Genomic DNA, 922,746 nt, shown 5'->3' on the forward strand with positions numbered 1-922,746 from the left:
CTGAGCTGGTCGGTCAACGTGCCGTCCACGGTCTTAACCGCCATCGGTAACGGCGATCTGACGGTGTCCGCCAGCGTCACCAACGGCCATGGCAATACCGGCACCGGCGAGCGCGACATCACCATCGATGCCAGCCTGCCCGGTCTGCGCGTCGATACCGTCGCGGGCGACGATGTGATTAACAGCATCGAACATGCGCAAAACCTGATTATCACCGGGTCAAGCGATGGCCTGGCAGCCGGTTCGGCACTCACGGTAACCGTCAACGGAAAAACCTACGCGGCAACCGTGCTGGCAGACGGCACCTGGGCGGCGGCGATCCCGGCGGCAGACGTTAGCGCGCTGGGCGCAGGCACGGTCACCGTAACGGTTGACGGCCAGAGCACGGCGGGCACGCCGGTCACCATCAGCCACGACGTGAAGGTAGATTTGGCCGCAGTTGCCATCAGCATTAACCCGATTGCCACCGACGACGTGATTAACGCGACGGAAAAAGGCGCGGACCTGGTCCTGTCCGGCTCCACCACCAATGTGGAAGCTAACCAGACCGTCACCATTACCTTCGGCGGCAAGTCGTACACCGCGACGGTCGATGCCAGCGGCAACTGGACGACCACCGTACCGTCTGCCGATTTGGGCAGCCTGAAAGACGGCGACGCCAGCGTACAGGTGAGCGTGACCAACGTGAACGGCAACAGCGCGTCAGCTGGCCGTGAGTACAGCGTGGACGCGACGGCGCCGGCGGTCTCGATTGACATCATCAGCGACAACAACATCATCAATGCGGCCGAAGCGCAGCAGGATCTGGTCATTAATGGCGTGACCAACGCCGAAGCGGGCCAGACGGTGACGGTCACGCTGAACGGTAAAGACTACACCACCACCGTAGCGGCAAACGGCAGCTGGAGCGTAACCATGCCGTCTGCGGATCTGGGCGCGATTGCTGACGGTAACTACACCGTCAGCGCCGCCGTCGCGGATAAAGCGGGCAACCCGGCCTCTGCCGATCGCGACGTGCTGGTTGATACCACCGTTCCACAGCTGACCATCCACACCGTATCCGACGACGATGTGATCAACAGCGCCGAACATGCGCAGGCGCTGATTGTCACCGGTTCTGTGTCCGGCGCGGCGGCGGGTGATGTGGTCACCGTGACGATCAACAACAAATCATACACAGCCACTCTGGATGCCTCCGGGAACTGGAGCGTGGGCGTACCGGCGGCGGATGTGACCGCGTTGACCGCGGGAGATTACACCATCACCGCGGCGCTGACCGATAAAGCGGGCAACAGTAACAGCACCACACACAGCGTGGAGGTAAACCTGAGCGCGCCGGTGCTGACCATTGACACCGTTTCCGGTGACGATGTGATCAACAGTTCAGAGAAAACCCAGGATCTGACGATCTCCGGTACGGCTTCCGGCCTGGCGGCAGGCGCGGCGGTGACCGTGATGCTCAACGGCAAAGCGTACGGCGCAACGGTGGACGCTAACGGTAAATGGACGACCACGGTTCCGGCGGATCAGGTTGGTCAACTGGGTGAAGCGCTTTACACCGTTACCGCGTCAGCAACGGACGGCGTTGGCAACAGCACCAGTACCTCTCATACCGTGAATGTCGAGTCCGTTCTGCCGGGTGTCATTATCAACACCGTGGCGGGCGATGACGTCATTAACGCGGCTGAACTGGCGGCAGGCCAGAGCATCAGCGGCTCGGTAGTCAATGCCGAAGCAGGCAACACGGTTACCGTGACACTCGGAGGCAAAACGTATACCGCGACGGTCCAGAGCGATCTCACCTGGTCCGTTAACGTGACGCAAGCCGAACTGACAGCGCTGGGCAACGGCGAGTTGACCGTATCTGCCAGCGTAACCAACGGCGTGGGTAACAGCGGCTCCGCTGAGCGCGATATCACTATCGACGCTAACCTGCCTGGGCTGCGCGTCGATACCGTCGCGGGCGACGATGTGATCAACAGCATCGAACATAATCAAAACCTGATTATTACGGGTACAAGCGACGGGCTGACGGCGGGCACGGCGCTGACCGTCACCGTGAACAATAAAACCTACCCGGCGACCGTCCTGGCTGACGGCACCTGGAGTGCGGCGATCCCGGCGGCGGACGTGGGTGCCCTGGCGGCAGGCACGGTGACCGTTACCGTGGCAGGCCAGAACGGTGCGGGTAATCCGGTTTCCATTAATCACGATGTGACGGTGGACCTGGCGACCGTTGCCATCAGCATTGACGCCATCGCTTCAGACGATGTGATTAACGCGGCCGAGAAGGGCGCGGATCTGGTGCTCTCCGGCACCACCTCGAACGTGGAAGCAAACCAGACCGTCACCATTACCTTTGGCGGCAAGAATTATACCGCCACGGTGGATGCTGAGGGTAAATGGACCGCCACGGTGCCAGCGGGCGATCTGGCAGGTCTGAAAGACGGCGACGCCAGCGTACAGGTGAGCGTCACTAACGTGAACGGCAACAGCGCCTCGGCGGGCCGAGAGTACAGCGTGGACGCCACCGCACCGTCCGTGACCATCAACACGATCGCGGGTGACGACATTCTGAATGCGGCCGAAGCGAAGAGTGACCTGACCGTGTCCGGCACCAGCACCGCCGAGGCGGGCCAGACGGTCACCGTGTCGCTGAACGGTAAAGACTACACCGCAACCGTCAGCGCGGACGGCAGCTGGACGCTGAACGTTCCGGCGGCGGATGTTGCGGCGCTCGGCGACGGCAGCGTGACCGTGACCGCGTCCGTGAGCGACAAAGCGGGTAACCCTGCTTCCGTTGATCATAACCTGACGGTAGATATCACCGTGCCAGCGGTCACCATCAACACCGTGGCGGGCGACGACGTGATTAACATCGCGGAGCACGCTCAGGCGCAGATTATCAGCGGTTCCGCCACCGGGGCGGCAGCGGGCGATAAGGTCACCGTCACCCTCGGCGGCCAGACGTACACCACCGTGCTGGACGCGGCGGGCAACTGGAGCGTGGGCGTACCGGCGAGCGTGATTTCCGGCCTCAGCGACGGCACCGTAACCGTCACGGCGTCAGTCACCGATGCCGCAGGCAATACTGGCACCGGCAGCCATAACGTGACCGTCGATACCGGCCTGCCGTCGGTCGGCTTCAACACCCTCAGCGGCGACAACGTGCTGAACGCGGTGGAGAAAGGCCAGGACCTGAGCGTCAGCGGCACCAGCGCCAACCTGGCAGAAGGCACCGTGGTCACCGTGACCCTGAACGGCAAGCAGTACACCGCCACCACGGCGGCGGACGGCAGCTGGAGCCTGACCGTTCCGGCGGCAGATCTGGCGGGTCTCGGTCAGGCCAACTACACCCTGAACGCGACGGCGACCAACGGCGTGGGCAACAGCGTCAGCAACACCGCGAACCTGCTGGTGGATACTGCGCTGCCGACCGTCACCATCAACACCGTGGCGGGCGATAACGTCATTAACGCGGCGGAAGTGGCGGCCGGGCAAACCCTGAGCGGTACCGTGGCGAATGCCGAAGCGGGTAACACCGTGACCATCACCCTTGGCGGCAATACCTACACCGCGACGGTACAGAACGATCTGAGCTGGTCCGTAAACGTACCGTCTGACGTGCTGACCGGGCTGGGCAACGGCAGCCTGAGCGTGACGGCGACTGTGACCAACGGCCACGGCAACACCGGTTCCGGCGAACGCGAAATCGTTATAGACGCTAACCTGCCGGGCCTGCGCGTCGATACCGTCGCGGGCGACGACGTTGTCAACAGCATCGAACATGCGCAAAACCTGATCGTCACTGGATCCAGCGACGGACTGGCGGCGGGCACGGCGCTGACCGTCACCGTTAACGGCAAAGATTATGCGGCTACGGTGCTGGCGGACGGCACCTGGAGCGCGGCGATCCCGGCGGCAGACGTGAGCGCGTGGCCGGAAGGCAGCGTGAAAATCAGCGTCACCGGCGACAGCGCGGCGGGTAACACGATTAGCATCAGCCACGACGTGACGGTGGATCTGGCGACCGTTGCCATCAGCATCAACGCCATCGCCACCGACGACGTGATCAATGCGGCGGAGAAAGGGGCAGATCTGGTGCTGTCCGGTGCGACCACCAACGTGGAAGCCGGGCAGACCGTGACCCTGAGCCTGAACGGCAAGATCTACACCACTACCGTTGATGACAGCGGCAACTGGACGTATACCGTACCGTCCGCGGATCTGGCACACCTTAAGGACGGCGACGCCAGCGTGCAGGTGAGCGTCACAAACGTTAACGGCAACAGCGCCTCGGCGGGCCGCGAGTACAGCGTGGACGCCACCGCGCCGTCCGTGACCATCAACACGATCGCGGGTGACGACATTCTCAATGCGGCCGAAGCGAAGAGCGATCTGACCGTGTCCGGCACCAGCACCGCCGAGGCGGGCCAGACGGTGACCGTAAGCCTGAACGGTAAAGACTACACCGCAACCGTCAGCGCGGACGGCAGCTGGACGCTGAACGTTCCGGCGGCGGATGTTGCGGCGCTTGGCGACGGCAGCGTGACCGTGACCGCGAGCGTGAGCGACAAAGCGGGTAACCCTGCTTCCGTTGACCATAACCTGACGGTAGATATCACCGTGCCAGCGGTCACCATCAACACCGTGGCGGGCGACGACGTGATTAACATCGCGGAGCACGCTCAGGCGCAGATTATCAGCGGTTCCGCCACCGGGGCGGCAGCGGGCGATAAGGTCACCGTCACCCTCGGCGGCCAGACGTACACCACGGTGCTGGACGCGGCGGGCAACTGGAGCGTGGGCGTACCGGCGAGCGTGATTTCCGCGCTGCAGGACGGCACCGTGACCGTCACGGCGTCAGTCACCGATGCCGCAGGCAATACCGGCACCGGCAGCCATAACGTGACCGTCGATACCGGCCTGCCGTCGGTCGGCTTCAACACCCTCAGCGGCGACAACGTGCTGAACGCGGTGGAGAAAGGCCAGGACCTGAGCGTCAGCGGCACCAGCGCCAACCTGGCAGAAGGCACCGTGGTCACCGTGACCCTGAACGGCAAGCAGTACACCGCCACCACGGCGGCGGACGGCAGCTGGAGCCTGACCGTTCCGGCGGCAGATCTGGCGGGTCTCGGTCAGGCCAACTACACCCTGAGCGCGACGGCGACCAACGGCGTGGGCAACAGCGTCAGCAACACCGCGAACCTGCTGGTGGATACCGCGCTGCCAACGGTCACTATCAACACCGTGGCGGGCGATAACGTCATTAACGCGGCGGAAGTGGCTTCAGGCCAGACCATCAGCGGCAGCGTAACGAACGCGGAGGCGGGTAATATCGTCACCGTGACCCTTGGCGGTAACAGCTACACCGCGACGGTGCAGAACGATCTGACCTGGTCCGTGAGCGTGCCGGAGTCTGTTCTGACGGCGCTGGGCAACGGCGATTTGACGGTGTCAGCGACCGTGACCAACGGCCACGGCAATACCGGGGCGGGCGAGCGCGAAATCGCTATAGACGCCAGTCTGCCGGGCCTGCGCGTTGATACCGTCGCGGGTGACGACGTGATCAACAGCATCGAACACGGTCAGAACCTGATCGTTACCGGCTCCAGCGACGGGCTGGCGGTGGGAACCACGCTCACCGTGACCGTCAACGGCAAAACGTATGCCGCCTCCGTGCTGGCAGACGGTACCTGGAGCGCGGCAATCCCGGCGGCAGACGTGGGTGCGCTGGCAGCAGGCACGGTCACCGTTAACGTGGCAGGCCAAAGCACCGCGGGTAACCCGGTCTCCATCAGCCACGATGTGAACGTGGATCTGGCCGCGGTCGCCATCAGCATTGATGCGATTGCTACCGATGACGTGATTAACGCGGCGGAGAAAGGCGCGGATCTGGTGCTTTCAGGCAGCACGTCGAACGTTGAGGAAAACCAGACCGTTACCATCACGTTCGCCGGGAAGACGTACACCACAAAAGTGGATGCCGACGGCAACTGGACGGCTACCGTGCCTTCCGCAGATCTGGCGGGCCTCAAAGACGGCGATGCCAGCGTGCAGGTGAGCGTGACTAACGTGAACGGCAACAGCGCCTCTGCGGGCCGCGAGTACAGCGTGGATGCCACCGCGCCAGCCGTCACCATTGATACGGTCGCGGGCGATAACGTGATCAACGCCAGCGAAGCGTCCGCAGGCGTGGCCATCTCCGGTACCACCACCGCGGAAGCCGGGCAGACGGTTACCGTGACGTTGGGCGGTAAGAGCTACACCGCGCAGGTGCAGCAGGGCGGTATCTGGAGCGTCAACGTGCCGGGCACCGATCTCTCCGCACTGGCGGATAACGGCTATACCGTGCAGGTCAGCGTGAGCGACGCGGCGGGTAACCCGGGCAGCGCGGGTAAAGCGATTACGCTTGATACCACGCCACCGACCGTCAGCGTTAACGTTGTGGCGGGCGATGACGTGATCAACAGCGTGGAACACGGACAGGCGCAGATCGTCAGCGGCACGGCAACCGGCGCGAACGTCGGGGATAAAGTGGTCATTACGCTGGGTTCGAACCAGTACACCACCACCGTTGACGCCAGCGGCAACTGGAGCGTGGGCGTGCCGGCCAGCGTGATTTCCGCGCTGAGCGACGGCACAGTGACGCTGAGCGCAACCATTACCGACAGCGCGGGCAACAGCAGCACCCAGACGCACGACGTGGTGGTCAACACCGCCTCCGTGGCGTTGACGGTAAATACCCTCAGCGGCGATGACGTTATCAACGCGGCAGAAGCGGGTAACGCGCTGGTGATTAATGGCTCCAGCGCCCAGTTTGCCAGCGGTACGCAGGTGACCGTGACCCTGAACGGCAAGACCTACACCGCCACGATTCAGAGTGACGGCACCTGGACGACTACCGTCCCGGCCGCCGACGTAGGCGCACTGGCCGATGGCGCGCGCTATCAGGTGTCTGTTTCGGCGCAGGACAGCGCGGGTAACAGCGCCTCGGCAACGCACGACATCAGCGTAGATACCACCGCGCCGGTGGTAAGCATTGCGACGCTGTCGGGTGACGATGTGCTGAACGCGGCAGAAGCGCAGCAGCCGCTGACGGTTCACGGTGCCTCCAGCGCCGAGGCCGGCCAGACCGTTACCGTGACGCTGGGCGGCAAAACCTATACCGCTACCGTGGCCAACGATGGCACCTGGACGCTGGACGTACCCGCGGCGGATCTGGCCGCGCTGAGCCAGGGGGCGCTGACGGTGACCGCCTCGGTCAACGACAAAGCCGGGAACAGCGGTCAGACGACGCACACCTTAACGGTGGATACCGTCGCGCCGACCGTGACCATCAGCACCGTGGCCGATGACGACATCGTTAACAATGCCGAGCAGCTGGCGGGCCAGACCATCAGCGGTACCAGCACGGCGGAACAGGGCCAGACGGTGACCGTCTCCTTCAACGGGCACAGCTACCAGGCCACCGTCGGGGCAGACGGATCGTGGTCGGTCTTCGTGCCGGGCCGTGACTTCCTCGGCCTGAGCGACGGGCAGTACGCGATTACCGCCACGGTGAGTGATAAAGCGGGTAACCCGGGCAGCGCAACGCACGACGTAACGCTGAACGGTGACGTCCCAACTATCACCATCAACACCTTTGCGGAAGATGACATTGTCAGCGCCGCCGAACACGGCACGCCGCTGGTCATCAGCGGCACCACTGACGCGCCTGCGGGCCAGACGGTGACCATCACGCTGAACGGTAAAACCTACACGGCGACCGTTCAGAATGACGGTACCTGGCGCTATACGGTCGGAAGCGCAGACGTGACCGCGCTGGCGGACGGCGGTTCGTACGTCATTAACGCGCAGGTCAGCAACACCATCGGCAACAGCGGCAGCGATAACCACAGCGTCACCGTGGATCTCACCGCGCCGTCGATGGGCATCAGCATTGATTCTCTGCAAAACGACACCGGCCTGAGCGCGAGTGATTTCATCACCAACGACGCTCAGGTCGTGGTCAACGGCTCGCTGACCGCGCAGCTCGGCAATAACGAGAAGGCGCAGATCAGCCTCGACGGTGGCACCACCTGGATTGACCTGACCGTGACCGGCACCACATGGCGTTATACGGACGGCCGCACCCTGACCGACGGGACCTATCAGTATCAGGTGCGGGTGATTGATAATGCGGGCAACGTGGGGTCAACGGACAGCCAGGACGTGGTCATTGATCTGACGAAACCGGCGGCAACGACCATTACCGTGGATTCCGTTTCCCAGGATACCGGCCTGTCCGACAGTGACTTCATCACCAGCGACAACCAGATCAGCCTGAAAGGGACGCTCGGCGCGGCGCTGGGCAGCGGTGACCACGCGCAGATCAGCCTCGACGGCGGTCTGACCTGGACCGACGTCAGCGTCAGCGGGCTGAGCTGGACGTATGTCGATGGCCGTACGCTGGCCGACGGAGATTACAACTACCAGCTGCGCGTGATTGACGACGCGGGGAATATCAGCGCCACCACCAGCCAGGTAGTGACCATTGATACCGTCGCGCCGGACGCCAGCAAAACCATCGCCATCGACCGCATCAGCGACGATACCGGCCTGAGCAGCAGCGACTTTATCACCAACGATACGTCCCTGACGCTGCACGGCTCGCTCGGCGCGACGCTGGCTGACGGCGAGTACGCCCAGATCAGCATCGACGGCGGCGTCACCTGGCAAAACGTGATTGTGACCGGCAACAGCTGGTACTACGTCGACAGCCGCACGCTCGGGAACCAGACCTATGACTACTACGTTCGCGTGGTGGATGCGGCGGGCAACGTGGGGGCCAGCGCTCATCAGCAGGTGACCGTTGATACGGTCGCCCCGGATGCGGCGATTACGGTGACCGTGGATAACATTACCGTCGACACCGGGTTTGACAACAATGACTTCCTGACCAGTTCGACCTCGTACACGCTGCACGGCACGCTTGGCGCAGAGCTGGGGGCGGGTGAGTTCGTTCAGGTGAGCATGGATGGCGGCACCACCTGGGTGTATGCCACCGTGAGCGGGACCCAGTGGAGCTACAGCGATACGCGTACCCTGACCGACGGTAGCCATAACTACCAGGTGCGGGTGATTGACCAGGCGGGTAACGTCGGGGCAACCACCTCGCAGGCGGTGACGGTGGATACTCAGGCGCCGCAGTATGGCATCACCATCGACAGCATCAGCGAAGATACCGGTCAGTCCGGGAGTGATTTCATCACTATGGACACCACGCTGACCATTAACGGCTCGCTGGGCAACGCGCTGGCAAACGACGAGCGCGTGCAGATAAGCCTCGACGGCGGGAATACCTGGTCTGACGCCACGGTCACCAACCAGCGCTGGAGCTACACCGATACCCGCGATCTGGCGGACGGCGATTACACCTACCAGGTGCGGATTATCGACCAGGCGGGCAACGTGGGCTCTACCGCGTCGCAGGTGGTGACGGTGGATACCACGCCGCCAGACACGGTGGGAACGGTCGTGAGCTATACCGACGTTGAAGGGGAACGTACGGGCACCTTTGGCAGCTCGGTCGCCACTGACGATAACTCACCGGTGATCAACGGGACGCTCAACCGCGCCCCGGACGACGGCGAGATCGTCCAGCTTTACCGCGATGGTGTCTTGCTCGGCCAGGTGACCATGAACGGCAGCGCGAGCTGGTCCTTCCAGGATAACGGCCTGAGCGATGGCAATCACACCTACATTGTGCGTGTCACCGACAAGGCCGGTAACTATACGGAATCGGACGGCTTTGTGCTGAGCGTGGATACCAGCATACCGACCACCACGGCGGCGATTACCGCGCAGACCACGTCGGATACCACGCCGATCGTCAGCGGGACCGTCTCCGCCGATCTGGTGAACGGTGAGTATCTGGTGGTGACGGTGAACGGGAAAATCTACACATCCCAGACGGGCGGTGCGGTGGTGGTCGATCCGGATCACAACACCTGGTATCTGCAGATCCCGGACAGCGATGCACTGAACGTCGCGAGCTACAGCGTGACGGCGCAGGTGAAGAGCAGCGCGGGTAACGGCAATACCACCGGGACGACCACCGGCAGCCTGGTGATTGACACCACCACGGTGAATACCGACTGGGCAACCACGGCGGGGAACAGCAACAACTCCACCATGACCCTTGGCATGAACAGCAGCGGTCTGTGGAATATCATTGCGAACGGCCAGTCTTACTCCAGCAGCGATAGCTCGACCTATGCCGGAAATACGCTGACCAACACCCGTAATTACTACGTGGTGAGCCAGACCGCCGCTGACTTTGACCGTAACGGCACGCAGGACATTTTCGCCACGGAGAACACCTACGCGGGATCCACGCAGGTGATGTGGACCTACGATGGTAGCACCTATAACGCCAGCCAGCTGGGAATGGGCACTACCATCTGGTACGGCGGCGTGATTGCGTACGACAAAACCGGTGATGGTTATCTGGATTTGGCCTACGGCGATGCGGGTGCAGACTCCATTACGTACCTGATCAACAACAACGGGGTACTGTCGCCCGACGGCACCAACGGCGGCGCAGGTTTCTGGGGACAATTCACCACCATGCGTGAAATCTCCGGCGTTGACCTGAACAACGACGGCACGGTGGATATTGTTCAGCACACCAACCGCAGCGGCGCGTACTCGTTAACCGTAATCAACAACAACGGCAACGGCACGCTGTCTATCGGCCAGAACCTGACCAACGTGTTTGTGGTCAACGCCGCGAACACCACCACGGCGGCGTCCATGACGTGGGCAGACTTCAACGGCGATGGCTACATGGATCTGTACCTGGGCAGCAGCTACAACAACAACGGCGGGGTGATCTACTACAACGACGGTACCGGGAAGCTCTCAACCACCAAGAGCGCGGTGGAAGCCTCTAACGCGTCGGCGGGGTATCTGTCGGTGGCGGTGGACTGGAACGGCGACGGGCAGATGGACATCATCAAGCTCAGCACCTACGGCGCGTCACAAACGGCGACCCTGTTCACCAACAACGGGTACGGTTCCACCTGGACCTCCAGCCAGCTGGCGTCCGGTATCGCCTACGCTACCGGCGTGGCCGCGGTGGACTACAACTGGGACGGCGCGAAGGATCTGCTGGTGTCTCAGCAGAACGGCAAGGTGGTGCTGGTTCAGAACAGCAAAACCATTGCGGACGGCACCGCGATGCATCTGCACATTGTCGATAGCGAGGGTATCAACGCTTACTACGGCAACACGGTCAACCTGTATAACGCCGCAGGCGTGCTGGTGGCCTCGCAGATCATCAACGCCCAGTCCGGTATCGGGTCGAACGATACCTCTGCGCTGGTGAGCTTCTACGGTCTGGATCCGAATGAAACCTACTCGGCAGAGATTGTGAAGATCACCAATGGTGTGTCGGATAACGTCACCTGGAGCGGTCTGGACGCGGGCAACGGCAAAGAGGGCTACGTCCTGACGGCCGAAGCGGCGACCGGCGGCCACAGCGGGACAATCACCGGGACCGGGTATAACGACACCTTCATTGCAGAAGATGGCACCTATACCTACAACGGCTCCGGCGGCTGGAATACCCATTCCGACTACGACACCTGGAGCAACACCGGTGGGATGGACGTGGTGGATTACCGCAATGCGACCTCCGGCGTGACCGTTGACCTGCGCCTTTCAACCGCACAGGACACTGGCTTTGGTACCACACGGCTGTTGAATATTGAAGGCATTAACGGTTCGGACTTCGACGATGTTATCACCGGCAACAGCGCTGATAACCGGTTCGAAGGCCGCGGCGGGAATGACACCTTCAACATCGGCAGCGGCGGTCACGATACGTTGCTCTACAAGCTGATCAACGCGTCGGATGCCACGGGCGGTAACGGTCACGATGTGGTGAACGGCTTTACCGTCGGCACCTGGGAAGGGACGGCGGACACGGACCGTATTGACCTGCGCGATCTGCTCTCAGACAGTGGCTATACCGGCACGGGCTCAGCGAGCTATGTGAACGGCGTGGCGACGCTGGACAGTAGCGCGGGCAATATCACCGATTACATCCGCGTGGTGCAAAACGGCAGCAATACCGAGATCCAGGTGGACCTGGACGGTACCGGCGGCCAGTTCTCGCCAACCACTCTGGTGACGCTGAACGGCGTGCAGACGGATCTGGCGACGCTGCTGGCAAATCATCAACTGTTAATTGCGTAAAACCCTGCCGCGGGGAGCGATCCCCGCGGCCTTTTGGCATTTCTATACACGAATAGCGTTAACCCGGAGATTATGAAGACACATCCACAGTACGAACCCTGGCTGCAGGGCATGCTGATCATCGCGAAGCACTATCGGCTGGACTTTTCCGCGGAACATGTTCGGGTCACGATTAACCATGAAAGTCAGTCTCCGCGCCAGCTGGTGCTGGAGGAGATGGCGCGCCAGCTAGGGCTGGGGATGCGTGTAGTGGCGGCGGAAGCGGTCTCTCTCGATCCGTGGCGTTTACCGCTGCTGGCGGAATTCACCGGCGGACAAATCGCAGTGATTACCCGCATGGACAACGAAGGCAACGTCAGCCTGCAGTTTAGCGGAGACGGTGGCCTGGAGACGACGCTGACGCTGGAAGCGCTCGGGACACGGTTAAAAACCCTGCTGGTGCTGCGCCCGCTGGAGTCCACACCGGATGCCCGCGTGGACGATTACATTAAACCGTATGAGAAAAACTGGTTCTGGCAGCTGGCGCTGAAAGACTGGCGACGCTACAGCGACATTATGCTGGTGGCGCTGGTGGCTAACGTACTGGCTCTCTCTGGCATGGTCTTTTCCATGCAGGTGTACGACAGGGTCGTATCGTCGCAATCAGAAGCCACGCTGTGGGTGCTGTTTGGCGGCGTCATGATTGCCATTGTCTTCGAATTCGTCATGCGCATGCTGCGCGTGCATATATCTGACGTGGTGGGGAAACGCGCCGACCTGCGCATTTCAGAGCGTGTGTTTGCCCACGCGCTGCGGATTAAAAATGGCGCACGCTCCAAATCAACCGGTTCGTTTATTGCGCAGATCCGCGAGCTGGAGTCGGTGCGTGAACTCATCACCTCCACCACCATTGCGGCGATCTCCGATCTGCCGTTCTTCCTGCTGTTCGTCTTTATTCTGTGGATGATCGGCGGCCCGCTGGTGCTGGTGGTGCTGCTCGCCGTGCCGCTGTTGCTGATTCCGGGCCTGCTGGTGCAGCGTCCGCTGGGCAAACTCTCCAGCGAGGGGATGCGCGAATCCGCGATCCGTAACGCCACGCTGGTGGAGGCGGTGCAGGGCATTGAGGACATCAAGCTGATGCGCGCCGAACAGCGTTTCCAGAACCAGTGGAATAACACCAACGATGTCGCCGCCAGCGTCGGCATGAAGCAGCGCTGGCTGACGGGCCTGCTGCTGACCTGGACCCAGGAAGTGCAGTCTATCGTCTATGCGGTAGTCCTGCTGGTGGGCTGTTATCTGGTGATCAGCGGGGATATGACCACCGGTGCGCTGGTAGGAACCTCGATTCTGGCGTCGCGCACCATCGCGCCGCTGTCGCAGATCTCAGGCGTGCTCTCCCGCTGGCAGTCGGCAAAAGTGGCTCGTAAGGGGCTGGACGACCTGATGCAGCGACCGATTGATGATCCGCAGCACGGGAAGAAGGTGCATAAAGCCCATCTGCGCGGCGACTACGTGCTGGAGGACGTCGGGTTTTACTACGATGAAGAAGAGAAACTCAGCGTGCTTAACATCAGCAAGCTACAGATCCGTGCCGGGGAGCGCGTGGCGGTGCTTGGCCGAAATGGCTCCGGCAAAAGCACGCTGCTGCAACTTCTGGCGGGCATGCAGGAGCCGCAGCAGGGCAGCATCCTGCTGGACGATATCGCGCTTAACCATCTGGACCCGGCCGATCTGCGTCGCGACATGCAGTTGCTCAGCCAGCAGGCGCGGCTGTTCTTTGGCTCCGTGCGGGACAATATCCTGATGGGTAACCCACTGGCGACTGACGAAGAAATTCATCAGGCGCTGGTGAACAGCGGCGCGCTTGAGTTTGTGCGCAAGCAGAAAATGGGGCTGAACACCCTTATCAATGAAGGCGGCACGGGGCTGTCCGGCGGGCAGCGTCAGGCGCTGCTGCTGGCGCGCGCGCTGATCACTTCTCCGACGATTCTGCTGCTGGATGAGCCTACCGCCTGGCTGGATGAAGTGAGCGAGAAGCAGTTTATTCAGCATCTTCACCAGTGGCTGGGCAAGCGCCGGACGCTGGTGGTGGCCACCCACCGCCTGCCAATTCTGGACCTGGTTGACCGCATCATTGTGCTGGAAAACGGCAAGGTGGTGATGGACGGCCCGCGCGACGCGATCCTGCATCAGCACGGTATGGCGACGCCAAAAGCCGCGCAGCGCACCGTGACCATGAAAGCGGCGGCGGTTGCTGAGGAGGGTGTGGCATGAATGATTTAACCCGTTTTAATAGCCGTCTGAAAGAGCCACGCCTGCCGAGGTCGTCGCTGGTGGCATGGGCGCTGTTCGCCCTGCTGGCGGTATTTATCGCCTGGGCGAGCCTGTTCGAGCTTGATGAAGTCACCACCGGCAGCGGCAAGGTGATTCCGTCTTCGCATGAGCAGGTGATTCAGTCCCTGGAAGGGGGCATTATTCACAGCCTGATGGTGCGCGAAGGCGACATTGTCGAACGCGGTCAGCAGCTTGCGCAGTTAGACCGGACAAAAACCGAGTCCAGCGTGCTGGAGAGTGAGTCCCGTCTGAATGCCGCGCTGGCAACGGCGGCGCGCCTGAAGGCCGAGGTCAACGACACGGCGCTGATTTTTCCCGAAGAACTGGATGACGACGTTGAACTGGTCAAACAAGAGACGGCGCTCTATCAGTCCCGTCGCGAAAGCCTGGAAAAAGGGCTGGCCGGCCTGCGTCAGGGGGCTGAACTGGTGCAGCGTGAACTGTCGTTAACCCGTCCGCTGGTGACCCAGGGGGCGGCCAGCAAGGTGGAGGTGTTACGTCTTGAGCGTCAAAAAAATGAGCTTGAGAATAAAATCACCGAGATGAAAAACCAGTATTACGTTCGCGCCCGTGAAGAACTGGCAAAAGCCAACGCGGAAATTGAAGCTCAGCGTTCGGTGATGAAAGGACGTGAGGATTCCCTGACCCGGCTGACCTTCAATGCGCCGGTGCGTGGCATCGTGAAGGATATTGACGTGACGACCGTGGGAGGCGTTATTCCGCCGAATGGCAAACTGATGAGCCTGGTGCCGCTGGACGATCAGATGGTGGTTGAGGCAAAAATCTCCCCGCGCGACGTGGCATTTATCCATCCCGGCCAGAAAGCGCTGGTAAAAGTGACGGCCTATGACTATTCCATTTACGGTGGGCTGGAAGGGGAAGTGACCATGATTTCACCGGATACTTTGCAGGATGAGGTGAAAAGGGATGTCTACTACTACCGTGTTTATATCCGCACCGACAGTAACCATTTGACTAATAAGCAAGGTAAGGAATTTCCGGTCTTTCCGGGGATGATTGCGACGGTGGATATCAAAACCGGCAGTAAAACCATTCTTGATTATCTGTTGAAGCCGCTCAACAAAGCGAAAGAAGCGCTGCGGGAGAGATAAGGGCAGGGCGTTCGGGGAACCGAACGCCATTTTTATTATACCGTTAATGTGACGTTGTTGGGGTGGCGTCGTTCTTTCGGTACCACGTTAATGTAATGGGTGACATACGCGAAATAGAGTCCGGCATAGTTTTCGACCAGTTCGAGAAAAGCCGGATACACCGACAGGCGACCGTCACCGCGATCTTTCAGATATCCTGCCTCTTGCGCTGTTTTGATAATCCGGTTGACGTGGATCCGCGAAACAAAGAATTCTTTCGCGAGCGTGCTGGCAGAATAATCAATCACTGCACCATGAGCAGATTTGTTTTTTATGGCCTGCAGATAAAGATAAAGCATAATCATGCGTCCGCCATCTTTATCGATAAATAATCCTACCTCGGGTAACACTTTCCTGAAGGTTAATCCCCGGAAGAGATATTCCGCTGCGCGGCGGAAAAAATTATTTCTCAATGTGTCATTATCCAGCAGGTTTACATCAATATTAAACGTCGGATAAAGAATGCTGACGGGCAAAAATGCACCGGACATATAGCGTTTAAGTTCACTCAATCCTTTTTCGGTCGGGGCTATTCGTGTTTTTCGACGGTCATCCGTACAGCGCCAGGTCCTGATGCGCCCCGTGGTTCTGAGAAGAGTAATGATCGCAATCACACTATTAGGGCTGGCTATTTTATAGCGGGAGCATAGCTCTTTAATCTCAGATACTGACTCGGCCTGATTGCCAAATATAAAACAACACATGGCGAGAATAATGTTGAACCGCGCTTCCTGAAGCATTGTCTTGTAGAACAAAGGTTGTTTTTTATAGATGGTGTCATTAATTGTGTAGTGCTCTAATATTGCCTCACCAAATCGTGGGTTGCTCTTTATAACATCCCGTCGATGTAGCAAGGCCCTGGATGAGATGTGATTATCCATAGCATTTTTCTCGTGTTTGATGAACCGATAGATGAAGTATCCAGTCTTCTTTTTCGGAATTTTCATTATACCTGAGAAACAGTGTTTTGCCGTCGTTATTTGAAAAGAAAGATATATTTACATTTGTCGACAGAAGAGAGGGTGATTAACGCAAAGATGTTCCGGTGCGGAACGTTGATAACAGTATCTTAACCTGATGGCGTACTGTAAAATTATTCTATACACCAGCTGTATTACATATTCCGTATTCATAATAAGAATGGCGATTTTGTGCCCAGGAGCAGGTTATGACCCACAAAATTTCTCACAGAAATGTTGCTCGCGACGATCGGCGGTTTGTCATCTCAACCTGCGGTTTTACCTTCCAGGGGTATGCTTTGCTCCTGAAAAAGTACGGCATAGACGCTTCGCATATCCACTTTGAGGGAGATGATGTCTGCCAACGGGATAGGGAAAATATCCTTAATAATCAACATGCTCATATTGTTGTGTTTCCGGGTAAAGGGATTGTCACTCTGCTGGAAAGTCTGACGCGGCTGGCATCCGTACTGAATGCATTGCCTGTTATCCGATGCGTGACCCTTTATAGTGATATACCTGACAGCTGGTTATATCGCACTCTGGGTAGCCTTTTACATAACAGCCATCAATTATCACTGATTCGGATCGCCAGCGTTTCTGATGTCATCAACTGCTTCCACACCCATAATAAGGGGTTTAAAGACCACTCGCGATTATTACGCGATCACTGTCTGGGGTATTCTCCGCAGGAAAATCTGAAATGGCTAACAAGAAGAGAGATTGACGTTTTATTAAATTTCTACCGCGGTATGTCCGTAAAAGATCTGTGCGAAAAGCTAGGGCTTTCTAATAAAACGGTTTATACCCATCGTAAGGAAGGTGTGCAGAAGTTACATTATATTAAACGATGGTTAAACGATCCGCATAACTTCAAAGCGGAAAGAAGTCACAAAAACCAACGTCTTAAAGCAGAATTCACGGATAAAGAAGCAGATATTTTTAATGCTCTGGTGAAAAGGGAGATCTTCCCGGCCTACCAGATCATTACCGATCGCGACAAAAAAGGGGTGGGCTTTGAGATACTGATCCGCTGGAATAAAAACGGCAAAATAGTCAAGCCAGCCTGTTTTCTTAATGACATTTCAAATCACGAGATATGGTTAAAAATAACGGCCCTGGTGATCCACGCTGCCGTGTCCGGGATTAATAAATATAATGGGAAATTCTATTTTTCAGTCAATATTCCGCCTCGTCTCGCTTCCGGGAAAGCGTTGCCGGAGATGGCCCGGAAAGCCATCGGCATGTTGCTCAAACCCCAGTGGGCGGAAAAGCTTGTCTTTGAATTTGCAGAAGATATCGATGTGACCAAAGACAAGAAGATCCCTGAAACCATGCGGCATCTGCGTAATACCGGGTGCAGACTGTTTCTGGATGACTGCTTCTCTAACCATCACACCATGTTTCCTGTCAGGCAGGTGCATTTTGACGGGTTGAAACTGGACCGCGACATCGTCGAGCATTTTGTGGCGAACGATAACGATTATAATCTGATTAAAGCGATTCAGATATACAGCGACATGACCGGAACGGACTGCATTGCTGAGGGGGTGGACAGTGAAGAGAAATTTGAAAAATTAGTCGAACTGGGCGTGAAAAACTTTCAGGGATATTATCTCTCACGGGCTGTGAAGGAGGAGGAATTAGATCGCATGGTAAGACAGTTTAGCTAAAAATAAAGCCCCGAAGGGCCTTGATTATTTACGACCCAGTAGCAGGCCGAGAACAATACCGACGGCACCGGCGGCGATAAGGCCGGTTAGCGGGTTATTTCTGACCGCTTCTGTTACATCAGAAACCGCATCGCTGGCCTGCGCGGCATATTTTTTAGCCGCGCCTTTTACCTGGTGCTTTGGTGAATCGACGAATTCACCAAACTGCTGCTGTGCAGAACCTGCAATTTCATCGAGCTTATTTTTTGCTTTATCTTCAGCAAACTGGGTGTTTTTATCAGTACCGAAATCAGACATCTTTGCCTCCTTGTGTTGATAATTAAAGGATAGCCGCTCTTTGCAGATATGAGAGACGAAAGGTTAATTTCGGCACCTGGCAGGGCTGTTTTCGGATATATCTCTGTGCGAAAGGACTCGCTCAGAGAGACGCTGTTATTCGGCAAAACTCAGCAGCGCGTCGCCATCAAGGCGATAGCGCACCCATTCAGACTGCGGCAGCGCGCCAATGCTCAGGTAAAAATCAATGGCGGGCTGGTTCCAGTCCAGAACGCTCCATTCCAGGCGACCACACTGCCGCTTTACCGCGAGTTGCGCGATATGTTTCAGTAACGCTCTTCCCGCGCCTTTACCGCGATACTCCGGGGAAACGTACAGGTCTTCCATATAGATCCCGTTGCGTCCGAGCCAGGTTGAATAGCTGGTGAAGAACACGGCATAGCCGATGATGTCGCCTTCATACTCAGCGATCAACGCTTCGGTGTTACTTCCCGCGCCAAAGAGCGTTTCACGGATCTCCTCTGGCGTGGTAACCACTTCTTCCGGCGCTTTTTCATAGACTGCCAGCTCGTAGATCATGGCGTAAATGGCCGCGGCATCTTCGGGACGGGCCTGACGAAGGATAATGCTCATTGTTATTCCTGCTTTTTGTCTGTTTCGCGATTGATGGCGTTAAGCATACGGAGTATTGTCCGAAGAATTAAGTGCAATGAAATCAACAAATGATGAATATTATGCATCCGGCTTTACGACGTCTTGATTTAAACCTGTTGCCCGTTTTCGACGCGATTTACCGCCATCGTTCTGTTCGTCTGGCAGCCGATGAGCTGGCGATGAGCACATCGGCACTGAGCCATGCGCTTTCGCGTCTGCGCGCGACGCTGAACGATCCGCTCTTTTTTCGGGAAGGGCATCGTATGTCCCCCAGCGTGTATGCTTCTCAGCTCGCACCTTCCATCGCTTCCGCACTGTCATTCCTGAATCATGAGCTGACCCCGCAGCCGGAGTTTGACGCCCCCAGCAGTACCGAGAGCTTACACATTGCGATTACGGATTTTACCGCGCTTTGCGTTTTTCCGACCCTGATGCACACCTTGCAGCATGCTGCCCCTGGTTTGCGTTTTGAATTGCGTTATTTGCCCCACAGCCCGGCGCTGACGGAGCTATTAGCCGGGGAAGTGGATCTGGCGCTCGGGTTCAGTACCTCGGAGGATATTCGTCATCCGGAACTGGAGGAGATAGGCTGGTTCGAAGATGAGTATGTGGTCATCAGTAACGCCAGCCGGACACGGCTAACGCTGGAGGATTATCTCGCGGCCCGACATCTGGTGGTCACGCCCTGGAATGAGAAACAAGGGGTTCTGGATTTGCGGCTTGAGCAGTTGGGCTATACCCGGCACATAGCGATCAAAACGCCGTCTATGCTCAGCGCCCCGTTTATCGTTGCACAAAGCGATCTGCTGATGGCGATCCCGCGGTTTGCGGCTGAGAAGCTGGTCGCGGCTGCGGATCTCAGGATATTTGCTTTACCGTTTTCAATCCGCGCGTTTGAAGTGAAAATTTACTCGCATAAACGCAGCGGCCAGCGGGGGGCGACCCGCTGGCTTAAGGAGGAGCTGCATAAACTGGCGCAGGCGGTAAGACGTTCAGCTGATGGCGGGGGAAGTCATCCGTCTTAATTTAACGGCAGATAGATATCCGTTTGCAGCGCGTGTTCCGGCACCTCGTGGACAAAATTGATGTTGGAGATCGTATCCAGCGAGCCAGTGTGACGCTCGACAGCGTATCGTCCTTGCCTGCGCGGTCGGGCAGGATCCTGACCGATCTTGCGATTTTTATTTGTAACAGGGTTTCGCAGGATTTGATTAGGAATGAGAGAGGCGTTCTTGATATTGACATGACCCTGTTTCGGAAAGAATGTTAGTCGCTGGTATGCCGTTCTGACGTCAATTATCGAACGGCATCCAGTAATTTTCTGCGAAAGTGTTTTATGGAATGCTTTGCAAATCCCTTTCAATATCACGACGGCGTCCGTTGTCAGCGATTTCGCGCCCTGGGCGAGCCGGTGCTTTCAGTGCTTTGGTTAGAAAACGCCTGGCTTCATCCGTTCTTTTCTCTTTTAGAAGGTAATCGCCGTAGAAATAGTTAGGGTCTATACCGTCAGGGTTGATGGCCAGCGCTTTTTTCAACATTTCATCAGCTTTGTCTTTATCACCAAAACCGATTGGCCAGCCGGGAACCTGATAATAAAGAGCCCCCAGGCTTGTCCAGGCTGATCCCTGAAGCGCGTTAGGTTCAATTTCAATCGCTTTCTCCAGGTTAGTGCGGGCTTGTTTAACAAGGCTCAATGCTCCCAGACCACCTTTTGCGCCAGCCCAGCTGCTATCAATGATTGCAGACCAAATTAACAGTGGTGCGCTTGAGTTGTTTTTCATCTGACTTGCCTGATGCGCTTTCTGACTAAGTGAACTAAAGCAGTTCTCTTTTTTGGCTTCCAGAGTTTGATACTGGCACACAGACCAATCGTGTTGTAATTCCTCGAGGGGGGTGTCCGCCAGTGCTACAGTCGGAACTGCTGCAACAAGAAATAGAGCATACAGTTTTCTCATTTGTGTTCTCCTTTTAACGATTTTCTGGCGAATTCCTGAATGACAGGTAATTTTTTTGCTAATGCTCCGTCGACGACGTGAGGAAACCAGGCATTAATTTTGACGAACAGACGCTCCATAATTCCAAAGCGATACCGTTTCTGCTCCGTTTCAAGAAGCCGTGCAAGCTGGGATGCGACATAAATCGGCGAATCGTTGTTATTACCGAGTTTCTGGTTAAGGGCGTAAACCTGTTCGCTGTTGAGCGTGGTTTTTGTTGCGCGTGGAGCGGCATACAAAACGGTAATACCGCTTCCCTGCAATTCCCGACCAAGTGCTTCGGAAAAACGGTGTGTCGCAGCCTTGGTTGCGCTGTATACACTCCACGCCGGATGCCCTATTTCCCCAAAAATTGAACCAATATTAAGCACGATGCCAGGTCTGTTCATTTTATCCAGCAAGGCCCGGGTCAGAAGGGCAGGAATCTCGATATTGGTTCGGATCTGTTCACGAATATCGTCGAATGATTGCTGTTCAAGCAATGCAAAGCGACTGCTTCCTGCGTTATTGATGAGAATGTCCAACCCACCATTCTGAGACAGACTGTTCGCCAGCCCTAATATCTCTTCGTCGGAATAGCTGCGCATTAGGGCGATATTGTGTCGCTCCGGGTGAGGAATGGCATTCTTTAAAAGCGACATTGCCTTTTCATTACGCCCTACGAGATAGAGTCTCGCGCCTTTATGCGCCAGCTCTCGCGCCAGCGCCTGACCGATTCCTCCGCTGGCACCGGTTAGCAGAACGGTTTTATTAAGCAGATTCATGGACGTTATCTCCCAGTTGGTCAAGCATCTGTCCGTAGAGATGATAAATACGACGAGCCGTGTGGATAATGGCCTCCTGATCGCACTTGTCAGTGATTGAATCCATGAGGGACGCAAAGAATTGCAGATGGCCCTGATCGAGTTCTCCGTGAGAACGCAGGTAGGTGGTTGCCTGCTCAGGCAGCGCCAGAGTATTTTCCAGCTGAGCCGCAACAGCTGTTGCAATTGACACACTAGTGCCTTCCAGCACGAGCACCATGCCAAATATGCTCATCGGGTTTACCCGCTCAATTCGGTAGTAGAGGTAAGCGATCATCATTTCGATGGGCAGGCCCGGCATACCATTTCTTACTGCCTCAGGATTCCCCCCACATGCACGAATATCATTGAGGATCCACTCCTGATGCCCATATTCCTCATCAATATATTCAGCGATTGCGCCACGTACGGCTTCGTGAGAGGCAGGAAGGCAGCTGCCAGCACACATTAGTAGCGGAACGGTATGACTGACGTGATAATAAGCCTGTGTCAAAAACGCGATATACATCTCCGCCGAGATATCGCCTGTCTGGCAACGCGCAATAACAGGTGAATTAAGTAAACGTTGACGTTCTACAGCGGTCTGATTCTGTAATTCCTGATAAAAGCTCATGCGTCTTCCTCCTGGCTGCAGGTGAGAATAATATGTTTCAGGGACTGCCAGATGGCGCTTCGTTTAGGGCGACCATTTGCGGTAATCATTTCGGGAGAAGATATTTCGGACGTAAACAGCAATCGGTGAAATTGCGCGTAGTCTGGAAGATGCGCGGAGATACGCATTAACTGTTGACGCGCCAGCTCCTTTTGTCCTTCAAAAGCATCAACAAGCGCAACGTTACGTGTTAAACCGTCACCAAAAATGACTACACGGCGCACAGCAGGGCATGCCATCGCTTCTGCTTCAGGCCATTCTGGAGAAAAATTGCGACCGTATGCGTTTATCTGAACGTTTTTTAAACGGCCAATAATATGAATAAATCCATCATCATCAACGCTTGCAAGGTCGCCAGTAGGAACCGTTGTATTTTGTGATTCCTCCCCGAGATACCCCAGGGCATTGGCTGGACTCGTTACGTGTAGTTGCTGTAAGGGATCAACGGTAACGTTTATACCTGGCAGAGGTTTGCCAACGCTGCTCTTTTTGGAAGAACCAGGCAAATTAAGAGCGACAACAGAACCGCACTCTGATAACCCATAGCCTTCAAAAACGGGTAAGCCTGCATTTGCTGCCAGTTCCATTAACGGCGTCGGAATTTTCCCGCCACCCACGGCAACAAACCGCAGAGAACGTGTACTTTCAGGTGCCACCTGATGCAGATGGACTAACACCCGTAATATTTCAGGTACAAGAACCAGGCTTTCAGGTTGCCATGTCACTAAGGCCTGTAAAAAACGTTTGGGGTTAAATTGACTTGAACCCTCAAAGCCTGTCTGGGCCGTGGGTAATATCACTGTTTCTGCACCCATTAATAATGGGATATAGATTCCGCACAAATTCTCGAGCAGAATGCTGAGCGGCAGGCTGACAAGATGTTTCTCCGGTGCGATCGGACGCAGAGCGGTAGCGAGTGTTTGCGCGGTCCATAACATTCCCTTCTGACTCAGGCACACGCCTTTAGGTTCACCGGTGGTTCCCGAGGTAAAGGTAATCTTGGATGTCCCCACAGGCAACGACGTTGGGGCAGTTAACTGTCTAACCTGCAGCTTACCGAATGGGAAATCATGTCTGTGCCATCCAGACATACTCTCACCACCAATTTGCGCATCAATCGACGCTGAAGCACGCACCCATTCTTTTTGCGTTTCCGAGAAAAAGGGAGGAATGGGTACAATGACGATCCCGACAGATATACAGGCAAGATCGATAATGGCCCACTCCGGACTATTATCAAGCTCAAGCGCCAGCCTTCTAATCCCCAGAGCGTGGAGCAACGATGCGGCGTTTACGACTGCCTCTAAATATTGCTTCCAGCTCCATAACGTTGTTTCACCCCTAAGAGCAGTTTGATCAGGGTATTGAAGAGCTTGCTGTTTCAGTGCGTTAAGAAACATGATGTTCTCCCGACATATTAGTCCATGGAGCCTCGGGTAAAGTGTTTATTAACTTCATCAATAGACTGCCCTGAGTTAGCGCAGAATGACCGCCAGCCAGTTCACCGGCCATAATTTGTGGGTCATATTGATAGTATTTTCCCCATTCATGTGCATCATTCCCAAGGCGAGCGGGATTGGCCGGCATGATGAGGATGGGATTCAAATTAAGTCGATGAAAGGTATTGCGAATTTTTTTCGTACCGGTAAACACGATCCATGAAAATTGATACTCAGTAAGGACCTGGCAGAGCGCTGCAAACATGATTCGTGCACTTGCACCATCCCTCGCTGCAAAATTTCCAATTTCGACAATTGCGGCGCGAGAAACAGATTGCGACAGCCGTGACGAAAGCGTTACCTCAATGGGGCTATCGAGATATTTTTCCAGATAAAGAGATCCCTGAGAGGCGATATGTACGCCACTGGCAGCCTTAAGTTCACCATTTGCATCGTAAAGGCCAATAAGCCATGGCATGCAACGGGAAATCGAAGCCTGATAAACCTGCTGATAGTTTTCACGGATTAACGCTGAAATATCATTCTGTTCGTGTTCACCGTGAAGCCATTTAAGAGTGTAGGGGGGCATTATTCGCATCATGAGACCTCTCATATGAGTATCTTCAATATGAGCGATTAATATTATGACAACCTTAAGAAAATTTTTTTCTTATGTTGTAAGTCGTGAATGAAATTAAGGTATTCTTAAGAATAAACAACACATACTGGCGTATACTCGAAAAAAAGGATTGAGCAATGAACAGAAATTACGCCAGCAGTCAGATCGCATTGCACTGGCTTGTATTTGTAGCCATTATTATCGCCTATGCAGCTATGGAGTTAAAAGGGCTGGCGGTTAAGGGTAGCCCGATCCGTGTAACTATGGCGATAGTGCACTATACTGCGGGCTTTAGCGTTATGTTGCTAATGATTATCCGGGTTGTCCTGAAAATGACACATCGCGACCCTGAAATTATACCACCACCACCACGCTGGCAAATTGTGGCGTCAAAAATAATACACGGATTGTTGTATTTAATGTTTCTCCTGTTACCGTTGCTGGGGATTGCATCGCTTTACTTTGGACAGATTGAATGGTCATTTTTTGGAATAAAAATGCCTGTAGCCACCTATCTTAATACAGATGCACAGCATACCCTCAAAGAAGTGCATGAGTTTATTGCAAATGCCGGGTATTTTCTTGTCGGTTTCCATGCTCTGGCCGCATTATTTCATCATTACTTCGTTCGTGATAACACGCTGGTGAGAATGTTGCCGATAATACATCGGCATAAATAAGTTTTAAGAACGCCTTGTTGTGGTGGTTATTTCGCATACCGAGGAGCACTCATCCTGATTCGTCATTTGTCATACTATTGTCTTTTACCCATATCGCATAAACCCATGCAATAACCCTATTAAACTTCATGTTTACAGAAAGTTGATTTCATTGATACCATACCCCCTATAGTATCAGGAGGGCGTATGCCGCATTCACCCGAAGATAAAAAACGTATTCTTACTCGCGTCCGTCGCATTCGGGGCCAGGTCGATGCCCTTGAACGCGCACTGGAGTCGGGCGATCCCTGTCTGGCTATCCTGCAGCAAATTGCCGCCGTGCGCGGTGCTGCCAATGGCCTGATGGGCGAAATGGTAGAAATTCATCTCAAAGATGAGCTGGTGACGGGAGAGACAACGCCGGATCAGCGAGCCGTGCGCATGGCAGAAGTCGGCCATTTGCTGCGCTCTTATCTAAAATAAACCCACACACCTGACAAAAAGGGAAGACCTATGAAATCTCGCGCTGCTGTTGCATTTGGCCCCGGCCAGCCGCTGAAAATCGTTGAAATCGACGTCGCACCACCGAAAAAAGGCGAAGTGCTGATCAAAATTACCCATACCGGCGTTTGCCATACCGATGCGTTCACGCTGTCCGGCGACGATCCGGAAGGTGTTTTCCCGGCGGTACTGGGACACGAAGGCGGCGGGATCGTTGTGGAGGTGGGCGAGGGCGTGACCAGCCTGAAGCCTGGCGATCACGTTATCCCGCTGTACACGGCGGAATGCGGCGAGTGTAAGTTCTGTAAATCCGGCAAGACCAACCTCTGCCAGGCTGTTCGCGCCACGCAGGGCAAAGGGCTGATGCCGGACGGGACGACCCGTTTCTCTTATAACGGCGAGCCGATTTACCACTACATGGGCACCAGCACCTTCAGCGAGTATACCGTTTGCGCGGAGATCTCTCTGGCGAAGGTGAACCCGCAGGCGCCGCTGGATAAAGTCTGCCTGCTGGGCTGCGGCGTGACGACCGGCATTGGCGCGGTCCATAACACGGCAAAAGTCAAAGAGGGCGATACCGTGGCGGTGTTCGGTCTCGGCGGCATTGGTCTGGCGGTGATTCAGGGCGCGGTGCAGGCGAAGGCCGGGCGTATTATTGCGGTCGACACTAACCCGGAGAAATTCAAACTGGCGGGTGAAATGGGCGCGACCGATTTCGTTAACCCGAAAGATCACGAAAAACCGATTCAGGATGTCATTGTTGAGATGACCGACGGCGGAGTGGACTTCAGCTTTGAGTGTATCGGCAACGTTAACGTCATGCGTTCCGCGCTGGAATGCTGCCACAAAGGCTGGGGCGAGAGCATCATTATTGGTGTGGCCGGCGCGGGTCAGGAGATTAAAACCCGTCCATTCCAGCTGGTCACCGGACGCGTGTGGCGCGGCTCCGCGTTTGGCGGCGTGAAGGGCCGTACCCAGCTTCCGGGGATGGTTGAAGATGCTATGGTCGGTAAGATTCAGCTCGATCCGTTCATTACTCACCGTTTGCCGCTGGAGCAGATCAACGAAGCGTTTGATCTGATGCACGACGGAAAATCTATCCGTACCGTTATTCATTTCGGCGACAAGTAACTCTTCTGCCAGCGGTTTTTAGCCGCTGGCATTTCTTTAATAATCTTCTCTAAAGTGTGACCAGTGCGGCGTTTTTAGCCGTAATCTAAATCTCTGCCGTGCCGATGACTATCTAACAGGCGTGTTTTTACGCATCTTACCTATAAGAGAGTCGACGGTCATGGACAACACTACTTCGATGCAGGCGCAGCGTAAGCTGGGCTTCTTGCATCACATCAGGCTGGTTCCGCTGTTTTCCTCCATTCTCGGTGGCATTATTTTGCTGTTTGCCTTGAGCTCGGGTCTGGCGGGATATTTCCTGCTGCAGGCCGATAAGGATCTGCAGGATGTCACATCTGAGATTCAGGTGCGTATGGGGCTGTCGAACAGCTCAAACCATCTGCGCACCGCGCGTATTAATCTGATCCACGCCGGCGCGGCAAGCCGTATCGCAGAGATGGATGCGATGAAGCAGAACATCAGCGAGGCGGAAACGCGTATCAAGCAGTCTCAGGATAGCTTTAACGCGTATATGAATCGCTCCGTGCGTACCGCTGAAGACGAAGCGCTGGATGCTGACCTGAAAGCGCGCTACGACGCCTATATCGCGGGCATGCAGCCGATGGTCAAATTTGCCAAAAACGGCATGTTCGAAGCGATCATCAACCACGAAAATGAAACCGCGCGCCCGCTGGATGACGCTTACAATGCCGTGCTGCTGAAGGCGATTAAGATCCGCACCGACCGTGCCAATGCGCTAACGGCGCAGGCGCACAGCCGCACGCAGCTGGGGCTGATGTTTATGGTGGGCGCGTTTGTGCTGGCGCTGGTATTGACCGCGATGACCTTCGTTGTGCTGCGCCGCACGGTCATTCATCCGCTACAGCGTGCTGCGAAACGTATCGAGAATATTGCAAAAGGTGACCTGACGATGCCGGACGATGTGGCCGGACGCAGCGAAATTGGCCGTCTGACGCGCGATCTGCAAACCATGCAGCACTCCCTCGAAACAACGGTTGGCACCGTGCGTCAGGGCGCGGAGGAGATCTATCGCGGAACCAGCGAGATTTCTGCCGGTAATACTGACCTCTCTTCGCGCACCGAGCAGCAGGCCGCGGCCATTGAGCAGACCGCCGCGAGCATGGAACAGTTAACCGCCACGGTGAAACAGAACGCTGATAACGCGCATCATGCCAGCAAGCTGGCGGAAGATGCCTCCGGAAAAGCCAGCCGTGGCGGCCAGATGGTCTCCGGCGTGGTCAAAACGATGGGCAACATCTCCAGCAGTTCGAAGAAGATCTCTGAGATTACCGCCGTGATTAACAGCATTGCTTTCCAGACCAATATTCTGGCACTGAACGCGGCGGTAGAAGCGGCGCGCGCGGGTGAACAGGGGCGTGGATTTGCGGTGGTAGCCAGTGAAGTGCGTACGCTGGCAAGCCGTAGCGCCAACGCGGCAAAAGAGATCGAAAGCCTGATCAATGAGTCGGTTTCCCTTATCGATCAGGGGTCGGGTGAGGTGGTGGCTGCGGGTAACACCATGAATGAAATCGTCGACGCGGTTAAGCGCGTGACCGACATCATGCTGGAAATTGCCGCCGCATCGGATGAGCAGAGCCGCGGTATTGTGCAGGTCAGCCAGGCGATTTCGGAGATGGATAAAGTGACCCAGCAGAACGCCTCGCTGGTGGAAGAAGCATCCGCAGCCGCGGCATCCCTGGAAGAACAGGGCGCACGTCTGACCGAGGCTGTGGGGGCGTTTCGTTTAAGCGGCGCGAAGCCTGGCCGCGCGGTGACGTCTGTGCCAGTGGCGAAGAACGCGCCGTTGCGCCCGGCGGCGACGGTTTCCGGAGATAACTGGGAGACGTTCTGAGCCGTGGGGTGTGTCGGGTGGCGGCTACGCCTTACCCGACCTACAAAAACCAGGTCAGTAGGCCCGCGTAAGCGAAGCGCCACCGGGCAGAAAAAAGGGACCCTTCGGTCCCTTTTTCACAGCTTATTTCTTATCAGGTAACGCGTATGCGATAACGTAATCACCGCGATCCGGTGACTGGCGAGCGCCCCCAGCGTTAATGATGATGTACTGTTTACCGGTTTTCGGTGAGACGTAAGTCATCGGCCCGGACTGGCTGCCAACCGGCAGTCGGTCTTTCCAGATCTCTTTTCCGGTGGCGGTATCAAACGCACGCAGGTAGAAATCCTGAGTACCGGCGAAGAACAGCAGGCCGGACTGGGTTGAGAGCGACGCGCCCAGCGTTGGCATCCCGATTGGGATAGGCATGTGCATGCGAATGCCCAGAGGGCCGGTGTCTTCCACCGTACCGACAGGCACCTGCCACACCAGTTTGCCGGATTTCAGATCGACCGCGGACATGGTGCCGAACGGCGGTTTCTGGCACGGAATGCCGAGCGGTGACAGGAAACGTTCACGCATTGCGCCGAACGGCGTGCCGTCCATCGGGACGATGCCCATCTCAATGCCGCTGGCGTCTTTCGCCACGTTAGCGCGCGGCACCATGTAGTTTGCCAGTCCGAGGCGCATATCGTTGACGAACATCAGGCTGTTGTTCGGGTCAACCGAGACGCTGCCCCAGTTCATTCCGCCCAGCGAGCCAGGGAACTGCAGGGAACGGTCAAGACCCGGCGGGGTGAAGACACCCTGATGACGCATCTCTTTAAACTGAATACGGCACAGCAGCAGGTCGACAGGCGTCGCGCCCCACATGTCGGATTCAGTCAGCGTCTGGTTGCCAATCATCGGCATGCCGACGGAATACGGCTGGGTGGGTGAGTAGCGTTCACCTTCAACGTTACCAGCCGGTACCGGACGCTCTTCTACCTTCGCGACCGGCTTACCGGTTTCGCGGTTGAGCATAAAGATCATGCCCTGCTTGCTGGTCTGCACCAGTACAGGCGTGGTGCCGCCTTTGCCGTCAGGCAGGTCATACAGCAGCGGCTGGGAAGGCAGGTCGAAGTCCCACAGATCGTGGTGGGTGGTCTGGAAATGCCAGCGCACCTGGCCGGTGGTGGCATCAACGGCGACGATAGAAGAGCTGTATTTATCGTCCAGCGCGGTACGCTCACCCGCCCAGAAATCCGGGGTGGCGTTGCCGGTTGGCAGATAAATCAGGTTCAGTTTGGCGTCGTAAGACATGGCCGACCAGACATTTGGCGTACCGCGGGTGTAGGTCTGTCCTTCCGGCGGCAGGCCGGTCAGGTTCGGATTACCCGGATCCCACGCCCAGGCCAGCTTACCGGTGTGAACGTCATACGCACGTACCACGCCCGGGGGTTCGCCGGTGGAGAAGTTATCCGCGACGCGACCGCCGACGACGACCACGTTCCCGGCGACCAGCGGCGTGGAGGTCTGCTGATAATATCCCGGCTTGATCTCACCCATACCGATGCTCAGATCCACGGTGCCGTGTTCGCCAAAATCTTCGCAGACCTTGCCGTTATCCGCATTGATGGCAATCAGGCGGGCATCGGTGGTCGGCAGGAACAGACGGCGAGGGCATGCGGCAGGCTGCGCGGTTTCCTGTGACGTTGTCACGTTATGGTGGTCTTCAAAATAGCCCAGACCGCGGCAGCGCTGCCAGTTAGGCGCGGTGGCTTTAGAATCGTAGCGCCATTTTTCTTTCCCGGAGTCCACGTCCAGCGCCAGCACTTTACTGTACGGGGTACAAACGTACAGCGTATCGCCAATCTGTAAAGGCGTGTTCTGGTCTTCCGCGCCAGAGCCGTTGCTCTGTGGAATATCGCCGGTATGGGCAATCCAGGCGACTTTCAGTTCGCTGACGTTTTGCTTGTTAATTTGATCCAGTGCGGCGAAGCGGTCACCGTGTGTGGTGTTGCCCCAGTGCGCCCAGTTCTTTTGCTGCTCACCGGGTGTGACGGGTTTAACCGGAACGGGTTCATTCGCCGCCACGAGAGTCTGGGGCTTAAACATCCAGCCAAGGCTAACCAGCATCGCCACGGCCAGGACCGCCGCAACGCTAAAAGCAGGCGCCTTGTTGGGGTAATTGTGGTTTGCTCCACGCAGGTAAGGCCAGACGATGGCACAAAGGAAAGCCAGTACGGCGAAGGTAAACAGGCGGGAGAAGAGCGGCCAGAAATCCCAGCCCGCATCGCTTACCGCCCAGACCAGCGAGGCAATAAACGCGATGCTGTAAAGGACAATCCCGCTGGTGCGATTGAGGAAAATCAGGATCGCGGCAATCACCATTACCACGCCCATTATCAGGAAGTAACAACTTCCGCCCACGGTGGCGAGCTTAAACCCCAGCCCGCCGACGGCCAGACCGATGAGCAACATCAGTCCGGCAAGAAGCCACTGCAGGATACGCGGTATCCCACGTGGCGCGCTGCCAAATGCCATTTCTGTCTCCTTAGATCCCACCGCTATGCCGGGTGTACCAGTTGGGTAATAAAATCGGCGGGAATAATGATTAACACGGGTGAATTCATCTTTATCAAAAGATTTACGAACCATTTGGTGAATTCGTGGCTATGATAAAACTGTTAAATTGTTTTACGCAATTGTTAATGAATCATTCCGCATTATTTGATTAGCGCACAGGACAGATCCCTCGCCCCGTTGGGGAGAGGGTTAGGGTGAAGGGAAGAATTCAAACCGGCATGGATTTACGGATGGCGCTCAGCAGCGTCTGCGCACCCGTTGAGAGCGGCGTGTCTACGCGGGTTAAAATGCCGATAGGTTCACCGGCACCCGGGGCGGTCACCGGCAGAGCGGTCAGGGTTCCCTGACGCAAATCATCTTTTACCGCACCGGAGGGAACGAACCAGACGTAGTCATAATCGAGGGTGAGCTGGCGTGACAGCGAGGCCGACAGCGTTTCGATACACCCTGAGGGTAGTGTACATCCCTGCATTTGCAGCAAGTTTTCGGCGGCCTGGCGCGGGACGGTGCCTTTCGGGCAGACCACCACGGGCCATTCCATGACGCGGCTTAACGTCACGGTATCCTGCAGTAAAGGATGGTCGGGACGCACCACCAGCTTCAGGGATTCCAGAAACAGCAGTTCGTAATTGAGACCGCCCATCAGTTCAGGGTCAGACATACGACCGATACCCAGATCCAGTTCCCCCGATTTGAGCCCCGCGAGCAGCATGGTGTTATTCATGGTGGCAACCTGAATCGTGGTATGCCGTTGCTGCTTGTGGAATTGACCAATCACGGGCGGCAAAATGCCCAGCGCTGCGGTAGGCAAGGCACCCACACGTACCACGTCACTGGTGTGCTCTTCTTTTCTGTGCAGGGACTGGCCTGCGGTGTTGAGCGCATCCAGCACCTTAACGGCGTGCGTCAGGAACTGTTCGCCCACGAGGGTAAGCTGTGCGCCCAACCGACCGCGATCGAAAAGACGGGCGCCGGTGAGCTGTTCCAGCTCGTTAAGGGTTTTTGAGAGCGCAGGCTGGCTCAGATTAAGGGTTTCAGCCGCTCGCCCCAGCGTTCCCTGTTGAGCGACGGCCACAAATGTATGCAAATGGCGCAAGCGTATGCGCTGACTGAACAGACCATTTTTTTCCATAGGCGATGTTAAAAACAGAGCGATGCGGGTGACAAGTTAAGTTGTTTAATTTTGATAACCTGATAGCAAAATATTTTTAACATTTGATCTGTTTGAGTTACAACATGTTTTTCGGGAGGGGCTGCAGGCGAACGTCCTTGTTCATTTATTGCTCATTGCCGAGGGGTTACATCAGTACCCCATTAGATCACGCCATCCCCGCCGTCAGAACACCACACCTGACCGGACGTATAGGAACACGCATCCGAGGCCAGCGTGACATACAGCGGAGCAATTTCTACCGGCTGACCCGGACGCCCCAGTGGCGTATCGCCGCCAAACTCCTTCACTTTTTCCATTGGCTGACCGCCGCTTGACTGCAGCACCGTCCAGTACGGTCCAGGCGCCACCGCGTTGACGCGAATGCCTTTTGGACCCAGCTGTTTGGCTAAGGATTTCGTAAATACGGCCAGACAGGCTTTCGTCTGGGCGTAGTCCAGCAGCACGGGGCTGGGCTTCACTGCCTGAACCGAGGAGGTGTTAATGATAACGGACGACGCCTTCAGATGGCGCAGCGCCGCCTTGGTGATCCAGAAGGGGGCATAAACGTTGGTTTTAAACGTCGCGTCAAAGTCTTCTGTGGTGAGCTCTTCCAGGGATTCCCGGTACTGCTGACGACCCGCGTTATTGATCAGAATATCCAGGCCACCCAGCTTCGAGACGGCTTCCTCGACCAGATTCTGACAGAAGGTTTCATCCCGGATATCCCCCGGCAGCGCGATGGCTTTGCGTCCTTCCGCTTTGATCAGCGCGATCACCTCTGCGGCGTCTTTTTCCTCTTCAGGTAAATAGTTGATGGCAACGTCAGCCCCTTCACGGGCATAGGCGATAGCCACCGCGCGACCTATCCCGGAGTCACCCCCGGTGATCAGCGCTTTTTTGCCGGTAAGGCGGCCATGCCCTTTGTAGCTTTTTTCCCCATGATCGGGTACAGGTTGCATCTCTGATGCCAGTCCCGGCGGCGTTTGCGGCTGTTCCGGGAACGGGGGTTGCGGGTAAGCGTTCGTACGTTGTGTAGTATCACTCATAGCTGACTCCTTAAGCCAAGGGGTGAGATTTGATGGATAGTTGCAGCGTTAACGCTTCGCTGAATTATTTCTGCAAACGATCAACACGGACGACGGCAGGAGATGATTTTTTATCAAGCGAACCGTTGATACTGATCATCTGGTCGGGTTTTACCGTTCTGCCGTCGAAGACTGCCTGGGGAATAATAACGTCGATTTTTCCGGTTTTATCCTGGAATACAAACTTATCGCCGCTACCATCAATAAGATTACCGCGTAATGAAATTGTCGCACCGTCATGCATTTGTTTTGCCTGATCGATGGTCATAATACGCGCATCATCCGTTCCACGATATCCGCTATCCAGCGCGTGAGGCGGGGGCGGCGCGTCACCTTTTTGTAACCCGCCGTTATTATCTGCCCATGCTGATGGAACCAAAAATATCAAAAAAGCGGAAATAAGTGATAATTTCATCTGATATCCTTCATTTTTGGGTGTCTTGACTTATTAAGTATTGTTGCTATTCCTTTATGTGGCAAATGTGATAAGTCTTAAAAACAATCTCTTTTGAAATCAAAACACTCATAAAATAAGCGAAACGGTGACGACAACCATGAAGCGTGAAAATGAAAAGTTACCCGGGATAGATGAGAGTTATCGCTTGCTCAGGTTTGAATATGCATTTCGCCAGGTGGGTTTTGTGCTGCTTTTAGGTATTATCATCGCAGCGATGGCCGGTCTGTTTTCCAGCGGCATGGTGAGCGACACGTCCAGGACCAATTCTGCTAAATCTCTGACCATTCACTATGAACGTTTTGGCCGTCGGGAGACCGAGTCAAGGATGCAATTTACGTTTCCGGTGAAAACGGCGGGTCACTTCACGCTCAGCATCACCAGCGAGCGCAGCGACGTTTACGAACCCGGCAGCGTCTGGCCGCAGCCGGACAGAATGTATAGCCGTGGGAAAACCCTTTATTTCGTCTATGACACGCTCCAGAAGTCAGACAGGTTCTCCGTGTTGTACTTCACGACCCCGACCCGGGCCGGTAAGTGGAATACTGTCATCCGCGCAAACAACGAGCCGGAGATCACCGTCTGGCAATTTATTTACCCGTAGGAGGCTGATATGGATATGGTCTTTCGTGCGCTGGCGATTTATCTGTTTCTCGTGGTGGTATTTAAAGTGGCGGGGCGACGCGCGCTGCTACAGATGACCAGCTTTGACCTTATTCTACTGTTAATTATTAGTGAAGCCACGCAGCAGGCGCTTCTGGGGCAGGACTTTTCTGTCACCGGGGCGATGATAACGATTACCACGCTGGTGGTAGTGGATATTCTCTTTGGGTTGATGAAGAAATATTTTTCCCCGGTGGAAAATATTCTGGATGGTAATCCCGTCATTCTGGTAGAGAATGGCGTGCCGTTAGCGGATAAACTCAAAAAAGTCGACGTATCCTGTGATGATATTCTGGTGTCAGCGCGTCAGAATAATGGCATTACAAAAATGAGTGAAATCAAATATGCCATATTCGAACGTAATGGGCATATTTCAATCATTCCTTTTGAGAAATAAGAGGCGGCAAAATGAGCAATCTTTTTCACGACGATCATTATACCGTAAGTGAATTAACGAAAAAGCTGGCGAGTAAATTAACCGATGCCGGGCTGCGCTTAACCACGGCGGAATCCTGTACGGGGGGAAAGCTCTCGGTCGCGTTGTGCGCAGAAGAGAACACCGCCGATTTTTATGATGTCGGGCTGGTGGTGTTCAGCGATGAAGCAAAAGCGCGGATCCTCGGCGTGCGTTCTGAAACGCTGGCGCGCTATACCGCCGTCAGCGAACCGACGGTGGGCGAGATGGCCGCCAGTATCCGCGATATGGCCCAGGCGGATATCAGCATTGCCATCAGCGGATACGCAGGCCCTGAAGGGGGCGACGATGGGACGGCGGCAGGGACGGTCTGCTTTGGCTGGAATATTTGCGGCGAGACGAAAACCCGCACCGTTCTTTTCTCCGGTGACTGTCAGGACGTGGTGGAAAAAGCGGTGCATTTTGCGCTGGCTGAACTGGTAACAACCTTGTCGGACGACAATATCGGGTAAATTCACGTGGAGGTTGTATGGCTGTCATAGTGATTACTGGCGGGACGGCGGGCGTGGGAAAAGCCACGGCACTGCACTTTGCAAAGGCGGGCTACGATGTGGGACTTATCGCCCGCGATGAAGCCAGCCTGCACTCCACTCAGGAGGAATTAAAGCGCTTTGGGGTCAATGCCCACGCGGTGCAGGCGGACGTCGCCGACAGTCAGGCGGTGGTGGATGCGGCTAACGAGATTGAGTATCGCCTTGGGGCGATTGACGTGTGGGTTAACAATGCCATGGGCGCCGTGCTGGCACCGTTTCGCACCCTTACGCCGGATGAGTTTCGTCGTGTGACTGACGTGACCTACCTCGGCTTTGTCAACGGCACTCGCGCCGCGCTGGAGCTGATGGTGCCCCGCGACAGAGGCGTGATTATCCAGGTGGGATCCGCGCTGGCCTACCGTTCCATTCCTTTGCAGTCCGCTTACTGTGGCGCCAAAGCGGCGATCCGCGGCTTCACCGATGCGGTGCGTACCGAACTGATGCATGAAAACAGCCGGGTTCAGCTTTCGATGGTTCAGATGCCGGGGCTTAACACGCCGCAGTTCGAATGGGCGAGGAATAAGTTCGCCTGGGCGATGCGCCCGGTGCCACCGGTTTTTGAGCCCGAAGTCGCCGCCCGCGCCATCTTTAAGGTTGCACAAAAACCGGTACGGGAACTGTGGGTGGGAGGCAGCACGATTCAGTCGATCGTCGGGCAATTTCTTTTCCCGGGTTTACTTGACCGGCTGATGGTTAAAAAAGCCTGGGAAGGTCAGATGACCGACGATCTGAACGCACCGGATCGCCGGGACTATCTTGACCAGCCGGTTAATGATCTGCACAAAATCCATGGCCGTTTTACAGACGAGGCGAAGAACCGAGCCCCGTCCGTCACCTCCGGTATGCCTGGCAAGGTGGCACTGGGCGCCCTCGCGGTGGCGGGGATTATGCTGACCCGCCTGATAATTCGAGGGAGAAGATAATCAGCGCAGCGCGCTACGGTGGGTCCAGAACCAGCGGTAACCGTAGCCGCCAAGAGTGAGCTCGACGGTTTTGCTGCACACCAGCGCGTCGTCGTAGCGTTTGTCCGCGAGACAGGCGGTCCAGGTGGCATTGCGGATCCCTTTTGCGGCGAACTTCACCGGCTGGTCGCTGAAGTTGACGAAGGTCAGGATGCTGCGTTCATCGGTCTCGTAATACAGCCCCAGCACCGCGTCGTGATCGAGGGTAATGAGACGAAAGGGCGCAACGGCAATTTCGGGGAACTCTGAGCGGGTATTGGCAATATCCATGATGCGGTGCAGAAGCGAGTTGCGGTGAAGCAGCGAATCAGCGACGTTGATTTTCTGATAGCGATACGGGCCGCGATCGATGATGGGGGCAATAAATTTTTCCGGGTTGGCCGCGGAAAAACCGCCCCCCGCCGATCCGGCCCACTGCATCGGCGTACGAACGGCGTAACGCTCTTCCAGTTCCAGGTCGTCGCCCATGCCGATCTCATCCCCGTAGCGCATCACCGGGACACCCGGCAGGGAAAAGAGCACGGCGTGACAGAACGCCAGCCGCTTGTGATCGCCATTCAGCATCGGCGCCAGGCGGCGGCGGATCCCGCGCTGATAGACGTTCATCTCTTCGTCAGGGGCGAAGGTATCAAGGACAAACTGCTTATCTTTCTGACTAATGCCCTCCAGATCCAGCTCGTCATGATTGCGCAGCCAGTTGGCAAAACAGCATGAGTTGGGCGGGACGATCATCTTTTTCACCGCATTACGCAGCGGACGGGCGCTTTTCCTCGCCAGGCTGACGTAAAAATACTTATTGAGCCAGAAATTGAGCACCAGATTCAGGCGTTCGTTATTGCCGAAGTAGTCTTTATACGTCTTGACGTCGACGTCGACTTCACCCAGCAGGATCGCGTCTGGATTACGTTGCTCAATAAGACGGCGCATATGCTCCAGGATCCACAGCCCCTTTTTTTCGTCACCGTTTCCTGCCTGTCTGGTGAGGTGGGTGGCGGCGTCCAGGCGAAAGCCCGACACACCCAGCTTAAGCCAGAACAGAATGATGTTCTCAATCTCTTTAAGTACCGCAGGCGAGGTCAGGTTCAGATCCGGCTCATGGCGGTAAAACATATGCCGGTAGTACTGTCCCGCCTCGTCGTCCCAGCTCCAGACGCTCTTTTCCACGCCGGGAAACATTGGGGGCGTGTCGTCATCGTCGTTGTCCGACCAGAGGTAGTAATCACGATAGGGGGATGCCGGGTTTCGGCGGGCCTGCTGGAACCACGGATGCGCGTCTGAGGTATGCTGGATCAGCAGCTCAATTATGACCTGCATGCCCAGCTCCCGGGCCTGTTCGATAAAGGCGATGATATCGGCCAGTTTACCGAAGCGCGGATCCACCTGCAGATGGTCGCTAACGTCGTAGCCTTCGTCCAGAAAGGGGGTGAGGTAAAATGGGGTGATCCAGATAACCGTCGCGCCCATGCGGCGGATATAACGCAGCTTGGCCGCAATTCCGGCGATGTCTCCACAACCATCGCCGTTCATATCATAAAACAGTGCGGTATCAATTTGATAAATAATGGCCCGTGTATGCCAGTCTGTCATAGCGTTCCTCAGTGATAGCCTTCAGTATCCGACACTTTGCCCCGGAAGACGTAGTAGCTCCAGGCGGTGTACACCAGAATCACCGGAATGATCAGCAGGGTGCCGACCAGCATAAATAGCTGGCTGGCGGGCGGTGCCGCGGCTTCCCACAGGGTGATATGGGGCGGAATAATGTTTGGCCACAGGCTGATACCCAGGCCGCTAAAACCGAGGAAGATCAGCCCCAGCGTGAGCAGGAACGGACGCGAGTGGCTGGCCGGGTTGCGGGTCAGCCGCCAGATCAGCACCGTAAACAGCCCTACCAGCAGGGGAACCGGCAGGAACCAGAAGAAGTTGGGCAAGGTAAACCAGCGGTCGGCCACGTACTGCCAGCCAAGCGGCGTCCAGACGCTGACCACCGCAATAACCACCACCAGTGCCAGCAGCACGTGGCGCGTCAGCTCGCGCATGCGGTTTTGCAGTGCGCCTTCACTTTTCATTATGAGCCAGGTGGTCCCCAGCAGCGTATAGGCAACGACCAGCCCGATGCCACAGAAAAGATTGAAGGGCGTCAGCCAGTCAAGCGCAGAGCCGACAAAGCGCCGGCCTTCCACGTCAAAGCCATTGATCACTGCCCCTACGACGATCCCCTGGCTGAAGGTGGCGAGCAAGGACCCGCCTGCGAAGGAGTAGTCCCAGAATTTGCGGTGTGAGGGCGTCGCTTTAAAACGGAACTCAAAGGCGACGCCGCGAAAGATGAGGCCGATGAGCATGGCGGTGAGGGGGATGGTCAACGCATCAATAATCACCGCGTAGGCCAGCGGAAACGCGCCGAACAATCCCGCGCCGCCGAGTACCAGCCAGGTTTCGTTACCGTCCCACACCGGGGCCACGCTATTAACCATCACATCGCGTTCCCTGGCATCGCCCACGAAGTTGAACAGCAGACCGATGCCCAAATCAAAGCCATCCATAATGATGTACATCAGCGTGGCAAAGACGATGATGGCAAACCAGATAACAGCGATATCAACGCCCATCAGATTCTCTCCTGTTCTGAAACGGACTCCGCGGCAGACAGCGGACGGGCGGGAGTGCCCGACGTGTTTGACGTCAGCGTATCGACGGGCTGCGGACCTTTCTTAATCAACCTGATGAGGTAAACATACCCCACGCCGAACACCGACGAGTAAACAACGAAGAAGGCCAGCAAGCTGATGCTCATTTGCAGAGTACTGTGCAGGGAGACCGCATCAATCGTGCGCAGATAACCATAGACCACCCACGGTTGACGGCCCACTTCGGTGGTTACCCAGCCGGCGAGCAGCGCCAGCAGCCCCGCTGGCCCCATGCAGAGCGCAAACCAGTGGAACGGGCGCGAGTGGAAAAGCCGGTGACGGTAGCGTAGCCAGAGGCTGAGCAGACCGAGGGTAATCATCAGCAGCCCCATCCCGACCATGATGCGGAACGACCAGAAAACGATGGTCGAGTTTGGGCGATCTTCTTTCGGGAAATCTTTCAGGGCCGGAACCTGTTTATCCAGGCTATGCGTCAGGATCAGGCTGCCGAGCGCGGGGATCTCGAGGCCGTATTTGGTGCGTTCCTCCTCCATATCCGGCAGGCCAAACAGCAGCAGTGGGGTGGCCTCGCCGGGCGGATTTTCCCAGTGTCCCTCAATGGCGGCGATTTTGGCGGGCTGATGCTCAAGCGTGTTCAGGCCGTGCATATCGCCCACCACCGCCTGGATGGGGGCGACCAGCAGTGCCATCCACATGGCCATCGAGAACATGGTCCGGATGGCGGGCGTATCGTTACCGCGCAGCAGGTGCCAGGCACCCGACGCGCCGACAAACAGCGCGCTGCTCAGAAACGCGGCAATAGCCATATGAATCAGGCGATAAGGGAAGGAGGGGTTAAAGACGATTGCCAGCCAGTCTTGCGGAATGACCTGTCCGTTTTCGATGGTGAACCCCTGCGGCGTATGCATCCAGCTGTTGGAGGCGAGGATCCAGAAGGTCGACATTAAGGTGCCGAGCGCGACCATGCAGGTGGAAAAGAAGTGCAGGCCCGGGCCAACCTTATTCCAGCCGAACATCATTACACCCAGGAAACCGGCTTCCAGGAAGAAAGCGGTTAAGACTTCATAGGTGAGGAGTGGACCGGTGATACTGCCCGCGAACTGTGAGAATCCGCTCCAGTTGGTGCCAAACTGGTACGCCATGACCAATCCGGAAACGACCCCATACCGAAGTTAACGGCAAATATCTTGAGCCAGAAATGGTACAACGATCGCCAGACGTCGTTTTTGGTGCGCAGCCACATGCCCTCCAGCACAACCAGATAGCTGGCGAGGCCGATGGTGATCGCAGGAAAAAGGATATGAAACGAGACGGTAAAAGCGAACTGAATTCTGGCCAGATGGAACGCGTCGAGTTCGAACATGGTCCGTACCTCTGAAACGATGGGGCACGAGAATTGCCGGGCAGTTTATGGCTGCCCGGCAAAACCGATTACGGTTTAGTCTTACCGGCACCCAGCTCGGCACCGGTCAGCGGGTCGGAATGTGGATCGGACTTCGTACGGGCAGACATCGCCTTGACCAGGGTTGCCTGTTCGGTTGTGAGCGTGACGCTTGCGCTGCCATCGCCGCCGTCAACCGCAGGCTGGGGGACTCAACGTAATCGAAATGTTTATCGCTGTTCCAGCTTCCGCGAACCTCTCCACCTTCAGACATATTGTAGTACTTGTTGGTGAATTCCTCGATTGGCGGCAATTTTCCCGGCGGGAAATTATTACGGATAGACTGCAGCGCCTTCTCAAAGGAGAGCTGATGCGCCGCCTCGCGCGTCATCAGAAACGCCAGGGCATCCTTTACGCCGGGATCGTCGGTCACGTTGATCAGACGTTCATAGATGATTTTCGCTCTTGCCTCTGCTGCCACGTTTGAGCGCAGGTCCGCCGTTGGCTCGCCGATGGTGTCCACGTAGGCCGCCGTCCAGGGCACGCCCGCAGAGTTAGTGAGCGGGGTGCCACCACCGTAGAGCAGGGAGGTAATATGGCTGTCATTGCCGTTTTCGGTCATGGACCGATACAGCTCGGCCTCGTTTTCCACCCCTTCCGCCAGCGCGCCTTTCGCGCCTTTATTCAGCATGCCCACCAGGGTACCGATGATTTCGAGGTGGCTTAACTCCTCGGTCGCGATATCCATCAGCATATCTTTACGGCCCGGATCGTCATCGCTCAATCCTTGCGTAAAGTACCGGCAGGCGGCAGCCAGTTCGCCCTGCGGCCCACCGAACTGTTCCAGTAAAAGATTGGCGAGGCCTGGGTTCGGTTCAGCAACGCGAACCGTGTATTGCAGCTGTTTAACGTGTCGGAACATGGCGATTCTCCCTGATTATTTTTTTGCTTCGACGCCCGATGCGTCTGAACGCAGCAGGAACTGTTCCGTGGTCTGCGGAATATGACGAATCAACCAGTCGGCCATTTCGCGCTCTTCGGCGAGGATCGTTTCAATAGCGGGTATCGAGGCGGTATCGCCCGCTTTTTTCGCCGCCGCGAGCAGGGAGGTATAGCAGGCGATTTCAAACTGTTCGAAAACATAGCCGCTGATCGACCCCTTAACGATCTCATCAGACGGGAACATGCCGCCGATGGACTGCCCCAGCGCCGCCATTTTGCTCATCGAGTCTTTTAAAACTGAACGAGAAATATCATTCCGGTCGAGGATTTCTTCCAGCAAGGTAATTTGCCGTTTTGTCTCATTAATATGCTGCTCAATTCTGGCGCGAACATCAGGATAATTATCAATACGGCTGGCCATGGATTCCAGCATAGATTCGGCTTGCTTTTCCATCGCATGGGCATCGCGTAGCCAGTCATGGTAGTGTTCTACGTGATTCATCATTGTATCCTCATTAGGGTTCGCTTATTTGGTCTCACTTTCAGCAGCCTGATCGGCACGCGCGGCACTGTAACCAGACAAATGGCCGACAATATTAGCGTAGATGCTGATGATAATGACCCATAGTACGCTGCTCTTCCACCATATTACGGAAGGGATAGCGAGAATGAACCATATTATAGCTGCCGTTAAATGGCACCGTTTAATTGTCCTGGGACTGATGCTCATTTTATTTAACCTGTGTTATAGCGTCATTTTTGCGCTTTTTGGTTAATATTTCCTACGGCCAGATCGGTGAGTTTAAGGTCGGTCTCTTTTTCTTCTTCCAGTGTTTCTGCAAGAAGCTTAACGGCTTTTTTATAGCCAAGCTGCTCTGCCAGGGTGGCAAGGGTACCGTAGCTGGCTATTTCGTAATGCTCCACTTTTTGCGCAGCGGCAATTAATGCGGCATCACGGACTTCATTTTTTTCCGTGCTTTCGATGACTTCATTAGCTTCTTCAATTAAGCCTTCCATTGCGACGCATTTCATGCGCTTGAGCTTGATGCCGTCTTCCTGTTCCACGATCTGGTCGATACGTTCGATCTGACCTTGCGTCTCTTCAAGGTGTGCGGTAAAGGCGGCGCTCAGCTTCTCGCTGGAGGCGGCGCGGGCAAGTTTGCTTAACGCTCGGGTAAGCTGCTTTTCTGCGCTGTAGGTATCCGACAGAAGATGAATAAATACATCCTCTACACTTTTCATATTCATAATTATTACGCTCCGGTAAAATAAAGAAAGGGTACTGCGAGCTTTTCAGCCCGCAGCATGCTCTCTGGTTTTATTAAAAGAGTACTAAATAAGATCAGGAGTTATCAGATTTACGGCCTCCGCCGTGACTGTTCTGTCCCCCTTTCTTACCCGCTTCAGATGCGCGTTGCGGATCGTTTTTAAAATTACCACCGCTGTGCTGGCCACCTTTACGACCAGCTTCTGATGCTTTTTCACGGTCTTGCGCGAAATTACCGGAACCACCACGATGCTCTGCCATATTAAACCTCATATTCATATATTGGTTATGTCAGTACGATACGAATATATTCCGTATCACTCGTCGTTCGAGTAATAACTCTAGTCGCTGTGCGCTATTCGTCAAATGCGCTTTGCTATTTGCGGTATCGTTATTTTGAAATAATGACGGCTTTACGCTTCGCTTACCTGAAAAAATATGAAGGAGTGGGAAGGACTTGTAAACGAAGGGTGGGATTAGTCCTAAGTTTCCACTAAAAATTTGAAAGCTGAGGGTAAATAATAATGGCGCACCGAATGCGATTAATTTGTCGTCAGGAAGGGCTGTGCAGGCGACGGTAGCACACGGTTTGACCACTGTCGTCTTAAGATCACAAATCAGAAATTCTTCCCCCCGGAAGGAACGGGTTTCTCTACACTCCAGGTAATATTCACTGGAGGCATGACATCATGGCGAACACCATCACGGCTGATGATATTCGGGAACATTTTTCGCAGGCTATGTCGGCGATGTACCAGCAGGAAGTTCCGCAGTACGGCACGTTGCTCGAACTGGTCGCGGACGTAAACCTGGCGGTTCTGGAAAATAACCCACTATTACATGAACAACTGGCGAACGCCGATGAGCTTGCCCGTCTGAACGTGGAGCGCCACGGCGCGATCCGCGTCGGCACGGCGCAAGAGCTTTCCACCCTGCGTCGTATGTTTGCCATCATGGGCATGTATCCGGTCAGCTATTACGATCTCTCTCAGGCGGGGGTGCCGGTTCACTCAACGGCGTTTCGCCCGGTAGATGATGCGGCGCTGTGCCGGAATCCGTTTCGTATCTTTACCTCACTGCTGCGCCTTGAGCTGATTGAAAACGTCCCGCTACGCGAGCGCGCGGCGGAGATCCTTGCTCAGCGGAACATTTTTACCCCGCGCTGTCTGGCACTTCTCGATCTCTGGGAATCAGAAGGGCAGTTTACTGACGCCCAGGCGCGTGAGTTTGTTCAGGAAGCGCTGGAAACCTTCCGCTGGCACCGTCATGCGACGGTCGATCAGGAAACTTATCTGGCACTGCATAACGAACATCGCCTGATTGCGGATGTGGTCTGCTTCCCGGGGTGCCATATTAACCACCTCACGCCGCGCACGCTGGATATTGACCGGGTGCAGGAGCTGATGCCGAAGTATGGTATTGAGCCCAAAATTCTGATCGAAGGGCCGCCGCGTCGTGACGTGCCCGTTTTATTGCGTCAAACCAGCTTCAAGGCGCTTGAAGAGCCGGTGCTGTTTGCCGGTGAACATAAGGGCACCCACACCGCCCGCTTCGGTGAAATAGAACAGCGCGGCGTGGCGCTGACGCCGAAAGGCCGTGAACTGTACGATAGCCTGCTGGCTAAGGCCGGTACCGGCAAAGATAACCTGACGCATCAGCTTCATTTGCGTGAGATTTTCAGTGCCTTCCCGGACAGCGAGCTGTTAATGCGCCGCCAGGAACTGGCTTATTTCCGCTACCGTCTGACGCCCGCCGGGGAAGCCCATCGTCATGCGTTCCGTCCCGGCGACGATCCGCAGCCGCTGATTGAGCGCGGGTGGGTCGTTGCCCAGCCGATTACCTACGAAGATTTTCTTCCGGTCAGCGCCGCCGGGATTTTCCAGTCCAATCTCGGGAATGAAACTCAGGCGCGCAGTCACGGTAATGCCAGCCGCGACGCGTTTGAAGCCGCGCTCGGCTGCCCGGTGTATGACGAATTCTCCCTCTATGAGGAGGCTGAAACGCGCAGCAAACAGCGTTGCGGTTTGCTCTGAAACCGTTACTCTGCAGGGGTGTGATGGAAAAAATAAGGTCGTTATGCAAAATCCTTCCGCCCCTGTGGTTGAAACGCGCCAGGGCGCACTGACTGGTTTAACCGATGAAAATGTCCACCGCTGGTGCGGTATTCCCTATGCTGCACCGCCAGTGGGTGACTGGCGCTGGCGCTCACCGCGTCCACCAGAACGCTGGGATGGCGTTCGCGATGCCACTGCATTTTCGGCCTCAAGCTGGCAAAGCAGCGAATATTGTCAGGAGCTGGGCGGGGGCGATCCCGGCCAGTTCTCTGAAGACTGTCTCTATCTGAATGTCTGGTCCCCCGTCGACCGCCCGGGATCGCTTCCGGTGATGGTCTGGCTGCACGGGGGCGGGTTTACGATTGGTGCCGGTGGCTTGCCACCGTATCACGGCAAATCGCTGGCCGCGCGCGGCGTGGTTGTGGTCACGATTAACTACCGTCTCGGCCATCTCGGCTTTTTCGCCCATCCCGCGCTGGAGGGGGAAGAAGAGCGGGTAGTGCATAATTTTGCTCTGCTTGATCAGATTGCCGCGCTTGAATGGGTGCGGGAGAATATCACCGCGTTTGGGGGCGATCCGCATAACGTGACCCTGTTTGGTGAGTCCGCTGGCGCCCGCAGCGTGCTGTCGTTGCTGGCCTCGCCGCTGGCGGAAGGGCTGTTCCATAAGGCGATAGTCCAGAGTGGATATACCTTGCCCGACACGCCGCGCCAGCTGGCACTGCAAAAAGGGGAAGCACTGGCCGCCCATTTTGGACTGGAAAACGCGACGGCAGAGCAGCTGCGCGCGATCCCGCCTGAGTCATTCTGGCCGCTGACCGCGCCACTCAACATCGCCCCGGCGCCGATCGTCGGGGATTGCGTCCTGCCGGAGGCCATGCTGGATGTTTTTTTCGCTGCCCGCCAGCACCCTGTGCCGGTGATGATAGGTTCTAACAGCGATGAAGCCAGCGTCATGGCGGTGTTTGGCATCGATCTCGCCGGGCAAATCCAGAAACTTCGCCGGGAGCGCCGTTTTGGGCTGGGGCTCATCAAGCTGCTTTATCCGGGTGTGAAAGGCGACGAAGAGCTGGGCAGACAGGTGTGTCGCGATATGGCGTTTACCACCATGGGCTATGTCGTGATGCAGGCGCAGCAGCGTGTCGGCGGGCTTTGCTGGCGTTACTGGTTTGACTATGTCGCTGAAGCGGAGCATGCCACCTATATCAACGGCGCGTGGCATGGCAATGAAGTGCCCTACGTGTTCGATACCCTCGGCCAGGTGGAGCCTTCACGTCAGTATGTCAACGAACGGGATTTACAGTTTGCTGCCAGGGTAGCCGATTACTGGGTAAGCTTTGCGCGCGATGCCGGAACGCATGATAGCCTGTCGGGGCCGACGCACTGGCCCGCGTGCCGCAAAGGACGGGACGTGCTGCTACGTATCGGTGTGAATAAACATGCAGGTTTCAGGCTTGAAAACCGCTTTATGCGCGCGCGCATGAGCCTCTTTAAACGGGTGATGAAGCACCACGTCAGCCTCGATTAAGTAAACAGGCGCGAAACGCCGCCAGACCATTTTCTTCGTCAGGCGTTTCGCGCAGCACCAGCCGGTAGCTCGCGCCGGTTTTTACGCTTGTCTCATAGGGCCGCATCAGCCTTCCGGCACCCACATCTTCTGCCACCAGCGTTTCGTCGGCAATGGCGACGCCCAGCCCCTGAATGGCGGCGGTAATGGCGAGATCCATCGTATCGAAGTGTTGATTTTTGTGCATAACAAACCCGGGGCCTTCCTGCTTCGCCAGCCACAGTGACCAGTCGGTCTTATCCCGCGTTGGGTGAAGGAACGTCAGTGAACCCAGCGTTGTACCTGCCCGCACCGGGCTGATGACCGGCGTGAGCGCCTCTTCGAACAGCAGATCGCCTGCGCTCATATGCGTGCCAAACACAATGGCCGCGTCGTAAGATTCGGTTTTGAAATTGACGTTATGATCGGTGGTGGTCGTCAGCGCGATCTGCAGATCCGGATGCGCGTGCTCCACCTCCAGCAGGCGCGGTACCAGCCAGCGCATGGCGCAGGTGGGGGCCTTAAGCCGGATCACGGTATGCTGGCTACGGGCCTGGTCGGCCACGGTCAGCAGCTGTTCGAAAGTGGATTGCAGCTCCGGAAGCAGGGCGCTGCCCTGCGGTGAGAGGCGCAGCCCGCGGGCGTGGCGCTCAAACAGCGGAAAGCCAAACCACGCCTCAAGGGAGGCGATCTTACGGCTCACGGCCCCCTGGGTCAGACACAGCTCTGCGGCGGCATGGGTAAGATTCAGATGACGCGCGGTGACTAAAAATGCGTCGATGGCGTTAAGGGGGAGCGAACGGCGAGACATTGAAACACCTCAGCTATGCATTTTTCTCATGGCTATTATGACAACAATTCGATTGTCCCGGCAACGCACTTGTTGTTTGAATAGTTATGCAATGTCCATGAGAAGGTAAAGAGGATGACTTTACGAACGCCGGTACAAACGCGCTCCAAACTGCCAGATGTGGGGACCACCATTTTTACCGTTATCGGCCAGCTTTCGGCACAGCATAACGCCATTAACCTTTCTCAGGGCGCACCGAATTTTTCCTGTGACCCGAAACTGATTGCAGGCGTCACCCGAGCGATGGCGTCAGGGCATAACCAGTACGCGGCGATGACCGGCCTGCAGCCGCTGAAAGAACGCATTGCCGATAAAATTGCCACGCTCTACGGCACGCAGTATGACCCTGCCAGCGAGGTGCTGGTGACCGCCAGCGCCAGCGAAGGGCTCTATTCAGCGATAAGCGGTCTCGTGCACCCCGGTGATGAGGTGATCTACTTTGAACCGTCCTTTGACAGCTACGCGCCGATTGTCCGTCTGCAGGGGGCTACCCCGATTGCTATCAAACTCACGGTGCCGGATTTTGCCGTCAACTGGGATGAGGTGCGTGCCGCGATCACCCCGCGCACGCGCATGATCATCATTAACACGCCGCACAACCCGAGCGGTCAGGTCTTCTGTGCCAATGACCTGCAACAGCTGGCGGCGCTGACGCGCCAGACCGACATCATTATTTTGTCTGACGAAGTGTACGAACACGTGGTTTTTGACGGTGAACCGCATCATGGAATGGCCACGCACCCGCAGCTGGCGGAGCGCAGCGTGATTATTTCATCTTTCGGAAAAACCTATCACGTCACCGGCTGGCGCGTAGGGTATTGTGTCGCCCCGGCGGTACTGATGGATGAGATTTGTAAAGTCCATCAATTTTTAATGTTCTCTGCCGATACGCCAATGCAGTACGCCTTTGCGGAGCATATGGTCGATCCGCAAACCTGGCTCTCGCTGTCGGCGTTTTACCAGCGTAAGCGCGATCTGCTGCACGGTCTGCTGGCCGATTCGCCGTTTACCCTGCTACCGAGCGCCGGGTCGTTCTTCATGCTGGCGGATTACAGCGCGTTCAGCGATGAGCGCGACAGCGAGCTGGTGAAACGGCTGATCGTGGAGTACGGCGTTGCCACCATTCCGCTGTCGGCGTTTTATGCGGACGGTACGGATAATAAATTGATTCGTCTCTCTTTTGCGAAAGATGAGGCGACGTTACGGGCAGGTGCCCAGGCCCTGTGTCGGGTTAAATCACGCTGAGGAGTATAAGATGAAATTACGCGCGTTAGTCGTCGGCATGGGATTGCTGTGTACCTTTTCGTCCTTCGCGGCGACCGAGCTGCGTTATGGTCTGGAAGCGGAATATCCGCCGTTTGAAAGCCGTAATGCCTCAGGCGAACTGGAAGGGTTTGACGTTGAGCTGGGGAATGCCATTTGCAAAGCGGCAGCGCTGAAGTGCAGCTGGGTGGAAACCTCGTTTGACGCGCTGATCCCGGGCCTGGTGGCGAAGAAATTCGACGCCATTAATTCGGCGATGAATATCACCGAGCAGCGCCGCAAGAGCATTGATTTTACCCAGCCGATTTACCGCATTCCGTCGCAGCTGGTCGGCAAGGCCGGTACGGCGGTAGAAGCGACCCCAGAAGGGCTCAAGGGGAAAACCATTGGCGTGCTGCAGGGCTCAATTCAGGAAACCTATGCGAAAGAGCACTGGGAAAAGCAGGGTGTCACCGTGGTGTCTTATAAAGATCAGAATATGGCCTGGGGCGACCTGCTTAATGGCCGTATCGACGCCTCGCTGGTGATGTCCGCGGCCGGGCAGGCAGGTTTCCTCAGCAAGCCGCAGGGGAAAGGGTTTGGCTTCATCGGCAAACCGGTGTCTGACGACACTATCCTCGGGAGTGGGATCGGTTTTGGGTTGCGTAAAGGTGACGAGGCCACCAAAAAGCAGCTTGATGCCGCGATTGATAAAGTGCGTGCCGACGGCACGATCGCTAAACTCGCTGATAAGTACTTTCCGGGTATCGATGTCAGCGTAAAATAACCGCCTCATTAGCCCCGGTGACTGATGTCGCACCGGGGCATTTTTCTACACATTTTCCAGGCTTTCTTTACACCACTTTCGGGCCGTTCTGGTCGACAGAAAATATTTCTCACTTTGTTCATATAATCACCGGGCAACAATTGGATTCTTAACCATTTTTGTTTAGGCTGTGCGTTCTTTCTTGCCGTCATTTCGCCGAGCGCGAAACACATTCACACGACCATAAGGACGTTTTTCCAGGCATGAATCGCAGACGTTTTCTAAAAGGCTCGCTGGCAGTGGCAGCCCTGAGCGGCACCTCTGGCCTTGCTTCCCTGTTTTCCAAAGCGGCATACGCTGCTGACTCTGACATCGCTGACGGTCAGAGCCGTCGTTTTGACTTCTCCGTACTGCAATCCATGGCGCATGACCTGGCGAAAACCCCGTGGGGTGGTGCGCCACGTCCGCTGCCGGACACGCTGGCGACCATGACGCCGCAGGCGTACAACGCCATCCGTTACGATGAGAAGCAGTCTCTGTGGAACAACATTGAAGGGCGTCAGCTGGACGTGCAGTTCTTCCATATGGGAATGGGGTTCCGCCGCCGCGTGCGGATGTTCTCGCTGGACCAGTCGACCTCTATGGCGCGTGAGATCCACTTCCGACCAGAGTTGTTCAGCTACGGTGAAACCGGTGTGGATACCAAACAGCTGGAAGGGCAAAGCGATCTTGGCTTTGCAGGCTTCCGCGCCTTTAAGGCGCCGGAACTGGCGCGTCGCGATATCGTCTCTTTCCTCGGCGCAAGCTATTTCCGTGCGGTTGACGATACCTACCAGTACGGCCTTTCCGCGCGCGGTCTGGCGGTAGACACCTTTACTGACACGCCGGAAGAGTTCCCGGACTTCACCTCCTTCTGGTTTGAAACCGTTAAGCCAGGTGACACCACGTTTACCGTCTATACGCTGCTGGACAGCCCGAGCATTACCGGTGCCTATAAGTTCGTGATCCACTGCGAGAAGAGCCAGGTGATCATGGAGGTGGAAAACCACCTCTATGCGCGTAAAGACATTAAACAGCTCGGCATCGCGCCGATGACCAGTATGTTCAGCTGCGGCAATAACGAACGACGCATGTGCGACACCATCCACCCGCAAATCCATGACTCAGACCGTCTGGCGATGTGGCGCGGCAACGGAGAGTGGATCTGCCGTCCGCTGAACAACCCGCAGAAGCTGCAGTTCAACGCCTATATGGACAAAAACCCGAAAGGGTTCGGCCTGCTGCAGCTGGATCGTGATTTCTCGCACTATCAGGACGTGATGGGCTGGTATAACAAGCGTCCAAGCCTGTGGGTTGAACCGCGCAACGACTGGGGTAAAGGCTCGGTTGGCCTGATGGAGATCCCGACCACCGGTGAAACGCTGGATAACGTGGTCTGCTTCTGGCAGCCGGAGAAAACGGTTAAAGCGGGCGACGAGCTGGACTTTAAATATCGCCTGTACTGGAGCGCAATGCCGCCGGTGCGTTCCCCGCTGGCTAATGTTTTCGCCACCCGCACCGGCATGGGCGGTTTCCCGGAAGGCTGGGCGCCAGGTGAAAATTACCCGAAAGTGTGGGCGCGCCGCTTTGCTATCGACTTTGTCGGTGGCGACCTGAAGGCCGCTGCGCCAAAAGGCATCGAGCCGGTGATTACTCTCTCCAGCGGTGAGGCGAAGCAGGTTGAGATCCTGTACGTAGAACCGTTTGACGGTTATCGCATTCTGTTTGACTGGTACCCAACCTCGGATTCGACCGAGCCGGTAGATATGCGCCTGTTCCTGCGCTGTCAGGGGGATGCCATCAGTGAAACCTGGCTGTATCAGTATTTCCCGCCAGCGCCGGATAAACGTCACTACGTTGATGACCGGATAATGCGTTAATCCTTGTGGGATTGTGCCGGGTGGCGCTAACGCTTACCCGGCCTACAAATGCGTCCAGAGTAGGCCGGGTAAGGCGCAGCCGCCACCCGGCAATTGAGGGGCACCATGTCTGCAGAAATTATCCCAGTTACCCAGAATATCGAGCTTCGCGCCGTCGAAGAGCGCTATACCGCCGATCTCCATCACCTCGTCGTCAAAAACAAAACCTGGCTGCAAACCGCCTTTGACTGGGCGCAGCACGTGGGCGCGGAAGAGGATACCCGCCGTAATGTGCTAAGTAACCAGATGCTGCACCAGCGCGGCTACGCCAAAATGTTTTTGATCTTCCGGGATGATGCGCTGGTCGGCGTGCTGTCGTTTAATTCGATAGAGCCTGCCAACAAAGCGGGTTATATCGGTTACTGGCTGGACGAGGCGCATCAGGGGAAGGGGATCCTCTCTCAGTCATTGCAGGCGTTTATGCGCTATTACGCTGAGCGCGGCGAGATCCGCCGTTTTGTGATTAAGTGCCGGGTGGCGAATCAGAGCAGCAACAACGTTGCCCGGCGCAACGGTTTTACGCTGGAAGGGTGCCTGCGGGAAGCGGAATACCTGAATGGCCGCTTTGAAGATGTGAACATCTACGGGAAGATTTTTACCCTATAGCGCCCCCAGCAGCGGTGTGCGGGTGATGCGCTGGTCGCCGTTAATCACCTTTTCGCCACGCAGGTGAATGCTCTCACCCGAAAAGGCTTCAATGACTGCATCGTCGGTGATTTCAACCCGATGCTCGATCAACACATCGCCGCTGATCCGGGCGCGTCCCTGAATCACCACTTTATCGTCAAGCATGATCGGCCCCCGCGCAGCCATGCCTGACCGCCGATCAGAACGTGGTGCTTAATGACGCAGTTGCCTTCCACGACGGCATTTTCCGCCACCTGCGAACTGTAGCGCACGGTGGGGATGGCGTCGTCGTCGAAACCGGCTATCAGACGGGCGTTACCGTATACCTTTGCGCAGTCGCACACCCAGACGTTATTGAGATCGTTCCCTTCGAGGATCGCACTGTCGAATACCTCAGCGCGGTGTTCAATAAACGCATTGTTCACCATCGCTTCGCCGTAGATCTGTGCCTGATGCACAACGCGCGACCGGCTTACCGTCGCTTTGTCATAGATTTGCAGGATCTGGTCGTGGTCCGGCGTCAGTCCTTTGGCGGCGATGATGACGCTGTTATGCAGGATGCGCGCGTCGCCGAAGATGTGGCACTCGCCCCGCACGCAGGAGTGCTGAATGGTGACGTTGTCACTTATCCGCGCGCCGTGACTGACTTCGGCGCTGTCCAGCCAGCAGTGACCGCTGATGCGGGCGTCATGGCTGACGGTACAGGGCAGGGTCAGGCGCGCGTGATCCGACACGGTAGCACCGGCGAACACCACGCTGTTCTCGTCATAGATCCAGCAATCCCCATTCTGTGACAGGGCGCGCGCGTCATCAATCCAGCCACCTTTCGTACCGGCCGTGACATCGTTAAAATCTGCCGTGGCGATGATCTGCCGTAAGGTTGTCGTGTGGGTTGTTTCGCCGTTTTTCCATTGCCAGAGGCGGGTTTCATCGCTGAGCCGATACTTTTTCATCGTGTGATCCCTGATAAGCGTCTTCACTAAACGTAGCAAACTTTTGGTTTTTCGTTGTGCTGGCATCCGTTGCGGAAACCCCTTAAAATGGCATTTAAAATACATTTTAAAAATTAAAATTAATGGATAAACTCAATCCCCCACAGAAAGTGCTTAACTTGCCCGCTGGGTATTTTGGCATGGTGCTTGGCATCATTGGCATGGGTTTCGCCTGGCGATACGCCAGCACGCTCTGGCCGGTGACACGGTGGCCGGGTGATGCGCTGGTGGCCCTTGCCGTTACGTGCTGGTTTTTGCTGACGGTGGCCTTTATCATCCGCGCGATCCGTTTCCCGCGCAGCGTGCTGGCAGAGATGAGGCATCCGGTGATGAGTAGCTTTGTCAGTCTTTTTCCGGCGACGACGATGCTGGTCGCCATCGGTTTTGTGCCCTGGTGCCGCCCGATTTCAGTCGTGCTTTTTGGCGTGGGGGTGGTGACACAGCTGTCTTATTCCGCCTGGCAAAGCGCGGGACTCTGGCGCGGCAACCATCCGCAAGAAGCCACGACGCCGGGTTTATATCTGCCAACCGTGGCGAATAATTTTATTAGCGCCATGGCGTGCGGCGCCCTGGGGTTTAACGACGCTGGTTTAGTGTTCCTGGGGGCGGGTGTCTTCTCCTGGCTCAGCCTGGAGCCGGTTATTCTTCAGCGCCTTCGCAGTGCCGGAGAACTTCCGACCGCGCAGCGCACCTCTTTGGGGATTCAGCTTGCGCCCGCGCTGGTGGCCTGTAGCGCCTGGTTTAGCGTTAACGGCGGTGAAGCCGACACCTTTGCCAAAATGTTGTTCGGTTATGGCCTGTTGCAACTGCTGTTTATGCTGCGTCTGTTGCCCTGGTACGTATCCCAGCCGTTTAATGCTTCTTTCTGGAGTTTCTCCTTTGGTATATCCGCACTGGCAACCACCGGGCTACATCTGGGGCACAGCAGCCCGTCGGGCTTTTTCCACGTGATTGCCGTACCGCTTTTTATCTTCACCAACGTCATCATTGGGATCCTGTTGGTCCGTACTTTTATTCTGCTGCTTCAGGGCAAACTTCTGCTGCGCACTGAAAAAGCACTGCTTATGCAATCTGAGGAAAAATAATGTCCGTCGATGAAAATTACTTCACAGAGAAATATGGTTTAACCCGTACACACTCAGAGGTGGTGTACAGCGCGGGGATCGTGAAACCGGGTAAAACCCTGGATCTGGGCTGTGGCAATGGCCGTAACAGCCTTTATCTGGCGGCCAACGGGTACGAGGTCACTGCCTGGGATAAAAATCCGATGAGCATCGATAATATCGAGCGCATCAAAGCGGCAGAAGGCATTGAGAATCTTCACTCGGCCATCAAGGATCTCAACAACCTGAGCATTGACGGCGAGTATGACTTTATTCTGTCTACCGTGGTGCTGATGTTCCTGGAGGCAAAAACCATTCCGGGTCTTATCGCCAATATGCAGCGTTGCACCAAACCTGGCGGTTATAACCTGATCGTTGCTGCGATGGACACGGCGGATTATCCGTGCACCGTCGGCTTCCCGTTTGCGTTTAAAAGCGGTGAACTGAGCAACTACTATGAAGGCTGGGAGTTGCTCAAATACAACGAAGAGGTTGGCGAACTGCACCGCACCGATGAACACGGCAACCGCATCAAGCTGCGCTTTGCTACGATGCTGGCGCGCAAGCCTGCTTAACGCGCGGCCAGCAGGCAGAGTTGCAGGGCAGTGTGGTAAGACGCCTCGAACGACGACAGCGGCAAGAATTCAAACTTCGAATGGAAGTTATGCGCGCCGGTGAAGAAGTTCGGGGTGAGCAACCCTTTTGCCGAGAGCGCTGCGCCGTCTGTACCGCCGCGCATCGGCGTCGGTTTTGGGGTGATACCCAGTGATTCCATCGCCGCAAACATCAGATCGATGGCACGCCTGTCTTCGCCAATCGCATTGCTGATATTGCTGTAAGTATCTTCAATGCGATAGTCCACTTTTGCCGTCGGATACCGGGCGGCGATCCGTGCGGCGACATCAGCAATCTGCTGCTTGCGGGAAGCAAAGTTGTCCTTGTCAAAGTCCCGGATATTGGCCTTCAGAACGGCCTCGTTCTGCCCGGCCTGAATGCCGTTAAACCAGATGTAGCCTTCACGGCCCTCCGTGCACTCTGGCGTTTGCTGGCGGTCAAACTGGTTGATAAAGTCGGTCGCCATTAATAACGGGTTTACCAGCACCCCTTTAGCAGACATCGGGTGCGCCGTTACGCCGGTAAAGCGGATCTCAGCGGCTGCCGCATTAAAATTCTCATAGACAATCTCCCCCAGCTCGCAGCAGTCAATGGTCCAGGCAAAGTCGACGTCGAAGCGTTTCAGATCCAGCGCTTTTGCCCCCTTAAGGCCAGTCTCTTCGTCGGGTACAAACGCGACCACAATGTCGCCATGTTTATGCTCAGAGGTCAGGTTTTCCAGCACGGTCATGACCACGGTCACCGCTGCTTTATTATCTGCGCCTAATACGCTGGTACCGTCGCTGAAAATAATCTCTTCATTCGGGTAAGACAGAATTTCCGGATGCTCACTTACCCGTAGCCAGATCCTTTTCTCTTTATTCAGACAGAGATCTTCACCGGTAAACGTTAATATTTGTGGATGAATATCCGGTGATAATCCCACGTCCACGGTATCAATGTGAGTAATAAATCCAATGCGCGGTGCGCCGGGTACATTACCTTTTTTAACCGCCGTTACCGTGGCGAATTCGTCGATCACAATGTCATCTAAACCCAGCTGTGCCAGCTCCTGCGCCAGCTCTCGTGCCATCTCGTGCTGCCCCGGTGTTGAGGGTAAGGTTTTGACGCTGGGATCGCTCTGACTGGTGATGGCGAGATAACGGAAAAAGCGATGTGTTAATTGTCTGGAAAGCGGCGTGCCCATAGTGTTTTCTCCCTTATTTATTTTTTCGGGTGTTTGCCACATCACTTTAATGTTATTTATGAAATGGCAAAAGAATTAATTAGCCGTCGAATTAAAAAGACAGGAATAAATGATGACAAGCAAACGCACAACATTAACGCTGGCACTTGCTGCGCTTACGGTCAGTTCCTCCGTTGCCGCGAAAACGCTGGTGTATTGCTCCGAAGGGTCACCGGAAAACTTTAATCCTCAGTTATATACATCAGGCACCAGCGTGGATGCCAGCGCCGTACCGGTCTATAACCGGCTGGTCGATTTCAAACCCGGCACCACTGAACTGGTGCCGAGCCTGGCAGAGCGCTGGGAGGTGAGCGATGACGGTAAGGTTTACACCTTCCATCTGCGCCAGGGCGTGAAATTTCAGAGCAACAAATCCTTCACGCCGACCCGGGATTTTAACGCCGATGACGTGATCTTCTCGTTTATGCGCCAGAAAGACGTCAATCATCCTTATCACAACGTCTCTAACGGCAGCTACTCCAACTTTGAAAGCCTGGAGTTTGGCAGCCTGATAACCGCCATTGATAAAGTCGATGACCACACCGTGCGCTTTACCCTGGCACACCCGGAAGCGCCGTTTGTCGCCGATCTGGCCTGGTATTTTGCCTCGATTCTCTCTGCCGAGTATGCCGATGCGATGCTGAAAGCAGGCACGCCGGAGAAGGTGGATATGGAGCCGATCGGCACCGGGCCGTTTAAGCTGGCGCAGTATCAAAAAGATTCCCGCATCCTGTTCACGGCGTTTGCCGACTACTGGCAGGGCAAATCAAAGCTGGACCGGCTGGTGTTTACCATCACGCCGGATGCCTCCGTACGTTCTGCCAAAATTGAAAAGAACGAGTGTCAGGTAATGCCGTTCCCGAACCCGGCGGACCTGCCGCGCATGAAAGCCAATAAAAATATTAACCTGATGAGCAAAGCCGGGTTGAATACCGGTTTCCTGGCGTTTAATACGCAAAAACCGCCGCTGGATAATGTGAACGTCCGCCGGGCGCTGGCGATGGCCATCAATAAGCCCGCCATTATCGACGCGGTGTTCCACGGCACCGGAACCGTCGCGAAAAATCTGTTGCCGCCCGGCGTCTGGAGCGCCAACAGCGAGCTAAAGGATTACGCGTACGATCCTGAAAAAGCAAAAGCGTTGCTGAAAGAGGCGGGTCTTGCTAACGGCGTGAGCATTGACCTGTGGGCGATGCCGGTGCAGCGGCCCTATAACCCGAATGCGAAACGTATGGCCGAGATGATTCAGGCTGACTGGGCGAAAATCGGCGTACAAACCCACATTGTCACTTACGAATGGGGAGAATACCTCAAGCGGGTGAAGGGCGGGGAGCATCAGGCTGCGCTGATGGGCTGGACGACCGCAACGGGCGATCCTGACAACTTCTTTGGTCCGCTGTTTACCTGTACGTCGGCAAATGGCGGCTCCAATTCGGCGAAATGGTGCTATAAACCGTTTGATAACCTCATCGCCGAAGCAAAATCGATAACCGATCACGATAAACGTGTGGCGCTGTATCAAGAGGCCCAGCAGATGATGCATGACCAGATGCCGGCGGTCATGATTGCCCACTCAACGATTTTCGAGCCGGTGCGCAAGGAGGTGAAAGGCTACGAAATCGATCCGTTTGGCAAACATATCTTCTGGCAGGTGGATATCAATCCGTAATTTTTCGCTGCCCGGTATGAAGCCGGGCCTTCTTTTTGCAATTTGTGCTACTTACATCATTTTTTGTCACAACAAACCCGCCTGACTTTTGCTATAACTTCAAATGCATACTTGCAGATAACATGGAAAACTATCATGCGTACTCAAACTTTTTTTAAAGTTGCAGTGCTTACTGGTTTATTGGCCCTGGCAGGCTGTTCTTCAAAAGTCGCCGCCCCCGAACAATATTCAGGCTTTTTAAAAGATTACTCCGGCTTGCAACAGACGACATCTGCGACGGGCAAACCGACGCTGCGCTGGGTCGATCCTAATTATAACGAAGCGAATTACGACAGTATTATCTGGACGCCGATTACCTATTACCCTACGCCTAAACCGACCACTCAGATTGGGCAGAAAACCCTTGATGAGCTGTTGAACTACACCAATACCAAAATGAAAACGGCTATTGGTACTCGTAAGCCTATAGTGGCGACACCAGGTAAACATAGCCTGATTTTCCGGGGTGCCATTACAGGGGTGAGTTCGCAGAAAGAAGGCCTGCAGTTCTACGAAGTGGTGCCTGTCGCGCTGGTGGTGGCGGGGACGCAGATGGCAACCGGCCATCGCACCATGGATACCCATCTCTACTTTGAAGGTGAGCTGATCGACGCAGCCACCAACAAACCGGTGATGAAGGTGGTTCGTAAGGGCGAAGGTAAAGAGCTGAGCAACGAAAGTACGCCAATGACCTTTGCGACGCTGAAGCAGGTTGTGGATGATATGGCGACAGATGCCACCATGTTTGATGTGCATAAAACAGCAAAATAAATCATGCACGGCCTGCAGATTGCAGGCCGTTTTTTTACGCCGTCCGTAAACGCCTGAACCAGTTTTCGGGTTTAGTGAACATCACCATATTCCCGCCCAGAATCAGCAGTAAACCGACGATACCGTTGAGATGCCAGACGTAGCCCTCATACACCGTTGAGATGGAGAGCGCTACCAGCGGGAAGAGTAGCGTGCTGTACGCCGCTTTCCCGGGGCCAATACGCCCGACCAGCGTGAAGTAAGCGCCGAAAGCAATCACCGAACCAAACAGAGCCAGATAGAGCAGTGCGCCGATGTAGCTCACCGTCCATTCCGGGGTAAAGCTGTCCCCTCTGAAGAGGGCAATGCAGCCCATCACCAGCGTACCGTAAAGCATCGCCCAGGCGTTGGTGGTCATGGTTTCCAGGCCTCTGCGCTGATGGCGCATGCTGATCATGTTGCCCAGCGAGAAACCATAGGTTCCGAGCGCAGAAAGCCCAATGCCCGTCAGAAGCGATACGCTCCAGCCGCTGGCAAGCAGATCGTCCCAGAAAAGGGTAATAATCCCGACCAGACCCAATGCCGCCGCCGTCCAGAAACGCGCGGGCGGGCGCTGCCCAAAGAAAATAAAGCTATTAATGGCGTTATAGAGCACCGCCATGGAGAAGATGACGGATTCCAGCCCGGTATTGATATGCGCGGCCGCTGTATAAAAGCACCAGAAGTTAAAGCAGAAAACGCAGCATCCCTGAAGCATGCAAAAAAGGTGATCCCGTAGCGCCAGCTTACGCAGTCGACGCAGGGCAAGTAACACCACCATCATCGTGGCGCTGGCCACGGCGAAACGCCAGAAAATCGACACCGGGGCCGCCACGGGACCTTGCTGCAGGAAAATGGCAATCCAGGTGGTTCCCCAGATGACCACGACCAGTCCGTATAATAATGCGTTCATATCATTTCTCTTCTCAAACCACGAAAGCCCGCAGTATGGCGCTGAAATGCGCCGTGGGCTTTCACCGGCTTGCGGCAGACTTGCAAAATCTTGCGCTTTTTTCTCTCCGGGGGACTGGCAACGGGGAACAACAATTCTTAGACTGACAGTTCGATCACTCACGCGCTAACGGTTATGTCTCACGCTTACGATACCTTTGAAACGCTTAGTCAGCAGAATGCCGTCCTGCGGGAGACGGTCTCGCTGAACTCGGGTATTCAACTGGCGGCGTGGTACAACAAGCACGATACGATAACGGTTAAAAGCAATCATCACACCCTGAGCCTGTACGTGGCCGACGGTTATGAGAGCTATCAAAAAACGCCGGGCGGCTGGAAGAACGGCGGGGGACCGGACCGTTTCTGCCTGATGCCGAAAGAGAGTGAATCGACGTGGGATATCCGTGATGACCTGTCGTTTGTCCATCTCTACTGCACCGATGAACACCTGCGCGACGTGGGGGAAAAAATCTGGGACAAGCGGCCGCTGTCGCTGACGCTGGACGAACGCATTTTTGGCAGTGACCCGAAGATCACCGCGCTGTATCGCCAGTTTTTACTTGGCTGCGACTGGCAGCAGCAGGCCAATCAGCTCACCCTGAGTACAGCTTCCACGTTGCTGATGACCCATCTGCTGCAAAACTACTCCAACGTTCAGTGGAAGCTGCCGGTCGTCACCGGCGGGTTATCGCCTTTCGTTCTTCGCAACGTGCTGGCCTTCATAGAAGAGCATCTTGGCCAGCCGTTAACCCTGGCCGAGCTGGCGGCGCAGGCAGCCCTCAGCGAATACCATTTTGCCCGCATGTTCCGCCAGTCGACGGGGCTGGCACCGCATCAGTACGTGATGCAGCGACGCATGGAAAAAGCAAAAAACCTGGTGCAGCATAGCGCAATGCCACTAACGGACATCGCGCTGGCCTGCGGATTTAACTCCGCCAGCCACTTCAGTAACCGTTTCCGCAGCGTGATGGGTATGACGCCGTCCCAGCTGCGCGCGGCGAGCGCGTGAAAACAGGGCATAGCATATCCCGCCCAGCACCAGCCCCCAGAATGCCGAACCGATGCCCAGAAGGGTGACGCCGCTCGCGGTCATCAGAAACGTGACGATGGCTGCGTCACGTTCGGCTTCATGATTCAGGGCCTGAAATAAACTCCCGCTGAGGGTTCCAAGCAACGCCAGCCCCGCCAGGGTCTGGATCCAGCTCAGCGGCAGTGCAGCTATGATCCCGGTAATAGACCCGCCGAAAACTCCAGCCAGCAGATAAAACCCACCGGCTGCAATGGCCGCCAGCCAGCGTTTAGTCGTATCCGGGTGGGCATCAGCGCTTTGACAGATGGCGGCGGTAATGGCCGCGATGCATATGGAGAAGACGCCAAAGGGGGAAAGCAGCAGCGCCAGGCCACCGGTAACGATGATGAGCGGTGAGACCGCCAGCGAGTAGCCGGAAGCTTTCATCGTGGCGAAGCCCGGCGCATTCTGCGAGGCCATGGTCACCAGGAAGAAGGGCAAACCGATACTCACCAGGCTGGTAAAAGTAAAGTCGGGGGCAATAAACTCAGGCATCACAACGGAGAGGCTGACTTTATCGGTGGCAACGTCACCACTTATCCATGCCACGAGACCACCTGCCAGCAGCGTAACCACGATGGCATAGCGCGGCGCCAGCGCTTTTGCCAGCAGCCACGCGGCAATCATGCTGCCGCACAGCAGAAAGTGGCCGTCAAGATGTGCAAACGCGTGCAAGCCAAACTGCAGAAGCACGCCTGCCAGCATGGCGGCCGCGAGCGAATGGGGGATCAGCGTCATCAGACGAGCGAAAAGCCCCGTAATACCGCAGAGTAAAATAAGCGCGTTAGCGAAGATAAACACACCGATAGTTTCAGACAGCGTCACCCCTTGCAGGCTGGTGGCGAGCAAGGCGGCCCCGGGGGTTGACCAGGCCGTCAGTACCGGCGCTTTAAACCACCAGGAGAGCGCCAGCGTGCTGACCCCCATCCCAATCCCCAGCGCGGTCATCCAGCCCGCGATTTGCTGCGCGCTGGCACCTGCCGCGGCGGCGGCTTGCCAGATAATGGCGGCCGAACTGGCATAACCCACCAGGACGGCGACAAATCCAGCCAGTGTGACTGGAATAAGATGAGAGGAAGGGCGCATGGCAACTCCGTTGTGCGTTATAACGTCCGTATTACGGTAGCACTGTGCGTTATAGCGTACAAGTGGTATGATCATCGGCACCAGGAGGGAACATGGACATCACACAACATCTTGCAGCAACACTGAAAACACTGCGTCAGGCACGTGGCTGGAGCCTGTCAAAGCTGGCGGACGAGGCCGGCGTGTCGAAAGCGATGCTCGGCCAAATTGAGCGCAATGAATCCAGCCCGACGGTATCGACCCTGTGGAAAATCGCCACCGGGCTGAACGTTCCGTTTTCCGCGTTCATCACGCCAGAGGCAGACAGGCAGGCTGTGTTTGATCCCCAGCAGCAGGCGATGGTCGTCAAACCGCTCTTTCCGTGGGATGAGACCCTGAGGTTCGATCATTTCTCTATTACGCTGGCGGCGGGTGCCCTGAGCGAATCCACGCCCCATGAGGCGGGCGTGATTGAACATGTGGTGGTCATTAGCGGAGAGCTGGAGATGAAAATCGACGGCGAATGGCAGACGGTTTATGCCGACTCGGGCGTCCGTTTTGCCGGTGATAAACCGCATGCCTACCGCAACAGCAGCGACCGGCCGGTGCATTTTCACTCTCTGATCCATTATCCCCGCTGAGGCTACGCAAAACTGTTTCGCTGTCGTAGACTTCTGACTACAATAGCCGCCATTTTGACCATAACGGATAACGACGAAGTATGCGCCTGCAATCCCATCATCTTGAACTTTTAAGCCCGGCCCGTGACGCCGCCATTGCCCGCGAAGCGATACTTCACGGCGCGGACGCCGTCTACATTGGCGGCCCTGGCTTTGGTGCCCGCCATAACGCCAGCAACAGCCTGCGCGATATTGCCGACCTGGTGCCGTTCGCCCACCGTTTCGGGGCGAAAGTGTTCGTGACCCTGAACACCATTCTTCATGATGATGAGCTGGAGCCTGCGCAACGACTGATCGCCGATCTCTATCAGACCGGCGTCGATGCCCTGATTGTTCAGGACATGGGGGTTCTGGAGCTGGATATTCCGCCGATTGAACTGCACGCCAGTACCCAGTGTGATATCCGCACGGTGGAGAAGGCGAAGTTCCTCTCCGACGTCGGCTTTTCGCAGATCGTTCTGGCCCGTGAGCTGAACCTGAATCAGATCCGTGATATCCACCAGGCGACAGACGCGACGATCGAGTTCTTTATCCACGGCGCGCTGTGCGTGGCCTATTCCGGTCAGTGCAACATTTCCCACGCCCAGACGGGCCGTAGCGCCAACCGTGGCGACTGTTCGCAGGCCTGCCGTCTGCCGTATACCCTGAAAGACGATCAGGGCCGCGTAGTGGCGTTCGAAAAACACCTCCTCTCCATGAAGGATAACGATCAGACCGCCAACCTGGGCGCGTTGATTGATGCGGGCGTCCGTTCCTTCAAGATTGAAGGGCGTTATAAAGACATGAGCTACGTGAAGAACATCACCGCGCACTACCGTCAGATGCTGGACGCCATCATCGCAGACCGCGGCGATCTGGCGCGCGCGTCGGCAGGTCGTACCGAGCATTTCTTTATTCCGTCGACGGACAAAACCTTCCACCGCGGCAGCACGGACTATTTCGTGAACGCCCGTAAAGGCGATATCGGCGCGTTCGACTCACCGAAGTTCATCGGTTTACCGGTCGGTGAAGTGCTGAAGGTGGCGAAAGATCATCTTGATGTTGAAGTGACGGAGCCGCTGGCGAATGGCGATGGCCTGAACGTGATGATTAAGCGTGAAGTGGTGGGCTTCAGGGCTAATACGGTCGAAAAAACCGGTGAAAATCGCTATCGCGTATGGCCGAATGAAATTCCTGCCGATCTCTACAAGGCGCGTCCGAACGCGCCACTTAACCGTAACCTCGATCATAACTGGCAGCAGGCGCTGCTGAAAACCTCCAGCGAGCGTCGTATCGCGGTGGATATCGAGCTTGGCGGCTGGGAAGAACAGCTGATTCTGACCATGACCTGTGACGACGGTATCAGCGTGACGCATACGCTGGATGGCCTGTTCGAGGTGGCAAACAACGCGGAAAAAGCGCTTAACAGCCTGAAGGATGGCGTGGCGAAGCTGGGGCAGACGATTTACTACGCGCGCGCTATCGAGGTTAACCTGCCGGACGCGCTGTTTGTGCCGAACAGCCTGCTTAACCAGTTCCGCCGTGAAACGGCAGAGCTGCTGGATGAAGCGCGTCTGGCCCAGTATCCACGCGGTAGCCGTAAAGCGGAAGTTGTTCCGGCCCCGGTATACCCGGATACGCATTTATCTTTCCTGGCGAACGTCTACAACCATAAGGCGCGTGAATTCTATCATCGCCACGGTGTGCAGCTGATCGACGCGGCCTATGAAGCGCATGAAGAGAAGGGCGACGTGCCGGTGATGATCACCAAGCACTGTCTCCGCTTCGCCTTCAATCTGTGCCCGAAACAGGCAAAAGGCAATATTAAGAGCTGGAAAGCGACGCCCATGCAGCTGGTCAACGGTGATGAAGTCCTTACCCTGAAGTTTGACTGCCGTCCCTGCGAAATGCATGTTATTGGCAAGATGAAAAACCATATTTTCAAAATGCCGCAGCCGGGCAGCATTGTCGCTTCCGTCAGTCCTGACGATCTGATGAAAACCCTGCCAAAACGTAAGGGGAGCTAACTACCTTACGTGCGTCTCCGGTTTGCGCGATTTCTGCCACAGGTGGTGTTCGCGCAAACCCTCCGCTGACTCTTCCGCTGCGCTGCGTAATTCATCGCTGTCGGCCTCGTGCCGCAGCTGATGCCCCACATTCTTTACCCATACATATTCATGCCCTTTGTGCCCGGCCATAAGCTGCCCTGAAAACAGCGCACAAATAAGCATGACGAGAGATAACCCTTTTTTAATCATGGTTTCACCGCTGAGTGACGTTGCGGGGATAATCATGGCGATTATTTCTTAGTGTTATTATTCAATAATTCAAAGTACGGCAAAGAAAATGTCAAATAGTGTTGGCTCAGAATTGTTTTTAAGAAATATCCTAAATGCGCCTAAAGCACTGTCAACTACCACTTCTGGACCATAAACAGGCGTTTGAATTAGGGATAATCCTATATAATAGGGATTCTCTGGCTAAGGAATGAGTCTTAATAAATGAAAAAAATAATCGCGTTTGCGCTCCTCGTGGCTGCCGTGGGTGCTACGGCAGGGGTTCGCTATATCGGGAATGACGAACCAGAATATATTCAGTCCGCAGAAACTCGTGTTGGTTCATATTTAACCAGCGATTACGGGCGTGTAGCCTGCAATAGCAAAAAAGTAGACGATCAACGCTGGGAATTAGATTGCCTGCATCAGGCAAGAGGAAAAGTATTCCAGTTTGCGGTGTATCCTTCTGAAAAAGCCCCCTATGGTGTTTCGCGTTCGTTTTATCTCGAAGCGATTAATGATGAAGCAAAACAGAGCGCCGAACAGGGTCTGATGCGTTATTTGCAAATCAACACGAAGGCGAGTTAATAGAGCTGTTTAGCTTTCGTTAAGTTAATCAGTGTTAGTTTGTAAGGGATCCGCAGCCCGACCATGGAGCGTCGGGGACGTAGAGACCAAAATACAAATCTATCCATGCAAGCATTTACCGCCAGATAATGGCGGTTTTTTTTTGCCATTTCGCGTATGTGCCCCTCATCCCAGCACTCTCCCTCAGGGAGAGGGGCGTCTGTGTCGGTATTATGTTGTGGGGATCCCTCAGCGGGCAGGACCTGGACGCGAAAATTGCTTGCGGTACTGGGCCGGCGAAAGGGCAAATTGCTGACGAAAGTGGTGGCGCAACGTCGCCGCCTGTCCAAAACCGGTCTGTTCAGCGATGCTGTCGATGCTCAACCGACTGCTTTCCAGGTAATCTTTTGCTCTCAACAGACGCTCATTGATCAGCCAGCGCGACGGTGTCGTTCCCGTTGCCGCCTCGAAGCGACGAAGGAAGGTACGCTGGCTCATGCCCACCCGACGCGCCAGCGAGTCGACGCTGTGCGGTTCAACGAGATGGTTGTGCAGGAAATCAAACAGCTGTCCCAGACGCTGGCTCTCCCGTAGCTGTGCCACCGGGCGGCTCAGCTGTTGCGGCTGCGAACCATCCCGGTGGGGAGGAATAACCAGCCGACGCGCCACGCTGTTGGCGGTTTCCATGCCATAATCCCGGCGGACGACGTGCAGACAGAGATCGATGCCCGCCGCGCTACCAGCAGAAGTCAGAATATCCCCCTCGTCCTGATAGAGTACGTCTTCAACCACGTCGATGTCAGGGTAGCGGGCTTTAAGCGCCTCAATGTAGCGCCAGTGGGTTGTGGCTTTGCGCCCGTTCAACAGTCCCGTTGCGGCCAGCACAAACACACCCGAACAGATGGACAGCAGCTGGCATCCACGAGCGCTGGCCTGGCGCAATGCGTCGCACAGGGCCCTGGGAACCGGCGCGTCCAGCCCCCGCCAGCCGGGAACCACGATCAGATCCGCAGACTCAAGCAGGCTCAAATCACCATCAGTCACCATGCGGATCCCGCCCGTCGCCCGCATTTCTCCGCTATCCACACCTGCCACAGCAAAGCGATACCAGGCGTCGCCCAGCTCAGGACGTGGTAGGCCGAATATTTCTACCGCCACGCCAAACTCAAAGGTACAGAGGCCGTCATACGCCAGCACCACCACCTGAGGGCGGGAAACTTGTCTTAAGTTTGTCATCTTTTTGCTGTTTTCTGGCATAAGCAAGCGCATTCATGGGCTGAATTTGTGGATAGAGTAGTGTTAACACAAACGCCAAAGATGAGGAAGGATCATGAGCTATGTTACTGAATTTCCGGCTGCCGAGCCGCAGGAAGCCGTTACCCATTTTCTGCGTCGCCTGAGTGTCGAAACCGACTGTGCCGATGTGCATCATGCCATCGCCAGTCATGAGCAGGACTTTGTGCTGCTGCATGTGGTAGGGAGTGCGGAACAATTTGCCCGACGTCATGTCCCCGGCGCACTGCACATGCCGTGGAGCCAGATTACTGCTGAACGCATGGCCCGGTGGCCGGACGGCACGCTGTTTGTCGTTTACTGCGCGGGGCCGCACTGTAACGGCGCGGACAGGGCTGCGCTGAAGCTGGCGCGACTCGGGTTGCCGGTCAAAATCATGCTGGGCGGGATCACCGGCTGGGAAGATGAACGCTACGCGTTTGCCAGTCAGGGATCCGTTTCCGCCCTGTGAAGATGAATTTTTTTCAACACCCGTGAAATTTTCTCGTTTGCCGGAGCCGGTGAGGTATGACATCTTTTTTGGACATTTAGACATCCAGAAGTCTAAAGATTCAAATAATGAATTATCACTGCCGGCAATTATTACCGTCAGACAGAGGAGATTTCCATGCAACGACAGCACGCCCCATACCGCGCCGATGTAGTAGGCAGTTTTTTACGTCCGGATGCCATTAAACAGGCCCGCCTGAAGTTCGCCAGCGGTGAGATAGATGCCGCACAGCTTCGCGCGGTGGAGGACGATGCCATTCGCCACGTCGTCGAGCAGCAGTGTGCGTGCGGTCTGCATGTGGTGACCGACGGTGAATTTCGCCGTGCCTGGTGGCACTTCGATTTCTTCGATGGCCTGCAGGGGGTTGAGCGTTACGATTCGCAGCAGGGTATTCAGTTCAACGGTGTACAGACCAAAGCCCACGGCGTGCGCGTCACCGGCAAGCTGGGCTTTGGCGATCATCCGATGCTGGACGATTTCCGCTATCTGAAAAGCATCAGCGGTAATGCGCAGCCGAAGATGACCATTCCCAGCCCAAGCGTCCTTCATTTCCGCGGCGGCCGCAAAGATATCGACGCGACGGTTTACCCGGACCTGAACGTCTATTTTGACGATCTGGCGACCACCTGGCGCGACGCTATCCGGGCCTTCTATGATGCAGGCTGCCGTTACCTGCAACTTGACGACACCGTCTGGGCCTACCTCTGTTCGGACGATCAGCGTCGTCAGATCCGCGAGCGCGGCGATGATGCCGATGAGCTTGCGCAGATCTACGCCCGCGTGCTGAACAAGGCGCTGGAAGGTAAACCGGACGATCTGACCATCGGGCTGCATGTCTGCCGCGGCAACTTCCGTTCAACCTGGATTTCGGAAGGGGGATACGAGCCGGTGGCGGAAGTGCTGTTCGGTACGGTGAACGTAGATGCCTTCTTCCTGGAATATGATAACGACCGCAGCGGTGATTTTGCGCCACTGCGCTTTATTCGCCCGGGCAAGCAGCAGGTGGTGCTGGGGCTGATAACCACCAAAAACGGAGAGCTGGAGAACCCGGAAGGGGTTAAAGCCCGTCTGGAAGAGGCGGCAAAATACGTGGCCAAAGAGCAGATCTGCCTCAGCCCGCAGTGCGGCTTTGCCTCGACCGAAGAGGGCAACAGCCTGAGTGAAACTCAGCAGTGGGACAAAGTCCGTCTGGTGACACAGATCGCCAGTGAAGTCTGGTAAAAACACCGCCCTAGCGCTGCATTATAAAAGTGCAGCGCTGTGCCATTCTGAGTCGTTCTCTTTACATCCCGCGTTCAATCTCCCGCCATAGCGCAATGTTCATTCTGGCATCCTTTTTGCTCCTGCTTCGCTGACACATTTTTTTCCGCGTCCATGCCGTAACGGACGTTTTTGCACAGCGTTCTTTTTCAGGAGTGAAAATATGCAGCGTCGTACCTTATTAAAAGCCTTTGCGTTATCCGCGTCCGTCGCGGCGATGGGAATAAGTTTTGGTGTGCAGGCGGCCGATACCATCAAAGTGGGGATCATGCATTCTTTGTCCGGCACGATGGCCATCTCCGAAACCCCGCTGAAAGATGTCGCGCTGATGACCATTGACGAGATCAACGCCAAAGGGGGCGTACTGGGGAAAAAACTGGAGCCGGTGGTGGTGGATCCCGCTTCAAACTGGCCGCTGTTTGCCGAGAAAGCGCGTCAGCTGCTGAGCCAGGATAAAGTCGCGGTGGTGTTTGGCTGCTGGACCTCCGTTTCGCGTAAATCGGTGCTGCCTGTCTTTGAGGAACTGAACGGCCTGCTGTTCTATCCGGTGCAGTATGAGGGTGAAGAAATGTCACCCAACGTCTTTTATACCGGTGCCGCACCGAACCAACAGGCCATCCCGGCGGTGGAATACCTGATGAGCGAAGACGGCGGCGCGGCGAAACGCTTCTTCCTCTTGGGCACCGACTACGTCTACCCGCGCACCACCAACAAGATCCTGCGTGCGTTCCTGCATTCGAAAGGCGTTGAGGATAAGGACATCGAAGAGGTTTACACCCCATTTGGTCATAGCGACTACCAGACGATTGTCGCCAACATCAAGAAATTCTCCGCAGGCGGCAAAACTGCCGTGGTCTCGACCATCAATGGCGATTCCAACGTGCCGTTCTATAAAGAGCTGGCAAACCAGGGGCTGAAAGCAACCGACGTGCCGGTAGTGGCGTTCTCCGTCGGTGAAGAAGAGCTGCGCGGTATCGACACCAAACCGCTGGTGGGTAACCTGGCTGCGTGGAACTATTTTGAGTCCGTGGACAACCCCACTAACCAGGCCTTCGTGGCGGATTACAAAGCCTATGCGAAAGTGCACAAACTGCCGAATGCCGACACTGTCGTCACCAACGACCCAATGGAAGCCACTTACGTAGGGATCCATATGTGGGCGCAGGCGGTGGAAAAAGCGGGGACGACCGACGTAGATAAAGTGCGTGCCGCAATGGCCGGCCAATCGTTTAAAGCGCCTTCCGGCTTTACGCTCACCATGGATGCCACCAACCATCATCTTCATAAGCCAGTCATGATCGGTGAAATTGAAGGCAACGGCCAGTTCAACGTGGTGTGGCAGACGGAACAGCCGGTCCGCGCACAACCGTGGAGTCCGTTCATCGCCGGGAATGACAAAAAGCCCGACCAGCCGATGAAAACCGCCAGCAACTAAGCCATCACCTCAGGGAGACAAGCCATGAACGTCATGCGCACGATCGTCGCTCTTATATGGCTTACCGGACTGCTGCCAGGGATGGCGCAGGCATCGGATGCCGATCGTTTCGTTGCTGCCAGCCGCACCCAGCAGGCGGAATTACTGACGCAGTGGGCCGCCGCGCCGGATGCCGCCAGGCTGCCGCTGCTTCAGGCGTTGCAAAAGGAAAACCTGTATACCGACAGCCAAAAGCACGCTTTTGCGCAGCGTAATGGCGGAATGGTTCCCCTCGGTGAAGCAAAGGCGACTGAAGGGCAGACCAAAGCGGTACGGCTGACGAACCGACTGCGCGTACTTGCTGCCACGGCTATCGCTACGCATCAGCTGGTAAGTGACAGTGTCACGGAAAGGCGGGCGGCGGCCCGTCAACTGCAGCGAGATGCGCAACCTGCGATGCTCCCTTTTCTGGAAAATCGGGTAAACCGTGAAACGGATGCGGTAGCGCGTCAGACGCTGCTGCTGGCGGTGGCGAATCTCCAGCTGGCAAGCCCGCAGGCGGAGGTGCGTCGCCACGCTGCTGAACTGTTAGGCCAGTCCGACGATCCGGACGTAGTGTCCCGACTCACCCCGTATACCCAGGCGCAGACCGAGCCGGACGCCGGCGTTCGCGCCGCTGCCGAAGAGAGCCTTAACCAGATAACGCACCGCCTGATGTGGGGCGATCTGCTGGGTCAGGCGTTTATGGGGCTTTCCCTCGGTTCGGTGCTGCTGCTGGCTGCGCTGGGGCTGGCTATCACCTACGGCCTGCTGGGCGTCATCAATATGGCGCACGGTGAAATGCTGATGCTGGGCGCGTATGCCACCTGGATGGTGCAGCAGGCCATGACCAGCCTCGCGCCACAGTGGCTGGCGCTCTATCCGGTTATCGCCTTACCGGTCGCGTTCTGCCTGACGGCGGCAATCGGAATGGTGCTGGAGCGCACAGTGATCCGTCATCTGTACGGTCGTCCGCTGGAAACGCTGCTGGCAACGTGGGGCATCAGCCTGATGCTTATCCAGCTGGTGCGCATGACGTTCGGCGCCCAGAACCTGGAGGTGGCGAACCCGGCATGGCTTTCCGGCGGGGTACAGGTTTTCGCCAACCTGACGCTGCCGTGGAACCGTATTGTGGTGCTGGGTTTTGTGCTGCTGGTACTGTTCTTTACCTGGCTGATTCTGAATAAAACCCGTCTGGGGCTAAACGTGCGCGCGGTGACGCAAAACCGCAGCATGGCTGCCTGCTGTGGGGTGCCGACAGGGCGTGTCGATATGCTCGCATTCGGGCTGGGCTCCGGCATTGCCGGGTTAGGCGGCGTGGCATTATCCCAGCTGGGTAACGTCGGACCGGAGCTGGGCCAGGGATACATCATCGACTCGTTCCTGGTGGTGGTGCTCGGTGGCGTGGGCCAGCTGGCAGGGAGCGTGGCCGCGGCCTTTGGTCTGGGCATTTTCAATAAAATCCTTGAACCACAGATGGGCGCGGTGCTGGGCAAGATCGTGATTCTGGTGGCGATCGTGCTGTTTATTCAGAAGCGTCCTCAGGGGTTATTTGCGCTGAAAGGGAGGGTTATTGACTGATGAGCCAGCCGCTTACCTTAACGCTGGCGCGCAAAGCGCCACGCACAACGCAGATCGCAGGCAGCCTGCTGGTGGCGTGTCTGCTGATATTACCGTTTTTCGCCTTACTGCCTGCAACGCATCCGCTGGCGTTATCGACCTGGATGCTGACGCTGACGGGTAAGATCCTCTGCTATGCCATCGTTGCGGTGGCGCTCGATCTGGTGTGGGGCTATGCCGGTATGCTGTCTCTTGGGCACGGTATCTTTTTCGCACTCGGCGGTTATGCGATGGGCATGTATCTGATGCGCCAGGCGGCGGGTGACGGTCTGCCCGCGTTTATGTCATTTCTCTCCTGGAGTGAGCTGCCGTGGTTCTGGTGGGGCACCCAACACTTCGCCTGGGCGCTGGTGCTGATTGTCATGGTGCCGGGGCTGCTGGCGCTGGTGTTTGGCTGGTTTGCCTTCCGCTCGAAGATCAAAGGGGTCTATTTCTCGATTATGACCCAGGCGCTGACCTATGCAGGGATGTTGCTGTTCTTTCGCAACGAGACCGGTTTTGGCGGCAATAACGGCTTCACCGGCTTTACCACGCTGCTCGGATTTTCGGTGACGGAAACCTCCACGCGTATTGCACTGTTTCTGGCGACCGTACTGTTGCTGCTCCTGGCGTTGGGGACGGGATTTGCGCTGGCAAAAAGCAAATTTGGCCGAATCCTGACCGCCGTTCGTGACGCAGAAAACCGTCTGACGTTCTGTGGTTACGACCCGCGCGGGTTCAAACTGCTGGTCTGGACGCTGTCCGCGGTGCTGTGTGGCCTGGCGGGGGCGCTCTATGTCCCGCAGGTGGGCATTATCAACCCCGGTGAAATGTCACCGACGAACTCGATAGAAGCCGCCATTTGGGTGGCGCTGGGCGGGCGCGGCACGCTGGTGGGGCCGGTGATTGGCGCGGCGCTGGTGAACGGGGCGAAGAGCTTTTTCACCGTCGCCATGCCGGAGTACTGGCAGCTGTTCCTGGGGCTGATTTTTATCGCCGTCACGCTGTTCTTACCACGCGGTGTCTACGGTCTGTTTCGTAAGGGAGAGAAATAATGCAGCCAACGGAAGGATTATTTACCCGCCAGTTGCCCGGCGACCGCTACCGTGACCAGACGGATCCGGTGCTTCAGCTTGAGGCCATTAACGTCAATTTCGACGGTTTCCAGGCGCTGACCGATCTCTCGCTGAATATCGGCGTGGGCGAGTTGCGCTGCGTGATTGGCCCCAACGGAGCCGGTAAAACCACGTTGATGGATGTGATCACCGGCAAAACGAGACCAAAAAGCGGGAGGGCTATTTACGATCAATCGATCGACCTGACCGCGCTGGAGCCTGCGGCCATAGCCCGTCAGGGGATTGGGCGAAAGTTCCAGAAACCCACGGTCTTTGAGGCGCTGACGGTGTGGGAAAACCTTGAGATCGCCATGAAAACCGATAAATCCGTCTGGGCGAGCCTGCGGGCAAAACTCAATGGTGAACAACGCGATCGCATTGATGAGATGCTGGTTTTACTGCGTCTTGGCAACGAACGCGATCGCCGCGCCGGGCTGCTGTCGCACGGGCAAAAGCAGTTTCTGGAGATAGGTATGCTGCTGGTCCAGGATCCGCATCTGTTGCTGCTGGACGAACCCGCCGCCGGGATGACCGACGCAGAGACGGAATACACCGCCGAGTTGTTCAAAACCCTGGCGGGTAAGCACTCCCTGATGGTGGTGGAGCATGACATGGGCTTTGTCGAAACCATTGCCGACCACGTGACGGTATTACATCAGGGGCGCGTGCTGGCCGAAGGCTCGCTTCGCGAGGTGCAGGCCAACGAGCAGGTGATTGAGGTCTATCTGGGGCGCTAAGGAGACAAGATGTTACAGGTTAACGAATTGAATCAGTATTACGGTGGCAGCCATATCCTGCGCGGCGTCAGTTTTGAGGCCGCCACCGGAGAAGTCACCTGCCTGCTGGGGCGCAACGGCGTCGGGAAAACGACGTTGCTGAAGTGTCTGATGGGGCTGATCCCGGCGAAAACCGGGGAGGTCATCTGGCAGGGTAAGACGATCACCCACAGCAAACCGCACCAGCGGGTACAGTCTGGCGTGGCGTATGTCCCGCAGGGACGCGAGATTTTTCCGCGCCTGACCGTGGAAGAAAATCTTCTGCTGGGGCTGTCGCGCTTTTCCGCCCGCGAGGCGAAGCAGGTACCGGAGGAGATCTGGCAGCTTTTCCCGGTGCTCAAAGAGATGAAGCACCGCCGCGGAGGCGATCTCTCCGGCGGACAACAGCAGCAACTGGCGATTGGCCGTGCGCTGGCAAGCCGCCCGCAGCTGCTGATTCTGGATGAACCGACGGAAGGCATTCAGCCTTCGGTGATAAAAGAGATTGGCCAGGTGATCCGCACGCTGGCGAACAGAGGCGATATGGCGATCCTGCTGGTCGAGCAGTTTTACGACTTTGCCGCCGAGCTGGCCGACAGCTATCTCCTGATGTCACGCGGCACCATTATCCAGCGTGGACGGGGGGAAAACATGGCGCAGGAGGGCGTTCGCGGGTTGGTTGCGATTTGAAATGTTATAATATAACATTCTCATTCTTATAAAACGGAATGAGGGGGTTATTTTGGCTGCACATGCTGGTAAATGGATCATGACTCTGGGGGCGCTGCTGGTCAGCGGCCAGCTGTTAGCGCACTCGCACGGTCATCAGATGACCGAAGCGGAGCAGAAAGCGGCGAACGGCGTGTTTGAGGATAAAGACGTTAAGGACAGAGCGCTGTCTGACTGGGACGGTACCTGGCAGTCCGTTTATCCTTTCCTGCTGGATGGATCGCTGGATCCGGTCTTCAAACAGAAAGCGCAGAAGGATAAAAGCAAAACCTTCGACGAGGTGAAAGCCTACTATCGTAAAGGCTATGCGACGGACGTGGATGCCATTGGCATTGAAAATAACGTGATGGAGTTCCACAAGGGCAAAGCGGTTAGCCGTTGTCATTATAATTACAGCGGCTACAAAATTCTGACCTATGCGTCAGGCAAAAAAGGCGTTCGCTATCTGTTTGAGTGTCAGGATGCCAGCAGCACGGCGCCGAAGTTTGTGCAGTTCAGCGACCATACCATCGGGCCGAAAGCGTCCTCGCACTTCCATATTTTTATGGGCAACACTTCCCACGAGGCGTTGCTGAAAGATATGGATAACTGGCCGACCTATTATCCGAATGAGATGTACAAAGAGCAGGTGGTAGAAGAAATGTTGCACCACTGATGCTTTATTGCCGGGTGGCGGCTACGCCTTACCCGGCCTACAAGTTGCTACGCTACCTTGGGTGACTCGCACCACGCCTTCACGCTCATCCCACGCAAAATCATCAGCCACGCAATCACGATGGCGACCATCATAATCACAAACAGCGACCAGTGCGGCAGGTTGGTCAGGATAATCCCGGTGATCATCGGGTTTGCGGCCGCGCCCAGCCAGCCCAGCGCCTGTGCGGAGAAATAGCTTGCCTTCATCCCCGGCGGGGCGATGTTGTCGATCAGCATGTATTCACCCGGCGCATAAATAATCTCACCCAGCGTAAAGATCGCGGCAGCGATACCCCAGTAAATCAGATTCTCCCCGGAGAGCATAAAGCCCCCCAGCCCCAGGATAAAAAACAGCGTCGCGGCGGTCATCAGGGGGCGAATATTGCTGGCGGAAATCTTGCGCCCAAGCGCGTATTGCAGCGTCACCACCACGGCGGCGTTAACGGGCAGCACCACGGCGACGACCTTCTGCGCGAAATCGCTGTCGGCGTGGGCGGCCAGAACATACTGCGAAATGCAGCTGGCGAACGATCCGCCCACGTACGACGCGAGCAGGCCGGAGAGGGTGAACCAGAACAGGGCGCGGTCTTTCAGCAACACCGACGGCTGCCAGGGCATTTTTTCCTCGGCGGTATCCAGCGCGACGCTTTTTTGCACAAAGAAATGGATAAACGCGAGCGGCAGCGCGGCGCAAAAAGCGGCCAGCCAGAAGGGCAGCTGTAAGCTGTACATCACCAGCAGGGTGCCGATGGGCGGGCCGACCGTCCAGCCAATGTTCAGGAAGCTATAGTTGAGCGAGAAAACACGCGCTTTTTGGCTTGAGGTGAGCACGTCGGAGAACCAGGCTTTCAGCACCGTCGAAAATACGGAGTAGGCGCAGTTGATCAGGGAAAAGAACAGCACCACCAGCGTGACGTTATCCACTAGCGGGATCGCGACAAATCCGGCAATAAACGCCACGATCGCAATCAGCATGTAGCGTTTTTTATCAAACTTATCCGCCAGAATGCCAAATCCCAGGCTGAACACCACGCCGATGGTCAGCGCAATCGTCAGGGCATAACCAATATTCTCGACGCTCATGTTGTAGACGCGCGTGAGATAAATGGTCATGAACGGCAGCGTCGCTCCCCGACCGATGGTTAACAACAATGACGATGCCAGCAGCGCTGCGGTTGAGCGCCTGAGAGATGGTTTCATATTTCTGCCCGACAGTTGCTTATGCTTTTATTAGAGGTGTGTTAACAGGATTACCATGACATAAGGGGCTTGTATAGCACCTGGTTTATCCGTAAGTGCTTCAGCTGCCTGCCAGAATTAATGATCTTCTCGCAGCGTCCTTTTTTCTGGTACCTTGAAGTGTTAACAAATTATTAATAATTCAGGGGCAGGGTATGACGCGTAAAGACGGACTGCTGGCGTTGCTGGTGGTCGTAGTATGGGGGCTCAATTTTGTCGTCATTAAGCTGGGATTGCACAATATGCCCCCGCTTATGCTGGCCGGTTTGCGTTTCATGTTAGTGGCGTTCCCGGCGATCTTTTTTGTTGCGCGTCCAAAAATCCCGTTCAAATTACTGCTGGGCTATGGCCTGACCATCAGCTTTGGCCAGTTCGCGTTTCTCTTCTGCGCCATCAAGTTTGGTATGCCTGCCGGTCTTGCCTCACTGGTTTTGCAGGCGCAGGCGTTCTTTACCATCATTCTCGGTGCGTTCGTATTTGGCGAACGTTTGCAGGGCAAACAGCTGGCGGGGATTACGCTGGCGGTGTTTGGCGTACTGGTGCTGATTGAAGCCAGCCTGAATGGTCAGGATGTGGCGCTGCTGGGCTTTATGCTTACGCTGGCGGCGGGGCTGAGCTGGGCGTGCGGGAATATCTTCAACAAACTGATTATGCAGCACGCGGCGCGGCCGCAGGTGATGTCGCTGGTGGTCTGGAGCGCGTTAATTCCGGTCATCCCGTTTCTGGCGGCGTCGTTTATTCTGGATGGTCCGGATGTGATGCTGAGAAGCCTGGTCGATATCGATTTGACCACGATCCTTTCTCTGATTTATCTGGCCTTTGTCGCCACGATTGTGGGCTATGGGATCTGGGGTTCGCTGCTGGGGCGTTATGAAACCTGGCGCGTGGCGCCCCTGTCTCTGCTGGTGCCGGTGGTTGGGCTCGCCAGTGCGGCGCTATTGCTGGATGAAACGCTGAGCGCGCTGCAGTTGCTGGGGGCAGTGCTGATTATGGCGGGGCTGTATATCAACGTGTTTGGCTTGCGGGTACGGCGGGCGGCGCGCGTCAGAGGCTAGAGCATAAAAAAGCCCCGCAGTGGCGGGGCAAAAACGAATCAGAAGCCGTGCTGATTATAATAAGGCACGCCTAATTCGTCGGATTTGTCGCTACCAGTCCCCATGTGGTTGAAATCATAGGGTGACTGGTCATGTGCTGACGGCAAAATCATCGTGCCACGATTATTTTGCTGCGTTGCACCTGGGGTTTGCTCCGCGAAGGTCTGGCTGGAAAACAGCACCAGCAAGGCGAGGGCGGCGGAGGCGATAACTTTCATGATTTCCTCGGTTACGTCTTTTACAGGCGATGATTAACTACAATGTTTTAACGGATACAGGTATCGGGATTCTCCGGGTACGCTGGTGATTCGGTACTTATGAGGCGGCACGTCAAAATAGTTCTTAAACGTACGCGTCAGGGTTTGCTGTGATTCAAATCCGTAACGCTCTGCCAGATAAAGGATCGGCTCATTGCTTTCTTTCAGTTTCTGGGCAATTTCCGTCAGCTTGCGACTGCGAATATATTGACCTAGTGAATGGCCGGTCTCTTTTTTGAACATCCGTTGCAGGTGCCATTTGGAGTAACCTGAACGCTCTGACACTTTTTCAAGGGAGAGCGGCGATTCCAGGTTATCTTCGATCCAGTCCAAAATGCTATGAATGGTGATAGCGTCAGTATTGCGTCTGGACATCGTCATACCTCTTTTCTGTTTACGGCAGTATTTTCTTCAGCAAAAGCTCAAGGGTTGCCACTTCATCTGCCGTTAAGTTTTTTGTTAGTTCCTGATGCAGTGTTTGTCCTACTAATTGATGACATTGCTCGCACATGGCCGCGCCATCGCAGGTGAGCTTGACCAGCACGCCGCGTTTGTCATTCGGGTTAGGGCTTCGTTCTACCCATCCTTTGCAGACGAGACGATCCAGCATGCGGGTTAACGCACCCAGATCGACAGAGAGCACCTTTTTCAGCTCAACCGGCGTGATACACACTTCGCAGCGAATGGAACACAGCACTTTGAACTGTGTTGCGGTGATATCCAGCGGTGACAGATAGTCATTGAGCAGGCGATCTTTTTTCTGGTTAACCATATGAATAAGACGACCCAGCGGAACAACGTCGTTAAAGATATCACTGGTGCTTTTCACAATGGTTGCCCTGGCAAGTAGTTTAGTCACGGCAGATATTATTGCTCAGGCAAGTATAAGTCAACTGAATGAATCAGCCGATGCCACGAATTGCTAAAACGTTTCATGAACTTTTTTTGAACGCTTTCAAATCATATAGATAACTCAGGGTTATCCTTACTTACGGAAAATAATCGTTACGTTGCGCAGATGGCTTAACGTCACACTTTCCCCCTATACTTGCGGGGATGAATATGGATAAGGACGACGATGCATTATGTTGGATTTAATTAAAGCAGTGAGTTTTGGGCTGGTGGTGCTGCTGCCGTTGGCAAACCCGTTAACGACGGTTGCGCTTTTCCTCGGGCTGGCAGGGAATATGAACAGCGCCGAGCGTAACCATCAGTCAATGATGGCTTCCGTCTATGTGTTTGCCATCATGATGGTGGCTTACTATGCGGGACAGGTGGTGATGAACACCTTCGGGATTTCCATCCCTGGCCTGCGCATCGCCGGGGGACTCATTGTCGCCTTTATCGGTTTCCGCATGCTGTTCCCGGCGCAGAAAGCGCATGAGTCGCCGGAAGCCAAAAGCAAATCCGAAGAGCTGGAAAGCGAACCGAGTGCAAATATTGCCTTTGTGCCGCTGGCTATGCCGAGCACGGCGGGGCCGGGTACCATCGCGATGATCATCAGTTCCGCCTCTACGGTACGTGATAGCGCCACCTTCCCGGACTGGGTCCTGACGGTTGCGCCACCGCTGATATTTGCGATTATCGGGATCATTGTGTGGGGGTCACTGCGCAGTTCCGGTGCGATTATGCGCTGGGTAGGTAAGGGCGGTATCGAAGCTATTTCCCGTCTGATGGGCTTCTTACTGGTCTGTATGGGCGTGCAGTTTATTATTAACGGCGTGCTGGAGATTATTAAAACTTACCACTGAGGTGATTGCCGGGTGGCGGCTTCGCCTTACCCGCCTGGGTTATTACAGGCTTGTAGGCCGGGTAAGCGCAGCGCCACCCGGCACAAACAAACGTCACCCGTGCTGACTCTGTTCCTCCAGCGCCACCGGCCATTTGCGGAAGATGAGCACTGACCAGATAAGCGCGACCAGGGCCGGAATAGCGCCCAGATACCCAATCGCCGACATCGAGACATGAAGGCTAATCTGATTTCCCACCAGCGCGCCCGCGCCGATGCCCAGATTAAATATCCCCGAGAACAGTGACATGGCAACGTCCGTCGCGTCCGGTGCCAGCGCCAGCACTTTTACCTGCATGCCAAGGCCGATGATCATGATCGCCACGCCCCAGAACAGGCTCAGGATCGCCAGATGGTTTTCGCTGCCCGCGGCGGGCATCAGCAACAGCAGGCAGGCGAGCAGCAGGCCAATGGCGCCGCTCACAAGCAAGGAAGCATGCTGATTACCCAGCTTGCCAAACAGCACGCTGCCGATAATGCCCGCACCGCCGAGGATGAGCAGTAACAGGGTGGCAAAATTGGCGCTAAAGCCTGCCACCACCTGAACAAACGGTTCAATGTAGCTGTATGCCGTGTAATGGGCGGTCACCACGATTACGGTAAGCAGATAGATACTCAGCAGCGCAGGGCGACGCATCAACAGCGGCAGGCTTTTCAGCGAGCCAGAGTGTTCGCTCGGCAGCGCGGGCAGCAGCTTAATCAGACACACCAGCGTAACCAGTGCCCCCATGCCGATGGCGAAGAAGGTCGTGCGCCAGCCGAAGTATTGCCCCACGATGCGGCCAATCGGCAGACCCAGCACCATCGCCAGCGCGGTGCCGGTGGCAATCAGGCTCAGCGCCTGGGCGCGTTTACCCGCCGGGGCCAGGCGTATAGCCAGCGACGCGGTGATCGACCAGAACACCGCATGGGCGAATGCAATGCCAATCCTGCTCATGACCAGCACCGTAAAATTCCACGCCATAAACGACAGAACATGGCTGGCGATGAACAACACGAAGAGACCGATCAGCAGTTTGCGCCGCTCCATCTGGCTGGTCAGCAGCATAAACGGCAATGACATCAGCGCCACCACCCAGGCGTAGATGGTCAACATAATGCCCACCTGAGCCGTTTCCATCTGGAAACTGTCGGCAATGTCAGACAACAGCCCAACCGGAACAAACTCTGTGGTGTTGAAAATAAACGCGGCAATGGCCAGCGTGACCACGCGTAGCCACGCAACCCTGCGGGAAACTGTGTTCGTTGTCATAGGGATGTCGGAGATTCGTTGCTGGAAAGAAGAGGAGACGATCTTAAAACGTCAAACGGCGAAAACTCAACCATTATGTGACGCAGATCTCAATATTTACCTTGTGAAAGCGGTAGCCGGGGAGGGTGTTTTCATTGAATATAAAAGAACAACACAACAAAAACAGGCGGTAAGACAATGCAGGAGATTGATTTTTATCTGGTGGATGCGTTCAGCGATACATCGTTTGGTGGCAATCCGGCGGCGGTTTGTCCGCTGAAAGAATGGTTACCCGATGAAATGCTACTGAAAATGGCGCAACAGCATAATCAATCGGAAACGGCCTTTTTCGTCTGCAGCAAAGGGGGCATTGAGCTACGCTGGTTTACAACGCTCACCGAAGTCAATCTCTGCGGGCATGCCACTTTGGCCGCCGCGTACGTCCTGTTTCATGAACTGGATTACCCCGACTCGCGGATCCACTTCGACACCGCATCTGGCCGCCTGACGGTCAGCCGGGAGGGAGAGTGGATGACGCTGGATTTCCCGGCGTGTCCGACACATAAAGAGACGCCACCGCCAGAGATGATCGCGGCGCTGGGTATCCGCCACTACGTTGACGCCCGTAAAGGACGCGCGTGGGTGATCGTCCTGGAAAACCGCCAGCAGGTTGAAGCCCTTATGCCGAACCTGTCTGCGATGACACCGGGTGAGCACAAAGTTAGCGTGACGGCACCGGGCGAGGGGGAATATGACTTTGTCAGCCGCTTCTTCTCGCCGGGCGTTTCCGTCCCGGAAGATCCGGTCACCGGGTCCGCGCACACGATGCTGATCCCCTACTGGAGTGAAACACTGGGCAAAACGACCCTGTTTGCCCGTCAGGTGTCGGCGCGGGGCGGTGACGTGCGTTGTGAACTGAGAGGGGAACGGGTGCTGATGAGCGGTCAGGCGTCGTGCTACCTGAAAGGCACGGTGTATCTGCGCTAAAAACTGATAACAAGAGAGGGAGAGACAATGCAGGAAATTGATTTTTATCTGGTGGATGCCTTCAGCGACAGGGCGTTTGGCGGTAATGCGGCGGCGGTTTGCCCGCTGGAGGAGTGGCTGCCCGATGAGACGCTGCTTAAAATGGCGCAGCAGCATAATCAGTCTGAGACCGCCTTTTTTGTGCGAACCGACGACGGGTTTGAACTGCGCTGGTTTACCACGCTGCACGAAATTAACCTGTGCGGACACGCGACCCTCGCGGCGTCACACGTGATTTTTGAATATCTGGATTATCCGCATACCGAAATTCACTTTACCACGCGCTTCGTGGGCGAGCTGACGGTCAAGCGCAGCGGCGACTGGCTGACGCTGAATTTCCCTGCGTGGCCGACGGAGGCCGTCGATAATCCCCCGGCAGCGTTGTTCACCGCGCTGGGCATCACAAAGGCGAAAGAGGTACGCGCCGGACGAGACTATATCGTGGTGCTGGAGAGCCAGCAGCAGGTTGAGGCGCTCACGCCGGATATCGCGGCAATGGTTCCGCTGGGGAAAATGGTCTGCGTAACGGCGCCTGGAGAAGACTATGACTTCGTCAGCCGCTTTTTCTGCCCGGGCGAAGGGGTGCCGGAAGATCCGGTTACCGGATCCACGCACAGCATGTTGATCCCCTACTGGAGCGAAAAGCTGGGAAAAACGTCACTGAACGCACGTCAGGTGTCGTATCGTGGCGGCGATCTGCGCTGTGAACTGAAGGGCGATCGCGTGTTGATCGCCGGTCAGGCCACGTTGTATCTGAAAGGCCGTATCTTTTTGCGCTAGCCGGGCAGCGCGATAAGTTAATACTATGAAGCACCATGGCAGAGCTGCGCTATTTTAAAATAAAAACAGCAAGGAGCCTGCCATGTATTCCATTACCTCTGAATCCGCTCGTCATCCGGACATCCTCACACTGATTGCAGCCCTTGACCGCTATCAGAGCGAACTCTATCCCGCAGAGAGCAATCATCTGCTCGATCTTTCAGCGCTGCCCGACGCATCGCTTATCCTGATGATCATTCGCGACCAGCAGCTTCAGGCCGTTGGCTGTGGAGCCATCGTGCTTAACGGGGATGGAACCGGTGAGATGAAACGGGTCTATATTGACCCGACCCACCGGGGACAGCATCTGGGAGAGAGGCTGCTGGCTGCTCTTGAAGATGAGGCCCTGAGCCGTCATTGCCACACGGTACGGCTGGAGACAGGGATAAAACAACACGCCGCGGTTCGTCTGTATGAACAGTGCGGGTACGAACTGCGCCCGGCATTTGCCCCCTATGTTGACGACCCGCTTAGCCTGTTTATGGAGAAGGCGCTGGTTGAAGACGTTCGTTTAGCAGCGCTATAAACGCTTCCAGCTGGCGGGTCATCGCCCCCCGTCGCCACACCAGCCAGGTGGTGAGCCAGCGCCAGTTTTCAGCCAGCGGCCAGGCCTCAATCTGATGATGTCCTGGCATACTTTCCAGCATGGAGCGCGGCATCAGCGCGATGCCCGCGCCCGCAATGACGCAGGCGAGCATGCCGTGATAGGACTCCATCTCGTGAATGCGGCCAGGCGTCGCGCCGTCTGCATGAAACCAGCTCTCCAGATGTCGGCGATATGAGCAGTTGGCGCGAAAGGCATAAACGTCGCTGCCGCTCACCTGCGTGGCGCGTGTGACCTCCGTATGCCCGGCAGGCGTGACCAGCATCATCTCTTCCCTGTAGACCGGCATCCCCTCCAGTTCCGGGTGTGACAGCGGCCCGTCAACAAAGGCGGCGCTCAGCGTTCCCTCCAGTACACCCTCTATCATCGTTCCGGAAGGGCCGGTAGAGAGGGCAAACTGGATGCGCGGATAACGCTGGTTAAACTGCGCCAGCGATTCAGGGATGCGCACGGCGGCGGTGCTTTCCAGCGCGCCAAGAGCAAATAACCCCTGTGGTTCATCCCCCGCGACGACCATACGCGCTTCATCCACCAGCGCCAGAATCTGTCTGCTGTAGCGCAGGAAGTTATGCCCGGCGGGAGATAACCGCAAACGCTGGTTCTCACGAATAAACAGCTCAACGCCGAGATCGGCTTCCAGCTGGCGGATTCGTGTTGTCAGGTTCGAGGGAACGCGATGCACCTTCTGCGCCGCCTGGGTGATGCTCCCCGTCAGCGCGACGGCGTTAAACATTTCAAGCTGGGTTAAATCCATAGCATTCTCATTTCGTGAATAAGGTGGTTAGTATTATTCATTTCTAAGAAATAGCAGAGTGAGCCACAATTAATCAACCGAAATGCGTGGAGAACATCATGACTTATTCATCTGCTACACATGCCCTGTCTGTTAACCCGGCTACGGGTGAAACGATCGCCGCGTACCCGTGGGCGACACAGGAAGAGGTTGAACAGGCTATCGCCCGGGCTGATGCCGGTTTTCGTCAGTGGCGGAGCGAAAGCGTCGCCCGGCGGGCGCAGAAGCTGCGCGATCTCGGTGCTGCGCTGCGTCATCGTGCGGAAGAGATGGCCTGGATGATGTCCCGGGAGATGGGCAAACCGGTTCTGCAGGCGCGGGCGGAAGTGGCAAAATCTGCGGGTCTGTGTGACTGGTATGCGGAACACGGCCCGGCCATGCTGAATGCAGAGCCAACCCAGGTGGAAAACCACAACGCGGTTATTGAATACCGCCCGCTGGGGCCGATTCTGGCGGTGATGCCGTGGAACTTCCCGCTCTGGCAGGTACTGCGCGGGGCGGTGCCGATCCTGCTGGCAGGTAACAGCTATCTGCTTAAGCACGCGCCAAACGTGCTTGGCTCGGCGGATCTTATCGCACAGATTTTTGCGGATGCCGGTTTCCCGGAAGGCGTTTTTGGCTGGGTTAATGCCACCAATGACGGCGTAAGCCAGGCGATTAACGACCGTCGCATTGCGGCGGTGACCGTTACCGGCAGCGTGCGTGCCGGGGCCGCAATTGGTGCCCAGGCAGGTGCTGCGCTGAAAAAATGCGTGCTTGAGCTGGGCGGCTCTGACCCGTTCATCGTGCTCAACGACGCTGACCTGGATCTCGCCGTGAAAGCGGCGGTGGCGGGTCGCTATCAGAATACCGGGCAGGTGTGCGCGGCCGCCAAACGCTTTATTGTTGAAGAGGGTATTGCGGATATCTTTACCCAACGCTTCGTCGCGGGCGTAGCCGCCCTGAAGATGGGCACACCCGATGAAGAAGAGAACTACATTGGCCCGATGGCGCGTTTTGACCTGCGCGATGAACTGCATCAGCAGGTTCAGGCCACCCTGGCTGAGGGGGCCACGCTGCTGCTGGGCGGAGAGAAAATCAGCGGCGAGGGGAATTATTACGCGCCTACCGTGCTGGCGAACGTCACGCCGTCGATGACGGCCTTCCGCCAGGAGCTGTTTGGTCCGGTAGCGGCTATTACCGTCGCGAAAGATGCTGAGCACGCCCTGACGCTGGCAAACGACAGCGACTTTGGCCTCTCTGCTACGGTCTTCACCGCTGACGCCGCGCTTGCGGATAAATTCTCTCGCGAGCTGGAGTGCGGTGGGGTGTTTATCAATGGTTACAGCGCCAGCGATGCGCGCGTGGCCTTTGGCGGTGTGAAGAAGAGTGGTTTTGGCCGCGAGCTTTCACATTTCGGCCTGCATGAATTCTGTAACGTGCAGACGGTGTGGAAGAACAGAGTGTAATTCGTTTGTAATGGCCCTCAATTTGAGGGCCACTGTCATTTCTCTGCAATGGTTCTGTCATTTTCGTTTCGTAGACTCGCACGCGTCTAACGTCTTGTTACTGAAGAAAATCATGAACCTAACGCAAATTTTTCGTCGTATTGCGCAGCGCTGTATCCCACGTCAATTTGGCCTGCTGACGGGTATCTTTTGTATTATTGGCCTTTTCTCCGCACTGCAACTCTCCTCATCTTTTCTGCTTAACGCCTCCCTGAAGGACGCTCAGCGCAACGAGCAGCAAAATCTGCTGGCGTATCAGCAACAGAGCAAGCTTGATCTGGCGCGTGTCTCCCTGCTGGCGGCAAGCGATCTGCTTAACCGCTCCGGCGTCTGGTTTATGCAGGATAAAGAGACCGGTTCAGAAGGAAGCTGGCACAGTCTGATGGATGAGGCGCAAGCGTCGCTGGCGGTTTCTCATCAGGCGTGGCAAGCCTGGCGGGCACTCAATCCGCCGGAAGATGAGGCCCTGGTGAACAGCTATCAGCTTTTCTACGGTGCCATTAAAGAGCAATCGGAAGCGCTTGTCAGAACCCACACCATTGATGCCTTTTTTACTGTCCCGGCCCAGGCGTTTCAGAGCGACTTCAACGATAACTACGCCCGTTATCAGCAGGCCAGCGAGAAGCAGGCCATGCAGGGGCGTCAGGGACTTATGACGCAGCTTTCAAGGCTGCAGACGTTGTTCCTGTTTGCGCCGGTTTTACTGCTCGCCATCGCCGTTGCCGTCTGGTTCGGCATGTCCAGGTGGGTGATCACGCCGTTACGTCGACTGATTGCGCATATTAACCAACTGGCAGCCGGAGATCTTTCCGGTACGCCGCCTGCCGTCAGGCGTTTTAATCGTGAGACGGGGCAGCTTAGCGACAGTATCGCCACCATGCAGCACGGTCTGCAGCAGCTGGTGACCCAGGTCAGCCATGCCACGACCGCAATGGTTGAAAATATCGGCTCCCTGGCGCAGGGGAATCAGAAGCTGTATCAGCAATCGGCGCGTCAGGCAAAAGAGCTGGAAGAGGTCACGACCCATATCGCGACGCTGGAAACGCATGTGGAAGGGAATACCGGCTACGCCAGACTCGCCAGCTCGCGCGCGGACGAAGCGCGTCAGGCCGCGGTAGGCGGTGACCAGATGATGTCGACCGTGAATGCGTCCATGCAGGCGATCGTCGAGCGATCTTCTGAAATGCGCGGGATCGTGGCGATGATCGACAGCGTGGCGTTTCAGACCAATATTCTGGCGTTAAACGCCGCCATTGAAGCCGCCCATGCCGGTAACCATGGACGCGGGTTTGCCGTTGTCGCCCGGGAAGTCGGCCTGCTTGCCAGAAAGAGTAGCCACTCAACGCAGACCATCCAGGAACTTATCAATCGCTCTTTGCAGGGCATTGAAGATGGATCCCGGGCGGTGAATTTAATGGAAGACAATTTGCAGCAGGTCACCGGTCTGGTCGGCAACTTAAGCAGTTTGCTGAATGAAATCTCAACCGCTACGCTCAGCCAGGGAGAGAGTATTCACCAGATGACGCGTCAGCTTCAGGCGCTGAATCAGGTTTCACGCCAGACGGATCTGCTGGTTTCTGATGCCTCAGAGGCCTCTGAGCGACTGCAAAAGCAATCCGATCTTTTATTGCAGGCCGTTTCGCGTTTTCGTCTTAGCGCCTGACGCAATACATAAGCCTCTGTTATACTCGCAGCCCGTTTTAGCCTGAGGGCAAGGAGCAAAGAGTGGCTGCGGTCATCCATAATGAGATGCTGGACGAGATTCTGGCGCAGGTTCGTCCGTTATTGGGAAAGGCTAAGGTTGCCGACTATATTCCGGCTCTTGCCTCGGTCAGCGGGAATAAGCTGGGGATTGCGATCTGTACCATCGACGGACAGCGATACCAGGCAGGGGATGCCACTGAACGTTTTTCGATTCAGTCAATTTCGAAAGTGCTGAGCCTGGTTGCGGCGATGCGCCAGTACGAGGAAGACGAGATCTGGCAGCGTGTCGGTAAAGATCCGTCCGGCCAGCCTTTCAACTCACTGCTTCAGCTTGAAATCGAGCAGGGTAAACCGCGTAATCCTTTTATCAATGCCGGGGCGCTGGTGGTCTGCGATATGCTGCAAAGCCGTCTCAGCGCACCGCGTCAGCGAATGCTGGAGATTGTTCGTCAGCTCTCGGGCGTTGACGATCTTGCCTATGATTCGGTAGTGGCCCGCTCGGAGTTTGAGCACTCCGCCCGTAACGCGGCCATCGCCTGGCTGATGAAATCCTTCGGCAACTTTCATAACGACGTGGCAACCGTACTGCAAAACTACTTCCACTACTGCGCGTTGAAAATGAGCTGCGTTGAGCTGGCCCAGACGTTCCTGTTTCTGGCGCACCAGGGGCACGCGCCGCATCTCGATCAGGACGTCGTTTCCCCACTGCAGGCGCGGCAGGTCAACGCCCTGATGGCGACCAGCGGCATGTATCAAAACGCGGGCGAGTTTGCCTGGCGGGTTGGGCTTCCGGCCAAATCCGGCGTTGGCGGCGGGGTCGTGGCGATTGTGCCGCATGAAATGGCGATTGCCGTCTGGAGCCCGGAGCTGGATGAAACGGGAAATTCACTTGCCGGTGTGGCGGTGCTGGAGAAACTGACCCAACGTCTGGGACGTTCCGTATACTGATGTCCGATCTGGATCCGCTTTTTTCCCGCCTGGCGCGATCGACGTTTCGCTCGCGCTTTCGTTTAGGCAATAAAGAACGGCAGTACTGCTGGGACAAAGGACCCGACACCATTGACCAGCATGCTGCGGATTTCGTTAAAAAACGCCTTGCACCGGCGCAACCTGCCAACGACGGTAAACAGACGCCCATGCGCGGTCACCCGGTATTTATCGCCCAGCATGCCACGGCGACCTGCTGTCGGGGCTGTCTGGCAAAATGGCATAATATTCCCCAGGGCGTGCAACTGACTGCGCAGCAACAACATTATATCGTCAGCGTGATCCACTACTGGCTGGTGATACAGATGAACAGCCAAATTTGACGAGTTATGATCCTGTTGTAATTGTGTTATAGATGCAGGTTAAGTTAGTCCCGATCATGCTGACGACCGCAATATTTGCCATAAGCATTCATATGGAATGATATTTAATGCGTTCTGCTCTCACCGCCTTCAGGTTGTTCCAACCCGACACGCCGCTGCGTAATGCCTCGGCGATATTTATTCTCACCACTCTCTTTTATTTTGTGGGCGCGGAATTGCGGCTGGTCGAGGCCTTATCCCTGTTCTGGCCGCTGAATGGCGTTATGGCAGGGATCTTTGCCCGTTATGTGTTTCTGCATCGCCTGCATTACTACGCGGTATGTTATGTCGCGATGCTGATGTACGACGCGGTGACGACTAACTGGGGAATGGCCTCGGTGGTCATAAACCTGTCTAACATGATCTTTATCGTCGTTGTCGCCGTGCTGGTTCAGCGTGACAGACGGTTGATGAAGAAAACCCCCGATCCGCTCAACGCATTACGGCTGTTTAACTACTGCCTGATTGCTGCGCTGCTGTGTGCCTTGCTCGGTGCGTTCGGGTCCGTGGGGATAGACAGTCATACCTTCTGGCCGCTGTTTGCCGACTGGTTTAGCGAACAATTCTCCACTGGCGTACTCGTTGTGCCGTGCATACTTACCCTCGGTTTGCCGGTGCGGGAACTCAGGGTAAATCTGGAGAAACTGTTACCGATCATTGCGCTGGTTGTTTCGGTGGCTGCCTCGGTGGTGATTGGCGGAGCGGGAAGCCTCGCATTTCCGCTGCCTGCGCTTATCTGGTGTGCGGTACGCTACTCGCTGCCTGCGACCTGCCTGCTGACGTTTATTACAGGGGCGATTGAAATCATTCTGGTCGCCAACTCCATCATAAATATCGCCGTGGCGACACCGCTCTCGACCCCGATGATGTTTTCTGCGCGGCTGGGTATTGCCACGATGGCGATCTGCCCGGTGATGGTCTCCGTCAGCATGGCGGCGATTAATTCCCTGATCCGTCAGGTATCCCTGCGGGCGGATTATGACTTTCTGACCCACGTCTACTCGCGTTCCGGGCTTTACGAGGCGCTAAAACGCGAAGAAACGCACCGTCATCCACGTTTTCTGACCGTCATGCTGCTCGATATTGATTACTTCAAAAGCATCAATGACAACTACGGTCATGAGTGCGGCGACCGCGTGCTGGCATCCTTTGCCCGCCAGGTTCAGCAGGTCGTTGGTGAAGACGGGATGGTGGCCCGCATGGGGGGAGAGGAGTTTGCTGTGGTCGTTAATTCGGGCGATGAACAACACGGCTATGCACTGGCTGAACGTATCAGGAGTACCGTGGCCAGCCATCCTTTCACCTGGCGTCAGCAGACGCTTTACCTGACGGTCAGTATTGGCCTCGGAAGCGGAAAGGCGGAGTCATGGCAGTTGACGGAGGTCTTCAACAAGCTGATGGCCGAGGCGGACGATCATCTTTATCGTTCAAAAAAGGCGGGTCGAAATCGTACCAGCGCCCGGCTGGCGGATGAGCAACTTGCCGCCAGTGCCGGGAATGAAACTGAGCTGCGTTAATCGTTATAAGGCATTGACGTGAATTAGATAGCGGCTTAACAGGATATTCGCACACTGACAATGTCTCTGTTTAAGCTACGCTTTGAGTAACGCTTTACGTCAGGAGACATTATGAAAGCACCTGCAACACCTGAAAATGAATCAGACCGACTTCACTCGCTGCGCGAATCGGGTCTGCTTGAGATCGACAGTTCCCCGGCGTTTGACCGCTTAACGCGCCTGGCGAAACGCTTTTTCCAGGTGCCACTGGCGATGGTCAACCTTATTGATGAGCACTCGCTGATCGTGAAATCGGCGGATGGTCAGGCACCCGGTTCCGTTCCGCGTAACATCTCTTTCTGTGGCCATACGATCCTCACTGAAGCTCCGCTGGTGGTAGGGGATATGCGTCAGGATGACCGGTTCGCGGATAACCCGCTGGTGGCCGGTGAACCCGGCGTGCGTTTTTACGCGGGCTTCCCGCTGCGCTTACGAGACGGCGCAAGCGTTGGCTCGCTCTGCCTGATTGATTACGCTCCTCGCGAGTTTTCAGCGGCCGATCTCGCCGTACTGGGTGACCTGGGCGCGCTGGCTGAGGATGAGTTTGCCGCCATCAGCGCGGCGACCACGGATGAGTTGACCGGGTTATTCAACCGACGCGGCTTTAATCAGCTTGTGCGGTTCACACTTTCCATTGCCCGACGCCGTGCTGAGCCGTTGACGCTGGGCTGGCTGGATCTGGATCGGTTCAAGGAGATTAACGATCGTTACGGGCATGAGGAGGGGGATAAGGCGCTTAAAGTCATGGCGCAACTGATGCGTACCTCTTTCCGTGAAGCGGATCTGCTGGTTCGTTTCGGTGGCGATGAGTTTGCGGTGCTGTTTGCCGACACGGATGAGCAGGGGGCGTGGATTGCCATGCAGTATCTCGCCGAGCAGGTCGAAAACTACAATGCGCGCAAGTTACACCCATGGTCGCTGAAGTTCTCCTGGGGGCTGAGTGAATTTGATCACAACAGTAACGACCTGCAAAAGTGGCTCAACGATGCCGATGCAAAAATGTATGCCATGAAGCAGCAGCGGCAGCGCGGCCGGTGATATAACAAAAGCGTATGACTGACCCGATTGCGTTAAGAAAATGTTAAATGCAAAGTGTGGGTATTCAACGTAAGGACAAACAATGAATACCTCGCTGCATATCCAAAACTTCACCCGTGACGACATTCTCACTCATCTTGATGCGCTGGCCGGGATCCTCGAAAACTGCGTGACCGGCGGCGCATCCGTCAGCTTCATGTTGCCGTTTAGCCTCGAGAAGGCCCGTTCATTCTGGCTCGGTATTGCTGAAAGCGTAGGGCGCCATGAGCGCGTTGTGCTTGCCAGCGTTGATCCCCAGCTGGGCGTTATCGGAACGGTGCAACTGATTACCGACCAGCCTGAGAATCAACCTCATCGTGCCGATGTGGCAAAACTTCTGGTACATGAAAAAGCGCGTCGCAAAGGGGCCGCGATGGCGCTGATGGAAGCGCTTGAGGCTGAAGCCCGCGCCAGAAATATTTCGGTTCTGGTACTCGATACCTCCACCGGCAGCGGCGCTGAGACGTTTTATCAGCGTGCCGGCTGGCAAAAGGTCGGTGAGATCCCGCGCTACGCCCTGATGCCGGACGGTGCCATGACGGCGACGTCCGTGTTCTACAAATTCTTATAATTTTCGTCACAACCACGCCGTGAATTGATCGAAACAGGGTTCCTGGTCGGAAAGTTTTGATAAGTTATCGTACCAATCTTATCAGGCTGTATGACTAATCATAAAAGGAACCCATTGTGAACACGCTTAACCGTCGTGATTTTCCCGGTGCTCAATACCCTGAACGCATCATCCAGTTTGGTGAAGGCAACTTCCTGCGTGCGTTTGTCGACTGGCAAATTGACCTGCTAAATGAACATACCGATCTCAATGCCGGTGTGGTTATCGTTCGCCCCATTCAGAGTGCTTTCCCGCCCTCGCTGAGCACCCAGGATGGCCTCTATACCACCATCATTCGCGGCCTGAATGAGCAGGGCGAAACGGTAAGTGAGAGCCGTCTTATCCGCTCGGTTAACCGGGAGATCGACGTCTACAGCCAGTATGATGCGTTCCTGAAACTGGCCCACAACCCCGATATGCGTTTTGTCTTCTCGAACACCACCGAGGCCGGGATCGGCTATCACGCGGGTGACAAATTCGACGATGCGCCTGCCGTGAGCTATCCGGCGAAACTGACGCGCCTGCTGTTTGAGCGCTTCAGCCACTTCAATGGTGCGACCGATAAGGGCTGGATCATCATTCCGTGTGAGCTGATAGACTACAACGGAGACGCCTTGCGTGAACTGGTCTTGCGTTATGCGCAGGAGTGGGCGCTGCCTGCCGCTTTCATCCAGTGGCTAAATGAAGCAAACCATTTCTGCTCAACGCTGGTTGACCGTATTGTGACCGGTTACCCGCGCGATGAAGCGGCCGCGCTGGAAGCTGAGCTGGGATATCACGATGCGTTCCTGGATACGGCAGAACACTTCTACCTGTTTGTTATTCAGGGGCCAGCATTCCTTGCCCGAGAACTGCGTCTGGATAAGTATCCGCTTAATGTGCTGATTGTGGATGACATCAAACCCTACAAAGAGCGTAAAGTCGCCATCCTGAATGGTGCGCATACGGCACTGGTGCCGGTAGCGTTCCTGGCGGGGCTGGATACGGTCGGTGAGGCGATGAATGATGCCGATATCTGTGCCTTCGTCGAAAAAGCGATTTATCAGGAAATTATTCCGGTCCTCGATCTGCCACGTGATGAACTGGAATCGTTCGCCAGCGCGGTAACAGGGCGTTTTCGGAACCCTTACATCAGACACCAGTTGCTCTCGATTGCGCTCAACGGCATGACTAAATACCGCACCCGCATTCTGCCGCAATTGCTGGCCGGGCAGAAGGTCAGGGGGCAGTTACCATCCCGTCTGACGTTTGCGTTAGCGGCCCTGATTGCGTTTTATCGCGCGGAGCGTAACGGGGAGGGCTATCCGGTACAGGATGATGCGAACTGGCTGGAATGTTATCAGCAGTTATGGGCGCGGCACCGCGATAATCAGATAAGTACCCGTGAACTGGTGCAGGCTGTGTTGAGCGAGAGAGAGCACTGGGAGCTGGACCTGACGCAGGTGAACGGCCTGGTGGACCAGGTGACGCTGGATCTTGATGCCATTCTGCTGAAGGGAATGCGCGCAGCGGTGAAACCACTTTGCTAATCACGTCACCCGGCTGCGGCCGGGTTTAAATAGGATCTATTTTAGTTACAACATACTGTTTACTCCGTATTTAAAAAAGAGAATCAGCACCGTGCATATTTCGCTTTGCAGATGGGAAAATGCAATGTCCCGTTAACATGCTTGCAACCGTGAGGGGGATCACGTTTAATAGCCACGCTCTTTTCTTGCCTGAAACTCACTATGATTGTTCTTCCTAAACAGCACTGGCTACAACTGATTTTTGTCTGGCACGGTTCGGTACTTCCCAAAATCTATACCCGACTGCTGCTCAACTTCCTGCTTTCTATCGCCGTGATCCTGATGCTGCCGTGGTACACCTCGCTGGGCATCAAATTTACCGTCGCGCCCTTCAGCATTCTCGGCGTGGCGATCGCTATCTTTCTGGGTTTCAGAAACAACGCCTGTTATTCACGTTACGTCGAGGCTCGACTGCTCTGGGGGCAGTTGATGATAGCGGCACGCTCGCTGTTTCGCGAGGTAAAAAACACCTTGCCTGACGATAAACATCTGGGTGAGTTTGTTCGCCTGCAGATTGCCTTTGCCAACTGCCTGCGTATGACCTTGCGCCGGGAACTGAACGCTGAAGAACTCGCTCGTTATCTGGCTGCGGATGATTTACGGCACGTGATGGCTGCCAACTCGCCGGCCAACCGTATTCTACTGATCATGGGGGAGTGGCTTGCCGTGCGGCGGCGTAACGGACAGCTTTCGGACATTCTTTTCCATAGCCTGAACAACCGCTTGAACGACATGTCCATCGTCCTTTCCGGCTGCGAGCGTATCGCGACGACGCCAGTGCCGTTTGCCTATACGCTGATTTTGCACCGCACGGTATATCTGTTCTGCATCATGCTGCCGTTCGCGCTGGTTGTGGACCTGCATTACATGACACCGTTTGTCTCCGCGCTGATCTCTTACACCTTTATCTCGCTGGATACCCTGGCAGAAGAGCTGGAAGATCCGTTTGGTACGGAAGATAACGACCTGCCGCTGGACGCCATCTGCAACAATATGGAACGCGATCTGCTGCAGATGAACGATGAAGAGAACATTCCGGAAAGGCTGATGCCAGATAAGCATTATCAGCTGACCTGACGGGCGTTCCACTCGTCGCGGGTGATCTCCCACAGTTCGGAGTCAAGCATACCGCTGACGTAGGCTTTCTTTTCCGTTCTGACAAGCCGCATGCCGCTGCTGTCTGAAATACGACGTGAGCGGCTGTTGGCGGCGGCCTTCGGCGCACGCAACACCGCTTTGTTCAGCGTATTGAACCAGTAATCCGTCGCCGCAATGCTCGCCTCCCGCATATAGCCTTTACCCTGAAACTCCGGTGCCAGCCAGAATCCGCGGTTGTTATCTTCAATATCGTACAGGCAGATAATACCCATGAGTTCATCCGGTACCTCGCGACGCCGGATGCTCCAGAACCAGGCAATCCCTTTTGCCATATCGGGCAGCGCCACGTTGTTAACATAATTTTCCGCACCGTTATCCGGGTAAGGCCAGGGCACCGAAGAGACCATATAACGCACGATCTCCCACCGCGGATATAGCTTCTGTATCTGGACAGCATCTTCGGCAACCAGCGGTTTTAACAGTAAGCGTTCAGTCGTGAGCGTAGGTATTGTCATCCGCGGATCTCCGTATTTAAGCGTTATGTTTTTGTTTGGGTTCTGTTATCTTGCCGGGTGGCGCTGCGCTTACCCGGCCTACATTTTCCTAAATATCAATAAATTGCACATTTCATTGTAGGCCCTGCAAGCGTAGCGCCGCTGGGCGAAACACACAAAACGCACAGGCGTATTTTTCTGGGCTTATCCAATATTACACTGCTTAGAAATGATGATTAATTTATATTGCGAGGAACACATGTCAGTTACGGTAAGACCGCTACGCGAAGATGATTATTCTCAATGGCGACCGCTGTGGGATGGCTATACCCATTTCTATGAGTGCTATCTAGAGGAATCCGTTACCGCATCAACCTGGGAGAGGGCGCTCTCAGCGCAATCGTCGATGTTCTGCCGCGTGGTAGAGAAGGACGAAAAAGTGATCGGTTTCGCAATGTGTATTCTGCACGAAGGAACCTGGTCAACAGCGCCCATTTGCTACCTGGAAGATCTGTTTGTTGATGCTGCTGAACGCGGCGCGGGGGCGGGCAAAGCGCTTATAGATGCCCTGATTGCAGAAGGTAAGCGTGAAGGGTGGTCAAAACTGTACTGGGCCACCCGGGAGAATAACCCGGCGCGTAAACTCTACGATCAATACGGTGAGGCCGACGATTACGTTCGCTATCGCCTCTCCCTGTAAAGCTAAAACGCCTGTGTTTGTATCACACTGTATCTGTTTTCCTGATACATACACAGGCTTGCAATAAACCCGCTTTCGCACATATCCGCTATACATAGAGGTGTTGTTATATCCCCGTGAATTGTACTCAATCGGAGATACCAATATGTTCAGCAAACTCGCTTACTCAACCCTTGCTCTGACCGTTTCTCTTGGCACCGTGATGTCCTGTCAGGCCGAAGTCACCGGCACCAGCTTCACGGCAGCCTTTGACCACCCGCAGCAAATTAACGCCGGCGACCTTAACGTCGGGTATGTCGACATCGGCCCGAAAGACGGTCAACCGGTCATTTTATTACACGGCTGGCCCTACGATATTCACAGCTATGCTGAAGTCGCTCCCGCACTCGCGGCAAAAGGTTACCGTGTCATTGTGCCTTCTCTGCGCGGCTACGGCACCACTCGCTTCCTGTCAGCTAAAACCCCGCGCAACGGCCAGCCGTCTGCGATGGCGAAAGATATTGTTAATCTGATGGACGCCCTGAATATTAAACAGGCCGTATTTGCAGGCTACGACTGGGGTGCCCGCACCGCGGATATCGTTGCGGCGCTGTGGCCAGAACGCGTTAAGTCGCTCGTTTCGGTGAGCGGGTATCTCATCAGCAGCCAGCAGATTGGCAAACAACCGTTGCCGCCAAAAGCAGAGCAGCAGTGGTGGTATCAGTTTTACTTCGCCACCGAGCGCGGTGCGGAAGGCTACGCTAAAAACACGCATGACTTCGCCCGTTTGATCTGGTCGCAGGCCTCACCGGACTGGAAATTTAGCGATGCAACCTTCAACGCCAGCGCCAAATCGCTCGATAATCCGGATCACGTCGCGGTGACGCTCAGCAATTACCGCTGGCGCTTAGGGCTAGAAAAAGGTGAGCGCAAATACGACAGCTACGAGCAAAAACTGGCCACGTTGCCGAATATCACCGTACCAACGATCACCATCGAAGGCGGAAACAACGGGGCACCGCATCCGGCACCACAGGCCTACGCGGGTAAATTTACCGGTAAGTATGAACACCGCACCTTTGGGGCGACTGTGGGTCACAATCCACCTCAGGAAGATCCGCAAGATTTCGTTAACGCTGTGGTCGACGCAGATAAACTCTGAAATGTGCTATTTTCAATACGTTACCCTTCAGTCTGGAGATTTCGGTGGAGCATATTGACCATATCCTTGTCGTCGATGACGACAGGGATATTCGTGAACTGATTGTCGACTATCTCGTTAAGTCCGGTTATCGCGCCTCCGGCGCGGCCAACGGCAAGGAGATGCGCGCCGTGCTGGATAAACAGCATATCGACCTGGTGGTGCTGGACGTCATGATGCCCGGCGATGACGGTCTTACGCTGTGTCGGCAACTGCGTGTCGGCAAAAATAAAGATCTGCCTATCCTGATGCTGACGGCGCGTAATGAGGAGACGGACAGGATCCTGGGGCTGGAGATGGGGGCGGATGATTACGTTGTGAAGCCTTTTGTTGCGCGCGAATTGCTGGCGCGAATCAAAGCGATTTTACGCCGTTTTCGTACAATGCCGCCCAATTTACAGGTAACAGAAGCAGGGCGACTGGTGACGTTTGGTGAATGGGAGCTCGATACCGTTGCCCGCCACCTGATAGACCCGGAAGGTGTGATTGTGGCGCTCAGCGGGGCGGAGTATCGCCTGCTGCGCGTTTTCCTCGATCATCCTCAGCGCGTGTTGACTCGCGATCAGCTGCTCAACCTGACGCAGGGGCGCGACGCCGAACTGTTTGAACGTTCTATCGATCTGCTGGTCAGCCGGGTACGTCAACGCCTGAATGAAGATGCGCGTACACCCGCCTATATTAAAACCGTGCGCAGCGAGGGCTATGTGTTTACCATGCCGGTCACGATCAAAGAGGCGAACGAATGAGGTTCTGGCCACGCTCACTGTTGGCCCGTTTGCTGATCATTGTGCTTCCCGGCCTGTTGCTGGCCAACGCCCTGAGCCTGACGCTGGTCATGATAGAACGAATGCACAGCGCCCGCACGGTGATGCTCGGTAACCTGGAATACGATGTCGCGACCAGCGTGGCCATTTTAGACCGCTTGCCGGCCACTGAACGGGCGGCCTGGCTGCCGCGCCTTGAGCGGGGTAACTATCGTTATATCCTCGGTCCGGGTGAGCCGGGCAACGCACCGACGGATAAGCGTTCCCAGGATGCCATCCGTACCTTAAAAGCGACACTGGCAGCACAATACCCGCTCAGCTTTACGTCTGTTCCTGGCGCCATTTCACATATCCAGGCGCATCTTACGTTACACGACGGTGCGCCGTTGACCATTGATCTGATCCCGCGCATGCCACCGGTCGCCAGCTGGCTGCCCGTTGTTCTTATCCTGCAACTGTTGCTGCTCGCGGCCTGCTCCTGGTTTGCCGTGCGGCAGGTTGTGCGGCCTTTTTCACAGTTTATCCACGCGGTTGACGCCCTGGATCCGGCGGCCAATACGCCAATGACCGAGAAAGGGCCGCTTGAGGTACAACGGGCTGCCCATGCCTTCAACGCCATGCAGGCACGTATTCAGTCTTATCTCCGGGAACGTGCGCAGATTCTGGCCTCCATTTCGCACGATCTCCAGACGCCGATTACCCGCATGAAGCTGCGGGTCGAAATGGCGGAACAGCCTGAACTGCGCGACAAGCTAATGGATGACCTTGATAATATGTCGCGTCTGGTGCGCGAGGGGATTGCCTATGCCCGGTCATCAGAATCACTGGAAGAGACATCGCTGAAGCTGGAACTTAATGCCTGGATAAACAGCATCGCCTGTGATTATCAGGACATCGGTAAAAACGTGCAATTTCAGGCGGGCGAATCCCGTTTGCCGATTGTGACGCGTCCGCAGGCGCTTCGCCGGGTGATGACCAACCTGCTGGATAACGCCCTGAAATTTGGCGAGCGCGCCAACATTGTCATTGATGATTCATCCGCCAGTGAGGTGGTGATCCACATTATTGATGTCGGCCCGGGAATACCCGATGCCGAACTGGAGGCCGTATTGCAGCCGTTTTATCGGGTTGAAACATCGCGCAACCGTGATACCGGTGGAACCGGACTGGGTCTGGCAATTGCTGCGCAACTGACCGCACAGCTGGACGGCAAGCTGAAGCTGGTGAACCGCGCCGAGGGCGGGCTGGATGTCTCCGTTACGCTCCCACGACGTTAATTGTATGACTTTGTATCTGCCTTCCGGGAAGATACAGAGCCAGACAAAACCCGCGCTTTTACACATATTCTGAACACATCAGCACGATGAAATAGCCTCACTGCAGCGTCGCAGGACTTGTATCGTGAGGTCTCTATGTTTTTGATAATTGCTTTTCTGGGCGGGATGATAAGCCTGCTCAGTCCATGTACGCTCCCGGTTATTCCCCTCCTGTTTGCCGGTTTTCAGGGGCAAAGACGACATATTATGGCACTGCTCGCGGGGATGATCGTGATGTTCACCCTGGTTGCGATGGTTGTCACCGTCGCCAGCGAGTGGATAGCTGAAGCCACCGTCGTTGGACGCTGGATCGCGCTTATCATTCTGGCTACGGCCGCGCTGGCGTTAATTTTTCCCTCCTTTGCCCAGCGAATTGCCGGGCCAGCAGTCAGCGCGGGAAACGTCCTGAACACCCGAAGCGGACAAACACGCGGTATGGCATCTGCTTTTCTGGCCGGGCTGGCGGTCGGGTTGCTCTGGTCCCCCTGCGCAGGTCCCATTCTGGGGGCGATATTCAGCCTTAATATTGCGGGACATTCAGCCATCGCGACAGGGGCGTTACTTGCCGCCTACGGCAGTGGATGCGCGTTAATGCTGGGTTTACTCGTTCTCGGAGGCCGCACGCTGATGGCACCACTGAGAGCAAAATCGGCGCTGATGGCGAAGCTTCGCCAGGGGGCTGGCGTGGTGATGTTAGCGGCTGTCGTCTTTAACGCGACCGGAATGACGTCTGTTCTGAAAGGCGCAAATGGGGTGGCGGACCGTCTTGAAACCACGCTGCTGAATCTGGCAAAACCCGCTACACAAGCGGTGAAGCTCCAGCCGGTGGTGATGACCGAGCCGAGTAGCCAGCTGCCGTCGTTGAGCGGTGGAACAGGGTGGATAAACGGTGACCCTGTCACGTCTGAATCACTGCGCGGGAAGGTGGTCCTGATTGATTTCTGGACCTGGGACTGCATTAATTGCCAGCATACGCTTCCGCATGTGCGCGACTGGGCCACAAAGTATCAGTCGCAAGGTCTGGTCGTGATTGGGGTTCATACCCCGGAATATCCGTGGGAGAAACCGATTTCGTCGGTAAAAAATGCGGTGAATAAATGGCAGCTGCCGTATCGGGTTGTGACGGATAATAATTACCAAATCTGGAATGCTTTCGGCAACCAGTACTGGCCAGCGCATTATTACTTTGATGCTAAAGGGCAGCTGCGCTACACCTCCTTTGGGGAGGGAAATTACGATGAACAGGAACAGGTGATCCAACAACTGCTGAAAGAAGCCCGTTCCTGACTACCACCTCAGGGTTGACGCTGAGCAACCATAAACAACCGAGGAAAAGCCAGCAGTATCTGCCCGTTTTCCTGGAGCGGATACTGCTCTTCCAGTAGTTCATGGTAGCGTTTCAGGAAACGTTTCTGTTCGTGCTCGTTCAGTTCCTGGAGCCATGGGCGTAACCCGGTGGCGCTGACCCAGTCAATGATGGCCTGATGCGAGCGCATTTTATGGAAATAGGTCGTCCGCCAGATATCCACCTCACACCCGGCTTCGGACAAAATGTCATAGTAGGCATGGACCCCAGGCAGCGGTTCTCTACCGCGGTCAGGATAGTCTTGCTCCAGGGCCACTTCGCGCATGGCTACGTGAGTAGGCTCAAGCCAGTTGTCCGGCATCTGGATCGCCAGGACGCCATTAAGCGCGAGGAGAGAAACAAGGTGAGGCAGAAGATCGTAATGGTCTGGAACCCATTGCAATGAGGCATTGGCATAAATCAAATTCAGCGCCTGGTCCGGCTTATACTGGCGGATATCGGACTCAACAAAGCGGCAGCCCGGCAGCGCACTGCGCGCCTCTTCCAGCATGGCAGGCGAGTTATCGACCCCGGTAATCTGTGCGTTCGGCCAGCGATGGCGCAACAGCGCCGTGCTGTTTCCCGGACCACAGCCCAAATCGGCGAGGGTGGCGACGTCATCCAGTGGGATTCTGGCGAGTAGCTCAGCGGCAGGACGCGTGCGTTCAGCACCGTATTGCAGATAAAGAGAAGGGTTCCAGTCGGCCATCTTTAGATCTCCTTTTTGCGTGTACCAGCAAGGATAGCACAGGCCGGCACCTGCACCGGGACAGGTGCCGCAACAAGGTCAGATTACAGAATGCCTTTCAGTGCAACATGATAGAGCAGCATGATGGTTTTCCCGTCAACAATCATGCCCGTTTCAATGCCCCGCAAAGCGTCCTCAAAGGGGAGCTCCAGCACGTCGATATCCTCACCCTCCGCTTTGATACCGCCGCCTGCGCTGGTTTTATCCTTTGGCTGATATTCGGCAAGGTAGAAGTAGAGTTTCTCCGTAACGGAACCCGGGCTCATATAGGCTTCAAAGATTTTCTGCACGCTCGACACCTTAAACCCGGTCTCTTCTTCCGCTTCTGCCTTTATTCGGCTCTCTGGATCCATATTGTCGAGCAGGCCCGCAGCAGCCTCGATCAGATCACCCTGATGACCATTGATAAAGACAGGGAAACGGAACTGGCGAGTCAGAATCACCGTTTTTTTATCACGGTTGTAGAGCAGAATAGTCGCGCCATTCCCCCGGTCATAAACTTCACGGGTTTGTCGCTGCCATTCGCCATCGCGTCGTTGATGGTCAAAGGTATATTTTTTGAGTAAGTACCAGTTATCTGACAATATTTCATCGTTAATGATGCGCACATCTGCACGTTTCGATTGCACGTTTTGTCCTCCTTACGTAGAGTAACGATCAATAACAGCATTAACGTGCAGTTTCAAGATTTATCATGCAATATCAGGAATCCAGAATGCTCACCAGTCAGCGAAAACAATTGATACTTGAGAAGCTCGGCGCCGAAGGCCAGGTCCAGTCTAAAGCGCTCAGCATTCTCTTTGATGTCTCTGAGGACACCATCCGGCGTGATTTACGCGAGCTGGCGGCAGAAGGGCGTTTACAGCGTGTTCACGGCGGTGCGCTGCCGTCGTCTTCCGCTATTGTGCCTTTTGCAGAGCGTCAGTCCGTTAAAATGGATGCCAAAAGAAAGGTGGCGCAGAAGGGCGCGCAGCTGATTTCTTCGGGCCAGGTGGTGATCATTGACGGTGGAACGACCACCTCTCAACTGATTACTTTCTTACCGCCTGATTTGCGTATTACCGTGGTGACGCACAGTCCGAGCATTGCTCTGGGGCTGATTAATCATCCCGCTATTGAAGTGATTCTGATTGGCGGCCGTTTGTATAAACACTCAATTGTTGCAGTCGGCGCGGCGGCCATCGAAGGTATCGAAAACATTCATGCCGATCTGTTCTTTATGGGCGTGACCGGGATCCATCCGGAAGCAGGGCTGACCACGGGTGATTTCGAAGAGGCGTGCATCAAACGTGCATTTTCCGGCAGAGCGGCCGAGACGGTTGTTCTGGCTTCACCGGAAAAAATCAATACGGCGTCATCGTTTGTGATTGGCGACGTATCCTTAGCGAATACGCTTGTCGTCGAAGACGATACCGATCGTGGCTGGGTGCATACGCTATCCGAAAAAGGGGTATCGGTCGTACTGGCTTCCTCATGAGCCAGTCAGATGACTGACTGGCACGGTCATCGTTAAGCCTGAGGAATGCTCTCCAGCGTAGTATAAATCGTGAGACCAAGTTCCCTGGCCACTTCAATGTCCATATCCGCCCCCTTAGACGCACCGGCAATCCGATAAATCGCATCGCATTTTGCGATGAGCCGGTGAGCTACGGGGTAAAGCATTGATTCTGCGATGTCATCTCCCAACGATGTCGAGCCCGCGGCCTTCGCCAGCGGCAGAGCCAGCCATTCGCCAATGACCGGAACGTGACCACGCTGGTATACGGCTAATGCGGCGTTTTCGAGACGCGCAAGATTCTCATCAATGCGCACCTGAAGGCCATCGGTGCCGCTTCGATAGGGGCCGGCAATTAAAATGAGCTGTTGTGTCATAGATACCTCTGTCAGTGTGATTGCATGAAGTTGCACGTTTGCAGACAATATCTTACGAAATTACCGCCGCGTTATGAAATGTTTTTCGTGCATTTTCGTGCAAAAACATGCATGAGAAAGCATGTAATCACTTAGGCAGAAGGGCTATTGCTACGAAGCCGAACGCCTCCGTCCAACGAACATCCAACGCAGGTAATCGTATAGCCAGTTAAACAGCATTGTGTATGGCAGGAAAAACAGCACCAGTCCAATCTCAACGAAAAATGCCTCAGTGAGGGGTAAATCCAGCATAACCATCGCAACGGGGATTAAGGTGATGATCAGTCCTGTTTCAAAACCCACCGCATGGATAGCACGAACAAGGAAGGTTCGTTGAAAGCGGTATTTTTTCTGCAGCGAGTCAAAGAGTTTATTAAAAACAAAATTCCATGCCGTCGCGGTCAGTGCAGATATCACGGACAGCGAGCCAGACTGGAGTATCGAAACGTTCATCAACCAGGCAAGCGACAGCGCGATGATAACGTTAGCTATGACTTCAAAAATGACAGCATGGAAGATTCGTTCTTTAACGCTTTTATTTAATTCAATTTCCATTTGCTCAGGGCTGCGTTTTCCAAAAGCTGAAGTATATCAGGCATCGTTTAACTTTTTCTAAACATGCAGGATTGAAACTCTGAGCAAAAGCGGAAGGCACTGTGAGATGGTCAACGGAGACGCTTTCAGAGGGTATCAGCATTCAGGGGTCAATGTAGCCATCAACGTAGCCATGAAACGCCAGATTTCGCCTTACTTAATGCAAGTGCGCATAATGTATATTATGTTAAATATGGTGGGTTTGTTCTTAAGTTCATGAGTTCCTCTCTTTCAGGAACTTACAGATGAATCAGTCAGTTGCCAAAGTTTAGTTGTGGACTTACGATGGCTTCATAACGCAAAAATTACGGGGCATCCGCTAAGTTCATGGCATATTCCATCTTACATTTATCGAGGAACAACCAGAGAACTCATCTCATAGTTGATGATGTGACTACCCTACCGGTCATGTTCGCCACAATTTATGGAATGAATGAACTGAGCAAGAAACATCTGGGGACTCAAGAAAACATTCTGTGATGGCAAACGAGAGTTGACTACAGATGAAAAGGCTAAATTGGCTATGGGGCGAACCGGCGCTGCTTATATAAGTAAGGCAAATCGTCTTGATGCTGAAATTATAGCATTGAAAGCTAAATATGAACGAAATGTACTGGCGCTCGCCGACATCATTGAGTATATCGACAACGCAACTCCTATCAAAGTAGAGGACATGCTTGCAGACGATCTTATTCGAGAACTTGCTGAGCGCAAAAGAAATTCAAGAATGAGCTAATGAGTAAACGCCCTACTCTATTCGTAAAATTAGCGCACTAATTATCAATACTCCCTCTTCTATGTCCTTTATGTCGAAGGGAGTCTTCCATTCTAATGCCGATTTGGTTCATTACACCAGTTTAATGCTGCACTTTCGTTACCTTCTAAAAGATCAATAGCCTTTTGTAGAACATCATTTGTTACCACCATGTTTTACACCTGAAGACGTTTTGAGTGCTTCGATAAGATTACTTCGCTCTTCCTCTGTCATCCGGGATATGAGTAATGCAAGTTCTGCTGTGGTCTGATCATCACAAAAAAAGTAGTTTAACGGCACGTTTAACTCTGACGCCATCCGTCGAAGCGTATCAATATCCGGGACATGCCGCCCTTTCTCATAATGATTCATACGACTGCTAGCCGAAGCGGGATCAAACCCAACAAGGAGGCCCAGTGAGCGCTGTGATAAACCCGCCCTGCATCTCGCTTCCTTAAGTCGTTCTGGTATCGGATTTTTTTCAGACACTGATTCATCTTCATTAGCCTCGAATGCTTAGATTGTCTAAGTATCTGCCATTGTTGTATACTTAGCAATCCTAAGTTAACTGCATTGTTTTAGTCATATGAATAGTCGAGTATCCAACCCTGAGTCGTACATATTTTCTGCAATAATCCACATTGGCAAGGATAACTTCACCAGTAACGATGTAGCAATAATTCTTGTCGAGCGATTCTCACTCCCGAAAACCTACCTAAAGGCAAAAGCTTTTGCTTATAACCAAATTCAATGCCTAGTTAAAAAAGGATTATTAAATAAAGTAAGAAAATCAGGCGTGTATCAATATTTATACTCAGCCACATCAGAATTCAATATCGCAATGGAAAATGTGCAATTAATTGAGGCAACCCAAAAAACTTCTCGCCAGTTTTCAAGTGCTAATTCAAGTGCTAATAGCTATGAACACAATAATGTAAATATTCAAATAAGAACTCTTATTGAAAAATACAGCAGTGAATTGGAAAAAATATCAGGAGCAAAAGAAATTTATGAAGAACTGATAATTGCCGTACCGAGCAGGGGAAATGAATTCCGGAAACTTTCTCTAGAGCAAGACAAGAAACATATTAAGATAAATGAAAAAATAAATACATTGATTGAGATTGTTAATCATACATTTCAATAAGGCAATGAATTCTAGAAAGGATTTAACGTTTAATAGAGTCGTGAAAAAGAGAGGGCAAAGCCGAGACCGCCCTCTCCCTTCATGCACTGATAAACTTCACTAATATGAGATTAACAGCGCGTACCACTATATGCTAGACCTGAAAAATATAATCTTAGTCAGTCCCAGATGCAACCTTTAACACCTCAATGCAACAAATTAAACAACGAACTCATCCTTACACCTTAAAAGCTGTAAAGTAAAAAAACACCCTGAAGGCTGTTTTTTTACGCTAAGTGAACTTATTTTAAAATAATCGACATGGTCACCTACTTATGGATAATGTTTTCCCGGTCAGACTTCTTAGCCAGTTGCGGCCACTTTTAATTGGTTTTCGTAAATCAAAAGGATTAACTCAAAGAGAATTATCCGCTAGGTTGGGTGTCACTCAGCAGACTTATGCTCGCCTTGAGGCAAACCCTTCAAAAGCAAGTTTTCAGCGCCTATACAACGTGTTAAATATTTTGGGAGTGGAGATTTCGCTTAGTTCTGAACCTATTTCAACTTATACAAAGGCTTCAAATTTGGTTGAAAAGGAGTTTGATTCACCTGCAAGGCGTGAAGACTGGTGATAGAAGCCAGGTTATTTGATAGGGCTGTACGACAGTCACTGCCCCTAAGGAAGGTGCAATTTGCGAGCAATGGCGCTTTGCATCGGAGTTAGTGGGCCGTCAATATGGGAGTTAGCGAGCACACAACCAGCCGCGAAGATCCCCACGTCATAGCGACATATAGGTGTCGTGCATCCATCTCTTCCGGGGATGTGATGACTGCCACCTCCCCTTGAGGGCCTTCATCATGTCTGCACTCGTATACTTGATATTTCCCTTCAGGCTATCCCTGATAGCCTTTTGACGTGACCACTACCAGTTATTCCGGATTGCAGAGAGCTTTCATGCCGGCGCTCAGGTCTGACTCAACGACACGCAGATAAAGCGGGGAGGCCGCCACCACAAACCGATCGGCAGACCTTGACTGCATCAGCGTCTCCAGGGCGGTTCACTGTCGTTCCGAAGGTGGACGCGTTGTCAGCCGCTCCCAGTGAGTGCGATGGCAGAACGACATCGAGGAGAACGTCGCTTCATACGGGACCACGAGATCAGAGACATGCAGTAGCTCCAGGCCTGCGGATATAATCCACATCTCAGCACCACTACGCGCCGCAGCTGCAGCTGCCCTGCTCCAGTGGTGGCCTGTATACAGCTCGCCGGCAGTCATGGGGGGGCGATCCGCGACGGTCCTGCGCCAGTCTCTCCATCCAGAGCCCGTAGTTACGTTCATCCGGAAACACAGCATCACCTGCAGCCACAGTTTTGCGGCGCGTGCAGGTGACGATGAGATGGACGTCAGGTCGCGAAATATAACAGACAGGCATTATTTTTGAGCCGGTTTACGAAGCTTCTGAAGGAGCAAAATTTCCTTGTCATTCAGCTCCTCCCCATTCTTCAGCTTTTTAAATATTATCTTGTATCTCTTCGCTCTTCTCCATGTATGAATACTGACCAGCACTGCGGTTGATGCAATTATCATGGCAATAGTTGATATGTAAGTCGATGTATTTTCTTGTAATTTTCTATTCCTCATGCGGACGAGGGAATGAAGACACACCGGCCACTGCTCCGGCGTCGTTCCACAAAATGCCCCTGGCCAGATGCTCCGCCACCTCCCGCCCAGTGTAACCGGCCAGGAGTGCCATTCAGGTTCTTGTGCCAGGGCTCCATAAGTTAATAAGAAGACCCGGCAAACCGTACAAAAACGTACGGTAAGAGGTAAAAAGCCGGTTGGAAATCGACTTTTACTTACTGGCCTTCGCCTCATGAAGACGTAACACACCATCCGCAACCCTGTTGATAATGTCCCGTAATATGCCAATGGAGGTTTTTGAGATGTCTGAACCGTTGAATATCGATGACTTGACTCTTACTCTCAAAAGGCTGTCACCGTCCTTTTCCGGGGTGTCTCTGACCTGGATATAGGTGCATTCTTCCCGACGAAAATGGAGCTCCTCTTCCCCTGTGGTGAGGAAAACATATAAGCCGGCGAGAGTTGTTTTCTGATGGTCACTGTTCTTTTCCATTATTGCGACCTTCAATTTGTGACGTTCCAGCTTTTCAGGCAATTCAGTGACATACAGATCGCCGTCTGAGCGGGTCGAGGTGAGTATCACGACATCGGGCTGGTCTTTAACTTCCATTCCTATCTCGGCAGGCTGCAGCGATCTGTTGTCAAACAACAGATCAATGAGGGTATGCATATCATCATTCATAAGATAAAAAGGAGCACGCCGGAGTTCGCCGCTACGATCTTCCCTGATCAGACCCCAGCTGATTAAAGTATTGATGGCACGCTGTGTCATCCCCTCCGGTCTATCTGTCAGCGCCAGCTCTGCGTCTCCTTTGGTGTTATATCCCTTGAGTTCCAGGGATTTGCGAAGATATAGCTCCCGGGCAAATTTAAGCTGTCCGAAGGTCAGGTTGTGCGTCATATGAATAAAGTGGAAACGAATTTCTTTATCCAGTGTCCCCCTGCCCAACTGAACGAGCAGGCGTACATAAAGCCAGGTTTTCTCGTCCTCATCGTCCTGCAGAACCTTGCGGAGTACGGCAAGAAAGTCTTCAGATGAAATATCAGCCAGTTCCGGCAGCGTCTGGTATATACCGATAACGAACTTTTCGACGCGGGCTCGTCGTTGCTTTTCCTCCATTGCAGTTACTTCCGCATAACCTTCCTCCAGCAGCGTCAGTGCGGTACCGATGCCTGGTATTTTTTTTGCTCCCGATTTAACGATCTTGGCAAGAATTTTTCGAATGCCTCTATCGTTGACGACCTCCGTATATTCGGTTCGGATACGGTTGGTCAGCGTTGACCGGGTGGTTACGTCAGTTGATTCACCGCGTGGGGTATCGTTTGTAGTACTGTTATGAACCGTCATTTTTTATTCATATCTCTTTTTACGCTTTTGCTGGCCAGTCCATTAGGCGGATTTCACGGATACTGCTCAAATCAAGACGGTTTGCACTCCATACGCCGCTTCCGACCGCAGCGCCGATGGACTTTCTGAACCGCAGGCCGCATTTACTAACACACTGACTGCGGGGCCGGTAGCGTTACGTTGAGTTTTTTTGTTGTACTTATTGCATAACATATATGTATATAAGTATGCCGAACTAATATCGTCCTGAGGACTATCTTGCAGATAAGTATGTTGTCCGGTTAAACAACATTCCTTCAGGTTTCATTAGTCAGAATAGTTCTACAGCTTCTGAACTATCCTGACTTCCAGAGTACTGCTACCGCAACCCAGTGGCAGGTCAGTAATGTCGGCTTCCTTACTGGTTTCCGAACTTGCGATGTAGTCGTCTGGTGAGAACGTCAATCGACTCCTTACGCCCGGAAAAGAGGTCATTCACGACATACTCCATTATCTCGAATGCCGCTTCGATATCGCCGGTGGTCACTTCATCATAGGTATGACTGCCGGCGTTACCCAGGAATTTAATGGCCATCAGCGTGTTCTTATAGGGGGTATATTGCCCGTCGAGAAGTTCAATACGTTGATGAAGATTAATGCGTTTCTGTCTATCGTTATGTTCAGGAATATCAATCGCCGTCAGCATTCGCTCAACAGCTATTCTGATCAAATTGGCCGCAGATCCTGGCTGGCTGAGATAGACGGAAAAAGAGGCCGTTAGAGGAGCGGTAATCTCATCGGGACATTTTTCGGGAAGTGCAAATGGATGTAAGGTGGGAGTAAAGCTCATTGGTTTATACCAGGCAACATAGTCTCGATTACTCATTTCATCGTCCCATTCCTCCTCCCAGCCTCCCTTACCAATGCAGACAACCACTTCATTACAGTTTGCCCGTGAACAGTGTGCCATACAGCTGAAAACCTTCTCATCCATTTCAGGTTCAAACCAATCCTCATTCTGAATTTGTCGACTTTCCAGCAGTGACTTAGCGTGGAAAGTCTCTTTATCAATAACCAGTGTTTTCTGGGCACATGACGGGCATGGCCATTCCACATTCAGGCTCGCGAAAAATCTAGCCGAAATTTTATGAACAGACATTTACTTGGACTCCGAAGGTAATAGTGATGAGATCTGAATCAGATCTTCAAATTCAGTGAAAACCTGCTTTCACCATAATCCATTAGCCGTTTTTGAAAAAGAGCCGCGACACTCAATGACCGACATGTCGGATAAACGGGGTTCTTACTCTTCCCTGTTTCTCGCACTTTCCGTTTTCCGCTAAAGTCGGCACTTGCAAATAGCACTAACTTATCGGACTGCTGTGGGATTTTGACTGTGTCAAAAACGCAGGAAGATTATGACACTTGGTGCCATTTTTTGTATGATAGCCACGTCATCACCTCGGGCGTTCCCCTCTGGATCATTACCAGCCTGTAATGGGTACAGGGACTTCCGGCAGTAGCCGGTTTGTAGAAGGAAAGCCTCATGAAACCGAAAATTGTTCCGGTTATCCGGTATACACGTTTTCGTTTCGGGCGCGTAGAACATGTGCGTAAGCACATGCGCTCGCTCCCGAATCGTTAAGTGATTGGTGCCCGCAGGTGATGATGCTCCGAACCAAAGTCAATATTAAATCACTTCATCCTGTTTTTCGTCCATCATTGAGCAGTAATGAGTCAGTTCGTCCATTTCTTCAAATATCTTTCTGAAAAGCCTGAAATATTCGCTTTTATCCATAATACCTGTAGATAGTATGTTCCGGCCATCTGAATGAGAATGTCTGTTTATTGCCCGATAGAACGAATCATAACGGCCTTCGGCGTGCTCTGAAGCCAGAGCGGCAAGCGTTTTTTCCAGCTTCTCTTCTTTGCAGGCAAAGCTGAAGTAGTATTCGAGAATATTCCTCATCGTATTAGGCAGCACAATAACCTGACTCTTGTTGTCCCGCACGTCTTTGAGCGTCTGCCAGAGAGCCTGATACTCATTAAGCATTTCGTGCATGGATAAAGGGATACAGTCGCTGTGCTCATTCTTGATAATACGCAGCAGTGACCATCCTTTAGGTGCATCAAGTTTACTCTCCAGCCTTCTCACGGCCGTCAGCAAAATTTCCTGGAAGAAAAAGAGGTTATGCGTGAGGATTACCAGATGGCGGGCTGTCTCAGGTTTAATAATTTTCCGTTTGATCAGCGAGGCTACTTCATAAATGTAATTATGTGAGAGGCTGGATATCGGATCATCAATAACTATTATCTTCCGGCCATCGTGGACGGCATCAGGCGTGACACTGCCGGTGCAGGATTCGATAAAATAGAGTAACGCAATAATAGTTTTTTCACCTTCACTCAGCGTTCTGAATACATCCTGTTCCCCTGGATCGCTTACCCGTCTAAGCCGGTAAAGTTTCATCTCCTCGTTATGGCAGCAGATGTGGAAGTCAGTTACGCCCAACGCTTTCAGATTAATATTGATGGAATCGATGGTAGGTTGAATGACTGAAAGTTGTCCTACAAGCCGGGACGTTTGATCCCCGAGCTGCCTTCTTTCAGTCAAAAGAGCTGAGGCCTGTTGCTCGGCTTTTGTTTTCTGAGCCCTGACTTCCTGAAGTTCAGCTGTCAGTGCCACAAGATACTCGTCGCAAATCTGGCGCAGATACATATCAACATCGGCCTTTAATCTCGCCATTTCGGCATCGTAGTTATCAGCCAGTTGGTTGTTCGCAGAAACGGTATTATTTATCTTTTCTATACTACTGATGAGGCTGTTGCTCGCTTCAGAAATATCAGCTACATCGTATATCTCAGAAGGTCTTTCGAGTTTGTTGACGATTGTCTGGAGGTGTGACTGACTGATCTGAATAAGTAACTTGAGGGAGACAAAAACCTCTGCACCTTCGTTTACCGCAGGATGTCTGAAAACTCTCTCCTACAGGTCATTGAGATAGTCAACATTTTCCGCTACATCTCCTGCCGCCTTTTTTATTACGTCAATCGCGTCGGTGTAGCTTTTGTCATACATCCTCGCCATTTCTTCGGCAAAATGGGCTGTATCAAACGTGTTCTGACAAAAAGGGCAGACATCGTCACGAATATATCGAGTCCCCTCTCTGACCCAGTCGGCATTTCCCATATTTGCAATAAATCCAGCAAATTGTGTACCTGACGCGGGCTGAAGTGGTGAATGGATGAGCTGAAGCACAGCAGGATTTAGCGGTGGTGGAAGGGTAAAGCTGATATAAGGTAAACTTGTTCCTTTACTTTTCTCCAGGTTTTCTAGACGAGCAGAAAGTTCCTCCATGTTAAGTTCTGTGACTGCAAGGGGAATATCTTTTATTCGTTCATAAAAATTTCTCTGCTGCTTCGCTCCCGTAAGAAAAGACGAGAATCGGGCCCGTTCAGTAGATGTTCTTTTGAACATTCTGGCGGCGCAGTTATTTATTAGGGTCAACTCCATTTTCGCCCGCCCTGCGATTTCAGTGTTAAGTTCACTTATCTTTGTATCTACCCGGGTGATCTTTTTCCTATTATCATCAACTTGTTCCTGAATATCTTTATTGTGCTCACTAAGTGTGAATATACCTGGCTGAACATTCTCAAGACTAAATTTTCTTTCGATATAATCCTGATTAAAGACAAGCGGAAATAATTCCACCTGACTTTCAAAACGGCACTGGTGGTACTTTTCCGGATAATAGCCAGAAAAGTAGTTTGATATTGTTGATTTTCCAGAACCATTCTGGCCATAAATGAGCGTAACCTTATTGCTCAGGTCGATACGCACATCTTTGTCAGCACCGTAACTTCTGACGCCCCTGATCGTTAGAACAGCCACGCTTTTTCTCCTTTTTTATACAGTAGTAGGTACTCTGCCCTTGCGCACTTTTCGTCCCGCGCGCACTTGAGTGCTCAGAATAATCTTACCTCCTTTCCCGGGAATTTCCTTTTCCGTTTTCTGTAATTTCAGGAAAATGACAAGGGAAGCTCCCAAAAGAGAGCTTCCCAGTGAACTGTTATGATTCTTGGTTCAATCTTTTCTTTATGTATGGCGACGAGTTAGATAATCCTGGAAACAACTCATGATTCTCGCAAACTACGTGACTAACACTTTCTGCATCTTCTGGACTCCAGCTACTTAATTTCAGAGTCTGAGCATCAAGCCACTCACGAAGCACTTTATCTTCGAGAGAGCGAGGGAAAAGCGCAGCTATGGCTCTACGTGAAGTTTTCTTTTCTGGTTCATTGAAGACTAAGACATCATGAAAATCTTGTATAACTGCAATTCTTCTTTCGATACTTCTGTCACCTTCCAACAAAATATCATGAAGCTCTCGTAGTATCTCAGTACGTTGATCACCATCCAAAACTGTCCATAAAAAATTTACATTTTCGCTCTGTTTTAGCTGTTTCACGTCGGTTGAACGATACCATTCAGCAAACATATGCGCGACAGAATTAGATGACACGGATTTGTCTGATTCTTTCATTTTGGTAAGAATAAGTTTCCTGTTAGCTTCCAAGTTATTGAAAGCAGCATACAGCGAATCTGAATCAGCGAAACAAGACTGGCTTAGGGTGATGATTTTTCCCATTACCGGAGGCAAAGAATCGGTGCTAAATACATCATCAATAAATTTGGAATCCAGAGACTCTAAGTTTTTGTCATTAATTCGCTCAGCCAATGCATTATCTCTGTCAGCCAGAGGCCTAAACACGTCAACATCATTAGGTAACGATTTAATGGCCTGATAATATTTACTAACATAAGATAACGTATCTATATACTGAAGTTTCTCATCATTAAATATAAGCGAGATAGAGTTACGCACATATGGTGCAGCGGTCAAATCATTTAATGATTTAATCACTGTCTGGAATGAATTCATATAGATAAAATAATATGAGAGATATCTAATGAAATCTTCATTCTCAGACAATCCATCTGCATAGGTTTCGATAGAAGTATAATCATTAATGGCCACCATGTGAGCGACAGCATGGGCAGCAAACTCTTCAGGATTTCCAGACTGGATCTCTTTCTGAAAAGATAAGCGTTGTAAATACCCGCTCGAGTACCACTCTTTATTAAAAATTAACTTTCTAAACCTACTAATCTCAATAATAGGTGTATTGTAAGTAAAATCGGAATACACTTTTGTTACGATATCTGGCAAATTACCTTTTTCATTTTCTATAATGTTTCTTACTACTTTACTATGTAATCCAAAGAATCTAATGACTCCTTTATTGAAAATGTCTCCACCTTCGTCACCAAGTTCGAATCGAAGCATTTTTTCTTGTTCATCTTCATTTAAAGACAAGTTATTTATATCAAGCTTTGGATACTTATTTTCTCGATCCAAAAGATATAGTGAGTAAACTACCCCTGATAAATCGGTTGAAATTTCATTCAACAAATTACGCTCAGTTAGATCTGAATATATATTGGCCTCAGTTAATAATTCTTTGACATAACCTTCATCATTATGAGGTGCATTCTGTAATAAGCTGAGTTCCTTTACAATGTAATCACTTTGACGGATTATAAATTTCTCCTGCCCGATATAACCCTGCTTTACCAGATTGAAGATACTTTGGCTAAAGTCGCTCCTGAAAAGTGCCCGCTCTCTGAGTGCATAGGTTGCATCCAATGCTCTTACAGCATTGCAAATTTCCTGAGAGATAGTGTCGATAACTTCTGAAGGTAATTTAGCAACCGTCTCCATCCAGTCCTGCATTGATATTTGGTGAGCACAACGCATCCAGGCATGACTGAAACCATACATACCTGACAGTTTCTCCAGTGCACCAGAATCACGTTTTTTGATCGCTTCCGTCAATGGAGTATCAAATAATTCTGACCGAGCGAGTACAACTGATGACTGGAAGTGAATACTCATTAGATATTCACTCCAGCGTTGTGTATCATTAAAAAATAGGCGGTTGAGTTGATCTTGTGTTGCCTGTACCTTATCCTCAAATTCGTTAGGAGCAAGATTAGCATCTCTGCCTGCAGAAAAGCGAAGGAGTAGGGTCACGTCATTTTCATTATATCTGACAAATATTATATATAGTGCAAGAAGAATTAATTCTTCCGAGTCGGTTGCTGATACAGTCATCTGTAATATATGAATGTCATTTACTAGCTTTTTCAACAATCGTGGTGTAATTCTAGGGTATTCGCCAGGACGCCAGCGCTCCAGTATTAAAATTGTTTCTGAGCAGGATAATTCATTATGTTCATGTACTGTCTCCTTCCACATTCCCCTGAACGCATCCTGCCATCCAGCTGTGATTAAAGGCGGAACCGTAAAAGTTACGGGGATACGTTTTGCTATAAATTCGCGACCAGAATGTCCCTCAACAAGAAGTGATTTTGCTACATGTCGTGCTGAGTACGGCACGATGATCCGGAATTGTTTATGCGTGGTACCTGAAATAAGCTCCATATCACTCCAGAGTTCTTTCACTTTCTCAGAGCTTATTCTGTCTAAATTATCAATTATAAGTATAAATTTTGCATTATCAGGCACTGTAGATCTTTCTGTAAAACCGGCAAGTGCATTCGTTAGTTCTATAGTTCCTATCTCTCTACTTATAAGCCATGTTTCTGAAATCTTATCTACGCTATTTTGTTTAAAGAGATCGCCGACTGTTATGATATCTTCTACCTTGCCGATGTTTTTTTGTCTTCTACTATGTTTGCCTTTAAGCCATAAAAGAAGGAGGCCCGGAGAAAGTGCTGAGAGGAGTTCCAGTAAGAGAATATAAAAAGAAACTGTACCTGTGCCTTTAATTAGAGAATTTAAATCCAAAAGTAAATACCGGACCATTTGCACCGACAGAAGACACAACAGGATAAAACTTACTGTCCACCAACTTAGTCGGCTACTGACTTTCTTATCGTATTCCACTACATTACCCAACGCTTTATTTCTGAGCGTTTCTAGTTTAGATATATTCACACCGTGGATTTTTCTTATTCCATCATATATTACCTCTATGAGCGCTTTTTTGGTGTTGCCATAATGATAAAGCTCGGCATCAAAATTTATAAACGTATATTCCGGGGATAGTTCTTTTTTCAGGAAATGAATGATCGTTGATTTTCCTGAGCCCAATTCACCCTCTAGTCCAAGTATATTAACATCTGTTTTTTTTATCACTTCTGCCATTTGTTCAGAGACCTTTCTGTGGCTTTCGCCTCGGAAAAGGTCGCTACCGGCAGGAGTTTCTTGCTGAAGTTTAAGCGCCACAGATTCTCCTTGTTGTCCTTGATTTGAAAATCTTACTATTGAACGAGTAAGTGAACGAAAGCAAAATCCGCAGATGTGTTCACCTTTTCATCATAAAACCGTTGGGGTACGTTTTTCTAGCACCTTTAGCGATTTTGCTTGTTTCCGTAGACCTATGAACTTCCGCAAACACGCAGTATCCCTAAAAGTCGACTCTAGCAGGGACAGTCATAACGCTATTTACGCTTTCTGTATTTCTAGGAACCTGGCGCATTCTTGAGGGCAGATTGTCACAGAACACAACATAAGGGGCCAGCTTCCTTTTCCTGCCCCATCATCCAGGGAAAAAAGATCCGTTTTTGATCCTTTTACGATCCTTTTCTGACAACCCCTACAGATTAATTGTTTCCGTTTTATGGTATATATCCAGAAAGCGGAATTTCAGCGTGCACCGCTCTGCGGTTTTTTTCCGTGGCAGCCGGCGGCGGCCGTCCGTGCAAGGGGAAAAGTGCGAACCGTGTAGTCCCGTTACCCGACCCGGCCTACGTTGATGAGATGCACAGGCTGCTTGCCAACACCAGGGAGCAGTTTGAGGACGACCCCGTCACCGGTGAACGTCGTGCCCTGCCGATGTGGAATGTTTCTGACCGGACGGTCAGGAACTGGCTGGTCAGGGCAACCGATGCTGCGGAACGCGACAGAGTTAAACTCAGTATCAGCATCAGCCCTCACACGTTCCGCCACAGTTTTGCGATGCACCTGCTGCGCGGTAATAACAACTAAAGCAAGGAAGTCACATGTTTGATGATGATGACGCAGACCTGGAACCTGGGTCCCCTGAACTCAGTCCGGAGGTTCAGGCCCTGATTAACAATGGACTGGAATTTCTGGACAAGGCGCGGGAGGAGTTGGAAGCAGCAAAGCCAAAGTTTTCCATCGTTAGCTTCTGGACTGCAGTTGAAATTCTGCTGAAGGTTCCTCTTGCCCATGAGCACTGGAGTCTTGTCTGCAGCCGAAAGACTCCTCCCAAAAAACAGAGTTACCTGGACGGGGATTTTCAGTCCATTACTTATGACGAAATTCGTACCCTCCTCCGCGATGTTCTTCAAAAACCACTAAGTGATACAACCCATAACGTTTTTGACAAAGTCCGGAAACACCGAAATCGTGTGGTTCACTTCTATCATCCCTCCTTTACAGATGCGGAACAGCATCAAATTCAGAAAGAGCAGGCAGATGCCTGGTTTGCCCTTAACCGTCTCATGCGGGATGAATGGCAGTCAATTTTCGGCGCTAAAGACAGCTACAGCTGGAAGCTGGCGCACGGTGAAACCCGCCTACTCAGGGGAAGTGAGTTCTATGCTGCCGTTCGGCTCCGGCAGGTTAAAGAGGACTTGGATGCGCTGGCCAAATCAGGTAACCAGATAGGGGTCTGTGAGTCCTGCAAACAAAAGGCGTCGGTTACTCAATCTCACATCACCGGAAGCGAGGAACGAACGCTGCTCATTACGCGGTGTCGTGTCTGTACCAGTCAGTCCCGCCATATTTTACTCAGTTGTTCAAATTGCGACGAAAGACAGTCCCTACCTGAAGGTGATGAACCTTTTACCTGCGACAACTGCAGCGAGACCGTAGATCGAATGGAACTTCTGGATGAGGAAACATTTCGGAGCGTCGATGAGCAGATGTTCTCCGTACTACCCGGAGGTTGCACTAATTGCATGGTACCTGACAGTGTCTGTAAACACGGTGATGGTTATCTTTGCACCCAGTGTCTCAATTACTACACGGAGCTGCATGCGTGTGGATACTGCGACCACTTTAGCGATAGTGTTCCGCAGTTTAGTCATCACATCGGATGTGACTTTTGCGATGGTGACAGCCGCTATCATGGCGATTAAATCACGTTAAATGTCATTCATTTGAAATACAATTGAATTTCTAATGTATGTCAAATGAAATCATTTTAAGGTAGTCAAAACACACATTTGAAATCTAAATGAATTTCAAATGTATTACATTATGGGCGCTCTATGTCAACGTGGACAAATATCTCTATCGGTAACTTCACTCTGTACGATACGCAGAATGACTATTATCAGTGGTATTTTCAGGAGGGCGATCGTGTCAGGGAGATTGCCGAAGAGGAGGACGGATTCTGGTCAGAAGAAACGTTCATTGGCTATCGAACGACCGTGGCACAGATGCGCCGACGGTTACAGCTGAACGGATATGACCGGGCCGCTCTCGAACGGGATTTTTCGACTGCCATTGACTCCTGGAAAGCGGATTCTATTGCGGAGCTGGCCGAACTTGAAAGCGAAGAACATCCCCACGGAGAACATTATCTTCAATACAGAATCACCTGGCTGAAGCATGTCATCCCGGTTCTTGAAAATGCGACGCTGGATGATTGGCTTGAGCGGTTAAACAAGGCAGCACATTGGCCGAGTAACGAGAGTGATTTCTCCCAACTTTTGACGTGGATTGAAACCGGTGATCCTGTGCTTTCCCTGATGGTCAGCTCGGTTGACTCTGATTGCTTATGGGTTCGTGATTCGAACTTTAATTTCCCGTGTACACAACAAGACTTTTACTCTTTAGCGATTCTGCTAATCACTGAGGATGAAGCTGTATGCGAACTGGACCTGAAATGGCTCATTTCTGCCGGATGGACTGATGATTTTGACGATCTGGAAGAAAAACATGCAGGAGCCACTCAACCGCTTAGACATGCCAGACAAAGCCTCTCTGAGTTAAGTGCACTGGTATCCTCTGCACCCGAAAATCCTGTACTGGTGAGAATGTGTTACTCCGGCATAATTACCGTTATGGAAGCTTACCTTGCAGATATTTTCATACGGGCAGTAAAGCATCCTTCTGTTAAGCGACGTTTCGTTGAGAGCTACGAGACATTCCAGAATAGCCCTAAAAAGCCACTTTCAGAGGTCTTCAATCTGCTCGATTCGCTGGACAAGACTATCGAGACGGCATTGCTCAGCCTGTCGTTTCATCATATTGCCACAGTGAAAAAACTCTATCAGGAATGTCTCCTTGTCAGTTTCCCGCCCGATATATTGAATGATATAGCGCGTTCAGTGATCATTAGACATGACATTGTTCATCGAAATGGCCGGGATAAGAAAGGGAAGCACCACTTAATTGAGTGCCATCATGTAAATCAGCTCGAGGAGCTCATGCACGTATTTTTGGCTGGTATAGACAAACAGATTCTGGATGGACTTCAGCTGCAATTCCATAATAAAAATGACGTGCAAATGTAATTCTTTTGTATTTAATTTGTATTACTCTATAGCTGAAAAACCGGCACGTTGCATACGCAGACGCAGTGTTACCACACCCGCGTTGGTGTGCGTCAGGATAAGTACCGGCCTGGCTCCCGTATGCAGAGCTAGGGTATCCGCGATGATTTATGTTTTACCGCACCCGGCCAGGGCTGTGATCGTCCCCCGATGATATTCCAGCAGCTTGTAATCAGGCGGCATGTGCCCACCAGTAAAGCCGGTTAATCAGCGCCTGGAACTCGGCATCAGACGCGGGGAGATGAGGACCAAGGATACCCAGGCCGCCTTCTATGCTGGCTGGCCAAACGCATTTACCGCTGTTCCGGTTGCCGGAGAGGTGCTAAACAATCGATCATCGAGTAAAAGGTAATATTACTGAACACTAAAACCTGACGCACATCACAAAATTAGAACGAACAGTTCATGAACCAACAGGCGTGACATCGAGTGATTTATGGACAGCGTTTAACACAGTTATGTACTAAAACTGAGTTCATAACTGTGAGCTTGAATCGCCATTTGATTAATATCCATTTAAAACAATTTGTTATACTATTTCTGGTGCTGAAGTAAATTATGTATATTCCTCAAACCCAGAATAGTTAAATACAATATTGAGACACTCCAGGTCTCCATACCTTCTGTGATATCTTCCTTAGTCCATAAAAATGCATCTCTCCATGCGCATCATCCCAGGCGCGCTATCCTCGCCCCCGCGTCGTCAATATGTGCGCGTAACGCCACCATGCATGGCGTAAAACTGGCAGAGAAACGGTCGCAATTGCTGGCCAAAGCATAAAAACGCTCAGCCAGTTCCAGCGCCTCGTGCCAGGTATCTCCCTCTATCACCTCAGGAAGCGATGCCGGACGAAGCGTATTCACCATTCCGCCTCCTGACTTAGGTGCAAATCCCATGGGCAGCATGTCATAGGCTGGCGCAAGATGGTAAGGTCGGCCATGCGCGCTGATGAACGACAGATTACCGTGGTGCATGTCGGTATTGCCAATCAGCATGCCAAACGCCCAAAGCCGTGCCGTAGCGGCCACCGCATCAGGGTGAACACAGCCCTGCTTTACCAGCTCATTAACCAGCACGGGCCATGTCTCTCTCGCCCGGCCGACAAATTCCGCTTCCAGCGCTCGTAAAGAAAAGAGACCATTGCGACCAAGCGCGCCTGTGCGATCGAAGCGCGGGATTTCGAGGAAGCGCTGTCCGCCAAAATCAAACAACTCTGTTTCGACGCCGAGCACCTTTAATGCAACGTGTTCCGCCAGCAACAGATCCCGCCAGCGTTCGCTAATAGGGTTATCGTCCGGCGCCGTGAATTTCACGATGACGTGACCTCGTTCTGTATAGGTGCAAAATTTGGGTTGTTCACCACCAGCGGAGGAACCCGGCACCTCTCCGGAGCTAACGGCCAGCGCCAGCGCCGGGTATGCCGTGGGCCGATCCACGGCTACAGGCGACGGCATCTCCACAAAATGGTTCCGCGCCTGTTCACCTATTAACAGATTCCCCACCGCATCGTGTCCGTGTGCCAGCAATGCCCTGATAACATCCGAATCACTCCAGCTCTCTGGATTTGCCGGCAGGCCCAGTTCGAATGAAAATCGGGAGGCATACGCGCGGCCAAGATATCCCTGGGGCCGCATGTCAAACAGCCACCACGGCAACCCGTCGCTATGGAGGCAAATACCGTCCGTTTGCTCCATTACAAATCCGTCTGGATAAACCGGAACGAGTCTGCCCAGCGGTTTAACCTGGCCCTCTTCCGTTATGCGGTAAATGGGGGCCGAACTGAACCCCCGACGCGTATCGCGTAGCACATAGTGAATAGATGGACCGGAGCCGATCCGAACAACCTCATCGCCAAGTGCTTTAATCGCCCTGGAGATGGTTGGCTGGCTAATACCCATAATATCAATTAGTTGTCTTACCGATATTGGGCCTTGCCTCAGCAGTTGTCGTAACGTTTCGGATCGGTTTATCATCGTAGTGAATCGCTTTATGAATAGCATATTGAATAGCTAACTTATCAGGTATTGGGCCCCCTGTCATCTTCGCGAACGATTGTCGCTGAGTTATGCCTGCGCAACCAAATCAACTTGTAAGCCGCAGGAATGATAAACAGCGATAACAGCGGCGCTGTGATCATCCCGCCGATCATGGGCGCCGCTATCCGGCTCATAACTTCCGAACCGGCACCAGTCCCCCAAAGTATTGGCAGCAGGCCCGCAATGATCACCGCGACGGTCATGGCCTTTGGCCGCACACGGAGCACGGCACCATGATATAGTGCTTCATCAAGCCCTTGTTCTGTGAACGTTTCCCGACGGGACAGTTCCGGTTGCGCTTCAATGGCATGACGTAAATACATCAGCATAACGACCCCAAATTCCGCTGCGACCCCGGCCAGGGCGATAAATCCGGTTCCGGTTGCGACTGACATATGGAAACCCTGCCAGTAGAGAAACCATATTCCACCGACCAGGGCGAACGGCAGACTCATCAGGATCAGCATTGCTTCATCCACGCGACGAAACGCCAGGTAAAGTAAAATGAAGATGATCATCACCGTCATCGGTACCATCAGTTTCAGCTTCTTATTGGCATGTTCGAGAAGCTCAAATTGTCCGGAGAAAGACACGCTGGTACCTGGCATCAGCTTCACGTTCTGACTGATGGCCGTCTTAATGTCGTTCACCACCGATACCATATCCCTGCCCCGTGCATCGATGTAAATCCAGCTGGCTGGCCGGGCATTCTCCGTTTTCAACATCGTGGGGCCGGAAACAACCTTAATATCAGCCACATCGCCCAGCGTGATCTGCTGTTTCATCGGCGTCAGGATAGGCATCTGTTTTAACGCATTCGGGCTGTTCCGGTAGTCCTTAGGATAACGAATATTGATCGGGTAGCGGGCGACGCCTTCCACCGTTTCACCTACCGTTGCGCCGCCAATGGCCGAAGAGACAAACAGCTGCACATCGCCCACCGTCATTCCGTAGCGGGCGGCTTTTTCCCGGTTAATATCCACATCAATGTAACGCCCGCCCTCCAGGCGTTCCGCCAGAGCAGACACCACGCCGGGCACCGTTTTGGCGACCGCCTCGATGCGCTGCGCCGTGGCGTCGATATCAGACAGAACGGTACCGGACACTTTGATACCTATCGGGCTTTTGATCCCGGTGGAGAGCATATCAATGCGGTTACGAATAGGCGGAACCCACAGGTTAGCCAGGCCTGGCAAACGAACGGTGTTATCCAGTTCGTCAATAATCTTGTCAATCGTCATGCCGGGCCGCCACTGATCCTCTGGTTTGAGCTGAATCGTGGTTTCCACCATTTCAAGCGGTGCGGCATCCGTTGCCGTTTCTGCCTTACCTGTCTTGCCGAAAACAGACGCCACTTCAGGCACCGTTTTGATGAGTTTGTCCGTGGTTTGCAGGAGCGCCGCCGCTTCTGCCGGAGACACACCGGGCAAGGTCGAGGGCATATACAGCAGGTCGCCTTCGTTGATCTTCGGTAAAAACTCACCGCCAACCTGGCTCAGCGGCCAGATAACCGTGAAGATAGATAAGGCTGCAACCAACAGGGTGGCTTTTGGCCAGTGGAGAACCCTGATCAGCAGCGGATGATAGGCGTTAATCAGCAGCCGGTTCAGCGGGTTACTGTTCTCTGCGGGGATTTTTCCGCGGATCCAGAAGCCCATCAGGATGGGGATAACGATGATGGCGAGCATGGCCGCCCCCGCCATGGAGTACGTTTTCGTGAAGGCCAGTGGACCAAACAGTCGCCCTTCCTGTCCCTCAAGGGTAAAGATGGGAATAAACGATAAGGTGATGATCAGCAGGCTGATAAACAGTGCGGGCCCCACTTCCACAGAGGCATTGGTGATCACCTTCCAGCGGGTGGCGTTGTCGATCTGCTCTTCCGGATGCAGATGATCCCACTCTTCCAGCCGTTTGTGCGCGTTTTCAATCATCACAATGGCCGCATCCACCATCGCACCGACGGCAATGGCAATGCCCCCCAGCGACATGATGTTGGCGTTCAGTCCCTGAAAATGCATCACAATAAAGGCAATACACAGGCCGAGCGGCAGAGAGACAATCGCCACCAGTGCAGAGCGGACATGCCAGAGGAACAGCGCACAGACGATGGCCACCACGATAAATTCTTCAATCAGCTTGCCGCTCAGGTTATCGATAGCTCTGTCGATTAACTGGCTACGATCGTAGGTCGTCACAATCTCGACGCCTTCCGGCAGGCTGGCCTTCAACGTTTCCAGCTTATCCTTCACCGCCGTAATGACTTCACGCGCATTTTTGCCCGAGCGCAGGATCACCACGCCACCCGCCACTTCCCCCTGCCCGTTCAGCTCAGCAATACCGCGGCGCATTTCCGGCCCCGTTTGTACGCGAGCAACATCGCGCAGGTAAATCGGGACACCGTTCTCACTGTTTTTCAGCACGATATTATTGAAATCGTCTATCGTCTGTAGGTAGCCGCTGGCCCGGACCATATACTCTGCTTCCGCCATTTCAACCGACGATCCCCCTGCTTCCTGGTTCGACGACGCAAGGGCCTGCTTAACCTCCGACAGGCTTATGCCGTACTGGGCCAGTTTTAACGGATTGACCTGGATCTGATACTGCTTAACCACGCCGCCAACCGATGCCACTTCAGCCACGTTGGGGATGGTTTTTAACTCAAATTTCAGGAACCAGTCCTGCAATGAGCGCAATTCTGCGAGATCGTGCTTACCGGAACGATCGACCAGCGCATATTCAAATATCCAGCCCACCCCCGTGGCATCCGGGCCAATTTCTGAACTCACGCCAGCAGGCAGTTTGCCCTGAACCTGGTTCAGGTACTCCAGTACGCGCGACCGGGCCCAATACAAATCAGTACCGTCTTCAAAAATGACATACACATACGAATCACCAAACTGAGAAAAACCGCGCACGGTTTTGGCACCGGGTACCGACAGCATGGTGGTAGTGAGCGGATAGGTCACCTGATTTTCAACTATCTGCGGGGCCTGGCCAGGATAGCTGGTTTTGATAATCACCTGAACGTCAGACAGGTCGGGCAAGGCATCGACCGGTGTGTTGATGATGGTCCATGCGCCCCAGATGCTAAGAAACAGCGCCCCCATCATCACCAGGAAACGGTTGGCGACGGACCGCCGGATAATCCATTCAATCATCATCGTCCCCTTAATGACCTGAATGCGTGTTGTCTGCTGTTTCAGCGTGACGCATGCGCTCCAGCGCGCCGGTAATATTGGCCTCGGAGTCAATCAGGAACAGACCGCTAACTACCACCGTCTCCCCTTCGTTGAGGCCTGAACCAATACCGGACTGCTGCTGAGATTCATGCAGAACGTGGATCGGTTTCGGCACAAAATGCCCCTCTGCATCGACGGTAATCACGCGCTGTTCCTTTCCGGTATCAATAACGGCCTGGGACCGGATCAACAGCATCTCCGGACTTTGCGTATTCAGTTTGAGATACGCATTCATGCCCGGTTTCAGACGCTCGTCTTTGTTGGAGACCTGCAGGCGCACCTGCAGCGTACGGGTGCTGGGATCCACGCTCGGCAGAAGGTTCCATTTTTCAACCGGGAAGGATTTATCAGGGTAAGCGGGTACTGAAATCTCAAACTGCGACGTGTCTTTCAGCAGATAAGCAATAGACTCAGGAACCGCCGCGCCGATCCAGACCGGATCCATCCCCTGAATTTGAGCGACCACCTTATCTTTTGAAATATTCATGCCGGTGCGCAGGTCAAACGCCGTGATCACCCCGTCAATGGGAGCCTTGATGGTAAATCGGGTCTGGATAGTTCGGGTCGCCCGTAGCTTCTGAATATCTTCATCCGGCATCCCGGCCAGCCGAAGACGTTCAAGTACGCCTTTGATTTGCACAGGCGTTCCACCGGTACCGGATAACAGCAAAAACTCACTCTGCGCCTCTACCCAGTCCGGAATGGTGATATCAATCAGCGGCGTGCCTTTCCTGACATGGTCGCCGATCGTCAACGGGTATACTTTCTCAACGAAACCTTCCGCGCGCGCCTGCACAATAACAAACTGATAGTCGTTATAACTGACATTGGCTGGGATCGTCTGGCTATAATTCAGCGTTCCGCGGGTGACTTTTTGCGTTTTTAACCCCAGGTTCTGGACCTGCGTGGGGTCAATGCGTATTCCGGCACCGCTTTTATCATCATTTTCATCCGCATATTTTGGCACCAGATCCATATCCATAAACGGCGATTTTCCAGGTTTATCGAATTTAACGTCTGGCTTCATCGGGTCATACCAGAAAAGTACCTTTCTTTCAGAAACCTGATTTTCTGGTTTTGCAGAGGCGTGAATATGCTGCCATGCCGTGACGGATATCATCCCTCCTGCAATAAGGCTGCTGACTATCATGGCAGCGTATTTTATTTTTAAAGATGCCATGCTACTTCTCGCTATTTAATGCTCTTCAGTAAAGAGATATTGCCCTGCTGGACAAACGAAAAATCAACGTGGCTACCGACTTTCAGGGCCGAAATACTCTCGTCAGCCTGAAGAAAGGTGAAACGCATCGTCATCGCGGGCCAGCCCACCGCCGGGATAGCATCATGGGCAATAGTGACTTTTTTACTCGTGAGATCAATATCCTTGATAATGCCGGTCCCCTTAATAATCTGCTCTGAGGTTCCTTCACTGGCAACATTCATTCCTGCGTGCTGATGAACCTCGGCCTGAAGGCTGGCAGAAAACATTACGGCGATCGCACCGAGGACAACGGTTTTAAGTGAATTACGCATTTTTACTTTCCTGTTTAATTAAATGAATTTATTCGACCCAACCGCCACCCAGTGCGGTGAAGAGCGTAATTTCATTCACCTGACGGGCATAAATAAGGTCGAGAAGAGTTTGCTGCGTGGAGAGCAGAGAACGTTCTGCATCAAGCACTTCGATATAGCTCACCGCACCGCTGGAATATAACCCTCTGGCACGTTGCAGGGTGATATTTAGCGAATCAAGATACCGCTGCTGGGCATTAATTTGCTGGTTAATGCTTTCCCGCAGCGCGAGCGCGTCAGCAACCTGTTTAAAGGCGGACTGAATTTTTTGTTCGTAATTCACAACCGACTGCTGCTGGCGAATTTCAGCCAGCTTCAGGTTGGCTTTATTTCTGCCTGCATTAAACAGGGGGATATCAATTTTAGGGATAAAATTCCACATCCCACTGCCCGTTGTGAAAAGGCTGGAGAGTTCCGTGCTGCCCGTTGAAAGTCCGCTGGTCAGTGAAATGGACGGGAAAAAGGCAGCACGTGCCGCACCGATATTCGCATCGGCCGCTTTAAGCTGATACTCCGCCTCCATAATATCCGGGCGCTGCAGCAGTATCGCTGATGAAAGATGAGGCGGCAGCCTGACCGGCGCAATATCGCTGGCGTTCATGCCGCTGTTGCCCGGCAGTGCGCGATACGTTCCGAGGACCAGCTGCAGGGCATTATTGGCCTGCGCCAGCTCACCCTCTCTTTTGGCTATCTCTGCCTGAGTGCTTTCAATCTGCCCCCGGGCCTGCTCCAGCGCCAGGACGTTTGTGCTGCCGGTTACCAGCTGTTGCTCAACGAACGCGTAAGACTGCTGGTAATTCTTCAGCGTCTCCTGCGCAATACGGCGTTGTTTATAGGCCAGCTGCTGGCTGAAATAGCTCTGCGACACGTTAGAGATGAGCAGAATATGCACCGCTCGACGAGCTTCTTCGCTGGCAAAAAAGTTTTGTCTGTCAGCCTCGCTCATGTTCCTGAGCTTGCCGAAGAAATCGAGTTCATAGCCTACTGCAAGACCTGCGTCGTACTGCTGCGAGGCAGGTTTGTCACTTTTCAGACCGCCGCTATAGGTGATAGCCGAGGAGGCATTCAGCTGAGGATAACGATCCGCATCCGTCACCGTGAACTGCGCCCGGGCTTCCTCAACCTTCAGGGTGGCCATTTTTAAATCGCGGTTATTTTCCAGGGCGTCGCTGATCAACCCAACGACCTGGGGGTCGACAAAAAAGTGACGCCAGCCGGTATCCTGATACCCCGCCACCGCAGGTGTCAGGCCATTTCGGGATAACGAAAACTGCTGGGGCACCGGTGACGCGGGTCGCTGGTACTCAGGCGCCAGCGAGACGCAGCCTGTCAGGAAAAATACCGTACTGATGCTAAGTCGTTTTAACAGGAACATAATGGTTCAAATGAAGTCCAGAGTATTTTTAGGGTCACTCTACTGAACGCATCCTGTTTGACGGGTGACAGGATAATGACAATGTTGTCATTTTTAACGTAAGTCATTGTTAACGGCCGCGAGCACAATAGAATGTCGTCAGCAGCCAGTCAGGGGAGCAAGATGAAAATACTGATCGTCGAAGACGAAATGAAAACCGGTGAATACCTCAGCAAGGGGCTGACTGAAGCGGGGTTTATCGTCGACCACGCTGACAATGGCCTCAACGGTTACCATCTCGCCATGACTGCGGAATACGATCTGCTGATTCTGGATATTATGCTTCCCGACGTGAACGGCTGGGATATTGTCCGCATGCTGCGTTCGGCCGGGAAAGGAATGCCCATACTGCTCCTCACGGCGCTCGGCACCATTGAACACCGGGTCAAAGGGCTTGAGCTGGGTGCGGATGATTATCTGATTAAGCCTTTTGCCTTTGCTGAACTTCTCGCCCGGGTAAGAACGCTGCTGAGGCGCGGAAATACGGTGATTGCGGAAAGCCAGCTTCAGGTGGCTGACCTGACGGTTGACCTCGTGTCGAGAAAAGTGAGCCGGGCGGGGAATCGCATCCTGTTAACCAGTAAGGAGTTCAGCCTGCTGGAGTTTTTCCTTCGTCATCAGGGAGAAGTGCTGCCCCGCTCCCTGATTGCCTCTCAGGTGTGGGACATGAACTTTGACAGCGATACGAACGCCATTGATGTGGCGGTAAAACGGCTTCGGGCAAAAATCGATAACGATTATGAACACAAGCTGATCCAGACGGTGCGCGGTGTGGGCTATATGCTGGAGGCGCCGGATGCGCATTAAGCCTTTCAGGCGCCCTTTTTCGCTGGCTCTTCGGCTGACCTTTTTTATCAGTCTCTCCACGATCCTGGCGTTTTTCGCCTTCACGTGGTTTATGGTGCATTCCGTTGAAAAGCATTTTGCTGAGCAGGACATCAGCGATCTGCAGCAAATCAGCACCGCGATGCACCGTATCCTCCAATCTCCTGCCGAACCCGAGCGGAAGAAAATCAGTAAACTCAACGAGTCGATCGCCAGTTACCGCAACGTTGCCGTTCTGCTTGTGGATCCGCAGGGAAATACCCTGTTCAGCTCGGCACACGGGGCAGCATTACGCCCTGCGATGAATACACCGGATTTTAACGTGCACCGTCGCACCCAGGATGTCTTTCTGTGGACGGTGGAGGACTCTTCTGCTTCCATGCACGCGGAGCCCGACATGAAAATGGACACGTACCGGATTATCGCCTCGTCAGGCACGGCGACATTGCAGGGCAAATCGCAGGACTACGTGATGCTGATTGGCCTCTCCATTAATTTTCATCTGCACTACCTGGATGCCCTGAAGAAGAATCTCTTCGCGATTGCCGCGGCAATCAGTCTGCTGATTATTGTTGTCATTCGTATTGCGGTACGCCAGGGCCATCTGCCTCTGCGTAACGTCAGCACCGCCATTAAAAATATCACCTCAGAGAATCTCGACGCGCGACTTGAACCGTCCCGCGTGCCCGTTGAGCTGGAACAGCTGGTGATCTCTTTCAACCATATGATTGAAAAAATAGAAGATGTCTTTACCCGCCAGGCCAATTTTTCCGCCGATATCGCGCATGAGATCAGAACGCCTGTTACCAATCTGGTGACGCAAACGGAAATTGCGCTGAGCCAGAACCGTTCTCAGAAGGAGTTGGAAGATGTGCTGTATTCCAGCCTTGAAGAGTACAACCGAATGACCCGGATGGTCAGCGACATGCTGTTCCTGGCGCAGGCGGATAATAATCAGCTCATCCCGGACCGGGCGATCTTTGATTTGCGCGCTGAAGTCATGAAAGTGTTCGATTTCTTCGAAGCCTGGGCGGAAGAACGTAACGTCACGCTGAAATTTAACGGAATGCCCTGCCTGACAGAAGGCGATCCGCAGATGTTCAGAAGGGCGATTAACAATCTGTTATCCAATGCCCTGCGCTATACGCCGGAAGGAAAAGCGGTGACCGTCTCACTCCGAGAGCAGGAAAACAATATTGAACTGGTGGTTGCCAACCCCGGCGCGCCGATCCCGGAAGAACATCTGCCAAGGCTGTTTGACCGCTTTTACCGGGTGGATCCATCAAGACAGCGTAAAGGCGAAGGCAGCGGCATCGGCCTTGCCATCGTGAAATCCATCGTCAGCGCCCATCACGGAAAAATCCGTGTGGAATCCGATGCGGTATCGACGCGCTTTATACTTTCCGTGCCGAAGAAAACCGTTTAAGCGGTCAGCGAACCGGCCGACACACTTCCAGCACCTTCTCCCTGAGCCACCGGTGCGCGGGATCCTTTTCCATGCGCGGATGCCACATCTGTGAGACGGTAATGCTCCGGGTTTTAAACGGCAGTTCAAAGACGTGTACGCGTTCTGACATGGGCTGATTGAGCAAATACAGCGCCGGGACCATGGCAATCAGATCGGAGGCCAACGCCACGGATAACGCCGTCGGGAAACCGGGCACAACGCTGGCGACGTTACGTTTCATCCCGCGTTCCGCCAGCGCGTCATCGACAAACCCGTGTAACGATCCGTCGGGCGAGGCCACCACATGCCCCCAGGAGATATAATCCTGCAGGCTAACTGACGGGCGCGAAGCCAGTGGATGCCCCTGGCGCACTGCGCCAACAAACCTGTCCTGAAACAGCCGTTGCAGACGTATTTCAGGCCCCATATTGCTCTGCACGCCGATTTCCAGATCGACAAGCCCCTCTCGCAGATAGCGCGATGTTTTTTCAGGTTTCGGGGAGAAACGGATACAAACGTCGGGGGCAACACTCGCGACTGCGGCAATAAGCAGTGGCCCAAACGCCACCACAAAACCGTCGTTGGCTCTGATGGTGAACAGGCGCGCCAGATTCTCGACCTTCAGCGTATCGCTGGAGGGCTGGAGCACCGCCCTCGCCTCGTGTACGGCGTTGCGGGCGCGATCCCGTGTGGCTTCCGCCCAGGGGGTCAGCACCATCTGACGACCCGCCCGAACCAGAATAGGATCGCCGGTGACCTCCCGCAGCCTGCTCAGGGTTCGGCTCATGGCGGAGGTGCTCAGGTTTAAGCGTCGCGCCGCGCCCGCCACGCTGGCTTCGGCCAGCAGGACATCGAGCGCGACAAGCAGATTAAAGTCAGGATCGGTCACGAGGAATCCTCAGATAAGGCGTTATATGCAACGATTAAGTGCAAATGCTGCGTCTTCCGCCCTGTATACCTGATGATTATAGTTTCGTCATTACTATTCTTTTTCTGGAGTAACGACGATGACGCTATTTTCAAACCTGCCCGGCGATGAAGGTTTATCCGGGCATGAGCGCGCCCGGGTCCTAGCCGCCGTGATGACCACCACGCTGATGGGGGTCTTTGACGGAACGATGATCAACATCGCGCTCCCCTCCATGGCAAGCGCAATGCAGGTTCCTGCCAATGTTGCTGTCTGGTTCGCCAACGGTTATCTGCTGTCAGCGGCCATGACCCTCGCCATCTTTGCCGCGCTGGCGGCGCGCGTGGGCTATCGCCCGGTGTTTCTGGCCGGGCTTGCTACCTTTACGCTTACCTCTCTCGGCTGCGCGCTTGCGAAGACCCCGGATGTGCTGATCGGAATGCGTATTCTGCAGGGCATCGGCGGTGCGGCTACCCTGAGCATCGCCCCGGCAATCCTGCGATCCGTTTTCCCCGGCAGACTGCTTGGCCGCATTCTGGGGCTGCACGCCCTGCTTATAGCCTCCAGCACGGCGATAGCCCCGGTGCTGGGTGGAACGATACTGAACGCGCTGAGCTGGCAATGGCTGTTCGCCATTAACCTTATTCCAGGCTGCATCGCCCTGCTGCTGGCATGGCGCGCTTTACCGAAGGAATCAGCGGGTGATAAATCCTCCTTTGATGCGCCAGGCGCGGTGCTCTCCGCAACATTTCTGGGAGCCACGATCATGACGGCCAACAGTCTTCAGCGCGTCACGCAGCACATTCATCACGAAGCCATCGGCTGGGGACTTATCGCGCTGATGAGCGCCCTCGCCTTTATCTGGCGGATTCGGCGGGCAAGTCACCCTTTATTGCCGCCCGTCATATTCAAAAACGGACGCTTTACCCTCGCTGCGCTAACCTCGCTGGCCTCGTTTGTGAGCCAGGGCATCACCTTTGTCGCGCTGCCGTTCCTGTTTCAGAGCGTGTATGGCTACAGTCCCGTGGTTTCTGCGCTGCTCTTTACCCCGTGGCCGATAGGTATTGTGCTGATTGCGCCGCACGCGGGGCGTTGGGCTGATACGATTTCCGCGCCGCTGATTTCGACCCTCGGGCTGATGATATTTGTCGGTGGGTTGGTTCTGCTGGCGACCCTGCCTGAAAGCCCATCCGTATGGAATATCTGCCTACGCAGCCTGGTTTGCGGGATAGGGTTTGGCTGCTTCCAGAGCCCCAATAACCGGGAAATGCTCGCTAACGTGGCGCGGGACTATGCCAGCTATGCCTCCGGCGTGTTGTCTATCGTCAGGACATTCGGCCAGTGTCTCGGCGCCGCTACGGTGGGCGTGCTGCTGGCGGCAACACCCGGCCAAACCCTTGATGACCGGATCGTGCATGTTGCGCTGTGGATCGCCGTCATAGCCTCGACGGGCGCCGTGTTGTTTAGCGCGAGCAGGCTGCGCCCGGCGGCGCTACGCTTGCACGGGCCTACAAGATAATATGCAATATATTGATTTTAATGAACAATGTAGGCCGGGTAAGCGCAGCGCCACCCGGCAAGAAAGGCGTATCGTTTATTTACTCCAGCGCCAGCAGCGCAAAGCTCGCCAGCCAGTGCCCGCCGCTGTAGTGGCTGCCGACAACATGCTCTACGCTTGCCATCAGGTGTTTCGCCACCGAATCACGCAGCGCCTGCTGCGCCGGATGGTTTGCGGGAAGCGCTTTTGCGATATGCTTCATACACCAGGCGCGGCTTAGGTTTAACCCGTCCAGATGGGCAATTTTCGGGTCGGTACGGTCACTCACTTGCGCCGGGCTCATCAGGGCTGCAACGGCGCCCACCTCCGGCAGAAACGCGTCGAACCAGGCCGGGAAGTCCTCTGCCACCTTGCTCATCAGCAACGCTTCTGTCAGCGCACCGGAAATATACTCATCACCGCCGGGCTCGTAGTGCGCCGGGTAGCGCGTGTCGGCGAGATAAAACCGTTCCGCTGATGCCAGAATAGCCTGCTCAAGCCCGCTGTCACTCACTGTACGCGCATAGTCGAGCGCCAGCGCCAGAGCAAACGCCGTGTTGTAATGCGTCCCGACGCGGATCGGATAGGTGAGCTTGCCGAGGTAATCCACCAGACGATTGCGAATATCCTGCGTTAACGGTTCAAGCGTCTGATACCAGCCTGCGGCCTGCGGCAGCGACGACTGTTTCAGTTCCTGGGCCAGCGCCAGCAGCCAGCCGTAGCCATACGGGCGCTCAAACGAGGCGCGGAACGGCGCAGTAAAATAGGCCAGTTCCTTAGCCACGTTCTCTTCGGTTAGGTGCTCGTCGAATAGCGCGACGATTTCTTCCCGGCACGGCAATTCTGGATAGAGACGCACGCAGCGCAGCAGCAGCCAGTAGCCGTGCACGGCCGAGTGCCAGTCAAAACAGCCGTAGAAAATCGGGTGCAGTTCGCGAGGCGGCAGAACATCCCCATCATCATTCAGCAGGTGCATGATGTGGTTCGGGTATTCCTGGCGCAAATAGGTTAAAGGCATTCGGGCAAACGCGTCAGCCTGTTGTTGCGTTAATTCCATAACCGCTCCTTAGCGAAAAACGAGGAAATACATTAAGAACACGTTCACCACCAGCAAGGTTAACGCGGTCGGGATCTGGATCTTGATTACCTGATATTTGTCCTTCAGCTCCAGCAGCGCGGCGGGCACGATATTGAAGTTCGCGGCCATCGGCGTCATCAGCGTGCCGCAATACCCTGCGTACATGCCAATCGCCAGCAGCGGTGCCGGGTTACCGTGATGCACGTTAATCAGGAACGGCAAGGCGATACCGGCACTCAATACCGGGAAAGCGGCAAAGGCGTTACCCATGATCATGGTAAACAGCGCCATCCCCACGCAGTAAATCACCACCAGCATAAAGCGGTTATCCGGGTTCACAAACAGGCTCACCACCTTTTGCACGGAGTCACCGGTATTGGCCGCCACGAATACCCCACCCAGCATGGCCAGCATCTGCGGCAGGATCACCGCCCAGCCGATGGTATCGACAAGACGGCGAGACTGGCGAATCGCGTGCAGCGGCGTGCCCTTCGTCAGCCACCAGCCGGTGAGGATCGCCGCGACGCAGGCCACGCACAGCGCCGCAAGGGTGAGCTGTTTCTGGTCGAGAAGATAAACGCCGCCAATCGACACGCCCTTCAGGAACAGCGTCCCGATCACCGTCACCACGGGGATCATCAGCGCAGGCAGGAACAGCCAGTTTTTGAGGCGGTTTGACGAGGCAACCCGTTCCTCATCGGAGGCCATTTTGTAGTGCCCCTTTCCGACAAGACCAAAGCCCGCCAGCAGCGCGATAACGATAACGCTGCCGCCGATGATCCGGTACGCCAGCGATTTGCCGAGCTCCTGAACCATCAGATCACCGAACAGGAAAATCCCGCCGAATAAAAACCAGAAAAGCGCCGTGGTGAAACGCTTCGGATTCGCACGATCGCGCAGGGTCATGACCACCAGCAACATCACGACGAAGCCAATCAGGTAGTACACGCGGTTAATGGTGATAAGCGTCATCATTGCGCGGCCCCCTGCGTTGCCTGCTCTGCACGCCAGGCCATCACGTCACGACGGATACTGGCATCCAGGCGCAGCAGGCGTGTCATATGAATAATCAATGCCGCAATGGCCGTCGGAATGGCCCACAGGCCGATATGGAGCGGTTCAATCCCCTGAATGCCGTTCTCTTTCAGGAACGCGTCAATCAGCAGCACTGCACCAAAGGCGATAAAAATGTCTTCCCCAAAGAAGACCGCGATATTGTCACACGCGGCGGCATGGGCTTTGATTTTGTCGCGGATATGCTGCGGCAGTTCACCATACTCGTTCAGAGCGGCCCCTTCAGCCATCGGCGCCAGCAGCGGGCGTACCGTCTGGGCATGCCCGCCCAGCGACATCAACCCCAGCGCGGCCGTGCCTTCACGGGCGACAAAGTAGAGCATCAAAATACGCGCCGAGGTGGCGCTGGCGATCTTCGCGACCCAGGCCTGGGCGCGCTCTTTTAGCCCGTAATATTCCAGCAGACCAATGACCGGCAGGATCAGAATGAAGGTCGCGAGCGATCGGCTATTGACGAACTTCTCGCCAAAGGTCTCAAGCAGCATGCCGAAATCCATACCGACCAGCAGACCCGTCGCCAGCCCCGCGACCACGACCACCAGTAGCGGGTTGAAGCGCAAAGCAAAACCAATAACCACGATCGGTATCCCGATCAGCGGCAACAGCGTAGAACCGTCCATAACGTTTACCCTATCGAAAGTGAGCGTTGCGCGCCGACGGCTATTTTTTTAATTTGCGGCGAGCGATGTTGTGTTTTCGTCAGGCTTTGCAAAACCTGCGCTAAAAAGCTATATCTGAACCTCAAAAACATGTAAACAATTTATCAATAAAATGTTCTTATTTTATCGATGAGTTTACATTTCTGACTAAGGAACGTTATGACCTCAGAAAAGCGTGCTTCACCCCATCACGACGACATCAACGATGGCCGGATCGTCTCGTCCCGCCATCTGGTGTCCGAGCGCTGCGCGGAACTGTCAGAGCTGGAATACGCGCTGATCATGACCAGCAACGCGTTCAACAAATGGATGGTGCGCTGCATGACGGCTGCCGGCGAGCCCGATATGGGCGCCTTTGATGTCTCACTTCTGCACCATGTGAACCACCGCGACCGCAAGAAAAAGCTGGCTGATATCTGTTTTGTTCTCAACGTGGAAGATACGCATGTGGTGACTTATGCCCTGAAAAAGCTGGTTAAAGCAGGCTACGTGACAAGTGAGAAAGCGGGTAAAGAGCTCTTTTTCTCCACCACGGAGGAAGGTAAAGCGTTATGTATGAAATACCGCGACGTGCGGGAGGCGTGTCTGATCGCGATACATGCGGAGAGCGGCATTGCCGGAAAATCCATTGGCGAAACCGCGCAGCTGTTACGCACGATTTCCTCCCTGTACGACACCGCCGCCAGGGCGGCGGCATCACTGTAAACTCAGGGCCGTCGGAAAAGAGTAATGCTGCGTCCGGCCAGCTCGAATTCTACCGCTTCGGTGATCGCCTTCCCGGTCACGGCGTCATCGGCTGTAGACAGCTCCAGCACCCATCCCCCTTCACCAAACTGTGGGATCTGGAATGCCACGCTGCCTTCAAACGGGTTGAACAGCATGAGCACATCGTGCCAGATCCCCTCTTCCTGTTTGAGATCGGGCCTGCTGATGGACACCCCGAGCGTCGAGCCCTCATCCCACTGCTCTGCCTGCTGCGGACCGCCGCCGGCGTTAAACCAGCGGATCTCCAGCCCGTCGCGCCAGCTTTCACGACGCAATAACGGTTGCGCGGCACGAAGCGCAATCAAACGTCGGGTAAACTCGCGCAGCGCAGCGTCGTTCTCGGAGAGTCCTTTCCAGTCGATCCACGAGATCTCACTGTCCTGGCAGTAGCCGTTGTTGTTGCCCTTCTGCGTGCGGCCAAACTCATCGCCGGCCAGCAGCATTGGCGTACCATGGGAAAACAGCAGCGTGGTCAGGAAATTACGCTTCTGCCTTTCGCGGGTAGCAATAATATCCGGGTTCTCCGTCGGCCCTTCTTCGCCATAGTTGTATGAACGGTTATCGTTATGGCCATCATTATTGTCTTCCCCGTTGTCGGCGTTATGCTTCTCGTTGTACGACACCAGGTCATTCAGCGTAAAGCCGTCATGGGCGGTGATGAAATTAACGCTGGCCCAGGGGCGACGCCCGCGCAGATCGTACAAGTCACCGGATCCCAGCAGACGGGCGGCAAAGTCGTTAGAGACGTTATCCCCCTTCCAGTACTCGCGTACGGTGTCGCGGTATTTGTCGTTCCATTCACCCCAGCCTGGCGGAAAACCGCCCACCTGATAGCCGCCGGGGCCGATATCCCAGGGTTCACCAATTAGCTTCAGTCGGGATAAAACCGGATCCTGGGTCATGGCGTCGAAAAAGCCGCCGCGCGGATCAAACCCTTCCGGCTCGCGGCCCAGTATCGTTCCCAGGTCGAAACGGAAACCGTCAATATGCATCGACTCCGCCCAGTAGCGCAGCGAATCCATCACCATCTGCAGCACACGCGGGTGAGAGGTATTGACCGTGTTCCCCGTTCCGGTGTCGTTGATGTAATACCGGTGCTGGTCAGGCAGTGTGCGATAATAGCTGTAGTTATCAATGCCTTTAAACGAGAGCGTGGGGCCAAGCTCATTGCCTTCCGCCGTGTGGTTATACACCACGTCGAGAATCACTTCGATGCCAGCATCATGATAAGCGCGCACCATATCGCGAAAGCCCTGGATCCCCGCCGGGCCGAAGTAGCGCGACGCCGGCGCAAAAAAGCCCAGCGTGTTATAGCCCCAGAAGTTTTTCAGACCGCGGTCGAGAAGATGTTGATCGTCCGGGAACCAGTGAACAGGGAGCAGCTCCACCGAGGTGATGCCGAGGCTTTTGATGTAGTCCACGGAGGCTTTATGCCCCATCCCCTCAAAGGTGCCCCGCAGTTCGGGAGGAATTGCCGGGTTCATCTGGGTAAACCCTTTTACGTGGCTTTCATACACCACGGTGTTCGGCCAGGGGATAGTGGGTCGGTTAGTGTCCTGCCAGTCACAGGCGTTCGGGTCGATAACCTTACATTTTGGCGTGAACGGCGCGCTGTCACGGGTATCAAAACTCAAGTCTAATTCGTCATGCCCCAGCGCATAGCCGAAATGGGCCTCGTTCCAGTCGATATCACCCACCAGTTCGCGGGCATAGGGGTCGATAAGCAGTTTATGCGGGTTGAAGCGATGACCGTTTTCCGGGTCATAGGGGCCGTAGACGCGATAGCCGTAAAGCGTACCGGGCTTCAGATCCGGCACATAGCCGTGCCAGACTTCGTGGGTATATTCAGGAAGCTCGAGCCGGGCGATTTCCGTTTTCCCGGAGGGGTCAAACAGACAGAGCTCCACCCGCTCAGCGTGAGCGGAGAACAGCGCGAAGTTGACCCCCTTCCCGTCATAATTTGCACCCAACTGCTGGCCATGACCGGCCCGAATTTCAAACGTTGTATCCTTTGCCATTTTCGTTCTCCACGATTATTCGCAGGTAAGCAGAACCAGTACACATCCCTTTTCCGACGTTAAATCCAGCGTCTCTTGCAGCATGCGGCTTTCACCGCTGAACAGATCCCGATAGCGTTTTCCTGCCAGCGCCTCGGGTATCGCCACCGTGGTATTGCCCCACAGCGTGCGGTTATCGGTGACGCCAAAAACCAGTCGCGGCACGGCAACAATCAGCACCTCGCCGTCTTTCACCCGCGCATAGACAATCAGATGCTCCTCCCGATCGCCGGACACTTTAAGCGGCAGCCAGTCGCCATAGCGAAACAGCCCGGGATAGTGTGGACGCAGACGCAGGAGCGTAGCGGTGACAAACTGCTTCACCCTTCCGTCCTGCCAGCACGCCGGGTTTTCAAACATACCGGCATTCGCCACGCTGAGGTTTTGCACCAGCGTCGGAAAGTCCGGCTCGCGGCGGTTATCCGGATCGACAAGGCTAACGTTAAGCGCCTCGCTGCCCTGATAGATATCCGGCACGCCGGGCGCCGTCAGCTTAATCACCGTCTGGCTGAGGCTGTTCATCAGTCCGGCGCGGATAAAGGGCCGCATGGACTCGCTGAAATCATGCAGAAACAGCGTGTTGTCAGGTGAAAGCAGGTGCCGGGCATAGCGCAGCACCACGCTCTCATAGCTCTCGTTGCTGTCGATCCAGTCTGTGCGCTGTTTCGCCTCGCGCAGCGCTTTTTCGAGGAAAGCGATAAAACGCGCCTCCAGCGAGGCAAGCCCGTCGGCGTCGTCCGGCGACAGCGTGGCCGGCCAGACGCCTGCCAGCGCCTGATAGATCATCCAGGTGTCGGCGGCGTTTGGCGCGGTACCGTCATTGAGAAACCGCACCTGGGTCTGGTTCATCTGGCGCCAGCGGGCCAGATTTTCGCCCCACTGTTCCGGGGCCTCCGTCAGGGTGTAAAGCCGGGCCCGGGCATCTTCCCCGCGCTTGGTATCGTGCGTGGAGGTGCCCAGCAGCGCATCGGGCTGACGGGCCAGACGAATGCGCATCTCCTGATGAAAGCGGGATAGCGAGAACGCGCGCGGCGTCGGGTCGGCGCCCACTTCATTAAGCGCCAGCTCCAGGTTATGACGAAAGAACAGCGTGTCTTCAACGGACTTCGCCATCAGCGGCCCAGTCAACTGCTGAAAGCGGGTTCTGAAAAGCGCGGCGGACTCGCGGCACTCTTCCGGCAAATCGCCGGTAAGAATGCGGACTATCAGGCTCAGGGCGGCTTCGGATGTCTCTACGCTGGCGACCACGCGGTTAAGCAGCGCGACATCTGGCGGGGTTAACCCCTCCCGGGTGCCGTAGGTGCGGTACACCGGAAAGGCGATAAGCAGCTCGCGTAACGCGTGGTGAATATCATCGCGCTGCAGCGCAACGTCATTGCGGCGGGCCAGATCGTCTGCAAGATTAAGCAGCGTGGTGAACTCGCCCTCAAAGTTACGATCGGTCATCAGGCCTTTCGCATCGCGCAGTTCCGCGTGGCGATCGACCGTTACCCCCAGCGTCTCGTCGTGAATTTTTTCCAGACGCGACAGGATATCGTCGTCGACCAGCACTTCCGCCAGCGAAGCGATAAATTCGTACCCGGTAGTACCGGAGACGGGCCACTCGGCGGGAAGCTGTTCTCCTTTAGCGAGAATTTTCTCGACCGTGATATAACAGTCCGGTCCGGTTGCCTGCCGCAGGCGCTGCAGATAGCCCAGCGGATCGGCCAGACCGTCGATATGGTCGATCCGCAGACCGTCCACCACACCCGCGTGAACCAGTTCAAGGATGAGGCGATGCGTATCGTCGAATACCGCGTCATCTTCAACCCGCACGCCCACCAGACCGGTAATCTCAAAGAAACGTCGCCACGAAAGCTGTTTCGGCGCTTCCCGCCAGGACATCAATCGCCAGCTTTGTGCTTCATGCAGTTCCGCAAGGCTCTTATCCTCGCTGAACGTGCCCGGGTTGAGCGGATATGCGGTGTCGTAATAGATCAGAGCGGCTTTGTTTGTGACAGGGTCACGTTTTAAAGTAATGGCTCCCTTCTCCAGCTCCGCCTCAAAGGTGTCCCCGAGAAACGGCAGCGTCAGCGGGCGAGACCCGTCGATATCGAAATAGCGGAAATAGCGGCTCTGCTGTCCGTACTCAATCACGTCCCGCCACCAGGTGTTTTCCAGAGAAGTCGACATATGGTTAGGGACAATATCCAGTATCAGCCCCATGCCGGCCTGCTTAAGCGCCGCGGACATTCGGTCGAAACCTTCGCGTCCGCCGATCGCAGGGTCTATTTCATTCGGGTTGGTGACGTCATAGCCGTGCGTGGAATCCGTTGTGGCAGTAAACACCGGGGAGGCATAAAGGTGGCTGATGCCGAGGTCTTTCAGATAGGGTACCAGCGCGACAACGCGATCGAAGGTCATGCCATTACGGAACTGTATACGGTACGTGGCGGAAGGGATCATAACGATGCTTCTCCATCAGCAAAGCGAACGACAATACTGTTCGGCGGCAAAATGTCGGTTACCTCCGGCCAGGCGAAGCGCGTCTCCCCCGGGAGAGCGGGCGGTTTGACAGATTTATTGCCGATATTGAGCGCCAGCGAAAGCGTTCCGGACGGGAAGCGCCAGCTTACGGCCACCATACCGGGTGCCGTCCCGATCACCTTGCCCTCGACGCGACTTCCCTCATGCAGAAGCGGAACGATATAACGATGACGCAGCGTAAGCAGATGGCGCGTGAAGCGGAGCCACGTTTTGCCGTCGTCGGTGGCAATTTTATTCCAGTCAAGCTTTGAGCGGACAAAGGTGTTCACGTCATTCGGGTCCGGGACAGCGTCATCGTGCCCGGCATGGCCAGTAAACTCTTTTGCGCGCCCTTCCCGCACCGCGTCGGCCAGATCGCCGTGAAAATCGGTGAAGAACAGGAACGGATGTGATTCACCAAACTCCTCGCCCATAAACAGCAGCGGGATATGGGGGGAAAGCAGTATTGCAGCAAGCAGCACACGGGTTTTATTGGCACCTGCGAGGGTGATAAGCCGCTCACCATGGGCGCGATTCCCGGTCTGATCGTGGTTCTGAATAAAATCAACGAAGAACTGCGGTGGCTGCGTGTGACACTCCACCCCGCGGGACTGGCCGGTTTGCAGCGAAACCTCGCCCTGGTAGACAAACCCTTCTGCCAGCGCCCGGGCGAATTTTTTCTCTGGTTCAAACGCAAAATCCTGGTAGTACGCGTGCGTCTCACCGGTGGCAAACACGTGAGCCGCGTTGTGGAAATCATCATTCCACTCAGCGGTAAACAGCGGCGTATTGCCGTGCTCATCACGCGGATGCAGGAAAATGACGTTGCGGCTGTCTTCCGTGGTCAGGTGAACATGACGGTTCGGGATCGCCTCACGGATCTTCTCTGCAATTTCCTGGAGAATATGCGTCTTCGAGCTGTCTTTAATCTGGTCGATGGCATCAAAACGCAGGCCGTCCAGGCGGTACTCGGTCAGCCAGTAGAGCGGCGCATCGGTAATGTAATGTCTTACCGGCTCGCGCTCGTAGGCGATTCCGTTGCCCCAGGGCGTCATCCGCTCTGCATCGAAAAAGGCAGGCGACAGCAACGGGAGATAGTTGCCTTCCGGGCCGAAGTGGTTGAGTACGATATCCAGCACCACGGAAAGCCCAAGACCGTGCGCGGCATCGATTAACGCGTGGAAATCCTCTGGCGTACCGTATGCGGCGTGCGGAGCATAAAGCAACACACCGTCGTATCCCCAGCCGCGGGATCCGCCAAACTGAGACACGGGCATAACTTCAAGCTGGGTAATACCCAGTTCTGCCAGGTAAGGGAGTTTTTCAATCGCGGCCCGGAAGGTCCCCTCCGGGGTAAACGTGCCAATGTGCAGTTCATAGATAACCGTCTCTTCCCACGGCCGCCCTGACCAGTCCCGGTTAACCGGCTGATAACGTCGGGGATCGATAACGATGGAGGGGCCGTTAACGTCTCTCGCCTGTGCGCGAGACGCGGGATCGGGCACCGTCATGCCGTCCTGCAGGACAAACTGATACTCTGTGCCGTGCGTAACGCCCGGAACGTCTGCCTGAAACCAACCGTTACCCACTGCCGTCATCGGCACGTCGGTGACGGCCAGACGTAGCGTCAGCGCTTTCTGTCCTTCTGCCCAGACGCGAAAACGTACAACGTCATCGGAAATAAACTCAGCACCCCACTGCTTTTGAAATGTCCTGAATTCCATTCATTGTCCTCGAATGACCCACATTTTACGCGGAACGAAGTACAAGCTTAGTTCAGGATTAAAAGTATGTTGGCTCAGCGGATTTAACCGCTTCGTCTATTCTTTATGAACTCACTCACTACCGGGAATACTATGCAGATTCGAAAAGGATTAAATACCGACCTCGTACGCCTCGAATGTTGTGACTTCTCTTTCACCGTTAACCACATTGCACGAGAGCCTTTTCTCCATTGTGATTTGCATATTGAAGCTATCGCCGAGCCCTGGATAAAAACCTACGAGCTCGATATCCAGACACTTGAAAATCATTGTGTTAACCCGGACGCCATATTTCTTGTTGCAGAAACGGACGAGGGTGAAATAGCCGGCTTTATTACTGCATCAATTGGCTGGAATAAGTTTATCTCGGTGGATTACATAGCCGTAGATCGTACAAAACGCAGAACCGGCGCAGCACAAAAACTGATGGCCGCCGCGCACGTGTGGGCGCGAAGCGTAAACGCGCCCGGACTGCGGCTGGAAACCCAAAATGTGAACGTCTCGGCCTGTCTGTTTTACCGAAACTACGGTTTCACCCTGGGCGGATACGACCGTTATCTGTACAACGCTTTACCGGAAAAAGACGAAGTTGCCCTGTTCTGGTATTACATGCTGGTGTAGAGGAAACTCGCTGCTCTACGGCCGCTATGAGTAAGATGAGCACTTTCAAAGGAGACGCGTATGCTTACCATGAAAAAACTTGCTCTTTCCACGCTGATGTCCAGTTCACTGCTTTTCTACCCTGTGCTGCAGGCTTCGGCAGAAACGCCCCAGCACGTCGTTAAACAACCGGCGGGCGGTTACCGCGTGCAGGTCGGCGATGTCATTGTCACGTCTTTTACCGACGGAACCGTCGCGCAGGATCTGCATAAGCTGCTGCGCCGGACAACGCCGCAAAAGATTGATGCGCTGCTCGCGAAAAATTTCCAGACCAACCCGGCCGAGGTCTCCATTAACGCGTTCCTGATTGCGATCCCCGGACATAAAATTCTGGTGGATACCGGCTCGGGCCAGCTCTTTGGTCCTGATGCGGGTGGACGCCTGGTTGAAAGCCTCGCCACGCAAGGGGTTAAACCCGAGGACATTACTGAAGTCCTGCTGACCCACGCCCACTCCGATCACGCGGGCGGTCTGGTCAAAGACGGCAAGGTGGTATTCAGCAACGCACGCGTTTTCGTTGGCAAACCCGACGTCGACTTTTTCTTTAACGACGATAATCAAAAGAAAACCGGCTACGGCAAGAACTACTTTGACGTCGCGCAGAAGACCTTAAAGCCCTATCTTGACGCCGGTAAAGTGGTGCCTTTTAGCGGCACGGCTGAGATTCTTCCGGGGCTGACCGGCACGGTTCATCCCGGCCATACGCCGGGTTCAGCCTTCTACACGCTGACAAGCAAAGGCGAGAAGATCACCTTTGTCGGCGACATCATTCATGCCGGGGCGGTCCAGTTCCCGCAGCCTGGTGTGACCATCACCTACGATGAAGATCAGAACAAAGCGGCAAGCGTGCGCGAACAGGCGTTTGCGGACTTTGTGAAAAACAGAGACCTGATTGCCGCGCCCCATCTGCCGTTCCCGGGTATCGGCTATGTCACCAAAGGTGAAAACGGTGGCTATGCCTGGGTTCCCGTTACCTATACCAACCGGGACGCCAGCAGCGTGAAATAAGCGGATGACGCCGTCAGGTGTGCTCGAGGGTCACCAGAAATTTTTTAAGCACTTCTGAGCGAATAATTCGGTGGCACACCAGCGTCAGTTCGCTTTCCCTGAGACGGTCGAGAATGTCCACGTAAACGACATTCTCGACACTCACTGCCTTTGCGGACGCAGGCAGCAACGCCAGACCAAATCCCGCGGAGACCAGGCTTATCACCGTGGGAACATCCGTCGCATTCTGCACTACGTCCGGCTGGAAACCCGCCCCGCTACAGACGTCATAAAAGTACTGCTCCAGCCCCATGCCCTCCGGATCGCGAAGCGAGATCCATTTTTCATCCTTCACTGACGCGAGCGTCAGAGCGGAAGAGTCGGCCAGAGGATGCTGGCGATACAGCGCCAGCACCGTTTTTTCTGAGGTGAACGGCCGGCTTTGCAGATCGTCAGGCAGCGATGGCAGCGGTGCCCGAATAATCGCCACATCCAGCTGGTTACTTTGCACGGCGGCATAGAGCGTCTGCACATTGCCCGTCATCAAAGACATGGTTATCGCCGGCCAGCGGCTGTGCATCTGGCGCAGTGCAGCGGGCAGCTTACCGTCGAACATCGCACTCGACACGCATCCCAGGTTTAACACCCCCTGCTCGCCTCTCGCCGTTTGCCTGGCGTCCAGTACCGCCTGCTCAGTCAGGGAGATGGCGAGCCTGGCCTTCACCAGAAACGCGTCGCCCGCGGGCGTCAGGGTTAAGCGACGGTTCGCCCGGCTAAAGAGCGTGACGCCTAAACGTTCTTCCAGCGCCTTTATCTGCTGGCTCAGCGCCGGTTGCGCCATGTTTAAACGCTCGGCGGCCCGGTGCATGTGGAGTTCTTCGGCAACGACAATGAAATGGCGCATCTGACGAAACTGCACGGGAGACTTCCTTTTTTGATAATAAATTTATTATCAATTTAGCAGTAATGATGCAATTGATGCTATGGGTCATTGTCGTAAAAATGGAGGTATTCAACCGAGGGAGGAAAATATGGAAAACTCAGTCAACGATCTCAGAAGTGCCATCGCCTTACTGCAGCGCCACGAAGGCCAGTATATTGAAACCGATCATCCCGTCGATCCTAATGCAGAGCTGGCAGGTGTGTATCGTCATATTGGCGCGGGCGGTACGGTAAAACGCCCGACCCGCACGGGGCCGGCCATGATGTTCAACAGCGTGAAGGGCTATCCGGGCTCGCGCATTCTGGTGGGCATGCACGCCAGCCGTGAACGCGCGGCACTTTTGTTAGGCTGTGCGCCTTCTGAACTGGCAAAACATGTCGGTCAGGCGGTGAAAAAACCGGTCGCACCCGTTGTCGTCCCGGCCTCGCAGGCCCCTTGTCAGGAGCAGGTCTTCTACGCTGACGATCCGGACTTCGATCTGCGCAAACTGCTGCCAGCACCAACCAATACGCCGATTGATGCAGGCCCGTTCTTCTGCCTGGGACTGGTGCTGGCAAGCGATCCGGAGGACAGCTCGCTGACGGATGTCACCATCCACCGCCTTTGCGTGCAGGAGCGCGATGAGCTATCCATGTTCCTGGCCGCCGGTCGCCATATTGAAGTCTTTCGCAAAAAAGCGGAAGCGGCCGGAAAACCGCTGCCGGTGACGATCAACATGGGGCTCGATCCCGCTATCTATATCGGCGCGTGTTTTGAGGCCCCCACCACACCGTTTGGTTACAATGAGCTGGGCGTCGCCGGGGCGTTGCGCCAGCAGCCGGTCGAGCTGGTACAGGGCGTGGCGGTAAAAGAGAAAGCCATCGCGCGGGCGGAAATTATCATTGAAGGCGAACTGCTTCCCGGCGTGCGCGTAAGAGAAGATCAGCATACCAACACCGGCCACGCGATGCCGGAATTCCCGGGCTACTGCGGTGAGGCGAACCCGTCTCTGCCCGTGATCAAAGTAAAAGCGGTGACCATGCGCCATCAGGCTATCCTGCAAACGCTGGTGGGCCCCGGAGAAGAACATACCACCCTGGCCGGTTTGCCGACGGAGGCCAGCATCCGCAATGCGGTTGAGGAGGCGATTCCGGGCTTCCTGCAAAACGTCTATGCGCATACCGCGGGTGGCGGTAAATTCCTGGGTATTTTGCAGGTGAAAAAACGCCAGCCGTCAGATGAAGGACGCCAGGGCCAGGCAGCACTTATCGCGTTAGCCACCTATTCGGAGCTGAAAAACATTATCCTTGTCGATGAAGACGTGGATATTTTCGACAGCGACGACATCCTGTGGGCGATGACCACCCGTATGCAGGGCGATGTCAGCATCACGAATATTCCGGGGATCCGCGGTCACCAGCTGGATCCGTCTCAGTCGCCGGATTACAGCAACTCAATTCGCGGAAACGGCATCTCCTGCAAGACCATCTTTGATTGCACGGTGCCGTGGGCGCTGAAGGATCGCTTCGAGCGCGCGCCGTTTATGGAGGTTGATCCGACACCGTGGGCACCTGAACTGTTTAAAGACAAAAAGTAAACGAACGTTCCTCTTTCTTCACCCCTCGGGGGTGAAGAATTTCACGCTTAAATTGCCGCTTCCCCTGCTTTCTTGTACCCTTTCACCGGTAACTCCACCCCCACAAAAATTGAGACATCCGGACACCTATGACTGCACACATTTCTAACGATCCTTTGCATGGCGTCACGCTGGAGATGATGGTCAACGCCCTGGTGGCGAAATATGGCTGGAGCGAGTTGGGTGACCGCATCAAAATTAACTGTTTCAGAAAAGACCCCAGCGTTAAATCGAGCCTGAAATTTCTGCGCCGTACCCCGTGGGCACGCGCGGAGGTCGAAGCCCTGTATCTGGATTCCCTCCACGACGAGGGACATAAAGAACAGGAGGCACCCGCCTTTAATCCCTGGGCTAACAGTCGGATTATCAAGAGCTAATACGCAAATGACGCGACACGTAAAACGGATCGGTGCGCTGGCTGGCTGCGCACTTTTACTTGTAAGCTGCTCCTCAAAACCACCAAAATCATTAGTTACCCCGCTCCCCACCGTCAGCAAACCGACCCAACAGGCAAACGAGCCGATGCGCGGGATCTGGCTTGCGACCGTCTCTCGCCTCGACTGGCCACCGGTGGCCTCGGTGAATGGCACCAGCGCTGACCAGCGCATCGCAATGCAAAAGCAGGCGCTTATCGCCAAGCTCGATAACCTTAAACACCTTGGGATTAACACGGTGTTTTTCCAGGTAAAGCCGGACAGCACGGCACTCTGGTCATCAAAAATATTACCGTGGTCAGATATGCTGACGGGCAACATCGGCGAATATCCGGGATACGATCCGCTTCAGTTTATGCTGGATGAAGCGCACAAGCGCGGTATGAAAGTCCATGCCTGGTTCAACCCGTACCGCGTGTCGACCAACACGAAGCCGTCAACCATCGCTGCCCTGAACCGGACGGCGTATCAGACCCCGTCCAGCGTCTATGTCCAGCACCCGGAGTGGGTACGCGTCTCGGGCGATCGCTTCGTGCTCGATCCCGGCATTCCGGAAGTGCGCGACTGGATAACCCGTGTCGTCACGGAAGTCGTGGCGAACTACCCGATAGACGGCGTGCAGTTTGATGATTACTTTTATTCCGAATCGCCGGGATCCGCGCTGAATGATTCTCAGACTTACCGGCAGTACGGACAGGGATTTGCCTCTAAGGCCGACTGGCGAAGACACAACACGCATCAGCTGATCGTTCAGGTTTCCCGCGCGATAAAACAAACCAAACCCGACGTTGAGTTTGGCGTCAGCCCGGCTGGCGTGTGGCGTAACCGCTCCTTTGACCCGGCAGGCTCCGACACCCGGGGTGCCGCCGCCTACGATGAATCCTACGCCGATACGCGTCAGTGGGTGCAGCAGGGCCTGCTGGACTACATCGCCCCGCAGATTTACTGGCCCTTCTCCCGGGATGCCGCGCGCTATGACGTACTGACCAAATGGTGGGCCGACGTCGTGAAGCCGACCCACACGCGTCTGTACATCGGCATCGCGTTCTACAAAGTGGGCGAACCGTCGAAAAATGAGCCGGACTGGACGGTTCAGGGCGGCGTGCCGGAACTGAAAAAACAGCTCGATCTCAATGATTCGCTGCCCAACGTCAACGGCACCATCCTGTTCCGGGAAGACTACCTGAACAAGCCGCAGACGCAGCAGGCGGTCAACTATCTCAAAGGACGCTGGGGTAGCTAACCGGAAGACCGGGCAGAAACGTCCTGTTTCTGCCTGCGTTCTTTACGGCTTCGGCCCGAACATCGCTTCAAGCTGCTGCGCGTCCGGCATCCCGACAACCTGCTGCAGCTCATTTTCCGCGTTCATATAGTATATGGCCGGGGTGGCGTTGGCCCCCAGACTGTCCATCAGCGCCTGGTGTTTCTGCAGGATCGCTACCGTTTCGCGAGACCCTTCCCCCTCAGGTTTCGGTAACTTTTTGCCACCGGAGAGCTCGTACTCGCGCCAGGCCGAGACCGGATCTTTCGCATTCAGGATCGCGGCAGCGTTACGTCCGCTGTTAGGGTTAAGAAACGCCACCAGCAGCGTATTCAGCTGGACCTTGCCCGCCTTGACCCACGGCTGCGCCTCTGACCAGAACTGCTTGCAGTACGGACAGAACGGATCGGCGAAGACGAAGACTTTGCGCGGCGCGTTATCCGCCCCTTCCTTCAGGGGATGCGCCGCGTTGAGCGTCTTCCACATTTCGCGTCCCATCGGGGCATAGATCTCTTTCTGGAAATACCCCTCGCTGAGGTTTTTCCCTTTGTCATCGTACAGATAGCCCGAAATCACGTGCTTGCCGTCCGGGGTTAAAAAGAGCGTCACCCCCATGTCCTGATATTGCCCCAGCCAGGCCGGCGCGCCGCCGGGAGCATCCAGCTTCTTGATGATTGTAATGTTCTGCTGCTCGCTGAAGTGCTTAACCACATCCGGTATAGCGTCAGCCGCCTGAACCAGCCCTGAGGTCGCCAGTGCCGAAAGTAACAGTAATTTTTTCATATCCCTCTCCGGTTTATCGGGGGCATCACGCCCCCTTCAGGTTAGCGGTTTTTCAGCGCGTCGCTGACGATTTCATCGAACTGTTCAAAAGGCACCCAGCCGGGCAGCAATCCCTCACCAATCAGCGTGGCGGGCGTACCCTGAATGCCCATTTTTTCCGCGACAAGCAGGCTGCGCTTGATCGTCATCAGACTCTCCTCATCAGGCGTGGTAACGCTGACCCCTGCCCGTTTCTGCGCTTCCTGAATGCTGGCGTCATCGTGGTACCCCTTTTTAGCCATCAGGGTATTGTTCAGTTTCATAAACTCCCCGGGATCCTGACGCCAGAGCGTGAGCGCATCGCGCGCCGCGGTCAGCGAACTTTCCGAGCGGTAAGGTAAAAACTTAAACACCACGGCGACATCGGGATGTTTTTCTACGATCTTCTCCAGATAGGGGTCGAATTTCTTGCAGTACGGGCAGTTGTAGTCGGTAAACACCACCAGGGTGAGCTTCGGATTTTTCGCGCCGATACGCGGGGAATTCGGATCGTTAAACAGAAAATCTGCGATCATCTTCTGCGCACGTTGCTCCTGATCTGGCGTCAGCGGCTGAGCGGCCATCGCCTGAGCCGAGGCCAGCAGGAGCATCAGCGTGATAAGGAATTTTTTCATAATACGTTTAGCCTTTCGCGTTGTTCAGGGTGGTGACCAGGGTGCGTTTATCCAGCAGCGGCGAGAGGATTTCGCCCTCCGGCAGACCAGGGCCATATACCGCATTAAACGGAATAGCGTAGCGGTTTCGCTTCGCCAGAAAATCCGCGATAAAGACGGACGGCTGGCTCCAGTCACTGCGCAGCGCCACTACGTCCGGCTGACTCAGCGCGGCAATGATGTCTGGCTGATTCAGGACCCGATGCTCGTTAACTTTGCAGGTCACACACCAGTCCGCCGAAATATCCACAAATACCCGTTTCCCCTGAGAAAGCGCCTGCTGGATGGCGTCTTCACTCAGTGGCTGCCACGGGATGGTCTCAGCGATATGTTGCGCCGGAGCGTCCGGCGGCGAGGTAAACACCCCGCGCAGCTGATACCCGCCAAACGCCGACAGCGCGATGACCACGATCCAGAACAACGGCGAGGAGGTTTGCCCCTTCAACGTGAACAGCACCAGCGCGACAACAATCAGCACCAGCACCACGATCTGACTCACCATTGCCCCCAGATGCAGGCTCAGCAGCGTCGCCAGCCAGAGGCTGGAGGCCAGCATCATCAGGCCCAGGATCGCTTTAAGCGTGTTCATCCAGCGGCCAGGCTTCGGCAGCAGCATGGCCGTTTTGGGCACCAGGGCGACAAACAGCCACGGCAGGCTCATGCCCACGCCGAGCATCAGGAAGATGAGCCACAGGGCGTGCAGCGGCGCGCCAAGGGCAAAGGCAACTGCGGTACCGAGGAACGGTGCGGAGCACGGCGTGGCCAGCAGCGTAGCAAACATCCCTTCGCAGAAACTGCCGCCAAGCCCCGCCCCGCCTGCCGTAGCCAGTCGCCCGGTAGCGGCAGAAGGCAGCAGCATCTCAAACGTTCCAAACAGGTTCAGCGCAAAGAGGAAGGTCACGGTAACCATCAGCCCGATAAACCACGGGTTCTGGAACTGAATGCCCCAGCCCAGGGACGCCCCGGCCAGCTTCAGCCCGGTCACCATGGCGGCCAGCAGCATAAAGGAGGTGAGGATCCCGGCGCTGGTTGCCAGGAAGCGCAGCCTGATGACGCGTCTGTCCGAACCCGCCTGCAGAATACTGTTAAGCTTCATTCCCATCACCGGCAGCACGCACGGCATCAGGTTGAGGATCAGCCCGCCCAGCAGGGCAAAGAGCACCATTTTGCCCGTCCCGCCTGGGGCGGAAGGCTCGGCGGGCGTAGCGCCAACGGTCATCGTGGTTTGCTGTGCGTCACTGCCATTGGTCAGTACAAATGACAGCCTCTTTCCTTCCAGCGACGTGGGCTTATCGCCCCATTCGTCGGTGACGGGCACCGTGACCCGAAGCGTATTGCCATCGTGCTTAATGGCCGGCTCGCCGGGCAGAATATCCCCCTCCAGCGGGTCAAAGTAGATCCCCGGATTATCCCATTTCCCGTCGGTCGTTCCCGTCACCACCAGGTTGCCGTCAGAGAGCCAGGCGGACAGATCGGCGGAAACGCCAGACGTGCCCGGCACGGCCTGCATCGCGCGGTCAAAGGCGTGACGGAAACCGTCATCCACCGGCTGTGTAAAATCGAGGTGCAGCGGGTAGTCCGTCAGCAGACAAACGTTACTGCACGTGGAGAGCGTGAGCGTGCCGTCGAGCGTGTCGCCCTTCACGCCGTCGAGCACGATGGGGATCGTGACCTTATCGTGATAGCCCTGCGTGGTCATACCGGAGATATCGAATCGCGACGGTACCGGCCAGGACCAGCTATCCGTAACGCCCTGCGGCCAGGTGATTTTTGGCGCGACGCCACCCTCGCCCGGCGACCGCCAGTAGGTTTTCCAGCCGGGCTTTAGCTCAACGGTGAGCAGGCCTTTAATGTGCGTTTGTTCCCTTTCCGCCTGAAAGCGGATGCGGGCGTGATCGTTTTGTGGGGAGACCAGCCAGCCTGTGTCCGCCGCATGGACAATTCCGATGCAGGACAGCCACAGGAAGACGAATCCCCTGAAGAGGTTAACCATGTTTTACTCCGTGCACAGTGAAAAATTATCGTGTGATGACGATGATTTTCATTCACGGAAAACGCAGTTTTTAAGGTGTATTCGGGGAGGCGGTGCCTGAACGGGCTGTTCCACGGGCGCAAATGCCCGCCCTTGCGTAAACAGATGCAGCAGCGCGAAGAAGATAATAATGGCCGGAAGCGCGCCGTCGAAGAACAGTGGCTGCGCGCAAAGCAGGGAGTGCGCGCCTAGCTGACAGGGTGAAGGCCCAGACTCCCCGGCGTTGCTTTGCGACGGGGCGTCTGCACTCAGGGCGATCTGCGGCTCCAGTCCCTGTAAAAAATGGTTGAGCATGACCGCACGCTGCACGAGGCAAAGCGCCATCGCGAGACAGGTAACGATCAAAAGCCATTTTCCGAGGAGCTGACGGTTGCGCATAACATTCCAGAGTGACAAGACGCCCCGATCATAAACGATAGTGATGAATCTACAAGTACCGGAAGTGTAAGGTTTTGTCTGAGGCCGCTATTCGCCCGTCAGGGCATCATAGATATCCCGCAACCGCGTGCGCAGAAACAGCACCGCCTTGTGCTTGCGGGATAACAGCGCCTGTTCGCTGGCCCCCGTCTCCTCTGCCAGCATTTTAATGCTGTAGCCGTGAAGCTCGGTCTTTTCAAACACCTCGCGCTGCGGCGGCGGCAGTTCAGACAGGGCCTGCCCCAGCTCTTCCCACAGCAGCGTTTTGAGATACTCCTCTTCCGGCGTCTGCGGGACACCGAACAGGGTTTCGGCCAGCTCGTCCTCCGGGAAGCCCTCCTCCTCTTCATCCGTAAAATAGCCGGAGAGAGACACCTCGCGTTTCTTACGCGCCCGGTCGGTCATCTCGTTACGCGCCGCGCGGAACAGCCAGGCGGCGACGTTTTCGACCGGCTGCTCCACCTTCATCAGCTGATAGGTCACTTCCTGCAAAATGTCGTCGGCGTCGTCGCGCACGGATGTTCGCCCGCGAATAAAGGCCTTCAGCCGGGCGCGGCAGGCGTTGAGCGCCGACATCAACAGGGATCCGCCCACCTCTCCGGCTTTCATCTCGCTCACTCTGCGTCCGGCGCTTTTGGCGTAGCGTCATCGCGCTTATCGTCACGATGACCGTGCCAGCCGCAGTGGCCGCGCCCGTGGCGACCAAAGCCTTCGCGGCGCTGCTGAATAAACGCCTCGCGCTGTTCGGGCGTCATGTTCATCCAGCGCTCGTGCATCCGGCGGTGTGCGCCAAACATGCCGGGACGGAAGCCCAGTCCGCCAAACAGAATGCGGCTCAGCACCAGAATGCCCAGCGCCTGCCAGAAACCAATGGCTTTCACGCCAAGGATTGCCGGGAGCAAGGCGTTCCACAGGGACATCACCAGCAGGCCGAGCACGATGAAAATCACCGCGCCGATGACTAAGCCCTTGCCCATACGGTGACGACCGAATCCGCGCCCGTGACCTCTGCCGTGCAGTTCAAAATCTCTCATGGTGTTACCTCGTTTATCGTAACTGATTATGGCTTGTGATGAGGTAGACGGATGAGGGAGGGAAATATTTCTGGGGGAATGAAATAATTTTTACGGATGCGCAATCGCAACGAGTGCCCGGCGGCGCTAACGCTTGCACGGGCCTACAGATTTCGTAGGCCGGGTAAGCGTCAGCGCCACCCGGCAGATTCAAAGAATTACGCCTGCACCGGCAACCTAAAACTCGAAATACTCCGTGAAAGCTGCTGCGCCTGCTCTTCCAGCGAGGCAGCCGCCGCAGCGGACTGCTGCACCAGCGCGGCGTTCTGCTGGGTCACGCCGTCCATTTCGGTCACCGCCTGCCCGACCTGGCTGATCCCACGGCTCTGCTCTTCCGAAGCCACGGAGATCTGCTCCATCAGCGTATTCACTTTGTTCACCGATGAAATAATCGAGTCAATCACCTCGCCCGAGCGGTTGACCAGCTCCGCACCGTTTTTCACGCTGGAAACCGACTGCGCAATAAGGCTTTCAATGTCTTTGGCCGCCACCGCGCTTTTCTGCGCGAGGGTGCGCACTTCACTGGCCACTACCGCAAAACCGCGGCCCTGCGTACCGGCGCGCGCCGCTTCCACCGCTGCGTTCAGCGCCAGAATGTTGGTCTGGAAGGCAATGCTGTTAATCACGCTGGTAATGTCTTCGATGCGCTTCGAATTCGCCGCGATGGTATTCATCGTGTCGATCACCTCGCGGGTCACCGCTTCGCCGGTATGGGCATTGTGCACCGCGTCCTGCACCAGTTTTCCGGCCTGATACACGTTATCGGTATTGTTCGCCACCGTCGCGCTCAGCTCTTCCATGCTTGCCGCCGTCTGGGTCAACGCGGAAGCCTGCTGCTCGGTACGTGATGCGAGGTCGATATTGCCGGAGGCAATCTCCTGCGCCGCGTGCGTCACGGTGTGGCTCGCATCGCGCACCTGAGCAATAGTGGCTAGCAGTGCCTGACGCATCTGCTCCATCGAGCCCATCAGGTGGTCGATTTCATTATGCGAACTCCCCTTCACCGGCACCGGAATGTCGAGCTTGCCCGCGGCGATCTGGCTGCAGTGCTCGCGCGCCAGGTTGACCGGCGCAAAGACGAAGCGCTTCATGAAGAGGCTGACGGCAACAATCACCAGCACAAACAGGCAGGCGATAACGGCAATCATCACCAGGCCGGAGACGAAATTACTGCTCGCGTCTTCGTTCAGGCTTTTGGCGTATTTCTGGTGGACGGAAAGGACCTGGTCGAGAACGATTTCGTACTGGCGGTCGAGGCGGGAAACTTCCGGGATCAGCGCGTTAAATTTAGCAACATCGTGTGCCTCAGCGGCATCGATCAGCGGCGCCAGCCCCTGGTTACGGTAGTTTTGCCAGGCATCCTGATAGGCACTCACCAGCGGCGCTTCATCCGTGAGTCGCGGCGAAGCCATAAAGGCCGCAAAGGCGTGGTCCGCTTTGGTCAGCGCCTCTTTCACGGCGGCAAGCTTCGCCGCCCCGTCTGCCGAGTTGCCCGCTTCCACCATCTTCACATACTCCATCACGCGAACGCGCAGCGTACGGCTATGGTTGATGGGGTCAATAATCGACAGCACAACCTGGATCTCTTTGTTGACGTTATCCAGGGAATTATTACTTTTAATGATGAGGCCAACGCTGGTGACGGTGCTGACCACAAAGAACAAAAGCAGTGAGAACAGGACAATCAGGGATGACTTTTTCAACGACATAAACCAATACCTCAAGGAGAATTATTCCTTATGGTTATCGGCGCATCCAAAACTTAAATTAATTAAAGTTATTGATGTATCGAACGAGGCTATACCGCTGACTTATAGCGCCGCTGCAGGGTGGCATTGAGCTTGCGCTGCAACGGCTGCGGCGTCTCCCCTTCGATCAATTTGCCAATCAGATCAAAGCAATGCCACGCCAGCTGGCGATTGTCCTGGCGAATGGTATCCACCGGGATCGTCAGCGAATCGTAGAGATAGTGATCGTCAAAGCTGGCTAATCTGATATCACTTTGCATCAGGTTATGTTGACCCATATAGCGCAGTACCCCTTCCAGCAACCCGCAGGCGGCGGTGAACAGGGCTTTCGGTGGGCGTCCCAGACGGGCGCAGAGTTCGGCGAACATTTCGTAGCCGGAGCTCGGGTGGTAGTTGCCGTGAATGATCCACTCGGGGCGCAGTTCCACACCGGCCGCTCGCAGACCTTGCTTAAACCCTTCCAGACGGTCGCGAGTCGGAGAAAGGCGCGGCTGTCCGCCCAGAAAATAGAATTCATCCGGATGCTGGCGGGCAATATCCGCCACCAGTTCCGTCGTTGGGGTGATGGAATCGGTGATCACCAGCGGCAACGTGCTGTCGTTCATATGGCGATCAAAAAGCACCACGGGCAGCTGCTCGCTGAGTTTCAGGTAGTCCGCATCATTAAGCATGCTGGAGGCGACAATCAGTCCGTCGACCTGACGCGCCACCATGTTATTGACGACCACCGTCTCCTGCCCCGGATTTTCATCGCTACAGGAGATCAGCAGCTGGACGCCCGCCTCGCGGCACAGCGTTTCCAGCTCGTGAGAAAAGACGGCAAAGCCGTAGTTGGTGATCTCCGGCACCACCAGACCAATGGTGTGGCTACGGTTATCGCGCAGTGACCGGGCGTGAATGCTGGGCTGATAGTGGTGCTCTTTCGCAATCGCCAGCACGCGTTCACGCGTCTCTTCCGCCACGCGAAGCTCTTTGCTGCGCCCGTTCAGGACCAGGCTGGCGGTGGCTTTTGACACACCCGCCAGCTCCGCGATGTCTTTAATGGTGACGCGTTTTGTTTTTCTCACAACGACTTAGATCCGGCTGCCAAAACCCTCATTCTATCATGCAGGCGCGCAGCGACCAGTAGCGTAATGTGATATCGGACGCACCTTCGAAGCGCACCCAGGCCGGATGGTCAGGAAAATAGCGGCTGCTCATCACCCCTTCGCCATGATTGATGAAAATTTCAACGCTGGAGCGGTCGCACAGGACGCGTAAATGGTGGACGTCCCCCTGCCAGTAGCGGGTCAACGTCTCACCGGTTTTCAGGCTCGCGCGTTCCAGCCGCACGCCCTGCTCATCAACCGTGAGGCGCAGCGCGCCCGCAAAATCGACGTTCACCTGCGAGGCGCTTAACTCAAACTCCAGTCGCGCGGCATCCAGAACGGGCGCATCGCTGGCACGTCCCTGCCAGTGCTGCTCCTCTTCACGCAGCGCCGCCAGCTCACGCACCGGAGTCTGCCAGAGCTTGCCGTCGCGATACTGCAATTCGCGCGGGCAGGTCATCTGGTGCATCCAGCCGTGCGACCGCGTCGGCTGAAGCATCTCTTCCCCGTCCGGTACGCCCATCCAGCCAATCAGAATGCGTCGTCCATCTTCCGCCAGCGTCGTTTGCGGGGCGTAAAACTCAAAGCCCGCGTCAAGCTCGTGCAGCTCGCCGTGCGCAAACGTGCCGCGTTCATAGCTAAACGCCCCACTCATCCAGGCGGCCGGATAGGTGTTGAGATAGCGATACGGCTCGCGCGCCAGCCCCTGCGGACAGCAAATCAACACGTGCGTACCGTCGAGCGCGAACAGATCCGGGCACTCCCACATATAACCTGCGTCCTTCAGGCCGTTGACCCCGTGACCAGCGATTTCACCGCAGGAAGCCCAGGCATGTAAATCAGCGGATTTAAACAGCAGCACTTTGCCGCGCTTTTGCAGATCCTGCGCGCCCAGCACCATGTACCACAGCCCGTCGTGTTGCCACACTTTCGGGTCACGCACGTGACCGGTGTAGCCCTCCGGCAGCGCCAGCACCGGCCCCTGCTTTTTAAAGGTGCCGTCCGGCTGTTCCTCGGCCAGGCACTGCCGGGCGGTACGGCTGCCGTCATCGAACTTCACGTTGCCGGTATAGCACAGCGTCAGCACGCCCTGGTTATCCACGGCGCTACCGGAGTAGCAGCCGTTGCGGTCATACTCTTCGTCGGGCATCAGCGCCAGCGGCTCATGCTGCCAGTGGACCAGGTCCGCAGAACTCCAGTGCCCCCAGCATTTATAACGATGCTCACAGTCCAGCGGATTCCACTGATAGAACAGATGGTAGCGACCGGCAAACCAGATAAACCCGTTGGGATCGTTCATCAGCCCCGTCACCGGCGCGGCGTGCCATTGCGGATAATGGCTGTCAGCCTGCGCGCGCGGCTGCCCTTTCATAACGGCCTGCAGAATCGCAGGCCAGCGGGAAGGTAACGTCATTATTCAGAGTCCGTTTTATATTTCAGCAGCAGCGAGACGGTAAACGCCACGCCGAAGGCAATCACCATGCCGATAATATAGTTGAGCAGCGAGCTGGCCTGCACGATGGCCATACCCGGAATGGCGGTCAACCCGACGGCAGTCATGTAGACATGCACAGAGACCACCCAGGCGCCCCCCACCGCGCCACCAATCAACGCGGCAATAAACGGCTTAACGAAACGCAGGTTGATACCAAAAATGGCCGCCTCGGTGATGCCCAGCATCGCAGAGAACGCCGACGGTAACGTAATGGCTTTGATTTTGGCATCGTTGGTTTTGAACCACACCGCCAGACAGGCTCCGCCCTGCGCCACGTTCGCCATGGCCCAGATCGGCAGCAGGAAGTTCACGCCAATCGACGGGTTGCCCAGCAGCCCCGCTTCAATCGCGTGGAAGCTGTGGTGAATACCGGTGATCACAATCACCGAATACAGTCCGCCAAACAGCAGCCCGGCAAGCCAGCCCGCGTGGGCGATAAGCGTGCTCAGGATAAAGGAGATACCATCCCCTAAGGCGCGTCCCGCCGGACCAATAATCAGCAAGGCGATAAAGCCAGAGATCACAACGGTGAGGAACGGCGTCAGGATCAGGTCCAGCGCATCCGGAATCACGCGGCGCAGGTTTTTCTCCACGATGCTCATAAACCAGACGGCCAGCAGCACCGGAAATACCGTGCCCTGATAGCCAATCATCGCGATTTCCAGGCCGAAGAAGTTCATGGTGTGGAAACCGGACGCCACGCCCCAGGCGTTAGTGAGCGCCGGGTGGGTCAGGATGCCGCCCAGCGTCGCGCCCAGGTACGGGTTACCGCCAAACTCCCGCGCGGCGGTAAAGCCGATCAGGATCGGCAGAATGATAAACGCCGCCGAACTGCACATGTCCAGCATGATATAGATAGCGTTGTCCGCATTGACCCAGCCGTAGGTTTTCACCATGCCGAGCAGGCCCATCAGCAGGCCGGACGCCACAATCGCAGGAATGATCGGCACAAAGATATTGGAGAGCAGACGCGCTATGCGCTGGAACGGGTTCAGCTTGCGCGCCGCCAGGTCCGCCGCCTCAGACTTGCTGGACTCGCTAATCCCCGCCGCCTGAATAAACGCGGCGTAGACTTTATTCACCACGCCCGTACCAAAAATCACCTGCATCTGCCCGGCGTTACGGAAACAGCCTTTAACGCCGTCGACCTTGCCGATCGCCTGCTGATCGGCCAGCGCGTCATCAACCAGCACCAGACGAAGACGCGTTGCGCAGTGCGCCGCGCTGGCGATATTTTCCTTGCCACCCAGCAGCGGAATAAGCTCGCGGGCGATTTGATTAAAATCCATAGATACCTCTGCCTGACTTCTTTTTTATGATGTGCGAAACGCCCCCGCCAGGCGGGAGCGTGATGGGTTAAAACCAGGTTTCCATCTGGACCCCAAAGTTCCATTCCCCGCCGGCGTTGAAACCGCTGCTGCCAAAGGCATCATCGCTGGCGTAATTATCCAGTTTGCTGCTCCAGTCCATCCAGGTGGCGAACAGGCGAAGCTCCGGGCGGCTGAAGAAATCGCCGATTTTGCTCGCTTTTAACGTCGGAGCAAAGGTCAGCTTGTAGAAACTGCCGTTGACGGCGTTTCGGTCTTTATAACCTTCCGGGTTTAAGTCCATGTACTGATAGCTTCCCTCAAACGCCAGCGCGAAATTCTGGGTCACCTCTTTAATCAGGCGGGTGTTGAGCGTGACCCACTCATAGCTGTCGCCTTTGACGTAGCGATCTTTACTGCTCTGCGCCAGGACGGCAGGCGCAATGCTCCAGCCACCGCCAATTGGCGTGACACCGTAACTTGCAAAGCGCCAGGTATCTGCCTCGGACAGCAGTGCGCCATCGGAGCCGATGCTTTTCACTTCCGCCCCCAGCCCGTGACCATACAGCAGCGCGGTTTTGGCCGTCCCCTCCCGCAGGCCGTAGAAGCTCTCGTTGTGCAAGCCCACCAGGGCATGAACGCCCGTGTTGGCGGCATCCGTTTTGATGAGATCGCCGTTCGCGTCTTTACGATCGTCATTATCTTTTGCCCGCAGGCCGCTCACCATCAGCTGGAGCGGCCCGGCGAAGTGGTTCATGCTGAGGATATAGTTCTGAACGTTATTGTCGGTCTGCTCCACGCTGCCGAAGTTGCGGCCATAGAGGGAGAAGTTACTGCGCAGCGAATCGTTCCATTTCACGTCGTAGACGCCACCACCGGTACCGGCCAGGAACACCACGTCGGAATCCAGCCAGTGAATATCAAAGTTATCGCGGTCGAAGCGTTTACCTGCCCAGAAGGTACTGCCCTTCAGCGCGCCGGTGAAATCAGGGAGATTGCCCAGCTCCGCAAAGGCCTGACGAATATTGAGATCGCTGGTATCAGCTGACCAGTCGTTATAGGTTCTCTGGCCGTCGGCCAGCATCGCTTTAAAGCGCGTCGTCGCCCCGTTATCCAGGGTCTGTTTGTGCTCCAGGTTCAGCTCAACGTAGGTGTCGGCTTCATTACCCAGACGCCCTACCGCACCACCGGTTTCGCCAGCTGGGGTCAGATAAGGACCGCTTTTGCTGCTGGAGGCCGCGTCATTCATCAGCAGGCCGGAACGAGCGTAGCCGTGGAACTCAAACCCGCTGCTTTGATCCGCTTTCTTCTCCAGCGCAGTGGTGCGCTGCGCCACCGCCTGTGTTGTCGACTGCGTCTGCTGCTGCGCGGCAACGAGCTGCTGCGTTTTTTGTTCTGCTTCCGTGGCGCGTTTCTCCGCCCTCTGCGCGCGCGTCTCTGCGTCCTGAAGGCGTTGTTCCATTGCGGCAAGCCGCGCTTCGATACTTGTCATATCCGTTTGGGCAAAAACAGAGGTACTTCCGGCCAGCATGCCTATCATCACGGCAAGTCTGCGTTTTTTATACATTTTGTCGCATCCCTCAAAGAAGTCATTAAACGTGCTAAATTGCTAAACCGGTTTAGGTTGCTGATACTAAACTGGTGAATTTTGGATCGGCAATCTTTTTTGCTAAACCGTTTTAGTAAGTGTGATCGGGGCGACAATTCAGGCCGTCGACCGACGGCCTGTGAAGGAACAAATTAAAGCTCGTGCTGCCAGGGTAAGGCGGTCATCGCCCCTTTCGCGGTGGTGGCTAGCGCGCCGCAGCGCTGGGCTAAGGCGATGGCGGGAACCAGTTCAAGACCGGCGGCCAGCCCGTAGAGCAGTCCGGCGACGAAGGCATCCCCCGCGCCGGTGGTATCGACACACTTAACCGGGGTTGCCGGATAGTGGTTCACGGTGCCTTCATGCCAGGCAATAACGCCCTCTTTACCTTGCGTGACGAGCACCCGCCGCGCCGGACAGCGGCGCATGAGTGCAGCCAGACCGGCGTGCACCTGCTCCTCGCCGGTTAAAAATGCCAATTCCTCGACGGAGAGTTTCACCACATCAGCACGCTGCAGCGCCTGTTCAAGGCTGCGTCGAAGTGCGGTTTCATCCGGCCAGAGATCCGGGCGTATATTGGGGTCAAAACTGACGTAACCGCCCGCCTTCCTGATGGCATCCATCGCCTGAAAGGCCGCACTGCGGCTGGGTTCAGCGCTTAGCGCGATGGAGCAGACGTGCAGCCATTCACCCTGGCTGAAGGTAGGCAGATCGGCAGGTTCCAGAAACAGATCGGCGCTCGGGCGCACCATAAAGGTAAACGAACGTTCGCCCTGTTCGTCGAGATCGACCACCACCGTTGAGGTGCGGTGTGCCGGGTCAAGGCGCATCCACTGCACATCGACCCGCTCGTCAGCCAGTGTGTGAGCCATAAAGCGCCCGAAAGGATCATCTCCAACTCTGCCAATAAACGCGCTACGCCCCCCCAGGCGGGCAATACCGACCGCAACGTTTGCCGGGGCGCCACCCGGACATTGCAGCAATCTTCCTTCTCCATCAGGCAGCAGATCCACCACCGCATCACCCAGTACCCAGATTTTTTCCATGTGAACCTCGAAGCTAAACCATGTTAAACCGTTTTAGCTATTTAAGCACAGGCAGGACGACGGGGAAATAACGCGAGTGGAAAATTGCCTTAACGCACCAGGTGCGGCCAGTGAATATCACCGACGCCGTTAAGCAGCGGGCGGGCAAACAGGAAGCCCTGGAAGCGGCGGATCCCGGCAGATTCGAGCCAGCACCACTCCTCTATTTTCTCGATACCTTCCGCCACCAGGGTGATTTCGAGATCGGAGCAGCAGCTAATAATCGACCGTACAATCGCCTGTTTCGGACCGCTCAGGTGAATATCGCTGATAATCTCCCGGTCAATCTTAATTTTATCCGGCTGGAAGCGCGTCAGCAGAGAGAGACCGGCATAGCCGGAACCAAAATCATCAATCGCCATGCCAACCCCCTCACCGCGAAGTTGTTTAATGGCGCTGTTGAACTGATTCAGTCCGGATATCATCTCGTTTTCAGTGATTTCCAGCACCACCTGCTCTGGCTGAAGCCCGTGTTTTTTAATCTCACCGACCAGAAATTCCACTGCGCCAGGGACATTCACCAGCGACATCGGCAACAGGTTGACCGCAATTTTGTGGCTGCCAATCCCCAGCTTTTCCGCCAGCGCAAAGGCATAGGCTTTCGTCTGGAGATCGACCTGATAGAGGGTGTCCGGGTCAAGGGCGCGGAAGAACAGCTCCGGACTGCCGCCGTCATTGCTGCGGATAAGAGCTTCAAGGGAGCTGATCTTGCCTTCCGAAGGCTCAACAATCGGTTGAAGCGCAAATTGACAGGTTTGCGCGGCAATCAGGCCCAGAGACTCGCCAAAGGGTAAGGTTTCGGGTTCGAGCGCCCACTTTGCCGGATCGTAACGTCCACCCGACGGGTTCGGACGCTTATCTGTAATAAACGTCTGAATAAATTTGAATACGCGGTCATCGGAGGCCAGGTAACTGTCGAGTTTGCTGTAACGCAGCACCGATTGCAGCACCTCTTTCGGCGACTGCGTCTGCAGATCGAACAGCAGCATCCCGACGTTTTCAAATCGTCTGCGCGGGCCATAATCCCGCATCAGTTCAACCACTCCGCTGTGCCGCTTGTCATCACGGATTTTATTGAACAGCCTGACCACTCCCTCTTCGGAACCTTCAAGAATTTGCAGAACGTCATCCCCTTTAGAGAGGAGCACACCGGTTATATTCAGCTTCGCGTTACGGCGTCTGGCGCGCTCCACCACCTCCCGGAGTTCGGTTGACGGGTGGGATAAATTCAACTGGCTTCGGTAAATGAGAGTCGTCAGCACAAAACGGGTTCCGATGAGAGAGGTGCCTTGAAGGTATTATTTAACATACTTAATCATTGCGACCTAACATATTCACACAACAGAAGAACGTTACTTTTTCTCATCCCCGATTCGGCTGTTGATCCTCTCCTCCATGTAGCCGTAGAACGGGTTTGAGGTGACCCGCATAAGCGCCTCTTTCCCGACACTCAACACAGAGGTTTCCCCCCAGAGCGCTATCGTCCCCAGGCTAATGCCATAGCGGTTTTTCACGTCAGGCTCCCGGCCATAGAGATCGTCATTCGGCGGGAACGGCACCGCAACGTGCGACAGGGAATAGACATCCTGCGGCCAGGACTGCCCAAGCGGTACGACCGTCTCGTGAGTGCTCCCTGCCGGGGTGATTTTCGCTACCGTTGAGAAACTGTGTTCATTCGCATTGGTAATAACCGTGACAGTGTAACGTCGATCGGCAGTAGGCAGCAGCGCTGAGGTGGCCGTCCAGGACGAGGGCTTGAACAGCGGACGGAAGCTCGCCGCCTGGTTGATATCAAATACCACCAGCTCGCTGCCATTTGCCGGAAGCTGATCAAACAAGCCGCTCACCACCGCGCGGGTGCTGACGGTGGAATCCATCACCGACTGGAATGCCAGAACCGGCGGCAGCGTTGCCAACCTGTTTTCCCGCGCCTCCCGGCCAATCTGCTCCTGCAGCGCCTTCGTCAACAGCCACGACTGGCGGGCGGCGTTCACCGGGAACGAGTTGTATTTATACGGGTTATATTCCGGGGAAATATTCAGCCACGCCGCTTTGGCAAACGCCGGGAGCAGCGCCGGTAACCCGGCGAAACCGGCGAATCGCGCGAATGCCGTCACGCCGATCATCGGCGACAGCAGCACCAGCTGCTGCGGCTTACGCAGCGATGGCGCGTCAAGTGCATCGAGGGCATATTTCATCGCCAGCGCCCCGCCGTTGGAATAGCCCACCAGATGCAGGGGCACATTTTCTCCCGCCAGACGCGTCGCTTCCCGAACGGCAAGGCGCGTCGCCGCCAGCCACATCTCCCAGTCAACGTCCGTCAGCGCGCCAGGCGCGGTGCCGTGTCCGGGCAGGCGCGGAACCACGGCCACAAAGCCGTGGGCCTGATAATTCTGAGCAAGATGTCTGACGCTATAGGGTGAATCCGTCAGTCCATGAAGCAACACCACCGCGCCGCGCGGCTTTCCGGCTGGCATGAGTACAAAAGAGCGGTTGGCATCCGGTGAAAACTGACCCGGCCAGACCAGGCTCTGGCGGTAATAGCGGTTTAGCGGCGTTTGTTCCTCATGCTCTGTTTTTGCCGTCACCGCGGTATTAAGATCGGCGAAAATGGCATTTTCGCGGGCAACATACCCGGCAAAGTCGGCGCCATCGAGCTCGCGTACGGACATCTCATCTGCCCGCCAGGTATGCCAGAGATGCAGTTCAGGCCCCTGCTGCGAGAGATAGACCCGCACTGCCAGCAGGACGACCAGTACGATCCCCACCACCATCGCTATTTTCTTAACAAGCACCATCAGATGCTCGCTGACTCGCCAGGGCCAATTCGCCATGCCGGGATCCCTTTCATGTCTACTGTGTTTCTATCTTATCAAAAATGTGAACGGGCTGACGTATTCACCAAATTCATACGTGCAGATTCTGTCACTGCACCAAAAGTGAACTACGCTGCACAAATGTTGATCATCCGTTAACTAAATATTGCATGAAGTTTGCGGCAGAGCAGGCATTTCCTCGCCTGTGATCATGGCACGCGTCATGCATTGTTAACGAGGTAACACTAGATCGGCTTTTGACAGCGTGTTAACAGCGAGGCGGTATGACGACGAAACCTGAGATGTTGAGCCGTATCGAAACGATGTTTAGCCAGTTCACGCCCAGCGAAAAACGGGTCGGAAGCTGGTTGCTTGCCCACGCCGCGCAGATACCGTTTGAAACGGCTGAAAGCGTCGGTCAGGCGAGCGGGACGAGCGGGATCACCGTGGGACGCTTTCTGCGCAAGCTGGGCTACCGCAACCTGGAGGATGTCAAAAAGAGCCTGCGCGATCCGTATCAGCCCTGGGGTATGAACGAACGTCTGGACTCCTGGCAACAGCAGCGCCCCCTGCCCAACCGCCTTCAGCACGCCCTTTCGCTGGAAGTGGACGCCATCACGCAGGTGTATCAGCTCGCGCAAACGGACGTCTTCCGCCAGGTCGTACACAACCTGGCCCATGCGGATGCGGTGTTTGTGCTGGGGATCCAGTCCACCCGCGGGATTGCCAACGCCTTCTTCAGCCACCTTGAGTACCTGCGCCCGCGCGTGAGCTATTCGGAGGGGGCATCCGGAAGCTGGGTGGAATCCCTCAACTCGGGGTTTTCGCACCCTTATGTCGTGCTGACCGATACGCGCGCCTACTCCGCGATGGCCCGCCAGTACTGCCGCGTCGCGAGCGAAAAAGGCATTCCGCTGGCCTTAATCACCGACATCTGGTGCCCGTGGGCGCGGGATTATCCGATGGACTTACTGCAGGTGAAAACCGATACCGGTCATTTCTGGGATTCACTTGCCCCCGTGAGCTGTTTGTTCAACCTGCTGCTGTCGGGCGTGGTGGAAGCGTTGGGTGATGCGCTCCCGGCACGTCTGGCGGTAAACCGGCAATTACAACAAGAGTTTGGTCAATTCGAACGCTAAAGGAGCGGAGCTATGCCCGAAGAGAGTGAACTGATTGATGTGGCGAAGACATTTCCCACGCTGCATATCGATCTGAAGTACGCCACTGCCGACAACATCACCGGTCGCCCGATCTACCAAGAGGCGCTGTGCCTGCTGCATACCGACGCCGCCACCGCGCTGGCAAAAGCCATCAGCATTGCCACGCTGGCCGGGCTGAAGCTGGTGGTGTACGACGCCTACCGACCGCAGCAGGCGCAGGCCCAGCTGTGGGATGCCTGCCCGAACCCGGAATATGTGGTCGACGTGGCGATTGGCTCCAATCATAGTCGCGGCACGGCCATCGACGTCACGCTGATGGACGAACACAATACCGTGCTGGATATGGGCGCCGGTTTTGACGAAATGCACGACCGCTCGCATCCGTATCACCCTTCCGTACCGCCGCACGCCCAGCGCAACCGTCTGCTGCTGAATGCCATCATGTTCGGTGGCGGTTTTGTCGGTATCAGCAGCGAATGGTGGCACTTTGAACTGCCGGACGCCGCCAGCTACCCGCTGCTTGATGACCGTTTTGCCTGTTTTCCCCTGACGCACACCCCTCTTTAAACCTGGAGCACTGCCATGAAAACATCGCTTCTCACGACCCTGATCGCCGCCACGCTGGTAATGAACGCTCCGCTGGCGCTGGCTGCCGTACCGAAAGACATGCTGGTGATTGGTAAAGCCGCCGACCCGCAAACGCTCGACCCTGCCATCACCATTGATAACAACGACTGGACCGTCACCTATCCGTCCTATCAGCGTCTGGTCAAGTACAAGCCAGGCTCTACCGAGGTGGAAGGCGATCTCTCGACAGGCTGGAAAGCGTCCGACGACCAGAAAGAGTGGACCTTTACCCTGGCGGATAACGCGAAATTCTCCGACGGCACGCCGGTCACCGCCGACGCGGTAAAACGCTCTTTTGAACGCCTGCTGAAGCTCGGCCAGGGGCCGTCTGAAGCTTTCCCGAAAGATCTGAAAATTGATGCGGTAGATGACCATACGGTGAAATTCACCCTCAGCCAGCCGTTTGCCCCCTTCCTTTACACGCTGGCAAATGACGGGGCATCCATCATTAACCCGGCAGTGCTGAAGGAAAATGCCGCGGACGATGCGCGCGGTTTCCTGGCGCAAAACACCGCCGGTTCCGGGCCGTTTATGCTCAAAAGCTGGCAGAAAGGCCAGCAGCTGGTGCTGGTGCCTAACCCACACTGGCAGGGTGAAAAACCGCACTTTAAGCGTGTATCGGTAAAAATTATCGGAGAGAGCGCCTCCCGCCGATTGCAGCTTTCCCGCGGCGATCTGGACATTGCCGACTCCCTGCCGGTCGATCAGCTCTCGGCCCTGAAGCAGGAAGGAAAAGTCGCCGTCGCGGAATACCCGTCCCTGCGCGTGACCTATCTCTACCTCAACAACAGCAAAGCGCCGCTCAATCAGGTGGATTTACGTCGAGCCATTTCATGGGCGACGGACTACCAGGGCATGGTGAAGGGCATTCTGAGCGGCAACGGCAAGCAGATGCGCGGCCCGATCCCGGAAGGCATGTGGGGCTTTGACGCCACGGCAATGCAGTACAGCTTCGATGAGGCCAAAGCGAAAGCGGCCCTGGAGAAGGTCAAAGACAAGCCCGCCAGCCTGACCTTCCTTTACTCGGATAACGATCCGAACTGGGAGCCTATCGCCCTCTCAACCCAGGCCAGCCTCGGCAAGATCGGCATTAACGTCAAGCTGGAGAAACTGGCGAACGCCACCATGCGCGACCGCGTCGGTAAAGGCGATTACGACATTGCGATCGGTAACTGGAGCCCGGACTTTGCCGACCCCTATATGTTCATGAACTACTGGTTCGAATCAGACAAAAAAGGGCTGCCGGGCAACCGTTCGTTCTATGAAAACAAAGAGGTCGACTCGCTGCTGCAGGCCGCGCTGAAAACCACCGATCAGGCAGAACGCACCAAAGATTACCAGCAGGCGCAAAAAGTGGTGATTGACGAGGCGGCCTACGTTTATCTGTTCCAGAAGAACTATCAGCTGGCGATGAACAAAGAGGTTAAAGGCTTCACCTTTAATCCGATGCTTGAGCAGGTGTTCAACATCGCCACCATGAGTAAATAACGAATTCGCCGGGGGAAAGTGTATGACGTTCTGGAGCATCGTGCGCCAGCGCTGCTGGGGATTACTCCTGGTGGTGGCCGGTGTCTGTATCATTACCTTTATTATTTCACACATGATCCCCGGCGATCCGGCCCGTCTGCTGGCCGGAGACCGTGCCAGCGACGACATCGTGCAAAACATCCGCCAGCAACTGGGGCTGGATCAGCCGCTGTATATCCAGTTTGGTCGCTACGTCGATGCTCTCGCCCATGGCGATCTCGGCACGTCCATTCGTACCGGACGTCCGGTTGCACAAGACCTGAAGGCCTTTTTCCCTGCCACGCTGGAGCTGGCCTTTTGCTCCCTGCTACTGGCGCTGGTCATCGGCGTGCCGTTGGGGATTTTGTCGGCGGTCTATCGCAACCGCTGGCTGGATCATCTGGTGCGATTAATGGCGATGACCGGCATTTCCACACCAGCCTTCTGGCTCGGTCTGGGCGTTATTGTGCTTTTCTACGGGCACCTGCAGATCCTGCCGGGCGGCGGCAGACTGGACGACTGGCTCGATCCGCCGACGCACGTCACCGGGTTTTACCTGCTGGATGCCCTGCTGGAGGGCAACGTCGAGGTCTTTCTCAATGCGCTTCAGCATCTGATTTTACCCTCGCTGACGCTGGCGTTTGTTCACCTGGGCATCGTGGCGCGTCAGGTGCGTTCCGCGATGCTGGAGCAGCTTAGCGAGGACTACATCCGCACGGCGCGCGCCAGCGGCCTGCCTGGCTGGTACATCGTCCTGCGTTACGCTCTGCCCAATGCGATGATCCCGTCGATTACCGTGCTCGGGCTGGCGCTGGGCGATTTGCTGTACGGTGCAGTACTGACCGAAACCGTCTTTGCCTGGCCGGGGATGGGTGCCTGGGTGGTGACGTCCATTCAGGCGCTCGATTTCCCTGCCGTGATGGGCTTCGCTGTCGTCGTCTCTCTGGCCTACGTATTGGTGAATCTGGTGGTCGATCTGCTTTATCTGTGGATTGACCCGCGAATTGGGCGCGGAGGTGCCGAATGATGTTAACGCAGGAAACGCCCGTCCCGGTTAAAACTGCAAGACAACGTATCAACTGGGCAAAACTGTTCTGGATGCTGCGACAAAGCCCACTCACGATAGTTGGCGGCGTGATTATGATTGCGATGCTCCTGGTGATGGTGACCTCACCGTGGATTGTGCCGCATGACCCGAACGCGCTGGATCTGACCGCCCGTCTGCAGGCACCGTCCGCACAACACTGGTTTGGTACCGATGAAGTGGGACGCGATCTGTTCAGCCGCGTCCTGGCAGGCAGCCAGCAGTCGATCGCCGCCGGGCTGGCGGTGGTGGTGATTGCAGGCGGCATTGGCTCGCTGCTGGGCTGTTTGTCCGGCGTACTGGGTGGGCGCGGCGACGCCATCATCATGCGGGTGATGGACATCATGCTCTCTATACCCTCTCTGGTGCTGACCATGGCGCTGGCTGCCGCGCTCGGCCCGAGCCTGTTTAACGCCATGCTGGCGATCGCCATTGTCCGCATTCCGTTTTACGTCCGTCTGGCGCGCGGCCAGACGCTGGTGGTCCGCCAGTTTACCTACGTGCAGGCCGCCCGCACGTTTGGCGCATCGCGCTGGCATTTGATCCGCTGGCATATTCTGCGCAATGCCCTGCCGCCGCTGATTGTGCAGGCTTCGCTGGACATTGGTAGCGCTATTCTGATGGCCGCGACGCTGGGGTTTATTGGCCTGGGTGCACAGCAGCCGACCGCCGAATGGGGGGCGATGGTGGCCGTTGGCCGTAACTACGTTCTCGACCAGTGGTGGTATTGCGCCTTTCCCGGTGCGGCCATTTTGATTACCGCCGTGGGTTTTAACCTGTTCGGTGACGGTATCCGCGACCTGCTGGATCCGAAGTCAGGAGGGAAACAGTCATGACCGAATCGGTATTACGCATTGAAGACCTGCACCTGAGCTTCCCGATTTTTCGCGGTGAGGTCCACGCGCTGAATAACGTCTCGCTGGAGATCAAAAGGGGTGAGATCGTCGGCGTGGTGGGCGAATCGGGATCGGGGAAATCCGTGACCGCAATGCTCGCCATGCGGCTGCTGCCGGAAGGCAGCTACCGGATCCATCAGGGCCAGGTGATGCTACTGGGTGAAAATGTCCTCGCGGCATCTGAGAAACAGCTCCGCCAGTGGCGCGGCGCCAGAGTGGCGATGATTTTTCAGGAGCCGATGACCGCCCTCAATCCGACGCGACAGATTGGCAAACAGATGGTGGAGGTGATCCGCCAGCATCGGCCACTTTCCCGGCGGGAGGCGCAACAAAAGGCGATTACCCTGCTGGAAGAGATGCAAATCCCGGACGCGCACCAGGTGATGGCGCGTTATCCGTTCGAACTCTCCGGCGGCATGCGCCAGCGGGTGATGATCGCCCTTGCCTTCTCCTGCGAGCCGGAGCTGATCATTGCCGACGAACCGACCACCGCACTGGACGTTACCGTCCAGCTGCAGGTGCTGCGCTTGCTGAAGCATAAGGCGCGGGCCAGCGGCACCTCTGTACTGTTTATCAGCCATGATATGGCCGTGGTATCCCAGCTCTGCGACAGAATGTATGTGATGTATGCCGGTAGCGTGATAGAGAGCGGCGCCACGCAAACGCTGATCCATGCCCCTGTTCATCCCTACTCCATTGGCCTGCTGAAGTGTGCGCCGGAGAACGGTCAGCCGCGCGATCTGCTTCCGGCCATCCCCGGCACCGTCCCCAACCTCAGCCAGCTTCCGCAGGGATGCGCATTCCGCGATCGCTGCTTTGCCGCCGGGGCGAAATGCAGCGAAACCCCGCGCTTACACCCCCATGGCGCAGAAGGCCAACAGGCCGCCTGCTGGTATCCGCAACAGGAGAAACCCCATGTCTGATGTGCTGCTGGAACTGGATAGCGTGCACGTAAACTTTGCGGCACGTAAAAACTGGCTGGGCCGCGTCACCGAGCAGGTGCATGCGCTCAACGGACTCGATCTGCAGATCCGCCGGGGAGAAACGCTGGGCATTGTCGGGGAATCCGGCTGCGGTAAAAGCACGCTGGCCCAGCTACTGATGGGCATGCTTAAGCCCAGCACCGGGGCATACCAGCGGGTAAACCACGCGGGCGGCATGCAGATGGTGTTTCAGGACCCGCTCTCGTCGCTCGATCCGCGCTTGCCGGTCTGGCGCATCATCACCGAGCCGGTGTGGGTGCAAAAACGCAGCCCCGAACGGGAACGCCGACAGATGGCGGAAAACCTGGCGTTGCAGGTTGGCATTCGTCCGGAATATCTCGACCGGCTACCGCACGCCTTTTCCGGCGGCCAGCGCCAGCGCATCGCCATCGCCCGGGCTCTCTCGTCCGATCCGGACATCATCGTGCTCGACGAACCGACCAGTGCGCTGGATATCTCCGTGCAGGCGCAAATCCTCAATCTGCTGGTGACCCTGCAACAGCAGCGTAATCTGACTTATGTGTTAATTTCGCATAACGTCTCGGTGGTCCGACACATGAGTGACCGCGTGGCGGTAATGTACCTCGGGCAGATTGTGGAGCTGGGCAGCGCCGCGCAGGTGCTGGGGGAACCGCGCCATCCTTATACCCGTCTGTTGCTCGATTCGGTTCCCCGCACCGGTGAACCGCTGGATGAAACGCTGGCGTTACGCAAAACGGAGCTTCCCGGAAACCGTCACCTGCCCAAAGGCTGCTTTTTCCGCGACCGTTGCCCGCTGGCCACGCAGGGGTGTGAAGATCCCCAGGCTTTACAGCCCTCTCACGAGGGCCGTCACGTTCGCTGCTGGCGCAGCCTGGGTTAGATTTGCGCCATCCCGCCGTCCACAAACAGCTCGGTGGCGTTAATAAAGCTGGCCGCATCGGAGGCCAGGAACGCCACCGCTTTCCCTACTTCACCCGGCGCGCCTAAACGTCCGAGCGGGACCTGCGCGGCCAGCGCATCGTACAGCCCCTGACGGTGTTCTTCCGGCACCAAATCACCGAGCCCCGGGGTTTTGATTGGGCCCGGACTCACCACGTTGACGCGGATCCCGCGGCCCTGCAAATCCAGCGCCCAGGAGCGGGCAAAGTTGCGAACGGCGGCCTTACTGGCACTGTATACGCTAAAGTTTGCCGTCCCCTTAATGGAGACCGTCGAGCCGGTCAGAATAATCGACGATCCGGCGGATAACAGCGGCAGCGCCTTCTGCACCGTAAAGAGCACGCCGCGGACATTAGTACCGAAAATACGGTCAAACTGCTCTTCGGTGATCGCGCCCAGCGGCAGCATATCGCCGCCCCCCGCATTGGCAAACAGGATATCCAGACGGCCTTCCTCTTTTGCAATCCGGGCATAAACCTCATCCAGATCGCCTAGTTTAGAGACATCCGCACGAATGCCCACTGCCGTTGAAGCAATTTCAGCCACCGCCGCGTCCAGCTCGGCCTGACGACGTCCGGTGATGTACACCTTCGCCCCCTGAGCCGCCAGCTCCTGCGCCGTGGCAAGACCAATACCGGTGCTGCCGCCGGTTACCAGCGCAATTTTTCCTGAAAGAGTCGTGTTCATGTCATTTACCTTTTGTTGGGTTTGATTTGCGCGCTTTCGCTCGCGTTGAACAAACTTTAGCCCTTGCAGCATTAATGAAAAATGGGCAAAAATGAAAATGACTATTCACATACAGAAATAATCAGAGGGCCTGATGGACCAGTTAATGGCAATGCGTGCCTTTACGCGGGTGGTGGAATCCGGCAGTTTTACGCGCGCGGCGGATTCGCTGAATATGCCGATAGCCACCCTGAGCAAGCTGGTGAAATCTCTCGAAACGCATCTTGAGATCCGCCTCCTGCACCGCACCACCCGCCGGGTCGTCACCACGCCTGAGGGGGCGGAATACTATGAAAAAGCACTCAGGGTGTTGATTGATATCGAAGATATTGACACCTCTTTTCGCGTTTCTCGCGCGACGCCAAAGGGGCATCTGCGCGTCGACATCGGCGGCTCCACCGCCCGCGACGTGCTCATCCCCCTGCTACCAGATTTCATGCAGCGCTACCCGGATATCCGGATCGATCTTGGGGTGGCCGACCGGCCCGTAGACTTAATCAGCGGTAACGTAGACTGTGTTATTCGCGGCGGCCCGCTGAACGACTCAACACTTATTGCCCGACATCTCGGCAATGCTGAAATGGTTACCTGCGCGACGCCGGGTTATCTGAAGAATCATGGCGTCCCGGCCTATCCGCAGGAGCTGCGCAACGGCCACAAATTGATAAGCTATCTCTCTCCGGTCACCGGGCGGGCCTTTCCGTTTCGCTTCAGACAGGATGGCGAGGCGCTGGAAATCAGCATTCCACACTATCTCGGCGTCAATGAAAGCAATGCCCATCTCGCGGCTGCCGCGGCGGGACTTGGGATTGTTCAGACTTTTGAGTATTCGGCAAACCACTATTTGCAGACGGGAACATTGACGGCAATCCTGAGCGACTGGCGCCCTGCGGCCTATCCGTTTCATGTGGTTTACCCCCAAAACCGGCATTTAACGCACCGCCTGAAGGTATTTATTGCCTGGCTGGCGGAGGTATTCCCCGCCGCGCTGAAGGGATAGCCGGGCGCGAACCCGGCTGGGGCTTAGTTGAGTTGGTAATCGAGCGTGATATCGGCTTTCAGCAGCTGCGACACCGGGCAGCCTGCTTTCGCTTTCTGAATGATGCCGTCAAACTGCTGAGGCGCGATGCCGGGAACAGTCACCTTGCTTTTCAGCGCAACCTTTGTGATGGCAAAACCGCCGTCGGTTTTATCCAGCGAGACGTCTGCAGTGGTATCAATGGAATCGGCGGTATAGCCCGCCTCACCCAGCATCAGCGAAAGCGCCATCGAGAAACAGGCGGCGTGTGCCGCGCCAATCAGCTCCTCAGGGTTGGTCCCCTTTTCACCCTCAAAGCGGGTGTTAAAGCCATAAGGCTGCTGATTGAGAACGCCGCTCTCGGTAGAAACCGTTCCTTTCCCGCGTTTAATGTCGCCAGACCAGTGTGCTGAACCGTGCTTATGAATAGTCATTCTTGCTCTCCTTTTGGCTTACAAAGGGTTAAGTATAGAAGGCTACTCAGATTCTGCGGCGAAGACAGAAGAGTCTTAGCCACTGAACACATGTTGCGCCAGTGCATCAAGGAATGCGCGCAGTGCGGCAGGTTGATATTCCCGGGACTGGTAAATGCCATGGATGGCAAGCGGTTTCGGCTCCAGCACGCTCAGAACCGGCACCAGTAATCCCTGCGCCAGCGCGTCAGATGCCTCACGCTCCGGCAACATGGCGATACCGCAGTGGTTAATCGCGGCGTCCATCAACAGCGATGAGATGCTGGCGCTCAGGTTGCCGCTGACGGCCACGCTCAGGCTTTCACCTTCCGGCGTAAGAAAATGCCAGGACTGCCCGGCGAAAAAACTGTAGTGCAGGCAATTATGCTGCGCTAAATCTTCGGGACTGACGGGCGTTCCGTGCTGAGCAAGATAGTCCGGCGAGGCGCAAAGGACTGAACGACACTCCCCGAGTCGGCGGGCGATCATGCCCGGTTCGGGGGTGTCGGTAATGCGTACGGCGACATCAATACGCTCCCCTACCAGGCTCACCGGGTGGTTGTTCACATCCAGCTCGATGCGCAGCTGCGGGTAGCGCGCGAGCAGCCCGGGGAGCACCGGCGCAATCAGGTGCATGGCGGTAAAGTGTGCACAGGCGACCCGCAGCGTGCCTGACGGCAAATCTTTCTCCGACTGGCCCTCAATCTCCTGCGAGAGCTGCGAAAGCGTCCGCGTTTTCTGCAACACTTTTTCGCCGGCTGCCGTCAGCGTCAGCTTGCGCGTGGAGCGGTTAACCAGCCGTGTTCCCGCCCACTTTTCCATTTGTTCCAGGTAGCGGCTCACCATCGGTCGCGAGATCCCCAATGCGCGGGCCGCCGCGCTCAAACTTCCCAGCTCGCATATCCGGTTGTAGACCTGAGCGGCAATAACGCGATCCATATACGCTCCATTTGCTCGATTTATGAAACTAAGCATGTCTTGTTTCAGGAATTCTGGCAAATACAAATATCCGTACAATAGAGACTTTCCTGAACCACAGAGACATGATGATGAAGCTTACTCGCCTTGCATTGCTTTGCGCCCTTTTCACACCGGCTGTTTTTGCCGCGCCGTTGACGATTGACACGTATAACCCGCAGGAAAAAGGCATTTTCGCGGTCTCTTCCACGCTGGTCTCTGGCCCGAAAGAAGCCGTTCTGTTTGACGCTCAGTTCAGCGTGAAAGATGGCGAAGCGCTGGTGGAGAAAATTCGCCGCAGCGGTAAAACGCTGAACAAGATTGTGATCACTTCCGGCGATCCGGATTTCTATTTTGGTCTGCAACCGCTGGTAAAAGCCTTCCCGAATGCCAAAGTGGTGGCCACGCAGCAGGTGGTTGACCATATTAAGGCCACCAAAGACGCCAAACTCGCCTTCTGGGGCCCGCAGATGAAAGACGGCGCGCCAACGACGCTGGTCGTTCCGCAGGTGCTCGCCTCAACCACGTTTATGGTTGACGGGGAAAAGATCGACATTGAACAACCAGACAGTTACGCGGCTTACGTGTGGATCCCGTCTGCGAAAACGATCCTCGGTGGCACCGGTGTCTCCTGGGGTATTCACGTCTGGACGGCAGATACCCAGACGCCTGCTCGCCGCCAGCAGTGGCAGCAAACCCTGGACAATATGGCTGCGCACAAACCTGAACGCGTGATCCCGGGTCACTATCTTGGGACTCCGCCTGCCGGAACGGGCGCGATTGATTTTACGCGTGGCTACCTGCAGCATTTTGAACAGGCTTTATCCGCACACAAAGACTCCGCGGGCGTTATCGGCGCGATGAAAAAACAGTACCCGGATCTTGCCGAAGAGAGCTCCCTGGAATTAAGTGCCAAAGTAAATACCGGCGAAATGAAGTGGTAAGTTAAAAACGGCTCCTGCTATATTTCCCCCATAGCAGGAGCACCGCCCAAATATCCTCGTTGCCCAACGTCCATTTATCCCCACGATTTAAAAGTGCATAAAAGCATGCACTTATGACATTTTCGTTTCTAAGATGAATCTTAGCCACAACGGGTAAAATATTTGCCATTCTGTTTATGAATTACATTTTTTGCGAGCCGTACCATTAAACAGACAACGACACGGAGGCAGCATGTTTACTTATTACCCGGCTAATACTACAGCAGCACAACCTGAGCTCGTTAACGCGATTGCGCAGGGTCTTCACGCCGAACACGGTGCTGTGACTGAAGATGACATTTTGATGGAACTGACCAGGTGGGTGGAATCCACGGATAATGACATCCTCAGTGACATCTACCAGCAGACCATTAACTACGTCGTCAGCGGGCGAAACGCACCTTTGTAAAAACCTGCTAAGCTGGATCTGCAACCTAAGGGGTTACATTTCGTTTGCGTAAGCAAACTGGTCCTTAAAACTATCAACAGGATTGAGGAGTTAACATGAAATCGAACCGTCAGGCACGCCACATTCTGGGACTGAACTACAAGCTTTCTAATCAGCGTAAAGTGGTGATTGAAGGCGACCACGAAACGCAAGTCACTCACGCCACCGGCAGAAAACGCCACGCGGGCAAGTAAGTTCCAGACTGAGACAGAGAACACCATCGGCAAAACCGATGGTGTTTTTGTTTATGTGTTGCGGTAATTAATATTCAGCTCCTTTATAATACCGCCCGACCGCACCCCATCGCACAGGCCAGAAAGATGACAAACAGCAGTGTCAGGGACGGATCTTCAAAAAAAGAGTGAGTGACATGGACAACAAACTGAAAAAACATCGTTCCTTATATATCCCTTATGCCGGACCGGTTTTACTCGAATTCCCCCTGCTCAACAAAGGTAGCGCCTTCAGCATGGAAGAGCGCAGCAGCTTCAACCTGCTGGGTTTACTGCCCGAAGTGGTTGAAACCATCGAAGAACAGGCAGAGCGCGCGTGGATCCAGTATCAGGGCTTCAAAACCGAAATCGACAAGCACATCTACCTGCGCAACATTCAGGACACCAATGAAACCCTCTTCTACCGCCTGGTGCAGAACCATCTGGAAGAGATGATGCCGGTGATCTATACCCCGACCGTGGGTGCTGCCTGCGAGCGTTTCTCTGAGATCTACCGTCGCTCCCGCGGGGTATTCATTTCTTACCAGAACCGTCACAACATGGACGATATTCTGCAGAACGTGCCTAACCACAACATCAAAGTCATTGTGGTGACTGACGGCGAGCGCATTTTGGGTCTGGGTGACCAGGGCATCGGCGGGATGGGTATTCCGATCGGTAAGCTGTCACTGTACACCGCCTGTGGCGGCATCAGCCCGGCGTATACCCTGCCGGTGGTGCTGGATGTGGGTACCAATAACCAGCAGCTGTTGAACGATCCCCTGTATATGGGCTGGCGTCATCCGCGTATTACCGACGAAGAGTACTACCAGTTTGTCGACGATTTCATCCAGGCCGTGAAACACCGCTGGCCGGACGTGCTGCTGCAGTTCGAAGACTTTGCGCAGAAGAACGCGATGCCGCTGCTGAACCGCTATCGCGATGAGATCTGCTCCTTTAACGACGATATCCAGGGCACCGCAGCCGTGACCGTGGGTACGCTTATCGCCGCCAGCCGCGCAGCCGGCAGCCAGCTGAGCTACCAGAAAATCGTCTTCCTCGGGGCAGGCTCCGCAGGCTGCGGTATCGCCGAACAGATTATTGCCCAGACGCAGCGTGAAGGTCTGAGTGAAGAACTGGCCCGCTCCCGCGTGTTTATGGTTGACCGTTTCGGCCTGCTGACCGACGGTATGCCGAACCTGCTGCCGTTCCAGACCAAACTGGTGCAGAAACGCGAGAACCTGAAAAACTGGGATACTGACAACGAAGTCCTCTCCCTGCTGGACGTGGTGCGCAACGTGAAGCCGGATATTCTGATCGGCGTTTCCGGACAAACCGGCCTCTTCACGGAAGAGATTATTCGTGAGATGCACAAGCACTGCGAGCGCCCTATCGTGATGCCGCTTTCCAACCCGACCTCCCGCGTAGAAGCGACGCCGCAGGACATCATCGCCTGGACCGAAGGTAACGCGCTGGTTGCGACCGGCAGCCCGTTCGATCCGGTGGTATGGAAGGATAAAACCTATCCGATTGCCCAGTGCAACAACTCCTATATCTTCCCGGGTATTGGTCTGGGCGTGATCGCCTCCGGCGCGTCTCGCATTACCGATGAGATGCTGATGTCCGCGAGCGAAACCCTCGCGGGCCACTCGCCGCTGGTCAATGATGGTGAAGGGCTGGTACTGCCTGAGCTGAAGGACATCCACAAGGTGTCGCGCGCTATCGCGTTTGCGGTAGGTAAAATGGCGCAGCAGCAGGGCGTGGCAGTGAAAACCTCTGCCGACGCGCTGCAGCAGGCTATTGACGATAACTTCTGGATGCCTGAATACCGCAGCTATCGCCGTACCTCGATTTAATTCGCTCCGACCGTTCCCTCTCCCCGTGGGAGAGGGTTAGGGTGAGGGCATCAGACCGCATCATCGAATCCCACTAGCCAAACCCCCTTTCCCCCGCTACACTCCTTTCATCCATTAACCTACTGAATATATAAGGAGGCCAATTATGCTGTACTGTGAAATTTTCAATGTTTCACATACATTTGGTGATCGCACCCGCTCAAGCGTTATCGGTATCGTGCTGCGATAACTTCTGCTTGAGCGAAGACACCAACCCCTGAAATCCCTTCTCTCGGGCTTACTGAGTTATCGTCAGCGATGTTTGACGAGGCATAAACATGCCTGTAACTCTTGGGTAAGCAACAATGAGCACTTTACTCACTGCACAATCTTTACGTGTTGATACGGCGTTTGGCACGCTCTTCGACTCCCTTTCTTTTACGCTGAAAAAAGGCGACCGCATTGGCCTGCTGGGCGATAACGGCTGCGGAAAAAGTACGCTTTTAAAGGTGCTGGACGGCACAGACTCCCCCGCCGCCGGTACGGTAGCGCTGGCCGGGCACTGCCTGATGGCGCGCGTTGAGCAACATCTTCCGGACGCTATTTTCCCGCTGACCATGCTGGATGCCGTACTCGCACAGCTGCCTTTAGCTGAGCGCGATAGCCTGCGCTGGAAAGCCGAAACGCTGCTGGCCGGCATGGGCTTTACCCCGCAGGATATGACGCTGCGCTCCGCCACGCTGAGCGGTGGGCAACACACCCGGCTGCTGCTGGCGCGGGCGTTGATTCACGAGCCGGATCTGCTCCTGCTGGATGAACCCAGTAACCACCTCGATTTGCCGACCATGCTCTGGCTGGAACATTTTTTACAGAACTGGTCAGGCAGCTTCGTGCTGGTCTCGCACGACCGACAGTTGCTGGATGCCGTCACGAACGGCAGCTGGATCCTGCGCGATAAAACGCTGCACTACTTTGCCCTTCCCTGCACGGCCGCACGCAAGGCGCTTGAAGCAAAAGATGAAAGCGACGCGCAGCGCCACAAGGCGGAGCAAAAGGAGATCGACCGCGTGACCGCCAGCGCGAAGCGGCTGGCGACCTGGGGCAAGGTTTACGATAACGAAGACCTGGCCCGGAAAGCCAAACAGATGGAAAAACAGGTCGAACGGCTGAAGGAGAGCCAGACGGCACTTACGGCTGGCAGCCAGTGGACGTTAACCCTGCGCGGCGATGCGCTTCGCGCCGACCGACTGCTGGAGATAGAAAACCTTGGCGTGCCGCCTGCGCCGGGGCTTTCTGAGCTGTTTAACATCGACATCGCGCGTCTGAAAAGCGGCGATCGCGTGGCGATTGTGGGTCGTAACGGCTGCGGAAAATCGTCCCTGATGAAGCTTATCTGGCGCTGTTTTAGTGATGAGCAGAGCGAAACGGGGCTGAAACTTCATCCACGCGTGTCAGCTGGCTATTACGATCAGACGCTGAACCAGCTGCCGGATGACGCCACACTGTTTGACGCGCTGGAGCCGTTCGCGCCCGACCCGCAACACAGAAAAATGGCGCTCATCAGCGCCGGATTTCCGTGGGCGCGTCACGGACAAAACGTCAGTACGCTCAGCGGTGGCGAACGCTCTCGACTGCTGTTTGTCGGCCTGACGCTTGCCCGCTATAGCCTGCTGATGCTCGATGAGCCGACCAACCATCTCGACATGGAGGGCAAAGAGGCGCTGGCGCAAACCCTGCAGCAGTTTGAGGGCGGCGTCCTGCTGGTCAGCCACGACCGTCAGTTAATTAGCCAAAGCTGCAACCGTTTCTGGTTAATTGAAGAGGGAAAGCTGAGCGAATGGCATGATGCAGAAGCGGTATTCGAGCGGCTGCGTGAAAGCGCGGGACTGGTAACATCCCCAGCTCCCGTCGACGCCACGACCATGCCTGTATCCCCCTCTGACGATCTGCTTGAACGGCTTGTCGCGCTGGAAACATTGCTGGAAGACGATCTCGCGCGGAAGCCAAAGCATCAAAAACCGCAGCTACAGGCACAATGGCGTAAAGAAATTAAGGAGATAGAAGCACAGCTGTAACGCTGCGCCCGGCGAGCCTCTCGTCGGGCCAGTATTTTCCCCCTTAATTATTAGAGGAACATCCTTTTCTTATTCTGAAATCACCTTAAATGATGACATTATGTTGCGGGCACCTTGCATTACAGCGCTTAAGCATTAATCCTTGAGGAGTATTACACCTGCTATGCAGATACTCATCATGAACAAGGAGATACACATGAAGGCTGCTGTTGTTACTCAGGATCATCAGGTTAACGTTACCGAAAAAACCTTGCGCCCGCTCAAGCACGGGGAAGCCCTGCTGAAGATGGAATGCTGTGGCGTATGCCATACCGATCTTCACGTAAAGAACGGTGACTTTGGCGATAAAACCGGGGTGATCCTGGGCCATGAAGGGATTGGCATCGTGAAAGAAATCGGCCCTGGCGTGACGTCGCTGAAGGTCGGCGATCGCGCAAGCGTCGCCTGGTTCTTTGAGGGCTGTGGTCACTGTGAATACTGTAATACCGGCAACGAAACTCTGTGCCGCGATGTAAAAAACGCCGGTTACTCCGTTGATGGCGGCATGGCGGAAGAGTGCATCGTCACCGCCGATTACGCGGTAAAAGTACCGGACGGTCTGGATTCTGCTGCCGCCAGCAGCATCACCTGCGCAGGTGTCACCACTTACAAAGCGGTGAAGATCTCAGGTATTAAACCGGGCCAGTGGATTGCCATTTATGGTCTGGGTGGGCTGGGCAACCTTGCGCTGCAGTATGCTAAAAACGTCTTTAACGCCAAAGTCATCGCGCTGGATGTTAATGACGAACAGCTGAAGCTTGCCGCCAGCATGGGTGCGGATTTGACCATCAACTCCCGCAGTGAAGATGCCGCTAAAATTGTGCAGGAAAAAACCGGCGGCGCACATGCTGCTGTCGTCACTGCCGTCGCAAAAGCGGCCTTCAACTCCGCGGTAGATGCCGTGCGCGCCGGTGGTCGTGTGGTCGCGGTTGGTCTGCCACCGGAAGCGATGAGCCTGGATATTCCGCGCCTGGTGCTGGACGGCATTCAGGTGGTGGGTTCACTGGTTGGTACCCGTCAAGATCTGCAGGAAGCGTTCCAGTTTGCGGCGGAAGGTAAAGTGGTACCGAAGGTGACAATGCGTCCAATCGAAGACATCAACGCCATCTTTAAAGAGATGGAACAAGGCCAGATCCGTGGCCGTATGGTGATCGATTTACGCTCATAAGCGCTCAACATTTATCACCGCTCCCGAAAGGGAGCGGTTTTCATACAGCCGTACGAGCCTTAACGTGTGACTGTCTTGTCCGCAGATATCCGTACAACAGCAATGCGCTCATGGCCGAGAACGAGAGTATTGCCGCTGGTAGCGTGACGTAACGCCAGCTAAAGCCAAGGGTAATCATCATCCCGCCAAAGTACGCGCCAATCGCACTGCCGAGATTAAATGCCATCTGCCCCCCTGCCGCCCCCAGCATCTCACCGCCCTTCGCATTTTGCAGAAGGAGGATTTGCAGCGGCGCAGAGAGCGCAAACAGCCCGGCACAGCAGATAAAGCCCATGCCCAGCGAGGCCGTTTTCTGTTCGCCAGTGGCAAAAAGCAGCAGCAGTGAGGCGACAATCACCATATCGGTGGTGGCGGCAATGCGCAGCGGGCTAAAGCGACCAGAGAGTTTACCGCTTAACAGATTGCCCAACACCATCCCAAGACCCATCAGCATCATGATGGCGGTCATCACCCCTTCCGAAAAACCGGAGACGTTCACCATAAAGGGCTTAACGAAGCTGAACCACGCAAATACACCGGCGTTACCAAACATAGTGGCGGCAAAAATCAGCCACGGTTCTGGTCTTTTCAGAAACTGGAACTGCTCGGTCAATTTGATTTCTGATCTGTCATGGAGGTGTGGCACCCAAAGGATAACCGACAGGATCACCAGCGCATCAAACACCGCAATCAGGAAAAAGGTATAGCGCCAGCTAAATGCGTGCCCCAGCCAGGTACCCAGCGGGACACCGACCAGGTTAGCCACGGTCATACCGGCGATCATCCCGGCCACGGCAACCGTTACCTTCCCCGGTGGTGCTATTTTAGAGAGGATAATCGCCCCGACGCCAAAAATGGCCCCGTGCGGAAAACCAGAAATTAAACGCCCCAGCGCCAGCCAGAAATAGGACGTGGAGAAAGTAAACAACGCATTGCCGACAGCGCACATTGCCACCAGGAACAACAGCGTGGTTTTTAACGAGAACTTGCCCGAAAAGAGCGCCACAATAGGGGCACCAATCACCACGCCGAAAGCATAAAACGAAATCATATTCCCGGCCGAGGGAATAGAAATACCGGTATCGTGCGCCAGTTCGGTGAGCACACCCATAATGCCAAATTCAGCCATCCCCAGGCCAAACGTGCCAAGCGCCAACGAAAACATTGTCTTTTTCATACCACGACCACAGGTTAAAAACTCGCGACGGGCATTATTGAACAAACTTGTATGGTGAGCCAGTTCAAATCAGCTGGCTGACACGTTAATCCATTAATTCAGGTGGATTACACTTCATAGTGCGGCCTCGCTTTTTCCCGCGCCGGACAACCTGAGGATGACAATCATGGGAAGCAAGAAGAAAACCAGTGTCGCTGTTGATGTCGAAAAAAATGCACCGCTGAAAACCAAAGAGTACGAAAAAGAGCTTCGTCGCCTCCACGTTGAACTGGTGAAGCTCCAGCAGTGGGTCGTCGCCAAAGGGTTAAAAGTGTGTATCGTTTTTGAAGGGCGCGATGGCGCCGGTAAAGGCGGCACCATAAAAGCGATCACCGAGCGCGTCAGCCCGCGCGTTTTCCGCGTTGTTGCTCTTCCCGCACCCACCGAGAAAGAGAAAACCCAGCTCTATTTTCAGCGTTATGTTCCCCATCTGCCCGCTGCCGGGGAGATCGTGATATTCGACCGAAGCTGGTACAACCGCGCGGGCGTCGAGCGGGTCATGGGGTTCTGCACGCCGGAACAGGTGGAGAAGTTTCTCGACGGTACGCCGGTGATGGAAAAAGCGATGGTTGATGCCGGGATTATTCTGCTGAAGTACTGGCTTGAGGTGACACCGAAAGAGCAGGAGCGCCGTTTACGTGACCGTATTAACGACGGTCGTAAAATATGGAAGCTCTCGCCGATGGATATTAAATCGTTTAACCTGTGGGATGAATATACCGTAGCGCGCGATGCCATGTTTGCGGCAACCGATACCGCCTGGGCACCGTGGTATGTGGCCCGTTCGGAAGATAAAAAACGCGTGCGGCTGAATATTATTTCGCATCTCCTGACGCAGATCCCGTATAAAGAAATTCACGTTGAAAAGGTGGAATTACCGAAACGTAAAATTGACAAAGTGAAACCGACGAAATACCCGTTCCGTTATGTGGAAGAGCGGTTCTAAGATTACTGGAAGACGGCTCGCAGAATGTAGATTACCAGGGGAAAAGGTATTGTTTTTTGTTGGCTGCGGTTGATAATGGCCGCACCAACAAAGGAGATACGAATGAAACACACAGTTGACCACACCCTCTCGCGAAGCATTAAACCAACAGTACCGTCGGGCCATACCTCACCAGACTCCGTTGCGCCGTGTCAGTCATCAGATGCGGATCGTTCATTCATTCACTCAATGAATGAATTTGTGGAAAAACATGGAACCATTACTGATGATGAGTTTTTCAGGGTGCTTTAATGCTGAGACAATTTAATGTTTACCGGAATACCTCTACAACAACCAGGGATAAGCTGCCTTACTACATGCTCATTCAGGATGATTATTATGATGATCTTGCCACGCGCGTAATTGTGCCACTTGCGAGAGTGAATAAATTACCGTTATGGCAGAGTCAGCTGGCACCAGCCGTAAATATCGATTTTGAAACGTTTCTGATTTATTCACCCATGATAACCAACCTTAACAACAATAAAATTAACCCCAAAGATTTTGTTTGTAATTTACGTAACACACGTCATGATGTTATAGCCGCAATTGATCGTTTATTGACGAATACATGACGCCAGTCGGCCAGGCATTTGCCCTGCTCGCGCAAGCGCAGCGCCGCCGGGCAAAGCCGACGGCGCAGGTCTTACTTCATCCCTTCCGTACTTTCCTGTTTCGCTTCCAGTCGTTCCACATCGCGATACCAGCGCGGGTGATGTTTCTGCGCCCAGCGACGACTCACCTTCCCTTCAATCATCCCTTTAATCGACCCCTTCACCCAGAACGCCATATACATATGGATCAAAATGGCATGGATCAGAATAATGGCTGAGGTGGCGTGGATCAGCAGCGCGTAGCGCACCACCTGAATCGGGAAATACGAGGCAAAATACGGACGCCAGATAATGACGCCCGTCACCAGCAGCACAAAAATCATGCTCATGATGGTCCAGAACATCATCTTTTGTCCGGCATTATATTTGCCTACTTTCGCCACTTTATGCTCGTTGCCCTTCAGCACTTCGACAATTCCTTTTAGCCACGGAATGTCCTGCTTATCCGGGATATTGTGATGGACGAAGCGCACGAACATAAACATCAGCACCACGAAAATCAGCACGCCGAAGAACGGGTGCAGAATGCGTCCCATCTGCGGGGTGCCGAAAGTTTCCGTCAGCCACTGGAGCGTAGGAAAGAAGAACGAGATGCCGGAGACCGCCACCAGGAAGAAGCAAATGACCACCGTCCAGTGACAGGCGCGGTCGACAAACTTCGTGCGCACGATCATTTTCGACTTACTCATGATGCTCCTCCTCGTCGTCATCCACCTCTTTATTTGGCCCGATACCAATGTAGTGATAAATCAGCCCGGCAAAGGTGGCGATAAAGCCCGCTGCAGAGAGCGGTTTGAGCGCCCCTTTCCACAGGTTGATTGAGGTGTCGATCGCCGGATCTTTCGGCAGATTGTGATACAGCTCCGGCTGGTCGTTATGGTGTAGCACGTACATAACGTGCGTACCGCCCACGCCCTGCGGGTTATAAATACCCGCCTTGTCGTAGCCGCGCGCTTTGAGTTTGTCCACCCGCGCCTGCGCCACATCAAGCATCTCTTTCTTGGTGCCGAAGTGAATCGCCCCGGTCGGACAGGTTTTCACACAGGCAGGCTCCTGCCCGACGCTCACGCGGTCCACGCACAGAGTGCATTTATAGACCCGGTTATCCTCTTTATTGAGGCGCGGAATATTAAACGGACAGCCCGCGATGCAGTACCCACAGCCGATGCAGTTGTCCTGCTGGAAGTCGACGATCCCATTGGCATACTGAATAATCGCCCCCGCGGACGGGCACGCCTTCAGACAGCCCGGATCCTCACAGTGCATGCAGCCGTCTTTACGGATTAACCACTCCAGCTTGCCGTTCTGCTCGGTCTCGCTAAAGCGCATCACCGTCCAGGATTTGGCGCTCAGATCCGCCGGATTATCGTAGACCCCGACGCAGTGCCCCACCTCGTCGCGGATATCATTCCACTCCGAACAGGCCACCTGGCAGGCTTTACAGCCCACGCAGGAAGAGACATCGATAAGCTTAGCGACTTCTGCCTTATAGTCCCGCGCACGAGGCGCGGGGGTAATCGGGTTGGTCGCGGAGCGTTTAATAATGTCTTGTGTTTCCATCGCCATTTAATCGCTCCTTACGCTTTCTCGATGTTGACCAGAAACGCTTTGTACTCCGGCGTTTGCGAGTTGGAATCGCCAACGTTTGGCGTCAGGGTATTGGCGATGTAGCCTTTCTGCGCCACCCCTTCAAAGCCCCAGTGCAGCGGAATACCTACCGTTTCCACCTGCTGACCATGAACGTACAGGCTCTGCAGACGACGGGTCACCACCGCCACCGCGCGGATAAAGCCACGCTTGCTGCTCACCTTCACGCGGTCACCGTTGGCAATCCCCTTCGCTTTCGCCAGCGTCTCGCTGATCTCCACAAACTGTTCCGGCTGGGCGATGGCGTTAAGCCGCGCGTGCTTGGTCCAGGTATGGAAATGCTCGGTCAGGCGATAGGTTGTACCCACATACGGGAATTTGTCTTTTTTGCCTAAGCGCAATACGTCGTCTTCATAGATCCGCACCACCGGGCTGGAGACCACGTTCGGGTGCAGCGGGTTAGTGCCGAGCGGCGTTTCCATCGGCTCGTAGTGTTCCGGGAATGGCCCTTCTGCCAGCTTGTTGAGCGCAAACAGGCGACCCAGCCCTTCCGGCTGCATGATAAACGGCCCGGTGTTGCTGCCCGGCGCGGCGGTGTTGTAGTCCGGGATATCATTTCCTGCCCACTTCGAGCCGTTCCACTGGATCAGCATGCGTTTTGGATCCCACGGCTTGCCGTTCACGTCGGCGGAGGCGCGGTTATACAGCACGCGGCGGTTCAGCGGCCACGCCCAGGCCCAGCCCAGCGTATTGCCCAGCCCGGACGGGTCGGCGTTATCGCGGTTGGCCATCTGGTTACCCTGCTCCGTCCAGCTGCCGGTGTAGATCCAGCAGGACGACGCCGTCGTGCCGTCGTCGCGCAGCAGCGCGAAGCTGTTCAACAGCTGGCCTTTCTTCGCCACCAGGTTGCCGTTAGCGTCATAGAGATCCGCCAGCGCCACGCCGTTGTTCTCTTTGGCGACCTCTTCAGACTCAGGACGGTCCGGCTGCTTGTAGTCCCAGCCCATCCTCAGCAGCGGCTCAGCGCCTTTGCCGCCTTCGGTGCGGTACATCTCGCGCAGACGATGGTAAATCCCGGCCAGGATCTCACCGTCATTCCGCGCTTCACCCGGCGCCTCCTGGCCTTTCCAGTGCCACTGCAGCCAGCGACCGGAGTTGGCAATGGAGCCATCCTCTTCCGCAAAGCAGGTGGACGGCAGGCGGAACACCTCGGTCTGAATCGACGCCGGATCGACATCGTTCGCTTCACCGTGGTTCTGCCAGAAGGTCGAGGTTTCGGTCACCAGCGGGTCGATGACGACCATGTACTTCAGCTTGCTCAGGCTGCGAACCACTTTGTTCTTGTCCGGGAAGGACGCTACCGGGTTAAAGCCCTGGCAGATATACCCCGTGACATTCCCCTTATCCATCATATTGAAATACTTAATGACGTCGTACGCCTGGTCCCACTTCGGCAGCCACTCGAAGCCCCAGTCGTTCTCTTTCTGCGCCGCGTCGCCGTAGAAGGATTTCATCAGGCTGACGTAGAACTTCGGATAGTTGCTCCAGTAGTTCACCTGATCCGGCAGCGTCGCTTTTGGCGTGTTGGCCTCAAGATACGTTTGCAGATTTGCCTGCTTTTCCGACGGCAGCGTCAGGTAACCCGGCAGGCTGGTGGAGAGCAGGCCGAGGTCGGTGAGCCCCTGAATATTGGAGTGACCGCGCAGCGCATTTACGCCGCCCCCTGCCATCCCCATGTTGCCGAGCAGCAGCTGGATCATCGCCATGGTGCGGATGTTCTGCGCACCCACGGTGTGCTGCGTCCAGCCCAGCGCATACAGGAAGGTCGTTGTTCTGTCTGCCGCACTGGTGGAGGCCAGCACTTCGCACACTTTCAGGAAGTCCGCTTTCGGCGTACCGCAGATGTTCTCCACCACGTCCGGCGTATAGCGGGAAACATGCTGCTTCAGCAGGTTCCACACGCAGCGCGGGTGCGTCAGTGTTTCATCGCGCATCGCATAGCCGTTTTCGTCGAACTGATAGTTCCACGAGGACTTGTCATACTGGCGTTTTTCCGCGTCATAGCCGCTGAACAGCCCGTCGTCGAAGGCAAAGTCATCCCGCACCAGCAGGTTTGCGTTGGTGTAGTGCTTAACGTATTCCGCGTTAATTTTGTTGTTTTCGATCAGGTACAGCAGTACGCCGGACAGGAACGTAATGTCCGTGCCGGAGCGGATCGGCGCATAGATATCGGCCACCGAAGCCGTGCGCGTAAAGCGCGGATCGACGACGATCAGCGTCGCATCGTTGTTGTTTTTCGCTTCCATCGCCCAGCGGAATCCCACTGGATGGGCTTCAGCGGCGTTACCGCCCATTACCACCACGACGTTAGCGTTTTTGATATCAACCCAGTGGTTGGTCATCGCACCGCGACCAAATGTTGGAGCAAGACTTGCTACCGTTGGTCCGTGTCAGACGCGCGCCTGGTTATCAACCGCCAGCATGCCGAGAGAGCGCACAAATTTTTGCGTCAGCATGCCGGTTTCATTACTGGCCGCAGAGGCACATAACATACCGGTGGAAAGCCAGCGGTTTACCGTCACCCCCTCTGCATTCTTTTCAACAAAGTTGGCGTCGCGGTCGGCTTTCATCAATTTTGCAATACGGGAGAAGGCCTCATCCCAGGAAATACGCTGCCATTTGTCCGAACCTGGCGCACGGTATTCCGGATAACGCAGGCGGTTTTCGCTGTGAACGTAGTCCAGCAGACCCGCGCCTTTCGGGCATAACGCCCCACGGCTCACCGGATGATCCGGGTCCCCTTCAATATGATAAATCGCTTCTCTGGCGTTCTTCGCGCCATCACCCAGGCTGTACATCAAAAGCCCACAACCCACGGAGCAGTATGTGCAGGTGTTACGGATCTCTTTCGCGCGCAGCAGTTTATAGTTGCGTGCCTGAGCCAGCGCCATTTTAGGAGCGAATCCCAGCATAGCGGCTGTTGTTCCGGCCATACCGCCCGCGCAGATTTTAAAAAATTGTCTGCGGCTGACGTCCATTGTTGTCCTCGTGTTCAAATAAGACTTCGCGCCGCAAACTAACAGCAAAACCCCTTTTTTTTTTGCGTCAAATCAAGGTCGCGTGACTTCGCCCTCTTAATGGTCACCGCTCGCGCCTTCAAATAATCCTTTAGGGTTAAACACATGCGAGAATAATTCGCAACAGCGTCAGGATTAATGCTATATCTTTTTCCTTTGATTTTTTTAGCGATGAAGACGTAATGGACAGAAAGAGAGCAACGCTTATCGGGCTGGCAGCGATTCTGTTGTGGAGCACAATGGTGGGCTTGATTCGTAGCGTGAGTGAGGGGCTGGGGCCCGTCGGCGGTGCGGCGATGATATACACCCTCAGCGGATTATTGTGTCTGGTAACGGTGGGATTTCCTGATATTAAACGCTTTTCACCCAGGTATCTTATTGCCGGCAGCGTACTGTTTGTCAGTTACGAAATTTGTCTTGCCCTGTCGTTAGGCTATGCCGCCACGCGAGCGCAGGCCATTGAAGTGGGGATGGTCAATTATCTCTGGCCGAGCCTGACGATCGTCTTTGCTATTTTGTTCAACGGACAAAAATCAACGCTGTGGGTTATCCCCGGCTTAATCATTGCACTACTCGGTGTATGTTGGGTACTAGGGGGTGATCAAGGATTACACCCTGATGAAATAATGCGCAATATTGTATCGAATCCACTCAGCTATACGCTGGCTTTTGCCGGGGCATTTATCTGGGCCGCCTACTGCACGGTAACCCGTAAATTTGCTAACGGGCAAAACGGCATTACGCTGTTTGTTTTGCTGACGGCACTGAGCCTGTGGGTGAAATATGCGCTGAGCGATCAGCCGGAAATGGTCTTCACTGTTCCGGTTGTCGTGAAACTCGTTATGTGTGGTGTGGCGCTAGGGTTAGGTTATGCCGCCTGGAATGTTGGCATTCTGCACGGTAACGTCACGGTGCTGGCCGCCGTATCCTATTTTACTCCCGTACTCTCTGCCGCGCTTGCCGCCGTGCTGCTGAGTTCCCCCTCTCTTTCTCGTTCTGGCAAGGCGCGCTGATGGTCTGCGTCGGGTCATTGCTTTGCTGGTACGCCACCAAAAAATAATTCCGGGTCAGCTGTCGGGTAATATTCATCCCGACAGCAAAAAATTAACATAAATTTAATATTTGGGCGCGCGTTTAACTTCTGTTTATATTACCCTCTTTTCGTAAATTTGCGTCTCTTAATATTGACACAAACTGACACCGCTATGTGATTAATTGCCGACAAATACTCACAATATTAATAGCACAAAGTGCAATAGTATGTTTCTGTGTGTTTCTGTCTAAGCAACGGAATTTCCGTGCAATTAAGGGCGCAAGGCCGCCCTTTTCGGTTAAATACACTCTGCCATCCCAACCAAAAGAACGGCATTACCGATAATTAACATATTTTATAACAACCCAATGAAACTATATTGACGGAAATAAACCCCACCCAAAATTGATTAAATACTCATCATTTCAGGCTATTTTTAGGCCATTTATCCGATCTCGATCACACTAAATGAAATTATTATTAATATTTTGAAACTTATTATTGAAAGAGGACCACAAGATTTTTAAAAATAACATGCCATTGACGAGCAGCCTCGTTTAAAACTCGTTCAAAGTGGCTCAGGAAATACCTAAGAAAATTATAAGGAATATTTAAGATGAAACTTAAATTAGTTGCAGTGGCAGTGACTTCCATGTTGGCAGCAGGCGTTGTAAACGCGGCTGAAGTTTATAACAAAGACGGTAACAAGCTGGATCTGTACGGTAAAGTGACAGGTCTGCACTATTTCTCTGATGACGCTGGCAACGACGGCGACAAAACTTACGTTCGTCTGGGCTTCAAAGGTGAAACTCAGATCAACGATCAGCTGACCGGTTACGGCCAGTGGGAATATGAGTTCAAAGGCAACCGTTCTGAATCCCAGGGCACTGACGGCAGCAAAACGCGTCTGGCCTTCGCAGGTCTGAAATTCAACGAATTCGGTTCTTTCGACTACGGTCGTAACTACGGTGTTGCTTACGACATCGGCGCATGGACTGACGTTCTGCCAGAGTTCGGTGGTGATACCTGGACGCAGACTGATGGCTTTATGACTGGCCGTACGACTGGCGTTGCAACCTACCGTAACACCGACTTCTTCGGTCTGGTTGACGGTCTGAACTTTGCTGCTCAGTACCAGGGTAAAAACGATGACCGTAACATCACCGAAGCGAACGGTGACGGCTGGGGTCTGTCTTCTACCTATGAAATGGACGGCTTCGCTGTCGGTGCCACCTACGCGAAATCTGACCGTACTGACCGTCAGGTTGCTGCAGGTCGCGTAGCCAATACCGTTAACGCTGGCGGTGAAAACGCAGAAGTTTGGGCTGCTGGTCTGAAATACGATGCGAACAACATCTACCTGGCAACCACCTACTCTGAAACCCGCAACATGACCAACTTCGGTGACGGTTATATCGCGAACAGAGCTCAGAACTTCGAAGTTGTTGCTCAGTATCAGTTCGACTTCGGTCTGCGTCCATCCATCGCTTACCTGAAATCCAAAGGTAAAGATCTGGGTTCATACGGCGACCAGGATCTGGTTGAATACGTTGACGTTGGCGCGAGCTACTACTTCAACAAAAACATGTCTACCTATGTTGATTACAAAATCAACCTGGTTGACGACAACAGCTTCACCAAAGCAACTGGCGTTGCTACCGACAACATCGTTGCTGTCGGCCTGACCTACCAGTTCTAAGATTTGTCACGCTAAAAAGCCAGCCCATGTGGCTGGCTTTTTTTATACGGATTTCTGGCGTCAAAAAGGAGAACGCCATGCACCTGTTCAAAGGACGCTGCTTATGCGGAATGAGTCAGTTCAGCGTGAGCCTCAACCATTTTGATGTATATGCCTGTCACTGTACGCAATGCCAGAAGTGGTCAGGCGGCATTGCCATGTATCTTGAGACGCAGGGCGAGCCGCTTGTGGAGCAAGATTCCATTGCCCCGTCTCATTTCGCCTCATCCGCACGGGGAGAACGCTGGTTTTGTCCAGGCTGCGGCTGCCCGCTGTGGTTCAAACTGACCGCAACGGCGCGCTATTTTATTCCCTGGACGCTGCTTGAGATGAGCGAAGATGAACGACGCCGGCTGGTACTTGCCGCAGAAATCTATACTGAAACCCAACCCGCGTTTTTTGGCCTGACCGGGCAATACGCACGCTATAGCGGTTCAGAAATTGAAGCACGAGATGAACACTGCCTGCTAACGCCCTAAACTGCTGCCCGGCCAGCCTGCGCACCAGGCTTGTCTACTGCTTTGGCACCTTCGCCAGGCTAAACCACATTCCTGCCGCCAGCAGCAACAGCATGCCCCCCGCACTCCCCAGCGCCACGCTGTGGGAGGTAATAAACGCACTTTTCGCCGCCTCCGTCACCGAAACCGCCAGTGCTGGCGTGAGATCCTGCGCCACCTTCATCGCCTCGCCGATGGATGACGAGGCTTTGTCGACGAGAGACGCATTCAGCCCCTGCGGCAAATCAATCGACGCAGAGAAACTGCGGGTCAGCAGCAGACCAAAGATAGCGATCCCAAGCCCGGCCCCCAGTTCATAAGACATGGTTTCAATCGCCCCGGCAGCGGCGGCCTTTTCTTTCGGCGCGGCGGCCATGATTGCAGAGGTCGAGGCCAGCAGCGCGCTGGCGGCGCTGAAGCCCAACAGCACCATCAGGCTCCACGCCTGCCACTGCTGCGTGCTGAAATCGAGCATCGAGAGGCCAATGAAACTGACCGCGCTGAGCGCCATGCCACCCGCAGCCACAATGCGTAGCCCCAGACGCCCCACCAGTACTCCGGCGATCGGCCCGCTAAACCCGCTCGCCACCATGACCGGAAGCATAAACATGCCGGCTTCGAATGGCGTAAAGCCGTGAACGAATTGCAATTCCTGCGCCATCAGCAGCTCAAAGCCCACCAGCGCGATCATCGCCGTCATCGCCATCACCACACCGCTGAGAATGATGCGGTGACAAAACAGGCGCATGTCGATCATTGGCACGCGGGCGCGCAGTTGAATACGCACGAAAATCAACAGCATCACAGCCCCGGTAAGCAACGTACAGGCTACCAGCCACGGCGACAGCACGCCTTTCAACGCGGTTTTGGCGCTGTAGACCAGCAGCAGGATTGCCACAATCAGCATGATGGCATGGCTGATATTCAGCGGCTGCTCAGGACGCCCCTGTTGACGGGGTACAAAACGCGCCGCCAGCGACACCACCACCAGCACAATCGGGACGTTGATTAAAAACACCGATCCCCAGTAGAAATGCTCAAGCAGGATACCGCCAATCAGCGGACCAAATGCCGCCCCACCTGAACCCACGGCCGCCCAGACGCCAAGCGCGATATTACGATCCCGCGCGTCGGTAAACAGCGTGCGGATCCCGGCCAGCGTGGCCGGAATGATCATTGCCGCACCGATTGCCAGCGAGGCGCGCGCCGCAATCAGCCACCCGGCTGACGGCGCAAAGGCTGCCGCCAGGGACGACACCCCAAACAGCATGCTGCCGATCATTAACAATCGTTTAAACCCCATGCGGTCACCGAGTGCGCCCATCGGCAGCACCATACCCGCCATCACCAGCGAGTAGATGTCGATAATCCACAGTAATTCGTTACCGCTGGCGCCCAGCGTCATGCTCAATGTCGGCGCCGCCACGTGCAGCACCGTCGCGTCGATCGCGACCGGGATATAAACCAGCACGATAATCACTAACGCTAACCACTGACGAAACATAAATTTCCTTTTCATTTTAAACATGGACACATGTCCAGGATGCGATCCTACGTAAAGTTGAACGAGTGTCCAGCTTTTTGTTACACTCGTTTCATTCCCATTGAGAGTGAGTAAACATGCGATATCTGAGCAAGGATGAACGGCGGGAAGCAATCTTACAGGCCGCCATGCGCGTGGCGCTCGCCGAGGGGCTGGCGGCGATGACGGTGCGGCGCATTGCGACTGAAGCGGGCGTCGCTACCGGGCAGGTTCATCACCACTTTGCCTCCGGAGGTGAGTTGAAATCGCTGGCATTCGTTCGCCTGATCCGCGAGCTATTAGATGCCGACGTGGCGGATGAACGTGCCACCTGGCGGGAACGGTTGCACAGCATGCTCGGCAGCGACGACGGTAAGTTTGAGCCTTATATCCGACTGTGGCGGGAAGCGCAAATTCTCGCCAGCCGAGATCCCGAGATCAAAGCGGCTTATGTCCTGACCATGGAGATGTGGCATCACGAGACGGTGGTTATTATCCGTGCCGGGGCGGAAGCCAGGGCATTCACACTCACCGATCGGGCGGAAAATATTGCCTGGCGTTTGATAGGGCTGGTTTGCGGCCTGGATGGGATCACCGTATTAAATATGCCGGAAATGGACGATGCGGCGCTAAATAAACATCTCGACAAACTTATCACGCTGGAATTGTTTTAATACTCCTTCCGGAGTATTAATTCCCGCAACACTTACAATTGGTAACATATTAAGCGCTCCGCAATTTCCATTCTCACCTCAGGGGCGCGCTTTTTTATCTATCCTTTCAGATGTATCCCAAAACATCCAATAAATCCAACAGCAAATTCTCACTCATCTTTTTGTTTTTACTTCTTTTTTCTTTCCATTAAGGTAAGCAAGAGGGCGCTATGTCGCAACAAAGTGAAAAGAATAATCCGCATCTGTTGAGTAACTGGAAACCTGAAAACGCGCAATTCTGGGAGAATAAAGGAAAACATATCGCACGAAGAAATCTATGGATTTCTGTGGCTTGCCTGCTATTAGCGTTTTGCGTCTGGATGTTATTTAGCGCCATCGCCGTCAACCTGAATAAAGTCGGATTTAATTTCACCACCGATCAGCTTTTTATGCTAACAGCATTACCTTCTCTCTCCGGTGCGATATTGCGCGTCCCCTACTCATTTATGGTACCGATATTCGGTGGGCGTTACTGGACGGTATTGAGTACCGTCATCCTGATTATCCCCTGCGTGTGGCTGGGAATTGCCATTCAAAACCCCGCGACGCCGTACTGGATCTTTATCATCATCGCCCTGCTCTGCGGTTTTGCTGGCGCTAACTTCGCATCGAGCATGGGCAACATCAGCTTTTTCTTCCCGAAATCCAGACAGGGCAGCGCGCTGGGCATCAACGGCGGGCTGGGCAACCTGGGCGTCAGCGTGATGCAGCTGGTTGCGCCGCTGGTCATTTTCCTCCCGATGTTCACCTTCCTCGGGGTGCACGGTGTGCCACAGGAGGATGGCTCGACGATGTGGCTGGCAAACGCGGCCTGGATCTGGGCCCCCCTCCTGCTGCTGGCAACCATTGCGGCGTTTTTTGGCATGAACGATATTGCCAGCTCAAAGGCCTCCATCGCCAGCCAGCTTCCGGTCCTGAAACGCTTTCACCTCTGGCTGCTAAGCCTGCTCTATCTGGCGACCTTCGGCTCGTTTATCGGTTTCTCGGCGGGCTTTGCCATGCTGTCGAAAACCCAGTTTCCGGACGTGAACATCCTGCACCTCGCCTTCTTTGGTCCCCTGATCGGCGCGCTGGCCCGCTCGGCGGGCGGGATGATCTCCGACAAACTGGGCGGCGTGCGGGTGACGCTGATCAACTTCGTCTTTATGGCGATTTTTAGCGCCCTGATTTTCCTGACGCTTCCGGGCTCAGGTTCAGGCAGTTTCTTCGCCTTCTATCTGGTGTTTATGGGGCTGTTCCTCACTGCCGGGCTGGGCAGCGGCTCCACCTTCCAGATGATTGCGATTATTTTCCGCCAAATCACCCTCGACCGCGTCAAAAAGCAGGGCGGCACGGACGAGCAGGCGCAGCATGAAGCGGTGACCGAAACAGCGGCCGCGCTGGGCTTTATCTCTGCCATCGGCGCCGTGGGCGGCTTCTTCATTCCCAAAGCGTTTGGCACCTCGCTGGCGATGACCGGATCGCCGGTCGGGGCCATGAAAGTGTTCCTCGTGTTTTACATCGTCTGTGTCCTTGTCACCTGGCTGGTGTACGGCCGCAAATCGTCACAAAAATAATAACGACCTCTTTGCCGGAGCGGGATGCAACCCCCTCCGGCCATGCTATCGAAGCAGGAGAAATGTCATGAGCAAACTGTTGGACCGCTTTCGTTACTTCAAAACTAAAGGCGACAGTTTCGCCGATGGGCACGGGCAGGTGTATCACACCAACCGCGACTGGGAAGACAGCTATCGTCAGCGCTGGCAGTTCGACAAGATTGTGCGCTCCACCCACGGCGTGAACTGTACCGGCTCCTGTAGCTGGAAGATTTATGTCAAAAATGGCCTGGTGACCTGGGAAACCCAGCAAACCGACTATCCACGCACCCGCCCTGACCTGCCCAACCACGAACCGCGCGGCTGCCCGCGTGGCGCAAGCTATTCCTGGTATCTCTACAGCGCCAACCGACTCAAATACCCGCTGGTGCGCCGCAGGTTAATTGAACTCTGGCGAGAAGCGCTGGCGCAGCATACCGATCCGGTGCTGGCCTGGGATGCCATTCAGAACGATCCGCAGAAAGCGCAGAGCTACAGGAAAGCGCGCGGAAAAGGCGGTTTTATCCGCTCAAACTGGAAAGAGCTAAACCAGCTGATTGCCGCCGCCAACGTCTGGACCATCAAAAATTATGGCCCCGATCGCGTCGCCGGTTTTTCCCCTATCCCGGCGATGTCGATGGTCTCTTACGCCGCCGGGACCCGCTATCTCTCGCTGCTGGGCGGCACCTGCCTTAGCTTTTACGATTGGTACTGCGATCTGCCTCCGGCCTCCCCAATGACCTGGGGGGAGCAGACCGATGTGCCGGAATCAGCAGACTGGTATAACTCCAGCTACATCATTGCCTGGGGCTCGAACGTGCCGCAGACGCGTACCCCGGACGCCCACTTTTTCACTGAGGTGCGCTACAAAGGCACCAAAACCGTCGCCATTACGCCGGACTTCTCGGAAGTCGCGAAGCTGAGCGACCAGTGGCTGGCGCCTAAACAGGGCACCGACAGCGCCCTCGCCATGGCAATGGGCCATGTGATCCTTAAAGAGTTCCACCTCGATAACCCGAGCGACTACTTCCTCAACTACTGCCGCCGCTACACCGACATGCCGATGCTGGTCCTGCTGGACGAACAGGCCGATGGTCGCGTCGTACCGGGGCGGATGCTGCGGGCCTCAGACCTTGTCGACGGGCTGGGTGAAGCCAATAATCCTGAATGGAAAACGGTCGCCTTTGATATTGCCGGGAACCTGGTGGTGCCAAACGGTTCCATCGGCTTCCGCTGGGGAGAAAAAGGCAAATGGAACCTGGAGCCCCGGGCGGCAGGCCATGAAAGCGAGCTGACCCTCTCCCTGCTGATTACGCACGATAGCGTCGCAGATGTCGCCTTCCCCTACTTTGGCGGTAATGAGAACCCGCATTTTCGCAGCGTGAAGCAGGAGCCGGTGCTGACGCGCCGCGTACCGAGCAAAACCCTGACGCTCGCCGACGGTCGCGAGAAACGGGTGGTCAGCGTTTACGATCTGGTGCTGGCGAACTACGGCCTCGATCGTGGTCTGCAGGACAGTAACGCCGCAGACAGCTATGACCAGATCAAAGCCTACACTCCCGCCTGGGGAGAGCAGATCACCGGCGTACCCGCGTATCTGATTGAAAAAATCGCCCACGAGTTTGCCGACACGGCGCACAAAACGCACGGGCGGTCGATGATTATCCTCGGTGCCGGGGTGAATCACTGGTACCACATGGACATGAACTACCGCGGGATGATCAACATGCTGGTCTTCTGCGGCTGCGTCGGGCAGAGCGGTGGCGGCTGGTCGCACTATGTGGGCCAGGAGAAACTGCGTCCGCAAACCGGGTGGCTGCCGCTGGCCTTTGCGCTGGACTGGAACCGCCCGCCACGTCAGATGAACAGCACGTCATTCTTTTACAACCATGCCAGCCAGTGGCGCTATGAGAAGCTGACCGCGCAGGAGCTCCTCTCCCCGCTGGCGGATGCCACCCAATTCACCGGGCACCTGATCGACTTCAACGTTCGCGCCGAGCGCATGGGCTGGTTGCCCTCGGCCCCGCAGCTCAACCTGAACCCGTTGCACATTAAGGCACGTGCCGATGCGGCGGGCATGACGCCGCAGGACTACACCGTTCAGGGGCTAAAATCGGGTGACGTTCGCTTCGCCTGCGAGCAACCCGATAACGGCAAGAACCACCCGCGTAACCTGTTTGTCTGGCGCTCTAACCTTCTTGGCTCGTCCGGGAAAGGTCACGAGTACATGCTGAAATACCTGCTCGGCACCGAGAGCGGCATTCAGGGTGAAGATTTGGGTTCCACAGACGACGTGAAGCCTGAAGAGGTCGAATGGCAAACCGCTGCCATCGAGGGCAAGCTCGATCTGCTGGTGACGCTCGACTTCCGCATGTCCAGCACCTGTCTGTTCTCCGATATCGTCCTGCCGACTGCCACCTGGTACGAAAAAGACGATATGAACACTTCGGACATGCACCCGTTTATTCACCCGCTCTCCGCCGCCGTCGATCCGGCGTGGGAATCGCGCAGCGACTGGGAGATCTACAAAGGCATCGCCAGGGTCTTCTCCGAGGTGTGCGTCGGTCACCTGGGCACCGAAACCGACGTGGTTCTGCAACCGTTGCAGCACGACTCTCCGGCGGAACTCTCTCAGCCGTTTGATATCCAGGACTGGCGCAAAGGTGAATGCGATTTGATCCCCGGCAAAACCGCGCCAAACATTGCGGTCGTTGAGCGAAACTACCCGGAAACTTACGAGCGCTTTACGTCTCTTGGCCCCCTGATGGACAAGCTCGGTAACGGCGGAAAAGGCATATCGTGGAATACCCAGAACGAGGTCGATTTCCTCGGCAAGCTCAATTACGTCAAGCCCGACGGCCCGGCAAAAGGTCGTCCGCGGATTGAAACCGCCATTGACGCTTCAGAGGTGATCCTCGCCCTCGCGCCGGAAACCAACGGTCAGGTGGCGGTTAAGGCCTGGCAAGCGCTTGGGGAGTTGACCGGACGTGACCACACGCATCTGGCGCTGAACAAAGAAGACGAGAAAATTCGCTTCCGCGACATCCAGGCGCAGCCGCGCAAAATCATCTCCAGCCCAACCTGGTCCGGTCTTGAGAGCGAGCATGTCTCCTATAACGCGGGTTATACCAACGTTCATGAGCTAATCCCCTGGCGCACCCTTTCCGGTCGTCAGCAGTTGTATCAGGATCACCCGTGGATGCGTGCTTTCGGGGAGAGTCTGGTGGCCTACCGTCCGCCGATTGATACCCGTAGCGTGAGCCATATGCGCGAGATCCCGCCGAACGGCTTCCCGGAAAAAGCGCTTAACTTCCTGACGCCGCATCAGAAATGGGGCATTCACTCCACCTACAGCGAAAACCTCCTGATGCAGACCCTGTCGCGCGGCGGGCCGATTGTCTGGATAAGCGAAACCGACGCGCGTGAGCTGGGCATTGAGGACAACGACTGGATCGAAGCCTTTAACGCTAACGGCGCCCTCACCGCCCGCGCGGTAGTCAGCCAGCGCGTGCCGCCGGGCATGACCATGATGTACCACGCTCAGGAGCGCATTCTGAACATTCCGGGCTCTGAAGTGACCGGCCGGCGCGGGGGGATCCACAACTCCGTTACCCGCGTCTGCCCGAAACCGACGCACATGATCGGCGGCTATGCGCAGCTGGCGTACAGCTTTAACTATTACGGCACCGTCGGCTCGAACCGCGACGAATTCATCATGATCCGCAAAATGAAAAACATTAACTGGCTGGATGGCGAAGGTCGGGATCAGGTACAGGAGACGAAAAAATGAAAATACGCTCACAGGTTGGCATGGTTCTGAATCTCGATAAATGCATCGGCTGCCACACCTGCTCGGTCACCTGTAAGAACGTCTGGACCGGGCGTGAAGGCATGGAATATGCGTGGTTCAACAACGTCGAAACCAAGCCGGGCATTGGCTATCCAAAAAACTGGGAAGACCAGGAGGAGTGGCAAGGCGGCTGGATCCGCGGGATCCACGGCAAACTGACCCCGCGTCTCGGCGGCAAAATGGGCGTTCTGTCGAAAATTTTCGCTAACCCTGTTCTGCCGCAAATTGACGATTACTATGAACCCTTCACCTTTGATTATCAGGACCTGCATCGCGCCCCGGAGGGGGATCATCTCCCTACCGCTCGCCCTCGCTCGCTGATTGACGGCAAGCGGATGGATAAAATCGTTTGGGGGCCTAACTGGGAGGAGCTGCTGGGCGGTGAGTTCGAAAAGCGCGCCCGCGACCGCAACTTTCAGAAGATCCAGAAGGAGATGTACGGCCAGTTTGAAAATACCTTCATGATGTACCTGCCGCGCCTGTGCGAGCACTGTCTGAACCCGAGCTGCGTCGCCACCTGCCCGAGCGGTGCCATCTACAAGCGCGAAGAGGACGGCATTGTGCTGATTGACCAGGACAAGTGCCGCGGCTGGCGTTTGTGCATCAGTGGTTGTCCGTACAAGAAAATCTACTTTAACTGGAAGAGCGGTAAATCCGAGAAATGCATCTTCTGCTACCCGCGCATTGAGTCCGGCCAGCCGACCGTTTGCTCAGAAACCTGCGTCGGGCGTATTCGCTATCTCGGCGTGCTGCTGTACGACGCGGACCGCATTGAAGAAGCGGCCAGCACCGAGCACGAAACCGATCTGTACGAACGTCAGTGCGACGTGTTCCTGAACCCGCACGATCCGGCGGTCATCGAAGAAGCGCTGAAACAGGGTATTCCGGCAAACGTCATTGAGGCAGCGCAAAAATCGCCTGTTTATAAAATGGCGATGGACTGGAAGCTGGCTCTGCCGCTGCACCCGGAATACCGCACCCTGCCGATGGTCTGGTACGTGCCACCGCTGTCACCGATTCAGTCCTACGCGGATGCCGGCGGCCTGCCGCAGAGTGATGGCGTACTGCCTGCTGTCGAAAGCCTGCGCATCCCGGTGCAGTATCTGGCAAATATGCTTAGCGCAGGTGACCCAGGCCCGGTGCTGCGTGCTCTGAAACGTATGATGGCGATGCGCCACTACAAACGCTCCCAGACCGTGGAAGGCGTGACCGATACTCGCGCCATCGAAGAAGTCGGCCTGACCGAAGCGCAGGTTGAGGAGATGTACCGCTATCTGGCTATTGCGAATTACGAAGATCGCTTCGTGATCCCCACCAGCCACCGTGAAATGGCGCGCGACGCGTTCCCGGAGAAAAACGGCTGCGGCTTCACCTTTGGTGACGGTTGCCACGGCTCCGACACCAAATTCAACCTCTTCAACAGCAGCCGCATCGATGCCATCAACATTACCGAGGTGCGCGAACATGGGGAGGGAGAATAATGCAGATCCTCAAGATCGTCGCGCTGCTGATTGAGTATCCCGATGACACGCTGTGGGAGAACCGTGATGAAGCGCTCTCGTTGATTGCGCAGGACGCGCCCATGCTGCTGCCGTTTGCCCGACAGCACCTGAGCGCCCCGCTGCTGGATAAACAGGCCGAGTGGTGTGAAGTGTTCGAACGCGGGCGCGCGACTTCGCTGCTGCTGTTCGAGCACGTTCACGCCGAATCCCGCGATCGCGGCCAGGCGATGGTTGACCTGATGAGTCAGTATGAAAAAGCGGGCCTGGTGCTGGACTGCCGTGAACTACCGGATTACCTGCCGCTCTATCTGGAATATCTCAGCATCGTAACCGACGACGAAGCGCGTGAGGGATTGCAGAACGTCGCGCCAATCCTCGCCCTGGTTGGCGGTCGTCTGAAACAGCGCGGCGTGGCGCATTATCAGCTGTTTGACGCCCTGCTCGCCCTCGCCGGAAGCCGCCTTTCAAGTGACAGTGTCACTCAACAGGTGTCAGGCGAGAAACGCGACGACACCCGCCAGGCGCTGGATGCCGTGTGGGAAGAGGAACAGGTGAAGTTTATCGAAGACAACGCCACATCGTGCGACAGCTCGCCGATGCAGCACTATCAACGACGCTTTAGCCAGGATGTCGCGCCGCAGTACGTGGACGTCAGTGCCGGAGGCCCAAAATGACACATTACCTGAACGTGTTTTTCTATGACATTTACCCCTACATCTGCGCCACCGTTTTTTTCCTCGGCAGCTGGCTGCGTTACGACTACGGGCAGTACACCTGGCGCGCCTCGTCGAGCCAGATGCTCAGCAAACGCGGTATGAACTGGGCTTCTAACCTGTTTCACATCGGGATCCTGGGGATTTTCTTCGGCCACCTGTTCGGCATGTTAACCCCGCACTGGATGTATGCCTGGTTTTTGCCCGTCGCGGTTAAACAGCAGTTGGCTATGATTGCGGGCGGGATTTGCGGCGTGCTGACACTCATCGGTGGGTCAATGCTGCTGATCCGCCGCCTGTTCAACCAGCGCGTGCGTGCAACGTCCACCACGCCGGATATCATCATCATGAGTATCCTGCTGATCCAGTGCATTCTTGGGCTGTCGACCATTCCGTTCTCCGCTCAGTATCCGGACGGAAGCGAGATGATGAAGCTGGTCGGCTGGGCACAGGGGATCGTGACGTTTAAGGGCGGCTCGTCGGAGATGTTAAGCGGCGTGGCACCGATCTTCCGCGTACATCTGGTGCTGGGAATGACGATCTTCCTTATCTTCCCGTTCACCCGCCTGGTCCACGTCTGGAGCGCGCCGTTTGAGTATTTTACCCGGCGGTATCAGGTGGTGAGATCGCGCCGCTGAGTGTGTCGGGTGGCGGCTACGCCTTACCCGCCCTACGTTCGAGCCCTTGCAGGCCCGGTAAGGCGTAGCCGCCACCGGGCTATAAGGTCAGAACGGAGTGCTTCCGCTTATGATTGAAACAACTAACATCAGAACTAAAACCGCAATGATGAGACCAAAAGCCAGTAACGCCGCATGAAAAGCGATCGTGGCCCCGGAAAAAAAGAGTGCCCCACTCACGGTCCATTTGTTCTCTTTACGCAGGCCACTAATGAAAGCAAGTCCAAGCGACACGACAGACAACACTATTCCGCTGGCGATCAGTAACCGGTCGATATCTACTGGTTTCTTTTTCGTCTCAACGATCGGCTGCTCTCCTTTTAAACCAGCCATTATTCCTTTTTTTACTGCCGAAACCTTTTCAGCCACAACAACTTCAAGTGCTGTCGACTTTGAAGAAAACGGACCGAGGGTGAACTGAGCTAAGGAGAGAAGCAGCGCAATAACACCGAGCAACATTCCCACAGAACTAAATTTATTCCGAATCAAGATTTCCATATCAGTATGCCTTTTATGTTCTCGGGTGGCGGCTGCGCCTCACCCGACCTACGTTCGAACCCATGTAGGCCCGGTAAGGCGTAGCCGCCACCGGGCTATTTTCCTGCCTGCGGATGCGTATCAAACCCCGCCATCACCGCCGTCAATTCTGCTAGTGTAAAGCCGTGCTTCGGATCGTCAACCCCAAGACCAAACCGCGACTGCATCAGCTGATACAGCGCCTCTGCATCCGGCAAATGGATCTGCTCCTCCACATGGCCATTCTGCCAGTGGGTGAAGTTGAAGTTGGTCAGCGTCAGCTTACCGCCGTCCGGCAGATGGCGGCACATCAACAGATGATGGCGGAAATGCGATTGCGGCCAGTGCGCCGACCAGAAGTTCCCCATAACATAATCACTGAAATATTGCGTCGTCAGGTCAAAGTGATACATCGACTGCCAGTGTTCATGATGGCGGAACTGCAGCACCCAGTCGTTCCCCTCGCTCAGCAGACGATACTGCCCGTGCGGCGTTTCCTGTTCTTCGTTAGCCAGCAGACGAATCGGCGCCGTCAGCGTCTGGCCGCCAAACCCAACGTCAGCAATCCAGCGTTCACCGTTAAGCTCGACCAGCAGCAGGCGGTGCGTACGCGGCGGCATCTGCGACGGATTCGCCAGGACCACGCGCCCGAGCACGCTGCGCACCGTAAATCCGACGTCACGCAAGACTCGCTCAAACAGGCCGTTTTGCTCAAAGCAATATCCCCCACGGCGCGCGGTCACCAGTTTGTCCTCCAGGCATTGATCTTCAAGATGAATTTCGCGCGGCAGGACGACATCAATATTTTCGAATGGAATGGCGCAGTTGTGGTGTAAATGCAGCTCGCGCAGGGTATCGATATCTACCCGTGTGGGTTGCGTCCAGCCGATACGCGCGAAATAGCCAGTCAGAAATGGGGACATGCATCAGTTTCCTTTGATTGTGATGTTCTGTTTATAAACTAATTTTGCGCATTCATTTTGATTTACGTGCTTTTTCGCCATACTCATCGTGTAGATGAGGAGATCCTATGAGCCACTTTCGCCCTGTTGAATTACGGCATGCCAGCCGCCTGCTGAACCACGGTCCTACCGTACTGATTACCAGTCGGGACGAATCTCTCGACAGACGCAACGTGATGGCCGCCGCATGGTCAATGCCCGTGGAGTTTGAACCGCCGCGCATCGCTATCGTGGTCGACAAAAGTACCTGGTCGCGCGAGCTGATTGAGCGCAGCGGAAAGTTTGGGATTGTCATTCCCGGCGTAGCGGCGGCCAACTGGACTTACGCGGTCGGCAGCGTCAGCGGGCGCGACGAGGACAAATTCAACTGCTACGGCATTCCGGTCGTAAACGGCCCTGAACTCGGCCTGCCGGTTATCGAAGAAAAATGTCTGGCGTGGATGGAGTGCCGGTTATTACCCGTTACCTCCGCGGCGGAAAAATATGACACATTGTTTGGCGAAGTGGTTTCGGCGGCAGCAGATGAGCGCGCGTTCGTCGCCGGACGCTGGCAGTTTGACGGGGATAAACTGAATACGCTGCATCATCTTGGGGCGGGGACGTTTGTGACGAGCGGGAAGATGGTGAAGGCTCTGGATTGAAAAACCCTCTCCCCATAAGAGAGAGGGTTGACGTACTACTTCGCGCGCTTCGAAATAATCTCATCCGCAACATTCCGCGGTGCTTCCGCAAAATGATGGAACTCCATCGTATACGTCGCGCGTCCCTGGGACATCGAGCGTAATGTCGTGGCGTAGCCAAACATCTCGGCCAGCGGCACGTCAGCGCGGATAATCTGGCTGCCGTACTGCTCTTCCATGCCCTGCACCATGCCGCGTCGGGAGGAGAGATCGCCCATGATGTTACCGGCGTACTCTTCCGGTGTTTCCACCTCCACGTGCATGATCGGCTCAAGAATCACCGGATCCGCCCTGCGAGCGCCCTCTTTGAAACCAAGGATTGCCGCCATGCGGAACGCCATCTCAGACGAGTCGACATCGTGGTACGAGCCAAACGTCAGCGTCGCTTTAACATCGACAACCGGATAGCCCGCCAGCACACCGCTGTTCATCGCCTCCCGCAGCCCTTTCTCAACGGACGGGATATACTCGCGTGGCACCACGCCGCCCTTGGTCGCATCCTCAAACGTAAAGCCACTGCCAGGTTCTGTCGGCTCCAGGCTCAGGACAACATGGCCATACTGCCCTTTACCACCGGACTGACGGACAAACTTACCTTCGATATCCTTCACCGCCTTACGCAGGGTTTCACGGTAGGTCACCTGTGGACGACCAATGTTCGCCTCGACGCCAAACTCACGCTTCATACGGTCGACGATAATCTCCAGGTGTAACTCACCCATTCCGGAAATAATGGTCTGACCGGACTCTTCGTCAGTATGCAGACGGAACGACGGATCTTCCGCTGCCAGACGCTGCAGCGCGATCCCCATTTTCTCCTGATCGCCTTTGGTTTTCGGCTCGATTGCCAGCGAGATAACCGGATCCGGGAACTCCATGCGTTCAAGCGTGATAACGGCGTTCGGGTCGGTCAGCGTATCACCTGTGGTCACGTCTTTCAGCCCAACGCAGGCCGCGATGTCCCCGGCGCGCAGTTCATCCACCTCGTGACGGTCGTTGGCGTGCATCAGCACGATACGCCCGATGCGCTCTTTTTTTCCTTTCACCGGGTTATAGACCGCATCACCTTTACGCAGCACGCCAGAGTAAACGCGGATAAAGGTCAGTTGCCCGACATACGGGTCGCTCATCAGCTTGAATGCCAGGGCGGAGAACGGCTCATCATCGCTCGGATGACGCTCCGCGTGCTGCCCTTTTTCATCCACGCCATCAATGGCCGGCACGTCCAGCGGGGACGGCATCAGCTCAATCACCGCATCAAGCATGCGCTGCACGCCTTTGTTTTTGAACGCGCTGCCGCACAGCATCGGCTGGATTTCGCCAGAAATGGTGCGGATACGCAGGCCTTTAATCATGTCCGCTTCCGTCAGATCTCCCGTTTCAAGGTACTTATCCATCAGCTCATCGCTGGCTTCCGCCGCGGCTGAGACCATTTTTTCCCGCCATTCCTGGGCGGTACTGACGAGATCATCCGGCACGGGTGCATAGGTAAACACCATGCCCTGAGTGGCATCGTCCCACAAAATGGTGCGCATCTTGATGAGATCCACCACGCCGGTGAAGTGCTCTTCCGCGCCAACCGGAATCACAATCGGCACCGGGTTGGCCTTCAGGCGTTCCTGCATCATCCGCACCACGCGGAAGAAATCGGCCCCCGGGCGGTCCATTTTGTTAACAAACGCAATGCGAGGAACTTTGTATTTGTTCGCCTGACGCCAGACGGTTTCCGACTGTGGCTGCACGCCACCCACGGAGTCATACACCATGACCGCGCCGTCGAGCACGCGCATGGAACGTTCGACCTCAATGGTGAAATCCACGTGCCCCGGGGTGTCGATGATGTTGATCCGGTGCGGTTCAAACCCTCTGTCCATGCCTGGCCAGAAGCAGCTGACCGCCGCGGAGGTAATCGTGATCCCGCGCTCTTGCTCCTGCGCCATCCAGTCAGTGGTTGCCGCGCCATCGTGTACTTCACCCAGCTTATGGCTCATCCCGGTATAAAACAGGATGCGCTCAGTGGTGGTTGTTTTACCGGCATCGATATGCGCGGAGATACCGATGTTGCGATAACGTTCGAGAGGGATGGGTCGGGGCATACTATTTCCTTAAGTCTTTCTGACTTGTCTGTGACGACCGGGATGGTCGTGTATTCGTTCGTTTGCTATAATAGTCCTATTGTACGAGTATTATCGAACTATTTTTTACGGGTTGACCTATTGTTGATATAGCTCAATCTGACGCCATACGCAGGAAAACGATGATCCCAAACCACCCTGAAACAGAACAAATACTGCTGGAAAATGTGCTGTTTGCCCTCGGCAACCCGCTCCGGCTGTCAATTATCCGCCGACTTGCTGACGGCGGCGAACTCAGCTGTAACGCGCTGCGCCCGGAAGATGTGGTGAAATCCACCATGACCCACCACTGGCGCGTATTGCGGGACAGCGGCGTCATCTGGCAGCGTCCGCAGGGACGAGAAAACATGATTTCTTTGCGAAGAGACGATCTGGATACCCGTTTTCCAGGGCTGATGGAGATACTTTTGCAGGCTAAATGATAAGAGTACGTCTGGTTTAATGCCCCTTAAAGATTTAAGGGGCACACGGACAGCGAAGGGATTTATCTTACGTACATACGATATTCAATCATCCCGCTTTTTTTCGCAATCCAGTCGTACAATCGTTGCGCGCGATAATTGGCTTCATGCGTATGCCAGTAAAGATGGCTGGCGTGATGTTTTCTTGCTTCTCTCTGCACATATTCTATTAACTGTTTGCCCGTGTGTTTGCCCCTTGCTGCATCGCTGACATATAAATCTTCGAGGTAGCAATAATCGCTCTCGGACCAGGTCGAACGGTGAAAAAGATAATGCGCAAACCCCACCACCTCTCCATTGCATCGTGCCACTACGCAGAATACTGGCTCAACGGGGCTGAAAAATCGTTGCCAGGTTCGTTCAGTCACTGCCCCGGACAGATTGACGTTGTAAAATTCCTGATATTTTCTCCATAGTGGCATCCAGCTTTCAAAATCACGTTCTTTAACTGCTTCAATGGTCACGCTCGTATTATTCATATTGCCTCTGTGCTTATCCCGTATTTGTTTCAGGAAGAGTGTATTCGCTGAATGGCCCGTTTTGCCCCGCCAATTCTCATCACAAAGGCAGACCAATTTTTCATCCTGCTGCATGCACTATTGCTTTAGAATCAAGGGACACAGAGGGAAAAGTGGACAACATAATGTTTAAGCACGCGCAGCTTGAAACGGTTAAGGCATGGATTTCCGACCCTGCAAACGGTTCACTACCGCTTCATGAAAGGATCCAGAGAGCGATACGCACATTGATACTTGAAGGGACCTTATCGCACGGTAAGGCGCTTCCTGCTTCACGTGCGCTGGCTACCTCATTGAATGTTTCGCGGGATACGGTTGAAGCAGCCTATTCCAGCCTGCATGCAGAAGGTTTTATTGAGCGGCAAACAGGCAGAGGGAGCTTCGTCTCTTCCAGCGCCCGGTTTTTAAAACCACGTATCCGACAGCATCCGCCAACCGCGGAAACACGAAAAGCAAAACTTAGCGCCCGTGGAAAGGTCATCTATGAAAGTGGCGGGATCCGCGAGTTTTCTTCGCCACGTCCGCTGGCGCCCGGTATCCCCGAAACCCGCCTGTTCCCCATTCCAAGCTGGGAGCGTCTTCAGCGGCAGGTCCTGAAGGAATATCAGCACAAAATACTGGAGCAAAGTCCACCGCAGGGCATGGAGCGCTTACGGCGGGCCATCGCGGAATATGTCAATCTTGAGCGCGGGACACGTGCGAGTGCAGAACAGGTGATCGTTCTGACAAGTTCTCAACAGGCGCTAGCGCTCTGTTCACACGTGCTGCTGGACAACGGGGAGAGTATTGTCATTGAAGATCCCACCTATCAAGGGGCACACAAAGCGTTTAAGGCTGCCGGACTGCACCCTGTCCCGGTTCCTCTTGATGAAAAAGGCATATCCGTTGGCGCACTTAATTCGCTAACCGAACCTGCCAGAGCTATCTACCTTACCCCTTCTCATCAGTATCCAACCGGGGTGACACTCTCTCTTGACCGACGACTGGCCGTCATTGACTGGGCAAACCGTCACGCCGCCTGGATCATTGAGGATGACTATGACAGTGAGTTTCACTATGAAGGAAAGCCTATGGCCTGCCTTCAGGGGCTGGATGCTTACAACCGGACAATTTATATCGGCACGTTCACCAAGTCGCTGTTCCCCGGGCTACGTATTGCGTACATGATCGTCCCCTCAGAACTGACCGAGCCCTTTACCATGGCCAGGACATTAATGGACGGCCATACCGCATCAATCACTCAACTGACGCTGGCTAAATTTTTGGAGGGGGGCCATTTTGGTGCCTATATTCGCAAGATGAGGAACGTTTATGTTGCTCGTCGCGACAAACTGGCCAGCCTGATGGACGAGTATCTTTCTGATTATGTTGTGTACGCAACGCCAGCGGGTGGCATGCAGATGCCTTGCCACCTGAGGCACGGGTTATCCGAGAAGGATATTGCCGCCGCGGCCCGTCGCGCTGATATTGATATATTAGGACTTACCGGCTTATATGCAGGCAGCCCGGTATCCACCGGTTTTTTAATGGGATTTGCCGCTTACACCGAAAGGGAAATAGAAGACGCGGTAAAAAAGCTGGCCGCAATTTTCCGGTCATGTTGTTATCTCTCGCCACTGTAGATACTCGACAGCAGCCCTGGTGGCCTGCGGACTATGCGCCGTACCGCAGGCCCTCACCGCATGGTGAGGGCAGGATGCTCCCTTAGTGCTGGACGCCCGAGCGGTCAGTAAGCTCGTCGGCGGAGAGAATATCCGCTCGCGATGCCACGCTCTTGCGGCGGGCGTACCTGTCCGGCTGGCCTTCCGGGCGCGTTTTGAAGCGTCGGTGGAGCCACATATACTGCTCCGGTGCCATCAGCACGGCTCGCTCGATAGCCCTGTTCATCTGCGTTGCAACCGTCTCTTTGTCAGCACCCTGCAACGACGCGCTGATATCCTCAAGAATAATCAGTTCGTAACCGGTTCCGTCCGCCCTGCGACGCGGCACGAACGGAATCACGGCGGGCTGAGCGCTTTTTACCAGCATATAGCTTCCTGCCGTAGTTGCGGCATCCGGGACAGCAAAGAAGGGTGCAAACACGCTGTTAGCCTTGCCATAGTCGTGATCCGGGGCGTACCACAGAATCTCATTCTGCTTCAGGGCGCGGATCATGCCTTTTAAATCATGACGGTCCAGCATGGTTTTATTAGAACGCAGACGCCCGCGCGTCTGAAGCCAGTCCAGCAACGCATTATTATTCGGACGATAAACCCCAATCCCCGGGTTGAGCATGCCAAAAATCCGCGCGCCCAGTTCAAGGGTGAGAAAATGCATGCCAACCAGCACCACGCCCTTTCCTTGCGCCCTGGCCTGCTCCATATGCTCATACCCGCACACGGTAAAGCATTTACGCACCCGCCACTCGGGCCAGAACCACGCCATGCCGGTTTCAATTACCCCCATCCCCACGGATTCAAAGTTACGCTGCAGCAAGGCTTCACGCTCCTCTGCTTTCATCTGCGGGAAGCATAGCTCAAGGTTGCGGCGGGCAATCGCCACGCGGCGAGAGAGAAGGCGCATAGCCAGCCGCCCGAGGCGATGTCCAATTCTGAATAACAGCGGATAAGGCAGTAGCATAATGAGCCATAGCGCGGCGATGCCTGTCCAGCTTAGCCAGTATCGAGGATGGAAAAAGGCAGGTGAAAACCGGGGTAATTTTGTCATGAGAAAATTATCCTTTAACGTTGCTGTCCTTAATTGATTCTGTTGTCGATCTTTCCTAAGGATTTATAAAATGTCAGTCAGGAACGTAAAGTGTACCGGATAAGATTAAACTTATTTTTATCGTTTTTTGCGGAAAGAAGGCTGGAGAGGCAGACAAAGCCGGGTAAGACGAAGCGGCCACCCGGCATAAAACTTACATTGAATATCCCGGTTTCTTAATCAGGTCATCCATCTTCGGGGCGATCTCGGTATCCCAGACCTTGGCTTTCCAGTCTGCTTCCTGAACTTCATTCAGCGCTACCGAAATGGAACGGTCTTTACTGTTAAGATGGCGCGTAATCACTTCGGCAATATCGGCCGCCAGCGCGGTTTTTTGTTCGTCATTGAGATCGCGGGGAAAGTATTTGATATCTACGTGTGGCATATGCAGGTTTCCTGTTGTGGTTGAGCGCTTCACGTTATCAGATAATAGTATTTGCCTTTAACACCTTGTGCAGTTCTGGCAGCTGACAGACGGTATCGGCGATCGCCGTAAATTTCGGGGTATTGGCAGCAAACCAGTCGTGACGAGCCCCCCAGGTGCGCGCCACGGCAATATACACATCCAGCAGCGTCAGTCGTTCTCCCAATGCAAACGGCGCGGCTTTAAGCTGACTTTCGAACCATAAATAGAGGGATTTCCGGTACGCAATGCAGTTTTTCTGCAACTGTTCCGGTGCGTCGGGCGCCCAGCGTTCGGGATAATCTGCAAACGTAAAAGTGGGATAGACGTTAGCCACAAACCAGATAAGCAAACGCTGAAACTGCTGGCGTTCGACCTGCCCCACGGGCGGCGCAAGATCGGGACAGCGGTCGAGTACCATCAGGGCAATCGCCGCCGTTTCGGTCATGATGGCGCCATTTTCCAGCGCCAGCGTGGGCACCTGACACAGCGGATTGAGCTTTTGCAGCAACTCACGCTGCGGACCAGGCTGGTCAAACCCGTCCACGTTCACAAACTGATAAGGGATATCGGCCAGGGTCAGCATCACTTCACTGATTGTCGAGCCCCAGCCGGGTACGCCATAAAGTTTCATCATGTTGCCCCCTCAGGGATGAAAACCCTAAGTGTAGAGCACCATTAGTAGGTTATCCCAGGCGGGTTGACCTCCGACTGCGTGACCGCTTCGCCCTGTTCACCCCAGCGCGCCAGCACCTTCTGGTACTCACCCCGCGCAATCGCCCCGTCCAGCGCGGCCTGCAGGGCGTACACCAGCCCATTCCCCTTTTTCGTGGTCGTGGCGACAAAGGCTTTCTTTGGGCCTAACCCCACGACGCGCGTTTTTCCGGTGAGCGCCGCTTTCCAGGACGAAACCGACTGCGGACCAAATAACACATCCGCCCGGCCAGACTGAATATAGAGATTGCCCGAGGCATCGTCGTGGAGATAGACCGGCAGCGCAGGTTCGCGTCCCGCCTTTTTGTTCTCCTCGTTCCAGCCCAGCAGGATGCGCTCCTGATTGGTCCCCGAGCCGACAATCACCTTTTTCCCGGCCAGATCTTCCGGGCTTTTGATCGACTGAATCTCGCTGGTGGATTTCACCGAGAACGCCAGCGAATCGACGCGGTAGGTCGCAAAATCAAACTTCTCTTTACGCTGTTCGGTCACCGCAATGTTCACCAGCGCCACGTCGTAGCGTCCGGAGGCGATCCCCAGCGGCCAGTCTTCCCACGCCGTCGGTATCAGCTTCAGCTTGAGCCCCAGGCTACCCGCCAGCAGGCGGGCGATATCCGGATCGCTGCCGATGCGCGTGCGATTGTCGCTGGCCAGCAGCGCCAGCGGTGGAGAGTTCAGCATGGAAACGGCAACCGTAAGCGTTCCCGGCTCAACAAACCTGTAGTTTGCGGGGATCTTCGCCACCGCCTGCCGATCCACCGTCACCGGCAGCGGCTGCTCGTTGGCCTGCACATCAATCCCGGCGTGGCTCACCGTCGTGAAGAACAACCCAACCAGACATCCATATTTCATCTGCGCTCCTTACAGCACTTTAGAGAGGAACTGGCGCGTTCGCGGGTGCGACGGACGGTTTAAAACGTCGTCGCTGTTGCCCTGCTCCACAATTTTCCCGTCGACCATAAATACCACCTGATCCGCCACTTCCCGGGCAAATCCGATCTCATGCGTGACCACCACCAGCGTGGTGCCAGAGCGGGCCAGCTTTTTGATGACGTCCAGGACTTCCCCCACCAGCTCCGGATCCAGCGCCGAGGTAGGCTCGTCAAACAGCATTACGCGCGGACGCAGCGCCAGCGCACGGGCAATGGCAATGCGCTGCTGCTGGCCGCCGGAGAGATGGCGGGACCAGGCGTCCGCTTTATCCCTCAGCCCCACCACATCCAGCAGGCTATATGCCCTTTCCACCGCCTCTTTCCTGCTGAGCTTTTTATGCGCGATGGGCGCCTCAATCAGATTTTCCAGCACCGTGAGATGCGGAAAGAGATTGAAGTTCTGAAACACGTAGCCCACGTTGACGCGCTGCTTGAGGATCTCGTTCTCTTTCAGTTCGTAAAGCCTGTCACCCTGACGACGGTAGCCAATGTAGTCCCCGTCGATCTGGATGAAGCCTTCGTCGACGCGCTCCAGGTGGTTAATGGTGCGTAGCAGCGTCGATTTACCCGAGCCGGACGGTCCGAGGATCACCGTTACGGAGCCCGGCGGGATCTCAAGCGTGACGTTGTCGAGCGCTTTATGGCGGCCAAAATATTTGCTGACGCCGGTAATTGAAATATGTCCTTCAGGAGAGGCTTGCATGGACGGGCTCCTGTGCAGGCGTGGTGGTGACAGCGCGGCTACGACGGGTGGCGCTGTTCTGGTTCACGGCGGAGCGGCGTTCGCTGCGGGCGAGCCCGCGCTCAACACCATACTGGATAGCGGACAGAACGGTGGTGATCGCCAGGTACCACGCGGCACCGACCATCAGCAGCGGGATCACCTCCTGCGTGCGGTTGTAGATCATCTGGATGGTATAGAACAGCTCCGGCATCGCCAGGACATACACCATCGCCGTACCCTTGGCGAGACTGATAATTTCATTGAACCCCGACGGCAATATGGTACGCAGCGCCTGGGGCAGAATGATCCGCACCGTGCGACGCCATGCGGGCAGGCCGAGCGCGGCGGCGGCCTCATACTGGCCGTGATCGACCCCGAGGAATCCGCCACGAATGATCTCGGCGGTATAGGCACTCTGAACGAGGGTTAACCCCACCACCGCGGTAGAAAATTGCCCGAGCACGTTGATGGTTTCAAAACTGCCCCAGGTGATGCGGGTGAACGGTACGCCGATCGAGAGCGTGTCGTAGAGATAGGAGAAGTTGTAGAGGATGATCAGCACGACTATGAGCGGCAGCGAGCGGAACAACCAGATGTATCCCCACGCCAGGCTGCTTAACAGCCAGGAGGAAGAGAGTCTCGCCAGGGCCAGCAGGCCGCCAATCACCACGCTCAGCGCAGTGCCGATCAGGGTCAGCAGCAGGGTCTGCCCGACACCTGCGAGGATCACCGGGTCAAAGAACCAGCGGGCAAACACCGCCCACTCCCAGCGCGGGTTAAAGGCCACGGACTGGATCACAACGGCCAGGATAAACAGGGCCACCACGGCGCCGACGGTCCGCAGCGGATAACGCGCCGGGACCACCTTAATGGTTTCAACGTTGCTCATCGTCGTTCCTCATGCGGTTTTACTGAACGCTTCGCGTACCAGCGTTTTGGTGAAACGCAGCCGACCGTCAAACGGCGGCTGGCTGTACTCTTCCGGGTCACGGGTGAGATCGAACTGCGGCTGGTATCCCTGGCTGAGATAGAGCCGCACCGCTTCCGGTTGACGAAAACCGGTCGTCAGGTAGATCTGGCTGTAACCCGCCAGCACCGCCCTGCGCTCCAGTTCCTGCACCACGCGGGCAGCAAGCCCCTGCTGACGCAGGGATTTGTCCGTCCAGATGCGTTTAATTTCGGCGGTCCGTTCATCAAAGGGTTTGTACGCACCGGTGGCGATAATCTTCTCGTCACGTTCCAGCACGATAAACAGCCCCTGTGGCGCCAAATACCACGCCGTGAGCTCAACTTCCGCGTCCTTAGAGAAGTAGTCGCCGTAGCGGGCGGCATATTCACCGAACAGTCCCTCGATAATCGGCTGCAGTTCGGCATCTTCCGGCGAAACATCACGAAATTGTTCACGCATAGCGCCTCCTTAATCTCCCAGACCTGCCGGGTTTACCTCGGAATGAGCAATGCGCTCAACCCCTTCTCCCCAGCGGTTTAGTACTTTGTCGTAATCGCCGTTTTTGATTACGCCATTAAGCGCGGTTTGCACCGGCTCGACCAGGCCGCTGCCTTTTCTCAGCGTGACCGCGATATGCGCCGCTTTCGGCCAGCCGCCGTCCACGCTGCCGACGAGTTTGGTTTTGCCGTTGAGCGCCGCTTTCCACGCGCCAATCACGTTCGGGCCAAAGTAGGCATCCGCGCGCCCGGACTGCAGCGCCAGCGTTTGCGCCGCATCGTCTTTGGTGTAGATCGGAGTAAAGGGTTTTAGCCCCTTCTTGAGGTTCTCGGCATTCCATGCCAGCAGAATGGCTTCCTGATTGGTACCGGAGCCCACAATAATCCTGAGCCCGGCGATGTCCTCTGCTTTTTTAAGCGAGGTAATCGGGCTGGTCGATTTCACGTAGAAACCGAGGGAGTCCTTACGGTAGGTGGCGAAATCAAACTTCTCTTTGCGCGCTTTGGTGACGGTAATATTGCTGATGGCGGCATCGTATTTTCCGGACGCCACGCCCAGCGGCCAGTCTTCCCACGAGGTCGGCACCACGTTCAGCTCCAGCCCGAGGCTGTCAGCCACCAGGCGAGCGACGTCGACCTCGCTTCCCAACAGCGTTTTGTTGTCATCGGAGAAAACCGTGAGCGGCGGTTGATTCAGCCCCGCTACCGCCACGGTAAATTTCCCGGGCACGGCAAAGCGATAATCCTTCGGTAGCTGCGCCACCGCATCACCGTTTTTGACGGTGTTGATCGGCGTTTTATTGGCCTCAATACTCACGCCAGTGCCGTTAATCGTGACATTCTCTGCCCGGACGACAGGGGTAAAGGCCAGCGCGAGCGCCAGAATAAGCGATGTTTTCTGCATAGCGGTGTTCTCTTTTATTGTTGTGTGAACGTGTTTTTCGGTTGATCCAGACCTAAGCTGTCGCGCAGCGTGGTGCCGGGATAGTCGGTACGGAACAGGCCGCGGGCCTGCAAAACGGGCACTACCTGGTCAACAAAGCGCGGGAAGGTATCCGGCGTGCCGCCCTGAATGATGAAGCCGTCTGCGGCATAGCCTTCAAACCAGGCCTGAAGGCCGTCTGCAACCTCTTCCGGCGTGCCGGAAAAACGCGGGCGCGGCGACGCGGCTTCCAGCGCCACCTGGCGCAGGGTTAAGTTGCGCTCGCGGGCGTTACGCTTAATTTCATCGGTGGTGCTGCGGAAGCTGTTTTTCCCTAGATCGCCGATATCCGGGAACGGCTCGTCGAGCGGATACTGACTAAAATCGTGATGCTCAAAATAACGTCCGAGGTAATTAAGGGCATCGTGAATCGACACCAGCGCCGCCGTAGTCTGGTACTGGTTTTCCACGTCTTCGGCATCGTTGCCAACGATGACGCTGACGCCCTGGAAAATCTGTAAGTCAGACGCGCGCCGACCGTTCGTTTCCAGTTGCTGTTTCACGTCACGATAAAACGCTTTCGCTTCTTCGAAGGTGTCATGGTGGGTAAAAATGGCGTCGGCATGTTTTGCCGCCAGTTTTTTCCCGTCATCCGACGCACCGGCCTGAAAGACAACCGGACGTCCTTGCGGCGTGCGACCAATATTGAGCGGCCCGGCGACCTGGAAGAAATCCCCGTGATGATTCAGGGGGTGCAGTTTAGCCGGGTCAAAAAACTGACCGCTCTCTTTATTACGGATAAAGGCATCCTCTTCCCAGGAATCCCACAGCCCTTTCACCACATCGAGATACTCATCGGCAATGCGATAGCGCAGCGCATGTTCCGGGTGTTTTTCGCGGGAAAAGTTCTTCGCTGAACCTTCCAGCGGCGAAGTCACCACGTTCCAGCCAGCGCGTCCGTTGCTCAGGTGGTCGAGGCTGGCGAACTGCCGTGCCGTGGTAAAGGGCTCGCTGTAGGAGGTGGATAAGGTTCCCACCAGCCCCAGGCGCGAGGTAATACTTGCCAGCGCAGATAACACCGTTAAGGGCTCAAACCGGTTTAAAAAATGCGGGATCGATTTTTCGTTAATATAAAGACCGTCGGCAACGAATAAGAAATCGAGTTTGCCCTCTTCCGCTTTTAATGCCGTCTCTTTAACGAAATCAAAATTGATACTGGCATCCGCGACGGCCGCCGGATGACGCCAGGCGGACATATTTCCGGATGCGCCATGCAAAATGGTCCCGAGCCGCAGTTGACGATGTGCAGACATATTTACCTCATGATTAATCAGACGTGTTGCAGGGCGTGTTCCGCAAGCTGGGCAAAATAGCGGGCAGCGGGTTCAATTAAGGCTTCATCCGGATTAAATGCCGGGTGGTGTAAACCAAACGGACTGTTGCTGCCGATGCTGACAAACGCGCCGGGCACAGACTGGAGATAGACTGCGAAATCTTCTCCGCCCATATGTAGCTCGGCGTGATGGGTTTCATACCCCGCTTCACGGGCGACCGAGGTGGCGAAATCGGCCCAGCGTTGGTCATTGACCAGCGCAGTGGGCCCGGCAAACCAGGTGATATCAATCTGCGCGCTAAAAGCACTGGCAAAACCGGCCGCAATTTCCCCCACGCGGGCCTTCACGTTCTGCTGCACTTCCGTGCGGTGAGTGCGTAGCGTACCTTCCAGCTCAACGCTTTCCGGCAGCACGTTCCAGGTGTTGCCCCCGGCGATGCGCGTCACGCTCAGCACTACCGAATCCAGCGTATTCACATTGCGGCTGGCGACGCTTTGCAGCGCGGTCACCAGCTGGCTGGCCAGGAGAATAGCGTCGTTGCCTTCATGCGGGCGCGCGGCGTGCGCGCCTTTACCGGTAATGCGGATCGCGAAGCGGTCGACGTTGGCATAGAACGGCCCGCCACGGGTCGCGAACTTCCCCACCGGCAGGCCGGGCTCGTTGTGCATCCCAAAAATCGCGCTGACATCCCGCAGGGCACCGGCCCGCACCATGCTCTTCGCCCCCCCAAAGTTCTCTTCGGCTGGCTGAAACAGGATACGCACCCGCCCCTTAAGCGAGGCTTCCCGCGCTTTCAGTTTTAACGCTGCACCGAGGATCACGCTGGTATGGATATCGTGTCCGCAGGCATGCATCACGCCGGGCTGCTGCGAGCTAAACGGCACGCCGCTGCGCTCCTCAATGGGCAGGGCATCAATGTCTGCCCGCAGCGCGATCAGTTTGTTACCGGTCCCGATCTCCGCCACCACACCGGTCGGCAGGTCGTAAGGCAGCGGCGTGATGCCCGCGGCTGACAGCCACCGGCGCAGGCGCGCGGTCGTTTCCACTTCCTGGCCGGACAGCTCCGGGTTCTGATGCAGCTCGCGACGCCAGGCAATCAGTTGTTCACCAAAGCTCATACGGTAACCTCCCTGTTCAGACGCGCCTCGGCCAGCAAACGCAGGGACTGCACGCGCGTTGCCCCCTCCGCAACCGGCGTGTCGATGATAAATTCGTCGATCCCCCACTGCGCGTGTAGCGCGTTCAGCTGTTCCAGCACCGACTCCGCCGTCCCCACCAGCAGCGACTGGGCGCGACGGGCGATGCGCACCGGCTCACTCCCGGCCTGACGCGCAAAGGCATAGGCCTGATCCTCGCTGGCGACGGTCACGCGCTGGCCGTTTGCCAGCTCAACACCCCACACTTCGACCTTCTGCGCCAGGGCTTCGGCCTCAACCTGGGTCGGCGCGATAATCGCCTGCACCGCCACTATCACCTCCCGCGCGCTGTTCTTGCGCCAGGTCGAAACCACCTCGCGTAACAGTTCCGGATCTCCGTTCAGATGCGCGGCAAAGACAAAGTGCCAGTCGAGTGATGCGGCGAGCAGCGCGCTTTCCGTGCTGGCGCCCAGCAGAAAACCCTGTGCAGGTACCGGCGGCTGCGGCGTGGCGCGAACGGCTTCCTCCGCAGAGTGGTTTTCAGGGCGGATCCAGCGATCGAGCTGGGCCAGCTGTTCGGCAAAGCTGCCCTTTTCCTGCTGATCCAGCCCCTGCTGCAGCGCGCGGGTCGAGAGCGGTAATCCCCCAGGCGCTTTTCCGACGCCAAGATCCACGCGGCCGGGCGCCAGCGCGGCCAGCACGTTGAAATTCTCGGCGACTTTATACGGGCTGTAGTGCTGGAGCATGACGCCCCCGGAACCGACCCGGATGCGCGTTGTTTGCCCGAGGATCCAGGCAATCAGCAGCTCCGGCGAGGGACTGGCAAGCTGAGGGGTATTGTGGTGTTCGGCAATCCAGAAGCGGTGATAGCCCAGATTTTCTGCCTGCTGCGCCAGCGCTAACGTACGCGCCAGTGCATCGGCAGCCGTTTCGTTTTCAGCGATGGGGCTTTTGTCCAGAATGCTGATTCGCCATGACATGTTGCGTTCTCGTTTGACTTAACATGTCGACATTATTAAAGGCGTATTTCACCACTGAGAAACAATTAATTTACATTTAGTTTTCTGGAAATCAGATATACAGCGCCCTGCTAGGGATGAGTTTTCAGCGAAGCAATCAGCGCATCCGCCTCCTGGCGATGGGTGATGCGAACAAACTGAATGTGGGCGTATTGCGGGTTTTTCATATCAGCGTCGTAACGCTCGCGGTTAATGCGCCAGGTTTTAAGGGTCCAGATGATGATGGATTCCCGGCTGAAAAATGAGCGGCGGAAGCTTTCGCAGTTTCCGGTGCCAGGCCACAGTTCCTGTTGGTGCCATGCGCGTTTAAACGCGCGCGTCACCGCCTGCCAGAGCGTACGGACAAAACCGCAGTCCACCCACACGACCAGATCAACCTCACGCCATTTCACCGGGCGCGTGCGGTTGTAGTTGCCATCAAGCACCCAGCCGGGTGTGGCAGCGAGCGTATTTTCCAGCGTCTCCAGTAGCTCCTCATCGGGCGTTCCCTTCCACTCAGAACGCCAGTAGAGCCTGTCCATCTCAATATAAGGGAGCGACAGTTCCGTCGCGATGCGCCGGGCAAGCGTACTCTTTCCGCTCCCGCTGGTACCGATAATATTGATTTTCACCGTTCCGCCTGGCCATGCTGAAGAAAACATTTCGGATCATATCGTTTTATTTTTGTTAATGAAATGCCCGTGACGCGCTGCCTCATTGCGCGCTACCTCAACGTAATTATTAAGGATTTCTGATGATTAAAGCAGCACTTCACTATTAGTTTTGTCTAAAAACTCGCCACGATTCAGCGTGTTGTAATCCTCATCTGCTCTGACCACACGATTTCCTTCGACCTGCATCACTTTCGACACGGTTATATTTTGCGTCGCTTATGAATTGCAGGTAGGATGCCTCGCCATGTTTCGCCTTATCCATACGCAGAATGACTGGGAAGGCGACATGTGTTTGCGCAGAAGCAATCGTTTGTATCGCTCTCTGCCAGGCAGGACTATCACGATAATGGTTCAGACAGGCAAACAGGTAACTCAATGAAAACAAGCAATAAAAGCGCAGCCGATCATCACGCTGCTAAACGTCGCTGGTTGAACTCCCACGAAGAGGGCTACCACAAAGCGATGGGCAACCGTCAGGTGCAAATGATCGCCATCGGCGGCGCTATCGGAACAGGTCTGTTTTTAGGTGCTGGTGCGCGTCTGCAAATGGCTGGCCCGGCTCTCGCCCTGGTGTATCTGGTGTGCGGGATCTTCTCTTTCTTCATTCTTCGCGCACTGGGTGAACTGGTGCTGCATCGTCCGTCCAGCGGGAGTTTTGTTTCCTACGCCCGTGAATTCCTCGGTGAAAAAGCGGCCTACGTGGCAGGCTGGATGTACTTTGTCAACTGGGCGATGACCGGTATCGTCGATATCACCGCCGTTGCGCTCTACATGCACTACTGGGGCGCGTTCGGTGACGTGCCCCAGTGGGTCTTTGCCCTTGGTGCGCTGGCGATTGTCGGCACCATGAACATGATCGGCGTGAAGTGGTTCGCCGAAATGGAGTTCTGGTTTGCGCTGGTAAAAGTGCTGGCGATTGTGATTTTCCTGGTCGTCGGGACCGTGTTCCTCGGCAGCGGTAAGCCGCTGGATGGCAATGCCACCGGCTTCCACCTGATAACCGATAACGGCGGTTTCTTCCCGCACGGTCTGCTGCCTGCGCTGGTTCTGGTTCAGGGCGTTGTGTTTGCCTTTGCCTCTATCGAACTGGTCGGTACCGCAGCGGGTGAATGTAAAGACCCGCAGACCATGGTGCCGAAAGCCATCAACAGCGTGATCTGGCGTATCGGTCTGTTCTACGTTGGTTCCGTGGTGCTGCTGGTTCTGCTGCTGCCGTGGAATGCCTATCAGGCTGGTCAGAGCCCGTTTGTCACCTTCTTCTCTAAGCTCGGCGTGCCTTACGTTGGCAGCATCATGAACATCGTGGTGCTGACGGCGGCACTCTCCAGCCTCAACTCCGGCCTTTACTCTACCGGTCGTATCCTGCGCTCTATGTCGATGGGCGGTTCTGCGCCGAAGTTCATGTCGAAGATGAGCAAGCAGCACGTACCGTATGCCGGTATTCTGGCGACCCTGGTGGTGTATGTCTTCGGTGTATTCCTGAACTATCTGGTGCCGTCTCAGGTCTTCGAGATCGTTCTGAACGTGGCCGCACTTGGGATTATCGCCTCCTGGGCCTTTATCGTGGTTTGCCAGATGCGCTTGCGTAAAGCCATTAAAGAAGGCAAAGCCGCAGACGTCAGCTTTAAGCTGCCGGGCGCACCGGTGACCTCATGGCTCACCCTGCTCTTCCTGTTTAGCGTGCTGGTACTGATGGCGTTCGACTACCCGAACGGTACCTATACCATCGCCACCATTCCGCTGCTGGCCGTATTGCTGATCGCAGGCTGGTTCGGCGTACGTAAACGCGTTCACGAAATTCACAGCACCGCGCCGGTTCATCCTGATGATGAAAAACACGACGCACCGCTGGTGGAAGAGACCTCGCGTTAATAAAAAAGCCGGGTGGCGGCTTCGCCTTACCCGGCCTATATCTTATCGTTTTTGTAGGCCCGGTAAGCGCAGCGCCACCGGGCAATTCCCACATTAGAGTGCAATACGAATCACATCGTCAGGCTGAGTGGCTTCCTGCTGGCGAGTGGATTTTTGTTTCACCGTCACGTACAGGATTTTGCCATCGGCAGACAGCGCCAGGCTATTCGGGTAGACAGGCGTGTCGAAGGTTTTTGTCACCTTATAAGACTTCGCGTCAATCACGCTCACTTTACCGGCTTCACGGTGCGTCACGTAGGCTTCATTGCGAGCCGGGTTAAACAGAACCGCCAGTGATTCAGGCGCCGCAATTTTCTCAATCACGCTGCCGTCTTTCAGGCTCACCACCAGCACTTCCGGCTGTTTTGAGTCGGTCAGGAAGGCACGCTGACCGGCGGTGTCCAGGCTCAAATTCAGGTAGAAGTGTTCTTTGCCGTCGTCCTGCACTTTTTTGCGGCTGAGGATGGTGTTGGTGGCGGTATCAATGGTGACCAGCTCGCCGTCCGCATTCGTTGTATACAGGCGTTTCGCCCTGGCATCAAGCGCCAGCCCGGTGCTGTAGGTACCCGTATTTGCGATGGTTCCTTTCAGCTTCAGCGTGGCGCCATCCACCACCCAAATCACGCTCTCTTTGCCCACCCCGGTGATGTAAATCGTGTTGCTCGCGTCATCCGCCACCAGCTGTCGCGGCTGCAGCGGTTTCACCGTTTCGCTGCGCTGGCGACTATCGAGCACCAGACGCCCTTTCACGTCGCCCGTTTTCGCATCAATGGCCGTCACCGCACCGTTGATCGTGTTACCCAACCACAGGGTTTGCGTCGCGCCGTCGAGGGTTGCACCAAAAGGTTTGAGATCGCTATGAATGGCCTGCGTGACCTCCAGCGTGGCAGGATCAAGACGATAGATAATCCCACCCTTGTCAGTTTTACGGCTTTGCGACGTCGCAACCCACAGCGCATTCTCCTGCTGGCTGACCGCCATTTCATAGGCACCTTTACCCACTGCTTTACGCAGCATCTCTTCGGCGGCATGCACCTGGAAGGTTCCGGCAAACAGTAAAGCGGCAGACAGCAGAGAGGTGCTCAGTCGCGGTGAGCACAGATGGCGTAAAGACATAACAATTCCTTTTTTGAAAAATGGGAGTACGGCTGACATCGCTTCCGGCTGGCAACGTCATGGCGTCGCCGTTATGATAATGAGAATAGTAATCATTAATGAGTTAAAAGTGGAGTTTTTCTTTCCCTTCTCGCCTTTCATTAACGCAATGTGCGGTTATAGTTTTCAAAACATTTACAAAACCTTTAACATGTATGGACATGTTCCATTTGGTTCGTTTACACACCACAACCGGTTTTACTCATGAAAATCATTTCTGCCCGTAAGGCATCTCTCCCGCTGCTGCTGGTCCCCGTTGTTTTTGTGCCGCTTAGTGCGATCGGCGCAGAGGAACAAACCATGATCGTCAGCGCCACGCCGCAAACCGTATCAGAACTTGATACCCCGGCGGCGGTCAGCGTCGTGAATGGCGATGATATGCGTCATGCCACGCCACGCATTAACCTCTCTGAATCGCTTGGCAGCGTTCCCGGGCTGCAAATCCAGAACCGGCAGAACTATGCCCAGGATCTCCAGCTTTCAGTGCGTGGGTTTGGTGCCCGATCAACGTTTGGCGTGCGCGGCATTCGCATGTATGTCGACGGTATCCCTGCCACCATGCCGGACGGACAGGGCCAGACGTCTAACATCGATCTCTCCAGCATTGACAGCGTTGAAGTGCTGCGTGGCCCCTTCTCTGCCCTGTACGGTAACGCCTCTGGCGGCGTGATTAACATGACTACCCAGACCGGGCAGCAGCCACCGACCCTTGAGGCGAGCAGCTATTATGGCAGTTACGGTACATGGCGCTATGGAATGAAAGCCACCGGCGCCATGGGGGACGGAACGCATGCGGGAGACGTGGATTACACGGTTTCGACTACCCGCTTCACCACCAAAGGCTTCCGCGACCACAGCGGCGCGCGGAAGAATCTGGCTAACGCCAAACTGGGTGTACGCATTGACGACGCCAGCAAGCTGACGCTGATTTTCAACAGCGTGGACATGAAAGCCAACGATCCGGGCGGGCTGAGCTATCAGGAGTGGCAAAACAACCCACGTCAGTCTCCGCGCGGCGATCAGTACAACACGCGCAAGACCATCAAGCAGACCCAGGCCGGGCTGCGCTATGACCGCCAGCTTAGCGCTCAGGACGATCTGAGCGTGATGATGTATGCCGGTGAGCGTGAAATGACGCAGTATCAGTCGATTCCGTATCAGCCGCAGCTGCGACCTTCTCACTCCGGCGGCGTGATTGATATGCAGCGCCACTATCAGGGCGTTGATACCCGCTGGACGCACCGTGGTGAGCTGCTGGTGCCGGTCACCTTCACCACCGGTCTGAACTATGAAAACATGAGCGAAGATCGTCGCGGGTACGAAAACTTCGTGATGAACAACGGCGTGCCGGATTACGGCGTTAAAGGCGATAAGCGTCGTGATGAACGCAATCTGATGTGGAACGTCGATCCTTATCTGCAAACCAGCTGGCAGTTAACGCAGAAACTTTCCGTCGACGCGGGCGTGCGTTACAGCTCGGTCTGGTTCGATTCCAACGACCACTACGTTACGCCTGGGAACGGCGATGACAGCGGTGACGCGAGCTATCACAAATGGCTCCCGGCAGGCTCGGTGAAATATGCGGTGACGGACGCGTGGAACCTCTATGCGGCCGCAGGACGTGGATTCGAAACGCCGACCATCAACGAACTTTCTTATCGCGCCGATAATCAGGGCGGCCTGAACATCGGCCTGAAACCTTCCACGAACAACACCTATGAAGTGGGCAGCAAAACCCGCATCGGTAATGGTCTGCTGACGGCAGCGCTGTTCCGCACAGACACAGATGATGAGATCGTGGTAGATGCCAGCGCTGGCGGTCGTACAAGCTATAAAAATGCCGGGAAAACTCGCCGTCAGGGGGTAGAAGTCTCTCTCGATCAGCAGTTTGCTGAGAACTGGAAACTGAAAATGGCGTGGACGTACCTGGACGCCACCTACCGCACCAACGTCTGCGGCGATGCCGACTGTAATGGCAACCGTATGCCGGGCATTGCCCGCAATATGGGCTTCGCGTCGTTTGGCTGGCAGCCAGAAGAAGGCTGGTACGCGGGTTCTGACGTGCGCTATATGAGCGACATCATGGCTGATGACGAAAACACGGCGAAAGCGCCGTCGTACACGGTGGTTGGGCTCAATACCGGGTATAAATTTAACTATGGCAACTGGGGGATGGACGTCTTTGGCCGCGTAGATAACCTGTTCGACAAAGAGTATGTCGGCTCCGTTATTGTTAACGAATCGAACGGGCGTTATTACGAGCCCGCACCTGGCCGTAACTACGGTGTTGGTCTGTCGGTCTCTTATCGCTTCGAGTGAGAAAAAAAGTAAAGTTTATTTTATAAATGAAATAATGCTCCTGATGGCAATAAGCCATCAGGAGTTATTCACCAGATAAATAATTAGGTGCGGGATATAGTCGCTCTGCTAAATAATCTCTTAGTTAAAATATTGTCGCTGTAAAAGCGTATTCGCTTCATCAATCAACTTATCAATCGCCTTCTGGCTGGCATCAACATCTCTTCTCTCAAGGGCTGAAAGCAGTTCGTCATAGTGATAAGTCGACACTTTGATGTCATCAAGCTCACGGTGAAGATAGTTAATACACGGGCCGATGCGCACCCATAGCTGTTCAATCAACGCATTCAGCGTCGGCATTTCGGCATACTGATAAAGCGTAAACCGGAAGACACGATTCGCATGGAGCGCCTGCTGGACGTTCCCGTTGCGCATGGCCTCATGAAATACGTCCGACAATTTGCGCAACGTCTCCAGCTTTTGCTCAGACATATTCTGACAGGCTGCGGCGACTGCCATGGGCTCAAGCTGTTTGCGAATGGCGTTAATTTCGTTATAACGATCCAGCGTGACCTCTGGCACCAGAAAGGCCTGCGCGGGCGTAGCGTGTAACGCCCCTGCCGACACCAGACGCAGCAGCGCTTCGCGGACCGGCGTAATACTGGTTCCCAATTTATCGGCAATCTCTTTCGTAATCAGCCGTGCGCCAGGTTTGAGGGAGCCTGTAATTAATGCTCCTTTCAAACTGAGTTCAACTTGCATGGTAAGACTGATCCTTTGGGCTTTTTCTAAGTGATCCAAATCAAGCATGTTCAATTCCTGTAGCTAAAACTTAATGCTATTTTTAAGCGTCGGTTTAATAAAACGACGCTGCTTCGATATATCCTGTATCGTCATGCCTGGTGGTGGGAAGTACGTAAAAACAGCAAAAAAAGCAAACTGTGATTTTTTATCGGCTTCGGGCGCATCCGGGATGATGGCGCGAAAAACCATGTCCGTTAATTAAAGACAATATATCGTATCTTCACAAATAAATATGGCGGGAAACCCCGCCATCATGCTTTTTATTTATTGTCACCCGCGACGCGAATCACGACTTTGCCGAAATTTCGACCTTCCAGCAGGCCAATCAGCGCCTCGGGCGCGTTCTCCAGCCCATCCGTGACCTGTTCACGATAGTGAATTTTACCTTCCTGCACCCAGCGCCCCATCTCGTCCTGGAACGCCTTAATGTGGTGGCCATAGTCCTGAGCGATAATGAACCCCTGCATCCGAATACGTTTCTTCAGAATGGTGCCCATCAGCAGCGGCAAGCGATCCGGTCCTTCAGGCAAGCCCGTCGCATTGTAGCCACTCACTAGGCCGCAAACCGGCACGCGCGCAGAGGTATTCAGTAGCGGCAGTACGGCGTCAAAGACTTTCCCCCCGACGTTTTCATAATAGACATCAATCCCTTTCGGGCAGGCGTGCTTCAGCTGGTCGGCAAAATCCGCCGCGTGGTGATCGAGACACTGATCAAACCCAAGAACATCAACGGCATGACGGCACTTTTCTGCCCCACCGGCAACGCCCACTACCCGGCAACCTTTGATTTTGCCAATCTGCCCAACGGTGGCGCCAACCGGACCTGTCGCCGCAGCGACCACCAGCGTTTCACCCGCTTTCGGTTGTCCGATATCCAGTAACCCCATATAGGCGGTAAAACCAGGCATACCCAGAATACCCAGCGACCAGGAAGGATGAGACGGATTGTCGCCCAGCTTGACCAGGCCGCTGCCGTCCGAAAGTTCATATTCCTGCCAGCCGCTGTAGCCCAGCACCCATTCACCGGGTTTGAAATCGGGATGGTTTGACTGCTCAACGCGGCTGACCGTTCCCCCGACCATCACGGCACCCACCTCTACCGGAGGGGAATAGGATGGCGCATCGCTCATGCGACCCCGCATATACGGATCCAGCGACAGCCAGACGGTACGAAGCAACAGCTGCCCCTCAACGGGCGTGGGAACAGGTTGTGTTTCCAGACGAAAATTTTCCGCGACCGGCGCGCCCTGTGGACGAGAAGCCAGCACCCAGCGGCGATTTTGCGAAACAGCGTGATTCATCAGGATCTCCTTCTGCTACAAATGTCATTACAGCCTGGCTCATGAACGGCGTTATCGCTTCCTTTACGAGCCCGACTGGTTAAGCCGTACAACCAGGTAGACACAGCTTTCATTCGTTTCGTTGATGAAACGGCAGTCATTTGGCGGCCCAAGTTCAAGACAGTCACCGGCCTGCATCTCGTGGCGTGTGTCGCCTTCCTGAAACACCAGCTCGCCGGACTGCAGCCAGATGAGCTGACGAGCCAGCGCGTAAGACGATGCGGGCATCGGCACATCGCTCCCGGCAGGCAGTTCTACCTGAACAAGGTCGATGGGCAGATCGGTACGGGGAGAAACATGACGGCGGAGATAGTGCGTTTGCGGGTCGCGCCAGACAGGCTGATTGGCAAGGCGCAGGAGTTTACCTTCCTGCATCTCCGCGCGTGCAATCAGCGTGGACATGCTGATGCCAAACGCGCCGGACAGGCGGGCAAGAAGAGTCGCTGTCGGGCTGCTGTCTCCGCGCTCAATTTTGTGGATCATCGCGCGCGAGACCCCTGCCCGGTCAGCCAGCTCGCTCAGGGACCATCCGCGGGACTCGCGTTCAAGACGAATTCTTGCACTAATTCGTTGATTCATTGTGTCTGTTATTGTGTTCATGACGTCATACTATAGTGTATGAATGGCATTTCAATGGGGTTCTGATAACAAAAAAATAGGGCTTATGGCGTAGCGCCCGGAAGATGCAGTTGTGTAATATCGTATCTACAACGTAATACTATAGTGAACAACACACAGAGGGAACATAATGATCGTTCGTCATGCCTGCAAAGAAGACTGCGCTGCAATAGGAGAGATCTATAACCACGCGGTGCTGCACACTGCCGCTATCTGGAACGATAAAACCGTCGACACCGATAACCGTATCGCGTGGTTTGAGGCTCGTACACTTGCAGGCTATCCGGTTCTGGTGAGCGAGGAAAATGGTGTTATTACCGGATACGCCTCTTTCGGTGACTGGCGAGCCTTTGATGGTTTCCGCCATACGGTAGAACATTCGGTCTATGTCCATCCGGATCATCAGGGCAAGGGGATTGGCCGCACGTTGATGAAAGCGCTGATTAACGAGGCCCGCACCCTCGGTAAACATGTGATGGTGGCCGGTATTGAAGCGCAAAATCAGGCCTCCATTCACCTTCATGAAACCCTCGGTTTCGTGACTACCGGACAAATGCCGCAGGTGGGAACCAAGTTTGGCCGGTGGCTGGACTTAATCTTTATGCAGCTGCAGCTTGACGAGCGCAGCGACCCGGACGCTATTCCATGAATCAATCACTGACGCTGGCATTTCTGGTGGCGGCGGGGATCGGTCTGGTGGTGCAGAATACCTTGATGGTTCGCATCACCCAATCCTCCTCCACCATTCTGATCGCGATGCTGCTCAACTCGCTGGTCGGCATCGTGCTGTTTGTCAGCATTCTGCTGCTGAAACAGGGCGTCGCCGGGTTTAGCGAGCTGGCCGCAACGGTGCGCTGGTGGACGCTTATTCCGGGACTGCTGGGTTCGTTTTTCGTATTTGCCAGTATCAGCGGATATCAGAACGTTGGCGCAGCGACCACCATCGCCGTACTGGTGGCCAGCCAGCTGATCGGTGGGCTGGTGATGGACGTTCTGAGAAGCCATGGCGTTCCACTCCGCGCCCTGGCAGGCCCGGTGTGCGGTGCGGTGATGCTGGTTGTCGGGGCCTGGCTGGTCGCACGACGCCAGTTTTGAGGCTACAGAATCGTGCCGCCTTTGGTCAGCTGTTCCTGCCGCGCGTCCATTTCTTCTTTATGCTGCTTACCGTGATGCGAAATCGCGGTACGCAGACGCTGCTGCTGGGTATAGCGTTCTTCCCGGCTGAGCTCGGCATCATCGCTCAGTTCAATCAGCAGTTCGTTCATATGGGCAATCACGCTCTCGTCGATGGCGGCATCCACGCGGGCGATCACGTCGTTTAAATGTGACATTGTCACTCCTCCTCACGTGCGCGGTGGCGCTACGCTTACCGGGCCTACGGGTGCAAAATGTAGGCCGGGTAAGGCGTAGCCGCCACCCGGCAATAAAATGCTTAGTTCAGCTTCGCTTTTGAAAAATCACTGCCCATCAGGCTCACGCTGTACCCGGTCACGTTGCTGCGGGTCGCATAGAACGTTTTGCCGTTTGCCAGTGCGATCCACGGCGCCTGCTGGTAGAAAATCTCCTGCGCCTGGCCATAGAGCTTCGCACGCTCAGCTGGATTGCTGGTCAGCTTCGCTTTTTGTACCAGGGAATCATAACCTTTATCGCACCAGCGTGCGGCATTTGACCCGGTTTTAATGCTGTTGCAGCCCAGCAGCACATCGGCAAAGTTGTCCGGGTCGCCGTTATCGGACATCCAGCCAAACAGTGCGGAATCATGTTCGCCTTTACGCATTCCGGAGAGATATTCGCCCCACTCGTAAGAGACGATTTTTGCCTTTACGCCCACCTTCGCCCAGTCGCTCTGGATCATCTCCGCAATGCGACGCGAGTTTGGATTATACGGACGCTGAACCGGCATTGACCATAGCGTAACGTCTGCGCCCTTCTCCAGCCCGGCCTGCTTCAGCAGCGCTTTCGCTTTTTCCGGATCGTAGCTGTAATCCTTCAGCTCGTTATTAAAGCCCATCATATTGGGTGGGATCGGCGATTTTGCCACCGTCCCCGACCCCATAAAGACCGCGTTAACGATAGCCTTTTTGTCGGTCGCGTAGTTCAGCGCCTGGCGCACCAGCACGTTATCAAACGGTTTTTTCTCGGTGTTAAACGCCAGATAGCCGACGTTCAGCGCATCAACCGAGTGCAGCGTCAGGTCTTTGTTCTTCTTAATCACCTCAAACTGCACCGGAGACGGCGCGGGTATAATCTGGCATTCGTTGGTCTGCAGTTTCGCCAGACGCGTCTCCACATTTGGCGTGATGGAGAAGATCAGATGTTTGGTCGGCACCTCGCCATCCCAGTAGTTCGGATTAGCGACGTAGCGGATCAGTGAATCCACTTTGTACTGCTGCAGCACATAAGGACCGGTACCGATCGGCCAGGTGTCCACGTTTTCAGGCGTACCTTTTTTCAGCATCGCATCGGCGTATTCTGCGGAGAGAATCGAGGCAAAATCCATCCCCCAGTCGGCCAGGAACGCGGCGTTGGGTTCACTCAGGGTGAACTGAACGTGGTAATCGTCGACTTTTTTGACGTCCTGAATCAGCTTATCAAGACCCACGTCGTTAAAGTATTCATAGTTACCCTGGGACACGTTGTGGTACGGATGCTTAGGGTCTTTCTGACGCATAACCGAGAAAATAACGTCATCGGCGTTAAAGTCGCGGGTCGGCTTGAAGTATTTGTTGCTGTTGAACTTCACCCCTTTGCGCAGGGTAAAGGTATAGGTCTTACCGTCCGGTGAAATCGTCCAGGATTCCGCCAGCGACGGAACCGGCGTGTTTTTCACCGGGTCGAAATTGATCAGGCGGTTGTACAGTACCTGAGAACTGGCGACAAAAGAGGGGCCGGAACTGGCGATTTGCGGGTTGAACGACTCGGGTGACGCTTCAGAACAGTAAATTAAGGTGTCGTTGTTTGCCGCCCACGCGGCACCGGCTGGTAAAAGCGCGCTCAGCGCAAGGGCGAGCAGTGTTTTCCCTGTAGACATGGTTATAACCCTGACAGTTTTATTATATAGGACAGTAATAACAGCACAGCCGTTATGACCTGGCAAATAACGAAACACTATCAGGTTATTCTAAAGCCGCGTTTTTTGCTGGTTTTACGGTCAGCATCCGAAAAGATGATTTGCCTTAAGTGCCATTATCCGTCAAGCACAACCGTCACTTTCTATGCCGCAAGAAATCGGCCCTTTTAGCGTCTCTTCCTCCGTTTGTTTTCTTCCTCGTTTCGTTAAAGTAACGGTGTGAAGAAGTATATGGGATCAAATCGTGGCTAAAACTCTTTTACGCAGCGGTAACCTGGATGATTTTCAGGCCGTGGGCGGCGGCGGACAAGCCGTTTTTGAATCAGCGTTACAAATTCGGGAAGCGCTCCGGTTGCGCAAACAACAGGCTATCGTTGACTGTCTGGCGATTCCGCAGGTCAACGACAGCGGCGACCGCGTGGACTGGTACTCCCCGGTGGAGGGAAACGTCACCAGCTGGAAAGCGGCTGATGAGGACGACCGCTATCGCGCCCTGCGCTATCTGGAAAACACCCTTGCGAGCGTAGAGTCGTTAAGCAAGAAATGCCTTCAGTCGCCGAAAACAGCGCAACAGCTCTTCGGCTCGCTGCTGTCGAAAGCATTTCAGTTCCCTGGGGAAAATTTCGTTTTTCTCGTCGACGGAAAACCGATCCTGTGCTTCTGGGGTTTTGTGAACCTGAATGAAAATGCGCGTGACGATGTCCTCGACTGCCTGCGTGAATCGCTGATCCCTGAGCCCGCCCCTGTTGTGATTGAAGATCCTGAACCCGAGCCCGAGCTAGTGCCCGAACCGGCCATCACCTTTGAAAAAGCTGACGAGCCGCTGATTGCCCCGGTCGCCGCGATACGGATTACGCCGGAAGACCTGTATGCGCCCGAGCCCGCACCGGTTGTTGCGCAACCTGCGCCTGAACCCGCTCCTGTCGTCATCACGAAGAAGCGTCGCGTTCCCCTTTGGACGCTGCCGGTCGCGGCGGTGATCGTTGCCGCTATTGCCGCCCCGCTGATGTGGCCAAAACCGGCCCCTTCTGCAGAGCCCGCGCCTGCGCCGGTCCCTGAGCCCGTGGCTATCGCCCCAAAACCGATCAAAGCCGTTGAGCCACTGGCGATGAATTTACCCCTGCATCAGGCTGAGGTGGTGGCGAGCAAAGAAAAAGAGCCTGAACCCGCTCCCGTGGTGATTGTCGCGATCCCGAAAGATGCCATGGTAATGGAGGCCGGTCAGGTGAAAGCCGGATCGACACGCTTCCTGAACGGTACCTGGCGCGCGATTCTCGACGTGAAAGATCCGGTCACCGGCAAGCCACCGTCAATGCGCTATCAAATCCAGAACAATAAAGGTTTCGCCCGCATAGTCCATGGCGACAATATTGTCTGCCGCGCGGAGATCTTCTCCGGGCTACACAGCAATGGTGAGCTGATGATCAAGAGTCGCGGCACGGCCCGCTGCACCGACGGTTCCCGCTACCCGATGCCGGAAGTCGCCTGTAAAGCCGGCACCAGCGATATCGCAGAATGTCGCGCCCGTTATGATGCCAACACCGTCGTCCCCCTGACGTTCAAGAAAGCAGGTGCCTGATCCTATGCTGGTAAATCTTTGCGACTATAAACAAAGCGTTACGCTTATTGCCAACAGCGGCGTGCAATTCCTCGATTTCGGGCTGACGCCGCAGGACACCGCCAGCCACGGGCGCTTCGTACGTAAGACCGCCAACGGCCCTCTTCTACGCCTCGATTTCGATCTGGTTAACGGGCGCTATACCGTGCCGGGAACGCACGGCGGCCAGCCTGAAGTGGTTAAACCGGAAACGACTATCCCGCTGCAGCAGTCCCTTGCGGTGCTGGACGGCGTCTGGCTTCCCGTCCCGTTCCTGCGTTTCAACCCGCCGCGCACCTTTGTGGAGGGGCCGGATAACTGGGCCCGCGTGCAGGTCCGCAAGCTCGACACCCCCGACACCGCAGGCAATACGCACCGCGTGACCCTCGCCCTCGACAGCCAGATTGCGGAACATGCCACCTCCGCGCTATCGCCGGTTGAAAACGATATTCTGAACGGCACCCGTTTCGCGCTGGCCTGGCGCGATAGCGAGGTTGAAAGCTTCCTCGACCAGACCTGGATTGACGGCTGGCTGCGTGAAGCATTTACCCAGTATGCTGACGGCGTTGAAAATCGTTCTGAACGTGACCTGCATCAGGCGATGCGCAGCTTTGAATATCAGGCTCACTGGCTTAACCTGCTGACCATGCTCGGTGAACAGCTCACCGTGCCGGAAGTGAAATTTGTTACCCATACCCTCAGTACGCCAGCGATTCCGGTCGACCTGATCCTCGACGTCGGTAACACTCACACCTGCGGCGTCATTATTGAAGACCACGGCGATGCGAACGATGGACTGCGGCAGACCGCCGAGTTACAGGTTCGTTCATTGAGCGAGCCGCAATTCCTCAATGAGCCTCTGTTTACCAGCCGTCTCGAGTTTTCCGAAGCACGCTTTGGCAAACAGCACTTCTCGGTTGAAAGTGGACGCGAAGATGCGTTTGTCTGGCCGTCGATCGTTCGCGTGGGTGATGAAGCCCGCAAGCTGGCGATGCAGCGTCTGGGAACCGAAGGGAACAGCGGCATCTCCAGCCCGCGTCGCTATTTGTGGGATGAAACACCGGTGGTGCAGGACTGGCGCTTTAGTCAGATGAACGGCAAAACCCAGCGTGAGCCGCTTGCCACGGCGTTCCCGCTGATGAACCTGATGAACGATGACGGTGAACCGCTGTTTACGTTACCGCAGGACGAGCGACTGCCGGTCTTCTCGCCTCAGTACAGCCGCAGCACCCTGATGACGCATATGCTGTGCGAGCTGCTGGCGCAGGCGCTGGGTCAGATCAACAGCGTCGCCACCCGCCTGCGTCTGGGCTTCCCTGCCTCGCCACGCCAGCTGCGCACCCTGATCCTGACCCTGCCCTCGGCAATGCCAAAGCAGGAGCGCGAGATTTTCCGTCGCCGCATGTTCGAAGCCATCGCCATCGTCTGGAAAGCGATGGGCTGGCACCCGCAGGATGAGGATTTTGCCACCCGCAAACAGCAGGAAAAAAGCGTGGTGCCGGTCCCTGAAATCCAGATGGAGTGGGATGAGGCCAGCTGTGGTCAACTGGTCTGGCTGTATAACGAAGCGATCTCCCATTTTGGCGGCCAGACGGAAGCCTTCTTTGCCTCCCTCGCCCGCACGGATCGTGAGCCTGAGCCGGGTGTGCAGCCCGGCCGCGCATTGCGCGTCGCGTCTATCGACATCGGTGGCGGCACCACGGATATGGCGATCACCCATTATCAACTGGATGACGGCTCCGGTAATAACGTCAAAATCACGCCGCAGCTACTGTTCCGCGAAGGGTTTAAAGTGGCGGGCGATGATACCCTGCTGGACGTGATTCAGCGCTACGTGCTGCCCGCCCTGCAAACGCAGCTGCAGAAATCCGGGATTGCGGACGCCTCGCTGCTCATGGCGTCGCTGTTCGGCGACTCCGGGCGTATTGATACCCAGGCCGTGCTGCGCCAGCAAACGGCGCTACAGCTCTTTATGCCGATTGGCCACGCCATTCTTGCCGCGTGGGAATCCAGTGACGTTGACGATCCGCTGGCTGGCCTGCATGCCACCTTTGGCGATCTTCTGCCGCAGAAACCAACCCGCAACGTCATGAATTATCTGCAGCAGGCGATTGATCATGCCCTGCCTGCGGGCTCAGAAGCGTTCGACCTGTTCGCCGTACCGCTGCACGTCAATTTCCGCGAGATGCAGGATGCGATGCTGGCCGGTCAGTTTACGCTGACCTCTCCGCTTCACGCAGTCTGTGAAGCGATTTCCCACTACAGCTGCGATATTCTGCTGATTACCGGTCGCCCTGGCTGCCTGCCCGGCGTTCAGGCGCTGATCCGTCACCTGCAGCCGGTGCCGGTCAATCGCATCGTCTGGCTGGATAAATACCAGGTACATGAGTGGTATCCGTTCAGTCAGCAGGGGCGCATTGGTAACCCTAAATCAACCGCCGCCGTGGGTGCCATGCTGTGCAGCCTGGCGCTCGACCTGCGTCTGCCGCGCTTCAACTTTAAAGCCGCGGACATTGGCGCGTATTCTACCGTGCGTTATCTCGGCGTGCTGGATAACACCGTTAATACCCTGCGTGAGGAAAACGTCTGGTATCAGGATATCGACCTCGATAAGCCGGGCGCAAAACTCGACGCACGCCTGCACTTCCCGCTACGCGGCAACGTCACCCTCGGCTTCCGGCAGCTGGCGAACGCACGCTGGCCTGCCACGCCGCTTTATACGCTCAGCATCAATTCGGCTGAACTGGCGAAAGCGATTGCCGGTGACGGCGTGCTGAACGTGCGGCTTAAGCTCTGCGGCGGCAGCAAGCAGGAAGGTCCTGAGTCCTTTGAACTGAGCGATGCCTGGCTACAGGACGGCACACCGGTAGCGCCTGACGCCTTAACCTTCAAACTGAATACTCTGGCCGATCGCCGACACAGCGGCAGCCACTACTGGATCGACAGCGGGAGCGTATACCTGAAATGACAGCGACGACCACCACCACTCAGGCGTTAATCGGGTGGATTAATGAGACGCGCATGAATGCCCCTGTTCTGGACAACGATGCTGACGCCCTGCTTGCCCGCATCAACGCGGCGCAGGCGCGAGAGCAGGCTATTGAACGTGCCCTGACCCGCCAGAGCAGCATTGGACTTTACGGTCATTCGCAGAGCGCAAAAGCACACCTGCTGCTGTCGCTGTGCGGCAGCGGTAATGGACGGCTAAACGTTACGCCAGGCCAGCGCACCTTTGACTATTTTTCGCATATCAATCCGGGTCATGCCCTGACCAACATGGCCGTCCGCTTTACCCGGGAAAACCGGGAGGTGGTCGATGAGGCGTTTCCGCTACGTCTGAGTCTGATCACCGAGGCCGAGCTGGTACAGCTGTTTATTGCCCGCACGACGCTGCATCCGCAGATGCGCGCAGTGGATAAGGCGGTCATTGAGACCCGTCTTGAGAAATGGCGTGGCCTGCGTCAGCCGCAGGGCGTACCGGGTATCACGGCGCAGGAAGTGGGTGCCATCGCCCGCTTCTGGCAGTGCACAATACCCGCTGCGAAACAGCAAATTGATGATGCCCTGTGGTATGAGCTTGCCCAACTGGTGCCTTCACTTGATCTCAGCACCCGGGCAAGCGTCTGGTCGCTGCTGTGGGGTGAGCAACAGGAATTCACCCAACAGTGGCTGAAGCTCGCCCATGTTCTGCACCAGACCAGCCATGCCAGCGAGCTTGCTGCTCCGCTGAGTCTGCTGGTAGATAGCTTTGGCTTGCCGGGTGAAGGGTTCCTGACGCATGGCACCTTAACCCAGCAGGACGCACAGGAGACGCTGCTTCATCCGCTGAATAACGGCGACATGCTCAACGCCATCAGCCTCCCGGTTGACGTGCTGGCCTTCCTGACCCGCGAGCTGGTTCTGCCGGTTGAGAGTGGTGCGCTGGATAACGTTGATATCATTGATATTCCGGTCTTTGAAGACAGCAGTGCCGATCCGTTAGCGCAGGCAAAATGTCAGTGGTTGCTCGACCATTACCGCCAGCAGCTACAGCCTGACGTGCTGGTTATCTGCAATTCGACAGCGCAGCACGAGCAGACGGCCAAAAAAGCAAAAGTGTTAATGAACTGGGTCAAAGAGACGCAGCCTGCTGAAGAGTCTGCCCTGCCGGGGCTGGTGTGGGCGATTACCCCGCATGACGCCCGCTTTACCACCCGCCAGAATCTTGATGAAGCCGTACAGCATCTGCTCGGTAAACCGGGTTTACGCTGGGGCACGCTGCAGGCGCTGGATAGCCACAGCATGCAGCGCGTCATTGAGTGGTTGTCTCAGGCCACGCTCCCTGCGCAGCGGCAGAAGCGCCTTGGAACGCTGAAAAGCTTGCTTCGCCAGGAGCTTTCGGCGCTAATGCGCAGTTATCTCGCCCCGCTGGTTGAGGAACCGGCTACCCGACGCGCCCAGGCCGAAAACATGGTGCGCACCCTGCAAAGCAGTGCCGCCCGTCACGGCGAGCTGCTTGAAGGATTGATGCCGCCGATGAAAGCGTTTGAAACACTGCTCGCCGTCCAGCAACCGCGCGAGGAGCAGGTCAATGGGCTGTTTACGGATACCATTGATCTGTTTACCGATAACGCCCAGGAAAGTGCTGGTCAGTTCCAGACGAAGGACAAGGCGCGTCTGGCACACAGAGTATGGATAAATCATCTGCGTCAGTGGAGCCGTAATGAGGCCACGGCCGCCCGTCTCGGTCTGGAACCCGCAGTATTACAGCAAATCGCGGATGTTCTGGTGGTCACCAGCTACCGGCTTAATCTGGCGCAACAGCTTCAGCGTATTGTTGAAGCGGATAAGAGCAGCGCCGCGCAACTGCACGCCGTGATGGGCAATTTCGTTGGCTGGCTGGGGTATGACCAAACGCCTTCAGCAGAGCGTCCGGCAAGCCGCATCCGCAAGGGACAGGCTATCTTCGTTACGCCCGTCGTCAGCAGCGCCGCGCCACGTCTGACGCGTCTGGCGGAACAGCCAGTCCATGCGGCCACCGCGTACGTTTACGACTGGCTGGTTGCCCTCTATAGCCGGGCGATAGAGAACATTGATTACCAGCATCCGCATGATATTCAACCTGACGCACGTCAGGCATTACGGGCTTTAATCATGTAGTTGCCATTCTTGCCGGGTGGCGCTGCGCTTACCCGGCCTACATTCCGCCATAATATCAATACCTTGCACAATTCATCGTAGGCCCGTGCAAGCGTCGCGCCGCCGGGCGAAACTTTTGCGCACATCACTCCGTCATACACCCGGCTAACGTCTGAGCCAGTGCTGACGGATTTTCCCACGACATAGAATGCCCCGCCGCAGGGATAATTTTTACCTCAACGCCTTTCTGCTTCAGATTATCAACATCGTCGTCAGGCAGAGAATGTTCGCCGAAGATTAGCGTCACCGGGCACGAGAGCGACAGGAATTGCGTTTCCCATACCGGCATTACACCCTCAACCAGGCTCTTTGCTCCGCGCCAGACTGCATACGGCGCATTGCTTTGCAGACACCCCGCCCACGCTGAGGTTTCTGCGCTGAGCATGGCGTCATAACCCTGTTCCAGAAACTGCTGTTCGGTTTGCGCCGCAATCGAGCGGCTGAACATCCCACCACCCGCGTGAAAATTAGGTTCCGACACCATCAGTCCTTTAACACGCGGTCCCAGCATTGCCGCCGTTTCAATCGCGATACTGCCGCCCATGCTGTGGCCGTATAACCAGAAGGCATCCAATTCAAGGTGGTCAATCAGCTCTGCCACCACGCGGGCCTGGTCAGTCGTGCGGTAGCTGTAGTGCTCGGGTTTATCACTGTAACCGCTGCCGGGCAAATCAATGAGAATGGCCCGGCGTGCGCCAAACTTAAGGTCACGGACAACGCGGGGATATTCATAGGAAGAGGCACACCCCAGCCCGTGGATGAAGACCACGGGCTCGCCTGAGCCGGGCAAATCATGCCAGCGCACGGTGCAACCCGCCTGCTGCGAGTAAAAACTGTTCATAAGCACTCCTTTTACGATGCACTGTGTATTTATACAGTTATCGAATCAGGAATGCCATGTTCATCTGGAAAAAGTGGAAGCGTGCTTCAGAAAAGCGAGATCAGGAGCGCAACGGGGAAGCTCATCGGCCAGGTCGACCCCACCAGAAACGCGCTGAGCAGGCGGATGCGTTTGCGATCTTTTGAAAGGAACCAGGTAATTAATGCACAGATGGAAGCCATCACTGCGTAAAAAACCAACATCTTTTGATACAACGTCATTCTGTATACCAGAGCCGAAAAAATAACCGCACGCAATATGCGTCATATGTTGATACAGATCAAGTTTTTTCGTTACAGAATAACCACTTAAATATTATGGCTAATAACAATGGAGTAGCTTGCTTAACACGCAGGGCGAAGAAGGAGAATGCCCGGCCGCGCAAGCGGCCAGGCAGGATGGCTTAGTGTTTGATCATCACATGCCGGACGACCGTATAATCCTCAAGTCCGTACACCGACATATCTTTGCCGTAGCCGGATAACTTCATGCCGCCGTGCGGCATTTCGCTCACCAGCATAAAGTGGGTATTCACCCAGGTACAGCCGTACTGCAACCGCGCACTCAGACGATGAGCACGGCCCACGTCTTTGGTCCAGACCGATGACGCCAGGCCATACTGTGAATCATTCGCCCAGGCCAGCACCTGCGCTTCATCGTCAAATTCAGTGACGCTCACCACCGGCCCAAACACTTCGCGCTGAACAATGGCATCGTCCTGTTTTGCCCCCGCCAGCAGGGTCGGCTGGAAGTAGTAGCCAGCCCCCTCCTTTTTGCTTCCGCCCGTCACAACGCTGATATGACCGAGCGCTTTCGCCTGATCGACAGCCTGACAGACGCGTGAAAGGTGAGCGGCCGAACTTAGCGGCCCCAGTTCAGTAGCGGCATCTTCCGGCGCCCCCATTTTGAGGCTGGCGACCGCAGCACCCAGCTTTTCAACCAGCGCAGGATATATGCCTTTCTGGGCATAAATGCGGCAGGCCGCCGTACAGTCCTGCCCGGCATTGTAGAAACCAAACGTTCGCACCCCTTCGACAACCGCGTCCAGGTCAGCATCATCAAAAACGATTACCGGAGCCTTACCGCCCAGCTCCATGTGGGTGCGCTTAATGGAGGACGCCGTATGGCCGATGATATGCTCGCCGGTGGCAATTGAACCGGTCAGCGACACCATGCGGACTTTGTCATGCCCGGTGAGCGGATCGCCAACCGTCTTACCGCGACCAAATAACACGTTCACAACGCCTGCCGGGAAGATATCTTTCGCCAGTTCTCCCAGTTTTAACGCCGTCAGCGGCGTGATTTCAGAGGGTTTGATCACCACGCAGTTACCGGCAGCCAGCGCGGGTGCCAGCTTCCAGGCTGCCATCATCAGCGGGTAGTTCCACGGCGCAATCGATGCAACTACCCCCACCGGATCACGGCGGATCATCGAGGTGTGCCCCTCAAGGTATTCACCTGCGGCCAGACCGTTCAGGCAGCGGGCCGCCCCGGCGAAGAAACGAAACACGTCGACCACCGCCGGAATTTCATCCCCCAGAGCACAGTGGAGCGGCTTCCCGCAGTTGAGCGATTCAAGCCTGGCAAATTCTTCACCCTGCGCCTCAATGGCGTCAGCCAGTTTCAGCAGACATTCCGCACGCGCTTTGGGCGTGGTCTGCCCCCAGTCGATAAAAGCCCCATCGGCGGCCTGAACAGCCGCGTCAACTTGCGCGACAGAGGCTTCAGCAATCTCCAGCAGTACTTCTCCGGTGGCCGGGTTGTATACCGGCTGCTTTTCGCCTTGTCCGGCGACCAGTTCACCCTTTATCAGCAGATGTGTTTGCATAGCATTGTCCTGTTCAAATCAATGTTATTTCCCGCTGCCGGCGATGTTCTCGCCATCGCGGGTTAGCCACCAGGCACCCAGAATGGGGAAAGTTGTCACCAGCATGACCAACAGTGCAACAACGTTGGTGACCGGCACGTCGCGAGGACGGCCGAGCTGATTGAGCAACCACAGAGGTAACGTGCGCTCGTGTCCCGCCGTAAAGGTTGTGACGATGATTTCGTCAAACGACAGGGCAAAGGCCAGCATTCCGCCCGCCAGAAGTGCTGAACCCAGATTGGGCAACACCACATAGCGGAATGTTTGCCACCCGTCGGCCCCGAGATCCATTGACGCCTCCACCAGACTCCAGGAGGTGCGTCTGAACCGGGCAATGACGTTGTTGAACACCACCACCACGCAGAATGTGGCGTGCCCGACAACGATGGTGAAAAAACCCGGTTCAAGGTTGATCGTTTTAAATGCGGTCAGCAGCGCCAGACCGGTAATGATTCCCGGTAAGGCAATGGGCAACAGCAGCAACAGTGAAATGGCGTTTTTGCCAAAAAAGTCGCTTCGCCACAGCGCCGCTGCAGCAAGCGTGCCAAGCACCAAGGCAATGGCGGTGGAGAGCGCGGCAATCTGAAGTGACAACGTCACGGATTCAATGATATCGCCACGCCCCGCCGCCACGCTAAACCACTTGAACGTCAGCCCCTGCGGCGGGAAGCTGAAGGCAGCATCTTCAGTGTTAAAGGCGTAGATCGCGATAATCAGCAGCGGGAAGTGCAGGAAGATGACGCCTCCCCATGCCGCCACTTTCAGGAACAACGGTGCGCGTTCAGAGTGCATCGAATGCTCCCAGACGTTTCACGAACGCCAGATAAAGCGAAATCAGCACAATGGGAACCAGCGTAAACGCAGCCGCCATGGGCATATTGCCGATAGCGCCCTGCTGAGCGTAGACCATGTTACCGATGAAATAGCCCGGCGGCCCCACCAGCTGCGGGACGATGAAATCCCCCAGCGTCAGGGAAAAGGTAAATATCGAACCCGCGGCAATTCCCGGGATCGCCAGCGGCAATACAACATAGCGAAAGGTCTGGCGGGGGCGCGCGCCGAGGTCGGCTGAAGCCTGCAGTAACGACGCTGGCAGACGTTCCAGCGCGGCCTGCACGGGCAGGATCATAAACGGCAGCCAGATATAGACAAAGACCAGAAAGCGCCCCAGCCCGGAGGTGGATAACGTGTTACCGCCTATCGCCGGGAGCGTAAGAAGTGAGGTGAGGATCGGTTCCAGCCCCATATGACTGAGAAACCATTGCGCCACACCATCCTTCGCCAGCAGCAACGTCCAGGCGTAGGCTTTGACAATGTAGCTCGCCCACATCGGCAGCATCACGGCGATATAGAAGAACGCTTTCCACTTGCCGCGGGTGTAACGCGCCATATACCAGGCCATCGGGAATGCCAGAATGGCGCTGGCCAAAGTGACCGCGATCGCCATCGTTAAGGTGCGCAGGATGATGTCGTAGTTTGCCGGATTGAAGAGCGCCTGAATATTCGCCAGCGTCAGGTCCGGCGTGACCGCCATGGTGAAGTCGTCAAAGGTGTAAAACCCCTGCCACAGTAGGGTCAGCAACGATCCGAAATAGACGATGCCAAACCACATCAGCGGGGCAAGCAGCAGCAGGAACAGGCCGAGCGACGGCTTACGCCAGAACAGTGCCGTCATGCGGCTCAAGCGGCCGTGCGGTGCGGGAGGATGAGCGACACTCATATCCATTTCACCTTTCCTCATGCAGGCGAATCATCGCCTCGCGTGACCACGAGGCCATCACCGCCTGCCCCGGCGCAATGCCGCTCAGCAGCGAGACATCGCTGAGGTTGGCCTGGCTGACCAGCAGTTTGGCCCCCTCGGCAAGCTTCAGCTCCAGGCGCGTGGCGGCTCCCTGATACTGAACGGCCTGCACGATACCCTGAACCTGAACCTCACCGCCCTCGTTCAGGCGAATATGTTCCGGGCGCAGGGAATAGATACCTTCCATGCCGCAAATTTTCTGCGCAAGCGCTGCATCAAAGACGTTGGACGTGCCCACAAAACCGGCGACAAACGGCGTGCGCGGACGCATATAGAGATCGCGCGGGGTATCCACCTGCTCGATGCGGCCGTTATTGAATACCGCCACCCGGTCCGACATGGAGAGCGCTTCGCCCTGATCGTGGGTGACGAAAATAAAGGTAATGCCGAGTTCCTGCTGAAGTTTCTTCAGCTCGAATTGCATCTGTTCGCGCAGTTTGAGATCGAGCGCGCCCAGCGGTTCGTCCAGCAGCAGGACGCGCGGTTCATTGACCAGCGCCCGGGCGATGGCGACACGCTGGCGCTGGCCGCCGGAAAGTTGCGAAGGTTTGCGGGCGATGGCAAAGCTCAGCCCTACTTTTTCCAGGGCATCACGCGCCTGGGCATGGCGTTTCTTCTTGTCGACGCCTTTCACCATCAGCCCGTAGGCGACATTATCGAGGATCGACATATGCGGGAATAGCGCATAATCCTGAAAGACGGTATTTACATCCCGCTCCCATGGCGGTAGCGCGCTCGCCTCTTTGCCGAAAATAGAAATCGTGCCGCCTGACAGCTGTTCAAAACCCGCTATCAGGCGCAGGCAGGTAGTTTTGCCGGAGCCCGAAGGCCCCAGCATGGAGAAAAACTCCCCGTCGCGAATGGCAATGGTCACCCCGTCCACCGCCCGCACATCGCCATACAGCCGGGAAACATTGTTAAATTCTACTGCGTACGTCATGTTCTGCTCCCGGGCGATTATCGTCCACCCATGATGGCGATGTAATCCTGCGTCCAGCGGCTGTACGGCACGAATTTGCCACCTTGAGCGGTCGGGGTTTTCCAGAACAGGATTTTGTCGAATTCGTTATAACCGTTTGTTTCACAACCTTTATCACCCAGCAGCGTACTGGCTTTACACCCTTCAGGCACGACGGGCAGTGAGCCGAACCATGCCGCCAGATCGCCCTGCACTTTTGGCGTCAGCGACCAGTTCATCCATTTGTAGGCGCACATCGGGTGTTTTGCCTGGGCGTGGAGCATGGTGGTATCCGCCCAGCCGGTTACCCCTTCTTTCGGGAAGACGGTGGCGATGGGCTGGTTCTCAGCCTTCAGCGCATTTGCCTGATATGGCCAGGCGCTGGAAGCCACAACGCCTTCATTTTTGAAGTCGCTCATCTGGACGGTGGTGTCATGCCAGTAGCGGTGGATCAGGGCATGCTGGTCGCGAAGCACTTTCAGCACCGCGGCATATTGTTCTTCGGTGAGCTGGTAGGGATCGCTGATGCCCAGCTGTGGCTGGGTGGCTTTGACGAACAGCGCCGCATCGGCGATATAAATTGGCCCGTCATATGCCTGCACGCGACCCTGATTGGTTTTACCGTCCGGCAGATCCTGTTTGGTAAAGACCACACTCCAGCTGTCCGGTGGCGTCGGGAAGGTTTTGGTGTTGTACATCAGCAGGTTTGGCCCCCACTGATAGGGCGTACCGTAGACCTTGCCGCCCACGTTAAACCATTCCCCCTTCACAATGCGCGTGTCGAGGGTTTTCCAGTTCGGGATGAGTTCGGGATTTATCGGCTGAACGCGTTTGCCCATGATCAGGCGAAGCGATGCATCGCCTGACGCGGTGACCAGATCGTATCCCCCTTTCGCCATCAGGCTGACCATTTCATCTGACGTGGCCGCCGTTTTCACGTTAACGGCACAACCGGTCTCTTTTTCAAACTGGGTGACCCAGTCATAGTTTTTATCGGTCTGCCCACGCTCGATATAGCCCGGCCAGGCAATAATATCCAGACGACCTTCCCCGTCACCTATCGCCTTAGGTGGTTCTGCGGCGTGCGCTGTCATGATAGTCATGCCGAGCGCGCACAGGCTGCTGCGGGCAAATTTTTTGCTCATAAGAATTACTCCTGTCGCAATGAAATTTAGCGGCAGCCGTGCCGTAAAAATATCTCCCTTATTAAACGTAGACCGCGCAATTGCGCCGCACCGTTTGGCTTCAGGAAATTTCATCAAGGTGTGACCGAGGGCGCATTCCCCGTTAACTGGATTATAGACAAGGGGTTAGCGGCGCGAGGCAGTATGCAGATTTCCTATGACCGGGCACTGCGAAATATTCGTAGCGCCGTCATCAGGATAAGAAATGTTTATTTAAATAAGGGGAAAAAGATTATTTCAACATCGTGCTAATTAATTTTCCTAACTGAATCACCGCCTGCTCTTCTCGCTCTCCCCACGCCCAGGAGGTATTAAAACGGAAGAACGGTGTCCATGCGTCAGAAGTGGAAAACATTTTTCCTGGCGCAATGCTGATATGGTGCGTTAAGGCCTTTTCACTCAGCAGCCCGGCATCCAGCAGTGCCGGAAGCTCCAGCCATAAAAAGTAGCCGCTGTCGTTATGGTGAATTTTGACCCCGGCGGGCATATGGCGCAGCAGTGACTGCCAGGCTTGCTGTTTTCGCTCAGCGAGCGTTCGTCGCAGGCGGCGAAGATGGGCGTCGTAGCGTTTAGTCGCCAGGTAGTCCACCAGCGCCAGCTGCATAGGGGAGCTGGTCGATAACGTGCTCATCAGTTGCAACTGCTGAATGCGTCGCGCATGTTTTCCGGCCGCCACCCAGCCGATACGAAATCCCGCCACCAGACATTTTGAAAAAGAGGAGCAGTGAAGCGTCATGTCGTCCCGATCCCAGGCTTTTGCCGGAAGCGGTTTTTCGCGGCCGAAATAGAGCTCACTGTATACATCGTCCTCAATCAGGGTGACGTTATGCTTTGTCAGGAGGGCGACCAGACGGGCTTTTTTCTCTGCACTTAGCGTAAAACCAAGCGGATTCTGGCCGTTGGTCATCAGCCAGCAGGCTTTTACCGGATAGTCATTCAGCGCCTGTTCAAGGGCGTTCAGGTCTATCCCCTCCCGGACGTCTGTGGCGACCGACAACGCTTTGAGCTTCAGGCGTTCCAGCGCCTGCAGCGCGCCATAAAAGCAGGGGTTTTCGACAATCACCCAGTCGCCAGGCTCCGTCACCGCCTGCAAACTCAGGTTCAGCGCTTCGAGCGCGCCTGCGGTAATGACAATTTCGTCCGGCGAGATGTTCATCCCCTGCTGCGCATAGCGGCGCGCAATGGCGTGGCGGAGTTCAGCGTTACCCGGCGGCAGGTTTTCAATCACGCTCATCGCAGTCGCCGTTTTGCTGACGTTAGCCAGCGAGCGGTTGAGCTGCTGAAGCGGGAAAAGCCGGGGATCGGGAAAGGCGGATGCGAAAGGAACGACAGACGGATCGCGGCTGGCCTGAAGGACATCGAAGATATAGGTGTTGATATCCACCGCTTCGTCACGCATCACCTGGGCAGGCGGCACAGGCTGGTGCGTGGTCGGGCGCGAGGCAACGTAATAGCCCGATTGTGGCCTGGCGACAATGCGTCCCTGACTTTCCAGCATCTGATACGCGTGGCCAACAGTCATGAAACTCATGCCGCTGCTCGCCACCTGCTCTCGCAGGGAAGGCAGTTTATCGCCCGGCAGCCATACGCCAAGCTCAATTTGCGAGATAATTTGTTGCGCCAGACGCTGGTATTTTTTCATCAGATTCTCCTTATTGCCGACAGTGTATATCAGCAGGAGAAAAAGAGAAGATTTTGCTAACTGTTATGAAAAACCGGGTAGATTACTTACGGTACTCGGTGGTGTGATTCATCGCGGAACGCGCAGCAGCGAGGTGGTCGAGCGTGATCATCGACGATTTGCAAAAAATGCATTTTGCGCCGAATGGGTTTTTCTCAGACACATCAAAGACTGAAGTGCGGTACTGCGAGCCATGACAGCATGGGCAGCGGAAATGGATATAAGAAGTCATAGGATTCTCCTGTTAACGTAAAAACGTAAATTACTAATGGGCCGATTGGGCAATATTGGTTTTAAACAAAACGAATCGGAATGTAGATAAAGACCCAAGAGAGGCTGCGGAGAGGCACAACGTGATGAGAACTGCTTTATAAAACTACGTCAGATATTTTTTTGGACTCAAAACCAGAAATCCATTAACGCATGTTGCTGACGGCAAAGCAAGCGGATTGATGCGTAAAATTCATAAAAATAATTTTTTTATTCCGTAACGGTAATCTATATCAGTTTGTAAAAGCGGGAGTCTGAATCAAACTGTTATGGTTAAAATTCGCTGTTCTGCGTCTGATAGTCCGATCTCTGCGCCTATACCATAACAACACACCGTTTGACATTGAGGCTGTGCATGTTTGGTTTGGATGCTTTTCACCTTGCGCGGATACAGTTTGCCTTTACCGTATCCTTTCACATTATTTTCCCGGCAATCACCATCGGCCTGGCAAGCTATCTTGCCGTGCTCGAAGGATTATGGCTGAAAACAAAAAATCCGGTCTGGCGCTCGCTTTACCATTTCTGGTCGAAGATTTTTGCCGTTAACTTTGGCATGGGCGTAGTCTCCGGCCTGGTCATGGCCTACCAGTTTGGCACCAACTGGAGCGGCTTTTCACAGTTTGCGGGCAGTATTACCGGCCCACTCCTGACCTACGAAGTGCTTACCGCATTCTTCCTTGAGGCCGGTTTCCTCGGCGTGATGCTGTTCGGCTGGAAGAAAGTCGGACCGGGACTGCACTTCTTCTCCACCTGCATGGTGGCGCTGGGGACTATTATCTCCACCTTCTGGATCCTCTCTTCGAATAGCTGGATGCAGACCCCGCAGGGCTATGAGATTGTCAACGGCCAGGTGGTGCCGGTGGACTGGTTCGCTGTGGTGTTCAACCCCTCCTTCCCTTACCGCCTGCTGCATATGTCGATCGCCGCGTTCCTCAGTAGCGCCCTGTTTGTTGGTGCATCCGCAGCATGGCATTTGCTGCGCGGGAATAATAATCCTGCCATACGGGCAATGTTTTCAATGGCACTGTGGATGACGCTGATTGTCGCTCCCCTCCAGGCTATGGTTGGTGATATGCATGGGTTGAATACTTTAAAGCATCAACCCGCCAAAATTGCCGCCATTGAGGGCCACTGGGAAAACCCACCGGGCGAGCCGACCCCGTTGCTGCTGTTTGGCTGGCCTGACATGGAGCAAGAGCGCACCCGCTTTGGTCTGGAGATCCCGGCGCTGGGAAGTCTTATCCTGACGCACAGCCTGGATAAACAGGTCCCTGCCCTTAAGGAGTTCCCGAAAGAAGATCGCCCAAACTCGACCATCGTCTTCTGGTCATTCCGCATCATGGCGGGCTTAGGCATGCTGATGTTGCTGCTTGGGGTGATGGCGCTCTGGTTGCGCTACAAAAAACGCGTTTATTCATCCCGCCCGTTCCTGTGGTTTGCCCTGTTAATGGGCCCATCCGGGCTGATTGCGATTCTGGCAGGCTGGGTCACCACCGAAGTGGGCCGCCAGCCGTGGGTGGTCTATGGACTCCAGCGAACGAAGGATGCGGTATCAGCCCACGGCGATCTGCATATGAGCGTGAGTTTGCTGGCCTTCTTCGTCGTCTACACCTCGGTGTTCGGCGTCGGCTACAGCTATATGGTTCGCCTCATCAAAAAAGGCCCGCAGCCACACGAATCTTTCGCCACCGCGTCCGATGGACGTCCTGCACGCCCGCTTTCAGCCGTCACTACTGAACATAAGGAGCAGCCGTAATGGGTATCGATCTTTCCATTATCTGGTTTGTGATCATCGTCTTTGCCACGCTGATGTATATCGTCATGGACGGCTTTGATCTGGGGATCGGGATGTTGTTCCCCGCAACGCCAAACGCTGACGATCGTGATGTGATGGTCAACAGCGTCGCGCCGGTATGGGACGGCAATGAGACCTGGCTGGTGCTTGGCGGCGCCGCCCTGTTCGGCGCATTCCCGCTGGCGTATGCGGTGATCGTTGATGCCCTCACCATTCCGCTGACATTAATGCTGATCGGACTTATTTTCCGCGGGGTGGCATTCGAGTTTCGTTTTAAAGCCACGCCCGCCCACCGCCCCTTCTGGGATAAAGCGTTTATTGGCGGTTCCATTCTGGCAACGTTTACCCAGGGCGTGACGGTGGGCGCCGTCATTAACGGTTTTACCGTGACAGGCCGAACGTATACGGGTGGTCCGTTTGACTGGTTTACCGCATTTAACCTGTTCTGCGGTGCGGGTCTGATGGTGGCCTACGCGTTGCTGGGATCGACGTGGCTGGTAATGAAAAGCGAAAATGCGCTGCAGCAAAGGATGCGGGCGTTATCCAAAACGTTACTGATTATCCTGCTGGCATTTATTGCGGCGATCAGCCTCTGGACGCCGCTTGCCCACCCGGCCATTGCCGCACGCTGGTTTACGCTGCCGAATCTGTTTTATCTGTTGCCGGTTCCTGCGCTGGTCGTGATTTTTAGCCTGTGTCAGTGGCGCTGCCTGAATAATCCTGACAGCCATAACCGTCCGTTTATCCTGACGTTAGGGCTGATATTCCTTGGTTTTAGCGGGCTTGGGATCAGCATCTGGCCGCATATTATTCCGCCATCCATCACCTTGTGGCAGGCCGCTGCGCCAACGCAAAGCCAGGGCTTTATGCTGGTGGGTGCGCTGTTGATCATCCCCGTCATTCTGGTCTACACCTTCTGGAGTTACTACGTATTTCGCGGCAAAGTTCAGCATGGGGAGGGTTATCACTGATGCAACAACCGGTCTGGAAAAGAGTGTTGTGGCTGGCCATTATCTGGGGCGGCAGCGTACTGGCGCTGGCTGCGGTCAGTATGCTCTTTCGCATATTGATGACGGCAGCCGGGTTTAAATCTCATTAATCGTCATTCCGGGCAACCGCTGCGTTGCCCGGCTCTCCCCGCACTTTCAGATAAACCCCATTAACGCACGTCAGCGTATCGTTACACTGGTAAAAGATTCACAGTATTTATTATTTGAGAACAAAAATGAAAAAGCTCATTGCGTTAAGTGTTATCAGTCTTGTCCTGACCGGCTGCGTTAATCCGGGCAAAGCGTCCGTTCAGCCAGAGCAGCTGAAGAACCATCGTTTTGTACTGGAAAATGTGGATGGCAAAGCCGTGAAGGGCATGCCAACACCACCTGAGATCAGTTTTAACGCGCTGCCCGCTCTGAACCTGGTAGATAACATCAGCGTGTCTGGCACGATGTGTAACCGCTTCAACGGACAGGGGAAATTGTCCGAAGGTGAACTGACAGTGAAAACGCTGGCAATGACGCGCAAACTCTGTACTGAACCGCAGCTTAACGAACTCGATCACACCCTCGGCGACATGCTGCGCAAAGGGGCGCAGGTCGACCTGACGGAAGACCAGTTAACGCTGGCGACCGCCGACAAAACGCTGATGTTTAAACGTGTTGACTGATCAGTAATTACCGCAGCTTCCAACGGCAAGCGACTGTTCACTGCAGCGTTTGCCGTTTGGCAATGCGCACATCCCAATAGCTGAACCATCAAGCTGGCGGGCAACCGACAGCGAGCCGCCAATCATGGCACAGTTGGCTTGTCCTGAGCTGGACATTGACGCTCTCATTCCCGGCGCTACGTGAGCCGCCGTCGCCTGCTGAACAGGCTCACTGCTACATGCCGACAATAATAATGCGGCACACCCAATCAAAAATGCTGAACGCATGCTCTCTCCCCCGTAAATAATGCGAAACCTATGCATAATAGGCATCACCTCCCGTGTCGTCGAGAGCGGAAGTGCGTATTTATGCGCTACTGAAACAATTTCTCGCAATTTTTTTACCCTTTAGTTGATCTACTCATTGATGACGAGAATATCGAGGACACAAAAGCGAAAATCGTAAAACCCCCTGTTTGCTAGACTAAAGAGATAATATTCAAAGCTTGTCGTCTTATGACAGGCCCTCTTTTTTGCGCAATGTAAGGGTGTCGTCCTATGCAAACTATTGACGGTAATGGTGCAGTTGCCTCAGTCGCGTTTCGCACCAGCGAAGTTATCGCCATATACCCGATTACGCCAAGCTCGACCATGGCGGAACAGGCGGATGCCTGGGCGGGAAACGGGGTAAAAAACGTCTGGGGTGATGTCCCGAGAGTGGTTGAAATGCAGTCTGAAGCGGGAGCGATCGCTACGGTTCATGGTGCGCTGCAGACAGGCGCGCTCTCCACGTCGTTTACCTCCTCACAGGGATTGTTGTTGATGATCCCGACGCTGTACAAACTCGCCGGCCAGCTGACCCCCTTCGTCCTGCACGTCGCCGCACGTACCGTTGCGACCCATGCGCTCTCCATCTTTGGCGATCACTCCGACGTGATGGCCGTGCGTCAGACAGGCTGCGCCATGCTCTGCGCCAGCAGCGTTCAGGAAGCACAAGATTTTGCGTTGATTTCGCATATCGCCACGCTTAAAAGCCGCGTGCCGTTTATCCACTTCTTTGATGGTTTCCGCACGTCTCACGAAATCAACAAAATCGTCCCGCTGGCGGACGATACTATCCTGAATCTTTTGCCGCAGGCGGAAATCGACGCGCATCGCGCCCGTGCCCTTAACCCGGAACACCCGGTAATTCGCGGGACATCAGCCAATCCGGACACCTATTTCCAGTCCCGTGAAGCCACGAATCCGTGGTACAACGCGGTTTATGACCACGTCGAGCAGGCAATGAATGATTTTGCCGCCGCGACCGGGCGCACGTACAAGCCGTTCGAATACTACGGCCATCCGCAGGCTGAACGCGTGATTGTGCTAATGGGTTCCGCCATCGGCACCTGTGAAGAGGTGGTTGACGAGCTGCTGACCCGTGGAGAAAAGGTCGGCGTACTTAAAGTGCGTCTGTATCGCCCGTTCTCGGCCAAACATCTGCTCTCTGCCCTGCCGGAAAGCGCGCGTACGGTGGCGGTGCTCGACCGAACCAAAGAGCCTGGGGCGCACGCTGAACCGCTTTACCTGGACGTCATGACCGCCCTGGCAGAAGCCTTTAACCAGGGCGAGCGAGAAACACTTCCGCGGGTGATCGGCGGTCGCTATGGCTTATCCTCCAAAGAGTTCGGGCCGGAGTGCGTGCTGGCGGTATTTAATGAACTGCGGGAAGCAAAACCCAAACCGCGCTTTACGGTGGGTATCTATGATGATGTCACGAACCTGTCCCTGCCGTTGCCGGAAAATACGCTGCCTTCAACCGCCAAACTTGAAGCACTGTTTTACGGCCTGGGCAGCGATGGCAGCGTCTCGGCGACCAAAAATAACATCAAGATCATCGGTAACTCGACCCCGTGGTATGCGCAGGGTTACTTCGTCTACGACTCCAAAAAAGCGGGTGGCCTGACCGTTTCCCACCTGCGCGTCAGCGAGCACCCTATCCGCTCGGCCTACCTGATTTCTCAGGCCGACTTTGTTGGCTGCCACCAGCTGCAGTTTATCGACAAATACCAGATGGCGGAGCGCCTGAAGCCAGGCGGTATTTTCCTCCTCAATACGCCGTATAGCGCGGATGAGGTCTGGGCGCGTCTGCCGCAGGAAGTACAGACGGTCCTGAACCAGAAAAATGCCCGATTCTATGTGGTCAACGCGGCAAAAATTGCCCGCGAATGTGGCCTGGCTGCACGTATCAATACCGTGATGCAGATGGCCTTCTTCCATCTGACCCAAATCCTGCCGGGCGACAGCGCACTGGTAGAGTTGCAGGGCGCGATCGCCAAAAGCTACAGCAGCAAGGGACAGGAGCTGGTAGAGCGTAACTGGCAGGCGCTGGCGCTGGCGCGCGAGTCGCTGTCCGAGGTGCCGCTGCAGCCGGTGAATGACGCCAGTCCGAACCGTCCTCCGGTGGTCTCTGATGCGGCGCCTGATTTCGTTAAGACCGTAACGGCAGCCATGCTGGCCGGGCTGGGTGACGCCCTGCCCGTCTCCGCGCTGCCGCCTGATGGAACCTGGCCGATGGGTACCACGCGCTGGGAAAAGCGCAATATCGCCGAAGAAATCCCGATCTGGAAAGAAGAGCTATGCACGCAATGCAACCACTGCGTCGCGGCCTGCCCGCACTCGGCCATTCGTGCCAAGGTCGTGTCACCGGAAGCGATGGAAGACGCACCGGCCAGCCTGCACTCGCTGGATGTAAAATCCCGCGATATGCGCGGACAGAAATACGTTCTGCAGGTCGCGCCGGAGGATTGCACCGGCTGTAACCTCTGCGTTGAGGTCTGCCCGGCGAAAGACAGGCAGAACCCGGACATTAAAGCAATCAACATGATGTCGCGCCTGGAGCACGTTGAAGAAGAGAAAGAGAACTATGACTTCTTCCTGAATCTGCCGGAAATCGATCGCAGCAAACTGGAACGGATTGATATTCGGACTTCGCAGCTCATCACGCCGCTGTTCGAATACTCTGGTGCCTGTTCCGGCTGCGGTGAAACGCCGTATATCAAGCTGCTTACTCAGTTGTATGGCGACCGGATGTTGATTGCTAACGCCACCGGCTGCTCGTCCATCTACGGCGGTAATTTGCCCTCTACGCCTTATACCACCGATGAAAAGGGTCGCGGTCCGGCCTGGGCAAACTCACTATTTGAGGATAACGCCGAGTTTGGCCTGGGCTTTCGCCTCACCGTTGATCAACACCGCGCGCGAGTGATGCGCTTGCTGGAGCAGTTCGCCGGGCAAATTCCTGCCGAACTGAATGCCGCGCTTCACGCCGAAGCGACACCCGACGTGTGTCGCGAGCAGGTGGCAGCGTTGCGTCACGCCCTTCAGGGGGTCGCGGGTGCAGAGCAGTTGCTGACCGACGCTGACGCGCTGGTCGAAAAATCCATCTGGTTGATTGGCGGCGACGGCTGGGCTTACGACATCGGCTTTGGCGGGCTGGATCACGTCCTGAGCCTCACCGAGAACGTCAACATCCTGGTGCTGGATACGCAGTGTTATTCCAATACGGGTGGGCAGGCGTCGAAAGCCACACCGCTGGGCGCCGTCACGAAATTTGGTGAACACGGTAAGCGCAAAGCACGCAAGGATCTCGGCGTGAGTATGATGATGTACGGCCACGTTTACGTCGCGCAAATCTCGCTCGGCGCGCAGCTTAACCAGACGGTGAAAGCGATTCAGGAAGCAGAAGCCTATCCCGGCCCATCGCTGATCATTGCCTACAGCCCGTGCGAAGAGCATGGCTACGATCTGGCGCTCAGCCACGATCAGATGCGTCAACTGACGGCGACCGGCTTCTGGCCGCTGTACCGGTTCGATCCGCGCCGTTCGGACGAGGGGAAATTACCGCTGGCGCTGGATTCGCGTCCGCCGTCAGATGCGCTGGCAGAGACGCTGATGCAGGAGCAGCGCTTCCGTCGCCTCAATGCGCAACAGCCTGAGGTGGCGGAACAACTCTGGAAAGACGCCGCTGCCGATCTGCAAAAACGGTATGACTTCCTGGCACAGCTGGCCGGGAAAGCCGAAAAATCAGCCAGCGACTAACGCCACTGCCCGGCTCGTCCGGGCATTTTTTTGTCATAAAAAAAGCCCGATGCTTTCACAACGGGCTAATCCAGATAATCAATGAATATCGTTTTAGTTACCTAAATAACATTCATATGAATTATGGATAAATAATCTTAAAGGCATATAACGACGCAAAGACTACCTGAACTGGCGACTCATTAAAAATTTTTATTTGTTATGGTATAACCTTAATTATTCACCAAACAAATGATCATTACCGTGGTTTAATTCAGTTTAGATTTAACTCAATTCGTAACAATTATATTTTATTACTCTTCTGCGGAGTGTTTTAGCATGAGACCACTTTCTTATTTGGAAAGTTCAACAGGTAATTAAATAAAAACAACCGCAAAGGAATACCAAAATGCAAAGAAAAGTACTGGCTCTGATGATTCCGGCTCTGTTAATGGCTGGCGCAGCACATGCGGCAGAAATTTATAATAAAGATGGCAACAAATTAGACCTGTACGGAAAAGTAGACGGCCTGCACTACTTCTCTGATGACGCCTCTAAAGATGGCGACCAAACCTACATGCGTCTGGGTTTCAAGGGTGAGACGCAGATCAACGACATGATGACCGGCTACGCCCAGTGGGAGTACAACATTCAGGCTAATAACACTGAAGGGTCTGATAACCAGTCCTGGACGCGTCTGGCCTTCGCCGGTGTAAAAGTGGGTGACTACGGCTCGTTCGATTATGGCCGTAACTATGGCGTGCTGTACGACGTGGAAGGCTGGACCGATATGCTCCCTGAATTCGGCGGCGACTCTTACACCAATGCGGATAACTTTATGACTGGCCGTGCGAACGGCGTCGCAACCTATCGTAACACCGACTTCTACGGTCTGGTGCCGGGTCTGAACTTTGCGCTGCAGTATCAGGGCAAAAATGAAGATGCCAGCAACAACCAGGAAGGCACCAATAATGGCCGCGACACGCGTCATGAGAACGGTGACGGCTTCGGTATTTCGACTACCTACGACCTTGGCATGGGCATCAGCGCCGGTGCTGCGTACACCTCTTCTGACCGTACCAACGACCAGGTGACGAATACCACTGCGGGCGGTGATAAAGCAGATGCCTGGACGGCAGGCCTGAAATATGACGCAAATAATATCTATCTGGCGGCGATGTATTCTGAAACCCGCAACATGACCCCGTATGGTGATAATACCGACACCGTGGCGAACAAAACCCAGAACTTTGAAGTGACCGCGCAGTACCAGTTCGATTTCGGTCTGCGTCCGGCCATTTCTTATTTGCAGTCTAAAGGTAAAGACCTGGCCAACGGTCAGGGCGATCAGGACCTGGTTAAATATGCGGATGTAGGCGCTACCTACTATTTCAACAAGAACATGTCCACCTACGTTGATTACAAAATCAACCTGCTGGATGAAGATGATAACTTCTACAAAGACAACGGCATCAGCACCGATGATGTCGTCGCGTTAGGTCTGGTTTACCAGTTCTGATGATCAGAGCCCGCGAAATGCGGGCTTTTTTTTGAATGCCATCACAAATGGTAGCTTCAGAAAGGTTTTGGTTGAGGCTAAGTTGAGAGAAAGCAGGTTAGACTGCGCAGATAGCCCTTTCTTCATTAAGGACAACTGCGTTGTTTGCTCGTCTATCCTTAACCGTACTGACTCTTTTAGCCTGTTTGTGGATGGCGTTGATTTTTGATTTCCGCGATATTGTCGGACATCTCGGTGCGTTGTTGACCCGACTGGAAGGCGGTTAATCCTGCCCATGCAGTAATTAGCTTTTATGGGTCTCTCTTTTGCGAAACGAGAGATAGCCAAACACCCCACTTTCGCCGTCCTTCGGATGGTTGACGCCGTCCATTACCGTCACTTCGGGGAAATCAAACGGCGAGACATTTTCTATACAGGACACATTCACGCCGTATTCATTAGGGTTAGAGCGACGCTGATGGAACGTATATATTCCGCAGACTGAGCAAAAGAAATGCCGCGCCGTCCCGGTGTGAAAACGGTACTCCGTCAGCTTGTCCTCGCCTTTAGTTACGGTAATTCCCGATAACGGAGCAGAAACCGCGACTGCGCCCCGCATACGACAAAAAGAGCAGCTGCAGCGCCGCGCGGTGTTAAAGCCATCAGAGAGTTCGACCGTAAAGGCTACCGCGCCACAATGGCACTGCGCATGACGTACTTCAGCCATCGTTATACCCCTTTTCTCACCAGCTGAGCGGCTTTAACGAAAACCTCATCTTCGACACCATCGCCTTTCTGCCTGCCCAGCCTGACCAGTTCATCCACTATGCTGTCGCGATCGATCGGTCTCTGTGCGGAAACCAGTCCAATAACAGCGGCGCCGATCGCCAGCCCCACTAATCCTGTTTGTTCGTCTTTGTTCTTCATCTTCATGCTCCTGATACAACAAACAAGCGTAGCAGGATTTTAAAAACGCGGCGTCAGACCGTATTTGGGCGTTTTGATATTTGCCGCCCAAATCTTGATATCATTTTGCAGGAGTAGCGTGAAATCGGATTTTAGATAGGTCACCAGGCTATTGACGCTGTTCGCATCCACCACGGAGAAATGGTCTATTCTGTTCTGTCCAACCTGAACACAGCGATATTTTGCGGCCAGCACTTTGCCATTTACATTAAGCTGCTGGTTATTATCATCGCAACGGCCTTCAGTGATGTACGACACCACCAGATTTGCGGATTTACGCTCAGGCTGGAATATGCTCACCATGACAGGAAAACCGTCCGAGGTCTGCGTCATGTCATAGAGAACGGCATTTTTTATATACCAGGTATTATATTCCCGCTCCTGAAACGCTGACCAGCCAGGCGCAGAGAAAAACACCAGTGCTGCCAGTGCAATAGATTTTCTATTCATGGGATGCTGTCGTCCGTGTTGTTGCACGTATTATTCAGATTGTGCAAAAAACAGCAACCCACCAGGAATTGGCCTACTACTTTTGGCAGTAGGCCCGTTTCACGTTATTCAGATGCGTTCTCACCCGTCGCCGTCAGCCCGACACGCTGACCATATGAGAGCTCTAAGGTATTTCCGTCAGGATCGGCAAAGAATACGTAATACCCGACGGGATCACCCAGATCCTCCGGTGCTTTACGTAATACCCCTTCCTCAGTGGCCATCGCCGTTTTTCTGTCAATTTCTTCACGCGTAGCGCAGGCAATCCCAAGGTGGCCAAAATTCCCCAGCGGCGTATCGGTCACGTTGTCTGCCTGCACCAGAACCAGCGCAAAAGGACGGGTGTGGTCAGTCAACCATGCCACTTTTCGGGCATCAGGAAGGCCGGGTTCACGCGAATGCATAACGTCCATCCCGGCGTATCGGCGATAGAACGTGATGCTTTTTTCCAGGTCCCTGACCATAAACGCAACATGCGTGAAGCCTACATCGATGTCTTTCATTTTAAGTTGTTACTCCTGTATCAACATGTCGAAGACATCTTAAAAGCTCAAGTTAACTTGAGGTCAACGGGAATGTGTGCGGTCCTGACAACGCTCAATAAGGGGTAAAAGGAGAGAAATAATACAGCGCCATCATGGCTGAGAGACTCACCACAACACTGATCCAAAACCAGGTTTTGAACGGCTGCTTTTGCGTTTTATGGCGAAAGAGTTGTTGACCCAAAATCGAGCCAGGCCACCCTCCCACAACACCGTACAGGAGTAACGTGGTTTCCGGCACCCTGCGCATCCCTTTCCGTGCTGCCGTTTTATCGGCGCCATAAATGACCACCGTCAGCACATTGATCAGCAGGAACCACACGGCAAAGGAAGACGAGGAGAAAAAGCTGACGATCGCAGCGACAAGCAGGAGCAAAAAACAAAAACGATTGAGCGTCATAGGAACAGTCACTGGATTGGCGGGCGGATCTGGAAAGCCATTATACGCTATCTTAAGATAGTGTCAGGTTAAGGTGATTATTCCGTAAAACATGCTGGCATTCGTCGCAGCAATCCGTACCATACACGGCACACTTTCGCAGGCTGGTTTTCACTGCAGGCGCGAACCCGTCTTTTATTACCCGTCGGATGGGCACACAAATGCGCAGAGGGTGTTTGAAAGCATGCTATCCCGCTGGTGCCCATTTGAGGTTTGAGTTAAGAATAAATGCAAGCTAATCAAGAAGTTAACAAGAAAGAGCAATACAACCTGAACAAACTGCAAAAGCGTCTGCGCCGTAACGTGGGCGAAGCCATTGCAGACTTCAACATGATTGAAGAAGGCGACCGCATCATGGTTTGCCTGTCAGGAGGTAAAGACAGCTACACCATGCTGGAGATCCTGCGCAATCTTCAGCAAAGCGCGCCGGTTAATTTTTCGCTGGTAGCGGTCAACCTTGACCAGAAACAGCCGGGCTTTCCGGAACACATTCTGCCGGAATACCTGGAAAACCTGGGCGTTGAGTACAAGATCGTCGAAGAAAATACCTACGGCATTGTGAAAGAGAAGATCCCGGAAGGGAAAACGACCTGCTCGCTTTGCTCCCGTCTGCGCCGTGGCATTCTCTATCGTACCGCGACGGAACTGGGTGCGACCAAAATTGCGCTGGGCCATCACCGCGATGATATCCTGCAGACGCTGTTCCTGAATATGTTCTACGGCGGCAAGATGAAAGGCATGCCGCCTAAACTGATGAGCGATGACGGCAAGCACATTGTGATCCGCCCTCTTGCCTACTGCCGCGAAAAAGACATTGAGCGTTTTTCACAGGCGAAAGGGTTCCCGATCATTCCATGTAACCTGTGCGGCTCTCAGCCAAACCTGCAGCGTCAGGTGATTGGCGACATGCTGCGCGACTGGGACAAACGTTACCCGGGTCGCATCGAAACCATGTTCAGCGCGATGCAAAACGTGGTCCCTTCACACCTCGCTGACGTTGAGCTCTTCGACTTCAAAGGCATCAACCATGATTCAGAAGTGGTGAATGGCGGTGACCTGGCATTTGACCGGGAAGAGATCCCCATGCAGCCTGCGGGCTGGCAGCCGGAAGACGATGATAACCAACTGGACGAACTGCGTCTGAACGTGCTGGAAGTGAAGTAATCGGTTAGCGTCTCAGAAAGAACTTCTGAGACGCTTTATGCCTTATTTCAGTAGACGAACGCGGCAGGTTTTACCTTTAATTTTGCCATTTTGCAGCTGCTTCCATGCCTTATGGGCAACTGCCTGACGCACGGCCACATAAACATGCGCCGGATGAACCGCAATCTTACCGATATCCGCCCCTTCCAGACCGATATCGCCGGTTAATGCCCCTAACACATCACCCGGACGCATCTTGGCTTTTTTGCCGCCATCAATACACAGCGTCGCCATTTCGGCCTCCAGCGGCACGAGTTTAACGCTGCCCGGTGCATTCACCCAGTTCAGCGTGATCTGCAGCATTTCAGCGAGAATATTGGCGCGCTGCGCCTCTTCCGGCGCACAGAAGCTGATGGCAAGACCGCTGTTTCCTGCACGTGCGGTACGGCCAATACGGTGGACGTGGACTTCGGGATCCCATGCCAGCTCAAAGTTCACTACCAGCTCAAGGGATTTGATATCCAGACCGCGCGCCGCCACGTCGGTCGCCACCAGAACACGGGCGCTACCGTTGGCGAAACGCACCAGGGTCTGATCGCGATCGCGCTGTTCCAGATCGCCATGCAAAGATAAGGCGCTCTGCCCCGCCGCATTCAGCGCATCACACACCGCCTGACAGTCTTTTTTAGTATTACAAAACACCACGCACGACGCAGGCTGATGCTGGCTCAGCAATTTCTGCAGGAGCGGGATTTTTCCCTGCTGTGAGGTTTCAAAGAACTGCTGTTCTATGGCCGGGAGCGCGTCGACGCTGTCTATCTCGATAGTGAGCGGATTTTTCTGCACGCGACCGCTGATCGCGGCGATGGCTTCAGGCCAGGTCGCAGAGAATAGCAACGTCTGGCGATCGTCCGGCGCGAAGCGGATCACTTCATCAATGGCATCACTGAAGCCCATATCCAGCATTCTGTCCGCCTCATCCATCACCAGCGTGCTTAATGCATCCAGCGAAACGGTGCCTTTTTGCAGGTGATCCAGCAGGCGGCCAGGGGTCGCGACAATAATGTGTGGCGCATGCTGGAGCGAATCACGCTGTGCGCCGAACGGCTGTCCACCACAGAGCGTCAGGATCTTGGTATTAGGCATAAAGCGCGCCAGGCGACGCAGTTCACCCGCGACCTGGTCTGCCAGCTCGCGGGTAGGGCACAATATCAGCGACTGAGTCTGGAACAGCGACGCGTCAATATGCTGCAGCAGACCAAGACCGAATGCGGCCGTTTTCCCACTGCCGGTTTTCGCCTGCACGCGTACGTCGCGGCCCTCAAGGATAGCGGGCAGCGCGGCCGCCTGAACAGGCGTCATCGTGAGATATCCCAACTCGTTGAGGTTGTCGAGTTGGGCGGCAGGCAGAACATTCAGGGTAGAAAAAGCGGTCACAGTAGTCTCTCGTGGTGATCTTTACGGTCAGATGGCGCGTATCCTCGCAGATCTCAGGGTTCGATGCGACAATTTAATCGGTTCTTCATCCGGCGGCGGATCGGGCATCGGCTGCGGACGCGGTATGGGATCGGGCATCGGCACAGGATCGGTGGGAACAGGGTCGGACTGACGCGATTGTTGCACGAGCAGAGCGAGTAAAATGCTCATCTTTCCCTCCAGGCTTGGTTGTCGTCCCTTTTAGGGTAGACGCTGAGAAACAGGAGGCAAAAAAAAGCCGACTATTAAAGTCGGCGTCGTACGAATCAATTGTGCTATGCAGTAATTCAAAAAAGGAAGTAAGACAATATGGAGCGCAACGCCCATCGCTTGACGTTGCATTCACCTGCGGGAGTAATATTGCACCTTGCCGGGCTGATGTTTATTGACTTCGCTCAATTAAAAGAGCGTTTTAATCTCTGCAAAAGGGCAAAAAAACGTAAATTTACAGCCATTTACTACGATGCAACCACCATGCAACACCACCAATCAAAACAACTAACATGACGCAAAACGCGGTGAAGCCGTAATGGTAAGCACCACCGGGGATCCCCCCCAGATTGACGCCAAACAGCCCTGTCAGGAAGGTACTGGGTAAGAAGACCATCGCCATCAGAGACATCGTATAGGTTCTTCTCGCCAGCGACTCCTGCATCACCTGAGCAATTTCATCCGCCATCACCGCCGTTCGCGCGATACAGGAGTCGATCTCATCGAGTCCCCTGCCGAGTCTGTCAGCTATGTCCTGCATTCTGCGGCGCTGATCGTCATTCATCCAGTTGAGTCTTTCGCTGGCCAGACGGGCATACACATCCCGCTGCGGTGTCATATAGCGACGCATCACGATCAATTGCTTACGCAATAACGCCAGAAAGCCGCGCGGCGGGATCTGTTGATCGAGCAGGTTATCTTCCAGGTCGATGATTTTATCGTGCAGCTCTTCAATAAACTCGCTCGCATGATCGGTCAGGGCGTCGCAGACGTCCACCAGCCAGCTTCCGCAGTCGACCGGTCCGGTCCCCTCTTTGAGATCGTTCACAATGTCGTCCAGCGCCAGGACCTTCCGCTGGCGGGTGGACACAATCAGCCCGTCGTCCATATAGACGCGCATCGCCACCAGTTGATCGGGACGTTCATCCGTACTGCCATTTATGCAGCGCAGGGTGATAAGCGTTCCGTCACCCATTCTGCTCACACGTGGGCGCAGGCTTTCTCCTGCCAGGGCGTCGCGCACGTTGTTGGGCAACAACGGGGTCGTGGCCAGCCAGTCAGCACTTTCCGGATGGGTATAGTTGAGATGTAGCCAGCAGGGATGCTCTTTATCTATGACATCATTATCTTCCAGCGGCCTGGCACCGCCGCGACCGTCCAGCACCCACGCAAAAACTGCGTCAGGAACGTTAAGTTCTGATCCTTTAATGCTCTCCACTGCGCCTCCCCCCTGTTTAGCTCTTTCGATGTCAGTCTAGCTTCCGTCGGGGGTTAAGCAACAACTATGTCTCGCATGGCGCTGAAATCGCTCAGGAATTGTACATACTGTGTTTCAGGAGAAGAAAAGCCTGGCATGCCAGGCTTTGAAGTGCTGTCAGAGCGAGTGCTCGGGCCGCTGGAGGAAAGGTGCAGGGCCGGTCAACGATGACGGCGAGTGACCCTGCTCAAGCCTGAAATTGCGTGTCCGCGTTTGCAGTTCAATCACCTGATTACGCAGGACATCAGAGGAACCATTGAGTTCCTCCGCCATCGCGACGTTACTTTGCGTGACCCGCTCCAGTTCAGACAGCGCCAGGGTGATCTGGTAAATGCCTTTCTCCTGCTCAGCGGTCGAGGTAGAAATCTCATCCATCAACCGGCTGACATTGCCGGAACCGGTCACGATTTCATGCATATTCTTTTCCGCTTCCGACACGACGCTGGCACCCTGGGTAACATTACTGCTGGTGACGTCAATCAGCGTCTTGATGTTTTTCGCGGCCTCCGCACTGCGGTGCGCAAGGTTTCTCACCTCTTCCGCGACGACGGAGAACCCTTTGCCGTGATCGCCCGCCCGCGCCGCCTCAACCGCCGCGTTAAGCGCCAGGATATTTGTCTGGAATGCAATCCCGTCGATTAGGGAGATAATTTCCGTCATCTGCTGCGCGCACTCGGTTATGGATTGCATATTGCTGGCAACCTGCTCCATCAGCTCTCCTCCCTTACGCGCCTGCAATGTCGCGACGTTTGCCTGCTCGCTCGCCAGACGGGTATTATCGGCATTGTTTCGGGTACTTGCCGCCATCTGCTCCATACTGGCAGCGGTTTGCACCAGAGAGGCAGACTGCTGCTCGGTTTTCACCGAGAGCTGAGCGCTACGGGCAGAGAGTTGATCCGACAAGGTCATGGCGTTTTGAGATGACGCCCTGATCTCACGCACCAGCGTCGCAATGTTACTGGAAAGACTATTAATTCCGGGGATTAATCGTCCCGCGCAGTTATTGCCAAACTCAGGGATTGAGACACCAAGATTACCTGCGGTCACTTCTTCAATACTTTTTTTCACAGTATTGATCGGCGTCACAAGAAACTTCGTCATATAACTCCAGAGCAAAAACAGCGCAACGAAATTAACCAGATTAATCGAAATGAAGAGAGAGAAATTGCTGGAAAATAGAGCAACGATACCTGCATTTACCAAAAAAAGGCATAACAGGAACCAGGCAATGAAGGTCCTGACACTAATATTTCTTAGCATGATTTTACCCACAACTTATATTTTGGTCGGCATTAAGACTTATAGCATTCACTTTTACGTTTGTCCTCACCTAACGCGCTGGTTTCTCGTTTCGCCGTTACGCACCCGATATTTAGCTTAAGTCAGGTAAAAAAAGCGTATTAGTAAAAATGTGCTGCGCCGAATGCTGTGATACTGGTTCACAGCCACGTTAAGCGATACCATCACCTGCGACGAGACGATTCGTTCGTCCACGTATTTAAGGCGCTTTGCTAGTGATAGTGGTCTATGTTTAGCAATGCTTAATAAGTTAAAAACGAGAATATATTTTATATTCCCGGTGAGTATAGAGTTGTTATATGACTGGTCATTTTTCACGATAAATAACTAATATGGTTTGAATGCGCATTTTCGTTGCCCGATAAAAATGTGCCGGCAGGCGAAATCGGTAACCCTCTCAGGCGTGGGATTGCATAATGCTCAATATATCGTGGGACCCTGTGTTGATTGCTGTCTCTTATCTGGTGGCGTTTATCGCCTCCTTTGTAGCTCTGGACAGCGCCGGGAAAATTCCCCTTTCCAGCCGAAAAGCGGCTTTGTTCTGGCGAATTGCCGGAGGCGTAACGCTGGGCATTGGGATCTGGTCAATGCATTTCATCGGCATGCTGTCGATGCAAATGCCCATGATGATGAGCTACGACCTCTGGATAACCCTGGCCTCACTTGGTGCGGCGGTTATAGCCTCCACAACGGCCATTAATATTGCCGTTACGGGCAAACACCTCTCCCTGTTTAGACTGACAGTCGCCACGATCATTCTCAGCGCTGGCGTGGTCTCGATGCACTATATCGGTATGGCCGCATTGATGCTGGAGGGAAGCATCCTCTGGGATCAGCGGATTGTCGGTTTGTCTGTGGTGATTGCGGTTGTCGCCTCCGGTGTGGCGTTGTGGCTGGCTTTTCGTCTCCGGGATAAGCACAAAGGGGTCTTTGTAAATCGCATACTCGCGGCCTTAGTGATGGGTGCCGCCATCTGCGCAATGCATTATACGGGCATGAGTGCCGCGCATTTCCATGAGATGGCACGCACGCTTCCCGGCGGGATCGGCGAGCTGGGATTATCCATATGGGTTTCCGTCACCACACTCTCACTTCTTGGCGTGATGTTAATTATTTCGCTAATCGATTCGCACTGGCGCACCACCCGGCTGACGGACAATTTGCGACAACTCAATCGCCAGCTTGAGCTTCAGGCTCGCTTCGATGCCCTCACCGGGCTCGCAAACCATCATCAGATGGATATCCGAATGCAGGACTGTCTTCGCAGCGCCTTGCTGAGCAAGAAACAGTTTGCCGTGATCTTCCTGAATGTCGATCACTTCAAACGCGTGAATGATACCTGGGGCCACAGCGTGGGTGATGAGTTACTAATCACTATTGCCCAGCGCATTACGTCCCGGCTTACCCGTGAGATGACGCTGGCCAGACTGGGCGGGGATGCTTTTATCCTGCTGGTTCCCGAATGTGATGATGAAAAGCTTAATACCCTGCTCACCACCCTCCTCGCGGATATGCGCCGCCCGCTTTCACTCTGCGGTCACACGCTAAACACCACCATCAGCGCGGGGGTCAGCCTCTATCCGAAAGATGGCGAAACGCTACATGAACTGAAGTTTAAGGCTGATGCAGCCTTACAACATATTAAAGAGGATGGACGTAACGGCTGGGCAATTTACCGTCCGGAGATGTCAACAACAGTGCCGGCGCAACCGGGTTTTCTTCAGGCGCTTTCTCAGGCCCTGGAACGCGATCAGTTTGAGCTCTGGTATCAGCCAACCTGGCACGCGGAAGATAAGACGATCCACGGTTTTGAAGCACTTCTCCGCTGGCGTCATCCGGAGCAAGGCGTTTTGCTGCCGGGACTGTTTTTACCCACGCTGGAACAAACGGGTTTGATTATTCCGGTTGGCAACTGGGCGATTGAGGCCGCGTGTCGGCAGCTTCATTTCTGGACGGAACAGGGTTTCAGTCAGTGGACATTGTCGCTCAATTTATCCCCCGTTCAGTTCGAACAGCCGGATATCTTTCACATCGTCTCGTCGATGCTGGAAAAATATAATCTGTCTCCCTCCCGGCTGATTCTGGAGGTAACAGAGAGTACCGCGCTTAAAAATCTCGACCGCAGTATCGAGCTCCTGAACGCCTTTAACCATGCGGGTGTCACCGTCTCTATTGATGATTTTGGTACTGGCTATTCTAACCTGCTGATGTTAAGCGTTCTCCCGGCAAAAGAGCTAAAAATTGATAAGAGTTTTGTCACTTCTATGCTGGAAAACGAGAAAAGCCGTAAGCTGGTGGAAACCATTATTAATATCGCCCGGACCATGGAGATGAATGTCGTTGCTGAGGGCATTGAAACGGACGAACAGCAGGCGATACTGACCAGCCTTGGCTGTGACTATCTGCAGGGGTTCCTTTTCTCCCGCCCATTGCCTGCGGAACAGGTTCCGTGGCTGCTGCTACAGAAAAACTCAGATAAACAAATTATACCCATGAGTAAAATTCATACGGATCCCGCGTTTATTTCACAAAAAAATCATGCCTGACAGGATTGAATAGCGTATGTTTCAGAGGAGTGGACGCGAGTTAATCTGACGTGATTGTCAGGCATAAGATGCCGATGAACAGGAAATGCCTATGTCGCAAAATGGTTTTGATGCGCTGAATGCAATTAAAACGCCCGTGTGGCTCATATCTCCTGTTTCAGAACAGATCATTTTTGCCAATGTGGCCGCAACACAGCTGATGGGTAATAAAACACTGGATGGCTTGCGTAAAGGCACCTGTTCCGCAAGTGCGCAAAGCGTGTTGTCGATGTATGTTCCTGAACTGAAAAACGATCACGATATTGTCGAGATCTGGACGATTAGCCGTGCCGGGCAAGATACACCGTTAAGCTGCCGCCTCTCTCTCTCCCACTTCACGCCTTATGGCGATGTTATCGTTTTTGAAGGGATTTCTTCTCAGGCCCCATCAGGCCTGAAAGCCAGCCGTTCCACAACCTATCAGCGTAAAAAACAGGGTTTCTACGCCCGTTTTTTCCTGACCAACAGTGCGCCAATGCTGTTAATCGACCCTGCCCGCGACGGGCAAATTGTCGATGCAAACCTGGCCGCGCTCAGCTTTTATGGCTATTCGCATGATGAAATGTGCAATAAACACACCTGGGAGATAAATACCCTGGGGAGAGGTGTCATGCCCATTATGACGGAGATTGCCGCACTGCCCGGCGGACATAAGCCGTTTAATTTTGTTCACCGTCTTGCCGATGGCACCACCCGCCATGTCCAGACCTACGCGGGGCCCATTGAGATTTACGGTGACAAACTGATGTTGTGCATCATCCATGATATCACCGAACAAAAAAGGCTCGAGCTGGAGCTGGAAAATGCTGCGTTACGTGACTCAATGACAGGCTTACTTAACCGACGCCAGTTCTACAATATTATCGATCAAACCAACCTGAGCCACCTTTCCGCGCAACAGCAATTTAGCCTGCTGCTGGTGGATACCGATCATTTTAAAAACATCAACGACCTCTTCGGCCATCTGAAAGGTGATGAGGTGCTTATCGCCCTTTCCCGGACGCTGGAAGCCTGCAGCAGGCAAGATGACCTCGTGTTTCGCTGGGGAGGGGAAGAGTTTGTCATCCTCCTGCCGCGCACCTCTCTCGACACTGCCATGAAGATTGCCGAATCCGTCCGCGCGGCGGTAACCCGTATCACCATACCCGGATTACCCCGTTTTACCGTCAGCATTGGTGTGGCAAGGCATGAACAGGAAGAGAGTATTGATGAGCTGTTTAAACGCGTAGACGACGCGCTCTATCGCGCCAAAAACGATGGACGTAATAAAGTCCTTGCGGCATGAGACTGGAGTATACGGGAAAGCGTCGTTACAATGCCCCACTTATGTAAATCACTGACAGGTGGGTAGTCGCTACAATGGGAAAGACTGAAATAATACTCACCTTAATCATTTTCATCCTTATTATATTTGGCTTGTGGTTTATTTTTAGCGGTGAGATCTGGTATTTCGTTGAATATCTGGAAAATACCCTGTACCCGACCTTCGATGCGCTGTAGTGCAGTAATTCATTTGCTTATTTTGCCCGTGCTCTGACGGGCTTTTTTATTTCCGGCAATCGAGCCATACCAGGCTATATCTTAATCATCTCTATAAATAAAGGTGAGGAAAGATGAGCAAGAAAATCCTGATGTTGGTTGGCGATTACGCCGAAGATTATGAAACCATGGTCCCGTTTCAGGCATTACAGATGATTGGTCATCAGGTGGATGCCGTTTGCCCCGACAAACCGAAGGGGGACTACATCATTACGGCAATCCATGACTTCGACGGTGCCCAGACCTACAGCGAAAAGCCCGGCCACCGTTTTGTCCTCAATGCTGACTTTTCCGCCGCACGGGAGCAGGACTATGACGCACTGCTTATCCCAGGCGGCAGAGCGCCAGAATATTTGCGGTTAAATGACGATGTGCTCAAGCTGGTGCAGGCATTTGACGCGGCACGTAAGCCAATCGCCGCCGTGTGCCATGGTCCGCAACTGCTTGCTGCTGCCGGCATACTAAAAGGCCGAACCTGCAGCGCCTACCCGGCGTGTGCGCCTGAAGTGCGTCTTAGCGGTGGACACTACGCCAGTATCGGCATCGACCAGGCACATGTAGACGGTAATCTGGTCACCGCCCCCGCCTGGCCCGCTCATCCACAGTGGCTGGCGAAGTTTAGCGCTTTGCTGGAGTAACAGTGGTGCTGCCCATCAGCGGCACGCGCGGGCATAAGTAAAAACTGGCGCCAGAATGCGCCAGTTTTCAGTGCGACAAGGTCATTCTCTCCCGTCAGTGCTTCTCAATATACATCGTCCGGCTATACGCCACGTCTTCCGGGTTATTAATAGGATAGCCTTTCACCCACGGCTTAATCAGGCGGCCATTGGTGTACTGATAAATCGGCGCGATAGGCGCTTTCTCCGTGAGGATTTTTTCCGCCATGTTGTAGTCCGTATTGCGCGCTTTCGCCGTGGTTTCCAGCGTCGCCTGGTGGATAATTTTATCGTAGGCCGGGTCGTTGAAACGCGAGATGTTACCGCTGTGGGTTGAGGTCAGCAGCGAAAGGAATGTCGATGGCTCGTTGTAATCGCCCACCCAGGAGGCGCGGATCACATCAAAGTTACCGGTATTACGGCTGTCAATGTACGTTTTCCACTCCTGGTTTTGCAGTTTGACATCCACACCGAGATTTTTCTTCCACATGGACGCCACCGCGATGGCAATCTTCTGATGATTTTCTGAAGTATTGTACAGCAGGGTCAGCTTCAGCGGACGCTGAGGGCCATACCCCGCGGCCTGCAGCAAGGTTTTCGCCTGGGCGTTCAGCTCCTGCTGCGACATCTGTTCAAATGGCGAGGCCTCCGGGGTGAACCCGGCCGTCACGTCAGGCGTGAAGTGCCATGCGGGCTTCTCTCCCGTGCCTAACACTTTTTCCGCCATAATGCGGCGATCGATGGTCATGCTCAGCGCCAGGCGCACGCGGGAGTCGGCCGTTGGGCCCTTTTGCGTATTGAACGCATAGTAATACGTGCCCAACTGAGGCGGCGTGTAAACCTGTCCCGGAATATCCTTCAGGAGCTTCTGATACATGTTTTTTGGGAACGATTCGGTAATATCAATATCACCCGCCAGATAACGTTTGGTGGCCGATGATTCCTGGTTAATCGGTACGAAGGTGACCTTTTGCAGGACGGTTTTTGCATTGTCCCAGTAGTGGGTATTGGGGACGACGACCAGTTTTTCATTCACCACGCGGTCATTCAGGACATAGGCACCATTGCCGACCAGAGATCCCGGACGGGTCCACTCTTTACCCCTTTCTACGTTGGCTTTTTGCACCGGGTAGAAGGCAAAGTTAGCCGTCAGATTACTGAACCACGGCAGCGGTTTGTCCAACTGGACGCGTAATGTTCTGGCATCGACCGCCGTTACGCCAAGCGTATCGGGTGCCGCTTTTCCATCAATAATGGCCTGCGCGTTGTTGATACCCGCCAGGGCAGCAAACCAGGCAAATGGAGAGGTCGTTTTCGGATCAACCAGACGCTGCCAGCTGTAGACAAAATCCTGGGCGGTGACAGGCGAACCGTCGGACCACTTCGCGTTATCGCGTAGGGTAAATGTCCAGATGCGGTTATCGTTGCTCTGCCAGCGCGTTGCCACTCCCGGCGTCAACTCCCCTTTCTCATTCTGATTCACCAGACCTTCGAAGAGATCGCGAATCACCTGAATCTCTGGCAGCCCCACCGCTTTTGCCGGATCGAGTGAAGCCGGTTCGTCTTTAATGTGTCTGACCAGCTCCTGTTTTTGCGCCAGTGCCGTACCCTGTGGCACATCCGCAGCGAAAGAGAGTGAAGAGAGTCCGCACAGGCACAGTGCGGCAAAAAGACGCGAAACAGGATGCTTCATAAGATCCCCTTTAATGAATTCAGGTAACAAGCAGATGCGTAATTATTTGTTTCGACAAAAAGAAATGCAAATAACTTACTCCCGAATAGTGATTTAAGGCAATTCTCAACCATTTCGGAAACTATTTGATTAACCGCGTGTTTTGCACAACACTGCGAGTAGTGATCTTTTTATCAGGATTTCGTATGACAACCACCCGACCGAGAGCGGAACGCGGCGCCTTTCCGCCGGGCGCTGAGCAATATGGCCGCTCATTTTTAGGCGCATCGTTGATCTGGTTCCCCGCCCCCGATGCCGACCGCGACAGCGGCTTGATTCTTGCCGGCACGCACGGTGACGAGAACTCCTCCATCGTGACGCTTTCATGCGCGCTGCGGACACTAACGCCCTCATTGCGGCGTCATCACGTGATTCTGGCGGTTAACCCGGACGGCTGTCAGCTCGGTCTACGCGCCAATGCGAGAGGCGTAGACTTAAATCGTAATTTCCCGGCAGCAAACTGGCGCGCCGGAGAAACCGTTTATCGCTGGAACAGCTCCGCCGAGGAGCGTGATGTGGTTCTGCTGACGGGAGATAAACCGGGCTCGGAGCCTGAAACCCAGGCGCTGTGCCAGCTCATCCATAAGATCCACCCTGCATGGATTGTCTCTTTCCACGATCCGCTGGCGTGTATTGAAGATCCGCGTCACTCCGAGCTGGGCGCCTGGCTGGCGGAAGCATTTGCCCTGCCACTCGTTACCAGCGTCGGCTATGAAACGCCAGGATCATTCGGTAGCTGGTGCGCCGATTTGAGCCTGCCCTGCATTACCGCTGAATTCCCGGCGATCTCGTCCGACGAAGCCAGCGAAAAGTACTTAAAAGCCATGATGGAGCTTTTACGCTGGCAGCCTCAGAGATGAAGCACGCCGCTGGTAAAATCAAGCGCGGGTGACACATCAACCGCCAGCCACGTCGGGCCATCCAGATCGGCGAAACGGACCTGATTAACCAGCGGTAGCGCCGCGCCGATCGCCCGGGACGTGCAGAGCATGCAGCCCAGCATCAGCTCAAATCCCTGCGCCCGGGCCTCTTCCGCCAGGGCCAGCGCCTCTGTCAGGCCGCCGGTCTTGTCGAGCTTAATATTGACCATCTCATAGCGCCCCTGAAGGTCGCTCAAACGTTCCCGGGTATGGCAGCTTTCATCCGCGCAGACGGGCAATGGATGGATAAAATTATTCAGCGCCGCATCATCTTCTGCTGGCAGAGGCTGCTCCAGCATGGCGACCCCCAGGTCGGCCAGCAGCTGACATCGTGCGGCCAGCCCTTCCGGGTGCCAGGATTCGTTGGCGTCAACAATGAGCGTGGCGGCGGGAACCGCTGAGCGAATAGCGACCATTCGCTCGCTGATCAGGCGATCGTCGAGTTTCACTTTCAATAGCGTTGCCCCGGCGTCATAGAGCGCTTTTGCGCTGGCGGCCATCTGTTCCGGCTCACCGATTACCACCGTTTGCGCGGTAACCACCGATTCCGGCAGCACCACGCCCAGCAATGACGTCAGCGATGTTTGCTGTTTCGCCGCTTCCAGGTTCCAGAGCGCACAATCAATGGCGTTGCGCGCGGCCCCGGCGGGTAAACGTTGCTGGAGCGCCTCGCGAGTGAGTCCGGTTTGCAGGTCCGGAACCAGCGTCATGATATGCGCCATGACCGACGCGAGGCTTTCCCCATAGCGTGGATAAGGCGTGCATTCACCCACGCCTTTAAAACCGTCCTCTTCGATTTCAACGACCACCACGCTGGCTTCGCTTCGGCTGCCGCGAGAGATCACAAACGGGGTATGCAATGGCCAGGCTTCTTCATAGACCTTAACGCTTCTCATCACTGACTCCTTGCGGCCCGGAAAGGCGAAAAAATTGGTTTGCCGTGTTATCTGCTGATGGCATACACTAGCCCCGACGTTAACTATATGTAAACAGGAAGATATCTATGTCACAACTCGTTCATTTCCAGGGCAACCCGGTTGCTGTTGCAGGTTCCATTCCGCAGGCTGGCAGCAAAGCGCAGGCTTTTACTCTGGTGGCTAAAGATCTGTCTGACGTCACACTGGCTCAGTTTGCGGGTAAACGCAAAGTGCTGAACATTTTCCCAAGCATTGATACCGGCGTTTGCGCTGCCTCCGTGCGTAAATTCAACCAGCTGGCCACCGAAATGGACAACACCGTGGTGCTGTGCATTTCCGCTGACCTGCCGTTCGCCCAGTCCCGCTTCTGCGGCGCTGAAGGCCTGAGCAACGTTATCACCCTCTCCACCCTGCGTAGCCCGGATTTCCTCGAAAAATACGGTGTTAGCATCGCGGAAGGTCCACTGAAAGGTCTGGCTGCACGCGCTGTACTGGTTATTGATGAAAACGACACTGTCCTTTTCAGCGAACTGGTTAACGAAATTACGACCGAGCCGGATTACACCGCCGCACTGGACACGCTTAAAGCATAACAGTGACTTAGCAATTTATACTGCGTTTTCAAAACCTCGCGATGGCGGGGTTTTTTATTACCTCCACGCTGAATCGTTAAAGCATAAATATGATAACTTCACAGTATTTATGCAATTCAATATCAGAAACTCAACAATAACGCGATCTTGCCCACATAATACTGGTTAATATTTATCATCTTCGCCCTCAGTGAAGCCCATCACATTTCCCTTTACGGCAAAACATTAGATTTGCTTACGAAATCAAATAATCGTTTCAGCAAAAAGGGATCAAAATGAAAATAAAACTGGCTTTAACGCTCCTTGCGGTACTGGTTTCAGGTCACGCTGCCGCAAAAACCTGGGTGCTGACCAGCGCTGAAAGCGGCGTAGAAAAAGGAAACTGGAAGATTTCAAGCGATGAGCTGAAAATTAATGACCGGACGTTCAGCATTGAGCAGAAAGTATTGCACGGCGGAAAGCAGGAAGGCAGTAAAGTTATCATTATCAGCAGTAAAAACGGTCTGACAATTACCCTGAGCCCAACGCGCGGAATGAATCTTCTGCATGTGGAAGGTTTTGGTACCCGACTGGGGTGGAATTCTCCCGTTAAAGAGGTCGTTAACCCGGCGTATATAAATCTGGAAAGCCGAAACGGCCTCGGCTGGCTGGAAGGATTCAATGAGATGATGGTCCGCTGTGGTTATGAGTGGACGGGACATCCGGTCACGGCTGACGGCCAGATTTATACGCTTCACGGCAAGGCCGGTAATACCCCGGCTTCTCAGGTCGAAGTTGACGTTGCGGATACCGCCCCGTATGAAATTCGTATTCGCGGGTTAATCAAAGAGAGCACGTTTAAAAAAGCGGATCTGCAAACCATGACCGAACTGCGTTACGTTCCAGGAACTAACCAGTTCAGCCTGCATGATGTCCTGACAAACCATGCCGATTACCCTCATGACTATCAAATCATCTATCACAGTAACTTCGGGACGCCGATCCTCGAAGAAGGCGCACGCTTCCTTGCTCCGGCGGTAAGCGTGAGCCCCTTCAACGATTACGCTAAAGCGGGCGTAGACAACTGGCAAACCTATGCCGGGCCGACAAAAGGCTTTGATGAGATGGTCTTTAACATCAAACCGCTTGCGGACAACAACCACGAAACCCTCGCGGCGGTGGTCAACAAAGCCGGCGATAAAGGCGCGTCAATTCAGTTTGATACACGCCAGCTACCCGTGCTGACCTTATGGAAAAATACCGATACGCCAAAGCAGGGGTACGTTACGGGGATTGAGCCGGGTACGAGCTACGCCTACCCCGTGACCATAGAACGTGAGCAGAAACGGGTTAAGCAATTACAGCCAGGGGCCAGCGCGCAGTTTGATCTCACCTATACCCTGCTTCATAGCCCGCAACAGGTGAAAGAGGTTGAAAACAGGATTGCGGCCATTCAGGGAGAGACAAAAACAGAAATCGTGACCACACCGCTGGCGAAAGAATAAACATTAAAAAAGCCTCTTTACAGAGGCTTTTTGCTATTCGTCACCCTTCTTATGATTCAAACCATACTCACGCAGCTTATTCGCAATCGCGGTATGCGATACGCCAAGCCGTTTTGCCAGTTTGCGAGTACTTGGATAGCTGCGATAAAGCTGCGTCAGGACGGAGCGTTCAAAGCGACTGGTAATATCATCCAGCGACCCTTCCATCGCCTCTTCACCTACCGATACCGTTCCGGCGTCGTAATCAGGCAGCAGAATATCCTGCGGACGCAGTTCATACCCTTCAAGCTGGGTGAGTGCACGATAAACGGCATTTTTAAGCTGACGGATGTTGCCCGGCCAACCGTAGCGCATTAACACCGTGCCGAGATCGGCAGAAAGCTTCGGACGCGGGACGCCCTGCTCGTCGGCAAAGCGGGCGACAAACAGTTCCGTTAACGGCATGATGTCCTGCAGACAATCGCGCAGCGGTGGAATGTTCAGCGTAAGGACGTTAAGGCGGTAATAGAGATCCTCGCGAAATATCCCCTTTTGCACCAGTTCCACCAGGTTTTTCTGGGTGGCACAGATGACGCGCACGTCCACATGCACCTCATGATCTTCACCAACGCGGCGGAAGGTTCCGTCGTTCAGGAAACGCAGCAGCTTGGCCTGCATGCGCGGCGACATTTCACCGATCTCATCCAGCAGCACGGAGCCGCCGTTAGCCTGCTCGAAGAACCCTTTCTTGCCTTCCGGCGCGTGTCCAAACAGTTCGCTTTCGACAGCATCTTCCGGGATAGAGGCGCAATTAAGTGCCAGATACGGTTTTGCCGCACGCGGGCTTGCCAGATGCACAGCGTGAGCCAGCAGATCTTTCCCGGTACCGGTATCGCCAGTAATCAGCAGCGGCGCGGTCAGGCTGGCGAGCTTGCGCGCCTGGTCAACCACATGACGCATTTTCGGGCTGACGGCAATAATCTGGCTGAATGCGCCGACATCCTGGCTGGAGAGGTTTTGCAGCTGGCGGCCCATACGTAACGTCGAGCGCAGCATAATTACGGCACCGGTCAGTACGCGAGTGTCGCTTTCCCCTTTCAGATAAACCGGTGTGATCTCCATCAGGAAATTCTGCCCGTTTATCACTACATGCTCGCTATGGGTATTCTGCGGGTTGCTGTCCAGCCAGCGCTGGAAGTTAAAACCCGGGACCAGCTGTGCGGCATGTTGATTGCTGAGCTTCTCCTGGCTCTGTGCGAATAGCTGACAGCTTGCGTGGTTAACGCGCTCGACTTTACTTTTCAGATCCAGAGAGAGGAACGGTTCAGGCATGGCTTCCAGCAGCGCGCTCAGTGCCAGGTGCTCTCGCTCGGAGGGCATCCAGGGGATAGTGCGCACATCCGTAACGCCAGCGATACGGCGGATTTCCGCCATCAGACTGCTAAAGGTATTGAATTCAATTTCGGCAAAATTGAGGTAAATTCGCCCGACAGGATCGATCTCAATGCCACGTAAATCAATGCTACGTAAAACAAGAAGATCAAGTAACTCGCGGGTCAGACCGAGACGGTCTTCACAGAAGACTTCAAGACGCATGGGAAATTCACCGTTTTAAGCCAGTAACGTTAAAATGATATGTCAGAACACGGTGAACCGGAAGATGGCTGTCAACAAATATTGACAGCCAGCACGATAAGTGAACAAAACCTCACGGAGCAGGTTTTTTATTGAGCGTCTCTTTAAGCTGGCCGATCAGTTCGCGCCGAAAATCCCCCAGCCGTGGCTTATCGCCATCGATCCACGGCAGCGGTCGGCACACTTCCATCGCCTTGATACCCAGACGCGCCGTCAGTAAGCCCGCGCCAATACCCTGCGCAGCGCGAGCCGAAAGACGCGCAGCCAGATCCTGCGACATCCAGTCCATGCCCACTTCACGCACCAGTTCGCTCGCACCAGCAAAGGCGATATTGAGTAACACCAGCTTGAACAGTCTGAGTCGACTGTAGTAACCCAGCTCGATACCGTAGAGATGAGCGATACGGTTAATCAAACGCAGGTTACGCCAGGCGATAAACGCCATATCCACCAGCGCCAGCGGGCTGACGGCAATCATCAGCGTGGACTCTGCCGCAGAACGGCTAATCTCGCGTCGCGCCTGGGCATCCAGTACCGGCTGAACCATATGGGAATAGAGCGTTACCACTTCCCGGTCATTCTGCGTTTCATGGATGGCGGCATACCAGCGCTGAAGCGCCGGATGCGACTGATCGATACCGGCCTGGCTGGCCAGTTTCTCACAAAACGCGCGGCCTTTGCCGGTTCCGTGGCTGTGGAGGAGATCCCGCGCTTCATCACGCTCATGCGCGCGCTGTCGCAGACGCCAGAGACGTCGCCACTCCGTCGCAACAGACCCCACGCCCGCGCCAACTATCAGCGCACCTGCCGCACATCCGCCCAGTGCGACCCAGTCCTGCGTTTGCCAGGCGTTCATCGCCCACTGGACGCCCTGCCCGACCACGCTGACGCCGAACAGTGCCAGACCGGCGGTGACCATTCTGCGCCACACACTGCGTTTTGGACGCAAAGCGGCCTCCACGACCGCCTCCGCTGGCCCCTCCTCAACCGCGGGATCGTCCGGCAGTGCCGGGGCAAAGTTCTCTGCCTGCGTACCGCTGAACGTCTGCGCCGTTTTAAACGCTTCGCGATCCGCCTGCTCAAGCGTTCCGGTAAAATCTATGCGTGGTTTTAACGGTTCCGTCATCGCAATTTATCTCCAATCAAAAACTCCAGCGCCGCATCCAGACGGATGTGTGGTAACGGCCGATCGACGCTCATGGCCTGAGGGCGGAAGGCTTCAAACTGGAAACCCTGGCTCTGCCAGAAGGCCTGGCCCGGCAGCCTGGCAGGCACTTCGCCCGGATAGACCGTAAGCGGCTCACCGTCGCTGAGGCGATTCCCGCGCAATGCCGGTATTTTCTCGCCGTTGAGATCAATCAGCCCGCTCTGCGTCGCCTGCACGGAGGCCAGCCCAAGACAATCCATGCTAATCCCTTCAAACGCGGCATTTTGCCACGCATCCTGCACCAGCTGCTGCAGCAGAGAAACCATGTTGGCATGCTGATCGACCGTCACGTGATCGGCTTTCGTGGCCGCGAACAGCAGCTTGTCGATCACCGGCGAGAAAAGACGACGGAACAGCGTCCGCTGCCCGTAGTGAAAACTCTGCATCAGCTGGGTCAGCGCGAGGCGCATATCGTTAAATGCCTGCGGCCCGCTGTTAAGCGGCTGCAGGCAATCTACCAGCACAATCTGGCGGTCGAAACGCAAGAAGTGGTTTTTATAAAATCCTTTGACCACTTTTTCGCAGTAGTAATTGTACCGCTCGCGCAGCATCCCGGCGTTCGTGTGTTTACCGGCCTGGGCCAGCTTCGATTCACCGGCGCCGTCCACATCTGGCCAGGGGAAGAACTGCAGCGCGGGCGCTCCGGCTAAGTCCCCCGGCAAGACAAAACGACCCGGCTGGATGAAGTGCAGCCCTTCCTGTTTGCACTGATGAAGATAGTCCGTCCAGGCCTCGGCAATCGCCGCCAGACGGTTTTCATCCGCTGGTGCCAGCGGATCCAGACCTTCACACAGCGCTCGCCATTTCGTTGACCACGCAGCGCGTTGTCCCTGCAGCAACCCTGTCATCTGACGGGACCAGCTGAGGTAGTCCTGTGCCAGCATCGGCAAATCGAGCAGCCATTCGCCCGGGTAATCGACGATTTCCAGATACAGGGTGGAGGTATCCTTGAAGTGGCGCATCAGGGATTCATTTGAGCGGAAACGCAGCGCAAGGCGAATTTCACTCACGCCTCGCGTCGGCGTCGGCCACGTGGGCGGATCCCCGTAGAGCTGTGCCAGCCCTTCGTCATAGGTAAAACGAGGAATGCCAAAATCGCGCTGAGGGACGCGCTTAACGCCCAGCAGACGCTCTTCTCTTACGGCGCTGAGCAACGGCAGGCGCGCTCCGGCGTGCAGGTTCAGGAGCTGGTTTACCATCGCCGTTATGAATGCCGTCTTGCCGCTGCGGCTTAGCCCGGTGACGGCCAGGCGCAGATGTCGGTCAACGCCACGGTTCACCAGTGAATTGAGTTCGTTCTTAAGTCGCTTCATCGCCATCCTTCATTGCCCGGAAGCCTGGAATGCATGGCTTCAGAATACAATAAATGGGGGCAGATCGTTGATTATCAATTCTTATTTATTGCTATTGCCGTTTTCTCTCCAGTAAGATGAGCGGCATTGCTGTCAGTCCGGAGTGAGTAAGGTGTATGTCACCCACCATCTATGATATCGCACGGGTTGCGGGCGTATCGAAATCAACCGTATCCCGCGTTCTGAATAAACAAACGAATATATCCCCCGAAGCACGTGACAAAGTGCTGAAGGCGATAGACGAATTAAATTATCAGCCCAACAAACTGGCCCGCGCACTGACCTCTTCTGGCTTTGATGCCATTATGGTTATTTCGACCCGCTCGACCAAAACCACAGCCGGTAACCCTTTTTTCTCTGATGTTCTTCATGCGATTACAACAAAAGCGGAAGAAGAAGGTTTTGACGTTATTTTGCAAACATCCAAAAGCAGCGAAGACGATCTGCTGAAATGTGTGAGCAAAATAAAGCAGAAGATGATCAAAGGCGTCATCATGCTGAGTTCACCGGCAAATGAATCTTTTTTCAGCACGCTGGATGCGTATGGCGTACCCGTCGTCGTCATTGGCAAAGTGGAAGGTGATTATCAGAATATCTATTCCGTCGATACGGATAATTTTAATGACAGCGCCACGCTGACGGATAATTTCATTAAAAATGGGCGACGGAAAATTGCCTGTCTGCATGCACCGCTTGATTACCACGTTTCAATTGATCGTCTGGCGGGCTATAAAGCCAGTCTGGCAAAACATAATATTGCTATTCATTCCGACTGGATCATGGATGGTGGTTATACCCACGAGAGTGCACTCGCTGCGGCGGTTACATTATTATCCTCGCCAGTTCCTCCTGATGCGGTATTCGCCACCGACAGCATGAAGTTGCTAAGCCTCTATCGTGCTGCGGATGAGTTAAATCTGATGATCCCTGAGCAGGTCGTGATAGCCGGATACAGCGACCCGATGCTCTCTCTCATTCTCACGCCAGCGCCAGGTGGGTTTGATATCCCTACTCGCAAGCTGGGTGAAGAGAGTTGCGATCTGCTCTTCAGGCGCATTAGTGGTCAACCTGCCCCGCAAAAAGTGCTTGTCGACACCCACTTTGTATTAGCGGCTTTTCTGCGCTAAAACCAGGGGCGGATCGCCCCTGGTAAGTGATGTATCAGAACGCGTAATTCACACCTACGCCCGCATAGTGGAAGCGGTCGCTCTCGCCCTCATCGTGGTTTTCCCATTCATACGCATATTCCAGCGTCATGGATAAACCGTTGTTGAAGTCATAGGCATACAGCATACCCAGGCGGTTGAAATCATGCCCTTCACGCGACGGATCGTCCTGCCAGTCCCAGTTTGACCAACGGTCAAGACCCAGGCGGGTGTAAGGCGTTAAGGTTGTCTGGCCCAACGAAACAGGCAGATAGGCGCGAATTTCCTGCGTGGAAAACTCGCCGTTATTACGTGAGCTGTCCATATTGAAACCGCGCTCTAAATAGTAATTTACTTTTGCGGAGACGGTTTCATTGATAGTCCAGGTAAAGCCCGTTTCGGTCTCAACACGGCTGTCAGCATAACCGGTTTTTTCCAGATCGTTAGCAAACTGATACATAGCAAGCCAGCCACTAAAGCGCCAGTCATCGGTTAATTTAATATCCCAGTCTGGCTGGACTTTGTAGCGCTGCATATTTGCGCTGCCGTCTTTGGCACCGTGCTCATCTTTAAAGTGATAACCATAATTACGGAAGCCGCCGGTCAGACCAAAAGTAAAATCATCGGTTCCAATAAAGCGATAGCGTAATTCAAATTCCGGACGGTCAAAATAGGTTCCGCGCGTCATGCTGCTGTAATCAACGGGCCCTTCCTGATACATCGCCAGAGAAATTGTCCAGGCATCCCAGGTCGCATTAAACCACACGGAAGGTTCATATAATCCATCTTTATCGTCGCCCTGACCTTCGACGTTTTCAATTTCATACATGGCCCCGATATTAAATTCCCACTGTTTCGCAGTTTCTGCCGCTTGCGCACAGCTAACCCCTGCGCACAGAACGAGCGCAGCACTTTTTAGTAGAGTACTCATGAGATATTCCCTTTCTAATTAACCAACAAAAAAACCGGAAATTTGCATTTCCGGCAAACACCTTTCTTATCTAATAGCCGCTTCTGTATCAGCGTCGAAGAAATGGCACTTATTCATATCGAACTGGATGCCAATATTATCTCCGGCGACGTAGTCATTCGCTGCACCTGCACGGACAACCAGTTCATGCCCCCCTACGGTGGCATAAAGCATAAATTCAGCGCCGGTCAGTTCAGCCACGCTGACTTTCGCCGTGATGTCTTCTCCGCTGCTCTGCAGGGTAAGAATGTCTTCCGGACGGATACCGAAGACGACCGCTTTACGCTGGTAACCTTGCGCATTCAGTTCGGCCAGCTTGCCTTCAGGGATCTCCAGACGCAACGTTTCCGTTACGAAATAACGATCGTCGATAGCACCCCGAATGAAGTTCATCGCCGGTGAGCCAATGAACCCTGCGACAAACATATTGGCCGGCTCGTTGTACACCTGCTTCGGCGCCCCGACCTGCTGAATAATGCCGTCTTTTAAGATCACGATGCGGGTGGCCATCGTCATGGCTTCCGTCTGATCGTGCGTGACATAAATCATGGTGGTATTAAGCTTCTGGTGCAGCTTGCTGATTTCAGCACGCATCTGGACGCGAAGCTTGGCATCAAGGTTGGACAGCGGTTCATCCATCAGGAAGACACCGGCTTCACGCACGATCGCCCGGCCTAACGCCACGCGCTGGCGCTGACCACCGGACAGTGCGCCAGGCTTACGCTTGAGATAATCACGTAACCCCAAAATCTGCGCCGCCCAGTTAACACGCTCCTCAATCACCGCAGGCGCTATTTTTTGCATTTTCAGGCCAAACGCCATGTTGTCGTAGACCGTCATATGCGGGTAAAGCGCGTAGTTCTGGAAGACCATCGCGATATCGCGAGATTTAGCGGGGACATCATTCATGCAGACCCCGTCAATGATCAGCTCACCGGCGCTGATCTCCTCCAGCCCGGCAATCATGCGCAGGGTCGTGGATTTACCACATCCCGATGGACCAACGAACACAATGAATTCTTTGTCTTCTATTTCGAGGTTGAAATCTTTAACCACATGGACCTGGTTATCGTAGATTTTCTGAATATGTTTTAAAGACAGTTGAGCCATAATTTATTCCTTATCAATACGCCGGGTTGCCCAGAATTCAGTCAGGCATGTCCAGGTCAGTTCCTGCGTTGAATGAAGTTGTAATCCTGCATGGTTAAGGCCAGGCCCAATCCCTACCGACAACATCCCTGCGGCGTTGATCGCCTGAACGCCCGCAGCGGCATCTTCAATGCCGATAGCCTCTTCAGGACGTACATCCAGACCGGCACAGGCGGCGAGAAAGATCTCCGGGTCTGGCTTTGAGCGGTGAATGCGGGAAGCATCCGCGCGAAAATCAAATGCCTGATCTATGCCCAGCGCGTGCAAAATCCCCGGGGCATTGAGCGATACGGACGCGAGCCCAATTTTGACTTTCGCTGCACGGATCTCCGCCAGCACGTCTCGAATCCCCGGAAGCAGCGAATCCTGCGTCAGCGATGCCAGCGACTGGACATAACGCGCGTTTTTTTTCGTCGCAAGCGCAAGGCACTGCTCATCGCTAAACATCCCCTCTTTTCCGCCATGCTTCAGAATGCGCAGAAGAGAATCCATACGGCTTATTCCCTTCAGCTGTTCGTTAAAGACTTCGTCGAAGGTGATGCCAATGTCCTCCGCCACGGCTCGCCAGGCCAGAAAGTGGAGGTGTGCGGTATCGGTGATCACACCGTCCAGATCGAATACAACAGCCTTAAGCACCATGGTGCCCCTCCGTGGTAGCGGTCCCATCTTCAGATGCAAGAAAGTCCTTACGGGTGATAACTTGTCGCGCCGACACATGTAGCGTTTTGCCCCACAGCGTTAGCGTGGCAGGTGCCGTCGTTTCGATGGTTAACACCTCGTTTTCATAGGTGAAATGCAGGGTTGCGTTGCGCCACCGCAGTGGGAATGCCAGTTTCTGCCAGTGAGCAGGCAGTTTCGGCGCAAGATGCAGTTCCCCTTCGATAATTTGTAGGCCAGCAAACCCCTGAACCGCGCCAGACCAGATCGCACCGGTGGCCGCAGCATGTATCCCTTCATCACTGCTGTGCGGATCGTCACCCAAATCAATGCCGATGCCATCACGCCAGAAGGCATAGGCCCCCTGCGTGTCACCGCAGCGCGCGAGAACAATCCCGTGAATGGCTTTGCTCAATGACGAATCATGGATCGTGCGTGGCTCATAGAACGCCAGATTGGCGGCACACTGCTGCGGCGTAAACCGTTCCGGCAGCAGGTAGTTAAGCATCACCACATCGGCCTGCTTCAGGATCTGCATCTCGTTCACTTCCGCACGGGAATAATCGAGCAGAATCGTCTGCTTACCCGCTTTGGCTTTATAGCGGGTCAGATCAATGGCAGGTTTTGACATAAAGGAGTCATCCTGCGGGATCACACCCTCTGCATCGGCCTCTGGCAGCCATAAGCGCGCCAGGAACTGCGTGGCATTCTCCGTAAAACGCGCATCTTCACGCCCAAACATCGCCATAAACTGACGGGCACAGGCAACGTTGTGCCAGGCCAGATAGTTGGTGTAGGCATTGTTATTCACATGCTCGGTGTATTCGTCCGGCCCTATTACGTCATGGATTTCGAGACGACCATTGATTTCCGTTGCGCGTCCCATCCAGAACGAGGCGGTTTCCATCAGCAGCGTCAGACCCTCATTACGCATAAAGGCATCATCATGTGTCGCCTGCCAGTAAGCGACGACGGCCCAGGCGATATCTGCCACGATGTGATGCTCAGCAAGCGCGGAGGCCACCTTCTGGCGTATCCCGGTACGGATGTTGATCGCGGCAAACTCTGGCGTTTCTTCCTCCCCACTCGCCGCGCTTTCCCATGGGAACAACGCGCCGGGCCAGCCGTTACGACGGGCTTTCTCCCGGGCGCCAGCGAGATTAAGCCAGCGATAACGCAGCAGGCTGCGGGCAATCTGCGGGCGAGTAAAGAGATGGAAAGGCAGCAAGAATATTTCGGTATCCCAGAATACGTGGCCTTTATACCCCTCTCCCGTCAGCCCTTTCGCGGCGATACTGCTTCGCTCGTCATGGGCAGGCGTCATCGTGGTCAGGTGCCAGACCGCATAATCCAGCGCCATCTGATCCTGAGGTTCCGCAGACGTCACTTCCACACGAGCGTCACGCCAGACGGCTTTCCAGGCATACGCTGAACTTTCCAGCAAGGCGTCGTAGCCTCTTGCTGCGCAAACTTTGAGATCGGCCAGCGCGTTGCGAGCGAAAGACTCCTGCGAAAGCGCTTTGTCACAGCGGTGGGTTACCCAGACAATTTTTTCAAGCGTGACAGTGTCACCCTGCGCAATCGTCAGGGAATGGTGCACGTTAAGACGACGATTTTTGGCGGTAAAACAGCTGTCGCTCTTCGTTGAGAGCTGACAAAACGCCGAAACGACGACGTCTGACGCCCGGTCCTGCGTTTCATACACGCCCTGCATGTAGTGCTGGTCAAAGACTCTGACCGAGATTTCATCCAGATGCTGTCTGCCGCTGTTCGTTTGCGTTGCATCAATACCGGTTTTCAGCACGGCCTGCGAAGCAGCATCAAGCGGTGTGATCGAAAGCTGCATGGCCACCAGAGGCAACTGGTCCAGCGACACAAAACGACGGCTTTCCAGCCGATAACGGTTTCCGTCGGGCGAACGCCAGACAACGCGACGATGCAGCTCGCCGTTGGCAAAGGCCAGCTCGCGCTGCCACTCCAGAATCTCCCCTGCAAGGAGGGTGAAATTGACGCCATCCAGCTCAACATCAATGCCAGTGATATCGGGCAGATTGACGAGCTCGGTGGTTTCGTTGCGTCCCGCACGATGATACAGACCCGCAAGGTACATGCCTCTGGTTTGCAGGGTGTAATCTTCTTCATGCGCAGCGCGAATGCCCATGTAGCCATTGCCGCAGGCCATAACAGAGGCGTATTTATTCAGGCTGTGAGGACAAAAGCCCGGATCGGTTAAGACAGACACGTTCAGCATAATGTCACGCATTCCCCTGTTTCTGCTGATTCATAAAGCGCGGCGACAAGCTGCTGAATAACCAGGCCCTGTTCTGCATCCGCGATCATGACGGGTTCTCCCTGCACATGGCGTACGAAGGCATCCATACTGCGTAAATGTCGCTGGTCATCAGCCTCTTCACGCTGCGCGAGGGTGACTAACGCCCCGGCTTCGTCGTTATAGATGTGCGCCGGGAACAGCGTTGCTCCCGCTTTTTCGCCGCAGAAAGCGACATTCATGATGGACTGCTCGCGGATGTTAAGCGCAAAGGAGGTGTCCAGACGCAGAATGCCGCCGTTACAGAATTCAATCGTGCCAAACAGGGCATCCTCAACGGTGTATTGCGTAGGATCCCACTCGCCAAACTGGCCGGTGCTTTTGCGGTTTCCCAGCCTCTGAAAGCTGTGCGCGGTCACACGCTTTACCGCAGGGAAACCCAGGACATACATGGCGGCATCAAGCATATGAATGCCGATATCAATCAGCGGTCCACCACCCTGTAATGATTTATTGGTAAACACGCCCCACCCCGGCACACCGCACCGCCGCACCGCCTGCGCCGATGTGAAGTAAACTTCACCGAGCGTGCCATTCATTACCGCCTCTCGCAGTTGCTGGGTATCCAGGGCAAAGCGGTGGTGAAAATCATAGGCCAGCACTTTGCCTGCTTTACGCGCCGCGATGCGCATCTGGTCGGCCTGTTGCGGCGTCATCGCCGGGGGTTTTTCACACATCACATGACACCCCGCTTCGAGGGCAGCCATGACATGTTCAAAATGGAACCGGTTAGGCGAGCAGACGCTCACCACGTCCGGCTTCACCGTTTGCAACATCTCGTGAGCGTCCTGCCATGCCGATGGAATAGCATAACGTTCCGCGAACGCCTGTGCCTGCTCAAGGCGGCTGTCCATGACAGCCACCATGTGAACATCACTGCGCGTGGCGTAATACGAGGCATGCACTTTGTCCGCGACCTGCCCGGCGCCAATAATGGCGACGCGCAGAGGCGAAGGTGTAGTAGCACTCATCACGCTCGTCATCCTTAGCATTCACGCAAATAAGTGAGTGAGTCCTGATAAGCCTGAGTCGGATTGTCGGCGCGAACGCGGCACTCATACACCACATAACCCTGGTAGTTATCGGCACGCAGCTGATCGAACAGGCTGGCGAAATCGAGGCTGCCGCTGCCCGGCTGATAGCGGTGGTTATCAGCAATATGCACATGCCCCAGCAGATCGCGGTTCTGATGCAGCGCATCCGTCAGCGAGTCTTCTTCAATGTTCATATGATAGAAATCACCGATGATCTGCACGTGCTTGAGATCGTTCTCTTCGATATAACGACGCGCGTCTGCCAGGGTATTGATCATATGATCCTGGTAACGGTTCAGCGGTTCCAGGTAGACGGTCGTACCGGTGCGTGCAGCAACCTCATCCAGCCAGCGCAGCGACGCGCTTACCGCTTTGCGGTCGCCGTCCAGGCTGCGTGGGGAGGTCATTGGCGGCAAACGGAAGGTAAACATTCCCCAGGCCGCAGGCACGATAATGCCCTTTCCCCCCACTTCCGCCAGGGCTTGCAGAATGCGTTCAATCTGCTGTAGCCCGTTGAGACGACGTTCTTCGATAAAATCACCGATCCAGCCATCGTATCCGCCACATGCCGTCGTCACCGGCAGACCCGTGGCTTTGATAGCCGCTTTCACTTCGTCGAGGTTTTCGACCAGCAGTTTGCCGTCAATTTCGTAGCCATCAAAGCCCATCGCTTTGATGTACTCGAATTTTTCCATGATGTTGGCTGGGAAAAAGGCCTGGTTTTGCGTTGCGATTTTCATGATTTGCTGTCCTTAGCTTAAAAAGTGACGCCCATTTTGATACTGAGTTCCGGATGCCGATCGACATACTTCATGTAGCTTTCCGGGCTGGAGGTGAAGGTCACGACCGGGTCAATCAGATCGTCGCAGTTGAGATAACCGTTCATCAGCAATTCCCAGCAGGTCTCCTCGATACGCTTGCGGCTCCAGCGCGGGTAGTCCGGGTTGGGTTCGCTGCAGGCGCGGGAGAAAACAATCTTCGCGTTATTGAAGTGTGCTTCGCGGCCGAGGTTGAAACCCGCGGCAAATGGTTTAGCGAACGCAACGTAGGAGATGGTGCCGCCGTAGGCAAGTCCACGCAGCGCAGACTGCAGCGCATCCGCAAAACCGCTGGTCTCGATGATCACGTCCGCGCCCTGCTTGCCGGTCAGCTTTTTAATTTCCAGACCCACATCGGTACCGATTGGGTTCAGACAGTGATCTGCGCCATGACGGCGAGCGATCTCACAGCGGTGCTCGATAGGATCGACACCGATGACCACTGACGCACCGGCTTTTTTTGCCAGCTGAATGGCAATCTGTCCGATGGCACCCAGACCGACCACCACCACAAAGTCGCCTACACGGACATTGGCATCACGCACGCCGCTCATGGCGAACTGCGCCGGATCGTAGCAAACAGCATTTTTCCAGGATGCGCCCTGCGGCATTTTGCGCAGCTTGTAGTTGTTAACCGCATTGACAATGACCGTCTCCTGCAGCGGACCATAGCAACAGACGCTGTCGCCTGGCTGGTATTCCGTTACGTCAGCACCGCATTCAATAATGTCGCCGACGATCATGTTCCCCAGCTGGAACTTACCGAATTCGATACCGCGCGCAGCGCCCTCTTCACGCGGCGTAAACATCTGCCACTCCGCGTTGAACTCTTCATCAATAAACGGGCTTGCCGCACGGAAATCCACAACTTCGGTACCGTGTTTTGGTGCACCAAAACGGGCACGAATTTTCACTTCATGTGCTTCCACAGCACGATCTTCATATTCCACGAGCGCCGCCACGCGAGGCGCTGTCGCAACTAACTTTTTCATAACTTGCTCCTGATAAAAAATTGGCCGCCTCAGCCCTTAACGCCACCGGCGGTCAAACCACTTTTAATAAAACGTTCAGAAAGTGCGTACATGATGACCACCGGAAGCGCCGTCACCAGCGATGCCGCCATCATGCGACCCCAGATATAATCTGGTGTGCTAAAGAGCGTGTTCAGCCCGACCGGCAGCGTAAAGTTGCTGGCGCTGGACAGGAAAATGGAGGCAAACAGGTAGTCGTTCCATGCCACCATGAAGCAGTAAACAAACACCGACACGAGTCCGGAAATCGCCAGCGGCACGGTAATGCGGAATATGATTTGCAGGCGGTTCAGACCATCCATCATCGCGGCCTCTTCTATTTCGTCCGGGATGGTGTCGAAATAGCTGCACAGCATGAATACCGCCGTAGGCAATGTCTGGGTCACCATGGTGATGATCAGCGCCAGTTCCGTGTCATAAATGCCGAGCGCGGTGATGATCTTGAACAGCGGCACCACCAGCAAAATCCCGGAGAACATATAGACGGTGTAGAAGCTCGCATTGATCGTCGTGCGTCCTTTAAAACGCAGTTTCGACAAGGCGTAAGCCCCCAGCGTGCCAAGGAACACCGCAACCACCGACGAGGTCAGCGATACCACCATGCTGTTGCGGAAGTAATCCACAAACGGGAAGATCAGCGGGTTAAAGATGTCGACATAATGCTGAAGCGTCCACGCCTGCGGCAAAATAGTCGGGTGCAGCGATATAGCCTCTTTCGCGCTCTTAAACGACGTCATCAGCATCACGAAGAACGGGAACAGCGTGATGATCAGAAATACCGCCAGCCCCAGATAAAAACCAATACGGCTAAGTACGCGTTTATTTGTTGCCATTGAGGTTTACCCTTTTTCTGGTCAGCAGAATCACAGCGAAGATGATCACAAACAGCACTACAGAAATCGCTGCTGCTTTACCCAAGTCATTGAATGCGAATGCAGTTTTATAGAGATAGACGCCTAAAATATCGACCTTCGTGGTCAGCAGGTAGACATCCGCAAACATGTAGAACATCCAGATGGTTCGCAGCGTCACCACCGTAGCCAGCACTGGCATGATGGCGGGCAACGTCACGATACGAAAACGCTGCCAGGCGTTAGCCCCGTCCATCTCTGCGGCTTCGTACAACGATTTGTCGATGGTCTGCAAAATCGCCAGGAATGAAATGAAGGCGTACGGGAAGTAGCGCCAGATGGCGAACAGCACGACCAACACAAAGCTACTGCCGGGGTTGTCGAACCACAGCGGTGCCTGGTCATAAAGGTGCAGCAGATCAACGCCCAGGTAGTTCACAATGCCGTAGCCGTTGTTGAACATATATTTCCAGGCAAATACCAGGGAAATAGACGGCGTCACGTAGGATAAAATCACCAGTGAACGTGCCGTTTTGCGCATCCGAAATTCGCGATTAAAGAAGATCGCCACGGCCAGCCCCAGCCCGGTGCTGCCCATCACCACCAGCGCCGTGTACCAGAACGTCATCCACAGCGAGTGCCAGAATGCCGCATCACTGAGGATGCGAATGTAATTGTCCAGCCCAACAAACACAGCGCTAATGCGCGGGTTAAGCGGCAGTCGTAAGAAACTGATTTCAATATTGGAAATCATTGGCCAGGCCACCAGGCCCCCCAGCAAAATCAGGCTGGGGGCCAACAGCAGCATGGCGAAAGGCATATCTGATCGACCAGAAAACAACGTCTTCATAATTTCCTTCCGCAAAGCGCTCCTATCGTTGTGAAATCAGGTCAGCCAGTCGCTTCTGGCTATTGCTGAGCGTGGCGCTGAGATCTTGTTTACCCACCGTGACGTTATGCACCATAGAACTGATAATGCCGGACCCGGTGACATCGCCCATGCGGGTAAAGTTCTTGTCGCCCACAGCGCCAAACACCTGCACATTTGGGAACTGAGCAATCAGCTCATAAGGCAGTTGCCCAAACGCTTTAATGACCTCGTTGTTTTTCCAGGTATCCGTACCTACCACCAGCTTGTTCACCGGCAGCGCCGCACCAGGCGACATCATGACCCAGTCGGTTGCGTTTTGAGCCTGCTCCATCCACGTCACAAACTTTTCAGCTGCCTGCGTTTCATCTTCAGATTGACCCGTGGTGATCGTCAGCGATGTGATCATGCCGTAGACTGCAGAGGTCTTTTCGGTAGGGACCACGAAGCCAAGATTGGCAGGGTTTCCATCCTGGAATACCGCAGGCAGGATGTAGGTGGAATAAACCGCCATCGGTGCGGAACCGTTCATGAAGGCATCTTTGATCTCCATGACGTCGTTCGAGCCCGGCATGGTGGTCGCGGCCAGCGCTTTATAAAAAGAGAGCGCTTTCGCCATCTCAGGGGTATCGATTTCGACGTTCCCGTTGGCATCAAAAACGTTCGCGCCGCCGGAAAGTGCAAACTGGGAGAATGCCTGCTCGGTCATGACGCTTTCCGCAGTAGGCAGCGCAATGCCGTAATGTTTTTTGGCCGGGTCGTTAAGTTTTTCACTGGCCTTCAGCAGTTGTTCCCAGTTGTGGGGCTCCTCAATACCCGCTGCAGCAAGAACATCTTTGTGATACCAGACGCCGGACAGCCAGGCACTTATTGGCACGCCCGTCCAGGCGGTACCGTCTTCGGTACGTACCACGCGCAGGATCCCGTCATAGAAGGTGTTTTCGCCTACCGCTTTAATGGCTTCGCCAATCGCCTTGCGATCCAGCAGCTGTTCCTTATCCATGACTTTCGCGTAATCATGGCTGACTTCAATCACCTCAGGCAGCGCCCCGGTTCTCGCGAGCGTAATCACCTTGGTGTTGTAGGCGTCTTCTTCCACCGGCACCTGTTTCACCGTGATGCCAGGGTTCTCTTTTTCAAATTTTTCGATCAGTTTCGTAATAACCGCCTGACGCTCCTGCTCTACTGAAGAGTGCATAAACTCAATGGTCACAGCAGACGCTTTATCATCCTTACAGCCTGATAACAGGGCGCACGAAACCAGTGCTGATAACAGCACAATTTTGGGCATTTTCATTTAAGGGTCCTTTTTTAGTTTTCTTTAATCCACATAACCTGCCATGGATTGAGGGTCAGTTCCGTACCGTCAATAGCCTGTCCTGATAGCAATTCCACACCGGAAAGCACTTTCTCGTAAACGGTATGAACGTTATGACTAAAATTAAATAGCGCGGTAATTCTTTCACCATTATCAGCCACACGAACAATTTTAAGAATCTGTTCATCAAGTGATTCAAACATTGCCTGAGCATCAGGATGAAATGCGCGTTCCCCACGACGAATAGCAATAAACTCGCTTAAACGGGAATAGATTTTATGGCGAATGCTTTGTTTATTATTGAGCTCAAGGTCAACCTGACCGGCGGTGTATTTCTTGCGGTTTATCGCGCGGTTATAGCCGAGGCGTTCAACGCCTTCATAATCGTTACGCGAGCCAAGAATGCTTTGAATATATACGGCAGGTACACCCGGGAAACTCAGCAGTACAGCATGCGCCAGAATAAACCGCGCAATACGTTCATCATCCGGGCTGTCTTGCGAGCTTAATGCGTCCAGATAGGTCACATTGATTTCGTAAGGACTGCGCGTTCCGTCAGGATTATTTTTCCAGTTAACCAGCGCCCCTTCCTGCTGAAGTTTTTCAACCAGTGACAGTATTTCTGACTCCGGAAGAATGCCGCGTAACGGGTTCAGGCCGATACCGTCATGAGACGCCAGGAAGTTGAACCAGGTCGTTTTTGTTGAAGGCAGCGCCAGCGAACCCGCCCACTGGCAAAGCGCTTTTACATCCTGACGATGAACAGCATGCAGCACCAGCGGTGGCAAGGAGAACTGATAGACCATCTGGGCTTCATTTTCACCATCACCGAAGTACGAGATATTGTCTTTATGCGGGACGTTTGTCTCGGTAATGATCACCGTGCCGGGTGCCACAGCGTCGGTAATCGCACGGAAAAGCTGGATAAGGCAGTGTGTCTGCTCAAGATGGATGCAGCTGGTTCCTGGAATCTTCCACATAAACCCAACGGCGTCGAGGCGAATGTAACGCGCCCCTTCCGCCAGGTAATGGAGCAGTACGTCAACCATCGCAATCAGTACCTGAGGCGAGGCGAAGTTGAGATCGATCTGGTCATCACTGAACGTGGTCCAAAGATGACGCACGCTTCCATCATGCAGCTTAAATGGCGTCAGCAGTGGTAATGCACGAGGCCGCGTCACGGCAGATAAATCAGTTTCAGGATCGACAGAAATAAAGAAATCGTCAAAGCCCGGCTTCTGCGCAAGATAATTAGCAAACCATTCACTTTTTGCTGACATATGGTTGCACACGAAGTCAAACATTAAGCTGGCAGACTGCTTTAATTCAGCAACATCCTGCCAGCTTCCGGTTTCAGGCGCGACGCTGTGGTAATCGATAACGGAAAATCCGTCATCAGAGGACCACGGATAAAAAGGTAAAAGATGGACATGGGAAAACGTGCGGGCAAGCCACTCATTATAAAAGCGGGTAAACACCGGCAACGCTTTCTCCCCTTTCGCGGAGAACTGATCGGCGTAAGTAATCAGGACAACATCTTTTTCATCCCAGCCTGATTTGCGCTTTTCTGTAATATCAATAGCGGCTTGCTCAAGCTTTGATAATAACACGTCTAAATGTGCGTCAGAAAATGATTCACCGTAGATATGATTGATAAGTTTTTTAATTTTTGCGTTCACTTTATTTTCCATGGTAGCGGTCCCACGAAGGGCAATCTACTCCCATGAAAAATATCTGTCAACGAAGCGGGAGGCTGAAAAATGCAATTCCAAAGCGACTCTGCTCAGTATTGTGAGCTGCCGCAAAGAAAGCACATTAAAGGGAGGGAAATGTTTGAGACGGCGCCAGCCTTTCTCTGGGAATGTAGGGGCTGACGCGCGTGTGAATTAGCGGGATAAGTAACGGCGCGATAGCCGTTTTGCCACTTTTTGCAGCATCGGTTCGAGCGCTACGGCCAGCAACATTCTGACCGGCTTACGGGCAACAGATTTGATCGCCCAACCCGCAACACCTGCCGGGCCGTAACGTAATGCCGTCATCAGAACCAGTTTACCTGCGATTTTCAGGCCGGGTTTTACCTTCTGACCGGCCTGTTGCCAGTTTTGCTTCATATAAATTCTCTCTTAAAGCTGACGAAAACGACTTCTCAGCGTAAAGGTATCCGACGTCACGTAACGTTCCATTTCACGTAACCGCTTCTCCCCTGCGGCCAGTTGCTCGTCAACCGCATTCAGAAGATCGTTACTGGTTGGCGCACTTTCTGCGGCCAGTTCTCCGTCGGGCATGGGATCAAGGACAAACGACAGTACGATGTATGCCACGAACGTGATAAACGCCAGACCGAAGAAAATAGACAGTACCGTCACCACACGAACCAGTTTTACCGGAACGTCAAGATAGTGTGCCAGCCCGGCACAAACGCCACGCACCATCCCCTGCTGTGGGATTCGCCACAACTTTTTGTTCAGATTCAGTCCGGTCATTAACGATCCCTCCAGTTTGGATGTTCTGCATCCAGGATCGCTTCCAGCGCCTGAATGCGGTCACGCATCTTATTCGCCTGTTCGGTAAGCTGCGCAAGACGTTGCTGTTCACTCTGGGAAAGATCGCCTTGTGAAGAACGGTTGCTGTAGTGCAGCCATAGCCAAATCGGCAAAACAAACAGCACGAAAATCGTCAGGGGAATGGCCAGAAAAAGCGCGCTCATGTGTACTCCTTGTCTTAGGATGCATAGCGGCACGCTCAGGTGCCGCAACAGTATTAGTGGTTATCTTGCTTCATTTTGGCTTTCAATGCCGCCAGCTGCTCGCTGATTTCATCGTCCGCTTTCAGGTCGGCAAACTGTTGATCCAGTGACTTTTGCTTCCCGATGCTGTGGCTTTCTGCTTCCGCTTCCATCTGATCGATGCGACGCTCGAAAGACTCAAATCGCGCCATGGCCTCATCCAGCTTGCCGCTGTCCAGCTGACGACGTACGTCGCGGGAAGAGCTTGCCGCCTGATGACGCAGCGACAGCGCCTGCTGACGTGCGCGGGTTTCGCTCAGTTTATTTTCGAGCTCACCAATCTCTTTTTTCATACGGGTGAGCGTGTCATCCACCAGCGTCACTTCATGCTCAAGCGTCGCGACCATGTCCGTCAGCTTCTGTTTTTCAATCAGCGCCGCACGAGCCAGATCTTCTTTATCTTTACGCAGGGCGAGTTCCGCTTTTTCCTGCCATTCATTGAGCTGGGCGGTGGCCTGCTCAATCCGGCGCGTTAACTGTTTTTTCTCAGCAAGCGCGCGAGCAGAGGTAGAACGCACTTCAACCAGCGTGTCTTCCATCTCCTGAATCATCAGACGCACCAGCTTCTGCGGGTCTTCCGCCTTTTCCAGCAGTGAGTTGATGTTGGCGTTCACGATGTCGGCAAAACGAGAAAAAATACCCATAATAAAAATCCTCTTATTTCTGTGGTCGGGCAATGCCCTGCTGTTGAGATAATACAATTCCCGTGCCAGTTTTTTATCCTATTGATTTTGCTTGATGTGTTTGATTTATACGCAATGAAGAACTATGCTGACCTGGTGAATATCGCTAAGGAGTGGTTAATTTCATCATGGCTGGATACAAAGACAATTTACTCGGGGAAGCAAACAGCTTTCTGGAGGTGCTGGAACAGGTGTCCCGCCTTGCACCGCTCAACAAGCCGGTGCTGATTATCGGCGAGCGCGGCACGGGTAAGGAACTGATTGCCAACCGCCTGCACTATTTATCCGGACGCTGGGACGGCCCCTTTATCTCGTTAAACTGCGCGGCGCTGAATGAAAACCTGCTCGATACAGAGCTTTTCGGCCACGAAGCAGGCGCCTTTACCGGCGCCCAGAAGCGCCATCCGGGACGGTTTGAGCGCGCCGACGGCGGTACGCTGTTTCTTGATGAACTCGCCACCGCGCCCATGCTGGTCCAGGAAAAACTGCTGCGCGTCATTGAGTATGGCGAACTGGAGCGCGTCGGCGGTAGCCAGCCGCTACAGGTTAACGTGCGTCTGGTGTGCGCCACCAACGCCAATCTGCCGGAGAGGGTCGCGGAGGAGAAATTCAGGGCCGATCTGCTTGACCGCCTGGCCTTTGACGTTGTTCAGCTTCCCCCCCTGCGCGAGCGAAGAAGTGATATTATGCTGCTCGCAGACCAGTTTGCGATTCAGATGTGCCGCGAGCTCGGCCTGCCTCTGTTCCCCGGCTTCAGCGATTATGCAAAGGAGACACTACTGGCCTATCACTGGCCGGGAAATATTCGCGAACTGAAAAACGTCGTGGAGCGCTCTGTCTACCGCCACGGCAGCAGCGAGGCGGAACTGGATAACATCATTATCGATCCTTTTCAGCGTCATGCGCCGCCGGTCACCGCCCCCTCATCGTCTGACCACGCCCCCGCCCTCCCTCTTGATTTACGTCAGTTCCAGCACGACCAGGAACAACAATTGCTGGAGCAAAGCCTGAAGACGGCGAAATATAACCAGAAACGGGCGGCTGAACTCCTGGGTCTGACCTACCATCAGTTACGGGCATTGCTCAAAAAGCATCAAATGCGCTGACAATATCGGCACTTACCCGCAGACATTTTTACGAAGCAGGCGTAAGTGCGATACACTTTGCAGATCGAACCTAAAAACCTTAAAAATTATGCGTCTGGTTTTATCGTCCTTTTTTGCACTCGGTCTGTTCAGCAGCATGGCTTTTGCCGCGCCGGGGCAGACTTCGCAGCCTGACATCCGTGACAGTGGCTTCGTCTATTGCGTGAGCGGCCAGGTGGATACCTTCAACCCGCAAAAAGCGGGCAGCGGCCTGATTGTCGATACGCTTGCCGCGCAATTGTATGACCGTCTGCTTGATGTCGACCCGTACACCTACCGTCTGGTCCCTGAGCTTGCGGAAAGCTGGGAAGTGCTGGACAACGGTGCCACCTACCGCTTCCACCTGCGCAATGATGTCGCGTTTCAGCGCACGCCCTGGTTTACCCCCACGCGCAAGCTGAATGCGGACGATGTGGTCTTTACCTTCCAGCGGATCTTTAATCGCAATCATCCGTGGCATAACGTCAATGGAGATCATTTCCCTTACTTCGACAGTCTGCAGTTTGCCGACACGGTTAAGAGCGTACGTAAGCTGGATAACCGAACGGTTGAATTTACGCTAACGCGCCCGGATGCCTCCTTCCTCTGGCATCTGGCGACCCACTATGCGTCCGTCATGTCTGCTGAATATGCGTCGCAGCTTGCGAAAAAAGATCGCCAGGAGTTGCTCGATCGCCAGCCGGTGGGCACCGGTCCGTTCCAGCTGGCGGAATACCGTGCGGGGCAATATATACGCCTGCAGCGTCATGAACATTTCTGGCGCGGCACGCCGCTGATGCCGCAGGTGGTGGTTGACCTCGGCTCTGGCGGAACGGGACGTCTCTCAAAACTGCTCACCGGGGAATGTGACGTGCTCGCCTGGCCTGCCGCCAGCCAGCTCACGATTTTGCGCGACGATCCGCGTCTGCGTCTGACGCTACGCCCGGGAATGAACATCGCTTATCTGGCCTTTAACACGGATAAGCCGCCGTTGAACAACCCTGCCGTCCGTCATGCCCTGGCGCTGGCGATTAACAACCAGCGTCTGATGCAGTCGATCTACTACGGCACGGCGGAAACCGCGGCCTCTATTTTACCGCGCGCCTCGTGGGCCTACGACGGTGAAGCTAAAATTACGGAATACAATCCGGCAAAAGCACGCGAACAACTGAAAGCGCTGGGCGCGGAAAACCTCACCCTCCAGCTTTGGGTGCCGACCAGTTCCCAGGCGTGGAACCCGAGCCCGCTGAAAACGGCCGAACTGTTGCAGGCAGATATGGCACAGGTGGGCGTCAAGGTGATCATCGTGCCGGTTGAAGGCCGTTTCCAGGAGGCGCGCCTGATGGATATGAATCACGATCTCACGCTGACCGGCTGGGCTACCGACAGTAACGACCCGGACAGTTTTTTCCGGCCGCTGCTGAGCTGTGCGGCGATCAACTCGCAGACCAACTACGCTCACTGGTGTAACCGGGAGTTTGACGCCGTGCTGCAAAAAGCGCTCTCTTCCCAACAGCTGGCCTCACGCATCGATGCTTATGATGAAGCGCAGAAAATCCTCGCCGAGGAGTTGCCCGTGCTGCCGCTGGCCTCTTCCCTGCGTCTCCAGGCCTATCGCTATGATATTAAAGGTCTGGTGCTGAGTCCGTTCGGCAATGCCTCGTTCGCGGGCGTCTCGCGCGAAAAAGAACAAGAGGTGAAAAAACCATGATTATTTTTACCTTACGCCGACTCCTGCTGCTGCTGGTGACGCTCTTTCTGCTGACCTTTGTCGGTTTCAGCCTGAGCTATTTTACGCCGCACGCCCCGCTTCAGGGCTCATCGTTGTGGGATGCCTGGCTGTTCTGGTTTAACGGTCTGCTGCACTGGGATTTCGGGGTGTCCAGCATCAACGGGCAGCTTATCTCCGACCAGTTGAAAGAGGTTTTTCCGGCCACGATGGAGCTGTGCATTCTGGCCTTCGGTTTTGCCCTGATGGTGGGGATCCCCGTGGGTATGCTGGCCGGGATCTATCGCAACAAATGGCAGGATAAGTTCATCAGCGCCCTCGCCCTGTTAGGCTTCTCCATCCCGGTATTCTGGCTGGCGCTGCTGTTAACGCTCTTCTTCTCGCTGACAATGGGCTGGCTACCGGTCTCGGGGCGTTTCGACCTGCTCTACACGGTGAAAACGGTGACGGGTTTTGCCATTATTGACGCCTGGCTGTCCGATTCAGTGTGGCGTCATGAGATGATCGTCAGCGCCGTGCGCCATATGGTGTTGCCGGTACTGACGCTGGCCGTCGCCCCGACCACGGAAGTAATTCGCCTGATGCGCCTGAGCACCATCGAGGTGTTTGACCAGAATTATGTCAAAGCCGCCGCCACGCGGGGTTTGTCACGCCTGACCATCCTGCGCCGCAACGTTCTTCATAACGCGCTACCGCCGGTGATTCCGCGTCTGGGGCTGCAGTTCTCCACCATGCTCACTCTGGCGATGATCACCGAGATGGTCTTTAGCTGGCCAGGGCTGGGACGATGGATGATCAACGCGATTCGCCAGCAGGACTACGCCGCTATTTCAGCGGGTGTGATGGTGATTGGTTCGCTGGTGATTATTGTTAACGTGTTGTCCGATATTTTGGGTGCGATGGCTAACCCGTTGAAGCATAAGGAATGGTATGCCTTACGATAACGTATACAGTGAAAAGCGCACACCCGGTGCGCTGCGTACCGTGTGGCGTAAGTTCTATGGTGACACCACGGCGATGATCGGCCTTTATGGCTGCGCCGGGCTGGTATTACTCTGCCTCTTTGGCTCGTGGTTTGCCCCGTATGGCATTGACCAGCAGTTCCTCGGCTATCAGCTTCTGCCGCCTTCCTGGTCACGCTACGGCGAAGTCTCTTTCTTCCTCGGCACTGACGACCTCGGACGTGACGTATTGAGTCGCCTGTTAAGCGGCGCTGCTCCGACGGTGGGTGGCGCATTTGTGGTCACGCTTGCGGCGACAGTCTTTGGACTGGCGCTCGGTATTTTTGCGGGATCCACGCATGGCCTGCGTTCGGCGGTACTGAACCACATTCTGGACACCCTGCTGTCGATTCCGTCTCTGCTGCTGGCGATCATTGTGGTTGCTTTTGCCGGACCGCATCTGTCGCATGCGATGTTTGCCGTCTGGCTGGCAATCCTGCCCCGCATCGTGCGTTCGGTTTACAGCATGGTGCATGACGAGCTGGAAAAAGAGTATGTCGTCGCCGCCCGTCTGGACGGCGCGACCACCTTCAACATCCTGTGGTTTGCCGTTCTGCCGAATATCGCCGCCGGGCTGGTCACCGAGATCACCCGTGCGCTGTCGATGGCGATTCTCGATATTGCTGCGCTCGGCTTCCTCGACCTTGGCGCCCAGTTGCCGTCACCTGAATGGGGCGCAATGCTCGGTGACGCGCTGGAGTTAATCTACGTTGCACCGTGGACAGTGATGCTGCCGGGGGCGGCGATTATGGTGAGCGTGTTGCTGATCAACCTGCTGGGCGACGGTATTCGCCGTGCAATTAACGCGGGGGTGCAATAATGCCACTTCTTGATATCCGCAACCTCACCATCGAATTCAAAACCGGTGAAGGCTGGGTTAAGGCCGTCGATCGCATCAGTATCACGCTTGCTGAGGGTGAAATTCGCGGGCTGGTGGGTGAATCTGGCTCAGGGAAAAGCCTGATCGCCAAAGCTATCTGCGGCGTGGCGAAAGACAACTGGCGCGTGACCGCCGATCGTATGCGCTTCGACGACATTGACCTGCTGCGCCTCTCCCCGCGCGAGCGGCGTAAGCTGGTTGGTCACAACGTCTCGATGATCTTCCAGGAGCCGCAATCCTGTCTCGATCCGTCCGAGCGCGTGGGTAAACAGCTCATGCAGAACATCCCCGGCTGGACCTATAAAGGCCGCTGGTGGCAGCGTTTCGGCTGGCGTAAACGTCGCGCCATCGAACTGTTGCACCGCGTCGGGATCAAAGATCATAAAGACGCGATGCGCAGCTTCCCGTATGAGCTTACCGACGGTGAATGTCAGAAGGTGATGATTGCTATCGCGCTGGCTAATCAGCCGCGCTTGCTGATTGCGGATGAACCCACCAACGCGATGGAGCCGACCACGCAGGCGCAAATTTTCCGCCTGCTGTCACGTCTGAACCAGAACAACAACACCACCATTTTGCTGATCAGCCATGACCTGCAGATGTTAAGCAAATGGGCGGACAAAATTGATGTTATGTACTGCGGGCAAACGGTCGAAACCGCCCCCAGCGAAGACCTGATCAACGCCCCGCATCATCCGTATACGCAGGCGCTTATCCGGGCTATTCCTGATTTTGGCAGCGCCATGCCGCACAAGAGCCGCCTGAATACCTTGCCAGGGGCGATTCCGCTGCTGGAATCCTTGCCGATAGGCTGCCGTCTTGGGCCTCGTTGCCCGTATGCTCAGCGTAAATGTATTGAGACACCACGCCTGACCGGCGCTAAAAATCATCTTTACGCCTGTCATTTCCCGCTGAACATGGAGAGAGAGTGAAATGGTCGAAACCTTACTGGAAGTCCGCAACCTGAGTAAGACCTTTCGCTATCGTACGGGGCTGTTTCATCGTCAGACTGTCGAGGCGGTAAAGCCGCTAAGTTTTACCCTGCGTGAAAAACAGACGCTGGCGATTATTGGCGAAAACGGTTCCGGGAAATCGACGCTGGCGAAGATGCTTGCCGGCATGGTAGAGCCTACCGCTGGAGAAGTGTTGATTGACGATCATCCTCTGGCGTTTGGGGATTACTCTTTCCGCAGCCAGCGTATCCGCATGATCTTCCAGGATCCGTCAACCTCGCTCAATCCCCGCCAGCGTATTTCGCAGATTCTGGATTTTCCTCTGCGTTTGAACACCGAGCTGGAGCCCGAGGCGCGACGAAAGCGCGTCTTTGAAACCCTGCGCATGGTGGGGCTGTTACCGGATCACGAAAGCTACTATCCCCATATGCTGGCCCCCGGCCAGAAACAGCGCCTGGGTCTGGCGCGCGCATTGATTTTGCGCCCGAAGGTAATCATTGCCGACGAAGCGCTTGCCTCGCTGGATATGTCGATGCGTTCGCAACTGATTAACCTGATGCTGGAGTTGCAGGAAAAACAGGGTATCTCCTATATCTACGTTACCCAACATCTCGGAATGATGAAGCACATCAGCGACCAGGTGATGGTGATGCACCAGGGGGAAGTTGTCGAGCGTGGCAGCACGGCGGATGTGATGGCCTCTCCGCTTCATGAGCTGACGAAACGACTGATTGCCGGTCATTTCGGTGAAGCGCTGACCGCCGATGCGTGGAGAAAGGACCGCTAAGCACAACGGTAACCCCCTCCGCTAAATCAAGGATTAAATAACCTGCGTACGTTATTTAATCCTTTTAATTTTCGTCTCCATCCTTGCTCCATATTTTACGCAATATCCATCAACAGTTCTTCTCCAGAATATCAGGACATTACGGAGGAGAAAAAATGATCACCGCCACTTATGTTCTAAAATACACAGAGTATCTCATCAGAAAATGTCGTTCATTTTTAATGACGGACCTGCACTTCCATACTGTGAGGCTCAAGAGAACAACCGGGAAAACCCCTGACATTAAATCACCCTCGACGTTGAGTGAAAAAATATGCCATCGTCTGGTCTATGACCATAATAACGTCTATACAATGCTTGCCGATAAACTCGCCGTTCGGGAATACGTTTCTTCCAGAACTACGCGCGTGAAAACGGTGCCATTACTTGGTGTTTATACCAGGGCGTCGCAAATTGATTTTTCAGTACTTCCTGACAAATTCGTCCTTAAGTGCAACCATGACAGTGGTAGCACAATAATATGTACCGACAAAGCGCACTTTAATGACAGGGAAGCCTGTAAAAAACTGAGCCTCGCGTTAAAGAAAAATCTGTACTACACCACACGCGAATGGCAGTACAAAAACATTACGCCGAGTATACTTTGCGAGCCATTTGTCGATCTCTTCGACGATGCTGACAGGAATACAACGCCCGAAATGTTGAGGATCCATTGCTTTCATGGCGTTGCCCACTATGTTGAAGCGGATTTTACGGATGATAACGGGAAAGGGTTTATCAACGTTTATGACAGGCACTGGAACTTACAACCTTTCCAGATGGAATATCCGAATACTTCAGCAGATCCTGGCGAACCGCTTTTATTCCGACAAGCATTGTTGGCCTCCCAGGAGCTGGCGCAGGGAATTGATTACTGCCGCGTTGATCTTATGCTAAAAAAAGATGAAATCTATTTCAGTGAAATAACCTTAAGCCCGAGACGCGGTAAACTGACGATTACCCCACAGGAATGGGATGCTAAGCTAGGACAAATATGGCATTTATCGCCAGCAAGCACATTTAATCTGCCGCTGAAACTCACGGGTCGGGCCAGGTGAGTTTAAATATTGAGTGGTTTTGCTTTGATAAGGTATAAGTGACATCGCCACCATGGGCCAGCATGATGGCTTTTACCACCGATAAGCCTAAGCCACACCCTTCGGGATTCAATGCCCTGGCGCCATTATCCCGCTGAAAAGGCTGAAATAAAAAATCGTGGAAGGCCTCAGGGATGCCCGGTCCGCCATCCTGAATAAGAATATAATTGCCTTTATCAGACACGCCATTTTTGACAATGAGCGTCCGCGAGGTTGAATAGTGTAATGCGTTGTCAAAAAGAACGGCCAGACACTGGGTGATACGCAACGGATCGAACACACAACGCTGCTCCCTCAACGCTGTCTTTATCGTAAACTGATTACGTTTAAATTCGGGCATGAACGTATCAAGCGCGTCCTGTATTGTCCCTTTGAGATCCGTTCTGGATTTAGACAACGTATAACCCGCCCCACCGTCAGAGCTGACAACCCGTAGATCTTCAATCAGGCGGGTTAACCCTTCGGTCTGCCTGAGAAGATTATTAAAAAGCACCGGATCCGGTTCAAAAACGCCGTCTACCAGACCCTGAAGCCGCCCGCGTAAAATCGTGACCGGGGTTCTGAGTTCATGGGCAATGGCGGCATTCCAGGATTTACGCTGCATATCCAGCGTCTGCAGTTTTTCCGCCATTTCATTGAAATCCATGACCAGGTGATTGATCTCTCCCAGCCTGGAACTGGCACAATAAGCCCGGGCATCCAGTTGGCCCTGCGAAATTTTTTTCAGGCTGGACGCGACCGCGTTTAGCGGGGTGAGTATCCGCGAGGAAAGTTTGATCGTTAAAAAAACCGCGAATATTAGACTGATTGTTGTTGCTGTCCCGATCCACACCCAGTCCCACAGGGTCATCTGCTCGTCTTCCCCCGCAGCAGCGCCGCCGGGGAGGTGATCCAGAATAAAGGAGTAAAAAAACCAGGAGCCCAGTATGGAAATGGCAATGATCGTAAACGTCAGCAACATCATGTACGTTAAGATCTGACGACTCAGGACAGACTCTCTGTTCATTTTTTCTCCCCAAGCCGGTAACCCATGCCCCTGATGCTCTCAGGGACGCCGTAAAGCCCCGCGAGCTCAAGTTTTTTACGCAGCTTGCTCATATGGCTATCTACTGTTCTGTCGAGGGTATCACCTTCCGGAAGACATGCATTGAGTAACTCTTCGCGGGAGCAGACCTTTCGCGGATATCTGACCAGATACGTAAGAAGCTTAAATTCCGTCGTCGTTAACACCGGGGAGATCACTTCAGGTCCCACGGTAACCTCAACGTAGAAATCATCCGGATAGACCGTAATAAATGGCGTCCTGATAGGCGCGGCCCCCGCCTGCTGAATAGCGGGTTTGGTTCTGCGCAGCACCGCTTCAACCCGCGCGACAACTTCAGAAGGGTTAAAAGGCTTGATAACGTAATCATCCGCGCCAAGCCTCAGCCCCATGAGTTTATCTACGTCCTGATCGAGGGCAGAAACCATAATGACGGGCACGGAACTTTCCTGACGAAGCGTCGTGAGGACGCTCCAGCCGTCGCATACGGGCAGATGAATGTCCAGCAAGATGAGATCCGGTTTATGAAGGCGATTAAGCGCTATCGCCTGCTCGCCCTGTCTGGCCCTCAGCGTTTTCATCCCTGAACGCTCTAAGTAACTCATCAGTATTTCAGCAATGTCGTCTTCATCTTCAACAACAAGGATTAGAGTATTTTTGTTCATTTTATCTCCGCGGGTGAAATCCCTTTGAGCACGCTATCAGATATCTTTAGCACAATAAGACACAGCCTCCGGGAAAAAGTGCCGTAGCCATGAAAATTTCCAGCACTAATTTAAATGTCCGGCCATGCCTCCACACAGCCTACACATTCAGTCAATAAAGACTCGACAATGCCTGGCCAGAATAGCTATTCGGGCAGAACCCTTCTTTCATAGAACGGTGAGAATTAACCCTGTCGCTTTAAGGCTTTATGAATCTGGCTGAGATAATGAGCATGGAATTTTCGAAATATTTCTCTACTAAGAAAATCGGTATATATACGCTGTTCCTGCTGCTGTCGTGGGGATTACTCTATACCTGGCTGGTGTTGATGCATAAAATGGATGAAAAAGTTGCCGCGACGCTGCCCTCCTCTCCCATTATTTATGGTTGCATCGCTTTGTCGGTTGTCTCTCTGATAATACAAAACAAAGCAGGTGCATTCACTGAATTACTTGTCATCGCCTTCTGGCTAATGGTGATTTTTATATATCTCATAATTACGTTCACTGTGCTGCTGAACGCTACGCCAGATTTCGACGATTTGGTGTTTTACTACGAGTGTTATTTAATTCTTTTTTTCTGCGGTTCGCCGTTGTACCTCATTATGAGAATGATTTGAACAACCGCACGGTTGCGCTCCACACTCTCTCCATAAAACTGCCATTTCCGCTAAACAGGCGAGTTGTAGACTTCCTGCCAACCCTTATTGCTCAAAATACACTCACTTAAAGAGTCTGAAACCTGTTACCCAGAATGAATAACCTTAATAACAATCGTCGTTCTCCAGATACAGCTGGCGTTATGTACTCACTTAAAAAACTCGCGGTACGTCACCGGAAAAAACTGGTTGTGACTTTTTTCCTTGTCGTGGCTGAAAACGTGATGTTTTTACTGTATCCCGTTCTGGCAGGCATCGCGATTAATGCCATTCTTGCGGGTAAGACACTTAACGCCGCACTGTACGGACTGATGGTGCTCTGTATGTGGATCATAGGTGCGACAAGACGGAGTGTTGATACGCGAACGTTTGCTCGTATTTATGCCGGGCTTGCGGTCTCCGTTGTGCTTTCACAGCGGAAATACCAGCTTAACCATTCGGCTATCGCCGCCAGGGTCACACTCTCGCGCGAGTATGTGGATTTCTTTGAAATGCACTTGCCCCTGCTTATTACCTCGCTGAGTTCTCTCTTTGGTGCGGCAATCATGCTGTTATTTATCGAATTCTGGGCCGGCATCATGTGCTGTGCAATCGTCATCATTCTGATGGGATTTGTCTCGGAATATGCCCGTAAAAATGAATGGTTATTCATGCGCCTGAATAATCGTCTTGAGAAGGAAGTTGATTATGTTCATAAGGCAGGCACCGCCACCCTTCACCGCCATTACGTCACGCTTGCACGTTTACGCATTGCGTTATCGGACCGGGAGGCGTGGGGCTATTTATGGGTGGGTATACTCGTTGCCCTGCTTTTTACGCTGACCATTATCTGGATGACGCAATCGGCTGGCATCACCGCCGGACATATTTATTCCGTGATGACATACATGTGGATGTTCGCGACAAGTCTCGATGACGCCCCGCAGCTTCTTGAGAAATTTTCTCAGCTCAGGGATATCGGTAAACGCGTATCAGCCGATGACGAAATTCACGTATCTGGACGTTAATTTAATGCCTCATTTTTTTATTGAACGCCCCGTATTCGCCTGGGTAGTGGCGCTTTTTATTGTCCTGACGGGTGTCCTGTCTATATCCCGGTTGCCGGTTGCGCAGTATCCGGCGGTGGCACCGCCGGGGATCATTATTTCTGTCACTTATCCGGGGGCCAGCCCCGATATCATGAATACGTCCGTGGTGTCGCTCATCGAGCGTGAAATATCGGGCGTGGATAATTTGCTCTATTTCGAATCATCCAGCGACACAACCGGTTCTGCATCTATTACCGTGACCTTTAAGCCCGGCACAGATATTAAGCTGGCACAGATGGATCTTCAGAACCAGATCAAGATTGTAGAGCCACGTTTGCCGCAGGCGGTCAGGCAAAATGGCATCAACGTCGAGGCGGCCAATTCCGGATTTTTAATGATGGTGGGGTTGAAGTCCACAACCGGCAAATTTGAAGAGGCGGATTTAAGCGATTATTTTGCCCGCAACGTCAGCGACGAACTACGCCGTGTGCCGGGAGTCGGAAAAGTCCAGCTGTTTGGTGGCGAAAAAGCGCTGCGCATCTGGCTGGATCCCATGCAGCTGCACAGTTACGGGCTTTCGGTGAGCGATGTTCTTACCGCTGTAGGTCAGCAAAATGCCCTTGTTTCGCCGGGGAAAACGGGAGATGAACCGGCAACTGCAGGACAAGGCGTAACCTATCCCATCACAGTGAAAGGGCAACTCACTTCTGTAGAGGCTTTCAATAACATTACCCTTAAAGCAGATGCGTCTGGCGCAAGGCTGAAACTGTCCGACGTTGCGCGGATTGAGTCTGGCCTGCAAAGTTACGCTTTCGGTATCCGCGAAAATGGGGTGCCGGCAACGGCTGCGGCAATCCAGTTGTCGCCAGGCGCCAATGCGATGAGCACGGCGTCAGGCGTACGTGCACGTATCGACGAACTTTCTCAGGTGTTGCCGGAAGGAATGGCGTTTACGGTTCCCTTCGATACCGCACCGTTTGTAAAGCTGTCCATCATGAAGGTTGTGCAAACCTTTGTGGAAGCGATGGTCCTTGTCTTTCTCGTTATGCTGCTGTTTTTACATAAGATACGCTGTACGCTTATCCCCGCGATTGTGGCCCCCGTCGCGCTGCTGGGCACCTTCACAGTGATGCTATTGAGTGGATACTCGATCAATATTCTGACCATGTTCGGCATGGTGCTGGCGATAGGGATTATCGTGGATGACGCCATTGTGGTCGTGGAGAACGTTGAACGGCTGATGGAAGAAAAAAACCTTTCTCCGCGCGACGCTACCCGGGAGGCCATGGCCGAAATCACCCCGGCAATTATCGGGATCACGCTGGTACTTACCGCTGTCTTTATACCCATGGGTTTTGCTGAAGGGTCCGTAGGCATTATTTATCGACAATTTTGTATTTCCATGGCGGTATCCATACTGTTGTCGGCATTTCTTGCCCTCACGCTGACTCCCGCGCTTTGTGCGACGTTGCTTAAGCCCCACAGCGCGCAAAAACACGGTGGCGGCAGGTTCGCGGTAGGCTTTAACGCCCGTTTTCATACCCTGACGACATGGTACGAATCCGGCCTGGGCGCGGTTCTGAAACGAACCGGCCGAATGCTGCTTCTGTATGTTGCGCTTTGTGCTGCGCTATTTTTTGGATTGTCTTCGCTGCCCTCATCCTTTCTGCCGGACGAAGATCAGGGCTATTTTATGTCCTCTATTCAGCTTCCCTCTGATGCCACAATGCAGCGCACCCTGAAAGTAGTAAAAACATTTGAACAGGAAATTGCGACCCGACCGGATATTGAAAGCAACATTATGATCCTGGGTTTTGGGTTTTCAGGATCAGGACCGAATTCGGCCATGGCGTTCACCACGCTGAAGGACTGGAAAGAAAGGCACGGCTCTACAGCCGAGGATGAAGCCGACCATATGCAGGCCAGTATGGCAAACGTCTCTGATGCCGTAACGATGAGCCTGCTCCCGCCTGCCATTTCGGATATGGGCACCTCGTCGGGCTTCACCTGGTACGTGCAGGACAGAGCGGGACTGGGCTACGAGGCGTTAAAGCAGGCGGCCGATGCGCTGGTGCTGAAAGCGAATCAACGCCCTGAACTGAGTGGCGTGTATATCGACGGCCTGCCGGAAGGCACTAGCCTGGCGCTTCAGATTGACCGGGAAAAAGCGGAAGCTCTGGGCGTCTCATTTGATGAAATCAACCAGACGCTCTCCGTCACCATGGGTTCAAACTACGTTAATGACTACACGAACAATGGGCGTGTTCAGCAGGTGATTATCCAGGCCGATGCGCCTTACCGAATGCAACCTGAGCAGATCCTGAAATTATCCGTTAAAAACCGCCAGGGGCAGAGGGTGCCAGTGTCAACGTTTGCGACGCTCTCCTGGAACGTTGCACCGCAGCAACTAACGCGTTATCAGGGGTATTCTGCTATCCGCATTACCGGCAGTGCGGCCACCGGTGAATCCAGCGGTACCGCAATGAAAGTTATGGAGAATTTGTCCAGGGATTTACCTCAGGGCTTGGCGGGAGAATGGGCCGGGAGCTCATTGCAGGAAATAAAATCCCAGTCGCAACTCCCGGGTCTGATCGTCCTGTCGATTCTGGTGGTGTTTATGGTGCTCGCTGCCCTGTATGAGAGCTGGTCAATACCTTTTGCCGTCATGCTGGTGGTGCCATTGGGACTGATCGGTGCAGTCATGGCCGTGTCTGTTGCCGGCATGACGAATGATGTTTTCTTCAAGGTCGGCCTTATCACCCTGATAGGCCTGTCTGCCAAGAACGCCATATTGATTGTGGAGTTTGCCAGACAGTTGCATCGTGAAGGGAACCCTCTGGTGGCGGCAACGATACAGGCCGCAAGCCAGCGCCTGCGCCCTATTCTGATGACATCGTTAGCCTTTACGTTGGGAGTGGTTCCCTTAATGCTGGCCAGTGGCGCAAGTGACAGCACACAACACGCCATCGGCACCGGTGTCTTTGGCGGCATGATTAGCGGTACGCTTCTCGCGATCTTCTTCGTCCCGGTTTTCTTTATTGTCATCGCGCGTTTCATAGAAAGCGACAGGAAAGGGTCACTATCGTGAGGGATCGCGCATCCACGCTGGTTGGATGAGGCGAAGCTGCTGCCGGGTGATATACTGGACAAATGCTGAAATTTTGAACCCACGCCTCACCTTCTGGGGTATTCGTCTTTGGCGATCGGCGAGAAATATCGTGACACAAGGGGCTGTGAGTGGGCTATAATTTCGAGCTAATTTCGAATGATTTTGAAATACTGCCTGTAACGCTATGAATTACAAGGCAAAATAAGCAATGAATATAAGGATTAAAGCTATGGGTTTTCTTTCCGGTAAGCGCATTCTGGTGACTGGCGTTGCCAGCAAACTGTCCATCGCATACGGCATTGCACAGGCAATGCATCGCGAAGGCGCTGAGCTGGCGTTCACCTACCAGAACGACAAGCTGAAAGGCCGTGTTGAAGAGTTTGCCGCGCAGCTGGGTTCCAGCATCGTTCTGGAATGTGACGTTGCACAAGATGAAAGCATCGATGGCATGTTTGCTGAGCTGGCAAAAGCATGGCCGAAATTCGACGGTTTCGTTCACTCCATCGGCTTCGCGCCTGGCGACCAGCTGGACGGTGACTATGTGAACGCGGTTACCCGTGATGGCTTTAAAATCGCTCACGACATCAGCTCCTACAGCTTCGTTGCGATGGCTAAATCTTGCCGCGCGATGCTGAACCCGGGCGCAGCGCTGCTGACCCTGTCCTACCTGGGCGCGGAACGTGCTATCCCTAACTACAACGTGATGGGTCTGGCTAAAGCGTCTCTGGAAGCCAACGTACGCTATATGGCGAACGCAATGGGTCCTGAAGGTGTGCGTGTTAACGCCATCTCCGCGGGTCCTATCCGCACCCTGGCGGCGTCCGGCATCAAAGATTTCCGTAAAATGCTGGCGCACTGCGAAGCGGTTACCCCGATTCGTCGTACTGTTACCATTGAGGATGTGGGTAACTCTGCTGCATTCCTGTGCTCTGACCTGTCCGCGGGTATCTCCGGCGAAGTGGTTCACGTTGACGGCGGCTTCAACATCGCTGCAATGAACGAGCTGGAAATTAAATAAGCTCAGACTCTCTTCCCGCACGGGAAGAGAGTTTTCCCCCGCACCATCCCCTCGTTATTCCGTTCTGCTATTTGTTATCACCTAACAATATTTTTCCCTTTATCTGCGTTACGCCAGGATATTGATCGCCATTTTGAGATCAAGGAACGCCCATGGAACAACGCCGTTTTTCCGGCAAAGGCCACTGGTATCACGAAACCCAGTCAAACCACGCGCAGTCGGATGCGCTGCCCCTGGTGCCCGAAGCCGCTAACGTCGACGATCGTTTTTTGCTCGATTTAGCCCTGCCCGATGAGATTGTCGCCGCCTGTACCGGCTGGCTTGCCCCTGCCAGAGCCTTATACCATCAGCTGTTTCCCCTCTCACTTCCCGTCAATCGTCTGCGAACGCTCAGCGCCTATGACCGGTTAAGTACCGCGTTGACGGTTGCGCAGGCCTGTGGCGTTCAGCGGCTATGCAATCATTACGCCGCCCTTCTTGCGCCGCTGCCGGGTCCTGACTCCTCCCGCGAAAGTAACCGGCGGCTGGCGCAAATCACGCAGTATGCCCGTCAGCTCGCCAGCTCACCGGATGTCATTGACGACAAGGCGCGAAACCAGCTTGATGAGGTGGGTCTCTCCATCTATGACATTGTGGTGATTAACCAGATCATCGGCTTTATCGGTTTTCAGGCGCGCGTGGTGGCGGTCTTTCAGGCTCTGCTTGGCCATCCCGTTCGCTGGTTGCCTGGCCATCATATTCAGCCGCACACCCTGCCAGCGTGCGCCGGTAGGTGGATAGCGCTTCTTCCCGTGGTCGAGCTTCGCTATGCGAGTGCGCATCAGCTTGAGTCCCTCTCCCGCTGGCAGGCAGAACCTGCGCTTGAGGCGCTGACACCCGTCCTGTGCCATGAACCGACCTTGCTCGACCTGACGGGAGAGATCCTGATAAACAGCCGGGAAGAGAGTGCGCTTTCCCCACCGTCGCTTTTGGCAGCAGTCGACTTGCTGACACGCTCGCCGGACCGCTTTAGTGCCGCGCAGTTTACCCCACTCATGGAAGAAGGACTGACTGTCGCCCAGGCGATCAACCGCCTGTCTCAAAGCGCGTTTGAGGGCTGGCTTAATCGACTAAAAGTCGCGGCTGGCAAAGCGGAATAACCACACGCATTCCCCAAAGACCGCTTGCTGTAGAAGTGAGAATCGCGTAAAACTGTCAGCCGCTCAATGGCTACGAAAATAGAACATTATGTTTCAGGACAACCCGCTGCTAGCGCAGCTTAAACAGCAACTGCATTCCCAGACGCCGCGTGCAGAAGGGGTCGTGAAAGCCACGGAAAAGGGCTTTGGCTTCCTTGAAGTTGACGCGCAGAAAAGCTACTTCATTCCGCCACCGCAGATGAAGAAAGTGATGCATGGCGATCGCGTCATGGCCGTCATTCATACAGAGAAGGAACGTGAATCCGCTGAGCCGGAAGAACTGATTGAACCGTTCCTGACCCGCTTTGTCGGTAAGGTACAGCGAAAAGACGATCGTCTTTCTATCGTGCCGGATCATCCCCTGTTGAAAGATGCCATTCCCTGCCGGGCCGCCCGCGGCGTTGAGCATGATTTTAAAGAAGGTGACTGGGCCGTAGCAGAAATGCGCCGTCATCCTCTGAAAGGCGACCGTGGTTTCTATGCAGAACTGACGCAGTTCATTACCTTTGGCGATGACCATTTCGTCCCGTGGTGGGTCACGCTGGCGCGCCATAATCTTGAAAAAGAAGCGCCGAACGGCGTAGCGACTGAAATGCAGGACGAAGGTTTGACGCGCCGCGATCTCACTGCGCTGGAATTTGTCACCATCGACAGCGCCAGCACAGAAGATATGGACGATGCGCTCTACGCTGAAGAGAGCGCCGATGGCAAACTGCATCTGACCGTCGCCATTGCCGATCCTACCGCCTGGATTGCACAAGGCAGTAAACTGGACGAAACGGCCAAAATCCGTGCGTTTACCAACTACCTGCCAGGCTTTAACATCCCGATGCTGCCGCGCGAATTGTCAGACGATCTCTGCTCGCTGCGCCCAAATGAAGTGCGCCCGGCTCTCGCCTGCCGCATGACCATCGCCGCGGATGGGACGATTGAAGACGATATCGAATTCTTTGCCGCCACCATCGAATCCAAAGCCAAGCTGGCCTATGACAATGTCTCTGACTGGCTGGAAAACACCGGCAGCTGGAAACCTGAATCCGATGCCATCGCGGCGCAGATTCGTCTGCTGCACCGTATTTGCCTGAAGCGTGGCGAATGGCGTACAACCCACGCCCTGGTGTTCAAAGATCGTCCGGATTACCGTTTTGTTCTCGGTGAGAAAGGCGAAGTGCTGGATATCGTAGCCGAGCCGCGACGCATTGCTAACCGCATCGTCGAAGAAGCGATGATTTCCGCCAACATTTGCGCCGCACGCGTGCTGCGCGACAAGCTGGGCTTTGGTATTTACAACGTTCACACCGGATTCGATCCGGCCAATACCGAAGCGCTGGCGGCCCTGCTGAAGAATCACGATGTGCATGTTGATCCGGAAGAAGTCCTGACGCTGCCAGGATTCTGCAAGCTTCGCCGCGAGCTGGACGCACAGCCATCCGGTTTCCTTGATAGCCGTATTCGCCGCTTCCAGTCCTTCGCTGAAATCAGCACCGAACCAGGCCCGCACTTCGGCCTCGGTCTGGAAGCTTACGCCACCTGGACATCCCCAATTCGTAAATATGGCGACATGGTTAACCACCGTCTGCTGAAAGCGATTATCAAAGGCGAAACGATTGCACGCCCTCAGGACGACACGACCGTGCAGATGGCAGAACGTCGCCGTCTGAACCGCATGGCGGAACGTGACGTTGGAGACTGGCTGTACGCGCGTTTCCTGCAGGATAAAGCCGGAACCGACACCCGCTTCGCTGCGGAGATTATTGATATCAGCCGCGGCGGGATGCGTGTCCGTCTGGTGGATAACGGTGCTGTCGCCTTTATCCCTGCCCCATTCCTGCATGCCGTTCGTGACGAACTGGTCTGTAGCCAGGAAAGTGGCACCGTGCAGATTAAAGGTGAAACAGTTTACAAAGTCACTGAGGTGATTGACGTAACTATCGCTGAAGTCCGCATGGATACCCGCAGTATTATCGCGCGACCAGCTGTCTGATAACCCGCTAAATTGTCGGCCATTTCCGTTCGGGAAGGCCGACAATTTTTCTTTTTAACCCGCCCCACAAATTCATCATTTTTTCTGACTATTTTCCGATTCCCCCCGCCCAAAATGGCCATAATTATCTACAGTAAAAGAGTCCCGTCATATTCGGTCACCTGAATAGCTGGATGCTCAGTATTCTTTTTTGGCAGACTCGTTTTATTATAAGAAAGCAGGGAAAAACAATACGTTCACTTCGGTTTTACCGCTGTTTCACAACGGAAAAGTCGACTGCAAATGAATAATTTGTGCGCTAATGAGTAGCAGCGGGAGAAATCATGATCGACGATCTTGAGCAGAATTTGCTGTTTCGTTACATGGGTACTCACAGTCCGTGGTGGCGATTGTCGGCAGACAGCAACGCTCTGCACCTTGCCGCCAGCGAAAATGTCGATGCGACTCAGGTGGTGACGCTGGACGATGAACAAGCCACGTTGATCCGCCAGTTAACGGTAATTACCTCCAGCATTTCAATGAACCTCTCCCTGTATGGCGAAGAGGTTCCCGTGCATCTTGTCGGCCGCAAAATCACCCGAAACGAGTGGGCCGGCACGGCATCGGCCTGGAACGATACCCCCTCCGTAGCACGCGATCTCGCTCAAGGACTCTCCTTCGCGGAACAGGTGGTTTCGGAAGCGAATTCCGTCATTGTAATTCTCGATCAGCACGGCAATATTCAGCGTTTTAATCGCCTGAGCGAAGAGTATACCGGTCTGAAAGAGCAGGAAGTGATCGGTCAGAACGTGTTCAAATTGTTTATGAGTCGCAGCGAGGCGGCAGCCTCGAAGCGAAATATCACCGGTTTCTTCCGTAACGGCAGCTCCTACGAAGTCGAACGCTGGATCAAGACGCGGAAAGGACAACGCTTGTTTCTGTTCAGAAACAAATTCGTTCACAGCGGCAGCGGTAAAAACGAAATATTTCTTATTTGCTCCGGCACCGACATTACCGAGGAACGTCGGGCGCAGGAGCGCCTGCGCGTGCTGGCCAATACCGATACCATCACCGGTTTACCCAACCGCAATGCCATCCACGAACAGATCTCAGACGCCATCAACCATCGGGGCGAAACGCAGGTTGGCGTGGTGTATCTTGACCTGGATAACTTCAAAAAGGTCAACGATGCCTACGGGCATATGTTTGGCGATCAGCTCTTACAGGCGGTTGCACTCGCCATTCTGAGTTGCCTTGACGAGGGGCAGGTTCTGGCCCGGCTCGGCGGCGATGAGTTTATCGTGATGGCCACGAATACGTCTCAGGGCTCGCTGGAAGCGATGGCGTCGCGCATTCTGACCCGCCTGCGCCAGCCGTTCAGAATCGGGCTGATTGAGATATATACCGGCTGTTCTTTGGGTATCGCCCTCGCGCCGCAGCACGGGAACGATCGGGAAAGTGTGATTCGCAATGCCGATACGGCCATGTACACCGCCAAGGAAAATGGCAGGGGTAAGTTCTGCGTCTTCTCCCCTGAAATGAACCAGCGCGTATTTGAGTATCTTTGGCTGGACACCAATCTGCGTAAAGCGCTGGATAACGATCAGCTTCTGATTCACTACCAGCCTAAAATGACCTGGCGCGGTGAGGTCAGAAGTCTTGAGGCGCTGGTCCGCTGGCAGTCGCCGGAGCGCGGCTTGATCCCACCGCTGGAATTTATCTCTTATGCCGAAGAGTCCGGTTTGATTGTGCCGCTGGGGCGCTGGGTGATGCTCGACGTGGTTCGTCAGGTGGCGAAATGGCGTGACAAGGGGATTAACCTGCGCGTGGCCGTGAACGTCTCTGCACGTCAGCTTGCCGACCAGACGATTTTCAGCGATTTAAAGCAGGCGCTTAAGGATCTGCATTTTGAGTACTGCCCTATCGACGTCGAGTTAACAGAGAGCTGTCTCATCGAAAACGAAGAGCTGGCGCTTTCGGTGATCCAGCAATTCAGCCGACTCGGGGCACAAATACATCTGGATGACTTTGGTACGGGCTACTCTTCCCTTTCCCAGCTGGCGCGTTTTCCTATTGACGCCATTAAACTCGATCAATCTTTTGTCAGAGATATTCATAAGCAGTCCATCTCTCAGTCACTGGTACGCGCCATTGTCGCAGTGGCACAGGCCCTGAATCTGCAGGTGATCGCCGAGGGGGTGGAGAATGCAAAAGAAGACGCCTTTCTGACTAAGAATGGCGTCAACGAACGGCAGGGTTTCCTTTTTGCTAAGCCGATGCCCGCTGCCGCATTCGAGCGATGGCTAAAACGCTATCAGGCGCGACAACAGCGCTAGCTGGCCTTGCGTAAGCCCGCCGCATGATGGCGGTTTTGCAGCATCACCAGACGCTCCATGTAGGCGATATCTTTCGGCTCAAGGCAGAATGCGGCATCGACCCAGTCTTCGGTAATATCCATCAGCTCACTGCGTGGCAACTGCAGAACGCGCGTACGAGCACGCAGCATGGCTCTTACGCCGTTCAGTTTTGGCCGCAATGTGTCGATGAAGGTCCTGACCGAGACGTAGCTTTGCCCGGGTTCATACAGCACATCCACCAGCCCGTGCTGCTCGTACCATTCTGCCGTATGGGATTCCCCTTTGTAGATGAGCTCCTCCGCCAGCTTCATGCCTGAACGTCGAGCGACCAGAGAATACCCCCCCATCCCCGGGAACAGATTAAAGGCAATTTCCGGGAAACCTAACCGGGCATCACGCTGAGCCAGGACAAAATGGTGCGCCAGCGCTGCCTCAAATCCGCCGCCTAATGCGCTGCCTTCGACCATTGCCAGCGTGATGGCCCCCGTATCAAACCCTCTTGACGCCGCATGGACGCAATCAACACAGGCGCGGGCATACGCCCGTAACGCTTCACGCCGCCCGTTCTGAATGCACTCGACGAAGAACTGCAAGTCCCCTCCCACGTTGTACATTTCAGGAACAAGCGAGCCGGTAACCCAAAAATCGACCGCAAAACCCGACTGACGGACCAGCCAGGAAAGGTTCATGATCTCCTCAATTAAGGCATGGTTGAAGCAAGGACGCGGCTGAGCCCGCAGCATCATCCAGACGGTGCGTCGCTCCGCCTCGTAATACCCTGAGAGCTGCGTGAAACGTTCAGTATCGGTAAACAGTGTACAGGTAGGCTGATTGATAACTGTCATAGTCCAATTCCTCATATAAAAAAGCGCCTTGCGCGCAGTTTTAGACTAATCCACCGATTAAGCCTGCTATATGAGGGGGAATAAATTTATCACTTTCATTTATGTAATTTCGTTATTGCATTTTTTCCCTTCTCTTTTGACCCCATTTTCTGCATCATTGAAATTATTCACTTTTCGCTCCCGGGGAGAGATTATGTCTACTATTGATCCACAAGCTGTAGCACAACGTATTGATACCGTGCTGGATATTCTGGTGGCGGGTGATTATCACTCTGCGATCCGTAATCTCGAGATCCTGAAGTCTGAACTTCTTGCTCAGAATGGCGCTGACAACGCCCCCGAAAACAAACAGCCAAAAGCGCCGTGGGAAGTGTAATCCCACCGTTTCCGACCTCGTTTCGCTTTATTAAATGGATGCTATGAATTCCCGACAACAACTCATTTTGCAGATGGTCATCGATCAGGGGCGTGTAAGCGTGGTCGATCTCGCTAAAACCACCGGCGTCTCCGAAGTCACCATTCGTCAGGATCTTAATCTGCTGGAAAAACAGAGTTACCTGCGCCGTGCGCATGGTTATGCCGTGCCGCTGGACAGCGACGACGTTGAGACGCGCATGATGAATAACTACGCGCTTAAACGTGAACTGGCAGAGTTTGCCGCATCACTGGTAAACCCTGGCGAGACGGTCTTTATTGAAAACGGCAGCAGCAACGCCCTTCTGGCACGGACGCTCGCGGAACAAAAAGACGTGACTATCATCACTGTCAGCAGCTATATCGCCCATTTACTCAAAGAGACGCGCTGTGAGGTCATTTTGCTGGGTGGCATTTACCAAAAGAAAAGTGAAAGCATGGTGGGCCCGCTGACCCGGCAATATGTTCAGCAGGTGCATTTCAGTAAGGCCTTTATCGGCATTGACGGCTGGCAGCCGGAAACAGGTTTCACCGGCCGGGATATGATGCGCACTGACGTGGTGAATGCCGTACTGGAAAAAGAGTGTGAAGCCATTGTGCTCACTGACAGTTCCAAATTTGGCGCCGTCCATCCTTACACAATGGGTCCCGTCTCACGCTTCAGTCGCGTCATTACCGACGAACGGTTAAGTGACGAGCATCGTAATAAGCTGGAAGAAGACGGTCTGATTGTCGATATTATTAAAACGTCCGCCTGAGTCCATTTCGCGCCCGTCATTCGGGCGCATGCATATCCCTTCGTCTGAGACGATTCCTAACGCCCCTTTAAGAGTTTTTACCTGTTTAACCCGCATTAAAGTCGTAAAATTAATGTTAGCGATATAACAGGAAGTGACTATCACTTGCGTGATTACGTAACGCCTGCGCGACCAGCTTTCACGGAAAAAAGAATAATTAGGTATTCGTTTTGTCTATACTTAACGTGTACCTCTTTCCGTGAATCGATAATTCAGGAGAAAGTATTATGACCTTAACCAGCAAAAAATTAGCCGCCGCTGTTCTGGCAATCACTGTAGCAATGTCCCTGAGCGCATGCTCTAACTGGTCTAAACGTGACCGTAACACCGCCATTGGTGCCGGTGCAGGTGCACTCGGTGGTGCAGTCTTAACAGATGGTAGCACGCTGGGTACATTGGGTGGCGCTGCTGTCGGTGGTATTATCGGTCACCAGGTTGGCAAATAATTATTCTATAAGCCTTTCCGACATCGCGATTTAGCGTCGCATTTCAGGTCTGACTTACGCACGTATATATCACGAGCCACGGCATTTGCCGTGGCTCATTTATTTTAACCGCCTGCCAGTTTGACTTTCATGCCCTTTGCTTCAAGCAGCGATTTAATTAAATCGCGTTTATCACCCTGAATTTCAATAATGCCGTCTTTCACGGCACCACCGCAGCCACATTTCTTTTTCAACTCAGCCGCCAGTTTTGTTAGTTCAGCATCATCCTGGTCAATTCCTGAGATAAGGCAAACCCCTTTCCCTTTTCGTCCACTGGTTTGACGCTGGATACGCACAATACCGTCGCCCTTCGGACGTTCCACTTTGGTTTTCGGCTCATCTATGCGCCCACTCTCCGTTGAGTAGACCAGACGACTGTTGGAATCGGTCATTACGCCCCCTTTTTCAGTGATGCGTTGATTGCCTTAAGCGTCTCTGCCGGGTTAGCTGACTGCGTTACTGGCCGCCCGATAACCATATAATCCACACCAGCAGCCAGCGCCTGCTCAGGCGTCATAATACGGCGCTGATCGCCTACGTCGCTGCCTGCCGGACGAATACCTGGCGTGACCAGTTTAAAATCTTTGCCCAGTTCTGATTTGAAGCGGACCGCTTCCTGTGCGGAGCAGACGACGCCATCCAGCCCGCAGTTCTGCGTCAGACGCGCAAGACGCTCGGCATGTTCGGCAGGTGACAATGTCACGCCAAGATCGCGTAAATCACTTTCGTCCATACTGGTCAATACGGTCACCGCAATCAGCAATGGCGCATCTTTCCCGAACGGCAGGAGGGCTTCACGTGCGGCAGTCATCATTCTCGCTCCGCCCGACGCATGGACGTTGACCATCCATACACCCAGCTCTGCGGCGGCGGCAACGGCGTGCGCCGTGGTATTCGGGATGTCATGGAACTTGAGATCGAGGAAGACATCGAAACCACGCTGCTGCAGATCGCGGACGATTTGCGGTCCAAACAGCGTGAACATCTCTTTACCAACTTTCAGGCGGCAATCGCGAGGATCGATACCGTCGACAAAGGCCAGTGCAGCGTCACGCTTATTGTAATCAAGCGCGACAACAACAGGAGAATCCGTAATAACGCGGGAAGTGGAGGAAGTAACAGACGTCATGACCAGCCCTTTTCGTCTATGGGCGCGCAGCGGCGCGGAACAGATAAACGGCCAGCATTCTACCTGCCGCCGCCGCAAATTGACAGAATCCATTTGCGCCCCTGCCAGGCTGGCACACCGCACGGTGTTAAGGAAGGGGTAAAAATCAACAGTATGTTGTAACTAAAATGAGGTGTTTTAAAAAATTACTGTCCGTCAAGACCACGGATTGGCTTGATGGTGGACCAGGCCCGGCAGGAAGGACAATGCCAGTAAAGCGTATACGCGGTAAAACCACACTTCTGGCAACGGTAGCGCGGTTTACTCCGCACCTGCTCGCCGACCATGTCGCGCAGCACCATCAGGCTCTCTTTGGCTCGCCCTTCTTCTGCGTCGTTCAGGTGGTAATCCATCAGCTTATGGAATACCCGCATCGTCGGATGACGCTGTAGCTGACGGGTAATATACACCTGCGCGGTGTCGGTCCCTTCGTACTGCTCAACCACGTCTGAGAGCATCAGCTCTGCGGTTGCGCCGGTATTCTCTTCCACGCAACGGCGCAGGAATGCTACCCACTCTTCCTGCTTGCCCAGCTGTTGATAGCAGGTTTGCAGCATCTCCAGCGTTTCACTGACCAGCTCTTTGTCCTGGTCAATCACCCGAAGCAGGCTTTCAACGGCTTTGGCGTAATCGCCACTCGCCATAAAAACGCGTCCCATCATGATAGAGATACGCGCGCTATTGCGATCTGCTGCTGCACCTTTCTTCAGCAACGCCATGGCTTTGTCCATGTCGTCGTTGCCCATCTGCTGAAGGGCAAGTTCACAGTAGAAATGGGCTATCTCAACACGCTGCTTATCTTTACCCAGCTTCACCAGCCGCTCGGCAGTATCAATGGCTTTTTGCCATTCGCTGGTGGCCTGATAAATTTGCAGTAATTGCTGCAACGCACCGATACGGAAATCCGTTTCATCAATCAGCTGCGAGAACATATCTTCAGCGCGGTCGTACAGCCCGGCAGCCATGTAATCGCGCCCCAGTTGCTGGACCGCGAGGAGACGTTGATCGTAGGTCAGCGAGGCGCTTTCCATGAGGGTCTGGTGGATACGGATGGCACGGTCAACCTCGCCACGCGAGCGGAACAGGTTACCGAGCGTGAGATGGGCTTCGACGGTCCCCGTATCCTCTTTCAGCATATCGAGGAACAAGTCTACCGCTTTATCCTGCTGATTACTCAGGAGGAAGTTCACCCCCGCAACGTAGTCGCGAGAGAGACGGTTAGCCTCATCCTGCTTTGTTTGTTGCGCACTTCTGCGGCCCATATACCAGCCATAGGCAGCGGCTACAGGCAAAAGCAGAAACAACAACTCCAGCATCGTCGATTATTCCTTCACGACCGGCACACCAGAGCTTTCCGGAATGTCGGACGCAGGCGCAATGTTATGCTCAAGTCGTTTAATTTTACGTTCAGCGCGTGCAAGAGAAACACGGACTTTCAGCCAGAACAGACCGCAAACCAGCCAGCCAATGGCAAAGCCTGCGGCAAACAAGACCGCAAGCAGACTTGATACGCGATACTCGCCCTGCGCCAGCAGATAGTTAAACGTCACCTGTTGATCGTTTTGTGCACCCAATGTGACTGAAATGACAAAAATCGCCAATACCAGTAAGAAAATGAGTAAATATTTCACATTACTTCCCGTTATGTGGTTCAAGCGAATAAAGTGTGTTCAACTTACCGCAATCAGCCTTATAAACTACCATTTTAGCGACGGGCGCGAAACGGAAAAAGTGACGCACACGTCATGGATTTATGGGCGAAATGCGCAATATCAACCGTCAGGCGTCGCTTTGCTCCCTTTCGGCGATTTCTTCTTTCTCTTCAGGCGGTGGCGTAAGCGGGCCACAGAGTCGTTCCGCAAGCCAGGTTGCCAGCGTCACCAGCAGCCATGAGATCAGCGTAGCGACCACCAGGTCCCGTGGCCAGTGCATCCCCAGCAGCAAGCGGCTGCCCATCACTCCCGTTGCCCAGATCAGTAATATCCCGATGGTAACCGTTCGACGTCGTGGCCAAAGCAGCCCAACAGCCAACAGCGCCCAGCTGGCCGCAAACATCGTGTGGCCGGAAGGAAACGCGAAGCCCGTCTCTTTTTGCCAGTGTTTACGCAAGAACTTCGGAATATCCTGCTGTTCCGTAAGCTGTTCTTTCACCAGCGCACCGCGATCTTTACGCTTTAAATTGTAGAACTCATCTACCGGAATATGGTGTGTTTTTTCCAGCCAGACGACAAACGGTCGTGGCTCCTGAACATGGTCTTTCACCCAGGACTTAACGCCCTGACCAATAACGATCGCGCCACCCAGGATAGCAAAGAGCATCAGCGCCGCGCGCAGACGAAAACGCAGGCACCACAGGAACCAGCCACAGAGAATGATATGGGTGATAATTCCCCACGGTTGCGTGACCGTCTCCGTTACCCAGTACAACGTTTTCAGCCACGTGGCATTCTGCCCGGGCTGCCACATCCAGCCGGAGACCCATACGGTCAAAGGCATAATCAGTAAAATGGCCGCGCCTGCTGCCGTACGTCTGGCGATTGAAAGCATGTCTTCTCCTTTTACGCTAAGCCTCACAATCATAACTGAAATTCATCCGATGGGTGGAGATGTCGGATCGTGCGTTTAACGTTCATATAGCATGGTGCCCATTAGGCGAACGTGCTGAGCTTGTGGCAAAATGAACAGATACAGAAAGTAAAACAGGCGCAAGACACGAAACGTGTCAGCCTACTCTGGAGAATCACATGCAGCTTAAACGTGTGGCAGAAGCCAAACTGCCAACCCCATGGGGCGATTTCCTGATGGTGGGGTTTGAAGAACTGGCAACCGGACAGGATCATGTTGCGCTGGTCTACGGCGATATTTCAGGGCAGACGCCGGTGCTGTCCCGCGTCCATTCGGAGTGTCTGACCGGCGATGCGTTGTTCAGCCTGCGCTGTGATTGCGGTTTCCAGCTGGAAGCTGCCCTTTCTCATATTGCCGAAGAAGGCCGCGGTGTGTTGCTCTATCACCGTCAGGAAGGTCGTAATATTGGCCTGCTGAATAAAATCCGCGCATACGCGCTGCAGGACCAGGGCTACGATACGGTAGAAGCCAACCATCAGCTCGGTTTTGCCGCCGATGAACGTGACTTCACCCTGTGTGCGGACATGTTCAAGCTGCTGGGCGTCGACGAGGTTCGTCTGCTGACGAACAACCCGAAAAAAGTGGAAATCCTCACCGAAGCGGGAATCAACATTGTCGAACGTGTGCCGCTGATTGTTGGCCGCAACCCGAAAAACGCCCATTATCTTGATACTAAAGCCGCCAAGATGGGCCATCTGCTGAAAGAGTGAAAGTAAAAAGCCCGGCATAAGCGCCGGGCTTTTTTATCAATCGAGCATCTTACGAATCACATAGTGTAAAATGCCGTCGTTCTGGTAGTAGGTCAATTCGGTTGCCGTATCAATACGGCACCGGCAGTCCAGTACCTCCGTCTTCCCGTCAGCTCGCGTCAGCTTCACCGGCACCGTTTTACCCGGCTGCAGGTTTTGCAGACCACTAATATCAATCTGCTCTTCTCCGGTCAGCCCCAGCGTTTTACGGGTTACGCCCTGCGGGAACTCAAGCGGCAGAATCCCCATGCCGATGAGGTTCGAGCGGTGAATACGTTCAAACGACTCGGCGATCACCACACGAACACCAAGCAGGCGCGGCCCTTTCGCCGCCCAGTCACGGCTGGAACCGGAACCGTACTCTTTCCCGGCAATCACCGCCAGCGGCGTACCTTTCTGTTGATATTTCACGGCTGCATCGTAAATCGACACGACGTCCGTCCCCGGCAGATGGCGCGTCATCCCCCCTTCCACCCCCGGAACCATTTCATTACGAATGCGAATGTTGGCAAACGTGCCCCGCATCATGACTTCATGGTTACCGCGGCGCGAACCGTAGGAGTTAAAATCGCGGCGCTCCACTCCCCGGCTTTGCAAATAACGGCCCGCCGGGCTGTCGGCTTTGATACTCCCCGCCGGAGAGATATGGTCAGTGGTGACAGAATCCCCCAGCATGGCCAGGATGCGCGCCCCATGAATATCTTTAAGCGGCGCAGGCTCGGCGAGCATCTCATCAAAGAACGGAGACAGACGAATATAGGTCGAGTCATCCTGCCAGTCATAGGTGTCCGACCCCACGACATTGATGGTTTTCCATTCCGGCGTGCCTTCGAAGACCTCAGCATACTCTTTGCGGAACATCTCTGTAGAGACCTTTTCAACGGCCATCGCAATTTCACGCGAGGACGGCCAGATATCTTTCAGGTAGACGGGATCGTTCTTGCGGTCGTGACCAATCGGATCGGTCACCAGGTTAATGTTCATGTTCCCGGCCAGCGCATAGGCCACCACCAGGGGCGGCGAAGCAAGCCAGTTGGTTTTGACCAGTGGATGAATACGCCCTTCAAAGTTACGGTTGCCGGAAAGAACGGCGCCTACCGTCAAATCGCCCTGCTTGATCGCCGTTTCAATGGGCTCAGGCAGCGGACCGGAGTTACCAATGCAGGTCGTACAGCCATACCCCACGAGGTTAAAACCCAGCTCATCAAGATAAGGCGTCAGCTTAGCCTGCGCCAGGTAATCCGAAACCACTTTGGAGCCCGGCGCCAGCGAGGCTTTGACCCACGGTTGAGGTTTCAGACCCAGTTCAACCGCTTTTTTCGCCAGCAGACCGGCCGCCATTAAAACACTGGGGTTTGAGGTGTTGGTACAGGAGGTGATGGCGGCAATCACAACCGCACCGTCCGGAAGTTGATATTGATGGCCGTTCAACACATAGTCGATGGGACGATGGTCTTTCTTCGCCACGTTGACTTCCAGCTCATTGCTGGCCGCAAAGGCTTTCGGCACGTCTGTCAACGCGACGCGATCCTGCGGACGTTTTGGCCCGGCGAGGCTTGCCTCAACGCTGCCCATATCAAGCTCAAGCGTACTGGTAAATACCGGTTCATCGCCCGGATTGCGCCACATGCCCTGCGCTTTGGTATAGGCCTCTACCAGCGCCACCTGCTCTTCGCTGCGTCCACTCAGACGCATGTACTCCAGCGTGACGTCATCAATTGGGAAAAAGCCACAGGTTGCGCCATATTCTGGCGCCATGTTGGCAATGGTCGCCCGGTCAGCCAGGGGCAGCGAATCCAGCCCGTCCCCGTAGAACTCAACAAATTTACCCACCACCCCATGCTTACGCAGCATCTGGGTAACGGTGAGTACCAAATCGGTCGCGGTAATGCCTTCTGAAAGTTTTCCTGTCAGCTTAAAGCCCACGACATCCGGAATCAGCATGGAGACCGGCTGACCGAGCATGGCGGCTTCCGCTTCGATTCCGCCGACACCCCAGCCCAGCACGCCGAGGCCGTTAATCATGGTGGTGTGGGAATCTGTACCCACCAGCGTATCCGGATAAGCCACCCACTCTTTGTCCTGTAATTCGCTCCAGACGGCTTTACCAAGATACTCAAGGTTAACCTGGTGGCAAATACCCGTGCCCGGTGGAACCACGCTAAAGCGGCTGAATGCCTGCTGGCCCCACTTCAGGAAAACATAACGTTCGTGGTTACGCTCCATCTCCAGACGCACGTTCTCGCCAAAGGCATCGTCATCACCGAAATGGTCAACGGTCACGGAGTGGTCAATCACGAGGTCAACGGGGGAAAGCGGGTTCACTTTGGCCGTATCGCCGCCGAGGCGTTTAACCGCCTCGCGCATCGCGGCGAGATCCACCACGGCAGGTACACCGGTAAAGTCCTGCATCAGGACCCTTGCCGGGCGGTAGGCAATTTCTCTGTCGGCATGGGCATGCTTCAGCCACCCCGCCAGCGCCTGGATATCATCGAGCGTGACGGAATCACCGTCCTGCCAGCGCAAGAGGTTTTCCATCAGAACTTTCAAGGACTTGGGTAAACGCGAAATGTCCCCAAGCGTTCTGGCAGCCAGCGGCAGGCTATAGTAATGCCAGGTTTTATTTTCTGCCTGTAATGTGTCCTTACTGGCTTCGCGTAGGGTTAACGACATAAGCTCCTCCTTAATTACAGAGATGTCCTGACAATCATCAGGGCCGTAATTAAAGATAACACAAAGATGTCGTAACGTTTTGATAACAACCCGAATTGATAAATTTAGGAATGGTCCAGAGGACGTTAAAACAAAAAACCCCGCCGCAGCGAGGTTTTATCATTTAGCGGATGGCCAGCCAGATGAGCTGACTCCAGAACAGGATCGACAGGGTAAACACGCCAATCCATGACCAGTATTTGTGAGACGTCATGTTATTCATCATAGGGACACCAGGCATTATTTATTAAACATTCCGAGGCAGGTCCTCAGTGCGATATTGCTGATGTGTATTTATTAAAGAGTACAAAGGTGCATAGTCGTTATTCAGACCCAATGCATCATTACGCAAAAAACTAAATTATTGTTTTTTGGGTTCGTCTTCCGCGAACACATCAATAAAGGCTTGCTGCTGCGGCGTCAGTTTCCAGGATGCAGGCACAACTGTCGCAGGAGTCTTACGTCCTTTGTGGACAGTGTCATGACGCTGACACATCTGTTTTACCGTTTCTGTACGTACCGTCACTGCCATATTCAACCCCAATATTTCCAGGCCAGGAGAGCAACCATCAGCCAGAACAGGGCGGAGACGAGAAAGACCGCCAGCCAGGCTTTACGCTTGAGCGCAGGATCCCTTTGCGGTTCTTCACTTCCTGAAGGCATTGCTAACCTCATACAATCGATATCGCTTATCATTTAGGACCAAACAATTGGTACAATTAATCATCTGTTGAGATAAATCCTAAAGAAACTTTAGCCGAAAAGCCAGTGAATTTACGCATCCGGAGGTATGAAATATTCATTCTTTTGACCACAAATAAATATTTGAAAAGAAAAATTTGCGTAGCCGTTAATTAGTTTCTATTTTTGTCGCCAATTCACGACATTAAAACCATACAAAATAAAAGGATAATGACAATATATGGCAGGGAGAGCGCAGATGATGATAATTCTAATTTAGCTTTAAGGCGGTATTTCGGTATCTTTCCGTTAGGGAAAGATACCGGGTGTGATTATTTTGCGGGGAGTTTGATGTCTTTAAACATCTCTTCAATATCTTCATTTGAGCGTAATGCAACGGCGGTATCCACCACGTCACGCGTTAAATGCGGGGCAAAGCGCTGAATAAAATCATACATATAGCTACGCAGGAAGGTACTGCGACGGAAGCCAATTTTTGTGGTACTGTGGCTAAAAATATCGTGTGCATCAAGACGTACCAGATCAGGGTCTGACACCGGGTCGACCGCCATGCTGGCAATAACGCCCACGCCCAGACCAAGCCGTACGTAAGTCTTGATGACGTCGGCATCGGTAGCGGTAAAGACAATGCGTGGGGTTAACCCGGCACGGTTAAAGGCGGTATCAAGCTCGGAACGTCCGGTAAAGCCAAACGTATAGGTGACTAACGGATATTGCGCCAGCTCTTCAATCGTTACCGACCCTTTCCCCGCCAGCGGGTGATCGGGGGTCACTACGATCGATCGGTTCCAGTGATAGCACGGAAGCATTACCAGATCGTCATACAGGTGGAGCGCTTCCGTCGCGATGGCAAAATCGGCATTCCCCTTCGACACCGCTTCAGCGATTTGCGTCGGTGACCCCTGATGCATATGCAAAGAGACGCGCGGATAACGCTCGATAAAGCCCTTAATGACGCCAGGTAATGCATAGCGCGCCTGGGTGTGCGTGGTGGCAATATACAGCGAGCCTTTATCTGGCCAGGTATGTTCTCCTGCAACAGATTTAATCGCATCGACTTTGGAGAGGACTTCACGCGCAATGCGAATAATTTCCTGCCCCGCTGGCGTCACCTGCGTAAGGTGCTTACCGCTACGGGCGAAAATCTGAATACCTAATTCATCCTCCAGCATGCGAACCTGCTTGCTGATGCCCGGTTGCGAGGTATATAGCCCCTCGGCAGTGGAGGAGACATTAAGGTTGTGATTCACCACCTCAACGATATAACGAAGCTGCTGTAATTTCATGCCAGACCATCCGATTTAGCGCACGCGGTCAATCGCTTAAGACGATTTGATAATAAGAAATGGATTAACTATAACCACTATATCATTTATAGCCTGACTGTATAGTACGGAACAAAAAATAATAATAAGGTAATAAAAAAGGGCCGGAAGTCCGGCCCTTTCACAGGTAAGTGACGGTCAGGCAAGCTTATTTCTTGCCTTCAACCCATTTGCCATCGACAAAGAAGGCGGACCAGCCGGTCGCTTTGCCCTCTTTCTCTGCCGCCACGTACTGCTGCTTCGTTTTACGGCTAAAGCGAACCACCGTCTTATTGCCTTCAGGATCCTGCTGTGGCGCATCGGCCAGGTAACGCAGTTTTTCTGGCAGACGGTCACGGAAGCGGTGCAGTTCTTCAACCAGCGGCGCACGTGTTTCACGCGATTTCGGGAAGGTGTTGGCCGCCAGGAAGACACCCGCAGCACCATCACGCAGCACGAAGTACGCGTCGGATTTTTCACACGGCAGCTCTGGCAACGGAACCGGATCTTCCTTCGGCGGAGCCACTTCACCGTTACGCAGAATTTTGCGCGTGTTTTTACACTCGTCGTTGGTGCACGCCATGTACTTCCCGAAACGCCCCATTTTCAGGTGCATTTCAGAGCCACACTTGTCGCACTCCACAATCGGGCCGTCATAGCCTTTAATGCGGAATTCACCTTCCTCAATCTCATACCCGTCACACGTTGGGTTATTACCGCAGACGTGCAGCTTACGTTTAGGATCGATCAGGTAGCTGTCCATCGCCGTGCCGCATTTTTTGCAGCGGCGTTTAGCTCGCAGAGCGTTGGTTTCCGCATCCTCACCTTCCAGCACGTTGAGAACTTCGTTCTCCGGCACCAGGTTGATGGTGGTTTTGCAGCGCTCTTTTGGCGACAGCGCATAGCCGGAACAGCCAAGGAAGACGCCCGTGGTTGCCGTACGAATACCCATCTTGCGGCCGCAGGTTGGGCAGTCGATGCTGGTCAGAACCATCTGGTTAGGCAGCATGCCGCCCTCTTCAGGATCTTTCTCCGCTTTTTCAAGCTGGTTGGTAAAATCGCTGAAGAAGCTGTCGAGAACCTTCTTCCACTCCGCCTTATGGCTGGCAACCTCGTCGAGGCTGTCTTCCATTTGCGCGGTGAAATCGTAGTTCATCAACTCGCGGAAATTAGCTTCCAGACGGTCGGTGACGATCTCACCCATTTTTTCCGCATAGAAACGACGGTTTTCAACTCGAACGTAGCCGCGATCCTGGATCGTCGAGATGATTGACGCGTAGGTCGATGGACGACCAATACCGCGTTTTTCCAGCTCTTTCACCAGCGACGCTTCACTAAAGCGCGCAGGCGGCTTGGTGAAGTGCTGAGCAGGAACGAGATCAACCAGAGAGAGCTCATCTCCCTTGTTCACCGCTGGCAGCGTACGGTCTTCATCACCTTTACGCAGCGCAGGCATGACTTTTGTCCAGCCGTCGAAACGCAGGATACGACCGCGCGCTTTGAGACGGAAGTCGCCCGCACCGACGGTCAGCGTCGTGGAGTCATACTTCGCAGGCGTCATCTGACAGGCGACAAACTGACGCCAGATCAGCTGATACAGCTTCTGGGCATCGGCTTCCATATCTTTCAGCGACTCGGCTAACACAGAGACATCAGAAGGACGAATCGCTTCGTGCGCTTCCTGAGAGTTCTCTTTGCTGGCGAATTGATTGGCGCTTTCCGGCAGGTATTTTTTACCGAAGTTATCACTGATATAACCGCGTACCATGTTTACCGCATCCTGGCTCAGATTCGTTGAGTCAGTACGCATGTAGGTGATGTAACCCGCTTCATACAAGCGCTGGGCCATCATCATGGTTTTCTTCACGCCATAGCCAAGGCGCGTACTCGCCGCCTGTTGCAGGGTAGACGTGATAAACGGCGCGCCAGGTTTACTGCTGGTCGGTTTATCTTCACGTTCCAGCACCTGATAGCGTGCTTTTTCCAGCAACGCGACGGCAGCCATGGTCTGGTCACGGTTTTCAGGACGGAAAGGCTTATCGTTCTGATGGCTCACCTGCAGTGGCAGAGCGTCACCGCCCGGCGTGGTCACATTGGCGTCAATTTCCCAGAATTCTTCCGGCACGAAGGCTTTAATTTCGCGTTCACGCTCAACGACAAGACGCACGGCGACGGATTGCACACGTCCTGCGGACAGGCCACGGGCAATCTTTTTCCACAGCAGTGGAGAGACCATATAGCCTACAACGCGGTCCATAAAGCGACGCGCCTGCTGGGCGTTGACACGGTCGATGTTCAGCTCGCCAGGCTTCTCAAACGCCTGACGAATCGCATTTTTTGTAATTTCGTTAAACACTACGCGACTGTAGCGTTTGTCATCACCCCCGATCACTTCCCGCAGGTGCCATGCAATGGCTTCCCCTTCGCGGTCAAGGTCGGTTGCGAGATAAATGTGGTCTGCTTTTTCAGCCAGCTGCTTCAGCTCGTTAACGACTTTCTCTTTTCCGGGCAGCACTTCGTATTGTGCATCCCAGTTGTGCCATGGGTTAACACCCATGCGGTTGACAAGCGCGCTACGTTCATCCTTTTTAGGCTTTTTAGCCCCTTTGGTGGAGGTAGAGTCTGCGCTCTTTTTGCTGGCTGAGCCACTGGTCGGCAAATCGCGGATATGACCCACGCTGGACTTAACCACGTAGTCATTACCCAGATACTTATTGATCGTTTTGGCTTTTGCCGGGGACTCAACGATGACGAGAGCTTTACCCATATTCACCTTTACCTAATTTAATTCTTCCAGGAATACGCCGCACGTTGATTTCCCTTCCGCTGACGACGAGCCAATGATATTGCGGCTGCGTCAGGAGATATCAACCCCTTTGTCCTACCGGGTGTCTGAGGAAAGACGCCCAGGTGATTGAGTTATCGGGTATTTTTCTCACACCTCGTATAATTCGTGACGAGTTCCCGGTCGAATGTCAAGCAATTCTGTTGCCAGAATGACGAAAGCGCACACTCTACCTGATAAAATTCGTTACGCAACTTTATTAGCATGCAAAAGCAAATCCCGCCAACCTGCCCCCTGTATCTTATCCCCTCACAAAACAGGGAAAATTTGCCCCCAAAGCGGCCCCGGCGTAGACTATTGTCACTGTTTAAGGAGTGGATTATGCAGAATACGACCCAACCTATTGACCGAGCCTCTCTGCTTATCGAAGCAAATAAGCTTATCCGTGACCATGAAGATACCCTGGCGGGCATTGAAGCCACCGGTGTAGAGCAGCGTAATGGCGTGCTGGTTTTCAGCGGCGAATACTTCCTTGACGAACAGGGATTACCCACCCCAAAAAGCACCGCTGTGTTTAATATGTTTAAATACCTGGCGCATACGCTTTCTGAAAAATATCACCTGGTCGATTAATGCAAAACGCGAGGCATATGCCTCGCGTTTTTGCTTACAGCAGCGGTTTTTGTCCGCGCTGTAGCCAGCGAAGCAGCAGGCGATCTGCGCTTTCCGCTGCACTGTTGGTAAAGCGGTCCATCAGGCGCTTACGCTGGGTGAACCGCACGCCTACCAGCTCCCTTCCGTCCATCAGGTTGAGCAGCAGATCGTCGCTGGTCCCCACTTCATCTACCAGCCCTTTTTCCTGCGCCTGAATACCGTACCAGTGTTCGCCTGTCGCGACCTGCTCAATATCCAGCGTTGGGCGCATACGGTGTACGAAATCTTTAAACAGGTGGTGCGTTTCGTTGAGATCCTCACGGAATTTTTGGCGCCCTTCTTCCGTATTTTCCCCCAGCAGCGTCAGGGTACGTTTGTACTGACCCGCCGTGTGCAGTTCGATATCAATCTCTTTATTCTTCAGAAAACGGTTAAAGTTTGGGATCTGTGCGACCACGCCGATAGAGCCAATGATGGAGAACGGTGCCGCAACAATTTTGTCCGCCACGCAGGCCATCATATAGCCACCACTTGCCGCGACTTTATCTACCGCCACGGTAAGCGGGATCTGCTTTTCTCGCAGACGCTGTAGCTGAGAAGCGGCCAGTCCGTAGCCGTGCACAACGCCGCCAGGGCTTTCAAGACGCACCACCACTTGATCCTGCGGAGTGGCCACGGCCAGAACGGCAGTCACCTCTTCCCGTAGCGAAGCGACTTCATGCGCATCCATACTGCCTTTAAAATCGAGTACATAGACGCGAGGCTTCGCGTCAGACTGTGGCGTTGCAAGCTTAGCTTTCGCCTTTGCGGCTTTGGCTTCCTGCTTGTGCTTTTTCTTCTGGGCCTTCAGCCATGCCTTCTGTTGATGGCTATCAAGCAGTGAGAGGGACATGTCTTCCTGCATCTCTTTGTACTGCTCGCTCAGACGGGTAATGCGTAACTCCCCACGCTGACGTTTGCGCTGCGTGAGATTGACAATCAGAACGGCAACGACCGCAATGGCAATCACCACCGTCGCGATTTTAGCCAAAAACAACCCATATTGAGAAAGTAATTCCACGCGTTCCACCTTGATTTAACCACGAATCTTTCACGGCAGTGTACAACAGCCCTGCCTTTGCGTCTCGCCCGTGACATTACCTGTGCGAGCCATCTTCAGGAATCCCCGGCCGGCGGTTTAAATATTTGCAAATTGTTAATTTTACAGTAATACGTCCTGTAGACTGATTGAATTCTCACGCTAATTCGGGCATAAAGCCGAAAAGTCATTATGAAGGCGCCATTGAGTCACCGTGCGCCTGAGGAGTCACCGTGCACTATCAACCGCAAAAAAACCTGCTGCAGAACCGGATCATTCTTGTCACCGGTGCCAGCGCGGGTATTGGTCGCGAAGCGGCCCTGACGTATGCTGAATATGGCGCGAGCGTTATTCTGATCGGTCGCAACGAAGAAAAACTCAAAGGTGTCGCTCAGGAAATTGAAGCGGCAGGTGGCATACCGGCCCCCTGGTATACTCTTGATTTACTGACCTGTACGCCAGCGGTATGTCAGGAATTAGCCCAACGTATCAGCACCCATTATCCACGTCTGGACGGTGTGCTGCATAACGCCGGGTTGTTAGGCGAAGTTCGTCCAATGGATGAGCAGGATCCTGATATCTGGCAGCAGGTCATGCAGGTTAACGTCAACGGCACCTTTTTCCTCACCCAGGCCTTGCTTCCTTTATTACTCAAATCCGAGTCAGGCTCTCTGGTCTTTACCTCTTCCAGCGTAGGCCGTGAGGGGCGCGCAAACTGGGGGGCATATGCTGTCTCTAAATTTGCGACCGAAGGTATGATGCAGGTGCTGGCGGAGGAATATCAGAGCCGCCATCTGCGCGTAAACTGCATTAATCCGGGCGGAACACGCACCAAAATGCGCGCCAGCGCGTTCCCGACAGAAGATCCGCAGAAGCTGAAAACCCCGGCCGATATTATGCCACTCTATCTCTGGCTAATGGGCGACGACAGCCGTCGCAAAACCGGAATGACTTTTGATGCCCAACCGGGCCGTAAACCGGGGATTTCGCAATGAGTGAAGAACGTCACCAGCAGCGCCAGCAGCGTCTGAAAGAACAGGTTGATGCGCGCATTGCGTCAGCCCAGGACGAGCGAGGGATCGTCATCGTATTTACCGGCAACGGCAAAGGCAAAACCACCGCCGCGTTCGGCACCGCCACCCGCGCCGTCGGACACGGGCAAAAAGTGGGCGTAATCCAGTTTATCAAAGGCGAATGGCCCAATGGGGAGCGCAATTTGCTGGAACCTCACGGCGTTGAGTTTCAGGTGATGGCAACCGGTTTTACGTGGGACACGCAGAACCGGGAAACCGACACCGCAGCCTGCCTTGCTGTCTGGGAGCACGCCAAAAGAATGCTGGCCGATCCGACGCTCAATATGGTGCTACTGGACGAGATCACCTATATGGTCGCCTACGACTACCTGCCGCTGAATGCCGTGCTGGATGCACTGAAAAACCGCCCTGCACATCAGACGGTAATCGTCACGGGTCGTGGGTGTCATCGGGATATACTGGAACTGGCAGATACCGTCAGCGAGCTGCGTCCGGTCAAGCATGCATTTGATGCAGGTATCAAAGCGCAGCCTGGGATTGATTACTAAAGAAAAAAGCCCGGTGCGTTCACCGGGCTTTTAGATTAACCGTTGTTATTCCGGCTGCCAGAGCGACGGTTGCTGCTGTTCACCTGGCTATGGCGTTTCACCGCACGACGGATCTGGTTCGCCTTCATACGACGACGATCTTTCTCCACCGCCACTTTTGAGGTGGTTTCCGGCGTGAGCCCCACCAGCTCGCGCAGGTAGTTGGTCTGGGTCAGATCCAGTTCGGTATAGCCGCCACGCGGCAGACCTTTTGGCAGCAGAATGTCGCCGTAACGAACGCGAATCAGGCGGCTGACCTGAACCCCTACCGCTTCCCACAGACGACGCACCTCGCGGTTACGCCCCTCCGTCAGGGTGACGTTGTACCACTGGTTAATCCCTTCACCACCGGTAAATTTGATGGTTTTGAATGCTGCAGGACCGTCTTCCAGCTGAACGCCACGCGACAGGTCGCGCAGTTTATTTTCATCAACCTGGCCGAAGACACGCACGGCATATTCACGTTCCACTTCACGGCTTGGGTGCATCAGACGGTTTGCCAGCTCACCGTCGGTGGTAAATAGCAGCAGGCCGCAGGTATTAACGTCCAGACGACCCACGGCAATCCAGCGCGCACCTCGCAGTTTAGGCAGACGGTCAAACACCGTCGGGCGACCTTCCGGGTCGTTGCGGGTACACAGCTCGCCTTCCGGCTTATAGTAAGCCAGCACGCGGCAAATCTGTTCAGCAGACTCTTTCACGGAGATAAGATGACCGTCGATGCGGATCTTGAGCCCCGGTACGATTTCTACGCGGTCACCCAGCGTGGCGATTTTACCGTCCACACTCACGCGGCCCGCTTCAATAATGGCTTCGATTTCACGGCGCGAACCGTGGCCGGCGCGCGCCAGCACTTTCTGTAACTTCTCGCTCATTGAGCTTCCTCAGGTGTCGCCTTCACAGGCGTCGAATCAGGTCAAAAGAGGGCCGAGCCCTGCTTTGATGGCCGCGTAGTATATCTGCTTACACCTCTACAAGAAAGGCTTAACATCGCCCACGCCTTCACGAATCACTTCTGGCGCATCTTCGGTTAAGTCGACCACGGTGGTCGGTTGCTGACCGAGATAGCCGCCGTGAATAATCAGCTCAACCACCTTCTCCAGACGATCTTTGATCTCTTCCGGGTCGGACTCGGTAAACTCACTTCCCGGCAGCATCAGCGAAGTCGAAAGCATCGGTTCGCCGAGGGTTTCCAGCAGTGCCTGCGCAATCGGGTTGGACGGCACGCGCATCCCGATGGTTTTCCGTTTTTCCTGCAACAGGCGGCGCGGAACCTCTTTCGTCCCTTTCAGGATGAAGGTGTAGTTACCCGGCGTGTTGTTTTTAATCAGGCGAAACGCCACGTTATCAACATACGCATAGGTCGACAGCTCAGAGAGATCGCGACACATCAGCGTAAAGTTATGGCCGTCCGGAAGCTGGCGAATACGGCAGATACGCTCCATCGCCCCTTTGTCTTCAATTTTGCAGCCCAGCGCGTAGCCAGAATCGGTCGGGTAAACAATCACGCCGCCTTTGCGGACGATCTCCACGGCCTGATTGATCAGACGTGGCTGCGGGTTATCCGGATGAATATAGAAAAACTGACTCATACTTCCCTCTCTTCAATTTGCTGCGGCTGTTCCCAGAGCTGCCAGACCGGCTCAACGCCTGCCGGTAACCAAAGCTTGCGCCCCAGTTCAATCCACGCGCAGGGCTGATGGAAATCAGAGCCCTGCGACCCTGTCAGGCCGAACTGGCGAGCATAAGTCGCAAGCTGCGCACGCTCATTGGGTGCCTGCTGACACTGGGCGACTTCCATCGCCTCGCCACCGCATTCAGCAAAGTGTGCCAGCAGTCTTTTCAGCCATTTAGCAGAAAGATTATACCGCCCCGGATGGGCCAGCACGGCCTTACCGCCAGAATGATGAATCACATCAATAGCTTGTTTTATTGTACACCACTGTGGCGGAACGTATCCGGTTTTCCCGCGCGCCAGATACTTTTTAAAAACATCCGCCATGGTCGTTGCCTTGCCCGCTTCAACCAGAAAACGGGCGAAATGACCGCGCGTGACTGCCCCACCGTTCGCGAGCGCTTGCGCCCCTTCCAGCGCGCCCGGAATATGCGCCTTTTCCAGACGCTCACCGATCATCTCCGCTCGCTGGTTGCGGCGCGTTTTTTGTTCTTGCAAAAACGTTACAAGTGCCGGATGTTCTATATCGATGTTCAGACCAACGATATGAATTTCATGGTTTTCCCAGACGGTTGAGATCTCGACCCCGGTGACCAGATTCAGCGCCAGCCCGCTGCGGGCAATCTCAGCGCGCGCTGCCGGAATGGCATCAGTGGTATCGTGATCGGTTATCGCCAGCGTGCCGACGCGCATCTCAACCGCGCGATGAACCAGGGCTTCGGGTGTCAGCAGACCATCAGAAGCCTGCGTATGGCTGTGTAAATCATAAATAATGGCGTAGGTGGTATCGCTCAAAGCACTTCCCATAACAGGTTGGAGACATCCGAAACCGCCATGATACCGACTTAACGCGAAATTCTGAAATCAAGGGTTGACAACTCGCCACCGAACTAGTTAACTAGTACGCAAGTTCACACGAGAAAGGTATCTGAAAATGACAGCACATTTCACTCTGCACGGTTGGTGGCGCACTTCCTGATTTTCGGGCAGTGTCACGCGTCTGCGAAATGCAAACAGATACCCAGCCCGCTACCCAGCGGGCTTTTTTTTGAACAGAATAAATGAGAACAACAACATGCAAACAGCCAAACCCCATCTCGACCTGCTGACCTGCGAGGCGGCCTATCGCCACAACCCGACCGCGCTGTTTCATCAGGTGTGCGGCGCACGTCCGGCAACGCTGCTGCTGGAGTCTGCAGATATCGACAGCAAGGACGATCTTAAAAGCCTGTTGCTGGTCGACAGCGCGCTGCGCATTACCGCGTTAGGTGACACTGTCACCATCAAGGCGCTTTCTGACAATGGCGCATCGCTGCTGCCGCTGCTCGATGCTGCCCTGCCTGCGGGCATCGAGAATAAACGTCACCCGGACCAGCGAATTCTGCATTTTCCTCCGGTAAGCCAGCTGCTGGACGAAGATGCCCGCCTTTGCTCGCTGTCCGTTTTCGACGCTTTCCGCCTGCTGCAAAATCTGGTCACCGTGCCGGAAGATGAGCGTGAAGCGATGTTCTTCGGCGGGCTGTTTGCATATGACCTGGTCGCCGGGTTTGAAGATTTGCCGGAAACCGAGCAGGGTAACCGCTGCCCGGATTACTGCTTCTATCTGGCCGAGACCCTGCTGGTGATCGACCATCAGAAAAAATACACCCGCATCCAGGCCAGCCTGTTCACGCCGTCCGCGGCTGAGAAAGAGCGCCTCGAAAATCGCATCGCTCAACTCCAGCAGCAAATGACGGAGGCGCCCCCTGCGCTGCCGGTACAGCGCGTCGAGCAGATGACGTGTGAGGTTAACCAGACCGACGATCAGTACGGGGCCGTGGTTCGCCAGATGCAAAAAGCGATTCGCGCCGGGGAAATTTTCCAGGTGGTGCCTTCCCGTCGTTTCTCTCTGCCCTGCCCGTCGCCGCTGGCAGCGTACGATGTGCTGAAAAAGAGTAACCCGAGCCCTTACATGTTCTTTATGCAGGACAATGATTTCACTCTGTTTGGTGCGTCACCGGAAAGCTCCCTGAAATACGACGCTAAAAGCCGCCAGATTGAGATCTACCCAATTGCGGGCACCCGCCCCCGCGGCCGTCGTGCCGACGGTTCACTGGATCGCGATCTCGACAGCCGCATTGAACTGGAAATGCGTACTGACCACAAAGAGCTCTCCGAGCATCTGATGCTGGTTGACCTGGCGCGTAACGACCTTGCGCGTATTTGCACGCCGGGTAGCCGTTACGTGGCTGATCTGACCAAAGTCGACCGTTATTCCTTCGTCATGCATCTGGTCTCCCGCGTGGTGGGTGAACTGCGCAGCGACCTCGATGTGCTGCACGCCTATCGGGCCTGCATGAACATGGGCACCCTGAGCGGCGCGCCGAAAGTGCGTGCGATGCAGTTGATTGCCGCTGCCGAAGGTCGTCGTCGCGGCAGCTACGGCGGCGCGGTAGGTTACTTCACCGCCCACGGCGATCTCGATACCTGCATCGTGATCCGCTCTGCCTACGTTGAAGACGGAATTGCCACCGTCCAGGCCGGCGCCGGGATTGTTCTCGACTCTGTTCCGCAGTCTGAAGCTGACGAAACCCGCAGTAAGGCTCGCGCGGTATTGCGCGCCATTGCTACCGCACATCATGCACAGGAGATTTTCTGATGGCTGACATTCTGCTGCTCGATAATATCGACTCCTTTACCTATAACCTGGCAGATCAGCTGCGTGCGAATGGCCATAACGTCGTTATTTACCGCAACCACGTACCGGCGCAGACCCTGATTGACCGTCTGGCGACCATGCAAAACCCGGTGCTGATGCTCTCCCCGGGTCCGGGCGCGCCAAGTGAAGCAGGCTGTATGCCGGAGCTGCTGACCCGTATGCGCGGCAAGCTACCGATTATCGGCATCTGCCTCGGTCACCAGGCGATCGTTGAAGCTTACGGCGGCTATGTCGGCCAGGCGGGCGAGATCCTGCACGGTAAAGCCTCCAGCATTGAACATGACGGCCAGGCGATGTTTGCCGGGTTACCGAATCCACTTCCGGTTGCGCGCTATCACTCGCTGGTCGGGAGTAATATTCCCGCCGGGCTGACGATTAATGCCTCGTTTGAAGGGATGGTGATGGCGGTACGTCACGATGCGGATCGCGTCTGCGGCATGCAGTTCCACCCGGAATCGATCCTGACGTCACACGGTGCCCGTCTGCTGGAGCAGACCCTCGACTGGGCGCTACAGAAGCTGGAGCAGACCAATACCCTGCAACCGATTCTGGAGAAACTGTACCAGGCGCAGACCCTTAGCCAGCAGGAGAGCCACCAGCTCTTCTCCGCCGTAGTGCGCGGCGAGCTGAAGCCTGAACAGCTGGCCGCGGCGCTGGTGAGCATGAAAGTGCGCGGCGAAAGCCCGCAGGAGATCGCCGGTGCCGCCACGGCCCTGCTGGAAAATGCCGCCCCGTTCCCGCGCCCGGACTACCCGTTTGCCGATATCGTGGGTACCGGTGGCGACGGCAGCAACAGTATCAATATTTCGACTGCCAGCGCCTTTGTGGCGGCGGCATGCGGGATGAAGGTGGCGAAACACGGTAATCGCAGCGTTTCCAGTCGGTCTGGCTCCTCCGATCTGCTGGCCGCGTTCGGTATTAACCTCGACATGAATGCCGAACGTTCCCGCGAAGCGCTGGATGACCTGGGCGTCTGCTTCCTGTTCGCGCCGAAGTACCACACCGGGTTCCGCCATGCGATGCCGGTGCGCCAGCAGCTTAAAACCCGCACGCTCTTTAACGTGCTCGGTCCGCTGATTAACCCGGCCCATCCGCCGCTGGCATTGATTGGCGTATACAGCCCTGAGCTGGTCCTGCCGATTGCCGAGACGCTGCGCGTCCTGGGTTACCAGCGTGCCGCCGTGGTACACAGCGGCGGTATGGATGAAGTTTCTCTCCATGCACCGACGCTTGTGGCCGAGCTGAACAACGGCGAAGTGCTTAGCTATCAGCTCGAGGCGTCTGATTTCGGCTTAACACCCTATCATCAGGACGCGCTGGCGGGCGGCACGCCAGAAGAAAACCGTGACATTCTGACGCGCTTACTACAAGGTAAAGGTGAGGCCGCGCATGAGGCCGCCGTGGCAGCCAACGTCGCCATGCTGATGCGTTTGCACGGTGAGGAAGACCTGAAGGCTAACGCCCAAAAAGTTCTGGATGTACTGCGCTCCGGTGCAGCTTACGATCGCGTTACCGCACTTGCGGCAAGAGGGTAAAGAATGCAGACCGTTTTAGCGAAAATCGTTGCCGATAAGGCCATCTGGGTGGAAGCCCGCAAAGCAGAGCAGCCGCTTGCCAGTTTCCAGAATGATGTTGTTCCCAGCAGCCGTCGTTTCTATGACGCCCTGCAGGGCGCACGCACCGCCTTTATTCTGGAGTGCAAAAAGGCCTCTCCGTCAAAAGGCGTTATTCGTGACGATTTCGACCCGGCGCGTATCGCCGGTATTTATAAGCATCATGCGTCCGCCATCTCCGTGCTGACGGATGAGAAATATTTCCAGGGCAGCTTCGATTTTCTGCCCATCGTCAGCGGCATCGCGCCGCAGCCGATCCTGTGCAAAGACTTTATTATCGACCCGTATCAGATCTGGCTTGCGCGTTTTTACCAGGCTGACGCCTGCCTGCTGATGCTCTCGGTACTTGACGACGAGCAGTATCGCCAGCTGTCTGCCGTAGCGCACAGTCTGAACATGGGCGTGCTGACCGAAGTAAGTAATGAAGAAGAACTGGAGCGCGCCATCGCGCTGGAAGCCAAAGTGGTCGGCATTAACAACCGCGATCTTCGCGACCTGTCGATTGACCTGAACCGTACGCGCCAGCTTGCGCCGCGTCTGGGTTCTGGCGTCACGGTAATCAGCGAATCCGGCATTAACAGCTACGCTCAGGTGCGCGAGCTGAGCCACTTCGCCAACGGTTTCCTGATTGGTTCCGCCATGATGGAACATGACGACCTTAACGCCGCGGTGCGTCGCGTCCTGCTCGGTGAAAACAAAGTGTGTGGCTTAACTCGCGAACAGGATGCCCTGGCGGCGTATGACGCGGGGGCCATTTACGGCGGCCTGATCTTTGTTGACGCCTCGCCTCGTGCCGTCAGTGAGGAACAGGCGCGCAATGTGATCGCAGCAGCGCCGCTTAGCTATGTGGGCGTGTTCCGTAATGCGGATATCGCAGACGTCGTGGCAAAAGCCGAAACGTTATCCCTGAGTGCGGTGCAGCTGCATGGCGATGAGGATCAAGCCTACATCGATAAGCTGCGTGCAGACCTCGCCCCTCAGGTGCAGATCTGGAAAGCGCAAAGCGTGGGTACCACCCTGCCCGCACGTAACCTGAATCATGTTGATAAATATGTGCTCGATAACGGCCAGGGCGGTACGGGTCAGCGTTTTGACTGGTCACTGCTAAATGGCGAAAAGCTGGACAACGTCCTGCTGGCGGGTGGATTAAGCCCGGATAACTGCGTGGAAGCCGCCAAAGCGGGCTGCGCAGGCCTCGATTTCAATTCAGGCGTAGAGTCACAACCGGGTATTAAAGATGCCAGCAAACTGGCCTCGGTTTTTAACACTCTGCGTGCATATTAAGGAAGAGAAGATGACGACATTACTTAACCCGTATTTTGGTGAGTTCGGCGGGATGTACGTCCCGCAAATCCTGATGCCCGCCCTGCGCCAGCTGGAAGAGGCGTTCGTCAGTGCGCAGAAAGATCCGGCATTTCAGGCGGAATTTACCGACCTGCTGAAAAACTATGCGGGCCGTCCGACAGCGCTGACGAAATGTCGCAACCTGACCGAAGGCACAAACACGACGTTGTATCTCAAGCGTGAGGATCTGCTGCACGGTGGCGCACATAAAACTAACCAGGTTCTCGGCCAGGCGCTGCTCGCGAAGCGTATGGGGAAAACCGAAATTATTGCTGAAACCGGTGCAGGCCAGCACGGCGTAGCCTCTGCGCTCGCCAGCGCCCTGCTGGGCCTGAAATGTCGCATTTACATGGGTGCGAAAGACGTTGAGCGTCAGTCTCCGAACGTGTTCCGTATGCGCCTGATGGGGGCGGAAGTGATCCCGGTGCACAGCGGCTCCGCGACGCTGAAAGATGCCTGTAACGAAGCGCTGCGCGACTGGTCTGGCAGCTACGAAACCGCGCACTACATGCTCGGTACCGCGGCGGGTCCGCACCCGTTCCCGACCATCGTGCGCGAATTCCAGCGCATGATCGGTGAAGAGACCAAAGCGCAGATCCTTGAAAAAGAAGGTCGTCTGCCGGATGCGGTGATCGCCTGCGTCGGCGGCGGGTCTAACGCCATCGGCATGTTTGCTGATTTCATCGACGACACCCGCGTGGGTTTGATTGGCGTCGAGCCTGCCGGTCACGGCATTGAATCGGGTGAACATGGCGCACCGTTGAAGCATGGCCGCGTGGGGATCTACTTCGGTATGAAATCGCCAATGATGCAAACCGAGGAAGGCCAGATTGAAGAGTCCTACTCTATCTCTGCGGGCCTGGATTTCCCGTCCGTTGGACCCCAGCATGCGTATCTGAACAGCACGGGTCGCGCGGATTATGTTTCTATTACCGATGACGAAGCGCTGGAAGCCTTCAAAACGCTGTGCCGCAGCGAAGGGATTATCCCGGCGCTGGAGTCTTCCCACGCCCTGGCGCACGCGCTGAAAATGATGAAAGAGAACCCGGAAAAAGAGCAACTGCTGGTCGTTAACCTGTCCGGTCGCGGTGACAAAGACATCTTCACCGTTCACGATATTCTGAAAGCACGAGGGGAAATCTGATGGAACGCTACGATAATGCATTTGCCGAACTGAAATCCCGCCAGGAAGGCGCGTTCGTTCCCTTCGTTACGCTGGGCGACCCTGGTCCGGAGCAGTCGCTGAAGATTATCGACGCCCTGATTGAAGCGGGTGCCGACGCGCTGGAGTTGGGTATTCCGTTCTCTGACCCGCTGGCGGATGGCCCGACCATCCAGAACGCCACCCTGCGCGCGTTTGCCGCAGGCGTGACGCCCACTCAGTGCTTCGAGATGCTGGCGGCGATCCGCCAGAAGCATCCGACGATCCCGATTGGCCTGCTGATGTACGCCAACCTGGTGTTTAACCGTGGTATTGATGAGTTTTACGCCGAGTGCGCGCGCGTGGGTGTCGACTCCGTTCTGGTGGCAGACGTACCGGTAGAAGAGTCTGCGCCGTTCCGTCAGGCGGCGATGCGCCATAACGTGGCACCTATCTTCATCTGCCCGCCAAACGCCGATGATGAACTGCTGCGCCAGATTGCCTCCTATGGTCGCGGGTATACCTACCTGCTCTCCCGTGCGGGTGTAACCGGCGCGGAGAACAAAGCGGCGCTGCCTCTGCATCATCTGGTCGAAAAGCTGGCTGAGTACCATGCCGCGCCTCCACTGCAGGGCTTTGGGATTTCATCTCCCGACCAGGTCACCGCGGCGATTGACGCTAACGCAGCCGGTGCAATCTCAGGCTCCGCTATCGTTAAAATCATTGAGAAGAACGTGGACAAGCCAGAGCAAATGCTGGCTGAGCTGAAAAACTTTGTCAGCGCAATGAAAGCGGCAACGCGCAAAGCGTAACCTCTCCACCGTCTGGCTTCGCCGCCAGACGGTGTTTCTTTAGCGCCGCCATTCTGGGCACTTCCACGCACATTCACCTGCTTTTATCGCCTGGAACCAATTTGAAAATAAAGTTACTGACCGCAACAAAATAGCTCGGTGCGGCTTAGGATTCAGGTCGTGGACTTGCCTGTACCGGATATGCCATTATATGATTTGGTTAAATCTTTGTATTTATCTCCTGAATGAGGTAAATACAAAATGGCATACGATTCAGGCGATAAGCGGTGGTGTACTTGGATTATTTATTAACATTCATAGAAAGCAATCCGGCTCTGGCCATTGGATTTAATCTTATTCTGCTGGTCATCTCTGGTTTCTTTGCGCACCTGATGTGCAAATTCCTGCTCATAAAAATCGTTCGTAAGGTCTTCTTTTCCAGCCATAAACAGGATGTCCCGCTGGAAAAAGATCGTCGTATTGCCGAGAAGCTGTCGAATTTCATTCCGGTTATTATCGTTTATTACGTCCTGCAGTTTATGCCCAATATGCCGGCATCGCTGGTGACGGCAATAAATACCATCTGTGGGATTCTATTCTTTATTTTTCTGTCGGTTTTCTTCAATGAGATGCTGGATATTGTCAACAGCTCTTATTTACGCAAGACGAAGCGTAAAAATCACTCTATCAAAGGCTATATCCAGATAGGGAAAATATTTATCCACATCATCGCTGCGATCATGATCCTTGCCGTCATGTCGAATAAATCCCCCGCGATCATTATTTCCAGCCTCGGGGCCGTAGCAGCCGTACTGATGTTAGTCTTTCAGCACACCCTGCTTTCGCTCGTGGCCAATATCCAGCTTTCGTCAAATGATGTCCTGCAGTTGGGGGACTGGATTGAAATGCCCGATAAGAACCTGAGTGGCGAAGTGACCGACATAGCGCTGCACACCATTACCATCCGTAACTGGGATAACACAATCTCGCGTATCCCGACCAAAAACTTCCTGACCGAAACGTATACCAACTGGCAGGCCATGTTTTCGTCAGGGGCGCGCCGGATTATGCGCAGCACCACTATCGATCAGCACTCAGTTAAATTCCTCACTCAGGAAACGCTGGCCCCGATGCTGGCCCTGCGCGGCACGAATGAACCGCTGGCAAAGCTCATCGACGGGCGTGACCCCATGGGCGTACCGGACAGTTGGTTTATGGATAATGGCCTGACAAATTTAACGCTTTTTCGGCACTACCTGATGGCATGGCTCGCCGATCGGCCTGATATTATCAAAGATATGTATATTGTCGTGCGAACGCTAAAGCCTACGCCGTCGGGTATTCCCCTGGAAATTTATTGTTTTACCTCATCCGTACTGTGGATGGAGTATGAAAATACCCAGTCAGCGATATTTGAATACATCACCGCTGTCGCCGGTCAATTCTCGCTCCGCTTATATCAGCATCCGGCTGGTCATGATTTCTGGCGTTTATCACAGGAATACAGCCTTCGGGACCGCATCCCGCCTCCGGGTGAAGGATAATTGTCTCTGAAAACAGGTCGGCTAAACAGAATAACAATTTTCCTGGAGCCATAAAAAAACCCGCACTCGGCGGGTTTTTTGTTATCAGTGAAGCTTAACTGCTCAGACTCGCGTCTTCATCGCTATCGTAAGGGTCATAGATAACAGGCGCGACTTACAGCGGAGAAACATTACCCGCTGCCGGGCCTTTAGCGCCATTTTCAATGGTGAAGGACACTTTCTGGCCTTCATCAAGCGATTTGAAGCTGTCGCTCTGAATAGCAGAGAAATGTACGAATACATCTTTGCTGCCGTCGTCAGGCGTGATAAAGCCAAAACCTTTATCAGCGTTAAACCATTTTACTAAACCAGTCATTTTATTAGACATAGATAATTCCTTATTTTTTGAGCCACTAAGCGCGGCGATGATGGCCTGTATTTAGAGAGTAACTTATTTGGCACTTAGGAGGAGGCTCACGAAGAAGAGTATCTATTGATAACACCTGAACTGAGGACTGCTTTACTAAACTGCGTTTATAAGGTCTGTATTCCAAACCGATGACGCTATTTAGGCACAGAAAATTTTTTTAAGCAAAGTTTTTATTTTTTATTATAACCGCTTAAACACCCGGACGGCTGAATGGCTATGGAAACTAAAGCCGCTGGGGCCATGTATTCGCATCCTGTGATAGCCAAAGCATATTGCCTCTTTTAGTGACGGAGAGCTCCCTGAAAGGGGGGATCTTATCGGCACAGAGTGAACGCACCCTCGCTAAGTAGCTCAATATGCTTAAAATTCATGCCTATAGCGCACAAAGTGAAATAGATTTTCGTTCGAAGCCACTTATCATAGATGTTTTGAATGAAAGTGGTGGTGTTAATGTCTGTGCTCAAAAGCTTTTTCTTCTTTCTTTTCGCGTCAGCAGCCTGCTCCTTGCCCGTACTTTGTCTGTGGGCGGATATCTCTTTATTTAATCTGGATATACCGGAGATATCGCTGACCGAAATTGTGCAGGAATCGGTTTTAGTGAGCATCGTATTTATTCACTTCCTGCTGGCGAAGAAATGGGAATTCATGCGCTATTGCAACATCCTGATCGGCGGCTTTTTCCTCTCCATGCTGATTCGCGAACTGGATGCATTTTTTGATCTTCTGGCTCATGGAAGTTGGGTGTGGTTTGCACTACTTTCCGCTATTTGCGCTTTGCTTTATCCCGTTATCCATTTCCGACTTACTCTTACGCAACTGACCCACTATACCCGTACCCCGTGGTACGGCATGATGCTCAGTGGTCTGCTGGCAGTCCTGGTTTTCTCCCGGCTGTTTGGAATGCACGAATTATGGTACGCGATACTCGATCAAAGCTACGTCAGGGTGGTCAAGAATGTCGTGGAGGAAGGCAGCGAATCATTCGGGTATATGCTCTGCCTTATCGCATCTGCAGGGTACTACTGCTCTTTCCGTTCCCTCTCCCGCCAGAAATGATTCGGGCATTCGAACAGGTGATAAACGAAGCTCCGGTGTGTAAAACCGGAAGCCTCGTTTTGGCTACGCAAGCTTTGCCAGCGCCTCGCCGATGCTTTTTGCTCCACCGTAGAGATCGTGGCCGCTGATAATGTGCTCAGTGCTGTCAACCGTAACCAACAGCAGCGGAACCCCCCTGAAACCTTTTTGATTCATAAGACGCTTTACGTCAGCGATCCTGTCGTCCGTCAGGCTGCGAAGCGCGTTATCGGCATCAAGCCGGCCGGCAAAGTCATTAGGGTTGAGGTCAACGTTATTTTCCCGAGCCCAGGCGATGCCGATCTCTTCCACCACATCACTTTGCGCGGTATCACGCCCCAGTACATAGCGGGCATGTTGCAGTGCACGAAGCAGCCCTGCCTCTGCCGCCGGGCTGATTTCATGAAAAGCCGTAAGTGCCCGGTTCATAAACGTCGAATCAAAGCGCGCACCTGAGTTCAGGAGCTGGTGATAGCTCTCACTGAATGGCTGACCGGTCAGCGAAGCGATACGCCGATCGTTTGTCCACGCATATTCTGCCCATTGGGCGGTGATGTGCCGGGCACCCTCATCACAAAAAAGACCGCTGGGCATTAACGTGAGCTTTTCGATGTAATGTTGTGCCAGATAATTCAGGGCGGGCGAGCTGGCATAACACCAGCCGCAAAGTGGGTCAAAAAAATACTGTAGATTGTCAATGCGCATGTGGTATCCCCTGGGAATCATTAGCCCTCATCATAATGAGATTCCTCAATTCGAAAAACAGCCCTCCAGTAAATTCAGTGTTTCATAGAGCGTACGAATGGACAGTATGTCTCTGCCCGAATGACCCCATCAGGCCAGGTCATTGGCGTCCGGTTTCTGCGCACGGTGGATCTTGTCACGGATCTTATCGACTGATGCTTTGATGTCAGCAATGATGTCGGCGTCCATCCCCAGGGTATCCACAATACAGCGCGTGATAGTGCTGGTCTCGCTTTTCAGCGCCTCCCCCTTCTCCGTCAGGTGGATAAGCACTTCGCGCTCATCCTTCGGATTACGTGTCCGGGTGATCAACCCCGCAGTCTCCAGCCGCTTCAGTAAAGGGGTCAACGTACTGGACTCAAGAAAAAGAATTCCACTCAGTTCCTTCACTGTTCGCCCATCCTGATTCCACAAGGTAACCATCACCAGATACTGGGGATAGGTCAGGCCAAGCTTATCAAGCATGGGACGATAGAGCTGAGTAAAAGCATGTCCCGCAGAGTAAAGAGAGAAACAGAGCATACCGTGCACATCTGGCAGGGAATCCTCGGAATTAGTGTGTTTAGTCATATGTCCTCCAGTCCCCTTAAAATAATTTGCATACGATTTAATTGCAAGCGATTGACAAAGGCAAAAAGGGTTGCCATATTCGTTTGCACACAAACAAATCTCACACAAACAAATAACACAACATATAACAGGAGTACAAAATGACAACTTTCATCACCAAAGACGGAACAGGCATTTTTTACAAAGACTGGGGTTCAGGTCAGCCTATCCTCTTCGCTCACGGATGGCCGTTATCGTCTGATGCCTGGGATCAGCAAATGCTGTTTTTCAGCCAGAATGGTTTCCGGGTCATCGCGCATGACCGTCGCAGCCATGGGCGTTCAGACCAGACTTTCCACGGCAACAATATGGATCAGTATGCGGACGATCTCGCTGAGCTGATTGAGTCGCTGGATCTGAAGGATCTGATTTTAGTGGGTCACTCCACAGGGGGCGGCGAAGTTGCACATTATATCGGCCGTCATGGTACCTCACGCGTGGCTAAAGTCGTTCTGGTCGGCGCAGTCCCTCCTCTTATGCTCCGGACGGATGCCAATCCAGACGGTACTTCGATTGAGGTGTTTGATGCTATCCGCGAAGGCACGGCCAAAAACCGCTCACAGTTTTACTTTGACCTGACAATTCCGTTCTATGGCTTTAACCGTGACCATGTCCCTACCAATGACGGGTTACGGGAAAACTTCCGCAGAATTGGCCTGCAGGGCGGCATTAAAGGGCAATATGACTGCATCCATGAGTTCTCTGAAGTCGATTACACACGCGACCTGCAGCAGATTGATCGCCCTACGCTGATTATTCATGGCGACGATGACCAGATTGTCCCCATTAAGGCATCCGCACACCGCGCCGCTGAGATCGTTGCGAATGCGACGCTGACGATATATGCCGGCGGTTCACATGGACTGGCGGAGACAGAGGCCGATCGCTTTAACGCTGACGTACTGGCCTTTATTCGCGGCTAACCAGGTGGCCTGTTTCAGACAGGCCACAATCCCCCCTACGCATACCCTTTAAACTGTATTGAAAAGAGGAATGATCATGTCCAAATTTGCTGCCTCCCTTGCCGTTGCCGCCGTTCTGCTGTCTGCCAGCGCAATCGCCGAAACCGCTAAGCCGACCGTTGTCCTGGTTCATGGTGCCTTTGCCGACTCTTCTAGCTGGAATGGCGTTACCCGGATCCTGCAAAAGGATGGATACAATGTCGTTGCTGCCGCGAATCCGCTGCGCAGTGTTTCGGGTGATGCGGCTTACGTCTCTTCTGTGGTGAACAACATTAAGGGGCCGGTCGTCCTTGTCGGGCATTCCTATGGTGGCCAGGTTATTACGAACGCGGCCCGTGATACAAACAATGTCAAATCGCTGGTTTATGTCGCCGCATTTGCTCCGGACGCGGGTGAAGCCGCGGCCGACCTGGCAGGGAAATTCCCTAGCGGCACGCTTGGTCAGGCGCTTGCCACACCGTTGAAGCTGGCTGATGGTAGCGTCGATCTCTCCATCGATCGGGCGAAGTTCCACCAGCAATTCGCGCATGACGTTTCAGCTGAAGAGGCGGCGCTGATGGCCGCAGGGCAAAGACCGATTACCGAAGCGGCTTTAACTGAAAAATCAGGTGTGCCAGCCTGGAAAAAACTGCCCTCTTACTTCATTTACGGTGACGGCGACAAGAATATCCCCGCCCAGGGTTTGCGATTCATGGCTGAACGTGCGGGATCAAAACACACCGTTGTGATTAAAGGCGCATCCCATGTCGTGATGGTTTCACATCCCCAGGATGTCGCCACACTTATCGAGGAAGCGGCGAAGTAAACATCACTCTCCCGCCCCGAAAGCCACCCCTCGCCTGAGGGGTGGCCATATCCGTAATGCCCAGGTTTTAATCCCGCGCAGAGTACAACGTATATTGGGTTCATCCTTCCCCCGACTCACCAAAACGTAGCGAAATATCCACGCCTTCAGTGACAAGGTCCGGCAGCATAGGGGGCGGCAATGCGCAGGGTTCCACTCAGCGCATCACCATTATCTGTGGTCCGCCGCTGCAACGGCGCTCAAGCCTTCGTAGCTATCACCCATGAACTTTAACGACGACTTTCCCCTTTGCATGCCCGCGAGCCAGATAGGTGAAGGCGTCGCTCGTTTGGGCAAAGGGGTAAACCTTGTCGATTACGGGCTTGATGAGTTCAGCGTCCATGAGTTCACCGATTTGGCTGAGCTGGCTGCCATCAGGGCGAACAAAGAGAAACGAATAGGTCAAACCTCGCTTTTTTGACAGCCGCATGATTTTGCGGCTCATCAGCCCTAATACGAAACGCAGGAAAACATTAAGGTGTCGTTCCCGCGCGAAAGCAGCATCTAACGGCCCGATCAGGGAAATAATTTTCCCTCCCGGCTTAAGGATTTGCGTGGATTTCTCAATCGCGTCACCTCTGATAGTACCGAGGACAATATCGTAGCCGCTCAGCACTTTTTCGAATTCCTGCTTTCTATAGTCTACGACGTCATCTGCACCAAGGCGGCTCACCCAGTCAATGTTGGCTGAGCTGGTGGTCGTCCCAACCGTTGCACCAAAGTGTTTCGCCAGCTGAATAGCAAAACTGCCGATTCCACCGGATCCGGCAGGGATAAATACTTTCTGCCCCGCTCGCAGCATCGCGCGTTCTGTCAGCGCTTGCCAGGAGGTGAGACTGACCATAGGAAGTGACGCGGCCTGTACGAAATCCAGACTGGCGGGTTTTAACGCCGCAAGGCTTTCTGGCACCCGGACAAATTCGGCCAGCGACCCCGTTCCCCTGTCAAAAATACTGGCGAAAATCTCGTCGCCTGTCTTGAATCGCGTCACGCGACGTCCTGTGGCAACGACAACGCCGGACACATCACTGCCCAAGGTCGCGGGGAGACTGAAATGCAGAACGCGTTTGAACATGCCGGTCGGGATCATGTTATCGATTGGGTTCAGACCTACTGCATACACTTTGACCAGAATTTCATCATCACCGGGGGACGGAAAATCGACGTCATCGATCCCCAGTCCCGGGGATTTACCATAGCGTTTAAACGTAAACGCTTTCATCGTCTTCTTATTCATTTGTCTTTTACTCTGCCGGGTTTGCCTGTGGCATGTTTCTTAACAACGCTGTTGCTGAGTGAAAAAACGATACTCAGTCCTATGCCGAATCCCCCCTGACTACACTTTGTAGCGCTCTGCCACGTTAGCCTGGTTGATGTCCGCCAGCAGAGCCTGACGCGTCCTCTCCAGGTCATCCCAGTGGGCAGCGTGTTGTAAAGGAGGGATGGTGACGAGTTCGCGACGGTCAAAGCCCGCCAGGGCTGCGTCAACTAACTGATCCACTTCCATCATCTCGGGCGCCTTACTGATATCAATACCGGCACGTTCCCAGATTTCGGTGTAAGTGCCGGCCGGAAGTACCGCCTGGACGTAAACGCCTGCGGAGGACAGCTCAAGATGCAATCCCTGCGACAAGAAAAGCACGAAGGCTTTGGTTGCACCGTAAATCGACATGCCAAATTCCGGGGCAAGCCCAACGACTGAACTGATATTGACGATCGCACCTTCTCCGGCGTTGACAAACCTTGGTGCCGCGGCACTGGCAAGTCTCGTCAGCGCGGTGACATTCAGGGCGATAAGACGCTCAATTGCCTCGGACGTCTGGCCGATAAAATGGCCCGACTGTGCGATGCCGGCGTTATTGATCAGCACCCCTATTTTTTCGTCTTCACGAAGACGCGTTTCCACCGTCGCTAACTCCGCTGCCTGAGTGAGATCGGCAGGCAGGACATCTACAGAAACGCCCTTCTCCTGTCTCAGACGTTCGGCAAGTGCGTCTAATTTTGTTTTATCCCGGGCAACCAGAATCAGGTCATGTCCACGGCTTGCAAACCTTTCCGCATAAACAGCACCAATACCCGTCGATGCGCCTGTAATGAGAATTGAAGTTTTCGTCATGTGTGATCTTCTTTATCAAATGTTAAACAGAATCTGCACCGTTCGATGCAGGTAAATCCGGGAGATATCCGGCTCTCTTTGCTGATCTCAGCCAGACTGACAGAGCGTGCCTTTCTCTGCGAAGCGCTGTCGGAGATACGAATTTAATGATGATGATCATAATCTATAAAGTCAACTTCTTTGATTATGATCATCATCAATGTATAATTGAGCCTTGTTTTATAGGGGGTGTGCAGCATGAAAGTGTCAAAAGAGCAGGTCCGGGAGAACCGGATGCGCATAGTTGAAACGGCATCCGAACTTTTTCGTGAACGCGGCTATGACGGCGTGGGCGTGGCGGAGCTGATGTCTGCTGCGGGTTTAACCCACGGCGGGTTTTATAAGCACTTTGGTTCGAAGGCCGACCTGATGTCAGAGGCCATGAATTGCGGGTTTGTGCATGCCGCGGAAAACCTGGCGGGTGTAGATCGAGAAAAATTCATTGAATATTACCTCTCCCGGCAGCATCGCGATGATATGGCCGGAGGTTGCGTGATGTCTGCCCTGGGCACGGACACCGCACGCCAGTCCGAGTCCATCAAAGAGACATTTGCAGCCGGGGTTGAACGTCAGCTGGCAATGTTAAGCGACGAAAATGTCTCACGTGCTGACCTGATAAATACCTTTGCACATCTTGTCGGGGCTCTGGTGTTGTCCCGTGCCTGCCCGGATAATTCCGCGCTGGCTGACGAAATTCTGGATGTCTGCCGCTCTCGCATTCTGAGTAAGGCTCCGCGAAAGGAATGAATATTTTGCAGCCGGGGGTGTGATTGCCGGGAAATAACCGGAAGATTTAATGACGGAGGTCATAAAAAATGACGCTATCCCGGAGAGTAGGTTTGGAGAGGTTTTAGAGTAAGCCAAAAAGTTATATATTCCGGCCCGTTAAACCCAAATACACCTTCTGAGTTCAGAGGCTTACTCATGTCATGGCAATACTTCAAACAGACTTATTTAGTTAAGTTCTGGTCACCTGTTCCGGCCGTTATCGCGGCAGGCATTCTCTCTACTTATTATTTCGGCATTACCGGTACCTTTTGGGCCGTGACCGGCGAGTTTACCCGCTGGGGTGGTCAACTTCTGCAACTCGCTGGCGTGCATGCCGAAGAGTGGGGCTACTTTAAACTCATTCACCTGGACGGTACTCCGCTTACCCGCATCGACGGAATGATGATCATCGGAATGTTCGGCGGCTGTTTCGCGGCGGCGCTGTGGGCAAATAACGTCAAGTTGCGCATGCCCAAAAGCCGCATCCGCATTATGCAGGCGGTCGTCGGCGGGATTATTGCCGGGTTTGGTGCGCGTCTGGCGATGGGCTGTAACCTTGCCGCGTTCTTCACGGGTATTCCGCAATTTTCACTGCATGCCTGGTTCTTTGCCGTCGCCACCGCGATTGGCTCTTACTTCGGTGCAAAATTCACCCTGCTGCCACTGTTCCGTATTCCGGTAAAAATGACCAAAGTTAGCGCGGCGTCGCCGCTGACCCAGAAGCCGGACCAGGCGAAACGCCGTTTTCGCCTCGGTATGCTGGTCTTTTTTGCCATGATCGCGTGGGCAATCTGCACAGCGCTGAATCAACCGAAACTCGGACTGGCGATGTTGTTTGGCGTAGGGTTTGGTCTGCTGATCGAACGCGCGCAGATCTGCTTTACCTCTGCGTTTCGCGATATGTGGATCACCGGACGAACCATGATGGCAAAAGCGATCATTGCCGGTATGGCGGTGAGCGCCATCGGCATTTTCAGCTATGTACAACTCGGTGTTGAACCGAAAATCATGTGGGCCGGTCCTAACGCGGTGATTGGTGGCCTGCTGTTTGGCTTCGGAATTGTGCTGGCAGGCGGGTGTGAAACCGGCTGGATGTATCGCGCCGTCGAAGGCCAGGTGCATTACTGGTGGGTCGGCCTTGGTAATGTCATTGGTTCAACCATTCTGGCGTACTACTGGGATGATATCTCACCTGTACTCGCAACAAACTGGGATAAGGTCAATCTGTTGAGCACCTTCGGTCCGCTCGGCGGCCTGCTGGTAACCTATGCCTTGCTGCTGGTCGCTTTTTTACTGGTTGTCGCGCAGGAGAAACGTTTCTTCCGTCGCACCACCGCTAAACCTGAAACGCAGGAGAACGCCGCATGAAAGAGATCGTGCCTGATTATCGACTGGATATGATCGGCGAACCTTGCCCTTATCCGGCAGTGGCTACCCTTGAAGCGCTACCGCAGCTCAAAAAAGGGGAAATTCTGGAGGTGGTGAGCGACTGCCCGCAATCCATTAACAACATTCCTCTGGATGCTAAAAACCATGGCTACACGGTGCTGGATATTCAGCAGGACGGGCCAACAATCCGCTATTTGATTCAAAAATGAACGTTCAGGCCTCGTCAGAGGCCTTTATCGCATTGAATTATAAGACCTCTTGATCGAGGGCAAAGCCGCCGCATCTGACTTAAGTAAAATCTCATATCCATTTTGAAGGAGGTTTTCGCAGTTTGATGTATTTACGAGCTTTACTGGTTTTCGCCTTATTGATTCCCTTTCACGTGCTGTCCCTGAATTTCTCTTCAACCTTCCTGCGCCTTAACTGTCCGGAAAGAGGACTTGTCGAGGTTATTCTGCACGTTTACGACCATACGCAGGAACGGTGGCGCGGCCAGTTTGAAACCGGCGCAGGGCACAAGCGCGCGGGTGACACCGAAATGATCCCGTTTGCTAATGGCGATATTCTTTTTCATTCGGTGTCCAGCGACGCATTTAGCTATTTATATGATGGGGAAACGAAACTCAGGCACTGCGTAAAACTTGACGAGCGGCCGGTTTATCCGTCGTTTTGAAGGCTGCAAAAACAAACTGGCCACGTGGTGGCCAGTTTGAGGGGGGATTAGAAGCGATAACCTGCAGAGAACATAAACACCCACGGATCGAGGCGAGTATTGATACTTTGCTGCTCACCGCCCGCTTTAAAGCGTACGTCTGTATCAATGTCCATGTACCAGACTGAGGCGTTGATCAGCCAGTCACGGTTAATCAGGTAATCCAGCCCCACCTGTCCCGCCATACCCCATGAATCTTTCAGGCTGAGGTCAGTCAGACCGGCCTCTTTACCGGTATCGTTAAATTTCTCATCGAAGAAGGTGGTGTAGTTTACACCGGCGCCAATATACGGACGCACCTTGCTGCTGGCATCGCCAAAGTACCATTGCGCCATCAGCGTTGGCGGTAAATGGTGAACGGTAGCGATATCACCGGTTGCCCCCAGACCGACGCGATGACGGAACGGCGTTGCCGCCAGAAGCTCGACACCAATGTTATCCGTCGCCATATAAGTGAACGTTAAGCCTAACTGGGTGTTATTACTGACGTTAAAACCGCCCATACCCAGCACGTTATCAGAGCCCTCAGTTGGGCGAACCGTGGCCGAACCGGCACGAATAAAGAATTCACCTGCTTCGTGCGCGTACGCGCCGCCAGAGAGACTGCTTAATACAAGGGCTGCCACCGCTAATTTTTTCATATCCGCTCCATCGTTGTGGTTTTAATCGCGGGTGAGAATATACTCACAAATGAGTAATAAGTGATCTGCCACAGATCACATTAAAACCAGTAAGTTAACATTCATTGATCTGGGTTAATTTTTTGTGGCGCCCTGAAAGGCAGTAAGTTGTTTCCATGTCAATTTTTGGCATTTCACAGTTACAAAATTTTCTCTTTTCCCCCTCTTGCTCTTCCTCAGGCGGCTGGCTAATTTATCGCTCTCACAAATTGATTTGATGCGTTCTTTTTTGCAGGTGTGCCATGAGTGAAGTTAACCCGTGCATGACGTGCGGAGCCTGTTGTGCGTATTTTCGAGTCTCTTTCTACTGGGCCGAGGCCAGCGATGGCGGCGGTACCGTTCCGGTTCATCTCACTGAGCCGTTAACCCCTTTTCTGCGCTGTATGCGCGGCACGAACCAAAAACAAGCCCGCTGCGTCGCGCTACAGGGTGAACCCGGGGTCTCAACCCGGTGTTCCATCTATGAGGATCGCCCTAGCCCCTGCCGGGAATTTGCTATGTCGGGGGAAGACGGGCAGGTCAACGACGCCTGTAATCGCGCCCGCGCACGGCTCGGATTACCGCCGCTTTACAAAGATATGCTTTTCCATACAAGCCTTGATGCTGCCACAGCAGGTGCATCCGGTGTACAATTGCCGGCTAATTAACACCTGCAATACTCAAGGAGAGTGCATGTCTATCACGGCGAAGTCTGTCTACCGTGACACGGGAAACTTTTTCCGCAATCAGTTCATAACTTTTTTACTGATCGCGTTGCTTTGTGCCTTTATCACTGTGGTGCTGGGCCATGCCTTCTCACCGAGTGATGAACAGATTGCCAGCCTGAGCCAGGGTGACAATCTGGCAGGAAGCGTCGGGTTGTTTGAACTGGTGCAAAACATGACGCCAGAGCAGCAGCAAATCCTGCTGCGGGCTTCAGCCGCATCGACGTTCTCTGGTCTCATTGGTAATGCGATTCTGGCGGGCGGCGTTCTCCTGATGATTCAGCTGGTGTCAGCGGGCCATCGGGTCAGTGCCTTACGCGCGATTGGCGCCAGTGCCCCCGTTTTGCCTAAGCTGTTTATCCTGATCTTCTTAACCACCCTGCTGGTGCAGATGGGGATTATGCTGGTCGTGGTGCCGGGCGTGTTGCTGGCTATCGTGCTCTCTTTTGCCCCGATCATGATCGTGCAGGACAAAATGGGGATTTTTACCGCAATGCGCAGCAGCATCAGGCTCGCATGGGCGAATATGCGTCTGGTGGCCCCTGCCGTGATCGGCTGGCTGCTGGCGAAAACGCTTCTGCTCCTGTTCGCGCCGAATTTTGCGGTTTTAACGCCTAATGTTGGCGCGGTAGTCGCGAATACGCTGAGCAACCTGATTTCAGCGGTACTGCTGGTCTATCTGTTCCGCCTGTATATGTTAATTCGTCAGTAATCCTGATGCCGGGAGCATGCCCGCTTCCCGGCTCAACAGAGAAGATGGAATCACAGAATGAAGCAGTTTCTTGATTTTTTACCGCTCGTGGTCTTTTTCGCGTTTTATAAGCTGTATGACATCTATGCTGCGACCACTGCGCTGATTATCGCGACCGCGGTTGTGCTGATCTACAGCTGGGTACGTTACCGTAAAGTCGAAAAAATGGCGCTGGTCACGTTCGTGCTGGTCGCTGTTTTCGGCGGGCTGACCCTGTTCTTCCACAATGATGAATTCATCAAGTGGAAAGTCACGGTGATATACGCGCTGTTTGCAGGCGCATTGTTAATCAGCCAGTGGGTTATGAAAAAACCGCTTATCCAGCGCATGCTGGGTAAAGAGCTGACGCTGCCGCAGCAGGTCTGGTCCCGACTGAATATCGCCTGGGCGGTGTTCTTTATTCTTTGCGGTCTTGCCAATATCTACATTGCCTTCTGGTTGCCGCAAAACATTTGGGTCAACTTTAAGGTCTTCGGCCTGACCGCCCTGACGCTGATTTTCACCCTGCTCAGCGGCGTTTACATCTATCGCCATATGCCGCAGGACGATAAGCACTAACTGCTGGTTGACCAGAACGTGTTCGACAGGCGTTCTGGTCTATTCTCTCCGCTGTGAAATCATAGTAGCATCCCGCCTGAAGTCTTCCGTTACGAGTTAAAACAATGACAACAACTAACGCCCCTCAGGGCGAACTGGTTTTACGCACACTGGCAATGCCCGCTGACACTAATGCCAATGGCGATATTTTTGGCGGCTGGCTGATGTCGCAAATGGATATGGGCGGCGCAATTCTGGCAAAAGAGATAGCTCACGGACGCGTGGTAACAGTGAGGGTCGATGGGATGACCTTCCTGCGCCCGGTGGCGGTAGGTGACGTGGTGTGCTGTTACGCGCGCTGCGTCAAACGCGGCAATACCTCCATCTCTATCAACATTGAAGTCTGGGTGAAGAAGGTTTCTTCAGAACCGATTGGACAGCGCTATAAAGCTACTGAAGCACTGTTTATTTATGTGGCAGTGGATAGCGAGGGTAAACCTCGTCAGCTTCCGCAGGCCTGATTATCTGACAAAAAAGCCTCCATCCGGAGGCTTTTTTTATTCCATCTGCGCCCCGCCGTTCAGGCGGAAGACAATGTTCACGATCAGTCCGCTACCCGGTTTACCGGCTTCGTAGCGCCATCTGCGCATCGCCGATTTCACTTCGCGTTCAAACATATTAGAAGGCTGAGCGGACAAGATTTGCACGTTATCAACGCGGCCATCTGCGGTAACGTCAAATTTCACCCGCACGCGGCCTTCAATACGTAAAGCCTGCGCTCGCGCCGGATACTGAGGCTGGTTTCGGCTCAGTGCTCGCGGGCCCGCTGGCGCGGCAACCGTTGGTTTTGGCGCCGGTGCGGAGTTGTTCATTACCGGACGTGAAGGTGCGGCATTCTCAACCGTCTGGGTCGCGCGTGGCTCAACCGGACGTTCTTCGCGTTTCGGACGCTCCTCGACCTTCTTCACCGGCTTTGGCTTCGGCTTAGGTTTGGGCTTCGGTTCAGGTTTATGGATCACCACCGGGGCTTCCTTCGGTGGCGCCGGAACAGGCTCGGGCTCTGGCTCCGGTTCAGCAACCGGCTGTGGCGGTGGCGGTGGCGGTGCGACCTGCGGCGGCTCGAGATCCGCAGGCGATACCATGGTCACCGAAATCGGCTGCGCGGGTGCGGGCATTTCAATAACCTGATGAACCGAGGTATAGAGCAAACCCGCCACGACAGCACCGTGAATCACGACGGAGAGCAGCGTCGGCCAGGGAAAGCGGCGAGGTAAATCAAGGGTCATCGAAGTCATAGTCATCAACGTTAAAAAATCGAACCCTGATTTTAAATGCAAATAGCAATCATATTCAATAAGACACTTTGTTCTGGCGCAATTTAAGCGTCAATGTGGCCAAAAAAGGGGCATTCAGATCAGGGTATTAACATTGTTTTTATCTTTACATTGCAGTCAGTTGCCCTTTCACATAACGTAACTGACACTTTAAAACGCTTAAGGAGCTTCACCGTGCTTTACGTGATTTACTCTGAAGATGTCGCTGATTCACTTGAGAAACGCCAGTCTGTCCGCCCTGCTCACCTGGCACGCTTACAGCTGCTACAGGATGAAGGTCGTTTGGTGACCGCTGGCCCAATGCCTGCTGTCGACAGCAACGACCCGGGTGCAGCCGGTTTTTCTGGCTCCACGGTTATTGCAGAGTTTGAATCTCTGGAAGCGGCGCAGGCCTGGGCTGACGCAGACCCGTACGTTGCGGCGGGCGTGTATGCGAAGGTGACGGTGCGACCGTATAAGAAAGTGTTCTGATATAACTAAGGCTCCCTCAGGAGCTTTTTAAAACGTCACAACAAATTGAAATAAAAGGATTTATTTCAGGTCACGTCCACATGTTGACCACATCGATATTAGGAAGTCCTGCAAATCAGGGCTTCCTTCTTCGTTTGATTAACACTTTAACTGCGGTGATAAAGAATAATCGCCATTACATCGGCTAAAATTTTCTGGTGAGATTCTTCCATTTCATCAAAATGTAGTTGTTCTCGAACCAATGCTGCTTTTAATCTTCCCGCAACTGATAAGCATAGGTTTTTTTGATCTTCATCGTCAAAACCTCCTTGTTCTAAAATAGAGACATACTCCATTCCACGCCAAAAACGTCCTTGTTTATATATTGGCCAGTTTAATTTTTGCTTGCAATATTCCGCAAGTTGATCTTCATTATCATGGTAAGCTTTAGGAGGTTCAAGTAAACTCAATTCGATCAATAAATCATTTAAGGTAGAAGCATAACTATTTTCCTCTATTACAAACCTCTCCTCAACATTGTCCCACGTTAATTCCCAATTAGCATTTATATGGCTTAACGGTCGAGTAACCATATAATCAAATATATCGCTAGCACTAAAGAAAGTTAAAATCCTCTTATCCACATCACACCTTATAAAATATATTTACAATTATATGCTGAAAATAAACTTGCCGAAACTCTTGAATACTCTTCAAAGCGGTAAAACAAAAGAAATTACTTCAAACCCCTCCTACATATTGATCACACCTTTTATTTAGCCCCTGATTTCGGGGCTAATTTTCTCTATAATCTTTTTTCCACAGGGTTTTCGCGATTACACCAACTACAATAGCCTTTGAGAGAGTTGAGCAAGTGCATTAGAATCAGTCAAATCTCCAAAAATGATTATCGAATCACCGTTTAGCCCATTAAGAGAAGGCCCATACCAACCTTTACTCTTCCCGCCAACATATTGCACCAATATAAATCTATCATGGAAGGTTGATCTGCTGTTATGATTAGAGACAGAACAATTTGGAAATTTTCTCTTTATGCTATTTTCAAATCTCGAAATTTGTTCTTTATCATTCTGAGGCGTTAACTGCAGGTTGAATTCAGTAGAATCTGCAATATTCAATGTTTCGAGTAATTTTAATAGGTTGTTAAATCCTCCGCCCTCACCATTTTGCCCAATATCTGAGTATATATAAGGATCTGTAAGAATGACGCGTTGAACCTCTGCATTTGTAATTTTTGTTGCATTGATTAAATCAAAAAATGACTTAGCTGGTGGATTACTATCTCTCCCCCCGGCAACCGTCATCATCTGCATATAATCGTTGCTGCCTGAGCGCCCTTTTATCCTCTGGCAGTCAGGGTGATCGCAAATCATCTCTTGATTAAGATCTGTTTCGGATACTTCATGTCTCCGAAGCCAATGACGGATATCTTCTCGAAGTTCGAATGATTCCCAGTAGAAATGGCGTCTGAATGTCCGATGATAGACTTTAATTTCCTCAACACTTTCATTAGAAAATAGTTCGGGAGCACTATCCATTAATTCTTTTATATCTTTATCGCGTGGAGGTAAATCAAGAAGCATTCTAGTAAACCATTCCATTTTATAGCTCCAGATAATTATAAAAAAACAAAATATTAATAAAAACTATTATGATATTAGCCGTCCCTTCCAAAGAAAAGCCCCAAAATCTAAGGGGCATAGGTATCTCTACATCCACTGGATTTGTTGCTGGCCTGATGATGTCGGATGCGGTGCTGCTGGTACTACAACGCCCGGCGATACGATAAAACGCTCGACCGTTTCGGTGGTCACAAACGTCGCGCTGCAGTTGATGTTTGTGCACTGGTGATACCGCTCTTTGGTCGTGTCAGTAAAATAGCGACTTGTGCGGGCGTGAGCGGCGAAATGGCATTTTGGACAGTGAAACATGGCGAGCACCTCATTTAATTTCCGATGCGTTAATTTTACTCATTTTATCCATATATAACAAACAGTTAAGTTTATATCATTGCGTTAATTCTTCGCTTTCGTACTCCACATCCGAAACCTTAACCTCAAGCTCTAAGCCCGTCGTGTAGCCGCTCCCGTTGAGGTTATGCACCACCCGGCTGATTATCCACGCCTGATCGTCTATGACGCGCTTAAACCCTTTCACCGCGATTGGCGTTTCAGGAAATAAATCTGCCCGGCCTATCGCCAGCGAGATTGAAAACTCCGCGACGCCTCGCTGCAGCTTGTCCCACTTCGCCTGAGCGGCGCGCATGGCCTGTGCCTTTGTCGCGTAGATGGTTGTAAGCTCCAGCACGTTGTCAGCCTCACCGGCCATATACTCACCCTCGCGCGCTTCCTGCTCTTTTTTGGCTTTGGCCTTTACCGGGGCTTTGGTCGCTTTCGGGTGCTGCAGCGCGCGGAGGTGGTTCTCTTTGGGCTTCCTTTTGAGCTTAACCTTTTGCTTTTGCGGCTTGGGGTCTTTGGTGTGCAGCCATTTTGCCGTCACGCCGGTGTAGGCTTCCCGGTCAGCAATGGCAAACTGATGACGATCGCCGTCGCCGCGCTCAAGCGTCATCTGCGGAATAGGTTTGCCGCTGGCGGTCTTACCGCCCCCGGCTTTCAGGAATAACAGTTTACCCGCTTTTACCGAGACTGCCGCCCCGTTCCGGTCAGCCAGGCGGGACAGAAACACCGCGTCTGATTCCTGCGACTGGTCAATGTGAGGCACTGTGACGGCTTTCAGCGTGTCGGCCACGCTGGCCGCAAGCTTGTTGCGTGCCGCAATCGTCTCCACAATTTGCCCGAGCGTGGTGTCATGCCATGACTGTTCCCGGCGCGAATTCAGCGTCCCGCGAAAATCTGCGCTTCGCCCCCGGATGGTCAGCGTATCAGGCGCGCCCCTGTGCTCGATTTCGTCGACCGTGAACGTCCCTTTTTTTATCAGCGCGGAATCCTGCCAGCCTAACCACAGCGTCAACGTTGCGCCGCGCGGTGGCAAAGCTATCTGGCCGTCAGTGTCATCGAGCTCGATATCGAGCTGGTCGGCCTCGAATCCCCGATTGTCGGTCATGGTCAGACTGATAAGGCGGTCACTAAAATCCTGCGTGATATCGTCGTTATCCAGCTTGAGCATAAACGCCGGGGCAATCTTCGCCCCGGCCTGAATATCCATTCCCGTAATCATCCCACCAGCCCTCCCAGCCACTCACCGGCAGACGTGACCAGATTGTCGGCCTGCGTTTTCAGGTCGCCATAAATGGCCGCCAGCGATTTATCGACCCGCTTAAGGGACAGGCTAAACTCGATTTTTCTCGCCGCTCCGTCGCTGAATAGCTCGGTGTGCGTATGAGTCACTTTGTCGATGACATACATGCCGTGGATCATGCCCGTTCCGTCAATCAGCGGCCACGCGCGCCCCTCGTCGGCCATCAGCTCGATGGCGGTCAGTGACAGGCGTCCGCCGGTAATTTCGGGATAGAGCACACCCGACAGCGTGCGCGTGGTTTCCCCTTCCCCGAGATACTGGTAAGCAGGTGGCTTGCCGATACGGTCGTTTGACGCCCAGCGGTAATCCTTCGAATACTGCATGGACTGATAGGGCAGCGTGCAGCGCTCAAACACAAACAAACCCAAAACCATTAACATGCTTTATCCCCCTCAGTCATGACGCATACTTGAGCGCTGACGCGCACGGTTTTCACGGTCGAGTTTATCGACAGCCTCGCGGAGCTGTCGGTCAAGGTCGCTGCCCGGTGCGATGCCTCCATTCAGGTTAATGTTGTATTCAGGCTTGCTCTGGTCGACGTAAGTCTTACCCGTCGGCGCCGTTACCGGCTGATATGCCTGATAGCCGCCATATGCTGAGGTTGCCGGAATATAAGACCCGTTTTGCGAGCCGGTGGCGGCACTGGCTTTTGCGGCCTTCTGGTCAAGGTCGCTCGATTCTTTATTGATAACCCCGAGCTTTTCCAGCAGCCAGTTAACACCGGTACGCAAGGTATTAAAGCTTTTGAGCGGTAACATCAGCGCTTCGGCCAGCATCTTACCGAACATCACACCCGCATTTTTGCAGTTGTCGAGCGTCTCCTGCGTCGATTTAACCGGTGAGATCAGGTCTTTAAACCACTGCCACGCCGCTTTAAGTTTTTCACCCAGCCAGTCAAAAACCGGCTTTAACGGTTCGAATAATTCCGTTACGGGGGCAAAAGCCTGCTTTAGCCCCTCCATTACGCCAGAGAAAAATGCGCTTATTGGCTCCCAGTATTTGCGGACGAGCAGCGCACCGGCGATGATGGCAACGCCAATAGCCACAATCGGCAAGGTAAGCGCCCCGAGCACGGTCATGATGGCACCGCCCACCACAGAGAAAACCGTCCCGAGCAGTGATGCACCGGCAATCAAAATATTAATGCCGGTAATGACCGGCCAGGCGACCAGACCAATTGCCCCGAGGATGCCAATAATTGCCAGTGCGCCGCCTGCTATGATGCCGATGGTCTGCGCCAGCCCCTGATTTTTCTGGATCCAGCCGTCGAGCTTTAACACATATTTCGTGGCAGTCTGGGTGAGCTTACGCAGTGACCCCTCCTGCTGATCAAACAGGTCAGTACCGACGGCCTCATAGGCTGACTGAAATTCTTTAAAGTCGCCGCCGAGGTTGTCCTGCATGATTTTGACCAGCTCAGCGGTTTTGCCGTCCGAGGCTTTAAACGCCGCCGTGAGTTGGTCGAGCTTACCGCTTGAGGCAGCGGTCATCAGTACCGCCGCCGCCGAGCTGGCCTCCTCACCAAAGATGGTTTTCATGTATTCACCGCGCTGGCTTGTTCCGAGATTGTTTTTCTCAAAACTGCGCTGCATTTCTTTCAGAATGGCAAATATCGGGCGCGTGTTGCCCTTGCTGTCAGACGTTTTAACGCCGAGCTCTTTGATGGCCTCGTATGCCTTACCGGTCGGAGCCTGCAGGCGACTCAGGACGGCACGGCTGCCCGTTCCCGCCATCGAGCCGGTGATTTTGGCGTCATGTAGCGCGCCGACCATTGCGGCGGTCTGCTCGATACTGACCCCGGCATTTTTTGCCACCGGCGCAGCATACGTCAGCGCGTCGCTCAGCCCGTCAAAGTCAGCGGCCGTTTTGTTCATCGTCATCGACAGCACGTCGCCGATGTGTGCGATCTGGTCGTTTGACATCTGAAACGCGGATTTCATACCGGTCAGCAGCGCGGCGTTTTCTTCCATCGAGCGACGGTTAGACAGCGCCATATTCAGCGTGACCGGCGTCGCCGCCTGAATCGCTGCGGCATCACCGCCGCTTTTCGCAATGATAATCTGCGCGCTCGCCGCATCGTCTGCAGACGCAGCGGTATTGTCCCCGAGCTGGCGCGCCTGTTTGCGCAGCGCCTCCATTTCGGGCGACTGTTTTTCGCCCCCGAGCACGGCCTGCAGCTCAGAGTTTTTCTGTGCAAAGTTATAACCGGGTGTGAGTAATTTTACTCCGGCCATCGTTCCCGCCGTGGCGATACCGACGCCCGCCGCGCCTGCCGCTGCAGCGCCTCCGGCAAGGGATTTACCGGCCTGATAACGCTCTTTAATGCGACTCAGTCGCGCCTGCTGTTGACTGACCCGCGCCAGTGCCCCGCGCTGCCGGTTGAGCTGCACGGTCGTCTCACTGATGCTGGTTTTCAGGCGGCGCTCATCCGCCGACAGGGTACGGGTATTAATACCAGCCCGCGCGAGCTCGGTACGCTGGTGCTGCACCGACTGCCTGAGGCTGTTGTATTTGAGCTGCAGTTCAGCGGCGGATTTCTTCGCCGCCTCCATCGCGCGCGCCTGCGCGGTAGTCGGGTTCTGCGTGTTTTTAAACTGAACGGCCAGCGCGGCGGCTTCCTGTTTCGCCCTGTTAAGCGACTGGCCGGTCACGGCAAGCTGTGCGCTCGCTTTCCTGAATCCGTCAATTCGGCCAGCCTGCGCATTCAGATCGCGCAGGCTGTTTTGAGAAGTGCGGATATCGCCAGCAAGGGTCTTGCTGGCAGTCTGGATAGACTTAAGCGGTCGGCTTGCCCGGTCAACTGCGTTCAGCAGTACCTCAATCCTGACGTTATTGCTCATGGTGGTGTCCGCTTCGCTGCAGCGCCTTATCGCGCCATGTGATGAGCTCGGTCACGCTCAGTGAATAAAGCTCTGATGGCGGCCAGTGAAAAATCACCGCGATATCCGCCATCAGGTCATCAACCGAAAGGTTATCCGGGAAGGTCAGCGAGCCGAAGATGGTGACAAAAAACCAACCACCTTACCGGCGAACAAAATCAGGTCTGACGCTTCCAGACGCATGACCTCATGCTCGGTGAGTGCCGGGTACGTCATACGCGGCAGCACTTTAATCAGCGCATCGACGTCTGAGTTTGCCAGCGACGCGAGACTCACACCGCGCAGAGTCCCGGCGTTGGGTCTGGTCACGGTCACCTGTTCGATTTTTTGCTCACCGCGCATGACGGGATTATCGAGGATCACAATGTTCGGGTTTTCGGTCTCGGTGGTGGCGGTTTCGTTGATGTTTTCCATGATGTTGCTCTCTTTGAATGTGAGTAAGTGACCGGCCAGCCCGGCTGACCGGTTGAAGGGTTACAGGCCGATGGCCTTACGGTGTTCTGCCAGACGGTCGACGCCGTCGACTTTCATCACCATGTTGACGACGTCAATCTCAATGACCTCTTTGCCGTCAATCGTGAGCTGGTAGTAAGAGCACTCGGTCGCGATTTTGGTCGTACCGCTTTCGCCCTGTTTGTTTTCGCCGCCGTCGAACTCCTTATGACGGCCACGCATGACCACCTCAACGGCAGAAATAGCGCCGGTGTCATCGCGCTGGAATGAGCCGGTGAAGCGCAGCGGCACGCTATCCGCCCCCGGTGACGCGTACTGCGCCCACATCTCAACGTCAGGCAGGCCGCCCAGCGTCCACTCAAGCGACAGCGCGTCGTCATCGAGACCGAGGTCAATCGACACCGAGCCGGGCATCCCGCCGCCACGGTATTTCTCAAGCTTACGGGTCAGCTTTGGCAGGGTGACGGATTCAACGACGCCCATGTAGCTGAGGCCGTCGTTAAACATATTCAGGTATTTCAGTTTGCGTGGTAACGCCATGCTCTGGGCTCCTTAGCTGTTGACCGAGTCTGACAGGTTCGCCAGATAGGTATCGGTGATGCGCTGGCGCAGGGTCAGGTTTTCCAGCGGCGGGACGGGGGTGTAGTCGTAATCGATATACAGCTTCCCGGCTTTCAGGGTTTCCACGCTGTTCGACTCCGGGTCGTACCAGCACGTGCCGTCAACGATATAGCCGTTGTTTTTCAGCTCGCGGAATTTAGCATTGATACCGGCGACAATGTCGCGGATAAGCGTTGCGGTAACGGGTTTATCAATCGCCCACGCGTGCGCCTCAGCCATAGTGTCGGCCAGCACCTGCGCCGTGCGGGTGTAGTTTTCAAACAGGAAAAGCGGGTCATCTGAGCAGGTACGGTTGCCCCAGAATTTAAAGCCGTCGTTACGGATGAGCGTTGTCACCCCGGCCTGATTCAGCAGGTTCGCGTCAGTGGCCTTCTCCTGCAAATCCCATGAGACCGAGGTGCTGACGCCGGTAACGCCATTCACGCCGACGTTGGACAGCGTTTTGTGCCAGCCGGTCTCCTGGTCGATTCTGGCACGCAGGCCGAGCGCGCGGGCGGTCGCCCATGCAATATCGGTTTCGTTCGCCGTGGTGTCCCATGCCAGAAAATCAGGGTGAATGACCATCAGCTCGCGCTGGCTGAAGTTTTCCCGATAGGCGATCGCCTCGGAAATGGTCTTGCAACCCCACGCGCTCACGTAGCCGAACGCGCGCAGGCTCTGACAGGTCGACGCAAGCGCGGTCGCCACTTCCTGCGTATCCAGTCCCGGCACGCCGAGAATGCGCGGCTTAACGCCGGTGACGGTTTTTGCCGTTAACAGCGCTTTCAGCCCGGTGTATTTGCCGTTTTCGTCGGTCGTGCCGATGATGTTGGAAATGGTTTCTTTCTGCGCCGCTTCCGGGTCTTCCGGGTCGTCGATACCTTCGGGAACGCGCACCACCACAATGACCGGCTTGCACTGGTCGGCGATGGCCTGCAGGGATTTTGACAGCGTGCCTTTTTTACCGGCTTTACCGATAGCTGTTTGCACACTGGTAATCAGCACCGGCTCGTTAAGTGGAAACGTCTTTTCGTCAGCATCGCTGGCCGTGCAGACCATGCCGATGATGGCCGTCGAGACGGTGGAAATGGTGCGCGTGCCATCGTTAATCTCGATGACCTCGACGCCGTGATGATAGTCGCCCATCTGTTTAACTCCGTGGTTAAGGGGTGCGACTATTTTCTGTTGTGTGCTGTACGGGTGCGATGCAATGCCGTTGGTGGGGGAATGAAACAACAAACAAAAGCCCTCCGGGTGGAGGGCTCAGGTCAGACTGGTTTTTCAGGCCATTCTATTGATGGCGCCGCGCTGATATCGAGTCGGTTTAACATCACCCGGTAACGCTTCCAGCGGGTGAGCAATTCAGCCTCTTCCCCGGTGTCTATCCCGAGCTCGTAAGCATCCTGCAGCGGCGTGATTCTGGCGTTAGCCTCAGCCATCAGTGCAGTCCGGGTTTCTTCAGCCAGTGCAATGAGCGCATCAGCCGAGGGCTCCGGCGGGTCGACTAAAATGGGGTTTCCGGCCTCGTCAGCGGCAATCACTTTTCCCGTGGATTGCCCCTCACGCAGCGAAAAGTATGATTCTTCACTGATTTCCACGGCATCAGCAGGAGTGGATTTATTCACCTCATCGCAATAAAAACCCAGCGTTGTTTTCGAAAAATAATAATTCATCTTTTATCTTCCTAATAACCAATTGCAAACCAGCATAACTGGCGATCTGTTGCGGCAGTATTTGACAGGGAATATTGTGATGCCGATTTAATAAATCCCGTCATTGAGTTTTCGCCAGCCGTTCGCTCGATGTTGTTTGATACCGTCAGCGATGCGCAACCAGTCGGAAACGAAACAGGGAAACTTAATGTTCGCGTGGTTGCCCCGCTAACGCTCTCAATCCCCCACTGAAATATCATTCCCGTGTTGGAATCTTTAAACCATCCGCGCGACCCTCTCGATGCGGTATTGACCTTCTGGAAAGTGCTGTTAGCCAGCGACTTGGTATAAAAACGGTTATCGAAATTCTCATAGCTACCCGGCTTAATCTGGCCTCTCGCCTCCACATGCCCGCCACGGGTATCGACAAAGACCGTGACGCCCTCACTGCCGGTGAGGGTGCAATAGAATCCGATACCGTTCCATGATTTCAGCATCAGGTTATTACTGGAAAAACCTGCGCTATCCTCGCCCTGATAAATCCCCGTTGCGTTCCTGATTTTCACGCCTTCAGAGAAAGCGACCTCTTTCAGGAAAGTGCCCCCCTTTGACGCTGAAACGGCATCGACTTCATCAGCCGTGGGCGGGTTATTTGAATCGTAAAGCTTAATCCAGCCGTGCCACTGGCCGTTAATTTTTGTCCGGTGGCGCAGGGGCTCTTCCGGGCTACCTGCACGCCAGCCAATCTGTCGACCAGTATTCTGGTCGTACTGGCAATGAATCAGCTCAGAGGCCTTACTCGCAACCGGGCCATGAACACCCTCGGCGCTCATTCTGAAAAAACCATTAAAATTGATATTATTAGCATCAGTCAGACTGACACCTGCCACCGCACCCACACCAAAGTCACCGACCTGTAAGACTCGCCCTTCGGTGGTATCTGTGCGGGAGGTGGTCGCATCTTTTTTAGCCGCCGTGCCCGCATCATCCAGATTCGAGGTTTTCAGGCTGATATCTTTGGTGCCGTCAAAATCCACACCTGCAATTTTTCGCGCGGTGGCGAGTTTATTTGCGGCTTCCGCTGTACCTTTAACTGGTAACGCGCCGACATCGTCAGCCGTGGGCTTATACCCCTCATGGTAGATAGCCTTGTCGTCATACTTCAGCTCGCCCGTATGCTTCAGTTGCAGAAACTTATTCGACGCACCGTTAGCGATATAAACATCAGAGTTACCCACCCCAAACGACACGCTGCCGATCGCGTTTTTAATTCCAAACCCGCCTGTCAGCCAGCCGCCCGCAAGCGGTAAACGGCTATTTGCATTATCGTTAGCCGCTTTAACCGCTTTTGGCGTCGCTGCGACGCTCTCAGACGCGCTGTCTACCGCGCTACTGAGCTGGACGATACCCTTTTGCGCCGTGGTGGCGTCCTGAGCCGTATATTTCCCCTTAGCAAGGTCATACGCCGCCTTTACCGCTTTCGGCGTTGCTGCGACGCTCTCAGACGTGCTGTCGGTCGCACTGCTTAACTGCGTGAAACCCTTTGCTGTGAGCGTGGCGTCAGGGTGACGGCGGGACTGCTCATGCTCCGCGAGCTTGTCGTCAACGTAGTCCTGCGTTGCCATTACCATTGAGGTGTCAATCGTGAGCTCGACCGACTCGATGTCGCTTACCATGATGACCATACGCACGGTCTGCGCACGGCCTGAGCCCTCTGCCAGCGCTGGCTTGTAGCTTTCGGCCATATTACCGACCGCAATCAGCGTGCCGGTATCATCATAAAGCCCCATTTCACGCATCCAGAAACCGCCGGTCTCCGGCGGGATAAGCAGCTCCGCCACGACATAATTTTTGTTTTTATTGTCCTGGCTGATTTTGTTCAGCGCGTGACGCCAGACCTCTTTGACGAGCTTTGTCTGGTTCGGGTCAGGCACCGGCAGCGTGCCGCCACCGTCGCCGATGGCCATCGCCGTAAAATTCACTTTTTTCCCGTTCGGGACGGTCGCTGCGGCCAGCTTAACTGCACCGGCTTTGGTGATGACCGTTTTGTATTTCACTGTCATTGTTCTCTCACTTATCCGGGATAAACCGTGATGATGTCGCCGTCATACGTCAGCGCGCCGGTGTAGAGATAGCCCGGCACATCCTGAATAATGTTGAGGCCGATAAGATGGCGGCTGGCTGGCTTTGAATCGGCAATGAGCCGCTCCATCTCGTAATACATTTCCTCGGTGATGCCGGTCTCTAACACACCGATATCGAGGCGAAACGTGCCGGGCGGGTCGTTCGTTTCCCACCACTCGGACACGTTAATCAGATAGCCGAGCGGCTCAACCACGCGACGCACCGCCCCAATCGTTCCTTTGTGCGCATGGATAAACCACGCCGCGCGGATCACATCCCGCTTTGTGGCCTCCGGCCAGTTCTCATCCCAGCGGTCAACGGAAAACGCCCACGCCAGCCACGGCAGCAGATTTGCCGGGCAGTCGTCAGGACTCCAGAGGCGACGCAGCGGAACGGGGGTATTTTCAATCTCAGCGCAGGCGCTCGCCGCCGCCACCTCAAGCGGTGACGAGCCCACCGGCAGCAGGCGGGTATCATTCATCATTGCCCCCGATCGTCACGCTGTACTCGCTGCACCATGACGCCTGCGTCTCATCGAGCACGATGTCGGCCACCGGTTCGGCCAGCTCGACACGCTGCACGCCTTCGACGTGGAGCGCGGCATAAATCGCCGATTTGCGGATATCGCGCCCGAGCCGGTGCTGCGCGGTGATATACGCCTGCAGCTTTGCTTTCGCAGCACTGAGCACCGGCTCACTTTCGGGACCGGGGTAAAGGTAAAGCGACGCGGTGATTTTATAGTCGACTATGTTCGCCGACTGCACGGTCACACGGTCTGCAACCGGCCTCACATCCTCATCGTTGAGCGCGTTGCGCACGATGGCGAGCAGCTCGTCAGACGCCACGCCGTTATTTTCGCGGGACAGCACCGTCACCGTGACACACGCAGGCGCGGGACTGATGACCGAAATATCGGCGACCCGCCCGTCAGCGCTGCGGCCATGAAACTGATATGAGCCGGTAGAGCCTGCGGTACTCAGCCCCTCAAATGCCTGTTGAATGCGCAGACGGTAGTCGGTGTCCGATTCCATCACGGCAGGCGTTGGCGGTAACGTGGTGTCGTCTGCAGGCGTGATAACAAGGCGCTTGACGTTGTAATTTGCACCTATCTGGTCGAGGTCTGCGCCAGTGGCGTAGGCCAGCATGACCGCGCGCGCGGCCTCGTTGACGCGCTGTCGCCAGATAACTTCCCGATAGGCGTTTTCCTGCAGCAGCTTAACAATCGGCTCTGATTCGAGCGTCAGCGTGCGCGCGACGGCCTCCTGTTGTTCCTCGGGATAAAGCGAGACGAGCGTAGCCTTTCGCTCGCTCAGGATGGTTTCATAGTCCAGTTCTTCCACGACGTCAGGCGCGGCGAGCTGGTTAAGGTCAACAATTGCCATAGCGTTTAACTCAGTGGAATGGTTAGTGAAAAAGGCTGGCCGCCGGTGGAGCGGGTGCCGGTGATGTCGACATACAGCCCGCCGTCGGTCTCCGACCGTTCAAAGGTGATGGTCGAGAGATTTACGCGGGGCTCCCACTTCTGGATCGCGGAATAGCACGCGGCCATAATCTGCAGGCGCAGCGCCGGGGTTTGCGGCTGGTCAATCATCTGTGACAGAAGCGAGCCGTATTCACGGCGCATGACGCGCGAGCCAACCGGCGTGACCAGAATGTCGCGCACGCTTTGCCGGATATGCTCAACCTCAGAGATACTGAGGCCGGTCTGGCTGTTCATTCCCAGATAACGCACCGTCATTGCGTCCCCTTAGTCCAGCTTCCGCCGCTCTGTACGTTGCCGTGCGCGTGGTTATCCACCTGCACGCCGTTTGATTTAAATGTCCCGCCGGTGTGCTCGATGTTCCCGCTCATTTTCCCGCCTTTCTGCACTTCGAGCGTGCCGGTCGTCAGCTTGTTGGTGCAAACCACCTCCGGCGTATCGAGCGTGATGCGGGTTTCAGCTTTCACCAGTACCAGCGGCACGGTGGCCGTAATGGAGTCCGACGCGGTGACGTCAGCGGTTTTGATGCCTGACACGGTGAGCGCACCGCTTTCGGGCTCGTACTCGATAACCGCCCCGTCAGGAAAGGAAACATGAAGCGCATCAGGGGAGGCAGACGGCGCGGGATGGTCATCCGAGAAAATGCCGGGCAGCACAAACGCCGTATCGAGCTCGCCGCCGACAGCAAGCAAAAGCACCTGCTCACCAACAGAAGGAGCCCACCATACGCGCGAGCGACCGGCGCGGCAGGTCAGCCAGTTTAGCCAGGTGGTTTCCATACCGCCGGTCTGGACACGACAAAGCCCCTCGTCGTAGTCGACGTCGGTCACGATGCCGGTGCGGATAAGGTTGCGGATCGCGCGTGCGATTTCCTGCAGAGAATTTAGATTATTCATGGGGAAAGGATGCCGCCGAATTAAAACAGCGGCAATTAAACGGAGTTTGTTAATCAGTGATACAACATACAATGAGTATTATAAGGCCTTTATTAAATTTGAATACAACTAAACTCTAGAGAGATTAAGCAGTTGCAGTCTTTAAAGCATCTCATTTGTTAATTAATAACTAAAAGCCTCCCGTTTATGATGAGGCTTTATACTTTAGCTAATTTCTCTTCCTAGGTTTTTCTTCAAGTTCATTTAAGAATTCAAAGAAAGAACTAAGATCAGCTTCAACCTCTTCTACACTAGGATATGGATCCCCAATCGCAGCAGCACTATCATGCCCTCTAAAATAAGTACTGCATTTGGACATAGCAAAATCAACCCTATCTATATCAGACTGACATATATCAATTAATCTTGCTAGTCGTTGCGTAGAGACACCACGTTCAAAACGAGTAACCACTTTATTAAGTAATTTTTCCTCGACCAATCTTTCCCACGCCTCACGTAAATAGCTATAAAACTGACAGCAAGCATCACGCAGTTCGGTTGTTGTTGTTTCATCCTTTTTTTCGAGCCGTTTTATATCTTGCAATTTTACTTTTAAAAAACCATATCTTGCCCGAGTAGTCATAGCTTCCCAAGGAGCTGAGTTTTTAACTATTCCGGCAAATTTACGCGAACGCTCTAGTGCTATAGTTGAGTGTTCAGTTTCCGTCCCTTCAGCCACCTCTAATAATAACTTGTAGAAAACTATGTTGTGCGTTAATATCACGACCTGCCTTCTTTGCGATTCTAAGACTAATCGCTTAGCCACTCGACTACTCCATTCATGACTTAATGAGTTAACTGGATCGTCAAATATAATCGCTGATTTTCTAGAATCAGCTTTCATTTCTGCTAAGAAACTGGCAATAGCAATACATCGTTGTTCTCCCTCACTAGCAACTGAAAGTGCGCCAATGACGTTATTATTCCGATCTGCCAAAGACAATTTAAACTGTTGAACACCTGAGCGATTACGAGATTCAACCTTGACTCTAAAACGATCAAATCCGAAACTCTTTAGTTCATCATTGAATGCTGATACAAGGGGCTCAACTACACCGGATCTATAAATACTCGATGACAGAGTAGAAATTGTGGCAGTATTACACTGAGACAGAATTGAATTAAGTTTTTCAACCTCTTTATGACGTCTCAAATTCGCCACAATAATTTCGCGACAATCCAATATATACTTCCTGTCTTCGAGACTAACTAACTCCAGCTCCTTAGTCTGAATGAAGTTATTCAGTTCTTCATCCGACTCAATAACCAATAGCTTTGCATTAATATCTTCAATTATATTTTTATTTTTGTAATACTAGTTATCATTAATGGAAGATGAGGTAAAACCGATTTTCCCACTAAAATATCTCTTCTTCCTTCAAGTTTTAAAGTCATACTAATGACTTCGTCACCTAACTCTTGAAACTCATTATTTAAAAGAGAAATCGCTGCACTATAGGGAGTAAGATCGAAGGAAAGAGCCAGAATCTTATTTAAAGCATCATCATATTCGCCTTTAGCCAATATCGCTTCCTGCTCCGATTGATCATTTAAATATTTGTATAACCCCTCCATCTTACTTTCGCTCTCATTATTAATTTCCTGAAAACATACAGGGCAGAACTCCCCTGCAACCATCGGGAAATGTTTTTTTTCATCATGTTGAATAAAATGCTGCGTTGCCAGCCATATCTTTTGCCAACTTACACCCGCAATATTATCAAAAGGTAAGTTCTGAAGTGTTGTTTTACGTAACTCCTCACATACAGTCGCAGTTTTTTCTTTTCCTGCCTTTAATTTTTCAAGTGATTCGATAGCTTTATCATCTAGTAACTTCACAAGTTTATCGCAAAATATTACAAGAGGGTCTAGCGTTGCTTTCCTTTGCTGCAAATTTTTTCTTAATGTCTGCGGGGTTTGCGATTTGAAATGGTAGACCTCCTTTTTCAAAGGCTCTATTTTTTCTAATTCTTCAAGCGTGATACAATGCTCGTTTATTTCATCCTCAAGTGTATCCGCAGATAGATTACTAAAAAACATAGCTGCAGCACTAGATGATTTCAAGCCATCCAGTTTGATAAAGCCATTGTTTCCCATTGTATCTTCTTCTATGTGGGCTCTGACACTATTTACTGCCCTAACTAACTCGGCCAATAAATTCAAACCTACTGGTTTAAACCCAAGCGCATCTTCCTTATTGATATAGTGATTAGCTGAAGAACTATCAAACACTCTTATTGACTTCAGGGCTTCAATACTGGAAGTATTATTATCCCATAAAAAAACCTCATCTAATCCGTTTACTGTTACACTAATCTCTGCTTGTGGCGGAATTTGTTCCTTTGAAAAAACATCCCCTAATATTTGAGGGCAATCCCCTCTAGTTAAGCATGTGTTTTTTAATATACTTGAATAACTTGATTTGCCTGCGCCATTATCACCATAAACAATAAACAACCCTTGCTCAGGGAAATTTATAGTTTGGTTTTCAGCTAGCAACCCAACACCTTTAACATTACATAGAGTTTTGAGTGAAACTTCATTTTGCTCTGAAGTAAATCCAGTAAAATCCAAAGTTTCTACGGCTCTTTCGTAGACTTCATTTCCTTCAAGAAGACCATGCTCGGTTTTTGCTATTTTTAGAATAATACTCAAGCATTCTTGATCTAATGACCCATGAGTCAACGATAACCTTAAAGCGTGTCTCCACCAAACAGGTTTTCTTTGAGCCCATTCAGCAATACTCTCGATAGGTGTCATACAAATTCCTTTAGTATTCTATTTTTTAACCTAAAGCTATGGTAGTACGACGACTATAAAGCAATAAAGCTAATTAATTAATGATTTCCATCCAAAAAAAAACAATTTTTTGTTCACGAACAAACGAGTTTTGTATGATGTACAGCAACTTTTTGACAGCACATTATCAATAGCAAACTTATAATAACCAACAAAAATAAAAGCGGGGCTTCATAATATAAAATCAACGATTAACTTTTCAACCATCACTCTGTCTAGATGTTCAATACCTAACAACATACGCACTGGGTATTGCACAGCATCTACATGACAATTAGGCTGGTCCTTAAGCCCGTAATGATGAATGCGCGCGATGCGCTGTACCTTATCGGTAAATTCCACCACTGCGTTATTTTCACGGCCAGTGGCTTTCATGTACCGGCTTGTGCGTAGCTTCTGGAACATCGCCCGTTTAATCCGCCCGGTCTTAGCCCTAAGCGGCTGACGCTTTCGCGCCTGATACGGCGAGCCGTCCGGGGCTTTTTGCTGTTTGATGCGTTGCTGCTGCGACTTGCGCAGCTCCTTTGCTATCTCTCCGGCCAGCTTCCGGCGTGCAGCCGGTGACAGGGCAGCTATCAGACCATTGAGTCGGTCGTCAAAGGGCTTAAATTCACTCATCCCATTTGCTCACCAGTTCGCCGTTGATATAAAGCTCTTTTGGCCGGGTGACGGGCTCCGGCAGCGGCGGCTCAGGGGCATAGCTTACGTGCAGCGCGCCGTTTTCCTCTTTGATAAGGGTTCGCTCGGTGAGCTGCAGGCTGATGCTGATATCGACGCTGTCCCCGTCGTTCAAATCCATCTGGAAACGGTAGCCCTTTTTGCGGCCGTCATCGAGCGTGCAGATATCCGGCTGGTTTTCCCTGAGCCATGCAGCCACCGGCACGAAAATCATGTCAGGGTCGCCCACAAAATCACACACGATCACATTCAGGGTATAAATTTTCTCGTGCGACAGCGAGGCCGCGAGCCGCGCATCGATATTCCCCTCATCGGCAAAGATGCGCATCATTTCGGGGTTTGTTTCAAGCTGCGGAACGGCTTTAATCAGCGCTTCGCGCAGGCTGCGTGCTTTCTTCATCGAGTTTATCCTGACAGTCTTTGACGGTTTCAACCTGCAGCGCGCAGGCGGCGAGCGCGTGCTCAAGCCTGCGAATATCGGCGCTCAGGTCGCCATTAGTGGCCGGGTCGCTTCCCGGCATCGGGCAATAGCTCACCTTCGGGCAGGCGCTGTAAACAATGACCGGCGGAGGCGCAGGCGGCGCGGGTGTGCAGCCGACGCACAACATCAGGCAGCTCAGCGCTGTACCAGCGGCGTAGGGTTTCATTCTCATTTATCAGCCTCGTAATGGTTTGTTCACGCCGCACGGCCATTGCACCTGCGGCCAGCAGTTCGCCGCGTAGACTGACCTGCGCAGTTTCATTTCGCCGGGCAATTCCCTGCGACACGGAAAGCTGATTTTTCAGCATTCCGATCGCGGTTTTTTGTTCAGTGGCGACCCTGTTCGCCCGTTCAAACGAGCGCGTCAGGTTGCCGTTTTCATGACGCTGCCAGAGCACAACCGCAATAAGCGCGGCCAGTAAAAACAACATCACTTTCATTGAATCCCCCTCAGGCAGTAAGCTCGCTCGCGCGCGCGGCGGTTTTCCAGCCCCTTGTTAATTTCGCCGTTCACGTAAACCCAGCGGGTGAGCTGGTCGCACGCCTGCGGCCATTGCTGGCGTTTGATAAACGAGACCAGCGTCGACCGGCAGGCCGCGCCGGTTCCCACGTTGAATGAGAAACTGACCAGCGCGTCGTAAACCTGCGGCGGCATTTTCACCGGCGCGCACACGGCCAGACGTTTCTCGACGTTCAGCACATCCGCGACGAGGTTCGCCGCCGCCTGCCGTTCGGTGATTTCCCCCTTCGGCACGACGCCTGCAGTGTGGCCGATGCCTGACGTCCACACTCCCGCGCTGCACTGGTAAGGGGTCAGGCGACAACCTTCGAGGTCGGCAATCAGCGCCAGCCCCCCGGGCGAGGTGTTAAGCAGACGAAAGTCAGGCACCAGCGCTGCCAGCGCCAGCACGGCGGCCACACTGCACTTTTTAACGATTGATTTCACGAATAGCCCCTTTATCGAGTCCGAGAGACGTCAGATAGAGATAGGTTTTGCGCTTAAACCAGTAGTTCGTCAGCGCGGTAAAAATGGCGCATCCGCCGCCCACGTAAAGCGCCATTCTTTCGGGTGACATTGCTCCGAGATACGCCAGCGCAACCGCCAGCCAGTAGGCGATAAACGTGGTGATTTTTTCCATACTCAGTCCCATAGATACACCGTTTCGGTTCTGGCCGCGCTTTCGGTCTCGGGCAGCTCTATTCCCGTGCCGTGTGGCAGGATCACACCGAGCTCAGACAGGCCGGGATTAGCCTCTAAGACGGTTTCGACCACGCCCTCAGTGCGCCCGTAGTACCGGGCGCAAATCGCGTCGAGGGTGTCGCCCTGCAGCGCATACGCTTTCATCAGATTTGCCCCACAATGCAGCGCGCTTTGTCCTGGATGCGCGCCACAGACCAGCGCATATCCCGCCACATTTCATCGATAGTGCTGTCGATGCTGTCGGCTTTTTTGTCGCCTTTGGCGGTCGCATCCACGCCGCGAAAACGCTCATAAAGCGTGGCCGTCGTCATCGAGCACACGGCGTTGAAGTAGTGGAAAACGCGCACACTTTCGCCGTCGAGTTTGTCGGTCGGGACATCCGCCAGCGTGGCGTAACCGGCATCGAGCTGAACTTCGCGCCAGTCGCTCAGCTCCGCGTTAGTCTCCGCAATGGCGGTCTTAATCGCCCGGCGCAGGCGCACGGGGGAAACGGTCTGCTCCAGTCGCATTTCTTCCCGCACGCGCTTCGGATCAACGTCAGGAAAAAACGGGGTGTTTTTGATTACCGGCTCGCTCACGCCCGGTGGCGGTATCACCACGCCCGGCACATCCTGCGGCTCTTTTTTTGGCTCAATAATCAGCGTCGTCATGACAACCTCGGGTAATAGGTGGGCGGTGGACGCCGTTCGCAGTCAGGGTAAGGAATACCCGCATTGATCGGCGTGCCGCCCGGCTCGGGGAGCGCTCGGTTAACCTGCGGCTTTTGCCGCCTTTGGTGGACGCCCGCGCCATGCCGCCGGTTTAGCGGCAGGTTTGCGCGTGCGCGGTTGAGTCGTTTTGGTTTTCGGGGCGGGTTCAGGTTTTGGCCTGAGCTGGCGCGCTAACTGCTCGATATCTTTTTTCACCCCGATAGTGCTTTCTAGCTGGATCGCACGCTGCAGGTGTGCCAGCGCCTCGGGCAGTTGCTTCGCATCACGCAGCACGTAGCCGGTGATTTTGTGCAGCTTCGCACGCACGATATCGGGCATATCCGCGCGCTCCGTCAGCGCGATGGTGTCGAGCAGGTTCGCCAGTTCGACCGGCTGTTTTGCAGCGAGCAGGCGCTGCGCGGCGAGCGTGACCTCTTCGGCCAGCAGGCACGGCGTCGGACGGCGACCGACCGGCATGGTGAGGCTGTAGGTCATGGCGTAACGGGCTATCTCCAGCGCCCCGGCGATATCGTCAGCATCAAGACGCCACAGCATGACCGTCATGACGATGTCATCCTGCGCCCCTTTACCACTGTCGAGGACGCCAGCCACCCACGGCAGATAGAACGGCAGCAGCTCGCGCTTTTTCGCGGCTTTACGCTCTTTTGAACTGATTTGTTTTAGCGTGCGGTTGTCTGCGGCCAGCTTAACGAGCATCTGCTCATAGGCAGTTGCATTACGCAGCGAGACTGCAGCCCGCTGCGCAGTTTCAGAGGCCGAGACCCGCATCATGTGACGCGCTGCGGGACTCGTCATGGCTTACTCCCCGCCTTCCGGTGCAGCAGGTGCGGTGAAGTCACCGAGCGTGATGTTTTCAATCAGGCACCCGGCGGCGTAAGCCTCGACCACGTAGTCGATATTCATTGACTCGTAGTTTTCGACGCGGTCTTTTTTCGGCTCTTCGATGATGGCGCGGCGGTGTGCGTCATCCATGAAGTAAATCGACAGGTTGTCGAGGCGCGTCACCATCAGGGCATTAGCCGGGAAGTACGGCACGCGCACGGCTGGCAGGTTGCCGATTCGCTTCTGGCTGATGATGATGTCAGCGGCCAGCGACTCGGTGTTTGCCTGCTCTTTGTTAACGATAGGGAAATATTTATCCGCCATCAGCTTACGCCCGGTGATGACAACCAGCTCCGGGTCATCCTGATAAATCTCGTCAATCAGATTGCCGGTGGCATCCATGACCAGCGCGTCGAGGTTCGCATAGTCGCCGTTTTTACCCACGCGGATCACTTCAGAAATTACCGCCCCTTCCTCGTCGGTAATTTTTGACATCACGCGCGCTGGCGCTTCATTGCGGTACTTCTGCAGCCAGCCGGTCGCCACGTCCTGCAGCATAGGGTTTTTCGCACGGTCAGACGTTGCCGCGCGCTCGATGCCGTTGAAACCGGCCATGATGAAATCGAGCGACTGACGCTTGATAATCGCGTCGCGGATACGGGTCTGGAAGTCCTGGAATCGCGCCCACAGGTCGAGCTGTTTGTAGCGGATATGGAAGTCAAAGTTAATCTGCGCGCACTCGTATTTGTTAGACTCCAGCGCGGTGAAATCAGCGGTTTTACGCTCGTCGTCACCGGTGGTGTCGGCAGTGCTGGCAATCGTACCGTTAACGCCAACCCCGACTTTTTCGCCTTTCAGCTCGTCGACCGGCACGATGTTGATTTTGGTCAGAAACGCGGATGACATCTGCAGGGTGGTCATCAGGGTTTGCGTGACCGACGGCTCGACGGTGAATTTCTTCGCCACATCATCGGTGGAAACGCCGTTCAGCTCCGCAACGCGGGACAGGTAGGCATTGAATTTGAAGCGGGTATCTTTACGCATGGTTATTCCTGTTCGGGTAATAGGTATCTGGCCGGGCTGCACGCCCGGCGGGTTATCAGCAGTTGGTCAGCAGCTCGTCGCCGGTACCGCCTTTTGAACGCTCGCGGCGCGGCTGGCGCTGGCTTTCGGTGCAGTCGAGGGAGCTTTTCAGTGAGGTAAACGCCTGCGCGTTTTCATCGACTTTGCTGGTCACGTCCTGCTTAAGCTGCGCAAAAGCGGTCTCCAGCTCGGTGATGCGCTGGTCGGTGGCGGTGAGGTTGGTTTGCACCAGCTCGGTGACGGTGGTGACAGCCTCATGCACATCGGCGAGACGTGCATCATCGCTGGCCTGTTTGCGGCTGAAGATGGCCTTAACCTTGTCGGTCAGGCTGTTGAGCATGGTGTCGGGAACGTCCTCAAATTCCAGTTCAGCCAGAGAGGCGACAGAAAAAACGTCGTCTGGCTGGTCTTTTTTTCCGGCGAGCGGGTTCTGCGTGGCGCGGCTGCAGAATTCGAGGTATTCCGTGCCGAGGCTTGCCGGGTCATCGGTGACGGCAAGGCCAACGAGGTAACATTTGCCGCTGTTGGCAAAGTTCGGGCGGATCTCCATCGAGGTGTAAACCTTCTGACCGGCTTTCACCATGCTGACCAGCTCATCGAGCGGCTGAATTTTGCCAAACAGCGCTTTTTTGCCATCGAGCGCAGAGCCATCACTGATAATCTCCGCCTTAAGCTCGGTCACATCGCCATAACGTTTAAACTGGCTGTCAGGCATCAACCCCCGGATATGTTCGAGGTTAATGCGGCAGCCGTAGACGCGCGGGTCGAACATGTCGGCCATATCCTGAATATCATCGCCGCTGATGACGCGGCCGTCGCAGGTGTCACCCTCGACGCCGATGCGAAACCATTTAGAAACTTTCTTTGCCATTGTTCAGGTGTCCTGATGTTGGGTTTTCGGGTCGGGGTTAGTTTCCCGACTCTGACCCGTATCAGCCACCGCTTACGATCTGATTAGATCTGACACAACAGGCACTTAGCGCGATTACCCCCCTATTTCCTTAGCCTTGCCACGTCACACCAAAAACGAGGCAAGCATGACCTTTTCAACTGATCTTTCTCTGTTAAATGACCCGCGACGACAGGCGCGGCTGTTGTACTGGCAGGGGTTCGCCGTACCGCAAATCTGCGACATGCTGCAGCTCAAGCGCCCGACCGTGCAGAGCTGGAAACAGCGGGATGGATGGGAAGAAACCGCGCCGATTAACCGCGTGGAATCGACATTAGAGGCGCGGCTTATCCAGCTCTACGCTAAGCCAGACCTGACCGCCCATGACTTCAAAGTCGCGGATTTTTTGTCGCGCCAGATGGAGCGGCTCGCGCGCATTAACCGCTACGGCCAGACCGGAAACGAGGTGGATTTAAACCCCAATATCGCCAGCCGTAATAAAGGGGATCGCAAAAAGCCGAAACGCAATTTCTTCAGTGATGAAGCGATTGAAAAGCTGGAAGAGATTTTCTTCGGCCAGTCGTTTGACTATCAGCTCCGCTGGCATAAAGCGGGATTAGAGCACCGCATCCGCCACATCCTGAAATCCCGCCAGATTGGCGCGACGTTCTACTTTGCGCGTGAGTCACTCCTGCGCGCGCTTAAGACAGGGCAAAACCAGATATTTTTGTCGGCCAGTAAAACGCAGGCTTACGTGTTCCGTAAGTACATCATCGCCTTTGCCCGTCTGGTTGATGTCGATCTGTCAGGCGACCCGATCGTCATTGGCAACAATGGCGCTGAGCTGATTTTCCTCGGGACCAATTCCAACACCGCGCAGAGCCACAACGGCGACCTGTATGTCGATGAAATTTTCTGGATCCCCAATTTCCAGAAGCTGCGCAAAGTCGCGTCGGGCATGGCCTCGCAGTCGCACCTGCGCACCACCTATTTTTCGACGCCGTCCACGCTGGCGCACGGTGCTTACCCGTTCTGGTCAGGCGAGCTGTTTAACCGTGGTCGCAGTAACCGCGACGAACGTGTCGACATCGATATCAGTCATCAGGCGCTTGCCGCTGGCATGCTGTGCGGTGACGGCCAGTGGCGGCAGATTGTCACCATTGAGGACGCGCTCGCCGGAGGGTGCACCCTGTTTAACCTCGACCAGCTTAAGCAGGAAAACAGCGCGGATGACTTCCGTAACCTGTTTATGTGCGAGTTCGTCGACGATAAAGCGTCGGTATTCCCGTTCGAGGAGCTGCAGCGCTGCATGGTCGATGCGATGGAAGAATGGGAGGACTACGAACCCTTTGCCGACCGTCCGTTTAACTGGCGCCCTGTCTGGATTGGTTATGACCCGTCACACACCGGCGACAGCGCAGGCTGTGCGGTGCTGGCTCCGCCGCTGGTTGCCGGTGGCAAGTTCCGCATTCTTGAGCGTCACCAGTGGAAAGGCATGGATTTTGCCGCGCAGGCCGAGGCCATCCGGGCGCTGACCGAAAAATACACCGTCGACTATATCGGCATCGATGCGACCGGCATCGGCCAGGGTGTTTACCAGCTCGTGCGCTCATTCTTCCCGGCGGCACGCGCCATCCGTTACACGCCGGAAATGAAAACGGCGATGGTGCTGAAAGCAAAAGACACCATTCGACGCGGGTGTCTGGAATATGACGCCGGTGCGACCGACATCACTCAGTCATTCATGGCTATCCGCAAAACCATGACCAGCAGTGGCCGCAGCGCCACCTATGAAGCCAGCCGCAGTGAGGAAGCCAGCCACGCAGATATCGCGTGGGCGACAATGCACGCCCTGTTAAACGAGCCGCTTTCCGCCGGTAGCGGTATGCAATCAAGCTCAATTCTGGACATTAACTAAGATGAAAAAACGCCAAAATAAACAGCCAAAACAGACCAACATGACTGCCAGCGCACCGCAAAAAATGGAGGCATTCACCTTTGGCGAGCCGTCACCCGTTCTGGATCGCCGCGACATTCTCGACTATGTCGAGTGCATCAATAACGGCAAATGGTACGAGCCGCCGGTCAACTTCTCCGGGCTGGCGAAAAGCCTGCGCGCCGCCGTGCACCACAGCTCCCCGATTTACGTGAAGCGCAACATTCTGACGAGTACCTACATCCCGCATCCGTTGCTTTCACGTCAGGATTTCAGCCGCCTTGTGCTCGATTATCTGGTCTTTGCTAACGGCTATCTTGAGAAGCGCATGAGCGTCACCGGCCAGCTATTTAAGCTGGAAACCTCCCCGGCCAAATATACCCGCCGTGGCGTGGAGGATGGCGTTTACTGGTACGTGTCGGACTTCACTCACCCGCACCAGTTCGCGCCCGGCTCGGTGTGCCATTTGCTGGAGCCCGATATCAATCAGGAGCTCTACGGGATGCCTGAATACCTGAGCGCGCTCAATTCAGCCTGGCTGAATGAATCCGCCACGCTGTTTCGTCGCAAGTATTACCAGAACGGCGCGCACGCGGGTTACATCATGTACGTCACCGACGCGGCGCAGAGCAGCACTGACGTTGAGTCGCTGCGTTCCGCGATGCGGGATTCGAAAGGGCTCGGGAATTTCAAAAACCTGTTTTTCTATGCCCCGAACGGAAAACCGGACGGCATCAAGATCGTGCCGCTGAGTGAAGTCGCCACGAAGGATGATTTTTTTAACATCAAGAAGGTGAGCGCCGCCGACCTGCTCGACGCGCATCGCGTGCCGTTCCAGCTCATGGGCGGCAAGCCTGAAAATCTCGGCTCGATGGGCGATATCGAGAAGGTGGCGCGGGTGTTTGTGCGTAATGAGCTGACGCCGCTGCAGGAGCGTTTCAAAGAGATTAATGATTGGTTAGGAATGGAGGTGATCCGCTTTAAGGATTACGGCATCGAGACCGACTAAACTCCGCCCAAAATGCCGCCTCAGGGCGGCATCTCCTCAGAGCGAGCCAGACGCCGCACACGTGACGCAACTGCGCCAACACCTCATAAGCCGACCGCACCCAACAGCGCGCCACCACGACGCGCGCAGACGCGTAAAATAAATCCTGTCACCACGCCCGGCGCGCAGTGCTATCCCCGCCTCGCCTGCCCGCTTAAAAGGTCGGTTTGAATGCAGTTGCATGCACCGTTTAAAGCCCTGACGCATCGAGCGATTGTTCAAAAAAGAACAATCGCTTAATGCATGCATTTTGATGCAGCCGAATGCATGGCTTACTACTTAGCTTTAATGACGGGATGAGCCCTATCATGACCCCCGCCTAAAAACTTAGAAAAGATAACTTTGTCTTGGCTTACTGGTTTTTTTCCATAAACACTGTCGTAATGGAAAAAAACCTGAGGTTGATTCGAAACATGAATAAATCCATAAGCTAAACGAGTGTCTCCGATCACTCCGACCTCTCGTTCACAAACTGGATAACATAATAAGCCACACATCGACACCAGTTGATCAGCAGTAGGACGGTCATCAGGATTTGAAACCAAACATGCCTCAATTATTTTGATTATTTCGTTTGCCAAAGGCGCAAACTGTCCATTTGATGTTATAAAATTCGGATAAGGGACATGTTTACCAGAAAGAATCCCCGGTATTGCCATATAACCAATGCCAAATGGATATTCTCCTGTAAGAATTCTAAACATCATTGCACCTAAAGCCCAAACATCTGAAGGCTTCGATACCTGACCAAGACTCCTAATAATTTCAGGAGCCATATAAGGTAAAGCCCCCATGGCTGTTTGAGATGTAGTGATAGATCCTTGGCCGTTTTTTGCCGCCTCATCTATTTCATCACCAGCCATTTTTGATATACCAAAATCTGTTATTTTTACGCCAGTTGCACTGAGACCACCAGTAACCATTATATTAGAAGGTTTTAAATCTCTATGGATGACATTTACATGATGGGACGCTGACAATGCCTTTGCAAGGTTATGGAATATTTTTGCCGTCAAATAAGGGTCAACACTAGTATAATGGCTAAGTAACGCTTGATCGAGATCTACTCCATCGATGTATTCTTCAGTTAAGAACTCTCGTTCTCCACTAGTAAAATAATCTAATGTTTTAGCAACGTTAGGATGATTCACTTTCGATGCTAAAACGGCACTTCTATGAAATCTCTTTTCTGCAGATTTATTTTTTGGAGTTTTAAGTGCAACGTTTCGCCCAAGGATATTATCTTCCGCCAAATAAACCTTCTGCATGCCACCCTCACCAATTTCCTTGATGATTGTATAGCGCTCAATACGAACTCCTGCCGCGAGCTCAATCATAACACCACCTCCGGATGAGAAAGGTCGAAAGTAATAAAAATACGTTTAGTGGTTGTCTTACCTGCAGGACCGAGAATTATTACACAAGAATTAGGGAGTATGTTAAACTGTTTCGCCCTAATATTATTAACATGCACATCACCAGATAGCTTTGAGATAAAAAAAACAGAGCCTGAATATGTTATTTCTATGCTCCCTATTCCTGGGTTATCGTAAAATTCTGTTCTGTGTGTTTCCGAAAGTACTACTGGTTTTTTATAATCTGTTATAAGTAACGCTCGATGTGAATTATTAAGTAGAATATTTTTTAGAGCATCACGAACAACCTTCATAGAAGGTCGGTTACTTGGATCAACATCCAAACATGCATATAGTATTTTTTTAATATTATCAGGAAGTTGTATTTGAGAGCTGTCAAAGGGATTAGCCTTTAATTGTTTAGGATAAAAACCTAATTCAGCCGGTGCTTCCGTTTTTGCCAGACACATCGCAGTAACAGCAAAAGCATAGGTATCTACGGCTTTCGTGAAACGTACATGCTGCATATATAGTTCTGGAGCGGCGAAAATAGGTGTACCCTTGAAGCCCACGGTATGAGCATTATCTATATTCCTAGACAACCCAAAATCATATATCTTTACAACGCCCTCATGGTCTACTTTCATATTACCAGGCTTAATATCTCGATGAATTATGTCGCAATCATGAATCTCTGCGATACCAGAAGATATTTGCCATAAAATTTTAATGAGGGAACTGTCATCATTTATGCTATCATTGATTTCATGTAATGAAGGACCATTAATAAATTCTTCTACTATCGAAATAGTACCGTCGTCATATTCTATAGCATCGAAAACTTCTACAACATGCTTTGATCTAAGTCGCATTAATGCAGAGAGTTCGTCTCTCATACGCGCAGAATCATGTGCATCGTTTATAGATTTAATCGCCACATATCTATCTAAATGAGTATCTAAACACTTAACGACACTACCGAATCCGCCGGACTCGTGATCATCGGTAGGAACATATCTTTTAGGTAGAGTTCTATTTTCCATTTTTATCTCCCTTAACCGAATTCTTTTCCGAGAAAGGCATATCTAACTGTGAAATATTCTCTAATTCTTCATTTTTATTAAGCTCTTTTTTCTCTATATTCTTTGCATTAGCATTTCTGCTTCTTGCCTTTCTTTTTACCCCTGCTTTTTTTTCAATACCAGTATTAATTTTATCACTACCTACCGGTTCACTTTTATCAACATTATCTTGCTTATCATTACCTTGTGAACCAGCCTGGGGCAAATTAACAAGCTTTAATTCGCCAAAAGGATCCCATACATTTATTACATATTCTGAACTAACATCAAGTTCTTTTAAAATACCATCTACATCTACAACTGCCACAGTCGCATTATCAAAACCACCAAACCAGCTAGCAAGATCAATTATTCTTTTGGCGTATACACCTGTATTTGAAGAGTGCACAAAAAGTTTATTTAAATTAGCATCTCCGATGGTATGCGCTCCATCAGAGCTTAAAAGCACGGTTCCTCCCTGAGGAGCAGTTATGTCATAAAAATGAATTTGTAAGACACTATCAATCCCAATAAATTGAACTAGTTCACCACCGAATTTCGAGTCTATCTCTGACGACTCAATATCAATATTATTGTATTTTTTTGCTAGTGCAACAAGTGTATCGTCCTCACTCAATTGCACTATACCATCATTTGTTAGACCATATATTCTACTATCACCAACATTAGCTGTAGTTATATATCCAGAGCCATCTAAGACAATAGCGGTTAGCGTAGCCCCTCCATTACCTTTGTATAACTTAAGCACTGCTTCATTTGATTTCAATATAGCTTTTTCAAGGCATTCTCTTACACCAAGATGACAGCCCCTAATTATCTCCGTGAAAAAAGTAGAAAGAGTCAACGAAGCAGCATTAGCCCCTCCTTCCATCCCGCCCATACCATCAGCTAAGGCAACTACAACCATATCCTTTGTCTTGTTCGCTGGCCGGAACTTTAAGACAGAAACTCTATCCTGATTTTCTTTTCTAACCAAACCAATATCTGTTGCTATAGCAACTGGCAACGTTGAAACTCGACGGACTGAAGAAGATATATTCTTTCTATGTAGCCATCCGTGTATTTGTTCATGAAGGATCTCGTAAGAATCGCAGCTCACACTACCTCCCACTAACATAATGATGTCCAAAGAAACAGATTACAAAACCTCGGCACGAATTCCTAGTATTTTAAAGGAGATAGATGATTTTTTCATGTTTAAACTGGTCGTGTTTTGTACCATCAATGAACGTATGACATCATTAGCTACGTGAGAAGTTAAGAAAATTTAAATCTGTGCGTGTCGTTCATAAGCATTCATCCTCGGGCTAGCGAGTCTAGCTCTTGTCTACTTGAGGTAATGTCCTTCAGATTTAGCAAGACTATCATGCTTGTGCTTTTCAAAAGGTCAGAACTTGTTATTCATCCAAGATGGTTTACCTGCTATTTTTTATGATTATCCACTTTTTTGTAGACGTTTTGGGCGTAGCGCATCTTGTTTCAAGGCTGCTTTAAGAACCATTACGACTTCGGGGTCATCCCATCGGATAGCTCCAATATCAACTAGATCTAGCACCGCTGCGGCATGCTCAGACGGTGATGGAGCCATAACCGTAACCTCACCGCCGGTGAGCTTTCCACAGTTATTGACAGGACTCCGAGGCGCGGCAGAGCCGCTTTTTAAGGTCAAAGGCTCAACGGCCAAAACCTTTGGAACGATTCGCCATTCGGCTGTACGGGTCACATGGACACGGTCAGCCCCGAGATGAGGGGCATAAATCCCGACCACCCTCTCGATATCTTCCTCGTATTCGTTGACCTCATCCGTCACCTTACGGGCGACCCTGACGGCCTGAGCATCACGCGGCATGTTTGCCCCACCCTGCGCGATGATGTACCGCTCAAAGTCCCCTTCATCTGCAGCAGCTCGCGCGGCTTCAACCCTGTCGTCAAACTCGCTGGCAATACTCACCCCGCGCGGCAGCTTGCGCAGTTCGCGGTAAGCGCCCATCGTCGGGAGACCAATCGGTTTAAACTGCGGGATGCGCCATGTAGACGCCCATGCGGTGACGGCTGCGGCCGTATCTTTCAGAGGCTTGCCAGTGTCGTGATCGAGCTGGCCGTCGAGCGCGTAACCGTCGATATTTTTTGCAATGTATTTAGCGATATAACCCGCCGCTCCGCCCTGATTAAGATGGCGTGACTCAAAGCGCTGTTTTGACGCGCCCTTTTCGTGTCCGTCCTCTTTGAGGGCATAACGACGCATAATTTCGTTAATGGCTTTACGCTGACCGGGTTTGCAAAAAAGCATCATGTGCCAGTGTGGCGTGCCGTCGTGATGTGGCTCAACAACACGCATCCCGTACACTTCCAAATCGTTATCCTTGAAAGCGGTACGCATAAGGCTCCAGATTCGGCACAGGTAGCGCTGGCCGTCTTTTGGCGTGAATGCGCTTTCGTTCCAGCCGTGATTAAGCTGTACCTTTTTGTTTTCGCCTTTACCGACCTGTCGGGTCGGATGATATTTCGAGGGTGTGGTCAGGGTGATAAACATCCCCACATCACCGGCGCTGGCCGCGTAGCGCTCAATCCCGGCGATAGTGTTCATCAGTTCCATACGACGTATTTCAGGATTTGAGATACTCCCCATGACCTTGCTGATGAGGTCGATACGTTCGCCGGTGACTTTGTTTTCCAGCTCGCAGGATTTGAGGTATTCGAGATTAGCCACGCGGCGCGCGTGAACATCGCGGATCGCTATTTTGCTGGCGTAGGGAGAGCGGTCTTTATTGACTTCACCGGCAGCGATGAGCAGCGCCTCGCGCCAGCGCATCCGCTGAGCCTTGAGCTGGTTAACCCACCACTCATCCTTAATCACTCGGGAAATAGCGGAAAATGCCATGCGGATCGTCATCTGACCCTTACGGTATTTTTTCCAGTACATCGGGGTGATGTTAAATGCGCGAGCAATACCGGCCACTTGCCCGTATAGGTGCGACTGAGCTTCATCGGTGAAAAGTGTCTCTTTCCCGCCGTGAGCCTCCGCCCATGCGTCGCTTAACTCCTCGTATTTGCTCCAGAGCTGAGAGGCAATTCTGGCCGCAAACTTCCTGAGCTCTTTGTCATTCATATCTGGTAAGCGCGCATACTGGTCGCGCTCGGACAGAAACCCAATCGAGGCGGATGCATTCATCCCGCACAGCTCATTAACACGCTCAAGACGCGGCAGCAGCTTGCGCTCAAACGTGTTTTTAAGGAAATACAGCCCACCTAAAGGGCTCTTTTTACGGCGGATGAAGTTATAACGCGATGTAAACAGCGTTTGCAGGAAAAACGGCAGACGGTCAATCCGGTTTAAAACACCTTGCACCTGACGGAGTTCGGCACGTGTAAGGGGTCTGTCGCGGCCAATGGCCTCTTTGGTGACGTTATTCCAGGGATAAGCACCAACGAATGAATCACTGGCGCCCTTCAAAAATGGTGGTGGTGGCGAGGGGGCAACACGCCCCCGAGGTTCGTTGGACATATTATTTAAAAGCGTCCAGACATTGCTTCCCCATGCGTTCAATCCGAGCTTCCAAAGCTGAAAAGCCGGTAAGATCGCTGGTCAAAAGATCATGCAAAACCAAGCCTGAGATAAGCTTAGGGATAGTTGGGTAGTAACCCACAACGTCCAACCATTCCTTACCTTCATTCTTCCCGGATGTTGCGGTCTTTTTTTCCTGCAAAATGAATTGATAGCGGTCACTGGTGATGACGTACTGGTTATTAATCTCGATGTGTATGCTCATTTTTGCTTCCTGTTAACAGTGGTTAACCAGCTCTACCGAAAATTGAGTTGTGTAACTTTTCCGACTCCTGGCCTAATAACTCGATAATCTCGGTACGATTGAGCTCAGACTTGCTGATATGCGCGATAAGCCCGTCAAATCGAGAAGAGAAACGTGTCGCGAGGTCGCGCTGTGCTTCGTTTACTGCCTGCCCCAGGAGAGCTGAAAACATGCTATCTGGTACTGTGTTTTGTGTTTGCATTTGCCTATCTCCAGACAAAAGGAGTCCCCACGCTGTAAGGCGCGTATTAAAACGAATCCAGATTAATTAATGTAAATACTGCTCAGGTTTTACCGAGGTTAAAATTGTTGGTGCGTACTCAAAAGGCTAAACAGTTCTCGCAAAGCGCGGAAAAGTTTGTCACGCCAATAACAGTCCTCTTCATTTAAACGCCAGTGCGGCATCATAAATTCCTGTTCTGTCAGTCCCGCATGAAGAAACAATGAGCGCCTTTGGCTAACGGTCAGGCGACTGATGAAAGTTGCTTTTGACGAGCCAATTTGGCGGTGACGGGCAAATGCATTTCTCAATTCATCAAGCGCACAAACAAGACGCTCACGGTCTGCTTCGGTCATTTCCTCTAAGCGCATGACCGAGTGACGCTGTTTTAATTGAGCGTGGAAACAAACCGTAAGACGCTCCCGCTCCATCATCTGATTGTAAAAATCACAGGTATCCTGCCAGCGAGGCTGAGCCAAATACTTGCAGACCAGACCGCGAAGCGCTGTTGGTTGTTTCTGGATCACGTCCAGTGTCATTACCGTCATAACCACAGTCCTCTCTTTTTGACCAGCCGACGAAGCTTCTCGATAACGCCCGGCTTTCGGGTTCGGATGATGATGCCCTTACGTCCACGACCATGAGTGATAGTGAAGTTGATAGAATTAGGGCTTTCTCTTCGAAGCAACTGTGCAATACAGCGAGGTTCACTATTCATACTGGCTCTCCTAATCCGAGCCACATCAGCCAACCATCACGAATTTCCTTCGGGCGGCTGTCATATGCCATCTTCATACCCTTGTTCCATGCAGGCAGATAAACCCAATATTCCCCTGCGCGCCCACTCGTTGACTGCGGATCAGTCATCTCGACAACAGGAAGCTTGCCCTTTTCAATCATGCCTTTAACGGCTGCAGGTGTTTTACCAATAAGGCGCGCGAATTCCTGATATGGAACGGCGTCGCTCACACTATCAATGACCCTATTCATTTGTGAGTATTCCTCGTTAGTGTTTTAATTGCTCCTAATGGCTATTAATTGCCATATTGGAGCCATTGGTTTGCGATAACGAATTTAAGATTACTCCGTTATCGTTTTTCTATCAATAGTGGAGTGTTAATTACGATGATACCCGTAAATGAAAAGCTAGCGATCATGCGTGAGTCAGAACGTATGAATAGGAAAGAATTCAGTGACTTAACAGGCGTTCCATACAGCTCTCTTTCGAGTTACGAGAAGGGTGTAAAAGATATGGGCATACAGGCGGTGATGAAGATTTTGAATCATCCTCAGTTCAAAAAATACACTATGTGGTTCATGACAGAGACGATATCACCTGAAGCTGGGCAGATTGCACCGGCTCTCGCGCACTTTGGGCAGCAGACAACAACGTCATCCCACTCAGACCAGAAAACTGGCTAACTATTTATGGCGCTTATTTGTGCAGTAAATGCACAGTTAGTTTTTGCTATTTAAATCAGGAAATTGAAGTACGCAGTAACATCATCGGGAGGCTTTATGTCTGTTAAAAAGCTCGATGATGGTCGATATGAAGTGGACATTAGACCGACTGGGCGTAACGGAAAACGCATCCGTCGGAAGTTCGACAAGAAAAGCGAGGCGATGGCTTTTGAAAAGCATACTCAATATAACCATCACTCAAAGGAATGGCTTTCAAAACCAACGGACAAACGCCAATTGTCGGAACTGAAAGAGTTATGGTGGAAGCTGAAAGGTAAACATGAGGAGCACGGTCAATCGTATCTCAGGAAAATTGAGCGTTTCGAAACGATGACCGGAAATCCGTGCGCTTTCCAGATCACCAAGAGCCTGATAACGCAATATTGTGCTCAACGCCGGGGTGAAGGTATTAAGCCAACTACCATCAACCGCGACCTGATCACGCTAGGTGGGATGTTCACAACCCTGATTGAGTCAGAACTGTATAACGGTGAACATCCATTCAGGGGATTCAAAAAACTGAAAGAGCAGACAGCCGAAACGGGCTATCTCACTCTTGAGGAAATTGACGCCTTACTTGCTGCGCTCTCAGGTGATAATCGTAAAATTGCGGTTTTGTGTTTGAGTACCGGGGCAAGATGGGGAGAAGCTGCGCGATTGAAGGCGGAGAATGTGATTCATAACCGGGTGTCTTTCGTTAAGACGAAAACCAACACACCGCGCACGGTCCCGATCTCTGATGACGTTGCGGCTTACGTAGTCGGCAAAGCACGAGGCTTTCTGTTTCCTGAGGCCAGTTATGCTGAATTCAGGCGAATCCTCAAAGCGGTTAAACCAGATTTACCGGCCGGGCAAGCGACACATGCGCTGCGACACACTTTCGCCACGCACTTTATGATTAACGGGGGCAACATCATCACACTGCAGAGGATCTTAGGTCATACGAAAATTGCGCAGACAATGGTCTATGCGCACTTCGCTCCTCAGTACCTGCAGGACGCGATTTCGCTTAATCCGTTGAAGGGTGCTAATGGTGGTCAGAGTGTCCACAATGTGTCCACACCCTAGCCGCTTTTTATGGCTTTTGACTGCTAGTAGTAAAACGTGAAGCCTTGTCTGGCGCGGCTTTCCAGCTACGCCAGACATTAAAAAGGCTCCCTCAGGAGCCTTTCTTCACATCAATGCAGTGACGCTAACCGCGCCGCAAACCCGACAAACAGCAGCCCTATCAGCCCGTTCCCCAGCTTTGCCAGTTTCTTTTTGGTTTTCAGATAACGCGTGACAAACGCACCGGAGAAGATCAGGAAGCTCATGTACATAAAGCTAATCAACTCAAGCGTGGTGGAGAGGATCAGAAAAGAGGTCCCGGTATTTTGTGCATTCACGTCAATAAACTGCACAAAGAACGAAACGTAGAACAAAATCGCTTTTGGATTCGTCAGGCTCAGTACCAGGGCGCGTTTCATGATCATACTGGCAGGTTCAGTTCCGCTCTCATGAGCATGATTCTGACGGTTAATCACCGACCAGAGCATTTTGCCGCCCAGCCAGAGTAAATAGAAAGCACCCAGATAGCGTACGATATTAAACAGTACAGGCGTGGTCTGGATTAAAGCCGCGACACCGGCCCAGGCGAGAAACATCAGAACCGCATCGCCGATAAACACACCTGTGGCGGCAAGATATCCTTTTTTAACGCCGTGACCGATCCCGGTCTTCAACACAAACAGGGTATTCGGGCCCGGCACCAGCACAATAAAAAATGCGCCAACAACATACGTCCAGAAATTCAGTACGCCAAACTCCGCAAACACCTCTCCCTCCTTTTGCTAAACATCACCGGAATATCGCAGCAATAACGATATTCTCTAAATAAGACACTATAAAATCAGCGGGCACCTTGCGGTGCCCTCAGGGTTTTCAGATATCCTGGACGGCGAACAGCAACGCGTTGCGGTGCCTGTTCAATCCACATTTTCTGATGGCGTGGATACGCATATTGCGGCGGGATTGTGCTTCCAGCCAACGAGCCTTACGACGACTCACCTGTCGCAACATGCGCCAGCGCCCTACTTCTGTTCTACTGCGCTTCATGTCTACAACTCTTTCTCAAACAGAGCCGCCATTATAAACCCAACCCGGCAGCAAACCAGCGCTTTTACCTGGCGTTTTTATTTGCCAGATGAATCCTGATGCGTACACTCATAACAATACGCTTTCAAAAGGATTTTTTAACCATGACAACCTTCTACACCGTGGTGAGTTGGCTGGTCATTTTGGGATACTGGCTGTTAATCGCGGGTGTGACATTACGCATCCTGATGAAGCGCAGAGCCGTACCCTCTGCCATGGCCTGGCTTCTGATCATTTACATCCTCCCGCTGGTGGGAATTATTGCCTATCTCTCTTTCGGTGAGCTTCATCTGGGTAAACGCCGGGCCGAGCGGGCGCGTGCCATGTGGCCTTCCACCGCGAAGTGGCTTAACGATCTTAAAGCCTGCAAACATATCTTTGCCGAGGAGAACAGCAGCGTAGCCTCCTCGCTGTTTAAGCTCTGCGAACGGCGTCAGGGGATTGGCGGCGTTAAGGGGAACCAGCTCCAGCTTCTGACCTCCTCCGATGACGTGATGCAGGCGTTGATCCGCGATATCCAGCTTGCTCGCCATAACATTGAGATGGTGTTCTATATCTGGCAGCCCGGCGGCATGGCCGACCAGGTCGCTGAATCCCTGATGGCGGCCGCGCGTCGGGGGATCCACTGCCGTCTGATGCTGGACTCCGCAGGCAGCGTGGCGTTTTTCCGCAGCCCCTGGGCAGGCATGATGCGTAATGCCGGTATCGAAGTGGTTGAGGCGCTGAAGGTAAATCTCCTGCGCGTCTTTCTGCGCCGGATGGACCTACGCCAGCACCGTAAAATGATCATGATTGATAATTATATTGCCTACACCGGCAGTATGAACATGGTTGACCCGCGCTTCTTTAAACAGGACTCCGGCGTCGGGCAATGGGTGGATCTGATGGCACGAATGGAGGGGCCGATTGCCACCTCGATGGGAATCGTGTACTCATGCGACTGGGAGATAGAGACCGGCAAGCGTATTCTGCCCCCACCGCCAGATGGCAACATCATGCCGTTTGAAGAGGCCAGCGGTCATACTATTCATACCATTGCCTCCGGGCCGGGATTCCCGGAGGACTTAATTCATCAGGCGCTGCTGACGGCTACCTACTCAGCGCGTGAATATTTGATCATGACGACGCCCTACTTCGTCCCCAGCGATGACCTGCTGCACGCGATCTGTACCGCAGCGCAGCGCGGTGTCGATGTGAGTATCATTTTGCCCCGCAAAAATGACTCGCTTCTGGTGGGCTGGGCCAGCCGCGCCTTCTTTAGCGAACTGCTGGCCGCCGGGGTGAAAATATACCAGTTTGAAGGCGGGCTGCTGCACACCAAGAGCGTGCTTGTCGACGGCGAATTAAGCCTGGTGGGCACGGTAAACCTCGATATGCGCAGCCTGTGGCTGAACTTTGAAATCACTCTGGTGATTGATGACGCCGGATTTGGCGGTGACCTGGCGGCGGTGCAGGATGATTATATCTCCCGCTCGCGGCTGCTGGATGCCAGGCTGTGGGTAAAACGCCCGCTGTGGCAGAGAATAGCTGAACGACTGTTTTACTTCTTTAGTCCGTTGCTGTAAAACGTGCCCAACGATGTTAAACAGGTAGTCATCATGGAAATGGATCTGAACAATCGCCTGACCGAAGACGAAACGCTCGAGCAGGCCTATGACATTTTTCTCGAACTGGCGGTTGATAACCTCGATCCCGCGGACGTGATCCTCTTTAATCTGCAGTTCGAAGAGCGCGGCGGTGCCGAATTGTTCGACCCAGCAGAAGACTGGGCTGAACATGTGGATTTCGACCTGAATCCTGACTTCTTTGCCGAAGTGGTGATTGGGCTGGCTGATGAAGATGGTGGGGAAATTAACGACATTTTCGCTCGCGTCCTGCTCTGCCGGGAGAAAGACCACAAGCTGTGCCACATTCTCTGGCGCGAATAATAAAAAAGGCTGCGATGGCAGCCTTATTTATTTACTACGGTAACTCGCTACCACAGCGGTTGCAAAACCGCGCGCTCTGCTCATGCTCACCCTGATGACAGCGCGGACATTTACGCTGCGCTTTGTGGCTTTGAAATGCACTGCTCATGTGCGTGGTAATTAACCCCGTCGGGATAGCAATCACCGAATACCCAATCAGAATGAGCACGGATGCCACTATGCGCCCCAGCGGCGTATGGGGTGTGATATCACCGTACCCCACTGTCGTCACGGTCACGATAGCCCAGTAGACGGATGCGTTGAGCGTTGTGAAGCCATATTTGGGCCCTTCTATCAAATACATCAGCGCGCCGAAAACAATCATCACAATGGCAATAAACGAGTAAAACAGAATAAGCTGATGTCGTGCGCTAACGATGGCACTCCAGAATACGCGCAGCGACGGCATAAAACGCAGCAATTTAAGAATTCGCAATACGCGAATCACGCGCATGGCGCGCCAGGCGAATACATAGTTGAGACTGATTTCTGGCCATAGCCACATAACATAGAGCGGCAGGATCGTCGCTAAATCGATAAAACCCCAGAAGCTGAATACGTACTTTGCCGGATTGGGCCAGCAAACGACCCGCAGAATATACTCAGCGGTAAAGACCAGGGTGATCGCCAGTTCAAGCCAGACAAAGGCATGCCATTCATCAAATGTCAGGTGATATTGTGTCCCGACACCGGATTCAATAAAGATGACAATGACGCTGAGTAACGCAAACAGCGCGCAGAGTCCCTCAAAACGGCGTCCCGATACCGTTTTTGGATCGAATAAAAGATGATAGAGCCGTCGACGGGCTGAAGTGAATAAACGCGACACGGTAACCTCGCAATAAATAAGGGCTGACATCATGTCAGCCCTTGCGATTATAACGGGTCTACTTTCAGGCAGGAAACCGCATGTCGGAAACTGCCTTCCAGAACCGGTCGTGTTTTCGCACATTCCGGCCCGGCCATCGGGCAGCGCGTACGGAAAACGCAACCTGACGGCGGGTTAATTGGTGAAGGCAATTCTCCTTCCAGAAGCTGGATTGTTTTATTTTTCTCCAGATCGGGATCGGGGATGGGTACTGCAGACATCAGTGCTTTGGTGTAAGGGTGCAGCGGATTGTGGTACACCTCATCATACGTGCCCAGCTCCACGGCATGACCCAGATACATCACCAGCACGCGGTCAGAAATGTGTTTTACCACGGCCAGATCGTGCGCAATGAAGATCAGCGACAGCCCCATCTCGCGCTGCAGCTTCTGCAGCAGGTTTACCACCTGCGCCTGAATGGAAACGTCCAGCGCGGAAACCGGTTCATCACAGATAATCAGCTTCGGCTCAAGGATCAGCGCACGCGCAATACCAATACGCTGACACTGACCGCCGGAGAATTCGTGCGGATAACGGTTAATAAGGTTAGGCAACAGCCCCACTTTCAGCATCATCGCCTTTACGCGGTCACGGACTTCCTGACGCGGCATCTTAGGATGATAGGTGCGCAGCGGCTCGGCAATAATCTCTCCGATGGTCATACGCGGGTTAAGTGATGCCAGCGGATCCTGGAAAATCATCTGGATGTCGCTTCGCACGTCGCGCCACTCGTCGGGCTTCATCCCCAGCAGGTCTTTACCCAGCCACGCCACTTTTCCGTCGGTAGCTTTGACCAGGCCGATAATGGCACGTGCGAAAGTGGATTTCCCACAGCCGGACTCGCCCACGACCCCCAGGGTCTCCCCCTCGTACAGACGCAGGGTGACGCCATCGACCGCTTTTAGGGTTTTCGGCGGCTGCCAGAACCACTGTTTACCGTCCTTAATGTCGAAATGCACTTTAAGGTCAGCGATTTCGAGCAGCACATTGCGTTTTTCATCTAATGCGTTCATACCAGCTCCTCCTGCGGCTTAAAGCAGGCGCGCAGACGGCCTGGTGCAAATGCTTCCAGCGGCGGTGCGCTGTTGCAGATTTCCATCGCATGCGGACAGCGCGGCTGGAACGGACAGCCTTTTGGCAGACGCAGCAGGTTTGGCGGGTTGCCCGGAATGGTGAGCAGGGATTCCCCTTCCGCATCAAGCCGCGGCACCGCGTTCAGCAGGCCAATGGAGTATGGATGGGCAGGCTGATAGAACACGTCACGCGCTTTGCCGTATTCCATCGTACGACCGGCATACATCACCAGTACTTTGTCACAGATACCGGCAACAACACCCAGATCGTGGGTAATCATGATAATCGCCGTGTTGAACTCACGCTTAAGCTCGTTCAGCAGGGTCATGATTTGCGCCTGAACGGTAACGTCCAGTGCGGTAGTCGGTTCATCGGCAATCAGCAGTTTTGGCCGGCACAGCAACGCCATAGCAATCATCACGCGCTGACGCATACCGCCGGAGAATTCGTGCGGGAACATGCGCATGCGCTTACGCGCTTCCGGCATTTTTACCGCATCCAGCATTTTGACGGATTCCTCAAACGCTTCCGCTTTCCCCAGACCTTTATGCAGCATCAGGACTTCCATCAGCTGCTCACCGACGCGCATATAAGGGTTCAGCGAGGTCATTGGGTCCTGGAAAATCATCGAGATCTGCTCGGCACGCAGCTTGTTCAGCTCGTGCTCCGGCAGGTTGAGGATTTCGCGACCATTGAATTTTGCGGAACCACCAATCACACCGTTAGATGCCAGCAGGCCCATCAACGCAAAGGCGGTCTGGGATTTTCCGGAGCCGGATTCACCGACAATCCCCAGCGTTTCACCCGCGCTCAGGTTGAAGTTGAGATCGTTGACGGCGGTAACATCCCCGTCAGGGGTTTTAAAGGTCACACGGAGGTCTTTTACGTCCAGCAGAAGATTGCTCTGCTGTTGCGCCTGTGGCGCAGTGGCCGTTTCAATAATTGTCATGACGGCGCTCCTTAACGGTCTTTCGGGTCGAGGGCATCACGCAGGCCATCGCCGATAAAGTTGAAACAAAACAGTGTGACCACCAGGAAACCCGCCGGGTAGAGCAACAGCCACGGTGACACTTCCATCGAGTTTGCACCATCGCTCAACAGCGCGCCCCAGCTGCTCAGTGGTTCCTGCGTACCCAGCCCCAGGAAGCTGAGGAAGGATTCAAACAGGATCATGCTTGGCACCAGCAGTGAGGCATAGACCACAACCACCCCCAGCACGTTAGGAACAATATGGCGAACCACGATATTTCGGGTAGATACGCCACCAACCTGCGCGGCTTCAATAAATTCTTTACGTTTCAGGCTCAACGTCTGGCCGCGCACGATACGCGCCATATCCAGCCAGGAAACCATCCCGATGGCCACGAAAATCAACAGAATGTTCTGGCCGAAGAAGGTCACCAGCAGAATGACGAAGAACATAAACGGGAAGGAGTTCAGGATTTCCAGCAAACGCATCATCACTGAGTCCACTTTGCCGCCAAGGTAGCCGGAAAGTGAGCCGTAGAGCGTCCCCAGAATTACCGCCACCAGCGCGGCGGCGATACCGACCATCAACGAGATACGCCCACCAATCGCGACGCGCACCAGCAGATCACGGCCGGATGAGTCGGTCCCGAAATAGTGACCGGATTCCATATCCGGCGCGCTGGACATCATGCCCCAGTCCGTATCGAAATAGGTAAATTGCGACAGCATCGGTGCCAGGGTCACAAACAGCGCGATGATCACCAGAACCACCAGACTGGCGACGGCGGCACGGTTGTGCATAAAGCGACGGCGTGCATCCTGCCAGAGACTACGACCTTCCACTTCCAGTTTTTCACTGAAGTTTTCCAGCGCCTCGCTGTTTTTCTTACTCAACATCATGGCGTGCTCCAGTTAGTAACGGATTTTCGGGTCGATGACGGCATACAGCACATCAACGATCGCGTTAAAGAGAATGGTGAGCGCACCAACGAGGATCGTCAGGCTCAGTACCAGCGAATAGTCGCGGTTGAGCGCGCCGTTAACGAACAGCTGACCAATGCCCGGCAGACCGTAGATGGTTTCGATAACCATCGAGCCCGTGATGATCCCAACGAATGCAGGCCCCATATAGGAGAGCACCGGCAGCAGCGCCGGTTTGAGCGCGTGGCGGAAGATAATCCGGCGCATCGGCAGCCCTTTCGCGCGCGCGGTGCGGATGAAGTTCGAATGCAGCACTTCGATCATAGAACCACGGGTAATACGCGCGATACTGGCGATATAGGCCAGAGATAATGCCACCATTGGCAAAATCATGAACTTCAGCGCCCCGCCGTTCCAGCCGCCGCCAGGCAGCCACTTCAGCGTAATGGCAAATATCATCACCAGTAATGGCGCGACAACGAAGCTGGGTATCACTACCCCGGTCATTGCCACCCCCATTACGGCATAATCCCATTTGGTATTTTGTCTGAGCGCGGCGATAACGCCTGCGGTGACCCCGAGAACGACGGCCAGAATGAATGCCGCAGCACCCAGTTTTGCCGAAACCGGGAAGCTGGAGGCCACCAGGTCGTTTACGGAATAGTCTTTATATTTAAATGACGGTCCAAAATCACCGTGCGCCAGCTGCTTCAAATAATTGAAGTATTGGGTAGTGATGGGATCGTTTAAGTGATACTTCGCCTCGATATTCGCCATAACTTCCGGCGGCAGCGTACGTTCACCGGTAAATGGACTTCCCGGTGCGAGACGCATCATAAAGAAGGAAATCGTAATTAGAATAAATAACGTTGGTATCGCTTCTAGACAGCGACGCAGGATAAATTTCAACATTGCCCGTACCTTCTGGCGTGTGCCTGATGAATGTTACAAAGTAGACACAGTGGGGCAAGCCAGGCTCACCCCACGTATTGCCATTAATGCTTGATAATATAAAGATTCTTAACGGAAATATTATCCAACGGGTCTTTACCGGTATAACCCCCTACCCACGGTTTCACCAGACGGGCGTTAACGTAGTAGTAAACCGGTACGATTGCAGAGTCTTTATCGAGCTGCTCTTCAGATTTCGCGTACAATTCTGCGCGTTGCGCATCGTCAGACACTTTCAGCGTATCAGCGATGATCTTGTCGAACGCCGGGCTCTTATAGTGCGCAGTGTTGTTTGAACTGTCGCTGAGCATCGTGTTCAGGAAGGAGGTCGGTTCGTTATAGTCCGCACACCAGCCTGCACGCGCCACGTCGAAGGTCCCCTGATGACGCGTATCGAGGAAGGTTTTCCACTCCTGGTTTTCCAGCTTAACGTTGACGCCCAGGTTTTTCTTCCAGATAGACGCGACGGCGATAGCCAGTTTTTTATGCAGATCTGACGTGTTGTACAGCAGGTTAAACGTCAATGGCTTATCGGCAGTGTAGCCCGCTTCAGCCAGCAGCTTTTTCGCTTCTTCGTTACGTTTTTCCTGTGACCACTTGAACCATTCAGGCTCAACCAGTTTCATTCCATCGGTATAAGGAGGGGTGTAGCTATACGCCGGGAGATCGCCCTGGTTTTTCACTTTGTTCACGATAATATCGCGATCCAGTGCCAGCTTCAGCGCAGTACGAACGCGTACGTCGGTGAACGGTGCTTTCTGGTTGTTGATTTCGTAGTAATAGGTGCACAGGTATGGGTCGACGTGAACTTCTTTCGGGATCTCTTTTTTCAGCTTCTGGAACAGTTCAATCGGCATGTTGTTATAGGTCATGTCGATTTCACCGCTACGGTAGCGGTTAACATCCGTTACTTCAGAAGAGATTGGCAGGTAGGTGACCTGATTAATCACGGTCTTCGCGTTATCCCAGTATTGCGGGTTACGCTCCAGGACCATACGTTCGTTGACCACCCAGTCTTTCAGCTTATAGGCACCGTTGGTCACGATATTGGCAGGTTGCGTCCATTTTTCACCAAATTTTTCCACAGCGGATTTTGGTACCGGGGAAACGGATGGGTGAACCAGCAACTTATAGAAGTACGGAACAGGTTCGCTCAACGTCACTTCAAAGGTATTGGCATCGATCGCTTTCACGCCCAGGTCGGTGACCGGCTTTTTACCGGCGATGATGTCATCGATATTGGCGATGTGGCCATATTGCAGATAGCTCGCATACGGAGAGGCGGTATTTGGATTCGCCAGGCGCTGCCAGCTATACACGAAATCTTCGGCGGTAACCGGCGTACCGTCGGACCATTTGGCATCTTTACGCAGATGGAAGGTCCAGACTTTAAAATCTTTATTTTCCCACTTTTCTGCCACACCCGGTGCCGGGTGGCCGTCAACGTCAGTCACCAGCAGACCTTCGAACAGGTCACGGTTAACGTTTGACTCAGGAACACCTTCAATTTTGTGCGGGTCAAGAGACTGAACTTCCGCACCGTTGTTACGCACCAGCGTCTGTTTCTCCGCCAGTTGTACTCCTGCAGGAACGTCCGCAGCCATTGCAGCATTGCCCGCGATTAGCGCAGTCAAAATCCCCGCCGCTACCAGATTTTTTTTTGTGATGATGGACATTGTGTTGGTACTCCACTCATTATAATTACTGGCTTTCGCCAGCTGTCTATTCCCCTGTTGGGGCCTGTACAGCGCAGGAGTTTTTTTTGCTGCTGTCAGGTTCTTCTTTTACTACTTGCTATCACCGACTTTTTTTATTACTGACTGCTCGTATGGCCGTCTTGCGTCGATTCTTCACAGGCCTCCCCTGTTTGAGACCTGAGCTGGATATCTGAGAAGAGAGCTATATGAAAATAATTCTCATCTGATTGTTTTATGCCGCAAAATAATAGGCCGGAAAGTATCAAATGGCGTAAACGCGCGCCAATACATTTTGCAAATTTGTTAAGCAATTCTCTTTTACGAAGTACGTCGTATCGTTGGGGGCAGCCCTGCCAGACATCGAAAGCCGGTAAAAACACCGGGTATTCAATAAGGTAGAGAAAACTTCCTCTACTCGCGCGTCGCTGCGCTACTTTTGAGTGACTTTGTACAAAAATTTAACAACTGATCATTATTTAGCACATTCCTCTAAGGGAAAGTTGAAATTACTAATAACATTTCGGTTATCTCTCAGCAAGCCCCAGAGTATCGTGTGAGTAAAATAACAGAGCGTTCGAAGATTTTCTGTGCAGGCGGGATTGTGCGAAATTCATAACTCTTTGAAATAAAAGAAATGAACATTATTAGTAGAATTTATTATGATATGTGAGCATTTCAACTTTAGTTATATGATTTGCTGATATTCACGTAAAAAAAACGGAGCCGTAGCTCCGTTCTTTCATTCGAAATATTAGTGTAACAAGCCGGGGAAAATGCTTTTAATACCGGTGACAATGAATTCGATCCCTAACGCCATCAACAACAACCCCATGATACGGGTGATGACGTTAATCCCCGTCTGTCCCAACAGGCGTACCAGCCATGGCGCCATGCGGAATACACCCCAACAGCAGAGCGCGAAAAGCGCAATGGCGACAGAAAAGCCAATCAGGTGCATGAGGCTATGGTAACGCGTGCCCCAGACAATGGTTGAACTGATGGCACCGGGACCGGCCATGAGCGGTAAAGCCAGTGGCACCACGCCGATACTTTCGCGTATCGCGGTTTCTGACTTCTCCTGCTTGTTCTGTTTATCCTCGCCCAGCTTACCGCTGATCATCGACATGGCGATGGTCACCACCAGGATCCCACCCGCAATGCGGAAGGAGTCGATGGAGATACCGAAGACCTGGAGAATGGCATCCCCCAGGAAAAGCGAGGTGAGCAAGATGATCGCCACAGACAGGTTAGCGGTGAGATTGGTTTTGTTCCGGGCCGCCGCCGTCTGGTAACTGGTCATACTAATAAAGACAGGAATGATACCCACCGGGTTAACCAGGGCAAACAAACCGATAAAAAATTTGAAATACGTTGGAAAATCAAAGAGCGTTTGGATCACGTTTTGCTCCGCCTTTGCACATGCCCGGGACTGACAACGTTGTCATGAAAAATCGCGCTGAAGATACGCTTTTTATTAGCATACTTCACCAGAAATCTGTGCCAAAACGTTAGCATTTCAGAATGTTAAACATATGTTGAATCATTGATGCCACCACTTCCAATAGTTACTTAATTAATTAACAGTGGAAAAATATCCATGAAATAACCCTGCTGAAAGGTATCAGCTTGGGGAGAAATTGACGCAGATCATGATTTCCGTACTCAGAAGTGAGTAATCTTGATTACGCCCCCCAGGAAGGTCACCTGTCAAAAAGGGATGATGCTAAGGTAAGGCTCTTTTAGTAAATTAGTGTGCTGGAGCATAAAGTAACCCATTGTTTTACTTTATGTAACGCAAGTCGTATTGGCACTGTCTATACTGTCTGACGTATCGAGCGCTGGTTTACTAAAAGAGTTTAAAACATTATCAGGAGAGCATTATGGCTGTTACTAATATCGCTGAACTGAACGCCCTCGTCGAGCGCGTTAAAAAAGCCCAGCGTGAATATGCCAATTTCACCCAAGAACAGGTTGATAAAATCTTCCGCGCTGCCGCTCTGGCTGCTGCAGATGCTCGAATCCCTCTCGCTAAAATGGCCGTTGCCGAATCTGGCATGGGTATCGTTGAAGATAAAGTGATCAAAAACCACTTTGCTTCAGAGTATATCTACAACGCCTATAAAGATGAGAAAACCTGTGGCGTGCTGTCTGAAGACGACACCTTCGGCACGATCACCATCGCTGAACCTATCGGTATTATCTGCGGTATTGTTCCAACGACTAACCCAACTTCAACGGCTATCTTCAAATCTCTGATCAGCCTGAAGACGCGTAACGCAATTATCTTCTCTCCACATCCACGTGCAAAAGATGCGACCAACAAGGCAGCAGATATCGTTCTGCAGGCTGCGATTGCCGCAGGCGCACCAAAAGATCTGATTGGCTGGATCGACCAACCTTCCGTTGAGCTGTCCAACGCACTGATGCACCATCCTGACATTAACCTGATCCTGGCGACCGGTGGTCCTGGCATGGTTAAAGCTGCATACAGCTCCGGTAAACCTGCCATCGGTGTTGGCGCGGGTAACACCCCTGTTGTTATCGACGAAACTGCTGATATCAAACGTGCCGTTGCTTCTGTACTGATGTCTAAAACCTTCGATAACGGCGTTATCTGTGCATCTGAACAGTCTGTTGTTGTGGTTGATTCCGTATACGACGCTGTACGCGAGCGTTTCGCCAGCCACGGCGGCTACCTGCTGCAGGGTAAAGAGCTGAAAGCGGTTCAGGACATCATTCTGAAAAATGGCGCACTGAACGCCGCTATCGTAGGTCAACCCGCCTATAAAATTGCTGAACTCGCAGGCTTTACCGTTCCGGCAACCACCAAGATCCTGATCGGTGAAGTAAAAGTTGTCGACGAAAGCGAGCCGTTTGCTCACGAAAAACTGTCTCCTACGCTTGCCATGTACCGTGCGAAAGATTTCGAAGACGCGGTAGAGAAAGCCGAGAAACTGGTTGCCATGGGCGGTATCGGTCACACCTCTTGCCTGTACACCGACCAGGACAACCAGCCTGAGCGTGTTGCTCACTTCGGTCAGATGATGAAAACTGCCCGTATCCTGATTAACACCCCTGCTTCTCAGGGTGGTATCGGTGACCTGTACAACTTCAAACTCGCACCTTCCCTGACTCTGGGTTGTGGTTCCTGGGGTGGTAACTCCATCTCTGAAAACGTTGGTCCGAAACATCTGATCAACAAGAAAACCGTTGCTAAGCGAGCTGAAAACATGTTGTGGCACAAACTTCCGAAATCTATCTACTTCCGCCGTGGCTCTCTGCCAATCGCGCTGGATGAAGTGATTACTGATGGCCACAAGCGTGCGCTCATCGTGACTGACCGTTTCCTGTTCAACAACGGCTACGCTGACCAGATCACCTCTGTTCTGAAAGCGTCTGGCGTTGAAACTGAAGTGTTCTTTGAAGTTGAAGCTGACCCAACACTGAGCGTGGTGCGTAAAGGTGCTGAACTGGCGAACTCCTTCAAACCAGATGTGATTATCGCTCTGGGTGGTGGTTCCCCAATGGATGCCGCGAAAATTATGTGGGTTATGTACGAACATCCAGAAACCCACTTCGAAGAACTGGCGCTGCGCTTTATGGACATCCGTAAACGTATCTACAAGTTCCCGAAAATGGGCGTGAAAGCGAAAATGATCGCCGTCACCACCACTTCCGGTACGGGTTCAGAAGTTACGCCATTTGCAGTAGTAACTGACGATGCAACCGGTCAGAAATACCCACTGGCTGACTACGCCCTGACCCCAGATATGGCTATCGTTGATGCCAACCTGGTTATGGAAATGCCGAAATCACTGTGTGCCTTCGGTGGTCTGGATGCCGTGACTCACGCTCTGGAAGCTTACGTTTCTGTTCTGGCATCTGAGTTCTCTGACGGTCAGGCTCTGCAGGCACTGAAACTGCTGAAAGAAAACCTGCCAGCGTCTTACAACGAAGGTTCTAAGAACCCTGTAGCGCGCGAACGTGTCCACAGTGCAGCCACTATCGCCGGTATCGCGTTTGCGAACGCCTTCCTGGGTGTTTGCCACTCTATGGCGCACAAACTGGGTTCACAGTTCCACATTCCTCACGGTCTGGCGAACGCCCTGTTGATCAGCAACGTTATCCGTTATAACGCCAACGACAACCCAACCAAGCAGACGGCTTTCAGCCAGTACGACCGTCCGCAAGCGCGCCGTCGTTATGCTGAAATCGCTGACCACCTTGGTCTGAGCGCACCGGGCGACCGCACTGCTGCGAAGATTGAGAAACTGCTGGCATGGCTGGAAAGCCTGAAAGCTGAACTGGGTATTCCTAAATCTATCCGTGAAGCAGGCGTTCAGGAAGCTGACTTCCTCGCTCACGTAGACAAGCTGTCTGAAGATGCATTCGATGACCAGTGTACTGGTGCTAACCCGCGCTACCCACTGATCTCCGAGCTGAAACAGATTCTGCTGGATACCTACTACGGTCGTGAGTTCAAAGAAGGTGACGTTGCTGCTGTGAAAACAGAAGCACCTGTCATTAAAGCTGACAAGAAAGCGAAGAAAAGCGCTTAACTGACAGCCTGATGAAAAAACCCGCCTTCCAGGCGGGTTTTTTTATGTCTGAATACCAAAGAGGTTATTTTCTGTTGTCGTGCTGAATCACCGTCAGAGAGCCGACTGACAGCGCTTCTTTATAATGCTTACGACAGACCGAGACATAGCGTTCATTGCCGCCTATCACCACCTGCTCCCCATCTGCATAAGGTTTTCCGGCCTGATCGAGTCGAAGCACCATGCTGGCTTTACGTCCGCAGAAGCAGATAGTTTTCAGTTCCACGAGCTTATCTGACCAGGCGAGCAGATACTGGCTCCCGGCGAACAGCTCCCCGCGAAAGTCCGTACGCAGCCCGTAGCACAGGACGGGAATATCCAGCTCATCCACCACTTCAGAGAGCGCATGAACCTGTTCACGCGTCAGGAATTGGCTCTCATCAACCAGAACGCAATGAATAGGCTCTGACGCATGCGCAGCGCGGATGTCATTCAGCAGGTCAGATTGCGGGTTAAACAATCTGGCTGGCGAAGACAGGCCTATTCTTGAACTCACCTTTCCGGCACCGAAGCGGTCGTCGATTTCAGCGGTATAAACAACGGTACGCATCCCTCGTTCCTGGTAATTGTATGAGGATTGCAGCAGTGCGGTAGATTTGCCGGCATTCATTGCCGAATAGTAGAAATAAAGCTGTGCCATTGGCCGTAAAACCCTAATCAATGTGTAATATTACCGATGATTCATTGTACCATATTTTGTCTGGTCTTCCGCGACAGGCCGCACAGAAGATGCCTTGCTGAAAGGTGTAAAACAGCTACTTCTGACGAAAATAATCCGTTAAAACAGAGAGTAAAGATAAGCTCATTTGTGAATATGTTATAGGGTGAGCCAAACATAACACTTCTTTTTATAGTGGCATCAGCGTTCATTAAAATTCACTATTTATTAACTATTCCTGCCTTAACACCCCAGCCTGGAACTAATACAAAAGGCTGATATTTATCCGCCGAAACTATAATTCCTGCGGTAAATGTCACAAAAAAAAGATGCAATCGGCGGGGTTAAGCAGGTTAACGTGATTACAAGCGACACACAGACGACGAGGAAATTTAAGTTAGCGTAATTAATAATAGTGGCTTAATTTAGTATTTTTTGAATTCCTTACATTCCAGGCTATTGCACAACTGAATTTATGGCTCTATTATTAGGACAACAAACCACCCCCCATTATAAGTTTGAGATTACTACAATGAGCGAAGCACTTAAAATTCTGAACAACATCCGTACTCTTCGTGCGCAGGCAAGAGAATGTACCCTTGAAACGCTCGAAGAAATGCTGGAAAAATTAGAAGTTGTAGTTAATGAACGTCGCGAAGAAGAAAGCGCTGCTGCTGCTGAAATCGAAGAGCGTACTCGTAAACTGCAGCAATATCGTGAAATGCTGATTGCTGATGGTATCGATCCAAATGAATTGCTGAACAGCATGGCTGCAGCTAAAACCGGTACCAAAGCAAAACGCGCTGCGCGTCCAGCTAAATATAGCTACGTTGATGAGAACGGCGAAACTAAAACCTGGACTGGCCAGGGCCGCACTCCTGCTGTAATCAAGAAAGCTATGGATGAGCAAGGTAAACAGCTGGATGACTTCCTGATCAAGGATTAATCACGCCGAATTCAGAAAAATCCCGCTTCTGGCGGGATTTTTTTTGGCCGCAATTTATTGCAAACATCCTCTTACACAACGTCATAAAGCGTTATTCATCGATATAGCTATGCTTACAATCAGGCACCCCGGGGCGTTTTATGGGCATAAAAAAACCGGTGGGCAACGCCACACCGGTTTCAGACATTTACACCGGGGGGTTATTTCTTAATACCCATACTCTCATTGAGCCAGGCTTTAAATTCTTCACCCAGTGAATTGTGGCGAATGCCATATTCAACGAAAGCCTGCATATAACCGAGCTTATTACCGCAGTCATGGCTCTTACCTTTCATATGGTAAGCCTCAACGGTCTCTTTCTCGATCAGCATATCGATAGCATCCGTCAGCTGGATTTCATCCCCTGCGCCTGGAGGCGTTTTCGCCAGCAGAGGCCAGATTTCAGCACTCAGGACATAGCGACCCACAACCGCCAGATTAGAAGGCGCTACGTCGGCTTTAGGCTTCTCTACAACGCCAACCATAGGTACGCTTTCGCCGGGTTCAAGGTTAACGCCTTTGCAGTCAACCACGCCGTAAGCCGTCACGTCATCAACAGGCTCAACCATGATCTGGCTGCTACCCGTTTCATCGAAACGCTTGATCATCTCTGCCAGGTTGTCCTGGGAAAGATCGGATTCGTATTCATCCAGAATAACGTCAGGCAGAATAACCGCTACCGGCTCATCACCGACAACCGGGTGTGCACACATCACCGCGTGACCCAGGCCTTTAGCCAGCCCCTGACGCACCTGCATAATGGTGACGTGCGGAGGGCAAATAGACTGGACTTCTTCTAACAGCTGACGCTTAACACGTTTTTCCAGCATGGCTTCGAGTTCAAAACTTGTATCGAAGTGGTTTTCGATAGAGTTTTTTGATGAATGCGTAACCAGCACAATTTCAGTGATGCCGGCTGCAATACACTCATTGACGACATACTGAATTAATGGCTTATCAACCAGAGGCAACATCTCTTTAGGAATCGCCTTAGTTGCTGGTAACATCCTGGTCCCCAATCCCGCTACCGGGATGACGGCCTTTCTGACTTTCGAATTTAGGGCAGCCATTCAAATTCTCCTGATTTGTTCAAGTTTTGAACTTTTATGCAATAAATAACGCGTTGAGTATATCAGCCTCGCCCTGCAGTCCGGGTCTGAAAAGAACGCGTTGCCGATCAATTAGGACAAATACGCATGATTCTGGGCTGCGATAGTAGCACTCCCGAGAAAACAGAGGTAAAGCAATCTTAAAATTACGCTCCAGTTGCTTATTCCGTGGACAACATTAAGCGTAGCCTTCCCCCAGCCCCCCAAATTTGGCACTGCCATGAGGAACAACGGTGGCTAATTTGATTAAGATACGCCGTACCCAGTGTTCCAAGCGGTACACCGTTACTCACCTGAATATGGTGTTCACCCGTATTCAGTGACGCATTCAGACCTGCTGAAACGAGGATAAGATTTTTTAAACCGCTATGGTAATAACCCACCAGCAGCGGGAACTGTCCCGGTAAATTGGCCTGACGAAAAAGCTGGTTTACTTGTTTGAGTAAACTGCCTAACTCAGGAAGCCGTTGTCCCTGATGCGATAACTGTTCCTGCAATAAACCGTTAAATAGCGCACGAAGTAACAACGCGGCTAATACGCCATTATCCCCTGCACGGGTTACGTCCAGAGAATAAAACGCGAGATCAGAGTCAGACAGTGGCGCAATATCCAGCACCAGCCCAGGCTGGTCAGCCGCCACCAGCTGGCGATAATTTACGCGGCAGTGTGAAATAGTCTGCTGAACGGGTGGCTGAAGTTCTTGCAACAGTTTGGCTGCCGCAGGCGGATCACTTACCAGCGCGTCCCAGTCCTGGAAAAGACGTTCCTCTTCCTCAACGCGGGAATTAAACATATTCGGATAGAGGCACGCTAATACCGTTTCACGTAACCGGTTCAGATCTTTAACGGGTTTAAGCAGGATATCCTGGACGCCAAGGCGCAATGCTTTGGCGATATCCGCCATATTTTCTGTCGCAGAGATCACCAGAATGGGCATCTGGTCACCCTCGTTACGCAGATGTTCAACCAGTTTCAGTCCGTTCATGCGCGGCATCGCGATATCGCAAATCATCAGATCGGGCGCAATGCTGGTCATTTTTTCCAGCGCGTCGATGCCATCTTCAGCCAGTAACGTGTTTGCGCCCAGTGAGGATAACCATGAATCCAGTAGCGATCGGAAAACGGGCTCGTCTTCAACAATCAAAATGTGTTTTCCGGCCAATGGCTGCGTCATGGTTCCTCCCCTGGCTGATAGTTACTAAATAGTGGCATGCTATCGGTACTATCGCCTGTCAGATTTTGCTGAAGTAGTCAAAAAAAGGTGCTTAACGTGCTGTTCGCACAAATGGCAGCAACTCGTCTATTTTCTTTTCGACGGCTAATGAGCCCGCTGCGATGGCGGCCTCAGCCCGATGGAAATCAAGGGTAGAGATTTGTGGACAGTATGGCTGAATAAGAATATCCGGAGGATCGCCAGCCATACGGTTACGTTTAAGGCGATTCTCAAGAACCTGAATAGAGGTGGTCATGATTTCCATCGCCGTCGGTGCGGCGACCGAGCGTCGTGCGGCCAGACGCCCAATTCTTCCGCGCAAACGCGCGTGCCAGGCAAGCTTCTCGCCTTCGGCATCTTCGCTCTGGAGATTGACCGGCATAAGGTCTTGCTGCATCAGGTGAGCATCGTGCTGCAAATCCACGGCAATCACGATATCGGCCCCCATGGCACGCGTCAGAGAGATGGGAACAGGATTAACGACGCCACCGTCGACAAGCCAATAACCGTTATGGGGGACAGGTGCCATAAGCCCGGGAATGCTGCATGAGGCACGCACCGCAAGGTGAATATCTCCTTCGGTCAGCCAGAGTTCGCGTCCGGTGCTGAGATTCGTCGCGACGGCGCCGAAAGGCATCTGACAATCCGTGAAGTCCTGAAGAGGCATAACCTGGCGGAACTGGTTAAAGACGCGTTCGCCGCGCAACAGTCCACCGCGTTGCCAGGAGAGATCCATCAGGCGAAGCACGTCCCAGTAGCTGAAGGAACGTACCCAGGTTTCGAGTTCCGGGAGTTTGCCGCACGCATACGCGGAGCCGACAAGCGATCCTATGGAACATCCCGCAACGATATCGACGTCAACGCCCATCTTGTTTAAGGCATTAATCACGCCGATGTGGGACCATCCCCGGGCTGCACCTGAGCCCAGCGCCAGTCCAATTTTAACCTTTCTCATTAGCCCTGTTTTACTTCCCCTGGATTCCTGACATAGCGTCAACGCAACAGCTCAGTTAACATAGTGCTACCCGAGGCGTTTAACGCCCTTATTTTTTATTCCAGGAAGAGAATCGTGTCTCAACTCTGCCCCTGTGGTAGCGCTCTGGAGTATAGCCTATGTTGCCAGCGATATCTTTCTGGCAATCAGGTTGCACCGGACCCGTCACACCTCATGCGTTCACGGTATACTGCTTTTGTGATCAAAGACGCAGACTACCTGATAAAAACCTGGCACCCATCCTGCCACGCCGCCGACTTCAGACAAGAGATCGAAGCCGGGTTTACGCATACCCAATGGCTAGGACTTACCGTCTTTGAATCGTCACCCGGCAGTCACGACGACGAAGGCTTTGTCAGCTTTGTCGCCCGCTTTACCGAGAACAATAAACCTGGCGCCATTATCGAGCGTTCCCGGTTCTTAAAGGAAAGCGGGCAATGGTATTATATTGACGGTACGCGCCCACAGTTTGGTCGTAACGATCCCTGCCCTTGTGGTTCAGGTAAAAAATTTAAAAAGTGTTGCGGGCAGTAACGCCTGACAACCCAGACTTCGCAAATACAAACAGGATTTCCCGGCGATGCAATCATTACAACGTAAAGTTCTGCGCACTATCTGTCCCGATCAAAAAGGGCTGATCGCACGAATTACCAACATTTGCTACAAACATGAACTGAATATCGTGCAGAACAACGAGTTCGTTGACCACCGTACCGGTCGTTTCTTCATGCGAACCGAACTGGAAGGTATTTTCAACGACACCACCCTGCTTGCCGATTTGGACAGCGCGCTGCCGGAAGGTTCGGTGCGTGAGCTGAATCCAGCGGGCCGTCGTCGCGTTGTGATTCTGGTGACGAAAGAAGCTCACTGCCTGGGCGATCTGCTAATGAAAGCCAATTACGGCGGTCTGGATGTTGAAATTGCCGCGGTTATCGGCAACCACGAGACCCTGCGCACGCTGGTTGAACGGTTTGATATTCCGTTTGAACTGGTGAGCCATGAAGGCCATACCCGTGAAGAGCATGACAACCTGATGGCTGAAGCCATTGAAGCGCATAATCCGGACTACGTGGTGCTGGCGAAATATATGCGCGTGCTGACGCCCTCTTTCGTGGCGCGTTTCCCGAACAAGATCATCAACATTCACCACTCATTCCTGCCAGCCTTCATTGGTGCCCGCCCTTACCATCAGGCGTACGAGCGCGGCGTGAAGATCATCGGCGCGACCGCGCACTACGTGAATGACAATCTGGACGAAGGCCCAATCATCATGCAGGACGTCATTCACGTGGATCACACCTACACGGCTGAAGACATGATGCGCGCAGGCCGCGACGTTGAGAAGAATGTGTTAAGCCGTGCGCTGTATCAGGTGCTGGCACAGCGTGTCTTTGTCTACGGTAACAGAACGATTATTCTTTAATCGACAATGAAATGAACTGGTTAGCTTTCCAGCTTTGCGCGTAAAAATCAGGCAACCAGTTTATTTTTATTGTGGTAACGCTTTACAGGGGCGTGTCATTTGATATGATGCGCCCCGCTTCCAGCAGGAAGCGGGCCAGTAAATAGCATTACCCCGTGGTGGGGTTCCCGAGCGGCCAAAGGGAGCAGACTGTAAATCTGCCGTCATCGACTTCGAAGGTTCGAATCCTTCCCCCACCACCATCTCTCAGCATTACCTCAAAATGTGAATTACCCCTGGTGGGGTTCCCGAGCGGCCAAAGGGAGCAGACTGTAAATCTGCCGTCATCGACTTCGAAGGTTCGAATCCTTCCCCCACCACCATCATTTAAAAAAATCATCACAGAACCGAACTTAGCCCACTTTTGTAGGCCGGGTAAGGCGCAGCCACCACCCGGCGACAGGCAGCTACATCGGTGGCAATCGTCGCTTCACCGGCGAACTCTTCACAATCGACGTATTACACTGCGCATGTTCCGCCAGCCCGTCCAGCAACACATCCAGTTGCTCTATCGAGCGCACCACCAGCCTGATCACGAAGCAATCTTCCCCGGTCACTTTGTCGCTCTCAATACACTCCGGCATCGCCTGAATGTACTTATCCACTTTATGCAGCAACCCAGGCAGCGGCCGCACGCGCACCAGCGCCTGCAGCGTATATCCCAACGCCGCCAGATTCACCCGCGGACGATATCCCTGAATCACACCGCGTTCTTCCAGCCTTTTCAGCCGTTCTGCCGTGCTGGGTGAGGTCAAACCGATACGGCCACTGAGCACCTTCAGCGACATGCGCGCATCTTCAACCAGGCAGGTTAATATGTGTCTGTCGATCTCATCGAGAAGGTTTTCCATCGATTTTGCCTCATTTTAAAAAGTCATCACTCTCTTTCACCTTATATCACCCCTGTAAAACCCGACAGCGATTTTCGACAATAAGGTCATTAAATCAGGAGGTGGATAATGCGTGATTTCCATAAAGGCGTCTGGCAAATGAGCCTGGCGATGTTAATTTCCGGCTCTATCGGTGCGTTTGTTTTACTCTCCGGTCTGCCCGTCACGGAAGTGGTCTTCTGGCGCTGTCTTATTGGGGCCATAACACTTTTTATTTTTATCCGGGTCAGTCAAAAGCCCTTTAGTCCCCTCACCCGCACCACGCTGATGCTGGCGATTCTCGGGGGTGTGGCATTAGTTGTGAACTGGCTACTGCTTTTCGCCGCTTACGAACGTATCTCTATTGGCCTGTCTACCGTGGTATATAACACCCAGCCGTTTATGCTGGTATTGATGGGGATGTTTTTAGGTGAGCGCGTCAGCCTGGTAAAATGGGGCTGGCTGTTCCTCGCCTTTGGCGGAGTGGTGATATTGCTCTCCAGTGAGCTGACCGGAGCCCATAACAGTAAATGGCTCGCAGGGGTTGGTCTGGCCATGGCCGCGGCCTTCTTCTATGCGCTGACGGCAATCATTGCGCGCAAACTCAAAACAATCGCCCCACAGCATATCGCTTTTATCCAGGTGCTGACCGGCGTGGTGATGCTGCTGCCTTTTGCCAGCCAGCCGTCGCTCTCCGGCGATTTTCCCTGGCCGATCTTGCTGACGCTGGGCATCGTCCATACCGGTATTATGTATCAACTGCTGTATAGCGCGATCCAGAAACTGCCAACGCCGGTGACCGGCTCCCTGTCGTTTATCTATCCGGTGGTGGCAATTATTGTAGATAATCTGGTGTTCGGACACGCATTGAACCTGACGCAGCTGGCGGGTGGCGCGTTAATCCTGTTTGCCGCGGCGGGCAACAACCTGGGCTGGGGCGAAAAAAAACCCCGCGAGTGCGGGGTTGGTATTAAAACGGTGCATTAGCGACGGGCACGCACAATCTGATACTTGCGCGTCAGGTACTCCACCGGCGCGCTCCAGATGTGTACCAGACGGGAGAACGGGAACAGCACAAACATCGTCATCCCCAGCACCAGGTGAACGCGGAAGATAAACGCCACGCCGTCCAGGTGTTCGGACGCGCCACCGTGGAAAGTCACCACGGACTGCGCCCAGCCGACCAGCTTCATCATTTCACTGCCGTCCATATGCTGCGCCGAGAACGGAATGGTCAGCAGACCCAGCGCGCATTGCACCACCAGCAGGGAAAGGATCAGGATGTCCGCCGCAGTGGTCGTTGCCCTCACCCGCGGGCTGAACAGACGACGTTTCAGCAACAGCAGGCCCCCGACGAGGGTCATCACGCCGCAGGCACCGCCCGCGATCATCGCCATCTTCTGTTTCACCTCAATCGGCAGCCACGCTTCGTACATCCAGTGCGGGGTCAGCATCCCGAGGAAGTGCCCGGCAAAAATCCCGAGGATCCCGATATGAAACAGGTTAGACGCGACGTGCATCCCCTTACGATCCAGCATCTGGCTGGAGGCAGCACGCCAGGTGTACTGGCCGTAGTCATAACGCAGCCAGCTTCCCACCAGGAACACGGTGCCCGCGATATACGGGTAAATGTCAAAGAAGAACATATTCAGGAAGTGCATTAGTGCCGTCCTCCGTTAGAGATATCCAAATATTGCGGAGCGACCGCCCCGGCAAAACGACGCTGGTGAGCGGAGATTTCAGACTCGCCGCAGCTCTGGTCAGCAAAGAATTTCACCTGCTCTTCCTCCCAGACCGCATCCAGCGCTTGCGGGGTATCATCGCGGGCTTCATCCGCGATTTTCTCCGCCACTTTTTCACTGTCGACAGCGGCGTTTGCCAGCTTCATCAGCAGGTCGAACAGCACCGCATAGCGGCTCTCACGCTGCTGAAGACGCGCGCTGAGCAACGCCAGGATCGGCGCGATGTCCTGCAGACCGCCCAGCGCCTCGTCTTTCGGCAGTTGAGCCAGATACTCCAGGTACAGCGGCAGATGGTCCGGCAGCTCGTGGCTGTCGAGCATCAGGCCGTGCTGCTCGTACTGAGCCATCAGGTCCACCATCGCCTGACCCCGGTCGCGGGATTCACCATGAACGTGTTCGAACAGCAGTAACGACGTTGCACGGCCACGGTCAAACAGCTGGCTGTAGTCCGCCTGCGCGTCGAGCAGATCGCGCGCTAACAGGTCGCGGAGGAAAACGCCCAGCGTCTGGGCATCCTCTTTATCCAGGTTTTCAGATGACGCGAGTGCATCAAAAAGCTCCTGCTGATGCTGCGCAAGCGCAGCATCCGGATACTCGAGCAGACGCGAAACAATGACGAGTTCAATCATTGGTGCGGCTCCGTTTTGCTGGTCACATCCATGGCGTCGATGCGGCGGCTGTTAAACAGGTTGAATTTGCTGTCTGACCCATGGCAACCGTCGCCAAAACTAAAGCCACAGCCATTTTTCTCCGGGAAGGCCTCGCGAGCCAGTTCACGGTGGCTGCTCGGCACCACGAAACGGTCTTCATAGTTGGCAATTGCCAGGTAGCGGTACATCTCCTGGGCCTGTGCTTCAGTCAGACCGACCTCGTCCAGCGCGCGGGTATCGTTAACGCCATCAACGGTTTCCGCACGCTTAAAGTGACGCATCGCCAGCATACGTTTCAGCGCCAGCAGTACCGGTTGGGTATCCCCTGCGGTCAGCAGGTTTGCCAGATACTGAACCGGGATACGCAGGCTCTCGACGTCCGGCAGAATGCCGTTGCTGCCCAGCTCGCCTGCATCGGCAGCAGACTGGATTGGCGACAGCGGCGGCACGTACCAGACCATCGGCAGCGTGCGGTATTCCGGATGAAGCGGCAGAGCCAGCTTCCAGTCCATCGCCATTTTATACACCGGCGACTGCTGCGCCGCGTCGATAACGCTCTGTGGAATACCGTCCCTCAGCGCCTGCTCAATGACTTTCGGATCGTTCGGGTCAAGGAACACGTCAAGCTGACGCTGATACAGATCTTTCTCGTTCTCGGTACTCGCGGCATTTTCAATCGCGTCTGCGTCATACAGCAGCACGCCGAGGTAGCGGATACGGCCTACGCAGCTTTCGGAGCAGACGGTTGGCTGACCTGCTTCGATACGCGGGTAGCAGAAGATGCATTTCTCTGATTTCCCGCTCTTCCAGTTGAAGTAGATTTTTTTGTACGGGCAGCCGGTGATGCACATACGCCAGCCGCGGCATTTGTCCTGGTCGATCAGGACGATGCCGTCCTCTTCACGCTTGTAGATGGCGCCGCTTGGGCAGGTCGCCACGCACGCCGGGTTCAGGCAGTGCTCGCAAAGGCGCGGCAGATACATCATGAAGGTGTTTTCGAACTGGCCGTACATCGCCTTCTGCATGTTCTCGAAGTTCTGGTCTTTGGCGCGTTTTTCGAACTCGCCGCCCAGAATCTCCTCCCAGTTTGGACCGCTGGTAATTTTGTCCATGCGCTTGCCGGTGATCAGCGAGCGAGGACGCGCGATCGGCTGGTGTTTGCTTTCCGGCGCGTTGTGCAGGTTCTGGTAGTCATAGTCAAACGGCTCGTAGTAATCCTCAATGCCCGGCAGATGCGGGTTAGCGAAGATTTTTCCCAGAAGCATCGCGCGGTTACCCATGCGCGGCTGCAGCTTGCCGTTGATTTTACGGATCCAACCGCCCTTCCACTTCTCCTGGTTTTCCCAGTCGGTCGGGAAGCCGGTACCCGGCTTGCTTTCCACGTTGTTGAACCAGGCGTACTCCATACCTTCACGGCTGGTCCAGACGTTTTTACAGGTGACCGAGCAGGTGTGACAGCCGATGCATTTATCCAGATTCAGCACCATGCCGACTTGTGAACGAATTTTCATTTTACGCTCTCCTGTACCTGGTCATTACCTTCGCCGTCTAACCAGTTAATGTTCTTCATCTTACGTACCACCACGAACTCATCGCGGTTCGATCCTACGGTGCCGTAGTAGTTAAAGCCGTAGGCCAGCTGCGCATAGCCCCCGATCATATGGGTCGGCTTCGGCGTAATACGGGTCACGGAGTTGTGGATCCCGCCGCGCTGTTCGGTGATTTCTGACCCCGGCAGGTTAACGATACGTTCCTGCGCGTGGTACATCATGGTCATCCCGGCCGGTACGCGCTGGCTCACCACCGCACGTGCCGTCAGGGCGCCGTTGCTGTTAAACACCTCGATCCAGTCGTTATCTTCAATACCCAGATCTTTGGCATCCGTCTCGCTCATCCAGACAATTGGACCGCCGCGCGAAAGCGTCAGCATCAGCAGGTTGTCGCTATAGGTCGAGTGAATCCCCCACTTCTGGTGCGGCGTCAGGAAGTTCAGCGCCTTTTCAGGGTTACCGTTGGATTTCGCGCCCATAACTGCGGTTACGGAGCGGGTGTCGATTGGCGGACGGTACACCAGCAGGCTTTCACCGAAGTCACGCATCCACTGGTGATCCTGATACAGGGACTGACGACCGGACAGCGTGCGCCATGGGATCAACTCGTGAACGTTGGTGTAACCGGCGTTATAGGAGACATGCTCATCTTCAAGTCCTGACCAGGTCGGGCTGGAGATAATCTTGCGCGGCTGGGCCTGAATATCGCGGAAGCGGATTTTCTCTTCCTCTTTATTCGTTGCCAGATGCGTGTGGTCACGACCGGTAAACTCGCTCAGCGCTGCCCACGCCTTCACCGCCACGTGGCCGTTGGTTTCCGGCGCCAGGGTCAGGATCATCTCTGCGGCATCAATCGCCGTGTTCAGCATTGGCTGGCCTTTCGCCGGGCCGTCCGCTTTGGTGTAATTGAGCTTACGCAGCAGATCCATTTCGCTCTGGGTATTCCAGGCAATCCCTTTCCCGCCGTTACCGATTTTCTCCATCAGCGGACCGATAGAGGTAAATCGCTCGTACGTCGCCGGGTAATCACGCTCCACCGGAATGATGTGCGGCGCGGTCACGCCCGGGATCAGGTCACATTCGCCTTTTTTCCAGTCTTTGACGTCCAGCGGCTGCGCCAGCTCGGCCGCAGAGTCGTGCTGGATTGGCAGCGTCACCACGTCGGTCTCTTTGCCCAGATGCCCGACGCACACTTCAGAGAATTTCTTCGCGATATCTTTGTAGATATCCCAGTCGCTTTTCGACTCCCACGCCGGGTCAACCGCGGCAGACAGTGGATGAATAAACGGATGCATATCCGAGGTATTCATGTCGTCTTTTTCGTACCAGGTCGCGGTTGGCAGCACGATATCGGAATACAGGCAGGTACTGGACAGACGGAAGTCGAGGGTCACCACCAGATCCAGCTTGCCGTCCAGACCGTTGTCTTTCCATTCCACCTCTTCCGGCTTCACGCCACCCTGCCTGCCGAGATCTTTCCCCTGGATACCGTTCTCGGTACCGAGCAGGTATTTCAGCATGTACTCGTGACCTTTACCGGACGAGCCCAGCAGGTTGGAGCGCCAGATGAACAGGTTACGCGGATGGTTTTTGCCGTTCTCAGGCTGTTCAGCCGCGAAACGGATTGAGCCGTCTTTCAGGGACTTAACGGTGTAATCCACCGGTGACATTCCAGCTTTTTTCGCCTCTTCCGCGATGCGCAGCGGGTTAGTACCCAGCTGCGGCGCAGACGGCAGCCAGCCCATGCGCTCAGCACGGACGTTGAAGTCAATCAGGTGGCCACTGTAGCGGGATTTATCCGCCATTGGCGACAGCAATTCCTGCGCGGTAACCGTCTCGTAGCGCCACTGGCTGGAGTGGTTATAGAAGTACGAGGTACTGTTCATGTGACGTGCAGGACGCTGCCAGTCAAGGGCAAACGCCAGCGGCTGCCAGCCGGTCTGCGGACGCAGTTTTTCCTGGCCTACGTAGTGGGCCCAACCGCCGCCGCTCTGACCGACACAGCCGCAGAAGATCAGCATGTTGATCAGGCCACGATAGTTCATATCCAGGTGATACCAGTGGTTCAGACCCGCGCCGACGATGATCATTGAGCGACCGTGCGTCTTATCCGCGTTTTCTGCAAATTCACGGGCGATACGGGTAATCTGTGCGCGAGGAACGCCGGTGATCTGCTCCGCCCATGCCGGGGTGTAGGCTTTTACGTCGTCATAGCTGGTTGCGCAGTTTTCATCATTCAGACCCCGTTCCAGACCGTAGTTCGCCATGGTCAAATCGTAAACGGTAGTGACGAGCGCCGTTGAGCCATCAGCCAGCTGCAGGCGTTTAACCGGCAGTTTATGCATCAGAACATTTTTCAGTTCAACCTTGTTGAAATGCTCTGATCCTTCGCCTCCAAAGTACGGGAAGCCGACCTCGGCGATCTCGTCCTGGCTGCCCAGCATGCTGAGACGCAGTTCCGTCTCTTCACCGGTGGTACCGTTACGCTGTTCGAGGTTCCACTTGCCCTTCTCACCCCAGCGGAAGCCGATAGAGCCGTTAGGTGCCACCAGCTCGCCGTTGCTGTTATACGCAACGGTTTTCCATTCAGGGTTATTTTCCTGGCCCAGCGCGTCCACCAGATCGGCGGCGCGCAGCGTACGGCCAGCGGCGTAGTAACCATCACGCTCTTCCAGCATCACCAGCATCGGCATGTCGGTGTAGCGACGTACATAGTCGGTGAAATACTGACTTGGTTTATCGAGGTGGAATTCGCGCAGCATAACGTGGCCCATCGCCATCGCCATCGCGGCGTCGGTACCCTGTTTCGGTGCCAGCCACAGGTCACACAGTTTGGCAATTTCCGCGTAGTCCGGGGTGATCGCAACGGTTTTGGTCCCTTTGTAGCGGACTTCGGTAAAGAAGTGCGCGTCCGGGGTACGGGTCTGCGGAACGTTAGAGCCCCAGGCGATGAGGTAGCTTGAGTTGTACCAGTCAGCAGATTCCGGCACGTCGGTTTGCTCGCCCCAGGTCTGCGGAGACGCAGGCGGCAGGTCGCAGTACCAGTCGTAGAAGCTCAGACAGGTGCCGCCGATCAGTGACAGATAGCGCGCGCCGGAGGCGTAAGAGACCATCGACATCGCCGGGATCGGCGAGAAGCCTGCCACGCGGTCAGGGCCGTAGGTTTTGACAGTGTAGACGTTAGAGGCGGCAATCAGCTCGTTCACCTCTTTCCAGGAGGAACGAACAAAGCCACCGCGGCCGCGAGCCTGCTTAAAGCTTTTCGCTTTATCCGCATCTTCGATGATGGACGCCCAGGCATCAACCGGATCGCTGTGCTGCACTTTCGCTTCACGCCACATTTTCATCAGACGCTTACGCATCAGCGGGTATTTCAGACGGTTAGCGCTATAGAGATACCAGGAGTAGCTGGCGCCACGCGGGCAGCCGCGCGGTTCGTGGTTCGGCATATCCGGGCGGGTGCGCGGATAGTCGGTCTGCTGCATTTCCCAGGTCACCAGACCGTTTTTAACGAAAATCTTCCAGCTACATGAGCCAGTGCAGTTTACGCCGTGGGTAGAACGGACAACTTTGTCATGCTGCCAGCGTTGACGGTAACCGTCTTCCCAGTCCCGGTTGGTATCCAGAACCTGGCCGTGCCCATCGGCAAAAGTTTCACCCTTCTGTTTGAAGTAGCGAAACCGGTCCAAAAATTTGCTCATCGGGTATCTCCTGTGTGGAGCCTGTGGCTCTCTAAATCGACATTGCTGATTTGCAGCGAAGGTAACGCTCTGAAAGAGGAGGAGAATTGATAACGATCAAGACGACGAGGGACTTTCAGGGGTGGGGTTAGGCCAAATACCACCAAAGCGGTAGATTTTAAAAATTCATAATAATATGATTTTTAATGATATTTTCATTTCATCGTACAATAACCACGGCAAAATTTAACATCTCAGGTATTAAGGGGTAGACCTCCCTGCAAGGCGACGGCGATCACAGTGTTACCGGCGCGCTTCTGTGCAAACCCACCAGTATGTTGTAACTACTTCCAGATCAAAAAAAACGCGGCCCCAAGGCCGCGCAAACGGATAATCACACTTACTTATTTTTCTTGGTATTACGGCCATATACCAGCCACGTAATCACAACGCAGGCGATATAGAACACAAGGAACACTTTCATCGCACCCGCCGGGGAACCGGTCAGGTCAAGCGAAATACCGAACGCTTTCGGGATAAAGAAGCCGCCAATGGCACCGATGGCAGAGATAAAGCCCAGCGCAGCAGCGGTATCCGTCGCCGCTTCACGCATCGCCTGCTCTTCGCTTCCACCCTGCGCTTTCACGCGATCCATCGTCAGCTTACGGAAGATCACGGAGATCATCTGGAAGGTGGACGCACTCCCCAAACCGGCCGTCAGGAACAGCACCATAAACACGCCGAAGAAGGCGATGAAGTTTCCGCCCTGTCCGTCCGCTGGCAGCGTCAGGAACAGCAACGCACAGAAGACAGCCATCACGACAAAGTTCACCAGCGTCACGCGGGTACCGCCCAGACGGTCAGAAACCATGCCGCCCAGTGAGCGAGCCAGCGCGCCAATAAATGGACCAAAGAAGGCGAATTGCAGGATCTGCACGTCCGGGAACTGGGTTTTCGACAGCATGGCGAAACCGGCAGAGAAACCGATAAACGACCCGAAGGTGGCCAGATACAGCAGCGCCATCACCCAAAGGTGTCCACGTTTCAGCACCGGCAGCTGTTCACTCAGTGACGCCTTCGACGCAGACAGATCGTTCATAAAGAACCACGCTGCCAGGGTGAAGACCACCAGGAACGGCACCCAAATCCAGGCGGCGTTCTGCAGGTAGAGGGAAGAACCATCCGCCTGTTCAACGCCACCGCCACCAAAGGCAGCAAAAATGGACACCGAGATCGCCAGCGGCGCGATCAGCTGCATCACGCTCACGCCCATGTTGCCCAGACCACCGTTAATGCCCAGCGCGCCACCCTGTTTCGCTTTCGGGAAGAAGAAGCTGATGTTCGCCATACTGGAGGCGAAGTTCGCACCCGCAAAACCGCACAGCAGGGAGATGATCACGAACACGCTGAACGGCGTGGACGTATCCTGCACCGCGAAGCCGAGCCACACGCAAGGCACGATCATGATCCCGGTACTGAATGCCGTCCAGCGACGGCCACCAAAGACCGGCACCATAAAGGCGTAAGGAACGCGCAGCAGCGCGCCTGACAGCGACGGCAACGCGGTCAGCATAAACAGCTGATCGGTTGTGAACGTAAACCCAACTTTTGGCAGATTTACCGCCACTGCACTAAACAACATCCATACGCAAAACGCTAATAACAGACACGGAACGGAAATCCACAGATTCCGGCTTGCTACACGATGGCCGCGCTGTTGCCAGAACGCCGGATCCTCTGGACGCCAGTCTGTAATAACGGCACCATTTTCCCTTTCGGGAGCGGATGAGTGACTCATAGACACCTCTGATTCTCGAATGATGCTGCAAACATTAGGGTTTTAGGGCGGCGGTAAGTTGATATAAATCAAAGGAAAAGTGCGAGGATTTGCGGCACGAAAAAAGGTCTTATCCTTAGTGAGTAGGCAAATCAGGTCAAAAAGACGTTGTTTTTCACGGCGCTGACGCGTCCCTGCTCCCCCTACCCTCAGATGCATACTCCACTGGCAATTTAGGAGTAATCATTTGTAGGTATGGGTATACTCCAGGGTATGCACCAGAATAGCGCCATTCCTGCAAGCAGGCCACGTCAGGAGCCCGGCAACTCTATGTTAAAAAGATGTTTATCACCGCTGACACTCGTCAATCAGTTAGCCCTGATCGTTTTGCTGTCCACCGCACTCGGCGTGACCGGCATGGCGATTTCCGGCTGGCTGGTACAAGGGGTACAGGGTAATGCGCATGCCATCAATGAGGCAGGCTCGCTACGCATGCAGAGTTACCGTCTGCTGGCGTCGGTGCCTCTGACGCAGGACGACCAGCCTCTCATTGATGAAATGGAGCGCACGGCTTTCAGCCCTGAACTGGAAAATGCAGCCATCCGCGCCGGTCAGCAATCCCAGCTTAAAGCCCTTCAGGGCTACTGGCACACCCAACTGGAACCCGGACTGAAACAGGCGCAAAGCCCGGAGACGGTCGCGCAGGACGTGGCGGGTTTTGTCTCACGCATTGATGCCCTGGTCTCCTCTTTTGACCAAACCACTGAATTACGCATCGATCGGGTGGTGATGGTACACCGTGCCATGGCGCTGTTTATGGGCCTGCTGCTGATCTTCACCATTATCTGGCTCCGCGCGCGGCTGCTGAATCCGTGGAAACAGCTGCTGGCCATGGCCCGGGCGGTTACCGCCCGGGATTTTACCCAGCGCACGCACATCAGCGGACGCAACGAAATGGCGATGCTCGGCCAGGCGCTCAACACCATGTCGGCAGAGCTGTCCGAAAGCTACGCGGTGCTTGAGCAGCGCGTACAGGAAAAAACGGCCGGGCTGGAGCAGAAAAACGAAATCCTCTCTTTCCTGTGGCAGGCCAACCGCCGGCTGCACATGCAGGTGCCGCTCTGTGAACGCCTCTCCCCGGTGCTGAATGGCCTGCAAAATCTGACCCTGCTGCATGACCTGGAACTTCGCGTTTACGACGTGGAAGATGAAGATAATCATCAGGAGTTTACCTGTCAGTCCGACATGTCCTGTGATGATAAAGGCTGTCATTTATGCCCTCGCGGCCTGCCGCCGTCGACCACTGGCGGCACGACGCTGAAATGGCGGCTAACGGACAGCCATACCCAGTACGGTATTCTGCTGGCGACCCTGCCCGCCGGGCGTCACCTGAGCCACGATCAGCAACAGCTGGTTGATACGCTGGTTGAACAGCTAACGGCCACGCTGGCGCTCGACAGGCATCAGGAAAAACAGCAGCAGCTCATCGTTATGGAAGAACGCGCCACCATCGCCCGCGAGCTGCATGACTCAATCGCCCAATCGCTCTCCTGTATGAAAATGCAGGTAAGCTGCCTGCAGATGCAGGATGCGCAGATGCCGGACAGTAATAAACAGCTGCTCAGCCAGATACGCAACGAGCTGAATACGTCCTGGGTACAGCTGCGTGAGCTGCTGACCACCTTCCGCCTGCAGCTGACCGAGCCGGGCCTGCGTCCGGCGCTGGAAGCCAGCTGTCAGGAGTTTAGCGCCCGGCTGGGGTTCCCGGTGAAGCTGGATTACCAGCTGCCGCCGCGGTTTGTCCCGTCACATCAGGCCATTCATCTACTGCAGATCGCCCGTGAAGCACTCAGCAACGTGCTTAAACACGCGGAAGCGACGGCGGTCACGGTCACCGTCAGCCAGCACGCTAACCAGGTCAGACTCACGGTTCACGACAACGGCCGCGGCGTGCCGGAAAATGCCGAGCGCACGAACCACTATGGTTTAATCATTATGCGAGACCGCGCCCAAAGCCTGCGCGGTGATTGTCAGGTTCGCCGGAGAGAGACGGGTGGCACGGAAGTCGTGGTCACCTTTATTCCCGAAAAACCGCTTACAACTTCTCAAGGAGAAACCCATGACTAATCAGGAACCGGCATCCATCCTGTTGATCGACGACCATCCGATGCTGCGTACTGGCGTAAAACAGCTGGTCAGCATGGCACCCGATATTACCGTGGTTGGCGAAGCCAGCAACGGGGAACAGGGCATTGAGCTCGCCGAGTCCCTCGATCCCGATCTGATCCTGCTCGATCTGAACATGCCCGGGATGAACGGCCTGGAGACCCTCGACAAGCTGCGGGAAAAATCGCTTTCCGGACGCATCGTCGTCTTTAGCGTCTCGAACCATGAAGAAGATGTGGTCACGGCGCTGAAGCGCGGCGCGGATGGTTATCTGCTGAAAGATATGGAGCCGGAAGATCTGCTTAAAGCACTGCAGCAGGCCGCGGCGGGCGAGATGGTGCTGAGTGAAGCCCTGACGCCGGTGCTGGCCGCCAGCCTGCGGGCCAACCGCGCCACGTCTGACCGTGACGTCAGCCAGTTAACACCGCGCGAACGCGATATTCTCAAACTAATCGCCCAGGGGCTGCCGAACAAAATGATCGCCCGCCGTCTGGATATCACCGAAAGCACGGTCAAAGTGCATGTGAAGCATATGCTGAAGAAAATGAAGTTAAAATCCCGCGTTGAGGCCGCCGTGTGGGTACATCAGGAACGCATTTTTTAAGGATTACTCATCCGGCAGCAGCTTCCAGCGCGGGTCGTCGTCAGGTATAGCGATCAGCGGCTGCACCACCGCAAGCGTGATCTCATTGGACGAGACGCGCTGGCCCTTCTCATCTTCCACTACCGCCGAAAGATGCCAGCGGTTTGTCGCGCCTTCTGCCTCATTCCAGGCAGGCATAATCACGCTCCAGCCGTCGCTGCTGTTACCCTTTCCGGGCGAAGTCAGGCTCAGTGCCTGGGTATCGCCCTGCCAGTGGATCTGACGGATGCCGTGCGTGCTACGAGTCTGTAGCTTCAGCATGACGGTTTCACCCCCTTTCAGATCCCACGGCGGCGTTGCCAGCCAGACGGACAGCGTTTTACGCTGGCGGAACTCCATAATCGGAAGGCTGTTGCGCTCGGGGGAATCATAGCGGCTGCCACGCAGAGAACGCGTGGCCGCAACTTCACTGGCGGAGAGTTGCTTTACCAGCGGCACGCCAAAGCGGTAGTTAAGCTTCAGGCCGAGGTTATTCTGGCTTTCGCCGCTTTCACCCTGCTTATGCGCGGCGGTCAGCGTGACCAGCGGAACCGGGGTATAGTTAAGCCCAAGATTGACCGCCACCGGGTTGTGATAGCCGGTTCCGCTGTTGAAGAGATCAACGTTGTCGCCAAAATACTGCTCGACGCTGACGCTGGTGTTCAGGTGATGAAACCACGGCAGCCAGGCTTTGGCGGTGACATCATATCCCCGCGCCATTCGCTGTTCCTGAACATCAGATCTGTCGCGCCATCCGGCAAACGGCTGGTAATAGTTCGCTGACAGGCGCAGATTCTCCCCCCACACCTCGGCGCCCAGTCCGGCACGCTGCAGGTTTTCGTCCAGCAGATTATCGTAGAAGGTGTTGTAGCCCAGCAGCCATTTTCCGGCGACCCAGCGCTGGCCGATTCCGGCGTTACTGACCAGGCCATCCGTCTGCTGCGTCAGGCCAAGCTGGCTCCAGCTCAGGTAACGGTTGTTATCGTTCCAGGGGATAAACCAGCTCCCGCTGCTGCCGTTAAATTTGCCCTCGTTATCCACCAGTAAATTGACGCTGGCGTTCCCCCAGGGCGACAGCCAGGACTCAATCTGCTGGTTCACTTCGCCGCTCACCGCGTCGCGCACCTGACCAAAGGCAAACTGACGCGCCTGCTCGCCCGTTGTCAGGCCGTTGTCGGTCATACTGGCTTCACCAAAGGCTTTCGCCATTTCGGCCAGGTGCTTTTCCCCTTCCCCTGAGGGAGCAGCCATACCCAGGTCGGGCAGATTATCCCCGTTATTATCAAAAGGATTTTGTGCCTGCTGGATAAAGGAACGCGGCGCACCGTGAACGGCTCCGGCCGTAAGAAGGGGGAGTAAGAGCAGAAAACGAATGCGGGACGATACAACCATCAACGTCGTAAAAAAGAACCTGTGTTTATGGATAAACTCTTATTATGTTAACGCGATAAGCCTGGAAATGCAGTTCTGGCGGAAATTTCAGGATTATCCTGAAACTGATTGTCGGGTGGCGGCTACGCCACCCGACGCGCTTACACCATCATCCAAACAGTCCTTTCAACTCCGAAACGCAGGAGCCACAGTTCGTGCCGCACCGTAACGTTGCCCCCAGCGCGGCGACGCTTTCGCACCCTCCGGCTATCGCCTCCCGAATCGCATTTTCTCCGACGCTGAAGCAGCTACAGATAATGCGTCCCGGATCCGCCGTCTCCTCCACACCCTGCCCGTTCAGCAGCGCATGACGCTCTGCAGGCGTCGTGGGGGGCGAGCGAAAAGCAGCATCAATGATCGGGTGTACCAGCTCCGGTAACGTGGTGCCTTCCCAGAAGCCGAGCATCAGCTGACCTTCATGCCAGGCCAGCACGCTACTGCGTTCGCCGGTTTGAGCAACCTGTAACTGCCAGCCCCGGCTGCTGGCGTAGTTCATGACCCACGACAGCAACGGTTTATCTCCTGATACCGTCAGATGCGAGGCTTTACGCCACCAGTGAACCCAGGATGGTAACTCCGGCTGTTCGTGGGTATAGAGCACCCCTTGCCAGACGGGCAGCCAGGGCATGATCCGAACGGCGGTTTGTTTGCTCTCCGGCTGGCCAGACGCCGGATCGCAGCGCCCTTCCACCAGCGCATTCACCTTTCCCTGACGGGCAAACACGGCGTTCCAGTGCATCGGGGCAAACGCCTCGCCTTGCCGGATGCCGCGGTTGACTCGCACTCTGGCGACCATCACGCCGCGCGGCGAACTGATCCGCGCCAGCTGGCCATCACACAACGAGAACCGCATGGCATCGCTGGCGCAGACCTCAACAAACGGCTCCGCGATATGCTGCATCAACCGGGACACATACCCCGTCCGGGTCATGGAGTGCCATTGATCGCGGATGCGTCCGGTATTGAGGAGCACCGGGTACAGCGTGCTGACCGCCGCACCGTGCTGGACCGGATCGACCGGCACCAGGTTTCGGCGCGGAAAATCCCCCGTTGACCACTGATACGGCTCCAGCCGCTCCCACGCTTCCCGGGTAAGTTCAGCCAGGTCATGCAGGTTCAATGCCCGCGTGCCGTCATTTTCAAAGGCCGTCAGCGCCGCGTGTTCGCAAAAAATCTCGTGCGGATGTTGCCAGGCAAAGGCGTCGCCGTGCCCCAGCCGTTTTGCAATCTGCGCGACGATCCACCAGTCCGGTTTTGCCTCTCCCGGGGCAGGCAGAAAGGCGCGCTGGCGCGAAATACGCCGCTCGGAATTGGTCACAGTGCCGTCCTTCTCCCCCCAGGCCAGCGCCGGAAAACGGATATGGGCGAACCGGCTGGTGTCGGTATCGTTCATGACCTCAGAAACAATCACCAGCGGGCAGCCTGCCAGCGCCTGACATACGGCGTGACTGTCCGGCAGCGAGACCGCTGGGTTGGTGCCCATGATCCACACCGCCTTCACCTCGCCACGGGCAATGGCATCGAACAGTTCAACCGCCATCAGGCCTGGCGTCTGCGCCAGCCTTTCCGTTCCCCAGAAACGCGCCACCCGCGAAAGATCGTCCGGCTCAAAGTTCATGTGCGCCGCCAGCTGATTCGCCAGCCCGCCCACTTCCCGTCCGCCCATGGCGTTTGGCTGTCCGGTCAGCGAAAACGGACCGCAGCCCGGGCGGTTGAATTTTCCGCTGGCAAGATGGACGTTGATGATAGCGTTACACTTGTCGCTACCGCTCGATGACTGATTGATCCCCATGGTGTAGAGCGTGATCGCGCGTGGCGCGGTGACAAACCAGTCATAAAACACACCAATATCCTGCACAGGAAGGTCGCAAAACGCCGCCACGCGGGCCATCGGCCACGCGTCGGTTCCCTGGATCATATTGAGCAACCCCACAAACAGCCCCGCATCGCTGCCGGGTTTTAGCGCCAGATGCAGGTCAGCAATATCACAGGTAACCGTTTCACGCGGGTCAATCACCACCACCTTCATCTGCGGATTGGTTTGCTTTGCCTGCACCAGCCGCTGGTACAGAACAGGGTGCGTCCAGGCGGCATTCGAGCCCACCAGTACCACCAGATCGCTGTTCTCCACGTCCTCGTAACTGCACGGCACCACGTCCTCACCGAAGGCAAGTTTATAACCCACCACCGCTGACGACATGCAGAGCCGGGAGTTGGTATCAATGTTCGCCGCCCCGATGAACCCCTTCATCAGCTTGTTAGCGGCGTAGTAATCCTCGGTTAACAGCTGGCCGGACGCGTAGAATGCCACCGCCTGCGGCCCCCATGTGTCGATAATGTGCTGGAGCCGTTCACCTGCCGCCTCCAGTGCCTGCGTCCAGTCCACCTCATGACCGTCGAGGACCGGGTGCAAAAGCCGCCCCTGTAAATCGGTTGTCTCCCCCAGGGCGGCCCCTTTCACGCACAGGCGACCAAAATTCGCCGGATGGGTTTCATCTCCCCGAACGCTGACCACGCCGCCTTCCAAGCGGGCGACCACGCCGCAGCCCACCCCGCAGTAGGGGCATGTTGTCCGGGTTTCTGTCATGAAGCCTCCGCACGCATGACCAGGGCATCGTTACCGACCCACACTTTGCCGTTTTCAATTTTCACCGGCCAGGCGCGTACCGCAGGCTCACCATTTTCAACCTGACAGCCATCGCGCAGACGAATGCGCTGTTTATAAAGCGGAGAGATCACCACCGGCTCCCCCGCCGCATCGCCAAGAATGCCGCGAGAAAGCACGTTCGCACGGCTTCCTGGCTCCAGGTCGTCGAGGGCATAAACGGTTTTGCCAAAGCGGAACAGCGCAATCGCGTTGTGACCAAGACGCGCGCCAATGCCCGCCTGTTCGGGGATATCCTCGATACCGCAGATTTCCTGCCAGCGTTTGCCTTGCTCTGCGGCAGTGTCGTTCACAGCGGTGCGGAACAGCGCCAGACGGTTGGGATCGTTGAGCGTGGTCTGCCATTCGCACTGGTAGGTTTCTACCACCCGGGCCATCTCCTGCTCCAGTTCGTGGGCAATACCCAGACTGTCGTCGAGGATCACCTCGCGCAGATAGTCGAGGCCGCCTTCCAGGTTGTCCATCCAGGTGCTGGTGCGCTGCAGGCGATCCGCCGTGCGGATGTAGAACATCAGGAACCGGTCAACGGTACGGATCAGCGTTTCATCGTCCAGATCGCTGGCGAAAAGATCCGCATGGCGCGGCTTCATGCCGCCGTTGCCGCACAGGTAGAGGTTCCAGCCTTTATCAGTGGCAATGACGCCCACGTCTTTGCTCTGCGCCTCGGCACACTCGCGGGTACAGCCGGAAACCGCCATTTTGATTTTGTGCGGCGCGCGCAGGCCTTTGTAACGGTGCTCCAGTTTGACCGCGAGGCCGGTGGAGTCCTGCACGCCATAGCGGCACCAGGTCGACCCAACGCAGGATTTCACCGTGCGCAGAGATTTCCCGTAAGCGTGGCCGGTCTCAAATCCGGCTTCCACCAGCGCCTGCCAGATCTCCGGTAGCTGTTCCAGAGTGGCGCCAAAGAGGTCAATACGCTGCCCGCCAGTGATTTTGCTGTAAAGGCTATAGCGCTTTGCAATCTGGCCGATGGCGATCAGCCCGTCGGCGGTCACTTCCCCGGCGGGCATACGCGGCACGATGGAATAGGTTCCGTCCTTCTGAATATTGGCAAAGTAACGGTCGTTGGTGTCCTGCAGCGGCAGATGCGCCGGTTTAAGCAGATACTCGTTCCAGCAGGAAGCCAGCACGGACCCGACCAGCGGCTTACAAATTTCGCACCCGTGTCCCTGACCGTAGCGGCTGATGAGCTGGTCAAAGGTGCGGATATGGTTGACGCGCACCAGGTGGTAGATTTCCTGGCGTGACCAGGGGAAGTGTTCACAGATATCCTTTTTCACCTCCACGCCCTGTTCAGCAAGCTGAAACTCCATCACCTGCTTCACCAGCGCACTACAGCCCCCGCAACCGGTCGCCGCTTTAGTGCACTGTTTGATGGCACCGATATCCGTTGCGCCCGCGCTCACGGCCTGGCAAATATCGCCCTTGCTGACGTTATGACACGAACAGATCTGCGCACTTTCCGGCAGCGCCGCCACGCCCAGCGCTTTTGGCGCGCTGCCTGAGGATGCGGGTAATATCAGGGTTTCCGGCGCTTTCGGCAGGCTGATTCCATTGAGCATCATCTGCACCAGCGTGGCGTATTCGCTGGCATCACCCACCAGCACGCCGCCGAGCAGCGTTTTGCTGTCGTGGCTGACCACGATTTTCTTGTAGATTTGCTGCGGGCCGTGCGTCCACTGGTAGCTCAGCGCCCCCGGCGTGCGCCCGTGAGCGTCGCCAAACGACGCCACATCCACGCCCAGCAGCTTGAGTTTGGTGCTCATATCCGCGCCGGTGAAGGTTTTATCCTCCCCTGCCAGCACGGCGGCGGCCACGCGTGCCATCTGGTAGCCCGGGGCAACCAGTCCAAAGATTTTCCCTTCCCACAACGCGCATTCGCCAATGGCAAACACGTCACGGTCGGAAGTCTGGCAGCCATCGTTAATGCAGATCCCGCCGCGCTCGCCGATAGCCAGCCCGCTGCTGCGCGCCAGCGCGTCCTGCGGACGGATTCCGGCAGAAAAGACCACCAGGTCCGTTTCCAGCGCTTCGCCATCGGCAAAGCGCAGCACCAGCCCGTCATCCGTCGACGCAATTTCCGTGGTGGCTTTAGCGGTGTGAACGCCCACGCCCAGCGCCTCGATTTTCTTGCGCAGCATCGACGCGCCGTCGTTATCGAGCTGAACCGCCATCAGATTGGGCGCAAACTCCACCACGTGAGTGTCGAGCCCGAGTTGTTTCAGGGCGTTTGCTGCCTCCAGCCCCAGCAGCCCGCCGCCGATGACGACCCCGCGACGCGCACCCGCCGCATGGGCCGCAATGTTGTCGAGATCGTCGAGCGTGCGGTAGACAAAACAGCCCGGCAGATCGTTACCCGGTACCGGCGGGACAAACGGGTATGAGCCGGTCGCCAGCACCAGTTTATCCCAGTGCGTTTCATGCCCACTGGCGGTACGCACCACGCGCGCGTCGCGGTCAATGGCGACAATCTGCTGCGACAGGCGCAGCTCAATGCCGTTATCAGCAAAAAAATCCCCTGCCACCAGCGAGAGCGAATCCGCACTGCGGCCGCCAAAATACTCGGACAGATGCACGCGGTCATAGGCGGCATAGCGCTCTTCACCAAAGACCACGATCTGATACTGCTGATGTAAGTTGCGGTTAACGCAATCTTCGAGAAAATGATGGCCGACCATACCGTGCCCAACCACCACCAGAGTAGGTTTTGTCATAGCGTTCTGTCCTGCAACCTGCGGTTGCGTAGTGAATCGATCGAACAGCCAGTCCGCGTGTGCGGGCGCAGCCGTTGCCAGTAAATCGGTAAATGTCGCCGCGTTGCGGCAATCTCCCATCAGCAGCACGCCAGCCAGCGTCCCCTGATGGATCAGTAAGCGACGATAGTGACGCGTCAGCGGATCCCATGAACGCCAGACCACGTCGCCCTCCTGCTCCGCCGCGCGACCCAGGCTGAACAGCTCCACGCCGGTCACCTTGAGGCGCACACCGTTGTCGGTGAGGGTAAATGGCGCAGTGGTGTCGCCCGCCAGCCGTGCGGCGAGGATATCGGCCTGCGCCAGACAGGGGGCGACCAGGCCAAACGTCTGGCCATCAATTTCGCAGCACTCGCCAATGGCATAGATGTCCGGCGCGGAGGTCTGCATCTGGTGATTCACCACAATCCCGCGCGCGCAATGAAGGCCGCTGGCCTTTGCCAGGCCAATGTTGGGCTGCACGCCGGTCGCCAACACCACGCGCGCCGCAGCAATACTGCGTCCATTGAGCAACGTCACGGTGTTGTCGTTAATTGCCGAGATGCCGGAGGCAAGCTCACAGCGCACGCCCCGTTCCGCCAGCGCCTCCTCCAGCAGCGCGCCAGCCTGTTGATCCAGCTGTTGTTCCATCAGCCACGGACCGCGATGAACGAGCGTGACGTTGTCACCTGAGCGTGCCAGTGCTGCCGCAGTCTCAACCCCAAGCACGCCGCCCCCCAGCACCACCGCCGGACCGGAAACTGCCTGAATGGCGCAGGTATCCTCCAGGGTGCGGAACGTGAACACCTGGGGCGCATCACCGCCGGGGATCGGCGGAACAAAAGGCGTTGAACCGGTGGCAAATACCAGGGCATCCCAGCCCAGCGTGCGGGTGGCGGTTCGCACTTCCCGTGAGGCCACGTCCACGGCAAGCGCCCTTTCGCTCCGCAGCACCGTAACGCCACGTACCCGGTACCAGTCCTCATCCTGAAGACAGATATCCGCTGCCGCTTTCTCGCCCCCCAGCACCGGCGAAAGCTGAATGCGGTTATAGGCATGCTCAGGCTCATCACCGACGACGGTGATAGCAAAACGACCCGAGGCCCGCCCGGTTAGCCCGTCAATCAGCCGGGTGGCCGCCATTCCATTCCCGATAATGACCAGTCGCATCAAAGCCCCCTCGTTACGCCGCTTTCGGCTGTTTTTCGTAGAGGAAATGGAGGATCTGCTGACGCATGTGGTGGTAGCGGCTGTCGTCCGCCAGCTGAACCCGGTTGCGCGGACGCGGCAGATCAACGCGCAGGATCTCTCCGACGGTCGCCGCCGGGCCGTTGGTCATCATCAGCACGCGATCGGAAAGCAGCACTGCCTCATCCACGTCGTGGGTAATCAGCACGATAGTGGTGTTCAATGCCTGCTGGATATGCATCACCGAGTCCTGCAGATGGGCTCGCGTCAGCGCATCCAGCGCGCCGAACGGTTCATCCATCAGCAGCACTTTTGGCTTCATCGCCAGCGCGCGGGCGATGCCCACGCGCTGCTTCATGCCGCCGGAGATCTCCCCCGGGCGCTTATGCAAGGCATGCCCCATCTGCACGCGGTCGAGGTTGTGCTCGATCCACGCTTTACGCTCAGCCTTGCTCATGGTGTGACGGAACACCTGATCCACCGCCAGGGCGACGTTGTCAAAGCAGGTGAGCCATGGCAGCAGGGAATGGTTCTGAAACACCACCGCGCGCTCGGGGCCCGGCCCGGCAATTTCGCGGTTGTCGCAGATAAGCCCACCTTCCGTCGGCAGCGTAATGCCGGCAATAAGGTTCAGCAGCGTCGATTTGCCGCAGCCGGAGTGGCCGATCAAACTGACGGTTTCGCCCTCGTAAATATCAAACGAAACGTTTTGCAGCGCCAGAAACTCGCCGCTGGCAGTAGAAAAGCGCTGGCTCACGCCCTGGACCTGAATTAATGGTTTCATCTTCGCTCCTTATTTTTCCTGCCAGCTAAAGCGACGGGCAATCAGCATCAGCCCCTGCTCCAGCAGCAACCCGACCACGCCAATAATGACGATGGCGATGAGAATGTTTTCGACGTTGAGGTTGTTCCACTCGTTCCAGATCCAGAAGCCGATGCCTAAGCCCCCGGTGAGCATCTCGGCGGCGACAATAACCAGCCAGGCAATACCGATGGAGAGGCGTACCCCGGTCAGCACCGCAGGCAGCACGGCGGGAAAGAGAATGCGGCGCATGATGGTCCACTCAGAGAGTTGCAGTACCCGGGCGACGTTGAGGTAGTCCTGTGGAATACGGCGCACCCCTTCCGCGGTGTTGATGACCATCGGCCAGATGGAGCAGATAAAAATGGTCCAGCTTGATGCTGGCTCCGCTTTCTGGAACAGCAGCAGGCCGATGGGCAGCCAGGCCAGCGGGCTAACCGGCCGCAGGAGGGCAATTAGCGGGTTGAACATGCGCGAGAAAAAGGTAAAGCGGCCAATCAGAAAGCCCAGCGGAATCCCCGCCAGCGCTGCCAGACCAAAGCCGATGGCGACGCGCTGCAGTGACGCAAGCACGTTCCAGCCTATGCCCATATCGTTTGGCCCGTCGCGATAAAACGGATCGGCGAACAGGGTTATGGCCGAGTCGAGCGTGCTGAGCGGCGTCGGGAAGCCTTTGCTGTTTATCGCCGCCAGTTGCCAGAGCACCACCAGCAGCCCCAGCCCCAGAAACGCCGGAATGACGCGCTGTAAAACATCATTCATTCGACGCGCCAACGCAGGCGTACGACGACGAACCTGTAACGGTGGCAGGACAATCACCTCCCCGCTCTCAGGCTTCTCTTGTGGTTTTGTGTTTTGCAGATGCGGCATAATCAGGCCCCTTTACGGTGAATGGCAAAACGGTTGGCGTACCCTTCCGGATCGGTTCCGTTCCAGACGGTACCGTCCATCAGCGTGCTGCTGCGATACGGTGATGAGGGAGTGGAGAGTCCGCCGACGGCGGTGGCAGCATCCTGCCAGACCGCGGTCTGGTTAATGCGCTGCGCAATACCCACGTAATCCGGCGCGGTTTTAAGCAAGCCCCAGCGGCGGAACTGGGTTAAGAACCACATGCCGTCGGAGAGGTACGGATAACTGACGGCACCCTCGTTGAAGAAACGGATCGGGTGCGCGTCCTGCCAGCGCTGCCCCAGGCCGTTGTCGTATTCCCCGAGCATTCGCCCGGTGAGATACTGTTCTTTGCAGTTGAGCCACGCCCGTCGCGAGAGGATCTGCGCGGTTTCACGTTTGTTTTCCGGGGACGCCTCAATCCAGCGCGCGGCTTCCATCACGGCACTCACCAGCGCCCGGGCGGTGTGCGGATTTTTCTCCACCCAGTCGCGACGCGTGCCGAGAATTTTTTCAGGATGATCTGCCCAGATGGACTGCGACGTGGCAGCGGTGAAGCCAATGCGGTCGTTAATCGCCCTCGCGTTCCACGGCTCACCGACGCAAAAGCCCACCATGTTGCCAATGCGCATGTTCATCACCATCTGCGGCGGCGGCACCACCACCGTGCGCACGTCATCGAAGGGGTTAATGCCTGCGCTCGCCAGCCAGTAGTAAAGCCACATGGCGTGCGTTCCGGTCGGGAAGGTGTGCGCGAAAGTGTAAGTGCCAGGCGCCTGCTGCCCGACCAGCGTTTTCAGCCCGTCAAGATCGCGAACCCCCTTCTCCGCCAGATCGCTGGAGAGCGTAATGGCCTGACCGTTCTGGTTAAGCGTCATCAGGTTTGCCATCTGCTGCGGCTTGCCTGCAATACCCAGTTCAAGCCCGTACAGCAGACCGTAAAGAATGTGCGCGGCGTCCAGCTCCCCCGCCACCAGCTTGTCGCGTACCGCTGCCCAGCTCGCCTCTTTGGTGGGGACGATGGTGATACCGTATTTTTTATCAAAGCCTTTCAGGGCTGCGATAACCACCGGCGCACAGTCGGTCAGCGGGATAAACCCGATACGTACCGTCTCCTGCTCCGGTTTATCCGAGCCTGCCGCCCAGGCAGCTTGCATGACACCCGGTAATAACACTGCGCCACTCGCCAGCATGCTGGCCTGCAAAAACCGTCGTCTCGACAAATCCGCCATGACCACTCCTGAAAAAAAGCCAAAAAAAAGCGCCCACAGTGCCGAAGCACCGCTGGACGCCTTTATCCCGAAGACTGATGCACCGCCGTTGGCGCACCGTCAAAAATGGTTAATTCAATAATGCAAAGTCAATGCCAGGTCTGAACACCCTGTTTCAGGGCCGACAGCCGGGTTTTGCTCGCCATTACGCACCCCAATCAGGCACAACATGCCCACTGATTGTGCAGCTACTCCTTTGGGGTTATCTGCCACACGCTTTTCACCGTAAGCAGCGCCCGGGCGATATCCACCATGCGCTGATTCTTGTCCATCGCCATTTTGCGCAGCGTTGTCCAGGCCTGCTCCTCACTCATATTCTGGTGGGTCATCAGCACGCTTTTTGCTTTATCAATGGTTTTTCGCTCCTCAAGCGTATCGCGCAGCGACGCAAGCTGACGGGAGAGCTGCTCAATCTCGCGCGCCTGCTGGCGAACCAGAGGCAGCAGGGGTTTATCCGGGTAATGCGCCAGCGGGTCCTCCAGTTCATCTGCAGGATGCGGATAGACCTCGTCACGCTGAATCCGCTCATCCACCGCGACCATCAGATCGGCGATGATTGTCTCCTCCAGCGCGCGCAGATGCTCCAGCCGCGCCGTCTGCAGCGCAAACCACGCCAGCGCGGTATGGCCATTATCCGCGGCAGGCTGGCGGGTACAGGCCACGCGCCGGAGTTGCTCCGTCTCACGGTCGGGCTGGCAGTTGAGGGAGAAAGTGGTCTGAACGTCAGCCTGACTGTGGGAGAGGAAGATCTCAAAGCAGGCTTGCTGCCCGTCAATGCGATCTACCAGTCTCTGGCGGGTAACGTCATCAAAAAAACCCTGCGTGAAGCCTATCGCCCCCAGGGCCCGCTCTTGTCCCGCCAGTTCTTTGCCCTGCATCAGGCTGTAAAGGGCGACAAACCGGCCCGCGATTTGCGGATCGTCAATGCTGTCATTGAGTTGCGGCACGATACTGAGCAGATGGCGAAGCATGCGGGAGTAATGTTCCATGGCCTGCGGGGCCGTCAGGGTTTGTTGACTCACCCCGTCACGCAGCGCGGGAAGTGTGTCCAGCGTATGCAGTGCATTACCGATACGTTCGCAGACGGCGCTCCCCGGGAGGAGGGACTGCTTGCCAAGTATCGTATTCAGCGCAGCAAGATTTTCGTCTACCAGCGCCCGGCTGGCTTTGCATTCAGGCGCGTAGAGCTTACCCTGTGAACAGAGCCAGACGTTAGATGCCCCACGCTCGCACTGTAGCATATGTACCAGTTGGCTAATGCCGTGCACCAGCACGTTCAGCTCTGCCAGCTTGCTGAGCTGCTCCCGGCGCATCAGCCTCGCGCGCTGAAGCCATTCGGTTGCACCTGGCGAAATGCCAGCCATTAATGTCATGCTTACTCTCCCGGACAGCGAAACTCCGGAGAATTAAGCAATATTCGTGCCTTTATAAGAACAGGAGTCAACATGCAGAAGATTGTGATCGTCGCCAACGGGGCGGCCTACGGCAGCGAATCTCTTTTTAACAGCCTGCGTCTGGCCATTGCGTTACGTGAAAAAGAGAGCGACCTGGCATTACAGATTTTTTTAATGTCGGATGCCGTCACCGCCGGGCTGAAGGGCCAAAAGCCGGCAGAAGGCTATAACATTCAGCAGATGCTGGAGATCCTGACCGCGCAAAATGTGCCGGTGAAACTGTGCAAGACCTGTACCGACGGACGCGGGATTACCACTCTGCCGCTGATAGAGGGCGTAGAAATCGGGACGCTGGTTGAGCTGGCCGAATGGACGCTGACCGCAGATAAAGTATTAACTTTTTAATAATAATCCCGTAAAAATATTATTTTCTTATGGACGCGGTTTCAGCATCAAGTTTACCTGCGGGGTTGCCGATAGGCATGGAAACAACACAGCAGGTATTTCACTTATGTTCAGATCGATTCGCGCACGTATTATCGCTACGACGACAGGTTGCCTTGTCGTCGCCCTTCTTCTCAATACCGTTATTAACTTCCAGGTCACGCGCCAGGATAACCAGCAGTCACAGCGCGATATATTGACCAGTACCAGCGCCAGCCACAACATGGCGATTGCCGACTGGGCCAAAAGCAAAATGACGGTGATTACCTCCGCACAAAGCGTCGCGCTGGCTGACGACCCGGTTCCGGTGTTTAAACAACTGGCGCAGGCGGGGGGATTCACTAACGTCTATGTGGGTTATGCGAGCAAGACGGCGAAGTTTTCTGAACCTGCGGGTGTCCCGGCGGATTATGATCCGACCATTCGTCCCTGGTATCAGCAGGTGGTGAGCACGGACGGCCCGGTAGTGACCGCACCCTATGTTGATGCCGGTACCGGAAAGCTGGTGGTGACGTTTGCTGTACCGGTGAAAGAAAATGGCGTCCTGAAAGCGGTGGTGGCGGGCGATGTCGCCATGGATAGCGTCGTGGCAAACGTGCGCGGCATCCACCCAACACCCGCCAGCAGCGGGCTGCTCCTGAACAGTGATGGTACCGTGATTGCCGCCAACGATCCGGCTTTGACCCTGAAGCCGTTTGCCGAGACGATCAAAGGGATCGACTTTGCGGCGCTGAAACGCGGTAATCCGGTCGACGGAACCCTGAATGATGTAGACAAAACCTTCATTGCCTCAGCCGTGCCGGGCACAAACTGGCTGCTGGTCGTCGCGCTCGACAACAGCGATGCCACCTCCGGCATGCGTTCCCTGCTGAAAGCGTCGGCGATTTCGCTGGTGATCCTGGCACTCCTGAGCGGCGCCATTGTTCACGTCCTGATTGCCCGTCTGCTGAAACGCTTGTCTGACATTCGTGATGCGATGCATAACATTGCCAACGGGACCAACGATCTGTCCCAGCGTTTGCCGGACAGCGGCAATGATGAAGTGGCGCAAATTGCGCAGGCCTTTAATGCCTTCAGCGATAAGCTTTCCGTCGTGATGGTACAACTCCGTGACGCCAGCGCGTCGGTGAAAAATGCCGCGCAGGAAATTGCGGCTGGCAACCAGGATCTTTCCGGGCGTACCGAGCAGGCGGCGTCCAGCCTTCGCGAGACCGCCAGCGCGGTGGAGCAGATCACCGCCTCCGTCACGCAATCGAATGAATCGGCAGCGGAAGCGAACGATCAGGCAAGCAAAGCGTCTGCGGCTGCCGCGCGCGGTGGTGAAGTGGTTTCTCAGGCCATCAGCACGATGCAGTCCATCGAAGTGGCGTCCGCAAAAATTGGTGATATCACCAGCGTCATCGACGGTATCGCCTTCCAGACCAACATTCTGGCGCTGAACGCCTCCGTCGAGGCGGCGCGTGCCGGTGAGCAGGGCCGCGGATTTGCCGTGGTAGCCGGGGAAGTGCGTAACCTCGCCAGTCGTAGCGCCCAGGCGGCGAAAGAGATCAAATCCCTGATTGATTCCACCACCGATAGCGTGGCGACCGGTTCGCGCTATGTGCATCTGGCCGGTGAAAGCATGGATGAGATCCGCTCCAGCATCGGCAGCGTCTCCGGCATCATGCGCGAAATCTCCATCGCCACCAGCGAACAGATGAAAGGCATCCATGAGATTAATCACGCTGTGACGCATCTCGACAGAATGGTGCAGCAGAACGCCGAGCTGGTGGTGCAGTCCGCCGCCGCCGCGGGAGCCCTGCAGAGCCAGGCGGGCGACCTTGCTGAAACGGCCGGCCATTTCCGCATTTAATGTTCCTCCGGCGCGCGTTTCGCGGGTAAAACGCGCGCCAGCCTAACTTTTGAGGAATTTTGTCATTTTTGTTTAATCGTTATGCCATTTTTTGATCAAAATCAGCATCCCGACTCTCCCCCTTTGGTGTTATGCAACGAGTGAATTGTGAACAACATCACGCTCGGATATGGCTGCAGGGAGAGCGTTGTTTAAGACTACGGGGTAAAAAATGGCACGGGTAAAAACAAGTTTGAAACTGTTCGGCGGGGATACGGTAGTGGTGCGTTGCTCAGAACGCTGCCGCATACATCTCATGAGTTCAAAAGCGCAAAAGCAATCCCAGGCGGATATTCTGACCGTGCAGGATGATAAAGCGTGGCTTACCGTGCCGTATACCGGCACATGGGATGTGCTGATCGACAGCCACAGTCAGTCGCTGGAGCATTCCGTCAGCTACGTGGCAGCATAAGAGTAAACGCCCGGCCAGCCGGGCGTATTATCAGGCAAAACCCGGTCGCAGCGTGCTGTTGACAGGGTTCCCTTCCAGCAGCGCCCTCACCTTTACCACCAGCTCATTCAGACAATCGTCCTTCATGCCGAGGCGGGTCAGCTCCTGATCGAGGGAGAAGAGATACTGCGCGTTGGTGCCCAGCGGCCCGCTGGCGGCGGCAATCAACGGGGCGATGACCTGCGTGCGGGTATCCGCTTCATACAGCGGATGGCGTGGATCCATAATAAACACCAGCGCATTGACGGTAAGTCCATCGTCAAGCTCCAGCTTGCACCAGCTCGGCATATAGCAGCCGGTGATCATCTCGCGCTTCCAGAGCAGCGTCAGCTCCTCTTCGAGCGTGGCATCCGGGAGGCGATACGCCACGCCCGTGGTGCGTCCGCCCTCTTTCAGTGCAAGCATGCGACCAGGCTGACACGCACTGCCGCGTCCGGCCGTCAGGCGCAGACAAAATGCGCGGTGCCAGCCAGGCAGCGTTCCCGTTGCCGATTCGACAAATTCCAGAGCCGGGTTCCACATCAGCGAACCGTAGCCAAAAATCCATACCGGGCCATCATCCGGGCGGCAGGCAAGCGTGGCAGCAAGCGACGCCGCACGTTGTTCAGCTGACCAGAGAAGCGATTCCTCAATAGCACCAAATGCCGTCTTACAATCTGCCTTCATTAAGAAATCACGCGTTAACACTTTACACCTCCGCCACTGCATGCTTCCTTGCGACATCTGTAATGCGCCTTCCCGGCATTTTTTCTCTGGTCATTTTGCCAGCAGTGAAATAACGATAAGCAATTAGCGGACCAGTTGCAATACAACGGAAGTTCAACCGCCTGAAAAGTCAAAATGAAGGCAGCGAATTATTTCACGGCTATTTCTTTTTATGCCATTTATCATCGTCTCCTTTCTCGTAGTCATGTTTAACTGCGGCCCAGGCGACCTTATGCGCCGTCTCTTCCCGGCTGGCATCATCCCGGCGATCGTCTTTATCTTTGTACTGATCCCAGGCGCTGTTAAACGCTTCCTTGTAGATATCCTGCGCGTGTTCAGGCAGGACATTTTTCACGTTATCAGGTAATTCGCGTTTCGTTTTGTAGGGCATCACTAACCTCTCTTTTCGGTAAAGAGATAAGTGTGGACGACGATATGCCATGGTGCCACCAAACAATAGTTAATGAGTAAATTGAAATTATAATTCATTGTTATTTAATATTTATTTATGGGAGATAGAGCATTATAGACTTCAAAGAATAAAAACATCACAAAGGGTAAAATTAAGTAAAAATTAGAAGGTATTTAACAGATTTCTGTTAATTTAATCTCCTTAAAATCTATCTATAATTACAAGCACCTGCATTGATGGAGAAGCACATGACAGCAACACACGAGGCGGTAAAGACCCGCCACAAGGAGACGTCACTCATTTTCCCGGTTCTGGCACTGGCTGTGCTGCTCTTCTGGGGAAGCAGTCAGTCACTGCCAGTGGTGGTTGGTATCAATATTCTTGCCCTGGTCGGTATTTTAACCAGCGCATTTAGCGTCGTTCGCCATGCGGACGTATTAGCCCACCGTCTGGGCGAGCCGTACGGTTCGTTAATTCTGAGTCTTTCCGTTGTTATTCTCGAAGTCAGCCTGATTTCCGCGCTTATGGCGACCGGCGATGCTGCCCCGACGCTGATGCGCGATACCCTCTACTCCATCATTATGATTGTGACAGGCGGCCTGGTGGGCTTCTCGCTGTTACTGGGCGGGCGTAAATTTGCGACCCAGTACATGAACCTGTTTGGTATTAAACAGTACCTGATTGCCCTCTTCCCGCTGGCAATTATCGTGCTGGTCTTCCCGATGGCGCTGCCAGGTGCAAACTTCTCCACCGGTCAGGCGCTGCTGGTCGCGCTGATTTCCGCAGCCATGTACGGCGTGTTCCTGCTGATTCAGACCAAAACGCACCAGAGCCTGTTTGTATACGAACATGAAGATGACGGCGACGACGATGACCCGCACCACGGTAAGCCGTCAGCACACAGCAGTGTGTGGCACACGGTTTGGCTGATCGTGCATCTGATTGCGGTCATTGCGGTCACCAAAATGAATGCCAACCCGCTGGAGACGCTGTTGACCGAGCTGAACGCCCCGGTGGCCTTTACCGGTTTCCTGGTGGCGCTGCTGATCCTGTCCCCTGAAGGACTGGGGGCGCTGAAAGCGGTGTTGAACAATCAGGTGCAGCGTGCAATGAACCTGTTCTTCGGCTCCGTGCTGGCGACCATATCACTCACCGTACCGGTGGTGACCCTGATTGCCTTTATGACGGGGAACGAACTGCAGTTTGCGCTGGGCGCGCCGGAGATGATTGTGATGGTGGCCTCGCTGCTGCTGTGCCAGATCTCCTTCTCCACCGGACGCACCAACGTGCTGAACGGCGCGGCACATATGGCGCTGTTTGTGGCGTACCTGATGACGATATTTGCCTAGCCTCTTTGCCCAGCGGCGCTTCGCTTGCAGTGCCTACAGGTTTTGTAGGCCGGGTAAGCGCAGCGCCACCCGGCAATATGTCCTATAAAAAAACCCGCCGAAGCGGTTTTTTTTATTAGTTGCTGGTATCCAGCTCATCGAAGTTCTTCACCAGATCGTCAATCGCTTTGATCTGCTTCAGGAACGGCTCCAGCTTATCCAGCGGCAGTGCGGACGGACCATCGCATTTCGCGTTAGCCGGATCCGGGTGCGCTTCAATGAACAGACCCGCCAGACCCGTTGCCATACCGGCGCGCGCCAGCTCGGTTACCTGCGCGCGACGACCGCCAGACGCGGCACCAAACGGGTCACGGCACTGCAGGGCGTGAGTCACGTCGAAGATCACCGGAGACTGGTTAGAGACGTTCTTCATCACGCTGAAGCCCAGCATATCCACGACCAGGTTGTCATAACCGAAGTTTGCACCGCGGTCGCACAGGATAACCTTGTCATTGCCGCCTTCGATAAACTTGTCGACAATGTTCCCCATCTGGCCAGGGCTCACGAACTGTGGTTTTTTCACGTTGATGACCGCGCCGGTTTTCGCCATCGCTTCCACCAGGTCCGTCTGACGGGCCAGGAATGCCGGAAGCTGGATCACGTCTACCACGTCCGCTACAGGCTGTGCCTGCCAGGACTCATGCACATCGGTGATCACTTTCACGCCAAACGTCTGTTTCAGCTCCTGGAAAATCTTCATGCCCTCTTCCAGGCCCGGGCCACGGTAAGAGTGAATGGAGGAGCGGTTGGCTTTGTCAAAAGAGGCCTTAAACACGTACGGGATGCCCAGCTTCTGGGTCACGGTCACGTAGTGCTCGCAGATACGCATGGCGAGATCGCGGGATTCCAGCACGTTCATACCGCCAAACAGCACGAACGGCAGGTCGTTTGCTACCTTGATATCACCAATGCTAACCACTTTTTGTTTCATAGGATCGCCTTATTCAGGTGTGAATCGGAATTAAGATTAATGCAGTGTAATTTGTTTGTGCGAGATCGCGTTGATCTGCGCGCGAATCATTTCGCTAATCGGATCTTCCGGGCACTGCTCAACGAAATAGCTCAGATCGTTCAGCGCAACGTGTTCGCAGTCGAGCTGGGCATAGATAAGCCCGCGGTCGCGAATTTCGTAGGGATCTTCCGGATTAAACTGCAGCAGCACTTCGCTGGCACGCAAGGCCAGCTCCATCTGACGCTCTTCCATCAGCGCTGATTTCAGCGTATCCAGCAGCTTGCGGATCACTTCGGCGTTATCGGCCTCGTCGAGATCTTCGTTAAAGAGCTCGGCGACCGGGCTGATGTTGCCTTTCAGCCAGACGTCCAGCGTATGCTCATCCAGCGTATCGCCGTTAAACGGATTAATGAGCCACATCTCGCCGTCCAGCCACTCCGCCCGCAGGATCATCTGCGTCGGGAAAATGACCGGCACCAGTGGAATATCCAGACGGTGCGCGACCCACAGCAAAATAGAGCCCAGCGCAACGGCGCTGCCCTGACGGTTTTTTAAGACCTGGTCCAGCCATAATGCGTCAGACAGGCGATACACGCCACGCGTGTCGCAGAAACCCCATTCGCCGTAGAAAAGCTCAAGCAGCTTCTCTAATTGCCAGTCCTGCGGGCGCGCCTGATTGATCTCTTCACGCGCCAGGCTGACCAGATTCTCCAGTTCATCGTAAACGTACTGCGACGTAAAATCGTCGCGTATCATCTCCGAAATCAGGATCATGCCATCGCAAAGCGGCACTTTATTAAATTCGAAATCGGCTAAGGACTTCATGACTTACCCCAGTAACGCCCGAACGTACAGCTACCCCCGGGCGCGATAAAACTCAAAACAATGTAGATGATAACGCCAAACCGCCTTTCAGTCAGCCTTACGCCTTTATCAGTAAATGGCAGATAGCCTTGTTTCACGCCCACTGGCCTAGCGTCAACCGTTCATTACCGCCGTAGTCGCGGCAGGTTTCCACTGCGGTATAACCCGCTTGCGTAAACAGCGCACGTACGGCTTCCCCCTGCGTCCAGCCATGTTCCACCAGCAGCCAGCCGCCGGGAAGTAAATGTTGCCGTGACGTTGTCACTATGTGATCAAGATCGGCTAACCCTGCGTTAGCCGCAACCAGCGCCGTCAATGGCTCGAAACGAACATCGCCCTGCGCAAGGTGCGGGTCGTGTTCGTCAATATACGGCGGGTTACTGACGATCATCTCGAACGAGCGAGTCTCCAGCGCGCTAAACCAGCTGCTTTGCAGCACGGTCACGTTAGTCAGCCCAAGACGCGCCACGTTACGCTGCGCCAAGGTCACCGCGTCAGGCATCACATCCACTGCTGTCACATCGCAATCCGGACGCTCGCTGGCAAGCGCCAGCGCGATAGCACCCGTTCCTGTTCCGAGATCGAGAATGCGGCTGGCCGCAGCCGGCAAACGCGCCAGCGCCTGCTCCACCAGACATTCGGTATCCGGGCGTGGAATCAGCGTTGCCGCTGAGACATAAAGCGGGAGCGACCAGAACTCACGTTCACCGACAAGATGCGCCACCGGCTCACCGTTTTTACGGCGGGCAAGCAGCGTAGCGAGCTGCGCTTGCTGCTCAGCGGTCAATGGCGTCTCACCGAATGCCAGCAGATACGTACGGGCTTTACCCGTTACATGCTCCAGCAAAATTTCGGCGTCGCGTTTTGGGCTTTCGCTTGCGGAAAGCTCACCGGCGGCCTCACGTAACCAGCGCTGAAAATCCATTATTCCTGCTCGGACAGCGCCGCCAGCTGGTCGGCCTGGTATTCCTGCACGATAGGCTCAATCAGCATATCCAGCTTCCCTTCCATCACCTCGTCCAGACGGTAAAGCGTCAGGTTAATGCGGTGGTCGGTCACGCGGCCCTGCGGGAAGTTGTAGGTACGGTTACGGTCGCTGCGATCGCCGCTGCCCAGCAGGTTACGACGCGTCGATGCTTCCGCCTGCTGGCGTTTCGCCATTTCGGCCGCGTGGATACGCGCACCCAGCACGGACAAGGCTTTGGCTTTGTTTTTATGCTGCGAACGCTCGTCCTGACACTCCACCACAATACCGGTTGGCAGGTGAGTAATACGGATAGCGGAATCGGTGGTGTTAACGTGCTGGCCGCCCGCACCAGAGGAGCGGAAAGTGTCGATGCGCAGGTCCGCCGGGTTGATGTCCGGCAGTTCCGCTTCCGGCAGCTCTGGCATCACCGCCACTGTACAGGCAGAGGTATGAATACGCCCCTGAGATTCCGTAGCAGGCACGCGCTGCACGCGATGACCGCCAGATTCAAACTTCAGACGACCATACACGCCGTCGCCGCTGATCTTGGCGATAACCTCTTTATAGCCACCATGCTCGCCGTCGTTAGCGCTCATGATTTCCACGCGCCAGCGACGCGATTCAGCGTAGCGGCTGTACATGCGGAACAGATCCCCGGCAAACAGCGCCGCTTCGTCACCGCCGGTACCGGCGCGGACTTCCACAAACGCGTTACGCTCGTCGTCCGGATCTTTTGGCAGCAGCAGCACCTGAAGCTGTTGCTCCATCTCTTCAGAACGCGCTTTCGCATCCTGTAACTCTTCCTGCGCCATCTCGCGCATTTCAGGATCGTCGAGCATCATCTGCGCGGTTTCGATGTCTTCCTGAACCTGTCGCCAGTCGGTAAAGCATTTAGAAACATCACTTAACTGCGCGTACTCACGCGAGAGTGCGCGAAAACGTTCCTGGTCCGCAATGGTCCCGGCATCCCCGAGCAGCGCCTGGACTTCTTCATGGCGCTCGTGCAGAGCTTCCAGTTTAGCGACGATAGAAGGCTTCATAGGCGTAAGTGCACCTTGTCTTAGAAAATGGGTATAGGGCGCTATTCCAGCCCGAGGCTGTTGCGCAGAATAGTCAGGCGTTCATCATCCCCGTCACGGGCAGCCTGTTGAAGAGATTTGGTTGGTGCATGGATCAGGCGGTTGGTCAGTTTCCACGCCAGATCCTGCATAATGGCCTGTGCGTCGCCGCCCTGTTCAAGGGCCGCTAACGCTTTGGCAGTCAGGTCATCACGCACCTGCTCCGCCTGCCCGCGATACTCGCGGATGGTCTCGCTGACGCTTTGCGCGCGCAGCCAGGCCATAAACTCGCTGGTTTCCTGCTCAACAATGGTTTCCGCCTGTACCGCCGCCGCTTTACGCTGAGCGAGGTTGTGCGAAATGATGCTTTGCAGGTCGTCAACGCTGTAAAGATAGGCGTTCGCCAGTTTACCGACTTCCGGTTCAACATCACGCGGGACGGCGATATCCACCAGCAGCATCGGCTGATTTCGACGCGACTTCAGCGCGCGTTCCACCATCCCTTTACCGATGATTGGCAGCGGGCTGGCGGTAGAACTGATAATAATGTCCGCCTCTTTCAGACGTTCATCGATGTCGCTCAGCGCAACCACTTCTGCGCCCACCTCATCCGCCAGAACCTGCGCACGTTCGCGGGTGCGGTTCGCGATAATCATCTTTTTCACTTTATGCTCGCGCAGATGGCGCGCCACAAGTTCGATGGTTTCGCCCGCGCCCACCAGCATCACGGTGACGGTGGAAAGGGACTCAAAGATTTGACGTGCAAGGGTGCAGGCTGCGAAAGCAACAGAAACCGCACTGGCACCAATGTCGGTTTCGGTTCGCACACGCTTCGCCACGGAGAACGACTTCTGGAACATACGCTCCAGTTCACTGGCCTTCAAATGCCCTTTTTGCGAATCCGCAAAGGCTTTTTTCACCTGACCGAGAATCTGCGGCTCGCCCAGCACCAGTGAATCCAGACCGCTGGCGACGCGCATCAGATGGCTGACCGCATCATTGTCCTGATGCCAGTACAGGCTATTACGCAGCTCGTCTTCGTTGAGATTGTGGTAGTCACATAACCAGCGGATCAGCGCTTCATGCAGATTATCCTGCTCTTCCACGCTTAAATATAGCTCGGTACGGTTGCACGTCGAGAGCACCACACCCCCTTGCACCATGGGTTGGGCAAGCAGGCTGTCCAGCGCCAGGTCAAGCGTATCCGGCGAAAACGTAACGCGTTCTCGCAGCGAAACCGGGGCCGTTTTGTGGTTAATACCGAGTGCTAATAGGGTCATGTTGAGCGGGAGTAGTACCAGCGTTAATAAGGTTAGCAGGACGCATCATACAGGATGCGCGAGATCAATAAAAGAGACCGCCTCCTTTCGGAGTAATAGCTTACGCATTGCTTTGAGATAATTTGAACGTAGACGGTGGGACTGCGGGACGCTAGCATTAACAGTTATAACTGCAACGTATCTCAAGGATTTGTCCTCATTATGACCCGACTGATTCGCCTGCTGCCTCTGGCGGCACTGGTTCTGACCGCATGTACTGTCACCCAACCAAAAGGCCCGGGCAAAAGCCCTGATTCACCGCAGTGGCGTCAGCACCAGCAGGACGTCCGCAATTTGAGCCAGTATCAGACCCGCGGCGCCTTCGCCTATCTCTCTGATGAACAAAAAGTGTATGCGCGTTTCTTCTGGCAGCAAACCGGGCAGGACAACTATCGCCTGCTGCTGCTGAACCCGCTCGGCAGCACCGAACTGGAGCTTATCGCCAAACCGGGCGAAGCGCAGATCACCGACAATAAAGGCCAGCACTACACCGCGACCGATGCCGAAGAGATGATTGGCAAGCTGACCGGGATGCCGATCCCGCTGAACAGCCTGCGCCAGTGGATCCTCGGCCTGCCGGGTGACGCCACCGACTACACCCTGGACGATCGGTACCGTCTGAGCCAGGTCAACTACACCCAGAATGGCAAAACCTGGAAAGTGGTATACAACGACTATGACAGCAAGAGTAAACCATCGCTGCCATCAAATATGGAGCTGACACAGGGCAGCCAGCGCATCAAGCTCAAAATGGATAACTGGATCGTTAAATGATGACCCACTGGCCTTCTCCGGCAAAACTGAACCTGTTTTTATATATCACCGGTCAGCGTGCTGACGGCTACCATACCCTGCAAACGCTGTTTCAGTTTATTGACTATGGCGACACGATCGCCATTGAGCCGCGTCAGGACGGGCAGATTTGTCTCCTGACACCGGTCGAAGGCGTGGCGCATGAAGACAACCTGATTGTGCGTGCCGCGCGCCTGCTGATGAAAGCGGCAGCGGAGTCGGGGCGGCTGCCCGCGGGAATCGGTGCGGACATCAGTATAGAGAAGCGCCTGCCGATGGGCGGCGGTCTGGGCGGCGGCTCATCTAACGCCGCCACGGTGCTGGTTGCCCTGAATCACCTCTGGGGCAGCGGGCTGTCGCAGGACGAACTGGCCGCCCTGGGCTTGACACTGGGCGCGGATGTTCCGGTGTTTGTTCGCGGTCATGCGGCCTTTGCCGAGGGCGTGGGGGAAATCCTCTCCCCGGTCAACCCGCCGGAAAAATGGTATCTGGTTGCTCACCCCGGCGTGAGCATTCCGACCCCGGTCATCTTTAAAGATCCTGACCTGAAAAGAAATACCCCGATTCGGTCAATAGAAACGTTATTAAATTGTGAATTCAGCAACGATTGCGAGGATATCGCAAGAAAACGTTTTCGCGAGGTTGATGCGGTGCTTTCCTGGCTGTTAGAATACGCGCCGTCGCGCCTGACTGGTACAGGGGCCTGTGTCTTTGCTGAATTTGACACCGAATCCGCCGCTCGTCAGGTGCTTGAGCAAGCGCCGGATTGGCTGCATGGTTTTGTAGCGCGTGGGATGAACATCTCCCCCCTACAGCAGGCCATTCTGGCGCAGACTGAGTTTCGGTGACAACGTCACCCTGTTCCAGACGTTGCATCGCGCTCTTTAATACACCGCCTGGATAGCCTTCGCCTGGCCCGCACAGTTTGCGGCGAACGCTATCCACCACTGGACGCATGCCTGAGGTTCTTCTCGTGCCTGATATGAAGCTTTTTGCTGGTAACGCCACCCCGGAACTAGCACAACGTATTGCCAACCGCCTGTACACTTCCCTCGGCGACGCCGCTGTAGGTCGCTTTAGCGACGGCGAAGTCAGCGTACAAATTAACGAAAATGTACGCGGTGGTGATATTTTCATCATCCAGTCCACCTGTGCTCCAACGAATGACAACCTGATGGAACTGGTTGTTATGGTCGACGCCCTGCGTCGCGCTTCCGCAGGCCGTATCACTGCTGTAATCCCTTACTTCGGCTATGCCCGTCAGGACCGTCGCGTCCGTTCCGCGCGTGTGCCAATTACCGCTAAAGTCGTTGCTGATTTCCTCTCCAGCGTCGGCGTTGACCGCGTACTGACCGTTGACCTGCACGCAGAGCAGATCCAGGGCTTCTTCGACGTCCCGGTTGATAACGTATTCGGCAGCCCAATCCTGCTGGAAGACATGCTGCAGCTGAACCTGGACAACCCGATCGTGGTTTCTCCGGACATCGGCGGCGTGGTACGTGCCCGTGCTATCGCTAAGCTGCTGAACGATACCGACATGGCGATCATCGACAAACGTCGTCCTCGCGCTAACGTTTCTCAGGTGATGCACATCATCGGTGACGTTGCTGGCCGCGACTGCGTGCTGGTTGACGATATGATCGATACCGGTGGCACGCTGTGTAAAGCCGCTGAAGCGCTGAAAGAACGTGGTGCGAAACGCGTATTTGCTTACGCAACTCACCCGATCTTCTCCGGTAATGCGGTAAACAACCTGCGTAACTCCGTCATTGACGAAGTTGTGGTATGCGATACCATTCCACTGAGCGACGAGATCAAGGCACTGCCAAACGTGCGTACCTTGACCCTGTCCGGGATGCTGGCCGAAGCGATTCGTCGTATCAGCAACGAAGAATCCATCTCTGCAATGTTCGAACACTAATCGAACACGGCCGAAAAACCCGCTGCGGCGGGTTTTTTTGTCTTTAGGTTTTATTTGTATGATTAATGCCTCCTTCACCTGCCATTCATATGACAGATGATGCGCACTCGGATGATAGATAATTGTGAAAAACGTAGCCTCCTCACATGTTCTGCCCTTTCGCGCCCTCATCGACGCTTGCTGGAAAGAGAAGTACACCTCGTCACGTTTTGTCCGTGACCTGATTGCCGGGATCACCGTCGGCATTATCGCCATACCGCTGGCGATGGCGCTGGCGATTGGTAGCGGCGTTGCACCACAGTACGGCCTCTACACCTCGGCCGTTGCCGGGATTGTCATCGCCCTGACCGGTGGTTCACGCTTCAGCGTCTCTGGCCCGACCGCCGCTTTTGTGGTGATCCTCTACCCGGTTTCGCAACAGTTTGGTCTTGCAGGCCTGCTGGTTGCCACCCTGATGTCAGGCCTGTTTTTGATTCTCTTTGGCCTGGCCCGCTTTGGCCGCCTGATTGAGTACATTCCCCTTTCCGTCACGCTCGGGTTCACCTCAGGGATCGGGATCACCATCGGAACCATGCAGATCAAAGATTTTCTCGGTCTGCAGATGCCTCACGTACCGGAACATTATCTGCAAAAAGTGGGCGCGCTGTTTATGGCACTGCCTACGGCCAACCTGGGCGACGCCGCCATCGGGATTGTGACGCTGGGTACGCTGATCGTCTGGCCTCGTTTAGGGATTCGTCTGCCGGGTCACCTTCCCGCGCTGCTGCTGGGTTGCGCAGTAATGGCAATCGTCAATATGTTCGGTGGTCATGTCGCGACGATCGGCTCGCAGTTCCACTATGTGCTGGCGGACGGTTCTCAGGGTAGCGGCATTCCGCAACTGTTACCGCAACTGGTACTGCCGTGGGACATGCCTGGCTCCAGCTTTACCTTAAGCTGGGATTCCCTGCGCGCCTTGCTTCCCGCCGCATTCTCTATGGCAATGCTGGGGGCCATTGAATCGCTGCTCTGTGCCGTCGTGCTCGACGGCATGACCGGCACCAAACATAAAGCCAACAGCGAACTGGTCGGTCAGGGGTTAGGCAATCTCATCGCCCCGTTCTTTGGCGGTATTACCGCAACGGCAGCCATCGCCCGTTCAGCGGCGAACGTGCGCGCGGGAGCAACCTCCCCCGTTTCGGCGGTTATCCACTCCGTGCTGGTGATCCTCGCTCTGCTGATCCTTGCCCCGCTGCTCTCCTGGCTGCCGCTTTCCGCTATGGCCGCGCTGCTGCTGATGGTGGCCTGGAATATGAGTGAGGCGCATAAGGTGGTCAACCTGCTGCGTCGTGCACCAAAAGACGACATCATCGTAATGTTGATCTGTATGTCGCTGACGGTTCTGTTCGATATGGTTATCGCCATCAGCGTCGGGATCGTGCTGGCTTCCCTGCTGTTTATGCGCCGCATTGCACAGATGACGCGCCTTTCGCCGGTCAACGTAGAGGTGCCTGATGATGTGCTGGTGCTGCGCGTAATTGGCCCGCTGTTCTTCGCCGCGGCGGAAGGCCTGTTCAGCGAACTGGAAACCCGCATCGCTGGCAAACGGATTGTGGTATTGAAATGGGATGCCGTACCGGTGCTGGATGCCGGTGGCCTGGACGCCTTCCAGCGCTTCGTACAACGTCTGCCGGAAGGCTGCGAGCTGCGGGTGAGTAACCTGGAATTCCAGCCGCTGCGCACCATGGCGCGCGCGGGCGTACAGCCGATCCCTGGCCGACTCTCTTTCTACCCTAACCGGGAAGCGGCGTTAGCGGATCTGTGATTCACCTGATGCGGTGAAACGTCTCTGCATCATTATCCCGATGGCCTGCTGGAGCCATGCAAGCACAGCAGGCGACATCCATGTTCCTTTCATCAGCTGCGGCTCCTGCTGCATGGCCGCGCGAAACTTTTGCTGGGTTTCCGGGTTTGTTCCCGCATACGACTGGAATAACGCCAGCCAGTTTTCAGCCAGCTTTTGCGCCTCCTCACAGGCAGGATCGATACTTTTCCGCTGCGCCTGATGCAGTTTCGCCACCAGCGGCGGCCACTCCATCATGCGGTCAAAGTAGTGTGCCCTGGTAAAGGCCATCTCTTCGGCGGTGAGATACTTCTCCCATATGTTGAGCTTAGATTCAGCAAACGCCCGGGTAATGTACTCCGTCATCTCCGGCGTGATGCCAGTCTGCGCCTGCATTTGCGGCTCAACGCTGTGCATTTCGTTCAGCCGGGTAAGAAACTCCGGCTTGCCCGCCGTGTCCTGCTCCAGGCGTTCCATCCAGCGCGTCGCCAGCTCCATGGCTCGCGCATCCGTAACGGGGATATGTTGCTCCAGAAGTATGTTGGCCTCTGTAACCAGCCCTGACCAGATAGCCGCCAGTGCCTCCTTCTGCACCGCAAACGGCAGCTGCTGTAACTCTTCTTTGCTAAACCAGCGATCGTACATATTCATTAACTCCAGCGTCTGTAGCCAGGATTCCAGATCCGGCGTCGCATCGTCGCGAAGCCCGGTGCGCAGTTCCACCAGCCGGTCGCGCAGCGTATGTATGCTGCAAAGCTGTTTATCCAACAGCGTGATTTGCGCATCGAGTAACTCGGTTAACGACAGCGACGCCTGTTCCAGAAAATCCCTGATTTCAGCAAGTTCCAGCCCCGCTTTTGCCAGCGTCTGGATCATGTGCAGACGCTGGACATCTGCCAGGTTGTAAAGCCGGTAACCTGCCGCACTTCTGGCAGAAGGCAGCAACAACCCTGTTTGCTCATAGTGATGCAATGTCCGCACGGTGATCCCGGCCCGTTTCGCAAGCTCACCCACCTGAATCAACATAATTGCTCCTTTTTACTTTGCCAGTGCACACACTCTGGAGCCTTACGTTACGTGAGGGTCAATACTACATGCAAAAAAAAACGACTCCCTTGGGAGTCGTTCGGTGTTCTTTATCAGGTACTAGCTGTGCTTATGCTGATCCCTGCGACAACGTTTATCATAATGGCGCACCCACCAGTATTTATCGCAGACTTCCTCATGTCCGCTCACGCGCGCCCCGGCAAGCCACAATACTGCACCGAGGAAAATGCTCAGTACCGCGCCATGCGCGAAGTATTGCGGGAGATCAAGCTGCGGCAATTGGTTTAAAATTGAATAACCCACGCCGACAACCATCACGAACAGCCCCAACCCCATCAGCACGTTACCGAGTAACGAAGCGTTTTTGCGTTTCATGTGTCACCTCCGGAACTTTGGGTTGTCAGGGGAAAAGCCCCTAATCCTTGTGTGTAAAGTATAGACAACGCCCCTTTTATGAGTTGCGTGAATGATCACATTTACGGATAACTCCCAAACAAAAGTTTACAAATAAGGCGTTGAACAGCTTGAAATTCTAATTGTTCAGATGAGTAATTATTCGACTTTCGCCGTGACGATTGCAGAATTTTGTCAAGCGGCGCGCCAGACAGTAAACTACGCGCCAGATCTGGAACCCATTAGGAATTGAATCGTGACGATTAAACTGATTGTCGGCCTCGCCAACCCGGGCGCAGAATATGCGGCCACTCGCCACAATGCCGGGGCATGGTATGTTGATCTGCTGGCCGAGCGGTTGCGTGCTCCCCTGCGCGAAGAACCTAAATTCTTCGGCTATACCTCACGTATCAACCTTGCTGGCGCAGATGTGCGCCTGCTGGTACCCACCACCTTTATGAACCTGAGCGGTAAAGCCGTGGCGGCAATGGCAACGTTTTATCGCATCAATCCGGATGAAATTCTGGTGGCTCACGATGAGCTGGACCTCCCACCCGGCGTGGCAAAATTCAAACTGGGCGGCGGGCACGGGGGCCATAACGGTCTGAAAGATATTATCAGCAAGCTGGGCAATAACCCGAATTTCCACCGTTTGCGCGTAGGAATCGGCCATCCGGGCGATAAAAACAAAGTTGTTGGTTTTGTGTTAGGTAAGCCCCCGGTTTCTGAGCAGAAACTGATTGACGAGGCGGTAGACGAAGCGGTGCGCTGCACTGAAATCTGGCTGAAAGATGGCTTAACCAAAGCGACAAACCGCCTGCACGCTTTCAAAGCGCAATAATCCGCCCGATACGGCTTTTTTACCGCGCGTGATGCGGGTTACGTGTATAATAGGCAGAGTTATTTACTTTTCATCAATCGGTTATCGTTAACGGATTGATTATCAAGATATTAAGGTGATTTAGAAATGGGATTCAAATGCGGTATCGTCGGTCTGCCAAACGTGGGCAAATCCACCCTGTTTAACGCGCTTACCAAAGCGGGTATCGAAGCGGCGAACTTCCCGTTCTGTACCATCGAACCGAACACCGGCGTTGTGCCAATGCCCGACCCGCGTCTGGACCAGCTCGCGGAGATCGTGAAGCCACAGCGCATTCTGCCGACCACCATGGAGTTCGTTGACATCGCGGGCCTGGTAAAAGGCGCCTCCAAAGGTGAAGGTCTGGGTAACCAGTTCCTGACCAACATTCGTGAAACCGAAGCGATCGGCCACGTTGTGCGCTGCTTCGAGAACGACAACATCATCCACGTCAACAACAAAGTGGATCCGGCTGACGACATCGAGGTCATCAACACCGAGCTGGCGCTCTCTGACCTCGACACCTGCGAACGCGCGATTCACCGCGTGCAGAAGAAAGCCAAAGGCGGCGATAAAGACGCGAAAGCGGAACTGGCTGCGCTGGAAAAATGTCTGCCACAGCTGGAAAACGCGGGCATGCTGCGCGCGCTGAAAAACCTGACGGAAGAAGACAAGGCGGCGATCAAATACCTGAGCTTCCTGACCCTGAAGCCAACCATGTACATCGCCAACGTTAATGAAGACGGTTTCGAGAACAACCCGTATCTGGACAAAGTGCGTGAAATCGCCGCGGCGGAAGGTTCTGTCGTTGTCGCGGTATGCGCTGCCGTTGAATCTGATATCGCCGAGCTGGACGACGCTGACCGTGAAGAGTTCATGGCCGAGCTGGGTCTGGAAGAGCCGGGTCTGAACCGCGTAATTCGCGCAGGCTATGAGCTGCTGAACCTGCAGACCTACTTCACTGCGGGCGTGAAAGAAGTGCGTGCGTGGACGATCCCTGTAGGTGCGACCGCGCCTCAGGCGGCCGGTAAGATCCACACCGACTTCGAGAAAGGCTTTATTCGTGCGCAGACTATCGCGTTTGAAGACTTCATCACCTACAAGGGTGAGCAAGGCGCGAAAGAAGCAGGCAAGATGCGTGCGGAAGGGAAAGATTACATTGTTAAAGATGGCGATGTGATGAACTTCCTGTTTAACGTCTGATTCGTCTTGGATGAAAAAAATCCACGCCCTGGCGTGGATTTTTTTATTGCGGGGTTAAAACACATTTTCTAATAGTTCTGTTTTCATGCTGGGTTCAAAGGGAATGATCTCAACAGTCGCAAGCTTTAACCTCTGAAAAGGATCCTCGCGCAAGCGCTCTTCCAGAAAGGCAAGACTCTCAGATTTTGCAAGAATGACGCCACCGTTTCTTGGGATCCGTCTACCGGACGCCAGGAAAATCCCCTCTGAATACCCCTTTTTTAGCCACTCAACATGAGCATGTATCGCTGCGTCAATCTCTTTGAGTGGTTTGATATAGGTTAAAATGACAATGTAAACCGTGCTCATCCTTTGCCTCTTAGCTCTGTTTTAAACCGCTTGTTGGAACTGCTTATGCAGCCCTCTTTTGCCACCGGTTATTGTTATCATTTTCTGGCGCTTTTGATGTTAATACGCAGGGCCAGATAGAGACAACGCGTTACGCTTCATACCCCAGGAATAAAACCAATCATGCCAGCCGTTTTGCTTTTCCGCATAGCTACAGACTACAACCACTTCTTTTGACCGGTTGAATGTTAAGTAATAGAAAGCCGCACCTTCAGGAGGTGCAGACCAAAATAGTTTTTCGCCCTGAGCACTGAAAATGGTCAAAACGGTTGGTAGTGGCTTTGAGTCGCTTAACGCAAAGACTAACTGACGTGTTGGGTCGACCATTGCGAGATCTAAGCAAGGTATACTTATGCGTAAGCTTCTTGTACAGCATATCCACTCGAGCACCTCTTTTTCTTTAATAAAATTGAAGTCAGCGATCATCTTAGCTCTTAATAAATATTTTCATTTAGTTTATAAGAAAATTTCAGATCATCTCGATATGTTATAGTTTGAAGCCCGAAATATTATATAAAGCGTCACTTACCAAAGCGTTCTGGAGATGCCTAAGAGATTTGACAACTTTATTTTTGAAAACGACATCGCAATTTAATTTAGGGGTAAGTATTTTATCCGAATAATAACAAATGTTCATCTTTTCCGTACTAGATGATTTTGCTCAGCCTGTAATTATATCTTTTTAGAAGCAAGGATTTTATATCTCTAATTACGGCCCATAAAAATGCATCAATGTGTTAAGATCATCTAAATTTTGTTTAGTTGGTTTATTTTTCTCCATTTTATCATATTCATAAATTATTCCTTTCATAGGAATACCAGATTCATGATTAACCGCTATATCCAATAATAAATCAATATCAGACTGTTTTTTTAAAGTGCTCTTTAAAACTTTTTGGAGAAGTTTTTCAGCATCTTTTCTTTCTAAGAAATACATAATATATACCCCGTAACATTTCAATTAAGTAAATGAGTATCTTTACCATCTTTATATACTAGCAAAATGCAATCTTACAATGATCTGAATATTTTAAAGTTTCATACCAAATTAAGAATAGCAGGATGAGTGAGCAGATCAATTTTTAGAATCAGTTATAAACCATGCTGGCAGCAATGGCCATGAGCAGACAGTTTTAGTACTAATCTAAATCAAGAACAACAAGGACAACAAAGCCTCAAAAGGACAGTGTCTATCATCATGGTTTAGTGTAGGAAGCTGTCAAAAAATGGGACAAGACTGCTTCGAAGGTTAATTTCGTCAGCACACAGGTGGATTGATTGAAGCTGGCTTCGGTTTTAGTACATTTAGCCGGTAAATAGTAATTCTTTTGAGTTCTTTTATTAAAATTTGTCTGTCTTTGTTGTCGGCGTGAGAATTTTAAAAACAGACAAATGCTTAAATATAGTCTCGAAAAAAATATTCCTTCTTTTTGTTAAAGATCACGGCGTAATTTTTTTGATATCAAGTGCGTAATTAACAACATCATCCAATAGCTTTTCTTCCCTGAGGGAAAAGTTTGCGTATTGAGACATTGCTCTGCATGTTGACAGACTTTCAACGACTTCAAATGGAATTTTATCTCCAAAATTTATTATCTGATCATAACGAGTTTGAAAAAAATTGGCCGATTCATGTTTGCCATTGGCATTAAGTTCAAAAATTATTTGTTCAAGTGCATTTTTTAAGTTATTTAAATTCATTGCCAGGGAACCCCTAAAGTTTTAACCACCCATGCTCTTGGAAGATTGGACACCACAGCCTGGTATCCCATCCCAGGATAACCTGCCCCTTGAGCTGCAGCAGGACCTTCACTCACCCAAGTTCCCTTAGGAACTTTGAACTCTGATACATTAGTAATATTTACACCCCAATCATGGCGAATAGCTAGTTTTTCTCGCAAAACCTCCTCGGAATTATATTTTTCATTTGTAAGCCAAGAAATTTTTCTTCCTGTTCGATTATTTACACCATGATATTTATAAAAAGTCTCATCTGTTTTCAGCTGCCTATTTTTATAAACGCTTTTATCAAATGTTTCAGCAATTCCCCCAGGAAGTTGCGGCCCTGGTTTTTTTCCTGTACTGCATCTCGATAACCCCCACGGATCCACCCACCCCAGCGCATTCGGCGCATACTGGTAAAGGTTTATCCCCCCCGCCAGCCCTATCGGGTCCTGCTGCGTAAACCTTCCGCAGTCCGGGTCGTAATACCGGAACAGATTGTAGTGCAGCCCTGTCTCACGATCCAGGTATTGCCCCTGCATACGCAGGTTCTGAGAATATCCTGATACCTGCGTTTCGCTTTCCCGCAGCAGCTTGCCCCAGGCGCTGTTCACTCCTTCCCAGCGCACCTGCCCTTCGATATCCGTCATCCGCTCCGGCGTGCCGTTGGGCTGACAGTGGAACCAGAAGATTTCCGGGGCATCCACGCCGTCGATACGCGCCAGCGGATCGTAGCTGTCCTGATCGCTGTAGACGTAGGTCAGCGGCACATCCCCGTGCACTTCCTGCAGCAGGCGGAACCCCTCCCAGACAAAACGGGTAGTGACCGGCTTGCCGGTTGGCTGCCCGCCCAGCATCTGGCGACGCGTTTTGCTGATCCGTCGTCCGAGCGGATCGTAGCGGAAGTTGACCTGCGTCTGCGGTTTGTTGCGATCCCGCGGCTGGCTGATGACCTCCGTCAGGCGCTGCTCGCCGTCGTAGCGGTAGTGCCACCGGGTCTGGCCGTTATCCTTCTCCACGGTGCGGCCGTGAATGTCATAACGCCAGCGAATGCCGTTCAGCTGCGTCAGGCGGTTATGCGTGACCTTCTCAGCAGAGCCTTCCAGCGGGTTGCCAGCGGCATCCCAGCGCCACTGCTCCTGTCCGGGCAGGGAGCCGTCCTGAACCAGCAGGCGCCCAGCGCTGTCATACTGCCAGCGGTACCAGCTGAACGGATTATCGTCCCGCTCTTCCCGCACCAGGTTATTGCGGTAATCGTAATCCCAGCGGCGAGACCAGCGGCGCGGCGACGGGCGTTGGGCATTGCCAGTGAAGACATCCCGGCGATGCAGTCGACCGAGACGGTCGTACTCGCTGCGGGTGGTCAGCAGCCCCTGAGTACGGCTGGTCTCCCGGTGGAGTTCGTCGCGGGTAAAATCAGAGACCGACAGCTTATCGAGGGCAATGCCGAGCAGATGCCCGCTGCCGTAGTAGAACTGTTTCAGCTCGCGGCCATCGGGCAGCGTGACGGAGGTGCGGTTGCCCAGCGCGTCATACTCCCACGCCAGCTCGCCGTGTTCGCCCGCCTCGCGCGTCACGCGACCGAGCGCGTCATAGTCAAAGGCAAGCTCCTGCTCGGCCTCGGTGGTCCATGCGTCGGCTGAAAGCGCCGGATGCAGCCCGATCCGGCTTAATAGCCCGGATGGTGTGTAATGATAGCGGGTCTGGCCTTCCGGCGTGGTGCGGGCGACCAGCTGGCCGCTTGCACTCCAGGCGAAGGCGTGGGTGATCGCCTCAGGATGACCGGCGGCAAAGGTGCGCGCTATCGTGCGCCCGCAGGCGTCGTAGCGATACTGCGAGGCCACGCCATCAAGCCCTGTCTCTTCCAGAAGAAGCGAGTCCGCGCCCCAGCGGAACTGATACGCTTCACCGTTTTCGTTTTCCAGGGCAACCAGACGCCCGCGGCTGTCCCAGCGGCGGCGCACCTCTTCCCCCTGAGTATTGCGGGTGGCGGTTAAGCGCCCTGCGTCATCGTATCTGAACTCGCTTTCTTTCCCGTCAGCGCCCGCATGCTTCACCGGCAGGCCGCGCTCGTTCCATGCAAGTGACTCCGTCCAGCCTTCCGGACGATCGAGCTGCACCGGACGTCCTGCCGCGTCGTAGCGATAGCGCGTCTCTTCGCCGTCGGCGCCAGTCTCGGCCACCAGCCAGCCGAGCGGATGATAACGGTAGCGGGTAATGCGCCCGGAACAGTCCGTCGCACGTACCATCTGCCCGGCGTCGTTATACTCCTGGTAGCGGCTGTTTCCGGCGGCATCGACCTCCTCAATAACCTGACCAAACTCATCCCGGTGCAGGAGCGTGGTCTGCCCCATCGGGTCGACCACGCGCTTCAGGCCGTGATGTTCGTCGTACCAGAAACGGGTCGCGCTGCCGTCGGCTTCGATAATGGCCGCCGGAAGCGCGCGGTGCTCCAGCCAGGTGGTGGTACGGGTATTGCCGTCGGCGTCGATCTCCTGCACCCGGTTGCCCATTTCGTCGTAGACGAAGGTGACAGCATTGCCGAGGGGATCGACGCGACGGGTCAGAAGTTCGTTGTCATCCCACTCGTAGCGCCAGGTTTCACCACGCTCGTCAACGTAGCGGACAATCAGATTTTGCGCGTTCCAGTAGTGCTTACGCGTCTGACCATCGTAGTGCTCGACGGTCGTCAGCCCGGCGGCTAAATCATAGCTAAAGCGGCACCCGTCGCCGGTGCTGGTGCGGTTTTCCACCACCCGCCAGTGGTCGAATTTTTGCCAGCGGTATTCACTTTCCAGCCCACCAGGCAGGCGGTGCCAGACCATCAGGCCACGGTCGTTATAGCGGTATTCACGCGTCACCACGCCGGAGGCATCCGTCGCGCTCGCCAGCTGGGCGCACGCATCGTAGCGCCACTGCATCAGCGGCCAGGAACGGTTGCCGTCGAAATGGCTGGCTGCGGTAACGCGCTGCGGGAAACGTTCATCTTCGTAGCGCAGGGTGACGTCGATTGCCCGCGGCTCGTCGTGAAGGCCGACCAGCCTGCCGTGCTCGTCCCACTCCGTCAGCAGCGCGTTGCCGTATTCGTCGCTGAGGGAGGCGAGACGCAGGATAGATGGATTCGCCCGGGTCGGTTTATACAGACGCCATACCGCACCGTCATCATCGGCGATCGCGACGTCGCCGCTCTCATTGCGGCGGATAATAATGCCTTCGCTGATGCTGTAAAACGCGCGGTCGACAGGCGGCAGCTCGAAGCTCAGCTCACGCCCGGTTTCGTCGAACCAGGTGGCGTTGTTTTCTTCCAGCGTCAGATAGCTGTCAAAGGTGGTTGCCCAGCCCAGCCCGAACAGCCCTTCGCGGGTAGTCAGGCTGTTATAGCTGCGCTGCCAGCGAAGCGGGAAACGCCCTGGCAGCGAGAAATCGAGCTCATCGTCGTCATTCAGTACCTTTACGCCGGTGGCGGCGTGAACCGGGTGCGAGGAGCCGAACACGGCATTCACGGCCATATCGGCCAGCATCCCGCCGCCAGCCGCCGCCAGCGCGCAGGGCATATTTTTCAGAATCTTGCCCGGACGCCCGCGCAGCAGGGAGAGCGCAATCATCCCCAGCGCCAGTCCCGGCGTTTTACCGCTTTTGATATCGCGAACCGTGAGCGTGTCGCCGCCAATGATCACGTTCGGTGAGACGTCGTCGGAAACCGTGCCTTCACAGGTGGTGCGATCTTTCGCGCGCACCGCAGGCTGTCCGTTGATAAAGACGCTTTTGGAGCCTTCCGCCAGATACTGCGGCCCGGAGTGTTTTTCGCACGCCACCTTGTCTTCTTCCAGCGGCGAGGTCCCCGCCGCGGCAGAGGCCACGCTCGGCTGCCACATTTCGCTGCCAAATTGTCCGGCGGCGGAAAGGAGCATGCCCGCGTAGTCGGCAAAACTGCCCGGCGACTGTGGTTCAGGGGAAGGGGTATCCGCAGGCGTCAGCGTTCCGGCCGCGCGCGCGGCGGGGATCGCATTCGTCAGAACGTTATTCGAACCGGTGGTAATTTTGCCCGCAGGCGACGGAGGGAAAAGCGCATTGCCCAACCCTTCCGCGGCATTGCTGATATCGTCAGTGATCCCTGCCACGTTCGCCAGCACGCCGCCGATAATCCCGCTTAACAGACAGCTGGATCCAATTGCCGCCACGCCTGCTGCCGCGGCCCCCGCCCCCAGCAGTGGTGCCGCTACGGTTGCAGCAGCGCCTACCGCCGCGCCGATCACCGCATAGGCGGCACCTTCCGCCACAATGCTGGTGATGTCAGCAAAAATGCTGGAGTGAATAATCTCGTCGCCCTTACGGGCCGCGTTGTTATCGCTCATGCCTTACACATTCCGGTTGTCGTTTAGCGTCAGACTTTGCTTAAGCGCGCTCCAGCGCACCTCGTCCTCTTCGGTGAATGCTCTGAGTGCCGAGAGGGTAAAAATCATCAATACCGGTTTGCCCGGCGTCTGTACGGCCAGCTGTTTTTGCCACAGGCGCTGCCCGTTACGGTCGAAGGTGGTCTCAACTTCCAGCCCGTTAATTTTTCCGTCAGGGCCGGCTTTTACATTCCGGAATTCGCTCTGGGCAATTTCGCCCATCTGAGGACGCAGCACATCCCACTGGCGGTGAAACTCTTGTTCGTAGTCGCTGCCGTCCGGGATTACGCCGCGGCTGACCACCACGGACAGTCCGCTTTCGTCATCGCGAATAATATTCATACTGTTATCCTGCCAGGCAGCAGGAAAAAGGGAAAACGAACCTTCCTGGAGGGTGTATTTCATAAGTGAACTCGGGATGGTTAATATTGTGAGAAACAAGAAGGCCAATCCATGCTGGCCCTTTGGTTGGCAGTTTTATTATTTACGCCATTGACCTGACTGTTCGACTAAAACCTGGCTACCTTTGCTGACAACCAGTTTCGCGGGTGCATACGTCACGGTATAAACGATTTCGCCATTCTTGTACGTTGAGCCGATTATTTTACCTGCGGAGTCGCGAAACGTTTTTCCCTTTGCGGCTAACCGTTTCGAGCTTATTGTATTGCGATAATTCAAGCGCCGATGACGTTTCAACGACGCCTGTCAATAAAGCGGTGAACAATGCGACTGCCAAATATTTTTTGGTCATAAATCACTCTGAAGTACCATTTTCGTAATTCATGGTTATTTTCACAACCTGACTGTCTATAACCTTAAAAGAGAGCAATTTCTTACCCAATTCATAGGAAATCCACTTCTCCCCGGAATCATTTTCGAACTGACCATCGCCGTACGCATTGTTCAGCTCTCTGATTGTTGAACCCACATGAACGCCACGCGGCGTTAAAATATCTGAGGCAGTCAGCGTAATCTGGGACACGATATAATCGTCAACGCTTCTTTCTGCTTTATCCCACCAGAGATTGGAAATGAATATTTCTAACCCAGCCTTTTGATGCTGGTAGAATTTATAGTTTGTTCCGTCAAAAGGAACTTCACCGACAAAATGGCCTTCCAACGGCACGTCAATTTTACGGGCAATATCAGGAGTCCATCTGTCGCCCAATGCGACAGGCTGGTCTTTAATCTGCACAGAAAAATCCCGTTTTGTCAGAACGGAAGGCATCACCTGAGCCAAAACCACATTGCTGCTCAGACAGGTAAACATCAGGGCAGAAAAAAGAAATACCGGAGTGTTTTTTTTCACGTTAATTGTCATTCAATGAATATTTATTGCGCTTCTCACCACTGGAAACCCCGTCAGGACATGGGAACTGTGTTTCTTATTCGGCGCTTATGACGACAGAATCCAGACAGTCAGGTTTTTTCACGGTGAAACTGAAGCTCACCTTTTGTCCATTACTGTCTTTTGGCGCGGTATAACTGGTCACTTCATTCTCAGAGCGGCCTTGCGGATAGTCAGTGAGCACCAGTTGCGGAAAGTGCATTTTAACGGTATCAAGCGTTATGCATTGACCTGACGGTGAAAAATTCAGTAAAGGCGCCATGTCGCCGTTATCTTTGCTTAAACGTAAACCAATTTCGGTAATGCTCGCTCCATCATCCAGTTTGAAATCGTCAGCATTGTAGAAATTGATATATTCATTTTGTCTGGTGATCTTAAATGACAACGGCGCATTGCTTAGGCTTGTAACGGATAATGATCTGAGTGATGTGCTCATCCCGGAAATGAACTTCCAAAGATCCTGTTTCTGAGCGCCTCCTTCAGCCATTCCCGTCGTTAATAATGCGATAAGCACCGCACCGGCCTTACTCATCTTTTGGCGTAAATTTCGCCTGCACAGCCGCATCAATATCCCCTTTATGCCCCGATCCCGGTGCCGTGGTGCCCGGCTTGGTTCCCGAGGTATTCAGGTGCAGCTTACCGCCCGTGGTGATATAACCATCCCCTTCCACGAAGAAGTTAAACTCTTTACCGATCAGGTTAATCTTGCCGTTAGCATTCAGCTCAATGGCGCTTTCCCCTGAGACCAGCCGCAGCTTCGTCCCGGAAGCAATGACGTACTGCTCCACCGCCGCATCCAGCTTGCCTTTGCCGGTCAGGATCTCAGTCCCACCTTTGACAGCCTGGGTCTGATTCGCTTCCACGCGATGCAGTTCATTTTTCTTCACGTAATGGCTGCGCTCGCCGCCGACGCTGTGCGTTTCATCATTTTTAACGCTGGTGTCCATGTTGCGCTCGGCCTGGATCCACACCTGCTCTGCACCTGCTTTATCCTCAAAGCGCAGGGCGTTGGCGTTGTCCACGGAGCCGTCTTTCGTCCGGCTCATAAAGCCCATCTGCGTCGCCGCCGCCGGCAGCGCCCACGGCGGCATGCTCGCGTCGTTGTACACACGCCCGGTAATAATCGGACGGTCCGGGTCGCCGTTGATAAAGTCCACCACCACCTCGTCGCCGACGCGCGGGATTTGCACCCCGCCGTAGCCCTGGCCCGCCCACGCGCTCGACACGCGCACCCAGCAGGAGCTGGTGTCATCCCCCTTCGCCAGACGGTCCCAGTGGAACTTCACCTTCACGCGACCGTATTTGTCGGTCCAGATACTCTCGCCGTTCGGGCCCACCACCTTCGCGGTCTGCGGGCCGTAGGTGCGCGGCCACGCCGTGCTCTGCGCCGGGCGATAAGAGACCGACGCCGGGATGACCGTGAAATCGGTCCTGTGAACAGTTTCACCTTCGCCGCTGGCGTAGCGGTTCTCTTCGAAGTGGTAGCCCGCCGCCGTCACCAGATACTCGCCGTTATCGCTGAAGAACGGCGCGTTGGTCAGGGTGAAGGTGTGGCCCGGCGCAATCCCCGCCGCCGTGGCGGTGGCCTGAATCTGCTGGTGCTCAACCTGCCAGCGCTCCTGGCGAATGCGGGCGTAAAACTCCGCATGCCCGGTCTCCACAAAGCGTCCCGGCCAGTCGTAGACGTCAATGCTGCCCGGCTTCGGCGACGCCGGGTTCTGCTGGGCCTGGAACAGCCACGCGTTCGGCTTGCGGAAGTCATAGTCGTCGAGGCTGTAAATCCCCGGCGTCACGCTGTCCTCAAGCGCCCACTGGCTGATGCCCTCTTCATCCGTACTGCCGCCGGACGGCGTCTGGTGGTAAGGAATGACCTCATAGCCGCTGAACGGCTGATGCTGGGTGGCGGCGTCGGTGAGCACCAGGGTGTGCTTGTCGGCCTCGTGGCTGAAGTGATAGGCAATCCCTTCCAGCTCCATCAGGCGGCTGATGAAGTCCAGGCTCGACTCCTGATACTGCACGCAGTAGTCCCACACCCGGTAGCTGCCGGTAAGTTTATCCTCCACGTTGACCTGATGTTCAGCCAGCAGGGTTTTCACAATCTGCGGCACCGTCTGGCCCTGGAAAATACGCAGGTTACGGTCGCGCTTCATCGGCCACAGGTCCGGCTCCACCGTCAGCTGGTACACCGCATAGCGGGTGCCCGTCAGCTCAACGGCGCTGACCGCCACGCGGGTAATCTTGCCGTTAACATAGCGGGACGTCAGCAGGTTCTGCGTCGGGATGGTCACCGTGACCGGCTGGCCCAGCAGTTTGCTGCGGTCAATGCGCGCGTCCGTGCCGAGCACGGTCAGCGTCAGCGCGAACGACTCGGACATCGCCTCGCGGCCCGTCAGTTTCCAGAACAGAAGCCCCTCCACCGGGAGCTGAACGGTAATTCGGTTGAGCATAATTTTTATTCCATCTAGCTTATGCGATTTAGAAAAGAGGTTCGCATCTACGCATCAGCGTCATTTATATATCAAAGTGAATGATTTCTTTTTCTTTTGCCCATTAAGTAAACAAGAGAATATATTTTTAGCAGTTCCGAGATAACGAACAATCCTAAATTTACCCAGACACTTGTAATACCAAACACACTTACCAAAAGTGGGAAAAAAGAAACCGAACATCTGAACGAAATTAGACGGAAAACTTCCTGAGCAAGGGCAAATTTAATCGCAACGTCTTTTCTCTTAAAAAACAACCAGGCCGAAATAAAAAGTGAAAGTAACAAGAGCAAATCAAATATAAAAAAGAGTGTTACGATAAAGTTGTAACCGCCTCCTGAAACTACATCTGAGGTTCCTGTGAACGCGATTAAATCTGAAATCAAGGGGATCCTGTCCTGACGAAGTGAGTTTACAGAATAAAGCAAAAGAGCCAGTACATCCATGCTTCCCCAGAAATACCATAATTTACTTTTTAAATTCATAATCCTCTTCTCTGACTCCAGGTATCCATTGCCATGATTTACCACTTACTGCCCAGGCATCATCACTCTCAAGGTATTTCTGATAAATGGATCGTTGTTCTCCGTATCGTCTGATGACCGATTTCTTAGATATAAACACGCGCGATTCTCCATCCAGATCTCCGGGTAGCGCTGTCCAGCGCTGAATTTTATCGCGCGACGTATTCATGTAATCTTTACCGTCCGATCCAAATACTCGTCCCTCATCCCCCATGCTCGTCAGTCGATTAATCGCCATAATCACAACATTTTTTGTGCCATGATAATCATCTTCAACAGTTTTCCAGTAACCCGGCCCGTAATTATTGGTAGAGGGAACGAATGAATCACGCGTTGGGGCTGGTTTTCCAAATAGAGCGACATTATTTCGGTAACGTTCGAGGACGTAATTCACAAAAGCTGAGTTGTAGATCGTCTCATCAACACAAAACAACTCCCCTGACTCAGAGATGAAAAAGGGATATAGGGCTTTTGTCCGTTGACGGTGATCTATTAAGACCACCTCCCCTGAATCAATTAACCGCTGTATTTTATTAAGATTTTGCGCATAGAGGGGATCAAAAACGGCATTAGGATTAAATTCGAAGCGATGTCGTAACGTTAAACCATCAATGCTGTGAAATGGATTTGAAACGCCTCGCACCACAACAAACTCACGCCCTACGTCGCTCCGTGCATAGACAGGAGAGACAATCTTTTCGAATTCCTTTGGACGAAGCCTTTGGCTTCGAAGATCGTACACTTCCATAGTATCTCCTGTTTAAATTCCTACGGATTCACCAGCCAGGTGCCCGGCTTGGCAATATCCAGCGTCTGGCTGCGCGTTTTCCCGTTACCCTGCAGTTCAATCTTCGCCTCACCGGCGGGCAGCTTGAGCGATGCATAGCCGTTGGTCGCCGGACGCAGCGCTTTTGGCTCGCCGTTCACTTTCAGCGTTTCGCCGTCCTGGATGCGGATATAGACCAGCGCAACAGGGCTCTCGACAGGCGGTGGCGTTTGTTGCGCCGTCGCCTGCTCGCTCACCTTCGCCGTTTCTGGCTTCACGTCTGGCGCGTTCGCGGCGGTTTCCGTCGGACGCGTCTCTGCGGGTGCCTGCGCAGCCTGCTCTGGCGCATCCTTGCCACCGCTGAACAGCATCGCTCCGGCGACCACACCCACCAGCACGCCTGCGGCAACCATGCCCGGGATTTTGTAACGACGCCAGTCGAGTGCTGAAGCCGGCTTTTCCTCTTCCACCGGTACCAGCATGGTGCCCGGTTTTTTCGCCGTCAGCACATCGTTTATGCCCGCAACCGGCATCTCGATCAGCGCGGCGAATTCGTCGATAGACTGCGGACGGTCTTCCATGTGCAGCGCCAGCGCGCGGTCGATGGCCTGCAGCAGCGGGATGGAATAGCCCTGCGGCATAATTTCCACCAGCGGCTTGCAGGTATCCTGAATAGAACGCACCACGCTCACCGGCGGCGGAGAACCCACGATCAGGGTGCGCAGCACGGCGCCAAGGGCGTAAATATCCGTCCACGGTCCCTGCTCGCTTTCGTTGTCGTCGGTGTACTGCTCGATCGGTGCAAAACCCGGTCGCAGCATGGTTTCCGTTTCGTCAGAAAGGTTACCGATGGTGCGGCGCGCGGAGCCGAAATCAAGCAGTACCGGCAGGCCGTTATCCTGGATCTGGATGTTATCCAGCGAGATATCACGGTGCAGATAGCCTTCGTCGTGGATGGTCTTGATGGCACCAAACAGCATCGGCAGCGTGCGGCGGATCCAGGCCTCGTTGATCAGCTCCGGTTTTTCTTCGCGCAGGCGCGAAAGCGTGGTGCCGCTGTAAAACAGCGTACCCATGTAGGCCGTGTCGTTTTGCACCCAGAAACGCAGGACATGCAGCAGGTTCGGGTGGTTAAAGCGCGCCAGCAGACGGGCTTCCTGAATGAAGCTGTTCAGGCCTGCGGAAAACGCTTTGCCAAAGCGCTCGCTGCGCAGCACCAGGGTCATGTCGTCGCCGCGCACGGCGAGCGAGGAAGGCATAAATTCTTTGATAGCGATAGTGCGTTCGAGCTGGTGATCCCACGCGCGATAAACGATGCCAAAACCGCCGCCGCCGATCACCTCTTTGATTTCAAACTCGTTGAAGCGGTACCCGACCGGGAGCGCGTTTGGGACAGTCCGATTGTTATCATTATCCGTCATCTTTTACAGTTCTCTTGATGATTATTACGCGGCAAACTGACAGTGAAACTCGCCCTGCTCGCAGGTGACATGCAGACGTCGGTACTGCTCGTCGCTGCGGCTGGCGGTAAGTAAGATCTGGCTCATCTGAGGCAGCAGGGTGTTGGTCAAAATAGCATCTACCATGCGGCCACCAGACTCCACCTCGGTACAGCGCTGAACAATCTGTTCCACCACGCTGTCGTCAAACTCAGAAATGATATTGTGATTCTCTTCCAGACGACGCTGAATGCGCTTGAGCTGCAGGCGAACAATCTGCCCCAGCATCGCGTCGCTGAGCGGGTAATACGGCACCACCAGCAGGCGGCCCAGCAGCGCAGGCGGAAACACCTCCAGCAGCGGCTGGCGCAGCGCGCCGCTTAAGGCGTCCGGTTCCGGCATCAGTTCCGGATCGGCACACATAGCGCTGATCAGGTCAGTGCCAACGTTGGACGTCAGAATAATAATGGTGTTGCGGAAATCGATGTGGCGTCCCTCACCGTCCTCCATCCAGCCTTTGTCAAAGACCTGGAAGAAGATTTCGTGGACGTCCGGGTGCGCTTTTTCAATTTCATCCAGCAGCACTACGCTATACGGACGGCGGCGCACGGCCTCGGTTAAGACACCACCTTCACCATACCCGACGTAGCCCGGCGGCGCACCTTTTAAGGTGGAAACGGTGTGCGCTTCCTGGAACTCACTCATGTTGATGGTGATAACGTTCTGCTCGCCGCCGTACAGCGATTCCGCCAGCGCCAGCGCGGTTTCCGTTTTACCGACGCCGGACGGGCCGCAAAGCATAAAGACGCCCACCGGTTTGTTGGGATCGTCGAGTTTTGCCCGCGAGGTTTTCACGCGACTGGCAATGAGATCCAGACCGTGACGCTGGCCGATAACGCGCTGGTTCAGCGTGTCGGCGAGATTCAGCACCGCGTCGATCTCGTTTTTCACCATCCGCCCCAGCGGGATCCCGGTCCAGTCGGAAACCACTGCTGCAACCACGTTTTCATCTACCGCCGCAAACAGCAGCGGCTCATCGCCCTGCAACGTTTTCAGCGCCTGCTGCTGTTCCGCCAGCTGGCTGTGCAGCCCGGCGGACTCCTCCTCGCCCGCGGCAAACAGCGCGGCGCGCAGGCGGATAATTTCCTGCACCAGACCGCGCTCTTCTTCCCAGCGCTGGGTCAGGGCTTCACGTTTGCTTTCGTACGCATCACGTTCTGTGATTAACGCCGTTACGCGCTCATAAAGGCCTGCACCAACGCGCGCTTCGCGTTCGGCTATCTCAATCTCCACGTCCAGCGCGGCAAGATGGCGCAGGCAATCTTCCAGTTGCGCCGGTGGCGCGCTCTGGCTGACCGCCACGCGGGCACAGGCGGTGTCGAGCAGCGCAACGGCTTTATCCGGCAGCTGACGCGCCGGGATATAGCGATGCGACAGCTTCACCGCCGCGCTGACCGCTTCGTCGAGCAGCAGCACCTGGTGGTGGGTCTCCAGCGGCGATACGGTACTGCGCAGCATCAGAATGGCTTTCGTTTCGTCCGGTTCGTGAACCTGCACCGTCTGGAAACGACGGGTCAGCGCCGGATCTTTCTCGATGTACTTTTTGTATTCCGCCCAGGTGGTGGCGCCGATGGTACGCAGCTGTCCGCGCGCCAGAGCGGGCTTCAGCAGGTTCGCCGCATCGCCTGTCCCCTGCTGGCCGCCTGCGCCAATCAGGGTGTGGATCTCATCGATAAACAGAATAATCGGCGTGGCGCTGGACTGAACCTCGTTGATCAACGCCTGCAGACGGGCTTCAAACTCGCCCTTCATGCCTGCGCCAGCCTGCAGCATGCCGATATCCAGCAGCCACAGCTGAATATTTTGCAGCGGCTCCGGCACGTCGCCATCGGCGATACGCAGCGCCAGCCCTTCCACCACCGCCGTTTTCCCGACGCCGGCCTCACCGGTCAGCAGCGGGTTGTTCTGGCGGCGACGCATCAGGATATCGACCATCTGGCGGATCTCTTCATCACGCCCGACTACCGGGTCAATCTTCCCTTCGCGGGCGCGGGCGGTGAGATCCTGGCCGTACTGAGCCAGCGTACCCTGCGCTGCTGGTACCGCACCCGCTGGCGCCTCGACGGTGGCCGCAGCCTGCTGCGTCTCTTTGCTGTTGGCGCAAACCGTATCGAACTGCTCGATCAGCACCTCGACGTTAAGACGGGTGAACTGCGCCGAAATGCTTTTCAGCACGTTTGCCAGGTTCCAGGTTTTGAGCAGGCCGATCAGCAAATGGCCGCCACGTATGCGGCTGACGCCAAACTTCAGCGAGCCATAGACCCAGGCGCGCTCTACGGCGCTGTCGATATGTTCGGAGAGATCGGAAACGGAACTCGCGCCGCGCGGCAGCGCATCCAGCGCGGCCACGATATCGCGCGTCAGTTGCTGTTCGTCGAGGGCAAAGTGGCGGATGACCTGCTGCAAATCGCCATCCTGCTGTTGCATCAGTTGATGCAGCCAGTGCACCAGCTCAACATAGGGGTTACCGCGCAGCTTGCAGAAGGCAGTCGCGCTTTCCAGCGAGGTAAATAACAGCGTATCCAGTTTGCCGAAGAGCACGGCACGGCTAATTTCTGACATGTTAGTTTCCATTAACAATGATTCGGTATACGGAAGGATTACCGCTCTGCGCGATAGACCAGATCGCCACGCGGAACAGGCTGCGGCTGAAGGCCCAGCCAGGTGTTGTAGCCTAATTGCCCATTGCTGCCGAGGGAGGTACCCTGCACCGCGTCTTCATGCAGGATCACCCGCGTTTCCCATTCAAACTCCACCCCAATGTACTGGCGCACCCAGTCGCGCAGTTCGGTGACCCACGCTTCGCCAGGTAAAAACCGGTTGTACTCTTCAGCGCTCAGCGGGCCGATTTCAATACGAAACTTATGCTGTACGTCGCGGACGGCGACGCCAAGAAAGGCGGACTCCCCCATGCGCGGCATACGGCGACCTTCCCCCAGCTGTGCCTGCTCACGCGTGGAGAGCGGCATCCACTGCGGCACGTTGCTTACCAGCCTGACCGGGGCGTTAAAATAGTTGCGCAGGATCTTCTCCAGCCCCTCCGGATCCCGACTGTGGCGGGTCAGATGCCCAGCGTGGGTAAAGCGGGCATGGGCGCTCAGGCTGCCTTTATTCATCTGGCCCGGCTGTCCCATGCCAATCAGCGAGGCCAGGTAGCCCTCAAAGCGTTTGTTGTCAGCGCGATCAAGGGAGACGGCAGGCTGCGCATCCGCCCAGGCGCGGTAAAACAGCAGCGTCAGACGATGATGAAACAGATCGACAAACGCGCTCAGGCTGGTGTCCTGATGGTGATGAATACGCTCGCGGGCATATTCGGTCATGTGAACCGGCAGCGGGCCGTTCGGACCAAACAGCCCGAAGCTGAGGATAGACACCTCATGCAGCCCGCTCTCTTCCCGCAGGCTGACCTCGGCCAGCGTCGACGGCGCAAAGCTCATCGACGGCTGCTGGCCGATGCGCAGCGGCTCAAATTTCGGCAGCGGCGCGCGTCCCAGCGGGTAGCGCTCGCCGCCCTGGGCATCAATACGCCTTAACAGCTGAAACAGATCGTAGCGCCAGGGCGTTTGACGGACCCCGTGCCAGAACGTCTCCGGCAGCTTCGTCAGGCGATGCACGCGCAGCGGTGCAGTGGCAGCGTCACTCATACCAGCGCCCTTTTACCCATTCTCGGTGCCCAGTAGCCAATCTCACCGCGCTGCTGACTCTTCAGGGTGAACTCAGTAAAGCTGTTGATGGATACCAGCCGGGCAAACAGGCGTTGCAGCACGCTGCCGAAAAGCCACGGGCTGGCACCGGAAAACGCCCGCTCGTCTACGGTCAGGGTAATGCCGATTCCGCGGGCGAAAACGACCGGACCGGGTTCAGGCACGCGGCGGTGAACCGGCTCCAGCACGCAGTGGAGAACCCCCTCCACCTGACGCGCCACGGCCGTTTCGGCCAGGTTGGCATACAGCCCTAACAGCTGGCGAAGCGCGGCAGCCCCCTCTTCATTCTCGCTGTCCATCAGGCTGAGGTAGTTCATCTGCAGCTGGCTGATAAGCCGCCAGGTGCTGAACCCTTCTGCCAGCGCCGGACGCGGTGGCGTCGGGCCTTTACGCAGGGTCAACGATTTCACCGGCATGGAGTCGGCCATGATGAACTGCCCAAGCTCCTGCTGTAGCATCAGCGGCAGGTCGCGGCTGGTGCAGAGCACCTCGGCAGAGATGTAGCGCAGGTTTTCCTGCCACGGGGCGTGCTGTTCATCCACCAGCGAAACAAACACCTCTGAACCGATATAGCCGGTACGGGTGCCGTAGCGCTGGGCATGCTCTGAGAGCACGCGCTGTTCCCGGCGCAGGGAAAAATAGGCTCCGTAGTTGCCCGCGTCCCCGCTCCAGGTGCTCCAGAAAGGACGAAACGTCTGGTCGTCACGCTGACCGTCCGCGCTGCCGAAGATTTTATTCACCGCGTAAATTTCATAATCCAGCGGGCGGATGTTATCGACCACCAGATGGTATTCGTGCTGGCCTTCATTCAGCTTTTGACGCGCCGCCACCTTCGGGAACAGGTTGATGACTGGCGTGCAGTGCAGCGCCAGATGGCTGGCATCCACCACGCGCTCCAGCTGTTCATCTGATTTATCCAGCAGGATGAAGATATCGAAGGCTTTTTCGCCTTCACAGCGCTGGAGCAGCGTGTTCAGGCCGCTCAGGCTGATAAAGCGGAAACGGGCTGGGAACGCGAAATACTCCTGCAGCAGACGATAACCGTCAAAGTTGCGCAGATCGTCCGGGAGCAGTGCCTGATCCGCGGCAAAGCCCTCCTGACACAAGGCATCCGACGCCAGCAGCTGTCGCTGAGGTTGCGGGCTGACCGTCTGGCAGACGATTCCGGCGTGATGTTCCATCACCAGCTCCAGCAGCTTCAGCGCTTCAATGTCCGGGCCGCTGAGGAAAAACGTCAGCTGGTCGAAATTCAGATGGCCGAGGTTTTGCGGGCCGTCGCAGGCAATGCGGATCCGCAACGCGCTGTTGATTCCCCGCTGGCTTAACCCCAGTTGTGCCAGCGGCAGGTCAGCAGGCACGCCGCCCAGCTCCACGTTGTCAATTTTCAGCGGCAGCAGATTAACCTCGTGCGCCGTAGTATAGCTGCAGGTTACGCCGGTCTTTTTCAGCGCCAGGCTGTCCATCATGGTGCCGCGCGGCACAATAAAGCCATTGCTCAGGTCGCCCCGGCTGCTGTCGGGCTCGATTTGCGCAATCGCCATTGATGGGGTTGGCGCGAGGTAATTCGGCGCGATCATCTCCAGCAGACGCTGGGAGAAACGCGGAAACTCGGCATCCATTTTCATCTGCACGCGGGAGGTCAGAAAAGCGAAACCTTCCATCAGGCGTTCCGTGTACGGGTCCGCCACTTCAACGCCGCGCATGCCCAGTCGTCCGGCGACTTTTGGGTAGCGCTCGGCAAACTCGGCCCCCATTTCACGCAGGTAGGCCAGCTCACGGTTGTAGTATTCGAGCAGTTTACTTTCCATGATTACCCCGCATCTTTCAGTTCAAAATGGCCGTTTTCCAGATCGACATCGGTGCGAAACAGAAACTCCAGCGGGTACGGCACACACCATAAACGCCCTTTTATCTCAATGGAGAGCACGTTGTGCAGATCCAGCGAGGAGGTATCCGACACGCAGCGCACCTGCAATCCCTGCGGCAAAATGCGCGGTTCAAAATTGATGATGGCCTCGGTGAGCTTGCGCTGAATATCGTGCCATTCGATATCTGACATTCGCTTACCTGCGAGCGGCGCGACGCCGAAGTTGATCACCGAGCGGCTCACCTGCGGCAAGGCGCTCAGATCGCCGGAGGCATCATGGTTGATGGTATTAAACAGCCACTGCAGATCCCGCAGGACATTGCGACGCAGCGCAGCGTGGGTGATCAGATTACTGTTGGCTGGCTCACGCTTTTTTTCCGGGTCGTTATCCGTAAGGCGATCCAGCAGCGAGGGCTGCATTTTGTCGCGCGCCCCCACCTTATCCTGCTTGCTGCGGGCCTGCCAGCCGCTGCGCAGCAGATCGCCTTCGCCAGCGGGATTACTCATCGGCTCCGTCCGTCGCAAACGTCACGAGGCTTAACGACAGCAGCGGGCTTTCGCTTTGCTCGCTCAGCCAGGCTTTTTGACCCAGCCCTTCATACAGCGTGCCGCTCTCATCAAGCGGATGCCACTCGGTAGTGCGCCCCAGTTTGACCGCATCCGGGGCATCAGCCGCAAAAGGATAGCGCGCCGGGATCTGGCACACCTGCTCGGTACCGTCGGTAAGACGGACCAGCGCATGACGCCAGACCAGATCGGTCACGCTGGCGGGCGCCTGGAAACGGATCTCCGCAATAGCGTTAAACGGCAGCCAGAAATAGCGTCCGTTAACAAGGGTTTCGCACACCGGACCAAGACGGGCATCACCCTCCATCAGCCAGTCAAACGCCTGCGTCTCCTCGTTTTCAAGGATGATGTGTCCCGCCGTTGCCTGCGCCTGTTCAAGGGCTTCCAGACGCAACGCCTGGGCGCGCTCGCCCTCTTCGTTAAGCGCGGCGGCAAGCGTGGTCAGCCACGGCCACTGAGATTCAGGCATGGCTGGACGCGCCTGGCCCGCCATCACCTGCGCACGCTGCAGCTCACCCTGAATGGCCTGCTCAAGCAGTGTGACGGTCGGCTTCGCCTGAGGCTTCAGCACCAGCCAGCTTTTCAGCTGGGTCAGCGCCCGGGTCCAGTTGCCGCTAAGGGTTAAAAACTGCACGAACGCGGCGCGAAGGTCGGCATCTGCCGGACGGGCTTTGATCCCGGCTTCCAGACGCGCCAGCGCGTCATTGAGCGTTTCACCCGCCAGCTGTTGATAGAGCGTATTCATAACCATTCCTTAATTCGCCGCGCGCCATGCGCCCACCGCCGGATCGCGCAGCTGAGGGCGCAGGGTGTCAATCAGAACGATATTCAGTGAGGTGCCGGGTGCGACCCAGGCGCTCCAGGTTTTCTTCACCGCCGCAATACGCGCCTGCAGCTTTGCATCATCGCTGGCGGTTTCACGGGAAATCTCTACTGCCACCGTGCCGTTACTTTTCCAGCCGTTGAGCGCGTTATCGTAAGGCAGGATCATCCAGCTCTGGTCGCTGTTTGGGGTGCTGAAAACCATGCGCTCTTTGTTGACGGAGGTGATCAGCGCGTTTTCCGGGTCAGCGTTTTGATTCAGCCCCATGACCGGGAAGCCATGAATGTACGTCACAGCCATCTCTTTTTGCCCGCCGTTGCGGGACTGGGAGATCACGGTGTGACCGCTGAGCCAGCTGCCATTGCCGCAGCGGGTGGTATCAGAATCCGGAATAAAGAGCGCCGGTGCAGATGCGCCGCCTTCCCAGAAGGTGCGCAGGTGACAGCCGTCCTGGAGGGTAAACTCCTGCCACGGCGTGCGGTCAGCGGCAACCGTATGGGTTGCAACGTTTTGATCCGGCGGCATTAACGCCCCGCTGGCAGTGGTCGTCGTCACGGCTGGCGTCGCCTGCTGCTGTTTCACCACCAGCGCCCACTCCTGCGCTTTGGCGGCGGCTCCTTGCGCCAGCGTCGTTCCCGCCGGATCGTTGAGCGTCCAGCTGAGCGTGTTCACTTTGCTGCACTGGTGTTCCAGCAGTGAGCCAAGGCGTGGCACGAAGTTTTCCAGCACAGAGACATCCTTCTTGCCGTTCGCCACGATGCGCAGTGCCACCTCCGGCTTACACCAGCTTTGCGGGGTGTTGTCTTTGATGTTGTCGATCCAGATATCCAGCTTCTGCGCAGGAGACTGCACGATGCGGAAATTCTCAGCCTGCGCGGTGGAGGTCACCGCCAGAAGTGCCAAACCCGATAGCCAAAGTTTCATATCGTTCCTTGTGTGTCTAATCAGTTCCGCAGGGAAGAAATTGTGCTGCATCAGAGAGGGTATGCAGCAAAGTGGTGTCCTGAGGGTTGCCCATCCATACCGCCAGGGCGGTGTAGTTATCCTGCGCATTCCCCTCCTGCTCGCCATTCTTTTGAATGATTTGGTTCATTAAGGTCAGCCATTCCTGGGGCGTATTGACCATATGCAGCGATTGCTTCATTTGCTCTTCGCTGACGCCGTGCCAGAACCCGTCGGTGCAGAGCAGGAATGCATCGCCGTCTTCGACCTGCACGACATCGCTGTAGCTCGCTTCCGGCCCACCGTTTTCAATCCCCAGCGCCAGATAGAGCAGATTACTGTTCAGGTTGTCGGTCTGGTGCCCGGCATCTTTCATCTGCTGCACCAGGCTGTGGTCGGTGGTGACATGCCACAGCCATCCCCGGCGAAACAGATACAGACGGCTGTCTCCGGCATGCGCCCAGTAGGCCAGGCCATAATCACGGTCAATAAACAGGCTGACCAGCGTCGTGCCCATCCGGCGATAATCCTGAACGGCCTGCTGTTCGCTGAGAATGGTGCGATTCGCGGTCTGCACATAATCACGGATATGCTGCGCGTTAAGGTGTTTGTCGCCATCGAAGCGGGAAATAATACTGTTGCGGGCCAGTTCAGCGGCCACCTCACCGCCCGGCAGGCCAGCGATGCCGTCACAGACGACAAAGCAGGCTGAACGTTCCCCTATGGTTTCTCCCGTCTGATCCTGGTTGCTGGCGCGCGTCCCCTGGCGGGAGAGAGAAGCCGTTGCGATATTCATTTGTCTTCCGATCCGCTCTGTGAGTCTTTGTACTGATTCACCTCCATGTCATACGCATGAAGGAAGGCTTCGCCGAACAGGGTGTGGAAGTCATCCTCAATCTCGCCCGCCGTCTCGCCATAGCTGCGAACAAAATAGTCCCACAGGGCGGCTTTACGGCTGCCCGGCAGCGCCAGACGCGAGGTCATGCCGTTTTGCTTCGCCTGCTCTTCCAGTTGTTCCGGATTAAAGGATTGCAGCATCGCGGCAATAATGGCGCGGATGCCGGAGATCATGCCCAACTGGTGCGCCTGCAGATCGATCAACGCATCGCGCACGGATTTCGTTGGCGGCATAAAGCCCGGCATCGGGGTGCCAAACATCTGGATCAGAACCGTTTTCCCGGTCGGCAACAGCTTGAACGGGTTGTTGGCATCGTCCAGCACCATGGTCATATCGGCTTTTACGCCGCGTTTAAGAATAGAGCGTGAGGAGAGCAGCGCCACGGTGCCCTGAGAGAACATGCCGAGGATCTGCCCCAGCTGACGCATATTTTCCCGGTCAAACTGCGGGACAGGCTGCATTTCGCTCAGCCCCATCCCTTCCAGCAGTGCCTGCAGCAGTTCCCCCTGCAACACATCGCCCTTCTCTCCAGTGTTCGCGGTAGCAGATGGCGAGGCAGCGTTATTAACCGGATCGATACGCAGTCGGCCCTTAGGGGTCTGAGCGCTGCTGCGCGCAACGGCCTGCGGCGTAGGCATCGTGAAACCTGCGTAATCTGGTCTCACCGGCTCCTCTTCTGCACGCGGCGTTTCCTGCGGCTCAGGGGCAAAAAGCGGGGAACCGGCAAGGACGTCTTCCTCCTGCTCAGGCTCAGGCGCTGGCTTTTCGTCAGTGATGTCATCCGGATGGGTTAACGGCGCCCCGCCCATCAGCCCGAGCGGGTCATCATTGCGTGCAGCCGGCGCGCTGGCCTTGCCACCAAATAGCGCCAGCGGATCGAGTTCATCTACCGCCTCTTCTTTAGGGGCGGGTTGAGTCTCAACAGGTGGCACCAGCGTGGAAGGCGTCACGTCGTCGAAAATGCTCTCTTTTTTGAACAGCGTTTCTTCGCCGAACAGCGTGTCCGGGTCGACATTCTTACGCTCAAGCGTGGGATCGCTGTCGTTGAACATCGCCAGCGGATCTTCAGCATTACGCTCCGGCGCCGCAGGCTGAGAGAACGGATCCTGCGAAGCCGCTGACTGCGGTTTTGCACGGTTGCTGGAGATGCTGTCGGAGATGGAAAACTCCTGCATCAGGCTATCCCAGATTTCCGACGGCACGGCAGTTGGTTCCGCTTTACCGCGTGGCGCAGGGTTAGCAGGCTTCGGTTGCGATGCTGGCGCTGGCGCGGCTGTCGGATGCGCCTGCTGCTGCATGCTGGCGGCCATGCGGCTCACCGGCTGCGTGTCGTGGATAAGTTCGGCCACTTCGATACGGTAGTCATCAATACCGAGAATGTCGCCATCCTGCAGTTCAACCTGACGCCCCCGCTCCAGCGGAATATCATTTAATACCACGCGGGTGACGCTGCCACGGTTAGTGACGCGACATTCACCATTGGCGTCAACGTGAACAATGGCCTGCAGGCGCGAGATGGTGCGGTCATTGTCCGGCAACACCAGATTGTTATCCGTACCGCGCCCAATGGTGCCGCCCGGGGCATAAAAATCACAGCTGCTCTGCGGCGGCTGATGACCGGGTTTCGTAGAAATAATCGTGAATCGCATGGCGTATTCCTGCTGGTATGATTAGCGCTCAAACGCTGCCGCTCTCGGGGGTGAGAACGGCGGCGTTTGAGAAATTGAATATCAAAACTATTTAATGAAGGTGATAAAATATAATCCAACAATGAGCCATAGAGTGAATATTAATGCCTGTAGCTTATAACGACGATGTAACTTTAGTATCCAGCCAATTCTTTCTTCAGGTAACGACTGCACATATTTATAAGCTTCTTCCTGAACAAGCCTTTCACGCGTAAATTTCATTTTAATGCCTTTATAAAGGCGAACGAACCAGATTATTTTTTGATAATTAGCCAGCGAACCAAAAAAAGAAGCATAGTCGGTTACAAGATCCAGATCATATCCTTTGCGCCGATAGTCTGAAAGTAACTGATTATAATCAGCCTCGTGTTTTTTGAAATAACGAGAACTGAGCAGATCCATAATTATAACAATCAACAATAAAACCACGATAAGAAATAATAGTAAATTCTCTATATTCACCATATTTTATCCATCATATACTCAGTCGCTCCGCCCGCTATCTCACCACCAACGTATCCACCTGCAGCTGCCCCGACAATGGAGCAGGCGAGCAGTCCTACGCCCCCCGTCGCAACACCAAGCGCAACGCATACACCAGCACCTGCCATGGCTCCGTATTTACCACCGTAAATACCCCCTGCCAGGCTTGCACCAAAGCTGCTGTATTTTTTCACAGCAACTTTAGAGCAACTCTGCTCTCGTCCCGCGGTGCAGGCATTGTAAACTTCATTAGTGGTATTTGCACCTGCAAAACCTATTGCAAGCCACCCTCCCGCTTTAAGAAAACGAGCGGCCTTAGAGGCATTATCGATATATGTTGAATAACCACGAATAGAAGCGACTCCGGCTGTACTCCATTCATGTACAATGGATCTGCTTGACAAGCCTAATGCATGCTTCAATTCGTTATAGGGTTTCATCTTTAAGGTCAGACGAGACAATTTGTTTAATAAACCATCCAACTCAGAAAAGAGGCGCTGACGCTCAACAAAAAACTGTTGGCTTATCAATGTCCCTTGTGCTCTGTACTGATTCTGGTAAGCCAACTCAATGGATTTAAGTTTTTTTTCTATTTCACTAAAATATTTTTCGCCTGCATCAGCAACGACACCAAGGGACTTATCCATAAAATTAGTGACTGCAGCTATAGTACTAAAATGTTGGTTAAAGAAATTCGCTTCTCCAGAGTTAAGATCGGCCAGAGCACCATTGACTTTCTTTTTAGCAAGCTGTAATTGCTTAAGTTGCACAGAATTATTACTTCCCGGCACATCTAGAATCAACATCTGCCCAGGCTTTGACCACTGCGCATCACTATTAACCTGCATGAAATAACGTGCAGCATCACTATTTGGATTATTGAATAAAAGCCTTGCCTGGAAATCCAGGGTTCCGGGTTGCTGAACAATACAATATCCCGGATTAACTAATGATTGACTAGCCATATTCATTCCCATTGATTTTCACAAATAAGCACTCGCATTCAAATAAAAATGGAGGTGAACCAGCATCCAAACGTTGATGTTTTCTTAAAAAACGGCAACGTTTAAAAACTCTCCTACTCTGTTTTGGCTAGCGATAACTCACCTTTGGCATTTACACTGAGAATAAAGCGAGCCGCATAGCGAAGTTCCGTATTATGAGTTCTCGCCTTCAATACCACATCATATTCCCCTGACTGCCAGTCCACTTTATCCCAGCGAAGACACTCTTCAGAGTTTAAAATGTGGGTGGAAGGAAATGTTCCTGGAGAGACAGCAATTTCCCATTTGTTACCTACACGTCGAGATATAGAAGGTTCGTAAACTAACACAGGCTCACTTAGCCTCATGTCATTCGAAATCCCAAAACAGGGTACATTTTTTTCCACCTTAACAGTTAAACTTTGAAACTGAGCAGGATGGGATATGCAGGCGCTACATGATAATACAATGGGTATAACCGTTAACGCTCTTTCCATCGCAAAAACACGCCGAATAGTGAACCAATCATAATGGCCGGGGAAAACTCCCCGGCCACATGCGCAATTACGCTTCTTTGTTCTCTTTGATGTTCCAGCCAGCGCTGCTTTCAGCACCTTTACCACCGGCAGTGGTCTGCTCCCAGTACTGCTGTTTCACTTTCGCAGCCTGGAACGCGTAGGTCACACCAACGGTATCGCCGTTGTCTGCACCGGTGTACTGAACAGAAGTCACCAGCACATCTTCCAGCGTGATACGGGTATATTCCACCTGCTGACCACCGGCTTTACAGACGGACAGTTCAACTTTGGTCAGGTGTTTACCGCTGGCGCAGTGTTTCAGGATTGCAGTGGTGGATTTGTCGATCAGAGCGTTAACGTGCAGATCGTTAAAGTTTACTTTACCGGCACCGCCGCCACCGCCAACGCTCATATTACCCGGCTGGGAAGCGCCCCAGGAGAAGGAGGTAATATCAGTCCAGCCGGTGTGGTTAGAATCTTTAGATTCGCCCGTAACACCCTCGACCTTCAGAAACATATCAATAGCCATAATATCTACTCTTCGTGGATGAACAATATTGCTTTCGAAAAAGCACTTATATGGCAAACAGGAAAGCATGGGGCTGAATAAAACCGTCCATATTTTACCTCTGCCTCATATCAAATGACCCGTGTCATTTGACAGTCTTACATTCCCCCTGAATAAATGGAAAGAATGTGAAGTCTTTACTACTGCGGGTTATCCTGAAGCCAGGTTCGGTCAGGATTGCCGATAATTAATTGAGGTACAAGTTTATTAAGTTCGTCGCTATGATAAAGACGTAGACAGTTTAACGTTACGCCTTTGACATCGGGTTTTCGCTCCGAGTGAAAGCCGTTAATTTTATTTTTATATTTCCCAATAATGGCATTCACTTTGTCAATACCGTTTTCAGCATCAAACGGCACCCACTCAATAAATGCACTCGCACTGCGGGCCGCATCGATAGAAAACTGGCTGTTCTTATCTGCCACCTGTGCAAGACAGCGCGCCAGGACCAAATCTTTTACCACCTGTCGGTATGTTTGCTGCTGATAAAAATCAACGTATGGGTTATCACTGCGAGCAGGAAAACAGAAGGCAGGGAACAAAAGAAATACTGCTTTTAGATATCTGAAAACGATTATTTTAATTCCCAAAACCAGATTTCCTGACAGTAAGGAAAACAATCTGAGTTACATATAAACGAATTATTGCTCAGAGGCTCAATGAGGTCGATATGGCCACCGCCATAACCATCAATTCTATTGAAAAACACGACACCTTTTCTGCCCAACATTGAGCGGGCACCTGCCTCACGGTCAGTAAAAATTTCAGCCTTCCCAAAAACATGTGATTTATATAGTTGATCGGCAAGTAATTTTGCGCCAGGTTCAATTGTCTTTCCCTTATAGGGTCCCGCCTTTATGGGTAAACGCCCTGTAAATTCAACATTACATTTTAATAAGGCCAGACTCATTCGTACTGCACAGGTATTCTCGTAAGCAGGCTGCTGCTTGATAATCGTCGGATAGTCGTAGCCAATTTCAGAGAAGACCTGTTCACCCGAGGCAAACCCCGCGCGTGTGTGATTAGAAGAGTAATGCTGACGTTTCAGTTGTTCGTATAATGGTCTCATTTATTACTCTCCTTTCGTACACGGACGTAATTCTTTCATGCCGTCAATGATGATTTTTGAAGCGCGCTCCGCGCCTTGCTGTTTCGATAAGTTTGCAAAACGCGAATAAAGAAATTCATGGAGAGTATTTGGCAAAAGAGGTTTGCCCGTGCACCATGCAGTTCCCTCAGACGCGTCGACTACGCCGAGAAGATACATATTAGCCTTTATGCGTTCACGTTCATTTGTTTTCGATAACCAGGCTTTAGCGAAGCGATCGGCGCTTAAATTTAAATCGTATCCCGTTAACAAGGACGGATCGCGTTGAAAGTTTGAAGTATCATCCTGAGGTAATGCTTCGGCCTGAGGATATTTATAATTTCCTGTTTCCGCGCTTGCCAGAGTAGAAGCTGCCAGCAAACTGGTTACGATTAATAAAGTTTTTATCATCGGATATCCTTATTCATTGACAGCAATTAACTGAAATGAGGCTTTTAGCTAGCCGGCCCCTTCGGGCCGGCTAGTCATCATCACGCGTCTTTCGTCTTCAGCGACGGCAGTTTAGAAACCAGACGCAGGGAAACGGTCAGGCCTTCCAGCTGGTAGTGTGGACGCAGGAAGAACTTCGCGGCGTAATAACCCGGGTTGTCTTCAATCTCCTGCACCTGCACTTCTGCAGCCGCCAGCGGTTTACGGGACTTGGTTTCCTGAGAGGAGTTCGCCGGGTCACCGTCCACATAGTTCATTACCCAGTCGTTCAGCCAGCGTTCCATCTCTTCGCGCTCGCGGAAGGAGCCAATTTTGTCGCGCACGATGCACTTCAGATAGTGGGCAAAGCGGCAGCAGGCGAACAGGTATGGCAGACGAGAGGCCAGACGCGCATTCGCGGTGGCATCCGGATCGTGGTACTCGGCCGGTTTTTGCAGAGATTGCGCGCCAATGAAGGCAGCAAAGTCGGAGTTTTTCCGGTGAACCAGCGGCATGAAGCCGTTTTTCGCCAGCTCGGCTTCGCGGCGGTCGCTGATGGCGATCTCGGTCGGGCATTTCATGTCCACGCCGCCGTCATCGCTTGGGAAAGTGTGGCACGGCAGGTTTTCGACTGCCCCACCGGACTCCACGCCGCGAATCGAGGTGCACCAGCCGTACTCTTTGAAGGAGCGGTTGATGTTGGCCGCCATCGCATAGGCGGCGTTCGCCCACGAATAGCTGTTGTGGTTTGCGCCGTCGGTCTGCTCTTCAAAATCAAAGCTGTCGACCGGGTTAGTGCGGATGCCATACGGCAGGCGCGACAGGAAGCGCGGCATCACCAGCCCCAGGTAGCGGGCATCTTCAGATTCACGCAGTGAACGCCAGGCCGCGTATTCGGTATTCTGGAAGATTTTGGTCAGGTCGCGCGGGTTAGCCAGCTCCTGCCAGGACTCCATCTGCATCACGCCCGGTGCGGTACCGGTGATGAACGGACAGTGTGCCGCAGAGCCGATGCGCGCCATTTCGCCCAGCAGCTCAACGTCCTGCGGGCTGTGGTCGAAGTAGTAGTCGCCCACGATGCAGCCAAACGGCTCGCCGCCAAACTGACCATACTCCTGCTCGTAGATTTTCTTGAAGATCGGGCTCTGGTCCCAGCCCACGCCCTTGAAGCGCTTCAGGGTACGGCCCAGCTCCTGCTTGGAGATGCTCATAAAGCGGATCTTCAGCATCTCGTCAGTTTCGGTGTTGTTCACCAGGTAGCTCAGACCGCGCCAGGCGCTCTCCAGCTTCTGAAACTCTTCGTGGTGAATGATCTGGTTCACCTGCTGAGAGAGCTGTTCGTCGATACCGGCAATCAGGTTCTGAATGGTGCGATAGGTATCGTTAGAGAAGGTAACGGTATTCTCCAGCGCCTGCTGTGCCAGGGTCTTGACCGCGCTTTCCACGGCAGAACGCGCCTGATCGGTTTTCGGGCGGAACTCTTTGTTCAGCAGCGCGCTGAATTCATCCTGGCTGAAGGCCTGACCCGCCTGCTGCTCATGTTGTTGAGTCTGGTTGCTCATCGATTATTCCTCGCTACCTTTCGCATTGTCGTCATTTTTCGGCAACTGGCTCAGAGATTTGAGCAGCGTCGGATCCTGCAGAATTTTTGCGATCAGCTCTTCCGCGCCGTTTTTGCCGTCCATGTAGGTCAGCAGGTTGGAGAGCTGAGTACGTGCTTCCAGCAGCTTGTTCAGCGGCTCCACCTTGCGGGCCACCGCGTCCGGCAGGAAGTCGTCCATGCTGTCGAAGGTCAGATCGACGTTGAGCTTACCTTCGCCGGTCAGGGTATTATCCACCTGGAACGCCACGCGCGGCTTCAGCGCCTTCATGCGTTCGTCAAAGTTGTCGATGTCGATTTCAAGGAATTTGCGATCGTCGACCGCCGGCAGGTTTTCCACCGGTTTACCGACCAGATCGGCCATGACGCCCATCACAAACGGCAGCTGAATCTTACGTTCTGCACCGTAGATCTCTACGTCGTACTCGATCTGCACGCGGGGGGCACGGTTACGTGCGATGAATTTCTGCCCACTGTTACTCATTGCCATGATGTTCTCCATCAAAGATGCGCGGTGAAGGTGAAACGGCAGGCTCCATGCCTGTCGTCATAATGCCTGGACGCGTTATTCGCGGCGTCCAAAGATGTTTTCCAGTTGGTTAACGCCGTCTGGCGCCAGGTCGCGAATAATGTCCATAAAGTTAAGTTCTGACAGCCGCTGCACCCGTTCAATCATCAGCGGTGCGGGGTGGCTCGGTTCGTACTGCGCAAAATACTGTTTTGCTTTTTCCAGCATCAGCTGCGCATCGGCACGGCTGGTGACCTGCACGCTGCGCCAGTCGGTAACCGGCTGAACGGGTTGTGTTGCCGCAGGTTGATGATCGGCTTGCGGTTCAGCCTGCGCCTCGCGGCCCGGCAACAGCTTGCTGATGTCGGTCACCTGACAGGCACTGGCGACCAGTCCTGTGGTCTTCAGCAGTTGTTCCATCTCGGGTACACCGCTTTCACCGAGATATCCGGTAAGCAGCGCGCGGATGGCCAGCAACCGCTCGTTAATCACGATTACCGCGGCAGTCCCTGGCTGGTCGCCGCGGGCCAGTTCGTCAATCAATCTTGGACGGCCCCCCGGATAGTCCGGGCATTCAGTTTTACTGCCGTCCAGCAGTGCCTGGGCGTCCCGCAGCGAAATTTCATCGCCGTTTGAACGCAGCAGCGAGGCGTTACGTACCGCAATGGTGAGTTCAGATTTATCGCTCAGCCCCGCCAGGGCATTAATCCGATAGAACGGGTCGGTTTCGCCATACTCCTCCAGAAGCGGATAAAGCGGCTCCCAGTAGCGCGCGAGCGCCTCCTGCACCAGCAGCAGCCCGTCTGCGTAGCCTGCCAGCCCGCGGCGGCGTGTCCACGCATGGGTTAGCGCCAGCATCACGCGCAAATCTTTCGTGCGCGCCAGCAGGCTGGTGGCGTATTTTTCTACCGTGTTCCAGTCAGCAGGCTCTGCCGGGATAATGGTGTCGCCAAACTGCTGTTCCGCTTTCCCCTGGCTTGCCTGGTTCATCACCTGGAAGTCAGCGTCGTATTCCAGATTGTCGCCACAGGGTTTATCCGGGCTTATGGGCGCGAGAAATTCTTCGATATTCATGAGATCCCTGCTTATTCAAACATGGGCGGATAAAGACCGTGACGTCCCGGGCGGGCGCCCCCTGCCGGGTCGAACAGCAGGGTGAAAAGCTGCCCGGTAAAGTTGCCGCTGTGGACATGGGTGTACAGCGGGTAACCGTCGCAGCGGTTGGTCCACCAGTAGCTGGTCTGACGCAGCGGGTCAAAACACTCTGCCGCCTGCGGCCAGCCAAGCGTGCTCTGACCGTCCTCGTCATAGCCAATCACGTCAAGGATGTCGGAACGCTTTTGCGGCTCGACGGGCTGCGGAGCCGGAATGGACATCAGCATTTCATCCAGCTGCGAGGCGGAAAAACTGTTGCGCACCGCGTGCAGTCCCAGACGACCTATCTGCTGATACCAGCTTTCCGCCTGGCTGAGCAGGCTGGTCGACCACTCTGACGGGGCGAAGCTCAGCTGGATGCACACCGGGTATTGTCGGCCAACGCTGTCCCGACCGGGCAGCAGGCAGCCCATCTGGATCATCTGGCTGCCCAGCATTGGGGGGACAACAAAATTCCACACCGGCGCTTTGGTGAACGGGCGTTCTCCGCTACGCTGCTCTTCCTGCTGCCAGGCAAGCAGGCCAACCTGAAACCAGTGCGACCACTGGCGCTGTAAGGTGTCAGGAAAGCGGCGCTGCAGGAAATCTCCGGCGCTGGGTAATTTGCCATACCAGCTGTAGCGGTTCATCGCAGGGGTATTCGTCATACGGCTGTCCTTGCGGTTATGGGCATGAGAAACGGGGTAGCTGGAACGGATTGCGAATGCTGTTTGGCGCAAACTCCAGCGTGACCTGATGTCCGTCGACGTTGAAGGTGGCCTGACGGCTCAGGCTACCTGCGCCCGGGCTGGTGCTCGCTTTGTCGAAAAAGCGGTTGAGTGCCCAGGCGCCGTTGGTCACCAGCGTCGCTGTGCTGCCGTTAGCCAGCCCCAGCTGCATGCGGACCTGGTTGGTGCCACCCGGCCCCGGCCAGTTCATGATTTGAACGGCTTGCGGACCGTGGCTGTAGCGCAGCAGCTGGCCGTCAACGTCCAGCGTCAGGTTCAGGATGGTGTTATCCATTCGCACGGTGCGTACCGTGACCTTGAAAGACGGCGTGGTGGCACCATTCGCAAAGAAAGCGTCGCGAATCGACTGGGCCTGCTGGAACGGTCTCAGCAGCCCTTCACTTCCCGGCAGCGTTTTACCGTCGATGCCCGGCATAAAGCGCCAGTTTGCCTGGGTGGTATCGACTTTATTGGTCAGGTTGTCGCGAAAGAAGGTGTCCATCAGCCCGGTACCAGGCGCAAACATGCGGGCGAGGTCGTCTGGGGTGACTTCCGTGCTGGCGCTACGCACCAGCGGATAACGCCCGGCAATGGCCTGGCGGCAGAACCCGCCCACTTCGACGTTAATCCGCTTACGCACATTCTCCAGATCGCGGCGCTGGGTATCGCTGCTGGCACCCACCGCCATATTGCTGAACATGGTTTGCAGCCCACCCGGCAGACGACCGGCGCTGGCCTGCAGACGGCTGATCGCCTCGCCGCCCGGCGCTGGCATGCCGCTGTTGGCGGCATCCTGTACGGCGGTCAGGTAACGATAAAGCTCATCCACCTGCTTAAGAAAATCATCAAAGACGATGGTCTTGCCCCCCTTCTCCAGCGGCTGAGCCAGCTCAATCATCGGGGCGTAGTGGTCCGTCACCAGCTGTTCCGGGGCCTGGGTAACGGCAGCGGCCTGCGTCGGGGCAGTGTCATTATTGCTGAACAGCGCTTCCAGCGTGCGGGTGGCACGGTTGCTCTGCGCCTGCGCTTTACCGGCGTCTTCCGGGGCTGGCGTATCGCGCGACAGCGTCAGCACCTGGCTCAGGTTCTGCACCAGACGGCGCAGGGGTGAGTTTGCGCCTGAGAGCAGACGCGCTGTGTTGATGCGCTGGGAAAGATCGGCGCTGTTGTTAAGCTGAATGTCGGCGAGAAAGCGATCCCAGGTAGCGATAAAGTCGCGCATGTAGAGCTGACGCACGGCGTTGTCGATCTGCTGTTTATCCTCCTGCGCCGTCGCGGCGCCCAACACCCAGGCGTCGTCTTCATGCAGTGCGGTGGTCACGCTGTCGATCTGGCTGTTAAAGCTTTTCCAGTAACCGTCTGGCGTATAAAGACCCGGCACGCCGTCGCTTACCGACTTGCCGCTTTTGCGTGAAAACACCAGCTCGCTCTGCGGTCCGCCCAGGTCGGAAAGGGAGACCGGCTTAAGGTTTTCATCATGCTCCAGCAGACGCTTAAGACGACCATACACGCGAGTGGATAACGGCTGCTGATTGATCAGCGCGCGTTCACGCGCCACCAAGGACGCGTCCTGCGCGTACGGCGAAGCCTGAATTTTCGGCTCCAGCAACTGCGTCAGGTGCCATTCAAGCTGTTGCAGCTGCGCTTTCGTCACGTTCTGCGGCAGGTTACGCTGCAGATTGAGCATCACCCATGAATGCAGGAATTTGCCGTCGTAGTGCTTCGGCTGGTAAAGCATCTGATAGGCTTTCAGCGCTTCATAGCTGTACTCCACGTCGCTGCCATTATCGTTGCGAAGCCAGGTGGTGATGTGCATGGCGACCGCTGGCAAGAGCAGCTGATCCAGCGCTTTCTGGTACAGAGACTGAGAGGCATCGCTGACGTCATCTCCGCGGTAGAGCCCCATGCGACTGGAAACCGGCGGATCGTTTACATCAAACGCATCGCTTTTTGGCAGATCAACCAGACCATTCATCAGCGGCAGCAGATCGAACAGATCGCGCTGCGGCTGGTTCTGCAAGGCTTTGCTCTGCTGATCCAGCAGCGGCACCTTCGCATCCACCTCTTCCAGATAGGCCTTATTTTTGGCATAGCTGGTCAGCCACAGTCCGCCGAGTATCACCAGCAGGGCCAGCAGCGCCGCATAGCCGGACCAGATCACCGCCCGGTTACGCAGTTCCCACCAGCGGTTTTCTCCGGCAATGCCGGCTTCCTGGAAAATGACGTTTTGCAGCAGGTTTTTAATAAAGAAGCTTTGGCCTTTCGCCCCAGGGATCGGCGCGTCTTTACTTACCGAATCCCAGTTATCACTCTCTCCCCCTTCCGGCAGAGAGAGCGCACGGTTCAGTTCGCCCATTACGCGGTCAAACGGCATCCCTTCCTGGGTGCCGCTGGCAAAGTAGATCCCACGTGGAGAGAACTCGGTTTCAAAGTTGGAGCGGGCGAAGACCGTGCTCAGGTAATCCGCCAGCAGGGGACGCAATGCGGCGAACTCCTGCGGGAAGAGATACGCTTCAGCACGGGTTTTCGCGTCATGCTCTTTCAGCATGGTTTCCGGCAGCCCGGCATCGAGGCGCTGCTGCAAGAGCGAGAACTCTTGCTGGAAGTTGCCCATCAGGTCGTAATCGGCGTGTTTAGTCTGCTCCCACGGCAGCGTAAAGCCCCAAATCTGGTCCCGCTGCGCTTTGTCGTAGTCGGCAAACCACGCACGGAAGCCTTTGAGCAGGTCAGCTTTGGTGACCATCACGTACACCGGGAAGCGGATACCCAGCTGCTCATGCAGTTCAGAAAGACGCTGGCGCAGATTCACCGCCTGCTGGCGTGACGCCTCCGCAGACTGGGTGAGCAGATCAGAGATGCTGATGGTGACAATGACGCCGTTGATCGGCTGACGACGACGGTACTTACGCAGTAACCCCATGAACTGCAGCCATTCACCGGCGTCCTGCACCTGCTCGCTTTCTTGCGTGGTATAGCGGCCCGCCGTGTCGAGCAGAACAGCCTCGTTGGTGAACCACCAGTCGCAGTTGCGCGTACCGCCGATACCCCGCAGTGCGGTCTTACCGAAACGGTCAGCCAGCGGGAATTGCAGTCCGGAGTTAACCAGCGCCGTGGTTTTACCGGAGCCCGGTGCGCCAATAATGACGTACCACGGCAGTTGATACAGGTATTGCGTGCTGAAGCGTTGCGTCCACTGGGCGCCCTGTCCTGCTTTGCTGAAGTGCGCTTTTTTGAGCATCTGCGCGGCTTCATCGAAACGGCTGGCAAGGATTTGCTCCTCGCTGTTCAGGCGTTTCTGCGGATCCGCCGCTTCCGGGCTGGTGGTGTTCTCGTTGAGCTTGTCCATCAGCTTGCGGTTCAGCCAGGCGTTATAAAGACGCGGCAGAATGTGTCCCTGCGCCCAGAGCAGATAGACCACAGCAATACTGATAATGCGGTTCTGTTCAGATTCCAGGGGTCGGGTATCCACAATGGACAACAGCGGACCAATCATCCAGATCACCGCCGCAAGCGCGGTTACGCCCAGGAAGCTCCACAGAATGCGGTTGGTCAGAATGGAAAGAAGTGTAGTCAGCATCCTTAGTTTCCTTGCGGCAATCCGTTCAGCTCAGCCTGAGTGTTTTCAGGCGACACCAGCAGAGTAATTTCCACACGGCGGTTACGGGCGCGGTTTTCCGGCGTCGTGTTCGGTGCTACCGGGTTAATCTCACCCCGCCCTTCCGCTTTCACGCGGTCTGGCTGAGAGAGGCTTCCTTGCAGCATTTTCTGTACCGAGCGGGCGCGTTCCAGAGAAAGCTCGTAGTTGGAAGCGAAGCGCGCGCTGCGGATTGGAACGTTGTCGCTGTATCCCACCACCAGAATTTTGCCGCTGACGTTGTTCATCGCCTGCGCAATGCGGTTAACAACCGGTTCATAACGGTCACGCACCACCGTCGAGGCGGAGGCAAACAGCCCGTCTCCTTTCAGGATAACGACGCTGCGATCCGCTTCATCTTTTACCGCGACCAGACCTGCCTCGATTTCAGGCTTCAGGAAGCCGCGCAGGTTTAGCACAGCGGGTAACTGACGGGCCGGTTGCTGAATGGTGGTTTCCGGCAGCTGGGACTGATAAATCTTCGCCAGGACCGGACTGGTGTTATCGCCAAGACGCCAGTTAAGGACGATATAAAACAGGCAGGCGATAAACCCGGCCAGCGCCACGCAGGCCCACAGGGGAACCATCGGCCGCCACAGCTTACGCAGCACCGGGCGATCTTCCGGGTGGGGAGACAGCGGTGGCGGATAGCTGCCCCGCACGCCGCGAATCATCTGCCACAGCCGCTGCTTGATGGTCTCAAGCTGGGTGCGACCATTGTCCAGCACACGGTAACGCCCTTCGAAACCGAGCAGCAGGCAGTAGTTGATCATCTCCAGCAGCAGGATATGTTCGCGCGGGTTCTGCGACAGACGCGCCAGCAGCTGGAAAAACTTCTCGCCGCCCCAGGTTTCGTTATGGAACGTCACCAGCAGGCCATTGCTTGACCAGACGCCGCTGCTGCCCCAGGGGGTAAGCGCAGCGGCCTCATCCAGCGCCGTGCAAAGGCAGTAACGCGCCCCGACGATCACTTCGTAGGGTAGCCCCGCCTGCTGACAGCGGACTTCAAAACGGCGAATCTCATCGATCAGGCGCTGGCGTAACGCCACCTGATCGTCATGTGAAACCGAATGACGGATCTGCGGAATCGCATTGAGCAGCGGATTAGCGGCCGCCACCAGCTGATTGTTGCTACTGGCTCCGGTAAACGCGGCATCACTGCCGGTATCCTGTCGTTCCTGCATATTAAGCGCTCGCTTTATTATTCTGTCGGGCTACGGATGGCCCAAAACTCCATATCCAGCCCCGGGAACTCCCCTGCCAGGTGCAGGGCGAAGGCGCCGGACTTATCCATCTCGTGCCACAGCTCGCTGCCCTTCTCCAGCTCGAAATAGCTGTAGCCTGCATGCCACGGGATCTGCGGCGGCGCGACCGGCATGGCGCGCAGCATAATGCCCGGCAGCTGAAGCTGGACCAGATCGCGGATTTTCGACACCGGCGCGATTTTCATCTGCGCAGGGAAATGGGTTTGCAGGTGTTCGCCAGGCACATTCGCTTTGACGGCCAGCACGAAGCCAAACTCGCGTACCATGCTGGTTTCAGGAACGGTGGCAATGTTAAGACCATGCGAGCGCTCGTTAAGCGGCAGCTGAATAGCGTGGTCTTCCATCACCAGCGACAGCCCCTGACGCAGCATCAGCATCAGCTTACTGAAGCAGTTCGCCAGATCGTCGTGATCGTAGACCGGCAGCACGCTCTCCGTGGTCCGTTGTGGGGTCCAGGTGGCAAGCTCGGACGCAAACGGCATCCAGCTGCGCCAGAGGGTTTCCGGGTGCAGCAGCGGCAGCGTTTTTAAATGCGAAACCTCGCCAAGATGACGGTTCACCAGCGACAGTAACGTAAATTCAATCAGTTCCGAGGTGTTAAAACGGCCAGGCTGGCGCAGACGGCCGCCGATCTGCTGGCTGCGCTGCACCAGTAAGCCGTGCAGATCGTTAATCATGCTGTAGATCTGCGGACTGTTATTGGCGTTCAGCATCGGCGGGATGTAGCTGTTATCGAGCCGGACGTGGTTGTCGTGGCGTTTTTCAGTGACAAACGCCACGCCGATGGCGGTCCATTCTGCCGTGAGATCTTTTTCCAGCATCAGCGTCAGGCGCAGGCGGCCAAACTGTACGGTGGCATCCCCCACCGACATGGCGTTGTCGTCTTCGACCTCTTGCTCGAACGCGATGAAGCGCGCCAGCGAGGCCGGTTCTTCGCTGAAGATCACCTCTTCCCGCTCGCCACGACGTACCGGCAGTGCGAGCACCACCTTTTCGTTGGTGAGATTGTCAGGGATTTTAAGCGGCACAGGACCATTGCGTCCGTTGCGTACCTGGAAGAAAGTCCCGTCTGGCAGAAGCCCACTGCAGTAGCTCAGGGCAATGCATCCCTGACGAAGCATCGCTTCGTCGAGTTCAACATCAAGAAAGCCCCAAAGATAGGAACGCTGCAACGCACCCCATTCACGAACGTGGTTGAGCAGATAACTTTCAGTCCGCTGAAAATGGTGTGGACGCAGGAACATGCCTTCGGTCCAGACGACCTTTTCTGCTTTCGTCATGATGATGTGTTTCCTGTTGTGAAGCGCGTTACTGGCTGATGACCCGAATGCCATTTACGTCGAGAAAAACGTTGGCCTGGAGTTCATCCGCGGACCATTTCCAGAACTGGTAGATATGATTTTCGCCTGGCACAGGCAGAGGGAGAGACACGCGCCATTTTTTACCATCCAGCTTCTGATATTCCGCCATCACGCCGATGTAGCGAGCCTCGGGATCGCTCTGACCGCTGAGGGTTTTCGACAGCTGTCCCGGCATCAGGAAGAACACATCGCTGTTCAGCAGATTCGCGCCAAGGGTTGCTGACGCGTTGTTCTGCAGGGAATAGAAGTCGCTGGACATGAAATCCGCATCGGATTTCAACAACAGCACACGGACTTTAAGCGGCGCAGAATCATTGATTTGTGGATGAGCCTGAAACTGCAGATTGTAGCGGGAGGGGTCGCTGTGTGAAGACGACGTACAACCACTCACAAGGGCGAAAACCGCCGCGTAAAAGACCAACCACAGCTTATGAAAATTTTTATTATTCATAAAAATACGCCCACGAAAGCCGTTTAGTTCAGGATCCAGGTACCGTTAGCGCTGTCTTTGCAGGCTTTGCTGTTGCCATCGACATCAACGCAGGTCGCTTTTTTACGCGCCTTAGGACGAATGGCCTGTTTACGGACGGTCGCTTCATACTGGTCGGCTTTGATAACTGCACGCATCGGGACGTAACCAATCAGCTGGTCATTACCCTCATCGGCAAGCGCCATCCAGTAGTGTTCAACCTGACCCAGCACCACGTAGGTTTTTCCAGTTTCCAGCGTACGGATAACCTTTCCGCCAAAGTCAGGACGGCTCATCAGGGAAGCCGGATACATGGCACGATAAGGCTCGTTGAGCGGAGTGAATTCCGTCGGCGGCAACACGGCGTGACGGTGCGTTAAGGTGACACCGTTGACCTGACTGGTCACGATCGTGTCGTCGTTGATTGCAGGTTTCTGTGGCGCTTTACAGCCCGCCACCGCCATGACAAACAGAAGTGAAAACAGTACGCGCATTTTCATATGCTTTTCCGTAGCGATATTTCGATAATGGAGATAAGGGGATGAAATTTGACTTAGGTGCTATTGTTAAAATAGTCAGGATAATTTCGGGGTGTTACTATTTTGAGGGCATAGCTACCGCACGAACCTTTCAGAATAAGGCCCAGCGTCTTCCTGACATATTTTGACAAACGGTAAACAAGTTTACATGAGCTTCGCATCAATTCAATATTTACCGCTACGTAAGTGGCGGTTAATGAAGCAGTCGAAACATTATAGGATTTATCTGATAAAAAAAACCCGACATGGCCTACTTTCACTTATTTTCACTCCACACACAGACGTAAGTTATTGTTGTAAAAATAAAAAACACAAAAGAGAACGACTTTCATTAACGCAATAAAGCTATTATCGCCACTACCATAATTAGTAGAATTCTCCTATTGGTGATGTCAAAACAATATATCGCCGATGAATTATTTGTTGCACTAACAGGGTATCTTTAATATTAACCGTACTGCCCGCTCGCAGGACGCCTATTTCACTTATGACGCGGGCGTTAATTTTACTGCTCAAAATAACTATATATTTCACGCTGTAATAATTACCGCATAAGACTTCAAAACAGCCATTAATCATTAAGCCAGAATAAACATTCAGGTCCCTATTTTAATCCTGAAGGTGCTATACCCCCTGCCAGCCGTGGCATTTCTGTTTCTCATCGACCTGAGCCTTCATTCGAAATTTTATCAGTGCTACATCCTTCCTCGCCCACCGCTATCTATCCCACCTACTGGATGATAGATATAATTTATTATTAAAATGATAAAAAAACGTTATAATTTCTTTAAATATTTAAGCCGCCCGTAAGTAACCCGCTGTAATAAATAGTATTTAAGATAAGCAATTATGTTGCGTCGCGAGCACTTCCCCACCCGGCCCTCATTGCTTTAACTTATTGCCCTTTTCAGTGGATTGGCGGGCGCATGCGCGGTATGACCGAACAAGTCAGGAGTAGGTATGAACAAGAAAAGACGCTCAGTTCCCGGTATCAGACACTATGATGGCCCTGCCGGCGGCTGGGGTGCGCTAAAAGCGACAGCCATTGCGGTACGAACCCAGATGGATACCTTTGATGCCCCCGCCACGCTGCTGCGCACCAACCAGCCTGATGGTTTTGACTGCCCGGGCTGCGCGTGGCCCGATAAAGAACACAAATCGACCTTCCAGTTTTGTGAGAACGGCGCCAAAGCGGTAACCTGGGAAGCCACCAGCAAACGCGTTACCCCCGCGTTCCTGGCGGAAAACACCGTCTCTTCTCTGCTGGCTAAATCTGACTTTGAGCTGGAAGGGTATGGTCGTCTGACGCATCCTCTGCGCTATGACCGGGCAAGCGACACGTTCAAACCGGTTGAGTGGGACGAGGCTTTTCAACGTATCGGCGAGGTGTTGCGCGAGCTTGAACCGGACCAGGTCGAGTTCTATACCTCCGGGCGAGCCTCTAATGAAGCGGCGTATCTGTTCCAGCTGTTTGCACGCGAATACGGCACCAATAACTTCCCCGACTGCTCGAATATGTGTCACGAGGCCACCAGCGTCGGTCTACCCCGCTCCATCGGGATCGGGAAAGGCACCGTCTCACTGGACGACTTCGATAACACCGAGCTGGTGATCTCCATCGGCCATAACCCCGGCACGAACCATCCGCGGATGATGGGTACGCTTCATGAGCTGGCGCGACGCAACGTGCCGATTATCGTCTTTAACCCGTTACGCGAGCGCGCCCTGGAACGTTTTGCTGACCCGCAAAGCGTCATTGAAATGGCAACCTATAGCTCAACGGACATCGCCTCGACCTACTTCCAGGTGAAGGCCGGAGGCGATGCCGCCGCGCTGAAAGGTATGGCCAAACACCTGCTGGAAATGGAGGCCGAACGCGGTAACGTGCTCGACCACACGTTTATCGCAGAACACACCCAGGGCTTTGATGACTTTGCCGCCGACATCGCGCAGACGCGCTGGGATGACATTGAGCGCGAGTCCGGGCTCAGCCAGGCTGCGCTCAAAAAGGTGGCCGAGGCCTATGCGAAATCCAACGCCACCATCATTACCTACGGGATGGGGATTACCCAGCATAATAAAGGCACGGCAAACGTCCGGCTGATCGCTGATGTGTTGCTTCTGCGCGGAAATATCGGCAAGCCCGGTGCGGGAATATGCCCTCTTCGCGGCCACTCTAACGTTCAGGGGAACCGTACCGTCGGGATTAGCGAGAAGCCCACCCCGGCCTTCCTGAACCGTCTGAAAGAGGTGTTTGGCTTTGAGCCCCCTTCTCACCATGGGCATGATGCGGTGCAGGCGACCCAGGCCATGATCGACGGTCGGGCGAAAGCGCTTATCTGCCTCGGCGGTAACTTTGCCGTCGCGATGCCCGACCACGAGAACGGCTTCCCGGCAATGGGTAACCTTGATTTGAGTGTTCACGTTGGTACTAAGCTGAACCGTACCCATCTGCTGGTGGGTAAAGAGACGTTTATTTTCCCGTGCCTTGGCCGTACCGAGCTGGATGTTCAGGCCACCGGTCGTCAGTCCATCACCGTCGAAGACTCCATGTCGATGGTGCACGCCTCGTCCGGCAAGCTCAAACCCGCCTCACCGTTACTCCGTTCAGAACCCGCCATCGTCGCCGGCATGGCGAAAGCCACCCTGCAGGAGACCCGCGTGGACTGGATGACGCTGGTTGAAGATTACGACCGTATCCGCGATCTGATCGAGCAGACCATCCCGGGCTTTGAGGACTACAATGCGCGGATCCGTATTCCGGGCGGCTTCCGTATGCCGCTTCCCCCAACGAAACGCGTCTGGCCAACGGCGACGGGAAAAGCGATGTTCTCCGTATTCGACGGAGTACACGAGAACGCCAGCGGTGAAGGCGAGCATGTTCTGCGTCTGATTACGCTGCGCAGCCACGATCAGTACAACACCACCATTTATGCTCTGGACGACCGCTACCGTGGCGTGTTTGGCCGCCGCGACGTGCTGTTTATGAACGAAGAGGATATGGCCCTGTCAGGGCTGGAACACGGCGACCGCGTGGATATCGAAACCGCCCTGCCCGGCAGCGTTCAGCGTCTGGAAGACATTACCGTAGTGGCATACCACATCGCGCGGGGTTCAGTCGGGGCTTATTACCCGGAGGCCAACGTGCTGGTGCCGCTCGATTATCTGGATAAGGACAGCGGTACACCGTCTTACAAATCCGTTCCGGTTCGCATCATCCTGCGCTCGAAAGAGATCCGCATGCTGTAAGGCTGTTCGCGAAGAGTCATCCATGGATATTAAACAGTTAAAATACTTAATTGCGCTCGACGAGACCCGCCATTTTGGTAAAGCGGCCTCGCAGTGCAACATCACCCAGCCGACCCTCTCCATGCGCATCCGCAACCTGGAAGAGGAGCTCGGTCTGGTGCTGATTGCGCGCGGGCAGCGCTTTGAGGGTTTTACGCCAGAGGGCGAACGGATCCTGGCGTGGGCGCGTGCTCTGCTTGCCGCTCACGACGGACTACAGGCGGAAGCCGCGCTGTGCAAAGGCCAGGTGGTGGGTGAATTACGCCTGGGGATGGTTCCGCTGGCGAGCGTCGATCCGATGATCTTTATCCGCCAGCTGACGCAAAAATACCCGGAGCTGACCTACAGCCTCTATTCCATGTCCTCTGCACACATTGCCGATGGCGTCAGCCGCAACCAGCTGGAGCTGGGTATTTGCTATCTCAACAGCATCGATACCAGCCTGTTTGACATTATTCAGTTGCCTGAGACGAAGATGGGCCTGCTGCATGATATTCGTCATTTCCAGCTGGACCCGACGCCGCTGACCTGGCAGGACCTGACGGATTTTCCGCTGGGGTTCCTGACAAAAGGGATGCATTACCGGGCGCATATGGAGGCCAGCTTTGCCGCCGCCGGAATCGAACCCAGATCCGTTTTCGAGAGCGACTCTACGTTCCAGATCATTCAGGCGGTTCAGAGCGGCGTTTGCTGCGCCGTGATGCCGCTGAACAACGGGCTTGAGGCGCTAAACAACCATTTCAGGATTGTCCCCATCGCCGACGCGAACATTGAGGCGCCCATCGGCCTGATAATGCGCAGGCAAAAACCCCTCTCCTCCCTGGCGCTGCGCTGTTTTACCGACGCGCAGGAGATTTATCATGCGGACAATAACGCATAAGCCTGGCGCGTGACCACGCTAAACCCGCCGATCAGCACCGCATCACAGACCGCCCGGTGCTCCGGGACGGTTACCAGCGCGTGAAGCGCATCGCGGATGGCGTTAAGCGTGTCAGGAGGTGTATGAGGCGACGTGATTAAGGGCAGGCCCGGCGTTAGCGGAGTTTGGTCAATCACCGTCAGACCCGCCAACGCTTCCGGCTCATGACGCTGCAGGAGTGCCCAGGTGACACAGTCGATAGCGGCGATATCACCCTTCCCACGTTTGACGTCAATCAGCGACTGACGGTGGCTGCCGCTGAATGATGTTTGCGAAAAGAAAGGGGCGCGGGTCACCCACGGTGCCACTTTTTTTCGCAGCGCGTGATAGCCGGACTGCGAGTCAGGAGAATTACAGACCGCCCGGCGTCCGCGAAAATCCGCCAGCGAAAGAGGCCGATCCTCCGAGCGCGTCACCAGAACGCTGCGGTAGTGGCTCCCTTCGCATCCCGCTGCCGTGTAGTGAAAACAGCCCACCACCTGCACCTCCGGGAGCTGCGTGACCAGCGGGTAGCCGCAGGTCTGGCTGAGAATCAGCGCCGGCTGCTGCCAGTGGTTCAGCAGGTCCGATTCGGGCCAGCGGGGGACACGCTCAACGTACACGCCCCGGTCGGCCAGACGTTGTTGTACCGCCAGCCAGAGCGCGCGAGTGTCGGCGCGATCCACGGCATACATGGGAAACGCCAGCAGGTTACTCATATCTTTCCTCTTGTTTTCCGGGGTGAACGGTGACCGCCACTGGCCGGGTCGAGAACTGGCGTAGCCATTCGCCATAGCCCCTGACTACAAAACCGTGGTTACGCTGCCGGTACGCCTCGCGGTTTTGGTGGTAGATCGTCTGTAACCCATACCAGGGAACGCCCGGTAAATCGTGGTGAATGGAATGGTAGTTGAGATTTAAAAACAGTACCCGCCAGAATAGCCCAGCCTCGTTAATGACGGAACGCGCCAGCGGATCGTCCGCCGCGCGATGTTCGTAAAAGGAACGGACCTTGGTCAGCGCCAGCGCCGGATAGCTTACCGCCAGCACAAACCAGACGGGTGAAAAGCCGTTATGCGTCATCCAGGTGAAAAGCGCCGCCAGAAGCACAGCGTGAACCAGCCACATCGCCATCGCCCGCCGTTGACGCTGACGAAAGGCCGCCACGGCGATCCCCAGCGTCTGCAAAATATCCAGCAGCGGTGCCAGCACTATCCGCCCGCAGAAGGTATTGCGGGCCTGGATCATGCGCTTCTGCCAGGGGGAAAAGCGCGCCCAGCTCGCCTCTGTAAAATAGTACGACTCCGGGTCATCCACCGGGATGGTCAGACTGTCGTGACGATGATGCGCCAGATGGGAATCCCGGTACAGGCCATAGGGATACCAGACCGCCAGCGGGAGCGTGCCAAACAGCTGGTTAAGCCAGGCAAAACGCGTGGGATGCCCGTGGATCAACTCATGCTGCAGGGACATGTACCAGGCGGTAAACCAGATAAGCAGCAGCGTGGCGGGCAGCAGGCCGAGCGTTTGCCAGAACGTCAGCGTGGTAAACCAGCCAGCGTAAATCGTCAGGATCAGCAGCCATGTGGGCAATTCGCTTCGCCACAGAAATCCTGATGCAAGATGGTGGATGCGATCGCGCTGTTGCGGATGCAAATAGAGAGATCTTCGTTTACCCATTCCTTCAGACGCCGTTTCGCCAGAGACACTACCCTGACGATCGGGGATAACGTCTGAAATGACAAAGAACTTAAATCGCTTTGCTTTGCCAGAAACAGAGGCCCACGCGCGGCTTGACTTATTCTGTCATAAAGGTACTTTTCAGGACATGAAGAAGATCTTAATTATCGTCCCTGACGGCGGCATGCTGTTTGAAGCCGCCGGCATCGCCGACATTCTGATGCAGGCTAACCGGCTGCACCCGGAAGGGCTTGCGCACCCCCGCTACCGCATTATTATCGCCACCACGCAGCCGCACCAGGTGATCCACGGTCAGTCCGGCCTGAATCTGCTGGCGGATTATCGTCTGCCTGAACTTGATCCGCGTGAACCGCTGGACACCATTATCATCACCGGACGCGGGATGAACGAGCAGGAGAGCACGGCGGTGGTGGACTGGCTGCACCTTGCTGCGCCGCATGCCCGGCGGATAGCCTCCATTTGCGGCGGCGCGATGCTGCTGGCCCAGAGCGGCCTGCTGGATGGTCGTCGCGCAACCACCCACTGGCGGTTGCTGGAGACCATGCAAACCCAGTATCCGGCTATCCGCGTCGAAGGCGGTCCACTGTATATTCAGGATGGTCCCGTCTGGACCTCCGGCGGCGTGAGCTCGGGGTTTGATCTCACTCTGGCGCTGGTGGAGGATGACTATGGTTTCACCCTCGCCCGCGACGTGGCGCAGGATATGGTGATGTACCTGCGCCGGCCCGGCGGTCAGCTGCAGTTTAGCCGCTATAGCCTGCAGCCGTCCGGCGCGTCTGGGCCAATAAGCGACCTGCAGGCCTGGATACTACAGAACCTCACTGCCGACCTGTGCGTAGAAAATCTGGCCGAGAAAGCGGCGATGAGCCCGCGCAATTTCACCCGGGTCTTTACCCGGGACGCAGGCGTTCCACCTGCCCGCTACGTGACCGAAGCGCGCCTGGCCGCCGCCAGACAGCTGCTTGAGCAAACCCGTGATTCCCTTGAGCGCATTGCTGAGCAAAGCGGGTTTGGCACCAGCATTAACCTGCGCCGCGTGTTTGAGAAACAGCTCCACCTTACCCCGGGCGAGTACCGCCAGCGCTTCCACTGTCGCAAGATGGCCTAATCTGATCCTTTTTTGTCGTTTACGCCAATCAGCCTGACGCCTACAGTGACTCCAGACAACAGAGATAAGGAGTGCACCATGGTTAAGGTCGGTATTAACGGTTTCGGCCGTATCGGACGTAATTTCCTGCGCGCAGCACTGGGTAACCCGGATCTTCAGATTGTGGCCATTAACGATCTGACGGACAGCAAAACCCTCGCCCACCTGCTGAAACACGATTCCCTTCTGGGTAAATTGCCCGCACCGGTTGAAGCGGCTGACGGCGCATTGCAGGTTGATGGCCAGCGGATCGTGGTGTTTAGCGAACGCGATCCGGCAAATATTCCGTGGCGTGAAGCTGGCGTGGATGTGGTAATTGAAGCCACCGGCTTCTTTACCGAGCGGGAAAAAGCTGCGGTGCACGTCACGCACGGTGGTGCAAAGCGCGTCATCATCTCCGCGCCCGGCAAGAACGACGATCTGACCGTCGTCATGGGCGTGAACCACGATCGCTATGACCCGGCTCAGCACGTTGTCGTGAGTAACGGGAGTTGTACCACGAACGGTCTGGCTCCGGCCGCGCAGGTATTGCATCAGCAGTTCGGGATTGAGCATGGCCTGATGAATACCACGCATGCCTATACCAACAGCCAGGCACTGCACGATCAGCCGGAAAAAGATCTGCGCGGTGCACGCGCGGCGGCGCTGTCGATTGTGCCCTACTCCAGCGGCGCTGCAAAAGCGCTCGGCAAAGTCATCCCCTCTCTGGATGGTAAGCTGACCGGTTATTCCCTGCGCGTGCCGGTTCCGGTGGTATCGATTGTCGATTTGACGGTCACCCTGAGCCGTAACGTGACTGCCGAAGAGGTGAATGACGCATTCCGCAGTGCGGCAGCCAGTGGGCCACTGAAAGACATTCTGGGGTATAGCGATGAACCGCTGGTTTCCAGCGATTATCAGGGCGATCCGCGCTCCTCCATTATCGACGGGCTTTCCACGCTGGTGATTGGCGGGAACATGGTGAAGATCCTGGCGTGGTATGACAACGAGTGGGGATTCTCCAACCGCCTGGTGGACCTGGCGGTGCTGATGGATAAAAAAGGGCTGTAAGCCTCAAGCCGGGTGGGATAAGCACCCACCCGGCATAAAATCACGCCGCTTTGACCTTCACGCCCATAAATACAATGACCATCGCCGTCACCAGCAGGAAACCACTTCCGGCAAACACGCCGCTGGCCCCGTTGAGGTCAAACACCACCCCGCCCCCGGCCGCGCCAGCGCTAATCGCCAGCTGAATGGACGCCACCAGCAGCCCTCCGGCACTTTCGGCTTCATCCGGAACGGTGGTGGCAAGCCAGGTTGACCAGCCTACCGGCACCAGACCGAACGCAAAGCCCCACAGCGCCACCAGTAATCCGTCCAGCATCGCCAGATGACCAAACGCCACCATCATCAGCGCGAGTATGCCCATGCCGAATGGCACGAGGGCCAGCGTCAGGCGCAGATTACGGGCCAGCAGATGCCCGGCAATGGAGGTGCCGACAAAGTTGGCAAGCCCGAAGCCCAGCAGGATCAGCGAAATGGTTTCAACATTTGCCTGTCCGACGGTTTCAAGGAACGGGCGCAGGTAGGTAAAGAAGGCGAAATGGCCGCTAAAGATCAGAATGGTCGCCAGCATGCCGCCAATCATGCCAGGACGGCGCAGCACGCGGAACAATGTGCCAAGGCTACCGCTACTCTCTGGCTTCATGGACGGCAGCACCCAGATCTGCCACAGCAGCGCCAGCATGCTCGGCAGAATGCAGAGAATAAAGACGTTGCGCCAGCCGATCAGGCTTCCCAGATAGCTCCCCAGCGGGGCCGCGACCACGGTGGCGATCGACACGCTGGAGAAGATCACCGCCAGCGCTTTCGGCACTTTGTCCGCCGGAACCAGACGCATTGTTGTGGCCGTCGACATCGCCCAGAACCCACCGATGGCAACCCCTAACAGCAGACGCCCCATCAGCAGAACGTGCAGAGTGGGCGCAAAGGCTACCAGCAGGCTGGAGATAATTTGCAGCACGGAGAAAAACATCAATACCCAGCGACGATCGATTTTCCGGGTCGCCGGGGTGATCAGCAGTCCGGTGACTAACGCCACCAGCGCAGTGGCGGTCACGGCCTGCCCGGCCATCCCCTCACTGACGCCCAGGCTCGCGGCCATCGGCGTCAGCAAACTGGCGGGCAGGAACTCCGCCGTTATCAAACCAAAAACCCCCAGCCCCAGTGAATAGACGGCTCGCCAGGCGGGTTTGGCAGGCGCGACGGCCTCTCTCGCCTCGACACATGCATTCATCTGTTGATCTCCCGTTATAAAAGTGTGACAACTGTCGCAAAAGCATAGAGGGTTCACCCTGGACGATCTATGACATATAATCTCCACTTATTGATTATTCGTCCGGAGTTACGCCATGACCGCACAGTCACCCGATTTGATCAGCGAACTTTTACGCGGCATGCGTCTGTCGGGGGTGAAATACCGCCGGATTGAAGCCAGTGCACCGTTTGGCGTCGCGTTCCATCAGGCACCGGGCAAGGCGCAGTTCCATTTTGTGAGCCACGGCAACGCCCTGCTGCGAATGGACAGCGGTGCAACCTTCGAACTGAGCAGCGGCGATGCGCTGTTTATTCCTGGCGGTAATGCCCATGCCCTGCTCTCTGACGAAAAGGCAACCATCACTCCAGTCAACGCTTTCCCCAGCGAGCCCATCTGTAGCTCGGTCTGTGCCATTACCTGTGAGCCCTGCCCGGAGAGCGAAAACACCATCATCTTTAGCGGGTGTATGGATTTTGAGCTGGGCGGCATGCAGCCGCTGATCAAAGCGATGCCGGAAGTGATGATGGTCAGCCGGTTGATGTCCACCTGGCCGGAAATTCATCCGCTACTGGCCGCGATGGAGCGCGAGTCCATGACGCGTCAGGTCGGGTTTGCCGGGATCCTCGCCCGTCTGGCTGACGTGGTGGCGGCATTGATTGTTCGGGGCTGGGTTGAAGCAGGCTGTGGTAAAGCGACGGGCTGGGTGCAGGTCTTACGCGATCCGCGTCTGAGCCGGGCCATCTACGCCATGCACCAGCAGCCGGGCCTGAACTGGAGCGTGGCGGATCTGGCGAAAGAAGCGGGCACCTCCCGCTCCGTGTTCGCTGAACGGTTTCTGGCGGCGACGGGGACGACGCCGGCAAAATATCTCAGCGAGCTCAGAATGCGACTGGCTATTCAGTATATTCGCCATGAAAATCAACCGATTGAAACCGTCGCGCTGCGGCTCGGTTACGGGTCTCTGGCGGCGTTTAGCCGGGCATTTAAGCGCATCATCGGCCATGCGCCGGGCACGCTTCGGGAAGTCAGCCAGACCCCGGAAGAGGTCTGACCGACTGACAGGACATCAGAAATAGTATTTAAAGCGCACGCGACCACCGTAGCGCTCGTCATTTTTATTGTCACCCTCTTTCGGGGATGCATTGACCCATGACGCATACGCGCCCAGATAGATGTTGAAGTTTTTCATCTTCATGACGTTCGGGATCAGGTACGAGGTATGAATAGTATGGATGTCATACTCGCCCGGGTCGGTTATCCAGCAGTCGTTTTCACACTCTGCGTCAAACGTTGAGGTATTAAACTCGTCGATTTCGTTATGGGCATAGATGTAACCCAACTCAAAATTACGCCAGAGGGCATTAATAGCTGAGGTAAAGTCGGTTTCGCCCGTCGCGTCCAGATAAGCCGTGTTGAGATTCATGACCACTCCGTTTTCCGGATCGGTTTTGAGCCCGTCCCAGGTCATCGTGAACCCGTAGCCCGTTCGCTCTGACTGATCTATCCAGCGTCCGGCGTCATCGCGATAGCCATAAGCGTTGTTGACCAGGTTGGTCTCCATAGCAACCGCGCTGGAAAACGGTCCATTCTGCCAAGAGATGACCGGGCGCACGTAGGCCACATTTTTGTCGTTCTCAAGTTCTGCACCGTGATAACGCTGGTCGACATACAAATCGCTGCCGTCTTTGAACAGGGTATTCAGCTCAAAATACCAGTTATCCAGCGTCTTGTTCATCAGGAAGTTGCCCCCGCTGTCGGTTCGCCCACGCCCCTCCTTCAGCATATAGATATAGCCGTAGCCGTCGCTGTAGAGATCGTCTGCGGTATTCCCGGAGTATTCCACAAACGTATCCTGGTTGAGCGGGAACATGTCATAGGCCTCAAAGCGTCCGACTTTTATTTCCCAGTCATTCTCAGTGCCAAAGAAGAATACCGCATCATCCAGGTACATTTGCCCGGCGTGGTCGCCGAGCGGCTGGACGGAGAATCCGGCAAAATTGCCGTTATCCATTTTACGATAACCATCAAAGCCTAATAAAATACGTCCGTTAATATCCCAGCGTTCTTTATCGCCCGGCGCCCAGTCACTATTAGCACTTTGCTTAACAGACGTGAGGCTACCCGTTTTACTGGCGGCATCCATATTAAATTCCACATCACCGTAAAATTTAATATCACCAAACCCTGAGAGCGTCAGTTTTGGCGGAGCGGTTTTGCTCACCGGCTCTTCCGACTGCACCACAACGGCTGGCGCAGCCTGCGTCGCGGCGGCCTGCTGCTGTTTAAGCTCCTGAATTTGCGCTTCCAGTTGCGCCAGCTTTTCTTCCACGTTCATTGAGGGTTGTGCCGCCAAAAGTGCGCCGGAATAGAATGCGCTTATCAGAATTACCGTTTTCTTTAATTGCATAGAATCCATCCTGATTATAAAAGTGAATACCCAAATATCGAGCACAGCCATTTCCACCAAATACCCTCAACGGTGCTATTATGTTTTTTCACAACGCAATTATGTTTTTTAACTTGTGTGATCGCCGCAGAGAAAACTTGCGGTAATGAAGAGAAGAAAGACCACCCGCTTCACACTCTTATTTCATTAGGTTTATGTATATTTTAACGTGCAATATATATGATTATTTAAAGGCATAATTCTTTTAATTTCATTTGCACAACAAATTTCTCCCGGCCGGACCGGACGGGCGAAGCGGTAAATTGTCTGGTTCTGCGCAAAATGGGATATTGAACACGCGAAGCGGTCGATATTCGTCTAAGGTTTTCAGGTGATTGATAACAGCGGTCACGCTGCTGAGCGAATACAGGAGACGAACAGATGATAAGACCTCGCACTTTACGCCCTGCTCTTTTGCACCTCGCGCTGGGAGGCGCGCTGCTCGGTGCGACGACATTGAGTTATGCTGATGAACAGCCTGCGTTCCAGAAAAATTCCCCCGATATTTTACTTGGCCCTCTCTTTAATGATGTGCAAAGTGCCAAACTGTTTCCCGATCAGAAAACCTTCGCTGATGCCGTCCCCAAAAGCGATCCGCTGATGATCCTGGCGGATTACCGGATGCAGCACACCCAGTCCAGCTTTGATCTGCGCCACTTTGTAGAGATGAACTTCACGCTGCCTGCGGAAGGCGAAAAGTATGTTCCGCCCGCAGGACAAAGTTTACGCGAGCATATTGACGACCTCTGGCCCGTACTGACGCGTACCACCGATAAAGCCAGTAATAAATGGGATTCCTTGCTGCCGTTACCGAAGCCTTACGTTGTGCCCGGCGGACGCTTCCGCGAGGTCTACTACTGGGACAGCTATTTCACCATGCTGGGTCTCGCGGAAAGCGGCCACTGGGACAAAATCAGCGATATGGTGGATAACTTCGCCTGGGAGATTGATACCTTTGGACATATCCCCAACGGCAACCGCAGCTACTACCTGAGCCGCTCCCAGCCGCCGTTCTTCTCCATGATGGTGGAACTGCTGGCGACGCACGACAGCGATGCGCTAAAGAAATATCGCCCGCAGATGGAAAAAGAGTACGCCTACTGGATGGAGGGGGTGGATTCTCTTCAGCCAGGGCAAGCTAACCAGCGCGTGGTGAAGCTGGATGACGGTTCGGTGCTCAACCGCTACTGGGATGACCGCGATACTCCGCGCCCCGAGTCCTGGCTTGACGACGTCAATACCGCCAAAAACAACCCTAACCGACCTGCGACTGAGATCTACCGTGATTTGCGCTCCGCAGCGGCTTCGGGCTGGGACTTTAGCTCCCGCTGGATGGACGATCCGCAAAAACTCGGCACGATCCGCACCACCAGCATCGTGCCCGTCGATCTGAACGCACTGATGTTTAAAATGGAAAAACTGCTCGCGCGGGCAAGCCAGGATTCAGGCGACAGCGCCGCGGCGAGTCAATACGAGGCGCTGGCGACCGCGCGTCAGAAAGCCATTGAGAATCACCTGTGGAATGATAAAGAGGGCTGGTATGCCGATTACGACCTCAAGAGTAAGAAGGTGCGTAATCAGCTTACCGCGGCCGCTCTCTTCCCGCTCTACGTGAAGGCGGCGTCGCAGGAGCGTGCCGATAAAGTTTCCGCGGCGGCCTCCGCGCGCCTGTTGAAACCAGGCGGCATTACCACCACCACTATCAACAGCGGACAGCAGTGGGATGCCCCAAACGGCTGGGCTCCGCTGCAGTGGGTGGCGACGGAAGGGTTGCAGAATTACGGGCAGGATAAGGTGGCGATGGATGTCACCTGGCGCTTCCTGAAGAACGTGCAGCACACTTACGACCGCGAGAAGAAACTGGTGGAGAAATATGACGTATCAACAACCGGTACGGGCGGCGGCGGTGGCGAGTACCCGCTGCAGGATGGGTTCGGCTGGAGTAATGGCGTGACGCTGAAAATGCTGGATCTGGTCTGTCCAAAAGAAAAACCGTGTGACAGCGTGCCGGAAAATCAGCCTGCGGCGAATGACGAGGCGGCGCCGGTGAAAGCCTCGGCGCAGTAAGTGGGTATTGCCGGGTGGCGGCTACGCCTTACCGGGCCTGCGTTGGGTTTGCAGGCCCGGTAAGCGCAGCGCCACCGGGCAGTCAGAAGCTGTAGCTCGCCCCTAGCTGATACGTCCTGTCACGCCCAATCCAGCAGTTGGTTGCGTCGTAGCAGGTCAGCGTCTCTTTATTGGTGATGTTCTGCATACTCGCCTTAAGCGTCAGTCCCGCCAGCGAAGGCAGGATTTCGCCCATCCGGTACGAGGCCGCCAGATCGTACTGCGTGGTGCCGCCCAGTTTACCCGCATCGTTAGCCGGTGAAATTTCCATCGGACCGGTGTAGCGTGCCCCAGCCCCCAGCATCAGTCCTTTCAGCGGCGTACTCTCGAAAGTGTAGTCCCCCCACAGATTGAAAGCGTTCTCCGGCACCTGAGTTGGACGTTTACCCTGGTATTTATCATCTTCGGTATTGATCGCATGGGTGTAGGCATAGTTGGCAATCAGCGTCAGGTTGTCCGTCGGACGGCTGATGGCGGAGAGCTCTGCCCCTTTGGATTCCACTTCCCCGGTCTGACGATAATTCAGGAAGCCCGGATCGGAGGTGACAACGTTTTTCTGCCGGATGTTAAACACTGAGGCGGTAAAGGTGGTGGCGTATTCAGCCAGCAGATATTTTACCCCGCCTTCCACCTGCTTGCTGGTGGTCGGTTTGACGTCTTTTGCCGTGAGCGTTCCCTGCGGTGACACCGGCGCAAAACCTTCGGAATAACTGATAAACGGTGAAACACCGTTATCGAAGGCGTAAAGCGCGCCCAGACGTTTGGTGACGCGGTCCTGCGACACCCAGGCTTTATCCCCGTTTTTCAGGTAATCGGTGGTGACGGAGCGGTAATCGTCGTAGCGCAGGCTACCCAACAGATTTAAGCCACCGAATTCCACCTGATCCTGCAGGTAGTAACCGTTCTGCTGATAGCTGAGGCGATTCTTCTGGGCGGTGTAGAGCCCCAATGCGCCTTCGCTGATTTGCGCATAGTCAGGATCGCGCATGTCCATGCCTGGCGTGGCCGACGCGTAACGGTAGTGGAAATGCGAGTTCATCTTCTGATAGTCAAACCCGGCCAGCAGATGGTGCTGCCATTCACCCAGCGCAACGGTTTTCGTCACCTGGTTGTCGATGTTGAAGCTCTTAAGATCTTCAGCGGTGGTGTAAGCAAAGCGGTTGAGCTGATAAACCTCACTCCCCGTTCCTGTCGCATAGACGCTGCGCTGGTGGGTATCGACGTCAAAATAGCGCGCTTTCTGGTTAAAGCCCCAGCCGCTGTCAAACTCGTGTTCAAAGCTATAGCCCAGCATCCACTGGCGCTGCTTAAACCCACTCCATTCATCTCCGGCGTAATCACGGCGATCGGCATATTTCGAGCGCAGATAAGACAGCGGGAGCGGATTTGACGGCGTCAGGCTCGGGGAGTTTTGCGCCAGCGCATCGAGCGTGAGACGGGTTTTGCTGTCGGGTTGCCAGGTGACGGACGGGGCGACCAGGTAATTTTCATACCGGGTGGTGTGCGGCTGATCGTCATTCTCCGTCGCCTTGCCCAGCAGACGGTAATTCCAGTCGCTGTCGGCTATCTGCCCCGTTGAGTCGAGATAGCCCTCTTTCAGGTTGCGGTTACCGGTATTAAAACCGACCTCCGTTCGCGCTTCCCGCTGCGGTTTTTTACTTTGAATATTCACCAGCCCGCCCGGCGAACCACCGCCGTAAAGCACCGATGAAGGCCCTTTCAGGATATCGACGCTGTCAATCAACAGCGGATCGATACGAGCCTTGGTATTGCCGGTGACGTTATAGGGCAACTGCAATCCGTTATAGAACTCCTGATCGACGGTAAAGCCACGAATTTTGTATTCGCTCATGTAGGAGGTATTACCGCGCACTTCGGTTGAGACGCCCGGGGCATAGCGCAGGATTTCATTCACGGAGTTCGCATGACGCTTTTCAATTTCCGGGGCAGAAAGCGTATTGATGACCTGGGGCGTTTTACTTTCGGCAACGGCCGATTTCGTGGCGCTGTTCGTCCAGGCCGGCAGCGCGCTGCCCTGCTCTGAGCCCGTGACGACGATGGTAGATTCTTCGGCGAAAGCCTGGACCTGCAATGCCAGCGTGACGGCACCGGCCAGAGCGCATAACGTAAAACGTGAGGAGTTCATAATGTCGTCTTATTGTTAGATGCAATACGGAACGACAATTATTATCATTTCGATTAACAAATCAAGATTCAGGCAAAAAAAACGGCCCTCCGCAGAGAGCCGCTATGTCATTTTAGGCTCGTCGCAGTAACCTGAATATGCCCAGCACAACAATGGCACCGACGACAGCAACGAGGAAACTGTGCATGTCAAAACCACTGATGTTGCCTCCAAAGCCAAACATCGTCGCCAGCCAGCCGCCCACAACCGCACCAACAACCCCGAGAACACAGGTCAAAATGAAGCCGCCGCCATCGTTTCCCGGCATGATGAGTTTAGCGATAGCGCCAGCGATAAGACCAAAGATAATCCAGGCGATGATACCCATAGCGATGCCCTCTTTCAGGTTTAACGCATGTGCAGAAAACCTTCTGCACAGCTAACGTAAGTATAGGTCATCAGCATAAAACCATTTTCCTCTCACCGACTTATCTTGCGTGCAGCAATAAAAAAAACTCACCGGTTTGTATTAAGTTTGAGTGTGGATTGCCGATAACGCTCAGACAGTCTGTCATTAATCAAGGAGCCATCCGGCGTGAGTCATTACAGTGAGCAGTTCCTCAAGCAAAATCCGCTGGCTGTATTAGGGGTATTACGCGACCTGCAAAAAGGCGAAGTGCCGTTGCGCATCAGCTGGTCAAATAATCAGTTTATCAGCAAGATCCTTGACGTTTCGCAGGAGCGACTGATTGTTGACCTGGGCAGCCAGGAGTATGAAAACCGCGCTGCGCTAAGAGCGGAACATATTGCGGTAATGGCCGAAACCCATGGAGCCAAAGTGGAGTTTGTCCTGCCGCGACTGGAACTGAGCGAATATCAGGGACTTCCCGCTTTTGTGACCCCTCTTCCGGGCAACCTCTGGTTTGTCCAGCGTCGTGAATACTTCCGCATCAGCGCCCCGCTTCACCCTGCCTATTTTTGTAAGGCCAAAATGCCGGACAAAAAAGAGCTTCGTTTCCGTCTCTTTGACCTGTCGCTGGGCGGAATGGGCGCGTTGCTGGATTCAGCGAAACCGGACGGACTGGTAGAAGGCATGCGTTTTACCCAAATTGAGCTCGATATGGGCGGCTGGGGTCGCTTTTATTTCGATGCACAGCTGATTGCCATCAGCGAGCGCACAGTGGTGGACAGCAAAAACGAAACGATTACCACGCCGCGTCTGAGCTTCCGTTTCCTGAACGTCGGGCCAGGCGCTGAGCGCGAGCTGCAGCGTATTATCTACTCGCTGGAGCGTGAAGCTCGGGAACGTGCAAATAAAGTCCTGTGAAAAAATCGGGCAGCGCAACCGCCGCCCGTTTGCGGCATTACATGGCATCCATCGCTTTCTGTACTTTCCAGATATAACGAGGCGCCTGTGGTGCCGGATGATTCTTCGCGACATGCTCGACGAACTCATCTTTGTCCATGCCGTTGATCTCGTCTATCGCCTCTTTACGGTCAGAGGAGAAAGTTCTGAGCAGCGCCCCTGCACCGTTCACGTATGAGACCACCAGCGCGTATTGCATCACTTCCGGATCCTCGATGCCCTTCAGCACGCCATGTTCCAGAATGCTCAGATACGCGGTACCCATGGAAATGTTGCGTTCCGGGTTCTTCAGCTCGCTGGTCGACGGCTGTCCTCTCCAGCCCATGTAGCGGTAGACCTCTCTCCCCGCCGTTGAAGCCTTAAGCTGCATCAGTCCCACCGCGTTGGATTTGCTGACGAGCGTAGGATTACCGCCGGACTCCACCGCAATAATCGCGGTGATCAGACGCGGGCTCACGCCCCAGGCCTTCCCGGCTTGTTCACTGATTGGCATCCACTGCATAGCCCGTTTCACCGGCACTTCCGGGTTCCAGGGCGGGTTTTGATAATCATGTTTTGAACTACAGCCAGCCAGCAGCACAATCAAAAAAGCAAACCATCTCAATTTCACGTCATCTATCCTTATAGCCGGTCATCGCGGTGCGCCGCCCTTGAAGCAGGCAGCGTATACGCGGCATGATATAGACAATTAGTTTCTCATTCAGCAAGGAATTGCCATGTCTCAGTTTCATCTCATCGCGCCGTCGGGCTACTGCATTAACCAGGACGCGGCACAGCGGGGCGTTCAGCGCTTACTGGAATCTGGTCATCAGGTAGAAAATCAGACAATTATCCCCCGCCGCCAGCAGCGTTTTGCCGGAACGGAAGCGCAGAGGCTGAATGATATCAATAGCCTGGTGAGTCTGAAGGGTAAGGATCGCATCGTCCTTGCCGTGCGCGGCGGCTACGGGGCGAGCAGGCTGCTGGAGAGCATTGACTGGCAGGGCCTGGCGCAGCGCCAGCAGCAGGATCCGCTGCTGATTTGCGGCCACAGCGATTTCACCGTCATCCAGCTAGGTCTTCTGGCCCTGCACAATATCATCACGTTTAGCGGCCCAATGCTGGCCGGTAACTTCGGCGCGCCAGAGCTGGATGCGTTTACCATGGAACACTTCTGGCGCGCGCTGCGTAATCCCACCTACAGCGTGGAGTGGCAAGGCAACGGACCGCACTGGGAGTGTGAAGGTCAGCTCTGGGGCGGAAACCTGGCGATGCTGGTCTCGCTCATCGGCACGCCGTGGATGCCGGACATCGAAGACGGCATTCTGGTGCTGGAAGATATCAACGAACATCCGTTCCGCGTCGAGCGCATGCTCTTGCAGCTCTATCATGCCGGTATTCTTGAACGCCAGTCCGCGATTGTGCTGGGCAGCTTTAGCGGCGCAGCCCCCAATGACTATGACGCGGGCTACTCGCTGGAAACCATGGTCGATTTCATCCGCTCCCGGCTGGACATTCCCGTCATCACCGGGCTGGATTTCGGCCATGAGCAGCAAACCGTCACTCTTGCGCTGGGGGCGCACGCCAGGCTGAAGCATGATGATGGCGGAAGCCAGCTCGCCATCAGCGGCCATCCGGTCATAAAGGGGTAAAAAATCCGTTAAACCGCCTTAATAAAACGCTGTTACCGACGTTAATATGTTAGGGTTTTAGTAACAGCGTTAACATTGAGGTGGGAGTAAGAGAACATTGGATGCCGCAGCGATAATCAGCCTTTTCATTTTGGGTTCTGTCCTTGTAACCAGCAGTATTTTATTAAGTTCATTTTCATCGCGTCTCGGCATACCTATTCTTGTTATTTTCCTTGCTATCGGCATGCTGGCTGGCATTGATGGCATCGGCGGTATCCCATTCGATAACTACCCTTTTGCCTACATGGTGAGTAACCTCGCCCTGGCGGTGATCCTGCTTGACGGCGGCATGCGTACGCAGGCGAGCTCCTTCCGCGTGGCCCTGGGGCCTGCGCTTTCACTTGCCACGGTCGGCGTGTTAATTACCTCTGGCCTCACCGGGATGATGGCTGCGTGGCTTTTCCATCTGAATATCATGGAAGGTTTGCTGATTGGCGCGATTGTCGGCTCAACCGACGCGGCAGCCGTGTTTTCCCTGCTCGGTGGAAAAGGGCTTAACGAACGTGTCGGCTCAACGCTTGAGATTGAATCCGGCAGTAACGACCCGATGGCGGTGTTCCTGACCATCACGCTGATCGAGATGATCCAGCAGCACGAGACCGGGCTGAGCTGGATGTTCGCGTGGCATATCCTGCAGCAGTTCGGCCTGGGGATACTGATAGGTCTGGCGGGGGGATACCTGTTACAGCAGATGATTAACCGCATCTCGCTGCCCTCGGGGCTGTACCCACTGCTGGCGCTGAGCGGCGGGATCCTGATTTTTGCCGTGACCACCGCTCTGGACGGCAGCGGTATTCTCGCGGTCTACCTCTGCGGATTCCTGATGGGTAACCGCCCTATCCGCAACCGTCACGCTATTTTGCAAAACTTCGACGGTCTTGCCTGGCTGGCACAAATCGGCATGTTCCTGGTGCTGGGCCTGCTGGTTACGCCCTCGGATCTGCTGCCGATTGCCATTCCGGCGCTGCTGCTGTCTGCGTGGATGATCTTCTTCGCCCGTCCGCTGTCGGTGTTTGCCGGTCTGCTGCCGTTTCGCGGCTTCAACCTGCGCGAGCGTGTCTTTATCAGCTGGGTGGGCCTGCGTGGCGCGGTGCCGATCATCCTTGCCGTCTTCCCGATGATGGCCGGGCTGGATAACGCACGACTGTTCTTTAACGTGGCGTTCTTCGTGGTGCTGATTTCACTGCTGTTCCAGGGGACATCGCTCGGATGGGCGGCGAAAAAAGCCAAAGTGGTGGTCCCGCCCGTGGGCTGGCCGGTGTCCCGCGTGGGGCTCGATATTCATCCGGAGAACCCGTGGGAACAGTTCGTCTATCAACTGAGCGCCGACAAGTGGTGCGTAGGGGCATCGCTGCGCGATTTGCACATGCCGGCCGAAACGCGGATTGCCGCGCTGTTTCGCGATAATGTCCTGCAACACCCTACCGGCAGCACCCGGCTTCGCGAAGGGGATATTTTGTGCGTGATTGGCCGCGAGCGCGATCTGCCCGCGCTGGGCAAGTTGTTCAGCCAGTCGCCTCCGGTGGCGCTGGACCAGCGTTTCTTCGGCGATTTTATTCTGGAAGCCAGCGCCAAATTTGCGGATGTGGCGCTGATTTACGGTCTGGATGAAGGTGCTGAAGACGGTGATAACCAGCAAACGCTGGGCGAAATCATCCAGCAACGACTTGGCGCTGCGCCGGTCGTCGGCGATCAGGTGGAATTTGCCGGGATGATCTGGACCGTTGCCGAAAAAGAAGATAACGCGGTGCGGAAAGTCGGTTTGCGGCCGATGGAAGAGGACGCAGAGTAGCGGGTTTATGCCGGGTGGCGGCTGCGCCTTACCCGGCATAAGAACACGTTACACCGTCACAACTGGCACTCTCGGCGCCAGGGCGCACATCAATTCATACCCCACCGTTCCCGCCGCCGCGGCCACGTCATCAATTTTGACTTCATTGCCCCACAGCTCAACCGGTGAACCGATGCCCGCCTGCGGACACGGCGTGAGGTCAACCGCCAGCATATCCATTGACACGGTCCCCACCGTGCCCGTACGGACGCCGTCCACCCAGACAGGCGTACCGGTTGGCGCGATGCGCGGATAGCCGTCGGCATACCCGCCTGCCACAATACCAATTCGCTGTTCGCCCTGCGCCCGGTAGCGGCTGCCATAGCCCACCGTGTCGCCCGCCTTCAGCGTCTGCACGCCGATAATCTCACTGCGCAGGGACATCACCGGCTTCAGGCCGCTGTTGGCGATATCCTGCCATTGACCGGACGGGGATGCACCATACAGAACGATCCCCGGACGCACCCAGTTATAATGCGCTTCGGGATGCCAAAGCGTCGCCGCAGAGTTCGACAGCGAGCGCGGACAGTCCAGCCCTTCTGCCGCCTGCTCAATGCGGACCATGGCATCGGCAATGCCGTCCGGTTTTTCCGCATCGGCAAAGTGCGCCATCAGCGTCATTTCGCCCACATTTTTCAGGGCGCGCAGCTGTTGCCAGACCGTATGTACCCGCTCAGGCTGAAAGCCCAGACGGTTCATGCCGCTGTTTACCTTGAGATAGATATCCAGCGGCGCGTGGAGTTTTGCATCCTGAATCGCTTTAATCTGCCAGTTGCTGTGAATGCTGGTGGTCAGACGATACTTATCCAGCAACGGCAGATCCTCGGGGTGGAAGAACCCTTCCAGCAGCAAAATCGGCCCTTTCCAGCCGCGTTCGCGCATCAGGATAGCCTCTTCCAGATTGAGCAACGCAAAACCGTCGGTGGCGCTGAGCGCGCTCCAGATACGGTCAATACCGTGGCCGTAGGCATTCGCTTTGACTACCGACCAGACGCGCGAACCAGGTGCTGCCCGGCGAACAATTTGCAGGTTTTCCTTCAGGGCCTGCAGATCCAGCTGAGCCAGAACAGGACGGGACATGACAACTCCTTAGTTATGCGCGCCGTGCAGATGCTGTGGACGCGATGGCGTGAACCCTGATTGATAGCGCGCCGCACTTAAATCGTCAAATGGAATGGCTGGCGTGCGCCCGGAAATCAGGTCGCTCAGCAGCTGACCGGATCCGCAGGCCATCGTCCAGCCCAGCGTGCCGTGTCCGGTATTGGTCCACAGATTTTTAAACGGCGTACGGCCAACAATCGGCGTACCGTCCGGGGTCATCGGACGCAGACCGGTCCAGAATGTCGCCTGCTCAACAAAGCCCCCGCGCGGGAACAGGTCCCCCACCACCATCTCCAGCGTTTCACGACGCGGCTGCAGGAGGTCGGTGTTGAAGCCGACAATTTCCGCCATGCCGCCCACGCGGATGCGGTTATCGAAGCGGGTAATGGCGATTTTGTAGGTTTCATCCAGGATGGTTGATACCGGGGCGCCGCTCTCTTCTTTCACCGGAATGGTCAGCGAGTAGCCCTTCAGCGGATAAACAGGAATATCGAGAATACCTTTCAGCATGGCGGTGGAGTACGAGCCAAACGCCATCACGTAAGCATCCGCTTTGATCACCTCGTCGCCACACTTCACGCCGTAAATTTTTTCCCCTTCCGACAGCAGCTTGTCGACAGCGGTGTTAAAGCGGAATTTCACCCCCGCCTGCTCGCACATGTGCGCCAGACGCTGGGTAAAGAGCTGACAGTCGCCGGTTTCGTCATTAGGAAGACGCAGGCCGCCCGTCAGTTTATGCGCCACTTCCGCCAGGGCAGGCTCCACCTGCCCCAGCTGGCTGGCCTCCAGCAGCTGGTAAGGTACGCCGGCATCCTTCAGCACGGCGATGTCGCGGGTGGCGTTTTCATACTGTTGCGCGGTGCGGAACAGCTGCAGCGTGCCGCCCTGACGGCCTTCGTACTCAATGCCGGTCGACGCGCGCAGGGTCTTAAGACAGTCACGGCTGTATTCCGCCAGGCGCACCATGCGCCCTTTGTTTTCCATGTAGTGGCGGGTATCGCAGTTGCGCAGCATCTGCCACATCCACTTCAGCTGGAACGGCGTGCCGTCAAGGCTGATGGCCAGCGGCGCATGGCGCTGGAACATCCATTTGATCGCCTTCAGCGGTACGCCAGGGGCTGCCCACGGCGCCGCATACCCCGGAGAGATTTGCCCGGCATTCGCCGCACTGGTTTCAAGCGCCGGGCCGGATTCACGATCGATAACGGTAACTTCATGTCCTGCCTGACTTAAATACCAGGCGCTGGTTACGCCAACGACACCACTTCCCAGTATGACAACACGCATAGCCACTCCATAATGTGCAAAAGAACAATCTTCTAATTACAGATTGATAACCTAGTTGAAAATATTATTCAACATACGACTTTTTTATGGTGACTTGCCTCACACATCCCCCAGTATCAGGGGATGGTGCTAATTTGGGATCTCATGCTGAGCTTTATTTTTAACCAGCATAAAATGCTGAAGGAGTCGCTTTTTTTGCCGTATCAAAAACGGGAAATCGCAAAGAAAAAATTTCTTGTCGGGCACGCTTTTTAACACGTTGATCTATGCTTGAAAGGAGGCTCTCCAGACAGAGAGAGCACCCACAACGAGGGCGCGCTAATGGCTACTATTGATTCCCTGAACAAGGACAACACACGTCTGAGCGATGGACCCGACTGGACCTTCGAGCTGCTGGATGTCTACCTCGCCGAAATCGACCGGGTGGCAAAACTGTATCGCCTGGATACCTATCCCCATCAAATTGAGGTGATTACCTCTGAACAGATGATGGACGCTTACTCCAGCGTCGGGATGCCGATCAACTATCCGCACTGGTCGTTTGGTAAAAAATTCATTGAAACGGAGCGCCTGTATAAACACGGTCAGCAGGGGCTGGCGTATGAGATTGTGATTAACTCCAATCCGTGTATTGCGTATTTAATGGAAGAGAACACCATTACCATGCAGGCGCTGGTGATGGCCCACGCCTGTTACGGCCATAACTCGTTTTTCAAAAATAACTATCTCTTCCGCAGCTGGACGGATGCCAGCTCCATCGTTGATTACCTGATCTTCGCGCGTAAATACATCACCGACTGCGAAGAGCGTTATGGCGTGGATGAGGTGGAGAAACTGCTCGACTCCTGCCACGCCCTGATGAACTACGGCGTGGACCGCTACAAACGCCCGCAGAAAATCTCCCTGCAGGAGGAGAAAGCCCGACAGAAAAGCCGCGAAGAGTATCTGCAAAGCCAGGTGAACATGCTGTGGCGCACCCTGCCGAAGCGTGAGGAAGAGAAAGCCGTCGCCGAGACGCGTCGTTATCCCTCCGAGCCGCAGGAAAACCTGCTCTACTTTATGGAGAAAAACGCCCCGCTGCTGGAGCCGTGGCAGCGTGAGATCCTGCGCATCGTGCGCAAGGTCAGCCAGTATTTCTATCCGCAGAAACAGACGCAGGTGATGAACGAAGGCTGGGCGACATTCTGGCACTACACCATCCTCAACCATCTGTATGACGAGGGGAAAGTGACCGAGCGGTTCATGATGGAGTTTCTCCACAGCCATACCAACGTCGTGTTTCAGCCGCCTTATAACAGCCCGTGGTACAGCGGGATTAACCCGTATGCGCTTGGCTTTGCGATGTTCCAGGATATTAAGCGTATCTGTCAGTCGCCAACGGAAGAAGACAAGTACTGGTTCCCGGATATCGCCGGTTCAGACTGGCTTGAAACGCTGCATTTTGCGATGCGCGATTTTAAGGACGAGAGCTTTATCAGCCAGTTTATGTCGCCGAAGATCATGCGTGATTTCCGCTTCTTCACCGTGCTGGACGATGATCGTAACAACTACCTGGAGATTTCTGCGATTCATAACGAAGAGGGGTATCGCGAGATCCGCTCACGGCTCTCTTCTCAGTACAACCTGAGCAATCTTGAGCCCAATATTCAGGTCTGGAACGTCGATTTACGCGGTGACCGTTCTCTGACGCTGCGTTATATCCCGCACAACCGCGCGCCGCTGGATAAAGGACGTAAAGAGGTGCTGAAGCATGTTCACCGCCTGTGGGGCTTTGACGTGCAGCTGGAACAGCAGAATGAGGACGGCAGCGTAGAACTGCTGGAACGTTGCCCGGCGCGGTTGAATACGTTGTAATGTTTTTTGCCGGGTGGCGGCTACGCCTTACCCGGCCTACGGGTTTGTAGGCCCGGTAAGCGAAGCGCCACCGGGCGAAAAAAAACCTCTCACTTGAGAGGTTTTTCTTTCAGCGACTCTGAATCGCTAAATCGCCCGGCAGCGTTTTTTGCATGCGATGCCAGATTTCACCGGAATCATGACCGTAGCGACGCACGGTTTCATAAACCTGATCGTGCAGCCCTTCGGTGCAGAGCTTGCTGAGCTTATGGTAGAAACCCAGTGCCAGACTGCGCGCTTCGGGATTGGCAAAGTAGTGACGACCAATGCGGGTATAGAGCCCTTTCATCCCGTTGAGGATAAGACCGTAAATCGGGTTGCCGGAGGCAAACGCCAGACCGCGGAAGACGTTGTAATCGAGGGTGGCAAAGGCATCGGCATGATCTTCGACCTCGTTTGCGCTGGCCAGCACTGCAAGCGCATCTTCCGGGTGCTGACGGAAAGCGGTACGAATAAAGATCGTCGCGATGTTGGTACGCACTGAGAGCAGATTATCAATGAGCTGCGGTACGCTTTCGTGGTCGAGGCGCGCCAGCGTTTCAAGAATGTTCAGCCCCGAGGTTTCCCAGAAGTTGTTTACTTTTGTTGGCTTGCCGTGCTGGATCGTCAACCATCCATCACGCGCCAGTCGCTGAAGCACTTCACGCAGCGTGGTGCGAGTGACGCCAATCAGTTCAGAGAGTTCGCGTTCAGCCGGAAGAATGGACCCTGCAGGGAAGCGATTATTCCAGATGCTTTCAATGATGTACTCTTCCGCGAAACCCGCCGGGCTCTGCGCCTTAATGACCATAGTGAGATTTCCATTACACAGCTTTAGCAAATTGCACTCATCATACCAGAGGCATGCAGCGGCAGGTAGCGCGGTAAAGAGAGAAAAGAGGGATCGCCGTTTCATTTTTATGAAATTTACAATGCTCGCTTATCCGCCGCCGGGCCGCAATTTTGCGTATACTGATGTTTTGTTTTACGTGACGGGGAAGGACGTCTGTTGTGGAAATTTCTTTTGGGCGCGCGCTGTGGCGCAATTTTTTAGGTCAGTCTCCTGACTGGTACAAACTGATACTGCTGGTTTTCCTGGTCGTTAACCCCCTTATTTTTAGCGTGAACCCGTTTATCGCCGGATGGCTGCTGGTGGCGGAGTTTATCTTCACCCTGGCAATGGCGCTAAAATGTTACCCTCTGCTGCCTGGCGGTCTGCTGGCTTTTGAAGCAGTGGTCATCGGGATGACGTCTGCTGAGCATGTAAAAGCAGAGCTGGCGTCAAATCTGGAAGTGCTCCTGCTGCTGATATTTATGGTGGCCGGGATCTACTTTATGAAACAGCTGCTGCTGTTTATCTTCACTCGCCTGTTGCTCAGCATTCCGTCTAAAACGGTATTGTCGCTGGCGTTTTGCCTTGCTGCTGCCTTTCTTTCGGCCTTCCTGGATGCCTTGACCGTTGTTGCGGTGGTGATCAGCGTCGCCGTCGGGTTTTACGGGATTTATCACCGTGTGGCCTCGTCCCGCCCGGGCGAAGACTTGCAGGATGACAGCCACGTTGAGGCGCATAACCGTGAGGTGCTGGAGCAGTTCCGCGCGTTTCTGCGCAGTCTGATGATGCATGCTGGCGTAGGGACTGCATTGGGCGGCGTGATGACCATGGTGGGTGAGCCGCAAAACCTGATCATCGCCAAAGCGGCTGAATGGCATTTTGGCGAGTTTTTCCTGCGCATGGCCCCCGTGAGCGTGCCTGTCCTTATCTGCGGGTTAGCAACCTGCATTCTGGTCGAAAAGTTCAGGGTATTCGGCTACGGCGCGCAACTGCCTGAGCCGGTCCGCAGTGAGCTGCATAAATTTGACGAGCAGAGCCGCAAACAGCGCACGCGGCAAGAGACGCTGCGTCTGATTGCGCAGGGTATCATTGGCGTCTGGCTTATCGTCGCGCTGGCGTTGCATCTTGCAGAGGTTGGGTTGATTGGCCTCTCCGTTATTATTCTTGCGACCACCTTTAGCGGCGTAACGGATGAGCATGCTATTGGCAAAGCGTTTACGGAAGCCCTGCCATTTACCGCGCTGCTGGCGGTCTTCTTTGCGGTTGTGGCGGTGATTATCGACCAGCATCTGTTTGCCCCCATAATTACCTTTGTGCTGCAGGCTGCACCAGACGCGCAGCTTACGCTCTTCTATCTGTTCAACGGCCTCCTGTCGTCCATCTCCGATAACGTCTTTGTCGGGACGGTCTACATCAACGAAGCCAAATCCGCGATGGAAGAAGGCATTATTAACGCAGGACAGTTTGAGCTGCTGGCCGTGGCCATCAATACCGGCACTAACCTGCCGTCGGTAGCGACGCCAAATGGACAAGCCGCCTTCCTGTTCCTGCTGACCTCTGCCCTTGCGCCACTCATACGTCTTTCTTATGGAAGAATGGTCTGGATGGCGCTGCCCTATACGCTGGTACTCACAATTGTAGGATTGCTTTGCGTCAAAATTACCCTCATTCCCTGTACGCAATGGCTGATACAAGCGGGTATACTTGCGGCGCACTAAATGAGGCCTCTCGGGCAGTTCGCTGCCCGTTTGCCTTTTCGCACGATAAACATCCGATTACGTTTTATTTCGTCAGGTACAGGTGGCGCGAAAAACGAATTCGTTTACACTGCGCTTTCTAAGCATGTTCCAGGGAAATGATTATGTTGAGATTTTTAAACCAGTGCTCTCGCGGTCGCGGAGCGTGGTTGTTGATGGCCCTGACCGCCTTTGCGCTGGAAATGGTCGCGCTGTGGTTCCAGCACGTGATGGGGCTGAAACCCTGCGTGCTCTGTATCTACGAGCGCTGCGCCCTGTTTGGCATTATGGGTGCGGGCCTGGTAGGCGCCATCGCCCCGAAATCGCCGTTGCGCTACGCGGGTATTGCAATCTGGCTGTACAGCGCCTGGAAAGGAATTGAACTCTCCTGGCAGCACACCATGATGCAGCTGCATCCGTCACCGTTTATGACCTGTGATTTTGCCGCCCGCTTCCCGAGCTGGCTGCCGCTGGATAAATGGCTGCCGCAGGTGTTTGTCGCATCCGGTGACTGCTCTGTCCGTCAGTGGGAATTCCTGACGCTGGAGATGCCACAGTGGCTGGTGGGGATTTTTGTCGCCTACTTCATCGTGGCGTTGCTGGTGCTGATTGCCCAGCCGTTCAAGACGAAGAAACGTGATTTGTTCGGAAGGTAAAAGCAAAACGGCAACGTCAGTTTTGTAGGTCGGGTAAGCGCAGCGCCACCCGACACAACAGCGCATAATAAAAAACCCGCCTCGGCGGATTTTTTATTATCACCGATTAGGGTGATTCATAATATGGTCTTCCCAGTCCCGCACCTCGGACTCTTTCACGGCGATGTGGCGCACCGAAATACGCTCGCCGTGCATCGCCGCTTTCGAACCGGTGAGCAACGGATGCCAGTCTGGTAACCCTTTCCCTTCCGCCAGCAGGCGATACGCGCAGGTATGGGGCAGCCATTCAAAGGTGGGCAGATTATCACGGGTTAACTTGATGCAGTCCGGCTCAAATTCGAACCGACGCTCATAGTTGCGGCACTGGCAGGTTTTAATGTTCAACTGCTTGCAGGCCACGTTGGTGAAGTAGATTTCGTCCGTATCTTCATCCATCAGCTTATGCAGGCAGCACTGCCCGCAGCCGTCGCACAATGATTCCCATTCCGCGTCAGTCATGTCGTCAAGAGTTTTGCTTTGCCAGAAAGGGATGTCGTTCATCAGGATGTCCACACGTCAAAAGAAAGCGCACCTTATAACGAGTCTGGCACGTTGTTGCAAGTTTTGCCGCCCTCTTCAGGCGGCAAGATGTGGTTACAGCACGCGGGTTTTCAGCGACAGGCCGTTAAAACCGACCTCCAGTTCATCGCCGCTGAGGAGCGGGCCAACCCCTTCAGGCGTACCGGTCAGGATCACATCTCCGGGTTTCAGGGTGAAGAAGCGGCTCATGTAGGCAATCAGCGGCACAATCTTATGGATCATGTCTGCCGTGCTGCCCTGCTGGCGGATGTCACCGTTCACCTTCAGGCTGAGCGGCGTGTCCTGTGGATCGGTGGTAAATTCACTGACCGGAATGAATCCCGAAATCGGACACGCGTTGTCAAAGCCTTTGGCTTTTTCCCACGGCTGCCCGGCCTTCTTCATTTTTCCCTGCACATCACGCAGCGTCAGATCCAGCGCGACGCCGTAGCCAGCAATCGCTTTCTGAACATGCTCTTCGGAGGCCTGGCGCAGCGTGGCGCCGATCAGCACCGCGAGCTCAACTTCGTGATGCACTGACCCCAGCCCCTGCGGCAACGCCAGCGGCTGGCGGATATCGCAAAGCGCCGTCTCTGGCTTAATAAACAGAACCGGCTCTTCTGGTGTTGCGCTGCCCATCTCCTGAATATGCTTTGCGTAGTTACTGCCCACGCAGACCACTTTGCTGACGGGATAATCCAGTAACGCACCTTGCCAGTTATGATGTTGATACATGCTCGACCCCTAATCGGTTGATGTGATGCGCCCGAAACAGCTGAGACTATTTTTTCCCGTTCGCCTCAAGGTGCTGTTTTAATAAATTCTCAGGCGGTGGTGGAAGCTGTAAATAATAGCCTTGCTCGGCTAATGCCGTTTTCACTTTATCCAGATCGGCATTGACCAGTTTCTTACGACCATCCAGCGGCAGCAGCATCGCCAGCTGGGGGCGGCCAAAGCTCTTCATTAATTCTTCAGGCACGCGTGAAAAATCGTCTTTCTTTTCGACATAAAGATAGGTCTGGTCACGGCTTGTACTTCTGTAGATCACACAAAACATGTTTTTACTCTGAATTAATGGGTGGTTGCTTGCCTCAATATACTCCTGACTATAACATGCCTGATACTCTTCGGAATATCGCAGCGAATGGTTGCGGTTAATAGCAAATTGAGTAAGGCCAGGATGTCAAACACGCCCATCGAGCTTAAAGGCAGTAGCTTCACCTTATCAGTGGTACATTTGCATGATGCAAAACCCGAGGTTATTCGTCAGGCGTTAGAAGACAAAATCGCGCAGGCTCCCGCTTTTCTGAAACACGCCCCTGTTGTTATCAACGTGAGTGGTCTTGAGGCTCCGGTTAACTGGAAACTTCTCCAGCAGGCCGTCTCCTCTACTGGCCTGCGAATTGTCGGCATCAGTGGCTGTAAAGATAGCGAGCTGAAAGCGGAAATCGACCGTGCCGGGCTGCCCCTTCTTAATGAAGGTAAAGAAAAAGCCCCGCGTGCAGCCTCTGCTGCCGTGCAGGCGCCCCCTCCTGTGGTGCAAAACGTTACTCCCGTCACAAAAACGCGAATGATTGACGTACCGGTTCGTTCCGGTCAGCGCATTTATGCACCAAACTGTGATCTGATTGTTACAAGCCACGTCAGTGCTGGCGCAGAGCTTATTGCAGATGGCAATATTCACGTTTACGGTATGATGCGTGGACGTGCGCTCGCAGGCGCAAGTGGCGATCGGGACGCGCAAATATTTTGTACTCACCTGACGGCGGAACTTGTGTCCATCGCAGGTGAATATTGGCTGAGCGACAAGATCCCAGCCGAATTTTATGGCAAAGCGGCTCGTCTGCGACTGGCAGACGACGCGTTGACCGTTCAACCGTTGAATTGATCCCTTTTTAACAAGGAATTTCTATGGCACGCATTATTGTTGTTACTTCGGGTAAAGGAGGCGTTGGCAAGACCACCTCCAGCGCGGCCATCGCTACTGGTTTGGCCCAGAAGGGAAAGAAAACCGTCGTTATCGACTTCGATATCGGCCTGCGTAACCTCGACCTGATCATGGGGTGTGAGCGTCGCGTCGTGTATGACTTCGTCAACGTCATTCAGGGCGATGCCACGCTGAACCAGGCGCTGATTAAAGACAAGCGCACCGAGAACCTCTACATCCTCCCGGCCTCTCAGACGCGTGACAAAGACGCCCTGACCCGTGAAGGTGTCGAAAAGGTACTCGAGGAACTGAGAAAAATGGAGTTCGACTTCGTTGTCTGTGACTCCCCTGCCGGCATCGAAACCGGTGCCCTGATGGCACTCTACTTTGCTGATGAAGCGATCATCACCACCAACCCTGAAGTCTCATCCGTGCGTGACTCCGACCGTATTCTCGGCATCCTCGCCTCCAAATCCCGTCGTGCGGAAAATGGCGAAGAGCCGATCAAAGAGCACCTGCTGCTGACCCGTTATAACCCGGGTCGCGTCAACAAGGGTGACATGCTGAGCATGGAAGACGTACTGGAGATCCTGCGCATTAAACTGGTGGGCGTCATCCCGGAAGACCAGTCCGTGCTGCGCGCCTCTAACCAGGGCGAGCCCGTGATCCTTGATACGACGGCAGATGCAGGTAAAGCGTATGCTGATACTGTTGACCGTCTGCTGGGAGAAGAACGTCCTTTCCGCTTCATTGAAGAAGAGAAGAAAGGTTTCCTCAAACGCCTGTTCGGAGGATAAGTTATGGCATTACTGGACTTTTTTCTCTCGCGGAAAAAGAACACCGCCAACATCGCAAAAGAACGTCTGCAAATCATCGTTGCGGAGCGTCGTCGTAGCGACGCCGAGCCTCATTACCTGCCGCAGCTGCGTAAGGACATCCTGGAAGTGATCTGTAAGTACGTACAGATTGACCCGGAGATGGTCACGGTGCAGCTGGAGCAAAAAGACGGGGATATTTCGATTCTGGAGCTGAACGTGACGCTTCCGGAAGCGGAAGAGTCGCGCCCGTAGGGTTGTGATTTTGTAGCCCCGGTAAGCGCAGCGCCACCGGGGGAATATGCCGGGTATATCGCCCGGCATATTTTTTACCTCGGATACCCTTCCAGCAGGGTATTCAGACGATCGGCCATCAATTCCCCACGCCAGCCCGCCATCAGTTCCGGCAGGCCATTCTGCGGTTTCAGCTTCCAGTGCCAGTTCAGCAGCTGGTTAATCTGACGACGCGATGCCAGCAGCTCAGCACTCAGCTTACTTTCAGTGGCGACGTTCTGCACCAGCGCTTTGATATCCTTAAACGCTTTGCGGTAACCCGGCATATCCACCAGATTCAACAGCGGTTCCGGCAGCGCATCTTCCGGCAACGCCTGCGCTTTTGCGACCAGCGCCAGCAGGGTTTTACCGTGGAAACGGATCTCACTGCCCGAAAGCCCAATGCTGTCCAGCTCCCCCAGGCTGCCCGGCATATAGCGCGCAACTGCCCAGAGATGTTCCTCGCGCACCACAAAGTTAACCGCCAGATCGCGCTCGCGCGCTTTGCGTAAACGCCAGTCCGCTAACAGCTGCAGGCACGCCAGCTGACGCGTACGCAGCTGCCAGGCGTTGCTGATATCACGCCAGGCGTCTTTCGGATCAACCACTTCCTGGCGACGCAGCTGCGTCATACGACACTCGTCCAGCGCGGCAGAGAGCCATCCGGAGGCCTCCGCCTCTTTCATCAGTTGTCCGGCAATCGGCAGAAGGTAAAACACGTCTGCCGCCGCATATTCCAGCTGACGTTCGGTAAGCGGGCGCGCCAGCCAGTCAGTACGGGATTCACTTTTGTCCAGCGTCAGGCCCGTATACTCCTCCACCATGGCGGCAAAGCCCCAGGAGAGCGGACGACCGCTAAAAGCCGCGAGGATCTGCGTATCGATCAGCGGCTGAGGCATGATGCCAAAGGTATTCAGAAAAACTTCCAGATCTTCACTGCCTGCGTGCAGGTATTTCGTTACTGCCGTATCCAGCAGCAGGTCACGCATCGGCGTCCAGTCGGTGATGCCGAGCGGATCGATCAGCGAGACGTGCTTGCCGTCATACATCTGAATCAAACCCAGCTGCGGATAGTACGTCCGGGTACGGACAAACTCGGTATCCAGAGCGATGGCAGGAAAGTCGCGCGTCACTTCGCACAGCGAAGCCAGCTCGTCGTTGGTCGTGATCATCTGGTAATTCAAATCGGATTCTCTTTTGTTTGCGCCCATAAAAAACGCCGGCTTAACCGGCGTCAGGGCGATTAACGTGAAGCTCAGGCCTTATTGTCTACTTTGGCACGGGCTTCGTCACGTAATTCTCGTCGTAATATCTTCCCGACGTTGGATTTCGGCAGCTCATCGCGGAATTCCACCAGCTTCGGCACTTTATAGCCCGTCAGCTGACGACGACAGAACGTTATCAGCGCTTCCTCGGTGAGTGAAGGATCTTTTTTGACCACAAATATCTTCACCGCTTCCCCGCTGCTGCCGGAAGGCACGCCCACCGCCGCAACTTCCAGCACGCCGCTGTGCTGCATGACCACGTCTTCGATTTCGTTCGGATAGACGTTGAAACCGGAGACCAGAATCATATCTTTTTTGCGATCGACGATGCGCAGGAAGCCTTCGTCATCCATCACCGCAATATCGCCGGTATGCAGCCAGCCGTCTTTAATGATTTCGTCTGTTGCATCCGGGCGTTGCCAGTAGCCCAGCATCACCTGCGGCCCTTTCACGCACAGCTCGCCCGGTTCGCCCGGCGCGACTTCGTTATCATTGTCATCGACCAGTTTGGCCTCCGTGGAGGGAACCGGCAGGCCAATGCTTCCGCTGTGGTAGTCAATGTCATGCGGGTTGACGCTGACCAGCGGTGCGCATTCCGTCAGGCCATAACCTTCCAGCAGATACTGCCCGGTGAGTTTCACCCAGCGCTCGGCGACCGCCTGCTGAACCGGCATACCGCCTCCCGCAGAGAGGTGCAACGTTGAGAAATCCAGCTGCTGGAATTCTTTATTGTTGAGCAGCGCGTTGAACAAGGTATTTACCCCGGTCATGGCGGTGAAGGGGTATTTTGCCAGCTCTTTCACCAGCCCCGGAATGTCTCGCGGGTTAGTGATCAGGACGTTTTGACCGCCCAGCTCGATAAACAGCAGGCAGTTCATGGTCAGCGCGAAAATGTGATACAGCGGTAGCGCCGTGATCACCAGTTCTTTGCCCGGATGCAGCAGCGGCCCGTAGGTGGCATTGACCTGTTCAAGGTTTGCCAGCATGTTGCGGTGGGTTAGCATCGCCCCTTTGGCCACGCCGGTTGTGCCACCGGTGTATTGCAGAAAAGCGAGGTCCTCAGAGACCACTTCCGGTTTAACGTATTGCATGCGATAGCCCGCATGCAGCGCGCGGCGGAAGGAGATGGCATCCGGCAGATGGTATTTTGGCACCAGGCGCTTGACGTATTTAACCACAAAGTTAACCAGCGTCCCTTTGGCGGTGGACAGCTGATCCCCCATGCGCGTCAGGATGACGTGTTTAACCTGGGTTTTGTCGACCACTTTTTCCAGGGTATGGGCAAAGTTAGAAACAATAACTATCGCCACCGCACCGCTGTCGTTGAGCTGGTGTTCCAGCTCGCGCGGGGTGTAAAGCGGGTTGACGTTGACGACAATCATCCCGGCACGCAGGATGCCGAACAGCGCCACCGGGTATTGCAGCAGGTTCGGCATCATCAGCGCGACGCGGTCTCCTTTTTGCAGCCCAAGCCCTTCCTGCAGATAGGCCGCAAACGCCCGGCTACGCTCCTCAAGCTTACGGAACGTCATTACCTCGCCCATATTCACAAATGCGGGCTGGTCTGCGTAACGCCTTACCGAGTGTTCAAATAATTCAACCAGGGATTGATAACGGTCAGGATTGATCTCGGCAGGAACATCTGCGGGATAACGGTTAAGCCAAACCTTTTTCAATGCATCACCTCTGAAATGAGTGTTCGTCGTCATCACAACCCCGATAATAAACAGTTTGTTAACATTATATTAACTCAGCGTACCAGTTTATTAATTGTTCAGATTTAAGGTTGCGAAGCGCGTCACTCTTTTTTTTCGTATTATCCGTAAAAAAACAGAGACAGCGGCTAAGCCGCTGTCTCTTTCCTAGCAATAACAGTAAGTTACTCAGTTACGATCGTCTGGACCTGCGCAGGACCGGGGTTATACCAGCCCCAACCCGGGTAACCATAACGATAAGGATGCGGACCCCACATCCACGGGTCAATCGGCTGAGGCGGCATGATCACCTGCTGTGCCAGACGCCAGCGTTTATACCCATTGACCTGCATGGTCATGAATTTATAAGGCGTATTGCCGATTTTACCCTGCACGGCGCCGGTTATCGGTCCGACGACGGTCACCAGTTGCCCACGGAAATCAACGGGATCGAGGAAACCACTGACATCCGCATAGATGCGTCCCCGGGAGGCCTCACCCAGTACAGGTCGCGCACCGCTGTCCAGCGGCACGGTAGCAATCTCCAGCCGGGTTTTCCCCTGCTGGTTCTGCACCTCGATCACTTTCCCGCCGAAGCGCGCTTCCTGGCCGACGTAAAGCTCAGGCGCATTCATCACCCGAACCAGATCCTGCTGGGGCGTCGGGCTACTGCCCTTGATCGCATCAGGGACGGATACGCATCCGCTCAGTGCTATGGCAACCGCGCCTGCCATAAAAAGGCGTACTACTTTAGTCTGAACCGCCATGATGCGACTCCTTTTTCTCAGTTCCTGTTACTGAGATTCACTCGCGGCCCGGAAGTTTCTTCCACGCGACGGTGTTTCGCAAATAAACCGGCTCCGCGTGTTCAACGGCAACGGTTTTTCCTGCTGCGAGCAGCTGAGTGGCAATCGGAAGCATGTCTTCCGCCGCTGGCAGCAGCATGTTGCCGTCCACCAGCGTCACGCCAGTGTCGTTCGCCATGTCTGGCCATGCCGGCCAGCCCGTCCCCACGGTCGCCCACTCGCCGGACAGTTGCTTAAGACGTTCAGTGACCGCGTCAGGTTTAAGTACCGCTTCCGTCTCTTCGCCGTGCCAGACGCCGTTCTCATCACGGGTATATTCCGCCCAGTAAACTTCCCCCATGCGGGCATCAATGGCGGCCAGCACGCGGGTGGCGCCCGTCATACGCCAGGCCCCTTGCGCCATCGTCGCAAGCGTAGAGACGCCGATCATCGGCAGGTCAGCGCCCAGCGCCAGTCCCTGAGCAATGCCAATGCCAATACGGACGCCCGTAAAGCTGCCGGGCCCGCGGCCAAAGGCCAGTGCATCAAGGTCGGTTAAGGCGGTGTTGCCCTGAGTTAAAATGTCTTTTACCAGGGGCAGAATACGTTGGGTGTGTTCCCGTGGGCACTCTTCGAAATGAGCAGAAACAGCACCATCACTCAGCAGAGCAACAGAGCAAGCCTCTGTTGCGGTATCAATAGCCAGAATTCGCATCAGTCGTCGCGCTCTCGCAAGGGTCAGTCACAAAATGGCGCGCATCTTAGCACACTCCGGGGCAAATTACTCCGCCGTTGGGTTTGCCAGAAAACGCACCGCGCGTTTTATATCCCGCGTCCGTGGCGCTGGAGGGAGGCTCGCAAGGAAGGTTGCGCCGTAAGGGCGCATGACCAGCCGGTTATCGCAGATAACCAGCACGCCGCGATCGGTCACGTCGCGGATTAAGCGCCCTACCCCTTGCTTGAGCGTGATGACCGCCTCAGGCAGCTGAACCTCGTCGAACGGATCGCCTCCGCGCAGGCGGCAGTCTTCCATCCGCGCTTTCAACAGCGGGTCATCCGGGGAGGTAAACGGCAGTTTGTCAATAATGACCAGCGAGAGCGTATCGCCACGCACATCCACCCCTTCCCAGAAGCTGCTGGTCGCCACCAGCAGGGCATTACCGGCGCTGACAAACTGCTGGAGCAGTTGTCCTTTGCTGGTTTCCCCCTGCAACAGCACTGGCAGGGTCATGGTGGCACGGAACTGCTCGGCGAGGTCACGCATCATGGCGTGCGACGTGCAAAGCATAAAGCAGCGCCCGTTGTTGGCCTCAATCATGGGCTTTAGCATCGCCGCCAGATGACGCGCGGCGCCCGGCTGGTTTGGCAGCGGTAAATTGCGCGGGACGCAGAGCAGCGCCTGCTTTTCATAATCAAACGGGCTTGGCAGCAGCAGCGACTCCGCCTGCTCAATGCCGAGGCGCTCGGTAAAGTGGTGCAGATCGTCATTCACCGACAGGGTTGCCGAGGTAAAGATCCAGCTTCCCGGTTTCTGCGCCATCACCTCTTTAAATTTATCGGCCACGGTCAGCGGCGTAAGCGCCAGGGTGAAGTGGCGCGAGGTGCATTCATACCAGTAGCTGTACCCTGGCTGGTTGATTTCTTTCAGCCGTTTCAACCGTCCGCGGTACAACGTGGCGCGTTCGAAGGCGGCATCCAGCAGTGCGGAGCGACCAAGCGACAGCTTCGCGACGTCATAACAGAGTTCAAGGGCATCATCGAGCAGCAGCAGCGCGCGCTGGATGTTTTTGTCCGCCAGCAGCTCGCGCAGGTTACCGCGATAGCCGGGTTCACCAAGCTGTAGACGGAAATCCTGCGCGCTTTGCGCCAGGCGGTCGGCACACTTCTGCAGCTGCTGGGTATCTTTGAGTTCGGTCCGGTAGGCGATGGTGAAATCTTTCGCCAGGTCCTGCAGCTGGCGGCTGGAGAGCGACTGGCCAAAATACTGGCTGGCGATATCCGGAAGCTGGTGGGCTTCATCGAAGATCATGACATCCGCTTCAGGGATCAGCTCACCGAAGCCGCTGTCCTTAACCACCATATCTGCGAGGAACAGATGGTGGTTGACCACCACCACATCGGCATCCATTGCCGTTTTACGCGCTTTCACCACAAAGCAGTCTTTATACAGCGGACAGTCGCTGCCGAGGCAGTTGTCGTTGGTGCTGGTCACCAGTGGCCAGGCAGGAGAGTCTTCCGGCACGCTCGCACAGGTGCTGATATCCCCCTCTTCCGTCTGGTTGGCCCAGGCGCGAAGGATAATCACGTCGCTCAGGGTCTGAACCGGCAGATCGCCGCCCGCCAGCGCCTGCTGTTCAAGGCGCTCCAGGCAAAGGTAGTTAGAACGGCCTTTCAGCAGCGCCAGTCGGCCCTTGTATTTCAGCGCTTTCGCCACGGTGGGCAAATCGCGGCTGTAGAGCTGATCCTGCAGCGCTTTTGAACCGGTGGAGATAATGACCTTCTTTTTCGCCCGCAGCGCCGGAGCGAGATACGCGTAGGTTTTCCCCGTGCCGGTACCGGCCTCGACCACCAGCGGCTGCGCCTTGTCGATAGCGTGCGCTACGGCATGCGCCATCTGCCGCTGAGGTTCACGCGGTTTGAAGCCGGGAATCGCTTGTGCTAACTGACCTTCAGGGGAAAAATCGTCTGCCACGGTGCTCTCTCACTGTATTTTTGCACAGGGATTATGTCAGTCCCGCCTCTCCAGTGCCACCCCAAATAGTGACGACGCCGGCACAATATGGCAGTCTTGCCGCCTGATGACGAAAAATAACGAGGAAACGTTTATGACGATTAAGCGCATTGATGCCGAAGCCCGCTGGTCTGATGTGGTGATCCACAACCAGACGCTCTACTACACTGGCGTACCGGCTAACCTGGACGCGGATGCCTTCGAGCAAACGGCCAACACGCTGGCGCAAATTGATGCCGTGCTGGAAAAACAGGGCAGCGATAAATCCCGCATTCTAGATGCGACCATTTTTCTGGCCAATAAAGATGATTTCGCGGCGATGAACAAAGCCTGGGATGCATGGGTAGTGGCGGGTCACGCGCCTGTACGCTGCACCGTACAGGCCACGCTGATGAAACCGGAGTATAAGGTCGAAATTAAGATTATCGCGGCGGTTTAAGCCCGATCACTCCTCTTGATCTTCTGGATCATCATCTTCGAATCGCGCCACAATCCGCTCGCCGGAATGACTGGCGCGAATCTCCTGAGCGACGACGGTAATCGCCTGTCCGCTGCTCATTCCCTGGGACATCAGTTCCTGAATTCGCTCAACCGCTTTCTGCTGCTGTTCATGGCTCAGAGAAGGTAAACCTGCAAACATCGTCAACTCCTGCTAAATTATTCGCGCTAATTATTTCACGCTGCCCGGTAGTATGCCACACATGAACATGCGCTTCCCCACTGTATTGACGTTGCCCTGGCGTGCTGACGCCGCGGAGTTCTGGTTTGCCCGCATAAGCCACCTTCCCTTTGCCATGCTGCTGCATTCTGGCCATGCGGATCACCCCTACAGCCGCTTTGATATTCTGGTTGCCGACCCGCTTAAAACGCTGACAACCGATGACCTGGCGCCGACGGATGATCCCCTGATGCAGCTTCAGCAAGCGCTCAACGCGTTGGGCTTATCCGCCACCCCAGACCCGGATCTCCCTTTTCAGGGTGGCGCGCTTGGTCTGTTTGGCTACGATTTGGGTCGCCGTTTCGAAACGCTGCCCGAGCATGCGCAGGCTGATATTTCCCTGCCAGACATGGCCGTGGGGCTGTATGACTGGGCGTTAATTGTCGATCACCAGAAAAAAACGGTTTCTCTGCTGAGCCATAGTGACGTGCAGGCGCGACTGGCCTGGCTTGAAGCGCAACAGCCCGCCCCGGCCCAGACGTTCAGGCTGACCTCCGGCTGGCGCTCGAATATGAGCGAGACGGAATACGCTGAAAAATTCGCGCGCGTTCAGGCGTATCTGCAAAGCGGCGACTGTTATCAGGTGAACCTTGCCCAGCGTTTCCAGGCGACTTATCACGGAGATGAGTGGCAGGCGTTTTCCCGTCTTAATGCCAGCAACAAGGCGCCGTTCAGCGCATTCGTACGTCTGCCTCAGGGCGCTATCCTCAGCCTGTCGCCAGAGCGCTTTATTCATCTGGCCGAAGGGGTCATTCAAACCCGCCCGATTAAAGGCACACTACCGCGTCTGGCGGACCCCAACGCCGATCGCCAGCAGGCGGAGAAACTCGCCGCATCGCCGAAAGATCGCGCCGAGAACCTGATGATCGTCGACCTGATGCGTAACGATATTGGCCGCGTCGCCGAACCCGGCAGCGTGCGCGTGCCGGAGCTGTTTGTCGTCGAGCCTTTCCCGGCGGTACATCATCTGGTCAGCACCATTACCGCGCGCCTGCCCGCCACGCGCACCGCCTGCGATCTGCTTCGCGCCGCGTTTCCGGGCGGCTCCATCACCGGAGCCCCCAAAATTCGCGCGATGGCGATCATCGACGAACTGGAACCGCACCGCCGCAACGCCTGGTGCGGCAGTATCGGCTATATCAGCCTGTGCGGCACTATGGATACCAGCATCACCATTCGTACCCTGACGGCCTGCGACGGCAATCTGTACTGCTCTGCAGGCGGTGGCATTGTGGCGGATAGCCAGGTCGAGGCGGAATATCAGGAAACCTTTGATAAAGTTAACCGTATCCTGAAACAACTGGAGAACTAACGGTGGAGAAAGAGAACCTGACGCTGGATGATTTTCTGTCGCGCTTTCAGCTTTTGCGACCGCAGGTCAACCGCGCCACGCTGAATCAACGTCAGGCGGCGGTGCTGATCCCGGTGGTGCGCCGGGAGCAGCCGGGGCTGTTGTTGACGCAGCGCTCGCCGCATATGCGTAAACACGCCGGTCAGGTTGCTTTTCCCGGAGGCGCGGTGGACAGCACCGATGCGTCGCTGATCGCCGCCGCGCTGCGGGAAGCCCAGGAAGAAGTGGCCATCCCGCCTGAGGCGGTCGAGGTGATAGGCGTGCTGCCGCCGGTCGACAGCGTGACCGGTTTTCAGGTCACGCCCGTGGTGGGGATTATCCCGCCGGGCCTGCAGTATCACGCCAGCGTCGATGAAGTGTCAGCCGTGTTTGAGATGCCGCTTGAAGAGGCGCTCCGGCTCAGCCGTTATCATCCGCTGGATATTCAGCGTCGTGGGCATGATCATCGGGTCTGGTTGTCCTGGTATCAGCATTATTTTGTCTGGGGCATGACGGCGGGGATCATTCGTGAACTGGCGCTGCAAATCGGCCTGAAACCTTGACTATACTTTACATTCCATCCTTTTTTGCAGGTTTGCGATCCGCGTCGCGCTATTAGCAAAACCCATCGTTAACCATTAGTTTAATTCATGTGAATAGTTAAGCCGAGGTCGGTGTTCCCTCTTACACTATGCGCAGTTATAACATCGTTACTGGAACCCCGGTAACCCTGTCAGGAGTGTGAAAGTGATTAGTATATTCGACATGTTTAAAGTGGGAATTGGCCCTTCGTCTTCCCATACTGTTGGGCCTATGAAGGCCGGTAAACAGTTCGTCGATGATCTGGTCGAAAAAGGATTACTGGAAAGCGTTACCCGTGTCGCCGTAGACGTTTACGGATCACTGTCATTAACGGGTAAAGGCCACCACACCGATATCGCCATTATTATGGGTCTGGCAGGCAATATGCCGGACACTGTTGATATTGATGCCATCCCGGCATTTATCCGCGACGTGGAAACGCGCGGACGCCTGCTGCTGGCTAACGGCCAGCATGAAGTGGATTTCCCGCAGGATGACGGCATGCGTTTTCGCAGCGACAACCTGCCGCTGCATGAAAACGGCATGACCATTCATGCCTGGAGCGGTGAAAAAGAGATTTACAGCAAAACGTACTACTCCATCGGCGGTGGCTTCATCGTGGATGAAGAGCATTTTGGCAAAGACAGCGTTGGCGACGTCAGCGTCCCGTATCCGTTTAAGTCGGCTACCGAGATGTTGGGGTACTGCAAAGAGACCGGTCTTTCCCTGTCCGGTATGGTTATGCAGAACGAACTGGCGCTGCACAGCAAAAAAGAGATTGAAGACTATTTTGCTAACGTGTGGCAAACCATGCGCGCCTGTATTGACCGCGGGATGAACACCGAAGGCGTATTGCCTGGGCCACTGCGCGTGCCGCGTCGTGCCTCTGCCCTGCGCCGTATGCTGGTGACTACGGATAAATTCTCGAATGACCCGATGAACGTGGTCGACTGGGTAAACATGTTTGCCCTGGCGGTTAACGAAGAGAACGCCGCCGGTGGCCGCGTCGTGACGGCGCCAACCAACGGTGCCTGCGGTATCGTTCCAGCGGTACTGGCCTACTACGATCACTTTATTGAGCCTGTCACGCCCGATATCTTTATCCGCTATTTCCTCGCGGCAGGGGCCATCGGCGCGCTGTACAAGATGAACGCGTCCATCTCCGGTGCGGAAGTGGGCTGTCAGGGTGAAGTGGGCGTTGCCTGCTCAATGGCTGCCGCCGGTCTGGCTGAACTGTTGGGTGCAAGCCCTGAACAGGTTTGCGTGGCGGCAGAGATTGGTATGGAGCATAACCTCGGTCTGACCTGTGACCCTGTCGCGGGCCAGGTACAGGTACCGTGCATTGAGCGTAACGCGATTGCCTCTGTCAAAGCGATCAACGCCTCACGCATGGCGATGCGCCGTACCAGCGAACCGCGCGTGTCGCTGGATAAGGTCATCGAAACCATGTACGAAACCGGCAAAGACATGAACGCGAAGTACCGTGAGACGTCGCGTGGTGGTCTGGCTATTAAGGTGCAGTGCGACTAATACTCGCTTTCGCCCATCTGCAACGGATGGGCGAATTTCCCCCCTCTTTCTCGTCTCCTTTCGCTTTCCCCACTACACTTTTACTGTTGCGTCCGGCTTTTGGGGCTGGTGGCTTATCAGGCGACCGTTCATGCAAACTGCACAAACGATCATTAAACATTACCGCCGAAAACGCGTTATCGTCTGTGTGACGGTTGCGATCCTTACGCTCATTCTGACCCTGGGCGCTCGCTTTATTTCTCAGCGCAACGTTAACCAGCAGCGGGTACTCGACTTCAGCAGCCATACCGTTCGCTCTCTGGATAATCTTCTCCTTTCGCTGGAAAAACGCCGCAGCGTGTTCCAACAGCTGGTGGGTCAGCCCTGCCCTCAGGCACATTTGGCCCTGCGAAAACAGGCGGCCATTTTGCAAACGGTACGCTCCATTGCCCTGATTAAAGACGGTATCCTGTATTGCTCCAGTGTTTTCGGCAGCCGTAATATTCCCATCCGCGACTTTCTCCCGGAATTACCCGCCAGCACGCCGAAGCTGATTTTATCGACCGATCGGTGGCTGATGAAGGGCAGTCCGATCTTGATCCAGTGGAACCCGGTGTCCCAGGACGGGGAAGATGGCGTCATTGAGATCATTAATATTGATTTGATCACCAGAATGATACTGGAGCCCGAGCGTCCACTTATTGATGATGTGGCGTTATCCGTGGGCGATCGTTTTTTGCGCTATGGTCAACGGGTCACTGATAGCCTGACTTTCGGAAAGGCTGGCGCGCTTGTTCAGCTGTCATCCACCCACAACCCCTTCTCCATCATCGTCAGCGGGCCAGGTCCAGGAGAGCTGGCCCTGAAGACCCTGCCCGCGCAGCTTCCGTTGGGTCTTATGCTGAGCCTGCTGCTGGGCTATCTCGCCTGGCTGGCGACGGCGAACAGGATGAGTTTCACGTGGGAGATTGATATGGGCATTGCGGCCCGGGAATTCGAGCTTTTCTGCCAGCCGCTGGTGAATGCCCGTACTCAGGCGTGCGTCGGCGTTGAAATTCTGCTGCGCTGGAATAACCCGCGACAGGGGTGGATCTCCCCGGAAGTGTTTATTCCTCTGGCGGAAGAACATAATCTGATTGTCCCTCTGACACGCTATGTCCTCGCCGAAACCGTACGTCAGATAGGCTACTTTCCTTCCAGCGCCGGTTTTCACATCGGCATTAACGTCGCAGCCAGCCATTTCCGTCACGCGGTGTTGTTACAGGACCTGAACCGCCTCTGGTTCAGCGCTAACCCGCGTCAGCAGCTGGTGATTGAATTAACGGAACGGGATGCCCTTCCGGATGCGGAATATCGTATTGTGCGCGAACTGCATCGCAAAGGGGTGAAGCTTGCCATCGACGATTTTGGTACCGGAAACAGCTCCCTCTCCTGGCTTGAAAAGCTGCACCCGGACGTACTAAAAATCGACCAGTCGTTTATCACCGCCATTGGCACCGACGCCGTGAATTCAACGGTGACGGATATCATCATTGCACTGGGTCAGCGACTCAATATCGAACTGGTGGCTGAAGGGGTCGAAACAGAGGAGCAGGCGCGATATCTGCGCCGCCATGGTGTATCGGTCCTGCAGGGATTTTACTATGCGCGGCCGATGCCGCTGAGAGACTTTCCACAATGGCTGGCGGGAAGTACTCCCCCGCCAGCACAGCATAACGGACACATTGTGCCCTTAATGCCCCTGCGTTAAGCAGAGCTATTCTTCTTCATCGTGGACAGATTGTTCTTTAACAATACGGACCATATCAACGCGATAGTCGTTGGCTTCAACAATGGTAATGTGCAGCGGCGGCAACTCAATCACATCCCCGATACGCGGGATTTGCCCGTTCACGGCGATAACCAGACCGGCAACGGTCGCAATGTCTTCTTCATCGTTGACCACGTTTTCCACCCCGAGCGTGTGCGAGAGCGCGTGCAGGTCGGTCGTGCCTTTAACCAGCCAGCCTTCGCCGTCGGCGACGATCTCAGGCGTTTCGTCGGCATCCGGGAACTCACCGGCAATCGCTTCCAGCACGTCCAGCGGCGTGACCAGCCCCTGCACCACACCGAACTCGTTGGTGACGATAACGAAGCTGCCGCGTGCGCGTCGCAACACGCCCAGCAGGTTGATCGGATCCAGCGTTTCCGGCACAACAATCGCAGGCGATGCAGCCGCAATGGCTTCGACGTTGACGCCCTCTTCCAGGGCCACCAGCATCTCTTTCGCGCGCACGACGCCGATGATCTCATCCAGTTCACCGCGACACACCGGGAACAGGCTGTGCGGTGAAGAGAGCAACTGCTGACGAATTTCATCCACGCTCAGGTTCGCATCGACCCAGCTGATTTCCCCGCGCGGGGTCATGATTCCGCGCAGCGAACGGGAAGCAAGGGAGAGCACGCCGTTGATCATGTAGCGCTCTTCTTCTACAAACGCCCCTTCCGGAACCGGCACCGGATTACGGTTTTCAGTATCAGACTGAACGTTCACCTGGCGACGACCGCCCATCAGACGCAGAATGGCATCCGCGGTACGGGCACGCAGCGGCTGATTCGACTGCTGCTTAATAAAGTTCCGGCGCGCAATCTGGTTGAACAGTTCAATCAGGATCGAGAAGCCAATTGCGGCGTACAGATAACCTTTCGGAATATGGAAGCCAAAACCTTCCGCTACCAGGCTCAGACCAATCATCAGCAGGAAGCTCAGACAGAGCACAACCACCGTCGGATGTTGGTTGACGAAACGCGTCAGCGGTTTCGACGCCAGCAGCATGACCGCCATAGCAATGACCACAGCCGCCATCATCACCGGAAGATGGTTCACCATGCCGACCGCCGTGATTACCGCATCCAGCGAGAAGACCGCATCCAGCACGACGATCTGCAGCACCACCACCCAGAAACTGGCGTAGCCCTTACCGTGTCCATCGTCGTGCTGACGGTTTTCCAGCCGCTCGTGGAGTTCCGTGGTCGCTTTAAAGAGCAGGAATATCCCCCGATCAGCATGATTAAATCACGCCCGGAGAAGGTGTAATCCATGACGGAGAACAGCGGTTTTGTCAGTGTGACCATCCAGGAAATGACGGAAAGCAGTCCCAGTCGCATGACCAGCGCCAGCGAGAGGCCAATCAGACGCGCTTTATCACGCTGTTTTGGCGGCAGCTTATCCGCAAGGATGGCGATAAACACCAGGTTATCGATGCCGAGAACGATCTCCAGCACCACCAGCGTGAGCAATCCCACCCAGATTGACGGGTCCATTAAGAATTCCATGACAAGCTCCTGCTAAAGGAATGACGAAACGGTGCCCCACTCAACGTGGGCAAAACAGAGGAAGACAGAGTCGGTACATGGCGAGGATCGCCGGTGAAAAAGGCGCAAATTGGCCTGAAAGATGACTGACGTCGGTGACGGTCCATATAGTGGGCTGTAGCCCTATACTCCTGAACAGGTAAACGGAGGCTAAACATATCAGAGACACCAGGTTTTAAGCAAAGATTTACGTTCTTTTGCAAAAACGCAATAAGACTAAATTTGTGTTGAGAATTTTCTCGATCGGGAAAGCTAAATTACGGATCTTCATCACATAAATTATTTTTTCACTGTCTAAAATAATTCGCGGAAGTCTTAGTTTTTTGAACTCTAACCCTTATCTGAATCGATTCGGTTCGCCAATACGATTCTCAGTACGTCTGCCCGGCAGGCGTATTAATGATAATAAAAGGAGGTAGCAAGTGACCATTGCTATTGTCATAGGCACACATGGTTGGGCTGCTGAGCAGCTACTCAAAACGGCAGAGATGCTGTTGGGCGAGCAGGAAAACGTCGGCTGGATCGATTTCGTTCCCGGTGAAAACGCCGAGACGCTGATTGAGAAGTACAACGCTCAACTCTCGAAGCTGGATACCAGCAAAGGCGTGCTGTTTCTCGTTGATACATGGGGCGGCAGCCCGTTCAATGCTGCCAGCCGTATTGTCGTCGATAAAGAGCATTATGAAGTCGTCGCCGGCGTTAACATACCCATGCTGGTGGAAACCTTTATGGCGCGCGACGACAACCCGACTTTTGATGAGCTTGTCGCCCTGGCGGTTGAAACGGGCCGTGAGGGCGTGAAAGCCCTGAAAGCACAGCCGGTTGAGAAACCCGCTCCCGCGGCAGCAGCAGCACCGAAAGTGGCTACACCGGCAAAACCCATGGGCCCGAATGATTATATGGTCATCGGCCTTGCACGTATTGATGACCGATTAATCCACGGCCAGGTGGCAACGCGCTGGACTAAAGAGACCAACGTTCGCCGCATTATCGTCGTCAGCGACGAAGTTGCCGCCGACACCGTACGTAAAACCCTTCTGACTCAGGTTGCTCCTCCTGGCGTCACCGCGCACGTGGTGGATGTCGCCAAGATGATCCGCGTTTACAACAACCCGAAATACGCGGGTGAGCGCGTAATGCTGCTGTTTACTAACCCGACAGACGTTGAGCGCATTGTTGAAGGCGGCGTGAAAATCACCTCCGTGAACATTGGGGGTATGGCGTTCCGTCAGGGCAAAACGCAGGTCAACAACGCCATTTCAGTCGATGCGAAAGATATCGAGGCATTCAACAAGCTGAATGCGCGCGGTATTGAGCTGGAAGCCCGTAAAGTTTCCACTGACCAGAAACTGAAAATGATGGATTTGATCGGTAAAGTTGGGAAATAAGCCCGCGCCGGTTTTTCACATAAAGCTTATGTAATAGGAGAAGTACAATGGAGATTACCACTCTTCAGATTGTGCTGGTGTTCGTCGTCGCATGTATTGCGGGTATGGAATCCGTACTTGATGAATTTCAGTTCCACCGTCCTCTGGTGGCCTGTACGTTGATTGGTGCCGTACTGGGTGATATGAAAACCGGTATCATCATCGGGGGTACGCTGGAAATGATCGCCCTCGGCTGGATGAACATCGGTGCTGCCGTTGCGCCAGATGCCGCGCTGGCCTCCATCATTTCGACCGTTCTGGTTATTGCCGGTCATCAGAGTATCGGTGCAGGTATCGCTCTGGCCATTCCTCTGGCTGCAGCAGGCCAGGTTCTGACCATTATCGTACGTACCATCACCGTTGCTTTCCAGCACGCGGCGGATAAGGCGGCCGAAAACGGCAACCTCACGGCACTCTCCTGGATCCACGTTTCATCCCTGTTCCTGCAGGCGATGCGTATCGCCATTCCGGCGGTTATCGTTGCGATCTCAGTCGGTACCAGTGAAGTCCAGAGCATGCTGAACGCCATTCCAGAAGTGGTCACCGGCGGTCTGAACATCGCGGGCGGTATGATCGTGGTCGTTGGTTATGCGATGGTCATTAACATGATGCGCGCAGGCTACCTGATGCCGTTCTTCTACCTCGGCTTCGTCACCGCAGCATTCACCAACTTCAACCTGGTTGCACTGGGTGTCATTGGTGCCGTAATGGCAATTCTCTACATCCAGCTCAGCCCGAAATATAACCGCGTTGCGGGTGCCCCAGCGCAGGCTGCTGGTAACAACGATCTCGATAACGAACTGGACTAACAGGTGAGCGAAATGGTTGATATGACAAAAACTACCACCGAGAAAAAACTCACTCCGGGTGATATTCGTGGCGTGTTCATCCGTTCTAACCTGTTTCAGGGTTCATGGAACTTCGAACGTATGCAGGCGCTGGGCTTCTGCTTCTCCATGGTACCGGCGATCAAGCGCCTGTACCCGGAAAATAACGAAGCACGACGTCAGGCGATTAAGCGTCACCTGGAATTTTTCAACACCCATCCATATGTAGCCGCGCCGGTTCTGGGCGTAACGCTGGCGATGGAAGAGCAGCGTGCCAACGGCGCAGAGATTGACGATGGTGCGATCAACGGTATCAAAGTCGGTCTGATGGGTCCTCTGGCCGGTGTAGGTGACCCTATCTTCTGGGGTACGGTTCGTCCGGTCTTTGCAGCACTGGGGGCGGGGATCGCCATGAGCGGCAGCCTGCTCGGTCCTCTGCTGTTCTTTATCCTGTTCAACGCAGTGCGACTGCTGACACGTTACTACGGCGTGGCCTACGGCTACCGCAAGGGCGTGGATATTGTTAAGGATATGGGCGGCGGCTTCCTGCAGAAACTGACCGAGGGGGCGTCAATCCTGGGCCTGTTTGTGATGGGGGCACTGGTGAACAAGTGGACGCACGTGAACATCCCGCTGGTGGTATCGACCATCACCGGCCAGGATGGTCAGACCCGCGTTACCACCGTGCAGACTATCCTGGATCAGCTGATGCCGGGCCTGGTACCGCTGCTGTTGACCTTCGCCTGTATGTGGCTGCTGCGTAAGAAGGTGAACCCGCTGTGGATCATCGTTGGCTTCTTCGTCATCGGTATCGCGGGCTACGCTGTCGGCCTGCTGGGTCTGTAAAGCAGTAACGTGAGACGCCGGGGGCTTGCCCCCGGTTTTTTATCGGTTATCCGGAGGATGAATGACTGTCACGGACATCGTACTGGTTTTATTTATTGTTGCCCTTCTGGCTTACGCTATCTATGACGAGTTCATTATGCCTCGCCGCCACGGCGAGACGCTACTGACCCTTCCCCTCTTACGCCGCGGACGCATTGATGCGTTTATCTTCGCGGGTCTGGTGGTCATTCTGATCTACAATAACGTCACCAGCCACGGTGCAATATTAACCACATGGTTATTATGTGCGCTGGCATTAATGGCGATTTACCTTTTCTGGATCCGTTCGCCAAAACTCATTTTTAAAAAACACGGATTCTTCTTCGCCAACGTATGGATAGAATATAACCGCATTAAAGAGATGAATTTATCCGAAGACGGTGTGTTAGTGATGCAATTAGAACAACGCCGCCTGCTCATCCGGGTCAAGAATATTGATGACCTTGAGAAAATATACACATTACTCCTTAAAACTCAATGAGTTAAATTTATAGCATCGGCTATATATTACGCTATTTTCTCACCCTGAATATAGCCGTTGCTATATCTGCTATCCTCTTTTGACTTATATTCATTAACGATATTTTCACGCATAAACCTAAATGAAAATCGTTATCAAGAAAGCGAGTAAATTAAGCCTTCCTCGATGTTGTTTTATATTCTCAAAATATGTTAAGGTTGCGCCCGTCGTTGGGGAGTAGCCGATTTCCTGCACGCAGGAAATGTACGTGTCAACATACTCGTTGAAAAACGTGGCACGTACGGATCGCTTTCAGCACGCTTACGGTGCAAAAGAGATCAGGCGAGACCATAGATACATCAACTGCTGTTTACTGGGGGCAGTGATGTGTCATATGGATATCCCCGGTCTGGACGCTGTTATGAATATCTCCGCTACGATCCTTCTCGCTTTTGGCATGTCCATGGACGCTTTTGCTGCCTCCATTGGCAAGGGTGCCACGCTCCACAAACCTAAATTCTCAGAAGCACTGCGTACCGGGCTGATTTTTGGCGCCATCGAAACGCTGACACCGCTCATGGGTTGGGGTCTGGGTATGCTCGCCAGCCAGTTCGTGCTCGAGTGGAATCACTGGATCGCGTTCGTTCTGCTGGTGTTTCTCGGTGGCCGAATGGTCATCGAGGGTTTTCGCGGCGGGGATGATGAAGATGCGGAACCGCAATACCGCCATGGATTCTGGCTGCTGGTGACGACCGCTATCGCCACAAGCCTTGACGCCATGGCCGTCGGGGTGGGTCTGGCTTTCCTGCAGGTTAACATTATCGCCACTGCGCTGGCCATTGGCTGTGCAACACTTATTATGTCCACGCTGGGCATAATGGTCGGACGCTTTATCGGCCCGCTACTGGGTAAACGCGCCGAGATCTTAGGCGGTATCGTTTTGATCGGCATTGGTGCCCAGATCCTCTGGGCACACTTCGCGGGTTAAGCGTCGCGCTGCCAGACATGGATACTGAAATCTGTCTGGCAGCTAAACGTCGTCCGGGCCGCTAGCGCCGCCCAAACTTCCGGTTTTGCCCGCCACGCGAACGGCGTCATCTGCAACAGTGCTACCGCCTCCTGCCCCTCCAGATCCATTTGATACGCCACTGACTGCTCCTGCTTCAGCGTAAAACCGGCCAGCTGTTCAGAATGGGGGGCATGCAGACGCACGTCATCATAGATGAGCCCTTTCAGTTCCATCAGGTGACGCGGGCCGGGTGTGACGGTGATGACCCATCCGCCGGGTTTCACCACCCGTGCAAGCTCTTGCGCTTTACAGGGAGCATAGATGCGGATGATAGCGTCCATACTGGCATCTTCGAACGGCAACCGGTGGCTTGAAGCCACGCAGTACGTCACGCCAGCGTAGCGTTTAGCCGCCGCGCGAATGGCCACTTTCGACACGTCGAGACCGAATGTTACGGCCCCCTTCTCACGCGCCACTTCCGCAAACCGCGCGGTGTAGTATCCTTCTCCACAACCGATATCCAGCATGGCGGACGCCGAATCAGGCAACATATCATCCAGCATCTGCGCAACTGTCTCCCGCAGCGGCAGATAGTGTCCGGCATCGAGAAATGCACGGCGTGCCTGCATCATCTCCGCACTATCGCCCGGATCGCGGGAGCGCTTATGCTGCACCGGCAGAAGATTCACATATCCTTCTTTCGCCATATCAAACTGATGTCCCTGCGGACAACGATAACTTTTATCTGAGCGCATCAGCGACGCATGACAAAGGGGGCAACTGAAGGACATGGCAACTCCGGGGCATAAACCAAAGGGCGAAGTGTACCGCTATTCGCCCCGCTATAAAACGGCTGGATTACCGCATGACGATAAGGTGGTCAGAACCGGCCGGGAGGCCATCAGGTTTTATATTCTCCAGGCGCAGCACGTTGCCCATGATTTCGCTGAAAACCGGCGCTGAAACCGCCCCACCGTAGTACGCCCCGTTTTGAGGCTCGTTAATCACCACGACCAGCGCAAAACGCGGATCGCTCGCAGGCGCGACGCCCGCGGTATAGGCGACATATTTATCGACATATTTGCCGCTGTCATCAATCTTCTTCGCCGTACCGGTTTTTACCGCCACGCGGTAATCACGCACCGCGGCCTTAACGCCACCGCCACCGGGTAGCGCAACGCTCTCCATCATATGCTCCACCTCATGCGCGATCTCCTCCGGCATAACGCGGTGCCCGATAACGGGGGGATCGATGCGGGTGATCGACAGGGGACGCTCCAGTCCAAATCCGCCAATCGTCGCATAGACGTGGGCAAGCTGGAGCGGCGTCACCATCAGGCCATAGCCGAAGGCAAAGGTCGCGCGGTCGAGCTGGCTCCAGTACTTACGCTGTGGCAACAGGCCCGCGCTCTCACCCGTTAAGCCAAGACCCGTGTTCGTGCCAAAACCAAAGTTCCGGTAGGTATCAAGAAGGTGCTGTATGGGCATCGCCAGCGAGAGCCGGGAGACTCCGGTATCGCTCGATTTCTGCAGGATCCCGGTCATCGTCAGCTCCGGGTAGTAGCCCACGTCGCGAATACGGTGTCCATCAAGTGTATAAGGATGGGTGTCAATCACGCTGTCCGGCTGGACCAGCCCCTGCTGCAGCGCCGTCATCAGCACCAGCGGTTTAACGGTCGAACCGGGTTCGAACGTATCGCTAATAGCCCGGTTACGAAAATCGTTAATTGTCGCGCCTTCCCGGTTATTGGGGTTGAAGTCCGGGTAACTCGCCATGGCGAGTATTTCGCCGGTTGGGATATTGATCAATACCGATGCCCCTGACTCGGCCTTATTCCAGGCCACGGCATTATCCAGCGCGTCTTCGGTAATGGTCTGTAGCCGCTCGTCGATGCTGAGCTGAATGTTATGCGCTGGCGTGGGCGCAACTTCCGTCAGGTTTTCAACCACCCGGCCGTAGCGATCCTCCCTTACCTGTCGGACACCCGCTTTACCCGTCAGCTGAGTATTAAAGCTTTTTTCCACCCCTTCAATGCCCTGCCCGTCAATATTGGTGAAGCCAATCAGATTGGCCGCCACGTGGCCTGCCGGGTAAAAACGGCGCGATTCATCACGCAGGTTAATTCCCGGCAAATTCAGTTTATCAATCCATTTGGCCTGCGCAGGATCAACCTGACGAGCCAGGTAAATGAACCGGCCCCTGGGATTGGCGTTAATGCGCGAAGAGAGGGTATTCAGGGAGAGATGAAGCGCGCTCGCAAGCGCCTGCCAGCGATCGTCAAAACCAACGCCCCCTTTTGCGAGTACCGTTTTAGGGTCGGCCCATACGGCTCTGACGGGCACGCTGACCGCCAGAGGTCGGCCTTCACGATCCGTGATCATCCCTCGTGGAGCATCAATCGTCAGCTGACGCAGCGATCGCATATCTTCCTGCTTCACCAGGTTGTCTGGTTTGATGATTTGTAGCCAGGCAACACGACCCAGTAAAAAAGCCAGACTGCAGAAAATAGCAAAACAGAGCAGCGCAAAACGCGCTGGTGTGAAATTGCCAGCGCTCGTAATTAATTTCTTTTTCACCTGAACCCCAGAGCTGTTAAACAACGCTCTGATTTAACGGGAAAAGATGCGCTGAGGGAGGCGAAACTGTGCTTCTAACCTCGCAGCTTTGCAACAAGTTGCTAACAAGACAGAGGATAGTCATATTTTGAAAGATAGGGGCATAAAAAAGCCCCGCATTGTGCGAGGCTTTATGTCTGAGATTGAAGTGCTACGCGCTTCAGTCAGCAGCGGTTCGATCAGATAGCAGTTACGTTAACTGCAGCTGGGCCTTTCTGGCCGTCCTGAATTTCGAACTCAACGTTCTGGCCTTCAGCCAGAGTTTTGAAGCCGTTACCCTGGATTGCAGAGAAGTGTACGAACACGTCTTTGCTGCCGTCAGCAGGAGTAATGAAACCAAAACCTTTAGACTCGTTGAACCACTTAACTTGACCTTTAATCTTTGCCATTTGCAAAATTCCTTAGAGTGTTTTCTTAGCCCGCAGGCATTGACTGAGATAAAACTGAGACATTACTGCATGAGGCACTAATATAAGGTTCGGCAGAGAAGCGGTATTCAACGACAACGTGTTTACTCAGGACTTCTTTACTGAAAATGCCACACATAAACAGAACTGTACCTCGTTTGACCCAAAACGTGTTATCACACACTATGTTTAATATGGCAAGCCATTTTTAAACATGTCTCGATCCGCCGCACAAATTCGAACACTGTCTGTAAGGATTTGCACAATTATGCGCGATACACACAGACAGCTTAACGCTCTTACACAGGCTCTACGGTGCTTTCGCAAGCACTGTAATCTAAGACTTTTTTAACATAGCTCAATCATTACAATGCGTCCAGCAACCGTGAAAAGAAATCTTCGGAATTGATTGAGTTAGAACAAATTGTGAAAACTTATGCTTAAATCATTGCAACGGGGGCGTATTGTTTCAGGAAAAACTCAATGTTAATAATCCGCACCGAACTGTATTAAAATGCAGCAGGTAATAAGGAGGGTTATGCACCAAAATAATGAAATTTTTATGACGCTGCATCAAAACAAGGCAAGCAAAACGTTTCGATAAAAATAAAACATTTTTGAGCGTAGATACATACAGAATATATGCAACAATTCATCGCTTCGTTTATAAGGATAAATAATCGCCAGTTTTCAGTATCCTGAAAGTACTATTAACTGGTGCTAAATTATCTGCCTTACCACTTAACGCGTTTTCAGGGAGGGATTACACCTGGACTGAACCAGACCACAGTCCCTCCCGGGACACGGCAATCAGCGCTCAGCCACCAGACGGATAAAATCGTCCTGATCCTGGTTGTTTTCAGCGACAGCCTCTTTTGACTCGTCTTTCCCTTCCGGTTCGTTAGCCTCGCACAGACGACGCAGCAGCGCATTCTGACGCTTTTGCTGATCGAGCAGCGCTTCCAGCAGTTCAATCTGCTCGTTTGTACGGGAACTGGCACGGTTCACGAAAAACCAAATGACCAGACCCACCAGCAGAACAACCAAAGAGATCATCAGGGATGCTACATTCAGCAACCCTGAGTTCAGTAACTCACCCATTTCACCACCTCAATAAAAACGCCTATTTTACCACTGGTGCGAAGGAAGGAAATCACCTTAAGAAAAAATGCGTGCTACCACGGGATAAACTTATTGATTGCGCAAACGCCGCTAAAAAACTGTACATCCTGATCGCACATCACATTGATCGTCTGCGTCCATAACACCACGCACGCTATCAGTACGACAATCAGAATCACCCAGCGTATTTTTTTCACTCCACACTCCGTCTAAAGACCTGATACAACCAGGTTATCACGGTGACCTTAAACAAGGACTAACTGTACCAACATCAGGTCTTTTTCAGAATCCTGCACTTGTTTCATTACGTAAACCGTTTAGGCTAGCCTCATGATAACAACGATAAAAGAGGTAACAATGCGCGTAATCATTCGAACGATTTTAGTACTGGCGATACTCTGGATTGGACTTTTGTTAACCGGCTACGGTGTGCTTGTGGGAAGCACCGAAAATGCAGCAGGCTTAGGTATTCAGTGTAAGTACGTAACAGCACAAGGCGTAAGCACGGCGCAGTATCTCCATTCTGATAGCGGCATCATTGGTTTAACCAACTGCCCGGTACTGAGAAAGATGTCCGTAGTGGTTGATAATGGCTAACTGGCCTGGTTAACCACTGACGAAAAACGCCGCAGAAGATGCGGCGTTTTTTTATGCTAAAACGCGTTAAAAGGGATAGTCGTGATAGCCCATCTGCTCGGAAATCTTACGCGCGGCAGTGTGCAGAATAGCCACATACTCGTGCAGACGCTCTTCTGAGAAGCGCAGGGTTGGGAAAGAGATACTTAAACCCGCGATCACCACGCCAAAACGGTCAAACACCGGAACGCCGATGCAGCGCAGCCCTTCTTCCTGCTCTTCGTTATCTTCGCCGTATCCTTGTTCACGCACCTTGTCGAGTACCGTTAACAGTTCATCAGTATTGGTAATGGTTCGTTCCGTACTGCGTTTATATTCCACACCATCAAGGATCTGCTTCACCTCTTCGCGATCGCGCCACGCCAGCAGAACCTTGCCAATTGCCGTGCTATAAAGCGGGTTGCGGCGGCCAATGCGCGAATACATACGCAGGTTGTACATGGAGTCGATTTTATGGATGTAAACAATGCTGTCTTCATCCAGTGCACCCAGGTGGATGGTCTCTTTGGTCAGACGGGAGATCTCACGCATCTGAATGTCCGCGCTGCGGATCAAATCAACGTTTTGCAGCGCCCGGGCACCCAGTTCGAACAGCTTTAGCGTCAGAGAGTATTTTTCAGACTCTCCTTCCTGCGCTACATAACCCAGTGACTTCATGGTTTGCAAAAAGCGGTAAACGGTGCTTTTCGACATCATCACACGCTGCGACAACTCTGTAATACCAATTTCACGCTCTTCTCCGAGCGCCTGTAAGATGCCAAACACCTTCAGCACGGAAGAAACAGAATCTGGCTGTTTATCCAAATCCGCAATTGCCATTTACCACCTCATAGAGAGTGTTTTATAAAAATCAGAACCGGTTTTTATTATAAATTCCTGTGATGTTACCTGCAATCAATGCGCGTTTGTTTCGTTACAAATCTGCGACATATAACGGCGTTAACAGTGCTAAAATCGTTACCCTGAGAATAATTTCACCCTGAGCTTTTTATCCCCGATGGAAAAGAACCTTTCCGATGGTCTGCCTTTGCCCCTGCGGTACGGCGCCATTGCTACGATTATTATTGGGATCTCAATGGCCGTCCTTGATGGCGCGATTGCGAACGTTGCCCTGCCCACTATCGCCAGCGACCTGCAGGCATCCCCGGCCAGCTCGATATGGATTGTTAACGCCTATCAGATTGCGATTGTGATTTCCCTGCTCTCCTTCTCTTTCCTCGGCGACATGTTCGGCCACCGTCGGGTCTATCAGTGCGGCCTGGTGGTGTTCACCTTTACCTCGCTGTTATGCGCCCTGTCTGACTCATTGCACACGCTGACGCTGGCGCGCATAGCGCAGGGCTTTGGAGGTGCGGCGCTGATGAGTGTAAATACGGCATTGATCCGCTTGATCTATCCGCAACGCCACCTTGGACGCGGGATGGGAATAAACTCGTTTATAGTCGCGGTTTCCTCCGCCGCCGGACCAACAATTGCAGCAGCCATACTTTCTGTCGCCTCATGGCAATGGCTCTTTGCCATAAACGTGCCGCTGGGTATCGTGGCTATCTTCTTTGCCCTGCGTTTTCTTCCTGCTAACGGCCCCAAAAGTACCATGCCGCGTTTTGACGTCCCCAGCGCAGTGATGAATGCACTGACCTTTGGTCTGCTGATTACAGCCCTGAGCGGCTTTGCTCAGGGGCAATCCATGGCGCTTACCGGCATCGAGCTTATCGCCCTGCTGGTAACAGGATTCTTCTTTGTTCGCCGTCAGCTCGCCCTGCCCGTTCCTTTGCTGCCGGTAGATCTGCTGCGTATCCCCCTCTTTTCGCTCTCCATCTGTACGTCCATTTGCTCGTTCTGCGCTCAGATGCTGGCGCTGGTTTCTCTGCCCTTCTTTCTGCAGAGTGTGGTAGGACGTTCGGAGGTGGAGACCGGGCTGCTGCTAACGCCCTGGCCACTGGCGACGATGGTGATGGCACCGCTGGCGGGTTACTTAATTGAACGTATTCATGCCGGTTTGTTGGGTGCGGTGGGACTGGCCGTCATGGCAACCGGCCTTTTCGCGCTGGCACTGTTACCGTCATCACCCAGCGATCTGGACATCGTCTGGCGCATGATCCTCTGTGGTGCGGGGTTCGGCCTGTTTCAGTCCCCCAATAATCACACCATCATCACCTCTGCGCCCCGTCACCGCAGTGGCGGCGCCAGCGGGATGTTGGGAACTGCGCGCCTTCTGGGGCAAAGCAGCGGCGCGGCGCTGGTTGCCCTGATGTTTAACCTTGCCGGGCAAAACGGTAACCACGTTGCGCTGCTCACCGCCGGCGCGCTTGCCACCCTCGCGGCCATCGTCAGCGGTCTGCGCGTTACCCAGCCCAGGGTTCAGGCATAAAAAAAGCCGGGCGGAGAATACGCCTGCCCGGCTTACTGTGACGCTTCGCGTTACTTCAGGTATTCCCCACTGCGCAGCGCTTCAATACGTTTATCCAGCGGCGGGTGAGACATAAACAGCTCACTGAGCGACTTTGATTTACCGTTGATGCAGAAGGCCATCATGCTGTTCGCTTCCTGCGGCTCGTAGCTGGTTTTCAGGCGCTGCAGGGCAGCAATCATCTTCTCGCGTCCCACCAGTTTCGCAGAGCCGGCATCCGCGTGGAATTCACGGTGGCGCGAGAACCACATGGTGATAATACTCGCCAGAATACCGAACACCAGTTCCAGCACCATCGACACGGCGAAGTAGATCAGCGGGTTACCGTTGCTCTCTTCACCTTCATCACGGTTGCCGCCCATAAAGCCCGCCGCAATCTGCGCCAGGATACGGGAGATAAAGATAACGAAGGTGTTCACCACGCCCTGAATCAGCGTCATGGTCACCATGTCGCCGTTGGCAATATGGCTGATTTCGTGAGCGATGACCGCTTCGGCTTCGTCACGGCTCATGTTTTGCAGCAACCCGGTGCTGACAGCAACCAGCGATGCATCACGACGGGCACCCGTGGCAAACGCGTTAATATCGGGCGCATGATAAATGGCCACCTGCGGCATGGCGATCCCGGCCTGACGGGATTGCTGAGCCACCGTATTCATCAGCCACTGTTCCATATCGTTACGCGGCTGCTCAATCACCTCACCGCCGACGGATTTCAGCGCCATCCACTTTGACATCAGCAGGGAAATGAACGAGCCACCAAAACCAAACAGCAGCGCCATAATCAACAGACCCTGAACGCTGCTCGACTGAATTCCTGTCAGGCTTAGCACGAGCCCGAAAACCACCATCACCGCCAGGTTGGTGAGCAGGAAGAGCGCGATTCGCATCATAATTTTCTTTTAACCTCAGTTTAACAAAGCGCACTATGCGATTACCCACATCGTATGGGTATTGCGGCTATTTTCAAGCATCCGGAGGGCGTAAGTCACCAGAAAGACACAACTTTACACAATTGGAAATCTGCCTGACGGAAGGATGCGGAACAAAAAGAAACAGGCACAATTTCTTGTGCCTGTTGGGGGATTATTTCGCCGGAGCGGGTTGCTCGGCAGGCTTATCTTTTTCCAGATTCGCCAGGTCGAGGGCAATATGCACCGTCTCGTCCAGGTAAGGATCCGGCTCCTGGTAATCTTTTGGCAGATCGTCCAGTTTCTTGAGCAGAGGCTTACCTTCACGCTTGAAGCGGTCGTTGATACGGGCCAGACGCGTGGCATCGTCTTCGTTGTTCTCTTTCTCACGCTGGGCGTAGTTCAGAGAAACAATATTCCGTTTATCCTTCAGGGCATTGAAACGCGCAATGTCCTTCATGATGTACTGGAATTCCGGATCTTTCGCGATGCGGTCGTTATGCGCTTTCAGCAGTTCAGGGCCAAATTGCGTCATATCACCCGCTTTCACGTAGGTCGCAGCATTGATGCTGTCCCACGGTAACGCGTTATCTTCAAACTTCTCGCCCGTTTCGGTCTCTTCCGTACCTGTCGGCATCATGATATCCGGCGTGACGCCTTTACGCTGCGTACTGCCGCCGTTGACGCGGTAGAACTTCTGAATGGTGTACTGCACTGAACCCAGCGCAGGCCATTCCGGACGCAGCATCTGATCGTAGATACGGTTCAGCGATCGATACTGCTGAACGGTGCCTTTACCAAAGGTTGGCTCACCCACGATCAGCGCACGGCCGTAGTCCTGCATTGCCGCGGCAAAGATCTCAGACGCAGACGCACTGAAGCGGTCGACCAGCACGACCAGCGGGCCTTTGTAGTAGACCACACCGTCGTTGTCGGCATCTTCACGGACTTTACCGTTGTTATCACGCACCTGAACCACAGGGCCAGACGGGATGAAGAGGCCAGAGAGCGATACCGCTTCTGTCAGCGCACCACCGCCGTTGCTGCGCAGGTCAATGATGACGCTGCTGACGTTCTGTTTCTCAAGTTTCTGCAGCTGAACCTTCACATCGTCGGTCAGCCCTACGTAGAAGCCAGGGATATCCAGGACACCCACCTTCTCTTTACCCACGGTTTTCACCGACATTTTCACCGCGCGGTCTTCCAGACGGATACGCTCACGGGTCAGGGTAACGATACGGGTTTTAGTGCCTTTACCCGCTGGTAGAATTTCCAGACGAACTTTGCTGCCTTTCGGACCTTTAATCAGCGCAACCACGTCGTCAAGACGCCAGCCAATGACATCGACCATGCCTTTACCGGTTTGTCCGACCCCGACAATGCGGTCACCTACGCTGATCGCTTTGCTTTTGGAGGCCGGGCCACCCGCCACCATGGAATTGATCACGGTGTAATCATCGTCCATCTGCAGTACCGCACCGATACCTTCCAGAGACAGGCTCATTTCGGTATTGAACTGTTCGGTGTTGCGCGGGGAGAGATAGTTGGTGTGCGGATCGATTTCGTGCGCAAAGGCCGTCATTGCCAGAGAGAAGACATCCTCACTGTTGGTCTGCGCCAGACGACGAATGGCAAATTTGTAACGACGCGTCAGCGTGTCACGGATCTCTTTTTCATCTTTGCCGGTCAGCTTGAGACTCAGTTCGTCGTATTTGACCTTTCCGTCCCACAGCGCATTCAACTCGGCTTCATCTTTCGGCCACGGCGCTTTGCTGCGATCAAGATTAAAATTGTCGTTGCCGGTGAAGTCCATCGGACGTTCGAGCACTTTCAGGGCGTACTGATAGCGTTCAAAGCGGCGCTTTTGCGACAGGTTGTAGAGGTCGTAGAAAAGATCCAGCTTGCCTGACCGCAACTCATCACCCACTTCGGATTTGCGCTTAGCGAACTGCTCGACATCACTGGCGAGCAAAACGTTATGGCTGTAATCCAGCAAGTTCAGATAGCGGTCAAAGATTTTGGCCGAAAAGGCCTGATCGAGATCGAACTGACGATAGTGCGAGCGGGTGAAACGAGACGTCACGCGCTCGCTCACCGTCGCGTGCTGCGTCTCTTCCTTGAGTACCGGAATTTGATCAACACGCGTGATATCGTCCACTGCGAAAGCATGGCCTGTTATAGCAAACAGACCCGCCAGCGCGGTGAGCTTAAAAAAAGTGTTCATGCCAGGCTTGGCCTCCGTTTCAGAACAACAAGTGTTCTGCGCGTACAATCATTGACATACCAGAAGTCAGCTGTACACGAACGCCATCTTTGGTGATTTCCAGTACGGTGGCGTCCATAGCATTGTTGCCCGCTTTGACCTTCAGCGCCTGACCCACGCTCAGCGCGTTGATGTCAGAAACTGGGGTATGGCGCGGCTCTTCACGAGGCGCACGTGGGGCTTTGGCTGCTGGTTTGTCTGCACGCGGTTTGCGATCGTTATTATCGTGACGACGCGGCGCAGGGCGCGGTTTACGCTCACGACGAGGCGCTTCTTCCTGGCCGTTTGCCGCTGCGGCTTCGCGTTTTTTCGCTTGCTGTTCTGCACGTTGTGCCTGAACGCGTGCTTTGGCTTCTTCAAGCTGCTTGCGTGCGTGTTCAACGTGCTGCTCGTCCAGCTCACCACAAGGGTTGCCGTCGAGATCCACGCGAGTCGCGCCCGGTTTGATACCGTACAGGTAACGCCAGCTCGAAGTATAAAGACGTAAGGCAGAACGCAACTGAGTTTTGCTGAGGTTCATTTCCCCCTCAACGCGCGCTACCAGATCCTGAAAAATACCGACTTTCAGGGGACGAGCTTCACCTTCCGCGCTGAAGCACTGCGGGAAACGCTCGGCCAGAAATGCGATAACTTCTTTACTGCTATTCAACTTAGGTTGATTTTCCATGAAATTTCCTGATTACAACGGACGTTGCCAACAAGCGCAGGCATGAACAGGCGTCATTATAATGACGCTATCAGTAAATGCTACGTTATCCGTTGATTATCCTGCGACGCTCGCAAAGAATTTTTGATAATCGGTGCCGGCAAGGACGTTTTCCAGATTCGCCACCAGCTCGCGCAGCCCTTGCTCGTCCTCGGTTGTGAAGCGACTGAAGACGGTGCTGTCGATATCCAAAACGCCAATAATCTGATTTCTTACCACCAGCGGCAGTACGATCTCAGAATTACTGGCGGCATCACAGGCGATATGCCCGTCAAACGCATGAACATCTTCCACACGCTGTACCTGATTCTCGGCCACCGCAGTACCGCATACACCGCGCCCGACCGGAATACGCACGCAAGCCAGTTTTCCCTGGAACGGGCCAAGTACCAGCGTGTCACCTTCCAGGAGGTAAAAGCCAGCCCAGTTCACGTCAGAGAGACGTTCGAACAACAATGCGCTAGTATTTGCCAGAGTGGCTAAGAAGCTGGTCTCACCCGCCATCAATGCCTTAAAATCGCGGTTCAGATCCGCGTAGAATTCTGTTTTGTTCATTATTCAATCACTTAGTTGTCTTACAAAATTACCGCATAGCCTATTAAAATAAGCATTAAATGCGCTCATGCTCAAGATGAATCCGTTCATGAGTTAATATAACGTTCAACAATACTTATTTGTGCGCAGCTGATGGCCTTAAAAACAACCAAAATTACGCCGACAAAAAAGATAACGGTCCATACGGTAAGAGACGCTTTGCCTCGTGCACATTATCAGCGTTGCCCCCAGTGCGATACGCTTTTTATGTTGCCGAAGATGAAATCGCACCAAAGTGCCTTTTGCCCCCGATGTGACGCGAAAATTCGTGACGGCCGAGACTGGTCTTTAACCCGTCTGGCCGCCATGGCCGTCACCATGCTGCTGCTGATGCCCTTCGCCTGGACCGAGCCCCTGCTGAAGCTCTACCTGCTTGGCGTACGCATTGATGCCAACGTGCTGCAGGGGATCTGGCAGATGACCCGCCAGGGCGATCCGATTACCGCTGCCATGGTGCTGTTTTGCGCCGTTGGCGCGCCACTGGTGCTGGTTGCAGCCATTGCCTATCTGTGGTTTGGCAACATCCTGGGGATGAATCTTCGCCCGGTGCTGCTGATGCTGGATAAACTCAAAGAGTGGGTGATGCTGGATATCTATCTGGTCGGTGTGGGCGTGGCATCAATTAAAGTGCAGGATTATGCTTTTCTGCAGCCGGGCGTCGGGCTTTTTGCCTTTATTTGCCTGGTGCTGCTCAGCATCCTGACGCTGATCCACCTGAACGTTGAGCAACTCTGGGAGCGTTTTTACCCTCAGCGCCCTGCCACCCGTCCGGATGAGAATCTCCGCGTCTGTCTGGGATGCCATTACACCGGGTTGCCCGATCCCCGTGGGCGCTGTCCGCGCTGCCACATACCCTTGCTGCATCGACGCAATAACAGTCTGCAAAAATGCTGGGCGGCGCTGATTGCCTCCCTGGTGTTCTTGATCCCCGCCAATATGCTGCCGATTTCCATCATTTACGTGAATGGTGCCCGTCAGGAGGATACAATCCTCTCCGGCATTATCTCCCTGGCGCACAGCAACGTTGGGGTGGCGGCCATCGTCTTTATCGCCAGTATCCTGGTTCCTTTTACCAAAGTCGTGGTGATGTTCACCCTGCTCATCAGCATTCACTTTAAGTGTGAACAAGGATTACGAACCCGAATACTGCTTCTGCGATTTGTCACCTGGATTGGCCGCTGGTCCATGTTGGATCTGTTTGTGATTTCGCTGATGATGTCGCTGATCAACCGCGACCAGTTACTTGCTTTTACTATGGGACCCGCAGCTTTTTATTTCGGCTCTGCGGTGATATTGACTATTCTTGCTGTGGAATGGCTGGATAGCCGCTTACTTTGGGATGCACATGAGTCAGGAAACCCCCGCTTCGCCGACTGAAGCGAGAATTAAAACTAAACGCCGCATTTCGCCATTCTGGTTGCTGCCTGTCATCGCCCTGATGATTGCAGGCTGGCTTATCTGGACGAGCTATGAAGATCGCGGAAGTACCGTCACCATTGATTTCCAGACCGCCGACGGCATCGTCGCCGGACGAACCCCCGTTCGTTTTCAGGGGGTTGAAGTCGGTACGGTTCAGGACATCTCACTCGGAAAAGGGCTGAACAAAATTCAGGTGCGGGTCAGCATTAAATCGGACATGCAGGACGCGCTGCGCAGCGAAACGCAGTTCTGGCTGGTCACGCCGAAGGCGTCTCTGGCGGGTGTCTCGGGGCTGGATGCGCTGGTTGGCGGTAACTACATCGGTATGATGCCAGGCAAGGGCGAACCGCAGGATCACTTTGTCGCGCTGGATACGCAGCCAAAATACCGTCTCAATAACGGCGATCTGATGATCCATCTGCAGGCGCCGGATCTCGGCTCACTGAACAGTGGCTCGCTGGTCTATTTCCGAAAAATTCCGGTGGGTCGCGTTTACGATTACGCCATCAATCCGAACAAACAGGGCGTGACCATCGATGTGCTGATTGAACGCCGATTCACCAACCTTGTGAAAAAAGGCAGCCGCTTCTGGAACGTGTCTGGCGTAGATGCCGACCTCAGCCTGAGCGGTGCTAAAGTGAAGCTGGAGAGCCTGGCCGCGCTGGTAAACGGGGCGATTGCCTTTGACTCCCCGGAGAACTCCAGCCCTGCTGCTGCCGATGATACGTTCGGGTTGTACGCTGATCTGGCGCACAGCCAGCGAGGGGTGATCGTCAAACTTGTTCTCCCCGATGCGAAAGGTCTGAAAGCCGGATCAACACCGCTGATGTATCAGGGTCTGCAGGTAGGTCAGCTCACCAAAATGACGCTCAACCCTGGCGGCTCGGTGACGGGCGAAATGACCGTCGACCCCAGCGTGGTCGATCTCCTGCGCGAGAAAACGCGTATCGAGATGCGCAGTCCGAAGCTCTCTCTGAACGATGCCAGTCTCAGCACTTTGCTGACCGGCAACACGTTTGAACTGATCCCCGGAGAAGGAAAGCCAAGCAACAACTTCGTGATCGCCCCGGCGGATAAAGCCCTGCTGCAAAAACCGGGCGTTGTGACGGTTACGCTAAATGCACCCGAAAGTTATGGTATTGAAGCCGGTCAGCCGCTAATCCTCCACGGTGTCCAGGTGGGTCAGGTTCTGGAGCGAACGCTTTCCGAAAACGGCGTGAGCTTCTCGGTAGCGATCGATCCGCAATACAGCAACCTCGTCCATAGCGACAGTAAATTCGTGGTAAACAGCCGCGTCGATGTGAAGGTAGGCCTGGACGGCGTAGAGTTCCTTGGTGCCAGTGCCAGCGAATGGGTTAACGGCGGCATTCGCATTTTGCCGGGCGATAAAGGCCCCATCCGCGAAAATTACCCGCTGTATGCCAACCTGGACAAAGCGATTGAAAACAGCCTGAGCGATCTGCCGACGACCACGCTGACCTTGAGCGCCGAGACGCTACCGGACGTCCAGGCAGGTTCTGTTGTGCTGTATCGCAAGTTTGAAGTCGGGGAAGTGATCGCCGTTCGCCCGCGTGCGGACGCGTTTGATATCGAACTGCATATCAAGCCGGAGTATCGCAAGCTGCTGACGCCAAACAGCGTCTTCTGGGCCGAAGGCGGCGCGAAAGTTCAGCTTAACGGTAACGGGCTGACCGTGCAGGCCTCCCCGCTCTCACGCGCGCTGCGCGGCGCCATTAGCTTCGATAACCTCAGCGGTGCAGGCGCAAACCTGCGTAAGGGCGATAAGCGTATTCTCTTCCCGTCCGAAACCGCCGCGCGTGCCGTGGGTGGGCAGATTACCCTGCATGCGTTTGATGCCGGTAAGCTGGCGGAAGGCATGCCGATTCGCTACCTGGGCATTGATATCGGCCAGATCCAGAAGCTGACGCTGATCACCTCCCGCAACGAGGTACAGGCCACCGCGGTGCTCTACCCGGAATATGTGCAGACCTTCGCCCGCACCGGTTCCCGCTTCTCGGTGGTGACGCCGCAGATTTCGGCCGCAGGCGTTGAACATCTCGACACTATTCTGCAGCCCTATATCAACGTCGAACCCGGCCAGGGCAATGCACGGCGTGATTTCGAACTGCAGGAAGCCACCATCACCGATTCGCGCTACCTCGGTGGCCTGAGCATTGTGGTGGAAGTCCCGGAAGCAGGCTCACTTGGCATCGGCACGCCGGTTCTGTTCCGCGGTATTGAGGTAGGTACGGTAACGGGTCTGACGCTTGGTACGCTCTCCGATCGCGTGATGGTGGCGTTACGTATCAGCGACCGTTACCAGCACCTGGTACGAAATAACTCGGTATTCTGGCTGGCATCTGGCTACTCGCTGGACTTCGGCCTGACGGGGGGCGTGGTGAAAACCGGTACCTTCAACCAGTTCATCCGTGGTGGTATTGCGTTTGCCACCCCGCCGGGCACGCCACTGGCGCCAAAAGCGCAGTCGGGGAAACACTTCCTGCTGCTCGAAAGCGAACCGAAAGAGTGGCGTGAATGGGGAACGGCCCTGCCGCGTTAATCTGAAAGGCTCCGGTGTCAACGCGCCGGAGCCTTTATGTTACACTGCGCACCTGAACTTTTCCCTGTGGTGTGCACGTGGCTCAAAACTCCGTATTTCTTCCTGAACAATTCCTTGCGCAAATGCGCGAGGCGCTCCCCTCTCATCTGTCGTTAGATGATTTTATCGCCGCCTGCCAGCGTCCGTTACGCCGGAGCATTCGCGTCAACACGCTGAAAATCAGCGTCGATGATTTTCTGACGCTGGTTTCCCCCTACAACTGGCAGCTTACGCCGGTGCCCTGGTGTGCAGAGGGGTTTTGGATCGAGCGCGATGACGAAGATGCCGTGCCGCTGGGAAGTACCGCAGAACATCTGAGCGGTCTGTTTTATATTCAGGAAGCCAGTTCGATGCTGCCGGTTGCCGCCCTGTTCGCAGAAGGCAACGCACCTGAACGCGTGATGGACGTTGCCGCCGCGCCCGGCTCCAAAACAACACAAATTGCCGCCCGGATGGGTAATCACGGGGCGATTCTTGCAAACGAATTTTCCGCCAGCCGCGTGAAAGTCTTGCATGCCAACATCAGCCGCTGCGGTATCCAGAATGTCGCCCTGACGCATTTTGACGGACGCGTGTTTGGCGCCGCCTTGCCGGAAGCGTTCGATGCCATTCTGCTCGACGCCCCCTGCTCCGGCGAGGGGGTAGTGCGTAAAGATCCCGATGCGTTAAAGAACTGGTCTGTGGAAAGCAATCTTGAAATCGCTGCCACGCAGCGCGAACTGATCGACAGCGCCTTTCACGCCCTGCGACCCGGCGGCACGCTGGTGTACTCCACCTGTACCCTCAACCGCGATGAAAACGAAGACGTCTGTCTGTGGTTGAAAGCGCAATACACGGATGCCGTTGAGTTCCTGCCACTTAACGATCTGTTTGCCACGGCAGATGAGGCCGCCACGCCGGAAGGTTTCCTGCACGTGTTCCCGCAGATTTACGACTGCGAAGGGTTCTTTGTGGCTCGTCTGCGCAAAACTCAGGCGGTGGCTCCCCTGCCAGCCCCGAAATTTAAGGTCGGCAATTTCCCGTTCGCCCCGCTGAAAGGCCGCGATGCTGTGCAACTTAAAGCCGCCGCCAACAAGGTTGGGCTGATCTGGGATGAGAATCTGCACCTCTGGATGCGTGATAAAGAGATATGGCTGTTCCCGGCACCCATTGAGCCGCTTATTGGTAGAGTCCGTTTTTCACGTATCGGGATCCGCCTGGCGGAAGTGCATAATAAAGGGTACCGCTGGCAGCACGAAGCGGTCATCGCCCTGGCGGACAGCGATAACACGTTTGAACTGACGCATCAGGAAGCCGAAGAGTGGTATCGTGGTCGCGACGTTTACCCGGAAACCACCCCGTCTCAGGATGAGGTTATTGTGACGTATCAGGGCTTCCCGTTGGGTCTGGCGAAAAAGGTCGGCTCGCGGCTGAAAAATAGTTATCCGCGGGAGTTGGTCCGCGATGGCCGGTTGTTTACGGGTAACAGTCCCACCGACTAAAAAAAGCGCATTTTTTTACTGGCGATTTTGCTCTCCTTGTCTACGATCAAAAATGGATGCCCATACTGGTCATACCAGATTCTGAAAACCGACCCGGAGAGCACTATGACGAAAACCAGCGTGCGTATTGGCGCTTTTGAGATCGACGACGCAGAGCTGCGCGGCGAAGCACAAGGCGATCGAACGTTAAGTATTCCCTGCAAGTCCGACCCGGATTTGTGCATGCAACTCGACGCATGGGATGCGGATACCAGCGTCCCGGCGATACTTGATGGCGAACACTCTGTTCTTTACCGTGAGCATTACGATAGCAAAACCGATGCCTGGGTCATGCGCCTTGCCTGACCTAAAGAGAACCCGCCCGAAGGCGGGTTATTTATTACTGTAGCTGTGCCAGCGTGAAGTAACCGTCGAACACCGCTCCGGTATCAATATAGTGCAGGTTATCAAAATCATACCGCCTGTCGACGGGCGTATGCCCGAACCAGAAATGATCCGCACCGCTAATCCCCTGCCCTTTGCCCACCATAAAGCCCATCAACCTGTCGCGATCCCACAGCACGCGCTGGGCGCTCACCGGTTTTTGCCAGCGGTATTCCGCGGCGGGGTAATCTGCGTGCGCAATAACATTGAGACCGTTTGCGCAGGTTATCTCGATAATATGCGGCAATTCGCGGCAGGCGTTTAGTAACGTTCGCGCCAGCGCCTGCTGCTCGCGATCAAGGCGCGTAAACCACACTCCACCATTCATCGCCCACAACGCAGAATCGTTATTGTCCAGGCTATCCATTGCCATTTGCTCATGGTTACCCCGCACGGCTCTGAACCATTTCTCATTGATGAGCTGCAGTGTTTTTACGCTGTCAGGACCGCGATCGATCAAATCGCCAACAGAAATAAGCAAATCCTCATACGGATTAAAATGGCGGCGTTTCAGTTCGTCCATAAGCCACTGATAACAGCCATGTATATCGCTGACAACCCAGACGTGACGCCACATCCCACCCTCTATTCGCTGATACATAAGGCCTCCTTTAAACAGTATAGCCGCCGTATAAAAAGCAAAAGACGGGAGCGGTTCTTACAAAGTCAAACAAACGGTAAACCAACCAGAAATAAAGATCCTCACGCTATTAATCCCTTATTCCTGGCTCCTTAGAATAGAGGCAGAAAAAAACGAGGGATCTTCACGTGTCTAATACACACCTGCATAACGATGTGTTCTACCCACATCGCACAAATATAATTTCCGAGCTGGTGAACGGCGAACGTGTCCCGGGCCCCATCTGGCGGAAACGCGATTATCGGCTGAAGTTCCTTTTACGTTCGCTTCTGTTCTGGACTTCCACCCGTCGTATGCTGGAAGCCCTTTCAGGGCGTGACGATTTCGACAAACTGCTCGCCGCTCAAATTACATTGCCCAGCAAGACCCATCGGCAGTATCTGATGCGTGGCCTGACCGCGAACGATCGCGCCGACGCTATCGTTAACCATTATTACTGGATCGATAGCCTGAAAGAGCGCGCCCTCGCCCAGGCGCTGACCAGCCCGCAGGAACAAACCGTTGTTCAGTTCCATGCAAAAGAGGGCGTGATCTATACGGTTAATGCATCCTCTGCCGGGAAAGCCGAGCGCGAAGGTGAGAGCACGCTGTGGCTGCGCGATAACGAGGATACGCTGCTTGCCAGCCTGACCTTTAGCGTAGCCCGCAGCAACGGACAACGCGTAATAGTGATTGGCGGGCTTCAGGGCCCCCGCCGCTGCGTGTCGCGGGACGTCATTAAACAATCCACCCGCGCCTGTCACGGCCTGTTCCCAAAACGCGTGCTGATGGAAGTTCTTTTCCAGCTGGCCTTACAGTCATCTGTGAAGGCGATTTTTGCCGTCAGCGACGAGGGACACGTTTTCCGCGCATTGCGCTATCGCCTCAGCAAAGGCCGCCATTTCCACGCCAGCTATGACGAATTCTGGGATTCTCTGGGCGGTAAAAAGGTCTCCGGCTTCTGCTGGCAACTCCCGCTGCAGATGGAACGCAAATCTCTCGACGAGATCGCGAGCAAGAAGCGTGCGGAATACCGCCGTCGTTTTGAATTGCTTGATGAAATTGAGGCGTCGGTAAAATCCCGCTTTTAAGCACGGCGCTGACTTTCCTTAATTGCTCACAAAAATTTAACAAAACAGGCAAAAAGGGCTGGACTTCCGCCTGCGGTGTTGTGATATGTTTTACGAAGTCGCACAGGATGCATCCACTGCATAAAGATGATAAAAGACGTAACGTATTGTCTTTCATACAGATAAAAAGAGACCGAATACGATTCCTGTATTCGGTCCAGGGAAATGGCTCTTGGGAGAGAGCCGTGCGCTAAAAGTTGGCATTAATGCAGGCTAAGTCGCCTTGCCTTTTAAGAATAGATGACGACGCCAGGTTTTCCAGTCCACAGTTAAAGCGGCCAGAAAAAAAGCGTTAAATCATCATCAAAAACAAAAAACCGCAGTGCTTTCGCGAGCATCTGCGGTTTTTTTATTGGAAACCTGAACGCTAGCAGAGCTTGTCAGCGCGTTCGATAAACGGTGTCAGGCTCATCTTCTGCCCCGGGTGAGCCGGGTCATCAATCTGGATCACGCTGATGGGCTGGCCGCTGCTCTTGCCGCTGGCCACCTGCTGCTCTGCAACCTCATTCAACGGGTATTGCACCAGCGTACTCGGGTTGATCGCGTATAACGCATGTCCCGGACGACAGGTCAGCATCACCTCTTCGCGATTAAACGCCCACTTGTCTTTACCCACTTCAAAACGGCTGACGGTGATCACCTGCGGCGCGGCCAGAGCGCTCCCCGTGCAGGCCAGCAATAAGAGCGAAAGTACTGTTTTTTTCATATGTTAGTTAACCTTGTCAGAAGGGTTCCCAGGTGGCGAACAGGCTGACCGCTGCCAGAACCAGCGCTCCCAGCACCACTTCTGCCTGTGTCATCCTGATAAAAAGCTGTTGTGCCCACCCGGAATCCGGACGAAACCGTGGCACCAGAAAATACCGATTTGCCAGCGCAATTGCCACCATCAACGCCACCAGCGCACATTTGAACAATAAAAGCTGCACGTAGCCAGCCTGCCAGGGAATATGGACGCCCAGAATCAAGAGCGAATTGATCGTCCCTGTGAGCAGCACGCCCGCGACGGCATAGTGGCCTACGCGCGAGAAACGCATCATGGTGTAGATGGCCGCGTTCTGCCAGCGCCCTTTTGCCAGATGCATGCAGAACAGCAGCGGCAGTAATCCGCCGAGCCAGGTTGCGGCACATAACAGATGAACGGCATGATTGAGACGCTGCACAGCCCCCAACGGACCTTCGTTCATCGTCGCGTGGCCTACCCCTGCCAGCAGGACAAACTGCCCCATTGCGAGCAGTAGTAGCCGGGAGCCTTTCAGCGGCGCAAGCCACGCGGCAGCAACCGTAATGGAAGCCAGGATAATTTGCCACAGCCAGACGCTGCCAAACTGCGTCCCCAGTACGCCGTGCCAGACTTGCGGGTTAAACACATCTCCCCAGCCGTCGCCCATTAATCCGCCCTGAAGCATGAACATCAGAAGCGCAGCGGCCAGGCTGATTAAAGATGCCACCCGCTGCTGCAGCGCGAAACGCAGAGCCATCAGACGGTGGAGAGAGGAAGGCGCCAACCAGACGCTGTATAGCGCATTACCAAAAACGAGCATCAGCGCCGCGAAATGGATAAAGCGCAACCCAACATAGACCAGTGCCAGCATGCTATTTCACGCTAAAGTGATAGCTACCTTTGGTTTTGTGGCCGTCGACGGAAACCACATGCCAGTCCACCTGGTAGGTTCCGGTCGCCAGCGTTTGCGCCAGCGGAACGATCAGTTGAGCCTTGTTCTTTTCGTCTCGCGTTACGGCTCCCATTTTGACGACCTGCTTGTGCGCATCCGTCACCACCACATCGCTAAACCCCGGTTCAATACCTTCCGAAAAATTCAGCGTCAGTGACTGCGGAGCGCTCACCACGCTGTCTGCTGCCGGGCTCTGCTGTTTAAGATGCGCATGCGCCAGCACAGTAGGTGAGATAACGACTGATGCCAGAAAAACCAGCGCGCATACCGTGCGTGAAGTGGATAATCCCATCGCGATCATTCCTTTTTGTTATGTCTGTATGCTAAAGAATAACGCTGTATAATAGACGAGTCGAGGATCATCCCACCTCCGCTTGTCATCGTCGCGCAATCGCGGTAACGTTGCCGCCTCATAAACAGGAGAAGGAAATGAAAATCAATCTGGCCGCCCTTCCTCAGGACGAGATGGATAAAGTGAATGTCGATCTCGCAGCCGCTGGCGTTGCGTTCAAAGAGCGTTACAACATGCCCATCGTGGCTGAAGTTGTGGAACGGGAACAACCCGCACATTTGCGCGACTGGTTCCGGGAAAGATTAATTGCTCACCGTCTCGCTTCGGTCAACCTCTCTCGTCTGCCGTACGAGCCTAAAGTTAAATAAGCTTAACGAGTCGTTACACTTCCTTACGCGAAATCTGGCAGGATAAGAAAACCCTGATTAAATTAGGTGTATTCTTAAATCCCTGCGACTCAGTGTATAAGGAAGTCACGATGTCACAATGGAATATAGCGGCAGCCCAGTATGGCGGGCAGTATCACAGTGTTGATGAACACGTTACCCACCACCTACGCTTCATTGCCGAAGCGGCACAGCAGCAGTGCGATCTGCTGGTCTTCCCGGAACTCTCCTTAACCGGCTCAGGCACAACGACGTTACCTCCCCCACCGTGCGACGCGCAGCTGGAACCCTTGCTTGATGCGGCACATTTGTACCAGATTAGCGTTATTGCCGGGCTTCCCCTTGAGCGGAATGGCCAGCGCCAGAAAGGTCTCGTGCTCTTTACGCCCTCTCGCCAGAGCATCGTGCGCTATCCGCAAGGCGGCGGTGCGAGCCTGGTTCCGGGGGATAAACAGCTCACCATCATTGATGCGCAGGGCGATTCCCCCAATCTCGATCCGCAGGCAACGCTGTTCACCAGCAGCCAGTCGGTAAGGGACAACCGCTGGCGGCAGTCCATCAGCACCCTGCAACGCTTTGCACACAAATATGCCATTGCGGTATTAATGGCGAACGCCAGCACCGGCAGCGCATTATGGGATGAAAAAGGCCAGTTGATCGTGCGGGCGGATAAAGGCGAGCTGCTGTTGACCGGCACGCTTAACCGACAGGGTTGGCAAGGCGATATCATTCCTTTAGGCTAAGCGTTTTAAGCTCAGGAGATTTTCATGCTGCGCGTCATTGATACCGAAACTTGCGATCTTCAGGGCGGAATTGTGGAGGTGGCCTCGGTCGACGTCGTTGACGGAAAAATAGTCAACCCGATGAGCCATCTGGTGCGGCCCGATCGCTCTATTAGCCCGCAGGCCATGGCTATCCATCGCATCACTGAATCAATGGTGGCGGATAAACCCTGGATAGAAGACATTATCCCGCACTACTATGGCAGCCCGTGGTATGTCGCCCACAATGCCAGCTTCGACCGTCGGGTTCTTCCCGACATGCCCGGGGAGTGGATTTGCACCATGAAGCTGGCGCGTCGCCTGTGGCCGGGGATCAAATACAGCAATATGGCGCTGTATAAATCCCGCAAGCTCAGCGTCAGAACGCCTGAAGGGCTTCACCATCACCGCGCCCTGTATGACTGCTATATCACCGCTGCGCTACTGATCGATATTATGAATACTTCCGGCTGGACACCCGATGATATGGCGACGATTACCGGTCGTCCTGCACTGCTGACGACGTTCACCTTCGGAAAATACCGCGGAAGAGCAGTATCGGATATTGCGGATAAAGATCCGGGCTATCTGCGCTGGCTGTATAACAACCTCGACAAGATGAGCCCGGAGCTACGCTTAACCCTGAAGCATTATCTGGGTGAAGCTTAACGTTCAGCCTGGCCTGGAAGCGTATCCTGCGCCAGGCCGATCAAAAAGGCGTATTCCAGCGCCACCCCTTCATAAGATTTAAACCGCCCCGACTTCCCTCCGTGCCCGGAGTCCATATCGGTACAGAGCAGCAGCAGGTTGTCGTCGGTTTTCAGTTCCCGCAGCTTCGCCACCCATTTCGCCGGTTCCCAGTACTGCACCTGTGAATCGTGCAAACCGGTGGTCACCAGCATGTGCGGGTAGGCTTTCGCTTCCACGTTATCGTACGGGCTGTACGCTTTCATATAGCGATAATAGGTTTCATCCTGTGGATTCCCCCACTCTTCAAACTCCCCGGTCGTGAGCGGGATAGATTCGTCGAGCATGGTGGTGACCACATCGACAAACGGTACCTGCGCAACGATGCCCTTAAAACGCTCGGGACGCTGATTGATCACAGCGCCCATCAGCATGCCGCCCGCGCTGCCGCCCATGCCAAAGCAGAGCTGCGGATCGCCATAGCCTTGTTCAATTAAGGCGTCGCAAACGTCGAGATAATCATTGAACGTGTTTTGCTTTTTCAGGAATTTCCCGTCTTCATACCAGTGCTGGCCCAGCTCACCGCCGCCGCGAATATGAGCGATGGCAAAAACAAAACCGCGATCGAGCAGACTTAATCTGCTGCTGCTGAAGTCGGCATCCATGCTGGAACCATAGGAGCCGTAGCCGTAAACCAGGATAGGGTTTTTACCTTTCTGAAAATGCGCCTTGTGATACACGAGCGAAACCGGCACCTCGACACCATCGCGCGCGGTAACCCACAGGTGTTCGCTACGATAATTGTCGGATTCAAATCCCTTCACTTCTGTTTGCTTCAATACCTGGCGCTGGCCGGTATCCATATCCAGTTCGAACAGCGTATCCGGCGTGGTCATCGACGAGTAGCCATAGCGCAGCCGGGACGATTCAGGCTCAGGATTAAAACCAATCCAGGTGACGTAGGCCGGGTCGTCAAACGCGATCCCTATCACCTCGCGCGTTTTGCGGTTGATTTGCCGGATACTGGTCAACCCCCGCTGACGCTCTTCCACCACCAGCCAGTCGGTAAACAACGTGAACCCTTCGAGCATCACCTGTTCCCGCGCGGGAATAAGCACCTCCCACTTGCGCTCGTCGCGCACCTTGGTCTTATACAGGCCAAAGTTTTTTCCCTCGCGGTTTGAGCGCAGATAAAAGCTGTGCTGGAAGTGATCCAGACTGTACTCATGGTCTTTTCGGCGCGGCAGAAAGCAGAGCGGCTGGGCATCAGGCAGCTCGGCATCCAGCAGCAGCACCTCTGAGGTGGTAGCGCTGGCAAGGAAAATAATCACATAGTGGCGCGAGGACGTTTTATGCAGGCTGACATAAAACGTTTCGTCTTTCTCTTCATAGACCAGTTCGTCATCGGCGGAGTCCGTGCCTACACTGTGGCGCCACACCTGATAAGGCAGCAGCGTGGCGGCGTGCTTTTTAACGTAGTAGACCGTCTCGGAATCGTTCGCCCAGACAAAATCCGGGGAGACGTTTTCCAGCATTTCCGGATACCAGTTACCGGTATCCAGATTGCGGAATCGCAGGCCATACTGACGACGGGAGAGATAATCCTCCGCCAGCGCCATAATGGTGTTATCCGGGGAGATGGACATACCGCCCAGCGTATAAAACTCGCTGTGGGCGGCACGCTGGTTGGCATCCAGCAGAATATCCCATTCATCCCACTCGGCGCTTAATACCGACTGTCGCTGATAGATGGGATATTCACTGCCGGGCTCGTAGATATGCCGATAACGATAGCCGTTTTTGGTCCAGGGCGCGGAGATATCGCGCTGAGGAATGCGCTGCACCATTTCGTTCAGCAGCTGGTCCTGAAGCGCCTGCTGGCTGGACATGACCTTGCGACCGTAATCGTTTTCTTCATGCAGGTAGTCGAGTACCTCTGGGCGGGAACGTGAATCGTCCCGTAGCCAGTAATAGTTATCTATACGCGTATCGCCATGGGTGGTAATCGCATACGGAGTACGTCGGGCTTTCGGTGGCATGACATCATTCTTTTAAGTTTTACACCCTATAAGGTTGGCAAAACCCGCGCATGATGCAAGCGAAACATGGCTACATCAGCGATCGCTAGCCCTGTAGCGTCTGTTTTTGCTCCCGGATATCCTGCTCGATCCCCTCGCGAACATCCTGAGGAATTTTCAACGCATCGCCCAGGGCGTTGAGATAGCTGCGTTCCATAAAGTGGTCAATATCAATGGCGGCACAGCTCAGGAAATAGAGTTCCAGCGCCTCTTCCTCATTCTGTACGCTTTGCGCCAGACGCTGCGGATCGAGCGGCTGCTCAATGGCCTGCGCCACCAGCGTTCTGCCCTGCTCCTCCACGCCGGCTTCTCGCATCTGCTGCTCGATAGCCGCTCGTTCTTTATCATCAATATGCCCGTCGCTTTTTGCGGCAAACACCAGCGCAAGAATGAGCCGCTCCGTACGTAGATCCAGCGGCGAAGTCTCCTCCCCAAAGTGGGGTTCATCCTGGTGCGCCGCGCGTACCCTGTCCTTGTACTTATTCCACAGCACGGTACCGGCGATAGCGCCGCCACCGGCCAGCAACGCGCCGGTACCGTACTTTGCCAGCAGCTTACGTGAGGATTTATTGGCGACCAGCAGCCCTGCCAGCCCTCCGAGCGCCCCCGGTACCAGCAGTTTGCTGAGCCCCTGGTCGCCTGAACCTGATGTTTTCTGCCCTAACATGGATTGCAGTTGATTTAACCAGCCTGACATGGTTTCCCTCACTTAACGGTTAACATTTCCACAGCGTAAGCGAGCAGGCGTCAGGAAATGTCCGTCGAGGCTAAAGAAGCGCAAATTTCTCGTCGGCCCTTTTGCCCTGCGCAAGACAGACGCAAACGTTTTCGTTTATACTGCGCGCATCTTTTTCAGGGGGAATGTTATGACTCGTTTAGGAACCGCGCTGCGACCTGCGGCGACGCGTGTGATGCTGTTAGGATCGGGCGAGCTGGGGAAAGAAGTCGCCATTGAGTGCCAGCGTTTAGGGGTAGAAGTGATTGCCGTAGACCGCTACGCCGACGCGCCCGCCATGCATGTTGCCCATCGTTCTTATGTGATTAACATGCTGGACGGAGAGGCTCTGCGGACACTCATCACGCAGGAGAAACCGGATTTTGTGGTGCCGGAGATTGAAGCTATCGCGACCGATACGCTGATCGCGCTTGAGCAGGAAGGTCAGCGCGTGGTGCCTTGCGCCAACGCAGCGAAACTGACCATGAACCGCGAAGGCATTCGCCGCCTGGCGGCAGAGGAGCTGGGGCTGCCCACTTCAAGCTACCGTTTTGCGGGCGATAAAACCGCATTCCTGCAGGCCGTCGATGAGATGGGTTACCCGTGCATCATTAAGCCGGTGATGAGCTCATCCGGAAAAGGACAGAGTTTTATCCGCGACAGCAGCACGCTGGACAAAGCCTGGGATTATGCGCAACAGGGTGGCCGTGCCGGAGCTGGCCGCGTGATTGTCGAGGGGGTGGTGAAGTTTGATTTCGAAATCACCCTGCTTACCGTCAGCGCCGTGGATGGCGTCCATTTCTGCGATCCGATCGGTCACCGCCAGGAGGATGGCGATTACCGCGAATCCTGGCAGCCACAGCAGATGAGCGCCCTGGCGCTGGAACGTGCCCAGGATATCGCCCGTAAAACCGTTCTGGCGTTAGGTGGTTACGGTCTGTTCGGCGTGGAGCTGTTTGTCTGCGGCGACGAGGTGATTTTCAGCGAAGTCTCCCCTCGCCCGCATGACACCGGTATGGTGACGTTGATATCGCAGGATCTCTCCGAGTTCGCCCTGCATGTTCGCGCCTTCCTTGGCCTGCCGGTTGGCGGTATTCGTCAGTACGGCCCGGCGGCCTCGGCGGTGATCCTGCCGCAGCTGACCAGTCAGAACGTGACGTTTGATAACGTCGAGGGCGCAACGGGCGCCGGGTTACAGGTACGTTTGTTCGGTAAGCCGGAGATCGACGGCACCCGTCGTCTGGGCGTGGCGTTAGCAACCGGGAATAACGTCGACGAGGCCATCGCACGCGCTAAAGCGGCGGCAGCGAACGTTAAGGTAGCAGGATAAAAAAAACGGGCCGAAAGGCCCGTTTTTCATACGATAAAAAACTTATTGCTTCGCGCCTTCAACCGCTTCGCGAGCCAGTTTCGTGATGCGATCCCAGTCGCCCGCTTCCAGCGCATCCGCTGGCACCAGCCATGAACCCCCGATGCACAGCACGCTTTTCAGCGCCAGGTAGTCACGGTAGTTCGCCGGAGAGATACCGCCCGTCGGGCAGAAACGCACCTGAGAGAATGGACCTGCAATCGCCTGCAGCGCTTTGGTGCCGCCGTTGGCTTCTGCCGGGAAGAATTTGAACTCTTTCAGACCGTAGTCCATACCCAGCATCAGTTCAGACACGGTGCTGATACCCGGGATCAAAGGAATAGTGCCTTCGGTCGCTGCTTTCAGCAGCGGCTCGGTCAGGCCAGGGCTGATAGCGAACTGAGCTCCGGCCTCCGTGACTTCTGCCAGCTGTTGCGCATTGAGAACAGTGCCCGCACCGATGATAGCGTCCGGCACTTCTTTGGCGATAGCGCGAATCGCATCCATCGCGCAGGCGGTACGCAGGGTCACTTCCAGAACACGAACGCCACCCGCAACCAGCGCTTTCGCCATTGGCACAGCGTGCTCCAGCTTGTTTACCACGATAACCGGCACGACAGGGCCAGTGGTCAGGATTGCTTCTGCACTTGTTTTCCAGTTTTTCATCAGAGTTTTCTCTCGCCAGATCGTTAAAATCAAGTCGTCTTAAAACGTAATACAGGTCGCGCCCTGCTCCGCACCGGAGAGTTTCTCACGCAGCGCGCTGAACATTTCGCGTCCGGTCCCCACGCGCGATGCGCTCAGGTCAGGAATATGTGGCTGACGTGCCGCCAGCTCTGCTTCATCCACCAGCAGGGTTAACTCACCTGTCTGACCGTTCACGCGGATCATGTCACCGTCGCGCACTTTCGCCAGCAAACCGCCGTCATAAGCTTCCGGCGTGACGTGGATAGCTGAAGGCACTTTGCCGGATGCACCGGAGAGGCGTCCATCGGTCACTAACGCAATTTTGAAACGGCGGTCCAATAATACACCAAGTGGTGGCATAAGTTTATGTAATTCTGGCATGCCGTTCGCTTTTGGCCCCTGATGACGCACTACCACCACACAGTCTTTATCAAGCAGACCCGCGTCAAAAGCGGGTAATACGTCGTGCTGGCTTTCAAACACCACAGCCGGCGCTTCAATAACCTGGTTCTCTTCCGGTACAGCAGACGTTTTCATCACCGCACGACCGAGGTTGCCGCTCAGCACTTTGGTGCCACCATGAGGAGAGAACGGTTTGTCGATGGTGGCAATCACCTGCGCATCGAGAGATGCGGTCGCCCCGTCGCGCCAGTCCAGCTCGCCATTGTTCAGCCACGGCTCCTGGGTATAGCGCTGCAGGCCAAAGCCTGCCACGGTGTTGACGTCTTCATGCAGCAAACCGCCTTTCAGCAGCTCGCGCATCAGCAGCGGTACGCCACCCGCAGCCTGGAAGTGGTTGATGTCCGCCGGACCGTTCGGGTAAAGACGTGCCATCAGCGGCACCACGGAAGAGATCTCAGAGAAATCATCCCAGTTGATCAGAATGCCCGCCGCGCGCGCCATGGCCACCAGGTGCATGGTGTGGTTGGTCGAACCGCCGGTGGCCAGCAGAGCCACGATACCGTTGACGATCACTTTTTCGTCGACCATTTTGCCCATCGGCATCCATTCATTGCCGTTTCCGGTCAGACGCGTCACCTGACGTGCTGCGGCCTCAGTCAAGGCCTGACGCAGAGGTGCATCCGGCTGGATAAAGGACGAGCCCGGCAGCTGCATGCCCATAAATTCCACCACCATCTGGTTTGTGTTGGCCGTGCCGTAGAATGTACAGGTACCCGGCGCATGGTAGGACGCGGCTTCCGCCTCCAGCAGCGCCTGACGGTCTGCTTTTCCTTCCGCATACAGCTGGCGAATACGCACTTTTTCTTTGTTCGGCAGGCCGCTTGCCATCGGGCCAGACGGCACAAAGATCGCGGGCAGATGGCCAAACGACAGCGCTGCCATCACCAGTCCCGGAACGATCTTGTCGCACACGCCCAGGTACAGTGCGCCATCAAACATGTTATGTGACAGGCCTACTGCAGCAGACATCGCAATCACTTCGCGGCTGAGCAGCGACAGCTCCATACCATCCTGCCCCTGGGTCACACCGTCGCACATTGCCGGCACGCCACCCGCGACCTGACCTACCGCATTCACGCTGTGCAGCGCGTTACGAATGATATTGGGATAGACCTCATACGGTTGGTGGGCGGAGAGCATGTCGTTATAGGAGGTAATAATGGCGATATTGTTACGCAACATGCTTTTCAGGGAGGCTTTATCATCGGGCTGGCAGGCCGCGAAGCCGTGCGCCAGGTTACCACAGGCCAGCTGGGAGCGATGGACGGTATTGCTCTTTGCCTGTTCAATCCGGGCGAGGTAGGCCGAACGGGTCTCCTTCGAGCGCTCAATAATGCGTTGTGTTACGCGTAACAATGTCGGATTCATAAAAGCTCCTCTAATTTATCTGTCCGGGCTCAGGAGTTTACAACGTCGCTGGCAGTTGTTAACACCGCTGAAACGCTTGCCGTCCGGAGCTCTGGGGCAAAATCACTTCCGGCAGTGTAATAAAAAAAGCGCCGCGGGGAAATCCACGCGGCGCTTAAAAGAATAAAAATTGTGCCACTAGCTGTGTTAGATCATGTTACCGGTAAAATAACACTTTCGGGCTAGTGGATTATCCTACTCAAACTCGTTCCAGGAGCGGCCATCACGGGTGATCATGGCCACCGATGCAACCGGCCCCCAGGTGCCCGCCTGATACGGTTTTGGCGCATCCTGATCGGCTGCCCAGGCTTCGGTAATGGAATCGACCCATTTCCACGCCTCTTCCACTTCATCGCGACGCACGAACAGCGCCTGGATACCACGCATGGTTTCCAGCAGCAGACGCTCATAAGCATCCGCGAGGTGCGTCTGGTTGAAGGTTTCGGAGTAGCTCAGATCCAGTTTGGTGGTCTGCAGGTTATGCTTGTGATCCAGGCCCGGCACTTTGTTGAGGATCTGGATATCAACCCCTTCGTCCGGCTGCAAACGAATGGTCAGTTTGTTCTGAGGCAGCTCCTGCCAGGACTCTTTGAACAGGTTCAGTTCCGGGTTTTTGAAGTAGACGACGACTTCGGAACATTTGGTTGGCAGACGTTTACCGGTACGCAGGTAGAACGGCACGCCCGCCCAGCGCCAGTCGTCGATATCCACGCGGATCGCCACAAAAGTCTCGGTGTTGCTGGATTTGTTCGCGCCCTCTTCTTCCAGGTAGCCCGGCACTTTTTTGCCTTGCGCAAACCCGGCGGTGTACTGGCCGCGAACGGTCTTCTCACGCACGTTGGAGCGGTCAATGCGGCGCAGCGACTTGAGCACTTTGACTTTGGCGTCGCGAATGCTGTCTGCCGTCAGGTCAGACGGCGGTGACATGGCGATCATGCACAGAATTTGCAGGAGGTGGTTCTGGATCATGTCGCGCATCTGGCCTGCCTGGTCAAAGTAACCCCAGCGGCCTTCGATACCTACTTCTTCCGCCACGGTGATTTCCACATGGTCGATAGTGCGGTTGTCCCAGTTATTCACAAACAGGGAGTTAGCAAAACGCAGCGCCAGCAGGTTCAGTACCGTCTCTTTACCGAGATAGTGGTCGATACGGTAAACCTGGCACTCTTCGAAGAACTCGCCCACCTGGTCGTTGATTTCACGCGAGGTTGCCAGAGAGGTACCCAGCGGCTTCTCCATCACCACGCGCGCCGGTTTGGCGTTCAGTTTGGCTTCGCCGAGACCTTTGCAGATGGCGCCGAAAGTGCTTGGCGGCATGGCGAAATAGTTAATGGTGACACGGTTTTTCTGATCCAGCATGGCGCCCAGGCGGTTAAACGCGCTGACGTCATTGACGTCCAGGTTGCAGAAATCAAGACGACCGCTCAGAGTATCCCACAAACTTTCATCAATTTTTTCCTTCATGAAAGTTTCGAGCGCCTCGCGGACGACTTTGGTATAAGCGTCCTTATCCCAGTCGGCGCGCCCTACCCCCAGGATACGGGTATCCGGATGAATTTGGCCCGCTTTCTCCAGTTGATACAGGGAAGGCAGCAATTTTCGGCGTGCAAGATCGCCTTTCGCGCCGAAAATGACCAGGTCACATGCCTGGGCTGTTTGCGTTACCGCCATGTCATTCTCCTCAGTTGGATCACCTGGTACTTCTGCCAGGTATCGTTGTAATTTTATTACAATGCACTGTACTGCTTTTACGTCATTCCCGAAACCATTAGCACTTATCGTCTCGTGCGATACGGCAATTTTTCGCCTTGCAGCCGATTAAGGGGGCATTATGACGCAACAAGCGTCGATAATTTGCGCAACAGGGTCATAGCAAAACCCGACATCGATCAAGTAATGAAAAAAAACAACAACATTATCTTGTCGACTGTTACCCTTTATGGAAGCCACAGGGGTAATATCGGCTAATCGAATGAAGATTTCATCCATTTATGAAATCGTTTCCACCCCCACGAGCGCCCTGTTAACAATGAATATGCTTGAAAAAATCCAGTATCAACTGGAACACCTTAGCAAATCCGAGCGAAAAGTGGCTGAAGTCATTCTTGCCTCTCCCGCTCAGGCGATTCATTCAAGCATCGCCGCGCTGGCTCAGGAAGCAGGCGTCAGCGAACCGACGGTTAACCGCTTCTGCCGTAGCCTGGAAACGCGCGGCTTTCCTGATTTTAAACTGCATCTGGCACAAAGTCTGGCAAACGGCACCCCTTATGTTAATCGTAATGTGGATGAAGACGACAGCGTAGATGCCTACACGGCGAAAATTTTTGAGTCAGCTATGGCCACGCTTGACCACGTTCGTCAGTCTCTGGATATGAGTTCGGTGAACCGTGCGGTGGATTTACTTACCCAGGCCAAGCGGATCGCGTTCTTCGGACTTGGGTCGTCGGCCGCCGTGGCGCACGATGCCATGAATAAATTCTTCCGCTTCAACGTGCCGGTGATTTATTCCGATGACATTGTGCTGCAACGCATGAGCTGTATGAATTGCAGTGAAGATGACGTCGTGGTACTCATTTCGCATACTGGCCGCACCAAAAGTCAGGTGGAACTGGCGCAGCTGGCCCGTGAAAACGATGCCATGGTGATCGCCCTCACCACCGCCGGTACGCCGCTGGCACGAGAGGCGACGCTCGCCATTACGCTGGACGTCCCGGAGGATACCGATATGTATATGCCTATGGTTTCCCGTCTGGCACAGCTCACGGTTATAGACGTGCTGGCGACCGGTTTTACCTTGCGCCGGGGCGCAAAATTCAGAGATAACTTGAAGCGAGTCAAGGAAGCGCTGAAGGAATCGCGTTTTGATAAAGAATTGCTCATAAAGAGCGATGTTTCCTTAAAGTAGATAACGAAGACGTAACCAATAATTACGATGTAATGATTTACGGCATTCGGTCCTCTCTTTGCTGCCTTGCGGCAGATGAAGGCCGATTCAATGTTCACGCAACACCAAAGTTGTTTCAGTCAACGGAGTATTACATGTCCAGAAGGCTTCGCAGAACCAAGATCGTTACCACCTTAGGCCCGGCCACCGACCGCGATAATAACCTTGAAAAGATTATCGCCGCGGGTGCCAACGTGGTGCGCATGAACTTCTCTCACGGTACGCCAGAAGACCATAAATTACGTGCCGACAAAGTGCGTGAGATCGCCGCTAAACTGGGCCGCCATGTCGCTATCCTCGGCGATCTGCAGGGTCCTAAAATTCGTGTCTCCACCTTCAAAGAAGGTAAAGTTTTCCTCAATATCGGCGATAAATTCCTGCTGGATGCCAACCTGGGCAAAGGCGAAGGCGATAAAGAAAAAGTCGGGATTGACTATAAAGGCCTGCCAGCTGACGTGGTGCCTGGCGATATCCTGCTGCTCGACGACGGACGCGTACAGCTGAAGGTGCTCGAAGTTCAGGGAATGAAAGTGTTCACCGAAGTCACCGTCGGCGGCCCGCTCTCCAACAATAAAGGTATCAACAAACTGGGCGGCGGCCTCTCTGCGGAAGCGCTGACCGATAAAGACAAAGCGGACATCGTTACTGCGGCTCTGATCGGCGTTGACTACCTGGCAGTCTCCTTCCCACGCTGTGGCGAAGATCTGAACTATGCACGCCGTCTGGCCCGTGATGCAGGCTGTGATGCCAAAATCGTTGCCAAGGTTGAACGCGCGGAAGCCGTTTGCGATCAGGACGCCATGGACGATGTGATCCTGGCTTCTGACGTGGTGATGGTGGCCCGCGGCGATTTGGGTGTGGAAATCGGCGATCCTGAGCTGGTTGGTATCCAGAAAGCGCTGATTCGTCGCGCACGTCAGCTGAACCGCGCGGTGATCACCGCGACCCAGATGATGGAATCCATGATCACCAACCCAATGCCAACCCGTGCGGAAGTGATGGACGTCGCTAACGCCGTGCTGGATGGTACCGATGCGGTGATGCTGTCTGCGGAAACCGCTGCGGGCCAATATCCTGCTGAAACCGTGGCCGCGATGGCGCGTGTCTGCCTGGGCGCAGAGAAGATCCCAAGCATCAACGTCTCAAAACACCGTCTGGACGTGCAGTTCGACAACGTGGAAGAAGCGATTGCGATGTCTGCCATGTACGCGGCAAACCATCTGAAAGGGGTTACCGCGATCATCACCATGACCGAATCAGGCCGTACCGCGCTGATGACTTCCCGTATCAGCTCCGGTCTGCCGATCTTCGCCATGTCCCGTCATGAACGTACGCTGAACCTGACGGCGCTGTACCGCGGTGTGACGCCGGTGCACTTCGACAGCACCAATGACGGCGTGGCAGCCGCGCACGATGCCGTCAATCTGCTGCGCGACAAAGGTTACCTGGTGTCCGGTGATATCGTTATCGTGACGCAGGGTGATGTGATGAGCACCATCGGCTCAACCAACACCACCCGCGTTATGACCGTCGAGTAACAACATCTGTGTTAAAAAGCCCTCTCCATCTGGAGAGGGCTTTTTTATTTCCTCGGATAAAGCTCTTTGCGTTTATAAGGTTCCGTTTCACCCGGCTTTCGCGTTTTAAGCAGCTTCAATATCCACGTGTACTGTTCGGTATGCGGCCCCACCAGGATTTCCACCTCTTCGTTCATGCGACGCGCAATGGTGCGATCGTCTGCGGTCAGCAAGTCATCCATCGGCGGCCGAACTTCAATGCTCAGACGGTGCGTTTTACCATCATAAACCGGGAAGAGTGGGATCACGCGGGCGCGACACACCTTCATCAGGCGGCCAATCGCGGGAAGTGTGGCTTTGTAGGTCGCAAAGAAGTCGACAAACTCACTGTGCTCTGGTCCGTGGTCCTGATCCGGCAGATAGTAGCCCCAGTATCCCTGACGTACGGACTGAATAAACGGCTTGATACCATCGTTACGCGCATGCAAACGACCGCCAAAACGACGACGTACGGTATTCCAGACAAAGTCGTAGATTTTGTTGCCCTGGTTATGGAACATGGCCGCCATCTTCTGACCCTGAGAAGCCATCAGCATCGCCGGGATGTCGACACCCCAACCGTGAGGAACGAGGAAAATCACCTTCTCGTCATTGCGACGCATTTCGTCAATGATTTCCAGCCCTTTCCAGTCAACACGGTCGACGATTTTTTCCGGCCCTTTCAGCGCCAGCTCTGCCATCATCGCCATTGCCTGCGGCGCGGTGGTATACATCGCATCGATGATAGCCTCGCGCTCGGCATCGCTTTTTTCGGGAAAACAGTAATAGAGGTTGATCTGCGCACGGCGACGCGCGCTTTTGCCTAAACGCCCGGCCAGACGGCCAATTTTCCCCAGCAGGGGATCGCGCAGCGCAGCAGGCAGCATAGCGATGCCTGCAAATGTGTAGACCCCGAGCCAGGCGCCCCAGTTGCGCGGATGGCGAAAGGATTTTTCAAACTCAGGAATGTATTCAATATTGTTTTTTTTTGTTTCCATGCTGGTTCCAGGGTCTGGTGACGCAAAATTTTATTGATAGTGTAGCGAGGCAGTCGTCCACGCACAAAAGAAAAAGCCGGCGCATACTGACACCGGCTTTTTTCACAAAAACAGAAGGCTTAGTTTAAGCTCAGCTGCGGTATCACCTCTTTCACCTGCGCCAGGTAATCAGAACGATCTTTACCCGTCAGGCCTTCGGTGCGTGGCAGTTTCGCCGTCAGCGGGTTTACGGCCTGTTGGTTAATCCACACTTCATAGTGCAGGTGCGGGCCGGTCGAGCGTCCGGTGTTGCCGGAGAGCGCGATACGGTCGCCACGTTTCACTTTCTGTCCAGGTTTAACCAGCAGTTTACGCAGGTGCATATAGCGGGTGGTGTAGGTACGACCGTGACGCACCGCGACATAGTAGCCTGCGGCACCGCTACGTTTAGCCACGACCACTTCACCATCACCCACAGCCAGCACCGGCGTGCCCTGCGGCATGGCAAAGTCAACGCCACGGTGTGGTGCGACGCGCCCGGTAACCGGGTTCAGACGACGCGGGTTAAAGTTAGAGGAAACGCGGAACTGTTTAGCCGTCGGGAAGCGCATAAAGCCTTTCGCCAGTCCCGTACCGCTGCGGTCGTAGAACTTACCGTCTTCGGCACGGATGGCATAGTAATCTTTGCCATCAGAGCGCAGACGTACGCCCACCAGTTGGCTCTGCTCACGCTTGCCGTCGAGCATTTCGCGAGACATCAGCACGGAAAACTCATCGCCCTTCTTCAGCTTGCGGAAATCCATCTGCCACTGCATGGCTTTGATCACCGCACTGATTTCAGAGCTGGTGAGACCGGCATCACGGGCGCTGGAAACGAAGCTTCCGCCTACTGTGCCTTTCATCACGCTGTTCACCCAGTCGCCCTTCTGCATTTCACTGGTCATTTTGAAACCGTTTGCAGTGCGATCGTAGGTGCGGGTTTCACGGCGGGACATCTCCCAGGTTAACCGCTGGAGATCGCCATCCGCCGTTAAGGTCCAGGAGAGCTGTTGCCCTATTTTCAGGTTACGCAGGTCTTTATCTGCAGCAGCGAGCTGACTGATATTCCCCATGTCGATACCGTACTGGTTGAGCACGCTGCTCAGCGTGTCACCGGTAGAGACAACATACTCGTGGATCCCGGCCTCGTTCTCGATTTTATCGTCCAGTTCATCCTGGGGAATCGCTTCATCTTCCTGAGCAGCCTGGTCGATAGGCTCACTGGCTTCAGGCAGTAAAGAACGGATCTCGCTCTTTTCAAGCTCGATGGTTTTGATGATAGGGGCAGAACTCGGGTGGTAAACATAGGGCCGCCAGACGGCGACCGCTAAGGTGAGTACTGTAAGCGACCCCAGCATAACGCGGTGGGGTCGAGGCAGATTGTTAAATGCCAGGGCGACAGAGCGGGCTATCTGTTGCACGTATTCACTTCCTCGTTAATCTCCTTTCAGGCAGCTCGCATACTGGTTCGCCAGTTGGCTGAGGAACTGCGAATAGCTCGCTTTGCTCAACTGGATATTCGTTCCTAGCGGGTCAAGGGTCCCCATGCGCACGGATGTCCCCCTGGCCACGGCTTCTACGACCGCTGGCCTGAACTGTGGCTCAGCAAAAACGCATGTCGCTTTTTGCTCAACCAACTGTGTTCTGATTTCATGTAAACGCTGCGCACCAGGTTGAATTTCAGGGTTGACGGTGAAGTGCCCAAGCGGGGTCAAACCATAGTGTTTTTCATAGTAGCCATAGGCGTCATGAAAAACGAAATACCCTTTTCCTTTCAACGGTGCGAGCTCATTACCTACCTGCTTATCGGTTGCGGCTAATTGTGCCTCAAAATCCTTCAGGTTGGCGTCTAGTTTGGCTCGACTTTGCGGCATAAGTTCCACTAATTTGTCGTGGATTGCAACCGCTGAAAGCCGCGCTATCTCTGGGGAAAGCCAGAGATGCATGTTGTACTCACCATGATGGTGATCTCCATCACCTTTTTCACCCTCTGCCGCGTGATGGTCATGTTCATCACCGTCGTCATCCGTGCCTTTCATGAGCAACGGTTTCACGCCGGAAAGCCCGGCAATCGCAACCTGTTTATCGCCTGGAATCTGTTTGGCCGACTTCTGCATAAACGCTTCCATCTCTGGTCCAATCCAGACGACTAAGTCCGCGTTTTGTAAGCGTTTTACATCTGAAGGGCGAAGAGAATAGTCATGCTCAGAGGCCCCGTCAGGCAGCAAAACCTGGGTTTCCGTCACCCCATCGGCAATGGCCGACGCGATGAATCCAAGCGGTTTAAGCGAAGCGACAACTGCCGCGTTAACATCTTGTGCGGTTGTACCCCAAAGGGCAGCGGATAATGCTGCGAAAAGAAGCGTATTTTTATGTAACATAATGCGACTAATCATCGTAGTGAATGCGTGGAATGTGATATTATAACATTCGTTGACTTCTTCAAGCTTAAATTGACATGACGACACTGGTTTCTCTCGATAATATTTCGGTCTCTTTCGGCCAGCGCCGCGTCCTCTCTGACGTGTCGCTGGATCTGAAGCCCGGCAAAATTCTGACGCTGCTTGGTCCTAATGGCGCAGGTAAATCCACGCTGGTACGGGTTGTACTGGGTCTGGTGACGCCCGATGAAGGTGTTATCACCCGCGAGGAAAAATTGCGTATCGGCTATGTGCCTCAGAAATTACATCTGGACGCCACGCTGCCTTTAACGGTGAGTCGCTTTCTGCGTCTGCGCCCCGGCACGCGGAAAGCCGATATTCTCCCGGCGCTGAAACGCGTACAGGCGGGCCACCTGATTGACGCGCCGCTGCAAAAACTTTCCGGGGGTGAGACGCAGCGCGTTTTGCTGGCGCGCGCGCTGTTGAGCAGCCCGCAACTGCTGGTGCTTGATGAGCCTACCCAGGGGGTGGACGTTAATGGTCAGGTCGCGCTTTATGATTTGATCGATCAGCTTCGCCGTGAACTGAATTGCGCCGTGCTGATGGTCTCCCACGATCTCCATCTTGTCATGGCGAAAACGGACGAAGTGCTGTGCCTTAACCATCATATTTGCTGTTCCGGCACGCCTGAAGTGGTCTCGATGCACCCGGAGTTTATCTCCATGTTTGGCCCTCGTGGCGCTGAACAGCTGGGTATTTACCGTCATCATCATAATCACCGCCATGATTTACAGGGACGAATTGTCCTGCGCCGGGGAAATGGACACTCATGATTGAACTGTTACTGCCCGGCTGGCTGGCCGGGATTATGCTTGCCTGCGCCGCGGGTCCACTCGGCTCGTTTGTGGTCTGGCGCAGAATGTCCTATTTCGGTGATACCCTCGCGCACGCCTCTTTGCTGGGCGTGGCTTTTGGTTTACTGCTGGATGTGAATCCCTTCTACGCGGTGATTGTCGTCACCCTGCTGCTGGCAGCCGGGCTGGTCTGGCTGGAGAAGCGTCCGCACCTCGCCATTGATACGCTGCTTGGCATTATGGCACACAGCGCGCTCTCGCTGGGTCTGGTGGTGGTGAGTCTGATGTCGAATATCCGCGTCGACCTGATGGCCTATCTGTTTGGCGATCTGCTTGCCGTGACGCCGGAAGATTTAATTTCCATCGCCTTCGGTGTGGTGGTGGTACTCGGTATTCTGCTCTGGCAGTGGCGTAACCTGCTGGCGATGACCGTCAGCCCGGACCTGGCTTTCGTCGACGGCGTGAAGCTGCAGCGGGTTAAGCTACTGCTGATGCTGGTGACGGCATTAACCATCGGCGTAGCGATGAAGTTCGTCGGGGCGCTGATTATTACCTCGCTGCTGATCATCCCTGCCGCCACGGCGCGCCGTTTTGCCCGCACGCCGGAGCAGATGGCCGGTGTGGCCGTGATTATCGGGATGATTGCGGTAACGGGTGGGTTAACCTTCTCGGCGTTCTATGACACGCCTGCGGGGCCGTCAGTGGTGTTGTGTGCGGCGGTGTTGTTTATTTTTAGTATGATGAAAAAACAACCGAATGCCTGAATGAACGATTGGCGCTTCGCTTCATGTGCTGTGATCAACGCATGGCGGGACTTAAACCTCTGGAGTGCGCCCATGTTGGGTGCCAACGTAAATAAGCACCGATAAAATTATCGGTGCTTATGTTATTACCTGGTACACGTTGCTAAATGCAATTTGGCACCTGGGACGTTTATACCGCCTTCCATATCAAGACACTTGACAATACCATCGGTATCAACTTTTTTCAGCTGTCCGTTAACATAGTCCCAATGACTCGCAATAGGTTCATATTCGCGTATATAAACTTTGCCGCTTGCTGGTGCGAAGGCATATTCTGGATATGTTTCCAGCATCAGCATCCCATTCATAGCGAAATTGAGCTCACGAATATTCTGCAATTCTGGATTAGAACCACATGGCTCCATCACCGCCTGCTGGTAAGCAATGCCAGTCATACATAATTTTCGTCCGTTACTGGTATTTTCAAGTTTATTATCCACCATTTTCCATGTTTGGGTTCCGGAAATAGCGGCATTCGCGGCGCCAGACAAAGCCGCCATAGTCAGAGCGGCAATAGTCAGAGCCGTCATTGTTTTCATTTTGTTATTCCTGATGTGATGATGAAATTTATTCATAGCATGGATATCGCTATAAATTCATCATAGAGGGAATAAGCGAATTATCTAAAATGATAGGTAGGATAAATTTATCCAAAATAATATGGATGATAAATCAGATGAGGTAACTAATCGGTCAGCGTCGCAGGCGAAATTTAACATCCCGCCTGCTCATCATTACGGCATTGACGGTGGCGTAATGCCGAAATGATTCCACGCCCGCACCGTCGCCATACGACCACGCGGCGTACGCTGTAAGAATCCCTGCTGGATCAAATACGGCTCCAGAACATCCTCGATAGTTTCACGCTCTTCACCGATCGCCGCCGCCAGGTTATCCAGCCCGACCGGGCCGCCAAAGAATTTATCCAGCACCGCCAGCAGCAGCTTGCGGTCCATATAGTCAAAGCCTTCGGCATCGACGTTAAGCATATCCAGCGCCTGGGCGGCAATCTCTGCCGAAATGGTGCCATCGTGCTTCACTTCGGCAAAGTCGCGCACGCGACGCAGCAGGCGGTTGGCAATACGCGGCGTACCGCGCGAACGCTTCGCCACTTCAAAAGCGCCCTCTTCGCTCATCTCCAGCCCCATATAGCGCGCGCTACGACCGACAATATGCTGCAGGTCCGGCACCTGATAAAACTCCAGACGCTGCACGATACCGAAGCGGTCGCGCAGTGGAGAGGTCAACGATCCGGCACGGGTCGTTGCGCCAATCAGGGTAAACGGCGGCAGATCGATCTTGATGGAGCGCGCAGCCGGGCCTTCACCAATCATGATATCCAGCTGGTAATCTTCCATTGCCGGATAGAGGACTTCCTCTACCACCGGAGACAGACGGTGGATTTCATCGATAAACAGTACGTCATGCGGTTCAAGGTTGGTCAGCATTGCCGCCAGATCGCCGGCTTTCTCCAGCACCGGGCCGGAGGTCGTGCGCAAGTTGACGCCCATTTCATTGGCAACGATATTCGCCAGCGTGGTTTTCCCCAACCCTGGCGGGCCAAAAATTAGCAGGTGATCGAGCGCATCGCCGCGCAGCTTTGCCGCCTGGATGAAAATCTCCATCTGGGAACGTACCTGCGGCTGGCCGATATACTCATCAAGCAGCTTCGGGCGGATCGCACGATCCACCACGTCTTCTGCCTGAAGGGTGCCTGCCGATACCAGGCGGTCTGCTTCAATCATCCTTTACCTCACAATGCAGCGCGCAGCGCTTCACGAATCAGGGTTTCACTGCTGGCATCCGGTTTGGCAATTTTACTTACCATCCGACTGGCCTCCTGAGGTTTATAGCCCAGCGCCACCAGCGCGGCAACCGCTTCCTGCTCAGCGTCATCATCTGTTGACGGCGCCCCCGGTGACGTCAGAACCAGATCGGTCGCCGGGGTGAACAGATCGCCATGCAGACCTTTAAAGCGGTCTTTCATCTCAACAATCAGACGCTCGGCGGTTTTCTTACCAATCCCCGGGAGTTTAATTAGCGCCGCAGGATCTTCGCGCTCAACGGCATTCACGAACTGCGGAGCAGACATACCGGACAAAATCGCCAGCGCCAGCTTCGGCCCCACGCCGTTGGTTTTAATCAGCTCGCGGAACAGGGTACGTTCCTGCTTGTTGTTGAAGCCGTAAAGCAACTGAGCATCTTCACGCACCACGAACTGAGTAAAGACAATCGCCTCTTTACCCGCGTCCGGCAACTCGTAGAAGCAGGTCATTGGCATGTGGACTTCATAGCCCACGCCACCCACTTCCAGCAGCACTAACGGGGGTTGTTTTTCAATGATGATGCCTCTGAGTCTGCCTATCACGTGACGCTCCTGCGTTCTGGAAAATGTTTGACTGGCGACATAATAAAAAAAGGCTGGATGTTTATCCAGCCTGATTTCTCTTTATCGTAACCTGCCTCGCGCCAGATTGAGCCGCGATTCACTCATTTGCATCACGTTCTGGCTGACGTGACAGTGGGTAATCGCAATGGCCAGCGCATCGGCGGCATCGGCCTGCGGGTTCGCGGGAAGCTTCAGCAAGGTACGCACCATATGCTGCACCTGGCTTTTCTCCGCGCTACCTATCCCCACCACCGTCTGCTTTACCTGACGTGCGGCATATTCGAACACCGGAAGATCCTGGTTCACGGCGGCAACAATCGCCACGCCGCGCGCCTGCCCCAGCTTTAGCGCCGAATCGGCGTTTTTTGCCATAAAGACCTGCTCAATGGCAAAAAAATCAGGCTGAAACTGGGTGATGATTTCAGACACGCCCGCATAAATCAGCTTCAGGCGCGACGGCAAATCGTCCACTTTGGTGCGAATACAGCCGCTGCCGAGGTAGGTTAGCTGGCGTCCCACCTGGCGGATAACGCCATAACCGGTGACGCGCGAGCCGGGGTCAATCCCAAGGATAATCGACATCACGCGTCTCCCGTAAACGGCTTATACGCTCTCATCAGAGAGTCGCTGCAACCTCATCAGAGATTTCACCGTTGTGATACACTTCCTGCACGTCGTCGCAGTCTTCGAGCATGTCGATCAGACGCAGCAGTTTTGGCGCAGTTTCCGCATCCATGTCCGCTTTGGTGGACGGGATCATGGAGACTTCCGCGTTGTCCGCTTTCAGACCCGCGGCTTCGAGTGCATCGCGCACGGCGCCCATCTCTTCCCACGCGGTGTAAACGTCAATTGCGCCATCATCGTAGGTCACCACGTCTTCCGCACCGGCTTCCAGCGCCGCTTCCATGATCGCATCTTCGTCACCTTTCTCGAAGGAGATGACGCCTTTTTTGCTGAACAGGTAAGAAACGGAACCGTCGGTACCCAGGTTGCCGCCGGTTTTGGTGAATGCATGTCGCACTTCCGCAACGGTACGGTTACGGTTATCGGACAGACACTCAACCATCACGGCAGTACCGCCAGGGCCGTAACCTTCATAAATGATGGTTTCCATGTTCGCGTCTTCATCACCGCCTACACCACGTGCGATGGCGCGGTTCAGGGTGTCACGCGTCATGTTGTTAGACAGCGCTTTATCCACCGCCGCGCGCAGACGCGGGTTAGAGGCCGGATCGCCGCCGCCCAGACGTGCCGCTGTCACCAGCTCACGAATGATTTTGGTAAAGATCTTACCGCGTTTGGCATCCTGTGCCGCTTTACGGTGTTTGGTGTTGGCCCACTTACTATGACCTGCCATAAAAAGTTCTCCAAAAATCGCGCCTTCTCAGGCAGCGTTAATTACAAATTCTTCAATCGCCTGCCGGTTGCTCCACGACTTGGTCAGTGCGGCGGCATCCGTCGCATCCACCCAGCGGTAGTTCAGGTGTTCGGTAAACACGATCTCCCGCTCATGGGGGAGCGCGAGACAGAACCACGATTCCTTATTGCGCTCAATGCCCGGCGCGTAGCGATGACGTAAATGGCTAAAAATTTCAAACTCCACCGTGCGCTGACAGTCCTTCAGGGTCAGTTGCTCGCGAGCAACATCAATGGTGACCTCTTCCTTTACTTCACGCGCGGCGGCCTGCGGCGCGGTTTCCCCCTCTTCCAGGCTGCCGGTAACCGACTGCCAGAAATCAGGATCGTCGCGCCGCTGCAACATTAGCACCCGCTTCGTGTCCTGGGCATAAATGACAACTAAGACAGAAACGGGAAGCTTGTATGTCATATCAGTTTTTCTCTTCCTTCTTCACCACCTCAATGCCCAGCTCAGCCAGTGCAGTCGGGTTAGCAAAGCTTGGCGCTTCGGTCATCAGACACGCTGCGGCAGTGGTTTTCGGGAAGGCAATAACATCACGAATGTTATCGGTACCGGTCAGCAGCATGGTCAGACGGTCAAGACCGAAAGCCAGACCTGCGTGTGGCGGTGTACCGTATTTCAGGGCGTCCAGCAAGAAGCCAAATTTCTCGCGCTGCTCCTGTTCGTTAATGCCCAGGATGCCGAACACGGTCTGCTGCATTTCGCCGCTGTGAATACGCACGGAACCCCCGCCCACTTCGTAGCCGTTGATCACCATATCGTAGGCGTTTGCCACCGCATCTTCCGGAGACGCTTTCAGCTCTGCCGCCGTCATGTCTTTTGGCGAGGTGAACGGGTGGTGCATCGCGGTCAAGCCGCCTTCACCGTCGTCTTCAAACATCGGGAAGTCAATAACCCACAGCGGTGCCCATTTGGTTTCGTCGGTCAGGCTGAGGTCTTTGCCCAGCTTCAGACGCAACGCGCCCATCGCATCGGCAACCACTTTCTTGTTGTCTGCGCCGAAGAAGATCATGTCGCCATCCTGCGCGCCGGTGCGCTCAAGGATCGCTTCCACGATGTCCGCATTCAGGAACTTCGCAACCGGGCTGGTGATCCCTTCCAGACCTTTCGCACGCTCGGTTACTTTAATATAGGCCAGACCTTTCGCGCCGTAGATCTTAATGAAGTTGCCGTAATCGTCGATCTGCTTACGGCTCAGTGCCGCACCGCCCGGTACGCGCAGGGCTGCAACACGGCCTTTCGGATCGTTAGCCGGGCCGGCGAATACCGCGAACTCAACGGATTTCACCAGGTCTGCAACATCCACCAGCTCCATCGGGTTACGCAGGTCTGGTTTGTCGGAACCGTAACGACGCTCGGCTTCGGCGAAGGTCATGATCGGGAAATCGCCCAGCTCGACGCCTTTCACGTCATTCCACAGGCTACGCACCAGCGCTTCCATCACTTCACGCACCTGCTCGGCGGTCATGAAGGAGGTTTCCACATCGATCTGGGTGAATTCTGGCTGACGGTCAGCACGCAGGTCTTCGTCGCGGAAACATTTGACTATCTGATAGTAGCGATCGAAACCGGACATCATCAGCAGCTGTTTGAACAGCTGTGGAGACTGTGGCAGCGCGTAGAATTTGCCTTTATGTACGCGGGATGGGACCAGATAATCGCGCGCACCTTCCGGTGTGGCTTTGGTCAGCATCGGGGTTTCGATATCGAGGAAACCGTGGTCATCCATGAAACGGCGCACCAGGCTGGTGATTTTCGCACGGGTTTTCAGGCGCTGGGCCATCTCCGGACGACGCAGATCCAGGTAGCGGTATTTCAGACGCGCTTCTTCCGTGTTGACGTGGTTGGAGTCCAGCGGCAGCGCTTCAGCACGGTTAATGATAACCAGATCGGACGCCAGTACTTCAATGGCACCCGTCGCCATGTCTGCGTTGACGTTTTTCTCGTCACGCGCACGCACGGTACCGGTGACCTGAATGCAGAACTCATTACGCAGCTCAGAAGCCAGCTTCAACGCATCCGCACGATCCGGGTCGAAGAACACCTGAACGATACCTTCACGGTCGCGCATATCGATGAAAATAAGGCTACCAAGATCACGACGACGGTTGACCCAACCACACAGGGTGACCTGCTGTCCGACGTGGGACTGACGCAGCTGCCCGCAATATTCTGTACGCATGAGATATCCCTTAATTAGCCGCAGGCTAAATGTCGCCTGGAATGCAGGCTACTATGTCGCAGCTTTCTGTATGTCACAACTGGATGAAAAAAGGCGGCTATTATACTGGAAATTCCGCCGGACGATAAGAGCGAACCACGGCCTGACGGTCGTTTGCTGCACTCTTATTGCGCATTCTCACAAAAATTAACAAAATTTTCCGACCCATTACAGGTCATCACGTCGTATGGTGTTACGGAAGTGATTCATTTAACGGGAGTAACGATGTTAACACTGGATGCCAGCAAAACCGCGCTTGTGGTGATTGATTTACAGGAAGGGATCCTGCCCTTTGCCGGTGGCCCGCACGCTGCGGATGATGTGGTTAGCCGCGCCGCTCGTCTGGCGGAAAAATGCCGTGCCAGCGGTGCCCCTGTAGTCATGGTGCGCGTCGGCTGGTCCGCTGATTTCGCCGAGGCGTTAAAACAGCCCGTTGATGCACAGGCGCCCGCCCATGCCCTGCCGGAAAACTGGTGGACGTATCCGGTGTCGCTGGGCAAACGCGACAGCGATATCGAAGTGACCAAACGTCAATGGGGCGCATTCTACGGAACCGATCTGGAACTGCAGCTCCGCCGTCGTGGTATCGACACGATTATTCTGTGCGGCATTTCCACCAACATCGGCGTGGAGTCTACCGCCCGTAACGCGTGGGAGCTGGGCTTTAATCTGGTGATTGCCGAAGATGCCTGCAGCGCAGCCTCCGCGGAACAGCATCAGGGCAGCATGACCCATATCTTCCCGCGTATCGGACGCGTGCGCAGCACGGACGAGATCCTCAGCGCACTATGATGTATGTGGGGTTACCCCAGTGGTCGCACCCGAAATGGGTGCGCCTGGGCATCACCGGCCTGGAAGAATATGCCCGACACTTCAACTGTGTCGAGGGCAACACGACCCTCTACGCGCTGCCTAAAGCGGAGATTGTTGAACGCTGGCGGGAGCAAACGACCGACGATTTCCGGTTCTGCTTTAAGTTTCCGGCGACCATCTCCCACAACGCCGCGCTGCGCAACTGCGGGGATTTAACCGAAGAATTCTTTTCGCGCATGTCGCCACTGGCGAACCGGATTGGACAATACTGGCTCCAGCTTCCCGCTACGTTCGGCCCGCGCGATCTGCCTGCCCTGTGGCAGTTTCTGGATAGCCTTCCCCGCGAGTTTACCTACGGCGTTGAGGTCAGGCATGCTGAATTTTTTGCCAAAGGTGAAGCAGAAATAGCGCTCAACCGCGGCCTGCTGGAACGTTCGGTCAACCGTGTCATTCTCGACAGTCGCCCCGTCCACAGTGCAATCCCGCACAGTGAAGCGATTGTGGATGCGCAACGCAAAAAACCGAAAGTGCCGGTCCACGCCATCGTTACCGCGCAAAACCCGATGGTCAGGTTCATCGGTAGCGATAACATGCAGCAAAATCAGGCGATGTTCGCCGTCTGGCTGCAAAAATTAGCGAAGTGGGAGCAAACCACTACGCCCTATCTCTTTTTACACACACCGGATATTGCGCAGGCACCCGAACTGGTCGATGCTCTCTGGCAGGCCTTGCAGGCCGCGGTTCCCGCCGTGGGCGACGCCCCCTCCATTCCACAACAATCTTCTCTTTTCTGATATCACCCCCTATCATAGTGAAGTGCCATCTGCCAAAAACAGGGAGTTTGTATGGTCAGCGCGCTGTATGCGGTGTTAGGTGCATTACTGCTGATTAAGTTTTCATTTGATGTTGTGCGTCTGAGAATGCAGTACCGCGTTTCTTATGGTGACGGCGGTTTTTCGGAACTGCAAAGCGCTATCCGCATTCACGGTAATGCGGTCGAATACATCCCCGTCGCCTTGATTTTACTGCTGTTTATGGAGATGAATGGCGCAGAAACCTGGATGGTTCACGTCTGTGGCCTGCTTCTGATTGCTGGCCGACTCATGCACTATTATGGCTTTCACCACCGCTTATTCCGCTGGCGTCGTTCCGGCATGAGCGCGACCTGGTGTTCGCTTTTGCTGATGGTGCTGGCTAACCTTTGGTATATGCCGTGGGAGTTGGTTTTCTCCCTCCATTAGCGCACAATACGCCACTTTATTTTTCCCGGATTTTTACGTTATGTCAGATCGCGACACGCTTTTTTCCGCGCCTATCGCCAGCCTGGGCGACTGGACCTTCGATGAACGGGTAGCCGAAGTCTTCCCGGATATGATCCAGCGCTCTGTTCCCGGTTATTCCAATATTATCTCTATGATCGGTATGCTGGCTGAGCGCTTCGTTCAACCCGGCACGCAGGTCTATGACCTGGGCTGCTCGCTCGGCGCGGCAACGCTGTCGGTACGTCGTAACGTTCATCATGAAGATTGCCGAATCATTGCCGTCGACAACTCCCCGGCGATGGTAGAACGCTGCCGTCGCCATATTGATGCGTATAAAGCCCCTGTACCGGTGGACGTCGTCGAAGGCGATATTCGTGAGATTGAAATTCACAACGCGTCGATGGTCATCCTGAATTTTACCCTGCAGTTCCTGGTGCCTGAAGACCGTCAGCTGCTGCTGGACAAAATTTACCAGGGGCTAAATCCCGGCGGCGCGCTGGTGCTTTCCGAGAAATTCAGCTTTGAGGATGCCGACGTTGGCGAACTGCTGTTCAATATGCACCACGATTTTAAACGTGCGAACGGTTACAGCGAGCTGGAGATCAGCCAGAAGCGCAGCATGCTGGAAAACGTGATGCTGACAGACTCCGTAGAAACCCACAAAGCACGCCTGCGCAAAGCCGGATTTGAGCATAGCGAACTGTGGTTCCAGTGCTTTAACTTTGGCTCACTGGTGGCGCTAAAAGCCGGAGATGCAGCATGATTGAGTTCAGTAATTTCTATCAGCTGATAGCTAAAAACCATCTGTCTCACTGGCTGGAAACTCTGCCCGCGCAGATTGCCGCCTGGCAGCGCGATCAGCAGCACGGCCTGTTAAAGCAGTGGTCAAATGCGGTGGAGTATCTGCCGGAGCTGACCCCGCATCGTCTGGACCTGCTTCACAGCGTCACCGCAGAAAGCGAAGCACCGCTCCCGGCCGGGCAGATCAACCGCATCGAAACGCTGATGCGTAACCTGATGCCGTGGCGCAAAGGGCCTTTCTCGCTCTACGGGGTGAACATCAACACCGAATGGCGCTCCGACTGGAAATGGGATCGCGTTCTGCCTCATCTGTCTGACCTGACCGGGCGCACTATTCTGGACGTGGGCTGCGGCAGCGGTTACCACATGTGGCGCATGATTGGCGCAGGCGCGCATCTGGCAGTCGGTATCGACCCAATGCAGCTGTTCCTTTGCCAGTTTGAAGCAGTGCGTAAACTGCTGGGCAACGACCAGCGCGCCCACCTGCTGCCGCTGGGAATTGAGCAACTTCCTGCCCTGAAAGCGTTTGATACCGTATTTTCCATGGGCGTGCTCTATCATCGTCGCTCCCCGCTTGAACATCTGTGGCAGCTGAAAGATCAGCTGGTCAGCGGCGGCGAACTGGTACTGGAAACGCTGGTGATCGAAGGTGACGAACATGCTGTTCTGGTGCCGGGCGATCGCTACGCCCAGATGCGTAACGTCTACTTTATCCCGTCCGCGCTGGCATTGAAGAACTGGCTGGAGAAGTGCGGTTTTGTGGATGTGCGGATTGCCGATGTCAGCGTGACGTCACTCGAGGAGCAGCGCCGCACCGACTGGATGATCACCGAGTCGCTGGAGCAGTTCCTTGACCCGGCCGACCACAGCAAAACCATCGAAGGCTATCCGGCGCCGATGCGTGCGGTATTGATCGCGACGAAGCCGTAACCCTTTAGCCGGGTGACGGCTACGCCTTACCCGGCCTACGCGTCGCACGTTTTCTCCAAAATAGTTCAAGTTGCAGCAAGGCGGCAACGCAGCGAATCCCCGGGAGCTTACATCAGTAAGTGACCGGGGTGAGCGAGGCGGCCAACGCGGCTGCGGCTTGAAATATGAAGGAGAAAAAAAGGCCCCTGTGTAATTTGCAGGGGCCTGGTACAAGCAAGCATCATATTGGGCGACATGATGCGCGGTAAAAATCGGTACGTTGCTACACGTGATAGCGCTCAATCAGCGACTTCATTTCCGCAACCGACTCTCCATCTACACCGTAGCGTGAATACTCATCCGCTTCAGCATCCGTCGACATTGACAGCCCTGTATTGCGATAACGCATGGGTGAAGGTATCCATTTCCCCGCAGAGCTGTGAAGCTCTTCCACCCCGGCGTTTAAAAACCGTTCCAGATTGCCGGCACGGACTCCCGCACCCGCCATTATTATTGGAACACCGGAATGGGCTTTTAGTTCCATAATTAATTGCAGACCTTTTTCAGCAGATGACTGTTGCCCTGATGTCAGAACGCGCGCCACACCCAGTTCGGCAAGGGTATCAAACGCTTGCAGTGGGTTTTTGCACATATCAAACGCACGATGAAACGTCACGGCCATTCCTTTTGCGGCGTCCATCACCTGACGCATACGCGGCAGATCGACCTCACCGTCTTCATCCAGCAGGCCGGTCACCAGCCCGGGGAACCCGAGGTCACGAACAAGGGCGATATCTTCAAGCATGGCACTGAACTCACCCGACGTATAACAAAAATCACCGCCGCGAGGACGAATAATGGGGTGTACCGGAAGGGTGACGGCCTTACGGGCCGACGTCAGCACGCCGTATGAGGGCGTTAACCCTCCTTCTTTCGGGGCGGCGCACAGTTCAATGCGATCGGCCCCTTTCCGTTGCGCGGTGACGGCACACTCCACGCTATAACAACAAATCTCCAGCAGCGCCATCGACTCCTCCTTAAAATCGGCTTAACGCGCCATCATGGCACGCCTCTTGTTTTGGGTCTCAGCGACGAGTCACAACTCTCAGGCTTCGCTGGCAACGATCTGCTCAATGGTCCACGGATGAAATTTCACCGTCACCTGCCCGTCAGTCACGGCCAGCGTCGGATTAGGCAGACGCTCACGCTCGCCTTTGGGCGAACTTGTCTTCACAAAAATGCCCGGCTGGCTTAAGCCCTCGTCTGAGAGCAGGGCCAGCGCGCGCGCGTTCAACGTTTCCGGCTCACCCGGCAGGACGATTTCGATATGCTCCCAGCCTTCGTGCGGGTAACGTTTTTCACCCGGCCATGGCAGTTCTACAACGGTGAATTGCCAGTGCGCCACGCAGACCGGTTCATGCAGTTTGAACAGACAAATGGGACGACCATTAATCATGTTCTCAGAAAGCAACTCACCACACTGTTCAAACCCGCGACGCCAGCGCTCGGCAGTCGCGTTTTGATGGCAGCGCAAAGAGATGTGATCGGCCTCAAGCGGCGCGATATCCAGACCAAGACGGGTGGCAAGTTCTGTGAACGCCTGGGTGAAGCGCGGTAAATCTGCGGAAATATCATGCAGTTCGTCAATGGATTGCCAGTTCGCCATACGTCAGTCTCTTTTCATGTCGCAAAACCGCTAATTTACTCTGTTGCCCTGTTTCGACCAACCTCTGAATCGCGGTTTTTACGACTGCATGTTTATGCACCTCTTCTCTGGCTGGATTCTGAGCAATCTTCGGGCCCCGCAATGCTGACGGCAGAAGGCATTTGCAGTATACTCCCGCCCTAAATTCTTTAACTGGCGCGGGCGGTTGTAGGCCCGCATCAAAAACGTAAGGTATCCAGGTGAATATTCAGGCTCTTCTCTCCGAAAAAGTCAGTCAGGCACTGATTGCCGCAGGTGCGCCTGCGGATTGCGAACCACAGGTTCGTCAGTCAGCAAAAGTACAGTTTGGCGACTATCAGGCTAATGGCGTGATGGCAGTGGCTAAAAAACTGGGCATGCCGCCGCGACAGCTCGCTGAGCAGGTATTGACGCATCTGGATCTCACCGGTATCGCCAGCAAAACCGAAATCGCTGGCCCGGGCTTTATCAACATTTTCCTGGAGCCTGCATTCCTGGCAAGCCACGTTGACGCGGCGCTGAAATCAGACCGTCTGGGTGTCTCCCGACCACAAGCGCAGACGGTGGTGATCGACTACTCTGCCCCGAACGTGGCGAAAGAGATGCACGTTGGCCACCTGCGTTCCACCATCATTGGTGATGCCGCGGTGCGCACGCTTGAGTTTCTCGGTCACAAGGTAATCCGCGCAAACCACGTTGGCGACTGGGGTACCCAGTTCGGCATGCTGATTGCTTACCTGGAAAAACAGCAGCAGGAAAACGCAGGCGAAATGGCGCTGGCGGACCTGGAAGGGTTCTACCGCGAAGCGAAAAAGCATTACGACGAAGACGAAGCCTTTGCCGAGCGCGCGCGCAGCTACGTCGTCAAGCTGCAGGGCGGGGATCAATACTTCCTCGAGATGTGGCGCAAGCTGGTGGACATCACCATGTCCCAGAACCAGCTTACCTATAACCGTCTTAACGTGACCCTGACCCGTGATGATGTCATGGGTGAAAGCCTGTACAACCCAATGCTGCCGGGCATTGTGGCGGACCTGAAAGCGAAAAAACTGGCGGTTGAGAGCGAGGGTGCAACGGTCGTGTTCCTTGATGAGTACAAAAACAAGGAAGGTGAACCGATGGGCGTGATCATCCAGAAAAAGGATGGCGGCTATCTCTACACCACCACCGATATCGCCTGCGCGAAGTACCGTTACGAAACCCTGCATGCTGACCGTGTGCTGTACTACATCGACTCCCGTCAGCACCAGCACCTGATGCAGGCATGGACTATCGTGCGTAAAGCCGGTTACGTACCGGATTGCGTTCCGCTGGAACACCACATGTTCGGCATGATGCTCGGTAAAGACGGCAAGCCGTTCAAAACCCGTGCGGGTGGTACCGTGAAGCTGTCTGACCTGCTGGATGAAGCGCTGGAGCGCGCCCGTCGTCTGGTGGCAGAGAAGAACCCGGACATGCCTGCCGACGAGCTGGAAAAACTGGCTAACGCCGTCGGTATCGGCGCGGTGAAATACGCGGATCTCTCTAAAAACCGTACCACCGACTATATCTTCGACTGGGATAACATGCTGGCGTTTGAAGGCAACACGGCGCCTTACATGCAATATGCTTACACCCGCGTGCTCTCGGTGTTCCGTAAGGCGAACATTGATGAAAACGTGCTGGCGAATGCGACCGTGACCATCACGGAAGATCGTGAAGCCCAGCTGGCGGCGCGCCTGCTGCAGTTTGAAGAGACGCTGACGGTTGTCGCCCGTGACGGTACGCCGCACGTTATGTGCGCTTACCTTTACGATCTGGCGGGTCTGTTCTCCGGCTTCTACGAGCACTGCCCTATTCTGTCTGCGGAAAATGAATCGGTCCGCAACAGCCGCCTGAAGCTGGCGCAGCTGACGGCGAAGACCCTGAAGCTGGGTCTGGATACCCTGGGTATCGAAACCGTAGAGCGTATGTAATATAAAAAACCCGGCAGCCGCCGGGTTTTTTATTATCAGAAATACTTCCGCAAATACTCCGTCAGACACAGAATCGCCATGGCCTGTCCATAGGGCATCGACGTCAGCGGGATTTGGCGATAAAACGCCAGGTCGCTGCCCATCCCCGTGCCGAACGACGTTTGCAATAACTCCCCTTCCGGCGAGATATTTTTCACGATGCCGCGAATCGCTTTTTCAGCAACGTCAGCATACGCAGGCGCAACATAGCGCTTACGCACCGCTTTCAGGATCCCGTAGGCAAACCCGGCCGTCGCGGACGCCTCCAGGTACGAGCCCGGATCGTCCAGCAGGGTATGCCACAAGCCGCTCTCGTCCTGACACTTTTCCAGCGCGGCAATTTGCGCATTCAATACCTGCACCAGATAACGGCGCACGGCGTTGTTTTCCGGCAAATCAATCAGTTCGAGGAAATCCGGAATCACGATGGTGAGCCAGCTGTTGCCCCTCGCCCAGCGGGCATGAGCAAAGTTATGGTTGCCGTCGTAACTCCAGCCGTGGAACCACAGGCCCGTCTCCCGGTCCATCAGGTTCTGCACGTGCAGCAGGAACTGATACACCGCCTCTTCAACGTACTCCGGTTTGTTGAGCAGTTTGCCGATTTTCGCCAGCGGCAACACCGTCATCATCAGCGTGTCATCCCACATCTGCTGATGATTCTCTTCCGCCAGGGTGATGTGCTGCATGCCACCGTGATCGGTGCGCGGCATCTCGGTCATCGCCCATTCCGCCCAGCTTTCCAGCCACGGCAGCCAGGCCGGGTTTTTGGTCTCTTCATAACGACAGGCCAGCGTCAGGAACGGCGACATCGTATTGACGTTTTTGGTAGTGGCACCTTCAGCAAAACGGTCAGCAAACCAGCTGTCGATAATGTCGCGCATGCCTGTGTCACCGGTCTGGCAGTAATACTGCCAGATACCGTACAAACCGACGCCGTGCGTCCATTCCCATCCGGCCCAGCCTTTGGTGTCGATCACGCGCCCGTCGTCCAGCCGCAGCAAAAACTCACCCGTCTTGTCGTGGATATTGACCAGGTTATGCGTCACCTTTTGAATCAGTGCTTTCAGCTCATCTCTGGCGATAAAGCGTTCAGGTTGACGCAATAACGGGCTATGTTTGACAGGCCAAACTTTCATCATCTTAACCTCTGTTGTATGTCGAATTCAGTACTGCACGATCCTTCAGCGAAGGTGCGGCTGGCTTATTGCGATTCAGATAACCGATGTTGTTATTACCCCACAGTGACGCATATGGCATACCGGCCAGCATCTCGACAGTGGCGCGGGCGTGCGGCGTCGCTGATTCCGGTATCGCATGACCACACGCACGCATTTTCGCGGTCTCCTCGCGCAGCGTGCTGTGGGTCTGTAAATTCAGTCTGAAGCGCAGAGAAACGAGGAATCCGCAGAACAGCACCAGGAGGGTGCCCACACTCAGGATCATCAAAATGGTATGGCTCACTTCCGCAGGCTGCACTTTCTGACCGCTGACAAAGCCGGACATCTGCATCACGATGCCCACCAGCATCACCGCACCGGCCTGAGAGGCTTTACGGGTGAGGGTCATGATGCCGGCGAAGATCCCTTCGCGGCGCTGACCGGTGATCACTTCGTCCACATCAGCGATGTAGGTATAGGTATTCCACGGCACGTAGTTGATACCGCCGCGGCCAAGACCGGCAATGGCAGAAACCAGCAGCAGCAGAGAATAGATGTCGCTCAGCCCGGCATAATAGAGGACGGCGTAAGAAAGAGAGGCCAGGCCAAACAGTACCACCACCATGCGGTAGGACGGTGCAGGACCAAAGCGAATGCACAGCGGGATCATCCCGAGCACGGCGAGAAACTGGAAGATGGCCATCGTACCGAGCAGGTTAGAGGCCATTGAGGCTTCCTGCATCAGCACAAACACCACGTAGTAGGTGAAGACCGCGTTAAATACATCCTGCGCAATGTAGCCGCCGAGATACATGCCCAGATGCTGGCGGAAAATTTTAATTCGCAGCGTAGAACTCAATTCCACGAACAGACGATTGAGGCTCTGACCCAGCGTCAGCTTCTTCTTCTCTTCTTCAGCCCGCAGCGCCGCTTCGGACCATTCCTCACGCGGACGTTCCCAGGTAAAGCACCAGACGAAAATGAGCATCAGGGCGCACAGAACGGAGAAAACCAGGCTTGCATAGAAGAAGGAGACCGCATTGTCTTTACCGAAATGCGTGAGCAATATCCCTGGCAGAAAGGAGGCCAGAATGGCGGACATCTGCGCCATGGAAATACGCGCCCCGGAGAACTTGGTTTTCTGTTTGAAGTCATCGGTCATTTCCGGCACCAGCGTCTCGTACGGCACCAGAATCATGGTGTAGACGATATCAAACACCAGATAAGTCAGCAGGTAATACCAGAAATTCATGTCCCCCACCCACATCAGCGAGTAGCTGAACACGCACGGGATCCCCAGCAGAATAAAGAATTTACGGCGACCAAAGCGCCTTCCGAGCCAGGTCGTACCGAAGTTGTCCGTCAAAAACCCCATTAACGGACTGACAACGGCATCCAGTACCCGTGCCGCGGCAAAAATGAACGTTGCTTCAATCGGTGTGAGTCCACAGAAGGTGGTGTAAAAATACAAAAGCCAGGCCGCCGTCAGGGCGGTGGTACCCGCCCCGAGGAAATCGCCTGACCCGTATGCAAGATAATTTGCGAGTCCAATTTTACGTGTTTTCATTGCCGTCAACCCTAATCAATGTTGGGAGACTCCCTGTAAGCAAACCTCGTCCGGGAGCTTTTACACGGCTACAGTAAAGGCATCGACTTCCTGATACCTTTCTGTTTCTGCCATCACGCAGGGGGTGAATGGCAAAAATGCAAAGAGTATCGTCACGCGTGTCACTGATTTATAAAACAGCGTTTCTTTTTCATCAAAAGGTGAGGTCAGTTTTGCGAGCCAGCCATCAGTATTCCCTGATGGCTGGTGAAAAAGCGGGCAGTTAGCGGTAGTTTACAATGACAGAATTGCTCTGCACTTTTAGCGCCGGGATCAAACGTCCCCCGCCCGGCACTTCCCAGATAAAACGCAAAGGTTCAATGGCGGGCACGCCGTTGAACGCCTGCGTCGTGCCATTCTCTCCGTCGATTTCCGTACAGCGACTCTGGGAGCAGAGCCGCACCCGCAGTCCGGCTGGCGTTGGGCCAATCAGTCTGTAATTCCAGACCACCATCCCCATCAGACCGGAAACCGCTTCAGAGGGCGACAGCGGAGTAGAAGACATGGCGACACCCCGGTTGCTCAGGGTCACGCCCATGCTGCTTGCCTGCCAGGCGCCTTCCCCGGCCGCCTGTGCCGCCAGCGGGAAGAGCATAATCCAAAGCCATTTAGCCATTATTTTCCTCCAATCGTCGCTGTCATGCGGATATGACGGTTATCCGACAACTCCATATTCGACAGCACCACCAGCTGGTTCAGGCTGCGACGCAGGAAGCGCGACAGCAGCGGACGCAGCGCATGGTTGACCAGCAGCACCGGTGGCGCCCCCAGCATCTCCTGACGTGCCAGCGCCTCCTGGGTCTGCTCCAGCAGGCGATCCGCCAGACCTGGCTCCAGGCCGCCCCCGCCCTGCAGAGCCTGCAGCAGCAGACGTTCAAGCGGCGTGTCGAGGCCAATCACCTGCACTTCTCCGGTTCCCGGGAACCACTGCTGCGTGATTGCGCGCCCCAGCGCCACGCGCACCACCGCCGTCAGCTCGTGCGGATCGCTTTGCAGCGGCGCATGCTCGGCAAGGGTTTCCAGAATGGTTCGCATATCGCGGATCGGCACTTTTCCTCGAGCAGGTTTTGCAGCACCTTATGCAGCGTGGTTAACGTCAGCACGCCCGGGACCAGATCTTCCGTGAGCTTCGGCATCTCCTGCGTCACGCGGTCGAGAAGCTGCTGCGCTTCCTGACGACCAAACAGCTCTGCCGAGAATTGCCCAATCAGATGATTAAGATGGGTTGCCACCACGGTACTGGCTTCGACTACCGTATACCCCTGGATTTGCGCCTGCTCTTTCAGCGCACTTTCAATCCAGATGGCCGCCAGACCAAAGGCCGGATCGACGGTTTGCTCGCCCGGCAGCGTGCCTGCCGCGGTGCCAGGGTTAATGGCCAGCCAGCGACCCGGGTAGGCATCGCCGCTGCCAATTTCGACCCCTTTCATCAGAATACGGTAGCGCGCAGGCGGCAGATCCATATTGTCTCGGATGTGAACCACCGGCGGCAGGAAGCCCATATCCTGAGCGAATTTTTTACGGATACTGCGGATACGGCCAAGCAGCTCGCCATCCTGCTGAAAATCCACCATCGGGATCAGGCGATACCCCACTTCCATTCCCAGGGAATCTTCCAGCTGCACGTCGTTCCACGTCGCCTCGACGGCCTGAGTATTCTCCGGCATTTTCACCGGAACCGGATCCGCCGCCGGTTGGGTTTCACGGCCACGCATCCACCAGGCAAGGCCCAGCAGACCCGCCGTAAACAGCAGGAAGACGAGGTTTGGCATGCCCGGTACCAGACCAAGCAGACCCAGAACGGCAGCGGCCAGCAGCATTACGCGCGGGTTACTGAAGAGCTGGCCAACCATCTGCTCGCCAACGTCCTGATCGGTACTCACGCGGGTGACAATCACACCCGCCGCCGTGGAGATGACCAGCGCCGGGATCTGCGCGACCAGACCATCACCAATAGTCAGCAGCGTGTAGCTTTCCGCCGCGTGGCCCATGTCCATGCCGTGCTGCAATACCCCCACCAGCAGGCCGCCCACCACGTTAATCACCATAATCAGAATGCCCGCGATGGCGTCACCGCGCACAAACTTACTCGCACCGTCCATGGATCCGTAGAAGTCCGCTTCCTGAGTGACTTCCGCACGGCGTTTTTTGGCTTCATCTTCCGCGATTAACCCGGCATTCAGATCGGCGTCGATCGCCATCTGCTTGCCCGGCATCCCGTCCAGCACAAAACGGGCGCCCACTTCCGCAATACGCCCGGCACCTTTGGTGATAACCATAAAGTTGATGATCACGAGGATAACGAACACCACGATACCGATAGCGAAATTACCGCCTACCAGGAAGTGGCCGAAGGCCTCCACCACTTTACCTGCTGCTGCCGCGCCGGTGTGTCCTTCCATCAGGATGATACGCGTGGACGCCACGTTCAGTGCCAGTCGCAGCAGAGTGGTAAACAGCAGAATGGTCGGGAACGCGGCAAACTCCAGGGTCCGCTGAGTGAACATCGCCACCAGCAGCACCATAATGGAGAGCGCAATATTAAACGTGAACAGCAGATCGAGGATGAATGCCGGGAGCGGCAGAACCATCATCGACAAAATTAACAGGATGAGAATCGGCCCGGCGAGGATCTGCCATTGGGTCGATTTCAGGTTGCCGGGCAGGCGCAACATTGCCACCAGATTAGCCATCAGTGTCCTTCTCGTTCATAAAATCCAGCGCGGCAGGCACCGGAAGGTTCTCAGGTTTCACAGGCCGTTGACCCCCGGCCAGACGCCAGCGTTTCAACTGCCATACCCAGGCCAGCACTTCCGCCACCGCGGCGTAGAGTTGTCCCGGGATCTGTTGTCCGATTTCCGCATGGCGGTATAAGGCACGCGCCAGCGGTGGAGCTTCCAGGATCGGCACGCGGTTTTCGGTGCCAATTTCCCGGATACGAAGTGCGATCAGCCCCGCCCCTTTCGCCACCACTTTCGGCGCGCTCATCTTATTTTCGTCGTAGCGCAAGGCAACGGAATAGTGTGTCGGGTTGGTGACGATGACATCCGCCTTCGGCACATCCTCCATCATGCGCCGACGAGCGGCAGCACGCTGCATCTGACGGATACGCCCTTTAACGTGCGGGTCACCTTCCATCTGCTTATATTCGTCACGGATATCCTGACGTGACATCCGCAGTTTCTTGAAATGGCTATAAAGCTGGAAGATAACGTCAAAACCGACCATCGGGATAATGCTGAGCACCACCAGCAGCGCGCAGAGTCCAACCAGATTCAGGGCATTACTCATGGCAGTAAGGGGCGACTCGCTGATGAGGCGCATCATTTCGGGCCAGTGATACCAGAGGAAGAACCCGGCAGAACTGCCCATCAGCACCGATTTGAGAATAGCCTTGAGCAGCTCGGCGCCGGTCTGCGCCGAAAACATTTTCGCAATGCCCGGCAGTGGGTTCAGCTTCGAAAATTTGGGCTGCAGTGATTTTCCGCTAAACACCAGACCGCCCAGCATGACTGGAGAGACCAGCGCCACCAGCACCACGCCGGTAATTAAGGGCAGCAGCGCAACCATGGCCCCTTTTATTAACTGAATAATCTGGCTGAGGATCAGATTCGGGTCATTGACCATACTGTGGTCAAAACGTAAGCCAGTTGAGAGCATTCCCGCCAGCTTGCGGGCGAGCGACTCCCCACCCCACCAGATAATGCACACCCCTACGACAAGGATCAGCAGGGAGGTCAATTCTCGGGATCGGGGGATCTGCCCTTCCTCACGCGCTTTTTCAAGTCGGTGGGGTGTGGGGGCTTCCGTTTTGTCGTCGTTCTCTTCTGCCACAGTGCATGCTCAGCCCATTACGTCACGGTTATCTTGCCACGGGAGGTTATCGCCAATGGGTAGATAAACCCCTATAATCATGCCCTGTTAACCACTTTAACGATTAAACGCTGTAGCGAGGCTGTTTGCCGTTCAAAAAACGTACAACTCAGGTTTGGCAATCACTTTTTAATACTGATTATTTTTTAAAAGTGTTTTTAATAAAAATAAATATAAAATTTTTAAAAACTGAGTTGGCCGGTTTCATCATCAAAATACGTCTATTTTTTGATCAAAATATACTTATGGATAATATTAAATCGAAAAAATTATAATTGATTTATATCAATGATGGTTTTTCTCCAGTATTAAAATATTTTTCATAACGGTTATAATAATTAATATTAATCTTGACCCGCAATTACTTGAAGGAAATTACCCGCTATACTTCTGCACGGTGTCAATTGAGCCAAAATATTAAATTGAATACCTAACGTGTTTTTAAACTCAGGAGTTTTTGCAGATGGATTTCAAAAATAACTTTATGGCTGGCGCAGTACTTGCGGCCATTTCGATTGGCAGTTTTGCTGCCGAAATGAATGCGGGGACGGTCCACTTTACGGGAGAAATTATTGAACCGAGCTGCACCATTCAGGGTGATAGCGGCACGGACAGTACGGTCCCTCTGGGGACGTACCCTAAATCTCTTTTTAAGGCGGTCGGAACTGAATCTTCCCTGACCCCGTTCTCGATTACGCTCGCAAACTGCCCGGTAAAGAGCGATGGGCTGCCGGCAGTACAGCTCACCTTTAACGGCACGACGACCCTGACCAATACCTCTACGCTGCTGGATGTCAGCAAAATCACCACCACCGGTGAGACCGCCGCTACCGGTATCGGCGTCGCCGTTAGCCCGGCGGGCAAAGACACTCAACTTATCACCATGGATGGGGCAGAAGGACAGGTTTATATTCAACTGGCCACCCGTACTACCGATACCATTAAAGCCGACTTTAACGCCCGCTATAAGTCATTTGCCGCAACGGTGACCGCTGGCCCTGCCGATGCGGATATGACGGTGAATATTTTATACCGTTAATACCTGTTTATCTAATATTCAGCATGCCACTGATTAGATAATGACACGTAATGCGTCATGCTCCGATAATAGTCCGAAAGCGGACTATTATCATTATTTCAACCTGCTCCAATAAGGGTTTCCCGTGCGCACATCCCTGCTGTTTTTATTATGTCTTCCCGTTATAACAAGTTCGTTTTGTCACGCCGCGGGAATACAAATCGGCCGCACCCGCATAATTTACGATGCTGCAAAAAAGGAAGTTGCCCTGCCGCTTACGAACAGTGAAAAAGAATTGCCCTGGCTGATCCAGACCTGGACAGACACTGGCGATGGCAAAACGCGTGGGCCCTTTATTGTCACGCCCCCCCTCTTTCGACTCGATCCTCAAAAAGAGCAAAGCCTGCGAATCACCTGGAACGGCAGCCCGTTACCGAAAGACAAAGAGACGCTGTTTTATTTGAATGTCCGCACGGTGCCCGCAACCGCCGCAGAGGATGCCGATAAAAACGTGCTACGACTCATCTACAAAACGCGACTGAAGCTGTTCTGGCGTCCCGTGGGGCTCAACGGGACGCCAGGCGAGTCCTGCAAGAATCTGCGCTTCGTTCGCCAGGGCCAGCAGCTGACGGTGATAAACGACAGTGCGTTTTACACCGTTTTTGACTCTCTCTCGCTAGGCTCGCAGAAGCTCGAAAGCGCCGATATGGTGGGGCCAGCATCACGCGTTGATATCCCTCTTCCCGACGCTGCACCGGCGAATGACGTCAGTTGGCGGTGCATTACCGATTACGGCAATGCCTCCGAAAAATACACGTTCCATCTGACCAGGGGATAAACGACAGAATGATTGCAGGACGTAATTTCTTGCCTGTTGGGGGAACCTTTCGGCTGAATTCGGTTACCCGCTGTCTGGCGAGTACCCTGATGTTAATGATTTTTTCCGCAGATGCCCGGGAGTATCTCTTTTCCCCTTCCTCACTCGAAGGGGACATGCTGACGCAGCAGGATATCGACCTCTCGCTTTTTACAAAATCGAACGCCCAGTTGCCCGGCACCTACTCTTCCGTCATCACAATCAACGATCGCAGGCTGAAGGATGCCAACATTCGCTACGTCAGCAGATCTGACGGGCGCCTGATCCCCCAATTGAGCCCCGCGATGCTGCGCGCCTGGGGCATTAATATCGACCGTTATCCTCCGTTGCTGAAGCGTCCGGCGGAGGAAACGCTCCCAAACTCGCTGGATAACTATATTCCACAGGCATCTGCGGAGCTTGATTTCTCAACAATGACGCTTAGGTTGAGCATCCCCCAGGCCGCGCTGGCTGATAACGGTCGCGATTTTATCGATCCCTCGCGCTGGGACGATGGTGTTCCCGTCCTGTTCAGCGATTATTCGCTGTCGGGCTCGCAAAGCAAAGAAGATCGCGAGGACAGCACAGAAAGCCGCTATCTGAATTTGCGTACCGGGGCGAACCTGGGCGGCTGGCGTCTTCGAAACTACTCAACGTGGAGCAAATCGGACGGCGATTCACAGTGGGATAACATCAACACGTTCCTGCAGCACGACATCGACGCGCTGAGAGCGCAGTTCACCGCGGGCGAGAGCAGCACGCGCGGCGAAGTGTTCGACAGCCTGCAGTATCGGGGCGTCAATCTCGCCACGGACGAAGAAATGTTGCCCTATAGCCAACGCGGCTATGCACCGGTCATTCGCGGCGTCGCCAGCTCGAATGCGGTCGTCTCGGTGCGCCAGAACGGATATCTCATCTACCAGCAGAACGTAGCCCCCGGAGCGTTTGAGATCAACGACCTTTACTCCACCACCAACAGCGGCGACCTGGAAGTGACGGTGAAAGAGGCCGACGGCACCGAACATCACTTTACTCAACCCTACTCAAGCATCGCCATTATGCAGCGCCCGGGACACATGAAGTATGAATTGACGGCGGGCCGTTATCGCGCAGACAGCGGGAGTGACCAAAAGGAGCCCGGCTTCCTTCAGGGGAGCGTCATCTACGGCGTCAACAATCTGCTGACCTGGTTTGGCGGGCTAACCCTTTCGCAAGACTATAATGCCCTCAATACGGGCGCTGGCATCGCGCTGGGGCCGCTGGGTTCACTCTCTACAGACGTCACCGCCGCCGATACCACGCTTGACGACGGCAGCAAGCATGTCGGCCAGTCCTGGCGCGTACTCTATTCGGGGAAAATTGACGCCACCGATACCAATTTCACGCTTGGCAGTTATCGCTACTCGAGTCGCGGGTATTACAGCTTTGCTGACGCTAATCAGAAGCAGGACGGACACGATAGCGATTTGCTCTTCCGCTATAACAAACGCAACCGCGTTCAGGCCAGTATCAGCCAGAACCTTGCTGGCGTCAGTCTCTATCTTAACGGCTACCAGCAGGACTACTGGGGGACGTCGAAAAAAGAACGCAGCCTGTCGTTAGGTTTTAACACCGTTCTGTCTGGGGTGAGTTATCACCTGGCATATACCTACAGTAAAACGAACGACGAGGAGGCCGACCGGATGGTCTCCTTCGGCTTTAGCGTGCCGCTAACTCGCTGGCTTCCCCGCGCGTGGAGTAGCTATAACATCAGCAACACCAAAAATGGCTACACCCGACACAATATCGGCGTCAACGGAACGCTGCTGGACGACGAACGTTTAAGCTATTCGCTGCAGCAAAGCCATTCTAATCACGATGGGGAGGATACCAGCAGCGTATATGGTACCTATCGTTCTCAATACGCCAACCTGAATGCCGGTTATTACGCCTCTTCCGGCAGCGCGGAGCAGATGAACTACGGGATCAGCGGGGCCATTGTTGCACACCCGCGCGGCGTTACGCTGGCGCAGCCGTTAGGGAGCCAGTTTGCCATTGTCAATGCCAACGGCGCCTCCGGTGTACGCTTCCAGAACCAGCAGGGTATTCAGACAGACTGGCTGGGTAACGCCGTTATCCCGTCCCTGACGCCGTATCAGGAAAATGCGATTCGTATCGACACCGCAAGCCTGCCCGAAAACGTGGAGAGCAGCGATACGTCAATCCGGGTGATCCCTTCACGTAATGCCGCCGTTGAAAGCCGGTTCGATGCGCACGTGGGTTATCGGATGCTGATCGCATTAACCCGCCCCGGCAATCAACGCGTCCCCTTTGGCGCAATCGTCACCAGCGCGAACGCGGACCTGAGCGGCATCGTGGACGATACCAGCACGGTATACCTGGCCGGCGTCGGCGAGCCCACACAGCTCACGGTGAAATGGGGAAAAGCGCCAGACCAACAGTGCGTCGCCCATATTTTACAGCAGGCAGAGGGATACACGGAGAGCCCTAACGGTATCCGTTCAACCCGCGCGCTTTGTCAGCAGGAAACAGCTTATGCTCACTAAAATGAAAAGACGAACCCTTACGGTTTCTCTGACCAGCACGCTGATGCTGGTATCGACGGGGTCTTTCGGCGCCGTCACGGTACTCAAAAATTGTTTCGGAGCCCCACAGACGTATTCCATTGATTACCATCATGAATTTACATCGACGGAAAACGTTGCAAACAACGATTATGATATTCCGGGTCACCTGGTCGGCGCAGGTGCCGACCTGGAAGCAAACTGCACGTGCCCGGGAAACATGTTTTCGTCAAGCACCGTCTACGAAAAAACCCTGGCTGGCAGTCCCCTTAACCCCGGCACCAGCGGTACTGGCTATCTTACGGATAAAATTGATGCCCACATTACTGGCTATGCGGATGCGATTAACTCCCCGGACGGCAGCTCGCTCACACCAATCCCGATCAATGAGTACCCGACCCCGCGGGGAAATATGCTTACCGTGCTCGAATCGAGCCTGTCTAAAACAGAAGAAGAAAGCGACGTATGCAGCAATGACTCCCGGCCTGACGGTGGTGCCGCATCGAAACGCAAGTTTCGCTGGAACGTCGTGGCCGTGCTGCTGCACATAAAAAAGCCGATACTGGGTGAAGAGGTGATCCCGGCGACGCTCATCGCCCAAAACTACGCCTGCCTTTATATTGGCACCGGTGGAAGCTGCGACGCCACTCAGGCAGAACACGTCTCTGATATCTGGTTTGGCGGCACCCTTTCTGCACCGCTGAGCTGCACCATCAACGCAGGCAGCACGATTGAAGTCCAGTTTGGCAGCATCGTCAGTAAACAGTTTACCCGCAAAGGGCAACCGCCTCAGGGCTATGCCCTAAAAAGCGTCGATATTAACTACCACTGTGACGATAACGCCGTTGGTAATAATGACCGGATAAAGCTCACCCTGACGGCCGACCAGGGCATAGTGGATAGCAGTACGCCCTACATTGCTAAGCTGCTTGAAAGGGACGATCTGGGCGTGCGGGTGTACGACGAAAATAGCCAGAACGTGGCGCTGGATGGGACTTATGCATTTCCAGTAAACCTGGACGAGCAGGGAAACGGCAGCGTTAAAATACAGGCGGTTCCCGTCAGCACTACGGATGCCACGCCCGCACCGGGGAGCTTCGAAGGAAACGTCACGGTGAAGATGGATCTGCGCTAGAACAGACCCTCAGGTTACGCAGGCAACCTGAGGGTAACGGCACCAATCAGAAGCCGAGGCTGTCCAGCAGATCGTCAACCTGATCCTGGCTTGCCACCACGCCCGCTTTGCTGGCGTCGAGCTGTGGGCCATTGAGCAGGCTTTCGTTCTCGCGTTTTGGACGGGCTGCCGGTTCCGGGATGTTCTCCAGCAGAACCATCAGCAGCTGGCGTTCAATCTCCTGAATCACATCCATCATGCGCTTGATCACCTGACCCGTCAGGTCCTGGAAATCTTGCGCCATCATGATATCCAGCAGTTGGGCGTTGGTGAAGCTGGTGTGGCCCGGCACATCCCCCAGGAACTGACGGGTATCGGTCACCAGCTCGCGGGCATTCGCCAGCTCGATCGGGTTCTCGAACCACTCGTCCCAGCGTTGGGTCAGCGCTTTCGCACCCTTTTCCATCGCATCCTGATGGGGCTGCGACGCTTCAACGCTGTTCAGCGCACGTTCTGCCGCCTGGGCGGTCATCTGCACAACGTAGTCCAGACGATCTCGCGCGTCAGGAATCGCTTCCGCCGCTTCCGCAATCGCCTGATCCAGACCCAGCTCACGCAGGCTGTCACGCAGCATGCGCGTCAGACTGCCAATACGGACGATGATATCGCTCGGCGAGTGTTCTTCAACGGGTTTCATAGCAGGTTGCAACATTTCCATCACCTCACATGCCGAGTTTCTCGAAGATCTTACCGAGCTTCTCTTCCAGGGTTGCCGCGGTGAATGGCTTCACCACATAGCCGCTTGCGCCCGCCTGTGCAGCAGCAATGATGTTCTCTTTTTTCGCTTCTGCGGTGACCATCAGAACCGGCAAGGACGCCATTCCCGCATCGGCACGAATGGTTTTCAGCAGCTCCAGACCGTCCATGTTTGGCATGTTCCAGTCGGAGATAACAAAACCAAACCCACCCGCCTGCAGTTTGTTCAGCGCATCAACGCCGTCTTCTGCTTCTTCAACGTTGTTGAAGCCCAGCTCTTTCAGCAGGTTGCGCACAATGCGACGCATGGTGGAAAAGTCATCCACAACCAAAAACTTAAGCTCTTTATCCGCCATAAAATAATACTCCTGAGTCAAATACGTATTGCCTGTCCGGCACTGATTTTCGCCAGCATCTGCTGGCTTACCTGGCTAAGATCGACCACTTCGCTCACGCCACCCATATTGATGGCCTCGCGCGGCATGCCGAACACCACACAACTTGCTTCATTCTGCGCAATCGTCCAGGCGCCAGCCTGGTGCATTGCAAGCATTCCGGCGGCACCATCGTTGCCCATCCCCGTCAGGATCACCCCAACGGCGTTGCGCCCCGCATGTTTCGCCACCGAATGAAACAGCACATCCACCGACGGACGGTGCCGGTTGACCGGCGGTCCGTCATGAATTTTGATTTGATAGTTTGCACCGCTGCGCGCCAGCTCCATATGCTTATCACCCGGGGCGATATAGGCATGTCCCGGGAGCACGCGCTCGCCGTCTTCCGCCTCTTTCACGCTGATCTGACACAGCTTATTCAGGCGTTCGGCGAACGAGCGGGTAAAGCCTGGCGGCATATGCTGGGTAATCAGAATACCCGGACTTGAAAGCGGCAATGGCTGGAGTACATGACGAATTGCCTCTGTTCCTCCGGTTGACGCCCCAATCACCAGCAGTTTTTCCGAGCTGAGTAACGGGCCGGCCTTCAGGGTTGCCGGGGCGGCCATTGGCTTATGGGCCGCCAGTTTTGCCCGCGATGCTGTACGAATTTTCTCCGCGATCATCTCGCTATACGCCAGCATCCCCTCGCGAATACCGAGCTGCGGTTTGGTGACAAAATCTACCGCCCCCAGCTCCAGCGCGCGCAGGGTGATTTCCGATCCTTTCCCGGTCAGGGAGGAGACCATCACCACCGGCATCGGCCGCAGCCGCATCAATTTCTCCAGGAAATCGATGCCATCCATGCGCGGCATCTCGACATCCAGCGTGAGCACGTCGGGGTTATATTTTTTAATTAAATCCCGCGCGACCAGCGGATCGGGCGCCGTTGCTACCATCTCCATGTCGCTGTGGCTATTGATGATTTCAGTCATGATCTGACGCATCAGCGCTGAATCGTCGACAGACAATACCCTGATTTTACTCATGCTTTTTCCTTACTCAGCGCATATACCGTTTGCCCACGCAGGCTAAACTCTCGCGCGAGGTTGCTGAAGTTTTCCGAGTGCCCGGCAAACAGTAAACCGTCAGGCTTGAGCAACGGAACAAACCGACGCAGAATGTCCTGTTGCGTCGTTTTATCAAAATAAATCATGACGTTACGGCAAAAAATGGCGTCGAATGGCCCCGGCACGTTGTACTGCTTGTCCAGCAGGTTAACGGGCGCGAATTCGACGCAATTCGCCAGCTCCTGGCGTACGCGTACCAGGCCTTCATGCGGGCCTGTCCCACGCATGAAATATCGCTGCAACTGCTGCGGCGACAGCGTTTTCAGTTCGTCCTGGCGATACACGCCGTTGCGCGCCTTCTCCAGCACCTCGGTGTCGATATCGCTGGCGTAAACCTTCCAGCGCCCGGGCGCCATCCCAAGCGTGTCGGCAAGTGTGATTGCCAGCGAGTACGGCTCTTCACCGGTCGAGGCGGCCGCACTCCAGACGCGATACTCCCCGGTACGACGCCGCGCGTGCTCGGCCAGTACCGGGAAGTGGTGGGCTTCGCGGAAAAAGGCCGTCAGGTTAGTGGTTAACGAGTTGATAAAAGCCTGCCACTCTGCGCTGTTCTGGTTGGCTTCGAGCATGCTCAGATAGCGACCAAAATCATCCAGCCCCAGCGTACGCAAGCGCCGCACCAGACGGTTGTAGACCATGTCCCGCTTATGATCCGCAAGCACGATCCCTGCACGCTGGTAGATTAACTGACATATCCGACGAAAATGCGCGTCGGACAGCGCGAGGCGCTGTGTCATCTGCAACAATAATGACGTTTGCCCAGGGGGCATTGGTGATGTCATAGCGCCTTCTTAATTACATTCAGGATACAACTGGCACGGCCTGCGACCGCCCGACTTCTGTTACTGCTTCAACGTGCTCTTTCACATTAAATACCGCGACCAGCCCGGTGAGACGATCCGCCTGGCTGGCCAGCTGATCGGTTGCCGCTGCCGCTTCCTCAACTAACGAGGCATTCTGTTGCGTCACCTGATCCATCTGGCTGACGGCCTGAGCAACCTGCTCAATGCCGCGACGCTGTTCGTCCGACGCAGACGCAATCTCGCCCATGATGTCGTTAACCCGCGTGACGGAGGTGACGATCTCATGCATGGTATGCGCCGCCGTATCCACCAGGGCTGAGCCTTGCTGGACGCGTGATACCGACTCTTCAATCAGGACCTTAATCTCTTTCGCCGCGTTGGCGCTGCGGCTGGCCAGGTTACGCACTTCCCCCGCCACGACCGCAAACCCACGCCCCTGTTCACCGGCGCGCGCCGCTTCAACCGCGGCATTCAGCGCCAGAATGTTGGTCTGGAACGCGATACCGTCGATCACGCTGATGATGTCACCAATCTTTTGCGAGCTGGTGGCAATCTCCTGCATGGTGCTGGCAACGTGAGAGGCCTGATCGCCCCCTTTCTTCGCCGTCATTGCCGCCTGTTTTGACAGGTCAGACGCCTGACGCGCATTATCGGCGTTCTGGCTGACCGTCGCGGTCAGCTGCTCCATGCTGGCCGCCGTCTGCGCCAGCGAGGCCGCCTGCTGCTCGGTGCGGGAAGAGAGATCGTTGTTGCCTGCCGCAATCTCTGAGATCCCGGTGTGCATGGCATAACTGCCCTGACGCACATCGGAGACGGTTTCCCGCAGGGCACCCTGCATCGCCTTCAGGCTGGCAAAGATCGCCGAAATTTCGTTCTTACCGAACACCGCCACCGGACGCGCCAGATCGCCCTTCGCAATACTGTCGAAGTGGCTGCTGATAATCGCCAGCGGCTGCACAATCATTTTGCGTGACCAGAGCAGTGCCCCACCGGTCAGTAGCCCCGCCAGAATCACGACGACGCCAAAGATCACACCCGACATGTGATAGCTGATACGGCTGTCTTCCTCTGCACGTTGAACAGACTGGTTAATATCCTGCTGCCACGCGTTAAAGCTGCCGTCGAACGCATCCTGTGAGGCCTGCACCGGCGCGGTCATAAAGTCCGAGAGCTGGTTGTTCTCAAGCCAGGTCGCCTGGTGGTCCAGATCGCTGTACCACTGTTCAAAGTTCTTCTTCATGGCGGCTTTCAGCGCGTGCTCTTTCTCGCTGCCCGCCGCCTGCGCCGTGAAAGCGTTAAACTGTGCGCCAGCCTGTTTCAGGCTGCTTCGCGCGGTGGCCATCAGCGCTTTAATGTCATCCGGCGGATAGCTCAGCGCGGTTAAGGTGCCCGCCTTGTTCAGCGCAGTGCTTGCCTGCAACAGCACGGCACGCGTTTGTGCCAGTGCGGAGCGCTGCTGATTACTCGCCTCAACATCCTGCAAATTCTGATAGCCATCGCGAAACGCCCAAAAAGACAACCCGTTACTGCCAACCTGCAACACACCGCAAAGGATCAGAATCAAAAACAGTGTGGTCGAGATACGAATACGATTTAACATCCACGCTCCCATCAAGCGGCAAGCAGCCGCGGTTTAATTGTCAGTCAAAATGTTTCCCAGTTTTCATCTTGTCCGGCCGGTGCAGCACGCAGGCGAGTTGCCGTCGATTCGGCGGCAGGCGCTTTATACGTGGCTTGCGCAGTGACCGTATTTCCAGCGAGTGAAGCGAGACGAAACGCCGAGACGGCCATCTTCAGACGGCTCGCCTGGTCTTCAAGGGCAGCGGCCGCGGCCGCGGACTCCTGCACCAGCGCGGCGTTTTGTTGTGTCACGCGATCCATTTCCGATACCGCCAGGGCAACCTGGTCGATACCACGACTCTGCTCATCAGATGCAGAGGCGATTTCACCCATGATGTCCGTTACGCGGGTAACAGCATTCACGATGTCATTCATGGTCTCCCCGGCGCTTTCCACCAGTACCGAGCCGGTATCCACGCGGGAGACGGAGTCTTCAATCAGGGCCTTAATCTCTTTCGCCGCGTTGGCGCTGCGGCTGGCCAGGTTGCGCACTTCCCCGGCAACCACCGCAAACCCGCGACCCTGCTCACCCGCCCTCGCCGCTTCCACGGCGGCGTTCAGCGCCAGAATATTGGTCTGGAAGGCGATGCCGTCGATGACGCTGATGATGTCGGCAATTTTCTTCGAGCTGTCGGCAATTTCGTGCATGGTTTTCACCACGCCATCCACCACGCGGCCGCCGCGCTGCGCCGTCTCGGAGGCGCTTTCTGCCAGCTGAGAGGCCTGACGGGCGTTATCGGCGTTCTGCTTCACGGTTGCGGTAAGCTGCTCCATGCTGGCAGCGGTCTCTTCCAGCGCGGACGCCTGCTGCTCGGTACGGGATGAGAGATCGTTATTCCCCATCGCAATTTCGCTGGTGCCGGTATAGATGGCATCCGTGCCGCTACGCACGTTGGCGACGGTATCGATGAGCGAACGCTGCATATGGTCAACGCTGTTAGCCAGTTCGGTAATCTCATTGCGCCCGGAAACGGCCAGCGTTTTGGTTAGATCGCCACTGGCAATTTCACGAATGTGGGCAATGACGCGACCGAGAGGATTCAGCAGGATGTGGCGAATGCCGTACCACACCGCGACCAGGACAATAACCAGCGCCAGCGCCATCGCCGCCATCTGCCATTTCGCAAAGCGGTAGTCATTCTGGCTTTCCGTAAAGGCCGAGTGATACAGATCGCCACTGGCCTTCGCATATTCCCCGAGCGCGGCGCCGAGTGCGTTTTGCATCCCCTGCGTGGGCTGTGCGAAATAGGCGTCCATGTTGCCGCTCTCCAGGAACTGGATCAGCTCCGTCAGGCCAGCAAAGTAGGCAGTGTATTTTTCATCAATATTCTGGCTAACCTGCGCCATAGCAGGCTGCGGCGCGATCTGTTTGAAGGCGGCGTAGTGTTTTGCGGCGTCAGCCAGGGTGGCGCGGGCATTTTTCAACAGATCGGTCTTCGCGCTGCTCTGCTGATTGTTAGGGTCCATCATCATGCGCGCGGACGAGCGGCTCAGGTTGATACGCGTTTGCAGCATCAGATCCCACGTCGAGGTGAGTTCACTCTGCTGCAGGCGAAGATCGTTCGAGGCGGCGAAACTGTCCTGGTTCTGTTTTAATGACGAGAAAAAAAGCCCGCCGGAGATAAGCTGAAGTAGTGCGAAAATGACCAGCACCATCATAAGCATTGTGACAACGCGGATACGGTTCAACATACAACACCTTCTCATAGATTTATTAACGGTGTTATCGGCACAGGCCACAGGAACTTTACATTTGCGAAAGGGAAAAGCATGGACTAAAACGCGACGTCAACAATCAGCGTATCGGTGTAGGTACCTGCGGGGGGTGTGGCCTGACTGGTCAGGACCTTCGCGGTGTAGTTGTAGGTGCGCAGTAAACCGTCGGTGCTGACCTGGGACGCGGTCGCGCTGGTCCAGCGTTCGGCGCCGCTGCCGCCCCAGCGGTTGGTGGTGGCTTCTTTATAGATGTCGTAGCTCATATAGTTACTGCCGCTCACCATCCGCCGTACGTTGTTCAGGGCGTTGGCACCATTATTAATGCCAATGGTGTAGGTGCTGCCTTTAGTACAGGTCACGGCAATGGCCTGCGAGACGGTGGGGAAACTTTGCACCAGCGGCGCGCTGTTAAAGTTTACGTCCGGCGTGGTCATGGCGCTGCAGTCATTGGTGACGGTCATGTTCAGCAGAATACTGGTTGTTGCGGTTCCCGACTGGGGAGACGTACAAAGGCTTCCAAGACCGACGGCACAGACGTTGTAATTGATGCTGAAGGTCAACAGCACCTGGTAAGGCCCGGCCGTCACGTTTTGCCCGGCGACGGTGCGAAAATAGAGCGGTATGTTGTACCGCTTTGAGCCAAGCAACCCCAGCAGGGTGTTACCGCTCCAGGTATACGTTTTACTTATCTGCACTTCGCTACTGCTCGCACAACCCGATAATCCACACAGCCGGGTGGGGATCACATCCGTAATACTCGTGTCGTCGGTGCGTTTCAGGTTGGCGCGGCTGTTGCCCGAAACCGACGCCGCGGTGTAATTCAACGTCACCGAATCGTTGGTCAGAACATTCAGTACCGCATCGCATGCCACCACCAGCGTACCGGTGGTTTCCACCTCCCCGGTTCCGCTAAGCGCAAACGACGTGACGCTACCAAACGAGGCATTGACCGTACTGATGGTACACGCCGCCCAGCCCCCGCAGGAGAACAGCAGCAGCATCAACAGCAGCCAGCGTTTCACGGGCCCTCCCGACACATCAGCGGACCGTAGGTTTGCAGCTTATGCTGCGGATTAGGCCCCACGTTCAGGGTCGCCGTGCAGCGCTTCCCGGCAGGCGTGATCACCTCAAGCGGATTGACGTCGCTGAGATTCTCCAGCCAGGCGATCCCGTCATAGCCCACCACCGCATTACTGCGCGAGGCTCGCCGCACCTGGCTTCCAACCGGAATCGCTTGCCCGCGCGCATCATGCAGAATAACGCTTGCCACTCTCTCCTGCTCCATCGGGAAATCCACCAGATAACCGCTGTGACGACGGATGGCAATCCGCCGCTCTGTCTCTTTCAGCCGGGTATCCGCAGGCAGATTCAGCGTATCAATCCGGTAGCTTGCCGGGTAATACGCCGACACCCCGCTGACCAGCAGGTAACCGTTGTCATTCGTTTTACCCACGGGCTGGTTCTCATAGCTGACGGGCACGTCCGGATGACCGTCGGTGCTGATCACCACAAACGCATCGTTGATTTTGTTCGCCGCAAACAGCTCTCCGTCCATCAGGACAATCGCGCCCATTGCCTCGCCCCACCAGGTCATGGTGTCTCTTTCGCCGTAGCCGCCGCCCTGCAGTTCGATGTTGTTATTGCGCCAGCCCAGCGTACCCTGCTGATAATCACTGGATTTTGACTGGTTTGCCCAGGCCATGTTCCAGCTAAAACCGCCGTCAGAAGGCATGGAGTGGTTATAGTTAATCCGCTGCGTGCTGCCCGCATCTGGGGTGTTCTCAACGGTGACGGCAGCGCTGTCGCGTGCGCCCAGCGGCACCTGCAGCGAGAGCGCAACCGTCCAGTCCCCCCGCTGCTGGTCCCGACTGCCGGCCAGGTAAATACTGCTTGCGCCCCACAGATTTCGGCTCCATGAGAGATTCAGCAGCTCCGTTTTTTGGCCGTCAAAGCTCTCTACGCCGATCCAGGCCGCGCCAATATTGCCGTACTGCCCCATGTTAAACGTCAGGGAATACTGGTCCGTATTGCGGCTAAAGCTGGCGATGGGTTTGTCGTTTTCGTCATACACCGTCGGCTGGTCATAAAGGGCAAGATTGCCAAAACCGCGATCGCGACGCGTGTGCTGGGTGGCCACGCTGAACTCGCTGGTATTGTACTGGTAACCCCAGTTGATTTGCCCGCCGTTGTCTCCGCGCATGCGGCTTTGTGAGTAAGAGGTGTTCACTACGCCAAACTGGCCGAGTTTGATCACCGTCCCTGCCCCGCCCAGCGCCAGCTCCTGCGCCCCTTCCGCATGGCCCTCCAGCGTCAGCCAGTCGGTCACCCCGTAGCGATACGAGCCGCTACCGGCAGCAGGACCGTAGTCAAAGTTCCTGATGCCATAGTTACGGCGCAGGCTGCCGAGCGTCACGGCGCCGTCACTCAGCCCTTGTTTGAGCAAATCGCTGGTGACATAAAACGGTAGCGTGGTACTCACCTGACGGCCCAGCGCATCGGTGGTGACCAGCACCGCATCCCCGGCACCGTTGATATAGGGCAGATTGGTCAGGGTGAAGGGGCCAGGCTGAAGCTGGGTTGAGCCAGAGCGATAGCCGTTGATAAACAGATCCACCGAGGTAGGCACCGCGGCTTCACCCGAAAACTCCGGCAGCGGCCATGTCACCAGGTCCGGGCGCAGGGAGAAATCACGTCCGTAGCTAATACCGCCCATCCGCACGCTGGAGGTCCAGCTCAGGGCATCGCTGATCACGTCCCCCGCGCTCAAGGTGGTCGCGTCATCCTCACGGGTTATCAGCAGCGTCGTGTCATAGCGAACATACCCTTCCTGTTGACCGTCGTTTCCGGTGAAATTTTTCCGGGCGTAGCCGGTGGAGGAGAACGAGCCGTTCTCGTTGAAGTAGCGGAATTCATGCCAGAGCGACGCCTGACCGCCGATATGTTCCGTGTGGTTGGTATACAGATCGTAATTCAGCAGCGCCCCGCGCCCATAGTGCGGTTTGGTCTGCGCCGTTTGGGCACTGAAAGGCGTCACCCGGGCACTGATCCAGTCGCGGGGAACGGTCAGCAACAGGCGCTGTGCGGCACTGTCATACGCCACACGAACCTGACTCAGTGAGGCGAGATTCACCTCGCCGGCGGGCACATGCTCCGGGGGGAGCCCCGCGCGCAGCAAATCGGCGCTGGAGATAAAGAAAGCGCCGTTACGTTGCGTCACGGGTACCACCAGACCGGTGTCGTAGTGGTTGAGCACGAGGGCAAGCTGGAAAACCGCCTCATCATTTACCGCCTGCGCCTGAGGAGGCGGCGGTAAACTGTCGTCACCGGGATCGGCCCAGGTTGTGGTGCTGACGCAAAGCAGTAGCATCATTGCCGGCTTCAGTTGACGGGCGTCGACTGCCATTGTTCATCCCTGGCATTAATCTGCGCGCTCATCCGGTCCGGCTGACGAACGCCAGCGGGTATTGGCCAGCTGCGGGTGCTGCCCGGGAGGACGTAACCCAGTAATCCCTCCGCTACGGTGCGTTTCTGTCCGCCCTGCTCCAGTGACACCTGGCTTAATCTGACATGCACATCCCCCTGATTACGTACCTGTAATGCAGGCTGTCCTCCCTCGTGGGTCACGCGCCAGCTCAGATTTCGGGTCTCGGCCAGGGCATGATGCGCCCCCTCTTTAAGGGTCGGGATACCCTGTCCGTAGACAAACAGCGGAATGGAATAGCGCATCTGTAATTTAAGGCCGATGGAGGGTTCGGCTTTCGCGTCGGGCTGGGGAATTTCATCAACAATAATGCGGTAGGCTTGTTCGACCCCGACAGGGACTGCGCTCTGTTTGATAAGGCGAATCAGCTGTTTATTGCCTTTCTGAATGGTGACAATGGGCGGGCTGGCGACCACGTCCTGCTGCGCGCTGTAGCGTTCGTATCCCCCCTCCTGCTTCCAGCGCACAATACGCACCTGCATCGTCGTTGCGCTGTTTCCCTGGTTCTGGATCCACAGCTCCGTGGCGTTGGCATCTGCGGCAAGCCAGGGATCGATGGGCCAGAGCAGAATGGTGGCCGCCGCCTGCGCCTCGCCTGTGGCCGCGACGCCTGATAAAACACCCGCCAGACACAACTGCCGGAACAATGGCTTCATCGACTCTCTCCCTTTATTACCATGACAAGGTCACGGTGAGCTGATCGGTATAGGTTCCTGCCGGGCTAAAGCCGGTCAGTAGCGCCACGCCAAACAGCGGCAGCGCGATGTTATTGCTGTTGGTATAGGTCACCGGTATTGCCTGGTTAACGCCAATTTCGCTGTTGGCGGCCAGCGAGCTGCTGCTGTAGAGCCGGTACGGCACCAGTTCTGTTCCTCCGGACCGCTTCATCCGACGGACGGATGAATAATTTTGACCGCCATTAATGCTCATGCTCAGCGCCACGCCCGGCGTACAGGCGATAGACAACGCCCCGTTTGGCACAAAGCTGGTACTGACTGGCGCGCTTTCCACCCCGTTATGGGTGCCAAAATCCAGCGTACCGAGAAGCCCCCCGCTACCGGTGGCCACCGCGCAACCCGGTACAATGGTCGCGCTGACCTTAAAGGACTGCGATGTCACCGCCCCCGCAGCAGGTATCAGCAACAGCCCGACGATCAGCGCGAAAAAAGGCTGCACGCTTCCCTCTGCGCGTTTGCGCAGACCTGTAAAAGGGGCCTTCATGGCAGTGCAGATCTAATAGGTCACGCTGACGTTAATCGTGTCGGTATAGGTGCCGGGTACCACCGTTACGCTGTTCCCGCCTCCGGTAATGCGGCCGTACAGGGTATAACTGTCGACCCCACCTGCCGTAGACGCGATCGGCAACGCGGTGTTATTGGCAATCACAGAGTTGAACCCGCTGTCGCTGTACAGGCTATACGCCACGCCCTGTGCCGCGTTGGCCGTATTGACCAGGTAGCGCTCAGGCGTCCCCGGCGACCCCACCACGGAGCCAGGGGCGGTGGAATGGGTATTGCCGGTTATCGCGACCGTATAGCTGGCGGTCGTACACTGGACGGTAAAGGTGTTTCCGCCGCTGGCACCGCTCAACTGCGTCGTAAGGGTGGAAAACGTTGCGGGATGGGTACCAAAATCGAGCGTCCCGAAGTTAATACCACTTTGCGTGGGCGAGCCGTTTATCAGGCAGCCGTTTGTCAGCGTCAGCGTCGCCCCGATGGTGCCGCTGCTGGTAACGGCCAGTGCCTGATTGACTACGGTCGTAGTCAGTAATGCGCCTGTACAGATCAAAAGGAGTTTTCTTTTCATTTACCACCCTCCAGAAGACGTCTCCGTTCCCTTGCAACATTTTATTTTTAACGTTCAAGATGTTAGCCCCGCTTAACGTTCCTCTGAGGGGGTTATTGAGAATTTAGTTTACGGATATCGCTTCGACCACCCGACGCAGGGTAGTCACAACCTATGTCTTATTGACAGCATTTATCCAGGAAAAACAGAAAGTTAAACGGAAATAAAAGAATATTCTGGCGCGCAGGCTGAGGATATATCCGCAAAAGTGTGATAAGTGTCACAATATATCGTCTGCGCATTAACAACAAAATTAATAAAACTTAAAAACTTGTTGTATCCCCCTACGCTTTGCGTCAATTTATGTGCCGAATAATTTCCCGCGCAGTAATAAAAAATCTATATGTATCGGCGCGGGTTACATCTGAAGCGCATAGAGGGTCTTTTTTCGTGGCAAGTGCAAACAAACTCACACTCTTCATCGTGATATTCATGCTGGCGGGTATTCTTTCAGGGGCAGCAATTCATGAATACGCATCTGCGGATGCCATTAAAGCCTGGTCGGATAATATTACCCTGCTGACCGACATCTTCCTTCGTCTGATCAAAATGGTTATTGCACCATTAGTGTTCAGTACGCTGACCGTCGGCATTATGAAACTGGGCGAAACCTCCACCATTGGCCGCGTTGGCGGTAAAGCGATGGTGTGGTTTATCAGCTCATCGGTACTCTCCATTCTGGTCGGACTGTTTATCGTCACGCTGGAGCATCCGGGAAGTGGTCTGAACCTGACGATCCCAACCGAAGCGGTAGATACCGGTCTTGCCGTTGGAGGCATGACGCTGAAAGCGTTTCTGTCTCACACTATTCCAACCAGTATCGCAGGCGCGATGTCGAACAATGAGATCCTGCAGATTGTGGTGTTCTCAATGTTCTTCGGTATCGGCGGTGCGTCGCTGGGGCAGAAATTCAACGCGCCGCTGGTTGCCGCGCTGGATGTGGTTTCCCATATCATGCTGAAGGTAACCGGTTACGTGATGTACGTTGCGCCGCTGGCCATCTTTGCGGCGATCTCCTCCGTCATTGCCACTCAGGGCTTAGGCATTCTGTTGAACTATGCCTCCTTTATTGGCGGTTACTATGTTGCCATCCTTCTCACCTGCCTGGTATTGCTCGCCGTGGGCTATATGGTTTTGAAAAAAGAGGTGTTTCGCCTGGTCAGCATGTTGAAAGACCCGGTACTGGTGGCGTTCACCACCAGCAGTTCTGAAGCCGCCTACCCTAAAACGCTGGAGCAACTGGAGCGTTTTGGCTGCTCACGCAATATCGCCTCTTTTGTTCTGCCAATTGGCTACTCCTTCAACCTGGTGGGGTCGATGGTGTACTGCTCGTTCGCGTCGATGTTTATCGCCCAGGCGTATAACATTCACCTGAGTTTCTCAGAGGTAACGGTACTGATGTTAACCCTGATGCTGGCGTCAAAGGGGATTGCGGGCGTACCGCGTTCGTCCCTGGTGGTGCTGGCTGCGACCATTCCAAGTTTTAATATCCCGGTAGCGGGCATTCTGCTGCTGATGGGGATCGACCACTTCCTGGATATGGGGCGTTCAGCCATTAACGTGCTGGGGAATGGGATTGCGACCGCGATGCTGTCGCAGAATGAAGGGGCGCGGGAAGCGGAAGCTGAGCTGGTAAAGCAGGAAGCGTAAGGATATGAAAGGGGTGAGGCCTGATGCCCTCACCCCGACCCTCTCCCACAGGGAGAGGGAGCAAACATAAAAAACGGCAACCGGGTTGCCGTTTTGCTTTTACCTACGCTACGTGATTCGCCGCGATATCCAGCAGCGCCATCTCTTCGCTGTTCAGCAGCTTCTCAATGTTCACCAGAATCAGCATACGCTCGCCGAGCGCACCCAAACCGGTCAGGTATTCGGTCGACAGGGTGACCGCAAACTCCGGCGCAGGGCGAATCTGGTCAGAGGTCAGAGAGAGCACGTCAGATACGCCATCCACCACGATACCCACCACGCGCTGCCCCAGGTTCAGGACGATCACCACGGTGTTGTCATTGTAGTCAACGTCGCCCTGGCTGAACTTCACGCGCAGATCGACGATGGGCACAATGACGCCGCGCAGGTTGGTGACACCTTTAATAAAAGCAGGTGTGTTAGCGATGCGGGTAACCTGATCGTAACCACGAATTTCCTGCACTTTAAGGATATCGATGCCGTACTCCTCATCGCCTAAAGTGAATACCAGGAATTCCTGTCCTGATGGCTCGCCCGCCAGTTTCGTTACATTACTCATACCGGTCATGTTTTTACCTTCTACTTAATCAGGCGGCTGTGTACGCCACACGTTGTTCACGATTTAATCCCTGAAGCGCCGACACATCGACGATCAGCGCCACGCTACCATCACCCAGAATGGTCGCGGCAGAAATACCAGGCACTTTGCGGTAGTTGCTTTCGAGGTTCTTCACCACCACCTGATGCTGACCAATCAGCTGATCAACCAGCAGCGCATAGCGACGGCCCGCACTTTGCAGGATCACAACGATGCCCTGCGTGGCCTCGGTCTTCGCGCCGTCCACTTCGAACACTTTCCACAGTTCCACCAGCGGCAGATATTCCCCGCGCACTTCGAGCACGCGCTCACCGCCCGCCAGCGGATGCAGATCTTCTTCACGCGGCTGCAGGGATTCCATCACCGCGTTCAGCGGAAGAATGAACACTTCGTCTGCCACTTTCACGGACATCCCGTCGAGGATCGCCAGCGTCAGCGGAAGCAGGATGCGAATGGTGGTGCCGGAACCCTGCTTAGACTGGATCTCAACGTGGCCGCCCATCTCCTGGATGTTACGTTTCACCACGTCCATGCCGACGCCGCGCCCGGAAACGTCAGTCACCTGCTCTGCGGTAGAGAAGCCGGGCGCGAAGATCAGCATCCCCACTTCTTCATCGGTCATGTTTTCGTTGACCGCCATGCCCTGCGAAATCGCCTTCGCCAGAATACGCTCGCGGTTAAGACCCGCGCCGTCATCGGTCACTTCGATGCAAATATTCCCGCCCTGATGTTCCGCAGAGAGAATCAAATTGCCCACCGGCGATTTTCCGGCAGCAATGCGGTTTTCCGGCAGTTCAATACCGTGGTCGAGGCTGTTACGCACGAGGTGCGTTAACGGGTCGATGATGCGCTCGATCAGGCTCTTATCCAGCTCGGTGGAGCTACCCATCAGCGTCAGTTCAATCTGTTTATTCAGTTTGCTCGCGAGATCGCGTACCAGGCGCGGGAAGCGGCTGAAGACATATTCCATCGGCATCATACGGATGGACATGACCGATTCCTGCAGATCGCGGGCGTTACGTTGTAACTGACCCATGCTGGTGATCAGATCGCCATGGGTAACCGGGTCCAGTTCATTAGAACGTTGTGCCAGCATCGACTGGGTGATCACCAGTTCGCCCACCAGGTTGATCAGCTGGTCAACCTTCTCAACGGCAACGCGAATGCTGGTGGATTCGCTGGAGCGCGCGGCCGGTTTTTCACCACGGGCAGGTGCAGCAGCGTCTTTTGGCACCGCTTTCAGCGCCGGGGCCGCAGGCGCGACAGCCGGGGCCGGCGCCTGAGCGGTGACGGCCACCTCTTCCTGCGCTACTGGAGCTTCCGCTTCGGCGGTTTCGGTTTCGGTTTCGAAGGCAATCTGGTCGGCTTCAATCACAAAGCACAGCACCGCCACGATATCGTCCTGGCCAATCCCGTCATCAAGCGTAGCGGCGAGGCTGTCTTTGCCTTTCACGACATTGCTTAACGTCGCCAGGTTACCCAGCTCTTCTTCCAGCAGGTTAACCTCATTCTCTTTCAGGCGTGAAAGCACAACACGCAATTTGCCCGCTTGCGCAGCGGCTGGCGCGGTTTCACCGGCACCAACCGCATCGACAACGCTCAGTTTTGCAGCAGGGACAACGGCTGCTGCGACCTCACCTTTTGCTTCCAGGGCGAGCTGGCGAAGCGCATTGCAGATATATTCAAAGCTGGCGGCATCAGGCTCTGCCGAACTTTTATAGGCGTCGAGCTGTTCCTGCATAATATCTTTGGTTTCCAAAAACAGGTTGATAATGTCGGTATTGAGCTGCATCTCACCGCGTCGTGCTTCATCCAGCAGGTTTTCCATTAAATGGGTTGTTTCCTGCAGGATGGTAAATCCAAACGTTCCGGCTCCGCCCTTAATGGAATGCGCCGCACGGAAGATGGCATTGAGCTGCTCGGAGTCCGGTGCTTCGGGCACCAGGTCGAGCAAATGTTGCTCCATATCGGCCAACAATTCGTCGGCTTCATCAAAGAATGTCTGGTAAAAATCGCTAATATCCATGCTCACGCTATCACCTCGGATTGGCTGGTGGCGATGTTGGAACGGCAGCCGAAGGAACGGCCCCAGGCTGTTTTAAATCGTCCAGTGACTCATTCTGACTTTCGGCGTTTTCATGCAGGATGGCCTGCTCCGCCTGCTGGTTCAGCACTAAAAGACTGATACGACGGTTGATGGCGTCATCCGGCCCGCGGTCGGAGACGCGCATGGTTGCTGCCATGCCGACCACGCGCAGTACCTTGCCATCATCAAGCCCACCGGCCACCAGCTCGCGACGCGAGGCGTTGGCACGATCGGCAGAAAGCTCCCAGTTGCTGTATCCCTTCTCCCCACTGGCGTACGGGAAATCATCCGTGTGGCCTGAGAGGCTGATTCGGTTAGGAATGCCGTTCAGCACCGGTGCAATAGCGCGCAGAATATCGCGCATGTACGGCTCAACCTCGGCGCTACCGGTTTTAAACATCGGGCGGTTCTGGCTATCAATGATCTGAATACGCAACCCTTCCTGCACCAGATCGATTTTCAGGTGCGGTCGCAGCGCACGCAGTTTGGGGTCAGCCTCAATCAGCTGATCGAGATCGCCACGCAGTTTTTTCAGACGCGCCTGTTCCATCTTCCTCTTCAGCTCGTCGATGTTCGGCTCTTTTTTCACCTCACCCTTCTGCTGGGTGTAATCATCACCGCCGCCAGGAATGGGGCTGTCGCTGTTAGAGATACGCGGCCCACCGGTCACTGCCGTCGCCAGCGGCGTACGGAAATATTCGGCAATCTGGATCAGTTCTTTCGGGCTGGAGATGGAGATCAGCCACATCACCAGAAAGAACGCCATCATTGCAGTCATAAAGTCGGCGTACGCGATTTTCCACGAGCCGTGCGCGCCATGCCCACCGCCCTTGTGCTTGCGTTTTTTTACGATGACGATCGGATGGGACTGGTTTTTCATGCGTCCTCAGTTGTCGTCTGTTGGTTTGGGTTTTTCACCGCGCGCACGTGTTCTTCAAGTTCGATAAACGACGGACGCTCGCTGGAGTAAAGCGTTTTACGGCCAAATTCAACCGCGATCGGCGGCGCATAACCGTTGAGGTTTGAGAGCAGCGTGATCTTCACGCACTGCATCATTTTGGTGGTTTCCGCGCTCTTCTGGCGCAGGACGCTGGCCAGCGGAGAGATAAAACCATAAGCCAGCAAAATACCGAGGAAGGTCCCTACCATCGCATGGGCAATCAGCGCGCCCAGTTCGGCCGCCGGACGATCCGCCGAGGCCAGGGCATGTACCACCCCCATCACCGCCGCAACGATACCGAAAGCCGGAAGCGAGTCACCCACCAGCGCCAGGCTGTTGGCCGGCACTTCAGATTCGCTTTCGTGGGTTTCGATCTCTTCATCCATCAGCGCTTCGATTTCGAAGGTATTCATATTGCCGCTGATGATGAGTCGCAGATAATCGACGATGAAATCCAGCATCATGGCATCAGCCAGAATGCGCGGATAGCTGGCAAAAATTTCGCTCTCTTTCGGGTTTTCAATATCCCGCTCAAGAGAGAACATCCCCTGCTGACGTGACTTCGCCATCAGGCGATAGAGCAGCGCCAGCAGATCCATATACATGCTTTTGGTATATTTCGAGCGACGGAACAGCAATGGAATGGCTTTCAACGTACCCTTGATGGATTTGCCGTTGTTACCAACGATAAAAGCCCCTACCCCTGCGCCGCCGATGATAATAAGTTCAGCCGGTTGATAGAGTGCTCCAAGGTGCCCGCCGGTCATCATGTAACCGCCGAAAACTGTACCGAGAACTACCAGGTAACCTAATAAGATAAGCACGACATCATCCTTCCGCTAGTGACTATGGCAAGGACGTTCAGTTCGTAGCGTTTACCGTTTGAGGGGTAAAAAAAAGCAGCGGTAATGACTTACCGCTGCTGGAATCTTGCCCACACGTTCGGGTTAAACAGCTTGTTCGATCTGTTCATCCAGCAGTTGTGGAATAATATCGGCAGCATCCCGGGAAAGTTTACGTCTTTTTACTGCGCGGGATGGAGGCTGGCATAAACTACAGGCGAAGCTGCCAACAGGCTGATGAGCATGGGTAATAAAATTGCCATCGCAGCAATTGCAGCGCGACAATTCAAGCATTCCGCTCTCAACAAAACGTACCAGCGTCCATGCGCGGGTCAGTGCCAGCAGGGGGCCTTCGTCCTGCTGCGGGCATTGTTCAAGGTAAAGTTTATACGCTTTGATCACGGCGTCGACGCCGCTACACAAACCGGTTTTCAGAAGGTATTGCCAGGCGTTACAGAACATCGATGCGTGGATATTTTGCTCCCACGTCATAAACCAGTCTGTCGAAAACGGCAACATGCCTTTCGGCGGGGGACTACCACGTAACTCTTTATACAGTTTAATGAGGCGACCACGGCTCAGCTGAGTCTCGCTTTCCAGCATTTGTAAACGAGCACCCAGCGTAATCAGCTCCATGGCAAGCTGTATGTCACGCGCTTCCTGAACAATGCTTTTCTCGCTCATTGCTAGGCCCTTTTCTTACGGGCTGCGTCATCAGGCTGGCTGATTTCGTTAAGCAAGCGAGTGGAGAGAAGAATACCGGTATGGATCTGTTGCAGATCGTCAACACGGGATTCCTGCGTCAGACGCGTGATCGTCTGCGGATTGTCAAAACGGAACTGGCAAACCAGTTGATTCGTTTCGGCCAGTTTTACCATCTGCGGGAGGGTTAAACCACCCAGCATGGTTGCCATTTCTTCGTTAATACCCAGACGAAACATCGCGGACGCTTTGTCCTGACTAATTAAACGCTGCGCGAGCAGTAAATATGACAAATTGATGTCATAGATATGTTTTAGCAACTCGGATGTATGCATTGTTCCCATCCCGAATAACCAACTATTATTTTTATGCGGAAAGACCGCACCCCGTGATGTCGCCGGGAAATCACCCGGTATAAAAAGAAAAGGCTAAATGCATAGTTGAATCTAGGTTTGTATTCATCGAAACGCGCAAGAGTCGAAACGCAGTAACGTCTCTTACGTGGTTTATCATTTCTTACAAATAACTAAGATTTTTCCTAATTCGACGCAAACTCTACTCGTCAGATTTGCCACATACAATGCAGCCACCCTCAAATTTAAAAAAAATGTGATCCACGTCACACAATTTAAGTGAATATCCTCCATAAATCCATCAGTATGACTTGTAGTTTGTTCATTTTTTGCCCAATTGGCACAGTTTTGTATTCTTAATCGACGAATAGTCATGCAGAAGGGTGAAGCGAACTGGCATGTATCGTGCTTTTCCTGCCGTGAGCGCGCCCCGGAAACCTTCACAAGATGCTCATCTTAAGGAAACATTTTTCTTACCGTGAAAAAACATAGAGTTATGCAAGCCGCCCACAAAAATTGTTTCAGAGCGTGATCATTCGAAATATGTTTATAACGGGTTAAAACGATTTAACGGCAAAAGAGGGAAATTGTGTGATTTACGTTAAGTTGTTAATTTTTTTCATTTAGCCGCGTTTTTCAGTTATTCTTCTTATAAGAATAATTAATGAATAATTATGATAAGCTTCACACTAATGTCGTAATCCCCTCTTGCAGATCCTGGTCATTCGAGGTAATGGTGATCACACGCTGTCTTTCAGACATCTAAGGAGTGCGACATGAGTTACTCCCATCTGCTTGTATCTGTTGCTGTTTCCCCCGAAAGCCATCTGCTTGTTTCCCGGGCCGTGTCCATCGCCAGGCCCAGCAATGCGCGCATTAGCCTCATCACGCTTGCAGCCGAACCCGAGATGTATAATCAGCTGGCAGCCCCCATGCTGGAAGATATTCGTGAGGTATTGCAGGAAGAAACACAGCAATTTCTGCGAGAGTTGGTAGAAAAGGCACAATATCCTGTTTACGAGACCGTAATTGCGACCGGTGAACTTAATGCTCATATTCTCGACATGTGTCGCAAACAGAATATTGATTTAGTAATTTGCGGGAACCATAACCACAGCTTTTTATCTCGCGCAGCTTGCGCGGCAAAATCGATTGTCGCTTCAAGCCAGGTTGATGTGCTGTTAGTGCCGCTTGGGGGGTCGTAAACCCCCCGGAGGAATATCAGGCGAGTTTAGGGAATGTTGCGATCTTTTTTTGCAGATCGCCTTCATGGCTTTGCGGCGTTATTTCGCGGAGATCCTGAATAAAACGCGCCTGCCAGTGATTAATATCGTTCTTACGGATCGTTTCCATCATCTCAGCATGGCGTGAAATGCGCTCCGTCAGCGGCATGGTCAACGCGCGGTTGAGGGCATTAGCCACGTCATCCCTATCGTAAGGGTTCACGATAAGCGCTGACGTGAGCTCATTCGCCGCCCCGGCAAACTGGGAAAGCACCAGTACCCCCGGGTCCGCCGGGTCCTGAGCCGCCACATACTCTTTTGCCACCAGGTTCATCCCGTCACGTAACGGGGTGACCAGCCCCACGTCTGCATAGCGGAAGACTTTCATCAGGATTTTGCGGTCAAAATGCTGATTCAGGTAAAAGAGCGGCGTCCAGCCAAGCTGACCATAGCGACCATTGATGCGCCCCGCTTCCGTTTCCAGCTGGTGACGAATATCCTGGTAGGCCTGAACTTCACCGCGCGACGTTGGCGCTATCTGGGTATAACGAATTTTACCGTGGTGCTGAGGGTATTTATCCAGCAGCGTTTCATAGGCCAGGAAGCGTTCCGGTAGCCCTTTGGAATAATCCAGACGCTCTACCGAGAAGATATTCTTCACATGCTTAAGTTCATTCTTCAGCTGCGCCAGCTTCGGCGGCAGCGGGCCGGAAGCCTGATCCGCAATCTCGTCGGGTTCAATCCCAATCGGATACACTTCGGTGTGGAAGGTTTTTCCCCACGCCGTATGGGTCTTGCCGCCTTTTGTCATCAGTCGCGTTTTACCTGACACCGAATCCAGGAACGCGAGGCGGTCATTTTCGGTCTGGAAGCCCAATAAATCGTAATCACACAGCCCCTCCAGCAGCGCTTCATGCGGCGGCAGTGCGGTAAAGATCTCCGGCGTCGGGAACGGTATGTGCAGGAAGAAGCCAATCCGGTTGTTTACTCCCCTTTTACGCAGCTCTCGGGCGAAGGGCAGCAGGTGGTAATCGTGGATCCATAAAATATCGTCTTCCTCTATAAGAGGCAGCAGTTTATCCGCCAGCAGCGCGTTGACGCGCGAGTAGCCTTCGAAGGATTCACGCTGGAATTTGACCAGGTCAAGACGATAATGAAACGCAGGCCACAGCACGGCGTTGGAGAATTGCGAGTAATACTCGTCATAGTCTTTCTCTTTCAGCGCAAAGGATGCCCACGTGATATTCCCACGCGTCACTTTGTTAAGCGGTTTCTCTTCTTCACTGATTTCACCACTCCAGCCAAACCACAGCCCACCAGCAGCTTTCAAGGCACCTAACACCCCTACCGCCAGGCCACCTGCACTGGATTTTTTATCATCAGGCGGTGCAATTCGGTTAGAGACGACGACTAAGCGACCCATAATGGTTTCCCCCTTTGTTTTGCGCTATTTGTTGTTGTTGCTGGTTAGCGATATCAGATATCCACTGCCAGACGGCGTCGACATTTGCCAGACGCCATTCTGCAACAGTGTTACCAGGCCCCACCTTAACGGCGATCCCTCCGGCCTGATTCACCACGCGAAATCCGGCCTCGTCGGTCAGATCATCGCCTAAAAATACCGGTATACGTCCCTTAAATGGCGGTTCCGCCATAAACGCCGCAATAGCAGCACCTTTATTAATGCCCTCAGGTTTTATCTCAACGACACACTTCCCCGGCTGCAGCGCGAGCTGCGGGTGTGCATCGGCCACGCTACGGGCAATCGAAAATATCGCTGCTTCGTGATGCGGTGCCTGCCGATAGTGCAAGGCGAATGCCATGCCTTTCGCTTCCAGTTCCGTACCCGGGAGTGACGCCAGCGCCGAGGAGAGTTCAGTGTGTAACGCCTGAATTAAGGTATCGGGGAGTGATACAACATGCAGTTGATCATGGATATCGCGGCGCTCCGCTCCGTGTACACCGGCTAGCGGAAAGTGGTAAGGACTGGCGAGCACATCCAGCTCGGCCATTGAGCGCCCTGAAATCAATGCCAATGCGCCCTCGTTCAGTCGAGAGAGCTGCTGCAAATTCTCTAGCACCGTATCCGGTACGACCACGTCGTCAGGATGCGGCTGGATCCCGGCGAGCGTCCCGTCGAGGTCAAAAAAGAAAGCATATTTTCCGGGCAGTACAGGCGGTGCGGTTAACGAGTCAGCCACCCTTTTCCTCCTTACAGTTGATGAGAGGTAAACGCCTTTACCTCTTTCATAGCCATGTAAGTATAGACAGTGTGATGGGGCTCGCCATTTGACAACCGCCCCGCCAGCAAAACTGGCGAGGCGGTTCAGGGGTCAACTATGGTTATAAGTTGAGCAATAAAAAGTCAGCGTCGGGGTTACACGGTACGCTTTGCTTTTTGCTTGTAACGGTCGAATATCACCGCCGCCAGCAGGATCAGACCACGCACCACGTACTGAGAGAACGGCGAAATATTCAGCAGGTTCATGGCGTTCTCTACCGTCCCTAAAATCAGGATACCGGCCACCACATATGAGATTTTTCCGATGCCACCCTTGAGGGAAACACCCCCTAAAACGCAGGCAGAAATGACGATCAGCTCATAACCAATCGAGGTCATTGGCTGGCCGCTCGTCATACGCGAGGCCAGAATAATCCCGGCGGCGGCAGAAACCAGTCCCGAGAGGACAAAGATAATAATCTTAGTACGCACCACCGGCACACCGGCAAGACGTGCGGCTTCTTCATTGCCCCCGATCGCCAGAGTATTGCGGCCAAACGTGGTCCGGTTGAGCAGGAAGCCGAACAGGATCAGGCAGGCCACGGTGAGCCAGATTGGCGCAGGCAGGCCCAGCCAGTTGGCGTAACCTAGCGTAAAGAAGCGCTCGTCTTCAATCCCGACCGCTTTACCGTCGGAGATGATATAGGCCAGACCTCGCACAATTTGCATCGTCGCAAGCGTGGTTATCAGGGCGTTAATCTTCAGACGAGCAATGACAAAACCGTTCACCAGGCCGCTAAGCACGCCGAGTAACAGACCCGCCAGCACGCCAATCCACAGGCTTTCTGTCATGTTGATCACCACGGCGGTGGTCACGCCCGCACAGGCAATAACAGAGGCCACCGACAGGTCGAAATCACCGGAGGCCAGACAGAACAGCATACCGCAGGCCACCATGCCGGACATGGAAATGGCCAGGCCCAATCCTTTCATATTAATGAAAGTGGCAAAGTTAGGGACGAAGATCGCACAGGCGACGAAAAGTGCGGCAAAGACCACCAGCATGCCGTACTGATCCCAGATACGACCAAAACTAAAAGCCGACTTCGGCGCTCCGGATGTAGTAACAGAGGACATCATTAACTCCTTACTCAGGCGACTGCCTGGCTGACTTTAGGCATGGCGAGGTTCAACGCCTGTTGTTCATTCGCCTGTTCATGAAGTAATTCACCGGCGATTTCGCCTTCACGCATCACCACAATGCGGTCGGCAACGCCAAGCACCTCCGGCAGATCGCTGGAGGCGAAAAGTACCGCCACGCCGCGTTTTGCCAGTTCATAGATCACGTTATAAATCTCGTGTTTTGCGCCCACATCGATACCGCGCGTCGGCTCATCCAGCAAAATGACCTTCATGTCTTCCGACAACCAGCGGCCTAAAATGGCTTTCTGCTGGTTCCCCCCTGACAAATTCATAATCAGCTGTTCCGGGCCGGGCGTTTTAATATTCAGCGAGCGAATATGGTGGTCGGCATTGCTCGACTCCCAGCTGTCGTTTATCAGGCAACCCGCGCGAATAAACTTACGGCGGGCGGAAATATTGATGTTGTCACGCACCGAATGTACCGGAATGATCCCTTCCGCTTTGCGGTCTTCCGGACAGAGCATCATTCCTGCCCTGATTGCGTGGGCGGGTTTCTGGATATCAACCCGCTCACCGTCGATGGAGACCCGCCCTGCGGAAATGCGGGTCCCCCCGAACAAGCCTTTCATTAATTCGCTGCGCCCCGCCCCTACCAGGCCAAACAGCCCGACGATCTCGCCGCTGCGGACGGATAATGAAACCGGTGTTCTCACGCCTGGCGCTTTCACGTTTTCCAGCCGCAGGCGTTCAGGGCCATACTCGCGCGGCTTCCAGTGATAGATATCGCCCAGATCGCGCCCGACCATCGCCTGAACAAGCTGGTCATGGTTAACCTGCTGCATATCGCTAAAGGTGCGCACATAGCGCCCATCTTTAAAGACGGTAATGGCATCGCTCAGGGCAAATATCTCTTCCATACGGTGCGAGACATACAAAATGGTGCGTCCTTCCTGTCGCAACTCGCGGATCACGCGGAACAGGTTTTCGATTTCACGCTTGGAGAGCGAGCTGGTGGGTTCATCGAAAGCAATAATTTTGGCGTTGCGCGCCAGCGCCTTGGCAATTTCAACCATCTGCCACTGGCCGATGGAGAGATATTTCAGCGGCGTCTGGGGATCGACATCCAGACCAAGATGTTTAAGCTGCAGCCCCGCTTCATAATTAAGTAGCGAACGGTTCACCACGCCGCCTTTGTGCGGAAGCTGGCCTAAATAGATATTTTCCGCCACGGTCATCTCGGGAATAAGGTGCAATTCCTGATAGATAATGGCCACCCCGGCATTAAGCGCCGCCGTGGTATCGGCGAAGGCCATCTCTTCGCCGCGAATAGCCAGCGTGCCGGTTGTTGGCGCGTAGTTGCCGCTGAGGATTTTTAACAGCGTGGATTTCCCCGCTCCGTTTTCCCCCATCAGGGCGTGAACCTGTCCGGCATAGCAGTCAAAGCTGATATCGGTCAGCGCATTAACACCGGGGAACGTTTTCCCGATGCCGCGAAAAGAGAGATAGGGATGAGACTGTTGCATAACGACTCCGTGATTCCTGTAGTCTGTACGTCTGGCCCCTTACGGCGAGTAAGGGGCACAATCACAGCGTATTACTTACCGCCCAGTCCTTTTTTCGCCAGTTCCTCTTTGAAGTTGTCGCGGGTGATCAGCACCACGTCGGTCACTTCGGTAAATTTCGGCGGTTCAGCGCCTTTGGTTACCCAGTTGTAGAGCATTTCGCTGGATTTGTAGCCGTGGACATCCGGGCTTGGCAGCAGAGAACCGTAGAAGCCGGTGGCCTGCGCTTTGGAAAGCTCACTGACGGCGTCAACGCCGTTGATGCCAATTCCGATCACATCGGGCGCTTTAAAGCCCTGGCCTTCTGTCGCACGGACCCCACCCAGCACGGTGTTATCGTTCATACCGACCACCAGCCAGTGCTTCACTTCCGGGTGCTGAACCAGCATGGAGTTCGCGGCGTCAAATGCCCCCGGGATATCGTTGGATTTGGTCGGGACTTTATAGATCTGTTTCTCCGGGAAACCGGCCGCTTTCAGCGCGTCCATTGAGCCCGTCGTGCGACGACGTGCTGTGTCCAGCTCATCAGCGGTAATGGCCATGACGGCGGTCTCTTTCACATCCCAGCCGCGTTTCTGCATTTCTTTATAGAGTTCCTGACCCTGACGTTCGCCGATTTTGGTCGCCGCCATCATGACCAGGGGCACGCTGTCCATCGGTTTGCCTTTGGCATTCACGAACTGATCGTCAACGGCAATGACTTTCATGTCATAACCGCGGGCTTTCGCCGCAATGGCGGACCCCAGTTTCGGATCCGGTGTACAGATAACAAAACCTTTTGCACCGCTGGCCGCCAGGCTGTCGATGGCGTTCAGCGTTTTCTCACCGTCGGGCACGGCGATTTTAATCACTTCAAAACCTAAATCTTTCCCGGCTTTATCTGCGAATTTCCACTCGGTCTGGAACCAGGGTTCTTCGGGCTGTTTTACCAGAAAACCGAGTTTTAAATTCTCAGCGATAGCGGATTGTGACATAACGGCAGCCAGACCGATGGCCGCCAGCGCTTTAGTAAATTTGTGCATGGTTAACTCCAGCTTTAGCATTCTTTTCTGTAGGGAATATTTGCGTGCTTCTTATTTAATCGGACTTAAAACAAGGCATTAGCGCTTACCTCGTCATAAGCGTTATTGCTGGTGATAGTTTTAGCGGGAAATTAATCATCCATAAGAGAGCCTCATCACACCGCAGAATTACAGTAATTGCGTACATAAATTCAGCGAAAAATGACATAAAAAAGGCAGGATTTGTCAGACAAATAAACGAGGTGTGAGCAGAATTATCCATAAGATTAGCTAAGAAGTCCCTGATGCCATTAGACCTGTCACGCCGGGGCTAAGGGTTGAAAGGAACATCCTGCTTTCCATCAAAAAAACACACTCGCGCTGAAAATATATTCCCCGGCAAAAATTGATTTAGCGCAATTTTAATGAAACATCATATATGCGAAATGAATTATCTGTATTAATTGTTTTCCCAGATAATTATTCCGGCGCAATACTCCCGAAACACAAATCGCAGCACTAAAAACAGACTATCTCTTTATTATCAGTAAGATAGTGAGATTTCATTTCATGGGAATCTATTTGCATATTTGTACTATATTAAATTTTGTAATGTATGGTAAAAACAGCGGGATTAAGACTTTTCTTAAATTAAAGACAACGGTATGCTTATTTATATCGAACACAGGAAGTGAATTTCGGTCAGCTTTGGCACTGCAGAATCTCTTTTTCTGCTCTATTTCTTCGTATTTGCCTGGCGCTCAGGTTAAGCAACGGACATCACGTCCCACAGTCTATAAGGATATGAGTATGGCTACCCAAACGATGATGCAAAAACTTAACGCGCAGATGAACCTTGAGTTTTACGCCTCAAATCTGCACCTTTACCTCAGTGCGTGGTGTTCCGAGAAAAGCCTTACGGGCTCTGCCACGTTCTTTCGTTCACAGGCCCAAAGCAACGTCACCCACATGATGCGCGTCTTTAATTTCCTGAAAGCGGCGGGAGCAAACCCGGTTGTTAAAGCCCTGGAGGGGATCAACGATAATTACTCTTCTCTGGAAGAATTGTTTGAAAAGACGCTGGAAGAGTATGAACAGCGTTGCACGACGCTCAACAAGCTGGCCGATGAAGCCAGAGCGCAGCATGACATGACCACGCTGAAATTCCTGCGCGATATGGATAAAGAGCAGCAGCAGGACGGAATGCTGCTGAAAACCCTTGCGGACGAGATCCATAATGCGCAACAGGCAGGTTTGTGCCCGGAACAAACCGATCGCCACCTGCTCGACATTGTCACAGTGCAGCATCACTGACGCTTTTGACCTGCTCCCGTTCGGAGCAGGTTACCTTCCCTGCGCCAACCTTCTGCTTTTGCTGAGATTTAACAAATCAGATCTCGCTCCCAATGATTAACCACACAACATGTAATGATTTATTTAATTACATAATCATTGACGAGGGAGCAGCATGATCACCATTGAGTTTATTGTCATTCTCCTCTGCCTGCTGACGGGTACACGTTTCGGCGGCATGGGGCTTGGGTTAATCAGCGGGATTGGCCTTTTTATTTTGTGTTTTGTCTTTGGTCTCCAGCCCGGCAAGCCGCCGGTTGACGTGATGTTGACCATTCTCGCCGTGATTGGTTGTGCAGCCACCCTGCAAACTGCCGGCGGGCTCAATGTCATGATGCAATTTGCCGAACGCCTCCTGCGCAAACATCCGCAGCACATCACGCTTCTCGCCCCGTTTACCACCTGGATGCTGACCTTTCTCTGCGGTACCGGCCATGTGGTCTACACCATGTTCCCCATCATTGCGGATATCGCCCTGAAAAAAGGGATCCGACCCGAGCGCCCAATGGCCGTGGCATCGGTAGCATCGCAGATGGCAATCACGGCATCACCGGTTTCCGTCGCCGTCGTGTCGCTGGTCTCCATCCTGGCCGCCCAGCATGGGATCGGTCACGCGTGGGGGATCCTGGAAATACTCGCCGTGTCGGTTCCCGCTTCACTTTTTGGTGTCGCCATTGCTGCCCTGTGGAGTTTACGCCGCGGGAAAGATTTGTCTGACGACAGGGAGTTTCAGGAAAAACTAAAAGATCCAAAGCAGCGTGAGTTTATCTATGGCGGTACGGAGACGTTAATGAATCAACGTTTTCCGAAGCAGGCTTACTGGTCGACCTGGATTTTCTTTGCCGGTATTGCCGTGGTTGTCCTGCTCGGGGCCTTCCCCGAACTGCGCCCCGCCTTCGAGCTGAAAGGCAAAATAACGGCGCTGTCGATGAACCTGGTCATTCAGATGATGATGCTCATTGCCGGTGCCGTGATGCTGATGGCCTGCAAGGTCAATGCCTCAGCCATTTCTAACGGCGCGGTATTTAAGGCCGGTATGGTGGCGATTTTCTCGGTGTTCGGGGTGGCGTGGATGAGCGATACCTTTTTCCAGGCGCATCTCGACGAGTTAAAACTGGCGCTGGAAGGCGTGGTGAAAAGCCATCCGTGGACGTATGCCATCGTGCTTTTCCTGGTGTCGAAGCTGGTGAACAGCCAGGCGGCTGCCCTGACGGCCGTGGCGCCAATGGGGCTGATGCTGGGGATCGATCCAAAAATGCTGATCGCCTTTTTCCCGGCGTCATACGGCTATTTTGTTCTGCCGACCTATCCCAGTGATTTAGCCTGCATCGGCTTCGATCGCTCAGGAACCACCCGCATCGGCAAATTCATCATTAACCACAGCTTCATTCTGCCCGGGTTAATCGGTGTGAGCTGCGCGTGTGCGGCGAGCTACCTGCTGGTACAGACTTTCTTTTAAAGGCATCAACGGGCGACTTACGCGGTCGCCCGTTTGCAGATATTAATGCGACTCGCCCTGCGGGGTGAAGCGCAGCTCAATCAGCGCGATGGCTTTCTGGATCGCACGAAGCGTCACCGGGTCAGCGGCGGCAGGATGGCTGGTGAAATCAATGTTTCTCAGCTGCGTGGACATCTTCTCGCGGACTTCAACCGGGGCAATGACATCCAGAACATCAAGGATTTGTTTAATAACCAGCTGACAGGCAACAACGTCAGAGACCAGTTCCTGATCGGCGCTCAGGTTTTGTGACATGGGGCTTCTCCTTATTTAAAGGCCGCCATAGTATCAAAACGCAGCCCCTGACATCTCCCCTTCGTCACCAGCAGGGACAAAAAAACCCGCCGAAGCAGGTTTTTTTTATCAGAACATGGCGCCCGGCGGCACGTCTTTAAAGGTGCGGCAGTAATTGGCCCACATACTTTTGAGGATTTTGCGCAGTTTCATTGTGATGCTCCATTAACTTGTCATACAGCTTTATCGTCAATGCGCCTATAATATGACCACCATCACAAAAATCAATGTTTTTGTGACATGCATCACAATTCAATTTACTGCAACACCTGTTAGCCAGCAAAACCGCGAACAAAATCAAAGAGAGAAGGCAGATCGTCCGGCTATTCCTGGCATTGGGCTACGTCTCTGCGGGTACGATAACGTATCTCCATCCACTCAGAGCGAACCATGAAAAGAGTCATCGTAGCCGGTACGATCCTGCTGCTCGCGGGATGCAGCGTTAACCGTCAGGCGGAAATCAGTAGCCTCGACGCACCAAACGGCATTGTCCGCCTCGATTACGGTCAGGCCGTGCTGCAAAATGCCTGGTCTGACGAATATGTAAATAACGGCACCGCAGTGAAAGCCTGCCAGGGTATGGGGTATGCCACCGCGTCTGCCTACGGGCAACCCGTCAAAACCTGTACGCTGATAAGCGGCTCTTTGTGCCTTAACGAAAGCGTGACCATTCAGTATAAATGCATGGGTTATGCCGTTAACCCTAAGTCAAATAATCCCTGGTATTAATCCAAGCTGCCAGCGTTTGCTGGCACTTTATTTAACTAAGAACAAAAACAATTCGCATTAATATAATGCCGACAATGCGTTTTATTCCCATTCGTATTTTGAAGTAATGAATATTTATTTTACGTTTTGCAAATAATTAAATAACAAATTATAGTGTCGCTCATTGTGAACCAGTAATAATAACCCGGAGCGTCACCATGCTGAAAACTGAAATGATCGACAAGCTCAATGCGCAAATGAACCTTGAGCTCTTTTCATCCCTTCTCTACCAGCAGATGAGCGCCTGGTGCAGCTACCACAGCTTTGAAGGTGCGGCCGCGTTTCTGCGTCGCCATGCGCAGGAAGAGATGACCCACATGCAGCGCCTGTTTGATTATCTGACCGACACCGGCAGCCTGCCGCGCATTGAGACCGTGGCCTCGCCTTTTGCCGAGTATAATTCTCTCGATGAACTGTTCCGCGCCACCTACGAGCACGAACAGCTGATCACGCAGAAAATTAACGAACTGGTTCATGCGGCAATGACCAGCCAGGATTATCCAACCTTTAATTTCCTGCAATGGTATGTGGCAGAACAGCATGAAGAAGAGAAGCTGTTTAAATCCGTGCTGGATAAATTATCCCTGGTGGGTAAATCAGGTGAAGGTCTTTACTTTATTGATAAAGAACTTTCCACTCTCGATACACAAAATTAATTTCAACGCGGTGCGGGTTTCCTGCACCGCGTTAATTTACATACATCCTGCGCAGCTGGTACAGCGCCAGTCATGGGGATTGACGGCCTGATAAAAATAGCGGTAGCTGGCCGTCTCAAGCGGAATACCCACCTCGAAAAACAGGTCTGTCAGCCAGTCAACGTTTTCGATAATCCACTCATCTTCCTGTAAGCCTTGTGCAAAGGTTTCATCTTCAGGATCAATAACCGAATAGATTGCCCAGGTGCCCATATCCTTTTCGCGGCGGGACTCAGGCAGCGTCAGAGGCTGGTTCTGCCAGCTCATTATCCAGTGTCCATGGCACAACAGATTGCCTCCCCGGCTCCATGCAGCCGTATATGGATTCTCCCCCGCCATAAAAAACCCTCACATTATTTTATTATTTGCACGAGTTGTTTACGTTACGCCTGAAATTTGCGCCGTGATATTGCTCTTATGAAGTAGGCATCGGCCCATTAAGGATCACAGTACGCCTAAACTGTAAATATTTCATTACGCACCTTGTAACGGTGATTTGACGAATTACGGCTTTTCCCTTACTCTGCGCCGCAGAAATTGTCGCGATTCACCATCGTTGTAGAGGAAAGCGTGAGAAACAGAACCCTGGGAAGTATTTTTATCGTCGCCGGAACGACGATTGGCGCAGGAATGCTGGCAATGCCCCTGGCTGCTGCAGGTGTGGGATTCGGGATGACGCTGCTGCTTCTTGGCACACTCTGGGCGCTGATGTGTTACACCGCGCTGCTATTGCTTGAGGTTTACCAGCACGTGCCCGCCGACACCGGTCTGGGTTCACTGGCGGCGCGCTACCTGGGACGCTACGGTCAGTGGATAACCGGCTTTAGCATGATGTTCCTGATGTACGCCCTGACTGCCGCGTATATTAGCGGGGCCGGGGAGCTCATCGCCTCCAGCGTCAATGACTGGTTTGGCTCTGACATTACCCCGGCGACGGGGGCAATCTTCTTTGCGCTCATCGGCGGCGGCGTGGTCTGCGTGGGGACCTCGCTGGTCGATCTGTTCAATCGTTTTCTCTTCAGCGCCAAAATTCTGTTTCTGATTGTCATGCTGGTCCTGCTGGCACCGCACGTGCACAAGGTTAATCTGCTGACGCTGCCGCTGGAAAAAGGGCTCGCGCTTTCCGCTATCCCGGTGATTTTCACCTCGTTTGGCTTCCACGGCAGCGTACCGAGTATTGTCAGCTATATGAACGGTGATATTCGCAAGCTGCGCCGCGTGTTTGTTATCGGCAGCGCGATCCCGCTCATCGCCTATATTTTCTGGCAACTGGTGACGCTGGGCAGCATTGACTCTTCAACCTTTATTGGACTCATGGCGCAGCACGCTGGCCTGAACGGTTTTCTGCTGGCACTGCGCGAGGTCGTCACGTCTCCTCACGTGGAGCTGGCGGTCCACCTGTTTGCCGACCTGGCGCTGGCGACCTCGTTCCTGGGCGTGGCGCTCGGCCTGTTTGATTACCTGGCCGACCTGTTCCAGCGTCGCAATACGGTTAGCGGGCGGTTACAGACGGGGGGAATTACTTTCCTGCCGCCGCTCGCGTTTGCGCTGTTTTACCCACGCGGGTTTGTGATGGCGCTGGGTTACGCCGGGGTGGCGCTGTCGATCCTGGCGCTGTTACTCCCTTCCCTGCTGGCATGGAAGAGCCGCCAGCAGCATCCTCAGCAGGGGTACCGCGTGGCGGGAGGAAAACCGCTGCTGGGCATTGTGTTTAGCTGTGGGGTGGTGATTATTCTGGTGCAGGTATTGATTGCCGCCGGCATGTTGCCGGAAGTGGGTTAAGAAAAAAGGGGCTATCTTTAGCCCCTTTTTTATCAATGCAAACAGCAGCTCTTAAACTTCTTCCCGCTGCCGCAAGGACACGGATCGTTACGCCCGACCTTCGTGCCGTTCACAATCGGCTTCTTTGCTTCCGGCTGCTGCGGGTTATCTACCCAGTATTGATATAAACGCAGTGCCGCTGGCTGGATGCGCTCAATGCTGGCGATATAGTCTGCTTCGCTCAGTTCATCCAGCTTCTCGCTGTTCTCTTCCGTACCGTGCAGGGCAATCACTTCGAGATCGGCCTTCAGAGACTCCGGCAAGGCTGACCAGTCCGTCAACGCCACGCCGCGCATATAGCCATAGCACCACTCTTCCACCACGGTGTAGCTCTCACCGTCGACGTCGTTATATCCAAACATCGGCTCAAACTGGTCCGGGTATTCGCTCAGCCGCTCAGCAATGTCGTTCATATGCTTAAAGCAGAGATCGATAAAACGGTTCATTTCACGATCGTTTTTCCAGCGCGGAATGTATTTCTCCCCGCCCCACACGGCCACCAGCCAGGTATCTGGCTCAACGACAACAGGGCCGGAAAGCACTGCGGTAAGCATGCCGTCCAGTTCGGATACATCAATCACGGACGCATCGTCATGGCCGTAAGACATGAGAGTCTCTTCCAGCCATGCCATTTCGCTTTCATTTAATGGACCTTCCGTCATCGCGGACACTCCTGATAAAAAGGAAAAGATCCTAACACAGTTCTCACGCCGTTCCCGGCTGAAGTTTAGGTCTTTATTGCTGCAAAAGTGTGCAAATCGTGACCCTTGCACAACTTATGGGCTTTAATGTTAACGATATGTGATCTCCGCTGTAATTTCTTCTCCTGCCGCGGGGCGGCAGAACGCGGCGCTCTATACTCAAAGATGTCATAACCCCGTCAAGGGGTTAACCATTCTGGCAACGTTTTTGCTTGCTGTTCTTCGCGCGACGCTGCGCATGGAAACCTCGCCGTATCATGCAGGATGCCGTTCGTTTAGTGCATTTTGTTCTTGCCCGTGTTTTGGATTGGCTGCGCCCTGGGCGTTCAGGTTTACGCCGTGGTGCAAAAACCTCTTTGCTAAGGAACATAATAATGTCGCTGAAATTAATCAGAACTCCCCTGTCTCTTGTGTTAGCTGGTTGTCTGGTGACGGCGTTTTCCGCCCGCGCAGATATCGTGATTGGTGTCGCCGGGCCGTTTACGGGACCCAATGCCACCTATGGCGATCAGTACTGGCACGGCGCAACGCAGGCCGCTGAAGATATTAACGCTGCCGGCGGGATTAACGGTGAGAAAATCAAGCTGGTTCAGGGTGATGATGCGTGCGAGCCTAAACAGGCCGTGGCTGTCGCCAACCGCTTAGTCGACCAGGATAAAGTCAACGCCGTTGTCGGCCATTTCTGCTCCTCATCGACCATGCCCGCCTCTGAGGTGTATAGCGATGCGGGGATCATTTCCATTACCCCCGGCTCGACGAACCCGCTGATCACCGAACGCGGTATGAGCGATATGTTCCGCATGTGCGGCCGCGATGACCAGCAGGGCCAAGTTGCCAGCGACTTCATCATCGATAAGCTGAAAGCCAAACGCGTGGCGATCATTCACGATAAAGACACCTATGGGCAAGGGCTGGCAGACGCCACCAAAGCGGCACTGGCGAAACGCGGGGTCAAGGATGTGATGTACGAGGGGTTATCGCGCGGTGAAAAAGACTTTAACGCGCTGGTGACGAAGATTGGCGCGCAAAAACCGGACGTGGTGTTCTTCGGTGGCTGTCACCCGGAAGCCGGTCCGCTGGTTCGCCAGATGCGTGAACAGGGCGTACAGGCGAAATTCTTCTCCGGCGACTGCATTGTTAATGAAGAGATGGTGACGGCGGCGGGCGGTCCACAGTATACCAACGGCATTTATATGACTTTCGGTAAAGATCCTCGCCTGATCCCGGACGGTAAAGCAGTGATTGAGAAATTCCGCGCCGCTAAATTCGAACCGGAAGGTTACACCCTCTACTCCTATGCTTCCGTGCAGGCCATTGCTGCTGCGTTTAAAGCCACGGGCGGCAAGGACTCCGCCAAAGCCAGCGAGTGGCTAAAAGCGAATACGGTCGACACGGTGATGGGTAAAAAAGCCTGGGACAGCAAGGGCGATCTGAAAGTCTCCGACTACGTGGTTTACCAGTGGGACGACAAAGGAAAATATAAGGAAGTGCAGTAACGGGACGGAATCACGCTCAACGTCGGCGGGCCTGCCTGCCGGCGCGTAATAAACATCAGGCTGCACACCACGTGCAGCCTATAAAACGAGCGCGCTAAGATGAGTACATTCTTCCTGCAGCAGTTAATCAATGGCTTAACGCTGGGCTCCGTCTACGGCCTCATCGCCATCGGCTACACCATGGTGTATGGCATTATCGGGATGATCAATTTCGCCCACGGCGAAGTGTATATGATTTCCGCTTACCTCTGCGCCATTGGCCTGGCGCTACTCTCTTTCTTCGGCCTGCAGTCATTCCCCCTGCTGATACTGGGAACGCTGGTATTCACCATTGTCGTTACGGGGGTGTACGGCTGGACCATCGAGCGTATTGCTTATAAGCCGTTGCGGAATTCTACGCGCCTGGCGCCGCTTATCTCTGCCATCGGGATGTCGCTTATCCTGCAAAACTACGCGCAGCTGAGCCAGGGGCCGCGCCAGCAAGGGGTGCCAACCATGCTCGACGGCGTACTTCGTCTGCATCTGGGCGAAGGTTTTGTGCAGATAACTTATACCAAAGTATTTATCCTGGTCGCCTCGTTTGCCGGCATGCTGGTGCTGACCTGGATAATCAACCATACCCGGCTGGGGCGGATGTGCCGCGCGGTACAGCAGGACCGTAAAATGGCCTCCATTCTGGGGATCAACACCGACCGGATTATCTCCCTGGTCTTTGTCATTGGTGCGGCCATGGCGGGCCTGGCAGGTGTGCTCATCACCATGAATTACGGCACCTTTGATTTCTACGTCGGGTTTGTGATTGGCATTAAGGCGTTTACCGCAGCGGTGCTCGGCGGGATTGGCTCCCTGCCGGGCGCGATGCTCGGTGGGTTGATTCTGGGCGTCGCCGAGGCGCAATTTTCCGGCATGGTGAACTCCGATTATAAAGATGTGTTCTCGTTTGGCTTGCTGGTCTTGATCCTGATTTTTCGCCCTCAGGGTCTGCTTGGCCGCCCGATTGTCGCCAAAGTGTGAAGGAGAATACGATGACCTCTCACGGCTTTTCGCTTAAGCGCTGTATTCTGGACGCCATTTTTTCCGGCCTGATTGCGTTAATCATTTTTGGCCCGATTGCCGGCGTGGTGCTGGACGGATACAGCTTTAACTTCGCCGGACAGCGACTCGCATGGATAGTCGGCATCGTTATGCTGGGTCGTTTTCTGCTGAGCGCTTTTTTAAGTACCGCCCCAGGTGCACGTTTCCAGGCACGTTTTGAAGCCGACAGCGCAGGTGTTTATGTCCGGCCACCGGAATACAAAAGCCGCATGCGCTGGATTATTCCCCTGGTGATTGCCGTTGCCATTTGCTTCCCGTTTGTCGCCACCAAATATGTGCTGACCGTCGCCATTCTCGGGCTGATCTACGTGCTTCTCGGGCTGGGGCTGAACATCGTCGTGGGTCTGGCGGGTTTGCTGGATCTGGGGTATGTCGCTTTCTATGCGATTGGTGCGTACGGCCTGGCGCTGGGGTATCAGTATCTCGGCTTAGGCTTCTGGAGCATGCTGCCGCTGGCGGCCATTATGGCCGCTGCCGCGGGCGCCCTGCTCGGTTTTCCGGTACTGCGCATGCACGGTGACTATCTGGCCATTGTCACCCTCGGGTTCGGGGAGATCATTCGCCTGATCCTGAACAACTGGCTGACGTTCACCGGCGGGCCTAATGGCGTGTCGGCCCCTCCTCCTACCTTTTTCGGCCTTGAGTTTGGACGACGCGCAAAAGAAGGCGGCGTGCCTTTTCACGAGTTTTTCCACCTCACCTATAACCCGAACATGAAGTTTATCTTTATCTATACGGTGCTGTTTCTGGTGGTAATGCTGGTGCTCTATATCAAGCACCGCCTGACGCGGATGCCGATCGGCCGGGCGTGGGAAGCCCTGCGGGAAGACGAAATTGCCTGTCGCTCCATGGGGCTCAATCATGTGCTGGTCAAGCTTTCGGCCTTTACGCTGGGCGCATCGACTGCGGGCATCGCCGGGGTATTCTTCGCCACCTATCAGGGGTTCGTGAACCCGACATCGTTTACCTTCTTTGAATCCGCGCTGATCCTCGCCATTGTGGTACTGGGCGGCATGGGGTCTACGCTTGGCGTGGTGCTGGCCGCCTTTGTGCTGACGGTCACGCCGGAACTGCTGCGCAGTTTTGCCGAGTACCGGGTCCTGCTGTTTGGCATGCTGATGGTGGTGATGATGATCTGGCGTCCACGCGGTTTGATCCGCATTAACCGCAGCGGATTTGCCGTGCGTAAGGGCGTCGCGCCATGAACGAAACGATATTGCGCGTTGAACATCTGATGATGCACTTCGGCGGGATTAAGGCGCTAAACGACGTCAACCTGGACGTGCAGCGCGGTTCCATTACTGCCCTGATTGGGCCAAACGGGGCGGGAAAAACCACCGTATTTAACTGCCTGACCGGCTTCTACAGAGCCTCCGGCGGCAATATTTTATTTACCAGCCGCAATAAGACGACCAACGTCATTCAGGTACTCGGGCAAAAATTTCAGCCGGGTGACTGGATTAACCCCGCGCAGTTCGGGCAGCGTCTGTTCTACAAAATGTTTGGCGGAACCCACCTGGTCAACCGCGCCGGGCTGGCGCGCACCTTCCAGAACATCCGTCTGTTTCGCGAGATGTCGGTCGTGGAAAATCTGCTGGTCGCACAGCATATGCGCGTTAACCGGAATCTGCTCGCCGGGATCGTTAATTCCCCGGCCTACCGTCGGGCGGAAAGCGACGCCCTCGACAGAGCTTTCTACTGGCTGGAAGTGGTCGATCTGGTGGACTGTGCCAATCGCCTGGCGGGGGAGATGTCGTACGGTCAGCAGCGGCGCCTGGAGATCGCCCGGGCAATGTGTACCGGACCGGAGATGATCTGTCTCGACGAACCTGCCGCCGGGCTAAACCCGGTTGAAACGCATAAGCTGAGCAGCATCATTCGTTTTCTGCGGGATCATCATGACATCACGGTATTACTGATTGAGCATGACATGGGGATGGTGATGGAGATTTCGGACGATATTATCGTGCTCGACCACGGTGACGTGATTGCCAGGGGGAAACCCGCGCAGATCCAGCATGATGAAAAGGTCATTGCCGCCTATCTGGGCACGGATGAAAGCGAGGTCACCCTATGAGCGAACCGCTGCTGGCCTTCCGCGAGGTGGATGTGTTTTACGGCGTGATTCAGGCGCTGAAACAGGTCTCACTTGAAGTGAATACAGGAGAAACCGTGGCGCTGATTGGCGCAAACGGCGCGGGTAAATCGACATTACTGATGTCCATCTTTGGCCAGCCGCGTATCCGCAACGGACAGATCCTTTATCGCGGCGAAGACATCAGCCATAAATCCACCCACTACGTCGCCTCCGGCGGCATTGCGCAGGCACCTGAAGGCAGACGTATCTTTCCGGATATGACCGTCGAAGAGAACCTGCTGATGGGGACCATCCCGATTGGCAACCAGTTTGCGGCCGAAGATATGCAAACGATGTTCGATCTGTTCCCTCGCCTGAAAGAACGGCGTAAACAGCGCGCGATGACCCTGTCCGGCGGAGAACAGCAAATGCTGGCTATCGCCCGGGCGCTGATGAGCCGTCCGACGCTGCTGTTGCTGGATGAGCCCAGCCTGGGCTTAGCCCCGATTGTGGTGAAACAGATTTTCCAGACGCTGCGCGAGCTGGCCCGCAACGGGATGACGATCTTCCTGGTGGAGCAGAATGCGCACCACGCGCTGAAGCTTTCCGATCGCGGGTATGTGATGGTTAACGGGCAGATCCGCCTGAGCGGCAGCGGCGAGGAGCTGCTGGGCAATCAGGAGGTGAGGAAGGCGTATTTGGGTGGGGTGTGACGACACGATGTTCATGCACCATTGAACCAGCTTTATACTGTAACATCGGCAATTCAGCGGCATTTCATGACGTATATCGCTGCACTTATCCTCCTTTAAGCCACAACAATGCTTTCACTGAAACAGGATAAAAGAATTTACTCGCGTAAATTCTTTTTATAGGCAATAAGCGTCCTTATGCGATAAAGTAATAAGGTGAAATTCTCACATTATTTTCGCAGCAAAACTATTAGCTAACAGGTGATTTCATGAAGAAATTTATTAAATGGATTTTTTATATCTTTATTGCTTTGATGATTCTGGGATATATCGTCGGTAAAAACGACAAATCGGAAGCAGGCGCGACTTCGTCTTCTGCACCAGTTGCGGATACGCAGAAGTCAGTACCGCAAAAAGAAGTGTTTACGACCTCCGCAAAACAGCTTTTTAAAGCTTATGAAGAGAATGAAGTCGCAACCGATGAAAACATGAAAGGTAAGCTCATCTCAGTCAACGGGGTTGTTCAGTCCATTGATAAAGATTTTACAGACTCAATTATCATCGGCTTACAAACAGACAATCAGTTCATGCCTGCACGAATGGAGATGGAAAACTCAGAAAAGGCTACTGCCGTAGCATTGAAAAAAGGACAGCAGGTCACTGTGATTTGTAAAAAAATGATCCGAGTAATGGGTGCACCTTCTGGGCGAGATTGTATATTCGCAAAATAACGAATCGGGAGGGTTACCCTCCCATTCCATTCTCCTGAACACCTGCTGTCGCCAACATCATGCCATTCACCAATACCTGACATGCTTATATAATCCCCCTTATTCCACACACCAACTCCGTTGCAGTATCGGGGCAACATAACAATATGTAGACGCAATGATGTAATCGGTAAGCTGTACTTGCGAAAAGTGGGAATAATGGGAGAGTGAAATTAGAAAATAAAAAAACCACCTTTCGGTGGTTTATACGACACTGCTTATTGCTTTGATTATTCTTTGTTTCCCATGGTAGCCGGAGTGGGACTTGAACCCACACAGCGCGAACGCCGAGGGATTTTAAATCCCTTGTGTCTACCGATTCCACCATCCGGCCAGGGAAGAAAGTGGAGGCGCGTTCCGGAGTCGAACCGGACTAGACGGATTTGCAATCCGCTACATAACCGCTTTGCTAACGCGCCGTAAAACTTTTCTAACTGACACCCGCTACTGCGCATGTCTTTAATCTGGAGCGGGAAACGAGACTCGAACTCGCGACCCCGACCTTGGCAAGGTCGTGCTCTACCAACTGAGCTATTCCCGCATGTCATCAAGTCAACTTCTAAACACTTGATTTCATTATCGTCCGGCTTGCTGTGCCGCCGTTCGATGCGTTGCATTCTACTGATATGACGTTATGAGTCAACGTTATTTTTTGCTTCCCTGGATCGTTTGCTGAAAATTACGGCGAAACGATCACTGATCAAGCAAATCCCCGCGCGCAGCGTTCAAATATTGCAGCATTGACCACAACGTCAGCACTGCCGCTACCCACAGCAGACCAATTCCCGCCCACTCAACCCAGGCGTTTGGACGCCAGAGCATCCAGACCAGCGCCGCCATCTGTGCGGTCGTTTTCACTTTCCCGATCCAGGAGACCGCCACGCTGCTGCGTTTACCCAACTCCGCCATCCACTCACGCAGCGCAGAAATGATGATTTCACGGCCGATCATGGTTGCCGCAGGCAGCGTCACCCACCAGGTATGATAGTGTTCAGCCACCAGCACCATCGCGATAGCAACCATGACCTTATCCGCTACCGGATCGAGAAACGCGCCGAAGCGAGTGCTTTGATTCCAGCGACGCGCCAGATAGCCATCAAACCAGTCCGTTACCGCTGCGATAAGGAAGATCAATGCGCAGGCAAAAGGTGCCCACACAACCGGCAGATAAAACGCCAGCACGAAGAACGGAATGAGTACAACACGAAAGAGAGTGAGCAACGTAGGGATATTATATTGCATAGTGACGGTAACTATTTGTTGTCAGTAAAATTTAGCTCTATGTTGCTACAGAGCCCTCAATGTTTCAACGAGTAGTAGATCTTTTCTGCCAGCCCTTGCGAAATACCCGGCACTTTTGCAATTTCCTCCATGCTGGCGTTGAGTAATCCTTGCAATCCGCCCATATACTTCAGCAGCATCTGACGACGTTTCGGCCCGACGCCCTCAATGGTTTCCAGAGTACTGGTATTTTTCACCTTCGCCCGTTTTTTACGGTGCCCGCTGATAGCATGGTCGTGCGATTCATCGCGAATATGCTGGATGACATGCAGCGCCGGGGAGTCTGGCGGCAGACTGAAGCCCTCACCTTCCGGTTCGAAGAACAACGTCTCCAGACCCGCCTTACGATCGGCCCCTTTCGCCACACCTAACAGCAGCGGATGGTTTTTGTCCCACTCAACGTCGAGCGATTCAAATACCGCTTTCGCCTGGCCAAGCTGGCCTTTACCACCGTCAATCAGGATCACATCCGGGATCTTGCTCTCTTCAATCGCTTTACCGTAACGACGACGCAGCACCTGATTCATGGCGGCATAGTCGTCCCCCGGCGTAATGCCGGTGATGTTATAGCGTCGATACTCGGCGCGCAGCGGGCCATTAGCATCAAACACGACGCAGGATGCTACCGTCTGCTCACCCATCGTATGGCTGATATCGAAACACTCCATACGTTTCACTTCCGGCAACTTCAGGAGCGTTGCCAGCGCGGTTAACCGCTGGCTGACCGTCGATTGCTGAGACAATTTTGTGGTCAGCGCTGTCGCCGCGTTGGTCCGCGCGAGCTTCAGATAACGCGCCCTGTCGCCGCGGGGTTTGGTTTGTACGTTGACCCGACGGCCCGCCAGCTCGGAAAGCGAATCGGCCAGCAGGGTTTTATCGTCAAGGTTGAAATCGAGCAGGATCTCCGAGGGGAGCGTTCGCATCTGGCTTCCCTGTAGATAGAACTGGCCGACAAAGGTTTCCACCACTTCCCCCAGCTCGGTGCCACCAGGCACTTTGGGGAAATAGCTGCGGCTGCCGAGTACTTTGCCCTGGCGGATAAACAGCACGTGAACACAGGCCATTCCTGCGTCAAAGGAGACGCCGATAACGTCGAGATCGTCACCGGTATTCGAGACAAACTGTTTCTCGGTGACCCGGCGCACCGCCTGAATTTGGTCACGGATCCGTGCGGCCTCTTCAAACTCAAGTGCGGCGCTGGCTTTTTCCATCCGCGCGATCAGCTGGGTTAACACCTGATCGTCTTTTCCGGCTAAGAACAGGCGTACATAGTCCACCTGCTGGGCATACTCATCTTCACTGACCAGCCCGGCAACACAGGGGCCCAGGCAGCGACCAATCTGGTACTGCAGACACGGACGCGAGCGGTTACGGTAGACACTGTTTTCGCACTGACGAATCGGGAAGATTTTTTGCAGCAGTGCCAGCGTCTCCCGCACGGCATAGCCATTCGGGAAAGGACCAAAATATTCCCCCTTCGCGTGTTTTGCACCACGGTGCATCGCCAGACGCGGATGGGTATCGCCACTCAAGAAGATAAAGGGATAGGATTTATCGTCCCGCAACAGCACGTTATAGCGCGGCTGATAGAGCTTTATATAATTGTGCTCAAGCAGCAGGGCTTCGGTTTCGGTATGCGTGACGGTGACATCAATATTATGAATGAGAGAGACCAGCGCTTCAGTCTTACGGGAGGCAAGGTTGCTGCGAAAATAGCTGGAAAGGCGTTTTTTAAGGTCTTTCGCCTTCCCCACATAGATAACCGTACCGCCAGCGTCATACATCCGATAGACGCCAGGCTGGCTGGTTACCGTTTTCAGAAATGCTTTTGAATCGAACACATCACTCACTGACTTAACAACGTCTCCGCATTACATAAACCATGTCGGATGGCCAGATGAGTCAGTTCAACATCACCATGAATGTTCAGTTTACTGAACATTCGATAACGATAGCTGTTCACCGTTTTCGGGCTGAGGTTCAGCTGTTCCGAGATCTCATTTACCTTCTGACCTTTCGTGATCATCAGCATAATCTGCAATTCGCGCTCAGACAAACTGGCAAACGGGGACTCGTTTTTCTCGGGTTCGATCTGGCTCAAAGCCATCTGTTGCGCAATGTCAGAGGCGATGTAACGCTGCCCGGCAAACACGGAGCGGATGGCATTGACGACCTCCTGCGGAGCGGCACCTTTACTCAGGTAACCGGCCGCACCCGCCTGCATCACTTTCGCAGGCAGTGGATTTTCAGTATGCACGGTCAGCATGATGACTTTGGTATCTACGAAGGTACGCGCAATTTTGCGCGTTGCCTCAAGGCCACCGATGCCGGGCATGTTCATATCCATCAGCACCACATCGGCGGAGTTTGTGCGGCACCATTTTACGGCATCTTCCCCACAGCACACCTCTCCGGCAACTTTAATCCCTTTTATATCTTCAAGAATGCGTCGTATCCCTGCGCGCACCAGTTCGTGGTCATCAACAAGAAGGACGTTGATCAAAGGAAATGTCTCCAGAATAGGGATAACGCTACTGAGTGATAATTTGGTTTATATTAACGGTTTTCCTCACAAGATTAAAACGTTAAAAAATCGGCTATTCGATTTTGCTCTCGTTTTTGGAAATTAGCCTGTACAGTCCGTGGAAAGAGAGTCCTTGCCATCAGGGCTTTTGCGCTTTTTTTTAAGCATCCGTATTCAAAAAGTTACAAAAACCTTGCTCCTTTTCTTCGGGGAAAACAGTTTTCAGATTTTTGTAACAATAATTAACGGTAAGCAAACCACTCATAAACAATTAATAGTCATACCAGGGCATCAGTCTACCGCCTGGCGGAGTTTACGCAAATAAACAGCGCAGTAAAAGTACGAAAAACAACCGCTGCATTTTTTGCTACAGCTTGTGGTATACTCCGCCGCCTTGACTTTCGTCGTCGCGCTTTAGCGCCGTTTAATAATGAGGAAAATAAATGAGCACACCTGAATTTGCCACTGCGGAGAATAACCAGGAACTGGCACAGGAAGTAAACTGCCTGAAAGCACTGCTGACGCTGATGCTGCAGGCGATGGGCCAGGCTGATGCTGGTCGTGTGATCATTAAAATGGAAAAGCAAATCGCGCAGATGGAAGACCAGGCGGAATCGGCTGTATTTGCAAACACCGTTAAGCAAATTAAACAAGCGTACCGCCAGTAACAAAAAACGGCTGGATGCACTGCATTCAGCCGTCCGCTCGTCTGTCACGCAGAACGTACTCGCTAATCAGATCAGTCCCGTTGCCGCCGCGTAACAAGCAATCTGGGTTTTGTTGGGTGCATTGAATTTTTTCTGCATATTCTTCTGATGGAAGTTAACCGTATTCTCTGAAATGGAGAGAATGATCGCTATTTCCGCTGACGTCTTCCCTTCCGCAGTCCATTTCAGAATTTCCCGCTCACGCTTGCTGAATTTCATCTCTGGCGGCATCACCATCCCATCTTCAAAACGCAACAACGTGGTTAATGCCATTTGCACCAGCATTTGCAACCGTAGTTCTATTTCTTCCTGCCTGTACGGCACATCCTGCACACTCGTACGGGAAACCGAGAGGAAACCGAGCGCGTGATTAGGCAGCATCAGACACTGCGTTATTCCCGTGCGTAAACCGTGATCCTGTGCGTTATGCCATAACTCCTGCGCATCCACGAATAATGCGTCCGTCCAGGGAAGATGACCCTGAATGAAATTCTCCGGCTTTAAAACCGGATCAATCGCGAAATAGTTCGCGGATTGATATTGCGCCATCCACTGCTTTGGATAAGTGGTTTGCAACGAGACCTTGGGCCGCGTAAATGGTACGGGATGGCGCACGCAGAGCGCGTAATAATCGAATTCAAGCGCCTGCGTTTGTCGCTGAAGTTCCTGATATACCTCGTCGGCACAGGTCAATTCCTGAAACCGGAGGAAGCAATCCCGTCGCCAGGTGAAAAAGTCTGAATCCTTCATACTTACTAAAAGAAGCCTCTGAAAAGATAATCATTATTATGGTGAATATAACCTAACACATAAAACTTATTTCTAACCACAAAATATCGGCAATAACACAATTAACTTTACTATTGATAAGGCTTATCTGCGTCGGGTGGAATAAAAAAGCAGACGCCCGGGGCAACAGGGAGAATAATTTGCTCCAGAAAAGATTTCCGGAGCAAATAAGGACAAAAATGCTACTGCATGAGGAATTTTTCAAGGAACTGGCGGGTTCGCGGCTGTTGAGGATCCGCAAATAAACTTTTCGCCGGCCCCTGCTCCACAATCCGCCCCTGATCCATGAAAATGGCCCTGTCCGCCACGTCACGAGCAAAGCTCATTTCATGGGTCACGATGACCATCGTGCGCTTTTCCTGTGCCAGCTGGCGAATGGTATTCAGCACTTCGCCCACCAGCTCGGGGTCGAGCGCGGAGGTCGGTTCATCAAACAGGATCACGTCAGGGAGCATCGCCAGCGCACGCGCTATCGCCACGCGCTGCTGCTGGCCTCCTGACAGGCGGCGCGGATAGCTGGTCTCTTTACCTGCCAGCCCAACTTTAGCGAGCAGCTCGCGGGCACGCGCCGTCGCGTCCTCTTTTGGCTCACCTTTTACGATGACCGGCCCTTCAATAATGTTTTCCAGTACCGTGCGGTGCGGAAAAAGATTGAAGTTCTGGAAAACAAAGCCCACATGCTGACGCAGACGGCGAATTAATCCTTTCTGCTGACTGATGGATTTACCGGTATCAATCGTAATCTCCCCGACCCGGATGGTGCCCCCTTCCGGCTGTTCAAGCAGGTTAATACTGCGCAGTAGCGTCGTTTTTCCCGACCCGCTCGGCCCGATAATCGCCACCACTTCGCCCTGCTCCACTTCCAGATCGATCCCGTGGAGCACCGTTTGACCATGGAATTTTTTCACCAGGTTTTTAACGTCGATAGCACTCATTTTGGATCACGCTCCTGGCGGTTAAGCTGGTTTTCAAAATAGTTTTGCAGAGCAGACAACACCGTCGCCATCACCCAGTAAATCAGCGAGGCAGCCAGATACATGGTGAAGACTTCAAGGGTGCGCGAGGTAATAAGCTGCGCCTGACGGAACAGTTCAGGCACCTGAATCGTTGCGGCCAGAGAGGTATCTTTGACCAGGCTGATGAAGCTGTTGCTCAGCGGCGGAAGCGCCACACGCGCAGCCTGCGGCAAAATAGCGCGACGCAATGTTTGCCACGGCGTCATCCCGATGCTGGCCGCCGCTTCCCACTGACCTTTATCAATGGACGAGATTGCCGCGCGCAGGGTTTCAGAGGTATAGGCCGCCGTATTGAGCGACAGACCAATCATCGCCGCCGGGATCGGATCCAGCTCGATACCGAATTGCGGTAGACCGTAGTAGATCATAAAGAGCTGAGCAATAAGTGGCGTACCGCGAAACACGGAGATATAGAAGCGCGCCAGCCAGCGTACCGGCAGAATGGGCGACATACGCATTAAGGCCAGCACGAAGCCTAGCACGAGGCCGAAGAACATCCCGCCAATACTCAGCTGGAGCGTGAATACCGCACCTTTCAGCAGATACGGCAGTGAATCAATAACCAGTTGTATACTTTCTTGCATTATTATTTTTCGACCTGATTTTTAGACATGAGGATGATAAGCAAACAGCGCGGGCGCCCCGCCGGTGTGCACAAATAAAATCGGCCCTTCATCCTTAAAGCGTTTCTGCGTAATGCCATCTATAAGCCCGGCCATCGCTTTACCCGTATAGACCGGATCAAGCAGTATACCCTCAAGGCGCGCCAGCAGTTTAACCGCCTCCATCCCCTCTTCATTAGGCGTGCCGTAGCCCGGCGCAAAATAGTCATCCCAGAGCAGAATATCGGCTTTTGCCTTAAGCGCCAGCTGCTCTGCCACCGCCTGCTGTAACGTGACCACTTTGGGCTTCTGATCCGCAACGCTGCGGGACACCGTCACGCCTATCAGTTCCACCTCGGGCATCAGCTGCTCCAGCCCCACCGCCAGCCCGGCGTGCGTGCCCGCACTGCCAGACGCGACAACCACGGAGGAGAGGCTCACCGCCCCCTCACACTGCTGCGCGATCTCCAGCGCACTTTCCACATAACCCAGCGCGCCCAGCGCATTCGAACCGCCGACAGGGATGACATAAGGACGAAAACCCTGCGCTTCTAGGCGCGTAGCCAGTTCGTCGAGCTGCGCAGTCGGGTCGGTCAACGCATCGACCATCTCCACCTGCACATTAAACAGATCCAGCAGCAGACGATTACCGTTGGTGAGATAGTTTTCTGCCCGCGTGCCAATTGGGTTTTCCAGCAGTGCCACGCAATGGAGACCAAGCTTCGCCGCCACTGCCGCCGTCTGACGAACGTGGTTGGACTGGATTGCCCCGGCGGTGATGAGCGTGTCCGCCCCTTCACGCAGTGCATCCGCGGCCAGAAACTCCAGCTTACGCAGCTTGTTGCCCCCCATCGCCATCGGCGTCACGTCATCGCGCTTAATGAAAATATCGCGTCCTACGTAATCAGAAAATCGCGGCAGATACTCCAGCGGAGTCGGCGCGCCGATAAACTCCAGGCGGGGAAAGCGCGTTAAATTCTGTAGTGACATGGGTTCTCCGGTAACTCAGACAAAATGTGATATTTTTCATTATGCACGCAGACGCGTAAGAAATAAAAAAGGCGCTTTTAAAAGCGCCTTTTTTTCACGTCAAAGACTTATTTGGTGACGTCTGCGCCGAACCACTTCTCAGAGAGCGCCTTCAGGCTGCCGTCTTTTTGCATATCAGCAATCGCAGCGTCGATCGCTTTCACCAGGTCTTCGTTACCTTTACGGACCGCAACACCGGATTCCTGACGAGAGAACGCATCGCCGGCAACCGCCAGAGTGTTGTTGGTTTTCTTCACCAGATCCAGCGCGGCCAGGCGGTCAACCAGAATGGCGTCAATACGGCCTACGCGCAGATCCTGGTATTTCGTCGGGTCATCATCATAGGTACGGATGTCCACGCCCTGAACGTTCTGGCGCAGCCACTCTTCGTAGTTAGTGCCCAGACCGACACCCACTTTTTTGCCTTTCAGGTCGGCCGCGGTTTTGATGGTGCCTTCGTTACCTTTCTTCACCAGCGCCTGAATACCGGACACGGTGTACGGCGTGGAGAAGTCATACTTCTTCTTACGCTCGTCAGAAATGGTCACCTGGTTAATCACCACGTCAATGCGTTTGGAATCCAGCGATGCCAGCATACCGTCCCATTTGGTCGGTTTCAGGGAGGCTTTCACGCCGAGGTGTTTTGCCAGTTCTTCGGCAAATTCCACTTCAAAACCGGTCAGTTTGCCGTCGTCGCCCTGGAAGCTGAACGGAGGATAGGTTCCTTCCAGCCCAACCAGCAGCGTTCCGCGCTCTTTTACTTTGTTCAGCAGATTTTCTGCAGCGAACGTTTTCACGCTCATACCCGCAACCAGCGCCACGGCCATAACGCCCATCAACGCCTGACGACCCAGAAGTGCTAATTTCATAAATACCCCGATAGCGTAGAATTTTTACGTAGTGTAGAGAAATCGCCTGCGACGTCAAAGGCGACTGCGCTACATCTTATTCTTTTTTAATATATATCAGAAGTTGTTCCGGCGTGGCCTTTCTGCTTCATCGCACCCGGCATTTGTACCTTATATTGCGCATACTTGCGCAGCGCAATACGGTAGTTGTTGGTGCTGGTGGCAGGCAGCCACGGCTCCAGATTCTCATCCAGATAACCGGTTTTTAGCAGATCGCGAGAGATGTTGTTAACGGTCAGATGCTGTCCAAGGCGGCGCAGGCGAACCACATATTCGCGCACGGTGCCGTGGCTCATCTCCGTTTGTTCAAACAGGAATTGTTTGAAGCCGATAATGTCGAAGAAGTCGCTTTGCTCTTTGCAGTGGAGATCGCCACAGAAACGGCAAAGCGCCACCCACTCTTTCTGCTCTTCGAGCCACGCCGCTTCGTCCATCAACGTGTCGAGGCGAGAGATCGCGATTTTATTCACGATCTCGCCACGGCGAACCAGCGTGATACGATCGAGTAGTTTCTTACAGTGGGCGCAATGCGTCTGGCTGTGTTTAAAGTCTTTCAGGTAGCGGCTTAAAGGCCGTCTTTTTGATTGCTGCACCGTCATGATAACTCCTGGTTGTCAATACGTTGTGCGGCATTTTTCGGGTGAAAAAATCACCTATAACTTACCCAGCTTGGTTCGTAAGCGTTTAATGGCCTGGCTGTGCAACTGGCTCACCCGCGACTCCCCCACCTCCAGAACAGCGCCAATCTCTTTGAGATTAAGCTCTTCCTGGTAATAAAGGGTCAACACCAGCTGTTCGCGTTCAGGCAGCGCTTCAATCGCTTCCATTACGCGCTGGCGTAAATTCCCTTCCATTAAATGGTGTAACGGGTTTTCCTGCTGGTGCTCATCCGTCACCAGCTCGATGCTATCGCCATGCTCTTCGCGCCACTCGTCATAAGAGAAGAGTTGGCTATTATTGGTATCGAGCAACATCTGACGATACTCTTCAACAGCAATGCCAAGACGTTCCGCCACTTCGGTTTCCGTTGCGTTGCGTCCCAGTTCCTGTTCCAGCTGCCCCATCGCATGCGCCACTTCGCGGGCGTTGCGGCGAACACTTCGCGGCACCCAGTCACGGCTGCGCAGTTCGTCCAGCATCGCACCACGAATACGCTGAACTGCGTAAGTCGTAAATGCCGTTCCTTGCAGAGCGTCGTATCGGTCAACTGCATTCAATAACCCGATACCGCCCGCCTGTAGCAGATCGTCAAGTTCCACGCTCGCCGGCAAGCGCACCTGGAGGCGCAATGCTTCGTGACGCACCAGCGGGACATAACGCTGCCACAGCGAGTGTTTATCCATTACACCTTCAGCGGTATAGAGTGAATTCACGATAAACAGCCCTGCGTTAATTGAGTTATCGGCATGATTATCCGATTCTGCAGGGGTTTCAATTGGGTGAATAGTGGGTGAAATGAGGGGTTATTTGGGGGGTTATGCGAATAGCGCTAAATAAAAAACCCCGCCGAAGCGGGGTTTGAGCATTATCAGGCGATTAGCCCTGCAGCAGAGACAGAACCTGCTGAGGAACCTGGTTAGCTTTGGACAGCACGGAGTTACCGGCCTGCTGAACGATCTGCGCTTTAGACATATTTGACACTTCGGTCGCATAGTCGGCGTCCTGAATACGGGACTGCGCTTCAGACAGGTTGGTGGTGGTATTGTTCAGGTTGGTTACCGCAGAGCTCAGACGGTTCTGTACCGCACCCAGAGAAGAACGGAATTTATCAACAGAAGCGATAGCTTTGTCCAGCAGAGCCAGAGGGTCATTTGTTGATGCGCCAGCGAATTCTGGGGATGCAGTTACTTTAGTAGTACCGTCAGATTCGGTGCCAGAGCTCAGTTCGATACCAACTGTTGCAGTACCAACAGAAGTAGTATCTGTTGCAGCTGCTGCATCATTACTGTTAGCAAGATAACCAGCGGCCACACCATAGTTTTTGCCTTGAACGGTAACAAAACCAGTCACAGTGCCAGCAGAATCGGTACCAACTTTAATCAACTGACCAGACATGCTTGCCTTGTTAGTATCGATGCCGTTAGCTGCATCGCCATAGGTTACATCAGTCGTGTTCAGTACTACTTTACCTGCATTAGCACCGGTGCTGCTGTCATTATCAACGGATACTGAGTAGTAATCGTTACCAGACTGAACAACATACTCAGAACTACCTTTAATGTTATGCAGGCTAAGAGTGCTTGCATCAACACCCAGTTTGCTTGCAACACCAGACAGGTCAACATCAACCATTGTGCCAGCAGAAGCAGCTGCGGTATCAGCAATCTGAGTAATTGAATCGCCAACATTCAGAGAGTTTTTAGAAACAGAGAAACCGTTCAGACCCAGAGTAGAAGAGTCGATTTTCTGCAGGTCGATGTTGATGGTCTGGCCATCATTCGCGCCAACCTGGATAGACATAGAACCGTTTTTAGCCAGTACGTTCACGCCGTTGAACTGAGTCTGACCCGATACGCGGTCGATTTCGTCCAGACGGGATTTGATTTCGTCCTGGATTGAAGACAGGTCAGAATCAGAGTTAGTACCGGTGGTCGCCTGAACGGTCAGTTCACGAACACGCTGCAGGTTGTTGTTGATTTCAGACAGCGCGCCTTCAGTGGTCTGCGCCAGAGAGATACCGTCGTTAGCGTTACGTGCAGCCTGAGTCAGACCTTTGATGTTAGACGTGAAGCGGTTAGCGATAGCCTGGCCCGCAGCATCATCTTTAGCGCTGTTGATACGCAGACCAGAAGACAGACGCTCGATAGAAGAAGACAGAGCAGACTGGTTCTTGTTGATGTTGTTCTGAGTGATCAGCGAGAGGCTGTTGGTATTAATGACTTGTGCCATGATTTCGATTCCTGTTGTTCATCAAATCTGTTTGGTTAGATTTGGGTTTCCACCCTTCGGCTTCATCGCCGTCAAAGGTGTTATCGTCTGGTCCAAAACAACCTTTAGATTTTTTTTCAGGATCTCGATAATTTTTTTAGCCACGGAAATACTCTTCTCTATTACCGTTATTCCCGCCATTAAAAAAAAGAAATTAACCGTAAACTTTCCCCCATTAAGGCCGATAACCCCACTATTCGTTCTACGTGTCGATAGATTAAGGAATAAATATGGCAAGTATTTCATCATTGGGGATTGGTTCGGGTCTTCAGTTAGCAGACATTCTGGATAGTCTGACCAAGGCCGAAAAAGAGCAGCTAACACCGATTTCCAAACAACAGTCATCTTATACCGCCAAGCTTAGCGCTTACGGCACGTTGAAGAGTTCACTGGAAGCGTTTCAGACCGCCAACACCGCGCTGAATAAAGCCGACTTGTTTACGGCCACCAGCACGGCGAGCAGCACCACGGCATTCAGCGCCACCACCTCCGGCAGCGCGATTGCGGGGAAATACACCGTTAGCGTGTCGCAGCTGGCGCAGGCGCAAACGCTGACCACCAAAAATACCCAGGCGGATACTAAAACCGCTATCGCCACGACAGATAGCAAAATTACCTTTACCGCAGGCAACGGTAAAAAACCGGTGACGGTAGATATCAGCGCCGCCAACTCCTCGCTGACCGGCATTCGCGATGCGATTAACAAAGCTGACGCTGGCGTGACCGCCAGTATTATTAACGTCGGTAATGGTCAGTATCGTCTGTCCATCACCTCTACCGAAACCGGGGCGGACAACGCGGTCAGCATCAGCGTGAGCGGCGACAGCGCTCTGCAATCCTTTATGGGTTATAACGGCACCAGCACCGACGCCAGCAACGGGATGACGGAAAGCGTCACCGCGCAGAACGCGAAGCTGAAGGTGAACAACGTAGATATCGAAAACAGCAGCAATACCATCAGCGATGCGCTGGAAGATATCACCCTGAACCTGAACGATGTCACCACAGGCAACCAGACGCTGACGATCACCAAAGATACGTCGAAAGCGGAAACGGCAATGAAAGCCTGGGTGGATGCCTACAACACCCTTCAGGACAGCTTTGCAACATTAACCAAATATACGGCGGTGGATGCAGGTACAGATGCACAGGATGCCAGCAACGGTGCCCTGCTCGGTGACAGCACGCTGCGTACGATCCAGACCCAGCTGAAAACCATGCTGAGCAACACCGTAGGCGGCACCACCTATAAGACGCTGTCGTCACTGGGCATTACCTCAGACCCAAGCTCAGGCAAACTGGAGCTGGACAGCGCGAAGCTGAAAAAAGCGCTAACTGATAACCCGATCGCCGTAAAAGATCTGGTTGTGGGCGACGGTAAAGCCACCGGTATCACCACCACCATGGCCACCAATCTGACTGACTGGCTCTCCAGCAAAGGGATTATCCAGGCGGCAAAAGATGGGGTCAGCAAAACGCTGAACAAGCTGACGGATCAATACAACTCAGTCAGCGATCGTATTGATGCTCGTGTGGCACAGTATAAAGCTCAGTTTACCCAGCTGGACGTACTGATGACCTCATTGAACAACACCAGTAGCTACCTGACGCAGCAGTTTGAAAATACGTCCAGCAACAAGTAGTAAACGCTAATCAGACCCGAGGGGGATAACATGTACGGCGCAAAAGGTACACAAGCCTACGCAAAAATAGAGGTTGAAAGCGCGGTGATGAGCGCCAGCCAGCAACAGCTGGTTATCATGCTATTTGATGGAGCCCTCAGCGCGCTGGTTCGCGCGCGTCTGTTCCTGCAAGACGGCAATATCCCGGCAAAGGGACTCGCGATTTCGAAAGCGATCAACATTATCGAGAACGGTCTGAAGGTCGGCCTGGTGGAAAGTAATGGTGATGAGCTCACACAAAACCTGATCGCCCTTTATGCCTATATGGTTCGTCGCCTCCTGCACGCCAATGTGAATAACGACGCCAGCGCCATCGAAGAGGTGGAAACATTGCTGCGCAATATCGCTGACGGGTGGAAGGAGGTTGCCGGTACCCCACAACTGATGCAGGACGCCGTCTAATGAGTAATGCACCGCAGCTCTATACCCTTTATCAGCAACTCCTTGAGCAGAGCCAGTTGATGTTGCGACTGGCCCGGCAGGGGCTATGGGATGATCTGATCATCTGTGAAACCGACTATGTTAATGCGGTGCACTCACTGGCTCGTCTCACTCAGGAAAGTGAACCTTCGATGCAGATTCAGGAGCAGCTTCGCCCGACGCTGCGGGTGATCCTGGACAACGAAGGCCAGGTAAAAACATTGCTGCAAGCCAGAATGGATGAGCTGGCGAAGCTAGTTGGGCAATCCTCCATCCAGAAAACCGTTCTCTCCACCTACGGTAATCAAGGCGGCCATGTCCTGGTTCCGCAAAGTAATAGCGATATAAGTTAGCCATTTTACTGGCGTACGAGCATTAACCGTTTCGTACGCCAGCATTTCTGCCAAACCTGCGCCATACTTGAGTCTCGCGACCTCATGGAGATGGTGCATGCGCAACCCAACACTTTTACAATGTTTTCACTGGTATTACCCTGCTGGCGGTGAATTGTGGCGCGAAGTCACGGCGTTAGCCCCTAATCTTAATGAAATCGGCATCAATATGATCTGGCTTCCCCCCGCGTATAAAGGTGCGTCCGGCGGGTATTCGGTTGGCTATGACTCATATGATCTGTTCGATCTCGGCGAATTTGACCAGAAAGGCAGTATCGCCACGAAATACGGTGACAAAGCGCAGCTGCTGGAGGCCATTGAGGCGCTGAAAAGCAATGATATCGCCGTGCTGCTGGACGTCGTGGTGAACCACAAGATGGGGGCAGACGAGAAAGAACCTGTCCGCGTTCAGCGCGTGAACGAGCAAGACCGCACGCAAATTGATGATGAAATCATTGAGTGTGAAGCCTGGACCCGCTATACCTTCCCTGCCCGTGCCGGGCAATATTCCCAATTCGTCTGGGATTACAAATGCTTCAGCGGCGTGGACCATATTGAAAACCCGGATGAAGACGGCATCTTTAAAATCGTCAACGACTACACTGGCGAAGGCTGGAACGATCAGGTTGATGATGAGATGGGTAACTTCGATTATCTGATGGGCGAGAATATTGATTTTCGCAATCACGCGGTCACCGAAGAGATCAAATACTGGGCCCGCTGGGTCATGGAACAGACGGGCTGCAACGGTTTTCGTCTGGATGCCGTCAAGCATATTCCCGCCTGGTTTTATAAAGAGTGGATTGAGCACGTCCAGGACGTCGCTGACCAGCCGCTGTTTATTGTGGCGGAATACTGGTCCCATGAGGTGGATAAGCTGCAGGCCTATATTGACCAGGTCGACGGTAAAACCATGCTCTTTGATGCTCCCCTGCAGATGAAATTCCACGAAGCGTCTCGTCAGGGACGGGATTATGACATGAGCCAGATTTTCACCGGTACGCTGGTGGAGGCGGATCCGTTCCATGCGGTCACTCTCGTCGCTAACCACGACACCCAACCTTTGCAGGCGCTGGAAGCACCGGTAGAAGCCTGGTTTAAACCGCTGGCGTATGCGTTGATCCTGCTGCGGGAAAACGGCGTGCCGAGCGTGTTTTATCCGGATCTCTTCGGGGCGAGCTATGACGATACGGGTGGAGATGGCGAGACCTACCACATCGACATGCCGGTCATTGAGCAGCTTCATGAACTGATCCTCGCCCGGCAGCGTTTTGCCCACGGCGTGCAGACCCTGTTTTTTGACCATCCTAACTGCATCGCCTTCAGCCGCAGCGGTACGGAAGACGATCCCGGCTGTGTGGTAGTGATGTCGAACGGCGACGACGGCGAGAAAGTGATTTGTCTTGGGGAAAATTACGGCGACAAAACGTGGCGTGATTTCCTCGGCAATCGCGAAGAAACGGTCACCACCGCGGCAGATGGCGAAGGCACCTTTACCTGTAATGGAGGGAGTGTCAGCGTTTGGGTAATAGAAGATGCGCTGTAGAAACAATGCCGGGTGGCGCTGACGCTTACCCGGCTTACGGGACGGTACTTTTGTAGGCCGGGCCAGGCGAAGCCGCCACCCGGCAACAAACGGCTACGGTAGTTTACTCTCCAGCGGGTTTTTGCTCAGGTAATCAGCACATTCCACCGTTGGGCGGTCAACCTTCTGCAGCTCCATCCCGTCATACTCAAGCGTCGCGCCATCGCGCTCCAGCGGATAGATATCCAGCTTGCGGGTAACGTTGTAGTAGCTGTCTGAACGCAGCATGATTTTACCCGGCACGGCAATCACGCGCTGCCACTGGCGGCAGTCCAGCGTATCGCCCTCTTCGGTCACCACCAGCGTGGCAATCGCTTCAGGACTGACCAGGCTACTCTGCGGTCCTTTTGACTGCCAGTATCCCGCCAGATGCGCCGGGACAGGATGCTTGATCACATCCTGATAGTTATCGACCTGTACGCACCCGGTCAGTGCCAGCAGCGCGCCAGCAATTGCTATTTTTTTCATCATCTTTCCTGCTTTCGAAGAAAAAAATATTGTGGCATTAAAGCGCTGCGGCTGCCAGCGAAGATAAAAGGCTTAAACCTGCATCCCCATCACATGAGCATACATTTTTCATAATCGACAAAGATCGTCCAAGAGCGCACCAAATAACAGATGGTTAGAGTCGTCGAAAACTTCAGTCGTCTAAGTTCACCTTAGAGCGAGTGCTGTTTTGTGTCCCATCCATGCCCCATCACCAAATCTTTGCGTAGCTCCTTCCAGTTTCGCAACTTGCCGCTTTACGCCTTCCCATACCATCAGCATAATCACCACCGATCCGATTGTAAGATTTATCAGGTGCGCACCTCTTTTATCGGACAACAAGCAAATCTGAAAATCTCGTAGTGTAACGAGGCGAAAGCATTTCTCGCTTCATTTGCCACTGCTGCTGAATTCCCTGCCCGGCAAAATATAGCGTGCCTTTTCCGCCCTTGGCATTGAGCTGGTCGATGACCTGCATTAGCTGCGCGCTGTCTTCGCGCGGTGCATTCTCGTCGAACAGATTTAGCTGAGCCACACCCTGGCTGAAGAAGTCGCCGAGCATGATCCCCGCTTTCTGATACCGGTGCCCATCCTTCCAGATTGCATCCAGGCACCGGGTTGCGGCGGTTATAATGTCGCGGCTATCCTGTGTTGGTGTTAGCAGCTTTACTGATGCACTGTTGCCGTAATACCGCTCGTTCAGCGCAAAGGGAGACGTCTTCACGAACGCCGATATGTACCGGCAGTATTGATGCTCACCTCGCAGCTTCTCGGCACCGCGCGCGGCATAGCTGCAGATGGCCTGCCGCATCTGTTCGTACTCGGTAACGCGCTCGCCGAATGACCGGCTGCAGACGATTTCCTGCTTAACCGGCGCGAACTCTTCCAGTTCGAGACATGGTTCGCCGCGCAGCTCGCGCACCGTCCTTTCCAGCACGACGTTAAAGTGTTTACGGATAACGGCAATATGCGTGTCCGCCAGGTCGAGAACGGTTTTGATGCCCATCGCTTCCAGCTTCTTGCTGATGCGGCGACCAACCCCCCAGACCTCGTCAACGGGTAGCAGCGACATGAGCTTTCGCTGGCGATCCACATTTGACAGGTCCACAACGCCGCCAGTGGCCTTCCATGTCTTTGCAGCGTGATTGGCGAGCTTTGCCAGCGTCTTCGTTTGAGCAATCCCCACACCTACTGCCAGGCCGGTATTCCTGCGCACAGCATCTTTCAGCTCGTGACCGAACTCTTCCAGAACGCGGCAGTTACGCACGCCGGTGAGGTCACAAAAGGCCTCGTCGATTGAGTATATTTCGACTCGAGGGCTCATTTCCTCCAGCGTTGTCATAACACGGTTGCTCATGTCGGCGTAGAGCTCATAGTTGGAGCTGAAGCAAACCACGCCCTGCTGCCGGAAGTAGTCCTTACATTTGAAGTACGGATCGCCCATTTTAATGCCGAGCTTTTTGGCTTCAGCTGAGCGGGCGATCACGCAGCCGTCGTTGTTGGATAGCACAACAACAGGCTTTCCCCATAGATCCGGCCTGAATACCGTCTCACAGCTCGCATAAAACGAGTTCACATCTACCAGGGCAAACATGTCACATCACCGGATTGTCGTCGACCCATACCGGGACAATGGTATGCGTAACCACGCCAACAAGGCGAACATCATCAAGAGCCTCGCCTTCTATAGCCTCACCATCATCGGTAATTAGCGCATCACCGGCCCAATACGCGTGCTGCTGTCGTCCGCAAAACCAGATGAGCAATGTATCTCCGCGCTTAAACAGCGTTGAGTCATCAACGACATCATAGCCGTCCTGCGTTTCGACAATAGTGGCAGAAGGAGGAATGAATGGTTCAGTGACCGCAACAAAGGCGGCGTGCATGTCTGCTGTGCGTGGCATAATTACCTCACAAAATAGCTGTATGCATATACAGTATCGCTAAATATGAGAGTCGATCAAGCTTCATAGTGGTGCTACACTCCCTACCTTTCAGAATTAACTGATTTCTATAATGTTAAAGCTATTTACTCGCTATGTTTCTGTGGGGGTGGTCAACACTGCTCTTCACTGGCTGTGTTTCGGTGCGCTTATGCATTTCATCTGTGCTAATCAGGCAGTTGCGAACGTTGTTGCTTTTTGTATTGCGGTAACTTTTAGTTTTTTTGCAAATGCAAAATGGACGTTCAAATCTCAGGCCACTTCTGCTCGGTACATCGCTTTCGTCATTTTCATGGGCGTTATGGCTGCCCTGACAGGTTTTATCGCGGATGCAATCGGAGCTCCACCAGTTGTCACTCTCATAGCTTTCTCGGCATTTAGTCTGGTTGCTGGATTCATATACTCAAAATTCATTGTCTTTAGGGATGCGAAATGAAAATTTCTCTTGTCGTTCCGGTGTTTAATGAAGAGGAAGCAATTCCGATCTTCTATAAGACCGTGCGAGAATTTGAAGAGCTACAACAGCATGAAGTTGAGATAGTCTTTATCAATGACGGTAGTAAAGACGCGACAGAGTCAATTATAAAGGCGCTTGCTGTTGCCGATCCGCTTGTGGTCCCCCTGTCATTCACAAGAAACTTCGGTAAAGAGCCTGCGCTATTCGCTGGCCTGGACCATGCAACAGGTGAGGCAATAATCCCAATTGATGTTGACTTGCAGGACCCAATTGAGGTCATTCCACACCTGATAGAGAAGTGGCAAGCCGGGGCTGATATGGTCCTTGCTAAACGCTCTGACCGCTCAACTGATGGACGACTCAAACGCAAGACCGCTGAGTGGTTCTACAAGCTGCACAACAAAATAAGCAACCCGCAGATAGAGGAAAATGTTGGCGACTTTCGCCTGATGTCTCGGGATGTTGTTGAGAATATCAAGCTAATGCCTGAGCGAAACCTTTTCATGAAAGGCGTTTTGAGTTGGGTTGGCGGACGCACTGACGTTGTTGAATACGCCCGCGCAGAACGTGTTGCCGGGGATTCTAAGTTCAATGGCTGGAAGCTGTGGAATCTTGCATTAGAGGGCATTACCAGTTTCTCAACTTTTCCACTGCGCATGTGGACGTATATCGGCTTGTTCGTTGCTGGACTGGCCTTCATCTATGGCGCATGGATGATCGTCGACACGTTAGCATTTGGCAATCCGGTTCGCGGCTATCCATCAATGCTGGTTTCAATACTTTTCCTGGGCGGGGTTCAATTGATAGGTATAGGCGTGCTTGGGGAGTATATCGGCAGGATTTATGTTGAGGTTAAGAGAAGACCTCGTTATATATTGAAGGGGAAAAAATAAAGTGTGTAATAATTATTACAAAGTTTTGAAATGGACAATACCCGGGTATTTGTTAATTCTGGCAATAGCGTTACTCACCCCATTGCATTCAGACGATTTTGGTACTAGGATTGGTGGGTTTCCTAACTTTTTAGGGCATTATCACCGATATTTAACATGGAGTGGAAGGCTAACAGCAGACTATATTGCTTCTTATATAATGTGGATGGATTCGCATTTCATGCGCTCAGCTTTTAATGCTATTGGGACGTATGGCTTGATAATTGCCCTTGCAAAACTTCCCTTCTCGCTAAAATCCAAAAAAATTAATTTGAACTATGTGGTAATGTTTTATGTAATTATGTCAATTGCATGGACGTGCTCACCAAACTTAGGGCAAACATCCTTTTGGATTGTTGGGTCTACTAATTATGTATGGACTAACCTTTTCATAATTATCCTTATCAACATTTTACTCGGAAACTTAATCTCTAATAACAAGCATAGCATTTCTTTCTATATCACCGTTTTTTTGCTATCAGTTGTAGCGGGTTGCAGCAATGAAAACATGAGCCTTGTTATCTTTGGTGTTTGTTCTCTTTATCTATTATTTGTGTTATTTTTTAACAAGCCACAAATTAAATTAGGTGCAATTAGTTTAATTGGAACATTAATTGGCGCAGCAGTTCTTCTTTTGGCTCCAGGAAATTTCAGAAGGATGTCAATGGAAGGTGAATGGTGGCAGAATGCCACTTGGGGCTATAAGCTTTGGCTCTGGGCATTCAAGAAAATGCCTTTCGTTCTGCAGGTTGACTGGCCTGTTGTTATGTTCATAGCTATTCTATTGTGTATAGCCTTGCCCACAAGAAAAGCAAGGGATGGGTTCAATAGTAATAGGCATATATATTTTGCTATTCCATTCTTTATATTTCTAGCCTTTATCGCTAATTTAATTATGATTGGCTCACCAGCATATCCTGCAAGGGCAACGAACGGCCAATTTATAATGCTTTTAGGTGGTTTATCTTTTGCCACGTTTATAGCATTAGAAAATGCCAATAAAAAGCTGTTGATACCCATCCTATCAATATTGTTTTTAACATCAACGTATGCATACTCTTTAATGGCGAGATCATATTACTTTGTAGCAAAGCAGGAAGTGATTCGTCAATATATCATGAATAAAGAGCGATCTTCATTTAAGACGAGTGCAACGATCCCAGAATATAAATTTAGGCATTTGTTTAATGAAGGTGATAAGTTTGACATGTTCAAGCCAAAACAATTACCTTATTTCTTTGGGCTTAAAGATGTGTCTTACATAAATCCAAACTTTGATTATTCAGTTATAACCACGGAAGGCACCAAAATAAACATTGATTTAAATGGATATGCGAAAGGTATCGAGTCTTGGGTATACAACGATCAGATACTAAGGAATGATTATGTGATCGTTATTATGTTAGATCACTATAACAAGGATGTATGGTCAAAACATGATGCATTTATTGGTAAATCAAAAAGCGTAATGATAGATGGTAAGCGCTACACCCTTAAATCCGAGCCTGGTCTTTATGCTATAAACGGCAAAGCATACTTTGCTCTAAATATAGGAAGTAACAAAATAAAATCTGACATAAAGAAAATAGATAATTAATTTATTTATAATAGGCACACCAGTTTAAACACAATAAATTAACCGCCACTATCATTGAATTCAATGGTAGTGGCGCATTTTACATTCCAATAACTTACCAGTGGGATAGGAAAATATAATATCACTTAGTAATTAACACTTTTGATATCAATTTTTTCGTAATAATGCGGTATATTTCTTAAACGTCAATTGATTATCACATCCATGTGATCAAGTTATTAACTACTGCTGGTATAGGATGCTCCAGTATAGATATGCTTCCAGACTTTGCTTTGAACAGATACCATCCCGACACCGCATGATAATGCAGCATTCGAGTTGTAGCAGCCTGCGTTATCCACAGACGTCAGCCTGGTCAGGTCACACGCAATGTTGTGCAGACCTCTGCCTAACCTTATTGTACCACCGTTAGACACGGCAATAGTATTAGTCCCGCCAGTATCAACATCACCACTGATGGTGTAGTTGGCAGCGTTAGAAGAGAACGGCACATAACCAGCTGCCAGTGCAGTTTTCACGTTGCTGTTATACACCTTCGCAGTTGTGCCCGTCAGGTCTATCATGCCAGCGCAACCGTCGAAGGTGGTGTTTGACAAGTAAATCTCTGGCTGTGTAGCCATAGCCACCTGCGAGAATATAGCAGCCGCGCCGTTGATCTGTGTGACGTTTTCCAGATACAACTTGCTCAGGCTAGTGGCGATAGTTCCTAACGAGCGGAACAGTCGGCCCTGAGTAGTGTCTGGGAATATAACCTGTACGTTATTCATGTAGACATGTCCAAGCACACCACGGCTAGCAATCACGCTGGCGTTGGAGCTAGCTGGAATGATAATGCGACAGTTGTTGATGAACAGCGTGTCGACGAAGGTTGTGTTGGCATTGTTGATTGACACAAGCCCCAAAGCATTACGAGGACCGTTGTTAATCGTCAGCTGATGCACAGAAGTGCCAACCGATCCCGACACGTTAACCACAGGGGCTGTATCTTTACGGCTGAATATGTTCTCCAGAACAGCCTCATCTACTTCCACACCATACAAATTTTCCGGCTTCTTATACCCTCGGTCGTCAAAAGTAATGACAGCGAAAGCCCCAGTTCCGCTTAGACCATTACCTGGGATAGCATAAACATCACTTACATGAAGGAAATTAACATGCGTATAGTCAAGTCCATTGGTATCGGCATTACAACGCATTACTGAGTCCCTTGTATTGCCGTACAGACCAGAGATTTTAACGCGCACGTAAACACCAGAACCGTTACCTCCAAATGTTACAAGCGTAGTAGTTGTTGTCCCTTCATCATTAACCGTATTAAGGCCATAAATGCCTGCTATATCTACGTTAGAGAAATCTCCCGGCTCGCTAATATCATATGAAGGGTAATCCCCTATTGTCAGCGCGCACATGTCATCACCTGTCACACCTGATAAGTTCCTGATGTAAGCGTTCGTGACAGGGTTCTGCAAGTGCAGACCATCTGAGATAGTGTTGAATCGCAACCCGTCTACGTGCAGGTTCTGGATTTTAGCTATCAGCCAGCAGTACTTACGGGCGTTTCTGGTAAGTATACCACCACCGAGTCGCAGGGTTGTGACGTTCTTGAACACTGACGCCATGCTGTTTAGGCCACTGAAACCTTTGGAAAGTCCATTGAAGTCAATAGTTCCCGGGCCCCACACTTCGATGAAATCGTCTGCTGCTCCGGAGTTGACGTCATAACTATAGTTACGAAGAATATTGCCGTTGTAGCTGTCCGCGGCCTTCAAAATAACACCTGGTCCAATCCACAGACGAGTACCAGAGCGCAACACCCAGGCGCGGTCAGTAAGATATGTACCAGGTTTTTCAAAACGAATATCGCCTCCGGAAGCAAACATAGCGTCCAGACCGGAGCCAATGATGTTTGTGGTGCTTGGTTCAATACCATACATCTGAGGAGTGCGGTATTGAATGGCAGAACCGACTGTACCAGCAGGATAGACAGATCCTACCGATAGTCCGACCAGACCAGCACCACTCACCGCTGCAAGCGCAGCACGCAATGACGCATCACCAACACCAATCCACGCTCCAGGCGCAATACCACCAGTGCTGGCAGGGGTTGAGTTGGCCGGAACAACTTTCGGGCCGGAAGCAAACGAACCAGTCCATTTGTAATATTCGCCGTCGGCGGTATTCAGCAGCACCTCATTTGGGTTGTTGATAGTCGCGCCGGTGGTGAAGGTCTTCCCGGTAAGAATCACGTAACCGAAGGCGTTCATGGCCTGCTGCGCGAGGTAATTGATGCCCTCGATGGTGTAGTGCTTCTGACCAAAGCGATCAGTGTAGGTCCACCCCATGGATGTGACGAACTCGTCAATTTTCCCTGCGTTAAATTTGAAATCGAACGGAGATTCGCTTGGTACTGCATCTTGAGTTGGTTGCGTGGCCATATTTATTCCATAAAAAAGCCCGGCGCGGTGGCCGGGTCTGGTTGGTCGGGACGGTTCTTATTGATAGATGGCGTCGCTGTATTCCGCGACTGTAAGAGATACCGTGTTATCGGTGTTCGGCTTGATGCTGTTGACTGTCCATAGCTGACTGTCCAGCTCCTCCACTGTCGCAATGAGATAGCGTGACGGGAGCTGCACAGTGTCTCCGTTCCATATGTTGAGCTGAATATTGGGTATTGCCGCGGTGAATCCATATTTCGTGTCGCTGCGAGCCGTAGCCGGGTAACGCAGTGTCGGGTTGCCCAGGCTGTCGGTCACCAGCACATACATTGAACCGGTAAACACGATCGGCTCGCTGGTATCGAAATTATTCCCGGCACGGCCGGTAATGTAGCCTTGCTGCTGATTACTGTCGTAGATATCCGGCATCTGAATGACGCTGCCTACCTGGATAATGCCGTCCTCAAACACTTTGACGTTCATCTTCACCCTGGAGTAGATCAGGCGTTTAGTTTCGCGCAGCGCGCGCTCCCGTGCCTGGTACTCGTTGCGAAAGCCGACAATCTCAAGCTTGTTCGGGTTCTCAGCTTCCTGCTCGACGATAGAGCCGTTCAGGACCCGGTAGTTAATGTACGTCTTGTTGTTCGTGGTTGGGTGAACGTAGGACACCTGCACGCCGTCGTAGCCGCCAGGCAGCGTGGCTTCGTACGTCATTTTGTACTCGTCCGTCTTCATGTTGGCCCGGTTGAATACGGCCGCCGGGTAATCAACTTTCTGATCCCTGGTGAACGTCAGCACGCCGTCATCCCAGTACGCCACCACTGAAGCCGCATTGCAGATCGCCTGTACACGGTCGCCCAGCGAGTCATTCTCATCGTCAAACGTGTAGTCGAAGTAACCCAGCCGTTCATCAGGCAGGCTTTCGGCGATTGAGTACAGTCCGTACAGGTCAATGCTGCTTACCGGCTGCCCACCCATGATGAGCCAGGTATGCGCCACCGCATCAGCGAATGAGCGCGACGGACGCAGCGTGTAATCCACCGTCTGCGTGTCCAGGTCGTATGTGATGGTGTGGCGGGTCACCAGAGCGTTATATTTGCGCTCACGGCTGCCCAGGGCGTTCTCTGTCGCCCTCACCTTCACTCGTACCAGGGTGTCTGTCTGGTGAACGACATTCGTCCGGATGTTGATGCTGTGGATCTCTTCAACCTTCAGAAGGCTGGCATCGCTGGAGTTATCTGTGCGCTGGAAGCTGACGGCGTATTTCCCGAAGCCGCCAGACGGCGTAATTTTGTCAGTGCGGTAGAACACCTCACTTGTGGAATCATGCGGAGTCGTCTGCCGGTATGTGAAAGTCTGCTGCGTACCAGGAACCTGGTTGTAGTCGTCGTCGATCTTCCAGATGACAACTTTCCAGTTGGTCTCCTTCTTTGGTCCAAGGCTGGATTGAGTGTGCAGCCATAGCTGCGTCGACTCGACCGGGGAGAAGAACGGGCCGACAACCAGCGCCTCGTTATCGTTCAGGATGAATTTTGTGGTGTTGATCGTTGCATTCGCCGGGATGTCCTGCGGACCCTCCAGCTGGTTCATCGTAAACGTGTACCAGCGCACCGGGTTAACAACCGCGCCGTCGTTTGTTTCAACGGCGGAGATCAGCGTGCCGGAGAATGTAGCATCGGTAGTAACGGTTCCGGAGGCCGTGCTGTACGTCACGTTAATGGTGAAAGTCACCGCGTGCGGCAGCACCAGCCCCATGAAATAGTCAAACTCAGACTGCTTGACGATTTTCATCGCTATCTGTCCGCCGGAATACGTTCCGCTGACAACCGTGTTTGCCGTTGCTGTTTCTATCGGGAAGTCGCTGGCTTCGTTCTGACCGGGAACTTCCTGACCGTCAACGTCATCGAATCCGTACCCCTCAACGATCTGCGGGATAACTTCGCCAGGCTGGAAGAACTGGAATTCAGCGCCTGCCAGAGAGCCCAGGCTTGATTCTGAGTAGCGCACGGACTCGTAATCGTATTTGCCGATACCAATGCACATCCACTCTGTAACGTACTTTAGGCCGCCGTCGGTGGACGTCTGGTGCACGTATTCGAATACCGACTCCTGAATCAGATCCGGGAAAGAGCGAATCTGCCCGTAAATGTCCGGTTTTGCCTTATAGACACGAGCGGTGTTTGTCTGACCGGTCAGGCTATTGTTCGGCGAGTCGACAGAATTTCCACCGGTGTTTGCGATGGCCGGTTTCGGTGCAAGGAACGAAAATACCTGACCAACCACTTTGAAGATCGGGCTGAGGATGTCGCCGACAATACCCTTCGGCTGGTCGAATATCTGAACGTGGTCCAGCTCGCTCAGCTCAAACGCCAGCTCATCATCGTCGCCGAGTTTTACGCCGTTGCGGACGATTAGCAGATCACGGTGAAAGGTGGCGTCATTGGCCGCCAGCCAGTCATAAAAAAGGGTGCCGTTTGGCACCATGCAACGCAACTTAGGCGTTCCTGGAAAATTCGATATCTCAACCAGCGCCATAAGAAAAATACTCCACTTTGGTGAATGCCCGCTGAATGACCAGCAACGAGTCCATGCGCACGCTTCCGTTTTCCCCTCGCGCATGAATGGCTTTTCGGTTCAGCACCAGGCCAACATGCGCCGGTTGCGCGCCGCGGTACCCGACGAATATCCCGCCCTCGACAGGTTTATCGACCTGGCGCCAGAAAACGACGTCACCCTGATAGCAGGTAAAGAAGTCCTCACCGGCTTCGTAACCCGGCGTCTGGTGCAGTTCAATGCCGAGAACGTGCCGGTAATACAACACGCACAAGCCCCAACAATCCACCTTATCGAACGAGCAGGCCCGGTTAGCCCACGGCACGCCGATCATCCTGCTGATAAAATCAGAGGTACTGAAGTCCCGTGTACTCGACTGGATCATAAAGGCGACCAATATTGTTATTCAGAGGGTTGGTGACGGAGAGCGTGACCGATGCAGCATCAGCATCGATATCCACCGTCTTGACGTATAACTGCCAGGACTTAATCGGCACCGAAACGTCGCCGCTGTCGAAGATCTGCCTTGTGGCCGTGATAGCTGTCAACCTAGCGGCCCCCTTCCACTGTTTCATCAGCGCTTTGATATCCGACGACAACCGGCCTAACTTCACCGTCGCGTCGATCACCGGCGTGCCGCTCTGCTGACTCTCTTCGATTTCAAAGCGCGCTGGCGTGTACGTCTGGCCGCCTAGCGTCTTCGCAAAGAACTGCTTGTCGACCAGGCGGACATAGCCAAAGGATGGATGGTAGAACGTGATGGTATCGTACAGACCGCGCGTCGGGCGCTGCTGCTTATAAGCTCTGAAGGTAGGCATTACGGCACTCTCGGTAAAGATTCCGGGTCGCGCCCGTCAGGATAACCAGTGACAACGATATCCAGCCACGAATCCCACGGCGGCGGCAGCTCAACAATGATGTCGTCGAATTCGTCGTCGGCGTTGTAGAGATGGTTCGCAATAACTGTCCCCGTCCAGGTCACCGACCCGCCATCGATGCTGGTTTGCACCGGCATCTGCGTGAAGTGAAGCTCCTGCAGCTGCAGGCCGCTGCCGCCCAGATTGATATTCATCCGGAACCAGTTCAGGCCCCGGTTGAGATAGTTCGGGCTGCGTAGCCATTGCTGGAATGCTCGCTCCTGCGCCAGGGTGAAAATCCACGTCAGTGACCAGGTCACTTTCAGGTCATCAGTAAGGTTCTGGAAGATAGCCGGGCCGACCGCTGGCTGATCGGTCTGGAACCCGGTATCGAGCGTCATGTTTTTGCTGGCTTTCTGCGCCAGCGGCAGCCAGTCGGGATAGTCGATAATTGGCATCTAAACTCCAGGCATTAAAAAACCCGCCGAAGCGGGTTTGATTATTCAACGGACCGTGGACCAGATGGCGTATCGTAAACATTGATTTTTATATCAACGATATCGCCATTATTGGTAAATTCCAGGTCCTCTCCAGCAGGAGCAATGCCTTTGATGATAGAGCCGTCCTTGAGAGTAAATACAAACTCTACTGCCCTGTTCGGATAAAGCTTATGAGGCTTGCCTATCTCTGTTGGTATTGATTGCACATCGTTTGGCTCAATAACCACGCATATCTCCTTATAACTGACCTCGAGGTGTTCGTTTCGCAGTTGTATTGCCAGTAATAGCCTGCGATATAGGACCTCCATTATTCAAGTCAGCAATAATGGCATCCACGGTTATTGTACCATCTCCGTTATTAGTAGCCTGAGCGTCAAATGTGGCACTCGTCATATTCTGTACGTTGATTATGACGCTCACACCGCCGCCTACAGTCATATCCTTGTTGCTGATCACCTTGCCGTTGTCGCCCGGTATCATGTACTGCTTACCGGTACTGGCCTGGTAAATCTCCGGCATCCCGCCTTCACCTACCTGGTACATTCCGCCAGCAGTAACCGGGCCTCCATTTTTACGCTTGCCCAGCAGGTTAGCACCAATAACACCAGCTACCGCGCCGAGACCGATAGCCGCAGCCGTACCCATCGAAGCAATCGAGGACAAGATGGCTGCCGGAGTCCATGCTGCGGCCGTCGTTGCTGCCGCTGCTGTACTGGTCGCCGTCTGCGTGGCTACCGCTGCCGTCTGTACGGCCGTAACAGTGCCTATGGCTGCCGTTTGTGCGGCCTGTCCCATGATGGCAGACTTCACCCACTCAATACCCATCTGGACGAATGAGTTAACCACGCTGTTCAGTACTGTCATGCCGATACTGCGCATTGCGTCACTGGCAGACATGCTGCCTGTGATGATTCCTGTCAGCGCGTTACTGGCAACCGAACCAAGTGAATCAAAGGCTGCCGCAGTTGCCTGTGTTGCCGCGTTCTGCTGCGCCCATTCTTCCCACATGGCTGCCATTCTCTTCTGACGGTACTGATCTTCAATTTGCGCACGAACGGCCTCAACCTCAGATATTTTTTGAGGATAAAGCGCAGCGTACTGATTTAGTTGCTCCATCTGAGTGCTAAATGAGCTATCCACTGCGGCAACTGGAGAAACTACCCCTTGGATTTGTTTAAAGCCCTGACTAGCTTCTTTTCTTTTTTGGATAGAGATGGCTGCTTTTTCGTTAGCTTCTCCCAGCGCTTTAGCTTCCTCCATTTGCTGCTGAGTGGCTGAGCTTCCTAGGGATTGCTGCGCTCTTAACCCCGCCTCCTCTATTCTGCGTTTCTCGATTGACTCTGTTGTGAGGTCTGAGGCTGCGCGAAGGTTGGCAAGTTTTTGCGCTATAGACTCATCAGCTCGTTCGGCGCTCTTGGTAGCTGATGCGCTTTCCCTTGCTGCTTTGGCGTTGTCTTTTGCGGCCTGAGAGTTAGCCTCTTGTTGTTTATATGTCTGGAGTCGGACGTTGTAGTAATCTCGGAATGCTTTAGTGCCTGCTTTGATTCCTTGATTTTCTGCATCTCGCCACGCCTGAGCCTTTAACTTCTCATCTCCAGTTTGCCTGGTGATGAATAGCTCCTGCTGAGCTTGTTTAAGCGCTCTGTCCTGACTGGATGTCAGGCTGTCAGTCATTTCTCTAAGAGCTTTTAATCGCATCGACGCATCTGCGCTTGTCGCCGCAATTTCAAGCAATCTTGCTGCATACTCGCGAGCGGTTTTGGCCCCTGAAGATTGCCCGTCGCCAACACGCTGAAGGGTAACGATCAGCTCATTTAATTTCGCATCCGATGGATTTTTTGCGATATCAGACAGCTGTTTTGCGAACTCATAAGCCTGCTGGTCAGTTAGGTCAAATTTACTGGCTAACGCGCCAACAGTTGCCATGATGGACTGCATGGTTGTCTGCCCAGCCTGTCCTGATGCCGCAGCTTGCTTCATTGCCTGGCTGAAATCATTTGTGGTAATGCTCAGCGTAGACAGGTAATCATTAAACAACTTAACGCTCGCATAACCACCACCAAGTGATGATATCAACGAATCACCAAAGCCTATGAAATCCTTAGATGCCTTCTGTACTTCACTTGATACTTTCCCAAGCGCAGCTTGAAGTTCAAGCTCCGCCTGCTGACGCATCAGAGTGGCCACTTGAATATTCACCCTTGCTAAGGCTGCATACTTATCTGAAAGTGCACCAACGCCGTTTTGTGAAAGAGTAATCACCTTATCAGTAGACTCGATGGCGTCTTTAAGGGCGTCAACCGCACTCTTCCCATTACCAAGAGATGCAACAAAGGTTCCGGCAATAACGGAGCTAAGCGCTATTATGGCGCCAACCACGGCACCGCCAGGGCCAAATGCGCCAGCTAGTTGCGAGCCCTGCTGAGCGAACGCCACCAGCGCAGACTGGCCGCCCTGCACCTGCACGATGAAGTCCTGCACCTGGTATCCAGCCTGCTGCATACTGGTTTTCCAGTTGCCAGTGCCCTTTGCGCCATTTTCAACGCCAGTCTTCATGTCATACAGGCGACCAGTAAGCTCGCCGATTTTCTGCTTTTCTTCGTCTGTCGCTTTCGACCCGGCACGCAACTGCGCAGCCAGAACTGCGGCACTACGCGCGCCATTTTCCTGCGCTTCGTCCAGTACCGCCAGCTGGTTACCCAGCGCCTCGATGATGGACTCTGCACGACTGAATTCACTGCTCGCACCGCCGGTACCGCTGCGGGCCTCTTCCATAGCGCGGGCAATGCCGCTAACGTTGGTGTTCAGCTTGCGAAGCTGGTTGTCCATGGAGTTGGCATAACCAGCCAGTTCAGTAAATGCGGACCCGGTCTGGGATGCGCTCTGATCAAGGTTATCCATTCCCTTGCCGGACTGCTGGGCTGCAGCATCCAGTTTATCCAAAGCATCAATGGCCTGTTTCCCGCCCTGCAGCAGCGGTTCAACGTCGGCGCTGATTTCATAAACGATGCTACCGGCGTTCTTCTCACCTGCCATGTCATTCTCCGGTTATTGCTTTGCTTTTGCCCTGCGTGCGGCCTGTTTAGCCAGGTACTCGTCGGCGATGCTGTCGTACTCTTCGCGAGTGAAGCCTTTCTGGTCAGGGTATTTCGCCGCCAGCAGCATCTGGAATTCGGTCATCGTTAACTGAGAGGCTTCGGCGCGGTTCATTTCAAAGTGGCTGCGTGCGGCACTGATGTAGTCGAAGGCTTTAAACTCAGTAGTTCTTTCGCCTGTTTCATGGCGCTGCAGCTGGCGAACCTTTGCCTTTCCGACGACGCCGTGCTGCATGAGGTGCTGCGCCAGCACGATAATGTCGTTCTTCGGCATCTGGCCCGGGCGGTAGACGACGCAGTGCCGCCACCCTTTCCACTCGCCGATCATCGGTGTCAGGTCATCATCGCAGCACGCCTGAAGCACCAGCATGCACGTTGATAAAAGCTTCTCAGCAGCGCGATTGAATGATGGAGAAAGCCATTCAGGAAAGCGTCCCAGTGTGCCAGCGCACACCTCAATGAGCTGAGCGACATCATTGCCGTGGATGGTGGCGTACACTTGCACAATCTCTTCCGGAGTGCCGATCCTGGTCATGGCCTCAAATGAAGGCCGTAGCAGGTAATCTTTGCCTCCCTCACGGCTGTCGCTGATAGAGAGTTCACCAATATCGGTTAAAGCGGTCATAGGCATTCCAGTAAACGGTCATTATCAAGGGCAGCACGCCGCCCTTTGGAATGTCCGTTAGGTAACGGTAACCGTATGCACGGCCACAAAGTTGCCATCTACGGTGTTGATGATGATCTGCGCGCTGCCGGTGGCGACGCGCGTCACGGTAACGGTGTTGCCGGAGGCGGTAGCTGTTGCCTTGGTCGCATCGGTAGTCGCTACAGTGAAGTCTTTGTTGGTAGCGCCGGTTGGCGCGATGTTCACCGTGAAGGTGCTGGTACCGCCTGCCGTGCCGGTGCTGGTTGTCGGGGTTACCGTCACGCCAGTCACCGCAACCGCAGTGATTTCGTTCACTTCGATGGTGCTTGCGTCCCCGACTTTGAACTCGGTAGAGAACGTGACGATGTCATTTGTGCCGCCGTCAGAGCTCAGCGCGGTGATGTTCATGTAGCCGATGAATTCAACCGGACCATATTCCATTCGCACCCAGATGCCCGTTTGACGCTTGGCAGCAAGCTCGTCAGCAAAGTACTTAATGAATTTGCCGACGCCGTACTGATCCAGTTTGTCCTTCTTGCGCACTTCCCCTTCAAAACTGAAGGTCAGATCACTGTTGGTGATGATGGTCTCGACATAGCCGCCGCCGTCATCCGCATCAGAGGTAACCGAGTTCGGGTTGAAGTCGAAGCCTTTCGACGTACCAGCAGCCAGCGCCTTCCACTCACTTTCCAGTGGTTTGACGTCCGGGCAGCCATCGGCGACTTCCAGCACGACCGCACCGCCGAACAGGCGCTCGTTCGAGTTCTGGCAATTAGCCATGTGAAACTCCTCTTTGACGTATAAAAGAAAACCCGCCGGAGCGGGTTATTTGGTTGGGAATGGCTAGTCGCCAAACGTGCAGGCAAATTGCAATCGGAAGACTATTCGCCCTTCTTCTGTGAGCACCGGCGCGGGAATTGCGCCCATGTTCTGGATGTAGCCGACACACTCGTCAGCCATGGGGTTGTCCTGGACGTAATCGACGATGCGCTGCACGGCGTTAAGCGCGTCTTTGCGCTTATCCTTCGCGCCGACAACGTCAACCAGGACGTGGTATTCAGAGCCAAGATTGGTTCGGATATTCGATCCGCCATTTGGCCTGAACACCATGACCGCCTTCGACAGGTCGTCCGGGTCGTCATACATCAGCTGCTGCACCGTGAAACCGGTAGTTAGCCCGGCATCGCCGAACATGTTGCGCACCCGCTCGTGCATCATGGGTGTCATAGCGAAAGCTCCTTGCGCATCACCGCGTCAACGTTATCTCGCTCGTCATTCGCGCCTTTGGTCAGGAATTGCGGCTCACCATGCGGATCCCAGTAGTTGCCCTTTCCGGTGCCGCCGCCGAACTCTTTCGGTTTCTGCGGACCGAACTCAGATCGGTTACTGGTCACGCCGAAGTGCGCGCGCGGCTGGCCTTTCAGCTTTCCTGACGCTTCGTGCACGTACGCGGCATAGTTGGCTGAGTAGCCGATGCGCCCGGTGATGAGCACGCCGCCCGCGTCGATTTCCCGGAACTGGCTGTTAATCAGCGTGGAGGTGTCGATCGGGGTGTAATAGGCCGCCCGGGCACCGATAAGAATCATCGCTGACTGTAGCGCGCGAATTACCTTTCGGCCCTTAACGTCGTTGATGACATCGTTCAGGTGCTTCTTCGCCTGGCTGATGCCCTTCACTTTGATGCCCATGGCTACACTCCCGTAATTATCGCCCAGTCATCTTCCAGACCGTCGAGAGTGTCGTTCCAGCGCGTCACGTGACGAACCTCATCGGCACCTGCCACGACCGGGTCTGTTTCAGTGCTCACACCAATCAGAATGTAATCGCCCTCATCTGCCAGAGCGTAAGCCGTGAAAAAGGTGTTTTTTACGACAACCTCTTTACCGATGGAGCCGAGCTTTGCTGACAGGCCGCCGATGTAGTCGCACATGATGGTTTCAGGCGGCTCGTATGGGTCGACAGGATCTCCCCACTCGTCATTACCGCCTGCGCCCTTGCGCCATATCGTGCACGGCTTGTTGTATGACCATGAAGCAGTAGACGACATCAGCCCTCCTTCCAACGCAGCACCTTCGCGCCAGTCGCCCGGATGCGCGGGCAGTTGATGAACCACTCGCCATCCGATTTCACGTAGCCGGTAGTCTCCCGCCCGGTGTCGGTCATCACCCAGACGCGGACGAATGAGCGCGGAAGGCCGTGCTTAACTGATTTGTACGTCATCAGCAGCCCCCGACCACCAGGAAAAGGCCCACGCTGTTACCTGCGCTGATTGGCAACTCACTGGTGCAACCGCTGGTATCGAGACGGGCCAGCGAGTCGCGCAGCCATGTGATGCTGTCGTCGCCATATTCAAACGAACGGGACGCACCAGACGGTGCACCCTGCGATTTGATGCGGCGCGCACCGGAAGACGTAGCCATCAGCGCGGCGGCATACATCAGGATCAGCTTCGCGTTGCACTCGTCATAACCAGCACCATCAAGGCACGGGATAATTTTGTTGACCGCGCAGAGAATCGGATCCAGCAACGCCATGGGAATGGTGTAACCCAATTCACCGAGGTACGCCTGCACGTCTGCCGCTGTGATTGGGTCAGCCATGGTTATTTCGCCTTCTTGATTGCTTCCGCCAGTGCTGCTTCGGCTTCGTCAGCGCGTTTTGTTTCTGCTGCCAGCGCGTCGGCATGAGCCTTGTCTTTAGCTTCACCATCGGCGATTAGCTTTTGGTTCTGCTCCAGTGCGTCGGCGAGCTGCTTTTGCAGGTCAGACGAATCAACTGTGGGTGCTGAAGGTGTTGCCACCTCAAACACTAACTTCTCGCCTTTCTTCTTGTCTGTCTCCTTCGCCTTGCCTGTGTTAATCCAGCGCTCAGCTGTTGCATCGTCCACATCCACCACCGAACCAACCTCCAGTTTGCGGAGGTTGGCACCGGCGTGCAGGTTACTTGCCACGATTTCTACCAGTGCCATAATTTATCCTTAGCTTGATGCGTGAATTACGGAGTATTTGTTGTTGATGTCCTGCTTGACCATCAACCCCATTGCACCCCAGGTGCGCCAGATGTAGTCGCTGTTGTACTCCGGCCGCGGAGATGCAACGGTACCGATAGCCTGTCCGACGATTGGAGCGATGACGCCTGCACTCAGTGGAACGATGACGATTTCGTTACCTGTGAGCTGGCTGTCTTCTTTAATCGCTGCAACACCGGTCAGTTTCAGGATTTCATCCATGATCGTGCCGGACTGGAAGTTGTCGGAGAAGTAGCGTTCCAGGTTGGAGATGATTTCGCCGGATACATACCAGGTCTGCTCTGCATACTGATTGTTTACGCGACGCATCTGATCACGCAGTGCGATTGCTCCAGCGCGGATGTCCTGAGACGTTGCTGTGCCAGAGGTAAAATCGATGTTCAGGCCTGAAGCGCCAAGGTCGATCTGCGCTACGCGCTCATCGTCACGCAACCCTTTCCAGGTCAGACCGTCAAACACTGCGAAGTTGCCAGCTTTGTCGCGGAAGCCGTTGAAGATGTAGTCAACGTAACGACGCTGAACGTCTTCAACCGAACCACGCTGCGCATCAGCCTGCGATTGCAATGCCTGCGGGCTGTTGAAAATTGGATCACGCCATTCGAACTTAAAGCCCGAGTCGTGGATAGGCACCATGGTGCCATCGAAGGAATAGCTACGAGCATCGAGTGCCGCGCCGACCTGTCCGGACATGGAAGTGTGAGCCCAGCCGCGGCCACCGGTACGAGCGTAGTCGTAACGAGACTGTTCGATTCGAACGGAGCGAGAAAGCGGCATTAGATCGTTCAGCAGAGTGAACTCGGTATTCGGCTCGAACTGCTGAAGAACAGTTGTGTCGAAAGCGCGATACAGGCGACGAATATCGTCAACTGCGTTCACCGCATCGAGATAAGGAGCGTTTTCTGCATCGCCACGGAACTGAGTGCGCGCCAAGAAATCCGCTGCTGCCTGAGCACTGGCGTTTCGCTCAATTTCAAGAGCGCGCCATTGCGCCTGATTTACCGCGAGGTTACCGGTCTTTTCACCGATAGACTTGGAGAATACAAACATATCCGCTCCTTATTTGATTACGACACGAAGCAGATCACCTGCCGCCGCTGTGTATGATTTGTCTTCCTCGACGTAGCAGCGCACTGACTCATCGCCAGCAGCCACCTTGACTCGACCATTTGCAATAGAGAGCGCCTGTCCCTTGGTGTAGGTGCCGGTTGCTGCACGAACGTTTAAGAACATGCCGGGCAAAGGTTGAATGCCTACCACCAGCTCGCCAGCAGGAATAGGGTCATCCACTGACAGGCAGCGCAGATAGTCTTTGTTGGCCACGTAGAGAATTGCAGCTTCATTACCATCAACTGAGGCCGTGAATTTGTCCGTTGCGCTGAAGAAGCCAATGGTTCCAGGAGGGGTTGATGCCGCAGCTGCGCCTTCACGGTTAAGAAGCGGATTGGGGAACACGCCGCCGGCGTGGATGATATGCTTTCCGTCTTTAGCCATTTTTTACTCCGGCATTTCGCTTACTGATTGGGTGTTCGTAGCCTGATGGCGGAATGCACCGTTCAGACCGAAAGATGTGTGGCACTTGGCGTACATGGCGTCGAGCGCCTTTCCGTCAAGATCTGCGACTTCTTCATCGCTCATGTTCATCGCCAGCTTCACAGCCGCGCGCTTTTCGCCTTTCTCTTTGTCGGCGTTCGCGTTCAGGCTGTTGAAAACGACGTCCACGCGATCGGCAAGTTTCTGCGCCCACGCTGGCATCTCTTCGTTATTGGTGGCCTGCTCTTTTTTCTTGGGCTTGCCGGTTTCCGGGTCGATTTCTTCATCGCCTTTTTTCTTGGCGGTGGTTTCTTCGGCCTTCATCTGGTTGTATGCGTCCATCAGCTCGGCGTCGGACTTGCCTTCAGTCGGCTTACCAGCGGCTTGCAGCGCATTGATAATCAGTTCTTTCATCGGATCGTTCTCTCCGTTGGTTTTAATCTCGTACTCAGTGGGTTTGCGCACGACTTCTACAGGTTCGCCGACGAACACGGCCTTGCCGTCGTCATCGATGAGGTACTTCTGCTTCAGGTATTTGGTGTCATTGCGGTAGATGAAGCTGTCCGGCCACACCGTTTCAGGCCAAAGCCACTTATCTTCGGCGTCACCCTCGCGCAGCTTGTCGCTGATAGCGCGGGAGATGTCGTCGAAAGAGAAGTTAGAGGCATTGGTGAAGAAGAATTTGGTCTTGTTGATCAGGCCGTCGCGGGTGCAGTCGATACCATCAGCCAGGCGGGCAACTTCAATCTGTTGCTCATCGCCTTCTGAGTTAACGAAGATGCCCACTCCCTCTTCCGGGGTGCCGGCACCAGGCTCATCAAGTAACACCGCCACATGGTCAAACATCATGTTGGTGGCGATTTCGTTGTACTTTTTGCCCTTCGACTCGCCGTTGGCGGCGATACCGGAATACAGCAGGCCAGTGGATATGTGGATCGGGTCGGAGTTGGTACCGTCCAGCATCTCATCCAGGCGGTTAATCAGGCGCTTGCCCTTGTCGCTCGACTCGGCGTACTGGCGATTAACGTACATGTCGCCCGTTACCTTCCCGTCGTTGTGGCTGACGTTCTGCAGCCAGGCACCGACGTGGTACTCATTCACCGCTCTGACATCGCGCGCCGAAACATGCTTGCCATCCACTTTAGGGTGGCCCAGCGGCATCGGGTTACGCTCAAGCGTGTTGTAAGCCTTTTCGATTTCTGCTGCCGGGTACAACTTCCGGTTCATCACGATATCGTCCACGACAGGCGTGATGCCGCGAACCACGATATGTGGCTTGCCGTCGATGGTTTCAGTGGTGATGTTTGAAGCGGAGTTGACGACGGTCAGCACGTTAACGCGGTTGCGTTTCATGCTGGGTCCTCGATGGTGGATTTCAGGCAATAAAAAAGGCCGCCGTGGCGACCTTGAGTAATACGACTTTCATTTTCTAACGTTTAATCTGGCGATCAAAGTAGAGTGCACTTCATCAAAGAATGGACTCATGTTTACACGCCCGTCAATTTCATAACACTTCACTTCAGACGGTAGACCATCAGACTCGAAGAAATACTCATCACCGTTTCGCCTTACTTTGACGTTTATAAGTTTTGCAATTCTGATGTCTTCTGTTTCGGACGAGCAGAGATTTAATAGGATCTGGAAGCAAAGCTTACGGTCTTCCCTTGGCAGCGCTGAACCTGCATGGCTGATTATCTTTTTACTGTTTTGATCATACAGCCCAGTTGTCACTACTGGTTCAAGATTGCCATGTCCGTTAATTACTTTTTCATCTTTTAAACCAAGGTATGATCTCAACTCTTCTTGAAAGTTGTGATAAACATCATAAAGCTTTCCCCAGTATAAATCTTCGGAGATAACAAGATCAGAAACAGCCATTCGCAATTCATCGTACTTTGACATTTGAACCTCCGTTTAATGAGATGCTCAAATGTAACACCATGTAATCTAATCTGTCTTCTTCCATTGTTGACGCTCTTTTTTCAGCTTATCCGCCAGGCCATCATTGAAAATGCTGCCGTCGTCGTTGAGCAGGGCCGGAATCTGGCTGCAGTAGCAGTTGTACCGGTTACCGTTCTCGGCGTAGAAGTCTCGCACCTCTTCGGTGGTGTAGACCTTCCCGTGACGGCTGGCGTGCCAGGTGCGCGTCGTTGGCTTGAGCGCTGACAGCCACAGAAGGCCGGTATTCAGCCCCAGCCTGTCAGCAGCCCAGTCCGTTTCGTTCCATTGTGCCTGCCGCAGCGCGCCGACCTGCTCAGTCTGAGCGATGGTCTTCGCCTTCGACATCGAAACGTCGAGTCGCTTGCTGATAACGCTGGCCGTCTCGCGAGGATTCACGCCGCGCGCTACCGCATCGGTGATGATGTTGGTCAAATCGCCACGGGCGGTGTCGCTGATGACCTTCCAGTCACTGAACGTTGTCAGCCTGGCCGCCGCCACCTGATTAAGGTGACCGGGGCTGCTTAAAAGCTGCTGGAGCGTCGTCTGGCTGGCGTACACCTGCGACTGCTGCGAGAGGTTGTTGAATGCCTCCAGCGTGCCGCGCTGCGCCTCAGCGACGACGTAATCCATCGCCCAGAGGTTTTGCTCGCCGCCCTCCAGCAGATGGTCATCGAGAATAGCCTGCACCGCTTCCAGCAGGCCAGCCAGTTCCTGCGACGACATGTCGTAGATGAACTTGCCGGCGTTTACCTGGTAGATCCGCACATCCTCGCCGTGGTCGTGGCAAAGGAAGTGCCAGTTATGGCTGTTTACCTCGCGCTCACGCCCGATCATGCGCTGGTCTAACAGCGTTTTCAGTGCGCGCTTAATGCCGAGATACCGATTCTCGATATCCCGGTACATCGCGGTAACCTGCTTTGCAGAGCGGGTAGGGTCAACCTTGCTGCGCGGAACTATCGGCAGGCCCACCTTTGCCGTCTGTTCTGGTGTCATCGGCCAGGGGATCATCGGTAGTCACCTTCTCATCCGGTTTTGGTGGTTCTTTTGGCTCCGGCAGCGGGTCAAGCCCAACCACTTCGCGCAGCTCATTGGCTGTAACAGGCGGCTCACCGCCATAGAAGCCAGTGGTTTTCTGCACAATGTCGGCAAGTTTCGAAGCGTTCTCAATCTTCTCTTTCTCGCCTGGCGCCAGCAGGTCGCTCCAAGAGATGGTTACCTCGCCCTTGGTCGGTGGGTCGATAATCCCAAGAGTCCAGAAGCGTTCCAGCAACGCGGTGATGCGGTCTGTCAGGAAGCCATTGCGGCGCGTGTTGCGGCGGATAGCCCAGTCCGTTTTATCCTCGTCGCTCGCCAGTCGCCCGGTCTGCTGACCGAACAGGATGGTGAACGGGATTTGCACAGAGGCGGCCAGTTCGTTCGCGGTGACTTCCCACGTCGGACCCGGGTCGCCGGGCGTAACGCTCAGAACGCGCATCTGCCCGGCCTGCATCACGGCGGCCGCATCGGTACCACGGTTAAGCTTGTTGACCTTGTCGCCCATCGCTTCGCCGAGATCGGCATAGCCAGCCTGTTTAGCCTGGTCCGCCAGCGTATTCATGTCGGTTTCTTTGCTGAATTCGACGGCAATCTGACGGCTGGCGTTCTTCAGGAAGCCCTCAGCGCCACCGCCGGAAATCTTCTCGATATCGAGGCCTTTGTTGAAACCAGCCTCCAGTAGCGGGATGCCGGACAGAACGTTGTCGTCTTCAGACCCTTCGCAGAACAGGATAACGCGGCTCGGGTGTACCGGTTCTCCGCGCATCGGCCCGACAAAAGGCTCATCACCGACCGGCTGCTCGTTGAAGTTGAACATCTTCGGCTGGCCGAACGTTTCAGACTGACGGTTGTTATCCCATTCCGCGACAGTTAACTGCGGCTCCCACACAGGAATAAGCTTTACCAAAGCAGACTCGCCCAGCGACTTCACAAGGTTGATATCGACTGGATCACTCCATGGCTTATTGTCTTTTACCTGCAGCAGGAGCGCGGAGTAACGCCCAACCATATTGCGGCGGTCAGCATCCTTCACCTTAGGCCACAGCTTCTTCATGAGCTTGGTGACTTTCTTTTCCCAGGCGTTTTTTTTCTCCGCTTCCTGCGCTTCATCACCGTCAACAATGACAGGATAGTCCTGCCAGCAACCTTCCAGCAGCCGATGCACCACAGCGAAGCCAGCGGCGTTGCGGCGGTACATGTTGTAGAAGTCGTTGAAGGTGATCTCACGCGGGTAGCCAAATTCCTGGTAAAGCGTCGGGCGCTTCGTGTTCCCACCACCGATGCCGATGGCATTCAGGTAATTTGCTCGCCTCATTTCAGTGGCGAGGTTGTTCACAGCCAGTTGAAGGCCGTTATCTTGTTCGCTCACTGGCGATGCTCCTTAGAAGAATACTGCGCCGACTTGCGCTTTGTGCTTGATGTACCCATCGAGACCGTACCGGACGCCATCCCAGCAGTGGTTATTTTTGTCTTCGATAACCGGCAGAACTTCGCCAGTGATACGGTCTGTTTTGTAAGAGTAAAGCCGCGCCTCTTTCGCTGTTTCTTTGCAGCGAGGATGGATGATGATCTTCTTAAACCCACGCAGGCAGGTGATGCCGTCCTCTACGCTACCCTGCCACTTCTGAGCGGCGGAGATATTGAACCCCTGCCCTTTGATGTGGCTGATAGTCTCAGGGCGGGAGTTGTCGGCTTTGATAGGCCATTTACGCGCTTCAGGGATGCCTGGGAATTTAGCCTCGTCTGTAACCTTCCAGTCGACAAGTTGCTTCGGCGTGGCGTCTGTTTTCCCGGCGTAGAACTTCCACATGTCGTCGAGCTCAACGCTGTTTCCGTAAGCCTCGTATTCGATGTAGAGGTTGTTATCCAGGATAAACATGCGAATAAGCGTGCTGGGGTCTTTTGCGAATCCGAAGTCTGCGCCGAACAACAGGCGCTCTGCTTTCTGCCAGAGGTCGTCTTCGAAGCTCTGCACGACGTATTTGTTAGCCAGCACCTGTTTATCGGAGTTTTCGAGGTAAGCGCCTTCCCAGATCCACGCATAGTCTGCGTAATCGAGGTTTGCCAGGTCTTCCTGCCTCTCCTCCTCGAGCACCGCAGGGAACCATGGATTGTCCACATAGTTCATCTCGACGATCATCGAGCTTTTTGGCGGGTTCTTTCTGAAGAGCTTATCGGTGGCGCTGCCGTCTTTCTCCGGGTTCCATGTGACCCATATCTCTGAGCCTTCTTCACGAACGGTCGGGCGTAGCTTTTTCCACGCAGTAGCGGATACAGACTCGGCCTCATCAACCCAGGCCACAAGAATGCGCGCTTTGGATTTGATGCTGTCGAGGTTATGGCGAAGACCACAGAATACGTAGCTGACTCTGCGGTTCTTTGTCCGGATGTATTTCTCGCCGATGTCGAAGTAATCATCAAGCCACGGAACGGAGCGAATGGCCTGCTTCACCTCCTCCATGGAGGATTCTTCCAGCGAGTTCATGTATTCGCGAGCGCACAGGATCACGCCGCTGATATTGGCCTCCGCCGCCTGGTAAGCCTTGACTGCGGTCATTAGTGCAAACGTGCGGGTCTTTGCAGAACCGCGCCCGCCATGAGCACCACGATAGCGGATGCCTTCTGTCGCGAATACGGGTACTAACTTGGCTGGTATCTGGAGGTCAACTTGGCTTTCCATTGGCTGGGTCAACTCCTACCAGGCGAATTGTCGTCGGTCTCGGTGACATGCTGCCGTCTGGGCTGGTGTGCTCGACCTTCTGTTTGTTGCTGTATGCGTCGCCAACCTCTTTGGCGGCCTGCTCCATCAGCGAAGCAGCCAACGCCATGTTTTTCATTCCCTCGGCGCGAGTCATCATCCGGTCAAGTGCACGGAGACGATATGCCTTGTTGGCGATCGGAATGTCGGCGATCTCATTCTGGAATCGTTTACGGGTGGCGTTGAACAGGTCAATCCACTTCTGGCTCAACTTGGCCGCCATTGCGTTGCCGGGCGTATATTGCGACACCTGCTGCCGTGAGACATCGATGCCGTATTCAGCCTTTACAAGCTCAATGACTTTTACCGGGGTCTCGTAGCAGGCGAGTGATTGAACGATGAAGGCTTTAACCTCTGTCGATAATGCTGCCACAGGCTACCTCCATGACAATCTGAATAAAGCGTTACGCCAGCTTCAACATGCACGTCCCGCATGACCTGGCTATATCGATGTGAGCCACTTCTGCTGGCGCATTGGCCGCATCAACGAGCTCCTGCACTTCTTTGCTGGCACCGTATCGACGTACAACACCAGTGAATTCTTCGACGTCGTGGCCGCGAAGTGTAAGCACTGGCTGCCCGGTCTCTTTGTTGAACTTCGGCGCGCCGAAATCATCGGTGGCCTGTGCGATGTGGTAAAGCTCATGCTCTACCAGTGCGCAGAACTCAAGGTCACTGCATTGTGAGCAGTAATCGGCTGCCAGCGTGATGATGAACTTCGGTATGCGCCCGAACCATTCATGCATCTGCTGTTCCATTCTGGCTTTCTGCCAACCACCGGCGCGGAACATTACCTGCTCTGCCTGACCGAGAACGTAACGCCCTTTCTTCGCGAATGAGTCAGACGCCCACATAAAGCAGAGGTCAGCTTCAAGCAGGTGCTCATGGTCAGGGTTGTGGATGCTTCCGGTATCACTGAAGATTTGTCGGTTTACCCACTCATGCACTTCATTGGCAGGTATCAGCCTGGTGTATGGCTGCAAGTTGTCGGAGGCGATGAAGTTAACTGGCGGATACGGCCTGCGCTCGTCATCGTTAACCATGGGTTACTCCGTTGTTTGTTCGGTCTGCTCTTCCGGTACCGGCGTGAACTCCACGCGCTTAACGTCGGCGGGAGCGAAATACAGCCACTGTCCCGTTTCCGTAGCCAGCGGCACAAAGCCGTTAACCAGCTCGGGTTGACGTCGTGACATCTTGCCTGTGAAGGTTTCGCCTGTTTGGGTGGTTAGCGTGATTTGGTAGATGTCAGGCATTGAGAGCCTCTTTATCCCCTACAAGGGATATTCAGGTGCTTATCCCTTAGAGGGGATAACCAATGTTATTGCCATTAAAAAACCGCCTTCAGGCGGTTAGATATAGCGATTTAAAATCTTGGTGCTATGCCATACTTCGGCGTCTTTATGTTCGCAGCCCAGACTTTGATATCGTTCTGAAGCAGCAAAGTGAAATCTGACTTGAGGTGGTTAACCATCTCATTGACCTTTTCGGCATCATTAACTGCAAAGTGCTCAATCCTGTTTGCCCCGACCGATACACACCTGTAAGTTGCAGGAACATCCTTCCCGTTCACATTAAGCAACTCCTTCTTATCTCCACAACTGCCATCGGACATATAGGACACCAGCATATTTGCTGCTCCCCTCCCGGGTTGAGAGATGCTTATCATGACAGGCAATCCCTCTGAGGTCTGCGTAATGTCGTAAAGCACTGCATCTTTCTGATACCAGGTATTGTATTCCCTTTCCTGAAAGGCTGAGTATGAGGGTGACGATATCGCCACCAGAAAAGCGATTGTAATAGATTGAATTTTCATCGGTTGTTATCGTTGTGTTTAGTTGAATTTATTATTCATATTGTGCTAAAAACAACAACAACCTAAGATTAATCCTACTATTTTTAGCGGTGCTAAAGTATCTTTTACCCAAAGTGAAGTACTCATTTATCTCAAACCATTACAGCATTATAAATGCCGATAATTTGCATTAAGTACAAATTTACCCCATGGAAAAGAAAAGAATCTGCAATAACTTCTCAATAAATTATCAGTACTCAAGAAAATCGCCCTTATTCTTAGTGAGCGTTTTTGAATGGACAACTGGTCTTTACGTTTCTTCCTTGATGTCTAATGACAAAGAATCGCTTATTAAGCAATTAGTGGAGTACGCCCAACTCAACGGGCAGGAAGAAATCCAATTGCGTAAGATAATCATCTGATTGATTAAACTGCTTATGTTTATAACCATTATCAAGCCCACCAGAAGATGAGCTTTGGAATGGTCACTTTGGCAGTCCGGGGATCGATATTTGCGCCTGCTGCTCAAGCCTTTCGATTCTTGCTATGAGTTGTGGCTTCTTGATTCTGCCCCAGCGGTTCAGCAAGCGGCCTGACATACTTGCAACATCCTTTTCCTTCATGAACTCCAGCATTAATTCGTTGTGCTCTCTTTGGTATGAGTGAGCCAACTCCATCAGTCTGTCACGCATCCAATTAAACGCTTTGATAAACGCCTCTTTGATGGCGGCAGCTTTTTTGCCGGTAAACGACATGATGATGTACATCGCGCCGTCTTTGGAGATTTCATATTCAACATACTGATTACCCTTGTGTTCATAGGTAACCCGCGAAAAGTTGCTGGTTAGAAATTCATTCGAACAGTCTAGCTTTTCAATTTTCTGAATGATGTGGTGATGCTGCTTGTCGAAGTAAGCTGCCACCTTGCGGGAGGTTGTGATCACGCGATCACCAGAAACAGCCACCATGTCCCGGAAATCGAGATTAGCTAATTGATGATTCATAGCGTCTTTACCTTTTAGAAAGTGAGCCTGTTCGCACAGAAAAGCCGCCCCGAGATGGTCGCCACCATATACGGCAGTTCTCAGGCTCAGCTTTCTGAAAGACTCGGGATTGTTATGCGCTGCGATGCGCGGTTTACTGCGGGCATAAAAAAGCCCGACCGAAGTCAGGCTCTGTTATTTGGGTAACGAATCATTTAAGACACTGCTCTTTGATGTAGTCCTGCAGATAACCGATCTGCTTCGTCACTGTGACGATTCGCTCTCTGAGGGTGAAATAATCCCGTTCAGCGGAGTCAGTAAGTCGGGGGCCGGTAGCATCGACCATGCCGCCGGTGCCGGTCGCTCCATTCGTGGGGCAGTTTGCGTTGAGCTGCAGCCGCTTACGACCAGCAATGACATCGCTATGCAGACGCTCAATAGTTTCTTTCGCATCAGCCAGTTCTCCGGTGTATTTGGCATCCAGTGCAGCGACATCGCGCTGGCGTGTCTGCATGTCTTTAATGGTGGCGTTCGCCAGGCTGAGTTTCTCATTGGCTTTATCGCGCTGGTCTTTGTAGGTAATGGCGTTATCGCGGTAGTGGTTCACGAAGAATGCCAGTACGCCTATTAACGCCACCACCATCAGCTGCAACCAGTAACGTTTAACCAGCGCGCCAATCACGACAGGAACAGAGCGCGCTCCGCCTCACGCCGACGGGTCAGCCCGTTAAGGACTTTGCCGCCAGCTTTGTTCCAGCGCAGGAACTCATCGGCAGCGCCAGTGTAATCACCGGCGTTGATTTTTCGCAGGAGAGTCGAAGTCGATAAGGACCGGGCGCCGAGGTTATACGTGAACGACACCAGGGCGTCGAATTGCCCCTGAGTAAGGTTGACTTTAACCAGGCGGGACACGTCGCTTTCGTAGCTGACCAGCCCTGTCTTCAGCAGACGTTCTGCTGTTTCCTGCTTAATCGTCATACCGGCACGGATCGGTTTGCCGTCGACAGGCTGAGTCCATCCGTATCCGATCGTCCACACCCCGACGCTGTCCTGGTACGCGGCGAGCTTGCAGCCTTCGAACTGCTTGATCAGGGCAATGCCTTTGTCACTGGTTTGCATTCTTCATCCCCGTCAGGCGTTCCCAGAAGTACGTCAGCGCCACGGAGCCCATCGCTCCGCTGATACCTGAAGTAACCAGAATCATGTAAAGGCTCAGCCCACTTTCAACGCTGATCAGGCCACCAATGAGACCGGTAAATCCGGACACTGCGATTTGTGCCAGTGCGTTGATCCAACTCCAGGTGGCTTTATTCTGCTTCACGTCAATAAGGTATCGGACCAGGCCGCCCCAGCATGACAGAGCAAGGACAATCAGCCATGACACTCCGGCAATGCTTTCTTTATCTTGCATACGTTTAGCCATATCACCTCCGAAAAACGGGGTGCTGTTTGTGTAGTGGGGAAAGGCCGTCAGACACGATAGCTACGTGGCATCTGGAATTGATTGTCTGCGGCCTGAATAAAAAACCCGGCGACAGGCCGGGAAGATGAGGGTAAGGCAATGTCGGCTCTATGGCCGAAGGGTCCCAGGTAGTGGGTTCTGGTGCCGGGCAAAGGAATCGAACCTCTGACGCGCAGCTTACAAGGCTGCCGTTCTGCCAATGAACTAGACCGGCGAATTTGGAGCATCTGGCGGGGATCGAACCCGCATCTTCTGGTTGGAAGCCAGACGTAATTCCCAAACTACGACAGATGCAGAATTGGCGGGACAGGAAGGATTCGAACCTTCGACCATTCGGTTAACAGCCGAACGCACAACCGCTGTGCTTCTGACCCTGAAATGAAAAAGCCCCGCACGATGGCGAGGCTTCGAATTCATTCATGTTACACACAACAATGGCAACATATACGAATTAGTTTGCTCATTTGTTCATTAAATTGCAAGCACGTTGTGTGATTTATTTGCAATTTTCCTCACATTTTCGCGATCGTTAAACGCATTTTGCAGCGGATGGTATAAACAGAACAGTGAAGCATTGATGATTTGCTTCACCTCTCTGCGGATTGTCGAGATGCTTGGATGTTTATACTGATTGCCGCCACGAGTCTTCATCAGGCGAGGCTTACTTATTGCATGCTGCCATGATGCAATTCGTATCTCGCTGGAGTTACAAACGTAGTAGGCGAAAATAACCCGCCAGGCATTTTCATCCACATTCTTTAGATAGTGACGAATGACTGCATCTATAAGCATCCCGTCATCATCACTACATACCGGCCGTGATGCTTGCTGGGGCTCAACGGTAGCCATGAATCTGGCAATCATGTTGATCATCGCTTTATCAATCTTTCCGGTCTGGCACCATGCGCCCCACAACTGGAGCCACTGGTCTACCCATTGATGCTGGTCGTTGGTTAATTCCAGTTTCATTATGCGGCTTCCTTCTGTGGCTGGTTGGTTTTGGTCTGGCTGTGCTTTGCTACTGGTGGCATGTTGGCGCGCTTTACGCTTTCTGCCTGGTACCGCAGGAAGTCTGTGTGGTTCATTCGGCCTCCAATTCGGTGATGGTCAGTTCAATCCTGCCGCCTTTGACGATTGGCATTCTCTTCACGCTGTAGTAGTCGACCTGCTGGTCATCGAGCCAGAACCCGGATTTCGTCAGGGCGTCGAACGCCGCCTTTTGCAGATTGTCCAGGTCCCGGCGACGGCGATCCGGCATGTGGCACTCGATACGAATTTTCACGGGCGTGGTCAGCCCGATATCCAGCATTGAGGCTTTGATGATTCTGGCGACGCTGTCGCGGTACGCCTGTCCTTCTGCGCTGATATGCGTGCGCCCGCGGTTATGCCGGTAGTAGCGGTTGTTGCTCGGCGGCCAAGGGAGACTGATGCGATATTCATTCATGCTTTTACGAGCCCCTCTTTCAGCCAGATAACCTGCGTGCGTGCCATTCCTTCAAGCGCGCACTCCTTTGCATATTCCGCATCGACCAGACGGGTACGGCGATCAATCTCGTCGTGGCAGCTGCTGCATGCGATGGTTGCGATCAGGTCAGGTGGCTTGATTCCTGTGCCGCAGAGGCCTGCAATACGGATATGTGCCAACACTGAGGTTTCAGGGTTGCCGTTGCATACGTCGGGGATCCGCACCTGACATTCGCGCCCGCGAGCCGCTTTGCACAAATTAGCCATGCGCCCTCCGTGCCGCGAGACGGAGCCATTTCTGATCCACCAGGCGGGCGGTATAGTCTTTCAAGGTCGGGATGTCGGACGGCTTAACCACTGGCTTACGCTGGCGGCGCGCCGGAACGCGGAAGATTTCGTTCGTGATGACGCGGGAAAGTGGAGTAGACATCATGCCTCCTGCTTTTCGCGCAGCTGCTGGTACTCGCAGCCGTTAGGAATAGTCAGGGCCAGGCCGAACTGGGCGCACCACATCTCAACCTTCACCAGGAAGATATGCATTTCACCGGTATCGAGGTCAGAGGTGTGGCGCGGCTCCCAACTCGTTGTCTTCTCACCGGTGATGAAATCGGTGTAGGTCACCTCTTCGCAGCCGAGGTAGGTTTTCTTGAGGTTGCGCTTAACCCACTCAGGCGTCGCGTCGGTTCGCCCGGAGTTAATCAGGTATTCGCTGATTTCACCCATCCACATGTGAAAAAGTGAGTTCTGTGACAGGCTTCGTTTATCGCGCCATTCCTTCACCTGCAGGCGAAGCGGCTTGCCACTCTGCAGTTGTTCCTGAAGTAATTTTCCGATGGCGTTGAAGTTGCCAGTGTGAAGCTTAATGCCGCACTCAGGGATGTTCATACGGCCTCCTTAACGGAAACCGCAGAATGCAGAAAATCGCAGGTGCATTTCTGCATCTGTGACAAGGTGAAGAGTTCAGATTGTGGTCGCATTTAAGTCCCCTTAAATGCGCAGAAGTCACCGGAGTTGTTCAGGCTCCGATGAAATGATTATGGACGGTTGATTCAACAAAATCAACGCGAGAAAAAGGCCTCCGGAGAGGCCCTGGCTGTCGATATGGGGATTCCCATATCGCTTGTATGGCAGTTACACCAAATCGGGCAATTTGAAGCCTGCCATGTCTTCCGCCCGGATTGGAGGCGATAGGCAGTCAGCAAACACCAGGGTGCCATCGAGCAAAATCACGAAACCCCACCCCATAAACAGGTTGGCACTACACCAGTCAGCCTTTAGGGGCACATCTGGCATCCTGTCTGGAAAGACTGGGTAATGCTCAGCCAGCCACTCCATTGCGTCGCAGCGATTGAGAGTATATTTGTCGTACATCATGCCTCCTGCTGCGGTGCTGCTGGCAGCGGCATCCAGTGGGTGACATGCTCTACCAACAGATTATCGCAATAGAAATTCCAGTACCTGTCATACGCACCAGACCAAACTTCTCCATACTCATTGAATGCCAGGATGGCCTTAAACTGCTCCGGCATCCGCTCACTGCAAGCCACCCAACCATCCGGAATCACCGGAGAGTTGAGTTGTTCGGAATTACCGAACGACTGAAGCATGGCTGCTCGATAGGCGTTCCAGCCGACAGCTTTTCCGTGTTCAAACGCGCTGTCAAAGTCATCATCCATTTCCATCGCAGCGGGCACAGATACCGGTGCTGGCGGGGCGGTGTAGAGCGGCGTTACTTCTCGCAGCGGGTCGGCATAAGCATTGCCACTATCGAAGCTGACGTTGTTTTTTGAGCCGCCGCCTGACAGTAGCCACGCCACAGGCTCCGCTTCGAGCGATGCCAGTGCTATACGCGCCAGCTCGTTCAGTATTGCCACATCAGCGTGACCGAGTCTGTAACCAGCTTTCAAATCGGCAACTGCTTGCACGGCATGTTTGTCGATGTTGCTCATTGGGCGGCCTCCTGCATGGCTGGTTCTGCTGGTAAAGTCATGTGCGGCACTTCAATCAGTTCTGCCCGAGCATCAGCCGTGTTCAGCGCCATTAATGCGACGATCCGCTTCTGCTCTGCATCCATTCGTAACGCTACTGTCTTGCCGTTCATATTGAAGAACACCGCAACGTTTTTGATATCTTCGATTTTCATACCCCTACCCTCCCCCAAACCATCAATACCCGCTTCATAGTTGCGCTGTTCCGGCACTCCTGGCAGATCACGTTCGTGTCCGTCCGCTGAATTAACTTCGACTTGCCCTGCCTCATACCCGGTATCGTGTCAGGGGCGAAGCGCATGCCGTAGCTGGTCAGGCTGTACAGGCGCTGGCCGTATTTTCCTTCGCAGCTGATCAGCCCATCGGCCAGCAGCGTGCTCACCGTCCCGGATATCTTTTTGGTGTCCATGCCGATAAGCCCTGCCAGTTTGGCGTTGTTCAGCCCTGGGTTATTGCGCAGGGCTGCCAGCACCTGCTCACGGATTGTTATGGTCATTGCCTACCCTCCGGATCCCATATTCACGAACGATTGCGAGCGAGATTACGGCTATTTCCCAACTCGATTTGTAAAGTGCTTTTCGCTTTTCATCGGTATCAACGCGCTCTATCCAGGCTGCATCGCCTTTCGAATACTCGTTGATAACGACATAGTCATCGCTGCATGCTTTCACGCTGCCCCCTTGGAACGGTAAGAATCCCAGGTGAATGACAGCGTGCACCCGCCGCCGTCGCTCATGCGGTCAATAACACGCTCACTTACGAACGCTGCCAGTTCTTCTTTGGTCTGGTTGCTGATCAGGATGGTCGGCTTCATCCGCTCGTACCGGGTGTTGATGATTTCGAACATGATCAGCTTCTCGGCTTCGCTGCCGAACTGGACACCAACCTCATCGATGATCAACAGGTCCGGAGTGGTGAATTGCGAAATCACGTCGTTTTCGCAGCGCGTCGCTGTTTTCGACCACGTTGATTTGAACTCACGGGCAATCTTCAGCGCTGTGGTGAAAATTACCGGGCTCTGGTGGTTCTCGATGACGTAGCGGGCGATCGCTAGGGCGAGGTGGTTTTTACCGGTCCCCGGCTTGCCGCACATTACCAGCCCGCCACCCTGATTCAGGCGCTCGGGCCACTTCGCGGCATACGCCTGGCAAACCCGCAGCGCGCGTTCTGACTCTTTACCCACCGGCTGGTAGTTTTCCAGCGTGCACGTCACAAAGCGCTCAGGGATTTCAAGCTGGCGCAGCAGGCGATCGATGTTCTGCTGGCGCGTGCGGTCTTCCCAGCGCTTTTTCTCGGCATACAGGAAGGTCAATTCATCACGCAGACAGCCAGGACAGCGAGTTGGCGGTGACGGTAGCTTGATCAGGCTGCTGGTAAGCACGCGTTTACGCTGTTCGTATTCGCCGTGTTTCTCGCAAAGCACCGTTTCACAGACGATCTCGCAGTTAGGGAGTTGCTCTGGCGGCCTGCCGAGAACTTCCAGCATTTTTTCGATAGCGTCGATTTTTTCGAGCAGTTCCATACTCAGTCCCTCGCCCATGACGGAATTTCAGTCTGGCCATAGTCCTTGCCAGCGAAGTTCTCAGATACTCGTGACGGAGTGCGCACAGGCTGTTTAGCACCTTTCGGTTCAAACAAACCCTGCCAGCCATTTGCGATGCTCTGGTTGATGATTTCTTCAGGCTGATAACCGCTGCACTTGCAACGCTCGAGCAGGTTGATGGCCTGAGTTACCGTCTGCTGAGACTTGATCGGTTTCTTCAGGTCACGACGATAATCGACCCAGGACTTCCAGACTGAAACTGACAGCCATTCAGGAAGGTCAACACCAGCCGGATCGAACGAAGCCGGTTTGGGGGATTTAGGGGGTTTATTAATATTGTCTTTATTGTCTTTTGTAATAGTGTCTTTTGTGTGTCCCCATTTTGGTGACAGGGCTGTCACTGTTTTGGTGACACTTTTTGTCACTACCATAGGGACATTGTCACTATTATGGTGACAGTCACTACCGTGGTGACATTTTGGCGCAGGTTTAGTACCTGGAATCACCCACTCGCTCAGGTTTTTGTTGGGCCCGATAAGCATGCCGTCGGACACCAAAACATTCATCGCAATGAGCTCGTTTTTGGCAGTGTTAACCTTCTGGCGAGGTAGTCTGGTCAGCTCAGAAAGTTGTGAGTCTGCTATGCGATCCATCTTCTTGTTGAACCCATAGGTTTTGCGGCAAACAGCATGAGCTACCTTGGCCTGATTTTTAGTCAGGTTCGCGCCGATAAGCTCCTCATACAACTCGTTTGCCAGACGGGTGTACCCATCGTCTGTATCGGCCACGCGTTGCTCCTGTATTCCCGAAACTACTGCGGGAAAGTTGAGAATTTCTGCGGTATTTGACATACTTACTCCCGTTACTTGGCGTAACACAGTGTGATAAGGGCCTTTGAAGTTACCGCTTCAAGGGCTTTTTCTTTTCTGGTGCCTCTCACATAACCCCCAGCATCGACGTGACCATCGTCATCAGCGGCCCTACCTGCTCCGGCATGAGGCGGAAGAGCGACGCTATACCCTCGCTTACCTCTTTCAGCTTCTGATGCTCTGGAGCGTCCAGCAGCACGGCCTGTTTAGCTTCGGCACACTCTTTCATCGCAGAGGCGATCAGGGACATAGTGTCGTTCTGGGGCGCTAAGCGGTTGCGGTACTCCAGCGGCAGGACGGACATAATTGCCGGTGCCAGCTGGCGAATGTTGTTGGCGGCGTACTCTGTGTCGCCATCGATCCAGCGAAACACTTTCTGCATCTGACGGTGCGAGTCAGTCGGGATATCCAGACCGGTTCCGCCGGTTGCCCGCCACTCTTCCACAATCAGCGCTGCGACAAATTCACGGCTGCGGCAATCAGCTGCCCAGGCGCGCACAGCTGCGCGGATCCCATCGATGTTTAACGCCTTGGAATAAGGTTCCCGGCGATTCTGGTAAATCATCGCCGTTGGCGAAAATTTGTTACCTTGTTGATACGCAAGTGAATGCATTGCTTTCCCTTTCGTGGTTAGGGCCGCCGTTAAGCGGCTGTGTTATTTGCCCCAAGGAGCTGGGCGAGATCTGGGCGGATATCTGCTGGCTTAAGCTTGCCGTTGGTTGCAGAAACAATCTTCATTACGTAGCGAGCATCAATGCCGCCACCGTGCAACCAGCGCCATACCGTCGGCTGCGCCACACCGCAAAGGTCGGCTAATTTCTTCTGGCTACCAGCGATATCAATGGCGCGCTGGATGGTTTTGTTCGTCATTTTCCAATTCCTATGAGTATTGGTGTGAATTGATAATAGCAATGCGTATTGATTTAGGCAATAGCTAAACGTGTTTTGACCATCAATACGCAAGCGTATAAATTTAAACTCATGAAAAAAGAAACTCTTGCAGAACGCCTGAATCAGGCAATGGAACTATCTGGCATGTCTCAGGGCGCTCTGGCTAAGGCGTCTGGCGTCGCTCAGCCCACTATCTGGCGGCTGACCAGCGGCAACGCCCGCGGCTCAACTAAAATCGTTGAGATTGCCAATGCGCTTGGCGTTCGCTCTGAGTGGCTTTCAACCGGAGTTGGACCAATGCGTGACGATGGTCAAATGCCCGCGATTTCGCAGCCAAAAACAGAGCTGGCGCCTACTGACACATTCCGCATTGAAGCGCTAGACTTTTACGTGAGCGCTGGGCCAGGAGCCATCAACAGCGAGTTCGTAGAGGTGCTTAGATCCGTGGAATATTCAGTCGAAGACGCTCGTCGGATGTTTAATGGCAGGAAGGCTGAGCAGATCAGAATCATCAATGTTCGCGGAGACAGCATGTCCGGGACCATTGAACCAGGTGACTTACTGTTCGTCGACATCAGCGTCCAGCACTTTGATGGTGATGGGATCTACGCCTTCATATACGACGACACATCTCACGTGAAGCGCCTTCAGAAGATGAAGGATAAGCTACTTGTCATTTCAGACAACCAGACTTACCGTCCATGGGATCCTATTGAAAAAGAAGAAATGAACAGGATACTGGTGTTCGGAAAAGTGATAGGCAGCATGCCTCAAACATATAGAAAACACGGTTAACTTTTAGCCTAACGGCTTTTCACAGCAAGGATCATCATGAAAAAGCTCTTTATTGCAGCGACTGCAGCTGCGCTTCTCTCTGGGTGTGTGTCCATTCCTAAACCAGTAAATCTTCCGCCGTTCCCACAGGCAGAGTATGACAAGTTGAAACTGGATGGCTCCGAGAAGCTGACTGGCCAGGCCTTCCTTAAGACAATGGGCGGAGACGTGAAAGTGGCAGCTGGCAGTCAGGTTATCCTGATGCCAAAAACCTCCTATACCGATTTCCAGTTCGCCACCTGCATGGGGCTTACCCGCTGTGACAAAGAAGATATGCGCGCAGCGAAATATGAGAAAGTCACTATTGCTGATGCCCAGGGTAAGTTTGAGTTCGATAACATTGCGCCTGGCGAATATTACGTCCAGACCAGCGTTACTTGGATGCGCCCATCCACGTACGGCCTGGTAACTGAAGGCGGTGCGCTGATGTCAGCAGCCTCAGTAAAAGCAGGACAGAACAATACGGTTATGGTTACCCGCTAACCTTCACTGCCATGAAGAACCCAGCCATAGTGCTGGGTTTTTTATTGGCCGCAGCCAGCCCATTCGTCACAGCTACACCCGCCGCAGTAAAAAAACGATCTGAATCCCAACCTCTCTAAAAAATATCAAAAAAAATTCCTTTAGCTATCAGCACATTAATAGCAATTGCTATTATTTAATATCAATACGTATTGCTATAAACAATACTCATCGCTATTATCAATCCATCGAAACGAAACATCGACAGCTGAGCGAAGTTAGCCAGCGGCGGACAGCAAGTCGCCTGCTCATTAAGAATTCAGTCAAGCAGCAAATCACCCGGAGCGCTCCTGGCAAATTGAAATGGCGCCCAATGGGATTGAGGCAGGTGTGTAACGCGTGGCGGGTATAGCACACGAAGAGGACTCCGCACCGGAATGGTTTGCTGCTCAGTTCCCGAACATCGGGGCAGTAGTACCAAAGGAATGTTTTGGGGTGAAGCGGCGTGGGAAATCGGTGACACGCTCAGCGTCTACGTGAGCGCATCGTATTTCACGATTGGGCAGGCAGGTGGCCCAGAGAGTTCGGTTTCGTCCGACCTTGAACACATCGCCGGGGTAACGTCCGGCCTTCACCACTAAAGCATTTCTCCCGCATCAGCGGCTAACGACAGAGGGTAAGTCAATGATTCGTCTTAACAACGAAATTAAAAATCAGCTATGCCATAACCTGCTTCTCGCATCCCCATTGTTTGAGAAAGCGAAAGCTGCGGTTAATGAGAGGGCGAAAATTGTTGAAGAAATTCGACAGGCATTGCTCAAGCAGGAAAACACTAGCGATGAGCAAATAACTAAGGCTCGGGAAGATTTCAAAGATAACTCGTTCATCAAGATGCAGGTCGGCGCTAAAACTGCAATTTTAAAGGCCATTATCAATGGTGAGTATCACGAATTAGCCAGGAACGGTTTGGATCATCGCTATCGCCACCGTGGAAAACATATTGGTAAGCACGATCTTGAAAGCGACCTGTTCTTCGGAGCTTCCTTCTCGCCGGTAGTTGAATCGGGTTTTGTTCCTGAAAGTTACATCACGCTGAAGAAGGTTGGAAAATTACACGACCGACTTACTGAATCGACGGTAACCATCAACGTTCTTTACGATGAAGTTGATGCCTTCAAATTGCAGGTTAAGGGCGCTCTAACCAAAGTCTCAACTGTTAAAAAACTGGCTGAGATGTGGCCTGAGGCAGTGCCATATTTGCCTGAGGTGGAACGCCGTGAAGCGACCAGCACCGCACTTTCCATTCCCGTTGAAACACTAAACGCCCTTTGCGGCATACCAAAGAATGAATGACCCGCTTCGGCGGGTTTTTTATCGGCCATACCTCAGCAACTTCACAGAGGTTGCTTAGTTATGACAACCGGCGGCCATCCACCGCCCATTGAAACACTGAATAAATGCGTTGAAGTCTTGTATTAACCGTTCCGTTCGCCGCGATAAGGCCAAGAGGATTTATGAGGAAGAATAATGGCGGCCCAGCATTCCCTTACTCCGGAGTGCATAAGGGTGAAAAAGAAAACCTGATAGTCGACAGCCATGGCATGACGCTACGCGACTACTTCGCGGCTAAGGCTATGGCATCAATTGTGCGCAGATGGGACGGACATTCGTTTGGTGGCGGCCCGGAATCACCACAATACAAAGAATTAGCCGAAGATGCATATTACATTGCCGACGCCATGCTCCGCGCGCGGGAGGCATCATGACAGTCACCCACAACGGCAAGCAGTACACAGCCAAAAAGCTCAACGATAACGAGTGGCAGCTGACGTCGGTATCGAGCCCGCGTGAAAAGCTGACGCTGAACCGCTGGCACATGAAGCTGGCTGGCCTCCTGGAACAGGTTGAGGTGAAGGTATGATTGGAATGCACTACGGAACAGCATCAGTGCCACGTAGCGAGGTTTTACCGGGCACAATGCTGCAACACCACGGCAAAACTTATCGCGCCTCTGCGAACGTTGAGAAAGGCCTGTACGCCTTCAACATCTTCGAAAAAACCATCATCAAAAGTGATTCTGTCGTTGTGCTGCTGAATGAGCGCGGCGAGCCGATGGTTCACTGATACCTAACCCCCTATTCAACCGATCGGCCTGGCATTAAGCGGGCGGCATCTGCACATCCAAATTTCAGGAGAAACCATGAGCGAAGTAACGGACTTAACTGTCATCGAAATCAAGCCGGATCAGGCTCCAGCGCTATACATCTCGGGCGGCCTTGATGCTTACCTTGAACAGATCCGCCAGGCAGTAAACGAAGTGCCGGACCTGTCCACGAAGAAGGGCCGTGACCGTGTCGCCTCTCTGGCGGCGCAGGTTTCCCGCAGCAAGACAGCAATCGAAAAGCCGGGACGTGAGTACCTTAAGCGCCTGAAAGAGGCTGTGCGTCCGGCTGAGGCCGAAATTAAGCGTTTCGTTGATGCCTGTGACGAGTTGCGCGATGCGACCCGACGCCCACTAACTGAATGGGAAGCCGAGCAGGAACGCATCAAGGCTGAAGAGGCTATGAACGCGCTGCACGCCGAAGCTCTGCAAATTAACATCAAGTTCGATCAGGAACTGGCTGCCAAGATCGAAGCAGACCATGAAATGGCCCTGCTGATGAACAAGGATATTGACCGCGACCGCGAAGAACAGCGACGCCTGGCGGAACAGGCTCAACGTGAACGTGACGAGCGGCTGAAACAGGAAGCGGCAGAACAGGCCCGCCGCGATGCCGAAGCGAAGCACAAAGCAGAGATTGAAGCCGCAGCGCGCCGTGAAGCTGAAGAGAAAGCCCGTGCAGAGCTGGCTGAACGCCAGCGCGTCGAAGCGGAACAGCGTGCAGCTCGCGAGAAGCAGGAAGCAGAAGCCCGGGCGGAACGCGAAAAAGCCGCGGCAGTGGAGGCTGAGCGCCTCAAGGCAAAACAGGCAGAAGAGAAACGCCTGGCCGAAGAGAAACGCATCGCCGACGAACAGGCAAAACGTGAAGCTGACGTGAAGCACCGCAAGACGGTCGGCACCAACATTGTTAATGCGCTCACCAGCCACACCAGCTTAACCCGCGAACAGGCTATCGAAGTGCTAACCGCTCTGAAAGATGACCTAATCCCATGCGCGAAAATCCACTACTGAGGCAACCATGAACGCATACCTCACTTACGACCGCATCGAAGATCGGCGCTGGGTTGAACAGCAGCTCACGGACGAGAAAGAGAAGTGGATCGACGACCGGGCTCAGCAAATCATCGACATGATGCCAAAAGAGCCGTCCGGACTCTTCCACTTCTCCGTACCGATTGACTCCAGCCCATACGAAGGACTTCGCAGCGATAAAGCTGGCGAGGCCTACAACGATTTCATTTCGGCAGTTGCTTACGCCCAGGCGGAATACGACTGGGAACACCGTACCGGCTGCCCGTTTTAATTTTTGAGGGATTTAACAATGAGTACTGCACTTTCCACCATGGCCGGGAAACTGGCCGCACGCCTCGGCATGGATGCCGGTACAGACCTGATGAATACGCTGAAGAATACAGCGTTCAAAGGTGGCAACGTCACGGACGAGCAGTTTACAGCCCTGTTGATCGTCGCCAACCAGTACGGCCTGAACCCATGGACAAAAGAGATTTATGCCTTCCCAGATAAAGGAGGGATTGTCCCGGTCGTCGGCGTTGATGGATGGGCTCGCATTATCAACGAACATCCTCAGTTTGACGGTATGGAGTTCTCTTACGACAAAGAGGAAGGCGCGTGCACCTGCAAGATTTACCGCAAAGACCGCAAGCACCCGACAATCGTCACCGAGTATATGGGCGAGTGCAAACGCAACACTCAGCCATGGCAGTCCCACCCTACACGCATGCTTCGCCACAAGACGCTGATTCAGTGCGCGCGTCTGGCCTTTGGTTTCGCTGGTATCTTCGACCAGGACGAGGCCGAGCGAGTGATTGAAGGAACAACGGCAGAGGTTCATGCAGGCCATGAATCAGATAGCCGTCGTCCGGACCTGATCGCAAAAGGCGAGTCTGCCGCGCGCCTTGGAACCGTTAAGTATCAAGAGTTCTGGGTGGCGCTGAGCGCTGAAGAGAAGCAGGTAATTGGAGCAGTTGAGAAGCGACGCATGTATGACATGAGTCTTGCTGTCGACAACGCCGAGCCTGTCAATGTCGCAGATGCGGAGGCTGAATGATGGAGCAACGCACCCCTGAATGGTTTGCTGCGCGCTGCGGCAAGGTCACAGCCAGTCGACTGGCTGATGTCATGGCCCGGACTAAGTCGGGCTACTCCACCAGCCGCCAGAACTACATGGCAGAGCTGATTTGCCAACGACTGACCGGGAAGCTGGAGGAAGGGTTTTCGAATGCCGCGATGATGCGCGGCACTGAACTTGAGCCAGTGGCGCGCGAAATGTACGCGCTGAATGAGTTCGATGCGGAAATCACTGAAGTTGGACTCATCGATCACCCAACCATACCCGGATTCGCAGCCAGCCCGGACGGACTTGTTAACGACGACGGGCTTATCGAAATCAAATGCCCCAACACCTGGACCCATCTTGAAACGCTGAAAACTGGCGAGCCAAAGCGCCAGTACATGCTGCAAATGCATGCGCAGATGATGTGCACCGGGCGGAAATGGTGTGATTTCGTTAGTTTCGATGATCGCCTGCCGCCTGATCTCGCCTATTTCAAGAAGCGCATTCATTTCGATGAAGAGCTGGCGCGCGAAATCGAGTCTGAGGTTAAGAGCTTCATTGCAGATCTGGAATCTGAAATTCAGAAAATCACAGAGCGTGCAGCATGAAACGCACACCCTTCTACCGCAGGCCCGGGCGAACCGGGCAATTCTCGGGCCTCCGTGAGCGTGTTATCTGGATGATTCAGACGCGCGGCCGCCCGGTAACCGGCAGCGAAATCGCCGAGAAGTTTGGCGTAACGCTCATCGAGTTTAACCGGGTCGCCAACGGCATCACCCGCGGCTCCGGACAGATAGCGCATATCGTTGAGTCGAAAAAATGGCTCAACGAGGACGGCATCTGCGACCGCACTTTCGACCTCGTCACGAAGCCGAAGGTTGTAACGCCGCAGGGCAAATCGCGGCTGTTCACCCGGCGCGCCATAGAGCAATCGCAGGAAGGTAGACGGCAGGAATGCATTGAACGTGCCGCCCGCCGTAGCCGCCTAATTGCTCAGGGCCTCTACATCGACGAAATGGAGTCCATCCTATGACTCACGCTCACGACGACATCAGGGTTGGCACACTGCGCCTTCCCTTCATTGGAAAAGGCTGGCTAATGCCATGGGGTGAAGTGGTCAGCAATCCATTAAAGGCGCAGCGGCTCGCTGAGGAATATCGGGAAAGGCAGGAGGCGGCATGACAGATTCAACAATCTTGGACATGTGCTGCGGTTCTCGCATGTTCTGGTTCGATAAGCAGGATGATCGCGCTGTTTTCAGTGATATCCGTGCCGAGCAGCATGAACTTTGCGACGGCCGCCAGTTAATCATAAGCCCGGACCTTATAGCTGATTTCCGTGCCCTTCCCTTTGCCGACAACACTTTCCCTGTAGTCGTGTTCGATCCGCCACACCTTGAGCGCGTCGGAGATAACGCGTGGATGGGGAAAAAGTACGGCCGGCTGAACAAAGAAACGTGGCGCGATGATCTGCGTGCCGGCTTCGCAGAAGCATTTCGGGTGTTGTGGCCACACGGCGTGCTCATCTTCAAATGGAACGAAACTCAGATCCCGGTAAGCAATATTTTGGCGCTGACTGACGAGAAGCCCGCCATATGGCAACGAACAGGAAAAGCCGACAAAACCCACTGGGTTATTTTTGTGAAAGGCGGCGCGAAATGACAGGAAAATACGCTCTTATCTACGCTGATCCGCCCTGGTCTTACGGCAACACCATCAGCAACGGCGCTGCCGCCGATCACTACTCAACCATGAAGCTAATCGACATTAAGCGCCTGCCGGTGTGGGAGCTTGCCGCCGAAAACGCGGTGCTGGCGATGTGGTACACCGGCACGCATAACCAGGAAGCTATCGAACTGGCTGAGGCCTGGGGCTTCACCGTTCGCACGATGAAGGGCTTTACCTGGGTGAAGCTGAATCAGAACGCCGAGTTGCGCATCAACAAGGCGCTGTCCGAGGGGGACGTCAGCGATTTTTACGACTTCCTCGATCTGCTTAACGCCGAGACTCGCATGAACGGCGGCAACCACACCCGGGCCAATACCGAAGATCTGCTGATTGCTACCCGCGGCGCCGGGCTGGAACGAAAGCACGCCGGGATTAAGCAGGTGGTATACAGCCCGCTCGGAGCGCACAGCGAAAAGCCGTGGGAAGTACGGCACAGGATGGAGTTGCTTTACGGTGATGTGCCACGCATTGAGTTATTCAGTCGCAGCGCAGCGCCAGGCTGGCATCACTGGGGAAATCAGTGCGCCACCGCCGCGGTGGAACTGCTGCCCGACTGCGCCATCGACGTCGTGAAAACGGAGGCCGCATGACGCCAGCGAATGAAAACGCCTGCCGCCGCTGCACCGAGGAAATCCAGCAGGCCATGCGCAAGAAGCCAAAGCCTAACTGGAACGAAACGGTGCCTCCCATCATCAACAAGCATCACAAGAAAATTGAAGCTCTGGGAGTTAGCCTCCTGGAGTTCGTCGTCAAAACTGGCCGCCTTAATGGGCGGTTTGGAGCCGAACAATGAATATGAAAACTGAAAAAATCGTGATGATGGACAGCGATGAAGCGGCCAGCATCCAGACCGTAACTGGTTGGGTAGACCGTCAAGGTCGTTTCTGGGGTGGTGACGAGCACCAGGCGCGTTGGTGCGGCGCTACTCATCGCAAGTGTAAAAAAAAACCTGATGAGCATCCTATTCATAGCACTCATGGCTATTGCGAAGAATGCCACCGCGAAAGCCGCCAGGCGAAGTTCGCTACCTTTGAGCGCGCGGTATGGACCGGAGAGCCGCTCGTTATCTTTGATGATGACCAGTACTTTTTCGACGCTGAGTCGCTGGCCGACTATTGCTATGAGCACTCCCTGCTGCCCAGTGAGTTGCAGTTAATGATCTGCGAGCCTAACTATCCGCCTGAGTTCGACTTGGAGCAGCACTGCGAGGAGATCATGCCTGATGGCGATGACTATTACTGTTTGCCGCAAGCTGTGCGCGATGCTGCTGAGGCGCTGAATAAGGCGCTGAAAGAAAGTGCTCCAGCATCGTGGAGTGCCAGCAACCGTGTGGCGATCGTCTCTGACGACATGCTCAACGACGAGCAGAAGGCCGAAATAATGGCGGAGCGCGCCGCATGAACAGAGCCTCCCCCGTTGATTTGAGAAAAAGCCTCGAAATAGCCAATCACCTAGCCCACATCGGGATTCGCTTTGTGCCGATCCCGGTGGCGACAGAGGAAGAATTCCAGACGCTGGCCGCCGAGCTATCGCGACGGCTTGAGCAGATGGCAGTCGAAGCCGAGAAGAATGAAGGCGGTGCAGCATGAGCAAAATATTATCAACGGCAATTAGCCTGGCCATTATTGGATGTCTTCTTTTCGGTAACGAGCAGGCGCAGCAGTTTGCCTATTACTCGTACCTGGTGATTACCGTTTTGGGATGGATTGCTGTTTTATGCGGATGCATGACCTATGAGTTCGTGCGTGAGGAAATGAAATATTTGTGGTTAAGCATTCCTCTATCCGTAATGACAATCTATGCCCTCATCGTCACCGACCATACGGCTTTAGCGGCCTCCGCTCTCGTCTTCGCTCTGTTTTTTGCTGGGGCTGCGAAAAACAAACCCAAACGAAACCCACTATGAAAAAGCAAATCACCAGGTCGCTAAAGCGGCCTTTTTTATTGCTGGCGTTCACCTTCAACCGAATTAACCGACAGTTCCGGGAGCATTGACTATGGCTCGCTACAAGTTCACAAACCGTAAAGCTCGTATTGAAAAGAAGTTCAGCAAATCGGCAATGGAGCTGCTTATTCAACTAAGACCAAGGAGCATTAACGCCGCAGATTTCACCCTTGAGTATGGTGATTTCGAAGGCCGTCATGGAACGGTTTATCACGACGAATGGCACCTTTGGGGCTCCCCTGATTACTGGACTGGCGAGTGCGATAGTTACGATGCCTTTTTCGTACTCCACGACCATTTAATTATGCTGACGCACGACCATGAGGGCGAGATGGATGCCCGCAATAAAGTTGGCTGGGACGAAGAAATAGACATCACTCCTTATTGCTCTCCATGGCGCCTTGGCACCGTCAACCGCGCTCAAATCATTAGGCATTGCCGACAGCTTGTGTCTGCTGGCATCAACTGGGACGCTTAACATGGCCGATATCATCGATACCGCAGCAGAGATTGAAGAGCTTCAACGTAACGCTGCCCTTTCGGCTCACCGAGTGAACCGCAATGCCGTATCAGCTGAGCGTTGTGAAGAATGCGACGAACCAATTCCCGAGCCGCGGCGCGCTGCCGTCCCCGGCTGCCATACGTGCGCAGAATGTCAGGGCGTGATCGAACTGAAGAATAAGCAGAGGGGGATGTGATGGATTACAGCAAGCTAAGCGACTTTGAAATTAACAAACGAGTGGCGATCGCAAATGGGCTTTTGGTTCAGGAAATTGACGATAGCAAAGCCACTGGCATGACGAGCAAATATCACGAACTCCGCCCACACACTGTTTGGGTGAGTGATGGTGAAAACCCATGGGAGCAATATGCGCCAACTCTTTGCTGGGAGGATGCGGGTCCGATCATCCTTAATAATCGCATTAGTCTGGTTTGGGATTGCGCTGAAGATGCCAGTTCTGAGTGGTGGAATGCTGTTGACCAGTTCGATGAATGCCGCGTTCAGTATCAGTCCAACCCGCTGCGCGGTGCAATGATCGTGTTCCTCATGCTTCTGGAGCAGGCCAATGTTCAGGATAATCCAGCCTAATACTTGGTACGCCGATCCCCACGGCGCGCCCTGCAAAATCCTCCGCGCTACCCACGAAGTCATCCACTACATCCGCAACGGTCGCACCTGCATCGCCAGCATGGGCCGCTTTCAACATGAATTCGAGCCGCTGACCAAAGCACAGGCTGAGCGGATCGCCGAAGAAGTCGAAACAGCAGAACATCTGAAGAAGCTGCGCGCCCAGCGTGCGGCATGAGGAGAGAGCGTGAAACCTTACGAATCGAAGAAATCACAGTTCACCAGAAACCTGATCCGGCGGCGCCACGCTGAATGGTCAGAACAAACCTTCGGCAACGTCGGCCCCATTGGACCACTGAAGCACCTTTCGAAAGAGGCGCTGGAAGCTGCCGCCGATCCTGGCGACCTCAGCGAGTGGGCTGATATGCAGTTCCTGCTTTGGGACGCGCAGCGGCGCGCCGGTATCACCGATGAGCAAATCACCGCGGCGCTGGAAGAAAAACTAAAGGTGAACATGACCCGCCACTGGCCGGAACCGAAAGACGGTGAGCCGCGTCTTCACATCAAACCATGACGCAACTGATAGCCAGTTATGAGCTGGCTATTGGGTGCGAAAGCACTGCTCCGTTATCCCTTTTGCCCTCCACTGTGAGGGCATTCTTTTTGGGAGTTCACCATGCAATCAAACCCCATTAACTGGCTCATCGCCGCACTTATGGCGCTGGGCGCTCTCATCTCATTTCTTCACGAACCGGAAGGTGTGCAATGGCTGCTTTTAATGTGGGCGCATTAGTCCAGAAGAAGACCGGTGGTATCCATGGCGTGGTGGATAGCCAACTGGAGCCGGAAGGCGATCACCCGAAAGCCTGGGTGCGTTGGGATGACGGCAATTATTCAGTGCGCGCGGAAAACGAATTACGCGCGGCCACGCCAGACGGCCCGCAGTTTTATAAAACGATGTCATAGGAGCGACCATGAGCGAAATGACCTTAATCGTGCCCAACGACTGGGTAACAGAAGAAAAGCTCGTCGAGATTACCGGCCTTCGCCCTGGCACTATCGAGCGGGCCCGCAAAAAATGCTGGATGATCGGGCGGGAATATCTGCATGTTTCCCCGGACGGCGTGCCGAAGAAGAACAGTGAATGCATGTACAACCGAAAGGCTGTCGACCAGTGGGTTGAGAGCATGTCAAAGAAACAGCCGGGTGCGCGCCAATGAAGATCCGTTTATGCTTAGCGGGCTCTTGGACGTCAGGAGGGAATAATGGCTAAGTCAGCATACCCAACAGGCGTGGAGAACCACGGCGGAACGCTCCGCATATGGTTCATCTATAAAGGCAGCCGGGTTCGTGAAAGCCTCGGCGTGCCGGATACACCAAAAAACAGGAAGGTCGCTGGCGAGCTGCGCGCGTCGGTGTGCTTTTCGATTAAGACCGGCAACTTCAACTATGCAGCGCAATTCCCAGACTCGCCTAACCTGAAAAGGTTTGGGGTGGAGAGCAAGGAAATCACCGTGCTGGAGCTGGCGAACAAGTGGCTTGAACTGAAGCGTATGGAGATCAGCACCAACGCGATGTCACGCTATGCATCTATAGCGCGCAACATGGTGCCCAGGATTGGTGGGGACAGGCTGGTATCTGCGGTAACGCAGGAAGATCTGCTGTTTATCAGGAAGGAATTGCTGACCGGTTATCACACGCTGAAAGTCGGGCAGAAAACGCCGGTTAAGGGCCGCTCAGTCAGAACGGTCAACAACTACATGAAGACCATGGGCGGGATGTTTAAGTTTGCTGCTGACAGCGGGTATGTCAGGGTGAACCCGTTCACCGGGATCGCCATGCTTAAGCGGTCGCGCTGCGAACCTGACCCGCTGACGCGTGAGGAGTTTGTCAGGATGATTAACGCCTGCGCTCACCAGCAGCTGAAAAACATGTGGTCTCTGGCTGTGTACACCGGAGTTCGCCACGGCGAACTTGTGTCGCTGGCCTGGGAAGATATCGACCTGAAAGCGGGCACGATGATGATCCGCCGGAACCACACGTTAACGAAGGAATTCACACTTCCGAAAACGGAGGCAGGAACGGACCGCATCATTAACCTCATTCAGCCAGCGATCGACGTGCTGAAGAGCCAGGCCGAATTAACACGCCTGGGTAAGCAGTATCAGGTTGAGGTGAAACTGCGCGAGTATGGCCGTACTGATGTGCATCCGTGCACGTTCGTGTTCAACCCGCAGATCGCATCACGTAATGGCCGTGCCGGGCATCATTACGCTGTGGGGTCGATCAACCAGTCCTGGGAAGCTGCAATGCGACGCGCCGGGATTCGCTATCGCAGAGCATACCAGTCCCGACACACGTATGCATGCTGGTCGTTGGCCGCCGGTGCTAACCCGAACTTCATCGCGAAGCAAATGGGCCACACCGACGCGCAAATGGTTTACCGGGTGTACGGATCCTGGATGGCTGAAAATAACCAGGACCAGGTACTCATCCTCAACCAGAAACTGAGTGAGTTTGCCCCATCCATGCCCCACGCAGTGGGATTGGATGATTATTAATTATAAATATCATTAGGTTATCTAACCTAAACCTGCATGCCCATCACTTCCTGATAAGCCGACACCAGTTTATTCCGCACCTGAATTCCCATCTGCAGGGAAACCGTGGCTTTCTGCAAATCGGCCATCACGTCATTCAGCGCCACGCCCGGCTCACCGAGGGTGAATTTCTCCGCCTGGGTACGCGCCGCGGTCTGGGTATCGCTGATACGGTCAAGAGCGGCATGCAGTTGCCCCGCAAAGCTGATGGTCGGCTGTTGTTCTGCCACATTCTGATTACGGGCCGTCATCGCCGTTGCCTGCAACTGACTGATTACCCCTTCAATGCCCTGTATAGCCATGACTCTCCCCTGGATGGTTTTTTACGCGGTCAAGACTAACAGCTTGTCAATAAGATAATGGCGGTAAATAGCGTGAAAAAACCAGGTTATTTGACGCATAGAAAATCCGGAATCATCAAATAATGGCAGGGCCATCAATATGGAACTTTTGTCGTGTTTGCCGACCCGGGAGTCAGTTTTGTTTCTCTACACGAATAACGTAAACCACCAGGATTTAAGAGGTGCGCAATGAGTGCAACAGCATCGACAGCGCCGCAAAATAAATCACTCGAGTGGATGAACCGCCTTCGCGCGAATCCTAAAATCCCGTTGATCGTGGCAGGCGCTGCCGCTATTGCCATCCTTGTAGCGATGGTTTTATGGGCAAAAAGCCCTGATTACCGCACGCTCTATAGCAACCTTTCCGATCAGGATGGCGGTGCCATCGTCACCCAGCTTACCCAGATGAACATCCCTTATCGCTTTGCCGATAACGGCGGTGCCCTTGAGGTGCCTGCTGATAAGGTCCACGAGCTGCGTCTGCGTCTGGCCCAGCAGGGCCTGCCGAAGGGCGGTGCGGTCGGTTTTGAACTGCTGGATCAGGAAAAGTTCGGTATCAGCCAGTTCAGCGAGCAGGTGAACTACCAGCGTGCGCTGGAAGGTGAGCTGGCCCGCACCATTGAAACGTTAGGCCCGGTGAAGAGTGCCCGTGTGCATCTGGCGATGCCTAAGCCTTCTTTATTTGTTCGTGAACAGAAATCCCCTTCAGCTTCCGTGACCGTGAACCTCGAACCTGGCCGCGCGCTGGACGAAGGGCAAATCAGCGCGGTGACGCATCTCGTCTCCAGCGCCGTCGCCGGTCTGCCACCGGGTAACGTGACGGTGGTCGATCAAAGCGGACACCTGCTGACCCAATCCAATACCGCCGGGCGTGACCTGAACGACGCGCAGCTGAAATATGCCGCAGACGTAGAAAACCGTCTCCAGCGTCGCATTGAAGCGATCCTCGGCCCGGTTGTCGGTAACAGCAACGTGCATGCGCAGGTGACCGCGCAGATTGACTTCTCTAATAAAGAACAAACCGAAGAGCAATACAGCCCGAACGGCGATCCGGCTCAGGCGGTGATGCGCTCGCGTCAGATCAACTCCAGCGAACAGGTAGGCGGCGCCTACCCTGGCGGCGTGCCGGGTGCGCTCTCTAACCAGCCTGCTCCGGCAAACACGGCACCGATTTCCACGCCGCCGGCCAATCAGCAGAACGGTCAGCAAAATAATCAGCAGACCACCTCAACGACCAGTAACGCCGGTCCACGCACCACTAGCCGTAACGAAACCACGAACTACGAAGTGGATCGGACGATCCGCCACACTAAACTCAACGTGGGCGATATTCAGCGTCTCTCTGTTGCGGTGGTGGTGAACTACAAAACGCTGGCGGATGGCAAACCGTTGCCGTTAACCGCTGAGCAGATGAAGCAGATTGAAAACCTGACCCGCGAAGCGATGGGCTACTCCGAGAAGCGTGGCGACACCCTTAACGTGGTGAACTCGCCGTTCAACGCGGTTGAAGAGACCGGCGGTGAACTGCCGTTCTGGCAACAACAGGCGTTTATCGACCAGCTGATGTCCGCAGGACGCTGGCTGCTGGTGCTGATTGTCGCGTGGCTGCTGTGGCGTAAGGGCGTTCGTCCACAACTCCAGCGTCGTGCTGAAGCAGAAAAAGCCGCTCGCGAACAGATGTCTACGCGTCAGGAAACGGAAGAAGCGGTTGAAGTTCGCCTCAGCAAAGATGAGCAGATGCAGCAGCGTCGGGCTAACCAGCGCATGGGCGCCGAAGTGATGAGCCAGCGCATTCGCGAAATGTCAGATAACGATCCGCGCGTCGTGGCGCTGGTCATCCGCCAGTGGATGGGTAACGAACATGAGTAATACGCTTACAGGCACCGATAAAAGCGTCATCCTGCTGATGACCATTGGCGAAGACCGCGCGGCAGAGGTGTTTAAGCACCTCTCCCAGCGGGAAGTGCAAATCCTCAGTGCGGCCATGGCCAACGTGCGTCAGATCTCCAATAAACAGCTGACCGAAGTGCTGTCGGAATTTGAGCAGGAAGCCGAACAGTTTGCCGCGCTCAACGTCAACGCCAACGACTACCTGCGCTCCGTCCTGGTCAAGGCGCTGGGCGAAGAGCGTGCCGCCAGCTTGCTGGAAGACATTCTGGAAACGCGCGATACCGCCAGCGGGATCGAAACGCTTAACTTTATGGAGCCGCAGAGTGCCGCCGACCTTATTCGCGACGAGCACCCGCAGATTATCGCCACCATCCTTGTCCACCTCAAACGGGGTCAGGCAGCCGATATTCTGGCCCTGTTCGAAGAGCGTCTGCGTCACGATGTGATGCTGCGTATCGCAACCTTCGGTGGCGTCCAGCCGGCCGCGCTGGCGGAGCTGACCGAAGTACTGAACAACCTGCTCGACGGTCAGAACCTCAAGCGCAGCAAAATGGGCGGCGTGAGAACGGCGGCGGAAATCATCAACCTGATGAAAACGCAGCAGGAAGAAGCGGTTATTACCGCGGTTCGCGAATTCGACGGCGAGCTGGCACAGAAAATTATCGACGAGATGTTCCTGTTCGAAAACCTGGTCGAAGTGGACGATCGCAGCATCCAGCGCCTGCTCCAGGAAGTGGACTCCGAATCGCTGCTTATCGCCCTCAAAGGTGCCGAACAGCCGCTGCGCGAGAAGTTCCTGCGCAACATGTCTCAGCGTGCGGCGGATATCCTGCGCGACGACCTTGCCAACCGCGGTCCGGTTCGTCTGTCTCAGGTGGAGAACGAACAGAAAGCCATCCTGCTTATTGTTCGTCGTCTGGCGGAAACCGGCGAGATGGTGATTGGCAGCGGAGACGACACCTATGTCTAATGAGCTGTCGTGGAAGCGCTGGACGCCAGACGATCTGGCCCCTCCCCTTTCTGAATTCACGCCCGCGAAGGTCTCACCCGCAGAGCCTGACGCCGACGTCGGGCAGCCCGAGCTGAGCGAGGAGGAGAAGCAAGCGCAGATGCTGGCGCAGCTGCAAATGCAGGCGCATGAGCAGGGCTACACTGCCGGTCTGAATGAAGGCCGCCAGAAAGGTCACGATCTGGGCTATCAGGAAGGTCTGGCGAAAGGATTAGAGCACGGTATCGACCAGGCGCGTCAGCAGCAGGCGCCGATCCACGCCCGCATGCAGCAGCTGGTCAGCGAGTTCCAGCACACGCTGGACGCGCTGGACAGCGTGATTGCGTCCCGTCTGATGCAGATGGCGCTGGAAGCTGCGCGTCAGGTCATTGGCCAGACGCCTGTGGTGGATAACACGGCGCTGATCAAACAGATTCAGGGGCTTCTGCAGCAGGAGCCGCTGTTCAGCGGCAAACCGCAGCTGCGCGTTCACCCGGACGATCTGCAGCGCATTGAAGAGAGTCTGGGGGCAACCCTCAGCCTGCACGGCTGGCGTTTGCGCGGCGATCCGTCGTTACACCACGGCGGCTGCAAAGTCTCTGCCGACGAAGGTGACCTGGATGCCAGCGTCGCCACTCGCTGGCAGGAACTGTGCCGCCTGGCGGCACCGGGAGTCGTCTGATGACCGCACGCCTCACCCGCTGGCTCAACACGCTCGACAACTTTGAGACGAAGATGGCGCAACTGCCCTCCGTTCGTCGTTATGGACGACTGACGCGCGCGACCGGTCTGGTACTGGAAGCCACCGGCCTGCAGCTTCCGCTGGGCGCAACCTGTGTGATTGAGCGTCAGGATGGTCAGGAAACGCGTGAAGTCGAAAGCGAAGTGGTTGGGTTTAACGGTCAGCGACTGTTCCTGATGCCGCTTGAAGAGGTGGAAGGTATTCTCCCCGGCGCCCGCGTCTACGCGAAAAACATCAGCGGCGAAGGCCTGCAAAGCGGGAAACAGCTGCCGCTTGGTCCGGCCCTGCTCGGCCGCGTGCTCGACGGCAGCGGGAAACCGCTGGATGGCCTGCCCGCGCCGGACACCACCGAAACCGGGGCGTTGATCACCCAGCCGTTTAACCCCCTGCAGCGTACCCCTATAGAGCATGTGCTGGATACCGGCGTACGGCCGATTAACGCCCTGCTCACGGTAGGACGCGGACAACGTATGGGTCTGTTCGCCGGCTCCGGCGTGGGTAAATCGGTCCTGCTCGGCATGATGGCGCGTTATACCCAGGCCGACGTGATCGTCGTTGGGCTGATTGGTGAGCGTGGCCGTGAAGTCAAAGATTTCATCGAAAACATTCTGGGTGCGGAAGGCCGGGCCCGTTCAGTGGTAATCGCCGCCCCGGCGGATGTGTCCCCCCTGCTGCGTATGCAGGGTGCCGCCTACGCCACCCGTATTGCCGAAGATTTCCGCGACCGCGGCAAGCACGTGCTGCTGATCATGGACTCCCTCACCCGCTACGCGATGGCACAGCGTGAAATTGCGCTGGCTATCGGTGAGCCACCGGCCACCAAAGGCTACCCGCCTTCGGTCTTTGCCAAACTTCCTGCGCTGGTTGAACGCGCAGGGAACGGCATCAGCGGCGGCGGATCCATCACTGCATTTTATACGGTACTGACCGAAGGCGATGACCAGCAGGACCCGATTGCCGACTCCGCGCGCGCCATTCTCGACGGTCATATTGTGTTATCGCGTCGTCTGGCTGAAGCCGGACACTACCCGGCGATTGATATTGAAGCATCCATCAGCCGCGCAATGACGGCGCTGATCACCGAGAAGCATTACGCCCGCGTGCGTAACTTTAAACAACTCCTCTCCAGCTTCCAGCGCAACCGCGATCTGGTCAGCGTGGGGGCGTATGCCAAAGGCAGCGATCCTATGCTCGACAAAGCGATTAGCCTGTGGCCGCAGCTGGAGGCGTTTTTACAACAGGGCATTTTTGAACGTGCCGACTGGGAAGATTCAATCCAGGCTCTGGAGCTGATTTTCCCGCAGGTGTAACACAGGTGGAGGGCGAAGGTCATGGCGCAAAACAGCGCGTTATCAACGCTGAAAGATCTGGCTGAAAAAGAAGTTGATGATGCCGCATTGCAGCTTGGCGCAATGCGACGCGGGTGCCAGCAGGCTGAAGAACAGTTGAAGATGTTAATCGACTATCAGCATGAGTATCGCACCAACCTCAATACCGATATGACCCAGGGCATTGGAAGCCAGCGGTGGATTAACTATCAGCAGTTTATCCAGACGCTGGAGAAGGCGATAGAGCAGCACCGCCAGCAGCTTAACCAGTGGACCCAAAAAGTCGATACCGCGCTGAATTTCTGGCGTGAGAAAAAACAGCGGCTGCAGGCCTGGCAAACCTTACAGGACCGGCAGATCGCAGCCGCGACCCTGGCGGAAAACCGTCTGGATCAGAAAAAAATGGATGAGTTTGCCCAGCGCGCATCAATGAGGAAACCGGAATGATCACACTGCAACAACTGCTGATGAGCGACAGCGACCTGTCGGGCGGGATGCAAACAGGGAAAGGCACCGACGGTGCGCAAGACTTTCTCTCCCTGCTGACGGGTGCCCTGACGGACGCGACGGGCAAGGGCAAAGATGCGCCGCTGACCCTGGCTGACCTGAAAGCCGCTGGCAGTAAGCTGTCAAAAGTCGCTCAGGACGCCAAAGGCGATACCGCGCTGCAGGCCAAAATTGCCGACCTGCTCGCGCGTCAGCCAGCCCTGAGTGGCGATGAAACGGCGCAGCTTGCCACGCCTGAAACCCTGATTTCCGGGCTGGTGCCGCTGTCAAAGGGCGATGCCCTGAAAACGCTCAATGCGGCCAACAGCAAGGATGACAGCAAAAGCGAACTGAGCGAAGAAGAGCTGGCCGGATTAAGCGCGCTGATGGCAATGCTGCCGCACCAGCAGACCAGCACGCCTCACGCGGCGGGCAGTAACGGCGTTTCCGCAACCTCAACATTGAGTTCAGCGACGCTTTCGCCAAACGCAGCGGGCCACTCCCCCCTGAACGCGGCAGCGGGAGACCACGATAAAGCGCAGCTTTCCGCACCTTATCAGAGTCAGGCGAAAAACAACGGCCCGGATCTCTCCGCCAATGCGCCAGTCACTCCGGTCGTGGCCGCTGCGGCAGAGAAGCAGGAATTCGCCAGTTCCTCTTCATCATCCTCACCCACGGCTACCCTGGCGCCGATCATGTCCAGTCATGCCACCAGCCAGCCTGCCGCTACCGTTGCCACCGCGCCGGTGTTAAGCCAGCCGCTGGGTACTCACGAATGGCAGCAGTCCCTGAGCCAGCACATCACGCTGTTCACTAAGCAGGGGCAACAGACTGCGGAGCTGCGCCTGCACCCGGAAGATCTGGGCCAGGTGCAAATCTCGCTTAAACTGGATGATAACCAGGCGCAGCTGCAGATGGTCTCGGCACACAGCCACGTGCGCGCGGCGCTGGAAGCGGCACTGCCTGTCCTGCGGACGTCACTGGCAGAGAACGGTATTCAGCTCTCTCAGAGCAGCGTCAGCAGCGAAAGCTTTGCCGGGCAACAGCAATCCTCATCGCAGCAGCATCAGGCTTCACGTTCCGGTCACAACGGCGGATTTAATGAAGAGAGCGAGGAGCTACTGCCCACCCCTGCCGCCCTGCAATCCGCGGCGCGCGGTAACAGCGCCGTGGACATCTTCGCCTAAACGCCAGAGGTAGCGTGATTATCCCCGTCTTTTCCACGCTTTGACGACGGCAGGACACGGGATAATCACCTTATTAAGCTGTACCGAAACAGGAAGCTCGTATCAGATGACAGACTCCGCTATCACCAAAAAAAGTAAGCGTTCCATCTGGATCCCGCTGCTGGTGTTGATCACGCTCGCCGCCTGCGCTACCGCGGGCTATAGTTACTGGCGTATGCAGCAGGAACCTTCAACCGCTGCCGCCAAAGCCGAACCCGCACCGCCGCCGGCGCCGGTCTTTTTCCCTCTGGACACCTTCACCGTTAACCTCGGTGATGCGGATCGTGTGCTGTATGTCGGTATTACGCTGCGCCTGAAGGATGAAGCCACCCGCGCGCGCCTGAATGATTATCTTCCGGAAGTGCGTAGCCGTCTTCTTCTGCTGTTCTCTCGTCAGGACGCCTCCGCGCTGGCCACCGACGTGGGTAAGCAAAAGCTGGTCGACGCCATCAAAGAGACGCTGGCCACCCCGCTGGTAAACGGCCAACCTAAGCAGGAAGTCACTGACGTTCTGTATACAGCCTTCATTCTGCGGTAACGACATGGGCGACAGTATTCTTTCTCAGGCAGAAATCGATGCGCTGCTCAACGGCGACAGCGATAAAAACGATGATCCGCAACCGGGCCTAACGGGTGACGACAATATTCGTCCCTATGATCCGAATACCCAGCGCCGCGTAGTACGTGAACGTCTGCAGGCGCTGGAGATCATTAACGAACGTTTTGCACGTCAGTTCCGTATGGGGCTGTTCAACCTGTTGCGTCGTAGCCCGGATATCACGGTCGGTGCGATCCGCATTCAGCCGTATCACGAGTTTGCCCGCAACCTGCCGGTGCCAACCAACCTTAACCTGATTCATCTGAAGCCGCTGCGCGGCACCGGTCTGGTCGTGTTTTCGCCAAGCCTGGTGTTCATTGCGGTGGATAACCTGTTCGGCGGCGACGGGCGTTTCCCGACCAAAGTAGAAGGTCGTGAATTCACCCACACCGAACAGCGCGTCATCAACCGCATGCTGAAGCTGGCGCTGGAGTCCTACAGCGACGCGTGGAAAGCGATTAACCCGCTGGAAGTGGAATACGTTCGTTCCGAGATGCAGGTGAAGTTTACCAATATCACCACCTCCCCGAACGATATCGTCGTCAACACGCCGTTCCACGTGGAGATCGGTAACCTGACCGGCGAGTTCAATATCTGTCTGCCGTTCAGCATGATTGAACCGCTGCGCGAACTGCTGGTTAACCCGCCACTGGAGAACTCACGCAACGAAGATCAGAACTGGCGTGAAAACCTGGTTCGCCAGGTCCAGCACTCACAGCTTGAGCTGGTGGCTAACTTTGCCGACATCTCAATGCGGTTATCCCAGATCCTTAAATTACAACCCGGCGACGTTTTGCCGATAGACAAACCCGACCGCATTATTGCCCATGTGGATGGTGTCCCCGTGCTGACAAGCCAGTACGGCACGATTAACGGTCAGTATGCGTTACGCGTTGAGCACTTGATCAACCCGATTTTGAATTCGCTGAATGAGGAACAGCCCAAATGAGTGACATGAACAATCCGTCCGATGAAAACAGCGGAGCACTGGACGATCTGTGGGCTGACGCGTTAAACGAACAAAAAGCGACCCCAACGAAAAGCGCAGCGGATGCGGTATTCCAGCAACTCGGCGGCGGTGACGTCAGCGGCACGCTGCAGGATATCGACCTGATTATGGACATCCCGGTCAAGCTGACCGTTGAACTGGGACGCACCCGGATGACCATTAAAGAGCTGCTGCGTCTGACGCAGGGTTCCGTCGTGGCCCTTGACGGTCTGGCGGGTGAGCCGCTGGATATTCTGATCAACGGTTATCTGATTGCCCAGGGTGAAGTAGTGGTGGTTGCCGATAAATACGGCGTGCGTATCACGGACATCATCACCCCATCTGAACGTATGCGTCGTCTGAGCCGATAAGTATGAAAACCCAGGCAACACTATCGCAACCGTCTGCCGTTCCCGGTTCCCCGCTGCTCCAGGTGAGCGGGGCGTTGTTCGGTATTATTGCCTTTATTCTTATCGCCGCCTGGCTGGCGAAGCGTTTTGGTCTGGCGGGTAAAACCGCCGGCACCCGCGGCCTGAAGGTGAGCGCCAGCACCACGCTGGGGCCGCGTGAACGCGTGGTTATCGTCGAGGTGGACGATGCGCGTCTGGTTTTGGGTGTCACCGCCTCGAACATCAACGTATTACATAAACTGCCGCCCGCCCCTGTCACGGTGGAGGAGCGCGCACAAGCCCCTGCGGATTTTCAGTCCGTCATGAAGAGTTTGCTTAAGCGTTCCGGGAGATCCTGATGCGCCGTTTGTTATCCCTTACGCTTGCGGGCATTGGCCTGTTTGCTCCCGCGGTTTATGCGCAACTGCCCGGTCTGGTCTCAACGCCCATTGCCGGTGGCGGTCAGAGCTGGTCGCTCCCGGTGCAGACGCTGGTATTCATCACCTCGCTGACCTTTATCCCGGCCATCCTGCTGATGATGACCAGCTTCACCCGCATCATTATCGTCTTTGGTCTGCTGCGAAACGCGCTCGGTACCCCTTCCGCGCCGCCAAACCAGGTGCTGCTGGGGCTGGCGCTGTTTTTGACCTTTTTCATTATGTCGCCGGTCATCGATAAGATTTATACCGACGCGTACCAGCCGTTCAGCGAAGATAAAATCTCCATGCAGGAGGCGCTGGATAAAGGCGCACAGCCGCTGCGGGAATTTATGCTGCGCCAGACGCGCGAAGCGGATCTTGCACTCTTTGTTCGCTTGTCCAATACCGGCGAATTGCAGGGGCCGGAAGCGGTACCCATGCGCGTTTTGCTGCCAGCCTACGTCACCAGCGAGCTGAAAACGGCGTTTCAGATTGGCTTTACCATCTTTATTCCGTTCCTGATTATCGACCTGGTGATCGCTAGCGTCCTGATGGCGCTTGGGATGATGATGGTGCCGCCCGCAACCATTGCCCTGCCCTTTAAGATCATGCTCTTTGTACTGGTCGATGGCTGGCAGCTGCTGGTCAGTTCGCTGGCGCAGAGTTTCTACAGTTAAGGAACGGCAATGACACCCGAATCGGTCATGATGATGGGCACGGAAGCGATGAAAATCGCCATTGCCGTTGCCGCTCCCCTGCTGCTTGTCGCGCTGGTTACCGGTCTGATTATCAGTATTCTGCAGGCCGCCACGCAGATTAACGAAATGACGCTGTCCTTCATTCCGAAAATCATCGCCGTATTTGTGGCGATTATCGTGGCCGGACCGTGGATGCTGAACCTGTTGCTGGACTATATGCGCAACCTGTTTACCAATCTGCCGTATATCATCGGCTGACCTGACGATGCTTCACTTCACCAGCGACCAGTGGGTTCAGTGGCTCGGCGTCTATTTCTGGCCGATGCTGCGCATTCTGGCGCTGATCACCACCGCCCCGATTTTCAGCGAGAAATCGATCCCCAAGCGTGTCAAAGTGGGGCTGGGCATTATCATCACCATCATCGTCGCCCCTTCCCTTCCCCCGGTGGATATTCCGATCTTCTCGGCGAATGCGGTGTGGGTGGCATTACAGCAGGTGATGATTGGCGTTGCCGTAGGCTTTACCATGCAGCTCGCCTTTGCCGCCGTTCGCACGGCCGGGGAGCTGATTGGCCTGCAGATGGGCTTATCGTTCGCCACGTTTGTTGACCCCGGCAGCCACCTTAATATGCCGGTGCTGGCGCGCATTATCGATCTGCTCGCCATGCTGCTGTTCCTGTCGTTTAACGGTCATCTGTGGCTTATCTCCATGCTGGTGGATACTTTTCATACGCTGCCGATTGGTGAAAACCCGGTCAACAGCAATGCCTTTCTCGCGCTCACCCGCGCGGCGGGGCTGATCTTCCTCAATGGCCTGATGCTGGCGTTGCCGATTATCACCCTGCTCCTGACCGTCAACCTGGCATTAGGTCTGTTGAACCGCATGGCACCGCAGCTCTCCATCTTTGTGATCGGTTTTCCGCTGACGTTGACGGTCGGAATTTTATTAATGTCATTACTGATGCCCCTTATCGCCCCCTTCTGTGAACACTTATTCGGCGAGATATTCAATCTGTTAGCAGATATTGTCAGCGAGCTGCCACGTAAATAATAGTCCTCACGATTGATATTGTCTTTCTGAGGATATTCCTAAAATAAAACATGAAAAACATCTTCCAGGATATATCTGACGGGGTTTAATTGTTTCTAACCACCTCACAATACTTAATATTTACTTTACTTTAAGAAGATTCCTGGCAAATTATACGTAACTTTACGGGATAGTGAGTCCGCCTGAAAGTCTTTGTCATGCTCACAGGTTTATTATTTTTTTCCATCCCGTATGGCTGTTTTGAGCTCTCAGGCAGATGGTGAATTATCGTTACGCATTGAGTGAGGGTATGCCATGTCAACGATCATTATGGATTTATGCAGCTACACCCGGCTAGGGTTAACCGGGTACCTGGCAAGCAGAGGGGTAAGAAAGAGAGACATCAACGATGCACACACCGTTGACGAACTCGCAGCCGCTTGTGACGAACTAAAACCAGGCGTGGTGTTTATTAATGAGGACTGTTTCATTCACGATCCAGCCAACAGTCAGCACATTAAGCAAATCATTAATCAGCATCCAAAAACTCTGTTTATTGTTTTTATGGCGATCGCGAATATCCATTTCGATGAGTATTTGTTGGTCCGTAAAAATTTATTGATCAGTTCTAAGTCGATTAAGCCCGAGTCGCTGGATGACATTCTGGGTGATTATTTGAATAAAGAAGTTAAAAATGTAGGAGCGGTTAACTTACCCACCCTATCATTAAGCAGGACTGAATCAAGTATGCTGCGAATGTGGATGGCAGGACAAGGAACTATTCAGATCTCTGACCAGATGAATATTAAAGCAAAAACCGTTTCATCACATAAAGGAAATATTAAAAGGAAAATTAAAACGCATAATAAGCAAGTGATCTATCACGTGGTACGTTTGACCGATAATGTGACGAACGGGATTTTCGTCAACATGCGTTAGTGGCTTAAACCCCTTTGCACCCTACCTTTGATCTCTGGCCAGGCCAGAGATTTTTGCTTATGTGGGCGTTGTCGGGCAACCGCAATGCCACCCGACGCTGTGTTACTCCGCTTTTTCGACAAAAATGCCGTCCGGATGCCCCAGTTCATTAAAAAACCAGATGCCGAGCGGGTAGTCTTCCAGTGATACCAGGTACATTGTCCCCTCACTGAACTCTTCAATTGCCAGTACCACCCCCGGGCGGCGCGGCCCACCGTCCGTTTTAACGGTAACCCGATCGTTGACCTTCATACATTCCTCCTCTGGTTTTGAGCCAGTGTAGAACAAAACGCATGCGCTGACATCGCTGACGGATGCGAATGCCGTTTTTGTGTGCGGTCTATACTTAACCGTGGACACGTTTATATGAGGTACCCCGTAATGAAGACCAACAAAGCGTATAGCGACACCATCAAGCGCGAAGTCGAAGTGGATGTCGATGCCCTGCTGGCCGCCATCAATGAGATCAGTGAATCCGAAGTACGTCGTGCAGAGGATGATTCCGAGAGGGTGATGGTGAACGGGAGGGATTACCATACCTACCGCGAACTGGCGGAGGCCTTCGAGCTTGATATACACGACTTTAGCGTGTCTGAAGCCAATCGATAGCGCGAAAAAAATCCCGGTCATGGGGATGGCCGGGATCAAAACTTGCTTATGCAAGAAGCACTTGAAAATTCGTTACACCAGGAAATCTGATGTACAAACCACACTATCCCCAACGATTTTGTCTGACAAGCATATATTCTTACGGCGAATATAATATTTTTAACATAATCATTTTTGTTATGAGCAATAACGCACGGTGAATGCGGCTTTGGCTGAATCGCGTCTTATAAAGACGGTTTTCCCTTCAGTATTTTTTTAAGAATATTCTTAGGTAGAGGCGCGTGCGCTTTCAGGAGTCATCATGCTTTCACTTCAGGGTCCCCTGCTGGTTTTTTCCGATCTGGATGGATCGCTTCTGGACTTTCATACCTACGAGTGGCAACCCGCGATGCCATGGCTGGACAAACTGCAGGATTATCAGGTGCCGGTGATTCTGTGCAGCAGCAAGAGTGCCGCAGAGATGCTGGATATCCAACAGGATCTGGGCCTGGAGGGGTTACCTTTTATTGCTGAGAACGGCGCGGTCATTCAGCCTGATGTGCGCTGGGAGATGGGGCAGAGCCAGATCACAGGGATGACGCATCGGGAAATTCATCCGCTTATTGAGCAAATCCGCCAGCAGGCAGGCTTTAAATTCGTCACGTTTGATGACGTGAACGAACGCGTCATCAGCGAATGGACCGGGCTGACGCGCTACCGTGCGGCGCTCGCACGCAAACACGACGCCTCTGTCACGCTCATCTGGCGTGATACCGACGACGCAATGGTCCGCTTTGAAGAGGCGCTGGCGCAAAGGGGTCTGAAATGTCTACAGGGGGCTCGTTTCTGGCACATTCTGGATGCACGCTGCGGTAAAGACGTGGCGGTTAACTGGCTGATTGCGCAGTACCGCGAGCAGGAAGATTGTGTCCCCACCACCCTGGGGCTGGGGGATGGCCCAAACGATGCGCCGCTGCTGGACAGCGTCGACTTCGCCGTGGTGATTAAAAGCATAAACCGCCAGGGCATTACGCTACAGAATGATAGCCCTGAACGGGCTTATCACACGCAGCAGAGCGGTCCCTTAGGCTGGCGGGAAGGGATGGATCACTTTTTCTCCTGATCGCTCCAGCACACCCGGTTACGCCCGCTCTGCTTGGCCTGATACAGCCTGTCGTCCGCGGCAGACTGCAGCTGTTCAAAAACATAGTTCTCTTTTTCCTGCGCGCTGGCGACGCCCAGGGAGGCGCTAATGCGAACGGTCGTGCTCTTTTTCACCAGGATCTCCCTGCTGTTGATGCGTGACCGGATGCGCTCCGCGACCCTTCTCCCCTCTTCCAGGCTGCTCCCCGGCAGGACGACGCAAAACTCTTCCCCGCCCACGCGCCCGGCAACGTCATTTTTGCGCAGCACGCTGGCAATCAACCCTGCGGCATGGGACAGCACTTTGTCACCCGCCTGATGCCCGTACTGGTCATTAATGCATTTGAAATGGTCAAGATCGATCTGTATCACCGTAAACGGCTGACCCTGTTGTCGACAGTTCTCCGCAATCACTTTTGCGCGCTCAAACAGCGCGCCGCGGTTATTCAGACGCGTGAGGGGCTCGTGCCAGGCCTGCCACTGCAGGGAGTGCTGGAGGGTGTACATATTGCTGACCATCCTGCGGATGACCAGCCATGAAACAAGCAGCATGGCGGTAAAGAGCGCCCACAGCAGGGCCAGCACAATACTGATGCTGCCAAAGTCACCCTGTACGCCTTCGTGCAACGTATGAACGCGTAAGATCACCCCGTCAAAATGATCGAGTCGCTCCCAGCTAATAAAACGGCTTCCAAGGCGAATTCCGCCTCGGGTGTCGTGTTCAATCCCGTGCGCAATTTGCGCCGTTTCAACCTCATCAAAGCGGTTCACCTGACTGCCGTCCACTTCTGACGTGGCAATCATGTTCAGACGCGTGTCATACAGTTGATACTCGCCCTCCGTCCGGTCCTGCGTCGCCTCAGTCAGCAGGCGTTTCATGGTGTGTATGGAGAAATCCATCGCTACCACGCCATACCAGTAATGCTCAAAATAGATGGGCACGCTCGCCGTTATCGTGCGCTCCCCATTGCTCCAGGGCGACGGCGCCGAAATAAACCAGCGCACCGCGCGCGCGCGATTGTGGCGTTCTGAGTGTAAGGTAAACCAAGGTTGAGTCACCAGAAAGTAATAGCGGGCGTTGATATCGTCAGCCATATCAGGCGTGTCTGTCGAAAGATAAAACCCCGCGCGGGAAACGTAGATTATCCGCTCTTCACTTTGCACACCCGACGAGGCCAGGCGCAGTAAATACCCCACTTCCAGCGCGGCAGAAATCTCATTACTGATACGCTCACTATCACGGTTAAGGAGCGTGGACTTTGCAACGAAGGCATCTGACACGCCGTTCAGGGGAAGGGTGCGTTTTTTATCAACGGCCAGCTGCCAGGTTTCATCCGTCCGCACGGCGCTAAAACGAGACACCGCATCGCGCAGGACATCAAACCCCAGGGGGGTCTGTAAGGCATCATGCATGCTGGTGCGAAAAAACAGCATTTTGTCCACGCTGTACTGCAGCTGACGGTCCAGCGACGTGGCGACCGTTTCGAGATGGTTACGCTGGCTGGAGATATACGCCTCCTCCAGGACCACCACCTCACGCCATGTCAGGAGGGTGGAAAAGGCAAGGACGACAAGAAAACAGAGATTAACGATTAACCCCGGATTGCTACGCTTATGCAGCCATTGCAGAAAATATTGTTTTACAACAAAGGTATCGCGCTGCACACACACTCCCTGATTACTGCCTTACACCCGGTACATGAGATAAAAACGCCCGGCAAAGCCGGGCGTTATGTGATTAAGCCTTGTCCCGCTTGTGCTGCCCGTCGCCCGGCTGAAGCTCATCTTCACGAAATGCTTCCCGCTTGATGCTATAGCCATCGTGCCACCGACACTCCACCATTCCGCTAGAATAGCCTGTGACAATCATACGTGGGCCACCTTTCTTAGGCTTAACTTCATCACTGACCAAAAAGACCATACCTGCCTCCTGTATCAGGGTGAAACTGTTTCAATTTAGACGAGGAATAGTCTTTTTGCATACCACAACAGGTAACAATTAGTGCGCAGAACCGCGCATTTTTTCGACCAGTTTCACCGCCGCCACCACGATAGCGCCAACGATAAAGCCCAGCACAAGATTAAGCAGCGTCGGCAGAATAGCGGCCACCACGCTCCCCTGCGCCGAGGAGAACTGTTCGATCGCATGGTGCAGCGGAGCAATGCCGTGGACCACAATACCGCCCCCCACCAGGAACATCGCCAGGGTGCCAACCACCGACAAGCTCTTCATCAACCACGGTGCCAGCGTCAGTAAGCTTTTACCGATGCCTTTTGCCACCGCGCTTGATTTCTCCTCCAGCCAGTAGCCGATATCATCCAGCTTCACGATCAATCCGACCAGACCGTACACGCCGACGGTGACCAGAATGGCGATGCCGGAGAGGATCAACACCTGATTGAGCAGCGGCGCATCGGAGACAATACCCAACGTAATGGCGACGATCTCTGCCGAGAGAATAAAGTCGGTCCGAATGGCGCCTTTGACTTTATCGCGCTCGAAGGTTTTCGGATCCTGCGCGGCCAGCGCGTCCAGACGCTGCTGGCGCATCTCCGGCGTGTCGTTATGCTTGCGTGCGCTGAAGGAGTGCAGGACTTTCTCCACGCCTTCAAAGCATAAAAATGCCCCGCCAATCATCAGCAACGGCGTGATAGCCCAGGGAATAAATGCACTGATCAGCAGCGCCAGCGGCACCAGGATCACTTTATTCAGAAACGAGCCTTTTGCCACGCCCCACACCACCGGCAGTTCGCGGTTAGCCCGTACACCGCTCACCTGTTGAGCGTTAAGCGATAAATCATCCCCCAGCACACCCGCGGTTTTCTTCGCCGCCAGTTTCCCCATCACGGAAATATCATCCAGTAAGGTGGCAATATCATCCAGCAATGTTAATAAGCTACTTCCTGCCAAAATCGTGATCCTTCTTTTTTTGGTAATTAAGTGAATAGTATGGAGCAAAAGCGCAAACGCGGAAACAGGCACCTCACGTCAACAAAAAATTCACATCAACTACACAATTAAAGGGCTCGCCAGCACGATAGTTTTCGCGTTTACTATCAGCGACCTTTTTATTTCGTCGTGAGGGATTATGCGTTTCCGGCAACTGCTACCGCTCATCGGGGCACTTTTTTCGCTTTATATCATCTGGGGTTCGACCTACTTTGTCATTCGCATCGGCGTGGAAAGCTGGCCGCCGCTGATGATGGCGGGCATTCGTTTCCTCTCGGCGGGCGTGTTGCTGCTGGCCTTTCTGCTGCTGCGCGGTCATAAGCTACCGCCGCTGCGCCCGATGCTCAACGCCGCCCTGATTGGCCTGCTGCTATTGGCGGTAGGGAATGGGTTTGTGACCATTGCCGAGCACCAGAACGTACCGTCGGGGATCGCCGCCGTGGTCGTTGCCACCGTACCGCTGTTTACCCTCTGCTTCAGCCGTCTTTTTGGCATCCGTACCCGCAAGCTGGAATGGCTAGGGATTGGCATCGGCCTGGCGGGCATTATTCTGCTCAACAGCGGCGGTAACCTGAGCGGCAATCCGTGGGGCGCGGTCATTATTCTTATCGGCTCAATGAGCTGGGCGTTTGGTTCGGTATACGGTTCGCGTATCGAACTGCCAACCGGCATGATGGCGGGGGCGATTGAGATGCTTGCCGCGGGGATCGTGCTTCTGATTGCCTCCATGCTGACGGGGGAAAGGCTGACGACCATGCCGGATCTGTCGGGCTTCCTGGCGGTCGGGTATCTGGCGCTGTTTGGTTCGCTCATTGCAATCAATGCCTACATGTTCCTGATCCGCAATGTGTCTCCGGCGGTTGCCACCAGCTATGCCTACGTCAACCCGGTCGTGGCCGTGCTGCTCGGTACCGGGCTCGGCGGGGAAACACTCTCTCCGGTTGAGTGGTTAGCATTAGGGGTGATTGTTTTTGCCGTCGTGCTGGTCACGCTGGGCAAATATTTACTGCCGGCGAAGCCCGTGATTACGCCTTGCGGGGTGGAGAAACCGTAAGCGCGTGGATCCCCTGTGTGTCGATCTGCGCGGTGTGTCCGCCGCCGCAGATCCACTCTTCCAGCCGTTCGCGCAGATCGGCATCGTTCAGTTTTCGCCGCCCTCTCAGCGCACACTCCCAGACGATCAGCACGCGCCAGCCCTGCGCGATAAGCGTGGTGAGATCACGCGCGTCGCGCGCAACGTTCTTGCCAATCTTCTCCAGCCAGAAATCGGTGCGCGTTGCCGGAACTTTAAACAGGTAACAGTCGTGATGATGCCAGAAACAGCCGTGGGTAAAGATAATGCACTGATACGCGTCGATGACGAAATCCGGTCGCCCCGCCAGCGCGGCATCCTGCACGCGGAAATCAAACCCCGCCTGCGTCAACAACCCGGCCAGACGCTTTTCAATGGCGGTATCACGCGTGCCGATAGCACGCATGTTTTTGCTGCGCGTTGCCTTATCGTGAACGTCCGTCATTGACGGCCTCACTCTGGCGGAGCGCCACCGCCTGCCGGATACGTGAGGCCAGCAGTTTTGCCACCGCCGCAAACGCGGGCACCACCACCGAGTTACCAAACTGACGGTATGCCTGAGTGTCCGACACCGGAATACGGAAACTGTAGCCCTGCGGCGTTTCAAAGCCCATCAGCCGGGCACATTCCCGTGGCGTGAGGCGTCGTGGACGGTGGAGCTGGTTTTGCGGATCGTCGAAATCCCTCTCGCCCAGCGCTTTATCCCAGCCTCTGTCGATCAGGATTTCCGCGCCGTCTTTATAATAACGGGCGGACAAGGTGCGGGTCACGCTGTGCGGATCGTGAGGATTAACCATGCCAAATCCGAAGCCGTTGCCTTTTGCCTGATGCTTTTTGGCATAGCGGTAGAGGTATTTCCACAGAACGGGCGTAAGGATAAATTTCGCGTCGACCACAGGCTCCAGCAGGTCGGCGACGGTTGGACGACGTTCGGGATACAGAGACGGGATATCCCGCAGGGTAAAATCTCCCTTCAGATTGAGATCGCGGCGGAAGCCGACCAGCACAATGCGCTCGCGATGCTGGGGCAGGAAATGTTTCCCGTCAATGATTTTTGGGTCATCCGCGCCCATATCCTCAGAATCGGCCACGTCGTAACCCAGCTCATCCAGGGTTTGCATAATAATGCGGAAGGTTTTTCCGCCGTCATGGCTCTTTAAGTTTTTGACGTTTTCCAGCACAAAGATGGCCGGGCGGCGGGCGTCAATGATGCGGGCCACATCAAAAAACAGCGTTCCCTGCGTATCGCAGGCGAAACCGTGGGCGCGACCGAGGGCATTCTTTTTCGATACGCCGGCCAGCGAGAAAGGCTGGCAGGGGAAGCCAGCCAGCAGCACGTCGTGCGCCGGGATCGTCTGACGAATATGCCCGGCGGCCTGTTCATCCGTGACGCCGCTTTTATGGCTCAGGGTGACATCACGGATATCGGCGTTGAAGTGATGTTCGTGCGGATCGCAGTACCAGTTCGCTTTATAGGTGCGTACCGCATGTTTGTTCCACTCGCTGGTAAACACGCACTGACCGCCGATGGCTTCAAAACCGTGCCGGATCCCACCGATACCGGCGAACAGATCGATAAAGCGGAATGCATAGTCCGGGTGCGCGGCAGAGGGACGCGGAAGCAGGTTTTGCAGATAACGAAACTCACCGTCGCTCAGGCGACGCCCTGCCCGCTCGCTGGTCAGCAGTCGCTTAAGGATGGCCGGGCTCCAGTGGCTCTCACCGTGCGCTATCAGCTGGTTCGCCAGCGTTTTGACATCATAAATATCCAGCAGCTGGCGCAGTAATGCCTGCACCGTTGCCGTTGATTTCTCAGCCTGCTCTGGCGCGGGCCCTGTCACTGATCGATTTTCCTGCATTCTTTTAACCGGAGAATAAAGACTGGGAACAGATTACCACAGTTCAGTTGGGCAAACTGCGACAGAAGCGGTGCTGAATCTGGCTATCCAGCCCGATGCAGTCGCCCTGTAATTCGGCACTGAGTTTCGCCATAAAGTGAACGAGAAAATCGGCGTTATGTTGCGCGAGCTCGCGCCCGACGTCGGTTTGCATTGTATCAGGCAAGCGCAGCAGCTTAGTCTGAAAATGATCGAGGGCAAATGCCCGGTCATCCAGCGAGCGCGCATCGGCAAAGGGATCTTCCGCGTCAAACAGTGCCACGCCCAGCGCCCCCGAGACGGCAAACACGCGCGCCAGGCCAATCGCGCCCAGCGCTTCGAGACGATCGGCGTCCTGGACAATTTTGGCCTCGATACTTTGCGGCGCAATACCCGCGCTGAAACTGTGCGCCTCGATGGCATGCTCCACGGCGGCAAAGCGATCCGGCGGAAAGTCCGGGAAATCGCGGTGCAGAATGTCCCGCGTTTTGCGCGCCGCCAGACGCGATGACTGACTGCGTTCAGGATGATTTTTCGGCAGGCTAACGATGTCGTGAAAATAGCAGGCGGTCAGGACCACCAGCGGATCGGCCTGATGATGAATCATTATTTTGCGGGCCGTCATCCAGACGCGTCGGAAGTGCGAAATATCATGCGCACTGTCTTCGCTGGCGTGATGTTCATCAAACCAGGATTCAAAACGCTGCTGCCACTGTATGGGTTCCATCATTCTATCCTGTGACGAAAACAGGCTGTGGATTATAACACAGCCGAATTAAATGATTTAAAAAATAGAAATGAGAAATACTTAATAATAATTATGCGCAATGAATTCAGTTCATTAATTCACATGAAAAATAATGAGAGCTTTAGAAATATTTTGTAATATTTTTACTGATTTAATTACATTTATTTTTGAACCAAAATAACAATCCATAGAATAGTATCAAAATCGTAATTACGGAGGGTGATTACATATATTCATATAAATTATCTTTAAAGGGAATATATAATGAAAAGAAAAGTTCTGGCAATTCTGGTACCCGCATTATTAATGGCTGGCGCAGCAAATGCGGCTGAAATCTATAATAAAAACGGCAACAAAGTTGACCTGTATGGCAAAGTTGATGCGCGTCATACCTTCTCTGACAACCCTGGTGACGACGGCGATGAAACCTATGTACAGGTGGGTTTCAAAGGCGAAACTCAGATTACTAATGAGCTGACGGGTTACGGCCAATGGGAATATAAAACCTACGCCAACGATACTGAAAACGCAGGTGGTAACTCTTTCAACCGTCTGGCGTACGCTGGCCTGAAATATGGCGAATACGGTTCATTTGACTATGGCCGTAATTATGGCGTGGTGTATGACGTTGAAGCCTGGACCGATATGCTGCCAGTATTCGGCGGTGATTCTTACACCTGGACCGATAACTTCATGAACGGCCGTGCTAACGGTCTGGCAACCTACCGTAATAGTGATTTCTTCGGTCTGGTTGAAGGTCTGAATTTCGCGCTGCAGTATCAGGGGGCGAATGAAGGTGCTAACGCGAATGAAGATCAGGAAGGCACCAAAAACGGTCATAACAAAGTACGTTTCCAGAACGGTGACGGCTTCGGTATGTCTACCTCCTATGATTTCTCTGGCGACCTGTCCGGCCTGAGCCTGGGTGCGGCGTACTCGTCTTCTGACCGTACCAATGAGCAGGTTGCAAACGGCAAACGCTTTGAAGGTGTCGGGTTTGCGGATGGCGAAAAAGCCGAAGCCTGGACTGTTGGCGCGAAATACGATGCAAACAGCATCTACCTGGCGATGATGTATGCGGAAACCCGCAACATGACGCCATTCGGTGACGTTGGTGTCGCAAACCAGACTCAAAACTTTGAAGCGGTTGCACAGTACCAGTTCGACTTCGGTCTGCGTCCTTCCCTGGCATGGGTTTACTCAAAAGGTAAAGACCTGGATGGTCAGGGCTTCAACCAGGATCTGGTTAACTACATTGACCTGGGCATGACTTACAGCTTCAACAAAAACTTCTCCACCTATGTTGATTACAAAATCAACATGCTGGATCAGGATGAAGCGCTGTATGATGCGTACGGTATATCTACCGACGACATCGTTGGCGTAGGCATGACCTACCAGTTCTAATCCCCAAAAATACTAAAGCCCGCACTCGCGGGCTTTTTTTCATTTATAAGAGCCGAATTTACGGCGCTTCCTGCAACGCCACGCGAATAAACCCGTTATTCTGCGCCAGCAGTTCGTGGGCTTTCCATGCATCCAGCCCAGTCAGTACCATCAGGACTGCCGTTTTACAGTTATGGTTACAGCTCTCCAGCGCGGCTTTTGCCTGCGCCCGGGTGCAGCCCCCCGCCTCCATCACAATGGCAATTTGTCGTTCGGCCCATTTGGTATTGCGTGCCTCCAGATCCACCCGCAGGTTGCTGTAAACGCGCCCGGTCCGCACGGCCAGCCCGGTGGTGACCATCGAGAGGATCATTTTTTGCGCAATACCCGCTTTGGTATTGCTAAAGCCTGCCACCACATCAGCTCCCAGCGCCGGGGCAATTACCATGCTTGCCAGCTGCGCCGCTTCACTTTGTGCATCACCGGTTATGATGGCGACCATAGAGCCCAGCGACCATGCATGGCGCATTGCCCCCCAGACCCACGGCGTTTTTCCGCTAACGGTAACCGCCAGCATCATATCGTGTTCACCAAACTTAATGGCCTGCAGATCGGCAACGCCACGCTCGTAGCTCCCTTCCCCTTCCTGTGCCGTCACGGCAATCACAGGGGTTTTGCCCGGCGCATATTCATCGGCAGCCTGTTGTGCGACACGGCCAGACGGCCCCGCCCCGACAATGACCAGACGGCCCCCGTGACTAAGCGTCGCCGCGGCGTTATCCACCACGCGGGCGATCGTCGTTAAACAGGGGGATATTGCAGCGGAAATGAGTGCATCTTCCTGGTGAATGACCTTCAGCATGTCCAGCGTGGACAATCTATCAATATTCATCGTGCTGGCGTGCCGTCTTTCCTTGACCGAACCGGTAAGCATAATGCTCATAAACAGCCTCCTTATTATGAGTACCCACACACTATAAAGTGTTTTATATGGATGACCTGCGAGGAGGGTCACGAAAAGAGGACCAAATCCACGCCTTTACATGGCTTTAAGAAACGCGCGTCATCAGCGATAATTACCCCTTTGTTAATCATCGCGGAGTATTGATGAGCGATTTGCAGCCTTTCCTTCTGACGCGCAAGCGCCCCATGAAACTGAACACGCTGGTCACGTTGATGGTATGCGCGATTATTGCTTCTGTGCTGCTTCTGGTCTTTGCGCTCTACTCCGTTCAGATCACCCGGGCCACCCGCGATGATGTCAAAGATACCGCGCTGGGTATCGCCCGCACGCTGGCCGACAGTCCGGAGATCCAGCGAGGTCTGATGCAGTCCCCGCAGGCCGACATCATTCAGCCCATCGCCAAAGCGGTCACCCAACGCAACGATCTGCTGCTCACCGTGGTGACCGACATGCGCGGTATTCGCTACTCGCACCCAAACGAAGCACTGATTGGCCTGCATTTTATTGGCAACGATCTGGAACCCGCCCTGGAAGGTAAAGAGAACGTCTCGGTTAACCGGGGTGCCCTCGCCGAAGCGCTTCGCGTCTTTACCCCGGTTTATGACAGCCAGCACGATCAGATCGGGGTGGTGGTGGTCGGTATCTCCCTCAAAAAGGTGGAAGACCAGATTGCCCGCGGGCGGCTGAATGCGCTCTGGACGATATTATTCAGTATCTTCATGAGTTCGATGGCGATTTGGGGCCTGGTGCGGGTGCTGAAGCGCATTCTGTTCGGCCTCGAACCCTACGAGATATCCGCCCTTTTCGAACAACGTCAGGCAATGCTGCAGTCGCTTCGCGAAGGCGTACTGGCCGTCGATATTCACGGGCGCGTGACGATGATCAACCACACCGCCAGAGAAATTTTACTCCTGCCCTCCGGCAAGCAAACGGAAAACGCCAGCGCACCACTTTTAGCCAGCCTGCGTGAGATTTCAAAAACCGGCGTCGCGCGCCAGGATCAGGAGATCAGCTGTAACGGTCGGCTGTTGCTGTGCAACATGGTGCCGGTCAAAAGCCAGGAGCAGGTCATCGGGGCGATCGCCACCTTCCGCGATAAAACGGAAATCAGCCAGCTGATGCAGCGCATTGATGGCATGGTCAACTACGTCGATGCCCTGCGCAGCCACACGCACGAGTTTATGAATAAACTGCATGTGATCCTTGGCCTGCTGCATATGAAGCGCTACGACAAGCTGGAGGAGTACATCATCCAGACGGCGCATAATTACCAGACGGATATCGGTACGATCCAGAGCAAGGTAAAATCGCCGGTCATTGCCGGGTTCCTGCTGGGTAAAATCAACCGGGCAAAAGAGGCGGGCGTCACCCTGACGCTGACGGACGAAAGCCAGATACCGGATACCGCCAGCGAAGAGCAGGTCGCGGTGTTGATCACCGCGCTGGGTAACCTGATTGAAAACGCGCTCGACGCGATGGAAGGACAGCAGGAAGGCGAGATCGGCCTGCTGCTGCATTATCAGAATGGCTGGCTCAGTTGCGAAGTCAGCGACGATGGCCCCGGCATTGATCCCACTCAGCTGGAGGCTATTTTTACTAAGGGCTTCTCAACGAAAGGTGAAAACCGCGGCGTTGGGCTGTTCCTTGCTCGCCAGCAGATTCAGAACCTGGGCGGAGAGATCTCCGTCGAGTCTGAGCCTGGCGTCTTTACCCAATTTTTTGTTCACATCCCCTGGGATAGCGAGAGGAATATCGCGTGATAAATGTATTAATTGTCGATGATGACGCCATGGTGGCCGACCTCAACCGTCTGTATGTCAACCGTGTTGAAGGCTTTAGCTGCTGCGGTGTCGCCTCCACGCTCAACCAGGCGAAGGCCGTGATTAACGACCCGGGTCAGTCGGTCGATCTGGTGCTACTGGATGTCTATATGCAGCAGGATAACGGGCTGGATCTGCTGCCCGTGATTCGCGCGTCCGGCCGCCCGATCGATGTCATTATGATCTCCTCGGCCGCCGATGCCGCCACGATCCAGACCTCTATCCACTACGGCGTGGTGGATTACCTGATCAAACCCTTCCAGTTCCCGCGCTTTGAAGAGGCGCTTAACGGCTGGAAAGCGAAGCATAACCTGATGGAATCGCATCCGTATTATGAACAGGCCGACGTTGACCGCCTGATCCACGGCGGAGCGCCGGAGCTGGCGGACAGCAAAAAGCTGCCGAAAGGGTTAACGCCGCAGACGCTGCGCACGATCTGCCAGTGGATTGACGCGCACCCGGAGATGGAGTTTTCCACCGATGACCTGGCGAGCGCGGTGAATATCTCCCGCGTGTCGTGCCGCAAATACCTGATCTGGCTGGCGCAAATCAACATTCTGTTCACCAGCATTCACTACGGTGCCACCGGGAGGCCAGTGTATCGTTACCGTCTCCAGCCGGAACAGACGGGGCTGCTTAAGCAGTACTGTCAGTAACGCGGTAGGTATTATCCAGCAACGTAAAGCGGAAGTGGTGCATCGATGAGATCACCACTTCTTTTGTTTTGGTCACAAAAATGGCTTCAATATCCGGGCGAGAGCGCAGCACCGCGCAGCCCTTCTCTATGCCCATGCCGTACATCAGCGTGGTCCAGATATCGCCGTCGATAGACTCTTTTGACACGATGGTGACGCTGTCCAGCGCGTTGTCCAGCGGGTATCCGGTGCGCGGATCGAGAATATGGTGATAGCGCTTGCCGTTTTGCTCAAAGAAGCGCTCGTAGGTTCCTGACGTCACCACGGAGCGGTTTTCCACCGTCATCGCGCCAATCAGCGCGTCGCTGACGAACGGTTTTTTCAGCCCGACGCTCCAGCCCCCTTCCGGTGAGCCCAACGTCTGGATATTCCCCCCCAGGTTGATGAGTCCCCGCTCGGTCCCCTCTTTGTGCAGGTAATCCCGCACCCGGTCAGCGATATAGCCTTTGGCGATGGCGCCCAGGTCGATCTCCATGCCTGCTCTCGCCAAAAACACGCTGCTCTGCGCCTCATCAAGGATGACATCCTCAGGACGGGTAATCGCCAGCAGCGCCGCAATGTCATCAGCAGGCGGAACGCTGTCACCCCGGAAACCAATTTTCCAGCGCTTCACCAGCGGGCCTATCGCCAGGTTAAAAGCGCTGTCCTTGAGCAGGCTTGCCGCTTTTGCACAGCGGATCAGCTCGAACACCGGTCGGCTGACGATGACCGGATGCTGACCAGCCGCGTGGTTGATGTCCATCACCTGCGAGTGGGCACGGTTGACGGTAAGCAGATCTTCATACTGTTTGATGAGTCGAAACACGCGGGAGGCGAGGGCTTCGTCATGGGAGAAGAGTTTCAGGAGGATGGGGGAACCCATCAGGACGGCGGAGTAACTGTAAACTCGGTTATCTGACATGCATGTTTCCTCAGATGTAGCCCCGGCAAGCACCGCGCCGCCGGGGAAATCGCCGGATAACGTTGCGTTTATCCGGCCTACAACACAGGTGCTTTATGCCATTTTTGCGCGCATCGCCGCCTGATGTCCGGCAAGGGTACCAAAAATAATGATGTCTGCCACCGCGTTACCGCCGATACGGTTACCGCCGTGGATCCCGCCGACCACTTCACCCGCAGCAAATGCCCCTGGCAGCACGTTGTGGTTGCTGTCCAGCACGCAGGTTTCAGTGTTGATGGTCACACCGCCCATGGTGTGGTGCACGCCCGGCGCAATCTGAATGGCGTAGAACGGCCCTTCATTGATTGGCGCACGCAGCGCGGTGGTACGGCCAAAATCATCGTCGTGCTGTTTCTCGACAAAGCCGTTGTAGCGTTCCAGCGTTGCCAGGAAGGCGTGATGATCCATGCCCAGCGCTTCGGCCAGGGCTTTTGGTGAGCTGGCGCTGGTCACGAACCCTTTGGCGATGTACTCATCCGCAGCTTTGTTTTTGGCGCGTACGTGTTCATCAAAGACGATGTAAGCGTATTTCTCTGGCAGCGCGATGATCTGCGCGGAGACTTTGTCGCGGGTCGACATTTCGTTGTAGAAGCGCTCCCCTTTCTGATTGACCAGAATCGCCCCGCCGCCGCGGATGGATTCGGAAATCAGGTACGAGGTTTTCTGCTCCACGGTGGGGTGAATCTGAATTTCGCCCATATCCACGGTGCCCGCCCCGATGCGCTCCAGCAGCGCTATACCGCCGCCGGTGGCCCCTTTATGGTTGGTGGTGACGAATCCTTCCAGATCCGGACGGTATTTCACCACCATCTGGCTGTTGGCGCTGAAGCCGCCGGTCGCCACAATCACGCTTTTGGTTGCCACGATGACGGTTTCATTCTCTTCGGTCGTCAGGCGCACGCCGGTCACTTCGCCGTTTTCGAAAATAATGTCACTGACGGAGGTATCCAGCATCACCTCGATGTTGCGTTTGTTGACGTTACGCACCAGACCGCTGATCAGATAGCCGCCTACTGCAGAACCGTCTTTTGGACGGTGAGTACGGTCGATGCTCATCCCGCCGGTGGTGGTGATATCGTTGAGCATAATGCCGCGGGTTGCCAGCCACTCAATTGCTTCCGGTGCGTTCTCGACAAAGCGACGCAGCAGTTCCGGGTTGTTCTTGTTACCGCCGCCTTTCAGGCTTTCCTGGTAGAACAGTTCTTTGCTGTCCTGAATACCCTTCACGCGCTGGAAGCGAGTTTCAGCGGCGTTCATCCCGGCAGACGCTTTGATGGTGTTACCGCCGATGGTTGGCATTTTCTCGACAATCAGCACGCTTGCGCCTTCGTCGTGCGCCTGAATCGCCGCCGCCAGACCGGCACCGCCGCTGCCCACGACAACCACGTCAACGCTGCGGGTTTCGTTCGGGTCAACGCCCTCCTCTGCCGCCAGCGCTTTACTGGATTTCAGCATCGCTTTAGAAACCGCTTTTTTCACCGCTTCACTCTGGCTGGTTGCGCCGGTGATGGCATCCACGTGCGGGGTGTTGGCATCCAGAATGCGGGTGCGGATCTCTTCGAAGCTGGTCACAAACTCAACGTCTTCGCTTGGGCCGGAGGCCAGCGCGATGTCCGCAATGCGGTCGGTTTCCAGGCTGACGTTAATCACCAGCTCGTTAGCGTCGTCCTGCACTTTCTCGATGAAGGTACCCGGTTTGAATTTAGACTCGCCCATGCTCATGTCGCGGATCATCGCTTCCACCAGCGAGAAACGCCACAGCGGTTCCGGAATGCTCAGCTCCTCGCGTTTGGTGCTGTCCATAAACAGTTCAAGGCTTTCGCCAGCCGCAATGCGGTCTGTCCAGTCCGGATAAGCGATGGTGGCGCGGCCAACGGCAATCAGGTCGTAACCGTGGTCCAGCGCGTCATTCACGTCTGAAGCATTCACCACGCCGCCCACGCCCATGACCGGAACCTGCGCCAGCGTTTCTGAACGCATCGCGCAGTATTTTTCGATGAGCGGGGTCGGGTCCTGGGTGTCAACAATCGAAGGACGCAGAGTTGCACCGACGGAGAAGTGCAGGTAATCCACGCCGCACGCGGCCAGTTTCTCCAGCAGGTACATGGTATCTTCAAAACGGATGCCCGGGACTTCCAGCTCTTCAGGGGAGAAGCGGTAACCAATGATGAAGGCATCATCCGCGTACTGGCGCACCATTTTGTGCGTAATGTCCAGCACGGCCAGCGGGAACTTCGCGCGGTTGTCGCGGCTGCCGCCCCACTCGTCATCGCGCTGGTTAGAGTTCGGTGAGTAGAACTGCTGAATCAGGTAGGTATTGGCCCCGTGGATTTCCACGCCGTCGAAACCGGCCTGAATGGCGCGACGCACAGCTTCCCCAAACTTGCCGATCATTCCTTCTACTTCTTCGGCGGTCAGTGCAACCGGCGTTGCGGCACCGTCACGCGGTGCGGCCACCGCGCTTGGGCCAACCGGGGTACGGCCACCAATCAGTTTTGGGTCAACCATACGGCCGCCGTGGTAGATCTGCAGCAGCGCTTTCGAACCTTTGGATTTAATCGCCTCTGCGATTTTCGCCAGCCCGGCAATTTTCTCGTCGTTATCAATACCGATGGCGCCCGGGAAGGCGAGACCGAGATCGTCAACGAAGCAGCACTCCACGATGATGGTACCGATGCTGCCGGAGCGAGCCCGGTAGTACTCCACCAGCTCACTGGTGACAGTACCGTCATAGTAGCCGGTACAGGTGGTCATCGGGGCCATTAACAAACGGTTTTTCAGTTCAGTGCCATTCGGTAATGTGAAGGGGCTAAGAATGCGTTCGTTAGTGCTCATAATAGAAACTCCAAACTTTTAAAATTAAGAATTCGTTATCGGGTTTAATTTTTAAATTGGTTGTTATTTGCCGATGTCATGATACTAATATAATGATTTTTTTAGTTTCTAAAGCCATTACGTTAGTTAAAAAACTATTTAATCCCTGAGATAACAGAAATAACACAATGGTGTTAGTGATAATAATTCACCCGTTCACAATAATTTAAAATACGTTAAATAAATATTGGTCATACCAATTTCACTTAACCATAAAAATATCAATAAAATCAAACAATAAAAAGAATACCAGATTTTGAATTGTTACAAGAATGATAAAGAAAGCGATAAAAATAAATAATAACCCCATACGCCAGAGTGGTTATTAATAAAAGCACAAAAATAACGCTGCACTTCTGTTTTTTGATCCTGATCAATAGTTGCAGCATCCAAAAGAGCAATATAAAAACATCATCAATTTTTAATTTAACGCACACAGAAAGGCGTTAATTCGTTATTAATGAAAAAACCAAACCGCACCTTTAATAACTAAAAAAAGCAAAGAAACTTAAAAAACACATTTGGTTTTTTCTGCACTACCGAATTTTTGACAACTTAAGACGTGAAACTATGAATACAAAAACTGCTGTAACGCCCCCAGTGGCGAACCAGGCATCAAATGGAAAAGCGAAACGACTGCTGATGATGGCGTTGCCCGTCATCGTCGCCGTACTGCTGCTGTTTGTTCCGGTACCGGAAGGTTTACCGCCTTACGCGTGGCACTACTTCGCTATCTTCGTTGGCGTGATCGTCGGGCTGATCTTCGAACCACTACCTGGCGCGGTGATTGGCCTGACCGGCGTGGTCGCCATTGCGCTGTGTAGCCAGTGGGTGCTCTTCAGCCCGGACCAGCTGGCAGATCCAAAATTCAAGCTGGCAGGCGCCTCCTTCAAATGGGCGGTGAGCGGGTTCGGTAACTCAACGGTCTGGTTGATTTTCGGTGCCTTTATGTTTGCCGCAGGCTATGACAAAACCCGCTTCGGCCGCCGTCTGGCGCTGATTCTGGTAAAATATCTCGGCCGTCGCAGCCTGACGCTCGGGTATGCTATTACCTTTGCAGACCTGCTGCTGGCACCGTTTACCCCGTCCAACACGGCGCGCAGCGGCGGGACCATCTACCCGATTATCGCTAACCTGCCGCCGCTGTACGGCTCAAAACCCAACGACCCAAGCGCGCGCAAAATTGGTTCTTATCTGATGTGGGTGGCTATCACCGCAGCCTGTATCACCAGTTCTATGTTCCTCTCCGCTCTGGCGCCGAACCTGCTGGCGCTGGCGCTGGTGAAAAGCACCGTTGGGATTGATATCTCCTGGGGCACCTGGTTCCTCGCGTTCCTGCCGCTGGGCATCCTGTTGATTCTGACCATGCCGCTGCTGGCCTACTGGTTCTACCCGCCTGAAGTGAAAGTGAATAACGAAGTACCGCTGTGGGCGACCCGCGAGCTGGAAAAACTTGGCAAACTGTCGCGCAATGAGATCCTGCTGCTGGTCTTCGTGTGCTGTGCGTTACTGATGTGGATCTTCGCCGCGGCGTGGATTGAACCGGCCATGGCTGCCCTGTTAATTGTCGGTCTGATGCTGTGGACCGGTGTGCTGGAGTGGAACGATATCACCGGTAACAAAGCCGCATGGAACACCTTCGTCTGGTTCGCCACCCTGGTGGCGCTGGCGGATGGCCTCTCCTCTACCGGCTTTATCAGCTGGTTAGGTAAAGAAGGCGGTCTGCTGATGAGCGGTATCTCTCCGGGCGTGGCGACTATCGTCCTGCTGCTGGCGTTCTACCTGCTGCACTACCTGTTTGCCAGCACCACCGCACACACCACCGCGCTGCTGCCCGCGATGCTGACCATCGCCTCCACCATTCCGGGCATGAATATGGAAGTGTTCGTCCTGCTGATGGTGACCTCGCTGGGTGTAATGGGGATCATCACCCCATACGGTACCGGCCCAAGCCCGATTTACTACGGTAGCGGCTACCTGCCAACCAAAGACTACTGGCGCCTGGGCACTATCTTCGGTGCCATCTTCCTGGCGGCCCTGCTGCTGATTGGTTATCCGTGGATGTCGATGATGTTCTGATTTCTGACCGCCGGGGTCTTCCTCCGGCGGTTTTATTTTTGTGGAGCAAGCTATGTCAAACAAACCGTTTATCTACCAGAACCCCTTCCCTCTTTCCCATGACGACACAGAATATTATCTGCTCACCAAAGAGCACGTTTCCGTTGCCGAGTTCGAGGGGCAGGAAATCCTGAAAGTCGAGCCGCAAGCCCTGACGCTGCTGGCGCAGCAGGCCTTCCACGATGCCGCCTTTATGCTGCGTCCTTCTCATCAGAAACAGGTTGCCGCCATTCTTAACGACCCGGAAGCCAGCCAGAACGATAAGTACGTCGCCCTGCAGTTCCTGCGCAACTCTGAAATTGCCGCAAAAGGCGTCCTGCCGACCTGTCAGGATACCGGCACCGCGATCATCATGGGCAAGAAAGGCCAGCGCGTCTGGACCGGCGGCGGTGACGAAGCCGCCCTGAGCCAGGGCGTGTATAACACCTACATTGAAGACAACCTGCGTTATTCCCAGAACGCCGCGCTGGATATGTATAAAGAGGTGAATACCGGCACCAACCTGCCCGCGCAGATTGACCTCTACAGCGTGGACGGTGATGAGTACAAATTCCTGTGCATGGCAAAAGGCGGCGGTTCCGCGAATAAAACCTATCTCTATCAGGAAACCAAAGCGCTGATCGTCCCGGCGAAGCTGAAAAACTATCTCGTTGAGAAGATGCGCACGCTCGGCACCGCCGCCTGCCCGCCTTACCATATCGCGTTTGTGATCGGCGGTACCTCCGCAGAAGCCACGCTGAAAACCGTGAAGCTGGCCTCTACCCGCTACTATGACGCGCTGCCAACCGAAGGCAACGAACATGGCCAGGCGTTCCGCGACGTTAAGCTGGAACAGGAACTGCTCGAGGAAGCGCAGAACCTCGGCCTGGGCGCACAGTTTGGCGGTAAATATTTTGCCCACGACATCCGCGTTATTCGCCTGCCGCGCCACGGCGCGTCCTGCCCGATCGGCATGGGGGTTTCCTGCTCCGCAGACCGCAACATCAAAGCGAAAATCAACCGCGACGGGATCTGGATTGAAAAACTGGAACACAACCCGGGCCAGTATATTCCTGAATCACTGCGTCAGCAGGGTGAAGGCGACGTGGTGAGCATCAACCTGAACAAGCCGATGAATGAAATCCTGGCCCAGCTCTCCGCGCACCCGGTCTCTACCCGACTGTCGCTGAACGGGACCATCATCGTGGCACGCGATATTGCCCATGCGAAGCTGAAAGAGCTGCTGGATAACGGCGAGGAACTGCCGCAGTACGTTAAAGATCATCCGATTTACTACGCAGGTCCGGCAAAAACGCCGGAAGGTTACGCCTCTGGCTCACTCGGCCCGACCACCGCGGGACGTATGGACTCGTACGTAGACTTACTGCAATCCCACGGTGCGAGCATGATCATGCTGGCGAAGGGCAACCGCAGCCAGCAGGTGACCGACGCCTGCCATAAGCACGGCGGCTTCTACCTCGGCAGCATTGGCGGTCCGGCGGCGGTACTGGCGCAAAACAGCATTAAGAGCCTGGAGTGCGTGGCGTATCCTGAACTGGGTATGGAAGCCATCTGGAAAATTGAAGTGGAAAATTTCCCGGCGTTTATCCTGGTGGATGACAAAGGTAACGATTTCTTCCAGCAGATCCAGAATCAACAGTGCAAAGGCTGCTCACAGCGCTGAGGACTTCCACAACGCCGGTAACAGCGACAGCGTTTCGTTGATAAGCCCGCGCTTGTCGCTGCCCGGTTTCCAGATGGTCACCATCGTCTGAGCTATACCCTGGCTGCCCACCTCGGTGGGCAGCCTTTTTACATCCTTCCACTGCGCCGCATGAAGATGCGTCGGCAAAAATCCCCAGCCGCACCCCTTTTCCAGCAGACCGCGCAGCATCTCAAGTTCATTGGTAAAAAGGGTATGTCCGGAGATTTGCAGACGGCGCGCGACCGGCTCGTCAGACGCCGCATGCATAATGACCTGCGGCACCAGAGAGAGATCGAGTAGCGAAACCGGAGAGCCGTTATTCCGGAACAGCGCTTTCGAGGCGTAAAAATCCATCTCAATGGACCCTAACGCCCGCCATTCCATCTCATTGCCTACGCTGCGATTACGTGCCTGACAGATCCCCACATCGGCCTCACCGCTGGCGAGCATCGCTTCTGCTTCATCACGCGAGGTGCTGGTCAGGCTCAGCCGAATATTCTGGCTCGCCATTTTTGCTATCAGCGCCTGCAAAAAAGCGCGCGGGGTGAACGGATCGTAGACGAGCGCAATATCCTGCGTCGCGCTTTGCGGAACGGCTCTGGCGAACGCCTCAAAGGCTTTTACCTGACGCATCAACAGATGCGCCTGCCGCTGTAACTGCTCCCCCTCCAGCGTTAACCGCAGGGTCCGCCCCTCGCGCAGGAACAACGCGTAACCCAGACCATCTTCCAGAAAATCAATCAGATCGCGCAAGGTCGTGCGGTCTTTACCCAGTTTAGTGGCCGCCTTCACCAGGCTGCCATGTTCAGCCACGGCGGTGAACGCCTCAAGCTGGGCAAACGAATAGATCAATGACGCCACGCCATCCTCCACAGTATCTTTTCGGGGGATTTTCCCCCATAACGCGTTTTTTATTATAGGCCGCGGGTTCGTAAACTGAAGTCCTTCCTGAGCCATACGAGAAAAACATGAAAAACAAAACACACCGCACTCTGCTCGCGGCGCTGATTGTCAGCAGCCTTCTCTCTCCTGCCGCCATGGCTGCCTGCAACGGTACCGTTCTCGACACCTGTCCCGCCCCTTTTGATACAAAACTGCCGGACGCACATACGATGCTCACCTGGAGCCAGGCCGACCGCGTCGTGGGTTTCCGCAATGACTACCGCAACTATGCGGGCGACGTATTCCATCACGGCAACGCCTCGCCGTTGCTGGCCGCAGAAAAACCGCTGACCGATGCCCGCTATCAGGTGAATGGCAAGACCTACGATCTCCATGATTACCTGAAACGCCAGAACGTCAGCGGCATGCTGGTATTAAAAAACGGCCACGTTGCCTATAAGTATCTGGGTGAAGGAAATACCGACAGCACGCTCTGGACCTCACGCTCTGTCGGTAAATCGGTGGTCTCTGCGCTGGTTGGGGTAGCGATTAAAGAGGGAAAAATCCACTCCCTCGACGATCTTATTACCCAATATGAACCTGATTTGAAAGGCACCGCCTGGGACGGTGTGACGCTGAGACAGCTTATTACCCACACCTCCGGCGTGGCGTGGAATGAGGACTACACGAATCCGGGATCCGATTTCGCAAAGCTGACAGAGTGCGAAGCCAAACCGGGCACCTATGACTGCGTGCGGACATTAGTAAAAGGGTTACACCGCGCACACCCTGCGGGCGAAAACTGGTCCTATTCCTCGGGCGGCGCGTGGCTGCTGGGTGACGTGCTTGAACGCGCAACCGGCATGACGCTCGCGGCGTATCTGGAGAAACGCATCTGGCAACCCTACGGCATGGCCAGCGACGGCGTATGGCATGCCTACAGCAAAGGCCAGCATGATGTCGGCGCCCACGGCTTTAACGCCACGCTGGAAGACTGGGGCCGCTTCGGTCAGTTCATCCTTCATAACGGCACATTGCCCGGCGGGAAGCAGATCCTGCCCGAAGGCTGGGTAAAACAGTCCTCAGACTGGACGCAGGCAAAAGGTTCGGTGTCCGCCGCGCATCCGAACGGGTTGTATGGCTATCAGTGGTGGAACAACGAAGTGCCGGTTAATGCCACCCACGTCGCGCCAAAGGTCGACAATTCACTTAAAGGGTCGCTCTGGGCGCTGGGGATCTTTGGACAGATGATTATGGTGAATCAGAAAGAGAACCTGGTTATCGTCCAGTGGTCCACCTGGCCGCAGGCGGAACCGTCCTTCAGCGCTCAGCCGCTGGAAGCATCGTTAATGTTTAGCGCAATCGCGAACGCGCTGCGCTGATTTTTAGAGCCAGGCGCTGCCTGGCGTCTCCTCTGCGCGATGTCACAAAACAGCGATATCAGCAACTTAGCGAATTAGCGTGAATAAAAAATCACACGATTGTTAAGTTATTGTTAGGTATGTGAATCCTGGTCAACATCCTGTCATTGATGCACAACGCGCATCAGTTCATTCACTCTTTGCGCTTATTAATTTCCGTTTCCTGATCCAGTTTTCAAAAACAGACGAGCATAACGTCACGATAAAAACTGGAGATAATCATGGTTTCCTCAACCTCACCTGCAACGGTCCGTGCGAAAGCGGGCGCGATTTTTCGCGTCACCTCGGGCAACTTTCTCGAGCAATTCGACTTCTTTCTGTTCGGCTTTTATGCCACCTATATCGCCCACACCTTCTTCCCGGCAAGCAGTGAATTTGCCTCGCTGATGATGACCTTTGCCGTCTTTGGCGCGGGCTTTTTGATGCGTCCGATCGGCGCTATTGTGCTCGGCGCTTACATCGATAAAGTGGGTCGTCGTAAAGGGCTGATTGTCACCTTGTCGATCATGGCTGCCGGAACATTCCTGATTGTGCTTATTCCGTCGTATCAGAGCATTGGGCTGTGGGCACCGCTGCTGGTGCTGACGGGCCGTTTGCTGCAGGGCTTTTCCGCCGGTGCGGAGCTTGGCGGCGTCTCGGTCTATCTGGCAGAAATCGCCACGCCGGGCCGCAAAGGTTTTTACACCAGCTGGCAGTCCGGCAGCCAGCAGGTTGCCATTATGGTCGCCGCGGCGATGGGCTTTGCCCTGAATGCCCTGATGGAGGAGAGCGCCATTCGCGAGTGGGGCTGGCGCATCCCGTTTCTGTTTGGCTGTTTAATCGTGCCGTTCATCTTTTTCCTGCGTCGTAAGCTGGAGGAGACCGAAGCGTTCAACGCACGGCGCAATCATCTGGCGATGCGCCAGGTTTTCAAAACGCTGCTGACAAACTGGCAGGTTGTGGTCGCAGGTATGCTGATGGTGGCGATGACCACTACCGCGTTCTACCTGATCACCGTTTACGCGCCAACCTTCGGCAAAAAAGTGCTGATGCTGAGCGCGTCGGACAGCCTGCTTGTCACGCTGCTGGTGGCCGTCTCTAACTTCATCTGGCTGCCGATAGGTGGAGCCCTCTCGGACCGCTTCGGGCGTAAACCGGTGCTGGTTGTCATGACGCTGCTGGCGCTCGCCACCAGCTACCCGGCACTGACGATGCTGGCGGCGGCCCCCAGCTTCTCCATGATGCTGAGCGTCCTGCTGTGGCTCTCTTTCCTCTACGGCCTGTATAACGGCGCGATGATCCCGGCGCTGACGGAAATCATGCCTGCTGAAGTCCGCGTGGCGGGGTTCTCGCTGGCTTATAGCCTGGCTACCGCCGTCTTTGGCGGTTTCACCCCGGTGATGTCCACCGCGCTGATTGAATACACGGGTGACAAAGCCTCACCGGGATACTGGATGAGCTTTGCGGCGGTCTGCGCGTTGCTCGCAACGCTCTACCTCTACCGTCACCGCGCGGCATCACTGCAAAACACCGTTAAGTCACAGGGGGCCGCATGAAACGTACGTCTCGCTCTACCGCCATCGCGCTAACGGCGATGTTCCTGAGCGTCAATGCCTGCGCAGAGGACGTGAAGGTCATGATTTCGGGCGGATTCAAGGCCGCCCTGGAAAAGCTGGCCCCGGAGTATGAACGCCGGACCGGGGATAACATTGTGATCATCCCCGGTCCCTCAATGGGCACTACGCCGCAGGCAATCCCAAACCGGCTCGCGCGCGGAGAGAAAGCCGACGTGGTGATTATGGTGGGCAATGCACTGGCGAAGCTTGAACAGGCCCGTCTGACCCGGCCGGGTACGCGGACTGAACTCGCGGACTCTCCCATCGGCATGGTCGTGAAAAAAGGTGCGGATATCCCTGATATCAGCAGCGAGAAGACGCTGCGTAATACCCTGCTGCAGGCTCGCTCCATCGCCTACTCAGACAGCGCCAGCGGCAGGTATGTCAGCGAAGAATTGTTTAAAAAGCTGGGGATTGAAAAGGAGGTGACGAGCAAAGCGACAAAAGTCGAGCGCATTCCGGTCGCATCAGAAGTGGCGAAAGGAAAATACGCCGTCGGGTTCCAGCAGGTCAGCGAGCTGCTGCCGATTCAGGGCGTCACCTTTATCGGTAAAATCCCGGATAATTTGCAATACATCACGCGCTTCGCTGGCGCGGTCACCCGTGACGCGGAACATCCCGCGGAGGGAAAAGCGCTGCTGAACTATCTCGCCTCACCGCCCTCAAGGGAAGTCATCCGCGAGACGGGGATGATCCCCGTTACGTCCGGCGATACTGCTCGGTGATCTGTTTTTCAAGCTCAGCCGCAATATAGGACTGGATGCGCCCCCGGCGTCGGATAAGCCCCACGGTACGCTTCACCTCAGGCGCCACCAGCGGCAAAGGGGTCAGCAGCGTGTGCTCTGACGTCGGCATCGACATGGCGGGAACGGCAGCAACGCCGATCCCCGCCTCTACCATACCGAGCATCGTGGTGACATGACGCGTTTCGCAGACGCTGGGACGCTCGGGAATGATATCCCCCAGCAGGCGATCGAGCAGGTTGCGATTGCCGGACGTTTTATCGAGAGAGATGTAATCCTGCTGAAAAAATGCCTGCCACGTCAGCTGGCTCTTCTGCGCCAGCGGGTGATCCTTTCTGCATGCTGCAACATACACATCCTCCACCAGCGGGAAGAATTCGATTTCAGACGACAAGTTTCCTGCGAAGCAAATACCAAAATCCGCCTGGCTTCGGGCCACGGCGTCCATCACGTTGCCCGCGCTGCTGTCGATGAGCTTAATGCGAACGCGCGGATAGCGAGACTGAAAGCGACGGATCACATCGGGCATAAAGTAACAGGCTGCGGAAGGTACCGTGGCCACCGTGATCAGCCCCGTCCGCTCTTCGCTGGCTTTATCGACATCAGCCAGCATTGACTCTACGTTATCGAGCAGCTGCGCGGAGCGTTCCGCAAAGTTTTGCCCGTATAACGTCAGCGAGACGCGGCGGGTGGTTCGGTCAAAGAGTCGGTTCCCCAGCGCGGCTTCCAGCTTTTCAATCCTGCGGCTCAGCGCTGACTGGGACAGGCAGATAGATTCAGCGGCGACACGGAAGTTACCGTATTCCACTAACGCTCTGAAGGCATAGAGATCGTTGAGGTCAAAATTCACGGGCATAGTATCTGGCGGTCCTGTCAGGGAATACGTTACAAAGTCCAAAATAATAACGGCTTATTAACCTGCCGCAACCGGCGCGGTGTCGGAATGCCGTTCAAAGGTCGTTGAGATTGAGACGAATGTGTCCGGCGCGCTCAGCAATAGCGTGCCGTTCCTCTTCCGTCATATCCGCGAGTTGTTTAAAGACAATGCCCAGCCGGGGATTGTGACCGAGACGTGCCTGGTTACGCTCAAAGAAATCCCAGTAAAGCGCATTGAAGGGACACGCCAGCTCGCCGGTGCGTTGATTGTGTTGATACCGACATCCCTGACAGTAGTTACTCATCTTATGGATGTAAGACGCGCTTGAAACATAAGGCTTACTGGCCAGTAAACCGCCATCGCCAAACTGGCTCATGCCGAGAGTATTGGGCAATTCTACCCACTCAAACGCATCAATATAAACGCCCAGATACCATTCATGTACCGCCTGCGGCGAGAGACCGCCGAGCAGGCTAAAATTCCCGATAATCATCAGGCGCTGGATATGGTGGGCGTAAGCCTCAGTGAGCGACTGTCCAATGGCGTGCGCCAGGCAGCGCATTTGCGTCTTGCCCGTCCAGAACCACTCCGGCAGCGGGGTGTGCTGCTCTAACGCATTCATCTCCCGATAACCCGGCATTTGCGACCAGTAGATCCCGCGCACATACTCCCGCCAGCCAAGAATTTGCCGGATGAACCCTTCGACAGCAGGCAACGGCGCATCACCCGAGCGCCATGCCTGCTCGGCGGCGGCAACCACTTCCCGGGGATTGAGCATTTTAGTGTTCAGCGCAAATGAAATTAAAGAGTGGAAAAGAAAAGGTTCTTCCGTGTGCATTGCATCCTGCCAGTTACCAAACTGGGGCAGGACGTGCGAAATAAACGCATCCAGCCGGGCTTTAGCTTCAGCGCGGTCGACTGGCCAGCGAAAAGTGTTGGCCCGCGGTTCGCCAAAGGTGCGTACGCCGCAGCGTTGGATCTCTTCCCATAATGCTGAGCGATCGTGGCAGATGCGAGAGTCATCCGGAGCAGGCGGTTCACCGGACCAGCGCTTGCGGTTTTCAGCATCGAAATTCCATTTCCCCCCTTCTGGCTCGCCTTCCGGAGTCAACAGCACGCCATGCTGACGACGCATTTCCCGGTAAAAATATTCCATTCGCCAGCTTTTACGCGATGCAAAGAACGCGCTCACCTGCTCCCGGGAGGTGAAAAAATGCTCGCTGCTGACGCAGGTCGTTTCGACGGTCGCCGTTTTCGCCCACGCCTGCAACTGCGCATCAAGGCGCCATTCATCGGGCTCCTGCCACATCACCCTGCCAGCATGGTAATGTGCGATAAGCGCGTTGAGATTATCTTCCAGCGCGCCGCGATTTGAACCCTCAGAGAGCCGGACATACCTTACCCGATGCCCCTTCTCTTTTAACTCAGCGGCAAACGCGCGCATGGCTGCGAAGATAGCGATGATTTTCTGAGCATGATGAAGGACATACGCGGTTTCTGCCCGCAGTTCCAGCATCACGTAAATGACATTCGCGCTGCAGGTATCAAACCAGCTGTGATGTGGATTGAGCTGATCGCCCAGAATCAGGCGTAGTTCGGTCAACGGTGGCTCCTGCGACAGCGCTCAGAACAGAATTTGACCTCATCCCAGCATTTCGCCCACTTCTTGCGCCACGTCATGGGCCGCTGGCAGTGCAAACACGCTCGACTGGGCAGGTTCTGCTTGTTACCTTTGAAATCACTCATCTTTTCAATACCGGACTGATTTATTCACTCGGGCTGCGGATAAAGGCTACGACAGACATCACAAAATGAAGGTGATGCCTGCAAAGCGCTACCTACTGCTCTGTACGAAATGATAGTTTATTCAGGCTGGAAGTGTAGAAATAAGCCATTTTCTGGCATCTTAACTGAACCTGACTTTCCCATTTTTGTTCAAGTGACGAGTTTGCGAGCAAAGCGATGATTAAGTGGCCCTGGAAAACGAATGAGGCTGGCCGGGATATGGCGCTGCCGTGGGATGACGCGCTGGCGATCCCTGTTCTGGCGAATCTCCAGCCGGACGAACAGTCAAAACTGGTTCAGCTGGCGGATCGTTTTTTGCAGCAAAAACGCCTGGTTCCTCTGCAGGGCTTCGAGCTGGATCCCCTGAAAAACGCGCGTATCGCCCTGCTTTTCTGCCTGCCGGTGCTTGAACTGGGTATCGAGTGGCTGGACGGCTTCCACGAAGTGCTGATCTACCCGGCGCCCTTCATCGTCGACGATGAGTGGGAGGATGACATCGGCCTGGTACACAACCAGCGGGTGGTACAGTCCGGACAAAGCTGGCAGCAAGGGCCGATTATCCTGAACTGGCTCGACATTCAGGACTCGTTCGACGCGTCAGGCTTTAATCTGATTATTCATGAAGTCGCGCATAAGCTGGATACCCGCAACGGCGACCGCGCCAGCGGCGTTCCGCTGATCCCGCTGCGTGAAGTCGCAGGATGGGAGCACGATCTGCATGCGGCGATGGATAACATCCAGGACGAGATCGATCTCGTGGGCGAAAGTGCCGCCAGCATTGATGCCTACGCGGCGACCGATCCCGCAGAGTGCTTCGCGGTGCTTTCAGAGTACTTCTTCAGCGCCCCCGAACTCTTCGCCCCGCGTTTCCCGGCGCTATGGCAGCGTTTTACCCAGTTTTATCAGCAGGATCCGCTTAAGCGTCTGCGTCAAAATGAGGCGGTCGGCCCTTCCCCTCACCAGGTACATTAATTTTTTTCGACAGGGGTGCGCCCGGTTAACCGTACCCCGATGCTCAGTACGAGAAACAGCACCGCCATTCCCCCTGCCGCCATCGTTAAATACTGCTCACCGAAAAAGCGCGTGACGACGGGCACCAGCAGCGCGCTGATGCCGTAGCCTAACGTATGGCTGGTGGCGATCGCGCCCGCGCCTTTCCCCGTGGTCAGCCGATCGTTCAACAGTAGCTGATAGCCCGGTGTAGCCATCGCCGCGCCGAGCGAGGTGACAGCAATTCCCACGTAGAACAGCGCCAGCCCGGCAATACACATCAACCCAAGTCCTGCCACCATCAATACCGCCGCCATACAGAGCAACGTCAGCGGGCTGAAGTGCTGCGGGCGAACAATCAAAAATTGCGCCGCGAGCGTGGCCAGCGCGGCCAGGCTCAGCAGGAGCGCAACATGGTGGCTGATCTCACGGGCGTTGCCCTCCAGCAAGGGGCTGAGATGCGGCGTGAGGCCAAGCTGCATCAGGCTCACCAGCGCCGCCAGCAGCATCGCCAGCAGCAGGAACGGCAGCATAGAGACCTGCAGACGGGTCGCCTGATGCGCCACCGGCGGCAGCGGAGGGTCGGCCACTTCTCGCAGCACCAGCAGCAGAGCGATAAACGGCGCAATCGCCATGAGCCAGAGCGGTGCCACCGGGTTAATGCTGAGCATCATTGCTGCCAGCGGTGGTCCAAGCAGACGGCCGCAGCTCAGGCCGGAGCTGATGGTGGCCAGCGCCGCCATGCGTTTGTCCAGCCCCGCACGCTGAATAGCCCAGGTCTGGGCGGCAGGCACCATCCCCGACACGGTTAAACCGTAGAGCAGGCGCGAAAAGATCAACCCCGCCAGCCCCCAGGTGCTCTGGAGCAACCCGGCCGCCATTGCCCAGACCACCACGGCCATCACGGCGAAGCTGGCAAGATAGCCGCTGAGCGAGGCCACCATCACGACCTTACAGCCGCGTCGCTCGCTCTGACGCCCCCACCAGGGCGATGCCGGTAAAAAAAGCATGGAGCCGAACATTAACAGCCCGGCCCAGACCGAGAGCGACAGCCCGGTCAGGTTCACCAGCTGCGGGAGCATGACCAGTAAACCGTTCTGCCCGATGCCCAATAAACCTGCACAGAGTGCCAGCGGCCAGTTGGCTTTAGAGGTGACGTTTTCAGTCAGCGTTTCTGAATTAGCGCGCATGAGAATGTGAACATAGTGTCAATAAATGTGTGGAAATTATGAAGTTTATGAAAACAAATATTGCAAAAATGGTTGCGAGTGTAAATAGAATGAATATCATAACGAGAATTATTATCAATCATGGAATGAGGTACATCTATGCGTACTCTGCCCCGCTCCGCCGGTACAGACGTTGCGGCCCAGTGTTTTTTAAACGCCCTGCTGCGCGAAACGACGGACTGGCGCTATCTCCCCGCAGCCGCTGCGGATGAGCTGGCGCATATTCATATCCCGCTTTCTCCCGCTCAGGCCCTGCGGGTTCCGGTACGCTATTTCTCCCCCACCCAGCACCATCAGTACTGTTTCCCGGCAACGCTTATCCAGAGCGATAGCGACTGCGGTGACGCCGTCACATATACCCAACTTGTTGATTTACTTCTTGAAAAACCATCAGTAAAAGGCGTTCTTGATGCCGATACGCTGGCGCGTTTTAAGCAACGCGTGCTGGAAAGTCATGCGCATACCTGGCAGGCGATCGACCTGCGCCACAGCTGGTCCACGCTGCGTGATAAACCGCTGACGTTTGCTGAAGCGGAACAGGCGCTGCTGGTCGGCCACGCATTTCACCCGGCACCGAAGTCGCACGAGCCATTCAACGAAACCGAAGCGCGACGCTATCTGCCTGATTTTGCCTCCCGTTTCCCGCTGCGCTGGTTTGCCGTTGAGAGCACGCGCATTGCCGGTGACAGCCTGAACGTCTCCCTGCGCGAACGTCTGCTGCGCTTCGCCGCCCAGAGCGCGCCTGAGCTGCTCGGCCACTTCACCGACACGCGCTGGCTGTTGCCTATGCACCCATGGCAGGCAGAGCATCTGCTGGGTCAGGCCTGGTGCCAGCGTCTGGTGGAAAACGGTTCATTGCAGGATCTGGGCGAAGCGGGCGCACAGTGGCTGCCCACCAGCTCGTCCCGCTCGCTGTACAGCGATACCAACAGCGACATGATTAAATTCTCCCTCAGCGTGCGCCTGACCAATTCCGTGCGCACGCTGTCGGTGAAAGAAGTTAAGCGCGGGATGCGCCTGGCGCGCCTGGCGAAAACGGAACGCTGGCAAACGCTTCAGGCACGCTACCCGACGATGCGCGTGATGCAGGAAGACGGCTGGGCGGGGTTGCGTGACGAAAACGGCGTGGTGCAGGAAGAGAGCCTGATGGCCCTGCGCGTCAATCTGCTGTTTGACACGCCGGACACGCAGACCAACGTGCTGGTCAGCCTGACCCAGGCCGCCCCGGATGGCGGTGACAGCCTGCTGGCTGCGGCAGTGCGTCGTCTGAGTCAGCGTCTGGATTTACCCCTCGCTCAGGCCGCACGCTGCTGGCTGGACGCCTATTGCGACCGCGTGTTACTTCCCCTGTTCAGCGCCGAGGCGGACTACGGCCTGGTGCTGCTCGCCCACCAGCAAAATATCCTCGTTGAGATGCAGCAGGATTTCCCCGTCGGGCTTATCTACCGTGACTGCCAGGGCAGCGCCTGGACCGAAGGAGCCGACGGGTGGCTGAAAGAGGAGGGTGAAACTGACGTGGAAAACCGCTTCGGTGAGAGCCAGCTGCTGCGCTACTTCCCTTACTACCTGCTGCTGAACTCCACCCTTGCGGTGACTGCCGCCCTTGCCGCCGCCGGTTTCGACAGTGAAGAGCGCCTGATGGCGCGCGTGCGTGACGCGCTGGTCGCGCTGCGCCGTACGGCGAAGCAGACCCGCTGCCTTGACTACGTGCTGGACAGTCCGACCTGGAACTGCAAAGGCAACTTCTTCTGTTATCTGCACGATCGCAACGAAAACACCATCGCCGATCCGGCGGTGATCTATTTCGACTTTAGCAACCCGTTCTACAAGGAGAAGGCGTAATGGCCATCGCGAATATCGTCCATTCTGGCTTCGGCTTTCGCTGCACCGCAACGGATACCGCGCTGCCGCTGACGTTAGGTCTCGACGGCAGCGCGGTGCTGGAGCGTCTCGGGGCTATCCCGGCGGGCTGGCTGGTGGAAGCGCTGGATCAGCTGTTTGTCGCCGCCCCCACGCTGACCGGCATTACGCTGCCGTGGGCAACCTGGCAGGATGAACCTCAGGCAAAGGCGCTGTTTAGCCTGGCCCACGGGGATTACCTGGCGCGTGAAACCTTCTGGCAATTGCCGCTCTGGCTGAAAGGTGAACGACCGCAGGCGAGCAACGGTATGCAGTTTGATGAGAGCCGTCAGCTGTACTTCCCGCAGCGCCCTCGCCGCCCGCAGGGTGAGGTGTATCGCCGTTACGATCCGCAAATTAAACGCACGCTGAGCTTCCGCGTGGCCGACGTGGCGCTGGATGGCGAACGATTCACGCAATGGATGAACAACCCGCGCGTGAACGCCTTCTGGGAGATGGCCGGCCCGCAGGCCGAACAGGAAAACTACCTGCGCCGTCAGCTTGACTCGACCTACTGCTACCCGGTTATCGGCTGCTTCGACGACCAGCCGTTCGGCTACTTTGAACTCTACTGGGCACCTGAAGACCGCATTGGCCGCCACTACCGCTGGCAGCCGTTCGACCGCGGGCTGCATATGCTGGTGGGCGAAGAGCGCTGGCGCGGCGCGCAGTACATCCGCAGCTGGCTGCGCGGTCTGAGCCACTACCTGTATCTGGATGAACCGCGCACGACGCGCATTGTGGCCGAGCCGCGCTTCGACAACCAACGCCTGTTCCGCCACCTGGCGTCCGCCGGTTTCGACACCGCAAAAGAGTTCGACTTCCCGCACAAGCGCTCGCGCCTGATCGTGAGCGAGCGTCACCGCTTCTTCCATGAGGTGGAACTGTGAACGCGCTCTGGCAGAAAGTAAACCGCGAGATGGTGGCGAAGATCCTCGCCGAGCTGGAATACGAACGTACCCTGCGCGCTGAGCCGGTTTCATCGGACGGCTGGCGCATCACCATGGGCACGGAGTCCTGGCAGTTTCGCGCCACGCGCGGGATCTGGGGCTGGCTGCATATCGATCCTGATACCCTGACCACCGCCAGCGGCGCCGCCGTGGAAGCGGAAAGCGCGCTGCTGCAGCTGGCGACCGTGCTGGAGATGAGCGACGCGCAAACGGCGGAGCATATGGAAGATCTTTACGCCACGCTGCGCGGTGATATTCAGCTGCTCCAGGCGCGTGAAGCGCTGGATGCCGACGCGCTGATCCACCTCGACCCGGATGAATTACAGTGTCTGATGAGCGGTCATCCTAAGTTTATTTTCAACAAAGGCCGCCGCGGATGGGGGCTGGATGCCCTGCATCAGTACGCACCTGAGTATCGCGGACGTTTTCGTCTGCACTGGGTTGCCGTTCAGCGTGAACACCTGGTCTGGAGCAGCGACGCCGATTGCGACATTCAGAATCTGCTTGCCAGTACCATGGACAACGCCGAGCGCGTCCGGTTTGAGCATCGCTGGCAGGCGCTGGGGCTCGACGAAAGCTGGCTGCCCGTGCCGCTACACCCGTGGCAGTGGCAACAGAAAATTGCCATTCACTTCCTGGCGCAGCTGGCGCGCGGTGAGATGGTGGAGCTGGGCGAATTTGGCGATGAGTATCTGGCGCAGCAGTCTCTGCGCACGCTCACCAACGCCAGCCGTCGCGCGCCGTTTGACATCAAGCTGCCGCTGACCATCTATAACACCTCCTGCTATCGCGGCATTCCGGGCAAATACATTGCCGCCGGGCCGCTGGCCTCACGCTGGCTGCAGCAGCAGTTCGCCTCTGACGCCACGCTGATTCGCTGCGGCGCGCAGGTACTGGGTGAACCCGCCGCCGGATATCTGTCGCATCCGGGCTATGCCGCATTACCGAAAGCGCCCTACCGCTATCAGGAGATGCTGGGGGTGATCTGGCGCGAGAATCCGTCCTGTTATTTAGAGGACGGTGAACAGGCGGTGCTGATGGCGGCGCTGATGGAAACCGATAACGCCGGGCGTCCGCTGATCGACGCGTGGATTAAACGCTCGGGGCTAAGCGCCGACGCGTGGCTGGAAAAGCTGTTTGAGGCAACGGTGATCCCGTTCTATCACCTGCTCTGCCGCTATGGCGTGGCGCTGATCGCCCACGGCCAGAACGTGACGCTGGTGATGAAAAACTACGTGCCGCAGCGCATCCTGCTGAAGGATTTCCAGGGTGATATGCGTCTGGTGGACGAAGATTTCCCGCAGGCGCAGAGCCTGCCGGCGCAGGTGAAGGACGTTACGGCACGTCTGAGCGCGGATTACATCATCCACGACCTGCAAACCGGCAACTTTGTAACGGTGCTGCGCTTTATCTCGCGTCTCACCCTGCAATGCGGCGTGAGCGAAATCCGTTTCTATCAAGTCCTGGCGGGGGTATTGCGCCGGTATATGGCTGCGCACCCCGAGCTTGCGGAACGTTTCGCGATGTTCGACCTGTTTAAGCCGCAAATTATTCGCGTGATCCTCAACCCGGTCAAACTGACCTTCTCCGAGCATGACGGCGGCAGCCGCATGCTGCCGAACTACGTTACCGACCTTGATAACCCTCTTTTTCTGGCCTCCCGGGAGTCAGCGCAATGAAAACCTATGATTTCATCGGCATTGGTATTGGCCCGTTTAACCTCAGCATCGCCGCCCTGGCAGAAGGGCTGGACGGTTTTAGCTCGCTGTTCCTTGAGCGCAAGCCGCACTTCTCATGGCACCCGGGGATGATGGTGCCGGACTGCCACATGCAGACCAGCTTCCTGAAGGATCTGGTCAGCGCCGTAGAGCCCACCAACCGCCACAGCTTTCTGAACTACCTGGTGCAGCGTAAAAAGTTCTACCGCTTCCTGACCACCGAACAGCGCACGGTGTCTCGCGAAGAGTTTGCCGATTACCTGTGCTGGGCGGCAGAAAACCTCACCAACCTCACCTTCAGCCAGCAGGTGCAGCAGGTGAGCTTTGATGAGACACGCGGTCTGTTTGAGGTGATGACCCAGCGGGATCGGTTCCTTGCCCGCCACGTCTGCGTGGGGATTGGCAAACAGATTAACCTCCCGGATTGCGTGACGGTGCAGGACGACACATGTTTCCACGCCAGCGAGATGATGCTGCGCACGCCAAATTTAGCGGGCAAGCGCGTGACCGTCGTCGGTGGCGGCCAGAGCGGTGCCGACCTGTTCTTAAATATCTTCCGCGGGGAATGGGGCCAGCCGCTAAGCCTGAACTGGGTGTCGCGCCGTAACAATTATAACGCGCTGGATGAAGCCGCCTTCGCCAACGAGTACTTCACGCCGGAGTATGTGGACAGCTTCTCCACGCTCGGCGAAGAGGCCCGTCGTCAGATGCTGCACGAGCAGAAGATGACCTCTGACGGCATTACCACCGAGTCCCTGCTGGCAATTTACCGCGCCATGTATCATCGCTTTGAGGTGCTGCGTGAAAAACCGTGGGCGCACCTTCTGCCGTCCCGCTCGGTGACGTCACTGGCGCGTCAGGAAAACGGTCAGCGTCTGAGCATACAGCATCATCTCGACGGCGGTCGCGAACAGCTGGATACCGACGTGGTGATCTTTGCCACCGGTTACCGCGCCGTGCAGCCTGCGTTCCTTGCCCCGCTGTCTCACCGCCTGCATCTGGATGCGGATGAAGCCTTCTGCATCAACAACGATTTTACCCTCGAATGGGACGGCCCGCAGAGCAACCGCCTGTTTGCCGTCAATGCCGGGATGCACCGTCTCGGCATTGCTGAACCCCAGCTCAGCCTGATGGCCTGGCGTGCCGCACGCATTCTGAACCGCGCGCATCCTGACGAGCCATTTGAGCTGGCTACCACACCCGGCGTTATCCACTGGCGCACCACCGCCAGCCAGGACAGCAGCCCGGTTTTTAACGCGTTAGAGAAAACGACCGAGTACTGACACACACAATCAGGATCAACATAACAATGAAACGTTCTCATCTTTGGGTTTTAAATCCTTGCTTGCTTGCAATGCTTTCTACCTCTGCGTGGGCGGAAGAACAAAAGGAAGAAAATATCGTGGTCTCCGCCAGCCGTGCACACCGCAGCGTGGCCGAGATGGCGCAGACCACGTGGGTTATTGAACGGTCTGAAATTGAGCAGCAGGTTCAGGGCGGAAAGGAGATTAAAGAAGTCCTGGCGCAGCTGATCCCGGGCATGGACGTCAGCAGCCAGGGGCGTACCAACTACGGTATGAACCTGCGCGGCCGCTCGATGATGGTGATGGTGGACGGCGTGCGCCTGAACTCCTCCCGCAGCGACAGCCGCCAGCTCGACTCCATCGATCCGTTCAACATTGACCGTATCGAAGTGATCTCCGGCGCCACGTCCCTCTACGGCGGCGGCAGCACCGGCGGCCTGGTGAACATCGTCACCAAAAAAGGCCAGCCTGAGACCGAAGTTGAGTTCCAGACCGGAGCAAAAAGCGGCTTTAACAGCCACAACGACCACGATGAGAACGTGTCGGCGGCGGTCAGCGGCGGCAACGACAACGCCTCGGGTCGTCTGTCGGTGTCGTATCAGCGTTACGGCGGCTGGTATGACGGCAACGGCGACGAGGTGATCATTGATAACACCCAGACCGGCTTACAGTATTCCGACCGTATTGATGTGATGGGGACCGGCACCCTCAACATTGATGAACACCAGCAGCTTCAGCTCACGACGCAGTACTATAAGAGCGAGTCCGACGGCAAGCATGGCCTGTACCTCGGGAAAAACTTCTCGGCGGTCACGGGCGATGCGACTGCCTATAACAAAGGTAATCTCGATTCTGACCGTATACCGGGTACCGAGCGTCATCTGATTAACCTGCAATACTCCAATACCGACTTCTGGGGCCAGGATCTGGTTGCGCAGATTTACTATCGTGACGAAAGCCTGACCTACTACCCCTTCCCGACCCTGACCAAAGGCGTCGTGAGCAGCATCGGTGCGTCGCAGCAGAAAACCGATTTTTACGGCGGCAAGCTGACGCTGAACAGCAAACCGGTGGATGATTTAACCCTGACCTGGGGTGTGGATGCCGACCATGAAACCTTCGATGCCAATCAGCAGTTCTTTGATCTGAGCAAAGCAGCGGCGAGCGGCGGCATGGAGCTTGATAATGCCTATAACGTGGGCCGCTACCCGGGTTACAGCATTACCAACCTCGCCCCGTTCCTGCAGGCCAGCTACGACATTGACGCCATCACCCTGAGCGGCGGCGTGCGCTACCAGTACACCGAAAACAAGGTGGACGATTTTGTGGGTTACGCCCAGCAGCAGGCCATTGCAACCGGGAAAGCCACCTCCGCAGACGCGGTGCCGGGCGGGAAAACCGATTACAACAACTTCCTGTTTAACGCCGGGATCCTCGGTCGTCTGACCGAACAGCAGCAGCTGTGGTTTAACTTCTCCCAGGGCTTTGAAATCCCGGATCTGGCGAAGTACTACGGTTCCGGGACTTATCAGCTCAGCAACGGTCACTATCGCCTGCTGAACAGCGTGAACGTGAACGACTCGACGCTCGATGGCATCAAGGTCAACGCATACGAGCTGGGCTGGCGCTACACCGGCGATAACCTGCGTACCCAGGTCGCGGCGTACTACTCGCTCTCGGACAAAACGATCACCATCAACAAGACGGACATGACCATCAACCTCGAAGACGACAAGCGTCGTATCTACGGGATTGAAGGCCAGGTGGACTATTTCTTCACCGACAGCGACTGGAGCACGGGCGCGAACTTTAACGCCATTAAGTCTGAAACCCGCGAAAACGGTAAATGGGAGAAGCTGACGGTAGACAGCGCCAGCCCGTCAAAAGCCAGCGCATGGGTCAACTGGGCGCCGGGCGACTGGACCCTGCGCGTGCAGAGCACGCAGACCTTTGACGTGTCAGATGCGGACGGCAAGAAGATCGATGGCTATAACACGGTCGACTTCCTGGGCAGCTACGCCCTGCCGGTGGGTAAAGTGAGCTTCAGCGTGGAAAACGTGCTGGACAAAGACTACACCACCGCCTGGGGTCAGCGCGCGCCGGGGCTGTATAGCCCAACCTACGGTGCACCAGGTCTGTATACCTATAAAGGCCGTGGCCGTACGTTTGGTCTGAACTACTCCGTACTGTTCTAATCCTGCGCGCCGCCTGCGGGCGGCGCAATTTGCTGCGTAATTTCAGCGCGAATTTGCTATAAAATCAGCGATTTGCTGAAATTGTCGGCAAACGAACGAAAAGTACGTTTTCCCCCTTTGACAAGACGAACTGAGGTCGCTACTATTCGCCTCGTTCACACGATTCCTCTGTAGTTCAGTCGGTAGAACGGCGGACTGTTAATCCGTATGTCACTGGTTCGAGTCCAGTCAGAGGAGCCAAATTTGAAAAGCCTGCTTTTAGAGCAGGCTTTTTGCTTTTCTGTTAGCCGTTACTTTCCACCGCCCCTGTCAACTGACGCCAGGCCGCCACTTCCTCATCCAGCCACTCACTAAAGAGAGCCACCTCCGGTTTCGCTTCCGTTAACTGCGATGTCACCAGCCAGTAAGGCCAGGGATAAGGTGCAGTGAAAGGGGTAAGCTGGACCAGTTCGCCCCGGGTGATGGCATCCTGTACCAGAGAGCGACGTTCCAGCGCGATACCTTTACCGAGTCTGACAGCCTCAAGGACTAAATTTGAGTCGTTAATGCATAACCCGCCGGGCACAATATCTTTTTCCAGTCCCGCATTGAAACACCAGGTTTTCCACGACTCCATGGAGAATATGATTTTACTCTTTGCCACCTCTGCTGGCGTTGCCGGGAGGATGCCGCCGTTATAACCGGGTGCTGCAACCACAATCAGTTCATCTGAAAACAGATAATGGCAGTCGCTTCCTTCCCAGTTACCTTTCCCCATGCGTATCGCCACATCTATCCCTTCCTGCTGCATGCTGGTGATCGTCAGACTGGCCTGGATCCGCAGCGTGATGTGTGGATATTTTTCCCGAAACCGCTCCAGACGCGGCAACAACCAGTGACAACCAAAAGACGGCACCATCGCCAGCGTCAGTTCCAGTATTCTCGGTTTCACCTGCACTAATCGGGTAGCATCTGCGATATGATTCAGCGCTTCGCGCACCTGTAACGCGTAGAGACGCCCCTCTTCGTTGATCTGCACCCCTCGCCCATGACGGATAAACAGCTTCACCCCCACCATTTCCTCCAGCACTTTAATCTGCTGGCTGATGGCGGAATGGGTAACGTGAAGCTCTTTCGCCGCAAGCGTTACGCTGCCAAGGCGAGCCACAGCTTCAAAACTACGCAAACTTGCGATAGGTGGAAAATCCGACATGAAACCACTCCCTCATAGACTGAATCTGATAAACGCTAACCGGCCAATCTGTCAGTAATACTAACTCAGGCCGTAAGATACTGATGATATTCGCCATAACGAATTTATTGTAATGTCTGTTTATCATCTTCAATGAAGCGTTTTTTCACACAGACAGGAAAACTGGAATCATGATAAAGCTGATTGGCATGATGGATTCTCCTTATGTACGCCGCGTGGCGGTCTCCCTGGAACTTTATGGCGTTGCGTTTGAAAGCCAGCCGTTGTCCGTATTCAGCACATTTGAGGAATTTTCCCGGATTAACCCTGCGGTAAAAGCGCCAACGCTGGTTCTGGAGAATGGAACACGTCTGATGGACTCGTCTCTCATACTGAATTATTTTGAGGCTCAGGCCGCGCCTGAACGGAGACTCCTGCCCGTGACGCCGGATGCACTGGCGAACGATCTCCAGACGCTGGGCTTTATCCTCGCCGCCGCGGAGAAAGCTGTGCAAAATGTGTACGAACACAACCTGCGCCCGGCGGAGAAACAACATAATCCGTGGATAGAACGTATTACCGTCCAGCTGCTGGCTGCCTGTCGGGAATGGAACGCGCTGCTGGAAGCCCGTCCGGAAAATGCAGTGGCCGATCAGGTTGCTGTCACCAGTACGGTTATCTGGACATTTATTCAGTCAATGATCCCTCACGTCGTTAACGCCGGGGATTTTAAAAAGATTCAGGCGGTTGCCGACGTTTTCGAAAACCAGGCGGCATTTAAAAAATACCCTTTTAGTTAACGCTTCGCTCGGCGTGTTATGGGGCTTTTCAGCCCCTTTTTTTTAGGCAGGAATCGACAGACTCGCGGTGGTGGCATAGCGACCGTTGAAAAAGATGAGCGGTTCACCTTCAGTATGTAACGAATCCACCACCTCACCGATGAATATCCAGTGATCGCCACCGTCTACCTGACGCCACATTTTACATTCAAGATGCGCGAGTGCCCCGTCAATCAAAGGCAGTTTAAAGCCGCTGACCCGGTGGTCTACGCGATGAAATTTGTCGCTCCCCGCGCTGGCAAAAATATCGCTAACCTGATGCTGATGGCCCGACAGGACATTTATCGCAAAGGCGTCCGCCTCCAGAAAATGCTGAGCGTACCAGGATTGCTTGCGCAGGCTCCAGAGCACCAGCGGGGGTTCCAGGGAGACGGTGTTAAAGCTGCTGATGGTTAGCCCATGGAAATTGTTATCTTTATCCATCATGGTCACGACACACACGCCAGTTGCGAATTGACCAAATACGTTCCGTAATGTTCGGCTATCAAACTGCGCCATATTATTTCACCTCTGCTAAGCCTGAAGACGCGACCTGCTGCAGCGCGCCGGCAAAAATTGTCAGCCCTTCATCCAGAACGCTGTCTTCAATCGTTAGCGGCATTAAAAAGCGGATAGCATTTGCCTGTTTGCCGCATTTAAGAAGAATAAGCCCCTCACGGGCACAGCTTTTGACTAACCGATCGATAAGCCCGGTCGCCGGGGTTCGCTCTCCATGCTCCAGAGAAAAAAGCTCCAGCGCAATCATGGCGCCAGTCCCGCGTATCTCATAGCCAATCGACAGAGGGCTGACAATGGACACTAAAGCGGAGCGCAGACGTTGACCCAGACGCCGGGCTGCGCCCAGCAGGTCCGTCTCTTCAAAGAGCTTAAGTACCGCCAGCGCCGCCGCGCAGGAAAGCGGGTTGCCTGCCCAGGTTCCACCAAGACCGCCCGGTGCCACCTGGTTGATAAGCGACTCACGGCCCACCACGCCAGACAGCGGAAGCCCGCCGGCAACGGATTTACCGAACACAATTAAATCGGCGTCAACACCGGTTTGTTCCATAGCAAAGAACGTCCCCGTGCGCCCCGCGCCAGACTGAACTTCATCCGCGATTAACACGATGCCTTCCCGGTCACAGAGTTCACGCAGAGCACGCATAAACGCAGGCGGCACGACGTAAAACCCGCCCTCTCCCTGAACGGGCTCAATGACGATGGCGGCCACATCCTGGGGGGCAATGTCGCTCGTTAATATCATCTTGAGGCCCGCCAGCGCCTGAGCAATATCACGCTCCGTCTCTCCCTGCGGGAAGGGTGCCCGGAAGACCGGGCCGGGCATGATCCCCATCCCCTGGCTGTAGGGCGCAATTTTACCGTTCATCGCGAGGGTCATAAACGTACGCCCGTGATAGGCACCGCTGAAAACAATCACACCGCTTCGCCGCGTGGCCGCGCGGGCAACCTTAAGCGCGCTTTCCACCGCTTCGGACCCCGTCGTCAGGAGAAAACTCCGTCGGTCAAAATCTCCAGGCATTAAGGCGTTAATACGTTCACACACCGCGATATACGATTCATAAGGGGTGGCGGCAAAACAGCTGTGGGTAAACTGGTGCAGCTGGCGCTCAACGGCCGCGATGACGTTGGGATGAAGATGGCCGGTATTGAGCGCGGCAATGCCGCCGGAAAAATCAATGTAGCGACGGTTGTTGACGTCATACATCACCGCATTTTCCGCTCGTTGAATATAAACCGGATGCATCTGGTTAATACCACGGGCGACGGCACCCTCCCGTCGCTGCAAAAGCTGCTCGACTACAGTATCCATAACGCTCTCCTCAGGGGGCGGTCGGAACAACCGCCCGTCAGGTTATTGATGACGCGCCTGTTGCAACATGGCATCTGCATGCTGGTTTAACTGCTGACGATCGCCATAGCGGTAAGGATCGAGGAAATCGAAACGGACCGGTTTATCTCCGCGGTCGAACAAGTGCCCGATTCCGCCAGGCGCGTTATGAGCCCAGTAGAACAGAGAATCGGCAAATTCCTCCGTTGCCCGGGACAGGTAACGATTGGTGAAATCAGAGAAATCGATGGGGAAATGCTCGCGGTTGTCAGCAAAAAGCGAATGAAGCGTAGCGATTACCTCTTTTTCTGGAAGGTTACCGGCGCGATAGGCTTCCATTGTTTCGCAGGCCTTATCGAAAATAGCCTCATAGTAAGGGCTCTCAATGGAAAGATGTCCCGGATAGGTTGCGCTTTCAAATTCCTTCTCAAGCCGCTCGTCATCACCGTGCTGCTGATAGTCGCTGAGGATTTTACGCAGACGCAACACGCCGATGTAACTGCCGCTAATCCAGATACGGAACCACGCATTCCACAGTGGGAAGCTATCAAATGCGGTGAATGAATTTGCCACCAGCCTGTCGTTTACCTTCACCACTTCCAGGCTGTAATCCTGATAGCTGGCGAAATTCGCTGCTGACCAGTCATCCTGTCTGACGGCACGAACAATTTTAGGCGCGACGCGCAGAATCGATTCGAACGTATTCACCAACCCGCGCGAGAACAGCGGATCGACAAAGCCCACTGCATGGCCTAAAAGGCAATAACGCTCCCCTACGCTTTCGCGGCTGGTGTAATTCAGACGAGGTGCAACGGTCCATTCGCGTACCCGTGCCGCGCTCTCAAAGTGACGGGCAACGGAGGGGTGCTCATCGAGAAAACGGGTAAACTCTTCTTCCGGATCGCCTGCGGGACCATGTTTATCAATATCGAACTGCAGGCCGACGCTGCATAAGGTATTGGTCGAATAGGGGTGGTTGTTGAACGGAATAATCCACAGCCATCCGCCTTCAAACATGTGGTGCAGCGTGCTCTGTGAGAGCGGGGTCGGCGAACCGGTCACGTCCGTTGAGGCGATGACATCTTCATACAGTTTGACCCCTGTCATATGGGTGAACAACGAACGCGTACGGCTCTGCATCTCACGTGCACCTTCGCGCAGGCCAAACTTATCGGCAACCGGTGAACGATAGCCTGCTGCATCCACGACGTACCTGGCTTTTATCTGCTCTTTTCCCAGCTCCAGCAGCATCCCGTCGCCGGTTTCTTCAATCGACTGGATGCGGGTTTGCTGGCGAATATCGGCCCCCAGACGTGCGGCCAGCGCCAGATAATAGGCATCAATATCCTGACGGAACAGATGCGCTTCCGGCGACAATACCGGTGTCGACACAACGTCCTGGGGATTATGCGCTTTATTCTTACCGTTCCATGCAAAGCTGAACGCCAGTTTAATACCGGCGCTCGACGTACCAATATTTTCCATCAGCGCGTGAATTTCCCCCGGCCACGCCAGCTCAGGAATATTGTACTGACGCGCCAGAATTTTCAACAGTACAGCACTTTCCGGCACCATCGATTCTCCGACGGCAAAGCGAGGATGGGTACCGGCATCAATAATTACCACGTTTAATTTCTGTTTTGCCAGAATAGCGCCGAGCATGGTTCCTGCAATACCGCTCCCGATGATGGCCACATCATAATGACTTTGTTTCATTGCTTTACCCTTAATAATATTACTGAGTGACTAACTGAGTTGTTATTTCGATTTCATGTTCACGCGTGTGATCTGCCTGAATCAGAAAAAGATATATTGCCTGTTGTGTTAACCATTCTCGCGCCAGAGACAGGGCAATTTCTTTGCCAGTGCGCTGCGGCATTGTCAGCACCATGGTGGGTCCCTGAAAGCGATAGCGCGTACAGCAAATGGAAATAGGTGCCCCAACATTGGCATTAATAAAATCGACCGGAGAGACGCGCGATTTTATTGCCATGTCATGAATAATTTTCTCGCTGGTATTCACCGGGAATGCCGTGCCAAACTGAATAACCCCGACGCTTTCAAGATGATTATCCAGCAATGCCTGGTGCTGTTGATAAAGTTCATCGACAGTAAACAGCACATTTAAAGACAATGGGTCGGCTGTTTTTAGCCCCCGGCGCAAGGTCTCATCTAAATCTGACCAGATTAATGAGCGTGCGGTACTCGTAGAAACGATCTTCATTAGCTGCCCCACCTTTTACATTACGGTAAATATCAGGCAGGTGTTAAAACCACCAAACCCAATCGTCATGCTTAACCCGGTCTTTCCCGTTAAGGGCTGAGGCTGCGCGGCAGGTAAATTAAAACGCAGGCCATCAATCGGCTTTTTCAGTTCATACACCGGGGGGATCGTGCCCGCATTGAGGCTATGAATGAGCGCGATGGCTTCCAGCGCCCCTGTCGCCCCCAGCGTATGGCCAAAATTGCCCTTCGTCGCGAAGACCCAGGGACGATGTGTGAAAAACTGGTTATAGGCATTGCTTTCAACCCGATCGTTGGTCAGGGTGCCCGAACCGTGCGCATTAATAAGCGCAATATCGCCAGGTTCAAGTCCCGCCTGCGTCAGGGCACGCTGCAATGCCAGGCGGATGCCATTGCCTTGCTCATCCGGCGCGGTCAAGCCTGCCGCATCGTTAGACGCCCCGGCACCGACAAGCCTTGCCAGCACGCGTGGTGCAGAGCCGCCTTCTCGTTGCAGCACCAGAAAACCGGCCCCTTCTCCGAGAATGGTTCCTTCGTGTGTAGCATCGAACGATTTCAGGGTAGAAAGTGAGAGCGTGCCTAATGCGCTATGGGCCAGACGTTTTGAATCAGTAAGAATATCGGCGCCGCCGCACACGCACAGATCGGCTTGCCCCGTTGCAATTAAATGCGCCCCCAGAAGAAGAGCATCCGAGCCCGAGGAGCAGGCGGTAGAAAGGGCTATCCCTTCCATTCCCAGCGACTCCGCCACCTCGTTGACCCAGCCGTCGAGCGGCTCCCGGCAAAACGCCTCGCTGTCGAGGCGGAATCCCAGACTGGTTCCGACAATCAAAAAGCGTCGCTCCTCCGGCACAGGTTCTGCTGCACCCGAATCCTCTAGCGCCTGGCGGGCCGTGCGTTTCGTCAGAGCGATCAATTTTTCGCGCATTTCGGCAGGCCATTCACCCGGCAGCATGGCGGCCAGATCGGTACGCAAGCTTCGATCCGATGGCGCAGGCGCAATACCGGTTTGTTTTTCCAGTAAAGTCTGGAAAACATCCTCGATACGATCGCCAGACGCAGTTGTCCATCCCATGCCGACAACATTGGCGACATACGTTGTAGTAGTCATCATTTTTTCCTTTACCGCAAAATAGTACGGTAAGCTGGTTAAAGTGAATTAACGATATATCAGTGGAACGCGCGCAAAAATTCGTTTGAAGGTTTATCTTCAAGCGGAGAAGGAGAAAAATTATCTTTAATCTCGCCTGCCGTTAATTCTATCTTTCGTTGATAAGGTTCTTTTTGTAGCCAGCGTGGACTTTCAATAAAATCAAATGCGATGTCTGTCGCATCAAATCCTTCGAGCTCGGCAGGCTTAACCACTTTCCTTCTTTTACGGTCCAGAACCTGTGCATAAGCAGAAATATCAAAATATCGAATGCGATCATCTTCCACCACTGCATTAATACAATGCCAGGGGCGGGGCAAATAAAGATAATTCACAAAAACATTCCGAAGAGAATACACTGGCTTGTTAATTATCTGGCTATACAGTATTGCCGAGACATCGGCCATTTCCGAACAGAAGCAGGGCAAGCGCTGTGTTTGACCCAGCATTTCACGAAGATAATCCTGAGGTGTCAGGTTACGTATGACCTCGTCGCGAAAATGCTCGTAACGTGAAATATAATAATCCCAATGCTCCTCAGGAAATTTGAGGCGAACGATGTCTGCCGGCCATGTTTCAAACACATCTGATTCCTGAAGGACATGGCACATTGTTTTTGGAACTTCACGTAGAATATCATCAAGGCTCGCCAGGTGATATTTTTCAATGACTGCCCGTGCCAGTTCCCGAAGTTCATCATTCATAACATCACCTTACTTATATTGTGTTAAAGAGGCCGCGCCACAATAAACAAAGTTTATATTACGTGGCCGTTCATGGCGTTTGAGCTTTTTCAGCAGGCTGGCACTGTGCTGCTGGCAATTGGTTTCATTGATCACTGATTCATCGCAGGTCAAAACAATATCGAATCCCGCAATTTGATCCCCTTCATTGACAATTTGGGTCTTGCAGGTCATCACCCCTTTAATTTCCCGGCACAGCTGCTTAACGGCGCCGATATTGACTTTCTCATCCCTGATAACAATAAAATCACTGATTCTGCCTTTGAAAAACAGGAACCCATCAGCGTCCTGGAAGAAGATGTCTCCGGTGCGAAGCCAGCGTTTTCCATCAAGCTCAATGAACGTTTGTCGGTTACCGCGCCCAATGCGCTTGACGAGCAACGTATCAGAACTAATTAGCAACTCCCCCTGCCCGTCCTGGCCGTCTGCACCGGGCAGGATACGAACGTCCGTCTGGTCAATAGGACGTCCGGCTGACGCATAATATCCTCTCCCCAGCAGATGAGCCGGGCATGTCGACACCCGCGGTCCGGCCTCACTGATGCCATAAGTCAGATATAACTCAAGCCATGGCTGTCGGAGTAAAAAGGCTTCCACCTCATTCGGCGCAGCCAAATCGCCCCCAATCGTCAGTTTGTTTAACCCCGGCGGAAGCGTTGTTTCCCAGGCGTTCAACTGTCGCAGCAATACTGGCGTGAGCGAACTGAGGGTCACGCCGTATCGCTGTAAATCATCCAGATAATGGGGTACAGAAAACGGAGGTCCACTGATAACAATTTCGCAGCCCGTCTCCAGGGCAGCAATCATCTGGGCAACCAGCGCGATGGAATAGCACATCGGCAAACTGATCAATACCCTGTCGCTGGCGCTCATGCCGATACTTTTGGCATGACGCAGCGCGTTACGCCGCAGCGAATCAAAATGATGGACACAGCCGCTGCTGAACGACGACGACGTGCCGGACGTGGCTATCACGACCTGCCCCGGCTGTGTCAGTACGGGTCCGCCATCACGGCATTTTCCCACCTGCCAGCGCCCGAGGGGTTCAGCTGCGCTTACGCCCAGCTCCTGCCATCGTCCTGGCTGAACCGGCGTACGCACCAGCGCCCCCGCCGCAAAGTCCTCAAGCATCTGCAGGATGCGTTCTGCTGGCGTGAGCGGCGGGATCAGCGCAGGCACAAAGCCACTGTTGAGGACAGCAAAGAACATATACATCAAGTCCGGGCAGTTCGGCATCGCTATCAGCACCACCCGACCGGGTTCCAGACTCTGCCGCTGCCAGTAATCGACATAGTATTGATAACTCTCTCCTTCAGTGCCGCTGGTCCCCACCGCAGACGTTGCCTGCACCGGAGAAAATAAACCGGCAGGCTCATAGGGAACAAATGCGGCACATTCTTCTGCTCGCGTTAACATTCTCAGGCTCCAAGCTTATTCATAATGAAACGCGAAAGGGTTTGGCACGAATAAAAATTCGCGGGCGAAAACTCTTTATCTTCAACTTTAATATTAAACTCTTCCTCACACTGGAAGCGTAATTCTACAAATCCAATAGAATCCATTCCTACCATTGAGGCGAGACCGGTCTCGTCAGCAATATCTTCGCGTTCGACATCCAGACCAATACGTTCAGCGATGATTTCTTTAATACGATCGACAATTACAGGCATATCCAGTTTCATAATTTTACCCTTTAATGTTTTCAAGTGTTTTATTTACTACAGCGGAAGATGATTCTTTATTTAACCAACGTAATATTGGCGGTGTGGTTGCCGTTACCACGAGCGCCACGATGACCATAATGGAGTAGACGCGTTGTGAAATAAGATGCAATTCGAGCCCGATAGACAGCACAACCAGCTCCATCAGACCACGCGTATTCATGAGCGCGCCAATCATGGAGGCTTCACGAAGGGAATATCCTGAAATACGCGCCCCGAGCAGAGCACCACTGAATTTGGTTATAAATGCCAGTAAGGTGAACCCAATTATCCAGGCAATGTCCTGCGTTGCCATACTGAAGTCGAAATGCGTTTTCAGACCGGCGCTGACAAACAACACGGGAAGTAAAAGATAGTGCATGAAACCGTTCATACTCTCATGCCATTGCTTCGCTAACCCGGGGATCCGCGCGAACATGCTGCCCGCCAGCAAGGCACCGAAACCACTGTGCAGGTGAAGATACTCCGCTCCCCACGCGCTGACCAAAATCCAAAAAATGATCGCCGGAAATCTCATCTCCGGCCTGTGCGCATACCGTATAAGCAGGGGGACCACGACTTTGCCGGTCACCAACCCATAAAGTACCAGGGCTGCCGTCACGACCGCCAAATACGACCACAGCGAATCAGATTTTCCTTCAACCGCGGCAAATACGCTGTCCAAAGCCAAAATCCCCCAGCCTGTCACATCGGTAAGAATGGCAGCGGTAATGACGGGAGGAATGATGGCCAGGTGAAGCATTTTTAAATCTTCAATGATTCGCACAATGACCGGCAGAGCGGATACCGCCAGCGCCGTCCCCATAAAGATATTAAATAAAAGACGATCGGTTTGTGGCGCCAGTTCGGCATGTACCGAATTTCCCGCTAACATGCCACCGATAAACGGCAGCAGCATGCCCAGGAACGCTATTTTCAATGCAGCGATAGTCTGCTTTCGACGGCCATGATTATGACCATGAAAATGCGACAACCCAATATCGAACATGAGCAGAATCATGCCCAGATTCGCCAGCTTATCTATGGTGGTCAGCGACTCCTGGCTAAATAAAGACGTTTGAAATGAGAACAGAGACATTATTCCGGGAAAGAAAGTCGGTCCCAATAAAACGCCTGCAGCAATATGGCCAATAACCTGTGTTTGACCTATTTGCTCCATAAGTTTGCCGACGACATAGCAGGCAAAAACAATGACCGAAAGCTGAATAATAAACATGGGTATCCCCGCCAATGCTAGCGTTGAGTTTATTGATATTAAAAGTGTTTAGTTCGAAACGTGGGCGACGCTGTTCTCGTTAAAATACCCCATCGCGGTGGTTATCATCGCTATCATCACCATAACGAGGCTCAGCAAACAGATGCCCTGCCAGTCCCACCTTTCATAAACCCACGGACCGGTAACGGATCCGGCTGCGCCCAATGCATAATAAAAGAACATATAAAGCGCATAGAGGCTGCTTCTTTTATCCGGATGTAATCCGAGAACCCGCGTCTGGTTAGCCACCTGCGCGACAAAACACCCTAAATCGAATAATATAATGCCCAGCGTAATTCCCGGTAAGGACGCAGGAAAGAGAAACAGTATGGCTATTCCCGCAACCACAAATACCATTCCGCCAAAAATCACGCTACGACACCCGAAGCGGTCAGCCAGTTTCCCCGCATAGTTCGCCAGTACAAGACCGACGATACCCGCCAGGCCAAATAATCCGGCTGTTCCCGCTGGCAGATGGAGTGGAGGTCTTTGCAGATGAAGCATGATGGTCACCCATAACAGGCTAAAGACGAAAAACCATGCCCCTCCGGTGACGGCAGATTCAATAAGCCGCACGTTACGCAGCAAGCCCGGCAATTGCGCCATGACGCTCAGATACCCCGTCTCCCTTGCGGGTTTAACATCAGGCAGGCATCTGATGGCCAGTAGCGCCATGGAGGCCATAACGGCTGCGACGATGGCCAGCATCCCTCGCCAGCCAAGCGCATCGGCCAGACTGCCGCCCACGAGCCTCGCGAGCAATATTCCTGCCGAAATGCCCATGGTGATCAGTCCGACCGTAGCGCCTTTTGGCGTAATGTGAAATCCAAGCGCATTCAGTTGCACTGCGCTTGTCGCCATGGCGCCTGTCACTATTCCCGCGCTAAAAAGGAGCAACGGCTGACGGGTCAGGGAAGCGGCGAAGAGCGCAAGTGAGAGGAGAATAAACTGAGAAATAATCAGTTTCTTACGGTTAACGCTGTCTCCAAGCGGAACAAGAAACAGTATTCCCAGCATATAACCTATTTGCATGCTCGCCGCAATGAAGCCGGTATAAAACAGAGGCAACTGCAAAGATGCCGCGATAGCGGGCAATACGGGCTGAAGAATATAGTTATTTGCCATAGCCGTACCCGCCGCGATGCTGGCGAACCAGATAAATAACGGCGAAACCGGATTTTCTTGCGCGATATCACTCATTAATCGCCACCTGTCTTTTTTTTGCCACAATATCAATTGCTACTTTCATTTTTTTCTCGGGAAACGGTAAGACATGCAATAACGTAAATGCAGGTCGGGAATCACGGAAATAGTGCCCATGGATACGCGCTACCTGCTGCCATTCTTCAATTTCAGTCAGATACAGCCTGCTTTGTATTACATCGTCTATTGCATAACCACTGGATTCAAGTATCCCCTTGATCTTATTCAGAACGCATTCCGTTTGCAGTGAGATGTCATCAGATTCAATCTCACCACAAGAATTAAGAGGTCCCGTTTTCGAAATATATAACCAACCGTCTGTTTCTACCGCTCGCGAGAAACCGAAAGCCTCCTCCCAGCTGCTGCCGGAAGTAATAAGTCTTTTTGATTCCACAATGTCATGCCTTTCATCACAGGGTGAAACAAACATATTACAACCCAATCAAATTTGTCCAGAAAAAATAACAAAAAATTGACCTGAAATTTAGCAGGCAATTAAGTAAGCATTTCCTGGATAAGCTGTAAGCACAGCTAACCAATCAATATCTAAATTAATAAAATTAAATGATAAATAAAGCAGATAATTTCCAGCAGATAACGGCAATTAAATGAGTTGAGTATTAAAATAATGACTCCTTTATTTAACCGGGGGTTTTTACCGCACGCAAACATTACCAGAATCATATTTCTTTATTTATTCTTATATGTAACCCAATGGAAAATATGAGAAATATTTAAATATAAGACAACCTTATGACGTCACAGGGTATCGTTGTTAATCAGGGTATTCTTAAGAATAAGCGGTCAGGAAATTAAACGGTTTCAATAAAAAAGCCTGCTTTAATTGCAGGCCTTTGCTTCTTGTCGACGGAGACGGGTGCTATAAAGGGCTTAAATCTGATAATCAATCGCCACTTCTTCTGGCTCCATCACCTGACGTTTAATCTCATCAACGGACAGCCCGGCGTTGCAAAGTTCGATAAAACGCCACACATAGTTGCGCTGCAGCTGTCCACGCTTCAGGCCGAGCCATACGGTATTGGCGTCAAACAGATGACGTGTATCAAGACGCACCAGATCTCCACCCTCGCGTTCGCCACTGGACTGTTCTGCCACCAGACCTATGCCCAGCCCGAGCTCGACGTAGGTTTTGATTACATCAGAGTCCTGTGCGCTCAGCACCACGTCCGGCGTGAGCCCTTTGCGGTTGAAGGCTTCATCAATGCGCGAGCGTCCGGTAATGCCCTGGCGATAGGTAATCAGCGGCCATTTGGCAATGTCTTCCAGCGTCAGGGGCGAAACCTGATTCAACGGATGATCGGCGGGGAGCAACAAACTGTGATACCAGCGGAACCAGGGAAAAGCCACCAGCAGCGGGTCGTTGCTCAGGCGTTCACTGGCAATGCCGATATCTGCCCCACCGTTTTGCAACAGCACTTCAATTTCCTGCGGCGTCCCCTGGATAAGCTCCAGGCGGACGTCAGGAAAAAGTTCACGGAAGGCTTTAATCACTGGCGGCAGGCTGTAACGCGCCTGGGTGTGGGTGGTGGCGATGGTGAGGACGCCCGAGGCGTCATTCGTGAAGAGATCCGCCAGGCGGCGCACATTGCTGGCTTCGTTGAGGATCCGCTCCGCAATGGTCAGCAAGGCTTTGCCCGGCTCCGTCATGCCAAGCAGACGTTTGCCGCGACGGATAAAAATCTCTATCCCCAGTTCTTCTTCCAGCTCGCGGATATGGCGACTGACGCCGGACTGAGAGGTATAAAGCATATTGGCGACCTCGGTCAGGTTGTAATCCCGCCTGGCCGCCTCACGGATAATTTTAAGTTGCTGGAAATTCACGATTCACTCCGGCGCATCTGACATAACGCTATTGTTAGAGTCAGCCGCACTGCAGAACAAATAATAAAAACCCGCAACTTATGCTTTTATGGAATATCAGCTCACGAGCTGGAGTTCACGGTTCTCAAGCGATGGCTTGCTGACCAGCGACATCAAAATCTCTTTTACCGCCTGCGCCTGTGGCGTCAGCGAGCCGCGTGCGGACATGTTGAGCGACAGCGGCAGGCTCATCGAAGGCGTGGTGATCCGTGCCATCCAGCCATTTGCCGCACTGCAGAGCGAGCGCGCTGCGGATTCTGGCAACACGGTGACGCCCATTCCGCTGGCAATGGCCGCGGTCAGCGTGGAGAGTGAGTCGATCTCGCCGATGATTTTGGCCGTCAGGCGACGCAGGGAGAATGCTTCATCCACGCGCACACGCACGGCGCTGTAATCACGCGGCAGATAGAGGTTCATTTCTGCCACGGCGGTAAGATCGACGCTCTGCCCCGGACAGTCGCGGGTGCCCACGAGGTAGAGATCTTCTTTCAGCAGCGGCTGGCTGGTGATCCCGGCGACCGGAGAACGATCGTAAAGGACCGCCATATCCAGCTGGCCATTGAGCAGTTTGTCATTGAGTACCGAACCGCTGTTCTCGTGCAGATAGACCAGCACTTCCGGCAGCTCAGCACGAACGGCCTGCAGCAGCGGCATGGTGATAGAAGACGCCGCAGTGCCCGGCGCAAGACCAATGGAAACGTGCCCGCTGAGGGTCTGGCCGACGTTGTTGACCGCCAGTTGCGCCTGTTCGCACTGGCGCAGAATAGTGCGGGCATGGGTATAAAGAATTTTTCCGGCTTCCGTTGGCGTGACGCCGCGTTTGGTACGAATCAATAATTGCTGATCCATCTCGCCTTCCAGAGTAGCCACCTGCTGGCTCAGCGCAGGCTGCGCGATATGCAGCACTTCTGCCGCTTGAGTCAGGCTGCCGATATCGACGATTTTTACGAAGTATTTCAGTCGTCTTAAGTTCATTTTGCCCCCTGTTCGAAATGCTTTGCCGGTACTGGCTATCGTTGTTGAACAGGTTTTGCAATATGAATGCCACTTTTACCGGGCGGTCTGAATTCCTCGCTAAGCGCCTGAAAATAAGGAAACCTAATCATGGAGGGGGGTTTTATTACTGAAACAGCAGTTTATGATCTGCCCCATTAGAGGTATATACGCACCAAAGCGGTGCATTACGCTGTCAAAAACATCACATTGCCGATTTTGTCAGCAAACGATCAAAAGGCGTTGATCCACCCTTTGACAAGCGCGGCTGACGTCGATAATATGCGCCCCGTTCACACGATTCCTCTGTAGTTCAGTCGGTAGAACGGCGGACTGTTAATCCGTATGTCACTGGTTCGAGTCCAGTCAGAGGAGCCAAATTTGAAAAGCCTGCTTACGAGCGGGCTTTTTGCTTTTCTGCATCTGGTAAAATTGTCGGGTGGCGGCTGCGCCTTACCCGACGAAAAGGGCTTCACATCCCTACCTTAACCGGCATCCCCGACCGACGTTCCAGCTCCGCTCCCGCACCCTCGTTAATCAACTGTGTCCGCTGCGCGGCCGAAATGGGCAGAGGCACTTTTCGGGTTGACTCGAATTCCGCCCGATTGCGTGATAGCGGTTCGTGAACCTCCACCCACCGGCTACCGTCCGGCTCTGTCGTCACTTTAACGGGGCGATCGATAATCTGCACACGGGTGCCCACGGGAACATTATCGAAAAGATATTTGATATCGGCGTTACGCAGACGAATACATCCCTGGCTAACCCGTAGCCCGATACCGAAATTCGAGTTGGTGCCGTGAATCGCATACAGCCTGCCGATATATATCGCATACAGGCCCATCGGGTTATCCGGCCCGGCGGGCACGAAGGCCGGAAGCGTTTTCCCCTCTGCCGCATAGGCGCGCCGCGTATTCGGCGTCGGAGACCAGGTGGGGCCTTCCTGCTTACGCTCAACGGCCGTTACCCAGTTTCGCGGAGTTTCACGCCCGGCCTGACCGATGCCGATGGACAATACGTCAACGGTATTACTGCCCGGTGGATAATAGTAGAGACGCATTTCCGCCACGTTCACGACAATCCCCTCGCGGACGGTGTCGGGCAAAATCAGTTGCTGGGGGATCACCAGCCGGGTGCCGGACTTAGGCAGAAAAGGATCCACGCCCGGGTTTGCTTCCAGCATATTGCTTAGGCCCTGTCCGTAGCGCGCGGCAAACGCCTCAAGCGGTAGCGTATTGCGATCCGGCACGATGATGACCTGCGAGCTGCCCACCAGACGACTGCCCGTCGGTGGTAAGGGATAACTCACCGCCTGCACGCTGTGGCTGATCAGTAATGCAGCAAGACAACCCAACACCTCTGTACGACGCATCTTCCCTTCCTCAGTCGCTTCGCTATTTGTTAAGCATAGCGTAGCCGTTTTGCATTACCCATCAGGAGATAAAATCAGTTTGCACAGGCTGCCTGTCGCGGTAGTCTCATAGGTTCCGTTTATATGACGGCTGCTATGTGAGTGACCTTTTCTTATACCAATAATTAAAATCAGTATGGACAGGACAACTATGGACTCCACCCTCATCTCCGAACGACCCGGCGAGGAGACCCCTTCGCTCAATCGTGCCCGTCGCGCCGCCCTCGGCAGCTTCGCGGGCGCCGTCGTCGACTGGTATGATTTTCTGCTCTACGGTATCACCGCCGCGCTGGTGTTTAACCGTGAATTCTTCCCCCAGGTCAGCCCCGCGATGGGCACCCTCGCCGCATTTGCCACCTTCGGCGTCGGGTTCCTGTTTCGTCCGCTTGGTGGGGTGATCTTCGGCCACTTCGGCGACCGGCTGGGCCGCAAACGTATGCTAATGCTTACCGTCTGGATGATGGGGATTGCCACCGCGCTGATTGGCATTCTCCCTTCGTTTTCCGCCATTGGCTGGTGGGCACCGGTATTGCTGGTGATACTGCGCGCCATCCAGGGCTTCGCCGTAGGCGGCGAATGGGGCGGTGCGGCGCTGTTATCCGTTGAGAGCGCACCGAAAAACCGGAAAGCGTTCTACAGCAGCGGCGTACAGGTGGGATATGGCGTGGGGCTGCTGCTGTCGACCGGGCTGGTGTCACTCATCAGCCATTACACCACCGACGAGCAGTTCCTGAGCTGGGGCTGGCGCATTCCGTTTATCTTCAGCATCGTGCTGGTCATTGCCGCGCTGTGGATCCGTAACGGGATGGAGGAGTCGGCAGAATTCGAAAAGCAGCAGCAAAAGCCTTCCGTCAAAAAACGCCTTCCGGTTATGGAAGCCCTCGTCCGGCACCCTGGCGCTTTTCTGAAAATTATCGCCCTGCGCCTGTGTGAGCTGCTGACGATGTACATCGTCACCGCGTTTGCCCTGAACTACTCGACGCAAAATCTCGGTCTGCCGCGTGAGCTATTCCTGAATATTGGTCTGGTGGTCGGCGGGATCAGCTGCCTGACTATCCCCTGTTTCGCCTGGCTGGCGGACAAATTTGGCCGCCGTCGCGTCTATATCACCGGCGCGCTGATTGGTACCCTCAGCGCCTGGCCGTTCTTTATGGCGCTGGAGGCGCAGTCTGTCTTCTGGATTGTCTTCTTCGCCATTATGCTCGCGAACATCGCTCACGATATGGTGGTCTGCGTACAACAGCCGATGTTTACCGAACTGTTTGGCGCGAGCTATCGCTACAGCGGCGCGGGCGTGGGCTACCAGGTTGCCAGCGTGGTCGGCGGCGGTTTCACGCCGTTTATTGCCGCCGCGCTGGTGACCTTCTCCGGGGGAAACTGGCACAGCGTGGCGATTTATCTGCTGGCTGGATGCCTGCTGTCAGCGGCGACGGCGCTACTGATGAAAGAGACGCGCCACAGCTGATCTCCCTTTTGTTTCACAGGCGTGTGACATACTATCGGGTAGAGTCGCACACCTGTGGAACAAGGAGACAGAGATGAATAATAAGGGCTCCAGCCTGACCCCGGCTCAGGCGCTGGAAAAACTCGACGCACTGTATGAACAGTCCGTCAACGCGCTGCGCAGCGCCATCAGCGAATATATCGAAACAGGGAAACTTCCCGACGAAAAGGCCAGAAGCGAGGGCCTTTTTGTTTATCCATCGCTCTCTGTGACCTGGGATGGCAGCGCCAGCACGACGCCAAAAACCCGCGCCTATGCCCGTTTTACCCACTCCGGCTGCTACAGCACCACCGTCACCCGCCCTGCACTGTTCCGCCCTTATCTTGAAGAGCAACTCACGCTGTTATACCAGGATTACGGCGCACACATTGCCGTAGAACCTTCACAGCATGAGATCCCGTATCCTTACGTGATTGACGGTTCGGCGCTAACCCTTGATCGTTCCATGAGCGCGGGACTGACCCGCCATTTCCCAACCACCGAGCTTTCACAGATTGGCGATGAAACGGCAGACGGGATTTATCACCCGGCAGAATTTTCTCCCCTCTCGCACTTTGATGCCCGCCGGGTGGATTTCTCGCTGGCACGCCTGCGCCACTACACCGGCACGCCCGCCGAGCATTTCCAGCCGTTCGTGCTGTTTACCAACTACACCCGTTACGTCGATGAGTTTGTCCGCTGGGGCTGCAGCCAGATCCTTGACCCGGAAAGCCCGTACATCGCGCTCTCCTGTGCGGGCGGGATCTGGATCACCGCAGAGACTGAAGCGCCCGAGCAGGCCATTTCCGACCTGGCATGGAAAAAGCACCAGATGCCTGCCTGGCACCTGATCACCGCCGACGGCCAGGGCATCACGCTGATCAACATCGGCGTGGGGCCGTCGAACGCCAAAACCATCTGCGACCATCTGGCGGTACTGCGCCCGGACGTCTGGCTGATGATCGGCCATTGCGGCGGCCTGCGCGAAAGCCAGCTGATTGGTGATTACGTGCTGGCCCACGCCTACTTACGCGACGACCACGTTCTCGACGCCGTGCTGCCGCCAGACATTCCGATTCCGAGCATCGCTGAAGTGCAGCGCGCGCTGTATGACGCCACCAAAGAGGTGAGCGGCATGCCCGGTGAAGAGGTTAAGCAGCGCCTGCGCACCGGTACGGTGGTCACTACCGATGACCGTAACTGGGAGCTGCGTTACTCCGCCTCCGCGCTGCGGTTCAACCTGAGCCGTGCGGTGGCGATTGATATGGAAAGCGCCACCATTGCCGCGCAGGGGTATCGCTTCCGCGTGCCTTACGGCACCTTGCTCTGCGTGTCCGATAAGCCGCTGCATGGCGAAATCAAGCTGCCGGGTCAGGCCAACCGCTTCTATGAAGGGGCGATATCCGAACATCTGCAAATTGGCATTCGCGCCATTGATTTGCTGCGGGCGGAAGGTGACAAACTGCATTCCCGCAAGTTGCGTACCTTCAACGAGCCACCGTTCCGCTGATAACTATTAAGGAAAATGCATGTCAACCTCATCACCCTTAGCGGCCCTGCGCCGGTGGCTTCAGGAAAACCATCTCGACGGGATGATCGTCCCGCGCGCGGATGCCTGGCAGAGTGAATACTGCGCGCCGTATGATGAAAAACTGGCCTGGCTGACGGGCTTTGACGGCTCGGCTGGCCTGGCGCTGGTTCTGAAAGACAAGGCGTTGCTGTTCGTCGACGGGCGCTATCAGGTGCAGGCCCGCGTTCAGGTCAACCTGGATGAGATTGAAATTCATCATCTGCACAATGAACCGCTGGCAGCATGGCTGGCGGCAAACGTCGAGCCCGTCACGCGCATCGGTTTTGATCCACTGCTGATGACAAATACCGAGTTTACGCAACTTTCTGCCACGCCGTGTGAGCTCGTCCCGCTGAATGCCTCACCGTTTGACACGCTCTGGATCGATCGTCCTGCCGCACCGGCGGGGCCGATCCGTGAAATGCCGGTTGCGGTAAGCGGTGAAAGCAGCGAAGACAAACGTCAGCGCGTTGCCGCCGTGCTGGCCGCGAACAATGCTGATTATCTGGCGGTTACGCTGCCGGATAACATTGCCTGGCTGCTCAACGTACGCGGGTCAGATATCCCCACCAGCCCGGTACCGCTCTCTTTTGCCCTGTTGCGTCGCGACGGTCACGTGGAGTGGTTTGTTAACGACATTAAGCTCAGCGCCCTGCCCGAAGCCGTGCGTAACACGCTCGCCACTGCGCCACAGGACGCCTTTATCGAACGCTGCCGAGAAATTGCGGAAGGTAAACGAGTGATGGTCGATGCCGATTCCGCACCGGTAGCCCTGCGCTTCGCCATTGAACCCCAGGGGGAGATCGTCTGGCAGACCGATCCGATCACCCTGCTGAAAGCCACCAAAAACCCGGTCGAGCTGGCAGGGTATCGTGAATGTCATCACCAGGACGGCGCCGCGTGGGTCAACTTCCTGGCCTGGCTGAGCCGTGAAGTGCCGCGACGTGAAGCGGCTGGGAATCCGTTAACCGAGCTCGAAGTACAGGCGCAACAGCTCGCGTTCCGTAAACAGCAGCCCGGCTTTATCGAGCAGAGCTTTGCGACCATTTCCGCCTCTTCGAGCAACGCGGCGATGTGCCACTATCACTCCAGCGAGGCCAGCAACAAACCCATCGGCCACGATCATTTTTACCTGAATGATTCTGGCGGTCAGTACACTAACGGCACCACCGACGCCACGCGCACGCTTGCCTGGGGTCATGTTCCCCCGCAGCAGCGTATGCATTATACCGCCGTACTGAGAGGCTTTCTGTCGCTGATAACCCTGCAGTTCCCATCCGGCACACACGGGCATCAGCTGGACGCTTTCGCGCGACGTCCGCTGTGGGAAATGGGGCTGGATTACGATCACGGAACGGGACATGGCGTGGGGCATCAGCTTCTTATCCATGAAAACCCACACCGCATCGCCAAAAAGGTTAACCCCTGGCCACTGGTGGCGGGCAATATCATGACCATTGAACCGGGGTATTATCTGGGCGGCAGCCACGGTATCCGCATTGAAAACCAGGTGGAAATTGTTGAAAGCCGCCCGGGGTTCTGCACGTTTTCTTCGCTAACGCTGATCCCGATTGATTTAAGCCAGGTGGAATTGCAGCTGTTGACCGGGCAGGAAAAGCAGTGGCTGGATGAATATCATCAGCAGGTTCGCGAGGCGCTGTCACCGCTGGTGAATAGCGAGGCGCGTCCGTGGCTGATTGAGGCGACGGCGCCGATTAGTTTGGCTCGATAGTGCGGCTTTTGCCGGATGGCGGCTTTGCCTTACCCGGCCTACGGAACAAGTAGGCCCGGTAAGCGCAGCGCCACCGGGCAATACTTCCAGAGATTAAAAAGCAAAAAGCCTGCTTTAAAAGCAGGCTTTTTAAATTTGGCTCCTCTGACTGGACTCGAACCAGTGACATACGGATTAACAGTCCGCCGTTCTACCGACTGAACTACAGAGGAATCGTGTGAACGGGGCGCATATTATCGATGCTCCCCCGGGATGTCAAAGGCAGAATGCAGATTTCCGATCGTTTGCCGATTTATTCTCCATTTCGCACATTTGTCAGGCATTTTGTCGCGGATATTTCCATAGCCAGCGCCCGCTGACCATACGCCAGTAGAACAGCGCCCCGCGCACGGCCCAGTCAAGGAACATTCCCAGCCAGACACCCACCACGCCCCAGCCAAGTACCACACCTAACGTATAACCCGCCACAACCCGACATCCCCACATGCCGAGCATCGACACCCACATCGCAAAACGAGCATCACGCGCCCCTTTCAGACCCGCGGGTAGCACCCATGAGGCCGCCCAGATGGGCATAAACGCGGCATTGAGCCAGATAAGGATCTTAACAACCTCTTTCACATCCTGTTCATGGGTATAAAACGCGGCCATCAGCCCGGCAAAGGGGGCGGTTCCCCAGGCGATCGCCGTTAGGCCAATCGTTGACAGCCAGAACACGTGGCGCAGCTGACGTTCCGCCTGGCCTATCTGCCCTTTCCCGAGCCGTTTGCCCGTGATGATGGTCGAGGCAGAACCCAGCGCGTTACCCGGCAGGTTAATCAGCGAGGCGATGGAGAAGGCGATAAAGTTACCGGCGATAACGTCGGTCCCCATACCGGCGACAAACATCTGCGTCAGCAGCTTACCGCCGTTAAACAGCACTGATTCAATACTGGCGGGAATACCAATCCCCATCACTTCCCAGATAATGGCGAAGTTAAAGGGTCGGAAGTAGCTTTTCAGCGTAAGGCACAGCGAAGGCGTGATGCCCGTCATCAGCACCCCGATAATCGCCGCAGCACCAATGTAGCGAGAAATGGTTAGCCCCAGACCGGCACCGACGAACCCCAACCCATCCCATGAAAACACGCCGTAGATCAGCACGCTGCTGATGATGATATTCAGGATATTCATCCCGCCGTTGATCAGCAGCGGGATTTTGGTGTTACCCGCCCCGCGCAGCGCACCACTGCCAATCAGCGCGATAGCCGCGGCCGGATAGCTTATGACGGTCATTTCGAGGTAGGTTAGCGCCAGGTCCTTCACCTCGTTCGTGGCTTCCCCGGCGACAACGTCGATAATCTCTTTACCGAAATAGTGGATCACCGCCGCCAGAACGATCGAAAAAATGGTCATGATCATCAGCGACTGGCGAGCCGCCTCGCGGGCCCGTTTGGGGTCAAGCTTGCCGAGGCTGAAGGCCACCACGACCGTTGTCCCAAGGTCGATAGCCGCGAAGAAGGACATCACCACCATGTTGAAGCTGTCCGCCAGCCCAACCCCCGCCATCGCCTCTTTCCCCAGCCAGCTGACAAGGAAGGTGCTCAACACCCCCATGAGCAGTACGCAGGTATTCTCCAGAAAGATAGGCACCGCAAGGGGGGTGATTTCACGCCAGAAGAGGACACGATAGCTTTTACGTTTTGCGTACCAGGGCGTGCGCATGATCGCCTGGCGCAGAGGAGCAGTGACGTTCAAAATGGACCTTAGCGAGAAAAGTTGAAACTCCATTTCAAATGATGGGGGAGAAATGCTCATCCTGCAAAGTATTTTCCTGAAAAAGATGTGTGGATTTACAACAAACTGACGACAGATTCAGCAGTCAGTCGATTTTCTCTAAGATCAGGTTTGACAAAAGTTTTTTCGCCGCTAAGATAAGCCTCCACAACGATTCCTCTGTAGTTCAGTCGGTAGAACGGCGGACTGTTAATCCGTATGTCACTGGTTCGAGTCCAGTCAGAGGAGCCAAATTTAAAAAGCCTGCTTTTAAAGCAGGCTTTTTGCTTTTCTGTGCCTGATAAAATTGTCAGGTGGCGGCTGCGCCTTACCCGACCTACTAAAATAAAAAAGGCTCTCTGTCACCAGAGAGCCTTTTTCACCATTCACTGCGATTACTCGCTTTTTGCTTCGCCGTTTTTGATTTCGCCCATCACTTTCAGCTTTTTAGAGATATCGCGACGCTCTTTGGACAGCTCAGCATTTTTGATGATGTAGTCATCCACGCGGTCTTCATAGTCGCTCTTCATGCTGGCGATGATGCCCTGAATAGCTTCAACGCTCATGCCTGGCTTGATGTAGTCGCTCAGGTTGTCGAGCAGCAGGACACGTTTCTGGTTGTCACGGATCTTCTTCTCAACGTCCTGGATTTCACGCTGCAGTTTGTTTTTGCGGCGGAACAGGCGGACGAATTCCAGAACATCCTGGAACGAAGGCTTGGTAGTTTCCATTTTTACACCCCTGATAATGTGAGATTCGGATTCGTTAAAGCAACCGTTGTATCAATAACCTTACTGACAGCGGCTGCGAATGACAATGACTATATCGTTTAACGCTATCATAACCCCAATTGCTGCTGAATCGAAGCAGCAGGCGTCACATCCGCGTTTTATTTGCGCAGCGCCCGGCAAATGAGGTGCGATAACAGTTCAAGCTGCCGAGCCAGTTCCAGGCTCAACCAGACATAGCCATGAATGGGCGTTTCCGCCACGTTATCACCCTGCCGCTCGCTAATAAGCGTTTTCAGCTCCGCCACAATGTCATTCAGACGCTCGCTGTTCGCCAGTATCGGCTGCGGGTTGCCTTCATAGAGCGCATGAGCGATGGTCAACAGGGTTTGCTGCGTCATCTGCTGTGTCTCTTTCAGCGTATGTGCGTTGAGCATCAGCAGATGGCTTGGGCGAGAAGCCCAGTGCGCGTTAATCTGCAGCTCAAGCATGCAGACCAGATTGCGGCTTACGGTCTGAATAGCCTCAAAAATCGCTTTCTGAATATGGGTCTCTTTGCTCGCGGGGGTAATCAGGCCGCGCATTTTGACCACGTCATTAAGGATGGTTTGCAGATGCTTTTCCAGCCGGGGGCGCTCAACCAGATTGGGGGAGAAACCGGCCTGGTAAACGCGGTTAAACGCGGTAACATAGCTGGCCATCTGGATACGCCAGTGCAAAAAAGCACGCTGCGGCCAGATGCCGGTAAACAGCATGGCAAGCAGCGAGCCCAGGATGACATCCCCGCTTCGCCAGAGCGCCGTAGTCATATCCCCGGCCGGTGCGCCGACCACCACTGCAAGGGTGATACCAATCAGCAGCGCCTGATAGGGGCGTTTGCCCAACGCCAGCCAACCGCAGAGGAACATGGCCGCACCGCACCATGCCAGCATGACCGGAAATGAGATAAGCTCCAGCTTCAGGGCAATAAGCCCCAGCGCAGAGCCAAGAACGGTACCGCCGATCCGCTCGAAGGCGCGAGGAACAACGTTCCCCCAAAATGAGATAGGCCCCATCACCACCACCAGCGTGATCAGCGGCCACGTCCCCTCCGGAACATCCAGCAGTCGGACCAGTATAAAGGTCAATACGAACGCCAGCGCAATGCGGCACCCATGCACCACGCGGTAATGTTTGTATAGACGAATTTCAAACGGCGTTAATGATTTGTCGGGACGCACACCCGCTCTCCAGCTACACGGCAAATCACAATTGTACTGTGTTTTCAGCCGGGCGGATCACACCTGGCTGAAAAACCCTTCATTTAGCAGGCTTAAGCCGTTTTGTGCTCTACCGCGATAAACATTTCGATATCCCAGTAACCGTCCGCGTTGCCATCATTGAGATAGCGTTCGAAGCAGGGTTTGAGCGCCATCTGATATTTATTGTCCTGCAACAGGGAATTGAAGAACTGATACCACGGTGTCGCAAAGTCGTAGTTTTCCACACGCGCCGTGGCCACGGCATAATCACCCGCCGCGATTTCCGTCATCATGACGCCTTCGCTGTTATCCGGGATAACAAAATCCTCCGGTACCGTAACGGCCGTATCACAGCGCAGTTTTTCCGCCGGGACCTCATCAGGATTATCGTAGTAGACCGCCACCCACTCCAGCGGCTCAATGTGACGTCCGTCCACCCACATGACCAGCTGTTCAAATCCCTGCTTAACCGTTTTTTCCCACGGCCCAACAAGATGAAAACCCGCAATCTTACGCTTCTGTTGCTGCTTGATGCTGTAGTCCATACTGCCTCCGCTTATTACTGTATATTTATACACTATAAAACAGGAACAATATTATCGGCAAACGAGGAGTGTTTATTATGTGAGCAGACTCGCAACCCTGCCAGTCTGCTCAGAAAGGTTAGATTTTTTGGTGCAGGTAATCACTGAGGCGAGAGAAAATCCCACCCTTATCAACACGTTCCAGGGTGACCTGCGGCCAGTGTGCCACCACTTTGTCGCGGTCATAGAGCTGGATCTCCCCAACCCGCTGATGTGCGGCAATCGGCGCTTCCAGCTCTTTTTTATCCAGAACGTATTTCGCCTTAATGTTCGCCACTTCCACTTTCGGTAAAGCCAGCCAGAAGTCCTGATCCGTACCCAGATTTACCTGTTCTTTATCACCGTACCAGATACGCTCTGTCCCTACTTTTTTACCGCTGTGCAGAATCTGCACCGTATCGAAATTCTGCTGACCCCAGTGCAGCAGTTTCCGGGCCTGGTCTTCGCGCCCTTTCGGGCTGTCCGCCCCCATCACCACCGCGATTAAACGGCGCTGACCGTCAACGGCGGAAGCAATCAGGTTAAAGCCCGCGCCAGAAGTGTGCCCCGTTTTGAGGCCATCCACGTTCATGGTTTTATCCCACAGCAGGCCGTTACGGTTTTGCTGGGTGATCCCGTTCCAGGTGAGACTCTTTTCGCTGTACATATGGTAAAACTCAGGCTCACCGTGAATGATAGCCCGGGAGAGAACGGCCAGGTCATAGGCCGAGCTGTGTTGACCCGGCGCATCAAGCCCATGGACGGTTTCAAAGTGCGTATCGCGCAGGTTCAGCTTCTGCACATAGTCGTTCATCATCTTCACAAACTGCGGCTGCCCACCCGCTACGTGATCGGCCAGCGCCACGCAGGCGTCGTTGCCGGAATCCACAATCAGCCCGCGGCTTAAGTCCCGCACGGAAACGCGATCGCCCTCTTTCAGGAACATCAGGGATGATCCGTCAAAAACCGGGTTCCCTTTGGCCCATGCGTCACGGCCTACGGTGACAATGTCATCCGGCGTAATGCGATGGCTATCAATGGCCCGATCAACCACATAACCCGTCATCAGCTTAGTAAGGCTCGCCGGATTACGTTGTTGATGTTCGTTGCCCGCCGTTAAGATCTGACCAGTCGTGTAATCCATCAGCACCCACGAGCCCGCCTGAATGGCCGGAGGCTGCGGGGAAAAATCCAGCGGTTCGGCCGCAAAAGCAGATGAGATACTCGAAGCGAGTAAAGAAACAGCAATAAACAGACGGCGTTTCAACGGTATATCCTCAGGTCATTAAAAATCGATGACCTTTTTACGGGAGTTCTGATGTCGTTACCTGGCTTAATTGCAAAAAAATGTGACAGAACGCAGGTTTCACGCTGAATCTGTCTCGCAAATTTGCACCACGGCGGCGCTTTTTATTCGGTCTGACCCGCACGATCGTTTACCATAGTGGCGTCATTTTTTAACAGGATGGTATTACTGGTGTCTGACTCTGCCGCACGCCCCACTTTTTTATTCCACGACTATGAAACCTTTGGCACGCACCCGGCGCTGGACCGACCGGCGCAGTTTGCCGCCATCCGTACCGACGACGAATTCAACATCATTGGCGAGCCTGAGGTCTTTTACTGCAAACCTGCTGATGATTACCTGCCGCAGCCAGGCGCGGTCATGGTCACCGGGATCACCCCTCAGGAAGCACGGGAGAAAGGGGTGAACGAGGCGGAATTCGCACGCCGCATCCACGATCTGTTTACCGTCCCCAATACCTGCGTGGTAGGTTACAACAACATCCGTTTCGATGACGAAGTGACCCGCAACGTTTTCTATCGCAACTTCTACGATCCGTACGCCTGGAGCTGGCAGAACCGCAACTCGCGCTGGGATCTGCTGGATATCATGCGCGCCTGTTATGCCCTGCGTCCTGAAGGCATCAACTGGCCGGAAAATGAGGAAGGTCTGACGAGCTTCCGCCTGGAACACCTGACGCGCGCTAATGGCATTGAGCACAGCAATGCCCACGACGCAATGGCGGACGTCTATGCCACTATTGCCATGGCGAAGCTGGTGAAAGCCGCGCAGCCCCGGCTGTTTGAGTATTTGCTGAGCCATCGCAGCAAGCAGAAGCTCATGACCCTTATCGATGTGCCGCAGATGAAACCCCTGGTGCATATCTCCGGTATGTTCGGTGCCTGGCGCGGCAATACAAGCTGGGTGGCACCGCTGGCGTGGCATCCGGACAACCGTAACGCCGTTATCATGGTGGATTTAGCGGGCGATATTTCGCCGCTACTGGAACTTGACAGCGATACCCTGCGCGAACGGCTCTACACCCCGAAAAATGAGCTTGGTGACCTGCCCGCGGTGCCGGTCAAACTGGTGCATATCAATAAATGTCCGGTACTGGCGCAGGCGAATACGCTGCGCCCGGAGGATGCTGACAGGCTGGGCATTAACCGTCAGCACTGCCTGGATAACCTGAAAGTGCTGCGCGAAAATCCGCAGGTACGCGAGAAAGTGGTCGCGATCTTCGCCGAAGCGGAGCCGTTTGTGCCGTCGGAAAACGTCGATGCACAGCTCTACAACGGCTTCTTCAGCGATGCCGACCGTGCAGCGATGAATATTGTCCTGCAAACCGAGCCGCGGAACCTGCCGGCGCTGGACATCACTTTCGCCGATAAACGCATCGAAAAGCTGATGTTTAATTACCGCGCACGTAACTACCCCGGCACGCTGGATGAAACAGAGCAGGAGCGCTGGCTGCAGCATCGTCGTAACGTGTTTACGCCAGAGTATCTGCACAATTACGCCCAGGAGCTGGAGATGCTTTACGGTCAGTACGAAGGGAATGCAGAGAAACAGGCGCTGCTGAAAGCGCTGTTCCAGTACGCGCAAGAGATAGTCTGAAAATCAGACATAAAAAAAGCGGAGACGATGGTCTCCGCTTTTTTTTGCCCGGTGGCGCTTCGCTTACGCGGGCCTACAGGAGTGTTGTTTTGTAGGCCGGGTAAGCGCTAGCGCCACCCGGCGAGTCATCACGCAACGTCTTCGTACTGAGGAACCGGGTTACGGAAGCTCTTCGTTACGCAGGCCAGGTAAACCAGGCCGATACCGCCCCAGATCAGCCCCAGAATCATAGAGCTCTCTTCAAGGTTGATCCACAGCGCACCCACCGTCAGCGCACCACACACTGGTAGCACCAGATAGTTGAAGTGGTCTTTCAGCGTTTTGTTGCGCTTCTCACGGATCCAGAACTGCGAAATCACGGAGAGGTTAACGAAGGTGAACGCCACCAGCGCACCGAAGTTAATCAGCGCAGTTGCAGTTACCAGGTCGAATTTAATCGCCATCAGCGCAATCGCGCCAACCAACAGCACGTTCCACGCCGGAGTACGCCATTTTGGATGCACATAACCGAAGAAGCGAGTCGGGAACACGCCGTCACGGCCCATAACATACATCAGACGAGAAACGCCTGCGTGTGCCGCCATACCGGATGCCAGTACGGTCACGCTGGAAAAAATCAGCACGCCCCACTGGAACGTTTTACCCGCAACATAAAGCATGATTTCAGGCTGCGACGCATCCGGATCTTTAAAGCGAGAGATATCCGGGAAGTACAGCTGCAGGAAGTAGGAGGCACCGATGAAGATCAGGCCGCCAATCAGCGCCGTCAGGAAAATCGCTTTCGGGATCACGCGCTCAGCATCTTTGGTCTCTTCTGACAGAGAAGAGATACCGTCAAAGCCCAGGAACGAGAAGCACAGAATCGTCGCACCGGTAATCATCGGCACAACATGTGCGCCTTCAGACCAGAATGGACGCGTGCTGGTCAGCGTGCCCGCACCTTCACCGTGAGAAACACCGTAGATGATCAGGCCGACGATAACTGCCACGATGCCCATCTGCAGAATAACAATCAGGGTGTTGAAGTTTGCCACGGTCTTGATGCTGCGCAGGTTAGAAATGGTCATAAAGGCCACCAGCGCGACAACAAAGATCCACGACGGCACGGAAGGCACCAGCGCTTCAAAGTAAATTTTTGCCAGCAGAATGTTGATCATCGGCATGAACAGGTAGTCCAGCAGAGATGACCAGCCCACCATAAAGCCAACTGCCGGGCTAATGGATTTTTGAGCATAGGTGTACGCAGAGCCTGCTGACGGGAAACGGCGGACCAGTTTTCCGTAGCTCAGCGCGGTAAAGAGGATCGCGACAAGTGCGAAGGCGTACGCCGTCGCAACGTGACCGTTGGTGAGGCCCGATACGATACCGAATGTATCGAACAGCGTCATCGGTTGCATATAGGCAAGGCCCATCATAACAACCGGAATCAACGTAAGCGTTTTACGTAATTCCACGCGAGAGGTGTTTGGAGTTGCGTTATGCGACATAGTTATTCTCCTTTACGGTGATAACCGCCACGTAAGCGAAAAATTGCCCCATTTCTTTCTTCCTCAGCGACAACAACTGTCGGATTTTAGTAAATATCTATCCGGTACGAAGCCCGGCCTCTTGGTTTTTAGTTTCGTTTCGTACATGCAAAAAAAATAACCGACGCCTTTTATATCGTCGATTATTCATTTGGTTGCAGCGGCGGCATTTTGCCCCACATCGGATACAAAAGGCAATACTTTGCAACGCACCGGGCCGTTTTCTTTCTGCTAACTGGCTGATTTCTGGACGCCGGGCTGAGAGTAAATTGCCGCGATAGCACTATTTGCTAAAATTTCATCCCGCCACCAGGCGCTCGCAAGCCCGGCGGTTTGTTCATTCCAGCCCATCCATACCGATTCGTTACTGCTTTGAGCAAGTACCTGTTTTTCAACAAGCGCACCGCTATCAATAAACCGCTGCGCCAGATAGCGCGGTAAGTAGCCGCAGCCGAGTCCACTAATTTGCAGTTCCAGCTTAGTTTTAAAGTCAAAAACCGTGATGGCTTCCTGCTCATCAAGCAGTTGCGAGGAAACCGAACATTCCGGGCGAGCGTTATCCCCCACCACGATGGCGCGATAGCCTTTAATCACGCGGCGGTTAAGGGGCTCTGGCTCCTGAGCCAGCGGATGATGAGGCGCCACGGCGAACACCTGCTCCAGCACGCCAAGTCGGGCAAAGCCAAATTCACTCAGCTGGGGGGGCTCATGCAATGCCCCGACAAAAATATCTGCCCTGCCCTGCGTTAAGGCATCCCAGGAGCCGCCAAGCACACCGTTGATGAAGATAAGCCGGGTGACGCTGTGATGTTGATAAAACGCTTCGATCAGCGGGGTCAAAAGAGAGAACGGGAAGGTATCATCCACGCCAATGACCAGCTCGTTCTCCCATCCCTGGTGGAGCTTGACGGCCTGTTTTTCCAGTTCACGAACGGTGTGCAGGACTTCGCGGCCTTTTTCCAGCAGCATCTGTCCGGTACGGGTAAAACGCGCGCGATGTCCGGTGCGATCGAGGATTTGGATATTAAGATCGCTTTCCAGTTTTTGAACGGTGTAACTCAATGCCGAAGGGGTTTTATAGAGCTTTGCTGAAGCAGCCGCAAAGCTCCCCTCTTTTTCCAGTGCATCCAGAATAATAAGAACATCCAGCAGCGGTTTCATGCTCGCCCCCTTCCGGTGTGCGATCGTTTCCGCTGCGGGACTTATTCCATGGGCATCACCAGCGGATCGGGATATTGATACTCAAACCCCAGCTCATGACAAATGCGATTGCCATCAACAATTTTGCCTTTGCTTTCGTCCTTTGCCTCAGCAAAAACCGGCGGAGCCAGGCCAAGCTGACGCGCCATCAGCGGGTAAAACGTGCTGCGCGAAGGATGAGAAGGTGCACATATATTATAGATGTGTCCACCTTTTGGAGCTTTTAAGAGTAGCTCAATCGCGGCAATAACATCCTCAAGATGAACAAGATTGACGACATGTTGCCCGTCCGGCGCCGATTTCCCGGCAAAAAAGCGTCCCGGATGCCGCCCGGGGCCGACCAGCCCCGCCAGACGGACGATATCCACCTGCGTGCCGGGCAAATTATGCAGCCAGTCTTCCAGCTCTTTAAGGACCTTGCCACTCGCGGTCACCGGACGGCGCTCAGTTCCTTCTTTCATTACGCCCGGAGCATCGCCATAGACCGACGTCGAACTGGTAAAAATGATACGCGGAACATGGTGCGCAAGGGCACTGTCGACAATCTCCTGCATCGCCTGCAGATAGAATGATTCACCCGGGCCGCTGCGCCGCGCGGGTAGCGTAATCACCAGCGCATCGACGTTCATCAGCGTGTCCAGATCGTCCGCATCACACACCAGCTCCGGTTCCAGACGCAGTTCAACGCCATCAATACCGCACATGCGTGCCGCTTCGACCCCATCCCTCGTCGTTTTGCTCCCGGTCACCTGCCAGCCTTTCGCGGCTAATGACATCGCCAGCGGCATTCCCAGCCAGCCCAAACCGACAATCGCGACCTTTTTCATGCGAATTCTCCTGACTCTCACTCGTCTTTCATAAGGCTACGCCAGCCTGGCAGAACACACAATTCATAGCATCAATATGAAATGAATTAATGATCAAAAAAAGCCCTTGCAATCTGTCACACAACTGGTTTAGGTTAAAAGACATCAAATGAATAAGCATTCATCGAGAATTTATATGACACGCGTTCAATTTAAACACCACCATCATCACCATCATCCTGACTAGTCTTTCAGGCGATGTGTGCTGGAAGACGTTTGGATCTTCCAGTGGTGCATGAACGCATGATAAAGCCCCCGGAAGATCTTCTTCCGGGGGCTTTTTTTTGGACCAAATTCAGACAGGTTAAAACAGGTTAACGAGGAATAAAGAATGTTAGATAACTCACGCTTACGCATAGCTATTCAAAAATCAGGTCGTTTGAGTGATGATTCACGCGAACTGCTGGCCCGCTGCGGGATTAAAATCAACCTGCACACCCAGCGCCTGATTGCTCTGGCTGAAAACATGCCGATCGACATTCTGCGCGTGCGTGATGACGATATTCCAGGCCTGGTCATGGATGGCGTCGTTGATCTCGGCATTATTGGTGAAAACGTGCTGGAAGAAGAATTGCTGACCCGCCGTGCACAGGGCGAAGACCCGCGTTACTTCACCCTGCGTCGTCTGGACTTTGGCGGCTGCCGCCTGTCGCTGGCAACGCCGGTTGATGAACCCTGGGACGGTCCGGCCGCGCTGAATGGCAAACGTATCGCCACCTCCTACCCTCACCTGTTAAAGCGTTATCTGGATCAGAAAGGCGTGCAGTTTAAATCCTGCCTGCTGAACGGCTCGGTTGAAGTGGCACCGCGTGCGGGTCTGGCGGACGCTATCTGTGACCTCGTCTCTACCGGCGCGACGCTGGAAGCGAACGGCCTGCGCGAGGTCGAAGTGATTTACCGCTCCAAAGCGTGTCTGATCCAGCGTGATGGCGATATGGCCGATGCCAAGCAGCAGCTCATCGACAAACTGCTGACCCGTATTCAGGGCGTGATTCAGGCACGTGAATCAAAATACATCATGATGCATGCGCCGACCGAGCGTCTGGATGAAGTGATTGCCCTGCTGCCGGGCGCAGAACGTCCAACCATTCTGCCGCTGGCGGGCGATCAGCAGCGCGTGGCAATGCACATGGTCAGTAGCGAAACCCTCTTCTGGGAAACCATGGAAAAACTGAAGGCACTGGGCGCAAGCTCCATTCTGGTGCTGCCAATTGAGAAGATGATGGAGTAACGGCCATGCGTTTTAACACAATCATCGACTGGAATACCTGTAGCGACGCACAGCAGCGCGAGCTGCTGATGCGCCCGGCGATTTCCGCCTCCGAAAGCATCTCCCGCACCGTGGCGGAGATCCTTGATAGCGTCAAAACGCGTGGCGATGACGCGCTGCGTGAATACAGTGCAAAGTTTGATAAAACCGAAGTGGGCGCGCTACAGGTCACCGGGCAGGAAATCGCAGAGGCGGAAAGCCGCCTCGGTGACGACATCAAACAGGCGATGGCCGTCGCGGTGAAAAACATTGAGACCTTCCACGTCGCGCAGAAACTGCCGACCGTGGATGTAGAAACCCTGCCCGGCGTGCGTTGCCAGCAGGTGACGCGCCCGGTAGCGTCAGTCGGGCTTTATATCCCTGGCGGTTCAGCGCCGCTGTTTTCAACCGTATTAATGCTCGCAACCCCGGCGCGTATCGCCGGATGCCAGAAAGTGGTGCTGTGCTCTCCGCCACCGATTGCCGATGAGATCCTTTATGCGGCAAAGCTGTGCGGCGTACAGGCAGTCTATAAAGTGGGCGGTGCTCAGGCCATTTCGGCCCTGGCGTTCGGGACTGAGTCCATTCCGAAGGTCGACAAAATCTTTGGACCGGGCAACGCGTATGTAACCGAAGCCAAGCGCCAGGTCAGCCAGCGTCTGGACGGTGCGGCAATTGATATGCCAGCCGGCCCTTCTGAGGTACTGGTGATTGCCGACAGCGGCGCAACGCCGGATTTCGTGGCGTCCGACCTGCTTTCACAGGCTGAACACGGCCCGGACTCCCAGGTCATTTTGCTGACACCGGACGCCGATATGGCTAAACGTGTGGGTGAGGCCGTTGAGCGTCAGCTTGCCGACCTGCCCCGTGCCGACACGGCACGCCAGGCGTTATCCGCCAGCCGCCTGATTGTGGCGCGTGACCTGGAGCAGTGCATTGCTATTTCCAACCAGTACGGCCCGGAGCATCTGATTATTCAGACCCGCAACGCCCGCGATCTGGTCGACAGCATTACCAGCGCTGGCTCGGTGTTCCTCGGCGACTGGTCACCGGAATCCGCGGGCGACTACGCTTCTGGTACCAACCACGTTCTGCCGACGTATGGCTATACCTCAACCTGTTCCAGCCTGGGCCTGGCAGATTTCCAGAAACGGATGACCGTGCAGGAACTTTCCCGAGAAGGGTTTGCCTCGCTGGCTTCAACTATTGAGACGCTGGCCGCCGCCGAACGTCTGACTGCCCACAAAAATGCCGTTACGCTGCGCGTTGCAGCGCTGAAGGAGCAAGCATGAACATTGAAGAATTAGCCCGCGAAAATGTCCGTCGCCTGACGCCTTATCAGTCCGCGCGCCGCCTGGGTGGCAAAGGCGATGTCTGGCTTAACGCCAACGAATTCCCGACGGCGGTGCAGTTTGAGCTGTCGCAGCAAACGTTGAACCGTTATCCGGAGTGTCAGCCGAAAGCGGTAATCGAAAACTACGCCCAGTACGCAGGCGTGAAACCGGAGCAGGTGCTGGTCAGCCGTGGGGCAGACGAAGGCATTGAACTGCTGATCCGCGCGTTCTGCGAGCCGGGAAAAGACGCAGTAATGTACTGCCAGCCGACCTACGGCATGTACAGCGTCAGCGCCGAAACTTTCGGCGTGGCGTGCCGCAACGTGCAGGCGCTGGAGAACTGGCAACTGGATCTGCAGGGGATTGCCGACAATCTTGACGGCGTAAAAGTCGTGTTTGTCTGCAGCCCGAACAATCCAACCGGGCAGATTATCACGCCACAGGACATCCGTACCCTGCTGGAAATGACGCGCGGTAAAGCGCTGGTGGTGGCGGACGAAGCCTATATTGAGTTCTGCCCACAGGCGACGCTGACAGGCTGGCTTGAGGAGTATCCGCATCTTGTTGTGTTGCGCACACTGTCGAAGGCTTTCGCCCTCGCGGGCTTGCGCTGCGGATTCACCCTGGCGAATAAAGCGGTCATCGACCTGCTTTTGAAAGTCATCGCCCCGTATCCACTCTCTACGCCGGTTGCGGATATTGCGGCCCAGGCGTTGACGCCTCAGGGCATTAATGCGATGCGCGAACGCGTGGCGCAGATCCTGGAAGAACGCCAGTACCTGGTCACCGCCCTGAAGGATATTGCGTGCGTGGAGCAGGTGTTTGACTCGGAAACCAATTACATCCTGGTGCGTTTTACCGCCTCGAGTGCCGTATTTAAATCTTTGTGGGATCAGGGCATTATCTTACGAGACCAGAATAAACAACCTTCCCTGAGCGGCTGCCTGCGCATTACCGTAGGCACCCGTGCAGAGAGCCAGCGCGTGATTGACGCCCTGAAAGCGGAGAAAGTATGACCCAGAAGATCCTTTTCATCGATCGTGACGGCACCCTTATTTCGGAGCCACCAGCCGATTTTCAGGTCGATCGTTTCGACAAACTGGCTTTTGAACCGGACGTGATACCGGTGCTGCTTACGCTGCAAAAAGCCGGTTATAAGCTGGTGATGATCACCAACCAGGACGGTCTGGGTACCGACAGCTTCCCGCAGGCAGACTTTGACGGCCCCCATAATTTAATGATGCAGGTGTTGACCTCTCAGGGCGTAGTGTTCTATGAGGTACTGATTTGCCCGCACATGCCAGCCGATGAGTGCGACTGCCGTAAGCCAAAAGTGAAGCTGGTTGAGCGCTATCTGGCTGAGGATATGCTGGATAAAACCAACAGCTATGTCATCGGGGATCGCATCACTGATATTACGCTGGCGGAAAATATGGGCATTGCGGGGCTTCGCTACGACCGCAACAATCTTGGCTGGGCAAAGATTGGCGAACAGCTGACAAAACGTGACCGCTACTCGCACGTTGAACGCAACACCAAAGAGACACAGATTGATGTGAAGGTCTGGCTGGACCGTGAAGGCGGCAGCAAGATCCACACCGGTGTCGGTTTCTTTGACCATATGCTGGACCAGATTGCCACGCACGGCGGTTTCCGCATGGAAATCTCGGTGAAGGGTGACCTTTACATTGACGATCACCACACCGTAGAAGATACCGGTCTGGCGCTGGGTGAAGCCCTGAAGCTGGCGCTCGGCGACAAACGCGGCATCAACCGTTTTGGTTTTGTTCTGCCGATGGACGAATGTCTGGCGCGCTGCGCGATGGACATCTCCGGTCGTCCGCACCTGGAATACAAAGCCGACTTCACCTATCAGCGCGTGGGCGATCTCAGCACCGAAATGGTGGAGCATTTCTTCCGTTCCTTGTCCTACACCATGGGCCTGACGTTGCATCTGAAAACGAAAGGCAAAAACGATCACCACCGCGTGGAAAGTCTGTTTAAAGCCTTTGGCCGTACGCTGCGTCAGGCGATCCGCGTGGAAGGTGACGCCCTTCCCTCGTCGAAAGGAGTGCTGTGATGAACGTGGTGATTCTGGATACCGGATGCGCCAACCTGAACTCCGTCAAATCGGCCATTGCGCGCCACGGCTACGAGCCGGTGGTGAGCCGTGATCCGGACGTGGTATTGCGCGCCGACAAGCTTTTCCTGCCCGGCGTAGGCACCGCCCAGGCGGCGATGGATCAGATCCACGAGCGCGAGCTGTTCGATTTGATCAAAGCCTGTACCCAACCGGTACTGGGGATTTGCTTAGGCATGCAGCTTCTGGGTCGCCGCAGCGAAGAGAGCAACGGCGTTGACCTGCTGGGTATTATTGACGAAGACGTACCGAAAATGACCGACCACGGCCTGCCGCTACCGCATATGGGGTGGAACCGCGTTTACGCGAAAGCAGGTGACCGTCTGTTTCGCGGCATCGAAGACGGTGCGTATTTTTACTTCGTGCACAGCTACGCCATGCCGGTGAACGCCCATACCATCGCCCAGTGCAACTACGGCGAGGCATTTACTGCCGCGGTGCAGAAAGACAATTTCTTCGGCGTGCAGTTTCACCCGGAACGTTCGGGCGCCGCGGGCGCGCAGTTGCTGAAAAACTTCCTGGAGATGTGATGATCATTCCCGCTTTAGATTTAATTGACGGCACGGTTGTCCGTCTGCATCAGGGCGATTACGGCCAGCAGCGTGACTACGGGAACGACCCGCTGCCGCGTCTGCAGGATTATGCGGCTCAGGGCGCGCAGGTATTGCATCTGGTGGATTTGACGGGCGCGAAAGATCCGGCGAAACGCCAGATCCCGCTGCTGAAAAACCTGGTTGCTGGCGTTAATGTGCCCGTACAGGTCGGCGGCGGCGTGCGTACGGAAGAGGACGTTGCGGCACTGCTGGATGCAGGCGTGGCGCGCGTGGTGGTAGGCTCAACCGCGGTCAACGATCCTGAGACCGTGAAAGGCTGGTTCCGCCGCTTCGGCGCCGATGCGCTGGTGCTGGCGCTGGACGTTCGCATTGACGAACAAGGTAATAAGCAGGTGGCGATCAGCGGCTGGCAGGAAAACTCCGGGGTAACGCTGGAAGAACTGGTCGAGATGTATCTGCCCGTTGGCCTGAAGCACGTGCTGTGCACCGATATCTCTCGCGACGGTACGCTGGCAGGCTCTAATGTCTCGCTGTATGAAGAGGTTTGTGCACGTTATCCGCAGGTGGCGTTCCAGTCTTCAGGCGGCATCGGCGATATAGACGACGTGGCTGCGCTGCGCGGTACCGGTGTAAAGGGTGTGATTGTAGGCCGTGCCCTGCTGGAAGGTAAATTTACTGTAACGGAGGCGATTCAATGCTGGCAAAACGGATAATCCCTTGTCTTGACGTACGCGACGGTCAGGTTGTGAAAGGCGTGCAGTTCCGCAACCACGAGATTATTGGCGACATCGTTCCGCTGGCAAAACGTTATGCCGATGAAGGCGCAGACGAACTAGTCTTTTACGATATCACCGCCTCAAGCGATGGTCGCGTGGTCGACAAAAGCTGGGTCGCGCGCGTGGCGGAAGTGATTGATATTCCGTTCTGTGTCGCGGGCGGGATTAAGTCCGCTGACGACGCGGCCAAAATTCTCTCTTTTGGTGCCGACAAGATTTCCATCAACTCCCCTGCCCTGGCCGACCCGGAGTTGATTACTCGTCTGGCCGATCGCTTTGGCGTGCAGTGCATTGTGGTTGGGATCGACACCTGGTATGACGCTGCAACCGGTAAATATCACGTCAACCAGTATACCGGTGATGAGAGCCGGACGCGTGTCACCCAATGGGAAACGCTGGACTGGGTGCAGGAAGTGCAGAAGCGCGGCGCGGGTGAGATTGTGCTGAACATGATGAACCAGGACGGCGTGCGTAACGGGTATGACCTCGAGCAGCTGAAAAAAGTCCGCGCGGTCTGCCACGTGCCGCTGATTGCCTCCGGCGGTGCGGGCACCATGGAGCACTTCCTGGAAGCTTTCCGTGATGCGAACGTAGACGGTGCGCTGGCGGCGTCCGTGTTCCACAAACAGATTATTAATATTGGTGAGTTAAAGACGTACCTGGCCGACCAGGGCGTGGAGATCAGGGTATGTTAACAGAGCAACAACAGGCGCAGCTGGACTGGGAAAAAACTGACGGATTACTGCCGGTGGTTGTACAGCATGCCGTCTCAGGCGAAGTGCTGATGCTGGGGTATATGAACCAGGACGCGCTGGCGAAAACGATCGACAGCGGTAAGGTGACGTTTTTCTCACGCACGAAACAGCGTCTGTGGACCAAAGGTGAAACCTCTGGTCATTTCCTGAATGTGGTCAGCATGGCGCCAGACTGCGATAACGACACCCTGCTGGTGCTGGCCAATCCGATCGGGCCGACCTGCCACAAGGGCACCAGCAGCTGCTTCGGTGAGGCGAGCCACCAGTGGCTGTTCCTGTATCAACTGGAACAGCTGTTGGCAGAGCGTAAAACGGCGGATCCTGAAAGCTCTTACACTGCGAAGTTGTACGCCAGCGGAACTAAGCGTATTGCGCAAAAGGTAGGGGAAGAAGGCGTTGAGACTGCGCTGGCTGCGACGGTGCATGACCGCGAGGAGCTGACCAATGAGGCATCGGATTTGATGTATCACCTGCTGGTACTGCTGCAGGATCAGGAGCTGGATTTGACGGCGGTGATCGAGAATCTTCGTAAGCGCCACAAATAAAAAAACCGGGGAATTTCCCCGGTTTTTTTATATCCGATGTGGTTCAGGATTTGGGTTTGTAGTTACGCAGTGCATTGCGGCCCAGTACCACACCAGAACCAATAATCCCGCCCAGCAGAACCGCCAGAATTAAGGTGATCGCCTTTTTCGGGCTATCACGTCGGACAGGGAGATCCGGCTTCATGACGTAACGATAGACGTGAATCGTGTCTGGATTCACATTCAACTTCTCGATATCCAGTAAGTTTTGTTTCGTCTGATAGTAAGCAGGAGAGAACACTAACGGGCGAGACGCTTCGTTATCAATCATCGATTTCAGCGCTTCACTACCCAGCAGGAACATAGTTTCCTGGGTCACATCCTGAGTTTGCTGGATCTGTGGGGTCGCGATTTTTGCAGCTTCCGCATTTTTAAGCGCCTCAGTGATCTGTTTGATTCGCAGATCTTTCTGCTCCTGAGCAACCTTTTCCTGGTTTTCCAGAGAGTCATTTAGCGTGGTAATTTGCTGCTTGATATTATCTTTGAGGTCGAGAGAAAGTTCTTTCGCTGTTTGCTGATCAACCTGCTGTATGTATTGCGCCAGCTGTTTTTGAGCCGCTTCTGCAGACTCCCCCTGATAGGAGACGCTTAACGGCAGCGGTTGCCCCTTAACGGTGGTGTCGATAGTCAGCTTTTCTGGAATGTCCTGGTTTTCGAGAGCCTGAGCTAAAGCAGAAAACGAGGAATTGAAACGATTAATAGCACGGTTCTGGATATCCAGCATTGAAGGTGCAGCGCTACCGTAAAGGATATTCAGTGCATTGGCGTAAGTGGCGATCTGCGCCGCATCTGGCTGAGCAATAATGGCGGAGGAGGTCCATTTCTCTTTCGCGACTGTAATGTATACGCCCGCTAATACGATAAAAACCGCAATAAATGCCCCAATTACCCACTTTCCGCGCCAAAGTTGCAGCACTAAATCAAGTAAATCAATTTGCTCCGGGTCAGTACTGCGCGTGACCAGGCTATTGTTGTTTTGCGTCATACAATCCCTAACAGATGAAAAAGGGCAAAAAAAATTATGTTTACGTAGTTTATCTGTTGCTGAGGATTTTTCTATAGGAATTCGATGAGTTATATCGGAAAGATGGGTTATGTATCGGGTGTGCTACGCGCTATCATAGACAAATTCGGATGCCCTATGCATCACAAGAACGAAGCGTTAACGAGGAAAGATATGAAATTTTTGGTAACGGGCGCAGCAGGTTTTATCGGTTCACATGTCAGCAAGCGACTGCTGGACGCAGGCCATCAGGTTGTCGGTATTGATAATCTGAATGACTACTATGACGTCAATCTTAAGCTGGCACGTCTGGACTTGCTCAAATCTGACAATTTCTCTTTCCATAAACTTGATTTAGCCGAACGTGAAGGGATGTCTGCGCTCTTCGCCGATGAGAAGTTTGACCGTGTGATCCATCTGGCCGCGCAGGCTGGGGTTCGCTACTCGCTGGATAATCCACATGCTTATGCAGAAGCCAACCTGGTGGGTCATCTCAACGTGCTGGAAGGCTGTCGCCATAATAAGGTTCAACACCTGCTTTACGCCTCATCCAGCTCCGTTTATGGGCTCAACCGTAAGATGCCTTTCTCTACGGACGATTCAGTGGATCACCCTGTTTCGCTGTATGCGGCAACTAAAAAGGCCAATGAGCTGATGTCGCATACCTATTCTCATTTGTACAACCTGCCAACGACCGGCCTGCGCTTCTTTACCGTGTACGGCCCGTGGGGGCGACCGGACATGGCCTTGTTCAAATTTACCAAAGCAATCATCGAAGATAAGCCGATTGATGTTTACAACTACGGTAAGATGAAACGAGACTTCACCTACATCGACGACATCGCCGAAGCTATTATTCGTCTGCAGGATGTCATTCCTCAGGCCGATGCAGACTGGACCGTCGAGACCGGTTCCCCGGCGACCAGCTCCGCGCCTTATCGCGTTTACAACATTGGTAATAGCTCTCCGGTCGAGCTTATGGATTACATCACGGCGCTGGAAGAAGCTCTCGGCAAAGAAGCAGAGAAAAACATGATGCCGATTCAACCGGGTGACGTGCTGGAGACCAGCGCGGATACGAAAGCGTTGTATGACGTTATTGGCTTTAAACCGCAGACGTCGGTCAAAGACGGAGTGAAGAACTTTGTCGACTGGTATCGCGCTTTCTACAAGGTCTGAAAATAAAAAACCCGGCTACATGGCCGGGTTTTTTACGTGCGTTAAGAGTAATCAATCGCTCCCGAACAGATCGCGGGTATAGACTTTATCCGCCACGTCCGCCAGCTCTTCCGCCATGCGGTTAGAGATGATCACGTCCGCTTCCTGCTTGAACGCATCCAGATCGCGAATCACGCGGGAGTGGAAGAACTCATCTTCCTGCATCGCGGGTTCATAAATAATAACCTGCACCCCTTTAGCCTTAATGCGCTTCATGATGCCCTGAATGGAAGAGGCACGGAAGTTATCTGAACCGCTCTTCATGATCAGACGATACACACCCACAACTTTAGGCTGACGCGCAAGGATGGAGTCAGAGATGAAATCTTTACGCGTGCGGTTGGCATCTACAATGGCTGAAATCAGGTTATTCGGTACAGCCTGATAGTTGGCCAGCAACTGTTTGGTATCTTTTGGCAGGCAGTAGCCGCCGTAACCGAATGACGGGTTGTTATAGTGGTTGCCGATTCGAGGGTCGAGGCACACGCCTTCTATGATCTGACGGGTATTCAGGCCCAAACTCTCTGCGTAGCTGTCCAGCTCGTTGAAGTACGCTACACGCATCGCCAGATAAGTATTGGCGAACAGCTTGATGGCTTCGGCTTCCGTGGAGTCGGTAAACAGAACCGGAATGTCTTTCTTGATTGCGCCTTCCTGGAGCAGCGCGGCAAAACGCTCCGCCCGCTCAGAGCGCTCACCGATCACGATACGCGAGGGGTGCAGGTTATCGTATAGCGCCCTGCCCTCGCGCAGAAACTCTGGCGAGAAGAAGACATTATCAATACCCAACTCTTCTTTAATCGATTTGGTGAAGCCTACCGGAATGGTCGATTTGATGATCATTACCGCTTTTGGATTAATTGCGATAACGTCTTTGATCACGGCTTCAACAGTAGAGGTGTTGAAGTAGTTGGTTTTGGGATCGTAATCTGTTGGTGTCGCGATGATGACGAAATCCGCACCACGATAGGCATCTTCTTTGTCCGTCGTCGCACGAAAATTCAGAGGTTTGTTGGCAAGATAGTCCTGGATCTCTTTATCGACAATCGGAGACTGCTTCTGATTGAGCATATCTACTTTGGACTGAACGATATCCAGCGCCACCACTTCATGGTTTTGTGCAATCAGGATGCCGTTTGAAAGCCCAACATAGCCCGTTCCGGAGATAGTTATTTTCATTCGTTCAACTTCTTCAAGTTTTGAGTTTCAGGAGGCATAAACACCCCACCGCAATAAACAACTGTTGAGGTTTTTACCTCTTATGTTGAGCGGCTGTCAAGGCGAATGCCTGGCTACAGAAATGAGAAAATGCAGTGGTTTATATGGTGTTAAACGATGCTCGTTGAGCAAAGCAAGTCCACATGGGCGTAAGCGCGATAAAAAAAGCCCGATGAGGTTCATCAGGCTTTGTTATCAGACGGAGTTAAATCAGATTAATCCAGCCATTCGGTATGGAACACACCTTCTTTATCGGTGCGCTTATAAGTGTGCGCGCCGAAGTAGTCACGCTGTGCCTGAATCAGGTTCGCTGGCAGTACGGCAGCACGGTAGCTGTCATAGTACGCCACGGCAGCGGAGAACGTCGGAACCGGAATACCGTTTTGAACAGCGTAAGCAACCACATCACGCAGTGCCTGCTGGTATTCGTCGGCAATCTTCTTGAAATAAGGTGCCAGCAGCAGGTTCGCGATACCGGCATTTTCAGCATAAGCATCGGTGATTTTCTGCAGGAACTGCGCACGAATGATGCAGCCCGCACGGAAGATCTTCGCGATTTCGCCGTAGTTCAGATCCCAGTTGTTCTCGTCAGACGCTGCACGTAGCTGTGAGAAGCCCTGCGCGTAGGAAACGATTTTACCCAGGTACAGAGCGCGACGAACTTTCTCAACGAATTCCGCTTTGTCACCCGCTGGCTTAGCCTGCGGACCAGAGAGCACTTTAGATGCCGCAACGCGCTGCTCTTTCAGAGAGGAAATGTAACGTGCAAACACAGATTCGGTGATCAGGGACAGAGGTTCGCCCAGATCCAGAGAGCTCTGGCTGGTCCATTTACCGGTACCCTTGTTCGCTGCTTCATCCAGAATCACATCAACCAGGTATTTACCCTCTTCATCTTTTTTAGTGAAGATATCTTTGGTGATGTCGATCAGGTAGCTGTTCAGCTCACCTTTGTTCCACTCGGTGAAGGTTTCAGCCAGCTCTTCGTTAGAAAGGTTCAGACCGCCTTTGAGCAGGGAGTAGGCTTCTGCAATCAGCTGCATATCACCGTATTCGATGCCGTTGTGAACCATCTTAACGTAGTGGCCCGCACCGTCCGGACCGATATAGGTCACGCACGGTTCGCCATCTTCGGCAACCGCTGCGATTTTGGTCAGGATAGGTGCAACCAGTTCGTAGGCTTCTTTCTGACCGCCAGGCATGATTGATGGGCCTTTCAGGGCGCCCTCTTCGCCACCGGAGACACCGGTACCGATGAAGTTAAAGCCTTCAGCAGACAGTTCACGGTTACGACGGATGGTGTCGTGGAAGAAGGTGTTGCCGCCATCAATGATGATGTCGCCTTTATCCAGATACGGTTTCAGGGAATCGATAGCAGCATCGGTACCCGCGCCCGCTTTCACCATTAACAGGATACGACGAGGCGTTTCCAGAGACTCAACGAACTCTTTAACCGTATAGAAAGGAACCAGTTTCTTGCCTGGGTTTTCGGCAATCACTTCTTCAGTTTTTTCACGGGAGCGGTTGAAAACGGAGACGGTATAACCACGGCTTTCGATGTTGAGCGCCAGGTTGCGCCCCATCACTGCCATACCGACAACGCCGATCTGTTGCTTGGACATTACATACTCCTGTCTTAGGGATAATCACTGCGATGCGATGCAGTTTGAATGTATCTATGATGTTAACTCATGCATGTGAGTTTTAGATAGCCTTTGGTGCGCTTACCACTGCGAGATAAGCAAACTGGCTATCAATTAGTCAAAATACACGGCGTCGGCGAAGGGCTTACCCTCTCGATCCTTGGATGAGAGCACAGGTAACTCACCCTCGGTAAGAGGCCATGTGATCCCGATAGAATCATCGTTCCACAATAAAGAATGCTCGGACTGCGGGTTGTAATAATCAGTGCATTTATAGACAAACTCTGCACTTTCAGACAAAACGTAGAAGCCGTGAGCAAAGCCTTCAGGGATCCAGAGTTGTCGTTTGTTTTCGGCGGAAAGAATAACGCCGACCCACTGTCCGAAAGTGGCTGATGATTTTCTCATGTCGACCGCAACATCAAATACTTCTCCACTGACGACACGGACTAATTTACCCTGCGGATTTTGAGTCTGGTAATGTAAGCCTCTCAAAATGTTCTTTGCAGATTTCGAGTGATTGTCCTGCACGAAGCTGCGATTACAAACCAGCTCACAAAACTTTTTCTGTTGCCATGTTTCCATGAAGAAACCGCGTTCATCGCCAAAAACAACTGGCTCAATGATTTTGACATCAGAAATTTCAGTATCAATAACTTTCATTATTCACTCTTTATTTACCTAATACTTCAACAACCACGCGCTCAACCCCTTTTTTCCAGTCAGGAAGCTTCACGCCAAAAACACGCTCAAATTTTTCGTTAGAAAGGCGTGAATTCAATGGCCGGGTAGCCGGGGTTGGATATTCGCTGGTCGGTATGCCGATAACATCATTCACAGCAAGTGATTCACCATGAGCCTTAGCGACATTGAATACAAAACTGGCATAATCAAACCATGTCGTTTCCCCGCTCGCAACCAGATGGTAGCTACCGGCGACATTTTTATTACGTTGCTCTTCACGAATGGCCAGAGCAGTACAATCGGCAAGCAGTTCAGCACTTGTCGGAGCACCGTGCTGGTCGTTGATAACAGAAAGGGTTTCTTTTTCACGCGCTAGGCGCAGCATCGTTTTCGCAAAATTATTCCCGCGCGTGGCGTAGACCCAACTGGTGCGGAAGATAAGATGACGAGGATTAAGACGGGCAATCGCTAATTCTCCCGCTAATTTGGTCTCACCATAAACATTCAGCGGTGAGGGGTTCTCATCCTCTAAGCGATAATGTTCACCCTTTCCGTCGAACACGTAGTCAGTAGAATAATGGATAAGAAGCGCACCGATCTTCGCTGATTCCTCAGCCAGCACTGCGACGCCTTTATGATTCAGTAATTCTGACAACTCGCGTTCTTGCTCCGCTGTGTCAACGGCAGTATGTGCTGACGCATTAACAATAACGTCAGGTTTTACGGTTCGAACCGTCTGTGCGATGCCCGGTAAATTCGTCAGGTCACCACACAAATCCTTATCAAAATAATCGACTGCGATGACGTCGCCAAGGATAGAAAGAGAACGTTGTAATTCCCATCCGACCTGACCATTTTTTCCAACAAGTAATATTTTGAGTGCCATAACCGATTATTGTCCAATCAACATTTTCAAATACTGACCATAGGCGGTTTTCTGAAGCAGTTCGGCCTGGATAGCTAATTGGTCAGCACTTAACCATTTATTCCGGTAGGCAATTTCTTCAAGACACGCCACTTTCATACCCTGCCGTTTTTCGATGGTGTGGATAAACTGAGAAGCTTCAATTAAGCTGTCATGCGTGCCTGTATCAAGCCAGGCAAAGCCACGGCCAAGAAGTTCAACATCAAGCTTACCGAGATCAAGATACATCTGATTCAATGTGGTAATTTCAAGTTCGCCGCGCGCAGAAGGTTTGATTTCTTTAACCATATCCACAACATTGTTATCGTAGAAATAAAGCCCCGTCACTGCCCAGTTAGATTTTGGCTTCAGCGGTTTTTCTTCAATAGATAACGCTTTGAAATGTTCATCAAACTCGACGACACCAAAACGCTCGGGATCCTGAACCTGATAACCAAACACAGTCGCGCCTGTAGTTTTCTTAGCCGCTGCATTTAACTTCATTCCAAAACTTTGGCCAAAGAAAATATTATCACCAAGAACCAAAGCACAAGGATCGTTACCAATAAACTTCTCACCGATAGTGAAAGCCTGAGCCAAACCATCAGGTGAAGGTTGGACTGCATAAGTGAAATTTACGCCAAACTGAGAGCCATCTTTCATTAAGCGTTGAAAAGCAGGCATATCCTCAGGCGTCGTAATAATCAGGATATCCCGAATACCGGCAAGCATAAGCACCGATACTGGATAGAAAATCATAGGTTTGTCATATATTGGAAGCAACTGCTTTGACACACCTTGGGTAATGGGGTACAAACGCGTGCCTGAACCTCCAGCTAAAACAATGCCTTTCATAACTCTGTACCTCGATTATTTATTCAGTCCAAGACGTTCGCCAGCATAAGAGCCATCAAGAACGCGCTGCCACCAACCCTGGTTGTTTAAATACCAGTGAATCGTTTTTTCAATCCCGCTTTCAAACGTTTCGAGAGGTTCCCAGTGAAGAGCATTCTTCATTTTGGTAGCATCAATGGCATAGCGAAGATCGTGTCCAGGGCGGTCAGCCACAAAAGTAATAAGGTCGGCGAAACTGGAAATTTCTTTGGGTTTTTTATCGATAATTTTATCAAGTATTGCACAAATGGTTTTTACAACATCAATATTTTTTCGTTCGTTATGGCCACCTATACAATAGGTTTCACCATTCTCGCCCTCTGTCGCTACTTTATACAGTGCCCGGGCATGATCCTCGACATATAGCCAGTCACGAATTTGCTCACCATTCCCATAAACGGGAAGCGGTTTTCCTGCCAGTGCGTTAAGGATGATGAGAGGAATTAATTTCTCCGGGAAGTGGTACGGACCATAGTTATTCGAACAGTTAGTGATCACCGTTGGTAAACCATAGGTACGGTTCCAGGCGCGAACTAAATGATCGCTTCCCGCTTTGGATGCAGAGTAAGGGCTACTTGGCGCATAAGGTGTCTCTTCAGTAAAGAGGTCATCTGCATCGTGCAGGTCACCAAATACCTCATCGGTAGAAATATGATGGAAACGAAAAGCCTTTTTACGCTCATCATCAAGTGATGCATAATATTGGCGTGACGCCTCAAGCAGAATAAATGTGCCGATTACATTGGTCTGTATGAAAGCTGCGGGTCCATCTATCGAGCGGTCAACATGACTTTCGGCCGCTAAATGCATTACGATATCGGGCTGAAAGGTATTGAAGACATCTGCCACACCTTTTGCATCGGTAATATCAGTTAGAGAAAATGAATAGCGTGGATTGTCCTGAACCGGAGCCAGGGACTCTATGTTTCCGGCATACGTTAAACAATCAACAACACAAACCACATCCTGAGTATTGTTTATTATATGACGGACCACGGCTGAACCAATAAAACCCGCACCACCAGTGACAAGAATTTTCATAATTTTCACTTTCAATTAGTTAATTTTAAGATTATGCAATCATCATATTGCTATAAAATAAATAAGGAAAATACAAGGATTACATTTTTCTTAGTAATTTATCTACATGTAACGCGAGTATGTCTTCCGTACGGGCAAAATCACATTTCGCTTTAAATACCTTCAAGGCATTTTTCGACATTTGCTCTACCAACGCCGGATTATTATTCAACTGTTCAAGAGCTCGCAACCACTCACTCTCTGAATTGTTTCTAATATAAATACCGCAATTTTCTTTCTCGATATCGACGTACCAGTATGGATTATAGGTTGCTATAACTGGAACTCCCAGAGATATTGCTTCAATCAACGAAGATAATCCGACACAATAATTTACCTTAGAAAGTTTAAGCGGAATTATCATACATTTTGAAGCACTTACTTTTTCAAGTAATTCTTTATATTCCCATCTTCCTTTATTTACATCAACCTTTCCTGTTGCATTAACATAACTATCCTGTAATGACAAATCGCTGGTATAAATATTTATCGTAACGTCGCTATTTTTTAACGCATTCATTACTGCCGGGAGATCCCTATTCTCCCGCCCTGTAGAAATGATTTTATCATCATGGCGCATTTTAACAAAGGGGGCGTAAAAATTCGCCTCCCCCCCCAGGGAACAAAATGACATCGGTCCTGAGGAAGCTGTCTTGATAGAATGATTTCTTCGCGAGTTTTATCAGAAAGAAAGAAAATGGCATCAATGCGTTTAACATATAGCTGCAAAAAAGGCAGCAGCAGTGAATGAATCATTCTTTTGAGTCTGGAACCTGGTTGCGAAAAGACGTCGAGATGCATCCAGCCCGCGAATTTTGTTGGGAACATGAAAATTTTTGCCAGAATGAAATAGATCATCGTCTTTCTTTTGAGAAATGGCATAAAAAACAAGTCAGGCTTAAATTTCCAGAAGGAGACTAAATCTTTGAATAAGCGTCCTTCGCCAACCTTTACCTCAAATCCCATTTTTTCCAGTTTTGATACACCATACACAAACTGTGCAGGTATCTCATTTTTAGCATAGCGACAATAGGCCGCACCATTATCATTAACAAAAACAAAAGCTTTCATTAAAACTCCGTATTACCGATCACATCCAGGTATGAAAATTAATAAGCACCTTTTCTAAAAAGAACCACGCTAACCGTTTTAAACAAAATCACTATGTCATTCCATAGAGACCAGTTTTTGACATACCAGGAGTCAAAATAGACACGGGTTGTGTAATCTACGTCGTTACGGCCACTGACCTGCCATAGCCCGGTCATTCCTGGCTTAACCATCAGATAATAATCAACATCATCAGCATATCGTTCCAGCTCTTCATGAATGACTGGACGAGGGCCAACGAGACTCATTTCCCCTTTGAGCACATTGAACAATTGAGGTAATTCATCGAGGCTGGTTTTACGAATAAAGTGGCCAATAGGTGTAATCCGGGGGTCGTTTTTGAGCTTAAAATCTTTTTCCCATTCCGCCCTGGCTTCTGGGTCATTTTCTAGCAAACGCGCAAGAATTTCTTTCGAATTGATATTCATCGAGCGGAATTTGTAACAGTCAAATTTTTCACCCCGACGACCTATCCTTGTATGTGCATAGATTGCAGGGCCGCCGTCGCGGGAGACTTTATACCAGAGATAAACAAACAAAGGTGACGAAACAACGAGAATACCCAGACTACAGACAATATCGAACGTCCGTTTGATGAAGCGTGACGTTGCTTTGGAAAGATTATTGTGAACCTGCAACAGTAATACTTCATGACTGAATATAAAGGACATACTAGTGCCGTATAAAGGGAATCCTCGCAGGGAAGGAATAATAATCACATTTCGGCACTTATGTTTCGCCAGGAACCTTAACCAGTTTTCAAACTTATCTTTTTCATCAAAATCACACGCCACAACAAACTGCGTTGAAAATGAATTATAAGATGTGAGTAATGTCTCCTCGTCTTTGACTATGGGACATTCTTCCATCATATCGTCAGTTGCATCAAAATCACAAAACGCATCAATTTTAAAACCTGAGACTTCGTGGCTCTGTAAAGCAAAATAGGCTTCACGCGCATTCCTGCCTGAACCTAGAATAACCGTACGTTTTTTCCAGTAGCCCAACTTGTTAAGTATAGATTTGGTGATTTCACGCGATAATGGAACCATGATAATGGCGTATAACCAGCAATAGGCCCAAATATAGCGAGAAAAATGCCATTTGGAGAATGCAACCAATGCAAGATCGAAGATCGAAAAAATGACGATAGTTCGTAATGTTTCTTTTAGCTCTGACCAGAACGGCTTTTTTTGTGCATAGTGGCGAAGGCGGACGCCAAACCAGAAAACACACAACGCAGTGAGAATAACGTGTGATAAAACACGCACATCTATCTGACGGATCGGCATGAAGGTATTCAGGTCGCCAATAAAGAACATGACGGTTAGAAACGAGAGTCCTAAAGAAGCATTTAGCCAAAAAAAGTCTGACGCCATTAGGGCGCTACGGCAAATAAATTCTTTCTTTTGATCTTTAAATACGCTGATTTTCATTATTTAATCCCTGGCATAAATCATTTGATCTATGCCGTGGTCATTATTTTTCCGAATGAGTATAGCTGTTCTGTAGTCTTGCAGCCTGAGTATTAATTAAGGACTCAGAGTATTGCGCCCAGGCGCTTTCAACATATTGACTAAGTTGGTCACGGAAGCGCTGCTCCGAGAACGTTAAAGCATGTTCGCGACAATCTTCCGGCTTAATCTCGCTCGCATATTTTTCAAAGGTATTCACTGCTTCACAAATGGCATCTGCGGTTTGTTCAAAGAAGAACACGCCGGTCGCTTTCTTACTACCCAGTGGTTTAACCGTTTCGAGGCAACCACCTTTACCGTAGGTGATGACCGGAGTACCGCTTGCCTGCGCTTCAACAGGTGATATGCCGAAATCTTCTTCTGCGGCAAAAACATATGCCTTAGCACGCTTCATAAAATCAACTAGTGCAGCATCGTCCTGATATCCCAGAAGCGTAACGTTATCCGTAGCCAGCTGTTTAATCTTCTCCATTTCAGAGCCGTCACCGATAACAATTAATTTCTTTTCTGGCATATTAGCAAATGCGCTAACAATGAGATCAACCCGCTTATAAGGCACCATACGACACGCGGCCAGGTAGAAATCTTCTTTACTATCGCTAAATTCGAATTTTTCAGTATTTACAGGAGGATAAATAACATCAGCTTGTCTTCCATAAACTTTATTAATACGCCGTGCGATAAAATTCGAGTTGCCAATAAAATGATTAACACCCGCAGCAGTACGGTAATCCCAAATACGGATTTTATGTAGCAAATATTTTGCAAGTAAACCCTTCAGACCCTTATCCAGTCCAGATTCGCGCAGGTATTGGTGTTGGAAATCCCATGCGTAGCGGATAGGAGAATGAACATATGAAATATGAATTTGATCCGGCCCAGTGATAACCCCTTTAGATACAGCGTGGCTGCTTGAGATAATAACATCGTATTCAGACATATCAAGCTGCTCAATTGCCAGCGGCATTAATGGAAGATATGACTGGAATTTTTTAGATGCAAATGGCAAACGCTGGATAAATGTTGTGGTGACCTTTTTATTATTTAAAAAGTGGCGGTCATTTGGTTTTAAGAAATCACAGACAGCGAACACATCCGCATCAGGATAGCAATGAAGGATTTGCTCAACGACTTTTTCAGAACCTGCATAGGAACTGAACCACTCATGTACGATTGCTACTTTCATTACGCTTCTCATCAATTAACTTGAACATTTTTTCAGTGCGTGACTGGTATGTATATTCCCGAGCGAGTTCCTGACACTTTTCTACCGAAATCCGGTTTCCAGAAGTGATATCTTCTAGCGCAGAAATAAATTCAGAGGGACTGTGGGCGATACGAACATAGTCCGTAAAGTCACAAAGCGAGGCTAAATCCACACTCACTACAGCTTTTCCCGCAGCCAGATACTCAAAGAATTTCATTGGGAACATCGAAGCTGTATATTCATTTAGGTTATTCGGAAGCAATGTCGCCGTAAATCCTTTCAGATAACCAGGCAGTTCCTGATAGGCTCTCGGTCCAAGAAGATGAATATTTTTATGCCGAGTAAGCTGTGTTGCGTCGGTGTCTGGATCCCCCTCTCCTATATCCCCAATCATCACTATTGACCATTCAGGATGAGCTTCCGCAATTCTTTCAAGTAACGAGAAATTTACCTTATAGCCACTGATTGCACCGATAAATCCCATTCGTGGTTCTGGAATGTTGCTCAAGTCGACAGGTATCGGCAAATGTTCATCCAGCGCCTTTGAGAAATGGTTATAATCCGCGACGTTGGAGAAGTAATAGACTTCATCACTCCATTTCTTCCTTGTTTTAAGCAACGTCAATGACGTAACAAACGTAATATCAGCGCGTCGCACTAATTCTTCTTCAGCATTTTGAAGAATGTCAACTGGCATCCCAGGTTGGGCCTTAATTTCATCAACGCAATGGTATACTACGTAACTGAAATTATCGGGTTCAAGAAAACGCGTTGTCAAAGGATTATAAGTCCATAGCGTTTCATTCTTGAATTTTAAGCGCCAACACCAGTACTTAAGAGCACTACTTAGAATGAGTTTGTTTAGCTTGCGAACAAATGCATAGCTGTTGAACGGGATAGAAATTGGCGACCATACCCAAATATTATCGCGAACTTTTCGCGGCGCCTTAATTGCTTTAATTATGCGGCGAAGAATTCGCGATAGATCTTTCTTGTTTACGCTGGGTCGACGTAATCCCAAAGATTCAATATAAAGAACACAATGACCACGTTTCGCCAGTTCTAAAGCAACATGCTGTTTGTTGGTCCAGAAAGGATTATCCCAGTCAGCAGTAGATAAAACGACAATATCTTTAATGTCTGTATTTTTCTTCATAAATTATTACGCTATCGTAGTCCTTTCTTAGTGAGAATCCCTTTAATACCATTTCTGTACATAGGGAATGACATAGCCCATATTAAGCTAAACATCACGAAAATTGAACCATTCATCATTATCCGGAGAATCACATTATCTGGTTCAACTAAATAATGTCCAAATGCAAGAATGAGTGATGTATAAACAACAAGACCAATAGATATTTTAATGAGTACCGGGAGGAGATCTTTTGCAATTTTCAAATAACAGGCGCTAAGAATGAACATCATTAAACTGTAAATTGAGTTCCCCAAACCTAAACCGAAAGCGCCCCAGACTTTGTAAGTCACCAGGTTTACAATAGCATTACTGAGCAGAGCAACCATCATAACAATCAGTACCTGCTTATTTTTAAGGTGCGCACTGAGTGCTTTTATAAATATATAGCCAATTACCTGTGCCCAGAGTCCTATACACATACCCTGGATAATATCTGTAGTCACCGCTACAGAATGGTGGTCGAAAGCACCGCGCATAAACAGGAGGATAACAAGGTCTTTCGCATAGAAAAAGATGAAAAAAGATATGTTAATTACTAATAAAGCCAACCATTTATAAATAACTTTGATCTTGTCTCTGACAACCTCTGGTTTCTGTGAGGACCATTCGGACAAGCCCGCAAAAGCTATTGGTACAGATAAAATAAAAACAACGGTATCGGTGATAAAACGCGCATAATCTAGACCAGATACCACATCAATACTAATAAATGATGCAAGGGCTCTTTCAAGAGTAATATTTCCCTGCAAGATTAACGGCAATATAAGCAAAGGTCGCAGAGTTATCCAAAAGCTCTTCGATACCAACTTAACTTCTACAATATCAAAACGGTGTGGGAGAGTTAATATGGTACTTTTTCTGGCACGTAAAAGCGCCCATATACTGAAAATGATATAACTGCCGGTAAATCCCCAGGCTAAATATAAATAATTGCGAAAATAGTATGCAGCGACCACCCCTAACAGCATTCCAACATTCTGGATAGAAGCTCGCATCGATATGGGTTTGTAGTCCCCATGTGCCATTGAGAGGTAGTTTATTAATGCTGAAAACAGATAAAATGGGCAGCAAATTGCCATTATCTTTAGTAGTTCGGTCGACATCTCACGTGCGTTCCCGCTAATTCCAGGTGCCATGATGCCAACCCAATAGTCTGACAAAAAGTAGAGAACTATAAATATCGCTATCGATACCAACGCAAAGAAAATAAACATACATAACTTGAATGTTGATGCACGAAATTCATTTTCTGTTAAATATTTTTTGTATAAGGGAATAAACGCTGAATTAAGGCTATCACTTGTCATAAAATTAATTGGCACTAAAGTTCCTGTCTGGGCAATACGGTAGGCCCCATTAACATCACCTGTGCCAAAAAACTTAGCCATAAAAACTTCCCTGGCTAATCCAAGTACCTTTGAGAGCATATTTCCACTAAGCAATTGGCTTATGGCTTTTTTCATTTGAATGCTCTAAGAAATAATGAAATGTATTCGTTAACCGCATGACTTAATGTATTCTGCTTGGATATATATGATTTTCTTTCTTTACAACTAATCATATCTATATAACCTAATAAATCATTAATTGATATCTCACTCGGATTGCACTTAAATACTTTCTCTCCAGCAGTGAAAGTGAGATGTTCAGAGATGACAATTGGTACCCCAGCACTCATGGCTTCCAGCACGTTTAAAGGTAACCCTTCAACCCTTTTCGTCAGGAATAAAAATATATCAGCACACTGCATAAGCTTCGCTAAATCATAGCGACTTTTAGCGCCAAGGAACAATACGTCATTGTTCAGGGAAAGGTCATCAACTCTCTTTCGCAATTGTGGTTCGTAGGGACCGTTGCCACATATGAGAAGTTTTGCATTAGGTTTTGATTTTTTAATTTTCGCAAAAACATCAATATTGTTATCGATACCTTTCTGCTCATGTAAGCGTGAAGCCGAAAGAAACACCAACGCATCAGAATCGATTTTCAATTCTGCCCGCAATGCCGCTCGATTTGATGTTTCATCAGAGAATAATATTTCATCAATGCCATTCTCGATCTTTACAACTTTTTCTTTTTGGCAGATCAGCGTAGTAGGAAAATGTGTTAAATCAGTCTTTACCGCTTCACCGACAGCAACAATCCAGTCAAACTGAGAATAATGTTTTGCATCAGCATAAAAACCTAAAATATTTTTTACACTGGACAGAATTTTTTTAAGCTGTCGGGTTTTGAGCTTTGAAATCATCTCACCTACAGATGTTCCGTGCGCCTGCATGATAAACTTAGCATTCTGGAAGCATTTTTTATGCTGCAAGACACTGAACGCACCTGCGCTGATACTTATTACAGCAACTACGTTATCTTTATTACGCCAGGAATTGGCCAGTTTTTCAGTCTCAGACCACCACTCCTTAGAATAGACTGCCTGCGGTATATTTTTAATCTTGATTATTTCAGGACTGTTTACTGGTAATATTGTTTCCGCATCAAAATTAGTTGTAACAACTTTTACATCAAATCCTTTTGCTTGCAACTCAACAGCTAAATCCCATGCCACCACTTCCATCCCACCAAGATGATGAAATGGAAGAGAGCGGGAAAAAATAATTACTTCTTTAGCCATGAATCAGTTCCTGGTAAATTTTTTCTAATTTCAAGGTTTGTTCTGAGAGATTAAATTTTTCGCGAATAAAGTTGCGCGCATTATCGCCCATTTCAAAAGATGTTTGTTCGTTGTTCAATAAGTAGTCTATTCTCTCAGCAAGCTGATTAGCATCTCGTTCCCTGACCAAAAATCCAGTGTGCTCGTCGATTATCGCTTCAGGAATGCCTCCATGACGGGTACCAATAACGGGTACACTTGTCACTGCCGCTTCGAGAAGTACCATCCCTAATCCTTCTGCATCCCCTGTCTTCGCTGTAATGCTTGGTAGAACCAACATACTTGCTTTACGCATCCACGTCATCACGTCACCGTGCGAAAGCGCACCAGTGAATGTCACATTCCGTTCGAGCCCTAGCGATGAGACCTGAGCTTTAAGCTCCCCCATCAAAGGACCATCACCGATGATAACGAGTTTTACGTCAGCATTTCGTTCTTTCACATGCTTAATGGCGTTGATTAATACGGCAGTGCCTTTCTTCTCAACCAAACGAGCTACATGCAGGATGATACCTTGATAGTCTTGTCTTTCACGCGGCTTATATTTGTCAATGTCGATACCAATGTAGTGCTGAACGATCTTATTTTCAGGGAAGCCATGGCGCAAAGCCTGTTGGGCAATAAAATCAGAAACACAGATAAATTTATCACCCTGATTTTTAAGTTTCTTCTGATGAAGAAAATAGCTAATCCAGGCTGGAGACCGTGATGTTAGTAAATCTTTGTTACTCACAGTCACATCAAATCCATGCAGCGTCGTACACAGTGGGATTCCTTTCAGCTGCGCCAGTTTTAACGCATATAGTCCATCTATCGCAAAATGTGCATGAATAAGATCAAGGGGTTGAGCTTTTAGCACTGTTTGATAGGGCAGCGCGGAGGTTGTGAATGCGTTCGCAATCTCAGAAATTTTACCCGCAAGGTCTCCGCGTTCATTTAAAACGTGTGCGACAGCCCCCTCTGGTTTTTTGCCAATGACTCGTCTGCCGATATAGCACTTTTTGAAATTCTCGAGGGCTTCTGCCTGCTGTTGGATAAAAACTTCAGAACCCTTGAATAGTTGATTTCTGAAAATACCGACCGTGTTCATTCCTGTACCCTAAAATTCCTGTTTATCGGTAAATTTCCTGCCAGACAAAGCCCAAGCATTACTGCAAAAACAACCATCTGGTGTTGCTCACCAATCAAACCAAAGTTCTCACCAAAGCCATGTGCGAATAGCCATGAGATCACCATTAAAAATGAAAATCCGATGTTTTTCTGCTTTTCATCGATGCTTCGTATCGCCCGAAGGGCAATTCGAATGCAGCACAGAATAAAGCCGAGCCCCAAAAGAGAGGCGATCAAGCCTGACTTTGACCAAAGATAGATAAGTGTATTATGCGGTGGAAGGAAATAATCAGTATGTTTACTGTAATCGGCTTCCCATCCACCAAATCCTTGTCCCATCATTGGATTATCAGTAAACGCATTAAAAGCATAACTCCATATCTGGTAACGCGTTTCAGCGGTATCAGTTGATTCCTGTAAAAATCCGTTTTGTCCGATTACGCTAAAGATAACGCTGATAGCAATTAAGACGATGGCAAAAGAAGCGCCTGCTGTCACCACAATGACCTTAGTCGAGCGCTGCAATGTCAGGTAGAAAACGAATGCCGGGATAAGAATGGCAAAAAGGATGCCAGCTTTGGAGCCAGTAAAGAAAACAGTGGCCCACAACAGGATAGCCATTAATAGCGTTATTTTCGCCTTTGAAACTTTATAGATACCCCATGCCATAAACGAAGAGATACCGACGTAACAGGCTGCCGCATTGGCATTGACGAACAACAGTCCCCCAGATTTTACCGGGTCGTAAAAGTTGTTTCTGGCACCATCTAACAAGCCCTGCAGCGTGTTCATCCCCATCGTAAACTTACTTACAGGTGAAAGAATAACTGCTAATTCAAGGGACTCATTAAACCGGAAAATGATTACTGTTATAGCCTGCAAGCAAACAAAGAACAGCATCAAATTAATAATCTTATATAATGCAATGCGATCTTTTAATGCCAGAACATAGATGGCGTTGGAAATAACGATAAACTCACACAAATAGGCAATATCACGGATGCCCATTGATTTCTCAACTGACCATGCCAGGCTTAAGAGGCTAATACCAATCAACCCAAGCAGCATCACATTTGCCGGTTTGCCTAAGAACCGATTGGCGTTAATGATAAATTCAGGAAGGAGTATAGCGGGCAAAAGAAAAGCCAGCGGGACATCCGCCCCACTTAATTGCACCAGGTAGAGCTGCGGGATGCTGCATACAAGCACCAGCAACAATCGGGTTCGTAAGGACAGCGCGAGGAAAACAAAATATACGAGTAAACCTACGACTGCTGCTAATAAGACTTCAATCATTAATTTTATCCCACGAGATTTAGCAACCCAAAACTATCTATTTATCAGCCCTAATAGTTCTTCTCGCTTTGTTTCCATTAATCTCTGATCTCCATGCGATTCAACATTCAGACGAAGCAGAGGCTCGGTATTCGATGTACGGATATTAAATCGCCACTCAGGAAAAGACATACTCAAGCCATCCGTATAGTCAATATCGGTAGCTTGTGAGGCATAGCGCTCCTCGATATCAGCGATTAATCTCGAAGCATTTATAACTTTTCTGTTTATCTCACCCGAGACAGGGAAACGCGCAATTCGCGACTCAACCAATGAGCCAAGAGAGTGGCCTGTTGTTAATACCAGTTCTGCCACAAGCAGCCAGGGGATCATGCCACTGTCGCAGTATGCAAAGTCACGGAAATAATGATGGGCACTCATTTCTCCACCATAAACCGCGTTCTCAGCACGCATGCGTTCTTTAATGAAAGCGTGGCCTGTTTTAGACATTACAGGGATACCCCCAGCACTCTGGACGATATCAACCGTATTCCATGTGAGTCGTGGGTCGTGGATGATTTTTGACCCAGGCTCTTTGTTGAGAAACGCCTCAGCTAACAAGCCAACAATGTAATAACCTTCAATAAAGTTGGCTTTTTCGTCAAAAAAGAAGCAGCGATCAAAATCACCGTCAAACGCAATCCCCATATCGGCCTGAGCAGCTAACACAGCATTAGCCGTATCCTGTCGTGCTTCTGGTAAAAGCGGATTGGGAATGCCATGTGGGAAGGTACCGTCCGGATCGTTATGAACTTTTATAAATTCTACCGGTACACCGGCCTGTTTGAAGCGTAGTTCGATTGCATCAATGACATGCCCTGCCGCACCGTTGCCGGAGTTAATGACTAATTTCATCGGTTTGATACGGAAATTATTGAGATTCACATAGCTTAATAAATGATCAACATACTCCCTGAGAATATTAATCTTCTTATAATTGCCTTTATGCTGTGTGGGCGCAAAATCATTCATTTCCGCTACGTGCTGAATCTCTTTTAAACCCGTATCACCACTGACAGGTCGCGCACCGCTACGAACAAGCTTCATCCCATTATAATCGATGGGATTGTGGCTCGCGGTGACTTCAATACCGCCGTCGACGTTCAAATGAAATGTGGCGAAATAGATCTCTTCTGTGCCCGACAGTCCAATATCAAGCACGTCGCATCCGCCAGCCATGAGCCCCTCAGCCAGAGCCAGCTTTAATGACTCACTGGTCAAACGAACATCCCCTCCAACGACAACCTGCTTCGGAGCAAGACATTGTGCGTAAGCACGGCCAATACGCCAGGCAATATCTTCATTAAGTTCTTCGCCCAATTTCCCACGAATATCATAGGCTTTAAAACAACTTAACTTATTATTATTTTTATTTACCATCATGAAATCCTTAGTACGTCATCTTCGCCTAAATAACTACCAAACTGAATTTCCAGAACCTCAAGATTTATTTTTCCTGGATTCGAGAGCTTGTGTTTTTTTCCAACTGGAATCGTCGTTGATTCATTCTCGGTAAGATAGATTTCGTTTTCTTCAACACCAATAAGCGCGGTTCCAGTGAGCACAACCCAGTGTTCAATGCGATGGTGATGCAACTGAAGGGAAAGCTCACCACCGGGTATAATAGTCACACGGTTAACTCTATATCGTGCGTCCCGAACCAGCGTTTCAACGTGGCCCCAGGGCATATAACGGGTAGTATGTTCACGGCATTCACTACGTGAATTGGCTTTTAGGTGTTCAACAACGACTTTCACATCCTGGACACTATCTTTATGGGATACCAGCAATGCATCTTTCGTATTGACAATAATAAGGTCTTCTAAGCCAAGTGCTGCCGTTAATTTATCCTCGCTACGGATATAACAATCCCGAGTATGATGAGTAAAGATATCACCGATCAACGCATTACCTTCAGCATCGTGGGCAGACGTTTCCCATAGCGCTGACCATGACCCTACGTCATTCCAACCTGCATCCATTGCGGTCACAATCCCCAGTTCAGTATGTTCCATAACCGCATAGTCGATGGAGTCTGAAGGGCAACGGCTGAAAATCTCTTTGTCGAGCTTAATGAAGTCGAGATCGTTAACCGGCTGCTGCATAGCATTTTTACATGCTTCCAGAATCGACGGACAAAACTTAGCCACTTCGTTCAGATAGGACGAGGCCCGGAACATAAACATACCGCTGTTCCAAAGGTACTCTTTGCTTTCAAGGTAGGACATGGCGGTCGTCAGATCCGGCTTTTCCACGAATCGTTTGATTTTCCATGCTATAGACTGACCCGCATGCTGCACTTCACCGCGCTGAATGTATCCGTACCCCGTCTCTGGTTGCACAGGCACGATGCCAAAGGTAACCAGTTTACCCTCTTCAGCGAATGGAATAGCGTTGCTGATAACCGAATGGAAAGCCGCAGTATTCGCAATGAGATGATCGGCAGCAAGAATGAGCATGACAGGATCGTTGCCGGTTTCCAGCGCATGAAGAGCGGCAAGCGTGATTGCTGGCGCTGTATTTCGCCCAACGGGTTCGAGGATAATATTACCGGCCAGTTTATGCATTTGCCTTAACTGTTCGGCCACCAGAAAACGATGATCTTCATTACAGATGACAATGGGGTCGGCTACTTCCAGGCCATCAAGACGCGAGATCGTATTTTGAAGCATCGACCCTCCCTGATGGAATGAAAGAAATTGCTTGGGCTGCAATTCTCGAGACATCGGCCATAGTCGACTCCCTGTTCCTCCTGCGATCACCACTGGAAGTAACATCCTGCTTCTCCTGCTTTGCTCAATACGGTTTGTGTGTAAAAAAGCATGCTACCGCCCCTGGCCTACGCTACCAGAAGCAATACTCGCCATTAAAACTCTCGGACTGCATGTCGTTTCAGCAGTTGACGAGATGAATAATAAGTTTTTGGGCTGCTGTTTCGCCAGAAACTGAAATCAAATTTATTGGGTTTATATAAGACAAAAGACCACACTGATATTTCAGGGTAGTCTCCTGTTTTACTGGACTATCAAAGCTGACAATCAGTCATGCGTATCTAGCAGCTTTTTAATGGTCTCGCGGAACTTATGGCCCTCTTTGAGGTTACGCAGCCCATAGTTCACAAACGCCTGCATATACCCCATTTTCTTACCGCAGTCATAGCTATCACCTGTCATCAGCATGGCATCCACAGACTGCTTCTTCGCCAGCTCAGCAATCGCGTCAGTCAGCTGAATACGGTCCCAGGCGCCTGGCTCGGTTTTTTCCAGTTCCGCCCAGATATCGGCATTCAGAACATAACGACCCACCGCCATCAGGTCGGAGTCCAGCGTCTGCGGCTGATCCGGCTTTTCGATGAACTCAACGATGCGGCTCACCTGCCCTTCCGTCTCCAGCGCTTCTTTCGTCTGAATCACAGAGTATTCAGAGAGATCGCCCTTCATGCGTTTTGCCAGTACCTGGCTGCGACCGGTTTCGTTGAAACGCGCCACCATGGCCGCCAGGTTGTAGCGCAGCGGATCGGCAGACGCGGTATCAATGATGATGTCCGGAAGAACAACGATGAATGGGTTATCACCGACAACCGGACGGGCACACAGGATGGAGTGGCCCAGCCCCAGCGGCTGCGCCTGGCGCACGTTCATGATGGTCACGCCAGGTGGACAAATAGATTGCACTTCCGCCAGCAGCTGGCGTTTGACGCGCTGCTCAAGCAACGCTTCGAGTTCGTAAGAGGTGTCGAAGTGGTTTTCAACCGCATTCTTGGACGAGTGCGTAACCAGGACGATTTCTTTGATCCCTGCAGCAACAATCTCGTCGACGATGTATTGAATCATCGGTTTGTCGACGATCGGCAGCATTTCTTTAGGAATGGCTTTTGTGGCTGGCAACATATGCATGCCCAGGCCTGCTACCGGAATGACTGCTTTCAAATTAATCATTATTTCTTCCACCTTAAAATGGTTGACGAATTATAGCTCTTAAACCTGTTTTCGCCAGCATGATTTGCCGTAATCCTGAGGTAATGTTACGCCTCAGCATCACAAATTTCTGTAGTTGTAATCTGATTCGATCGCGCTTTTGTGCCAGGAATAGTCTCAAAACAGACAATCGTCGATTATTTGCGCGGAAGTGCAAAGTTCAGCCTTTCCACATTCACCACCTGCTGGTCCACCCGGTCAATATCCACCGAGCTCTGCCCCTTCTCATTCACCGCTTTTATGTTCGCCAGTGACAGCAGGGTCTCATCTTTGGCCATAAATTTGCCCCGCACATCCTTACGTAAGTCAAAGTTTATCTTCAGCGCAGGGCCGATAGCAGCCTCCTGCATCACGTTGATATTACGTAAGAACAGATGCTGCGGCTTATTGTGCAGCTCAAGCGTCGCGCGCTTCATCTCGACGTTGGTGATCGCCACAAAGGAGGTGGCATTGCCGGATGATATTTGGATTCCGCGCAGCTTATACGCAAGCTGGCGATTATCCAGATGAATATTGTTTAGCTTGAAGTTCTGGGGAATGGACAAATAATCGCCTTTAATGACCCCATAGCCAATTAGCATTCCGGCACTATTGACCATATCGACATTATCAATAATGAAATTATCACAGCCATAAATAGCTACCGTGGCGTTATCTATTCCCGCTTTTTTACTGAAGTCGGGGGTAATATTTTCGGCCTTTATATTGCGGATAACAAAGTGTTTACCGTTTTCAACATGTACCAGCTGGCGACAGTTGCTGCCGGTGATGTTGGCCACCACGAAGTTCTTAACGGTCTGTTTTTCAGGATAGTCGTTGTCGTAGGTGCTCCCGGCGAGGCCAATACCGATACCCCAGTTGATCTTGCCGTTGGTGCAGTTGATGTTGTCGATGACGTGATCGGAGATCAGGATATTGCGGTCATTGATCGCCACATTCCACTCAATCGCATCGCCCTGCAGGTGGCTGAATTTGCTGTTGGTAATACGGGCCCCATCGATCTGGTTATGAAAACCCTGACGCAGGATAGCGTAGTTAGCCTGGCTCACGCTGATATTATCAATCAGCAAATTGCGCATCACTTTGGGTTTCTTACCGCCAATGTAGATCTGCGTTACCGGGCCAAATCCACTCATTGCCAGCCCTTTAATCACACAATCTGAGCCACGAACGTCGAGCGTAATGTTCTCCGTGCGCCCTGCCCCTTCGCCAATGACCTTGCAGCCTTCCTGCAGAACAAAGCGGCCGCGCCCGTTGCCGGTTAACGCCCCGTGGATCAGCAGCGTTTTACCGTCAGGAATGAAAATGCCCGTATTGATGTTTTCGCAGGTGAGTCCCGCCGGGACAACGACGATGTCACCTTCTTTAAACGCCTGCTTAAAGGCAGCGATCCAGTCGTTGTTATTGTACTGATTAACAGAGACCGTCTTTCCGCCTGCCGCCCGCGCGAGGCGGGACGACAGCAGCGGCGTGGCCGCCAGAACGGACAGAGAAGAGACAAAAGTGCGTCGGGTAATCGTTTTCAGCATACAACCTCGGCGTTACAGCGTTTGCAGCAGGCTCGCTAACTGGCGATTTATCACCTGCTGGTTAAAATCGGTTTCTACTTTTTGTCTGGCATTGTGAAGCACGGGCTCCAGCGCCTGCTGGTCGATGTCGCTGAAGGCCGCTAACCGGTCAGCAAGGGCCATCGCGTTATTCTCCGGCACCAGCCAGCCGGAATGGTCAGATTTAATCAGCTCCGGGATCCCGCTGTGCAGGGTCGATACCACCGGAATACCCACGGCCATCGCCTCCATCAGCGCCACCGGAATGCCTTCCATGTCACCATCGGCGCCCGTCACGGAGGGCAGCAGGAACACGTCCGCCTCATCGAGCATGGCCTTAACTTCATGGCTCGGCTTAAAGCCCGGCATCTCCACGACATCGTCCAGCTGATACTGTTCGATAAGCGTGCGCAGACGACGTTCCCACGGCCCAATGCCGAGAATGCGATAGTGGAACGCCACCCCGCGTGCTTTTAGCTGACGGCAGGCCTCAATGGCCACATGCAGACCTTTCTTTTCGGTCAGACGCGCCACAGAAATGATCTGTAGCGGTTTTCCCGGCACCTTCACCGGACGACGCGTAAAGCGCGTTAAATCGACGCCCATGCGCGAAACGGCAATCTTCTCACCCGGGCAGCCCATACTTTTCAGGCGTCCGGCCCACAGGTCGCTGATGGGCAGCATCATGTCACCGCGGCGGAAAAGCTGCTGATACTCTGGCGTATAGTGGTTCAATACTTCACGGCTTGAGATGTCGATTCCGTGGAAAATAGTCGCAATCTTGCCGTCTATTACCCCCAGTTCGCGCAGCTTCGCGGCAGTGACACCCGCCGGGCCGAAGTGGGCGATAAACACATCGGCACGATACGGCTGCGCCGTTTGCCCGCAGATGGCCGACAGGATCAGATTGCGAGATTCGGACCCATAGCGGGAAACATTCAGCGCCCGCCAGGTCTGCGGCCGATGGATCCCGCGTAAGGTCTGGCTGGCCCGGTGGCGCAGCTTGCTCAACTTCCCGGAAGGCTCATCCTGCAGCCAGCGGGTTTTCGCCTCCAGCCCATACTGGGTATAGGCCGCATGGGTGTTTTGGGTATCGCCCTTTTGCAGGGCGATAATCTCCACGTCATATCCCATATCGATAAACGCGGTAATTTGGTTCAGCACAAAGGTCTCGGACGACAGCGGAAATTTCAGTAAGAAGAAACCAACCTTCATTTCCCCTCCCGTACGCGGTCGAGTACCGATTTCACCATGCCAATGCCCTTCTCGCGCTCGGCTTTCACCGCCACGGCCAGCCGTTCGTTGATGGCGGGCAGTTGACCCAGTGTGTCCCCCACCATCGCACCAAGCGAACCATCCAGCAGATGACGGATATCCACGGCCATTTCCGGCATGCCAAGCTGCTGCATAATCCCGGCGGATTTGTGTTCGTAGTTAATGGCGATGGCCGGCGTACCGAAGTTCATGGAGATAATGGCCGAATGCAGGCGGGTGCCGACGGTCAGGTCACAGGCGCCGAGCAGCTTGCCCATTTCAAGGTCGTTCAGCTCATCCATCACAACGTGATAACGGGACGGATCGTTAACCAGGTTGCGCAGGTTCAGCGCCACCATGCGGTCATCTTTGTTGTAGCTGTCGATGCCGGTACAGGTGGAAAGCGCCAGTACCTGATAGCCGCTGTCCAGCACGCGGTTTACCACGTCGGCAAAGGCTTTCTCATACGCCGCCTGGGTGGTGCCTAGGCGTTTATCAAAGGGAGCCAGTTCACGCAGCGTGATGGCGACCGTTTTTTGTTTTGCCGCCACGTCCAGCCAGTGCTGTACCGCGTAGCTTGCCTGGAAGCTGTCGTCCTGATGATCCACCAGCCAGGCGGTGTCCACGCCGTGTTCTACTTTAGACGTGTCAATTTCGCTGCGCTTCATCATATCCAGACTCACCGACTCACGCAGGATCAGCGCGTCGCAGTGCCCAAAGACATAGTTCGCCAGCTGGTTAAACTGCGGATCCTGGAAAGGTCCGACGCTGTGGCCAATCATAAACAACGGCTTTTTGGCCATAAACGTGCAGAGCGCATGTTCAAACTGAGGTACGCCGTAGAGATCGACGAAGAACGAACCGCCAACCTGAATAATCGCGTCGTAGCCGGACAGCAGCCGCACGAAATCGGTAAAGCCCTGCGCAATCGCAATGTTGCGCAGCTTGCCGGTATCCGTCACGCGGGAAAGTAGCACCTGGTGCTGGTAGCGACGACGCAGGACTTTCTTCACTCGCCCCATCACGCCTGCGGCGTTGTTATGCTGTTTCATCTGGCTGTAGAGCGGGTCGCCCATTACCGGGCGGTTCAGTAACCAGGATGAGCTGACCGGATAACGGCTCATCACGTCCACTTCGGTCTCAGGCTTAAGGGTGTTAATTGCATCCAGTAAACCGCGCAGGATGGCGCTGTCGCCACGGTTGCCGCAGGTATGGTTGCCAAGAATTAATAATTTCATAATGGCCTCTTAAATAACTAGCCTGCGCGAAGCAGCGTTTTCATTTTTTCGTTACGGCAAAACTGGCGCTTCATTTCGACCACCAGCGCATTGCGTGACAGCACAATCATCACGCCAAATGCCAGCGCGCCGGCGGCCACCTGCACCGCCAGCAGTGCGGCCAGCGGCAGATGGCCGCGAAGGATAATGCCCAGACCGTAGCTCACAGCAAGGGTTGGCAGTGAGAGGTAAAACGGCAGCCACAGACTCAAAATGTACTGACGGTAGCTGGAGCCCAGCACCGGCTTAATCATGATGAAGTAGCTCAGAACGGTATTGACTACCTGCACCAGCAGGAAGCCCAGCGTGACGCCGATGGCGCCCGCCATATGGCCGCCGACGATAATCGCCGGAATAAACAGGAAGGTTTTGAACACGTTGAACTTGAAGCTGATATCCACCCGTGCCTTCGCCATCAGCAGCGAACCAATCGGATTCCCCACGGAGCGCAGCAGCCCCACCACGCAAAGCAATTGCAGGATCGGGATAATGCCGTTCCACTTCTCGCCAAACACCAGCGGTACGAAGTTGCTCGAGACCACCATCAACCCCAGCAGCACCGGGAAGTTGATGATCCCTACCACGGACAGCAGCTTGTAAAAATTAACGCGCAGCTTTTCGGTATCGTCCTGAATCTTGGCAAACGCCGGGAACAGGACGCGGGTGATAATCGGGTTCAGCTTCATCGGCGGTACAACCGCAACGTTATAGGCCAGGTTGTAGCCCCCCGCGACGCTCGCCCCAAGAATACGTGCCAGCACCAGCGTTGAGAGATTGGTATTCACGTAGTTAATGATGCTGTCCGCCGTCAGCCACGCGCCAAAGCGCAGGTTAGACGAGACGGACGCGAGAGAGAAATGCAGCCCCGGGCGATAAATTTTGCGGCCAAAATAGCCAAACAGCAGCGTACGCACGGCGGAGTTGACCAGGTAACCGAGGATGGCCGTCATCGCCAGCGGCCAGAAATGGGCGCTGACCACGGTGAAGGTAAAGCCCGCCAGCACGGCGCTGGTTTCGATCATGCCGATTTTGTTGAACTCCAGCTCTTTCTGCATCAGCGCGCGGAACTGCTGCCCGTGTGGGATCACCACGAAGGCAAAGGACAATGTGCGCATCAGCGGGGCGAGATCCGGGTTGTGCAGCACGCTGGCGATAGTACCGCTCAGCAGAAAGACCAGCACAAATACGAAAATACCCAGCCCCACATTCAGCCAGTAGAGCGTGGTCAGCTCCAGATGGCTGATCTCTTTACGCTGGATAATCGAGTTGGCGATACCAAAGTCCGACAGCGTGTCGGCCAGCGCAATAATCACCAGCGAGACGGTCAGCAGGCCGAACTGGTGATTATCAATAATGCGCGCCAGCACCGTCATCTGCACCAGACCGAGGCCAATGATGACGATGGTCGCCATCGCTGACCACTTGGCGCCGCTGATGGTTTTTTCACGTAAGCTCATCTTAGTACGCCGCTTTGTTCACGAAGCCTTTGAAAATGGTCAGAAAAACAATCTTGATATCGAACCAGAGGCTCCACTCGCGGATGTACTCCAGATCGAACTCGATGCGTTTTTCCATTTTTTCCAGCGTGTCGGTTTCACCGCGCCAGCCGTTGATCTGCGCCCAGCCGGTGATGCCCGGCTTCACCTTATGGCGCAGCATGTAGCCTTCAATCAGCGAGCGGTACTGCTCGTTGTGCGCCACGGCGTGCGGACGGGGGCCAACAATCGACATGCCGCCGGTAAAGACATTGATAAACTGCGGCAGCTCGTCCAGCGAGGTGCGACGCAGGAAGTTACCTACGCGGGTGACGCGCGGATCGTTCTGCGTCGCCTGGGTGACCACCTTGTCGTTCTCCATCACCTTCATAGAGCGGAATTTCCAGACCATGATCGGCTTACCGTCCATGCCGTAGCGGGTCTGACGGAAAATGACCGGGCCGGGGGAGCTCAGCTTCACCGCCAGAGCGATGCAGCACAGTACCGGGGAGATGAGGAGTAAAATCAGCGAAGAGAGCACGATATCTTCCACGCGCTTGAGCACGCGGTTAATGCCCGACAACGGCGTATCGTACAGCGGTACCACCGGCACGCCGTTCACCTCCTCAATACGGGAATGCAGAATGTTGAAGGTAAACACATCCGGGATGAGGATCACCGAGCAGGTGGTATCCGCCAGCTCGCGCATCAGCTGCTTAATGCGGGATTCGTCTTTCATCTGCATGGCGATATAAACGTTGTGAATTTTTCCGGCTTTCGCGTCTTCAATCAGTTGGGTGTAATTCCCCGCCCAGTCCGACGGCACGCCGCCCGGTTTCGCGTCGTGATAAATGCCCACCACTTCAAACCCTAACCACGGCTCTTTGCGGAAGCTCTCGAGCAGAACCCTTCCAACCGGCAAATCCCCTGCCACGGCCACAAAGCGACGGTTATAGCCGCGGTTACGCAGCCAGCCCGCGCCAAAGCGGATCAGGGAGCGGCACACCACCATGCCGACGCTGGTCAGCAGATACCAGCTGAGATAGGTCACGAGGCGATTATCGAAATCATGGCTGAACGCTACCAGGCCCGCGCTGAAGATCAGACTCAGGGTCCAGTTCTGCAGCAACAGCATCAGTTCGGTAGTCATTTTCACGCCGCGCCACGAGCGGTAGAAATCGGTCATCCCGCCGATCATCTGAAACACGACCAACGCAATCAGCGCCATCAGCAGATGCATATATAAAAACGGCAGCCCGCCGATCCGACACACCGCCCACAGTCCGCCGACCATGATGGTGATATCAGAAAAACGCTGCACCATAGAGATTAACGATGCATTCGTTCTCGCTCGTTCGCGTTTTTTTAGATTCGTCATCGTTGTTCCTGTATTCGGTTTCCCCTCCTCCCGGAGGGGCAATTGTTACTGATTCAACAGCGCCAGAATGTCCTTCGTTCGGGCTTCCATCAGCGCCGTATCCGCGCGGGATTCCACGTTCAGGCGCACCACCGGCTCGGTATTAGAAGAGCGCAGGTTAAAGCGCCACTGTGGAAACGCCATGCTGATGCCGTCGGTGCGGTCAACTTCCAGCGCGTGAATGGCAAAGTGTTGCTCCACGCGGGCAATCGCCTCGGCGGGCTGCGCCAGCTTGCTGTTGATCTCCCCGCTCGCCGGGAACGCCGCCATGCGGTCGCGCACCAGCTCACCCAGCGTTTTCCCTTTCAGACACAGGAGTTCAGTCACCAGCAGCCACGGGATCATCCCGCTGTCGCAGTAGGCAAAATCACGGAAGTAGTGGTGGGCGCTCATCTCACCGCCGTAGATAGCGTCTTCTTCACGCATGCGCTCTTTGATAAAGGCGTGACCGGTTTTGGACATCACCGGCGTGCCGCCTGCCGCTGACACCACATCGACGGTGTTCCAGGAAAGACGCGGGTCATGAATGATTTTCGCACCCGGGTTTTTCTCAAGGAACGCTTCCGCCAGCAGGCCGACAATGTAGTAGCCCTCGATGAACTGCCCTTTCTCGTCGAACAGGAAGCAGCGGTCGAAATCGCCGTCAAAGGCAATGCCCATATCCGCGCCGTGCTCAATCACCGCGTTACGGGTGTCGTCGCGGCACTCCGGCAGCAGCGGGTTAGGAATACCGTTCGGGAAGTTGCCGTCCGGGGTGTTGTGCACTTTGACGAAGGTCACCGGCACGTTCAGCGCTTTAAAGCGGGCTTCCAGGGCATCCACCACCGGGCCGGCCGCGCCGTTACCGGAGTTGATAACCAGCTTCAGCGGCTTGAGGTTCGCCACGTTGATGTAGCCCAGCAGGTGATCGATATACTCTTTTTGCAGGTTGATTTGCTTATAGCTGCCGCGTTTCGCGTCGTTCACCGGCGGGAAATCGTTGGCTTCCGCCAGACGCTGCACGTCGCGCAGGCCGGTGTCGCCACTGATAGGACGCGCACCTTTGCGCACCAGCTTCATGCCGTTGTAGTCCATCGGGTTGTGGCTGGCGGTCACTTCAATACCGCCGTCCACGCCCAGGTGGAAGGTGGCAAAGTAAATCTCTTCGGTCCCGGAAAGTCCGATATCCAGCACGTCCACGCCCGCGTCCTGCAACCCTTTCGCCAGCGCCAGCTTCAGGGATTCACTGGTCAGACGCACGTCGCCGCCCAGCACGATGGTCTGCGGCTTCAGGTATTCGCCATAGGCGCGGCCAATGCGCCACGCGATATCTTCATTCAGCTCTTCGCCCAGCTTGCCGCGAATATCGTAGGCTTTAAAACAGGTTAATTTTTCCATGATGACCCCTTTTTCAGGCAACAGTCGGCCCTGACCACTAAATGGCCAAATTGATTTTTTTGTCATTCGTAGGCCCGGCAAGCGCAGCGCCACCGGGCATATTGCAGCGTGCTACACCCGGCCGTAGCGATCCTGGAAGCGCACGATATCGTCCTCTTCCAGATACGAGCCGGAGCGCACCTCAATTAAATCGAGAGGAATTTTCCCCGGGTTCTCCAGACAGTGCGTGGCCCCCAGCGGAATATAGATGGACTCGTTTTCACCCAGCAGTTTGACTTCACCGTCGATGGTGACTTTAGCCGTGCCCGCCACCACGACCCAGTGCTCGGCGCGGTGATGGTGCATCTGCACCGACAGCCCTTCGCCCGGCTTCACGGTGATGCGTTTCACCTGATAACGCTCACCTGCATCGATGGAGTCATATTTGCCCCACGGACGGTACACTTCGCGGTGAATGTGGTGTTCGTGTCGGCCATCGGCCTTGATTTGCTCGACCACTTTTTTAACGTCCTGCACGGCGTTACGGTCGGCAATCAGCACGGCGTCTTTGGTCTGGACAACCACCAGATCTTTCACCCCGACCGTGGTCACCAGGCCGGACTCGGCGTAGACGTAGCTGTTTTCCGTTTTGTGGCTAATGACATCGCCGTGATGGACGTTACCCTCCGGGGTATGGGCGCTGATCTCCCACAGTGAGGACCAGGAGCCCACATCACTCCAGCCCGCATCCATCGGAACCACAACGGCGTCGGCCGTGCGTTCCATCACCGCATAGTCAATGGACTCTTCCGGGCAGGCGAGGAACGCCTCCTCATCCACGCGGATGAAGTCGAGATCCGGGTCCACCACTGCCATCGCCTTCTCACAGGCATTCAGAATATCCGGACGGTATTTGCGCAGCTCTTCCAGATAGCGCCCGGCACGGAACAGGAACATCCCACTGTTCCAGTAGTACTCACCGCTGGCGACGTAGGCCTGAGCGGTTTCCAGATTCGGTTTTTCGACAAACTGCGCCACATCAAACGCCACGCTGTCGCCTTCGCCAGGCGTCACATTACCGCGGCGAATATAGCCATAGCCGGTTTCTGGCAGATCCGGCACGATGCCGAAGGTCACCAGTTTGCCGCTTTCGGCGTAAGGGATCGCTGCACGCACCGCCTCGCGGAACGCCTCTTCCTGCTGGATAACGTGGTCTGCCGCCAGCACCAGCATCAGCGGGTCACAATCAGGACTGCTGCGTTTTGCCGCCAGCGCCGCGAGGGCGATAGCAGGCGCGGTATTACGTCCGGCAGGCTCCAGAATGATGTTTTCTGTGAGTTTATTCAGCTGGCGCAGCTGCTCGGCAACAATAAAGCGGTGCTGTTCGTTACAAATCACCACCGGGCTTTCACACTCCACACCGTGCAGACGGTTTACCGTCGTCTGCAGCATGGTGAGGTCACCCTTCAGGCACAGAAATTGTTTTGGATAAAGCACGCGGGACAGTGGCCACAACCGGCTCCCGGATCCACCCGCCATTACGACCGGATACAAAGTGGTTTGACTCATGATTTATCCCCGTATATCTGCAATAAATTGACTCAGCACGTTCTCTTTCTCGAGCGTGCGTTCGGCATATTCACGTGCCACCGTGTTCACTTTTGGCATGGCAAGTGCCTGTTCAATGCCGGAGACCAGTGCCGGGACCGATTCCGGTTCGACGCACACGGCAATCCCCGGATAGCTGTCACACAGCTGGCCTAATTCAGTTTCGGCTTCTGCCGTGATCACCGCGTTGCCGCCCACCGCCAGAATGTTTGTCAGCTTGGAAGGCAATACCGCATCCGCCGCGCCACGTTTTTGTACCACCAGATGGCAGTCGCCCATCTTCAGCAGTGCAGGTAACGCCTCGTAAGACTGAAGCGGGAAGAATTTCACGTTGCTCAGGCCGCGTTCGCTGACCATCTTTTCCAGCCGCGCTTTCCCGCCGCCCTGCCCGACAATCACAAACATCCACGGATGCTCGTTAAGCTGCTGAGCCGCTTCAATCACGCTTTCCAGCCCTTGCTTTTCGCCGATGTTGCCTGAGTAAAGAATGATTTTTTGGTCTTCAGGCAAACCGAGTTGGGCGCGTAGCGTCTGAGCGTCCTGCTCCGTCACGTCGCGAAAACGCGCCACTTCGGACCAGTTCGGGAAGAAGATCACCTTCCGGGCAGGTACGCCCTTCTCTTGCGCCTTGCTCATCATCGAGCGTGAGATGGTCGAAACGTAATCCACGTTATGCAGACCGCTACGCTCAAAGGCGCTGGCGAGCTTCGCCACTTTTCCACCCTTGCCTTTGCCTGCCATCCCCAGGCCCAGCATGGCGTCCACTTCATAATCCTGTATGTGCAGCAGGGTGCGTGCGCCGGAGAGTTTGCCCAGCAGGCGCATACCCGGCGTGCAAAACAGCGTCGGCACCACACCAATGATGCGATCCGGCTTCCAGCGACGCTGCGCCATCAGCGGGAAAAAACTGCTCAGGGCAAAGCTGCCGAGATGCAGTAGCCGTTTCAGCGTCGAGGGCTGCTTAGGTACATAAAGCGGGCAGCGCCAGACGGTTGCCGCCCCCTCTTCACGACGGTAGCGCCAGCTTGAGTAGCGCTCACCGACTTTCCATTCCGGGTAGTACGGCGGCGCGGTAATGACCCGCACGTCATGTCCCTGGCTCGCCATCCACTCGACCATCTCGCCGGTATATTTTCCGATACCGGTTAATTCCGGCGAGTAGTTAATTCCGTATACGAGGATTTTCATATGCCTGGCACCTCGGCCTGACGATCCGCCAGGAAATACGCCCGACTGTTGTCATGGACGTTCTCGCTTGCCAGAAGCGGCTCCGGTGCCAGCCAGCGGTAGTCGTCATGCTGAGCATCAGGCGGACGCAGGTCTGCCTGAGTCACCTTCAGGCGGAACCCCAGCACGATGTAGTGCGTGGTGAACCCAGTGCCTGAAAAGTTATCGTCATAGAAGTGCTGCCAGACCCCGTAAAACTGGCCCGCCGCCATCGGCAGCTGGAGGCCCAGTTCCGCCAGAGTGAGACGCTCAAACGCATCATGAAGCGTCTCATCCTTCTGCACGCGCCCGCCGGGGACGAACCAGAAGCCCTGTGCAGGACGGTTGGTTCGTTTCCCCAGCAAGAACTCGCCGCGTTCGTTCTCCACGATCAAATCAATCGAGATGAGCGGAGTGGAACGCACCACCGTGGCAAAATCTTCCTGACTTAAAAACATCGTTACCCCCGGAAGCGGTGCTGGTTTTCGAGGAACCACTGGTAGGTGCTGGCCAGCCCCTGCTCCAGTGATACCTCGTGATACCAGCCCAGCTGATGCAGACGGGTCACGTCCAGCAGTTTGCGCGGCGTGCCGTCCGGTTTCGTCGCGTCAAACACCACGCGGCCTTTGTAGCCCACCACCTGCGCGATGGTTTGCGCCAGCTCGCGAATGGTGCAGTCTACGCCGGTTCCCACGTTGATGTGCGACAGCATCGGCTCGGTGTTCTCCTGCCACACTTCGCGATCCAGCTCCATCACGTGAATGCTGGCGGCAGCCATGTCGTCCACGTGCAGGAATTCGCGCATCGGCGTGCCGCTGCCCCACACCACCACATCCGGTGCGTTCTCGGCGGTCGCCTCGTGGAAGCGACGCAGCAGCGCCGGGATCACGTGCGAGTTGCTCGGGTGGAAGTTGTCGTGCGGTCCGTACAGGTTGGTCGGCATCACCGAGCGATAGTCGCGGTTGTACTGACGGTTGTAAGATTCGCAGAGCTTAATCCCGGCAATCTTGGCAATCGCGTAAGGCTCGTTGGTTGCCTCCAGCGTGCCCTGCAGCAGTTCGCTTTCCGCGATCGGCTGTTTTGCCATTTTCGGGTAGATGCAGGATGAACCGAGGAACAGCAGCTTATTCACGTTGTGCAGGTGCGCCGCGTGAATGATGTTGCTCTCAATCATCATGTTCTCGTAGATGAAATCCGCCGGGTAAGTGTTGTTGGCGACAATGCCGCCCACTTTCGCCGCCGCCAGATACACCTGGTCAATATGTTCGTTAGCAAAGAAGTCCTGCACCGCACGGCTATCGAGCAGGTTCAGCTCGTCGCGCGTGCGGACAACCACTTCTACGTCACCGCGCTGTTCCAGCTGTCGAACAATCGCGGAACCCACCATTCCGCGATGACCGGCGACAAAAATACGTTGTTTTGTCATTCTCAGGACTCCAGCGCGATGGCAACCTCGTAGCCATGAGACTTGAGCAGGGAGTGTTTTTTCGCTGCTTCAAGATCTTTGGCGACCATCTCGGAAACCATCTCCTGCAGAGTGATTTCTGGTTTCCAGCCCAGTTTCTCGTGCGCTTTGGTTGGGTCACCCAGCAGGGTTTCCACTTCAGCAGGACGGAAGTAACGTGGGTCAACCTGAACAATGACGTCGCCTGGTTTCACGCCTGGCGCGTCATGGCCGGTTACGGAAACAACGATACCTTTCTCTTCTACGCCGGTACCTTCGAAACGCAGCTTGATGCCCAGCTGTGCAGCGGCCATCTCAACGAACTGACGTACGGAGTATTGAACGCCGGTCGCGATCACGAAGTCTTCTGGCTGTTCCTGCTGCAGCATCATCCACTGCATTTTCACGTAGTCTTTCGCATGGCCCCAGTCACGCAGGGAGTCCATGTTGCCGAGGTGCAGGCACGATTCCAGACCCTGGGCGATGTTCGCGATAGCGCGGGTGATTTTACGGGTAACGAACGTTTCACCGCGACGTGGGGATTCGTGGTTGAACAGAATGCCGTTACAGGCATACATGCCGTAGGATTCACGGTAGTTCACGGTGATCCAGTAGGCGTACAGTTTTGCGACCGCATACGGAGAACGTGGGTAGAACGGCGTGGTCTCTTTCTGTGGGATTTCTTGCACCAGACCGTACAGCTCAGAGGTAGAGGCCTGATAGAAACGGGTTTTCTTCTCCAGACCCAGGAAGCGAATCGCTTCCAGCAGACGCAGAGTACCCATGGCGTCAACGTCAGCGGTGTATTCCGGGGATTCGAAGGAGACCGCCACGTGGCTCATCGCGCCCAGGTTGTACACTTCATCCGGCTGCACTTCCTGCAGGATACGGGTCAGGTTGGAGGTATCGGTCAGGTCGCCGTAGTGCAGGTGGAATTTCGGGTTTGCCGCGTGAGGATCCTGATAAATATGATCGACACGTTCGGTGTTGAACGAAGAGGCACGACGTTTAATACCGTGTACTTCATACCCTTTTTCCAGCAGGAACTCTGCCAGATAAGAACCATCCTGCCCGGTAACGCCGGTGATGAGAGCGACTTTAGACATGTTTATATTCCTCTACTTATGAATTTAATCAGTTTCAACGCGTTCGCGTATCACCACTGCGGGGTTGCCACGGCAAACTTTATTTGCCGGTAGCGATTTAAAAACGCTGCTGCGGGCACCCACTACCGTGCCATCGCCAACAGAAACACCCGGTGCAACAAAAACATCCGTTGCCAGCCAGCATTTTTCACCAATCACAATAGGCGAAGCGGTAATATCAAAATGCTGACTCATAAAATCATGGCTGCCGGTGCACAAATAACACTTCTGTGACACCACCGAATTTGCGCCAATCGTAATTTCGCCAAGGGTATATAACACCGCGTCATCGCCTACCCAGGCGTAATCCCCAAGCGTTAATTTCCAGGGGTAGGTAATTTTTACCGAAGGTCGAATGACTACGTTTTTTCCGATTTTTGCGCCAAAAAGACGCAATAAGAATGCTCGCCAGCGGTACAATATTTGTGGTGACCAGGCAAATAACGTTGCCTGAACGGCCCACCACAGCTGCACTTTAATACCGTTGCCGCCCCGAAAGCCTTTCGGCACGGAGAAACCCTTCAAATCCTGCATTGCGTTTCCTTATATTCAGGCTTTGTTATATAAGGTTTTCGTTTTACCTGTCGTCCGCAGGCGTAATAAATAAGACAATTCCGCCCAGAACCCCGGCACGCGTAATATTTTGCGCTGCACGTTTTTGGCATCCTGGCACAATTCCAGATTATTCGATGTTGACACGCCACCCATTGAGAATTCAGAGACCAGCCCTTTAATTCGGCGGAACGGATAGCCCGATTTATACAGGCTGGCGGCCAGGGCATAATCCGATGACACTTTATACTGCAAATCGTATGGCTGTTTTTTCAGACCGTTTACCGGGAAGAAAATGGCCTGATGGCTGGCGGGCAAACTGTGGTAGATATACCAGCCTGGCTTTGCGCTGCGGCACACTTTATGCCCATCACCAAAATCAAGCAGTGCATCGCCGATATACATGGCCTCCTCTTTCTGACGCGCCAGCTGACGGGCAAACAGCGCCACGTCATCATGGAAAACATCGCCAGAATTGAGGAAGATGGCATAACGACCCTGGGCCATGTTAATGCCCTTGTTCATTGCATCGTAAATGCCTTTATCTTTCTCGCTGATGTAACGTAAGTTGAACTCACCGTTGAGTTTTTCCAGAAACTCCGCCGTGCCATCGTTCGAGCCGCCGTCGACCACAATCCACTCAAAAGTGAGGCTTGGATCGCGCGCCAGGTTGCGCAGCGAGCGCCAGGTTTTTACCACCCCTTCGTAATTACGAAAAGCGACAGTAATGACGCTAAGAAACATAAATCACCTCATTTCGTCATACGTTCGTAATATTAAGCGCTTTGCGCAAAATAAACGGACAGACAATCAAGAAAGCATATTCCGGGCTAAATATTGACCCGGTAAAAAACAGCGACACCGGTGTAAACAGATAAAGTTGCACGCGAAAGTTCTGGTTATCACCAAACGCGTTAATCATCATTTTGAAAACTTTAAACAGATACCACAGCGTCAACAGTACGGCGAACCACGAAAAATAAATAATTAACAGATACAGACCATTGTCTATGGTTTTACCGACATCCGCACCGTTAAAGATTCCGAATGATGCAACATATTCGTAAAGTGAGCCGAATCTTACTACACCATCAATATGGGTTAAGGAATAACCCACCATCACCAGCGGACCAATGATGCGATAATAGGACGATGAGCCTTCTGTTCCCAAATCTCCCAGACGTTCTGAGATGTACGGGAACGCAAATATCACGCCGACCAAAAATACCGTCAGGGAGATAATCGCCAGCGGCAGTTTTTTCTTAATCGCATCTTTGTTCAGGTACTGGAACGCCCACTCCAGCAGGTAAAACAGGATAAATGTCATTACCCCTGAGAACGATCCAGACAGAACAATTCCTGCAAGAATCATAGCATCGGTCTTAGGTGTTTTGATACCAAACTGTTTGATGCTGAGCCAAATTGAGATTAACGCCAGAGCGAAGAACGCCGGTTCAAAATAGAGGGCCGTGGTACGTTTTCCGCCAAACTTAATGAAGTTCAATACATAGCTGTTGCTGTAAATGAGATATTTCGAAATTATCTCCATCAGGCTGCTGCCACCGGTGAGAATAATTTGCGCCATTTCCAGTGCAGCAAGCATAACAATTAACGCAACGGCAATATAAAAGAACCTGAGGATTTTCCGATAATTGTGCGGAGAAATCGTTTTAAACCGAATACTCCAGACCATACCGATAATAATGACAATATAGACAAACAGCATGGTGGAGGTGACGTATTTACTGGCATCCAGTGACTGGCCAAAGATGTAGTTAAACAGCGTCAGGCCCGTGCCCAACCCCAGGGCAATCATCAGCTTCTTCAGGTTGATTTTATCGACATACAGCAGAAGCAGAACGGGCAAGAAGGTGACGATGGTTATCGGGAAGCTTTCGCCAAGCTGGGCAATTTTGACGTTGACCAGCAGGTAGATCAGCGGCAGCAGCAGATAACTACAGATTCTGATAGAACGAGACATACTCCTCCAGCATCTGTTGTCCACTGTAGGCCTTGCGGCTGCGGTTGCGGAACGATTCCAGGTCAGTGCCAAAAACAGTCTCAGCGATCTGCGCTTTCGGCATCTGCACCAGCGGCAGCACTTCGCCTTCCGAGAACGTTTTACCGCCCGACTTTTCCAGCACTTCACGCGCGGCATCGCTGTGGGTGGCAATCACCGGCACGCCGATGGAAAGCGCTTCGCAGAGGATCAGCGGGTAGTTATCCACGCGGGAGCTGAACACCAGCGCATCCATGCCGTTCAGCGCGCTCATCAGTTTGCGCTTGTCGGTTTCAAACCCGTGGTTCACGACGTTCGCCCCTTCGAACGGGGAAAACTTGCCGAAGGTATGCAGTTCAATCTTGTCACCGAGCGCCATCATGTCGCGCACCAGCTGCTGGTTGGTTTTGCCGTCGTAACGCAGGTCATGCGCAACGATGGCGATTTTCGGTTTACCCGCGGTGTCCGCCACCGGCGTCAGCTCCGCCAGAATGGCCTCCGTCGCCACGTCGATACCGTTGTTGATAATCTGGCAGCGCCCTGCCCCGTAAAGGCTGTTGAAGGCATCGGCCACGTGCTGGCTCGGGGAGATAAACGTGCAGCCGAGCGAGAGCATGTCGCGGAACAGTTTGCGCTTGCCGGTTACCAGCTGGTGAGCACGATCCACTTTCACCGGCGGGTAGTTGCTTAACGTCGGGCATTTCTGGCAGTTATCCTTCCAGCCTTCGCAGCCGTCGGTAAATGCGCAGCGTCCGGTCACGCTCCAGTGATCGTGCAGCGTCCAGACGAAGCGTGTATCAGGCTTGTGCGCCTGCACCTTCTGACAAAACGCCACCACCTCTTCCAGATTCAGCCAGTAGCTGTGCAGGACGTGGAAATGCAGCACAACCGGGCCCGTGGTTCGGGTCACAGTGCGATAAAGATTATTCAGGTTGCCAAACAAATCGCGGTTAAACAGGCGGAACAAGGCAATGTTGGCCATCGAGGTCAGACGCGGCGTGTGCTTTTGCACCTGCGGGAAGTTATCGTGACTGACGCTTTTCTTGCCGCCTTTGCCGTAGCCATAAATAAAACGAGACTGAAGTCCTTTTTGCAGTGCGCGCTGGTGCAGATCCAGGGCCACGCCTGCCGCTCCGCCTTCAGCGAGGCGGACGTTAAATTGCAGAATGTTCATTTAATCACCTTCACGCGGGCCTTTTCTCCCACCACCAGCGCGTTGTCCGGAATGCTGTCCAGCACCACGCTGCCCGCACCAATCGTCACGTTGTTACCGATGGTAATGTCACCAATGATCACCACGTTCGCGCCCAGCTCGACGTTATTGCCGATAACCGGGCAGGCCAGGCTGTCTGGCCCTCGGTTGCCAATGGTGACCGCATGACGAATGGTGAAATCATCCCCGGCGACCACGAACTTATTGATCACCACCGCATAGCCGTGGTGAATGGTAAAGCGGCGGCCAATGGTAGCAGCGGCCTGAATTTCATAACCAAAAAAGCATTCAGTAATAATGCGGTACAGCACCAGAACCGGCGCTGCCCAGAGGTTGTTCAGCACGTTTTTCTTGCGCCACACCGAACAAAAATGCGCGATACGGTACGCCAGGACCATGCAGCATGGGCGCAGGCTCCAGCTGTTTGCGCGGCAATCTTCAAGAAACATTATTTCCCCCGAAGTCCATCAGCCAGACGTTTGCCGTTACGGACGGACAGCAGCGTCAGCAGCGTGCGCCAGTTCATGCGCTTATTGCGGATCTGATAGAGGGTAAAGAGCTGATACTTCCGGCTGGCACGGTCGAACTTGTCCTTGTGCTTGCGGTAAAAATGGAAGTAGCCCGAGAACTTCTTCGGCGAGGAGGTAATTTGCATCTCCCCGTGATTGATGTGCAGGATCTGCGTGGCCTCTTCCACTTTCCACGGTTCGCCATACTCAACCACCATCCGCAAGAAGATGTCGTAATCCTGCGCGGCTTTCAGTTCGGTATCGAACAGGCACTCCTTAAAGCGCCATGCCCAGGTGAAAACCTGATTGCCGATAATGTTGCGCTTGTAGAACAGGCGGCGAGAATAGGGTGATTTCGGGTACAGCGGCAGACTGGCAGGCTGCGAATAGACTTCACCCTGACAGACATAGTCGTTGGCATACAGGAACGCATGCGTCACCAGCTGTGCTTTATGTGAAAGGAAGACAGACAGTCGGTTCGGGGTCCATTCGTCATCGTCGTCGATGCCGGTCAGATACTGCCCTTTGGCCTGCATAATCGCCTGGTTACGCACCGCGCATGCCCCGGAGTTAATCGGGTTATGGGTGTACATCACGCGCGGGTCATTGAGATCGGTGACAAATTTTTGCAGCTGTTCATACGAAGAAGAACAGTCATCCACGATGATCAGTTCCCAGTTGTCATAATCCTGACGTAACACCGACTTGATTGCGCGGATCGCCAGCTGCTGACGATTCCATGTCGGCATATAGATAGAAATCAAAGGGCGTTGTGTGGTCATTTCTTTCTCCTACCCCTCACCCCGGCCCTCTCCCCTGAGGGGATAGGGTGAAAGCGGCACCGAACAGTCCCCTCTCCCCTCAGGGGAGAGGGTTAGGGTGAGGGGTGTAAGGGTATGTTTTGGCTGTTATTTACTGTCAGACTTATATTCGTACTCGTAATAACCGTAATCCTGATACCCGGTCGCGCGGCGGAAGATGGAGTTCAGGATCACCCCTTTCACCTCAATCCCGTTCTGCTCGAAGCGGCTCAGGCTGGTTTCCACTTCTTTCAGGGTGTTCACCGCGTAACGTGCCACCATCAGGGTGGTACCCGCATGGCGGCCTACCACGGCGGCATCGGTCACGGCCAGAATCGGCGGCGTATCGATCAGCACCAGGTCATAGTGTTTGCTCGCCCACTCAATCAGCTGGGTGAAGCGTTCGCTCATCAGCAGTTCCGACGGGTTAGGCGGTATCTGACCACGTGGGATCAGATCGAATCTCGGAATCGAGGTCGGCTTGGCGCTCTGGCTAATCTCCCCCTGCCCCAGCAGGATTTCCGACAGACCGTTAACGTTATTGGTGCCCAGCAGCTCGTGGGTATAACCCTTGCGCATATCGCAGTCGATTAGCAGCACGCGTTTGTTGGTCTGGCTGACGACGGCCGCCAGGTTGGCGCAGACAAAGGTCTTACCGATTGACGGACTGACACCGGTTAACATCAGGACGTTGTTTTTGGCCTGCATCATGGCGAAGTGCAGGCTGGTACGCAGGCTACGTATCGCTTCAATCGCCAGGTCCGTCGGGTTACCCACGGCCAGCAACTGGCTCTGTTTGTATCGCTTAACGCCTTTAATGGTTTTGACGCTGTCACGGGATTTTTGCCACTCGGAAAGCGGGATGCTGGCATAGACGTTGATACCACTCTCTTCCAGCGCCTGCGGGCTTTCGATTCCGCGGTTGAACAGCGAGCGCAGCAGCACACCGACAATGGAGAGCATCAGGCCGAGAATAATGCTGCCGAGAACGATCAGCGCTTTCTTCGGCTTCAGCACGCCCGGCTGGGTAATCGCCGGGTCGACGATGCGTACGTCACCGACGGTACTGGCTTCGGTGATTTTCAGCTCCTGCTGCTTGTTCAGCAGCTGCATGTAAACCTGCTGTCCGGACTCCACGTCGCGGGTCAGACGCACGATCTCCTGCTGCGTTTTCGGCATCGCGGTCACGCGGTCATTGAGCTTCGCCTTCTCCTCTTCCAGCGTGCGGCGTTTCTCCAGCAGCGTGCGGTAGGCCGGGTGACGTTTAGTATAAAGCTTGGAAATCTCCGCCTCTTTGAAGGTCAGCTCGTTGAGCTGGGCGTCGATGTTAACCATTGAATCAAGAACAGACTTCGCCTCCAGCGGCAGGTCGACAGAGTCTTTATCCTGACGGTAAGCGTTCAGTTTATTCTCGGCATCATCCAGACGGGCCCGCACTTCCGGGAGCTGTTTAGCAAGGAAAGCCAGGCTTTTCGCCGCTTCCGCCGACTTACGCTCAACGTTCTGCTCAAGATAGTTGCGGGTGATGCTGTTCAGGATGTCGCGGATTTGATCTTTATCTTCACCGGTAAAGGTCATGCTCAGCACGCCGGTGTCCTTACCGTTTTCAGTCACGGTGAGGTTGTTTTGCAGATTGTTGATCATTCCCAGCGTGGAGAATTTGGTCACGGTGAACTCGCCGCCCTCCTGGGCATGAATGGCACTCACCATCATGCTGACGCCATCTTTCGTCAGCATCTGGCCCACTTCGCCGCGCGCGCTGAATCCCGCATCGCTGGTCAACTGGTACTGTTTCGGACCCAGCACCGTCAGGGTAAAGGTTTGATCGCCCGCCCCTTTCGGCAGCACAAAGTCAGTCACCTTTACCGTATCGTTGCTTCGTCCCATCAGTCGATCCCAGCCGGCACCAAAGATCGGGAAGGTATTTTTGGTGACGGAGATATCGAGACCGAGGTCGTGAACCGTTTTCCCCAGTACCAGACGTGACTGAATCAGCTGAATTTCAGCGTCGGATGCCGGTGGTTTGTTCGCCAGCGCAGAGCCAATATCCTGCACCAGCGAGTTGCCGGTATTTTGCTCAATCTGCACCAGCGCGTCGGCGCTGTAGATAGGCGTGGCGAACAGCGTGTAGACGACGGCTGCCGCGGCAAACACAGCGGTAATGCCAAGCACCCACCACTTTGCCTCGATAACCGTGCCGACCAGGCGACCAATATCAATTTCATCACTGCCCGAAGTCGGGGCGGCAGAAGGTCTTGTTTTTTCTGTCATTGTTATCCCTGCTGAGCTTTCAGTGCCTGCGCCCACTGTTGGGCAGACTGGTCAAGTAAGGTGTAAACCGCCTCGAAGGCCTCATGGCTTTTGCGATACGGATCGGGGATTTCGCGTTCATTGTCCCAGTGACCAAACAGCATCACCTTGCCGCGCATCTCCGGTGCGATATCGCATAGCGCATGAATATGGCGTTTTTCCATTGCCAGGATCAGGTCATATTCCCGGCACATGCGGCCGGTGACCTGGCGGGCAATATGCCCGTCAAGGGAGAGGTTATGATCGCGGGCCACGCTCGTTGCGCGCTCATCGGCCGCTTTACCGACCAGCGCGCCAAGGCCTGCGGACTCGACGGTCAGTTCAGGCTGGTAGTGTTTCAACAACCGCTCTGCCGTCGGGGAACGGCAAATGTTCCCCACGCATACCACCAGAATTTTGTTAAACATCGCGGATTACCAGGTATGAATGTCGCGCGCCGTATCCGTCATGTAGCGAACGCCACTGATGGTTGGCAGCAACTGGTTGATCAGACGGTTCCAGCGGGCAACCGGCGCGGTAGTGACATACACCACATCGTATGGCTGGAGGCGGAACGACGTTGCCATCACCAGCGAGGTGGCGTCGGACATATCGAGCTGGTAAATGTTGGCAATCTTGCCTTTGTTGCTGGCGTCGTCCTTAAGTGGGCGAATCACGAAGATACCGCTGGCGTTGGAGGAGGTCAGATCGATGCCTTCCGCATTGCCCAGCGCTTCGGTCAGCGTCATGCCGCTGAAGTCCATTTTGAGGGTGCTCTGTTTCTTCACTTCACCCATCACGAAGACTTTCAGATCGTCATTGCGCGGCACGTAGAGAATATCGCCCGGATAGAGCAGGCGGTTCTGGGTCAGATCGCCGTTTTGCATCAGCGCCTGCAGTGAGATGCGCTGCTCTTTGCCGTTGTGGGTCAGAACCACGTTGCGCCAGTCGGCACCGTCGGTTAACCCGCCTGCGGCGTTAATGGCATCCAGAACGGTTAACGGTACGTTGGTGATGGCCTGCTGGCCGGATTTATTGACCTGGCCGGAAATGTAGGCTTTTTGCGAGCGGAATGCGGCAATATTAACGTCCACCTGCGGATCGGCGATGTACTGCGCTAAGCGGCCGGTAATATCACTCCGGATCTCGGCAAGGGTTTTCCCGGCAACATGGACTTTACCAATGTAGGGGTAGAACATCGTGCCATCTGACTGTACCCAGTTCCCGGTGTCGCTTGAGCTACGGTACTGGCCCGCAGGCGTGGTCAGTTCGGGGTGGTCCCAGACGGTCACGTTGATCACGTCACCCGGCCCCACGCGATACTGATAAGCGGCGATTTCCTGGTCCAGAGACATATTCGGCTGAGCAACATTCGGACGTGGGCGTAATTGTTCGACCAGACGTGGCGTAAGTGGATAAACATTCACCATTTTGTCGAGATCAAAATCGGCATCCTGTTGCTTGATCACATCCTTACCCATTGTTGACATATTGCTGCCGGGAAAGACCGTGCAACCACTCATCAAGGTCACAGACACCAATAATGGCATCAATTTCATTTTGGATTTCATCATTGATTATTTATCACTTTGGCAGAGTAATTATCCTGTGCAATTTAAATAAGCTTGGGTCGTATTGGGTTTCAGCATGCAGTTAATCAAATAGAAATATAACTGGCATCAGTCCTAAAAAAAGCTTATTCATCCATTGGCTATTGACAGAATAACCGAGGCTGATTCACACGCTTTCAGGCACGCTACCGCCCTTGGCTTTCAGTTACCAATCCACTGACTAAACAATGTGTTATGGATAGACACCCTCTTGAGCAAGGCCTTCTGGAAATATATCAGCCGGGTGAGACACCCAACGGATAATGAATAACCATCCCGGAAGACCAAAACAAAAATAGCAACAACAAGATTTAACATTTGATGCTGGGAGAATTGTTGCAGCTAACCTAATAGCAGGCAAGGAGACAACTGTCCTAATATCTGTTTTTAAGATTAATATTAAGAGCAAAGTTTTGACCTTTTAGGATTTTCTTTATATTGACAAAATGGGAGTGAAAACCATTATCTGCGATATATCCTAAAATGTTCTCTTTATAATTAAATATACGTATTTTGCTTATTTACACCCCGATGAGTTTGCTCTCTTTTAAGCGTTTCGTATTAAGAGAAATCTCAGCCCGGCATTGCAATTTTCCCCGGCTTTATCCATGATCGAAGTGTGACAATCGTCATATAACAGAAGGTATTGCTATTACTATGGAATGGATTGCCGATCCATCAATTTGGGCCGGGCTGGTGACGCTGGTCGTCATCGAATTAGTGCTCGGGATTGATAATCTGGTCTTTATTGCCATCCTCGCTGAAAAACTGCCCCCTTCCCAGCGCGATCGCGCGCGCGTAACGGGCCTGCTGCTGGCGATGGTGATGCGTTTACTGTTGCTGGCCTCTATCTCCTGGATGGTCACACTCACGCAACCGCTGTTCTCCGTTCACGGCCTCAGCTTTAGCGCCCGCGATCTGATCATGCTCTTCGGCGGGTTGTTCCTGCTGTTCAAAGCCACGGTAGAGCTCAATGAACGGCTCGAAGGTAAAGACAGCGAGAACCCGACCCAGCGACGTGGCGCGAGATTCTGGCCGGTGGTAGCGCAAATCGTGGTGCTGGATGCCGTCTTCTCCCTGGATTCGGTGATCACCGCCGTCGGGATGGTGGACCATCTGGCCGTTATGATGGCAGCGGTGATTATCGCCATCACGCTGATGGTGATGGCGAGCAAGGCACTCACCCGCTTTGTGAACAGCCACCCGACCATCGTGATCCTCTGCCTGAGCTTCCTGCTGATGATTGGCTTTAGCCTGGTGGCCGACGGTTTTGGCTTCCACATTCCGAAAGGCTATTTGTACGCCGCCATTGGTTTCTCCGTCATGATTGAAGCGCTTAACCAGCTGGCGATATTTAACCGCCGCCGCTTCCTTTCCGCTAATCAGACCCTGCGTCAGCGCACGGCCGACACCGTTATGCGCCTGCTGAGCGGTAAAAAAGAGGATGCAGAGCTGGACGCCGAATCTGCTGCCATGCTGGCCGATCACAGCGACGGACAGATCTTTAACCCGCAGGAGCGCCTGATGATTGAGCGAGTGCTTAACCTTAATGAGCGCACGGTCAGCAGCATCATGACTTCCCGGCATGACATTGAGCATATCGATCTCACCGCCCCCGAAGAGCACATCCGCGCCCTGCTGGATAAAAACCAGCACACGCGCGTGGTGGTGACCGGCGGTGAAGAGGAAGAAGAATTACTGGGCGTCGTGCACGTTATCGACCTGCTCCAGCAGCAGCTGCACGGGGAGGCGCTCAATCTGCGCGCCCTGGTACGCCAGCCCCTGGTCTTCCCGGAAGGATTGCAATTGCTCTCTGCCCTTGAGCAATTCCGAAATGCGCGAACGCACTTTGCCTTTGTGGTGGATGAGTTTGGTTCGGTTGAAGGGCTGGTCACGCTCAGCGACGTGATGGAAACCATCGCCGGTAATTTGCCAAACGAAGTGGATGAGATTGATGCCCGCCATGATATTCAGAAAAACGCCGACGGCTCGTGGACGGCCAACGGCCATATGCCGCTGGAAGACCTGGTGCAGTATGTGCCGCTGCCGCTGGATGAAAAGCGGGAGTACCACACCATTGCGGGCCTGCTGATGGAATACTTACAGCGTATCCCGCAGCCAGGTGAAGAGGTTCAGGTGGGTGACTATCGGCTTAAAACGCTGCAGATTGAAAACCATCGCGTGCAGAAAGTGCAGCTCATTCCACTGCGGGATGAGGAAGAACTGGATTTTGAGGTGTAAAAAAGCCGGGTGGCGTTGCGCTTACCCGGCCTACGACGTCAGGCTTTTGTAGGCCGGGTAAGGCGAAGCCGCCACCCGGCACAACTGGCATCAAAGCTTATCCAGCAGTTTCTTCACATCCTTACCGTTCTGGGAATCTTTATTACGATCTGCCCAGCTATTAAGCCGACGTTTCGCTTCATCCTGCAGATGCTTACGCAGGATCTGATCCACCTGAAGGCTGTAATTCAGCGCCTGCCATTTACCATAGACGCTAAGCGGCACTGGCGTCTCTTTCAGGAAATCAATCAGCTTACTTTCGCCCTGCCAGCCGGAAAGTACCCGGACGTTAAAGCGCGTGTCCGCCGTCTCTTTGACCAGATCCAGCGAGCCTTCTCCGGTCAACGACAGCATAGAAGAGGTTCCCTGCATCGCTGCCAGCGTCAGTTGCCCGTTATCCAGCGTCAGATCCGTGGAGAAACTGTCGAGGCGCGTGACGCTATCGTAGTTGTCCTGCGCTTTGACGTCACTGCTGCGCTCCACTGCCTGCTGTACCAGCTGCTGGAAGTTAAGACCTTCCATACGGGAGTCTTTCAGGTCCACGTGCGCCTCGCCCTGCCATTCACGGCGGAAAGCTTCGGCATCAATTTTTGTGCCTGAGAAATCCCCCGCCAGCGTCAACTGCCCTGTCAGGGATATCGGATAGTTAAAGGCTTTAAGGATGGTACCAATCTCAACGTTGTCGAGACGCGGCTGGAATTGCGCGCGGGTTTCGTCCTTACGCACGTCCAGCGTGCCAGGCAGTGAAAGATGCCCTGCCCCCATTTTGCCGCTCAGCTCGGAGATCACCAGCAACCCGTTGTGGTTAAACATCTGGCCACTCACGTCGGTGAAGTCCATACCGCGCCAGCGCAGGCTGTTGGCTTTCAACAGGATATCGGCCGTGAATCCGCGCAGGGCGTTATAGTCAGGTTGATCAAGATTCGACGAGATAACCGGACGCGACACCGGCGGCTGGCTTTGTCCTGTCTGCACAGCATCGCTGTCCGTTGTGCCAGCCGGTAGCGGCGGCAGGATGTTTTCCAGGTTGAGCTTGTCAAACTGCAGGTTCAGCACCCACTTCGGCTTCTCTTCGAGCGTGACGCTCGCCTGCCCCTTCAGGCTGCTGTCATTGGCCTGCAGGTTGAGGTTATCCAGCTCCAGCTGTTTTTGTTCTTCGCGCCAGACGGCCTGCATCGTCCCCTGTCCGGTGATCCCCTGGGTCGGAAGATCTGCGCCCGTGAGCTGCCAGTTGAGCTGCTGAATATCGGCCGTCAGCTGATGGGGATAATCTGACGCATTGACCCTGGCATTTAGCGAGAGAGTCAGATCGCGCTGGTCGCGATTCATTCGCCCGCTGAATTCCAGCGACGCAAGATGATGCGCATCCTGTTCCATCTGCAGATTAATATTGCGAACCGTAACCTGCTCTTGATCCTCATGCTGGAATACCAGCACGCTATCGGCAACTTTCAGTTTGGCAATATCAAAGGACCAGCCCGTATCGGACGGCTCATCCGGTAAGGTATTCTCACGCGGTGCAACCGGCGCATTCGCGTTGCGCACGGCTTCAGTCTGCTGGGTAAGCTGAATGACCGCCCCTTTGAGCATCACCTGGTTTACCTGCAACTGGTGAGAAATGAGGGGGATGAGCGCCACATCGAGACGCATGTTGTCCGCAGACACGATCGGCTGGGCAGCGCCCGGTGCCGTTAACGACATGCGGCCAGAGAGAATGCTGAGCTGCGGCCAGACGTGCCAGCGTAGCGGTCCGTCGAGCTTCAGTTGGTAACCACTGCGCGCCTCGACCTGCCGCACCATGTAAGCGCGGAAATCGTTAGGGTTAACCAGCAGAACCAACGCCGAAAGGCCAGCAACCAGCACGACCAGCAAAATCATCAGCGTTGTCAGAACTCTTCTCATGGCATCCTCAATGGACTAACGATCAGTCTTTATCAATACGGCTGGCAACCGCACCCTGCTGGTCGCGGTATTTTGCGTCCTGCCGGCGGTTATAAGGCCTGTCTGCCGGGCCGGTTAGCGGCTCAAAGCTTAACGCACCAATCATCATGCCGGGACGCAGCGCCAGCGGCAGTTTGCCGGCATTGAAGAACTCCAGCACGATACGGCCCGACCAGCCGGGATCGATACGGTGCGCGGTCACGTGCACCATCAGCCCCAGACGGGCCAGAGAAGAACGGCCATCCAGCCAGCCGACGAGGTCAGCAGGCAGGGTCACGGATTCGAACGTCACCGCCAGCGCCAGTTCACCTGGATGCAAATAAAAAGCGTCACCTTCGTCAATGACGATTTCGTCACTCATCACGCGATCGAGCGCGGCGCTGACTTCATCCTTCGGCCCGCTGAGGTCGATGAACGGTGCAGTATGGCCACTAAAGGTGCGGAATTTATTCCCCAACCGTACATCAACGGTCACCCCATTGATACGCTCTACAGGAGGACGTGGGGTAATAGACAAACGGCCTTCATCCAGCCAGGCTTCAATATCGCGATCACAAAGACGCATGGCACTTTCTCCTTTCATGCATCGACCCCTGAGACCTTAACATCTCAGGGTAAAACCAGGTTATCTCTGAACGGTACACAATTCGCGCGGCTTATTCAAAAAACTGGCTGATTTTCGCTTTTAAGATATCAATGGCAATGCGGTTTTTGCCTCCGCGCGGCACGATGATATCGGCGTATTGTTTGGAGGGCTCAATAAACTGCAGGAACATCGGACGGACCGTTTTCTGGTATTGCGCCATGACGGAATCCATCGAACGGCCGCGCTCGTTAACGTCTCGCTTGATGCGGCGCATCAGGCAAATATCCAGCGGGGTATCGACGAAAATCGAAAAGTTCATCGATTCACGCAGGCGAGCATCGGTCAGGAGCAGGATACCTTCAAGGATAATCACCTTTTTCGGCTCGATGCGGATCGTCTCCTGGGTGCGGGTGTGTTCTACGTAACTGTAAACGGGCAGCTCAATTGCCTGGCCGCTTTTTAGGGCTTCTAAATGCTGGAACAGTAAACTGTGATCCATTGCATTCGGGTGGTCATAGTTGGTTTTTACGCGCTCTTCCATCGACAGATGGGATTGATCTTTGTAATAGCTGTCTTCGGGAATGACGCCGATGTGCTCATCACCTACTTGTTCACGCAGTTCGCGATAAAGCGTACTGGCAATTAGACTTTTACCTGAAGCCGATGCGCCGGCGATGCCTATAATGACGCACTGATGAGACTTATCAGTCATAAATTTAGCGACCTGATTAACCTGGATGTTAAGGAAGGACGACGCCGGAGCGTCAAACGCGGCAATTATAGGGATTTCGCGGGCGTGATACCAGTCGAAAGCGCAGGTAATGCGAGACAGCCTGTAAAGTTGCGAATTGTTCCCTGAGTGAAATTTTAATGCGCGTTTTTTCAGCGTTTCACAGCGATTTTTTAACCTGTAACTATTTAATAAGTCTATGATGTCAAATTATGAGCAGTCGCCATATGAATTGTAAATTGTTTGTACTAGCATAAACCAAATTATCAAATTCACTCGTACGGACTTCTCTCCTGACGGCACGGCGTCTCTGGATAAAGCGGTAATGAATAAACAATACCAGCGGGTTTTGGTTACCACCCCACATCCTTTATTACGACTTGTCTGTCTGGGCCTGGTCACCTTTATCTTTACCTTATTTTCGCTGGAGCTTACCCGCTTCGGCACCCTGCTGGCGCCGCTCTGGTTCCCCACCGCCATCATGATGGTGGCGTTTTACCGCCACGCGGGAAAAATGTGGCCGGGCATTGCCCTGGCCTGTTCGTTCGGCAATATTCTGGCCTCGTGGATGTTGTTCTCGTGGGGGGCGATTAACCTCACCTACACCGCCATAAATGTGATTGAGGCCGTCGTCGGTGCATTACTACTGCGCAAACTGCTCCCGTGGTATAACCCGCTGCAAAATTTAAGTGACTGGATCCGTCTGGCGATGGGCAGCGCGCTGGTGCCGCCGCTGGTAGGCGGTATTCTGGTGATTTTTCTGGTTCCCGGTCCTGAGCCACTGCGCGATTTCATTGTCTGGGTGTTATCTGAATCCATTGGCGCGCTGGCACTGGTGCCGCTGGGATTACTGTTTAAACCCCACTACCTGCTGCGCCACCGTGATCCGCGATTGCTGCTGGAAACGCTGCTCACAATGGCCGTGACGTTGGCCCTGAGTTGGGCAGCCATCACCTGGCTTCCATGGCCATTTACCTGCGTGATCGTCCTGCTTATGTGGAGCGCCGTGCGCTTACCGCGAATGGAAGCGTTCCTGGTGTTTCTGGTCACCGTGATGGTCGTGTCCCTGATGATTGCCCATAACCCTGAGGCGCTGACCACCCAACACGAAGGGCCGATGATCAACGCGCCCTGGCTGCCGTTCCTGATGCTGCTTCTCCCGGCGAACGTGATGACCATGGTGATGTATGCCTTCCGTGCCGAACGCAAACACATCACTGAAAGCGAAGCGCGTTTTCGTAATGCGATGGAGTATTCCGCCATCGGGATGGCGTTAGTCAGCATTGAGGGGCAGTGGCTACAGGCCAACAAAGCGCTGTGCAATTTCCTCGGTTACAGCCAGTCCGAACTACAGTCACTCACTTTCCAGCAGCTCACCTGGCCGGAAGATTTGCACACCGACCTCGAACAGCTGGAGCAGCTGGTCAACGGCGACATCAACACCTATACCCTTGAAAAGCGCTATTACACGCGCAACGGTGAAGTGGTCTGGGCGCTGCTTGCCGTCTCCGTTGTGCGCCATACCGACGGCTCGCCGCTCTATTTTATCGCCCAGATTGAAGACATTAACGACCTGAAGCAGACCGAGTGGGTCAACAAACGCCTGATGGAGCGCATTACGCTGGCCAACGAAGCGGGCGGCATCGGCATCTGGGAGTGGGATCTGGAGCCTGACATCATCAGCTGGGATAAGCGGATGTTCGAACTGTATGAAATCCCGCCGCACATCAAGCCCACCTGGCAGCTCTGGCACGACACGATGCTGCCGGAAGACCGCGCCCATGCAGAACAGGTTCTGCGGGATTCACTGATCTCACGTCTGCCGTTTAAGCTGGAATTTCGTATCCGCGTGAAGGAAGGCGTGCGCCATATTCGCTCCCTGGCAAACCGGGTGTTGAATAAAGAGGGTGAAGTCGAGCGTTTGCTTGGCATCAACATGGACATGACCGAGGTTAAGCAGCTTAACGAGGCGCTGTTCCAGGAAAAAGAGCGTCTGCATATCACGCTCGACTCCATCGGCGAAGCCGTGCTCTGTACCGATATCGACATGAACGTCACCTTTATGAACCCGGTTGCCGAGAAGATGAGCGGCTGGCTACAAACCGAGGCTATCGGCCAGCCGGTTCTCAAGGTATTACACATCACGTTTGGGGAGCGAGGGCCGCTGATGGAGAACATCCACAGCGGGGATATGTCACGCTCAGATATCGACCAGGACGTGGTGCTGAACTGCCGCACGGGTGGAGCGTTTGACATCCATTACAGCATTACGCCACTCAGCACGCTGGATGGACAAAGTATCGGCTCGGTTATCGTTATTCAGGATGTCACCGAGTCGCGCAAAATGCTGCGTCAGCTGAGTTACAGCGCGTCGCACGATGCCCTGACCCACCTGGCAAACCGGGTCAGCTTTGAAAACCACCTCAAACGACTCCTGCAAACGGTTCGTGAGACGCGGCAGCGTCATGCGCTGGTCTTTATCGATCTGGACCGCTTCAAAGCCGTCAATGATACCGCAGGCCATGCGGCGGGCGATGCCCTGCTGCGGGAACTCTCTTCCATGATGTTAACCATGCTGCGCTCCAGCGATGTGCTGGCGCGTCTGGGGGGTGATGAGTTTGGGCTGTTGCTGCCGGACTGCAATATTGAGAGCGCACGCTATATCACCGGTCGTCTGGTCCATAGCATCAACGACTATCACTTTATGTGGGAAGGCCGCCTGCATCGAATTGGCGCCAGCGCAGGGATCACGCTGATCGATGAACATAACCACCTGGCGTCAGAAGTGATGTCACAGGCAGATATTGCCTGTTATGCCTCGAAAAACAGCGGGCGCGGCATCGTGACGGTTTACGAACCGCAGCAGGAGCGGGATCACAGCACGCGCAGCATGATGTCGCTGGACGAACAATGGCACATGATCAAAGACAATCACCTGATGATGATAGCCCGTAGCGTCGCCTCCCCTCGCATACCGGAGAGCTGTAATTTCTGGCTGATTTCGCTGCGCCTGTGGACCAGCCAGGGCGAAGTCCTGGAGGAACACGCCTTCCGTTCTGGCCTGGCAGAGCCGGAACTGCTGCACGCCCTCGACAGACGCATCTTTAGCGACTTCTTCCGGACATCTGCCGCCAGGATCGCCAGTAAAGGCATGGGGATCGCATTGCCGCTTTCGGCAGCCGGTTTAGCCAGCGTGACGCTGGTCGACGAACTTCTCGATCTTCTTGATAAAAGCCCAATGCCGGGCCGTCTGCTGCATCTGGTGATCCCTGCCGGCGTGGTGTGTGATTCGGATGAGAATCTGCAGCGGGGTTTACAAAAGCTTCGCCAGGCGGGCTGCCGCGTGATCCTCAGCCAGATAGGCCGCGACATGGACATTTTCACCCACCTGAGTCCGAACATGGCCGATTACCTGATGCTGGATGCCGAAGTCGTGAGCAACGTCTATGGCAACCTGATGGATGAGATGATGGTGACCATCGTTCAGGGCCATGCCCAGCGTCTGGGGATGAGAACCATCGCAGGCCCCTGCAACCAGCCCATCATGATGGATACGCTTTCCGGCATTGGCATTGATTTTATCTATGGTGACACCATCGCCGAGCCGCAGCCGCTGGATCTACTGCTCAACACCAGTTATTTCGCCATCAACTGACGGCGCCCAGCCGTCGGTATACCAGATGTGCAGCAGCGCGTAGGAACGCCACGGCTGCCAGCGCTCGGCATAGCGACGAATTTGCGCAGGCGTCATCCCGGCGAAACGTTGCTTAATCAGATAATCATCAGGAAGAAACACATCTTTCGCCTGCCAGCCGCGAAGGGCGAGGTAATTTGCCGTCCAGCGGCCAATACCCGGCCGTTGTTGTAACGCCTTCATGCCTGCCTCAACGTCCTCAGGCGGCGTGAGCGGAAACGTCCCGTCGACGACCGACTGTGCCAGATGAATCAGCGATTCCGCGCGTTTGACCGGCATCCCGAGCGCTTTGAGCGCCAGCGGGTCGGCAGCCGCCAGGGCTTGTGGGGAGGGAAAGCAGACATAGCCCGGCGCATCCTTGACCGGCTCACCGCACAGGGCGACAACGCGTGAAGCCAGTTTAGCCGCCATCGCCACGCTGACCAGTTGACCCAGAATGGCCCGCACGCCCTGTTCGTAGGCATCCATCGCCCCGGGCAAACGCAGGCCTGGCCGCGCGGCGCCGAGATCGCCCAAAGTCCGGTGGACGTCCTGCGGATCGCAGGCAAGATCGAACAGACGCCCGATACGCTCAAGGCAAAGTCCGGCCACCGGCGTTAACCCCGGGCTGAGCGTGACCTGTAGCGTATGGGTTTGCGTGTCCGGCGTAACGCGGAAGATCCCCTGATGCCCTTCACAGGCAAAACTGCGCTCGTAATAGCTTTCCGTGACCGTCTCAACCCCCGCCACCGCACGGGCGCCAAGAAAGCCAAACATCCATTGCCAGTCGTAAGGGGGGTGCCAGGTCAGGGTATGCATTGTCGCTCCTTTTTTGTTCCCCTCAGGATAAACTGAAAAAGCGTGTTACGTCTTGCTTTCATATTCCTGTTGTCGCCGGACAGGCATTCCGCTAAAGTCTCGCCCCTTCTCACTGGCATGGGGATTTATTGTGTTTATCGGATTCGACTACGGTACGGCAAACTGCTCGGTTGCAATTATGCAAAACGGGCAACCACAGCTCCTGAAAATGGAAAAAGAGAGCACGCTGCTGCCGTCAATGCTCTGCGCGCCGACGCGTGAAGCGGTGAGCGAGTGGCTGTTCCGCCACCATCAGGTTCCGGCGACTGCGGCAGAAACTCAGGCGCTGCTGCGCCGGGCAGTGAGCTTTAACCGCGAGGAAGATATCGACGTTACGCCTTCCAGCGTGCAGTTCGGCCTCTCTTCACTCGGGCATTACATTGAAGACCCGGAAGAGGTCTACTTTGTTAAATCGCCAAAATCTTTCCTCGGGGCCAGCGGCCTCAAGCCGCAGCAGGTGGCGGTGTTTGAAGACCTGGTATGCGCCATGATGCTGCATATCCGTCATCAGGCGCAGACGCAGGTCCCCGAGACGATTACCCAGGCCGTGATTGGCCGCCCGATCAACTTCCAGGGGCTGGGCGGCGATGAGGCTAACCAGCAGGCGCAGGGGATCCTTGAGCGCGCGGCGCACCGGGCAGGCTTTCGCGACGTGGTGTTCCAGTATGAGCCAGTTGCGGCGGGGCTGGACTTTGAGGCCACGTTGACGGAAGAAAAACGGGTGCTGGTCGTGGATATCGGCGGGGGTACAACGGACTGCTCGCTGCTGCTGATGGGGCCGCAGTGGCATCACCGCCGCGACCGTGAAAATAGCCTGCTGGGGCACAGCGGCTGCCGCGTGGGCGGTAACGATCTGGATATCGCCCTGGCATTTAAGAGCCTGATGCCGCTGCTCGGCATGGGCGGGCAAACGGAAAAAGGCATCGCCCTGCCGATCCTGCCGTGGTGGAACGCGATTGCCATCAACGACGTCCCGGCGCAGAGTGATTTTTACAGTACCGCCAACGGCCGCTTCCTGAATGACCTGATGCGTGACGCGCAGGACGCCGATAAAGTCGCCCTGCTGTATAAAGTGTGGCGTCAGCGCCTGAGCTACCGCGTGGTACGCACCGCCGAAGAGAGCAAAATTGCCCTTTCAAACCGCGCTGAACATGCGGTGTCCTTGCCATTTATCAGCGACGATCTGGCCACGGCGATTTCACAGGAGGGGCTGGAGACCGCGCTCGCGCAGCCGCTACAGCGCATACTGGAACAGGTGCAACTCGCGCTGGAGAACGGCAAGGAGAAGCCGGACGTCATCTACCTGACCGGGGGAAGCGCCCGTTCACCGCTGATCAAAAAAGCGCTGGCGGAACAGTTGCCGGGTATTCCGGTTGCCGGTGGCGATGACTTTGGCTCCGTTACCGCGGGGCTGGCGCGCTGGGCGCAGGTGATGTTTAGCTAGTGCCGCTGTGCCGGGTGGCGGCTTCGCCTTACCCGGCCTACAAAACCCTCGAACCGTAGGCCGGGTAAGCGAAGCGCCACCCGGCGAAAAAAAGCACCACACTCAGACAATTCCAGACAGTCTTCCATATTTCCTCCATTTTTCCGCTGTGTTGCCTGACTAAACTAGTATCATTCCCCGAAGTATTCAGGATGAGAACGTATAACGATGAAAGGCCGTAATAAATCCCGCTGGGCAATCGCCGCTGGCATCATTGTGGTGGCACTTGCCGCCGCCTGGTACTGGCACAGCCAATCCGCAAACTCTGGCGCACCCGCCGGTGCCAACAGCGCATCACAGCGCCCGGCAGGTGGCGGCCGTCACGGTATGCGAGGCGGTGCGCTGGCGCCGGTTCAGGCAGCCACGGCGGTGAGTAAAGCCGTTCCGCGTTATCTGACGGGGCTCGGAACCATTACCGCCGCTAACACCGCCACGGTGCGTAGCCGCGTCGATGGTCAGCTCATTGCGATCCACTTCCAGGAAGGTCAGCAGGTTAAGGCCGGTGACTTACTGGCGGAGATCGACCCAAGCCAGTTTAAGGTGGCCCTCGCCCAGGCGCAGGGACAGCTCGCGAAAGACAAAGCCACCCTTGCCAACGCCCGGCGTGATTTAGCGCGCTATCAGCAGCTGGTAAAAACCAATCTGGTCTCCCGCCAGGAGCTGGACACACAGCAGTCGCTGGTCGGCGAAACGCAGGGCACCATCAAAGCCGACGAAGCCGCCGTGGCCAGTGCCCAGTTGCAGCTCGACTGGAGCCGCATCACCGCACCGATTGACGGGCGGGTTGGTCTGAAGCAGGTCGATATCGGCAACCAAATCTCCAGCGGAGATACCACGGGCATCGTGGTGATCACCCAGACTCACCCGATTGATTTAGTCTTTACCCTGCCGGAAAGCGACATTGCGACGGTCATTCAGGCGCAAAAAGCCGGGAAAGGCCTGGTGGTGGAAGCCTGGGACCGCACCAATAAACAGAAGCTCAGCGAAGGTAGCCTGCTCAGCCTGGATAACCAGATCGACACCACGACCGGTACCATTAAGCTGAAGGCCCGCTTTAACAACCAGGACGATGCCCTCTTCCCGAACCAGTTCGTCAACGCGCGAATGCTGGTCGCGACCGAAGAGAACGCGGTGGTGATCCCCACCGCCGCGCTGCAGATGGGTAACGAAGGCAACTTTGTCTGGGTACTGAACAGTGAAAACAAAGTCAGTAAGCATCTGGTGAAAACCGGGATTCAGGACAGTCAGACGGTGGTAATCAGCGCCGGGCTTTCCGCTGGCGACCGCGTGGTCACCGACGGTATCGACCGTCTGACCGAAGGGGCGAAAGTGGAAGTGGTTGAACCTGCGAAACAGGGAGCGGCCTCCTGATGCAGGTTATGCCTCCCGTCGCTACAGGTGGGCCGTCACGCCTGTTTATCCTCCGTCCTGTCGCCACCACGCTGCTGATGGTGGCGATCCTGCTGGCCGGGATTATCGGCTACCGCTTCCTGCCCGTCTCGGCGCTGCCGGAAGTGGATTACCCCACCATTCAGGTGGTGACGCTTTATCCCGGCGCCAGCCCTGACGTGGTGACGTCCGCCATTACCGCCCCGCTGGAGCGCCAGTTTGGGCAGATGTCGGGCCTGAAGCAGATGTCCTCCCAAAGCTCCGGCGGGGCCTCTGTCGTGACGCTACAGTTCCAGCTGACGCTGTCGCTGGATGTCGCCGAGCAGGAAGTTCAGGCCGCCATCAATGCGGCCACCAACCTGCTGCCGTCGGACCTGCCTAACCCGCCGGTCTACAGCAAAGTAAACCCGGCGGATCCGCCGATCATGACGCTTGCCGTCACCTCCTCCGCCATGCCAATGACGCAGGTGGAAGACATGGTCGAGACCCGCGTGGCGCAAAAGATTTCTCAGGTCTCAGGCGTCGGTCTCGTCACGCTGGCGGGCGGGCAGCGCCCGGCGGTGCGCGTTAAGCTTAATGCGCAGGCGATTGCCGCACTGGGGCTGACCAGTGAAACCATCCGCACCGCCATCAGCAGCGCCAACGTTAATTCGGCAAAAGGCTCGCTGGACGGCCCAACCCGCGCCGTCACGCTCTCTGCCAACGATCAGATGCAGTCCGCGGATGAATACCGTCAGCTGATTATTGCTTACCAGAACGGCGCCCCGGTGCGTCTGGGCGATGTGGCGACGGTGGAGCAAGGGGCGGAGAATAGCTGGCTTGGCGCATGGGCGAACAAGCAGCAGGCGATCGTAATGAACGTCCAGCGCCAGCCGGGCGCCAACATCATCGAAACCGCCGACAGCATTCGCACCATGCTGCCGCAGCTGATCGAAAGCCTGCCGAAGTCGGTCAGCGTGAAGGTGCTTTCCGACCGCACCACGAACATTCGCGCGTCGGTCACCGATACTCAGTTCGAACTGATGCTGGCGATTGCCCTGGTCGTGATGATTATCTACCTGTTCCTGCGCAACGTCCCGGCAACCATTATTCCCGCCGTCGCCGTGCCGCTCTCGCTGGTTGGCACGTTTGCGGTGATGGTGTTCCTCGATTTTTCAATCAACAACCTGACGCTAATGGCGCTCACCATCGCCACCGGCTTCGTGGTGGACGACGCCATCGTGGTTATCGAGAACATCTCGCGCTATATCGAGAAAGGCGAAAAACCGCTGGCGGCGGCGCTGAAAGGGGCGGGTGAGATCGGCTTTACCATTATCTCGCTGACCTTCTCCCTGATTGCCGTGCTGATCCCGCTGCTGTTTATGGGCGATATCGTCGGGCGACTGTTCCGCGAGTTTGCCGTCACGCTGGCGGTGGCCATTTTGATCTCCGCCGTGGTGTCATTGACCCTGACGCCGATGATGTGCGCCCGGATGCTGAGCCACGCGTCCCTGCGCAAGCAAAACCGCTTCTCGCTCGCCTCCGAGCGGATGTTCGAACGGATCATTGCGGCGTATGGTCGCGTGCTGGCCAAAGTGCTGAACCATCCATGGGCCACGCTCGGCGTGGCGCTTGGCACGCTGGCGCTCAGCGTGATGCTGTGGATTTTTATCCCGAAAGGCTTCTTCCCGATTCAGGACAACGGCATTATTCAGGGAACCCTGCAGGCACCGCAGTCGGTCTCCTTCGCCAATATGGCGCAGCGTCAGCAGCAGGTGTCTGAGATCGTCATGAAAGACCCGGCGGTAGAGAGCCTGACGTCCTACGTTGGCGTCGACGGCACCAACCCGTCGCTGAACAGCGCCCGTCTGCAGATCAACCTCAAACCGCTGGATGAGCGTGACGATCGCGTCAATGCCGTTATTGAACGGCTGCAAAGCGCCGTCGCTCGCGTCCCGGGCGTGGAGCTTTATCTGCAACCGATACAGGATTTGACCATTGATACCCAGGTCAGCCGCACGCAGTACCAGTTTACGCTGCAGGCCACCACGCTGGATGCCCTCAGCACCTGGGTGCCGCAGCTGGTCAATAAGCTAAAAACCCTGCCGCAACTTAACGATGTAAGCAGCGACTGGCAGGACAAAGGGCTGGCCGCCTATGTGAACGTCAACCGCGACACGGCAAGCCGTCTCGGCATTACCATGGCGGACGTGGATAACGCCCTGTATAACGCGTTTGGGCAGCGACTGATCTCCACCATCTACACCCAGGCGAATCAATACCGCGTGGTACTGGAGCACAACACGGAAAATACTCCCGGTCTGGCCGGGCTGGATTCGGTGCGCCTGACCAGCAAAGACGGGGGGATTGTGCCGTTAAGCGCTATCGCCACGGTGGAAGAGCGCTATACCCCGCTGTCGATTAACCACCTGGATCAGTTCCCGTCCACCACGATTTCCTTCAACGTGTCGGACAATTATTCGCTCGGCGAAGCGGTGGAGGCGATCCAGGCGGCTGAAAAAGCGCTCAGCTTCCCGTCCGATATTCAGACCCAGTTCCAGGGCAGCACGCTGGCGTTCCAGGCCGCACTGGGCAACACCATCTGGCTGATTGTCGCCGCCGTCGTGGCAATGTACATCGTGCTCGGCGTGCTGTACGAAAGCTTTATCCACCCGATCACCATCCTCTCTACCCTGCCGACGGCAGGCGTGGGGGCGCTGCTGGCATTAATGCTGGCGGGAAGCGAGCTGGACGTGATTGCCATTATCGGCATCATCCTGTTAATTGGGATCGTGAAGAAAAACGCCATCATGATGATCGACTTTGCGCTGGCCGCCGAACGTGAGCAGGGCATGTCGCCGCGTGAGGCCATCTTCCAGGCTTGTCTGCTGCGTTTTCGTCCGATCCTGATGACCACGCTGGCGGCCCTGCTTGGCGCACTGCCGCTGATGCTCAGCACCGGTGTCGGCGCGGAGCTGCGCCGCCCGCTGGGAATAGGCATGGTCGGCGGTCTGCTGGTGAGCCAGGTATTGACCCTGTTCACCACACCGGTGATTTATCTGCTGTTTGACCGTCTGGCGCTGTGGACGAAAAGCCGCTTCCCGAAACGTGAAGAGGAGGCGTAAGTGAAGTTTTTCGCCCTCTTCATTTATCGCCCGGTGGCGACGATATTAATCTCGCTCGCCATCACCCTCTGCGGCGTGCTCGGTTTCCGGCTACTGCCGGTGGCTCCCCTGCCGCAGGTGGATTTCCCGGTGATCATGGTCAGCGCCTCGCTGCCGGGCGCCTCACCGGAAACCATGGCGTCATCCGTCGCCACGCCGCTGGAGCGCTCGCTCGGGCGGATTGCCGGGGTCAACGAGATGACCTCCAGCAGTTCGCTCGGCAGTACGCGCATCATTCTGGAGTTCAGCTTCGACCGGGATATTAACGGCGCAGCGCGCGACGTGCAGGCCGCCATCAACGCCGCGCAAAGCCTGCTGCCGAGCGGGATGCCGAGCCGCCCGACCTACCGCAAGGCCAACCCGTCCGATGCGCCGATCATGATCCTGACGCTGACCTCCGATACCTATTCTCAGGGGCAGCTTTACGACTTTGCGTCCACCCAACTGGCGCAGACGATCTCACAGATTAACGGCGTCGGTGACGTGAGCGTCGGCGGGAGCTCCCTGCCCGCCGTGCGCGTGGGATTAAACCCGCAGGCGCTGTTCAATCAGGGCGTGTCGCTGGACGATGTGCGATCCGCCATCAGCAACGCCAACGTGCGCAAACCGCAAGGGGCGGTTGAGGACAGCAGCCACCGCTGGCAGATCCACACCAACGACGAGCTGAAAACTGCAGCTGAATATCAGCCGTTGATTATTCACTACAACAACGGCGCGGCGGTACGCTTAAGCGATGTCGCCAGCGTGACGGACTCCGTGCAGGACGTACGCAACGCCGGGATGACCAACGCCAAACCGGCTATCCTGCTGATGATTCGTAAGCTGCCGGAAGCGAACATTATTGAGACGGTGAACAGCATTCGCGCCCGCCTCCCGGAGCTGCAGGAGACTATCCCGGCCGCGATCGATCTGCAAATTGCCCAGGATCGTTCCCCGACCATTCGCGCCTCGCTTGAGGAGGTGGAGCAGACGCTGGTGATCTCCGTCGCACTGGTGATCCTGGTGGTATTCCTGTTCCTGCGCTCCGGTCGGGCGACGCTGATCCCGGCGGTGGCCGTGCCGGTGTCGCTTATTGGCACCTTTGCCGCCATGTACCTGTGCGGGTTTAGCCTCAATAACCTGTCGCTGATGGCCCTGACCATTGCGACGGGTTTTGTGGTGGATGACGCTATCGTGGTGCTGGAGAACATTTCCCGCCATCTGGAAGCGGGCGTGAAGCCGCTTCAGGCCGCACTGCAGGGGACGCGCGAGGTGGGCTTTACGGTGCTCTCCATGAGCCTGTCCCTGGTGGCGGTGTTCCTGCCGCTGCTGCTGATGGGCGGCCTGCCGGGTCGGCTGTTGCGGGAGTTTGCCGTCACGCTTTCGGTCGCCATCGGCATCTCGCTGCTGATTTCGCTGACGCTCACGCCGATGATGTGCGGGTGGATGCTCAAGCGCAGCAAGCCGCACTCCCAGCCGCGTCGCAAAGGCTTTGGCCGTTTCCTGATGGCGATGCAGGAAGGCTATGGCAAATCGCTGAAGTGGGTGCTCAACCATACCCGGCTTGTCGGCCTGGTGCTCATCGGCACCATTGTGCTCAACGTCTGGATGTATATCACCATCCCGAAAACCTTCTTCCCGGAGCAAGATACCGGCGTGCTGATGGGCGGCATTCAGGCGGACCAGAGCATTTCGTTCCAGGCGATGCGCGGCAAGCTGCAGGACTTTATGAAGATCATTCGTGAAGACAACGCCGTGGATAACGTCACCGGCTTTACCGGCGGATCGCGCGTCAACAGCGGGATGATGTTTATCACCCTCAAACCGCGCAGCGAGCGCAATGAAACCGCCCAGCAGGTGATCGACCGCCTGCGGGTCAAGCTCGCCAAAGAGCCGGGGGCCAACCTGTTTTTGATGGCCGTTCAGGATATCCGCGTCGGCGGGCGTCAGGCTAACGCCAGCTATCAGTACACGCTGCTCTCGGATGATTTGGCCGCCCTGCGCGAGTGGGAACCGAAGATCCGCAAGGCGCTGGCCGCCCTTCCAGAGCTGGCGGACGTGAACTCCGATCAGCAGGACAACGGCGCCGAGATGGCCCTGACCTACGACCGCGAAACCATGTCGCGGCTGGGCATCAACGTTGAGGCCGCCAACAGCCTGCTAAACAACGCCTTCGGCCAGCGCGAGATCTCGACCATCTACCAGCCGATGAACCAGTACAAGGTGGTGATGGAGGTGGATCCGCGTTATACACAGGACATCAGCGCCCTGGACAAAATGTTTGTGATTAACAACGACGGCAAGGCGATACCGCTCTCCTACTTTGCCAGCTGGCAGCCAGCCAACGCGCCGCTGTCGGTAAACCACCAGGGGCTGTCAGCGGCGTCGACCATCTCCTTCAACCTCCCCGCCGGTTCGTCGCTTTCCGAAGCCAGCGATGCGATCAACCGTGCGATGACGCAGCTCGGCGTGCCGTCCACCGTGCGCGGCAGTTTTGCCGGCACCGCGCAGGTGTTCCAGGAGACGATGAACTCGCAGGTGATTTTGATTCTGGCCGCCATCGCCACGGTCTACATTGTGCTGGGTATCCTGTATGAGAGCTACGTTCACCCGCTGACTATTCTCTCGACGCTACCCTCCGCGGGCGTGGGGGCACTGCTGGCGCTTGAGCTGTTTGGTGCGCCATTCAGCCTTATCGCGCTCATCGGGATCATGCTATTGATCGGTATTGTGAAGAAAAACGCGATTATGATGGTCGACTTCGCGCTGGACGCCCAGCGTAATGGCAATCTCTCCCCGGAAGAGGCGATCTTCCAGGCGTGCCTGCTGCGTTTTCGTCCGATCATGATGACCACCCTGGCGGCACTGTTTGGTGCGTTGCCGCTGGTTGTCTCGGGCGGCGACGGGTCTGAACTGCGCCAGCCGCTGGGGATCACCATTGTCGGCGGCCTGGTGATGAGCCAGCTGCTGACGCTGTACACCACGCCGGTGGTCTATCTGTTCTTCGATCGCCTGCGGCTGCGTTTTTCGCGTAAAAACAGATCCACGGTGACCGAGTAAATGACCGACCTCCCCGCTAACGTTCGCTGGCAGTTATGGATAGTCGCCTTCGGCTTCTTTATGCAGTCGCTGGACACGACCATCGTCAATACTGCCCTCCCCTCCATGGCGAAAAGCCTGGGGGAGAGCCCGCTGCATATGCATATGGTGATTGTCGCCTACGTGCTGACGGTTGCCGTCATGCTGCCTGCCAGCGGCTGGCTGGCGGACAAAGTGGGCGTGCGAAATATCTTCTTTACCGCCATCGTGCTGTTCACCACCGGCTCGCTGTTTTGCGCTCAGGCCAGTACCCTCGACCAGCTGGTCATGGCGCGCGTGCTGCAGGGCGTTGGCGGGGCGATGATGGTGCCCGTCGGGCGGTTAACGGTGATGAAGATTGTCCCGCGCGAGCAGTACATGGCGGCGATGACCTTTGTCACCCTGCCCGGCCAGGTGGGGCCGCTGCTGGGCCCGGCGCTGGGCGGGATGCTGGTGGAATACGCCTCGTGGCACTGGATTTTCTTAATCAACCTGCCGGTGGGCATCATCGGCGCGATTGCCACCCTGGCGCTGATGCCGAACTACACAATGCAGACGCGTCGCTTCGATTTCTTCGGTTTCATTCTGCTGGCAGCGGGCATGGCCACGCTCACCCTGGCGCTCGACGGACAAAAGGGGCTGGGGATCTCTTCCCTCATGCTCGGTGTTCTGGTCGCCCTCGGCATCACCGCGATTCTGTGGTACCTGTGGCATGCCAGAGGAAACGATCGGGCCTTGTTCAGCCTGAATTTGTTTAAAAACCCGACCTACCGTCTGGGACTGCTGGGAAGTTTTGCCGGACGTATTGGCAGCGGCATGTTGCCGTTCATGACCCCCGTTTTTCTGCAAATCGGGATGGGATTTTCACCGTTTCACGCGGGCCTGATGATGATCCCGATGGTGCTCGGCAGCATGGGCATGAAGCGCATCGTAGTGCAGGTGGTGAACCGCTTTGGCTATCGTCACGTGCTGGTGGCCGCCACGCTGGGGCTGGCGCTGGTCAGCCTGCTGTTCATGGCCGTGGCGTTAATGGGCTGGTTCTACGTTCTGCCGCTGGTCCTGTTCTGCCAGGGGATCATCAACTCCATGCGTTTCTCGTCGATGAATACCCTGACGCTGAAAGATCTGCCGGACGAACTGGCGAGCAGCGGCAACAGCCTGCTGTCGATGATCATGCAGCTCTCCATGAGCGTGGGGGTGACGATCGCCGGACTGCTGCTCGGCATGTACGGCCAGCACCATCTCAGCGTCGATACGCCGGTGGCGCATCAGATCTTTTTATATACGTATCTCAGCATGGCGGTCATCATCGCCCTGCCCGCATTCATCTTCGCCAGAGTGCCGGATGATACCAGCAAGAACGTCGTGATTAGGCGCGGCAAAAGGAGTGGCTCATGAAATTCTGGCGACCGGGAATTACCGGCAAGCTCTTTGTGGCGATCTTCGCCACCTGTATCGTCCTGCTGATCACCATGCACTGGGCCGTGCGGGTCAGCTTTGAGCGCGGTTTTATTGATTACATTAAGCACGGCAACGAGCAGCGTCTGCAGGGCTTAAGCGATGCGCTGGGCGAGCAGTACGCCCAGCACGGCAACTGGCGTTTTCTGCGCAACAATGACCGATTTATTTTCCAGATCCTGCGCTCGCTGGAGCACGATACCGGGGACGATCGTCCCGGCCCGGGCATGCCGCCGCACGGCTGGCGCACCCAGTTTTGGGTCATTGACCAGGAGATGCGCACGCTGGTTGGCCCGCGCGCACCGATTCCGCCGGACGGTACCCGGCGGGCGATTAAGGTCAATAACGCCACCGTCGGCTGGGTTATCGCCTCCCCGGTGGAGCGCCTGACGCGCAACACCGACATCAACTTTGACCGCCAGCAGCGCCGGACCAGTTGGCTGATTGTCGCCCTCTCCACCCTGCTCGCCGCGCTCGCCACCTTCCCGCTGGCGCGCGGTCTGCTCGCCCCGGTAAAGCGGCTGGTGGAAGGGACGCACAAGCTGGCCGCCGGGGATTTCACCACCCGCGTCGATACCCGTAGCCAGGACGAACTCGGCCGGCTGGCGCAGGACTTTAACCAGCTCGCCAGCACGCTGGAGAAAAACCAGCAGATGCGACGCGACTTTATGGCCGATATTTCTCACGAACTGCGCACGCCGCTGGCGGTCCTGCGCGGCGAGCTGGAAGCCATTCAGGACGGCGTGCGTCAGTTTACGCCTGAATCGGTGGCCTCTTTGCAGGCGGAAGTGGGCACACTCACCAAGCTGGTGGATGACCTCCATCAGCTCTCTATGTCCGACGAAGGTGCACTGGCCTACCAGAAGGCGCCGGTTGATGTGATTAACGTGCTTGAAGTTGCCAGCGGCGCCTTCCGGGAACGGTTTGCCAGCCGCAACCTGAAGATAGATCTCTCCCTGCCGGACAGCGCGGTGGTGTTTGGCGACAAAGACCGTCTGATGCAGCTCTTCAATAATCTGCTGGAAAACAGCCTGCGCTATACCGACAGCGGCGCCGGGCTGCATATCTCCGGCAGACAGGAAAACGGGCGCTTTGCCCTCACCTTCGCCGATTCCGCTCCAGGGGTGCAGGATGCGCAGCTGGACAAGCTGTTCGAACGTTTTTACCGGACCGAAGGCTCCCGCAACCGCGCCAGCGGCGGATCCGGCCTGGGGCTGGCGATTTGCGTTAACATCGTCGAGGCGCATAATGGAACGATCCGCGCCGCCCATTCGCCTTTTGGCGGGGTTAGCATTACAGTAGAGTTACCTCTGGAACGGGATTTATCGAGAGAAGCATGACCGAGTTACCGATTGACGAAAACACGCCACGTATTTTGATTGTCGAAGACGAACCCAAGCTGGGGCAACTGCTGATCGACTATTTACGCGCGGCCAGCTATGCCCCGTCACTGATAAGCCACGGCGACCAGGTATTGGCGTACGTGCGCCAGACGCCGCCGGACCTGATCCTGCTGGACCTGATGCTACCCGGTACCGATGGCCTGACCCTGTGCCGGGAAATTCGTCGCTTCTCCGACGTGCCGATCGTCATGGTCACCGCCAAAATTGAAGAGATTGACCGCCTGCTGGGCCTCGAAATCGGCGCGGACGATTACATCTGTAAACCCTACAGCCCGCGTGAAGTGGTCGCCCGGGTGAAAACCATTCTGCGCCGCTGCAAACCGCAGCGCGAACTACAGGTGCTGGATGCACAAAGCCCGCTGATTGTCGACGAAAGCCGTTTCCAGGCAAGCTGGCGCAGTAAGCTGCTGGACCTGACGCCTGCCGAATTCCGCCTGCTGAAAACCCTCTCTCATGAGCCCGGGAAGGTATTTTCCCGAGAACAGCTGCTGAACCATCTGTACGATGATTACCGCGTGGTGACTGACCGCACCATCGACAGCCACATCAAAAACCTGCGCCGCAAGCTGGAGGCGCTGGACGCCGAGCAGTCGTTTATCCGCGCGGTGTACGGCGTGGGGTACCGCTGGGAAGCGGATGCGTGCAGGATAGCCTAGTCAGCCGCGGGTCAACGTAAGCCGGGTAAGGCGAAGCCGCCACCCGGCACAATCACTTTACCTCCCTGACCCTCAGCGCTACAATGCCCGCCCTTAAAGTGGGGGATCTCCCCTTACCGCTGCACCTGGTGCATGCGGATCTGACCTGTCATCAGAACGAGAACAAACATGTTTAAACCGGAACTCCTTTCCCCGGCGGGAACGCTGCAAAATATGCGTTACGCTTTCGCCTATGGTGCCGACGCCGTTTACGCGGGCCAGCCTCGCTACTCGCTGCGCGTGCGTAACAACGAATTCAACCACGAGAACCTGCAGCTCGGCATCAACGAAGCGCATGCCCTTGGCAAAAAATTCTACGTGGTGGTCAACATCGCGCCGCACAACGCCAAGCTGAAGACGTTCATCCGTGACCTGAAGCCGGTGGTGGATATGGGGCCGGACGCGCTGATCATGTCGGACCCGGGTTTAATCATGCTGGTTCGGGAGAACTTCCCGGAGATGGATATTCACCTCTCGGTACAGGCTAACGCCGTCAACTGGGCGACGGTGAAGTTCTGGAAGCAGATGGGGCTGACCCGCGTTATCCTGTCTCGCGAATTGTCCCTTGAAGAGATCGAAGAGATCCGCACTCAGGTGCCGGATATGGAGATCGAAATCTTCGTTCACGGCGCGCTGTGCATGGCCTACTCCGGCCGCTGCCTGCTTTCCGGCTATATCAACAAGCGCGACCCGAACCAGGGTACCTGCACCAACGCCTGCCGCTGGGAATACAACGTCCAGGAAGGCAAAGAGGACGACATCGGCAACATTGTCCACAAACATGAGCCGATCCCGGTGACCAACGTTGAGCCGACGCTGGGCATCGGCGCACCAACCGACAGCGTGTTTATGATTGAAGAAGCCAAACGTCCGGGCGAGTACATGACCGCCTTTGAAGACGAACACGGCACCTACATTATGAACTCGAAAGATCTGCGTGCTATCGCCCACGTTGAGCGCCTGACCCAGATGGGTGTGCACTCCCTGAAGATCGAAGGCCGCACCAAATCCTACTACTACTGCGCGCGTACCGCGCAGGTCTACCGCAAGGCCATCGACGATGCGGCAGCCGGTAAACCGTTCGATACCAGCCTGCTGGAAACCCTGGAGGGTCTGGCGCACCGCGGCTATACCGAAGGCTTCCTGCGTCGTCACACTCACGATGACTACCAGAACTATGAGCACGGCTACTCCGTTTCCGAGCGCCAGCAGTTTGTCGGTGACTTCACCGGCGAGCGTAAGGGCGCACTGGCGGCCGTGGCGGTGAAAAATAAGTTCACCAAAGGCGACAGCCTGGAGCTGATGACCCCGCAGGGCAATATGAACTTCACGCTGGAGCATCTGGAAAACGGTAAAGGCGAAGCGATTGAGGTTGCCCCGGGTGACGGTCATACCGTCTGGCTGCCGGTTCCGGAAGAGGTGGAGCTGAAATTCGCGCTGCTGATGCGTAATTTCAACGGTGAAAGCACCCGAAACCCACACGGTAAATAGTTAATCAGGGGAATTTTTTCACGGTGGGATAATTCTTAGAATCGGATCACATACCGCTTCGTTCAATACGGGTATTATCCCCCCGCTGAAAAACATAACCCATAAATGCTAGCTGTACCAGGAACCACCTCCTTAGCCTGCGTAATCTCCCTTACGCGGGCTTATTTTTTGCCTTTCATCCTGTTCTTACCCGCTTTTTTCCGCTCTGCTATACACTCTTACTAACGCTAAAAAAGGGAGCAGCGCGGATGGCAACCTATCCAGACAGTTTATTGATTCTCAATGGCAAAAGTGCAGGCAACGATCTGTTGCGTCAGGCAATTCAGGAGTTGCGTGACGATGGCGCACGTATCCACGTGCGGGTAACCTGGGAAAAGGGCGACGCGGCACGCTATATCCATGAAGGCTTAACGTTAGGCGTCAGCACTATTATTTCCGGCGGCGGCGACGGCACCATCAATGAGATCGCCTCTGCGCTTATCGACCTTCCCCCGGCTGACCGCCCGGTGATGGGCATCTTACCGCTCGGCACCGCCAATGATTTCGCCACCAGCGCCGGGATCCCGGAAGATTTAGAGAAAGCACTCCAGCTGGCCATCCTTGGCAAAGCCACCGCGGTAGATATTGCCCAGGTGAATGACAAAACCTGCTTTATTAATATGGCGACGGGCGGATTTGGCACGCGCATCACCAGCGAAACGCCGGAAAAGCTGAAGGCGGCGCTGGGCGGCGTGTCTTATCTGATCCACGGTCTGATGCGCATGGATACCCTTAAGCCAGACCGCTGCGAAATTCATGGCGAGGATTTTCACTGGCAGGGAGATGCGCTGGTGATTGGGATTGGCAATGGCCGTCAGGCAGGCGGCGGACAGCAGCTCTGCCCGGAGGCGCTGATCAATGACGGTCAGCTCCAGCTACGTATTTTCACAGGTGACGGCCTGCTGCCCGCGCTGTTTACAACGCTGACGCAGCCCGAAGAGAGCCCGAATATTATTGCCGGGAAATCGGCATGGTTTGAGGTAAATGCCCCGCACGGGATGACCTTTAACCTTGACGGGGAACCGCTGAGCGGGACGCAGTTCCGTATTGAGGTGTTGCCCGGCGCGCTGCAGTGCAGATTGCCGCCGGACTGTGTGCTTTTGCGCTGATTGTATTGCCGGGTGGCGGCTACGCCTTACCCGGCCTACGTTTCGTCCTCAGGTCAGGCAATCGTTACTTTGCTGTCCAGATAGACGTCCTGAACCGCATTGATCAGCTTCACGCCGTCGGCCATTGATTTCTTAAACGCCTTACGGCCCAGGATCAGCCCCATGCCGCCCGCGCGTTTGTTGATAACAGCTGTACGCACCGCATCTGACAGGTCAGTGTCGCCCCCTGCAGCCCCGCCGGAGTTGATCAGCCCCGCGCGGCCCATATAGCAGTTCGCCAGCTGGTAGCGCACCAGGTCGATCGGGTTTTCGCTGGTCAGCTTGCTGTAGACGCGATCGTCGGTATAGCCGAAGTTGACCGCTTTATAGCCACCGTTATTCTCGGCCATTTTCTGCTTCACAATATCCGCGCCGATGGTCGCGGCCAGATGGTTCGCCTGCCCGGTCAGGTCAGCGGAGACGTGGTAATCTACCCCGTCTTTTTTGAACGCTGAGTTACGCAGGTACGCCCACAGCACGGTGACCATACCCAGCTCGTGCGCACGCTCAAACGCCGCAGAGATCTCTTCAATCTGACGGCGGGACTGTTCAGAGCCAAAGTAAATCGTCGCGCCAACGGCCACCGCCCCCATATTGAACGCCTGCTCGACGCTGGCGTAGAGGGTCTGGTCATATTCGGTTGGGTAGCTGAGGGTTTCGTTGTGGTTCAACTTCACGAGGAACGGAATGCGGTGGGCATAGCGACGCGAGACGGAGGCCAGCACGCCGTAGGTGGACGCCACACAGTTACAGCCCGCTTCTATCGCCAGTTCAACGATGTTCTTCGGATCGAAATAGAGCGGATTCGCGGCAAAGGAGGCACCCGCCGAGTGTTCAACGCCCTGGTCTACCGGCAGAATAGAGAGATAGCCGGTGCCACCCAGTCGTCCGGTGTTATAGAGCGTTTGCATATTTCGCAGAACCGCTGGCGGACGGTTGTTATCCACCATCACCCGGTCAACATAGTCATGACCAGGCAGGTAAAGCTGGTCGGCTGGAATGGTCATACAACGATGCTGTAAAAGGCTGTCGGCGTCTTTGCCAAGCAACTGCGCAATATCAGTCATGTGATACTCCCGTAAATCCGACATCGTGTCGGTGTGTGTTTATCCCGTCCCATTTTTTATGGGCAGACTAAGCCTGGTACCGACTTAACCGATTTTCCACCCTTTGCATTTTTTTTCAGCACAATCTGCTGGCTCGATTCGTGTACAACAAAACTGTTACATTGATCAAACAATCGCCACAAAGGTATTTAAAAGGTATTATTGACTGGTATGTTAAAGGCGTACCCTCACTGACATGCAGGATTAAAAAATGAAAACGAAAGTCCAACTGTCATTCATGATGTTCGTTGAATGGTTTATCTGGGGCGCCTGGTTTGTGCCATTGTGGCTGTGGCTGAGTAAAAGCGGGTTTACCGCCGGGGAAATCGGCTGGTCTTATGCCTGTACCGCCATTGCCGCTATTCTCTCGCCTATTCTGGTCGGCTCGCTGACGGACCGCTTCTTCGCCGCCCAGAAAGTGCTGGCGGTACTGATGTTTGCCGGTGCCATTCTGATGTACTTCGCCGCGCAGCAAACCCAGTTCAGCACCTTCTTCCCGCTGCTGCTGGCTTACTCCCTGACCTATATGCCCACCATCGCACTGACCAACAGTATCGCCTTCGCCAACGTGGGCGATGTCGAGGCCGATTTCCCGCGCATCCGCGTGATGGGAACGATCGGCTGGATCGCCTCCGGGCTGGCGTGCGGGTTCCTGCCGCAAATGCTGGGCTATAGCGACATCTCGGATACCAATATTCCGCTGCTGATGACGGCAGCCAGCTCCGCCCTGCTCGGTGTCTTTGCCCTGTTCCTGCCAGACACGCCGCCGAAGAGTACCGGCAAGCTGGATTTCAAAGTGATGCTGGGTCTGGATGCCCTTATCCTGCTGCGTGATAAAAACTTTCTGGTGTTCTTCTTCTGCTCATTTTTATTCGCGATGCCGCTGGCCTTCTATTACATCTTCGCCAACGGCTATCTCACCGAAGTGGGAATGAAAAACGCCACCGGCTGGATGACGCTCGGTCAGTTCTCCGAAATCTTCTTTATGCTGGCCCTGCCGTTCTTCACCAAACGCTTTGGTATTAAGAAGGTCTTACTGCTGGGTCTGATTACGGCCGCCATTCGCTATGGATTCTTCGTTTACGGCGGCGCGGAACAGTACTTCACCTATGCCCTGCTGTTCCTCGGTATTCTGCTGCATGGCGTGAGCTACGACTTCTACTACGTCACCGCGTATATCTACGTGGATAAAAAAGCGCCGGCGCATATGCGCACCGCCGCGCAAGGCCTGATTACGCTGTGCTGTCAGGGTTTTGGTAGCCTGCTGGGTTACCGCCTGGGCGGCGTGATGATGGAAAAAATGTTCGCCTACAAAGAGCCGGTGAATGGGCTGACCTTCAACTGGGCCGGAATGTGGACATTTGGTGGGATCATGATTGCCGTGATCGCCGTGCTGTTTATGCTGTTTTTCCGCGAATCGGACAAAGAGATCACTGCAATTGAGGTGGTTGATGGCGATGCCGCGCTGACACAAGGGGAAGTTAAATGAAGCAAAACCGTATTCTCGGTGCCCTTTACGGGCAGGCATTAGGCGATGCGATGGGCATGCCGTCAGAGCTGTGGCCGAGAAAGCGCGTTAAGGCGCACTTCGGCTGGATCGACCGCTTTTTACCCGGCCCGGCAGAGAATAATGCAGCCTGTTATTTCAGGCAGGCCGAGTTCACCGATGATACCTCGATGGCGCTGTGTCTGGCGGATGCGATTATCGAATGCGACGGACAGATTGATGCGGATGTTATCGGCAAACATATCCTGAACTGGGCGCTCGATTTCGACGCGTTTAATAAGAACGTACTCGGCCCGACATCGAAAATCGCGCTAAACGCGATCCGTGACGGGAAACCGGTCAGTGAACTGGAAAACAACGGCGTGACCAACGGGGCGGCGATGCGAGCCTCCCCTCTGGGCTGCCTGCTCCCGGCCACGCGTCTGGAACATTTTGTGGAGCAGGTGGCACTGGCCTCCAGCCCGACCCATAAATCGGATCTTGCCATCGCCGGTGCGGTGGTGATTGCCTGGGCGGTTTCCCGCGCCATCGACGGGGAACGCTGGCAGAACATCGTCGATGCCCTGCCGGGTATCGCCCGCTATGCGCAGGAGGCGAAAACGACCACCTTCAGTGCATCGCTGGCAGCGCGTATTGAGCTGGCGCTTAAGACAGTGCGGGAAGCTAACGGCATCGACTCCGCCAGCGAGCAGATTTATCAGCTCACGGGCGCGGGAACCAGCACCATTGAATCCGTTCCGGCGGCCATTGCGATGGTGGAACTGGCGGGAACCGACCCGAACCGCTGCGCGGTCCTGTGCGCCAACCTGGGCGGCGACACCGACACCATTGGCGCGATGGCAACGGCCATCTGCGGGGCGCTCCACGGCGTGCAGGCGATTGACCCGGCGCTTAAGGCCGAGCTCGACGCCGTCAACCAGCTCGATTTCGGCCACTATTGCGAAAAACTGCTGCACTACCGGGAGCAAAGGGAGGGCGTATGAACTCGTTTGCCCGACGTCTCGAAACCTTGTATGCCACACGCCCGGTGACGGTGCTGGGCGCGGCGGTGATTGACGTCATCGCCGACGCCTACGCCCTGCCCTGGCGCGGGTGCGATATCGAGCTTAAACAGCAGGGTGTGAATATCGGCGGCTGCGCGCTGAACATTGCCATCGCCCTGAAACGACTCGGCATTGCGGCACAAAACGCCCTTCCCGTCGGCCACGGCGTGTGGGCGGATATTATCCGCAACGCGATGGCAAAACAGGATCTGCACAGCGCCGTGGAGGCCGAAACCGGCGACAACGGCTGGTGCCTGGCGCTGGTTGAGCCTGACGGCGAGCGCACCTTTATGTCGTTTAGCGGGGTGGAGAACCAGTGGCAGTCGGGCTGGCTTGATACGCTGTCTGTACCATCACACAGCCTGGTTTATTTGTCCGGATATCAGCTGGCCTCACCGTGCGGTGAGCTGCTGACGAGCTGGCTGGAAGGGTTACAGGAGGTGACGGCCTTGATCGATTTCGGCCCGCGCATCGGGGATATTCCAGACCCCCTTATGGCGCGGATTATGGCCTGCAGGCCGATCGTGTCGCTTAATCGTCAGGAGGCAGAAATTGCGGCAGAAAGACTGGGGGTAAAGCCTGAAAACCTCGGCGCGGAATGGCAGCGGCGTTTCGGCGCCGCGCTGATTGTCCGTCATGATAAAGACGGCGCAGCCTGGTATGACGGCGATGCTTCAGGCGTTGTTCCGGCGTTTCCGGCCACGGTCGTGGATACCATTGGCGCAGGCGACAGCCATGCGGGCGGCACGCTCGCCGGGCTGGCGGCAGGATGGTCACTGGCAGATGCCATTCTGTTGGGGAATGCCGTGGCGTCCTGGGTGGTCAGCCACCGCGGCGGTGATTGCGCCCCCACTCGCGAGGAACTACTCCTCGCACACAAAGACGTATAGATCGCTACGACAGTAGCTGATGCTGTACTCAATCGGCCGGTGTTGCTGGTCAAGCGCAACCTGCTTGATCACCAGCACCGGTATTTTTTCGTCCATCTTGATGTGCGCCTGAAACTCGCTGTCCGGCATACGGGCGCTCACCCGTGAACGGGTACGCTGCGGGAAAATATTCTGACTGCGGAAGTAATCGTACAGCGAAATACCAATCGCATCCGGATCGGGAATTAACCCGACCGGCACCCAGGACTCTTCAATCGACACCGCGTCGTCGTCAACATAGCGAATGCGTTTCAGCATGAACACCTCGCTTTCAGGCTCAAGCGACAGCTGGCTGGCCACCTCTTCCGGGCATTTTACCACCCGTTTATTGACCCACAGCGTGTTGGGCGTTTTACCGCGCAGCACCACCTGCTGAGAAAAACCGCGCGCCTCTTTCAGCGAATATTCGAAGATGTTGTGGATTTGCGTTCCGTAACCCCGGGCACGCGTTACAACCCCCTCGGCTTCCAGCGCCTGCATCGCTTTGCGCACGGTGATGCGCGACACGCCGGTTAACTGGCTGAGATCGCGTTCGCCGGGCAGAATATTCCCGTGCTCCAGCACCCCGCTGCGCACCGCGTTTTTTACCGTTTCGGCAAATTTCAGGTACAGCGGTGTGTTATCGGCCGCGGCGATCCGTTCATTCAGTTGAGCGATTAATCGGGTATGCGCTTGTTCCATCTCTGTTTTCTCAGACGTGGTGTTTCCTGCCAGTATACTGGCTTACCACCATGCATGAAAATGATGAACCGGCCCAATACCGTGACCGACTTCCAGAGTATCGGCTTTTGCCAGCGCCGCCGAGAGCCAGGTCTTCGCTTCGCGTACCGTATCGGCCCAGTTGTCATGCCGTGGACGCAGCGCCGCCAGCGCGGCAGAGAGCGTACAGCCCGTGCCGTGGGTATTTTTTGTCTGTACGCGCGGGGCGGTAAAACGCACTTCCCCCTCGCGGGTAAAGAGCCAGTCAGGGCTTTCAGCATCATCCAGGTGCCCACCTTTCATCAGCACTGCGCCACATCCCATCGCCAGCAGCGCGTTTCCCTGAGCTTTCATTTCACGTTCAGTTTGCGCATGCGATGTGCCTAACAGCGCGGCGGCCTCCGGCAGATTAGGGGTAATGAGCGCCACCTGCGGCAGCAATTTCCGGCGCAACGTCTCAACCGCGGAAGCGGAAAGCAGCGGATCGCCACTTTTTGCCAGCATCACGGTGTCCAGCACCACGTTTTGCACCTGATAACGCTTCAGTCGTTCTGCCACCGCTTCAACAATGTCCGTTTCGGCCAGCATGCCGATTTTGGTGGTATCAATGCGCACGTCGCTGAACACCGAATCAAGCTGCGCGGCAACAAAATCCGGTTCGATTCGGTAAACCGACTGCACGCCGCGCGTATTTTGCGCCACCAGCGCGGTAATCACTGAACAGCCGTACGCGCCGAGGGCCGAGAAGGTTTTCAGGTCAGCCTGGATACCCGCGCCGCCGCTGGGGTCGGTACCGGCAATGGTCAGGGCGTTAATCCGTTTCATGCCTGTTCCTCCAGCGTATCGAGCGCATCAAGGAACGCGCTGGCAAAACTGCCTGGCCCGCGAGCGTGCGTAACGGCAATCGTTCCGGCAAGCTTCATCCATCCGCAGGCGGCGGCAACGTTATCCAGCCTGTCGCCCGGCAGCGAACAGCAGGCCGCGACGACGGCGGAGAGCGCACAGCCCGTACCCACCACGCGGGTCATCAGCGGGTCGCCGCCCGCAACCGTTCGGGTGCGCTGTCCGTCAGTGATGTAATCTATTTCCCCCGTCACCGCCACAATGGTATTAGTCTGACGGGCCAGCGCCTGTGCAGCTGGCACCGCGCTGACCGCGGTATCGGTGGTATCAACGCCGCGCCCACCGGCGCTCATTCCGGCAAGGGCAAGGATTTCGGAGGCATTGCCGCGAATGGCGGCCGGTTTAAGGGCAAGAATTTGGTGGCAAAAGCGGGTGCGGAACGTCAGCGCGCCCACGGCCACCGGGTCCAGCGTCCAGGGCTTTCCTGCCGCCACCGCGCTTTCAATCGCCCGACGCATCGACTGGGCGCGTGACGAGGTCAACGTGCCGACGTTTATCAGCAGGGCATCGGCAATCCCGGCAAACTGTTCAGCTTCTTCGGCCTCAATCACCATCGCAGGGGATGCGCCAAGCGCCAGCAACACGTTAGCCGTGAAGGTCTGTACGACATCGTTGGTCATGCAATGGGTAAGCGGAGAACGGGTACGGAAATGATGTAAAACGTGTAAATCGAGCAGGTCAGGCTGCATGGGTTCGCTCCTGCCTTGCGTGAAGAAGCGATGACCGGTGAGGCATCTGACTTCCCTACGCTGGCATTATCCAGATCAGGTAATACGGGTATTTCTCAGCCTTCACAAAGAAGGGCACCCCGAGTCAAAATACTTTTGAAACAATGAGTTAATTAACGCTTATTGCTGTTGTTTAGTGTAACCGCGGCGGCGTGCCAGGCGCAAGGGGTTTCGATTTATCGCGGTACTCATCACAGCAGAGACCGGGAAAGGAATCACCTGTTCATCTTCGTTTATTACTCTGTCAGAGCAGATCGGCGGTGAGTAAAGAAGCAACGTAAAACAAAGGCGTCGCCTGTCGCCTTTTTATTTGCAGACCATAACGGATTATGACGTCAGGAAATTCAGGACGTTATTCCTGACGTCATTCGTTTACCCTAATTGCCATGCTCCGGCATCGATAAGCGAAGCGGCCCCGGTCCACGCGAACAACGCAAGTTCGCGACACTCTGCATCAGGGTAAATACGGCTGCTCAGGCACGCCTCCCCTTCATTGACAAACACTTCCACTGACGAGCTGTCAACGAACAGGCGCAGGCTTAGCGTGTCGTTCAGGTTCAGCGCGACGCTTCGGGTACCGCACAGGCCATACTGCGGATAATAACGCTCCAGCACCAGGCGCTGCATCTGCGCATCAACATAGACGCGTAAGCCATCTCCAAAACGAATGCCGTATTGCTCTGCACCGCTGTTGGCGCAATCCCACTTCAGCATGACCTCCATCGCGTCGCAGTGTTCCACCAGAGTAATCTGCTGGTTTTTAAGAGTACTTACTGGCCAGGGGAACCACTCTCCCCGGAGGCCTTCGACCTCTCTGGCCGGTCGCATTTGCAGGCGGTTATCCGCACTCAGCGTCAGTTCGCGCGGTAAAGAGAGCATGCCAGCCCATCCATCTTCCTGCTCCGGCAGTGGGGATTCCCACATGTCCAGCCAGCCGATAACGATGCGGCGGCCATCAGGGGTCAGGAAACTTTGTGGCGCATAGAAATCATGTCCGCGATCCATCTCCACAAACTCACCTTCTCGCACAAAAGGCTGACCAGGCTGCCACTCGCCCAACAGATAGCCACTCTGAAATAGATTACGATTTTTGTATCCTTCAGCCACCACTCCCTGAGGTGAAAACATCAGTACGCGCTTGCCATTGAGAGTGAAAAAGTCAGGGCATTCCCACATATACCCCATCTCTTTTTCTGCCACCGCAAGCACGCCCATATCCTGCCACGCGTGCAGATCTTCAGAGCGATACACGCGCACCTGACCCGTTTCGCCGTCCCGCGCACCGACGACCATGTACCAGCTCTCCCCCTCACGCCACACTTTCGGGTCACGGAAGTGATGCAGGCCAGGCGGCGTGTCAACAACCATGCCTTCCCGGCTAAAATGAATACCATCACGGCTGGTCGCCAGGCACTGCACCTGGTAGAGATTTGCCTCATCATTAGGATCGCCGTGGAATTTATGTCCGGTGTAAATCAGCGCAAGCGTATCGCCATCCACCACTGCCGATCCGGAAAAACAGCCATCCTTGTCTTCTGCTCCTTCTGGCGCTAGTGCAACCGGGAGATGTTCCCAGTGAACTAAATCCTTGCTGCGCGCATGGCCCCAGTGCATCGGGCCCCACTGGGTCGAATACGGATGATGTTGATAAAAGGCGTGATACCAGCCATCAAACCAGACCAGGCCATTAGGGTCGTTCATCCAGCCAGCGCGTGCAGCGAGGTGGTAACGCGGATACCAGCGCAGGTTAAGCCCCTCGCGTCTGGACTGAAGTTCCTGCTCTGCTTTCGTAATGGAATACGTCATTGCTCTACTCTTTCGATCAGATAGTGGAAGGTTGCGGCATGAGCGGGTCAGAAGAGGACTTACCCGAGCGCAAAAGGAAGATGGAGATAAACGTGGTGCTGAACACTAACAGCCCCATAATCAGATAAGACTGGGCAAAACCGTATTTCTCATAGCTGTAACCTGCCAGCGGCGACAGGACTGAGGCAATTACCGAGCTTGTACAGGCGAAGCCCACCAGATAAAGGGTGGAAGAGAGCCGCTTATCAAAATGTAAACTGTTGTATTTAAAGATTGAGACCAGCAAAACAGGCAGTTCTACTGCGTGCAATAGTTTGGTTATGGAGATCAATACCGGCCCCTCAACCAGACCCGATGCCACCATACGCATCGCCATCACCATTCCCGCGAAAATCAGGCCATTCTTCGCGCCGAGGCGATTCACCAGCCAGGGGGCGCAGAACATCCCCGCCGCTTCAAGGAAAACCTGGAAGGAGTTGAGGTAGCCGTACATGGCGTTCCCTTCCTGCAACGTCGGGAACTGGGAGGAGAAATAGACCGGAAACTGCTGGTCGTAAACGCCGTAAATGCAGGTCCCGATTACGAAAAACACCAGCGCCCAGAAGCGTGGCAGCGTCAGCAGGCGCAGCGCGTCTTCCAGCGTGACCTTGCCGCCGGAGACCGCTTCCTGCATGGCGTGCGGTGCCGAAGAGACCCTGAGACGCGCCAGCAAAATAAAAAACACCAGTCCTGCGCAGCTCGCGACAGCGAAATTCAGCTTCGGATCGATGTTAAACAAGAGTCCCGCAAAAAAGGTCGCCACTGCCCAGCCAAGCGATCCCCACATCCTCGCTTTGCCGAATTCAAACTGGCTTTGGCGTGCCACGCGCTCGGTATAGGATTCCAGTACCCCTATCCCGCCGTTAAACGTCAAACCGATAAAAACCCCGCCGAAAATACTGCCGAGTAAAACGTTAATCTGCAGCAGATAACCAAACAGCAAAAACGCCGGACCCGAAAGAATGAGCAGACTGGTCAAAAACCAGAGCAGGTTTTTTCGCAGACCGAGCTTGTCCTGAATGAATCCATAGCAGATTTGAGCAAACAGAGCAGAGACTGAAAGCACGGCATAGATAATGCCGGTATCCCCTGCCTTTAAGCCCACTTCCTGGTGGAGCCAGATAGAAAGCAACGAGCCGGAAGACGACCAGGTCACAAAAAAGAAAAACAGTAATGCGCTCAATAAAGGGTAGCTGTGAGAGTGATGCGTTTTCATCATGACATTCTCATGTTGGAGTAATGACGCGATGGTAACGTTAACATAATTTTATTCTCATGCTGTTTGACTAATATTTATGATGTTAATCACGAAAGTTAACGTTAACATTGAAGGAGTGCGATCGCGATCAAATATTCATCTGTGATCGCTGCACGACACAACCCTTGAACAGGCTTCCCTTTTACATCAGTTACTTAGTTGTATATTCTCTCTTACAGATCATTGACGGAGTAAGAAAATGGCTTCCCTGAAGGACGTCGCAAAGCTGGCGAACGTGTCTCTGATGACCGTATCACGTGCGCTTAACAGCCCGGAGCGCCTAAAACCGGAAACGCTGGCGCGCGTACATCGGGCCATCGAGCAGACCAACTATGTGCCCGATCTGTCCGCCAAGAAGATACGTGGTGCACATGCCTCACCTAAAACCATCGGCGTGCTGGCCCTTGATACGGTGACGACACCTTTCTCGGTGGAGATTACGCTGTCCATTGAAGAGACCGCCAGGATGCACGGCTGGAACAGCTTCGTGATGAATATGTTTAGCGATGATAATCCGGACGCCATTGTCGACCTTCTCCTGTCTCATCGGCCTGACGGGATTATTTACACCACCATGGGGCTACGTCAGGTTCCTCTCCCGGCTAAGTTGCTCACCCTGCCCTGTGTGTTGGCCAATTGCGAAAGTGACGGTGAACGGGTAGCCAGCTATATTCCAGATGACGAACTGGGGCAGTACACCGCCGTGCGCGCATTGCTTGCGGAGGGCTATCAACAACCACTCTGCCTGCATTTGCCTGCGGGCCACCTGGCCACAACCCGACGCCGTCAGGGGCTGGAACGCGCATGCCTTGAAGCGGGAATCGACCCGGATAGCCTGGAGCACAACTATATGGCGCCCGGCGATGAGCACTATCGTGACATTCCCTCAGTGTTGCTGGCGCGCATCCAGAATGGTGTCCCACGGTTCGACGCCGTGATCTGCGGCAACGACCGCATCGCGTTAATGGTCTATCAGACGCTACTGGCGCAAGGGCTTCGCATTCCCGAGGATGTCGCGGTTATCGGCTACGACAATATGGTCGGCATTGGGGAACTCTTCCTCCCTCCGCTCTCTACGGTTCAGTTGCCGCATTATGAAATTGGTCGCCTGAGCGCCCTGCATATTATTAACGGTGAGCAACACCTGGAAACCACACGTGTTGAAAGTCCATATTTAAAGCGTGATTCCGTTGCGCATGCATCCTGACCGCAGCTTTTTGCACAGGTCGCAGAAATAAGCGTGCAAAGGAGGCGGCTTACCTCCTTTTCATCAAGCGAATCGCACAATTTGCCACACTCTTTTTTATGATTTTACAATCAGGGCGTAAAGTACGTAACAGGCTGTTTTTATTTACCATAAAGTGTAATTTCCTCTCCTTAAACGGGGATAAACCCGCCCCTGTAACCCATGTCACAAAACAGTAAACAAATTAACCATTGAGCCCCGTGGCAAAAGGCTCTATATTGGCGGCGTTTTTTTCAGGCCCCATCTGTTTTTTAACTTTTTATTCAATCGTGGCTCATAACGAAGCGGCGGTTGTAGGAGTGATATGATGACGGATAAAGTCCGTATTGACACTGTAGATGCCCACAAAAGCAACGAAACCTATCTGGCCCGTCAGGCCGAGTTTGAATCTAACGTCAGGAGTTATCCGCGCAAACTGCCTTTAGCGATCACTAAAGCAGAAGGCGTGTGGATCACCGATGCAGATAATAAAGAATACCTTGACTGTTTAGCAGGTGCAGGGACCCTTGCGCTTGGACATAACCATCCTGATGTGCTGAAAAGCATCCAAAATGTCATTACCAGCGGCTTGCCGTTACATACACTGGATCTGACGACGCCTCTGAAAGACGCGTTTTCTGAATACCTGCTCTCTCTGCTGCCGGGTCAGGGCAAAGAGTACTGCCTGCAGTTCACCGGTCCATCCGGTGCTGACGCCGTTGAAGCGGCGCTGAAGCTGGCGAAAAAAGTGACCGGCCGTAGCGGTATCATCAGCTTCTCAGGTGGTTACCACGGGATGACCCACGGCGCACTGTCCGTGACGGGTAACCTCTCTCCGAAAGAAGCAGTTGACGGTATGATGCCAGAAGTGCAGTTCATGCCTTATCCGCACGAATACCGCTGCCCACTGGGTATCGGTGGTGAAGCGGGTGTTAAAGCGCTGACCTACTACTTCGACAACCTGATTAACGACGTTGAAAGCGGCGTGCGTAAACCTGCAGCGGTGATCCTCGAAGCCGTTCAGGGTGAAGGCGGCGTGAACCCGGCTCCGGCTGAGTGGCTGCAGCGCATCCGTAAAGTGACGCAGGAACATGGCATTCTGCTGATCCTCGACGAAGTTCAGGCAGGCTTTGCCCGTACCGGTAAATTCTTCGCCTTCGAACACGCGGGCATTGAGCCAGACATTATCGTGATGTCTAAAGCCGTTGGCGGCGGTCTGCCGCTGGCCGTGCTCGGTATCAAAAAGCAGTTCGACGCATGGGCACCGGGTCACCACACCGGCACCTTCCGCGGCAACCAGCTGGCGATGGCAACCGGTCTGACGACGCTGAAAATCCTGAAAGACCAGAACATCGCAGGCAAAGTGGCTGCACAGGGCGAATGGCTGAAAGGCCAGCTGAAAGAGATGGCGAAACGTTATCCGGTCATCGGCCACGTTCGCGGTCTGGGCATGATGATCGGTATTGAGATCGTTAAGCCACACGAAGCGGCTGACCACATGGGTTGCTTCCCGGGCGACGGCGAGCTGTCTGCACTGATTCAGAAGAAATGCTTCGAAGCGGGTCTGATTCTGGAACGTGGTGGTCGCAACGGTATCGTTCTGCGTCTGCTGCCTTCTCTGCTGATCAGCGATGAAGAGCTGAAAATCTTCCTGGATAAATTCGAGCAGGCACTGCTTGCTGCGGGCGTTCGCCCGGCGTAACCGGAGTAGTTGATTACGATGTCAGATTCAAACCCAATTTTGTTCTCCTCTGCGCAGAGCATTGACGCTTATCAGCAGGCGATTGAACAAAGCACTCAGGCTGTGATGCAGTGGCTGAAACAGCCTGAGATGTACCAGGGCAAAACGGTCGCGGAACTGCGCGACCGTATTAAGCTGGATTTCAACCCGAAAGGGCTGGGCAACGAAGCGGCGATTGAACGCGCCGTGGAGTTCTTCCTGAAAGACAGCTTGTCCGTTCATCACCCACAGTGTGTGGCGCACCTGCACTGCCCAAGTCTGGTCGTAAGCCAGGCGGCAGAAGTGCTGATTAACGCCACTAACCAGAGTATGGACTCCTGGGATCAAAGCCCGTCCGCAACCATCATTGAGATCAAACTGATCGAATGGCTGCGTACCCGCGTGGGTTATCAGGCTGGCGACGCAGGTGTTTTCACCAGCGGCGGTACTCAGAGCAACCTGATGGGTCTGATGCTGGCCCGTGATGCGTTCTTCGCGCGTCAGGGTCACTCCGTTCAGCAGGACGGTCTGGTGGGCGATCTGCGTAAGATCCGCGTACTGTGCTCCGAAAACGCGCACTTCTCCGTGCAGAAAAACATGGCGCTGATGGGTCTGGGCTACCAGTCCGTGGTGCAGGTGAAAACGGATGAATTCTCCCGTATGGATCTGTCCGATCTGGCGGCGAAAATTGCGCAGTGCAACGCGAACGGCGAGCAGATTCTGGCGATCGTCGCGACAGCCGGTACCACCGATGCCGGTGCTATCGACCCGCTGCGTGCGATTGCTGAACTGGCGGCGAAGCAGAACATCTGGGTACACGTTGATGCGGCCTGGGGCGGCGCGCTGCTGATGTCTGAGCAGTATCGTCATTACCTGGACGGTATTGAGCTGGTGGATTCCGTCACGCTGGACTTCCACAAGCAGTTCTTCCAGACCATCAGCTGCGGCGCGTTCCTGCTGAAAGAAGCACGTCACTATGAGCTGATGCGCTATCAGGCGGCCTACCTGAACTCTGAGTTCGACGAAGAGGCGGGCGTGCCAAATCTGGTGTCCAAATCTCTGCAGACGACCCGTCGTTTCGACGCGCTGAAGCTGTGGATGAGCCTGGAAGCACTGGGTCAGGAGCAATACGCCGCGATCATCGATCACGGCGTGACGCTGGCGCAGCAGGTTGCCGCCTACGTGAAAGAGCAGCCTGCTCTGGAACTGGTTATGCAGCCACAGCTGGCAAGCGTGCTGTTCCGCTTCCGTGGCCAGGTGCAGATGGACGATGCGGGTATCGCCCTGCTGAACCAGAAAATTGGTGATGCACTGCTGGAGTCTGGTCGTGCGAACGTCGGTGTGACCGAGCATAACGGCGTTACCTGCCTGAAGCTGACGCTGCTGAACCCAACCGTGACGCTGGAGGATATTAAAACCCTGCTGTCTTTGGTTGAGCACACCGCGCAGGAAGTTCTGGCTAAGTAATACAAAACCCCTCTTCCACCGGGAGAGGGGTTATTTTTACAGACCTGCCCACCACATCCTGATTTTTAATCCCCAGTAGCTCGTCCAGCCCGTTGTGGTACTGACCACATTCCCCTTCGATACAATCACCAGCGTCGGCGTTACGCTCACCTGCCACTGTTGTGACATCGCACCGTTTGCATCGTTAATCACCGGCATACTCAGGCTTTTCTTCTCGACCCAGCGAGCCAGCTTCGCATCATCACCAGAACGCATGGCAATACTGATGACGTTACCGCCCTCTTCTGCCAGCTTATCCACCGCCGGTGTCGTATAACGGCAGATGCTACACCAGGTGGCCCAGACGTAGATCAGCAGTGGCCGCTCCTGGCTGAGCGCTTCGATATCGTGGCGCTTTCCGTCAATGCTTTGCATTGGGGTGGCGCTAAAACTGGCGGGGAGTGTGGGCTTGCGGTATTGATCCACGCCCCACATCACGGCCAGCGCGAGCAAAAAGAAAATGATCCCTTCCCGCGCCCAACGGCGCAGTCGACTCAATTTACGGTTATCCATTATGACCTCTCGTTGTAACGGAGGTCATCTTAACGGGCTGTTCGGCGCGGTGCTGTAAAGAAGTGTCGCGCCACGCTTATTCCTGAGTGTAACCGTAGTCGTAGTGGCTATACCCCGAGTTGTAATAGAGCGCAGCGGATTTCACGATATCGTTGAGGATGGCGCCATTCACCTGCACGCCCGTTTGCCGCAGACGCTTCAGTGAGTGCTCGACCTCTTTACCGCTGGTTTTTCCAAAACGGGCAACCAGTAGCGTGGTGGCCGCGGCTCTGGTGATCAGCAATGCATCCGTCACGGCAAGTACGGGTGGGGTGTCGATAATGACGATGTCATAAAGTGTGTCGATCCGTGACATTACCGCCTGGAAGCGTTCACTTATGAGCAAATCAACGGGATGTGAAGGCCGGGGTCCGCAGGTCAGGACATCAAAACCGCCTTTCTCAAAGCGTTGAACCGCGTCCTGCCATTCTACGTTTCCTCCGAGCACGCTGGACAATCCAAGATGATTGTTCAGTTTGAAAATATTGTGGACATACCCCTTGCGCATATCCGCATCAATAAACAAGACTCGCTGTCCCGCCTGAGCCGCAATCGACGCCAGTGAGGTACTGACCAGGGTCTTTCCGCAGTCCTGCGTAGGGCCTGACACCACTACGATCCGGTTTGTTGCATCCATCATTGTAAAATGCAGACTGGTACGGAGCCCGCGCACCGCTTCGATAAACATATCGGTCGGCCGGTCAACTGGCAGGAAAGGTACGTTTGATGTTCTGTGTTTCCAGTGGGAAGCAAACAGGTTCCGCCTGCGCAGATGCGTCTTTTTCCAGAGCCAGACTGAACGCGGGAGCGTCGCCAGAAGCGGTATTCCCTGCATTTCAAGTTGCTCAGATGACGTAATGCCCCGCTTAAAGGCCGAACGCACGAAAACCGTTCCGGTCGAGAGCATTAACCCCATCAGCATGCCTAGCACAATAATAAGCGCTTTACGCGGTTTAATCGGAATGGGCTGCGTCACGGCCGGGTCAATGATCCGCACGTTTCCAATCGCGCTGGAGCGGGAGATATTCAGCTCCTGCTGCCGCGTCAGAAGTTGCAGGTAGATGGTACGCCCGGATTCCACGTCACGACTCAGGCGTAATATTTCCTGCTGCGTGGAGGGCATGGCTGAAACGCGTTTGTTGAGGCGCGTACGTTCCTGCTCAAGCGTTTGTTTCTTTTCCCGTAACGCGCGGTAAGTGGGGTGATCCTTCTTGAAAAGCTGAGAAACCTCTGCTTCACGGAATGTCAGCTCGTTAAGCTGGTTTTCCACATTAACAACCTGATCAAGAACCGACTTTGCCTCCAGAGACAAGTCGACAGAATCACGTTTCTCTCTGTAGGCATTGAGGCGAGCTTCAGCTTCATCCAGCTCCCGACTGATCTTCGGTAATTGAGTCTGTAAAAACGTCAGGCTCCGGGTATCTTGAGCTTCCTGACGCGCGATATTCTGACTGAGATAATTTTCAGCGATTGTATTAAGCACTCTGGCGATCTTACTGGGGTCTTCACCCGCTATGGTTAACGCGATCATACCGCTCTGTTTCGCCGATTCAGCAACCGTAAGCCTCTTTTGAATGGCGTTGATCGCTTCAAGTTTCGTGACGGTTTTGAGGATAAATTGGGTACCCGGAACCGCATCGAGGGATGTCACCAGCAGAGATACCCCATCTTTAACCAGCGCTTTTCCCACAACGCCGTCTACAGCCAGCGTCTTACCCTCAAGATGAAATCGCCCCTGGTCCTGTGCGGTGAGTAAAAGCGTTTGTGGCTCACCTTCCAGAAGCGGAATAGTCAGTGCGCCAATCGTTATTTCATCAGATTTTCGTCCCCGAATCTGTTCCCACACAGGACCGATAACAGGGAGTACGCGCCGCTTAACGTGGTATGTTAGCCCGAGTTGATCAACGGTCTCTCCCAGAATCATCCTTGATTTAAGGAGTAGAAGTTCTGGGGCGACATCAGGGGAGAGATCGGACCCGAACTGGCTTAAGCTTTTAAGTAGCGAGTTATCCTGCTTCGCCTCGACCTGCACCAGGGCATCAGCCTGATAAACTGGCGTGGCGCTAAATGCATAAATCCCCGCACATACCGTGAACAGGAGTGTGATACACGCAATCATGATCCGGTGATCAAACATCTCAGCAAGCAACTGAATGAGATCGATTTCATTATTCTGCGGTGTCGCAGCACCAAATTTGTCTGATTTAGAAGACGACATTACTGCTTCATTCCTTGTTGACTCAAACGACGAGCCCATTCCTGACTGGCTTTTCCCAATTGGTTGAAAACATATTCGAAGGCTTCACGACTTTTATGATACGGGTCGGGAATGTCCTTGGTTTCCAGCCATTGTCCAAATAGCAGCGATTTTCCCCGGTTCTCCGGGGCCATAGTGGCGATAAAACGAAGGTGTTTCGGCTCCATCACCAGAATCAAATCGGATTTTTGTAACAGGCTACGCGTCACCTTGCGGGCAACATGCCCCTCCAGCGAAATACCATGACGCCAGGCCACGGCCTGCGCAGCGGCATCCGCCGGGCATCCTTCGAGACCGAAAATACCTGCCGAGGTCACCTGCCTGCCGGGTAACTGCTGGCGCAACAGCCGTTCACCCATTGGCGAACGGCAAATATTGCCTGTGCAAACCACTAAGATTGAATTGAACATTATTGCGGCCACGATCTGATATAGCGGACGGTTTCGGTCAGATCGTGAACACCTGTGATAGTCGGCACCAGTTGGGTAATGACGCGATTCCAGCGTGAAAGCGGTGCGGTGGTCACATAGACAATGTCATACGGCTCCAGCTGAAATTCCGTGCTTAGCACCATGGCTGACGCATCTTCTGCATTCAGTTGATAGATGTTGGCAATTTTGTCCGCGTCGCCTTTTTTCGCTACCTGTCGAATAACAAAAATGCCGGTGGCATCGGCCATGTTCTGGTTTAAGCCGCCAGCATTTCCCAGCGCTTCGGCCAGCGTCATGCCGCTACGATCCATTTTAAGGGTGCTCTGTTTAACCACCTCCCCCATCACGAACACTTTCAGCGCGTCGTTTCGGGGAACAAACAAGATATCGCCAGGATAAAGCAGCTTGTTTTGCGTTAAATCGCCGTGCTGCATCAGGGCATAGAGGGAAAGACGTGAGTCCTGACCATTATGCGTGAGTACCACATTCCGCCAGTCGGCATCCGCAGATAGCCCACCAGCAGCGTTGACTGCATCCATCACCGTCAGTGGAATATTGGTAATGGGCTGCTGGCCCGATTTCTCTACCTCACCAGTGATATAGGCTTTTTGCGAACGGAAGGAGGCTATGCTGACATCCACCTGAGGGCTCTCAATGACCTTATCCAGTCGCGCGGTAATCTCTTCACGTATCTGTGAAACTGTTTTGCCCGCTACGTGCAGCTTACCGACATAGGGGTAAAAAAGCGTACCGTCGGCGTTGACCCAGTTGCCCGCATCGCTCGCGCTACGATACTGCCCGGCAGGCGTCGTTAATTCAGGGTGATCCCAGACGGTGACCGTCAGGATGTCGCCTGTGCCAATACGGTATTCCCAGTTTTTGAGCTGCTCATCCAGATTAGGATTCGCCTGAGATTTCGACACGGGCGGACGCAGTTTTTCAATCAACCCAGGGGTCACTGGAAAAATTTCTACACGTTTATCCAGTTGATGATTAATTTCTTCACTCGGCGTAACTTTTTTTCCAGACAGACTTAAGTGCTGACCCGGTGAAAATACACACCCTGTTAACTGGCTAAGAAAAAGAAATAATAGTGGGAATGCAGTTGTGTTTTTCATTTATATAAAATGTTGATTTATCGTTGCGCCAGGCGTTACATCTGCAAAAAGAATGCAACTAACACCATGAAATATAATTAGTTATTATTTTAATGGCATTACCATGAAATTCTAAAAAACGAATACATTCGCTTTAAAAAACTGAGCCAATGCACAATCGTCTAATAAAATCAAAAGTAATATCACTTCATCCGAAGGATGATACTAAAGGGTATTCCTCAGTAAAGCATTCGCTTAACCGCGCAATTTTGATGCTAAAAGTTATTTTCAGAATAGATTAATAAAAATAACAAATATTAGTAATGGTAAATATCGACCACACAAATAAGACCCACACGGTTCGACTACACAAAACTGTCCATTTTTGTTACATTTTTTTCATACACGGCTTGCGTTGATCCTTAAAATGGACTGTCTGCCTTGCTTCATACGCGCGCCCGCAGACAAAACATCTGTAACGATATCACTGGAGAAAAAATGGCTAAGCGTAAATTGCTGCTTCTGGGTGTATTACTGTCTCTGGCGGGATCCGCATTTTCTGCCCCGCAAACCGCCGCTGCGCCATCAGGCATCAAAGCCTATGAGGAACAAGAGTTCATCGCTGATTTCACTAAGTTCAAAATCGGCGATACCGCACCGGCGCAGTATCAAACGCCCGAATACACCATCAAACAGTATCAGTTGCGTAACCTGCCGGCACCGGATGCAGGGACCCACTGGACCTACATGGGCGAAAACTACGTCCTGATTGGCGATGCAGATGGCAAAATCTACAAAGCCTATAATGGGGATATCTTCTATCATCGCTGATACGATCGTCATCCGTCCGTGGCAGGAGAGCGATCGGCCTTTCCTGCGCACGCTCTATCTCCACGCCCGACGCGATGCCTGGCCCTGGCTTGATGACTCTGGCTGGCATCTGGAAGATTTCGACGCCGCTACCCGGGACGAAGCCATCTGGGTTGCGGAGCAGGACGGCCATCGCCTGGGGTTTGCTTCCGTCTGGACCAACGATAATTTTCTGCACAACCTGTTTGTTGATCCGCAGTATCAGAGCCTGGGTGTCGGACATCTGTTACTTGAGCACGTACAGAAAACGTTTACCAGCACGGGTGCACTGAAGTGTCTGGTGAAGAACAGGCGGGCTATTGCGTTTTACCAGCGACATGGCTGGCACATTGAGGCAACGGGTGATTCTCCGGACGGAGAGTACTATCTGATGCATTATCGGCTGAGTTAACGTCGGGTGGCGGCTTAGCCTTACCCGACCTACGTGATGGTGCCATTTGTAGGCCGGGTAAGCGAAGCGCCACCCGGCATTAAAGTGCAGAGGAGTTACACCGCGCGGAACGCGATTTCGCTCGGAATGACTTCGCCCTGCCAGTAAAGCTGCGCCGCAACGCGCCCCGCCAGCTGACGATACATATCCGCAAATTCGCTGTCCGGACGGCTAACAACCGTCGGTTTTCCGCTGTCCAGATCTTCGCGCAGGGTGATATGCAGCGGCATCTGACCCAGCAGTTGGGTATGATACTGTTCGGCCAGCTTTTCTGCGCCACCGGTACCAAAGATTGGCTCGTGGTGCCCACAGTTGCTGCAGATGTGCATGCTCATGTTCTCAACGATACCAAGTACCGGCACCTCCACTTTTTCGAACATGACGATGCCTTTTTTGGCGTCGATCAGCGCGATGTCCTGCGGTGTGGTCACCACCACAGCGCCCGTTACCGGAATGTTCTGCGCCAGCGTCAGCTGGATATCACCAGTACCCGGCGGCATATCCAGCACCAGATAATCGAGATCCGGCCACATGGTTTCCTGCAGCATCTGCATCAGCGCTTTGCTGGCCATCGGGCCGCGCCAGACCATGGCGTTATCGTCAGTCACCAGGTAACCGATTGAGTTGGTCGCCAGCCCATGCGCCACGATCGGCGCCATATGCGTACCGTCCGGCGAGGTTGGACGCTGGTTTTCCGCACCCAGCATGTTTGGAATGGACGGACCATAGATATCGGCATCGAGAATACCCACCTTCGCCCCTTCCGCCGCCAGCGCAAGCGCCAGGTTTACTGCGGTAGACGATTTGCCCACCCCGCCTTTACCTGAGCTCACGGCGATGATGTTTTTCACACCGTTCACGCCAGGCTGATTCTTCACACGCTTCAGCGTGGCGATGCTGTGGCTCAGCTTCCAGTCGATCGCTTTCGCTCCGGTAATGCGCAGCAGCTCAGAGCTGGTCTGCTCTTTCAGCGCATCAAAGGCGGTGCTCCAGACGAAGGGCATCTGCAGCTCAATGTGCAGCGTATCGTCCAGCCACGCAACGTGGTGTAACGCTTTCAGCGTCGTAAGATTATGTTTCAGGGTTGGATGCTGAAAGTTAGCCAGCGTCCCGGCGACCATTGCTCGTAAGGCTTCCGGTGATTTGGCCTGGGATTGAGAACTCATCCCGACTCCTTTGTTCTTGTGAATAAGACCTTAGACAACAAGTTTACCTGAAAGGCCGCGGTTTGTGCTTACTTAATAATGCCCCTTTTGGTAATATCGAAAACCCTTTTCACAGTTAAAAGAAGTAATGCCTACTATGACTCAAGTCGCGAAAAAAATTCTGGTAACGTGCGCCCTGCCGTACGCCAACGGCTCAATCCACCTCGGCCACATGCTGGAGCATATCCAGGCTGATGTCTGGGTCCGTTACCAGCGAATGCGCGGCCACGAGGTAAACTTCATCTGTGCAGACGATGCTCACGGCACGCCGATCATGCTGAAAGCGCAGCAGCTGGGTATCTCCCCGGAGCAGATGATTGCCGAAATGAGTCAGGAGCATCAGACCGATTTTGCTGGCTTTGACATCAGCTATGACAACTATCACTCCACCCACAGCGACGAGAACCGTGAGCTGTCGGAGCTAATATACACGCGTCTGAAAGAGAACGATTTTATCAAAAACCGCACCATCTCTCAGCTGTACGATCCGGAAAAAGGCATGTTCCTGCCGGACCGTTTCGTCAAAGGCACCTGCCCGAAATGCAAATCACCGGATCAGTACGGCGATAACTGCGAAGTGTGTGGCGCAACCTACAGCCCGACTGAGCTTATCGAGCCGAAATCCGTGGTGTCCGGCGCTACGCCTGTGATGCGTGATTCCGAGCACTTCTTCTTTGACCTGCCATCCTTCAGCGAAATGCTGCAGGCGTGGACCCGCAGCGGCGCGCTGCAGGAGCAGGTGGCGAACAAGATGCAGGAGTGGTTCGAATCCGGTCTGCAACAGTGGGATATCTCCCGCGATGCGCCGTACTTCGGCTTCGAAATCCCGAACGCACCGGGCAAATACTTCTATGTCTGGCTGGACGCACCCATCGGCTACATGGGCTCCTTCAAGAACCTGTGCGACAAGCGTGGCGACACCGTCAGCTTCGACGAATACTGGAAGAAAGATTCCACTGCCGAGCTGTATCACTTCATCGGTAAAGACATCGTTTACTTCCACAGTCTGTTCTGGCCGGCAATGCTGGAAGGCAGCAACTTCCGCAAGCCGACCAACCTGTTCGTGCACGGCTACGTGACGGTTAACGGCGCGAAGATGTCTAAATCTCGCGGGACGTTCATTAAAGCCAGCACCTGGCTGAACCACTTCGACGCGGATAGCCTGCGCTACTACTACACGGCGAAGCTCTCCTCTCGCATCGACGACATTGACCTGAACCTGGAAGATTTCGTCCAGCGCGTGAACGCAGACATCGTCAACAAGGTGGTGAACCTGGCGTCCCGTAACGCAGGCTTTATCGCCAAACGCTTTGACGGCGTGCTCTCCGCAGAGCTGGCCGATCCTGAGCTGTATAAAACCTTCACTGACGCCGCCGCTGCGGTTGGCGAAGCGTGGGAAAGCCGTGAATTCGGTAAAGCCATTCGTGAAATCATGGCGCTGGCTGATGTTGCCAACCGCTATGTAGACGAGCAGGCGCCATGGGTGGTTGCCAAACAGGAAGGCCGCGACGCCGACCTGCAGGCGATCTGCACCATGGGTCTGAACATGTTCCGCGTGCTGATGACCTGGCTGAAACCGGTTCTGCCGCAGCTGGCCGCGCGTGCTGAAGCCTTCCTGAACACCGAACTGACCTGGGATGCTATCCAGCAGCCGCTGCTCAGCCACAAGGTGAACACCTTCAAAGCGTTGTATAACCGCATTGAGATGAAGCAGGTTGAAGCCCTGGTCGAAGCCTCTAAAGAAGAGGTGAAGGCCGCTACAGCACCGGTGACCGGCCCGCTGGCGGACGATCCGATTCAGGAAACCATCACCTTTGACGATTTCGCCAAAGTTGACCTGCGCGTAGCGCTGATTGAAAACGCGGAATTCGTGGAAGGCTCTGACAAGCTGCTGCGCCTGACGCTGGATCTGGGCGGCGAGAAGCGCAACGTCTTCTCCGGAATCCGTTCAGCCTACCCGGATCCACAGGTGCTGATTGGCCGTCAGACCGTGATGGTGGCGAACCTGGCACCGCGTAAAATGCGCTTCGGCATCTCTGAGGGGATGGTGATGGCCGCAGGCCCCGGCGGGAAAGACATTTTCCTGTTAAGCCCTGACGAAGGCGCGAAGCCGGGTCAGCAGGTGAAATAACAAAAAAGCCGGAGATTATCTCCGGCTTTTTTGTTCTCCCTCTCCCTGTGGGAGAGGGTCGGGGTGAGGGCATCAGGCCGCACCCATGCCGTCTTTACGCTTTAGGGTGATGCACCCGGTGGGTCAGCCCGCGCAGAAAATTACGCAGAAACTGATCGCCGCACTCGCGGTAGTTTTTGTGGTCCGGCGCGCGCATCATGGCAGTCACTTCCGGCACGGATACGCGGTATTTTTGCTCCGTCATGATCGCCACAATATCGTCCGTTTTCAGCGAGAACGCGATGCGCAGCTTTTTCAGTACCGTGTTGTTGTTCACGCGACGCTCCAGCGCCATCTCCGGGGCGGACTCATCTTTGCCACGCTTGTCATAAATCAGACCATTCAGGAAACCCGACAAAATGATGTCGGGGCAGCGCACGAAGCCCTCTTCATCCTCTTTGGTCATCCAGGTGTCAAAACCTGCAGACGTGGATTCCATGTCGGACAGTGCAAGAATGCGCACCATGTCGTTGTTGTTTGCTTTCAGGGTGTAGCGCAGGCTACGGAGAATATCGTTACTGAGCATAGAGCCTTCGAATGTCGATGATGCAATGGCGCGCAGTGTACCAGCTTTACAGGCCAATCGCCTCTTTCAAACTTTTCAGATAGCGGCGGCTGACGGGAACAGTCTGCCCGGCGCGCAGGACCAGCTCGGCCTGGCCGTTGTCTTCCAGGCGGATCTCTTTCAGATGCGCCATGTTCACCAGATACTGGCGATGACAGCGGATCAGCGGCGTGCGGCTCTCCAGCGTGCGCAGAGTCAGTTCGGTAAATCCTTCATTTCCCTCTGCACTGGTGACAAACACGCCGCTCAGTCGGCTACTCACGAAGGCCACATCATCCATCTGCAAAAGATAGATTCGGCTGTGCCCGGTGCACGGGATAAATTTCAGCGGCTGCTGGTTCTCTGGCAGCAGCGTGACATCCTGGACGGTTCGCTCCTGGCGTAACCGGTTCAGGGTCTTTTCCAGCCGCTTCTCTTCAATCGGCTTGAGTAAATAATCAAACGCGTGCTCCTCAAAAGCCTTAACGGCATACTCGTCGAAGGCCGTCAGAAACACGATGTAGGGACGATGCGCCGGGTCGAGCATACCCACCATCTCCAGCCCGCTGATACGCGGCATTTGAATGTCGAGGAACAGCACGTCAGGGCGCAACTTATGCACGGCACCAATGGCCTCAATGGCGTTCGCACACTCTCCCACAACCTCAATATCTGGCTGCTCCTGCAGCAGAACGCGCAGGTTTTCCCGTGCCAGCGGCTCATCATCCACAATCAGCACTCTTAACATGCGTTTTCCTCCAGCGGCAGTCGAACGGTAATACGGGTAAATCGGTCCGGCTCACAGGCCACGGTAATACCGCAGTCGTCGCCAAAGTGGGCACGCAGACGTTTATCCACCAGGCTCATCCCTAGCCCGCCCGACGTGGAAGGCTGATAAAGCCCGGCATTATCTTCAATATCCAGCACCAGATGATGGTTAAAACGGCTGGCAGCAATCGTGATCTCTCCGATCCCGAGCAGCTGCGAAGTTCCATGTTTGATGGCATTTTCCACGATAGGCTGCAGGGTAAAGGCCGGAAGATGCTGATACGCCAGGTCATCCGGGACGGAAAGCGACACCTGCAGGCGAGACTGGAAACGCGCCTGCTCAATCTGCAGATAGGCGTTCACGTGCTCAATCTCATCGGACAGGGTCACTATCTCTGACGGACGTTTCAGGTTCTTGCGGAAAAAGGTCGACAGAAACTGCACCAGCTGCGCGGCCTGATCGCTGTCGCGGCGGATCACCGCTTTAAGCGTGTTCAGGGCATTAAACAGGAAATGCGGATTAACCTGCGCATGCAGGAGCTTAATCTCAGACTGCGTTAACAGGGCTTTCTGCCGTTCATACTGCCCGGCGAGGATTTGCGCTGACAGCAGCTGAGCGATCCCCTCCCCCAGCGTGCGGTTGATGGAGCTGAACAGGCGGTTTTTCGCCTCATACAGCTTGATGGTGCCCATCACCCGCTGATTTTCACCGCGCAGCGGAATGACCAGCGTGGAGCCCAGCTTACACTGCGGATGCAGCGAGCAGCGATAAGGCACTTCGTTACCATCGGCATACACTACTTCGCCGGTTTCAATGGCCCGCAGCGTATAGGTTGAGGAGATAGGTTTGCCCGGCAGATGGTGATCGTCTCCGGTGCCGGTAAACGCCAGCAGCTTTTCGCGATCGGTGATGGCGACCGCGCCGATATCGAGCTCTTTGTAAAGCACCTGCGCCACCTTCATGCTGTTCTCCTCGTTGAACCCCTGGCGCAGGATCCCTTCGGTCGAGGCGGCAACCTTCAACGCCGTGGCAGAAAAGGCCGAGGTGTACTTCTCAAACATGGCGCGTTTATCAAGCAGAATGCGCATAAACAGCGCCGCGCCGACGGTGTTAGTCACCATCATCGGGGCCGCAATACTGCTGACCAGGTGCAGCGCATCGTCAAAGGGACGGGCAATCAGCAGGATGATCGCCATCTGCGCCATTTCGGCCACAAAGGTGATCGCCCCGGCAGTGAGCGGGCTAAAAACTTTATCCGGGCGGCCACGCTTGATCATGTAGCTGTGTACCAGGCCGCCAAGCAGCCCTTCCACGATCGTAGAGATCATACAGCTGAGCGCCGTCATCCCGCCCATGGAATAACGATGCAGCCCGCCGGTTAACCCCACAAGGCCACCGACGACGGGGCCGCCAAGCAGCCCGCCCATCACCGCGCCGATCGCGCGCGTATTGGCGATAGAATCTTCGATATGAAGACCAAAATAAGTCCCCATTATGCAAAAAATAGAGAAGGTGACGTAGCAGAGCAGCTTATGCGGCAGACGTACGGTGACCTGCATCAGCGGGATAAAAAGACGCGTTTTGCTCATCAGCCAGGCGATGACCAGAAACACGCACATCTGCTGAAGCAACAGCAGCACCAGATTAAACTCGTACATACTCAAAACCGCACACGCTAAAAACGCGTAACATACACTGTTGCAGGTTTGCTTTCTTTGAAGCATCCCAAAAAAGCGCAAAATCGTGTCCGTTATCACACCTTTTTCCGATCATCGCGCATCCTTCGCATTATTTGTTCAAAAATCAATCAATCCTTCCTGGTTCGGCAAAGTGGGTCTACAGTTAAGCTGGGAACGCGTAAGCCAGGGGGCAAATATGGCGCTTTACACGATAGGTGAAGTGGCACTCCTTTGTGATATCAATCCCGTTACCCTACGGGCGTGGCAGCGACGGTATGGATTGCTTAAACCGCAGAGAACGGACGGCGGACATCGCCTTTTCAACGATGCCGATATTGACCGGATCCGCGAAATTAAAAGCTGGATAGACAACGGCGTGCAGGTCGGTAAAGTGAAGTCCTTGCTGAGCCACGACGACCCGGACACGCAGCACCTCTGGCGCGAACAGCAGGAAACCCTGCTGCGGCTCCTGCAGGCGGGTAATGTGCAGCGCCTGCGCGCATGGATCAAAGAGCAGGGTCGCGATTATCCGGCACAGACGCTCATCGCCCATCTTTTCATTCCGCTCCGCCGACGCCTGCAATGCCAGCAGTCCACCCTGCAGGCGCTGCTCAGCATGCTCGACGGCGTGCTGATTAACTACATTGCCGTCTGCCTCGCCTCGGCGAAGAACAAGGCCGGAAAAGATGCGCTGGTGGTCGGCTGGAACGTGCACGACACCACCCGCCTGTGGCTGGAAGCGTGGATTGCCACCCAACAGGGCTGGCGCGTGGATGTCCTTGCGCACTCCCTGGCGCAGCTTAAGCCTGAGTTTTTCGACGGCCAGACTCTGCTGGTCTGGTGTGGCGAAGTGCCGTCCGCCACGCAGCAACAGCTGCTGACGGAATGGCGTGAGAATGGGTATCCGGTTTATTCCCTTGGCCCGGATGAGCCATAACGGCATTTAATGGTTCATTAACAGCTGCGCTTCACCGTATAATTGTTCCGTTAACAACAGGAGCACATGATGAAGGCAACCAAACTGGCCGTGATTACCCTTTTTGTCCTGATGGCCGTAAGCGGTATCGGCGGCGTAATGCTGGCAGGGTACTCGTTTATTGTTCGTGGCGGTGTCGGCTGAGGTACATCGCCAGCCGCTCAAAAAGGCGGTCGACGACGATAGCCGCCAGCGCGACCAGCACCGCTCCCTGCACAATATAAGCCGTGTTAAACCCGCTTAAGCCGATAATGATCGGCGTTCCCAGCGTATTGGCCCCCACCGTAGACGCAATGGTCGCCGTCCCGATGTTAATAATCACCGACGTGCGGATCCCGGCAATAATAACCGGTGCTGCAAGCGGCAGTTCCACCTTGCGCAGCCGCTGCCAGCGACTCATCCCCATCCCTTCTGCCACGCTTAACACCGATGCCGGGACAGCCGCAATACCCGCCAGCGTGCCCTGCAGAATGGGCAACACCCCGTATAAAATCAGCGCTATAAGCGCAGGCTGCTGACCAAATCCCATGACCGGCACCGCAATGGCCAGCACCGCCACCGGCGGAAACGTCTGTCCAATAGCCGCGATGGTTTCCACCAGTGGACGAAACTCCCGCCCGGCAGGCCGGGTCACCGCGATACCCGCACCTGTGCCCAGCACAATCGCGACAGTGCTGGAGAGCGCCACCAGCCAGAGATGCGCCACGGCGAGATTAATAAAGCTCTCCTGCTGGTACACCGGGCGCGGCAGCCCAGGGAAAAGTGCGCTGAACAGTACCGCGCTGTGAGGCATCAAAAACAGTAAGGCGACAAACAGCGCTACCAGCCAGAGGAGCGGATCACGCAGAGCCTTCACGCGTCACCTCCCCGGCCAGCAGATCGCGAAAATGTAAGCTTCCGCACGGTGCCCCCCGGGCATCCGAAACGGGTAGCACTTCACACTGGCGCGCCACAAACGCGGAGAGAGCATCCCGCAGGGTCATTTGCGCCTGTAGCGGTTCACCGGCGAGCGACGTATCCTGTCGACGCATATAGTCACCGACCGTGCGCAGGGAGAGCAACCTGACGCCCAGCTCGCTGCGGCCAAAAAACTCACGCACAAAGTCGTTCTTCGGGCTGGTCAGCAGCGCGAGCGGCGCGCCCTGCTGCACCACTTCGCCGTGATCCATCAGGACCAGATGGTCAGCCAGACGCAGAGCTTCATCAATATCGTGCGTCACGAGGACAATCGTCCTTCCGAGAATGCGGTGAATACGGGTCATTTCCGTCTGCAGCGCCCCGCGCGTCACCGGATCCAGCGCACCAAAGGGTTCGTCCATCAGCAACACCTGCGGATTGGCCGCCAGCGCGCGCGCCACGCCCACGCGCTGCTGCTGCCCACCGGAAAGCTGGTGCGGATAGCGGTCGCGCAGGGCAGGCTCTAACCCCAGCAGAGACATCAGTTCCTCCACCCGGTCAGCCGTTTTAGCCCGCGACCATTTCTCCAGCTGCAGCACAGTGGCAATGTTTTGCGCCACCGTCCAGTGGGGAAACAGTCCGATGGACTGAATGGCATAGCCCATCCGACGGCGCAACTCCAGCACCGGCAGACTGCGGATCTCTTCCCCGGCAAAGCGGATCAGCCCACTGTCATGCTCGACCAGACGGTTGATCATCTTCAGCGTGGTGGATTTTCCCGACCCTGACGTACCAATCAGCACGGAAAACGCGCCTTCGGCAAAGTTCAGGTTGAGATGGCTCGCCGCCGGGCGACCCGCAAAGGTTTTACTGACATCATGAAATTCAATCATTGGCGCTTCTCCTGAGCAGCGCGAGCCATAAGGCAAACAGCGCGTCGACAACCACCGCCAGCGCAATCGTGGGCACCACGCCCAGCAACACCAAATCGAGAGCACTGCTCAGCAGCCCCTGGAACACCAGCGCACCAAAGCCACCCGCGCCAATCAGCGCGGCGATCACCGCCATGCCCACGGTCTGAACGGCGACTACCCGCAGGCTGCGCAGCAGCAGGGGTAGCGCCAGCGGGAGCTGTATCTTCCAGAAACACTGCCGCGCGCTCATCCCCATGGCATGGGCGCTTTCCAGCACATCCGGCGCGACCTGGCTTAACCCCGCGACCACGCCGCGCACCAGCGGCAACAGTGCATAGAGCACCAGCGCGATAAGCGCCGGGGTTAATCCCGTTCCGGCGATGCCTGCCGCGCCCAGCACCGGAAACGACTTCACCAGCCCGGCCAGCGGGGCAATCAGCAGGCCAAACAGCGCAACGGAAGGAATCGTCTGGATGACGTTGAGCACGGCAAAAATGCCGCCCTGGCGGGAAGGATGGCGGTAACACCACATGCCCAGCGAAATCCCGAGCAGAAGCGCCGGAAGGAGCGTGCCGAAGAGGATCGTCAGGTGTTGCGCCAAGGCATCATCAAATACCTCCTGGCGGTTGGCGTACTCTTTTAACAGCGAGAGATTGTTCAGCTCCCCGCTGAACAGCAGGAACAAGGGTATACACCATATCTGCGCATTCAGTACCCAGCGCCAGACGGCACTGGAGATGAGTCGACGAATCGCATCGCTGCAGGCCAGCAAACAGAGCGCCAGCCAGAGCCAGAGGCCGCTGCCTATAGAGGTCCTCGCCAGTGGACTTTCCGCCGACGCCATATGCGTCGCCGCCAGTCCGGCACTCCAGAACAGGATAATAAACAGCCCTTCGGAGAGGAGCAGCGTCAGCCACTGCGCCGGGCGTCCCTGCCAGAGCGACAGGATCACCCACGCGCCCAGCGACGCCGCCAGCCACCCCGGCGTAAACGACCAGACCTGCCAGAGTGCTTTTCCCTCCCCCGACATCAGGCGGTTAGGGGCGACATTCACAAACGGTAACGCGACCGCCGCGATGGCCGTGCAGGCCAACAGCAGCAGTACGCGGTTATGACATTTTATTGGCACAGCCCTTTCCCGTTACTTCACAAGCCCTTGTTGTTTCAGGAAGTCGGCGGCCACTTTTTTGGCATCCAGTCCCTCGACGGCAATGCTGGCATTCAGCTGCTGCAGCGTTTTTTCATCCAGCTTTTCGAAGACCGGCTTGAGCCAGTCGGCAATCTCCGGATGGGCTTTCAGCACCGCCTCACGCACGACCGGGGTCGGGGCGTAAATCGGCTGAACGCCTTTAGGATCGGTCAGGGTCTGCAGGCCGAGCGCCGCCACCGGGCCATCGGTACCGTAGGCCATGGCCGCATTAACACCCGAGGTTTGCTGCGCTGCGGCTTTGATGGTCACCGCAGTATCCCCGCCCGCCAGAGAGAGCAGCTGCGCCTGGTCGAGTTTGAAACCGTAGGCTTTTTCGAACGCGGGCAGCGCGTCAGGACGCTCGATAAACTCTGCGGACGCCGCAAGCTTAAAATCACCCTTCTCTTTCAGGTAGCGGCTAAGATCCGTCAGTGAGGTCAGCTTACCTTTCTCCGCCACATCTTTGCGCACAGCGATGGTCCAGGTATTGTTGGCCGGAGCCGGGGTCAGCCAGATCAGTTTGTTCTGTTCCGCGTCGAGTTTTTTGACTTTCTCATACCCGGCTTTGGCGTTTTTCCATGCCGGATCGTTTTCATCTTTAAAGAAGAATGCCCCGTTGCCGGTGTATTCCGGGTAGATATCCAGTTCGCCGGAGGTAATCGCCCCGCGTACCACGGGCGTGGTGCCGAGCTGGACTTTATTGACGGTTTTCAGACCGTGGCTTTCCAGCACCTGCAAAATAATATTCCCGAGCAGCGCGCCTTCGGTATCGATCTTGGAACCCACTTTTACCGGCTCCGCCGCCTGTAACGGCACACTCAGCGCCGCCAGTAATGCCGCCGATCCCAACATCCCCTTAATAATCGTCATTCCGCTATCCTCATTTTTTTGCTGCCTTTTTCAGAGGCTTGAGAGAAAAGCGTAGCTTAAAACGGCAGAATTAACCGTCAAAATGCCTTTTTAGCATAAGGTAAGATGCATCCCCCGCAGGACGGGGGGATGCAAAGGCAGGAAAGGTTACAGCAGTTCGAATTCGCCTTTATTCACGCGAGCGGAGTCCACCCCGATAAAGACGTTAAATTTGCCGGGTTCCGCATCGTATTTCATCTGCTGGTTCCAGAACTTCAGCGCATCCACGTCAATCGGGAAGCTGATGGTTTTGGTTTCACCCGGCTTCAGGTCAACCTTTTCGAAACCACGCAGCTGCTTCACGGGACGACTCATCGACGCAGTGACATCCTGCACGTACATCTGAATCACCGTTGCCCCTTCGCGCTTGCCGGTGTTGGTCACCTCGACGCTGGCGGTCACTTTGCCATCACGCTTCAGGGTCGGGGCCGACATTTTCACCCCGGAGACCTTGAAGGTGGTGTAGCTCAGACCATAACCAAACGGATACAACGGGCCGTTGGCTTCATCGAAGTAACGTGACGTGTACTTGTTCGGCTTGTCGGCGTTGTACGGGCGACCGGTGTTCAGGTGGCTGTAATAAACCGGGATCTGCCCGACGGAGCGCGGGAAGGACATCGGCAGCTTGCCGGACGGGTTGTAATCGCCAAACAGCACGTCGGCGATAGCGTTACCGCCTTCGGTACCGGCGAACCAGGTTTCCAGAATGGCATCTGCCTGCTGGTCTTCTTTCACCAGCGCCAGCGGACGACCGTTCATCAGCACCAGCACCAGCGGCTTGCCGGTGGCTTTCAGGGCGGCAATCAGATCGCGCTGACTCTGCGGAATAGTGATATCGGTACGGCTGGAAGCTTCATGCGCCATCCCCTGCGCTTCGCCCACGACCGCGACAACAACGTCCGACTGCTTAGCCGCGTTTACCGCTTCGTCGATCATCTCTTTCGGCGTGCGCGGATCGACCTTCACCGCTTCCTCGTACTGGTTGAGGAAGGTGACGATGTCTTTATCATTGGTGACGTTTGCCCCTTTGGCGTACACCACTTTGGCGTTTTCACCGACGGCGCTCTTGATACCGGTCAGCACGGTCACGGACTGATCGGCGACGCCTGCCGCAGACCAGCTGCCCATCACGTCGCGTTTGCTGTCAGCCAGTGGGCCCACCACGGCAATGGTGCCGGACTTTTTCAGCGGCAGCGTGTCGAGGCGGTTCTTCAGCAGCACCAGGCTTTCGCGCGCCACATCACGCGCTTCTTTGCGGTGCAGGCGGCTTTCAGCATTGGTGTCCGCCGGGTCGGAATCCTTTGGCCCCAGGTGGCTGTAAGGATCGTTAAACAACCCCATGTCATATTTCACGTTCAGCACGTGGCGCGTGGCATCGTCCAGCTCCGCCATCGTCACCTTGCCGCTCTTCACCAGCCCCGGCAGGTATTTGCTGTAGTATTCATCGCTCATGCTCATGTTAATGCCAGACTTCAGCGCCACGCGCACGGCGTCTTCCGGGTCGGATGCAGTGCCGTGTTTGATCAGCTCTTTAATCGCGCCGTGGTCAGACACGGTGATGCCCTTAAAGCCCCACTGGTCACGCAGCACGTCTTTCAGCAGCCACGAATCGGAGGTCGCCGGCGTGCCGTTCAGCGAGTTAAGCGCCACCATCACCGCGCCGCTGCCTGCATCCAGCCCTGCCTTGTACGGCGGCATATAGTCGTTGAACAGGCGCTGCGGGCTCATGTCGACAGTGTTGTACTCTTTACCGCCCTCCACTGCGCCATAGGCCGCGAAGTGTTTGACGCTGGTCATCACCGAATAGCGGTCTGCCGGGCTTTTGCCCTGCATCGCTTCCACCATGGTTTTGCCCATCGTGGCGGTTAAATACGTATCTTCACCGAAGCCTTCCGATGCACGGCCCCAGCGCGGATCGCGCGAGACATCGACCATCGGAGCCCAGGTCATGTTCAGGCCGTCATCCGCCGCTTCATAAGCCGACACGCGACCGACGGTTTTCACCGCATCGAGGTTAAAGGAGGAGGCCAGGCCGAGACTGATAGGGAAGACGGTGCGCTGGCCGTGTACCACGTCATAGGCGAAGAAGAGAGGGATCTTCAGGCGGCTAAGCGCCATTACCTGATCCTGCATTTTGCGGATATCCTGGCGGGTGACGGTGTTAAAGATGGCGCCCACCTGGCTTTCTTTGATCATCTCCCGGATGGCCTCTTTCGGGTTATCCGGGCCGACGCTTATCAGACGCAGCTGGCCGATCTTCTCATCAACCGTCATCTTTTTAAGCAGTTCCGTGACAAATGCGTCCCGGGCTTCAGGCGTAAGCGGGTGATTGCCAAACAACTCATCTGCCAGCGCAGGCTGCAGCGCCAGGCTGACGGCGACACCTAAAGAACATATCCATCTCATGTCGTTACTCTCTCATCATTAACCGCCGGAAGAAGGCCACCGGTCCGGGCGAAAAGCGCAGTGTGCCATAAACCCTCTTTTGCTTGCAGGGTTATTCTCTGATTTTTCTCATGAATAGTAGACCGCGAAACTGTTAATCGCGCTATGCTTTACAGCGAGAAATTTGCCCCACCACAAGGAGTGGAAGATGTCTTCTGTTCGAACTGACGATAACAAAACATTCATTAACGAACTGTCGCGCCTGGTTGGCTCCTCTCACCTGCTCACCGACCCGGCTAAAACCGCCCGCTACCGTAAGGGTTTCCGCTCCGGTCAGGGCGAGGCGCTGGCGGTAGTCTTTCCGGGCACGCTGCTGGAACTGTGGCGCGTGCTGAGCGCCTGCGTTGCCGCCGACAAGATTATATTAATGCAGGCGGCCAACACCGGCCTGACCGAAGGTTCTACGCCGAACGGCAACGATTACGATCGTGACATCGTGATTATCAGCACTCTGCGCCTCGACAAGCTGCATCTGCTGGATAAAGGCGAGCAGGTACTCGCCTTCCCAGGTACCACTCTTTACTCGCTGGAAAAAGCGCTTAAGCCGCTGGGACGCGAACCGCATTCGGTGATCGGCTCCTCCTGCATTGGCGCCTCGGTCGTCGGTGGGATCTGCAATAACTCCGGCGGCTCGCTGGTGCAGCGCGGCCCGGCTTACACCGAGATGTCGCTGTTTGCCCGTATCAATGAAGACGGCAAGCTGACGCTGGTGAACCATCTGGGAATCGATCTCGGCGTCACGCCGGAACAGATCCTCAGCAAGCTCGACGACGATCGCGTGAAGGATGAAGACGTTCAGCACGATGGCCGCCACGCGCACGACCATGACTACATTACCCGCGTGCGCGATATTGAAGCCGATACGCCGGCGCGCTATAACGCCGACCCGGACCGTCTGTTTGAGTCCTCCGGCTGTGCGGGCAAGCTTGCCGTTTTCGCGGTGCGTCTCGACACCTTCCCGGCAGAGAAAAAGCAGCAGGTGTTTTATATCGGCACCAACCAGCCTGAAGTGTTAACCGAAATCCGTCGTCATATTCTGGGCGAATTCACCCACCTGCCGGTGGCGGGCGAATATATGCATCGGGACATTTACGACATTGCCGAGCGTTACGGCAAAGATACGTTCCTGATGATCGACAAGCTCGGCACCGACAAAATGCCGTTCTTCTTCACCATGAAGGGCCGCACCGATGCGATGCTGGAGAAAGTGTCGCTGTTCAAACCTCACTTCACCGACCGCTTTATGCAGAAGCTGGGCAACGTTTTCCCGGCGCATTTGCCGGAGCGAATGAAAACCTGGCGTGATAAGTACGAACATCATCTGCTGCTGAAAATGGCCGGGGACGGGATTGCCGAAGCGCAGGCCTGGCTGACCGACTTCTTCAAAACCGCCGAAGGGGATTTCTTCGCCTGTACCCCTGAAGAGGGCAGCAAAGCCTTCCTGCACCGTTTTGCCGCGGCGGGAGCCGCTATCCGTTACCAGGCAGTACACTCCGACGAGGTGGAAGATATCCTGGCGCTGGATATTGCCCTGCGCCGTAACGACACCGAGTGGTTTGAGCATTTGCCGCCGGAAATCGACAGCAAGCTGGTGCATAAGCTCTATTACGGCCATTTTATGTGCTATGTCTTCCATCAGGATTACATTGTCAAAAAAGGAGTTGATGCCCACGAACTGAAAGAGCAGATGCTCGCCCTTCTTCACGAGCGTGGCGCACAATATCCTGCGGAACACAACGTCGGGCATCTTTATAAAGCTCCTGACGCACTTAAGCAGTTTTATCGCGAGAATGACCCTACAAACAGCATGAACCCCGGCATTGGTAAAACAACGCGGAAGAAATACTGGAAAGAGAGCCCAGACGCGGAGCAGCACTCAACGCAAGCGTCTGATTAATTACTACAGCCAAATTTGAGAGATTGTTTAGCGCTTGTTAATCGTAATAGAGTAGCGGTCTGTCGCCGGAGAAACGTTTCTCCGGCATGCGATCACGAGGAGCAGGCACATCATGTCGGCTGTTGACGTTTTATCCGAAACCGAACTGGAAGTGCGCGACGCCCTTCCCGATGATGTGCATGCCATCACCGCAATTTATGCCTGGCATGTGCTTCACGGACGCGCGTCCTTTGAAGAAGTCCCCCCGACTATCGACGAAATGCGCCAGCGTATGAAAAGCGTGGCTGAGAACGGTTTACCGTGGCTCATCGCACTGTATCGCGGCATCGTGGTGGGTTACTGCTATGCCAGTCCTTACCGACCGCGACACGCCTACCGCTATACCCTGGAAGAGTCGATTTACGTGGACGCCAGCACCACCGGCCGCGGTTTTGGCACGGCATTAATGGATGCGCTTATCGCACGCTGCGAACAAGGCCCGTGGCGGCAGATGATTGCCGTAGTGGGAGATGGCAATAACAACGCCGGTTCGTTGCGGCTGCATAAAAAGCATGGCTTCGAGATTGTCGGTCAGCTGCGCAGCGTGGGATACAAGAAAGGCGACTGGCGGGATACGGTGATTATGCAGCGCCCGCTCAACGACGGGGACTGGACGCTGCCGGAATAAAAGCAAAACGGTAACCTGGGTTACCGTTTTTAGTGTGTTCTCCCTCTCCCTGTGGGAGAGGGTTGGTGTGAGGGCATCAGCGCGCAGAGGTACCTAATCGTTCTGCGCCGTCGCCATCTGCTCCGCTTTCTGCTTTTTATACGTCAAAGCCGCGGCCGGTACAGGCTGCACTTTCCCGGTCTCAATCCAGGTCCGCAGGCGGCTCGCATCCGCAAAGTGAGTATATTTCCCGAAGGCATCCATCACCACCAGCGCCACCGGCTTACCGTTAAACACGGTACGCATCACCAGACAGTGTCCTGCCGCGTTGGTGAATCCGGTTTTCGTTAGCTGAATGTTCCAGTTATCCCGGTAAACCAGATGGTTAGTGTTGCGGAACGGCAGCGTATAGGCCGGGTTGGCAAAGGTCGCCATCTCTTCACGGGTCGTGCTGAGTTGGCCAATCAGCGGATACTGCTTGCTGGCAATCAGCAGTTTCGTCAGATCGCGGGCCGTCGAGACGTTGTTAATCGACAGCCCCGTCGGTTCAACATAGTGCGTATTGTTCATCCCCAGCGCTTTGGCTTTAGCGTTCATCGCGCGAATAAACGCGTCGTAACCGCCAGGATAGTGGTGCGCGAGGCTCGCGGCCGCACGGTTTTCGGATGACATCAGCGCCAGCAGCAGCATGTTTTTACGGCTGATTTCGCTGTTCAGGCGCACGCGAGAGTAGATCCCTTTCATCTCTGGCGTGTGGCTGATATCCACTTTCAGTTTTTCGTCCAGCGGCAGATGGGCATCAAGCACCACCATCGCGGTCATTAATTTGGTTATTGAAGCGATCGGGCGCACCAGGTCCGGATGGCTGGCGTAAATCACCTTATTGGTGTTGAGGTCGACAATCATCGCGCTGCCGGATGCAATTTGCGGCTGGGCAGCAGCAGTGGTCACCGCGGGCGTTTTAGCGACGGCTGGCACAGCAGCGGACGCCCCCAGCAACAGCGCCAGGCTAAGTAAAGAGACTCGGAATTTCAGCATGGTGAGACTTCTGATAATTATTCACGCACGTAATGACGTACACCGCCTGCGTCGACGGATAAACGCAGGCTGGCTTCGGCATCATAGCCGTCACAGTGCTTTGTCGCCAGCGGATAATCGTGAACAGATGCTGCATTGCTGGCATTTACGCCAGCAATGCAGTGAGCTTAAAAGAGACGGTATCCATAACCCCAAAGAATAACCGTCAGTGCCAGTAACGCCTCCAGCACCAGCACACCGATAGCCAGTGTGGAGCTGGAGAAGCTCAGCCCCTCTTCTTTGTTGATATTCAGGAAGGTTGGAACCCCCAGATACAGCAGATAACCTGTGTAACAGAGAGCAATCGTACCGATCAGTGCGCACAACCAGACCAGTGGATACAGTGCAACAATACCGCTTAAGAACAGCGGGGTCGCGACGTATCCAGCGAAGACCATACAGCGCGCCAGCGATGGACGTTGCGGATAGTTACGTGCCATCCAGTGAATGACGCGCCCCATGACCGCCACGCCCGCCAGCATCAGGCCATAAAAGAGAATGGCAAGATAAAGCCCGGTAAACCAGGAAAGCTGAACCACGGTGCCGTCACCGAAATTCCAGCCGATTTGTGTTGTGCCAATAAACGCGCATATTACCGGCACCGCGGCCATCAGCAGCACATGGTGGGTGTAATGATGCGAGACCGTTTCGTTCTCACTTTTGATGACATGCATTTCACGATCGGGATGGGAGAAAAGTCCCCAGACATGGTTCATAGCGCCCCCTTGTTGTCGGCCCGTCAGCGATACCTTAAGTATAATGCAGGCTTTAGATTATTTTATGTACAGTGGGAAATTTCCGTTGATTTCCCCGCTGTTGATTCATGGGGTATATGATTAAACGAGGTACGCTGAGGGAGATAACATTTACGTAATGGATATTAACGCACTCATTGAACAATATGGCTATGCTGCGCTGGTCATTGGTAGCGTGGCAGAAGGTGAAACCATCACGCTGTTAGGCGGCGTCGCCGCGCATCAGGGCTTACTGAAATTTCCGCTGGTCGTCGCTGCGGTCGCGCTGGGCGGCATGATTGGCGATCAGCTACTCTACTTTCTGGGTCTGCGCTTTGGTCCGACGCTTCTCAAGCGTTTCGCTAAACACAAAAAGAAAATTAACCGCGCGCAGCGCCTGATCCAGCGCCACCCTTACCTGTTCGTCATAGGCACCCGTTTTATGTACGGCTTCAGGATAATCGGGCCGATACTGATTGGCGCCAGCCGTCTGCCCCCGAAAATTTTCCTGCCGCTGAATATTCTTGGCGCCGTTGCCTGGGCGCTGATCTTTACGACGCTCGGTTACGTAGGAGGCGAGGTGATAGGTCCGTGGCTGCATAATCTCAACCAGCATCTGAAGCACTGGGCATGGTTGCTTGTCGTGGTTGTGGCGGTGATTGGCGTCAGGCTGTGGCTGAAACATCGGGAAAAGGCGCGGGATGAGGCGTAGCCGGATGCGGCCTGATGCCCTGCCCCTCACCCTCTCCCACAGGGAGAGGGCAAAAAGTAGCTATCCCTCCGGCTTAAACTGCGGATTCGCCAGCATAAAACCCCCGTCAACGATAAACGATTGCCCGGTGGTATAGCTGGCGTCGCTGTCGCACAGCCACGCCACCAGGCTGGCGATTTCTCTCGTATGCCCGGGGCGCGCCAGTGGGATTTCCGGCATTGAGCCTTCTTTCACTTCGCTGTCGTCCATATCGTTCATGGGTGTGGCAATGGCACCCGGCGCAACGGCATTCACCAGAATGTTGTGCTTAACCAGTTCTATCGCCATGGATTTGGTCAGGCCGCCGAGCGCATGTTTCGCAGCGGTGTAGGCGCTGGCCTCCGGCAGCGGCGAGTGCTCATGCACCGAGGTAATGTTGACAATTCGCCCTCCTTCCCCCTGCTTCACCATCTGCCGTGCCGCAATCTGCGAACAGAGAAACGCACCGTCCACGTCGACGGTGAAGATGTTCCGCCAGTCGTCAAACGGCATCTCCAGGAAGGGCGCTTTGGTCATCGCCCCGGCATTGTTAACCAGCACGTCCAGCCGACCGAAACGCGCAATCAGCACGTCAATGGCTTCAGCACCTTCCGGGAGCGTGCTTAAATCGAGATGGACAGCCTCTGCTCGCTGCCCCTTCGCTTCCACTTCACGGCAGGTTTCCAGCGCACCTTTTTCATCAGAATGCCAGGTAATGCCAACATCAAACCCGCGCTCTGCCAGCATCAGGGCCGTGGTTTTACCAATCCCGGAATCCGATGCGGTAACAATCGCTACTCTGGTCATACTCACCTCCTGAAAAACAGCAAAGAGATAAGTATAGATAACGCATCTTTTTAGCCGTGATGATAGCCGCCCCCCAGCGCCGACGTTAGTTGCAGCGTGGCGTCGATATACTGTCCTTTCAGCATGACCGTCTCAAGGTGTTCTTTAAGCGCCGGGATTCTGACTTCGCTGACCCGCGACCCCGCAAGGATACCTGCCCTAAAACGAGCCTGCGCCAGCGCCACTACACGTGCCGCGTCTTTTTCGACCTGCTGCTGGTGACGGTTTTTTGCCGTCAGGGTTTCGACTTCGCTGGCCGTACGCGCCACCTGATTCACCGCCTCCACCACCGCTTTGTTGTAGTTCGCGACAGAGAGGTTATTCTGCGCTTGGGCACTATCCAGATTGGCGTTCAGCCTGCCGCTGTCGAAAATCGGCAGGGTCAAACCGGCGGTCACGCCCATCTGCTGAGCGGAAGAGCGGAACAGATCGCTGAGGTGCAGGGCATCCTGCTGTAAGAAGGCCATCAGATTCACGTCAGGATAGAACGCGGCTCTGGCGGCCTCCACCTCGCTCAGGGAGGCTTCGATATACCAGTGCGCCTCCTGAAGATCCGGGCGGCGCGCCAGCAGTTCATATCCCAGCGTTGAAGGGAGCGAGGCTTCTGTCGCAGGCAACGCATGGCGCGTAAGCGCTATGGCCGATGTACCGGTCAACGCAGTCAGTCGCGCCTCAATGGCCTTCATTTTGCCCTTCACGTCCGCTAACTTTTCATCCGTTTTGCTGGCATAAATATCGGTTTCGACGCCCTCCACCGAGGAGGTAATACCGTGCTGATACAGTTCACGATCGGCATCGATAATATTTTTCTGCTCCTGCTTAATTTGGGAAAGGACATCCCCGGCAGCGGCCTGGGTCTGCCACGCCCAGTAAAGGCGCGCAACGCTGCTGGCAAGCAGCTGGCGAGTCTGCTCCAGCTCCGCTTTTTGCGCATTCACTTTACCGATACGCGCGGCAATCCGGGCGCGATTTTTCCCCCACAGATCCAGATCCCACCCCGCCGTGAGGCCGAAGGTGCCATTGGTGTACCATGGGCCGGTCGTTCCCGCTGCCGGATCGGTCAGCGCGAACGGGCCCATCAGGCCTTCTGCCGACATTTTCTGCCGTTCAACATCCGCAGAAAAATCCAGTTGTGGGCCATCGGCAGCAATAGCGGCCTTCGCCTGTGCTTCCGCGAGCGTAATACGTTGCCGGGCAATTTGCATATCCGGGGCATCCGCTATCGCTTTCGCAATAAGCGCATTCAGCTGCGGGTCGTTATACTCTTTCCACCATTCGTTTTTCGGCCAGTCTGCATGGTTAAGTCGGGTATTTACAGATGCAGCTGTCGCCTGCGTTTTTATTGGCGCTACCGTGGAATGTTCCGGTGCGCACGCAGCCAGCATAAAAACAAGGGGAGCACTCAGAGATAAAATAAGAAAACGTTTCATTACGCCATGCACTCAAAAAATAAAGGCGCAACTTACGCTTGATGACTTTCCGTTTTTTAGTAACGCGTGGCAATCCGCAAATTGTTATACATTTACATAATCAGCAAAATATTCACCCAGTGAATTATTTAAATTTAAATATTACCGCTAGTTATTTTGACTGAATGACCCGCGCAATTTCAGCCGACGTCTGGAGCGTGCGGATCGCCTGAAATAACCCCAGCGCTTCGCTGTATTCTTTACGTAAATAGCTCAGCCACTGCTTGATGCGCGCGACGTGATACAAACCGGTATCACCCTGCTTTTCCAGACGGCTGTATTTTTGCAGCAGCGTCACCACGTCAGCCCATGGCATACGCGGTTCGTTATATTTCACGACGCGACTGAGGTTGGGAACGTTCAGCGCACCGCGGCCAATCATCACCGCATTGCAGCCCGTCTCTTTCAGGCATGCCTGCGCGCTTTCGTAATCCCAGATTTCGCCGTTGGCGATCACCGGGATAGTGAGCCGTTTGCGGATCTCGCCAATCGCCTGCCAGTTAATACGCTCAGCTTTATAACCATCTTCCTTGGTGCGGCCATGCACCACCAGCTCGGTGGCCCCAGCCTGCTGCACCGCATCGGCAATTTCAAACTGCTTATCTCCGCTGTCCCAGCCCAGACGAACTTTCACGGTGACCGGCAGATGCGAGGGTACCGCCTCGCGCATGGCTTTTGCGCCGCGATAAATCAGCTCAGGATCCTTGAGTAGCGTTGCCCCGCCGCCGCTGCCGTTGACCAGCTTTGACGGACAGCCACAGTTGAGATCGACGCCATACGAACCCAGCGCCACGGCCCTGGCGGCGTTTTCCGCCAGCCATTCAGGATACTGGCCTAACAGCTGGATCCGCACCAGCGTACCGGAAGGCGTCCGGCTCTGGCGGTGCAGTTCAGGACAGAGACGGTAGAATGACTTTTCTGGCAGCAACATATCGACCACGCGCAAAAACTCCGTCACGCAGAGATCGTAATCGTTCACCTCGGTAAGCAGCTCGCGCACAAGAGAATCGAGCACGCCTTCCATCGGGGCCAGTAAAACACGCATTCTGAGTACCTGTGAAAAAAGACGCGCTATAGTAGCTGCTCTGTATGTATGTGGAAAGCCCGGCGTTCCATTCCGGAATGTCTGGTATGCACAAAATTCATGATGTGATCCGTGGCACATTTTCAGGTTTAATTGTATGATGAATGCGTTTCATCAAGGACTATCACCATGAGCAAATCATTGAACATTATCTGGCAATATCTGCGCGCATTCGTCCTGATTTACGCCTGCCTGTATGCCGGGATTTTTATCGCCTCGCTGCTGCCTATCACCATTCCTGGCAGCATTATCGGCATGCTGATCCTCTTTGTTTTACTGGCGCTGCAAATTCTGCCCGCAAAGTGGGTTAACCCCGGCTGTTTCGTCCTCATCCGCTATATGGCGCTGCTTTTCGTGCCCATCGGCGTCGGGGTCATGCAGTATTTTGATTTGCTCAAAGCCCAGTTCGGCCCGATTGTGGTCTCCTGCGCGGTTAGCACGCTGGTGGTTTTCCTTGTCGTGAGCTGGAGTTCACATCTGGTACATGGCGAACGTAACGTCATCGGGGAGAAAACAAAAAAATGATGGCTAATATCTGGTGGTCTCTGCCGTTAACCCTGCTGGTCTTCTTCGCCGCGCGTAAACTTGCCGCACGCTTCAAAATGCCGCTGCTCAACCCCTGCTGGTGGCGATGGTGGTAATTATTCCTTTCCTGCTGCTCACCGGCATCCCTTACGAACGTTACTTTGCCGGCAGCAAAATTTTAAACGACCTGTTGCAGCCCGCCGTTGTGGCCCTCGCCTTTCCTTTATATGAGCAGCTGCACCAGATCCGCGCCCGCTGGAAATCCATCATTACTATCTGTTTTGTGGGCAGCCTGGTGGCGATGATCACCGGCACGTCGGTAGCGCTATTGATGGGCGCTTCGCCACAAATTGCGGCCTCTATTCTGCCTAAATCGGTGACCACACCTATCGCAATGGCGGTAGGCGGCAGCCTCGGCGGGATCCCGGCCATCAGCGCGATGTGCGTCATTTTCGTCGGTATTCTCGGCGCGGTGTTTGGTCACACCCTCCTGAACGCGATGCGCATCCATACTAAAGCGGCGCGGGGATTGTCGATGGGCACCGCCTCGCACGCCCTGGGTACCGCCCGCTGCGCGGAGCTGGACTATCAGGAAGGGGCTTTTAGCTCCCTGGCGCTGGTGATCTGCGGGATTATCACCTCCCTGCTTGCCCCGTTCATTTTCCCGTTGATTCTGGCGGTGATGGGCTAAAATTTGCGATGCGTCGCGCAAATTTCATTTTGATTTCATAAGTTGCATACATAATGAGAAGTGGATCACATATAAAGCCCCAGCGGCTCCGTAAACTACCGATCCATTAACCTTTATGAGGCAAACGCCATGCACCCACGTTTTCAAGCTGCCTTCGCTCAGCTTGCAGAGAATTTGCAATCAGCCCTTGCTCCCGTCCTGGCAGATGCACTTTTCCCCGCCCTGCTGACGGCAGAGCAGGTCACCATGCTGAAACAAGCAGCGGGACTGGATGAAGACGCGCTGGCTTTCGCACTGCTGCCCCTGGCTGCCGCCTGCGCGCGTGCCGATCTCTCCCACTTCAACGTCGGCGCTATTGCGCGCGGCGTCAGCGGAACCTGGTACTTCGGTGGAAACATGGAGTTCCTGGGCGCAACCATGCAGCAAACCGTTCATGCGGAGCAGAGCGCCATCAGCCACGCCTGGTTGCGCGGTGAAAAGGCCCTGAGCGCCATCACCGTGAACTACACGCCGTGCGGCCACTGCCGTCAGTTTATGAACGAGCTGAACAGCGGGCTGCAACTGCGCATCAACCTGCCGGGACGTGCGCCACACACGCTGGGCGATTACCTGCCGGATGCCTTCGGCCCGAAAGATCTGGGCATTAAAACGCTGCTGATGGACGAGCAGGATCATGGTTTCGCCCTGTCCGGCGATGACCTGAGCGAAGCGGCCATTCGTGCGGCTAACAAGAGCCACACTCCGTACAGTAACGCCCCAAGCGGCGTGGCGCTGCAGTGTCGCGATGGCCGTATCTTCACCGGCAGCTATGCGGAAAACGCCGCGTTTAACCCAACGCTGCCGCCGCTGCAGGGTGCGCTCAACCTGCTGAGCCTGAACGGCTACGACTACCCCGACATTCAGCGCGCAATTCTGGCCGAAAAGGCCGATGCGCCACTGATTCAGTGGGATGCCACCGCTGCGACGCTCAAGGCGTTAGGCTGCACGACGATCGACCGCGTACTGCTGGCATAAATCCTTCCGGCGGACAAAAATGTCCGCCACATTGCTGAAAAACCCCTCAGTTGAGTCGCTGTTTCTTGCGCTAACCAGACGGGTAAAGTAGCCTGAGTGAACTTTCATCCACGAACGAGCCATCTCCATGTTAAAGCGCGTTTTTTACAGCCTGTCTGTCCTGGTCGGCATACTGCTGTTGATCGTGCTGGGTCTCGACCGCTGGATGAGCTGGAAAACCGCCCCTTACATCTTTGATGACCTGCAGGACCTGCCCTATCGCCAGGTGGGCGTGGTGCTCGGCACCGCCAAGTATTACCGCACCGGGGTGATCAACCAGTATTATCGTTACCGAATTCAGGGCGCGCTGAACGCTTACAACAGCGGCAAGGTGAACTATCTGCTGTTAAGCGGTGATAACGCGCTGCAAAGCTATAACGAACCGGTGACGATGCGTAAGGACCTGATTGCCGCAGGCGTGGATCCTGCCGACATCGTGCTCGACTACGCAGGCTTCCGCACCCTCGACTCCATCGTGCGCACCCGCAAAGTGTTCGACACCAACGACTTCATCATCATTACCCAGCGTTTCCACTGCGAGCGCGCGCTCTTTATTGCGCTGCATATGGGTATTCAGGCGCAGTGCTACGCGGTGCCGTCGCCTAAAGATATGCTGAGCGTGCGCGTGCGCGAATTTGGCGCGCGTTTTGGCGCGCTGGCGGACCTCTACATTTTCAAACGTGAACCGCGCTTTTTAGGCCCGCTGGTGCCGATTCCGGCGATGCATGAAGTACCGGAAGACGCGCAGGGTTACCCGGCTGTAACGCCAGAGCAGCTGCTTGATATGCAGAAGAAAGAGAAAAAATAGCCCGCCTTTATACTTTCTTTACGCCGGGCATGCTGCTTTTTATCCCCCGTTTACGCCGCCCCATTTAAGCTGAGTTCACTGCCGCTACGGCTTCATTGAAGAATGACTATGAACTCGATAATGAATGCGTTTTTCCTCAAAAGTATCCGTCCGTATTTTAGCTTTCCCGGTTTATCACTCCCTGGCGCACTCAACTCAGGTCTGTGGCTTGATGAAAAAATTAATGCCCTGCAGCACAACATTTCCGTGGAAGTGGCGGATTATCTGGAGCGTTACCCGCAGACAAAACATGTTGACGTTTACCTCAACGATATCAACGGCATTATGCGCGGCAAGCGTCTCTCGGTAGAGAGCATGTTGAATCTGGAAAAAGGCTGCTACTTTCCCCTCTCCGTCTACTCGATGGATCAGAAAGGGAAAATAGCCGCCCTGCTGGATGATGAGCCGGATCGACTCTGCATCCCTGTCGCCGGTTCCCTGCGCCCCTCTGCACAAGATCCGCAGCACAACGCGCAGATCCTGCTGACGATGAAAGACAGCGATGGCGCCCCCTGCCCGCTTGAGCCGCGCGTGATACTGCAGAACGTACTGGCCCGCTTCCACCAGCACGGGCTGTTCCCGGTGATTGCCCCGGAAATTGAGTTCTACCTGACGGGGCAGGATACCCATGAGCCGCAGAATCAGGGTTGCTTTCATATGGATACTTCGGCAGAACATACGGCGCTGTTTGACGAACTGGAACAGCTGGCACACCTTCAGCGCATCCCGCTGACAGGGATCGTCGCGGAAGCCGAATCCGGCCAGTTCGAGTTAAACCTGAAGCATAGCCACCGCGTCGTTGAGGTCTGCGATAACGTACTGGCCCTGCGCCGCCTGACCCGCTACGTTGCCGAAAAGCACGGCCTGCAGGCCAATTTTATGGCCAAGCCTTTCAGCCAGCAGTCCGGCAGCGGTTTGCATTTTCATTTCAGTTTGAACAATAGTCAGGGCGAAAACGTCTTCGCTTCACCAGTGAATGCGCTTAACAGCATGATGCGTTTATGCATCGCAGGCCAGCTGGCGCTGATGCCCGCCTCTGTCGCCATTCTGGCGCCGGGCGTCAACGCGTTTCGCCGCCTGCGTAAAAACCTGACGGAACCCGTCTTTAACTCCTGGGGCTATAACACCCGCTCCGCCGCATTGCGTATTCCCTGCTCGGATGACAGCAACCGTCGTATTGAGTACCGACTGGCCGTAGCGGATGCCAATCCGTATCTGGTCGCCGCAACTATCCTCACCGGCATGCTGTACGGGCTGGAAAATATCGAGGAGGACGGTTTACCTGAACCTCAGCATGATGAACCCGCACTGCCGCTGTTTCAGCAGGAGGCGATTGAGACATTTTCCCGCTGTCAGTATCTCACCGACAGCCTGGGAGACGCTTTTTCCGAACAGTGGGTGGCCTGCAAGCTTTCAGAGCTCGACTGGTTTGAAAGCATTGTAACCCGCGAAGAGTCACGTCTTGCGTAGGACAAAAAAAGCCCGCTCGGTGAGCGGGCCAGGTAAAGCACGTGACGATTACTTCTTACGTGCGTACTTCAGTGAATCCAGCGCAACGGCGAAGATAATAATCGCGCCTTTAATGATGTACTGCCAGTACGGGTTCACGCCGATGTAGGTCAGGCCGTAGTTGATCACGGTGAAGATGATCACACCGGTGACCACACCGAGTACGGTACCCACGCCGCCGCTGAAGGAGACGCCGCCGACCACACAGGCTGCAATCGCATCCAGTTCGTACATAAAGCCGAGGTTGTTGGTTGCAGAACCGATACGCCCCGCTTCCAGCATCCCACCGAAGGCGTAGAACACCCCGGACAGGGCATAGATCATCAGAAGGTTCAGGGCCACGTTGACGCCGGAAACTTTCGCCGCTTCCGGGTTACCGCCGATAGCAAAGATGTTTTTACCAAAGCGCGTTTTGTTCCACAGGATCCAGACGAACGCCACCGCGATCAGCGCATAGAAGGTGATATACGACAGGCGGAAACTGCCCAGCGCGATAAACCCTTGCGTGAAGGTTGAGAAGCCGCTGTCAAAGCCCGAGATAGGAGACGCGCCCACGAAGTCGTAGTAGAGGGAGTTGATACCGTAAACGATGATCATCGTACCCAGCGTGGTGATAAATGGCGTCACGTTCAGGTAAGCGATGATGATACCGTTGATCAGACCAATCACCGCGCCGATGGCGCAGACAATCAGGATCACCACGAAAATCGGCATGGTCGCCATTTCCGGGAAGACCTTGTTGGCGTTTTCCATCGACTGCAGCAGGGTTGCCGCAATAACCGCCGCCAGGCCGACCTGACGACCGGCAGAAAGGTCAGTACCCTGGGTGACGATAAGGCCCGCCACGCCCAGCGCAATGATAATACGCACGGAAGACTGGGTCAGAATGTTACTCAGGTTCAGCAGACTTAAGAACGTAGGGTCCTGGAAAATGATAATGGCCAGCAGGACTAAAAGAACAACGTAAATTCCGCCTTCTTTCAGGTAAGTGAGAAAACTTTTTTTATTTAACGCACTCATGAGGAGCCCCTGATCTTAAAGGTGCAAAGACGCAAGACGCAAAATTTCGTTTTGCGTTGTCGTTTTGGTGTCAACAATACCGGCAACGAGACC

868 protein-coding genes, 12 tRNA genes, 19 pseudogenes, 2 riboswitches and 2 other annotated features (2 of these 903 only partly in view) are annotated in these 922,746 nt (G+C 54.5%); of the genes and pseudogenes, 366 read left to right on the forward strand and 533 right to left on the reverse strand.

Features of this window, described 5'->3' with window-relative positions; genetic code table 11:
- From A4308_RS15305 to A4308_RS15315, 3 genes and pseudogenes are all read left to right on the forward strand, one after another.
- Positions 1–12,243, forward strand: a pseudogene (locus tag A4308_RS15305) (Ig-like domain-containing protein) (its annotated part extends 5,340 nt beyond the left edge of the window); the annotation flags it as partial.
- Between the two features lie 72 nt (positions 12,244–12,315).
- Complete coding sequence (locus A4308_RS15310; RefSeq protein ID WP_045282080.1) at positions 12,316–14,496, forward strand: type I secretion system permease/ATPase; 2,181 nt, start codon at positions 12,316–12,318, stop codon at positions 14,494–14,496.
- Entirely contained in the window at positions 14,493–15,668 is a 1,176-nt protein-coding gene (locus A4308_RS15315; protein ID WP_023330375.1) for an HlyD family type I secretion periplasmic adaptor subunit, read from the forward strand. Before A4308_RS15310 ends, A4308_RS15315 begins: the two co-directional genes overlap by 4 nt.
- Positions 15,669–15,703: 35 nt before the next feature.
- Here A4308_RS15315 and A4308_RS15320 read toward each other — a convergent pair whose 3' ends face one another.
- Complete coding sequence (locus tag A4308_RS15320) at positions 15,704–16,588, reverse strand: hypothetical protein (protein WP_032629235.1); 885 nt, start codon at positions 16,586–16,588, stop codon at positions 15,704–15,706.
- A gap of 287 nt (positions 16,589–16,875) precedes the next feature.
- Between A4308_RS15320 and A4308_RS15325 the strand changes: the two genes are divergently transcribed.
- Positions 16,876–18,339, forward strand: a complete 1,464-nt coding sequence (locus A4308_RS15325; RefSeq protein ID WP_049010546.1) for an EAL domain-containing protein — start codon at positions 16,876–16,878, stop codon at positions 18,337–18,339.
- A 24-nt stretch (positions 18,340–18,363) separates the two neighbouring features.
- Here A4308_RS15325 and A4308_RS15330 read toward each other — a convergent pair whose 3' ends face one another.
- Together A4308_RS15330 and A4308_RS15335 are read right to left on the reverse strand one after the other, a co-directional pair.
- Positions 18,364–18,636 carry a DUF883 family protein gene (locus tag A4308_RS15330; RefSeq protein ID WP_014883773.1) on the reverse strand — a complete coding sequence of 91 codons (273 nt, stop codon included), beginning with the start codon at positions 18,634–18,636 and terminating at the stop codon, positions 18,364–18,366.
- Between the two features lie 135 nt (positions 18,637–18,771).
- Positions 18,772–19,248 carry a GNAT family N-acetyltransferase gene (locus tag A4308_RS15335; protein WP_045134059.1) on the reverse strand — a complete coding sequence of 159 codons (477 nt, stop codon included), beginning with the start codon at positions 19,246–19,248 and terminating at the stop codon, positions 18,772–18,774.
- Positions 19,249–19,337: 89 nt separating this feature from the next.
- Here A4308_RS15335 and A4308_RS15340 point away from each other — a divergent pair, with 89 nt between their 5' ends.
- A complete protein-coding gene (locus A4308_RS15340) occupies positions 19,338–20,294 on the forward strand; it encodes a LysR family transcriptional regulator (protein WP_032636605.1) in 957 nt (318 codons plus the stop codon).
- Between the two features lie 309 nt (positions 20,295–20,603).
- Here A4308_RS15340 and A4308_RS15345 read toward each other — a convergent pair whose 3' ends face one another.
- From A4308_RS15345 to A4308_RS15365, 5 genes are read right to left on the reverse strand one after another with little or no spacing between them, the layout of a single operon-like run.
- A complete protein-coding gene (locus A4308_RS15345; RefSeq protein ID WP_117581652.1) occupies positions 20,604–21,224 on the reverse strand; it encodes a tetratricopeptide repeat protein in 621 nt (206 codons plus the stop codon).
- Positions 21,221–22,027: an SDR family oxidoreductase gene (locus A4308_RS15350; RefSeq protein ID WP_032636602.1), complete on the reverse strand. Its 807-nt coding sequence runs from the start codon at positions 22,025–22,027 to the stop codon at positions 21,221–21,223. Before A4308_RS15350 ends, A4308_RS15345 begins: the two co-directional genes overlap by 4 nt.
- Positions 22,014–22,679, reverse strand: coding sequence for a TenA family transcriptional regulator (locus A4308_RS15355; RefSeq protein WP_045282083.1), 666 nt, complete (start codon positions 22,677–22,679; stop codon positions 22,014–22,016). Before A4308_RS15355 ends, A4308_RS15350 begins: the two co-directional genes overlap by 14 nt.
- Positions 22,676–24,118 carry an AMP-binding protein gene (locus tag A4308_RS15360; protein ID WP_032636599.1) on the reverse strand — a complete coding sequence of 481 codons (1,443 nt, stop codon included), beginning with the start codon at positions 24,116–24,118 and terminating at the stop codon, positions 22,676–22,678. Before A4308_RS15360 ends, A4308_RS15355 begins: the two co-directional genes overlap by 4 nt.
- Positions 24,108–24,746 (reverse strand): thermostable hemolysin, encoded by a 639-nt coding sequence (locus tag A4308_RS15365; RefSeq protein ID WP_224955198.1) that lies wholly within the window; start codon positions 24,744–24,746, stop codon positions 24,108–24,110. Before A4308_RS15365 ends, A4308_RS15360 begins: the two co-directional genes overlap by 11 nt.
- 167 nt (positions 24,747–24,913) lie before the next feature.
- On the opposite strand from A4308_RS15365, the gene A4308_RS15370 reads away from it, so the two are divergent.
- The 4 genes from A4308_RS15370 to A4308_RS15385 all read left to right on the forward strand — a co-directional run bounded on the left by A4308_RS15370 (position 24,914) and on the right by A4308_RS15385 (position 28,919).
- Entirely contained in the window at positions 24,914–25,456 is a 543-nt protein-coding gene (locus A4308_RS15370; protein ID WP_045282084.1) for a cytochrome b, read from the forward strand.
- A 186-nt stretch (positions 25,457–25,642) separates the two neighbouring features.
- Positions 25,643–25,918, forward strand: coding sequence for a metal/formaldehyde-sensitive transcriptional repressor (locus tag A4308_RS15375; protein WP_003857256.1), 276 nt, complete (start codon positions 25,643–25,645; stop codon positions 25,916–25,918).
- 30 nt (positions 25,919–25,948) lie between these two features.
- Positions 25,949–27,067 carry an S-(hydroxymethyl)glutathione dehydrogenase/class III alcohol dehydrogenase gene (locus A4308_RS15380; protein WP_014883778.1) on the forward strand — a complete coding sequence of 373 codons (1,119 nt, stop codon included), beginning with the start codon at positions 25,949–25,951 and terminating at the stop codon, positions 27,065–27,067.
- A gap of 160 nt (positions 27,068–27,227) precedes the next feature.
- Positions 27,228–28,919: a methyl-accepting chemotaxis protein gene (locus A4308_RS15385; RefSeq protein WP_045282085.1), complete on the forward strand. Its 1,692-nt coding sequence runs from the start codon at positions 27,228–27,230 to the stop codon at positions 28,917–28,919.
- Between the two features lie 123 nt (positions 28,920–29,042).
- Here A4308_RS15385 and A4308_RS15390 read toward each other — a convergent pair whose 3' ends face one another.
- The 4 genes from A4308_RS15390 to A4308_RS15405 all read right to left on the reverse strand — a co-directional run bounded on the left by A4308_RS15390 (position 29,043) and on the right by A4308_RS15405 (position 34,119).
- The gene (locus tag A4308_RS15390) at positions 29,043–31,424 is read right to left on the reverse strand and encodes a glucose/quinate/shikimate family membrane-bound PQQ-dependent dehydrogenase (protein WP_063308653.1); all 2,382 of its coding nucleotides are present in this window, start codon (positions 31,422–31,424) and stop codon (positions 29,043–29,045) included.
- Positions 31,425–31,674: 250 nt separating this feature from the next.
- A complete protein-coding gene (locus tag A4308_RS15395) occupies positions 31,675–32,598 on the reverse strand; it encodes a LysR substrate-binding domain-containing protein (protein WP_014883781.1) in 924 nt (307 codons plus the stop codon).
- Between the two features lie 182 nt (positions 32,599–32,780).
- Positions 32,781–33,665, reverse strand: a complete 885-nt coding sequence (locus A4308_RS15400) for an SDR family oxidoreductase (RefSeq protein ID WP_014883782.1) — start codon at positions 33,663–33,665, stop codon at positions 32,781–32,783.
- A gap of 64 nt (positions 33,666–33,729) precedes the next feature.
- Entirely contained in the window at positions 33,730–34,119 is a 390-nt protein-coding gene (locus A4308_RS15405) for a YdeI family stress tolerance OB fold protein (protein WP_014883783.1), read from the reverse strand.
- Between the two features lie 139 nt (positions 34,120–34,258).
- On the opposite strand from A4308_RS15405, the gene A4308_RS15410 reads away from it, so the two are divergent.
- Genes A4308_RS15410 through A4308_RS15425 form a run of 4 tightly spaced genes read left to right on the forward strand, consistent with a single transcriptional unit; the run spans position 34,259 to position 36,752 of the window.
- Positions 34,259–34,762 carry a hypothetical protein gene (locus A4308_RS15410; RefSeq protein WP_014883784.1) on the forward strand — a complete coding sequence of 168 codons (504 nt, stop codon included), beginning with the start codon at positions 34,259–34,261 and terminating at the stop codon, positions 34,760–34,762.
- 9 nt (positions 34,763–34,771) lie between these two features.
- The gene (locus A4308_RS15415) at positions 34,772–35,218 is read left to right on the forward strand and encodes a DUF421 domain-containing protein (protein ID WP_014883785.1); all 447 of its coding nucleotides are present in this window, start codon (positions 34,772–34,774) and stop codon (positions 35,216–35,218) included.
- Positions 35,219–35,229: 11 nt separating this feature from the next.
- Entirely contained in the window at positions 35,230–35,748 is a 519-nt protein-coding gene (locus A4308_RS15420) for a 2-oxo-tetronate isomerase (RefSeq protein WP_014883786.1), read from the forward strand.
- Positions 35,749–35,765: 17 nt separating this feature from the next.
- Positions 35,766–36,752: an SDR family oxidoreductase gene (locus tag A4308_RS15425; protein ID WP_045134054.1), complete on the forward strand. Its 987-nt coding sequence runs from the start codon at positions 35,766–35,768 to the stop codon at positions 36,750–36,752.
- Here A4308_RS15425 and A4308_RS15430 read toward each other — a convergent pair whose 3' ends face one another.
- The 8 genes and pseudogenes from A4308_RS15430 to A4308_RS15465 form a co-directional block, all read right to left on the reverse strand.
- The gene (locus A4308_RS15430) at positions 36,753–38,378 is read right to left on the reverse strand and encodes an alpha-amylase family protein (RefSeq protein WP_063308654.1); all 1,626 of its coding nucleotides are present in this window, start codon (positions 38,376–38,378) and stop codon (positions 36,753–36,755) included. It lies immediately after the preceding gene.
- Between the two features lie 8 nt (positions 38,379–38,386).
- Positions 38,387–39,397 carry a cytochrome d ubiquinol oxidase subunit II gene (gene cydB / locus A4308_RS15435; RefSeq protein WP_014883788.1) on the reverse strand — a complete coding sequence of 337 codons (1,011 nt, stop codon included), beginning with the start codon at positions 39,395–39,397 and terminating at the stop codon, positions 38,387–38,389.
- A pseudogene (locus tag A4308_RS15440) lies at positions 39,397–40,799 on the reverse strand (cytochrome ubiquinol oxidase subunit I). Before A4308_RS15440 ends, cydB (A4308_RS15435) begins: the two are co-directional and overlap by 1 nt.
- 68 nt (positions 40,800–40,867) lie before the next feature.
- Positions 40,868–41,739, reverse strand: a pseudogene (locus A4308_RS15445) (manganese catalase family protein).
- A 15-nt stretch (positions 41,740–41,754) separates the two neighbouring features.
- Positions 41,755–42,261 (reverse strand): ferritin-like domain-containing protein, encoded by a 507-nt coding sequence (locus A4308_RS15450; protein WP_014883791.1) that lies wholly within the window; start codon positions 42,259–42,261, stop codon positions 41,755–41,757.
- Between the two features lie 24 nt (positions 42,262–42,285).
- The gene (locus tag A4308_RS15455; protein ID WP_023335667.1) at positions 42,286–42,489 is read right to left on the reverse strand and encodes a hypothetical protein; all 204 of its coding nucleotides are present in this window, start codon (positions 42,487–42,489) and stop codon (positions 42,286–42,288) included.
- Positions 42,490–42,512: 23 nt separating this feature from the next.
- Positions 42,513–43,007, reverse strand: a complete 495-nt coding sequence (locus tag A4308_RS15460) for a YciE/YciF ferroxidase family protein (protein ID WP_008502272.1) — start codon at positions 43,005–43,007, stop codon at positions 42,513–42,515.
- A 94-nt stretch (positions 43,008–43,101) separates the two neighbouring features.
- Positions 43,102–43,287, reverse strand: a complete 186-nt coding sequence (locus tag A4308_RS15465) for a general stress protein (RefSeq protein WP_014883792.1) — start codon at positions 43,285–43,287, stop codon at positions 43,102–43,104.
- A gap of 428 nt (positions 43,288–43,715) precedes the next feature.
- Between A4308_RS15465 and hglS the strand changes: the two genes are divergently transcribed.
- Positions 43,716–45,059, forward strand: a complete 1,344-nt coding sequence (hglS, locus tag A4308_RS15470; RefSeq protein WP_045282088.1) for a 2-oxoadipate dioxygenase/decarboxylase HglS — start codon at positions 43,716–43,718, stop codon at positions 45,057–45,059.
- Between the two features lie 43 nt (positions 45,060–45,102).
- On the forward strand, positions 45,103–46,608 hold the full coding sequence (locus A4308_RS15475; RefSeq protein ID WP_014883794.1) for a carboxylesterase/lipase family protein: 1,506 nt from the start codon (positions 45,103–45,105) through the stop codon (positions 46,606–46,608).
- Here the strand turns inward: A4308_RS15475 and A4308_RS15480 are convergent.
- Positions 46,595–47,437 (reverse strand): LysR family transcriptional regulator, encoded by an 843-nt coding sequence (locus A4308_RS15480; protein WP_014883795.1) that lies wholly within the window; start codon positions 47,435–47,437, stop codon positions 46,595–46,597. The two genes, A4308_RS15475 and A4308_RS15480, sit on opposite strands and share 14 nt — an antisense overlap.
- A gap of 114 nt (positions 47,438–47,551) precedes the next feature.
- Between A4308_RS15480 and A4308_RS15485 the strand changes: the two genes are divergently transcribed.
- From A4308_RS15485 to rimL, 4 genes are all read left to right on the forward strand, one after another.
- A complete protein-coding gene (locus tag A4308_RS15485; protein ID WP_032636572.1) occupies positions 47,552–48,721 on the forward strand; it encodes a pyridoxal phosphate-dependent aminotransferase in 1,170 nt (389 codons plus the stop codon).
- Between the two features lie 10 nt (positions 48,722–48,731).
- Positions 48,732–49,505 carry a transporter substrate-binding domain-containing protein gene (locus A4308_RS15490; RefSeq protein WP_023330389.1) on the forward strand — a complete coding sequence of 258 codons (774 nt, stop codon included), beginning with the start codon at positions 48,732–48,734 and terminating at the stop codon, positions 49,503–49,505.
- 242 nt (positions 49,506–49,747) lie between these two features.
- Positions 49,748–51,403, forward strand: coding sequence for a glucan biosynthesis protein D (locus A4308_RS15495; RefSeq protein WP_023330390.1), 1,656 nt, complete (start codon positions 49,748–49,750; stop codon positions 51,401–51,403).
- A 105-nt stretch (positions 51,404–51,508) separates the two neighbouring features.
- The gene (rimL, locus tag A4308_RS15500) at positions 51,509–52,048 is read left to right on the forward strand and encodes a 50S ribosomal protein L7/L12-serine acetyltransferase (RefSeq protein ID WP_045282089.1); all 540 of its coding nucleotides are present in this window, start codon (positions 51,509–51,511) and stop codon (positions 52,046–52,048) included.
- Here rimL and ydcK read toward each other — a convergent pair.
- A pseudogene (gene ydcK / locus A4308_RS15505) lies at positions 52,043–53,022 on the reverse strand (YdcK family protein). The gene rimL and the pseudogene ydcK sit on opposite strands and share 6 nt — an antisense overlap.
- A 122-nt stretch (positions 53,023–53,144) precedes the next feature.
- Here ydcK and tehA point away from each other — a divergent pair.
- Complete coding sequence (gene tehA / locus A4308_RS15510) at positions 53,145–54,146, forward strand: dicarboxylate transporter/tellurite-resistance protein TehA (RefSeq protein WP_045282091.1); 1,002 nt, start codon at positions 53,145–53,147, stop codon at positions 54,144–54,146.
- On the forward strand, positions 54,146–54,739 hold the full coding sequence (gene tehB / locus A4308_RS15515; protein ID WP_014883802.1) for a tellurite resistance methyltransferase TehB: 594 nt from the start codon (positions 54,146–54,148) through the stop codon (positions 54,737–54,739). The genes tehA and tehB overlap by 1 nt, the downstream gene beginning before the upstream one ends.
- On the opposite strand, the gene pepT is transcribed toward tehB, so the two are convergent.
- The gene (gene pepT / locus A4308_RS15520) at positions 54,736–55,965 is read right to left on the reverse strand and encodes a peptidase T (RefSeq protein WP_045282092.1); all 1,230 of its coding nucleotides are present in this window, start codon (positions 55,963–55,965) and stop codon (positions 54,736–54,738) included. The two genes, tehB and pepT, sit on opposite strands and share 4 nt — an antisense overlap.
- A 112-nt stretch (positions 55,966–56,077) precedes the next feature.
- Here pepT and A4308_RS15525 point away from each other — a divergent pair, with 112 nt between their 5' ends.
- Positions 56,078–57,673, forward strand: a complete 1,596-nt coding sequence (locus A4308_RS15525) for an ABC transporter substrate-binding protein (RefSeq protein WP_045282093.1) — start codon at positions 56,078–56,080, stop codon at positions 57,671–57,673.
- Between the two features lie 135 nt (positions 57,674–57,808).
- Positions 57,809–58,483: a DUF3313 domain-containing protein gene (locus tag A4308_RS15530; RefSeq protein WP_045282094.1), complete on the forward strand. Its 675-nt coding sequence runs from the start codon at positions 57,809–57,811 to the stop codon at positions 58,481–58,483.
- Between the two features lie 34 nt (positions 58,484–58,517).
- Here A4308_RS15530 and A4308_RS15535 read toward each other — a convergent pair whose 3' ends face one another.
- The gene (locus A4308_RS15535) at positions 58,518–59,414 is read right to left on the reverse strand and encodes a DMT family transporter (protein ID WP_045282095.1); all 897 of its coding nucleotides are present in this window, start codon (positions 59,412–59,414) and stop codon (positions 58,518–58,520) included.
- A 174-nt stretch (positions 59,415–59,588) separates the two neighbouring features.
- Here A4308_RS15535 and A4308_RS15540 point away from each other — a divergent pair, with 174 nt between their 5' ends.
- The gene (locus A4308_RS15540) at positions 59,589–60,461 is read left to right on the forward strand and encodes a helix-turn-helix transcriptional regulator (RefSeq protein WP_014883807.1); all 873 of its coding nucleotides are present in this window, start codon (positions 59,589–59,591) and stop codon (positions 60,459–60,461) included.
- On the opposite strand, the gene A4308_RS15545 is transcribed toward A4308_RS15540, so the two are convergent.
- Positions 60,351–61,607: a benzoate/H(+) symporter BenE family transporter gene (locus A4308_RS15545; protein ID WP_045134040.1), complete on the reverse strand. Its 1,257-nt coding sequence runs from the start codon at positions 61,605–61,607 to the stop codon at positions 60,351–60,353. The genes A4308_RS15540 and A4308_RS15545 overlap by 111 nt on opposite strands.
- 92 nt (positions 61,608–61,699) lie before the next feature.
- Here A4308_RS15545 and A4308_RS15550 point away from each other — a divergent pair, with 92 nt between their 5' ends.
- Both A4308_RS15550 and A4308_RS15555 read left to right on the forward strand, forming a co-directional pair.
- Positions 61,700–62,227, forward strand: a complete 528-nt coding sequence (locus tag A4308_RS15550; protein ID WP_014883809.1) for a helix-turn-helix domain-containing protein — start codon at positions 61,700–61,702, stop codon at positions 62,225–62,227.
- Between the two features lie 80 nt (positions 62,228–62,307).
- Positions 62,308–64,272 carry a peptidase U32 family protein gene (locus tag A4308_RS15555; protein ID WP_045282097.1) on the forward strand — a complete coding sequence of 655 codons (1,965 nt, stop codon included), beginning with the start codon at positions 62,308–62,310 and terminating at the stop codon, positions 64,270–64,272.
- Here A4308_RS15555 and A4308_RS15560 read toward each other — a convergent pair whose 3' ends face one another.
- Complete coding sequence (locus A4308_RS15560; protein ID WP_014883811.1) at positions 64,273–64,503, reverse strand: DUF2554 family protein; 231 nt, start codon at positions 64,501–64,503, stop codon at positions 64,273–64,275.
- 243 nt (positions 64,504–64,746) lie between these two features.
- Here A4308_RS15560 and A4308_RS15565 point away from each other — a divergent pair, with 243 nt between their 5' ends.
- The gene (locus tag A4308_RS15565) at positions 64,747–65,109 is read left to right on the forward strand and encodes a hypothetical protein (protein ID WP_014883812.1); all 363 of its coding nucleotides are present in this window, start codon (positions 64,747–64,749) and stop codon (positions 65,107–65,109) included.
- Positions 65,110–65,337: 228 nt separating this feature from the next.
- Here A4308_RS15565 and ftrA read toward each other — a convergent pair whose 3' ends face one another.
- Complete coding sequence (ftrA, locus tag A4308_RS15570) at positions 65,338–66,345, reverse strand: transcriptional regulator FtrA (RefSeq protein ID WP_045282098.1); 1,008 nt, start codon at positions 66,343–66,345, stop codon at positions 65,338–65,340.
- Between the two features lie 73 nt (positions 66,346–66,418).
- Between ftrA and A4308_RS15575 the strand changes: the two genes are divergently transcribed.
- The 8 genes from A4308_RS15575 (at position 66,419) to zinT (ending at position 74,437) form a co-directional block, all read left to right on the forward strand.
- On the forward strand, positions 66,419–66,832 hold the full coding sequence (locus A4308_RS15575) for a rhodanese-like domain-containing protein (RefSeq protein ID WP_014883814.1): 414 nt from the start codon (positions 66,419–66,421) through the stop codon (positions 66,830–66,832).
- 156 nt (positions 66,833–66,988) lie between these two features.
- Positions 66,989–68,092 carry a cobalamin-independent methionine synthase II family protein gene (locus A4308_RS15580; RefSeq protein WP_023330403.1) on the forward strand — a complete coding sequence of 368 codons (1,104 nt, stop codon included), beginning with the start codon at positions 66,989–66,991 and terminating at the stop codon, positions 68,090–68,092.
- 202 nt (positions 68,093–68,294) lie between these two features.
- Positions 68,295–69,566: an urea ABC transporter substrate-binding protein gene (gene urtA, locus A4308_RS15585; RefSeq protein ID WP_063308655.1), complete on the forward strand. Its 1,272-nt coding sequence runs from the start codon at positions 68,295–68,297 to the stop codon at positions 69,564–69,566.
- Between the two features lie 24 nt (positions 69,567–69,590).
- Positions 69,591–71,165: an urea ABC transporter permease subunit UrtB gene (gene urtB / locus A4308_RS15590; protein WP_045134037.1), complete on the forward strand. Its 1,575-nt coding sequence runs from the start codon at positions 69,591–69,593 to the stop codon at positions 71,163–71,165.
- On the forward strand, positions 71,165–72,238 hold the full coding sequence (urtC, locus tag A4308_RS15595) for an urea ABC transporter permease subunit UrtC (protein ID WP_023330406.1): 1,074 nt from the start codon (positions 71,165–71,167) through the stop codon (positions 72,236–72,238). Before urtB ends, urtC begins: the two co-directional genes overlap by 1 nt.
- Entirely contained in the window at positions 72,238–73,035 is a 798-nt protein-coding gene (gene urtD / locus A4308_RS15600; protein WP_023330407.1) for an urea ABC transporter ATP-binding protein UrtD, read from the forward strand. Before urtC ends, urtD begins: the two co-directional genes overlap by 1 nt.
- A gap of 9 nt (positions 73,036–73,044) precedes the next feature.
- Positions 73,045–73,743, forward strand: a complete 699-nt coding sequence (gene urtE / locus A4308_RS15605; protein ID WP_014883820.1) for an urea ABC transporter ATP-binding subunit UrtE — start codon at positions 73,045–73,047, stop codon at positions 73,741–73,743.
- 52 nt (positions 73,744–73,795) lie between these two features.
- Positions 73,796–74,437 carry a metal-binding protein ZinT gene (gene zinT, locus A4308_RS15610; protein ID WP_045282100.1) on the forward strand — a complete coding sequence of 214 codons (642 nt, stop codon included), beginning with the start codon at positions 73,796–73,798 and terminating at the stop codon, positions 74,435–74,437.
- Between the two features lie 47 nt (positions 74,438–74,484).
- Here the strand turns inward: zinT and ydeE are convergent, their stop codons facing one another.
- Positions 74,485–75,678 carry an efflux MFS transporter YdeE gene (gene ydeE, locus A4308_RS15615; protein WP_014883822.1) on the reverse strand — a complete coding sequence of 398 codons (1,194 nt, stop codon included), beginning with the start codon at positions 75,676–75,678 and terminating at the stop codon, positions 74,485–74,487.
- A gap of 194 nt (positions 75,679–75,872) precedes the next feature.
- Here ydeE and eamA point away from each other — a divergent pair, with 194 nt between their 5' ends.
- Positions 75,873–76,772 carry an O-acetylserine/cysteine exporter gene (gene eamA / locus A4308_RS15620; RefSeq protein WP_014883823.1) on the forward strand — a complete coding sequence of 300 codons (900 nt, stop codon included), beginning with the start codon at positions 75,873–75,875 and terminating at the stop codon, positions 76,770–76,772.
- A gap of 38 nt (positions 76,773–76,810) precedes the next feature.
- Here the strand turns inward: eamA and marB are convergent, their stop codons facing one another.
- Genes marB through marR form a run of 3 tightly spaced genes read right to left on the reverse strand, consistent with a single transcriptional unit; the run spans position 76,811 to position 77,897 of the window.
- A complete protein-coding gene (marB, locus tag A4308_RS15625; protein WP_014883824.1) occupies positions 76,811–77,029 on the reverse strand; it encodes a multiple antibiotic resistance protein MarB in 219 nt (72 codons plus the stop codon).
- Between the two features lie 33 nt (positions 77,030–77,062).
- The gene (marA, locus tag A4308_RS15630) at positions 77,063–77,443 is read right to left on the reverse strand and encodes an MDR efflux pump AcrAB transcriptional activator MarA (RefSeq protein WP_008502237.1); all 381 of its coding nucleotides are present in this window, start codon (positions 77,441–77,443) and stop codon (positions 77,063–77,065) included.
- 19 nt (positions 77,444–77,462) lie between these two features.
- Positions 77,463–77,897: a multiple antibiotic resistance transcriptional regulator MarR gene (marR, locus tag A4308_RS15635; protein ID WP_014883825.1), complete on the reverse strand. Its 435-nt coding sequence runs from the start codon at positions 77,895–77,897 to the stop codon at positions 77,463–77,465.
- Positions 77,898–78,153: 256 nt separating this feature from the next.
- Between marR and A4308_RS15640 the strand changes: the two genes are divergently transcribed.
- Positions 78,154–78,819, forward strand: coding sequence for a MarC family NAAT transporter (locus A4308_RS15640; RefSeq protein WP_045282101.1), 666 nt, complete (start codon positions 78,154–78,156; stop codon positions 78,817–78,819).
- Between the two features lie 93 nt (positions 78,820–78,912).
- On the opposite strand, the gene A4308_RS15645 is transcribed toward A4308_RS15640, so the two are convergent.
- Positions 78,913–80,109, reverse strand: coding sequence for a sugar transporter (locus A4308_RS15645; protein ID WP_014883827.1), 1,197 nt, complete (start codon positions 80,107–80,109; stop codon positions 78,913–78,915).
- A 177-nt stretch (positions 80,110–80,286) separates the two neighbouring features.
- Here A4308_RS15645 and A4308_RS15650 point away from each other — a divergent pair, with 177 nt between their 5' ends.
- The 3 genes from A4308_RS15650 to A4308_RS15660 all read left to right on the forward strand — a co-directional run bounded on the left by A4308_RS15650 (position 80,287) and on the right by A4308_RS15660 (position 82,459).
- Positions 80,287–81,075, forward strand: a complete 789-nt coding sequence (locus A4308_RS15650; RefSeq protein WP_045282102.1) for a PhzF family phenazine biosynthesis protein — start codon at positions 80,287–80,289, stop codon at positions 81,073–81,075.
- A gap of 27 nt (positions 81,076–81,102) precedes the next feature.
- Entirely contained in the window at positions 81,103–81,894 is a 792-nt protein-coding gene (locus A4308_RS15655; RefSeq protein WP_023337289.1) for a PhzF family phenazine biosynthesis protein, read from the forward strand.
- A gap of 82 nt (positions 81,895–81,976) precedes the next feature.
- Positions 81,977–82,459 (forward strand): GNAT family N-acetyltransferase, encoded by a 483-nt coding sequence (locus A4308_RS15660; RefSeq protein WP_023330415.1) that lies wholly within the window; start codon positions 81,977–81,979, stop codon positions 82,457–82,459.
- Here the strand turns inward: A4308_RS15660 and ptrR are convergent.
- Positions 82,413–83,291, reverse strand: a complete 879-nt coding sequence (ptrR, locus tag A4308_RS15665; protein ID WP_014883831.1) for a putrescine utilization regulator PtrR — start codon at positions 83,289–83,291, stop codon at positions 82,413–82,415. The two genes, A4308_RS15660 and ptrR, sit on opposite strands and share 47 nt — an antisense overlap.
- Positions 83,292–83,389: 98 nt before the next feature.
- On the opposite strand from ptrR, the gene sad reads away from it, so the two are divergent.
- The 9 genes from sad (at position 83,390) to A4308_RS15710 (ending at position 93,758) form a co-directional block, all read left to right on the forward strand.
- Complete coding sequence (gene sad / locus A4308_RS15670) at positions 83,390–84,778, forward strand: succinate-semialdehyde dehydrogenase (RefSeq protein ID WP_045282103.1); 1,389 nt, start codon at positions 83,390–83,392, stop codon at positions 84,776–84,778.
- A gap of 112 nt (positions 84,779–84,890) precedes the next feature.
- Positions 84,891–86,480, forward strand: coding sequence for a methyl-accepting chemotaxis protein (locus tag A4308_RS15675; protein ID WP_049010569.1), 1,590 nt, complete (start codon positions 84,891–84,893; stop codon positions 86,478–86,480).
- 86 nt (positions 86,481–86,566) lie between these two features.
- Positions 86,567–87,469 (forward strand): glutaminase B, encoded by a 903-nt coding sequence (glsB, locus tag A4308_RS15680; protein WP_245002850.1) that lies wholly within the window; start codon positions 86,567–86,569, stop codon positions 87,467–87,469.
- Complete coding sequence (locus A4308_RS15685; protein WP_045282104.1) at positions 87,469–87,831, forward strand: DUF4186 domain-containing protein; 363 nt, start codon at positions 87,469–87,471, stop codon at positions 87,829–87,831. The genes glsB and A4308_RS15685 overlap by 1 nt, the downstream gene beginning before the upstream one ends.
- Positions 87,832–87,938: 107 nt before the next feature.
- Positions 87,939–89,387: a GGDEF domain-containing protein gene (locus A4308_RS15690; protein WP_045282105.1), complete on the forward strand. Its 1,449-nt coding sequence runs from the start codon at positions 87,939–87,941 to the stop codon at positions 89,385–89,387.
- Between the two features lie 111 nt (positions 89,388–89,498).
- The gene (locus tag A4308_RS15695) at positions 89,499–90,464 is read left to right on the forward strand and encodes a sensor domain-containing diguanylate cyclase (RefSeq protein ID WP_045282106.1); all 966 of its coding nucleotides are present in this window, start codon (positions 89,499–89,501) and stop codon (positions 90,462–90,464) included.
- Between the two features lie 82 nt (positions 90,465–90,546).
- Positions 90,547–91,074, forward strand: coding sequence for a GNAT family N-acetyltransferase (locus A4308_RS15700; RefSeq protein ID WP_023338319.1), 528 nt, complete (start codon positions 90,547–90,549; stop codon positions 91,072–91,074).
- Positions 91,075–91,190: 116 nt separating this feature from the next.
- Positions 91,191–92,642, forward strand: a complete 1,452-nt coding sequence (locus tag A4308_RS15705; protein ID WP_045268152.1) for a tagaturonate reductase — start codon at positions 91,191–91,193, stop codon at positions 92,640–92,642.
- Positions 92,643–92,843: 201 nt separating this feature from the next.
- The gene (locus tag A4308_RS15710; protein WP_045282107.1) at positions 92,844–93,758 is read left to right on the forward strand and encodes a bestrophin family protein; all 915 of its coding nucleotides are present in this window, start codon (positions 92,844–92,846) and stop codon (positions 93,756–93,758) included.
- On the opposite strand, the gene A4308_RS15715 is transcribed toward A4308_RS15710, so the two are convergent.
- Complete coding sequence (locus A4308_RS15715; RefSeq protein WP_014883841.1) at positions 93,746–94,294, reverse strand: GNAT family N-acetyltransferase; 549 nt, start codon at positions 94,292–94,294, stop codon at positions 93,746–93,748. The genes A4308_RS15710 and A4308_RS15715 overlap by 13 nt on opposite strands.
- A 238-nt stretch (positions 94,295–94,532) precedes the next feature.
- Between A4308_RS15715 and A4308_RS15720 the strand changes: the two genes are divergently transcribed.
- The 5 genes from A4308_RS15720 (at position 94,533) to A4308_RS15740 (ending at position 99,520) form a co-directional block, all read left to right on the forward strand.
- The gene (locus A4308_RS15720; RefSeq protein WP_045282108.1) at positions 94,533–94,973 is read left to right on the forward strand and encodes a GNAT family N-acetyltransferase; all 441 of its coding nucleotides are present in this window, start codon (positions 94,533–94,535) and stop codon (positions 94,971–94,973) included.
- A gap of 145 nt (positions 94,974–95,118) precedes the next feature.
- A complete protein-coding gene (locus A4308_RS15725; RefSeq protein WP_023337301.1) occupies positions 95,119–96,114 on the forward strand; it encodes an alpha/beta fold hydrolase in 996 nt (331 codons plus the stop codon).
- A gap of 44 nt (positions 96,115–96,158) precedes the next feature.
- A complete protein-coding gene (locus A4308_RS15730; RefSeq protein WP_045282109.1) occupies positions 96,159–96,899 on the forward strand; it encodes a response regulator in 741 nt (246 codons plus the stop codon).
- Entirely contained in the window at positions 96,896–98,194 is a 1,299-nt protein-coding gene (locus A4308_RS15735) for an ATP-binding protein (protein ID WP_045282110.1), read from the forward strand. Before A4308_RS15730 ends, A4308_RS15735 begins: the two co-directional genes overlap by 4 nt.
- A gap of 135 nt (positions 98,195–98,329) precedes the next feature.
- Positions 98,330–99,520 carry a cytochrome c biogenesis protein/redoxin gene (locus tag A4308_RS15740; protein WP_045282111.1) on the forward strand — a complete coding sequence of 397 codons (1,191 nt, stop codon included), beginning with the start codon at positions 98,330–98,332 and terminating at the stop codon, positions 99,518–99,520.
- Positions 99,521–99,528: 8 nt separating this feature from the next.
- Here the strand turns inward: A4308_RS15740 and tam are convergent, their stop codons facing one another.
- Entirely contained in the window at positions 99,529–100,287 is a 759-nt protein-coding gene (gene tam, locus A4308_RS15745) for a trans-aconitate 2-methyltransferase (RefSeq protein WP_014883848.1), read from the reverse strand.
- Between the two features lie 83 nt (positions 100,288–100,370).
- Entirely contained in the window at positions 100,371–100,955 is a 585-nt protein-coding gene (locus A4308_RS15750; RefSeq protein WP_014883849.1) for a GDP-mannose pyrophosphatase nudK, read from the reverse strand.
- An 86-nt stretch (positions 100,956–101,041) separates the two neighbouring features.
- On the opposite strand from A4308_RS15750, the gene A4308_RS15755 reads away from it, so the two are divergent.
- On the forward strand, positions 101,042–101,803 hold the full coding sequence (locus A4308_RS15755; RefSeq protein WP_045282112.1) for a DeoR/GlpR family DNA-binding transcription regulator: 762 nt from the start codon (positions 101,042–101,044) through the stop codon (positions 101,801–101,803).
- A gap of 32 nt (positions 101,804–101,835) precedes the next feature.
- Here A4308_RS15755 and A4308_RS15760 read toward each other — a convergent pair whose 3' ends face one another.
- Both A4308_RS15760 and A4308_RS15765 read right to left on the reverse strand, forming a co-directional pair.
- Positions 101,836–102,198 (reverse strand): DUF4406 domain-containing protein, encoded by a 363-nt coding sequence (locus A4308_RS15760; RefSeq protein ID WP_045282113.1) that lies wholly within the window; start codon positions 102,196–102,198, stop codon positions 101,836–101,838.
- 150 nt (positions 102,199–102,348) lie between these two features.
- Positions 102,349–102,792, reverse strand: a complete 444-nt coding sequence (locus A4308_RS15765; protein WP_045282114.1) for a PACE efflux transporter — start codon at positions 102,790–102,792, stop codon at positions 102,349–102,351.
- A gap of 532 nt (positions 102,793–103,324) precedes the next feature.
- Between A4308_RS15765 and A4308_RS15770 the strand changes: the two genes are divergently transcribed.
- The gene (locus tag A4308_RS15770; RefSeq protein WP_226149564.1) at positions 103,325–103,567 is read left to right on the forward strand and encodes a hypothetical protein; all 243 of its coding nucleotides are present in this window, start codon (positions 103,325–103,327) and stop codon (positions 103,565–103,567) included.
- 174 nt (positions 103,568–103,741) lie between these two features.
- On the opposite strand, the gene A4308_RS22015 is transcribed toward A4308_RS15770, so the two are convergent.
- Positions 103,742–104,074, reverse strand: a complete 333-nt coding sequence (locus A4308_RS22015; protein WP_071890863.1) for a helix-turn-helix domain-containing protein — start codon at positions 104,072–104,074, stop codon at positions 103,742–103,744.
- A 97-nt stretch (positions 104,075–104,171) separates the two neighbouring features.
- On the opposite strand from A4308_RS22015, the gene A4308_RS15775 reads away from it, so the two are divergent.
- Positions 104,172–104,732: a hypothetical protein gene (locus tag A4308_RS15775; RefSeq protein WP_061362451.1), complete on the forward strand. Its 561-nt coding sequence runs from the start codon at positions 104,172–104,174 to the stop codon at positions 104,730–104,732.
- 314 nt (positions 104,733–105,046) lie between these two features.
- A complete protein-coding gene (locus A4308_RS22025; RefSeq protein WP_061362452.1) occupies positions 105,047–105,343 on the forward strand; it encodes a helix-turn-helix domain-containing protein in 297 nt (98 codons plus the stop codon).
- Between the two features lie 427 nt (positions 105,344–105,770).
- On the opposite strand, the gene A4308_RS23000 is transcribed toward A4308_RS22025, so the two are convergent.
- The 5 genes and pseudogenes from A4308_RS23000 to A4308_RS15800 form a co-directional block, all read right to left on the reverse strand.
- Positions 105,771–106,067, reverse strand: a complete 297-nt coding sequence (locus A4308_RS23000; RefSeq protein ID WP_373467680.1) for a DUF6884 domain-containing protein — start codon at positions 106,065–106,067, stop codon at positions 105,771–105,773.
- A 499-nt stretch (positions 106,068–106,566) separates the two neighbouring features.
- Positions 106,567–107,703, reverse strand: a complete 1,137-nt coding sequence (locus A4308_RS15785; protein ID WP_063308658.1) for a hypothetical protein — start codon at positions 107,701–107,703, stop codon at positions 106,567–106,569.
- 397 nt (positions 107,704–108,100) lie between these two features.
- The gene (locus tag A4308_RS15790; protein WP_061362453.1) at positions 108,101–108,841 is read right to left on the reverse strand and encodes a DUF4145 domain-containing protein; all 741 of its coding nucleotides are present in this window, start codon (positions 108,839–108,841) and stop codon (positions 108,101–108,103) included.
- A 531-nt stretch (positions 108,842–109,372) separates the two neighbouring features.
- Positions 109,373–111,574, reverse strand: a pseudogene (locus A4308_RS15795) (AAA family ATPase).
- Between the two features lie 178 nt (positions 111,575–111,752).
- Positions 111,753–114,995 carry a P-loop NTPase fold protein gene (locus A4308_RS15800; RefSeq protein ID WP_063308659.1) on the reverse strand — a complete coding sequence of 1,081 codons (3,243 nt, stop codon included), beginning with the start codon at positions 114,993–114,995 and terminating at the stop codon, positions 111,753–111,755.
- Positions 114,996–115,445: 450 nt separating this feature from the next.
- Here A4308_RS15800 and A4308_RS15805 point away from each other — a divergent pair, with 450 nt between their 5' ends.
- From A4308_RS15805 to A4308_RS22545, 4 genes and pseudogenes are all read left to right on the forward strand, one after another.
- Positions 115,446–115,757 (forward strand): tyrosine-type recombinase/integrase, encoded by a 312-nt coding sequence (locus A4308_RS15805; RefSeq protein WP_230278607.1) that lies wholly within the window; start codon positions 115,446–115,448, stop codon positions 115,755–115,757.
- A gap of 14 nt (positions 115,758–115,771) precedes the next feature.
- Positions 115,772–116,875, forward strand: coding sequence for a hypothetical protein (locus A4308_RS15810; RefSeq protein ID WP_063308660.1), 1,104 nt, complete (start codon positions 115,772–115,774; stop codon positions 116,873–116,875).
- Positions 116,876–117,007: 132 nt separating this feature from the next.
- Positions 117,008–118,258, forward strand: coding sequence for a HEPN/Toprim-associated domain-containing protein (locus tag A4308_RS15815; RefSeq protein ID WP_061362457.1), 1,251 nt, complete (start codon positions 117,008–117,010; stop codon positions 118,256–118,258).
- Positions 118,259–118,553: 295 nt separating this feature from the next.
- Positions 118,554–118,649 (forward strand): annotated as a pseudogene (locus A4308_RS22545) (carboxymuconolactone decarboxylase family protein); the annotation flags it as partial.
- Between the two features lie 317 nt (positions 118,650–118,966).
- Here the strand turns inward: A4308_RS22545 and yjjJ are convergent.
- From yjjJ to A4308_RS15840, 5 genes are read right to left on the reverse strand one after another with little or no spacing between them, the layout of a single operon-like run.
- Entirely contained in the window at positions 118,967–120,271 is a 1,305-nt protein-coding gene (gene yjjJ, locus A4308_RS15820; protein WP_045134087.1) for a type II toxin-antitoxin system HipA family toxin YjjJ, read from the reverse strand.
- Positions 120,272–120,315: 44 nt separating this feature from the next.
- Positions 120,316–123,492, reverse strand: a complete 3,177-nt coding sequence (silA, locus tag A4308_RS15825; RefSeq protein WP_045282115.1) for a Cu(+)/Ag(+) efflux RND transporter permease subunit SilA — start codon at positions 123,490–123,492, stop codon at positions 120,316–120,318.
- 10 nt (positions 123,493–123,502) lie between these two features.
- Positions 123,503–124,753, reverse strand: a complete 1,251-nt coding sequence (locus A4308_RS15830; protein ID WP_045282116.1) for an efflux RND transporter periplasmic adaptor subunit — start codon at positions 124,751–124,753, stop codon at positions 123,503–123,505.
- 11 nt (positions 124,754–124,764) lie between these two features.
- Positions 124,765–125,106, reverse strand: coding sequence for a cation efflux system protein CusF (cusF, locus tag A4308_RS15835; protein WP_023330435.1), 342 nt, complete (start codon positions 125,104–125,106; stop codon positions 124,765–124,767).
- 28 nt (positions 125,107–125,134) lie between these two features.
- Positions 125,135–126,520 (reverse strand): efflux transporter outer membrane subunit, encoded by a 1,386-nt coding sequence (locus A4308_RS15840; RefSeq protein ID WP_023330436.1) that lies wholly within the window; start codon positions 126,518–126,520, stop codon positions 125,135–125,137.
- Between the two features lie 162 nt (positions 126,521–126,682).
- Here A4308_RS15840 and A4308_RS15845 point away from each other — a divergent pair, with 162 nt between their 5' ends.
- Entirely contained in the window at positions 126,683–127,366 is a 684-nt protein-coding gene (locus A4308_RS15845) for a copper/silver response regulator transcription factor (RefSeq protein ID WP_014883860.1), read from the forward strand.
- Positions 127,356–128,810, forward strand: a complete 1,455-nt coding sequence (locus tag A4308_RS15850; protein ID WP_023330438.1) for a Cu(+)/Ag(+) sensor histidine kinase — start codon at positions 127,356–127,358, stop codon at positions 128,808–128,810. Before A4308_RS15845 ends, A4308_RS15850 begins: the two co-directional genes overlap by 11 nt.
- Before the next feature lie 4 nt (positions 128,811–128,814).
- On the opposite strand, the gene A4308_RS15855 is transcribed toward A4308_RS15850, so the two are convergent.
- Entirely contained in the window at positions 128,815–129,720 is a 906-nt protein-coding gene (locus A4308_RS15855) for a LysR family transcriptional regulator (protein ID WP_014883862.1), read from the reverse strand.
- Positions 129,721–129,838: 118 nt separating this feature from the next.
- Here A4308_RS15855 and A4308_RS15860 point away from each other — a divergent pair, with 118 nt between their 5' ends.
- Positions 129,839–131,257: an MFS transporter gene (locus tag A4308_RS15860; protein ID WP_045282117.1), complete on the forward strand. Its 1,419-nt coding sequence runs from the start codon at positions 129,839–129,841 to the stop codon at positions 131,255–131,257.
- Between the two features lie 79 nt (positions 131,258–131,336).
- Here A4308_RS15860 and A4308_RS15865 read toward each other — a convergent pair whose 3' ends face one another.
- Genes A4308_RS15865 through A4308_RS15875 form a run of 3 tightly spaced genes read right to left on the reverse strand, consistent with a single transcriptional unit; the run spans position 131,337 to position 134,047 of the window.
- Positions 131,337–132,332 (reverse strand): DUF2891 domain-containing protein, encoded by a 996-nt coding sequence (locus A4308_RS15865; protein WP_023330440.1) that lies wholly within the window; start codon positions 132,330–132,332, stop codon positions 131,337–131,339.
- 9 nt (positions 132,333–132,341) lie between these two features.
- Positions 132,342–133,328, reverse strand: a complete 987-nt coding sequence (locus A4308_RS15870) for a DUF979 domain-containing protein (protein WP_023330441.1) — start codon at positions 133,326–133,328, stop codon at positions 132,342–132,344.
- Positions 133,325–134,047 carry a DUF969 domain-containing protein gene (locus tag A4308_RS15875; RefSeq protein ID WP_014883866.1) on the reverse strand — a complete coding sequence of 241 codons (723 nt, stop codon included), beginning with the start codon at positions 134,045–134,047 and terminating at the stop codon, positions 133,325–133,327. The genes A4308_RS15870 and A4308_RS15875 overlap by 4 nt, the downstream gene beginning before the upstream one ends.
- A gap of 198 nt (positions 134,048–134,245) precedes the next feature.
- Between A4308_RS15875 and A4308_RS15880 the strand changes: the two genes are divergently transcribed.
- Positions 134,246–134,791 carry a winged helix DNA-binding protein gene (locus A4308_RS15880; protein WP_014883867.1) on the forward strand — a complete coding sequence of 182 codons (546 nt, stop codon included), beginning with the start codon at positions 134,246–134,248 and terminating at the stop codon, positions 134,789–134,791.
- A gap of 2 nt (positions 134,792–134,793) precedes the next feature.
- Here the strand turns inward: A4308_RS15880 and glgX are convergent, their stop codons facing one another.
- From glgX to treZ, 3 genes are read right to left on the reverse strand one after another with little or no spacing between them, the layout of a single operon-like run.
- Positions 134,794–136,869, reverse strand: a complete 2,076-nt coding sequence (gene glgX / locus A4308_RS15885; RefSeq protein WP_023330442.1) for a glycogen debranching protein GlgX — start codon at positions 136,867–136,869, stop codon at positions 134,794–134,796.
- Between the two features lie 15 nt (positions 136,870–136,884).
- The gene (gene treY / locus A4308_RS15890; RefSeq protein WP_049010573.1) at positions 136,885–139,353 is read right to left on the reverse strand and encodes a malto-oligosyltrehalose synthase; all 2,469 of its coding nucleotides are present in this window, start codon (positions 139,351–139,353) and stop codon (positions 136,885–136,887) included.
- Positions 139,350–141,137 carry a malto-oligosyltrehalose trehalohydrolase gene (gene treZ / locus A4308_RS15895; protein ID WP_063308661.1) on the reverse strand — a complete coding sequence of 596 codons (1,788 nt, stop codon included), beginning with the start codon at positions 141,135–141,137 and terminating at the stop codon, positions 139,350–139,352. Before treZ ends, treY begins: the two co-directional genes overlap by 4 nt.
- 132 nt (positions 141,138–141,269) lie before the next feature.
- Here treZ and A4308_RS15900 point away from each other — a divergent pair, with 132 nt between their 5' ends.
- Together A4308_RS15900 and A4308_RS15905 are read left to right on the forward strand one after the other, a co-directional pair.
- Positions 141,270–141,797, forward strand: a complete 528-nt coding sequence (locus A4308_RS15900; protein WP_023330445.1) for a GNAT family N-acetyltransferase — start codon at positions 141,270–141,272, stop codon at positions 141,795–141,797.
- A 60-nt stretch (positions 141,798–141,857) separates the two neighbouring features.
- On the forward strand, positions 141,858–142,844 hold the full coding sequence (locus A4308_RS15905) for an MBL fold metallo-hydrolase (RefSeq protein WP_023330446.1): 987 nt from the start codon (positions 141,858–141,860) through the stop codon (positions 142,842–142,844).
- A 13-nt stretch (positions 142,845–142,857) separates the two neighbouring features.
- Here the strand turns inward: A4308_RS15905 and A4308_RS15910 are convergent, their stop codons facing one another.
- On the reverse strand, positions 142,858–143,742 hold the full coding sequence (locus A4308_RS15910; protein WP_023330447.1) for a LysR substrate-binding domain-containing protein: 885 nt from the start codon (positions 143,740–143,742) through the stop codon (positions 142,858–142,860).
- 112 nt (positions 143,743–143,854) lie between these two features.
- Between A4308_RS15910 and A4308_RS15915 the strand changes: the two genes are divergently transcribed.
- The 3 genes from A4308_RS15915 (at position 143,855) to A4308_RS15925 (ending at position 147,058) form a co-directional block, all read left to right on the forward strand.
- A complete protein-coding gene (locus A4308_RS15915; protein ID WP_063308662.1) occupies positions 143,855–145,342 on the forward strand; it encodes a UbiD family decarboxylase in 1,488 nt (495 codons plus the stop codon).
- A gap of 128 nt (positions 145,343–145,470) precedes the next feature.
- On the forward strand, positions 145,471–145,758 hold the full coding sequence (locus A4308_RS15920) for a VF530 family DNA-binding protein (protein ID WP_014883875.1): 288 nt from the start codon (positions 145,471–145,473) through the stop codon (positions 145,756–145,758).
- Positions 145,759–145,765: 7 nt separating this feature from the next.
- Entirely contained in the window at positions 145,766–147,058 is a 1,293-nt protein-coding gene (locus tag A4308_RS15925; RefSeq protein WP_045282120.1) for a glycoside hydrolase family 10 protein, read from the forward strand.
- 42 nt (positions 147,059–147,100) lie between these two features.
- Here A4308_RS15925 and dsbG read toward each other — a convergent pair whose 3' ends face one another.
- From dsbG to A4308_RS15995, 14 genes are all read right to left on the reverse strand, one after another.
- Complete coding sequence (dsbG, locus tag A4308_RS15930; RefSeq protein ID WP_014883877.1) at positions 147,101–147,859, reverse strand: thiol:disulfide interchange protein DsbG; 759 nt, start codon at positions 147,857–147,859, stop codon at positions 147,101–147,103.
- Between the two features lie 41 nt (positions 147,860–147,900).
- Positions 147,901–148,512 carry a DsbA family protein gene (locus tag A4308_RS15935; RefSeq protein WP_045282121.1) on the reverse strand — a complete coding sequence of 204 codons (612 nt, stop codon included), beginning with the start codon at positions 148,510–148,512 and terminating at the stop codon, positions 147,901–147,903.
- 7 nt (positions 148,513–148,519) lie between these two features.
- Complete coding sequence (locus A4308_RS15940; protein ID WP_045282122.1) at positions 148,520–150,544, reverse strand: protein-disulfide reductase DsbD family protein; 2,025 nt, start codon at positions 150,542–150,544, stop codon at positions 148,520–148,522.
- Between the two features lie 48 nt (positions 150,545–150,592).
- The gene (locus tag A4308_RS15945; protein ID WP_045282123.1) at positions 150,593–150,961 is read right to left on the reverse strand and encodes a hypothetical protein; all 369 of its coding nucleotides are present in this window, start codon (positions 150,959–150,961) and stop codon (positions 150,593–150,595) included.
- Positions 150,962–151,048: 87 nt separating this feature from the next.
- The gene (locus tag A4308_RS15950) at positions 151,049–151,609 is read right to left on the reverse strand and encodes an RNA polymerase sigma factor (RefSeq protein ID WP_014883881.1); all 561 of its coding nucleotides are present in this window, start codon (positions 151,607–151,609) and stop codon (positions 151,049–151,051) included.
- 5 nt (positions 151,610–151,614) lie between these two features.
- On the reverse strand, positions 151,615–152,034 hold the full coding sequence (locus tag A4308_RS15955) for a hypothetical protein (RefSeq protein ID WP_023292366.1): 420 nt from the start codon (positions 152,032–152,034) through the stop codon (positions 151,615–151,617).
- A 197-nt stretch (positions 152,035–152,231) separates the two neighbouring features.
- The gene (locus tag A4308_RS15960) at positions 152,232–153,782 is read right to left on the reverse strand and encodes a methyl-accepting chemotaxis protein (RefSeq protein WP_032636463.1); all 1,551 of its coding nucleotides are present in this window, start codon (positions 153,780–153,782) and stop codon (positions 152,232–152,234) included.
- Positions 153,783–153,871: 89 nt separating this feature from the next.
- Positions 153,872–154,888, reverse strand: a complete 1,017-nt coding sequence (locus tag A4308_RS15965) for a LacI family DNA-binding transcriptional regulator (protein WP_014883884.1) — start codon at positions 154,886–154,888, stop codon at positions 153,872–153,874.
- A 28-nt stretch (positions 154,889–154,916) separates the two neighbouring features.
- Positions 154,917–156,323, reverse strand: a complete 1,407-nt coding sequence (locus tag A4308_RS15970; protein ID WP_049010579.1) for a sucrose-6-phosphate hydrolase — start codon at positions 156,321–156,323, stop codon at positions 154,917–154,919.
- On the reverse strand, positions 156,323–157,693 hold the full coding sequence (locus A4308_RS15975; RefSeq protein ID WP_014883886.1) for a sucrose-specific PTS transporter subunit IIBC: 1,371 nt from the start codon (positions 157,691–157,693) through the stop codon (positions 156,323–156,325). Before A4308_RS15975 ends, A4308_RS15970 begins: the two co-directional genes overlap by 1 nt.
- Positions 157,694–157,760: 67 nt before the next feature.
- The gene (locus A4308_RS15980; RefSeq protein WP_045134002.1) at positions 157,761–159,278 is read right to left on the reverse strand and encodes a carbohydrate porin; all 1,518 of its coding nucleotides are present in this window, start codon (positions 159,276–159,278) and stop codon (positions 157,761–157,763) included.
- Positions 159,279–159,451: 173 nt separating this feature from the next.
- Positions 159,452–160,342: an aminoimidazole riboside kinase gene (locus A4308_RS15985; protein ID WP_045282124.1), complete on the reverse strand. Its 891-nt coding sequence runs from the start codon at positions 160,340–160,342 to the stop codon at positions 159,452–159,454.
- Positions 160,343–160,431: 89 nt separating this feature from the next.
- The gene (locus tag A4308_RS15990) at positions 160,432–161,643 is read right to left on the reverse strand and encodes a diguanylate phosphodiesterase (protein ID WP_049010582.1); all 1,212 of its coding nucleotides are present in this window, start codon (positions 161,641–161,643) and stop codon (positions 160,432–160,434) included.
- A gap of 90 nt (positions 161,644–161,733) precedes the next feature.
- Positions 161,734–163,215 (reverse strand): alpha/beta hydrolase, encoded by a 1,482-nt coding sequence (locus A4308_RS15995; RefSeq protein WP_045282125.1) that lies wholly within the window; start codon positions 163,213–163,215, stop codon positions 161,734–161,736.
- Between the two features lie 266 nt (positions 163,216–163,481).
- On the opposite strand from A4308_RS15995, the gene A4308_RS16000 reads away from it, so the two are divergent.
- Genes A4308_RS16000 through A4308_RS16030 form a run of 7 tightly spaced genes read left to right on the forward strand, consistent with a single transcriptional unit; the run spans position 163,482 to position 170,315 of the window.
- The gene (locus A4308_RS16000; protein ID WP_014883891.1) at positions 163,482–164,336 is read left to right on the forward strand and encodes a MurR/RpiR family transcriptional regulator; all 855 of its coding nucleotides are present in this window, start codon (positions 163,482–163,484) and stop codon (positions 164,334–164,336) included.
- Between the two features lie 12 nt (positions 164,337–164,348).
- Complete coding sequence (ddpX, locus tag A4308_RS16005; protein WP_047027022.1) at positions 164,349–164,924, forward strand: D-alanyl-D-alanine dipeptidase; 576 nt, start codon at positions 164,349–164,351, stop codon at positions 164,922–164,924.
- A gap of 15 nt (positions 164,925–164,939) precedes the next feature.
- Entirely contained in the window at positions 164,940–166,472 is a 1,533-nt protein-coding gene (locus A4308_RS16010) for an ABC transporter substrate-binding protein (RefSeq protein WP_045282126.1), read from the forward strand.
- A gap of 22 nt (positions 166,473–166,494) precedes the next feature.
- Positions 166,495–167,517, forward strand: a complete 1,023-nt coding sequence (locus A4308_RS16015) for an ABC transporter permease (protein WP_014883894.1) — start codon at positions 166,495–166,497, stop codon at positions 167,515–167,517.
- A complete protein-coding gene (gene ddpC / locus A4308_RS16020; RefSeq protein WP_014883895.1) occupies positions 167,514–168,410 on the forward strand; it encodes a D,D-dipeptide ABC transporter permease in 897 nt (298 codons plus the stop codon). The genes A4308_RS16015 and ddpC overlap by 4 nt, the downstream gene beginning before the upstream one ends.
- Entirely contained in the window at positions 168,407–169,393 is a 987-nt protein-coding gene (locus tag A4308_RS16025; RefSeq protein ID WP_014883896.1) for an ABC transporter ATP-binding protein, read from the forward strand. The genes ddpC and A4308_RS16025 overlap by 4 nt, the downstream gene beginning before the upstream one ends.
- On the forward strand, positions 169,386–170,315 hold the full coding sequence (locus tag A4308_RS16030) for an oligopeptide/dipeptide ABC transporter ATP-binding protein (protein ID WP_045282127.1): 930 nt from the start codon (positions 169,386–169,388) through the stop codon (positions 170,313–170,315). Before A4308_RS16025 ends, A4308_RS16030 begins: the two co-directional genes overlap by 8 nt.
- Here A4308_RS16030 and A4308_RS16035 read toward each other — a convergent pair.
- Positions 170,312–171,061, reverse strand: coding sequence for an SDR family NAD(P)-dependent oxidoreductase (locus A4308_RS16035; RefSeq protein WP_023337325.1), 750 nt, complete (start codon positions 171,059–171,061; stop codon positions 170,312–170,314). The two genes, A4308_RS16030 and A4308_RS16035, sit on opposite strands and share 4 nt — an antisense overlap.
- Positions 171,062–171,194: 133 nt before the next feature.
- Here A4308_RS16035 and A4308_RS16040 point away from each other — a divergent pair, with 133 nt between their 5' ends.
- Positions 171,195–172,100 carry a LysR family transcriptional regulator gene (locus A4308_RS16040; RefSeq protein ID WP_045282128.1) on the forward strand — a complete coding sequence of 302 codons (906 nt, stop codon included), beginning with the start codon at positions 171,195–171,197 and terminating at the stop codon, positions 172,098–172,100.
- A 23-nt stretch (positions 172,101–172,123) separates the two neighbouring features.
- On the opposite strand, the gene A4308_RS16045 is transcribed toward A4308_RS16040, so the two are convergent.
- Entirely contained in the window at positions 172,124–172,552 is a 429-nt protein-coding gene (locus A4308_RS16045) for an OsmC family protein (protein ID WP_045282129.1), read from the reverse strand.
- Positions 172,553–172,627: 75 nt separating this feature from the next.
- Positions 172,628–173,509, reverse strand: coding sequence for a LysR family transcriptional regulator (locus A4308_RS16050; protein WP_014883901.1), 882 nt, complete (start codon positions 173,507–173,509; stop codon positions 172,628–172,630).
- 110 nt (positions 173,510–173,619) lie between these two features.
- Here A4308_RS16050 and A4308_RS16055 point away from each other — a divergent pair, with 110 nt between their 5' ends.
- The 6 genes from A4308_RS16055 (at position 173,620) to adhP (ending at position 180,287) form a co-directional block, all read left to right on the forward strand.
- On the forward strand, positions 173,620–174,471 hold the full coding sequence (locus A4308_RS16055) for a Vmh family MBL fold metallo-hydrolase (RefSeq protein WP_032628979.1): 852 nt from the start codon (positions 173,620–173,622) through the stop codon (positions 174,469–174,471).
- A 232-nt stretch (positions 174,472–174,703) separates the two neighbouring features.
- Complete coding sequence (gene bdm, locus A4308_RS16060; protein ID WP_014883903.1) at positions 174,704–174,919, forward strand: biofilm-dependent modulation protein; 216 nt, start codon at positions 174,704–174,706, stop codon at positions 174,917–174,919.
- Positions 174,920–175,014: 95 nt separating this feature from the next.
- A complete protein-coding gene (gene sra, locus A4308_RS16065; RefSeq protein ID WP_008501714.1) occupies positions 175,015–175,152 on the forward strand; it encodes a stationary-phase-induced ribosome-associated protein in 138 nt (45 codons plus the stop codon).
- A 176-nt stretch (positions 175,153–175,328) separates the two neighbouring features.
- Positions 175,329–177,026, forward strand: a complete 1,698-nt coding sequence (locus A4308_RS16070; protein ID WP_023330463.1) for an NAD-dependent malic enzyme — start codon at positions 175,329–175,331, stop codon at positions 177,024–177,026.
- 344 nt (positions 177,027–177,370) lie between these two features.
- A complete protein-coding gene (locus A4308_RS16075) occupies positions 177,371–179,080 on the forward strand; it encodes an ABC-F family ATP-binding cassette domain-containing protein (RefSeq protein ID WP_045282130.1) in 1,710 nt (569 codons plus the stop codon).
- 196 nt (positions 179,081–179,276) lie between these two features.
- Positions 179,277–180,287: an alcohol dehydrogenase AdhP gene (adhP, locus tag A4308_RS16080; RefSeq protein WP_023330465.1), complete on the forward strand. Its 1,011-nt coding sequence runs from the start codon at positions 179,277–179,279 to the stop codon at positions 180,285–180,287.
- 40 nt (positions 180,288–180,327) lie between these two features.
- On the opposite strand, the gene araJ is transcribed toward adhP, so the two are convergent.
- Positions 180,328–181,503: an MFS transporter AraJ gene (araJ, locus tag A4308_RS16085; RefSeq protein WP_045282131.1), complete on the reverse strand. Its 1,176-nt coding sequence runs from the start codon at positions 181,501–181,503 to the stop codon at positions 180,328–180,330.
- 166 nt (positions 181,504–181,669) lie between these two features.
- Here araJ and ppk2 point away from each other — a divergent pair, with 166 nt between their 5' ends.
- The 3 genes from ppk2 (at position 181,670) to A4308_RS16100 (ending at position 183,102) form a co-directional block, all read left to right on the forward strand.
- Positions 181,670–182,488, forward strand: coding sequence for a polyphosphate kinase 2 (ppk2, locus tag A4308_RS16090; protein ID WP_045282132.1), 819 nt, complete (start codon positions 181,670–181,672; stop codon positions 182,486–182,488).
- A gap of 102 nt (positions 182,489–182,590) precedes the next feature.
- Positions 182,591–182,779, forward strand: coding sequence for a hypothetical protein (locus A4308_RS16095; protein WP_045282133.1), 189 nt, complete (start codon positions 182,591–182,593; stop codon positions 182,777–182,779).
- A complete protein-coding gene (locus A4308_RS16100) occupies positions 182,779–183,102 on the forward strand; it encodes a CcdB family protein (protein ID WP_045282134.1) in 324 nt (107 codons plus the stop codon). The genes A4308_RS16095 and A4308_RS16100 overlap by 1 nt, the downstream gene beginning before the upstream one ends.
- Before the next feature lie 71 nt (positions 183,103–183,173).
- Here A4308_RS16100 and fdnI read toward each other — a convergent pair whose 3' ends face one another.
- The 3 genes from fdnI to fdnG are packed head-to-tail and all read right to left on the reverse strand — an operon-like array spanning position 183,174 to position 187,766.
- Complete coding sequence (gene fdnI / locus A4308_RS16105) at positions 183,174–183,830, reverse strand: formate dehydrogenase-N subunit gamma (RefSeq protein WP_014883910.1); 657 nt, start codon at positions 183,828–183,830, stop codon at positions 183,174–183,176.
- The gene (gene fdxH / locus A4308_RS16110; protein ID WP_023330472.1) at positions 183,823–184,707 is read right to left on the reverse strand and encodes a formate dehydrogenase subunit beta; all 885 of its coding nucleotides are present in this window, start codon (positions 184,705–184,707) and stop codon (positions 183,823–183,825) included. The genes fdnI and fdxH overlap by 8 nt, the downstream gene beginning before the upstream one ends.
- Before the next feature lie 11 nt (positions 184,708–184,718).
- Entirely contained in the window at positions 184,719–187,766 is a 3,048-nt protein-coding gene (gene fdnG / locus A4308_RS16115) for a formate dehydrogenase-N subunit alpha (RefSeq protein ID WP_127312431.1), read from the reverse strand.
- A gap of 221 nt (positions 187,767–187,987) precedes the next feature.
- Between fdnG and yddG the strand changes: the two are divergent.
- The 3 genes and pseudogenes from yddG to A4308_RS16135 all read left to right on the forward strand — a co-directional run bounded on the left by yddG (position 187,988) and on the right by A4308_RS16135 (position 191,055).
- Positions 187,988–188,865, forward strand: a pseudogene (gene yddG / locus A4308_RS16125) (aromatic amino acid DMT transporter YddG).
- Positions 188,866–189,454: 589 nt separating this feature from the next.
- Positions 189,455–190,537 carry a porin OmpC gene (gene ompC / locus A4308_RS16130; RefSeq protein WP_014883915.1) on the forward strand — a complete coding sequence of 361 codons (1,083 nt, stop codon included), beginning with the start codon at positions 189,455–189,457 and terminating at the stop codon, positions 190,535–190,537.
- A 77-nt stretch (positions 190,538–190,614) separates the two neighbouring features.
- A complete protein-coding gene (locus A4308_RS16135; RefSeq protein ID WP_014883916.1) occupies positions 190,615–191,055 on the forward strand; it encodes a GFA family protein in 441 nt (146 codons plus the stop codon).
- A 34-nt stretch (positions 191,056–191,089) separates the two neighbouring features.
- On the opposite strand, the gene A4308_RS16140 is transcribed toward A4308_RS16135, so the two are convergent.
- Positions 191,090–192,577 (reverse strand): MFS transporter, encoded by a 1,488-nt coding sequence (locus A4308_RS16140; RefSeq protein ID WP_045133989.1) that lies wholly within the window; start codon positions 192,575–192,577, stop codon positions 191,090–191,092.
- Between the two features lie 116 nt (positions 192,578–192,693).
- Here A4308_RS16140 and A4308_RS16145 point away from each other — a divergent pair, with 116 nt between their 5' ends.
- The 6 genes from A4308_RS16145 to narI (A4308_RS16170) all read left to right on the forward strand — a co-directional run bounded on the left by A4308_RS16145 (position 192,694) and on the right by narI (A4308_RS16170) (position 201,585).
- Positions 192,694–193,269, forward strand: coding sequence for a TetR family transcriptional regulator (locus A4308_RS16145; RefSeq protein ID WP_014883918.1), 576 nt, complete (start codon positions 192,694–192,696; stop codon positions 193,267–193,269).
- A gap of 209 nt (positions 193,270–193,478) precedes the next feature.
- Positions 193,479–194,864 carry a NarK family nitrate/nitrite MFS transporter gene (locus tag A4308_RS16150; RefSeq protein WP_014883919.1) on the forward strand — a complete coding sequence of 462 codons (1,386 nt, stop codon included), beginning with the start codon at positions 193,479–193,481 and terminating at the stop codon, positions 194,862–194,864.
- A gap of 67 nt (positions 194,865–194,931) precedes the next feature.
- A complete protein-coding gene (locus A4308_RS16155; protein ID WP_045282136.1) occupies positions 194,932–198,672 on the forward strand; it encodes a nitrate reductase subunit alpha in 3,741 nt (1,246 codons plus the stop codon).
- A complete protein-coding gene (gene narH, locus A4308_RS16160) occupies positions 198,669–200,213 on the forward strand; it encodes a nitrate reductase subunit beta (RefSeq protein ID WP_014883921.1) in 1,545 nt (514 codons plus the stop codon). The genes A4308_RS16155 and narH (A4308_RS16160) overlap by 4 nt, the downstream gene beginning before the upstream one ends.
- On the forward strand, positions 200,213–200,908 hold the full coding sequence (gene narW / locus A4308_RS16165; RefSeq protein WP_014883922.1) for a nitrate reductase molybdenum cofactor assembly chaperone: 696 nt from the start codon (positions 200,213–200,215) through the stop codon (positions 200,906–200,908). Before narH (A4308_RS16160) ends, narW begins: the two co-directional genes overlap by 1 nt.
- On the forward strand, positions 200,905–201,585 hold the full coding sequence (narI, locus tag A4308_RS16170; RefSeq protein ID WP_014883923.1) for a respiratory nitrate reductase subunit gamma: 681 nt from the start codon (positions 200,905–200,907) through the stop codon (positions 201,583–201,585). Before narW ends, narI (A4308_RS16170) begins: the two co-directional genes overlap by 4 nt.
- Before the next feature lie 87 nt (positions 201,586–201,672).
- On the opposite strand, the gene A4308_RS16175 is transcribed toward narI (A4308_RS16170), so the two are convergent.
- Both A4308_RS16175 and nhoA read right to left on the reverse strand, forming a co-directional pair.
- Positions 201,673–202,122, reverse strand: coding sequence for a hypothetical protein (locus tag A4308_RS16175; RefSeq protein ID WP_032636427.1), 450 nt, complete (start codon positions 202,120–202,122; stop codon positions 201,673–201,675).
- Positions 202,123–202,217: 95 nt separating this feature from the next.
- Positions 202,218–203,063, reverse strand: coding sequence for an N-hydroxyarylamine O-acetyltransferase (nhoA, locus tag A4308_RS16180; protein ID WP_023330479.1), 846 nt, complete (start codon positions 203,061–203,063; stop codon positions 202,218–202,220).
- Positions 203,064–203,170: 107 nt separating this feature from the next.
- Between nhoA and A4308_RS16185 the strand changes: the two genes are divergently transcribed.
- On the forward strand, positions 203,171–203,743 hold the full coding sequence (locus A4308_RS16185) for a flavin reductase family protein (protein ID WP_023330480.1): 573 nt from the start codon (positions 203,171–203,173) through the stop codon (positions 203,741–203,743).
- Between the two features lie 35 nt (positions 203,744–203,778).
- Here A4308_RS16185 and fusA read toward each other — a convergent pair whose 3' ends face one another.
- Entirely contained in the window at positions 203,779–205,878 is a 2,100-nt protein-coding gene (gene fusA, locus A4308_RS16190) for an elongation factor G (RefSeq protein ID WP_032636425.1), read from the reverse strand.
- Between the two features lie 161 nt (positions 205,879–206,039).
- Here fusA and A4308_RS16195 point away from each other — a divergent pair, with 161 nt between their 5' ends.
- The gene (locus A4308_RS16195; protein ID WP_023330483.1) at positions 206,040–206,339 is read left to right on the forward strand and encodes an ArsR/SmtB family transcription factor; all 300 of its coding nucleotides are present in this window, start codon (positions 206,040–206,042) and stop codon (positions 206,337–206,339) included.
- Between the two features lie 62 nt (positions 206,340–206,401).
- On the opposite strand, the gene A4308_RS16200 is transcribed toward A4308_RS16195, so the two are convergent.
- Entirely contained in the window at positions 206,402–206,857 is a 456-nt protein-coding gene (locus A4308_RS16200; protein ID WP_045282183.1) for a GNAT family N-acetyltransferase, read from the reverse strand.
- 164 nt (positions 206,858–207,021) lie between these two features.
- On the opposite strand from A4308_RS16200, the gene pdxR reads away from it, so the two are divergent.
- Positions 207,022–208,518 (forward strand): MocR-like pyridoxine biosynthesis transcription factor PdxR, encoded by a 1,497-nt coding sequence (pdxR, locus tag A4308_RS16205; protein ID WP_045282138.1) that lies wholly within the window; start codon positions 207,022–207,024, stop codon positions 208,516–208,518.
- Positions 208,519–208,600: 82 nt separating this feature from the next.
- On the opposite strand, the gene A4308_RS16210 is transcribed toward pdxR, so the two are convergent.
- From A4308_RS16210 to A4308_RS16265, 11 genes and pseudogenes are all read right to left on the reverse strand, one after another.
- Entirely contained in the window at positions 208,601–209,602 is a 1,002-nt protein-coding gene (locus A4308_RS16210) for a Kdo(2)-lipid IV(A) acyltransferase (RefSeq protein WP_045282139.1), read from the reverse strand.
- A 193-nt stretch (positions 209,603–209,795) separates the two neighbouring features.
- Complete coding sequence (gene pptA / locus A4308_RS16215; protein WP_045282140.1) at positions 209,796–210,026, reverse strand: tautomerase PptA; 231 nt, start codon at positions 210,024–210,026, stop codon at positions 209,796–209,798.
- Positions 210,027–210,063: 37 nt separating this feature from the next.
- Entirely contained in the window at positions 210,064–210,681 is a 618-nt protein-coding gene (locus tag A4308_RS16220; protein WP_045282141.1) for a glutathione S-transferase family protein, read from the reverse strand.
- A gap of 41 nt (positions 210,682–210,722) precedes the next feature.
- Positions 210,723–211,610 (reverse strand): transporter substrate-binding domain-containing protein, encoded by an 888-nt coding sequence (locus A4308_RS16225; RefSeq protein ID WP_014883934.1) that lies wholly within the window; start codon positions 211,608–211,610, stop codon positions 210,723–210,725.
- A gap of 9 nt (positions 211,611–211,619) precedes the next feature.
- Positions 211,620–212,393 carry an amino acid ABC transporter ATP-binding protein gene (locus tag A4308_RS16230; protein ID WP_032636419.1) on the reverse strand — a complete coding sequence of 258 codons (774 nt, stop codon included), beginning with the start codon at positions 212,391–212,393 and terminating at the stop codon, positions 211,620–211,622.
- Positions 212,377–213,303, reverse strand: coding sequence for an amino acid ABC transporter permease (locus A4308_RS16235; protein WP_032636418.1), 927 nt, complete (start codon positions 213,301–213,303; stop codon positions 212,377–212,379). The genes A4308_RS16230 and A4308_RS16235 overlap by 17 nt, the downstream gene beginning before the upstream one ends.
- A 9-nt stretch (positions 213,304–213,312) precedes the next feature.
- Entirely contained in the window at positions 213,313–213,822 is a 510-nt protein-coding gene (locus tag A4308_RS16240; protein ID WP_023330489.1) for a GNAT family N-acetyltransferase, read from the reverse strand.
- Positions 213,823–213,831: 9 nt separating this feature from the next.
- Positions 213,832–216,095, reverse strand: a pseudogene (locus A4308_RS22815) (NtaA/DmoA family FMN-dependent monooxygenase).
- 17 nt (positions 216,096–216,112) lie between these two features.
- Positions 216,113–217,234 carry an amidohydrolase gene (locus tag A4308_RS16255; protein WP_014883940.1) on the reverse strand — a complete coding sequence of 374 codons (1,122 nt, stop codon included), beginning with the start codon at positions 217,232–217,234 and terminating at the stop codon, positions 216,113–216,115.
- Positions 217,231–218,232, reverse strand: a complete 1,002-nt coding sequence (locus A4308_RS16260) for an LLM class flavin-dependent oxidoreductase (protein WP_045282142.1) — start codon at positions 218,230–218,232, stop codon at positions 217,231–217,233. Before A4308_RS16260 ends, A4308_RS16255 begins: the two co-directional genes overlap by 4 nt.
- A gap of 110 nt (positions 218,233–218,342) precedes the next feature.
- A complete protein-coding gene (locus A4308_RS16265; protein WP_045282143.1) occupies positions 218,343–218,882 on the reverse strand; it encodes an AAA family ATPase in 540 nt (179 codons plus the stop codon).
- Between the two features lie 417 nt (positions 218,883–219,299).
- Between A4308_RS16265 and ansP the strand changes: the two genes are divergently transcribed.
- Positions 219,300–220,796: an L-asparagine permease gene (gene ansP / locus A4308_RS16270; protein ID WP_014883943.1), complete on the forward strand. Its 1,497-nt coding sequence runs from the start codon at positions 219,300–219,302 to the stop codon at positions 220,794–220,796.
- A 93-nt stretch (positions 220,797–220,889) separates the two neighbouring features.
- On the opposite strand, the gene yncE is transcribed toward ansP, so the two are convergent.
- Entirely contained in the window at positions 220,890–221,951 is a 1,062-nt protein-coding gene (gene yncE, locus A4308_RS16275) for a 7-bladed beta-propeller protein YncE (protein WP_045135531.1), read from the reverse strand.
- A 243-nt stretch (positions 221,952–222,194) separates the two neighbouring features.
- On the opposite strand from yncE, the gene pqqU reads away from it, so the two are divergent.
- Complete coding sequence (pqqU, locus tag A4308_RS16280; protein WP_014883945.1) at positions 222,195–224,309, forward strand: TonB-dependent receptor PqqU; 2,115 nt, start codon at positions 222,195–222,197, stop codon at positions 224,307–224,309.
- A 120-nt stretch (positions 224,310–224,429) separates the two neighbouring features.
- Here pqqU and A4308_RS16285 read toward each other — a convergent pair whose 3' ends face one another.
- The 3 genes from A4308_RS16285 to A4308_RS16295 form a co-directional block, all read right to left on the reverse strand.
- Positions 224,430–225,098 carry a GntR family transcriptional regulator gene (locus tag A4308_RS16285; protein WP_014883946.1) on the reverse strand — a complete coding sequence of 223 codons (669 nt, stop codon included), beginning with the start codon at positions 225,096–225,098 and terminating at the stop codon, positions 224,430–224,432.
- A 254-nt stretch (positions 225,099–225,352) separates the two neighbouring features.
- Complete coding sequence (locus A4308_RS16290; protein WP_023330497.1) at positions 225,353–226,393, reverse strand: NADP-dependent oxidoreductase; 1,041 nt, start codon at positions 226,391–226,393, stop codon at positions 225,353–225,355.
- A 63-nt stretch (positions 226,394–226,456) separates the two neighbouring features.
- Positions 226,457–227,032: a helix-turn-helix domain-containing protein gene (locus tag A4308_RS16295; RefSeq protein ID WP_014883947.1), complete on the reverse strand. Its 576-nt coding sequence runs from the start codon at positions 227,030–227,032 to the stop codon at positions 226,457–226,459.
- 148 nt (positions 227,033–227,180) lie between these two features.
- Here A4308_RS16295 and A4308_RS16300 point away from each other — a divergent pair, with 148 nt between their 5' ends.
- Both A4308_RS16300 and A4308_RS16305 read left to right on the forward strand, forming a co-directional pair.
- Positions 227,181–227,699, forward strand: coding sequence for a GNAT family N-acetyltransferase (locus tag A4308_RS16300; RefSeq protein ID WP_045268203.1), 519 nt, complete (start codon positions 227,181–227,183; stop codon positions 227,697–227,699).
- On the forward strand, positions 227,696–228,145 hold the full coding sequence (locus A4308_RS16305) for a DMT family transporter (RefSeq protein WP_014883949.1): 450 nt from the start codon (positions 227,696–227,698) through the stop codon (positions 228,143–228,145). The genes A4308_RS16300 and A4308_RS16305 overlap by 4 nt, the downstream gene beginning before the upstream one ends.
- 2 nt (positions 228,146–228,147) lie before the next feature.
- Here A4308_RS16305 and A4308_RS16310 read toward each other — a convergent pair whose 3' ends face one another.
- Entirely contained in the window at positions 228,148–228,381 is a 234-nt protein-coding gene (locus A4308_RS16310) for a YdcY family protein (RefSeq protein WP_014883950.1), read from the reverse strand.
- Positions 228,382–228,482: 101 nt separating this feature from the next.
- Complete coding sequence (locus tag A4308_RS16315) at positions 228,483–230,081, reverse strand: ABC transporter substrate-binding protein (protein WP_045268204.1); 1,599 nt, start codon at positions 230,079–230,081, stop codon at positions 228,483–228,485.
- 283 nt (positions 230,082–230,364) lie between these two features.
- Between A4308_RS16315 and A4308_RS16320 the strand changes: the two genes are divergently transcribed.
- From A4308_RS16320 to A4308_RS16330, 3 genes are read left to right on the forward strand one after another with little or no spacing between them, the layout of a single operon-like run.
- Positions 230,365–231,699, forward strand: a complete 1,335-nt coding sequence (locus tag A4308_RS16320; RefSeq protein ID WP_045282147.1) for an SrfA family protein — start codon at positions 230,365–230,367, stop codon at positions 231,697–231,699.
- 4 nt (positions 231,700–231,703) lie between these two features.
- Complete coding sequence (locus A4308_RS16325; RefSeq protein ID WP_023330500.1) at positions 231,704–234,685, forward strand: virulence factor SrfB; 2,982 nt, start codon at positions 231,704–231,706, stop codon at positions 234,683–234,685.
- Positions 234,682–236,856, forward strand: a complete 2,175-nt coding sequence (locus A4308_RS16330) for a virulence factor SrfC family protein (protein ID WP_045282148.1) — start codon at positions 234,682–234,684, stop codon at positions 236,854–236,856. The genes A4308_RS16325 and A4308_RS16330 overlap by 4 nt, the downstream gene beginning before the upstream one ends.
- A 124-nt stretch (positions 236,857–236,980) precedes the next feature.
- Here A4308_RS16330 and A4308_RS16335 read toward each other — a convergent pair whose 3' ends face one another.
- The 9 genes from A4308_RS16335 to ymcF form a co-directional block, all read right to left on the reverse strand.
- Positions 236,981–237,736, reverse strand: a complete 756-nt coding sequence (locus A4308_RS16335; RefSeq protein ID WP_063308663.1) for an alpha/beta fold hydrolase — start codon at positions 237,734–237,736, stop codon at positions 236,981–236,983.
- Between the two features lie 86 nt (positions 237,737–237,822).
- Positions 237,823–237,996: a GhoT/OrtT family toxin gene (locus A4308_RS16340; protein WP_014883956.1), complete on the reverse strand. Its 174-nt coding sequence runs from the start codon at positions 237,994–237,996 to the stop codon at positions 237,823–237,825.
- A gap of 182 nt (positions 237,997–238,178) precedes the next feature.
- A complete protein-coding gene (gene patD, locus A4308_RS16345; RefSeq protein ID WP_047625853.1) occupies positions 238,179–239,603 on the reverse strand; it encodes an aminobutyraldehyde dehydrogenase in 1,425 nt (474 codons plus the stop codon).
- 24 nt (positions 239,604–239,627) lie between these two features.
- Positions 239,628–240,434 carry an ABC transporter permease gene (locus A4308_RS16350; RefSeq protein WP_045282151.1) on the reverse strand — a complete coding sequence of 269 codons (807 nt, stop codon included), beginning with the start codon at positions 240,432–240,434 and terminating at the stop codon, positions 239,628–239,630.
- On the reverse strand, positions 240,424–241,368 hold the full coding sequence (locus A4308_RS16355) for an ABC transporter permease (RefSeq protein WP_032636346.1): 945 nt from the start codon (positions 241,366–241,368) through the stop codon (positions 240,424–240,426). The genes A4308_RS16350 and A4308_RS16355 overlap by 11 nt, the downstream gene beginning before the upstream one ends.
- Before the next feature lies 1 nt (position 241,369).
- The gene (locus A4308_RS16360) at positions 241,370–242,383 is read right to left on the reverse strand and encodes an ABC transporter ATP-binding protein (protein ID WP_014883960.1); all 1,014 of its coding nucleotides are present in this window, start codon (positions 242,381–242,383) and stop codon (positions 241,370–241,372) included.
- A gap of 17 nt (positions 242,384–242,400) precedes the next feature.
- Entirely contained in the window at positions 242,401–243,546 is a 1,146-nt protein-coding gene (ydcS, locus tag A4308_RS16365) for a putative ABC transporter substrate-binding protein YdcS (RefSeq protein ID WP_014883961.1), read from the reverse strand.
- 271 nt (positions 243,547–243,817) lie between these two features.
- Positions 243,818–245,227: an aminotransferase-like domain-containing protein gene (locus A4308_RS16370; protein ID WP_045282153.1), complete on the reverse strand. Its 1,410-nt coding sequence runs from the start codon at positions 245,225–245,227 to the stop codon at positions 243,818–243,820.
- An 82-nt stretch (positions 245,228–245,309) separates the two neighbouring features.
- Positions 245,310–245,498, reverse strand: coding sequence for a cold shock small protein YmcF (ymcF, locus tag A4308_RS16375; protein WP_023330507.1), 189 nt, complete (start codon positions 245,496–245,498; stop codon positions 245,310–245,312).
- Between the two features lie 393 nt (positions 245,499–245,891).
- Between ymcF and A4308_RS16380 the strand changes: the two genes are divergently transcribed.
- From A4308_RS16380 to hslJ, 4 genes are all read left to right on the forward strand, one after another.
- Positions 245,892–247,292, forward strand: a complete 1,401-nt coding sequence (locus A4308_RS16380) for a cytochrome ubiquinol oxidase subunit I (RefSeq protein WP_014883967.1) — start codon at positions 245,892–245,894, stop codon at positions 247,290–247,292.
- Positions 247,292–248,302 carry a cytochrome d ubiquinol oxidase subunit II gene (gene cydB / locus A4308_RS16385; protein WP_014883968.1) on the forward strand — a complete coding sequence of 337 codons (1,011 nt, stop codon included), beginning with the start codon at positions 247,292–247,294 and terminating at the stop codon, positions 248,300–248,302. The genes A4308_RS16380 and cydB (A4308_RS16385) overlap by 1 nt, the downstream gene beginning before the upstream one ends.
- A complete protein-coding gene (locus tag A4308_RS16390) occupies positions 248,302–248,430 on the forward strand; it encodes a DUF2474 domain-containing protein (RefSeq protein WP_023330509.1) in 129 nt (42 codons plus the stop codon). The genes cydB (A4308_RS16385) and A4308_RS16390 overlap by 1 nt, the downstream gene beginning before the upstream one ends.
- 126 nt (positions 248,431–248,556) lie before the next feature.
- Entirely contained in the window at positions 248,557–248,994 is a 438-nt protein-coding gene (gene hslJ, locus A4308_RS16395) for a heat shock protein HslJ (protein WP_047027048.1), read from the forward strand.
- Here the strand turns inward: hslJ and A4308_RS16400 are convergent, their stop codons facing one another.
- The gene (locus tag A4308_RS16400) at positions 248,995–249,261 is read right to left on the reverse strand and encodes a putative hemolysin (protein WP_023330510.1); all 267 of its coding nucleotides are present in this window, start codon (positions 249,259–249,261) and stop codon (positions 248,995–248,997) included. It lies immediately after the preceding gene.
- Between the two features lie 270 nt (positions 249,262–249,531).
- On the opposite strand from A4308_RS16400, the gene nifJ reads away from it, so the two are divergent.
- From nifJ to A4308_RS22900, 3 genes are all read left to right on the forward strand, one after another.
- Complete coding sequence (gene nifJ / locus A4308_RS16405; RefSeq protein WP_049010599.1) at positions 249,532–253,056, forward strand: pyruvate:ferredoxin (flavodoxin) oxidoreductase; 3,525 nt, start codon at positions 249,532–249,534, stop codon at positions 253,054–253,056.
- Between the two features lie 388 nt (positions 253,057–253,444).
- Complete coding sequence (ompC, locus tag A4308_RS16410; RefSeq protein ID WP_045282156.1) at positions 253,445–254,554, forward strand: porin OmpC; 1,110 nt, start codon at positions 253,445–253,447, stop codon at positions 254,552–254,554.
- A gap of 140 nt (positions 254,555–254,694) precedes the next feature.
- On the forward strand, positions 254,695–254,820 hold the full coding sequence (locus A4308_RS22900; protein WP_255199877.1) for a hypothetical protein: 126 nt from the start codon (positions 254,695–254,697) through the stop codon (positions 254,818–254,820).
- Positions 254,821–254,837: 17 nt separating this feature from the next.
- Here A4308_RS22900 and A4308_RS16415 read toward each other — a convergent pair whose 3' ends face one another.
- From A4308_RS16415 to A4308_RS16435, 5 genes are all read right to left on the reverse strand, one after another.
- Complete coding sequence (locus A4308_RS16415; protein ID WP_014883974.1) at positions 254,838–255,260, reverse strand: GFA family protein; 423 nt, start codon at positions 255,258–255,260, stop codon at positions 254,838–254,840.
- 2 nt (positions 255,261–255,262) lie between these two features.
- Complete coding sequence (locus A4308_RS16420; protein ID WP_014883975.1) at positions 255,263–255,460, reverse strand: hypothetical protein; 198 nt, start codon at positions 255,458–255,460, stop codon at positions 255,263–255,265.
- Positions 255,461–255,499: 39 nt separating this feature from the next.
- Positions 255,500–255,949, reverse strand: coding sequence for a hypothetical protein (locus A4308_RS16425; RefSeq protein WP_014883976.1), 450 nt, complete (start codon positions 255,947–255,949; stop codon positions 255,500–255,502).
- Between the two features lie 104 nt (positions 255,950–256,053).
- Positions 256,054–256,491, reverse strand: a complete 438-nt coding sequence (locus A4308_RS16430) for a VOC family protein (protein ID WP_014883977.1) — start codon at positions 256,489–256,491, stop codon at positions 256,054–256,056.
- Positions 256,492–256,585: 94 nt separating this feature from the next.
- A complete protein-coding gene (locus A4308_RS16435; RefSeq protein WP_045282157.1) occupies positions 256,586–256,930 on the reverse strand; it encodes a DUF1294 domain-containing protein in 345 nt (114 codons plus the stop codon).
- Positions 256,931–257,011: 81 nt separating this feature from the next.
- Here A4308_RS16435 and A4308_RS23005 point away from each other — a divergent pair.
- Together A4308_RS23005 and ttcA are read left to right on the forward strand one after the other, a co-directional pair.
- Positions 257,012–257,124 (forward strand): annotated as a pseudogene (locus A4308_RS23005) (hypothetical protein); the annotation flags it as partial.
- Between the two features lie 73 nt (positions 257,125–257,197).
- The gene (gene ttcA, locus A4308_RS16440; protein WP_032636334.1) at positions 257,198–258,133 is read left to right on the forward strand and encodes a tRNA 2-thiocytidine(32) synthetase TtcA; all 936 of its coding nucleotides are present in this window, start codon (positions 257,198–257,200) and stop codon (positions 258,131–258,133) included.
- Positions 258,134–258,175: 42 nt separating this feature from the next.
- On the opposite strand, the gene dbpA is transcribed toward ttcA, so the two are convergent.
- From dbpA to A4308_RS16455, 4 genes are all read right to left on the reverse strand, one after another.
- On the reverse strand, positions 258,176–259,549 hold the full coding sequence (dbpA, locus tag A4308_RS16445; RefSeq protein WP_014884033.1) for an ATP-dependent RNA helicase DbpA: 1,374 nt from the start codon (positions 259,547–259,549) through the stop codon (positions 258,176–258,178).
- Between the two features lie 27 nt (positions 259,550–259,576).
- Positions 259,577–259,759, reverse strand: coding sequence for a proline-rich small protein YnaL (ynaL, locus tag A4308_RS22035; RefSeq protein WP_000025608.1), 183 nt, complete (start codon positions 259,757–259,759; stop codon positions 259,577–259,579).
- A 274-nt stretch (positions 259,760–260,033) separates the two neighbouring features.
- A complete protein-coding gene (gene zntB, locus A4308_RS16450) occupies positions 260,034–261,017 on the reverse strand; it encodes a zinc transporter ZntB (RefSeq protein WP_014884034.1) in 984 nt (327 codons plus the stop codon).
- Between the two features lie 156 nt (positions 261,018–261,173).
- The gene (locus A4308_RS16455) at positions 261,174–262,316 is read right to left on the reverse strand and encodes a methyl-accepting chemotaxis protein (RefSeq protein ID WP_023338360.1); all 1,143 of its coding nucleotides are present in this window, start codon (positions 262,314–262,316) and stop codon (positions 261,174–261,176) included.
- 455 nt (positions 262,317–262,771) lie between these two features.
- On the opposite strand from A4308_RS16455, the gene A4308_RS16460 reads away from it, so the two are divergent.
- The 4 genes from A4308_RS16460 (at position 262,772) to A4308_RS16475 (ending at position 267,117) form a co-directional block, all read left to right on the forward strand.
- Complete coding sequence (locus A4308_RS16460) at positions 262,772–264,901, forward strand: putative bifunctional diguanylate cyclase/phosphodiesterase (RefSeq protein WP_032636332.1); 2,130 nt, start codon at positions 262,772–262,774, stop codon at positions 264,899–264,901.
- A gap of 91 nt (positions 264,902–264,992) precedes the next feature.
- Positions 264,993–266,225 (forward strand): sensor domain-containing diguanylate cyclase, encoded by a 1,233-nt coding sequence (locus tag A4308_RS16465; protein ID WP_045282158.1) that lies wholly within the window; start codon positions 264,993–264,995, stop codon positions 266,223–266,225.
- Between the two features lie 74 nt (positions 266,226–266,299).
- The gene (locus A4308_RS22550) at positions 266,300–266,440 is read left to right on the forward strand and encodes an Ecr family regulatory small membrane protein (RefSeq protein WP_014884038.1); all 141 of its coding nucleotides are present in this window, start codon (positions 266,300–266,302) and stop codon (positions 266,438–266,440) included.
- A gap of 113 nt (positions 266,441–266,553) precedes the next feature.
- Positions 266,554–267,117, forward strand: a complete 564-nt coding sequence (locus A4308_RS16475; RefSeq protein WP_014884039.1) for a DJ-1/PfpI family protein — start codon at positions 266,554–266,556, stop codon at positions 267,115–267,117.
- Between the two features lie 94 nt (positions 267,118–267,211).
- On the opposite strand, the gene A4308_RS16480 is transcribed toward A4308_RS16475, so the two are convergent.
- Positions 267,212–268,828: a peptide ABC transporter substrate-binding protein gene (locus A4308_RS16480; RefSeq protein WP_045268217.1), complete on the reverse strand. Its 1,617-nt coding sequence runs from the start codon at positions 268,826–268,828 to the stop codon at positions 267,212–267,214.
- A gap of 185 nt (positions 268,829–269,013) precedes the next feature.
- On the opposite strand from A4308_RS16480, the gene mpaA reads away from it, so the two are divergent.
- Positions 269,014–269,727: a murein tripeptide amidase MpaA gene (mpaA, locus tag A4308_RS16485; protein WP_023330524.1), complete on the forward strand. Its 714-nt coding sequence runs from the start codon at positions 269,014–269,016 to the stop codon at positions 269,725–269,727.
- Here the strand turns inward: mpaA and ycjG are convergent.
- Entirely contained in the window at positions 269,718–270,683 is a 966-nt protein-coding gene (gene ycjG / locus A4308_RS16490) for an L-Ala-D/L-Glu epimerase (RefSeq protein WP_045282159.1), read from the reverse strand. The genes mpaA and ycjG overlap by 10 nt on opposite strands.
- A 107-nt stretch (positions 270,684–270,790) precedes the next feature.
- Between ycjG and tpx the strand changes: the two genes are divergently transcribed.
- On the forward strand, positions 270,791–271,297 hold the full coding sequence (tpx, locus tag A4308_RS16495) for a thiol peroxidase (protein WP_045135272.1): 507 nt from the start codon (positions 270,791–270,793) through the stop codon (positions 271,295–271,297).
- A 275-nt stretch (positions 271,298–271,572) separates the two neighbouring features.
- On the forward strand, positions 271,573–272,781 hold the full coding sequence (locus tag A4308_RS16500) for an aldose 1-epimerase family protein (protein ID WP_045282160.1): 1,209 nt from the start codon (positions 271,573–271,575) through the stop codon (positions 272,779–272,781).
- Positions 272,782–272,814: 33 nt separating this feature from the next.
- Here A4308_RS16500 and tyrR read toward each other — a convergent pair whose 3' ends face one another.
- The 3 genes from tyrR to A4308_RS16515 all read right to left on the reverse strand — a co-directional run bounded on the left by tyrR (position 272,815) and on the right by A4308_RS16515 (position 276,915).
- On the reverse strand, positions 272,815–274,356 hold the full coding sequence (gene tyrR / locus A4308_RS16505; RefSeq protein ID WP_045282161.1) for a transcriptional regulator TyrR: 1,542 nt from the start codon (positions 274,354–274,356) through the stop codon (positions 272,815–272,817).
- 112 nt (positions 274,357–274,468) lie between these two features.
- Positions 274,469–275,521 (reverse strand): YcjF family protein, encoded by a 1,053-nt coding sequence (locus tag A4308_RS16510; protein WP_038421131.1) that lies wholly within the window; start codon positions 275,519–275,521, stop codon positions 274,469–274,471.
- The gene (locus tag A4308_RS16515; protein WP_045282162.1) at positions 275,518–276,915 is read right to left on the reverse strand and encodes a YcjX family protein; all 1,398 of its coding nucleotides are present in this window, start codon (positions 276,913–276,915) and stop codon (positions 275,518–275,520) included. The genes A4308_RS16510 and A4308_RS16515 overlap by 4 nt, the downstream gene beginning before the upstream one ends.
- A 155-nt stretch (positions 276,916–277,070) precedes the next feature.
- Between A4308_RS16515 and A4308_RS16520 the strand changes: the two genes are divergently transcribed.
- A complete protein-coding gene (locus A4308_RS16520; protein ID WP_045282163.1) occupies positions 277,071–278,081 on the forward strand; it encodes a LacI family DNA-binding transcriptional regulator in 1,011 nt (336 codons plus the stop codon).
- Between the two features lie 34 nt (positions 278,082–278,115).
- Here the strand turns inward: A4308_RS16520 and A4308_RS16525 are convergent, their stop codons facing one another.
- The 15 genes from A4308_RS16525 to pspA form a co-directional block, all read right to left on the reverse strand.
- Positions 278,116–279,030 carry an OmpG family monomeric porin gene (locus A4308_RS16525; protein WP_014884049.1) on the reverse strand — a complete coding sequence of 305 codons (915 nt, stop codon included), beginning with the start codon at positions 279,028–279,030 and terminating at the stop codon, positions 278,116–278,118.
- 66 nt (positions 279,031–279,096) lie between these two features.
- Positions 279,097–280,179 (reverse strand): ABC transporter ATP-binding protein, encoded by a 1,083-nt coding sequence (locus A4308_RS16530; protein WP_045282164.1) that lies wholly within the window; start codon positions 280,177–280,179, stop codon positions 279,097–279,099.
- Positions 280,180–280,182: 3 nt separating this feature from the next.
- Complete coding sequence (gene pgmB, locus A4308_RS16535; protein ID WP_045282165.1) at positions 280,183–280,857, reverse strand: beta-phosphoglucomutase; 675 nt, start codon at positions 280,855–280,857, stop codon at positions 280,183–280,185.
- Positions 280,847–283,126: a glycoside hydrolase family 65 protein gene (locus tag A4308_RS16540; protein WP_045282184.1), complete on the reverse strand. Its 2,280-nt coding sequence runs from the start codon at positions 283,124–283,126 to the stop codon at positions 280,847–280,849. The genes pgmB and A4308_RS16540 overlap by 11 nt, the downstream gene beginning before the upstream one ends.
- Entirely contained in the window at positions 283,120–284,178 is a 1,059-nt protein-coding gene (locus A4308_RS16545; RefSeq protein ID WP_086527826.1) for a Gfo/Idh/MocA family protein, read from the reverse strand. Before A4308_RS16545 ends, A4308_RS16540 begins: the two co-directional genes overlap by 7 nt.
- Before the next feature lie 11 nt (positions 284,179–284,189).
- Positions 284,190–284,978, reverse strand: coding sequence for a sugar phosphate isomerase/epimerase family protein (locus A4308_RS16550; protein WP_045282166.1), 789 nt, complete (start codon positions 284,976–284,978; stop codon positions 284,190–284,192).
- Positions 284,979–284,995: 17 nt separating this feature from the next.
- Positions 284,996–286,048, reverse strand: coding sequence for a zinc-dependent alcohol dehydrogenase (locus A4308_RS16555; RefSeq protein WP_045282167.1), 1,053 nt, complete (start codon positions 286,046–286,048; stop codon positions 284,996–284,998).
- A 29-nt stretch (positions 286,049–286,077) separates the two neighbouring features.
- A complete protein-coding gene (locus A4308_RS16560) occupies positions 286,078–286,920 on the reverse strand; it encodes a carbohydrate ABC transporter permease (RefSeq protein ID WP_045282168.1) in 843 nt (280 codons plus the stop codon).
- Positions 286,907–287,788 (reverse strand): carbohydrate ABC transporter permease, encoded by an 882-nt coding sequence (locus tag A4308_RS16565; RefSeq protein ID WP_014884057.1) that lies wholly within the window; start codon positions 287,786–287,788, stop codon positions 286,907–286,909. The genes A4308_RS16560 and A4308_RS16565 overlap by 14 nt, the downstream gene beginning before the upstream one ends.
- Before the next feature lie 22 nt (positions 287,789–287,810).
- Positions 287,811–289,103, reverse strand: coding sequence for an ABC transporter substrate-binding protein (locus A4308_RS16570; RefSeq protein ID WP_049010606.1), 1,293 nt, complete (start codon positions 289,101–289,103; stop codon positions 287,811–287,813).
- A gap of 14 nt (positions 289,104–289,117) precedes the next feature.
- Entirely contained in the window at positions 289,118–290,815 is a 1,698-nt protein-coding gene (locus tag A4308_RS16575) for a sugar phosphorylase (RefSeq protein ID WP_045282170.1), read from the reverse strand.
- A gap of 195 nt (positions 290,816–291,010) precedes the next feature.
- Positions 291,011–291,235 carry a phage shock protein PspD gene (pspD, locus tag A4308_RS16580; protein ID WP_023338371.1) on the reverse strand — a complete coding sequence of 75 codons (225 nt, stop codon included), beginning with the start codon at positions 291,233–291,235 and terminating at the stop codon, positions 291,011–291,013.
- A 12-nt stretch (positions 291,236–291,247) separates the two neighbouring features.
- Positions 291,248–291,607 (reverse strand): envelope stress response membrane protein PspC, encoded by a 360-nt coding sequence (gene pspC / locus A4308_RS16585; RefSeq protein WP_014884061.1) that lies wholly within the window; start codon positions 291,605–291,607, stop codon positions 291,248–291,250.
- Complete coding sequence (gene pspB / locus A4308_RS16590) at positions 291,607–291,831, reverse strand: envelope stress response membrane protein PspB (RefSeq protein WP_014884062.1); 225 nt, start codon at positions 291,829–291,831, stop codon at positions 291,607–291,609. Before pspB ends, pspC begins: the two co-directional genes overlap by 1 nt.
- 53 nt (positions 291,832–291,884) lie before the next feature.
- Complete coding sequence (gene pspA / locus A4308_RS16595; RefSeq protein WP_014884063.1) at positions 291,885–292,553, reverse strand: phage shock protein PspA; 669 nt, start codon at positions 292,551–292,553, stop codon at positions 291,885–291,887.
- Positions 292,554–292,720: 167 nt separating this feature from the next.
- Here pspA and pspF point away from each other — a divergent pair, with 167 nt between their 5' ends.
- The 7 genes from pspF (at position 292,721) to A4308_RS16630 (ending at position 300,163) form a co-directional block, all read left to right on the forward strand.
- Positions 292,721–293,698, forward strand: coding sequence for a phage shock protein operon transcriptional activator (gene pspF, locus A4308_RS16600; protein ID WP_023330538.1), 978 nt, complete (start codon positions 292,721–292,723; stop codon positions 293,696–293,698).
- Between the two features lie 88 nt (positions 293,699–293,786).
- On the forward strand, positions 293,787–295,427 hold the full coding sequence (gene sapA / locus A4308_RS16605; RefSeq protein WP_014884065.1) for an ABC transporter substrate-binding protein SapA: 1,641 nt from the start codon (positions 293,787–293,789) through the stop codon (positions 295,425–295,427).
- Positions 295,424–296,389 (forward strand): putrescine export ABC transporter permease SapB, encoded by a 966-nt coding sequence (gene sapB, locus A4308_RS16610; RefSeq protein WP_023337369.1) that lies wholly within the window; start codon positions 295,424–295,426, stop codon positions 296,387–296,389. Before sapA ends, sapB begins: the two co-directional genes overlap by 4 nt.
- Positions 296,376–297,266 (forward strand): putrescine export ABC transporter permease SapC, encoded by an 891-nt coding sequence (gene sapC / locus A4308_RS16615; RefSeq protein WP_045282171.1) that lies wholly within the window; start codon positions 296,376–296,378, stop codon positions 297,264–297,266. The genes sapB and sapC overlap by 14 nt, the downstream gene beginning before the upstream one ends.
- Positions 297,266–298,258, forward strand: a complete 993-nt coding sequence (sapD, locus tag A4308_RS16620) for a putrescine export ABC transporter ATP-binding protein SapD (RefSeq protein ID WP_014884068.1) — start codon at positions 297,266–297,268, stop codon at positions 298,256–298,258. Before sapC ends, sapD begins: the two co-directional genes overlap by 1 nt.
- Before the next feature lies 1 nt (position 298,259).
- Positions 298,260–299,066: a putrescine export ABC transporter ATP-binding protein SapF gene (sapF, locus tag A4308_RS16625; protein WP_014884069.1), complete on the forward strand. Its 807-nt coding sequence runs from the start codon at positions 298,260–298,262 to the stop codon at positions 299,064–299,066.
- Positions 299,067–299,221: 155 nt separating this feature from the next.
- Positions 299,222–300,163, forward strand: coding sequence for an ATP-grasp fold amidoligase family protein (locus tag A4308_RS16630; RefSeq protein ID WP_049010609.1), 942 nt, complete (start codon positions 299,222–299,224; stop codon positions 300,161–300,163).
- On the opposite strand, the gene A4308_RS16635 is transcribed toward A4308_RS16630, so the two are convergent.
- Positions 300,144–301,208 carry an ATP-binding protein gene (locus A4308_RS16635; RefSeq protein WP_032636303.1) on the reverse strand — a complete coding sequence of 355 codons (1,065 nt, stop codon included), beginning with the start codon at positions 301,206–301,208 and terminating at the stop codon, positions 300,144–300,146. The two genes, A4308_RS16630 and A4308_RS16635, sit on opposite strands and share 20 nt — an antisense overlap.
- Positions 301,205–301,909: a response regulator gene (locus tag A4308_RS16640; RefSeq protein ID WP_023338377.1), complete on the reverse strand. Its 705-nt coding sequence runs from the start codon at positions 301,907–301,909 to the stop codon at positions 301,205–301,207. The genes A4308_RS16635 and A4308_RS16640 overlap by 4 nt, the downstream gene beginning before the upstream one ends.
- Before the next feature lie 266 nt (positions 301,910–302,175).
- Between A4308_RS16640 and crrC the strand changes: the two genes are divergently transcribed.
- The 7 genes from crrC to pdeR all read left to right on the forward strand — a co-directional run bounded on the left by crrC (position 302,176) and on the right by pdeR (position 313,239).
- On the forward strand, positions 302,176–302,568 hold the full coding sequence (gene crrC, locus A4308_RS16645) for a colistin resistant protein CrrC (RefSeq protein WP_176261017.1): 393 nt from the start codon (positions 302,176–302,178) through the stop codon (positions 302,566–302,568).
- Between the two features lie 134 nt (positions 302,569–302,702).
- Positions 302,703–303,614: an ABC transporter six-transmembrane domain-containing protein gene (locus A4308_RS16650; RefSeq protein ID WP_032629001.1), complete on the forward strand. Its 912-nt coding sequence runs from the start codon at positions 302,703–302,705 to the stop codon at positions 303,612–303,614.
- A 4-nt stretch (positions 303,615–303,618) separates the two neighbouring features.
- Entirely contained in the window at positions 303,619–306,723 is a 3,105-nt protein-coding gene (locus A4308_RS16655; RefSeq protein ID WP_045281247.1) for a multidrug efflux RND transporter permease subunit, read from the forward strand.
- Between the two features lie 250 nt (positions 306,724–306,973).
- Entirely contained in the window at positions 306,974–307,762 is a 789-nt protein-coding gene (gene fabI, locus A4308_RS16660; RefSeq protein WP_003856831.1) for an enoyl-ACP reductase FabI, read from the forward strand.
- Positions 307,763–307,914: 152 nt separating this feature from the next.
- Positions 307,915–308,901 (forward strand): CMD domain-containing protein, encoded by a 987-nt coding sequence (locus tag A4308_RS16665; RefSeq protein ID WP_045281242.1) that lies wholly within the window; start codon positions 307,915–307,917, stop codon positions 308,899–308,901.
- Between the two features lie 88 nt (positions 308,902–308,989).
- Positions 308,990–310,924, forward strand: coding sequence for an exoribonuclease II (locus tag A4308_RS16670; RefSeq protein ID WP_045281241.1), 1,935 nt, complete (start codon positions 308,990–308,992; stop codon positions 310,922–310,924).
- Positions 310,925–311,247: 323 nt separating this feature from the next.
- Positions 311,248–313,239, forward strand: a complete 1,992-nt coding sequence (pdeR, locus tag A4308_RS16675; protein WP_049010615.1) for a cyclic di-GMP phosphodiesterase — start codon at positions 311,248–311,250, stop codon at positions 313,237–313,239.
- On the opposite strand, the gene A4308_RS16680 is transcribed toward pdeR, so the two are convergent.
- The gene (locus A4308_RS16680; RefSeq protein ID WP_014884079.1) at positions 313,236–314,105 is read right to left on the reverse strand and encodes a crotonase/enoyl-CoA hydratase family protein; all 870 of its coding nucleotides are present in this window, start codon (positions 314,103–314,105) and stop codon (positions 313,236–313,238) included. The two genes, pdeR and A4308_RS16680, sit on opposite strands and share 4 nt — an antisense overlap.
- A gap of 193 nt (positions 314,106–314,298) precedes the next feature.
- Between A4308_RS16680 and A4308_RS16685 the strand changes: the two genes are divergently transcribed.
- The 3 genes from A4308_RS16685 (at position 314,299) to osmB (ending at position 315,762) form a co-directional block, all read left to right on the forward strand.
- Positions 314,299–314,481: a YciZ family protein gene (locus tag A4308_RS16685; protein ID WP_014884080.1), complete on the forward strand. Its 183-nt coding sequence runs from the start codon at positions 314,299–314,301 to the stop codon at positions 314,479–314,481.
- Positions 314,482–314,524: 43 nt separating this feature from the next.
- The gene (yciT, locus tag A4308_RS16690) at positions 314,525–315,277 is read left to right on the forward strand and encodes a DNA-binding transcriptional regulator YciT (RefSeq protein WP_014884081.1); all 753 of its coding nucleotides are present in this window, start codon (positions 314,525–314,527) and stop codon (positions 315,275–315,277) included.
- Positions 315,278–315,543: 266 nt separating this feature from the next.
- Complete coding sequence (gene osmB / locus A4308_RS16695) at positions 315,544–315,762, forward strand: osmotically-inducible lipoprotein OsmB (protein WP_008501216.1); 219 nt, start codon at positions 315,544–315,546, stop codon at positions 315,760–315,762.
- Between the two features lie 104 nt (positions 315,763–315,866).
- On the opposite strand, the gene yciH is transcribed toward osmB, so the two are convergent.
- From yciH to pgpB, 5 genes are all read right to left on the reverse strand, one after another.
- Positions 315,867–316,193 carry a stress response translation initiation inhibitor YciH gene (gene yciH / locus A4308_RS16700; RefSeq protein ID WP_014884082.1) on the reverse strand — a complete coding sequence of 109 codons (327 nt, stop codon included), beginning with the start codon at positions 316,191–316,193 and terminating at the stop codon, positions 315,867–315,869.
- A complete protein-coding gene (pyrF, locus tag A4308_RS16705; RefSeq protein WP_014884083.1) occupies positions 316,193–316,930 on the reverse strand; it encodes an orotidine-5'-phosphate decarboxylase in 738 nt (245 codons plus the stop codon). Before pyrF ends, yciH begins: the two co-directional genes overlap by 1 nt.
- A 185-nt stretch (positions 316,931–317,115) precedes the next feature.
- A complete protein-coding gene (gene lapB / locus A4308_RS16710) occupies positions 317,116–318,285 on the reverse strand; it encodes a lipopolysaccharide assembly protein LapB (RefSeq protein WP_014884084.1) in 1,170 nt (389 codons plus the stop codon).
- Positions 318,286–318,291: 6 nt separating this feature from the next.
- Positions 318,292–318,600, reverse strand: coding sequence for a LapA family protein (locus tag A4308_RS16715; RefSeq protein WP_014884085.1), 309 nt, complete (start codon positions 318,598–318,600; stop codon positions 318,292–318,294).
- 148 nt (positions 318,601–318,748) lie between these two features.
- On the reverse strand, positions 318,749–319,516 hold the full coding sequence (pgpB, locus tag A4308_RS16720; protein ID WP_023330548.1) for a phosphatidylglycerophosphatase B: 768 nt from the start codon (positions 319,514–319,516) through the stop codon (positions 318,749–318,751).
- A 197-nt stretch (positions 319,517–319,713) separates the two neighbouring features.
- Here pgpB and ribA point away from each other — a divergent pair, with 197 nt between their 5' ends.
- On the forward strand, positions 319,714–320,304 hold the full coding sequence (ribA, locus tag A4308_RS16725) for a GTP cyclohydrolase II (RefSeq protein ID WP_008501210.1): 591 nt from the start codon (positions 319,714–319,716) through the stop codon (positions 320,302–320,304).
- Between the two features lie 36 nt (positions 320,305–320,340).
- On the opposite strand, the gene acnA is transcribed toward ribA, so the two are convergent.
- The 6 genes from acnA to topA all read right to left on the reverse strand — a co-directional run bounded on the left by acnA (position 320,341) and on the right by topA (position 327,828).
- The gene (gene acnA / locus A4308_RS16730; RefSeq protein WP_059372350.1) at positions 320,341–323,016 is read right to left on the reverse strand and encodes an aconitate hydratase AcnA; all 2,676 of its coding nucleotides are present in this window, start codon (positions 323,014–323,016) and stop codon (positions 320,341–320,343) included.
- 163 nt (positions 323,017–323,179) lie between these two features.
- A complete protein-coding gene (ymiC, locus tag A4308_RS22820) occupies positions 323,180–323,278 on the reverse strand; it encodes a small membrane protein YmiC (protein ID WP_014884088.1) in 99 nt (32 codons plus the stop codon).
- Between the two features lie 138 nt (positions 323,279–323,416).
- The gene (locus A4308_RS22655) at positions 323,417–323,587 is read right to left on the reverse strand and encodes a hypothetical protein (protein ID WP_045135519.1); all 171 of its coding nucleotides are present in this window, start codon (positions 323,585–323,587) and stop codon (positions 323,417–323,419) included.
- 2 nt (positions 323,588–323,589) lie between these two features.
- Positions 323,590–323,730: a YmiA family putative membrane protein gene (locus A4308_RS16745; RefSeq protein WP_213391151.1), complete on the reverse strand. Its 141-nt coding sequence runs from the start codon at positions 323,728–323,730 to the stop codon at positions 323,590–323,592.
- A 338-nt stretch (positions 323,731–324,068) separates the two neighbouring features.
- The gene (gene cysB, locus A4308_RS16750; RefSeq protein ID WP_006175683.1) at positions 324,069–325,043 is read right to left on the reverse strand and encodes an HTH-type transcriptional regulator CysB; all 975 of its coding nucleotides are present in this window, start codon (positions 325,041–325,043) and stop codon (positions 324,069–324,071) included.
- A gap of 187 nt (positions 325,044–325,230) precedes the next feature.
- Complete coding sequence (gene topA / locus A4308_RS16755) at positions 325,231–327,828, reverse strand: type I DNA topoisomerase (protein ID WP_045281238.1); 2,598 nt, start codon at positions 327,826–327,828, stop codon at positions 325,231–325,233.
- A 399-nt stretch (positions 327,829–328,227) separates the two neighbouring features.
- On the opposite strand from topA, the gene A4308_RS16760 reads away from it, so the two are divergent.
- Positions 328,228–328,479 carry a YciN family protein gene (locus tag A4308_RS16760; protein WP_003856804.1) on the forward strand — a complete coding sequence of 84 codons (252 nt, stop codon included), beginning with the start codon at positions 328,228–328,230 and terminating at the stop codon, positions 328,477–328,479.
- A gap of 34 nt (positions 328,480–328,513) precedes the next feature.
- Here A4308_RS16760 and sohB read toward each other — a convergent pair whose 3' ends face one another.
- Complete coding sequence (gene sohB / locus A4308_RS16765; protein WP_045281237.1) at positions 328,514–329,560, reverse strand: protease SohB; 1,047 nt, start codon at positions 329,558–329,560, stop codon at positions 328,514–328,516.
- A gap of 251 nt (positions 329,561–329,811) precedes the next feature.
- On the opposite strand from sohB, the gene A4308_RS16770 reads away from it, so the two are divergent.
- Positions 329,812–330,573: a YciK family oxidoreductase gene (locus A4308_RS16770; protein WP_014884093.1), complete on the forward strand. Its 762-nt coding sequence runs from the start codon at positions 329,812–329,814 to the stop codon at positions 330,571–330,573.
- Complete coding sequence (gene cobO, locus A4308_RS16775) at positions 330,570–331,160, forward strand: cob(I)yrinic acid a,c-diamide adenosyltransferase (protein ID WP_023337380.1); 591 nt, start codon at positions 330,570–330,572, stop codon at positions 331,158–331,160. The genes A4308_RS16770 and cobO overlap by 4 nt, the downstream gene beginning before the upstream one ends.
- A gap of 35 nt (positions 331,161–331,195) precedes the next feature.
- On the opposite strand, the gene rluB is transcribed toward cobO, so the two are convergent.
- The 3 genes from rluB to rnm form a co-directional block, all read right to left on the reverse strand.
- Positions 331,196–332,074, reverse strand: a complete 879-nt coding sequence (rluB, locus tag A4308_RS16780) for a 23S rRNA pseudouridine(2605) synthase RluB (RefSeq protein WP_014884095.1) — start codon at positions 332,072–332,074, stop codon at positions 331,196–331,198.
- 96 nt (positions 332,075–332,170) lie between these two features.
- The gene (locus tag A4308_RS16785; RefSeq protein WP_003856793.1) at positions 332,171–332,791 is read right to left on the reverse strand and encodes an L-threonylcarbamoyladenylate synthase; all 621 of its coding nucleotides are present in this window, start codon (positions 332,789–332,791) and stop codon (positions 332,171–332,173) included.
- Positions 332,788–333,669 (reverse strand): RNase RNM, encoded by an 882-nt coding sequence (rnm, locus tag A4308_RS16790; protein ID WP_045281236.1) that lies wholly within the window; start codon positions 333,667–333,669, stop codon positions 332,788–332,790. The genes A4308_RS16785 and rnm overlap by 4 nt, the downstream gene beginning before the upstream one ends.
- 139 nt (positions 333,670–333,808) lie before the next feature.
- Here rnm and trpL point away from each other — a divergent pair, with 139 nt between their 5' ends.
- From trpL to A4308_RS23015, 7 genes are all read left to right on the forward strand, one after another.
- On the forward strand, positions 333,809–333,853 hold the full coding sequence (gene trpL / locus A4308_RS23010; RefSeq protein WP_106993556.1) for a trp operon leader peptide: 45 nt from the start codon (positions 333,809–333,811) through the stop codon (positions 333,851–333,853).
- Positions 333,830–333,924, forward strand: a sequence feature (Trp leader region). (Overlaps the previous gene by 24 nt.)
- A gap of 25 nt (positions 333,925–333,949) precedes the next feature.
- Complete coding sequence (locus A4308_RS16795; RefSeq protein ID WP_045281235.1) at positions 333,950–335,512, forward strand: anthranilate synthase component 1; 1,563 nt, start codon at positions 333,950–333,952, stop codon at positions 335,510–335,512.
- Positions 335,512–337,107, forward strand: a complete 1,596-nt coding sequence (gene trpD, locus A4308_RS16800; protein ID WP_014884098.1) for a bifunctional anthranilate synthase glutamate amidotransferase component TrpG/anthranilate phosphoribosyltransferase TrpD — start codon at positions 335,512–335,514, stop codon at positions 337,105–337,107. Before A4308_RS16795 ends, trpD begins: the two co-directional genes overlap by 1 nt.
- Positions 337,108–337,110: 3 nt before the next feature.
- The gene (trpCF, locus tag A4308_RS16805; protein WP_014884099.1) at positions 337,111–338,469 is read left to right on the forward strand and encodes a bifunctional indole-3-glycerol-phosphate synthase TrpC/phosphoribosylanthranilate isomerase TrpF; all 1,359 of its coding nucleotides are present in this window, start codon (positions 337,111–337,113) and stop codon (positions 338,467–338,469) included.
- Positions 338,470–338,479: 10 nt separating this feature from the next.
- Positions 338,480–339,673 (forward strand): tryptophan synthase subunit beta, encoded by a 1,194-nt coding sequence (gene trpB / locus A4308_RS16810; protein ID WP_014884100.1) that lies wholly within the window; start codon positions 338,480–338,482, stop codon positions 339,671–339,673.
- The gene (trpA, locus tag A4308_RS16815) at positions 339,673–340,482 is read left to right on the forward strand and encodes a tryptophan synthase subunit alpha (RefSeq protein ID WP_045281234.1); all 810 of its coding nucleotides are present in this window, start codon (positions 339,673–339,675) and stop codon (positions 340,480–340,482) included. The genes trpB and trpA overlap by 1 nt, the downstream gene beginning before the upstream one ends.
- A gap of 266 nt (positions 340,483–340,748) precedes the next feature.
- Positions 340,749–342,005: a mechanosensitive ion channel family protein gene (locus A4308_RS23015; protein WP_023330557.1), complete on the forward strand. Its 1,257-nt coding sequence runs from the start codon at positions 340,749–340,751 to the stop codon at positions 342,003–342,005.
- A gap of 154 nt (positions 342,006–342,159) precedes the next feature.
- On the opposite strand, the gene cspE (A4308_RS16825) is transcribed toward A4308_RS23015, so the two are convergent.
- Positions 342,160–342,372, reverse strand: a complete 213-nt coding sequence (gene cspE / locus A4308_RS16825; protein WP_014884103.1) for a transcription antiterminator/RNA stability regulator CspE — start codon at positions 342,370–342,372, stop codon at positions 342,160–342,162.
- Positions 342,373–342,864: 492 nt separating this feature from the next.
- Here cspE (A4308_RS16825) and A4308_RS16835 point away from each other — a divergent pair, with 492 nt between their 5' ends.
- A complete protein-coding gene (locus A4308_RS16835) occupies positions 342,865–343,470 on the forward strand; it encodes a hypothetical protein (RefSeq protein ID WP_032629007.1) in 606 nt (201 codons plus the stop codon).
- Positions 343,471–343,533: 63 nt separating this feature from the next.
- Here the strand turns inward: A4308_RS16835 and A4308_RS16840 are convergent, their stop codons facing one another.
- Together A4308_RS16840 and A4308_RS16845 are read right to left on the reverse strand one after the other, a co-directional pair.
- Positions 343,534–344,193: a DsbA family protein gene (locus A4308_RS16840; RefSeq protein ID WP_014884106.1), complete on the reverse strand. Its 660-nt coding sequence runs from the start codon at positions 344,191–344,193 to the stop codon at positions 343,534–343,536.
- 129 nt (positions 344,194–344,322) lie between these two features.
- Positions 344,323–344,802, reverse strand: a complete 480-nt coding sequence (locus tag A4308_RS16845; protein WP_014884107.1) for a MarR family winged helix-turn-helix transcriptional regulator — start codon at positions 344,800–344,802, stop codon at positions 344,323–344,325.
- Positions 344,803–344,942: 140 nt separating this feature from the next.
- Here A4308_RS16845 and A4308_RS16850 point away from each other — a divergent pair, with 140 nt between their 5' ends.
- Both A4308_RS16850 and A4308_RS16855 read left to right on the forward strand, forming a co-directional pair.
- The gene (locus A4308_RS16850) at positions 344,943–345,764 is read left to right on the forward strand and encodes an alpha/beta fold hydrolase (protein WP_014884108.1); all 822 of its coding nucleotides are present in this window, start codon (positions 344,943–344,945) and stop codon (positions 345,762–345,764) included.
- A gap of 76 nt (positions 345,765–345,840) precedes the next feature.
- Positions 345,841–346,608 carry an alpha/beta fold hydrolase gene (locus A4308_RS16855; protein ID WP_045281233.1) on the forward strand — a complete coding sequence of 256 codons (768 nt, stop codon included), beginning with the start codon at positions 345,841–345,843 and terminating at the stop codon, positions 346,606–346,608.
- A gap of 256 nt (positions 346,609–346,864) precedes the next feature.
- On the opposite strand, the gene A4308_RS16860 is transcribed toward A4308_RS16855, so the two are convergent.
- A complete protein-coding gene (locus A4308_RS16860; protein ID WP_045281232.1) occupies positions 346,865–347,884 on the reverse strand; it encodes an NADP-dependent oxidoreductase in 1,020 nt (339 codons plus the stop codon).
- A 99-nt stretch (positions 347,885–347,983) separates the two neighbouring features.
- A complete protein-coding gene (locus A4308_RS16865; RefSeq protein WP_045281231.1) occupies positions 347,984–348,763 on the reverse strand; it encodes an SDR family NAD(P)-dependent oxidoreductase in 780 nt (259 codons plus the stop codon).
- Positions 348,764–349,000: 237 nt separating this feature from the next.
- Here A4308_RS16865 and A4308_RS16870 point away from each other — a divergent pair, with 237 nt between their 5' ends.
- The 3 genes from A4308_RS16870 (at position 349,001) to yedF (ending at position 351,168) form a co-directional block, all read left to right on the forward strand.
- Positions 349,001–349,549 (forward strand): TetR/AcrR family transcriptional regulator, encoded by a 549-nt coding sequence (locus tag A4308_RS16870; RefSeq protein ID WP_045281230.1) that lies wholly within the window; start codon positions 349,001–349,003, stop codon positions 349,547–349,549.
- 177 nt (positions 349,550–349,726) lie between these two features.
- On the forward strand, positions 349,727–350,938 hold the full coding sequence (gene yedE / locus A4308_RS16875; RefSeq protein ID WP_045281229.1) for a selenium metabolism membrane protein YedE/FdhT: 1,212 nt from the start codon (positions 349,727–349,729) through the stop codon (positions 350,936–350,938).
- Positions 350,935–351,168: a sulfurtransferase-like selenium metabolism protein YedF gene (gene yedF / locus A4308_RS16880; RefSeq protein ID WP_014884113.1), complete on the forward strand. Its 234-nt coding sequence runs from the start codon at positions 350,935–350,937 to the stop codon at positions 351,166–351,168. The genes yedE and yedF overlap by 4 nt, the downstream gene beginning before the upstream one ends.
- A 194-nt stretch (positions 351,169–351,362) precedes the next feature.
- On the opposite strand, the gene A4308_RS22560 is transcribed toward yedF, so the two are convergent.
- Both A4308_RS22560 and ompW read right to left on the reverse strand, forming a co-directional pair.
- Positions 351,363–351,533, reverse strand: a complete 171-nt coding sequence (locus tag A4308_RS22560) for a hypothetical protein (protein ID WP_155404566.1) — start codon at positions 351,531–351,533, stop codon at positions 351,363–351,365.
- A 146-nt stretch (positions 351,534–351,679) separates the two neighbouring features.
- Complete coding sequence (ompW, locus tag A4308_RS16890) at positions 351,680–352,312, reverse strand: outer membrane protein OmpW (protein ID WP_014884115.1); 633 nt, start codon at positions 352,310–352,312, stop codon at positions 351,680–351,682.
- 281 nt (positions 352,313–352,593) lie between these two features.
- Between ompW and A4308_RS16895 the strand changes: the two genes are divergently transcribed.
- From A4308_RS16895 to yciA, 4 genes are all read left to right on the forward strand, one after another.
- The gene (locus tag A4308_RS16895; protein ID WP_049010621.1) at positions 352,594–352,998 is read left to right on the forward strand and encodes a YkgJ family cysteine cluster protein; all 405 of its coding nucleotides are present in this window, start codon (positions 352,594–352,596) and stop codon (positions 352,996–352,998) included.
- Positions 352,999–353,023: 25 nt separating this feature from the next.
- Positions 353,024–353,767 carry a YciC family protein gene (locus tag A4308_RS16900; RefSeq protein ID WP_014884117.1) on the forward strand — a complete coding sequence of 248 codons (744 nt, stop codon included), beginning with the start codon at positions 353,024–353,026 and terminating at the stop codon, positions 353,765–353,767.
- A gap of 57 nt (positions 353,768–353,824) precedes the next feature.
- On the forward strand, positions 353,825–354,364 hold the full coding sequence (locus A4308_RS16905; protein ID WP_014884118.1) for a septation protein A: 540 nt from the start codon (positions 353,825–353,827) through the stop codon (positions 354,362–354,364).
- Positions 354,365–354,468: 104 nt separating this feature from the next.
- Positions 354,469–354,864, forward strand: a complete 396-nt coding sequence (yciA, locus tag A4308_RS16910; protein ID WP_008502796.1) for an acyl-CoA thioester hydrolase YciA — start codon at positions 354,469–354,471, stop codon at positions 354,862–354,864.
- Positions 354,865–354,900: 36 nt separating this feature from the next.
- On the opposite strand, the gene tonB is transcribed toward yciA, so the two are convergent.
- Positions 354,901–355,629 (reverse strand): TonB system transport protein TonB, encoded by a 729-nt coding sequence (gene tonB, locus A4308_RS16915; RefSeq protein WP_014884119.1) that lies wholly within the window; start codon positions 355,627–355,629, stop codon positions 354,901–354,903.
- A 222-nt stretch (positions 355,630–355,851) separates the two neighbouring features.
- Between tonB and A4308_RS16920 the strand changes: the two genes are divergently transcribed.
- Complete coding sequence (locus A4308_RS16920) at positions 355,852–356,148, forward strand: YciI family protein (protein ID WP_045281228.1); 297 nt, start codon at positions 355,852–355,854, stop codon at positions 356,146–356,148.
- Positions 356,149–356,294: 146 nt separating this feature from the next.
- Here A4308_RS16920 and A4308_RS16925 read toward each other — a convergent pair whose 3' ends face one another.
- The 29 genes from A4308_RS16925 to A4308_RS17055 all read right to left on the reverse strand — a co-directional run bounded on the left by A4308_RS16925 (position 356,295) and on the right by A4308_RS17055 (position 378,174).
- Entirely contained in the window at positions 356,295–356,771 is a 477-nt protein-coding gene (locus A4308_RS16925; protein ID WP_063308664.1) for a hypothetical protein, read from the reverse strand.
- A gap of 201 nt (positions 356,772–356,972) precedes the next feature.
- Positions 356,973–357,749 carry a hypothetical protein gene (locus tag A4308_RS16930; RefSeq protein ID WP_063308665.1) on the reverse strand — a complete coding sequence of 259 codons (777 nt, stop codon included), beginning with the start codon at positions 357,747–357,749 and terminating at the stop codon, positions 356,973–356,975.
- Between the two features lie 108 nt (positions 357,750–357,857).
- Entirely contained in the window at positions 357,858–358,079 is a 222-nt protein-coding gene (locus tag A4308_RS22040; RefSeq protein ID WP_071890866.1) for a DNA-binding transcriptional regulator, read from the reverse strand.
- Between the two features lie 76 nt (positions 358,080–358,155).
- Positions 358,156–359,325 (reverse strand): phage late control D family protein, encoded by a 1,170-nt coding sequence (locus tag A4308_RS16935; RefSeq protein ID WP_063308666.1) that lies wholly within the window; start codon positions 359,323–359,325, stop codon positions 358,156–358,158.
- Positions 359,322–359,786 carry a phage tail protein gene (locus A4308_RS16940; RefSeq protein ID WP_059372334.1) on the reverse strand — a complete coding sequence of 155 codons (465 nt, stop codon included), beginning with the start codon at positions 359,784–359,786 and terminating at the stop codon, positions 359,322–359,324. The genes A4308_RS16935 and A4308_RS16940 overlap by 4 nt, the downstream gene beginning before the upstream one ends.
- A gap of 12 nt (positions 359,787–359,798) precedes the next feature.
- Entirely contained in the window at positions 359,799–362,246 is a 2,448-nt protein-coding gene (locus A4308_RS16945) for a phage tail tape measure protein (protein WP_063308667.1), read from the reverse strand.
- Complete coding sequence (locus tag A4308_RS16950) at positions 362,236–362,358, reverse strand: GpE family phage tail protein (RefSeq protein WP_063308668.1); 123 nt, start codon at positions 362,356–362,358, stop codon at positions 362,236–362,238. Before A4308_RS16950 ends, A4308_RS16945 begins: the two co-directional genes overlap by 11 nt.
- Before the next feature lie 32 nt (positions 362,359–362,390).
- Positions 362,391–362,699, reverse strand: coding sequence for a phage tail assembly protein (locus tag A4308_RS16955; protein ID WP_045269020.1), 309 nt, complete (start codon positions 362,697–362,699; stop codon positions 362,391–362,393).
- 60 nt (positions 362,700–362,759) lie between these two features.
- A complete protein-coding gene (locus tag A4308_RS16960; RefSeq protein ID WP_063308669.1) occupies positions 362,760–363,278 on the reverse strand; it encodes a phage major tail tube protein in 519 nt (172 codons plus the stop codon).
- A 12-nt stretch (positions 363,279–363,290) separates the two neighbouring features.
- Positions 363,291–364,484: a phage tail sheath protein gene (locus A4308_RS16965; RefSeq protein ID WP_063308670.1), complete on the reverse strand. Its 1,194-nt coding sequence runs from the start codon at positions 364,482–364,484 to the stop codon at positions 363,291–363,293.
- A 122-nt stretch (positions 364,485–364,606) separates the two neighbouring features.
- Complete coding sequence (locus A4308_RS16970; RefSeq protein ID WP_023333113.1) at positions 364,607–365,011, reverse strand: tail fiber assembly protein; 405 nt, start codon at positions 365,009–365,011, stop codon at positions 364,607–364,609.
- Between the two features lie 11 nt (positions 365,012–365,022).
- Positions 365,023–367,053 carry a phage tail-collar fiber domain-containing protein gene (locus tag A4308_RS16975; protein ID WP_063308671.1) on the reverse strand — a complete coding sequence of 677 codons (2,031 nt, stop codon included), beginning with the start codon at positions 367,051–367,053 and terminating at the stop codon, positions 365,023–365,025.
- An 11-nt stretch (positions 367,054–367,064) separates the two neighbouring features.
- Entirely contained in the window at positions 367,065–367,595 is a 531-nt protein-coding gene (locus A4308_RS16980) for a phage tail protein I (RefSeq protein WP_063308672.1), read from the reverse strand.
- On the reverse strand, positions 367,588–368,496 hold the full coding sequence (locus A4308_RS16985; protein ID WP_063308673.1) for a baseplate assembly protein: 909 nt from the start codon (positions 368,494–368,496) through the stop codon (positions 367,588–367,590). Before A4308_RS16985 ends, A4308_RS16980 begins: the two co-directional genes overlap by 8 nt.
- Positions 368,497–368,501: 5 nt before the next feature.
- The gene (locus A4308_RS16990; RefSeq protein ID WP_023338715.1) at positions 368,502–368,852 is read right to left on the reverse strand and encodes a GPW/gp25 family protein; all 351 of its coding nucleotides are present in this window, start codon (positions 368,850–368,852) and stop codon (positions 368,502–368,504) included.
- On the reverse strand, positions 368,849–369,490 hold the full coding sequence (locus tag A4308_RS16995; protein ID WP_063308674.1) for a phage baseplate assembly protein V: 642 nt from the start codon (positions 369,488–369,490) through the stop codon (positions 368,849–368,851). Before A4308_RS16995 ends, A4308_RS16990 begins: the two co-directional genes overlap by 4 nt.
- Before the next feature lie 208 nt (positions 369,491–369,698).
- Entirely contained in the window at positions 369,699–370,712 is a 1,014-nt protein-coding gene (locus tag A4308_RS22835; protein WP_231867145.1) for an AAA family ATPase, read from the reverse strand.
- A 110-nt stretch (positions 370,713–370,822) separates the two neighbouring features.
- Positions 370,823–372,289, reverse strand: a complete 1,467-nt coding sequence (locus A4308_RS22840; protein WP_231867146.1) for an AAA family ATPase — start codon at positions 372,287–372,289, stop codon at positions 370,823–370,825.
- Between the two features lie 210 nt (positions 372,290–372,499).
- On the reverse strand, positions 372,500–372,946 hold the full coding sequence (locus A4308_RS17005; RefSeq protein ID WP_063308675.1) for a phage virion morphogenesis protein: 447 nt from the start codon (positions 372,944–372,946) through the stop codon (positions 372,500–372,502).
- Positions 372,939–373,406, reverse strand: a complete 468-nt coding sequence (locus tag A4308_RS17010) for a phage tail protein (protein WP_063308676.1) — start codon at positions 373,404–373,406, stop codon at positions 372,939–372,941. Before A4308_RS17010 ends, A4308_RS17005 begins: the two co-directional genes overlap by 8 nt.
- Positions 373,369–373,614: an Rz1-like lysis system protein LysC gene (gene lysC, locus A4308_RS22845; protein WP_072163335.1), complete on the reverse strand. Its 246-nt coding sequence runs from the start codon at positions 373,612–373,614 to the stop codon at positions 373,369–373,371. Before lysC ends, A4308_RS17010 begins: the two co-directional genes overlap by 38 nt.
- Positions 373,502–373,927 (reverse strand): Rz-like lysis system protein LysB, encoded by a 426-nt coding sequence (gene lysB / locus A4308_RS17020; RefSeq protein ID WP_063145448.1) that lies wholly within the window; start codon positions 373,925–373,927, stop codon positions 373,502–373,504. Before lysB ends, lysC begins: the two co-directional genes overlap by 113 nt.
- On the reverse strand, positions 373,924–374,433 hold the full coding sequence (locus A4308_RS17025; RefSeq protein ID WP_063308677.1) for a lysozyme: 510 nt from the start codon (positions 374,431–374,433) through the stop codon (positions 373,924–373,926). Before A4308_RS17025 ends, lysB begins: the two co-directional genes overlap by 4 nt.
- On the reverse strand, positions 374,417–374,638 hold the full coding sequence (locus A4308_RS17030) for a hypothetical protein (protein ID WP_063308678.1): 222 nt from the start codon (positions 374,636–374,638) through the stop codon (positions 374,417–374,419). Before A4308_RS17030 ends, A4308_RS17025 begins: the two co-directional genes overlap by 17 nt.
- Positions 374,629–374,832, reverse strand: a complete 204-nt coding sequence (locus tag A4308_RS17035; RefSeq protein ID WP_063308679.1) for a tail protein X — start codon at positions 374,830–374,832, stop codon at positions 374,629–374,631. The genes A4308_RS17030 and A4308_RS17035 overlap by 10 nt, the downstream gene beginning before the upstream one ends.
- The gene (locus tag A4308_RS17040) at positions 374,832–375,338 is read right to left on the reverse strand and encodes a head completion/stabilization protein (protein ID WP_047361211.1); all 507 of its coding nucleotides are present in this window, start codon (positions 375,336–375,338) and stop codon (positions 374,832–374,834) included. Before A4308_RS17040 ends, A4308_RS17035 begins: the two co-directional genes overlap by 1 nt.
- Before the next feature lie 99 nt (positions 375,339–375,437).
- A complete protein-coding gene (locus tag A4308_RS17045) occupies positions 375,438–376,193 on the reverse strand; it encodes a phage terminase small subunit (protein ID WP_063308680.1) in 756 nt (251 codons plus the stop codon).
- Between the two features lie 3 nt (positions 376,194–376,196).
- Positions 376,197–377,264: a phage major capsid protein, P2 family gene (locus A4308_RS17050; protein WP_063308681.1), complete on the reverse strand. Its 1,068-nt coding sequence runs from the start codon at positions 377,262–377,264 to the stop codon at positions 376,197–376,199.
- Positions 377,265–377,319: 55 nt separating this feature from the next.
- Entirely contained in the window at positions 377,320–378,174 is an 855-nt protein-coding gene (locus tag A4308_RS17055; RefSeq protein ID WP_063308682.1) for a GPO family capsid scaffolding protein, read from the reverse strand.
- Between the two features lie 166 nt (positions 378,175–378,340).
- Between A4308_RS17055 and A4308_RS17060 the strand changes: the two genes are divergently transcribed.
- Both A4308_RS17060 and A4308_RS17065 read left to right on the forward strand, forming a co-directional pair.
- The gene (locus A4308_RS17060) at positions 378,341–380,110 is read left to right on the forward strand and encodes a terminase ATPase subunit family protein (protein WP_063308683.1); all 1,770 of its coding nucleotides are present in this window, start codon (positions 378,341–378,343) and stop codon (positions 380,108–380,110) included.
- A 1-nt stretch (position 380,111) separates the two neighbouring features.
- Positions 380,112–381,137, forward strand: coding sequence for a phage portal protein (locus A4308_RS17065; RefSeq protein WP_063308684.1), 1,026 nt, complete (start codon positions 380,112–380,114; stop codon positions 381,135–381,137).
- 314 nt (positions 381,138–381,451) lie between these two features.
- Here A4308_RS17065 and A4308_RS17070 read toward each other — a convergent pair whose 3' ends face one another.
- The 8 genes and pseudogenes from A4308_RS17070 to A4308_RS17105 form a co-directional block, all read right to left on the reverse strand.
- Positions 381,452–382,513, reverse strand: coding sequence for a serine/threonine-protein kinase (locus tag A4308_RS17070; protein WP_048987999.1), 1,062 nt, complete (start codon positions 382,511–382,513; stop codon positions 381,452–381,454).
- Positions 382,510–383,574: a serine/threonine-protein kinase gene (locus A4308_RS17075; protein ID WP_063308685.1), complete on the reverse strand. Its 1,065-nt coding sequence runs from the start codon at positions 383,572–383,574 to the stop codon at positions 382,510–382,512. The genes A4308_RS17070 and A4308_RS17075 overlap by 4 nt, the downstream gene beginning before the upstream one ends.
- On the reverse strand, positions 383,564–384,520 hold the full coding sequence (locus A4308_RS17080) for a PP2C family protein-serine/threonine phosphatase (protein ID WP_063308686.1): 957 nt from the start codon (positions 384,518–384,520) through the stop codon (positions 383,564–383,566). Before A4308_RS17080 ends, A4308_RS17075 begins: the two co-directional genes overlap by 11 nt.
- A gap of 528 nt (positions 384,521–385,048) precedes the next feature.
- Positions 385,049–387,118, reverse strand: a complete 2,070-nt coding sequence (locus tag A4308_RS17085; RefSeq protein ID WP_231867147.1) for a replication endonuclease — start codon at positions 387,116–387,118, stop codon at positions 385,049–385,051.
- Between the two features lies 1 nt (position 387,119).
- On the reverse strand, positions 387,120–387,383 hold the full coding sequence (locus A4308_RS17090; protein WP_014884151.1) for a DUF5405 family protein: 264 nt from the start codon (positions 387,381–387,383) through the stop codon (positions 387,120–387,122).
- Between the two features lie 22 nt (positions 387,384–387,405).
- Complete coding sequence (locus tag A4308_RS17095; protein WP_063308687.1) at positions 387,406–387,624, reverse strand: DUF2732 family protein; 219 nt, start codon at positions 387,622–387,624, stop codon at positions 387,406–387,408.
- Positions 387,625–387,690: 66 nt separating this feature from the next.
- Positions 387,691–388,190 (reverse strand): annotated as a pseudogene (locus tag A4308_RS17100) (replication protein B).
- Between the two features lie 166 nt (positions 388,191–388,356).
- Complete coding sequence (locus tag A4308_RS17105; RefSeq protein WP_032658818.1) at positions 388,357–388,632, reverse strand: regulatory phage cox family protein; 276 nt, start codon at positions 388,630–388,632, stop codon at positions 388,357–388,359.
- Between the two features lie 135 nt (positions 388,633–388,767).
- Between A4308_RS17105 and A4308_RS17110 the strand changes: the two genes are divergently transcribed.
- Both A4308_RS17110 and A4308_RS17115 read left to right on the forward strand, forming a co-directional pair.
- Complete coding sequence (locus tag A4308_RS17110) at positions 388,768–389,064, forward strand: helix-turn-helix domain-containing protein (RefSeq protein ID WP_032658822.1); 297 nt, start codon at positions 388,768–388,770, stop codon at positions 389,062–389,064.
- Positions 389,065–389,160: 96 nt separating this feature from the next.
- Positions 389,161–390,171: a phage integrase gene (locus A4308_RS17115; protein ID WP_047361185.1), complete on the forward strand. Its 1,011-nt coding sequence runs from the start codon at positions 389,161–389,163 to the stop codon at positions 390,169–390,171.
- A gap of 110 nt (positions 390,172–390,281) precedes the next feature.
- On the opposite strand, the gene leuE is transcribed toward A4308_RS17115, so the two are convergent.
- Both leuE and A4308_RS22565 read right to left on the reverse strand, forming a co-directional pair.
- On the reverse strand, positions 390,282–390,917 hold the full coding sequence (gene leuE / locus A4308_RS17120) for a leucine efflux protein LeuE (protein ID WP_045135475.1): 636 nt from the start codon (positions 390,915–390,917) through the stop codon (positions 390,282–390,284).
- 106 nt (positions 390,918–391,023) lie between these two features.
- Positions 391,024–391,197, reverse strand: a complete 174-nt coding sequence (locus A4308_RS22565) for a YciY family protein (protein WP_017384232.1) — start codon at positions 391,195–391,197, stop codon at positions 391,024–391,026.
- Between the two features lie 143 nt (positions 391,198–391,340).
- Between A4308_RS22565 and cls the strand changes: the two genes are divergently transcribed.
- On the forward strand, positions 391,341–392,801 hold the full coding sequence (gene cls, locus A4308_RS17125) for a cardiolipin synthase (protein WP_008502791.1): 1,461 nt from the start codon (positions 391,341–391,343) through the stop codon (positions 392,799–392,801).
- A gap of 33 nt (positions 392,802–392,834) precedes the next feature.
- Complete coding sequence (locus A4308_RS17130; RefSeq protein ID WP_003856748.1) at positions 392,835–393,164, forward strand: HI1450 family dsDNA-mimic protein; 330 nt, start codon at positions 392,835–392,837, stop codon at positions 393,162–393,164.
- Between the two features lie 34 nt (positions 393,165–393,198).
- On the opposite strand, the gene A4308_RS17135 is transcribed toward A4308_RS17130, so the two are convergent.
- From A4308_RS17135 to A4308_RS17165, 7 genes are all read right to left on the reverse strand, one after another.
- The gene (locus A4308_RS17135) at positions 393,199–394,065 is read right to left on the reverse strand and encodes an ion transporter (protein WP_045281227.1); all 867 of its coding nucleotides are present in this window, start codon (positions 394,063–394,065) and stop codon (positions 393,199–393,201) included.
- 14 nt (positions 394,066–394,079) lie between these two features.
- Positions 394,080–395,084: a murein tripeptide/oligopeptide ABC transporter ATP-binding protein OppF gene (oppF, locus tag A4308_RS17140; protein WP_014884159.1), complete on the reverse strand. Its 1,005-nt coding sequence runs from the start codon at positions 395,082–395,084 to the stop codon at positions 394,080–394,082.
- On the reverse strand, positions 395,081–396,094 hold the full coding sequence (locus tag A4308_RS17145; RefSeq protein ID WP_014884160.1) for an ABC transporter ATP-binding protein: 1,014 nt from the start codon (positions 396,092–396,094) through the stop codon (positions 395,081–395,083). The genes oppF and A4308_RS17145 overlap by 4 nt, the downstream gene beginning before the upstream one ends.
- A gap of 11 nt (positions 396,095–396,105) precedes the next feature.
- Positions 396,106–397,014 (reverse strand): oligopeptide ABC transporter permease OppC, encoded by a 909-nt coding sequence (oppC, locus tag A4308_RS17150; RefSeq protein ID WP_014884161.1) that lies wholly within the window; start codon positions 397,012–397,014, stop codon positions 396,106–396,108.
- Positions 397,015–397,026: 12 nt separating this feature from the next.
- On the reverse strand, positions 397,027–397,947 hold the full coding sequence (gene oppB / locus A4308_RS17155) for an oligopeptide ABC transporter permease OppB (RefSeq protein ID WP_014884162.1): 921 nt from the start codon (positions 397,945–397,947) through the stop codon (positions 397,027–397,029).
- Positions 397,948–398,030: 83 nt separating this feature from the next.
- Positions 398,031–399,662 (reverse strand): oligopeptide ABC transporter substrate-binding protein OppA, encoded by a 1,632-nt coding sequence (gene oppA, locus A4308_RS17160; RefSeq protein WP_023330572.1) that lies wholly within the window; start codon positions 399,660–399,662, stop codon positions 398,031–398,033.
- A gap of 772 nt (positions 399,663–400,434) precedes the next feature.
- Positions 400,435–401,082: a YchE family NAAT transporter gene (locus A4308_RS17165; RefSeq protein WP_006810888.1), complete on the reverse strand. Its 648-nt coding sequence runs from the start codon at positions 401,080–401,082 to the stop codon at positions 400,435–400,437.
- A 481-nt stretch (positions 401,083–401,563) separates the two neighbouring features.
- Here A4308_RS17165 and adhE point away from each other — a divergent pair, with 481 nt between their 5' ends.
- Positions 401,564–404,242: a bifunctional acetaldehyde-CoA/alcohol dehydrogenase gene (adhE, locus tag A4308_RS17170; RefSeq protein WP_023330573.1), complete on the forward strand. Its 2,679-nt coding sequence runs from the start codon at positions 401,564–401,566 to the stop codon at positions 404,240–404,242.
- Positions 404,243–404,306: 64 nt separating this feature from the next.
- On the opposite strand, the gene tdk is transcribed toward adhE, so the two are convergent.
- On the reverse strand, positions 404,307–404,921 hold the full coding sequence (tdk, locus tag A4308_RS17175) for a thymidine kinase (RefSeq protein ID WP_049010649.1): 615 nt from the start codon (positions 404,919–404,921) through the stop codon (positions 404,307–404,309).
- Between the two features lie 550 nt (positions 404,922–405,471).
- Here tdk and hns point away from each other — a divergent pair.
- A complete protein-coding gene (hns, locus tag A4308_RS17180; RefSeq protein WP_008502781.1) occupies positions 405,472–405,885 on the forward strand; it encodes a histone-like nucleoid-structuring protein H-NS in 414 nt (137 codons plus the stop codon).
- Positions 405,886–406,085: 200 nt separating this feature from the next.
- Here the strand turns inward: hns and galU are convergent, their stop codons facing one another.
- The 3 genes from galU to rssA form a co-directional block, all read right to left on the reverse strand.
- Entirely contained in the window at positions 406,086–406,994 is a 909-nt protein-coding gene (gene galU, locus A4308_RS17185; RefSeq protein ID WP_014884167.1) for a UTP--glucose-1-phosphate uridylyltransferase GalU, read from the reverse strand.
- A 200-nt stretch (positions 406,995–407,194) separates the two neighbouring features.
- Positions 407,195–408,208: a two-component system response regulator RssB gene (rssB, locus tag A4308_RS17190; protein ID WP_014884168.1), complete on the reverse strand. Its 1,014-nt coding sequence runs from the start codon at positions 408,206–408,208 to the stop codon at positions 407,195–407,197.
- Positions 408,209–408,299: 91 nt separating this feature from the next.
- The gene (gene rssA / locus A4308_RS17195) at positions 408,300–409,202 is read right to left on the reverse strand and encodes a patatin-like phospholipase RssA (RefSeq protein ID WP_023330575.1); all 903 of its coding nucleotides are present in this window, start codon (positions 409,200–409,202) and stop codon (positions 408,300–408,302) included.
- Positions 409,203–409,316: 114 nt separating this feature from the next.
- Here rssA and A4308_RS17200 point away from each other — a divergent pair, with 114 nt between their 5' ends.
- The 4 genes from A4308_RS17200 (at position 409,317) to A4308_RS17215 (ending at position 411,026) form a co-directional block, all read left to right on the forward strand.
- On the forward strand, positions 409,317–409,775 hold the full coding sequence (locus A4308_RS17200; RefSeq protein WP_023330576.1) for a YchJ family protein: 459 nt from the start codon (positions 409,317–409,319) through the stop codon (positions 409,773–409,775).
- Positions 409,776–409,821: 46 nt separating this feature from the next.
- Entirely contained in the window at positions 409,822–410,664 is an 843-nt protein-coding gene (gene purU / locus A4308_RS17205; RefSeq protein WP_014884171.1) for a formyltetrahydrofolate deformylase, read from the forward strand.
- 157 nt (positions 410,665–410,821) lie between these two features.
- Positions 410,822–410,906, forward strand: a tRNA-Tyr gene (locus A4308_RS17210).
- 35 nt (positions 410,907–410,941) lie between these two features.
- Positions 410,942–411,026 (forward strand) — tRNA-Tyr (locus A4308_RS17215).
- Between the two features lie 84 nt (positions 411,027–411,110).
- Here A4308_RS17215 and A4308_RS17220 read toward each other — a convergent pair.
- Positions 411,111–411,554, reverse strand: a complete 444-nt coding sequence (locus tag A4308_RS17220; protein WP_063308688.1) for an Lrp/AsnC family transcriptional regulator — start codon at positions 411,552–411,554, stop codon at positions 411,111–411,113.
- A 108-nt stretch (positions 411,555–411,662) separates the two neighbouring features.
- On the opposite strand from A4308_RS17220, the gene A4308_RS17225 reads away from it, so the two are divergent.
- Positions 411,663–412,559 carry a DMT family transporter gene (locus tag A4308_RS17225; RefSeq protein WP_045281226.1) on the forward strand — a complete coding sequence of 299 codons (897 nt, stop codon included), beginning with the start codon at positions 411,663–411,665 and terminating at the stop codon, positions 412,557–412,559.
- On the opposite strand, the gene narI (A4308_RS17230) is transcribed toward A4308_RS17225, so the two are convergent.
- The 5 genes from narI (A4308_RS17230) to A4308_RS17250 all read right to left on the reverse strand — a co-directional run bounded on the left by narI (A4308_RS17230) (position 412,556) and on the right by A4308_RS17250 (position 420,992).
- Positions 412,556–413,233, reverse strand: a complete 678-nt coding sequence (gene narI, locus A4308_RS17230; RefSeq protein WP_045281225.1) for a respiratory nitrate reductase subunit gamma — start codon at positions 413,231–413,233, stop codon at positions 412,556–412,558. The genes A4308_RS17225 and narI (A4308_RS17230) overlap by 4 nt on opposite strands.
- On the reverse strand, positions 413,233–413,943 hold the full coding sequence (gene narJ, locus A4308_RS17235; protein WP_045281224.1) for a nitrate reductase molybdenum cofactor assembly chaperone: 711 nt from the start codon (positions 413,941–413,943) through the stop codon (positions 413,233–413,235). The genes narI (A4308_RS17230) and narJ overlap by 1 nt, the downstream gene beginning before the upstream one ends.
- A complete protein-coding gene (narH, locus tag A4308_RS17240) occupies positions 413,940–415,475 on the reverse strand; it encodes a nitrate reductase subunit beta (protein ID WP_045281223.1) in 1,536 nt (511 codons plus the stop codon). The genes narJ and narH (A4308_RS17240) overlap by 4 nt, the downstream gene beginning before the upstream one ends.
- The gene (locus tag A4308_RS17245; protein WP_023338400.1) at positions 415,472–419,215 is read right to left on the reverse strand and encodes a nitrate reductase subunit alpha; all 3,744 of its coding nucleotides are present in this window, start codon (positions 419,213–419,215) and stop codon (positions 415,472–415,474) included. Before A4308_RS17245 ends, narH (A4308_RS17240) begins: the two co-directional genes overlap by 4 nt.
- Before the next feature lie 379 nt (positions 419,216–419,594).
- The gene (locus A4308_RS17250) at positions 419,595–420,992 is read right to left on the reverse strand and encodes a NarK family nitrate/nitrite MFS transporter (RefSeq protein ID WP_014884177.1); all 1,398 of its coding nucleotides are present in this window, start codon (positions 420,990–420,992) and stop codon (positions 419,595–419,597) included.
- Between the two features lie 309 nt (positions 420,993–421,301).
- On the opposite strand from A4308_RS17250, the gene narX reads away from it, so the two are divergent.
- A complete protein-coding gene (gene narX / locus A4308_RS17255) occupies positions 421,302–423,098 on the forward strand; it encodes a nitrate/nitrite two-component system sensor histidine kinase NarX (RefSeq protein WP_014884178.1) in 1,797 nt (598 codons plus the stop codon).
- A complete protein-coding gene (narL, locus tag A4308_RS17260) occupies positions 423,091–423,741 on the forward strand; it encodes a two-component system response regulator NarL (protein WP_008499531.1) in 651 nt (216 codons plus the stop codon). Before narX ends, narL begins: the two co-directional genes overlap by 8 nt.
- Before the next feature lie 3 nt (positions 423,742–423,744).
- Here the strand turns inward: narL and A4308_RS17265 are convergent, their stop codons facing one another.
- From A4308_RS17265 to A4308_RS17290, 6 genes are all read right to left on the reverse strand, one after another.
- Positions 423,745–425,151 carry a YchO/YchP family invasin gene (locus tag A4308_RS17265; RefSeq protein WP_045281222.1) on the reverse strand — a complete coding sequence of 469 codons (1,407 nt, stop codon included), beginning with the start codon at positions 425,149–425,151 and terminating at the stop codon, positions 423,745–423,747.
- Positions 425,152–425,299: 148 nt separating this feature from the next.
- Positions 425,300–427,777 (reverse strand): nitrate reductase, encoded by a 2,478-nt coding sequence (locus A4308_RS17270; protein WP_063308689.1) that lies wholly within the window; start codon positions 427,775–427,777, stop codon positions 425,300–425,302.
- Positions 427,774–431,760 carry a nitrite reductase large subunit NirB gene (gene nirB / locus A4308_RS17275; protein WP_072251773.1) on the reverse strand — a complete coding sequence of 1,329 codons (3,987 nt, stop codon included), beginning with the start codon at positions 431,758–431,760 and terminating at the stop codon, positions 427,774–427,776. Before nirB ends, A4308_RS17270 begins: the two co-directional genes overlap by 4 nt.
- A gap of 13 nt (positions 431,761–431,773) precedes the next feature.
- Complete coding sequence (locus tag A4308_RS17280) at positions 431,774–432,562, reverse strand: ABC transporter ATP-binding protein (protein WP_045281220.1); 789 nt, start codon at positions 432,560–432,562, stop codon at positions 431,774–431,776.
- 9 nt (positions 432,563–432,571) lie between these two features.
- Positions 432,572–433,450: a nitrate ABC transporter permease gene (gene ntrB, locus A4308_RS17285; protein WP_014884183.1), complete on the reverse strand. Its 879-nt coding sequence runs from the start codon at positions 433,448–433,450 to the stop codon at positions 432,572–432,574.
- Positions 433,451–433,452: 2 nt separating this feature from the next.
- Entirely contained in the window at positions 433,453–434,700 is a 1,248-nt protein-coding gene (locus A4308_RS17290) for a CmpA/NrtA family ABC transporter substrate-binding protein (RefSeq protein ID WP_045281219.1), read from the reverse strand.
- Between A4308_RS17290 and A4308_RS22905 the strand changes: the two genes are divergently transcribed.
- A complete protein-coding gene (locus A4308_RS22905; RefSeq protein ID WP_255343926.1) occupies positions 434,699–434,821 on the forward strand; it encodes a hypothetical protein in 123 nt (40 codons plus the stop codon). The genes A4308_RS17290 and A4308_RS22905 overlap by 2 nt on opposite strands.
- Before the next feature lie 106 nt (positions 434,822–434,927).
- Here the strand turns inward: A4308_RS22905 and nasR are convergent, their stop codons facing one another.
- Positions 434,928–436,112, reverse strand: a complete 1,185-nt coding sequence (nasR, locus tag A4308_RS17295) for a nitrate regulatory protein NasR (RefSeq protein ID WP_045135485.1) — start codon at positions 436,110–436,112, stop codon at positions 434,928–434,930.
- A gap of 72 nt (positions 436,113–436,184) precedes the next feature.
- On the opposite strand from nasR, the gene A4308_RS17300 reads away from it, so the two are divergent.
- The 3 genes from A4308_RS17300 (at position 436,185) to A4308_RS17310 (ending at position 438,880) form a co-directional block, all read left to right on the forward strand.
- Positions 436,185–436,538 carry a DsrE/DsrF/TusD sulfur relay family protein gene (locus A4308_RS17300; RefSeq protein WP_014884187.1) on the forward strand — a complete coding sequence of 118 codons (354 nt, stop codon included), beginning with the start codon at positions 436,185–436,187 and terminating at the stop codon, positions 436,536–436,538.
- A gap of 106 nt (positions 436,539–436,644) precedes the next feature.
- On the forward strand, positions 436,645–438,429 hold the full coding sequence (locus tag A4308_RS17305; RefSeq protein ID WP_014884188.1) for a methyl-accepting chemotaxis protein: 1,785 nt from the start codon (positions 436,645–436,647) through the stop codon (positions 438,427–438,429).
- A gap of 211 nt (positions 438,430–438,640) precedes the next feature.
- Positions 438,641–438,880, forward strand: a complete 240-nt coding sequence (locus A4308_RS17310; RefSeq protein WP_045135486.1) for a DUF1883 domain-containing protein — start codon at positions 438,641–438,643, stop codon at positions 438,878–438,880.
- 30 nt (positions 438,881–438,910) lie between these two features.
- Here A4308_RS17310 and A4308_RS17315 read toward each other — a convergent pair whose 3' ends face one another.
- Together A4308_RS17315 and chaB are read right to left on the reverse strand one after the other, a co-directional pair.
- Entirely contained in the window at positions 438,911–439,606 is a 696-nt protein-coding gene (locus tag A4308_RS17315) for a gamma-glutamylcyclotransferase (RefSeq protein ID WP_049010511.1), read from the reverse strand.
- Positions 439,607–439,784: 178 nt separating this feature from the next.
- Positions 439,785–440,015, reverse strand: a complete 231-nt coding sequence (gene chaB, locus A4308_RS17320) for a putative cation transport regulator ChaB (RefSeq protein WP_014884191.1) — start codon at positions 440,013–440,015, stop codon at positions 439,785–439,787.
- A gap of 269 nt (positions 440,016–440,284) precedes the next feature.
- Here chaB and chaA point away from each other — a divergent pair, with 269 nt between their 5' ends.
- Positions 440,285–441,385, forward strand: coding sequence for a sodium-potassium/proton antiporter ChaA (gene chaA, locus A4308_RS17325; RefSeq protein ID WP_014884192.1), 1,101 nt, complete (start codon positions 440,285–440,287; stop codon positions 441,383–441,385).
- A 115-nt stretch (positions 441,386–441,500) separates the two neighbouring features.
- On the opposite strand, the gene kdsA is transcribed toward chaA, so the two are convergent.
- From kdsA to hemA, 6 genes and pseudogenes are all read right to left on the reverse strand, one after another.
- Positions 441,501–442,355, reverse strand: a complete 855-nt coding sequence (kdsA, locus tag A4308_RS17330) for a 3-deoxy-8-phosphooctulonate synthase (RefSeq protein ID WP_014884193.1) — start codon at positions 442,353–442,355, stop codon at positions 441,501–441,503.
- A gap of 36 nt (positions 442,356–442,391) precedes the next feature.
- Positions 442,392–443,201: an invasion regulator SirB1 gene (sirB1, locus tag A4308_RS17335; RefSeq protein WP_008499515.1), complete on the reverse strand. Its 810-nt coding sequence runs from the start codon at positions 443,199–443,201 to the stop codon at positions 442,392–442,394.
- A 35-nt stretch (positions 443,202–443,236) separates the two neighbouring features.
- A pseudogene (locus tag A4308_RS22850) lies at positions 443,237–443,326 on the reverse strand (siroheme synthase); the annotation flags it as partial.
- An 8-nt stretch (positions 443,327–443,334) separates the two neighbouring features.
- Positions 443,335–444,165, reverse strand: a complete 831-nt coding sequence (gene prmC, locus A4308_RS17340; protein WP_014884194.1) for a peptide chain release factor N(5)-glutamine methyltransferase — start codon at positions 444,163–444,165, stop codon at positions 443,335–443,337.
- The gene (gene prfA, locus A4308_RS17345) at positions 444,165–445,247 is read right to left on the reverse strand and encodes a peptide chain release factor 1 (protein WP_014884195.1); all 1,083 of its coding nucleotides are present in this window, start codon (positions 445,245–445,247) and stop codon (positions 444,165–444,167) included. Before prfA ends, prmC begins: the two co-directional genes overlap by 1 nt.
- A 41-nt stretch (positions 445,248–445,288) precedes the next feature.
- Entirely contained in the window at positions 445,289–446,545 is a 1,257-nt protein-coding gene (hemA, locus tag A4308_RS17350) for a glutamyl-tRNA reductase (RefSeq protein ID WP_008499512.1), read from the reverse strand.
- A gap of 201 nt (positions 446,546–446,746) precedes the next feature.
- Here hemA and lolB point away from each other — a divergent pair, with 201 nt between their 5' ends.
- The 4 genes from lolB to dauA all read left to right on the forward strand — a co-directional run bounded on the left by lolB (position 446,747) and on the right by dauA (position 451,101).
- On the forward strand, positions 446,747–447,358 hold the full coding sequence (lolB, locus tag A4308_RS17355) for a lipoprotein insertase outer membrane protein LolB (RefSeq protein WP_045281217.1): 612 nt from the start codon (positions 446,747–446,749) through the stop codon (positions 447,356–447,358).
- Positions 447,355–448,224, forward strand: a complete 870-nt coding sequence (ispE, locus tag A4308_RS17360; protein WP_045281216.1) for a 4-(cytidine 5'-diphospho)-2-C-methyl-D-erythritol kinase — start codon at positions 447,355–447,357, stop codon at positions 448,222–448,224. The genes lolB and ispE overlap by 4 nt, the downstream gene beginning before the upstream one ends.
- A gap of 125 nt (positions 448,225–448,349) precedes the next feature.
- Positions 448,350–449,297 carry a ribose-phosphate diphosphokinase gene (prs, locus tag A4308_RS17365; RefSeq protein WP_003856663.1) on the forward strand — a complete coding sequence of 316 codons (948 nt, stop codon included), beginning with the start codon at positions 448,350–448,352 and terminating at the stop codon, positions 449,295–449,297.
- Positions 449,298–449,421: 124 nt separating this feature from the next.
- A complete protein-coding gene (gene dauA / locus A4308_RS17370) occupies positions 449,422–451,101 on the forward strand; it encodes a C4-dicarboxylic acid transporter DauA (protein ID WP_014884198.1) in 1,680 nt (559 codons plus the stop codon).
- On the opposite strand, the gene A4308_RS17375 is transcribed toward dauA, so the two are convergent.
- Positions 451,087–452,145 (reverse strand): MerR family transcriptional regulator, encoded by a 1,059-nt coding sequence (locus tag A4308_RS17375; RefSeq protein ID WP_045281215.1) that lies wholly within the window; start codon positions 452,143–452,145, stop codon positions 451,087–451,089. The genes dauA and A4308_RS17375 overlap by 15 nt on opposite strands.
- 120 nt (positions 452,146–452,265) lie before the next feature.
- Positions 452,266–452,541 carry a stress-induced protein YchH gene (gene ychH / locus A4308_RS17380; protein WP_008499505.1) on the reverse strand — a complete coding sequence of 92 codons (276 nt, stop codon included), beginning with the start codon at positions 452,539–452,541 and terminating at the stop codon, positions 452,266–452,268.
- Between the two features lie 274 nt (positions 452,542–452,815).
- Between ychH and pth the strand changes: the two genes are divergently transcribed.
- Together pth and ychF are read left to right on the forward strand one after the other, a co-directional pair.
- Positions 452,816–453,400, forward strand: a complete 585-nt coding sequence (gene pth, locus A4308_RS17385) for an aminoacyl-tRNA hydrolase (protein ID WP_014884200.1) — start codon at positions 452,816–452,818, stop codon at positions 453,398–453,400.
- Positions 453,401–453,526: 126 nt separating this feature from the next.
- Complete coding sequence (ychF, locus tag A4308_RS17390; RefSeq protein ID WP_023312134.1) at positions 453,527–454,621, forward strand: redox-regulated ATPase YchF; 1,095 nt, start codon at positions 453,527–453,529, stop codon at positions 454,619–454,621.
- Between the two features lie 54 nt (positions 454,622–454,675).
- Here the strand turns inward: ychF and A4308_RS17395 are convergent, their stop codons facing one another.
- The 36 genes from A4308_RS17395 to A4308_RS17560 all read right to left on the reverse strand — a co-directional run bounded on the left by A4308_RS17395 (position 454,676) and on the right by A4308_RS17560 (position 493,503).
- Complete coding sequence (locus A4308_RS17395; RefSeq protein ID WP_045281214.1) at positions 454,676–454,969, reverse strand: YciI family protein; 294 nt, start codon at positions 454,967–454,969, stop codon at positions 454,676–454,678.
- 99 nt (positions 454,970–455,068) lie between these two features.
- Positions 455,069–455,434, reverse strand: coding sequence for a hypothetical protein (locus tag A4308_RS22060; protein ID WP_071890869.1), 366 nt, complete (start codon positions 455,432–455,434; stop codon positions 455,069–455,071).
- Positions 455,435–455,717: 283 nt separating this feature from the next.
- Positions 455,718–455,945: a hypothetical protein gene (locus tag A4308_RS17400; RefSeq protein ID WP_032636254.1), complete on the reverse strand. Its 228-nt coding sequence runs from the start codon at positions 455,943–455,945 to the stop codon at positions 455,718–455,720.
- A gap of 503 nt (positions 455,946–456,448) precedes the next feature.
- Complete coding sequence (locus tag A4308_RS17405) at positions 456,449–456,709, reverse strand: hypothetical protein (RefSeq protein ID WP_014884203.1); 261 nt, start codon at positions 456,707–456,709, stop codon at positions 456,449–456,451.
- Positions 456,706–461,085, reverse strand: a complete 4,380-nt coding sequence (locus A4308_RS17410) for an RHS repeat-associated core domain-containing protein (RefSeq protein WP_045281213.1) — start codon at positions 461,083–461,085, stop codon at positions 456,706–456,708. Before A4308_RS17410 ends, A4308_RS17405 begins: the two co-directional genes overlap by 4 nt.
- 3 nt (positions 461,086–461,088) lie before the next feature.
- Positions 461,089–461,529 (reverse strand): DcrB-related protein, encoded by a 441-nt coding sequence (locus tag A4308_RS17415; RefSeq protein ID WP_023330599.1) that lies wholly within the window; start codon positions 461,527–461,529, stop codon positions 461,089–461,091.
- A 349-nt stretch (positions 461,530–461,878) separates the two neighbouring features.
- Positions 461,879–462,433 (reverse strand): hypothetical protein, encoded by a 555-nt coding sequence (locus A4308_RS17420; protein ID WP_230278695.1) that lies wholly within the window; start codon positions 462,431–462,433, stop codon positions 461,879–461,881.
- 76 nt (positions 462,434–462,509) lie between these two features.
- A complete protein-coding gene (locus A4308_RS17425; protein ID WP_230278694.1) occupies positions 462,510–463,004 on the reverse strand; it encodes a hypothetical protein in 495 nt (164 codons plus the stop codon).
- The gene (locus A4308_RS17430) at positions 462,997–464,919 is read right to left on the reverse strand and encodes a type VI secretion system Vgr family protein (protein WP_023337403.1); all 1,923 of its coding nucleotides are present in this window, start codon (positions 464,917–464,919) and stop codon (positions 462,997–462,999) included. The genes A4308_RS17425 and A4308_RS17430 overlap by 8 nt, the downstream gene beginning before the upstream one ends.
- Positions 464,920–464,990: 71 nt before the next feature.
- Positions 464,991–465,443, reverse strand: coding sequence for a hypothetical protein (locus A4308_RS17435; RefSeq protein WP_014884217.1), 453 nt, complete (start codon positions 465,441–465,443; stop codon positions 464,991–464,993).
- Positions 465,427–466,230 carry a hypothetical protein gene (locus A4308_RS17440; RefSeq protein ID WP_014884218.1) on the reverse strand — a complete coding sequence of 268 codons (804 nt, stop codon included), beginning with the start codon at positions 466,228–466,230 and terminating at the stop codon, positions 465,427–465,429. The genes A4308_RS17435 and A4308_RS17440 overlap by 17 nt, the downstream gene beginning before the upstream one ends.
- Positions 466,231–466,250: 20 nt before the next feature.
- Entirely contained in the window at positions 466,251–467,669 is a 1,419-nt protein-coding gene (locus A4308_RS17445) for a serine/threonine protein kinase (protein ID WP_045281211.1), read from the reverse strand.
- A gap of 24 nt (positions 467,670–467,693) precedes the next feature.
- On the reverse strand, positions 467,694–470,309 hold the full coding sequence (gene tssH / locus A4308_RS17450; RefSeq protein ID WP_045281210.1) for a type VI secretion system ATPase TssH: 2,616 nt from the start codon (positions 470,307–470,309) through the stop codon (positions 467,694–467,696).
- A gap of 38 nt (positions 470,310–470,347) precedes the next feature.
- Positions 470,348–471,391 carry a type VI secretion system baseplate subunit TssG gene (gene tssG / locus A4308_RS17455; protein WP_023330605.1) on the reverse strand — a complete coding sequence of 348 codons (1,044 nt, stop codon included), beginning with the start codon at positions 471,389–471,391 and terminating at the stop codon, positions 470,348–470,350.
- On the reverse strand, positions 471,388–473,259 hold the full coding sequence (tssF, locus tag A4308_RS17460) for a type VI secretion system baseplate subunit TssF (protein WP_045281209.1): 1,872 nt from the start codon (positions 473,257–473,259) through the stop codon (positions 471,388–471,390). The genes tssG and tssF overlap by 4 nt, the downstream gene beginning before the upstream one ends.
- A 2-nt stretch (positions 473,260–473,261) precedes the next feature.
- Positions 473,262–473,825 (reverse strand): type VI secretion system baseplate subunit TssE, encoded by a 564-nt coding sequence (gene tssE / locus A4308_RS17465; protein ID WP_014884223.1) that lies wholly within the window; start codon positions 473,823–473,825, stop codon positions 473,262–473,264.
- Entirely contained in the window at positions 473,818–474,630 is an 813-nt protein-coding gene (locus A4308_RS17470) for a type VI secretion system accessory protein TagJ (RefSeq protein WP_045281208.1), read from the reverse strand. The genes tssE and A4308_RS17470 overlap by 8 nt, the downstream gene beginning before the upstream one ends.
- Positions 474,631–474,639: 9 nt before the next feature.
- On the reverse strand, positions 474,640–475,632 hold the full coding sequence (locus A4308_RS17475; protein WP_045281207.1) for a hypothetical protein: 993 nt from the start codon (positions 475,630–475,632) through the stop codon (positions 474,640–474,642).
- 16 nt (positions 475,633–475,648) lie between these two features.
- Positions 475,649–476,446 carry a PP2C family protein-serine/threonine phosphatase gene (locus A4308_RS17480; protein ID WP_014884226.1) on the reverse strand — a complete coding sequence of 266 codons (798 nt, stop codon included), beginning with the start codon at positions 476,444–476,446 and terminating at the stop codon, positions 475,649–475,651.
- A complete protein-coding gene (gene tagH, locus A4308_RS17485; protein WP_023337405.1) occupies positions 476,443–478,197 on the reverse strand; it encodes a type VI secretion system-associated FHA domain protein TagH in 1,755 nt (584 codons plus the stop codon). The genes A4308_RS17480 and tagH overlap by 4 nt, the downstream gene beginning before the upstream one ends.
- An 87-nt stretch (positions 478,198–478,284) precedes the next feature.
- Entirely contained in the window at positions 478,285–478,701 is a 417-nt protein-coding gene (locus tag A4308_RS17490; RefSeq protein ID WP_032636243.1) for a hypothetical protein, read from the reverse strand.
- Positions 478,695–479,684: a hypothetical protein gene (locus A4308_RS17495; RefSeq protein ID WP_045134164.1), complete on the reverse strand. Its 990-nt coding sequence runs from the start codon at positions 479,682–479,684 to the stop codon at positions 478,695–478,697. The genes A4308_RS17490 and A4308_RS17495 overlap by 7 nt, the downstream gene beginning before the upstream one ends.
- A gap of 113 nt (positions 479,685–479,797) precedes the next feature.
- Positions 479,798–480,316 (reverse strand): hypothetical protein, encoded by a 519-nt coding sequence (locus A4308_RS22575; protein ID WP_127312429.1) that lies wholly within the window; start codon positions 480,314–480,316, stop codon positions 479,798–479,800.
- Positions 480,267–480,749 (reverse strand): Hcp family type VI secretion system effector, encoded by a 483-nt coding sequence (locus A4308_RS17500; protein ID WP_014884229.1) that lies wholly within the window; start codon positions 480,747–480,749, stop codon positions 480,267–480,269. Before A4308_RS17500 ends, A4308_RS22575 begins: the two co-directional genes overlap by 50 nt.
- A gap of 179 nt (positions 480,750–480,928) precedes the next feature.
- Positions 480,929–481,378, reverse strand: coding sequence for a T6SS amidase immunity protein Tai4 family protein (locus A4308_RS17505; RefSeq protein ID WP_080352183.1), 450 nt, complete (start codon positions 481,376–481,378; stop codon positions 480,929–480,931).
- Positions 481,363–481,857, reverse strand: a complete 495-nt coding sequence (locus tag A4308_RS17510) for a T6SS effector amidase Tae4 family protein (RefSeq protein WP_045134166.1) — start codon at positions 481,855–481,857, stop codon at positions 481,363–481,365. The genes A4308_RS17505 and A4308_RS17510 overlap by 16 nt, the downstream gene beginning before the upstream one ends.
- Positions 481,858–481,860: 3 nt before the next feature.
- Positions 481,861–482,286 (reverse strand): Rap1a/Tai family immunity protein, encoded by a 426-nt coding sequence (locus tag A4308_RS17515; RefSeq protein ID WP_045281205.1) that lies wholly within the window; start codon positions 482,284–482,286, stop codon positions 481,861–481,863.
- A gap of 80 nt (positions 482,287–482,366) precedes the next feature.
- Positions 482,367–483,866, reverse strand: a complete 1,500-nt coding sequence (gene tssC / locus A4308_RS17520; RefSeq protein WP_014884232.1) for a type VI secretion system contractile sheath large subunit — start codon at positions 483,864–483,866, stop codon at positions 482,367–482,369.
- A gap of 3 nt (positions 483,867–483,869) precedes the next feature.
- The gene (tssB, locus tag A4308_RS17525; RefSeq protein ID WP_045281204.1) at positions 483,870–484,394 is read right to left on the reverse strand and encodes a type VI secretion system contractile sheath small subunit; all 525 of its coding nucleotides are present in this window, start codon (positions 484,392–484,394) and stop codon (positions 483,870–483,872) included.
- A gap of 75 nt (positions 484,395–484,469) precedes the next feature.
- Positions 484,470–485,486, reverse strand: coding sequence for a type VI secretion system protein TssA (tssA, locus tag A4308_RS17530; RefSeq protein ID WP_023330612.1), 1,017 nt, complete (start codon positions 485,484–485,486; stop codon positions 484,470–484,472).
- A gap of 11 nt (positions 485,487–485,497) precedes the next feature.
- Entirely contained in the window at positions 485,498–486,214 is a 717-nt protein-coding gene (gene tagF / locus A4308_RS17535; RefSeq protein ID WP_014884235.1) for a type VI secretion system-associated protein TagF, read from the reverse strand.
- 16 nt (positions 486,215–486,230) lie between these two features.
- Positions 486,231–489,851: a type VI secretion system membrane subunit TssM gene (gene tssM, locus A4308_RS17540; RefSeq protein ID WP_045281203.1), complete on the reverse strand. Its 3,621-nt coding sequence runs from the start codon at positions 489,849–489,851 to the stop codon at positions 486,231–486,233.
- A 2-nt stretch (positions 489,852–489,853) separates the two neighbouring features.
- Positions 489,854–491,092, reverse strand: coding sequence for a DotU family type VI secretion system protein (locus A4308_RS17545; RefSeq protein WP_014884237.1), 1,239 nt, complete (start codon positions 491,090–491,092; stop codon positions 489,854–489,856).
- 17 nt (positions 491,093–491,109) lie between these two features.
- Positions 491,110–492,453, reverse strand: coding sequence for a type VI secretion system baseplate subunit TssK (gene tssK / locus A4308_RS17550; RefSeq protein WP_045281202.1), 1,344 nt, complete (start codon positions 492,451–492,453; stop codon positions 491,110–491,112).
- A 28-nt stretch (positions 492,454–492,481) separates the two neighbouring features.
- The gene (gene tssJ / locus A4308_RS17555; RefSeq protein WP_014884239.1) at positions 492,482–492,985 is read right to left on the reverse strand and encodes a type VI secretion system lipoprotein TssJ; all 504 of its coding nucleotides are present in this window, start codon (positions 492,983–492,985) and stop codon (positions 492,482–492,484) included.
- Positions 492,986–493,008: 23 nt separating this feature from the next.
- Complete coding sequence (locus A4308_RS17560) at positions 493,009–493,503, reverse strand: hypothetical protein (protein ID WP_014884240.1); 495 nt, start codon at positions 493,501–493,503, stop codon at positions 493,009–493,011.
- 999 nt (positions 493,504–494,502) lie between these two features.
- Between A4308_RS17560 and A4308_RS17565 the strand changes: the two genes are divergently transcribed.
- Both A4308_RS17565 and A4308_RS17570 read left to right on the forward strand, forming a co-directional pair.
- A complete protein-coding gene (locus tag A4308_RS17565) occupies positions 494,503–496,791 on the forward strand; it encodes an FdhF/YdeP family oxidoreductase (RefSeq protein ID WP_045134171.1) in 2,289 nt (762 codons plus the stop codon).
- A 22-nt stretch (positions 496,792–496,813) separates the two neighbouring features.
- The gene (locus tag A4308_RS17570; protein WP_014884242.1) at positions 496,814–497,710 is read left to right on the forward strand and encodes a LysR family transcriptional regulator; all 897 of its coding nucleotides are present in this window, start codon (positions 496,814–496,816) and stop codon (positions 497,708–497,710) included.
- Here A4308_RS17570 and A4308_RS17575 read toward each other — a convergent pair.
- Positions 497,689–498,447, reverse strand: a complete 759-nt coding sequence (locus A4308_RS17575; protein ID WP_045134172.1) for a phosphate/phosphite/phosphonate ABC transporter substrate-binding protein — start codon at positions 498,445–498,447, stop codon at positions 497,689–497,691. The two genes, A4308_RS17570 and A4308_RS17575, sit on opposite strands and share 22 nt — an antisense overlap.
- Positions 498,440–499,408, reverse strand: coding sequence for a fatty acid desaturase (locus A4308_RS17580; RefSeq protein WP_045134173.1), 969 nt, complete (start codon positions 499,406–499,408; stop codon positions 498,440–498,442). Before A4308_RS17580 ends, A4308_RS17575 begins: the two co-directional genes overlap by 8 nt.
- A 148-nt stretch (positions 499,409–499,556) precedes the next feature.
- Between A4308_RS17580 and A4308_RS17585 the strand changes: the two genes are divergently transcribed.
- Together A4308_RS17585 and gap are read left to right on the forward strand one after the other, a co-directional pair.
- Positions 499,557–500,537, forward strand: a complete 981-nt coding sequence (locus A4308_RS17585; protein WP_045134174.1) for a GlxA family transcriptional regulator — start codon at positions 499,557–499,559, stop codon at positions 500,535–500,537.
- 78 nt (positions 500,538–500,615) lie between these two features.
- Positions 500,616–501,626, forward strand: a complete 1,011-nt coding sequence (gene gap / locus A4308_RS17590; RefSeq protein WP_023330621.1) for a type I glyceraldehyde-3-phosphate dehydrogenase — start codon at positions 500,616–500,618, stop codon at positions 501,624–501,626.
- Between the two features lie 40 nt (positions 501,627–501,666).
- Here the strand turns inward: gap and A4308_RS17595 are convergent, their stop codons facing one another.
- Positions 501,667–502,854 (reverse strand): MFS transporter, encoded by a 1,188-nt coding sequence (locus A4308_RS17595; RefSeq protein WP_014884246.1) that lies wholly within the window; start codon positions 502,852–502,854, stop codon positions 501,667–501,669.
- 115 nt (positions 502,855–502,969) lie between these two features.
- On the opposite strand from A4308_RS17595, the gene A4308_RS17600 reads away from it, so the two are divergent.
- On the forward strand, positions 502,970–503,926 hold the full coding sequence (locus A4308_RS17600; protein WP_023337412.1) for an AraC family transcriptional regulator: 957 nt from the start codon (positions 502,970–502,972) through the stop codon (positions 503,924–503,926).
- A 15-nt stretch (positions 503,927–503,941) separates the two neighbouring features.
- On the opposite strand, the gene A4308_RS17605 is transcribed toward A4308_RS17600, so the two are convergent.
- Entirely contained in the window at positions 503,942–505,282 is a 1,341-nt protein-coding gene (locus A4308_RS17605) for a carbohydrate porin (RefSeq protein ID WP_063308690.1), read from the reverse strand.
- Positions 505,283–505,702: 420 nt separating this feature from the next.
- Here A4308_RS17605 and A4308_RS17610 point away from each other — a divergent pair, with 420 nt between their 5' ends.
- Positions 505,703–507,388, forward strand: a complete 1,686-nt coding sequence (locus A4308_RS17610; RefSeq protein WP_045281199.1) for an alpha,alpha-trehalase — start codon at positions 505,703–505,705, stop codon at positions 507,386–507,388.
- A gap of 82 nt (positions 507,389–507,470) precedes the next feature.
- On the opposite strand, the gene A4308_RS17615 is transcribed toward A4308_RS17610, so the two are convergent.
- Positions 507,471–509,573, reverse strand: a complete 2,103-nt coding sequence (locus A4308_RS17615) for a TonB-dependent siderophore receptor (RefSeq protein WP_045281198.1) — start codon at positions 509,571–509,573, stop codon at positions 507,471–507,473.
- 112 nt (positions 509,574–509,685) lie between these two features.
- A complete protein-coding gene (locus tag A4308_RS17620) occupies positions 509,686–509,940 on the reverse strand; it encodes a GlsB/YeaQ/YmgE family stress response membrane protein (protein WP_014884251.1) in 255 nt (84 codons plus the stop codon).
- Positions 509,941–510,147: 207 nt separating this feature from the next.
- On the opposite strand from A4308_RS17620, the gene ycgR reads away from it, so the two are divergent.
- Positions 510,148–510,879 carry a flagellar brake protein YcgR gene (gene ycgR / locus A4308_RS17625; RefSeq protein WP_014884252.1) on the forward strand — a complete coding sequence of 244 codons (732 nt, stop codon included), beginning with the start codon at positions 510,148–510,150 and terminating at the stop codon, positions 510,877–510,879.
- Between the two features lie 37 nt (positions 510,880–510,916).
- Here ycgR and emtA read toward each other — a convergent pair whose 3' ends face one another.
- Positions 510,917–511,528 carry a membrane-bound lytic murein transglycosylase EmtA gene (emtA, locus tag A4308_RS17630; RefSeq protein WP_045281197.1) on the reverse strand — a complete coding sequence of 204 codons (612 nt, stop codon included), beginning with the start codon at positions 511,526–511,528 and terminating at the stop codon, positions 510,917–510,919.
- Between the two features lie 106 nt (positions 511,529–511,634).
- Between emtA and ldcA the strand changes: the two genes are divergently transcribed.
- On the forward strand, positions 511,635–512,549 hold the full coding sequence (gene ldcA, locus A4308_RS17635; RefSeq protein WP_045281196.1) for a muramoyltetrapeptide carboxypeptidase: 915 nt from the start codon (positions 511,635–511,637) through the stop codon (positions 512,547–512,549).
- A gap of 130 nt (positions 512,550–512,679) precedes the next feature.
- Positions 512,680–514,314, forward strand: a pseudogene (locus A4308_RS17640) (potassium/proton antiporter); the annotation flags it as partial.
- Between the two features lie 3 nt (positions 514,315–514,317).
- Here the strand turns inward: A4308_RS17640 and A4308_RS23020 are convergent.
- From A4308_RS23020 to A4308_RS17650, 3 genes and pseudogenes are all read right to left on the reverse strand, one after another.
- Positions 514,318–514,419, reverse strand: a pseudogene (locus A4308_RS23020) (hypothetical protein); the annotation flags it as partial.
- Between the two features lie 9 nt (positions 514,420–514,428).
- Complete coding sequence (gene dadX / locus A4308_RS17645; protein ID WP_063308691.1) at positions 514,429–515,499, reverse strand: catabolic alanine racemase DadX; 1,071 nt, start codon at positions 515,497–515,499, stop codon at positions 514,429–514,431.
- A 9-nt stretch (positions 515,500–515,508) separates the two neighbouring features.
- Positions 515,509–516,807 (reverse strand): D-amino acid dehydrogenase, encoded by a 1,299-nt coding sequence (locus tag A4308_RS17650; protein WP_045281194.1) that lies wholly within the window; start codon positions 516,805–516,807, stop codon positions 515,509–515,511.
- A 321-nt stretch (positions 516,808–517,128) separates the two neighbouring features.
- Between A4308_RS17650 and A4308_RS17660 the strand changes: the two genes are divergently transcribed.
- Entirely contained in the window at positions 517,129–518,661 is a 1,533-nt protein-coding gene (locus A4308_RS17660; RefSeq protein WP_014884258.1) for a SpoVR family protein, read from the forward strand.
- Between the two features lie 109 nt (positions 518,662–518,770).
- Here the strand turns inward: A4308_RS17660 and fadR are convergent, their stop codons facing one another.
- Positions 518,771–519,490, reverse strand: a complete 720-nt coding sequence (fadR, locus tag A4308_RS17665; protein WP_014884259.1) for a fatty acid metabolism transcriptional regulator FadR — start codon at positions 519,488–519,490, stop codon at positions 518,771–518,773.
- 200 nt (positions 519,491–519,690) lie between these two features.
- Between fadR and nhaB the strand changes: the two genes are divergently transcribed.
- Both nhaB and dsbB read left to right on the forward strand, forming a co-directional pair.
- Positions 519,691–521,229, forward strand: coding sequence for a Na(+)/H(+) antiporter NhaB (gene nhaB, locus A4308_RS17670; RefSeq protein ID WP_023330627.1), 1,539 nt, complete (start codon positions 519,691–519,693; stop codon positions 521,227–521,229).
- 143 nt (positions 521,230–521,372) lie between these two features.
- On the forward strand, positions 521,373–521,903 hold the full coding sequence (gene dsbB, locus A4308_RS17675; RefSeq protein ID WP_045281193.1) for a disulfide bond formation protein DsbB: 531 nt from the start codon (positions 521,373–521,375) through the stop codon (positions 521,901–521,903).
- A 99-nt stretch (positions 521,904–522,002) separates the two neighbouring features.
- Here the strand turns inward: dsbB and A4308_RS17680 are convergent, their stop codons facing one another.
- The 3 genes from A4308_RS17680 to A4308_RS17690 form a co-directional block, all read right to left on the reverse strand.
- Positions 522,003–522,443, reverse strand: a complete 441-nt coding sequence (locus tag A4308_RS17680) for a YcgN family cysteine cluster protein (protein ID WP_014884262.1) — start codon at positions 522,441–522,443, stop codon at positions 522,003–522,005.
- A gap of 93 nt (positions 522,444–522,536) precedes the next feature.
- On the reverse strand, positions 522,537–523,196 hold the full coding sequence (locus A4308_RS17685) for a fumarylacetoacetate hydrolase family protein (RefSeq protein ID WP_045134178.1): 660 nt from the start codon (positions 523,194–523,196) through the stop codon (positions 522,537–522,539).
- Positions 523,197–523,242: 46 nt separating this feature from the next.
- Entirely contained in the window at positions 523,243–523,518 is a 276-nt protein-coding gene (locus A4308_RS17690) for a YcgL domain-containing protein (protein WP_014884264.1), read from the reverse strand.
- Between the two features lie 123 nt (positions 523,519–523,641).
- Between A4308_RS17690 and minC the strand changes: the two genes are divergently transcribed.
- Genes minC through minE form a run of 3 tightly spaced genes read left to right on the forward strand, consistent with a single transcriptional unit; the run spans position 523,642 to position 525,458 of the window.
- The gene (minC, locus tag A4308_RS17695; RefSeq protein WP_014884265.1) at positions 523,642–524,349 is read left to right on the forward strand and encodes a septum site-determining protein MinC; all 708 of its coding nucleotides are present in this window, start codon (positions 523,642–523,644) and stop codon (positions 524,347–524,349) included.
- A gap of 23 nt (positions 524,350–524,372) precedes the next feature.
- Positions 524,373–525,185: a septum site-determining protein MinD gene (gene minD, locus A4308_RS17700; RefSeq protein WP_014884266.1), complete on the forward strand. Its 813-nt coding sequence runs from the start codon at positions 524,373–524,375 to the stop codon at positions 525,183–525,185.
- Between the two features lie 3 nt (positions 525,186–525,188).
- Positions 525,189–525,458, forward strand: coding sequence for a cell division topological specificity factor MinE (gene minE / locus A4308_RS17705; RefSeq protein ID WP_008500504.1), 270 nt, complete (start codon positions 525,189–525,191; stop codon positions 525,456–525,458).
- A gap of 74 nt (positions 525,459–525,532) precedes the next feature.
- Here minE and rnd read toward each other — a convergent pair whose 3' ends face one another.
- From rnd to A4308_RS17730, 5 genes are all read right to left on the reverse strand, one after another.
- Positions 525,533–526,660, reverse strand: coding sequence for a ribonuclease D (gene rnd, locus A4308_RS17710; protein WP_108444100.1), 1,128 nt, complete (start codon positions 526,658–526,660; stop codon positions 525,533–525,535).
- Positions 526,661–526,731: 71 nt separating this feature from the next.
- The gene (fadD, locus tag A4308_RS17715) at positions 526,732–528,417 is read right to left on the reverse strand and encodes a long-chain-fatty-acid--CoA ligase FadD (RefSeq protein ID WP_014884268.1); all 1,686 of its coding nucleotides are present in this window, start codon (positions 528,415–528,417) and stop codon (positions 526,732–526,734) included.
- Between the two features lie 203 nt (positions 528,418–528,620).
- Positions 528,621–529,202, reverse strand: a complete 582-nt coding sequence (locus A4308_RS17720) for a Slp family lipoprotein (protein WP_014884269.1) — start codon at positions 529,200–529,202, stop codon at positions 528,621–528,623.
- Positions 529,203–529,239: 37 nt separating this feature from the next.
- Positions 529,240–529,935, reverse strand: a complete 696-nt coding sequence (gene tsaB / locus A4308_RS17725; RefSeq protein WP_014884270.1) for a tRNA (adenosine(37)-N6)-threonylcarbamoyltransferase complex dimerization subunit type 1 TsaB — start codon at positions 529,933–529,935, stop codon at positions 529,240–529,242.
- Positions 529,936–530,001: 66 nt separating this feature from the next.
- Complete coding sequence (locus A4308_RS17730) at positions 530,002–531,912, reverse strand: ATP-dependent DNA helicase (RefSeq protein ID WP_023330632.1); 1,911 nt, start codon at positions 531,910–531,912, stop codon at positions 530,002–530,004.
- A gap of 133 nt (positions 531,913–532,045) precedes the next feature.
- On the opposite strand from A4308_RS17730, the gene A4308_RS17735 reads away from it, so the two are divergent.
- Positions 532,046–532,390, forward strand: a complete 345-nt coding sequence (locus A4308_RS17735; RefSeq protein ID WP_014884272.1) for a RidA family protein — start codon at positions 532,046–532,048, stop codon at positions 532,388–532,390.
- A 6-nt stretch (positions 532,391–532,396) separates the two neighbouring features.
- Here the strand turns inward: A4308_RS17735 and A4308_RS17740 are convergent, their stop codons facing one another.
- Entirely contained in the window at positions 532,397–532,591 is a 195-nt protein-coding gene (locus A4308_RS17740; RefSeq protein WP_014884273.1) for a YoaH family protein, read from the reverse strand.
- 61 nt (positions 532,592–532,652) lie between these two features.
- On the opposite strand from A4308_RS17740, the gene pabB reads away from it, so the two are divergent.
- The 4 genes from pabB (at position 532,653) to A4308_RS17760 (ending at position 537,840) form a co-directional block, all read left to right on the forward strand.
- A complete protein-coding gene (pabB, locus tag A4308_RS17745; RefSeq protein ID WP_014884274.1) occupies positions 532,653–533,981 on the forward strand; it encodes an aminodeoxychorismate synthase component 1 in 1,329 nt (442 codons plus the stop codon).
- Between the two features lie 2 nt (positions 533,982–533,983).
- Positions 533,984–534,562: a CoA pyrophosphatase gene (locus A4308_RS17750; protein WP_014884275.1), complete on the forward strand. Its 579-nt coding sequence runs from the start codon at positions 533,984–533,986 to the stop codon at positions 534,560–534,562.
- 184 nt (positions 534,563–534,746) lie between these two features.
- Entirely contained in the window at positions 534,747–536,111 is a 1,365-nt protein-coding gene (sdaA, locus tag A4308_RS17755; protein ID WP_045281191.1) for an L-serine ammonia-lyase, read from the forward strand.
- 130 nt (positions 536,112–536,241) lie between these two features.
- Positions 536,242–537,840 carry an EAL domain-containing protein gene (locus tag A4308_RS17760; RefSeq protein ID WP_045281190.1) on the forward strand — a complete coding sequence of 533 codons (1,599 nt, stop codon included), beginning with the start codon at positions 536,242–536,244 and terminating at the stop codon, positions 537,838–537,840.
- Positions 537,841–537,846: 6 nt separating this feature from the next.
- On the opposite strand, the pseudogene yoaE reads toward A4308_RS17760, so the two are convergent.
- Both yoaE and A4308_RS23025 read right to left on the reverse strand, forming a co-directional pair.
- Positions 537,847–539,405: pseudogene (gene yoaE / locus A4308_RS17765) on the reverse strand (CNNM family cation transport protein YoaE).
- The gene (locus tag A4308_RS23025) at positions 539,393–539,602 is read right to left on the reverse strand and encodes a protein YoaL (RefSeq protein WP_370991304.1); all 210 of its coding nucleotides are present in this window, start codon (positions 539,600–539,602) and stop codon (positions 539,393–539,395) included. Before A4308_RS23025 ends, yoaE begins: the two are co-directional and overlap by 13 nt.
- A gap of 264 nt (positions 539,603–539,866) precedes the next feature.
- Between A4308_RS23025 and manX the strand changes: the two genes are divergently transcribed.
- From manX to mntP, 5 genes are all read left to right on the forward strand, one after another.
- A complete protein-coding gene (gene manX / locus A4308_RS17770) occupies positions 539,867–540,832 on the forward strand; it encodes a PTS mannose transporter subunit IIAB (protein WP_023330636.1) in 966 nt (321 codons plus the stop codon).
- A 47-nt stretch (positions 540,833–540,879) separates the two neighbouring features.
- Positions 540,880–541,680 (forward strand): PTS mannose transporter subunit IIC, encoded by an 801-nt coding sequence (gene manY / locus A4308_RS17775; protein WP_008500490.1) that lies wholly within the window; start codon positions 540,880–540,882, stop codon positions 541,678–541,680.
- Between the two features lie 12 nt (positions 541,681–541,692).
- Positions 541,693–542,544: a PTS mannose transporter subunit IID gene (locus A4308_RS17780; protein WP_006810994.1), complete on the forward strand. Its 852-nt coding sequence runs from the start codon at positions 541,693–541,695 to the stop codon at positions 542,542–542,544.
- A 61-nt stretch (positions 542,545–542,605) separates the two neighbouring features.
- Positions 542,606–543,064, forward strand: coding sequence for a DUF986 family protein (locus A4308_RS17785; RefSeq protein WP_047026974.1), 459 nt, complete (start codon positions 542,606–542,608; stop codon positions 543,062–543,064).
- A 199-nt stretch (positions 543,065–543,263) separates the two neighbouring features.
- Positions 543,264–543,454, forward strand: a riboswitch (yybP-ykoY riboswitch).
- A gap of 10 nt (positions 543,455–543,464) precedes the next feature.
- The gene (gene mntP / locus A4308_RS17790; RefSeq protein WP_045281244.1) at positions 543,465–544,031 is read left to right on the forward strand and encodes a manganese efflux pump MntP; all 567 of its coding nucleotides are present in this window, start codon (positions 543,465–543,467) and stop codon (positions 544,029–544,031) included.
- Here mntP and rlmA read toward each other — a convergent pair.
- The 6 genes and pseudogenes from rlmA to mgrB all read right to left on the reverse strand — a co-directional run bounded on the left by rlmA (position 544,028) and on the right by mgrB (position 548,394).
- The gene (rlmA, locus tag A4308_RS17795) at positions 544,028–544,843 is read right to left on the reverse strand and encodes a 23S rRNA (guanine(745)-N(1))-methyltransferase (protein WP_045134181.1); all 816 of its coding nucleotides are present in this window, start codon (positions 544,841–544,843) and stop codon (positions 544,028–544,030) included. The two genes, mntP and rlmA, sit on opposite strands and share 4 nt — an antisense overlap.
- 67 nt (positions 544,844–544,910) lie before the next feature.
- Positions 544,911–546,629: a peptidoglycan glycosyltransferase FtsI gene (gene ftsI / locus A4308_RS17800; protein WP_045281187.1), complete on the reverse strand. Its 1,719-nt coding sequence runs from the start codon at positions 546,627–546,629 to the stop codon at positions 544,911–544,913.
- A 218-nt stretch (positions 546,630–546,847) separates the two neighbouring features.
- Positions 546,848–547,057 (reverse strand): transcription antiterminator/RNA stability regulator CspE, encoded by a 210-nt coding sequence (gene cspE / locus A4308_RS17805; protein WP_001062678.1) that lies wholly within the window; start codon positions 547,055–547,057, stop codon positions 546,848–546,850.
- Positions 547,058–547,069: 12 nt separating this feature from the next.
- A pseudogene (locus A4308_RS17810) lies at positions 547,070–547,214 on the reverse strand (DUF2627 domain-containing protein).
- Positions 547,215–547,885: 671 nt separating this feature from the next.
- Positions 547,886–548,176: a YebO family protein gene (locus A4308_RS17815; RefSeq protein WP_014884285.1), complete on the reverse strand. Its 291-nt coding sequence runs from the start codon at positions 548,174–548,176 to the stop codon at positions 547,886–547,888.
- A gap of 74 nt (positions 548,177–548,250) precedes the next feature.
- On the reverse strand, positions 548,251–548,394 hold the full coding sequence (gene mgrB / locus A4308_RS17820; protein ID WP_014884286.1) for a PhoP/PhoQ regulator MgrB: 144 nt from the start codon (positions 548,392–548,394) through the stop codon (positions 548,251–548,253).
- Between the two features lie 160 nt (positions 548,395–548,554).
- On the opposite strand from mgrB, the gene A4308_RS17825 reads away from it, so the two are divergent.
- The gene (locus A4308_RS17825) at positions 548,555–548,794 is read left to right on the forward strand and encodes a YobH family protein (RefSeq protein WP_045281186.1); all 240 of its coding nucleotides are present in this window, start codon (positions 548,555–548,557) and stop codon (positions 548,792–548,794) included.
- Positions 548,795–548,860: 66 nt separating this feature from the next.
- On the opposite strand, the gene kdgR is transcribed toward A4308_RS17825, so the two are convergent.
- Positions 548,861–549,652: a DNA-binding transcriptional regulator KdgR gene (gene kdgR, locus A4308_RS17830; protein WP_014884288.1), complete on the reverse strand. Its 792-nt coding sequence runs from the start codon at positions 549,650–549,652 to the stop codon at positions 548,861–548,863.
- Between the two features lie 178 nt (positions 549,653–549,830).
- Here kdgR and A4308_RS17835 point away from each other — a divergent pair, with 178 nt between their 5' ends.
- Positions 549,831–551,204: an MFS transporter gene (locus A4308_RS17835; protein ID WP_014884289.1), complete on the forward strand. Its 1,374-nt coding sequence runs from the start codon at positions 549,831–549,833 to the stop codon at positions 551,202–551,204.
- 50 nt (positions 551,205–551,254) lie between these two features.
- On the opposite strand, the gene htpX is transcribed toward A4308_RS17835, so the two are convergent.
- The 4 genes from htpX to A4308_RS17855 all read right to left on the reverse strand — a co-directional run bounded on the left by htpX (position 551,255) and on the right by A4308_RS17855 (position 555,678).
- The gene (htpX, locus tag A4308_RS17840) at positions 551,255–552,136 is read right to left on the reverse strand and encodes a protease HtpX (protein WP_014884290.1); all 882 of its coding nucleotides are present in this window, start codon (positions 552,134–552,136) and stop codon (positions 551,255–551,257) included.
- 193 nt (positions 552,137–552,329) lie between these two features.
- Positions 552,330–554,378 (reverse strand): carboxy terminal-processing peptidase, encoded by a 2,049-nt coding sequence (gene prc / locus A4308_RS17845; RefSeq protein WP_014884291.1) that lies wholly within the window; start codon positions 554,376–554,378, stop codon positions 552,330–552,332.
- A 19-nt stretch (positions 554,379–554,397) separates the two neighbouring features.
- Entirely contained in the window at positions 554,398–555,084 is a 687-nt protein-coding gene (gene proQ, locus A4308_RS17850) for an RNA chaperone ProQ (RefSeq protein ID WP_014884292.1), read from the reverse strand.
- A 96-nt stretch (positions 555,085–555,180) separates the two neighbouring features.
- Complete coding sequence (locus A4308_RS17855) at positions 555,181–555,678, reverse strand: GAF domain-containing protein (protein WP_014884293.1); 498 nt, start codon at positions 555,676–555,678, stop codon at positions 555,181–555,183.
- A gap of 132 nt (positions 555,679–555,810) precedes the next feature.
- On the opposite strand from A4308_RS17855, the gene yebS reads away from it, so the two are divergent.
- The 4 genes from yebS (at position 555,811) to A4308_RS17875 (ending at position 561,561) form a co-directional block, all read left to right on the forward strand.
- Positions 555,811–557,094: a membrane integrity lipid transport subunit YebS gene (gene yebS, locus A4308_RS17860; RefSeq protein WP_023330643.1), complete on the forward strand. Its 1,284-nt coding sequence runs from the start codon at positions 555,811–555,813 to the stop codon at positions 557,092–557,094.
- Complete coding sequence (locus tag A4308_RS17865) at positions 557,063–559,696, forward strand: PqiB family protein (protein ID WP_045281184.1); 2,634 nt, start codon at positions 557,063–557,065, stop codon at positions 559,694–559,696. The genes yebS and A4308_RS17865 overlap by 32 nt, the downstream gene beginning before the upstream one ends.
- Positions 559,697–559,818: 122 nt before the next feature.
- Positions 559,819–561,216 carry a 16S rRNA (cytosine(1407)-C(5))-methyltransferase RsmF gene (gene rsmF, locus A4308_RS17870; protein ID WP_245000210.1) on the forward strand — a complete coding sequence of 466 codons (1,398 nt, stop codon included), beginning with the start codon at positions 559,819–559,821 and terminating at the stop codon, positions 561,214–561,216.
- 105 nt (positions 561,217–561,321) lie between these two features.
- Positions 561,322–561,561: a YebV family protein gene (locus A4308_RS17875; RefSeq protein WP_008500472.1), complete on the forward strand. Its 240-nt coding sequence runs from the start codon at positions 561,322–561,324 to the stop codon at positions 561,559–561,561.
- 34 nt (positions 561,562–561,595) lie between these two features.
- Here A4308_RS17875 and pphA read toward each other — a convergent pair whose 3' ends face one another.
- A complete protein-coding gene (pphA, locus tag A4308_RS17880; protein WP_014884297.1) occupies positions 561,596–562,240 on the reverse strand; it encodes a protein-serine/threonine phosphatase in 645 nt (214 codons plus the stop codon).
- A 167-nt stretch (positions 562,241–562,407) separates the two neighbouring features.
- Between pphA and A4308_RS17885 the strand changes: the two genes are divergently transcribed.
- Positions 562,408–563,349, forward strand: coding sequence for a VirK/YbjX family protein (locus A4308_RS17885; RefSeq protein ID WP_045281182.1), 942 nt, complete (start codon positions 562,408–562,410; stop codon positions 563,347–563,349).
- 406 nt (positions 563,350–563,755) lie between these two features.
- Here A4308_RS17885 and A4308_RS17890 read toward each other — a convergent pair whose 3' ends face one another.
- From A4308_RS17890 to yobA, 3 genes are read right to left on the reverse strand one after another with little or no spacing between them, the layout of a single operon-like run.
- The gene (locus tag A4308_RS17890) at positions 563,756–564,094 is read right to left on the reverse strand and encodes a YebY family protein (RefSeq protein ID WP_014884299.1); all 339 of its coding nucleotides are present in this window, start codon (positions 564,092–564,094) and stop codon (positions 563,756–563,758) included.
- A 16-nt stretch (positions 564,095–564,110) separates the two neighbouring features.
- Positions 564,111–564,980, reverse strand: coding sequence for a copper homeostasis membrane protein CopD (copD, locus tag A4308_RS17895; protein ID WP_023330712.1), 870 nt, complete (start codon positions 564,978–564,980; stop codon positions 564,111–564,113).
- Between the two features lies 1 nt (position 564,981).
- Entirely contained in the window at positions 564,982–565,353 is a 372-nt protein-coding gene (gene yobA / locus A4308_RS17900) for a CopC domain-containing protein YobA (RefSeq protein WP_045281181.1), read from the reverse strand.
- A gap of 137 nt (positions 565,354–565,490) precedes the next feature.
- Here yobA and A4308_RS17905 point away from each other — a divergent pair, with 137 nt between their 5' ends.
- The 3 genes from A4308_RS17905 to exoX all read left to right on the forward strand — a co-directional run bounded on the left by A4308_RS17905 (position 565,491) and on the right by exoX (position 567,169).
- The gene (locus A4308_RS17905; protein ID WP_013096102.1) at positions 565,491–565,721 is read left to right on the forward strand and encodes a DNA polymerase III subunit theta; all 231 of its coding nucleotides are present in this window, start codon (positions 565,491–565,493) and stop codon (positions 565,719–565,721) included.
- 110 nt (positions 565,722–565,831) lie between these two features.
- On the forward strand, positions 565,832–566,482 hold the full coding sequence (locus A4308_RS17910; protein WP_045281180.1) for a carbon-nitrogen hydrolase family protein: 651 nt from the start codon (positions 565,832–565,834) through the stop codon (positions 566,480–566,482).
- Positions 566,483–566,506: 24 nt separating this feature from the next.
- The gene (gene exoX / locus A4308_RS17915) at positions 566,507–567,169 is read left to right on the forward strand and encodes an exodeoxyribonuclease X (RefSeq protein ID WP_045281179.1); all 663 of its coding nucleotides are present in this window, start codon (positions 566,507–566,509) and stop codon (positions 567,167–567,169) included.
- Here the strand turns inward: exoX and ptrB are convergent.
- The gene (gene ptrB / locus A4308_RS17920; protein WP_045281178.1) at positions 567,166–569,226 is read right to left on the reverse strand and encodes an oligopeptidase B; all 2,061 of its coding nucleotides are present in this window, start codon (positions 569,224–569,226) and stop codon (positions 567,166–567,168) included. The genes exoX and ptrB overlap by 4 nt on opposite strands.
- A gap of 85 nt (positions 569,227–569,311) precedes the next feature.
- Positions 569,312–569,962 (reverse strand): tellurite resistance TerB family protein, encoded by a 651-nt coding sequence (locus tag A4308_RS17925; protein WP_023338434.1) that lies wholly within the window; start codon positions 569,960–569,962, stop codon positions 569,312–569,314.
- 169 nt (positions 569,963–570,131) lie between these two features.
- On the opposite strand from A4308_RS17925, the gene purT reads away from it, so the two are divergent.
- Entirely contained in the window at positions 570,132–571,310 is a 1,179-nt protein-coding gene (purT, locus tag A4308_RS17930; RefSeq protein ID WP_023330716.1) for a formate-dependent phosphoribosylglycinamide formyltransferase, read from the forward strand.
- Between the two features lie 42 nt (positions 571,311–571,352).
- On the opposite strand, the gene kdgA is transcribed toward purT, so the two are convergent.
- The 3 genes from kdgA to zwf all read right to left on the reverse strand — a co-directional run bounded on the left by kdgA (position 571,353) and on the right by zwf (position 575,555).
- Positions 571,353–571,994, reverse strand: a complete 642-nt coding sequence (gene kdgA / locus A4308_RS17935) for a bifunctional 4-hydroxy-2-oxoglutarate aldolase/2-dehydro-3-deoxy-phosphogluconate aldolase (protein ID WP_014884307.1) — start codon at positions 571,992–571,994, stop codon at positions 571,353–571,355.
- A 39-nt stretch (positions 571,995–572,033) separates the two neighbouring features.
- Positions 572,034–573,845: a phosphogluconate dehydratase gene (gene edd, locus A4308_RS17940; RefSeq protein WP_032636199.1), complete on the reverse strand. Its 1,812-nt coding sequence runs from the start codon at positions 573,843–573,845 to the stop codon at positions 572,034–572,036.
- 234 nt (positions 573,846–574,079) lie between these two features.
- Positions 574,080–575,555: a glucose-6-phosphate dehydrogenase gene (zwf, locus tag A4308_RS17945; protein WP_014884309.1), complete on the reverse strand. Its 1,476-nt coding sequence runs from the start codon at positions 575,553–575,555 to the stop codon at positions 574,080–574,082.
- A 358-nt stretch (positions 575,556–575,913) separates the two neighbouring features.
- Between zwf and A4308_RS17950 the strand changes: the two genes are divergently transcribed.
- Together A4308_RS17950 and pyk are read left to right on the forward strand one after the other, a co-directional pair.
- Positions 575,914–576,789: a MurR/RpiR family transcriptional regulator gene (locus tag A4308_RS17950; RefSeq protein ID WP_032629265.1), complete on the forward strand. Its 876-nt coding sequence runs from the start codon at positions 575,914–575,916 to the stop codon at positions 576,787–576,789.
- A 134-nt stretch (positions 576,790–576,923) separates the two neighbouring features.
- Entirely contained in the window at positions 576,924–578,366 is a 1,443-nt protein-coding gene (gene pyk, locus A4308_RS17955; protein WP_008500455.1) for a pyruvate kinase, read from the forward strand.
- Between the two features lie 44 nt (positions 578,367–578,410).
- Here the strand turns inward: pyk and lpxM are convergent, their stop codons facing one another.
- The 3 genes from lpxM to znuA all read right to left on the reverse strand — a co-directional run bounded on the left by lpxM (position 578,411) and on the right by znuA (position 581,781).
- Positions 578,411–579,382 (reverse strand): lauroyl-Kdo(2)-lipid IV(A) myristoyltransferase, encoded by a 972-nt coding sequence (lpxM, locus tag A4308_RS17960; RefSeq protein WP_023330719.1) that lies wholly within the window; start codon positions 579,380–579,382, stop codon positions 578,411–578,413.
- Positions 579,383–579,501: 119 nt separating this feature from the next.
- Positions 579,502–580,821, reverse strand: coding sequence for a murein DD-endopeptidase MepM (gene mepM / locus A4308_RS17965; protein ID WP_014884312.1), 1,320 nt, complete (start codon positions 580,819–580,821; stop codon positions 579,502–579,504).
- 15 nt (positions 580,822–580,836) lie between these two features.
- Complete coding sequence (gene znuA, locus A4308_RS17970) at positions 580,837–581,781, reverse strand: zinc ABC transporter substrate-binding protein ZnuA (RefSeq protein WP_032629268.1); 945 nt, start codon at positions 581,779–581,781, stop codon at positions 580,837–580,839.
- 77 nt (positions 581,782–581,858) lie between these two features.
- Between znuA and znuC the strand changes: the two genes are divergently transcribed.
- Both znuC and znuB read left to right on the forward strand, forming a co-directional pair.
- Positions 581,859–582,614 carry a zinc ABC transporter ATP-binding protein ZnuC gene (gene znuC, locus A4308_RS17975; protein ID WP_014884314.1) on the forward strand — a complete coding sequence of 252 codons (756 nt, stop codon included), beginning with the start codon at positions 581,859–581,861 and terminating at the stop codon, positions 582,612–582,614.
- On the forward strand, positions 582,611–583,399 hold the full coding sequence (gene znuB, locus A4308_RS17980; protein WP_014884315.1) for a zinc ABC transporter permease subunit ZnuB: 789 nt from the start codon (positions 582,611–582,613) through the stop codon (positions 583,397–583,399). Before znuC ends, znuB begins: the two co-directional genes overlap by 4 nt.
- Before the next feature lie 125 nt (positions 583,400–583,524).
- Here znuB and A4308_RS17985 read toward each other — a convergent pair whose 3' ends face one another.
- From A4308_RS17985 to aspS, 7 genes are all read right to left on the reverse strand, one after another.
- Entirely contained in the window at positions 583,525–583,977 is a 453-nt protein-coding gene (locus tag A4308_RS17985; protein WP_014884316.1) for a hypothetical protein, read from the reverse strand.
- Positions 583,978–584,172: 195 nt separating this feature from the next.
- Positions 584,173–585,183, reverse strand: coding sequence for a Holliday junction branch migration DNA helicase RuvB (ruvB, locus tag A4308_RS17990; RefSeq protein ID WP_014884317.1), 1,011 nt, complete (start codon positions 585,181–585,183; stop codon positions 584,173–584,175).
- 8 nt (positions 585,184–585,191) lie between these two features.
- Complete coding sequence (gene ruvA / locus A4308_RS17995; RefSeq protein WP_023330723.1) at positions 585,192–585,806, reverse strand: Holliday junction branch migration protein RuvA; 615 nt, start codon at positions 585,804–585,806, stop codon at positions 585,192–585,194.
- An 81-nt stretch (positions 585,807–585,887) separates the two neighbouring features.
- Positions 585,888–586,409, reverse strand: coding sequence for a crossover junction endodeoxyribonuclease RuvC (ruvC, locus tag A4308_RS18000; RefSeq protein ID WP_063308692.1), 522 nt, complete (start codon positions 586,407–586,409; stop codon positions 585,888–585,890).
- Positions 586,410–586,443: 34 nt separating this feature from the next.
- A complete protein-coding gene (locus tag A4308_RS18005; RefSeq protein WP_045281177.1) occupies positions 586,444–587,184 on the reverse strand; it encodes a YebC/PmpR family DNA-binding transcriptional regulator in 741 nt (246 codons plus the stop codon).
- 27 nt (positions 587,185–587,211) lie between these two features.
- On the reverse strand, positions 587,212–587,655 hold the full coding sequence (gene nudB, locus A4308_RS18010) for a dihydroneopterin triphosphate diphosphatase (RefSeq protein WP_045281176.1): 444 nt from the start codon (positions 587,653–587,655) through the stop codon (positions 587,212–587,214).
- Between the two features lies 1 nt (position 587,656).
- On the reverse strand, positions 587,657–589,429 hold the full coding sequence (aspS, locus tag A4308_RS18015) for an aspartate--tRNA ligase (protein WP_014884322.1): 1,773 nt from the start codon (positions 589,427–589,429) through the stop codon (positions 587,657–587,659).
- 264 nt (positions 589,430–589,693) lie between these two features.
- Here aspS and A4308_RS18020 point away from each other — a divergent pair, with 264 nt between their 5' ends.
- From A4308_RS18020 to cmoB, 5 genes are read left to right on the forward strand one after another with little or no spacing between them, the layout of a single operon-like run.
- On the forward strand, positions 589,694–590,260 hold the full coding sequence (locus A4308_RS18020; RefSeq protein ID WP_045281175.1) for a hydrolase: 567 nt from the start codon (positions 589,694–589,696) through the stop codon (positions 590,258–590,260).
- Positions 590,257–591,075: a DUF72 domain-containing protein gene (locus A4308_RS18025; protein ID WP_045281174.1), complete on the forward strand. Its 819-nt coding sequence runs from the start codon at positions 590,257–590,259 to the stop codon at positions 591,073–591,075. Before A4308_RS18020 ends, A4308_RS18025 begins: the two co-directional genes overlap by 4 nt.
- Positions 591,076–591,126: 51 nt before the next feature.
- Complete coding sequence (locus A4308_RS18030; RefSeq protein ID WP_014884325.1) at positions 591,127–591,522, forward strand: MAPEG family protein; 396 nt, start codon at positions 591,127–591,129, stop codon at positions 591,520–591,522.
- Between the two features lie 40 nt (positions 591,523–591,562).
- Complete coding sequence (gene cmoA, locus A4308_RS18035; RefSeq protein ID WP_014884326.1) at positions 591,563–592,306, forward strand: carboxy-S-adenosyl-L-methionine synthase CmoA; 744 nt, start codon at positions 591,563–591,565, stop codon at positions 592,304–592,306.
- The gene (gene cmoB / locus A4308_RS18040; RefSeq protein ID WP_014884327.1) at positions 592,303–593,274 is read left to right on the forward strand and encodes a tRNA 5-methoxyuridine(34)/uridine 5-oxyacetic acid(34) synthase CmoB; all 972 of its coding nucleotides are present in this window, start codon (positions 592,303–592,305) and stop codon (positions 593,272–593,274) included. Before cmoA ends, cmoB begins: the two co-directional genes overlap by 4 nt.
- 262 nt (positions 593,275–593,536) lie before the next feature.
- Here cmoB and cutC read toward each other — a convergent pair whose 3' ends face one another.
- Positions 593,537–594,280 (reverse strand): copper homeostasis protein CutC, encoded by a 744-nt coding sequence (gene cutC / locus A4308_RS18045; protein WP_045268904.1) that lies wholly within the window; start codon positions 594,278–594,280, stop codon positions 593,537–593,539.
- Positions 594,281–594,358: 78 nt separating this feature from the next.
- The gene (locus A4308_RS18050; RefSeq protein WP_014884329.1) at positions 594,359–594,919 is read right to left on the reverse strand and encodes a VOC family protein; all 561 of its coding nucleotides are present in this window, start codon (positions 594,917–594,919) and stop codon (positions 594,359–594,361) included.
- Positions 594,920–595,158: 239 nt separating this feature from the next.
- Between A4308_RS18050 and argS the strand changes: the two genes are divergently transcribed.
- Positions 595,159–596,892, forward strand: a complete 1,734-nt coding sequence (gene argS / locus A4308_RS18055) for an arginine--tRNA ligase (protein WP_032636189.1) — start codon at positions 595,159–595,161, stop codon at positions 596,890–596,892.
- A 35-nt stretch (positions 596,893–596,927) separates the two neighbouring features.
- Here the strand turns inward: argS and bglB are convergent, their stop codons facing one another.
- The 5 genes and pseudogenes from bglB to flhB form a co-directional block, all read right to left on the reverse strand.
- Positions 596,928–598,067, reverse strand: coding sequence for a beta-galactosidase BglB (gene bglB, locus A4308_RS18060; protein WP_045281243.1), 1,140 nt, complete (start codon positions 598,065–598,067; stop codon positions 596,928–596,930).
- Between the two features lie 4 nt (positions 598,068–598,071).
- A complete protein-coding gene (locus A4308_RS18065; RefSeq protein ID WP_045281173.1) occupies positions 598,072–599,655 on the reverse strand; it encodes an MFS transporter in 1,584 nt (527 codons plus the stop codon).
- Positions 599,656–599,917: 262 nt separating this feature from the next.
- Positions 599,918–600,310, reverse strand: a complete 393-nt coding sequence (gene flhE / locus A4308_RS18070; RefSeq protein ID WP_014884333.1) for a flagellar protein FlhE — start codon at positions 600,308–600,310, stop codon at positions 599,918–599,920.
- Positions 600,310–602,387, reverse strand: a pseudogene (flhA, locus tag A4308_RS18075) (flagellar biosynthesis protein FlhA). The gene flhE and the pseudogene flhA overlap by 1 nt, the downstream one beginning before the upstream one ends.
- Positions 602,380–603,528, reverse strand: coding sequence for a flagellar biosynthesis protein FlhB (gene flhB, locus A4308_RS18080; RefSeq protein WP_023330732.1), 1,149 nt, complete (start codon positions 603,526–603,528; stop codon positions 602,380–602,382). Before flhB ends, flhA begins: the two are co-directional and overlap by 8 nt.
- A gap of 502 nt (positions 603,529–604,030) precedes the next feature.
- Between flhB and A4308_RS18085 the strand changes: the two genes are divergently transcribed.
- From A4308_RS18085 to A4308_RS18100, 4 genes are all read left to right on the forward strand, one after another.
- The gene (locus A4308_RS18085) at positions 604,031–604,606 is read left to right on the forward strand and encodes a fimbrial protein (RefSeq protein ID WP_045281172.1); all 576 of its coding nucleotides are present in this window, start codon (positions 604,031–604,033) and stop codon (positions 604,604–604,606) included.
- Positions 604,607–604,730: 124 nt separating this feature from the next.
- Positions 604,731–605,423 (forward strand): fimbrial biogenesis chaperone, encoded by a 693-nt coding sequence (locus A4308_RS18090; protein ID WP_023330733.1) that lies wholly within the window; start codon positions 604,731–604,733, stop codon positions 605,421–605,423.
- A gap of 89 nt (positions 605,424–605,512) precedes the next feature.
- Positions 605,513–607,987 (forward strand): fimbria/pilus outer membrane usher protein, encoded by a 2,475-nt coding sequence (locus A4308_RS18095; RefSeq protein WP_155616869.1) that lies wholly within the window; start codon positions 605,513–605,515, stop codon positions 607,985–607,987.
- The gene (locus A4308_RS18100) at positions 607,977–609,140 is read left to right on the forward strand and encodes a fimbrial protein (RefSeq protein ID WP_014884339.1); all 1,164 of its coding nucleotides are present in this window, start codon (positions 607,977–607,979) and stop codon (positions 609,138–609,140) included. Before A4308_RS18095 ends, A4308_RS18100 begins: the two co-directional genes overlap by 11 nt.
- Positions 609,141–609,186: 46 nt before the next feature.
- Here the strand turns inward: A4308_RS18100 and cheZ are convergent, their stop codons facing one another.
- From cheZ to A4308_RS18155, 11 genes are all read right to left on the reverse strand, one after another.
- On the reverse strand, positions 609,187–609,831 hold the full coding sequence (gene cheZ / locus A4308_RS18105; protein ID WP_014884340.1) for a protein phosphatase CheZ: 645 nt from the start codon (positions 609,829–609,831) through the stop codon (positions 609,187–609,189).
- Between the two features lie 10 nt (positions 609,832–609,841).
- Positions 609,842–610,231 carry a chemotaxis response regulator CheY gene (gene cheY, locus A4308_RS18110; protein ID WP_000763862.1) on the reverse strand — a complete coding sequence of 130 codons (390 nt, stop codon included), beginning with the start codon at positions 610,229–610,231 and terminating at the stop codon, positions 609,842–609,844.
- Between the two features lie 17 nt (positions 610,232–610,248).
- Positions 610,249–611,298 carry a protein-glutamate methylesterase/protein-glutamine glutaminase gene (locus tag A4308_RS18115; RefSeq protein WP_014884341.1) on the reverse strand — a complete coding sequence of 350 codons (1,050 nt, stop codon included), beginning with the start codon at positions 611,296–611,298 and terminating at the stop codon, positions 610,249–610,251.
- The gene (gene cheR, locus A4308_RS18120; RefSeq protein WP_014884342.1) at positions 611,295–612,161 is read right to left on the reverse strand and encodes a protein-glutamate O-methyltransferase CheR; all 867 of its coding nucleotides are present in this window, start codon (positions 612,159–612,161) and stop codon (positions 611,295–611,297) included. The genes A4308_RS18115 and cheR overlap by 4 nt, the downstream gene beginning before the upstream one ends.
- Positions 612,162–612,180: 19 nt before the next feature.
- Complete coding sequence (tap, locus tag A4308_RS18125) at positions 612,181–613,782, reverse strand: methyl-accepting chemotaxis protein IV (RefSeq protein ID WP_014884343.1); 1,602 nt, start codon at positions 613,780–613,782, stop codon at positions 612,181–612,183.
- A gap of 44 nt (positions 613,783–613,826) precedes the next feature.
- Positions 613,827–615,494: a methyl-accepting chemotaxis protein II gene (tar, locus tag A4308_RS18130; protein ID WP_045281170.1), complete on the reverse strand. Its 1,668-nt coding sequence runs from the start codon at positions 615,492–615,494 to the stop codon at positions 613,827–613,829.
- A gap of 83 nt (positions 615,495–615,577) precedes the next feature.
- A complete protein-coding gene (locus tag A4308_RS18135) occupies positions 615,578–616,540 on the reverse strand; it encodes a Csu type fimbrial protein (RefSeq protein ID WP_045281169.1) in 963 nt (320 codons plus the stop codon).
- Entirely contained in the window at positions 616,537–618,921 is a 2,385-nt protein-coding gene (locus A4308_RS18140) for a fimbria/pilus outer membrane usher protein (protein ID WP_045281168.1), read from the reverse strand. The genes A4308_RS18135 and A4308_RS18140 overlap by 4 nt, the downstream gene beginning before the upstream one ends.
- A complete protein-coding gene (locus tag A4308_RS18145; RefSeq protein ID WP_014884347.1) occupies positions 618,897–619,655 on the reverse strand; it encodes a fimbrial biogenesis chaperone in 759 nt (252 codons plus the stop codon). The genes A4308_RS18140 and A4308_RS18145 overlap by 25 nt, the downstream gene beginning before the upstream one ends.
- A 16-nt stretch (positions 619,656–619,671) precedes the next feature.
- On the reverse strand, positions 619,672–620,220 hold the full coding sequence (locus tag A4308_RS18150; protein ID WP_032636170.1) for a Csu type fimbrial protein: 549 nt from the start codon (positions 620,218–620,220) through the stop codon (positions 619,672–619,674).
- Between the two features lie 12 nt (positions 620,221–620,232).
- Positions 620,233–620,805 carry a Csu type fimbrial protein gene (locus A4308_RS18155; protein ID WP_045268915.1) on the reverse strand — a complete coding sequence of 191 codons (573 nt, stop codon included), beginning with the start codon at positions 620,803–620,805 and terminating at the stop codon, positions 620,233–620,235.
- Positions 620,806–621,234: 429 nt separating this feature from the next.
- Between A4308_RS18155 and A4308_RS18160 the strand changes: the two genes are divergently transcribed.
- On the forward strand, positions 621,235–622,494 hold the full coding sequence (locus tag A4308_RS18160; protein WP_014884350.1) for a dicarboxylate/amino acid:cation symporter: 1,260 nt from the start codon (positions 621,235–621,237) through the stop codon (positions 622,492–622,494).
- 103 nt (positions 622,495–622,597) lie between these two features.
- Here A4308_RS18160 and cheW read toward each other — a convergent pair whose 3' ends face one another.
- The 6 genes from cheW to flhD form a co-directional block, all read right to left on the reverse strand.
- A complete protein-coding gene (cheW, locus tag A4308_RS18165) occupies positions 622,598–623,101 on the reverse strand; it encodes a chemotaxis protein CheW (protein ID WP_014884351.1) in 504 nt (167 codons plus the stop codon).
- Between the two features lie 19 nt (positions 623,102–623,120).
- The gene (cheA, locus tag A4308_RS18170; protein WP_045281453.1) at positions 623,121–625,163 is read right to left on the reverse strand and encodes a chemotaxis protein CheA; all 2,043 of its coding nucleotides are present in this window, start codon (positions 625,161–625,163) and stop codon (positions 623,121–623,123) included.
- Positions 625,164–625,167: 4 nt separating this feature from the next.
- Positions 625,168–626,097 (reverse strand): flagellar motor protein MotB, encoded by a 930-nt coding sequence (motB, locus tag A4308_RS18175; RefSeq protein ID WP_014884353.1) that lies wholly within the window; start codon positions 626,095–626,097, stop codon positions 625,168–625,170.
- Positions 626,094–626,981, reverse strand: a complete 888-nt coding sequence (gene motA, locus A4308_RS18180) for a flagellar motor stator protein MotA (RefSeq protein WP_008500417.1) — start codon at positions 626,979–626,981, stop codon at positions 626,094–626,096. Before motA ends, motB begins: the two co-directional genes overlap by 4 nt.
- A gap of 123 nt (positions 626,982–627,104) precedes the next feature.
- Positions 627,105–627,683, reverse strand: coding sequence for a flagellar transcriptional regulator FlhC (gene flhC, locus A4308_RS18185; RefSeq protein ID WP_014884354.1), 579 nt, complete (start codon positions 627,681–627,683; stop codon positions 627,105–627,107).
- Positions 627,684–627,685: 2 nt separating this feature from the next.
- Positions 627,686–628,036, reverse strand: coding sequence for a flagellar transcriptional regulator FlhD (flhD, locus tag A4308_RS18190; RefSeq protein ID WP_013096050.1), 351 nt, complete (start codon positions 628,034–628,036; stop codon positions 627,686–627,688).
- Between the two features lie 794 nt (positions 628,037–628,830).
- Between flhD and uspC the strand changes: the two genes are divergently transcribed.
- Positions 628,831–629,259 (forward strand): universal stress protein UspC, encoded by a 429-nt coding sequence (gene uspC / locus A4308_RS18195; RefSeq protein ID WP_014884355.1) that lies wholly within the window; start codon positions 628,831–628,833, stop codon positions 629,257–629,259.
- Between the two features lie 16 nt (positions 629,260–629,275).
- Here the strand turns inward: uspC and otsA are convergent, their stop codons facing one another.
- The 5 genes from otsA to araF all read right to left on the reverse strand — a co-directional run bounded on the left by otsA (position 629,276) and on the right by araF (position 635,225).
- Entirely contained in the window at positions 629,276–630,700 is a 1,425-nt protein-coding gene (gene otsA, locus A4308_RS18200) for an alpha,alpha-trehalose-phosphate synthase (protein ID WP_014884356.1), read from the reverse strand.
- A complete protein-coding gene (gene otsB / locus A4308_RS18205) occupies positions 630,675–631,478 on the reverse strand; it encodes a trehalose-phosphatase (protein ID WP_045281454.1) in 804 nt (267 codons plus the stop codon). Before otsB ends, otsA begins: the two co-directional genes overlap by 26 nt.
- 176 nt (positions 631,479–631,654) lie before the next feature.
- Positions 631,655–632,635 (reverse strand): arabinose ABC transporter permease AraH, encoded by a 981-nt coding sequence (araH, locus tag A4308_RS18210; protein WP_014884358.1) that lies wholly within the window; start codon positions 632,633–632,635, stop codon positions 631,655–631,657.
- Between the two features lie 14 nt (positions 632,636–632,649).
- A complete protein-coding gene (araG, locus tag A4308_RS18215) occupies positions 632,650–634,164 on the reverse strand; it encodes an L-arabinose ABC transporter ATP-binding protein AraG (RefSeq protein WP_045281455.1) in 1,515 nt (504 codons plus the stop codon).
- A 71-nt stretch (positions 634,165–634,235) separates the two neighbouring features.
- Positions 634,236–635,225, reverse strand: coding sequence for an arabinose ABC transporter substrate-binding protein AraF (gene araF, locus A4308_RS18220; protein ID WP_008500409.1), 990 nt, complete (start codon positions 635,223–635,225; stop codon positions 634,236–634,238).
- A gap of 789 nt (positions 635,226–636,014) precedes the next feature.
- Between araF and A4308_RS18225 the strand changes: the two genes are divergently transcribed.
- Together A4308_RS18225 and A4308_RS18230 are read left to right on the forward strand one after the other, a co-directional pair.
- Complete coding sequence (locus A4308_RS18225) at positions 636,015–636,518, forward strand: non-heme ferritin-like protein (protein WP_014884361.1); 504 nt, start codon at positions 636,015–636,017, stop codon at positions 636,516–636,518.
- Between the two features lie 154 nt (positions 636,519–636,672).
- Entirely contained in the window at positions 636,673–638,016 is a 1,344-nt protein-coding gene (locus A4308_RS18230; protein WP_063308693.1) for an anaerobic C4-dicarboxylate transporter, read from the forward strand.
- Between the two features lie 42 nt (positions 638,017–638,058).
- Here the strand turns inward: A4308_RS18230 and A4308_RS18235 are convergent, their stop codons facing one another.
- Positions 638,059–638,310, reverse strand: coding sequence for a DUF2766 family protein (locus tag A4308_RS18235; protein WP_014884363.1), 252 nt, complete (start codon positions 638,308–638,310; stop codon positions 638,059–638,061).
- Positions 638,311–638,418: 108 nt separating this feature from the next.
- Positions 638,419–638,502: a stress response protein AzuC gene (gene azuC, locus A4308_RS22580; RefSeq protein ID WP_014884364.1), complete on the reverse strand. Its 84-nt coding sequence runs from the start codon at positions 638,500–638,502 to the stop codon at positions 638,419–638,421.
- Between the two features lie 237 nt (positions 638,503–638,739).
- On the opposite strand from azuC, the gene yecR reads away from it, so the two are divergent.
- Both yecR and ftnA read left to right on the forward strand, forming a co-directional pair.
- Entirely contained in the window at positions 638,740–639,078 is a 339-nt protein-coding gene (gene yecR / locus A4308_RS18240) for a YecR family lipoprotein (RefSeq protein WP_014884365.1), read from the forward strand.
- Between the two features lie 197 nt (positions 639,079–639,275).
- A complete protein-coding gene (gene ftnA, locus A4308_RS18245; protein WP_014884366.1) occupies positions 639,276–639,773 on the forward strand; it encodes a non-heme ferritin in 498 nt (165 codons plus the stop codon).
- A gap of 36 nt (positions 639,774–639,809) precedes the next feature.
- Here ftnA and A4308_RS18250 read toward each other — a convergent pair whose 3' ends face one another.
- Positions 639,810–640,151: a hypothetical protein gene (locus A4308_RS18250; RefSeq protein ID WP_063308694.1), complete on the reverse strand. Its 342-nt coding sequence runs from the start codon at positions 640,149–640,151 to the stop codon at positions 639,810–639,812.
- Positions 640,152–640,382: 231 nt separating this feature from the next.
- Here A4308_RS18250 and tyrP point away from each other — a divergent pair, with 231 nt between their 5' ends.
- Entirely contained in the window at positions 640,383–641,594 is a 1,212-nt protein-coding gene (gene tyrP, locus A4308_RS18255; RefSeq protein ID WP_063308695.1) for a tyrosine transporter TyrP, read from the forward strand.
- Between the two features lie 32 nt (positions 641,595–641,626).
- On the opposite strand, the gene A4308_RS18260 is transcribed toward tyrP, so the two are convergent.
- A complete protein-coding gene (locus A4308_RS18260; RefSeq protein WP_023330747.1) occupies positions 641,627–642,295 on the reverse strand; it encodes a YecA/YgfB family protein in 669 nt (222 codons plus the stop codon).
- A gap of 413 nt (positions 642,296–642,708) precedes the next feature.
- Here A4308_RS18260 and A4308_RS18265 point away from each other — a divergent pair, with 413 nt between their 5' ends.
- The 6 genes from A4308_RS18265 (at position 642,709) to A4308_RS18290 (ending at position 648,425) form a co-directional block, all read left to right on the forward strand.
- Positions 642,709–643,830 carry a branched-chain amino acid ABC transporter substrate-binding protein gene (locus tag A4308_RS18265; protein WP_014884370.1) on the forward strand — a complete coding sequence of 374 codons (1,122 nt, stop codon included), beginning with the start codon at positions 642,709–642,711 and terminating at the stop codon, positions 643,828–643,830.
- A 99-nt stretch (positions 643,831–643,929) separates the two neighbouring features.
- Positions 643,930–644,844: an ABC transporter permease subunit gene (locus A4308_RS18270; RefSeq protein WP_014884371.1), complete on the forward strand. Its 915-nt coding sequence runs from the start codon at positions 643,930–643,932 to the stop codon at positions 644,842–644,844.
- Between the two features lie 11 nt (positions 644,845–644,855).
- The gene (livM, locus tag A4308_RS18275) at positions 644,856–646,130 is read left to right on the forward strand and encodes a high-affinity branched-chain amino acid ABC transporter permease LivM (protein WP_023337448.1); all 1,275 of its coding nucleotides are present in this window, start codon (positions 644,856–644,858) and stop codon (positions 646,128–646,130) included.
- The gene (locus tag A4308_RS18280; RefSeq protein ID WP_014884373.1) at positions 646,127–647,002 is read left to right on the forward strand and encodes an ATP-binding cassette domain-containing protein; all 876 of its coding nucleotides are present in this window, start codon (positions 646,127–646,129) and stop codon (positions 647,000–647,002) included. Before livM ends, A4308_RS18280 begins: the two co-directional genes overlap by 4 nt.
- Positions 646,999–647,715: an ABC transporter ATP-binding protein gene (locus A4308_RS18285; RefSeq protein WP_045135357.1), complete on the forward strand. Its 717-nt coding sequence runs from the start codon at positions 646,999–647,001 to the stop codon at positions 647,713–647,715. Before A4308_RS18280 ends, A4308_RS18285 begins: the two co-directional genes overlap by 4 nt.
- A 248-nt stretch (positions 647,716–647,963) precedes the next feature.
- Complete coding sequence (locus A4308_RS18290) at positions 647,964–648,425, forward strand: OB-fold protein (RefSeq protein WP_014884375.1); 462 nt, start codon at positions 647,964–647,966, stop codon at positions 648,423–648,425.
- Positions 648,426–648,711: 286 nt separating this feature from the next.
- Here the strand turns inward: A4308_RS18290 and A4308_RS18295 are convergent.
- The 6 genes from A4308_RS18295 to uvrY all read right to left on the reverse strand — a co-directional run bounded on the left by A4308_RS18295 (position 648,712) and on the right by uvrY (position 652,248).
- Positions 648,712–648,798 (reverse strand) — tRNA-Leu (locus A4308_RS18295).
- A gap of 11 nt (positions 648,799–648,809) precedes the next feature.
- Positions 648,810–648,883: transfer RNA gene (locus A4308_RS18300), tRNA-Cys, on the reverse strand.
- Between the two features lie 46 nt (positions 648,884–648,929).
- Positions 648,930–649,005, reverse strand: a tRNA-Gly gene (locus tag A4308_RS18305).
- Between the two features lie 152 nt (positions 649,006–649,157).
- Positions 649,158–649,706, reverse strand: a complete 549-nt coding sequence (gene pgsA, locus A4308_RS18310) for a CDP-diacylglycerol--glycerol-3-phosphate 3-phosphatidyltransferase (RefSeq protein ID WP_008500348.1) — start codon at positions 649,704–649,706, stop codon at positions 649,158–649,160.
- 56 nt (positions 649,707–649,762) lie between these two features.
- On the reverse strand, positions 649,763–651,595 hold the full coding sequence (uvrC, locus tag A4308_RS18315; protein WP_014884376.1) for an excinuclease ABC subunit UvrC: 1,833 nt from the start codon (positions 651,593–651,595) through the stop codon (positions 649,763–649,765).
- Complete coding sequence (gene uvrY / locus A4308_RS18320) at positions 651,592–652,248, reverse strand: UvrY/SirA/GacA family response regulator transcription factor (protein ID WP_023330806.1); 657 nt, start codon at positions 652,246–652,248, stop codon at positions 651,592–651,594. The genes uvrC and uvrY overlap by 4 nt, the downstream gene beginning before the upstream one ends.
- A gap of 385 nt (positions 652,249–652,633) precedes the next feature.
- Between uvrY and A4308_RS23030 the strand changes: the two genes are divergently transcribed.
- The gene (locus A4308_RS23030; RefSeq protein ID WP_418885776.1) at positions 652,634–652,687 is read left to right on the forward strand and encodes a hypothetical protein; all 54 of its coding nucleotides are present in this window, start codon (positions 652,634–652,636) and stop codon (positions 652,685–652,687) included.
- A 25-nt stretch (positions 652,688–652,712) separates the two neighbouring features.
- Positions 652,713–652,937, forward strand: coding sequence for a DUF2594 family protein (locus A4308_RS18325; RefSeq protein ID WP_014832453.1), 225 nt, complete (start codon positions 652,713–652,715; stop codon positions 652,935–652,937).
- A 66-nt stretch (positions 652,938–653,003) separates the two neighbouring features.
- Here the strand turns inward: A4308_RS18325 and sdiA are convergent, their stop codons facing one another.
- From sdiA to A4308_RS18365, 8 genes are all read right to left on the reverse strand, one after another.
- Entirely contained in the window at positions 653,004–653,726 is a 723-nt protein-coding gene (gene sdiA / locus A4308_RS18330; protein WP_047625769.1) for a transcriptional regulator SdiA, read from the reverse strand.
- Positions 653,727–653,947: 221 nt separating this feature from the next.
- On the reverse strand, positions 653,948–654,700 hold the full coding sequence (gene tcyN / locus A4308_RS18335) for an L-cystine ABC transporter ATP-binding protein TcyN (RefSeq protein ID WP_063308696.1): 753 nt from the start codon (positions 654,698–654,700) through the stop codon (positions 653,948–653,950).
- A complete protein-coding gene (gene tcyL / locus A4308_RS18340; RefSeq protein ID WP_014884380.1) occupies positions 654,697–655,365 on the reverse strand; it encodes a cystine ABC transporter permease in 669 nt (222 codons plus the stop codon). Before tcyL ends, tcyN begins: the two co-directional genes overlap by 4 nt.
- Before the next feature lie 21 nt (positions 655,366–655,386).
- The gene (dcyD, locus tag A4308_RS18345; RefSeq protein ID WP_023330807.1) at positions 655,387–656,373 is read right to left on the reverse strand and encodes a D-cysteine desulfhydrase; all 987 of its coding nucleotides are present in this window, start codon (positions 656,371–656,373) and stop codon (positions 655,387–655,389) included.
- A 107-nt stretch (positions 656,374–656,480) separates the two neighbouring features.
- Positions 656,481–657,281, reverse strand: coding sequence for a cystine ABC transporter substrate-binding protein (gene tcyJ, locus A4308_RS18350; protein ID WP_014884382.1), 801 nt, complete (start codon positions 657,279–657,281; stop codon positions 656,481–656,483).
- Between the two features lie 86 nt (positions 657,282–657,367).
- Entirely contained in the window at positions 657,368–657,919 is a 552-nt protein-coding gene (gene fliZ, locus A4308_RS18355) for a flagella biosynthesis regulatory protein FliZ (RefSeq protein ID WP_014884383.1), read from the reverse strand.
- Between the two features lie 54 nt (positions 657,920–657,973).
- Positions 657,974–658,693, reverse strand: a complete 720-nt coding sequence (locus A4308_RS18360) for an RNA polymerase sigma factor FliA (RefSeq protein ID WP_014170714.1) — start codon at positions 658,691–658,693, stop codon at positions 657,974–657,976.
- A 163-nt stretch (positions 658,694–658,856) separates the two neighbouring features.
- Positions 658,857–660,209 (reverse strand): FliC/FljB family flagellin, encoded by a 1,353-nt coding sequence (locus A4308_RS18365; protein ID WP_063308697.1) that lies wholly within the window; start codon positions 660,207–660,209, stop codon positions 658,857–658,859.
- A gap of 269 nt (positions 660,210–660,478) precedes the next feature.
- Here A4308_RS18365 and fliD point away from each other — a divergent pair, with 269 nt between their 5' ends.
- From fliD to amyA, 4 genes are all read left to right on the forward strand, one after another.
- Complete coding sequence (fliD, locus tag A4308_RS18370) at positions 660,479–661,891, forward strand: flagellar filament capping protein FliD (RefSeq protein WP_063308698.1); 1,413 nt, start codon at positions 660,479–660,481, stop codon at positions 661,889–661,891.
- A gap of 30 nt (positions 661,892–661,921) precedes the next feature.
- Positions 661,922–662,332, forward strand: coding sequence for a flagellar export chaperone FliS (fliS, locus tag A4308_RS18375; protein WP_014884387.1), 411 nt, complete (start codon positions 661,922–661,924; stop codon positions 662,330–662,332).
- The gene (fliT, locus tag A4308_RS18380; protein WP_014884388.1) at positions 662,332–662,703 is read left to right on the forward strand and encodes a flagella biosynthesis regulatory protein FliT; all 372 of its coding nucleotides are present in this window, start codon (positions 662,332–662,334) and stop codon (positions 662,701–662,703) included. The genes fliS and fliT overlap by 1 nt, the downstream gene beginning before the upstream one ends.
- Before the next feature lie 97 nt (positions 662,704–662,800).
- Positions 662,801–664,288: an alpha-amylase gene (amyA, locus tag A4308_RS18385; RefSeq protein ID WP_045135352.1), complete on the forward strand. Its 1,488-nt coding sequence runs from the start codon at positions 662,801–662,803 to the stop codon at positions 664,286–664,288.
- Positions 664,289–664,381: 93 nt separating this feature from the next.
- Here amyA and yedD read toward each other — a convergent pair whose 3' ends face one another.
- From yedD to A4308_RS18400, 3 genes are all read right to left on the reverse strand, one after another.
- Complete coding sequence (gene yedD, locus A4308_RS18390; protein ID WP_045135351.1) at positions 664,382–664,795, reverse strand: lipoprotein YedD; 414 nt, start codon at positions 664,793–664,795, stop codon at positions 664,382–664,384.
- A gap of 346 nt (positions 664,796–665,141) precedes the next feature.
- On the reverse strand, positions 665,142–666,407 hold the full coding sequence (locus A4308_RS18395; protein ID WP_063308699.1) for a Y-family DNA polymerase: 1,266 nt from the start codon (positions 666,405–666,407) through the stop codon (positions 665,142–665,144).
- Position 666,408: 1 nt separating this feature from the next.
- Positions 666,409–666,717 carry a hypothetical protein gene (locus A4308_RS18400; RefSeq protein WP_080335852.1) on the reverse strand — a complete coding sequence of 103 codons (309 nt, stop codon included), beginning with the start codon at positions 666,715–666,717 and terminating at the stop codon, positions 666,409–666,411.
- Between the two features lie 112 nt (positions 666,718–666,829).
- On the opposite strand from A4308_RS18400, the gene A4308_RS18405 reads away from it, so the two are divergent.
- From A4308_RS18405 to A4308_RS18415, 3 genes are read left to right on the forward strand one after another with little or no spacing between them, the layout of a single operon-like run.
- A complete protein-coding gene (locus A4308_RS18405; RefSeq protein ID WP_063308700.1) occupies positions 666,830–667,192 on the forward strand; it encodes a GtrA family protein in 363 nt (120 codons plus the stop codon).
- Positions 667,189–668,106: a glycosyltransferase family 2 protein gene (locus A4308_RS18410; protein ID WP_045135348.1), complete on the forward strand. Its 918-nt coding sequence runs from the start codon at positions 667,189–667,191 to the stop codon at positions 668,104–668,106. Before A4308_RS18405 ends, A4308_RS18410 begins: the two co-directional genes overlap by 4 nt.
- Before the next feature lie 49 nt (positions 668,107–668,155).
- Positions 668,156–669,742, forward strand: coding sequence for a DUF6056 family protein (locus tag A4308_RS18415; protein ID WP_131619240.1), 1,587 nt, complete (start codon positions 668,156–668,158; stop codon positions 669,740–669,742).
- 218 nt (positions 669,743–669,960) lie between these two features.
- Here the strand turns inward: A4308_RS18415 and A4308_RS18420 are convergent, their stop codons facing one another.
- The 47 genes from A4308_RS18420 to A4308_RS18650 form a co-directional block, all read right to left on the reverse strand.
- Entirely contained in the window at positions 669,961–672,177 is a 2,217-nt protein-coding gene (locus A4308_RS18420) for a hypothetical protein (protein ID WP_063308701.1), read from the reverse strand.
- 57 nt (positions 672,178–672,234) lie between these two features.
- Entirely contained in the window at positions 672,235–674,712 is a 2,478-nt protein-coding gene (locus A4308_RS18425) for a host specificity factor TipJ family phage tail protein (RefSeq protein ID WP_063308702.1), read from the reverse strand.
- Positions 674,699–675,064 carry an NlpC/P60 family protein gene (locus tag A4308_RS18430; RefSeq protein ID WP_063308703.1) on the reverse strand — a complete coding sequence of 122 codons (366 nt, stop codon included), beginning with the start codon at positions 675,062–675,064 and terminating at the stop codon, positions 674,699–674,701. Before A4308_RS18430 ends, A4308_RS18425 begins: the two co-directional genes overlap by 14 nt.
- A 13-nt stretch (positions 675,065–675,077) precedes the next feature.
- Positions 675,078–675,548: a hypothetical protein gene (locus A4308_RS18435; protein ID WP_063308704.1), complete on the reverse strand. Its 471-nt coding sequence runs from the start codon at positions 675,546–675,548 to the stop codon at positions 675,078–675,080.
- Positions 675,548–676,045, reverse strand: a complete 498-nt coding sequence (locus tag A4308_RS18440) for a hypothetical protein (protein WP_063308705.1) — start codon at positions 676,043–676,045, stop codon at positions 675,548–675,550. The genes A4308_RS18435 and A4308_RS18440 overlap by 1 nt, the downstream gene beginning before the upstream one ends.
- Before the next feature lie 41 nt (positions 676,046–676,086).
- Positions 676,087–676,314: a hypothetical protein gene (locus A4308_RS18445; protein ID WP_045135341.1), complete on the reverse strand. Its 228-nt coding sequence runs from the start codon at positions 676,312–676,314 to the stop codon at positions 676,087–676,089.
- A 10-nt stretch (positions 676,315–676,324) separates the two neighbouring features.
- Entirely contained in the window at positions 676,325–679,123 is a 2,799-nt protein-coding gene (locus A4308_RS18450) for a tail protein (tape measure) (RefSeq protein WP_063308706.1), read from the reverse strand.
- Between the two features lie 12 nt (positions 679,124–679,135).
- Positions 679,136–679,807 carry a DUF6246 family protein gene (locus A4308_RS18455; protein WP_063308707.1) on the reverse strand — a complete coding sequence of 224 codons (672 nt, stop codon included), beginning with the start codon at positions 679,805–679,807 and terminating at the stop codon, positions 679,136–679,138.
- A gap of 57 nt (positions 679,808–679,864) precedes the next feature.
- Positions 679,865–680,608 carry a phage tail tube protein gene (locus tag A4308_RS18460; RefSeq protein ID WP_063308708.1) on the reverse strand — a complete coding sequence of 248 codons (744 nt, stop codon included), beginning with the start codon at positions 680,606–680,608 and terminating at the stop codon, positions 679,865–679,867.
- A gap of 63 nt (positions 680,609–680,671) precedes the next feature.
- Entirely contained in the window at positions 680,672–681,055 is a 384-nt protein-coding gene (locus A4308_RS18465) for a phage tail termination protein (RefSeq protein WP_063308709.1), read from the reverse strand.
- Positions 681,052–681,516 (reverse strand): hypothetical protein, encoded by a 465-nt coding sequence (locus A4308_RS18470; protein WP_063308710.1) that lies wholly within the window; start codon positions 681,514–681,516, stop codon positions 681,052–681,054. The genes A4308_RS18465 and A4308_RS18470 overlap by 4 nt, the downstream gene beginning before the upstream one ends.
- Before the next feature lie 2 nt (positions 681,517–681,518).
- A complete protein-coding gene (locus tag A4308_RS18475; protein WP_016245422.1) occupies positions 681,519–681,875 on the reverse strand; it encodes a hypothetical protein in 357 nt (118 codons plus the stop codon).
- On the reverse strand, positions 681,875–682,048 hold the full coding sequence (locus tag A4308_RS18480; RefSeq protein WP_057060243.1) for a hypothetical protein: 174 nt from the start codon (positions 682,046–682,048) through the stop codon (positions 681,875–681,877). Before A4308_RS18480 ends, A4308_RS18475 begins: the two co-directional genes overlap by 1 nt.
- On the reverse strand, positions 682,048–682,428 hold the full coding sequence (locus tag A4308_RS18485) for a DUF7370 family protein (RefSeq protein ID WP_014883998.1): 381 nt from the start codon (positions 682,426–682,428) through the stop codon (positions 682,048–682,050). The genes A4308_RS18480 and A4308_RS18485 overlap by 1 nt, the downstream gene beginning before the upstream one ends.
- 2 nt (positions 682,429–682,430) lie before the next feature.
- Positions 682,431–682,796 carry a hypothetical protein gene (locus A4308_RS18490; protein WP_014883999.1) on the reverse strand — a complete coding sequence of 122 codons (366 nt, stop codon included), beginning with the start codon at positions 682,794–682,796 and terminating at the stop codon, positions 682,431–682,433.
- A gap of 9 nt (positions 682,797–682,805) precedes the next feature.
- The gene (locus A4308_RS18495) at positions 682,806–683,903 is read right to left on the reverse strand and encodes a major capsid protein (RefSeq protein ID WP_014884000.1); all 1,098 of its coding nucleotides are present in this window, start codon (positions 683,901–683,903) and stop codon (positions 682,806–682,808) included.
- A 9-nt stretch (positions 683,904–683,912) separates the two neighbouring features.
- Positions 683,913–684,347 (reverse strand): hypothetical protein, encoded by a 435-nt coding sequence (locus tag A4308_RS18500; RefSeq protein WP_014884001.1) that lies wholly within the window; start codon positions 684,345–684,347, stop codon positions 683,913–683,915.
- A 3-nt stretch (positions 684,348–684,350) separates the two neighbouring features.
- Positions 684,351–685,739, reverse strand: coding sequence for a DUF2213 domain-containing protein (locus tag A4308_RS18505; RefSeq protein WP_014884002.1), 1,389 nt, complete (start codon positions 685,737–685,739; stop codon positions 684,351–684,353).
- 69 nt (positions 685,740–685,808) lie between these two features.
- Complete coding sequence (locus tag A4308_RS18510; RefSeq protein WP_063308711.1) at positions 685,809–686,288, reverse strand: hypothetical protein; 480 nt, start codon at positions 686,286–686,288, stop codon at positions 685,809–685,811.
- Between the two features lie 45 nt (positions 686,289–686,333).
- Positions 686,334–687,335: a phage minor head protein gene (locus A4308_RS18515; RefSeq protein ID WP_063308712.1), complete on the reverse strand. Its 1,002-nt coding sequence runs from the start codon at positions 687,333–687,335 to the stop codon at positions 686,334–686,336.
- Positions 687,262–688,731 (reverse strand): DUF1073 domain-containing protein, encoded by a 1,470-nt coding sequence (locus A4308_RS18520; RefSeq protein ID WP_063308713.1) that lies wholly within the window; start codon positions 688,729–688,731, stop codon positions 687,262–687,264. The genes A4308_RS18515 and A4308_RS18520 overlap by 74 nt, the downstream gene beginning before the upstream one ends.
- Positions 688,732–688,743: 12 nt before the next feature.
- Positions 688,744–690,042 carry a PBSX family phage terminase large subunit gene (locus A4308_RS18525; protein WP_063308714.1) on the reverse strand — a complete coding sequence of 433 codons (1,299 nt, stop codon included), beginning with the start codon at positions 690,040–690,042 and terminating at the stop codon, positions 688,744–688,746.
- A complete protein-coding gene (locus A4308_RS18530; protein ID WP_063308715.1) occupies positions 690,026–690,493 on the reverse strand; it encodes a DUF2280 domain-containing protein in 468 nt (155 codons plus the stop codon). Before A4308_RS18530 ends, A4308_RS18525 begins: the two co-directional genes overlap by 17 nt.
- Positions 690,494–690,524: 31 nt before the next feature.
- Complete coding sequence (locus A4308_RS18535; RefSeq protein ID WP_063308716.1) at positions 690,525–691,163, reverse strand: putative metallopeptidase; 639 nt, start codon at positions 691,161–691,163, stop codon at positions 690,525–690,527.
- A gap of 3 nt (positions 691,164–691,166) precedes the next feature.
- The gene (locus A4308_RS18540) at positions 691,167–691,373 is read right to left on the reverse strand and encodes a hypothetical protein (RefSeq protein WP_063308717.1); all 207 of its coding nucleotides are present in this window, start codon (positions 691,371–691,373) and stop codon (positions 691,167–691,169) included.
- Between the two features lie 110 nt (positions 691,374–691,483).
- Complete coding sequence (locus A4308_RS18545) at positions 691,484–691,933, reverse strand: hypothetical protein (protein WP_023150211.1); 450 nt, start codon at positions 691,931–691,933, stop codon at positions 691,484–691,486.
- A gap of 464 nt (positions 691,934–692,397) precedes the next feature.
- Positions 692,398–692,916 carry a Rha family transcriptional regulator gene (locus A4308_RS18550; RefSeq protein WP_032665710.1) on the reverse strand — a complete coding sequence of 173 codons (519 nt, stop codon included), beginning with the start codon at positions 692,914–692,916 and terminating at the stop codon, positions 692,398–692,400.
- Between the two features lie 190 nt (positions 692,917–693,106).
- Positions 693,107–693,577, reverse strand: coding sequence for a lysis protein (locus tag A4308_RS22335; protein WP_063308718.1), 471 nt, complete (start codon positions 693,575–693,577; stop codon positions 693,107–693,109).
- Positions 693,574–694,014, reverse strand: coding sequence for a lysozyme (locus A4308_RS18560; protein ID WP_063308719.1), 441 nt, complete (start codon positions 694,012–694,014; stop codon positions 693,574–693,576). The genes A4308_RS22335 and A4308_RS18560 overlap by 4 nt, the downstream gene beginning before the upstream one ends.
- The gene (locus A4308_RS18565) at positions 694,001–694,306 is read right to left on the reverse strand and encodes a phage holin family protein (protein WP_122008274.1); all 306 of its coding nucleotides are present in this window, start codon (positions 694,304–694,306) and stop codon (positions 694,001–694,003) included. The genes A4308_RS18560 and A4308_RS18565 overlap by 14 nt, the downstream gene beginning before the upstream one ends.
- Before the next feature lie 190 nt (positions 694,307–694,496).
- Positions 694,497–694,571: transfer RNA gene (locus tag A4308_RS18570), tRNA-Thr, on the reverse strand.
- A 5-nt stretch (positions 694,572–694,576) separates the two neighbouring features.
- Positions 694,577–694,651, reverse strand: a tRNA-Gly gene (locus A4308_RS18575).
- 5 nt (positions 694,652–694,656) lie between these two features.
- A tRNA-Asn gene (locus A4308_RS18580) sits at positions 694,657–694,731 on the reverse strand.
- A gap of 97 nt (positions 694,732–694,828) precedes the next feature.
- A complete protein-coding gene (locus tag A4308_RS18585; protein ID WP_063308720.1) occupies positions 694,829–695,326 on the reverse strand; it encodes an antiterminator Q family protein in 498 nt (165 codons plus the stop codon).
- Positions 695,326–695,442 (reverse strand): hypothetical protein, encoded by a 117-nt coding sequence (locus A4308_RS22860; RefSeq protein ID WP_156491235.1) that lies wholly within the window; start codon positions 695,440–695,442, stop codon positions 695,326–695,328. The genes A4308_RS18585 and A4308_RS22860 overlap by 1 nt, the downstream gene beginning before the upstream one ends.
- Positions 695,439–695,801, reverse strand: coding sequence for a crossover junction endodeoxyribonuclease RusA (gene rusA, locus A4308_RS18590; protein ID WP_063308721.1), 363 nt, complete (start codon positions 695,799–695,801; stop codon positions 695,439–695,441). Before rusA ends, A4308_RS22860 begins: the two co-directional genes overlap by 4 nt.
- Positions 695,798–696,088, reverse strand: coding sequence for a DUF1364 domain-containing protein (locus A4308_RS18595; RefSeq protein WP_063308722.1), 291 nt, complete (start codon positions 696,086–696,088; stop codon positions 695,798–695,800). The genes rusA and A4308_RS18595 overlap by 4 nt, the downstream gene beginning before the upstream one ends.
- Positions 696,081–696,251 (reverse strand): NinE family protein, encoded by a 171-nt coding sequence (locus A4308_RS18600; RefSeq protein ID WP_063308723.1) that lies wholly within the window; start codon positions 696,249–696,251, stop codon positions 696,081–696,083. The genes A4308_RS18595 and A4308_RS18600 overlap by 8 nt, the downstream gene beginning before the upstream one ends.
- Positions 696,251–696,706, reverse strand: a complete 456-nt coding sequence (locus A4308_RS18605) for a YbcN family protein (RefSeq protein WP_063308724.1) — start codon at positions 696,704–696,706, stop codon at positions 696,251–696,253. The genes A4308_RS18600 and A4308_RS18605 overlap by 1 nt, the downstream gene beginning before the upstream one ends.
- 246 nt (positions 696,707–696,952) lie before the next feature.
- On the reverse strand, positions 696,953–697,195 hold the full coding sequence (locus A4308_RS18610; RefSeq protein WP_141192643.1) for a hypothetical protein: 243 nt from the start codon (positions 697,193–697,195) through the stop codon (positions 696,953–696,955).
- Positions 697,192–697,770 (reverse strand): DUF551 domain-containing protein, encoded by a 579-nt coding sequence (locus tag A4308_RS18615; protein WP_063308726.1) that lies wholly within the window; start codon positions 697,768–697,770, stop codon positions 697,192–697,194. Before A4308_RS18615 ends, A4308_RS18610 begins: the two co-directional genes overlap by 4 nt.
- Positions 697,767–697,964 carry a hypothetical protein gene (locus A4308_RS18620; protein WP_063308727.1) on the reverse strand — a complete coding sequence of 66 codons (198 nt, stop codon included), beginning with the start codon at positions 697,962–697,964 and terminating at the stop codon, positions 697,767–697,769. The genes A4308_RS18615 and A4308_RS18620 overlap by 4 nt, the downstream gene beginning before the upstream one ends.
- Positions 697,961–698,305, reverse strand: coding sequence for a winged helix-turn-helix transcriptional regulator (locus tag A4308_RS18625; RefSeq protein ID WP_047345151.1), 345 nt, complete (start codon positions 698,303–698,305; stop codon positions 697,961–697,963). The genes A4308_RS18620 and A4308_RS18625 overlap by 4 nt, the downstream gene beginning before the upstream one ends.
- A gap of 171 nt (positions 698,306–698,476) precedes the next feature.
- Positions 698,477–699,331 (reverse strand): ATP-binding protein, encoded by an 855-nt coding sequence (locus A4308_RS18635; RefSeq protein ID WP_231867148.1) that lies wholly within the window; start codon positions 699,329–699,331, stop codon positions 698,477–698,479.
- A 2-nt stretch (positions 699,332–699,333) separates the two neighbouring features.
- Positions 699,334–700,203 (reverse strand): replication protein, encoded by an 870-nt coding sequence (locus A4308_RS18640; RefSeq protein ID WP_063308729.1) that lies wholly within the window; start codon positions 700,201–700,203, stop codon positions 699,334–699,336.
- An 85-nt stretch (positions 700,204–700,288) separates the two neighbouring features.
- A complete protein-coding gene (locus tag A4308_RS18645; protein ID WP_063308730.1) occupies positions 700,289–700,834 on the reverse strand; it encodes a toxin YdaT family protein in 546 nt (181 codons plus the stop codon).
- Positions 700,835–700,863: 29 nt separating this feature from the next.
- Positions 700,864–701,091, reverse strand: a complete 228-nt coding sequence (locus A4308_RS18650; protein ID WP_025913385.1) for a helix-turn-helix domain-containing protein — start codon at positions 701,089–701,091, stop codon at positions 700,864–700,866.
- A gap of 111 nt (positions 701,092–701,202) precedes the next feature.
- Between A4308_RS18650 and A4308_RS18655 the strand changes: the two genes are divergently transcribed.
- From A4308_RS18655 to A4308_RS18775, 26 genes and pseudogenes are all read left to right on the forward strand, one after another.
- The gene (locus A4308_RS18655) at positions 701,203–701,907 is read left to right on the forward strand and encodes an XRE family transcriptional regulator (RefSeq protein ID WP_047345900.1); all 705 of its coding nucleotides are present in this window, start codon (positions 701,203–701,205) and stop codon (positions 701,905–701,907) included.
- A gap of 36 nt (positions 701,908–701,943) precedes the next feature.
- Complete coding sequence (locus A4308_RS18660; RefSeq protein ID WP_063308731.1) at positions 701,944–702,429, forward strand: lipoprotein; 486 nt, start codon at positions 701,944–701,946, stop codon at positions 702,427–702,429.
- Positions 702,430–703,092: 663 nt separating this feature from the next.
- On the forward strand, positions 703,093–703,761 hold the full coding sequence (locus A4308_RS18665) for an Nmad5 family putative nucleotide modification protein (protein ID WP_063308732.1): 669 nt from the start codon (positions 703,093–703,095) through the stop codon (positions 703,759–703,761).
- 161 nt (positions 703,762–703,922) lie between these two features.
- Complete coding sequence (locus tag A4308_RS18670; RefSeq protein WP_063308733.1) at positions 703,923–704,174, forward strand: hypothetical protein; 252 nt, start codon at positions 703,923–703,925, stop codon at positions 704,172–704,174.
- The gene (locus tag A4308_RS22665; protein ID WP_063308734.1) at positions 704,171–704,329 is read left to right on the forward strand and encodes a hypothetical protein; all 159 of its coding nucleotides are present in this window, start codon (positions 704,171–704,173) and stop codon (positions 704,327–704,329) included. The genes A4308_RS18670 and A4308_RS22665 overlap by 4 nt, the downstream gene beginning before the upstream one ends.
- A complete protein-coding gene (locus A4308_RS18680; RefSeq protein ID WP_001752704.1) occupies positions 704,326–704,532 on the forward strand; it encodes a cell division protein FtsZ in 207 nt (68 codons plus the stop codon). The genes A4308_RS22665 and A4308_RS18680 overlap by 4 nt, the downstream gene beginning before the upstream one ends.
- Before the next feature lie 76 nt (positions 704,533–704,608).
- Positions 704,609–705,580 carry a hypothetical protein gene (locus A4308_RS18685; RefSeq protein WP_063308735.1) on the forward strand — a complete coding sequence of 324 codons (972 nt, stop codon included), beginning with the start codon at positions 704,609–704,611 and terminating at the stop codon, positions 705,578–705,580.
- Between the two features lie 7 nt (positions 705,581–705,587).
- Positions 705,588–705,872 (forward strand): host nuclease inhibitor GamL, encoded by a 285-nt coding sequence (gene gamL / locus A4308_RS18690; protein ID WP_022651075.1) that lies wholly within the window; start codon positions 705,588–705,590, stop codon positions 705,870–705,872.
- 18 nt (positions 705,873–705,890) lie between these two features.
- Positions 705,891–706,637 (forward strand): phage recombination protein Bet, encoded by a 747-nt coding sequence (gene bet, locus A4308_RS18695; RefSeq protein WP_032647505.1) that lies wholly within the window; start codon positions 705,891–705,893, stop codon positions 706,635–706,637.
- Positions 706,634–707,251 (forward strand): lambda exonuclease family protein, encoded by a 618-nt coding sequence (locus A4308_RS18700; RefSeq protein WP_032647504.1) that lies wholly within the window; start codon positions 706,634–706,636, stop codon positions 707,249–707,251. Before bet ends, A4308_RS18700 begins: the two co-directional genes overlap by 4 nt.
- On the forward strand, positions 707,248–707,676 hold the full coding sequence (locus tag A4308_RS18705) for a hypothetical protein (RefSeq protein WP_063308736.1): 429 nt from the start codon (positions 707,248–707,250) through the stop codon (positions 707,674–707,676). The genes A4308_RS18700 and A4308_RS18705 overlap by 4 nt, the downstream gene beginning before the upstream one ends.
- On the forward strand, positions 707,673–707,825 hold the full coding sequence (locus tag A4308_RS18710; RefSeq protein ID WP_063308737.1) for a DUF1317 family protein: 153 nt from the start codon (positions 707,673–707,675) through the stop codon (positions 707,823–707,825). The genes A4308_RS18705 and A4308_RS18710 overlap by 4 nt, the downstream gene beginning before the upstream one ends.
- Positions 707,822–708,304 (forward strand): class I SAM-dependent methyltransferase, encoded by a 483-nt coding sequence (locus tag A4308_RS18715; protein ID WP_047028423.1) that lies wholly within the window; start codon positions 707,822–707,824, stop codon positions 708,302–708,304. The genes A4308_RS18710 and A4308_RS18715 overlap by 4 nt, the downstream gene beginning before the upstream one ends.
- Positions 708,301–708,960 (forward strand): MT-A70 family methyltransferase, encoded by a 660-nt coding sequence (locus tag A4308_RS18720; protein WP_063308738.1) that lies wholly within the window; start codon positions 708,301–708,303, stop codon positions 708,958–708,960. The genes A4308_RS18715 and A4308_RS18720 overlap by 4 nt, the downstream gene beginning before the upstream one ends.
- On the forward strand, positions 708,957–709,163 hold the full coding sequence (locus tag A4308_RS18725; protein WP_063308739.1) for a hypothetical protein: 207 nt from the start codon (positions 708,957–708,959) through the stop codon (positions 709,161–709,163). The genes A4308_RS18720 and A4308_RS18725 overlap by 4 nt, the downstream gene beginning before the upstream one ends.
- Positions 709,160–709,771, forward strand: a complete 612-nt coding sequence (locus tag A4308_RS18730) for a hypothetical protein (RefSeq protein ID WP_063308740.1) — start codon at positions 709,160–709,162, stop codon at positions 709,769–709,771. The genes A4308_RS18725 and A4308_RS18730 overlap by 4 nt, the downstream gene beginning before the upstream one ends.
- On the forward strand, positions 709,768–709,959 hold the full coding sequence (locus A4308_RS18735) for a DUF1382 family protein (protein WP_022650956.1): 192 nt from the start codon (positions 709,768–709,770) through the stop codon (positions 709,957–709,959). Before A4308_RS18730 ends, A4308_RS18735 begins: the two co-directional genes overlap by 4 nt.
- On the forward strand, positions 709,956–710,276 hold the full coding sequence (locus tag A4308_RS18740; RefSeq protein ID WP_063308741.1) for a hypothetical protein: 321 nt from the start codon (positions 709,956–709,958) through the stop codon (positions 710,274–710,276). Before A4308_RS18735 ends, A4308_RS18740 begins: the two co-directional genes overlap by 4 nt.
- Positions 710,277–710,367: 91 nt before the next feature.
- Positions 710,368–710,793, forward strand: a complete 426-nt coding sequence (locus tag A4308_RS18745) for a hypothetical protein (RefSeq protein WP_063308742.1) — start codon at positions 710,368–710,370, stop codon at positions 710,791–710,793.
- Between the two features lies 1 nt (position 710,794).
- Complete coding sequence (locus tag A4308_RS18750) at positions 710,795–711,013, forward strand: TraR/DksA family transcriptional regulator (RefSeq protein ID WP_063308743.1); 219 nt, start codon at positions 710,795–710,797, stop codon at positions 711,011–711,013.
- Complete coding sequence (locus A4308_RS22100) at positions 711,013–711,405, forward strand: phage protein NinX family protein (RefSeq protein WP_065422745.1); 393 nt, start codon at positions 711,013–711,015, stop codon at positions 711,403–711,405. The genes A4308_RS18750 and A4308_RS22100 overlap by 1 nt, the downstream gene beginning before the upstream one ends.
- Entirely contained in the window at positions 711,383–711,622 is a 240-nt protein-coding gene (locus A4308_RS18755) for a DUF4222 domain-containing protein (protein WP_063308744.1), read from the forward strand. Before A4308_RS22100 ends, A4308_RS18755 begins: the two co-directional genes overlap by 23 nt.
- Positions 711,623–711,679: 57 nt before the next feature.
- Positions 711,680–711,952: pseudogene (locus A4308_RS18760) on the forward strand (dATP/dGTP pyrophosphohydrolase domain-containing protein); the annotation flags it as partial.
- A 197-nt stretch (positions 711,953–712,149) separates the two neighbouring features.
- A complete protein-coding gene (locus A4308_RS18765) occupies positions 712,150–712,350 on the forward strand; it encodes a hypothetical protein (protein WP_063308746.1) in 201 nt (66 codons plus the stop codon).
- A gap of 8 nt (positions 712,351–712,358) precedes the next feature.
- Positions 712,359–712,604, forward strand: a complete 246-nt coding sequence (locus A4308_RS18770) for an excisionase family protein (RefSeq protein ID WP_063308747.1) — start codon at positions 712,359–712,361, stop codon at positions 712,602–712,604.
- Between the two features lie 45 nt (positions 712,605–712,649).
- Positions 712,650–713,945 carry a tyrosine-type recombinase/integrase gene (locus tag A4308_RS18775; protein ID WP_063308748.1) on the forward strand — a complete coding sequence of 432 codons (1,296 nt, stop codon included), beginning with the start codon at positions 712,650–712,652 and terminating at the stop codon, positions 713,943–713,945.
- A gap of 26 nt (positions 713,946–713,971) precedes the next feature.
- On the opposite strand, the gene fliE is transcribed toward A4308_RS18775, so the two are convergent.
- Positions 713,972–714,286 (reverse strand): flagellar hook-basal body complex protein FliE, encoded by a 315-nt coding sequence (fliE, locus tag A4308_RS18780; RefSeq protein ID WP_014884391.1) that lies wholly within the window; start codon positions 714,284–714,286, stop codon positions 713,972–713,974.
- A 228-nt stretch (positions 714,287–714,514) separates the two neighbouring features.
- Here fliE and fliF point away from each other — a divergent pair, with 228 nt between their 5' ends.
- The 14 genes and pseudogenes from fliF (at position 714,515) to rcsA (ending at position 726,046) form a co-directional block, all read left to right on the forward strand.
- A complete protein-coding gene (gene fliF / locus A4308_RS18785) occupies positions 714,515–716,194 on the forward strand; it encodes a flagellar basal-body MS-ring/collar protein FliF (RefSeq protein WP_045281537.1) in 1,680 nt (559 codons plus the stop codon).
- Entirely contained in the window at positions 716,187–717,185 is a 999-nt protein-coding gene (gene fliG, locus A4308_RS18790; RefSeq protein WP_008500327.1) for a flagellar motor switch protein FliG, read from the forward strand. The genes fliF and fliG overlap by 8 nt, the downstream gene beginning before the upstream one ends.
- Complete coding sequence (fliH, locus tag A4308_RS18795) at positions 717,178–717,885, forward strand: flagellar assembly protein FliH (protein ID WP_045281538.1); 708 nt, start codon at positions 717,178–717,180, stop codon at positions 717,883–717,885. Before fliG ends, fliH begins: the two co-directional genes overlap by 8 nt.
- Complete coding sequence (gene fliI / locus A4308_RS18800) at positions 717,885–719,255, forward strand: flagellar protein export ATPase FliI (protein WP_045269879.1); 1,371 nt, start codon at positions 717,885–717,887, stop codon at positions 719,253–719,255. Before fliH ends, fliI begins: the two co-directional genes overlap by 1 nt.
- A gap of 21 nt (positions 719,256–719,276) precedes the next feature.
- Complete coding sequence (gene fliJ / locus A4308_RS18805; protein ID WP_014884395.1) at positions 719,277–719,720, forward strand: flagellar export protein FliJ; 444 nt, start codon at positions 719,277–719,279, stop codon at positions 719,718–719,720.
- Positions 719,717–720,946, forward strand: coding sequence for a flagellar hook length control protein FliK (gene fliK, locus A4308_RS18810; protein ID WP_023337481.1), 1,230 nt, complete (start codon positions 719,717–719,719; stop codon positions 720,944–720,946). The genes fliJ and fliK overlap by 4 nt, the downstream gene beginning before the upstream one ends.
- A gap of 106 nt (positions 720,947–721,052) precedes the next feature.
- Positions 721,053–721,523 (forward strand): flagellar basal body-associated protein FliL, encoded by a 471-nt coding sequence (gene fliL / locus A4308_RS18815; protein ID WP_014884397.1) that lies wholly within the window; start codon positions 721,053–721,055, stop codon positions 721,521–721,523.
- A gap of 4 nt (positions 721,524–721,527) precedes the next feature.
- Positions 721,528–722,532, forward strand: a complete 1,005-nt coding sequence (gene fliM, locus A4308_RS18820; protein ID WP_014884398.1) for a flagellar motor switch protein FliM — start codon at positions 721,528–721,530, stop codon at positions 722,530–722,532.
- Positions 722,529–722,942, forward strand: coding sequence for a flagellar motor switch protein FliN (gene fliN / locus A4308_RS18825; protein WP_014884399.1), 414 nt, complete (start codon positions 722,529–722,531; stop codon positions 722,940–722,942). Before fliM ends, fliN begins: the two co-directional genes overlap by 4 nt.
- Before the next feature lie 2 nt (positions 722,943–722,944).
- Entirely contained in the window at positions 722,945–723,319 is a 375-nt protein-coding gene (gene fliO, locus A4308_RS18830) for a flagellar biosynthetic protein FliO (RefSeq protein ID WP_014884400.1), read from the forward strand.
- Positions 723,319–724,056 (forward strand): flagellar type III secretion system pore protein FliP, encoded by a 738-nt coding sequence (gene fliP / locus A4308_RS18835; RefSeq protein ID WP_014884401.1) that lies wholly within the window; start codon positions 723,319–723,321, stop codon positions 724,054–724,056. The genes fliO and fliP overlap by 1 nt, the downstream gene beginning before the upstream one ends.
- Positions 724,057–724,065: 9 nt before the next feature.
- On the forward strand, positions 724,066–724,335 hold the full coding sequence (gene fliQ, locus A4308_RS18840; RefSeq protein WP_008500315.1) for a flagellar biosynthesis protein FliQ: 270 nt from the start codon (positions 724,066–724,068) through the stop codon (positions 724,333–724,335).
- A gap of 7 nt (positions 724,336–724,342) precedes the next feature.
- Positions 724,343–725,144, forward strand: a pseudogene (gene fliR, locus A4308_RS18845) (flagellar biosynthetic protein FliR).
- A gap of 278 nt (positions 725,145–725,422) precedes the next feature.
- A complete protein-coding gene (gene rcsA, locus A4308_RS18850; RefSeq protein ID WP_008500313.1) occupies positions 725,423–726,046 on the forward strand; it encodes a transcriptional regulator RcsA in 624 nt (207 codons plus the stop codon).
- Between the two features lie 102 nt (positions 726,047–726,148).
- On the opposite strand, the gene dsrB is transcribed toward rcsA, so the two are convergent.
- Complete coding sequence (gene dsrB, locus A4308_RS22670) at positions 726,149–726,337, reverse strand: protein DsrB (protein WP_013097741.1); 189 nt, start codon at positions 726,335–726,337, stop codon at positions 726,149–726,151.
- Between the two features lie 129 nt (positions 726,338–726,466).
- On the opposite strand from dsrB, the gene yodD reads away from it, so the two are divergent.
- Positions 726,467–726,694, forward strand: a complete 228-nt coding sequence (gene yodD / locus A4308_RS22675; protein ID WP_014884403.1) for a YodD family peroxide/acid resistance protein — start codon at positions 726,467–726,469, stop codon at positions 726,692–726,694.
- 301 nt (positions 726,695–726,995) lie between these two features.
- A complete protein-coding gene (locus A4308_RS18865) occupies positions 726,996–727,796 on the forward strand; it encodes a mannosyl-3-phosphoglycerate phosphatase-related protein (protein ID WP_045281540.1) in 801 nt (266 codons plus the stop codon).
- Here the strand turns inward: A4308_RS18865 and dgcQ are convergent.
- The 3 genes from dgcQ to A4308_RS18880 all read right to left on the reverse strand — a co-directional run bounded on the left by dgcQ (position 727,781) and on the right by A4308_RS18880 (position 730,730).
- Positions 727,781–729,481, reverse strand: a complete 1,701-nt coding sequence (dgcQ, locus tag A4308_RS18870) for a cellulose biosynthesis regulator diguanylate cyclase DgcQ (RefSeq protein ID WP_063308749.1) — start codon at positions 729,479–729,481, stop codon at positions 727,781–727,783. The two genes, A4308_RS18865 and dgcQ, sit on opposite strands and share 16 nt — an antisense overlap.
- A gap of 73 nt (positions 729,482–729,554) precedes the next feature.
- The gene (locus tag A4308_RS18875; RefSeq protein ID WP_008500307.1) at positions 729,555–729,737 is read right to left on the reverse strand and encodes a YodC family protein; all 183 of its coding nucleotides are present in this window, start codon (positions 729,735–729,737) and stop codon (positions 729,555–729,557) included.
- Positions 729,738–729,815: 78 nt separating this feature from the next.
- Positions 729,816–730,730, reverse strand: a complete 915-nt coding sequence (locus tag A4308_RS18880) for a DUF808 domain-containing protein (RefSeq protein WP_349675177.1) — start codon at positions 730,728–730,730, stop codon at positions 729,816–729,818.
- A 175-nt stretch (positions 730,731–730,905) separates the two neighbouring features.
- Between A4308_RS18880 and yedA the strand changes: the two genes are divergently transcribed.
- Positions 730,906–731,820: a drug/metabolite exporter YedA gene (gene yedA / locus A4308_RS18885; protein WP_045281542.1), complete on the forward strand. Its 915-nt coding sequence runs from the start codon at positions 730,906–730,908 to the stop codon at positions 731,818–731,820.
- Here the strand turns inward: yedA and A4308_RS18890 are convergent.
- The 3 genes from A4308_RS18890 to A4308_RS18900 form a co-directional block, all read right to left on the reverse strand.
- Positions 731,792–732,283, reverse strand: coding sequence for a very short patch repair endonuclease (locus tag A4308_RS18890; protein WP_014884408.1), 492 nt, complete (start codon positions 732,281–732,283; stop codon positions 731,792–731,794). The genes yedA and A4308_RS18890 overlap by 29 nt on opposite strands.
- A complete protein-coding gene (locus A4308_RS18895) occupies positions 732,264–733,679 on the reverse strand; it encodes a DNA cytosine methyltransferase (RefSeq protein WP_014884409.1) in 1,416 nt (471 codons plus the stop codon). The genes A4308_RS18890 and A4308_RS18895 overlap by 20 nt, the downstream gene beginning before the upstream one ends.
- 61 nt (positions 733,680–733,740) lie before the next feature.
- Positions 733,741–734,442: a phosphohydrolase gene (locus A4308_RS18900; RefSeq protein ID WP_045281543.1), complete on the reverse strand. Its 702-nt coding sequence runs from the start codon at positions 734,440–734,442 to the stop codon at positions 733,741–733,743.
- Between the two features lie 285 nt (positions 734,443–734,727).
- Between A4308_RS18900 and ompC (A4308_RS18905) the strand changes: the two genes are divergently transcribed.
- Positions 734,728–735,870 (forward strand): porin OmpC, encoded by a 1,143-nt coding sequence (gene ompC / locus A4308_RS18905; protein WP_045281544.1) that lies wholly within the window; start codon positions 734,728–734,730, stop codon positions 735,868–735,870.
- A gap of 58 nt (positions 735,871–735,928) precedes the next feature.
- Here ompC (A4308_RS18905) and A4308_RS18910 read toward each other — a convergent pair whose 3' ends face one another.
- Positions 735,929–736,792, reverse strand: a complete 864-nt coding sequence (locus A4308_RS18910; RefSeq protein ID WP_014884412.1) for an N-acetylmuramic acid 6-phosphate etherase — start codon at positions 736,790–736,792, stop codon at positions 735,929–735,931.
- 164 nt (positions 736,793–736,956) lie between these two features.
- On the opposite strand from A4308_RS18910, the gene A4308_RS18915 reads away from it, so the two are divergent.
- Together A4308_RS18915 and dcuR are read left to right on the forward strand one after the other, a co-directional pair.
- Positions 736,957–738,573, forward strand: coding sequence for a sensor histidine kinase (locus A4308_RS18915; RefSeq protein ID WP_045281546.1), 1,617 nt, complete (start codon positions 736,957–736,959; stop codon positions 738,571–738,573).
- Positions 738,570–739,289 carry a two-component system response regulator DcuR gene (gene dcuR / locus A4308_RS18920; protein ID WP_045281547.1) on the forward strand — a complete coding sequence of 240 codons (720 nt, stop codon included), beginning with the start codon at positions 738,570–738,572 and terminating at the stop codon, positions 739,287–739,289. The genes A4308_RS18915 and dcuR overlap by 4 nt, the downstream gene beginning before the upstream one ends.
- Here the strand turns inward: dcuR and A4308_RS18925 are convergent.
- Together A4308_RS18925 and A4308_RS18930 are read right to left on the reverse strand one after the other, a co-directional pair.
- Entirely contained in the window at positions 739,270–740,229 is a 960-nt protein-coding gene (locus A4308_RS18925; protein ID WP_045135165.1) for an FAD:protein FMN transferase, read from the reverse strand. The genes dcuR and A4308_RS18925 overlap by 20 nt on opposite strands.
- 93 nt (positions 740,230–740,322) lie before the next feature.
- Positions 740,323–743,103 (reverse strand): flavocytochrome c, encoded by a 2,781-nt coding sequence (locus A4308_RS18930; protein ID WP_032636108.1) that lies wholly within the window; start codon positions 743,101–743,103, stop codon positions 740,323–740,325.
- A gap of 609 nt (positions 743,104–743,712) precedes the next feature.
- Between A4308_RS18930 and A4308_RS18935 the strand changes: the two genes are divergently transcribed.
- Together A4308_RS18935 and fumA are read left to right on the forward strand one after the other, a co-directional pair.
- The gene (locus A4308_RS18935) at positions 743,713–745,221 is read left to right on the forward strand and encodes an anion permease (RefSeq protein ID WP_014884418.1); all 1,509 of its coding nucleotides are present in this window, start codon (positions 743,713–743,715) and stop codon (positions 745,219–745,221) included.
- Between the two features lie 52 nt (positions 745,222–745,273).
- Positions 745,274–746,923, forward strand: a complete 1,650-nt coding sequence (fumA, locus tag A4308_RS18940) for a class I fumarate hydratase FumA (RefSeq protein ID WP_045281548.1) — start codon at positions 745,274–745,276, stop codon at positions 746,921–746,923.
- Here the strand turns inward: fumA and A4308_RS18945 are convergent.
- Positions 746,912–747,817 (reverse strand): LysR family transcriptional regulator, encoded by a 906-nt coding sequence (locus A4308_RS18945; RefSeq protein ID WP_045281549.1) that lies wholly within the window; start codon positions 747,815–747,817, stop codon positions 746,912–746,914. The two genes, fumA and A4308_RS18945, sit on opposite strands and share 12 nt — an antisense overlap.
- 95 nt (positions 747,818–747,912) lie before the next feature.
- Here A4308_RS18945 and A4308_RS18950 point away from each other — a divergent pair, with 95 nt between their 5' ends.
- The 3 genes from A4308_RS18950 to A4308_RS18960 all read left to right on the forward strand — a co-directional run bounded on the left by A4308_RS18950 (position 747,913) and on the right by A4308_RS18960 (position 751,567).
- Positions 747,913–749,208, forward strand: a complete 1,296-nt coding sequence (locus A4308_RS18950; RefSeq protein WP_045281550.1) for a serine hydrolase domain-containing protein — start codon at positions 747,913–747,915, stop codon at positions 749,206–749,208.
- A gap of 260 nt (positions 749,209–749,468) precedes the next feature.
- A complete protein-coding gene (locus A4308_RS18955) occupies positions 749,469–750,782 on the forward strand; it encodes an MFS transporter (RefSeq protein WP_045281551.1) in 1,314 nt (437 codons plus the stop codon).
- Positions 750,779–751,567 (forward strand): substrate-binding domain-containing protein, encoded by a 789-nt coding sequence (locus A4308_RS18960; RefSeq protein ID WP_045281552.1) that lies wholly within the window; start codon positions 750,779–750,781, stop codon positions 751,565–751,567. The genes A4308_RS18955 and A4308_RS18960 overlap by 4 nt, the downstream gene beginning before the upstream one ends.
- On the opposite strand, the gene A4308_RS18965 is transcribed toward A4308_RS18960, so the two are convergent.
- The 3 genes from A4308_RS18965 to A4308_RS22115 all read right to left on the reverse strand — a co-directional run bounded on the left by A4308_RS18965 (position 751,542) and on the right by A4308_RS22115 (position 754,208).
- The gene (locus A4308_RS18965) at positions 751,542–752,441 is read right to left on the reverse strand and encodes a LysR family transcriptional regulator (protein WP_045281553.1); all 900 of its coding nucleotides are present in this window, start codon (positions 752,439–752,441) and stop codon (positions 751,542–751,544) included. The two genes, A4308_RS18960 and A4308_RS18965, sit on opposite strands and share 26 nt — an antisense overlap.
- 94 nt (positions 752,442–752,535) lie before the next feature.
- Positions 752,536–754,065, reverse strand: a complete 1,530-nt coding sequence (locus A4308_RS18970; protein ID WP_108444076.1) for a cryptochrome/photolyase family protein — start codon at positions 754,063–754,065, stop codon at positions 752,536–752,538.
- Positions 754,062–754,208, reverse strand: coding sequence for a DUF2256 domain-containing protein (locus A4308_RS22115; protein ID WP_071890883.1), 147 nt, complete (start codon positions 754,206–754,208; stop codon positions 754,062–754,064). The genes A4308_RS18970 and A4308_RS22115 overlap by 4 nt, the downstream gene beginning before the upstream one ends.
- 216 nt (positions 754,209–754,424) lie before the next feature.
- Between A4308_RS22115 and mtfA the strand changes: the two genes are divergently transcribed.
- On the forward strand, positions 754,425–755,219 hold the full coding sequence (mtfA, locus tag A4308_RS18975) for a DgsA anti-repressor MtfA (RefSeq protein ID WP_014884426.1): 795 nt from the start codon (positions 754,425–754,427) through the stop codon (positions 755,217–755,219).
- On the opposite strand, the gene A4308_RS18980 is transcribed toward mtfA, so the two are convergent.
- A complete protein-coding gene (locus tag A4308_RS18980; protein ID WP_045281555.1) occupies positions 755,216–756,427 on the reverse strand; it encodes an MFS transporter in 1,212 nt (403 codons plus the stop codon). The two genes, mtfA and A4308_RS18980, sit on opposite strands and share 4 nt — an antisense overlap.
- Positions 756,428–756,565: 138 nt before the next feature.
- On the opposite strand from A4308_RS18980, the gene A4308_RS18985 reads away from it, so the two are divergent.
- The 6 genes from A4308_RS18985 (at position 756,566) to A4308_RS19010 (ending at position 764,772) form a co-directional block, all read left to right on the forward strand.
- Positions 756,566–758,308 (forward strand): IucA/IucC family protein, encoded by a 1,743-nt coding sequence (locus tag A4308_RS18985; protein ID WP_045281556.1) that lies wholly within the window; start codon positions 756,566–756,568, stop codon positions 758,306–758,308.
- On the forward strand, positions 758,308–759,255 hold the full coding sequence (locus tag A4308_RS18990; RefSeq protein ID WP_045281557.1) for a GNAT family N-acetyltransferase: 948 nt from the start codon (positions 758,308–758,310) through the stop codon (positions 759,253–759,255). The genes A4308_RS18985 and A4308_RS18990 overlap by 1 nt, the downstream gene beginning before the upstream one ends.
- Positions 759,252–760,994 (forward strand): IucA/IucC family protein, encoded by a 1,743-nt coding sequence (iucC, locus tag A4308_RS18995; RefSeq protein ID WP_045281558.1) that lies wholly within the window; start codon positions 759,252–759,254, stop codon positions 760,992–760,994. Before A4308_RS18990 ends, iucC begins: the two co-directional genes overlap by 4 nt.
- Positions 760,991–762,316: a lysine N(6)-hydroxylase/L-ornithine N(5)-oxygenase family protein gene (locus A4308_RS19000; protein WP_045281559.1), complete on the forward strand. Its 1,326-nt coding sequence runs from the start codon at positions 760,991–760,993 to the stop codon at positions 762,314–762,316. Before iucC ends, A4308_RS19000 begins: the two co-directional genes overlap by 4 nt.
- A gap of 26 nt (positions 762,317–762,342) precedes the next feature.
- Positions 762,343–764,532, forward strand: coding sequence for a TonB-dependent siderophore receptor (locus tag A4308_RS19005; RefSeq protein ID WP_045281560.1), 2,190 nt, complete (start codon positions 762,343–762,345; stop codon positions 764,530–764,532).
- 164 nt (positions 764,533–764,696) lie between these two features.
- Positions 764,697–764,772, forward strand: a tRNA-Asn gene (locus tag A4308_RS19010).
- A 43-nt stretch (positions 764,773–764,815) separates the two neighbouring features.
- Here the strand turns inward: A4308_RS19010 and A4308_RS19015 are convergent.
- Entirely contained in the window at positions 764,816–765,724 is a 909-nt protein-coding gene (locus A4308_RS19015) for a LysR substrate-binding domain-containing protein (protein ID WP_014884433.1), read from the reverse strand.
- 170 nt (positions 765,725–765,894) lie between these two features.
- Between A4308_RS19015 and A4308_RS19020 the strand changes: the two genes are divergently transcribed.
- A complete protein-coding gene (locus tag A4308_RS19020) occupies positions 765,895–766,503 on the forward strand; it encodes a glutathione S-transferase family protein (protein ID WP_014884434.1) in 609 nt (202 codons plus the stop codon).
- 42 nt (positions 766,504–766,545) lie between these two features.
- Here A4308_RS19020 and A4308_RS19025 read toward each other — a convergent pair whose 3' ends face one another.
- The 13 genes from A4308_RS19025 to nac form a co-directional block, all read right to left on the reverse strand.
- Positions 766,546–767,040 carry a flavin reductase family protein gene (locus tag A4308_RS19025; protein WP_063308750.1) on the reverse strand — a complete coding sequence of 165 codons (495 nt, stop codon included), beginning with the start codon at positions 767,038–767,040 and terminating at the stop codon, positions 766,546–766,548.
- 1 nt (position 767,041) lies between these two features.
- Entirely contained in the window at positions 767,042–768,349 is a 1,308-nt protein-coding gene (locus A4308_RS19030; protein WP_045281561.1) for an aminotransferase class III-fold pyridoxal phosphate-dependent enzyme, read from the reverse strand.
- Between the two features lie 42 nt (positions 768,350–768,391).
- Positions 768,392–770,083 carry an NAD(P)/FAD-dependent oxidoreductase gene (locus A4308_RS19035; protein ID WP_049010285.1) on the reverse strand — a complete coding sequence of 564 codons (1,692 nt, stop codon included), beginning with the start codon at positions 770,081–770,083 and terminating at the stop codon, positions 768,392–768,394.
- A gap of 19 nt (positions 770,084–770,102) precedes the next feature.
- Complete coding sequence (locus A4308_RS19040; protein ID WP_127312423.1) at positions 770,103–770,591, reverse strand: hypothetical protein; 489 nt, start codon at positions 770,589–770,591, stop codon at positions 770,103–770,105.
- 15 nt (positions 770,592–770,606) lie between these two features.
- Positions 770,607–771,725 (reverse strand): beta-ketoacyl synthase N-terminal-like domain-containing protein, encoded by a 1,119-nt coding sequence (locus A4308_RS19045; RefSeq protein WP_023337501.1) that lies wholly within the window; start codon positions 771,723–771,725, stop codon positions 770,607–770,609.
- Positions 771,726–771,781: 56 nt separating this feature from the next.
- Positions 771,782–772,465: a hypothetical protein gene (locus A4308_RS19050; protein ID WP_045281019.1), complete on the reverse strand. Its 684-nt coding sequence runs from the start codon at positions 772,463–772,465 to the stop codon at positions 771,782–771,784.
- Positions 772,466–772,474: 9 nt separating this feature from the next.
- On the reverse strand, positions 772,475–773,920 hold the full coding sequence (locus A4308_RS19055) for a class I adenylate-forming enzyme family protein (RefSeq protein WP_063308751.1): 1,446 nt from the start codon (positions 773,918–773,920) through the stop codon (positions 772,475–772,477).
- Positions 773,921–773,922: 2 nt separating this feature from the next.
- A complete protein-coding gene (locus A4308_RS19060; protein WP_014884442.1) occupies positions 773,923–774,186 on the reverse strand; it encodes an acyl carrier protein in 264 nt (87 codons plus the stop codon).
- Between the two features lie 4 nt (positions 774,187–774,190).
- Positions 774,191–775,441 carry a cation:proton antiporter gene (locus tag A4308_RS19065; protein WP_045281018.1) on the reverse strand — a complete coding sequence of 417 codons (1,251 nt, stop codon included), beginning with the start codon at positions 775,439–775,441 and terminating at the stop codon, positions 774,191–774,193.
- A gap of 48 nt (positions 775,442–775,489) precedes the next feature.
- The gene (locus A4308_RS19070) at positions 775,490–776,680 is read right to left on the reverse strand and encodes an MFS transporter (RefSeq protein ID WP_045281017.1); all 1,191 of its coding nucleotides are present in this window, start codon (positions 776,678–776,680) and stop codon (positions 775,490–775,492) included.
- Positions 776,673–777,077 carry a Rid family hydrolase gene (locus A4308_RS19075; protein ID WP_196479827.1) on the reverse strand — a complete coding sequence of 135 codons (405 nt, stop codon included), beginning with the start codon at positions 777,075–777,077 and terminating at the stop codon, positions 776,673–776,675. The genes A4308_RS19070 and A4308_RS19075 overlap by 8 nt, the downstream gene beginning before the upstream one ends.
- A gap of 497 nt (positions 777,078–777,574) precedes the next feature.
- The gene (cbl, locus tag A4308_RS19080) at positions 777,575–778,525 is read right to left on the reverse strand and encodes an HTH-type transcriptional regulator Cbl (RefSeq protein WP_023330849.1); all 951 of its coding nucleotides are present in this window, start codon (positions 778,523–778,525) and stop codon (positions 777,575–777,577) included.
- Positions 778,526–778,621: 96 nt separating this feature from the next.
- On the reverse strand, positions 778,622–779,539 hold the full coding sequence (gene nac / locus A4308_RS19085) for a nitrogen assimilation transcriptional regulator NAC (protein ID WP_014884446.1): 918 nt from the start codon (positions 779,537–779,539) through the stop codon (positions 778,622–778,624).
- A gap of 320 nt (positions 779,540–779,859) precedes the next feature.
- Between nac and A4308_RS19090 the strand changes: the two genes are divergently transcribed.
- Positions 779,860–779,935: transfer RNA gene (locus A4308_RS19090), tRNA-Asn, on the forward strand.
- A gap of 94 nt (positions 779,936–780,029) precedes the next feature.
- Here the strand turns inward: A4308_RS19090 and ldtA are convergent.
- Positions 780,030–780,929 carry a L,D-transpeptidase gene (gene ldtA, locus A4308_RS19095; protein WP_045281015.1) on the reverse strand — a complete coding sequence of 300 codons (900 nt, stop codon included), beginning with the start codon at positions 780,927–780,929 and terminating at the stop codon, positions 780,030–780,032.
- Positions 780,930–781,119: 190 nt separating this feature from the next.
- Between ldtA and shiA the strand changes: the two genes are divergently transcribed.
- From shiA to A4308_RS19110, 3 genes are all read left to right on the forward strand, one after another.
- Positions 781,120–782,433 (forward strand): shikimate transporter, encoded by a 1,314-nt coding sequence (shiA, locus tag A4308_RS19100; protein ID WP_045281014.1) that lies wholly within the window; start codon positions 781,120–781,122, stop codon positions 782,431–782,433.
- A gap of 73 nt (positions 782,434–782,506) precedes the next feature.
- Positions 782,507–783,961, forward strand: coding sequence for an AMP nucleosidase (locus A4308_RS19105; RefSeq protein WP_014884456.1), 1,455 nt, complete (start codon positions 782,507–782,509; stop codon positions 783,959–783,961).
- A 19-nt stretch (positions 783,962–783,980) separates the two neighbouring features.
- A complete protein-coding gene (locus A4308_RS19110; protein WP_045134944.1) occupies positions 783,981–785,753 on the forward strand; it encodes an aminopeptidase P family protein in 1,773 nt (590 codons plus the stop codon).
- 136 nt (positions 785,754–785,889) lie between these two features.
- Here the strand turns inward: A4308_RS19110 and A4308_RS19115 are convergent.
- Both A4308_RS19115 and emmdR read right to left on the reverse strand, forming a co-directional pair.
- A tRNA-Asn gene (locus A4308_RS19115) sits at positions 785,890–785,965 on the reverse strand.
- A gap of 103 nt (positions 785,966–786,068) precedes the next feature.
- Positions 786,069–787,523: a multidrug efflux MATE transporter EmmdR gene (gene emmdR, locus A4308_RS19120; protein ID WP_127312419.1), complete on the reverse strand. Its 1,455-nt coding sequence runs from the start codon at positions 787,521–787,523 to the stop codon at positions 786,069–786,071.
- Between the two features lie 161 nt (positions 787,524–787,684).
- Between emmdR and A4308_RS19125 the strand changes: the two genes are divergently transcribed.
- Positions 787,685–787,760: transfer RNA gene (locus A4308_RS19125), tRNA-Asn, on the forward strand.
- A 143-nt stretch (positions 787,761–787,903) separates the two neighbouring features.
- On the opposite strand, the gene A4308_RS19130 is transcribed toward A4308_RS19125, so the two are convergent.
- The 4 genes from A4308_RS19130 to dacD all read right to left on the reverse strand — a co-directional run bounded on the left by A4308_RS19130 (position 787,904) and on the right by dacD (position 791,307).
- Positions 787,904–788,239: a DUF496 family protein gene (locus A4308_RS19130; RefSeq protein ID WP_008499467.1), complete on the reverse strand. Its 336-nt coding sequence runs from the start codon at positions 788,237–788,239 to the stop codon at positions 787,904–787,906.
- Between the two features lie 158 nt (positions 788,240–788,397).
- Positions 788,398–789,456: an FUSC family protein gene (locus A4308_RS19135; RefSeq protein ID WP_014884459.1), complete on the reverse strand. Its 1,059-nt coding sequence runs from the start codon at positions 789,454–789,456 to the stop codon at positions 788,398–788,400.
- A 92-nt stretch (positions 789,457–789,548) separates the two neighbouring features.
- Positions 789,549–790,022: a DNA gyrase inhibitor SbmC gene (sbmC, locus tag A4308_RS19140; protein ID WP_014884460.1), complete on the reverse strand. Its 474-nt coding sequence runs from the start codon at positions 790,020–790,022 to the stop codon at positions 789,549–789,551.
- Positions 790,023–790,140: 118 nt separating this feature from the next.
- Positions 790,141–791,307 carry a serine-type D-Ala-D-Ala carboxypeptidase DacD gene (dacD, locus tag A4308_RS19145; RefSeq protein WP_063308752.1) on the reverse strand — a complete coding sequence of 389 codons (1,167 nt, stop codon included), beginning with the start codon at positions 791,305–791,307 and terminating at the stop codon, positions 790,141–790,143.
- A gap of 198 nt (positions 791,308–791,505) precedes the next feature.
- Here dacD and sbcB point away from each other — a divergent pair, with 198 nt between their 5' ends.
- Positions 791,506–792,942 carry an exodeoxyribonuclease I gene (gene sbcB, locus A4308_RS19150; RefSeq protein ID WP_369900359.1) on the forward strand — a complete coding sequence of 479 codons (1,437 nt, stop codon included), beginning with the start codon at positions 791,506–791,508 and terminating at the stop codon, positions 792,940–792,942.
- A 128-nt stretch (positions 792,943–793,070) separates the two neighbouring features.
- Here the strand turns inward: sbcB and A4308_RS19155 are convergent, their stop codons facing one another.
- From A4308_RS19155 to A4308_RS19165, 4 genes are all read right to left on the reverse strand, one after another.
- Positions 793,071–794,429 carry an APC family permease gene (locus A4308_RS19155; protein ID WP_014884463.1) on the reverse strand — a complete coding sequence of 453 codons (1,359 nt, stop codon included), beginning with the start codon at positions 794,427–794,429 and terminating at the stop codon, positions 793,071–793,073.
- The gene (yoeI, locus tag A4308_RS22590; protein ID WP_099458931.1) at positions 794,419–794,481 is read right to left on the reverse strand and encodes a membrane protein YoeI; all 63 of its coding nucleotides are present in this window, start codon (positions 794,479–794,481) and stop codon (positions 794,419–794,421) included. Before yoeI ends, A4308_RS19155 begins: the two co-directional genes overlap by 11 nt.
- Before the next feature lie 218 nt (positions 794,482–794,699).
- Complete coding sequence (locus A4308_RS19160; RefSeq protein ID WP_045134941.1) at positions 794,700–795,629, reverse strand: LysR substrate-binding domain-containing protein; 930 nt, start codon at positions 795,627–795,629, stop codon at positions 794,700–794,702.
- Between the two features lie 41 nt (positions 795,630–795,670).
- On the reverse strand, positions 795,671–796,495 hold the full coding sequence (locus tag A4308_RS19165; protein ID WP_045134940.1) for an SDR family oxidoreductase: 825 nt from the start codon (positions 796,493–796,495) through the stop codon (positions 795,671–795,673).
- A gap of 175 nt (positions 796,496–796,670) precedes the next feature.
- On the opposite strand from A4308_RS19165, the gene hisL reads away from it, so the two are divergent.
- From hisL to hisIE, 9 genes are all read left to right on the forward strand, one after another.
- Positions 796,671–796,721, forward strand: a complete 51-nt coding sequence (hisL, locus tag A4308_RS22595; protein ID WP_001364200.1) for a his operon leader peptide — start codon at positions 796,671–796,673, stop codon at positions 796,719–796,721.
- Positions 796,697–796,820 (forward strand) — a sequence feature (His leader region). It overlaps the preceding gene by 25 nt.
- A 45-nt stretch (positions 796,821–796,865) precedes the next feature.
- Positions 796,866–797,765 (forward strand): ATP phosphoribosyltransferase, encoded by a 900-nt coding sequence (gene hisG / locus A4308_RS19170; RefSeq protein ID WP_023330857.1) that lies wholly within the window; start codon positions 796,866–796,868, stop codon positions 797,763–797,765.
- A gap of 5 nt (positions 797,766–797,770) precedes the next feature.
- A complete protein-coding gene (hisD, locus tag A4308_RS19175; protein WP_045134939.1) occupies positions 797,771–799,075 on the forward strand; it encodes a histidinol dehydrogenase in 1,305 nt (434 codons plus the stop codon).
- On the forward strand, positions 799,072–800,133 hold the full coding sequence (gene hisC / locus A4308_RS19180; RefSeq protein ID WP_014884468.1) for a histidinol-phosphate transaminase: 1,062 nt from the start codon (positions 799,072–799,074) through the stop codon (positions 800,131–800,133). The genes hisD and hisC overlap by 4 nt, the downstream gene beginning before the upstream one ends.
- On the forward strand, positions 800,130–801,197 hold the full coding sequence (gene hisB / locus A4308_RS19185; protein ID WP_063308753.1) for a bifunctional histidinol-phosphatase/imidazoleglycerol-phosphate dehydratase HisB: 1,068 nt from the start codon (positions 800,130–800,132) through the stop codon (positions 801,195–801,197). Before hisC ends, hisB begins: the two co-directional genes overlap by 4 nt.
- Positions 801,197–801,787, forward strand: coding sequence for an imidazole glycerol phosphate synthase subunit HisH (gene hisH / locus A4308_RS19190; RefSeq protein ID WP_063308754.1), 591 nt, complete (start codon positions 801,197–801,199; stop codon positions 801,785–801,787). The genes hisB and hisH overlap by 1 nt, the downstream gene beginning before the upstream one ends.
- Positions 801,787–802,524 (forward strand): 1-(5-phosphoribosyl)-5-[(5-phosphoribosylamino)methylideneamino]imidazole-4-carboxamide isomerase, encoded by a 738-nt coding sequence (gene hisA / locus A4308_RS19195; protein ID WP_023330861.1) that lies wholly within the window; start codon positions 801,787–801,789, stop codon positions 802,522–802,524. The genes hisH and hisA overlap by 1 nt, the downstream gene beginning before the upstream one ends.
- Complete coding sequence (gene hisF, locus A4308_RS19200) at positions 802,506–803,282, forward strand: imidazole glycerol phosphate synthase subunit HisF (protein ID WP_023330862.1); 777 nt, start codon at positions 802,506–802,508, stop codon at positions 803,280–803,282. The genes hisA and hisF overlap by 19 nt, the downstream gene beginning before the upstream one ends.
- Entirely contained in the window at positions 803,276–803,887 is a 612-nt protein-coding gene (gene hisIE / locus A4308_RS19205) for a bifunctional phosphoribosyl-AMP cyclohydrolase/phosphoribosyl-ATP diphosphatase HisIE (RefSeq protein WP_014884472.1), read from the forward strand. Before hisF ends, hisIE begins: the two co-directional genes overlap by 7 nt.
- 43 nt (positions 803,888–803,930) lie before the next feature.
- Here the strand turns inward: hisIE and wzzB are convergent, their stop codons facing one another.
- The gene (gene wzzB / locus A4308_RS19210) at positions 803,931–804,911 is read right to left on the reverse strand and encodes an LPS O-antigen chain length determinant protein WzzB (RefSeq protein ID WP_023337515.1); all 981 of its coding nucleotides are present in this window, start codon (positions 804,909–804,911) and stop codon (positions 803,931–803,933) included.
- A 192-nt stretch (positions 804,912–805,103) separates the two neighbouring features.
- Between wzzB and A4308_RS19215 the strand changes: the two genes are divergently transcribed.
- The gene (locus tag A4308_RS19215; protein WP_045281012.1) at positions 805,104–806,108 is read left to right on the forward strand and encodes an NAD-dependent epimerase; all 1,005 of its coding nucleotides are present in this window, start codon (positions 805,104–805,106) and stop codon (positions 806,106–806,108) included.
- A 51-nt stretch (positions 806,109–806,159) separates the two neighbouring features.
- On the opposite strand, the gene ugd is transcribed toward A4308_RS19215, so the two are convergent.
- The 38 genes from ugd to A4308_RS19405 form a co-directional block, all read right to left on the reverse strand.
- Positions 806,160–807,326 (reverse strand): UDP-glucose 6-dehydrogenase, encoded by a 1,167-nt coding sequence (ugd, locus tag A4308_RS19220; protein WP_045134937.1) that lies wholly within the window; start codon positions 807,324–807,326, stop codon positions 806,160–806,162.
- A gap of 254 nt (positions 807,327–807,580) precedes the next feature.
- A complete protein-coding gene (gene gndA / locus A4308_RS19225) occupies positions 807,581–808,987 on the reverse strand; it encodes an NADP-dependent phosphogluconate dehydrogenase (protein WP_014884476.1) in 1,407 nt (468 codons plus the stop codon).
- Between the two features lie 135 nt (positions 808,988–809,122).
- Positions 809,123–809,671, reverse strand: coding sequence for a dTDP-4-dehydrorhamnose 3,5-epimerase (gene rfbC, locus A4308_RS19230; protein ID WP_023330866.1), 549 nt, complete (start codon positions 809,669–809,671; stop codon positions 809,123–809,125).
- Between the two features lie 10 nt (positions 809,672–809,681).
- A complete protein-coding gene (gene rfbD, locus A4308_RS19235) occupies positions 809,682–810,578 on the reverse strand; it encodes a dTDP-4-dehydrorhamnose reductase (RefSeq protein WP_063308755.1) in 897 nt (298 codons plus the stop codon).
- Positions 810,579–810,584: 6 nt separating this feature from the next.
- Entirely contained in the window at positions 810,585–811,451 is an 867-nt protein-coding gene (gene rfbA / locus A4308_RS19240) for a glucose-1-phosphate thymidylyltransferase RfbA (RefSeq protein ID WP_014884479.1), read from the reverse strand.
- 15 nt (positions 811,452–811,466) lie between these two features.
- Positions 811,467–812,531: a dTDP-glucose 4,6-dehydratase gene (gene rfbB / locus A4308_RS19245; protein WP_014884480.1), complete on the reverse strand. Its 1,065-nt coding sequence runs from the start codon at positions 812,529–812,531 to the stop codon at positions 811,467–811,469.
- Between the two features lie 79 nt (positions 812,532–812,610).
- Positions 812,611–813,090 carry a glycosyltransferase gene (locus tag A4308_RS19250; RefSeq protein WP_045281011.1) on the reverse strand — a complete coding sequence of 160 codons (480 nt, stop codon included), beginning with the start codon at positions 813,088–813,090 and terminating at the stop codon, positions 812,611–812,613.
- Complete coding sequence (locus A4308_RS19255) at positions 813,090–813,641, reverse strand: hypothetical protein (protein WP_045281010.1); 552 nt, start codon at positions 813,639–813,641, stop codon at positions 813,090–813,092. Before A4308_RS19255 ends, A4308_RS19250 begins: the two co-directional genes overlap by 1 nt.
- A gap of 38 nt (positions 813,642–813,679) precedes the next feature.
- A complete protein-coding gene (gene wbaP, locus A4308_RS19260) occupies positions 813,680–815,116 on the reverse strand; it encodes an undecaprenyl-phosphate galactose phosphotransferase WbaP (RefSeq protein ID WP_014884482.1) in 1,437 nt (478 codons plus the stop codon).
- Between the two features lie 43 nt (positions 815,117–815,159).
- Positions 815,160–816,341 (reverse strand): glycosyltransferase family 4 protein, encoded by a 1,182-nt coding sequence (locus tag A4308_RS19265; RefSeq protein ID WP_014884483.1) that lies wholly within the window; start codon positions 816,339–816,341, stop codon positions 815,160–815,162.
- Positions 816,319–817,518 (reverse strand): glycosyltransferase, encoded by a 1,200-nt coding sequence (locus A4308_RS19270; protein ID WP_045134932.1) that lies wholly within the window; start codon positions 817,516–817,518, stop codon positions 816,319–816,321. Before A4308_RS19270 ends, A4308_RS19265 begins: the two co-directional genes overlap by 23 nt.
- A gap of 11 nt (positions 817,519–817,529) precedes the next feature.
- Complete coding sequence (murJ, locus tag A4308_RS19275) at positions 817,530–818,948, reverse strand: murein biosynthesis integral membrane protein MurJ (protein WP_052687569.1); 1,419 nt, start codon at positions 818,946–818,948, stop codon at positions 817,530–817,532.
- Positions 818,949–819,019: 71 nt separating this feature from the next.
- Positions 819,020–820,186: a glycosyltransferase family 4 protein gene (locus tag A4308_RS19280; RefSeq protein WP_045135106.1), complete on the reverse strand. Its 1,167-nt coding sequence runs from the start codon at positions 820,184–820,186 to the stop codon at positions 819,020–819,022.
- Positions 820,179–821,315, reverse strand: coding sequence for a glycosyltransferase (locus tag A4308_RS19285; RefSeq protein ID WP_014884487.1), 1,137 nt, complete (start codon positions 821,313–821,315; stop codon positions 820,179–820,181). The genes A4308_RS19280 and A4308_RS19285 overlap by 8 nt, the downstream gene beginning before the upstream one ends.
- The gene (locus A4308_RS19290) at positions 821,312–822,631 is read right to left on the reverse strand and encodes an O-antigen ligase family protein (protein ID WP_014884488.1); all 1,320 of its coding nucleotides are present in this window, start codon (positions 822,629–822,631) and stop codon (positions 821,312–821,314) included. The genes A4308_RS19285 and A4308_RS19290 overlap by 4 nt, the downstream gene beginning before the upstream one ends.
- A gap of 33 nt (positions 822,632–822,664) precedes the next feature.
- Complete coding sequence (gene cpsG, locus A4308_RS19295) at positions 822,665–824,050, reverse strand: phosphomannomutase CpsG (RefSeq protein WP_045281009.1); 1,386 nt, start codon at positions 824,048–824,050, stop codon at positions 822,665–822,667.
- Positions 824,050–825,447, reverse strand: coding sequence for a mannose-1-phosphate guanylyltransferase/mannose-6-phosphate isomerase (locus A4308_RS19300; protein WP_045281008.1), 1,398 nt, complete (start codon positions 825,445–825,447; stop codon positions 824,050–824,052). The genes cpsG (A4308_RS19295) and A4308_RS19300 overlap by 1 nt, the downstream gene beginning before the upstream one ends.
- A gap of 261 nt (positions 825,448–825,708) precedes the next feature.
- On the reverse strand, positions 825,709–826,608 hold the full coding sequence (gene galF, locus A4308_RS19305; protein WP_014884491.1) for a GalU regulator GalF: 900 nt from the start codon (positions 826,606–826,608) through the stop codon (positions 825,709–825,711).
- Positions 826,609–826,784: 176 nt separating this feature from the next.
- Positions 826,785–828,176 carry a colanic acid biosynthesis protein WcaM gene (gene wcaM, locus A4308_RS19310; RefSeq protein ID WP_045281006.1) on the reverse strand — a complete coding sequence of 464 codons (1,392 nt, stop codon included), beginning with the start codon at positions 828,174–828,176 and terminating at the stop codon, positions 826,785–826,787.
- 12 nt (positions 828,177–828,188) lie between these two features.
- A complete protein-coding gene (wcaL, locus tag A4308_RS19315) occupies positions 828,189–829,409 on the reverse strand; it encodes a colanic acid biosynthesis glycosyltransferase WcaL (RefSeq protein ID WP_023330877.1) in 1,221 nt (406 codons plus the stop codon).
- Positions 829,406–830,686, reverse strand: coding sequence for a colanic acid biosynthesis pyruvyl transferase WcaK (gene wcaK / locus A4308_RS19320; protein WP_023330878.1), 1,281 nt, complete (start codon positions 830,684–830,686; stop codon positions 829,406–829,408). The genes wcaL and wcaK overlap by 4 nt, the downstream gene beginning before the upstream one ends.
- Before the next feature lie 17 nt (positions 830,687–830,703).
- Positions 830,704–832,182, reverse strand: a complete 1,479-nt coding sequence (wzxC, locus tag A4308_RS19325) for a colanic acid undecaprenyl disphosphate flippase WzxC (protein WP_014884495.1) — start codon at positions 832,180–832,182, stop codon at positions 830,704–830,706.
- 1 nt (position 832,183) lies between these two features.
- Positions 832,184–833,578, reverse strand: coding sequence for an undecaprenyl-phosphate glucose phosphotransferase (gene wcaJ / locus A4308_RS19330; RefSeq protein ID WP_045281005.1), 1,395 nt, complete (start codon positions 833,576–833,578; stop codon positions 832,184–832,186).
- Between the two features lie 45 nt (positions 833,579–833,623).
- Positions 833,624–834,994: a colanic acid biosynthesis phosphomannomutase CpsG gene (gene cpsG, locus A4308_RS19335; protein ID WP_045281004.1), complete on the reverse strand. Its 1,371-nt coding sequence runs from the start codon at positions 834,992–834,994 to the stop codon at positions 833,624–833,626.
- Between the two features lie 111 nt (positions 834,995–835,105).
- Complete coding sequence (gene cpsB, locus A4308_RS19340; RefSeq protein ID WP_014884498.1) at positions 835,106–836,542, reverse strand: mannose-1-phosphate guanyltransferase; 1,437 nt, start codon at positions 836,540–836,542, stop codon at positions 835,106–835,108.
- Positions 836,543–836,545: 3 nt separating this feature from the next.
- Complete coding sequence (gene wcaI, locus A4308_RS19345; protein ID WP_049011376.1) at positions 836,546–837,769, reverse strand: colanic acid biosynthesis fucosyltransferase WcaI; 1,224 nt, start codon at positions 837,767–837,769, stop codon at positions 836,546–836,548.
- On the reverse strand, positions 837,766–838,245 hold the full coding sequence (locus A4308_RS19350) for a GDP-mannose mannosyl hydrolase (RefSeq protein WP_045281002.1): 480 nt from the start codon (positions 838,243–838,245) through the stop codon (positions 837,766–837,768). Before A4308_RS19350 ends, wcaI begins: the two co-directional genes overlap by 4 nt.
- 2 nt (positions 838,246–838,247) lie before the next feature.
- Positions 838,248–839,213, reverse strand: coding sequence for a GDP-L-fucose synthase (fcl, locus tag A4308_RS19355; RefSeq protein WP_014884501.1), 966 nt, complete (start codon positions 839,211–839,213; stop codon positions 838,248–838,250).
- 2 nt (positions 839,214–839,215) lie between these two features.
- Positions 839,216–840,337, reverse strand: a complete 1,122-nt coding sequence (gmd, locus tag A4308_RS19360) for a GDP-mannose 4,6-dehydratase (RefSeq protein WP_014884502.1) — start codon at positions 840,335–840,337, stop codon at positions 839,216–839,218.
- 24 nt (positions 840,338–840,361) lie between these two features.
- The gene (gene wcaF / locus A4308_RS19365) at positions 840,362–840,910 is read right to left on the reverse strand and encodes a colanic acid biosynthesis acetyltransferase WcaF (protein WP_023330881.1); all 549 of its coding nucleotides are present in this window, start codon (positions 840,908–840,910) and stop codon (positions 840,362–840,364) included.
- 15 nt (positions 840,911–840,925) lie between these two features.
- Positions 840,926–841,672, reverse strand: coding sequence for a colanic acid biosynthesis glycosyltransferase WcaE (gene wcaE / locus A4308_RS19370; RefSeq protein ID WP_023330882.1), 747 nt, complete (start codon positions 841,670–841,672; stop codon positions 840,926–840,928).
- A 16-nt stretch (positions 841,673–841,688) separates the two neighbouring features.
- Positions 841,689–842,909, reverse strand: a complete 1,221-nt coding sequence (gene wcaD, locus A4308_RS19375; protein ID WP_014884505.1) for a colanic acid polymerase WcaD — start codon at positions 842,907–842,909, stop codon at positions 841,689–841,691.
- Complete coding sequence (gene wcaC, locus A4308_RS19380; protein WP_014884506.1) at positions 842,884–844,101, reverse strand: colanic acid biosynthesis glycosyltransferase WcaC; 1,218 nt, start codon at positions 844,099–844,101, stop codon at positions 842,884–842,886. The genes wcaD and wcaC overlap by 26 nt, the downstream gene beginning before the upstream one ends.
- The gene (gene wcaB / locus A4308_RS19385; RefSeq protein ID WP_014170825.1) at positions 844,098–844,589 is read right to left on the reverse strand and encodes a colanic acid biosynthesis acetyltransferase WcaB; all 492 of its coding nucleotides are present in this window, start codon (positions 844,587–844,589) and stop codon (positions 844,098–844,100) included. The genes wcaC and wcaB overlap by 4 nt, the downstream gene beginning before the upstream one ends.
- Positions 844,589–845,431: a colanic acid biosynthesis glycosyltransferase WcaA gene (wcaA, locus tag A4308_RS19390; protein ID WP_014884507.1), complete on the reverse strand. Its 843-nt coding sequence runs from the start codon at positions 845,429–845,431 to the stop codon at positions 844,589–844,591. The genes wcaB and wcaA overlap by 1 nt, the downstream gene beginning before the upstream one ends.
- Positions 845,432–845,557: 126 nt before the next feature.
- Complete coding sequence (gene wzc, locus A4308_RS19395) at positions 845,558–847,720, reverse strand: tyrosine-protein kinase Wzc (protein ID WP_014884508.1); 2,163 nt, start codon at positions 847,718–847,720, stop codon at positions 845,558–845,560.
- 2 nt (positions 847,721–847,722) lie between these two features.
- Positions 847,723–848,166 (reverse strand): low molecular weight protein-tyrosine-phosphatase Wzb, encoded by a 444-nt coding sequence (gene wzb / locus A4308_RS19400; protein ID WP_014884509.1) that lies wholly within the window; start codon positions 848,164–848,166, stop codon positions 847,723–847,725.
- Positions 848,167–848,172: 6 nt separating this feature from the next.
- The gene (locus A4308_RS19405) at positions 848,173–849,312 is read right to left on the reverse strand and encodes a polysaccharide export protein (RefSeq protein WP_014884510.1); all 1,140 of its coding nucleotides are present in this window, start codon (positions 849,310–849,312) and stop codon (positions 848,173–848,175) included.
- A gap of 693 nt (positions 849,313–850,005) precedes the next feature.
- Between A4308_RS19405 and A4308_RS19410 the strand changes: the two genes are divergently transcribed.
- Positions 850,006–851,589: a TerC family protein gene (locus A4308_RS19410; protein ID WP_023330884.1), complete on the forward strand. Its 1,584-nt coding sequence runs from the start codon at positions 850,006–850,008 to the stop codon at positions 851,587–851,589.
- Positions 851,590–851,679: 90 nt separating this feature from the next.
- Here A4308_RS19410 and asmA read toward each other — a convergent pair whose 3' ends face one another.
- The 3 genes from asmA to udk all read right to left on the reverse strand — a co-directional run bounded on the left by asmA (position 851,680) and on the right by udk (position 854,867).
- Positions 851,680–853,530, reverse strand: a complete 1,851-nt coding sequence (gene asmA / locus A4308_RS19415; RefSeq protein WP_045281001.1) for an outer membrane assembly protein AsmA — start codon at positions 853,528–853,530, stop codon at positions 851,680–851,682.
- A gap of 22 nt (positions 853,531–853,552) precedes the next feature.
- A complete protein-coding gene (gene dcd, locus A4308_RS19420) occupies positions 853,553–854,134 on the reverse strand; it encodes a dCTP deaminase (protein ID WP_014884513.1) in 582 nt (193 codons plus the stop codon).
- A 91-nt stretch (positions 854,135–854,225) separates the two neighbouring features.
- Complete coding sequence (udk, locus tag A4308_RS19425) at positions 854,226–854,867, reverse strand: uridine kinase (protein ID WP_008500855.1); 642 nt, start codon at positions 854,865–854,867, stop codon at positions 854,226–854,228.
- Between the two features lie 343 nt (positions 854,868–855,210).
- On the opposite strand from udk, the gene A4308_RS19430 reads away from it, so the two are divergent.
- On the forward strand, positions 855,211–858,540 hold the full coding sequence (locus tag A4308_RS19430; protein ID WP_014884514.1) for a diguanylate cyclase: 3,330 nt from the start codon (positions 855,211–855,213) through the stop codon (positions 858,538–858,540).
- Here A4308_RS19430 and alkA read toward each other — a convergent pair.
- Positions 858,505–859,377 carry a DNA-3-methyladenine glycosylase 2 gene (gene alkA / locus A4308_RS19435; protein ID WP_023330887.1) on the reverse strand — a complete coding sequence of 291 codons (873 nt, stop codon included), beginning with the start codon at positions 859,375–859,377 and terminating at the stop codon, positions 858,505–858,507. The genes A4308_RS19430 and alkA overlap by 36 nt on opposite strands.
- 130 nt (positions 859,378–859,507) lie before the next feature.
- Between alkA and yegD the strand changes: the two genes are divergently transcribed.
- From yegD to yegS, 9 genes are all read left to right on the forward strand, one after another.
- On the forward strand, positions 859,508–860,860 hold the full coding sequence (gene yegD, locus A4308_RS19440; RefSeq protein ID WP_023330888.1) for a molecular chaperone: 1,353 nt from the start codon (positions 859,508–859,510) through the stop codon (positions 860,858–860,860).
- A 207-nt stretch (positions 860,861–861,067) separates the two neighbouring features.
- Positions 861,068–862,270, forward strand: a complete 1,203-nt coding sequence (locus A4308_RS19445) for an MdtA/MuxA family multidrug efflux RND transporter periplasmic adaptor subunit (protein ID WP_045281000.1) — start codon at positions 861,068–861,070, stop codon at positions 862,268–862,270.
- The gene (locus A4308_RS19450; RefSeq protein WP_045135117.1) at positions 862,270–865,392 is read left to right on the forward strand and encodes an MdtB/MuxB family multidrug efflux RND transporter permease subunit; all 3,123 of its coding nucleotides are present in this window, start codon (positions 862,270–862,272) and stop codon (positions 865,390–865,392) included. The genes A4308_RS19445 and A4308_RS19450 overlap by 1 nt, the downstream gene beginning before the upstream one ends.
- Positions 865,393–868,470, forward strand: coding sequence for a multidrug efflux RND transporter permease subunit MdtC (gene mdtC / locus A4308_RS19455; protein WP_032636049.1), 3,078 nt, complete (start codon positions 865,393–865,395; stop codon positions 868,468–868,470).
- Positions 868,471–869,886, forward strand: a complete 1,416-nt coding sequence (locus A4308_RS19460; protein ID WP_014884520.1) for an MFS transporter — start codon at positions 868,471–868,473, stop codon at positions 869,884–869,886.
- Positions 869,883–871,286 carry a two-component system sensor histidine kinase BaeS gene (gene baeS / locus A4308_RS19465; protein ID WP_045280997.1) on the forward strand — a complete coding sequence of 468 codons (1,404 nt, stop codon included), beginning with the start codon at positions 869,883–869,885 and terminating at the stop codon, positions 871,284–871,286. Before A4308_RS19460 ends, baeS begins: the two co-directional genes overlap by 4 nt.
- Positions 871,283–872,005: a two-component system response regulator BaeR gene (gene baeR, locus A4308_RS19470; RefSeq protein WP_014884522.1), complete on the forward strand. Its 723-nt coding sequence runs from the start codon at positions 871,283–871,285 to the stop codon at positions 872,003–872,005. The genes baeS and baeR overlap by 4 nt, the downstream gene beginning before the upstream one ends.
- A gap of 168 nt (positions 872,006–872,173) precedes the next feature.
- The gene (trhP, locus tag A4308_RS19475) at positions 872,174–873,535 is read left to right on the forward strand and encodes a prephenate-dependent tRNA uridine(34) hydroxylase TrhP (RefSeq protein WP_008500866.1); all 1,362 of its coding nucleotides are present in this window, start codon (positions 872,174–872,176) and stop codon (positions 873,533–873,535) included.
- A 248-nt stretch (positions 873,536–873,783) separates the two neighbouring features.
- Positions 873,784–874,683, forward strand: a complete 900-nt coding sequence (gene yegS, locus A4308_RS19480; protein WP_014884523.1) for a lipid kinase YegS — start codon at positions 873,784–873,786, stop codon at positions 874,681–874,683.
- A 53-nt stretch (positions 874,684–874,736) separates the two neighbouring features.
- Here the strand turns inward: yegS and fbaB are convergent, their stop codons facing one another.
- Positions 874,737–875,789 (reverse strand): class I fructose-bisphosphate aldolase, encoded by a 1,053-nt coding sequence (fbaB, locus tag A4308_RS19485; protein WP_014170857.1) that lies wholly within the window; start codon positions 875,787–875,789, stop codon positions 874,737–874,739.
- 250 nt (positions 875,790–876,039) lie between these two features.
- On the opposite strand from fbaB, the gene A4308_RS19490 reads away from it, so the two are divergent.
- Genes A4308_RS19490 through A4308_RS19500 form a run of 3 tightly spaced genes read left to right on the forward strand, consistent with a single transcriptional unit; the run spans position 876,040 to position 879,268 of the window.
- Positions 876,040–877,317: a nucleoside permease gene (locus A4308_RS19490; RefSeq protein ID WP_014884524.1), complete on the forward strand. Its 1,278-nt coding sequence runs from the start codon at positions 876,040–876,042 to the stop codon at positions 877,315–877,317.
- Positions 877,314–878,318, forward strand: a complete 1,005-nt coding sequence (locus A4308_RS19495; RefSeq protein ID WP_045280995.1) for an ADP-ribosylglycohydrolase family protein — start codon at positions 877,314–877,316, stop codon at positions 878,316–878,318. The genes A4308_RS19490 and A4308_RS19495 overlap by 4 nt, the downstream gene beginning before the upstream one ends.
- The gene (locus A4308_RS19500) at positions 878,315–879,268 is read left to right on the forward strand and encodes a PfkB family carbohydrate kinase (RefSeq protein WP_045280994.1); all 954 of its coding nucleotides are present in this window, start codon (positions 878,315–878,317) and stop codon (positions 879,266–879,268) included. The genes A4308_RS19495 and A4308_RS19500 overlap by 4 nt, the downstream gene beginning before the upstream one ends.
- Here A4308_RS19500 and A4308_RS19505 read toward each other — a convergent pair.
- The 5 genes from A4308_RS19505 to A4308_RS19525 form a co-directional block, all read right to left on the reverse strand.
- The gene (locus A4308_RS19505; protein ID WP_023330895.1) at positions 879,242–879,988 is read right to left on the reverse strand and encodes a GntR family transcriptional regulator; all 747 of its coding nucleotides are present in this window, start codon (positions 879,986–879,988) and stop codon (positions 879,242–879,244) included. The two genes, A4308_RS19500 and A4308_RS19505, sit on opposite strands and share 27 nt — an antisense overlap.
- Before the next feature lie 42 nt (positions 879,989–880,030).
- On the reverse strand, positions 880,031–880,831 hold the full coding sequence (gene thiD / locus A4308_RS19510) for a bifunctional hydroxymethylpyrimidine kinase/phosphomethylpyrimidine kinase (RefSeq protein WP_045268768.1): 801 nt from the start codon (positions 880,829–880,831) through the stop codon (positions 880,031–880,033).
- Positions 880,828–881,598 (reverse strand): hydroxyethylthiazole kinase, encoded by a 771-nt coding sequence (thiM, locus tag A4308_RS19515; protein WP_045280993.1) that lies wholly within the window; start codon positions 881,596–881,598, stop codon positions 880,828–880,830. Before thiM ends, thiD begins: the two co-directional genes overlap by 4 nt.
- A 35-nt stretch (positions 881,599–881,633) precedes the next feature.
- Positions 881,634–881,730, reverse strand: a riboswitch (TPP riboswitch).
- A 279-nt stretch (positions 881,731–882,009) separates the two neighbouring features.
- Entirely contained in the window at positions 882,010–883,443 is a 1,434-nt protein-coding gene (locus A4308_RS19520; RefSeq protein WP_045280992.1) for a glycoside hydrolase family 32 protein, read from the reverse strand.
- Between the two features lie 16 nt (positions 883,444–883,459).
- Positions 883,460–884,701, reverse strand: coding sequence for an MFS transporter (locus A4308_RS19525; protein WP_014884531.1), 1,242 nt, complete (start codon positions 884,699–884,701; stop codon positions 883,460–883,462).
- Between the two features lie 238 nt (positions 884,702–884,939).
- Between A4308_RS19525 and A4308_RS19530 the strand changes: the two genes are divergently transcribed.
- From A4308_RS19530 to A4308_RS19540, 3 genes are all read left to right on the forward strand, one after another.
- Positions 884,940–885,947 carry a LacI family DNA-binding transcriptional regulator gene (locus A4308_RS19530; protein WP_014884532.1) on the forward strand — a complete coding sequence of 336 codons (1,008 nt, stop codon included), beginning with the start codon at positions 884,940–884,942 and terminating at the stop codon, positions 885,945–885,947.
- A 343-nt stretch (positions 885,948–886,290) separates the two neighbouring features.
- Positions 886,291–887,667, forward strand: a complete 1,377-nt coding sequence (locus A4308_RS19535; RefSeq protein ID WP_014884533.1) for a diaminobutyrate--2-oxoglutarate transaminase — start codon at positions 886,291–886,293, stop codon at positions 887,665–887,667.
- 18 nt (positions 887,668–887,685) lie between these two features.
- Positions 887,686–889,152 (forward strand): pyridoxal phosphate-dependent decarboxylase family protein, encoded by a 1,467-nt coding sequence (locus A4308_RS19540; RefSeq protein ID WP_023330905.1) that lies wholly within the window; start codon positions 887,686–887,688, stop codon positions 889,150–889,152.
- Positions 889,153–889,188: 36 nt separating this feature from the next.
- Here A4308_RS19540 and A4308_RS19545 read toward each other — a convergent pair whose 3' ends face one another.
- From A4308_RS19545 to A4308_RS19560, 4 genes are all read right to left on the reverse strand, one after another.
- On the reverse strand, positions 889,189–889,704 hold the full coding sequence (locus A4308_RS19545) for a protein disulfide oxidoreductase (RefSeq protein ID WP_023330906.1): 516 nt from the start codon (positions 889,702–889,704) through the stop codon (positions 889,189–889,191).
- Between the two features lie 76 nt (positions 889,705–889,780).
- Positions 889,781–891,961 carry a polysaccharide biosynthesis tyrosine autokinase gene (locus tag A4308_RS19550; protein ID WP_049011387.1) on the reverse strand — a complete coding sequence of 727 codons (2,181 nt, stop codon included), beginning with the start codon at positions 891,959–891,961 and terminating at the stop codon, positions 889,781–889,783.
- The gene (locus tag A4308_RS19555) at positions 891,961–892,410 is read right to left on the reverse strand and encodes an arsenate reductase/protein-tyrosine-phosphatase family protein (protein ID WP_023330908.1); all 450 of its coding nucleotides are present in this window, start codon (positions 892,408–892,410) and stop codon (positions 891,961–891,963) included. Before A4308_RS19555 ends, A4308_RS19550 begins: the two co-directional genes overlap by 1 nt.
- A complete protein-coding gene (locus A4308_RS19560) occupies positions 892,410–893,549 on the reverse strand; it encodes a polysaccharide export protein (RefSeq protein WP_023330909.1) in 1,140 nt (379 codons plus the stop codon). Before A4308_RS19560 ends, A4308_RS19555 begins: the two co-directional genes overlap by 1 nt.
- 477 nt (positions 893,550–894,026) lie before the next feature.
- On the opposite strand from A4308_RS19560, the gene A4308_RS19565 reads away from it, so the two are divergent.
- Together A4308_RS19565 and A4308_RS19570 are read left to right on the forward strand one after the other, a co-directional pair.
- On the forward strand, positions 894,027–894,359 hold the full coding sequence (locus tag A4308_RS19565) for an RcnB family protein (protein WP_008500887.1): 333 nt from the start codon (positions 894,027–894,029) through the stop codon (positions 894,357–894,359).
- Complete coding sequence (locus tag A4308_RS19570; protein WP_014884539.1) at positions 894,334–894,789, forward strand: GNAT family N-acetyltransferase; 456 nt, start codon at positions 894,334–894,336, stop codon at positions 894,787–894,789. Before A4308_RS19565 ends, A4308_RS19570 begins: the two co-directional genes overlap by 26 nt.
- Positions 894,790–894,884: 95 nt before the next feature.
- Here A4308_RS19570 and apbC read toward each other — a convergent pair whose 3' ends face one another.
- Positions 894,885–895,994 (reverse strand): iron-sulfur cluster carrier protein ApbC, encoded by a 1,110-nt coding sequence (gene apbC, locus A4308_RS19575; RefSeq protein ID WP_023330911.1) that lies wholly within the window; start codon positions 895,992–895,994, stop codon positions 894,885–894,887.
- 136 nt (positions 895,995–896,130) lie between these two features.
- Between apbC and metG the strand changes: the two genes are divergently transcribed.
- Entirely contained in the window at positions 896,131–898,164 is a 2,034-nt protein-coding gene (metG, locus tag A4308_RS19580; RefSeq protein WP_063308756.1) for a methionine--tRNA ligase, read from the forward strand.
- A 94-nt stretch (positions 898,165–898,258) separates the two neighbouring features.
- Here the strand turns inward: metG and A4308_RS19585 are convergent, their stop codons facing one another.
- From A4308_RS19585 to A4308_RS19595, 3 genes are read right to left on the reverse strand one after another with little or no spacing between them, the layout of a single operon-like run.
- The gene (locus tag A4308_RS19585; RefSeq protein WP_045280990.1) at positions 898,259–898,729 is read right to left on the reverse strand and encodes a DUF1456 family protein; all 471 of its coding nucleotides are present in this window, start codon (positions 898,727–898,729) and stop codon (positions 898,259–898,261) included.
- A gap of 46 nt (positions 898,730–898,775) precedes the next feature.
- On the reverse strand, positions 898,776–899,495 hold the full coding sequence (btsR, locus tag A4308_RS19590; RefSeq protein WP_014884543.1) for a two-component system response regulator BtsR: 720 nt from the start codon (positions 899,493–899,495) through the stop codon (positions 898,776–898,778).
- Positions 899,489–901,174 (reverse strand): sensor histidine kinase, encoded by a 1,686-nt coding sequence (locus A4308_RS19595; protein ID WP_014884544.1) that lies wholly within the window; start codon positions 901,172–901,174, stop codon positions 899,489–899,491. The genes btsR and A4308_RS19595 overlap by 7 nt, the downstream gene beginning before the upstream one ends.
- A 217-nt stretch (positions 901,175–901,391) precedes the next feature.
- Between A4308_RS19595 and mlrA the strand changes: the two genes are divergently transcribed.
- Positions 901,392–902,132, forward strand: a complete 741-nt coding sequence (mlrA, locus tag A4308_RS19600; protein WP_014884545.1) for an HTH-type transcriptional regulator MlrA — start codon at positions 901,392–901,394, stop codon at positions 902,130–902,132.
- Between the two features lie 69 nt (positions 902,133–902,201).
- Positions 902,202–902,315, forward strand: a complete 114-nt coding sequence (locus A4308_RS22125) for a protein YohO (RefSeq protein ID WP_010433613.1) — start codon at positions 902,202–902,204, stop codon at positions 902,313–902,315.
- Here A4308_RS22125 and A4308_RS19605 read toward each other — a convergent pair.
- The 5 genes from A4308_RS19605 to bglX form a co-directional block, all read right to left on the reverse strand.
- On the reverse strand, positions 902,290–903,027 hold the full coding sequence (locus tag A4308_RS19605; protein ID WP_023330914.1) for an ABC transporter permease: 738 nt from the start codon (positions 903,025–903,027) through the stop codon (positions 902,290–902,292). The genes A4308_RS22125 and A4308_RS19605 overlap by 26 nt on opposite strands.
- Complete coding sequence (locus A4308_RS19610; RefSeq protein ID WP_014884547.1) at positions 903,011–903,961, reverse strand: ABC transporter ATP-binding protein; 951 nt, start codon at positions 903,959–903,961, stop codon at positions 903,011–903,013. The genes A4308_RS19605 and A4308_RS19610 overlap by 17 nt, the downstream gene beginning before the upstream one ends.
- Complete coding sequence (locus tag A4308_RS19615) at positions 903,954–905,111, reverse strand: ABC transporter permease (RefSeq protein WP_045280989.1); 1,158 nt, start codon at positions 905,109–905,111, stop codon at positions 903,954–903,956. The genes A4308_RS19610 and A4308_RS19615 overlap by 8 nt, the downstream gene beginning before the upstream one ends.
- A gap of 12 nt (positions 905,112–905,123) precedes the next feature.
- On the reverse strand, positions 905,124–906,041 hold the full coding sequence (gene osmF / locus A4308_RS19620; protein ID WP_045280988.1) for a glycine betaine ABC transporter substrate-binding protein OsmF: 918 nt from the start codon (positions 906,039–906,041) through the stop codon (positions 905,124–905,126).
- A gap of 147 nt (positions 906,042–906,188) precedes the next feature.
- A complete protein-coding gene (gene bglX, locus A4308_RS19625) occupies positions 906,189–908,486 on the reverse strand; it encodes a beta-glucosidase BglX (protein ID WP_045280987.1) in 2,298 nt (765 codons plus the stop codon).
- 187 nt (positions 908,487–908,673) lie between these two features.
- On the opposite strand from bglX, the gene dld reads away from it, so the two are divergent.
- Complete coding sequence (dld, locus tag A4308_RS19630; RefSeq protein ID WP_014884550.1) at positions 908,674–910,422, forward strand: D-lactate dehydrogenase; 1,749 nt, start codon at positions 908,674–908,676, stop codon at positions 910,420–910,422.
- Between the two features lie 112 nt (positions 910,423–910,534).
- Positions 910,535–911,089 (forward strand): GNAT family N-acetyltransferase, encoded by a 555-nt coding sequence (locus A4308_RS19635; RefSeq protein ID WP_014884551.1) that lies wholly within the window; start codon positions 910,535–910,537, stop codon positions 911,087–911,089.
- Between the two features lie 93 nt (positions 911,090–911,182).
- Here the strand turns inward: A4308_RS19635 and pbpG are convergent, their stop codons facing one another.
- On the reverse strand, positions 911,183–912,106 hold the full coding sequence (gene pbpG / locus A4308_RS19640) for a D-alanyl-D-alanine endopeptidase (protein ID WP_014884552.1): 924 nt from the start codon (positions 912,104–912,106) through the stop codon (positions 911,183–911,185).
- A gap of 167 nt (positions 912,107–912,273) precedes the next feature.
- The gene (locus A4308_RS19645; protein WP_014884553.1) at positions 912,274–912,861 is read right to left on the reverse strand and encodes a Yip1 family protein; all 588 of its coding nucleotides are present in this window, start codon (positions 912,859–912,861) and stop codon (positions 912,274–912,276) included.
- A 157-nt stretch (positions 912,862–913,018) separates the two neighbouring features.
- Here A4308_RS19645 and A4308_RS19650 point away from each other — a divergent pair, with 157 nt between their 5' ends.
- Complete coding sequence (locus A4308_RS19650) at positions 913,019–913,591, forward strand: DedA family protein (protein WP_045280986.1); 573 nt, start codon at positions 913,019–913,021, stop codon at positions 913,589–913,591.
- A gap of 60 nt (positions 913,592–913,651) precedes the next feature.
- Here the strand turns inward: A4308_RS19650 and A4308_RS19655 are convergent, their stop codons facing one another.
- From A4308_RS19655 to dusC, 3 genes are all read right to left on the reverse strand, one after another.
- Positions 913,652–914,416, reverse strand: a complete 765-nt coding sequence (locus A4308_RS19655) for an SDR family oxidoreductase (protein WP_072251791.1) — start codon at positions 914,414–914,416, stop codon at positions 913,652–913,654.
- 50 nt (positions 914,417–914,466) lie between these two features.
- A complete protein-coding gene (gene mdtQ, locus A4308_RS19660; protein WP_045280984.1) occupies positions 914,467–915,885 on the reverse strand; it encodes a multidrug resistance outer membrane protein MdtQ in 1,419 nt (472 codons plus the stop codon).
- Positions 915,886–916,036: 151 nt separating this feature from the next.
- Positions 916,037–916,969: a tRNA dihydrouridine(16) synthase DusC gene (gene dusC, locus A4308_RS19665; protein ID WP_023330920.1), complete on the reverse strand. Its 933-nt coding sequence runs from the start codon at positions 916,967–916,969 to the stop codon at positions 916,037–916,039.
- Between the two features lie 168 nt (positions 916,970–917,137).
- Here dusC and A4308_RS19670 point away from each other — a divergent pair, with 168 nt between their 5' ends.
- From A4308_RS19670 to A4308_RS19690, 5 genes and pseudogenes are all read left to right on the forward strand, one after another.
- Positions 917,138–917,533: a CidA/LrgA family protein gene (locus A4308_RS19670; protein WP_014884558.1), complete on the forward strand. Its 396-nt coding sequence runs from the start codon at positions 917,138–917,140 to the stop codon at positions 917,531–917,533.
- Positions 917,530–918,224 (forward strand): annotated as a pseudogene (locus A4308_RS19675) (CidB/LrgB family autolysis modulator). Before A4308_RS19670 ends, A4308_RS19675 begins: the two are co-directional and overlap by 4 nt.
- A gap of 129 nt (positions 918,225–918,353) precedes the next feature.
- Positions 918,354–919,238, forward strand: a complete 885-nt coding sequence (gene cdd, locus A4308_RS19680; RefSeq protein WP_045280983.1) for a cytidine deaminase — start codon at positions 918,354–918,356, stop codon at positions 919,236–919,238.
- A 127-nt stretch (positions 919,239–919,365) separates the two neighbouring features.
- Positions 919,366–920,085: an outer membrane permeability protein SanA gene (gene sanA / locus A4308_RS19685; RefSeq protein WP_014884561.1), complete on the forward strand. Its 720-nt coding sequence runs from the start codon at positions 919,366–919,368 to the stop codon at positions 920,083–920,085.
- A gap of 120 nt (positions 920,086–920,205) precedes the next feature.
- On the forward strand, positions 920,206–921,594 hold the full coding sequence (locus A4308_RS19690) for a glutamine synthetase family protein (protein WP_063308757.1): 1,389 nt from the start codon (positions 920,206–920,208) through the stop codon (positions 921,592–921,594).
- 48 nt (positions 921,595–921,642) lie between these two features.
- Here A4308_RS19690 and mglC read toward each other — a convergent pair whose 3' ends face one another.
- Together mglC and mglA are read right to left on the reverse strand one after the other, a co-directional pair.
- Entirely contained in the window at positions 921,643–922,653 is a 1,011-nt protein-coding gene (gene mglC, locus A4308_RS19695) for a galactose/methyl galactoside ABC transporter permease MglC (protein ID WP_013097952.1), read from the reverse strand.
- A gap of 15 nt (positions 922,654–922,668) precedes the next feature.
- Positions 922,669–922,746, reverse strand: the 3' portion of a protein-coding gene (gene mglA, locus A4308_RS19700; protein ID WP_014884563.1) for a galactose/methyl galactoside ABC transporter ATP-binding protein MglA. 1,443 nt of this gene lie beyond the right edge of the window; 78 of the gene's 1,521 nt are visible here — the last part of the coding sequence; the start codon falls outside the window, past its right edge; the stop codon is at positions 922,669–922,671.

The organism is Enterobacter sp. ODB01, from assembly GCF_001623605.1.
Lineage (GTDB): Bacteria > Pseudomonadota > Gammaproteobacteria > Enterobacterales > Enterobacteriaceae > Enterobacter > Enterobacter kobei.

Bases quoted from the DNA above. Each gene is read 5' to 3' on its own strand.
- A4308_RS18495 (WP_014884000.1), bottom strand. From the start codon at position 683,903: ATGTTTGTATTCTCCAAGTCTATCGGTGAAAAGACCGGTAACCTCGCG.
- cpsG (WP_045281009.1), bottom strand. From the start codon at position 824,050: ATGGTAAATAAAAATAATAATAAGTTAAGTTGTTTTAAAGCCTATGAT.
- A4308_RS18685 (WP_063308735.1), top strand. From the start codon at position 704,609: ATGAGCGAAGTAACGGACTTAACTGTCATCGAAATCAAGCCGGATCAG.
- A4308_RS15490 (WP_023330389.1), top strand. From the start codon at position 48,732: ATGAAATTACGCGCGTTAGTCGTCGGCATGGGATTGCTGTGTACCTTT.
- A4308_RS17300 (WP_014884187.1), top strand. From the start codon at position 436,185: ATGCAGAAGATTGTGATCGTCGCCAACGGGGCGGCCTACGGCAGCGAA.
- lpxM (WP_023330719.1), bottom strand. From the start codon at position 579,382: ATGGAAACAAAAAAAAACAATATTGAATACATTCCTGAGTTTGAAAAA.
- yedE (WP_045281229.1), top strand. From the start codon at position 349,727: ATGTCATGGCAATACTTCAAACAGACTTATTTAGTTAAGTTCTGGTCA.
- ydcS (WP_014883961.1), bottom strand. From the start codon at position 243,546: ATGAGCAAAAAATTTGCCCGCAGCAGCCTGTGCGCGCTCGGCATGACT.
- A4308_RS16570 (WP_049010606.1), bottom strand. From the start codon at position 289,103: ATGAAAATGCCCAAAATTGTGCTGTTATCAGCACTGGTTTCGTGCGCC.
- rimL (WP_045282089.1), top strand. From the start codon at position 51,509: ATGTCTGCAGAAATTATCCCAGTTACCCAGAATATCGAGCTTCGCGCC.
- A4308_RS16150 (WP_014883919.1), top strand. From the start codon at position 193,479: ATGTCGCAACAAAGTGAAAAGAATAATCCGCATCTGTTGAGTAACTGG.
- bglB (WP_045281243.1), bottom strand. From the start codon at position 598,067: ATGAAAGTTTGGCCTGTCAAACATAGCCCGTTATTGCGTCAACCTGAA.
- bdm (WP_014883903.1), top strand. From the start codon at position 174,704: ATGTTTACTTATTACCCGGCTAATACTACAGCAGCACAACCTGAGCTC.
- A4308_RS17660 (WP_014884258.1), top strand. From the start codon at position 517,129: ATGGCTACTATTGATTCCCTGAACAAGGACAACACACGTCTGAGCGAT.
- A4308_RS17430 (WP_023337403.1), bottom strand. From the start codon at position 464,919: ATGCTCAACCGAATTACCGTTCAGCTCCCGGTGGAGGGGCTTCTGTTC.
- ppk2 (WP_045282132.1), top strand. From the start codon at position 181,670: ATGGGAAGCAAGAAGAAAACCAGTGTCGCTGTTGATGTCGAAAAAAAT.
- A4308_RS16255 (WP_014883940.1), bottom strand. From the start codon at position 217,234: ATGAGCTTTGGTGAACAACTGATTGCCTGGCGTCGCGAGCTGCATCAG.
- alkA (WP_023330887.1), bottom strand. From the start codon at position 859,377: ATGCATACCCTGACCTGGCACCCCCCTTACGACTGGCAATGGATGTTT.
- proQ (WP_014884292.1), bottom strand. From the start codon at position 555,084: ATGGAAAATCAACCTAAGTTGAATAGCAGTAAAGAAGTTATCGCATTT.
- A4308_RS17425 (WP_230278694.1), bottom strand. From the start codon at position 463,004: ATGAGTAAGGCCGGTGCGGTGCTTATCGCATTATTAACGACGGGAATG.
- A4308_RS22125 (WP_010433613.1), top strand. From the start codon at position 902,202: ATGAAGGCAACCAAACTGGCCGTGATTACCCTTTTTGTCCTGATGGCC.
- yciT (WP_014884081.1), top strand. From the start codon at position 314,525: ATGAATTCCCGACAACAACTCATTTTGCAGATGGTCATCGATCAGGGG.
- ftnA (WP_014884366.1), top strand. From the start codon at position 639,276: ATGCTGAAAACTGAAATGATCGACAAGCTCAATGCGCAAATGAACCTT.
- A4308_RS17685 (WP_045134178.1), bottom strand. From the start codon at position 523,196: ATGTATCAACATCATAACTGGCAAGGTGCGTTACTGGATTATCCCGTC.
- A4308_RS15530 (WP_045282094.1), top strand. From the start codon at position 57,809: ATGCGTACTCAAACTTTTTTTAAAGTTGCAGTGCTTACTGGTTTATTG.
- A4308_RS18775 (WP_063308748.1), top strand. From the start codon at position 712,650: ATGGCTAAGTCAGCATACCCAACAGGCGTGGAGAACCACGGCGGAACG.
- A4308_RS18735 (WP_022650956.1), top strand. From the start codon at position 709,768: ATGAACAGAGCCTCCCCCGTTGATTTGAGAAAAAGCCTCGAAATAGCC.
- A4308_RS15545 (WP_045134040.1), bottom strand. From the start codon at position 61,607: ATGCGCCCTTCCTCTCATCTTATTCCAGTCACACTGGCTGGATTTGTC.
- osmF (WP_045280988.1), bottom strand. From the start codon at position 906,041: ATGACGATTATTAAGGGGATGTTGGGATCGGCGGCATTACTGGCGGCG.
- A4308_RS17950 (WP_032629265.1), top strand. From the start codon at position 575,914: ATGAATATGCTTGAAAAAATCCAGTATCAACTGGAACACCTTAGCAAA.
- A4308_RS15660 (WP_023330415.1), top strand. From the start codon at position 81,977: ATGTATTCCATTACCTCTGAATCCGCTCGTCATCCGGACATCCTCACA.
- rfbC (WP_023330866.1), bottom strand. From the start codon at position 809,671: ATGAAAGTTATTGATACTGAAATTTCTGATGTCAAAATCATTGAGCCA.
- sapD (WP_014884068.1), top strand. From the start codon at position 297,266: ATGCCACTTCTTGATATCCGCAACCTCACCATCGAATTCAAAACCGGT.
- A4308_RS15695 (WP_045282106.1), top strand. From the start codon at position 89,499: ATGAAAGCACCTGCAACACCTGAAAATGAATCAGACCGACTTCACTCG.
- A4308_RS16260 (WP_045282142.1), bottom strand. From the start codon at position 218,232: ATGTCATGGCGAATCAGCATTCTGGACAAAAGCCCCATCGCTGAAAAC.
- A4308_RS19690 (WP_063308757.1), top strand. From the start codon at position 920,206: ATGAATGCGTTTTTCCTCAAAAGTATCCGTCCGTATTTTAGCTTTCCC.
- ftrA (WP_045282098.1), bottom strand. From the start codon at position 66,345: ATGCCAGAAAACAGCAAAAAGATGACAAACTTAAGACAAGTTTCCCGC.
- lolB (WP_045281217.1), top strand. From the start codon at position 446,747: ATGACCCGACTGATTCGCCTGCTGCCTCTGGCGGCACTGGTTCTGACC.
- A4308_RS18980 (WP_045281555.1), bottom strand. From the start codon at position 756,427: ATGCGCGCTAATTCAGAAACGCTGACTGAAAACGTCACCTCTAAAGCC.
- minD (WP_014884266.1), top strand. From the start codon at position 524,373: ATGGCACGCATTATTGTTGTTACTTCGGGTAAAGGAGGCGTTGGCAAG.
- A4308_RS17565 (WP_045134171.1), top strand. From the start codon at position 494,503: ATGAACAAGAAAAGACGCTCAGTTCCCGGTATCAGACACTATGATGGC.
- wcaI (WP_049011376.1), bottom strand. From the start codon at position 837,769: ATGAAAATCCTCGTATACGGAATTAACTACTCGCCGGAATTAACCGGT.
- pspC (WP_014884061.1), bottom strand. From the start codon at position 291,607: ATGACCGGACTGAATCTGAACAAAAAGTTGTGGCGAATCCCACAGCAG.
- ansP (WP_014883943.1), top strand. From the start codon at position 219,300: ATGAAAACAAGCAATAAAAGCGCAGCCGATCATCACGCTGCTAAACGT.
- cspE (WP_014884103.1), bottom strand. From the start codon at position 342,372: ATGTCTAATAAAATGACTGGTTTAGTAAAATGGTTTAACGCTGATAAA.
- dsbG (WP_014883877.1), bottom strand. From the start codon at position 147,859: ATGAAAAAATTACTGTTACTTTCGGCACTGGCGACCTCAGGGCTGGTT.
- A4308_RS17250 (WP_014884177.1), bottom strand. From the start codon at position 420,992: ATGAGTCACTCATCCGCTCCCGAAAGGGAAAATGGTGCCGTTATTACA.
- A4308_RS15485 (WP_032636572.1), top strand. From the start codon at position 47,552: ATGACTTTACGAACGCCGGTACAAACGCGCTCCAAACTGCCAGATGTG.
- ychH (WP_008499505.1), bottom strand. From the start codon at position 452,541: ATGAAACGCAAAAACGCTTCGTTACTCGGTAACGTGCTGATGGGGTTG.
- A4308_RS18490 (WP_014883999.1), bottom strand. From the start codon at position 682,796: ATGGCACTGGTAGAAATCGTGGCAAGTAACCTGCACGCCGGTGCCAAC.
- A4308_RS16230 (WP_032636419.1), bottom strand. From the start codon at position 212,393: ATGCAAGCCTCTCCTGAAGGACATATTTCAATTACCGGCGTCAGCAAA.
- A4308_RS18410 (WP_045135348.1), top strand. From the start codon at position 667,189: ATGAAAATTTCTCTTGTCGTTCCGGTGTTTAATGAAGAGGAAGCAATT.
- otsA (WP_014884356.1), bottom strand. From the start codon at position 630,700: ATGGGTCGCTTAGTCGTCGTCTCTAACCGAATTGCACCGCCTGATGAT.
- narL (WP_008499531.1), top strand. From the start codon at position 423,091: ATGACTAATCAGGAACCGGCATCCATCCTGTTGATCGACGACCATCCG.
- narI (WP_045281225.1), bottom strand. From the start codon at position 413,233: ATGCACTTCCTGAATATGTTCTTCTTTGACATTTACCCGTATATCGCG.
- pphA (WP_014884297.1), bottom strand. From the start codon at position 562,240: ATGTATCAGCGAATAGAGGGTGGGATGTGGCGTCACGTCTGGGTTGTC.
- A4308_RS17415 (WP_023330599.1), bottom strand. From the start codon at position 461,529: ATGAAATACACCCTCCAGGAAGGTTCGTTTTCCCTTTTTCCTGCTGCC.
- A4308_RS18915 (WP_045281546.1), top strand. From the start codon at position 736,957: ATGAGCGATTTGCAGCCTTTCCTTCTGACGCGCAAGCGCCCCATGAAA.
- fliQ (WP_008500315.1), top strand. From the start codon at position 724,066: ATGACACCCGAATCGGTCATGATGATGGGCACGGAAGCGATGAAAATC.
- A4308_RS18545 (WP_023150211.1), bottom strand. From the start codon at position 691,933: ATGAAAATTCAATCTATTACAATCGCTTTTCTGGTGGCGATATCGTCA.
- A4308_RS18600 (WP_063308723.1), bottom strand. From the start codon at position 696,251: ATGTCTACTCCACTTTCCCGCGTCATCACGAACGAAATCTTCCGCGTT.
- A4308_RS15460 (WP_008502272.1), bottom strand. From the start codon at position 43,007: ATGAATATGAAAAGTGTAGAGGATGTATTTATTCATCTTCTGTCGGAT.
- A4308_RS15555 (WP_045282097.1), top strand. From the start codon at position 62,308: ATGCGCCTGCAATCCCATCATCTTGAACTTTTAAGCCCGGCCCGTGAC.
- ispE (WP_045281216.1), top strand. From the start codon at position 447,355: ATGATGACCCACTGGCCTTCTCCGGCAAAACTGAACCTGTTTTTATAT.
- A4308_RS17545 (WP_014884237.1), bottom strand. From the start codon at position 491,092: ATGCAGGAACGACAGGATACCGGCAGTGATGCCGCGTTTACCGGAGCC.
- dld (WP_014884550.1), top strand. From the start codon at position 908,674: ATGTCTTCTGTTCGAACTGACGATAACAAAACATTCATTAACGAACTG.
- A4308_RS19460 (WP_014884520.1), top strand. From the start codon at position 868,471: ATGACCGACCTCCCCGCTAACGTTCGCTGGCAGTTATGGATAGTCGCC.
- fliH (WP_045281538.1), top strand. From the start codon at position 717,178: ATGTCTAATGAGCTGTCGTGGAAGCGCTGGACGCCAGACGATCTGGCC.
- wcaA (WP_014884507.1), bottom strand. From the start codon at position 845,431: ATGACCACACAACGCCCTTTGATTTCTATCTATATGCCGACATGGAAT.
- A4308_RS18265 (WP_014884370.1), top strand. From the start codon at position 642,709: ATGTCGCTGAAATTAATCAGAACTCCCCTGTCTCTTGTGTTAGCTGGT.
- fumA (WP_045281548.1), top strand. From the start codon at position 745,274: ATGTCAAACAAACCGTTTATCTACCAGAACCCCTTCCCTCTTTCCCAT.
- A4308_RS18030 (WP_014884325.1), top strand. From the start codon at position 591,127: ATGGTCAGCGCGCTGTATGCGGTGTTAGGTGCATTACTGCTGATTAAG.
- yciH (WP_014884082.1), bottom strand. From the start codon at position 316,193: ATGACCGATTCCAACAGTCGTCTGGTCTACTCAACGGAGAGTGGGCGC.
- A4308_RS18260 (WP_023330747.1), bottom strand. From the start codon at position 642,295: ATGACGGAAGGTCCATTAAATGAAAGCGAAATGGCATGGCTGGAAGAG.
- A4308_RS16835 (WP_032629007.1), top strand. From the start codon at position 342,865: ATGTCTGTGCTCAAAAGCTTTTTCTTCTTTCTTTTCGCGTCAGCAGCC.
- urtE (WP_014883820.1), top strand. From the start codon at position 73,045: ATGTTACAGGTTAACGAATTGAATCAGTATTACGGTGGCAGCCATATC.
- kdgR (WP_014884288.1), bottom strand. From the start codon at position 549,652: ATGGCAATTGCGGATTTGGATAAACAGCCAGATTCTGTTTCTTCCGTG.
- wzzB (WP_023337515.1), bottom strand. From the start codon at position 804,911: ATGACGCAAAACAACAATAGCCTGGTCACGCGCAGTACTGACCCGGAG.
- A4308_RS16070 (WP_023330463.1), top strand. From the start codon at position 175,329: ATGGACAACAAACTGAAAAAACATCGTTCCTTATATATCCCTTATGCC.
- A4308_RS17265 (WP_045281222.1), bottom strand. From the start codon at position 425,151: ATGGTTGTATCGTCCCGCATTCGTTTTCTGCTCTTACTCCCCCTTCTT.
- mtfA (WP_014884426.1), top strand. From the start codon at position 754,425: ATGATTAAGTGGCCCTGGAAAACGAATGAGGCTGGCCGGGATATGGCG.
- A4308_RS17050 (WP_063308681.1), bottom strand. From the start codon at position 377,264: ATGCGTAAAGATACCCGCTTCAAATTCAATGCCTACCTGTCCCGCGTT.
- A4308_RS17905 (WP_013096102.1), top strand. From the start codon at position 565,491: ATGAAAATCAATCTGGCCGCCCTTCCTCAGGACGAGATGGATAAAGTG.
- trhP (WP_008500866.1), top strand. From the start codon at position 872,174: ATGTTTAAACCGGAACTCCTTTCCCCGGCGGGAACGCTGCAAAATATG.
- A4308_RS22100 (WP_065422745.1), top strand. From the start codon at position 711,013: ATGGATTACAGCAAGCTAAGCGACTTTGAAATTAACAAACGAGTGGCG.
- A4308_RS15550 (WP_014883809.1), top strand. From the start codon at position 61,700: ATGGACATCACACAACATCTTGCAGCAACACTGAAAACACTGCGTCAG.
- dsbB (WP_045281193.1), top strand. From the start codon at position 521,373: ATGTTGAGATTTTTAAACCAGTGCTCTCGCGGTCGCGGAGCGTGGTTG.
- A4308_RS23000 (WP_373467680.1), bottom strand. From the start codon at position 106,067: ATGCTGTGTTTCCGGATGAACGTAACTACGGGCTCTGGATGGAGAGAC.
- A4308_RS16530 (WP_045282164.1), bottom strand. From the start codon at position 280,179: ATGGCTCAACTGTCTTTAAAACATATTCAGAAAATCTACGATAACCAG.
- hisH (WP_063308754.1), top strand. From the start codon at position 801,197: ATGAACGTGGTGATTCTGGATACCGGATGCGCCAACCTGAACTCCGTC.
- A4308_RS17080 (WP_063308686.1), bottom strand. From the start codon at position 384,520: ATGGTTGTAGTTGCCTTAGCTGATGGTATGGGCGGGATGGAAGGAGGG.
- A4308_RS17495 (WP_045134164.1), bottom strand. From the start codon at position 479,684: ATGGCTAGTCAATCATTAGTTAATCCGGGATATTGTATTGTTCAGCAA.
- A4308_RS18960 (WP_045281552.1), top strand. From the start codon at position 750,779: ATGAAACGTACGTCTCGCTCTACCGCCATCGCGCTAACGGCGATGTTC.
- rlmA (WP_045134181.1), bottom strand. From the start codon at position 544,843: ATGTCCTTCAGTTGCCCCCTTTGTCATGCGTCGCTGATGCGCTCAGAT.
- gamL (WP_022651075.1), top strand. From the start codon at position 705,588: ATGAACGCATACCTCACTTACGACCGCATCGAAGATCGGCGCTGGGTT.
- A4308_RS16475 (WP_014884039.1), top strand. From the start codon at position 266,554: ATGAGCAAGAAAATCCTGATGTTGGTTGGCGATTACGCCGAAGATTAT.
- A4308_RS15340 (WP_032636605.1), top strand. From the start codon at position 19,338: ATGATGAATATTATGCATCCGGCTTTACGACGTCTTGATTTAAACCTG.
- yedF (WP_014884113.1), top strand. From the start codon at position 350,935: ATGAAAGAGATCGTGCCTGATTATCGACTGGATATGATCGGCGAACCT.
- A4308_RS19565 (WP_008500887.1), top strand. From the start codon at position 894,027: ATGGCTAAGCGTAAATTGCTGCTTCTGGGTGTATTACTGTCTCTGGCG.
- A4308_RS15950 (WP_014883881.1), bottom strand. From the start codon at position 151,609: ATGAAAGCCGGAGAGGTGGGCGGATCCCTGTTGATGTCGGCGCTCAAC.
- A4308_RS17595 (WP_014884246.1), bottom strand. From the start codon at position 502,854: ATGAATGCATGTGTCGAGGCGAGAGAGGCCGTCGCGCCTGCCAAACCC.
- glsB (WP_245002850.1), top strand. From the start codon at position 86,567: ATGCTGGACGAGATTCTGGCGCAGGTTCGTCCGTTATTGGGAAAGGCT.
- A4308_RS19530 (WP_014884532.1), top strand. From the start codon at position 884,940: ATGGCTTCCCTGAAGGACGTCGCAAAGCTGGCGAACGTGTCTCTGATG.
- A4308_RS19520 (WP_045280992.1), bottom strand. From the start codon at position 883,443: ATGACGTATTCCATTACGAAAGCAGAGCAGGAACTTCAGTCCAGACGC.
- A4308_RS15905 (WP_023330446.1), top strand. From the start codon at position 141,858: ATGCTTACCATGAAAAAACTTGCTCTTTCCACGCTGATGTCCAGTTCA.
- A4308_RS18955 (WP_045281551.1), top strand. From the start codon at position 749,469: ATGGTTTCCTCAACCTCACCTGCAACGGTCCGTGCGAAAGCGGGCGCG.
- ompW (WP_014884115.1), bottom strand. From the start codon at position 352,312: ATGAAAAAATTAGCGGTGGCAGCCCTTGTATTAAGCAGTCTCTCTGGC.
- A4308_RS16220 (WP_045282141.1), bottom strand. From the start codon at position 210,681: ATGATGAAACTTTATGGCGTACCCGGCTGGGGCTCGACAATCAGTGAA.
- A4308_RS15865 (WP_023330440.1), bottom strand. From the start codon at position 132,332: ATGGAATTAACGCAACAACAGGCTGACGCGTTTGCCCGAATGCCTTTA.
- A4308_RS19130 (WP_008499467.1), bottom strand. From the start codon at position 788,239: ATGGAAACTACCAAGCCTTCGTTCCAGGATGTTCTGGAATTCGTCCGC.
- A4308_RS16155 (WP_045282136.1), top strand. From the start codon at position 194,932: ATGAGCAAACTGTTGGACCGCTTTCGTTACTTCAAAACTAAAGGCGAC.
- sanA (WP_014884561.1), top strand. From the start codon at position 919,366: ATGTTAAAGCGCGTTTTTTACAGCCTGTCTGTCCTGGTCGGCATACTG.
- A4308_RS22665 (WP_063308734.1), top strand. From the start codon at position 704,171: ATGACAGTCACCCACAACGGCAAGCAGTACACAGCCAAAAAGCTCAAC.
- A4308_RS16335 (WP_063308663.1), bottom strand. From the start codon at position 237,736: ATGAACAGTTTTTACTCGCAGCAGGCGGGTTGCACCGTGCGCTGGCAT.
- A4308_RS15860 (WP_045282117.1), top strand. From the start codon at position 129,839: ATGACGCTATTTTCAAACCTGCCCGGCGATGAAGGTTTATCCGGGCAT.
- tssA (WP_023330612.1), bottom strand. From the start codon at position 485,486: ATGAATATCGAAGAATTTCTCGCGCCCATAAGCCCGGATAAACCCTGT.
- A4308_RS17560 (WP_014884240.1), bottom strand. From the start codon at position 493,503: ATGAAAATGCGCGTACTGTTTTCACTTCTGTTTGTCATGGCGGTGGCG.
- A4308_RS16995 (WP_063308674.1), bottom strand. From the start codon at position 369,490: ATGAATAATCTAAATTCTCTGCAGGAAATCGCACGCGCGATCCGCAAC.
- rfbD (WP_063308755.1), bottom strand. From the start codon at position 810,578: ATGGCACTCAAAATATTACTTGTTGGAAAAAATGGTCAGGTCGGATGG.
- narH (WP_014883921.1), top strand. From the start codon at position 198,669: ATGAAAATACGCTCACAGGTTGGCATGGTTCTGAATCTCGATAAATGC.
- A4308_RS17070 (WP_048987999.1), bottom strand. From the start codon at position 382,513: ATGATTGAGCTCGCGGCAGGAGTTCGTATTGAGCGCTATACAATCATC.
- A4308_RS18285 (WP_045135357.1), top strand. From the start codon at position 646,999: ATGAGCGAACCGCTGCTGGCCTTCCGCGAGGTGGATGTGTTTTACGGC.
- bglX (WP_045280987.1), bottom strand. From the start codon at position 908,486: ATGAGATGGATATGTTCTTTAGGTGTCGCCGTCAGCCTGGCGCTGCAG.
- A4308_RS17740 (WP_014884273.1), bottom strand. From the start codon at position 532,591: ATGTTTGCAGGTTTACCTTCTCTGAGCCATGAACAGCAGCAGAAAGCG.
- yedD (WP_045135351.1), bottom strand. From the start codon at position 664,795: ATGAAAAAAATAGCAATTGCTGGCGCGCTGCTGGCACTGACCGGGTGC.
- A4308_RS17910 (WP_045281180.1), top strand. From the start codon at position 565,832: ATGTCACAATGGAATATAGCGGCAGCCCAGTATGGCGGGCAGTATCAC.
- mntP (WP_045281244.1), top strand. From the start codon at position 543,465: ATGAATATCTCCGCTACGATCCTTCTCGCTTTTGGCATGTCCATGGAC.
- A4308_RS17395 (WP_045281214.1), bottom strand. From the start codon at position 454,969: ATGAGCACGGTTTACATTGTCATTTTAACCTATATCAAACCACTCAAA.
- A4308_RS15755 (WP_045282112.1), top strand. From the start codon at position 101,042: ATGCTCACCAGTCAGCGAAAACAATTGATACTTGAGAAGCTCGGCGCC.
- A4308_RS17610 (WP_045281199.1), top strand. From the start codon at position 505,703: ATGATAAGACCTCGCACTTTACGCCCTGCTCTTTTGCACCTCGCGCTG.
- A4308_RS18525 (WP_063308714.1), bottom strand. From the start codon at position 690,042: ATGGAAAGCCAAGTTGACCTCCAGATACCAGCCAAGTTAGTACCCGTA.
- A4308_RS18145 (WP_014884347.1), bottom strand. From the start codon at position 619,655: ATGAAGCCATTGTTCCGGCAGTTGTGTCTGGCGGGTGTTTTATCAGGC.
- A4308_RS16240 (WP_023330489.1), bottom strand. From the start codon at position 213,822: ATGCGTGAACAATTTCGTGATGTTTCGCCGGAAGATGCCGAACTGCAG.
- tssG (WP_023330605.1), bottom strand. From the start codon at position 471,391: ATGAGTGACGCTGCCACTGCACCGCTGCGCGTGCATCGCCTGACGAAG.
- A4308_RS15880 (WP_014883867.1), top strand. From the start codon at position 134,246: ATGACCTCAGAAAAGCGTGCTTCACCCCATCACGACGACATCAACGAT.
- araJ (WP_045282131.1), bottom strand. From the start codon at position 181,503: ATGAAAAAGACAATGTTTTCGTTGGCGCTTGGCACGTTTGGCCTGGGG.
- A4308_RS15560 (WP_014883811.1), bottom strand. From the start codon at position 64,503: ATGATTAAAAAAGGGTTATCTCTCGTCATGCTTATTTGTGCGCTGTTT.
- yodD (WP_014884403.1), top strand. From the start codon at position 726,467: ATGAAGACCAACAAAGCGTATAGCGACACCATCAAGCGCGAAGTCGAA.
- A4308_RS17650 (WP_045281194.1), bottom strand. From the start codon at position 516,807: ATGCGTGTTGTCATACTGGGAAGTGGTGTCGTTGGCGTAACCAGCGCC.
- oppF (WP_014884159.1), bottom strand. From the start codon at position 395,084: ATGAACGCATTAGATGAAAAACGCAATGTGCTGCTCGAAATCGCTGAC.
- A4308_RS17005 (WP_063308675.1), bottom strand. From the start codon at position 372,946: ATGAGTGAATTTAAGCCCTTTGACGACCGACTCAATGGTCTGATAGCT.
- A4308_RS16945 (WP_063308667.1), bottom strand. From the start codon at position 362,246: ATGAGCAATAACGTCAGGATTGAGGTACTGCTGAACGCAGTTGACCGG.
- A4308_RS22565 (WP_017384232.1), bottom strand. From the start codon at position 391,197: ATGAAGCGCAGTAGAACAGAAGTAGGGCGCTGGCGCATGTTGCGACAG.
- A4308_RS15640 (WP_045282101.1), top strand. From the start codon at position 78,154: ATGTTGGATTTAATTAAAGCAGTGAGTTTTGGGCTGGTGGTGCTGCTG.
- A4308_RS15420 (WP_014883786.1), top strand. From the start codon at position 35,230: ATGAGCAATCTTTTTCACGACGATCATTATACCGTAAGTGAATTAACG.
- A4308_RS17925 (WP_023338434.1), bottom strand. From the start codon at position 569,962: ATGTCAGGCTGGTTAAATCAACTGCAATCCATGTTAGGGCAGAAAACA.
- chaB (WP_014884191.1), bottom strand. From the start codon at position 440,015: ATGCCCTACAAAACGAAACGCGAATTACCTGATAACGTGAAAAATGTC.
- A4308_RS17875 (WP_008500472.1), top strand. From the start codon at position 561,322: ATGACGAAAACCAGCGTGCGTATTGGCGCTTTTGAGATCGACGACGCA.
- tssK (WP_045281202.1), bottom strand. From the start codon at position 492,453: ATGACGAAAGCAGAAAAGGTCGTCTGGACCGAAGGCATGTTCCTGCGT.
- narH (WP_045281223.1), bottom strand. From the start codon at position 415,475: ATGAAAATTCGTTCACAAGTCGGCATGGTGCTGAATCTGGATAAATGC.
- A4308_RS15330 (WP_014883773.1), bottom strand. From the start codon at position 18,636: ATGTCTGATTTCGGTACTGATAAAAACACCCAGTTTGCTGAAGATAAA.
- treY (WP_049010573.1), bottom strand. From the start codon at position 139,353: ATGATCCCTTCCGCCACGTACCGTATACAGTTCCGTAATGGCATGACC.
- A4308_RS16135 (WP_014883916.1), top strand. From the start codon at position 190,615: ATGCACCTGTTCAAAGGACGCTGCTTATGCGGAATGAGTCAGTTCAGC.
- A4308_RS17690 (WP_014884264.1), bottom strand. From the start codon at position 523,518: ATGTTTTGTGTGATCTACAGAAGTACAAGCCGTGACCAGACCTATCTT.
- A4308_RS16145 (WP_014883918.1), top strand. From the start codon at position 192,694: ATGCGATATCTGAGCAAGGATGAACGGCGGGAAGCAATCTTACAGGCC.
- araF (WP_008500409.1), bottom strand. From the start codon at position 635,225: ATGCACAAATTTACTAAAGCGCTGGCGGCCATCGGTCTGGCTGCCGTT.
- shiA (WP_045281014.1), top strand. From the start codon at position 781,120: ATGGACTCCACCCTCATCTCCGAACGACCCGGCGAGGAGACCCCTTCG.
- A4308_RS16970 (WP_023333113.1), bottom strand. From the start codon at position 365,011: ATGAATTATTATTTTTCGAAAACAACGCTGGGTTTTTATTGCGATGAG.
- A4308_RS17620 (WP_014884251.1), bottom strand. From the start codon at position 509,940: ATGGGTATCATCGCCTGGATTATCTTTGGTCTTATCGCTGGCGCTATC.
- fabI (WP_003856831.1), top strand. From the start codon at position 306,974: ATGGGTTTTCTTTCCGGTAAGCGCATTCTGGTGACTGGCGTTGCCAGC.
- A4308_RS18440 (WP_063308705.1), bottom strand. From the start codon at position 676,045: ATGCCAATTATCGACTATCCCGACTGGCTGCCGCTGGCGCAGAAAGCC.
- A4308_RS18280 (WP_014884373.1), top strand. From the start codon at position 646,127: ATGAACGAAACGATATTGCGCGTTGAACATCTGATGATGCACTTCGGC.
- A4308_RS18150 (WP_032636170.1), bottom strand. From the start codon at position 620,220: ATGAAGGCCCCTTTTACAGGTCTGCGCAAACGCGCAGAGGGAAGCGTG.
- wcaF (WP_023330881.1), bottom strand. From the start codon at position 840,910: ATGCAGGATTTGAAGGGTTTCTCCGTGCCGAAAGGCTTTCGGGGCGGC.
- A4308_RS16195 (WP_023330483.1), top strand. From the start codon at position 206,040: ATGATCCCAAACCACCCTGAAACAGAACAAATACTGCTGGAAAATGTG.
- A4308_RS19450 (WP_045135117.1), top strand. From the start codon at position 862,270: ATGCAGGTTATGCCTCCCGTCGCTACAGGTGGGCCGTCACGCCTGTTT.
- sapC (WP_045282171.1), top strand. From the start codon at position 296,376: ATGCCTTACGATAACGTATACAGTGAAAAGCGCACACCCGGTGCGCTG.
- A4308_RS17785 (WP_047026974.1), top strand. From the start codon at position 542,606: ATGACTGTCACGGACATCGTACTGGTTTTATTTATTGTTGCCCTTCTG.
- A4308_RS18065 (WP_045281173.1), bottom strand. From the start codon at position 599,655: ATGAAAACACGTAAAATTGGACTCGCAAATTATCTTGCATACGGGTCA.
- A4308_RS17720 (WP_014884269.1), bottom strand. From the start codon at position 529,202: ATGGCGGTTCAGACTAAAGTAGTACGCCTTTTTATGGCAGGCGCGGTT.
- btsR (WP_014884543.1), bottom strand. From the start codon at position 899,495: ATGTTAAGAGTGCTGATTGTGGATGATGAGCCGCTGGCACGGGAAAAC.
- sapB (WP_023337369.1), top strand. From the start codon at position 295,424: ATGATTATTTTTACCTTACGCCGACTCCTGCTGCTGCTGGTGACGCTC.
- tagF (WP_014884235.1), bottom strand. From the start codon at position 486,214: ATGACGAATACCCCTGCGATGAACCGCTACAGCTGGTATGGCAAATTA.
- A4308_RS17575 (WP_045134172.1), bottom strand. From the start codon at position 498,447: ATGAGTAACCTGCTGGCGTTTCCCATGTATGCCGTGGATCGCGCCGAC.
- A4308_RS19540 (WP_023330905.1), top strand. From the start codon at position 887,686: ATGTCAGATTCAAACCCAATTTTGTTCTCCTCTGCGCAGAGCATTGAC.
- fcl (WP_014884501.1), bottom strand. From the start codon at position 839,213: ATGACAAAACAACGTATTTTTGTCGCCGGTCATCGCGGAATGGTGGGT.
- hisC (WP_014884468.1), top strand. From the start codon at position 799,072: ATGAACATTGAAGAATTAGCCCGCGAAAATGTCCGTCGCCTGACGCCT.
- sra (WP_008501714.1), top strand. From the start codon at position 175,015: ATGAAATCGAACCGTCAGGCACGCCACATTCTGGGACTGAACTACAAG.
- uspC (WP_014884355.1), top strand. From the start codon at position 628,831: ATGAGTTACTCCCATCTGCTTGTATCTGTTGCTGTTTCCCCCGAAAGC.
- A4308_RS18470 (WP_063308710.1), bottom strand. From the start codon at position 681,516: ATGGGCATCAAAGTGAAGGGCATCAGCCAGGCGAAGAAGCACCTGAAC.
- A4308_RS16555 (WP_045282167.1), bottom strand. From the start codon at position 286,048: ATGAAAAAGTTAGTTGCGACAGCGCCTCGCGTGGCGGCGCTCGTGGAA.
- A4308_RS18290 (WP_014884375.1), top strand. From the start codon at position 647,964: ATGAAGAAATTTATTAAATGGATTTTTTATATCTTTATTGCTTTGATG.
- A4308_RS15845 (WP_014883860.1), top strand. From the start codon at position 126,683: ATGAAAATACTGATCGTCGAAGACGAAATGAAAACCGGTGAATACCTC.
- fadR (WP_014884259.1), bottom strand. From the start codon at position 519,490: ATGGTCATTAAGGCGCAGAGCCCGGCGGGTTTCGCGGAAGAGTACATC.
- pgpB (WP_023330548.1), bottom strand. From the start codon at position 319,516: ATGCTTTCAATCGCCAGACGTACGGCAGCAGGCGCGGCCATTTTACTG.
- A4308_RS17570 (WP_014884242.1), top strand. From the start codon at position 496,814: ATGGATATTAAACAGTTAAAATACTTAATTGCGCTCGACGAGACCCGC.
- ribA (WP_008501210.1), top strand. From the start codon at position 319,714: ATGCAGCTTAAACGTGTGGCAGAAGCCAAACTGCCAACCCCATGGGGC.
- A4308_RS16745 (WP_213391151.1), bottom strand. From the start codon at position 323,730: ATGAGGTTAGCAATGCCTTCAGGAAGTGAAGAACCGCAAAGGGATCCT.
- A4308_RS18605 (WP_063308724.1), bottom strand. From the start codon at position 696,706: ATGAACATCCCTGAGTGCGGCATTAAGCTTCACACTGGCAACTTCAAC.
- ruvB (WP_014884317.1), bottom strand. From the start codon at position 585,183: ATGATTGAAGCAGACCGCCTGGTATCGGCAGGCACCCTTCAGGCAGAA.
- hisB (WP_063308753.1), top strand. From the start codon at position 800,130: ATGACCCAGAAGATCCTTTTCATCGATCGTGACGGCACCCTTATTTCG.
- cdd (WP_045280983.1), top strand. From the start codon at position 918,354: ATGCACCCACGTTTTCAAGCTGCCTTCGCTCAGCTTGCAGAGAATTTG.
- htpX (WP_014884290.1), bottom strand. From the start codon at position 552,136: ATGATGCGAATCGCGCTCTTCCTGCTCACCAACCTGGCGGTGATGGTG.
- tdk (WP_049010649.1), bottom strand. From the start codon at position 404,921: ATGGCACAGCTTTATTTCTACTATTCGGCAATGAATGCCGGCAAATCT.
- wcaJ (WP_045281005.1), bottom strand. From the start codon at position 833,578: ATGACGAATCTAAAAAAACGCGAACGAGCGAGAACGAATGCATCGTTA.
- yciA (WP_008502796.1), top strand. From the start codon at position 354,469: ATGACAACAACTAACGCCCCTCAGGGCGAACTGGTTTTACGCACACTG.
- lysC (WP_072163335.1), bottom strand. From the start codon at position 373,614: ATGTTGTGCGTCGGCTGCACACCCGCGCCGCCTGCGCCTCCGCCGGTC.
- A4308_RS16855 (WP_045281233.1), top strand. From the start codon at position 345,841: ATGTCCAAATTTGCTGCCTCCCTTGCCGTTGCCGCCGTTCTGCTGTCT.
- A4308_RS18705 (WP_063308736.1), top strand. From the start codon at position 707,248: ATGAAACGCACACCCTTCTACCGCAGGCCCGGGCGAACCGGGCAATTC.
- A4308_RS15525 (WP_045282093.1), top strand. From the start codon at position 56,078: ATGACAAGCAAACGCACAACATTAACGCTGGCACTTGCTGCGCTTACG.
- A4308_RS15350 (WP_032636602.1), bottom strand. From the start codon at position 22,027: ATGAATCTGCTTAATAAAACCGTTCTGCTAACCGGTGCCAGCGGAGGA.
- A4308_RS17400 (WP_032636254.1), bottom strand. From the start codon at position 455,945: ATGTATTTCTTAGAAAGAAAAGATGCTGAAAAACTTCTCCAAAAAGTT.
- sdiA (WP_047625769.1), bottom strand. From the start codon at position 653,726: ATGAAGGATTCAGACTTTTTCACCTGGCGACGGGATTGCTTCCTCCGG.
- A4308_RS16300 (WP_045268203.1), top strand. From the start codon at position 227,181: ATGATCGTTCGTCATGCCTGCAAAGAAGACTGCGCTGCAATAGGAGAG.
- A4308_RS19070 (WP_045281017.1), bottom strand. From the start codon at position 776,680: ATGAGTGATATCGCGCAAGAAAATCCGGTTTCGCCGTTATTTATCTGG.
- A4308_RS18875 (WP_008500307.1), bottom strand. From the start codon at position 729,737: ATGGTCTTTTTGGTCAGTGATGAAGTTAAGCCTAAGAAAGGTGGCCCA.
- A4308_RS18475 (WP_016245422.1), bottom strand. From the start codon at position 681,875: ATGTCGTCTACTGCTTCATGGTCATACAACAAGCCGTGCACGATATGG.
- sapF (WP_014884069.1), top strand. From the start codon at position 298,260: ATGGTCGAAACCTTACTGGAAGTCCGCAACCTGAGTAAGACCTTTCGC.
- A4308_RS17500 (WP_014884229.1), bottom strand. From the start codon at position 480,749: ATGGCTATTGATATGTTTCTGAAGGTCGAGGGTGTTACGGGCGAATCT.
- A4308_RS17410 (WP_045281213.1), bottom strand. From the start codon at position 461,085: ATGAGCGATAACAACGCGGCCCGTAAGGGCGACGAGATTATTCACTCC.
- topA (WP_045281238.1), bottom strand. From the start codon at position 327,828: ATGGGTAAAGCTCTCGTCATCGTTGAGTCCCCGGCAAAAGCCAAAACG.
- A4308_RS18745 (WP_063308742.1), top strand. From the start codon at position 710,368: ATGGCTCGCTACAAGTTCACAAACCGTAAAGCTCGTATTGAAAAGAAG.
- cpsB (WP_014884498.1), bottom strand. From the start codon at position 836,542: ATGAGTCAAACCACTTTGTATCCGGTCGTAATGGCGGGTGGATCCGGG.
- A4308_RS16175 (WP_032636427.1), bottom strand. From the start codon at position 202,122: ATGGAAATCTTGATTCGGAATAAATTTAGTTCTGTGGGAATGTTGCTC.
- rssB (WP_014884168.1), bottom strand. From the start codon at position 408,208: ATGACGCAGCCATTGGCCGGAAAACACATTTTGATTGTTGAAGACGAG.
- edd (WP_032636199.1), bottom strand. From the start codon at position 573,845: ATGAATCCGACATTGTTACGCGTAACACAACGCATTATTGAGCGCTCG.
- A4308_RS18640 (WP_063308729.1), bottom strand. From the start codon at position 700,203: ATGTCAAATACCGCAGAAATTCTCAACTTTCCCGCAGTAGTTTCGGGA.
- A4308_RS15955 (WP_023292366.1), bottom strand. From the start codon at position 152,034: ATGAGAGATTTTGAACTGCACGGCAGAGGTCACGGGCGCGGATTCGGT.
- cheW (WP_014884351.1), bottom strand. From the start codon at position 623,101: ATGACCGGTATGAGTAATGTAACGAAACTGGCGGGCGAGCCATCAGGA.
- A4308_RS16525 (WP_014884049.1), bottom strand. From the start codon at position 279,030: ATGAGTACTCTACTAAAAAGTGCTGCGCTCGTTCTGTGCGCAGGGGTT.
- A4308_RS18740 (WP_063308741.1), top strand. From the start codon at position 709,956: ATGAGCAAAATATTATCAACGGCAATTAGCCTGGCCATTATTGGATGT.
- A4308_RS19350 (WP_045281002.1), bottom strand. From the start codon at position 838,245: ATGTTTTTAAGTCAGGAAGATTTTGCCACGGTGGTGCGTTCCACTCCG.
- A4308_RS16035 (WP_023337325.1), bottom strand. From the start codon at position 171,061: ATGAACACGACTCTTTCAGGAAAAATTGCGCTGGTAACCGGCGGCAGC.
- ymcF (WP_023330507.1), bottom strand. From the start codon at position 245,498: ATGACTTCTTATATCCATTTCCGCTGCCCATGCTGTCATGGCTCGCAG.
- A4308_RS17270 (WP_063308689.1), bottom strand. From the start codon at position 427,777: ATGACAGAAACCCGGACAACATGCCCCTACTGCGGGGTGGGCTGCGGC.
- tssM (WP_045281203.1), bottom strand. From the start codon at position 489,851: ATGCTGACTACACTTCTTTCCATTCTGACCAACCGCATTCTGTGGAGC.
- A4308_RS16850 (WP_014884108.1), top strand. From the start codon at position 344,943: ATGACAACTTTCATCACCAAAGACGGAACAGGCATTTTTTACAAAGAC.
- yebS (WP_023330643.1), top strand. From the start codon at position 555,811: ATGGCCTTAAAAACAACCAAAATTACGCCGACAAAAAAGATAACGGTC.
- cheR (WP_014884342.1), bottom strand. From the start codon at position 612,161: ATGACATCACCAATGCCCCCTGGGCAAACGTCATTATTGTTGCAGATG.
- sbcB (WP_369900359.1), top strand. From the start codon at position 791,506: ATGGTATTACTGGTGTCTGACTCTGCCGCACGCCCCACTTTTTTATTC.
- hns (WP_008502781.1), top strand. From the start codon at position 405,472: ATGAGCGAAGCACTTAAAATTCTGAACAACATCCGTACTCTTCGTGCG.
- A4308_RS16550 (WP_045282166.1), bottom strand. From the start codon at position 284,978: ATGAAAATCGCAACGCAAAACCAGGCCTTTTTCCCAGCCAACATCATG.
- pdeR (WP_049010615.1), top strand. From the start codon at position 311,248: ATGATCGACGATCTTGAGCAGAATTTGCTGTTTCGTTACATGGGTACT.
- fdxH (WP_023330472.1), bottom strand. From the start codon at position 184,707: ATGGCGATGGAAACACAAGACATTATTAAACGCTCCGCGACCAACCCG.
- ydeE (WP_014883822.1), bottom strand. From the start codon at position 75,678: ATGAAACCATCTCTCAGGCGCTCAACCGCAGCGCTGCTGGCATCGTCA.
- A4308_RS17855 (WP_014884293.1), bottom strand. From the start codon at position 555,678: ATGAACAAAACAGAATTCTACGCGGATCTGAACCGCGATTTTAAGGCA.
- A4308_RS16370 (WP_045282153.1), bottom strand. From the start codon at position 245,227: ATGAAAAAATACCAGCGTCTGGCGCAACAAATTATCTCGCAAATTGAG.
- A4308_RS15575 (WP_014883814.1), top strand. From the start codon at position 66,419: ATGAGCTATGTTACTGAATTTCCGGCTGCCGAGCCGCAGGAAGCCGTT.
- A4308_RS18550 (WP_032665710.1), bottom strand. From the start codon at position 692,916: ATGAATCATCAATTAGCTAATCTCGATTTCCGGGACATGGTGGCTGTT.
- A4308_RS17145 (WP_014884160.1), bottom strand. From the start codon at position 396,094: ATGACAATTATTGAAACGGCCACTGCGCCACAGGCGCAACAGCAGAGC.
- galU (WP_014884167.1), bottom strand. From the start codon at position 406,994: ATGGCTGCCCTAAATTCGAAAGTCAGAAAGGCCGTCATCCCGGTAGCG.
- A4308_RS18990 (WP_045281557.1), top strand. From the start codon at position 758,308: ATGGCCATCGCGAATATCGTCCATTCTGGCTTCGGCTTTCGCTGCACC.
- A4308_RS19060 (WP_014884442.1), bottom strand. From the start codon at position 774,186: ATGAAACTGGATATGCCTGTAATTGTCGATCGTATTAAAGAAATCATC.
- A4308_RS18560 (WP_063308719.1), bottom strand. From the start codon at position 694,014: ATGCAAACCAGTGACAAAGGCATTGCCCTGATCAAGCAGTTCGAAGGC.
- ycjG (WP_045282159.1), bottom strand. From the start codon at position 270,683: ATGAGAAGCGTTAAGGTCTATGAAGAAGCCTGGCCATTGCATACCCCG.
- flhD (WP_013096050.1), bottom strand. From the start codon at position 628,036: ATGCATACATCCGAGTTGCTAAAACATATCTATGACATCAATTTGTCA.
- galF (WP_014884491.1), bottom strand. From the start codon at position 826,608: ATGATTAATTTGAAAGCAGTCATTCCGGTAGCAGGCCTGGGCATGCAT.
- A4308_RS18565 (WP_122008274.1), bottom strand. From the start codon at position 694,306: ATGCAAGATAAAGAAAGCATTGCCGGAGTGTCATGGCTGATTGTCCTT.
- cspE (WP_001062678.1), bottom strand. From the start codon at position 547,057: ATGGCAAAGATTAAAGGTCAAGTTAAGTGGTTCAACGAGTCTAAAGGT.
- pqqU (WP_014883945.1), top strand. From the start codon at position 222,195: ATGAAAATCATTTCTGCCCGTAAGGCATCTCTCCCGCTGCTGCTGGTC.
- A4308_RS16460 (WP_032636332.1), top strand. From the start codon at position 262,772: ATGCTCAATATATCGTGGGACCCTGTGTTGATTGCTGTCTCTTATCTG.
- cydB (WP_014883968.1), top strand. From the start codon at position 247,292: ATGGGTATCGATCTTTCCATTATCTGGTTTGTGATCATCGTCTTTGCC.
- A4308_RS16415 (WP_014883974.1), bottom strand. From the start codon at position 255,260: ATGGCTGAAGTACGTCATGCGCAGTGCCATTGTGGCGCGGTAGCCTTT.
- fliO (WP_014884400.1), top strand. From the start codon at position 722,945: ATGAAAACCCAGGCAACACTATCGCAACCGTCTGCCGTTCCCGGTTCC.
- bet (WP_032647505.1), top strand. From the start codon at position 705,891: ATGAGTACTGCACTTTCCACCATGGCCGGGAAACTGGCCGCACGCCTC.
- A4308_RS15715 (WP_014883841.1), bottom strand. From the start codon at position 94,294: ATGACAATACCTACGCTCACGACTGAACGCTTACTGTTAAAACCGCTG.
- cmoA (WP_014884326.1), top strand. From the start codon at position 591,563: ATGTCAGATCGCGACACGCTTTTTTCCGCGCCTATCGCCAGCCTGGGC.
- urtA (WP_063308655.1), top strand. From the start codon at position 68,295: ATGCAGCGTCGTACCTTATTAAAAGCCTTTGCGTTATCCGCGTCCGTC.
- hisIE (WP_014884472.1), top strand. From the start codon at position 803,276: ATGTTAACAGAGCAACAACAGGCGCAGCTGGACTGGGAAAAAACTGAC.
- A4308_RS15790 (WP_061362453.1), bottom strand. From the start codon at position 108,841: ATGTCTGTTCATAAAATTTCGGCTAGATTTTTCGCGAGCCTGAATGTG.
- A4308_RS18710 (WP_063308737.1), top strand. From the start codon at position 707,673: ATGACTCACGCTCACGACGACATCAGGGTTGGCACACTGCGCCTTCCC.
- A4308_RS18100 (WP_014884339.1), top strand. From the start codon at position 607,977: ATGCTCACTAAAATGAAAAGACGAACCCTTACGGTTTCTCTGACCAGC.
- A4308_RS22115 (WP_071890883.1), bottom strand. From the start codon at position 754,208: ATGAGTGATTTCAAAGGTAACAAGCAGAACCTGCCCAGTCGAGCGTGT.
- fliG (WP_008500327.1), top strand. From the start codon at position 716,187: ATGAGTAATACGCTTACAGGCACCGATAAAAGCGTCATCCTGCTGATG.
- A4308_RS15580 (WP_023330403.1), top strand. From the start codon at position 66,989: ATGCAACGACAGCACGCCCCATACCGCGCCGATGTAGTAGGCAGTTTT.
- A4308_RS16355 (WP_032636346.1), bottom strand. From the start codon at position 241,368: ATGGATATGAGTGTCGCTCATCCTCCCGCACCGCACGGCCGCTTGAGC.
- A4308_RS16940 (WP_059372334.1), bottom strand. From the start codon at position 359,786: ATGTTAATGGTTTTGGGTTTGTTTGTGTTTGAGCGCTGCACGCTGCCC.
- cydB (WP_014883788.1), bottom strand. From the start codon at position 39,397: ATGGGCGTTGATATCGCTGTTATCTGGTTTGCCATCATCGTCTTTGCC.
- A4308_RS15870 (WP_023330441.1), bottom strand. From the start codon at position 133,328: ATGATGACGCTTATCACCATTAACCGCGTGTACTACCTGATTGGCTTC.
- A4308_RS15425 (WP_045134054.1), top strand. From the start codon at position 35,766: ATGGCTGTCATAGTGATTACTGGCGGGACGGCGGGCGTGGGAAAAGCC.
- A4308_RS19560 (WP_023330909.1), bottom strand. From the start codon at position 893,549: ATGAAAAACACAACTGCATTCCCACTATTATTTCTTTTTCTTAGCCAG.
- A4308_RS16400 (WP_023330510.1), bottom strand. From the start codon at position 249,261: ATGCGTTCAGCATTTTTGATTGGGTGTGCCGCATTATTATTGTCGGCA.
- A4308_RS18140 (WP_045281168.1), bottom strand. From the start codon at position 618,921: ATGGCAGTCGACGCCCGTCAACTGAAGCCGGCAATGATGCTACTGCTT.
- amyA (WP_045135352.1), top strand. From the start codon at position 662,801: ATGCGCAACCCAACACTTTTACAATGTTTTCACTGGTATTACCCTGCT.
- A4308_RS15760 (WP_045282113.1), bottom strand. From the start codon at position 102,198: ATGACACAACAGCTCATTTTAATTGCCGGCCCCTATCGAAGCGGCACC.
- urtC (WP_023330406.1), top strand. From the start codon at position 71,165: ATGAGCCAGCCGCTTACCTTAACGCTGGCGCGCAAAGCGCCACGCACA.
- mdtQ (WP_045280984.1), bottom strand. From the start codon at position 915,885: ATGAAACGTTTTCTTATTTTATCTCTGAGTGCTCCCCTTGTTTTTATG.
- A4308_RS22060 (WP_071890869.1), bottom strand. From the start codon at position 455,434: ATGATCGCTGACTTCAATTTTATTAAAGAAAAAGAGGTGCTCGAGTGG.
- dcyD (WP_023330807.1), bottom strand. From the start codon at position 656,373: ATGTCACTACAGAATTTAACGCGCTTTCCCCGCCTGGAGTTTATCGGC.
- flhE (WP_014884333.1), bottom strand. From the start codon at position 600,310: ATGGCTAAATGGCTTTGGATTATGCTCTTCCCGCTGGCGGCACAGGCG.
- A4308_RS18005 (WP_045281177.1), bottom strand. From the start codon at position 587,184: ATGGCAGGTCATAGTAAGTGGGCCAACACCAAACACCGTAAAGCGGCA.
- ynaL (WP_000025608.1), bottom strand. From the start codon at position 259,759: ATGAGCATTTTACTCGCTCTGCTCGTGCAACAATCGCGTCAGTCCGAC.
- A4308_RS19505 (WP_023330895.1), bottom strand. From the start codon at position 879,988: ATGGAACAAGCGCATACCCGATTAATCGCTCAACTGAATGAACGGATC.
- A4308_RS15455 (WP_023335667.1), bottom strand. From the start codon at position 42,489: ATGAGCATCAGTCCCAGGACAATTAAACGGTGCCATTTAACGGCAGCT.
- wcaD (WP_014884505.1), bottom strand. From the start codon at position 842,909: ATGTCTCGTTCTATCAGAATCTGTAGTTATCTGCTGCTGCCGCTGATC.
- chaA (WP_014884192.1), top strand. From the start codon at position 440,285: ATGACAGCAACACACGAGGCGGTAAAGACCCGCCACAAGGAGACGTCA.
- tsaB (WP_014884270.1), bottom strand. From the start codon at position 529,935: ATGCGAATTCTGGCTATTGATACCGCAACAGAGGCTTGCTCTGTTGCT.
- A4308_RS16325 (WP_023330500.1), top strand. From the start codon at position 231,704: ATGCTGGTAAATCTTTGCGACTATAAACAAAGCGTTACGCTTATTGCC.
- A4308_RS16185 (WP_023330480.1), top strand. From the start codon at position 203,171: ATGAGCCACTTTCGCCCTGTTGAATTACGGCATGCCAGCCGCCTGCTG.
- adhE (WP_023330573.1), top strand. From the start codon at position 401,564: ATGGCTGTTACTAATATCGCTGAACTGAACGCCCTCGTCGAGCGCGTT.
- A4308_RS19110 (WP_045134944.1), top strand. From the start codon at position 783,981: ATGTCAACCTCATCACCCTTAGCGGCCCTGCGCCGGTGGCTTCAGGAA.
- A4308_RS17510 (WP_045134166.1), bottom strand. From the start codon at position 481,857: ATGAGACCATTATACGAACAACTGAAACGTCAGCATTACTCTTCTAAT.
- A4308_RS18155 (WP_045268915.1), bottom strand. From the start codon at position 620,805: ATGAAAAGAAAACTCCTTTTGATCTGTACAGGCGCATTACTGACTACG.
- pgmB (WP_045282165.1), bottom strand. From the start codon at position 280,857: ATGGTGCTTAAGGCTGTTGTATTCGATCTGGACGGTGTGATCACCGAT.
- A4308_RS15355 (WP_045282083.1), bottom strand. From the start codon at position 22,679: ATGAGCTTTTATCAGGAATTACAGAATCAGACCGCTGTAGAACGTCAA.
- A4308_RS22025 (WP_061362452.1), top strand. From the start codon at position 105,047: ATGGATAATGTTTTCCCGGTCAGACTTCTTAGCCAGTTGCGGCCACTT.
- A4308_RS18115 (WP_014884341.1), bottom strand. From the start codon at position 611,298: ATGAGTAAAATCAGGGTATTGTCTGTCGACGATTCAGCGCTGATGCGT.
- A4308_RS18225 (WP_014884361.1), top strand. From the start codon at position 636,015: ATGGCTACCCAAACGATGATGCAAAAACTTAACGCGCAGATGAACCTT.
- A4308_RS17780 (WP_006810994.1), top strand. From the start codon at position 541,693: ATGGTTGATATGACAAAAACTACCACCGAGAAAAAACTCACTCCGGGT.
- A4308_RS17310 (WP_045135486.1), top strand. From the start codon at position 438,641: ATGGCACGGGTAAAAACAAGTTTGAAACTGTTCGGCGGGGATACGGTA.
- A4308_RS18365 (WP_063308697.1), bottom strand. From the start codon at position 660,209: ATGGCACAAGTCATTAATACCAACAGCCTCTCGCTGATCACTCAGAAC.
- A4308_RS19445 (WP_045281000.1), top strand. From the start codon at position 861,068: ATGAAAGGCCGTAATAAATCCCGCTGGGCAATCGCCGCTGGCATCATT.
- A4308_RS19000 (WP_045281559.1), top strand. From the start codon at position 760,991: ATGAAAACCTATGATTTCATCGGCATTGGTATTGGCCCGTTTAACCTC.
- A4308_RS15875 (WP_014883866.1), bottom strand. From the start codon at position 134,047: ATGGACGGTTCTACGCTGTTGCCGCTGATCGGGATACCGATCGTGGTT.
- hisA (WP_023330861.1), top strand. From the start codon at position 801,787: ATGATCATTCCCGCTTTAGATTTAATTGACGGCACGGTTGTCCGTCTG.
- wzxC (WP_014884495.1), bottom strand. From the start codon at position 832,182: ATGAGCTTACGTGAAAAAACCATCAGCGGCGCCAAGTGGTCAGCGATG.
- A4308_RS16950 (WP_063308668.1), bottom strand. From the start codon at position 362,358: ATGGCGGATATCGCGGTGATTTTTCACTGGCCGCCATCAGAGCTTTAT.
- A4308_RS15975 (WP_014883886.1), bottom strand. From the start codon at position 157,693: ATGGATTTTAATCAAATCGCCCGCGAGCTTATTCCGCTGCTGGGTGGC.
- A4308_RS18450 (WP_063308706.1), bottom strand. From the start codon at position 679,123: ATGGCAGGTGAGAAGAACGCCGGTAGCATCGTTTATGAAATCAGCGCC.
- A4308_RS15735 (WP_045282110.1), top strand. From the start codon at position 96,896: ATGAGGTTCTGGCCACGCTCACTGTTGGCCCGTTTGCTGATCATTGTG.
- mglC (WP_013097952.1), bottom strand. From the start codon at position 922,653: ATGAGTGCGTTAAATAAAAAAAGTTTTCTCACTTACCTGAAAGAAGGC.
- A4308_RS17135 (WP_045281227.1), bottom strand. From the start codon at position 394,065: ATGATGTCAGCCCTTATTTATTGCGAGGTTACCGTGTCGCGTTTATTC.
- A4308_RS15320 (WP_032629235.1), bottom strand. From the start codon at position 16,588: ATGGATAATCACATCTCATCCAGGGCCTTGCTACATCGACGGGATGTT.
- znuA (WP_032629268.1), bottom strand. From the start codon at position 581,781: ATGTTACATAAAAATACGCTTCTTTTCGCAGCATTATCCGCTGCCCTT.
- pabB (WP_014884274.1), top strand. From the start codon at position 532,653: ATGAACATGCGCTTCCCCACTGTATTGACGTTGCCCTGGCGTGCTGAC.
- A4308_RS16055 (WP_032628979.1), top strand. From the start codon at position 173,620: ATGAAGCTTACTCGCCTTGCATTGCTTTGCGCCCTTTTCACACCGGCT.
- ychF (WP_023312134.1), top strand. From the start codon at position 453,527: ATGGGATTCAAATGCGGTATCGTCGGTCTGCCAAACGTGGGCAAATCC.
- A4308_RS19250 (WP_045281011.1), bottom strand. From the start codon at position 813,090: ATGAATGCGTTAAAAAATAGCGACGTTACGATAAATATTTATACCAGC.
- A4308_RS18625 (WP_047345151.1), bottom strand. From the start codon at position 698,305: ATGACCATAACAATCCGTGAGCAGGTGCTGGCAGCCCTGCGCAATAAC.
- A4308_RS16310 (WP_014883950.1), bottom strand. From the start codon at position 228,381: ATGTCACATTTAAACGACGTGATCGCCCGCGTGGATGCCGCCATCGAC.
- A4308_RS15655 (WP_023337289.1), top strand. From the start codon at position 81,103: ATGCAGGAAATTGATTTTTATCTGGTGGATGCCTTCAGCGACAGGGCG.
- A4308_RS15495 (WP_023330390.1), top strand. From the start codon at position 49,748: ATGAATCGCAGACGTTTTCTAAAAGGCTCGCTGGCAGTGGCAGCCCTG.
- A4308_RS16650 (WP_032629001.1), top strand. From the start codon at position 302,703: ATGAATAACCTTAATAACAATCGTCGTTCTCCAGATACAGCTGGCGTT.
- nirB (WP_072251773.1), bottom strand. From the start codon at position 431,760: ATGCGACTGGTCATTATCGGGAATGGAATGGCGGCCACCCGGCTGATT.
- A4308_RS17045 (WP_063308680.1), bottom strand. From the start codon at position 376,193: ATGACGAGTCCCGCAGCGCGTCACATGATGCGGGTCTCGGCCTCTGAA.
- tam (WP_014883848.1), bottom strand. From the start codon at position 100,287: ATGGCCGACTGGAACCCTTCTCTTTATCTGCAATACGGTGCTGAACGC.
- A4308_RS16895 (WP_049010621.1), top strand. From the start codon at position 352,594: ATGAGTGAAGTTAACCCGTGCATGACGTGCGGAGCCTGTTGTGCGTAT.
- cysB (WP_006175683.1), bottom strand. From the start codon at position 325,043: ATGAAATTACAGCAGCTTCGTTATATCGTTGAGGTGGTGAATCACAAC.
- yobA (WP_045281181.1), bottom strand. From the start codon at position 565,353: ATGGGATTATCCACTTCACGCACGGTATGCGCGCTGGTTTTTCTGGCA.
- A4308_RS17865 (WP_045281184.1), top strand. From the start codon at position 557,063: ATGAGTCAGGAAACCCCCGCTTCGCCGACTGAAGCGAGAATTAAAACT.
- cheZ (WP_014884340.1), bottom strand. From the start codon at position 609,831: ATGTTGCAACCTGCTATGAAACCCGTTGAAGAACACTCGCCGAGCGAT.
- A4308_RS17445 (WP_045281211.1), bottom strand. From the start codon at position 467,669: ATGACGGATAATGATAACAATCGGACTGTCCCAAACGCGCTCCCGGTC.
- A4308_RS15935 (WP_045282121.1), bottom strand. From the start codon at position 148,512: ATGAAAAAATTCCTTATCACGCTGATGCTCCTGCTGGCCTCGGCTCAG.
- A4308_RS18620 (WP_063308727.1), bottom strand. From the start codon at position 697,964: ATGAAAATCGAAGATATCAAAAACGTTGCGGTGTTCTTCAATATGAAC.
- A4308_RS16685 (WP_014884080.1), top strand. From the start codon at position 314,299: ATGTCTACTATTGATCCACAAGCTGTAGCACAACGTATTGATACCGTG.
- A4308_RS16045 (WP_045282129.1), bottom strand. From the start codon at position 172,552: ATGACTATTCATAAGCACGGTTCAGCACACTGGTCTGGCGACATTAAA.
- A4308_RS15365 (WP_224955198.1), bottom strand. From the start codon at position 24,746: ATGCCCCCCTACACTCTTAAATGGCTTCACGGTGAACACGAACAGAAT.
- asmA (WP_045281001.1), bottom strand. From the start codon at position 853,530: ATGAGAAGAGTTCTGACAACGCTGATGATTTTGCTGGTCGTGCTGGTT.
- A4308_RS18435 (WP_063308704.1), bottom strand. From the start codon at position 675,548: ATGCCTACCTTCAGAGCTTATAAGCAGCAGCGCCCGACGCGCGGTCTG.
- A4308_RS18965 (WP_045281553.1), bottom strand. From the start codon at position 752,441: ATGCCCGTGAATTTTGACCTCAACGATCTCTATGCCTTCAGAGCGTTA.
- A4308_RS15315 (WP_023330375.1), top strand. From the start codon at position 14,493: ATGAATGATTTAACCCGTTTTAATAGCCGTCTGAAAGAGCCACGCCTG.
- A4308_RS16630 (WP_049010609.1), top strand. From the start codon at position 299,222: ATGATCACCGCCACTTATGTTCTAAAATACACAGAGTATCTCATCAGA.
- A4308_RS18405 (WP_063308700.1), top strand. From the start codon at position 666,830: ATGTTAAAGCTATTTACTCGCTATGTTTCTGTGGGGGTGGTCAACACT.
- A4308_RS15725 (WP_023337301.1), top strand. From the start codon at position 95,119: ATGTTCAGCAAACTCGCTTACTCAACCCTTGCTCTGACCGTTTCTCTT.
- A4308_RS16655 (WP_045281247.1), top strand. From the start codon at position 303,619: ATGCCTCATTTTTTTATTGAACGCCCCGTATTCGCCTGGGTAGTGGCG.
- A4308_RS18585 (WP_063308720.1), bottom strand. From the start codon at position 695,326: ATGAAACTGGAATTAACCAACGACCAGCATCAATGGGTAGACCAGTGG.
- ruvC (WP_063308692.1), bottom strand. From the start codon at position 586,409: ATGTCGATTATCCTTGGGATTGACCCCGGCTCGCGCGTCACCGGTTAT.
- A4308_RS18665 (WP_063308732.1), top strand. From the start codon at position 703,093: ATGATTCGTCTTAACAACGAAATTAAAAATCAGCTATGCCATAACCTG.
- A4308_RS16960 (WP_063308669.1), bottom strand. From the start codon at position 363,278: ATGGCGTTACCACGCAAACTGAAATACCTGAATATGTTTAACGACGGC.
- A4308_RS15810 (WP_063308660.1), top strand. From the start codon at position 115,772: ATGTTTGATGATGATGACGCAGACCTGGAACCTGGGTCCCCTGAACTC.
- A4308_RS19525 (WP_014884531.1), bottom strand. From the start codon at position 884,701: ATGATGAAAACGCATCACTCTCACAGCTACCCTTTATTGAGCGCATTA.
- narJ (WP_045281224.1), bottom strand. From the start codon at position 413,943: ATGATTGAACTCGTCATTGTTTCGCGTCTGCTCGAGTATCCGGATGCT.
- A4308_RS16430 (WP_014883977.1), bottom strand. From the start codon at position 256,491: ATGAAAGACATCGATGTAGGCTTCACGCATGTTGCGTTTATGGTCAGG.
- A4308_RS19595 (WP_014884544.1), bottom strand. From the start codon at position 901,174: ATGTACGAGTTTAATCTGGTGCTGCTGTTGCTTCAGCAGATGTGCGTG.
- A4308_RS16935 (WP_063308666.1), bottom strand. From the start codon at position 359,325: ATGATTACGGGAATGGATATTCAGGCCGGGGCGAAGATTGCCCCGGCG.
- A4308_RS17280 (WP_045281220.1), bottom strand. From the start codon at position 432,562: ATGAAACCATTAATTCAGGTCCAGGGCGTGAGCCAGCGCTTTTCTACT.
- A4308_RS16670 (WP_045281241.1), top strand. From the start codon at position 308,990: ATGTTTCAGGACAACCCGCTGCTAGCGCAGCTTAAACAGCAACTGCAT.
- nac (WP_014884446.1), bottom strand. From the start codon at position 779,539: ATGAACTTAAGACGACTGAAATACTTCGTAAAAATCGTCGATATCGGC.
- yecR (WP_014884365.1), top strand. From the start codon at position 638,740: ATGAAAAGAGTCATCGTAGCCGGTACGATCCTGCTGCTCGCGGGATGC.
- A4308_RS18660 (WP_063308731.1), top strand. From the start codon at position 701,944: ATGAAAAAGCTCTTTATTGCAGCGACTGCAGCTGCGCTTCTCTCTGGG.
- A4308_RS17735 (WP_014884272.1), top strand. From the start codon at position 532,046: ATGACGATTAAGCGCATTGATGCCGAAGCCCGCTGGTCTGATGTGGTG.
- fliM (WP_014884398.1), top strand. From the start codon at position 721,528: ATGGGCGACAGTATTCTTTCTCAGGCAGAAATCGATGCGCTGCTCAAC.
- A4308_RS19495 (WP_045280995.1), top strand. From the start codon at position 877,314: ATGAAGCAAAACCGTATTCTCGGTGCCCTTTACGGGCAGGCATTAGGC.
- A4308_RS17435 (WP_014884217.1), bottom strand. From the start codon at position 465,443: ATGAATTTAAAAAGTAAATTATGGTATTTCTGGGGAAGCATGGATGTA.
- tcyJ (WP_014884382.1), bottom strand. From the start codon at position 657,281: ATGAAATTAGCACTTCTGGGTCGTCAGGCGTTGATGGGCGTTATGGCC.
- minE (WP_008500504.1), top strand. From the start codon at position 525,189: ATGGCATTACTGGACTTTTTTCTCTCGCGGAAAAAGAACACCGCCAAC.
- A4308_RS16000 (WP_014883891.1), top strand. From the start codon at position 163,482: ATGACGACGAAACCTGAGATGTTGAGCCGTATCGAAACGATGTTTAGC.
- cls (WP_008502791.1), top strand. From the start codon at position 391,341: ATGACAACCTTCTACACCGTGGTGAGTTGGCTGGTCATTTTGGGATAC.
- A4308_RS22040 (WP_071890866.1), bottom strand. From the start codon at position 358,079: ATGTTTCACTGTCCAAAATGCCATTTCGCCGCTCACGCCCGCACAAGT.
- A4308_RS15940 (WP_045282122.1), bottom strand. From the start codon at position 150,544: ATGGTTAACCTCTTCAGGGGATTCGTCTTCCTGTGGCTGTCCTGCATC.
- ntrB (WP_014884183.1), bottom strand. From the start codon at position 433,450: ATGCCGCATCTGCAAAACACAAAACCACAAGAGAAGCCTGAGAGCGGG.
- udk (WP_008500855.1), bottom strand. From the start codon at position 854,867: ATGACTGATAAGTCTCATCAGTGCGTCATTATAGGCATCGCCGGCGCA.
- tonB (WP_014884119.1), bottom strand. From the start codon at position 355,629: ATGACCCTTGATTTACCTCGCCGCTTTCCCTGGCCGACGCTGCTCTCC.
- A4308_RS17085 (WP_231867147.1), bottom strand. From the start codon at position 387,118: ATGTCCAACGAACCTCGGGGGCGTGTTGCCCCCTCGCCACCACCACCA.
- A4308_RS15400 (WP_014883782.1), bottom strand. From the start codon at position 33,665: ATGAGTGATACTACACAACGTACGAACGCTTACCCGCAACCCCCGTTC.
- A4308_RS15335 (WP_045134059.1), bottom strand. From the start codon at position 19,248: ATGAGCATTATCCTTCGTCAGGCCCGTCCCGAAGATGCCGCGGCCATT.
- A4308_RS15995 (WP_045282125.1), bottom strand. From the start codon at position 163,215: ATGGCGAATTGGCCCTGGCGAGTCAGCGAGCATCTGATGGTGCTTGTT.
- A4308_RS18510 (WP_063308711.1), bottom strand. From the start codon at position 686,288: ATGTCAAAGTACGATGAATTGCGAATGGCTGTTTCTGATCTTGTTATC.
- A4308_RS15850 (WP_023330438.1), top strand. From the start codon at position 127,356: ATGCGCATTAAGCCTTTCAGGCGCCCTTTTTCGCTGGCTCTTCGGCTG.
- A4308_RS18670 (WP_063308733.1), top strand. From the start codon at position 703,923: ATGAGGAAGAATAATGGCGGCCCAGCATTCCCTTACTCCGGAGTGCAT.
- narW (WP_014883922.1), top strand. From the start codon at position 200,213: ATGCAGATCCTCAAGATCGTCGCGCTGCTGATTGAGTATCCCGATGAC.
- A4308_RS15645 (WP_014883827.1), bottom strand. From the start codon at position 80,109: ATGACAACGAACACAGTTTCCCGCAGGGTTGCGTGGCTACGCGTGGTC.
- A4308_RS17075 (WP_063308685.1), bottom strand. From the start codon at position 383,574: ATGGAAAATAGAACTCTACCTAAAAGATATGTTCCTACCGATGATCAC.
- A4308_RS16095 (WP_045282133.1), top strand. From the start codon at position 182,591: ATGAAACACACAGTTGACCACACCCTCTCGCGAAGCATTAAACCAACA.
- oppB (WP_014884162.1), bottom strand. From the start codon at position 397,947: ATGTTGAAATTTATCCTGCGTCGCTGTCTAGAAGCGATACCAACGTTA.
- A4308_RS16295 (WP_014883947.1), bottom strand. From the start codon at position 227,032: ATGAACACAATAACAGACACAATGAATCAACGAATTAGTGCAAGAATT.
- A4308_RS16870 (WP_045281230.1), top strand. From the start codon at position 349,001: ATGAAAGTGTCAAAAGAGCAGGTCCGGGAGAACCGGATGCGCATAGTT.
- A4308_RS16540 (WP_045282184.1), bottom strand. From the start codon at position 283,126: ATGCTGAACGTGTCTGTCTTAACCGATCCGGGCTTTTGTCCTCACAGC.
- A4308_RS19430 (WP_014884514.1), top strand. From the start codon at position 855,211: ATGAATAAACAATACCAGCGGGTTTTGGTTACCACCCCACATCCTTTA.
- A4308_RS19650 (WP_045280986.1), top strand. From the start codon at position 913,019: ATGGATATTAACGCACTCATTGAACAATATGGCTATGCTGCGCTGGTC.
- A4308_RS15720 (WP_045282108.1), top strand. From the start codon at position 94,533: ATGTCAGTTACGGTAAGACCGCTACGCGAAGATGATTATTCTCAATGG.
- A4308_RS16560 (WP_045282168.1), bottom strand. From the start codon at position 286,920: ATGGCAACAAATAAACGCGTACTTAGCCGTATTGGTTTTTATCTGGGG.
- hemA (WP_008499512.1), bottom strand. From the start codon at position 446,545: ATGACCCTATTAGCACTCGGTATTAACCACAAAACGGCCCCGGTTTCG.
- A4308_RS16140 (WP_045133989.1), bottom strand. From the start codon at position 192,577: ATGTTTCGTCAGTGGTTAGCGTTAGTGATTATCGTGCTGGTTTATATC.
- A4308_RS22560 (WP_155404566.1), bottom strand. From the start codon at position 351,533: ATGAAAAAGAATATCGCCATTAGCAAACGGGATCATTTCGGTGTCACC.
- A4308_RS19300 (WP_045281008.1), bottom strand. From the start codon at position 825,447: ATGTTACTTCCAGTGGTGATCGCAGGAGGAACAGGGAGTCGACTATGG.
- A4308_RS15700 (WP_023338319.1), top strand. From the start codon at position 90,547: ATGAATACCTCGCTGCATATCCAAAACTTCACCCGTGACGACATTCTC.
- pspB (WP_014884062.1), bottom strand. From the start codon at position 291,831: ATGAGCGCGCTTTTTCTGGCCATTCCCCTGACGATTTTCGTGCTGTTT.
- ptrB (WP_045281178.1), bottom strand. From the start codon at position 569,226: ATGCCACCGAAAGCCCGACGTACTCCGTATGCGATTACCACCCATGGC.
- A4308_RS17110 (WP_032658822.1), top strand. From the start codon at position 388,768: ATGATACCCGTAAATGAAAAGCTAGCGATCATGCGTGAGTCAGAACGT.
- A4308_RS15430 (WP_063308654.1), bottom strand. From the start codon at position 38,378: ATGACAGACTGGCATACACGGGCCATTATTTATCAAATTGATACCGCA.
- ldtA (WP_045281015.1), bottom strand. From the start codon at position 780,929: ATGCGTCGTACAGAGGTGTTGGGTTGTCTTGCTGCATTACTGATCAGC.
- cpsG (WP_045281004.1), bottom strand. From the start codon at position 834,994: ATGGAAAAATTAACCTGTTTTAAAGCCTACGATATTCGCGGCAAGCTG.
- A4308_RS19045 (WP_023337501.1), bottom strand. From the start codon at position 771,725: ATGATGACTACTACAACGTATGTCGCCAATGTTGTCGGCATGGGATGG.
- glgX (WP_023330442.1), bottom strand. From the start codon at position 136,869: ATGGCAAAGGATACAACGTTTGAAATTCGGGCCGGTCATGGCCAGCAG.
- hisG (WP_023330857.1), top strand. From the start codon at position 796,866: ATGTTAGATAACTCACGCTTACGCATAGCTATTCAAAAATCAGGTCGT.
- A4308_RS15920 (WP_014883875.1), top strand. From the start codon at position 145,471: ATGACTGCACACATTTCTAACGATCCTTTGCATGGCGTCACGCTGGAG.
- A4308_RS15375 (WP_003857256.1), top strand. From the start codon at position 25,643: ATGCCGCATTCACCCGAAGATAAAAAACGTATTCTTACTCGCGTCCGT.
- A4308_RS19215 (WP_045281012.1), top strand. From the start codon at position 805,104: ATGAAATTTTTGGTAACGGGCGCAGCAGGTTTTATCGGTTCACATGTC.
- A4308_RS15415 (WP_014883785.1), top strand. From the start codon at position 34,772: ATGGATATGGTCTTTCGTGCGCTGGCGATTTATCTGTTTCTCGTGGTG.
- treZ (WP_063308661.1), bottom strand. From the start codon at position 141,137: ATGGAATTCAGGACATTTCAAAAGCAGTGGGGTGCTGAGTTTATTTCC.
- A4308_RS18455 (WP_063308707.1), bottom strand. From the start codon at position 679,807: ATGACCGCTTTAACCGATATTGGTGAACTCTCTATCAGCGACAGCCGT.
- fbaB (WP_014170857.1), bottom strand. From the start codon at position 875,789: ATGACTGATATTGCGCAGTTGCTTGGCAAAGACGCCGACAGCCTTTTA.
- A4308_RS17680 (WP_014884262.1), bottom strand. From the start codon at position 522,443: ATGAACGACATCCCTTTCTGGCAAAGCAAAACTCTTGACGACATGACT.
- osmB (WP_008501216.1), top strand. From the start codon at position 315,544: ATGACCTTAACCAGCAAAAAATTAGCCGCCGCTGTTCTGGCAATCACT.
- A4308_RS15815 (WP_061362457.1), top strand. From the start codon at position 117,008: ATGTCAACGTGGACAAATATCTCTATCGGTAACTTCACTCTGTACGAT.
- A4308_RS17760 (WP_045281190.1), top strand. From the start codon at position 536,242: ATGCAAACTGCACAAACGATCATTAAACATTACCGCCGAAAACGCGTT.
- A4308_RS19285 (WP_014884487.1), bottom strand. From the start codon at position 821,315: ATGAACACGGTCGGTATTTTCAGAAATCAACTATTCAAGGGTTCTGAA.
- ldcA (WP_045281196.1), top strand. From the start codon at position 511,635: ATGTCTCAGTTTCATCTCATCGCGCCGTCGGGCTACTGCATTAACCAG.
- A4308_RS16840 (WP_014884106.1), bottom strand. From the start codon at position 344,193: ATGCGCATTGACAATCTACAGTATTTTTTTGACCCACTTTGCGGCTGG.
- A4308_RS18325 (WP_014832453.1), top strand. From the start codon at position 652,713: ATGAGCACACCTGAATTTGCCACTGCGGAGAATAACCAGGAACTGGCA.
- A4308_RS22860 (WP_156491235.1), bottom strand. From the start codon at position 695,442: ATGAACCACACAGACTTCCTGCGGTACCAGGCAGAAAGCGTAAAGCGC.
- A4308_RS16100 (WP_045282134.1), top strand. From the start codon at position 182,779: ATGCTGAGACAATTTAATGTTTACCGGAATACCTCTACAACAACCAGG.
- crrC (WP_176261017.1), top strand. From the start codon at position 302,176: ATGAGCATGGAATTTTCGAAATATTTCTCTACTAAGAAAATCGGTATA.
- A4308_RS18425 (WP_063308702.1), bottom strand. From the start codon at position 674,712: ATGGCGCTGGTTGAGATATCGAATTTTCCAGGAACGCCTAAGTTGCGT.
- livM (WP_023337448.1), top strand. From the start codon at position 644,856: ATGACCTCTCACGGCTTTTCGCTTAAGCGCTGTATTCTGGACGCCATT.
- A4308_RS17825 (WP_045281186.1), top strand. From the start codon at position 548,555: ATGCGCGTAATCATTCGAACGATTTTAGTACTGGCGATACTCTGGATT.
- wzb (WP_014884509.1), bottom strand. From the start codon at position 848,166: ATGTTTAACAAAATTCTGGTGGTATGCGTGGGGAACATTTGCCGTTCC.
- prfA (WP_014884195.1), bottom strand. From the start codon at position 445,247: ATGAAGCCTTCTATCGTCGCTAAACTGGAAGCTCTGCACGAGCGCCAT.
- A4308_RS16455 (WP_023338360.1), bottom strand. From the start codon at position 262,316: ATGCTAAGAAATATTAGTGTCAGGACCTTCATTGCCTGGTTCCTGTTA.
- A4308_RS15740 (WP_045282111.1), top strand. From the start codon at position 98,330: ATGTTTTTGATAATTGCTTTTCTGGGCGGGATGATAAGCCTGCTCAGT.
- A4308_RS19550 (WP_049011387.1), bottom strand. From the start codon at position 891,961: ATGTCGTCTTCTAAATCAGACAAATTTGGTGCTGCGACACCGCAGAAT.
- ompC (WP_045282156.1), top strand. From the start codon at position 253,445: ATGCAAAGAAAAGTACTGGCTCTGATGATTCCGGCTCTGTTAATGGCT.
- A4308_RS17245 (WP_023338400.1), bottom strand. From the start codon at position 419,215: ATGAGCAAATTTTTGGACCGGTTTCGCTACTTCAAACAGAAGGGTGAA.
- A4308_RS17115 (WP_047361185.1), top strand. From the start codon at position 389,161: ATGTCTGTTAAAAAGCTCGATGATGGTCGATATGAAGTGGACATTAGA.
- A4308_RS17490 (WP_032636243.1), bottom strand. From the start codon at position 478,701: ATGGTGAATATAGAGAATTTACTATTATTTCTTATCGTGGTTTTATTG.
- patD (WP_047625853.1), bottom strand. From the start codon at position 239,603: ATGCAAACACATCTGCTGATAAAGGGTGAACTGGTCGCCGGACAAGGC.
- A4308_RS18230 (WP_063308693.1), top strand. From the start codon at position 636,673: ATGATCACCATTGAGTTTATTGTCATTCTCCTCTGCCTGCTGACGGGT.
- A4308_RS16980 (WP_063308672.1), bottom strand. From the start codon at position 367,595: ATGAATGATACCCGCCTGCTGCCGGTGGGCTCGTCACCGCTTGAGGTG.
- A4308_RS18700 (WP_032647504.1), top strand. From the start codon at position 706,634: ATGATGGAGCAACGCACCCCTGAATGGTTTGCTGCGCGCTGCGGCAAG.
- mpaA (WP_023330524.1), top strand. From the start codon at position 269,014: ATGACAACCACCCGACCGAGAGCGGAACGCGGCGCCTTTCCGCCGGGC.
- A4308_RS16390 (WP_023330509.1), top strand. From the start codon at position 248,302: ATGCAACAACCGGTCTGGAAAAGAGTGTTGTGGCTGGCCATTATCTGG.
- A4308_RS16330 (WP_045282148.1), top strand. From the start codon at position 234,682: ATGACAGCGACGACCACCACCACTCAGGCGTTAATCGGGTGGATTAAT.
- cmoB (WP_014884327.1), top strand. From the start codon at position 592,303: ATGATTGAGTTCAGTAATTTCTATCAGCTGATAGCTAAAAACCATCTG.
- A4308_RS17030 (WP_063308678.1), bottom strand. From the start codon at position 374,638: ATGGGACTGAGTATGGAAAAAATCACCACGTTTATCGCCTACTGGCTG.
- A4308_RS17010 (WP_063308676.1), bottom strand. From the start codon at position 373,406: ATGAAGAAAGCACGCAGCCTGCGCGAAGCGCTGATTAAAGCCGTTCCG.
- marB (WP_014883824.1), bottom strand. From the start codon at position 77,029: ATGAAAGTTATCGCCTCCGCCGCCCTCGCCTTGCTGGTGCTGTTTTCC.
- A4308_RS19570 (WP_014884539.1), top strand. From the start codon at position 894,334: ATGGGGATATCTTCTATCATCGCTGATACGATCGTCATCCGTCCGTGG.
- rfbA (WP_014884479.1), bottom strand. From the start codon at position 811,451: ATGAAAGGCATTGTTTTAGCTGGAGGTTCAGGCACGCGTTTGTACCCC.
- nhoA (WP_023330479.1), bottom strand. From the start codon at position 203,063: ATGTCCCCATTTCTGACTGGCTATTTCGCGCGTATCGGCTGGACGCAA.
- flhC (WP_014884354.1), bottom strand. From the start codon at position 627,683: ATGAGCGAGAAAAGCATTGTTCAGGAAGCGCGTGACATACAGCTTGCC.
- A4308_RS15945 (WP_045282123.1), bottom strand. From the start codon at position 150,961: ATGCGCAACCGTCAGCTCCTCGGAAAATGGCTTTTGATCGTTACCTGT.
- metG (WP_063308756.1), top strand. From the start codon at position 896,131: ATGACTCAAGTCGCGAAAAAAATTCTGGTAACGTGCGCCCTGCCGTAC.
- rsmF (WP_245000210.1), top strand. From the start codon at position 559,819: ATGCGCGAGGCGCTCCCCTCTCATCTGTCGTTAGATGATTTTATCGCC.
- tap (WP_014884343.1), bottom strand. From the start codon at position 613,782: ATGTTAAATCGTATTCGTATCTCGACCACACTGTTTTTGATTCTGATC.
- A4308_RS15345 (WP_117581652.1), bottom strand. From the start codon at position 21,224: ATGAGAAAACTGTATGCTCTATTTCTTGTTGCAGCAGTTCCGACTGTA.
- A4308_RS16860 (WP_045281232.1), bottom strand. From the start codon at position 347,884: ATGAATAAGAAGACGATGAAAGCGTTTACGTTTAAACGCTATGGTAAA.
- sapA (WP_014884065.1), top strand. From the start codon at position 293,787: ATGCGTCTGGTTTTATCGTCCTTTTTTGCACTCGGTCTGTTCAGCAGC.
- fliT (WP_014884388.1), top strand. From the start codon at position 662,332: ATGAGTAATGCACCGCAGCTCTATACCCTTTATCAGCAACTCCTTGAG.
- urtB (WP_045134037.1), top strand. From the start codon at position 69,591: ATGAACGTCATGCGCACGATCGTCGCTCTTATATGGCTTACCGGACTG.
- lysB (WP_063145448.1), bottom strand. From the start codon at position 373,927: ATGAAAGTGATGTTGTTTTTACTGGCCGCGCTTATTGCGGTTGTGCTC.
- A4308_RS18730 (WP_063308740.1), top strand. From the start codon at position 709,160: ATGAATATGAAAACTGAAAAAATCGTGATGATGGACAGCGATGAAGCG.
- hisF (WP_023330862.1), top strand. From the start codon at position 802,506: ATGCTGGCAAAACGGATAATCCCTTGTCTTGACGTACGCGACGGTCAG.
- yjjJ (WP_045134087.1), bottom strand. From the start codon at position 120,271: ATGATAAACCGATCCGAAACGTTACGACAACTGCTGAGGCAAGGCCCA.
- A4308_RS19065 (WP_045281018.1), bottom strand. From the start codon at position 775,441: ATGTTTATTATTCAGCTTTCGGTCATTGTTTTTGCCTGCTATGTCGTC.
- fliF (WP_045281537.1), top strand. From the start codon at position 714,515: ATGAGTGCAACAGCATCGACAGCGCCGCAAAATAAATCACTCGAGTGG.
- sirB1 (WP_008499515.1), bottom strand. From the start codon at position 443,201: ATGAAGTCCTTAGCCGATTTCGAATTTAATAAAGTGCCGCTTTGCGAT.
- trpA (WP_045281234.1), top strand. From the start codon at position 339,673: ATGGAACGCTACGATAATGCATTTGCCGAACTGAAATCCCGCCAGGAA.
- A4308_RS15915 (WP_063308662.1), top strand. From the start codon at position 143,855: ATGGAAAACTCAGTCAACGATCTCAGAAGTGCCATCGCCTTACTGCAG.
- A4308_RS18250 (WP_063308694.1), bottom strand. From the start codon at position 640,151: ATGGCGGGGGAGAATCCATATACGGCTGCATGGAGCCGGGGAGGCAAT.
- A4308_RS18635 (WP_231867148.1), bottom strand. From the start codon at position 699,331: ATGGAACTGCTCGAAAAAATCGACGCTATCGAAAAAATGCTGGAAGTT.
- wcaK (WP_023330878.1), bottom strand. From the start codon at position 830,686: ATGAAATTATTAATTCTTGGCAACCATACCTGCGGCAACCGTGGCGAC.
- A4308_RS16640 (WP_023338377.1), bottom strand. From the start codon at position 301,909: ATGAACAAAAATACTCTAATCCTTGTTGTTGAAGATGAAGACGACATT.
- A4308_RS16015 (WP_014883894.1), top strand. From the start codon at position 166,495: ATGACGTTCTGGAGCATCGTGCGCCAGCGCTGCTGGGGATTACTCCTG.
- hisD (WP_045134939.1), top strand. From the start codon at position 797,771: ATGCGTTTTAACACAATCATCGACTGGAATACCTGTAGCGACGCACAG.
- dadX (WP_063308691.1), bottom strand. From the start codon at position 515,499: ATGTCCCGTCCTGTTCTGGCTCAGCTGGATCTGCAGGCCCTGAAGGAA.
- A4308_RS18270 (WP_014884371.1), top strand. From the start codon at position 643,930: ATGAGTACATTCTTCCTGCAGCAGTTAATCAATGGCTTAACGCTGGGC.
- A4308_RS18235 (WP_014884363.1), bottom strand. From the start codon at position 638,310: ATGTCACAAAACCTGAGCGCCGATCAGGAACTGGTCTCTGACGTTGTT.
- tyrR (WP_045282161.1), bottom strand. From the start codon at position 274,356: ATGCGTCTTGAAGTCTTCTGTGAAGACCGTCTCGGTCTGACCCGCGAG.
- A4308_RS15765 (WP_045282114.1), bottom strand. From the start codon at position 102,792: ATGGAAATTGAATTAAATAAAAGCGTTAAAGAACGAATCTTCCATGCT.
- minC (WP_014884265.1), top strand. From the start codon at position 523,642: ATGTCAAACACGCCCATCGAGCTTAAAGGCAGTAGCTTCACCTTATCA.
- A4308_RS15830 (WP_045282116.1), bottom strand. From the start codon at position 124,753: ATGGCATCTTTAAAAATAAAATACGCTGCCATGATAGTCAGCAGCCTT.
- fliS (WP_014884387.1), top strand. From the start codon at position 661,922: ATGTACGGCGCAAAAGGTACACAAGCCTACGCAAAAATAGAGGTTGAA.
- A4308_RS18910 (WP_014884412.1), bottom strand. From the start codon at position 736,792: ATGAGCATTATGCTTACCGGTTCGGTCAAGGAAAGACGGCACGCCAGC.
- A4308_RS18615 (WP_063308726.1), bottom strand. From the start codon at position 697,770: ATGAGCAACATCGACAAACATGCCGTGCAAGCAGTTGCCGATTTGAAA.
- murJ (WP_052687569.1), bottom strand. From the start codon at position 818,948: ATGGCTAAGTTTTTTGGCACAGGTGATGTTAATGGGGCCTACCGTATT.
- A4308_RS17130 (WP_003856748.1), top strand. From the start codon at position 392,835: ATGGAAATGGATCTGAACAATCGCCTGACCGAAGACGAAACGCTCGAG.
- A4308_RS15710 (WP_045282107.1), top strand. From the start codon at position 92,844: ATGATTGTTCTTCCTAAACAGCACTGGCTACAACTGATTTTTGTCTGG.
- gndA (WP_014884476.1), bottom strand. From the start codon at position 808,987: ATGTCCAAGCAACAGATCGGCGTTGTCGGTATGGCAGTGATGGGGCGC.
- A4308_RS17060 (WP_063308683.1), top strand. From the start codon at position 378,341: ATGACCTTTTCAACTGATCTTTCTCTGTTAAATGACCCGCGACGACAG.
- A4308_RS19585 (WP_045280990.1), bottom strand. From the start codon at position 898,729: ATGCTCAGTAACGATATTCTCCGTAGCCTGCGCTACACCCTGAAAGCA.
- baeS (WP_045280997.1), top strand. From the start codon at position 869,883: ATGAAATTCTGGCGACCGGGAATTACCGGCAAGCTCTTTGTGGCGATC.
- pyk (WP_008500455.1), top strand. From the start codon at position 576,924: ATGTCCAGAAGGCTTCGCAGAACCAAGATCGTTACCACCTTAGGCCCG.
- A4308_RS15690 (WP_045282105.1), top strand. From the start codon at position 87,939: ATGCGTTCTGCTCTCACCGCCTTCAGGTTGTTCCAACCCGACACGCCG.
- A4308_RS18085 (WP_045281172.1), top strand. From the start codon at position 604,031: ATGGATTTCAAAAATAACTTTATGGCTGGCGCAGTACTTGCGGCCATT.
- A4308_RS16225 (WP_014883934.1), bottom strand. From the start codon at position 211,610: ATGAAATATGGATGTCTGGTTGGGTTGTTCTTCACGACGGTGAGCCAC.
- fliD (WP_063308698.1), top strand. From the start codon at position 660,479: ATGGCAAGTATTTCATCATTGGGGATTGGTTCGGGTCTTCAGTTAGCA.
- A4308_RS18715 (WP_047028423.1), top strand. From the start codon at position 707,822: ATGACAGATTCAACAATCTTGGACATGTGCTGCGGTTCTCGCATGTTC.
- A4308_RS17815 (WP_014884285.1), bottom strand. From the start codon at position 548,176: ATGGGTGAGTTACTGAACTCAGGGTTGCTGAATGTAGCATCCCTGATG.
- A4308_RS16360 (WP_014883960.1), bottom strand. From the start codon at position 242,383: ATGACGTACGCAGTAGAATTTAACAATGTTTCCCGGCTGTATGGCGAT.
- kdgA (WP_014884307.1), bottom strand. From the start codon at position 571,994: ATGAAAAACTGGAAAACAAGTGCAGAAGCAATCCTGACCACTGGCCCT.
- A4308_RS18505 (WP_014884002.1), bottom strand. From the start codon at position 685,739: ATGAAACGCAACCGCGTTAACGTGCTGACCGTCGTCAACTCCGCTTCA.
- A4308_RS15480 (WP_014883795.1), bottom strand. From the start codon at position 47,437: ATGTCTCGCCGTTCGCTCCCCCTTAACGCCATCGACGCATTTTTAGTC.
- tagH (WP_023337405.1), bottom strand. From the start codon at position 478,197: ATGCGATTCACGATTATTTCTACGAAACCCGGTCATCAGCCGCCGCAG.
- A4308_RS16465 (WP_045282158.1), top strand. From the start codon at position 264,993: ATGTCGCAAAATGGTTTTGATGCGCTGAATGCAATTAAAACGCCCGTG.
- A4308_RS19490 (WP_014884524.1), top strand. From the start codon at position 876,040: ATGAAAACGAAAGTCCAACTGTCATTCATGATGTTCGTTGAATGGTTT.
- rluB (WP_014884095.1), bottom strand. From the start codon at position 332,074: ATGAGCGAGAAGTTACAGAAAGTGCTGGCGCGCGCCGGCCACGGTTCG.
- prc (WP_014884291.1), bottom strand. From the start codon at position 554,378: ATGAACACTTTTTTTAAGCTCACCGCGCTGGCGGGTCTGTTTGCTATA.
- A4308_RS19270 (WP_045134932.1), bottom strand. From the start codon at position 817,518: ATGAAGAAAAATACAGACATTAAAGATATTGTCGTTTTATCTACTGCT.
- purU (WP_014884171.1), top strand. From the start codon at position 409,822: ATGCAATCATTACAACGTAAAGTTCTGCGCACTATCTGTCCCGATCAA.
- A4308_RS18725 (WP_063308739.1), top strand. From the start codon at position 708,957: ATGACGCCAGCGAATGAAAACGCCTGCCGCCGCTGCACCGAGGAAATC.
- marA (WP_008502237.1), bottom strand. From the start codon at position 77,443: ATGTCCAGACGCAATACTGACGCTATCACCATTCATAGCATTTTGGAC.
- A4308_RS15650 (WP_045282102.1), top strand. From the start codon at position 80,287: ATGCAGGAGATTGATTTTTATCTGGTGGATGCGTTCAGCGATACATCG.
- A4308_RS16760 (WP_003856804.1), top strand. From the start codon at position 328,228: ATGCAGAATACGACCCAACCTATTGACCGAGCCTCTCTGCTTATCGAA.
- A4308_RS16025 (WP_014883896.1), top strand. From the start codon at position 168,407: ATGACCGAATCGGTATTACGCATTGAAGACCTGCACCTGAGCTTCCCG.
- nifJ (WP_049010599.1), top strand. From the start codon at position 249,532: ATGCAAACTATTGACGGTAATGGTGCAGTTGCCTCAGTCGCGTTTCGC.
- A4308_RS18430 (WP_063308703.1), bottom strand. From the start codon at position 675,064: ATGATCGGCGTGCCGTGGGCTAACCGGGCCTGCTCGTTCGATAAGGTG.
- aspS (WP_014884322.1), bottom strand. From the start codon at position 589,429: ATGCGTACAGAATATTGCGGGCAGCTGCGTCAGTCCCACGTCGGACAG.
- A4308_RS16665 (WP_045281242.1), top strand. From the start codon at position 307,915: ATGGAACAACGCCGTTTTTCCGGCAAAGGCCACTGGTATCACGAAACC.
- A4308_RS17480 (WP_014884226.1), bottom strand. From the start codon at position 476,446: ATGAATATCGCAACGGCTTCTCTCTCCCGCCAGGGGACGCGCGCCAGC.
- A4308_RS19040 (WP_127312423.1), bottom strand. From the start codon at position 770,591: ATGAAGATCGTTTCTACGAGTACCGCACGCTCATTAATCTGGTCAGAT.
- A4308_RS19635 (WP_014884551.1), top strand. From the start codon at position 910,535: ATGTCGGCTGTTGACGTTTTATCCGAAACCGAACTGGAAGTGCGCGAC.
- A4308_RS18645 (WP_063308730.1), bottom strand. From the start codon at position 700,834: ATGCATTCACTTGCGTATCAACAAGGTAACAAATTTTCGCCAACGGCG.
- A4308_RS15465 (WP_014883792.1), bottom strand. From the start codon at position 43,287: ATGGCAGAGCATCGTGGTGGTTCCGGTAATTTCGCGCAAGACCGTGAA.
- A4308_RS17220 (WP_063308688.1), bottom strand. From the start codon at position 411,554: ATGGAAAACCTTCTCGATGAGATCGACAGACACATATTAACCTGCCTG.
- A4308_RS19050 (WP_045281019.1), bottom strand. From the start codon at position 772,465: ATGAATGATGAACTTCGGGAACTGGCACGGGCAGTCATTGAAAAATAT.
- A4308_RS16930 (WP_063308665.1), bottom strand. From the start codon at position 357,749: ATGGAATGGTTTACTAGAATGCTTCTTGATTTACCTCCACGCGATAAA.
- rssA (WP_023330575.1), bottom strand. From the start codon at position 409,202: ATGAGAAAGGTTAAAATTGGACTGGCGCTGGGCTCAGGTGCAGCCCGG.
- A4308_RS15540 (WP_014883807.1), top strand. From the start codon at position 59,589: ATGTCTCACGCTTACGATACCTTTGAAACGCTTAGTCAGCAGAATGCC.
- nasR (WP_045135485.1), bottom strand. From the start codon at position 436,112: ATGACATTAATGGCTGGCATTTCGCCAGGTGCAACCGAATGGCTTCAG.
- A4308_RS22840 (WP_231867146.1), bottom strand. From the start codon at position 372,289: ATGACACCTATCGAGAGTATTGCTGAATGGGCTCAAAGAAAACCTGTT.
- ompC (WP_014883915.1), top strand. From the start codon at position 189,455: ATGAAACTTAAATTAGTTGCAGTGGCAGTGACTTCCATGTTGGCAGCA.
- cutC (WP_045268904.1), bottom strand. From the start codon at position 594,280: ATGGCGCTGCTGGAGATTTGTTGTTATAGCGTGGAGTGTGCCGTCACC.
- A4308_RS15310 (WP_045282080.1), top strand. From the start codon at position 12,316: ATGAAGACACATCCACAGTACGAACCCTGGCTGCAGGGCATGCTGATC.
- A4308_RS16030 (WP_045282127.1), top strand. From the start codon at position 169,386: ATGTCTGATGTGCTGCTGGAACTGGATAGCGTGCACGTAAACTTTGCG.
- A4308_RS16200 (WP_045282183.1), bottom strand. From the start codon at position 206,857: ATGAATAATACGAGCGTGACCATTGAAGCAGTTAAAGAACGTGATTTT.
- A4308_RS15840 (WP_023330436.1), bottom strand. From the start codon at position 126,520: ATGTTCCTGTTAAAACGACTTAGCATCAGTACGGTATTTTTCCTGACA.
- A4308_RS15925 (WP_045282120.1), top strand. From the start codon at position 145,766: ATGACGCGACACGTAAAACGGATCGGTGCGCTGGCTGGCTGCGCACTT.
- A4308_RS17375 (WP_045281215.1), bottom strand. From the start codon at position 452,145: ATGTTGATTCAGGTGGGTGAGCTTGCGAAACGGGCCGGGATCACCGTG.
- A4308_RS16500 (WP_045282160.1), top strand. From the start codon at position 271,573: ATGAAAATAAAACTGGCTTTAACGCTCCTTGCGGTACTGGTTTCAGGT.
- gmd (WP_014884502.1), bottom strand. From the start codon at position 840,337: ATGTCTAAAGTCGCTCTCATCACCGGCGTTACCGGGCAGGATGGTTCT.
- yegS (WP_014884523.1), top strand. From the start codon at position 873,784: ATGGCAACCTATCCAGACAGTTTATTGATTCTCAATGGCAAAAGTGCA.
- A4308_RS16510 (WP_038421131.1), bottom strand. From the start codon at position 275,521: ATGACGGAACCGTTAAAACCACGCATAGATTTTACCGGAACGCTTGAG.
- exoX (WP_045281179.1), top strand. From the start codon at position 566,507: ATGCTGCGCGTCATTGATACCGAAACTTGCGATCTTCAGGGCGGAATT.
- A4308_RS18050 (WP_014884329.1), bottom strand. From the start codon at position 594,919: ATGGCGAACTGGCAATCCATTGACGAACTGCATGATATTTCCGCAGAT.
- A4308_RS18420 (WP_063308701.1), bottom strand. From the start codon at position 672,177: ATGGCCACGCAACCAACTCAAGATGCAGTACCAAGCGAATCTCCGTTC.
- ugd (WP_045134937.1), bottom strand. From the start codon at position 807,326: ATGAAAATAACTATCTCCGGAACGGGCTATGTTGGGCTTTCAAACGGC.
- manY (WP_008500490.1), top strand. From the start codon at position 540,880: ATGGAGATTACCACTCTTCAGATTGTGCTGGTGTTCGTCGTCGCATGT.
- A4308_RS18465 (WP_063308709.1), bottom strand. From the start codon at position 681,055: ATGACACCCATGATGCACGAGCGGGTGCGCAACATGTTCGGCGATGCC.
- lapB (WP_014884084.1), bottom strand. From the start codon at position 318,285: ATGCTGGAGTTGTTGTTTCTGCTTTTGCCTGTAGCCGCTGCCTATGGC.
- A4308_RS19410 (WP_023330884.1), top strand. From the start codon at position 850,006: ATGGAATGGATTGCCGATCCATCAATTTGGGCCGGGCTGGTGACGCTG.
- A4308_RS16315 (WP_045268204.1), bottom strand. From the start codon at position 230,081: ATGTCTACAGGGAAAACACTGCTCGCCCTTGCGCTGAGCGCGCTTTTA.
- A4308_RS16420 (WP_014883975.1), bottom strand. From the start codon at position 255,460: ATGAAGAACAAAGACGAACAAACAGGATTAGTGGGGCTGGCGATCGGC.
- A4308_RS18750 (WP_063308743.1), top strand. From the start codon at position 710,795: ATGGCCGATATCATCGATACCGCAGCAGAGATTGAAGAGCTTCAACGT.
- A4308_RS19035 (WP_049010285.1), bottom strand. From the start codon at position 770,083: ATGAAACAAAGTCATTATGATGTGGCCATCATCGGGAGCGGTATTGCA.
- A4308_RS17580 (WP_045134173.1), bottom strand. From the start codon at position 499,408: ATGGGTAAACGAAGATCTCTCTATTTGCATCCGCAACAGCGCGATCGC.
- dcd (WP_014884513.1), bottom strand. From the start codon at position 854,134: ATGCGTCTTTGTGATCGCGATATTGAAGCCTGGCTGGATGAAGGCCGT.
- eamA (WP_014883823.1), top strand. From the start codon at position 75,873: ATGACGCGTAAAGACGGACTGCTGGCGTTGCTGGTGGTCGTAGTATGG.
- A4308_RS19165 (WP_045134940.1), bottom strand. From the start codon at position 796,495: ATGAAAAAGGTCGCGATTGTCGGTTTGGGCTGGCTGGGAATGCCGCTG.
- urtD (WP_023330407.1), top strand. From the start codon at position 72,238: ATGCAGCCAACGGAAGGATTATTTACCCGCCAGTTGCCCGGCGACCGC.
- A4308_RS19645 (WP_014884553.1), bottom strand. From the start codon at position 912,861: ATGAACCATGTCTGGGGACTTTTCTCCCATCCCGATCGTGAAATGCAT.
- A4308_RS19500 (WP_045280994.1), top strand. From the start codon at position 878,315: ATGAACTCGTTTGCCCGACGTCTCGAAACCTTGTATGCCACACGCCCG.
- dsrB (WP_013097741.1), bottom strand. From the start codon at position 726,337: ATGAAGGTCAACGATCGGGTTACCGTTAAAACGGACGGTGGGCCGCGC.
- A4308_RS18460 (WP_063308708.1), bottom strand. From the start codon at position 680,608: ATGGCTAATTGCCAGAACTCGAACGAGCGCCTGTTCGGCGGTGCGGTC.
- pdxR (WP_045282138.1), top strand. From the start codon at position 207,022: ATGTTTAAGCACGCGCAGCTTGAAACGGTTAAGGCATGGATTTCCGAC.
- nudB (WP_045281176.1), bottom strand. From the start codon at position 587,655: ATGACATACAAGCTTCCCGTTTCTGTCTTAGTTGTCATTTATGCCCAG.
- A4308_RS19670 (WP_014884558.1), top strand. From the start codon at position 917,138: ATGAGCAAATCATTGAACATTATCTGGCAATATCTGCGCGCATTCGTC.
- A4308_RS15450 (WP_014883791.1), bottom strand. From the start codon at position 42,261: ATGAATCACGTAGAACACTACCATGACTGGCTACGCGATGCCCATGCG.
- A4308_RS18395 (WP_063308699.1), bottom strand. From the start codon at position 666,407: ATGTTTGCCCTGGTAGATGTGAACTCGTTTTATGCGAGCTGTGAGACG.
- ompC (WP_045281544.1), top strand. From the start codon at position 734,728: ATGAAAAGAAAAGTTCTGGCAATTCTGGTACCCGCATTATTAATGGCT.
- prmC (WP_014884194.1), bottom strand. From the start codon at position 444,165: ATGGATTTTCAGCGCTGGTTACGTGAGGCCGCCGGTGAGCTTTCCGCA.
- gap (WP_023330621.1), top strand. From the start codon at position 500,616: ATGGTTAAGGTCGGTATTAACGGTTTCGGCCGTATCGGACGTAATTTC.
- A4308_RS16975 (WP_063308671.1), bottom strand. From the start codon at position 367,053: ATGACAGTGAAATACAAAACGGTCATCACCAAAGCCGGTGCAGTTAAG.
- A4308_RS15395 (WP_014883781.1), bottom strand. From the start codon at position 32,598: ATGGAAAAAAATGGTCTGTTCAGTCAGCGCATACGCTTGCGCCATTTG.
- wcaM (WP_045281006.1), bottom strand. From the start codon at position 828,176: ATGCTGAAAACGATTACCCGACGCACTTTTGTCTCTTCTCTGTCCGTT.
- tssC (WP_014884232.1), bottom strand. From the start codon at position 483,866: ATGAGCAACCAGACTCAACAACATGAGCAGCAGGCGGGTCAGGCCTTC.
- A4308_RS18540 (WP_063308717.1), bottom strand. From the start codon at position 691,373: ATGCCTGACATCTACCAAATCACGCTAACCACCCAAACAGGCGAAACC.
- A4308_RS17440 (WP_014884218.1), bottom strand. From the start codon at position 466,230: ATGGAAGTGTACGATCTTCGAAGCCAAAGGCTTCGTCCAAAGGAATTC.
- rfbB (WP_014884480.1), bottom strand. From the start codon at position 812,531: ATGAAAATTCTTGTCACTGGTGGTGCGGGTTTTATTGGTTCAGCCGTG.
- A4308_RS19055 (WP_063308751.1), bottom strand. From the start codon at position 773,920: ATGTTAACGCGAGCAGAAGAATGTGCCGCATTTGTTCCCTATGAGCCT.
- A4308_RS19020 (WP_014884434.1), top strand. From the start codon at position 765,895: ATGATAAAGCTGATTGGCATGATGGATTCTCCTTATGTACGCCGCGTG.
- tssH (WP_045281210.1), bottom strand. From the start codon at position 470,309: ATGTCAGAAATTAGCCGTGCCGTGCTCTTCGGCAAACTGGATACGCTG.
- A4308_RS15775 (WP_061362451.1), top strand. From the start codon at position 104,172: ATGAATAGTCGAGTATCCAACCCTGAGTCGTACATATTTTCTGCAATA.
- A4308_RS19405 (WP_014884510.1), bottom strand. From the start codon at position 849,312: ATGATGAAATCCAAAATGAAATTGATGCCATTATTGGTGTCTGTGACC.
- pgsA (WP_008500348.1), bottom strand. From the start codon at position 649,706: ATGCAATATAATATCCCTACGTTGCTCACTCTCTTTCGTGTTGTACTC.
- dusC (WP_023330920.1), bottom strand. From the start codon at position 916,969: ATGCGTGTTTTACTGGCCCCGATGGAAGGCGTGCTCGATTCTCTTGTG.
- sad (WP_045282103.1), top strand. From the start codon at position 83,390: ATGACTTATTCATCTGCTACACATGCCCTGTCTGTTAACCCGGCTACG.
- A4308_RS19545 (WP_023330906.1), bottom strand. From the start codon at position 889,704: ATGGATAACCGTAAATTGAGTCGACTGCGCCGTTGGGCGCGGGAAGGG.
- emmdR (WP_127312419.1), bottom strand. From the start codon at position 787,523: ATGGAGTTTCAACTTTTCTCGCTAAGGTCCATTTTGAACGTCACTGCT.
- A4308_RS18770 (WP_063308747.1), top strand. From the start codon at position 712,359: ATGAGCGAAATGACCTTAATCGTGCCCAACGACTGGGTAACAGAAGAA.
- A4308_RS16680 (WP_014884079.1), bottom strand. From the start codon at position 314,105: ATGACAGTTATCAATCAGCCTACCTGTACACTGTTTACCGATACTGAA.
- wcaE (WP_023330882.1), bottom strand. From the start codon at position 841,672: ATGTTTCTTAGCGTCATTACTGTCGCTTTTCGTAATTACGAAGGGGTG.
- A4308_RS17985 (WP_014884316.1), bottom strand. From the start codon at position 583,977: ATGAAAACAATGACGGCTCTGACTATTGCCGCTCTGACTATGGCGGCT.
- motB (WP_014884353.1), bottom strand. From the start codon at position 626,097: ATGAAAAACCAGTCCCATCCGATCGTCATCGTAAAAAAACGCAAGCAC.
- A4308_RS16520 (WP_045282163.1), top strand. From the start codon at position 277,071: ATGTCACCCACCATCTATGATATCGCACGGGTTGCGGGCGTATCGAAA.
- purT (WP_023330716.1), top strand. From the start codon at position 570,132: ATGACTCGTTTAGGAACCGCGCTGCGACCTGCGGCGACGCGTGTGATG.
- A4308_RS16210 (WP_045282139.1), bottom strand. From the start codon at position 209,602: ATGACAAAATTACCCCGGTTTTCACCTGCCTTTTTCCATCCTCGATAC.
- A4308_RS17890 (WP_014884299.1), bottom strand. From the start codon at position 564,094: ATGAAAAAAACAGTACTTTCGCTCTTATTGCTGGCCTGCACGGGGAGC.
- copD (WP_023330712.1), bottom strand. From the start codon at position 564,980: ATGCTGGCACTGGTCTATGTTGGGTTGCGCTTTATCCATTTCGCGGCG.
- A4308_RS19280 (WP_045135106.1), bottom strand. From the start codon at position 820,186: ATGGCTAAAGAAGTAATTATTTTTTCCCGCTCTCTTCCATTTCATCAT.
- A4308_RS19535 (WP_014884533.1), top strand. From the start codon at position 886,291: ATGATGACGGATAAAGTCCGTATTGACACTGTAGATGCCCACAAAAGC.
- A4308_RS18400 (WP_080335852.1), bottom strand. From the start codon at position 666,717: ATGCCACGCACAGCAGACATGCACGCCGCCTTTGTTGCGGTCACTGAA.
- cheY (WP_000763862.1), bottom strand. From the start codon at position 610,231: ATGGCGGATAAAGAGCTTAAGTTTTTGGTTGTGGATGACTTTTCCACC.
- A4308_RS15385 (WP_045282085.1), top strand. From the start codon at position 27,228: ATGGACAACACTACTTCGATGCAGGCGCAGCGTAAGCTGGGCTTCTTG.
- A4308_RS19290 (WP_014884488.1), bottom strand. From the start codon at position 822,631: ATGATTGAAGTCTTATTAGCAGCAGTCGTAGGTTTACTCGTATATTTT.
- A4308_RS17835 (WP_014884289.1), top strand. From the start codon at position 549,831: ATGGAAAAGAACCTTTCCGATGGTCTGCCTTTGCCCCTGCGGTACGGC.
- fliN (WP_014884399.1), top strand. From the start codon at position 722,529: ATGAGTGACATGAACAATCCGTCCGATGAAAACAGCGGAGCACTGGAC.
- A4308_RS16305 (WP_014883949.1), top strand. From the start codon at position 227,696: ATGAATCAATCACTGACGCTGGCATTTCTGGTGGCGGCGGGGATCGGT.
- narI (WP_014883923.1), top strand. From the start codon at position 200,905: ATGACACATTACCTGAACGTGTTTTTCTATGACATTTACCCCTACATC.
- A4308_RS18865 (WP_045281540.1), top strand. From the start codon at position 726,996: ATGCTTTCACTTCAGGGTCCCCTGCTGGTTTTTTCCGATCTGGATGGA.
- A4308_RS16575 (WP_045282170.1), bottom strand. From the start codon at position 290,815: ATGGAAAATAAAGTGAACGCAAAAATTAAAAAACTTATCAATCATATC.
- A4308_RS16040 (WP_045282128.1), top strand. From the start codon at position 171,195: ATGGACCAGTTAATGGCAATGCGTGCCTTTACGCGGGTGGTGGAATCC.
- A4308_RS19105 (WP_014884456.1), top strand. From the start codon at position 782,507: ATGAATAATAAGGGCTCCAGCCTGACCCCGGCTCAGGCGCTGGAAAAA.
- A4308_RS19015 (WP_014884433.1), bottom strand. From the start codon at position 765,724: ATGTCGGATTTTCCACCTATCGCAAGTTTGCGTAGTTTTGAAGCTGTG.
- pspA (WP_014884063.1), bottom strand. From the start codon at position 292,553: ATGGGTATTTTTTCTCGTTTTGCCGACATCGTGAACGCCAACATCAAC.
- wcaL (WP_023330877.1), bottom strand. From the start codon at position 829,409: ATGAAGGTTGGTTTCTTCTTACTGAAATTTCCGCTGTCGTCCGAGACC.
- A4308_RS15405 (WP_014883783.1), bottom strand. From the start codon at position 34,119: ATGAAATTATCACTTATTTCCGCTTTTTTGATATTTTTGGTTCCATCA.
- A4308_RS17585 (WP_045134174.1), top strand. From the start codon at position 499,557: ATGAAGAAGATCTTAATTATCGTCCCTGACGGCGGCATGCTGTTTGAA.
- araH (WP_014884358.1), bottom strand. From the start codon at position 632,635: ATGTCCTCTGTTACTACATCCGGAGCGCCGAAGTCGGCTTTTAGTTTT.
- fusA (WP_032636425.1), bottom strand. From the start codon at position 205,878: ATGCCCCGACCCATCCCTCTCGAACGTTATCGCAACATCGGTATCTCC.
- A4308_RS15370 (WP_045282084.1), top strand. From the start codon at position 24,914: ATGAACAGAAATTACGCCAGCAGTCAGATCGCATTGCACTGGCTTGTA.
- cobO (WP_023337380.1), top strand. From the start codon at position 330,570: ATGAGTGAAGAACGTCACCAGCAGCGCCAGCAGCGTCTGAAAGAACAG.
- A4308_RS19265 (WP_014884483.1), bottom strand. From the start codon at position 816,341: ATGAAAGTAGCAATCGTACATGAGTGGTTCAGTTCCTATGCAGGTTCT.
- kdsA (WP_014884193.1), bottom strand. From the start codon at position 442,355: ATGAAACAAAAAGTGGTTAGCATTGGTGATATCAAGGTAGCAAACGAC.
- A4308_RS17090 (WP_014884151.1), bottom strand. From the start codon at position 387,383: ATGAGCATACACATCGAGATTAATAACCAGTACGTCATCACCAGTGAC.
- araG (WP_045281455.1), bottom strand. From the start codon at position 634,164: ATGCAACAGTCTCATCCCTATCTCTCTTTTCGCGGCATCGGGAAAACG.
- A4308_RS18680 (WP_001752704.1), top strand. From the start codon at position 704,326: ATGATTGGAATGCACTACGGAACAGCATCAGTGCCACGTAGCGAGGTT.
- ddpX (WP_047027022.1), top strand. From the start codon at position 164,349: ATGCCCGAAGAGAGTGAACTGATTGATGTGGCGAAGACATTTCCCACG.
- A4308_RS15360 (WP_032636599.1), bottom strand. From the start codon at position 24,118: ATGTTTCTTAACGCACTGAAACAGCAAGCTCTTCAATACCCTGATCAA.
- A4308_RS18950 (WP_045281550.1), top strand. From the start codon at position 747,913: ATGAAAAACAAAACACACCGCACTCTGCTCGCGGCGCTGATTGTCAGC.
- A4308_RS18535 (WP_063308716.1), bottom strand. From the start codon at position 691,163: ATGGTTAACGATGACGAGCGCAGGCCGTATCCGCCAGTTAACTTCATC.
- A4308_RS18020 (WP_045281175.1), top strand. From the start codon at position 589,694: ATGTTAACACTGGATGCCAGCAAAACCGCGCTTGTGGTGATTGATTTA.
- A4308_RS16285 (WP_014883946.1), bottom strand. From the start codon at position 225,098: ATGCTTGATTTGGATCACTTAGAAAAAGCCCAAAGGATCAGTCTTACC.
- A4308_RS19155 (WP_014884463.1), bottom strand. From the start codon at position 794,429: ATGTCGCATAACGCAACTCCAAACACCTCTCGCGTGGAATTACGTAAA.
- A4308_RS17600 (WP_023337412.1), top strand. From the start codon at position 502,970: ATGACCGCACAGTCACCCGATTTGATCAGCGAACTTTTACGCGGCATG.
- A4308_RS16010 (WP_045282126.1), top strand. From the start codon at position 164,940: ATGAAAACATCGCTTCTCACGACCCTGATCGCCGCCACGCTGGTAATG.
- tssE (WP_014884223.1), bottom strand. From the start codon at position 473,825: ATGAGTAATCCCGCTGGCGAAGGCGATCTGCTGCGCAGCGGCTGGCAG.
- A4308_RS18610 (WP_141192643.1), bottom strand. From the start codon at position 697,195: ATGATGTACGACAAATATACTCTCAATCGCTGCGACGCAATGGAGTGG.
- trpCF (WP_014884099.1), top strand. From the start codon at position 337,111: ATGCAGACCGTTTTAGCGAAAATCGTTGCCGATAAGGCCATCTGGGTG.
- A4308_RS17605 (WP_063308690.1), bottom strand. From the start codon at position 505,282: ATGCAATTAAAGAAAACGGTAATTCTGATAAGCGCATTCTATTCCGGC.
- A4308_RS16350 (WP_045282151.1), bottom strand. From the start codon at position 240,434: ATGCACTCTGAACGCGCACCGTTGTTCCTGAAAGTGGCGGCATGGGGA.
- thiD (WP_045268768.1), bottom strand. From the start codon at position 880,831: ATGAAACGGATTAACGCCCTGACCATTGCCGGTACCGACCCCAGCGGC.
- A4308_RS19030 (WP_045281561.1), bottom strand. From the start codon at position 768,349: ATGGATACTGTAGTCGAGCAGCTTTTGCAGCGACGGGAGGGTGCCGTC.
- A4308_RS23025 (WP_370991304.1), bottom strand. From the start codon at position 539,602: ATGTTTAGCCTCCGTTTACCTGTTCAGGAGTATAGGGCTACAGCCCAC.
- tcyL (WP_014884380.1), bottom strand. From the start codon at position 655,365: ATGCAAGAAAGTATACAACTGGTTATTGATTCACTGCCGTATCTGCTG.
- A4308_RS18985 (WP_045281556.1), top strand. From the start codon at position 756,566: ATGCGTACTCTGCCCCGCTCCGCCGGTACAGACGTTGCGGCCCAGTGT.
- A4308_RS22655 (WP_045135519.1), bottom strand. From the start codon at position 323,587: ATGGCAGTGACGGTACGTACAGAAACGGTAAAACAGATGTGTCAGCGT.
- znuB (WP_014884315.1), top strand. From the start codon at position 582,611: ATGATTGAACTGTTACTGCCCGGCTGGCTGGCCGGGATTATGCTTGCC.
- wzc (WP_014884508.1), bottom strand. From the start codon at position 847,720: ATGACAGAAAAAACAAGACCTTCTGCCGCCCCGACTTCGGGCAGTGAT.
- tpx (WP_045135272.1), top strand. From the start codon at position 270,791: ATGTCACAACTCGTTCATTTCCAGGGCAACCCGGTTGCTGTTGCAGGT.
- tcyN (WP_063308696.1), bottom strand. From the start codon at position 654,700: ATGAGTGCTATCGACGTTAAAAACCTGGTGAAAAAATTCCATGGTCAA.
- A4308_RS18765 (WP_063308746.1), top strand. From the start codon at position 712,150: ATGGCTGCTTTTAATGTGGGCGCATTAGTCCAGAAGAAGACCGGTGGT.
- A4308_RS17105 (WP_032658818.1), bottom strand. From the start codon at position 388,632: ATGAATAGGGTCATTGATAGTGTGAGCGACGCCGTTCCATATCAGGAA.
- A4308_RS18655 (WP_047345900.1), top strand. From the start codon at position 701,203: ATGAAAAAAGAAACTCTTGCAGAACGCCTGAATCAGGCAATGGAACTA.
- A4308_RS16290 (WP_023330497.1), bottom strand. From the start codon at position 226,393: ATGAATCACGCTGTTTCGCAAAATCGCCGCTGGGTGCTGGCTTCTCGT.
- A4308_RS15685 (WP_045282104.1), top strand. From the start codon at position 87,469: ATGTCCGATCTGGATCCGCTTTTTTCCCGCCTGGCGCGATCGACGTTT.
- A4308_RS16845 (WP_014884107.1), bottom strand. From the start codon at position 344,802: ATGACTAAACACACTAATTCCGAGGATTCCCTGCCAGATGTGCACGGT.
- A4308_RS18720 (WP_063308738.1), top strand. From the start codon at position 708,301: ATGACAGGAAAATACGCTCTTATCTACGCTGATCCGCCCTGGTCTTAC.
- A4308_RS16905 (WP_014884118.1), top strand. From the start codon at position 353,825: ATGAAGCAGTTTCTTGATTTTTTACCGCTCGTGGTCTTTTTCGCGTTT.
- fliK (WP_023337481.1), top strand. From the start codon at position 719,717: ATGATCACACTGCAACAACTGCTGATGAGCGACAGCGACCTGTCGGGC.
- adhP (WP_023330465.1), top strand. From the start codon at position 179,277: ATGAAGGCTGCTGTTGTTACTCAGGATCATCAGGTTAACGTTACCGAA.
- yncE (WP_045135531.1), bottom strand. From the start codon at position 221,951: ATGTCTTTACGCCATCTGTGCTCACCGCGACTGAGCACCTCTCTGCTG.
- tssB (WP_045281204.1), bottom strand. From the start codon at position 484,394: ATGGCAATGAGTAACAGTGGGCAGAAATTCATCGCACGTAACCGTGCC.
- A4308_RS22905 (WP_255343926.1), top strand. From the start codon at position 434,699: ATGACCACTCCTGAAAAAAAGCCAAAAAAAAGCGCCCACAGTGCCGAA.
- A4308_RS16985 (WP_063308673.1), bottom strand. From the start codon at position 368,496: ATGGCAATTGTTGACCTTAACCAGCTCGCCGCGCCTGACGTCGTGGAA.
- A4308_RS15475 (WP_014883794.1), top strand. From the start codon at position 45,103: ATGCAAAATCCTTCCGCCCCTGTGGTTGAAACGCGCCAGGGCGCACTG.
- A4308_RS17095 (WP_063308687.1), bottom strand. From the start codon at position 387,624: ATGCAAACACAAAACACAGTACCAGATAGCATGTTTTCAGCTCTCCTG.
- pyrF (WP_014884083.1), bottom strand. From the start codon at position 316,930: ATGACGTCTGTTACTTCCTCCACTTCCCGCGTTATTACGGATTCTCCT.
- A4308_RS18595 (WP_063308722.1), bottom strand. From the start codon at position 696,088: ATGGCTAATTTGTGCAAAGCGGCTCGCGGGCGCGAATGTCAGGTGCGG.
- rcsA (WP_008500313.1), top strand. From the start codon at position 725,423: ATGTCAACGATCATTATGGATTTATGCAGCTACACCCGGCTAGGGTTA.
- A4308_RS16900 (WP_014884117.1), top strand. From the start codon at position 353,024: ATGTCTATCACGGCGAAGTCTGTCTACCGTGACACGGGAAACTTTTTC.
- hglS (WP_045282088.1), top strand. From the start codon at position 43,716: ATGGCGAACACCATCACGGCTGATGATATTCGGGAACATTTTTCGCAG.
- A4308_RS15325 (WP_049010546.1), top strand. From the start codon at position 16,876: ATGACCCACAAAATTTCTCACAGAAATGTTGCTCGCGACGATCGGCGG.
- A4308_RS16235 (WP_032636418.1), bottom strand. From the start codon at position 213,303: ATGAGCAACGTTGAAACCATTAAGGTGGTCCCGGCGCGTTATCCGCTG.
- rusA (WP_063308721.1), bottom strand. From the start codon at position 695,801: ATGAATGAATATCGCATCAGTCTCCCTTGGCCGCCGAGCAACAACCGC.
- A4308_RS18755 (WP_063308744.1), top strand. From the start codon at position 711,383: ATGTTCAGGATAATCCAGCCTAATACTTGGTACGCCGATCCCCACGGC.
- A4308_RS16480 (WP_045268217.1), bottom strand. From the start codon at position 268,828: ATGAAGCATCCTGTTTCGCGTCTTTTTGCCGCACTGTGCCTGTGCGGA.
- A4308_RS18515 (WP_063308712.1), bottom strand. From the start codon at position 687,335: ATGATCCCCTGGCCGATGACACCAGAACAGACGGCAAAGGTGGGCCTG.
- apbC (WP_023330911.1), bottom strand. From the start codon at position 895,994: ATGAGTTCTCAATCCCAGGCCAAATCACCGGAAGCCTTACGAGCAATG.
- tehA (WP_045282091.1), top strand. From the start codon at position 53,145: ATGGATAAACTCAATCCCCCACAGAAAGTGCTTAACTTGCCCGCTGGG.
- pbpG (WP_014884552.1), bottom strand. From the start codon at position 912,106: ATGCTGAAATTCCGAGTCTCTTTACTTAGCCTGGCGCTGTTGCTGGGG.
- baeR (WP_014884522.1), top strand. From the start codon at position 871,283: ATGACCGAGTTACCGATTGACGAAAACACGCCACGTATTTTGATTGTC.
- mlrA (WP_014884545.1), top strand. From the start codon at position 901,392: ATGGCGCTTTACACGATAGGTGAAGTGGCACTCCTTTGTGATATCAAT.
- A4308_RS16380 (WP_014883967.1), top strand. From the start codon at position 245,892: ATGTTTGGTTTGGATGCTTTTCACCTTGCGCGGATACAGTTTGCCTTT.
- A4308_RS17475 (WP_045281207.1), bottom strand. From the start codon at position 475,632: ATGAAACTTTGGCTATCGGGTTTGGCACTTCTGGCGGTGACCTCCACC.
- A4308_RS17305 (WP_014884188.1), top strand. From the start codon at position 436,645: ATGTTCAGATCGATTCGCGCACGTATTATCGCTACGACGACAGGTTGC.
- A4308_RS19255 (WP_045281010.1), bottom strand. From the start codon at position 813,641: ATGAAAGCTTTTGTTTTTGTTAATGATAATGGTGCGGCCTATTGTCGC.
- A4308_RS17040 (WP_047361211.1), bottom strand. From the start codon at position 375,338: ATGACGACGCTGATTATTGAGCCAAAAAAAGAGCCGCAGGATGTGCCG.
- A4308_RS16340 (WP_014883956.1), bottom strand. From the start codon at position 237,996: ATGACGTTGTATCAAAAGATGTTGGTTTTTTACGCAGTGATGGCTTCC.
- A4308_RS16795 (WP_045281235.1), top strand. From the start codon at position 333,950: ATGCAAACAGCCAAACCCCATCTCGACCTGCTGACCTGCGAGGCGGCC.
- fliJ (WP_014884395.1), top strand. From the start codon at position 719,277: ATGGCGCAAAACAGCGCGTTATCAACGCTGAAAGATCTGGCTGAAAAA.
- tssJ (WP_014884239.1), bottom strand. From the start codon at position 492,985: ATGAATAATAAAAATTTTCATAAGCTGTGGTTGGTCTTTTACGCGGCG.
- pptA (WP_045282140.1), bottom strand. From the start codon at position 210,026: ATGCCACACGTAGATATCAAATACTTTCCCCGCGATCTCAATGACGAA.
- pspF (WP_023330538.1), top strand. From the start codon at position 292,721: ATGGCTGGATACAAAGACAATTTACTCGGGGAAGCAAACAGCTTTCTG.
- A4308_RS15390 (WP_063308653.1), bottom strand. From the start codon at position 31,424: ATGGCATTTGGCAGCGCGCCACGTGGGATACCGCGTATCCTGCAGTGG.
- A4308_RS16990 (WP_023338715.1), bottom strand. From the start codon at position 368,852: ATGACGGTGCGTTATCTGGGAATGAACAGCCAGACCGGCCTCAGTATC.
- acnA (WP_059372350.1), bottom strand. From the start codon at position 323,016: ATGTCGTTAACCCTACGCGAAGCCAGTAAGGACACATTACAGGCAGAA.
- fliP (WP_014884401.1), top strand. From the start codon at position 723,319: ATGCGCCGTTTGTTATCCCTTACGCTTGCGGGCATTGGCCTGTTTGCT.
- sbmC (WP_014884460.1), bottom strand. From the start codon at position 790,022: ATGGACTACAGCATCAAGCAGCAACAGAAGCGTAAGATTGCGGGTTTT.
- A4308_RS16565 (WP_014884057.1), bottom strand. From the start codon at position 287,788: ATGAAGACGTTGTTTTCTGGTCGATCAGATATGCCTTTCGCCATGCTG.
- A4308_RS15900 (WP_023330445.1), top strand. From the start codon at position 141,270: ATGCAGATTCGAAAAGGATTAAATACCGACCTCGTACGCCTCGAATGT.
- silA (WP_045282115.1), bottom strand. From the start codon at position 123,492: ATGATTGAATGGATTATCCGGCGGTCCGTCGCCAACCGTTTCCTGGTG.
- thiM (WP_045280993.1), bottom strand. From the start codon at position 881,598: ATGCAGCCTGACCTGCTCGATTTACACGTTTTACATCATTTCCGTACC.
- A4308_RS19610 (WP_014884547.1), bottom strand. From the start codon at position 903,961: ATGATTGAATTTCATGATGTCAGTAAAACCTTTGCGGGTCGCCCGGCG.
- A4308_RS15985 (WP_045282124.1), bottom strand. From the start codon at position 160,342: ATGGAAAAAATCTGGGTACTGGGTGATGCGGTGGTGGATCTGCTGCCT.
- A4308_RS17290 (WP_045281219.1), bottom strand. From the start codon at position 434,700: ATGGCGGATTTGTCGAGACGACGGTTTTTGCAGGCCAGCATGCTGGCG.
- A4308_RS18935 (WP_014884418.1), top strand. From the start codon at position 743,713: ATGAATACAAAAACTGCTGTAACGCCCCCAGTGGCGAACCAGGCATCA.
- A4308_RS18925 (WP_045135165.1), bottom strand. From the start codon at position 740,229: ATGTCAGATAACCGAGTTTACAGTTACTCCGCCGTCCTGATGGGTTCC.
- pepT (WP_045282092.1), bottom strand. From the start codon at position 55,965: ATGGGCACGCCGCTTTCCAGACAATTAACACATCGCTTTTTCCGTTAT.
- pspD (WP_023338371.1), bottom strand. From the start codon at position 291,235: ATGAAGCAAAACTGGCAACAGGCCGGTCAGAAGGTAAAACCCGGCCTG.
- A4308_RS19025 (WP_063308750.1), bottom strand. From the start codon at position 767,040: ATGGCGCAGTTTGATAGCCGAACATTACGGAACGTATTTGGTCAATTC.
- tar (WP_045281170.1), bottom strand. From the start codon at position 615,494: ATGTTGAACCGTATCCGCGTTGTCACAATGCTTATGATGGTGCTGGTC.
- A4308_RS15785 (WP_063308658.1), bottom strand. From the start codon at position 107,703: ATGACGGTTCATAACAGTACTACAAACGATACCCCACGCGGTGAATCA.
- A4308_RS15410 (WP_014883784.1), top strand. From the start codon at position 34,259: ATGAAGCGTGAAAATGAAAAGTTACCCGGGATAGATGAGAGTTATCGC.
- A4308_RS15535 (WP_045282095.1), bottom strand. From the start codon at position 59,414: ATGAACGCATTATTATACGGACTGGTCGTGGTCATCTGGGGAACCACC.
- ptrR (WP_014883831.1), bottom strand. From the start codon at position 83,291: ATGGATTTAACCCAGCTTGAAATGTTTAACGCCGTCGCGCTGACGGGG.
- trpB (WP_014884100.1), top strand. From the start codon at position 338,480: ATGACGACATTACTTAACCCGTATTTTGGTGAGTTCGGCGGGATGTAC.
- A4308_RS16965 (WP_063308670.1), bottom strand. From the start codon at position 364,484: ATGGGCGACTATCATCACGGCGTCGAGGTCATCGAGATTAACGATGGC.
- A4308_RS18095 (WP_155616869.1), top strand. From the start codon at position 605,513: ATGTTAATGATTTTTTCCGCAGATGCCCGGGAGTATCTCTTTTCCCCT.
- tssF (WP_045281209.1), bottom strand. From the start codon at position 473,259: ATGGAAAGTAAACTGCTCGAATACTACAACCGTGAGCTGGCCTACCTG.
- A4308_RS15380 (WP_014883778.1), top strand. From the start codon at position 25,949: ATGAAATCTCGCGCTGCTGTTGCATTTGGCCCCGGCCAGCCGCTGAAA.
- A4308_RS17405 (WP_014884203.1), bottom strand. From the start codon at position 456,709: ATGAATTTAAATAACTTAAAAAATGCACTTGAACAAATAATTTTTGAA.
- wcaB (WP_014170825.1), bottom strand. From the start codon at position 844,589: ATGTTTCTTGAAGATTGCCGCGCAAACAGCTGGAGCCTGCGCCCATGC.
- A4308_RS19655 (WP_072251791.1), bottom strand. From the start codon at position 914,416: ATGACCAGAGTAGCGATTGTTACCGCATCGGATTCCGGGATTGGTAAA.
- oppC (WP_014884161.1), bottom strand. From the start codon at position 397,014: ATGATGTTGAGTAAGAAAAACAGCGAGGCGCTGGAAAACTTCAGTGAA.
- A4308_RS17065 (WP_063308684.1), top strand. From the start codon at position 380,112: ATGAAAAAACGCCAAAATAAACAGCCAAAACAGACCAACATGACTGCC.
- A4308_RS18480 (WP_057060243.1), bottom strand. From the start codon at position 682,048: ATGACGTACAAATCAGTTAAGCACGGCCTTCCGCGCTCATTCGTCCGC.
- ttcA (WP_032636334.1), top strand. From the start codon at position 257,198: ATGCAAGCTAATCAAGAAGTTAACAAGAAAGAGCAATACAACCTGAAC.
- A4308_RS17615 (WP_045281198.1), bottom strand. From the start codon at position 509,573: ATGAACTCCTCACGTTTTACGTTATGCGCTCTGGCCGGTGCCGTCACG.
- A4308_RS15960 (WP_032636463.1), bottom strand. From the start codon at position 153,782: ATGTCGTTGAAAAAGTCATCCCTGATTGTCCTGTTCTCACTGCTTTTG.
- wcaC (WP_014884506.1), bottom strand. From the start codon at position 844,101: ATGAACATTCTGCAATTTAACGTCCGCCTCGCTGAAGGCGGAGCGGCA.
- narX (WP_014884178.1), top strand. From the start codon at position 421,302: ATGTTAAAAAGATGTTTATCACCGCTGACACTCGTCAATCAGTTAGCC.
- cusF (WP_023330435.1), bottom strand. From the start codon at position 125,106: ATGCGTAATTCACTTAAAACCGTTGTCCTCGGTGCGATCGCCGTAATG.
- A4308_RS16425 (WP_014883976.1), bottom strand. From the start codon at position 255,949: ATGAATAGAAAATCTATTGCACTGGCAGCACTGGTGTTTTTCTCTGCG.
- A4308_RS18500 (WP_014884001.1), bottom strand. From the start codon at position 684,347: ATGGCTAAAGACGGAAAGCATATCATCCACGCCGGCGGCGTGTTCCCC.
- fliE (WP_014884391.1), bottom strand. From the start codon at position 714,286: ATGGCTATACAGGGCATTGAAGGGGTAATCAGTCAGTTGCAGGCAACG.
- A4308_RS16635 (WP_032636303.1), bottom strand. From the start codon at position 301,208: ATGAACAGAGAGTCTGTCCTGAGTCGTCAGATCTTAACGTACATGATG.
- A4308_RS19555 (WP_023330908.1), bottom strand. From the start codon at position 892,410: ATGTTCAATTCAATCTTAGTGGTTTGCACAGGCAATATTTGCCGTTCG.
- A4308_RS16955 (WP_045269020.1), bottom strand. From the start codon at position 362,699: ATGGAAAACATCAACGAAACCGCCACCACCGAGACCGAAAACCCGAAC.
- hslJ (WP_047027048.1), top strand. From the start codon at position 248,557: ATGAAAAAGCTCATTGCGTTAAGTGTTATCAGTCTTGTCCTGACCGGC.
- oppA (WP_023330572.1), bottom strand. From the start codon at position 399,662: ATGTCCATCATCACAAAAAAAAATCTGGTAGCGGCGGGGATTTTGACT.
- A4308_RS18650 (WP_025913385.1), bottom strand. From the start codon at position 701,091: ATGACGAACAAAACCATCCAGCGCGCCATTGATATCGCTGGTAGCCAG.
- A4308_RS16515 (WP_045282162.1), bottom strand. From the start codon at position 276,915: ATGAAGCGACTTAAGAACGAACTCAATTCACTGGTGAACCGTGGCGTT.
- A4308_RS19005 (WP_045281560.1), top strand. From the start codon at position 762,343: ATGAAACGTTCTCATCTTTGGGTTTTAAATCCTTGCTTGCTTGCAATG.
- zwf (WP_014884309.1), bottom strand. From the start codon at position 575,555: ATGGCGGTAACGCAAACAGCCCAGGCATGTGACCTGGTCATTTTCGGC.
- A4308_RS15980 (WP_045134002.1), bottom strand. From the start codon at position 159,278: ATGTATAAAAAACGCAGACTTGCCGTGATGATAGGCATGCTGGCCGGA.
- yedA (WP_045281542.1), top strand. From the start codon at position 730,906: ATGCGTTTCCGGCAACTGCTACCGCTCATCGGGGCACTTTTTTCGCTT.
- A4308_RS18930 (WP_032636108.1), bottom strand. From the start codon at position 743,103: ATGAGCACTAACGAACGCATTCTTAGCCCCTTCACATTACCGAATGGC.
- A4308_RS16050 (WP_014883901.1), bottom strand. From the start codon at position 173,509: ATGGATCGCGTTATTGCCGCTCAGGTCTACAACCGGATATGCGAGCTG.
- A4308_RS15675 (WP_049010569.1), top strand. From the start codon at position 84,891: ATGAACCTAACGCAAATTTTTCGTCGTATTGCGCAGCGCTGTATCCCA.
- ddpC (WP_014883895.1), top strand. From the start codon at position 167,514: ATGATGTTAACGCAGGAAACGCCCGTCCCGGTTAAAACTGCAAGACAA.
- A4308_RS17055 (WP_063308682.1), bottom strand. From the start codon at position 378,174: ATGGCAAAGAAAGTTTCTAAATGGTTTCGCATCGGCGTCGAGGGTGAC.
- tehB (WP_014883802.1), top strand. From the start codon at position 54,146: ATGTCCGTCGATGAAAATTACTTCACAGAGAAATATGGTTTAACCCGT.
- A4308_RS17035 (WP_063308679.1), bottom strand. From the start codon at position 374,832: ATGAAAGCGTATGCGCTGCAGGGCGACACCCTCGACGCGATTTGCGCC.
- fdnI (WP_014883910.1), bottom strand. From the start codon at position 183,830: ATGAGTAAGTCGAAAATGATCGTGCGCACGAAGTTTGTCGACCGCGCC.
- A4308_RS17470 (WP_045281208.1), bottom strand. From the start codon at position 474,630: ATGAATACGCTCTATCAACAGCTGGCGGGTGAAACGCTCAATGACGCG.
- A4308_RS18485 (WP_014883998.1), bottom strand. From the start codon at position 682,428: ATGGCTGACCCAATCACAGCGGCAGACGTGCAGGCGTACCTCGGTGAA.
- A4308_RS17225 (WP_045281226.1), top strand. From the start codon at position 411,663: ATGCGTGATTTCCATAAAGGCGTCTGGCAAATGAGCCTGGCGATGTTA.
- fliI (WP_045269879.1), top strand. From the start codon at position 717,885: ATGACCGCACGCCTCACCCGCTGGCTCAACACGCTCGACAACTTTGAG.
- A4308_RS22550 (WP_014884038.1), top strand. From the start codon at position 266,300: ATGGGAAAGACTGAAATAATACTCACCTTAATCATTTTCATCCTTATT.
- A4308_RS15970 (WP_049010579.1), bottom strand. From the start codon at position 156,323: ATGACGTTACCTTCCCGCTGGCCTGCGATTCTGCAGGCCGTTATGAAA.
- A4308_RS18900 (WP_045281543.1), bottom strand. From the start codon at position 734,442: ATGGAACCCATACAGTGGCAGCAGCGTTTTGAATCCTGGTTTGATGAA.
- wbaP (WP_014884482.1), bottom strand. From the start codon at position 815,116: ATGAAAATCAGCGTATTTAAAGATCAAAAGAAAGAATTTATTTGCCGT.
- trpD (WP_014884098.1), top strand. From the start codon at position 335,512: ATGGCTGACATTCTGCTGCTCGATAATATCGACTCCTTTACCTATAAC.
- ymiC (WP_014884088.1), bottom strand. From the start codon at position 323,278: ATGAATAACATGACGTCTCACAAATACTGGTCATGGATTGGCGTGTTT.
- A4308_RS18890 (WP_014884408.1), bottom strand. From the start codon at position 732,283: ATGACGGACGTTCACGATAAGGCAACGCGCAGCAAAAACATGCGTGCT.
- A4308_RS16435 (WP_045282157.1), bottom strand. From the start codon at position 256,930: ATGACGCTCAATCGTTTTTGTTTTTTGCTCCTGCTTGTCGCTGCGATC.
- azuC (WP_014884364.1), bottom strand. From the start codon at position 638,502: ATGAAACTGCGCAAAATCCTCAAAAGTATGTGGGCCAATTACTGCCGC.
- A4308_RS17515 (WP_045281205.1), bottom strand. From the start codon at position 482,286: ATGATAAAAACTTTATTAATCGTAACCAGTTTGCTGGCAGCTTCTACT.
- A4308_RS15565 (WP_014883812.1), top strand. From the start codon at position 64,747: ATGAAAAAAATAATCGCGTTTGCGCTCCTCGTGGCTGCCGTGGGTGCT.
- A4308_RS16075 (WP_045282130.1), top strand. From the start codon at position 177,371: ATGAGCACTTTACTCACTGCACAATCTTTACGTGTTGATACGGCGTTT.
- A4308_RS16865 (WP_045281231.1), bottom strand. From the start codon at position 348,763: ATGACGAAAACTTCAATTCTCATTACAGGCGCATCGACGGGTATTGGT.
- znuC (WP_014884314.1), top strand. From the start codon at position 581,859: ATGACGACACTGGTTTCTCTCGATAATATTTCGGTCTCTTTCGGCCAG.
- A4308_RS16785 (WP_003856793.1), bottom strand. From the start codon at position 332,791: ATGAGTCAGTTTTTCTATATTCATCCGGATAACCCGCAGCCACGTCTG.
- A4308_RS18025 (WP_045281174.1), top strand. From the start codon at position 590,257: ATGATGTATGTGGGGTTACCCCAGTGGTCGCACCCGAAATGGGTGCGC.
- fliL (WP_014884397.1), top strand. From the start codon at position 721,053: ATGACAGACTCCGCTATCACCAAAAAAAGTAAGCGTTCCATCTGGATC.
- fliZ (WP_014884383.1), bottom strand. From the start codon at position 657,919: ATGACGGTGCAGCAATCAAAAAGACGGCCTTTAAGCCGCTACCTGAAA.
- A4308_RS19160 (WP_045134941.1), bottom strand. From the start codon at position 795,629: ATGAAACCGCTGCTGGATGTTCTTATTATTCTGGATGCACTGGAAAAA.